This is a genomic window from Polyangium mundeleinium, assembly GCF_028369105.1.
Lineage (GTDB): Bacteria > Myxococcota_A > Polyangia > Polyangiales > Polyangiaceae > Polyangium > Polyangium mundeleinium.
The window spans coordinates 9,517,050-10,439,795 of sequence record NZ_JAQNDO010000001.1 but is presented as its reverse complement, the minus strand read 5'-3'; the positions used below and the strand labels follow the sequence as shown (position 1 = coordinate 10,439,795).

Annotated in this window: 742 protein-coding genes, 1 tRNA gene and 1 pseudogene (2 of these 744 running past the window's edge); 373 read left to right on the top strand and 371 right to left on the bottom strand. The window is 68.8% G+C overall.

Annotation, left to right across the window (positions count from 1 at the left end; genetic code table 11):
- A protein-coding gene (locus POL67_RS41275; RefSeq protein WP_271926525.1) for a DUF4215 domain-containing protein crosses the window boundary here: on the bottom strand, nucleotides 1–1,135 show its 5' end (the start). It extends 2,084 nt beyond the left edge of the window; 1,135 of the gene's 3,219 nt are visible here — the first part of the coding sequence; the start codon lies at nucleotides 1,133–1,135; its stop codon lies beyond the left edge, outside the window.
- A 415-nt stretch (nucleotides 1,136–1,550) separates the two neighbouring features.
- Complete coding sequence (locus tag POL67_RS41270; RefSeq protein WP_271926523.1) at nucleotides 1,551–2,333, bottom strand: hypothetical protein; 783 nt, start codon at nucleotides 2,331–2,333, stop codon at nucleotides 1,551–1,553.
- Nucleotides 2,334–2,490: 157 nt separating this feature from the next.
- Between POL67_RS41270 and POL67_RS41265 the strand changes: the two genes are divergently transcribed.
- From POL67_RS41265 to POL67_RS41240, 6 genes are all read left to right on the top strand, one after another.
- Entirely contained in the window at nucleotides 2,491–3,618 is a 1,128-nt protein-coding gene (locus POL67_RS41265; protein ID WP_271926520.1) for an esterase/lipase family protein, read from the top strand.
- A 318-nt stretch (nucleotides 3,619–3,936) separates the two neighbouring features.
- A complete protein-coding gene (locus POL67_RS41260; RefSeq protein ID WP_271926519.1) occupies nucleotides 3,937–4,953 on the top strand; it encodes an STAS domain-containing protein in 1,017 nt (338 codons plus the stop codon).
- Nucleotides 4,944–5,372, top strand: coding sequence for an STAS domain-containing protein (locus tag POL67_RS41255; protein ID WP_153823221.1), 429 nt, complete (start codon nucleotides 4,944–4,946; stop codon nucleotides 5,370–5,372). Before POL67_RS41260 ends, POL67_RS41255 begins: the two co-directional genes overlap by 10 nt.
- A gap of 46 nt (nucleotides 5,373–5,418) precedes the next feature.
- A complete protein-coding gene (locus POL67_RS41250; protein ID WP_271926518.1) occupies nucleotides 5,419–6,102 on the top strand; it encodes an anti-sigma regulatory factor in 684 nt (227 codons plus the stop codon).
- Between the two features lie 3 nt (nucleotides 6,103–6,105).
- A complete protein-coding gene (locus POL67_RS41245; RefSeq protein ID WP_271926517.1) occupies nucleotides 6,106–6,675 on the top strand; it encodes a SpoIIE family protein phosphatase in 570 nt (189 codons plus the stop codon).
- The gene (locus POL67_RS41240) at nucleotides 6,675–7,184 is read left to right on the top strand and encodes an ATP-binding protein (RefSeq protein ID WP_271926515.1); all 510 of its coding nucleotides are present in this window, start codon (nucleotides 6,675–6,677) and stop codon (nucleotides 7,182–7,184) included. Before POL67_RS41245 ends, POL67_RS41240 begins: the two co-directional genes overlap by 1 nt.
- Before the next feature lie 5 nt (nucleotides 7,185–7,189).
- On the opposite strand, the gene POL67_RS41235 is transcribed toward POL67_RS41240, so the two are convergent.
- Both POL67_RS41235 and POL67_RS41230 read right to left on the bottom strand, forming a co-directional pair.
- Nucleotides 7,190–8,887, bottom strand: a complete 1,698-nt coding sequence (locus POL67_RS41235; protein ID WP_271926513.1) for a hypothetical protein — start codon at nucleotides 8,885–8,887, stop codon at nucleotides 7,190–7,192.
- Nucleotides 8,888–8,897: 10 nt separating this feature from the next.
- Complete coding sequence (locus POL67_RS41230; protein ID WP_271926511.1) at nucleotides 8,898–10,412, bottom strand: FHA domain-containing protein; 1,515 nt, start codon at nucleotides 10,410–10,412, stop codon at nucleotides 8,898–8,900.
- Nucleotides 10,413–10,460: 48 nt separating this feature from the next.
- Here POL67_RS41230 and POL67_RS41225 point away from each other — a divergent pair, with 48 nt between their 5' ends.
- The gene (locus POL67_RS41225; RefSeq protein WP_271926509.1) at nucleotides 10,461–10,589 is read left to right on the top strand and encodes a hypothetical protein; all 129 of its coding nucleotides are present in this window, start codon (nucleotides 10,461–10,463) and stop codon (nucleotides 10,587–10,589) included.
- On the opposite strand, the gene POL67_RS41220 is transcribed toward POL67_RS41225, so the two are convergent.
- Genes POL67_RS41220 through POL67_RS41210 form a run of 3 tightly spaced genes read right to left on the bottom strand, consistent with a single transcriptional unit; the run spans nucleotide 10,567 to nucleotide 12,671 of the window.
- A complete protein-coding gene (locus POL67_RS41220) occupies nucleotides 10,567–11,259 on the bottom strand; it encodes a TIGR00266 family protein (protein ID WP_271926507.1) in 693 nt (230 codons plus the stop codon). The genes POL67_RS41225 and POL67_RS41220 overlap by 23 nt on opposite strands.
- Before the next feature lie 13 nt (nucleotides 11,260–11,272).
- Nucleotides 11,273–11,941 carry a TIGR00266 family protein gene (locus tag POL67_RS41215; RefSeq protein ID WP_271926506.1) on the bottom strand — a complete coding sequence of 223 codons (669 nt, stop codon included), beginning with the start codon at nucleotides 11,939–11,941 and terminating at the stop codon, nucleotides 11,273–11,275.
- A gap of 34 nt (nucleotides 11,942–11,975) precedes the next feature.
- Nucleotides 11,976–12,671 (bottom strand): TIGR00266 family protein, encoded by a 696-nt coding sequence (locus POL67_RS41210; protein WP_271926503.1) that lies wholly within the window; start codon nucleotides 12,669–12,671, stop codon nucleotides 11,976–11,978.
- Between the two features lie 109 nt (nucleotides 12,672–12,780).
- Here POL67_RS41210 and POL67_RS41205 point away from each other — a divergent pair, with 109 nt between their 5' ends.
- Nucleotides 12,781–13,590, top strand: a complete 810-nt coding sequence (locus POL67_RS41205; RefSeq protein ID WP_271926500.1) for a M48 family metallopeptidase — start codon at nucleotides 12,781–12,783, stop codon at nucleotides 13,588–13,590.
- Nucleotides 13,591–13,593: 3 nt separating this feature from the next.
- On the opposite strand, the gene POL67_RS41200 is transcribed toward POL67_RS41205, so the two are convergent.
- Genes POL67_RS41200 through POL67_RS41190 form a run of 3 tightly spaced genes read right to left on the bottom strand, consistent with a single transcriptional unit; the run spans nucleotide 13,594 to nucleotide 17,093 of the window.
- A complete protein-coding gene (locus POL67_RS41200) occupies nucleotides 13,594–14,118 on the bottom strand; it encodes a hypothetical protein (RefSeq protein WP_271926497.1) in 525 nt (174 codons plus the stop codon).
- A 56-nt stretch (nucleotides 14,119–14,174) separates the two neighbouring features.
- Nucleotides 14,175–15,941: an ABC1 kinase family protein gene (locus tag POL67_RS41195; RefSeq protein WP_271926496.1), complete on the bottom strand. Its 1,767-nt coding sequence runs from the start codon at nucleotides 15,939–15,941 to the stop codon at nucleotides 14,175–14,177.
- A 9-nt stretch (nucleotides 15,942–15,950) separates the two neighbouring features.
- Nucleotides 15,951–17,093 carry a serine hydrolase domain-containing protein gene (locus POL67_RS41190; protein WP_271926495.1) on the bottom strand — a complete coding sequence of 381 codons (1,143 nt, stop codon included), beginning with the start codon at nucleotides 17,091–17,093 and terminating at the stop codon, nucleotides 15,951–15,953.
- A gap of 128 nt (nucleotides 17,094–17,221) precedes the next feature.
- Here POL67_RS41190 and POL67_RS41185 point away from each other — a divergent pair, with 128 nt between their 5' ends.
- Complete coding sequence (locus POL67_RS41185) at nucleotides 17,222–18,442, top strand: type II secretion system F family protein (RefSeq protein ID WP_271926494.1); 1,221 nt, start codon at nucleotides 17,222–17,224, stop codon at nucleotides 18,440–18,442.
- A complete protein-coding gene (locus POL67_RS41180) occupies nucleotides 18,442–19,749 on the top strand; it encodes a sensor histidine kinase (RefSeq protein WP_271926493.1) in 1,308 nt (435 codons plus the stop codon). The genes POL67_RS41185 and POL67_RS41180 overlap by 1 nt, the downstream gene beginning before the upstream one ends.
- 4 nt (nucleotides 19,750–19,753) lie before the next feature.
- On the opposite strand, the gene POL67_RS41175 is transcribed toward POL67_RS41180, so the two are convergent.
- A complete protein-coding gene (locus POL67_RS41175) occupies nucleotides 19,754–20,005 on the bottom strand; it encodes a hypothetical protein (RefSeq protein ID WP_271926491.1) in 252 nt (83 codons plus the stop codon).
- A 198-nt stretch (nucleotides 20,006–20,203) separates the two neighbouring features.
- Here POL67_RS41175 and POL67_RS41170 point away from each other — a divergent pair, with 198 nt between their 5' ends.
- The 3 genes from POL67_RS41170 (at nucleotide 20,204) to POL67_RS41160 (ending at nucleotide 24,599) form a co-directional block, all read left to right on the top strand.
- Nucleotides 20,204–20,800, top strand: a complete 597-nt coding sequence (locus POL67_RS41170; protein WP_271926488.1) for an MlaC/ttg2D family ABC transporter substrate-binding protein — start codon at nucleotides 20,204–20,206, stop codon at nucleotides 20,798–20,800.
- Nucleotides 20,801–20,932: 132 nt separating this feature from the next.
- Nucleotides 20,933–23,275, top strand: coding sequence for a tetratricopeptide repeat protein (locus tag POL67_RS41165; protein WP_271926487.1), 2,343 nt, complete (start codon nucleotides 20,933–20,935; stop codon nucleotides 23,273–23,275).
- A gap of 88 nt (nucleotides 23,276–23,363) precedes the next feature.
- Nucleotides 23,364–24,599 (top strand): aspartate kinase, encoded by a 1,236-nt coding sequence (locus POL67_RS41160; protein ID WP_271926486.1) that lies wholly within the window; start codon nucleotides 23,364–23,366, stop codon nucleotides 24,597–24,599.
- A 9-nt stretch (nucleotides 24,600–24,608) separates the two neighbouring features.
- Here POL67_RS41160 and POL67_RS41155 read toward each other — a convergent pair whose 3' ends face one another.
- Nucleotides 24,609–26,153 carry a hypothetical protein gene (locus POL67_RS41155; protein ID WP_271926484.1) on the bottom strand — a complete coding sequence of 515 codons (1,545 nt, stop codon included), beginning with the start codon at nucleotides 26,151–26,153 and terminating at the stop codon, nucleotides 24,609–24,611.
- 290 nt (nucleotides 26,154–26,443) lie between these two features.
- On the opposite strand from POL67_RS41155, the gene POL67_RS41150 reads away from it, so the two are divergent.
- Genes POL67_RS41150 through POL67_RS41140 form a run of 3 tightly spaced genes read left to right on the top strand, consistent with a single transcriptional unit; the run spans nucleotide 26,444 to nucleotide 27,844 of the window.
- Nucleotides 26,444–26,668: a DUF4911 domain-containing protein gene (locus POL67_RS41150; RefSeq protein ID WP_271926481.1), complete on the top strand. Its 225-nt coding sequence runs from the start codon at nucleotides 26,444–26,446 to the stop codon at nucleotides 26,666–26,668.
- Complete coding sequence (locus POL67_RS41145) at nucleotides 26,665–27,309, top strand: hypothetical protein (RefSeq protein ID WP_271926478.1); 645 nt, start codon at nucleotides 26,665–26,667, stop codon at nucleotides 27,307–27,309. The genes POL67_RS41150 and POL67_RS41145 overlap by 4 nt, the downstream gene beginning before the upstream one ends.
- Entirely contained in the window at nucleotides 27,296–27,844 is a 549-nt protein-coding gene (locus POL67_RS41140; RefSeq protein WP_271926477.1) for a thioredoxin domain-containing protein, read from the top strand. The genes POL67_RS41145 and POL67_RS41140 overlap by 14 nt, the downstream gene beginning before the upstream one ends.
- Here the strand turns inward: POL67_RS41140 and POL67_RS41135 are convergent.
- Genes POL67_RS41135 through POL67_RS41125 form a run of 3 tightly spaced genes read right to left on the bottom strand, consistent with a single transcriptional unit; the run spans nucleotide 27,841 to nucleotide 34,269 of the window.
- Nucleotides 27,841–28,665 (bottom strand): phosphate/phosphite/phosphonate ABC transporter substrate-binding protein, encoded by an 825-nt coding sequence (locus POL67_RS41135; RefSeq protein ID WP_271926475.1) that lies wholly within the window; start codon nucleotides 28,663–28,665, stop codon nucleotides 27,841–27,843. The genes POL67_RS41140 and POL67_RS41135 overlap by 4 nt on opposite strands.
- A gap of 59 nt (nucleotides 28,666–28,724) precedes the next feature.
- Nucleotides 28,725–30,647, bottom strand: a complete 1,923-nt coding sequence (locus POL67_RS41130) for a 2-hydroxyglutaryl-CoA dehydratase (RefSeq protein WP_271926473.1) — start codon at nucleotides 30,645–30,647, stop codon at nucleotides 28,725–28,727.
- A 25-nt stretch (nucleotides 30,648–30,672) separates the two neighbouring features.
- Nucleotides 30,673–34,269, bottom strand: a complete 3,597-nt coding sequence (locus POL67_RS41125) for a BadF/BadG/BcrA/BcrD ATPase family protein (protein WP_271926472.1) — start codon at nucleotides 34,267–34,269, stop codon at nucleotides 30,673–30,675.
- 152 nt (nucleotides 34,270–34,421) lie between these two features.
- On the opposite strand from POL67_RS41125, the gene POL67_RS41120 reads away from it, so the two are divergent.
- Nucleotides 34,422–35,063, top strand: a complete 642-nt coding sequence (locus POL67_RS41120; protein ID WP_271926470.1) for a TetR/AcrR family transcriptional regulator — start codon at nucleotides 34,422–34,424, stop codon at nucleotides 35,061–35,063.
- Nucleotides 35,064–35,177: 114 nt separating this feature from the next.
- Here the strand turns inward: POL67_RS41120 and POL67_RS41115 are convergent, their stop codons facing one another.
- Nucleotides 35,178–35,921 carry a glutamine amidotransferase gene (locus POL67_RS41115; protein WP_271926469.1) on the bottom strand — a complete coding sequence of 248 codons (744 nt, stop codon included), beginning with the start codon at nucleotides 35,919–35,921 and terminating at the stop codon, nucleotides 35,178–35,180.
- A 68-nt stretch (nucleotides 35,922–35,989) separates the two neighbouring features.
- On the opposite strand from POL67_RS41115, the gene POL67_RS41110 reads away from it, so the two are divergent.
- A complete protein-coding gene (locus POL67_RS41110) occupies nucleotides 35,990–36,679 on the top strand; it encodes a YkgJ family cysteine cluster protein (protein WP_271926467.1) in 690 nt (229 codons plus the stop codon).
- Nucleotide 36,680: 1 nt separating this feature from the next.
- On the opposite strand, the gene POL67_RS41105 is transcribed toward POL67_RS41110, so the two are convergent.
- The 8 genes from POL67_RS41105 to POL67_RS41070 form a co-directional block, all read right to left on the bottom strand.
- Nucleotides 36,681–36,977 (bottom strand): hypothetical protein, encoded by a 297-nt coding sequence (locus POL67_RS41105; protein WP_136967750.1) that lies wholly within the window; start codon nucleotides 36,975–36,977, stop codon nucleotides 36,681–36,683.
- Nucleotides 36,978–36,994: 17 nt separating this feature from the next.
- Nucleotides 36,995–37,264 (bottom strand): hypothetical protein, encoded by a 270-nt coding sequence (locus tag POL67_RS41100; RefSeq protein ID WP_136932474.1) that lies wholly within the window; start codon nucleotides 37,262–37,264, stop codon nucleotides 36,995–36,997.
- 15 nt (nucleotides 37,265–37,279) lie between these two features.
- Nucleotides 37,280–37,570, bottom strand: coding sequence for a hypothetical protein (locus POL67_RS41095; RefSeq protein WP_271926466.1), 291 nt, complete (start codon nucleotides 37,568–37,570; stop codon nucleotides 37,280–37,282).
- 11 nt (nucleotides 37,571–37,581) lie between these two features.
- Complete coding sequence (locus tag POL67_RS41090) at nucleotides 37,582–37,803, bottom strand: hypothetical protein (protein ID WP_271926464.1); 222 nt, start codon at nucleotides 37,801–37,803, stop codon at nucleotides 37,582–37,584.
- A 183-nt stretch (nucleotides 37,804–37,986) separates the two neighbouring features.
- Nucleotides 37,987–40,368: a bifunctional serine/threonine-protein kinase/formylglycine-generating enzyme family protein gene (locus POL67_RS41085; RefSeq protein ID WP_271926462.1), complete on the bottom strand. Its 2,382-nt coding sequence runs from the start codon at nucleotides 40,366–40,368 to the stop codon at nucleotides 37,987–37,989.
- A gap of 36 nt (nucleotides 40,369–40,404) precedes the next feature.
- Nucleotides 40,405–41,127 carry a TlpA family protein disulfide reductase gene (locus POL67_RS41080; RefSeq protein ID WP_271926461.1) on the bottom strand — a complete coding sequence of 241 codons (723 nt, stop codon included), beginning with the start codon at nucleotides 41,125–41,127 and terminating at the stop codon, nucleotides 40,405–40,407.
- Between the two features lie 53 nt (nucleotides 41,128–41,180).
- On the bottom strand, nucleotides 41,181–41,879 hold the full coding sequence (locus tag POL67_RS41075; protein WP_136932469.1) for an OmpA family protein: 699 nt from the start codon (nucleotides 41,877–41,879) through the stop codon (nucleotides 41,181–41,183).
- On the bottom strand, nucleotides 41,876–43,138 hold the full coding sequence (locus POL67_RS41070; protein ID WP_271926460.1) for a vitamin K epoxide reductase/DsbA family protein: 1,263 nt from the start codon (nucleotides 43,136–43,138) through the stop codon (nucleotides 41,876–41,878). The genes POL67_RS41075 and POL67_RS41070 overlap by 4 nt, the downstream gene beginning before the upstream one ends.
- Before the next feature lie 264 nt (nucleotides 43,139–43,402).
- On the opposite strand from POL67_RS41070, the gene POL67_RS41065 reads away from it, so the two are divergent.
- The 3 genes from POL67_RS41065 to POL67_RS41055 all read left to right on the top strand — a co-directional run bounded on the left by POL67_RS41065 (nucleotide 43,403) and on the right by POL67_RS41055 (nucleotide 45,281).
- Nucleotides 43,403–43,825, top strand: coding sequence for a hypothetical protein (locus POL67_RS41065; protein ID WP_271926457.1), 423 nt, complete (start codon nucleotides 43,403–43,405; stop codon nucleotides 43,823–43,825).
- Between the two features lie 123 nt (nucleotides 43,826–43,948).
- On the top strand, nucleotides 43,949–44,740 hold the full coding sequence (locus POL67_RS41060; protein WP_271926454.1) for an EF-hand domain-containing protein: 792 nt from the start codon (nucleotides 43,949–43,951) through the stop codon (nucleotides 44,738–44,740).
- Between the two features lie 31 nt (nucleotides 44,741–44,771).
- Nucleotides 44,772–45,281, top strand: coding sequence for a hypothetical protein (locus tag POL67_RS41055; RefSeq protein WP_271926453.1), 510 nt, complete (start codon nucleotides 44,772–44,774; stop codon nucleotides 45,279–45,281).
- A gap of 279 nt (nucleotides 45,282–45,560) precedes the next feature.
- Here POL67_RS41055 and POL67_RS41050 read toward each other — a convergent pair whose 3' ends face one another.
- The gene (locus POL67_RS41050) at nucleotides 45,561–45,923 is read right to left on the bottom strand and encodes an energy transducer TonB (protein WP_271926451.1); all 363 of its coding nucleotides are present in this window, start codon (nucleotides 45,921–45,923) and stop codon (nucleotides 45,561–45,563) included.
- A 170-nt stretch (nucleotides 45,924–46,093) separates the two neighbouring features.
- Between POL67_RS41050 and POL67_RS41045 the strand changes: the two genes are divergently transcribed.
- The 4 genes from POL67_RS41045 (at nucleotide 46,094) to POL67_RS41030 (ending at nucleotide 47,602) form a co-directional block, all read left to right on the top strand.
- On the top strand, nucleotides 46,094–46,426 hold the full coding sequence (locus POL67_RS41045) for a hypothetical protein (protein WP_271926450.1): 333 nt from the start codon (nucleotides 46,094–46,096) through the stop codon (nucleotides 46,424–46,426).
- A complete protein-coding gene (locus POL67_RS41040; protein WP_271926449.1) occupies nucleotides 46,423–46,749 on the top strand; it encodes a hypothetical protein in 327 nt (108 codons plus the stop codon). The genes POL67_RS41045 and POL67_RS41040 overlap by 4 nt, the downstream gene beginning before the upstream one ends.
- Complete coding sequence (locus POL67_RS41035; RefSeq protein ID WP_271926448.1) at nucleotides 46,746–47,009, top strand: helix-turn-helix domain-containing protein; 264 nt, start codon at nucleotides 46,746–46,748, stop codon at nucleotides 47,007–47,009. Before POL67_RS41040 ends, POL67_RS41035 begins: the two co-directional genes overlap by 4 nt.
- A gap of 77 nt (nucleotides 47,010–47,086) precedes the next feature.
- Nucleotides 47,087–47,602: an RNA polymerase sigma factor gene (locus tag POL67_RS41030; RefSeq protein ID WP_271926447.1), complete on the top strand. Its 516-nt coding sequence runs from the start codon at nucleotides 47,087–47,089 to the stop codon at nucleotides 47,600–47,602.
- 835 nt (nucleotides 47,603–48,437) lie between these two features.
- Here POL67_RS41030 and POL67_RS41025 read toward each other — a convergent pair.
- The 8 genes from POL67_RS41025 to POL67_RS40990 form a co-directional block, all read right to left on the bottom strand.
- Nucleotides 48,438–49,586, bottom strand: coding sequence for an IS1 family transposase (locus tag POL67_RS41025; protein WP_308789573.1), 1,149 nt, complete (start codon nucleotides 49,584–49,586; stop codon nucleotides 48,438–48,440).
- 347 nt (nucleotides 49,587–49,933) lie between these two features.
- Nucleotides 49,934–50,191: a hypothetical protein gene (locus tag POL67_RS41020; RefSeq protein ID WP_271926445.1), complete on the bottom strand. Its 258-nt coding sequence runs from the start codon at nucleotides 50,189–50,191 to the stop codon at nucleotides 49,934–49,936.
- Nucleotides 50,192–50,244: 53 nt separating this feature from the next.
- A complete protein-coding gene (locus tag POL67_RS41015; RefSeq protein WP_271926442.1) occupies nucleotides 50,245–50,649 on the bottom strand; it encodes an ExbD/TolR family protein in 405 nt (134 codons plus the stop codon).
- Between the two features lie 28 nt (nucleotides 50,650–50,677).
- On the bottom strand, nucleotides 50,678–52,195 hold the full coding sequence (locus POL67_RS41010; RefSeq protein ID WP_271926439.1) for an NHL repeat-containing protein: 1,518 nt from the start codon (nucleotides 52,193–52,195) through the stop codon (nucleotides 50,678–50,680).
- 15 nt (nucleotides 52,196–52,210) lie between these two features.
- On the bottom strand, nucleotides 52,211–53,728 hold the full coding sequence (locus POL67_RS41005) for an NHL repeat-containing protein (protein WP_271926436.1): 1,518 nt from the start codon (nucleotides 53,726–53,728) through the stop codon (nucleotides 52,211–52,213).
- Nucleotides 53,725–54,669: a hypothetical protein gene (locus POL67_RS41000; protein ID WP_271926434.1), complete on the bottom strand. Its 945-nt coding sequence runs from the start codon at nucleotides 54,667–54,669 to the stop codon at nucleotides 53,725–53,727. The genes POL67_RS41005 and POL67_RS41000 overlap by 4 nt, the downstream gene beginning before the upstream one ends.
- Nucleotides 54,670–54,703: 34 nt before the next feature.
- Nucleotides 54,704–56,041: a serine/threonine protein kinase gene (locus tag POL67_RS40995; RefSeq protein ID WP_271926433.1), complete on the bottom strand. Its 1,338-nt coding sequence runs from the start codon at nucleotides 56,039–56,041 to the stop codon at nucleotides 54,704–54,706.
- A gap of 143 nt (nucleotides 56,042–56,184) precedes the next feature.
- Nucleotides 56,185–58,167, bottom strand: a complete 1,983-nt coding sequence (locus POL67_RS40990; protein ID WP_271926431.1) for a DUF4215 domain-containing protein — start codon at nucleotides 58,165–58,167, stop codon at nucleotides 56,185–56,187.
- A 626-nt stretch (nucleotides 58,168–58,793) separates the two neighbouring features.
- On the opposite strand from POL67_RS40990, the gene POL67_RS40985 reads away from it, so the two are divergent.
- Nucleotides 58,794–60,449, top strand: a complete 1,656-nt coding sequence (locus POL67_RS40985; RefSeq protein ID WP_271926430.1) for an RCC1 domain-containing protein — start codon at nucleotides 58,794–58,796, stop codon at nucleotides 60,447–60,449.
- Between the two features lie 32 nt (nucleotides 60,450–60,481).
- Here the strand turns inward: POL67_RS40985 and POL67_RS40980 are convergent, their stop codons facing one another.
- Nucleotides 60,482–60,886, bottom strand: a complete 405-nt coding sequence (locus POL67_RS40980; RefSeq protein WP_271926429.1) for a hypothetical protein — start codon at nucleotides 60,884–60,886, stop codon at nucleotides 60,482–60,484.
- Nucleotides 60,886–67,641 carry an FG-GAP-like repeat-containing protein gene (locus tag POL67_RS40975; protein WP_271926428.1) on the bottom strand — a complete coding sequence of 2,252 codons (6,756 nt, stop codon included), beginning with the start codon at nucleotides 67,639–67,641 and terminating at the stop codon, nucleotides 60,886–60,888. Before POL67_RS40975 ends, POL67_RS40980 begins: the two co-directional genes overlap by 1 nt.
- Nucleotides 67,642–67,730: 89 nt before the next feature.
- Between POL67_RS40975 and POL67_RS40970 the strand changes: the two genes are divergently transcribed.
- Nucleotides 67,731–68,480, top strand: a complete 750-nt coding sequence (locus POL67_RS40970) for a hypothetical protein (protein ID WP_271926426.1) — start codon at nucleotides 67,731–67,733, stop codon at nucleotides 68,478–68,480.
- A gap of 113 nt (nucleotides 68,481–68,593) precedes the next feature.
- The gene (gene ygfZ, locus POL67_RS40965; protein WP_271926424.1) at nucleotides 68,594–69,517 is read left to right on the top strand and encodes a CAF17-like 4Fe-4S cluster assembly/insertion protein YgfZ; all 924 of its coding nucleotides are present in this window, start codon (nucleotides 68,594–68,596) and stop codon (nucleotides 69,515–69,517) included.
- A gap of 77 nt (nucleotides 69,518–69,594) precedes the next feature.
- Here ygfZ and POL67_RS40960 read toward each other — a convergent pair whose 3' ends face one another.
- From POL67_RS40960 to uppS, 3 genes are all read right to left on the bottom strand, one after another.
- Nucleotides 69,595–70,920, bottom strand: coding sequence for a Glu/Leu/Phe/Val family dehydrogenase (locus POL67_RS40960; protein ID WP_271926422.1), 1,326 nt, complete (start codon nucleotides 70,918–70,920; stop codon nucleotides 69,595–69,597).
- Between the two features lie 183 nt (nucleotides 70,921–71,103).
- Nucleotides 71,104–71,934, bottom strand: coding sequence for a phosphatidate cytidylyltransferase (locus tag POL67_RS40955; RefSeq protein WP_271926420.1), 831 nt, complete (start codon nucleotides 71,932–71,934; stop codon nucleotides 71,104–71,106).
- A gap of 2 nt (nucleotides 71,935–71,936) precedes the next feature.
- Nucleotides 71,937–72,713: a polyprenyl diphosphate synthase gene (gene uppS, locus POL67_RS40950; protein WP_271926418.1), complete on the bottom strand. Its 777-nt coding sequence runs from the start codon at nucleotides 72,711–72,713 to the stop codon at nucleotides 71,937–71,939.
- A gap of 77 nt (nucleotides 72,714–72,790) precedes the next feature.
- Here uppS and kal/cle point away from each other — a divergent pair, with 77 nt between their 5' ends.
- Together kal/cle and POL67_RS40935 are read left to right on the top strand one after the other, a co-directional pair.
- A complete protein-coding gene (kal/cle, locus tag POL67_RS40940) occupies nucleotides 72,791–74,128 on the top strand; it encodes a bifunctional 3-aminobutyryl-CoA ammonia lyase/3-keto-5-aminohexanoate cleavage enzyme (protein ID WP_276076118.1) in 1,338 nt (445 codons plus the stop codon).
- Between the two features lie 37 nt (nucleotides 74,129–74,165).
- The gene (locus POL67_RS40935) at nucleotides 74,166–76,679 is read left to right on the top strand and encodes a hypothetical protein (RefSeq protein ID WP_271926416.1); all 2,514 of its coding nucleotides are present in this window, start codon (nucleotides 74,166–74,168) and stop codon (nucleotides 76,677–76,679) included.
- Between the two features lie 50 nt (nucleotides 76,680–76,729).
- Here POL67_RS40935 and POL67_RS40930 read toward each other — a convergent pair whose 3' ends face one another.
- Together POL67_RS40930 and POL67_RS40925 are read right to left on the bottom strand one after the other, a co-directional pair.
- Complete coding sequence (locus tag POL67_RS40930; protein WP_271926415.1) at nucleotides 76,730–77,377, bottom strand: sigma-70 family RNA polymerase sigma factor; 648 nt, start codon at nucleotides 77,375–77,377, stop codon at nucleotides 76,730–76,732.
- A 350-nt stretch (nucleotides 77,378–77,727) separates the two neighbouring features.
- Entirely contained in the window at nucleotides 77,728–78,828 is a 1,101-nt protein-coding gene (locus POL67_RS40925) for a peptidoglycan L,D-endopeptidase MepK (RefSeq protein ID WP_271926414.1), read from the bottom strand.
- A gap of 203 nt (nucleotides 78,829–79,031) precedes the next feature.
- Here POL67_RS40925 and pilM point away from each other — a divergent pair, with 203 nt between their 5' ends.
- The 9 genes from pilM to POL67_RS40880 all read left to right on the top strand — a co-directional run bounded on the left by pilM (nucleotide 79,032) and on the right by POL67_RS40880 (nucleotide 90,816).
- The gene (gene pilM / locus POL67_RS40920; protein WP_271926411.1) at nucleotides 79,032–80,090 is read left to right on the top strand and encodes a type IV pilus assembly protein PilM; all 1,059 of its coding nucleotides are present in this window, start codon (nucleotides 79,032–79,034) and stop codon (nucleotides 80,088–80,090) included.
- Nucleotides 80,087–80,725 carry a PilN domain-containing protein gene (locus tag POL67_RS40915; RefSeq protein WP_271926409.1) on the top strand — a complete coding sequence of 213 codons (639 nt, stop codon included), beginning with the start codon at nucleotides 80,087–80,089 and terminating at the stop codon, nucleotides 80,723–80,725. The genes pilM and POL67_RS40915 overlap by 4 nt, the downstream gene beginning before the upstream one ends.
- Nucleotides 80,725–81,369: a type IV pilus inner membrane component PilO gene (locus tag POL67_RS40910; RefSeq protein WP_271926407.1), complete on the top strand. Its 645-nt coding sequence runs from the start codon at nucleotides 80,725–80,727 to the stop codon at nucleotides 81,367–81,369. The genes POL67_RS40915 and POL67_RS40910 overlap by 1 nt, the downstream gene beginning before the upstream one ends.
- Nucleotides 81,366–81,995 (top strand): pilus assembly protein PilP, encoded by a 630-nt coding sequence (locus tag POL67_RS40905; RefSeq protein WP_271926404.1) that lies wholly within the window; start codon nucleotides 81,366–81,368, stop codon nucleotides 81,993–81,995. Before POL67_RS40910 ends, POL67_RS40905 begins: the two co-directional genes overlap by 4 nt.
- 45 nt (nucleotides 81,996–82,040) lie before the next feature.
- The gene (locus tag POL67_RS40900; RefSeq protein WP_271926401.1) at nucleotides 82,041–84,341 is read left to right on the top strand and encodes a type IV pilus secretin PilQ; all 2,301 of its coding nucleotides are present in this window, start codon (nucleotides 82,041–82,043) and stop codon (nucleotides 84,339–84,341) included.
- A 351-nt stretch (nucleotides 84,342–84,692) separates the two neighbouring features.
- Nucleotides 84,693–86,729, top strand: a complete 2,037-nt coding sequence (locus tag POL67_RS40895; RefSeq protein ID WP_271926399.1) for a MopE-related protein — start codon at nucleotides 84,693–84,695, stop codon at nucleotides 86,727–86,729.
- A 110-nt stretch (nucleotides 86,730–86,839) separates the two neighbouring features.
- Entirely contained in the window at nucleotides 86,840–87,562 is a 723-nt protein-coding gene (locus POL67_RS40890; RefSeq protein ID WP_271926397.1) for a hypothetical protein, read from the top strand.
- Between the two features lie 18 nt (nucleotides 87,563–87,580).
- On the top strand, nucleotides 87,581–90,379 hold the full coding sequence (locus POL67_RS40885) for an MYXO-CTERM sorting domain-containing protein (RefSeq protein WP_271926396.1): 2,799 nt from the start codon (nucleotides 87,581–87,583) through the stop codon (nucleotides 90,377–90,379).
- The gene (locus tag POL67_RS40880) at nucleotides 90,376–90,816 is read left to right on the top strand and encodes a hypothetical protein (RefSeq protein WP_271926395.1); all 441 of its coding nucleotides are present in this window, start codon (nucleotides 90,376–90,378) and stop codon (nucleotides 90,814–90,816) included. The genes POL67_RS40885 and POL67_RS40880 overlap by 4 nt, the downstream gene beginning before the upstream one ends.
- A gap of 9 nt (nucleotides 90,817–90,825) precedes the next feature.
- Here POL67_RS40880 and POL67_RS40875 read toward each other — a convergent pair whose 3' ends face one another.
- Nucleotides 90,826–91,812: an RpnC/YadD family protein gene (locus POL67_RS40875; protein ID WP_271926394.1), complete on the bottom strand. Its 987-nt coding sequence runs from the start codon at nucleotides 91,810–91,812 to the stop codon at nucleotides 90,826–90,828.
- 197 nt (nucleotides 91,813–92,009) lie between these two features.
- Here POL67_RS40875 and POL67_RS40870 point away from each other — a divergent pair, with 197 nt between their 5' ends.
- Nucleotides 92,010–93,629, top strand: coding sequence for a peptide chain release factor 3 (locus POL67_RS40870; RefSeq protein WP_271926392.1), 1,620 nt, complete (start codon nucleotides 92,010–92,012; stop codon nucleotides 93,627–93,629).
- A 53-nt stretch (nucleotides 93,630–93,682) separates the two neighbouring features.
- Nucleotides 93,683–95,020 (top strand): polysaccharide deacetylase family protein, encoded by a 1,338-nt coding sequence (locus POL67_RS40865; protein ID WP_271926387.1) that lies wholly within the window; start codon nucleotides 93,683–93,685, stop codon nucleotides 95,018–95,020.
- 1 nt (nucleotide 95,021) lies between these two features.
- Here POL67_RS40865 and POL67_RS40860 read toward each other — a convergent pair whose 3' ends face one another.
- The 3 genes from POL67_RS40860 to POL67_RS40850 are packed head-to-tail and all read right to left on the bottom strand — an operon-like array spanning nucleotide 95,022 to nucleotide 99,482.
- A complete protein-coding gene (locus POL67_RS40860; protein ID WP_271926381.1) occupies nucleotides 95,022–96,404 on the bottom strand; it encodes a S28 family serine protease in 1,383 nt (460 codons plus the stop codon).
- A 13-nt stretch (nucleotides 96,405–96,417) separates the two neighbouring features.
- Nucleotides 96,418–98,157: a prolipoprotein diacylglyceryl transferase gene (locus POL67_RS40855; protein ID WP_271926379.1), complete on the bottom strand. Its 1,740-nt coding sequence runs from the start codon at nucleotides 98,155–98,157 to the stop codon at nucleotides 96,418–96,420.
- Nucleotides 98,154–99,482, bottom strand: a complete 1,329-nt coding sequence (locus tag POL67_RS40850; protein WP_271926378.1) for an SPFH domain-containing protein — start codon at nucleotides 99,480–99,482, stop codon at nucleotides 98,154–98,156. Before POL67_RS40850 ends, POL67_RS40855 begins: the two co-directional genes overlap by 4 nt.
- A 256-nt stretch (nucleotides 99,483–99,738) precedes the next feature.
- Here POL67_RS40850 and POL67_RS40845 point away from each other — a divergent pair, with 256 nt between their 5' ends.
- Nucleotides 99,739–103,338, top strand: coding sequence for a pilus assembly protein (locus POL67_RS40845; protein WP_271926377.1), 3,600 nt, complete (start codon nucleotides 99,739–99,741; stop codon nucleotides 103,336–103,338).
- On the opposite strand, the gene POL67_RS40840 is transcribed toward POL67_RS40845, so the two are convergent.
- The 5 genes from POL67_RS40840 to POL67_RS40820 all read right to left on the bottom strand — a co-directional run bounded on the left by POL67_RS40840 (nucleotide 103,335) and on the right by POL67_RS40820 (nucleotide 110,777).
- Nucleotides 103,335–104,018 (bottom strand): hypothetical protein, encoded by a 684-nt coding sequence (locus POL67_RS40840; RefSeq protein ID WP_271926376.1) that lies wholly within the window; start codon nucleotides 104,016–104,018, stop codon nucleotides 103,335–103,337. The two genes, POL67_RS40845 and POL67_RS40840, sit on opposite strands and share 4 nt — an antisense overlap.
- Nucleotides 104,019–104,115: 97 nt before the next feature.
- On the bottom strand, nucleotides 104,116–105,177 hold the full coding sequence (locus tag POL67_RS40835) for a hypothetical protein (RefSeq protein WP_271926375.1): 1,062 nt from the start codon (nucleotides 105,175–105,177) through the stop codon (nucleotides 104,116–104,118).
- Between the two features lie 19 nt (nucleotides 105,178–105,196).
- On the bottom strand, nucleotides 105,197–107,014 hold the full coding sequence (locus POL67_RS40830; RefSeq protein WP_271926374.1) for a hypothetical protein: 1,818 nt from the start codon (nucleotides 107,012–107,014) through the stop codon (nucleotides 105,197–105,199).
- Nucleotides 107,015–107,043: 29 nt separating this feature from the next.
- Complete coding sequence (locus tag POL67_RS40825) at nucleotides 107,044–108,489, bottom strand: hypothetical protein (RefSeq protein ID WP_271926373.1); 1,446 nt, start codon at nucleotides 108,487–108,489, stop codon at nucleotides 107,044–107,046.
- Nucleotides 108,486–110,777 carry a bifunctional metallophosphatase/5'-nucleotidase gene (locus POL67_RS40820; protein ID WP_271926371.1) on the bottom strand — a complete coding sequence of 764 codons (2,292 nt, stop codon included), beginning with the start codon at nucleotides 110,775–110,777 and terminating at the stop codon, nucleotides 108,486–108,488. Before POL67_RS40820 ends, POL67_RS40825 begins: the two co-directional genes overlap by 4 nt.
- Nucleotides 110,778–111,401: 624 nt before the next feature.
- Between POL67_RS40820 and POL67_RS40815 the strand changes: the two genes are divergently transcribed.
- Both POL67_RS40815 and POL67_RS40810 read left to right on the top strand, forming a co-directional pair.
- The gene (locus POL67_RS40815; RefSeq protein ID WP_271926369.1) at nucleotides 111,402–112,157 is read left to right on the top strand and encodes a hypothetical protein; all 756 of its coding nucleotides are present in this window, start codon (nucleotides 111,402–111,404) and stop codon (nucleotides 112,155–112,157) included.
- Nucleotides 112,158–112,224: 67 nt separating this feature from the next.
- Entirely contained in the window at nucleotides 112,225–113,019 is a 795-nt protein-coding gene (locus POL67_RS40810) for a hypothetical protein (RefSeq protein ID WP_271926367.1), read from the top strand.
- Nucleotides 113,020–113,094: 75 nt separating this feature from the next.
- Here POL67_RS40810 and POL67_RS40805 read toward each other — a convergent pair whose 3' ends face one another.
- The 4 genes from POL67_RS40805 to POL67_RS40790 form a co-directional block, all read right to left on the bottom strand.
- Complete coding sequence (locus POL67_RS40805) at nucleotides 113,095–113,613, bottom strand: hypothetical protein (protein WP_271926366.1); 519 nt, start codon at nucleotides 113,611–113,613, stop codon at nucleotides 113,095–113,097.
- Between the two features lie 782 nt (nucleotides 113,614–114,395).
- On the bottom strand, nucleotides 114,396–114,857 hold the full coding sequence (locus POL67_RS40800) for a VOC family protein (RefSeq protein ID WP_271926365.1): 462 nt from the start codon (nucleotides 114,855–114,857) through the stop codon (nucleotides 114,396–114,398).
- Nucleotides 114,858–115,128: 271 nt separating this feature from the next.
- Nucleotides 115,129–116,871: an SBBP repeat-containing protein gene (locus POL67_RS40795; protein ID WP_271926363.1), complete on the bottom strand. Its 1,743-nt coding sequence runs from the start codon at nucleotides 116,869–116,871 to the stop codon at nucleotides 115,129–115,131.
- A gap of 463 nt (nucleotides 116,872–117,334) precedes the next feature.
- A complete protein-coding gene (locus tag POL67_RS40790) occupies nucleotides 117,335–117,607 on the bottom strand; it encodes a hypothetical protein (RefSeq protein WP_271926361.1) in 273 nt (90 codons plus the stop codon).
- On the opposite strand from POL67_RS40790, the gene POL67_RS40785 reads away from it, so the two are divergent.
- Complete coding sequence (locus POL67_RS40785; RefSeq protein ID WP_271926360.1) at nucleotides 117,600–117,854, top strand: hypothetical protein; 255 nt, start codon at nucleotides 117,600–117,602, stop codon at nucleotides 117,852–117,854. The two genes, POL67_RS40790 and POL67_RS40785, sit on opposite strands and share 8 nt — an antisense overlap.
- A 224-nt stretch (nucleotides 117,855–118,078) precedes the next feature.
- Here the strand turns inward: POL67_RS40785 and POL67_RS40780 are convergent, their stop codons facing one another.
- Both POL67_RS40780 and POL67_RS40775 read right to left on the bottom strand, forming a co-directional pair.
- Nucleotides 118,079–118,561, bottom strand: coding sequence for a tellurite resistance TerB family protein (locus tag POL67_RS40780; RefSeq protein ID WP_271926359.1), 483 nt, complete (start codon nucleotides 118,559–118,561; stop codon nucleotides 118,079–118,081).
- A 199-nt stretch (nucleotides 118,562–118,760) separates the two neighbouring features.
- On the bottom strand, nucleotides 118,761–119,243 hold the full coding sequence (locus POL67_RS40775; protein ID WP_271926357.1) for a tellurite resistance TerB family protein: 483 nt from the start codon (nucleotides 119,241–119,243) through the stop codon (nucleotides 118,761–118,763).
- Nucleotides 119,244–119,651: 408 nt separating this feature from the next.
- Between POL67_RS40775 and POL67_RS40770 the strand changes: the two genes are divergently transcribed.
- Nucleotides 119,652–120,707 (top strand): hypothetical protein, encoded by a 1,056-nt coding sequence (locus POL67_RS40770; RefSeq protein ID WP_271926355.1) that lies wholly within the window; start codon nucleotides 119,652–119,654, stop codon nucleotides 120,705–120,707.
- 28 nt (nucleotides 120,708–120,735) lie between these two features.
- Here the strand turns inward: POL67_RS40770 and POL67_RS40765 are convergent, their stop codons facing one another.
- Genes POL67_RS40765 through POL67_RS40750 form a run of 4 tightly spaced genes read right to left on the bottom strand, consistent with a single transcriptional unit; the run spans nucleotide 120,736 to nucleotide 122,659 of the window.
- On the bottom strand, nucleotides 120,736–120,993 hold the full coding sequence (locus POL67_RS40765) for a hypothetical protein (protein ID WP_271926353.1): 258 nt from the start codon (nucleotides 120,991–120,993) through the stop codon (nucleotides 120,736–120,738).
- A gap of 21 nt (nucleotides 120,994–121,014) precedes the next feature.
- The gene (locus POL67_RS40760; protein WP_271926352.1) at nucleotides 121,015–121,563 is read right to left on the bottom strand and encodes a hypothetical protein; all 549 of its coding nucleotides are present in this window, start codon (nucleotides 121,561–121,563) and stop codon (nucleotides 121,015–121,017) included.
- Nucleotides 121,564–121,580: 17 nt separating this feature from the next.
- A complete protein-coding gene (locus POL67_RS40755) occupies nucleotides 121,581–122,192 on the bottom strand; it encodes a hypothetical protein (protein WP_271926350.1) in 612 nt (203 codons plus the stop codon).
- Nucleotides 122,193–122,218: 26 nt separating this feature from the next.
- Nucleotides 122,219–122,659 (bottom strand): hypothetical protein, encoded by a 441-nt coding sequence (locus tag POL67_RS40750; RefSeq protein ID WP_271926348.1) that lies wholly within the window; start codon nucleotides 122,657–122,659, stop codon nucleotides 122,219–122,221.
- 62 nt (nucleotides 122,660–122,721) lie between these two features.
- Here POL67_RS40750 and POL67_RS40745 point away from each other — a divergent pair, with 62 nt between their 5' ends.
- Nucleotides 122,722–124,119, top strand: coding sequence for an aminopeptidase P family protein (locus POL67_RS40745; RefSeq protein ID WP_271926346.1), 1,398 nt, complete (start codon nucleotides 122,722–122,724; stop codon nucleotides 124,117–124,119).
- Nucleotides 124,120–124,131: 12 nt separating this feature from the next.
- On the opposite strand, the gene POL67_RS40740 is transcribed toward POL67_RS40745, so the two are convergent.
- The 3 genes from POL67_RS40740 to POL67_RS40730 form a co-directional block, all read right to left on the bottom strand.
- A complete protein-coding gene (locus POL67_RS40740; protein ID WP_271926343.1) occupies nucleotides 124,132–125,592 on the bottom strand; it encodes a vWA domain-containing protein in 1,461 nt (486 codons plus the stop codon).
- A 103-nt stretch (nucleotides 125,593–125,695) separates the two neighbouring features.
- Entirely contained in the window at nucleotides 125,696–126,259 is a 564-nt protein-coding gene (locus POL67_RS40735) for a hypothetical protein (RefSeq protein ID WP_271926341.1), read from the bottom strand.
- A gap of 228 nt (nucleotides 126,260–126,487) precedes the next feature.
- Entirely contained in the window at nucleotides 126,488–127,084 is a 597-nt protein-coding gene (locus POL67_RS40730) for a hypothetical protein (protein WP_271926340.1), read from the bottom strand.
- A gap of 357 nt (nucleotides 127,085–127,441) precedes the next feature.
- On the opposite strand from POL67_RS40730, the gene POL67_RS40725 reads away from it, so the two are divergent.
- Nucleotides 127,442–128,455 carry a zinc-dependent alcohol dehydrogenase family protein gene (locus POL67_RS40725; RefSeq protein ID WP_271926338.1) on the top strand — a complete coding sequence of 338 codons (1,014 nt, stop codon included), beginning with the start codon at nucleotides 127,442–127,444 and terminating at the stop codon, nucleotides 128,453–128,455.
- 21 nt (nucleotides 128,456–128,476) lie between these two features.
- Here the strand turns inward: POL67_RS40725 and POL67_RS40720 are convergent, their stop codons facing one another.
- Complete coding sequence (locus POL67_RS40720; RefSeq protein WP_271926337.1) at nucleotides 128,477–129,259, bottom strand: GNAT family N-acetyltransferase; 783 nt, start codon at nucleotides 129,257–129,259, stop codon at nucleotides 128,477–128,479.
- Nucleotides 129,260–129,272: 13 nt separating this feature from the next.
- On the bottom strand, nucleotides 129,273–130,415 hold the full coding sequence (locus POL67_RS40715; protein WP_271926334.1) for a THUMP domain-containing class I SAM-dependent RNA methyltransferase: 1,143 nt from the start codon (nucleotides 130,413–130,415) through the stop codon (nucleotides 129,273–129,275).
- 103 nt (nucleotides 130,416–130,518) lie between these two features.
- Here POL67_RS40715 and POL67_RS40710 point away from each other — a divergent pair, with 103 nt between their 5' ends.
- The 3 genes from POL67_RS40710 (at nucleotide 130,519) to POL67_RS40700 (ending at nucleotide 132,993) form a co-directional block, all read left to right on the top strand.
- Entirely contained in the window at nucleotides 130,519–131,037 is a 519-nt protein-coding gene (locus POL67_RS40710) for a peptidylprolyl isomerase (protein WP_271926332.1), read from the top strand.
- An 80-nt stretch (nucleotides 131,038–131,117) separates the two neighbouring features.
- The gene (locus tag POL67_RS40705; RefSeq protein WP_271926330.1) at nucleotides 131,118–131,966 is read left to right on the top strand and encodes a hypothetical protein; all 849 of its coding nucleotides are present in this window, start codon (nucleotides 131,118–131,120) and stop codon (nucleotides 131,964–131,966) included.
- 25 nt (nucleotides 131,967–131,991) lie between these two features.
- A complete protein-coding gene (locus tag POL67_RS40700) occupies nucleotides 131,992–132,993 on the top strand; it encodes a dipeptidase (RefSeq protein ID WP_271926328.1) in 1,002 nt (333 codons plus the stop codon).
- 46 nt (nucleotides 132,994–133,039) lie between these two features.
- Here POL67_RS40700 and POL67_RS40695 read toward each other — a convergent pair whose 3' ends face one another.
- The 3 genes from POL67_RS40695 to nudC form a co-directional block, all read right to left on the bottom strand.
- Nucleotides 133,040–134,362: a DUF1552 domain-containing protein gene (locus tag POL67_RS40695; protein ID WP_271926327.1), complete on the bottom strand. Its 1,323-nt coding sequence runs from the start codon at nucleotides 134,360–134,362 to the stop codon at nucleotides 133,040–133,042.
- Nucleotides 134,359–136,266: a DUF1592 domain-containing protein gene (locus POL67_RS40690; protein ID WP_271926325.1), complete on the bottom strand. Its 1,908-nt coding sequence runs from the start codon at nucleotides 136,264–136,266 to the stop codon at nucleotides 134,359–134,361. The genes POL67_RS40695 and POL67_RS40690 overlap by 4 nt, the downstream gene beginning before the upstream one ends.
- 330 nt (nucleotides 136,267–136,596) lie before the next feature.
- Nucleotides 136,597–137,442: an NAD(+) diphosphatase gene (gene nudC / locus POL67_RS40685; protein ID WP_271926324.1), complete on the bottom strand. Its 846-nt coding sequence runs from the start codon at nucleotides 137,440–137,442 to the stop codon at nucleotides 136,597–136,599.
- 126 nt (nucleotides 137,443–137,568) lie between these two features.
- On the opposite strand from nudC, the gene POL67_RS54470 reads away from it, so the two are divergent.
- The 4 genes from POL67_RS54470 to POL67_RS40665 all read left to right on the top strand — a co-directional run bounded on the left by POL67_RS54470 (nucleotide 137,569) and on the right by POL67_RS40665 (nucleotide 144,625).
- Nucleotides 137,569–140,976: a serine/threonine-protein kinase gene (locus POL67_RS54470; RefSeq protein ID WP_271926323.1), complete on the top strand. Its 3,408-nt coding sequence runs from the start codon at nucleotides 137,569–137,571 to the stop codon at nucleotides 140,974–140,976.
- An 11-nt stretch (nucleotides 140,977–140,987) separates the two neighbouring features.
- Nucleotides 140,988–141,515 carry a hypothetical protein gene (locus tag POL67_RS40675; RefSeq protein ID WP_271926322.1) on the top strand — a complete coding sequence of 176 codons (528 nt, stop codon included), beginning with the start codon at nucleotides 140,988–140,990 and terminating at the stop codon, nucleotides 141,513–141,515.
- Between the two features lie 170 nt (nucleotides 141,516–141,685).
- On the top strand, nucleotides 141,686–142,978 hold the full coding sequence (locus tag POL67_RS40670; protein ID WP_271926321.1) for a PAS domain-containing protein: 1,293 nt from the start codon (nucleotides 141,686–141,688) through the stop codon (nucleotides 142,976–142,978).
- A 165-nt stretch (nucleotides 142,979–143,143) separates the two neighbouring features.
- On the top strand, nucleotides 143,144–144,625 hold the full coding sequence (locus POL67_RS40665; RefSeq protein ID WP_271926319.1) for a sensor histidine kinase: 1,482 nt from the start codon (nucleotides 143,144–143,146) through the stop codon (nucleotides 144,623–144,625).
- A gap of 7 nt (nucleotides 144,626–144,632) precedes the next feature.
- Here the strand turns inward: POL67_RS40665 and POL67_RS40660 are convergent, their stop codons facing one another.
- From POL67_RS40660 to POL67_RS40645, 4 genes are read right to left on the bottom strand one after another with little or no spacing between them, the layout of a single operon-like run.
- On the bottom strand, nucleotides 144,633–145,349 hold the full coding sequence (locus tag POL67_RS40660; protein ID WP_271926317.1) for an SDR family NAD(P)-dependent oxidoreductase: 717 nt from the start codon (nucleotides 145,347–145,349) through the stop codon (nucleotides 144,633–144,635).
- Entirely contained in the window at nucleotides 145,346–146,653 is a 1,308-nt protein-coding gene (locus POL67_RS40655) for an aspartate aminotransferase family protein (RefSeq protein ID WP_271926316.1), read from the bottom strand. The genes POL67_RS40660 and POL67_RS40655 overlap by 4 nt, the downstream gene beginning before the upstream one ends.
- Nucleotides 146,653–147,396, bottom strand: a complete 744-nt coding sequence (locus POL67_RS40650; RefSeq protein ID WP_271926315.1) for an SDR family NAD(P)-dependent oxidoreductase — start codon at nucleotides 147,394–147,396, stop codon at nucleotides 146,653–146,655. The genes POL67_RS40655 and POL67_RS40650 overlap by 1 nt, the downstream gene beginning before the upstream one ends.
- A 1-nt stretch (nucleotide 147,397) precedes the next feature.
- Nucleotides 147,398–148,879, bottom strand: coding sequence for a radical SAM protein (locus POL67_RS40645; protein WP_271926314.1), 1,482 nt, complete (start codon nucleotides 148,877–148,879; stop codon nucleotides 147,398–147,400).
- 54 nt (nucleotides 148,880–148,933) lie between these two features.
- On the opposite strand from POL67_RS40645, the gene POL67_RS40640 reads away from it, so the two are divergent.
- Together POL67_RS40640 and POL67_RS40635 are read left to right on the top strand one after the other, a co-directional pair.
- The gene (locus POL67_RS40640; protein WP_271926312.1) at nucleotides 148,934–149,704 is read left to right on the top strand and encodes an ABC transporter ATP-binding protein; all 771 of its coding nucleotides are present in this window, start codon (nucleotides 148,934–148,936) and stop codon (nucleotides 149,702–149,704) included.
- Entirely contained in the window at nucleotides 149,701–150,729 is a 1,029-nt protein-coding gene (locus POL67_RS40635; RefSeq protein WP_271926310.1) for an ABC transporter permease, read from the top strand. The genes POL67_RS40640 and POL67_RS40635 overlap by 4 nt, the downstream gene beginning before the upstream one ends.
- 180 nt (nucleotides 150,730–150,909) lie before the next feature.
- Here the strand turns inward: POL67_RS40635 and POL67_RS40630 are convergent, their stop codons facing one another.
- The 3 genes from POL67_RS40630 to POL67_RS40620 are packed head-to-tail and all read right to left on the bottom strand — an operon-like array spanning nucleotide 150,910 to nucleotide 156,992.
- Nucleotides 150,910–153,438 carry a Kelch repeat-containing protein gene (locus POL67_RS40630; RefSeq protein ID WP_271926309.1) on the bottom strand — a complete coding sequence of 843 codons (2,529 nt, stop codon included), beginning with the start codon at nucleotides 153,436–153,438 and terminating at the stop codon, nucleotides 150,910–150,912.
- Between the two features lie 27 nt (nucleotides 153,439–153,465).
- Nucleotides 153,466–155,352 (bottom strand): PEGA domain-containing protein, encoded by a 1,887-nt coding sequence (locus POL67_RS40625; protein ID WP_271926306.1) that lies wholly within the window; start codon nucleotides 155,350–155,352, stop codon nucleotides 153,466–153,468.
- Nucleotides 155,349–156,992 (bottom strand): serine/threonine-protein kinase, encoded by a 1,644-nt coding sequence (locus POL67_RS40620; RefSeq protein WP_271926304.1) that lies wholly within the window; start codon nucleotides 156,990–156,992, stop codon nucleotides 155,349–155,351. The genes POL67_RS40625 and POL67_RS40620 overlap by 4 nt, the downstream gene beginning before the upstream one ends.
- 209 nt (nucleotides 156,993–157,201) lie before the next feature.
- Here POL67_RS40620 and POL67_RS40615 point away from each other — a divergent pair, with 209 nt between their 5' ends.
- A complete protein-coding gene (locus POL67_RS40615) occupies nucleotides 157,202–157,723 on the top strand; it encodes a hypothetical protein (protein ID WP_271926303.1) in 522 nt (173 codons plus the stop codon).
- Nucleotides 157,724–157,910: 187 nt separating this feature from the next.
- Here the strand turns inward: POL67_RS40615 and POL67_RS40610 are convergent, their stop codons facing one another.
- On the bottom strand, nucleotides 157,911–159,284 hold the full coding sequence (locus tag POL67_RS40610) for a cellulose binding domain-containing protein (protein ID WP_271926301.1): 1,374 nt from the start codon (nucleotides 159,282–159,284) through the stop codon (nucleotides 157,911–157,913).
- Nucleotides 159,285–159,512: 228 nt separating this feature from the next.
- Complete coding sequence (locus POL67_RS40605) at nucleotides 159,513–161,150, bottom strand: CocE/NonD family hydrolase (protein ID WP_271926299.1); 1,638 nt, start codon at nucleotides 161,148–161,150, stop codon at nucleotides 159,513–159,515.
- Nucleotides 161,151–161,458: 308 nt separating this feature from the next.
- On the opposite strand from POL67_RS40605, the gene POL67_RS40600 reads away from it, so the two are divergent.
- Entirely contained in the window at nucleotides 161,459–161,755 is a 297-nt protein-coding gene (locus POL67_RS40600) for a hypothetical protein (RefSeq protein WP_271926296.1), read from the top strand.
- A gap of 40 nt (nucleotides 161,756–161,795) precedes the next feature.
- On the opposite strand, the gene POL67_RS40595 is transcribed toward POL67_RS40600, so the two are convergent.
- From POL67_RS40595 to POL67_RS40550, 10 genes are all read right to left on the bottom strand, one after another.
- Nucleotides 161,796–162,929, bottom strand: a complete 1,134-nt coding sequence (locus POL67_RS40595) for an alpha-hydroxy acid oxidase (RefSeq protein WP_271926294.1) — start codon at nucleotides 162,927–162,929, stop codon at nucleotides 161,796–161,798.
- A 12-nt stretch (nucleotides 162,930–162,941) separates the two neighbouring features.
- On the bottom strand, nucleotides 162,942–163,445 hold the full coding sequence (locus tag POL67_RS40590; protein WP_271926292.1) for a hypothetical protein: 504 nt from the start codon (nucleotides 163,443–163,445) through the stop codon (nucleotides 162,942–162,944).
- Between the two features lie 63 nt (nucleotides 163,446–163,508).
- Nucleotides 163,509–165,194 (bottom strand): hypothetical protein, encoded by a 1,686-nt coding sequence (locus POL67_RS40585; protein WP_271926291.1) that lies wholly within the window; start codon nucleotides 165,192–165,194, stop codon nucleotides 163,509–163,511.
- Complete coding sequence (locus POL67_RS40580) at nucleotides 165,191–166,462, bottom strand: hypothetical protein (RefSeq protein WP_271926290.1); 1,272 nt, start codon at nucleotides 166,460–166,462, stop codon at nucleotides 165,191–165,193. The genes POL67_RS40585 and POL67_RS40580 overlap by 4 nt, the downstream gene beginning before the upstream one ends.
- 14 nt (nucleotides 166,463–166,476) lie before the next feature.
- The gene (gene cysC / locus POL67_RS40575) at nucleotides 166,477–168,195 is read right to left on the bottom strand and encodes an adenylyl-sulfate kinase (protein ID WP_271926289.1); all 1,719 of its coding nucleotides are present in this window, start codon (nucleotides 168,193–168,195) and stop codon (nucleotides 166,477–166,479) included.
- A 6-nt stretch (nucleotides 168,196–168,201) separates the two neighbouring features.
- On the bottom strand, nucleotides 168,202–168,750 hold the full coding sequence (locus POL67_RS40570; RefSeq protein WP_271926287.1) for a M67 family metallopeptidase: 549 nt from the start codon (nucleotides 168,748–168,750) through the stop codon (nucleotides 168,202–168,204).
- Nucleotides 168,744–169,679, bottom strand: coding sequence for a PLP-dependent cysteine synthase family protein (locus tag POL67_RS40565; protein ID WP_271926285.1), 936 nt, complete (start codon nucleotides 169,677–169,679; stop codon nucleotides 168,744–168,746). The genes POL67_RS40570 and POL67_RS40565 overlap by 7 nt, the downstream gene beginning before the upstream one ends.
- Nucleotides 169,680–169,695: 16 nt before the next feature.
- Nucleotides 169,696–169,974 carry a MoaD/ThiS family protein gene (locus POL67_RS40560; RefSeq protein WP_271926283.1) on the bottom strand — a complete coding sequence of 93 codons (279 nt, stop codon included), beginning with the start codon at nucleotides 169,972–169,974 and terminating at the stop codon, nucleotides 169,696–169,698.
- Between the two features lie 32 nt (nucleotides 169,975–170,006).
- Nucleotides 170,007–170,972 carry a cysteine synthase A gene (cysK, locus tag POL67_RS40555; protein ID WP_271926282.1) on the bottom strand — a complete coding sequence of 322 codons (966 nt, stop codon included), beginning with the start codon at nucleotides 170,970–170,972 and terminating at the stop codon, nucleotides 170,007–170,009.
- 7 nt (nucleotides 170,973–170,979) lie between these two features.
- Entirely contained in the window at nucleotides 170,980–171,438 is a 459-nt protein-coding gene (locus POL67_RS40550) for an RrF2 family transcriptional regulator (RefSeq protein WP_271926281.1), read from the bottom strand.
- Between the two features lie 510 nt (nucleotides 171,439–171,948).
- Between POL67_RS40550 and POL67_RS40545 the strand changes: the two genes are divergently transcribed.
- The gene (locus POL67_RS40545; RefSeq protein ID WP_271926280.1) at nucleotides 171,949–172,458 is read left to right on the top strand and encodes a hypothetical protein; all 510 of its coding nucleotides are present in this window, start codon (nucleotides 171,949–171,951) and stop codon (nucleotides 172,456–172,458) included.
- A gap of 129 nt (nucleotides 172,459–172,587) precedes the next feature.
- Complete coding sequence (locus tag POL67_RS40540) at nucleotides 172,588–173,058, top strand: NUDIX hydrolase (protein WP_271926279.1); 471 nt, start codon at nucleotides 172,588–172,590, stop codon at nucleotides 173,056–173,058.
- A 10-nt stretch (nucleotides 173,059–173,068) separates the two neighbouring features.
- On the opposite strand, the gene POL67_RS40535 is transcribed toward POL67_RS40540, so the two are convergent.
- On the bottom strand, nucleotides 173,069–174,217 hold the full coding sequence (locus tag POL67_RS40535; RefSeq protein ID WP_271926277.1) for a hypothetical protein: 1,149 nt from the start codon (nucleotides 174,215–174,217) through the stop codon (nucleotides 173,069–173,071).
- A 63-nt stretch (nucleotides 174,218–174,280) separates the two neighbouring features.
- Here POL67_RS40535 and POL67_RS40530 point away from each other — a divergent pair, with 63 nt between their 5' ends.
- From POL67_RS40530 to POL67_RS40520, 3 genes are all read left to right on the top strand, one after another.
- Nucleotides 174,281–175,975, top strand: a complete 1,695-nt coding sequence (locus tag POL67_RS40530) for an acyl-CoA dehydrogenase family protein (RefSeq protein ID WP_271926276.1) — start codon at nucleotides 174,281–174,283, stop codon at nucleotides 175,973–175,975.
- Between the two features lie 11 nt (nucleotides 175,976–175,986).
- Nucleotides 175,987–177,813 carry a feruloyl-CoA synthase gene (locus tag POL67_RS40525; RefSeq protein ID WP_271926275.1) on the top strand — a complete coding sequence of 609 codons (1,827 nt, stop codon included), beginning with the start codon at nucleotides 175,987–175,989 and terminating at the stop codon, nucleotides 177,811–177,813.
- Nucleotides 177,814–178,047: 234 nt separating this feature from the next.
- Nucleotides 178,048–178,374 carry a hypothetical protein gene (locus POL67_RS40520; RefSeq protein ID WP_271926273.1) on the top strand — a complete coding sequence of 109 codons (327 nt, stop codon included), beginning with the start codon at nucleotides 178,048–178,050 and terminating at the stop codon, nucleotides 178,372–178,374.
- Nucleotides 178,375–178,680: 306 nt separating this feature from the next.
- On the opposite strand, the gene POL67_RS40515 is transcribed toward POL67_RS40520, so the two are convergent.
- From POL67_RS40515 to POL67_RS40490, 6 genes are all read right to left on the bottom strand, one after another.
- Complete coding sequence (locus POL67_RS40515) at nucleotides 178,681–180,234, bottom strand: ATP-binding protein (protein WP_271926271.1); 1,554 nt, start codon at nucleotides 180,232–180,234, stop codon at nucleotides 178,681–178,683.
- Between the two features lie 61 nt (nucleotides 180,235–180,295).
- Nucleotides 180,296–181,708 (bottom strand): inorganic phosphate transporter, encoded by a 1,413-nt coding sequence (locus tag POL67_RS40510; RefSeq protein WP_271926269.1) that lies wholly within the window; start codon nucleotides 181,706–181,708, stop codon nucleotides 180,296–180,298.
- A 260-nt stretch (nucleotides 181,709–181,968) separates the two neighbouring features.
- Nucleotides 181,969–182,952, bottom strand: coding sequence for a tetratricopeptide repeat protein (locus tag POL67_RS40505; RefSeq protein WP_271926267.1), 984 nt, complete (start codon nucleotides 182,950–182,952; stop codon nucleotides 181,969–181,971).
- A 16-nt stretch (nucleotides 182,953–182,968) separates the two neighbouring features.
- The gene (locus tag POL67_RS40500; protein ID WP_271926264.1) at nucleotides 182,969–184,714 is read right to left on the bottom strand and encodes a DUF885 domain-containing protein; all 1,746 of its coding nucleotides are present in this window, start codon (nucleotides 184,712–184,714) and stop codon (nucleotides 182,969–182,971) included.
- Between the two features lie 141 nt (nucleotides 184,715–184,855).
- Nucleotides 184,856–186,058, bottom strand: coding sequence for a hypothetical protein (locus POL67_RS40495; protein WP_271926262.1), 1,203 nt, complete (start codon nucleotides 186,056–186,058; stop codon nucleotides 184,856–184,858).
- 165 nt (nucleotides 186,059–186,223) lie between these two features.
- Entirely contained in the window at nucleotides 186,224–187,675 is a 1,452-nt protein-coding gene (locus POL67_RS40490; protein WP_271926260.1) for a sigma-54-dependent transcriptional regulator, read from the bottom strand.
- Between the two features lie 224 nt (nucleotides 187,676–187,899).
- Between POL67_RS40490 and frr the strand changes: the two genes are divergently transcribed.
- From frr to POL67_RS40475, 3 genes are read left to right on the top strand one after another with little or no spacing between them, the layout of a single operon-like run.
- Nucleotides 187,900–188,457, top strand: a complete 558-nt coding sequence (frr, locus tag POL67_RS40485; protein WP_271926259.1) for a ribosome recycling factor — start codon at nucleotides 187,900–187,902, stop codon at nucleotides 188,455–188,457.
- 33 nt (nucleotides 188,458–188,490) lie between these two features.
- Complete coding sequence (locus tag POL67_RS40480) at nucleotides 188,491–188,646, top strand: hypothetical protein (protein ID WP_271926257.1); 156 nt, start codon at nucleotides 188,491–188,493, stop codon at nucleotides 188,644–188,646.
- A gap of 35 nt (nucleotides 188,647–188,681) precedes the next feature.
- Nucleotides 188,682–189,509 carry a Stp1/IreP family PP2C-type Ser/Thr phosphatase gene (locus POL67_RS40475; RefSeq protein WP_276076114.1) on the top strand — a complete coding sequence of 276 codons (828 nt, stop codon included), beginning with the start codon at nucleotides 188,682–188,684 and terminating at the stop codon, nucleotides 189,507–189,509.
- Nucleotides 189,510–189,576: 67 nt separating this feature from the next.
- Here the strand turns inward: POL67_RS40475 and POL67_RS40470 are convergent, their stop codons facing one another.
- From POL67_RS40470 to POL67_RS40450, 5 genes are all read right to left on the bottom strand, one after another.
- Nucleotides 189,577–190,122 carry a hypothetical protein gene (locus tag POL67_RS40470; protein WP_271926255.1) on the bottom strand — a complete coding sequence of 182 codons (546 nt, stop codon included), beginning with the start codon at nucleotides 190,120–190,122 and terminating at the stop codon, nucleotides 189,577–189,579.
- 107 nt (nucleotides 190,123–190,229) lie between these two features.
- Nucleotides 190,230–191,396, bottom strand: coding sequence for a cystathionine gamma-synthase (locus tag POL67_RS40465; RefSeq protein ID WP_271926254.1), 1,167 nt, complete (start codon nucleotides 191,394–191,396; stop codon nucleotides 190,230–190,232).
- Between the two features lie 14 nt (nucleotides 191,397–191,410).
- On the bottom strand, nucleotides 191,411–192,268 hold the full coding sequence (locus POL67_RS40460) for a protein kinase domain-containing protein (RefSeq protein ID WP_271926252.1): 858 nt from the start codon (nucleotides 192,266–192,268) through the stop codon (nucleotides 191,411–191,413).
- Nucleotides 192,269–192,278: 10 nt separating this feature from the next.
- A complete protein-coding gene (locus POL67_RS40455; RefSeq protein ID WP_271926251.1) occupies nucleotides 192,279–193,460 on the bottom strand; it encodes a hypothetical protein in 1,182 nt (393 codons plus the stop codon).
- 11 nt (nucleotides 193,461–193,471) lie between these two features.
- Nucleotides 193,472–195,715, bottom strand: a complete 2,244-nt coding sequence (locus POL67_RS40450; protein ID WP_271926250.1) for a DVUA0089 family protein — start codon at nucleotides 195,713–195,715, stop codon at nucleotides 193,472–193,474.
- 184 nt (nucleotides 195,716–195,899) lie between these two features.
- Here POL67_RS40450 and POL67_RS53930 point away from each other — a divergent pair, with 184 nt between their 5' ends.
- Both POL67_RS53930 and POL67_RS40440 read left to right on the top strand, forming a co-directional pair.
- Complete coding sequence (locus POL67_RS53930; RefSeq protein WP_271926248.1) at nucleotides 195,900–196,244, top strand: sigma-70 domain-containing protein; 345 nt, start codon at nucleotides 195,900–195,902, stop codon at nucleotides 196,242–196,244.
- A 44-nt stretch (nucleotides 196,245–196,288) separates the two neighbouring features.
- On the top strand, nucleotides 196,289–196,777 hold the full coding sequence (locus POL67_RS40440) for an LptA/OstA family protein (RefSeq protein ID WP_271926246.1): 489 nt from the start codon (nucleotides 196,289–196,291) through the stop codon (nucleotides 196,775–196,777).
- A 17-nt stretch (nucleotides 196,778–196,794) separates the two neighbouring features.
- Here POL67_RS40440 and POL67_RS40435 read toward each other — a convergent pair whose 3' ends face one another.
- Nucleotides 196,795–197,208, bottom strand: coding sequence for a hypothetical protein (locus POL67_RS40435; RefSeq protein ID WP_271926244.1), 414 nt, complete (start codon nucleotides 197,206–197,208; stop codon nucleotides 196,795–196,797).
- A gap of 127 nt (nucleotides 197,209–197,335) precedes the next feature.
- Here POL67_RS40435 and POL67_RS40430 point away from each other — a divergent pair, with 127 nt between their 5' ends.
- From POL67_RS40430 to POL67_RS40410, 5 genes are all read left to right on the top strand, one after another.
- Complete coding sequence (locus POL67_RS40430; protein WP_271926243.1) at nucleotides 197,336–198,592, top strand: PucR family transcriptional regulator; 1,257 nt, start codon at nucleotides 197,336–197,338, stop codon at nucleotides 198,590–198,592.
- 493 nt (nucleotides 198,593–199,085) lie between these two features.
- The gene (locus tag POL67_RS40425) at nucleotides 199,086–199,886 is read left to right on the top strand and encodes a hypothetical protein (protein WP_271926240.1); all 801 of its coding nucleotides are present in this window, start codon (nucleotides 199,086–199,088) and stop codon (nucleotides 199,884–199,886) included.
- Nucleotides 199,887–199,923: 37 nt separating this feature from the next.
- Nucleotides 199,924–201,834 carry a redoxin domain-containing protein gene (locus tag POL67_RS40420; RefSeq protein WP_271926238.1) on the top strand — a complete coding sequence of 637 codons (1,911 nt, stop codon included), beginning with the start codon at nucleotides 199,924–199,926 and terminating at the stop codon, nucleotides 201,832–201,834.
- A gap of 45 nt (nucleotides 201,835–201,879) precedes the next feature.
- Nucleotides 201,880–202,713 (top strand): hypothetical protein, encoded by an 834-nt coding sequence (locus POL67_RS40415; RefSeq protein ID WP_271926237.1) that lies wholly within the window; start codon nucleotides 201,880–201,882, stop codon nucleotides 202,711–202,713.
- Complete coding sequence (locus POL67_RS40410) at nucleotides 202,710–203,582, top strand: alpha/beta hydrolase (RefSeq protein ID WP_271926236.1); 873 nt, start codon at nucleotides 202,710–202,712, stop codon at nucleotides 203,580–203,582. The genes POL67_RS40415 and POL67_RS40410 overlap by 4 nt, the downstream gene beginning before the upstream one ends.
- A 22-nt stretch (nucleotides 203,583–203,604) precedes the next feature.
- On the opposite strand, the gene POL67_RS40405 is transcribed toward POL67_RS40410, so the two are convergent.
- The 6 genes from POL67_RS40405 to POL67_RS40380 form a co-directional block, all read right to left on the bottom strand.
- Nucleotides 203,605–205,089, bottom strand: a complete 1,485-nt coding sequence (locus tag POL67_RS40405; RefSeq protein ID WP_271926233.1) for a sensor histidine kinase — start codon at nucleotides 205,087–205,089, stop codon at nucleotides 203,605–203,607.
- A 4-nt stretch (nucleotides 205,090–205,093) separates the two neighbouring features.
- Nucleotides 205,094–205,546 (bottom strand): response regulator, encoded by a 453-nt coding sequence (locus POL67_RS40400; RefSeq protein WP_271926231.1) that lies wholly within the window; start codon nucleotides 205,544–205,546, stop codon nucleotides 205,094–205,096.
- Nucleotides 205,543–207,882 carry a PAS domain S-box protein gene (locus POL67_RS40395; protein WP_271926230.1) on the bottom strand — a complete coding sequence of 780 codons (2,340 nt, stop codon included), beginning with the start codon at nucleotides 207,880–207,882 and terminating at the stop codon, nucleotides 205,543–205,545. The genes POL67_RS40400 and POL67_RS40395 overlap by 4 nt, the downstream gene beginning before the upstream one ends.
- 55 nt (nucleotides 207,883–207,937) lie before the next feature.
- Nucleotides 207,938–210,058, bottom strand: coding sequence for a serine hydrolase (locus POL67_RS40390; protein ID WP_271926229.1), 2,121 nt, complete (start codon nucleotides 210,056–210,058; stop codon nucleotides 207,938–207,940).
- A gap of 85 nt (nucleotides 210,059–210,143) precedes the next feature.
- Nucleotides 210,144–210,866, bottom strand: coding sequence for a hypothetical protein (locus POL67_RS40385; RefSeq protein ID WP_271926228.1), 723 nt, complete (start codon nucleotides 210,864–210,866; stop codon nucleotides 210,144–210,146).
- Nucleotides 210,867–211,193: 327 nt separating this feature from the next.
- Nucleotides 211,194–211,409, bottom strand: coding sequence for a hypothetical protein (locus POL67_RS40380; protein WP_271926225.1), 216 nt, complete (start codon nucleotides 211,407–211,409; stop codon nucleotides 211,194–211,196).
- 733 nt (nucleotides 211,410–212,142) lie between these two features.
- Between POL67_RS40380 and POL67_RS40375 the strand changes: the two genes are divergently transcribed.
- On the top strand, nucleotides 212,143–214,422 hold the full coding sequence (locus POL67_RS40375) for an FG-GAP-like repeat-containing protein (RefSeq protein ID WP_271926223.1): 2,280 nt from the start codon (nucleotides 212,143–212,145) through the stop codon (nucleotides 214,420–214,422).
- A gap of 83 nt (nucleotides 214,423–214,505) precedes the next feature.
- Here the strand turns inward: POL67_RS40375 and POL67_RS40370 are convergent, their stop codons facing one another.
- From POL67_RS40370 to POL67_RS40350, 5 genes are all read right to left on the bottom strand, one after another.
- On the bottom strand, nucleotides 214,506–215,132 hold the full coding sequence (locus POL67_RS40370; RefSeq protein WP_271926221.1) for an RNA polymerase sigma factor: 627 nt from the start codon (nucleotides 215,130–215,132) through the stop codon (nucleotides 214,506–214,508).
- A gap of 206 nt (nucleotides 215,133–215,338) precedes the next feature.
- Nucleotides 215,339–215,995 carry a TMEM175 family protein gene (locus POL67_RS40365; RefSeq protein WP_271926219.1) on the bottom strand — a complete coding sequence of 219 codons (657 nt, stop codon included), beginning with the start codon at nucleotides 215,993–215,995 and terminating at the stop codon, nucleotides 215,339–215,341.
- A gap of 75 nt (nucleotides 215,996–216,070) precedes the next feature.
- Entirely contained in the window at nucleotides 216,071–217,144 is a 1,074-nt protein-coding gene (locus POL67_RS40360) for a fatty acid desaturase family protein (protein WP_271926216.1), read from the bottom strand.
- Nucleotides 217,145–217,159: 15 nt separating this feature from the next.
- Nucleotides 217,160–218,257, bottom strand: a complete 1,098-nt coding sequence (locus POL67_RS40355; protein WP_271926214.1) for a ferredoxin reductase — start codon at nucleotides 218,255–218,257, stop codon at nucleotides 217,160–217,162.
- A gap of 262 nt (nucleotides 218,258–218,519) precedes the next feature.
- Nucleotides 218,520–220,052 carry a mechanosensitive ion channel family protein gene (locus tag POL67_RS40350; protein ID WP_271926213.1) on the bottom strand — a complete coding sequence of 511 codons (1,533 nt, stop codon included), beginning with the start codon at nucleotides 220,050–220,052 and terminating at the stop codon, nucleotides 218,520–218,522.
- 47 nt (nucleotides 220,053–220,099) lie between these two features.
- Here POL67_RS40350 and POL67_RS40345 point away from each other — a divergent pair, with 47 nt between their 5' ends.
- The 11 genes from POL67_RS40345 (at nucleotide 220,100) to POL67_RS40295 (ending at nucleotide 229,399) form a co-directional block, all read left to right on the top strand.
- Entirely contained in the window at nucleotides 220,100–220,807 is a 708-nt protein-coding gene (locus tag POL67_RS40345; RefSeq protein ID WP_271926211.1) for an ATP-binding cassette domain-containing protein, read from the top strand.
- Between the two features lie 276 nt (nucleotides 220,808–221,083).
- Nucleotides 221,084–221,443: a ribosome hibernation-promoting factor, HPF/YfiA family gene (hpf, locus tag POL67_RS40340; protein ID WP_271926210.1), complete on the top strand. Its 360-nt coding sequence runs from the start codon at nucleotides 221,084–221,086 to the stop codon at nucleotides 221,441–221,443.
- Nucleotides 221,444–221,639: 196 nt separating this feature from the next.
- A complete protein-coding gene (locus POL67_RS40335; RefSeq protein ID WP_271926209.1) occupies nucleotides 221,640–222,119 on the top strand; it encodes a PTS sugar transporter subunit IIA in 480 nt (159 codons plus the stop codon).
- A 20-nt stretch (nucleotides 222,120–222,139) separates the two neighbouring features.
- Entirely contained in the window at nucleotides 222,140–223,135 is a 996-nt protein-coding gene (gene hprK, locus POL67_RS40330) for an HPr(Ser) kinase/phosphatase (protein ID WP_271926206.1), read from the top strand.
- Entirely contained in the window at nucleotides 223,132–224,133 is a 1,002-nt protein-coding gene (gene rapZ, locus POL67_RS40325; protein WP_271926204.1) for an RNase adapter RapZ, read from the top strand. The genes hprK and rapZ overlap by 4 nt, the downstream gene beginning before the upstream one ends.
- Nucleotides 224,130–224,414, top strand: a complete 285-nt coding sequence (locus tag POL67_RS40320) for an HPr family phosphocarrier protein (protein ID WP_271926203.1) — start codon at nucleotides 224,130–224,132, stop codon at nucleotides 224,412–224,414. Before rapZ ends, POL67_RS40320 begins: the two co-directional genes overlap by 4 nt.
- Nucleotides 224,411–226,186, top strand: coding sequence for a phosphoenolpyruvate--protein phosphotransferase (ptsP, locus tag POL67_RS40315; RefSeq protein WP_271926201.1), 1,776 nt, complete (start codon nucleotides 224,411–224,413; stop codon nucleotides 226,184–226,186). The genes POL67_RS40320 and ptsP overlap by 4 nt, the downstream gene beginning before the upstream one ends.
- A gap of 39 nt (nucleotides 226,187–226,225) precedes the next feature.
- Entirely contained in the window at nucleotides 226,226–227,275 is a 1,050-nt protein-coding gene (locus POL67_RS40310) for an alpha/beta fold hydrolase (protein ID WP_271926199.1), read from the top strand.
- A 175-nt stretch (nucleotides 227,276–227,450) separates the two neighbouring features.
- Nucleotides 227,451–227,900, top strand: a complete 450-nt coding sequence (locus tag POL67_RS40305; protein WP_271926197.1) for a helix-turn-helix domain-containing protein — start codon at nucleotides 227,451–227,453, stop codon at nucleotides 227,898–227,900.
- A gap of 165 nt (nucleotides 227,901–228,065) precedes the next feature.
- Nucleotides 228,066–228,695, top strand: a complete 630-nt coding sequence (locus POL67_RS53925; protein ID WP_308789572.1) for a helix-turn-helix domain-containing protein — start codon at nucleotides 228,066–228,068, stop codon at nucleotides 228,693–228,695.
- A gap of 179 nt (nucleotides 228,696–228,874) precedes the next feature.
- Nucleotides 228,875–229,399 carry a helix-turn-helix domain-containing protein gene (locus POL67_RS40295; RefSeq protein ID WP_271926195.1) on the top strand — a complete coding sequence of 175 codons (525 nt, stop codon included), beginning with the start codon at nucleotides 228,875–228,877 and terminating at the stop codon, nucleotides 229,397–229,399.
- A gap of 123 nt (nucleotides 229,400–229,522) precedes the next feature.
- On the opposite strand, the gene POL67_RS40290 is transcribed toward POL67_RS40295, so the two are convergent.
- Complete coding sequence (locus POL67_RS40290) at nucleotides 229,523–231,154, bottom strand: Ppx/GppA phosphatase family protein (RefSeq protein ID WP_271926193.1); 1,632 nt, start codon at nucleotides 231,152–231,154, stop codon at nucleotides 229,523–229,525.
- Between the two features lie 50 nt (nucleotides 231,155–231,204).
- Between POL67_RS40290 and POL67_RS40285 the strand changes: the two genes are divergently transcribed.
- The 7 genes from POL67_RS40285 (at nucleotide 231,205) to POL67_RS40255 (ending at nucleotide 235,885) form a co-directional block, all read left to right on the top strand.
- On the top strand, nucleotides 231,205–231,714 hold the full coding sequence (locus POL67_RS40285; RefSeq protein WP_271926192.1) for a hypothetical protein: 510 nt from the start codon (nucleotides 231,205–231,207) through the stop codon (nucleotides 231,712–231,714).
- Nucleotides 231,711–231,977, top strand: coding sequence for a hypothetical protein (locus POL67_RS40280; RefSeq protein WP_271926191.1), 267 nt, complete (start codon nucleotides 231,711–231,713; stop codon nucleotides 231,975–231,977). Before POL67_RS40285 ends, POL67_RS40280 begins: the two co-directional genes overlap by 4 nt.
- A gap of 48 nt (nucleotides 231,978–232,025) precedes the next feature.
- Nucleotides 232,026–232,178: a hypothetical protein gene (locus POL67_RS40275; RefSeq protein WP_271926189.1), complete on the top strand. Its 153-nt coding sequence runs from the start codon at nucleotides 232,026–232,028 to the stop codon at nucleotides 232,176–232,178.
- A gap of 97 nt (nucleotides 232,179–232,275) precedes the next feature.
- Nucleotides 232,276–233,514 carry a S41 family peptidase gene (locus POL67_RS40270; RefSeq protein WP_271926187.1) on the top strand — a complete coding sequence of 413 codons (1,239 nt, stop codon included), beginning with the start codon at nucleotides 232,276–232,278 and terminating at the stop codon, nucleotides 233,512–233,514.
- A gap of 75 nt (nucleotides 233,515–233,589) precedes the next feature.
- Nucleotides 233,590–234,411, top strand: coding sequence for a hypothetical protein (locus POL67_RS40265; protein WP_271926186.1), 822 nt, complete (start codon nucleotides 233,590–233,592; stop codon nucleotides 234,409–234,411).
- Entirely contained in the window at nucleotides 234,408–235,079 is a 672-nt protein-coding gene (locus tag POL67_RS40260) for a hypothetical protein (RefSeq protein WP_271926184.1), read from the top strand. Before POL67_RS40265 ends, POL67_RS40260 begins: the two co-directional genes overlap by 4 nt.
- 32 nt (nucleotides 235,080–235,111) lie before the next feature.
- Entirely contained in the window at nucleotides 235,112–235,885 is a 774-nt protein-coding gene (locus POL67_RS40255; RefSeq protein WP_271926182.1) for a hypothetical protein, read from the top strand.
- Between the two features lie 137 nt (nucleotides 235,886–236,022).
- On the opposite strand, the gene POL67_RS40250 is transcribed toward POL67_RS40255, so the two are convergent.
- Complete coding sequence (locus POL67_RS40250; RefSeq protein WP_271926180.1) at nucleotides 236,023–237,639, bottom strand: glucose-6-phosphate isomerase; 1,617 nt, start codon at nucleotides 237,637–237,639, stop codon at nucleotides 236,023–236,025.
- Nucleotides 237,640–237,845: 206 nt separating this feature from the next.
- Between POL67_RS40250 and POL67_RS40245 the strand changes: the two genes are divergently transcribed.
- A complete protein-coding gene (locus POL67_RS40245; protein ID WP_271926178.1) occupies nucleotides 237,846–240,797 on the top strand; it encodes a 2-oxoglutarate dehydrogenase E1 component in 2,952 nt (983 codons plus the stop codon).
- Between the two features lie 67 nt (nucleotides 240,798–240,864).
- Entirely contained in the window at nucleotides 240,865–241,365 is a 501-nt protein-coding gene (locus POL67_RS40240) for a hypothetical protein (RefSeq protein ID WP_271926176.1), read from the top strand.
- Between the two features lie 160 nt (nucleotides 241,366–241,525).
- Here the strand turns inward: POL67_RS40240 and POL67_RS40235 are convergent, their stop codons facing one another.
- On the bottom strand, nucleotides 241,526–242,644 hold the full coding sequence (locus tag POL67_RS40235) for a WD40/YVTN/BNR-like repeat-containing protein (RefSeq protein ID WP_271926174.1): 1,119 nt from the start codon (nucleotides 242,642–242,644) through the stop codon (nucleotides 241,526–241,528).
- A gap of 5 nt (nucleotides 242,645–242,649) precedes the next feature.
- Nucleotides 242,650–242,958 carry a MoaD/ThiS family protein gene (locus POL67_RS40230; protein ID WP_271926173.1) on the bottom strand — a complete coding sequence of 103 codons (309 nt, stop codon included), beginning with the start codon at nucleotides 242,956–242,958 and terminating at the stop codon, nucleotides 242,650–242,652.
- Between the two features lie 263 nt (nucleotides 242,959–243,221).
- On the opposite strand from POL67_RS40230, the gene POL67_RS40225 reads away from it, so the two are divergent.
- Entirely contained in the window at nucleotides 243,222–245,642 is a 2,421-nt protein-coding gene (locus POL67_RS40225) for a PAS domain-containing protein (RefSeq protein ID WP_271926171.1), read from the top strand.
- Here the strand turns inward: POL67_RS40225 and POL67_RS40220 are convergent.
- Entirely contained in the window at nucleotides 245,575–246,036 is a 462-nt protein-coding gene (locus POL67_RS40220; protein WP_271926168.1) for a PaaI family thioesterase, read from the bottom strand. The genes POL67_RS40225 and POL67_RS40220 overlap by 68 nt on opposite strands.
- 10 nt (nucleotides 246,037–246,046) lie before the next feature.
- On the bottom strand, nucleotides 246,047–246,814 hold the full coding sequence (locus tag POL67_RS40215) for a glucose 1-dehydrogenase (protein WP_271926167.1): 768 nt from the start codon (nucleotides 246,812–246,814) through the stop codon (nucleotides 246,047–246,049).
- A gap of 537 nt (nucleotides 246,815–247,351) precedes the next feature.
- Here POL67_RS40215 and POL67_RS40210 point away from each other — a divergent pair.
- The 4 genes from POL67_RS40210 to POL67_RS40195 all read left to right on the top strand — a co-directional run bounded on the left by POL67_RS40210 (nucleotide 247,352) and on the right by POL67_RS40195 (nucleotide 251,743).
- A complete protein-coding gene (locus POL67_RS40210) occupies nucleotides 247,352–247,759 on the top strand; it encodes a hypothetical protein (RefSeq protein ID WP_271926166.1) in 408 nt (135 codons plus the stop codon).
- 109 nt (nucleotides 247,760–247,868) lie between these two features.
- The gene (locus POL67_RS40205) at nucleotides 247,869–248,234 is read left to right on the top strand and encodes an S-adenosylmethionine decarboxylase family protein (protein WP_271926164.1); all 366 of its coding nucleotides are present in this window, start codon (nucleotides 247,869–247,871) and stop codon (nucleotides 248,232–248,234) included.
- A gap of 48 nt (nucleotides 248,235–248,282) precedes the next feature.
- On the top strand, nucleotides 248,283–249,839 hold the full coding sequence (locus tag POL67_RS40200) for a peptide MFS transporter (RefSeq protein ID WP_271926161.1): 1,557 nt from the start codon (nucleotides 248,283–248,285) through the stop codon (nucleotides 249,837–249,839).
- 626 nt (nucleotides 249,840–250,465) lie between these two features.
- The gene (locus POL67_RS40195) at nucleotides 250,466–251,743 is read left to right on the top strand and encodes an HNH endonuclease (RefSeq protein WP_271926159.1); all 1,278 of its coding nucleotides are present in this window, start codon (nucleotides 250,466–250,468) and stop codon (nucleotides 251,741–251,743) included.
- Nucleotides 251,744–251,782: 39 nt separating this feature from the next.
- On the opposite strand, the gene POL67_RS40190 is transcribed toward POL67_RS40195, so the two are convergent.
- A complete protein-coding gene (locus POL67_RS40190) occupies nucleotides 251,783–252,274 on the bottom strand; it encodes a DUF4262 domain-containing protein (protein WP_271926157.1) in 492 nt (163 codons plus the stop codon).
- Nucleotides 252,275–252,597: 323 nt separating this feature from the next.
- On the opposite strand from POL67_RS40190, the gene POL67_RS40185 reads away from it, so the two are divergent.
- The 4 genes from POL67_RS40185 to POL67_RS40170 all read left to right on the top strand — a co-directional run bounded on the left by POL67_RS40185 (nucleotide 252,598) and on the right by POL67_RS40170 (nucleotide 256,182).
- On the top strand, nucleotides 252,598–253,266 hold the full coding sequence (locus POL67_RS40185) for a tetratricopeptide repeat protein (protein ID WP_271926154.1): 669 nt from the start codon (nucleotides 252,598–252,600) through the stop codon (nucleotides 253,264–253,266).
- 244 nt (nucleotides 253,267–253,510) lie between these two features.
- A complete protein-coding gene (locus POL67_RS40180) occupies nucleotides 253,511–254,698 on the top strand; it encodes a PLL family lectin (protein WP_271926152.1) in 1,188 nt (395 codons plus the stop codon).
- Between the two features lie 186 nt (nucleotides 254,699–254,884).
- On the top strand, nucleotides 254,885–255,247 hold the full coding sequence (locus tag POL67_RS40175; protein ID WP_271926150.1) for a phage holin family protein: 363 nt from the start codon (nucleotides 254,885–254,887) through the stop codon (nucleotides 255,245–255,247).
- Nucleotides 255,248–255,411: 164 nt separating this feature from the next.
- Nucleotides 255,412–256,182 carry a lysophospholipid acyltransferase family protein gene (locus POL67_RS40170; RefSeq protein WP_271926148.1) on the top strand — a complete coding sequence of 257 codons (771 nt, stop codon included), beginning with the start codon at nucleotides 255,412–255,414 and terminating at the stop codon, nucleotides 256,180–256,182.
- Between the two features lie 90 nt (nucleotides 256,183–256,272).
- Here the strand turns inward: POL67_RS40170 and POL67_RS40165 are convergent, their stop codons facing one another.
- The 4 genes from POL67_RS40165 to POL67_RS40150 all read right to left on the bottom strand — a co-directional run bounded on the left by POL67_RS40165 (nucleotide 256,273) and on the right by POL67_RS40150 (nucleotide 263,495).
- Nucleotides 256,273–258,759: an FG-GAP-like repeat-containing protein gene (locus POL67_RS40165; protein ID WP_271926147.1), complete on the bottom strand. Its 2,487-nt coding sequence runs from the start codon at nucleotides 258,757–258,759 to the stop codon at nucleotides 256,273–256,275.
- 128 nt (nucleotides 258,760–258,887) lie between these two features.
- Nucleotides 258,888–260,177 (bottom strand): DUF1501 domain-containing protein, encoded by a 1,290-nt coding sequence (locus tag POL67_RS40160; RefSeq protein WP_271926146.1) that lies wholly within the window; start codon nucleotides 260,175–260,177, stop codon nucleotides 258,888–258,890.
- Between the two features lie 13 nt (nucleotides 260,178–260,190).
- A complete protein-coding gene (locus tag POL67_RS40155) occupies nucleotides 260,191–262,521 on the bottom strand; it encodes a DUF1588 domain-containing protein (protein ID WP_271926145.1) in 2,331 nt (776 codons plus the stop codon).
- A gap of 296 nt (nucleotides 262,522–262,817) precedes the next feature.
- On the bottom strand, nucleotides 262,818–263,495 hold the full coding sequence (locus POL67_RS40150) for a hypothetical protein (RefSeq protein ID WP_271926143.1): 678 nt from the start codon (nucleotides 263,493–263,495) through the stop codon (nucleotides 262,818–262,820).
- 66 nt (nucleotides 263,496–263,561) lie between these two features.
- Here POL67_RS40150 and POL67_RS40145 point away from each other — a divergent pair, with 66 nt between their 5' ends.
- The 5 genes from POL67_RS40145 (at nucleotide 263,562) to POL67_RS40125 (ending at nucleotide 270,044) form a co-directional block, all read left to right on the top strand.
- Nucleotides 263,562–265,871 (top strand): S46 family peptidase, encoded by a 2,310-nt coding sequence (locus tag POL67_RS40145; protein WP_271926142.1) that lies wholly within the window; start codon nucleotides 263,562–263,564, stop codon nucleotides 265,869–265,871.
- A gap of 275 nt (nucleotides 265,872–266,146) precedes the next feature.
- On the top strand, nucleotides 266,147–267,433 hold the full coding sequence (locus POL67_RS40140) for a hypothetical protein (RefSeq protein WP_271926141.1): 1,287 nt from the start codon (nucleotides 266,147–266,149) through the stop codon (nucleotides 267,431–267,433).
- Nucleotides 267,423–268,076: a DUF4304 domain-containing protein gene (locus POL67_RS40135; protein WP_271926140.1), complete on the top strand. Its 654-nt coding sequence runs from the start codon at nucleotides 267,423–267,425 to the stop codon at nucleotides 268,074–268,076. Before POL67_RS40140 ends, POL67_RS40135 begins: the two co-directional genes overlap by 11 nt.
- 751 nt (nucleotides 268,077–268,827) lie before the next feature.
- Complete coding sequence (locus POL67_RS40130) at nucleotides 268,828–269,418, top strand: hypothetical protein (RefSeq protein WP_271926139.1); 591 nt, start codon at nucleotides 268,828–268,830, stop codon at nucleotides 269,416–269,418.
- 8 nt (nucleotides 269,419–269,426) lie between these two features.
- Complete coding sequence (locus POL67_RS40125) at nucleotides 269,427–270,044, top strand: hypothetical protein (RefSeq protein WP_271926137.1); 618 nt, start codon at nucleotides 269,427–269,429, stop codon at nucleotides 270,042–270,044.
- Here the strand turns inward: POL67_RS40125 and POL67_RS40120 are convergent.
- From POL67_RS40120 to POL67_RS40110, 3 genes are all read right to left on the bottom strand, one after another.
- Nucleotides 270,041–273,637 (bottom strand): hypothetical protein, encoded by a 3,597-nt coding sequence (locus POL67_RS40120; RefSeq protein WP_271926136.1) that lies wholly within the window; start codon nucleotides 273,635–273,637, stop codon nucleotides 270,041–270,043. The two genes, POL67_RS40125 and POL67_RS40120, sit on opposite strands and share 4 nt — an antisense overlap.
- A 224-nt stretch (nucleotides 273,638–273,861) precedes the next feature.
- On the bottom strand, nucleotides 273,862–275,550 hold the full coding sequence (locus tag POL67_RS40115; RefSeq protein WP_271926135.1) for a hypothetical protein: 1,689 nt from the start codon (nucleotides 275,548–275,550) through the stop codon (nucleotides 273,862–273,864).
- A 13-nt stretch (nucleotides 275,551–275,563) separates the two neighbouring features.
- Entirely contained in the window at nucleotides 275,564–276,805 is a 1,242-nt protein-coding gene (locus POL67_RS40110; protein ID WP_271926134.1) for a hypothetical protein, read from the bottom strand.
- 89 nt (nucleotides 276,806–276,894) lie between these two features.
- On the opposite strand from POL67_RS40110, the gene POL67_RS40105 reads away from it, so the two are divergent.
- On the top strand, nucleotides 276,895–278,571 hold the full coding sequence (locus tag POL67_RS40105) for an FAD-dependent monooxygenase (RefSeq protein WP_271926133.1): 1,677 nt from the start codon (nucleotides 276,895–276,897) through the stop codon (nucleotides 278,569–278,571).
- A gap of 3 nt (nucleotides 278,572–278,574) precedes the next feature.
- Here the strand turns inward: POL67_RS40105 and POL67_RS40100 are convergent, their stop codons facing one another.
- Nucleotides 278,575–279,393 carry a hypothetical protein gene (locus POL67_RS40100; protein ID WP_271926132.1) on the bottom strand — a complete coding sequence of 273 codons (819 nt, stop codon included), beginning with the start codon at nucleotides 279,391–279,393 and terminating at the stop codon, nucleotides 278,575–278,577.
- A gap of 5 nt (nucleotides 279,394–279,398) precedes the next feature.
- A complete protein-coding gene (locus tag POL67_RS40095) occupies nucleotides 279,399–280,151 on the bottom strand; it encodes a hypothetical protein (RefSeq protein ID WP_271926130.1) in 753 nt (250 codons plus the stop codon).
- 78 nt (nucleotides 280,152–280,229) lie between these two features.
- Here POL67_RS40095 and POL67_RS40090 point away from each other — a divergent pair, with 78 nt between their 5' ends.
- From POL67_RS40090 to POL67_RS40080, 3 genes are all read left to right on the top strand, one after another.
- A complete protein-coding gene (locus POL67_RS40090; RefSeq protein ID WP_271926128.1) occupies nucleotides 280,230–281,774 on the top strand; it encodes a hypothetical protein in 1,545 nt (514 codons plus the stop codon).
- Between the two features lie 106 nt (nucleotides 281,775–281,880).
- On the top strand, nucleotides 281,881–283,005 hold the full coding sequence (locus POL67_RS40085; RefSeq protein ID WP_271926126.1) for a glycosyltransferase family 2 protein: 1,125 nt from the start codon (nucleotides 281,881–281,883) through the stop codon (nucleotides 283,003–283,005).
- The gene (locus POL67_RS40080; RefSeq protein ID WP_271926124.1) at nucleotides 283,002–283,796 is read left to right on the top strand and encodes a polysaccharide deacetylase family protein; all 795 of its coding nucleotides are present in this window, start codon (nucleotides 283,002–283,004) and stop codon (nucleotides 283,794–283,796) included. Before POL67_RS40085 ends, POL67_RS40080 begins: the two co-directional genes overlap by 4 nt.
- A 25-nt stretch (nucleotides 283,797–283,821) precedes the next feature.
- On the opposite strand, the gene POL67_RS40075 is transcribed toward POL67_RS40080, so the two are convergent.
- The 3 genes from POL67_RS40075 to POL67_RS40065 form a co-directional block, all read right to left on the bottom strand.
- Complete coding sequence (locus POL67_RS40075) at nucleotides 283,822–285,030, bottom strand: HEAT repeat domain-containing protein (RefSeq protein WP_271926123.1); 1,209 nt, start codon at nucleotides 285,028–285,030, stop codon at nucleotides 283,822–283,824.
- Between the two features lie 239 nt (nucleotides 285,031–285,269).
- Entirely contained in the window at nucleotides 285,270–286,625 is a 1,356-nt protein-coding gene (locus POL67_RS40070) for an alpha/beta hydrolase (RefSeq protein ID WP_271926121.1), read from the bottom strand.
- 48 nt (nucleotides 286,626–286,673) lie between these two features.
- Nucleotides 286,674–287,873, bottom strand: a complete 1,200-nt coding sequence (locus tag POL67_RS40065; RefSeq protein WP_271926119.1) for a cytochrome P450 — start codon at nucleotides 287,871–287,873, stop codon at nucleotides 286,674–286,676.
- 142 nt (nucleotides 287,874–288,015) lie between these two features.
- On the opposite strand from POL67_RS40065, the gene POL67_RS40060 reads away from it, so the two are divergent.
- Nucleotides 288,016–288,588, top strand: coding sequence for a TetR/AcrR family transcriptional regulator (locus tag POL67_RS40060; protein WP_271926118.1), 573 nt, complete (start codon nucleotides 288,016–288,018; stop codon nucleotides 288,586–288,588).
- A 3-nt stretch (nucleotides 288,589–288,591) separates the two neighbouring features.
- Here the strand turns inward: POL67_RS40060 and POL67_RS40055 are convergent, their stop codons facing one another.
- Nucleotides 288,592–289,176, bottom strand: coding sequence for a hypothetical protein (locus POL67_RS40055; protein ID WP_271926117.1), 585 nt, complete (start codon nucleotides 289,174–289,176; stop codon nucleotides 288,592–288,594).
- 445 nt (nucleotides 289,177–289,621) lie between these two features.
- Between POL67_RS40055 and POL67_RS40050 the strand changes: the two genes are divergently transcribed.
- From POL67_RS40050 to POL67_RS40025, 6 genes are all read left to right on the top strand, one after another.
- Complete coding sequence (locus POL67_RS40050; RefSeq protein ID WP_271926115.1) at nucleotides 289,622–290,860, top strand: trypsin-like peptidase domain-containing protein; 1,239 nt, start codon at nucleotides 289,622–289,624, stop codon at nucleotides 290,858–290,860.
- Between the two features lie 69 nt (nucleotides 290,861–290,929).
- Nucleotides 290,930–293,779 carry an AAA family ATPase gene (locus tag POL67_RS40045; protein ID WP_271926114.1) on the top strand — a complete coding sequence of 950 codons (2,850 nt, stop codon included), beginning with the start codon at nucleotides 290,930–290,932 and terminating at the stop codon, nucleotides 293,777–293,779.
- 146 nt (nucleotides 293,780–293,925) lie between these two features.
- A complete protein-coding gene (locus POL67_RS40040; protein ID WP_271926113.1) occupies nucleotides 293,926–294,558 on the top strand; it encodes a hypothetical protein in 633 nt (210 codons plus the stop codon).
- Between the two features lie 463 nt (nucleotides 294,559–295,021).
- Entirely contained in the window at nucleotides 295,022–295,612 is a 591-nt protein-coding gene (locus POL67_RS40035; protein WP_271926111.1) for a hypothetical protein, read from the top strand.
- A gap of 46 nt (nucleotides 295,613–295,658) precedes the next feature.
- Nucleotides 295,659–296,282 (top strand): hypothetical protein, encoded by a 624-nt coding sequence (locus POL67_RS40030; RefSeq protein WP_271926110.1) that lies wholly within the window; start codon nucleotides 295,659–295,661, stop codon nucleotides 296,280–296,282.
- An 86-nt stretch (nucleotides 296,283–296,368) separates the two neighbouring features.
- Nucleotides 296,369–296,968 (top strand): hypothetical protein, encoded by a 600-nt coding sequence (locus POL67_RS40025; RefSeq protein WP_271926109.1) that lies wholly within the window; start codon nucleotides 296,369–296,371, stop codon nucleotides 296,966–296,968.
- A gap of 28 nt (nucleotides 296,969–296,996) precedes the next feature.
- Here the strand turns inward: POL67_RS40025 and POL67_RS40020 are convergent, their stop codons facing one another.
- From POL67_RS40020 to POL67_RS39985, 8 genes are all read right to left on the bottom strand, one after another.
- Complete coding sequence (locus POL67_RS40020; protein WP_271926108.1) at nucleotides 296,997–299,309, bottom strand: AAA-type ATPase lid domain-containing protein; 2,313 nt, start codon at nucleotides 299,307–299,309, stop codon at nucleotides 296,997–296,999.
- A gap of 57 nt (nucleotides 299,310–299,366) precedes the next feature.
- Nucleotides 299,367–300,254 carry an SDR family oxidoreductase gene (locus POL67_RS40015; protein ID WP_271926107.1) on the bottom strand — a complete coding sequence of 296 codons (888 nt, stop codon included), beginning with the start codon at nucleotides 300,252–300,254 and terminating at the stop codon, nucleotides 299,367–299,369.
- A gap of 35 nt (nucleotides 300,255–300,289) precedes the next feature.
- Entirely contained in the window at nucleotides 300,290–301,771 is a 1,482-nt protein-coding gene (locus POL67_RS40010) for a serine/threonine-protein kinase (protein ID WP_271926106.1), read from the bottom strand.
- 205 nt (nucleotides 301,772–301,976) lie between these two features.
- On the bottom strand, nucleotides 301,977–303,086 hold the full coding sequence (locus POL67_RS40005) for a PAS domain-containing protein (RefSeq protein WP_271926104.1): 1,110 nt from the start codon (nucleotides 303,084–303,086) through the stop codon (nucleotides 301,977–301,979).
- A gap of 89 nt (nucleotides 303,087–303,175) precedes the next feature.
- The gene (locus POL67_RS40000; protein ID WP_271926102.1) at nucleotides 303,176–303,736 is read right to left on the bottom strand and encodes a hypothetical protein; all 561 of its coding nucleotides are present in this window, start codon (nucleotides 303,734–303,736) and stop codon (nucleotides 303,176–303,178) included.
- Between the two features lie 617 nt (nucleotides 303,737–304,353).
- Nucleotides 304,354–305,343 (bottom strand): hypothetical protein, encoded by a 990-nt coding sequence (locus POL67_RS39995; protein WP_271926099.1) that lies wholly within the window; start codon nucleotides 305,341–305,343, stop codon nucleotides 304,354–304,356.
- Between the two features lie 223 nt (nucleotides 305,344–305,566).
- A complete protein-coding gene (locus tag POL67_RS39990) occupies nucleotides 305,567–306,028 on the bottom strand; it encodes a hypothetical protein (RefSeq protein WP_271926097.1) in 462 nt (153 codons plus the stop codon).
- The gene (locus tag POL67_RS39985) at nucleotides 306,018–306,845 is read right to left on the bottom strand and encodes a hypothetical protein (protein ID WP_271926095.1); all 828 of its coding nucleotides are present in this window, start codon (nucleotides 306,843–306,845) and stop codon (nucleotides 306,018–306,020) included. Before POL67_RS39985 ends, POL67_RS39990 begins: the two co-directional genes overlap by 11 nt.
- Nucleotides 306,846–306,977: 132 nt before the next feature.
- Between POL67_RS39985 and POL67_RS39980 the strand changes: the two genes are divergently transcribed.
- Both POL67_RS39980 and POL67_RS39975 read left to right on the top strand, forming a co-directional pair.
- Nucleotides 306,978–308,651, top strand: coding sequence for a DUF1592 domain-containing protein (locus POL67_RS39980; RefSeq protein WP_271926093.1), 1,674 nt, complete (start codon nucleotides 306,978–306,980; stop codon nucleotides 308,649–308,651).
- Nucleotides 308,648–309,988 (top strand): DUF1552 domain-containing protein, encoded by a 1,341-nt coding sequence (locus POL67_RS39975; protein ID WP_271926091.1) that lies wholly within the window; start codon nucleotides 308,648–308,650, stop codon nucleotides 309,986–309,988. Before POL67_RS39980 ends, POL67_RS39975 begins: the two co-directional genes overlap by 4 nt.
- A gap of 7 nt (nucleotides 309,989–309,995) precedes the next feature.
- On the opposite strand, the gene POL67_RS39970 is transcribed toward POL67_RS39975, so the two are convergent.
- Nucleotides 309,996–310,568, bottom strand: coding sequence for a hypothetical protein (locus POL67_RS39970; protein ID WP_271926089.1), 573 nt, complete (start codon nucleotides 310,566–310,568; stop codon nucleotides 309,996–309,998).
- 126 nt (nucleotides 310,569–310,694) lie between these two features.
- Here POL67_RS39970 and POL67_RS39965 point away from each other — a divergent pair, with 126 nt between their 5' ends.
- The 3 genes from POL67_RS39965 (at nucleotide 310,695) to POL67_RS39955 (ending at nucleotide 314,743) form a co-directional block, all read left to right on the top strand.
- Entirely contained in the window at nucleotides 310,695–312,650 is a 1,956-nt protein-coding gene (locus tag POL67_RS39965; RefSeq protein WP_271926088.1) for a L,D-transpeptidase, read from the top strand.
- On the top strand, nucleotides 312,643–313,272 hold the full coding sequence (locus tag POL67_RS39960) for a DsbA family oxidoreductase (protein WP_271926086.1): 630 nt from the start codon (nucleotides 312,643–312,645) through the stop codon (nucleotides 313,270–313,272). The genes POL67_RS39965 and POL67_RS39960 overlap by 8 nt, the downstream gene beginning before the upstream one ends.
- 211 nt (nucleotides 313,273–313,483) lie before the next feature.
- A complete protein-coding gene (locus POL67_RS39955) occupies nucleotides 313,484–314,743 on the top strand; it encodes an MFS transporter (protein ID WP_271926084.1) in 1,260 nt (419 codons plus the stop codon).
- Nucleotides 314,744–314,789: 46 nt separating this feature from the next.
- On the opposite strand, the gene POL67_RS39950 is transcribed toward POL67_RS39955, so the two are convergent.
- The 3 genes from POL67_RS39950 to POL67_RS39940 form a co-directional block, all read right to left on the bottom strand.
- Entirely contained in the window at nucleotides 314,790–315,704 is a 915-nt protein-coding gene (locus tag POL67_RS39950; RefSeq protein WP_271926081.1) for a phosphoinositide-specific phospholipase C-related protein, read from the bottom strand.
- Between the two features lie 14 nt (nucleotides 315,705–315,718).
- Nucleotides 315,719–316,060 carry a helix-turn-helix domain-containing protein gene (locus POL67_RS39945; protein ID WP_271926080.1) on the bottom strand — a complete coding sequence of 114 codons (342 nt, stop codon included), beginning with the start codon at nucleotides 316,058–316,060 and terminating at the stop codon, nucleotides 315,719–315,721.
- 238 nt (nucleotides 316,061–316,298) lie between these two features.
- The gene (locus tag POL67_RS39940) at nucleotides 316,299–316,643 is read right to left on the bottom strand and encodes a helix-turn-helix domain-containing protein (RefSeq protein WP_136929186.1); all 345 of its coding nucleotides are present in this window, start codon (nucleotides 316,641–316,643) and stop codon (nucleotides 316,299–316,301) included.
- A gap of 287 nt (nucleotides 316,644–316,930) precedes the next feature.
- On the opposite strand from POL67_RS39940, the gene POL67_RS39935 reads away from it, so the two are divergent.
- The 3 genes from POL67_RS39935 (at nucleotide 316,931) to POL67_RS39925 (ending at nucleotide 319,420) form a co-directional block, all read left to right on the top strand.
- Entirely contained in the window at nucleotides 316,931–317,353 is a 423-nt protein-coding gene (locus tag POL67_RS39935; protein ID WP_271926079.1) for a SpoIIAA family protein, read from the top strand.
- 151 nt (nucleotides 317,354–317,504) lie between these two features.
- Nucleotides 317,505–318,773 carry a hypothetical protein gene (locus POL67_RS39930; protein WP_271926078.1) on the top strand — a complete coding sequence of 423 codons (1,269 nt, stop codon included), beginning with the start codon at nucleotides 317,505–317,507 and terminating at the stop codon, nucleotides 318,771–318,773.
- Nucleotides 318,770–319,420 (top strand): hypothetical protein, encoded by a 651-nt coding sequence (locus tag POL67_RS39925; RefSeq protein ID WP_271926077.1) that lies wholly within the window; start codon nucleotides 318,770–318,772, stop codon nucleotides 319,418–319,420. Before POL67_RS39930 ends, POL67_RS39925 begins: the two co-directional genes overlap by 4 nt.
- A gap of 12 nt (nucleotides 319,421–319,432) precedes the next feature.
- On the opposite strand, the gene POL67_RS39920 is transcribed toward POL67_RS39925, so the two are convergent.
- Nucleotides 319,433–320,140 (bottom strand): hypothetical protein, encoded by a 708-nt coding sequence (locus tag POL67_RS39920; RefSeq protein ID WP_271926076.1) that lies wholly within the window; start codon nucleotides 320,138–320,140, stop codon nucleotides 319,433–319,435.
- A gap of 118 nt (nucleotides 320,141–320,258) precedes the next feature.
- On the opposite strand from POL67_RS39920, the gene POL67_RS39915 reads away from it, so the two are divergent.
- From POL67_RS39915 to POL67_RS39850, 14 genes are all read left to right on the top strand, one after another.
- Nucleotides 320,259–321,116 carry a hypothetical protein gene (locus POL67_RS39915; protein WP_271926075.1) on the top strand — a complete coding sequence of 286 codons (858 nt, stop codon included), beginning with the start codon at nucleotides 320,259–320,261 and terminating at the stop codon, nucleotides 321,114–321,116.
- Between the two features lie 103 nt (nucleotides 321,117–321,219).
- A complete protein-coding gene (gene gnd / locus POL67_RS39910) occupies nucleotides 321,220–322,653 on the top strand; it encodes an NADP-dependent phosphogluconate dehydrogenase (RefSeq protein ID WP_271926074.1) in 1,434 nt (477 codons plus the stop codon).
- A 207-nt stretch (nucleotides 322,654–322,860) separates the two neighbouring features.
- Complete coding sequence (locus tag POL67_RS39905; protein WP_271926072.1) at nucleotides 322,861–323,508, top strand: cytochrome c3 family protein; 648 nt, start codon at nucleotides 322,861–322,863, stop codon at nucleotides 323,506–323,508.
- 10 nt (nucleotides 323,509–323,518) lie between these two features.
- Complete coding sequence (locus POL67_RS39900) at nucleotides 323,519–326,566, top strand: TAT-variant-translocated molybdopterin oxidoreductase (RefSeq protein ID WP_271926070.1); 3,048 nt, start codon at nucleotides 323,519–323,521, stop codon at nucleotides 326,564–326,566.
- 1 nt (nucleotide 326,567) lies between these two features.
- Nucleotides 326,568–327,917, top strand: a complete 1,350-nt coding sequence (gene nrfD, locus POL67_RS39895) for an NrfD/PsrC family molybdoenzyme membrane anchor subunit (RefSeq protein WP_271926068.1) — start codon at nucleotides 326,568–326,570, stop codon at nucleotides 327,915–327,917.
- A gap of 1 nt (nucleotide 327,918) precedes the next feature.
- A complete protein-coding gene (locus POL67_RS39890) occupies nucleotides 327,919–328,515 on the top strand; it encodes a DUF3341 domain-containing protein (RefSeq protein WP_271926066.1) in 597 nt (198 codons plus the stop codon).
- Complete coding sequence (locus POL67_RS53920; protein ID WP_271926065.1) at nucleotides 328,512–329,126, top strand: c-type cytochrome; 615 nt, start codon at nucleotides 328,512–328,514, stop codon at nucleotides 329,124–329,126. The genes POL67_RS39890 and POL67_RS53920 overlap by 4 nt, the downstream gene beginning before the upstream one ends.
- Nucleotides 329,123–330,307, top strand: coding sequence for a hypothetical protein (locus POL67_RS39880; protein WP_271926064.1), 1,185 nt, complete (start codon nucleotides 329,123–329,125; stop codon nucleotides 330,305–330,307). The genes POL67_RS53920 and POL67_RS39880 overlap by 4 nt, the downstream gene beginning before the upstream one ends.
- Before the next feature lies 1 nt (nucleotide 330,308).
- Nucleotides 330,309–330,689 (top strand): hypothetical protein, encoded by a 381-nt coding sequence (locus POL67_RS39875; RefSeq protein ID WP_271926063.1) that lies wholly within the window; start codon nucleotides 330,309–330,311, stop codon nucleotides 330,687–330,689.
- Between the two features lie 74 nt (nucleotides 330,690–330,763).
- On the top strand, nucleotides 330,764–331,561 hold the full coding sequence (locus POL67_RS39870; protein ID WP_271926062.1) for an SCO family protein: 798 nt from the start codon (nucleotides 330,764–330,766) through the stop codon (nucleotides 331,559–331,561).
- Nucleotides 331,558–332,649, top strand: coding sequence for a cytochrome c oxidase subunit II (gene coxB, locus POL67_RS39865; RefSeq protein WP_271926061.1), 1,092 nt, complete (start codon nucleotides 331,558–331,560; stop codon nucleotides 332,647–332,649). Before POL67_RS39870 ends, coxB begins: the two co-directional genes overlap by 4 nt.
- Nucleotides 332,646–334,313, top strand: coding sequence for a cytochrome c oxidase subunit I (locus POL67_RS39860; RefSeq protein ID WP_271926060.1), 1,668 nt, complete (start codon nucleotides 332,646–332,648; stop codon nucleotides 334,311–334,313). The genes coxB and POL67_RS39860 overlap by 4 nt, the downstream gene beginning before the upstream one ends.
- Nucleotides 334,291–334,923: a cytochrome c oxidase subunit 3 family protein gene (locus POL67_RS39855; protein WP_271926059.1), complete on the top strand. Its 633-nt coding sequence runs from the start codon at nucleotides 334,291–334,293 to the stop codon at nucleotides 334,921–334,923. Before POL67_RS39860 ends, POL67_RS39855 begins: the two co-directional genes overlap by 23 nt.
- 6 nt (nucleotides 334,924–334,929) lie before the next feature.
- Entirely contained in the window at nucleotides 334,930–335,250 is a 321-nt protein-coding gene (locus tag POL67_RS39850) for a cytochrome C oxidase subunit IV family protein (protein WP_271926058.1), read from the top strand.
- Here POL67_RS39850 and POL67_RS39845 read toward each other — a convergent pair.
- From POL67_RS39845 to POL67_RS39830, 4 genes are all read right to left on the bottom strand, one after another.
- The gene (locus POL67_RS39845) at nucleotides 335,241–335,999 is read right to left on the bottom strand and encodes an arginyltransferase (RefSeq protein WP_271926056.1); all 759 of its coding nucleotides are present in this window, start codon (nucleotides 335,997–335,999) and stop codon (nucleotides 335,241–335,243) included. The two genes, POL67_RS39850 and POL67_RS39845, sit on opposite strands and share 10 nt — an antisense overlap.
- A gap of 217 nt (nucleotides 336,000–336,216) precedes the next feature.
- Nucleotides 336,217–337,221 carry a peptidase associated/transthyretin-like domain-containing protein gene (locus POL67_RS39840; protein WP_271926054.1) on the bottom strand — a complete coding sequence of 335 codons (1,005 nt, stop codon included), beginning with the start codon at nucleotides 337,219–337,221 and terminating at the stop codon, nucleotides 336,217–336,219.
- Nucleotides 337,222–338,002: 781 nt separating this feature from the next.
- Complete coding sequence (locus POL67_RS39835; RefSeq protein ID WP_271926052.1) at nucleotides 338,003–338,362, bottom strand: cytochrome b5 domain-containing protein; 360 nt, start codon at nucleotides 338,360–338,362, stop codon at nucleotides 338,003–338,005.
- On the bottom strand, nucleotides 338,359–339,663 hold the full coding sequence (locus POL67_RS39830) for a ferredoxin reductase family protein (RefSeq protein ID WP_271926050.1): 1,305 nt from the start codon (nucleotides 339,661–339,663) through the stop codon (nucleotides 338,359–338,361). The genes POL67_RS39835 and POL67_RS39830 overlap by 4 nt, the downstream gene beginning before the upstream one ends.
- Before the next feature lie 138 nt (nucleotides 339,664–339,801).
- Here POL67_RS39830 and POL67_RS39825 point away from each other — a divergent pair, with 138 nt between their 5' ends.
- The gene (locus tag POL67_RS39825; protein ID WP_271926049.1) at nucleotides 339,802–340,176 is read left to right on the top strand and encodes a hypothetical protein; all 375 of its coding nucleotides are present in this window, start codon (nucleotides 339,802–339,804) and stop codon (nucleotides 340,174–340,176) included.
- A 317-nt stretch (nucleotides 340,177–340,493) separates the two neighbouring features.
- Complete coding sequence (locus POL67_RS39820) at nucleotides 340,494–341,099, top strand: hotdog family protein (protein WP_271926046.1); 606 nt, start codon at nucleotides 340,494–340,496, stop codon at nucleotides 341,097–341,099.
- A gap of 27 nt (nucleotides 341,100–341,126) precedes the next feature.
- On the opposite strand, the gene POL67_RS39815 is transcribed toward POL67_RS39820, so the two are convergent.
- The 4 genes from POL67_RS39815 to POL67_RS39800 form a co-directional block, all read right to left on the bottom strand.
- Nucleotides 341,127–342,203 (bottom strand): DNA-methyltransferase, encoded by a 1,077-nt coding sequence (locus POL67_RS39815; RefSeq protein WP_271926045.1) that lies wholly within the window; start codon nucleotides 342,201–342,203, stop codon nucleotides 341,127–341,129.
- Between the two features lie 61 nt (nucleotides 342,204–342,264).
- Nucleotides 342,265–344,538, bottom strand: a complete 2,274-nt coding sequence (locus POL67_RS39810) for a TonB-dependent receptor family protein (RefSeq protein ID WP_271926044.1) — start codon at nucleotides 344,536–344,538, stop codon at nucleotides 342,265–342,267.
- Nucleotides 344,523–345,947, bottom strand: coding sequence for an HTTM domain-containing protein (locus POL67_RS39805; RefSeq protein ID WP_271926042.1), 1,425 nt, complete (start codon nucleotides 345,945–345,947; stop codon nucleotides 344,523–344,525). The genes POL67_RS39810 and POL67_RS39805 overlap by 16 nt, the downstream gene beginning before the upstream one ends.
- Entirely contained in the window at nucleotides 345,940–347,253 is a 1,314-nt protein-coding gene (locus tag POL67_RS39800) for an imelysin family protein (protein WP_271926041.1), read from the bottom strand. The genes POL67_RS39805 and POL67_RS39800 overlap by 8 nt, the downstream gene beginning before the upstream one ends.
- Nucleotides 347,254–347,660: 407 nt before the next feature.
- On the opposite strand from POL67_RS39800, the gene POL67_RS39795 reads away from it, so the two are divergent.
- Together POL67_RS39795 and POL67_RS39790 are read left to right on the top strand one after the other, a co-directional pair.
- Entirely contained in the window at nucleotides 347,661–349,229 is a 1,569-nt protein-coding gene (locus POL67_RS39795; protein ID WP_271926039.1) for a delta-60 repeat domain-containing protein, read from the top strand.
- An 84-nt stretch (nucleotides 349,230–349,313) separates the two neighbouring features.
- Nucleotides 349,314–350,237, top strand: coding sequence for a GNAT family N-acetyltransferase (locus POL67_RS39790; protein ID WP_271926037.1), 924 nt, complete (start codon nucleotides 349,314–349,316; stop codon nucleotides 350,235–350,237).
- A 15-nt stretch (nucleotides 350,238–350,252) separates the two neighbouring features.
- Here POL67_RS39790 and POL67_RS39785 read toward each other — a convergent pair whose 3' ends face one another.
- From POL67_RS39785 to POL67_RS39755, 7 genes are all read right to left on the bottom strand, one after another.
- Complete coding sequence (locus tag POL67_RS39785; protein WP_271926036.1) at nucleotides 350,253–351,224, bottom strand: PAS domain S-box protein; 972 nt, start codon at nucleotides 351,222–351,224, stop codon at nucleotides 350,253–350,255.
- A 181-nt stretch (nucleotides 351,225–351,405) separates the two neighbouring features.
- Nucleotides 351,406–353,532 carry a serine/threonine-protein kinase gene (locus POL67_RS39780; protein WP_271926035.1) on the bottom strand — a complete coding sequence of 709 codons (2,127 nt, stop codon included), beginning with the start codon at nucleotides 353,530–353,532 and terminating at the stop codon, nucleotides 351,406–351,408.
- A 46-nt stretch (nucleotides 353,533–353,578) separates the two neighbouring features.
- A complete protein-coding gene (locus POL67_RS39775) occupies nucleotides 353,579–354,373 on the bottom strand; it encodes a PhzF family phenazine biosynthesis protein (RefSeq protein WP_271926034.1) in 795 nt (264 codons plus the stop codon).
- The gene (locus tag POL67_RS39770) at nucleotides 354,370–356,004 is read right to left on the bottom strand and encodes a glycoside hydrolase 5 family protein (protein ID WP_271926033.1); all 1,635 of its coding nucleotides are present in this window, start codon (nucleotides 356,002–356,004) and stop codon (nucleotides 354,370–354,372) included. The genes POL67_RS39775 and POL67_RS39770 overlap by 4 nt, the downstream gene beginning before the upstream one ends.
- 56 nt (nucleotides 356,005–356,060) lie before the next feature.
- Nucleotides 356,061–358,436 carry a DUF1592 domain-containing protein gene (locus POL67_RS39765; protein ID WP_271926032.1) on the bottom strand — a complete coding sequence of 792 codons (2,376 nt, stop codon included), beginning with the start codon at nucleotides 358,434–358,436 and terminating at the stop codon, nucleotides 356,061–356,063.
- Nucleotides 358,437–358,468: 32 nt separating this feature from the next.
- Nucleotides 358,469–359,746: a DUF1552 domain-containing protein gene (locus POL67_RS39760; protein ID WP_271926030.1), complete on the bottom strand. Its 1,278-nt coding sequence runs from the start codon at nucleotides 359,744–359,746 to the stop codon at nucleotides 358,469–358,471.
- 92 nt (nucleotides 359,747–359,838) lie between these two features.
- The gene (locus POL67_RS39755) at nucleotides 359,839–360,768 is read right to left on the bottom strand and encodes a hypothetical protein (protein WP_271926029.1); all 930 of its coding nucleotides are present in this window, start codon (nucleotides 360,766–360,768) and stop codon (nucleotides 359,839–359,841) included.
- A 271-nt stretch (nucleotides 360,769–361,039) separates the two neighbouring features.
- Between POL67_RS39755 and POL67_RS39750 the strand changes: the two genes are divergently transcribed.
- A complete protein-coding gene (locus POL67_RS39750; RefSeq protein ID WP_271926028.1) occupies nucleotides 361,040–361,597 on the top strand; it encodes a class I SAM-dependent methyltransferase in 558 nt (185 codons plus the stop codon).
- A 68-nt stretch (nucleotides 361,598–361,665) separates the two neighbouring features.
- The gene (fghA, locus tag POL67_RS39745; RefSeq protein WP_271926027.1) at nucleotides 361,666–362,508 is read left to right on the top strand and encodes an S-formylglutathione hydrolase; all 843 of its coding nucleotides are present in this window, start codon (nucleotides 361,666–361,668) and stop codon (nucleotides 362,506–362,508) included.
- Here the strand turns inward: fghA and kamE are convergent.
- Nucleotides 362,505–363,260, bottom strand: coding sequence for a lysine 5,6-aminomutase subunit beta (gene kamE / locus POL67_RS39740; protein WP_271926026.1), 756 nt, complete (start codon nucleotides 363,258–363,260; stop codon nucleotides 362,505–362,507). The genes fghA and kamE overlap by 4 nt on opposite strands.
- 2 nt (nucleotides 363,261–363,262) lie before the next feature.
- Nucleotides 363,263–364,813 (bottom strand): lysine 5,6-aminomutase subunit alpha, encoded by a 1,551-nt coding sequence (gene kamD, locus POL67_RS39735; protein ID WP_271926024.1) that lies wholly within the window; start codon nucleotides 364,811–364,813, stop codon nucleotides 363,263–363,265.
- Nucleotides 364,814–364,934: 121 nt separating this feature from the next.
- On the opposite strand from kamD, the gene POL67_RS39730 reads away from it, so the two are divergent.
- Nucleotides 364,935–367,241: a DUF2169 family type VI secretion system accessory protein gene (locus POL67_RS39730; RefSeq protein WP_271926023.1), complete on the top strand. Its 2,307-nt coding sequence runs from the start codon at nucleotides 364,935–364,937 to the stop codon at nucleotides 367,239–367,241.
- 72 nt (nucleotides 367,242–367,313) lie between these two features.
- Entirely contained in the window at nucleotides 367,314–367,811 is a 498-nt protein-coding gene (locus tag POL67_RS39725; protein WP_136971408.1) for a hypothetical protein, read from the top strand.
- 9 nt (nucleotides 367,812–367,820) lie between these two features.
- On the opposite strand, the gene POL67_RS39720 is transcribed toward POL67_RS39725, so the two are convergent.
- From POL67_RS39720 to POL67_RS39650, 15 genes are all read right to left on the bottom strand, one after another.
- Nucleotides 367,821–369,599: a hypothetical protein gene (locus tag POL67_RS39720; protein WP_271926021.1), complete on the bottom strand. Its 1,779-nt coding sequence runs from the start codon at nucleotides 369,597–369,599 to the stop codon at nucleotides 367,821–367,823.
- The gene (locus tag POL67_RS39715; RefSeq protein ID WP_271926020.1) at nucleotides 369,596–370,600 is read right to left on the bottom strand and encodes a hypothetical protein; all 1,005 of its coding nucleotides are present in this window, start codon (nucleotides 370,598–370,600) and stop codon (nucleotides 369,596–369,598) included. The genes POL67_RS39720 and POL67_RS39715 overlap by 4 nt, the downstream gene beginning before the upstream one ends.
- Complete coding sequence (locus tag POL67_RS39710) at nucleotides 370,597–372,117, bottom strand: hypothetical protein (protein ID WP_271926019.1); 1,521 nt, start codon at nucleotides 372,115–372,117, stop codon at nucleotides 370,597–370,599. The genes POL67_RS39715 and POL67_RS39710 overlap by 4 nt, the downstream gene beginning before the upstream one ends.
- Nucleotides 372,117–373,709 carry a PAAR-like domain-containing protein gene (locus POL67_RS39705; protein ID WP_271926018.1) on the bottom strand — a complete coding sequence of 531 codons (1,593 nt, stop codon included), beginning with the start codon at nucleotides 373,707–373,709 and terminating at the stop codon, nucleotides 372,117–372,119. The genes POL67_RS39710 and POL67_RS39705 overlap by 1 nt, the downstream gene beginning before the upstream one ends.
- Nucleotides 373,649–373,900: a hypothetical protein gene (locus tag POL67_RS53915; protein ID WP_271926017.1), complete on the bottom strand. Its 252-nt coding sequence runs from the start codon at nucleotides 373,898–373,900 to the stop codon at nucleotides 373,649–373,651. Before POL67_RS53915 ends, POL67_RS39705 begins: the two co-directional genes overlap by 61 nt.
- Before the next feature lie 45 nt (nucleotides 373,901–373,945).
- A complete protein-coding gene (locus POL67_RS39695; RefSeq protein WP_271926016.1) occupies nucleotides 373,946–374,707 on the bottom strand; it encodes a hypothetical protein in 762 nt (253 codons plus the stop codon).
- Nucleotides 374,708–374,715: 8 nt separating this feature from the next.
- The gene (locus POL67_RS39690) at nucleotides 374,716–376,710 is read right to left on the bottom strand and encodes a type VI secretion system Vgr family protein (RefSeq protein ID WP_271926015.1); all 1,995 of its coding nucleotides are present in this window, start codon (nucleotides 376,708–376,710) and stop codon (nucleotides 374,716–374,718) included.
- Nucleotides 376,704–376,925: a hypothetical protein gene (locus POL67_RS39685; protein ID WP_271926013.1), complete on the bottom strand. Its 222-nt coding sequence runs from the start codon at nucleotides 376,923–376,925 to the stop codon at nucleotides 376,704–376,706. Before POL67_RS39685 ends, POL67_RS39690 begins: the two co-directional genes overlap by 7 nt.
- Before the next feature lie 10 nt (nucleotides 376,926–376,935).
- A complete protein-coding gene (locus tag POL67_RS39680) occupies nucleotides 376,936–379,116 on the bottom strand; it encodes a type VI secretion system Vgr family protein (protein ID WP_271926012.1) in 2,181 nt (726 codons plus the stop codon).
- A gap of 13 nt (nucleotides 379,117–379,129) precedes the next feature.
- A complete protein-coding gene (locus POL67_RS39675; protein WP_271926011.1) occupies nucleotides 379,130–381,343 on the bottom strand; it encodes a type VI secretion system Vgr family protein in 2,214 nt (737 codons plus the stop codon).
- A 3-nt stretch (nucleotides 381,344–381,346) separates the two neighbouring features.
- Nucleotides 381,347–382,435 carry a DUF2169 family type VI secretion system accessory protein gene (locus POL67_RS39670; protein ID WP_271926010.1) on the bottom strand — a complete coding sequence of 363 codons (1,089 nt, stop codon included), beginning with the start codon at nucleotides 382,433–382,435 and terminating at the stop codon, nucleotides 381,347–381,349.
- A 60-nt stretch (nucleotides 382,436–382,495) separates the two neighbouring features.
- Nucleotides 382,496–385,120 (bottom strand): hypothetical protein, encoded by a 2,625-nt coding sequence (locus POL67_RS39665; RefSeq protein ID WP_271926009.1) that lies wholly within the window; start codon nucleotides 385,118–385,120, stop codon nucleotides 382,496–382,498.
- Nucleotides 385,121–385,289: 169 nt separating this feature from the next.
- A complete protein-coding gene (locus tag POL67_RS39660) occupies nucleotides 385,290–385,799 on the bottom strand; it encodes a DUF6968 family protein (RefSeq protein WP_271926007.1) in 510 nt (169 codons plus the stop codon).
- Nucleotides 385,800–385,803: 4 nt separating this feature from the next.
- Nucleotides 385,804–386,514 carry a hypothetical protein gene (locus POL67_RS39655; RefSeq protein ID WP_271926005.1) on the bottom strand — a complete coding sequence of 237 codons (711 nt, stop codon included), beginning with the start codon at nucleotides 386,512–386,514 and terminating at the stop codon, nucleotides 385,804–385,806.
- A 583-nt stretch (nucleotides 386,515–387,097) separates the two neighbouring features.
- Nucleotides 387,098–387,610 carry a hypothetical protein gene (locus tag POL67_RS39650; protein ID WP_271926004.1) on the bottom strand — a complete coding sequence of 171 codons (513 nt, stop codon included), beginning with the start codon at nucleotides 387,608–387,610 and terminating at the stop codon, nucleotides 387,098–387,100.
- A 545-nt stretch (nucleotides 387,611–388,155) separates the two neighbouring features.
- Between POL67_RS39650 and POL67_RS39645 the strand changes: the two genes are divergently transcribed.
- The 3 genes from POL67_RS39645 to POL67_RS39635 all read left to right on the top strand — a co-directional run bounded on the left by POL67_RS39645 (nucleotide 388,156) and on the right by POL67_RS39635 (nucleotide 391,523).
- On the top strand, nucleotides 388,156–389,091 hold the full coding sequence (locus POL67_RS39645; RefSeq protein WP_271926003.1) for an RNA polymerase sigma factor: 936 nt from the start codon (nucleotides 388,156–388,158) through the stop codon (nucleotides 389,089–389,091).
- 66 nt (nucleotides 389,092–389,157) lie between these two features.
- Nucleotides 389,158–390,372, top strand: coding sequence for a hypothetical protein (locus POL67_RS39640; protein ID WP_271926002.1), 1,215 nt, complete (start codon nucleotides 389,158–389,160; stop codon nucleotides 390,370–390,372).
- Nucleotides 390,372–391,523 (top strand): hypothetical protein, encoded by a 1,152-nt coding sequence (locus POL67_RS39635; RefSeq protein WP_271926001.1) that lies wholly within the window; start codon nucleotides 390,372–390,374, stop codon nucleotides 391,521–391,523. The genes POL67_RS39640 and POL67_RS39635 overlap by 1 nt, the downstream gene beginning before the upstream one ends.
- Before the next feature lie 39 nt (nucleotides 391,524–391,562).
- Here the strand turns inward: POL67_RS39635 and POL67_RS39630 are convergent, their stop codons facing one another.
- A complete protein-coding gene (locus POL67_RS39630) occupies nucleotides 391,563–391,769 on the bottom strand; it encodes a hypothetical protein (RefSeq protein ID WP_271926000.1) in 207 nt (68 codons plus the stop codon).
- 547 nt (nucleotides 391,770–392,316) lie between these two features.
- Between POL67_RS39630 and POL67_RS39625 the strand changes: the two genes are divergently transcribed.
- The 4 genes from POL67_RS39625 to POL67_RS39610 all read left to right on the top strand — a co-directional run bounded on the left by POL67_RS39625 (nucleotide 392,317) and on the right by POL67_RS39610 (nucleotide 396,717).
- The gene (locus tag POL67_RS39625) at nucleotides 392,317–393,045 is read left to right on the top strand and encodes a hypothetical protein (RefSeq protein ID WP_271925999.1); all 729 of its coding nucleotides are present in this window, start codon (nucleotides 392,317–392,319) and stop codon (nucleotides 393,043–393,045) included.
- 284 nt (nucleotides 393,046–393,329) lie between these two features.
- On the top strand, nucleotides 393,330–394,235 hold the full coding sequence (locus POL67_RS39620) for a hypothetical protein (protein ID WP_271925998.1): 906 nt from the start codon (nucleotides 393,330–393,332) through the stop codon (nucleotides 394,233–394,235).
- Nucleotides 394,236–394,690: 455 nt separating this feature from the next.
- Nucleotides 394,691–394,885 carry a hypothetical protein gene (locus POL67_RS39615; RefSeq protein ID WP_271925997.1) on the top strand — a complete coding sequence of 65 codons (195 nt, stop codon included), beginning with the start codon at nucleotides 394,691–394,693 and terminating at the stop codon, nucleotides 394,883–394,885.
- Between the two features lie 302 nt (nucleotides 394,886–395,187).
- Nucleotides 395,188–396,717, top strand: a complete 1,530-nt coding sequence (locus POL67_RS39610; protein ID WP_271925996.1) for a serine hydrolase — start codon at nucleotides 395,188–395,190, stop codon at nucleotides 396,715–396,717.
- 45 nt (nucleotides 396,718–396,762) lie between these two features.
- Here POL67_RS39610 and POL67_RS39605 read toward each other — a convergent pair whose 3' ends face one another.
- The gene (locus tag POL67_RS39605) at nucleotides 396,763–397,818 is read right to left on the bottom strand and encodes a hypothetical protein (protein WP_271925995.1); all 1,056 of its coding nucleotides are present in this window, start codon (nucleotides 397,816–397,818) and stop codon (nucleotides 396,763–396,765) included.
- Nucleotides 397,819–398,029: 211 nt separating this feature from the next.
- On the opposite strand from POL67_RS39605, the gene POL67_RS39600 reads away from it, so the two are divergent.
- The 3 genes from POL67_RS39600 (at nucleotide 398,030) to POL67_RS39590 (ending at nucleotide 401,202) form a co-directional block, all read left to right on the top strand.
- Nucleotides 398,030–398,305, top strand: coding sequence for a hypothetical protein (locus POL67_RS39600; RefSeq protein ID WP_271925994.1), 276 nt, complete (start codon nucleotides 398,030–398,032; stop codon nucleotides 398,303–398,305).
- A gap of 611 nt (nucleotides 398,306–398,916) precedes the next feature.
- Nucleotides 398,917–400,284 (top strand): hypothetical protein, encoded by a 1,368-nt coding sequence (locus POL67_RS39595; RefSeq protein ID WP_271925993.1) that lies wholly within the window; start codon nucleotides 398,917–398,919, stop codon nucleotides 400,282–400,284.
- Nucleotides 400,285–400,308: 24 nt separating this feature from the next.
- Nucleotides 400,309–401,202 (top strand): hypothetical protein, encoded by an 894-nt coding sequence (locus POL67_RS39590; RefSeq protein WP_271925991.1) that lies wholly within the window; start codon nucleotides 400,309–400,311, stop codon nucleotides 401,200–401,202.
- Between the two features lie 15 nt (nucleotides 401,203–401,217).
- On the opposite strand, the gene POL67_RS54575 is transcribed toward POL67_RS39590, so the two are convergent.
- Together POL67_RS54575 and POL67_RS39580 are read right to left on the bottom strand one after the other, a co-directional pair.
- The gene (locus POL67_RS54575) at nucleotides 401,218–401,703 is read right to left on the bottom strand and encodes a hypothetical protein (protein ID WP_271925989.1); all 486 of its coding nucleotides are present in this window, start codon (nucleotides 401,701–401,703) and stop codon (nucleotides 401,218–401,220) included.
- A 20-nt stretch (nucleotides 401,704–401,723) separates the two neighbouring features.
- Nucleotides 401,724–403,571 (bottom strand): arylsulfatase, encoded by a 1,848-nt coding sequence (locus POL67_RS39580; protein WP_271925987.1) that lies wholly within the window; start codon nucleotides 403,569–403,571, stop codon nucleotides 401,724–401,726.
- 299 nt (nucleotides 403,572–403,870) lie between these two features.
- On the opposite strand from POL67_RS39580, the gene POL67_RS39575 reads away from it, so the two are divergent.
- A complete protein-coding gene (locus POL67_RS39575) occupies nucleotides 403,871–404,719 on the top strand; it encodes an SDR family oxidoreductase (protein ID WP_271925985.1) in 849 nt (282 codons plus the stop codon).
- Between the two features lie 27 nt (nucleotides 404,720–404,746).
- On the opposite strand, the gene POL67_RS39570 is transcribed toward POL67_RS39575, so the two are convergent.
- The 3 genes from POL67_RS39570 to POL67_RS39560 all read right to left on the bottom strand — a co-directional run bounded on the left by POL67_RS39570 (nucleotide 404,747) and on the right by POL67_RS39560 (nucleotide 407,203).
- On the bottom strand, nucleotides 404,747–405,547 hold the full coding sequence (locus POL67_RS39570) for a VOC family protein (protein ID WP_271925984.1): 801 nt from the start codon (nucleotides 405,545–405,547) through the stop codon (nucleotides 404,747–404,749).
- An 87-nt stretch (nucleotides 405,548–405,634) separates the two neighbouring features.
- Nucleotides 405,635–406,255: a hypothetical protein gene (locus POL67_RS39565; protein WP_271925982.1), complete on the bottom strand. Its 621-nt coding sequence runs from the start codon at nucleotides 406,253–406,255 to the stop codon at nucleotides 405,635–405,637.
- A 102-nt stretch (nucleotides 406,256–406,357) separates the two neighbouring features.
- A complete protein-coding gene (locus POL67_RS39560) occupies nucleotides 406,358–407,203 on the bottom strand; it encodes an STAS domain-containing protein (protein WP_271925980.1) in 846 nt (281 codons plus the stop codon).
- Between the two features lie 566 nt (nucleotides 407,204–407,769).
- On the opposite strand from POL67_RS39560, the gene POL67_RS39555 reads away from it, so the two are divergent.
- Complete coding sequence (locus tag POL67_RS39555; RefSeq protein ID WP_271925978.1) at nucleotides 407,770–408,723, top strand: STAS domain-containing protein; 954 nt, start codon at nucleotides 407,770–407,772, stop codon at nucleotides 408,721–408,723.
- Between the two features lie 20 nt (nucleotides 408,724–408,743).
- On the opposite strand, the gene POL67_RS54570 is transcribed toward POL67_RS39555, so the two are convergent.
- Nucleotides 408,744–409,013 carry an SbtR family transcriptional regulator gene (locus POL67_RS54570; protein WP_506333369.1) on the bottom strand — a complete coding sequence of 90 codons (270 nt, stop codon included), beginning with the start codon at nucleotides 409,011–409,013 and terminating at the stop codon, nucleotides 408,744–408,746.
- The gene (locus tag POL67_RS54565; RefSeq protein WP_271925976.1) at nucleotides 408,928–409,248 is read right to left on the bottom strand and encodes a helix-turn-helix domain-containing protein; all 321 of its coding nucleotides are present in this window, start codon (nucleotides 409,246–409,248) and stop codon (nucleotides 408,928–408,930) included. Before POL67_RS54565 ends, POL67_RS54570 begins: the two co-directional genes overlap by 86 nt.
- 55 nt (nucleotides 409,249–409,303) lie before the next feature.
- Between POL67_RS54565 and POL67_RS39540 the strand changes: the two genes are divergently transcribed.
- The gene (locus tag POL67_RS39540) at nucleotides 409,304–410,203 is read left to right on the top strand and encodes an NmrA/HSCARG family protein (RefSeq protein WP_271925974.1); all 900 of its coding nucleotides are present in this window, start codon (nucleotides 409,304–409,306) and stop codon (nucleotides 410,201–410,203) included.
- Nucleotides 410,204–410,407: 204 nt separating this feature from the next.
- The gene (locus POL67_RS39535; protein WP_271925972.1) at nucleotides 410,408–410,752 is read left to right on the top strand and encodes a hypothetical protein; all 345 of its coding nucleotides are present in this window, start codon (nucleotides 410,408–410,410) and stop codon (nucleotides 410,750–410,752) included.
- Between the two features lie 3 nt (nucleotides 410,753–410,755).
- Here the strand turns inward: POL67_RS39535 and POL67_RS39530 are convergent, their stop codons facing one another.
- Complete coding sequence (locus POL67_RS39530) at nucleotides 410,756–411,412, bottom strand: 2-hydroxychromene-2-carboxylate isomerase (protein WP_271925970.1); 657 nt, start codon at nucleotides 411,410–411,412, stop codon at nucleotides 410,756–410,758.
- A gap of 51 nt (nucleotides 411,413–411,463) precedes the next feature.
- Nucleotides 411,464–411,940, bottom strand: a complete 477-nt coding sequence (locus tag POL67_RS39525; protein ID WP_271925969.1) for a hypothetical protein — start codon at nucleotides 411,938–411,940, stop codon at nucleotides 411,464–411,466.
- Nucleotides 411,941–412,044: 104 nt separating this feature from the next.
- On the opposite strand from POL67_RS39525, the gene POL67_RS39520 reads away from it, so the two are divergent.
- Complete coding sequence (locus POL67_RS39520; RefSeq protein ID WP_271925968.1) at nucleotides 412,045–412,500, top strand: SpoIIAA family protein; 456 nt, start codon at nucleotides 412,045–412,047, stop codon at nucleotides 412,498–412,500.
- A gap of 37 nt (nucleotides 412,501–412,537) precedes the next feature.
- Here the strand turns inward: POL67_RS39520 and POL67_RS39515 are convergent, their stop codons facing one another.
- Nucleotides 412,538–415,705: a hybrid sensor histidine kinase/response regulator gene (locus POL67_RS39515; protein ID WP_271925967.1), complete on the bottom strand. Its 3,168-nt coding sequence runs from the start codon at nucleotides 415,703–415,705 to the stop codon at nucleotides 412,538–412,540.
- Between the two features lie 254 nt (nucleotides 415,706–415,959).
- Between POL67_RS39515 and POL67_RS39510 the strand changes: the two genes are divergently transcribed.
- Genes POL67_RS39510 through POL67_RS39500 form a run of 3 tightly spaced genes read left to right on the top strand, consistent with a single transcriptional unit; the run spans nucleotide 415,960 to nucleotide 422,854 of the window.
- The gene (locus POL67_RS39510; protein ID WP_271925966.1) at nucleotides 415,960–417,363 is read left to right on the top strand and encodes a hypothetical protein; all 1,404 of its coding nucleotides are present in this window, start codon (nucleotides 415,960–415,962) and stop codon (nucleotides 417,361–417,363) included.
- A gap of 19 nt (nucleotides 417,364–417,382) precedes the next feature.
- Nucleotides 417,383–421,753: a sigma 54-interacting transcriptional regulator gene (locus tag POL67_RS39505; protein ID WP_271925965.1), complete on the top strand. Its 4,371-nt coding sequence runs from the start codon at nucleotides 417,383–417,385 to the stop codon at nucleotides 421,751–421,753.
- 9 nt (nucleotides 421,754–421,762) lie between these two features.
- On the top strand, nucleotides 421,763–422,854 hold the full coding sequence (locus POL67_RS39500; RefSeq protein WP_271925964.1) for a TolB-like translocation protein: 1,092 nt from the start codon (nucleotides 421,763–421,765) through the stop codon (nucleotides 422,852–422,854).
- A 3-nt stretch (nucleotides 422,855–422,857) separates the two neighbouring features.
- On the opposite strand, the gene POL67_RS39495 is transcribed toward POL67_RS39500, so the two are convergent.
- Entirely contained in the window at nucleotides 422,858–423,946 is a 1,089-nt protein-coding gene (locus POL67_RS39495; protein WP_271925963.1) for an SMP-30/gluconolactonase/LRE family protein, read from the bottom strand.
- 58 nt (nucleotides 423,947–424,004) lie between these two features.
- Here POL67_RS39495 and POL67_RS39490 point away from each other — a divergent pair, with 58 nt between their 5' ends.
- The 5 genes from POL67_RS39490 (at nucleotide 424,005) to POL67_RS39470 (ending at nucleotide 429,526) form a co-directional block, all read left to right on the top strand.
- A complete protein-coding gene (locus POL67_RS39490) occupies nucleotides 424,005–425,408 on the top strand; it encodes a selenium-binding family protein (protein WP_271925961.1) in 1,404 nt (467 codons plus the stop codon).
- Complete coding sequence (locus POL67_RS39485) at nucleotides 425,405–426,052, top strand: hypothetical protein (RefSeq protein ID WP_271925959.1); 648 nt, start codon at nucleotides 425,405–425,407, stop codon at nucleotides 426,050–426,052. The genes POL67_RS39490 and POL67_RS39485 overlap by 4 nt, the downstream gene beginning before the upstream one ends.
- A gap of 65 nt (nucleotides 426,053–426,117) precedes the next feature.
- Nucleotides 426,118–426,951, top strand: a complete 834-nt coding sequence (locus POL67_RS39480; RefSeq protein ID WP_271925957.1) for an SDR family NAD(P)-dependent oxidoreductase — start codon at nucleotides 426,118–426,120, stop codon at nucleotides 426,949–426,951.
- Nucleotides 426,951–427,598 carry a TetR/AcrR family transcriptional regulator gene (locus POL67_RS39475; RefSeq protein WP_271925956.1) on the top strand — a complete coding sequence of 216 codons (648 nt, stop codon included), beginning with the start codon at nucleotides 426,951–426,953 and terminating at the stop codon, nucleotides 427,596–427,598. The genes POL67_RS39480 and POL67_RS39475 overlap by 1 nt, the downstream gene beginning before the upstream one ends.
- A gap of 59 nt (nucleotides 427,599–427,657) precedes the next feature.
- Nucleotides 427,658–429,526 carry a DUF2169 domain-containing protein gene (locus POL67_RS39470; RefSeq protein ID WP_271925954.1) on the top strand — a complete coding sequence of 623 codons (1,869 nt, stop codon included), beginning with the start codon at nucleotides 427,658–427,660 and terminating at the stop codon, nucleotides 429,524–429,526.
- Here the strand turns inward: POL67_RS39470 and POL67_RS39465 are convergent, their stop codons facing one another.
- From POL67_RS39465 to POL67_RS39430, 8 genes are all read right to left on the bottom strand, one after another.
- Nucleotides 429,527–430,192 (bottom strand): type II toxin-antitoxin system RatA family toxin, encoded by a 666-nt coding sequence (locus tag POL67_RS39465; protein WP_271925953.1) that lies wholly within the window; start codon nucleotides 430,190–430,192, stop codon nucleotides 429,527–429,529. It lies immediately after the preceding gene.
- A 170-nt stretch (nucleotides 430,193–430,362) separates the two neighbouring features.
- Nucleotides 430,363–430,860, bottom strand: a complete 498-nt coding sequence (locus POL67_RS39460) for a bactofilin family protein (RefSeq protein ID WP_271925952.1) — start codon at nucleotides 430,858–430,860, stop codon at nucleotides 430,363–430,365.
- 153 nt (nucleotides 430,861–431,013) lie between these two features.
- Nucleotides 431,014–431,562 (bottom strand): glycine cleavage system transcriptional repressor, encoded by a 549-nt coding sequence (locus tag POL67_RS39455; RefSeq protein WP_271925951.1) that lies wholly within the window; start codon nucleotides 431,560–431,562, stop codon nucleotides 431,014–431,016.
- Between the two features lie 230 nt (nucleotides 431,563–431,792).
- Nucleotides 431,793–432,485, bottom strand: a complete 693-nt coding sequence (locus tag POL67_RS39450; RefSeq protein ID WP_271925949.1) for a hypothetical protein — start codon at nucleotides 432,483–432,485, stop codon at nucleotides 431,793–431,795.
- On the bottom strand, nucleotides 432,482–432,856 hold the full coding sequence (locus tag POL67_RS39445) for a hypothetical protein (protein ID WP_271925948.1): 375 nt from the start codon (nucleotides 432,854–432,856) through the stop codon (nucleotides 432,482–432,484). The genes POL67_RS39450 and POL67_RS39445 overlap by 4 nt, the downstream gene beginning before the upstream one ends.
- A gap of 182 nt (nucleotides 432,857–433,038) precedes the next feature.
- Complete coding sequence (locus tag POL67_RS39440; RefSeq protein WP_271925947.1) at nucleotides 433,039–433,626, bottom strand: endonuclease dU; 588 nt, start codon at nucleotides 433,624–433,626, stop codon at nucleotides 433,039–433,041.
- 41 nt (nucleotides 433,627–433,667) lie between these two features.
- Nucleotides 433,668–436,013 carry an Ig-like domain-containing protein gene (locus POL67_RS39435; protein WP_271925945.1) on the bottom strand — a complete coding sequence of 782 codons (2,346 nt, stop codon included), beginning with the start codon at nucleotides 436,011–436,013 and terminating at the stop codon, nucleotides 433,668–433,670.
- An 85-nt stretch (nucleotides 436,014–436,098) separates the two neighbouring features.
- Nucleotides 436,099–437,109: an AraC family transcriptional regulator gene (locus POL67_RS39430; RefSeq protein WP_271925943.1), complete on the bottom strand. Its 1,011-nt coding sequence runs from the start codon at nucleotides 437,107–437,109 to the stop codon at nucleotides 436,099–436,101.
- A gap of 781 nt (nucleotides 437,110–437,890) precedes the next feature.
- Between POL67_RS39430 and POL67_RS39425 the strand changes: the two genes are divergently transcribed.
- The 7 genes from POL67_RS39425 (at nucleotide 437,891) to POL67_RS39395 (ending at nucleotide 446,116) form a co-directional block, all read left to right on the top strand.
- Entirely contained in the window at nucleotides 437,891–438,961 is a 1,071-nt protein-coding gene (locus tag POL67_RS39425) for a hypothetical protein (RefSeq protein ID WP_271925942.1), read from the top strand.
- Nucleotides 438,962–438,973: 12 nt separating this feature from the next.
- The gene (locus POL67_RS39420; RefSeq protein WP_136929097.1) at nucleotides 438,974–439,522 is read left to right on the top strand and encodes an RNA polymerase sigma factor; all 549 of its coding nucleotides are present in this window, start codon (nucleotides 438,974–438,976) and stop codon (nucleotides 439,520–439,522) included.
- The gene (locus POL67_RS39415) at nucleotides 439,509–439,895 is read left to right on the top strand and encodes a hypothetical protein (RefSeq protein WP_271925941.1); all 387 of its coding nucleotides are present in this window, start codon (nucleotides 439,509–439,511) and stop codon (nucleotides 439,893–439,895) included. Before POL67_RS39420 ends, POL67_RS39415 begins: the two co-directional genes overlap by 14 nt.
- Nucleotides 439,892–440,317, top strand: coding sequence for a hypothetical protein (locus POL67_RS39410; RefSeq protein WP_271925940.1), 426 nt, complete (start codon nucleotides 439,892–439,894; stop codon nucleotides 440,315–440,317). Before POL67_RS39415 ends, POL67_RS39410 begins: the two co-directional genes overlap by 4 nt.
- Before the next feature lie 414 nt (nucleotides 440,318–440,731).
- On the top strand, nucleotides 440,732–444,406 hold the full coding sequence (locus POL67_RS39405; protein WP_271925939.1) for a serine/threonine-protein kinase: 3,675 nt from the start codon (nucleotides 440,732–440,734) through the stop codon (nucleotides 444,404–444,406).
- A gap of 108 nt (nucleotides 444,407–444,514) precedes the next feature.
- Nucleotides 444,515–445,624, top strand: a complete 1,110-nt coding sequence (locus POL67_RS39400) for an S-(hydroxymethyl)glutathione dehydrogenase/class III alcohol dehydrogenase (protein ID WP_271925937.1) — start codon at nucleotides 444,515–444,517, stop codon at nucleotides 445,622–445,624.
- A gap of 39 nt (nucleotides 445,625–445,663) precedes the next feature.
- Entirely contained in the window at nucleotides 445,664–446,116 is a 453-nt protein-coding gene (locus tag POL67_RS39395) for a hypothetical protein (protein ID WP_271925936.1), read from the top strand.
- A gap of 3 nt (nucleotides 446,117–446,119) precedes the next feature.
- Here POL67_RS39395 and POL67_RS39390 read toward each other — a convergent pair whose 3' ends face one another.
- Nucleotides 446,120–446,521, bottom strand: coding sequence for a hypothetical protein (locus POL67_RS39390; RefSeq protein WP_271925935.1), 402 nt, complete (start codon nucleotides 446,519–446,521; stop codon nucleotides 446,120–446,122).
- Between the two features lie 106 nt (nucleotides 446,522–446,627).
- Between POL67_RS39390 and POL67_RS39385 the strand changes: the two genes are divergently transcribed.
- The 3 genes from POL67_RS39385 (at nucleotide 446,628) to POL67_RS39375 (ending at nucleotide 449,821) form a co-directional block, all read left to right on the top strand.
- Nucleotides 446,628–447,668 carry a DUF5005 domain-containing protein gene (locus POL67_RS39385; protein ID WP_271925934.1) on the top strand — a complete coding sequence of 347 codons (1,041 nt, stop codon included), beginning with the start codon at nucleotides 446,628–446,630 and terminating at the stop codon, nucleotides 447,666–447,668.
- A 61-nt stretch (nucleotides 447,669–447,729) separates the two neighbouring features.
- Nucleotides 447,730–448,926: a vWA domain-containing protein gene (locus POL67_RS39380; RefSeq protein WP_271925931.1), complete on the top strand. Its 1,197-nt coding sequence runs from the start codon at nucleotides 447,730–447,732 to the stop codon at nucleotides 448,924–448,926.
- Nucleotides 448,927–448,948: 22 nt separating this feature from the next.
- Nucleotides 448,949–449,821 carry a TrmH family RNA methyltransferase gene (locus tag POL67_RS39375; RefSeq protein ID WP_271925929.1) on the top strand — a complete coding sequence of 291 codons (873 nt, stop codon included), beginning with the start codon at nucleotides 448,949–448,951 and terminating at the stop codon, nucleotides 449,819–449,821.
- A gap of 10 nt (nucleotides 449,822–449,831) precedes the next feature.
- Here POL67_RS39375 and POL67_RS39370 read toward each other — a convergent pair whose 3' ends face one another.
- Nucleotides 449,832–450,386, bottom strand: coding sequence for a GNAT family N-acetyltransferase (locus POL67_RS39370; protein ID WP_271925926.1), 555 nt, complete (start codon nucleotides 450,384–450,386; stop codon nucleotides 449,832–449,834).
- Between the two features lie 193 nt (nucleotides 450,387–450,579).
- Here POL67_RS39370 and POL67_RS39365 point away from each other — a divergent pair, with 193 nt between their 5' ends.
- Nucleotides 450,580–451,059: a hypothetical protein gene (locus POL67_RS39365; protein ID WP_271925924.1), complete on the top strand. Its 480-nt coding sequence runs from the start codon at nucleotides 450,580–450,582 to the stop codon at nucleotides 451,057–451,059.
- A gap of 1 nt (nucleotide 451,060) precedes the next feature.
- Here the strand turns inward: POL67_RS39365 and POL67_RS39360 are convergent, their stop codons facing one another.
- Both POL67_RS39360 and POL67_RS39355 read right to left on the bottom strand, forming a co-directional pair.
- Complete coding sequence (locus POL67_RS39360; protein WP_271925923.1) at nucleotides 451,061–451,612, bottom strand: hypothetical protein; 552 nt, start codon at nucleotides 451,610–451,612, stop codon at nucleotides 451,061–451,063.
- 46 nt (nucleotides 451,613–451,658) lie between these two features.
- On the bottom strand, nucleotides 451,659–452,393 hold the full coding sequence (locus POL67_RS39355; protein WP_271925922.1) for an alpha/beta hydrolase: 735 nt from the start codon (nucleotides 452,391–452,393) through the stop codon (nucleotides 451,659–451,661).
- A gap of 207 nt (nucleotides 452,394–452,600) precedes the next feature.
- Here POL67_RS39355 and POL67_RS39350 point away from each other — a divergent pair, with 207 nt between their 5' ends.
- The 5 genes from POL67_RS39350 to POL67_RS39335 all read left to right on the top strand — a co-directional run bounded on the left by POL67_RS39350 (nucleotide 452,601) and on the right by POL67_RS39335 (nucleotide 456,490).
- Entirely contained in the window at nucleotides 452,601–452,816 is a 216-nt protein-coding gene (locus tag POL67_RS39350; protein WP_271925921.1) for a hypothetical protein, read from the top strand.
- 23 nt (nucleotides 452,817–452,839) lie between these two features.
- On the top strand, nucleotides 452,840–453,160 hold the full coding sequence (locus POL67_RS54365) for an HNH endonuclease (protein WP_373372433.1): 321 nt from the start codon (nucleotides 452,840–452,842) through the stop codon (nucleotides 453,158–453,160).
- A 136-nt stretch (nucleotides 453,161–453,296) separates the two neighbouring features.
- A complete protein-coding gene (locus POL67_RS39345; protein WP_271925920.1) occupies nucleotides 453,297–453,632 on the top strand; it encodes a DUF5713 family protein in 336 nt (111 codons plus the stop codon).
- A gap of 7 nt (nucleotides 453,633–453,639) precedes the next feature.
- Complete coding sequence (locus POL67_RS39340) at nucleotides 453,640–453,951, top strand: hypothetical protein (RefSeq protein ID WP_271925919.1); 312 nt, start codon at nucleotides 453,640–453,642, stop codon at nucleotides 453,949–453,951.
- 349 nt (nucleotides 453,952–454,300) lie between these two features.
- Complete coding sequence (locus POL67_RS39335; protein WP_271925917.1) at nucleotides 454,301–456,490, top strand: hypothetical protein; 2,190 nt, start codon at nucleotides 454,301–454,303, stop codon at nucleotides 456,488–456,490.
- Nucleotides 456,491–456,493: 3 nt separating this feature from the next.
- On the opposite strand, the gene POL67_RS39330 is transcribed toward POL67_RS39335, so the two are convergent.
- Nucleotides 456,494–458,449 (bottom strand): hypothetical protein, encoded by a 1,956-nt coding sequence (locus tag POL67_RS39330; RefSeq protein ID WP_271925916.1) that lies wholly within the window; start codon nucleotides 458,447–458,449, stop codon nucleotides 456,494–456,496.
- A 144-nt stretch (nucleotides 458,450–458,593) separates the two neighbouring features.
- A complete protein-coding gene (locus POL67_RS39325; protein ID WP_271925914.1) occupies nucleotides 458,594–458,914 on the bottom strand; it encodes a hypothetical protein in 321 nt (106 codons plus the stop codon).
- A gap of 222 nt (nucleotides 458,915–459,136) precedes the next feature.
- Here POL67_RS39325 and POL67_RS39320 point away from each other — a divergent pair, with 222 nt between their 5' ends.
- The 5 genes from POL67_RS39320 to POL67_RS53910 all read left to right on the top strand — a co-directional run bounded on the left by POL67_RS39320 (nucleotide 459,137) and on the right by POL67_RS53910 (nucleotide 464,812).
- Entirely contained in the window at nucleotides 459,137–459,565 is a 429-nt protein-coding gene (locus tag POL67_RS39320; protein WP_271925912.1) for a hypothetical protein, read from the top strand.
- Between the two features lie 110 nt (nucleotides 459,566–459,675).
- Nucleotides 459,676–460,524 (top strand): hypothetical protein, encoded by an 849-nt coding sequence (locus tag POL67_RS39315; protein WP_271925910.1) that lies wholly within the window; start codon nucleotides 459,676–459,678, stop codon nucleotides 460,522–460,524.
- Nucleotides 460,525–460,607: 83 nt separating this feature from the next.
- A complete protein-coding gene (locus POL67_RS39310; RefSeq protein ID WP_271925908.1) occupies nucleotides 460,608–461,132 on the top strand; it encodes a hypothetical protein in 525 nt (174 codons plus the stop codon).
- Between the two features lie 57 nt (nucleotides 461,133–461,189).
- Complete coding sequence (locus POL67_RS39305) at nucleotides 461,190–461,951, top strand: hypothetical protein (protein WP_271925907.1); 762 nt, start codon at nucleotides 461,190–461,192, stop codon at nucleotides 461,949–461,951.
- A gap of 35 nt (nucleotides 461,952–461,986) precedes the next feature.
- Entirely contained in the window at nucleotides 461,987–464,812 is a 2,826-nt protein-coding gene (locus tag POL67_RS53910) for an outer membrane beta-barrel protein (protein ID WP_271925906.1), read from the top strand.
- On the opposite strand, the gene POL67_RS39295 is transcribed toward POL67_RS53910, so the two are convergent.
- Genes POL67_RS39295 through POL67_RS39285 form a run of 3 tightly spaced genes read right to left on the bottom strand, consistent with a single transcriptional unit; the run spans nucleotide 464,806 to nucleotide 466,697 of the window.
- The gene (locus tag POL67_RS39295) at nucleotides 464,806–465,339 is read right to left on the bottom strand and encodes a hypothetical protein (RefSeq protein WP_271925905.1); all 534 of its coding nucleotides are present in this window, start codon (nucleotides 465,337–465,339) and stop codon (nucleotides 464,806–464,808) included. The genes POL67_RS53910 and POL67_RS39295 overlap by 7 nt on opposite strands.
- A gap of 32 nt (nucleotides 465,340–465,371) precedes the next feature.
- Nucleotides 465,372–466,292 carry an RluA family pseudouridine synthase gene (locus tag POL67_RS39290; protein ID WP_271925904.1) on the bottom strand — a complete coding sequence of 307 codons (921 nt, stop codon included), beginning with the start codon at nucleotides 466,290–466,292 and terminating at the stop codon, nucleotides 465,372–465,374.
- A 15-nt stretch (nucleotides 466,293–466,307) separates the two neighbouring features.
- Nucleotides 466,308–466,697 carry a VOC family protein gene (locus POL67_RS39285; RefSeq protein ID WP_271925902.1) on the bottom strand — a complete coding sequence of 130 codons (390 nt, stop codon included), beginning with the start codon at nucleotides 466,695–466,697 and terminating at the stop codon, nucleotides 466,308–466,310.
- A gap of 107 nt (nucleotides 466,698–466,804) precedes the next feature.
- Between POL67_RS39285 and POL67_RS39280 the strand changes: the two genes are divergently transcribed.
- The 5 genes from POL67_RS39280 to POL67_RS39260 all read left to right on the top strand — a co-directional run bounded on the left by POL67_RS39280 (nucleotide 466,805) and on the right by POL67_RS39260 (nucleotide 470,517).
- Nucleotides 466,805–467,188 carry a tellurite resistance TerB family protein gene (locus POL67_RS39280; RefSeq protein ID WP_271925900.1) on the top strand — a complete coding sequence of 128 codons (384 nt, stop codon included), beginning with the start codon at nucleotides 466,805–466,807 and terminating at the stop codon, nucleotides 467,186–467,188.
- A gap of 70 nt (nucleotides 467,189–467,258) precedes the next feature.
- The gene (locus POL67_RS39275; protein ID WP_271925899.1) at nucleotides 467,259–467,660 is read left to right on the top strand and encodes a hypothetical protein; all 402 of its coding nucleotides are present in this window, start codon (nucleotides 467,259–467,261) and stop codon (nucleotides 467,658–467,660) included.
- A gap of 137 nt (nucleotides 467,661–467,797) precedes the next feature.
- Nucleotides 467,798–468,643, top strand: coding sequence for a DUF4388 domain-containing protein (locus POL67_RS39270; protein WP_271925898.1), 846 nt, complete (start codon nucleotides 467,798–467,800; stop codon nucleotides 468,641–468,643).
- Nucleotides 468,640–469,656: a PAS domain-containing protein gene (locus POL67_RS39265; RefSeq protein ID WP_271925897.1), complete on the top strand. Its 1,017-nt coding sequence runs from the start codon at nucleotides 468,640–468,642 to the stop codon at nucleotides 469,654–469,656. The genes POL67_RS39270 and POL67_RS39265 overlap by 4 nt, the downstream gene beginning before the upstream one ends.
- Nucleotides 469,657–469,725: 69 nt before the next feature.
- On the top strand, nucleotides 469,726–470,517 hold the full coding sequence (locus POL67_RS39260) for a DUF1554 domain-containing protein (protein WP_271925896.1): 792 nt from the start codon (nucleotides 469,726–469,728) through the stop codon (nucleotides 470,515–470,517).
- A 271-nt stretch (nucleotides 470,518–470,788) separates the two neighbouring features.
- Here POL67_RS39260 and POL67_RS39255 read toward each other — a convergent pair whose 3' ends face one another.
- The 9 genes from POL67_RS39255 to POL67_RS39215 all read right to left on the bottom strand — a co-directional run bounded on the left by POL67_RS39255 (nucleotide 470,789) and on the right by POL67_RS39215 (nucleotide 479,072).
- Complete coding sequence (locus POL67_RS39255) at nucleotides 470,789–471,712, bottom strand: hypothetical protein (RefSeq protein ID WP_271925895.1); 924 nt, start codon at nucleotides 471,710–471,712, stop codon at nucleotides 470,789–470,791.
- Nucleotides 471,713–471,773: 61 nt separating this feature from the next.
- The gene (locus tag POL67_RS39250) at nucleotides 471,774–472,280 is read right to left on the bottom strand and encodes a GNAT family N-acetyltransferase (protein WP_271925894.1); all 507 of its coding nucleotides are present in this window, start codon (nucleotides 472,278–472,280) and stop codon (nucleotides 471,774–471,776) included.
- Between the two features lie 35 nt (nucleotides 472,281–472,315).
- Nucleotides 472,316–473,212 (bottom strand): FAD binding domain-containing protein, encoded by an 897-nt coding sequence (locus tag POL67_RS39245; RefSeq protein WP_271925893.1) that lies wholly within the window; start codon nucleotides 473,210–473,212, stop codon nucleotides 472,316–472,318.
- Entirely contained in the window at nucleotides 473,209–473,688 is a 480-nt protein-coding gene (locus POL67_RS39240; protein WP_271925892.1) for a (2Fe-2S)-binding protein, read from the bottom strand. The genes POL67_RS39245 and POL67_RS39240 overlap by 4 nt, the downstream gene beginning before the upstream one ends.
- Before the next feature lie 2 nt (nucleotides 473,689–473,690).
- Entirely contained in the window at nucleotides 473,691–474,083 is a 393-nt protein-coding gene (gene gloA / locus POL67_RS39235) for a lactoylglutathione lyase (protein ID WP_271925890.1), read from the bottom strand.
- Nucleotides 474,084–474,121: 38 nt separating this feature from the next.
- A complete protein-coding gene (locus POL67_RS39230) occupies nucleotides 474,122–476,341 on the bottom strand; it encodes a xanthine dehydrogenase family protein molybdopterin-binding subunit (protein ID WP_271925889.1) in 2,220 nt (739 codons plus the stop codon).
- A 101-nt stretch (nucleotides 476,342–476,442) separates the two neighbouring features.
- Complete coding sequence (locus POL67_RS39225; protein ID WP_271925887.1) at nucleotides 476,443–477,504, bottom strand: ADP-ribosylglycohydrolase family protein; 1,062 nt, start codon at nucleotides 477,502–477,504, stop codon at nucleotides 476,443–476,445.
- Between the two features lie 18 nt (nucleotides 477,505–477,522).
- Entirely contained in the window at nucleotides 477,523–478,158 is a 636-nt protein-coding gene (locus POL67_RS39220; RefSeq protein ID WP_271925885.1) for a nucleotidyltransferase family protein, read from the bottom strand.
- Nucleotides 478,155–479,072 (bottom strand): XdhC family protein, encoded by a 918-nt coding sequence (locus tag POL67_RS39215; protein WP_271925883.1) that lies wholly within the window; start codon nucleotides 479,070–479,072, stop codon nucleotides 478,155–478,157. The genes POL67_RS39220 and POL67_RS39215 overlap by 4 nt, the downstream gene beginning before the upstream one ends.
- A 154-nt stretch (nucleotides 479,073–479,226) precedes the next feature.
- On the opposite strand from POL67_RS39215, the gene POL67_RS39210 reads away from it, so the two are divergent.
- Nucleotides 479,227–480,936: a TRM11 family SAM-dependent methyltransferase gene (locus POL67_RS39210; protein WP_271925882.1), complete on the top strand. Its 1,710-nt coding sequence runs from the start codon at nucleotides 479,227–479,229 to the stop codon at nucleotides 480,934–480,936.
- Here the strand turns inward: POL67_RS39210 and POL67_RS39205 are convergent, their stop codons facing one another.
- On the bottom strand, nucleotides 480,937–482,811 hold the full coding sequence (locus POL67_RS39205) for a serine/threonine-protein kinase (RefSeq protein WP_271925881.1): 1,875 nt from the start codon (nucleotides 482,809–482,811) through the stop codon (nucleotides 480,937–480,939).
- A gap of 88 nt (nucleotides 482,812–482,899) precedes the next feature.
- Here POL67_RS39205 and POL67_RS39200 point away from each other — a divergent pair, with 88 nt between their 5' ends.
- From POL67_RS39200 to POL67_RS39190, 3 genes are all read left to right on the top strand, one after another.
- Entirely contained in the window at nucleotides 482,900–483,139 is a 240-nt protein-coding gene (locus POL67_RS39200; protein ID WP_136936241.1) for a hypothetical protein, read from the top strand.
- The gene (locus POL67_RS39195; RefSeq protein WP_271925880.1) at nucleotides 483,136–483,933 is read left to right on the top strand and encodes a hypothetical protein; all 798 of its coding nucleotides are present in this window, start codon (nucleotides 483,136–483,138) and stop codon (nucleotides 483,931–483,933) included. Before POL67_RS39200 ends, POL67_RS39195 begins: the two co-directional genes overlap by 4 nt.
- 65 nt (nucleotides 483,934–483,998) lie before the next feature.
- Entirely contained in the window at nucleotides 483,999–484,952 is a 954-nt protein-coding gene (locus POL67_RS39190; protein WP_271925879.1) for an oxygenase MpaB family protein, read from the top strand.
- Between the two features lie 27 nt (nucleotides 484,953–484,979).
- Here POL67_RS39190 and POL67_RS39185 read toward each other — a convergent pair whose 3' ends face one another.
- The 5 genes from POL67_RS39185 to POL67_RS39165 form a co-directional block, all read right to left on the bottom strand.
- Nucleotides 484,980–486,887, bottom strand: a complete 1,908-nt coding sequence (locus POL67_RS39185) for a hypothetical protein (RefSeq protein WP_271925877.1) — start codon at nucleotides 486,885–486,887, stop codon at nucleotides 484,980–484,982.
- Between the two features lie 40 nt (nucleotides 486,888–486,927).
- Nucleotides 486,928–488,688 carry a DUF1302 family protein gene (locus POL67_RS39180; RefSeq protein WP_271925875.1) on the bottom strand — a complete coding sequence of 587 codons (1,761 nt, stop codon included), beginning with the start codon at nucleotides 488,686–488,688 and terminating at the stop codon, nucleotides 486,928–486,930.
- Between the two features lie 99 nt (nucleotides 488,689–488,787).
- Nucleotides 488,788–489,543 (bottom strand): outer membrane lipoprotein-sorting protein, encoded by a 756-nt coding sequence (locus tag POL67_RS39175; protein WP_271925873.1) that lies wholly within the window; start codon nucleotides 489,541–489,543, stop codon nucleotides 488,788–488,790.
- A complete protein-coding gene (locus POL67_RS39170) occupies nucleotides 489,540–492,440 on the bottom strand; it encodes an efflux RND transporter permease subunit (RefSeq protein ID WP_271925871.1) in 2,901 nt (966 codons plus the stop codon). Before POL67_RS39170 ends, POL67_RS39175 begins: the two co-directional genes overlap by 4 nt.
- 152 nt (nucleotides 492,441–492,592) lie before the next feature.
- Nucleotides 492,593–494,074 (bottom strand): serine/threonine-protein kinase, encoded by a 1,482-nt coding sequence (locus tag POL67_RS39165; RefSeq protein WP_271925870.1) that lies wholly within the window; start codon nucleotides 494,072–494,074, stop codon nucleotides 492,593–492,595.
- A gap of 65 nt (nucleotides 494,075–494,139) precedes the next feature.
- Between POL67_RS39165 and POL67_RS39160 the strand changes: the two genes are divergently transcribed.
- Complete coding sequence (locus POL67_RS39160) at nucleotides 494,140–494,868, top strand: hypothetical protein (RefSeq protein WP_271925869.1); 729 nt, start codon at nucleotides 494,140–494,142, stop codon at nucleotides 494,866–494,868.
- Nucleotides 494,869–494,874: 6 nt separating this feature from the next.
- Here the strand turns inward: POL67_RS39160 and POL67_RS39155 are convergent, their stop codons facing one another.
- On the bottom strand, nucleotides 494,875–496,662 hold the full coding sequence (locus tag POL67_RS39155; protein ID WP_271925868.1) for a hypothetical protein: 1,788 nt from the start codon (nucleotides 496,660–496,662) through the stop codon (nucleotides 494,875–494,877).
- A gap of 143 nt (nucleotides 496,663–496,805) precedes the next feature.
- On the opposite strand from POL67_RS39155, the gene POL67_RS39150 reads away from it, so the two are divergent.
- From POL67_RS39150 to POL67_RS39140, 3 genes are all read left to right on the top strand, one after another.
- Nucleotides 496,806–497,504: a hypothetical protein gene (locus POL67_RS39150; protein WP_271925867.1), complete on the top strand. Its 699-nt coding sequence runs from the start codon at nucleotides 496,806–496,808 to the stop codon at nucleotides 497,502–497,504.
- Between the two features lie 124 nt (nucleotides 497,505–497,628).
- Nucleotides 497,629–498,897: an OmpA family protein gene (locus POL67_RS39145; protein ID WP_271925865.1), complete on the top strand. Its 1,269-nt coding sequence runs from the start codon at nucleotides 497,629–497,631 to the stop codon at nucleotides 498,895–498,897.
- A 199-nt stretch (nucleotides 498,898–499,096) separates the two neighbouring features.
- Nucleotides 499,097–499,231 carry a hypothetical protein gene (locus POL67_RS39140; RefSeq protein WP_271925863.1) on the top strand — a complete coding sequence of 45 codons (135 nt, stop codon included), beginning with the start codon at nucleotides 499,097–499,099 and terminating at the stop codon, nucleotides 499,229–499,231.
- A 117-nt stretch (nucleotides 499,232–499,348) separates the two neighbouring features.
- Here POL67_RS39140 and POL67_RS39135 read toward each other — a convergent pair whose 3' ends face one another.
- Nucleotides 499,349–500,152, bottom strand: a complete 804-nt coding sequence (locus POL67_RS39135) for a GDSL-type esterase/lipase family protein (RefSeq protein WP_271925861.1) — start codon at nucleotides 500,150–500,152, stop codon at nucleotides 499,349–499,351.
- Nucleotides 500,153–500,413: 261 nt separating this feature from the next.
- On the opposite strand from POL67_RS39135, the gene POL67_RS39130 reads away from it, so the two are divergent.
- Nucleotides 500,414–501,844 (top strand): FHA and sigma-54 interaction domain-containing protein, encoded by a 1,431-nt coding sequence (locus tag POL67_RS39130; RefSeq protein WP_271925859.1) that lies wholly within the window; start codon nucleotides 500,414–500,416, stop codon nucleotides 501,842–501,844.
- Between the two features lie 15 nt (nucleotides 501,845–501,859).
- Here POL67_RS39130 and POL67_RS39125 read toward each other — a convergent pair whose 3' ends face one another.
- Entirely contained in the window at nucleotides 501,860–503,425 is a 1,566-nt protein-coding gene (locus POL67_RS39125; RefSeq protein WP_271925857.1) for a serine/threonine-protein kinase, read from the bottom strand.
- Between the two features lie 116 nt (nucleotides 503,426–503,541).
- On the opposite strand from POL67_RS39125, the gene POL67_RS39120 reads away from it, so the two are divergent.
- The 6 genes from POL67_RS39120 (at nucleotide 503,542) to POL67_RS39095 (ending at nucleotide 512,037) form a co-directional block, all read left to right on the top strand.
- On the top strand, nucleotides 503,542–505,914 hold the full coding sequence (locus POL67_RS39120; RefSeq protein ID WP_271925855.1) for a DUF4215 domain-containing protein: 2,373 nt from the start codon (nucleotides 503,542–503,544) through the stop codon (nucleotides 505,912–505,914).
- 15 nt (nucleotides 505,915–505,929) lie between these two features.
- A complete protein-coding gene (locus POL67_RS39115) occupies nucleotides 505,930–506,976 on the top strand; it encodes a PEGA domain-containing protein (RefSeq protein WP_271925853.1) in 1,047 nt (348 codons plus the stop codon).
- 813 nt (nucleotides 506,977–507,789) lie between these two features.
- Nucleotides 507,790–508,416 (top strand): reverse transcriptase domain-containing protein, encoded by a 627-nt coding sequence (locus POL67_RS39110; protein WP_271925851.1) that lies wholly within the window; start codon nucleotides 507,790–507,792, stop codon nucleotides 508,414–508,416.
- A 700-nt stretch (nucleotides 508,417–509,116) separates the two neighbouring features.
- Complete coding sequence (locus POL67_RS39105; RefSeq protein ID WP_271925850.1) at nucleotides 509,117–509,905, top strand: reverse transcriptase domain-containing protein; 789 nt, start codon at nucleotides 509,117–509,119, stop codon at nucleotides 509,903–509,905.
- Nucleotides 509,906–510,082: 177 nt separating this feature from the next.
- Nucleotides 510,083–510,412 (top strand): four helix bundle protein, encoded by a 330-nt coding sequence (locus tag POL67_RS39100; RefSeq protein ID WP_271925849.1) that lies wholly within the window; start codon nucleotides 510,083–510,085, stop codon nucleotides 510,410–510,412.
- A 641-nt stretch (nucleotides 510,413–511,053) separates the two neighbouring features.
- Nucleotides 511,054–512,037: a helix-hairpin-helix domain-containing protein gene (locus POL67_RS39095; RefSeq protein ID WP_271925848.1), complete on the top strand. Its 984-nt coding sequence runs from the start codon at nucleotides 511,054–511,056 to the stop codon at nucleotides 512,035–512,037.
- Between the two features lie 834 nt (nucleotides 512,038–512,871).
- Here POL67_RS39095 and POL67_RS39090 read toward each other — a convergent pair.
- The gene (locus POL67_RS39090; protein ID WP_271925847.1) at nucleotides 512,872–513,588 is read right to left on the bottom strand and encodes a hypothetical protein; all 717 of its coding nucleotides are present in this window, start codon (nucleotides 513,586–513,588) and stop codon (nucleotides 512,872–512,874) included.
- Nucleotides 513,589–513,905: 317 nt separating this feature from the next.
- On the opposite strand from POL67_RS39090, the gene POL67_RS54465 reads away from it, so the two are divergent.
- A complete protein-coding gene (locus POL67_RS54465) occupies nucleotides 513,906–514,844 on the top strand; it encodes a DUF7674 family protein (RefSeq protein ID WP_444547423.1) in 939 nt (312 codons plus the stop codon).
- 29 nt (nucleotides 514,845–514,873) lie between these two features.
- Here POL67_RS54465 and POL67_RS39080 read toward each other — a convergent pair whose 3' ends face one another.
- From POL67_RS39080 to POL67_RS39060, 5 genes are all read right to left on the bottom strand, one after another.
- On the bottom strand, nucleotides 514,874–518,128 hold the full coding sequence (locus POL67_RS39080; RefSeq protein WP_271925845.1) for a PAS domain S-box protein: 3,255 nt from the start codon (nucleotides 518,126–518,128) through the stop codon (nucleotides 514,874–514,876).
- A 66-nt stretch (nucleotides 518,129–518,194) separates the two neighbouring features.
- Nucleotides 518,195–518,794 (bottom strand): RNA 2',3'-cyclic phosphodiesterase, encoded by a 600-nt coding sequence (gene thpR, locus POL67_RS39075; RefSeq protein WP_271925844.1) that lies wholly within the window; start codon nucleotides 518,792–518,794, stop codon nucleotides 518,195–518,197.
- A 1-nt stretch (nucleotide 518,795) separates the two neighbouring features.
- Nucleotides 518,796–519,209, bottom strand: coding sequence for a secondary thiamine-phosphate synthase enzyme YjbQ (locus POL67_RS39070; protein WP_271925842.1), 414 nt, complete (start codon nucleotides 519,207–519,209; stop codon nucleotides 518,796–518,798).
- A gap of 56 nt (nucleotides 519,210–519,265) precedes the next feature.
- Nucleotides 519,266–521,491, bottom strand: a complete 2,226-nt coding sequence (locus POL67_RS39065; protein ID WP_271925840.1) for a glycoside hydrolase family 9 protein — start codon at nucleotides 521,489–521,491, stop codon at nucleotides 519,266–519,268.
- Between the two features lie 25 nt (nucleotides 521,492–521,516).
- Nucleotides 521,517–522,872 carry a mandelate racemase/muconate lactonizing enzyme family protein gene (locus POL67_RS39060; protein WP_271925839.1) on the bottom strand — a complete coding sequence of 452 codons (1,356 nt, stop codon included), beginning with the start codon at nucleotides 522,870–522,872 and terminating at the stop codon, nucleotides 521,517–521,519.
- 75 nt (nucleotides 522,873–522,947) lie between these two features.
- Here POL67_RS39060 and POL67_RS39055 point away from each other — a divergent pair, with 75 nt between their 5' ends.
- Nucleotides 522,948–524,873: a S41 family peptidase gene (locus tag POL67_RS39055; protein WP_271925838.1), complete on the top strand. Its 1,926-nt coding sequence runs from the start codon at nucleotides 522,948–522,950 to the stop codon at nucleotides 524,871–524,873.
- Nucleotides 524,874–524,877: 4 nt separating this feature from the next.
- Here the strand turns inward: POL67_RS39055 and pdxH are convergent, their stop codons facing one another.
- The gene (gene pdxH / locus POL67_RS39050; protein ID WP_271925836.1) at nucleotides 524,878–525,465 is read right to left on the bottom strand and encodes a pyridoxamine 5'-phosphate oxidase; all 588 of its coding nucleotides are present in this window, start codon (nucleotides 525,463–525,465) and stop codon (nucleotides 524,878–524,880) included.
- 109 nt (nucleotides 525,466–525,574) lie between these two features.
- Here pdxH and POL67_RS39045 point away from each other — a divergent pair, with 109 nt between their 5' ends.
- From POL67_RS39045 to POL67_RS39030, 4 genes are all read left to right on the top strand, one after another.
- Nucleotides 525,575–526,267 (top strand): phosphoribosyltransferase, encoded by a 693-nt coding sequence (locus tag POL67_RS39045; protein ID WP_271925835.1) that lies wholly within the window; start codon nucleotides 525,575–525,577, stop codon nucleotides 526,265–526,267.
- A gap of 381 nt (nucleotides 526,268–526,648) precedes the next feature.
- Nucleotides 526,649–527,599 carry a hypothetical protein gene (locus tag POL67_RS39040; RefSeq protein ID WP_271925834.1) on the top strand — a complete coding sequence of 317 codons (951 nt, stop codon included), beginning with the start codon at nucleotides 526,649–526,651 and terminating at the stop codon, nucleotides 527,597–527,599.
- A gap of 110 nt (nucleotides 527,600–527,709) precedes the next feature.
- The gene (locus tag POL67_RS39035; RefSeq protein WP_271925832.1) at nucleotides 527,710–527,886 is read left to right on the top strand and encodes a hypothetical protein; all 177 of its coding nucleotides are present in this window, start codon (nucleotides 527,710–527,712) and stop codon (nucleotides 527,884–527,886) included.
- A gap of 13 nt (nucleotides 527,887–527,899) precedes the next feature.
- The gene (locus POL67_RS39030) at nucleotides 527,900–530,002 is read left to right on the top strand and encodes a YncE family protein (RefSeq protein ID WP_271925830.1); all 2,103 of its coding nucleotides are present in this window, start codon (nucleotides 527,900–527,902) and stop codon (nucleotides 530,000–530,002) included.
- Here POL67_RS39030 and POL67_RS39025 read toward each other — a convergent pair.
- Together POL67_RS39025 and POL67_RS39020 are read right to left on the bottom strand one after the other, a co-directional pair.
- A complete protein-coding gene (locus POL67_RS39025) occupies nucleotides 529,999–531,843 on the bottom strand; it encodes a sensor histidine kinase (protein WP_271925829.1) in 1,845 nt (614 codons plus the stop codon). The genes POL67_RS39030 and POL67_RS39025 overlap by 4 nt on opposite strands.
- Before the next feature lie 182 nt (nucleotides 531,844–532,025).
- Nucleotides 532,026–532,712, bottom strand: a complete 687-nt coding sequence (locus POL67_RS39020; RefSeq protein WP_271925828.1) for a cell surface protein — start codon at nucleotides 532,710–532,712, stop codon at nucleotides 532,026–532,028.
- Between the two features lie 78 nt (nucleotides 532,713–532,790).
- Here POL67_RS39020 and POL67_RS39015 point away from each other — a divergent pair, with 78 nt between their 5' ends.
- From POL67_RS39015 to POL67_RS38910, 22 genes and pseudogenes are all read left to right on the top strand, one after another.
- Nucleotides 532,791–534,218 (top strand): FAD-binding oxidoreductase, encoded by a 1,428-nt coding sequence (locus POL67_RS39015; RefSeq protein WP_271925826.1) that lies wholly within the window; start codon nucleotides 532,791–532,793, stop codon nucleotides 534,216–534,218.
- Nucleotides 534,219–534,228: 10 nt separating this feature from the next.
- The gene (gene ruvC, locus POL67_RS39010) at nucleotides 534,229–534,759 is read left to right on the top strand and encodes a crossover junction endodeoxyribonuclease RuvC (protein ID WP_136932658.1); all 531 of its coding nucleotides are present in this window, start codon (nucleotides 534,229–534,231) and stop codon (nucleotides 534,757–534,759) included.
- Between the two features lie 78 nt (nucleotides 534,760–534,837).
- Complete coding sequence (gene lolA, locus POL67_RS39005; RefSeq protein ID WP_271925823.1) at nucleotides 534,838–535,563, top strand: outer membrane lipoprotein periplasmic chaperone LolA; 726 nt, start codon at nucleotides 534,838–534,840, stop codon at nucleotides 535,561–535,563.
- Between the two features lie 68 nt (nucleotides 535,564–535,631).
- On the top strand, nucleotides 535,632–536,063 hold the full coding sequence (locus tag POL67_RS39000; RefSeq protein ID WP_271925821.1) for a hypothetical protein: 432 nt from the start codon (nucleotides 535,632–535,634) through the stop codon (nucleotides 536,061–536,063).
- Between the two features lie 69 nt (nucleotides 536,064–536,132).
- Nucleotides 536,133–537,377: a PrsW family glutamic-type intramembrane protease gene (locus POL67_RS38995; protein WP_271925820.1), complete on the top strand. Its 1,245-nt coding sequence runs from the start codon at nucleotides 536,133–536,135 to the stop codon at nucleotides 537,375–537,377.
- 162 nt (nucleotides 537,378–537,539) lie between these two features.
- A complete protein-coding gene (locus tag POL67_RS38990; RefSeq protein ID WP_271925819.1) occupies nucleotides 537,540–538,247 on the top strand; it encodes a response regulator in 708 nt (235 codons plus the stop codon).
- Between the two features lie 93 nt (nucleotides 538,248–538,340).
- Nucleotides 538,341–539,102: an energy transducer TonB gene (locus POL67_RS38985; protein ID WP_271925818.1), complete on the top strand. Its 762-nt coding sequence runs from the start codon at nucleotides 538,341–538,343 to the stop codon at nucleotides 539,100–539,102.
- 41 nt (nucleotides 539,103–539,143) lie between these two features.
- Nucleotides 539,144–539,845 carry a MotA/TolQ/ExbB proton channel family protein gene (locus tag POL67_RS38980; protein WP_271925817.1) on the top strand — a complete coding sequence of 234 codons (702 nt, stop codon included), beginning with the start codon at nucleotides 539,144–539,146 and terminating at the stop codon, nucleotides 539,843–539,845.
- Nucleotides 539,814–540,248 carry an ExbD/TolR family protein gene (locus POL67_RS38975; RefSeq protein ID WP_271925815.1) on the top strand — a complete coding sequence of 145 codons (435 nt, stop codon included), beginning with the start codon at nucleotides 539,814–539,816 and terminating at the stop codon, nucleotides 540,246–540,248. Before POL67_RS38980 ends, POL67_RS38975 begins: the two co-directional genes overlap by 32 nt.
- Nucleotides 540,249–540,250: 2 nt before the next feature.
- The gene (locus POL67_RS38970) at nucleotides 540,251–540,688 is read left to right on the top strand and encodes an ExbD/TolR family protein (protein WP_271925813.1); all 438 of its coding nucleotides are present in this window, start codon (nucleotides 540,251–540,253) and stop codon (nucleotides 540,686–540,688) included.
- A gap of 6 nt (nucleotides 540,689–540,694) precedes the next feature.
- Complete coding sequence (locus tag POL67_RS38965) at nucleotides 540,695–543,583, top strand: TonB-dependent receptor domain-containing protein (RefSeq protein ID WP_271925812.1); 2,889 nt, start codon at nucleotides 540,695–540,697, stop codon at nucleotides 543,581–543,583.
- A gap of 83 nt (nucleotides 543,584–543,666) precedes the next feature.
- Nucleotides 543,667–544,206, top strand: a pseudogene (locus POL67_RS54560) (beta-helix domain-containing protein); the annotation flags it as partial.
- 46 nt (nucleotides 544,207–544,252) lie between these two features.
- Nucleotides 544,253–544,981 carry a beta-helix domain-containing protein gene (locus POL67_RS38955; RefSeq protein ID WP_506333377.1) on the top strand — a complete coding sequence of 243 codons (729 nt, stop codon included), beginning with the start codon at nucleotides 544,253–544,255 and terminating at the stop codon, nucleotides 544,979–544,981.
- A 102-nt stretch (nucleotides 544,982–545,083) separates the two neighbouring features.
- Entirely contained in the window at nucleotides 545,084–548,152 is a 3,069-nt protein-coding gene (locus POL67_RS38950) for a cation-translocating P-type ATPase (RefSeq protein WP_271925808.1), read from the top strand.
- Entirely contained in the window at nucleotides 548,149–548,451 is a 303-nt protein-coding gene (locus tag POL67_RS38945; protein WP_271925806.1) for a hypothetical protein, read from the top strand. Before POL67_RS38950 ends, POL67_RS38945 begins: the two co-directional genes overlap by 4 nt.
- A gap of 34 nt (nucleotides 548,452–548,485) precedes the next feature.
- Entirely contained in the window at nucleotides 548,486–549,058 is a 573-nt protein-coding gene (locus POL67_RS38940; protein ID WP_271925803.1) for an HMA2 domain-containing protein, read from the top strand.
- A 10-nt stretch (nucleotides 549,059–549,068) separates the two neighbouring features.
- On the top strand, nucleotides 549,069–549,722 hold the full coding sequence (locus POL67_RS38935) for a hypothetical protein (RefSeq protein ID WP_271925801.1): 654 nt from the start codon (nucleotides 549,069–549,071) through the stop codon (nucleotides 549,720–549,722).
- A gap of 49 nt (nucleotides 549,723–549,771) precedes the next feature.
- On the top strand, nucleotides 549,772–550,686 hold the full coding sequence (locus POL67_RS53905; protein ID WP_271925799.1) for a DNA-processing protein DprA: 915 nt from the start codon (nucleotides 549,772–549,774) through the stop codon (nucleotides 550,684–550,686).
- Between the two features lie 88 nt (nucleotides 550,687–550,774).
- Nucleotides 550,775–553,354: a type I DNA topoisomerase gene (gene topA / locus POL67_RS38925; protein ID WP_271925797.1), complete on the top strand. Its 2,580-nt coding sequence runs from the start codon at nucleotides 550,775–550,777 to the stop codon at nucleotides 553,352–553,354.
- 71 nt (nucleotides 553,355–553,425) lie between these two features.
- Nucleotides 553,426–554,814 (top strand): methylenetetrahydrofolate--tRNA-(uracil(54)-C(5))-methyltransferase (FADH(2)-oxidizing) TrmFO, encoded by a 1,389-nt coding sequence (trmFO, locus tag POL67_RS38920; protein WP_271925795.1) that lies wholly within the window; start codon nucleotides 553,426–553,428, stop codon nucleotides 554,812–554,814.
- 408 nt (nucleotides 554,815–555,222) lie between these two features.
- Nucleotides 555,223–555,756 (top strand): Hsp20/alpha crystallin family protein, encoded by a 534-nt coding sequence (locus POL67_RS38915; RefSeq protein ID WP_271925794.1) that lies wholly within the window; start codon nucleotides 555,223–555,225, stop codon nucleotides 555,754–555,756.
- Between the two features lie 140 nt (nucleotides 555,757–555,896).
- Entirely contained in the window at nucleotides 555,897–556,361 is a 465-nt protein-coding gene (locus POL67_RS38910) for a hypothetical protein (protein WP_271925793.1), read from the top strand.
- Between the two features lie 175 nt (nucleotides 556,362–556,536).
- Here the strand turns inward: POL67_RS38910 and POL67_RS38905 are convergent, their stop codons facing one another.
- The 4 genes from POL67_RS38905 to POL67_RS38890 form a co-directional block, all read right to left on the bottom strand.
- Nucleotides 556,537–558,648: a S16 family serine protease gene (locus tag POL67_RS38905; protein ID WP_271925792.1), complete on the bottom strand. Its 2,112-nt coding sequence runs from the start codon at nucleotides 558,646–558,648 to the stop codon at nucleotides 556,537–556,539.
- 39 nt (nucleotides 558,649–558,687) lie between these two features.
- Nucleotides 558,688–559,116 (bottom strand): DNA-binding transcriptional response regulator, encoded by a 429-nt coding sequence (locus POL67_RS38900; protein WP_271925790.1) that lies wholly within the window; start codon nucleotides 559,114–559,116, stop codon nucleotides 558,688–558,690.
- A 201-nt stretch (nucleotides 559,117–559,317) separates the two neighbouring features.
- Complete coding sequence (locus tag POL67_RS38895; RefSeq protein ID WP_271925788.1) at nucleotides 559,318–562,074, bottom strand: helicase-related protein; 2,757 nt, start codon at nucleotides 562,072–562,074, stop codon at nucleotides 559,318–559,320.
- A complete protein-coding gene (locus POL67_RS38890) occupies nucleotides 562,071–564,500 on the bottom strand; it encodes a dynamin family protein (protein WP_271925786.1) in 2,430 nt (809 codons plus the stop codon). Before POL67_RS38890 ends, POL67_RS38895 begins: the two co-directional genes overlap by 4 nt.
- 147 nt (nucleotides 564,501–564,647) lie before the next feature.
- Here POL67_RS38890 and POL67_RS38885 point away from each other — a divergent pair, with 147 nt between their 5' ends.
- The gene (locus tag POL67_RS38885; RefSeq protein WP_271925784.1) at nucleotides 564,648–565,058 is read left to right on the top strand and encodes a hypothetical protein; all 411 of its coding nucleotides are present in this window, start codon (nucleotides 564,648–564,650) and stop codon (nucleotides 565,056–565,058) included.
- 31 nt (nucleotides 565,059–565,089) lie between these two features.
- Here POL67_RS38885 and POL67_RS38880 read toward each other — a convergent pair whose 3' ends face one another.
- Nucleotides 565,090–566,223 carry a transposase gene (locus POL67_RS38880; protein ID WP_271925783.1) on the bottom strand — a complete coding sequence of 378 codons (1,134 nt, stop codon included), beginning with the start codon at nucleotides 566,221–566,223 and terminating at the stop codon, nucleotides 565,090–565,092.
- Between the two features lie 478 nt (nucleotides 566,224–566,701).
- Here POL67_RS38880 and POL67_RS38875 point away from each other — a divergent pair, with 478 nt between their 5' ends.
- Nucleotides 566,702–567,154 (top strand): hypothetical protein, encoded by a 453-nt coding sequence (locus POL67_RS38875; RefSeq protein ID WP_271925781.1) that lies wholly within the window; start codon nucleotides 566,702–566,704, stop codon nucleotides 567,152–567,154.
- Between the two features lie 77 nt (nucleotides 567,155–567,231).
- Here the strand turns inward: POL67_RS38875 and POL67_RS38870 are convergent, their stop codons facing one another.
- The 3 genes from POL67_RS38870 to dusB form a co-directional block, all read right to left on the bottom strand.
- Nucleotides 567,232–567,480, bottom strand: a complete 249-nt coding sequence (locus POL67_RS38870; protein ID WP_271925780.1) for a hypothetical protein — start codon at nucleotides 567,478–567,480, stop codon at nucleotides 567,232–567,234.
- Nucleotides 567,477–567,830: a helix-turn-helix domain-containing protein gene (locus POL67_RS38865; RefSeq protein ID WP_271925777.1), complete on the bottom strand. Its 354-nt coding sequence runs from the start codon at nucleotides 567,828–567,830 to the stop codon at nucleotides 567,477–567,479. The genes POL67_RS38870 and POL67_RS38865 overlap by 4 nt, the downstream gene beginning before the upstream one ends.
- A gap of 273 nt (nucleotides 567,831–568,103) precedes the next feature.
- Complete coding sequence (gene dusB / locus POL67_RS38860) at nucleotides 568,104–569,090, bottom strand: tRNA dihydrouridine synthase DusB (RefSeq protein ID WP_271925776.1); 987 nt, start codon at nucleotides 569,088–569,090, stop codon at nucleotides 568,104–568,106.
- Between the two features lie 87 nt (nucleotides 569,091–569,177).
- On the opposite strand from dusB, the gene POL67_RS38855 reads away from it, so the two are divergent.
- The 3 genes from POL67_RS38855 to POL67_RS38845 all read left to right on the top strand — a co-directional run bounded on the left by POL67_RS38855 (nucleotide 569,178) and on the right by POL67_RS38845 (nucleotide 572,805).
- Nucleotides 569,178–569,978, top strand: coding sequence for a hypothetical protein (locus tag POL67_RS38855; protein ID WP_271925775.1), 801 nt, complete (start codon nucleotides 569,178–569,180; stop codon nucleotides 569,976–569,978).
- A 153-nt stretch (nucleotides 569,979–570,131) separates the two neighbouring features.
- Nucleotides 570,132–571,634, top strand: coding sequence for a DUF2330 domain-containing protein (locus POL67_RS38850; RefSeq protein ID WP_271925773.1), 1,503 nt, complete (start codon nucleotides 570,132–570,134; stop codon nucleotides 571,632–571,634).
- A gap of 37 nt (nucleotides 571,635–571,671) precedes the next feature.
- Nucleotides 571,672–572,805, top strand: coding sequence for a prohibitin family protein (locus POL67_RS38845; RefSeq protein ID WP_271925772.1), 1,134 nt, complete (start codon nucleotides 571,672–571,674; stop codon nucleotides 572,803–572,805).
- Nucleotides 572,806–572,857: 52 nt separating this feature from the next.
- Here the strand turns inward: POL67_RS38845 and POL67_RS38840 are convergent, their stop codons facing one another.
- Nucleotides 572,858–573,874 carry a peptidylprolyl isomerase gene (locus POL67_RS38840; RefSeq protein WP_271925771.1) on the bottom strand — a complete coding sequence of 339 codons (1,017 nt, stop codon included), beginning with the start codon at nucleotides 573,872–573,874 and terminating at the stop codon, nucleotides 572,858–572,860.
- Nucleotides 573,875–573,978: 104 nt separating this feature from the next.
- Here POL67_RS38840 and icd point away from each other — a divergent pair, with 104 nt between their 5' ends.
- Entirely contained in the window at nucleotides 573,979–575,373 is a 1,395-nt protein-coding gene (gene icd, locus POL67_RS38835; RefSeq protein ID WP_271925770.1) for an NADP-dependent isocitrate dehydrogenase, read from the top strand.
- A gap of 140 nt (nucleotides 575,374–575,513) precedes the next feature.
- Here the strand turns inward: icd and mhpA are convergent, their stop codons facing one another.
- From mhpA to mdh, 3 genes are read right to left on the bottom strand one after another with little or no spacing between them, the layout of a single operon-like run.
- Complete coding sequence (gene mhpA / locus POL67_RS38830) at nucleotides 575,514–577,118, bottom strand: bifunctional 3-(3-hydroxy-phenyl)propionate/3-hydroxycinnamic acid hydroxylase MhpA (RefSeq protein WP_271925769.1); 1,605 nt, start codon at nucleotides 577,116–577,118, stop codon at nucleotides 575,514–575,516.
- Nucleotides 577,119–577,147: 29 nt separating this feature from the next.
- Nucleotides 577,148–578,275, bottom strand: coding sequence for a DegT/DnrJ/EryC1/StrS family aminotransferase (locus POL67_RS38825; RefSeq protein ID WP_271930976.1), 1,128 nt, complete (start codon nucleotides 578,273–578,275; stop codon nucleotides 577,148–577,150).
- A gap of 2 nt (nucleotides 578,276–578,277) precedes the next feature.
- Entirely contained in the window at nucleotides 578,278–579,225 is a 948-nt protein-coding gene (mdh, locus tag POL67_RS38820) for a malate dehydrogenase (RefSeq protein WP_271925767.1), read from the bottom strand.
- An 81-nt stretch (nucleotides 579,226–579,306) separates the two neighbouring features.
- Here mdh and POL67_RS38815 point away from each other — a divergent pair, with 81 nt between their 5' ends.
- The gene (locus POL67_RS38815) at nucleotides 579,307–580,275 is read left to right on the top strand and encodes a phosphoribosylaminoimidazolesuccinocarboxamide synthase (protein WP_271925765.1); all 969 of its coding nucleotides are present in this window, start codon (nucleotides 579,307–579,309) and stop codon (nucleotides 580,273–580,275) included.
- Between the two features lie 108 nt (nucleotides 580,276–580,383).
- A complete protein-coding gene (gene rpsD, locus POL67_RS38810; RefSeq protein WP_271925763.1) occupies nucleotides 580,384–580,995 on the top strand; it encodes a 30S ribosomal protein S4 in 612 nt (203 codons plus the stop codon).
- On the opposite strand, the gene POL67_RS38805 is transcribed toward rpsD, so the two are convergent.
- Nucleotides 580,977–582,257: an MFS transporter gene (locus POL67_RS38805; RefSeq protein WP_271925762.1), complete on the bottom strand. Its 1,281-nt coding sequence runs from the start codon at nucleotides 582,255–582,257 to the stop codon at nucleotides 580,977–580,979. The two genes, rpsD and POL67_RS38805, sit on opposite strands and share 19 nt — an antisense overlap.
- Before the next feature lie 80 nt (nucleotides 582,258–582,337).
- Here POL67_RS38805 and POL67_RS38800 point away from each other — a divergent pair, with 80 nt between their 5' ends.
- Complete coding sequence (locus tag POL67_RS38800) at nucleotides 582,338–583,252, top strand: ROK family protein (RefSeq protein WP_271925761.1); 915 nt, start codon at nucleotides 582,338–582,340, stop codon at nucleotides 583,250–583,252.
- On the opposite strand, the gene POL67_RS38795 is transcribed toward POL67_RS38800, so the two are convergent.
- On the bottom strand, nucleotides 583,249–584,157 hold the full coding sequence (locus POL67_RS38795) for a hypothetical protein (protein ID WP_271925760.1): 909 nt from the start codon (nucleotides 584,155–584,157) through the stop codon (nucleotides 583,249–583,251). The genes POL67_RS38800 and POL67_RS38795 overlap by 4 nt on opposite strands.
- Nucleotides 584,158–584,231: 74 nt before the next feature.
- Here POL67_RS38795 and POL67_RS38790 point away from each other — a divergent pair, with 74 nt between their 5' ends.
- The 10 genes from POL67_RS38790 to POL67_RS38745 all read left to right on the top strand — a co-directional run bounded on the left by POL67_RS38790 (nucleotide 584,232) and on the right by POL67_RS38745 (nucleotide 597,907).
- On the top strand, nucleotides 584,232–585,275 hold the full coding sequence (locus POL67_RS38790; RefSeq protein ID WP_271925759.1) for a hypothetical protein: 1,044 nt from the start codon (nucleotides 584,232–584,234) through the stop codon (nucleotides 585,273–585,275).
- Nucleotides 585,276–585,320: 45 nt separating this feature from the next.
- Nucleotides 585,321–587,852 carry a HEAT repeat domain-containing protein gene (locus tag POL67_RS38785; protein WP_271925757.1) on the top strand — a complete coding sequence of 844 codons (2,532 nt, stop codon included), beginning with the start codon at nucleotides 585,321–585,323 and terminating at the stop codon, nucleotides 587,850–587,852.
- A gap of 129 nt (nucleotides 587,853–587,981) precedes the next feature.
- Nucleotides 587,982–589,517, top strand: coding sequence for a serine/threonine protein kinase (locus tag POL67_RS38780; protein WP_271925754.1), 1,536 nt, complete (start codon nucleotides 587,982–587,984; stop codon nucleotides 589,515–589,517).
- Nucleotides 589,518–589,700: 183 nt separating this feature from the next.
- Nucleotides 589,701–590,684 carry a hypothetical protein gene (locus POL67_RS38775; RefSeq protein WP_271925752.1) on the top strand — a complete coding sequence of 328 codons (984 nt, stop codon included), beginning with the start codon at nucleotides 589,701–589,703 and terminating at the stop codon, nucleotides 590,682–590,684.
- Nucleotides 590,681–591,286, top strand: a complete 606-nt coding sequence (locus tag POL67_RS38770) for a hypothetical protein (RefSeq protein WP_271925751.1) — start codon at nucleotides 590,681–590,683, stop codon at nucleotides 591,284–591,286. Before POL67_RS38775 ends, POL67_RS38770 begins: the two co-directional genes overlap by 4 nt.
- 60 nt (nucleotides 591,287–591,346) lie before the next feature.
- Nucleotides 591,347–592,606 carry a hypothetical protein gene (locus POL67_RS38765; protein ID WP_271925750.1) on the top strand — a complete coding sequence of 420 codons (1,260 nt, stop codon included), beginning with the start codon at nucleotides 591,347–591,349 and terminating at the stop codon, nucleotides 592,604–592,606.
- Nucleotides 592,607–592,730: 124 nt separating this feature from the next.
- On the top strand, nucleotides 592,731–594,857 hold the full coding sequence (locus POL67_RS38760) for a sulfatase-like hydrolase/transferase (protein ID WP_271925748.1): 2,127 nt from the start codon (nucleotides 592,731–592,733) through the stop codon (nucleotides 594,855–594,857).
- 19 nt (nucleotides 594,858–594,876) lie between these two features.
- Nucleotides 594,877–595,980: an SUMF1/EgtB/PvdO family nonheme iron enzyme gene (locus tag POL67_RS38755; protein ID WP_271925746.1), complete on the top strand. Its 1,104-nt coding sequence runs from the start codon at nucleotides 594,877–594,879 to the stop codon at nucleotides 595,978–595,980.
- Nucleotides 595,981–596,026: 46 nt separating this feature from the next.
- Nucleotides 596,027–596,617, top strand: coding sequence for a hypothetical protein (locus POL67_RS38750; protein WP_271925745.1), 591 nt, complete (start codon nucleotides 596,027–596,029; stop codon nucleotides 596,615–596,617).
- A gap of 45 nt (nucleotides 596,618–596,662) precedes the next feature.
- Entirely contained in the window at nucleotides 596,663–597,907 is a 1,245-nt protein-coding gene (locus tag POL67_RS38745) for a guanine deaminase (protein ID WP_271925744.1), read from the top strand.
- 42 nt (nucleotides 597,908–597,949) lie between these two features.
- On the opposite strand, the gene obgE is transcribed toward POL67_RS38745, so the two are convergent.
- The gene (gene obgE, locus POL67_RS38740; protein WP_271925742.1) at nucleotides 597,950–598,975 is read right to left on the bottom strand and encodes a GTPase ObgE; all 1,026 of its coding nucleotides are present in this window, start codon (nucleotides 598,973–598,975) and stop codon (nucleotides 597,950–597,952) included.
- A gap of 53 nt (nucleotides 598,976–599,028) precedes the next feature.
- Between obgE and POL67_RS38735 the strand changes: the two genes are divergently transcribed.
- The 5 genes from POL67_RS38735 (at nucleotide 599,029) to POL67_RS38715 (ending at nucleotide 609,205) form a co-directional block, all read left to right on the top strand.
- Entirely contained in the window at nucleotides 599,029–600,480 is a 1,452-nt protein-coding gene (locus POL67_RS38735; protein WP_271925741.1) for a hybrid sensor histidine kinase/response regulator, read from the top strand.
- Nucleotides 600,481–600,677: 197 nt separating this feature from the next.
- Nucleotides 600,678–601,517, top strand: coding sequence for a hypothetical protein (locus tag POL67_RS38730; protein WP_271925740.1), 840 nt, complete (start codon nucleotides 600,678–600,680; stop codon nucleotides 601,515–601,517).
- 108 nt (nucleotides 601,518–601,625) lie between these two features.
- Nucleotides 601,626–604,805 carry a serine/threonine-protein kinase gene (locus POL67_RS38725; protein ID WP_271925739.1) on the top strand — a complete coding sequence of 1,060 codons (3,180 nt, stop codon included), beginning with the start codon at nucleotides 601,626–601,628 and terminating at the stop codon, nucleotides 604,803–604,805.
- Between the two features lie 42 nt (nucleotides 604,806–604,847).
- Nucleotides 604,848–606,743, top strand: a complete 1,896-nt coding sequence (locus POL67_RS38720; protein WP_271925738.1) for a DUF4114 domain-containing protein — start codon at nucleotides 604,848–604,850, stop codon at nucleotides 606,741–606,743.
- Nucleotides 606,740–609,205: a MopE-related protein gene (locus POL67_RS38715; protein WP_271925737.1), complete on the top strand. Its 2,466-nt coding sequence runs from the start codon at nucleotides 606,740–606,742 to the stop codon at nucleotides 609,203–609,205. The genes POL67_RS38720 and POL67_RS38715 overlap by 4 nt, the downstream gene beginning before the upstream one ends.
- 35 nt (nucleotides 609,206–609,240) lie before the next feature.
- Here the strand turns inward: POL67_RS38715 and POL67_RS38710 are convergent, their stop codons facing one another.
- The 9 genes from POL67_RS38710 to POL67_RS38670 all read right to left on the bottom strand — a co-directional run bounded on the left by POL67_RS38710 (nucleotide 609,241) and on the right by POL67_RS38670 (nucleotide 623,614).
- Complete coding sequence (locus POL67_RS38710) at nucleotides 609,241–610,065, bottom strand: class I SAM-dependent methyltransferase (RefSeq protein ID WP_271925736.1); 825 nt, start codon at nucleotides 610,063–610,065, stop codon at nucleotides 609,241–609,243.
- A 134-nt stretch (nucleotides 610,066–610,199) separates the two neighbouring features.
- On the bottom strand, nucleotides 610,200–611,369 hold the full coding sequence (locus POL67_RS38705) for a porin (RefSeq protein WP_271925734.1): 1,170 nt from the start codon (nucleotides 611,367–611,369) through the stop codon (nucleotides 610,200–610,202).
- A 176-nt stretch (nucleotides 611,370–611,545) separates the two neighbouring features.
- The gene (locus tag POL67_RS38700) at nucleotides 611,546–612,154 is read right to left on the bottom strand and encodes a hypothetical protein (protein ID WP_271925733.1); all 609 of its coding nucleotides are present in this window, start codon (nucleotides 612,152–612,154) and stop codon (nucleotides 611,546–611,548) included.
- Nucleotides 612,151–612,750, bottom strand: coding sequence for an RNA polymerase sigma factor (locus POL67_RS38695; RefSeq protein WP_271925731.1), 600 nt, complete (start codon nucleotides 612,748–612,750; stop codon nucleotides 612,151–612,153). Before POL67_RS38695 ends, POL67_RS38700 begins: the two co-directional genes overlap by 4 nt.
- A 188-nt stretch (nucleotides 612,751–612,938) precedes the next feature.
- Nucleotides 612,939–614,465, bottom strand: a complete 1,527-nt coding sequence (locus tag POL67_RS38690; protein ID WP_271925730.1) for a complex I subunit 4 family protein — start codon at nucleotides 614,463–614,465, stop codon at nucleotides 612,939–612,941.
- Between the two features lie 22 nt (nucleotides 614,466–614,487).
- Nucleotides 614,488–616,050, bottom strand: coding sequence for a complex I subunit 4 family protein (locus POL67_RS38685; RefSeq protein WP_271925729.1), 1,563 nt, complete (start codon nucleotides 616,048–616,050; stop codon nucleotides 614,488–614,490).
- Between the two features lie 2 nt (nucleotides 616,051–616,052).
- A complete protein-coding gene (locus POL67_RS38680; RefSeq protein ID WP_271925728.1) occupies nucleotides 616,053–618,218 on the bottom strand; it encodes a proton-conducting transporter transmembrane domain-containing protein in 2,166 nt (721 codons plus the stop codon).
- The gene (locus tag POL67_RS38675) at nucleotides 618,211–622,146 is read right to left on the bottom strand and encodes a putative inorganic carbon transporter subunit DabA (protein ID WP_271925727.1); all 3,936 of its coding nucleotides are present in this window, start codon (nucleotides 622,144–622,146) and stop codon (nucleotides 618,211–618,213) included. The genes POL67_RS38680 and POL67_RS38675 overlap by 8 nt, the downstream gene beginning before the upstream one ends.
- 7 nt (nucleotides 622,147–622,153) lie before the next feature.
- Complete coding sequence (locus tag POL67_RS38670; protein ID WP_271925725.1) at nucleotides 622,154–623,614, bottom strand: complex I subunit 4 family protein; 1,461 nt, start codon at nucleotides 623,612–623,614, stop codon at nucleotides 622,154–622,156.
- Between the two features lie 193 nt (nucleotides 623,615–623,807).
- Between POL67_RS38670 and POL67_RS38665 the strand changes: the two genes are divergently transcribed.
- Nucleotides 623,808–625,448 carry a SulP family inorganic anion transporter gene (locus tag POL67_RS38665; RefSeq protein ID WP_271925724.1) on the top strand — a complete coding sequence of 547 codons (1,641 nt, stop codon included), beginning with the start codon at nucleotides 623,808–623,810 and terminating at the stop codon, nucleotides 625,446–625,448.
- A gap of 109 nt (nucleotides 625,449–625,557) precedes the next feature.
- On the opposite strand, the gene POL67_RS38660 is transcribed toward POL67_RS38665, so the two are convergent.
- Entirely contained in the window at nucleotides 625,558–626,220 is a 663-nt protein-coding gene (locus tag POL67_RS38660) for a hypothetical protein (protein WP_136969244.1), read from the bottom strand.
- 272 nt (nucleotides 626,221–626,492) lie between these two features.
- On the opposite strand from POL67_RS38660, the gene POL67_RS38655 reads away from it, so the two are divergent.
- Together POL67_RS38655 and POL67_RS38650 are read left to right on the top strand one after the other, a co-directional pair.
- On the top strand, nucleotides 626,493–627,617 hold the full coding sequence (locus tag POL67_RS38655; RefSeq protein WP_271925721.1) for a diacylglycerol/lipid kinase family protein: 1,125 nt from the start codon (nucleotides 626,493–626,495) through the stop codon (nucleotides 627,615–627,617).
- Between the two features lie 49 nt (nucleotides 627,618–627,666).
- Nucleotides 627,667–627,990, top strand: a complete 324-nt coding sequence (locus POL67_RS38650) for a TMEM165/GDT1 family protein (protein WP_271925720.1) — start codon at nucleotides 627,667–627,669, stop codon at nucleotides 627,988–627,990.
- On the opposite strand, the gene POL67_RS38645 is transcribed toward POL67_RS38650, so the two are convergent.
- Nucleotides 627,981–629,294 carry an inositol-3-phosphate synthase gene (locus tag POL67_RS38645; RefSeq protein WP_271925718.1) on the bottom strand — a complete coding sequence of 438 codons (1,314 nt, stop codon included), beginning with the start codon at nucleotides 629,292–629,294 and terminating at the stop codon, nucleotides 627,981–627,983. The two genes, POL67_RS38650 and POL67_RS38645, sit on opposite strands and share 10 nt — an antisense overlap.
- A gap of 679 nt (nucleotides 629,295–629,973) precedes the next feature.
- Between POL67_RS38645 and POL67_RS38640 the strand changes: the two genes are divergently transcribed.
- Nucleotides 629,974–630,810: a phosphocholine cytidylyltransferase family protein gene (locus tag POL67_RS38640; RefSeq protein WP_271925717.1), complete on the top strand. Its 837-nt coding sequence runs from the start codon at nucleotides 629,974–629,976 to the stop codon at nucleotides 630,808–630,810.
- Between the two features lie 7 nt (nucleotides 630,811–630,817).
- Here the strand turns inward: POL67_RS38640 and POL67_RS38635 are convergent, their stop codons facing one another.
- Nucleotides 630,818–631,549, bottom strand: a complete 732-nt coding sequence (locus POL67_RS38635) for a TIGR04282 family arsenosugar biosynthesis glycosyltransferase (RefSeq protein ID WP_271925716.1) — start codon at nucleotides 631,547–631,549, stop codon at nucleotides 630,818–630,820.
- 213 nt (nucleotides 631,550–631,762) lie between these two features.
- On the opposite strand from POL67_RS38635, the gene POL67_RS38630 reads away from it, so the two are divergent.
- From POL67_RS38630 to POL67_RS38610, 5 genes are all read left to right on the top strand, one after another.
- Nucleotides 631,763–633,028, top strand: a complete 1,266-nt coding sequence (locus POL67_RS38630) for a hypothetical protein (RefSeq protein ID WP_271925715.1) — start codon at nucleotides 631,763–631,765, stop codon at nucleotides 633,026–633,028.
- Nucleotides 633,029–633,111: 83 nt separating this feature from the next.
- A complete protein-coding gene (locus POL67_RS38625; RefSeq protein ID WP_271925714.1) occupies nucleotides 633,112–635,664 on the top strand; it encodes a HEAT repeat domain-containing protein in 2,553 nt (850 codons plus the stop codon).
- Nucleotides 635,665–635,905: 241 nt separating this feature from the next.
- The gene (locus POL67_RS38620) at nucleotides 635,906–637,471 is read left to right on the top strand and encodes a vWA domain-containing protein (RefSeq protein WP_271925713.1); all 1,566 of its coding nucleotides are present in this window, start codon (nucleotides 635,906–635,908) and stop codon (nucleotides 637,469–637,471) included.
- 382 nt (nucleotides 637,472–637,853) lie between these two features.
- Complete coding sequence (locus tag POL67_RS38615; protein WP_271925712.1) at nucleotides 637,854–638,729, top strand: hypothetical protein; 876 nt, start codon at nucleotides 637,854–637,856, stop codon at nucleotides 638,727–638,729.
- A 7-nt stretch (nucleotides 638,730–638,736) separates the two neighbouring features.
- Nucleotides 638,737–640,161 carry an RCC1 domain-containing protein gene (locus POL67_RS38610; RefSeq protein WP_271925710.1) on the top strand — a complete coding sequence of 475 codons (1,425 nt, stop codon included), beginning with the start codon at nucleotides 638,737–638,739 and terminating at the stop codon, nucleotides 640,159–640,161.
- A gap of 28 nt (nucleotides 640,162–640,189) precedes the next feature.
- Here the strand turns inward: POL67_RS38610 and POL67_RS38605 are convergent, their stop codons facing one another.
- The 3 genes from POL67_RS38605 to POL67_RS38595 form a co-directional block, all read right to left on the bottom strand.
- Nucleotides 640,190–641,410, bottom strand: a complete 1,221-nt coding sequence (locus tag POL67_RS38605) for an MFS transporter (RefSeq protein WP_271925708.1) — start codon at nucleotides 641,408–641,410, stop codon at nucleotides 640,190–640,192.
- Between the two features lie 62 nt (nucleotides 641,411–641,472).
- Complete coding sequence (locus POL67_RS38600) at nucleotides 641,473–642,378, bottom strand: hypothetical protein (RefSeq protein ID WP_271925706.1); 906 nt, start codon at nucleotides 642,376–642,378, stop codon at nucleotides 641,473–641,475.
- A gap of 159 nt (nucleotides 642,379–642,537) precedes the next feature.
- Entirely contained in the window at nucleotides 642,538–643,653 is a 1,116-nt protein-coding gene (locus POL67_RS38595) for a hypothetical protein (RefSeq protein ID WP_271925704.1), read from the bottom strand.
- A 50-nt stretch (nucleotides 643,654–643,703) separates the two neighbouring features.
- Here POL67_RS38595 and POL67_RS38590 point away from each other — a divergent pair, with 50 nt between their 5' ends.
- Both POL67_RS38590 and POL67_RS38585 read left to right on the top strand, forming a co-directional pair.
- Nucleotides 643,704–644,669 carry a serine/threonine-protein kinase gene (locus tag POL67_RS38590; RefSeq protein ID WP_271925703.1) on the top strand — a complete coding sequence of 322 codons (966 nt, stop codon included), beginning with the start codon at nucleotides 643,704–643,706 and terminating at the stop codon, nucleotides 644,667–644,669.
- Nucleotides 644,670–644,709: 40 nt separating this feature from the next.
- The gene (locus POL67_RS38585; RefSeq protein WP_271925702.1) at nucleotides 644,710–645,096 is read left to right on the top strand and encodes a hypothetical protein; all 387 of its coding nucleotides are present in this window, start codon (nucleotides 644,710–644,712) and stop codon (nucleotides 645,094–645,096) included.
- Between the two features lies 1 nt (nucleotide 645,097).
- Here POL67_RS38585 and POL67_RS38580 read toward each other — a convergent pair whose 3' ends face one another.
- From POL67_RS38580 to POL67_RS38565, 4 genes are read right to left on the bottom strand one after another with little or no spacing between them, the layout of a single operon-like run.
- Nucleotides 645,098–646,048 (bottom strand): hypothetical protein, encoded by a 951-nt coding sequence (locus POL67_RS38580; RefSeq protein ID WP_271925701.1) that lies wholly within the window; start codon nucleotides 646,046–646,048, stop codon nucleotides 645,098–645,100.
- 10 nt (nucleotides 646,049–646,058) lie between these two features.
- Entirely contained in the window at nucleotides 646,059–646,739 is a 681-nt protein-coding gene (locus tag POL67_RS38575) for a hypothetical protein (RefSeq protein WP_271925700.1), read from the bottom strand.
- A gap of 46 nt (nucleotides 646,740–646,785) precedes the next feature.
- Complete coding sequence (locus POL67_RS38570; RefSeq protein ID WP_271925699.1) at nucleotides 646,786–648,234, bottom strand: GuaB1 family IMP dehydrogenase-related protein; 1,449 nt, start codon at nucleotides 648,232–648,234, stop codon at nucleotides 646,786–646,788.
- 48 nt (nucleotides 648,235–648,282) lie between these two features.
- A complete protein-coding gene (locus POL67_RS38565; protein ID WP_271925698.1) occupies nucleotides 648,283–649,419 on the bottom strand; it encodes a hypothetical protein in 1,137 nt (378 codons plus the stop codon).
- 244 nt (nucleotides 649,420–649,663) lie between these two features.
- Here POL67_RS38565 and POL67_RS38560 point away from each other — a divergent pair, with 244 nt between their 5' ends.
- The 5 genes from POL67_RS38560 to POL67_RS38540 all read left to right on the top strand — a co-directional run bounded on the left by POL67_RS38560 (nucleotide 649,664) and on the right by POL67_RS38540 (nucleotide 660,999).
- Nucleotides 649,664–651,493: a hypothetical protein gene (locus POL67_RS38560; protein WP_271925697.1), complete on the top strand. Its 1,830-nt coding sequence runs from the start codon at nucleotides 649,664–649,666 to the stop codon at nucleotides 651,491–651,493.
- Nucleotides 651,490–653,256: an acetyltransferase gene (locus POL67_RS38555; RefSeq protein WP_271925696.1), complete on the top strand. Its 1,767-nt coding sequence runs from the start codon at nucleotides 651,490–651,492 to the stop codon at nucleotides 653,254–653,256. The genes POL67_RS38560 and POL67_RS38555 overlap by 4 nt, the downstream gene beginning before the upstream one ends.
- 23 nt (nucleotides 653,257–653,279) lie before the next feature.
- Complete coding sequence (locus POL67_RS38550) at nucleotides 653,280–654,731, top strand: OmpP1/FadL family transporter (protein ID WP_271925695.1); 1,452 nt, start codon at nucleotides 653,280–653,282, stop codon at nucleotides 654,729–654,731.
- Nucleotides 654,732–655,005: 274 nt separating this feature from the next.
- The gene (locus POL67_RS38545; RefSeq protein ID WP_271925694.1) at nucleotides 655,006–655,875 is read left to right on the top strand and encodes an alpha/beta hydrolase family protein; all 870 of its coding nucleotides are present in this window, start codon (nucleotides 655,006–655,008) and stop codon (nucleotides 655,873–655,875) included.
- Nucleotides 655,876–656,031: 156 nt separating this feature from the next.
- Nucleotides 656,032–660,999, top strand: coding sequence for an AAA family ATPase (locus POL67_RS38540; RefSeq protein ID WP_271925693.1), 4,968 nt, complete (start codon nucleotides 656,032–656,034; stop codon nucleotides 660,997–660,999).
- On the opposite strand, the gene POL67_RS38535 is transcribed toward POL67_RS38540, so the two are convergent.
- A complete protein-coding gene (locus tag POL67_RS38535) occupies nucleotides 660,984–661,775 on the bottom strand; it encodes an SDR family NAD(P)-dependent oxidoreductase (protein WP_271925692.1) in 792 nt (263 codons plus the stop codon). The two genes, POL67_RS38540 and POL67_RS38535, sit on opposite strands and share 16 nt — an antisense overlap.
- Entirely contained in the window at nucleotides 661,772–670,477 is an 8,706-nt protein-coding gene (locus tag POL67_RS38530) for a non-ribosomal peptide synthetase/type I polyketide synthase (RefSeq protein ID WP_271925690.1), read from the bottom strand. The genes POL67_RS38535 and POL67_RS38530 overlap by 4 nt, the downstream gene beginning before the upstream one ends.
- A 489-nt stretch (nucleotides 670,478–670,966) precedes the next feature.
- Between POL67_RS38530 and POL67_RS38525 the strand changes: the two genes are divergently transcribed.
- Complete coding sequence (locus tag POL67_RS38525) at nucleotides 670,967–672,529, top strand: ATP-binding protein (protein ID WP_271925688.1); 1,563 nt, start codon at nucleotides 670,967–670,969, stop codon at nucleotides 672,527–672,529.
- Here the strand turns inward: POL67_RS38525 and POL67_RS38520 are convergent.
- The 16 genes from POL67_RS38520 to POL67_RS38445 all read right to left on the bottom strand — a co-directional run bounded on the left by POL67_RS38520 (nucleotide 672,526) and on the right by POL67_RS38445 (nucleotide 688,923).
- A complete protein-coding gene (locus tag POL67_RS38520) occupies nucleotides 672,526–675,390 on the bottom strand; it encodes a hybrid sensor histidine kinase/response regulator (RefSeq protein WP_271925686.1) in 2,865 nt (954 codons plus the stop codon). The two genes, POL67_RS38525 and POL67_RS38520, sit on opposite strands and share 4 nt — an antisense overlap.
- Nucleotides 675,390–676,196, bottom strand: coding sequence for an alpha/beta fold hydrolase (locus tag POL67_RS38515; RefSeq protein WP_271925684.1), 807 nt, complete (start codon nucleotides 676,194–676,196; stop codon nucleotides 675,390–675,392). The genes POL67_RS38520 and POL67_RS38515 overlap by 1 nt, the downstream gene beginning before the upstream one ends.
- A 62-nt stretch (nucleotides 676,197–676,258) precedes the next feature.
- Entirely contained in the window at nucleotides 676,259–676,894 is a 636-nt protein-coding gene (locus tag POL67_RS38510; protein WP_271925682.1) for a hypothetical protein, read from the bottom strand.
- Between the two features lie 74 nt (nucleotides 676,895–676,968).
- Nucleotides 676,969–677,220: a hypothetical protein gene (locus POL67_RS38505; RefSeq protein WP_271925680.1), complete on the bottom strand. Its 252-nt coding sequence runs from the start codon at nucleotides 677,218–677,220 to the stop codon at nucleotides 676,969–676,971.
- 40 nt (nucleotides 677,221–677,260) lie between these two features.
- Nucleotides 677,261–678,154, bottom strand: a complete 894-nt coding sequence (locus POL67_RS38500) for a hypothetical protein (protein ID WP_271925679.1) — start codon at nucleotides 678,152–678,154, stop codon at nucleotides 677,261–677,263.
- A gap of 212 nt (nucleotides 678,155–678,366) precedes the next feature.
- Complete coding sequence (locus POL67_RS38495) at nucleotides 678,367–679,092, bottom strand: hypothetical protein (RefSeq protein WP_271925677.1); 726 nt, start codon at nucleotides 679,090–679,092, stop codon at nucleotides 678,367–678,369.
- A gap of 118 nt (nucleotides 679,093–679,210) precedes the next feature.
- Entirely contained in the window at nucleotides 679,211–680,317 is a 1,107-nt protein-coding gene (locus POL67_RS38490; protein ID WP_271925676.1) for a hypothetical protein, read from the bottom strand.
- 3 nt (nucleotides 680,318–680,320) lie between these two features.
- A complete protein-coding gene (locus POL67_RS38485) occupies nucleotides 680,321–680,926 on the bottom strand; it encodes a hypothetical protein (RefSeq protein ID WP_271925675.1) in 606 nt (201 codons plus the stop codon).
- A 145-nt stretch (nucleotides 680,927–681,071) separates the two neighbouring features.
- Entirely contained in the window at nucleotides 681,072–682,328 is a 1,257-nt protein-coding gene (locus tag POL67_RS38480) for a metallophosphoesterase family protein (RefSeq protein WP_271925673.1), read from the bottom strand.
- Nucleotides 682,329–682,474: 146 nt separating this feature from the next.
- Complete coding sequence (locus tag POL67_RS38475) at nucleotides 682,475–683,188, bottom strand: hypothetical protein (protein WP_271925672.1); 714 nt, start codon at nucleotides 683,186–683,188, stop codon at nucleotides 682,475–682,477.
- Between the two features lie 63 nt (nucleotides 683,189–683,251).
- A complete protein-coding gene (locus POL67_RS38470; protein ID WP_271925671.1) occupies nucleotides 683,252–684,727 on the bottom strand; it encodes an oxidoreductase in 1,476 nt (491 codons plus the stop codon).
- A 365-nt stretch (nucleotides 684,728–685,092) separates the two neighbouring features.
- Nucleotides 685,093–686,259 (bottom strand): acyl-CoA dehydrogenase family protein, encoded by a 1,167-nt coding sequence (locus POL67_RS38465; protein WP_271925670.1) that lies wholly within the window; start codon nucleotides 686,257–686,259, stop codon nucleotides 685,093–685,095.
- Nucleotides 686,256–687,110, bottom strand: a complete 855-nt coding sequence (locus tag POL67_RS38460; protein WP_271925669.1) for an enoyl-CoA hydratase family protein — start codon at nucleotides 687,108–687,110, stop codon at nucleotides 686,256–686,258. The genes POL67_RS38465 and POL67_RS38460 overlap by 4 nt, the downstream gene beginning before the upstream one ends.
- Nucleotides 687,107–687,688, bottom strand: a complete 582-nt coding sequence (locus tag POL67_RS38455; protein WP_271925668.1) for a MarR family winged helix-turn-helix transcriptional regulator — start codon at nucleotides 687,686–687,688, stop codon at nucleotides 687,107–687,109. Before POL67_RS38455 ends, POL67_RS38460 begins: the two co-directional genes overlap by 4 nt.
- The gene (locus tag POL67_RS38450; RefSeq protein ID WP_271925667.1) at nucleotides 687,685–688,104 is read right to left on the bottom strand and encodes a RidA family protein; all 420 of its coding nucleotides are present in this window, start codon (nucleotides 688,102–688,104) and stop codon (nucleotides 687,685–687,687) included. The genes POL67_RS38455 and POL67_RS38450 overlap by 4 nt, the downstream gene beginning before the upstream one ends.
- Nucleotides 688,105–688,164: 60 nt before the next feature.
- Nucleotides 688,165–688,923 (bottom strand): SDR family NAD(P)-dependent oxidoreductase, encoded by a 759-nt coding sequence (locus POL67_RS38445; RefSeq protein ID WP_271925666.1) that lies wholly within the window; start codon nucleotides 688,921–688,923, stop codon nucleotides 688,165–688,167.
- A gap of 254 nt (nucleotides 688,924–689,177) precedes the next feature.
- Between POL67_RS38445 and POL67_RS38440 the strand changes: the two genes are divergently transcribed.
- On the top strand, nucleotides 689,178–691,214 hold the full coding sequence (locus POL67_RS38440) for a hypothetical protein (RefSeq protein WP_271925665.1): 2,037 nt from the start codon (nucleotides 689,178–689,180) through the stop codon (nucleotides 691,212–691,214).
- Nucleotides 691,211–691,963, top strand: coding sequence for a hypothetical protein (locus POL67_RS38435; RefSeq protein ID WP_271925664.1), 753 nt, complete (start codon nucleotides 691,211–691,213; stop codon nucleotides 691,961–691,963). The genes POL67_RS38440 and POL67_RS38435 overlap by 4 nt, the downstream gene beginning before the upstream one ends.
- Nucleotides 691,964–691,972: 9 nt before the next feature.
- On the opposite strand, the gene POL67_RS38430 is transcribed toward POL67_RS38435, so the two are convergent.
- A complete protein-coding gene (locus POL67_RS38430) occupies nucleotides 691,973–692,494 on the bottom strand; it encodes a tetratricopeptide repeat protein (RefSeq protein WP_271925662.1) in 522 nt (173 codons plus the stop codon).
- A gap of 90 nt (nucleotides 692,495–692,584) precedes the next feature.
- Here POL67_RS38430 and POL67_RS38425 point away from each other — a divergent pair, with 90 nt between their 5' ends.
- Genes POL67_RS38425 through POL67_RS38415 form a run of 3 tightly spaced genes read left to right on the top strand, consistent with a single transcriptional unit; the run spans nucleotide 692,585 to nucleotide 695,929 of the window.
- Complete coding sequence (locus POL67_RS38425) at nucleotides 692,585–694,579, top strand: DUF8728 domain-containing protein (protein ID WP_271925661.1); 1,995 nt, start codon at nucleotides 692,585–692,587, stop codon at nucleotides 694,577–694,579.
- Nucleotides 694,580–694,613: 34 nt separating this feature from the next.
- Nucleotides 694,614–695,327, top strand: a complete 714-nt coding sequence (locus POL67_RS38420; protein WP_271925659.1) for an esterase/lipase family protein — start codon at nucleotides 694,614–694,616, stop codon at nucleotides 695,325–695,327.
- A gap of 11 nt (nucleotides 695,328–695,338) precedes the next feature.
- The gene (locus tag POL67_RS38415; RefSeq protein ID WP_271925658.1) at nucleotides 695,339–695,929 is read left to right on the top strand and encodes a hypothetical protein; all 591 of its coding nucleotides are present in this window, start codon (nucleotides 695,339–695,341) and stop codon (nucleotides 695,927–695,929) included.
- A gap of 156 nt (nucleotides 695,930–696,085) precedes the next feature.
- Here POL67_RS38415 and gcvPA read toward each other — a convergent pair whose 3' ends face one another.
- The 9 genes from gcvPA to POL67_RS38370 form a co-directional block, all read right to left on the bottom strand.
- On the bottom strand, nucleotides 696,086–697,444 hold the full coding sequence (gcvPA, locus tag POL67_RS38410) for an aminomethyl-transferring glycine dehydrogenase subunit GcvPA (RefSeq protein ID WP_271925657.1): 1,359 nt from the start codon (nucleotides 697,442–697,444) through the stop codon (nucleotides 696,086–696,088).
- A gap of 38 nt (nucleotides 697,445–697,482) precedes the next feature.
- Nucleotides 697,483–697,884 carry a glycine cleavage system protein GcvH gene (gcvH, locus tag POL67_RS38405; protein WP_271925656.1) on the bottom strand — a complete coding sequence of 134 codons (402 nt, stop codon included), beginning with the start codon at nucleotides 697,882–697,884 and terminating at the stop codon, nucleotides 697,483–697,485.
- 44 nt (nucleotides 697,885–697,928) lie between these two features.
- Entirely contained in the window at nucleotides 697,929–699,044 is a 1,116-nt protein-coding gene (gene gcvT / locus POL67_RS38400; RefSeq protein WP_271925655.1) for a glycine cleavage system aminomethyltransferase GcvT, read from the bottom strand.
- 126 nt (nucleotides 699,045–699,170) lie between these two features.
- A complete protein-coding gene (locus POL67_RS38395) occupies nucleotides 699,171–699,689 on the bottom strand; it encodes a hypothetical protein (protein WP_271925654.1) in 519 nt (172 codons plus the stop codon).
- Nucleotides 699,686–703,330, bottom strand: coding sequence for a pilus assembly protein (locus tag POL67_RS38390; RefSeq protein ID WP_271925652.1), 3,645 nt, complete (start codon nucleotides 703,328–703,330; stop codon nucleotides 699,686–699,688). The genes POL67_RS38395 and POL67_RS38390 overlap by 4 nt, the downstream gene beginning before the upstream one ends.
- An 11-nt stretch (nucleotides 703,331–703,341) precedes the next feature.
- Complete coding sequence (locus POL67_RS38385) at nucleotides 703,342–703,998, bottom strand: hypothetical protein (RefSeq protein ID WP_271925651.1); 657 nt, start codon at nucleotides 703,996–703,998, stop codon at nucleotides 703,342–703,344.
- Entirely contained in the window at nucleotides 703,995–705,260 is a 1,266-nt protein-coding gene (locus POL67_RS38380; protein ID WP_271925650.1) for a prepilin-type N-terminal cleavage/methylation domain-containing protein, read from the bottom strand. The genes POL67_RS38385 and POL67_RS38380 overlap by 4 nt, the downstream gene beginning before the upstream one ends.
- The gene (locus POL67_RS38375) at nucleotides 705,260–705,871 is read right to left on the bottom strand and encodes a type IV pilus modification PilV family protein (protein ID WP_271925649.1); all 612 of its coding nucleotides are present in this window, start codon (nucleotides 705,869–705,871) and stop codon (nucleotides 705,260–705,262) included. Before POL67_RS38375 ends, POL67_RS38380 begins: the two co-directional genes overlap by 1 nt.
- The gene (locus POL67_RS38370; protein ID WP_271925648.1) at nucleotides 705,868–706,437 is read right to left on the bottom strand and encodes a type II secretion system protein; all 570 of its coding nucleotides are present in this window, start codon (nucleotides 706,435–706,437) and stop codon (nucleotides 705,868–705,870) included. The genes POL67_RS38375 and POL67_RS38370 overlap by 4 nt, the downstream gene beginning before the upstream one ends.
- 253 nt (nucleotides 706,438–706,690) lie before the next feature.
- Here POL67_RS38370 and POL67_RS38365 point away from each other — a divergent pair, with 253 nt between their 5' ends.
- The gene (locus POL67_RS38365) at nucleotides 706,691–707,779 is read left to right on the top strand and encodes a DUF6599 family protein (protein WP_271925647.1); all 1,089 of its coding nucleotides are present in this window, start codon (nucleotides 706,691–706,693) and stop codon (nucleotides 707,777–707,779) included.
- Nucleotides 707,780–707,876: 97 nt separating this feature from the next.
- Here POL67_RS38365 and POL67_RS38360 read toward each other — a convergent pair whose 3' ends face one another.
- The 4 genes from POL67_RS38360 to POL67_RS38345 form a co-directional block, all read right to left on the bottom strand.
- Complete coding sequence (locus POL67_RS38360) at nucleotides 707,877–708,656, bottom strand: peptidylprolyl isomerase (RefSeq protein ID WP_271925646.1); 780 nt, start codon at nucleotides 708,654–708,656, stop codon at nucleotides 707,877–707,879.
- Nucleotides 708,657–708,758: 102 nt separating this feature from the next.
- The gene (locus tag POL67_RS38355; RefSeq protein ID WP_271925645.1) at nucleotides 708,759–709,610 is read right to left on the bottom strand and encodes a MaoC/PaaZ C-terminal domain-containing protein; all 852 of its coding nucleotides are present in this window, start codon (nucleotides 709,608–709,610) and stop codon (nucleotides 708,759–708,761) included.
- 141 nt (nucleotides 709,611–709,751) lie between these two features.
- Nucleotides 709,752–710,516: a hypothetical protein gene (locus POL67_RS38350; protein WP_271925644.1), complete on the bottom strand. Its 765-nt coding sequence runs from the start codon at nucleotides 710,514–710,516 to the stop codon at nucleotides 709,752–709,754.
- Nucleotides 710,507–712,675: a serine/threonine-protein kinase gene (locus POL67_RS38345; RefSeq protein ID WP_271925642.1), complete on the bottom strand. Its 2,169-nt coding sequence runs from the start codon at nucleotides 712,673–712,675 to the stop codon at nucleotides 710,507–710,509. Before POL67_RS38345 ends, POL67_RS38350 begins: the two co-directional genes overlap by 10 nt.
- Before the next feature lie 66 nt (nucleotides 712,676–712,741).
- On the opposite strand from POL67_RS38345, the gene POL67_RS38340 reads away from it, so the two are divergent.
- Nucleotides 712,742–713,962, top strand: coding sequence for a segregation and condensation protein A (locus tag POL67_RS38340; protein ID WP_271925640.1), 1,221 nt, complete (start codon nucleotides 712,742–712,744; stop codon nucleotides 713,960–713,962).
- Complete coding sequence (scpB, locus tag POL67_RS38335) at nucleotides 713,952–715,703, top strand: SMC-Scp complex subunit ScpB (protein ID WP_271925638.1); 1,752 nt, start codon at nucleotides 713,952–713,954, stop codon at nucleotides 715,701–715,703. Before POL67_RS38340 ends, scpB begins: the two co-directional genes overlap by 11 nt.
- A 17-nt stretch (nucleotides 715,704–715,720) precedes the next feature.
- On the opposite strand, the gene POL67_RS38330 is transcribed toward scpB, so the two are convergent.
- Nucleotides 715,721–716,071, bottom strand: a complete 351-nt coding sequence (locus POL67_RS38330) for a helix-turn-helix domain-containing protein (RefSeq protein WP_271925636.1) — start codon at nucleotides 716,069–716,071, stop codon at nucleotides 715,721–715,723.
- Nucleotides 716,072–716,129: 58 nt separating this feature from the next.
- On the opposite strand from POL67_RS38330, the gene POL67_RS38325 reads away from it, so the two are divergent.
- Both POL67_RS38325 and POL67_RS38320 read left to right on the top strand, forming a co-directional pair.
- The gene (locus POL67_RS38325; RefSeq protein WP_271925635.1) at nucleotides 716,130–717,668 is read left to right on the top strand and encodes a lamin tail domain-containing protein; all 1,539 of its coding nucleotides are present in this window, start codon (nucleotides 716,130–716,132) and stop codon (nucleotides 717,666–717,668) included.
- Nucleotides 717,669–718,025: 357 nt separating this feature from the next.
- Nucleotides 718,026–718,688: a helix-turn-helix domain-containing protein gene (locus tag POL67_RS38320; protein WP_271925634.1), complete on the top strand. Its 663-nt coding sequence runs from the start codon at nucleotides 718,026–718,028 to the stop codon at nucleotides 718,686–718,688.
- A 127-nt stretch (nucleotides 718,689–718,815) separates the two neighbouring features.
- Here the strand turns inward: POL67_RS38320 and POL67_RS38315 are convergent, their stop codons facing one another.
- The 4 genes from POL67_RS38315 to POL67_RS38300 form a co-directional block, all read right to left on the bottom strand.
- Nucleotides 718,816–719,148, bottom strand: coding sequence for a hypothetical protein (locus tag POL67_RS38315; protein WP_271925633.1), 333 nt, complete (start codon nucleotides 719,146–719,148; stop codon nucleotides 718,816–718,818).
- Between the two features lie 13 nt (nucleotides 719,149–719,161).
- Entirely contained in the window at nucleotides 719,162–719,476 is a 315-nt protein-coding gene (locus tag POL67_RS38310; protein ID WP_271925632.1) for a hypothetical protein, read from the bottom strand.
- A gap of 101 nt (nucleotides 719,477–719,577) precedes the next feature.
- Nucleotides 719,578–720,963 carry a TldD/PmbA family protein gene (locus POL67_RS38305; RefSeq protein ID WP_271925631.1) on the bottom strand — a complete coding sequence of 462 codons (1,386 nt, stop codon included), beginning with the start codon at nucleotides 720,961–720,963 and terminating at the stop codon, nucleotides 719,578–719,580.
- A 40-nt stretch (nucleotides 720,964–721,003) separates the two neighbouring features.
- Nucleotides 721,004–721,660 carry a hypothetical protein gene (locus POL67_RS38300; RefSeq protein ID WP_271925630.1) on the bottom strand — a complete coding sequence of 219 codons (657 nt, stop codon included), beginning with the start codon at nucleotides 721,658–721,660 and terminating at the stop codon, nucleotides 721,004–721,006.
- Between the two features lie 75 nt (nucleotides 721,661–721,735).
- On the opposite strand from POL67_RS38300, the gene POL67_RS38295 reads away from it, so the two are divergent.
- The 4 genes from POL67_RS38295 to larC all read left to right on the top strand — a co-directional run bounded on the left by POL67_RS38295 (nucleotide 721,736) and on the right by larC (nucleotide 724,604).
- The gene (locus tag POL67_RS38295; RefSeq protein WP_271925628.1) at nucleotides 721,736–722,239 is read left to right on the top strand and encodes a DUF1579 family protein; all 504 of its coding nucleotides are present in this window, start codon (nucleotides 721,736–721,738) and stop codon (nucleotides 722,237–722,239) included.
- Between the two features lie 93 nt (nucleotides 722,240–722,332).
- Nucleotides 722,333–723,118: a nickel pincer cofactor biosynthesis protein LarB gene (gene larB, locus POL67_RS38290; protein WP_271925627.1), complete on the top strand. Its 786-nt coding sequence runs from the start codon at nucleotides 722,333–722,335 to the stop codon at nucleotides 723,116–723,118.
- A 56-nt stretch (nucleotides 723,119–723,174) separates the two neighbouring features.
- Complete coding sequence (locus POL67_RS38285) at nucleotides 723,175–723,384, top strand: hypothetical protein (RefSeq protein WP_271925625.1); 210 nt, start codon at nucleotides 723,175–723,177, stop codon at nucleotides 723,382–723,384.
- Nucleotides 723,381–724,604: a nickel pincer cofactor biosynthesis protein LarC gene (gene larC, locus POL67_RS38280; protein ID WP_271925623.1), complete on the top strand. Its 1,224-nt coding sequence runs from the start codon at nucleotides 723,381–723,383 to the stop codon at nucleotides 724,602–724,604. Before POL67_RS38285 ends, larC begins: the two co-directional genes overlap by 4 nt.
- Here the strand turns inward: larC and trxA are convergent, their stop codons facing one another.
- Nucleotides 724,605–725,246, bottom strand: coding sequence for a thioredoxin (gene trxA, locus POL67_RS38275; RefSeq protein WP_271925621.1), 642 nt, complete (start codon nucleotides 725,244–725,246; stop codon nucleotides 724,605–724,607).
- Between the two features lie 103 nt (nucleotides 725,247–725,349).
- On the opposite strand from trxA, the gene corA reads away from it, so the two are divergent.
- The gene (gene corA / locus POL67_RS38270) at nucleotides 725,350–726,513 is read left to right on the top strand and encodes a magnesium/cobalt transporter CorA (RefSeq protein WP_271925620.1); all 1,164 of its coding nucleotides are present in this window, start codon (nucleotides 725,350–725,352) and stop codon (nucleotides 726,511–726,513) included.
- Between the two features lie 97 nt (nucleotides 726,514–726,610).
- The gene (locus tag POL67_RS38265; protein ID WP_271925618.1) at nucleotides 726,611–727,687 is read left to right on the top strand and encodes an ADYC domain-containing protein; all 1,077 of its coding nucleotides are present in this window, start codon (nucleotides 726,611–726,613) and stop codon (nucleotides 727,685–727,687) included.
- 4 nt (nucleotides 727,688–727,691) lie between these two features.
- On the opposite strand, the gene POL67_RS38260 is transcribed toward POL67_RS38265, so the two are convergent.
- The 7 genes from POL67_RS38260 to POL67_RS38230 form a co-directional block, all read right to left on the bottom strand.
- Nucleotides 727,692–728,903 (bottom strand): DUF790 family protein, encoded by a 1,212-nt coding sequence (locus tag POL67_RS38260; protein WP_271925617.1) that lies wholly within the window; start codon nucleotides 728,901–728,903, stop codon nucleotides 727,692–727,694.
- Nucleotides 728,890–730,263 carry a DEAD/DEAH box helicase family protein gene (locus tag POL67_RS38255; protein WP_271925616.1) on the bottom strand — a complete coding sequence of 458 codons (1,374 nt, stop codon included), beginning with the start codon at nucleotides 730,261–730,263 and terminating at the stop codon, nucleotides 728,890–728,892. The genes POL67_RS38260 and POL67_RS38255 overlap by 14 nt, the downstream gene beginning before the upstream one ends.
- Nucleotides 730,264–730,282: 19 nt before the next feature.
- Nucleotides 730,283–731,890: a hybrid sensor histidine kinase/response regulator gene (locus POL67_RS38250; protein WP_271925615.1), complete on the bottom strand. Its 1,608-nt coding sequence runs from the start codon at nucleotides 731,888–731,890 to the stop codon at nucleotides 730,283–730,285.
- Nucleotides 731,891–731,993: 103 nt separating this feature from the next.
- Nucleotides 731,994–733,073 (bottom strand): glycosyltransferase family 4 protein, encoded by a 1,080-nt coding sequence (locus POL67_RS38245; RefSeq protein ID WP_271925614.1) that lies wholly within the window; start codon nucleotides 733,071–733,073, stop codon nucleotides 731,994–731,996.
- Nucleotides 733,066–733,485, bottom strand: a complete 420-nt coding sequence (locus POL67_RS38240) for a 6-pyruvoyl trahydropterin synthase family protein (RefSeq protein WP_271925613.1) — start codon at nucleotides 733,483–733,485, stop codon at nucleotides 733,066–733,068. Before POL67_RS38240 ends, POL67_RS38245 begins: the two co-directional genes overlap by 8 nt.
- Before the next feature lie 29 nt (nucleotides 733,486–733,514).
- Complete coding sequence (locus tag POL67_RS38235) at nucleotides 733,515–734,366, bottom strand: zinc-dependent alcohol dehydrogenase (protein WP_271925611.1); 852 nt, start codon at nucleotides 734,364–734,366, stop codon at nucleotides 733,515–733,517.
- A gap of 140 nt (nucleotides 734,367–734,506) precedes the next feature.
- Nucleotides 734,507–735,229, bottom strand: coding sequence for a RibD family protein (locus POL67_RS38230; RefSeq protein WP_271925610.1), 723 nt, complete (start codon nucleotides 735,227–735,229; stop codon nucleotides 734,507–734,509).
- A gap of 102 nt (nucleotides 735,230–735,331) precedes the next feature.
- Here POL67_RS38230 and POL67_RS38225 point away from each other — a divergent pair, with 102 nt between their 5' ends.
- On the top strand, nucleotides 735,332–735,931 hold the full coding sequence (locus POL67_RS38225; protein WP_271925609.1) for a YqgE/AlgH family protein: 600 nt from the start codon (nucleotides 735,332–735,334) through the stop codon (nucleotides 735,929–735,931).
- Nucleotides 735,932–735,943: 12 nt separating this feature from the next.
- On the opposite strand, the gene POL67_RS38220 is transcribed toward POL67_RS38225, so the two are convergent.
- On the bottom strand, nucleotides 735,944–736,876 hold the full coding sequence (locus POL67_RS38220) for an alpha/beta hydrolase (RefSeq protein ID WP_271925608.1): 933 nt from the start codon (nucleotides 736,874–736,876) through the stop codon (nucleotides 735,944–735,946).
- A gap of 197 nt (nucleotides 736,877–737,073) precedes the next feature.
- On the opposite strand from POL67_RS38220, the gene POL67_RS38215 reads away from it, so the two are divergent.
- Together POL67_RS38215 and POL67_RS38210 are read left to right on the top strand one after the other, a co-directional pair.
- A complete protein-coding gene (locus tag POL67_RS38215; RefSeq protein WP_271925607.1) occupies nucleotides 737,074–748,107 on the top strand; it encodes a tetratricopeptide repeat protein in 11,034 nt (3,677 codons plus the stop codon).
- Between the two features lie 322 nt (nucleotides 748,108–748,429).
- Nucleotides 748,430–748,768 carry an HU family DNA-binding protein gene (locus POL67_RS38210; protein WP_136929855.1) on the top strand — a complete coding sequence of 113 codons (339 nt, stop codon included), beginning with the start codon at nucleotides 748,430–748,432 and terminating at the stop codon, nucleotides 748,766–748,768.
- A gap of 175 nt (nucleotides 748,769–748,943) precedes the next feature.
- Here the strand turns inward: POL67_RS38210 and POL67_RS38205 are convergent, their stop codons facing one another.
- Both POL67_RS38205 and POL67_RS38200 read right to left on the bottom strand, forming a co-directional pair.
- Entirely contained in the window at nucleotides 748,944–749,561 is a 618-nt protein-coding gene (locus POL67_RS38205; protein ID WP_271925606.1) for a hypothetical protein, read from the bottom strand.
- 122 nt (nucleotides 749,562–749,683) lie between these two features.
- Nucleotides 749,684–749,977 carry a hypothetical protein gene (locus POL67_RS38200; RefSeq protein ID WP_271925605.1) on the bottom strand — a complete coding sequence of 98 codons (294 nt, stop codon included), beginning with the start codon at nucleotides 749,975–749,977 and terminating at the stop codon, nucleotides 749,684–749,686.
- A gap of 205 nt (nucleotides 749,978–750,182) precedes the next feature.
- Here POL67_RS38200 and POL67_RS38195 point away from each other — a divergent pair, with 205 nt between their 5' ends.
- A complete protein-coding gene (locus POL67_RS38195; protein ID WP_271925604.1) occupies nucleotides 750,183–751,016 on the top strand; it encodes a hypothetical protein in 834 nt (277 codons plus the stop codon).
- A gap of 97 nt (nucleotides 751,017–751,113) precedes the next feature.
- On the opposite strand, the gene glyA is transcribed toward POL67_RS38195, so the two are convergent.
- The 4 genes from glyA to POL67_RS38175 all read right to left on the bottom strand — a co-directional run bounded on the left by glyA (nucleotide 751,114) and on the right by POL67_RS38175 (nucleotide 756,604).
- Nucleotides 751,114–752,388: a serine hydroxymethyltransferase gene (gene glyA / locus POL67_RS38190; RefSeq protein WP_271925603.1), complete on the bottom strand. Its 1,275-nt coding sequence runs from the start codon at nucleotides 752,386–752,388 to the stop codon at nucleotides 751,114–751,116.
- Nucleotides 752,385–753,710, bottom strand: coding sequence for a dihydrolipoamide acetyltransferase family protein (locus POL67_RS38185; protein ID WP_271925602.1), 1,326 nt, complete (start codon nucleotides 753,708–753,710; stop codon nucleotides 752,385–752,387). Before POL67_RS38185 ends, glyA begins: the two co-directional genes overlap by 4 nt.
- 129 nt (nucleotides 753,711–753,839) lie before the next feature.
- Nucleotides 753,840–754,595, bottom strand: a complete 756-nt coding sequence (locus tag POL67_RS38180) for a glutaredoxin domain-containing protein (RefSeq protein ID WP_271925601.1) — start codon at nucleotides 754,593–754,595, stop codon at nucleotides 753,840–753,842.
- Nucleotides 754,592–756,604, bottom strand: coding sequence for an ABC-F family ATP-binding cassette domain-containing protein (locus POL67_RS38175; RefSeq protein ID WP_271925600.1), 2,013 nt, complete (start codon nucleotides 756,602–756,604; stop codon nucleotides 754,592–754,594). The genes POL67_RS38180 and POL67_RS38175 overlap by 4 nt, the downstream gene beginning before the upstream one ends.
- Before the next feature lie 104 nt (nucleotides 756,605–756,708).
- On the opposite strand from POL67_RS38175, the gene POL67_RS38170 reads away from it, so the two are divergent.
- Together POL67_RS38170 and POL67_RS38165 are read left to right on the top strand one after the other, a co-directional pair.
- Nucleotides 756,709–757,332, top strand: a complete 624-nt coding sequence (locus POL67_RS38170) for a hypothetical protein (RefSeq protein WP_271925599.1) — start codon at nucleotides 756,709–756,711, stop codon at nucleotides 757,330–757,332.
- Nucleotides 757,333–757,735: 403 nt separating this feature from the next.
- On the top strand, nucleotides 757,736–759,031 hold the full coding sequence (locus POL67_RS38165; RefSeq protein ID WP_271925598.1) for an iron-containing redox enzyme family protein: 1,296 nt from the start codon (nucleotides 757,736–757,738) through the stop codon (nucleotides 759,029–759,031).
- 117 nt (nucleotides 759,032–759,148) lie between these two features.
- Here the strand turns inward: POL67_RS38165 and POL67_RS38160 are convergent, their stop codons facing one another.
- From POL67_RS38160 to POL67_RS38125, 8 genes are all read right to left on the bottom strand, one after another.
- Nucleotides 759,149–760,294 carry a DUF4388 domain-containing protein gene (locus tag POL67_RS38160; RefSeq protein ID WP_271925597.1) on the bottom strand — a complete coding sequence of 382 codons (1,146 nt, stop codon included), beginning with the start codon at nucleotides 760,292–760,294 and terminating at the stop codon, nucleotides 759,149–759,151.
- Between the two features lie 7 nt (nucleotides 760,295–760,301).
- Nucleotides 760,302–761,327, bottom strand: coding sequence for a two-component system sensor histidine kinase NtrB (locus POL67_RS38155; RefSeq protein WP_271925589.1), 1,026 nt, complete (start codon nucleotides 761,325–761,327; stop codon nucleotides 760,302–760,304).
- A 79-nt stretch (nucleotides 761,328–761,406) separates the two neighbouring features.
- Nucleotides 761,407–763,164: a coiled-coil domain-containing protein gene (locus tag POL67_RS38150; RefSeq protein WP_271925588.1), complete on the bottom strand. Its 1,758-nt coding sequence runs from the start codon at nucleotides 763,162–763,164 to the stop codon at nucleotides 761,407–761,409.
- Nucleotides 763,165–763,183: 19 nt separating this feature from the next.
- Nucleotides 763,184–763,918 (bottom strand): OmpA family protein, encoded by a 735-nt coding sequence (locus POL67_RS38145; RefSeq protein ID WP_271925586.1) that lies wholly within the window; start codon nucleotides 763,916–763,918, stop codon nucleotides 763,184–763,186.
- Between the two features lie 16 nt (nucleotides 763,919–763,934).
- Nucleotides 763,935–764,309 (bottom strand): roadblock/LC7 domain-containing protein, encoded by a 375-nt coding sequence (locus POL67_RS38140; RefSeq protein ID WP_136929867.1) that lies wholly within the window; start codon nucleotides 764,307–764,309, stop codon nucleotides 763,935–763,937.
- A 188-nt stretch (nucleotides 764,310–764,497) separates the two neighbouring features.
- A complete protein-coding gene (locus POL67_RS38135) occupies nucleotides 764,498–764,914 on the bottom strand; it encodes a V4R domain-containing protein (protein ID WP_211365370.1) in 417 nt (138 codons plus the stop codon).
- Between the two features lie 685 nt (nucleotides 764,915–765,599).
- Nucleotides 765,600–767,714 (bottom strand): ATP-binding protein, encoded by a 2,115-nt coding sequence (locus POL67_RS38130; protein ID WP_271925583.1) that lies wholly within the window; start codon nucleotides 767,712–767,714, stop codon nucleotides 765,600–765,602.
- Between the two features lie 41 nt (nucleotides 767,715–767,755).
- Nucleotides 767,756–769,393, bottom strand: coding sequence for an ATP-binding protein (locus POL67_RS38125; RefSeq protein ID WP_271925582.1), 1,638 nt, complete (start codon nucleotides 769,391–769,393; stop codon nucleotides 767,756–767,758).
- Between the two features lie 275 nt (nucleotides 769,394–769,668).
- Here POL67_RS38125 and POL67_RS38120 point away from each other — a divergent pair, with 275 nt between their 5' ends.
- A complete protein-coding gene (locus POL67_RS38120; protein ID WP_271925581.1) occupies nucleotides 769,669–771,087 on the top strand; it encodes a vWA domain-containing protein in 1,419 nt (472 codons plus the stop codon).
- A 122-nt stretch (nucleotides 771,088–771,209) separates the two neighbouring features.
- Nucleotides 771,210–771,674, top strand: coding sequence for a DoxX family protein (locus tag POL67_RS38115; RefSeq protein WP_271925579.1), 465 nt, complete (start codon nucleotides 771,210–771,212; stop codon nucleotides 771,672–771,674).
- Here the strand turns inward: POL67_RS38115 and POL67_RS38110 are convergent.
- The 3 genes from POL67_RS38110 to groES form a co-directional block, all read right to left on the bottom strand.
- Entirely contained in the window at nucleotides 771,614–772,540 is a 927-nt protein-coding gene (locus tag POL67_RS38110; RefSeq protein WP_271925577.1) for a YihY/virulence factor BrkB family protein, read from the bottom strand. The genes POL67_RS38115 and POL67_RS38110 overlap by 61 nt on opposite strands.
- A 146-nt stretch (nucleotides 772,541–772,686) precedes the next feature.
- Nucleotides 772,687–774,315: a chaperonin GroEL gene (gene groL / locus POL67_RS38105; RefSeq protein WP_271925575.1), complete on the bottom strand. Its 1,629-nt coding sequence runs from the start codon at nucleotides 774,313–774,315 to the stop codon at nucleotides 772,687–772,689.
- A gap of 37 nt (nucleotides 774,316–774,352) precedes the next feature.
- On the bottom strand, nucleotides 774,353–774,649 hold the full coding sequence (groES, locus tag POL67_RS38100; RefSeq protein WP_136929875.1) for a co-chaperone GroES: 297 nt from the start codon (nucleotides 774,647–774,649) through the stop codon (nucleotides 774,353–774,355).
- 454 nt (nucleotides 774,650–775,103) lie between these two features.
- Here groES and POL67_RS38095 point away from each other — a divergent pair, with 454 nt between their 5' ends.
- Both POL67_RS38095 and POL67_RS38090 read left to right on the top strand, forming a co-directional pair.
- Nucleotides 775,104–775,712, top strand: a complete 609-nt coding sequence (locus POL67_RS38095) for a hypothetical protein (RefSeq protein WP_271925574.1) — start codon at nucleotides 775,104–775,106, stop codon at nucleotides 775,710–775,712.
- Nucleotides 775,712–776,320, top strand: a complete 609-nt coding sequence (locus tag POL67_RS38090) for a hypothetical protein (RefSeq protein ID WP_271925573.1) — start codon at nucleotides 775,712–775,714, stop codon at nucleotides 776,318–776,320. The genes POL67_RS38095 and POL67_RS38090 overlap by 1 nt, the downstream gene beginning before the upstream one ends.
- Here POL67_RS38090 and POL67_RS38085 read toward each other — a convergent pair.
- Entirely contained in the window at nucleotides 776,317–777,324 is a 1,008-nt protein-coding gene (locus tag POL67_RS38085) for an NAD-dependent epimerase/dehydratase family protein (protein WP_271925572.1), read from the bottom strand. The two genes, POL67_RS38090 and POL67_RS38085, sit on opposite strands and share 4 nt — an antisense overlap.
- Nucleotides 777,325–777,575: 251 nt before the next feature.
- Between POL67_RS38085 and POL67_RS38080 the strand changes: the two genes are divergently transcribed.
- The 11 genes from POL67_RS38080 (at nucleotide 777,576) to POL67_RS38030 (ending at nucleotide 793,924) form a co-directional block, all read left to right on the top strand.
- Nucleotides 777,576–778,382 (top strand): response regulator transcription factor, encoded by an 807-nt coding sequence (locus POL67_RS38080; RefSeq protein ID WP_271925569.1) that lies wholly within the window; start codon nucleotides 777,576–777,578, stop codon nucleotides 778,380–778,382.
- Between the two features lie 287 nt (nucleotides 778,383–778,669).
- A complete protein-coding gene (locus tag POL67_RS38075; protein WP_271925567.1) occupies nucleotides 778,670–780,664 on the top strand; it encodes a DUF8809 domain-containing protein in 1,995 nt (664 codons plus the stop codon).
- Between the two features lie 52 nt (nucleotides 780,665–780,716).
- On the top strand, nucleotides 780,717–781,721 hold the full coding sequence (locus POL67_RS38070) for an AAA family ATPase (protein WP_271925566.1): 1,005 nt from the start codon (nucleotides 780,717–780,719) through the stop codon (nucleotides 781,719–781,721).
- 14 nt (nucleotides 781,722–781,735) lie between these two features.
- The gene (locus POL67_RS38065) at nucleotides 781,736–782,680 is read left to right on the top strand and encodes a DUF58 domain-containing protein (protein WP_271925565.1); all 945 of its coding nucleotides are present in this window, start codon (nucleotides 781,736–781,738) and stop codon (nucleotides 782,678–782,680) included.
- Between the two features lie 3 nt (nucleotides 782,681–782,683).
- Nucleotides 782,684–784,579, top strand: coding sequence for a vWA domain-containing protein (locus POL67_RS38060; RefSeq protein ID WP_271925564.1), 1,896 nt, complete (start codon nucleotides 782,684–782,686; stop codon nucleotides 784,577–784,579).
- Nucleotides 784,576–787,380 (top strand): VWA domain-containing protein, encoded by a 2,805-nt coding sequence (locus POL67_RS38055; RefSeq protein ID WP_271925563.1) that lies wholly within the window; start codon nucleotides 784,576–784,578, stop codon nucleotides 787,378–787,380. Before POL67_RS38060 ends, POL67_RS38055 begins: the two co-directional genes overlap by 4 nt.
- 201 nt (nucleotides 787,381–787,581) lie before the next feature.
- Nucleotides 787,582–788,526: a homocysteine S-methyltransferase family protein gene (locus POL67_RS38050; protein WP_271925562.1), complete on the top strand. Its 945-nt coding sequence runs from the start codon at nucleotides 787,582–787,584 to the stop codon at nucleotides 788,524–788,526.
- Between the two features lie 49 nt (nucleotides 788,527–788,575).
- The gene (locus POL67_RS38045; RefSeq protein WP_271925561.1) at nucleotides 788,576–789,937 is read left to right on the top strand and encodes a glutamate--cysteine ligase; all 1,362 of its coding nucleotides are present in this window, start codon (nucleotides 788,576–788,578) and stop codon (nucleotides 789,935–789,937) included.
- A gap of 72 nt (nucleotides 789,938–790,009) precedes the next feature.
- Nucleotides 790,010–791,362 (top strand): hemolysin family protein, encoded by a 1,353-nt coding sequence (locus tag POL67_RS38040; protein ID WP_271925560.1) that lies wholly within the window; start codon nucleotides 790,010–790,012, stop codon nucleotides 791,360–791,362.
- 44 nt (nucleotides 791,363–791,406) lie between these two features.
- Nucleotides 791,407–793,728 carry a S9 family peptidase gene (locus POL67_RS38035; RefSeq protein WP_271925559.1) on the top strand — a complete coding sequence of 774 codons (2,322 nt, stop codon included), beginning with the start codon at nucleotides 791,407–791,409 and terminating at the stop codon, nucleotides 793,726–793,728.
- A gap of 122 nt (nucleotides 793,729–793,850) precedes the next feature.
- Nucleotides 793,851–793,924, top strand: a tRNA-Pro gene (locus tag POL67_RS38030).
- Between the two features lie 10 nt (nucleotides 793,925–793,934).
- On the opposite strand, the gene POL67_RS38025 is transcribed toward POL67_RS38030, so the two are convergent.
- Both POL67_RS38025 and POL67_RS38020 read right to left on the bottom strand, forming a co-directional pair.
- Complete coding sequence (locus POL67_RS38025) at nucleotides 793,935–794,936, bottom strand: glycoside hydrolase family 19 protein (protein WP_271925558.1); 1,002 nt, start codon at nucleotides 794,934–794,936, stop codon at nucleotides 793,935–793,937.
- Between the two features lie 62 nt (nucleotides 794,937–794,998).
- Entirely contained in the window at nucleotides 794,999–795,433 is a 435-nt protein-coding gene (locus POL67_RS38020) for a SpoIIAA family protein (protein ID WP_271925557.1), read from the bottom strand.
- Between the two features lie 389 nt (nucleotides 795,434–795,822).
- Between POL67_RS38020 and POL67_RS38015 the strand changes: the two genes are divergently transcribed.
- Nucleotides 795,823–796,932, top strand: a complete 1,110-nt coding sequence (locus POL67_RS38015) for a glycosyltransferase family 4 protein (RefSeq protein WP_271925556.1) — start codon at nucleotides 795,823–795,825, stop codon at nucleotides 796,930–796,932.
- On the opposite strand, the gene POL67_RS38010 is transcribed toward POL67_RS38015, so the two are convergent.
- Nucleotides 796,933–799,491, bottom strand: coding sequence for an efflux RND transporter permease subunit (locus POL67_RS38010; RefSeq protein WP_271925555.1), 2,559 nt, complete (start codon nucleotides 799,489–799,491; stop codon nucleotides 796,933–796,935).
- A gap of 276 nt (nucleotides 799,492–799,767) precedes the next feature.
- Between POL67_RS38010 and POL67_RS38005 the strand changes: the two genes are divergently transcribed.
- The 3 genes from POL67_RS38005 to POL67_RS37995 are packed head-to-tail and all read left to right on the top strand — an operon-like array spanning nucleotide 799,768 to nucleotide 803,135.
- Nucleotides 799,768–800,664, top strand: a complete 897-nt coding sequence (locus tag POL67_RS38005; RefSeq protein ID WP_271925554.1) for a CDP-alcohol phosphatidyltransferase family protein — start codon at nucleotides 799,768–799,770, stop codon at nucleotides 800,662–800,664.
- A complete protein-coding gene (locus POL67_RS38000; RefSeq protein ID WP_271925552.1) occupies nucleotides 800,661–802,532 on the top strand; it encodes an ArnT family glycosyltransferase in 1,872 nt (623 codons plus the stop codon). The genes POL67_RS38005 and POL67_RS38000 overlap by 4 nt, the downstream gene beginning before the upstream one ends.
- 48 nt (nucleotides 802,533–802,580) lie before the next feature.
- A complete protein-coding gene (locus tag POL67_RS37995) occupies nucleotides 802,581–803,135 on the top strand; it encodes an EF-hand domain-containing protein (protein WP_271925551.1) in 555 nt (184 codons plus the stop codon).
- A gap of 50 nt (nucleotides 803,136–803,185) precedes the next feature.
- Here the strand turns inward: POL67_RS37995 and POL67_RS37990 are convergent, their stop codons facing one another.
- The 3 genes from POL67_RS37990 to POL67_RS37980 all read right to left on the bottom strand — a co-directional run bounded on the left by POL67_RS37990 (nucleotide 803,186) and on the right by POL67_RS37980 (nucleotide 805,100).
- A complete protein-coding gene (locus POL67_RS37990) occupies nucleotides 803,186–803,689 on the bottom strand; it encodes a hypothetical protein (protein ID WP_271925550.1) in 504 nt (167 codons plus the stop codon).
- 302 nt (nucleotides 803,690–803,991) lie between these two features.
- The gene (locus tag POL67_RS37985) at nucleotides 803,992–804,681 is read right to left on the bottom strand and encodes a hypothetical protein (RefSeq protein WP_271925549.1); all 690 of its coding nucleotides are present in this window, start codon (nucleotides 804,679–804,681) and stop codon (nucleotides 803,992–803,994) included.
- 113 nt (nucleotides 804,682–804,794) lie between these two features.
- Nucleotides 804,795–805,100: a hypothetical protein gene (locus POL67_RS37980; protein WP_271925547.1), complete on the bottom strand. Its 306-nt coding sequence runs from the start codon at nucleotides 805,098–805,100 to the stop codon at nucleotides 804,795–804,797.
- A gap of 679 nt (nucleotides 805,101–805,779) precedes the next feature.
- On the opposite strand from POL67_RS37980, the gene POL67_RS37975 reads away from it, so the two are divergent.
- Nucleotides 805,780–806,190 (top strand): hypothetical protein, encoded by a 411-nt coding sequence (locus tag POL67_RS37975; protein WP_271925546.1) that lies wholly within the window; start codon nucleotides 805,780–805,782, stop codon nucleotides 806,188–806,190.
- A 3-nt stretch (nucleotides 806,191–806,193) separates the two neighbouring features.
- On the top strand, nucleotides 806,194–807,012 hold the full coding sequence (locus tag POL67_RS37970; RefSeq protein ID WP_271925545.1) for a ferritin-like domain-containing protein: 819 nt from the start codon (nucleotides 806,194–806,196) through the stop codon (nucleotides 807,010–807,012).
- Nucleotides 807,013–807,021: 9 nt separating this feature from the next.
- Here POL67_RS37970 and POL67_RS37965 read toward each other — a convergent pair whose 3' ends face one another.
- Genes POL67_RS37965 through POL67_RS37955 form a run of 3 tightly spaced genes read right to left on the bottom strand, consistent with a single transcriptional unit; the run spans nucleotide 807,022 to nucleotide 810,831 of the window.
- A complete protein-coding gene (locus tag POL67_RS37965) occupies nucleotides 807,022–808,380 on the bottom strand; it encodes a sigma 54-interacting transcriptional regulator (RefSeq protein WP_271925544.1) in 1,359 nt (452 codons plus the stop codon).
- 7 nt (nucleotides 808,381–808,387) lie between these two features.
- The gene (locus tag POL67_RS37960) at nucleotides 808,388–809,851 is read right to left on the bottom strand and encodes a serine/threonine-protein kinase (RefSeq protein ID WP_271925543.1); all 1,464 of its coding nucleotides are present in this window, start codon (nucleotides 809,849–809,851) and stop codon (nucleotides 808,388–808,390) included.
- Nucleotides 809,852–809,901: 50 nt separating this feature from the next.
- A complete protein-coding gene (locus tag POL67_RS37955) occupies nucleotides 809,902–810,831 on the bottom strand; it encodes a hypothetical protein (protein ID WP_271925542.1) in 930 nt (309 codons plus the stop codon).
- Between the two features lie 120 nt (nucleotides 810,832–810,951).
- Between POL67_RS37955 and POL67_RS37950 the strand changes: the two genes are divergently transcribed.
- The 4 genes from POL67_RS37950 (at nucleotide 810,952) to POL67_RS37935 (ending at nucleotide 815,868) form a co-directional block, all read left to right on the top strand.
- Complete coding sequence (locus tag POL67_RS37950; protein WP_271925541.1) at nucleotides 810,952–811,398, top strand: hypothetical protein; 447 nt, start codon at nucleotides 810,952–810,954, stop codon at nucleotides 811,396–811,398.
- 124 nt (nucleotides 811,399–811,522) lie between these two features.
- Entirely contained in the window at nucleotides 811,523–812,839 is a 1,317-nt protein-coding gene (locus tag POL67_RS37945; protein WP_271925540.1) for a fibronectin type III domain-containing protein, read from the top strand.
- A 743-nt stretch (nucleotides 812,840–813,582) separates the two neighbouring features.
- Complete coding sequence (locus tag POL67_RS37940; protein ID WP_271925539.1) at nucleotides 813,583–814,932, top strand: extracellular catalytic domain type 1 short-chain-length polyhydroxyalkanoate depolymerase; 1,350 nt, start codon at nucleotides 813,583–813,585, stop codon at nucleotides 814,930–814,932.
- Between the two features lie 78 nt (nucleotides 814,933–815,010).
- Entirely contained in the window at nucleotides 815,011–815,868 is an 858-nt protein-coding gene (locus tag POL67_RS37935; RefSeq protein ID WP_271925537.1) for a hypothetical protein, read from the top strand.
- A gap of 24 nt (nucleotides 815,869–815,892) precedes the next feature.
- Here POL67_RS37935 and POL67_RS37930 read toward each other — a convergent pair whose 3' ends face one another.
- Genes POL67_RS37930 through POL67_RS37915 form a run of 4 tightly spaced genes read right to left on the bottom strand, consistent with a single transcriptional unit; the run spans nucleotide 815,893 to nucleotide 820,229 of the window.
- Complete coding sequence (locus POL67_RS37930; RefSeq protein WP_271925535.1) at nucleotides 815,893–816,651, bottom strand: hypothetical protein; 759 nt, start codon at nucleotides 816,649–816,651, stop codon at nucleotides 815,893–815,895.
- A gap of 19 nt (nucleotides 816,652–816,670) precedes the next feature.
- Entirely contained in the window at nucleotides 816,671–817,297 is a 627-nt protein-coding gene (locus POL67_RS37925; protein ID WP_271925533.1) for a hypothetical protein, read from the bottom strand.
- On the bottom strand, nucleotides 817,294–818,367 hold the full coding sequence (locus POL67_RS37920; RefSeq protein WP_271925532.1) for a type IV pilus twitching motility protein PilT: 1,074 nt from the start codon (nucleotides 818,365–818,367) through the stop codon (nucleotides 817,294–817,296). Before POL67_RS37920 ends, POL67_RS37925 begins: the two co-directional genes overlap by 4 nt.
- A complete protein-coding gene (locus tag POL67_RS37915) occupies nucleotides 818,367–820,229 on the bottom strand; it encodes a type IV pilus twitching motility protein PilT (RefSeq protein ID WP_271925530.1) in 1,863 nt (620 codons plus the stop codon). Before POL67_RS37915 ends, POL67_RS37920 begins: the two co-directional genes overlap by 1 nt.
- A 105-nt stretch (nucleotides 820,230–820,334) precedes the next feature.
- Between POL67_RS37915 and POL67_RS37910 the strand changes: the two genes are divergently transcribed.
- Complete coding sequence (locus tag POL67_RS37910) at nucleotides 820,335–820,625, top strand: hypothetical protein (protein ID WP_271925529.1); 291 nt, start codon at nucleotides 820,335–820,337, stop codon at nucleotides 820,623–820,625.
- A 142-nt stretch (nucleotides 820,626–820,767) separates the two neighbouring features.
- On the top strand, nucleotides 820,768–821,529 hold the full coding sequence (ung, locus tag POL67_RS37905; protein WP_271925528.1) for a uracil-DNA glycosylase: 762 nt from the start codon (nucleotides 820,768–820,770) through the stop codon (nucleotides 821,527–821,529).
- A gap of 13 nt (nucleotides 821,530–821,542) precedes the next feature.
- On the opposite strand, the gene murJ is transcribed toward ung, so the two are convergent.
- Complete coding sequence (gene murJ / locus POL67_RS37900; protein WP_271925527.1) at nucleotides 821,543–823,213, bottom strand: murein biosynthesis integral membrane protein MurJ; 1,671 nt, start codon at nucleotides 823,211–823,213, stop codon at nucleotides 821,543–821,545.
- Between the two features lie 420 nt (nucleotides 823,214–823,633).
- Nucleotides 823,634–824,485: a hypothetical protein gene (locus POL67_RS37895; RefSeq protein ID WP_271925526.1), complete on the bottom strand. Its 852-nt coding sequence runs from the start codon at nucleotides 824,483–824,485 to the stop codon at nucleotides 823,634–823,636.
- A 510-nt stretch (nucleotides 824,486–824,995) separates the two neighbouring features.
- Between POL67_RS37895 and POL67_RS37890 the strand changes: the two genes are divergently transcribed.
- Nucleotides 824,996–828,430, top strand: a complete 3,435-nt coding sequence (locus tag POL67_RS37890; protein ID WP_271925525.1) for a class I SAM-dependent DNA methyltransferase — start codon at nucleotides 824,996–824,998, stop codon at nucleotides 828,428–828,430.
- 16 nt (nucleotides 828,431–828,446) lie between these two features.
- Here the strand turns inward: POL67_RS37890 and POL67_RS37885 are convergent, their stop codons facing one another.
- Entirely contained in the window at nucleotides 828,447–829,946 is a 1,500-nt protein-coding gene (locus POL67_RS37885) for a serine/threonine-protein kinase (RefSeq protein WP_271925524.1), read from the bottom strand.
- A 305-nt stretch (nucleotides 829,947–830,251) separates the two neighbouring features.
- On the opposite strand from POL67_RS37885, the gene POL67_RS37880 reads away from it, so the two are divergent.
- The 16 genes from POL67_RS37880 (at nucleotide 830,252) to POL67_RS37805 (ending at nucleotide 851,176) form a co-directional block, all read left to right on the top strand.
- Nucleotides 830,252–831,130 carry a hypothetical protein gene (locus POL67_RS37880; protein ID WP_271925523.1) on the top strand — a complete coding sequence of 293 codons (879 nt, stop codon included), beginning with the start codon at nucleotides 830,252–830,254 and terminating at the stop codon, nucleotides 831,128–831,130.
- Nucleotides 831,127–835,257: a protein kinase domain-containing protein gene (locus POL67_RS37875; RefSeq protein WP_271925522.1), complete on the top strand. Its 4,131-nt coding sequence runs from the start codon at nucleotides 831,127–831,129 to the stop codon at nucleotides 835,255–835,257. The genes POL67_RS37880 and POL67_RS37875 overlap by 4 nt, the downstream gene beginning before the upstream one ends.
- A 41-nt stretch (nucleotides 835,258–835,298) precedes the next feature.
- Nucleotides 835,299–835,826, top strand: a complete 528-nt coding sequence (locus POL67_RS37870; RefSeq protein ID WP_271925521.1) for a hypothetical protein — start codon at nucleotides 835,299–835,301, stop codon at nucleotides 835,824–835,826.
- Between the two features lie 388 nt (nucleotides 835,827–836,214).
- Complete coding sequence (locus tag POL67_RS37865) at nucleotides 836,215–836,619, top strand: RNA recognition motif domain-containing protein (RefSeq protein WP_271925520.1); 405 nt, start codon at nucleotides 836,215–836,217, stop codon at nucleotides 836,617–836,619.
- 124 nt (nucleotides 836,620–836,743) lie between these two features.
- A complete protein-coding gene (locus POL67_RS37860) occupies nucleotides 836,744–836,926 on the top strand; it encodes a hypothetical protein (protein WP_271925519.1) in 183 nt (60 codons plus the stop codon).
- Nucleotides 836,927–837,198: 272 nt separating this feature from the next.
- Nucleotides 837,199–838,290 (top strand): hypothetical protein, encoded by a 1,092-nt coding sequence (locus POL67_RS37855; RefSeq protein WP_271925518.1) that lies wholly within the window; start codon nucleotides 837,199–837,201, stop codon nucleotides 838,288–838,290.
- The gene (locus POL67_RS37850; RefSeq protein WP_271925517.1) at nucleotides 838,287–839,222 is read left to right on the top strand and encodes an AEC family transporter; all 936 of its coding nucleotides are present in this window, start codon (nucleotides 838,287–838,289) and stop codon (nucleotides 839,220–839,222) included. The genes POL67_RS37855 and POL67_RS37850 overlap by 4 nt, the downstream gene beginning before the upstream one ends.
- Before the next feature lie 19 nt (nucleotides 839,223–839,241).
- Entirely contained in the window at nucleotides 839,242–839,715 is a 474-nt protein-coding gene (greB, locus tag POL67_RS37845) for a transcription elongation factor GreB (RefSeq protein ID WP_271925516.1), read from the top strand.
- Nucleotides 839,716–839,774: 59 nt separating this feature from the next.
- Complete coding sequence (locus POL67_RS37840) at nucleotides 839,775–840,518, top strand: hypothetical protein (RefSeq protein ID WP_271925515.1); 744 nt, start codon at nucleotides 839,775–839,777, stop codon at nucleotides 840,516–840,518.
- A gap of 13 nt (nucleotides 840,519–840,531) precedes the next feature.
- Nucleotides 840,532–841,512, top strand: a complete 981-nt coding sequence (locus POL67_RS37835; RefSeq protein WP_271925514.1) for a fatty acid desaturase family protein — start codon at nucleotides 840,532–840,534, stop codon at nucleotides 841,510–841,512.
- 4 nt (nucleotides 841,513–841,516) lie between these two features.
- Nucleotides 841,517–842,098, top strand: a complete 582-nt coding sequence (locus POL67_RS37830) for a CDP-archaeol synthase (protein WP_271925513.1) — start codon at nucleotides 841,517–841,519, stop codon at nucleotides 842,096–842,098.
- On the top strand, nucleotides 842,095–844,650 hold the full coding sequence (locus tag POL67_RS37825; RefSeq protein ID WP_271925512.1) for a PEP/pyruvate-binding domain-containing protein: 2,556 nt from the start codon (nucleotides 842,095–842,097) through the stop codon (nucleotides 844,648–844,650). The genes POL67_RS37830 and POL67_RS37825 overlap by 4 nt, the downstream gene beginning before the upstream one ends.
- Nucleotides 844,634–845,272, top strand: coding sequence for a hypothetical protein (locus POL67_RS37820; protein ID WP_271925511.1), 639 nt, complete (start codon nucleotides 844,634–844,636; stop codon nucleotides 845,270–845,272). The genes POL67_RS37825 and POL67_RS37820 overlap by 17 nt, the downstream gene beginning before the upstream one ends.
- 11 nt (nucleotides 845,273–845,283) lie before the next feature.
- On the top strand, nucleotides 845,284–846,261 hold the full coding sequence (locus POL67_RS37815; RefSeq protein WP_271925510.1) for a class I SAM-dependent methyltransferase: 978 nt from the start codon (nucleotides 845,284–845,286) through the stop codon (nucleotides 846,259–846,261).
- Complete coding sequence (locus tag POL67_RS37810; RefSeq protein ID WP_271925509.1) at nucleotides 846,258–847,010, top strand: lysophospholipid acyltransferase family protein; 753 nt, start codon at nucleotides 846,258–846,260, stop codon at nucleotides 847,008–847,010. The genes POL67_RS37815 and POL67_RS37810 overlap by 4 nt, the downstream gene beginning before the upstream one ends.
- A complete protein-coding gene (locus POL67_RS37805) occupies nucleotides 847,007–851,176 on the top strand; it encodes an AMP-binding protein (protein WP_271925508.1) in 4,170 nt (1,389 codons plus the stop codon). Before POL67_RS37810 ends, POL67_RS37805 begins: the two co-directional genes overlap by 4 nt.
- Before the next feature lie 2 nt (nucleotides 851,177–851,178).
- Here POL67_RS37805 and POL67_RS37800 read toward each other — a convergent pair whose 3' ends face one another.
- A complete protein-coding gene (locus tag POL67_RS37800; RefSeq protein ID WP_271925507.1) occupies nucleotides 851,179–851,685 on the bottom strand; it encodes a response regulator in 507 nt (168 codons plus the stop codon).
- Nucleotides 851,686–851,859: 174 nt separating this feature from the next.
- Nucleotides 851,860–852,405 carry a GNAT family N-acetyltransferase gene (locus tag POL67_RS37795; protein ID WP_271925506.1) on the bottom strand — a complete coding sequence of 182 codons (546 nt, stop codon included), beginning with the start codon at nucleotides 852,403–852,405 and terminating at the stop codon, nucleotides 851,860–851,862.
- Nucleotides 852,406–852,526: 121 nt separating this feature from the next.
- Between POL67_RS37795 and POL67_RS37790 the strand changes: the two genes are divergently transcribed.
- Genes POL67_RS37790 through POL67_RS37780 form a run of 3 tightly spaced genes read left to right on the top strand, consistent with a single transcriptional unit; the run spans nucleotide 852,527 to nucleotide 856,229 of the window.
- Nucleotides 852,527–853,147, top strand: a complete 621-nt coding sequence (locus POL67_RS37790) for a hypothetical protein (RefSeq protein WP_271925505.1) — start codon at nucleotides 852,527–852,529, stop codon at nucleotides 853,145–853,147.
- Nucleotides 853,147–853,920, top strand: a complete 774-nt coding sequence (locus tag POL67_RS37785; protein WP_271925504.1) for a DUF4159 domain-containing protein — start codon at nucleotides 853,147–853,149, stop codon at nucleotides 853,918–853,920. The genes POL67_RS37790 and POL67_RS37785 overlap by 1 nt, the downstream gene beginning before the upstream one ends.
- Complete coding sequence (locus tag POL67_RS37780) at nucleotides 853,917–856,229, top strand: glutamine amidotransferase (RefSeq protein WP_271925503.1); 2,313 nt, start codon at nucleotides 853,917–853,919, stop codon at nucleotides 856,227–856,229. Before POL67_RS37785 ends, POL67_RS37780 begins: the two co-directional genes overlap by 4 nt.
- A gap of 16 nt (nucleotides 856,230–856,245) precedes the next feature.
- Here POL67_RS37780 and POL67_RS37775 read toward each other — a convergent pair whose 3' ends face one another.
- Complete coding sequence (locus POL67_RS37775) at nucleotides 856,246–858,561, bottom strand: nitric-oxide reductase large subunit (RefSeq protein WP_271925502.1); 2,316 nt, start codon at nucleotides 858,559–858,561, stop codon at nucleotides 856,246–856,248.
- Between the two features lie 224 nt (nucleotides 858,562–858,785).
- Between POL67_RS37775 and POL67_RS37770 the strand changes: the two genes are divergently transcribed.
- A complete protein-coding gene (locus POL67_RS37770) occupies nucleotides 858,786–859,916 on the top strand; it encodes a TauD/TfdA family dioxygenase (protein ID WP_271925501.1) in 1,131 nt (376 codons plus the stop codon).
- Between the two features lie 65 nt (nucleotides 859,917–859,981).
- Here the strand turns inward: POL67_RS37770 and POL67_RS37765 are convergent, their stop codons facing one another.
- Both POL67_RS37765 and POL67_RS37760 read right to left on the bottom strand, forming a co-directional pair.
- Entirely contained in the window at nucleotides 859,982–860,272 is a 291-nt protein-coding gene (locus POL67_RS37765) for a hypothetical protein (protein ID WP_271925500.1), read from the bottom strand.
- 160 nt (nucleotides 860,273–860,432) lie between these two features.
- On the bottom strand, nucleotides 860,433–861,317 hold the full coding sequence (locus POL67_RS37760) for a hypothetical protein (protein ID WP_271925499.1): 885 nt from the start codon (nucleotides 861,315–861,317) through the stop codon (nucleotides 860,433–860,435).
- 175 nt (nucleotides 861,318–861,492) lie between these two features.
- On the opposite strand from POL67_RS37760, the gene POL67_RS37755 reads away from it, so the two are divergent.
- Nucleotides 861,493–863,331: a hypothetical protein gene (locus tag POL67_RS37755; RefSeq protein ID WP_271925498.1), complete on the top strand. Its 1,839-nt coding sequence runs from the start codon at nucleotides 861,493–861,495 to the stop codon at nucleotides 863,329–863,331.
- 557 nt (nucleotides 863,332–863,888) lie between these two features.
- On the opposite strand, the gene POL67_RS37750 is transcribed toward POL67_RS37755, so the two are convergent.
- On the bottom strand, nucleotides 863,889–864,698 hold the full coding sequence (locus POL67_RS37750) for a hypothetical protein (RefSeq protein ID WP_271925497.1): 810 nt from the start codon (nucleotides 864,696–864,698) through the stop codon (nucleotides 863,889–863,891).
- Between POL67_RS37750 and POL67_RS37745 the strand changes: the two genes are divergently transcribed.
- Nucleotides 864,670–868,287: an AAA family ATPase gene (locus POL67_RS37745; RefSeq protein WP_271925496.1), complete on the top strand. Its 3,618-nt coding sequence runs from the start codon at nucleotides 864,670–864,672 to the stop codon at nucleotides 868,285–868,287. The genes POL67_RS37750 and POL67_RS37745 overlap by 29 nt on opposite strands.
- Before the next feature lie 435 nt (nucleotides 868,288–868,722).
- Here the strand turns inward: POL67_RS37745 and POL67_RS37740 are convergent, their stop codons facing one another.
- The 5 genes from POL67_RS37740 to POL67_RS37720 form a co-directional block, all read right to left on the bottom strand.
- Entirely contained in the window at nucleotides 868,723–871,197 is a 2,475-nt protein-coding gene (locus tag POL67_RS37740) for an MXAN_6577-like cysteine-rich protein (RefSeq protein WP_271925495.1), read from the bottom strand.
- A gap of 187 nt (nucleotides 871,198–871,384) precedes the next feature.
- Complete coding sequence (locus POL67_RS37735) at nucleotides 871,385–872,812, bottom strand: DNA methyltransferase family protein (RefSeq protein ID WP_271925494.1); 1,428 nt, start codon at nucleotides 872,810–872,812, stop codon at nucleotides 871,385–871,387.
- The gene (gene fabZ, locus POL67_RS53210) at nucleotides 872,809–873,279 is read right to left on the bottom strand and encodes a 3-hydroxyacyl-ACP dehydratase FabZ (protein ID WP_308789570.1); all 471 of its coding nucleotides are present in this window, start codon (nucleotides 873,277–873,279) and stop codon (nucleotides 872,809–872,811) included. Before fabZ ends, POL67_RS37735 begins: the two co-directional genes overlap by 4 nt.
- Nucleotides 873,276–874,271 carry a hypothetical protein gene (locus POL67_RS37725; protein WP_271925493.1) on the bottom strand — a complete coding sequence of 332 codons (996 nt, stop codon included), beginning with the start codon at nucleotides 874,269–874,271 and terminating at the stop codon, nucleotides 873,276–873,278. Before POL67_RS37725 ends, fabZ begins: the two co-directional genes overlap by 4 nt.
- A gap of 25 nt (nucleotides 874,272–874,296) precedes the next feature.
- Nucleotides 874,297–874,902 (bottom strand): OmpH/Skp family outer membrane protein, encoded by a 606-nt coding sequence (locus tag POL67_RS37720; protein WP_271925492.1) that lies wholly within the window; start codon nucleotides 874,900–874,902, stop codon nucleotides 874,297–874,299.
- Nucleotides 874,903–875,084: 182 nt separating this feature from the next.
- On the opposite strand from POL67_RS37720, the gene POL67_RS37715 reads away from it, so the two are divergent.
- Nucleotides 875,085–879,854, top strand: coding sequence for a MopE-related protein (locus POL67_RS37715; protein ID WP_271925491.1), 4,770 nt, complete (start codon nucleotides 875,085–875,087; stop codon nucleotides 879,852–879,854).
- Nucleotides 879,855–879,911: 57 nt separating this feature from the next.
- Here the strand turns inward: POL67_RS37715 and POL67_RS37710 are convergent, their stop codons facing one another.
- The gene (locus POL67_RS37710) at nucleotides 879,912–880,982 is read right to left on the bottom strand and encodes a methyltransferase (RefSeq protein ID WP_373372381.1); all 1,071 of its coding nucleotides are present in this window, start codon (nucleotides 880,980–880,982) and stop codon (nucleotides 879,912–879,914) included.
- Nucleotides 880,983–881,239: 257 nt separating this feature from the next.
- On the opposite strand from POL67_RS37710, the gene POL67_RS37705 reads away from it, so the two are divergent.
- Nucleotides 881,240–883,957 (top strand): hypothetical protein, encoded by a 2,718-nt coding sequence (locus POL67_RS37705; RefSeq protein WP_271925489.1) that lies wholly within the window; start codon nucleotides 881,240–881,242, stop codon nucleotides 883,955–883,957.
- A 94-nt stretch (nucleotides 883,958–884,051) separates the two neighbouring features.
- Here the strand turns inward: POL67_RS37705 and POL67_RS37700 are convergent, their stop codons facing one another.
- Both POL67_RS37700 and POL67_RS37695 read right to left on the bottom strand, forming a co-directional pair.
- Complete coding sequence (locus POL67_RS37700; protein ID WP_271925488.1) at nucleotides 884,052–884,894, bottom strand: hypothetical protein; 843 nt, start codon at nucleotides 884,892–884,894, stop codon at nucleotides 884,052–884,054.
- A 228-nt stretch (nucleotides 884,895–885,122) separates the two neighbouring features.
- Nucleotides 885,123–886,796, bottom strand: a complete 1,674-nt coding sequence (locus POL67_RS37695; RefSeq protein WP_271925487.1) for an aminotransferase class I/II-fold pyridoxal phosphate-dependent enzyme — start codon at nucleotides 886,794–886,796, stop codon at nucleotides 885,123–885,125.
- A gap of 181 nt (nucleotides 886,797–886,977) precedes the next feature.
- Between POL67_RS37695 and POL67_RS37690 the strand changes: the two genes are divergently transcribed.
- Nucleotides 886,978–888,339, top strand: coding sequence for a sigma-54-dependent transcriptional regulator (locus tag POL67_RS37690; protein ID WP_271925485.1), 1,362 nt, complete (start codon nucleotides 886,978–886,980; stop codon nucleotides 888,337–888,339).
- Between the two features lie 110 nt (nucleotides 888,340–888,449).
- Here POL67_RS37690 and POL67_RS37685 read toward each other — a convergent pair whose 3' ends face one another.
- Nucleotides 888,450–889,100, bottom strand: coding sequence for a hypothetical protein (locus tag POL67_RS37685; protein ID WP_271925484.1), 651 nt, complete (start codon nucleotides 889,098–889,100; stop codon nucleotides 888,450–888,452).
- Between POL67_RS37685 and POL67_RS53900 the strand changes: the two genes are divergently transcribed.
- The 3 genes from POL67_RS53900 to POL67_RS37670 all read left to right on the top strand — a co-directional run bounded on the left by POL67_RS53900 (nucleotide 889,036) and on the right by POL67_RS37670 (nucleotide 892,630).
- On the top strand, nucleotides 889,036–890,019 hold the full coding sequence (locus POL67_RS53900) for an aminopeptidase (protein ID WP_271925483.1): 984 nt from the start codon (nucleotides 889,036–889,038) through the stop codon (nucleotides 890,017–890,019). The two genes, POL67_RS37685 and POL67_RS53900, sit on opposite strands and share 65 nt — an antisense overlap.
- Before the next feature lie 176 nt (nucleotides 890,020–890,195).
- A complete protein-coding gene (locus POL67_RS37675; protein WP_271925482.1) occupies nucleotides 890,196–891,521 on the top strand; it encodes a PhoH family protein in 1,326 nt (441 codons plus the stop codon).
- 32 nt (nucleotides 891,522–891,553) lie between these two features.
- Nucleotides 891,554–892,630: a tyrosine/phenylalanine carboxypeptidase domain-containing protein gene (locus POL67_RS37670; RefSeq protein ID WP_271925481.1), complete on the top strand. Its 1,077-nt coding sequence runs from the start codon at nucleotides 891,554–891,556 to the stop codon at nucleotides 892,628–892,630.
- A gap of 25 nt (nucleotides 892,631–892,655) precedes the next feature.
- Here POL67_RS37670 and POL67_RS37665 read toward each other — a convergent pair whose 3' ends face one another.
- Nucleotides 892,656–893,243 carry a hypothetical protein gene (locus POL67_RS37665; RefSeq protein ID WP_271925480.1) on the bottom strand — a complete coding sequence of 196 codons (588 nt, stop codon included), beginning with the start codon at nucleotides 893,241–893,243 and terminating at the stop codon, nucleotides 892,656–892,658.
- Between the two features lie 260 nt (nucleotides 893,244–893,503).
- Here POL67_RS37665 and POL67_RS37660 point away from each other — a divergent pair, with 260 nt between their 5' ends.
- From POL67_RS37660 to POL67_RS37640, 5 genes are all read left to right on the top strand, one after another.
- A complete protein-coding gene (locus POL67_RS37660; protein WP_271925479.1) occupies nucleotides 893,504–894,889 on the top strand; it encodes a hypothetical protein in 1,386 nt (461 codons plus the stop codon).
- Nucleotides 894,890–895,849: 960 nt separating this feature from the next.
- On the top strand, nucleotides 895,850–902,953 hold the full coding sequence (locus POL67_RS37655) for a SpvB/TcaC N-terminal domain-containing protein (protein ID WP_271925478.1): 7,104 nt from the start codon (nucleotides 895,850–895,852) through the stop codon (nucleotides 902,951–902,953).
- A 631-nt stretch (nucleotides 902,954–903,584) separates the two neighbouring features.
- Nucleotides 903,585–903,755 carry a hypothetical protein gene (locus POL67_RS37650; RefSeq protein ID WP_271925477.1) on the top strand — a complete coding sequence of 57 codons (171 nt, stop codon included), beginning with the start codon at nucleotides 903,585–903,587 and terminating at the stop codon, nucleotides 903,753–903,755.
- Entirely contained in the window at nucleotides 903,752–904,009 is a 258-nt protein-coding gene (locus POL67_RS37645; RefSeq protein ID WP_271925476.1) for a hypothetical protein, read from the top strand. Before POL67_RS37650 ends, POL67_RS37645 begins: the two co-directional genes overlap by 4 nt.
- A gap of 85 nt (nucleotides 904,010–904,094) precedes the next feature.
- Nucleotides 904,095–905,975, top strand: a complete 1,881-nt coding sequence (locus POL67_RS37640) for an RHS repeat domain-containing protein (RefSeq protein WP_271925475.1) — start codon at nucleotides 904,095–904,097, stop codon at nucleotides 905,973–905,975.
- A gap of 191 nt (nucleotides 905,976–906,166) precedes the next feature.
- On the opposite strand, the gene POL67_RS37635 is transcribed toward POL67_RS37640, so the two are convergent.
- Both POL67_RS37635 and POL67_RS37630 read right to left on the bottom strand, forming a co-directional pair.
- Entirely contained in the window at nucleotides 906,167–907,129 is a 963-nt protein-coding gene (locus tag POL67_RS37635) for a DDE-type integrase/transposase/recombinase (protein ID WP_271920392.1), read from the bottom strand.
- Nucleotides 907,130–907,182: 53 nt separating this feature from the next.
- Nucleotides 907,183–907,506 (bottom strand): transposase, encoded by a 324-nt coding sequence (locus POL67_RS37630; protein WP_271917931.1) that lies wholly within the window; start codon nucleotides 907,504–907,506, stop codon nucleotides 907,183–907,185.
- 73 nt (nucleotides 907,507–907,579) lie between these two features.
- Here POL67_RS37630 and POL67_RS37625 point away from each other — a divergent pair, with 73 nt between their 5' ends.
- The 6 genes from POL67_RS37625 (at nucleotide 907,580) to POL67_RS37600 (ending at nucleotide 915,199) form a co-directional block, all read left to right on the top strand.
- The gene (locus POL67_RS37625) at nucleotides 907,580–908,674 is read left to right on the top strand and encodes an RHS repeat-associated core domain-containing protein (protein ID WP_276077031.1); all 1,095 of its coding nucleotides are present in this window, start codon (nucleotides 907,580–907,582) and stop codon (nucleotides 908,672–908,674) included.
- A gap of 245 nt (nucleotides 908,675–908,919) precedes the next feature.
- The gene (locus tag POL67_RS37620; protein ID WP_271925474.1) at nucleotides 908,920–910,176 is read left to right on the top strand and encodes a hypothetical protein; all 1,257 of its coding nucleotides are present in this window, start codon (nucleotides 908,920–908,922) and stop codon (nucleotides 910,174–910,176) included.
- Nucleotides 910,177–910,603: 427 nt separating this feature from the next.
- The gene (locus POL67_RS37615) at nucleotides 910,604–912,946 is read left to right on the top strand and encodes a Tex family protein (RefSeq protein WP_271925473.1); all 2,343 of its coding nucleotides are present in this window, start codon (nucleotides 910,604–910,606) and stop codon (nucleotides 912,944–912,946) included.
- 43 nt (nucleotides 912,947–912,989) lie between these two features.
- On the top strand, nucleotides 912,990–913,583 hold the full coding sequence (locus POL67_RS37610) for a Uma2 family endonuclease (protein ID WP_271925472.1): 594 nt from the start codon (nucleotides 912,990–912,992) through the stop codon (nucleotides 913,581–913,583).
- Nucleotides 913,584–913,609: 26 nt separating this feature from the next.
- A complete protein-coding gene (locus POL67_RS37605) occupies nucleotides 913,610–914,779 on the top strand; it encodes a hypothetical protein (protein WP_271925471.1) in 1,170 nt (389 codons plus the stop codon).
- A gap of 42 nt (nucleotides 914,780–914,821) precedes the next feature.
- Entirely contained in the window at nucleotides 914,822–915,199 is a 378-nt protein-coding gene (locus tag POL67_RS37600; RefSeq protein WP_271925470.1) for a hypothetical protein, read from the top strand.
- 3 nt (nucleotides 915,200–915,202) lie between these two features.
- Here the strand turns inward: POL67_RS37600 and POL67_RS37595 are convergent, their stop codons facing one another.
- From POL67_RS37595 to POL67_RS37580, 4 genes are all read right to left on the bottom strand, one after another.
- Nucleotides 915,203–916,024: an indole-3-glycerol phosphate synthase TrpC gene (locus POL67_RS37595; protein ID WP_271925469.1), complete on the bottom strand. Its 822-nt coding sequence runs from the start codon at nucleotides 916,022–916,024 to the stop codon at nucleotides 915,203–915,205.
- Nucleotides 916,021–917,082: an anthranilate phosphoribosyltransferase gene (trpD, locus tag POL67_RS37590; protein WP_271925468.1), complete on the bottom strand. Its 1,062-nt coding sequence runs from the start codon at nucleotides 917,080–917,082 to the stop codon at nucleotides 916,021–916,023. The genes POL67_RS37595 and trpD overlap by 4 nt, the downstream gene beginning before the upstream one ends.
- Nucleotides 917,079–917,699 (bottom strand): anthranilate synthase component II, encoded by a 621-nt coding sequence (locus tag POL67_RS37585; protein WP_271925467.1) that lies wholly within the window; start codon nucleotides 917,697–917,699, stop codon nucleotides 917,079–917,081. The genes trpD and POL67_RS37585 overlap by 4 nt, the downstream gene beginning before the upstream one ends.
- 151 nt (nucleotides 917,700–917,850) lie before the next feature.
- A complete protein-coding gene (locus tag POL67_RS37580; RefSeq protein ID WP_271925466.1) occupies nucleotides 917,851–918,777 on the bottom strand; it encodes an alpha/beta fold hydrolase in 927 nt (308 codons plus the stop codon).
- 159 nt (nucleotides 918,778–918,936) lie between these two features.
- Here POL67_RS37580 and POL67_RS37575 point away from each other — a divergent pair, with 159 nt between their 5' ends.
- Nucleotides 918,937–920,088, top strand: a complete 1,152-nt coding sequence (locus tag POL67_RS37575; RefSeq protein WP_271925465.1) for a formin — start codon at nucleotides 918,937–918,939, stop codon at nucleotides 920,086–920,088.
- A gap of 93 nt (nucleotides 920,089–920,181) precedes the next feature.
- Here POL67_RS37575 and POL67_RS37570 read toward each other — a convergent pair whose 3' ends face one another.
- The 3 genes in view from POL67_RS37570 to POL67_RS37560 are tightly spaced (at most 38 nt apart) and all read right to left on the bottom strand, a layout consistent with a single transcriptional unit that may run on beyond the window.
- The gene (locus POL67_RS37570; protein WP_271925464.1) at nucleotides 920,182–921,519 is read right to left on the bottom strand and encodes a hemolysin family protein; all 1,338 of its coding nucleotides are present in this window, start codon (nucleotides 921,517–921,519) and stop codon (nucleotides 920,182–920,184) included.
- Between the two features lie 38 nt (nucleotides 921,520–921,557).
- Nucleotides 921,558–922,643, bottom strand: a complete 1,086-nt coding sequence (gene truB / locus POL67_RS37565; RefSeq protein WP_271925463.1) for a tRNA pseudouridine(55) synthase TruB — start codon at nucleotides 922,641–922,643, stop codon at nucleotides 921,558–921,560.
- A gap of 1 nt (nucleotide 922,644) precedes the next feature.
- A protein-coding gene (locus POL67_RS37560) for a lysophospholipid acyltransferase family protein (RefSeq protein WP_271925462.1) crosses the window boundary here: on the bottom strand, nucleotides 922,645–922,746 show its end. The gene runs 1,407 nt beyond the window's last position; the window shows 102 of its 1,509 coding nt (coding positions 1,408–1,509); the start codon falls outside the window, past its right edge; it ends in the stop codon at nucleotides 922,645–922,647.

The window sequence follows — 922,746 nt, the reverse complement described above, 5'->3', positions numbered from 1 at the left end:
GGGGCTCCGCGCAGGAGTCGCCGGAAGGCGCCTGGCAGGAGGGCAGGCAGCCGTCGTCGGTCGCGGTGTTGCCGTCGTCGCAGACCTCGTTGCCCGCGGGGATGCCGTCGCCGCAGGTCGTGGCGCATGCGCTCGGTGCGCCGGTGCAGGTCCATCCAGCCTCGACGACGCAGGCGTCGCTGCAGCCGTCGTTCGCTGTGGTGTTGCCGTCGTCGCAGCTCTCCGCGCCGACCTTCTGCCCATCGCCGCAGGTCGCGGCGCATGCGCTCGGCGCGCCGGTGCAGGTCCATCCAGCCTCGACGACGCAGGCGTCGCTGCAGCCGTCGTTCGCCGTGGTGTTGCCGTCGTCGCAGGCCTCATTGCCCGTGGAAATGCCGTCACCGCAGGTCGTGTCGCATGCGCTCGGCGCGCCGGTGCAGGTCCATCCAGCGTCGACGACGCAGGCGTCGCTGCAGCCGTCGTTCGCCGTGGTGTTGCCGTCGTCGCAGGCCTCGTTGCCTGCGGAGATGCCGTCCCCGCAGCTCGTCGCGCAGGCGCTCGGCATGCCGTTGCAAGTCCACCCGAGCTCGACGGCGCATGTGCTGTCGCAGCCGTCGTTCGGGGCCATGTTGCCGTCGTCGCAGGCCTCGACGCCCGCGAGGATGCCGTCGCCGCAGAGCGCGCTGCATGTGCTCGGCGCGCCGTCACAAGTCCAGCCAAGCTCGACGGCGCATTGATCGTCGCACCCGTCGGACGGGACGGTGTTGCCATCGTCGCAGCCCTCCGCGCCCTCGACGGATCCATCTCCGCAGAGCGCGCTCGCGCCGCCCGAACCACCCGCGCCGCCGGATCCTCCTGCGCCGCCCGCGCCGCCGATGCCGCCGGATCCCCCCGCGCCCCCTGCACCGCCGATGCCGCCCGCGCCGCCGGCCCCGCCTTCGCCGCCGGTGCCGCCCGAACCGCCGATGCCGCCGATGCCGCCGGATCCACCGGCCCCACCGATGCCACCGGTGCCGCCCGCGCCGCCGAGCCCGCCGGATCCTGAGCCGCTGCCGCTCGAACTCGTCGTCGTACCCGAGCCTCCGGGTTCCTCTCCTCCGCACGCGACGAGCAAGGCCGCCGTCGTGAGCGTCACCATCCAGCGTGTTCGTTTCATGGGACAAACCCCGAACCTGTGGCCGGTCCGTCCGGCGCCCCACTATCGGACAAACTGTTTCGCCGGCAGATCAAATTCGTGCGAGGCGAACAGGGTCACGGCGGGAGATCAAACGCGCGCACCATGTCCGCGCCGACGGCGTGGCAATCGGTGCAGATCGACGGCGCGTCCGCGATCACGTCGTTCATGAAGATTTCCACCGAGGTCCCATGACGCGCGCTCGAACCTTTCCGGGTCTCGTAGCCGGGCGCGCGTCTACGTGCGGAACTTCGCGTCCTGGATCCGCGTCCAGAGCTCGTCCGCGCTGTCCGGATCGTCGTCCTGGCGGCAGCCGATCGAGGCCGCGGCGAGAAACGTCATCGCCGCGATCCCCAAGCCTTTCGCGAGACTTGGCACGAAGCCTCTCCTTCTTCTTTCACGGCAGCGCGGGCGGCGGCGGGAGCGCGCCCCCGCGGCGCACGAACGCCACGATCGCCTTCCCCAGCGCTTTCTGCGCCTTCTCGCACTTCGCGTTCGTCTGCCCCGACGACACGCCCTTGCACTCTTTTTTCTGCTCGGCCGCGCGCGTCGCGATCTTCTCGTCCTTGATCAGCGCTTCTTGCACGTTGTCGTCGAGCTTGCGCCACGGGATCTCGGCGTGGAGCGGCTCGGGGGGCACGCGCATCCGGATCTCCTCGGCCTGAAGCGAGGCGCAGCTCCCGTTCCAGCGCAGCACGTCGTAGCTGCCGCTCGCGCCGCTCACGACCATGCCGCCGGTGTTCGGCGTCCGCTTTTCGAGGATGATCACTTCCTCCTCGAACGCGAGCTTGTTGCTCGACGACGGGCCGCCCGACGCGTCCCACGCCTCGGTCGCGCGGGCCAGGTATCCGCGCACCCACGGCGTGCCCTTCGCAAACAAAGCGAGCGCCATCTCGGGCATCCCTGCGGCGCAGAGGCGGCGCACGAAGGCGTTCGGGGGGACGCAGAGCTCCGAGCCCTCGTTCGCGCACGCCGTCGGGAACGCGACGGGCTCCTCCTTCGGCGCTTCGGGGCTTTCAGCGACGTCGACCTTGGGCGCAGGCTTCTTCGCTTGCGATGCATCGTTCGCGGGCTCCGCCGATCCGCCACAGCCGGAGAGGACGAGCGTGATCGCGGCGGCGCCGAGGACGGAACACCACGCGCTGCGGCGGCGCGAGGGGTCGGGAAAGGCCACGTGCATGCGCTCCAAGCTATCCGAACGTCCAGCGCGTCGGGGTGCAAAGTCGAGGCTCCCATCGGATGGGATCTCGTCTTTCCACGGGCGCGCATTCTTGACGCGACGAGGGCGTCGTTCGACGCTCGTGATGCTGCCTTCTCACGCCTTCGGAGGGATGGAAATGCGGTTCTTCGACCGGACGCTTGCCGCGCATGTGTGGCCTACGTGTGCGCTCGTTTTGATGGGCCTCGCCGCTGCGTGTGGTTCGGCCGGAGAGACCGCGTCGAGCGGGATTCCCGCGGGCGGCAACGGGGGGAACGGCGGCGTCCTCACGGGCGCGGGCGTGGGCGGGGACGGCGGCGCGTCGTCCGCGTCGTCCTCGATCTCGAGCGGCTCGGGCGGCTCGGGCGGGAGCGAGGTGAAGCTCGGGCCGCCCTATCCGCTCGTGCTCTCGCACGGATTCTTTGGGTTCGAAGATTTCGCCGGGGCCGGGTTCGTGACCTACTTTTACGAGGTCAAAGACCATCTCGCGTCGCAGGGCGAGCTCAACGTGTTCACGCCGGCGGTCGATCCGTTCAACTCCTCGGATTTTCGCGGCGCCCAGCTCGTCGAGCACATCAAGCAGATCCTCACGATCACCGGGCACGAGAAAGTCAACATCATCGGCCACTCGCAAGGCGGACTCGACGCGCGCGTCGCGGCGAACCTGAGGCCCGATCTCGTGGCCAGCGTGGTCACGGTGGCGACGCCGCACGGCGGATCCCGCGTCGCGGACATCGCGCTCGACCTCGTGAGTGATCCGGCCGCGCAGGACGTGGTGAGTGATCTGCTTGAGCTCATCGGCGCGCCGCTCTACGACGAGTTCGGCGAGCAGACGAACGTGTGGAAGCCCCTCGAGCTCTTCAGCCAGCCCGGGATCGCCGCCTTCAACCAGGCGCATCCTGACGAGCCGGGCGTGTTTTACGCCTCGATCGCGGGACGCACGGACCTACACATCGGCGGTGATAGTTGCGACGCCGATGTCTCGCTGCCGTTCATCGCCGAGTGGAAGGGCAAGCTCGACACGGTGGATCCGCTGCTCTCGGTCTTCGAGTCGATCCTCGACGGCGGGTTCGGCGACCCGTACCCGAACGACGGGCTCGTGCGCGTCGTCGATTCGAAGCGTGGTGAGTTCTGGGGCTGCTTGCCTGCGGATCACCTCGACGAGGTGGGGCAGCTCTTCGGCGATTCGGCTGGCATCGGCAACGGTTGGAAGCACAAGGTCTTCTACGCCGACGTCGTCACCGAGCTGCGCAAGCGCGGTTATTAGCCGCGAGCGCGGAGAGCACGATCGGGGCATCGTAGCAGTTTTCCGGCGGTACGCGCCCATCGGGACGCGCTATCGAGGATGGACGACGTGGACGAAGCGGCGAAGCGTTGACGCTTCGTTGTCTTGAACCGCGGCTCGTTTCCTTTATGCGTTCCCTTGTTTGGGGCGAACTTGTGTTCGGGTGCGGTTTCCCACAGGCCGCAGCCATGGGCGCAGATCGTTTTCGCGTGACCGTGCCGGCAGCAGTCGTCTTCCGAATGCGCTTCGTGTATATCCTGAGCGTCTGCGCGTGCGTCGTCGGCTCTGCTGGAGGCGAGTTTGGAAGAGGGTACTCGAGGTTCGGAGATCGAGCGGCTGAAGGCCGAATTGGCGGCCCTTCAGCAGAAGCTCGAGGAGCGTGAGCGCTCCGAAGCCTCGCTGCGCGCGGAGAACGCGCGCCTGCGTTCTCTCTTCGACCAGCTCCCGGTCGGCGTGTGGGCGACCGATCTCGTAGGCAACGTGCTCATGGCGAACTCCGAGTCCCAGCGGCTCCTTGGGGTCCTCGATGGCACCGAGCCTTCGCCCAAGGCTCCGCCCGTGGAGGAATGGGGAGAGTCGACCGTGTACTTGCACGGCGACAAGAGCACGCCTTATCTGCTGGAGGAGTTGCCGCACGCCCGTGCGCTCCGCGGCGAGTCCGTCCGGACGGCCGAGGTCTTCCTCCGCAACGAGAACCTGCCCGAGGGCGCGTGGCACGAGGTGCACGCGGCGCCGCTGCGCGACGCTGCGGGGACGCAGATGGGTGCGGTTTCGGTGTTCATCAGCAGCGAGTCGCGCAAGAACTTCGAGGAAGAAGTCGCGCTGCGGAACAAGGAGCTCGTCGCCAGCGAGTCGGAAAAGTCGGAGCTCATCGCGCGGCTGAGGATGGCCGTGCAGGATCTCTCGACTCCGATCCTGACCCTATGGGAGGACGTGCTCGCGCTGCCCGTGATCGGCGTGGTCGATTCTCGGCGCAGCGCGGAGATGATGGAGCGACTGCTCGACGAGATCGTGCGTAGTCAGTCGAGGTTCGTCATCATCGATCTCACGGGCGTCGAGGTGATCGACACCTCGACCGCCGATCACTTCATGAAGCTGGTCAAGGCCGTCGGGCTGATCGGCGCGCGTTGCGTGCTGACCGGTATCCGGCCCGCGGTCGCGCAAACGTTGGTCGATCTCGACGTCAACTTCGGCCAGCTCGAAACGTTGCGAAACTTGAAGCACGGGCTTCGCTACTGTCTGCGGTGGCTCGATGCCGAGGATACCGGGCAAAACACGGTGAGCGAGGGCGAGGCCAGGAGGGCCCGATGGTCATGATGATGGAAACGCAGCGGATCCCGATCGTACGCCTGTCTGGAAAGCTGATCGTATCGATCCAGACCGCGCTTTCGGACACCGTGGTGGATCGGCTGCAGCAGGACGTCGCGGCCGCTTGCGAGCGTGGGGACGCGCGAGGGCTCGTCGTGGACGTCTCGGGCGTCGACGTGCTCGACAGCTACATCACGCGCAGCCTGCGTGACCTCGCGGTCATGGCGAGGCTGATGGGCGTGGAGACCGTGGTCTGCGGGCTCCGGCCCGCTGTCGCGATGACGCTGGTCGAGATGGGCATGGAGCTGCCCGGCGTGCGCACCGCGCTGAACCTCGATCGCGCCCTCGCGCTGCTCGATTCACTCCAGCCAGAGGGGCTGCCGAACGACCTCGCCGGCGAAGGGGACGAGTGGGAGGGCGAGGCGTGACCCACGTCTTCCGGACGACGCGGTGGTGGAGGAGGAGGCGCGATCGATGAACGAGATCGCGGGGGAAATCCTCGCCATCTTGCGGCGGTACCTCTCGGAGCCGACGAGTCGCTCGCTCCTCACGTCCGCCGCGAGACGAGCGAACGTGAGGCTCGAGATGCTGGCGCGACCCGAGATCCCGCAGCTCGTCCAGCAGCTCGGTCCGGGCTTGAACATCTTCTTGCAGGAGCCGGAGAAGCTCCAGAACTGTAAGAGCCTGCTCGCGCTCGTGGCCGTGGAGAACGCTCCATCGATCTCCTCCATGGAGCCCCCGCAGCAGCAGGCCGAGTCGCGCCCCGATGGCATCAGCGTTCCGATTCGCGCCGAGCACGACGTCGTTCGTGCCCGCACGCTCGGCAAGGACATGGCCAAGCAGCTCGGCTTCTCCGAGGTCGTCCAAACGAAGGTCGCGACGGCCGTCTCCGAGCTCGCGCGCAACATCTTCCAGTACGCCGGAACCGGCGAAATCCGGATCCGACGGATCGAAGGAAAACGGCGTGGGATCGAGGTCGTCGCTCGTGATCAAGGCCCGGGCATCTCCGACCCGGCGCTGATCCTGAGCGGCGCTTATCGCTCGAAGTGGGGGATGGGCGCCGGCCTCCGCGGCACCAAGCGGCTCGTCGACGAGTTCGAACTCGACACGCACCCCGGCCTCGGCACCACGGTCCGCATCCGAAAGTACGCCGAGTAGCCCGTGGACATCGGCACGGCAGAGCGCCCCGCAGATGGGGAAACCGTCTGCGGCGACGCACACCTCATTCTGGAGCGCAAGCCCCGTACGCTCATCCTCGTCGCCGACGGCCTCGGCCACGGCCCCCACGCGGCGCTCGCCGCCTCGACGCTCTGCAAGTTCGTCGAAGAGCACGTCGACGAGCCGCTCGAGATGCTCCTGCGCGGCGCCGACAGGGCCGTGGCCAGCACGCGCGGCGCCGCCGTGATGCTCGCGCGCGTCGATGCGCAGACCGCGACGCTCGACGTCGCAGGCGTCGGCAACGTCGCGCTCCGCTCGTGGAGCAAGGAGAAGATCCAGCCGCTGCCCGCGCGCGGCGTGCTCGGCCGCGGCATTCGCCACGTGCGGATCTTCCGCTACGGCCTCGTGCACGGCGACATGTTCGCGCTCTACACGGACGGAATTTCCGGCAGCTTCGACATCGATCAGGTCAAGCACCAGAGCGCCACGGTGATCGCCCGCTCGGTCCTCGAGGGCTATCGAAAATCGCACGACGACGCGACATGCGTGGTCGTGCGTTACCTGGACCGCTGATGTCGAAGCTGCCCTCGCTCGTGCCCGAGCCGCTCTCGTTCGAAATCGGCAACGAGCACGACCGCTTCTGGTGCGCCGCAGAGGGCCGCCGCTACGCCTCCGTGATCGGCTTCGACGCCAAGGCCCAGGGCGAGGTCGCGATCTGCATCGCCGAGCTCATCTCGAACGTCGCGAAGTTCGCCGGGCGGGGCACGCTCGCGCTCTCGACCGTGACCGAGCCGCGCCTCGGAATACGCATCGTCGTCGAGGACGCGGGTCCCGGCATCGACGACCCCGCGAGCGTGTTCGAGGACGGTTTTTCCGAAGGGCGAAGGCTCGAGCCGGGCACGCAGCGGCGCAGCGGGCAGGGGCTCGGCGTCGGGCTCGGCGCCGTGGCGCGCATGATGAGCCACGTCGAGATGGAGAACGCGCCGGGCCGCGGCTTGCGCGTCGTCTGCATCAAGTGGCTCGATCCGCCGCGTGGCGGCTCCGGCGCGTTCCCGGCGTCCGGGCCGAGCAGCGCGCGGTAGCTCGATCAGCGAGGCGCGGCGCGCCCGCCGCCCCGCGCGAGGAAGGCCTCGTAGCCCTCCATCAACGCGAGGTAGATCCAGCCGCCGAGCACCTCGGCGCCGGCGCTCGACGGGTGCGCGAGATCGGCCCCGCCGAGGCCGCGCTGCACCCACACGCCCATCGATCCGAGCCCGCCCATCGCGCTCAGCGTGTCCCAGTACCCGCAGCCGACCTCTGCCGCGACCTTGCGCTGGATCGCTGCGAGCTTCGGCACGACAGGGCGGCTCGTGTAGCCCGTACCTTTCTTGTCGGCGCGATCCATCGGCCCGATGAGCAAACACGAGCCCTGAGGCAGCGCCGCGCGCGCCTGCACGAGCACGGCCTTCATCGTGGACGCGTACTGATCGAGCGGGAAGAGCTCGCCGTCTTCGCTCTCGTTCATGCCGTACTGGAAGACGGTGAGCGCGGGATCTCGCGTCTGGAGCTGCTCGGCGAAATGCGCGTCGTCGCTCTTGTCGAGGAAGCGGATGCGGCAGCCCTGGATGCCGATTGCGTCGAGCACGACGCCGGGCACGTCGCGCTCCATGGTCACGCCGAACGCGCGAACACCCGGGCCCTCGGCGCGCACTTCGAGCTCGTGCGGGCCATCGGGGACCTCGTAGACGCGCTGCCGTGAGGCCGAGGCGTCGGCGCGCGTGTCGATGGTTTCCCGCGGGGCGCCGTCGATGCTCACGCTCATCGGAGCGCCGTCGGCATGTTCGAGGTAGCTCACGGCGAAGCGCGAGACGGCGCGTCCGAAGGTGCCGGTCTTCGTGGTCGCGAAGCGCGAGAAAGCGCCCTTGCCTTGTGCGCGGAACGAGACGCCGCCGAGGCCATAGAAGCCGTCTTTCGCGTAGGGGCCGACGACGCGGCTGACCTGCCAGCCCGGCGCCGCGAAGCGCACGACGTCGTTGTGGAAGTAGCCGGGCCAGGCGTTCGCCATGAGCATGAAGCCATGGCCCGCGTCGCCGAAGCGGCGCTGGAGCTTGCGGCGCAGCGTCGCCGTGACGAAGTCGCTCGCCACGATCGAGTCGCCGAAGTAGGTGACGCGCGCGATCGCCTTCGGTTCCTTGCGCTCGACGGCGGCGAGGCGGCCGTAAAACGCGTCGAGCGCGTGGCCCGAGGGATCCTCGATCGATCGCGGGGGTTTGCCCGTCTCGGTGGTGCTCGCCGCGGGCACGATCTCGGCTGCGGCGGGCGGGAGCGCGACCTCCTCGGGCTGGCGCAACTCGGCCTGCTCCGTCGTCTCCATCGCGAGCGCCGTCTCGCCGACGGAGGCCGCGGGCTCGGGCGTGGGCGATACCGCGACGAGGCCTTCGCCTTCGGGCAGCGGCGTGAGCAGGCGCAGGCGCGCGAGCGACGGGGCGAGGTAGGGCACGGCGACGAGCGCGGCGAGCGTGACGATCGCGATCACGGCCTGCGAGTGCAGACCATTCACGCGCGGCACTTCGGGTTCGTCGGGCGTCGCTGTGGGCCGCGCTGCCGCCTCCGTGGGCGCAGGCGCGACGCGGGGCGCGTCCTTGGCCTGCGGCGCGTCCTTGGCCTGCGACGCCGTATGCGGCGCTTCCTGCGGCACGGGGGCCGCCTTTGGCGCCGCCTCGGGGGCTTGGGCCTTTGCGGGGGATTTCTTGGCTTGTGCGCGCGGGGCGGCGGCCGCCGCGCGGCGCCGACGACGACCGGTCATCGGCGCGCGCTCAGCCGCCCTGCTTTTGCTTGAGCATCGCGATTGCGCGGTCCTTGCAGGCCGTGTCGCGCTGATGCCTGCAGATCGCGATGAGCATCTTGATGTCCGCTTCGCTCGCCTTGCCGGACCAGACCCTCGGCTCGAGGCCCTTGCGGATCGCGGCCTCGTCGAACTGTCCAGGGGGCGGCGGCGCGGTCGTCGTCGTCGTCGCCGTCGGCTCCGCCGACTTTGCCGGCGTGGCGCCGCCTGTGGCGCCGCCCGTGCTCCCGTTGTTGAAACTCCCGCCGCCCGGGTTTGGCGGGACGTACGAGCCGCCGCCGTTGTTCGGCGTGGGCGACGTCGGCTCGGGCCCGGCGAGGGCGTGGAGCAGATCGGCGGCCTTCTTGCGCTGGTCCGCGCTCACGCTCGGCGTGGAGGCGATCTGCTGCAAGATGCGCTTCTTCTCGGCCACGTCTTCGAGCTGATCGGCCTTGCTGAACATCCAGTCGGCCCATTTCGACTCGATGTCCTTGAAGGGCTGGCTCTCGCGGACGGGCGAGTTGTCGTTGATGGCCTGGAGCTTCGTGTGCGCGCGATCGAAGTCCTTCGCGTCGACGAGCTCCTGGGCTTCCTTCAGGACCTGCGCCTCGAAGGCGCTCATCTCCGGTGTTTCGACGGTGTTCGTCGTGGTCGTGGTCGGGTTTCGGGTCATCCCGATGATCACGCCGATCACCACGAGGCCCACCACCGCGCCGATGCCGATGAGCTTGCCGAGGCTCGGGCCACGCGGCGGCGGCGCGGGCGTGCCCACGCTCGTCGCGACGTTGTCGAACGAGCCCATCGGCCGCATGGCCTGGCCGTCGACGCCGAGGCCCATGCCCGCGCGGAAGATCTTGCCTGCGCCGACGAACCGCAGGCGCACGTCGCCGAGCTCGAGCGCGTCGCCCGCTTCGAGGATGCCGCGCTTCAGCTCCACGCCGTTGATGCGGATGCCGTTCGCGCTGCCCTTGTCGATGATCTCGTAGCGGCCGTTGCCGAGCGCGATGAGCTCGGCGTGCAGGCGGCTGACGGAGCTGTGGTTGATCGAGATCGTCGCCTCTTCGGCGCGGCCGATCGTGAAGTGCTCGCGATCGAGCGGATACTCGGCACCGGGGTTTGGCCCGACGACCACGACGAGGCGGTTCGGCCTTTGATGGACCGGCACCTGCGCGAGCGCGCCTTGTTGCGCCGTCGCGTCCGGTGCAGGCACCACCTTCGACTCGTCGACCAGCTCGATGCGGTAGTCGCCGAGCTGGATGACGTCGCCGCCGTTGATCGCCTGATCCCCGACGACACGGACGCCGTTGACGAAGGTCCCGTTGTAGCTCGATGGATCGGAGATCGACCATCCCTGGCCGTTCCGCTTGAGCTGCGCGTGTTTACGCGAGACGTTGCGGTCGGTCAGGCGAATCGAGTTACCTTCGCCGCGTCCGAGCCCGTACTCGTCGTGGGCGAGAGGGAGTACGGTCTGTTTCCCCTCGTCGTCCTCGATCGTTAGCTTCCACATAGACGGGTTGCCGCGAGGCGTGGCTCGACGGATAGAGGTACTTTACCGATGGATCCCCGCCGAACGCAATGCTCGTTTGTGGACGGGGGTGAGGGGAACTGCTGCGAGGTGCGCGACGAGACCAACGCGACTTCGGGCCTCGTCGCGCTCACGTTCAACCCGAAGATTTGGCTTTGACCGGGCGGAACGGGTGGAGGAAGGACGCGAGCGAGCTCGGGTTCCTCGTCTGGAGCCAGAGGCGGCCCTGACCCTGGAAGTTGCACACGAGGCCTTCCCCGCCGAGGAAGAGGCTCTTCAAGCCGCCGACCTTGCTGATGTTGTACTGCAGGCCTTGCGTGAACGCGACCATGTGCGTGTTGTCGCAGATGTAGCCGTAGTACTGCTGGCCGATGTCGAGCACGTGCGCGCCGCCGTAGCAGTTGAACCAGAGGTAGCCCTGGCCGTACGCGCGGATGAGGAAGAGGCCGCCCGAGAAGAAGCCCTTCGCGCCTTGCCACTTCGTGTCGAGCGTGACGCCCGGCGTGGAAGCGAGGTAGGCGCCGGATTGCAGGAAGAGCTCCATGCCCGGCTGCATCGTGATGCACACGATCGCGCCTTCGGGCGCGGGCGCGAACCACATGCTCTGCCCCGGCGCCGTCGCCGTGAACGTGTTCTGGAAGAGGCTCTCGCCGCCGAGCAGCTTGCGCTTGAGGGCGCCGCCGATGCCGCCCTGCAAGCTCGTCTTCATCTCGATGCCCGTGTCGCGCGCGACCATCGCGCCGCTCTCGGTGATGATCTGCTCGCCGGGTTGGTCGAAGTAGACCTGGACCAGGCCGAAGTCGGGGTTGTGACGGATCTCGTGTCGCACGGTTAAGACCTCTTCACTGCTCGCGCGGTGGCAAGAGAGCGCCGATCGTCGAGCCGTACTCGGCGGCGTTGCGGGACTGCAGGTACACGGTGCCCTGCCCCTCGAAGTGGCAAACGAGGCCCTCGCCCGAGAGGAACGAGGCGATCCAGCCGGATCCGCTCTTGCCGACCTTGTACGTGAGCGTCGACTCCCACGCGGCGAGGTGTCCCGTGTCGATCACCATGCTGCCGTCGACCTGCACCTGTTCGAGCGCGCCGAACGTGCCGATGACGACCTGGCCCATCCCCTGCGTTTCGAGCAGGAAGAGGCCCGCGCCCGAGAACATGCCCTTGAAGCCGCCGGTCTTCGTCTTCACGTCGACCGAGGGGCTCGAAGCGACGTAGGCGCTGTTCTGGATGCACCACTGCTTGTGTCCAGCTTCGAGCACCGCCATGTCCCCGCAGAGCGGCGTGGCGAAGAGGACCTCGCCCTGGCCGCCTTGCGCGGTGAAGGTGTTGCGGAAGAACGACTCGCCGCCGAAGAGCCGCTTGAGGCCCTTCATGAAGCCGCCGGACTGCGTCTGCATCTGGACGTTGGTCGACATGCCGACCATCGCCCCGCTCTCGGCGACCACGGACTCGCCGTTTTGCAGCCAGCACTGCGCGAGCGACTGCGACGGGCGGTAAAGAAGATTCACTTGCATCGCTGTTCGTCCTTATCTCCGGTTGCCCATCGCCTCACGGCGGCAGCATCGGCGTGAGCCAGTCGACGAGCGCGCTCGTGTTGCGCGACTGGATGAGGATCTTGCCCTGGCCCTGGAACTCGCAAACGATGCCCTCGCCCGAGGCCATGAAGCCGAGGAGGCCGCCGCCGCCGCTGCGGATCTTGAAGTTCAACGACGAGTCGAAGCCCACGATGTGGCCGTTGTCGACGATGTAGCTGCCGTTGCAGTCGATCTCGTCGATCGCGCCGTAGCTCGTCACGAAGACCTGCCCGTTGCCGGAGGCCTCGATGAAGAACGCGCCCTCCTTCGCGAGCAGCGCGCGCAGGCCGCCCCAGCGCATCTTCAGGTCGATGTCGCCCGCGCTCGCGAGGAACGCACCCGCGCTGAAGATCATGGAGTTGCCGGCGAGCTGGATCGGCCTGATGCCGCCCGAGAGCGAGGGCGCGAGCCACACCCAGCCGCCTTGCGGGCTGGAGAAGTGGTTCACGAAGAAGGTTTCACCACCAACGATCTTGCGGATGATCGCGATGAAGAACGCCTTCATCTTGCCGAAGAAACCGGCGTTTTTCCCCGCATTGAGCTTGACCTCCATCGTGAGGCTGCTCGAGCGGGCGACCATGGACCCAGCCTCCGCGATGATCGTCTCGCCCGGAGCGAGGCTCACCTGGAGCATCGAGAACGTCGGCTCGTACTTGACGATGTGTTGCATCCGAATCCTTCCCCATTCGTTCGGGAGGAGGTCTTTCGGCCGGGACGGCGTGCGTTTCGACGCGCTCCCCCCACGGGCGGCCGAGAGGCGGGCAGGGTATAACGGAGACATGTCGGGAGCGGAAGCGGGAAGTGGGCAAGGTGCGTCCGGTACGGGATTCGGGCACAGCCCCAAGCGCCTGGTCGCTGAGCTCGGGATCCTGCTTCTCGCCATCGTGGGGCTGATCTTCGCCGCGCGCGGATGCGCCGGATGCGCGTCGACGGCCATCATCGCGGTGATCCCGCCCGACGCCGACGCGGCGATCGGAAAGACCGCCGGCGAAGCGATGCGCGCGCAACACGGGCTCTCCGGCGCGCCGACCGAGGACCAAAAGGCGCGGGTCGATCGGATCTTCGAGGAGCTGCGATCGGACCTCACGGACGATGAAAAACGCATCCTCGTAGCGCCGCGGATCACGGTGCTGAAGGACGATCAGGTGAACGCGTTTGCGCTCCCCGGCGGCGAGGTCTTCGTGCTGACGGGGCTGCTTGATCGATCGAAGGACGATGACGAGGAGCTGCGCGGCGTGCTCGCGCACGAGATCGGGCACGCGGTGAAGCGACACGGCGTGCGATCGCTCGTGCGGAACGCGCTGTTCGGGCTGACGATCGCGTTCGTCGTGGGCGACCTGAACGACATCACGGCCACGGTGATCGCTGGCGCCTCGCAGCTCGATACGCTGAGCTACAGCCGCTCGATGGAGGAAGAGGCCGACGCGTTCGGGGTGGATCTGCTCGCGCGCAGCAAGAAGAGCCCCGAGGGCCTGGCGCGGTTCCTCGAGAGCCTCGAATCCGCGCCCGTGCCGGAGCTGCTCTCGACACACCCGGACAGCGCGGCGCGCGCGAAGGCGATCCGCGAGCGGATGCAGGGCGGAAAATAGCCGTCAGGTGCGGAGGTTGCGCGATGCGCTGCTGATCGCGGGCACGAGCGTGTCGCCCTCGACGCGGCCGTAGACGTCGAGCACCGTGCGGCCCTCGGCGTCGCGGCCGGGGCGCTCGCGGGTGTAACGCGAAGGCGCGGCCGCGAGGACGACGCCGAGCTCGGCCGCGACGTCGCCGAGGGATCCCGCGAGCTCTTCGTCGATCGCGCGACCACGCGCCTCGTGCGAAGTGCCCGGCGGAACGCGGACGGCGATCGAGCCGAAGACACGCGTCCCCTCCGCGACGATCGCGTGCTCCTTGCCGGTTTTTTCGAACAACCGGAGCGCGGCCTCCGTGTCCTTCAGGGCCTCGCGCGCGTCGACGACCATCGCCCTGCGGCGGCGGAGCTCGGATCGGCGATCTGGTGAGTCGTCGCCGAGGATCGCGATCTTTTCCGCGAGTTTGTCGTGTTCCGCCTTCAGACGCTCGACCTCGGCCTCCGCTGCCTTCCGGGCGGCCTCGAGCCTCTCTTGCACTTCGCTGCTCATGGGCGAACGTTGACGTTCGTCCCGGGCCACCGTCAACGGGGGAAAGCGCGACGTCGCTACTTCGTCCGCGTGAGCAGGAGGCTCCCGAGGAGGAGCACGCCCGCGGCCGCGGCGCCGTAGAGGCAATACCGGGCGAGGTGCGCCTGGCCGGCGAGGTGGAGCTGCAGTGCGGCGAAGCCCGAGGCGATGCCGATCGCCGCGTAGATGAGCTGGCGGATCCCGGCGTAGACGAGACGGGCCGCGCTCGGCAGGCCCTTCACGCGGAGCTCGAACTCGCCGCGGTTCGCGCGGTTCAGGTACTTGCGGAGATCCTCGGGGATCGTGATGGCCTTGAGGGCCATGTCCTTCGCCGCGTCGACCGCGATCTGCGCCCAGTCGCGGTTGCCGAGCACGAAGTCCTGCAGGTAGGGCCGGATGACCTCCATCGGCGAGAGCTCGGGATCGAGCTGCGTGCAGAGCCCCGTGAGCAGGAGGATCGTTCGTTCGAGCAGGACCCAGTCGCGCGGGATGTGGAAGGCGCCCGAGAGCTCCTTCAGGCCGATGTTCATCTTGCGCAGATCGACGAGGCTCTCGATGCCCTTCTGCGGATCGAGCTTGATGTCCTTGAGGTTGAAGGTGTCGATCTTCACCTCGTCCTGGAAGCGCTGGTGGAAGAACTCGATGACCTTCTCGCTCACGTCGGGTGAGTCCGTGCGCGAGAGGAAGCCCATCTTGCGCATGGCCTTGATGAGCTGATCGGTGTCGCGGCGGATCACGCCCTCCAGGAACTCGGGGATGCCCTCGCGCATCTGCGGCGAGAGCTCCGCGACGGCGCCAAAATCGAGCAGGATGAGCGCGCCGTCGTCGCCGACCAGCATGTTCCCGGGGTGCGGATCGGCGTGATAGATGCCGTCGATGAAGATCTGCTGGCAGAAGACCTGGACGACCTTGCGGGCGAGCGCCTTGCGATCGACCCCGCGCGCGTCGAGCGCGGCGATGTCGCCGATCTTCACGCCAGGCGCGAAGTCCGTGGTCATCACGCGGCTCGTGCAATAGCCGTCGACCGGGCGCGGGAAGCGCACCGTGGGATCACGGAGGAAGTTGTCGGCGATGCGCGTGATGTTCCGCGCCTCGCTCTGGAAATCGAGCTCCTCCAGGATCATCGAGCGGACCTGGTGGTAGTAGGCGTCCAGGCCCTGCACGGGAACGAAGATGCTGACGATCTGCATGATGCGGCGGATCGTCGTGAGATCGAGCCGCACGATCTCGTCGATGTCGCGGTGCTGGACCTTGACCGCGACGTGCGCGCCGTTCTTGAGCCACGCCTCGTGCACCTGGCCGAGCGATGCGCTCGCGATGGGCTCCTCGCAGAAGCGATCGAAGAGCGTGCCGACGGGCTTGCCGAGCTCGCGCTCGATGCGCTCGGCGATCTCGCGGTAGGGCCGCGGCGGGACCTGATCCTGCAGCGCCTCCAGGCCCGAGCGGAACTGCGCGGGCAGGAAGTTCGCCATGATGCTGAGGAGCTGCCCGACCTTGATGAACAGGCCCTGGAGCTCGACGATCGTGGAGAGCACGCGGCGCGCGTTGCGCCCGTGCACGTCGGCCATGCGCGCGTCGAGCCACGTCTGCCCGAACCAGCGTCCGAGGAAGAAGAACCAGAGGTAGCTGCCGAGGACGACGAACGTCGTCGTGTAGGCGCGGATGAAGCGGTAGCTCTGCCGTCCCTTCGGCCGGATGCCGCGCGGCCCCGCGCCTCGCTTGGCCGGCTTCGAAGGCGCCTTCGCCGCGGGCGCGATGAGACTCGCGCGCGGCTGTTCCTGGAGGGATGGGGCGCCTTGCGACACGGGGCGAGCTTATCCCGCGGCTCGTTGCGCCTCCACCATCGCGTCGAACATGGCGTCGTAGGCGGCCGGTCGGGCCTGCCGGATCGCGAGCGCGGTGCGCGTCGGATGGACCCGGTTCGTGAGCAGAACGCCGACGAAACCGGCGTCCGGATCGATCCAGAGGCTCGTGCCCGTGAAGCCGAGGTGGCCGAAGGTCCGCGGCCCGAGGCGCGCGCCGGAGCTCGGCTCGTCGCCGCTGCGCTGATCGAAGCCCGCGAGCAGCGAGCCACCCGGGCGAGGTCGGACGAGCGGCGCGAGGTCGGCCGGGGCGAGGAAATCGCGGCGTTCGCCGGCGAGGGCTTCGAGCACGGCGATGCCGAGCCGCGCGACCGAGCGCGCGTCCCCGAAGAGGCCCGCGTGCCCCGCGGACGCATGACCCACGAGCGCCCAGGCGTTCTCGTCGTGGACGACGCCTCGCACGAGGCCGTCGCGGAACGGGACGATCTCGGTCGGCGCGACAAGCGCATCAAACGAAGCATGTTTTGCGCGGAAGTTGCGCGCCGACCCGATGTCGAGACCCAGCGGCCCCGTGACCTCACGCGTCACGAGCGCGTCGAGATCGAGCCCGCTCCGCCGCGCGAGCGCCGCGCCGAGAAGGACGTATCCGAGGTCACTGTACACCGGCGGAAATCCTTCCGGCGGCGGATCTCCCGTGCAGTCGTCGCGCCGCGCGTCGGCGGCCATGACGAGCGCGGCCTCGACGTCGACGGCTTCGCCTCGCACGAGCGGCGCGTAAAGCGAGCCGTGCGCGTCGAGGCCCGCGCGATGGGCCGCGAGGAGATCAAGCGGGACGCGCGCGGAGCGTGTATTCGCGAGCGTCGGCACGAGATCGGCGAGCGGCTCCGAGCGGGCGAGCGACCCATGGCGAGCGAGCCGCGCCATCACGAGCGCGGTGACCGGCTTCGTGACAGAGGCCAAATCGAAGGGCGTATCGAGGTCCGCGCGTGGCGCGCCTTCTTCGAACGAGAGCACGCCTGCCGCGCCTGCGCCGTGGATCCAGCCTGCGCGCGTTCGCATGGCGGCGGCGACCACGGCGCACGGCGCGGCGTGGTGATCGTCCACGACGACGCGCGCGGCGGCCGTGAGGTCGATGGCGGGGGCGGCGTTTTTCACGGCGGTGAGGATCGAGCCCGAGGGGGAGGGGGTGTCAACGATCTCGCGATTCGATCAAACGTGCCGCGTCTTTGACCCCGAGCGCGCTCGCCCCTTATCCTGGTAGGCCGGGAGTCGAGCAAGAAACCATGGCCGAGTTTGCATGGGAGGCCCGTGCCAGGACCGGAGAGGTCCGCAAGGGCGTGATGGATGCGGAGAACGAGGCCGCCGTGCAGACCCGCCTGCGTGGCTTGCAGCTCAACCCGACGAAGATCACGCAGAAGCGCAAGGGCCTCGATCTCAAGAACGTCACGATCGGCTCGGGCGTCAGCTCGCAGGACCTCGTCAAGTTCACGCGCCAGTTCGCGACGATGATCGACGCGGGCCTCCCGCTCGTGCAGTGCCTCGACATCCTCTCGAACCAGGAGCCGAACCCGCGCTTCCAGGTCGCGCTGCGCGACATCAAGAACAGCGTCGAGCAGGGCGCGACGTTCAGCGATTCGTTGCGGCGGCACCCGAAGATCTTCGACGAGCTCTTCGTGAACCTCGTCCAGGCTGGCGAGGTCGGCGGCATCCTCGACACGATCATGAACCGCCTCGCGGGCTACATCGAGAAGCGCGTCAAGCTCGCGCGCCAGGTGCGCGGCGCGATGGCGTATCCGACGGCGGTCATCATCATCATGATCGTGGTCATCATCGTGCTGATGACCTTCGTGATCCCGGCCTTCGAAGGCATGTTCGCCGAGTTCGGCGCGAAGGACGCGCTGCCGGGCCTGACGAAGGCGGTCATCGCGACGTCGCGGGCGTTCGTCAGCGCCTTGCCCTTCACGATCGTAGGCAGCATCGGCCTCGTGTTCGGGGCGATCCGGTTTTACAACAACCCGAAGGGCAAACGCATGGCGCACAGGCTCCTGCTGAAGCTGCCGATCTTCGGGCCGGTGATGCAGAAGATCGCGGTCGCGCGGTTCACACGGACGCTCGGCACCTTGCTCGGCTCGGGCGTGCCGATCCTCGACGCGCTCGACATCGTGGCGAAGACCGCGGGCAACGTGATCGTCGAGGAGGGCCTCGTCTACGCGCGGGCCAAGATCTCCGAGGGCAAGAACATGGCCGAGCCGCTGGAGGAGATCAAAGTTTTCCCCGGCATGGTCGTGCAGATGGTGGCCGTCGGCGAGCAGACCGGCGCGCTCGACACGATGCTGAACAAGATCGCCGACTTCTACGAGGAGGAGGTCGACGTCGCGGTCTCAGCGTTGACCTCGCTGCTCGAACCTCTGCTCATGGTCGTCGTCGGCGCGGTCGTCGGGGTGGTGCTCATTTCGATGTACCTCCCGATCTTCAGCCTGGCAGGCAACATCAAGGGCGAGTGATGAAGCTCGGCCTCCGCGACGGCGCCGAGAGCTCGTTCGCGGTCCGCTTCGCGTGGCTCACGGGGCTGCGCCTGATCGTCCTCACGATCGTGCTGATCGTCATGACGACGATCTACCTCGGCGGCATCGGGACGCGCGCGGATTCGAGCCGGATCGCGATGCTCACGTTCGCGGTCGCGTTCGCGCTCACGGGCGTCTACGCCGCGGTGCTCCGCATCGGCAAGGGCCTGCCGCTGCTCGCGTACGGGCAGATGTTCATCGATCAGATCGCGTGGTCGATGATCGTCTACGTCTCCGGTGGCGCAGCGAGCGGCGCGACCTCGCTTTACGGTTTCACGTGCCTCTGCGGCGCGATCCTGCTCGGCCTGCGCGGCGCGCTCATCGGCCTGATCGCAGGGGCCTCGTCGTACGCGTTGCTCTGCACGCTGCTCGTGCAGGGCTACCTGCTTCCGCCGCCGGATCAGCCGCTCGAAGCGTATGCGACGCGTTGGTCGGAGGCCGCGTTCCCGCTCGTGCTGAACCTGCTGGCGATGAGCGTGGTGGCGCTGCTCGGCAGTTATCTGGCCGAACGGCTCCGCGTCACGGGCGGCCGGCTCGTCGTGGCGACGGCGCGCGCCGAGCAAGCGGAGCGGCTCGCGGCGCTCGGCCGGCTCGCGGCGGGGCTCGCGCATGAGATCCGAAACCCGCTCGGATCGATCGTGGCCTCCATCGAGCTCTTGCGGACGGGTGGATCCCTCGGCGCCGAGGATGACGCGCTCTGCGCGATCATCGAGCGGGAGACGACGCGCCTGAACGAGCTCGTGACCGACATGCTCGACGTCTCGCGCCCACGCGCGCCCTCGAAGGCGCCGATGGATTTTGCCGGGACCGCGCGCGACGTGGTGGTGCTGGCCGGGAAATCGGGCCGCGGCCGCGACGTCCCCTTGCGCTACGTGGGGCCGGATTCGCTCGAGATCGAGGCCGACACGGCGCAGATGCGGCAGGTCGTGTGGAACCTCCTGCGCAACGCGATCCAGGCGAGCTCCGCGGGCGCGGAGGTGATCGTGCGCGTCGAGGCGGACGCGGGCGGCGCGGTGGTGCTCGCGGTGGAGGATCGGGGCGTGGGGATCCCGCCGGAGGCGCGCGAGCGGCTCTTCGACGCGTTTTTCACGACGCGATCGCAGGGCATGGGCATCGGCCTCGCAGTGGTGAAGCGGATCCTCGACGATCACGGGTTCGTGATCGAGGTCGAGAGCGAGCCCGGGAAGGGCACGACGTTCCGCGTGCGAATCCCGCATTCGAAGGAGCTCGCGCTCACGCCGAGCTGAGGGATCAGGGCTCCTCGAAGGGCGCGACCGGCGGATCGATCCGGAGCGAGGCGTCCGGGAGCAGCACGATCGAGGACGCGTCGAGGAGCAGGATCGGCTCGTGCGGGCCGGCGTCGGGCGTTTCGGAGGCTCCCTGAGCGCGGGGCGCGGGCGGCGCGTCCGAGGGCGAACACCCGCGCGACGCGAGCCAGCCGAGGCTGAAGAAGCCGATCGCGCCGGCGAGCCCCGCTGCGAGGAGGATCGGACGGCGTTTCATGGCCCGATGGTGCCTTGCGAGCGACAAAGGCGCCACGCGTGTCGTGGCCGCCCGTTCACAGGACCTGACATTGGGCGTTGGAATCGGCTAGATCCGGCGCGTGGCACGGAAGGTGAATAAACGGGGGACATGGACGTCTGCCTTTGGTTCCGCGACGCCCAGGCGGCGAATGGCGGCGGAGGCAGGAGGAGCTGGAACGTGAAACGAACGAACTTTGTCAGCGCGTTGGTCTTGTCGTTCGCCGTGTCGCTCGTGGGCGCCGCGGGCCTCGCGCATGCCGGAGCGGCGACGGACGTGGTGAAGGCCAAGCAGTCGGCCTTGTTCGATCTCCTCAAGAAGCCCTCGAACGACGCGAAGGTCAGCGCGATGTTCGACGAGCTGCTCGATTACCAGGCGCTCGCGGAGGCCTCGCTCGGATCGGAGTGGGCGGCCCGGACCGACGCTGAAAAGGCCCAGTTCAGCGATCTCTTGAAGCAGCTCGTCCGCAAGTCGTACGAGCGAAACCTCAAGAAGACGCTCGATTTCAACATCGAGTACACGGCCGAGGAGAAGAAGGGCGACGCGATCGTGGTGAAGACGCGCGCCGTGTCGAAGAAGGACGCGCGGAGCGAGCCGGTCGAGATCGCCTACGTGATGGCCGAGAAAAACGGCGCGTGGCGGGTGAAGGACATCATCACGGACGACGTGAGCCTGGTGTCGAGCTACCGCTCCCAGTTCACCAAGATCGTCAAGAAAGACGGCTTCCCGGCGCTCATCAAGAAGATGAAGGACAAGCTCGCGAAGGGCGACGTCTGAAGCGCCTTCCGCCCCCATGAACAGCGGCCCTCGGGCGAACGAGCCCGGGGGCCGTTTGCGTTTCGAAGGTCGTCGCCGCTCTTCGCTCGGGAAATTCGCGGTGTGACGCGCCTCTTTGGTAGGCTAGGGCGCGTGGCTTTTGGTGTCGGGCCGGGAGGGCGGGTGCGCCCCTTCGGACGTGCTGAGCCGCTCCGCGTCCCCACGACGACGGGGAGCAGCAGCGCGGAGGCGAAGCCTCGCCCGACGGATCGGCCGATCCTGCTGCTCTCGGTGCAGCGCGGGACGCTCTCGATCGAGCTCGACGCGCCGTTCGCCGTAGGTCCGCTCGTCGTCGACGAGCTTGCGATTGCGCTACCGAGCGTGCGTTTTCCGGTGGATCTCACGGGCGGCGTCACGCGGTTCCGGCATCGTCGTGGCGTGCTCGGGCGGCTCGCCGTGTCGACGAGGACCGAGGAGCTCGCGGCCTTCGTGGCGCCGCGCGCGCGCGGCGTGCTCGGGGAAGGGACGCCGGAGATCGGGATCGTCGCGGCGGAGGTGGGGCTGCGCGTCGGGATGCGGCTCGGGCCCGCGGCGCTTGCATTCGATGTGGTGATCGCGCCGAACGAGCGAGACGTGCGTCTCGTGCCGGAGCGCGCGCGCGGCGTGGGCCTCGGCGCACCGCCTCACGTGCTTGCACTTCGCGTGCTGGCCGCGGTTTGTCGGCCCTTCGGGCGCCTCGCAGGCAGCGCGGTGATCCTGCCCGACGCCGTGGTCTCGCTCGTCCGGCACGTGATGCCGGCGGCCGGCGCGCGCGCGCCTTCGGTGCACGGCGTGCGGTGGGAAGCGCCGGCCGTAGAGGAGGGGAGTTTGTCCCTGCGCGCCGATGCCACCGCGTCGCCGCCAGCGCTCGCGGCAGCGGCGATCCGCGCGATCGAGCAAGCCGAGCTCACGGCGGATGCGGATGCGATCGCGGCCTCGGGGGACCTCGAAGAGGCGCGCCGGCGGTATCTTCTCGCGCTGGAGCGCGCGCCGCGGCACCCCGAGATCTCCTCGCGGATCGCGTGGATCGACGTCGCCGAGGGAGAGCGGGCCGAGGCCGCGCTCTCGACGCTGGTCGACGCGATCCCGGCGATCGACGCGGGCCTGCTCGGCGGCGCGTTGCTCGCGGCGATCGGTGACGAAGGTGGAGCGGTCGCGGCGTACGCGCGCGCCGCGCACGCCGAGGCGTTCGGGCCGCTCGCGGCGCTCGTGTGGCTCGAGGTCGCGCGGGTCTCGTCGGAGCTCGCGACGCGGCTCGATGCGCTGGATCAAGCCGTCGTGCGCTCGCCCATGCTGGAGGACGCGCGCTGGGCGCGGATCGAGGCCCGGCTCGACGTGGGAGACGCGCAGGGCGCGCGAACAGACGCCGAGCACCTCGAAGCCGCGGCCCGCGGGCCCGAGGCACGCCATCGCATCTGGAGCCGTGCCGCCGACGCATTCCTGTCGCGCGGATACGTGGCCGAGGCGCGCGTGCTGTTCGAGCGGGCGCTCCGGTACGCGCCTGACAGCCCCGAGGCTGCGCTCGGGCTCGCGCTCTCGCTCCGCGCCGCGGGCGAAGGACGGCGCGCCCTGGATCTGCTCGCGCGTGCGGCCTCGCTCGCTGCGCGCGCGGGACGCACCTTGCCTTCGGTCGAGATCGAGCTCGCGCGGGCGCTCGTCGAGCACGCGTCCGATCGCCCGGCCGCGATCGCGCGTGTTCGTGCGATCCCGCCTGGGCTCGTGCAGACCGCCGAGGCGCGCGCGCTCGAAGGTCGTTGGCGCGCCGAGCTCGGGGACCTCGCGGGCGCTTCGCTCGCGCTCGCTCGACTGCGCGAAGCGGCGGAGGCGGTTTCTCCGGACGATCCCGATCGTGCCGCCTCCGTGGCCGCGATGCTCGTCGAGGCCGCGGACATCGAAGAGAACGCCCGTGGGGATCTGCGAGCCGCGCAGCGCCACCTCGGCGTCGCGATCCGGCTGCGCCCGCGAGATCGCCAGATCGGCGCCGCCTTCCGTCGCATCTCGACCGAGCTCGGCCGCGTTGCGCCTCCGCCCCAGGCCGCGCCTCCGCCTGTCCCCGTCGAAGAGATCACACCTTCCGAGCGCGCGCCTTCCTTCACGCCTCCTGCGTCCTCTGTGGAGGCCGCTCGTCCGATGGACGAGGCGCCCACGAACGAGGAAGAGGAAGACGACGAGGGCGACGAGATCCTCGTCGAGCGGCTCACCGACAAGCTTCGCGCGAACCCGCACGATCACGAGGTCGCGCTTCGTCTCGCCGATGCGCTCGCGCGGCTCGGCCGTGATCTCGAGCTCTTCGCGCTCCTCTCGGCGCGTATCGAGGAGGGCGGCGACGAGGTCCGGCGCGAGCTCTGGCCGCGAAAGCGCGCAGTGCTCGAGCGGCTCGCGGTGACGGCGCGGGCCGAGGGCCGGCCTTCGGAGGCGGAGCTCTACGAAATGATGGCGGCGAGCGAGGAAGACTAGCCTCGCCGCGTGTTTGCCCCTTCCGTTGCACTCGTGCTAGCGGTCGACGAAGGCGCGCTCGCGCGCCCTCTTCTCTCCGAGGTACCTCGTGCAAGGCAGTGAGCCCAACGGAAGGCGGCGTCCGATCATCGTCCAGAAGTACGGCGGCTCGTCGGTGGCCGACGTCGAGAAGCTCGGGCGCGTGGCCGATCGGGTCGTCGCCGCGAAGCGCGCGGGAAACGATGTCGTTGTCGTCGTGAGCGCGATGGGCAAGACGACCGACGGCCTGCTCTCGCTCGCGCGGCAGGTCGCGAGCCAGGCCGGAGGCGCTGCCGATCCGCCGCGCCGCGAGCTCGACATGCTCCTCTCCACAGGTGAGCGCGTCTCCATGGCGCTGCTCTCGATCGCGATCCAAGCGCGTGGCGAGGCCGCGATCTCCTTCACCGGCTCGCAGTCCGGCATCCTCACGAACGACCGCCACTTCGACGCCCGCATCATCGAGGTCCGGCCGCACCGCATCGAAGACGAGCTCGCGCGCGGGCAGATCGTGATCATCGCTGGCTACCAAGGCATGAGCTACCGGCGCGAGATCACGACCCTCGGCCGCGGCGGCTCCGACACCACCGCCGTCGCGCTCGCCGCCGCGCTCGAAGCCGAGCGGTGCGAGATCTACAGCGACGTCGACGGCGTCTACTCGGCCGATCCGCGCGTCGTACCCGACGCGAAGCACCTGCCCGAGCTGGATCACGCCATGCTGCAGGAGATGGCCGAGAGCGGCGCGAAGGTCGTCTGCGCGCAGGCCGTCGAGTGGGCGCGCCGCGCGAACATCGCGATCTATGCGCGCTCGACGTTCGACGCGGAGGACGAGGGCGCGCGGCAAACCGTGGTGCGCAAGTTCGGCCCGCGCGAGGACCTCCGCGCCCGCGCCGTCGTCGGCGAAGGCAACGTCGCGCTCGGGAGCCTGCCCGACGTGGCGAGCCTCGACGATCTCCTCCGTGTCGCCGGCGAAGCGAAGGTGCCCTTGAGAGACCTCGCGGTGAACGAGCGCGGCGTGAGCTTCGTGGTGTCGCTGCTCAACGTGCCGGATTGGCGTGGGGCCAAGCAACGGCTCACGGGCGCCTTGCCGTTGCTCGCGCTCGTCGAGGACGTGACCATCGTCAGCGTCGTTGGGGATGGCCTGGCTGCGACGACCGAGCCCCTCGTGCGTTTCCTCGCCGCGCTCCGCGGCGTCTCCGCAACCCCGAGCGCCCTCACCGCGACGCCGCTGCGGCTCAGCGCGGTCGTCCCCGCGAGCGCCCTCGCCGAGGCGCAGCGCGCGCTGCACCACGCCTTCGTCGAGAGCTGATTCCCGCAGTCAGTGCGGCCGTGCCGGGCCGAGCGCGACGAGGCCGAGGCGGCTCGCGATCCACACGAACTCGCGCGAGCCGTCCCACGCGATCGACGCCTCGCCGAGGTCCGTGCCGTCCTGCCCGCGTAGCTCCGCGACACGCGACACGTCGCCGTCTTCGCCCACGCGAACCACGTACGACATCGCGCCACCCCTCGGCGCCATCAGCGCGTAGAGCGGCGCATCCTCCTCGTCGCCCGCGAAGCATGCGCCGATCACGTCGTGCAGATCGATCGACTCGAACGAATGCCCGCCGTCGTTCGACAGAAGGAGCCCGCGCGGCGACACGATCGCCACGCGCCTCCCTGCCGCTGCGACGGCCAGGCCGGGCCTCGGATCCCGTGCCGCGAGATCGGCCGCCGCGCCTTCGAGCGACGCCCTTTGCCAGGCCTCGTCGTCGCCGCGCAGCCGCTCGATGGCCGCGCCGTCGGGCCGCGTCGCCAGCACCACGAGCGTACCGCCCGCGGCCTTGATCGCCCGCACTCCGCCTTCCCGCGCGAGCACCGGCGTCCCTTCGCGGCCCGTCATCGACCAGAGCGAGCCTTCGTGCAGGGCCCAGATCCGCCCCGGCGTCGCCGCGAGCTCCACGGGACCCTTCCCCGACCGGAACCCCGCGACCGGCGTCGCCGACGCGCAGCCATCGCGGCTCACGAGCAGCCCGCCGCGCGCCGACGCCACCACCGTCACCTCGTCCGTCGCGACGACCGCCGTGCTCGGCGTATCGAGCCCCGTCTGCCGCGCCGCGTGCGCGCCCTCGTCCACCACGAGCACCACGTCCCCGGCGGCGAGCACGCGCCCCCCGCATACCGTCACCGCGGTGCACGGCACGGGCGCGCCGGCGCCTTCGAGCACCACGAACCGGCTCGGCGCCCACGGCGGCATTTTTTCACGCGCCGCTTCTTCGAGCAGCTCATCGGCGAGCGCGTCGTCGTCGGCCTCGTCGTTCGCGCTCTCGTCGAGTTCGGGCAGCGCCGACTCGTCGATGTCGTTCTCCGCGCTCTCGCCCGTTCCTTCCGCGCCGCCGTCGTCCTGGGTCGCGTCGAGCTCCAGATCTGCCGCGTCGTCGTCGCCGTATGCGCCTTCGTCCCGATCGTCGCCGAGCGCGCTCTCCTCGCTGTCGAGCGTCACCAGGTCCTCGTCGAGCGCGCCCACGTCCACGCCCTCCTCGGCGTCGTCGCCTGCGCCCTCGTCCGCCTCGTCCTCGACGTCGAGCCCCACGTCGAGATCCTGGGCGTTCGCGTCGTCGAGCGGATCTCCGCCGTCGTCGCGCAGATCCGGCAGCGCGTCGTCGAAGTCGCCGCCTGCGGCCTCGTCGTCCCCGCCGTCGGGGTCCGTGTCGAGCGGCGGCAGATCCATGTCGTCGTCCTCTTCTTCCTCGGTTTTCCGGGGAACGCGAGCGGGGGCGCCGAACGCGCGCACGCGCCCGGGTTCGTCCTCCCACCCGGGCTTCCCGTCCCGGCTCCGCGGATCGCAAGCGACTTCGGCAACCCGATCGTCTTTCCCGTACGACATGGCGGCACGAATCTAGCGCCTTTGCCTCGACGAGCACGGCGGGAGCGACGCTTCCTCTGCTGGAGAGGCCGCCCCGGCGCATCACGCGCGGCGGGTGGTGCCCGTGCTGGATCCCGGCCTCGGGCGGTGCTTACCTGTTCCGTCCCATGCCCTCGCCCGACACGGCGCATCCCTCCGATGGCGCCTGCACGCCGCACGCCGACCAAGCGCCTTCCGCAGCGCGAAGCCCTGGCCACGGCGGTCCAGAAAGGCGGCGACGCGCACTCCCGATCCCCGTGGTCTCGGCGGGCATGCTCGTGCGTCGTGTCGACGTCCGCCCCGCGGATGTCGTTTTTTTGAAGGGCATCCTCGAAGCGAGCGAGGGCCTCGGCACCATCTTCGCCGAGCGAGGCGGCGAGCTCGTCGTGGCCGCGCCGCCCGATCGCGAAAAGGATCTCGTCGAGCTGCTCGACGATCTCGTGCGGGAGATCGACGCGCGCGTCCATCCCGAGGTCGAAGCGGGGAGGGATCGATGAACGAGCCGCAGGAGCCTGGAAACCCCGAGCCTCGTATCCTCGCGGCTTGGCGCGAGTGGCTCGGCGCCCTCGCCAACGACGCCGACGCGGCCCTCGCCGCGGCCGACGTCTACGCCGGCCTCGCGCCCGAAGCCCGCGACGCTTGGCTCGACGCGCTTGCCGAGGACGCGCCCGATCTGTCCGTTCCCCTCGTCGCCCTCTACGCCCCGCTCCTCGCCGTCGAGGCCGATCCCGACCGCCGCGCGCGCATGGAGGCGGCCATCGTCCTCGGCGACACCTCCGCGTGGCGCGGCAGGCCCATCCGCGCGCTCTCCGGCATGGCGCGCGGCGGTGCGCGTGTCGTCGCGCTCGTCCAGCCCGTCTACCTCCGCTTCGTCCGTGTCCTCTGGTGCCGCTACCTGCCCGACGAAGGCTTTTTCTGGGCTCGGCACGACTGCCTCCTCAGCGAGGGCGACGCGCCTCGCAGTGGCGCCGTCGTCGACGGCATCCTGCTCGAAACCACGCCGCTCACCCCCGTCGTCGAGGAGCTCGCGCATGCGATCCTCGCCCATCGCCGTCGCGGCCGCGAGCTGCCCGCGTCGCTGCGCGAGTTCGCCGACCTCTTCGACGCCGACTTCGAGGCGATTGATGATCCGCGCTAGGCGCGCGCTGCTCCTCGCCCTCCTCGCGGCGCCGGTCGCGTGCTCCTCCACGCCTCCGCCCGATGCGCCCATGCAGTCGCTCGCGCGCGGCCCGCGCATCGTCTTCTCCTACGAGACGCTCGACGGCGGCGCCTTGTCCACCGCCACCGTCGCGGGCCGTTACACCGTGATCGCGTTCGTCGCGACCTACGACGACTCGTCCCACGCCCAAGCGCGCTTCCTCTCGACCCTCGTGCGGCGGCACGTCCCGCGCATCAACGCCGGCCTCGTCGTCCTCGAACCGCCGCACCACAAGCTGCTCGTCGAGTCCTTCGCGAAGGTCGTCGATCCGCCGTATCCGGTCGCCATGGCCGACGAGGCCACGATCGCGGGCGCGGGGCCTTTCCAGGGCCTTCACCACGTCCCGAGCCTCGTCATCCTCGATCCCCAGGGCCGTGAGGTCTTCCGCAACTTCGGCCTCGCGTCGGCCGATGCCCTCGACGCGGCCCTGCGCGCCCTCGAACAAGGAAAGGCGCCGCAGACGAACGCGCCTTAGCCCTCGGACTCCTGCTTCGCGATGAGCTTCGCCAGCGGATCCAGGTGCTCGCTCAGCGCCACGACGAACCCCTCCGCGCCGAAGAGCGTTCGCGCGGCCCGACCGAGCTCGTTGTTTCCGCTGCCCACGAGCGCACGTTGCACCTTGCGCATCGTCGCGACCGGCACGCGCACGCTCGCGGCCATCACGTCCGCCGGGATCGGCCCTGCGCACGTGATCACGTGCACCTCCGCGGCTTCCCATCCGGCCCGCACCACGCGCTCGCCGCGTGGATGGCTCGGATCCGGCTCCACGTGCACGAACGTCGCGCCCACGTCCGCGGAGCCCTGGAGCACCGCGCGCGCGACCTCGCCGTGCGAGCCGAAGAACAGGTTCTCACGGAAGGCGCGATCGAGGTCCACGCCGATCGCGCGCAGGTGCGCCCGGAGCACGATGTACCCGGCGGCGCTCTGCCGATCGACCCACGCCGCGCGGAGCCCCTGGAGATCGCTGATGTCGCGGATCGGCGAGTCCTGCGGCGCGTACAGCGCCGTCCTGTACGACGACGCCCCGTTCCGCACGGGCAGCACGATCGGCATCACGCGCGCGCGGCTCGTCGCGCGCATCGCCACGAGTGGCGGCAGCCAGGCGAGATCGACCTCGCCCGTCTCCAGGGCTTCGAGCAGCGTGTTGTAGTTCCAGCCTCCGAGGCCGTTCACCTCGAAGCCCGTCGCGTCCGAAAGCGCTTTGCAGAACGCCGCGAGAGACGCGCGTGACCCCTCTGGATCCGACGTGAGCACGACGCCCACGGTCAGGGCCGTCTTCTCTTCTTCCGGAGCCATGCCCCCCACGGTCGCAGGGGGTCACGCGGTGGTCAAGACAGGAGGCGCGAGGGGGCCGATCACTCCGCGGCGATCGGCTCGTAGGTCGTCGTTCGGATCTCGGGGTCGTTCTCGAACACGGCCTTGCCCATGAGCTGCTGCAAGAGCGGACGGAACCGGTCCATCGCCTTGCCGCGCACGATGTCCCGGAGGACGAGCGCGTCCTCGCGGACCTTCGCGATCGTCTCGGGATCCATCGCCTTCCGGTAGGCCTCGGCGATCACCCCGGGCGCGCTCACGGCCGCGTCGCGCAGCGCCTCGGCGGTGTGCTTCGCCTTGTCGATCGCGCGCTCCGCGGCCGACTTCTTGATCAGCGGCGCCACCGCGTAGACCAGGTTTGCCGCCGTCCCTGCGACGCGGTGGGGCGGATAGTAGAGCGCGCTCTTGTACTTCGGGTTCGCGTCGAGGAACGCGCGCACCTCATCGAGCGTCAAGCCCTGCTCGGCGAGCACGCGCTCGAGCTCCTGCTCGGCCGCGATCCGCGCCTTGAACATGTACATCTGGATGCGCGAGTAGAAGTTCGTCGCGCCGTCGCCGCTCGTCTCGACCGCGCAGAAGATCGTGCCCGGGTACTTGCCGGTGATCAGCGACTGCACGCCGTCGGAGACGCCGGACGAGGGCATGCATCCGAACGGCTTCACGCTCACCGTGATGTGCGCCTTTGCGCGCACCGTGTTCACGATCAGCTTGCCGACCTCCATGTGCCCTTCGCCGCCGCGCAGGTCGTTCGAGTAGTAGTCCTCGGCCATCTTCGCGACGAGGTCCATGTCCGGCAGGTGATAGTCGTGCAGGCCGATCGGCTGCGCGAACGCCTGGAAGCCGAGCTTCAGCACGCCCTCCGCGAGGCGCATCGTCGCGATCCGCTTCGCCACGTCGAACTCGCCCTGGTGGTCCTTCAGGCTGTTCGTCCCCTCGTCCACGCCGCGCAGCACCTCGCGATCCTGCGTGTCGTGCCGGACCTCCCACACGTTGTAGAGCAGCCACGCCGTCGTGAGCTGAATGTCGTTCTCGGCGCCTTCGCTCTCGAGGAACTTCTGGAGCTGGTAGTTGCCGTCGCCCTCCGTCGTCATCGCCCAGAACTCGCCGATGATCGACGTCTTCGCGCGCACCCGCAGCCTGTCGACCTCGATCGCCTCGAAGAGCTTGCGGCACTTGTAGAGCGCGACGAACACGTTCGTCTGGTCGTGCAGCGCCTTGTAGATGGTGCGCTTGGCCTCCTCGAGCGCCTTGTTCGTCGCGCCGGGAACCACCTCGTAGGGCCGGATGCGGTAGCCGAGCGCGTTCAGCACGTCGCCGCACACGATGCCCTTCACGATCCCCACGAAGAACGCGGGGTTCATGTCGATGCCCACGTCGTCGCCTGTCGCCTGCGAGAGGCCCCCGGTCTGCTGGAACAGCATCACCCGGAAGCCGTCGAAGCCCGCGTCGCGCAGCGCCTTTCGGTACTCCGTCACGTACATCCCGAAGCGGCAGGGACCACACGCGCCGGCCGTCAGGAACACGTAGTTCTTGATGACCTCCTCGCTGGTCAAACCCTGCTCGTCGCGGAGCTTGATCAGGTAGTTCACCAGGTTGCCCACGGTGAAGTACGTCGGGTTGCACTGCCCGCGGTTGCCGAACTCCTTGCCGACCTGCAGGCCTTCCTGATCCGGACAGCCGATGTTCTTGATCTTGTAACCGAGGCCGCCGAGCGCGCCTTCCACGAGGAAGTCCTGCGCCGCCGTGAGGCCCGAGATCAGGAGCGTCACGTTCTCGCGCTCATTCCGCTTCACCTGCGGGTTGAGCATCGTGTCGACCCACTGCTTGCGCTCGGCCTTGATGCCGAGACGCTCGCGCTCCGCCTCTTCGAATGCGCGAAGCTCGGCTTCGAGAGCCTCGTCGACCTTCGACTGCTTGGCGCTGCCCATGATCGGCAGCCGCGTCTTCTGGACTGCAGTTTCCATCGATTCCTCCGTGACTCCTTCGACGTCAAACCGACACGACGCTGCCGTCGGCGCGCTTCTTCTTGAGCTGAACGAGGCCCTTCGGCGGCTCGGGCGGGGCCGGCGGGGGCGCCTCGTACGCCCGCACCTTCGCCGAGAGATCCATGATCTGCTTCTCCAGCTCCGGATCCGACGCCCGTCGCTCCGCGAGCTGCGTTTGTTTGAGCTGCAAGAGCTCCAGCCGCTTCTTGTCGATGTTGTGCGAGAGCTCCGCCTTCTTCTTCGAGAGGTCTTCCAGCGACTCCTGGTAGAGCTTCAGGCTGTGCGCGTACGTCTTCACGCGGATCTTGATCGAGCCGCCGGGCTTGTTCGCGTCGATGTCGTGCAGCGCCGCGTAGGGCGTCGCGCTCGACGACACGATCCCGTCCACGATGCCGTACGTCGGCGCGTCGTGACCGCACTTGAAGCTCGATAGATCGAGCAGAACGACGTTCGGGTGCCGCGCGGCGAACTTCACGGCCCACACCTTCTGGGCGCTGTTCGCCGAGTAGTTCTCCGGCCACACGTCGTTGATGTCGAGCGGGTGTTGCCCGCGCGCGTACTCCTCTTTGAAGTAACGGCGCAGGTAGTCGTCGTCGCGTGGGATCGAGCGCACGCTGAGGATCGGGTAGCCGAGCACCTGGAACTCCTCCGGGATCCCGTGGTTCAGCCCCGGATCCGAGTGGTACGGCCGGCCGATCATCAGGATCGCCACGCGGTTCTCCGCCTCGACCGTCTCCAGGATCGCGCGCCCCTTCTCCTGCAGCTCCCGCTCGAACCCCGCGAGCGCCGCCATCGCCTCGCGATGCGCGTGATCACTCTCGTCCTCCGTGATCCCGAGCCGCGGCCCCCAGCACTCGTACATGCGCCGCGCCGTGAGTAGCGGCTCGGCGAACGTGAGCGGCGGATCCAGGTACTCGATCCCGCGCGTCGCGAAGAAGTCGACCTCCTTCGTGAACGCCGCCTTCATCACGTCGGGCACGCCCGCGACGATCGGGCAGCTCGCGTTGTCCATCACGTTCTTCCCGAAGCTCGGCACGTGCGTGAGGATCGGGAAGAAGATGTACTTCAGCGGTTTGTCCGCGGAGTGGTGGTGGAACAGCAGGTTGTGGATGTGCGCCTGCGTCACCTTCGACGGGAAGCACGGATCGACCGAGCCGTACTTCCCGCCCTCGACCCACATCTCCTCGGTCGTCTCGTCGCTGAAGATCACGTTCTGCTTCGGGATCCCGAGCGCCTCGAAGTAGGCCCGGAAATACGGACCCGTCGAGTAGAGGTTCAAGACGCGCGGAATGCCGATGCGCGTCCTACGCAGCCGCTCCTGCACCACGGTCCCGCTTCGCCGGAAGGGCCGCGTCGTCTCCACGCGACGCACGCTGAAGAGGCCCTTCTTCACGACGAAGTCCTTGATCGGCGTCCCGTCCGCGGGCATCGCGTTGCCCTTGTGGAAGCTCCGGAACGCGAGCTTCGACTCGTAGTCGACGCAGTTCGGGAACTGCTTCGCGATCTTCTTCCGGTCGGCCACGAGCGCGAGCATCGCGTCCTCGCTCTCGACCGTGCCCTTCTCGCAGGAGAAGCCCGAGATGTACCGCGCCGTCGACCCGTCGGGCCGCTCTGCGTCGATGAACGTCCGCTTGCACTCGTTCGGGCAGAAGTGGCAGACGGTCTCCTCGTCGTTTTTCGTGTGGTACTTGAGCTCGATCGCGGCTTCGAGCCCGATGAACGTGCTCGTCCCGCGCCGCTTGATCACGCGCAGCGTCTCGAACGCCGCGCCGATCGCACCTGCCTCGCCCGTGTGCGGGTGGACGAACACCTCCGCGTCCGGCACGCGCTCCTTGATGTAGTCGACCTGCGCCTTGACCGCGGCGAGGTTGTACTGCGTGCCGCCCTGCAGCACGAACCTCCGCCCGAGCGACGCGAGCCGCGGGATCTGCACGACGTACTGCCAGACGTTCTTCGGAAGGACCTGGGCCAACCCGGCCAAGAGCTCTTCCTTCGAGAACCCTTCCTTCTGGAAGTTCACCCGATCCGTGTCGAGGAAGACCGCGCAGCCGTAGCTGAACTTCGGCGCGAGCTCGGCCTGGAACGCCGTGTCCGCGTACTCCGTCACTTTGAGGCCAAACTGATCGGCCATCGCCTGCAGCAACATCCCGTTGCCGGCCGAGCACGAGTTCGAGAGGCGGAAGTTCGCGATGTCGCCGTTCTTCATGAACAGGACCTTGATGTCCTGCCCGCCGATGTCGCAGATCACGTCGACGTCGCCGAAATACCGCACCGCGCTCATCATGTGCGCCACGGTCTCGACGATGTTCACGTCCGCGCGCATCGTCTCTTGCAGCACGTCCGCCGCGTAGCCCGTGGCCCCGAAGCCGAGCACGTCGAGCGTCGCGCCTTGCCCCTGCACGTAGTCGCGGAGCTGCGCGAGCAGCTCCTTCGTGTCCTGGATGGGGTTGCCCTTCGAGAGCTGGTAGGCCTTGCAGACGATCTCGCCGTCCTCGTCGACGAGCACCGCCTTCGACGACGTCGACCCGCCGTCCACGCCGATCACGCCGCGCACGACCTTCCCGGCTTCGAGCTGCATCGGCTTGAACCGCGGGATCGCGTAGAGCTTGCGGAAGTCGTCGATCTCGTCGCTCGTCCGGACGAGCGGAGGCCCCGCGCTCTCGCCGAGCCGCGCCTTGCGCCCGTTCTTCATGTAGTCGACGAGCCCGTCCGTCCCCACGTACAGGCCCACCTCGGCCGCCTCACGCAGCCCGTACACGCACGCGCCGTAGGCCGCGTAGTACTGCGCGTTCTCCGGGACGAAGATCGTCTCCTCGATCGGCCGGTCCTTCGGCCACGCGTAGCCGCGCTCGTCCCACGTCTCGGGGATGCGCTTGCGCCAGCACTCCTGCAAAAACGGCAGGTACGTGTTCGGCCCGCCGAGCAGGATCACCCGGTGTTTCAAGGTTGACCCGCGCGTCAGTACGGACAGGTTCTGCAGGACGATCGCGTCCGCGAGCGAGCACAGGATCTCCGTCGACGGGATCCCGCTCTTCACGAGGTTCACGATGTCCGTCTCGGCGAACACGCCGCATTTCGCCGCGACGTGGTGCAGCTTCGAGTCGTCGAAGTGGATCTCGCGCACGACCTCGGAGGGCAAACCCACCTTGATCATGCACTTGTCGATCGTCGCGCCTGTGCCCGAGGCGCACTTGTCGTTCATCGACGGCGCCGCGGTCTTGTCGCCGGTCTTCTCGTCCTTCTTGAAGATGATGATCTTCGCGTCCTGCCCGCCGAGCTCGATCACGCTCCCCACGTCCGGGTGGAGCTTCTCCACGGCGAGCGTCACCGCGTTGACTTCCTGGACGAACTTCGCGCCGAGCGAGGGGCAAAGCGGCGCCGCGCCCGAGCCCGTCATGAACACGCGCCACGCTGGGCGGGGCGAATGCGGGAACGCCTCCTCGATCTGCTGGAGCATCTCCAGCACCTTCTCGGGCTGCTTCGTCTGGTGGCGCTGGTAATCGCTCCAGAGAATCTCGAGCGTGCCCGGATCGAGCACGACGGCCTTCACCGTCGTCGAGCCCACGTCGATCCCGACCACCACCGGATCACGACTCTCCATGCGGTCTCTCTCCCGTCCCGTTTGCCCCCGACTGACTGTCCAGTCAGTCAGAATGGGGTATCATGGTGACCGGATCGGGGCAAGGCAGAGGCCGCTCGCCGGGCGCGTATCCGTGGTGCGTATCACGGGGGCGAGGTGGTACAAGGCCCCTCATGGACAAGGCCGAGCGCCGTCTCGAGCTCCTCCGCGCGGCTCGCGACGTCTTCGCGACGAAGGGCTATCACGCGGCGAAGGTCGACGACATCGTGGCCCGGGCGAGCGTCGCCAAGGGCACGTTTTATCTCTACTTCCCCGACAAGCGTTCGGTCTTCGTGGAGCTCGTCGACGGGCTCTTCTCGCGCCTCGGCGCCGCGATCCTCACCGTCGACACGCAGGGCGACATCGAGGCGCAGATCAAGCACAACATCCGCGGCATCGTGGCCGTCCTGCTCGACGACCCCGCGCTCACGCAGCTCCTGCTCTCCTTCGCGCCGGGCCTCGATCCGGCCTTCGCCGCGAAGATCCGCTCCTTCTACGACGGCGTGAAGACGCTCCTCCGCGTGAGCCTCGACGAGGGCCAGCGCCTCGGAATCGTGGCCGAAGGCGACACCTCGATGTACGCGACGTTCACCGTCGGCGCGCTCAAGGAAATTTTCACCGAGAGCACCGATCGCGGCCAGGCATGGCCCCGCGAGCAGCTCGTCGAGCAGATCTTCCGCCTCCTGCAGCGCGGCTATCTGCGCATCGATCGCGCCCTCGAGCCGCCCGTCTCGGTCCCCCCGAAGCCCCGCAAGACCCGCAAAAAGAGCGCATAACGCGCCGCAGACCGGCCGGTCATTCAATTCCCTGAGAGGGGTTCGTCCGGACCTGACCCGTGAGTCAGTTTTTTACGCTGCTGACGTAACGTCGCGCGAGCATCGCGAGGAATGTCAGCGCGCGCCGCGCGGCAGGACGTGGTGGATGAAGTTCACGAGGGTGCGCCGCCCGAAGTCGCCCTCCTCGATCTCGGCGTGCAGCGTCTCCACGGAAAATCCCTCGCTGGCGAGGACCTCCCAGCGGTGCTCGATGTAGCCGCGCATCACGTCGGCATCGAGCTCGGGGTGGAACTGCACGCCATAGCAGGTCTCGGTGAAGCGGATCGCGTGGTGGTCTTCGAGGTCGTTCTTCGCGAGCGCCGTCGCTCCGCGCGGCAGCCGCACGACCGTGTCCACGTGCGTCACGTTCGCCGTGAAGACCTGGGGCAGGCCGTCGAAGATCGGGTCGTCCGCGAGCCTGTAGATCGCCCGCGAGCCGATCTCCCGGCCGCGCGGGTTGCGCTGCACCTCGCCCCCGAGCGCCTGGGCGAGAATTTGGTGCCCAAAGCAAATCCCGAACGTGGGCACGCCGAGGCCCACGACCTCCCGCAAGAATCCCTCGGTGGCGAGCATCCACGGCTCGCGGTTGGGCACGTTCGCGGCCGAGCCGGTGATCACGAGGGCGGCGGCGTCGCGCATGTCCGGCGGCCCGCCCTCGCGCGCGTCGAACGTCTCGTAGCCGCCGCTCCAGGCCTCGCCGATCACGGAGGTGATGAGATCCGCGAACTCGCCGCGGCGCTCGCGCACCTTGGGGACGGGCTCGCCCGTCTTCATGATGAAGATTTTCCGGTGGGATCGATCCGAGCGCTCGGCAGCCATCCCTCCGATCATAATCATGTTGCCGGAAAAGGTCCCCCTCCTGGAGCCGCGCACGTTATAGGGGCGACATGTCCGCGCCGCCCGTGGAGCGCCCCGTCTGGCGCAGGTTCCGACCGCGTTTTCTCGCGCGCGCCGCGGCTCACGTGCGTGCGGGCGGGCACGCGGCGATCGTGGACGACCGGGATTGCGTGCAGATCCTCCTCGGCCTGACCGAGCAGGGAAAGCTCACCGAGCTCGGCCTCTGCGCCCTGCTCACCCTGGAGCAGCGGCGATTCCAGCGCGTGAAGGCGGGCCCTCTGGCCGGGCTCGCCCTCGTACGGATCCGGCCCCGCTTCCGGCCCGCCGTCCTCGACTGGTGCGCGCGTGATGCGCTGTACGAGGGGCCGACGCGCGTGATGCCCCTCGATTGCACGACCTGCGCGGCCTGCTGCCACGAACCGGACGTGCGGCTCGACGAGCACGACCTCGCGCGGTTTCGCGCCGCGGGCCGCAGGGACCTCGCGGGCCGGGCGTACGTGAAGCGGTCGCGGGACGGGCGGGTCACGCTTCGTCTCGCCCCGGAGGGCCGGTGCCAATTGCTCGGCCCGGACAAACGGTGCACGATTTACGAGATTCGCCCCGAGGACTGCCGGGCCTTCGTGGCCGGCAGCGAGGCGTGTCTTTCGGCGAGGCGGGAGACGCTCGGGCTCCGGGACGGAGCGGCGTGGGACGAAATCCTCGAGGCATTCGATCGGGGCCCTCCTTTGCGAGGGCCCTGAATCAACGCTCGGGGAGGTCCTTGTTGAGCATCGCGTTCGCGGTGGTGTCGTCCACGCAGGTGAGCGTGTTGTCGGGGTTCAGCGTGCAGCGCTTGAGCTTCGAGTTCGTGTCCGAGCAGCCCTTGCCGAAGCCGGCGAAGCCGCTGGAGCACGTACCCTCGAGGAACGTCTGGTAAAGGACGGGCTTGCCGTCCGCCGTCGACATCCAGTGACCGGCCGTGCGGTAACGGACCTGGTTCGAACACCCGACGCCAGTCAGCAGGCAGAGCGCCGCGCAGGCCCAAAGAAGTTTCTTCATGGCAGTCGCTCCTCCTGTCAGTAAATGCTCTCGGGAAGGACGTTGTCGAGCACCTTGGTCTCCTTGCAATTCGCGGAGCCGGTGTCGGTGACGTCACACACAGTGACGGAGAAGTTGAAGAGCTGCTTCTTCGTCGAGGGATCGACCTGGCCCGTGTTTTGGATGCGCTCCTGGTACACCTTCTCGGGGCCCAGGAACGTCTGCGAGGTCAGGATCTTCGGGGGCGGTCCACACGCGACGCCGGCGAGCGCGAGCAGCGCGACGAGCGCGATACGAATCGATTTCATCGTGCGTCTCCTTTCTCAGCGGACGTTCGTCGTCGCGCCAGAATACGTGCCGCCCGCCTGCGGGCAGACGACGTCGTTCTGGCCGTCACACGACAGCTTGCAGATCAGTTTGTCCCCCGTGTCCTGACACAGGTAGAACTGGTGCGTCTTCTTCGCGAAGAACAGGTAATTCTCGAACTTGCTGACCTCGAGCGCGGTCACGGGGCTCTTCTGGTTGTCCTCGAAGCGGGTGATCGTGCGCGTGACACAACCCGTCGAGAGAGCCGCGAGGGCAAGAGAGGCGAGCGCCATCGGGATGCGGGACATGGTGACTCCTCTCAATCCTCGTCCTGAAGGACGAGCTGCATCGGTTTGCATCCGGAAAGCGCGCCGTCCGCGGCCACCTGGCACTTGACGACCTGCTGCGAGTTGCCCTGGACGACCAGGAATTTCATCTGGTCACGAGCGCTCGTGATCTGCGTGACGACCTTCGGCGGCGTACATCCGAAGGCGCCCGACAGCAGCACGAAGGCGCTCGCGCTGAGTAGCCATTTGCTCATCTGCACCAAGCTCCTGTGATCTCGCGCGGAGCCTTCGTGGGCCCCCCGCCGCGTGTACAACCTCGCCAACTTTTACGTCCATGTCAACGTTTTCCCCGTGCATTTGGAGGCATGGAGCACGCGGACGTACCCGGGCGAACGAGCTTTCACAGAGAGGACGAAACGACGCGCAGCGAGGGCGGATCAGGGCGTCGGCGCGGGTTCGTCCGGCGTGTCGAGCGCGCAGCGGAAGCCGATCGTGACGTGCGCCGCGCTCGGGACGACGCCGAGGCGGAAGCTCGCGCGGACGCGGCTTGCCGGGTCGAGGAAACTCCCGCCGCGGACGACCCGCAAAGGCACGCTGGTCGGGCCCTTGGGATCGGTGCCCGCGGGCGGCGGCGCGGCGTAGCCGTCCGCGACCCACTCGGCCACGTTGCCGCCGAGATCGAAGAGCGCGTCGGGCGTGCGATCGAGGGGCCTGCCGCCCGCCGGGCACGTCCCCACGCCCTCGCTGCCCTCGACGCACTTGCCGTTGCGATCGAAGCAGGCGCGGTTGCACGTGGGCGCATTGTCGCCCCAGGGGAAGGCGCGGCCGGCCGTGCCCCGCGCGGCGAGCTCCCACTCGGCCTCCGTGGGCAAACGGCGGCCGCGGAACGCGCAATAGGACTCGGCAGCCGTGTGCGTGACGCAGTTGATCGGGTGCTCCATGGCGTCACGCGTGTCGTTGCACTTCGGCGTCCACGCCTGGGCGAACTCCTCGGGCGAGGCCTTTGCCTCGGGATCTTCGTCCGCGTCGGCCGACGCCATGAGCTGCGCGGCGCTCTCCGCCGGCAGGACGACCTGCTTGGCCGACGGGCATTTCCCGGCCGCGACGCAGGCGCGGTACTGCCCCGTCGTGACCTCCATCGCGTCGAGGTAAAACCCCTTCGAGAGCGTCACCTGCCGCTGATCCGGCCCCTCGCCGAGCTTGGCCGAGCCCGGCGCGACGAGGACCATGTCCCGCGGCGGCACGAACGGCGCGGCCGCGGACGCCGAGGGCATCGCGGACGCGCTGGCGCTCGTGCTGGCGCTCGCGAGGGCCGTCGGCATGGTGTTGGGTCCGCCCGAGGGCGAGCCCTTCACGGACGCCGTCGCGCTCGCCACGGGCTTTTGCGGGGGTTTGCCCTTGGGCGAGCCCATCGTGAGCAGCGTGTAGCCGAGCGCCCCGCCGCCCACGAGCAGCGCGCCGAGCAGCCACGGCCAGACCGGCTTGCCTTTCCCCTCGGCCGTCGACGTCGATTCGAGCCCGGTCTTTTCGGCGCTGTCCTTCGGCGACGGCAGCGGCGTCGCGTTCGCGGGCGGCTGCTTCGGCCCTGTCTGCGAGGGCTGCGGCAGGCGCTCGCCGAGCGGCGTCTCCGCCATCGGATCCCGATCCCGCGTCGTCACGGGGCCGGCCGGCCTCGCGCCTGGCTGCGCGATCGTCGGCGCGGCCTCGGTCACGCTGAACGCCGCGCTGTCGCGGATGTTCCCCGTCGCGCGGTTCTGCTCCGTGGCCACGCCGAGCTGCTTCTTCTCGGCGAACTCGGCCGTCGAGAGCAGGCCATCCGCGGCAGACTCCTGGATCGTCGGCGGGATCGACGCCGCGTGTTTGTCCGTCGAGACCCGGGCCCCGCCCTCGGCGGCGGCCGCGACGAGCGCGTCCCAGAATGCGCCCGCGTCGGGGAAGCGGTGCTTCGGCTCCACGCTGAGCGCGCGCTCGATCACGCGCTCGACGGGCTCGCTCACGTTCGCGCCGCGCGCGCGTGGCGTCGGCCGCAGGCTCGGATCCGCCGCGATGATGTAGAGCTCCGTCGGATCGTCGCCTTCGAGCGCTTTGCGTGCGCTCACGAGCTCCACGAAGATCAGCGCGAGCGCGAACACGTCGGTCCACGGGCCCGTCGCGCCGCGTTGCTTGTTGAACTGCTCGGGCGCGCCGTAGCGCGGCGTGAACGCGGTCGGCCCCTGCCGCGTCGCGGCGAGCGCCTCGGTGAAGCTCGCGTGCTCGGTGAGCACCTTCGCGATGCCGAAGTCGAGCACCTTCACGGTGCGCTTGCCGCCGACGTCCGTGACGAAGAGATTTGCCGGCTTGACGTCGCGGTGCGCGATCTTCTGCGCGTGCGCCACGGCGAGCGCGCGCGCCGCGGGTTCGAGCAGGGCGATCGCCTCGGCCGTGCCCATGCCGCCGCGGCTGCTTTGGCTCTTGATGAGCTCGCCGAGCGTCTCGCCTTCGAGCCACTCGAGCACGAGGTAAGGCACCCAGGTGCCGTTCTGCGTGACGAACGCGCCGACGTCGAGCGCCTGCACGATCCCGGAGGTGACGCGCGAGAGCCGGTGGAGCAGCCGCCCCTCTTCGCGGAGCTGTTCGAGGAACTGGGCGCGTTGCTTCTCGCCGAGCTCTGCGGGCAGCTTCAAGCACTTGATCGCGATGCTCTCGCCGAACCCGATGTGCTCGCCGCGGTAGACGACGCCGAAGCCGCCGTCGCCGATCACCTGGGTGACGCGGTACTTGCCCTCGATGGTGGTGCCGCAGAGCTGGAAGGGATCGCGGTTCTTTTCGGGCTCCGACATGGGCGGGCTAGCTTCTACCGCGAAGGGCGCCGCGCGTCATCGCTTCGCGCTGACGATGTCGGCGATCGCTTGGTAGTCCGTCTCCTCGACGGCCCCCTGGATGAGGCAGGCGAGCTGCCCGCTGGGCGCGATGAGGGCGTGGACGGGGAGGTTGCCCGCGTCCTTGACGCCGAGGGCCCCGATCCAGGTGTCGCGCCCGCCGCCCTCGGGCAGCCAGTAGGACGCGCGCACCCCGGCCTCGGGTTGGGCTTCGAGGAACCGCGAGAGCTGCCGTTCGTCGTCGTCGAGCGAGACGAACGCGAGGTCGATCATCACCCCGGCGTTGCGCAGGCGGCTCTGGAAGTTCTGGAGCCGGGGCATTTCTTCTTTGCACGGCCCACACCAGGCCGCCCAGAGGTTCACCCAGACCCATTTGCCGACGCCGAACGAAAGGCTCGCGGGCAGCGCCGTCGCGCCCGGGGCCGCGGCGGTCTTCAGGGCGCCCTTGGGCGCTTGGCGTGCCGCCGTATCGGCGCAGAGCTTGCGGGGCGCGGCGGGCGCGGCGCTCGGCTTCGCGGAGGGCGTGGCCGAGGCCGGGGTCGTCGCGGCCGCGCTGCTGCCGGCCGTGACCGCATTGCTGCGGCCCGTCACCGGCGGCTCCGGCTTGACCGTCCCGCCGTTTTCACAAGCCGCGAGAGCCAGCGTGAATACGCACGCAGCGAGCGAAACGCGGGGGTTTGGGGGCAGAGGCCGGCCCGCAGGGCTGGCCGGAGCCCTCATCGCGGGGCGGTTTGGGGGCAGAGGCCGGCCCGCAGGGCTGGCCGGAGCCCCCATCACAGTTGACAATCGACCCATGATACGAACGCGCTCCGGTTGATCGCCTCCGCGGCGCAGGGCTTGCCTTTCCGCGAGACATTCCATTCGCAGTATTCCTTGCCGAGCTGGGCGAACTCGTTGCCGAGCCAGAGCAGGCCGACCTGTTTGTCGAGATCGGGCTCCTTGAACTTGTCGCCGACGTGGAAAAACGCGCTGTTCGCGCGCTTGTGCGAGAGCGACCGGTTGAAGTCCGGCGTGCCCGTCTTCGAGGCGCGGGCGACGATGAAGAAATACCGCGCGCCCTTCCGCTCGACCCAGAGCTCCTCCAGCATCTTCTTGCCGTCGTCGTCGAGCTTCTCCGAGCCGTCGTCGTACATCACGACGCCCCCGCGATCCTTCAGCGGCGTGAAGAGCGCGTTGAAATCGTCGTCGCTGATCGAGGCCAGCGTCTTCACGTCGGCCGGCTGGCAGCCGCGCCGTGCCGCCCCGCCTTCGAGGCCGCACGCGTGAATCACGCGCGCCAGCACTTCCTTGAATTTCGGCGTGCAATAGGGGGCCTCCGCGTCGTTCGCGATCGCCACCGCAGGCTTCACCGACTCCGCGATCCCCGTCTTCAACCGCTCCGCCGAGGATTTCACCTCCGCGTGCACCGCAAAGGCGGACCCCGCGAGCAGCGTGCACCCGGCCACGATTCCGACGATTCCTGCGTATTTCATGGCAACCTCAAATCCGGCGCGAGCTTGCGGATGCTGTAGGCGAGGCCGATGTCGCTGTCCTCGTCACAGAGCCGCGTATCGCCGAGGAAGAGCTGCGGCGTGCTGACCTGCAGCTGGTTGTTCACGATGTGGCGGAGCATTCGATCGAGCCGAAGCTTCGTGTCCTTCGAATCGATGCAGGCGTCGAGGTTCGACCATTTCTCCCGGATCGCCGAGCGCACGGTGGCGAGCCCCGCCGGCGACTTCGCCCCTTCGAGCAGCCGCTCCTGGTTGTCGTAGGCCCATTCGAGCACGTCGACCGCGCGGTTCTCCCCGCAGAGCACGGCCTTCGAAACCAGGCAGGCGCCCGGGTGGAGCGGGCGGTCGAGCATCCAGTTGCACTCGTTGTCGAGCGGGAACAGCACGAGCGTCGTGTCGAGGCGCTCGAAGATCCCGTCGGCCTCCAGGCGCTTGTGGAACGCCTTGCACGTCGGGCAGAGCGGATCGACGAAGAGCGTCGCGGGCTGCTTCGCGCCCGCCGGCGTGTGCCGGAGCAGCGCGTTGTTCGGCTCGGTGGGCTTCGCGAGCTTCCCGCAGCCCGTGATGTACGACGCGTAGCTCGGCAGCGCGCTCAGGTAGATCAGGGTCGGCGTGATCGTGAAGATCCCGAGCGCGACGAGCCAGCCGGGCACGAGCCAGAGCGAGCCCACGGGCCGCCCGGCGCTCGCGCCTTCCGCGGCGCCCTCCGGTTTGTCCGCCGCCGGGGCGGGCGCGCCCTTGGACCGCGCGTCGAGCAGGATGAAGATTCCGCTCACGGCGAGCAGGACGGAGGAGATGTAGATTCCGACGCACGTCTTGCAGTACTGCCCGAGCTTGAGCGCCGAGATCGCGAACATCAGCGCCGAGACGAGCAGGGGCGTGAGGCTCACGGCGCCGAAGAACTGGGCGGCGCGGCGCGGGGCCCGGGGCCCGGCGAGCAGGAGGTAGAGCGCGTAGGCCGCGAAGAACGCGAAGGCCCCGACGGCGAAGAGCGAGATCGGGATGCCGCCCCAGTACCGGTCGCGGAAGAGCGCGGAGTACGGGCTGTACATGGCCGCGCGGCAAGCGCTCTCACCCGCCCCGCCGGAGGCGAGGCCAGGGATGAACGAGCAGTGGATGTCGTGGACCTGGCGGTCGAGGTGCTTCGAATAATCGAGCGTCGAGAGGCCGCCAAAGACGAGCCCGATCAGCGATGCGACGAGCGCGAGGGCCGAGGGCCAGCGACGAGGTGCGCCGGACATGTCGTGGGCTTACGCCGGAGACCCCGGCCCGTCAAACGGTCTCTGGGGTGGCCCGCCGAACGGGCGGAGGTGGAAACCAGCGTTCCCAGTCTGCGCAGACGGGCATGCTGAAGAAGAAGCGGGCGTACGCGATCCGTCTCGGTTCCGGACGGCATCACCGTTGCGAGGCGGTGAGGGCGGAGGCCCACCGGGACCTCGGGGGGGGAACCAGGCTCGTCATGGCCCGGCTTCCCGAGCGTCAATGGGTCGGAGGAGACAGAAGCCATGAAGAAGCTCTTTGGTCTGATGGCCGCGGCCGCGCTCATGGTGAGCGCCGGCGCCGTGATGGCCGAGGAAGGCGCGCAGCAACAGCCGCAGCAAGGCGCCGCGCAGCAGCAGCAGCATCAGCAGATGCAGCAGCGCAAGGAGGAGGCCAAGCAGCAGGCCAAGCAGCAGGCCGCCCAGAAGATGGCGCAGGCCGGGATCGGGCGTCATCAGGTGACGGGCCGCATCGTCGACATCGACAAGGAAAAGGGCGACCTCAAGGTGGAGACCGAGCGAGGCCAGCTCGAGTTCAATTTCCCGCCCGCGTCCCTCCAGAACTACAAAGAGGGGGATCAGGTGCGGCTCGACGTCGTGATCCGACCGGCCCAGCAACAACAACCGGCGCCGCAGCCGAAGCAGGAGCAGCCGCAACAGAAGCAATAGGGCAGCGGCCTGTGGCTCCGCAGTGTTTCCGTTCGAACCCGGGGGAGCGGCGCGCCTCGCGTCGGCTCCCCCGTCTGTTTGTCCAGGAGAATGATTCGACGAATCGACCCGAGAGAGGAAACCATGGCAGCACGGAGGTTCACGCAAGGGATCGTTGCACTCGCGACGATTACAGCGGCGAGCGTGGCAGGAGCCCAGGGGCCAGGCGAGGAGGGCAGTGTCCTCCTCGATCGCACCTTTTTGGGGCTCGACGCGGATCAGAATGGGAGGATCGAGCGGCAGGAGGCGATGACGCAGCTCAACATGCTCGTCGGCGCCGTGTTTTTCCGGGCCGACGCGGACGGCGACGGCGTGGTGTCGGCCGACGAGGCGCGAGAAGCGTCGGCGTCGATGCCCGCGCTGTCGCGGGTGCTCGGCGCGCTGACGGGGCAGATGTCCGGCGAGTCGCTCGACGCGCTGGAGGCCCGGATCGGGGTGACCTGGGGCGAATCGATCTCGGCCGCGCAGGCGCACGAGGCGACCGAGCGCGCGGTCGACGCGCTCTTCGGCGCCGTGGACGCGGACGGCGACGGGACGATCTCGCGCCGCGAGCTCCACGAGGGGGCCGCCGCGTTCGCCGCGCGGATGGCGACGTCCGCGTTCGAGAGGGCCGACGGGAACGGGAACGGCACGCTCGACGCGCGCGAGTTCGAGGCTGCGATGCTGGTGCCGGCGCGCGCGGCGTTCGCGGCCGCGGACGCGAACGAGGACGGGGAGCTCTCCCCGGACGAGGCGCAGGCGGCGACGGCGCTGCTCGGCAACTGGGTGTCGCTCGTGCCCGCGGCGGCGGGGAGGCCGCCGCCGACGAGCCCCGAGCTCGAGCGGCGGATGCGGGAGCGAATGCGGCCCGAGGGCTCGGGGCGAGAGCCGCGTTGACGCGCGGGGAGGGGCCTTGCTACCACGCGGCATGCCCCTTCAGCCGTTCGACGACGCGTTCCTCGCCGACCTGCCCTACGACCCGGAGGTCCTGCTCTTCGACGCGATCGTCGAGCTCGACCCCGAGGGAAGACGCGTCGTCTGCCAGATGCCCACGGACAAGCCGCTGCCGTTCACGACCTCGCAGCGCGCGCACCCGGTGCGCCATCCGCGGCACGTGGCGGGCGCGACGATGGTGCACGCCTCGGGGATGCTGGGGTTCATCCATTCGTATTACCTCCACGGAATGCGCCACGCGGCCGGCTGGATCGGATACGGGACGCACCTCTACCAGGTGGTCTTCCGCAAGCTCGTGCCGCCGGGCGCGCCGATCATCGCGACCTGCCGCGAGGTGCGCGGGCGGCGGGGCGCGACGAAGCATTTCGTGCGGTATGCCTTCGAATTCCGGCACGAAGGTGACGTGTGTTACGAGGGGGAGCAGAGCGCGGTGTGGATGAAGGTGGGAGAGGGGGATCCGATCGGGTTGGATGCCCCGGAATGAGGGCGAAAAGAGGGCCCCGCGCTGGGTCCCCTGCTCCCGGACGTCGATCCCCCCCTCCCGGAACCTGATCCCCGTATCCGATCGTACAATCCCCCGGTCCCGACAAGTGATCCCCCCGGTCCGGCAAGTGATCCCCCCGGTCCGGCAAGTGATCCCCCGTATCCGATCGTACAGTCCCCCGGTCCGGACGGTGATCCCCCACAGGGGATCGGGTTCCGGAGCAGGGGAGGGACGCGGGGGAGGCGGGGCGTTCCTCCCGCCCGTGCGGGGCGCGGTCCCCTATCGGACGAACCTGACCCGGATCGGCGGGGTCTTCGCCGCCATCGGCCGGCCGTCTTTGTCGAGCGCGGGTGAATACGTTCTCGCCATCGCGCATTGCGCGGCGACCATGCCGAACCCATAACCCGGATCGCTCACGATCTGCACCCACTCCGGGGATCCGTTGGCGGCCACCGAGACCGTCAGCGTGACGATGGCGTCGTCGATCCCCGCCGCATCGGACGCTGCTGGGAATTTGCAGTCCCAAACGTTGTTCCCTGGATTTATGGGGGGCGGCATGTTGCCGCTCGATTGGTCTTGCTTGGCCACGCCGAACGCGACCTTCTCGATGCCGGCCTGCTTCAGGAGGTCCATCGTGTGCAAGACGGGTACTGATCAAGATAGGGCCGAGCTGATCAAGTTCGGCATTCGGCCGTAGCGAATAGCGATTTCGGCGCGTAGGTTCGGCGGGCCTGGAAAAGGCGCCGCCCCGAAGGGTCTGCAAACCCCCGGGGCGACTTGGCCGCAACCCCGTAACCCGGAGTCGCAACCCGATGCTTCGTTTAGTCCACCCCGCGCCGCGGGGCCAAGGGACTCGTCCGCCTTCCGGCCGGAAGAGCCCCGCTCTCCTCCCCACGTCCGAAGAACGCCGGCGGATCCGCGCCACGATCCGCAACATCGCCCGCGCCTATGGCGGGGTTGACGTCCTCGCCGCGGTCGTGGGGATCCACCGCGCCACGCTCATCCGAGCCGGGCAGCAGGCGTCCTACGCCGTCGCCGTGCTGGTCGCCCGCGCAGGCGGCATCCCCGTGGAGCAGGTCCTCACCGGGCGTCCCCACGTCGCGGGCGCGTGCGCTCTCTGCGGGCGGAAGGGAGGCGCGTCGTGATGGCCGCGTCCCGCTTCCGCGATCGGCCCCTTCGCGGGACCGACCTCATCGAGATCCAGCGGGCGAACCTCCGCGCCTTGCTGCGTCACCTTCACCGCGAGCACGGAACGTGGATCGCCGTCGCGCACAAGCTTGGCTTCCGCCGCTCCACCGTGCTCGCGTTCTGCGACGGGACGGAGCCCGGGAACATGGCGCTCGCCAGGAGCATCGCGCGCGCCGTGGGGCTCCCGCTCGACGATGCCCTCGCGGGCAAGGCGCCGCCCCGTAAGGCGCCGTCCCTCTCGCTCGTGACGCCTCCGAAGCGGAAGGGCGGTGCTTCATGACCGAGCACGACCACGACCAGGAGCCGCCGAGCATCCCGGCGATCCTCTCCGCGGAACAGGCGGCGCGCGTCCGGAAGGCGCTCACCGCGTACGCCACGGGGAAGACCCGGCGCGAGGTAGCGAAGGCCATCGGCTTCGCCCGCATGTACATCTGCGCGTTCCTGCGCGGCGAGGTCCCGTGCTCGGACGTCCTCGCGTCCCGGATCGCCCGCGCCGTGGGCGTGGACCTCGTCGCCCTGGTTCGAGGGGGCAGCACGTGATCCGGTACCGCGCCTCCCCCAGTGGGGGCGCGCCGATTGTTGAGGCGGACGCGGAGGACATCGAGGCCATACGCCCGATGCTCCTCCGCTATGTCCGCGCGATCGGCGTGGAACGGCGGCACGCGGACGACGTCGTCCAAGAGACGACGATCACGACGTGGGAGGCCCTGAACGAGGGGCGCGTCCGCGGCGGGGAGAGAACGCCCCCCGAGGCGGCGCTCGGCGGCTTCGCACGGCAAACAGCGTGGTTCCACGCCATGAACCTCTCGCGACGCGCATCGACGCTGTACGAGGCCCCGGCGTCCGCGCTTCGGGACGTTCCGGTCCTCGTCTCGCCGGACCCGATGCCCGGCATCGAAGCGGCGGACCTGCTCGCGCGGGTCGTGGCGTCGAACCCGAACGTTGCGCGCGTCGTGGAGCTGGCCGCGCGCGGACTCATCGGGGCCGACGCGGCACGCGCCGCGGGGCAACCCCGGGCGACGTTCTTCGCTTACGAGAAGCGGCTCCGCGCCGCCCTCCGGAAGCTCGGCGCGGTCCCCGCCCCGAAGCAGGCTCCACGCCCCACGTGGAAGACGCGGAAGCGCAAACGCTGAACGGGCGAGCGCCGCCTAATCCGGTGGCGCTCGCCTGCTCCTCCGTCCCAAACGAACCGTTCGTGGCTGCGTTCGACTGTAGCAGCACGAATTTTGTCCCGTATTGTCCGCGCGTGTCAACGTGGTACCACACGCGTTCGGGAGGCTACCATTCCTGCCATTAAAGTCGATGCCACCGAGTTGAACAAGTGGTTCAACGACAAGAAGATCACACTCTCTTGTCCGGTGTGCAAGAGTAACAATATGGGTGTGCTCGGCGTCGTTTACTGCACCCCGATTTATGACCACCCGGCGACGAGCCAGTTTGTAGACGGGTCCTTCCCACTGGTTACCGTGATATGTCTCAACTGCTCGTACGTAATGCAATTTCATGCAGGCAGCATGGGCCTACTTCGCAATCAGCCGGGCTAACTCTCGATGACGCCCACCGACCCCCAGAAGCTAAGCCTAGTCGACGTTCGCGAGCCGAAAGTGCAGTTGCACCGGCTCAAGAACATCGTTACATACGAGGTCATGGCGAGCGACTTGGACCGTCTTGAGGAGGCAGCAGGCGAAGAGAAGAACGCTGCAACGTTCTGTACAGCCGCCTTTGGTGCCATGATCGGCGGTGTTTTAGGGTGGCCATCGAGTGACGCGTCGCCAACCCGGGTTGCGGTACACGTTGCTTTGACGGCGCTGTTTTTGGTTTCAACGCTATGGTTTGGTGTCGCGTGGAGACGCAAGTTCGCGTCCCACAAAAGAATATCCGCTGAAATTCGGCGGAATGCTGTGCTAGCCTCTCACGAAGCTACCGACCTGTCCCAGGTGGCCACTGTGACGCCTATCCAGCCATAGATCACTCATCTGACCACTCGAACAGATGTAGTTGGAGGCCATCCTTGGGTCTTGGGCGCCATGCGAACAGGTCTAGCTGCGTCCCTGGAGGCGATAGAGCCTCGCGCGGAGCCTCCCCCGTCCCGACCCTCGCCTGTGGCGCGGTGGGCGGCGTGGGAGCGCGCGGTGGCGCGCTGGGTTTGCCCTTCCCGCCGTCGACGACGCGGAGCCATCCCTTGCCGTTCGGCAACTCGCGGGCGGCGCCCAGCTTCTCCCCGGGGGCCGGGGCGGGCGGCACGAGCTTCTTCGGCTCCGGAGGCGCGCACGGCTCCGCGGCAAGGGCGCGCTCGACAAGCTCCTGCACGGACCAGACGTGATCCGTGATGCCCGCCTCCATGGCGGGCGTGACGCGCAAGCTCTCGTGGACTCGGCAGAAGTTGTACCAGGCCACGTGCAGCGAAATCGCCGCTCGGTGGTTCTCGATCTTCTTCGAGAAGCCGTTGCAGAGGCGCGTGAACCGGCGGACGTGCATCCGGACCGTGAGGTTCGCGCGCTCAACGTGGGACGTGCTCGCGCGGTCGAGGTTCGGCGCGCCGTGCGCCGTCTTCTTCGTGATGAACGGGTCGCGCGGGGGCTCGTAGCGGTGGTCGTGGCGCTGCCCATCCGCGCGGCCCTTCTTCGTGTAGTTCTTCTGGATCACGGCGTGGTCGACGGCGCCGCCGAAGCTCTGCCCGACGGCGACGGGGTAGCTCTGCCAGCCGTCCGTGGACAGCTCCGGGATCGTCACGAGGCGCGCGCGGAGATCCGCGACGAACGCCTTCGTGTTCGCCTCGTCCCGCTTGCCGACGCGGTAGGCGATCATGAGCTTCTTCGTCCGGGCCATGGCGAGGTAGGCGTAGGCGTCGCCGAACTCCGCGGGATCCTCCGCGGTCACGCGGGCCTGCTTCTTCTGCACGTAGGACCAGATCTCGTCGAGTTCGATCTCGCGGATGTCCAGGTCCCTCACGAGCAGGTTGTGCAGGTAGTCGCACCCCTCGCCCATGCGGAGCAGGGTCGACAGGACTGTCGGGATCGACACGTCCGTCAGCCGCGACGTCGCGCGAACGCTCGCACCCTCTACGAGGTGCCGAACGACGTTCACGCGCTTGTCGAGCGGCAGGACGTTGGCCACGACGAAGCCCCAGCAAGGGCCGCCACGGGTGCCGCGTCGCGCCCCATGCGCGTCGTCGGCTCGACCGTTTCAGCGGCTCACTCGATGGGATGAATCTATCACGATTCGTCGTGTTTTCGTGGTTATTCGGTAATAGGCTAGGACATGAATTGTCCGAGGTAGGACCGTTTGCCCGCGGAGATTGGGGCGTCGATCCGAGGAACAACCGTGCCGTGCGATATGGATGGACGTACGTTGTCTCGTCGGTATCCTCACAGGTATGAGCAACACGCGAGACTCGGGCGGGCGGGGGTACGTGTTCGTCGGCGGGGCGGACACGAACTACTTCCGGCGACTCTTCGGCTTGGCTACCTCATCTCGCCCTCAAACCGAACCTCTATGTCCAGATCCGAGAAGTGAGCCCGTGCCCACTCATGCACGTCCTTCGCATACTCCCGTGCTCGCGCCGTCGTCATGATCTGAGTGCCGTGGATCTCCTCCATGACCGTCGCGCCCATGACCAGCATGTCAAAGCGCGTCTCTAAGAGGGCGTTGACCGTCTCGGCCTCACGACCGGACAACTGAACGTCTTCTTTCTTCGTGGCGATCGATACTTTCAGGGGCATGCCGCCCACGGTACCCTCGACAGGGTGCCGGCGTACAAGTTCGCGGCGAGAGGTCATCGGCCCGAAACGTGCGCGCGTTCGTCGCGCCGAACCGGCTGATCAAGTTTGATCAGGACCTGCAAGACGCTCCTCCACAGGGTCAGCTCGTCCGCCTGGATGACGGCCCGGACATCCGGGACCTGCTCGTGGGCGCGTTTCGCCAGCGCACGCACCTCCTCTTCGGACGGGACGACTTGCCCATCGATCCTTATGGCGCCGTTCGGGCCAAGCACGACGGTGAAGATATTGGCGTCGTTCGTCCACTCCGCCGCCTGTGGCTGGTCGAAGGGGAGCGCCGGCGTCGCCGGGGCCATATCGGAGGGAGGCGACGAGGCAGGCGTCGGCGCGGCGGCCTGGCACGCGGCGAGCAGCGGGAGCGAGACGAGGAGGGCTCCGGGGAAGGGAAGGGGTCGTCGCATCGAACCCGCATCCTGCCACGGGATGAGATCAAGGGGAGAGCTTCATCAAAAAGATATCGTCATACCCGGTGCTCGAGATCTCCGTGGTGCCCAAGCCGATCTTTCCATCGAACGCGCCGCCGAAGACGGTATTTCCCTTGCTGTCGACGGCCATGGCTTCGGTCACCTGGGCCGAGCTGTCCCCGAACTGTTTGGCCCAGAGGAACTTTCCGTTCGGATCGAGCTTGAGCGCGAAGAGGTCGTCGTCTCCCTGGATGTTCACGAGGGGTTCGCCCACGCCGAACGAAAGAACGCCGAGGAAACTCCCCGTGACGATCACGTTGTCGGCCGCGTCCACGGCGATGGCCTTTCCCTCCTGCGGCTGGACGCTGCCGGTTCGGAGGCTCCACAGGTGCTCGCCATCCGGGGTGAATTTCGCGACGAACAGGTCCGGGTCACTGTTCGACGAGGTCGAGAGCGGCTCTCCGCCGAAGTTCACGGTGCCGGCCATGTCACCCGCGAGGAGGATGTTGTTCTTGGTGTCGACGGCGAGCGCGCGGCTCCGTTGCTCCGCATTCGCGGCCCCGAAGACCTGTTGCCAGAGCGGCGCCCCGTTCGTGTCGAACTTGGCGAGGAGAATAGCGCGACTGCCGAAGCTCGCCACGTCGGGCAGCGGTGCGCCGAGGCTCATGGTGCCCGAGAACGCCGTCTCCAGGACGATGTTGTCCAGGTGATCGACCACGACGCGGCAGAGGAGGTGGTTCGGTGGCTCTCCCGGGTTCCCATTGCCGAGGCGCTTGCTCCAGAGCGGAGTGCCGTTCTTGTCGAGCTTCGCGAGGAAGACGTCGCGACTGTTCATCGCGTTGATCGGCTGGCCTGGGATGAACTCGAGCGCGCCCTCGAAATACCCGGCGATGATCGTATTGCCTTTCGAATCGATGGCAATCGTCGTCGCGAGCTTCGGCTGTTGCGAGCCGTCTCCGAATCCCTTCGCCCACACAGTTGCCCCTTCCGGGTCGAGCTTCACGACGAACACGTCGGACCCGCCGCCGCTGTCCGTGAGCGTGACGTCGTTCGGCAGATCGAGGGCCCCCTCGTACGAGCCGGCGAAGAAGATGTTTCGATCGCCCCCGACGGCGATGGCGTTGACGTACTGGTCTTGCCAGTCGCCCGAACGGACGGACCATTGAAATCCGCCCGTCGAATCGAACTTGGCCAGGTAGATGTCCGAGCTCCCATTATTCGACAGATTGTTCGCTCCGTCGAACGAGAAGTCGCCCTCGTAGCTCCCCACGAGGTAGATGGTGTCGTCCGTCGGATCGACGGCGACCCCCGACGCGCGTTGGTCGTTAAACTGAGCGCCGAACGCCTTTCCCCACAGAACATCGCCGGTCGCCATGCCTCCGGTTCCGCCGGCGCCTCCCGTCCCCCCGGCTCCGCCGCTGCCACCCACGCTCGACGAGCTCGTGCTGCCCGGCGGTTTCGACGTATCGAGCGAGAGGCATGCCGTGAGGATGACCGCTGCCGTTCCTGCGAGAAGGATACCACGATAGGAGGAAGCCGCCATGGTGGATACCCCCATTCACGGAGAGAGCTTCATCAAGAAGATATCGTCATACCCGGTGCTCGTCAGCACCACGTTCGGGAGGTTGATGTTCCCGTCGAACGAGCCGCCGAAGATCGTGTGGCCCTTGCTATCGAGGGCCATGGCCTCGGTGTCTTGATGGTCCCCGTTGCCGAAGGCCTTGGCCCAGACGAGCTTGCCGTTCGGATCGAGCTTCAGCGCGAAGAGGTCGTAATCGCCGCCGCCGAGCCCGCTGCCGACGAGCGTGCCCTCGGTATTGAAATCGAGGACGCCGTAATAGCTGCCCGTGACGATCACGTTGTCGTGGGCGTCCACGGCGATGGCCCTGCCTTCCTGCGGTTGGCCATTGCCGGCGCGCAGGCTGAAGACGTGCTTGCCATCCGGATCGAACTTCGCGACGAAGAGATCCGGGTCGCCGGTCGCCGAGGTCGAGAGCGACGCGCCCCCAAAATTGACCGTGCCGGCCATGTCGCCCGTGAGGACGATGTTGTTCTTGGAATCGACGGCGAGAGCGCGGCTGCGTTGCTCTGCATTTGCAGCGCCGAAGACCTGCTGCCAGAGGGGTTTGCCATCCGGGGCGAACTTCGCGAGCAGGATGCCGCGGCTGCCCGCGGGCGCCACGTCGGGCAGCGGCGCGCCGAGGCTCATCGTGCCCGTGAAGGCCGTCTCCAGGACGATGTTGTCCTGGTGATCGAGCGCGACGCGGCAGAGGATGCGGTTCTCCGGGCCGCCCGGGTCCCCGTTGCCGAGGCGCTTGCTCCAGAGCGGATTGCCGTCCTTGTCGAGCTTCGCGAGGAAGACGTCTCGATTGCTCATCGTGCTGATCGGCTGGCTCGGGATGAACTCCAAAGAGCCCGAGAAATAGCCGGCGATGACCGCATTGCCTTGGCTGTCGACGGCGATCGTCGTCGCGATCTTCGGCTGTTGCGAGCCGTCCCCGAATCCCTTCGCCCACACGGTCGCGCCTTCCGGGTTGAGCTTCACGACGAACACGTCGGACTGGCCGCCGATGTCCGTGAGCTTGACGTCGTTCGGCAGATCGAGGGCCCCCTCGTACGAGCCGGCGAGGAAGATGTTTCGATCGCCCCCGACGGCGACGGCGTTGACGTACTGGTCTGCCCAGTCGCCCGAACGGACGGACCATTGAAATCCGCCCATCGAATCGAACTTGGCCAGGTAGATGTCCGAGTTCCCCGCATTCGACAGATTGTTCGCTCCGTCGAACGAGAACTCGCCCTCGTAGCTCCCCACGAGGTAGATGGAGTCGTCCGTCGGATCGACGGCGACCCCCGACGCGTGTTGGTCGTTATACTGAGCGCCGAACGCCTTTCCCCAGACGACGTCGCCCGTCGCCGCGCCCACTCCGCCGTCCCCGCCGCCGCCTGCGCTCGACGCGTTGCCCTGACCGCCCATGCCGCCCGCGCCCGCGTCGCGCTCGGGCGACGGGACGGCGTCGGGCGTGAGGCAAGCTGCGAGGAAAATGACCGACGAGCTCAGAGCGACGATAGGTTTCATTCAAATCGACTCCCGATGGCAGCACCTGCGACATTCGGTCCGATCCACGGGACGACCACGGGGCCTGCCGAAGCCCCCCGCGCGGGTGACTTCTGCCCGAGGACGAACCCCGTCACCGCCGCGCCGAGCGCGACCACGCCCCCGGCACCGAGGCCCACGAAAAGCGCGAAATCACGTTTCTTGCGGCTGTTGTCCTCCGCCGGATCGTATTGCGATAGCGGCGGACAACCGGTCTCCAGGTCGCCCTTGCAGAGCGCCTCCTGCTTCCCCTCGACGCGGGCCTGATCGATACGAAATCCGGCCGCCGCGACGCCGAGCGCGACGCCCCCGCCCGCCGCGACCCACGCCCAGACCGGGATGCGCCCGCCGCCTTGCGGGGCCGCGTCGCCGCGCTCCGGTTCGAGCTTGATGGTGATCTCCTCCGTCTTGCCCTCGGCCGCGGTGAAGGATTTTCGGATCGCGCGAAAACCCGGCGCCTGCACGGCGATCGTCTGCGGGCCCGGATCCATGGGGATGACGCTCCCGAGCATGGCCCCGGGCACCTCCTGGCCATTGCGCGTGATGTAAAGGCCGGGGGGCGGGTTCACGACGGTGAGTTTTACGCGGGGCAGCCTCGGCTCGATCTGGGTGATGCCTTCTTTCGCGATGGTATCGAGCGCGCTTTTTCGCTCGGCGCCCGGCGTCTCCTGGTTGAGCACGAGCGACCGCTTGTAGGCCGACCACGCCTTGGCGAGCTTGCCCTCGTGCTCGTAACACTTCGCGAGGTTGAGCATCGTGCTCGGCGCCACATACACCATCAAGCTCGCCTCGAATTTGGCGCAGCCGGCGGCCCAATCGCCCTTCTCCACGAGCTCCCGCGCGCTCTCGAAGAGCGCCAGCGCCGCGGGATCCGGCACGGCGGGCTCGGCCGCGGCCGCGGGGCTCGGCGACGCGGCTGCCACGAAAAGGCCGAGCCACGCGGCGCGCCGGGAATGCCTAGAGAGTCTTGAGCTGATCATAAAGGGAGGGCTTGCTGGCTGGCTTGGACGGAGCGCTGTGCGACGGAGCTTTTCCGCGAGGCGAAGCCGGAGCGCTGGCCGCCGGCGGGGTCGGGAGCGCCGAGGCCGTGGCCGTGACCGCGGCCGCGACCCCCTCGGGGGTCGTCTGCGGCGCCTGCGGGGACGGCGGACGTTCGGGGGGCGCCACGTTCGTGCTCGCGGCCGGGGCAGCATTCGTGGTTTGGGGGGCCTCCTGCGCCGGACGCCGCGCGACGAGGACGACGATCGACGCGCCGAGGAGCAAGGCCACGAATGCCACGACGATGGCCGTCCAGGGGGCCTTCGATTTCGGTTTGTCCGAGGCGGGCCCGGGCGGGATCCCAGGCGCCGCGGCGAGGGCCGGGGAACGAAGCACCTCGGAGGGCGCGGGCGCCGGCAGCGCGACGCCGAGGGACGCGGCGAGCGCGGCGATCTGCTCCGACGCGCTCTCGTACCGCACCGAGGGCACGATGTCGGTTGCCCGGGCAAACCACGCGTCGAACGCCTCGGGCAAGGTCACGCCATATCGCTTCGCGCGCCTCGACGGCGGCTCCTTCGCGCCCTGCATCATGGTCATCAGGAACGAATAAACGGTCTCACAGGTCTTCGACTCTTCGGCCCAGTAAGGCAGCCCCACGAGGAGCGCATACGCGATGTGCCCGAGCGCATACAGGTCGGAGCGCGGACCGATCGTCCCGTCGCCCGTGATCTGCTCGGGCGACATATAGGGCGGCGTGCCGAGGTTTCGGGTTTGTCGGTCGGCGGCCTCGCTTTGCGCGACGATCTTCGCGATCCCGAAATCGAGCACCTTCACGCGCGGCGAGCCGTCGTCGCGGTGCGTGACGAAGAGGTTCTCGGGCTTGAGATCGCGGTGCACGATGCCCGCCGCGTGGGTCTTGTCGAGCGCGCGCGCGACCTGAAAGAGCAGCGCCACGATCTCCGCCGGCGCGAACCGGCCGCGCGCCTGGAGGAGCGTCGCGAGGTCGTCGCCCTGGAGCAGCTCCATCGTGAGGAACGGCGCGCCCGTCTCGGGATCCACGCCGGCGTCGAAGGTCTCGACGAGGTGCTCGCTCACGATGTCCGCGGTGATCGTGGCTTCGAGCTTGAACCGCTCGCGCATCTCGGCGTTCTGGATGATGCTCGGCAGCATCACCTTGAGCGCGCGCCGCCGCCGCGTCTTGAGGTCGACGACCTCGTACACCGCGCCCATCGCTCCGGCGTTGACGGAACGCACGATCTGGTAGTGACCGTGGAAGATCGAGCCTTCCGGCAGCTCCGCTCGCGAGAGGGTGTTCACGCGAACACCATCGTACCCTGGTCCCGCGCGGCGGTTCAAGAAGCAGGCAGCGGCGGGGACCTGCTGTCACCGACGAATGCGAGCGGGCGCGGTTCCGTGGGGCACGATCGCGGCCACGATTGCCCGCGCCCGCGGGCCGGGTTTCACTTGGGCGATTCCATCACGCATTTCTGATCGCAGCCGTCGCCGGGCGTCTTGTTGCCGTCGTCGCACGACTCGAAGCCCGCCTGGACGATGCCGTCGCCGCAGCGCGGCCCGAGCGTGCAGCCCGCGGCGCATTCGCCGTAGCCGCCGTCGTTCGTGCCGTCGTCACAAAGCTCGCCGAAGAGGCTGTCGATCTGGCCGTCGCCGCAGGAGGCGCCCGTCTTGCAGCCCGGCGCGCACCCACTGCCGTACGGGGTCAAATTGACGCCGTCATCGCACTCCTCGTTGCCCTCCGGCTGCACGATGCCGTCACCACAATACGGGCCCTTCTTGCAGTCGGGCGTACACGAGCCGTAGCTGCCGTCGTTCGTGCCGTCGTCGCAGGCCTCGTTCGGGGTGAGGACGCCGTCGCCGCAGACGCTCTGGCAGGTCGATTTCGTGTTCACGAAATTGGAGAGCGTGAGGCGGTAGTTCGATTGCGACGTGTGCCGCTCGGCCTGGAGGACGACGGTCTCGTAGATCTTGCCGAGCTCGAGGCCGAGCTCCAGCGCCTTCGCGGCGTTGAGCAAGACGCCGCCCGTCTGCGCCCCGTGCACGCCGCCGAGGTTCACCGCGAGCCGCTTGTTCACGAAGACCCACACGTCGTCGTCGCCCGTGAAATCGAGCTGCTCGTTGCCCTTGTACTCGAACCAGTACCGGACCTCGCTCGTGAAGTGGAAGTTGTTCGCGTTCCCCTCGTTGCCGAAGGCGATGCCGTTCAGCGGGAAAAACGTCGAGTCGTCGAACCGGTACGCGCCCGAGGGCAATTGCGTCAGCGTGAGCTTCTGCAGGACCGTGAAGTTCACGCCCGCGACGTCGCGGTACCATTGATCGAAGTTCGCCTTGCCCGAGGTGGTCGGCGTCGTCGGGTTGCCGGCGTAGACAGGCTTGCCGTCCGGGCCGAGCATCGACTGCACGATGCCGAGGTCGTTGCCGCTGAAGTTCTCGAAATCGGGGTGCGCGATCTTGAAGTCGCGCAGGACGATCGGGATCTCCAGCGTGCTCCCCGCGTTCTGCGCGACGTCCTGGCAGGAAAAACCCGGTTCGAGCTGGCAGGTCGACGAGCAGCCGTCGCCGTCTGCGCTATTGCCGTCCTCGCATTGCTCGTTGTCGCCCGGGAGCTTGAGGCCGTCGCCGCAGGTCGACTTGCACGCGCCCAACGTGCAGTCGGGCTCGCGCTGGCAGAAGGGCGTGCAGCCGTCGCCCATGTTGTTGTTGCCGTCGTCGCAGGGCTCCTTGCCCTCGACGATCGCATCGCCGCAGACGGTGGCCTTGCACGGCATGCCCGGCGGGCAAACCCATCCGATTTCGAGCTGGCAATTCACGTCGCAGCCGTCGCCGGCCACGGCGTTGCCGTCTTCGCACTCTTCCTTGCCCGCGATGATGCTGTCGCCGCACGCGGCGGCCTGGCAAGCCGCGCCGATGAAGGGGCATTGCCAGCCGAGCTCGACCTGGCAAAGCGCGTCGCAGCCGTCGCCCGGCGCGGCATTCGTGTCGTCGCACGTCTCGGCGCCCGTGACCTTGCCGTCGCCGCAGACGACCGTGCTCACGCAAGCCATGCCCGGCATCGGGCACGCGTAATCCTTCTCGATCGTGGTGCAATCGTTCGAGCAGCCGTCCCCCGCGTTCACGTTGCCGTCGTCGCAGACCTCCCCCGGCTCGATGACCCCATTGCCGCACACCGGGCCGCACGGCCCGCCGTCACAATCGCCCCCGGTGCCCCCCGCGCCGCCCACGCCCCCCGCGCCGCCCGTGCCCCCGGACCCGACGAAAATGTCCCCGCCCTCGCCCCCGCCGCCGGTGTCCCCGCCATCAGGCGCGCCGCCGGTCCCCGTTCCGCCCGGCGTGCTGGAGGGGTCGCCGCCTCCGCAGCCGACGGCGATCGCGCCGGCCAGGGAAACAGCCGCGAGGGGGAAGAAGATCAAGGCGTGTTTGCGTCGCATGGGGAAGCTCCTTTGGCAGGGGTGGTGTCCGCAGAGGGCGGGACGATCGTGGAAGATACCGCAAACGGCGAAGCCTGGGGGTACCTCCCGGCAAGCCCGTGACGGGTTCGCTGGCTCGCCACGTGGGGGCATGCCGAAGGGTCGTGCGCGCGTGTCGAGGCTGACCCTGGTGAGATACGTGCCTCACCGACGAGCCCCCTTCCTACCTCGGGTCCTTCGGCGAGCCCCGTCGACCTGTCTCCGAGGTCACCCGGGTCATCCCTTCCGCGTGGTGGATGAGACGAGGACCTGACCGGAGTCTGCTCGAAGCCCGGTCGTCGAGGCTCCGGCCTCACCCGAGGGAACCCGGAAGCCCTGCGGACCAGCCTCGGGGATGACTCTGGGAAGCTCGAAGTCTGAACGATGAGCGTTCCATCCGTCCTCGAAGTAGGTAAGCTCGCAACCTCGACACGTCCACCGCGAACGTTCGCGTGAGAAAGTCATCCCGCTTCCCCATGCCCTCCCCGCATCGGCATCCCCTCTTCCTCGCTCTCGTCTCTGCCATCTTCGCCTGTAGCGGCCGCACCGATCTCTCTCTCAAGGCCACCCCGGGCGACGACACGACCCCCCCGGGCGACGAGGAACCCATGGCCTGCGTCCCCTTCGCGCAGGTCTCCTGCTACACGGGGCCCGCGGACACCGAGGGCGTGGGCGTCTGCGCGAGCGGCCTTCAACCCTGCGATGAGCGCGGGCAACCTGTCGGCGCGTGTATCGGGCAGACAACCCCCATGGCCGAGCAGTGCGACACCGAGGGCCGTGACGAGGACTGCGACGGCCAGATCAACGAACCTGACGCCCACTGTTGCGGCGACGGCGTCCTCGCCTTCGGCGAGACGTGCGACGACGGCAATGCTGATCCGACGGACGCCTGCACCCCGCTCTGCATGCCGCCCTTCTGCGGCGACGGCTTCGTTCAGGGGGCGCTCGGAGAGCAGTGCGATGGCGGCCCCTTGTGTTCGCCCTGGTGCAGGCACCGGAAGATCGTGAGTGCTGCAAGCAACAACATCACGTGCGCGGTTCTACCCGACGGCAAAGCCCGGTGCTGGGGTAGCGCATCGGGCGGTGGGCTTGGCAGCGAGGATAATTATGAAAGCCTGGGCGATGAGTTCGGCGAGATGGGTCATAAGTTGCGCGCTGTCAAGCTCGGGGAGGGGGCACGGGTCGTCGAGGTAGGGAATGGCAACGGGTACGGATGCGCGTTGCTCGACGATGGGCGTATCAAATGCTGGGGGAACAACACAATGGGGTGCCTGGGCCTTGGTCACGGCAAATCCGTGGGCGGCAAGCCGGGCGAGATGGGCGACGAACTTCCCCCCGTCGATCTCGGTACGGGTGCGAAGGCGATCTCCATCGCGGTGGGATTCACGCACAACTGCGCGCTGCTCGCGGATGGCCGCGTCAAATGCTGGGGTGAGAACACCGCCGGCGCGCTCGGGCTGGGCGACTGGGAAGCCCGGGGAGACGATCCAGGCGAGATGGGCGACGCGTTACCAGCCGTCGACCTGGGGGCCGACGTGAAGGTCCTCACGATAACGGTGGGCAAATACCATAGCTGCGTCCTGCTCATGGATGGGCGCGTGAAATGCTGGGGCAGCGGTTCGCACGGCCAGCTCGGGACTGGGGACATGGAGGCTCGGGGGGATGACCCTGGCGAAATGGGAGACGCGGTGCCTGCCATCGACCTCGGGACCCACGTGAAGGCTACGGCGCTCGCCTCCGCGGGCGCCCACAGTTGCGCGTTGCTGGACGACGGCCGTGTGAAATGCTGGGGCGGCAACTACGACGGAGCGCTCGGGCTGGGCGACTTGCTCGACCGGGGAGATGAACCGGGCGAGATGGGTGATGCGCTGCCGGCGGTCGACCTCGGAGCGGGCGCGAAGGCGACTGCCATCGCCGCAGGTGGAGCAAACAGTTGCGCTGTCCTCGACGACGGGCGCGTCAAATGCTGGGGCTACAATGGGCATGGCAAGCTCGGCCTCGGGGACACGAAGGCCCGAGGAGATGGCCCGGGCGAGATGGGCGACAACCTGCCTCCTGTGGACCTCGGTACGGGCGCGGTGGCGGTCACCATCGTGCCGGGCCTCTATCACGCCTGCGTGATCCTCCAGGAAGGTCGCATCAAGTGCTGGGGATCGAACGGGTTCGGAGCGCTCGGGCTGGGCGACATCGAAAGCCGCGGCGACGAGCCCGGCGAGATGGGGGACGCGCTTCCGTTGGTGAATCTGGGGGCGAGTTCATGGTGAGGTCAGGGCCGCACCCGCTGCGCACCCTCGTATCATGAGCCCCTCCGCACGACATCAAACCAGCGCTGCCTTTCAGGCTTGAGCGCATCCTCAACCTGGCCAATCACTTCGTCGCGCACGTCGGCGAGCGCAATCGAGATTTCTACGTTCACTTCATCCGTAGCCTCATCCCACAGGACAAGGAATGTATCGCGGTCGGTGTTGACCAGCGATCTCAAATAGGCTGTCAGCGACTCCCATTGGGCCGACGCCGACCGGATCGATGCGGTCTCGGCTTCGGTAAGTGATACAAGCACGAAAACTCGTTGCCTGCTCACTTGATTCCAGCTCAGCAGGGACACCAGAAACATGCCTGGATGCCAGGACGTGCGCGCGATGGCCAGGACGATGCCATCATACCAGTCCATGATCTCGATCGAACGAATTTGGCGTGACATTATTGCCTCACCTGGAAGATCTCGTTGAACAACCTCGCAACCTCTGCGGTTACGGGTTTCGGCAAGTGGACAGTATGATGGGCAGGGTTTCTACCGGTTTGCTGCACCTCGAAGTGCTTTGTGACCTCTGCATAGGGCGCAGACCTGTGGGCGCGGTCCGAACCCGACAAACGAGAAACCAACTTGGTGGATACCCCATGGGGGAATCCGTGTGCCTCGGCTTTTGCGGCGCCAGCAGCGAGCGCCTCAGCGGATTCAGCCTCCGCACCAAAACGGACGAGGATGCCGCCTTGGCCGCTGCCGGTGCTAGCTCCGCCGCGAGCCACTGCCCCCTCCGCAGCCGCAAGCTTCCCGCTCACGATGGCCGTAACCACCATGGCCCCGACCCCGAACGCACGGGCACCGACTGCTTGGTAATCCTTGTCCTCCACCGCCAGGACCGATCCTGTCACGCCTACGCCCAAGTGGTAGAGCGGGTTCAGCACGTTCAAGTAGCCCGCCACGGCGCCCATGACGCCATCCGCCCTGTACCCCTCGCGCGCCTCGTGTATACCCGCCGTCCAGAGCTTGAGCAACTGATACCCGGAATTGAGAAAGAGCCCTCCCGGCATGGCCGTCACCACAGCCGTGATTGCGCCTTCTACAACGCTCTCCCCGTACGCACCGACCGCGCCGCGCAGGAAGCTCACCGCAATGTCCCAGCCGCTCTGCGGTCCCCGCTCTGGCAGCGGTGGTGGCGCCGGCTCGAACCGCGCCGTGTTGCCCCAAGTTCCAACGTCTGTCGGCCATACGATGCCGTAGCCTGCGGGGAGTTCCCAACCGTCATCGTTCGAAACCGGCTTGGGCGCGACGGGAGGGGCTTCGCCAATGACGAGGATTTCCTCCGGCGAAAACGGTTCGGGGAGTGGCTGCCCCGGCGTTGTCTGCTCGAAACCGGACGGATCCACATATGCGAGCGGGTTGTTCAACACGTATGCATACGGGTTCCAGTTCTGTCCATCGAGTGGACGCGATACGATGGGATCCATCGTCAAGAACCGCCCGAACGTCGGATCGTAGACGCGTCCGCGCATGTGGACGAGCCCCAGCTCGTCGTCGGCCTCGTGCCCCGTGAAGCCGATCGTCGTGCTCGCCGAGGGGGACCACGGACCAGAGGCTCCCCACGCGGGGTTCCTTCGCGCTCCAAACGGATCGTAGCTGCGTCGCTCGTGCTGGCTGCCCGCGCCGTTCGTGACGACATCGATGGAGCCGAGGTTGTCGACATGCAGGTACAGGGTGCTCGTCGATCCCGCCGAGCGCGTGACCACCGCCACGGGACGCTCGCTCGACGAGATGTAGTACCTGTGCTCGACGAGCTGGCTGTCGAGGTGTGTCACGCGCTCGTACAGGCCGCCCAGGTACACGGTCACGGTCGTGGGCGTCGTCTTCCGGATCCGCGCCCCGTCTCCGCTATAATCGAGCGTGACTGCTCCGCCGGCCAGCGTGAAGCGTTTGGGCTGATCGAAGGGCGTGTACTCGATCGTCGCGCCGGGGCGTCCGATCTGGTTCCCCACCGCGTCATGGTAGAACTGCGCAGCGCCTACCTTATCAACGACATGGGGGCGCGACATGTACTCGTACTGCCCCAGCCCCGGTGCCACGAGGAGGTTGCCGTTGTCCAGGTACTCCCACTTGCGCTGGCACGGGTCACCGAGGGCATCGAAGCTCGCGCACTCGAGCCTATCGAGTGCGTCATACGAGAATGTCTCCGTCTTCGACGGTATCTGGACGTAGTCGCTTCGCGTCTCCAGGTTCAGCTTGTCATCGTAAGTGTACCAGAGATGTTGCAGCGTCGTCGTGCCGCTTTGCGTGAAAATGCTCTCGACACGATTCTTGTCCGCGAAGTAGGTACGGGTTGTGGTGGCGTCGTTGCCGAACTTCTCGCCCGTGATCCGGCCAGCGCCGTCCGTTGCCGTCAGGGTCCAGTACGCATCCGCGGCAGGGGTTGCGGGATCTCGCACTGCAAGGAGATGTCCAGCGGCATCGTAGTCGCGAGCGACGACGAACGGGGCCTCACCCGGGGCCTGCGTGGTGGTCGTCGCAAGCCTTCCATATTGCGGATCGTAGGCAAAGCTTACATCGAATGCCTCGTTGTCGATTGCGAGCCCCATGTTTGCGACCCGACCGAGCGCGTCGTAGCGGAATCGCTCGATGTGCCCCGCAGGACTCGTCACACTGGCGATCTTCCCGACCCCCTTCCCTTGTGCCGTGTCCCACACCCAATACGTGTTCTCAACCGGCGTGCCGGGGGTCGTCGTGTTGGTGTCACTGCGCTGCTTCACGCGACCGAGCCGATCGCGCGACAAGGTCATTTTTCTGCCGAGAGCGTCCTGGCTCCACCGCAGGTCGCCAAAACCGGAGTAATGCAGTTCGGTCACGCCCCGATCGGGATCATTCGCGACGCGCACTCGGCCGTAGGCATCGTGCTCGGTGACCGTCTCCGCCTCGCCCGGATCCTTGACGCGCCACAACACGCCAAAGGGCCCGTACGTGTAGGTCGTGTCCATCCCGTGCGCGTCCGTGATCGTCGCTGGTCTGCCGAGCGAATCGAGGGTCGTGACGGTCTCGTGGGAGCGAGGATCTTCGATGCGGACGGTCTCCCCTTCGTAGGTGTACGTCGTAGAGCCGTCCCAGGGCGAAACGTGATTCGTGATGCGTCCGAGCGCGTCGCGGTAGAACGATTCGTAACGTCGCTGATTTTGCGGCGCGTTCTCCGCGATCGGTACCAGGCGCCGAGCCACATGCTCGCCGTATTCGTCGTAGAGGATCTCTCGCAGGATTCGCGGCGGCGAGGGCGTGGTCGCCGTCGCCACGCCGGGTGACAACGTGCGTAGGACGCGACCGAGCGGGTCGACTTCGGTCACCTCGGTACCTGCCCCCGTGGCTGTCGTCGTGGCCTGGATGGTCCAGGGATCACCGGCGTTGCCAGAGCCGAGCCTCGCCAGCCCGACCGTCGTCTGCGTACCGTCGGGCCGCAGCTCGCGTTTCGTGCGACCGAGTCCGTCGTACGCCCACTGCGTCGTCAACGCATCAGGATCGATCGTTGCCAGGAGTCCGCCGTGTCGTGGGTCGAATTTCGTCAGCGTGAGGTGCCCTTCGGCATTGCGCTGTGCATAAGGGAAGACGCCCTCCGCCTCATAGGAGGTGCACGTCGCGCGCCGCCCCTCGAACGCATCCAGAGCGACCGTCTTGGTGATGTTGCCGAAACCATCGCGGGAGAACAATACCGAGACCTGCGTCTCCGGATCGCCCGGCGTGCCCCACGCAACGGTCTTGGTTCGCCCGGACGTATCGTAGGTGCGGGTCATGTTTCGGCACGCCGTTTGGCTGCCCACCGTGCTGCAATGCTCCTGGGCCTCGAGGAGCCCAATTTGCCAGTTGGCCGTGTCGTTGCTGAACGTACGGGCGACGCGTTCGATCGTGTCTGCACCCGCAGCGGGATTCAGGAACGGGAGGTCTCTACCGATGAAGGTTGTCTCCTCGAGCGCGTTTCCGAGCAGGTCGTAGTCCGCAAGTACGTGGATCGACTCGCTCAGACGCGTAGCCGAGGTGTAGCCAGAATATGCATCACGCACGAATGGCTCGACGCCATCGAAGAACGCAATCGGATTATGATAGATGTCCTCCTCGCGGCGCTCCCTCCGGTAGACGGGAATCGTGAAGTAGCTCGAGCCTCCCGAGGTCGGGACCACCTGGTACATGATCGAGGTGAACCCGAGCTCGATCGGCTGCGTGATGGGCGCTGGCCAGGGGAGGTTCCAGCGCAGGAGGCGCACCGGCCGCCCCGCGAATGGATATACATTCAGGGTCGGGTCGAAGGTGACATTGTCGTAGACCTCGATCGTCCCGCCGCCCTTGTCGAGGTCGTCGAGGATGCGCTCACCGAACCCCAGGAAGCCGCGGCCGAGCCGATGCCAGCGGCCGTCGCGATAACGAACACGGAAATGGCGTGGTTTTTCTGCGCCCGTGAACACGGCGTAGGAGGAGACCACGCGCCGCGGTCCGACAATGCAGCGCATTGGATATGCGCACCCATTCGCCGTATCGTAACGCGATACATAGGTGTGCCTGTCTTGCAGTCCGGGCGGTGCGTCCTCGGTGATGCTCGTGTCGATTAGCGTCGTGTACTGAATCGAGACATTGGGCAGCGAGCCAGCATGACCTTCCTTGAGCGGATTCATGCCGTCGCGCACGGCGAGGAGCGTGTCAGGTTGCGACGCAAGGTTGCGGTGGACGTGGAAGAATCCGTTGTGCGGCAGGAGTACATCGTGCGCGCCGTCTCCGTCGGCGTCGATGACACGTGGGCCGCGCGGATCAGCGATGGTGATGCCAGCCTGCGTCATGGCCGCATCGAAGGGGATGGTCGTGTCCTCGATCTCGAACTGTCCGTCGCCGAGAGACCGGAGAACCACCCAGGAGGGCAGGTTGCCCGCGGCGAGCTTCATCGGCAGGAGCAAATCCTGCATCCCATCACCATCCCAATCGATCGGCGCGCCGAGTTTCGCGTGCTCGTCCGCGTCGAGTACGGGAGGCGTCAAGGTATCGATGGATCCGCTGAACCCATTCCCCGTATTCAGAAACGTTCGGAGCTGCCGGTCGTTCCAGCCCGTCTCGATGGCGTCTGGCAGACCGTCGCCGTTTACATCCAGCCAGTAGACTCCACCCGGTGAGGCAACGAGCTCAAGCGTGATCTCTTCGAGAGGGCTCGATGGCGCGCGGTAGCCGAGGGCAATGTACTTATTTGTGTAGTGTGGGAACCCGTTCATATCGAGAAAGTGATCCCGCACAACAAGTTCGGCACGACCATCTGCGTCCACGTCCACCGGGTAGAGCTCCCGATTGCAGGGGTGGACATCGAGCGGTAGCTGAATGGGTGCCGTCGAGAACCCAGGGCCGTCAGCAGTCCATAGATGGAGTGCCCACTTGTTTTTTAGTAAAGGTATCTCTTCAATGCAATTGATCAGATCGGGCATCCCGTCGCCGTTCACGTCGGCGAGATGCGCCGAGCCGTGGCCTTGGGGGGAGTTCACCCAGAGCCCGTAATGTCGCGCGATGCTTGTATCCACGTCCACGAACGTGCCATTCGGTTGCGTCAGCAGGACGTGCCAGGTCGTACGAGAGGCGTAGGGATCATGGAGGAAGATGTCCATGCGCCCATCGTGATTGTAATCGAGCGGCGTCCCGAGCTCCGGCTGGAGGGGTTTATCTTCGGGGGCGTTGGGAGGCCTCGCGCGCTGCGCGCCGAGCGTGAGCGTATCGAACGGTTGCGTGGCCGTGGGGCCGAGGTTCGCCGCGACCATGAAATTTGAGCGTGGCTGCGCACCGCCCACCTCGGGCGCATCAACGAGCACGAGGTCATCGAGACCATCCCCGGTCACGTCCATCGGCATGACCGAGCCGAACGGCGATTCCGGCGTCTCGATTTGCGTGGAAGTGGAAGGCGTCTGAAAGCCGCGGGGCGGCGCGCTCCAGGTGAACTTCGTCTCGGGCTTGCAGACCGGAAGCATGTCCGCTGTGCACTCTTCCACACTCGAAAGACGCTTGCGGCCCGTGTTCGTGCTCGTCTCGTATTCCAGGTGGTACCAGCGCGCTGGCTGATTTCCGGGACCAAGAGTCCGGATGCCCCACAAAAGGAACGCGCTTTTCAGCACGATGCCGCGTGTAAAGAACGTCCTTGTCGCGGTCGCAGGCTTATCGACGTAGTCGAAGATGATGGCTCGCGACGGAGGCGTGTTCGAGGGAGAATGGCCGGTATACCGAATCTCCTTCGGAACGAGCTCGGCCGTGTAGCGTTGGCTGCCCGCAGACTCGTTCCGCGGCAGATACTCGTACTCGATGAAATTCCCGCTCCGATCGGTGGTCTTCGTCATCCACCAGGCACGGACGGTGCCATCGGGAATGACGGCGCGCCCGTTCTCCGCGGTCCCTCCGTATTCGAGGGTCAGCCCCTCCTTGGTGAAGACACGGAAGGTCTGGGGACCGAGTGTCTCATCCCAGCCGCTGGGGAAATAGGCGAGGACCTTGACGAAGGAGTCGGGCAGGGTCCGGAACTCGTGAACGCCAGCCGATTGGCCGACGAGGACGAGGCGCCTTCCATCGAGGCAAAGCGCGTCGTCCGTGTCGTACATGACCGGTCGAATTGCCCCGTCCTGCGCCACGGTTTGCGGGCAGCGCGTGATGACGGAGAAGCCCGTGAGCGAGAAGCCCACACCCAGCGGGCCATCGCCGGCCGAGCTGTCATAAGCGATTGAATGCTTGGGCTGCAAACCTGCACGCCCCGGCGGAACGACGAGCGGCATGGTGTAGTGCGCCTCGCCCGTGGGGGTGACGGAGAATGATCCTGGCATGGTGCCAGCAGGTGTCGTCTCCGAACCGCTCAGGTCCGGCGGGAATGAAGAGGCGACATCACTTGGCGCAGGCGGACATGTGGGATCCTGTGACGGTCCAGGTTCTTCGCCGGGCGGGTTTTCGCCATCTACGGCCTGCTTCGCCTCGCCTATCTCGGTTCTCGGCAGATCCGAGCAAGCACCTCCTGCGAGGACGCAGATAATGAAGAGGAGGAGCGGGATCAGGGCGTGAAATGCCGGGCGGCGGACGGATTCCTTGACCGGAGCGTAGGTAGCGACGCGCTTCCTGGCAACCAAGCTGGACCACATGGGGGCGGCAGCTACCAGACGGTTCACGTCACCGTCAAGCACCTGATCGAAATACGACACACTTCTCTACGGACTGGATGCTTCGATGTGCCGTTGCCACGTGTTCCCGCTTGCCAGGCCAGACAGGGGCGTCGTACGCTCCGCTTGGTATGCGACGTCTCCGTCTTCTCAACCTTCCGGACCTGAAGCTCGGCCTCGACGACCTCCTCACCCAGCGTCTCCCGGCGCTCACCCTCTCGCCTCTTGGCAAGAGCTACGCCTCCTCCCTTACCCTCAAGAAGAAGCTCGTCGATGATCTCCCGCCCGCCCTGACTGGGGGGCGTCCGCTCGCCGAGGAGCTCGACGATACCGACAGGGAGCACGATGGCTTCGGCGCCGCCATTTACTTCACGACCGAGGTCTATCTCCGTCTGCCCGGCGTGGATCCGGCTCTCGTGGTCGCGGCCAAGCGCATTCGCGCCGCGTTCATTCCCGAGCTCGAGTCGCTCCGCGACAGCTATGCCGACGAGGCCGCCGCCGCGGTCCAGCGCAAGAATAAATTGATCGAGCTCGAAGCCGATCTGAAGCTCTTCCCTATAGCCAAGGGCGGCACGCTCCACGATTGGGCCACCGCCTACGTCGCCGCAGGCGAACACCTCTCGTCGCTCCTCAGCAAGCGGGCCGACGCCACGACGGATGGGCGCAAGCACGCCGCGAAGCTTCGGTCGGAGACCGTTGCATTGCTCAACCGCGTGCGGAGTGCCATCGCGGACGACGTGGAGACGTTGCCCGATCTACCGCGGGATCTGGACGCGCAGATCTTCGGTTACCTCGACGAGCTGGAGCAACGGCGCGAGGACGCGAATCGCGCGGCGAAGGCGGCGAAGGAAAAAAAGGACGCGGAGCCCAAGCAGAGCTGAGCGGCACGCGTCACGATGGGGCAGACGATCGCGGCCGCTGGCTCGCTCTAGCCCAGAGAGCCCCCGAGGCCTTGCCCCGCTCCCGTCCGAACCCCCATGTTCCTCTGAGCCCCATGAGCGAAACCGACATCGCCCCCCTGCGCCGCGCCCTCGCCGAAGGCGCGCTCCTCCTTCGTGCCCCCGAGCTCGGGACGCTCTCGATTCGCGGCAAGGACCGGCAAACCTGGCTGAACGGCATGATCACCTGCGACCTCGCGCCGCTGAAGGCGGGTCAGGGCGCCTACGGGTTCGCCGTCGCCAAGACCGGGAAGATCCTCGCGGAGCTGCGGATCCTGATCGACGACGACCGCATCCTCGTGGGCGCGCCGCGGGATCGGATCGCGCTGCTCGTGGAGCACTTCGATCACTACGTGATCATGGAGGACGTCGAGCTCGAAGACGAAAGCGCGAAGGTCGCCTGGGCCGTCGCGCATGGCCCCGGGGCGAAGGATCTCGCCTCGCTCGCGCGCGCCTACGGCGCGATCGCCGCGGCTTCCGCGGACACGTCGGGCAAAGGCGGGGCGCTCTTCGCGTTCGAGCCGGCCACGGTGGATGTCGCGCTCGAACGCTTGGAGCGCAAAGGATCGGCGCCCGCGCGGCTCGTGGAGGAAGCGGCGTGGGAGGCGCTCCGCGTGGAGATCGGCCTCGGGCGCTGGGGCAAGGATTTTTCCGAGGAGAACTACCCGCAGGAGGCCTCGCTGGAGCCGCTCGCGGTCTCGTTCCAGAAGGGCTGCTACCTCGGGCAGGAAGCCGTTTTCATGCTGCAGATGCGCGGGCACGTGAAGAAGAAGCTCGTGCCGATCTCGATCGAGGGCGACGCCGAGGTGGCTGCGTCCGCGGAGATCACGGATGCCACCGGCAAGGTGATCGGGGCCGTGACGAGCGTGGCGAAGGGGCCCGAGGCGGGTCGTGTCCTCGCGCTCGGGTACGTGAAGTACAAGCACGCGACGAAAGGCACGGCGATCTCGGTGTCGGGGCGGCCGGCCGTCGTTTCCTGAGCGATCCGCCAAAAAAAGCGGCGCGCGGATCGAGATCCGCGCGCCGCAAAGACGCGCCGGCCCTTCTCGGGATGGGATCAGGGGAAGATGTCGCGCTCGCCGTAGGCCGCGGCAATGCGCTGGAGCGCGACGGCATAGGCCGCGACGCGCATCGAGCACTTCTTCTGGCGCGCGAGCTCGACGACCTCGCGGTAGGCGCGCTGCATTGCCTTCTCCAGGCGCTCGTCGACCTCTTCGAGCGTCCAGTGCTCGGAGCGCTTGTTCTGCACCCACTCGTAGTAGCTGACGGTCACGCCGCCGGCGTTCGCGAGCACGTCGGGCAGGATGTCGATGCCGCGATCGATCAGGATCCGCTCGCCCTCGGGCGAGCAGGGGCCGTTCGCGCCCTCGGCCACGAGCCGCACCTGGAGCGACTTCGCCTCCTCGATGCCGATCTGGTTCTCCAGCGCGGCGGGAATGAAGATGTCCGCCTTGATCTTGAAGAACTCCTCGCGGCTGATGGTCCTGCCGCCCGGATACCCCGCGATCGAGCGGTTCTTCTTGACGTAGTCCTGGAGCTTGTGGGGGTTGAAGCCCTCGGGGTTGTAGAGGTAACCCGTGTGATCACCGACCGCGATCGTCGAGGCGCCGAGCCGCGACAGGATGAGCGAGGTGAACGAGCCGACGTTGCCGAAGCCCTGCACGATGAGCGTCGCGCCGCCGAGCTGGAAGTCGCGCTCCTCCGCCCACTCCTGGATGCAGTAGACGACGCCCTGCCCCGTGGCCTTCTCGCGCCCGAGCGTGCCGCCGACGGCGACCGGCTTGCCCGTCACGACGCCCTTGACCGACTGGCGGAAGAGGCTGCCGACGGTGTTCATGTACGTGTCCATGGCCCACGCCATGGCCTTCGCGTCCGTGCCGACGTCCGGCGCCGGGATGTCCGTATCCGGGCCGATGTTCGAGCCGAGCGCGTGGAAGAACCGACGCGTGATCCGCTGGAGCTCGTCGCGCGAGACCTTGTTCGGGTCGAACTTGACGCCGCCCTTGCCGCCGCCGAGCGGCAGGTTCATCAGCGCGCACTTCCAGGTCATCATCGCCGCGAGCGCCTTCACGTCGTCGAGCGAGACGCCCTCGTGATAACGAATGCCGCCCTTGTACGGGCCGAGCAGGTTATTGTGCTGGACCCGGTAGCCCTTGAAGAGCCGGATCGAGCCGTCATCCATCTTCACGGGGAAGTTGATGATGATCTCGTTCTTCGGCTGGCTGAGGATCGTCTGGATGTACTCGGGCAAATCGATGACGCGGGCGGCCTCGTCCAGATAGCCCTGTACGACCTTGAAGAACTCGTACTTGTGGTGCTTCTCGACAGAGGCGGGCGGCACGCTCAAGGACCCGGCTGTGCTCACCGTCTGTTGGTTATCCATGGGTGGCCGTTCTAGTCCGTGCCAAAGCCCAAATCCATTTTTTGTTTCGCGGTCCCGCGCGCGCGCTGCGCGTCATTCGTCGATGACGCGCGTCGTCGAGCATTTTGCGAAAAAATTGCCATTTGTGCGGTGCAACATCATGCCCGCGCGACGGCGCGCGTCATTGGGTGGTCACTCGATCGATCAAGGTCGAGGCCAGAAGAAGAGGACGTAGATGTATGTAAACGTCCCCGTCACCATCAACGCATCGACACGATCGAGGATGCCGCCGTGGCCGGGGACGATGCCGCCCGAGTCCTTGACCCCGGCCGATCGCTTGATCATCGACTCCGCGAGATCCCCCGCCTGGCCGAGCGCGCCCGCCACGAGGCCGAGCACGATCGCGTGGTTTAAAGGCAAACTCTTCAAGTAGAGATAGTGCCCCGCGAGGGCCCCGACGACGGCCGCCACGAGCCCGCCGACCGCGCCCTCGATCGTCTTCTTGGGGCTGACCGCCTCATAGAGCTTGTGTTTGCCCAGGAACCGGCCCGCAAAGTACGCGCCGGTGTCGCTGAACCACGAGAGCGCGAGCGCGAGCACCACGAATCCCGGTCCAGAATCGCCAGCATCGCGCCGGAGCATCGCGAGCGAGCCGAGCCCACCCCCGAGCCAGAGCGGGCCGAACCCCATCGCCGTCGCGCGCAGCGCCGCGGTCTCGATCGAGCCGAGCCGCACGAGCGTGATGAAGAGCGCGATCGTCGGCAGCAGGAAGACGAGCGTCACGAGCACGCGCGCGTCCGTGCCGAAGAGCCAGAGCACCGCCATCACGCCGAGCGTGACGCCGATGCCGAGGTACCGCGACACGGCATCGAGCGGATGCGTCATGCCGAAGAATTCGATCGCGCCGACGAGGAGCGCGACCGCGAGGAAGAGCGCCCAGCCCCACGGAGGGCCGAGGTAGAGCAGCGCAAGGATGGCAGGGATGCCGACCAGCGCCGAGAGGAGGCGCGTCGCGAGATTGCTACGGGCAGCCAAGGTCAAACCCTCATCGCCCCGCCATCGAGGGGCGAAGCCGTGCGCGGAGACGTAGCATGCGAAAGGACACGACCGAAGCGCCTCTCGCGACGCTGGTAGCTGGCGAGCGCCTCGAAGAGGTCTTCTTCCTTGAAGTCGGGCCAGAGGACGTCGGTGAAGGCGAGCTCGGCGTAGGCCGCGCCGAAGAGCAGGAAGTTCGAGATCCGATGCTCGCCGCCCGTGCGGATGATGAGGTCCGGCTCGCCGACGCCGAGGCTCGGCAGGCGCGAGGCGATCGCCCGGGTGTCGATCGTCGTCGGGTCGAGTTTGCCCTCACGCGCCTCGGTCGCGAGGTCCCGCGCCGCCCGCGCGATCTCCTCCTGCCCGCCATAGGAGAGCGCCAGCGCGAGCGTCATCTTGCAGTTGTCCCCCGAGGCCACGCGCAGCGGATCGAGCGCCTCCCGCACGAACGGCGGCAGCCGCTCGAGGTCGCCGATCGCCACGAGCCGGATCTCGTTGTCGAGGATCTCGTTCCGCTCCGTGACCAGAAACTCCCGCAAAAGCCCCATCAGCGCGTCCACTTCACCGCTCGGCCGCGCCCAGTTCTGCTCGCTGAACGCATAAAGCGTCAGCGCGGTCAGCCCGAGCCGCCGCGCCGCCCGGACCACCCTGCGCACCGCCGCGCTGCCAGCCTTGTGGCCAGCCTCACGAGGTTCGCCGCGCAATTCGGCCCAGCGGCCGTTGCCGTCCATGATGATCCCGACGTGGTGTGGCAGGTTGCTCGCGTCTACGTACGTCATCACTGTCTCGAACGCCCGAGAGGCGCCGCGCAGTTTCCCCTGTTGACTACCGACTGTCGACTGTTGAGTCTCCCGCCATGAGCATCGGCCTAGGTTTGACCGTCACGCTTCGCGTCCGTATCGGAGCCCACGACGCCCACTACGCGGGCGAGCTCGTCGATGGGGCCCGGATCCTCGGCCTCTTCGGTGATGTCGCGACGGAGCTGCTCATCCGTCTCGACGGCGACGAGGGCCTCTTCCGCGCCTACGAGGCCGTCGAGTTCCTCGCGCCCGTCCGTGCCGGCGACTACATCGAGGCGACCGGCGTCATCACGAAGGTCGGCAACACGTCACGCACGATGGCGTTCGAAGCACGCAAGGTCGTCGCGAACGTGCGTGATCCCGCGCTCTCGCCCTCCGCGGCGGACGCGTTCGCGGAGCCCGTCGTGGTCTGCCGCGCGATCGGCACGTGCGTGGTGCCGAAGGATCTGCAGCGCCGTCCGCGCCTCGTGCTCCCCGCGCTCTCGTCGCCCGGCCCCGAGCTCGTGGCCAAGCTGCCCGAGCCACGCCCGATCATCACGCCGCCGCCGCACGTGATCGTCACGCCGCCCGAGTCGCCGCTCGTGCTCACGGCCGCGATCGTGGGCGCCGAGGTGACGCGCGCGCACACGCCCCACCTGCCGATCACCGCGCAGGAGCTCGCCGACGAGGCCGCTCGTTGCCGCGACGCAGGCGCCGCCGTGATCCACCTGCACGTGCGCAACGCCGACGGCACGCCCTCGCAGTCGACCGAGCTCTTCGGCGAGGCGATCAGCCGCATCCGCGAGAAGACGGACGTCATCATCCAGACCTCGACCGGCGGCGCTGTCGGCATGAGCGTGGAGGAGCGGCTCGGCCCGCTCGCGTGCAAGCCCGAGATGGCCACGCTGAACTGCGGCACGATCAACTTCGGCGACGACATCTTCGTGAACACGCGGCCCGACATCCGCGCGATCGCGCGCCGCATCCGCGAGGCCGGGAGCATCGCGGAGCTCGAGTGTTACGAGGTCGGCCACATCCACGAGGCGCTTGCGCTGCTGAAGGAGGGCCTCCTCGGCGCGCCGCTGCACTTCCAGTTCGTCCTCGGCGTGCCCGGTGCCATCATGCCGAGCGAGGAAGTCGTGCTCTTCATGCGTTCGCAGATCCCCGCCGGCGCGAGCTGGGCCGTCGCCGCGGTCGGTCGCTACCAGAAGCCCATGACCGAGCTCGCGATCAAGCTCGGTGGCCACGCGCGCGTCGGCCTCGAAGACAACATCTACCTGGAGAAGGGCGTCCTCTCCGAGGGCAGCGCGCCGCTCGTCGCGCGCGCCGCCGCCTACGCGAGGAGCCTCGGCCGCGAGATCGTCGACCCCGATCGCGCCCGCGTGCTCCTCGGCATCCCCACGACCGCCGCGTGATCGTGCTGCGATCCCAACACATCCCCGCCCGGAAGCCATGACGTCGCCGCGAGGCACCTTTCTCGATACCCTCGCGGCGCACGCGCGCTCGCGTGGACCGTTCGTCCTCGGAATCGCGCTCGTCGCGCTCGTGATCCGCATCGCGACGAGCCCCGCCCCTCCCGCGCGCAGCGTCGAGGCCATCGCGGCCATGCTCGGCGCCTCCGTGGGCGGCTCCGTGCGGCCCGAGGACTTTGTGTGGGAAGAGCGCGGCGGTCTGGTGCACGACGCCATGATCGGCCGTCGTGTGCTGTTCCTGGCCGCTCGTTCGAGAGGCCCGGATGCTACGCCCACGAACGATCTCTACCGCGCGGAGGTACGTATCTCGCGTGGCGGTCGGCCGGTCGCCGTGCGCAGGGTCGTCAACCTGACGAACACGCCGCTCGGGCACGAGCATGACCTCGCGGCCCACGGTCGCTGGGCCGCCTACGCCACGAGCGCGGACGGCCTCGTCCAGGGGATCACGATCCTCGATCTCGCGGGCGACGCAGCCGCGCAAGCCGCGCGCACCCGGAGCGAGCGCCTGCGCGCCGCCGTGGAGAACTGGCTCTCCGAGGGCGCGCTGCGTGGCATCGGGGAGATCGCGGTCCTCTTCGGCGCGCCGCCCAAGGAAGCGCGCTTCGAGCTCACGGAGGACATGCTCGTCATGGCCCTCGGTGAGGCCGCGCTTCCCGCCGCGGTGACGCTCGCCGACGCGTCGGTGAACCCCGGTCCGCGTGATGAGCACGTGCTGTCGGCGCAGCGCCTCCCGCACGACGTGACCCCGTGGTCGCGTTTCCTCGAAGAGACCACGCGCGAGGCCGTCGGGGAGGGCGCGGCCGGCCGCGTGAAGCGGATCGTCACGAGCGCCCGGACCACGGCGATCCACCTGCGAGAGGCCACCGCGTCGCCGCCGCCCGAGCTGCCCGCCGCGCCGCCCGCCGAAGCACCGTCGGACGAAGGCTTCCCGCCGCCCCGCGTGGCCACGAAGCGCGAGCGGACCCTGCCCGGCGAGGGCCTGTGGATCCCGGCGCCTGCGCCCTTGCCGATGAGCAAGCCCGAGGCGCCGCCGGCGATCTTCACGACGCTCGTCCGCCCGGATCCCGATCGTCCGCACGCCGTCGTGCACCTCGTCGTGATGGATGGCCGGCGCCTGGAGCTGCGTCCCATGCCCGGCACGCTCGCGCCGCGCACCCCCACGGGCCTGCGCGGCGACGGCCGCATCCCGGCCGCCGACGTGCCCGCGGCCGTCGCCGTGTTCGCGGGTGGTCCGCCGGCAAACGCGCCTCCGCTCGGCCTCGTCGTCGAGCGCCGCGCCTTCCTGCCGCCGCGCCCCGACACCTCCACGCTCGCCGTCGATCGCTTCGGCCGTTCCTCGATCGGCGCCTGGCCCTTCGGCGCGGACGTGCCGCCGGGGATCCGCTCCCTTCGGCAAACCGGCGCGCCGCTGGTCACGTCCGGCCATGTCGGAAAACTCTCCGAGGCCGACGCGGTCCTCGCCGATCGTTCGGCGCTCTGCGTGACCGAGGCGGGCCACCTGATCTACGGCTGGGGCGAGGCCCTGCCCGCCGAGCTCCTCGCGCGCGCGCTCGTGCTCGCCGGTTGCCGCGAGGCCCTCCCGCTCGCCACGAGCCCGGATCCCACCGGTATCGGTTTCTTCCAGCGAACGGGCGACGAGATCGGCGCGCGCACCCACGTGGCCGGCATGTCGCTCCTCCCCGAGCGCGCGCTCTCCGGCTCGCCCACCGAGCTCGTCTACGTCGTCGTGCGCAAGGCGAACCCGGACGCGCCGCTGCCCGAGGGCGTCGCGTGGGAGCCGGATCCCGGCACGCAGCCCGCGCCGCTCTGGCAACCGGGCATCTACACCGCGACGGTCTCCAAGCTCGGCGCGCAGGTGCGCCTCGCGTGGTTTGCCCCCGAGCGCTTCACCTTCCACATCCGCGCCGGCGAGAAGGAGCTCTCGCACCGCTTCGGCGGCACCTTCCCCGGCACGCTCTCTGACGCCGAGCGGCCCCACGTCCTCGCCGCCGCAGGCCTCGGCACGGGCCGCCGCAAGGGCCCGCGGGGCCTCGCGATCGACGGCTCCATCGGCATCAAGTTCGGCCCCGGCGCAGGCGTGCTCGTCGTCGGCGACGGCCCCGTGCGCATCGACAAGAGCGAGGCCTTCACGCCCACGCCCGACGCCGACGCGACCGAGCTTCCTCTCACCGCGGATGAAGGCCGCCCTCTGCCCGAGGCGCGTGTCGTCGGCTCGATGCGCCCGCGCGCGGCCTTGTGCGCGCTCGGCGACGGCGCGGTCCTCCTCGCGTCGACGACCTTCGACACCGACGAGGCCACGACCGAGGCCCTCGTGGACGTAGGCTGCGCGCGTGTCGTGGCGCTCGATCGCGGCGCGCACCTGAACGCCTTCGTCCATCGCGCCGGCGGCGAGACGGCGCCCGAGGCCCGGTACGAGCAGACGACGCTCTATGTGCTGGAGAGCCCGATGCGAGGCCGCGCGTCTGCGCTGGTGGGTCCTCCGAAAGCGAACTAGTTGTCGTCGCCCCTCTTCTCCGCTCGCGCGGGAGAGGGGAGGGGGCGCGGTCAGGCCGCGGCGCGCTGGATGAGGATCTTCAGCCGCCCGAGGGCGCGCGCGTGGAGCTGCGACACGCGCGGCTCGCTCACGCCGAGGTGCGCGCCGATGTCCTTCAGCTTCACGCCGTCGAAGTAGTGCATCCCAACAATCTGCCGCTCGCGCTCGGGGAGCTGCTCCATCGCTCGGAACAGCGCGCGGTACGACTCGCGGGCCTCCAGGGCCGCCGCCGGGTCCTCGTCCTCGGCGACGAGGTGAACCTGCTCCTCGACCGGCGTCAGGTCATGCAGGCTCACGAGGCACGTCGGCCGCGCGGCGCCCGACTCGCCTTCCCGCGCGGCCGTCACGGCGGCGCGCCGGCGCCGGCTCAGCCAGTCCTGGGCGCGCAGCTCGTCCACCACCGCGCCGCGGATGCGCATGCGCGCGTACCACTCGAACGTCTCGCCGCCGTTGCCACCGTTCCTGCGGAGCGAGTCGAGCAGCCCGAACACGCCGGCCGCGAGCAGATCGTCTCGCAGCACGTTCGCCGGCAGCCGCCGCGCCATCTGCGCGACGATCTGGTTCACGAGCGGCAGGTAGCTCTTGAGGGTCTGCGGGCACACCGGCGCCAGACTTCCCTCCTGGACGGCGCGTGCGCGCCGGGGCCGCACGTCGGACATCGGGGCCTCGGGAAGCGAGCGGCGACCGACCATGCTGGCGGGCTCTTGCGGGGCACAGGGCGACACCATGGTCGTGCACCCGCTCAGATCCGCTTGGGCGATGACGGTCACGTCTCGTTCCTGAACATCCTGACGGTGGAAGTAGGACTGCTGCATCTGTTCAGGGACCTCGTGATGTAAGCAACGTTCGTGGCACATCCTTGTGAGGTGGCAAGGAGCGGCTCGTCCCAAACGTACACTGGTCCCGTCCTCCAGAGAAGGACCGCAAACGAATCTACACCACGCATTCTGCACCAGGAAGTTCCCTTAGACTATCAGGAAAATCCCTAAGGCTCCCGACCGAAGCTGGGTCAGTTCTGACCCGCCTTCGGCGAGTTTCGAGGCGTCGGATCCTGCGTGCTGGAGTTTCCAGTTGAAGGATCAACGACTTGCGAAGGGGGGGGATGGGTATCCCCGGACCCACCTCCCTGCGCGGGGGGTGTGGGTGTCGTTTCTTTTCCTACCCCGGCGGGGGCAGGGGTCGCGCCCGAAGGCGCTTGATCCACGTCCGCCGTCGACTCGTCTGCCGATGCCTGGGCCACGGGGGAATCGTAGCGGGGGGCCTCACCGGGTCTGGAGTAGTCGATCCAGAAGGCCTTCGTGGTCCGGACGTCGAGGTGAACGAATGTGCTGTTCGGATAGTAACCTACACCAGCATTGCGGAAGGTCCGACAGAAATCGCGCAGCATCGTGTTCGGAACACCCTCGATGCTGAAATCGATCGCCCTGCCCAGGTTGTGGTTCGAGTGCTTGGTGTACTGGGTGGGAGAGTAGGGCCGGAACCCACTCGTGATGTGGATGGTACGCCCACCAAAGTGATCGCTGACCATACCGAGCAGCGTGGCGAGGCGTGGATCGATCGCGGTCTTCGACCCCGAAGGCCCGTGCCGCATCATCTTGCCGAGCCCCGTGAGCGCCGAAGGCACGAGCCGCCCGTGCTTCGTGAGGAGCTGCGTTTCAAGACGCTCGCTGCCTCGCACGAGCTTCACGAACCCCGGCCGCTTCGGCTTCATCACGAGCGGCTCGGGCTTCGCGGGCTTCGGGTCGCCCTTCTTTTTCCCCTTGCCAGCGGCGCCGCTCTCCTTCGCGTCCGCCTTCTTGCTCTCCTTGGCTGCTCGTTGCGCCGCCGCCTTCTTCGCGGCTTCCGCTTCTTTCCCCTTTTCGGGGATCACGAGCTCTTGTCCCGGCTTGAGGAGCTGCCCGGGCCGAAGCCCATTGGCCGCTCGGATCGCGTCCACCGTCGTGCGATACCGCTTGGCGATCTGGACGAGGACCTGCCCCTTGGCCACGACGTGAACGACGTCCCCCGCCTCGGCGTATACAGAGAGGAGCGCTACCGCCGCGCCGGCCATCAAGGCCACGCAGCGGAGCCGGAACGAAGATCGAGCCGGTTTCGAGGCGTTCGCGTCCATGTGTGATGTATTCAACGTTGCTCGGGGGTTCGATACGGCCACGCACCCAAGGCTGTCTTACCTTCGGTACGCGGAACCGATCGATGCGTAAAGCACTATTTTGGCCGTGGATTGGCGGGGGTGCGATGCTGGCTCGGACCCCCTCCCGGGGTTTGGCCGGCGGAGCCTCCGCGCGCCGCAGTTACGAGGACCAGGACTGATCGATGGCGGACGGAAACAACCTGGTGGGCGTCGACATCGGCTCGAGCTCCATCAAGGTGTGCCAGCTCAAGGAAGGGCGCAAAGGGCTGTCGTTGGTCCGGGCGGGCTACTGCCCCCTGCCGCCGCAGAGCATCGTCGACGGCCACGTGATGAACGCCTCGGCGATCGTCGCGGCCGTGGGCCGGGCGCTCGCGGACGCCAAGATCAAGCAACGCGAGGTCGCGCTGAGCATCAGCGGCCAGGCCGTGATCATCCGCAAGATCACCGTGCCGCTCATGACCCAGAACGAGCTCGACGAGCAGATCCAGTGGGAGGCGGAGCAGCACATCCCCTTCGACATCAAGGACGTGCACGTCGACTACGAGGTCCTGCGCCGCCGCCCCGAAGCAGGGCAGATGGATCTCCTCCTCGTCGCCGCGAAGCGTGAAGAGGTCAGCGACTACCTGGAGGTCGCACGACAAGCAAAGTTAAAACCCCTCGTCCTCGACATCGACGCCTTCACTGTCCAGAACCTCTTCGAGTACGGCCGCGGCATCCCTGCCGATCAGACGTTCGCGATCATCAACGTCGGCGCCTCGCTCACCTCGATCAACATCGTCTCGCGCGGCGCGAGCTCCTTCACGCGCGACATCCCGAACGCGGGCAACTACGTCACCGAGCAGATCCAGAAGCAGCTCGGCGTCACGTTCGAACAGGCCGAAGAGCTCAAGTGCCAGAGCGTCGCGCAGCCCTTCGGCCCCGCGGCCCAGGTGCCGCCGATCGTCGACGCCGTCTGCGACACGATCGCCGGCGAGATCCAGCGCTCGCTCGACTTCTTCCTCGCCACGAGCGGCGAGCCCGAGATGCACCGGATCTACCTCACGGGCGGCACCTCGAACCTCCCTGCGCTGCCTGCGGCGATCTCGCGGCGCTCGCGCGTGCAGGTCGAGATGCTCCAGCCGCTCGAGCGCGTGACCGTCGAGGGCAAGGACGTGAACGCCGACATGCTCCGCACCCGCGGCTCGCAGCTCTGCGTGGCCCTGGGTCTCGCCATGCGCAAAGACAAGGAGAAGCGCGCGTGATCCGGATCAACCTCCTGCCGCACAAGCGCGGCGCGGCGACGGGGGCCCCGAGCCAGCGCTGGCTGCTCGTCGTGCTCGCCGTGGTGCTGCTCGAGATCGTGGGGCTCTTCCTCTTCTACCAGTCGAAGCGCGAGGAGCTCGACGCGCAGAACCGCACGAACGCGCAGATCAAGAGCCAGATCGACGACATCAAGCGCCTCGTCGCCGACCATGACGAGATCAAGAAGGCCCTCACCGTGCTGCGCGCCCGCGAGGAGGCCATCGCGAAGCTCCAGGCGGGCCGCAGCGGGCCGACCGCGGTCTTGCTCGAGCTCGCGCAGATCATGTCGACCGGCAAGGGACCCTCGGCCGATCCGGACAAACTCGCGAAGCTCCGCAAGGACAACCCCCTCGCGGTGTTCAACCCGGCCTGGGACTCGCGCAGGCTCTGGCTCACGGCGTACCTCGAAGGGCAACGCACGGTGCGCATCGAGGGCCTCGCCCGGGACGGCAACGACGTCTACGAGCTCGCGCAGCGGCTCAAGCTCTCGCCTTACTTCTACGAGGTCACGCTCTTGCCCGGGAAGAAGGACGCGGATCAGGTCTCGAAGATCGATCTCGTGAGCTTCGCCCTCCAGCTCAAGGTGAGGTACTGATGGCCGCCAAAGCACCCGCGGCGGGAAGCTCGTCGCTCGATCGTCTGCCCCTCGCTGGCAAGATCGGCGTCGGCCTGCTCTTCCTGACCCTCGTCGGCGCGCTCTTCTTCGTCTTCGTCTACGAGGATCTCTCCAACGATCTCGCCGCCGCCAAGCAACGCGAGGGCACGCTCCGCGGCGAGCTCCGCGCGGCCGAGGCCGTGCGAGATGCCTACCAGAAGGACCGCGACGAGAAGATCCGCAGCGAGGCGCGCGCCGAGCAGACGAAGAAGATCCTGCCCGACGAGCCCGAGACGCCCGCGTTCCTCGCCTCGCTCCAGCAGACCGCCACCATCGCCGGCGTCAACCTCACGAGCTGGACGCCCGTCGACGAGGTGCCGCAAGAGTTCTTCGCCAAGGTGCCGATGAAGCTCACGCTCACCGGTCGCTACCACCAGATCGCAAAGTTCTTCCACGGCGTGGGGCAGATCGACCGCATCATCAACATGGAAGACATCCAGATGAAGCTGTCGACGAAGAACGGCACGGTGCGGCCCGATCAGCCCGTCGAGCCGGAGGTCACCGTCGAGTGCCTCGGGACCGCCTTCCGCGCGCTCCGGCTCGACGGCAAGGACGGGGCGAAGCGGAGGGGGACCGGGAAATGAAGCGCCCGCGTTCGAAGCTTGCGCTCCTCGTCGTCGCGCTCGTGCCGACCGCGCTCGCGGCTGGCTGCGAGGAAGACGAGTTCTACGTGCCGCCGCCGAGCGCGACGCCACCGCCCGGCGCCGCGCCCGACGGCGGCGCAGGCACGGACGGCGGGGCCGTGGCTGCGAACAAAGAGCAGCTCGAGCTGCCGCAGCGGGAGTTTGGCGAGGCCGACTTCACCGAGACCGAGAAGAACCGCGACCCGTTCCGCGGCTTCGCGAGCGTCTTCGCGCAGCAGGCCAAGGGCCGCACCGTGGTGCAGCGGACGGTGGTGATCGAGCGGTACGCGCTCGACGAGCTCAAGCTCTCGGGCCTCGTCACGCGCTCGCAGCCACGCGCCCTCTTCATCGACCCTGCCAACGTGGGGTGGGTCATCAAGGTCGGCGACTTCGTGGGCAAGCCCGAGATCGTGCGCACGGGCGGACCGACGGGGGTCGACGTGGCCATCAACTGGCGCGTCGACCGCATCCGCGACGGGGACGTCGTTTTTGTTCGCGAGGACCCGGCACACCCGGAAATTGCCCCGGTCACGCGAGTGGTCGCGCTCTTCCCCGAGGAAAACGCGGGCAACGAGGGCCGGCGGTAACGACGAATTAGGCCCTCTTCGCGCGGTTTGGGTAGCATCGGGCGCATGCTGACGAAACCGCGCTCCGCGATGCTCCTCGGGGCGCTCCTCTCCTTCGCCTCCGCAAGGGCATACGCCGACGCGAACACGCGGCTCGAGGTCCGGGACGTCAAGCTCGTTTCGATCGGCAAAGGCGAGGCGCGCGTCTCCGTCACGACGAGCGCGGAGCCGCGCTTCTTCGCGCGCGTCGACAGCGGCGGAAAGCGCCTCGTGATCGACGTCTCGGGTGCCGAGATCAAGGGCGCGCCCGCGGCCATCACGCAAGGCAACACGCTCGTCGGCGGCGTCCTCACGCAGACCTTCGATCAGGACGGCAAGAAGATCACGCGGGTCCTCGTGCAGCTCGCGCGCTCCGCGGAGTACCGCATCAGCGCCGCGCCGACCGGCCTCGTCGTCGACCTCGCGGCTGCCGACGTGACCGCGCCGATGCGCGCGGCCACGCCCGTGGTCACCTCGTCCGCGACGCCGAAGGCCGAGGAGCGCAAGGCCGAGCATGTCGCTTCCGGCGCGGCCGTGACGAACGTCCGCTACGACCATCAACCTGGCAAGGATCGCGTCACGGTGGAGCTCAACGAGAACGTGAAGTTCTCGCACGTGACCTCGGCGAATGGTCGTTCGATCCTCGAGCTCGAAGGCGTGCGCCTGCCCGACGCGCTCGAACGCAAGCTCGACGTGAGCGCCTTCGGCGGCACCATCACGGCGATCTCCACGTACCGGCGCAAGAGCGATGCGTCTCGTGTCGTCGTCGAGGTCGAGCCCAAGGGCGACGTGGTCGGCGTGGTCGCGCGGGAAGGCAGCACGCTCGTCCTCACGTTCGCGGACGCTGCCGCGCACCCGATGCTCAGCGGCGTCGGCGCCGACGGTGGGGCCGCGCGTCGCGTGCGTACGGTGGCGCGGGAAGAGGACGTCGCCGCGACGCCGAGCCCCTCGCGCGCGGCCGAGACCACGGTGGATGGCGAAGAGGCCGCGGGCTTCTTGCCGACGACGCTCGCGCAGCAACGCCGCTTCACGGGCCGTCGCATCGACCTCGACCTCAAGGACGCCGACATCCACAACGTCCTGCGCCTCGTCTCCGACGTCGGCCGCGTCAACATCGTCACGTCCGACGACGTGAAGGGCACCGTCACCATCCGGATGCGCAACGTCCCTTGGGATCAGGCGCTCGAGACGGTCCTCCAGGCCAAGGGCCTCGGCATGGTCCGCCAGGGCAACATGATCCGCGTCGCGCCCCAGGCCGAGCTCAACAAGGAGCGCGAGCTCGACCTCGCGCGCCGCAAGAACGAGCTCGCGCTGGCGCCGCTGGAGACACGCCTCATCCCGGTGAACTACGCCGTCGCCAAGGAGCTCCAGGCGCGTGGCAAGGACCTGCTCTCGCCGCGTGGCTCGCTCGCCGTCGACGATCGCACCAACGTCCTCGTGGCGCGTGACGTCGCGGGCAACCTCGACCAGCTCGAAGAGCTCGTGCGCGCGCTCGACACGCAGACGCCGCAGGTCCTCATCGAGGCGCGTATCGTCGAGGCGACGAGCCGCTACCTGCGCGACGTCGGCATCCAGTGGGGCGGCGATGGCACCGTCAGCCCTGCGACCGGCAACCCCACGGGCCTCGTCTTCCCCTCGCAGATCGGCATCACCGGTGGCGCGAGTGATCAGGCGACGCCCACGGGCGGCCTCTCGCCGTTCCAGAACACCGTCCAGAACCCGAACTTCGCGGTCAACTTGCCGGCCACCACGGGCACGGGCCTCGGCGGCGCGATCGGCATGACGCTCGGCTCGATCGACAACACCGTCAACCTCGCCGTGCGCCTCTCGGCGGCGGAGGCGAGTGGCCTCCTGCGGATCGTGTCGAGCCCGCGCATCCTCACGCTCGACAACCGCGAGGCGCGCATCAGCCAGGGCACGCTCATCCCGTTCTCGCAGATCAGCGCGCAGGGCGTGCAGACGACGTTCCAGGAGGCGAAGCTCCAGCTCCTCGTCAAGCCGCACGTCACGAGCGACGGCAGCGTCTCGATGCACGTCAAGATCAACCGCGACGAGCCCGACTTCAACCAGACCTCGGCCCGCGGTGATCCCACGATCTTGAAGCGCGAGGCCGAGACCGACCTGCTCATCATGGACGGCCACACCGCGGTCATCGGCGGCATCTTCACGCGCAACACAGGCCGCAACCTCGATCAGGTCCCCGTCCTCGGCGACATCCCGATCCTCGGCGTGCTCTTCCAGCGCCGAAGGTCGAGCGACAGCCGCAGCGAGCTCGTGATTTTCATCACGCCACGCATCGTCAATCGCGCGGAAGCGCTCGGAAAGTAGCGTTTGCGCGTACAGGGAGCTGCTTGCAGCGCTTGCAAGCGGCTCTTTGCGTGTACCGGGAGCCGCTTGCAACGCTTGCAAGCGGCTCTTCGTGTGTTCAGGGAGCCGGTTGCAACGCGTGCAGACGGCTCTTTGCGTGTGCAGAGAGCCGGTTGCAACGCGTGCAGGCGGCACTTTGTGTGTGCAGAGAGCCGGTTGCAACGCGTGCAGACGGGGTCCGGTACACGCAAAGTGCGGCTTGCACGCGTTGCAAGCGGGGGATGACAGGCGCGGAGCCCCGAGGGCTGCGTAGCGCTCGGCACGTACGTGGGTTGACAGCTCGCCAGCGAGCCGGGTAACTGCCGCGCCTACATGAATACGACGACATTCCGCACCAAGCGTAAGCCCTTTGCCTCTCGGCACGTCTTGTTCGGCCTCTGCAGCACCGCTGCGATCTTCACGATCGTCGGCTGTGACGACACGGGCACGTCCACCTCGTCGGGCACGCCCTCCACGGGCGGCAGCGGCGGCACGGGAGGCTCGATGCAGGCCGGCGGCATGGGCGGGACCGGCGGGATCGGCGGAACGGGTGGCCTCGGCGGGACCGGCGGGACCGGCGGGATCGGCGGCGCGGGTGGCCTCGGCGGGGCCGGTGGAATGGGCGGGACCGGCGGTCAGAACTGCATCCCCGAAACCTGCAACAACGTCGACGACGATTGCGACGGCGTGGTCGACAATGGCAATCCCGGCGGCGGCGCCGATTGCAACACGGCGTTGCCCGGCGCGTGTGCCGCGGGCCATACCACGTGCCAGAGCGGCAGCCTGGTCTGCATGGCCGACGTCGCGCCCGGCGCGCAGATGGAGACGTGCAACGGCGTCGACGACGATTGCGACGGCAACCTCGACGAAGAGGTCCCCGGCGTCGGCACGGCCTGCGACACCGCGCTCCCGGGCGTCTGCGCGGCCGGCACCACGACTTGCAAGGACGCCGCGCTCACCTGCGTGCAGAACGTCCTGCCGAGCCCCGAGGTGGCGGATGGGCTCGACAACGACTGCAATGGTCAGGTCGACGACGGCCTCGCCCTCGGCAAGGGGCTCTGGGCCAAGGGGTACGGGAACGACACGTCGACACAGAGCGTCTTCCGCATCGCCACGGATTCCGCGGGAAACATCGGCGTCACCGGCCCGATGACGGGGGGGTTCATCGATTTCGGCGGCGGCCTCATGACCGTCACGGGCTCGGAAGATGCGTTCCTCGTCAAGCTCGACCCGAACGGCGGCTTCTTGTGGCAACAGCAATTCAGCGCCTCGAACAACCTCGGCTGGGTCACGTCCCTCGCCTTCGATGCGACCGGGAACGTGTACACGGCCGGATACTTCGTCAGCAACCTGACCGTGGGGGGCAAGACCCTCAACCCGATCGGCGGCGGTGGGGACATTTTTATCCTCAAGCATGACGTCGCCACGGGAGCCGTGCTCTGGAGCAAGGTGCTTGGCGAGTCGACCAATTCGCAAGGCGCGTCGGACCTTGCCACCACGCCGAGCGGCGGCCTCGTGGTCACGGGGACCGTGAATGGCGGCGCCGTGAGCTTGGGCGGCCCTCCCTTGAACGGGTCTGCCAGCGACACCTTCCTCGCCATGTACGACGCCACGGGCGCCCACGTCTTCAGCAAGAGATTCGGGGACGCCTCGGTCCAGAGCGGCAAGAGCGTCTCCGTGAATGCGGCGGGCGAGATCGTCCTCGCCGTCGACCTCCAGGGCACGGCCAATTTCGGCGGCGGCGTGCTCACGTCGGCGGGCAGCATCGACGTCGCGATCGCGAAATTCGCCGCGGATGGGACCCACCTCTGGAGCAAGAACTACGGCTCGGCGTCGACGCAGGACATCAGCAAGGCAGCGTTCGATGCGCAGGGCAACATCTTCATCACGGGCACCCATCACGAGCCCATCGATTTCGGATGCGGGCCCTTGTCGGCGCTGAACAACCACGGATTCTACGTGGCGAAGCTCGATCCGAACGGCGCGTGCCTCTGGTCGAAGACCTACGGCACGACCCCTGCCAAAGCGTTTTACGCCCCCAACATGGCCGTGGATCCGGCGGGCAACGTCATCGTGACGGGTACGTTCCAGGGCAGCATGGACCTCGGCGGCGGCATGATGACCGTCGTGGCCGCGTCCCCCGATATCTTCGTGCTCAAGCTGAGCTCCACGGGCGCCTACGTATGGAGCAAGCAGTACGGCGACCCGGTGGTGTACGAGACGGACACCTGCAACGACGTGGCGACCGATCCGATGGGGAACATCCTGCTCGGCGGGGATTTCGGCGGCACCATCGACTTCGGCCTCGGGCCGTTCTCGGCCGGGGACCTGAACCACCAGGACGCGTTCGTGGCGAAGCTCTCGCCCTGAGGGGGTTCCCCTGCGGCCCGGGCGGCGCGCTCTCCAAGCGTCGTCGCCGGGCCAAGAATCCGCCGCCGATTTCTTTGCCTCTGCTCCCGCGGCCGCTAGGTTCCCTCCCGATGAGCCCGCACTCGAACTGGTTTCGCGCGGCCACCGCGGCCCTCCTCGGCCTCGCTTCGGCGGGCGCTTGTGGTGCGGCCATGCCGGAGGCCGAGCCGGTGGGACGGAGCCACGCCTCGACCGACACCGAGGCGGACGCGCTTGGTCGCAAGACGGAGGACGATCCGTCGAAATGCCCCCACGGCGCCCTCGAAGACCCGCACCGCGGATTCGTCCGTTGCTTGCGCCCCGAGGAGCGTGACGCCGGCTGGCTCCCGCCGCCCCCGCAACCCGAGCCGCCTTCCCCGGACGGCGGCACGGACGCGGCCCCGCCGCCCGAAACGACGCCGCCGCCTCCGCCGCCTCCGCCGCCGCCGCCTCCGCCGGAGAAACCCGCGGAAAAACCAAAACCCGGGCCGCCGCCCGTCGTCACGATCACCGCGCCGAAATTCGAGGGCGGCGAAGTGCCGCGCGCCGAGAAGTTCATCAACGCGAACCTCGAAGGCATTGCCAAGTGCATCGCCGACAATGGCGGCCTCGAAGCGGCGAAGGGCAGCATCAAACTGAGCTTCCTCGTCCGCGTGCGCGGCCGCGCCGAGGGCGTCGAGATCGAGAGCAAGAAGGGCGTGACCGACGAGGCCGCGTCCTGCATCCGCCTGCTCCTCAAGAACAAAGCCGTCGGCGCCCCGACCGCCGATCCCGTCGGCGTCACCGTCACGTTCTCGCTCGAACGACCTCGCTGACGATCGTATCCTGCCGGCATGGCCCGTCCGCGCTTCCTCCCCTTGTCCTCGGGCCTCGGCGCCCTCCTCCTCGCCTTCTTCGGCGCGGGCGCCCGCCTCCCCGACGCCGGCCCGAGCGCGGCCCGCGTCGTCTCGCCCGACATCCCGCTCGACGCGCCGGCCTATGGTCCTTCCCAGGGAAAACAGACGACCCCCGCGGTCGCCTACGACGGAACGAACTGGCTCCTCGTGTGGGAAACCCTCGCGGCGGACGGTTTTTCCTCGGGTTTGCGCGGCGTCCTCGTGGGCCCCTCCGGCGCGCCGCTCGATCCGCAGGGCTTCGAGATCGAGCCGTCCGTCGGGTACAACCTCGCGCCCGCCGCCGCGTGGGACGGCGCGGGTTGGGTCGTCGCGTGGGAGAGTGGTGTCCCCGGCGACGATACGAGCTGGGACATTCGCGCGCGGCGCTTCGGGCCCACGGGCGCGCCGCTCGGCGCCTCGTTCGTCCTCGGCGGCGCCACGAATGCGCAACGCGCACCCGCCATCGCCGCGGGGAGCAGCCGTGTCCTCGTCGTATGGGAGGATCTCCGCAATGGCACCTCGAATGACATCTACGGCGCGCGTATCCTTTCGAACGGCGTCCTGCTCGACCCGCTCGGCCTTCCCATCGGCGCCGCGACGAACGAGCAAAGCCGCCCCTCGGTCGCCTGGGACGGCACGAGCTTCGTCGTCGGCTGGCAGGACTATCGCAGCGGCACGAACCAGGACATTTACGCCGCGCGCGTGACGCCGGCGGGCGTCGTCCTCGATCCGATGGGCATCGCCGTCTCCGCGGTCTCGGGCAGCCAGATGTACCCGGCGGTCGCGAGCAATGGCACGAGCTCGCTCCTCGTCTGGCGTGATTACCGCAGCGGAAGCTCGTACGACATTTACGGCGCGCGTGTCGATCCGAACGGCACGGTCCTCGACGCCGCGGGCCTGCTCGTCTCGGCCGCCTCGGGCGCGCAGCGATACCCGTCGCTCGCCTGGGACGGCGTGAACTACGTCGCCGTATGGGAAGACTTGCGCAATGGCGGCGGCGTGTACGATCTTTATGGCACCCGCATCGATTCGCAGGGCACGGTCCTCGATCCGGCCGGGTTCGTCGTGGTCAAGGGCGGCGCGGACGACATCTCCGTCGCGCTCGCATCCGGCGCGACCCATACCCTCGCCGCGTGGGATGCCGACGCGGACAACCGCGACATTTTCGGCGCGCGCATCCCCCAAGGCGGCACGGCCGTGGACACGCCCGCGAGGCTCCTCTCCACGGCGCCGAACGAGGAGCGCATCGGCGACGCCGCGTTCGACGGGACGAATTGGTTCGTCGTATGGGCGGACTCGCGAAACAAAGGCAGCGTCGTGGCCGGCGTCCGCGTGAGCCCCGCGGGGCAGGTCCTCGACGCCTCGGCGATCCTCGTCGCGTCCGGCCAGGGCCCCGTCGCGACCCCGCGCGTTTCCTTTGACGGGAAAAACCACCTCGTCGTCTGGACCGACCGGCGCACGACGCAAAACCAGTCCGACGTCTACGCGGCGCGCGTCAGCCCTGCCGGCGTCGTCCTCGATCCGGGCGGTTTTCCCGTCGCCACGGGCACCTCGTCCCAGGAGTCACCCTCCGTCGCGTCCACGGGCAGCACCTGGCTCGTCGCCTGGCTCGACGATCGCCATGGCGCCACGGCGTGGGACATCTATGGCGCCCGCGTCTCGCCTTTCGGCGCGGTGCAAGATCCCCAGGGCTTTCCGATCACGACCGCGCCGGGCTCCCAGTTCCTCTCGGACCTGACCTCGAATGGCTCGTTGTTCCTCGCCGTGGCCTCCGATCAGCGCACCGACACGAAGGGCGACATCTATGCCTTCCGGATCGATCCGAACGGCACGGTCCTCGACGCCGCGGGCATCCCCGTATCGGTCGCGCCGAACGCGCAGACGAGCCCTTCGGTTGGCTTCGACGGGAGCGACTTCCTCGTCGTGTGGACCGACGAACGAGCGCCCACGGCCCCCGACATTCACGCCGCGCGCGTGACGGCTGCGGGGGTCGTCCTCGACCCGAACAGCCTCGTGCTCGCGGCGACCCCCAGCGCCGAGCGCGCGCCTTCCGTGGCCTTCGACGGCGCGGGCCACGTCGTCACGTATTCGATCACCTCGGAGGGCGCGAACGACATCGCGGGGCTCCGGCTCCACACGGACGGAACACCCGTGGATGCAATGCCTTTCGTGATCAGCGCGCAGCCGGAGGACGAGACCCCGTCGATTGCTTGCGCGGGGCTCCCGGGGAACGTTCTTGTCGCCTACGGGGCGCATGACGACGTGACGGATCGAATTCGCGTCCGGGCGCGGGTCGTATCCGACGACGGAGGCGGCGGGGCCGGCGGCGGAGGCGGAAGCGGCGGCGGAGGCGGAAGCGGCGGCGCAGGCGGAAGCGGCGGCGGAAGCGGAGGCGCAGGCGGAAGCGGCGGCGGAAGCGGCGGCGCGGGCGGAAGCGGCGGCGCGGGCGGGAGCGGCGGCGCGGGCGGAAGCGGCGGTGCAGGTGGAACCGGCGGAGTCGGCGGCGCGGGCGGTGCCGCTGGAAATGGCGGTGCGGGCGGCGATGCCGGCGCGGGCGGGGGAGGTGGTCTTGGTGGAATGGGCGGCGGGGCTTCGTCGGGCGGCGGGGATCAACCCACGGGACCCCTCGTCCTCGATGATGGTTGTGGGTGCCGGGTCACGGGGGACGCGCCTTCGACCTCGCCGGCCCTCCTCTCGCTCGCCGCGCTTTTTCTCCTGCGGAGACGCCGGATCGAGCGTAAGCTCCGGTCCGCGTGACGACGGCGGGGCATCCATCGGTGGGCACGGAGCTACGTATCGGCTCGCACACGCTCGCGTTCGAGGCGGCCGACACGGTCCGTATCGAGCTCTGCGGCGAGCTCGGCGAGGAGCTCCAGTCCCTCGCCGAGGCCCTCGAGGAATGGGGCGAGGGCCGTCCCTACATGCTCACGCTCGCATCGATCTCGCGTGTGACGACCTGGACCGGGGGGGCGCGGAAGGTCGCGTTGTCGTCGCACCGCATTCGCCTCCCGCCGCGCGCCCTTGCCCTGTATGGGGGCGGCTTCGCATTACGTATGTCTGTCGAAATGCTCATGCGCGCGACCGCCGCGCTCGGGGCCCGGGATCGCTACGTCTTCCACGGCAACGACGAGGCCGCGGCGCGGGCGTGGCTCGCGGACATGCGCCCGAAGCTCGCGGGCGTGGCGAAGGCGTAACCCTCGGTTCTATCCCTCGGCGCGCGGCGCGAGCCAGCGCGCGAGCTCCTCCGGCGACCGATCGAGCACCACGTCCCCGACCCGTCCTGCGCCGAGCTTCGCGAGTCGGTTCTCCAAGGTTTGTCGCTCGGACATGGTCAACGGGCGCCCGAGGCGCCGTTCGAACTGGTGGGCGAGGGTTTCGAGGCGCCCTTCCAGGCGTCCCTGCTTGCGTCCCTCTTTGCGCCCTTCCTTACGTCCTTCTCTGAAGATCCAGTTTTGCACGACCAACCTCCCGGACCCCGCAGAGACTACCACATCCTTCAGCCCTTTCACACGCCGGTTTGTCTCCGCGAGGACGGCCATGGCGGCGCAGAGCTCTTCGAACTCTGCGGGGGAGCTCTGCGCGCGCAAAATCTCCATGACTTGCGCAAGTTTGTCCGCGTCCACGTCCCTCGTGAGGGGCGCGAAGATCAACCAGAACGGACTTCCCTGTTCGCTGGCTCGTCGCACGAGCTCGGCCACGGTCCGCTGGTACACGGGCTCCACGCGGAACGAGACCCCGGAAAAGGGCCGATCCTCCGGCGAGGTCCGGTACACGCCCTCCTCGGGCCAGGGTTCGTCGCGGCCAGCCAGGAGCACGAGCACGCTCTCGATGCGCGGCGGCCCCTCCTCCGGCTTCGTCCCGCGCCGCGCGCGCGTCTCGCTCCCCAGCGCCAGCGCCGTCAGCGTGTTGTATTCGAACATGCGCCACGACACGTCCCGCGTCATGGCTCTCGCCCATTCCACGTGCAGCAGGCGTTTTCCCTCGGCCGACTTCACCAGCAGCGCTCGATCGAGCCGCCGCTGTCGTGACGTCACCTGCGTATCGACCCATTCCAAAGGCTCGACAGGACCCTCGCAATCGAGCATTGCCCGCGCGACCGCGTGGGGCAGCTTCCGCGAGACGTGGCGCAGGATCAGGTCGATGTCGTCCCCCGTCGGGGCTCGCCCTGCTCTTCGCTCGGTCGCTTCCACGCGGCGGACCTGAGCGACCCTCGTGCCAGGACAAAACCCCCTTCGATGGCCGCGGACCTTGGCCTTCGGGGGGGTGGCGCCCCCGTTTTTCCGCCTGGCGGCCGCCAGGGACGCGTCGAAGCGGCCCTTCGGTCCCGGCTGCGAGCCCTCGCGAGCGTAGCCCGGGGCGGAACCGGTGCTAAGGTGCGCGCGCCGCCGTGTCCGACCCTCAACTCCTCCAGCGCGAGATCGCTCGCCGCAAGACCTTCGCCATCATCTCCCACCCCGACGCGGGCAAGACCACGCTCACCGAGAAGCTCCTGCTCTACGGCGGGGCCATCCAGCTCGCGGGCGCGGTCAAGGCCAAGCGCGCGCGCGCGCACGCCGTCAGCGACTACCTGGAGATGGAGCGCGAGCGCGGCATCTCCATCCAGTCGAGCGTCCTCCAGTTCCCGTACAAGGGCCGCTTGCTCTCGCTCGTCGACACCCCCGGCCACGCCGACTTCAGCGAGGACACCTACCGCGCGCTCATGGCCACCGACGCGGCCATCATGCTCCTCGACTCGGCCAAGGGCGTCGAGGCGCAGACGAAGAAGCTCTTCCGCGTCTGCAAGCTGCGCTCGATGCCCATCTTCAGCTTCGTCAACAAGATGGACCGGCCCGGCCGTGATCCGTTCGAGCTCATCGGCGAGGTCGAGGAGGTCCTTGGCATCGGCGTTTACCCGATCACCTGGCCGATCACCGTCCGCGGCCAATTCAAGGGCGTGTATCACCGCCTCCTGCGGCAGGTGTTTCTCTTTCAGCAGGTCGCGCACGGCGCCGAGATGGCGCCCATGCAGGCGCACGACCTTTACGCGCCCGACCTCGAACAGGCTGTGGAAGAGGAAGGTGTCAAGCAGCTCCGCGAGGACGTCGAGCTCCTCGACGCGGCCGGCGACGCGCTCGACACGGGCAAGCTCGCGCGCGGCGAGGTCACGCCCATGTTCTTCGGCAGCGCATTGACGAATTTCGGCCTCCCGCAGCTCCTCGACTCCTTCGTGGAGATGATGCCCGCGCCCGCCGCGCGCGCGAGCGACAAAGGCGCGATCACCCCGGACGACGAGCGATTCACTGCGTTCGTCTTCAAGATCCAGGCGAACATGGATCGCGCCCACCGCGACCGCATTGCGTTCGTCCGTGTCTGCTCCGGCCGGTACGAGCGTGGCATGAAGGTCCGCCACGTCCGGCTCGATCGCGACATTCGCCTCACGAACCCGGTGCAATTCCTCGCGCAGGAGCGCACCGTCGTCGACGACGGGTTCGCGGGCGACATCATCGGCGTCTTTGATCCGGGCATCTTCCTCATCGGCGATACCCTCACGGACGGCACGAACGTCAAGTATGCGCCGCTCCCGCAGTTCCCGCCCGAGCATTTCGGCCGCGTGGTGATGGTCGACCCGATGAAACGCAAGCAGCTCAAGAAGGGCCTCGAGCAGCTCGCGCAGGAGGGCAGCGTGCAGCTCTTCCGGCCGCCGGAGGGCCGCGAGGGCGAGGCCATCCTCGGCGCCGTCGGCGAGCTCCAGTTCGACGTCGTCAAGCACCGCCTCCTCAACGAATACGGCGCGGACGTGCGTATCGAGCGCCTCTCGTGGAACCTCGCCCGCTGGGTCGAGGGCGAGCCCGTGCCGCTCGCGGAGCTCGAATCGCAGCTCTACGGCTATGGCGCGCTCGACGTGCACGGCCAGCACGTCGTCCTTTTCAAGGGCGACTGGCAGCTCGAGACCTGCGCGAAGGCCTTTCCGAAGACCCGCTTCGTCGAGCTCGGCGCGGGCGCGCTCAAATTGCCCTCAGCGGACTGAGCGCACCCCGAGGACGCCCTTCGGGGCGCGACGGGCGCATGATACAAGGGATCATGCGCTTCCGATCTTCCTCCTACCTTCTCCTCACGGCCCTCTCCCTCCTCGCGGCGCCTGCCTGCGGCCCGGACGGGGGCGAAGCACCCCTCGTCATCGCCCCCGTTCGGCCCAATCCGCCCGCGGAGAACGACCCCGCGTTCACCGTGACCGGCGTCCCGCGCTACGTCCTCGCCGGCGACGGCCTCACCAATCCCACGAAGGCGTTCGTGATCCAGGTCGCGGCCCCCAAGGACGTCGTCTTCATTGACGCCTGGATCGACGGCGCCGCGGAGCCGGTCCCGCTCGTCTTCAACGCCGACGACAACCAGTCGGAGGGCGAGATCCCGACGCTCGAGCTCCCGGTTGGGACCCACGGCCTCATGCTCTCCGTGCGTGGCTCGAAGGAGGCCTTTTTTCGCGCCGAATTCGTCAAGGGGCACGCCCTTTACATGGTCATCTCGACCGACTGGGATTTTTCCGACGTCGACGACCGCGTCCTCGACCATCACACCGAGCTCCACACGGCGCACCCCGAGCTCAAGATCACGCACCTCCTCGGCCCGTATACGTTCACGGATCCGGCCGTCCCCCAGCAGCGCCGAGACCACATCGTGAGCTGGGCCCAGGGCATGCGCGATACGTACGGCGACGAAATCGGCCTCCACATCCACCCCTATTGCAACTTCATCGAAGCCGCGGGGGTGGCTTGCAAAACCTCGCCCTCGGTCGCCTATCCGGCCGGTGATCCCACCGGCTACACCGTGCGCCTCGGGGCCTACAGCCGCGAGGAATGGAACACCCTGTTCGGCAAGGCCAACGAGATCTGGAACCAGGTCGGCTTCGGCAAGCCCACCTCCTTCCGCGCCGGCGCCTGGACCCTCGAGACGCACGTCGCGCAGGCCCTCGTCGACACGGGCTTCCTCGTCGACTCCTCCGCGAACAACTGGAAGCTCATGGACGAGTGGTTCGGCTACGACATCTACGATTTCAACAAAGCGCAATGGGCGACGATCGGCGACACGAGCCAGCCTTATCGTCCGACGGAGGACAGCATCGTCGCCGGCGGCAAGGGCCCCGCGCTGGGCCTGCTCGAAGTCCCGGACAACGGCTGCATGGTCGATTACTGGGCCGTCGAGGAGATCAAAACCATCTTCGACGCGAACTGGAGCGGCGGCGGGCTCCCCGCGCCCACGCAGGTCTCGACGGGCTTCCACCCCGCGACCACGGAGTATTACTCCCCGAACGAGTTCGAGCGCCTCGACGAGCTCTTCACGTACACCGATCAGTTCCTCGCCTCGAAGTTCGAGGGCCCGGTCATCTACATCAACATGACCGACGCCACGAAGATCTGGTGACTCAATCGGGATCGCGCCGCGTCCTCCGCGCCCGGATCGCCGTCTCCGGCGGCAGGACCGGCGTGACGCCCGTCCACGCTTCCAGCGCATCGAGCGCTTTCGCGCGATCCGGCTCCACGAGATCGACGATCAACGCCGAATGGTTCAGCCCCGGCGCGAGGAACCGGTAGCTGTCCTTCGCATTGCCGAGCTCGAAGGCCGCCGCCGTGTACGGATCGGTCTCCCCGTACACGAACAAAAGCCTCTCTCCCTCCGCCGAGATCCAGGTGGAAATGTCCTGCATCGCCGACGCGTCGAAGACCGGCGTCTTGCCCGGCGTGAGGAACGTCTCCGCCGTGTCGATCCCGGGGAACTGCAACAGATCCGCGACGTGCGACTCCTCGACCGCCGGGAACCCGAGCTCGGTGGCCGCTTGCCAGTAATAAGGCTCGTACGTGAGGAACTCCTCGTCCGACCAGAGGCTCGGCGAGGCGATCTCGTCGAGGAACGTCCATACATCGTCGTCCGTCGGCGGCTCGGCGCCTACCTCGGGACAAACGCTCTCGTCGTAATACTGCCAGAACGTGAAAACGAGTTCCAGCGTGGCCACTTCGAGCGCCTTCTCCCGGCCGAGCAGGTCGTACGTGAGCCCGACCATCGTCGCCTGCTCGTCGATCCGCGCGAGCATCGCCGGACGCCGCAAAAGCACCTCCCGCTGGAAATACTGCAACGCGTCCTGACAGGTCGAGCTCCCGAGCGACGCCACGAAATCGAGGTACCGCGCGTCCTTCGTGCCGAAGCTGTGCGGCGCGACGTACGCGACCGTCCCGTCGACGTCGTCCGGGAAAAACCGCCGGTGGTACACGGACGTCATCCCGCCTTTGCTCGCGCCGGACGAGATCCATTTGCCCGTGTAGATGGGCTTCAGCACCTCCACGATACGATGATGATCCGCCGCGGCTTGCTCGATCGTCAGGAGCGACCAATCGGCCGGCTCCGGCCTTGAGGGCGTGAAGAACCGTTGCTCCACGAAGAGCTGGTTCGCCTGGAGAAAACTGGCCGGCTCCCGCAGCCTTTGCCGCGTGGGATTGACGTTGTACCCCGACGTCCCGAGCACGAACGGCGCGGCCTCGTCCCTGTGGTGCAGGAGCAAGCGCTGCCGGAAGACCGGCCCGCCCTCGGCGCCGTGATCCGCCGGTTGCTCGTACTCCATCACGAAATAACGATACCCCTCGACCCCCGAGTTCTCCTCCGTCACCACCATCCCCGGGATGGCCTGCAACCGGTCGAAGATATCGGTCTCCGTCGGCGGCGTGGTGGCGGGCTCGTCCGAGCAAGCGGGGAGGAGAACGAAGGCGAACGGTGATACGAGGCGCAAGGCGCCCCGCATGAATCGAGACATCATCGGTTTCCTCAGATCAGAACGGCGCGACCTTCACCCAGAACCGCGGCTCGTACGTGAACAGCGCGTTGACGCTGCCGGACCCCATGATCCCGAAGCCGAGGGGGGTGAATCCGATGGCGAAATGCGAGGTGAGCGGGAAGCCAAAGCCGAGCTGGAAGCGCGCGCCGAACCCGTTTGCTGGCTCGAAGTAGGCCGAGTCGAAGACCACGCGCGAGTAGAACGGCATCGTCGTGAACTCGATCTCCGAGTACCTGCCGAGGCCCGCGACGAACCGGATCGGGACGGCGATCCCCCATTGCGTCGCGTCGTTCGTCCCCACGAAGCGCCCTTCGAGGCCGATCTCGAAGCGCTGCCGCGACCCCGTGGCGATGCGGTACGTGGCTTCCAGGTCGACGAGCGCGCCGTCCTTCACCGCGAACCTGCCCGGCGCGAAATACCCACCGCCCGCGAGGCCGATGCCGAAGCGGAGTTTGTTGTACTCCTTCTGCGGATCCGCGGGCTTCTCCTCCGGCGGAAGCTCCTCCGCCGGCACCGATTTCACGCCCGTCGGCGGCGTTCCGCCCTGCGGAGGCGGCGGGTAGGGGTAGGGATACGGGTACGGATACGGCGCCGCGCCCTGTGCAGGCGGCGGATACGGGTAGGGATAGGGGTACGGCGCCGCGCCCTGCGGCGGCGGCGGATACGGATACGCTGTACCACCCTGTGGAGGCGGCGGATAAGGCTGCGCCTGCTGCACGGGCGGCGCCGGCGGGACACTCGAAGGCGCCGCCGCGCCGGCCTTTGGCCCGGCCGCGGGAGGGGTTTGCCCCGCTGGCTGCTTGGGCGTTTGCCCCGCCGGCGCCTGCGTGGCTGGTCCCGTCGGTTTCGCCGGTTGCGCCGGTTGCGCCGTAGCCTCCTCCGGCACGACGAGCGCCGCCGCCGCGAGCATCGCCGAGGCCAGCGACAACCGCGGGCCCTTCCGCGCGAGCACCACGGCCGCGCCCACGCCGAGGAGTAGCACGATCGAAACGAGCTGCGCCGAGCTCAAGGGCCCGTACGTCCCGCGCGACGCGTCGCCGCGCAGCATTTCCACGAAAAACCGCCCCGTCGCATACAGCGCGATCCACGTGCCGAACGCCCGCCCGTCGCGCCGCGGACCGAGGAGCCAGAGCGACGCCACCACGCCGGCCACGAGCCCCGCGGCCGCCTCATAAAGCTGCGTCGGGTGCACGGGCAGGCTGGGCGCTCCTTGTGGGATCCAGCCGAGCGACGCGTGATCCAGCGCCGCCGGGCTCCCGGCCGGGAACCGCACCCCGAAGAAGCCCGCCGTGGGTTTTCCGTAATCACATCCCGCGAGGAAACAGCCCGTCCGTACGAACCCGTACGAGATCCCGCACAGCGGCACCGCCCGATCCAAAAACGAGAGCGCCTTCGCGCCCCCGCGGCGCAGCACCCAGGCCGCCGCGAGCGCCCCCATCAAGAGCCCGCCGTACGCCGCGCGCCCCGCGTGGAGCAGCGGATCGAGCGACCCCGAAAGGAGAGCCTCCGGCAGGGCCCGCAGCCATTCGAAGACGTATCCGCCCGCGAGCGCCCCGGCATACGCCGCGAGGAGCGCCCGCCCTTCGAGCCCTGCGTCGGCTCCGTCGCGCCGCGACAGCCTTTGCGTCACCGCAGCGCCGAGCAGCGCCGCGAGCCCCACCATCACCATGTAATCGGGCGCGAGCCACCCGGGCAACCCGTGGCGCTCGAGCCATGCCACGACGAGGCTCCTCATGGCCGCCTCCTGCGTTGCGACAGGAGATAAAGGTACGCGACCGGGAGCGACAACCAGAACGCCGTTCCGACCGGCGAGGGCAGGGGAGAACGCCCAGGCCGCCGCGCGACAGCGCATTGGCTGCCCTTGCAGTTGCTGTTGCAGTCCTTGCAGTTCTGGTTGCAGTCCGAGCAATTGTCATTGCACTTCGAGCAATTGTCGTTGCACTTCGAACAGTCGTCGTTGCAGCCGCCGCACGAGCTGCCCGAGCAACCCCCGCAGCTCGACGACCCGCTCCCGCTGCCCGACGAATCCCCCGAGAGGCTCCCGTCCGCGAGGCATTGCTGGAGCAAGCTCATGCAGCTCTCGCTCGCCAGGAACGCGAGCGCGTCGTCCCGCGTCGTCACGGGCAGCGCCGCGCAGATCGATCCACCCGACTCCACGCACGCCCGCACCCCGTCGATGTTCATCAGCGCGAGCACGCAGAGCGCCGCCGCGTTCGCCTGGGCCTGGTTCACCCACGTGCACTCGGCATTCGCGTCGGCGAACGTCGGATCCGTCACGTCGTGATCACACGACCCGCTCGCCGCGCAGCCGCACGTCGTCTGCACCTGCAGCGAGCACTCCTCCACGCTGTCGGGCAGCTTGTACGGATTGAAATCGACCGACAAAGGCTTCGAACCCGGCAACCCCGGCATCGGCACGACCGCGGGGCCGGGCACGATCGACGCGCCCTCCTCCTCCAGCGCCGCGAGCGCGACGAGCCACGATGCATTCACGTACAGCGTATCGTCGAAGGCCCACGCGCCCATCGGCAGGCCCGTCGTCCGCACGATCTCCTTGGCCTCCGACCGTTTCGCGAGGTCGCGCACCCAGCGCCCCGCGCGCCCCTCGAGCGCCGCGGCTTCGAGCGCCGCCGTCGTGTTCCCTGGGCGCCCCCGCATCTTCAGCGGCACCTCGTTCGTATCACCCGCCTCCTTGGCTTCACGCGCTTCGAGAAGGAGCTCCGCGCCTTCCCGCTCGATCGCGCCGAGCACGAGCGCGTCCTTTCCTTGCTCCTCGCGCTCCTCGTCCGCGGCGCTCGCGAGCGCGTCGATCGTCGGGATGTCGCGCGGCGGCAAGACGAGCCGCTCCTCGACGGGAGCGATCCCGGCTTCTTCCAGCCGTTGCGCCACCTCACGACGCGTCTCCTTCGGCAGCGACGCCATCACCTCGGGCGCCGCGCGGAGCGCGTCTCGCAGCGGAAGCGCATCATAAGGCGGCGCCTCCTCCCCACACCCTGTCGCGAGCAGCGCGGCGACCACCAGCGCGCCGCGCCTCCCCCAGCTCCTCCCCGACCGCACCATCACTGCCCCCTTCCTCGATATCCAGGCGATCCACGAATACCAGAGCCCTCACGGCGCGCCAAGCCCCTCCCGAGCGCGAAAATCCCTGCGCGCTGCCGCCTGGCGTCAAAATGATGTCGGCAGCCAGCCCACGTACGTTTTTGCGAGGCTGCGCAATTCGTATCCGCCTCCTCCAGCGCAATCCGCGAAAATGACGCGTCGCAAAGCTCCGAACGGAGCGGCATGCCCATTGCAGTCGCCATTCGAAGGAGGGCCCATGTGCTCGCTTTCTTCTTTTTGGGGCTCGGTGGGCCTCGCGCTCGCTTCTTTTCTCGCCACCGGCCTCGCTCGCGCGCAGGTCGACGTGAATCCGCCCCTGCCCAATGTCCTCCTGCTCCTCGACACCTCCGGATCGATGGAGAACATGGTCGATGGCCGGAGGCCCGAGGAGGCGGGCGCCGCGTGTCTCCCCGGCACGACGACCCCGATGAATCGGTGGGCCACGCTCGTCTCCGTCCTGACGGGCACGATCCAGGGCTTTTCGTGCTTCGCGCAGGACCGCGGCTCCCCCGCATTCCTCGACGCGTATTCGATCGGCGGCGCCCCGCCCGCGGACGCGTCCTACCACCTCCCGTTCCATCGCATTCTCTCGAACGGATGCACCCACGGCCCCGGCGTCTTGCCCTCGCCCTGGTACGAGGTCTCCGACGACGCCATCCGCACGCACGCCTGGAACCATCCGCAAAAGCCCTGCGACGCGCCCGGATTCCGTCAAGACGCGGACGGCTTGCTCGATACCTACCGTGATCGCGTGCGCTTCGGGCTCATGACCTTCGATTCGCTCCCCCACGCGGGCACGGGCGCGGAGGGAGAGTACAGCTATTTTCTCGGATGGAACGACGGCGGCGCGCCGGCCCACGGCCATCCCGCGGGGTGCGCGGAGCAGCCCTTCGAGGTCGGCGCGAAAAACCCGGCCGCTCCGCCCTGGGAAGGTGGGCTCGTCGGGTTTGGCGGGTACGACGCGCCGATCGCCGAGGTCCGGGCGCAGAACGCGCGCATGCAGCGCACGCTCCTCGCCCTTCGCCCCTTCGGCGCGACGCCGCTCGCCGGCATGCTGGCCGACGCGCGTGATTTCTTGTTGCATGACACCACGAAACACCCCGCGACCGGCGTTCCGCTCGGCCCGGCCGAGGACCCCTATCAAACAGGTGGCTGCCGACCGCAATTCATCCTCGTCCTCTCCGACGGCGAGCCCAACCTCGACCTGCGTGACGCCTGCGCCGTGGGCGACGGAAAATGCCCTTACCCAAGGCCCTGGGAAATCGCCCACGCCCTCGCCACGGGGGCGACCCCCATTCCCACGTTCGCCGTGGGCTTTGGCCTCTCCGCGGCCGGCGGCGTCGATTGCGCGTCCCTCGCGCCCGCGGACCTGCTTGACGCCAGCGGCCCTTGCGCGGGCGCGGACGGGAGCCTCGCGGCCTGCTGCACCCTCGCGCGGATCGCGCACGAGGGCGGCACCGAGCGCGCCCATTTCGCCTCGGACCTACCTTCGCTCCGCAAGGCCCTCGACGCCGTCCTCGCCTTCGTCTCGTCGAGCTCCACGAGCCGCACGATTCCCGTCTTCGCGTCCGCCGGCGCCGCTTTCGCCCAGGGAGACGCGTCCGCCGCGGGATACCAGTTCGTCACCTCCTTCGACGCCCCGCCCGGCGAGCCCTGGAGCGGCAACCTCGAACGAAAACGATACGTGTGCGAGAACCAAGGCGGCCTCGAAGTGCCCGTCCTCGCCCCCGTCGACCCGCAAAAAGGTGACGACTTCGAGGCCAACCTCGCCACGGGTGTTCCGGCCCGGCGCTTCTTCACGGTCCTCGCCGATCCTGCGGGGCAAACCCTTCCCTCCCGCGGCAGCATCCGGCCCCACCTCCAGAAGAGCGACGGGCTCGCCTCCGCCGGCGGCGTCTCCACGGGCCTGCTCGAAGGAACGAATTTCGCGAAAACCCTCGCCCTCACGCCCGCCGCGCTCGGGATCGACGCGGTCTCCCTCCCGGAGGCGTGCAAAGCCCTCGCGCTCCCTTCCCCCACGGCAAACGCCTGCGCCGAGGCCGTGATGCGCTGGGAAATCGGCGATCCCCTCGTCCCGCATGCACGCAGCGGCCACGAGCTCGGCAGCATCTACCACGCCGTCCCCGCCGTCATGACGCCGCCGCGCGCATTCCTCCGCGACGAAGCGTATGCCGCGTTCGCCTCCGACCCCACCTCGCAAAAACGACCGCCCGTGCTCTTCGTCGCCACCACCGACGGCCAGCTCCACGCCTTCAAGGTCGCCGCGAACGACCCCGCCGATCCCTTGCGCGTCGACACGCTCGCAAACAACGAGGTATGGTCGTTTTTCCCGCCGCACGTCCTGCCCGGCATCCTCCCGACCTACCGGCAGCAGGCCTTCCTCCTCGACGGCAGCCCCGTCGTCCGTGACGTCGTCCTCTCCCGCACCCGCGCCCATGCCCAGGCCGGCGCGGCGAGCACGCAATGGCGCACCATTCTCGTCGCCGGCGGGGGCATGGGCGGCGGCTTTTATGATGCGCTCGACGTGACCGACCCGGACAACCCGCGCTTCCTCTGGCAGCTCTCGACGGACGACACCGGCGCGCCGCTCTTCGGGGCCGAGACGCCGCGCCCGGCCATCGCCACGATCGCGATCGACGACGGCAAAGGGGATATCGAGGAAGTCGCGGTCGCGCTGCTCTCGGGCGGCCTTTCCGGCCCGCCCGGCGCCGACACCTGCCCGCGCCTCGTGCAGGGCTCGCTCGTCGCCCCGGACGAACCCCTACAGCCCCCCTTCGGCGCCTTCCCCGTGCGATGCCACAGCGCTTCGAGCGGCGCAGCCCTGCCCGCGCGCTCCTTGACCATCGCCCGCCTCGACACCGGCGAGATCCTCGCGACCTTTCGCGGTTTCCCCTCGGACGGCCCGGCCCTCGCGCCGTCGCGGGTTCGCCCCTTTTCCTTCGATTCCCCGGTCACCGGCATCCCGACCCCTTTCCCGGCCCAGCCCGGGCAGGTCGCCGATCGCGTGTACGTCGGGGATGCCGATGGAAACCTCTATCGGATCGACCTCGGCAATCCCGATCCCTCGAAATGGTCCGCGCGCCTCGCCTGGGATGCGTATTCCCTCCCCGGCGACACGGCCTCGGCGCGCCAGCCCGTCGAGACCCCGCCCATCGTCAGCGTCGATCCACTCGGCCGCCCCGTGATTCTCTTCTCCACGGGGGATCAGGAGACGTTCACGAAAAGCGCGGGCGTCCGGACGCGTATCACCTCGATCCTGGAGGACGCCTCCAAGGCCGGCCTCGTGACCCGCCACAACTGGACCATCCCCTTCGAGAACGGTGTCCGCGTCACCGGCCCCATCTCCCTCTTCGACGGCGTCGCCTATTTCGCGACCTTCACGCCCGAAGGAAACCCTGGCGCTGCCTGCTCCGATGGACACGGCTCCGTATGGGGCGTCGATTACCTCCGGACCACCCCTTGCAGCCCAACCGGCCCGACCCCGCCGCCCGGGTGGCCTTGCCCCCGGTACGTGAAAGATCCCGCCTTGGCGCCCGGCCAAACCAGCTATTTCGAGGACCAGCCCCCGGGCACCGTCGTCTTCGGTGTCGCCGCCCTGCGAACGCCGAGCTGTTATGCCCCCGTGACCCTGCCCGATCCCTGGCTCGGATCCGTCACGGCGATGGGCCCCTCCACGGGCGGCGATTTCCAGCTCGTGTTCCAGACCGGGCGCGGCGGCCAGGCGAGCGAGGGCTCGAAGACGCGCACGTTCACCAAACCGCTGCCACGCCCGCGCGGGGCCGTGCGGGTCGATTCGTGGGGCGTCGTGCTCGATTAACGCCGCCGCTGGGCCCGCCCGTGGGCCTCTTCCTCGCCCATCTCCGCCTCGGCGAGCGCCTCCGCCTCGGCCGCATGCGAAGACCCCGGCGCTCCGCCCATTCCCACACGGACGCGCGGCGCGCCGATACGCGCGCTCCCCGTGCCTTTCACGTAATACCGGAGCGTCCCGTCATCGTCGACCTCCAGCGAGACCTGCCCGTCCGGGCGTTTCGCCATTTCCGTGAGGAGCGCGTCGGCCTCGGCCTCGCTCACATTCACGGCCCGCGCGAGCTCGGCGGGCGTCACCGACCCGGAGTTCCGCCGCGCCACCGCGAAGACCGCTTGCTCGTGCGCCCCGCGCTCGCGCTCCTTGCCCGTCTTCCAGAGCAAACGGCCGCCCAGGATGAACAGCAGGCCAAAGAGCACGCTCATGGCGCCCAAGAACCCGCCGACGATCCACGCGACGGTCGCGCTCGCGAGCGAGATCAGCCCCCCGAGCGCGAGCGACAAGAGGACGCCCGTGATCAGGATCACCCAGCCGGCCACGCTCGCCACGCCGCCGCCGATCTTCGACGGCTGGCCCGCGACGTTGACGGGCGTGTCCTCCAGAAGCGAACGAGGCGCGCCGCAGGCCGTGCAATACGCGCGAGCGCCTCGCACGATGGTGGGCGCTTCCTGACGGCAGTTCTGGCATCTCATCGTTCGGGCTCCGACTCCTGGCGGCCGAACATAAGGCTCGTCTTTCCCGTTGTCGCGGGGAAAGCAGCCAGGCGACGGGCGAGCCGCGCCGGCCCGTTCAGGGCGCAGGCGGGTGGACGAGGACCCGCTGGGTCTGCTTCCATGACACGAGGTCGGCCGTGCGCACCGTCGCCGAGACCTCCCAGCGCAGCTCGTTGTTCGGCGCGCCAAACGAGGGCGGACCCCGCAGCGGGATCCGGAACATCTCCTGCACCACGGTCACGCGGCCCGGCGGCAGGCGCAGCCTCGCTCGATCGACCGCGCGCCGCTCGCCGTGCAGCGAATGACGATAGTGGCGCGGCTCGTCCGGCTCGCTCGACGGACGCACCACGACCTCCTGCGCCGAGAGGGACACCACGAGCTCCTTCAGCACCTCCGGCCGGCTCGGCTTGAACGAGACCGACACCGTCAGCACATCCCCTGCCCGCACGATCTCCGGATGCACCGAGAGCTCGGGCGGGCCGAGCCGCTCGCGCAGCGTGCGACGCCGGAGGTGCGCGAAGAGCGCCGAGAGCCCGCCGACGAGCAAGAGCAGCGCGAGGACCCGCGCGAACGCCCCCGCGCGCAGGACGAGCAGCGCCGCGCTCGCCGCCGCGAGCGCCACCCCGACGATGGGATGCTCCAGCGTCTTCGGCTCGTCGCGTTTGTCGAGCGCCGCCTCCGGCAAGGGCCCGGGGTTGTACACGAGCGCATGCCGCGCAGGCGCCGTGCGATAACTCTTCGCCGTCAGCGCGCGCGCCTCCTCGGTCCACGGCAGGAGCAGGATCCGCGCTTCGACGCGCTCGCGCGACGCCCAGCCGAGCTTCGCCTCCACGCGCAAGGTCCAGCTCACCGTGAGGATGTGCCCGTGGTACGTGAGCGGCCCGGACGGCGCGGGGATCTCGAACGGCACGAACGTCGGCTCGCCGGCCGCGAGCGCGAGGCCCGCGGCGAGGACGATTGGCGCGCCGCGCACGGCGTAGGGCTCCCCGCGGCTCTCGACGTCCCAATCGAGCGAGGCCACGAGCTCATCGCAGCGGCGGCTGTCGGGACAGACGATTTCCACGCGCCCGGTGATGAGCTCCCCGGGCCTGTGGACGGCGTCGCGACGGTCGAGGTGGAGGGACAGCCGGGGCGACACGGCGTGGCCCTCGTGTCCCTCAGAAGCGCGCCGAGACGCTGGCGCCGAAGCCGAGGAAGTTCGGGCTGATGAAGCTGCGGAGCGCCAGCGTGCCTTCGCTCGGATCACGCTCGACGAACGTGCCGTTGTTGTCGCGCACGTACTGGAGCCAGAGGAGCGCCGACATGATCGACGAGAGATCCCATTTCAGGCTCGCGCGCGCCTGGAAGATGGGCACCGCGTCCTGGTTCACCGGCAGAATGGCGATGTTGCCCTGCTCGCGCACGACGACGGTGCGCGAGATGGGGGCGTCGGACTGGTCCACCGACGAGGTGGAGAACGTCGACGGGAACTGGAGACCCGCGCCGATCCCGAACGTGAGCCGCGGGGCCGGGAGATAATAATCGGACGCGACGGCGAGGAAGAACTCGTTCGCGGTCGCGGCGTCGTTCGGCAGCGATTGGAAGGGAATGTAGCTCGGCTGGTTGCGCAGGACGTAGGGCAGGTCGCGGTAGATGGCCGTGAAGCTGCCGCGCAAGAAGCCGGACTTCACGTTCGCCTGCAACGCCGCGGCCCGCGCCTGCTGGAACGTCGTCCCGCCGGCCACGTCGAAATCCTTCACGCGTTGCCAGAGGTTCGTCCCCTCGATCGCGACCGACCACGTCGTCTTGCCGGGGTTGTAGACCTCCGGCTTGAAGATGATCATCGGCTTGTTCGGATCGTTCCGGTACAGCGCGAAATCGATCGATTGCGGCACCGGCGTGCTCTTGTCGTGGAGCAGGACCCGCGCGGAGGCGCCGAGCGTGTAAATGCTCTGCCCCGCCACGTCGGGCAGATCGAACTTGCCCTGCTGGAAGTAACCGCCGCCGAGGTCGAGGTGGAGGTACTCGCCCACGTCGACGCTGCCGCCGCCGAGCAGACCGTAGTTCGTCTGCCCGATGCGGATCTCCTCGACCTCGCTCGTGCCCGGCGTCAGCGTCTGCTCGACCTGGATGATCGTCGCGGTCTTCATGCCGAAGAACACGCTCCACTTGTCACCCGTGTATTCGACCTTTCCGCCGGGGGCGCCGCCCTGCACGCGCGGGAAGATCGATTGGTTGATGAACGGGTTCGTGCCGCCCCAGGAGATGTCGTAGAGGTAGCCGAGGCGGAACCGATCGGTGTCGAGCGGCCAGAGCGTCACCGAGAGGCCGCGCTTGCCGTTCTTGTTGCCGTCCGTGTGATAGAAGGCGCGGATGAACGAGCCGGCGTCGTAGAGCGACTGGTTCAGGTTGTTCGTGGCGCGCGCGAGCGAGGCGAGGTCGAAGCGCAGGACCATCGACGCCTCGGTGTCGAGGCCTTTGATGAACCCCGGCATCTTCTTGTAGAGCGCGAGGTGCGTCAGGTTCTCGCGGCCGGCGAAGCGCGAATTCAGGTTGTCGAAGAAGAGGCGGTACGTCCGCCGATCCCCGATCGAGAAGTTCGGCGAGAGCGGCTGCGCCTGCCCCGTCTGGTGCAGCACGTCGTCGTCGCCCATGACCCACGTCAGGCGCGTATCCATGAAATCGCCGATACGCACGGACGGCGGATTGTTATCGACCGTCTTCACCGGCGCCGGCTCGACGACGACCGGCACGGCCGGCGGCACCGGCTTCGGCGCCTCGACGGCGGGCGGCGGCGGAGGCGGCGGCGGCGCTTCGGTCGTCGGCGGGGCGGAGGCCTCGGTCGGCGCGCCGGTCTCCGCGGGCGGCGGGGTCGGCCCACCAGGCGGCGCGGCCGGATCCGTCGGCGGCACCGGCTGTGCGGATGCGCCGGCGGCTGCGAGGAGGAGAGCAGGGATCAGGGCCAGGGGAGCGCCGGCGGCCTTGCGGAGTCGCATGCGGGAATGCATGGGCAATCGAGGGTCCTTCAGTTCGAGCCTTGATCGTTGTCGTCGATGGTCCGGAGGCGAACGCAGGCTTTCGTGGACGGCACGGTCGCCTTCACGCAGCCCTGCGACTGGCATACGAGATCGTCGGGGCAACGCGTCTCGAGCGTCCAGTTCAACGAGCCTCCGGAGAAATTGCGCAGCGTGCCGGTCACGGCGTCGAGCGTCTCGCCCTTGTGCCCCGTCGGGTCGAAGCTCGCCGCGGTCCCGGTCTGGATCTGAATCTGCGTGTTGCCTTTGAAGACCTTGTAATTGCCGCGCGCCGAGTACGACGTCCACTCCGTGCACTCGGGATCCGCGGAGCAGGCGTCCGAACACGCGCCCTCGGCCTGGCTCGCGAAATCGACCTGCCCGTCGCCATTGAGATCACAATTGGAGTGATCCGCGTCCGGTACGTTGTCGACGACGGGCTTCGGGCCGAACTTCGTGGCCACGCGGAACCCCTCGATCCGCACGAGGCCGGATTCGAGCTTTTCCATCGCGTCCGCGTTCTGGATCGTGCTGTCGTCGAGCACCGGCGGCTCGGGCACCTCGCACGTGTCCTCGCCCTCGACCGGGTAACTCACGACGTACGAGGGGAACGAGAGCTCCGTGAAGCCGAAGAACTCGACCACGGTGCCCGTCAGAAACGTCACGCGGTCGCAGACGCGCATGCCCGGCGGCGTGGAGAAGTTGAACGCGAAGATGTGGTTGTACCCCGTCGCCTGCTCCGACAGGTCCGTCACGTAAAAGCCGTCGTTCGACACGCGCGTCACGACGAGCGGCTTCGGCCGATGGGTGTTGATCTCGATGGCCTCGTACGGGAAGGGCGTCGCCGCGCCGAGGCCCTGCACGTCGCTGATGCGCGGCAGCTCGTAATGGACCGGCGGCGAGATGCCGGCCGCGAACGTGCCCGTCTCCTCGTTGTCGTCGTCCGCGAACGCGCACCCCGGATCGGCGGGGAAATCGATGAGCACGTCGCCATCGTCGTCCTTGCCGTTCGAGCAGGCCGGTTTCGAAGAAAGCGGCACCGGCGAATAGCCGAGATCCTCGACCCAGAGGCGCGCCGAGCCATACACGGCCGTCACCGTGGCGACCCCTTGCGCTTTGCCGGCCACCACGTTGATGTTTCGGCCCGTCGCGCCCTCCCCCGTGACGCCGAGGACGACGCCCGGCTCGACGCTGATCCGCACCATGCCGTCGAAATCGACGTGCTCCCCATAAGGCGAGAGCGTTTCGAGCTCGAACGCCCACGTATCCTCGCGATCCCCGCGGTTCGCGGGAAGCGGCGCGTCGTCCGGGGGGGCGGCCGCGCCGTTCACCTGCGTGATCCGCACGCGGAACGTCGACGCGCCGCTCGGCGGCGCGACCTGATCGGTGCAGGCCGCGAGGGCGAGGAGCGACACGAGGCCAAGCGTTGCCCTGTGCGGAGCCGTAGAGAACTTCATTGCCCGACCATCCGGATGCGACCATCGGAGAAGTTTCCGATGTAACGATCCACGCAAGCGAGGTACTTGCAGGTCTCGCCCGCGGTCCTGCAGGGCGCGAGCTCTTGCTCGCACTCCCGCTCGATCGCGGCGGACGGCGCATTCTCGCAGACCGACCGCTGGAACGCGGCGACGTCGTCGCGGCAGGTCCGGAGCACGCAGGAGCCGGCGCTGCAGGGCCGGGCCGCGTCGGAGGAGCAGACGTCCCCCTCGATGACGGACTCGGGGCAGGCGCAGACGAAGTCCTTGTCGAGCTTCGTGCAATCGGCGTCGACCTTGCAGCCGATGGGCTCGTCGTGGTCACACACGCCGTCGTTCGTGCACGTCGCCGGCAGACCGAGGAGCTTGCCGCACTCGTCGGATTGGCTCCCGTTGTTGTTCGCGTCGGCGGGGCAGGGGGGCCGGATGGTACACGGCTCGCCGGCGCGGATGTAATCGATGAGCGCGTCGCGCTGCTGGATCTGTGTATCGAACTGCGTCGTGTTGCGCTGCAGGACGCGGAAGCCGCTGCCGCCGGCGGCGAGGTAGTTCGAGGTGGCGAGCTCGTAGCTCGCGAGCGAATCGAAGGGCTGCCAGCAGACACCGCCCTCGACGTCGCAGCTCCCGAGGCCCTTGTCGGGGCATTGCGCGTCGCTCGTGCACGCGACCTTGGGGTTTCGCGCGCCGATGTAGATGTTCGTCGCGACGCCGGGCGGGCTGTCGGGCGTCTTTTGCTGCGTGCAATTGACCACGATGCGGGCGCCCGCGATCTGCACCTGCGAGACGCAGCCGCGGCCGGCGGACCTGCGCGCCACGAAATCGAAGAGGTCCTGCACCTCGACGCCCGAGAGCTGCATCTTCGAGATCGAGTTGTCGAACGGGAAGATGTTGTACATCTGCTCGACGGTCACCGGCCCGGGCACGAGGTCGGCGCGGATGCCCGTGGTGTTCGTCAACGAGAAATCGGTCTGCACGCCGAGGCGCAGCCACATCGCGGTGGAGATCATGTTGCCGAGCGGCGAATCGCCGCCGCTCGTCGAGAAGCGCCGCGACCCATCCCGTGCATACCCGACGAGCAGGTCGAGGTTCGCCAGCGCGTCGAGGCTCTGCGCGTACGGCTCGAGCGTCGCGAGCACGATCGGATCCTCCGGCACGTCCTCCGTCACCGGGAAGAGGCGATAATCCTTCGAGACGACCTCGAAGCCATTCACCGGATCGTAGTCCGACACGCCGTCGGTCTCGCCGGGGAAATCGGCTGGATCGTTCGAGAGGACGAGGTCGAGCCGGCCCACGTACTTCGCGAACGCGCCGGAATGGGAGAGGACGACGTCGCGCGGCCGGCAGTACCTGCGGATCTTGCCCGTCTCCGCGTTCGGATCGTTCAGCTCGATGTAGTAGCTGTTCACCTCGGCGTCGAAATTGGCCGAGCAATCCCGCACGCGCTTCGGCGGCTGGAGCACGATGTGGTTGTGCCCGCCGAGCACGACGTCGATGCCCGTCGTATTCTGGATCATGCGCTCGTCGACCTCGAGGCCGAGGTGCGTGACGAAGACGACGACGTCGACGATGGGCCGGAGCAGGTCGGTATAGAACTGCGCGACCTCGACGGTGTTCAGCGGCGTGATCCCGAGGCGGTTCGGCGCGTCGAAGATCGAGGTCATGCTCGACAGGTTGCCCATGCCGATGAGGCCGACGCGCAGCCCGTCGAGGTGGTAGACCTGGTAGGGCTGGAGGACGGCGCCGAGGGGGGAGGCGCCGGGCTGGGCCGGGTCTTCGAGCAGGTAATTGGCCGCGAGGACGGGGAAGCTCGCCCAGTTCTGGAGCTGGATGCCGAGGTTCAGGGCGCCGCGATCGAACTCGTGGTTCGCGACGAGCATCGCGTCGGCGCCCATCGCGCTGAGGGCGCGAATCTCGGCCTCGCCGGAGAAGAAGTTGAAGACGGGCGCGCCCTGGAAGCAGTCGCCGCCGTCGACGTGCAGGACGCGCGAGGCGCGGGCCCGCTCCCGTCCGACGATATGCGAGATACGCGCGGCGCCGCCCACGTTGGCGATGCTGAGCGCCTCCCCGAGCCCGAGGCCGGCGTCGACCTGGCCGAGCTGCAGGTTGTACGGATAGAGCCGTGAGTGGATGTCGGACGTGTGGATCAGGGTCAGGTGGGTCTGACCCTTGAGGCGTGGGGTGGGCGCGGACGTCTCACAGCCCGAGCCCAGGGCCAAAGTCGCGACCAGAGGCGCGGCCAAGAGGGGAGCTAAGAAGCGTCGGAAGCGCATCGAACGGGCGTAACCTAGGCAGGATGCCCCGCGTGGCTCAAGGGAAAAACGTGGTAGGTGAACACACCACGGGAGCCCAGGATCCAGGGTTCGCCCGGACGCCCCCGAAAAACGGCGCGGTTCCTGGGGGCCGCCCGTGGCCGCGCCGCCGTGCGTCGTGACGAGGAGAGGGTGTCACGGAATCGTCACCCGGGAGAGCTTGACAAACGGGCGGTTTGGATCGGGCGAACGGGCGGGGAGGCGGGAGGGCAAGCGAAATTTGATTGTGTACCGCTGCCGCGGCGCCGTCGGCTCCCGCCGACCCAGGGACCGTCATGGGACGCTCGGTCCCCAGGCGCATCGTGAGCCCCCTCGCTCGTTTTCCGTTGCTGCTCAGCCGATCAACGTGGGACTCGGTACTCCATGCGAGCATCGAGGAGACGCGGCTGGGGAATGCTGGGCCTGCTGGTATGGGGCTGCGTTGGGGCATGGATGACGGGGGCGTGCGGAGCGCCTCTCGATCCGGGGCCTGCCGATTCGTGCTCGACTCCATCCGACACCCCGACCGACACGTCGACCGAATGCGCGGAGCCCACGTCCGAGCCGTGCAAGCTTTACCGCATCCCGCTCGTGGGAGACCCGACCATGAACGTCGCGCTGCGCAGCAAGTACATCGCCGCGTTCGGCAGCGCTTGTTACATGTCCGAGGGCGGTACGTTCGACTGCTTCTACAAGACGTGGGAGGACGCGTGTGAAGAGGCCGTAAAGATCGGCGAGGTGTCGGGAAATGCGCCGTACGACGAGGGCTACACGTGTCAGCCCGTCGCCGGCACGGAGGACTACTCGCTCCAGGTCGGCTCGGATCCCGCGAACAAGATCCCGATCACCTACGCGGACGCGCCGCTCGCGACGTCGCTCATCGAGATCAAGAGCGTCCCGACGGAGGTGAGCGGTCCGTACCGGAACTTGGTCGAGGTCACGCCCATCAAGCCGGAGAAAGATTTCTACTGCTCCAGCGGCCAGGTCGGTGACGACGGCAAAACCCTCAGCCAGAGGGACTGGATCCTCAAGGTCAACCGCAAGGCGCACAAGGGCGAGATTCACTCCGATCTCGCGGGCTTCACGTGGCCTTGCAAGGATGAGAACTGCAAGCCAACGACGTGCACGGAGAAGCTCGTCCTCAAAGATCCGGCTGATCCAAAGACGCCCGACAACGACCCAGATCTCCCGCAGGTGCACCACGTGGTGCCCAGGAAGGACCTGCGCGGTTGTCCGTGGGGCACGAACGCGTACAAGAACGCGGCCGTCATCTCGCGGAGGCTCAACCGCTTTCTATGGTACAATTACCCGCCGGAAAAAGAGATGGCGCAGATCAACAACGTTCCGCCGTACACGCCATGACGCGGTAGGCGGACGCAGGCGGCGGGCCGCGTTGACGCCGAGACCCACGGGGTGTAGCCGAGGCAACATGATCGAACGGGTCACCCCTCGCTTCGGACATCTCGTCTTCGATCGAGACGCCATCGTCCGCGCCGCGCTGCGCGCTTACATGGAAAGATGGCTCTACGTCATCGGACGCTTTAGCTTCCCGGCCTGCTACGGCGCGATGTGGGAGGGCGACCTCCAGCGGGGCGCCATCTACAACGACGACGGAGAAGGAAACTACGAGGTCGTGGCGTGGACCGAGGCAGGCGTCGTTGGTCTCGCGTGCGAGCTCGGGTGCGGGCCGATCGAGCAGCTCCGCCTCTCGCTCGACGCCGTGACCGGCGGCCCGGACGACGTGCGCGGGGCCGTGCCAGGGCTCCCCGCCGAGCTCGAGCCCGCGTTCGTGATGGCCGTCGGCATGCTCTACGTGGGGGAGGAGCATGGGGAGAGGCAGGCCGGCGTGGGCTTCTGGCTTCACGGCGATCGCGTCGGCGGCACGCTCTTCGACAAGCCGACGGCCAACGGCGCCCGCCGGCTGGCCGCGTGGGGCTTGCTCCACAAGGGGCGGCTCTTGCCGCTGTCGTGTGAGTCGTATCGTCCACGCCCCGGGTGGATCGTGACGAACCACGACCGCCCGCAAGACGCCCCCGCCCACGCGGTCATGGACGCGGTGGTCGACCGCGCCCTGAAAGGCCCCACGGAGTTCACGCCCGCCGAGCTCGAGACGCTCCTCGTCCCCACGCCCGACCCGAAGCGGGTCCTCGGCATCCAGCGCAGGCTTCAGAAGGTGGGCATCACCTGGCCCGGCTCGCCCGAGATTCCCGAGGAGCCGGCATAACGGCGGGAGCGGGAGGGGGAGGGGGAGCGGGAGCGGGAGCGGGAGCGGGAAGGAGGACGTGAGGCGGGGGAGCGCTCAGGCTGGGGTCGGGGCCTTGGCTTCCGTGGCGGGCGCGGGAGTGGTTTCGGGGCGCGCTTGTTTGTTCTTGCGGCGCTGGTCGGCGGCCTTCTTCGCGTACCGGGAGCGGTACTCCAGGGTCTTGTGGAAGGCCGCCTGCACGGACGGGTCGCCGTGCAGGGCGGTGGCGTCGACGAATCCGCCGATGCGGCTGATGTCGGCCTCGCGCGCGTCCTCGTAGTAGACCTCGCTCTCCTGGAGGACCTCGGCGAGCTTGAGGACATCCTTCTTGAGCGCTCGGATCTCGTCGAGCGTGGCGGTCTTGTCGAGGACCCTCTGCCACATGCTGGGGTGAATGCCGAGGGTTTCGCCGTACTGCGGGATGGCCTTCGAGAGTTCGTCGAAGACCTCCGAAAAACCAATCTTCTCGCGTTGCGCGCCCGCGAGCTTGCCATTGGCAAGGTCCACGAGCTTCGGGCGAACATTCGAAACGTCGATGATGCTGGGGCCCATATAGGGAGCGATCGTGTCGTTCATGAAAACCTCCATGCCCGCACCTTCATGGCAAGGAGCGGGCGTTGTGGGGTGGCCGCAAGGTAAGCAGAGGTTGGATGCGGTCATCGGCGGAACCTTTGCTCCGTCGACGGCCGCGTGGAGGGCCAGGTCGTGGTGGGGGGAATGCGCGGACGCGGTTCCGGAGGTCCAGGACGCCGGGGGGAATCGTGCGGACGCGGTGGCAAGGGTGAGGACGCGGTTGGCAAGGGTGAGGACGCGGTTGGCAAGGGTGAGGACGCGGTTGGCAAGGGTGAGGACGCGGTTGTCGAGGGCGAGAGCATCCGATGGGATCGCTCGGACACCGTTGCCAAGGGCGAAGACGCGGTTGCCGAGGGGGTGGAGGCGGTTGCCGAGGGGGTGGAGGCGATGGGGAATCGATCGGACAGCGTTGCCAAGGGTGAGGAGGCGGTCGGGATCCGTGCGGAGGCGGTTGCCGAGGGGGAGGACGCGATGGGGAACCGCGCGGACGCGATGGGGAGGAGGCTCGAGCTCGGTTACCGAGGGCTCGGGCACGGAGAGGGGAGCGGCTCTTGCGAAGAAGGGGATCCCGAAGTACCTCGTCCGGCACTATTTCCGGATGCAGACGACGGAGGTCGCGGTGGAGAGGGGGCGGCGTTCCGGGGTCGCGCGGAGGGGAGCCACATCACCGGGAAGTTCCACCAACGCCACTTGGACAGGTCCGCAGTAAATGTAACCGACAAAGGATGCTGGCCCTGCCCTCTGCGCATCGACAGTGCAAAGCTGAGTTCTCAACGCCTACGTTCCTATGGGATTCTCGCGGGAGGCTGCTGCCCGAGCTGTTGGGCGAGCCCGATGAGAATTCCTTCGGGACCCCGGATGTAGCAGAGCCGGTAGATGTCTTCGTAATTGACGACTTCATCGACCACCGTCGCACCGAGCTTGCTGAGCCGGGCGAGGGTGTCGTCGATGTCCTCGACGGTGAACATGACGCGCAGGTATCCCAACGAGTTCACGGGGGCTGTGCGGTGATCGGACGCGATGGCGGGGGCGTCGAAGCGCGAGAGCTCGAGGCGGCTGTGGCCGTCGGGGGTGCGCATCATGGCGATCTCGACGCGCTGGCCGCGCACTCCGGTGACGCGGCCGGCCCATTCGCCTTTGATGGGCATGCGGCCTTCGAGGGAAAGGCCGAGTTCGGTGAAGAACTCAATGGCGGCATCGATGTCTTCCACCACGATGCCGACGTTGTCCATACGCTTGACTGTCATGAGGTCTCCTTGGCGTATAACGATCTGCCGATGAACCGCGGATGTCCGCGCGTAGCGCGCGTAGCACGGGCATCCGTCGGATCCATCGGCTTGTTCGGCGGCTCGTCCCGCGACTCGTCCGGCGCAAGTTCCTCATCACGCGGGGGCGCCACTGCTGAGGCCCCGATCGCTGGGGCTCTCCGGGGAAGTCCACAGTTCTGCGCGCGGCCATGCATCCCGCTCCCGCTCCAGCTTCCGGCACGCACCGACGCGCAGGTGGAGCCTTCTCGGGTCAGGGCACGAGCTTGGTGATGAAGGTGCCGAGATCCGGCGGCTCGTTTGACTTCACCGCGAGCACGACATGGCCGGCGCCGTCGAAGGTGGCCGCATGGGGGGGGAACTGATGGCTAATCCCACCGAAGCCGATGCCCTTGCTCGCGAGGTGGCCGCCCGCCGCGTCGAACATGGCGACGAAGATATCGTATAGGTCGCTGACGAGGGGTCCGCCGCCGAGATCCACGGGGGTGGAGTAGGAGTATCCGGTGATCAGCACACGCCCCGCCGGGTCGACCGCCACGGCATTTGCGAACACGCCGCCTGTATCATCGCCGAAGCGCTTGCTCCACACGTGGTTGCCAGCTGGATCGAACCTGGCGAGGAAGGCATCATGGTTACCGGGGCTGACGAGCGGTCCACCGCCGAAATCGATGGTGCCGGAGAAATATCCGGCGAGCAGCACGTTGCCTGCCCCATCCACGGCGACGCTCTGGCTGCGCTGGAGGCCGGGAGCACCGAAGCGCTTGCTCCAGAGGTGGTTGCCGTTCGGGTCGAGCTTGGCCACGAACACATCGAAGCCCCCACCGGAGGGGAGGACCCCGCCGCCGAAGTCCACGGGGCCGTCCAGCGCCCCCGTGAGCAGGATGTTGCCCGCGCCGTCGACCGTCGTATCCCAGACCTCGCCCCCCCACCCGCCGTCAAAACGCTTGCTCCAGAGGTGGTTGCCGGCGGGGTCGAACTTGGCGACGAACAGGTTCAGTTCTTTGCAAAGCTGCCCCGGGGGCACGGAGGCGCACGGGGTCTGGAGGGGCCCGCCGCCGAGATCCACGGTGTTGATGAAGGCCGCGGTCAGCACCACGTTGCCGCCGCTGTCGACCGTGACGTTGGCGGGCAGGGTGAACGGGTTCGTCGAGATGATGGCGTCGAAGCACTTGCTCCACAGGTGGTTGCCGCTTCCATCCAGCTTGGCCAGGGCGTAGCAGCCAAAGCCTTGCGGCTGAAGCGGACCGCCGCCGAAATCCACCGCGCTGCCGGAGAAGCCGGTGATCACGAGATTGCCCATTCCGTCGGCCGCGATGGCGTGGCCATCCTGCCATTTCGCGTCGCCGAAGAGCTTGCTCCACAAATGATTGCCGGAAGCGTCGAGCTTGGCGACGAACATATCCGACCCGCCCGCGGGGGTGAGGGGTCCACCGCCGAAATTCGGCGTGAAGGACGTGAACCCGATGACCGCCACATGGCCGGACCCGTCGACCGTGATGGAGTCGGCGGCGTGTACGTGCGCCCCAGGGAAGCTCTTGCTCCACAGTGTCGTCCAGGCGCCCGGCCCACCGCCCGCGCCCCCGGCGCCGCCCGCGCCCCCGGCGCCGCCCGCGCCCCCGGCGCCGCCCGCGCCCCCGGCGCCGCCCGCGCCCCCGGCGCCACCCATTCCGGTCGACGAGCTTGCGCCGCCCGCGCCGCCCGCGCCCCCAGCGCCACCCATTCCGGTCGACGAGCTTGCGCCGCCCGCGCCGCCCGCGCCCCCAGCGCCACCCATTCCGGTCGACGAGCTTGCGCCGCCCGCGCCGCCCGCGCCCCCAGCGCCACCCATTCCGGTCGACGAGCTTGCGCCGCCCGCGCCGCCCACTCCGCTCGACGCGCTTGCGCCGCCCGCGCCTCCCGTACTCCCTGTGCCTCCGGCGCTGCTCGCGGACGACGAGCTGCCCCCGGAGCCCTCGGATGAGCTCCCATCGCAGCCGAACAGGGCCAGCGAAAGCACCGCCGGACCCAGGATGCTATTTCGAGAAACGCTCGCAACGCGCACAGAGACCTCCACGACTTGATGACCGCGCCTGCGGGCGCCACTGGGCGCCCAGGACCTCGCAGCATCAGGTGTCAGCTCGCACGGATGTATTCACGCCTCCCGGCTGCGCCGCGTCACGGATGGGGTGGGGGGTCGCTCGACAGGATGGAGCCCGGGGCCGCTGGCGCCGGAGCGCGGCCTGCACCGCTCCGGGCCCGCGGGCCTACTCATCGGACGGCGCCTTTGGCCATCGAGATCAAGACGCGGGCCGCATCGCGCTGCCGCTCGGGTCCTTCCGGGACCGGCGCGCCTTCCAGCGGTTCGCGTGCCCAGCAGCACTGTCCGTCTTCCTTGCGGACGCGCCGGAGTGTTCCGATCGCTCGCCCTCGCAGCTCGACCCGATAGCCGAAGGCGACGCCGCGGAACCTCACGAGGCGGCTCACACGGGAACCCGCAGTTCGACGTGGGTGACGCCTTCGCGAAGAATCTCCGCCATCGGGTCCCCCGTTCTCGTCTGGACCAGCGCCACGACGCCCTGTTCTTCGAGACGGATGAGCGCCGGGAGGATCACCCGCTCATAAGAAAGGTGCGGGAGCTTCTCGCGCAGCCGGGCGACTAAAGATCGACCACGACCGACGGGCGAACGGTCGGCGCACGCGGAGCCTGTGCTTTCGCAGGCTTGACCGCGGAATAGGAGCAGACCGATGATCACGATCTGGAGCCCCTCGATTCCCGAAGTCAGCCAAGCCGCCCGCGCCTCCAACCCGAGCGACGCGTATTCGTGTACCTGCAAGCTTCCGCCGACCACCGCCCCCACCGCTGGCGCCCACGTTGCCACCCCGAACAGCAAGGAAGCGCTCGAGGTCTGCGCGCGCCTCGACGAGCCGGGCGAGGAAGCCTGCCCCGGGCTTGCCCTTCGGATCTTTGGCCATGTCTATACATGGGCCGGTCGATGGTAGAGGTGACTGCCGTTTTTCGCGTTGGGGTCGATTTGGGACCGAACGGTGATGTCGGCCACGGTTAGAAGTGGTCTCATCAACCTACTCGCGCCCCGAACCGTCGGTCAGCCTCGCTCGAAATCCGCGTAGGATTCCTCGCTTCGCCCTCCCTAGCTTCGGGGCGCTCCCAACGGTTTATGAGACCGCTTCTAGAACATTGAGCGGTTCTTGAACCGATCGATATTCTAGAGGGGCGGCCCCTCGGGATGGACCAGCGTCAGACGCTTCTCCCGCAGTCGCGCTTCTTCGTGACAGTGCGCTTCCATCTGCCGGACCAGCTCTTCCGTGAGCCCGAGCTTCGTCGCCATGCGGATCACCATGGCCCGCTCCCGTTCGCCGAACTCGCCATCGGCGCTGCAAGCTCGGATCGCATCGTACACGAGAAAGCGCCGGCAAGCATTCGCCACCGGATCGCCCGAGATCATCGGCTCGATGTCCTCGTCCGCCTTGTAGGACTTCAGCGCGTCCAGCAAGGTCTCCGATGCGCCCAAAGCAGCAAAGTGACCAATGACCCAGTCCCTCTCCTCGGGCGCCAACGTGCCGTCACCATTGGCACAGATGAGGACCGCCTTCACATAACATACAAAGGCATCGTCCGATGGAATCGAGCCGAAGCCAGCCTTGTCCTTGAACAGCCACAAAAAACCGCGCTCTCGATTGGTCGTCATGAATTCACACCTCGGTGCCTCGGCGGTCGCCGTCTTGTTCAGGCCGCCAGGCTGGTTCCTCATCCAGTGGTTCGCGTGACTGTGAACACGTCCGCGCCCACGCGCGGGAGCTCAACCCCGCATGAGGCCAGCCCAAGACGGTGGGCGAGGACGTGGACGTGGACGTGGTGGGGGGACCGCGTGGACGCGGTCGGGCGCTTTAGAGGGGCGGCCCCTCGGGATAGACCAGCGTCAGCCGCTTCTCCCGCCATCGTGCTTCTTCGCGCCAGAGGGCTTCCACCTCTCGGACCAGCTCTTCCGTGAGCCCGAGCTTCGTCGCCATGCGGATCACCATGGCCCGCTCCCGTTCGCCGAACTCGCCATCGGCGCTGCAAGCTCGAATCGCATCGTACACGAGAAAGCGCCGGCAAGCATTCGCCTCCGGCGTCCCCGAGATGACCTGCTCGATGTCTTCATCCGCCTTGTAGGATCTCATCGCGTCCAGCAAGGCTTCCGGTGCGCCAAAAGCAGCAAAGTGACCGATGACCCAGTCCCTCTCCTCGGGCGCCAACGTCCCATCACCATTGGCACAGATGAGGACCGCCTTCATATAACATGCAAAAGTGTCGTCCGACGGAATCGCGCTGAAGCCAGCCTTGTCCTTGAACAGCCACAAAAGCCCGCGCTCTCGATTGGTACTCATGAATTCACACCTCGGTGCCTCGGCGGTCGCCGTCTTGTTCAGGCCGCCAGGCTGGTTCCTTTTCCCGTGTGTCGCCGTGGATGTCAACCCGCGTGCGCCACGCGCGGGAGGTATCGAGGAAATTGCCTCCAAAAAAGCACGCGACGCGTGGCTCGCAGCCGACACCTGCCGCTGGAGGGCAGCGTCACGCGCGCCTGCGCGCCCTTCTACTCCGCCACGCAGCGCAAGTCGTACCGGACAGGATCCGCAGCGCCGGTTTTGGACATGCGGTTGGAGGACCCGTCGAAGCCCGGCACCTGAAGGACCGTTGGTCCTGGACGAACCTAGATGTTCATGGGCAAACCTGGGTTCGTCCGCGGAGAGGGTTCGTCTTGACCGGCCGATGATCCAGAGGGTAGGCTCGCTGCCATGAAGTACCTACTCCTCGCAAGCACGGTTCTCCTCGCTGTCTCCGTCTCCTCGGCGGCTCTGGCCGATGAGCCCGACGACCCCGGCGCTGCGACCAAGATTTACAGCGCTCCCCCGCCCACGGAGCCTATCAAGGTGCCCGAGGTCATGAAGATCCCGTACACGGATTTCAACACGGACCGAGCTCTCATGACGCTCTACCATGCTGCGACCAGGAAGCGCCTCCTGGAGGCGCAGGCGCTCGAAAAGGCGGGTAAGACGCAGGAGGCTCTCGAAACGTATCAGGATGCCTATGCGCACCAAGGTCTGCCGGATACGCAGCTAGAGCTTGGCTTCGCCCAGGCGAGGGCTGGTATGATGCTTCCCTGTGCGCGGAACATTCAGGCCGTTATAGCTTTTTGGACTTTGCGAGATTACGCCCTGCATCCCGTCGAAGAGGTGAGGTCGGTCCTGGCCTACTGCGCGAAGCGCGTCGGGACGATCGCGCTTCGGGTCAACATCCCCGGCGCTCGCATCACGGTGGACGGGGAGCTGGTGATGGATTGGCCCTACCACGACGAGTTCTACGTCGAGCCCGGAGGCCACGAGATCAAAGCGAACGCTTCCGGGTACTGGATGAACGAGACGCATGTCGACATCAAGGCCGGGGAACGAAAGGAACTACGGATCGCGATGCAGCAGCGGATCCACAGTCAATATGTCGCGTTCCCGGCTGCGCCCATGAACGTCTCGATCCACGCAAACATATCGAGGACGTCGAAGGACGATCCGCCGACGTGGCCCAAGGGCCTCATGGTCGCCAGTGGCGTCGGCATGGGCTTGGGGGTCGCGGGGCTCGCAACGGGTCTCGTCTTCGTGAACAACGCGGAGTCGAAGTCGAGCGCAGCGACATGGACGGGGGTCGCTGCCGCTGGAGGAATGCTCCTCGGACTTGGAGTGACGGGCCTCATCATCGGGATGGCCAACCGTCCCGAGCCGCCCCCTCCGAACGTCATCATCACGCCGCAGTTCGCAAAGGGCGAGGGCGGCGTGCAGCTCTCCGGCACGATGCCGTGACGGCTCCGTGGCGTCGAGCCGAGGGGCTTCACTCCGCCACGCAGCGCAGGTCGTACCGGACGGGCTCCACCTTTTTCGCGCTCCACGACGGGAAAAAGGCGAACGTGAGGTGCTCGAGATCCTCGCTCAGGCGGATCTCCTCGAGGTCGCCCGTCTCGACGCTGCCCGACGTGCCCGCGGCCGACGGCTCGCGGTCGATGACGACCTTGCCGCCGCAGCCGAGGGAGACCAACCCGGTCGAGAGGACGATGCAGGCGAGGCGGGCAGGGAACGAAAGCAATCCCATGGCGAGTCGTCCCCTCGTGCTTCAGCACCCCTTCATGCAGGTATCGAACGTGCCGCCCGGGGTGGGGCTCGCGATCTCCGCGCACGTCGCGTTCACGATACACGCCGATTCACACGCAAATTGACCCGTGCATTTGTCCGGGTCCGGGTCCGAGCAGACGAAGTTGCATTCGCTGCAGAGCTTCTTCGCCGCCGCGGTGCACTGGTTGCCGCCGCCGCACTCCGCGAGCGCGTCCTCTTCGATGTCGCAGCCGTCGAACGCGAACGTCTCGCCGTCGCGGCACTCGGCCTCGCTCTCGACGCAGACGAGCCACGCGTCGTATTTGTCGGAGCAGCCCTTGCTCTCCGCCAGCGTCACCGTGCTCTCGATGTCGCTGATGCAATCGTCGCGCTCCGCCTCGGTGCACCCCTGGCACGCGCACTTGAGCTCGCAGATGTCCGAGGCCCCGGGGCCGCAACCGCCCGCCGATCCGGCGAACGACGCAAACCCCACGCCGAGGGCGAGCCACGCGCCGAGCCTCGCGAGCGGGGAGGGACGACGTTGAACCCCCTGCCGATTCTTCGTTTTCATCGAAATCTTCCTCCCCCTCACGGACTACCGGCGCCGGCGCCGGCGCCCGATCCCGAGCCGCCGGCGCCCGAGCCGCCGCCGCTCGATCCCGAGCCCGAGCAGGCGATCACGCAATTGACGTAAGGTGAATTCGGCTGCGGGTTCGAGAGATCGTCGCAGCTCGCCGAGAGGCCGCAATACGCCGCGCACTCGTCCCCGCCCGTGCACGTCGAGGAGCCACCGCCGCTGAGCCCGCAGGACTCGCGCTTCGCGCGCTCTTCCTGGCAGGGCGTCTTGATGAACGTCGACGACCGCTGCGAACAAGCCCGGAGCGCGTCGACCGCGGCCGCGCAGCTCGACGTGACGAAGGCGCCGTTCTCGCAGCTCCCTTCATCGACGTAACACGTGAGGTACGCCGAATACTCGTTCGCGCAGCCATCGTGCTCCGCGAGGCGCTCGGCGTCCTCCACGTCGTCGGTGCAATCTTCGGTCTCGCGCTGGCTGCATCCCTGACAATCGCAGCGCGTCTCGCAATACGACGCCGTTTCGCTCTGGCAGCCGCCACCGAGCGAGGCGAGCGTCGCGACGAGCCCGGCGAATGTCGCCGAGAGAACGCTTCGGAAGGACCCGAGTCCCCGTGTTTCACGCATGATGACCCCTCCGCTTCTGCCTTGGTTCACGGCGCCGTGGGCTTGTTCATGTCCTCGCAGGACATGGGCCAGTAGCCCTTCACCTTCGGCTCGACGCACGCCATGCACGCGTTCGAGAAGGTGCGCGGCGTGGTGGAGGGGCAAGGCGCCTTGATGCAGCGAATGCCGTTGTCCATCTCGCCGCAGACGGGCTGCAGCTCCTTGGTACACCCCGCCGCCTTGCGCGACTCCTCCGAGCACGCCTGGAACGCGAGCCGGCCCGCGGGTTTTTCCTCGGGCGGGGGCGCCTCCGCGCCCGTCGGCTTGTCCGTCTGGGCGGGCTCGGCCGTGGGCGCCGGCTCCGTGGGGATCGTGGCGGTGGGGGCCGTGGTGGTGGCCGCGCCGTCCGTCGGGGGCTGCGTCGAGGCACAGCCGAGGGCGAGGGCCGAAGCGATAAGCGTGAGCGTCAGGGAAGCCAGGATTTTCATGTGGGCGGCGCGTGTCTAGCCGTTTTCCCTAGCCGCTTCAAGGCGAGGCTATACTCGGATCCATGCTCTCCCCGCGCACCCCGTCCTCCGTCTTCGTCGCCCGCCGTCGCGCCCTCGCCGAGCGCTCGCCGAACCCGGCGCTGCTCGCGGCCGGCCTGCCCCCCGCGCGCCAGTACCGCGCGAACACGTACCCGTTCCGCGCCAAGAGCCACTTCCTGTACCTCGTCGGCGAGCACATCGCGGGCGCGGCCCTGCTCGTGACGCGGGACCGGCAGATCCTGTTCGCGGAGCCGGAAGCCGAAGGCGACGCGCTCTGGCACGGGCCACGGCCGTCGTTCGAGGAGCTGCGCAGGGCGCTCGCCGTGGACGAGGTCCGCGCGCTCGCCGACCTGGATGCGGCCCTGCGGGATCTCGGCGCGCCCGTGGCGACGCTGCCGACCGAGGACGCGCGGAGCGCCGCGTGGCTCTCGGCCCGGCTCGGCCGCGTGATCACGGCCTCGGGCGGGGACAAACTCGAAGCGGGCAGCCCGGATGAAGCGCTCGCCGAGGCGATGATCGAGCTGCGCCTGCGCCACGACGAGGCCGCGATCACGCAGCTCCGCGCCGCGGGCCAGGCGAGCGCGCGGGCGCACCTCGCGGGCATGCGCGCGACGCGGCCGGGGGGCACGGAGGCGGAGGTCGCAGGCGTGATGATCGGCTCGTTGCGGCGCGAGGGCTTCGAGGACGCCTACGGCCCGATCGTCACGGTCCACGGGGAGGTGCTGCACAACGAGCACCACCACGGCGCGCTCGCCGCGGGCGACCTCTTGCTCGCCGACGTGGGTGGCGAGACGCCCGAGGGGTTCGCCGGCGACATCACGCGGACCTGGCCCGTCTCGGGCACGTTTTCCCCCACGCAGCGCGCGATCTACGACGTCGTGCTCGCCGCCCAGCGCGCCGCCGTGGCCAAGGTTCGTCCCGGCGTCCGGTACCGCGAGGTGCACGAGACGGCGAAGCGCGTCGTCGTCGAAGGCCTCTGCCACCTCGGGATCTTCCGCGGCGATCCGAGCGGCCTGCTCGAGCGCGGCGCGGCGGCGATCTTCTTCCCGCACGGCATCGGGCACCTGCTCGGGCTCGACGTGCACGACATGGAAGACCTCGGCGATCGCGCTGGCTACGCGCCGGGCCGCGTGCGCTCGAAGGCGTTCGGCGACTGCTATCTCCGGCTCGATCGGGACCTCGCGCCCGGCATGGCCGTGACCATCGAGCCCGGGTTTTACCAGGTCCCCGCGATCCTCGGCGACGCGCGGTACGTCGGCGCGGTCGGCGACGATCTCCGCCGCGACGTGCTCGCGCGCTACGCCGACGTGCGCGGCATCCGCATCGAGGACGATGTGCTCTGCACGAGCGGCGATCCCGAGGTGCTCACCGCGCTCGTCCCGAAGGACGCGTCCGAGGTCGAAGCCGCGATGCGCGGCTGACCGGAAACCGCCTCACTCCCGGTACGGATTCGCCGCTTCCACGTACTTCCGCTGCGCGCGGGCCTTGTCGATCCCTTTCGGCTTCGCGGCCACGTCCTTCTTCGCGCCGGAGATCGTGCTCGTCTGCTCCTCCAGATCCTGGGCGAGCACCTCGCCTTTGGTCCCGCCCCCCGCGGCCCTCGCCCGTTCGGTCACCTCGCGCAGCGTCTTCTCCTGCGCCGCGAGCTTGGCCTCCGCCTCCTCGGTGCGGCCTTGCTCCAGGAGCTCGTTCACGGCGTCGAGCGTGTCGGCCGTTCGCGTCCGCTCGATGCGCGTCGCGATGATCGGATCGAGCTCCGATCCCGCCTCCCCGTCCGCGCCGATGCGCACGTCGAGCTTGCCGTTGCACGAGCCTTCCCCGCCTGTCTTCCGATCGTCGAACCGGAGGCGCACGTCGGCCACGGGCGTGATCCCTTCCGCGTCGGCGGGGACCCGAAGTTCGAGCAGCAACGTCTTCGTGTCGCTCGCGGAGAAGTTGCCGAGCGGGACCGTGAGGCGTTGCCCGTTGCGGCTGAACGAGCGATCGAAGACGCGCGCCAGCGTGACGCCTTCGGCGAGATCGACGGTCACGGCGGCCGAGACGGCGACCGTGTTGCGCAGCTTGTCGGCCTCGGCGAGGAAGACACGTTCGAGCGAGGCGGCGTCTTCGATGAAATGGTGGCGCCCGCCCGAGTGCAGCGCGATCGCGCCCATGATCTTCTGGTTGTAGGACGTGCCCACGCCGATCGTGCTCACGCCGATCCCGGCGTCTCGGGCCGACCGGGCGATGGACTCGAAGCCCGGGACGTCGCGCACGCCGGCCGTCGCGTCGCCGTCGCTGAGCACGATCATCCGATCGGCCGTGCCTTCGCTCCGGCGGAGTTCGTCGACGCCGGCCTGGATCCCGCACGAGATGCACGTGTCGCCGCCGAGGGAGATGTTCTGGATCGCGGACCGGATCACCTGGCGGGTCGAGGTGTTCACGGTGGTCATGGAGACGTCGGTCGTGGGGCGCGTGTCGAAGGAGATCACGCTGACCCGATCGCCGTCTTCGAGGCGATCGACGGCCGCGTTCGCCGCCGCGAGCGCCCGCGGGAGCCGGTCGCCTTTCATCGAGCCGGAGCGATCGATCACGATCGCCAGGTGGTTCTCGGCGACGCGCCTGCCGTCCTCGGCCCCGTCGGCGTGGACCTCGACCATCACGTACGTCGTCCGCGTCCCGCCTTTTTCGAGCCGCCCGTGCCCGAGCCGGCCCTCCATCCGCAGCGTCGTGCCCGTGCTGAAGGTCGCGGCGACGTCCTGGGCCGCCGTCTCTGGCGCCACGTCGCCCACCCGCGCCTCCGGGGCCGCGCCGAGCGTCGTGGCGCCCGAGGTGGCGGGGGCGAGGAGGTACACGGACGAACCCGACACCAGCATGCCGAGGGCGCTCAGGAGGGCGACGCTTTGGACCTTCATCGGGGGACCTCGACCCGGCGCTGGGGAGAGGCGCGCGCGGGACCTCTACAGACGTACCACGGCCCGCAAAGATCCATCGGCCGGCCGGGCGGCCGCCCCCGCGTCAGCGACCTTCGTTCGAGGCGCGCAGGATGCCGAAGCGCTCTTCCGGCGTGCTCACGGCGTGCAGCTTGCCGTGGCGGACGTCGAGCACCGCGAAGACGTGCCCCGGGCAGATGCGGCCGAGGCGGCCTGCGAGCAGGCTCAGCATCACGCTCGTGCGGCGTGGCGTGAGCGGCTCGCCGCGGAAGTACATCTTGATCACGTGGGGCGTCTCGTCGATCGCGAGCCCGAGCTCCGGGGCCACGTCGACGTTGTGGGCGCCCATGCGATAGCTGGTCCGGGGCGGATCGAACCATTTCATGGTCCCCGTGGCGAGGAAGCGCCGGTAGCCCTCGATGACGCGCGCGAACACGCGGCGCTTCTTCTCGCTCGGCTCGCGCGCGGCCACCGCGTCGAGCGTCACGGGGAGCAGATCCTCGCGATGCATCGCCACGATCGCGTCGCGAAGTGGATGATAATAATCGGGGGCCGAATCTCCCTTGCGCTCCTTCAGCGGATCCCCGTCGCCGCCTGCACCAGCTTCGAGCACGAAGTCGACGAATCCCGTCAGCGAGATTCTATTCATGATCCCTCCGCCACATCCTCAAGACAAAGCTGCCGTATGGGTACCGGCACACGCTTCCATACCACGGATCCCCCCGCGCCGACGGGCCATGGCACATTTCCTCTGACGAAAAATGTCCGTGCGGACCACCACACCGGGGCCGATGCGTCCAAGTCAACACGATCCAGCGTGGAAATCGACGCGCCCAGGAAAGTGGAGCGACCACCCCTTGCGGGCCGCCCTTTCGCGTTACAGGGCTTCGTACATCGTCGAGAACGCGGCTGCTTCGCCGCGCAGGAGCACGTCGAGGCGCGGATTCGGCACGTCCTTCGCGGTGTGGAGCTTCGCGCGCGGCACGTCGAGCATCGTGATCACGTGATTCGGATAGAAGCGCGAGAGCCCGCTCGTGAGCAGCGCGAGGGCCACGGCGCTGCGCTTCGCGGCGAGCGGCTCCTGGCGGAAATAGAGCTTGACGAGGTGGGGCTTCTTGTCGATCACGAAGCCGACCTCGGGGTTCAGGTTGATCTCCAGATCGCCGAGCTTCATTGCGCCGTGCGGGGGCTCGAACCATCGCTTGTCGCCCGAGGCCAGAAACTTCCGGTATCCGGCGACGACGTGGGGATAGATACGTCGTCGCTTCTCGTCGGTCTGCGCGGCGATGACCGTGTCGAGGACGGATTCGCACTCGCCGCGCCGGTGCATGGCCACGATGCCTTCCCGGATCGGGCGATAAAAGTCCGTGCTCAGCTCGTCCTTGCGTTCCTTGTATTCGCGGACGCCGGTCAGCTTGGGTGTCCCGGATCTCAGCACGAAGTCGACGAAGTACGTCAGCGAGACCTTCTCCATGGGGATCCTCCCGTGCGGCTCCGTCTCGGAATGTCGACCCCCCCGAGGCCGACATCACGATTCCACATTTATCACGAACGTGATTCGAATGCTGCCCCCTCGATGGGGTAGATGCGACGAAGAATGTCCCACGTGAACATGAGATGTCCGGGATCGAGTGTGCCGCTTCCGCATCCAAGACGGCCTCTGCGGAGCGTTCGCGGACGCAATATGTCCCATGCGCTGGAAGCGTTGCATCAATGAGATGCCACAGAATGTCCGATCGACCCTCCGCCGGTCGAGCGATCGGTCTTTTTCGATCCGAGGGGTTGACGCCGCCCAGAGGTCGTGGGACGTGCGCAGGTCGAGGAGGTTTTCGTGAAGGCAATCGTCATTCAGGGCTCGTTCGGGCTCGGCTCCCTCGCCGAGGTCACGCTGCCCGATCCCACCCCGGGGCACGGCCAGGTCGTGATTCGGATGCGCGCCGCGTCGCTCAACTATCGCGACCTCATGATGATCAGGGGCCAATACAACCCCCGCCAGCCCCTCCCGCTCGTGCCGTTCTCGGACGGCGTCGGCGAGGTGATCGAGGTGGGCCCCTCCGTGACGCACCTGAAAAAAGGCGATCGCGTCTGCCCCATCTTCATGCAAGCGTGGCAAGACGGCGAGCTCGACGCCGAGAAGCTCAAGACGACGCTCGGCGGGCCCTTGCCCGGCGTGCTCTCCGAGCTCTTCGTGACCGGCGAATCCGGGCTCGTGAAGGTGCCGGCCCACCTCTCCGACGAGGAAGCGGCGACGCTCCCCTGCGCGGCCGTGACGGCGTACAATGCGCTCTTTTGTAGCGGAAGGGTTTCTCCGGGCGATACGGTGCTCGTGCAGGGCACGGGCGGCGTGTCGGTCTTCGCGCTGCAATTCGCCCGCCTCGCCGGCGCGCGCGTGATCGTGACGTCGAGCAGCGACGCGAAGCTCGAACGCGCGAAGTCGCTCGGCGCATGGGCGACGATCAACTACAAAACCACGCCGGACTGGGACAAGAAGGCCCTCGAGCTCACGGGCGGCGCGGGCGTCGACCACGTGGTCGAGGTCGGTGGCGCGGGCACGCTCGCGCGTTCGATGCGCGCCACGCGCATCGCGGGCACGGTGAGCGTGATCGGCGTGCTCGCAGGCGGAGCGCAGGAGATGAGCGTGCTGCCGATCCTGATGAAGCACCTCCGGCTCCAGGGCATCATGGTCGGCTCGCGGGCGATGTTCGAGGCGATGAACCGAGCGATCGAGGCGGGCGGGCTCCGGCCGGTGATCGACGAGAAGACGTTCTCCTTCGGCGAGGCGCGCGAGGCGCTCACCTACATGGAGAGCGGCGGGCATTTCGGGAAGATCGTGCTGCGATTCTGAGGCGCCTCGCGGGCGCGTGTCTCACGCCCGTTCGAGGTGCACGCGCGTGCAAACGACCCGGAAGCCCACCCGCTGCACGTTGCGCTCGGTGGGCTCGCCGGGCATCGATCCGATCGTCGCCACGGTCGCCCCGCGCGCCCGCGCTTCGGCAAGCCGCGCGCGAATGAGCGCCTGCTGAATGCCGCGCCGCCGCCACGCCGGCAGGACACTCGTCCCGAACAACGCGGCGACCTCGCCCCGCACCTCCGCGCCCCCCGCGCCCACGGCCTCGTCCCCGGCCCAGGCGATCACGCCGATCGAGCGCGGCTCCTTCACCATGGCCAGGCTCACTTGCCGATCGGCCTCCGACAAGGGCTCGCCCTCGGGCCGAAACCCGCTGCTGGACACCTCGACGAACCGATCCTCCTCGCCCGGCGCGACCTTGCGCACCACGATCCCCTCGGGCAATGCCGCGCCGGCGAGGGAATCCTCGTCCACGGTGAGATCCCGCGCGAGCAGGTTCTCGAACCGCGTCAGCACGAACCGCCGCGCGGCGAGCATCGCGAGCAGCCCCGCATCCACGTAGGGCGAGAGCTCCATCCGGATCGGCACGCCGCGGCCCTCGTAAAACGCCTCGATTCGATCGAAGTCCTCGGCCGTGACGGGCCCTTCGAGCCCGATTCCGACGACGACGTTGCACCAGGATCCGGGCCCCGCGAAGCAGGCGATCCCGCCGGCGACGCGGATGGATTCGGGCGCGATGGAGGCGAAGCCTTGCACCTGGCGGGCTTCTTCGAGGCGGGCGATTTCCTCGGCGGTTCTCATGGCCGTTTCTTTATCACCGTATCGAATACGAAAACAACCGGCATTCGATCGGGCCATTCCAAACCGTGATCTCCTTGTCCGGCCTTATCCGCATCGCCCGCGAAATCTCCGGCGTCCCCGCGAGCAGCACCACCGTATGCCCCGACAACCGCCGAAGCGCCTCCGCCATCCCTCGGTAGAGCTCCTCTCCCCCGGACAACCGCTCCCCGTACGGCGGGTTCGTCACAACGAATCCCACCGGCTCCAAAGGCTCCACGTCCCGCACATCCGCGCGCGAGAAATGCAGCCGCACGCCCGCGGCTTTTGCGTTTTGCTTCGCCGTCTCGATCGCCTGCGGCGACACGTCGCTCCCCGCGATGAACGGCCCTTCGCTCTTCACCCGCGCCCGCGCGGCCTCGCGCATCTCCGCGATGCGCCGCTTTCGTGTCTCGTCGTGGCTCGGCCACCGCTCGAAGCCGTGCTGCGGCCGCAAGAGCCCCGGCGCCACGTCGCGCGCCCAGAGCGACGCTTCGATCGGGATCGTCCCCGAGCCACACATCGGGTCCACGAGCGGGCTTTGCCGGTCCCAGCCGGAAAGACGCAGGATCGCCGCCGCCAGCGTCTCCTTGAGCGGCGCCTCCTCGATGCGCTTGCGGTAGCCGCGCCGGTGCAGCGATTCCCCCGCGAGGTCCACGTACAGGCTCGCCCGATCCCGCACCACGTGCACGAACACCCCGAGATCCGGGTCGTCGAGGTCCACGCTCGATCGCGCCCCGAGCTGCTTGCGCTCCTGATCGACGATCGCGTCCTTCGTCTTCTGCGCGATGAACTGCGTGTGCGTGAGGCGGCTGTCCTTGCACGCCGCGCGCACCGCGAGCGTGCGCTTCGGATCGACGTACGGGCTGAAATCCACGCGCGAAACGCCCTCGTAGAGCGCCTCTCCCGTCTCCGCCTCGAACTCGGCGAGCAGCGCGAGCACGCGCACCGCGATGCGCAGCTCCAGGCACGCGCGCATGCCCTCGTCGATCGGGCCCTCGAAGTGCACGCCGCCTCGATCCGCGCGCACCTCGCGGAAGCGCGCCTCACGCAGCTCGTCGCGCAGCGCGCCTTCCGTGCCCTTCGCGGCCGTCGCGAAGAAACGCATCACCTCGCCCCGGTTCTTCCGCTCGGTTCGCATCTCGTCGGTCCGGGGCGTACGCTTCTGCAGCCCTTCGCGCAAGGGGTTGTTTGTTCCCGAGCCCCTTGCCGAACTCGCCCCCGAGGGCCTACGCTCCGCGCTCATGGCAAACCCGACTGCACTCCTCGAGACCTCTCTCGGCAACATCAAGGTCGAGCTCTTCGTCGACAAGATGCCGATCACGGCCAATAACTTCATCAAGCTCGCGAAGAGCGGCTTTTACGACGGCCTGCATTTCCATCGGGTCATCAACAAGTTCATGCTCCAGTTTGGCTGTCCGCACAGCCGCGACCCGAAGAGCCCGCGCGCGGGCACGGGCGACGGGCCCGACGGGACGATCAAGGACGAGCATCCGGCTGACGCGAAGATCTCGAACGAGCCCGGCACGCTCTCCATGGCGAACACCGGCGAGCGCAACAGCGGATCGTGCCAGTTCTTCATCAACACCGTGCACAACCATTACCTCGACTGGTTCACGCCCGGTGAATCGAAGCACCCCGTCTTCGGCCGCGTCATCGAGGGCATGGACGTCGTGCACCAGATCGAGAAGACCCAGACCGATCGCAACGATCGGCCCCTCAACCCCGTCCGCATGAACCGCGTCGTCGTCGAAGGCGCCTGATGCACGTGTCGGCGCGTCCGTTCGCCCTCCTCGCGGCGTCGATCGTCCTTGCCCCCGGTTGTGGCGGATCTCGCCCGGCCGTGTCGCCTGCCGTCGATCTCGCCGCGGGGCCGCGCGCTGCGCCTCCCGAGGCCGAGGCCGAGGGGGAGGTCCTGATCTGGGGCAAGACGGGCGACGGGCGGCCGACGACGTATCGCGTGGCGGGCGACGGCCGTTTGCTCGGCGAGGAGCCGGGCATCGTGATTGCGACGAGCCGCGGCGAGCTCGTCTGGCGCGAGCGCGAGGCGGAGGTGAAGCTCGGCGGCTGCGAGGACGGCGTGTCCCCGAAAAACCTCGAGCCGGGGACCGTGACGCATGCCTGGCTCGCGCCGCGCGAGGATCAGGCGCGACAGGTGATCGTGGATCCCGGCGACGAGGGCGATGGCGTGGGCGAGCTCTCGCATCACGTCGAGCTCCTCGGCAGCGTCGGGTCGTACCTCTTCGTGCACGAGGACGTGTACGTGTATGCGTGCGGCGCGCACGGGAACACCTCGGCGACGTTCAAGCTGTGGGACGCGGAGGCGGGCAAGGAGATCGATCTCCTGCACGGCCTGCCGAACCGGGAGGCGCTCGCGCGGCGCGCCGAGCGGATGCTCGACGAGGGCGACATGGATCCGGAAGAGGCGCGGCAGCACGATGATCTGCCCGATCTCGTGCAGATCCTGCCCGTGTATGGCGAGCGCGGCGGGCTCCGCGTCGACGCGCAGTTCGCCCGCGCCGATTGTTATGCGTGCAGCGACGGCCTCTGGAGCGGGTACACGCGGAGTGTCATCCTGCCGAGCGAATGGACGCCCGAGCGATTCGCGCCCTGGTCGACCCCGCCCGTCGCCGTCGTGAAGTTCTTGCAGTCGCGTCCTGGATTCGCGCTCGGCGGTTGGTCTCGTCGCTAGGGTTTTCTGCTATCCTCGGCGCGCCATGCACGGCTCCCCCGAAGCGCGCGCGCTCCACGACCTCTACCCCGCGATCGATTTGCACGCCGACAGCCTGATGTGGTCGCGCTGGGTGGGCTACGACCTGCACGCCCGCCACGATCCGCCGCTCCCGCGCGCCGCGCTCGGCGGGCACGTCGACGTCCCGCGCATGAAAGAGGGCGGGATGGGAGCGCAATTTTTTGGCCTCGTCTCCTTGCCGATCGGGCAGCGGCACGGGCTCGCGCGGGTCATCGACGAGCAGATCGACGCGCTCGAATCGCAGATCTCACGCGCGCCGCATCGCCTCGCCAAGGTGCGCACGGCGGACGAGATCGAGGCGGCGCGGGCGCGCGGGCAGGTGGGCGCGCTGCTCGGCATCGAGGGCGGGCACGCGCTCGAAGGTTCGCTCGACAAACTCGCGCATTTCGCGCGGCGCGGCGTGCGTTACCTCGGCCTTTGCCATTTCAGCCGGAACGAGCTCTGTTATCCGGCGTATGGGCGCGGGCGCAAGGACGACGCGGGGCTCACGCCGTTCGGCCGTGAGGTCGTCGCCGCGTGCGAGGCGCTCGGCGTCGTCGTGGACCTCGCGCACATCAATCGGATGGGGTTCCTCGAAGCTTGCGCGATGGCCAAGCGCCCGCCGATCGTCAGCCACACCGGCGTCGTGGGTGCGTTCGAGCACTGGCGCAACGTGGACGACGACCAGCTCCGCGCCATTGCGGACAAGGGCGGCGTCGTGGGCGTCATCTTTTGCCCGCAGTTCCTCGGCGGGGACGGGCTCGCGCCCGTCGTGAAGCACATGAAGCACATCATCGACGTTTGCGGCGAGGACACGCCCGCGCTCGGATCGGATTGGGACGGCTTCATCGTGCCGACTCGTGATCTTTGCGACGCCGCGCGATTGCCGCTGCTCACGGACGCGCTGCTCGAAGCGGGGATCCGGCCCGAGACGATCGGAAAGATCCTGCGGGGAAATGCGATGCGGGTGCTGGCGGAAGTTCCCTGACGAGGGAAACGCGGGCGACGACGGGATCGCCGCCCGCGCGATCGATTCAGAGATTCGCCAGGGGGCCCGTGCCGTTGTCGCCGAACGTCGTCGTCGGGACGCCCGCGCCCTGTAGCATCGAAATGAACAGGTTCGCGAGCGGCGTCTCGTCCGGAACCACCACGTGCCTTCCAGGCTTGAACGTCCCGCCGAGGCTGCCGCCGACGAGGACCGGCAGGTTCGTATGCCTGTGGGCGTTGCCGTCCTCGATCTCGCTGGAGAAGAACACGGCCGAGGTATCGAGCGCGCTCACGCCATTGCCCTCGTCGATCGCCTGGAGCTTGCCGAGCAGGTAGGCGAATTGCTCGACCTCCCACCGGTCGATGGTCGTGAGCTTCTCGTAGTTCGTGTCGAGGTTCTGGTGGTGCGAGATCTCGTGATGGCCCTCGTTCACGAGGAGGAACGGATAACTCCGGCCGCTGCCCGCGTTGCCCAGCATGAAGCTCACGACCCGCGTCGCGTCGCATTGCACCGCGAGCGCGATGAGGTCGAGCATCATCAGGACGTGCTCGGGGTAGGGCAGGTCGCCGGGCGGGCGGTTCATCGGCGTGCATTGCGGGCCGCTGCCCGTCTTCTGGATCTTCTTTTCGAGCTCGCTGACACCCGTCATGTACTCGTCGAGCTTGCGCCGATCCGTGGTGCCGAGCTTGCCGTTCAGCGCGTTCGCCTCTTCGAGCACGTAATCGAGGACGCTCGTGCGGTAGATCTTCTGCCGCTCCTGCTCCTCGGCCGTGGCCTTGGGGTCGAAGCCGCCAAAGAGGATGTCCCATACGACCTGCGGGTTCACCGCCTTCGGCAAGGGCTGCGTCTCCGAGGCCCAGGAGATGTTCCGCGCGTAGGCGCAGCTATACCCCGAGTCGCAATCGCCCGCGCTCGATCCGCCGTCGATGCCGAGCTGGAGCGAGGGGATCCGCGTGAACTGGCCGAGGTGCGCCGCGGCGACCTGGTCCATGGAGATGCCGTTCTTGATGTTCGCGCCCTCGGTTTTGATGACGTGGCGGCACGTCAAAAAGCCCGCCGTGCCCGCGGCGTGGTCGCCGGGCCCGTCGGGCCGCGCGGGCGTGTTCGCCAGGCCCGAGAGGACGAGCAGTTTGTCCCGGACCGGGGCGAGCGGTTCGAGGATCGTGGGCAGTGTATATTGCTCCCCCTCGGTCGTCGGCGTCCAGGCCGGCATGTGGATGCCGTTCGGCACGTAAAACGCGAGGATGCGCTTGAGGTCGTTCGGCTCGGCCTTCGCGTTCTTCGGGGAGAACATCTCGAGCGCCGGAAGGGCGAGGAGCGCGCCCGCTCCGCCGAGGAACGCGCGTCGCGACAGCTTGAAACGTTTCACTTTGCACCTCCCGGCGTCTCTCCGCGCCGCAACCGGAACGGCTCGCTCGTCGCGACGAGCTTGATCAAATCGACGAACCTCTTCCCGCGGTCATTGAGCCCCTTCGTCATGTGCTCGAGGTCGTCCGCGTCGGCCGGCTCGTGGCCGCGCCCGAGCGCGTACGTGAGCATCTTCTCGGAGACGCAATGCAAGAAGCGCGGATCCTCCGCGAGGATGCCGCTGAGCTCCGTGAGGCCGCTAAACGTCTTGCCGCCGGGCAAGACGCCGCTCGAATCGACGGGGAAGCCGAGGTCCTCGGTGCGGAACGAGCCGATGCCGTTGAAGTTCTCGAAGCCGAAGCCGAGGTTGTCCATTTCCTCGTGGCAGCCGGCGCAGATCGGGTTCGCGCGGTGAATTTCGAGTCGCTGCCGGATCGAGCCCGTGGGCACTTCCTCGGTGACGAGCCCCTCGACCCCCGGCGGCGGCGCGTCGGGCTCGGTGCAGAGCATCTGCGTCATCACCCATTTGCCGCGCTTCACGGGCGACGTGCGCGTCGGGTAGGACGTGACCGTGAGGATCGAGCCCTGCGCGAGCAGGCCTTTCCGATTCGGATCCTCGATCGTGACCTTGACGAACCCGTCCGGCCCGGGGGACGGCATGCCGTAATGCGTCGCGAGGCGCTCGTCGATGTACGTGAAATCGGCCGTGAGCATCCCGGGGATCGGGAGATCGTTCTTCAGGAACTCCTGGAAGAAGAGGCGCGTCTCCTGCCGCATCGACTCGCGCAGCGTCGCGTCCCAGGTCGGGAAGGCGTAATAATCGGGCTGATGATCGTCGAGGGCCCGGGTGAAGAGCCATTGCCCGGCGAAGTTGTCGACGAGCGCCTGGGCCTTCGGATCGGCGAGCATGCGCTCGACCTGCGCCTCGATCTCGGCCGGATCCTGCAATTTGCCCTCCCGCGCGGCCGTGAAGAGCGCCTCGTCGGGCATGCTGCTCCAGAGGAAATACGAGAGCCGCGAGGCGAGCTCGAAGTCATTGAGCGGGTGCGCCGGCGCGGCGGCGTTCGGGTTCGGATCGAGCTCCGGGCGGAACAAGAAATGGGGGGACGTGAGGATGGCGCGGAGCGCGATTTCGAGGCCCACGTCGACGGTTTGTCCCTGCTGCTCGGCGAGCGCGACCACGCCCGCGAGCCTATCCAGTTCGGCCTCCTTGACGGGCCGGCGGAACGCGCGTTCGGCGAATTTCTGCAGGATCTCCCGGACGCACGTGGCGCCGCCCGTCGGATCGCAGACCACGATCCGCTCGCGGATGGGGTTTTCCCCGACCACCCCGAGCGGGCCCTCGATCTCGATCCAGTCGACGTGGAGGTTTCGGTCGGCGCCCGCGGCCTCGTCGTAATAATCGTTCGTGAATTCGACGGAGACGACCTGCGTGCCCGCGTTTGCGTCGGCCTCGGCCTCGACGACCACGGGATTCGCGCTCGTCTCGCTGACGTCGAAGCTGCCGGCAATGGTGCCGCCGACGAGCAGGTTCATCTTCACGGGATCCGGGCCCGCCTGATTGCCCCATACACGCGCGGCGATCCGATACTTTCCGGTCGAGGGGAATTCGTGCGTGACCGGCAGCTCGCCGCTGCTCCACAGGTTCCAGTCGTCCGCTCCGGCTTGACCGACCTGCCCGGTGAGCGTCTCCGCTTCTACGCGGAGCGTCGTGGAGGACGACGGGAGGTTCATCGCCTCGCGCGCGAGTTCTTCGGCCGCGCGGGCATAAAGCTCGGCCTGGAGCGGTGAGATCGAGAGGACGTCGGAAATGTTGTCGAAGCCGTAGCCGCGATCGTCGGCGGGGAAATCGTCCGCGGGCGTTCGCGTGGTGCCGAGCAGATCGCGGACCGTATTGTTGTACTCGGCGCGGTTGAGCCGGTGCATGGTGACGCGCCCGGGGTCCGTCGCGGGCGCCGCGGCGTCGTCGGAGCATCCGATTGCGGCCGGAGCGAGCACCGCGGCGAGGACGAGCGGGGGAATGGACCCTCCACGCCGTCTGGGGCGCGGACGATGGGAAGTTATCGAACGAGGCATCGTTTTCCTCCTCCGTCGGCGAGAGTACACCGATGCCCTGGGAGACACGTGGAGGAAATGGGCGATGGAAGGCGAAATCGCCCTCGAATTCATGAAATGTTTCGGCGAGAGTCGACATGATGCCCCGCGGGTGGGCATCGTTGGGGATGGTGGATACAGGCTACGCCGAGGTGATTCCTATCACTGCCGTTGCGCGAGCCATTCGTCGATGAGCTTGCGCGCGATGCTCAGCGGAGGCGGGAGCTTGGGGAGGGCATTCCGGTCGAACCACGCGGCTTCTTCGAGCTCGTCGTGATCGACGACGAGCTCGCCGCCCGCGCGGCGCGCGAAAAAGCCGACCATGATCTGGTGCGGGAAAGGCCAGGGCTGGCTGCCGAAGTAACGGATATCGTCGATTTCGATGCCCGTCTCCTCGCGCGTCTCGCGCTGGGCGCAGGCCTCGAACGTCTCGCCCGGCTCGACGAACCCCGCGACGAGGCCGTACATGCCGGGGGGAAAACGAGGCTGCCGGGTCATCAGGATGCGCGGGCCGTCCTCGACGAGGACGATGATCGCCGGCGTGACGTGCGGAAAATGCTGGTGCGCGCAGCGGGTGCAGCGCTTCGAGCGACGGCCGATTTCGAGGTCGAGCGGCGCGCCGCATATTCCGCAGAACTGGTGCGTCCGGTCCCAGTACTGCACCTGATACGCCGTGCCCGCGGCCGCCTCGACGTCCGGATCGATGCGGCCGTGCAGGCGGCGCAGCGATACGTAAGCGAAACCAGGCGGGACGGGCGCGTCGGGGGGGAGCTCGGCCGAGCGACAAGGCACGGCGTCGCGCCAGCCGAGCGGCTGGACGCGGACAGGCGCGAGGCCGAGCTCGCCGAGGTTTTCGAGGAGGGGGACGTCGTGCGGGAACGGCGGCGCGGGCGTGGCGCCCTCCACGAGGCGAACGAGGAGATCGTCGCCGCGATACGCGAACCAAAGGCCGAGCGCCGGGGCGCCACGGATCGCGGGATCGGCGCGGAAACGAGGTATTTTGATCATGGGGCGAGAGACCTCGCGCGCCATCGTAGCAAGGCCACGCTTTACCGCGGATCGATCCTCCGGTATTTTTCGTCGGGGGAACCAACACGCCGACGGGCGGCGGGCAGATGAGGGGGACACGATTGCATGGGGGCGCTCGAGCGCGTGATCGGCGGACGGTTCGAGATCCTCGAGCGTGTCGGCAAGGGCTCCTTTGGGGAAGTGCTCCGCGCCCGGGACCATGCGACCGGCGGCCTCGTGGCCATCAAGCGGCTCTTCGACGAGGGCGCGAGCGCCGAGCTGCGCGAGCGTTTTCACCGCGAGGCGCGATATCTCGCGTGCACCACGAGCCCCCACGTCGTCCGCTTCGTGGCCGAAGGGATGGACAGGCAGGGCAAACCGTGCATTGCCCTCGAATGGCTGGAAGGCACGGACCTCGCGCAGGTGCTCGGGCGCGGGCCGCTGCCGGTCGAGGTCGCCGTGGAGATCGCCCGGCGCGCGGCGCTCGGCCTCCACGCGCTGCACGAGCAGGGCATCGTGCACCGGGACGTGAAGCCCGCGAATTTCTTCGTCGTGGGCGACGTTGCGCGGCTCGCCGAAGTCGGGTCGCCGCCGGTGAAGCTCATCGACCTCGGTGTCGCGCGCGCCTCGGGCGAACGGGCCCTGACGGAGCGGGGCAGCCGGCTCGGGACGCCTGTCTACATGTCGCCCGAGCAGGCCCGCGGCGAGGAGGACGTGACTGCGGCCTCGGACCTGTTTTCCCTGGGGATCGTGCTGTACGAGCTCGCCTCCGGGAAACGCCCGTTCACCGGGGACCGAACGCTCATCGTGCTGGCGAAGATCGTGCTGCACGAGCCGCCGCCGATCGACGTGGCGCGCCCGGACGTGCCCGCCGAGCTCTCGGCCCTCGTGGCGCGCGCGCTGGCGAAAAACCCCGCCGAGCGGTTCGGCTCGGCGCTCGAAATGGCCCGCGCGCTCGAACGCGTGTCGATTGAGTTCGCCCGGCGCGCGCGCGGGTCGTCGCCGCCGCCGTCGTGGGCCGAGGTGCAGGCCGATCCGTCGATGCCCTCTTCGGGGCTCGCGCCCGTGTCCCCCGTGAAGGTCCCGCCGAGGCCCGCGAGCGAGCTGCTCTCGGGGCGCGGCGAGCAACGCGTGATCACCGCGGTCTTCGCAGATCTCTCGGCCGCCGCGGACAGGACGGCCGGGCGGCTCGCGCTGGAGCTTTCCGCGGGGGAGCTCGGAGGCGTTTGTCATGGTACGCTCGGCCATCAGGTGATCGTCGTGTTCGGCAGCGCCGCGTCGGCCGGGGACGAGGCGCTGCGGGGCGCGCGGCTCGCGCTTTCGGTGCGGGCGCGGGTGCCGGGCGTGCGGATTGCTGTGGCGACGTCGCGCGCGCGCGTGGGCGAGACGGGGCTTTCGGCGGACGTGATCGAGCGCGGATCGGGGCTTCGTCCGCCCGGGGCCGGGGAGGCGATCGTGCTCGATGCGCCGACGGCGCGGCTCGTGGGCGCGCTCCTCGCGGTCGAGGAGATCCACGGAGGGTTCCTCCTGCGCGGCGAGATTGGCGCGGACGTGCCCGCGTATCCGCGGCTGCTCGGTCGAGCGACGCCGACGGTCGGGCGGGATCCGGAGCTCGCGATGCTCGAAACGATGTACACGTCGTGCGTCGCGGAGCGGGCCGCGCGGCTCGCGCTCGTGACGGGGCCCGCGGGCGTGGGCAAATCGCGATTGCGCTGGGAGATCTCGACGCGGGTCACGGGGCGCGCCGAGGCGCCGACGATCCTGCTCGGCCGGGGCGAGTCGCTGCGCGCGGGTTCGCCCTACGCGATGATGGCCGACCTCGTGCGCAGGGCGGCGGGGATCGTCGAGGGAGAGCCGCCGGAGGCGCAACGCCGCAAGATCGAGGCGCGTATTGGGCCGCTCGTGAGCCCGGTCGACGTGGGCCGCCTGGTCGATTTCCTGGGCGAGCTCGGGCAAGTGCCGGCCGCGCCGGGCGCCGCGAGCGCCGCGCTGCGGGCCGCGCGCTCGGATCCGGCGCTGATGGGCGACGCGACGCGGATGGCCTTCGAGGACTGGATCGCGGCTGAATGCGCGCGCGCGCCGGTGTTGATCCTGCTCGAAGATTTGCATTGGGGGGATCTGCCGACCGTCAAGCTCGTGACCTCCGTGGTCGCGATCGCGCGCGACATGCCGCTCTACGTGCTCGCGCTCGCGCGGCCCGAGGTGCACGTGCTTTTCCCGTCGCTCGCGAAGGAGGAGCGCACCACGGTGATGCGGGTCGACGCATTGCGCCCGGAGGCCTGCGAGCGGCTCGCGCGCGCGGTGCTCGGCGCGGGCGCGGATCCGGCCGTGGTGCGGCTCGTGGCCGAGCGCGCGGGCGGCAATGCGTTTTACCTGGAGGAGATGATCCGCGCCGCGGCCGAGGGCAAGGAGGGGCTGCCCGACTCGGTGCTGGGGCTCGTGCAGGCCCGCCTCGACGCGTTCGGGCGGGCGTCGAAGCGGGTCCTTCGAGCTGCAAGTATCTTCGGCGAGCGTTTCTCCCCGGCGGGCGTGCGCGCGCTTTGCGGGGGTGACGCGGCGCTCGTCTCGGACGCGCTCGACGAACTCGTGGAGCGTGAAGTGCTGATCCGCTGCCCGGATCCGGCGCGGGCGTCGCGCGACGACCTCGCGTTCCGGCACGCGCTCGTGCGCGAGGCGGCGTATGCGATGCTGTCGCCGGAGGATCTCACGCGCGGGCACAAGCTCGCGGCCGAGTGGCTGGGCGCGTCGGGCGAGACGGACGCGGCGCTCGTGGCGACACACTTCGAGCGAGGCAGCGAGCCGGAGCTCGCGATGGGCTGGTGGCTGCGGGCAGCGGAGCAGGCGCTCGTGGGCAATGATTTCGACGCGGCGATCGAGCGGGCAGAGCTCGGGGCGAGGCGCGCGGAGGGCGAGGTGCTCGGCAGCCTGCGGCTCGTGCAGGCCGAGGCGAGCCGGTGGCGCGGGGACGCGGAGCGGGGCTCGTCGTGGGCGAGGGAGGCGGTCGCGCTTTTGTCGCGCGGCTCGTGCGCGTATTTCCGCGCCATCGGGGAGCTCGTGTCGTCGGCGGGGCGGCGCGCGGCGTGGGACGAGGTGGAGCGCTGGCTCGACGAGGCGCTCGCGCTCGAAGCGTCCCGCGAGGCGCGGAGCGCGCAGATCGCGTGCATTTGTCCCGGCGCTACATTGCTCTTGCAGGCGGGCCGCACCGAGCGGGCGGCGCGGGTCTCGGAGCGGGCACTGGCGCTCGCGAGCGGGGTCCGGGACCTCGAACCTTATGCCGTGGGGCGCATCGGGCAGCTCCGGGCATTTCGCGCGTTGCACGAGGGGGACCTTTCGGGGCGCGGCGCGGCTACGTGCGCTCGATGGCCCTGTTCGAGAGCGCGGGGCACGTGCGGCAAGCGTGCGTGGAGCGGATCAACCTGGGGCACGTCTGCGCCGAGCTCGGCGATCTCGACCGGGCCGAGGAGGTGTTATCGACGTGCCTCTCGTCGGCGCAACGAATGCGGCTCGGGACGGTGGAGGCCGCGTGCCATTTGAATCTGGCGCGCGTGCTTTCGGAGCGAGGTCGGCTCGCGGAGGCTTCGATCGAGGCGGCGCGCGCGGAGGAGCAGGGCCGGGCGCACGGCGGGCACCGCATCGCGGGCGCGGCGGAGGTGCATCGATCGGGGATTGCTTATCGCAGGGGTGATTTCGTGGAGGCCGAGGCGCTTTCGCGCAAAGCGGAGGCGACGTTGTCGAACGTGCCGCCGCTCCGCGCGGGGGCGATGGCGTCGCGGGCGCGCGCGCTCGTGGCGCTCGGGCGCGTGGAGGAGGCGCTCGTGGAGGCCCGGCGCGCGAATGCGATCGTCGAGAGCGGGAAACACGAGACGCTCGACAAACTCGTGCGATTGGTCCACGCGGAGGTGCTGTGGGCGGCGGGCGCGAAGGGGGAGGCGCGGGCGGCGATTGAAAAGGCCCGGGCGGAGATCCTGCGGAGCGCCGATCGAATCGGGGAGCCCGAGCTGCGCCGGAGCTTTCTGGAGAATGTCGAGGTCCACGCGCGGACGATTGCGCTCGCGGCTGCGTGGGCAGTCTGAGGCGCGAGAGCGATACGTTGCAAGCGGGTTCGGATTGGAGCCCGTTTCGAGCACGGAATTCGCGCGGAAAATCGTCATGTTCTTGGCGGTTGGTAAGGAGGGCATCGTGCCTGGCACGCGCGGACCCGGCACCCGCTTCCCACGGCGTCCGATCGTGGTAGGGTCATCGAATGGCCCACGAAACGACTGACAGCCATGCGGACGAGATGAGCGCGCTGCGCGAGCGGATCGCGTCGCTCGAAGCAAAGGTCGCCGAGCTCGAGCAGGAGCGGCACGAGCTTCGCATGAGCGCCGCGCAATCTCACGCGCTGGTCGCGGCCGTGTCGAAGATGTCGTGGTCGACGAACGCGGACGGCTCGACCGGCCTCGCGTCCCCGCAATGGTGTGAGTTCACAGGGCAAAGCGTCGAGGAGCTCCAGGGCATCGGCTGGGCCGATGCCTTGCATCCAGAGGATCGCGCCGAAGCGGCCATGGCCTGGCAAAATGCCGTCGCCACCCGTGGCGTCTACGACGTCGAATTTCGCTTGCGGCGCCACGATGGCGTTTATCACCAATACTGGTCGATCGGCGTCCCGCACGTGCTCGAAGACGGTAGCATTCGAAAGTGGATCGGTTGCTGCGTCGACGTCACCGAGCAACGACAAATGGAGCGCGCCTTGCGCATGAGCGAGGAGCGCTCCCGCTCGATCACGCTGCGCCTGCCCGTCGCGGTCTTCGAGACCGACGTCGAAGGACGCACGAGGTTCGTCAACGACTACTGGTCGACCGTCACCGGCGTCCCCGCCCGTGAGGCCTTGGGAGATGGATGGCTCCGGGCGCTCCATTCCGACGATGTGAAAGAGGTCGTCGAGAAATGGTCCGAGGTCATACGAGCAGGGGAGCAGAAGCAAACCGTCGACTTCCGGTTCTGTTTGCCCGATGGGAGCCTGCGCTGGGTCAGCGCGAGGGCCGTGCCGTTGAGGGACGCGGAAGGCGAGATCGAGGGTTTCATCGGCACGCTGAGCGATATCAGCGACCGCAGGCAAGCCGAGGAGCTCCTGCGCGAGACCATGGAGCAAAACGAGATCATCGAAGCGCAACGCCAGAGGCTCGCGGATCTCTCGACGCCCCTCATCCCCATCACCGATCGGATCCTCACGATGCCGCTCGTCGGCGCGCTCGATCCCGAGCGAGCCGAGCAAGTCCTCACGACGTTGCTCGAAGGCGTCAGCCGCACGGGCGCAGCCGTGGCCATCCTCGATATCACCGGCGTCGCCGTGGTGGATACGCAGGTCGCGAGCGCCTTGCTCCGCGCCGCACAAGCCGCGCGGCTCCTCGGCGCCGAGGTCATTCTCAGCGGCATTCGCGCGGAGGTCGCGCAGACCCTCGTCGGCCTGGGCGCAGAGTTCGGAAACATCATGACGACGAGCAGCCTCAGGGTTGGTATCGATCGCGCGATGAAGGCCGTATCGCGCCGCGGGTGAGCGGGGGCGGGCGGCGGGGTTGGCTCCTGCCAGCGGAAATGCTGAAGAACGCGCCAATACGATCGCGTTGGGGCAAGCATGGCCTTGCCCGGCCAAACGTTTCTCGACCAGGGCCGGCTGCGGGGGAGGTTGGCGGCCCCGGCCACGTCGAATCATGCTTGGCGTATGGATCGCGAGCGCAATACACGGTGGCATTGGGGGCGCCCATTGCGGCTGAGCCGGCTTCTCTCCCTGGCGATCGCCGCACTCTCGTTCCTGGTCATCCTTTCGGCGGTGTCGCTGTTTCTCTCGACCGCGGTCCTGCATCGAAACACGGCTCGGCTCGACAATGCCATGATGGGCGCCGGCCTCGCGCGTGACGTGGAGCTCGAGCTCCTGCATTACGGGCGCCTCGCCGAGCACGCCGCCGAGCGCGACGGCATGGAGCCGGACAACCAGCGAAAGGCGGTCCATCGAGCCGTTCAGGACCGGCTGGTCGAGGCCGAGGCGCACGTCGGGAGCGACATGGAAGAGCAGGTCCTCGGCGAGCTCTCCAGCCGGACGGAGACGTATTTCACGGCGCGGGACCGGATGGAGCGGGCCGGCCTGCCGCTCGAGCAGGCATTGCAGCAGACGCAGCTCGATTTCGACGACGCACTGGCGAAGGCCGCCGAGCTCGTCACGATCAACCTGGCGGACGCGGAGAACGCGCGGAAGAGCGCGTCGTTCTGGGACGACGCGCTCGATACGGTGAGCATCGTCGTCATCAGCGGTCTGCTCCTGCTCGTGCTCGCGCTCGTGCAGGGCGCGCGCACCCAGATCTACGTCCCGCTCTCCGCGCTGCGGGGCGCCATCGAGCGGTTCGCGCGCGGCGACGATCACACACGCGCGCCCGACATCGGGCCCGTCGAGATCCGGGAGCTCGGGGCGGTGTTCAATGAAATGGCCGCGTCGATCGCGCGAAAACGCGAGGAGCAGATCGCCGTGCTGGCGGCCGTCGCGCACGACATCCGCAACCCGCTCACGGCGATCAAGATGTCCACCACCGTCCTCGCGCGAAGCGCGCCTTCCACGGAGCCGCGCGTGCTCCGAACGCTGACCATCGTGGATCGGCAAATCGATCGCCTGGCCCGGATGACGGACGATCTCCTGCAAGCCACGCGCATCCAGGCCGGCCAGCTCGAGTTATCGAGGAAACCCTGTGATCTCTGCCGGCTCCTCCACGACTCCGTCGAGCTTTATGCCTCGACCTCGCCGAATCACCGTATTTCGCTCGTGATCCCCGAGGGAACGTTGGTATGCGAGGTCGACGAGGCGCGGGTCGAGCAGGTCCTCGACAACCTGATCGGCAATGCGATCAAGTATTCCCCCACGGGCGGCGAGATCCGGATCACGGCGGATCGCGACGGCGAGGAGGCGATCGTGGCCGTCTCGGACCAGGGGGTCGGGATCGAGCCGGGGGAGATCGAGCGGATCTTCGAGCCCTTTCATCGCGCGGCCTCGACGCGCAAGGTGGCGCACGGGGTCGGGCTCGGGCTCTCGGTCGCGCGGAAAATCGTCGAGGCCCACGGCGGGCGCGTCGACGTGGAGAGCCGGCGCGGGGAAGGCACGACGTTCCGCATTCGCCTGCCCTTGCTGCGCCACGAACGGGCACGGCGCTCGGCGTGAAGGCGAATCAGATCCCGCCGTTCGCGCTGAGGACCTTTCCGTTCGCGTAGGTGTTGTGCAGCGCGATCCACGTGATCGTTTGGGCCGCCTCCTCGGGCGTCCCGAGACGCCGGAGCGCGCTGAAGCTGCGGTATTCGTCGGCGAGCTTCGGATCGAGCTCCTTGCCGATTCCGGCGTCGAGCAGGCCCAGGGCCACGACGTTCGCGCGCACGCCACGCGGGCCGAGATCCTTGGCCGCCGCCATCACGAGTGCGGACGTCGCGCCTTGCGACGCGGCGAAGATCGCGGGCACGGGGAGCGATTGCGTGCGATCGAGCGCAGAGACGAAGACGAGGTCGCCGCCGTGACCTTCGAGCCGCCGGCCGAATTCGCGACAAACCTGGAAGACCGAGCGTGCATTGATGGCCAACATGGCCTCCCAGTCGTCGTCCGTCGCGTCGAAGACCCGTGCGGTGCGGACGATGGCGGCGCAATGAATCACGACGTCGGGCAGCGCGCCTTCGGCTTCGAGCGAGGCCGCGAGGCGACCGAGGGAGGCGGGATCGGCGAGGTCGAGCCGGAGGGCGCGCGCCGAGAGCTCGTTTTCGAGCGCGCAGGCGCGGGCTTCGTCGTGGTGGTATGTGAATGCGGAAGGAATGCCGGCGCGCCGGAGCTCGGCGAGGACGGCGCTCCCGACCGCGCCTGTGCCGCCGAGCACGAGCGCTTTGCGTTTGGATTCGTTCATCCGAGCCCCTCGATGTAGTCGAGCTCCTCGGCCACGGCCACGACGAACGCGTCGAGTTTTTCCTCGGGGATGTCGAAGCGCGGCTGGAGGCGGAAGAGGCTCCAGTCGTGGCCGCAGGTGAAGCAGAAATAGCCGCGGCGGTAGAGCCTGTGGCAGACGAGCGGGGAGATGATCGATTTCTGGCCGAGGTCTTCGAAGCCAAAATGCTCGAACGAGAGCCACGGGTGATCGGGGCTGTTCAGCGCGACGCCCTGCATGAAGCCCGCGCCGCGCGCCTCGCGGAAGAGCGGCGAACGAGCGAGCGTGTCCGACAAGCCTTTCTTGAGCTTCGCGCCGAGCCGCCCGACGCGTTCGATCCGCTCGTCGGTGAGGAGGTCCAGCGCGGCGAGCGCGGCGACAGAGGAGAGGGCATTGAACCCCATCGTCGTGTTGTGGCTCTCGCCCGAGGCGAAATGGTCGCCGTAGGCGCGGAGGAAGGTCTCCCGTTTCGTGAGCATCGCAGAGATCGGCGTGATGCCGCCGCCGAGGTGTTTGGCGAGGAGAACCACGTCGGGTCGGCGTGGCCAGCTCGCAGTGGCGAGGAAACCCCGGCCCGTGCGGCCGAGCGCGGTCTGGACCTCGTCGGCGACCAGCAACGTGCCGTGTTTTTCGGTGAGCTCGCAGAGCGCCTCGACGAACGGCGCTGGCAATTCGCGCACGCCCCCTTCGCCCTGGATCGGCTCGACGACGATGGCGGCGACGTCGCCGGGCGCGAGGGCCTTCGCGAGCGCATCGACGTCGCCAAAAGGCACGTGCTCGGCGCCCTCGACGAACGGCGCGAAGGGATCACGGAGGTAGCCCTTCGTCATGAGCGAGACGCTGCCGAAGGTGCAGCCGTGGTACGCGCCTTCGAGGCCGAGGAGGCGCGGGCGTCTCGTGAGCGCGCGGGCGAGCTTCAGGGCGGCCTCGACCGCGTCGCTGCCGGTGCAGGCGAAGAAGGCGTTGTCGTAATACCCGGCGCGCTCGCAGAGCCTCCGCGCGAGGCGGCCGGCGAAGGGATTGACGCGGGCGGGGTACCAGGAGGGCGCGTCGGAGTCGAGGTATCTTCGGATCGCGTCGGCAATGTACGGGTTGCGATGGCCGAAGGCCTGCGTGCCGTGGAAATCCTCGACGGCGTGTCCCTCGTCGTCGTACAGGACGCCGCCTTCGGCGCGGACGAGCTTGATGGGCTCGCCGGCGAGCGCGGCGCGCTGCGCGATGAGGGGGTTCACGAATTCGCGATACTCGTCGAAGCCGCGCCGCAGGATGTCGTCGTACGAATCCACTAGAGCCCTCCGTCGAGCACCACCTTGGCGCCCGTCATGAAGGAGTTCGAATCGGAGACGAGGAACGCGGCCATCTCGGCGACCTCGTCGGCCCGCGCGAGGCGGCCGAGCGGGCATTTGTCGAGGTACTCCGTTTGCCGGTGCTGCGGGAGGCCCTGCGCCATGCCGACCTCGGCGAGCCCCGGCGCGAGCAGGTTCACCCGGATCGTGTACCGGCCGACCTCGCGCGCGAGCGCCTCCGTGAGCCCGCGCAGCGCCGATTTCGAGGCGGCGTAATGGATCGGCGACTCGATGATGCGCTCGGAGGCGAAATTGCCGATGTTGAGGATGCTGCCCCGCTTCGCCCGGATCATGTGGCGCAGGACGGCGCGGCTGTAGAGGTAGACGCCCTTCACGTTGACGTCCATCAATTCGTCCCAGTCCGCTTCTTCGAGGAGCGAAATGGGGAGCACCTGCGTGATCGCCGCATTGTTCACGAGCACGTCGACGCCGCCAAACGCCGCGACGACCGCCGCGACCGTGGACTTTACATGCGCGCTGTCCGCGACCGAGCCTTTGAAGACGAGCGGCTCGGGCCCCGCCGCGGCGACAGCGCGTTTCGCGTCCTCCGCGCTCGTGTCGTCCTTGTGGTAGGTGAGCGCCACCCGGGCCCCGTGGCGCGCGAACGCGACGGACATCGCGAGGCCGAGGCCCCGCGTACCGCCCGTGATGATGCAACGTTTTCCTTCGAGGAGGCGCGTCATGTCACTTTCCCCCTTGCACGAGCGGGAGCGAGCGCCTCCCCGCGCGCTCGCCCCAGGCGCGCGGCTTCTCCATGAAGCGCGCCTCCTTGTCGCGGTAGAGGATGTTGTAATTGCAGACGGGGATCGTCGAGCCGTCCGCATAACAGTTCGAATCGCAGCATTGGTACGTGCGCTCCACGTCGAACGTCTCCTCGTCCATGTGCGAGTGCACGTAGACGGCCTTCGCGGCGCGCTCCGAGATGCGCAGCGCCTCGGCCGGCGAGAGGCGTTTGTCCTTCGGGAAGAGCTTGCGGACGAGGTTGTCGAGGAGCTTGAGGCCCCGCTCGTCGCCCTCGTCCCCGCGCGCCCAGAGCATGTCGATCGCGTCCTGCAGCGCGCGTTCGAGGCGCGTGCCCGGCTCCAGGTAGAGGTGGTCGGCGAGGCAATCGTACATCGTATCGGGATCGAGGAAACGCAGGAACGGGAGCGCCGGGCCGCCCTCGTCGTCGAGCAGGAGATAGGCGATCTGGTAGCAGAGCGGGTGCGCGCTCGGCGAAGGCACGAAATCGGAGGCGCGGAGCAGGCCGTCCGTCGTCTCTTCGATGGACTCGAGGACCTCCAGCATGGACATGCGGCCCGAGCGATCGAAGGAGACGCCGCCTTGCCCCGTGTACGTGATCGTGTGGATTTCGAGGTGGCGCACGCAGGAGAGCTCGAGGCCCATGCGGATGATCCGGCCGACCTCCTTGTCATTGTAGCCGCGCGTCATCACGGGGATGAGCGTCGTGTCGACCTGGTGTTTGTCGAGGAGCTCCAAAACGCGGGCCTTGAGGTCGACGAGCGTGGCGCCTTGCAAGGCGCGATCGACGTGTTTGTCGAAGGTGTCGAAGGAGAGCGCGATACGCGCGCCATGATCGGCGAGGCGCTTGACGAAGTCCTCGTCCCGCGCGAGGCGCACGCCGTTCGAGCACACGCTGACGCGGTGGATGCCGCGCGCGCGGGCCATCGACACGAATTCGAGCAGGTGCGGGTGCAGGAGCGGCTCGCCGCCGGTGAGGTTGACGATGTCGAGGTCGCCGCCGTGATCCTCGACGAGGTGATCGAGGACCCGGGCGAACTCCTCTCGGCTCATGTGGAACGCGTCGTCGTTCTTGTTGTGGACGTAGCAGATGGGGCAGTCGAGGTCGCACGCGCTCGTGATGGTGACGACGGGCAAACGGACCTTCTGCGTGTGGCTCTCGCACGGGCCACAATCGAAGGGGCAGCCATGCTCGATCGGGCGTCGGATCTTCGCGGGGCGCGCCTCCTTCGGGACGATGGCGCGCGTGCGCTCGTACCAGGCGGCGCTCGTCGAGAGGCGCACCTCCTGCGCGCCGTGCTTCGGGCAGCGCTTCTGCATCCAGGCTTCGCCGCTCGGTGTCGCCACGACGCGGGCCGGGAGGGCGTCCTTGCACACCTTGCAAAGGCTCGTGGTTTCGTGGAGAAGTCGCCCTTCGGCCTGCATGATGGTTCGAGGATACGCGAAGTGCGCGGTGAATCGGATAGGCTTCGGAGAGGCATGACAGAGGGGCAGCCGAGGGAGATCGTCGCAGCCGTGGGGCTCACGAAGCGCTTCGGCGACACCGTTGCGCTCGACGACGTGAGCTTCGTGGTCGAAGGACCGGGGCTCTGCGCCGTGCTCGGGCCGAACGGCGCGGGCAAGACGACGTTGCTCGACCTCCTGGAGGGGCTCGCGGAGCCGACGCGCGGGGCCTATCGGCTGTTCGGCAAGGAGCCGCGGCCGTATCCGCGAAGGCGCGTGGGCGTGGTGATGCAGAAAGAGGCGCAGATCGAGCGGGTGACGGCACGCGAGTACGCGGAGCTGTTCTCGGCGATCTACGGCGTACGCGGGGGGCCTTCGCGGATCCTCGCGCGGGCGCGGCTCGAACATCGCGCGGAGACGGCCGTGACGCGGCTCTCGGGCGGCGAGGCGGCGCGGCTCTTCATCGCGACGGCCGTGGTGCACGATCCGACGCTCGTGTTCCTGGACGAACCCACGGCGCACCTCGATCCGGAGAACAAACGGATCGTGGGGGAGATGCTGCGCGAGCTCGCCGCGGAGCGGACGCTCTTGATGACGACGCACGATCTCCGCGAGGCGGACGCGCTCGCGGATCGGCTGCTGTTCCTCGTGGGCGGGCGCGTGCGCGCGAGCGGGACGAAGGACGAGCTCGTGCGGGCGGTGCCCGAGGCGGAGCGGCGCGGGCTCGGGGTCGAGGACGCGTTCTTCCATTTCTGCGCGATCGAGATCCGCGAGGGCCAGGCGATCGGGCGCGGGGAGGCGACGTGAGCGCATTCTTGGTGCTCGTACGGATGCGGCTCCTCGACACGCTCCGGAACCGGAGCTCGGTCGGGTTCACGCTGGTCTTCCCGGTCGTGCTGCTCGCGGTGCTCGGGCTCGTGTTCATGAACGGGCACCCGTTCGAGCGGCGTTACGTGGCCGTGGTCTCCGCGGCGGGCGAGAACGCGGCGATCGAGCGGTGCGTGGCGGAGCTCGGGGCGTTCGAGGAGGTGCGCGTGGGGCGCGAGCAGACCGAGGCCGAGGCGCTCGGGAAGCTTCGCGCGCGCATGGCGAGCGCGGTGCTCTCGGTCGCGCCGGACGGCGGAAGCGTGGTCCTGCGGGTGGGGACGCGTGATCGGATCTTCGGCGGGGGGCTCGCGGCGGCGCTGCCGGTCCCGGCGCGCCTCGACGTCGTGGCGGGGCCGGCGTGGGGGTACGTGCATTACCTCTTCCCGGGCATCCTCGCGTTTTCGGTGCTCGCGTCGGGCCTCTTCGGGATGGGGTATCCGATGGCCCTGTTCCGGCAGAACTTGTTCCTGAAGAAGCTCGCCACGACGCCCTTGCCGAAGGGCACGTTCATCGCGGCGAACGTGGCGGCGCGGTCGTCGATCGTGCTCGTGCAGGTCGTCCTGCTGGTCGGGGCGGCGCGGCTCTTCTTCGATTTGCCGCTGAGCCTCGTATCGTTTGGCTGGCTGCTCGTGATCTCGATGCTCGGCGTGGTCACGTTCCTCGGCGCGGGCTTCGCGCTCGCGGCCGCGATCGACAACGCGGAGCTGCTCGTCGACGTGATCAGCGCGATCAACATGCCGATCGTGTTCCTGTCGGAGATGTTTTTCCCGCTGGAATCGCTGCCGCGGTTCCTGTCCACGGTCGGCGCGTGGCTGCCGACGACGGAGATGGTGCGGCTCTCGCGCGCGGTCTTGCTCTACGGGGTCACCGACGTCGCGAGCCTCGCCGGAGGCCTGGGGATGATGGCGCTCTGGGCGGTGGCGATGTTCACCATCAGCCTGATGTCGTTCAAGTGGCACGCGTGACGGAGGGCGCCCGCGTCGTCGAGCGCCGCGCCGCGCCCGCGACGTGTGGAGGGAACACGCAGCGGGCGCGGCGACAGGCGCGAGGGAGAGCATGGCAGATGGTGCGCGTCCGGGAAAGCGGTCGAACGGACAGGAATTGTCCTACGGACGCGATAGGTCCTTCCAAAGGTCGCTCCCGCATCACGGGCGCGGGCGCTTTCGGCGCGCGGCGAGCAGGGAGGCGGCGGCGAGGGCAAGGAGCCAGGCGGCGCGGGGAGGGGCGGGCACGCCGGGGGACGCCGTGGCGCAGCTCCCGGACAAGGAGCCCGATTGCGCGTCCTCGAACGCCGTCCACTTCATGCAGTTCGAGGTCTTCTCGTCGCAGATGACGTCGTCGCCGGAGCAATCGTCCACGGACGCGCACGTCGCGAGGCAGGCCCCATTGCGGCACGCATACGGGGAGCAGCTCTGCGGGGTGCCGTCCGGGAGCTCGAGCATCTGGTCGTCGATGCATTTCGTCGGCAAGCTGATGCAGGTCTTCATCTCCGTGTTGCACGTCGAGCCGAGCGCGCACGAGGTGTTGCTCGTGCAGCCCGTCTCGCACGAGAGATCGACGGCATTGCAGTTATACGGCGCGCAGTTGTTGCTGAACGACTCCACGCAATTGCCGGTGCCGTCGCAGGAGTACACCGTGAGCGTGGACGTGTTGCATTTCTTGTCGCAGCCATTTCCCGAGGGGTACGAGCATTGCTGCGCGTTCACGCCGTCACACGTGGCGCAGGCCTCGCTCGTGCCGTTGCAGGCCGGGCGCGCTCCGTGGGGTTTGCCCTCGACCGGCGTGCAGATGCCGAGACGAGGGCCGTCGCAGGCCTCGCATTGCCCGTCGCAGGGCGCGTTGCAGCAGACGCCGTCGACGCAGAAGGAGTCGTCACACGGGGTCTTCAGGTCGCACGGCGCGCCGAGCGGCGTGTAGATCTCCGCGTCGACGAGGACCCCCGCCGCGCCCGTGCCGCCCGCGACGAGGACGCGGCCATTGAGGAGCGTCGTTGCGGTGTGGAGCGAGCGAGGCTTCTCCATCGACCCCGCCGCGCTCCAGCTCTGCGTGGCAGGGTCGAAGATCTCGGTGGTGTACGGGATGTCCTCGAATCCGCCGCCCGCGACGAGGATACGACCGCCCGCCATCTCGGTCACCGTGTGATCTTTGCGCGGGCGCGTCATGTTGAGCCCGGCCGTCCAGTCCTCCGACCCGGGATCAAAAACTTCCACGGATTGGGCCATGACCTGGCTGCCACCGGCAACGGCCACGCGCCCCGAGGGGAGCCGCGTGGCCGTATGGCCCGAGCGCAGGCGGTTCATGGATTTCGTCTGCTTCCAGGTCTTGGTCTCCGGCGCCCATATCTCCGCGGTCTGCGTGGGGCCGGCGCTCTCGCCGCCCGCGACGAGAATCCGATCCTCGTCGAGCAACGTCGCCGTGTGATTGTACCGCGCTTGATGCAGGTCCCCGCCGGGCTCCCACGTATTCGTTTGGGGATCGTAAATCTCGGTCGTGGTGACCAGCGTGGAGGTTTTACCGCCGGTCACGAGGACACGCCCATCACTCAGGAGCGTCGCTGTGTGCAGCGCGCGCGGGAAGTTCATGGGTTTCGCGGGCGACCACGTCCCCACCATGTTGGGGCTGTTCTGCGGCGTGAAGATCTCGGCCGCGTTCGTCACATTGAGGACCCCCTGCACGGTGGCCTTGCCGCCCAGCACGAGCACGCGGCCGTCCTTCAGCGTCGTGGCCGTGTGCCCGAGCCGGTTCTGGGTCATGGAAGTCGTCGCGATCCACATCTTCAGGGCCGGGTCGAAGACCTCGGCGTACTCCAGCGGAACTTCCCCGCCCTTGTCGCCGCCCGCGACGAGGACACGGCCATCGGGCAAGAGGTTCGCCGTATGCCGGAAGCGCTTGAGGGCCATGGCGTCCGTCTGGGTCCACGCGGGATCGACGAGCAGCGGCGCGCGCACGGTCGTGCCCTCCCAGGAGAGGGTGACCTCGCATTGCCGCGCGCCCGGAGCGACGACCGGGAGGCCCATTGGCAACCGTGGATCCGTGCTGATCTTGCAGCCCTCGACGGCGACGTTCATCCACACCGTCTTGCCGTCGGCGTCCTTGGCCCAAGGCGGCGCCATGCGCAGGCGCGGCGCGCCGTCCGCGTCGAGCAGCTCCAGCATTTTGCCCACGAGGCGGAGGCCGGCCACGTTCTCGCCGAGCGTGATCGTGTACCGGAGCTCCGGGACGTCCGGGAGGGCGTTCCGGAAAAACACGTAATCCTCGGCGCCGCTCTCGGTCGGGTGGTGCACGATGTCGGCGACGCCGCGATATCCCGCCGGATACACGACGATCCCCGCGCCCGCCTCGCCCGCGACCTCCCGCGCGCCCGCGAGCGCGACCTCGACCGAAAGCCCGCTCTCCGGGTCCGCGACGCGAAATGCGTCCCTCGCGCGCGAGGGCAGGCGCACGTCGGCCCGAGGCCCGGGCGAGGTCCTTGCACCGAGCGTAGACGACTCGTGAGCGAGGTGGAGGCGGATCGCTTCGGCGATCTCCACCGCGACACGCGCGTCGGAAGGCGGAGCGGCCGCAGGAGCCGCGCGTGCGTCTCCCGCGCTCGGGGCATCACCGCCCGCCGAGCACCCTCCACACAAACCCGCTGCGAGACCGAATGTCCACGCCGTGCGCCATTTCGTCCCCATGGTGACCTCCCTTGTAAGGTATGAAAGTCAGAATCGGTACGTCGCCACGAGACCGGGAGACACCGCGACGATCGAAGTTCCGGTCAGCGTGTCGGAGTCATATTTGCCCTGACCGTCCGTGCTCGCCTGAACATACCCTTGCTCGGGCACCCAGCTCGGCGGCTCGGGAACGAAAAGGACGAGGGCGGAGACCGAGAGGGCGACGTCGAGTTGGTCCGAGATGCGCATGCCAGCGCGGATTTCGGGCGCGACGTAGACGCCGAGCGCCGCCTGGGTCTCGGTGACCCGATCGACGGTATACGGCGTGCTCGCCTTGAGGCGTGTCCCGGTGGCGGTGGACGGGTCGGGGACGTCCCGCGCGGTCGTGTTGTAATCGCCGGAGCGGTCGTCCTGCACCGAGCCAAAGAAGCCGCCCGCGCCGAGGCGGAACGTGACGGGGAAGCGCTCGCCCACGGTGCGCGCGACGGAGGCGCCGAGGTGCGCGCCCCGGAGGGAAATGACGTCGTCGGTGAGGCCCTTGTTGGGGGCGATGTTGCCGAAGACGTGCACGTCTTCGTCGGGCCGATCCGTGAAGGTGCGGCGCACGAAGAGGCCGCCGACCTCGACGCCGAGAAGCCATTTGCGCCGGATTTCGAGGCCAAAGCGGAGCATGCCGCCGCCCCCGAGCCCGAGCGACGCCGTGCAGGGGCCCGTGCAGCTCCCGTCGAGGCTGCCGCCGAACGTGGGCGCAAGGGCGAACGTGGCGCCGAGCTCGCCAAAAAGACGTTTGTCGGCCCAGAACCCCGAGGGAGGAGGAATGGGCTCCAGGGCGACCGCGACGGCCTCGCGTTTGCCGGCTTCGAGCTCGACACGTCGCTCCTCGCGGACAAAGCCATTCGCGGTGACCTCGATGCGATGAGAGCCGGCCCGGACAGGGCCTTCCCACGCGCCGCGGCCGAGGCGGACGCCGTCGACCGAGATGTCGGCGTCCTTCGTCTTGGCCTCGACGCGCAGGACCGAGGGGAGCTCCTCGGCGATGAGGAGAATCGGGGTGATGAGGCTCGGGCGGACCTCGACACGCGCGGGCTGGGTGCCGAGGCGTTTGTCGCCGCGCAGGCTCACGAGGTGGTCGCCGGACGCGACGAGGCCACGCCAGGGCGTCTTGCCCACGGCCGCGCCGTCGAGGAGGACGTCCATCGAATACCCGGACGCCTCGTCGACCTGGAGCCAGCCGGCGAGCTCGAGCCGCGCGAGGACGGCGGGGAGCTTGGCCGTTTTGCCTCCAACGACCTGAAGCCGCGCTTCGAGCGTCTCGAAGCCAGCCTTGAAGATGCGCACGGTGCGCTCGCCGACGGGGACGTGCATCGCGCCGGGCAGCGGCGTCGTGCCGCGGGGCTTGCCGTCGATCGAAATGGTCGCGCCGTCGGGCACCCCTTCGATGACGAGATCACCGACGAGGGGCCTTAGCTCGGCGATTTCGCGGAGCGCGACCTGCTTCTCCTCCTCGGTCACGCCCGCGAACGCGAGGAGCTCCTCGTTCATGTCGAACGCCTCGTCGAAGCGGTTCAAGCGCCGGAGGCAAAGCGCGGCGTTTTTCTTGGCGGCGCGGGTCGGGTAAATCGAGAGCGAGGTGAGGAACTCGGGGAGGGCCGCCTCCATGGAGCCGGCGTCGAAGAGCGCGAGGCCCTGCTCGAAATGCTTGCGCGCGTCGGCCTTGGCCTGGGCCTCGGCCTCGGCGGCGGGGTCGGGCGGCGGCGGCGGAGGCGGGGGCGGCGGCGGGAGCGGGCCGCCTTTTTTCATCCACGAGGGCTGCGGCTTGGGATTGGTTTGTCCACCTGGCACATTTTGCGCGAGCGCTGTCGTGACGAAGGTCGAGGCGAGCGCGACGGCGAGCGCCTTGCAAATCGGGGAGGGGAGGGCCGCAGAGCGTTTCATTCGAAGGTTCGCGAGGGCTGGGGATCTTTGGAGGGCGTCGCGGCCGTGGACGTGGACTTCGTCGTCGGATGGGCCGCCGTCGTGACCGGCGCGGTCGTGGGCGCCGGGCCCGCGGCAGGGGCGGCGGACGAAGGCGGAGCGCCGGCCTTGGTCTTCCCGCTCGACGGCGCGAGCGACGCGACGTCCTGGAGCGTGAGCTTGTCCGGTAAAGCGCCATTCGCGGTGATGGCGACCTCGACGCGCGTCTCGTGGCCGTCCTTGTGGATTCGCAACGCGTGGGTGCTGCCGAGCGCGCCGGAAATCGAGACGTATCCGTCCCGATCCACGGGAGCGCTGCGGCCATTGACCTCGACCTGCGCGTCGGGCGGGCTCACGAGGAGGCGCGCGGTGCGGAGCGCCTCGACGGGCGCGACGGCGGGCCCCCCTTGCAAGGAGGTCCCCGCGGCAGGCGCGGAGGCGCCTCGCGTCTCGGGGGAGGCGTCCGCGCCGGCGTTCGTGCGGTCGCGTGTGAGAATGACCGCGGCGCCGACGGCCAGCGCGACGGCGGCGCCGAGCACGACGGGGACGAACCGGCGCGACGAGGACGCGCGCGCGCCGCTCTCCGCGGGCGAGAGGGTGCTTCGCGGGTCGGACGTGGACACGCGAGGCAACGAGGGGCGCTCGCCGCTGTCGCCCGTGATCATCGGGGCGGCGATGGTGACGTCCGTGCCGAGCTTGTTCGTGCGCGCGTCGACGGGCCTGCCGCTCGACGGGACGAACTCACCGCTCGGCCGTGATCGCAGGGACGCGCGGATGCCGACGAGGAGACCAAAGGCCTCGACGAGCTCGGCCATGCTCTGGAAACGCGCGGCCTTGTCACGCGCGAGCGCCCGCTCGAAGAAACGATCGACGGCAGGGTCGAGCGAAGGGACGAGCGACGAGGGCGGCGGGGCGGTATCGGTGCAGATGGTGACGAGGAGCTTGCCGATGTTCTCGGCCTCGTCGAAGGGGAGGCGGCCCGTGATCGCCTCGTAGAGGATGACGCCGATCGACCAGAGGTCGCTGCGATGATCGACCTGCTTGGTCTCGCGGATCTGCTCGGGGCTCATGTACGAAGGCGAGCCGAGCATCATGCCGGAGCTCGTGGACGTCGCCGGGCCCGTGATCGTGACGTCTTTCGCGATGCCGAAATCGAGGACTTTGATGATCTCGTCGTCGCCGCTCCGCGCGAGGAAGACGTTTCCGGGTTTGAGGTCGCGGTGGACGATGCCGAGGTCGTGGGCGCGGCGGAGCGCTTTGCCGAGCGGCTCGAGGATGCGGTAGGCCTCGGCGAGATCGATACGGCCGCTGCGCGCGAGGCGCGCGCCGAGGTCCTCGCCTTCGAGCAGCTCCATCACGATGTACGGGGCGCCGTCCTCGACGCCGTAGTCGAGGACCTGCACGACGTGCGGGCTCTTGATGAGGGCCGCGGCCTTGGCCTCGCGTTCGAATCGCTGCCGGAGCGACTCGTTTGACGCGATGCTGACGTCCATGAACTTCACCGCGACATCGGTGTCGAGGAGCTGGTGGCGCGCGACCCACACGGCGCCCATGCCGCCTTTGGCGAGAGGTCGTTCGAGCCGAAGCTTGCCGCCGATGATGGCGCCTTCTGCGATGGACACGCCCCGACACTCCTCCCGCGAGCCCGACCGTGATCGGGCAAAATGAAGCTAGCTGTGAGCATAACACGATCGTTCCGCGGGGCTCCATGGCAAGCTTCGGCGCGATGCGCGCGCAACGTCCCCGCACTGCCCGAATTCCCCGCCTTTTCGCGCTCGTAGCGCTCGTCGTAGGGGCCGTTGCGTCAGGCGGCTGTCGGTCGAAGGAGTGCGTGCCGGGTCAGCAAGTCGCATGCGCATGCCCGGCCGGCGCGCAGGGGACGCAGGCCTGCGATGACGAGGGCGCGCGGTTTCTGCCGTGTGTTTGTGAGGCGCCCGCCGCCGCGCCGGCGGTCGCGCAGGGAAACGAGCCGCGGAGGCCGCGGCCGGCGCTCGCGAAGAAGCAGATTCGTTGCGGAACAAATCTTTGCGATACGGCGTGTTGCGCGACGTTCGAGCCTCCGTCGTGCACGCAGGACGGGAGGTCGTGCCCGCGGACGGCGAACGGGGAGGGCGTGATCTTCGAGTGCGACGGGCCCGAGGATTGCGGGGCCGAGGCGTGTTGCCTGATCCCGGGCGACCGGACGATCGCGGCCGTGTGCGTGCCCAAGGGCGAGTGCGCGGGGACGTTCACACACCCGCGGCTCGGGACGACGGTGGCGCCGCGGGTGGTTTGTCACGCGAACCAGGACTGCGCGCTCTCGGAGATCTGCTCGTCCGCGGGCACCGTGGCGGGCATTTCGGTGTGCAAGTAGGTCGAGCGCGAGCTCGCGGCGGTTGCCGGCAACGCCCGGGGGGGTGCCGAGATGGTCGCCGTGGTTGCCGGCAACCGCCGAGGTCCTTGTCGAGATGGTCGCCGTGGTTGCCGGCAACGCCCGGGGGCTTCGTCGACACCGAGCGGGGAGGTCTTCGGCGCGAGCGGAGGCGGGCGCGGGCGTGGACTCAGAGATTCACGCAGTAGCCGAAATCGGCGCTCTGTCCGACGGCGAGGGTGCTGTTCCAGGAGACGCCATTGAACACGAATTCACTCCCTTCGGTCTTGGACACCACGTTCCACGAATTGTAGATGGTGCCGTCCTTGGGGATGCGGAGGGTCCACGTGATGCTCTTCGTGTCCGTGTTCTTCAATGACACGTTCTTGCAATACCCCCCGTTCCAGCTCGAGTTCGGCGTGATCGACACCGTCGCGGTCCCCCCGATCACCGTCACACCACCCGGGGGCGGCGTGGGCGTCGTCGTCGTGGGGGGCGGCGTGGGCGTCGTCGTCGTGGGGGGCGGCGTGGGCGTCGTTGTCGTGGGGGGCGGCGTGGGCGTGGTCCCGCCCTTGACCGTTGCAATGAACTGGTCATAAGCGGAGACGTTCCCCGTTTGCGACAGAATGATGCTGTCCACGCCCCAGCCGACGGCGGTGGAGATGTTCGACGCATCGAGCCAGGTCGAGTCGACGTCGATCGGGCCACCGCCGAACGTGTACGCGTCCACGATGATGAGCGGCAGGGCGAGCTGCTGCGTGATCTCCGCGTAGGTGAAGTTGTCGATCTTGCCCGCGGTGAACGGGAACGGCTTGCCGGTGAGGCCCACGTAACCCGCGACGGTCTTGTCCCAGCCGGCATAGAAGTCCGCGGCCGAGGTGGCCCATTTCGTCTTGTTCGGCGAGAACCACGGGCTGAAGTCGATGACGACCTTGCAGGTGGGGCACCCCTGCTTGATCGCGCCGAGGATGTTGTTCATGAAGCCGTTGGATTCGGCCTTCGTGAACGCGTTCTGCTGGGCGTTCTCCGAGAACTGGAACCAATCCGGCTCGATGTGGATGAGCGCATTGCCGCCGCCGAGCGCCGCGTTGATCTTCTGGGCGGCGTCGAGGTAGGCGGGCACGATGTTGTTGGCGATGTTCGCCCGGATCCACGTCGCACCCTGCTGGCAGAGGGGAGCCGACGCGTTTCCGTCGCAATCGTTGTTCGAATTGAGGCCCTTCTTCGTCTTCGCGGTCGCGATGTAGCCGAAGAGGTAGGGGGTCTTCCCCTTGGCGCGGATCTGCTGGATCTTCGATTGATGGGTGCTCGTGAAGCCGTTCTCGAGGAGCCAATCGCCGACGACGACAAGGTCGACGTTGGCCGGCCCCTCGGAGGGCGGATTCCAATTTTGATACCATTGCGGGGCGACGCCAAAGCGCATGCTCTGGGCCGAGGCATTGACGGCTTGCTCCTGCGCAAACGTATCCGCGTCGTCGACCTCGAAGTCCTCCCCGCCGCAACCAATCAAGGCGACAGGGACGCAGAGGGAGACAGCGCAGAGCAGGGAAGCGAATTTCGTCATCAGAACTCTCCATGCCGCAACGCGCAGCGGCGAGGTCGTGGTTCACGGGACGGGAGGCCCGTCGACGTCAGGGCGTTATTGCAGCTTGTGGGCCAACGCGGGTCGCTCAGGAAGACCGCGAAAATCGCAGCGCTCGACGTGCTCGACCGATGCGCGGGTGATCGGATCGATCATGAGGGGATGAACGAATCGATCACCCCCCACGGGCATGAAGCGGATCCCGCTCGCTCAGCCGAGCACCGAGAGGACGATGGCCGAGGGGCGCTCTGGGTCGTGATGAATCGTTTGGTCCGCGCCGACGAGGCGCGTCGCCGTGGCGAGCGGCTCGCCGGTGCCGGGGTTGCGGGCGAAGCGCGGGTGCGCGCCGCTCGAGATCTGCACGCGAATGCGATGGCCGCGGCGAAAGCGGTGCGCGGTGGGCGAGAGCTCGATGGTGATGGCCAAGGTGCCGTCGGGCCTCGGCGCAGGTCGGCCCGGTGCGAGGCGCAGAATGCCGTCGCACAGGTTCACGGAGCGGCCGGAAGGATCGACGTCGCAGAGGCGGACGAAGAAATCGGTATGCGGGACGCTCGATTGCACGAAGAGCTCGGCGGACACGGGGCCGATGACCTCGACAAAGCGCTCGAGCGGGGGGCTCGTGTACGTCACGACGTCGCGCCGCGCCTCGAGGGCGCGGTTGTCCTTGGGCCCGCTGTCGTCGTTGAGCAGCGCGCCGCCCACGGACGGGGTGGGATTGGCAGGATCGTAGCGGTAATGGTCGGGCGGCGAAGCGGCGGGGGGCGCAGGGGCGAGGCCGCGGTTCGGCTGGAGATGATGGCGCTCGGTGCGGACGCCGGGAGGGGGCCAGCTCGGATACTCGCGCCATTCGTCGGCGCCCATCACGTAGATACGCACGGGCGCCTCGCGCAGGAGGCTGCGATCGCCGAGGAGATGCGCGCGAAACCAGGCGAGCGATTCGCGCACGCTGGTCGAGAACACGGGCCTCGAGGTATGGGACCAGGGGCCGATCGTGAGGTACGGGGTCCGGCCCGCCGCGACGAGCGCGGCATAATCTCGAAGTTGCCAGGGCAGGAAAATGTCATAGAAGCCGCCGATGAACAGCACGGGCGCCGTCACGTCGGCCACGGCGCCGCTATGGTCCGCCGGCGCCCACCACGGGTCGCCCGGGGCATTGTGTTCGAGCCAGTCCTGGAAGAACCCGACGCGGTGACCGGTGGCCACGCGATCCGCCTCGTTGAGCGGGAGGTGCGCGAGGCCTTTTTCGAGCGAGCGGCGCGAGGTGAGCCGGCCGAGCAATTGCTCGTGGAATGGTTTTTTCTGCTCTTGCATCATCTGCGTCCAGCGCAGCATGGTGTCGAGCGAGAAGCTCTCGCCGGGGTACTTGAATTTGCGGAAATCAGAGAGCGTGATCTGGGCGGACATGGCTTTGAGCGCGGGGCCGGCGTCGCGCGCGAGGGCCCATTGCACGTAGCCGAGGTAGCTCGGGCCGAAGGTGGCGAGCTCGCCCGAGAACCAGGGTTGTTGCCCGAGCCAGGCGAGCGTGGCGCGGCCGTCGTCTTGCTCGTCGCGAAAGGGATTGAGCTCGCCGCCGGAGCCGAAGGTGCCGCGGCAGCTCTGGATGAGGACCGAGAAGCCGCGCTCCGTGAAGGGGCGGGTGAGAAACGAGAAGAGGGGATTGCTGCGGCCATACGGGGAGCGGAGGAGAATGAGCGGGCGCTTGCGGGCGTCGCGCGCCGTATGGAGATCCGCGAGGAGGACCGCGCCGTCGGACATGGGCACGCGAAGATCACGCTGGATGACGATGTCGCGCGTCTCGGCGGGCGGGAGGTCGAGGAGCCATTCGAGGAGGTGGCTTGGGAGGGTCATGAAGTCGTTCACAGGCTTCAGGAAGACGCAGATCCGAGGAAGACGCAAGGCGGAGGCGGGGGCGTCTTCTCGATAGCAGCCGCGAGGGTCTCCTCGGTCGCCCGAGAGCGATGCTGTAACAGAGGTGTACCTTGCACCTGTTACAGGTACACCTCTGCCCCTCCTTCAGCCGATGACGTCGGCGTTCAGCCCCCACTGATTCGTCGAGGAAATCACCCCCGCATCGCCGGTCCGAGCCGTCGAGTGCCCGCTGGCACGTGCCGTGCTCCCAGGCGGCGCGCGTAACGATAAGGAAAGGTGGTATCGTCATGGGACAAGCATTTGGATGTATCAACGCCGACGGCTCGATCGACAGCGGCTCGGGCAATTTCCGGGTCGTCAAAAAGGCCCCCGGTCAGTACTTCTTTACGGTGGACGGCGAATCATCGTCCGATCCCGTCGTGGTGGTCACTCCGGCGAGCCCCTACATGACGGCCAATGCCGTCATCACGGAGACGAACGGCGGCAGCTCACCCACCTTCAGCATCTCTACCGGCTTCACCGATCAGGGCAGCACCAAGACCCTGGATGTCGACTGGTTCTGCTTCGTCGCGTTCTGGAGCTGAGCGTTTCCCGCCAAGCGATCCTTAGCGGCAGCAGCAGCGACTACCGCGGCCGTCGTTCCAGGAGGGCGCGGTCGATCGACACGAGCGAGGGACACCCGGCGAGCGCCATGGCCGTCGCGAGCTCGTCGCGCAGGATGTCGAGGACCCGCAGGACGCCCGCCTCCCCGGCCGCCGCGAGCCCCCACAGGACGGGCCGGCCGAGCAGGACCGCGTTCGCCCCGAGCGCGAGCGCCTTCAGCACGTCCGTCCCCCAGCGCACGCCGCCGTCGACGAGCACCGGGACGCGGCCGGCCGCCGCCTCGACGACACGCGGCAGGACGTCGAGCGTGGCTGGCGCCGAGTCGAGCTGACGCGCGCCGTGGTTCGAGACGATGATCCCCGCGGCGCCCGCGTCGACCGCGAGCATTGTATCATCCGGACGAACGATTCCTTTGAGGAGCAAAGGCAAGCGGGTGATGCCGCGCAGCCACTCGACGTCACGCCAGGAGAGCGAGGCGTCGTGCCGCGACGCGATGTACCGGTGGAGAGCCGAGCCCGAAGCGCCCGCGGCGACCTTGGCGTCCACGAGGTTCGCCATGACGAGGCCGTTCGGGAGGCCGAACCCGTTGCGCACGTCGCGGAGGCGGCGGCCGAGGACGGGGGTGTCGACGGTGAGCACGATGGCGCGATACCCGGCGGCCTCGGCGCGCTCGACGAGCGAGCGGGTGAGCTCGCGGTCCTTGTGCACGTAGAGCTGGAACCAGAGCGGCCCGTTCGAGGCGCGCGCGATGTCTTCGAGGGACGTCGTGGCGAGGGTGGAGACGGTGAAGATCGTGCCCGCGCGGGCGGCGGCGCGCGCGGTCGCGAGCTCGCCCTCGGGATGCGCGAGCTTGTGGTAGGCCGTCGGCGCGACGAGGATCGGCATCGAGACGGGCGCGCCGAGGATCTCGGTTTCGAGGGTGAGGCGCGAGACGTCGACGAGGACACGCGAATGGATCTGCCAGCGGCGATAGGCGCGCAGGTTCTCGCGGAGCGTGCGCTCGGCGTCGGCGCCGGAACGGTAATAATCGTAGGCCATGGCCGAGAGCGCCGCGCGCGCGGCCCTCTCGAAATCACGCACGGTGAAGAGGCCGGAGGAGGCGTCCTTCTGCGGGGCGTGGAGCGGGGTTTTTCCGGTGTCGTCGCTCGAATGCATGCCGTGCGGCCTTTACCACTGAACGGTGATGATCGACGAGAAGCCCGAGGAGGGGCGCGAGGAGGGGCTCGATTGCGAGATCGTGTCGGGGACGTCGAGCGTGGAGAGGGCTTCGAGCACGCAATGGCGCATCTTGTCGTCCGCCGTGGAGCGAGGGTCGACGGCGAACGACGCGGACGTGTGGTTGCCCGCGACCCGAATGCGGACCGTGCCGCCGCCGCTGTTCCCGCGGCACTCGTTCATCGGAGCCTTGGAGGCGGCGACGATGGCGTCGGCGAGCGCCTGCTGGCCGTCGGCCACGCCCTCGATGCCGACGCGCGGCGCGAGCGCTTCTTGTCGGCCGCCCTCCGCAGGGGCCGCGGGCTTGGACGGCGTGGCTTCCGCGGCCGCGACGGTCGCGTCGGGCGAGGCGCTCCCGCGCGGATGCAGGGGCGGAGGCGCGGCCTCGATCTCCGCACAGGCGGCGAGCCCGAGCAGGGAACCCACGAGGAGACGGGAGCGGAGTGCGGGGGACATCGGGCCCAGCATAACGCCGGGGGACGGCCCTGGAGGAGGGGTCGGGCGTTTTGGGAAATGTGTTTAGGGCGAAAGCGGGCGCACGAGCACGAGAGCATCCGCCTTGCCCGCGAGGAGGCGGAGCTCGGCGTTGCCCTTGGCCCCCGCGTCGCCGGCGCAGAGGCGATCGCTGAGCACGAACCGGCCGCGGGTGACGGTGTTCTCGTTGGTGGAGGCGTCGGCGAGGCGCAGATCGAGGCCGCTGCCGCCTCGATCGAGCGCGGCCGTGACCTCGACGCAGCCGCGCGCGGGGATGTCGAAGGGCAGGGTGGTGCGTGCGCCCGCGTCGAGGGCGACGACCTGGGCTGAGGAGGCCGCCGCGGCGGAGATGCGCGCGCCCCCGGCGTCGAGCACGGCGAGCAGGCGCGCGGCCGCGAGCGGGTGGGCGACGAGTGCGGCGGGTGCGGCGTCGTCCTTGCGCAGCTCGACGGCGAAGGGCCCCGGGCGCGCGAGGGCCTCGACGTCGATCCGCGCCGGGCCGCTCGGACCACACGCGAAGAGCGTCACGCCCGCGCCGCCCCGGCCCTCGGCGAGCAGCGCGCCGCGATCGTTCCAGAGCGAGGCCGCGGCGTCGGCGAGCGGCTTGCCCGCGACGACGTCGATGCGCGCGCAGCCGGCCGGCAACTCGAACGCGGCGGCGGCGCGGCTGCCGAGCTTCGCCGAGCCGACGAGCAGCGTCTTCGGGGCGCCGAAGCCCTTGCCGGCGAGGTCCTTCGCGAGGGCCGCGCGGGCTGCGTCGATCTCGCGCGTCTCGGTCACGTGCTCGGCGCGCGCGGAGGGGTCGAGGGCCGCGCCCGCGCCGGGGGCGGAGCGGCTCGCGACGACGGCGGCGAGCCCGGTCGAGGCGCGCGGCCGGATGGCGACCGTGACCTCGTTCGTCGTCGCCGAGCAGAGCACGATCGCGCGGTCGCGCCCGCGCTCCTTGCCACGCGCGAGGATGCGGCCCGCGGGGTCCTCGGCGACGACCTCGAGGGAGCCGACCTCGTCGCTCGGGGAGACGAAGACGTCGAGACAACGGCCTGCCTCGATGGCGACCGTGAGACGCGTGGCGGCGCGCGGCGCGAGGGGCACGGCTGCGCGGCGCACGTCCTCCCAGCGACCGCCGAGCCAGGCGCGATGCGCGATGAGCTTTGCTTCGAGCCCCGGCCACGCTTCGAGCCGACCCGTCTCGCCGCCCGATCGACCTCGCGCGCCGGCGGCCTCCTCCACCGCGGCCACGGCCGACGTCGGCACGCTCTGCACGCCGAGGCCGACGAGACCCGAGCCCGACACGACACGCGTCGCGAGCCAGAGCCGCTTCGGGTGCGGCGGGCAGACGAGGATCGCCGGGCGCGCGTCGGTCGACTCGTCCACGGCGAAGCTCGTCCCGTCGTCCTCGTAGGCGAAGAGATCCACGTCGACGACCGAGGGCGACCCGCGCGCCATGACGAGCGCGCATGCGTCGAGCGGGACCTCCACGAACGCGCCGACCTTGTCGCCCTCGGAGAGGTACTCCGAGGCGACGACCTCGAGCGCGCCCGCGCCCGCGGCCTGCACGCGCGCGGCGTCCGCGGCGAGGAGCGCGCGTCCATCTGCCTTCCCCGGGACCACGCGGGGAGGCGCAGGGGTCGCCGCCGCGGGCTTCGCGGGGGAGGCCGGCGCGCCGCCGCCGCAGCCCGCGACGAGCGCGCCGAGCATGAGCGAGGCGATCCGCACGGGCAGCCGCGTCAAGGTTCGCCCCCTCCGAGCGCGAAGAGCGCGAACGTCCACCACACGCCCGAGCCGCGCGCCTCGATGTCGATCCGCGCCGACGCCTCGCTCTCGGCGCAGAACGCGAGCACGGCGCCCTCGGGGCGATCGATCACCTCGTCGCGCACGTACCTGTCGCCGACCGTCGCCGCGAGCCGGAGGCCCCGCGATTCACCCCGCGCCACCGCGAGGGCCGCGAGGTAACACCGCCCCGGCTCCAGCGGGACCGGCACCATCGTCGGCCCTGCGACGCCGAGCGACTCGAAGACCGGCGCCGCCGTGGGCTCGGGCGCGTTGCGCCGCCGCAGCGCGAGCGCGAAACCGGCGCGTGTGCGCGCGCCCCAGTGGTTCGGGATCGCGCGTGGGATGGGCCAGACCGCGTCGATCACCATCATCGGCACCATGCCCGCCGCGCCTGCGAACGGCACGGTGACGCGTGTCGCCTCGCCGAGACAGAAGTCGAGCCGCGCGTCTGCGGCCTCGCTGCGATCCCGCGCGAGCATGCGGCCGGCGTCGTCGCGGGCTTCTGCGTCGACGTCGGTCGCGCGGTGCGGGAACGTCGGCGGCACGGCGGCCATGACCTGCAACCGGTGGCAGCCGTCGCCGAGGCGGAGCTGGTACTCGCCTGCGCCCTCGGCCGAGGCGACCATGGGCACGCGCGTGAACCGCTCTGCGCCCTCGGATCGCGCCCGCTCCTCGGCGCGGACCGTGCGCTCGGCGAGCGGCCCCGGCTCGATGGGCCTTCCAGGATTGCCGCGCGGCGCGACGAGGCCAAAGGCGCGCTCGGGCAGCGCGTCGCGTAGATCCCCGAGCGGCGCGGACGAGCGCGCCACGAGGACCTCGACCGCCCCGCGCGGCGAGCGCATCGAGACGACGAGCGACGCGAGGTCCTTGCGGCGTGGCCCGCATCGCACGAGCGACACCACGCCGAGCGAGCTCTTCGTGCCGCGGTCCTCCGGATCGAGCGCGGGATGGCCGTGCGGGAGCAGGCCCGCCGGCAGCGCGGGGAGATCCGCCTCGAAGGCCGTGAGCACGGCGAAGTCCGCGCTCGGCGCGCCGAGGAGCACGACCATCGTGCATCCGGGCAGCTCTTCGTCGGCGCTGTCTTGCGGCACCACGAAGCGCTTGTTCCGGCCGTGGTCGAGGAAGATCGGCGCGAGGCGCGAGATCTCGGCGCCGCGGTCTTTCCAGGTCTGCGCGAGGCGATCGGCGTCCTCCGCGAGGTCCGCCCTCGCGCCTCGTGGCAGCACGAGGACGCCCGTGATCAGGACGGCGAGCGCGGCTCCGCGGCGAGCACCTCTGCGACCTCGGGCCTGAGCACCTCGGGCGGGGGCGCCTCGCCGCGCGTGATCCTCGCCAGGATCTCCGCCTCCGTGGCCGTGATCCAGGTGGACGTGTCCCCGGGGGCGCTCCGCGAGGTCGCCATCGAGTTCGTCCGGGTGGAGTGAAACGCGTCCTCGAAGCAAAGTGGCACGACCCCGAGCTCTCCGGGAGCATAGACGCGGAAGGCCCGCTCTGCACCGCTCACGCCGCCTGCGAACGTCGATCCGACCAGGAGGGCGTGGGAACAGCCGTGGTTCTGGCACACGATCGCGTCGAGCACCGCTTGCCGCCCCCCGCCGACCCGCGCCGGCAGCCCCGCCGACAGGACCACCCGTTCCGCCGGGAAGTACCGCTCCACGAGGACCTCGTGGCAACGCAGGCGCGTGGAAAAACGCGCTGCCTCCAGGCCGCTTTTGTCCCCTTCGAGCGCCTCCACCGCCTGGATCCACAGTCCTCCCGTCACCTCCAGCGCCACCCGGGCCAGGTGCTCCTCGGCCCGCCGCGGCAGCGTGCGGGCGCGTATGCCCGCGACGCTCCCGAGGCCACGCGTCGCCAGCATCACCCGCGTCGTGGCCGGATCGTGCGCCGAAGGCCCGCCGCGCCGGACCGGCTCGATCACGTGCACCTCGCCGCCCACGAGCACGGGCCCGCGCGCCACGTGCCGCGCGAGATCCGGATCCTCGTCGCCGAGCGGCCCGACGCGCGCGCGCCCCGCGAGCGAGGCCGCTGGGCGGTACAGATCGTTCACCTCGATCACCGCCACGATCCGCCCGTCCCGCGCCCGCAGCGCCGCTTCCGCGCCGATCCGCAGCGAACCCGCCACCTCCTCGCTTACCGCGAGTGTGATCGGCACAGGCCAGGGCAGGCCGTTTTCGAGTCGCATCTCCCTTGCGACACGAAGGAAATCTTTCTCGCCGAAGAACCCCTTCAGCGGCGAGAGGGCGCCGGTCGCGAGCAGATCGACGTCGACCTCGGCCTCGGCGTCGAGGTCGATCCCCGGCATCGATCGCGCGCGCTCGGCGAGCGTCTCCCGCAGGCCCGGGCCCACGGCGCGGCTCACGAGCTCGCCGCCGTGCGGCCGTGCGAGGAGCGTCGAAGGTTGCTTCGCGTGCCCGCCCACCGCGCTGCCCTTCGCCGCGGGCACGTGGCCGAGCTCTTCGAGCCGCGCGACGATCTTCGCGAGGCTCTCCTCCTTGCTCTCGCGGTCCGTGTACAGCGTGACCTCGGGCGCGAGGGGCGGCTCGTACGGATCGTCGATCCCCGTGAATCCCTTGATCTCCCCCGCCAGCGCCTTGCGGTAGAGCCCCTTCGGATCCCGCTCGGCGAGCGCGTCGATCGACGCGCTGCAATACACCTCGACGAACCTGTCGATCTGCGCGCGCTGCTCGTCGCGGATCGCCCGGAACGGGCTGATCGCGCCGGTGATCGCGCACGCCCCGCTCCGCGCGACGAGCTTCGCCACGAAGCCGATGCGCCGCACGTTCGTGTCGCGATCCTCCCGGGAGAACCCGAGCCCCTTCGAGAGGTGCGTCCGCACCTCGTCGCCGTCGAGCACCTCCACGTGCACCCCGCGCGTGCGCAGCTCCGCCGCGAGCATCGCTCCGAGCGTGCTCTTGCCCGCGCCGGAGAGGCCCGTGAACCAGACGACGAAGCCGCTCACGAGGCGCTACTCCTCGACGACCGTGATCGCTTGGGCCACGAAGCCCCGCGCCTCCGCGTCCCACACGAAGAGCCGGTGCTCGTCGATGACCCCGGAGCGCACGCTCGTCACGAGGAACGCGAGCGGCCAGGCCGGGCCCGGGCCCATCGTGATCGCGCCGCCCTCGTGCGCGGGCGGCTCGCCCATGCTCATCACGGCCGCGTCTGTCGGGCTGAAGTACGCCCCCGCGTCGAGGTGCGAGTGGTAGAGGATCTTCACGGGCCGGCCCTCACGCGCCGCGGCGCGGACCGCGTCGTCGAACTTCTTCTCGTTGAACGAGAAGAACGTGCGCGCCGTGCGGAAGTACTGCTCCGGATCGATCGCGTGCAGCTTGTTCGCGACGTTCTGCATCGGCACGGCCTCGTCGCAGCGGAGCGGGCTCTCTGCGGGGCCAAGCAGATACCCGCATGCCTCCTCGTCGGCCGCGTAGCCGCGAAGCGCGTCCTTCTCCACCACGGCGAGCGCGCTGCGCGTGATCGTCAGGTGGCCGCGCGTCCACGGAGAGTCCGTCACCATAGATACCGCTTCTCCCATTTCATCGGCGCGAAGTACCGATCGCCACGGTCACACACGATCGCCACCACACACCCGCCGCCTTGCGTCTCGTGCAGCTTCTTCGCGATCTCCACGGCCGCGAACACGTTCGCCCCGCTCGAATGCCCGACGTGCAGCGCCTCCTCGCGCGCGAGCCGGTCGGCCATGTCCCAGCCGTCCTCCGTGGTCACGCGAAACGTCTCGTCGTAGGCGCTGCCGTCGTGGATCGCCGGCACGAGCGAGCTCGGCAGGTGCTTGAGCCCTTCGAGCCCGTGCAAGGGCTCCGTGGGCTCGACCGCGACGCAGCGGATCGGGCGCGTGTGCTCCTTCAGCCGCCGCGACGTGCCCACGATCGTCCCGCTCGTGCCGATCCCTGCGACGAAGTGCGTCAGGCGATCGCCGAGCGCGTCGAGGATCTCCACGCCCGTGCCGTGGTAGTGCGCGAGCGGGTTGTTCGGGTTCGAGTACTGGTCCGGATAGAAGTACGTCTCCGGATCCTTCTCCACGATCTCCCGCACGTGCCGGATCGCGCCGTCGGAGCCCTCCATCGGGTCGCTGAAGATGATCTCCGTGCCGAAGGCGCGCGCGATGTCCTTGCGCGCCTTGCTCACGTTCGAGGGCATGACGAGCCGCACGGGCACGCCGAGCGCCGCGCCGAAGATCGAGTACGCGACGCCCGTGTTGCCGCTCGTCGAGTCGATGAGGATCTTGCCCGAACCGAGCTTCCCCTCCTCGATCGCCTTCGTCATCATCCGGAGCGCGGCCCGGTCCTTCACCGAGCCGCCGGGGTTCGCGAACTCGAGCTTCGCGTACACCTCGACGCTCGGCGCCTCCCGGGCCACACGATCGAGGCGGACGAGCGGCGTGTTCCCGACGGCCTCGGCCACCGAGCCGAGGCGACGCGACCGCACGAGCGAAGTGCGCATCCTAGCGAGCGCTGCCGCCCGCGATGGCGGGCACGATCGAGATCTGATCCGTCGCCTTGAGCTCCGTCTTCAGGCCGTCGAGGAAGCGGATGTCCTCGTCGCCGACGAAGATGTTCACGAAGCGGCGGACGCCCTTCTCATCGAGCAGCCGCGCGCGGATGCCCGGATGGCGCGCTTCGAGGTCCTCGATGAGATCGGCGACGGTCGCGCCGGTCGCCTCGACCTCGTCTTTGCTTCCGGTCAGCGTGCGCAGGGGGGTGGGGATACGAACGAGGGGCATGTGGATCTCCGTGGGTGCTTGGGGACTCGTTGCTACTTGAAGTACTCGTCGAGGCTGAAATACCGCTCCCCCGTGTCACAGAGCACCGTGACCACGTTGGCGCCGGGGCCGAGCTCGCGCGCGACGTCGAGCGCGACCCGAACGGCCGCGCCCGCGCTGATCCCGACGAGCAGCCCTTCCTTGCGGGCGAGCGCGACCTTCGTCTCGTACGCCGCCTGCTCGCTCACCGTGCGCACCTCGTCGACGTGCTCGGGGCGATAGTTCACGGGGACGAACCCCGGCGCGAGGCCCTGGATCTTCGTGGGACCACGCTCGCCGCGCGAGATCGTGGCGCAGGCCTCGGGCTCGACGGCGATGATCCGGGGCCGCGGGTTCTTTCGCCGCAGCACCTCGCCGACGCCGCTCACGGTGCCGCCCGTGCCGACGCCCGCGACGAACGCGTGGATCGGCTCGTTCGCCATCGCCTGCAGGATCTCGCGGGCCGTGCTCTCGGCGTGGATGCGCGGGTTCTCGGGGTTCTCGAACTGCCCCGGCATGAACGCGCCCTTCGTCGTCCGGACGATCTCGCGCGCCTTCGTGATGGCGCCTTCCATCTGCTCTTCGGCCTCGGTCAGGATCACCTCGGCGCCGTACGCTTCGAGGAGCTGCCTGCGTTCGAGGCTCATGCTCGCGGGCATCGTGAGCACGCATCGATAGCCCTTCGCCGCGCACACGAGCGCGAGGCCGATCCCCGTGTTTCCGCTCGTCGGCTCGACGACGACGCCGCCCGGCCCGAGCGCGCCGCTCTCTTCGGCGGCCTCGATCATCGCGAGGCAGATGCGGTCCTTCACGGAGCCGCCCGGGTTCTGCTGCTCGGCCTTCGCGAACACGCGGCCGCGTGGATGTTCTGTGTCGAGACGCCGGATCTCGAAGAGCGGCGTGTCGCCGACGAGGTCGAGCACCGAGCCGACCACGCGCGGATGCGAGGGCAATGCAGGCTTTTGTCCGGGCTCGTGCATCACGCTCCTAGATGACGAAGTCGACGCGCTCGCTCTCGCCGCGGCGGAGCCCGAGGGCCTCGCCGCGCCGCACGACGTCGGCGATGGAGATGTCGTCGAAGGCTTTTTCGATGGCGACCGCGAGGTCCTTGAAGGCCGCCGCGGTCGCGTCCGGGCCGCAGGGCTCGGCGCCGCGCGGGCCTTCGTCCTCGGCGGGGCAGACGACGATCGGGCCTTCGAGCGCGCGGAAGACGTCGCCGAGCGTGATCTCGGAGGCGGGCCGCGCGAGGTGGTAGCCGCCGCGCGGCCCTCGCTTGGCGCCGAGGATGCCGGCCTTCTTCAGGTCCTGGAAGATCTGCTCCAGGAAGCGCGCGGGGATCATCTCGCGTCCGGCGATCTCGCGGATCTGCGTGGGGCGGCCGTCGTTGTGGAAGGCGATGTCGAACAACGCGCGCACCCCGTAGCGGCCTTTGTTGGACAGCTTCACGGGGCATGATTTAGGTTGTCGCATCGGAAAAGTAAAGAACCCGGGCACTCGAACCGCTTCGGTGTGTTCTTTAGTACAAGGTTGCGCCGCCTCGACCCGATCGTCGAGCGCCTCAACCCGGTCGATCGACCTCCTCGACCCGGTCGATCGACCTCCTCGACCCGATCGTCGAGCGCCTCGACCCGGTCGATCGACCCCCTCGACCCGGTCGATCGACCCCCTCGACCCGGTCGTCGAGCGCCTCGACCCGGTCGATCGACCTCCTCGACCCGATCGTCGAGCGCCTCGACCCGGTCGATCGACCCCCTCGACCCGGTCGATCGACCCCCTCGACCTGAACGGTGAGGTAGCAAAATTCTGTCTCCATGGATCCACGCGCGTGCGTGTTCCATAGGCGCGCATCGATTCCGCAGCTCGATGAACCCCAGCGCCCCTCGAGGATCGCAATGGCCCCGCGCGATGCGTTTTTGGCGGGTGTCAGGGTTCTGGAGAGGGATCCCGGAGAATGCCATGCCCATCTTGCCCATCCCTGTCGGCACGCTCGTGCTCGATTGTTCGAAGCACGGGTCGTTTCTCGTCGATCTCCCGCAAGGTCGTATGCGCGGCCTGCTCGTCGAGCGCCCCGGATTCCCCGAGGTGATGGCGGAGGTCCTCGCCAATCAGGCCACGGTCGGGCCCAAGGCCGGCGTCACGCAAGACGACATCGACGCGATCATGGTCGACAATGAGCGCGTCGCCGATATCGACGCGGTCCTGCCCGCCGCCCGGAAGCTCGTCGAGCTGCTCGAAGAGAGCCGCGCGCATTACGACGACGACCGGCAACGCAGGGTCCACGCCATCGCGAACCTGCTCGAAGGCCGCGCGCGTACCACGGGGATCGACGAGTTGCTCGCGAAGTACGACAAGACCCGCGCGTACCGCTCAGCCACCGGCAAGAAGGGCCTCAAGACGCGCAAGGCCAACAAGAAGAAGGCGGAGAGCACCCCCGTAACGCCCCCGACGTCGGCCGATAGGCAATAACGTTCGCACCCTGTTAGCTGCCACGCTTCTCTCCCGCCTCATCCAGCCTTTCGGCCGGCCGTTTGGCCGGCCGTTTGGCCGGCCCATCGAAGCCTTCCCCTCCCGGCGGGCGCCGAGTATCCTGCACGGGTGTCCCGCAGGCCCATCCCTACTTGGTTCTTCGCGATGGTCGTCGTGCGGCGCGGTGACGAGTACCTGCTCGTGCACGAGCGCGGGCACGGACAAACGTGGTACCTGCCCGGCGGGCGTGTCGAGCCGGGCGAGCGGATCGTCGACGCCGCGGTGCGCGAGACGCTCGAAGAGGCCGGCGTGCGCGCGGCGATCCAGGGCATCCTGCGCGTGGAGCACTCGCCGCACCCGAGCGGGACGGCGCGCTGCCGCGTGTTTTTCCTGGCGAGGCCCGACGGCGATCCGACCCCGAAGAGCGAGCCGGACGAGCACTCCCTCGGCGCCCGGTGGGTGAAGCTGGAGGAGCTCGCGGGGTTGTCCCTGCGTGGCGAGGAGGCGCGCGAGATTTTGAATGCGGTCGCGGCGGGCGCCCCCTCGTACCCGCTCTCCGTGCTCACGTACGAGGGCGCCGCGTGGGCGCCCCGACGTTAAACGCGATTGCTCATTTGGGAGTGGTGAGCACGGCCGCTTGACCGGCGATGGTCTTGTCCTTGTCGTTCTTGTACTTCGCGACATAGGCCGGGCCGTCCTTGGGATCGCAGCCAATGATGGCCTCCATCGCGTACGACCGCGTGTTCGCGTGGACGGTGGTGGCGTCCGTGAGGCGACGGGCGGCCTTGCTCCCCTTCTTGCGCTGGGCGGGCGTGAGGTCGCTCCGCTTGCAGACCTTTTGCAGCGCGATTCCCATCTCGAAGCTGACGTTTTTCTTCACGTCGACGGTGGAGAGGTCGTCGAGGAGCTTGTCCGTGAAGGACGCGCACTTGCTGATCGAGGCGATCCTCTCCGACGCGCGGCTCTTGACGAAATCGTCCTTGTCGGCGCGAAGGGCGTTGATGGCCTTGCAGGCCTCGTCGGGAAAGTGCGGGGCGAGGTCGCCGAGCGCATTCAGCCCGTACGCGCGCCGGGAGGAGGACGCGTCTTTGCTGGCCTCGATCGCGTAGGTCACGACCTTGGGGTCACGATTCGTGGAGCCAAAGCCCACGGTGCGCAAGAACGCGTCCGTGTAATCCGATACCGGGTGCGCCTTGGCGATCGCGATCGCCCGATCGATTTTGCCCACCTTGACGAGGGGGAGGCCGCCGACGAACCGCCCGAACAGATCAACGAGGTTCTCGTCGCGCTCCTTCTCGGCCGCGTTGAGCACGGCGTCCACCTGCGCGGCGTCGGCGGTGTCTTCGTTCAGCGTCTGGTTGAGCTTCTCGGCCGCGACGCGTCGCTCCTTGGGATCCTGGCTCCCGAGCATCTTCAGGAGCTCCGGGTTCGCCTTGCCATTCTCGAACGCTTGCTCCGCGTCGCTCCATTGCTGGAAGGCTTCGCAGTCGTCGAGCGAGCCGCGGTCGTCGGCGGTGCAGGCCATCACGGCCTTGCGCAGCTCCGCGAAGCTCGGCTCCGGGGGCTCGGCGTCGCCTTCGCCCTCCTCGGCAGGAGGCGTGTCGGCCGCCGCTTCGCCTTCGGGCGCGGGCGCGGGGGCCTCGGATTTCGCGGGCGCCTTCGTGGCGTCGGAGACGGGCGGAGGCGTGGAAGCGCCACAACCCGCGGCGAGGGAGGCGATCGAGAGAACGAGTGCGAGGGAGAACCGGCCGACGTGCATGGCGGCGTCCGTAGTCGATTCTGCGTCACGCGGGAAGCCGATTTTGCGTATACTCCCCGCGCGATGGCGTTCTACCAAGCTCCCCCCTCGATCGGAAACCAGTACGACGACGACCGTGTCCTCCGCTCGTTCCTGAAGCGTGTGCTTCCGCCGGAGGTCCACCGCGAGGCCGAGCCCGGCCTGCGCGAGATGGGCGAGCTCGCCGGCGGCGAGCTCTACCGGCTCCAGCTCGAAGACCGCCTGAACGAGCCGAAGCTGACGCAGTGGGACGCGTGGGGGCACCGTATCGATCAGATCGAGGTGACGCCGCTCTGGAAGCGGGCCGCGCGGATCGCGAGCGAACAAGGCGTCGTCGCGACGGCCTATGAGAAGCGGGGCGGCGCGGTGTCGCGCGTGCACCAGTTTGCCCTGGTCTACCTCTTTGATGCCTCGACGGACGTGTATACCTGTCCGCTCGCGATGACGGACGGCGCCGCGAAGACGCTGCTCTCGCACCGCGACGTGCGCGACGAGAAGGATTTCGCGGCGAGGGCCTTCGCGCGCCTGACGAGCCGGAATCCGGCGGAGGCCTGGACGAGCGGGCAATGGATGACGGAGCGGACCGGCGGGAGCGACGTGGGGCTCTCCGAGACGGAGGCGCGCAAGGATGCGGAGGGGAACTACCGGCTCCACGGGACGAAATGGTTCACGTCGGCGACGACGTCGCAGATGGCGCTGACGCTGGGCCGGCCGGAGGGAAACCCGCCCGGGGGCCGGGGGCTCGCGCTGTTTTACGTGGAGGTCTTCGGGCCGGACGGGCGAATGAACGGGATTGAGGTCAATCGGCTGAAGGACAAGCTCGGGACGCGGAAGGTGCCGACGGCGGAGCTGACGCTGGCGGGGGCGTTGGCGGTGCCGGTGAAGGGGCTCGCGGACGGGATCCGGAACATCGCGCCGATGCTGAACGTGACGCGGACGTGGAATGCGGTCTGCGCGGCGGCGGGGATGCGGCGCGGGATTGCGCTCGCGCGTGATTATGCGCGCCGCCGCGTGCAGTTCGGCGCGCCGCTCTCGGACAAGCCTTTGCACATCGATACGCTCGCGGATCTTTCGGCCGAGGCCGAGGGCGCGTTCCACCTCGCGTTTCGCGCGGTCGAGCTGCTCGGGCGCGAGGAGGCGGGCGTGATCACGGAGTCGGAGGCGCGCCTTTTGCGGCTCGTGACGCCGCTCGCGAAGCTGACGACGGGCAAGCAGGCGGTCACCGTGCTGAGCGAGGTGCTCGAATGCTTCGGCGGCGCCGGGTACGTGGAGGACACGGGGATTCCGCGGCTTTATCGGGATGCGCAGGTGCTCCCGATCTGGGAGGGGACGACGAACGTGCTCTCGCTGGACACGCTGCGCGCCTTGCAAAAGGAGGGGCCGCTGGAGGATTTGCTGGCCGACATTCGGTCGCTCGTGGCGACGGCGCCGGACGACGCGCTCCGGAAGGCGGGCGAGGCGGCGGTGGCCGCGGCGACGCACGCGGCGCGGTGGCTCGCCACGACGTTCCAGAAGGATCCGCTCGGGGTCGAGGCGGGCGCGCGGCGGTTCGCGTTGACGCTCGGCCGCGCCTACGAGCTGGCGCTGCTCGTGGGGCACGCGTCGCACGCGCTCGTGCACGAGAAGGATGGCCGCCCGCGGGCCGCGGCGCTGCGGTTCCTCACGCGGGGCGTGGACCTCGTGCGGGACGAGGAGGATCGCGCGCTCGCCGCCGCGCTCGCCAACGATATCGCGTTCTGACGGGGTTCTTTATGGAGAAGGCCGCCCGCCTCGAATTCGCGCCGCCGGAGGTCGTCGTGACGAACCTCCCGGGCGGAGGCATGATCCTGCGCTCGCCGAGGCCGCTTCCGGCGTATCCGCGGCACCTCGGCGAGCTGCTCTACGCCTGGGCGGATCACGCGCCGGATCGGGTGTTTCTGGCGGAGCGGGAGGCGTCCGGGGGCGTGCGTCGGGTGACGTATGCCGAGGCGGCGGCGGTCGTGGCTTCGATCGGTGAGGCGCTCGCGCGGCGGGATCTTTCGGCCGCGCGGCCGGTCGTGATCCTGAGCGAGAATGGCATCGACCACGCGCTGCTCGCGCTCGGGGCGATGGTCGTGGGGGTCCCGGTATGCCCGGTGTCGCCGGCGTATGCGCTGCTCTCGCGTGACTTCGAAAAACTCCGGTACATCCTCGGCCTCGTGAAGCCGGGCCTCGTGTATGCGCGGGACGAGGGGCGGTTTGGCAGGGCGTTCGGGGCGCTCGATCTCGGAGGCGCGGAGATTGTGGTGACCGAGGGCCCCTCGTCGGCGACACGGTTCGACGAGCTGTGCCGCGAGCTGCCGGGGGAGCGCGCGGGCCGCGCGATGGAAAGGGTCGGACCCGACACGGTGGCGAAGATCCTGTTCACCTCGGGATCCACGGGCGAGCCGAAGGGCGTGATCAACACGCACCGTATGCTCTGCTCGAACCAGCAGGCGATCGTGGAGGTCTGGCCTTTCCTGCGCCGGCGGCCGCCGGTCGTCGTGGATTGGCTGCCCTGGAGCCACACGTTCGGGGGCAACCACAATTTCAACATGGTGCTGTTCCACGGCGGCACGCTTTTCATCGACGAGGGCCGCCCGATGCCCGAGCACGTCGAGAAGACGGTGCGCAACCTGCGCGAGGTGGAGCCGACGCTTTATTTCAACGTGCCGCGCGGGTTTGATGCGATCCTGCCGTACCTCGAAAACGACGCCGGCCTGCGGGACCATTTCTTCAAGGAGCTCGACCTGCTCTTTTATGCGGCGGCCGCGCTGCCGCAGAGCACGTGGAAGCGGCTCGAAGAGGTGAGCCAGAGGGCGCGGGGCGAGCGCGTCACGATGGTGTCCGCGTGGGGGTCGACGGAGACGGCGCCGATGGTGACGACGGTGCATTTCCCGATCGACCGCGCGGGGGTGATCGGTCTGCCCGCGCCCGGGTGCGAGCTCAAGATGGTGCCGAACGGCAGCAAGCTGGAGATGCGCGTGCGCGGGCCGAACGTGACGCCCGGGTATTTCGGTCGCGACGATCTCACGCGCGCGGCCTTCGACGAGGAAGGGTTTTACAAGATCGGCGACGCCGGCAAGCTCGCGGATCCGGGCGATCCGGCGAAAGGGGTCGTGTTCGATGGGCGGGTGGCCGAGGATTTCAAGCTGACGAGCGCGACGTGGGTGCACGTGGGGCAGGTGCGGATCACGGCCATCGCCGCGGCGGCGCCGGTGATCCAGGACGCGGTGGTGGCGGGGCACGATCGGGACGAGATCGGCCTGCTCGTCTTTCCGAGCCTCGTCGGGTGTCGTTCGCTCTGCCCGGGGGCCGAAGGCGAGCCGCTCGATTCCCTCGTGCAGCGTCCGGAGGTGCTTTCCCACCTCACGGCGGGGCTCGGGGCGTACAACGAGGCGCACCCCGGGAGCAGCACACGAATCACGCGCGTGATGTTTCTGATCGAGCCGCCGAGCATCGACGCCGGCGAGATCACGGACAAGGGGTACATCAACCAGCGCGCGGTCCTCACGCGACGCGCGGACCAGGTCGCGGCGCTCTACCGCGACGGGGAGCCGGGCGTGATCGTGATGGGGTGACGATTCGCGACGTTATGGGAGGCGTCGACGCGTTTCGACGCCGGCTGTAACGCGACGTGTCACCTTGGGACCGGACGTTTTTGGATCCCGGAGCCGGCAGCGGGGATTATGATGCCGGGCTCACGGGGGTATGCGAGGCCGGAGGGGCCCCGCGGCCCCGGTCTTCCCGCGCGCCGCGCGCATGCGGTCTACCTGCGGGGAGGCGGACGCTTGTGCCAGAAGGGAGCCCGGATCATGTACGTTGCGCGTTGGCAGTTCACGGCCCGGTTCGGTCGCAGGGACGAGTGTCTCAGGGTGCTGCGGAAGTGGTACGTCGACGTGGCACAACGCGTCGGCTGGCGATCGCTCCGCGTGCTCTCCGGCAGCATTGGCGGGCCCGAGTCGCAGATCGAGCTCGAAGTGCAGATCGATAACGTGGACGACCTCGAAGCGGCGTGGCGCGATATGGCCGCCGTGCCGTACCACGCGGAGTACCAGAAGCAGCTCGCCGAGGTGATCGTGGACGGCACCGAGCGCTGGACGATCCACCGCGTAGCCGACCTGACGCCGTCCGAGTCCTGAGAGGGTGTTCCCCAGGCTGCTGCGCGGCTCGATGCGTCGGTCGGCCTTGCTCGACGTACAGTGTACGCCTCGCTCGGCCTCCCTAGCCTCGAGCCGCTCGCTCCTTGGCCTGGCGCTCCCACATGTCCATGATTTCCTGCGTGTTCATCAGCAACTCCTCGTCCATGGGGGTGACAGGGGCCGTCCCGGCTTCGATACGGTAGCGGACCCCGGCCACGCTTCCACGCAGGCGTGCTTTCGTCAAATGGTGTGTCGAGGCCAGATTTCGTTTGGGGAAATTTGCGTTTGGCCGAGCGAAACTTCCTTCTACGCCCGTAGCACCCGCGCTGGCCGTCCCTTCGCCGTCGTCGTCTCCTTGAGCTTCACGCGTTCCCCCGCGGCCCGCTTGCCCCGGCGATCGAAGAGCACGACCGTGCCGCGCGCGAGGTCCTCCGCGTCGAGCACGTCTTCCAGGAAGGCCACCGCGCGTGACTTCACGCCCGGCTCTCCTTTGCGCCGTGACGAAAGGACGAACGCCTCGTGTTGCTCGTCCCCATTCGCGAGCAGCACGCGCAGCGTCACGTCGATCCGGCCATGCGAGCCGCCCCAGCGGACCGACGCCCAGCCGCGGCGCTCGATCATTCGGTAGAGATATCCCAGGAAGACGAGCTCCGGCGCGACCGCCGGGTACGCGGCGTCCGCGACGAGGTGGCGGGCGTGTGTCGTGTAAAACACCGCGAAGGCGTGGAGGAGGGCCTCGACGTCGAGGGCGCCGTCTGTCTTGTAAAACCGCGCGGGGTCGTCCGCGACGGCGCGCCCGACGCCCGAGGCGAGCAGGCGCGGGACGAGCGCGTTGTGAATGCCGCCCTCGATACGCGCAGGGTCGTCCTCGGCGAGCAGGCCGAGGTCGCGCGCATGGCGGATGTCGTCGTCATGGGCCCGCGCCACGAGCGCCGTGCCCGCGAGGAGAGGCTCGACGACGCGGCGGACGCGGGGCTCGGCGAGGCGCGCCGCGAGGGCGTCGATCGGGGTGGTGCGGCGATCGACGAGGTGATGGACCGCCGCGCGGACGTGCGCTTCGTGAATGGATTCGGCGCGCGGGACGGTCGTCACGAGCTCGCGGCCGAGCGCCTGCACGAGGAAGGGATGGCCCGCCGTCGCTTCACGAGCGGCCCGGATCGCAGCCTCGTCGAAGGCCTGGTCCGTTTCGTGGGTGTGCTGTGTATACAGCGCGCGAATCTCGTCCTCCGTGAAGCATCGAAGGGATTCGGGGGAGAGCGCGATCTCGAAAGGGCCGGTGAGGCCCGGACGAACGGGCGCGTCGCCGGCGGCGAAGGGTTCGAGGCGCAGGTCGTGCTGGCCGGCGAGGACGACGGACCAGGGAAAGGACGCGGGGCGGCGCGGGAAGCCGATCTCGAGCTGGCGCAGGACCGTCCGGAGCGCGGCGCCGTGCAGCGTGTCCGCGCCGTCGAAAACAAGGACGAGCGGGCGAGGACAAACCAGCGCCCAGGCCGAGAGCGCGGCCCAGATGCGCGTCCCTTCCGCCGAGGCGGGGAACGGCGGCGGGCGCAGCTCGGGCGGCAGATCGTGCTCCGCGGAGAGGCGGAGCGAGGCGAGGAGCGCTTCCTCCACGCGGGCGAGGTCGTCCCCGAGGGGCTCGCCGACCTCGGCGGAGACCACGAGCGCGGCATACCGACCCGACGAGAGGAGCGCGGCGGCGAGGGCACGCAAGGTGGTCGTCTTGCCCGTGCGCCGCGGCGCTCGCACCAGGAAATACGCGCCTTCGTCGACGAGGCCGAGGCCCTCCGCGAGCCGCGGCGCCGCGGGCAGGTGGTAGTGGCGCGCGGGATCGCAGGGACCCTCGGTGCTGAAGGTGCGCATGGGCGAGGCGCAGGATATCGAAGGCAGCCCCAGCCGAGAAGCCTCGGGCCCGCGCGAGGCGTCAGCTGAAGATCGCGCGGAAGAGCAGGAAAAACAGCGCGGAGAGCGTCATCGACGCGGGCAGGGTGAGCACCCAGGCGAGGCCGATGTTCCGCACCGTCGAGCCCTGCAGGCCCGAGCGTTGCGCCACCATCGTGCCGGCGATGCCCGAGGAGAGGACGTGTGTCGTACTCACCGGCAGCCCGAGCCAGGCCGAGACGCCGATCGTGCTCGCCGCGACGATCTCCGCCGAGGCGCCCTGCGCGTACGTGAGGTGGCTCTTGCCGATCTTCTCGCCGACCGTCACGACGATGCGCTTCCAGCCGAACATCGTGCCGATGCCGAGCGAGAGCGCGATCGCCACGAGCACCCAGGACGGCGCGTACTCGGTGAGCCCACGCAAGGCCTTGCGCTCCTCCGTGAGCTTCGCCTCCTCGACGGACGTGAGGCCGAGGTGGCCGCCCTTCAGCATGTCGCCGATGGACTTGTCCGCGAGCAGGAGGTCCTGCCGGAACTTGAAGCGATCCATCGCCGGGATCTCGGCCGCCGTCTTGCGGCCTGCGAGGACCTGGTGGAGCTCGCCGAGGCGCACGAGCGTCTTCTCGGCTTCCGCCTTGGAGTGCTGGTCGTGGTGGTCGCGGACGAGGGCCGCGACGTTGTCCGCGGCGCGCAGCGTGCGTTCGAGCTGCGTGGGGGTCGCGTCCATGTTGATCGCGAACCCGGCCGGGACGAGGCCGATCAGGATGAGCATCACGAGGCCCACGCCCTTCTGGCCGTCGTTCGAGCCGTGCGCGAAGCTCACGGCGGCGCAGGTCGAGACGAGCAGGGCGCGGGTGCCGCGCGGCGGCGGCGCATCCTTCGGCGGCGGCTCGAGCAGCGTCTTGTTCGTCGTGTAGCGCTTGATCAGGACGACGAGCAGCGCCGCGAGGCTGAAGCCGAAGAGCGGCGAGACGAGCAGCGCGATGCCGATGTCGGCGGCCTTGCTCCAGCTCACGCCGTCGCCGAACTTGTGGCCGGGCAGGAGCGAGTTGGCGATGCCGACGCCCAGGATCGCGCCGATGAGGGTGTGTGAGCTCGACGCGGGGAGGCCGAGGTACCAGGTGCCTAGATTCCAGGAGATCGCGGCCAGGAGGAGCGCGAGGACCATCGCGAGGCCCGCGCCCACGCCGCTCGAAACGAGCAGCTCGACGGGCAGGAGCTTCATGATGCCCATGGCGACCGCGATGCCGCCCATGAAGACGCCGACGAAGTTGCAGATGCCCGAGAGGACGACGGCGACGTGGGGCTTCAGGGTGTTCGTGTAGATGACCGTCGCGACCGCGTTGGCGGTGTCGTGAAAGCCGTTCACGAACTCGAAGCCGAGGGCGATCAAGAGGCAGAGGGCGAGGAGTGCGCGCACCCCGTTGCCAAGCGACGGATCGAAAAGAGCCTCCATGGACACGAGAGCCTTTCGGCGCCCCGACCGCCCATCCGCGCCATGACCCGAGGGCCATCGCGCGCCGGAGACGCGGGGCGCCGTCTCCTTAGTGGAACGAGCGACCGCATGCTAGGGACAGCTCCGTCACAAGGGCGTGACAGACCGATGTCTGACGGGTGGATATTCGGTTAACGATTGCAATCGCGTGTCCTGGGCTGCGTTCCCCAGGGTGCGTTCGGCTCGGGCGGGAGAAGCAGCGCGAGCACCAAAATCCGCAGTCAACGGGGCGGCGGGGGTCTCTTCTGCGCTGCCTCGCGGAACGCGCGGATGCCGAGCGTGACGGCGTGATCCGGCCCGAGATCACGTTCCGCCAGGGACAACGCGCGGTCGTAGAGGCGAAGCGCATCGTCCACGCGGCCCTTGGCTTCGAGGAGGTTTCCGAGCCGGACGAGCGTCGGGCGGATCTCCGGCGGATCGCCGTTCGGCGCGCCCGCGTGGGCGGCGAGCGCGCGCCGGTAGAGCTCCTCGGCCTCGTCGGCGCGGCCGTCGGCCTCGACGAGTGTCGCGAGGTTGTGCTGCGCGAGCGCGAGGAGCCCCACGTCCGTCCGCGTGTCGCCCTCCGTGAGGATGCCGATCGCGCGTCGCAAGGACCGCGCGGCGTCGTCGCGTCGGCCCGCCGCCGCGAGGACTGTGCCGAGGTTGTAGAGGGCCTCGGCCGCGGGACGCGAGCGCGCGCCGAAGACACGTTCGGTGAGGGTGAGCGCGCGGGAGAGGAGGAGCTCGGCCTCCGCGGCTTGTTTTTGCTTGCCGAGGAGCAGGCCGAGCCGGCCCGCGACGTCGGCGATCGCGGCCTCGTCGAGGCTGCGCATGCGCTCGTAGCCCGCGAGGAGCCGGCGGTAGAGGCGGGTCGTTTCCTCCAGGCGGCCGGCTCGCTCGTGGATCGCGGCGGCGAGCTCGTAGAGCTTCGGCAGGCGGGGCTCGGTGGGCGCGCCGGCGAGCGCCTCGGCGATACGAAGCGCCCGCGTGCAGGCGGCGAGCGCGTCCTCCATGCGGCCCGCGGCGAGCCGCGCCGCAGCGAGCACGTAGAGCGGCGTCGTGAGCTCGGCGGCTTCGTCGCCGAAGACCTCCTCGCCGATCCCGAGCGCGTCCGCTGCCGCAGCTTCGGCCTCGGCCATCCGCGCGCCTTCGAGCAACGCGGGCAAGGCCGCGAGCTTCCGCTCGAACGCACGTCTTCGCAGGGCGCGGCGGAGGCGACGCAGCATGCGCTCGCGCTCCTTTCTACGGCCGGACGAGGTCGCGCAGGTGGCGCATCGACGGCGAGCCGAAGCTCAGCACCTTGTCGTGGAAGGTTCGCTCCGTGAAACCCGGAGCCCCCTCGTTCGCCGCGCGGAGCTTCATCATCTCGGTGAAGCCGTAATAGTAGGTCGTGAGCTGGGCGCTCGTGAGCCGGGCGCGTTTCCACTTGCCCACGGCCTCACCCTCCTCCTGGAACGCCTCGTTCGTCATGAGCGCGAGCCCCTCGGCCTCGGTCATCGTGCCGGCGTGCACGCCGTGGTCGAGCAGCGCGTTCACCGCGAGCCGGAGGACCATCTTCTCGCGCTGGATGCGCACCTTGGGGCCGCCGAAGCCGTGCTTGGCCATGACCCACTCGCTGTAGACGGCCCAGCCCTCGACGAAGGGGCCACTCGAGAACACGGCCCGGAGCTTCGAGGGGAAGCGGTTGTTGTGCATGAGCTGGAGGAAATGCCCGGGCATCGCCTCGTGCACGGTGAGGTCGGCGAGCATGCTGCGGTTGTACTCGCGGTAGAACGAGAGACGGCGCTTGTCGTCCCAGTCGTTCGGCGTGGGCGCGATCGCGTAGAAGGTCTCGGCGCGCTCCTCCAGCGGGCCCGAGGCGTCGCAATACGCGACGGATACGCCGCGCCGGTACTCGGGCATCTCGATGACCTGACAGACCTCGTCGGGGACCCGAACGATGTCGCGCTCGCGGACGAATGCCGTCGCCTTCTGCACGAGCTCCCGCGCTTCGGAGACGATCGTCTCGTTCGTCGGGTGATCGTCGCCGAGCGCGGCGAGGACCTCGCGCACGAGCGCCTTGCGATCGACCTGCGTCGTCGTCGTGGGGAGCTTGCGCTTGGGGAAGAGCGTCGGCCAGAGCTGCTTCGAGGTCTCGACCATCTCGGCCTGTGTGCGTTCGAGCAGCGCGCGGGCGCCCTTGGCGATCCCGTCGACGTCGACGTCGTCGTCGAGGTAGAACCGGAGCTTCTTCTCGAAGCGCGCGCGGCCGAGGCGGATCTCGCCGTCGCTGCGGGGGAGGAGGTCCTTTTCGAGGAAGCTCTGGAAGTCCTCGAGCGCCTTGGCCGCCCGCTCGCTCGCTGCGGCGAGCTGGGAGACGAGCGCCGCGTCGGGGAGTTTTCCATAGGGGGCGAGGACGTCGCCGCGGCAGAGCGAGACGAGGCCGCGGTTCTGCACGATGGCCGTTTCGGTGTGCAGGCGCGGGGGACGGCCGAGCCGCTTCTTCGCGACCGCGACGATCGCGGGGATGCCTTCGAGGCGGCCGACGAGGCTTTTCGCGCGCGATGTCTGCGTGCCGAAGCTCCGCGTGACCAGCGGATCGAGGCCGTCGCCGACGAGGCGCGTGTAGTAGAGCGGGCTCCCGGATGCCTCGCGGAGCTCGTCGATCGCGAAGAGCGCGTACCGGAGCTGGTTGCCCAGCATCGCGTGATCGACGCGGCCCTGCGTGTCGAGGGCCGAGGCGGGGATGCGGTCGAGCTCGTCGAGGAGGCCGACGTAGAAGCGGCGGGCCTCGGCCTCGCCCTCGTCGCTGCGATCGGGCCAGCGCGCGTCGTGCGCGTGCTCGCCCGCCTCGGTGGCCGCGACGGGCTCACGCGCGAGGTAGCCCGAGAGGAAGCGCTCGGCGAGCGAGGCGAACGCGCGATCGGGCGTGTCGGGCGGGGCCGGAGGAGCGGCAGGGCCGGGCGCGGACGAGCTCTCCGCTGAAGCGACGGCGCCTTCGGCTTGCACGGGCGGCGCTCCGCCGGCGGGAGAGCACGACAAGGAGGAAACGGCGGAGGCTGTGGACATGGCGGCGATCGCAGCGAGACGTCGGGCGGACGCGGGGAGCACGATCGACGCTCTAGCCTTTTGCGAGCGCGGAGGGAACGGCTAGACGCCCGACGCGTCCCTGGCGAAGGTCGCGGCGATGGCCATGTCCTCCTCGACCGACGTGACGAGCGGCGCGAGCGCGGCCGCGAGCAGCGTCGCGTCCCCATGGCCGACGGTATCGACGAGGTGCTGGCAGAGCGCGGGGACGAAGTTCTCCGCGGGGATCGAGACGTAACGCGCCATCTCCAGGACCGTGCCGCGCTCGCCGCCGAAGGCCGAAGGCGCGGCCTCCTGCAGGATCGGCAAGCCGACGCTGGGCGGAACGCCGAGGCGGCCGAGCGCCATGTGCGCGAGGTAGATGGCCGCGACCTGGCTCTCGCGGCGCACACGCTGGAAGACGGCCTCGCCGAAGGCATTTTGCCAGCGCGCGAGCTCGGCCGTGCGGCTCGCCTCGTAGCCGCCGAGCGGCGCGTCGGAGACAGGGACGAGCGCGGCGAGCATCTCGGCCGAGCCTTCTTCGAGCGCGAGGCCGCGCAGCGCGAGCAGGTCGTAGCCGCGGAGGAAGCCAACGAGGATGCGGCCGGCGCAGTCCCGCACGAAGGGTGCGAGCGCCTGGCCGATCGCCTCCGGCGGCGCGCCGGGCGCGAGCATCATGCCCGGCATGATCGCGCGCATCCGGCCGAGCGTGCCCCGCCGCGTGGGCGGCGAGGAGCGAGGTCCGGGCGTCGAGATGGGACCACTCGCCGGCCCCGCGCTCGAGATCGGCGCGCGGAAGCTGCCCGAAGGCGAGCCCGCGAGCTGCGAGACGCGGAAGCTGGCCGAGGGAGCGTCGCCGCTCGGGGGCATCGACGAGGGCGAGCGGCCGCGCATCGTGTTCGGCGCCGGCGTGGAGACGGGCCCGGCCACGGCGCGCATCGTGGTGGTCGACGCGCGCCGGAGCGCCGCCGACGTGCTCGGATCACCGACGACGTGCAGGGCCGCGAGGTCGAGCGAGCGGATCGAGGGAAACCGCGGCGGCAGGCGGAGGCGCAGCGCGGCGGCGAGATCGGCCTCGGCGCCGATGAGCTGCTCGTGATCGTCGGCCTCGCCGAAGAGCTCCTCGGCGAGCGTCGCACACCGATCGGCGGCGTCGTCGGCGTTCCCCTGCGTCTGCGCCTCGGCGAAGTGCAAGGTCAGCTTGCCGCGCACGCGGCGATCGTTCTTCGTCTTCGCCGTGACGACGCGCGAAACGAGCTCCACATCGGCCGTGCTCCAGAAAGCCATCGCCTCTCGTCGTCCTCTTCGCGGCGCCCAGGCGGCGCTCCGGAATAACCGGGAAACCACGGGATCATCGCGCAGGCGAGGAGGATCCGTCAACTTTTCGCGGGCGCTCGCGCGAGCACGTCTCCCCGCGTTCGACCGCGACGCGGAGGATCCGTTCCCCACGAACTACACGTCGATCCCGAGGCGCTTCAGCCGGTAGTAGAGCGTCGTCCGTTGCACGCCGAGCAGGCGAGCCATCTCGGCCTTGTTGCCGCCGCAGCGATCGAGCGCGGCGAGCATCTCGCGGCGTTCGATCTCCTCGAGCTGCGAGTCGAGGTTCTGCCGTCGCGCGCCGCTCTCGGGCTCGGCCGGCGCCACGGGCTGCGAGGGAGGCGACGTCGACGCCTTCTCCCACGCGGGGACGGGCGGAACGAAGGCGAGGTGCTCGGGCTGGATGACGTCGCCGCGCGCGAGGATGGCGGCGCGCTCGACGACGTTCTCGAGCTCGCGCACGTTGCCCGGGAAGCCATAGGCTTCGAGCTTCATGAACGCGTCGTTCGAGAGGGCGCGCGCGGCGCGCGTGTTGCGGCGCGTGTACTTGCGGAGGAAGTGCTCGGCGAGCGGGCGGATGTCCTCGCGGCGCTCGCTGAGCGGCGGCAGGCGGATGGGGAAGACGGAGAGCCGCGAGGTGAGCTCGGGCAGCACGTCGCGGCCCCACGCCTCGTCGAGGTCGGGCGTGACGGAGACGACGAGGCGCACGTCGAGCCTTCGTGGCTCGGCGTCGCCGACGCGCTCGGCCTCACCCGTCGCGAGCAGGCGCGCGAGCCTCGCCTGCAAGGCCGCGGTCGGCGGGCCGGGGTCTTCGAGGTAGAGCGTGCCGCCGTGCGCGAGCTCGACGCGGCCCGCGCGATCGGCCGTCGCGCCCTCGAACGCGCCGCGCCTGGAGCCGAAGATCTCCCGTTCGAGCGCCTCGCCGCGGAACGCCGCGCACGTGACCTTCACGAAGGGCCGCTCCTCGCGCGGCGAGCCGATGTGGATCGCGCGCGCCACGATCTCCTTCTCGGCGCCGACCCGGCTCTCGACGAGCACGTGTGTCGAGGTCGGAGCGACCTCGCCGATGCGCGCCGAGACCTCCTTCATCGCGGCGGAGTTGCAGATGAGCTCGCCGAAGTCGATGGGGTCGCGCTGCTCGCGTTCGAGGTAACCGGCGTAGTGCGCGAGCTGATCGCGGAGACGCTTGTTCTCGCGCATCGTGGCGAACACGCTGATCCCCTGGCGCAGGATGACGGCGAGCTCGCTGCCGTCCCAGGGCTTCTGCACGTAGCGGTAGACCGTGCCCGAGTTCAGCGCGTCGACGAGCACGGGGAGATCCGCGTACGCCGTCAGCAAGATCCCGAGCGCGTCGGGCCGCATCTGCTTTGCGCGCCGCAAGAGCTCGAGCCCGCTCATCCCCGGCATGCGCTGGTCGGTCACGATGAGGGCCGCGTCGAGCCGCGCGAGCTCCTCCAGCGCTTGCATGCCGCCGAGGGCGTAGTGGAGCGAGAACGTCTTGCGGAAGGCGAAGCGGAAGGCGTCGAGGTTGTCCTGCTCGTCGTCCACGACCAGGACGTCGAAGCTCTTCCAGTCGAGGTCACGCATTGCGCCTCCCCTACACCTACTACGGGCGACCGCCCTGGGGCAGCGGGCAGGGGCAGGCTGCCTCGCGAACTTCGGGCGCCGGCTTGCCTGGCCTTGGCCGGCGCGGACCGTCGGGGCCGCCCTGCTTCCGCGCTTCCGTGCGCGGGGCCCCTCCGCAACTGCCCCCTCCTGCACAAAAGAGAGCTAAGCTCGCCCCCGCCGCACGAGACCGAGGAGAGACCGGCATGCTGGAAGACGTGTTGAATGATTTGCGGACAGGCATCGAGAAATCCATCGAGGCGCTTCGCCGCGATCTCACGCGCGTGCGCACGGGCCGCGCCCACGCCGGGATGCTCGATGGCGTCCGCGTCGACTACTACGGCGTGCCCACGCCCATCCAACAGATGGCCACGGTGAGCGTGCCCGAGCCTCGCCTCATCACGATCAAGCCCTGGGAGAAGAACCAGGTGAAGGCCGTGGACAAGGCCATCCGCGAGAGCGACCTGAACCTGAACCCTCAGGTCGACGCCGACCTCATCCGCATCCCGATCCCGGCCCTCACCGAGGACCGGCGCAAGGAGATGGTCAAGCTGACCAAGAAGTACGGCGAGGAGGCGCGCGTCGCGATCCGCAAGCACCGCAGGGACGCGAACGAGCTCGTCGACACGCTCGACAAGGACGGCGAGGTCAGCGGCGACGACGCCGATCGGGCGAAGAAGAAGATCGAGGAGGTGGTGGCCGAGGGCATCAAGCAGGTCGACGGCGTCATCGCCCACAAGGAAAAGGACATCCTGGAGGTGTAGGGGTCTCCGGAGGAGGCAAAGGAGGGGGAACGCATGGCCCAAGGCAGCCGAGATCCAAGCTTCACGCACGGCGCAGAGGGCGCCGAAGGCCTCGCGCGGCGCGGCTTCCTTGCCCCGAGCGAGGAAGACGGCTTGACAGCGGAAACGCTGCGTGAAACCGTGAAAATCGTCGGTTTTGACCCGGTCTAAGGTTGCCGAGGTTTATGCGCGCATTTGCTTCCGGGATGACCGATGTCGGTCTCCAGCGCGATCACAACGAGGACAGCTACGCTGTCCTGCAGGAGTTCGATCTGTTCATCGTCGCCGATGGCATGGGGGGCCATCGCGCCGGCGATGTGGCGAGCCGCCTCGCGACCGACTCCATCACCGAGTTCTTTCGCTCCACGGCGAACGACGACGCGACCTGGCCGATCCACTTCGACGCGAACCTGACCGAGGATGAAAATCGCCTGCTCAGCGGCATCATGGTCGCGAACCGGCGGATCTTCGAGCGCAGCATCCGCTCACGCGAGTGCGCCGGCATGGGCACGACCGTGGTCAGCGCCGTCTTCTCGCGCCGGCGCAACCGCATCTACGTGGGGCACGTCGGCGACAGCCGCGCCTACCGCGTCCGCGGCGGCACGATCCAGCAGCTCACGCGGGATCACTCGCTGATCAACGACTACCTCATGGCGATGCCCGAGCTCACGGAGGAGCAACGGGCGGAGCTGCCGCGCAACGTGATCACCCGCGCGCTCGGCATGCAGGACAGCGTCGCCGTCGACCTGATGAGCGACGAGCCGCACCTCGGCGACGTCTACATCCTCTGCTCCGACGGCCTCTCCGGCATGCTCACCGACGAGCAGATCCGCGACATCGTCGCGTCCTCGCAGGACACGTCCGAGATGTGCAGGCGCCTCATCGCCAAGGCGAACGAGCTCGGCGGCGAGGACAACATCACCGTGCTGGCGATCCGCTTCCTCCAGGACGACGTGGAGTACGGCGACGAGCCCACGCTCCAGGTCCCGGCGCACCGCATCGCCGTGACGGTCGGCGACGACGGCGACTCCTGATCCTCGGCCTCACGCCCCCTCCTCACCCCTCTTCTCGGGGGTGAGGATCAGGGGCGGAGGGGGACGGTCACTGATCGCAGTTCTCGAGGATCAAGTGGCTCTCGGCGATGCCACACGTGTTCGTCGACTCGACGACCTCGGGGCACACGAACGAAACCCAGATCTTGCCTGACGCGATGCCCTCGCCCGTGCCTTCCTTGAAGTAGAAGTTGCACTTCGACGAGCTGAACGCGTCGCCCGCCGTCCGGTCCGAGAAGAATGCGAGCGAGCCAGTCGCCGGGCTCGCCTCCGTCGCGCCCACGTTGATCGCGGGGATCGACAGGTTGATCCCGTCGCTGCCGAGGCGGAGCTGCGCGCTCACGCTGAACGGCCCCGCGCCCGAGACCGAGCAGGTCACCGTCGCGCCTTCCACGCCGTCGATCACGACGGCCGTCTTCGTCGAGGCGCTGATCGTGCCGATCTCGGACTTGTGCGAGGCGATCGGGCAGGTCGCGCCCGTCTTCGAGAACTGCACGTTGAACGCGCCTTGCGGCGTCGGGGGCACGGGGTCGCTGCAACCGCCGAGCAAGGCGAACGCGACGAGCGGGAAAGCAAGACAGGCAGCACGCAGCATGGAAGTCTCCCAGGGGTATCTGCGGCGCGCCGATGCGCCGACGCTCCTGGTTCTACCGCATTTCAGTGCGCGGGGCGTAGCTCCGGCTACGCCCCGAGCTTCGTCTCTCAGCCGAGCGCGTGTTCGAGATCTTTCCAGAGATCATCGACCGCTTCGAGCCCCACCGAGAGCCGCACGAGGCCGTCGGAGATGCCGAGCACCTTGCGCGTCTCCTCGGGGACCGATGCGTGCGTCATGATCGCCGGATGCTCGGCGAGCGACTCCACGCCGCCAAGGCTCTCCGCGCACGAGAACACGTGCAGCCGCTCCAGCACGGTCCGCGCCGCCGTGAGCCCTCCCGCGACCTCGATCGAGATCATGCCCCCGAACCCGCCGCGCATCTGCCGCGCCGCCACGGCGTGGTCCGGATGCGACGCGAGGCCCGGGTAGTGCACACGCTCGACGCGCGGATGACGCGCGAGCCGCTCGGCGAGCGCGAGCGCCGCCATGCTCTGGTGACGCACGCGCACGGGCAACGTCTTCAGGCCGCGCAGCACGAGGTAGCAGTCGAAGGGGCTCGGCACGGCGCCCATCGCGTTCTGCAGGAAGCCGATCCGCTCCGCGACCTTCGGGTTCGACGTCACGATCGCCCCGCCGACGACGTCCGAGTGCCCGTTCAGGTACTTCGTCACCGAGTGAACCACCACGTCCGCGCCGAGATCGAGCGGGCGCTGGAGCATGGGCGTGGCGAACGTGTTGTCGACGACGAAGGTAATCTTCGCCTCGCGCGCCACCTCTGCGAGCGCCGCGATGTCGAAGACCTTGAGCATCGGGTTCGTCGGCGTCTCGATCCAGAGCAGGCGCGTCGAGGGCCGGATCGCCGCGCGCACCGCCGCGGGATCACGCATGTCGACGAAGCTCGACGAGATCCCCATCGGGCCCATGACCTTGTCCATCAAGCGGAACGTGCCGCCGTAGACGTCGTCGCCGCAGAGGATGTGCGCGCCGGGCGAAAGCGTGTGCAGGAGCGTGGTCGTCGCGGCGAGCCCGCTTCCGAAGCTGTAGCCGTGCACGCCGCCTTCGAGGGCCGCGAGGCACGCTTCGAGCGCGCGACGCGTGGGGTTGCCGCTGCGCGAGTACTCGTAGCCCTTGTGCACGCCCGGGCTCTCCTGCGCGAACGTGCTGGCGAGCACGATCGGCATCATCACCGCTCCGCTGGTCGGATCGGGCTCCTGGCCGGCGTGAATGGCGAGGGTGTCGAGGGAAACCGGGAAAGGCGCGTCCTTGGTCTTCATTTGGCTGCGCGACTCTAGCGCAGGTCCGGCGCACGTGGCACCGGCGCGAGCGCGTCGCACAGTTCTCGCGCCGACGCGCGCCGCCGCGACGGATCCGGATCGAGCGCCTCGAACAGCGCCTCGCGCTCCTTCACCTCGAACGCCTCTGCGTGAAGGACGAGCTCGCGCCGAAGCCCGCGCGTCGCCACCTCGGCGAGCATCGCGGCCTCCGTGTCGGCCTCGCAGAGCCGCTCGCCCGTCGCCAAAAACAGCAGCGTCGCGGCCATCGCGTACACGTCGGTCGCCTGCGACGGCTTCGCCTCGCCCGACGCGATCTCCGGCGCCGCGTACGGCAGCGTGCCGCGATCGTCCGTCTCGAGCTCGGCTTCGAGCCCTCGAAACCGCGCGGCGCCGAGGTCCACGATCCGCACCTCACCGAGCGGGCCGAGGAGCACGTGCGCGGGGCCGAGATCCCCGTGCACCACGTCGAGCGGCCCTGCCTCGCCTCCGAGCGCGTGGATCTCGGCGAGCGCTTCGAGCGCCTGGATCGCCACGTGCCGCACGAGCGTCCTCGGCACGCGCGCGCCTCGCTCCTGCCATCCGTGCACGAGCGCCGCCACCGACGTCCCGGCCGCGAACGTCTCCAGAAAGAACGGCCCCCGCGCGTCGTTCCCCACGCGCACGAGCGAGGGCAGCGCGGGGTGCTCGATCGTCGACAGGAGCCGCGCCTCGCGCACCATCGCCACGCGCCCTTCCCGCGCGGCGAGCGCGCGTGGCACGAGCCGCTTGCACACGAGCTCGTGGTCTCCCTCGCGCACGAGGGCCACCTCGAACACGCTCCCGCCGCCCAGCAGGCGAACGAACTCCGTCCCTTTTGGCGCGAGGAACGTCACGTCGTCGACCCTAGCGCGGCACGTCGAGCCGGACCCGATAGATGAGCGTGGGCCCGCCTTGCCCTTCGATCCAGCGGGGCTCCGCGTCGCCGTCGAGCGGGCTCGTGTAGTTGTAGACGTCGTACGCGCCTTCCCCCGCGGGCACGAGCGAGGCGAAGCAGGTGTCCCCGCGCGAGGGAAGGTCGAGCTCGAACGACGCCGTCAGCGTCTCCGGATCGACACGCCAGAGCGAGCAGCGCTTCGGCTGGAACGAGTACTCGACCGCGTACACCCCTGCCTGATCCGCGAGCGAGAGCTCGTCCCGATCGAGACCGAAGTTCCCTGTCTCGGTGAGGTTGCGCCGTCCGATGAGCCAGACGTCGTCGCCGCTGCGGAAGAGCAGCGGCGAGTCGTACTTCTTCTTGTCGGGCTTGCAGTCCCAGGTCCCGAGATCGGCGGCCTTCGCGCGGCAGATCTTCGAGCCGAAGCCGAGCGCGTCGCCGGCCTCGTTGCGCTGCACGGCGACGAGATCGCCATTGGCGAGGAGGACAAAGTCCGTCTCGGATCCGCCGCCCTCCTGCACCACCGGCCGTCCGGGCACGAGCGGCTCGAACGTGAGCCCGTCCTCGGTGCGGAGCAGATGGATCCGGATCGGCTCGCCGTCGAAGTCGTAGATGTTCTCGCCGCCGACGTAGCCGATGAGGTACGCGGCGCCGTCCACGACCTTCGCCCGCCACGGGATGAAGCCCGGCTCGTAGAGCGGCGCGGGCTCGCTCCACGCGCCGCCCTCGTAGGTCATGGCCATCATGCCCTGCGGCTCGAAGTCGAGCGGGTTCGAACCGAGCACGGCGAAGTAGAGGACGAGCTTTCCTTCGAGCGAGAGCAGCCGCATCTCGCGCAGATCGGTCTCCATCGCCACGTGCGTCTCGTAGCGAAAGGACTCCTGGTCCTCGCTCGACACCACGTAGAGGACCGTCTCCGCGCTCGCGAAGTGGCTCGGCGCCGTGCGGAACGCGAGGTAGACGCGCCCCTCGTGCCGCACGACGTCGAGGTTGTTGTTGGCGTTCTGCGTCTCGACCCCTGCGGGCGGCGCGACGAACGGGACGACCTGCCGGTAGCCCTCGATCCTCGCGCCCGCGGGGTTCACCACCTCCTCGGGGCTGCAGCCCGCGAGGAGCGCGGTCGTCACGACGAAGGACGAAGCGCGCAGCATCGCGGGCCGCGTCACTCGAACGTGAGGCTGAGCTCGTATCCCGTGATCTTGGCGTCGTTGTCGTAGTCCTGGACCCACACGTAGTACGTGCCGGCCGGGAGGCTCGCGAGCGTCGCGTCGTTCGCCTTCGACAGCAACGAGCAGGTGCTCGGGCCGTCGTCGTCGTCCTCCACGATCTGCACGCCGTTCGCGTCGAGCAGGTGCATCACCGTGTCGAAGTCGCAGGAGCTCGCGTCACCGATGTTGTGCGTCGTGAGCACCGGGCTCTTGCCCGCCGGCAGATCGAACTGGAAGTAGTCGACGTCGGCGATCGGATCGATCTTCCCGTACCAGCTCGTCGTCATGGGCCAGGCTGGCGTCGCCGTGGCCGTGCTCGCGTTCGGCTCGATCTCCCACGGCGCCTCGGCCATGCACGTCGGGCTGCAGCCGTCGCCGGCGACCGTGTTCCCGTCGTCGCATTGCTCGGCCGGGCTCGCGAGGATGCTGTCGCCGCAGCCCGGGGCCGCCACCTTTACTTTGAGCACGTACGAGCTCTGCGCCTCGTCGTTCTGGTACTCCTCCACCATGACCACGTACGTGCCGACGGGCAGGTTCGTGGCGGCGCTCGGGTCGAGCAAGGGGCTGATGAGGGAGCACGTGCTCGCGCCGTCGTCGTCGTCCGACACGAGGAGCTGGTTCGAGGGCGAGTAGAGGTAGATCTTCGAGTCGAAGTCGATCGGGCAGCCGCCGTACCCGTCCGTCACCTCGATCGTCACGCTCGATCCCGGCTCCGTGATCTGGAAGCTGAAGTAGTCCTGATCCCCTGCGGGCAGGATCGACGCGACGACGCCGTCGAAGCCGACGACCGAGTTCGCCATGTTGTTCGGCTGGTTCGGCTCCGTCTCGCTCAGGTAGTTCCCTTCGAGCTGGCACGTCGGCGAGCAGCCGTCGCCCGCGGCCGTGTTCCCGTCGTCGCACTGCTCGCCGAGCTGCACGAACGTGTCGCCGCAGCCGGGCTCGGTGAGCTGGTACTGGAGCACGTACGCAGCCTGCGCCTCGTCGTTGTTGTACTCCTCGACCTTCACCGTGTACTTGCCCGCGGCGAGGTTCGCGACCACGGCGTCGCCGGCGGGCTCGAGCATCGAGCACGAGTCCACCCCGTCGTCGTCGTCCACCGCGATCTCCGTCCCGCTCGCGTTGTAGAGGTAAATCTTCGAGTCGAAGCCGCTCGGGCAGCCGCCGTTCCCGTTCGTGACCTCGATGCGCGCGCGGGTGCCGGGCACGTTCACCACGAACGTGAAGAAGTCCTGATCGCCGATGGGCTGGATCGCCGCGACCACGCCGTCGGTGCCGGTGATCGAGTTTGCCTGGCCGATCGGCTGGTTCGGCTCCACCTCGGTCGGGTAGTTGCCTTCGAGCTTGCAGTCGGACGTGCAGCCGTCGCCGCTCGTGTTGTTGCCGTCGTCGCACTGCTCGCTGCCCTGCACGAGCCCGTCGCCGCAGCCGGGCTCCACGACGGCAATGTCGACGACGTAGAACGGCAGCGGCGAGAACGTCGCGCTCTCGACCTGCACGAAGTACGTGCCCACGGCGAGGTTGCTCATGGCCGGTTGGTTGGCGGGCAGGATCTGCGAGCAGGCGGCGGGCCCGCTGTCGGTGTCCGAGCCGAGGAAGCCGCTCGGCCCGGAGACACGCACGAGCGTGGCCACGCCGGCCGGGCAGCCGCCCATGCCGTCGCCCGTCGACACCTTGAGGTTCGAGCCGGCCACGGTGATGTCGATCGAGAACACGTCGACATCCCCCGTCGGGTAGATGGATGCCGTGAACCCCTTCGTCCCCGCGGCGAGCGGATCCGCGGTCGCGGGCAGGTTGTTCTGCTCCGTCTCCGCCGGGTAGTCCGCCGTGCCCACGGGCGGCTCGAACCCACCGCCCGAGCCGCTCGACGAGGACGACGAGGAGGACGAGGACGACGACGACGACGAGGACGACGACGACGCGCCGCCCATGCCGCCGACGCCGCCCATGCCGCCGACGCCGCCCATGCCGCCGTCGCCGCCCATGCCCCCGAGGCCGCCCATGCCGCCCATGCCCCCGAGGCCGCCCATGCCGCCGGCGTTTCCGGTGCCGCCCGATCCTCCGTCGCTTCCATCGTCTCCGCCGCCGCCACGCGTGCTCGTGCTCGTGGCGCAGCCCTGGAGCGTGGCGGCAGCGAGGAGGAGGCCTGTCGTCATTGAAGCGAGCGAGGTCGGGAAGAAGATACGGCGGCGTTGATTCATCGATCGTTCCTCGTGGACTGCGGAGGAGAAAGGTCATCGGCGCGGCCGTTCGGCGCGCCAAGCAGACATCACGCTAACGGCTTACGGTAGCCGACGGGCCGACGCAACGTCCGCGCACGGCCCGCGCCTTCGTCCTCCGGGTGCAGAGGGTGCGCGGACGTGCCAAGACCGACCCGTGCGCCCCGTGATCCAGAGCATCATCGACGAGCTGTACGCACGTCATCACAAGGCGGGTCGAGTCGACCTCAACGACATCGCGGAGATCATTGGCCCACGCAGCGTCTCCTACGAGGAGGTCGACCACATCGTCGAGCGCCTGGAGGCGCTGGGCCTCCTGGTCGGCGAGCCGATCGACGCGATCGAGGTCTCCGTCATGAAGCGCGTGCTCGGCGCCGCGCGATCACTGCGCACGTCGCTCGGACGGAACCCGACCATCGCGGAGATCGCCGCGTCCTCGGGCGACCCTGCGCACGTCGTGCGTCGCGCGCTCGAGCGAGGCGTCTCGCCGCGCGTGGTCAGGAGCTACTAGAGCGCCTCGCGTCCCCTTCGGGACAAAACTGATAGAGTGAGGCCGTGCCGTTCGGCCCGCGCCTCTCCTTGGCTCTCGCGCTGCTCGCGACGACGATCGCGCCTCGATCGCTCGCGGAGCCGCCCAAAGCCGCGCCGCCGCCGAAGGAGCCGGTGGAGCTCTCCGCCGATCAGCTCGACATCGACATCGCGGCGAAGCGCGCCGTGCTCGAAGGCCACGTGCGCCTCACGAAGGGCGCCCTCGTGGTGCGCGCGCCGCGGGTGGAGGTGCGGTACGACGAGGTACCAAACGTGACGTGGGCGAAGGGCGCGGGCGGGGTCGTCGCGGAGGTGAAGGGCGTGCGCGCCGAGGCGCCCGAGGTGGAGATCGACCTCGCCAAACAGACGCTCTCGCTGCGCGGCGGCGTGCGCCTTCAGCGAGGCGCGGGGTGGATCAGCGCGGAGAAGGCGACGATTGATCTCGTGAGCCTGAAGGTGTCGCTCACGGATGTAAAAGGCGCGCTGCCGGTGCCGGAGGGGGCGGAGAAGAAGTAGGGGCGCGAAAACGGGTTTCAACGTGAAACCGGGTCCGTCTCGCATTCCGACACGTTGTCCACGCATCTGCCCGCGCAACATTTCCCCGCACGAACGTCGGTCACGGGCGCGATCGGAAAGCAGTCGTTGATCTGCCCGTCCGGCGTCGTCCGATCGAAGTGCACGCAGACAGCGTGTCCGAGCGTGGCCACCTCCCGGCACCATTCGGGGATATAGGCGTCCCACTCGTCCGGATCGCACCACGCGTCCCACGTGCACGGGTTGCAGTCGTCGCACCCATTCCAATCATGATCACCCGAGCAGTCCTTGTCCCACGATTCATCGAGGGTGGGCGCCTCTCTGTGCCAGCCCTGCTCCTCCAGAGGCTCCTGCGAGGCGCAGCCGAACATGAAAAACGAGATTGCAATCGCGCGGCCGATCCTTGGCGACATGGAAGTTCCTGAGGCTCATCCCGGCTTTGCCACGCGGTTCGAGCATGCCGGTGCCACGAAACGTGGAGAAAACGGCCGCGTCCGGCAAGGTGCACGCTGCACCAAACTTCGTTAGGATTTGTGCAATATGCACCAGCGGGATGACAACCTGGGCGCGTGGCCGTGGCCGCGCCCGTCGAAGCGCGTGCGCGAGCTCATCCGGCGCGGCGCCGAAATGGCCCTGAACACGCCCCACGAGTGGCTCGAGGAGCTCGACCGGGCGACGCTGTTCATCGAGAACATGAAGGTCATTGCCGAGGACCCCGTGCTCGCGGCGGCCACGCGCAGGACGAGCCGCGCGTACTTCTTTCACTGGGCGGCGGCAAACCTCCATGAGCCTGGAGCGCCGGTCACGCCCCACCTCGGCCCCGAGTCGCTAGGGTTCGCGCGTGACCTCGTGCGCCGTGGCGTCACCGAATCCGCCTTGCACGCCTATCGCACCGGGCAGAACGCGGCCTGGCTCCGGTGGATGTCGATCGCCTTCGAGCTGACGTCCGAGCCGGACGAGCTGCGCGAGCTGCTCGATATCTCGGCCCGCTCCATCGCTTTTTTTCTCGACGCGACGATCGCGGGCGTCTCGGCCCACATGAAGACGGAGCGCGACGAGCTGACACGCGGCACCCACGCCGAGCGCCGCGAGGTCGTCGCGCTCCTCCTCGACGGCGCGCCGATCAGCGCCCAAACCGCTTCCCGGCGACTCGGGTACGAGCTCGACCAGACCCACCGAGCTGCCGTCGTCTGGAGCGATGGCCCCGAATCCGACCTCGGCTCCCTCGAAAGCGCGGCCGACGCCCTGGCCCGCTCGACCGGCGCGCAACGCCCCCTCGTCGTCGTGGCCAGCGCGGCGACTTTGTGGGTATGGGTGCCAGGAGAAACCGAGCCAGACGTCGAGCGGTTGCGCACAGCGATACGACCGCTGCAAGGCGTCCGCATTGCGATCGGATCCAAGAGCCCCAAGGTCGAGGGCTTTCGTCGTAGCCACCTCGACGCCCTCACCACCCAGCGCATGATCGCCCGCCTGGGCTCCGATCAGCGCGTCGTCAGCTTCGAGAGGGTCCGGCTCGTCTCTCTCGTCACCCAGAATTCCGAGGGCGCGGACCAATTCGTCAAGCACACGCTCGGGGACCTCGAATCGGCGAGCCCCGAGATCAGGAGCGCATTGCTGACGTTCCTCGACGAAGGCTGCAATGCCTCCCGCACGGCGGCCCGGCTCCACACCCATCGCAATACCCTGCTCCGCCGGCTCGCCCGCGCCGAAGAGCTTTTGCCGCGACCGCTCGAGCACAACCGCGTGGAGGTCGCCGTCGCGCTCGAGGTGCTCCGCTGGCAGACGAGCGCCGCGTGACAGGCGCGCGGCCGGTGCCGGAGGAAAAGGAGGGCGTCAGCTCCCGACGGGCGTGAGGCGCGGCGTTTCTCGGGTCACCGCGGGGGTCGCCGCGCGTCGGGGGGCGCAGGTCACGATGACGCGCGGGGGTTGCCGCGCGTCAGGGGGCGCGGGTCAGGTTGAACCGCGGGGGTCGCCGCGTGTCGGGGGGCGCGGGTCAGGTTGAACCGCGGGGGTCGCCGCGTGTCGAGGGGCGCAGGTCACGATGACGCGCGGGGGTCGCCGCGTGTCGAGGGGCGCAGGTCACGATGACGCGCGGGGGTCGCCGCGCGTCCGGGGGCACGGATCACGATGTTCCGCGGGGGTCGACACGCGTCGAGGGGGCCGGGGCGTGTTGCGGGCAGGCGCTCACCCCTGGGTCAGGCTTCACGAGAGCACGTGGTTGTCCTGGCCACGATGGACCGAAGGGCAGCGCGTCGCCGCGTCCAGGACCTGCGTGGTGCTACCGTGACGCATGCGCCACATTGCCCTTTTTGCTTTCCTTGCCCTGTTCGCCGCCGGCTGCGGAAACCCGCCGCCTGGCACCCATCCCACCGAAAAAGACGCCGGGCCCGACGGCGCCATGCCTATGGGCCCCGGCCTCGCCGGCATCCTGAAAGACCACGCAGATCAGCCCATCGGCGGCGGCAAGGTCCTCGCCTGCATGGCGACGATTTGCCTCTTCGGTGACGCCGAGCCGGACGGTCGATTCCATTTCCCCATCGAGCCCACCGCCGAGGTCGCATTAAAGACCCTCCCGAACCCGACGGCCACGCCGCGAACGTCCGCCGCGCTTTGCCCGATACGTATCGTCGACGATTCCCTGATCGACGTCGGAGCCCTCCACGTCCCGAGCCTCCCGGAGGGCGCGCTCCTCGGGCCCGCCGCCGCGGATCCGCAAACATTGATGGCCGGCGACGGCCTTGTGCTGATCCTGCGTGCCTCGGATCTCACGCCTTACCTCGGAGATACACTCGTCGACGTCGCCGCGCGGCGCATTCCGCCGTCCCAAGCGTGCCCGTGGGTCGTGCCCGCGGGGGAAGAACTCGTCGCCGTGTATACGTTGCATCCCTTTGCCGCCGTCAGCTCATCCCCCATTGCCGTCCGCGCTCCGTCGGACCTCCCCGCCGGCACGAAGGTGCGGTTTCGGACCGTCAGCGAAATCGACGGCGCCTTCTCGGCGCCGGTCCCGGGCGAGGCCGATGGCACGAGCGTTGCGACGGCGCCGCAAATGGGCTTGACCGAACTGACTTGGCTCGTGATATCGAAAGAGTGACCTGGCACAGAAAGGCACGATGATGACACTTCCTTCCTTGGTACGAACGATCTCCCGCACCGGCGCCGCGCTCCTCGGCGCCTCCTCGCTCCTGCTCCTCGCCGGCTGCTCCGACGCCCCGCCGTCCGAGGCCGCACCGGGCCTCTCGTGCGGCGAGGGCACGCAGGCGGTCGGACGCGAGTGCTTGCCGACCGCGCTCGAACCCGGCCGTTACCTGAGCCCGCTCGTCCAGCTCCAGAGCCTGGCCGAGGTCGGTAGCCATACCGACGAGGTGCGCATCCGCGAGGACAATCTGCTCCTCAATTGCAGCTACACGTTCAACGTGATCGACGCCGCGCACGCGAACGACATGGAGGCCCTCACGGGCGAGGGCTTCAAGCATACGATCCCCGGCGATACACGTACCCCCGGCTGCAAGCACCTCGCGTGGGACGAGAACCTTGTTTTCACCACCCACCTCGGCAACATCCGGAACCCGGCCTTCCTCAGCGGCTGGGACATCACGAATCCCGAGGCGCCCGTGCAGCTCCAGGTCCTCCAGGAGCCCGGCATCAGCTACGAGGGCGTCGACGTCGCGAACCACCACATCTTCGTCGGCCTCCACGAAAACGGCCTCGGCGTGTACGATTACGACGCGGCCAATGGCTTCACGCGCGTCGGCAGCCTCGGCGGCTTCACGAATGCGTGGGGCGTCGCCGCGCGCGACAAGCACGTGTTCGTCGCCGACGGCATCGGCGGGTTTGCCACGGTCGACGCCACGGATCCGGCGAAGCCCGTGGAGCTCGGCCGCGTCGCGATCGGCGGCCAGGCCCGCGGCGTCGTCGTCGATGGCAATTTCGCCTATGTCGCGGCCGGCTCCGCGGGCGTCGCCGTGGTCGACATCTCCAACCTCGCGAGCCCGAAGGTGGTCGGCCGGGCGGAGATGCCCGGCACGGCGCTCCGTGTCGCGTTCTCCGAAGGCCGCATTTTCGTGGCCGCGTGGAACGACGTGCGTGTCTACGACGTGACCAAACCAGAGGCTCCGACCTACGTCGCCTCCGTGCGTATTCCGCGGCCTTTCGATTACGAGGATGCCGACCGCGAGCTGCCGACGATGCGCACGTTCGGCGTCGCCGCGCGGGGACAGGACGTCTTCATCGGCGCCTGGGAAAACCCGTATTCGTATCGCCTCGAACCGGACCGCCTCGCCCCCAACATTCGCCTCCCCGAGACGGCGGCCCGCCTCGATTTCGGCAAGGTCGCGGCCGGCGCCGCGAAGACGATCCAGATTCCGGTCACGAACCAGGGCACGGCGCCGCTCACGCTCGTGGACAACTGGATCAGCGGAAAAGCCTTCAGCGTCGAGCCGAAGCAGGCTCGGATCGAGCCGGGGGAGACGTTCTCGCTCGAAGTGACGTATGTCGCGTCGGCGGCCGAGGAGGAGGTCGGGTATCTGCACATCGTCTCGGACGACCCCGCGGCCCCGGTGCGCAAGGCCTACCTCGTCGGCAATGCGCCGGGCGTGACCCTCGGCAGCCCGCTGCCCGCCACGACGGCCACCTTGCTCGACGGCACGACGTGGACGTCGGAGGCGTCGGCCGGGAAGGTGCTCCTGCTCAGCTACTTCGCCACGTTCTGCCCGGTCTGCGCCAATCACCTCCCGGACGTGGAGGAGCGATTCTGGCAGTCGTACCGGGACAAGGGCCTCGAAATCGTCGCCCTGAACCCGCGGGAGACGACCGACAAGATCGGCGACGTGCAAGCTTATTGCGAGAATCTCGTCGTCTCCTTCCCGCTCGGCATCGAGGAACCCGCGAGCACCTACGCGGCCGTGACGGCGAACTTCGTCGGGCCCAATCCCTTCCCCGTCGACGTGATCGTCGGCAAGGACGGGACCGTCCGGTATGCCAGCCACGAATACGATCCGGACGCGATGGCCGCGGTGATCGAAGAGCTCCTCGCCGAGTGACCTCGCCTCTCCCGCGCCCCGTCAGGGCGTGTTAGGCTCGCCCCGATGCTCGTCCCGTCTCGCGTCCTCGCGGTAGGCGTCCTGCTCGGCGCGTCGACGCTCTTGCTCGTGTCGTGCGACCGCGCCCCCGATGCTTCGTCGACGCCCCCGTCGGCGCCGCTCCTGCCGGCTTCGAGCCCGCCTTTGCCTTCCGCCTCCGCGCTCCCCCCGCTCGGCGGGGATGGGCTCGTGCGCCTCCGGCTCGAAGGGTTCTTGGATGCCGTGATCGCCGCGCCCATCGGGGCGACGTCGCCGCGGCCGGTTCTGATTGGCGTGCATGGGTTGCGCGCTCGCCCGGAATCGGCCTGCGGCGCGTTTCTCGGCGTGACGAAGGGCCATCCGTTCATCCTCTGCCCCCACGGCGTTCCTGAGCATGCCGAGCCGGTCTACGGGTTCACGACGGCCGAGGCCCTGAAGCTCGAAATCGACGCGGGCCTGAAAGCGCTCCGCGCGCGCTTCGGGCCTCAGGTGGCCGAAGGGCCGATGATTTATGGAGGGTTTTCCATCGGCGCGATCCACGGCGTGTCCATCGTCGCGGACGATCCCGCGCGGTTTCCCGTCGCCATCTTCGACGAGGGCGGGGGAAGCTACTGGACGGACGACCGCGCCTCCCGGTTCGCGCGCGGCGGAGGCAAACGTGTCCTCTTCGTTTGCTCCACGGCGGACTGCGAAAGGGAGACGCAGTCCGGGCTCGAGAACCTGAAACGGGCGGGCGTCGAGGCGAAGATGATCACCGCCGGGCACATCGGCCCTATCGTGGATGATCGCGTCGTCACCCTGATCCGCGGCTCCTGGCCTTGGCTCGTGCAGGATCGAACGGGGGCGCTCGGGCCCTGGTGAGCGAGCGGCACGCCCCGATGCTCGTCCGGTCGCGCCTCCTCGCGATAGGCGCCCTGCTCGGCACGTCCACGCTCCTGCTCGTGTCGTGCGACCGAGCCCCCGAGGGTTCGTCGACGCCCACGGCCACGCCGACGACGGCGCCGCCCCCGCCGGCCTCGAGCGCGCCTTTGCCTTCCGCCTCCACGCTCTCGCCGCTCGGCGGGGATTGGCTCGTGCGCCTCCGGCTCGAAGGGTTCTTGGATGCCGTGATCGCCGCGCCCATCGGGACGACCTCGCCGCGGCCGGTCCTGATTGGCGTGCATGGGTCGCGTGATCGCCCGGAATGGGCTTGCGGCGAGTTTCTCGGCGTGACGAAGGGATACCCGTTCATCCTCTGCCCCCACGGCGTTCCCCACCACGCCGGGCCGGAGCCGCTCTACGGGTTCACGACGGCCGAGGACCTGAAGCTCGAAATCGACGCGGGCCTGAAAGCGCTCCGCGCGCACTTCGGGCCTTACGTGGCCGAAGGGCCGATGATTTATGGAGGGTTTTCCCGCGGCGCGTACCTCGGCGTGTCCATCGTCGCAGACGATCCCGCGCGTTTTCCCGTCGCCATCTTCGGCGAGGGCGGGCAAAGCTCGTGGACGGACGACCGCGCCTCCCGGTTCGCGCGCGGCGGAGGCAAGCGTGTCCTCTTCGTTTGCTCCACGGCGGACTGCGAAAGGGAGACGCCGCCCGCGCTCGGGATCCTCAAACGAGCAGGGGTCGAGGCGAAGATGATCACCGCCGGGCACATCGGGCATATCGTGGATGATCGCGTCGTCACCCTGATCCGCGGCTCCTGGCCTTGGCTCGTGCAGGATCGAACGGGGACGCTCGGGCCCTGGTGAGCGAGCGGCGCACCGCGCCTGCTCAATCGGCCTTCGCCTTCGACGCCGGCAGCCGCACCGTGAATGCGCTGCCTTGACCCACCCCCGCGCTCTCCGCCATCACGGCCCCGCCGTGCATCTCGACGAGCTGCTTGACGAGCGTCAATCCCACCCCGAGCCCCCCTTGCGCGCGGTCGAGGGATACGTCGCCCTGCGTGAACAGATCGAAGATACGCGGCAGGAGCGCCGCGTGGATTCCCATGCCCGTATCCGTGACCCGCACGACCACGTCCTCTCCGTTTTGCGTGGCGGTGATGCCGATCTGCCCTCCCTGAGGAGTGAACTTGGCCGCGTTGTTGAGCAGGTTCGCGAAGACCTGCGTCAGCCGCGTGAGATCCGCGCGCACCCGCACCGGCGCTGGAGGCAATTGCACCACGAGCTTCTGCCGCCGCGCCTCCACGAGCGGACGCACCATTTCCACGGCCTGCGTCACGGCCACCCCGAGGTCGATGATCGCGGGATGCAGCGTGATCTTCCCCTGGCTCACCCGCGACGCGTCGAGCAGGTCGTCGACCAGCCGCGACAACGTCATCACCTGGCGCTCGATGATCATGCAGGCGTCCCGCACCCTCGTGTCCGAAAGCGAGGCCGTCTTGTATCGCACGACGGTCGCCGCGTTGAGGATCGGCGCCAGCGGATTGCGCAGCTCGTGGGCGAGCATGGCGAGGAATTCGTCCTTGCGCTGGTCCGCTTGCTGGAGCTCCAGCGTCCGCGCCCGGAGGCCCTCTTCCAGCGCTCTCCGTTCGCTGATGTCCTCCACGAGCCCGTCCACCACCGTCCGGCCGTCCTCGACCCCCACGCGCTCGCTCACCCGCGCCCAACCCCGCGAGCCGTCCGGCCGGCGCACCTCCATCTCCCGCTTCGCCATGGCGCGCCCGCGCTCGGTCTCCCGGACCTTGTCCGCCTGTCCGGGCGGCGAAAGGAGGCATTCGATGCTCCCCGCCCGGGCCTCCTCCATCGTGCTCCGGCCGATGATCCGCAAAAACGCCGGATTGCACGAGAGGAGCTCCCCCTCGGGGGTGGCTCGAAACACCCCGACGTCGAGCGCATCCGTGAGCTGCTGGAGGTGCGTCTCGACCTGGGCGAGCCGCCGCTTGGCCGTGCACCGCTCGATCGCGTGCCGGACGGCGAGCGGCAGCCGGCCGATTCGGTGGGGGCTCTTGACCACGTAATCGTCGGCCCCGGCCTTCATGGCCTCGACCGCCACCTCCTCGTTCCCGCTGCCCGTGAACAGGACGACCGGGCACGCGGGCCAGTGGTTCTTGATGAGCTGGAGGACCTGAATGCCGTCCGTCCATTGCATCATGTAATCGGTCACGACGGCGTCGTACCCGCCCCGGGCGAGCGCTCGTTCGAATCCGGCCCGATCGAAGACCTCGTCCGTCTCGAGTTCCGGAAATTCGTGCGTGAGGAGCCGGATGGCCACGAGGCGGTCGTCCGGGTTGTCGTCCAGGACGAGAAAACGCATAGGCTCAGGCGACCTCCGTGTCCGCCCGCCGATTGAGGATCAGCCAGTAGACCCCGAGCGCCTTCACCGCGTCGAGCAGCCCCTCGAAGCTGACGGGTTTGACCAGGTATGAATTGCACCCGAGGTCGTACGCCTTGCGCACGTCGGTGCTCTCCATCGACGACGTCAGCACGACGACCGGGAGCCGCCGGAGCCCCGGCTGGCTCCGCAGCCATTCCAGGACCTCCAGCCCGGAGCGCCGCGGCAGCTTCAGGTCGAGCAGGATGAGCGCCGGCAGCGGGTGCTCCCTGCGATCGTCGTACGGGGGCCGCCCGGAGAGGTAATCGAGGGCCGTGTCGCCGTTGTCCACGAAATGGAGCGGGTTCAAGAGCTGCGCTTTCTTGAAGGCGCGGCGAATCATGAGCACGTCGGTCGAATCGTCCTCGACCACGAGCACGCCGAGGTCTTCGATGTTCATGTGTTCTCCTGCTTCGGCAGCTCGACCCAGAACCGGCTCCCTCCGCCCGGGTTCTCCTCGACCCCGCACGATCCGCCCATCCGTTCGGCGCCTTTTCGCACGATGGCAAGGCCGATGCCGGTGCCCGGGTAGGCTTCCTGCGCGTGGAGACGCTCGAAGACCCGGAAAATGCGCTCCCGGTGCTCGGGCTCGACGCCGATGCCATTGTCTTCGACCCAGAGCCGGACGCGGTCGCCGCGGTCCTCGGAGCGCACGTGCGCCACGGCCTTCTTGCCCGCTTCCGCGAATTTGATGGCATTGTCGAGCAGGTTCGTCACCACCTGCCCGAGCGTCGTCCGCTGGGCGACCGCCCGGCCGAGCGGCCACGCCACGCTCACCTCGGCCCCTCGCTCGCGAATCTCTGGCCGCATTTGCCCGAGAACGTCGGTCAGCACGGCATCCAAGTCGAGTGGATCGAGGCGTATCGCCTCCCGGGCCAGCCGGGCGTACGCGAGCAAATCCTTGATGAGGTCGTCCATCCGAACCGCGGCCGCCACGATACGCTGCGTGTAGTCCCGGGCGTCGGGGGACAGCTCCTCCGCGTGATCCTCGACCAGCGCGTCGGCGAGGGAATGCATGTTGCGCACGGGGGCCCGGAGGTCGTGGGCGATCGTGTAGGAGAACGCCTCGAGCTCCGCGTTTGCCTCGGAGAGCGCGCGGGTGCGTTCGTCCACCCGCAGCTCGAGCTCGGCATTGAGCCGGCGCACCTCCTCCTCCGCCTGCTTTCGGTCCGTGATGTCGCGCGAGACGCCGACCAGGCCCACCACGGCCCCGTGCTCGTCCCGGAGCGGGGCTTTCGTCGTCGAATAGGTCCGGACCGCGCCCGGCGGGCCGAAATCCTCCTCTTCCCTGACTTCCCGGCCCGTGGTCAAGACGCGCTGATCAATCTCGGCGATCCAGCGGCCCTGCTCGGGTTGGGGGGCAAAATCGACGTCGCGGTTCCCGATTGCTTCTTCCTCGGTCCGCCCGAGGACGTGCAGCGTGGCCGGGTTTGCGAGCGTGAGCCGACCGGCGAGGTCCTTCGCGTAAATGAGGTCGCTCGTGGCGTCGGTGACCGCCCGCAAGAGCGCTTTTCCTTCCCGCAGCGCCTCCTCGGCCTTGGCCCGCTCCGTCACGTCCTGGAAGACGAGCATGGCGCGCTGCGGCTCCCCCTCTGCGTCGCGAAGGATGGTCGCGGTCACCCGCACCTGGATTTCCCGCCCGTCTTTGTGGATGTACCGTGTGTCGCTCTCGAACATGGGGCACTCGCCCCGGACGGCCGCCTGGAATCGCTTCCAATCGGCTGTCCGGTTGTCCGGGTGCGTGAGCTCGGGGAACGTCATGTGGGTGAGCTCGTCCGCCGTGCAGCCCGTGATTTCAGAGAGCATGTGGTTCACGCGCAGGAATCGCCCGGTCGAGAGCTCCACCTGCGCCTCGCCGACCCCGGCGCGCTCGAAGGCCTCCCGAAACTCCGCTTCGCTCGCCGCGAGCCGCCGCGCGGCCTCTCGCTCGGCCGTCCCGTCCTGGAACACGAGCACGACCCCGCGGATCCGGCCCGTATCGTCCAGGATGGGGGCCCCCGAATCCGCAATGGGGTATTCCTTGTCATCACGAGCGACGAGCACCGTGTGGTTGGCGAGCCCAACCACCGATCCATCCCGCAAGACCCGGGCGACCGGGTCTTCCATGGGGTCTCGATCGGCCTCGCCCACGATGCGGAACACGTCGCCGAGCGGCCGGTCGATGGCGTCCGCGGCGCTCCACCCCGTGAGTTGTTCCGCGGACGGGTTCATGAATGCGACACGCCCGACCTCGTCCGTGGCGATGACCCCGTCGCCGATGCTCCGGAGCGTGACGCGCAGCCACTCCTCGCTCGCGCGCGCCTTTTGCTCTGTGACCTCGGCGCGGATGCGCGCGCGGTGGAGCGAATCCATCAAGTAACTCAGGCCGGTCGCGGTGCACAGGAAGAGCGTGAATTGCGCCTGCGCCGACGTCGTCGGGAGAACGAGAACGAACTTCGGAGGCACGACGAAAAAGGCGGACGAGAGGGCGGCCAAGGCCATGGCGAAGAGCGCCGCCCGCAGCCCGCCGTACCAGGCCGCTGCCACGACGGCCAGGGTGAAGATCAAAAAGGGGGAATGCTCCCCGAGCACGGGATCGAGCGCGAGCCGGATCGCCGTCACCACGGCGACAGCCGCGACGGCTACGCCATACCGCGCAAGGAACCGTTTCCCCGTCCGGTCCGGGCGCGGCTTGGGGCTCGCGCTCGCCGCTGGGGGCGACCAGACCGGCGGGCTCGTTCGGGCGTCGTACAACATTTCATAGCTGTACGTAGCCCTGCGTGAAGCGCTCGGTAGCGCTTCGCGACTTCATTCACCGTCGATTCGGCTCGGCCGTCAGGCGAGGGGCCGGGCTGCTCACCCGCTCGAAAAGGACCTTCCGCTGGGTGTCCGGCAGCTCCAGCGCCATCTTTCCGTTGACCTCCTTCGGGAGGAACTCGGGCCAGAACACCCAGGGCGGCGTCGTCGCCACGAGCTTCTCCGTGCCGTCCTCCTCTTTTTTCTTTCCGAGGGAGCTCGTCCATTCCCCCGCGTCGAGGACGCCACGATCGCCGTCGAGGCGTATCGTGATCTTGCCGTACATCGGATGCTCGTACGTCCCGACGAATCGCTCGATGTAGGCCCGTCCCGGCGCGAAGTCGACCTTCGCGGCCTCCTTCGACAGGTCCGCGTCGTCAACCTTCCGCGCGACCGCGAGGTCCTCGACCGCCTCGTCGCGGCCGTCGAAGAGGAGCTCGAGGAGCTTTCGCCTGAATTGCACGTACACCAAGGGATCGGGGGCGCCGATGTTGGCGAGGATGACGGCGCCGATTCCGTGATCGGGCAAGAAGAACATATTCGACGAGTACCCGGCGAGCCCGCCGCCGTGCCCGTAAAAGCGCACGCCGTAGGAGGTCACGGCGGCGAGGGCGAGCCCATAACTCGAGTTTTCACCCTCGCGTGATTGCGGCTCGCGGCGCGCCAGGAGGTTCGGCTCCGAGACGACCTGCTTTCCGTCCGGTGTCTTGCCCTTGGCGAGCTCCATCAAGAGGACCTTGGAAAGATCACGCACTGTGGACCAGGCGCCGCCCCCGGGGTTCAGCGGGGTGATCCACGCCGCCGTATCCGAGGGCGCGAGCTCCATCTCGGCCTTCGCATTGCGATTGTGCGGCGATGCATGATCTCCGCGCGCCACGACCTTCGCGTCGAACGTCGTGTTCTTCATTCCGAGGGGACCGAAGACCTTGGCCTTCATCGTCTTTTCGTACGCCTCGGCGAGCGGCTTCTTCGGCTCCGCGGCGTGCGCCGCGACATACCCGGCGGCCGCGATCATGGCGTTCGAGTATTGAAACGTCTCGCCAAACCCCGTCGTCGGCTTCAGGAGCTTCATGCGATCGAGCATCTTCTCGGGCGAGACGTTTGCATACTCGAAGACGGTCCCCACGTTGTCGTACGGGATGCCCGTGCACGCGCAGAGGATGTTCCGCACGCTGAGCCGCTTCGTGAGCTCCGCGTCGCCGAGCGCGAACGTCGGCAGGAGCTCGGTGACACGGGTATCCCAGGTGAATTTCCCCTCGTCGACGAGCCCGGCGATCATGAGCGAGGTGAGGGGCTTCGTCATCGATGCAATACGGAACATCGTATCGGGCGTGACCGGAGCCTTCTTGCCGAGCTCCTTCACGCCGTACCCTTTTTCCAGGACGACCTTGCCATTCTGGACGATCGCGACCGCGAGCCCAGGAATCTTCAAGGCGAGGCGGCTCTCCTCGAGGAACGCGTCGATCTTCTGGAGCCGCGCCGCGTCGAGCGTATGCGCGGGCTTGTCCTTGAAGGACTCCTCGACGACGCCCTGGGCCCGGAAGCTCTGCCGCGCGATATTGGCTTGCGGCCTCCGCCGGCTCCATCCGTCCTCGGTTCCGTCCGACAACAGGACGAACCAGGTGTCCCCCTTGCGGGCGGCGCGGGCAGAGACGTGGCGGGCTTCCGCCAGGGTGGTCACGTAGTTGACGTCGACGACGGCATCCCACCCATTGCGACCCGGCTGGGGCGTCATCAGCCACACGGCGCGCGCGAAGTCGGGTTGGACTTGTTTCCATGCCGCAGCAATGGCCGCAGCGCCATCTTGCTCTTTGCGTTCGACGAACGTGAGGGAGACCTCGCGGTTCGGATCCGCGAGCACGACGACGCCGTGTTTCGTCGTCACGGTCCAGCCCTTCGGGGCGATGTACGTGGCGCCGGAGGGCGTGGTCATGGGGGTATCGGCGTCGACCTTGACGACCGCGAGCTCGTCCTTGGGCGTCGCCGTGGGGGGAGGCGTCGTGGTCGTGGACGTCGCGGGGCCCGCGAGGGGAGGCGCGGGAGGGGTGTCGCCCGTCTGGACGACCGGGGAGGGGCCGCTGCAAGCGTTGAGAAAAAACAGGCTGAAAAGAAGGGATCGTAGAGGACGCGTGCGCATGGGCACGGATGCTCGGCCGATTCATGGGTTGCGTCAAGGCAACCGACGCCCCATCACGGCGCGTCGAATACCCCTGAACCGCGGCTCACAGGGCGTCGGGCGTGCCCATGACGCGGCGCTCGACGACGACGAGGCCGATGCCCCAGACGAAGTAGAGCGCGACCGCGGTAAAGAACTGCCAGGCCGCGACGTCGAAGTGGCGTTGCACCAGCGTCACGAAGCCGACGACGGGCGGGGCGACGAGGAGCGGCAGGAAGAGGCCGTAGTAGAAGCCGTAGACGCGGCGGCTGCGCGGGCGCTCGACGGGGAGGCGCTCGACGGTCTGGAGCGGGGCGGTCTGCCAGGTGAGGACGAAGGGCAGGCCGCGCTGCTTTTCGGGGCCGAGGAAGCGCAGGCGCTCGCGACGGACCGGCGCGACCGGCAGGAAGGCGACGGTCAGCCACAGGGTCATGGTCAGGACGCCGCCGGGGCCGCGGTGGTGCGGGTCGAGGTAGCGCAGGCCGAAGCCGTTGAAGCTGAAGGCGCTCTCGAAGAGGCCGGGGTTGGCGAGGGCGTAGCGCTCGAGGAAGCCGCGGGTCTCGGTGGTCTCGCTGCGCGGCGTGCGGGTCCGGCGCCAGGCCTGGAAGAGGCGGAGCGCGCCGAAGGACGAGAGGGCGATGAGCACGGCCAGGCCGATGCTCGTCGGCAGTGCGGTATCGTCGACGACCAGCTTGCCGGCCGCGTACTCGACGGCGAGGCCGACGGCGGCGAAGCATAACGGGAAGGTGACGAAGAGGGCGATGACGAGGCTCGCGAAGAGGCGCCACATGGGCGCACGGTACGCCAAACTCGAGTCAGCGCGTGAAGTCGCCGCGGCCGGGGAGCCACGACCCGCCGCGCGCCGATCCCGAAAGGTCGAACCGGCCGCCGACCCTTCCTCGCTGAAAAACGGCTCCGTTTTTTTGTCGAGCGACCCTTCCCTCACGAAAAAGCGGAACGCCCAACGGCGCCACGTCCCATCCGTGCCGGGCCGCGCCCCTCCTCGGCGCGCCGCGGACCGGTTGGAGCCCGTTCTCGGGCCCGTTGGTTTGCGGACGACCCTTCCGCGGCGGATCCCGGGGAGGTCGTCCGCGCGAAAGACGGGTCGTGGGGCGATTCAGGGGGACGTTGGTTCGGCGAGGAAGGGTCGAAGGGGAGATCGGACGTCCGATATCGGCCGGCGGAGGGTCGAACGCCTTGTTTTTCGCCCGTTCCGGTGCCGCCGCGCTTCGAGCGCCGCGAGTTTGTAGGCGAGCGGCTTGCCGTCTTCCATGGTCGCCTCCTCCAGCACCTCGGCGAGCCGGCTCCCGTCCTCGATCACGTCATCGGGCACATCGGGCTTGTCGCCGAACGTCGAGGGGTCGAATCCAGGGATATCGCGCGTGGATACGACGAAGCAGCGCGGCGACCGCGCCTTTGCCCTCGCGCATCTCCCGTCGCCAGGTGCTTTCGTATTTCGCGGCTGCGTCGTAGGAGGCCACGAAGGCATCGTGGTTTTGAGGGGGCGGGAGCGGAAAATGGGAGCTGAGCGAGGCGCGTTCATGCTCGCAACCGGTTATCGTCCACCATGGCCTCGGGAGCGAGTGGGGAATGGCGAGCGGTTCGCCGAGGACCTGGCTCCACGCCGCTCGCATTTGCCCGCGTGCAGCGAGCGGGCGGCATACGCCCGACGATTGCCGTGGAATGGCCGAGGTCGGAGCGTTTGCCCAGGCCAGGGGGCGTCCATGAAAGCCGACACCTTCAAGGCGCGAGGCGTCCTTCTGTCTTTGCAGTTCCCTGTCGACCCCCTCTTTGGACTGCCAACCGCGGTTGCCACCCTTGACGATGCGGATTCCGTGCTCCCCTCTTGCGAACCGGACACGAACATTTCCACCGCACGCAGCCGTACCCCATCCCATCACGACTTGTCGCGCCTGAGAGCGCACGCGACCTGGTTCGATGAGAACTTCCACTGGCGCAGAAACGTTGTTTGGGTTCATACTTCATGTTGAACACAACACGGACATGAGCTAGGTACCGGCCTTCTTTATGAGCACGGCTGGTGTGGCCGTGCCGAGGAGCTTGTGATGACCGGACGATACGTGGTGGCGTCGCTTCTGGCGATGTTGTGCGGATGTAGTGATATGGGCTCAAAAGATGCGTCGCCCGAGCCGATGGTGGACGACGGGGTGGAGACGGGTGTGGCCCGGCAGGCGTTGATGGTGGCGCCACTCGACAAGAGGACGATTCCGATTCGCGCCGTCCACCTGGTGGATACAAGTTGTGTCAACCGTCCATCGGCACGCGCAGCTTGCGGAGCATCGACCGTGCCCGGTGTGGCGGATACGCTTTGTTCCAGCCGCACGCTGACGCCGCCGGATTCGCCGCCGCCGGACTGGGAATGCCCCGTTGGAACTGGAATGCCAGCCGTTTGCATTGGGAGTACGGCGTGGCCCGATGCCGAAGATGAGCTCGAGGAGCGACTCCAGACCGTGAATGAGATTTACGCTGCCGCGGGGGTGACGTTCAAGAAGCGCTCCTTCACCACGATAGAGGCGCCAACCTTTTGGTGCACGAAGACGCCGGGTTCCCTGACCTGGGGTCAGGCAAAGCTCGAGGTGACGAATGCGTTCTCCGGCGTGGATGGGTTCCCGCTGATACCCGCGAATGCCTGGGCGGATGCTGTCGTCAAGACTGGCGTATCCGGGGGCAGTGATTGGTGGAAGGCCGTCGCTGCGACGTTCGCACCGAGTGACGAGGTCATCGTCATCATTAGCGCCGGCGGCACCTCAGGTGATTTCCCATCGGAAGGCAAAGTCGTCAATTTGGCTCGGGCTGACCTCGACAATGGTACCAATGTTCTTGCCCATGAATTGGGGCACTACGTGGGGCTCGAGCATACGTTCAAGGTGGGCAGCGGTTTGGACCCTGACACGGGGTACACCATGAAGTTGAGCAAGCGTTACGATGAGGTGTGGTACCACAATGTTCTGATGCCCGAGTTTTTCACGAGCCCGAGCGAGGCAGAGGACCAGGAATCGGATCTCCAGTTGATCGCCAATTCGTGTTCGTACGCAACCGACGGCACCTGCAACATTAGCTGCACACTCGCCGGAACTACGTACTATCCCGGGAATTCGCAAATCGATGCCATCGTACGCACGTCCCCGCCGGGCCTCATCGTAAGCGTCAACGTCATGGACTATCCGCCTCGAGGTGTATCCTGTCCGCGGCACATCTCTGCATCGCAGGCCGATGTCCTATGGTCGTTCCTCAACAAGGAGCCGCCCGTGACGTCGAGTTTCACGAACCGCGTCAGCACGCTTCCGACCGTGTTTACGTCCAGCATCTTTCCGGGCCTGTTCGGGGGCGCTCTCATCGCTGGTCGCTCCCGCCTCGGCCTCGTCCGCTCCATCTGGTCCAGCACGGCGAACTACTGCAAGGCCAGCACGGAGCGTCTCTACGTAGGAGACTTCAACAACGACGGTCGCTCGGACCTGCTCTGCAATCAAATCGACGACGGGGACATGCTCATCAACCGAGCGGAGACCAATGGAACCTTCAATGGTTCCGATTGGACCAAACCGGCTCGTAATTTCTGCATCCAATCATGGGAGCACCTGTACGTCGGCGACTTCAACGGCGATGGCAGCGACGATCTGCTGTGCAACCAAGACGACGGCGACATGCTCATCGACTACAGCGAAGGGGCTGGAGTGTTCGATGGGAGCAACTGGATCTCCTCGGGCAGGAACTTCTGCGTGGGTTCGGGCAAGCGCCTCTATATTGGAGACTTCAACGGCGATTACCGAGACGATCTGCTGTGCAACCAGGACGATGGCGATATGATCGTCGACTTTGCCGACACGGATGGAGAGTTCAACGTCGACGGGAACGAATGGGTGCGTGTTGATCGGAACTTCTGCGTCTCATCGAGCGAGCGCCTCTACATCGGCAAGTTCAACGACGATGAGAAGGAAGACCTCCTCTGTAACCAGAACGACGGCGAAATCCTCATCGACTATGCGAACACCACGACCGCGCTGTTCGAGGGGAGCAACTGGATACAAGACCTCGACTTCTGCCTGGGTTCCAACGCTTCCTTGCACGTCGCCGACATCAATCGTGACGGTCGTGACGATCTGATCTGCCGAAACCAATCGACGGGCAAGATGGAAGTCGATCTCGTCGACGCGAGCGGACACTTCGCGGCGATCGAGTGGCGCGGGGATCTCGATGGGTGGTGCAGCGGCTCGTCGGTCAAGCACGTCTTCTTCGGCGATACCGACAACCAGTACGGGGCCGACATCATCTGCAACGAGACCGACGGCACGTTGAGCGTGGCGAGCTTGCGTATGGAGCCCTGAGCTTCATCCAGGCCAGGAAGGCGGGCCCCCAAGCGGGGGCCCGCGCCGCCGAGCGGGAGCGCAAGCGCAAGCGCAAGCGCGAGTCACGCGAGCGCGAGCGTTGCCAGATGCTTACGAGCGAGGTGCAGGCGGCTGTAGACGGTTTTCGCCTTGATTCCGAGCGATGCGGCAATTTCGGTGATCGAGAGGCCCTCCAGGTACGGAATCACCGCGGCACGGATGCGTGGGCGGATCTTCGCCAGAAAGCGCTTCAGCCGGAACCACCCGTACATCGCCTGCAAGAGCGTCTCCGGCGACGTCCCGTCCTCCTGCTCGGGGAGATCCTCCGCGAAACCCACAAGGACCTCACGCTCGTAGCGAAGGCGCTTTCGGTCATTGCGGGCATGGTTGAGCCCGATCACCAAGAGCCACGGGCGGGCCTGCTCCGGCGTGACCAGGCACGAGAGGCGACGCCAGACCGTGAAGAAAATATCCTGCAGGACATCCTCCACGTCGCGGGGAGGGACAGCCTGGCCGAGAAGAAGGCGTCGCAGGAAAGCGCGGTGTTCGAGGTAGAGACGGCCGAGCAAGGCGTGCGTCGCCGAAAAGTTTGCCGGCGGAGGATGGACGAGTATGGTGACCATTAGCTCATGGCTCCGGGTAACGCGGGGTTGTGGGTCAGACGCCGGCCGGTGTGGGTAGCTCCGGTCGGCGTCGCTTGTTTGTCCCACGAACCAGGGAAAAACTCAACGCTGAAAGCGTGGATTGGTTCGTCGCCGGAAAGTCCACGATCCACCGGGAAGGGTGCGAGGAGCGTGGGAATGGGGGCCTTGATCCTGGGCTGAGCTTCCCTCACCCCCGACCCGTCCCGGGAGAGGAGGGCGCGAGGACCTCGCACGGCGCAGCCGAGCTCGCCTCGCCTCTTGCTGCGGAAGAATCAGCTCTCGCGAGGGCGGGACCTCTTCCGCCTGGCGTAGATGCTCGGCAACATGCCGTACACGAGCGGCACCAGTGCATAGACCACAACGCTGAGGACAGTGCTCAGGAACGAGAGCCCTATGGCGACCAGATAGATCACCGGTGTGATGAGCGAGCGGCGTAGATGGATCTCGACGTCCTCCAGATCCATGTGAGGATCGACGAGCCGCCGGTTCGTGGTCGCATAACGCCACGTCGCATGGTGGACGAGGCTGATGGCGAGGAGGTGCGCGCCGTAGAGCACCACGACCGCCTGCTGCTCCAGGTACCGGCCGATCAGCGTCGTCGTGAAGGGGACGGTCGCGATGAGCATGAGGAACAGCATGGTCATCCACAAGAGGGCTTGATCGGCGCGCTTGACGAAATGAAATTGCTCGTGCTGCGCCACCCAGGACATCCCCAGCATGATGAAGCTGACGAAATAACCAAGGAACATCGGCCACAAGCGGATCAGCGCGCGGGGTATGTCCAGGGCTGTAGGATGATCGATCTCCGGCACGGGTATTTCGAGGACGAGGATCGTCATCACGATGCCGAAGGCCGCATCACTCAGGGCCTCGATCCGACTGGTCCGGAGGCTCGACGCGAATTCGTGCGGGACGGGTGGAAGCGCCATCGGGTGAATAAGCCTACCCCCCCGTCGACGACGCGCACGAAAAATGACATCTCCGAAAGATACGTTCCTCGAACGTCAGTGCATTCGAGCCGGACGCGCGCGCGAGGGGAGTGCGTTTTCGAGGATCTGTCGGGCCACGCTCGTGAGCTGCGCCCGGAAGCGACCGGTGTTGTAGCTCTGCCCATACCGTTCGCAGATCGCGCGCACGCGCGGCGCGAGCTCCGGGTAGCGGCAGGCGGGGAGATCGGGGAACAGGTGGTGTTCGATCTGGTGGCTGAGGTGGCCACTCAACACGTGGAACAGGCGACCGCCTTCGATGTTGGCCGACCCGTGGATCTGGCGCAGATACCAGGCACCGCGTGGTTCGTCCCGGGTCTCCTGCTCGTGATACATGCGCACCCCTTCCGGGAAGTGCCCGCAGAAGATGACCGCGAAGGCCCACACGTTGCGGATCCCGTTGGCGATGAAGTTTCCGAGCGCGACCCGTGGCGCATTCACCAGTGCCAATCCCGGAAAGAACACGTAGTCCTTGAACAGCTGTCGCGCGCCTTTGGCCAGGAATGGCCGCGCACGGGTCCAGAGCTCGGCGACGGACTGGCGGCCGGCGATGGTCTCGTCGAGGCGCAGCGCATGAGCCCCGATGCCCCACTGGAACAGGAATGCGAGCCCCACCACGACGAATGGCTGGATGATATGGGCCGGATTCCACGGCTGTTCCGACGTGACCCGAAGAAAGCCGTAGCCGACGTCGCGGTCGCGACCGAGGATGTTGGTGAACGTGTGGTGCTCGAAGTTGTGGTACTCGCGCCACTGGTGGGCGGCGCAGGCCATGTCCCAATCGTAGCTTTCGCCGTCGAGCTCGGGATCGTGCGTCCAATCGTACTGGCCGTGCATCACGTTGTGCCCGATCTCCATGTTCTCGAGGATCTTGGCCAGGCCGAGGGCTCCGGTGCCGAGCGCAAAGGTGGCGGGATCGATCCCGACGTGGAGGAGCAACCGGCCGGCGGCCTCCGCGTAACGCATGGTGCGCACCACGCTGCGAATGTGATCGACATCGCGTTGTCCGCGCTGGTCGAGAACTTCTTGGCGAAGTGCATCGAGCTCGCGGCCGAAGGCGTCGATTTCGTGGGGGGGGAGGGTGCGGTTCATCGGAGGCCTGTCGGATCAGAGGGCGAGCGTGAGATCGGAGCGGGCGACGGACACGCAGAGGCGGATGTCGTCGTCGGGTTCATTGGAGATCGCGCCGGTCAGGACGTTTTCGACCACCCCGCTCCGTTTGGCGCACCGGCAGGTATTGCAGATGCCCATGCGGCAGCCGTATTCGAGGCGTTCTCCGGCCTGCTCGAGCTCGTCGAGCAGTGTCCCGCGACCCGTGGTGGTGATGGTTCGTTTCGAGCGACCGAGATGAATCCGCGCACCTGCGCCGGACGCCGCTGCCGCAGGTTTGGCCGCGACGAATCGTTCGTGATGCAACCGCCCTTCGAAACCCAGGAACGCGGGCGCGACGGCGTCCATCATGCCGGTCGGACCACAAAGGAACGTCTCGCGGTGGGCGAGGTCGGGGACCAACACCCATAGCTGTGTGGCATCGAGTCGTGGCGACGCGTCGTCGAGGTGGAGCACCACCCGGAGCCCGGGGTGCAACGACGAAAGGCGCGCGAGCTCGCTGGCGAAGAGGACGTCTCGTCGCGAACGCGCGGCGTGGAGATACGTCACGTCCTCGAGCGCGCGCCGATGGGCAAGGTCGCGGAGGATTGCGATCAGCGGTGTCGCCCCGCTGCCGCCGCTCAGGAGGAGGAGTTTCGTGGGCTTCGTCTCGGGGAGGACGAAGTCGCCTGAGGGCGCGCCGAGGCGAACGAAGTCGCCTGCGTGCAGATGCGTATGCATCCAGTTCGAGACGCGGCCGCCGGGGATTCTCTTGACGGTGAGCTCGACGTGGGGGTCGTTCGGTGGGGAGGAGATCGAATAACAACGACGGAGGCGTATGCCGCCCACCTCGACCTCGACCGGTACCCATTGCCCTGGCAGGTGACCGGGCCATACCCGGGGTGCGAGCACGAACGTCTTCACGTCGTGGGTCACGTCGACCACGGAAAGGACACGTGCGCGAAGCTCGGCACGCGAGGCGACCGGAGCGAGCTCGTCGACCCAGAACCGGAACGAACGGTCGAGGAGCAACGCGCGGCTGAGGCGCTGCGTGGTGCGGAGGGCAAACGAAGCCGTACGCGCCACGTGCGGCGCGTTCGTCGCGAGCGTGCTCATGTGCATTCCCTCGATGGGCGCTGGTCCTCCACGCCCCACCCTGCCGACCAATCTACGACCCGCAGGTACGTGGACAAGATGCGGTGCGTCACGATTCGTTCAGGAATGGGTCGAGCGCCTGTCTTCCTCGTGTGGCTCGGCCGCTCTGCCGGCCTACCGCGAAGAAGAGGAGCGGCCGAGCAGCGTCCGACGGAGCCTCGGCGGTGCCGATCCATTCCCGGCCGAGGTCGGCCCCCCGGCGCTGCATGGCCCGCTCCCGTTCCTACGGCGCGCCGAGCTCGAAGAAATTGCGGATCCGATTGAAGATATCCCGCTCCGCCTTCACGACAGACGGCCCCGCCTCGTTCACCGTATCAATCCCCTGCCGCGCAGCCCGCAACTCCTCGGCCCGTTGCGCGAGCACCCCGGCGAGCTCTCGCGCGAGCTCGGGCCGCTTCTCGATCACCCGCTGAAACGGCCCCTTCTCCAGCCGAAAACACTCAACATCCGTCTCGGCAACCACCGTCGCGAGCCGCGGCGACCCCGTCAGCAGCGACATCTCGCCAAAGAAGCTCCCAGGCCCCAGCTTCTTCACCGGCAACTCCCGCCCATTCTCCGTGACACGCACGAGCGCCGTCCCGTCCTCGATCAGATGCACGCAATGATGCTCGGCGTCCCCCTGGTGCGCGATGATCTCCCCGCGCGTGAACGGCGCGTATCTCAGCTGCTCGGCAAGCTCGGTCCGCTCCGCGTCCGAGAGCGCCTGGAACAGCGGCACCATTTCGAGCAAATGCTTCCGCCTCGAAAGACGCTTCGCCGTCTTCTGCGCCGCCCGGCTCGTCTCCTCGGTCACCAGAACCGACGCCGCCGGGATGGCGAGGTGCATGCCCGCGCGCTCCAGCGCGAAGAAGATACGCGTGCGGACGTCGGAGTCGGTCAACGTGTCCATGTCGAGGTCGGTCAGCCAGTACCGCAACGCATACCGCCCGTACGACTCGCCGAGGTCGAGGAGCACGCAGCTCGGCGCGGGGTCCTCCGCGACATGCGGCACCTTGGCGTCTTTCACGACGTCCCGCACGACGTCGATGACGTCCGAGGGCTGGTACCGGAAATCCACATTGAAATGGATCACGCGGCGCAAATACGCGGGTTTGCCCTGGCGGCGGCCGAACACGGTCACCTGGGATCGCATGAGCACGTTGTTCGGCACGAGCACGGTCTCCCAGTTGCCCGTCTCGATCGCCGTGTACCGCCACCGGATCTCTGCCACCCGCCCGCTCACGTCGTTCACCTTGATGAGGTCGCCGACCGCGATGGAGTTGTCGAGCTGGAGCGCGAGGCCGCCGGCGACGTTGCCGATGACGTCCTGCAAGGAGAAGCCGAGGATCGCCGTGAGCACGGCGCTCGTGGCGATGAGGCCCGAGAGGTTGATGCCCGCGCGGCTCGTGATGCTCACCGCCGTGACGACCGAAAAGATCGCCACCATCACATCCTCGACGATGCGCGGCGCGCGCAGGCGCAGGCGCGGGAGAACGACGTGGAAGAGCAGCACGGCCGCTGCGCCCACGAACGCGACGCCGCCGAACACCGCCGCCGGGATCCGGATCTCGTCCACGAACGACGAGCCCGTCACCACGAGCGCCGCCGCCCCGAGGAGCGAGAGCACGTGCATCGACACGAAGAAGCCGAGCGGCCGGAGCCGCGGCTCGCTCGACGTGTCGAACCGGCTCGCGACGAGCGCGATGACGAGCGCCGTGAGCAACCAGAACGTGTGCGCGAGGAGCGCTTCCTTCCAGAGCGCGTAGAGGAAAGCCACGGGCGCACCCTACCAGCTCGCCGCTAAGCTCGCTGCTACCGCGCTCGATGTCGCTCCTCGCCTCCTCCCTCACTGTGCGCCTCTCGGGCCGCACGCTCCTGCACCGCGCCTCCCTCGAAGCGCGGCCCGGCGAGGTCGTCGCCGTCTTCGGTCCGAGCGGCGCCGGCAAGACGACGTTGTTTCGGGTGCTCGTCGGCGAGCTCGTCCCGCTCGAAGGAAAGGTCGTGCTCGCCGGCGAAGACGTCACGCGCCTGCCGCTGTACGAGCGCGCGCGCCGCGGCCTCGGCTACGTCCCGCAGACGCCGAGCGTCCTCCCCGATCTCTCGGTGCGCGACAACCTCGCCGTCTTCGAACGCCTCACCCGTCGAGCGCGCCCGTCCGGTGCGCCGGGCGCGCTCGTGATCGCGCGCGAGCTCGGGCTCGACGGTCTGCTCGACATGCAGGCCGCGCGCCTCTCCGGCGGCGAGCGGCGGCGCCTCGAGATCACACGAGCGCTCACGGCCGCGCCTCGGGTCCTCGTTTGCGACGAGCCGTTCGCGGCCGTCGATCCGCTCGGCGCGACCCGGGTCGCCGAGCGACTACGCGCCCTCGCCGACGCAGGGGCCGCGGTCCTCGTCTCCGATCATCACGTCGACGCGGCGCTCTCTCTCTGCGACCGCGCCGTTCTCCTCCTCGACGGAGAGATCGCGCTCGATGCCTCCCCCGGAGCGTTTCGTGCTCATCCGCTCGTGCAGTCTCGTTACGTCGCGACTTGACGACGAAAGCTTGCGTCACGGGATTGTCTGGGTGGCATCGCGGGTTTCGCCGAGGACATGCAGCGTCTCGGCAGCTCGATGAAAACGAGGCGTGGCCCGGCAAACGTAGCGGTCATGCAAGCTTCCACCGGATCGAAGGTCCGGCATCGTTGCGACGCCCGAGGCGCATCTTATCGACGCGCGTCCGCTCGGCCCGCGGTGTTACCATGGCCGATGGCGGTTGTGACGAGCGCACCTCTGGTGCTTTGCCCCGGAAGGAAAGGAAGGAAGCCTTCGATGAACATCGCAATCACGTTCCGACACATGGTGGGCACGGACGCGGTGAAGCAGTACGCGCATGACAAGGTCGCCAAGCTGCAAAGGTTCCTTCGTCAAGCCATGACCGCGCAGGTCACGTTGTCGGTCGAAGGCCTCGATCACATCGCCGATGTGCGGATCTCCTCGGGCAGCCAGCAATTCCACGCGACGGTCCGCAGCCAGGACATGTACGCCTCGATCGACAAGGTCATCGACAAGCTGGACCGCCAGATCGAAGCGGACAAGACGGCGAGCATGGCGAAGAAGCGCGGCGGGACGAGCGCGGCCGAGTTCGCCGCCGAGGCCTCCGAGGCCGCCGAAGGTCGCGCCCGCGACTGACGGCGAGTTCCACGCTGTACGCCCTCGCCAGGCGAGCCTTTCCGTAGTAGGGCTCGGCCGTGCTTCCGCCGAGGCACGGGGGGGACAGGCAACGATCGATTCCATGGCGCAGCAGCGTCGCGCGGTCGCCCCTCCGGCGGTCGCGCGGCGCAAAAGGCGGCGCACGCCCCGCTCTCCCAACCCCCCCGGCACGATCATGGGTGTTCTCGAGATCCTGAGCGCGGACCACGTCTCGGTGGCGAACGAGGCCGAGGGTGTCGTCCGCTCCAAGCCCGAGGCGCTGCGCCGCATCGCCGAGCTGCTCGCCCGCGGCCTGATCCCCGTCACGCCGGTCGTGGAGATCGAGCGCGTGCTCGCCGAGCGCGAAAAGCTCCAGTCGACCGGCGTGGGCGGCGGCGTGGCCATCCCCCACGGCGGGCTCGAAGGGCTCGATCGGCACGTGGGCGCGGTCCTGCTCTGCCCGCACCCGATCGACTTCGACGCGATCGACCGCGCGCCCGTGAGCATCCTCTTCGCCGTCGTCGGCCCGAAGCGCGCCGCCGGCGAGCACCTGAAGACCTTGGCGCGTGTCTCGCGCCTGCTCCGCGACGATGAGTTTCGCAAGCGACTGCTGCTCGCGCCGAGCGGCGCTGACGCCTTCACGATCATCGCCGCCGAGGAGGGCAGGGGCCCGTGACTGACGAGGTTCCGCGAAGCGTGCCCGCACCACGCCCCTCGATGAGCGTGCGTGCGCTCCTCGCCGATCCCGGGCTCGGCGTGAAGCTCGATCTCCTCGCGGGCGAAGCGGGCCTCGATCGGATCGTCGAGTCGTCGCGCATCCAGAAGTCGGGCCTCGCGCTCGTGGGGCACTTCCACGGCATCACCTCGTCGCGCATCCAGATCTTCGGTCAGACCGAGCTCTCGTTCCTGCACACGCTCGATGTCGAGGACCGAGCGAAGAAGCTCCGTGATCTCTTCGCGCGTGACCTGTGCTGCGTCATCGTCACGCGGGACGCGCGCAGCGAAGGCGAGTCGTCCGCGGAGACCGGCTTCCCCGCGGTGCCGGAGCTCGTGGCCGCGGCCGAGGCATCCGGGACGCCGCTGCTCCGCTCGGCGGATCGATCGAGCGTGACCATCACGGCGCTGCACGCGCTGCTCGACGACAGGCTCGCGCCGCGCGTGCGCATGCACGGCGTGCTCGTCGACGTCTTCGGCGTGGGCGTGCTCCTCACGGGCCCGAGCGCGATCGGCAAGAGCGAGTGCGCGCTCGACCTCGTGATGCGGGGACATCGCCTCATCGCCGACGACGTCGTCGAGTGCGACTTCCGCCCGCCGGGCATGATCTTCGGCATGGCCGCGCACCTGCTCCGCCACCACCTGGAGGTGCGCGGGCTCGGCATCCTCAACGTGAAGGACCTCTTCGGCGTGACGGCGATCCGCGAGCGCAAGCGCATCGACGTGGTGATCAAGCTCGTCGAGTGGTCGAAGGACGTCGAGTACGACCGGCTCGGCCTCGAAGATCGGTACCACACGATCCTCGGCGTGAAGGTGCGCGAGCTCGTGATCCCGGTGCGGCCGGGGCGCGACATGTCGACGATCCTCGAGGTCGCGGCGCGGAACGAATTGCTCAAGAACGCAGGGCATCACGCCGCGCGCGAGTTCTTCGGCAACCTCGAAGGCGCGCTCATGAGCGGAGGGAGGCGAGATCGATGAGCGACAAGAGCCGCGTCGTCGTGGTCACCGGGCTCTCGGGGGCCGGCAAGTCCACCGCGATCAACGCCCTGGAAGACCTCGGCTACTTCTGCGTCGACAACCTCCCGACGTCCCTCGTGCCCGCCACGATCGAGGTCTGCGAGGCCGGCGGCATCCGTCGCATCGGCCTCGGCATCGACGTGCGCGCCTTCGCCTTCCTCGACGGCGCCGCGCCCACGCTCTCGCGCATCGCCGAGGGGCGCGACATGGCGATCCTCTTCCTCGACGCGACCGACGAGGCGTTGCTCCGCCGCTTCAACGAGACCCGAAGGCCACACCCGCTTTCGGCCGCCGCCTCGCGCGCGCCTGGCAGCTCCGGCGGCCTCGCCGTGCTCGACGGCGTGCACCTCGAGCGCGAGCGCCTCGCCCCGCTGCGCGCGCTCGCCACGATCGACCTCGATACGACGCGCCTCAGCGTGCACGAGCTGCGCCGCCAGATCATCGCGCACCTCGGGCCGGGCAAGGCCGAGGCGCCGCGCATGCGCACGAGGTTCATCTCGTTCGGCTTCAAGTTCGGCGTCCCGGTCGATGCGGACCTGATCTTCGACGTGCGGTTCCTCGACAACCCGCATTTCGTCCCGGAGCTCCGTCGGCTCCCCGGGAGCCACCCCGCGGTGCGAGATTTCGTCCTGCAGAGCCCCGAGGCGTCCGAGTTGCTCGAAAAGATCGGTTCGCTCCTCGAATTCTCGCTCCCTCGGTACGAGCGGGAAGGGAAGAGCTACCTGACCATCGGCATCGGCTGCACCGGTGGGCGTCATCGATCGGTGGCGCTCGCCGAGGTTTTGGCCGACAATCTACGAAGGAAGGTGGAGCTACCCATCTCGGTCGTGCATCGTGACGTCGGCAGAGCGGAGCACACCGCGCCGCTGGAGCCCGATCCACAACTGCTCGAGCGGAGCGCGACCGAAGGGGCGGAGGGGGCGCCGCGCTCCCCCGACGGCGGAGGGAGCAAGACGTGAGCAACGCGAGCGCGACGGGGCGGTTCACGATCGTCAACGTGCGCGGCTTGCACGCACGGGCGGCCACGAAGCTCGTGCAGCTCGCCGGCAAGTACCCGTGCGAGGTCACGATCGCGGGGCCCGATGGGCAGGAAGCGAACGCGAAGAGCGTGATGGGCGTGCTCCTGCTCTGCGGCGGCGTCGGTACGGTGATCGAGGTGAAGGCGCGCGGCGAGGGCTCGGCAGAGGCCGTGGCGGCGATCGGCAAGCTCATCGCCGATCGCTTCGGAGAGCCTGAATGAGCGTGGAGCCTCCCTCGAAAGCGACCGAGGTGCTCCGCGGCATCGCGGGCTCGCCAGGCGTCGCGATCGGCAAGGTCGTCGTCTTCGGGCAGAGCCGCGTGCAATGCCCGCGCCGCACGATCGGCCCGGGGGAGATCGACGCCGAGGTGGCGCGTTTCGAGGAGGCTGTCGCGCGCGCGCAGCGCGACCTGCGCGAGATGTCGCTGCGCCTCACGGAGCGCAGCGCCGAGGCCTCCATCCTCGAAGCGTACGTGCTCATGACCGGCGACCCCGTGCTCGCCGAGGCCGTGCGTCACCAGATCCAGAAGGAGAAGCGCGCCGCCGAGTGGGCCGTCGCCGAGGCGTCCGACGTGATCGCCAAGCGGCTCGCGGCGCTCGACGATCCGTACCTGAGCGAGCGCAGCCACGACGTGCTCTTCATCGGCGATCGCATCCTGCGCGCCTTCGGCACGACCGTGCCCGAGCAGCAGAACCTTCGCCTCGAAGGGCCCTCGATCGTCGTCGCGCACGACCTCTCGCCTGCGGACACGGCGGCGATGATCAACCAGCCCGTCGTCGGCTTCGTGACCGAGGTCGGCACGCGGACGAGCCACACCGCGATCATGGCGCGCGCGCTGGAGATCCCCGCCGTCGTCGGCGTGACCGACGCGCTCAAGCGGATCTCGAGTGGTGATCTCGTCGTCGTCGACGGCCTGCGTGGCAGCGTCCTCGTGGGGCCGCAGCCGCGCGAGCTCGACGAGGCGCGCGCCCGCGGCGAGCGGCACACCGCGCTCTCGCGGGAGCTCTCCGTCTCGCGGGATCGCGAGGCGACGACCCAGGACGGCGTGCGCGTCACGCTGCGCGCGAACGTCGAGCTCCCGGCCGAGGCCATCCTGGCGCGTGATCACGGTGCCGAGGGCATTGGCCTCTACCGCACCGAGTTTCTCTACATCGATCGATCGCTACCGCCGACCGAGGATCAGCAGTTCGAGATCTTCCGCGCCGTCGTCGAGACGATGCGCCCGATGCCCGTCACGCTGCGCACGTTCGACATCGGCGGCGACAAGTTCATGTCGAGCCTCAAGCTCCCGCCCGAGATGAACCCGATGCTGGGCCTCCGCGCCGTGCGCCTCGCGCTCTCGCAGCCCGAGGTCTTCCTCGAACACCTGCGCGCGATGGTCCGGGCGAGCGCGTACGGCGAGGTGAAGATCATGATCCCCATGATCGCGAGCCTCTCCGAGCTCCGGCAGGTGCGTGTCCTCCTGGAGAAGGCGATCGAGCAGGTGAAGGCGCGGGGCTTGCCCTGCGCGGACGAGATCCCGCTCGGGATCATGGTCGAGGTGCCGGCGGCCGCGGTGCTCGTGGATCTCTTCGCCCAGGAGGCGAGCTTCATGAGCCTCGGGACGAACGACCTCGTGCAGTACACGCTCGCCGTCGACCGCACGAGCCGCTCGCTCGCCTACCTCGCGTCATCCTTCGATCCTGCGATCCTGCGGCTCATCCGCAGCGTGGTGCGGGCGGGCGAGGGCTGGGCTTGTCCCGTGTCGATCTGCGGCGCGATGGCGAGTGATCCGCTCGCCGCGGTCCTGCTCGTGGGCCTCGGCATGCGTGACTTCTCGATGGAGGCGGCCGCGATCCCCGAGATCAAGGAGGCGCTGCGCCGCGTGACGCTCGTCGAGGCCGAGGCCGTCGCGCGGGAGGCCTTACGCTTCGGCACCTCCGACGAGGTCGAGCACTGCGTGGCGGAGGCGTTTGCGCCTCGCCTCTATGATCTTCTCACCGGCGAGCGTTGAAGGCATCCTCTCCTCTGGTCCGAAAAACCCGAGGAGCTCATGACCGCCATCACCTCGATCAAGATCCAGACGTCCCGCCTTCGCACGCACGTGCTCGTCAGCGGGCCTCAAGACGGCGTCCCCGTCCTGTTCATCCACGGCAACTGCTCCTCCGCTCGTTTCTTCGAGCAGACGATGGCCGCGCTCCCCGCGGGCTTCCGCGCCATCGCGGCGGACCTCCGGGGCTACGGCGACTCCGAGCCTGCGCCCATCGACGCGACCCGCGGCCTGCGTGATTTCTCGGACGACCTCGCGGCGCTGCTCCAGAGCGCCGAGCTTGGCCTGAAGGGCCGGGTGCACGTCGTGGGCTGGTCGGTTGGCGGTGGCGTCGCGATGCAGCTCGCGATCGATCATCCCGAGCTCGTCGGAAAGCTCGTCCTCGAAGCGCCGATGGCGCCGTACGGGTTCGGCGGGACGAAGGGCACGAGCGGCGAGCCGTGTTTCGCGGACTTCGCGGGCTCGGGCGGCGGCACGGCGAACCCCGACTTCGCGCGGCGGTTGAAGGCGCGCGACGCGTCCGAGGAGAGCGCGACCTCGCCGCGCAAGGTCATGAACGACTTCTACTTCAAGCCGCCGTTCCGCGTGGAGAAGGAGCGCGAGGAGTTTTTCCTCGCGGAGGTCCTGAAGATGGTCGTCGATGACGCGCACTATCCCGGCGACACGACCACGTCGGCGAACTGGCCCGGCGTCGCGCCCGGCACGCGCGGCGTGAACAACGCGCTCGCGCCGAAGTACGTGAACCTCTCGGGCTTCGCGAAGATCCCGCCGAAGCACGACGTCCTGTGGATCCGTGGCGACGGGGATCAGATCGTCAGCGACACGTCGCTCTTCGACTTCGGCTTCCTCGGCAAGCTCGGCGCGATCCCGGGCTGGCCTGGCGACGACGTCTATCCGGCGCAGCCCATGGTCGCGCAGACGCGCGCCGTGCTCGACGCGTACAAGGCAAACGGCGGCAGCTACCGGGAAGAGGTCCTGCCGAACGTCGGACATTCGCCGCACATCGAGGCGCACGACACGTTCGTCGCCGAGATCGTGCGCTTCTTCGGCTGACCGGCGGGCCCGAGGGGGGGAGGGCTCTCTCGGCGTCTCTGGATCGTCTGTTAAAAAATGAGGTTAGGGCCTGAAAAACCCAGCGACGGACCAACCTCGCGTAAACCGTGCTTGGGTTTTTCGATCGCACGTGCACGTGGCCCCGAAGAACGTGTTAGGTTTGTCGCGGGTCAGGATGAAGCGCACGTCGAGCGAAACGCAGGCGCAGGGATCGAAGACGCGGGCGGCGACTCGCGAGCGCGCGGGCACCAAGAGCGAGCTGCCGGAGCCGTACGCCGGCAAGCTCGGCGCGCGGATGCGTGATCTCCGGCTCGAGCGAGGTTTGTCGCTCGCGAGCTTGCGCGAGGCGGGTGGCCTGACGCCGAGCCAGATGTCGAGCGCGGAGCGCGGGCGGGTGCGGGTCACGATGGGCACGGTCGTCGCGGTGGCGCGAGCGCTCGACGTGCCGCCGTTCGTGCTCTTGGCTTTTCCCGACGAGGATCCGCTCTCGGCCGTGCTGGAGGAGATCCGGCAGGCGTACGGCGGCGATATGCGGCGCGTGAGCGCGGTGATCGAGGAGCGCACGAGCGGCCAGCTCGGCAAGAAGCGCGGGCGCGGCGCGACGAAACGCTCGCTCCACGAGTAGAGCGAAAAGTCAAGACAATCATGTCGGGGCCGTAGCGAGGCCTCCCTGTCGGCGGCGGGGTGGTGTCGCGTGTGACCGACCCGCGTGGGGGCCGCTTGCCCTGACAACCGCCCTGGCGTGCCGCGGGCGCGGGGGGCTCGGCGCACGTTTGTCCAGGGATCCCGCATGGTTCGGCGCGTCCGCCGGGGCGCCCGGGGGCCGCCTCCGTGTTTGCTGTGTCGAACCCGGATTTCGTCTCCGGAAATGAATGATCCCGGTGTCGATTTCGGGGCGTTCGAAAATGCGTTCGAACATTGGGAACGGCCGCCCGACATGGTAAGTGGTTTGGCCTGGAAGAACCCATTGGTTCGTCCATTCGAATCTTCGAAGACTGCAACAAGCGGTCGATGGTCGATCGCATGCTTGGCAGGAAAAACGGTTTCCGAGGTGCAATCCGTGCCTACTCGTCGTGTCCCGGACCCGCTCGCCGCCCACATCGGTGCTCGAATGCGCGAGCTGCGGCGTGAGAAGGGAATGTCACTCGCTCAATTCGCGAAGGCGAGCGGTCTCTCCAAGGGCCACGCCTCGAACTTGGAGAATGGACTCGCGCTCATGAGCGTCGGCACGGTGTACGCCGTGGCCCGGGCGCTCGGCGTGCCTCCGTTCCTCTTGTGCATGCGGGAGGAGGACGAACCCTTCGCCGCGTGCCTCGATAAGATCCTCCGCGAGGAGGGCGGCGACGTGGGCCGCGCGGCCGTGCGGCTGCGCGAGCTCTTCTTCGGCAGATCGCCCGGGCCAGGGAGGGGACAGGGGTAGGCCGCGAATGCAGGCGCGGGTTGTCGGGACATGCGCGTCTTACGGGGACGTTGTACCGGGCGAGGACGACATGGTAGAGTTCGTCCCACGCGAACACGGCCAAGACGAACCGCCGCGTTTCGTCCGGATCTTCTCCGCGTCTCCGGTACGCCGGGGCGCACGTTCGAGGTGGAAAAACCATGCCCCGTCGTCCGACTCCCGAGCCCGTCGCCGCCAAGGTGGGGGCCCGAATCCGTGATCTGCGCCAGGAGCGCGGCATGTCGCTCGCGGCCCTCGCCGACGAGAGTGGTCTGTCCAAGGGGCACATGTCGAGCGTGGAGCGCGGGCTCGTTCTGATCACGGTCGGGACCGTGGTCTCCGCCGCAAAGGCGCTCGGCGTCCCGCCCTTCGTGCTCCTCATGTTCCCCGAGGAAGAGCCGCTCGCCGCCGTGGTCGAGCACGTGCGCGCGAGCGAAGGCGGCGACACCGACAAGGCCGCTGCCGCGCTGCGCAAGCTCGTCTTCGGGCCGAACGGTCGCCCGCCGAAGACGGCCACGCCGACGAAAAACGCCGCAGCAAAGGCGGCGCCCGCGAAGGCCACGCCCGCGAAGGCCACGCCCGCGAAAGCCGCGGTCAAGGCCACTCCCGCGAAGGTCGCCGCCACTGCAACGCCGGCCCCGGCCGCCACGCCGGCGCCCGCTGCAAAGGGTCGCCGCAAGCGCTGAACGCCCGGACAACCTCTGCGCCGCGCGCCAAACCCGCGCGGCCGGGGTTCGGGGACATCGCTCGGTTCGCCCGAGTTACGCCCCCGAATGTCGAAGAGGTTCTTCCCGTAACACCCGTTTTGATCAGCTTCGTGGCGTCGGAATCGGCGTCTTCCGCGAGGCAGGCGGCACCGTCGTCGGCGTCCGCGACGCGCCCGTCGCCGCGTCCACGATGCGCACGTCGAGCCCGAGCGCGTCCTTCAACATTCCGCACTTCGCCGCGACGGTCCACTCTTCGAGCGACCGGTCCTCCGTGCCCGAGAGCTCGAGCACCAGCGTGTCGCCCTCGATACGCCCGCTGACGCCGGCGACCTTGGCCCGGTGCTCCCGATCGAGCGCGTCCGCGACCCGCAGGATCGCGGCCATCGCCTTGACCTTCGCCCGATCCTCGCGCGAGAGCGCGCGGAAGTTCTCGTGGTCGAGCTGCGGCGGGCTCTTTCGGTGGTACCGCGCCACGTTGGCCACGATCTCGCGCTCCGCGGGCGAGAGGCCCATCAGGTCGGCGTGCACGATGAGGTAGTAGCTGTGCTTGTGGTGGCCCTCGTACCGCACGAAGTCGCCAACGTCGTGCAGGAGCGACGCCGCATGGAGGAGGATGCGGTCGCGCGGGCTCATGCGGTGGCGCGCGGAGAGCTCGTCGAAGAGGCGCGTCGCGAAGCGCGCCACGAGCATGCCGTGCGCCTCGTCGAAGTGGTAGCGGCGCCCGAGCCGGAGGCACGCCTCGCTCACCGCGGCCGCCTCGCCGCCGAAATCACGCGGCACGAAGTGCTGGCGCGCGAGGTCCACGAGCACGCCTTCCTTGAGCCCTACGCCCGGCGCCGTGATCGACTCCCGCCCGAAGGCCTCAGCGACCCGGCAGAGCACGGTCGCCGCAGGGACGATCGTGTCGGCGCGATCGGGCCGGAGGCCATACGCGATCACGCGCTCGTCCACGCTCTTCGCCGAGAGATCGTCGAGCAGCCGGCGCATCGCGCGGACCTCGATCGCGCGTCCCTCGGGGAAGGCGATCGGCATCGGGCAGAGGTCGGCGAGGGTCTCGATGTTGCCGCCCGTGCCGATGACGACGTCGACGGGCCCGTCGGAGGCGTCCTCGATCTCGCGGAAGGCGTCGGCACAGACGCGGTCGACGTACTCTTCGAGGAGCTTTCTGTGGCCCATGTCGATCGGCCCGCGTCCTTCGAGGAACGCTTCGAGCAAGCGGACGGTCCCGACGGGCAAGGAGCGCGAGTAGACGGGGAGGCGGCCTTCGAGCAGCGTGAGCTCCGTCGAGCCGCCGCCGATGTCGACGAGGAGCGAGCGACGCTGGCTCATGGGGATGCGCTCGACGACGGCGAGCTGCACGAGGCGCGCCTCCTCGACGCCCTCGATGATCTCCACGTGCACGCGGCTCTCGCGCTCGGCGCGCTCGACGAAGAGGTCGCCGTTTTGCGCCTCACGCGCGGCGCTCGTGGCGACGGCTCGGTAGCGCTCGACCTTCGCCGCGTCCATGGCCGCGCGGAAGCGCTTCAGCGCCTCGCAGGCCGCGCCGATGACGCCGTTTTCGAGGCGACCTTTCGTGAAGACGTCGTGCCCGAGCCGCACCGGCGCGCGGTCGACGAGCACGTCGCGGAAGGGGTAAAACCGTGGTCCGTCATCCGTGAGCAGAGGCGGGTCCACGTCGACCACGCGAAGCCGGATGGCGTTGGACCCGATGTCGATCGCCGCGAGGCGAGCCATGGCGGGAGAAGTAGCGGAGCGCGGCCTGGTTGGCTACTCTCATGGCGCTCATGGCTACCGTCTTGCGAACCCTCTTGCCGATTGTCGCGGCCGCCGCCCTCGGTACGGCCGCCCTCGGATGCGGACCCGAGCCGGTCCGCGCGCCGAACCCCACGAGGACCCTCGATGAGCGCCGCGCGCTCGAGGTCATCCGCCGCGCCGTCGCCCAGGAAGGCGTGCAGCCCGCGCCAGCCCGCGACGTCGAGCTGCGTAGCGGCAAGGCGTTACGCGTCGACGTGAGCATCGACGGCCACGAGTACGGGATCGCGTACATCTCCGACGAGGATCTCGACAAGCTCAGCGACTCCATCAAGCCGCCGAACGGAGCGGACGAGAAACTCCGGCTCGAGCGCGTCGGCCCCGAAGGCGAGGTCCGCATCGTGCTGCTCTACCAGGCGAACTACCGCTACGACGACCTCGCCGGCGAGTCCCACGAGCTCACGACGATCACCGCCGAGCGCACGCTCACGCGTGACGTGCGCGACTTCATCACGTACGCCAAGACCAAGAAGTTCAAGTGAGCCTCGGCGACAAGATCTCCACGCTGGTGCAGAACGAGTCCGAGCGCGCTGCGGGGCCGCGGCGCGCGCTCCTCGTGGCGAGCACTGCGCTGCTCGTCGGGCTCGGGCTCGTGGGGCTGCGCCCGAGCGACCCGAACGATACGAACCTCATCGACCTGGGCATGGTCCTGACGCTGCTGGCGCTCTTCCTCCTCATCGGCGCCATTCATACGTACGGCCGCCTCGGACCCGACGAAGGCGAAAAGGGCAGCCAGGGCGGCTGACGCTCGACGGGCTTGCGAAGAAAGCGCGCTTGGACCAGCATCGCGCGCATGCATCGTCCCAGCCGCCAGCACCAGCACCTGCTCGAGAAGATCGCCCGCAAGGAGTCCCGCGCCAAGGTGAACAACCGCAAGCCCGGTACGCGCCTGAAGCAGTGGAAGAAGTGGGCCGAGGCCTACAAGGCCCTCGCCGCGCAGGCGTAGTCTTCGCGAGAAATACGCTTCCTTCCCGCATTCATCCCCACCGCATCGTCGCGAGGCCGTTGCAACGAGGTCACTCGTCGTTGCACCCTCGCGGCCGATGCGCGCCTTGCTTCACGGCGGCCTCCTCGCCCTCGGGCTGACCCTCGCCGGCTGCGCCGGATCCTGGGGATCACCCGAGCGAAATCCGCGCGCCTCCACGACCCCCTCGCCGAGCTTCGCCGCGCTCGTCGCGAGCCCGAGCGACTTCGACGCCGAGCCGCGCGAGGTCCCGGCCGCGCTCGCCGAAGCGGATCTCGACTTCGCGCTCGACGTCTTCGCCGACGCGTACGCTGCGCCCGAGGGCCACGCGCCCCTGCCGCCGCGCGCGCGTATCGACGAAACACGCCGCGTGATCCGGAGCCGCGCGACCTGGTCGCCGTTCGAGTTCGCGACGCTCTTGCGTGATCTGCTCCGCGCCGACGATGGGCACCTCGCCTTCGGTTACGGCGGCGAACGGCCGCTTCGCCTCGACGCATTGCCGGCTCCGCCCGCGCCGCCGGTGATCGCAGCTCCACCCGTGGAGCTCGTCGAAGGCGAGGTCCCCGTCCTCGTGGTGCGCACCTTCGAGACGGCCGCGGCGGAGGCGCTCGCGACGTTGCCGCGCCTCGCCGAGCGCCTCCGCGTGGCGCCTGCTTTCGTCGTGGATCTGCGCGGCAACCGCGGCGGAAACTATACCTTCGCCGAGCGCTTCCTGCGCGCGCTCGCGCACGGGCCGATCCACGCGCTCGGCACGCGGGAGGTCCAGTCCGTGACGGCGGCGCTCGGACGCGTGAACGCCGCGAAGAGGCGCCTCGCGCGGGGTGACGTGCCGCCCGCCGCGCGCGGGATGTTCCTCGAACACATCACGCGGCTCGAAGGGCTCGCCGCGGACCTCGCCGCGCGCGGGGAGGGACGTATCGAGATCGTCCGCAAAGGCGAGATCCTGCAAGGCACCGCGCCCGCGCCGCTCGTGGGTCGCGGCGTGGTGCTCGTCGATCGCGGCTGCGCCTCGGCGTGCGAGATGTTCGTCGCGCTGGCGCGACAAATCCCGGGGCTGCTCGTCGCGGGCGAGCGCACGCGTGGCAGCATGGCGGTCGGCGAGGTCGCGTCGTTCGTGCTCCCGCGCTCGCGCCTCGTGGTCACGCTCGGCACGCGCGCCATCGTGGATCCGCTCGGCGACTTCGACGAGACACGTGGGTTCGTCCCCGATCTCGATCTCGCTGGGCCGGGCACGCTCATCGAGGCGCGACACGTGGCCTCGTTCGCGCCCGCCTCCGCGTGGGCGGCGGCAAAGGCGGGAACGAAAAAGCCGCGTTGACCTCCTGGGTGCCTCACGTATTCTCCGTTTTTGCGCGTGCGGGCAGCACCACGCGCGAGGGCGGGAGGCATCGGCATGCGCAAGGCGAAGGCGAACAGGACGAAGGGAGCTCCACGTGCGTTCGCGGCGGCGCTTCTCGTCGCGGTAGGTGTCTCCTCGCAGCTCGCCAGCGCGCAAGCGCCGCCGCCTCCGCCGCCGCCGTCCGCATCGCCGGACACGTCGGCGCCGCCGCCTCCGCCTCCGCCGGGCTATGAGCCTGCAGCTCCGCAGGTCGCGCCGCTGCCGCCGCCGGGATATGCGCCGCCGCCCGGGTACCCGCAGGGCTATCCGCAAGGGTATCCGCCGCCGGGGTACGCGCCGCCGCCCGGATATCCGCAGGGGTATCCGCCGCCGGGGTACGCGCCGCCGGGGTACGGGCAGCCGCCTCCTGGGTACGGGCCGAACAGCTATGGATACGGCCCGCCCGGATCCGCGCTCCCCGCGACGCTCCCGTACGAGGAAGGGGATCCGATCCCGCCCGGCTACCGCGTCGACAGCCGCATTCGCAAGGGCCTCGTCGTCGGCGGCGCCGTGACGTTCGGCGTGCCCTGGTTCTTCTCCGCCATGATCGCCTCGATCGGCGACAGCCTCTCGCGCAGCTCGGATCTCTGGCCGCTTTACATCCCGGCCCTCGGGCCCTTCATCGCGATGGGCACCCTCGAAACCGAGGGCCCGGGGACCTTCTGGCTCGCGGTCGACGGGCTCGCGCAATCGGGCGGCATCGCGATGCTCATCGCGGGCATCGTCGCCCAGGAAAAGCGGCTCGTCCGATCCACCGAGAACGACACCTCCATGACCGTGATGCCTCTCCGGTTCGGCCCGCACGGAGCGGGCCTGGGCCTCGTGGGGACGATGTGACGACGCGACGAACGATCTGCTCTTTCGGCACCGCGCTGACAATCCTTGGAGCTGCAAGCATCTCCCTGGCGCAGGGCGCGCCTCCGCCTCCGCCGCCGGGCGCCGCGGCGCCGCAGCAGCCGCCGCCGGGCGTGATGCCGCAGCAGCCTCCGCCGCCGATGGGCGCGGCGCCGCCGGGGTACCCGCCGCCGATGGGCGCGGCGCCGCCGGGGTATCCGCCGCGCAGCTCCTATCCGCCGCCGCCGATCTTCGGGCCTTCGCGCTTGCCGTACAAGGAAGGGGATCCGATCCCGCTTGGCTACGGCATCGAGACGCGGCCGCGGTACAAGATGGCGACCGCGGGCATCGCGACGTTCGCGCCGCTCTACGGCATGTCGGTCCTCTTCGCGGGCTCCTTCGCCGGCAACGAGGGCGTGGCCTCCGGCTACTACACGCCGCTCTTCATCCCGGTCATCGGTCCTTTCGTTGCGATCGGCTCCTCCGACGCCGAGAGCATCGGCATCTTCATGCTCATGCTCGACGGCCTCGGGCAGGCCACGGGCGCCGCGCTCTTCGTGGCGGGCATGCTCTCCGACGAGACGTTCGTCTCGCGCACCCCGACCGCATTCGATCCGCGCCCCGAGGTCATGGTCGGCCCGCGGGCCGCGACGCTCCGGTGGCATTTCTGAGCCGTGGATCGACGATGAAAGGAGCTCCGTCGATGAACAACTCCAAGCGCACGTCGATCCCGGGCCTCGCGCGCCGCCTCGCGTCGCTCGCCGCGCTCTCGCTGGGCCTCGCCTCCACGCTCCCCGCGAGCGCGCAGCCGGCCCCCGCCGCGCCGCCTACGCCGCCGTCGACCACGACTGCCGCGCCCTTGCCTCCGCCTCCTCCGGCGCCGACGACGGAGGGCGCGGCGCCGACCGAGGAGCAACCGACGCCCAAGCCCAAACGGAGGACGCCGAAGCTCAGCAACGAGACCTGGGACAGCCCGCAACAGCCTCCGATGTGGGCCCCGATCGACGACCCGCGCCTGCCCGTCTTGCCTCGCCGCATCGACTACGAAGAGGGCGACATCCTTCTGCCGGGCTACGAGCTCAAGACGCGGGCGACGCGGAGCCTCGTCGTCGCCGGGCTCGTCACCTTCGCCGTACCGTACGGCCTGTCCGCGCTCGTCGGCGCCGCCTACGCCTTCGACGACGGCGACCGCGACGCCGAGAGCTTCGGCCCGCTGCTCGTCCCCGTCTTCGGCCCGTTCATCTCGCTAGGCATCGAGAATGCGCGTGATTCGGAATTCCCGAACCCGCGCAGCACCGAGGACGACGTCTTCACGTTCTTCATGCTCCTCAACGGCTTCACGCAGATGACCGGCGCCGCCATGTTCGCCGCCGGCATCCTCGTGCCCGAGAAGTACCTCGAGCGCGCGAAGGCGCTCCCGGGCAAGCCGGAGCTGTTCGTGGGCGGTAGCTCAGCCGCCGTGCGGTTCCACTTCTGAGAGGGTGTTCCCCAGGCTGCTGCGCGGCTCGATGCGTCGGTCGGCCTCGCTCGACGTACAGAGTACGCCTCGCTCGGTCTCCCTAGCCTCGAGCCGCTCGCGACGCCTGTGGAACACCCTCGGAGCGCCGCGCCGCCTCACGGGGCGGCGGCGACCATCCACGACCAGTCGAGCGGCGACCCCACCTCGGCTGCGGCGCCTTGGCCCCGCACGCGGAGCACGCCGCGACGCGGGTTCGCCGACAGATGCCGCAGGATCCAGAACACCGTCTCCGGATCGTCGCTGCCCGCCGCCGCCGCGATCTCCGCGAGCGAGAGCGACGTCCCCGCCTTCGCGCGGAGCGCGGCGAGCACGCGCTGTTCGAGATCGATCACCGCCTGCGCCGCCTTCTTGCCCGCCTCCACGCCCGGCTGGTGGTACGCGTTGATGTCCACGAGCTCCGCGTAGATCCCCACGGCCCGCTCGTAGAGCGCGATGAGCGCGCCGAGCGACGTCGCGTCGAGCGCCTCCAGCGTGATCGTGATCGACGCGCGCCCTCGCTCGTCGAGCGCGCGCCGCGTGCCTTGCAAGAACCCCGAGAGGTAATCGCCCGACGTCACGTCCGGCTCCACGGAGAGATCCCCTCGCTGCGGCGCGCGATCGAGCAACACTTCGAGGAACGTCACGAAGAAGTTGTCGACCCCGTCGCGGAGCTGCTGCACGTACGCGTGTTGATCCGTCGAGCCCTTGTTGCCGTAGACGCTGATCCCCTGCCAGACCTCGCGCCCGTGCCGATCGAGCCGCTTGCCGAGCGACTCCATCACGAGCTGCTGCGCGTACCGGCTGAAGAGCTCGAGCCGGTCCTTGTACGGCAAGAGCACCATGTCCTTCTTGCCCGCGCCGCCCGTCGCCGACAGCCACGCCGCTGCGAGCTGCGCCGCCGGATTCCGCTTCGTCACGCGCGACCGCGTCACCTCGTCCATCGCGCGCGCGCCGCGCAGCATGTCCTCCACGTCGAGCCCTTGCAGCGCCGCCGGCAAGAGGCCCACCGCGCTGAGCTCGCTCGTCCGCCCGCCGACCCAGTCCCACATCGGGAACCGATCGAGAAACCCGCGCGCCACGGCGTGCTTGTCGAGCTCGCTGCCCTCGCCCGTCACCACCACCGCGTGCTTCGCGAAGTCGAGCCCGAGCCGCGCGTAGGCTGCCTCGGCTTCGAGCATCCCGTTGCGCGTCTCCTTCGTACCGCCCGACTTCGAGATGACGACCGCGAGCGTCCCGGGGAGCGCGTCGCCGATCGCGTCGAGGGTGCGATCGAATCCGTCGGGATCGGTGTTGTCGAAGAACCAGACGCGCATGCGATCCGCGGGCGACGTGAGCGCGGCGGAGACGAGCTGGGGCCCGAGTGCCGAGCCGCCGATGCCGATGAGCAACACGTCGCGGAAGCGGCTCGCGCGCTCGGGGCGGATGCGCGCGGCGTGCACGTCCTCTGCGAACGTGAGCACGCGTCCGAGCGTCGTGGTGATCGCGTCGCGGATCGACGGATCCGGCGCGAGCTCGGGCGCCCGGAGCCAGTAGTGACCCACCATGCGCCCCTCGTCGGGGTTCGCGACCGCGCCGCGTTCGAGCGCTGCCATCGCCTCGTAGGCCGCCTGGAGCCGCGGCTCGAGCCCGTCGAGGAAGTCCGCCGCCCACCGGATCCGGCTCGTGTCCAGCCAGAAGCCGAGGCGCTCGTCGTGAAACAGGTGCGCGCGAAACCGATCGAGCCCGTCGTTCATTGTCGTACAATCCCCGTCGGTGGCACCGGGCCGGGCTCGTCCCCGGCCGTCCCCACTTCGTCGTGGGTACGTATGTAGCGCACCCTGGGGCTTGGGCGCCCGCTCCACGGGTGGTCTCTCTGGTTTCCAGCTATACGCGCTCCGAAAAAACTGCGCTGGCGGCGACACCGATCCCGCGTTATTTCCCTGCCGCCCCAATGCCACCCATGCAGCTTGATTTCGGCATCAACGCAGGGTTCGTCGAAGAGCTCTACGCGCAATACCTGGAGAATCCCGAGAAGGTCGACCCGAGCTGGAGGACCTTCTTCGAGGGACGACGAGGTCCGTCCCAGACAGCCGCCCCGGTGGTTCGAGCGCCCGTGCAGGTCGCTCCGCCGGCGGCGTCGCCCGTGACGTCCCCCGCGCCGCTCGCGGAGCCGCCGCGCTACACGAACGGTGGAGCCGCGCCCGCGCAGGCGAGCCTGTTTACGCAGGAGCCGGCGCGCCGGCAGCGCCGTTCGTCGCCGCCGCCCCCGCCGCCGCGCGTGCCGGGCTTCGATTTCATCTCCTCCGAGCAGGAGATGATGTCGACCGCGGCGACCCGCGCGCGCGTCTACCAGCTCGTCAACGCGTACCGCGTGCGAGGCCACCTCTTCGCGCACATCGATCCGCTCGGTTTGCCGCCGCCCGCGCCGCCCGAGCTCAACCTCGACAACTTCGACCTCAGCGAAGCGGACCTCGACCAGCCCTTCCCCACGGTCGACCTCGCCGGGCTGCCCGCGATCTCCACGCTCCGCGAGATCATGAACCGCCTGGAGGAAACGTACTGCCGCTCGATCGGCGTCGAGTTCACGCACATCGAGGATCCGGACCAGCGCGTTTGGCTCCAGCGTCGCATGGAGGCGACGAAGAACCGCCTCGAGCTCAGCCGCGACAAGCAGCTCCGCATCCTGACGAAGCTCTCCGACGCCGAGATCTTCGAGCAGTTCATCCACCGGAGCTACGAGGCCGGCACGAAGCGCTTCTCGCTCGAAGGCGGCGAGGCGCTGATCCCGCTGCTCGACCTCCTCATCGAGCGCGCCGGCGCCGAGGGCGTCGACGAGATCGTCTTCGGCATGGCGCACCGCGGCCGCCTCAACGTGCTCTCGAACATCCTCGAAAAGAGCCCGCGCGAGATCTTCGCGCACTTCGAGGACAAAGATCCCGAGCGGTACGTCGGCGCGGGCGACGTGAAGTACCACCTCGGCTACTCGAACGACCGCATCACGGAGTCGGGCCACAAGGTCCACCTCACGCTCACGTTCAACCCGAGCCACCTCGAGTTCGTGAACCCTGTGGTCGAGGGCCGCGTCCGCGCCAAGCAGGACCGCATCGGCGCCGGCTCCCCTGACGCCGCGCGCAAGGTCATGCCCTTGCTCATCCACGGCGACGCCGCGTTCATCGGCCAGGGCATCGTCCCCGAGACGCTCAACATGAGCAACCTCGAGGGCTACCGGACCGGTGGCACGATTCACGTGATCGTGAACAACCAGGTCGGGTTCACGACGAACCCGAGCGAGTCGCGCTCCACGCGGTACGCGTCCGACATCACGCGCATGCTGAAGGTCCCCGTCTTCCACGTGAACGGCGAGGATCCGGAGGCTGTCGCGCAAGTCGCGCTGCTCGCGAGCGAGTGGCGCCAGCGCTTCGGCCTGGATGTCGTGATCGACATGTACTGCTACCGCCGCTACGGCCACAACGAGGGCGACGAGCCGCGCTACACGCAGCCGCGGATGTACGCCGTCATCGACAAGAAGCCGACCGTCCGGCAGATGTACGTGAAGCGCCTGGTCGCGATGGGCCAGGTGAGCGAAGAGAAGGCCGAGGAGATCCTCGTCCGCCGCCGCGAGGCGCTCAACGTCGCGCTGCAAGAGGTCAAGCAGAAGGGCTTCGCACCGGTCACGTACGCGATGGCCGGCGTGTGGTCGAGCTACCGCGGCGGCCGCGACGCGGCCACGCCCGAGGTGCCGACGGGCGTGCCCGCCGACAAGCTCATCGACCTCTCGCGCCGCCTCCTCGAGCTGCCGGGCGACTTCAAGGTGCACCCGAAGGTCATGCCCATCCTGAAGGCGCGCCACGACCGCCTCGTGAAGGGCGAGCCCTTCGACTGGGGCACGGGCGAGATGCTCGCGTACGCCTCGCTCCTCTCCGAGAAGACGCCCGTGCGCATCTCGGGCCAGGACGTGCGCCGCGGGACGTTCAGCCATCGCCACGCGGTCGTCGTCGACATCGAGACGGGCGAGAGCTTCGCCCCGCTCTCGCGTGTCGCGGAGGGCCCCGCGCGCCTCGACATCCACAACAGCCCCCTCAGCGAGGCGGGCGTGCTCGGCTTCGAGTTCGGCTACGCGCTCGACTACCCCGACGCGCTCGTCATCTGGGAGGCGCAGTTCGGCGACTTCCTCAACGGCGCGCAGGTCATCGTCGACCAGTTCATCACGTCGAGCGAGGACAAGTGGCACAGGCTCTCGGGCCTCGTCCTCTTCCTCCCGCACGGCTACGAGGGCCAGGGCCCGGAGCACTCGAGCGCGCGTATGGAGCGCTTCCTCCAGAACAGCGCCGAGGACAACATCCAGGTCTGCAACCTGACGACGCCGGCCCAGCTCTTCCACGTGCTGCGCCGCCAGGTCCTTCGCCCGTGGCGCAAGCCGCTCATCATCGCCACGCCGAAGAGCCTGCTCCGCGTCGCCACCACGGCCAAGGGCCCGCGCCCCGTCTCCACGATCGACGACCTCGCGAACGGCCGATTCCAGCGCGCGATCGGCGACGACGTGGTCGATCCTTCGGAGGTGAAAAAGATCCTGCTCTGCTCGGGCAAGGTCTACTACGACCTCGCCGTGACGCGGGAGCAGCGCGGCCTCAAGGACGTGGCCATCGTGCGGCTCGAGCAGCTCTTCCCGCTGAACCGCGAGCTCACCGACGTGCTCGCGAATTACAAGGAAGGCACGAAGCTCGTGTGGGTCCAGGAGGAGCCGATCAACTACGGCGCCTGGTACTACATCAACGCGGTGCTTCCCCAGTTCCTCGGCGGACGCTTCCCGCTCTCCGTCGTGGGTCGTCAGCCGAGCGCGAGCCCCGCGACTGGGTCGAAGGCGAGCCACAACCTGGAGCAGAAGCGGCTCATGGACGAAGCGTTCGCCTGACCGCTCGGCCGATCGGGCCATGGTAACCTCCGTGTGCACGCAACCACGTGCGCACGGAGGTTTTTTCATGCTTCGCGTCCTCACCGGATTGTCCACGCTCCTGCTCCTCTCCCTCCTCGGCTGCGCGTCCGACGTCAGCGGCGGAGGCTCTCCGTCCGGCGGTGATGCCGGCGCGGGCGGCACCACCGGCAACGGCACGGGCGGCGCCGGCAGCTCCGGCGGGAGCGACGGCGGTGGCAGCTCCGGCACGACCGGCGGCGGCGGGAGCGGCGGCAGCGCGTCCGACCTCACCTGCGCCGAGATCGAGGTGGAGCTCCCGAAGGAGCAGGCGGCGATCATGAGCTGCACGGCCGACGCCCAGTGTGGCCAGGAGCTCAAGGGCACGAGCTGCGGCTGCACGCGCAACCTCGTCGCCCGCCTCGACGCGGACACCACGCGCTTCTACGAGCTGCTCACGACGAGCCAGGAGCTCCAATGCGACGACTCCGTCGGCTCCACCTGCGATTGCCCGAACGCGGAGGGGTTCGTCTGCAAGAACGGCTTCTGCGCCTGGAACTACGTCCCCTAGAACATCGATCGGTTTGCAACCGCTCGATGTTCTAGGTCTTTTGTCCCGAGGGGGACGCCTCGCGTCCCCCTCTCGCCCGGGCAAAGCCCGGTCGATTCACCCCCCCGAGGCGAGCTCGCTTCGCGATCTCGCAGAACGCCGAACGGGTCGGCGCTCTAGCTCAAGCGTCCGCTGCGCCCTCGGCGAACCGCACCGCGTACACCGGCGGCAGGTGATTCGAGATCGTCTGCCATGAATCCCCGCCGTCCTCGCTGAGCCACAAGGACCCCGTCGTCGTCCCGAACGCCAGCACGTTCCCCGTGCCGTCGACGTCGAGGCCGTGGCGGTACGTCAAATCAAACGCGTTCCCTTGGGGCAAACCTCGTTCGAGCACCGTGAAGCTCGCCCCGCCGTCGCGCGTCCGCGCCACCACCACCTTCCCGTCGACCGGGACCCGCTGCTCGTCCTTCTTCGCGGGCACCACCCACGCCGTCTCTGGATCCCGCGGGTGCACGGCCATCGTGAAGCCGAACTTGCTTGGCTTCACCGACGTCACCTCGCGCCAGGTTTTTCCTCCGTTCGTCGAGCGGAAGAGCCCGTTGTGGTGCTGTGTCCAGAGCGCATCGGGTTGCGCGGCGCAGGCCACGAGGCGGTGCGGGTCCTGGATGCCTGGATCGCCTCGACGCTCGGGCGGCATGTATTCGGCGTACATCCCCTCGGTCCGCGTCTCCCACGTCGCTCCGTCGTCCGTCGAGCGCCACACGCCCCCGCAGGAGATCCCCACCGTCACCCCGCCGCGATCCACGCAGATCGAGTGGATCCCTGGCCAATCGTAGCCGCCGCCGAACCAGCCCTTGCGGGTCGGGTGATCCCATAACGACTGCACGAGATCCCATGACTGCCCGTGGTCCTTCGAGCGGAACAGGCCCCCCGGGATCGTCCCGCACCAGAGATGCCCCGGCTCCTGCTCGCGACCGGCTTCCAGGCTCCACAAGAGCTCCACCCGCTGCGGCCATTCGCGCCCGTCCGGCGTCTTGTCCGGCTCGGCTCCTTCGGGCAGCGGCGGATAGGCGGGCGCCGTGATCTCCTCCCACGTCGCGCCCTCGTCCCGCGAGCGCCGGAGCTTCACCCCGAAATGCCCCAGCGCGAGTGCTGCATAAAGTGTCCCATCGCGCGGATCCGGCAGCACCATCGAAACGTTGTCACCGAGGAACGAGACCTCGCTGCTCGTCCATCCCGAAGGCTTTCGATCGAGACGGAAAAGCCCTTTGCGCGTCGCCACGAACAACCTGCTCGACATGGCCTCTAACCCCCGGAAAGCGCTTGCATCACGTAGATCACCGAGCCCTCGCTCACCCTGTCTCCGAGGCTCGTTCGATCTGTCGTCTGCTGACCGTCGACGAAGATGACCACGTGCTTGCGGACGACGCCCTGCTCGTCGAGGACGTACCCTCGCACGGCCGGCTCGGCTGCGAAATACACGTCGAGGGCCTCGCGGACGGTGCGCCCGTCGACGTCGCGCGCCGGGCAGGGGACGTGCCTCGCGATATGCGGGGTGAACGTGACGCGTGGCATGCGGCGAGAAGCCTCGCGGACCAGGCGCGAGTTTGTCAAGGCCAGGTTTTCCTCGTTGGGAGGAATTTCCCTCCCCTCCATCAGGGACTCTCTGACTTGCCTGTACAGAGGTAGCCACCTCCGTGGTCTCCGGAATGAAATCCGTCCCGTGAGATACTACTTACGTGTGATTGCTTTTTGACGCTGAGCCGTTGGAACATCGCAGCATGGGAAATCCCCCGCACGACCACGCCGGCGATCGTGAGAGACGAGAGCCAGGCAAACACGAGTCCGGATTGTTCCTGGCCGAACGGGGGGGCCGCGTGCGGGAAGAAGGCGAAGGCGGCGAGGAAGGGAACGCCCTGCGCGAGAGCGAGGAGCGCTTTCGCCTGGCGACCGAGGCCATCCGCGGCACGGCCTACGACTGGGATTTCCTGACGAACCACGTCTGGCGCTCCGGGGGCCTGGTCGAGATGCTCGGCTACCGGCCCGAGGAGGTCCCGGCCACCGACGCCTGGTGGCGAGGCCGCATCCACCCCGACGACCTTTCCTGTTTCTCCGGCCGCACCACGATCCGCAACCGCAACCAGCCCGTCGTCGACGCCGAGTACCGCGTCCGTCACCGGGACGGCCGCTGGGTCTGGGTGTGGGACCACGCCCGGCTGGTCCACGACGAGAGCGGCACGCCCGTCCGCCTCGTCGGCTGCATCATCAGCATCGACGCTCGCAAGCGCGCCGAGCAGGCCCTCGGCGAGAGCGAGGCGCGCTTCCGCGCCATGGCCGACACCGTGCCCGAGATCCTCTTCACGGCGCTGCCCGACGGCCGCGGCGAGTACATGAACCAGCGCATGCACGAGTACGCGGGGATGCGCCCCGGCTCGGACGACGACGTCGCCTGGATGCAATGGATCCACCCGGACGACCTCCCCGCCGTCCACGCCCACCTGGCCGAGGCGATGACGGCCGAGCGCGCTTCTGCCGAGCCCCTCGCCGTGGAGCTCCGCATGCGGGGCAAGGACGGCTCGTACCGCTGGTTCTGCGCGAGCACGCGGCCGATCCGCGACGCCCAGGGCGCCATCACGAAATGGTTCGGCGCCGCGGCCGACGTGCACGACCTCAAGGCCGCGCAGCAAGCCCTGCGCGACAGCGAGGCGCACCTCCGGCTCGCGACCGAGGCCGGCGGCGTCGGGACGTTCTCCTTCGATTTGTTGGAGCGCCAAGCATTTTGCTCGGCGACCACCCGCACGCTGCTCGGCCTGCCGGCGGACGTGGTCTTCCAGCGGAGGCTGCTTTTATCGTGCGTGCACCCGGACGATCGACAGGAGGTCAACCGCGCGACGCGCTGCGCCTTCGAGGCTGAGGCGCCCTGCCGCTCGCAGTTCCGCATCCTGCGCGGCGGCCAGGAGGTGCGCTGGATCGAGCTCATGGCGCACGTGCGCAGGGACGGCGAGGGCAAACCCGCGGCGCTCTATGGCGCGCTGATCGACGTGACCGAGCGCAAGCGGCTCGAAGAAGAGCGCGACGCCCTGCTCGACAGCGAGCGGGCCGCGCGGCGCGACGCCGAGCGGGCGAACCGCCTCAAGGACGAGTTCCTCGCCATCGTCTCGCACGAGCTCCGCGCGCCGCTCCACGCCATCGTCGGCTGGGCCGAGCTCCTTCGCCGGGGCGCGCTCTCGGAAGATGGCACGAGCAAGGCGATCGACGTGATCGAGCGCAACGCTTCCCTGCTCGGCCGGCTGATGGGCGACATGCTCGACATGGAGCGCATCCGCGCCGGCAAGCTCAAGCTCGACAGGAGCCTCTGCGACCTCTCCCGCACGGTCGACGTCGCCCTCGAGACCATGCGCCCGATGGCGAACGAGCGGCAGATCAAGCTCGCGCGCACGGACGACCTCACGGCCGTGAACGTGCTCGGCGACCCGGCGCGCCTCCAGCAGATCGTGTGCAACCTCCTGAGCAACGCCATCAAGTTCAGCGCCCCCGGCGGCACCACCGAGGTCTCGCTCGCGTGCGCGGGCCCCCGCGTGACGCTCACCGTGCGCGACGATGGCCTCGGCATCCGGCCCGACATGCTGCTGCACGTCTTCGATCGGTTCCGGCAGGCGGACGCCTCGTCGGCGCGACGGGAAGGCGGGCTCGGCCTCGGGCTCTCGATCGTGAAGGACCTCGTGGGGCTGCACGGCGGCTCGGTGCGGGCCGAGAGCGAGGGGATCGGCCGCGGCGCGACGCTGCGCGTGGAGCTACCGCTCGCGCCGGAGGACGGCACGGCGCCGCCCGAGCCGCGCGCCGAAGGCCGCTCCCTCGAAGGGCTCCACGTCCTCGTGGTCGACGACGAACAAGGCGCGCGGGAGGTCCTTTCGCGCCTGCTCCTGGAGGAGGGCGCCGAGACGCGGATGGCGTCGAGCGCAGCGGAGGCGCTGTGCGTGATCGCGTCCGGCTGGCCCTCCTTGGTGCTGAGCGAGCTTGCTTTGCCCGGCGAGGACGGGTTTCACCTCGTCCGCGCCGTGCGCAGCGGGACACACGCCCCGTCGATCCCGGTCGTCGCCGTGACGGCCTTCACCCGTGACGCCGACCGCGACCGCGCCTTGCGCGCGGGCTTCGACGGCCACGTGGGCAAACCCGTCGAGCCGCAGCGGCTCTTCGAAGAACTCTCCCGGATCCTCGGACCGGTCGGGCCTACCAGCGGTGGTACGCCGGATGCCCCTCTTTCACCGCGACGAACGTCCCGCGACACGTCGCCGTGATCTTCCCGCCGGCCTCCAGCGTCGCCTCGATCACGCACCGATCCTCGGCCACGTCGGCGACCCGCGCCCGGAGCAGCACGCGCTCGAGCGGCGTCGGTCGCTTCAGCTTCACGTGGAAATCGGCCGTCACCGTGCAGGGCGGTTTGTCGAGGCCGCCCCGCTCCATCAGGTGATGCGCCGCCGTCCAGTTCGAATGGCAATCGAGGAGCGCGCCGATGATCCCGCCATTGAGCATGCCCGGGAACGCCTGGTGGTACGGCTCGGGCACCCACGTGGCGACGACCTCGTCCCCTTCCACGTGGCTCTTGATCCGCAGCCCCTTCTCGTTCGCCGGCCCGCAGCCGAAGCAGCAGCTCTGCGGCGCGTAGCGGTCTTGCAAGCTTTGCTGATCCATCTTCCTTCCCTCACGCGATGGTCATGCCGCCATCCACCACGATCGTCTGCCCCGTCAGGAACGACGCCGCGTCGGAGGCGAGGTAGAGCGCCGCGCCGGCGATCTCGTCCGGCTGCCCGTACCTCCCGAGCGGCGTCCGCCCCACGACCCGATCGACGATATCCTTGTTCTGCACGAGCGCCGCGGCGAACCGCGTATCCACGAGGCCCGGCGCGATCGCGTTGACGCGGATCCCGCTCGAACCGAGCTCGACCGCCATCGTCTGCGTCATCGACATCACCGCGGCCTTCGTCGTCCCGTACATGCCCTGGAGCGGCGCCCCCATCAGGCCCGCCACGCTCGCCACGTTCACGATCGCCCCCGGCGCGTTGCGATCGACGAGGTGCCGGACGAGCTCACGCGACGTGTAGAAATAGCCCTTCAGGTTGACCTCGATCGTCTTGTCGAACGCCGCGTCTTCGACGGTCATGAACGGGCCGAAATGAAGGTTCGTCGCGGCGTTGTTGACGAGCACGTCCACCTTCCCGAACGCCGCCACCACCTGCTGGAACAGCCGCTGCACGTCGTCAGGCTTGCCCGTGTGGCACGTGAACGCCAGAGCGGTCACGCCCTCCTTGCGCAGCCGCTCGACCGCCCCGTCGAGCCCTTCCTTTTTCCTCGACGCGATCGCCACCTTCGCCCCGCTCTGCCCGAGCGCCTTGGCGATCGACTCGCCGATCCCTCGGCTGCCACCGGTCACGATCGCGACCTTGCCCTCGACGTTGATCCAGCTCTTCATTTTGCGGCGGCATCCTCTCGAATTCGCGACGCTTTGCCAAGCCGGGTTTTTGCTACGTGGCGCCCAAGCAGGCTCTGCGCGTGTGCACTCGAAGCCTGCTCGTTCGTGATCCACGGCCGGCCCTGCTCGTTGCGACGGGAACATGCTGCTCGTCCACCGCCTGGCACGTACGCTGCTCCACCCCTCGCGCGGGCGGCGCTCGATTCCAGCGCCCGAAGCCAGGGGGAATGAAACCATGACACGAACGATGGGAATCGCGGTCGCGACCTTCGCGCTCGCCGCGGCGAGCGCCGGCACGGCCTCGGCGCAAACCGTGATGCGCGAAGCCGAAATGGAGCGGCGCGGCCAGATCGGCGCTCCGCTCAACGCTTTCGAGATCCAGCTCGATTCGGGGTACAACCAGGCGTTTGGCCCGTCCGTACCCGCGACCCGGGGCGAGCGAGCGACGAGCCTCGGCGCCGCGGCCTCGGCGCGGGCCTCGGCCTCCACTACCGCGCGAATCCGTACTCCTCGGTCGGTATCAACGGTAGTTACAACATGCAAAACCTCGCGCGTGGCGCGGAGCTCCGCGGCGCCACGGTGGGCATCGACGGCGTCTTCCACGCGAGCCCCTACTCGCGCCTCGACCCGTGGGTCTCGGTCGGCGCCGGCTATCGCATGCTCTGGGATCAGCCCACCGGCCGGAACAACGACACGTTCGTCCACGGCTTTCAGCTCGCGAAGGCCAAGATCGGCGTCGACATCCGCGTGAGCGAGAGCGTCGCGCTCGCGCCGACGATCGGCGGCGACCTCAGCATGTACCTCTGGCGCAACCCCGAGGGCCGCGCCGCGACGCAGATGGTCGACACGCCGCGCCTCAACGCCTACGTCTTCGCGGGCATCGCGGGACGCTTCGACGCCGGCGGCGGGCGCGCTCGCCCGGTGACGATCGTGGGACGCCGGTAAAACCAGCACGCGTGACCACGCGTGTGAGGGGGCGGGCCAGGTGCCTGCCCCCTCGTTTCATTCGTGCCTGGCAAGACGCCCCGGACGGCGGTATGTGCCGGAGCAGCCGATGAAGCTCTTCGTGCTGCTCGCGATCCTCACGGATTGCCGCCGCGACACCCTGAACAGCCCCGACGCGCTCCGCGCCGCGCTCGACGCTGCCGTCGCGGCGGGTCCCTTCACTGGGCTCGGGACGCTCGTCGTCCCGTTCTCGCCGCAGGGCGTCACGGCTTGTGCTGTCGTCGGCGAGAGCCACATCGCGCTGCACACGTGGCCCGAGGAGGGCAGGATCTTCATCGACGTCGCCTCGTGCAGCACGAAGCAGAGCGTCGAGCGCGCGCTCGATGCGATCCGCGCCGTGTTCCCCGAGGGAAAACTCGCCGTGCTTGATGAGCGTGTGCTCGACGGTGGCGTGATCTCCAGCGTTGCCCGGTGACACGCGGGCCTTGCGGTCGCCATACAGGCCGCGTAAAACCGCGTCCCGATGGCGACCAACGTCGAGCAACAGCCCGCGGAACAGCCGTGGTCGGGACCCAAGTCGAAGAAGCAGATCCTCGGCCATCCGGCCGGCCTCTTCGTGCTCTTCACCACGGAGATGTGGGAGCGGTTCTCCTACTACGGCATGCGCGGCCTGCTGAAGCTGTACCTGGTGAACTACCTGTTCGTCACGTATCGCCAGCGCTTCCAGGGCCAGGCGTACGACGCGACAGGCAACCCGGGGGACGTGTTCGGCTGGAGCTTCATCCGCGGCCTCTTGCCCGACGTCGATCCTGCGACGCTCACGCAGTGCGTGAACGAGAAGGTCGGGCTGCTCGTCCAGGGTGATCCGACGAAAAACATCGCGCCGATGGCCGCGGACATGGCGCAATCCGTCGCGCAGCAGACCTGCGCGATGCAGCCCGTCGCGTCGGCCATTTACGGCTGGTACACCGGCCTCGTGTACCTGACGCCGCTCTTCGGCGGCTTCATGGCCGATCGCTACCTCGGCCAGAAGCGCTCCGTGTTCCTCGGCGGCGCGCTCATGGCGCTCGGACAGTTCGTGCTCTTCAGCGCCGAGAACCTGTTTTTCCTCGGCCTGCTCCTCCTCATCATCGGCAACGGGTTCTTCAAGCCGAACATCTCGACCCAGGTCGGGAACCTCTACCCGCCGGGCGACAAGCGCCGCGACGGCGCGTACACGATCTTCTACATGGGCATCAACCTGGGTGCGTTCCTGACGAACCTCGTCTGCGGCACCCTCGCCCAGAACAACGGCTGGCGGTACGGCTTCCTCGCGGCGGGCATCGGCATGGTGCTCGGCCTGGTCATCCAGTTCTTCTTCGGGCCGAGCACGCTCGCGCCCGACACGCTCAAGAAGCGCGAGGGCAAGAAGGGCGAAGCCCCGGTCGTGGTGAAGGAAGAAAACGAGGGGCAACGCATGGGCGCCCTCGTCATCCTCTGCGCGCTGAACATCGTCTTCTGGGCCGTCTACGAGCAGCAGGGCAACACGATGCAGACCTGGGCCGACGAGAAGACCGTCTGGCCCGTGATCTTCGGCTTCCAGGTCCCCTCGACCTGGTTCCAATCGTTCAACCCCTTCTTCATCTTCCTCTTCGCGCCAATCCTCGACCGCATCTGGACCGCGCAGGCGAAGGCCGGCAAGGAGATGTCGAGCGTCACGAAGATGGCCGTCGGCTGCATCATCCTCGGGCTCTCGTTCATCGTGATGGTCGGGGGCGCGCAGGTGATCGGCGGCGGCAAAGGCAGCGTGCTCTGGCCGGTCGTCTGCACGGCGTTGCTCACGATCGGCGAGCTTTACCTGTCGCCAATCGGCCTCTCGCTCGTGACGAAGGTCTCGCCGGTGCGATTCGTGTCGATGATGATGGGCATGTGGTTCATGTCGAGCTTCTTCGGCAACATCCTGAGCGGCTACATCGGCATCCTCTACACGAAGTGGTCGCCGACGAACTTCTTCCTCCTGCTCATGGCCCTCGGCGTCGCCGCCGGTCTCGCAATCGCGGCGTTCAACAAGCCGCTCCGCAAGGCAATGGGCAACCACTGAGCTCGCGCCGGGAAGCGTAGCGCCGGGGCGCCGCCCCGGACCCCGCGGGGGGCTGTCCGCCCCCTCGACCCCGGACCAGCCAGGGGCTGGACCCAGGGTTGAAAAACTGCGCGGAGCGCAGTTTTTCAAACAGGCCGACGAAGAACCCAGGTTGCCAGCAGAACCCGCAGCGCGGCTGTCTTGGTTGGCAGGGTCGCTGCCGGTCTTGACCAGGCCTGCACGAAGCCGAGGGGTGCATGCACGGGTCGGCCTTGTGCCTTCGTGACGGCCACGTCTGCCGCGGCGGAGTGAGGGTGTGCCGTCACACGTCGGCGCGCTGCATTCCTGCGGTCGGCGCGTGCCTTCATGGGGTCGACGTGTGCCGTCACACGTCGAGGGGCTGCCTTGGGGGGGAGCGAGCGTGCCTTCGCGGGGAGAGGGTGTGCCTTCCCACGTGGATGGCGTGCCGTGGCGGGGTGGAGGGATGCATCCGCGGGGGAGGGGCTTGCCGCGCCAGGGCGGGGGCGTGCAATCTCTTGTCCCCGCGTCGAGGCTTGTTGCAGAACGGATCGCCAGGAAGAACGCGGGCCCGCGCATAGCACCACGGGGGTGGCTTGGGAGGCCTTGCGCAAACGGAAGGCACTTCCATGGCCTGGTTGTCGAACCGCTTTGTTCGGTTTTGGCTCCTCGTGCTCGTCGCGTTTGGCGTTTCGGCATGGCTCCTCGGGTGCGCCGCGACAGGCGCGCATACGCAGGCGTGGGCGCAGACGATGCCGAACGGAATGCGCTTGTTCCGCATATGCCGGCGCCATCCCCACGTCGACCCGAATGCGCGTTATTGGTATGACGCGGGGGACGGGACGCCTCGAACGACGTTCCTGTCGCTCGACGAGCTTTTGCAGGGCCGCGAGGCCAAGGCGGTCTTTCTTCTTGATACACAAGCGCCGTCGGAGAGCCGGAAATTATTAGGAATTGCGTTCCAGCATCTCCCCTGCGAAAAGCCGCCGCCGCCCCCGCCGGAGAAGGTCGCGGCGAAGGAGAAGGAGGACGGAGAACAGAAGGACGAGGCCCATCGTGCCGAGCCGCCGATGTCGCGGCCGAAACCGCTACCGCGACCGATTGCGAGACCGCCGGAGCGGTGCGCGGCGTATCGGGAGCCAGGCCAGACGCGGCAACGCGGCGGCGCGGGTTCACGTACGTGCACGAGGATCCTGGTCAAGCGGCCCGGCGAGGAACCGGCCGTCGCGGAGAGCCGACCGCGCCCGGTCGAGGCGCCCGTGCCCATCGATCCGAGTCAGGTGCCCCCGGGCGAAGTACGAGTCTATGAGGACTGGAGGCAAACCCCGGAGGAGACCGCGTTGCTTGGCCGAGCCCAGGAGTGCCTCACGGGCGCTTGCCATGCCCGGCACAAGAACTTCCAGCCGAAGGGCGGGAAGAAGTCCGCCGGGAAACACCATGGGCAGTCGTTGTCAATGGGGAGTGGGAGCGGTGGGGGAGCGGGCGCGCCACGGCCCGCGCCGAAGTCGACGGTCAAGACGACGACGAAGACGACGGTCGCGAAGCCGAACGGCGCGGCGGCGGGGCAGGCGGGGTCGACGGGGAGCGGGAAGGGTGGCGGAGTGCGTCTGCAAGAGCCACCGCGAGGATCCGCGGGAGGACCCAATGCAGGAAAGCCGTTCACGCATCGTCAGAAGGTCGAAACCCAGGCCGAGAATGCGGCGGGCCATGGCGGCCAGACACGATGCACCAACTGCGGACAGTCGACCGTGCCTGCCCAACAGAGTCGCAAAGGGGTCACGCCGCCGCGGAACGAATCGCAGACGGACCATATCATCCCAAAAGCAAAGGGCGGAAATAACTCCCCCGAGAATGGTCAAGTACTCTGCCGAGGCTGCAATCTCAAGAAGGGCGATCGGTACCCATGAACGAAGTGTGCGCACCAATTCAAGAGAGGTTGCTCGATGCTACGGTGCCTTCTCGATACGCCCGAGGATAGGCTGGATGGAATCATCGAGCGCATATGCTGGATCCCACGGAAAGCGGCCCACGCCATCCGGCCACACGACCTGAAGCACCGGGAACTCTACCCCGCGGTAGAACCAGATCGCATAACCCAGGTGCGCGCGGTACGCGTCCGTTCTCATCGTCACGAATCGAACGTCACGATTCTCCAGCACATCGGAATCGATCATCCCATGGTCGAATCGCTGCCCGGCCCGGACGCGGCTGCCGATGTCGTTGATGACGGCTTCAGCCGTGGACCAAGGTAAACCCACGACGATGAGCTCGGGATGTCCGAATGTGTGAAAAAGACCGATGGAATACGACCAATCCGGGCCTTCCGAATCGTCTTCGACGGACCTTCCGACATGAATGATGTGCCAGCCATGTGCCTGCACGCGGTTCAGGAGACGGCGGTCGCCTTCGTCTTCAGGCGGAGGTAACGGGCTGCGCATCGTTTCTGAGTCCGGGCATACCACAGGCGCCTGGCGGTCGCATCCCCTCCAGGGGGGTAAGTGCCAGGCGCAGCGACTGGAACCGTTCCTGGGACGCCAGCCTGATGCTCCCGGCAGCGCCGCTCGGCCGTCGATGCGCCGGGGCCCGGTCGAGCGCGTGATGCTTCGACGATCTGCGCGCGCGTAAGCGCGAGGTTCGTCGCAGGTGCCATGTCCGTGGTCTTGACATCCGGGTTTGTCCGCGGTACGAGACGCCGTGAAAAACGTCGAGGTGCACCCGCGTCGCCTCCCATTGAAGTGGCGGAAGAGCCGCTGAGGCGACCATGGGGTACTGGCTTTATTACCTCGGCTTCATGGCCCTGACGTTCGCCTTGCAGCGACCTTGGGTGATGGTCGGCGTGCTCGTCTTCATCGCGCTCCGTCCCTTCATTCCAGATCCCATCGTGCTCGCGCGAACGTGGGGGAAGATCCGCGCGCTCGACGCGCAAATCGCGGCGAACCCCGCGAACATCACCGCGCGCCGTGATCTCGCGATCATCTGGCTCGAACGGCTGCGCCCCGGCCGCGCGCTCGAGCTCCTCGACGAGGCCCGCCGTCGTGCGCCGGACGACGCGGAGCTGCTCTACCTGACGGGGCTCGCGCGCATGCGCTGCGGGGATCCCGAGGGGGCGCTCGCGCCGCTGGTGCGCGCCGTCGAGCTCGAGCCGCGCCTGCGTTACGGCGATCCGTACCTGGCGGCTGCCGAGGCGCTCTTGCTACTCGGGCGGCTGGAGGAAGCGGAGGACGCGCTCGAACGGTTCACGCGGACGAACAGCTCCGCCATTCAGGGACACGTGCTCCTCTCGGATGTGCGGCGAAAGCTCGGCGACGCCGAGGGCGCGAAGACGGCGATCCGGGAGGCGCTCGACACGTGGAAAACCTTGCCGAGGTATCGCCGGCGCAGCCAAGTTCAATGGTGGGTGCGGGCGTGGGTCAAGCACATCCTTGGATGAACGGACGGGCTGCACTTGCCGCGTTTGTCCTGTTCCCGTATCCCCGAGGGGAAACGACCCCGGCGCGGATTCGACTCCGGGGGCCCGGCGCCCCGGGCGTTATGTAATGCGCCAGCCATGTAGCTTGACAGATGGAACGAAACCTGGTGCGGTGTCTCGCATGTCATCTGACACAACATCCGATCCTGAGACATCGCACACAGCGCAACCTGTCGCCGAATCTCCGGGCGAGGTCGCCACGACGATGTCTACCACCTCCCCGCAGATCCAGTTCCACCGACGCAGCTGGTGGGGGTTCGAGGTGCACCTGAACCAGCGGGCCGTTGATGTGCTCACCACGCTCGAAGGCATCATCGCCGAGGTGGTCGGGAATTTTCTCCCGAGGCCGCTTTCTATCCTCATGGATCTCTACATCCGCGTGCGGCACCGGCGGATAGAGCGGGCGTCCCGGGGGCAAGGGGTGCGGTTGGTCTCCCCGTGGACCCACCCGCTCATGCTCACGCCCCGCCCGCTGAATCCATCTCCTATGGGCGATACCGCGCTACGTTGGAGCGTATCCGAGTCAGGAGCATGGTGCCCGCCCGAGCTGTTCCCCGATCACCACAGCGCCACGAGCCCTGCGCTGGCCGCGTCCGGAGACCAGCTCATCTGCGTACAACGCGGCATCGGTCAGGACGAGGGCCTGTCGTGGATGGCTTACGGCCCGGAAACCGGCTGGAGCGACGTCACGCGGATCGGCACCCAAGCCTCTCGCGCCAGCCCCGCGCTGGCGGCATTCAATAACCAGATCCATTGCGTGTATCGGGGCTCGGGCAACGATCCGCGGCTGTACTGGACGATCTTCAACGGGAGCGGCTGGACCCCGGGCCAGCCCCTCCCGCACGATATGCACAGCCCCTCGAGCCCTGCGCTGGCGGTCTTCCACGGCGAGCTTGTCTGCGTCTTCACACGCCAAGGTTTCATGCCCAACCCATTGATCAACCCATTGGCGTTTACGACTTTCAATGGGACCAGCTGGCGCCAGCCCCGGGAACTCCCGCATAACATAAGCAGCCTGAATAACATGGCGGCCCCGACGGGCCCGGCGCTGGCGCCCATCGTTGACAGGCTCGTCTGCGCCTACCAAGGCCAGAGCGGGCGATTGTTATGGACGACGTTCAGTGGGCACACCTGGGAGCCCCCCCAGCAGATAGGCAGCGCGGGAACCCCAAACACGCCGGCCCTGGTCAATTTTCTCGGTAATGTGCACTGTATACACCGCGGCACGAGTGGAAATGTTTTATGGTCCAGCACCTTCAATCGATCGAGCTGGTCCGAGTGGCAGGACACCGGTCTGAGGAGCGCCGCGGAGCCTGCCCTGGTCGTCTACCGCGACAAGAACGTCGACGCGAGCGTGAGGGATCAGCTCATGAGCGTGTTCCGCGGGCAATGATTCCCCCTCTCCGCTCGTCCGCCCCTGCCTGACCCTTCCCATCCTTACGCGGTCATGACGCCTCCAGCGCTTCCGCGCACGTCGAAGGGATGCCCGTGGGTTGTGCAGGACGCGCCCATGCGCCAGGAAGAGGGTCGGGACGGGTCGGCTCGACCGACGGGAAGACCGGCCCCTGGAGAGGTACTCATGTTGAAGACGTTCGTCAGTCAGGCCATCGCGGCGGGCCTCGCGGTCCTCGTCGCAAGCGCAATCATGCCCGGCGTTCGGATCCGCAAGAGCAACACGGCGATCGGCATCGCGTTCGCGTTCGCGCTGCTCAACCTCTTCTTCGGGTGGGCCGTGAAGGCCGCGCTCGCCGTCGTGCTCCTGCCCGCCGCCCTGCTCACGTTCGGCCTGCCCTACCTCGTGTTCGGCCTGCTCGTGAACGCGATCCTGCTCTATGTCACCGACAAACTCATCGACGAGTTCGAGATCAAGGGCTTCTGGCCGCTCCTCGGGACGGCGGGGCTGATCTCCGTCGCCGCGTGGCTTCTCCCGCGCATCTTTTGAGGGAAGGCGCGCCCCCCTCCGCTTCGTAGCAGCGCTCTTGCTTCGCGGCACACCGACACAACCGAGGTCCGGTGGAGCGGCGGCTCGCTCGCGGGGTCGTGTTTTCGTGTCCCGTGACGAAATCGTGGTTCTCTGGGCGCCTGCATCCATGAAACACTCGATCGATGAGCGTCCGCCGTTTCTGGCAGCTCCTCGCGAGCTGGATTTGTGGCATCGGCATCGGGATCGTGGGGTCCACGATCACCCTTTTGACCTTCGGCGTCTTTGCGCGAACGTTGTCGCCTTGGATCGTGCGGACGTGGGGGAAGTCGATGCTCCGCCTCGCGCGGGTCACGGTCTCGGTCGAAGGCGCCGAGCACCTCTCGTCGGACACGATGAAGATCGCCACGTTCAACCACGGGTCGCTGCTCGACTCGTTCCTCATCGCGTCGATCATGCCGCGCGGGAGTGTGGCCGCCGTCAAGCGTGAGATGTTTTATTACCCGATCCTCGGCTTCACCATGTACCTTTGCGGTTTCGTTTTTCTCGACCGACGCAACAGCGCCCGCAGCCGCCGGCAGATGGCCGCGGCTTGCAAGCGGATGGCGCGTGATCGGCTCACGGTCTTTATTTCGCCGGAAGGGACCCGCGCGCACACGCACGAGCTGCTCCCCTTCAAAAAAGGCGCGTTTTTCCTTGCGATCGACAGCGGCGCGCCCATCGTCCCGGTCGTCATCGAAGGCGCGTTCGATTTGCACCCGCCGAGCCGCTGGACGACGAACCCTGGCCACGTGCGCATCCGCGTGCTCCCCGCGCGCCCGATGGTGGGGCTCAGCGCCGAGACCATCCCCGCCGAGATCGAATCCCTCCGAGAGGTCTACACGTCCGAGCTCGCGGCGATGCGCGCCGAACGTGGCCGCTCCGCGCTCGCTCCTGCCGCGCTCGCCGTCGGATGAGCTTTCTTCGCAGCAAGCCGGGCTGCGAGGGGCGAATCCGCAGGGCCTTGCCCCCGCTGCGGCGACGGCAGCGGGGGCGACGGCCGTTGGTCAGAGCCCGTTCGGGATCACGGTGAGGGTGGCGGAGCCCTTGTTGGTCAGGATGAGATCGTCGTACCCATCGACATCCAGGTCCGCGACCGCGATGGCGTTGAGGCCGGGTGAGGTGCCGGTCGTGACGAGGGTGCCCGCGGTGAAGGTCCCGTTGCCATTGCCGGTCATCGGGCGGACGCCGCCCGTGGATGTGGTGGCCAGGATGTAGGTGTCGAGCTTGCCGTCGCCGTTGAAGTCACTGGCCACGACCCCCAGCGCCGAGTTGGCGATCGCGCTGGCCCCGGTGGCGGATTGCACGCCGTTCGCGACGGTGCCGTTGCCGTTCCCTTTGAAGAAGAAGAGGTATGCGCCGGCCGCTCCGTTCGCGAGGATGTCGAGATTGCCGTCTCCGTCGGCGTCGCCGAAGGCGAGGCCCGCGGTCTGGCCGTTGAGGGCGTTGGCGTAGGAGACCGGTGCGGCGAACGAGCCGTCGCCCTGGTTGAGGAGGATCGAGAGCCGCGCGGAGCTCGGGCTCGTCACCACGATGTCGGGGTGGTCGTCGCCGTTCAGGTCACGGCAGGCGATGGTCGACTGCACGCCGCCGGTGCTGGGGATGGCGATGAGCACGGGCGCGCCGAAGCCGCCGGCGCCGTCGCCGAAGAGCACGCTCACCTGGTTCGAGACCACGCTGGTGGTGGCGATATCGATCTGCCCATTGTCATCGAAGTCCCCGGCGCAGAGGTGGACCGAACCGGGGGCGCCGGTGGTGAAGCTCGTCAGCGCGCCGAAGGTCCCGGGCGCGCTCGCGCCCAGGTTGCGGTAGACGCTGATGTTCCCGTTCGTTGCGGGCAGGTTGGTCTGGCCGTCGACGGTGATGGCGTCGAGCCACCCGTCGCCGTCCACGTCCGCCGCCACGACCGCGTTGCTGGAGAGCGGGGCGCCCGCATAATTGACCTCCGCCTGGACGGTCGCGTCGCCGTTGCCGAAGAAAACGGAGACCGATCCGGAGGGGGTGCTCGTCGAGCCGGATTCGGCGTTGGCCACGAGGATGTCGAGCTTGCCGTCGCCGTTCACGTCGGCGACCGCCGGCGCCAGCGGGGTGTGCGTCGCCGGGACGGTGATCGGCGTGCCGGGGACCTGGCCGGTGGGCGGAGTCTGGCAGGCGCCATTCGAGCAGATGTCGCCCGTCGAGCACGCGAGATTGCACATGTTGCAGTGGTCGGCGTTGCTCTGGAGGTTCACCTCGCAGCCATCGGACGCGAGCCCATTGCAATCTGCGAGGGTGCCGGTGCAGGCCTCGCAGTTGGTCCCCTCGTAGGTGGGCGCGCACTGGCACGTGTAGCCATTGATGCCGTCGGTGCAGATGCCGCCGTTCTGGCAGGGGTTGGGGGCGCAGTCGTCGACGTTGGTCTCGCAGTTCGTCCCGGCGAATCCGGGTGCGCACTGGCAGGTGTATGCGTCGACGCCGTCGGCGCAGGTGCCGCCGTTCTGGCAGGGGTTGGGGATGCAGTCGTCGACGTTGGTCTCGCAGTTCGTGCCGGTGAATCCGGAGGCGCACTGGCACGTGTACGCGTCGACGCCGTCGGTGCAGGTGCCGCCGTTCTGGCAGGGGTTGGGGGCGCAGTCGTCGACGTTGGTCTCGCAGTTCGTGCCGGTAAATCCGGTCGCGCACTGGCACGTGTAGCCGTCGACGGAGTCCGTGCAGGTGCCGCCGTTCTGGCAGGGGTTGGGGGCGCAGTCGTCGGCGTTGGTCTCGCAGTTCGTGCCGGTGAATCCGGGCGCGCACTGGCAGGTGTAGCCGTCGACGCCGTCGGCGCAGGTGCCGCCGTTCTGGCAGGGGTTGGGGGCGCAGTCGTCGACGTTGGTCTCGCAGTTCGTGCCGGTGAACCCGGTCGCGCACTGGCACGTGTAGCCGTCGACGCCGTCGGCGCAGGTGCCGCCGTTCTGGCAGGGGTTGGGGGCGCAGTCGTCGACGTTGGTCTCGCAGTTCGTGCCGGTGAACCCGGTCGCGCACTGGCACGTGTAGCCGTCGGCGCCGTCGGTGCAGGTGCCGCCGTTCTGGCAGGGGTTGGGGGTGCAGTCGTCGACGTTGGTCTCGCAGTTCGCCCCGGTGAATCCGGGTGCGCACTGGCACGTGTAGCCGTCGACGCCGTCGGTGCAGGTGCCACCGTTCTGGCAGGGGTTGGGGGTGCAGCCGTCGACGTTCGTACACGTGCTGGGCTGCCCGGAGCAGGTCCAGCCGCTCTCGACCGTGCAGTCGCTGGCGCAGCCATCGCCGCTCGCCTCATTGCCGTCGTCGCAGGCCTCCGGCGCGGCGCGGGTCCCGTCGCCGCACACCACGTCCACGCCGCCGTTGCCCTGGTCGATCTGGCCGCGATCGACGCGGGCGATGATCTCGCATCCCGTCGATCCGAGCATCGCCCCGAAGAAGAGAACCCAAACGCCCAGCCGCCCCACCACGTTCAACGTCGTCACGCGCGGGGGAAATGAAGAGGAGTGCATCATTGGCGCACGCTTATAGCCGAAAAGCGCTCGCGCGCGGTGGGCCTTCGCGACGGACCGAGCGAAAAGAAAGGCCCCCTCGGACGAACCGAAGGGGCCTTCTTCATTTCAGCGATTCGCGTTTGCGACGATCAGCCGAACAGCGGCAGCTCTTCCTTCTCCTTGATCGGGGAGCGCGCCGCGACCTCGCTCTGATCGATCCCCGCGAGCCTGCGCAGCGCGCGGTGCACGTGACCGGGCTTCAGGCGGAGCCCGCCGCCCTCGACCGGCTCCAGCGTCTTCGGGTCGATGTTCATCGGGTTGTGACGCTCGGTCGTCTTGCCGATGACCTGGTTGCCCGGGATGCCCGCGCCCATGAGCAGCATGCTCGTGATCGACCAGTGGTCCTTGCCGTTGCCGGAGTTGTACCCCGGCGTGCGGCCGAAGTCGGACCCGACGACGATCACCATGTTGCCCCAGACGCCCGTCGCCTTTGCCTCTTCGACGAGGTAGTTGATGCCGTCCCAGAGCTCGGCCAGGCGGCCGAATTGCTGGTCGTCGTTGTTGCCGTGCGTATCGAACCCGCCGATGCCGAGGTTCGCGCTGACGCAGATGCCGGCGCGGTAGGCGGCGAGCGCGATCTGCGCCTGGCGACGGAGGTTCGAGTTCTCGAGCTGCGCCGGCAGGTACTCCGTCAGCTTCTTGAGCTCGTTTTGCCCCGAGCGCGCCGTATACAACATGCCCATCGACTGCTTGATGCGCGGCAGGTTCTGCTTCTCGGCATACGCCAGGTGCCGCGCGGAGCGGGTCTCGGCGATACGCGCCTCGGTCTCGTCCGTGTAGTACGGCGTCTTGTTCTCGTCGTACATCGGGTCGATGACGTTCGGGTAGGCGATGCGACGGATCGCGTCGACGTTGCCCACCCGGGTCACCGCCACGGTGCCCGCCGTCGTGTCGTAGCCGCCGTACGAGATGTACGCCATCGGCAGCGACCCGCCCGCGACCGCGGCCGCGAGCGCCGCGAACGAGGCCTTGTTCTCGGCCAAGGTGCCCGCCCACGTCACGCGCGTGCCGACGTCGTGGCTGTTCGTCGACGTATCGACGGCGTTCAGGACCATGAGGTCGTTCACGTACTTGTCGAAGAACGCCTTGTTCGCGCCGTCCGGATCCGGGGCGTACCGCATCGGGAGCTTGCTCGTGCTCCCGACCGCCGTCCCGATCGCCGACTCGAGGTAATGGTTCATCGGGTCGGGATCACTCTCGCCCTTCGAGCCTTTCGGATCGCAGTGGCTCGTGACGTCCCAGCCGCCGCCGGCGTGGATCATGACCCAGAACTTGCCGGTGTACGGCGCAGCTCCGGCTTCGCTGGAGAACGGGATGGTGCTGGCGGCGACGCCGAGCCCTGCCGTCGATGCAATCTTGAGGAAATCTCTTCGGTCCATGGGGGCTCGCCTCTCACTCGTAAAGGAAGTGGTAGTCGGACAGCATGTACGTCACGACCGTCATCCAGGACCGGATGACGTAGGTCGGATCCTCGCGCAGGCGATCCTCTTCAGGCAGCGGCGTACGCGTCCAGTAGTCGTTCTCCACGCGGCACGGGCCGGCCAGCCACGTCGAGTACTTGCCCTCGGGCTGCGACATGTCGCTCATGCCCTTCACGCCTTCGCGGTACGTCTCGAGGAAGAGCTTGTAGGTGCGCTCGATCTCGGGATGTCCGTCGGGCAGCGTCTCGCCGAGGATGTGCTTGTGGAGGAACTGGATGTTCTTCTTGATGGCCGCGACGGCGGGCTCGACCGGGAAGCCGTTCTTGTCTTCCGGCTCGAAGCTCGTCTCGACGTACGGGAAGAGCGTGCGCTCCTCCGTCGGCTTCCACATGTCGCGCGGGACCGCGATGCAGGACATCTCGTTCGCCATACGCTCGCCGATGTTCGCCATGATGCCGTTCGGGCTGATCACGCGCTTGATCACGTCGGCCGAATCGATGCCGCCGTAGAGCATGCGGTAGGCGTCGCTGCGGAGCAGGTAATCGTAGGTCCCGCCGTTGTCCTCGTAGGCGCGAGGACGCCACGGATACCCGAGGACTGCCTGGATCTTGCGGTGGAGCTGCTCGGGCGTGACGAGGCGGCCCATGCCGACCTCGCCGAGCCGCGCCTTGCCGCCCGCGTCGAGCGAGCCGCTGTTCTTCGCGCGGAAATACGGCGAGTGGACGATCTGCTTCACGACGACCTTGAGGTCGTAGTTCGAAGCCTCGAACTCGCGCGCGATCTTGCTGAACTCCGTGTACTCGGCGAGGTACGCCTGGAACTCGGTCGAGAAGTCGGTCGCCTTGCGGTCCTGCGGCGCCACGAGCGGCTTCTGCCCGGTGAGGCCTTCGAAGATGATGTACACGGCCGAGAGGGCGAAGCGCGGGTCGGCGGCGACGCGCGGCGCGAGCCACTGCAGGCCTTGCGGCAGCGTCTCGTACGGCGTCTTTTCGCCCTTGAAGCCCGGCGGACGCATGTCGTCGAGCGGAGGCGTCATCGGGTCGTAGGCCGCGCGCCCGTTCCAGTGCCGGAACGCGCCGGCGACCGGATCGATCTCGACGTGGCATTGCTGGCAGGCGGCCGCGTTGAGGGTCGGGTTGACCTCGGTGATGAGCGTCTGATCGAGCGGCTGCTGGCCGGTCTTCAGGATGTCGGTGCCGAGGAAGAACTGGTAGACCATGCGCGCGCGCGCCCGGTTCCGGTTCGTCTCCGTCGTCGGGAAGCGGTTCAGGAACATCGGCGACGTGAGCACGCCGGCGTGGGGCAGGGTCGGGATCTGCGCCTCGATGAACTCGTTCGGGTCGGCGTCGTTCTTGAACGCCAGGTCGCCCAGCATGAACGCCTTCGCGGAGAAGGGGTTCACCATGATGTAGTTCGCCGTCAGGATCTCGCTGAACGGCCGGTTCTCGCGCACCACGTGGGCCACGAGCTCGAGCGGCTCGCGCGCCACGCCGCGGTTCGTCCAGGAACGCAGCTTGTTGTAGAGGTCGTCGGCGTTCCAGGCGCCGTACTTGTCGATGCCGTCTTCCATCGACTTCGGGTCGGCGTTCGCGGCATCGAAGAACTGGTCGTACCAGTAGGGGTTGTAATAATCGATGTCGTTGAGGAGCTGCACCGCGTCCTCGTTCCCCAGGTAGCGATCCGTGAGGAACTGGTCGTTGTAGACCTCCTTCAGGCGCGTGTAGAACGCCTCCTCGGTCATCATCTGATCGAGGATCGGATCGAGCGCGCGGATGCCGCCGGCCTCGATGGCGTCTTCTTCTTCCACGGTGGGCAGTCGGCCGACCAGGGAGAGCGCCGCTTTGCGCAACGTCTCGGCGGGCGTCGCGAGCTGCACGCCCGTGAACGTGGCCGAGAGGTTCGTCTCGCAGGACGAGGGCTCGTTGAAGCGGTTCACGAGCTCCTCGAGCGCCTTGAACTCCTCGCTGCCCGGCTGAATGACCACGCCGCCCGGATGCTTGCGGGAGGCGGTGCCGCCGGTGGGCATGGCGAGGAGCTGCGACATGCCGTCCTGCTGGAGGGCAGCCGCGTTCTTCATGATGTCGTAGTTCGTGTCGAGGAAGCCTGCTTCGCTGCTGCCTCGAAGCACGAGGCTCGAGTCCTTCGCGGCCCCGTTCGAGGTATGGCAGGCGATGCAGTTGTTCGAAAGGATCGGAGCCCAGACCTGCTCGGCGAAGAACATCTGGTCCGAAACGCACGGACCATCGTCCTCCCCTGCGATGCAACCGGTGAACCCGACCGCGCCGAGCGCGGCCAGAGACACCAGACCAATGGAGCCAAAATGCTTTCCGAGTCGTCTTCGCGTTCGCGGCATGAGCGGCCTCGTGGGTGGTTCCAGCCTCGCCGAGGGACGAGCCTGGAAAGTCATACGTAACGGAAGCTCTCTTCTACACGAGGAGCGACGCCGCTGAAATGGTGGGAATTGGGGCCCTACTTCCCTACCTCGTGGCTTTTTTCCGAAAAGGAATGGACTTTTCCCCTCGCAGCATAACGCGAAGTCCGTTCCGCGAGGGCTGATACGTCACGCAAGGTTGCGTGCGTATTCTCGATTTTGGCAAATCAGGTGCCGCCGGCTCCGCCCGCGCCACCCGCGCCGCCGGCTCCGCCCGCGCCGCCCGCGCCACCCGCTCCGCCCGAGCCACCCGCGCCACCCGCGCCCGTGGACGCGGCGGTGCTCGATGCCGCCGTGCTCGACGCCGCGCTGGAGCTCGTGGCGCCGCTGCCGCCGCACTTCTCGAGCGGCTTGCAATCGTTGCAGGAGCAACCTTCGAGGTACTCGACGCACGAGCCGTTGTTCGTGCAGTTCATCGTGCACCGATCGGTATTCGTGCAATTGGGGCAGGTGCAGTCCTCGTTGATCAAGCACACGCCGTCGTCGTTGTCACAACCGACGTTTGCCGGGGGGCAGCTCGCGACCTTGAAGTAACAATCGTTGCACGTGCAATCTTCTGTCCCCATCTCGCCGTTGTCGCACTTGTCGTCGTCCTGGCAGGTGCCGAGACACGCGGCTTGATCGACGCAGTCGGGGCATGCGCACGTCTCGGCGTTCTGGCCGTTGTAGTTGCAGAAGCCGTCCGGCTGGTTGTTGTTGCAGCCGGTGCTCTGGCCTCCTCCGCCGCCGCCCGTGAAGTTGCCTGTCGCGGAAGGATTGTTATTCGCGCCGCCTTCCGAGCAGCCAACGAAGGGGATCGCGACAAGGAGAAACGAGGAAGCAAGGATCGCCGTCAGGGTGCGCATGGTTCGATGAGGATCGCCGCCTGCGCGGGACTGCGTCAACAGAAGAAAGGTGCTACAGGGCTCGCCATGCCTCGCCTGACGAACTCTTTTTCTGCACTGGCGCTGCTCGTTTCCACCCTCGGGCTCGGCCTCGGTTGCGGCGCAGAGCCCCCGCCCCCGGCTGATTCGGCGAACACTTCGGCTGCGAACGACAGCGCGAAGACGGGGCCGAAGGACGACACGAAGGCGGCGGACGTGAAGGGCCCCGAGCGCAAGCCTTTCGAGAACCCCGGCGGCATGTGGGTGCCCTCCCAGCTCGCCGAGCATGAAGCGAAGCTCAAGGGCGCGGGCCTCGAGCTCGATCCGAAGGCGCTCACCGATCCGATGCAGCCCCCGCTCGCGGCGGTCGTGAGCCTCGGCGGATGTTCGGCCTCGTTCGTGTCGCCCGATGGCCTCATCGTCACGAACCACCACTGCGTCACCGGCATCCTGCAGTTCAACGCGACGCCGAAGCAGAACGTCGCGAACGACGGTTACCTCGCGAAGACGCGCGCGGACGAGAAGTGGGCCGGCCCCACGAACCGCATCTTCGTGACCCGCTCGTTCAAGGACGTGACGAAGGACGTCCGCGAGGGCCTCGACAAGCTCCCGAACGATCGCGCGCGGAACGACCAGATCGAGGCGCGCGAGAAGACGCTCGTGGGGGCCTGCGAGAAGGATCGGCCCGAGGTGCGTTGCTCGCTGAAGGCGTACTTCGGCGGCGCGCAGTACCTGCTCGTCGAGCAGCTCGAGATCCGCGACGTGCGCCTCGTGTATGCCCCGCCGGAGGGCGTCGGCAACTTCGGCGGCGAGATCGACAACTGGCGCTGGCCCCGCCACGGCGGCGACTTCGCGTTCCTGCGCGCGTACGTGGGCAAGGACCAGAAGCCCGCGGATCACGCGGAGACGAACGTCCCGTACAAGCCGGCGCACTACCTGCGCCTCGCGCAGAAGCCGCTCGCGCCGAACGACTTCGTGATGGTCGCCGGGTATCCGGGCACCACGAACCGCCTGCGCACTTCGTTCGAGATCAAAGAGGCGCTCGAATGGGGATATCCGCGCCGCATCGCCGCCTTCGAGGAGGGCGTGAAGGTGCTCGAATCCGTGAGCAAGCAAAAGGAGGAGATCGCGATCAAGGCGAACCCCTTCCTGCGCGGCATCTCGAACGCGCTCACGAAAATCAAGGGCCTGGCCGAGGGCCTCGGCAAGGGCGGCGTGGCCGCGGAGCGCGCCAAGAAGGACGCTGATCTCGCGGCGTGGATCGGCGGCGACGCCGAGCGCAAGGCCGCCTATGGCGACGTGATTGCCAAGATCGAGGCGCTCGTCGCGGAGCGGAAGAAGACGCGCGAGGAGGACATGGCGCTCGGCGACATGATGATGAGCGCGAGCCTGTTCCAGGCGGCCTCCACGATCGTGCGGATGGCGGAGGAGCGCCCGAAGGCGGACGCCGAGCGCGACCCGGAGTTCCAGGAGCGCACCTGGAAGCGCATCGAGCAAAAGATGACGCGGCTCTCGGCCTCGTACGATCGGGCGATCGACCAGGCGATGCTGAAGCTCGCCCTGGAGCGGGTCGCGAAGCTGCCCGAGAAGGAGCGGCCGGCGTTCGTCGCGACGATCGCGGGCAAGAAGCTCGACGCGGCGGCGATCGAGAAGGCGGTGAAGGGCCTTTACGAGGGGACGAAGCTCGAAGACGAGAAGGCGCGGCTCGAGCTCTTGAAAACGGCGAAGCTCGACGATTTGAAGAAGAGCAAGGACCCGCTCATCAAGCTCGCCGTGGCGCTGCGCCCCGCGTACAAGGCCTCCGAGGATCGGGGCAAATCGTTCGACGGCGCGATGGCGCTGCTCCGGCCGAAGTATTTCGAGGCGCTGCAGAAGATGTTGGGCCAGCAGATCGCGCCCGACGCGAACGGGACGCTCCGCGTGACGTACGGCAGCGTGCGCGGCTATCGCCCGACGAAGGACGCGCCGGTCTACACGCCGTTCACGACCACGTCGGAGATGGTCAAGAAGCATACGGGCAAGGAGCCGTTCGAGGCGCCCTCCAAGCTGCTCGCGGCGGCGAACGCGAAGAAGTGGGGGACGTATGCGGACGCGGCGCTCGGCGAGGTGCCCGTGGATTTCCTGAGCGACCTCGACATCACGGGCGGTAACTCCGGTTCGCCCACGCTCAACGGAAAGGGCGAGCTCGTCGGACTCGCGTTCGACGGCAATTACGAGGCGATGGCGTCGGACGTGATCTTCCTGCCGGAGATCACGCGGACAATCCACGTGGATCTGCGCTACGTGCTCTGGGTGATGGACGTCGAGGGGGCGGACAACGTCCTGCAAGAGCTCGGCGTGAAGCCTTCGATCGACTGACGCGTCGGGGCGGTTGGTAGGACATCGAGCGGCTGCGACCGCTCGATGTCCTACGTCTTTTGTCCCGCGTCGTACGCCTCGCGTCCCCACTCGTTCCAGCAAAGCCCGGCCGAGGGACCCTCCGCTCGCTCGGACAGGGTACGTCCCACCCACGTGCCAATGCTCTTGCGCAGGTTCGCGCTCGGCATGCACAAGGATCACCAGGAACAACGCAGGCCCGCGCACAGCGCCACGGGGGTGGCTTGGTGTGGCCTGCATCCACGGAAGGCACTTCCATGGCCTGGTTGTCGAACCGCTTTGTTCGGCTTTGGCTCCTCGTGCTCGTCGCATTTGGCGTCTCGGCATGGCTCCTCGGGTGCGCCGCGACAGGCGCGCACACGCAGGCGTGGGCGCAGAGGATGCCGAACGGAACGCGCTTGTTCCGCATATGCCGGCGCCATCCTCACGTCGACTCGAATGCGCGTTATTGGTACGACGTGGGGGACGGGACGCCTCGAACGACGTTCCTGCCGCTCGACGAGCTTTTGCAGAGCCGCGAGGCCAAGGCCATTTATATCCATGATGCCAACGCGCCCTCCGAGAGCCGGAAGCTTCTAGGAATTGCGTTCCAGCATCTTCCCTGCGACAAGCCGCCGCCTCCGCCGGAGAAACTCGCGGCGAAGGAGAAGGAGGGCGCAGAGAAGAAGGACGAGGCCCAGAGCGCCAAGCCGCCGAAGTCGCAGCCGAAACCGCTGCCGCGACCGATCGCGAGAGCGCCGGAGCAGGAGCGGTGCGCGGCCTATCGGGAGCCAGGCCAGACGCGGCAACGCGGCGGCGCGGGTTCACGTACGTGCACGAGGATTCTGGTCAAGCGGCCCGGCGGGGAGCCTGCCGTCGCGGAGAACCGACCGCGTCCGGTCGAGGCGCCCGCGCCCGTACCGAAGGACCCGAGCGAGGTGCAGCCGGGTGAGGTATGGCGGTATGAGGAATGGAGCCAAACCCCGGAGGAGACCGCGCGGCTCGATCGAGCCCAGGAGTGCCTGACGGGCGCTTGCCATGCTCGGCACAAGAACTTCCAACCGAAAGGCGGGAAGAAGCCTGCCGGGAAGCACCATGGGCAGTCGTTGTCAACGGGGAGTGGGAGCGCGGGGGGAGCAAGCACGCCGCAACCGGCGGCGAAGTCGACGGTCAAGACGAGGACCAAGCCGGTCGGGAAGCCGAACGGGGGGGCGGCGGGGCAGGCGGGGCAGGCAGGGGCGACGGGCAACGGGAGCGCGGTGGACCCACCACCGCAGGCCAAACCGAAGCGGGGAGGCGAGAATGCGGCGGCGGCGCGGGGACGGGAGGAGCATAAGAAGTTCACGGAGAAGGTCGAGGCGAAGCAAGGAGAGGGGTGGAGAGCCAATCCAACGATCCGCACGCCGGATGGCAAAGTTCTGAGACCCGACGCGATCACGCCAAACAAGAACCCGATCGAGCTGAAGCCGAACACGCCGACGGGCAAAGCAGCAGGCAAACGCCAGATCAAGAAGTACGAAGCAGTTACAGGCAAGAGGGGACGTGTAATCTACTATGACCCATAAGCGAGTCCTGCGGGATCGAATGAGCCACATCTTCAAGACGTGGGTAACGCCCACGCTCCACGAAGCAGGGTTCAAGAAACGAGGGATCGTGTACGTGCGGGATCTGGGGAGCGTCCAGCACTTCTTCAATCACGAGAGTGACGACCTCAACACGGCCGACGAGTACCGTTTCACGACGAATTGTGGGATTCACGTGCCAGGGGTCAGAGGTATCTTCGGGAACTGCGTCGAACCCAAGGCGGTTGACGCAGCGTACGGGCTCCTGAACGTGAGGCCCGGAATGCTGACACCGACGGGCGACTCGTGGTATAAGCTCACGTCCTCCGATGGGCCCGAGAAGGACGACGAAGTAGGGCAGGAATTGCGGAGGCTCGTGGAGGTCGCGGCCCTGCCGTTCTTCGATCGGTTCCGGGACGAACGCTCGGTCGCGGAGTTCCTCTCGCAGCCCCGCAGGAAGGAAGACCGACACGTCATGCCCTTTGAGGATACGTTCGAGCTCTGTTATGCCGCGATCCTCTGGAAGCGGCTCGGGTGCAAGGATAAGTGCCGCGAGTGCATCGAGCGGGAGCGGTCGAAGACCAAGAGGCGATATAGCTCCCTGCCCGAGAAATTCCTGGCGCGGTTCTCCTGTGATGACGACTGACGCGTGTGCTGCGAAGGGCCGCCCACGGGCGCGCTCGTGGGCCGGCTCCGCCTCGGGCCCTGCACCCTGCTCCACGCGTTCGATGCCGCCCTCGTCTCCGGGCTGGAACACCTGCGCGGCGCTATCACCCCGGACCAGCAGGAGAAGCTCGTCCACGCAACCGCGCGCGGTCGCTTCTCCGAAGCATTCGCGCGTCTCCACCTCCCCCCGATCGCCAGGCTGGCCATCGAGCGCGTCAGGTTGAGCCGAGCTTGCATCCGCAGCTCGACGGAGTCGGCGAGTCCGTGAACGGAGTCGAGCCTCTTCGACATCGGAGTCGGCGAGCCCGTGATCGGAGTGCTGCCTCTTCGACATCGGGGTCGGCGAGTCCGTGATCGGAGTGCTGCCTCTTCGACATCGGGGTCGGCGAGTCCGTGATCGGAGTGCTGCCTCTTCGACATCGGGGTCGGCGAGCCCGTGATCGGAGTGCTGCCTCTTCGACATCGGAGTCGGCGAGCCCGTGATCGGAGTCCGCCCTCTTCGACATCGGAGTCGGCGAGCCCGTGATCGGAGTGCTGCCCCTTCGACATCGGGGTCGGCGAGCCCGTGATCGGAGTCCGCCCTCTTCGATATCGGAGTCGGCGAGTCCGTGATCGGAGTCCACCCCCTTCGACATCGGAGTCGGCGAGCCCGTGATCGAGGAGCGCCGAACGCTGCGCGATCTTCTAGAACGCCGAACCGTCCCGCTCTACGATGGCGCCTCCGGGCCTCCATGCGTTTGCCCTCCCTCCTCCTCGGCTTCGCTCTCCTCCTCGGGACCCCGGTCGCGTTCGGGCAAGCCGCGCCCGACCCGCGTCCCAAGCCCACGGTCAAGGCCTTCGTGCACATCGAGGCCGACGCGCCGCTTTCGTTGCGGCGGAACGTCGGCCGTTTCGGGGACGTCGTCTGCGCCGCGCCCTGCGACCGGGGGATCGCCTTTGATCCGCCGGACCGTTTCTCCATCGAGGGCGCTTTCCCGCGCGCGCAGCCTTTCACGTTGGGACAAGCGGGCCCGCGGGTCCTCCTGCGCGTCGACACAGGCAGCCACGGGGGTTTTTACGGCGGGATCACGTTGGCCACGGCCGGCGGGGCCGCGGCGCTGATGTCGGGCGTCATTTTCCTCCTCGCAGCCGTCGGCGACGCGCTCGGGAGCGGGGAGGGGGTGGAGGACCGGCTGAAATACGGCTGCCTCGGCGCGGCGATCGGCGGCGGCGTCGCCATGGCGGTCGGCATTCCGCTCCTCGTCGTGTCGGAAACGAAGGTCGAGGTCCTCCCCGATCCCCGCCGCGAACAGGCCCGCGGGATCGTGACCGTCCGGTTTTGAGGCGCGTCATGTCGATCTGCCCCCGCGGAAAAACCGTTTGTTTGAGCGCGACGCTCCTCCTCGCCATGGCCGGCTGCTCGTCGCCGCTCCGCCCGCCGAAGCCGGCCGCTCCGCCGAGCGCGCCGGCCGCGCCGGAGCAACACGTCCACGTACGGATCGACGCGGATCAGCCCGCCGCGACGCTCGTCGAGGAGCGGCGGGACCAGGACGTCCCCGCCTGCGCCGCGCCCTGTGATCGTGTGATCCCCGTGCGGAAGGGCGCGCGGTTCCACGTCGAGGCCCTCGGCGCCCGTCCGACGTCGAGCTTCGAGCTGTTCTCGCCGCAGGATCCGGTGGTCTGGCTCGACGTGAAGACCACCTCGCAGGCGACATACGACACGCTCTATCGAATCTTTCTCGGCACGATGATCACGGGCGGCGCCCTCATGCTGACGGGCGTCATCGGCGTCCCGCTCGCCGAGGAGAAAGGCGCGCAGACTGCGCTTTCGGCGGTGGGCTTCACCGGGCTCGTCCTGCTCCTGCCCATCTCGGGCATCCTCGGTGGGATCTCGGCCGCCCATTCGACGAGCAACGTGACCTTCAAGGACCCGCGGACGAGGCCGGATTTGCGGGAGCGGATCCGTTAGCGGCGGGAACGACGCCGCCGGAAGGGGCGTGCGCCCGCGGCGAGGACGAGCGAGAGCAAGGCGAGCGGCGTCGACGCGGGAGGCGCGCCGACCACGCGGCAGCCGCAGGAGCCGTCGTCCGCGGGGTCGACGGTGTCGGCGCCGCCGGTACCGCTGCCGCCAGCGCCGCCAGCGCCGCCATTCCCACCGACGCCGCCGCTACCGCCAGCACCGCCGCTACCGCCAGCACCGCCGTTGCCGCCGACGCCGCCAGCACCGCCGCCGTTGCCGCCTGCGCCGCCGTTGCCGCCAACGCCGCCGCTGCCGCCTGCGCCTCCGCTGCCGCCCGCGCCGCCGCTGCCGCCCGCGCCGCCGCTGCCGCCCGCGCCGCCGCTGCCGCCCGCGCCTCCGCTTCCGCCCGCGCCGCCGCTTCCGCCCGCGCCCGTGCATTCGCCGTCGAGGCAAACCTTGTTGCCACACGCCGTCCCATCGGGGGCCGTCATGTCGAGCGGACACGCGGTATCCACGCCGGTGCATTTCTCCGTCGCGTCACACGCATCCGCGGCCGGCCTGCACGTGACCGTCGTGTCCGCGATCAAATCCGCCGTGCAGCCCTTGCCGACCCCGTCGCATTTCTCCGGAATGTCGCACGGACCGGCCGCCATGCGGCAGATCGTCATGACGCTCGCCACACCGTCGAACGGGCAGTTTTCGCTCACGCCGTCACACGCCTCCGACACGTCGCAAGGCCCGGCCGCGGGACGACATGTCACGGCCGGCCCCGCGCGGAGGTCGGTCGGGCACGCGGCGTCTGCGCCCGTGCACGATTCGGCGAGATCACACGCGCCCGCGGCCGCGCGGCAGGTGGTGCCGGCCGCGACGAGCGTGTCGCCGGGGCAGGCCGGCGTATTGCCGGGGCAAACCTCCGCGATGTCACAAGCGCCGGCCGAGGCGCGGCAGGTCGTACCGGCAGGGACGAGCGTATCGCCGGGGCAGGGCGCCGTGTTGCCGGAGCAAACCTCCGCGACGTCACAGGCGCCGGCCGAGGCGCGGCAGGTCGTGCCGGCCGGGGAGAAGGCATTCGCAGGGCAGGTGACGCCGCTCCCGTTGCAGCTCTCGGCGACGTCGCAGGCGCCCGCCGAGGCGCGGCAGGTCGTGCCGGCGGCCTTGAGCGTGTCCGCCGGGCAAGCCGCGGCATCCCCTGGACAAAGCTCGGCCAGGTCGCAGATGCCCGCCGCCGCGCGGCAGGTGGTGCCGGTCGCCTTGAAGGTATCGTCCGGGCAAACCACTGCGCTTCCCGTGCAGAACTCGGCTTCGTCGCAAGCGCCCTCGGGCGGCCGGCACGACGTCCCCGCGGGCGCGATCGCATCCGTGGGGCAAGCGGCGCTGTTTCCGCTGCACGTCTCCGGCACGTCACACGCGCCCGCGGCCACGCGGCAGACCGTTCCGGCGGTCGTGTATTTGTTCGACGGGCAGCTCGTCGAAGAGCCATTGCACGTCTCCGCGAGGTCACAGGCGCCGTTCGCCGCGCGGCACACGGTGCCGTTCACCGAAGGGCCACACGTGCCGTTCGTGACCGCGCCCTGGGCCACGCTGCACGCCTGGCAATCGGTCGAGACGCCGCCTCCGCAGGCATTGTTGCAGCACACGCCGTCCACGCAGAAGCCGCTCACGCACTCCTGGGCGACATTGCAGGCCGCGCCGTTCGGGAGCTGCTCGAAGAGCTCGAACACGTACGCCGCGCCCGCGTCCATTTTCGCGTCGAACGATTCGCCCACCGCCCCGACGAGGGCGAAGGTGTCGCTCAAGGCGACGCTGCTGCCGAAGTAGTCGCCATAACTCGTATCGGTCCCCTTGATCTGCGCGAGCTGCGACCATGTGCTGCCGCTCCGCACGAACACGTACGCGGCGCCCGTGAACAGGTTGGAGAGGGGCTCGGCGTGCCACGCGCCGATGACGGCCCGGTCGCCGCGGATCGCGACCGCATTGCCGAAGGTCATGTTCTCCGCGGCGTTGCTCGGCAGGATCTTGGCTTGTTGCGTCCACGTGTTCATGGTGCGCACGAACGTGTAGGCCGCGCCGACATCGAGCCCGAACGCCGCGTTGTCGTAGGGGCAGCCGATGAGGGCCGTGTCGCCGCTCAGGGCGACCGCGCTGCCGAACCGGTCGTCCGCCGCGCCGTCCGCCGGGCCGATCGAGGCTTGTTGCGTCCAGACGGCCCCGCTCCGGACGTAGACGTACACCCGGCCCGCAGCGGTCCCGTGCGGCGAGCCGACGAGGGCCGTGTTGGCCTCGACCGCGACCGACCGCCCGAACACGCCTCCGGCGACGCCGCTGCTCGGCAGGAACTGGGCTTGTTGCGTCCAGGTGCTCCCGGTCCGGACGAAGACGTAGGCCGAGCCTGAATCCACGCCGCCGGCCGCGGTGTCGTCGAGATCGGCGCCGACGACGGCCGTGTCGCCGTCGAGCGAGACCGAGGCGCCAAACGCATCTCCTGCCGCCGCGTCGGACGCGAGGAGTTGCGCCTGGAGCGACCACGTTGTGCCATTGCGGACGAAGACGTACGCCGCGCCCGAATCCACGCCGGCCGCGGTGTCGTCGCCCCGGGCCCCGACGAGCGCCGTGTCGCCGCGGAGCGCGACGGACGAGCCGACGAAATCGTTCTGGGCCGCGCCCGCCACGAGGAGCTTGGCTTGCTGGCTCCAGGTGAGGCCATTGCGGACGAAGACGTACGCCGAGCCCGCGTCCGTGCCGCCCGCGTAACTGTCGCCCTCGGCGCCGATCAGGGCCGTGTCGCCGTCGATCGCCACGGAGGTGCCGAAGTAATCCGTCGCCGCCGAATCGGCGGCGGTGAGCTTCCCGCGCAGGATGGCCACGAGTGGATCCACATGGAGCGGGTAGACGGCGCCTGCGTCGTCGATGTGGATCGTGATGCGCCCGCCCTGCGCTGCGAGCGAAGACGGCACGGGTTTGCCCGTCGCGTCGGCGACGAACAGCTCGCCATACCGGAGCCGGGCGAGGCCTTTTTCGTCGACGAGCTCGATCGCCTCGCCCCCGGGCGCGAGCGCGGGCCCGAGCCCGCCCGACACGGTCATTTCGAGCGAGAGCCCGCCCTTGCAGCCCGGGTCCTTCGTGACGTCGAAGCCCTGCTCGATCCCGAGCGGACCGTTCACGTACCACTCCGTCACGTCCCCGCGCCGGTATTCCGTGCGGTTGCCCGAAGCCACAGGCTCGGCGGGCGCTGGCGCGCGGAGATCACCTTTGCAGCCGACGCCCGCGAACGCCATCGATACCTGGAACGCCTCGCCCGCGCCCGCGGCGTTCTCGATCCGGACGGCCGATCCATCCATGGCCGCGACGAACCCTTGCGCGGGGTTGTCCGCGCGGAGCGGTCGCCCCGGCTCCATCCGGACGAAACGATAGGCCTCCCCCGCCTCGGCCTGCTGCGCCGCGATCGCCGCTGCGCGGAGCGCGCTCGGCATCTCGACCGTCGCGGAATTCGGGCGCGTCTCCACGTCGCGGGGGCGCTCCTCGGGGGCGCCGCTTCGCTCCCCGCATGCCGTCGCGCCGAGGAGGGACAAGATTCCGATCGATGACAGGGAGAACGCGCGCATGCGCGACCCCCTACCCAATTCACCGGGCGGCGTCGAGCATCCTTTCATCGCATCGCTGCGAGCGCGATTCGCATGGTTGCGAGCAACCGGCGGCCCGGGCTCAGAGGGTGTTCCACAGGCGTCGCGAGCGGCTCGAGGCTAGGGAGGCCGAGCGAGGCGTACTCTGTACGTCGAGCGAAGCCGACCGACGCATCGAGCCGCGCAGCAGCCTGTGGAACACCCTCTCAGGGCATGGCGACGAATGCTTCGGGGTCGAGCTCGTAGCCGTGGCAGAGCCGCTGCATCGAATGGAGGAGGCCTCGCATCTCCCCTTCGGCGTAGACCTTGGTTCGTAGAAAATACGCGTCGAAGTAGCTCGTATCCAGGAAGTACGGGAGCGGATCCCCGCCCGACGCGAGCCCGAGGTACTGGAGCTCCAGGGCGTGCCGTGCGAGCTGCGCGAGCGGCCCGAGGTCCTCGTTCAGGTGGTGGCGCACGTTCGTTCGGATGTACGATTGGAGCTCCTCGCTCCGCAGGTAGCTCCGGAAGAACACGTTCGACGCGTAATCGGCGATCCGCGCGAGTGTGACCCGGGCGAGCGCGGGCCCAGGGGAGGCGGGATCGGCCCCGAACTCCTCCAGCTCGTGCTTCACGTCCTCGGCGAGGCGCGCGGGCATGTGGGTGACGATCGTCTCCCAGTTTCTTTCGACGAGCGCGAGGGCCGTCTCGTATTCGCGTTTTCGCGCCTCGTGCACGCGGACGAGCCCCGCCTCGTGCACGAGGTGGCCCCATTCGTGGACGACCCGCGCGGCGAGGAGCTGCCGGTGGTAGGGCGGCGCCTCCTCGCGCAGCGGATCAAAGCCGGGCTGGCGCAGCTCGTAGACGATGCGACGCAAGTCCGCCCGGATGTACACGCCGCCTTCGAGATCCACCTCCGTGCTCGTCCGCGGCAGCACGTCCGGATTCCGCAGGGAAGCGAGCACGGCGCGGCTCTTTTCGCTGACAACGCGGAGGTCCTCCCGCAGGCTCTCGGCGACCTGCGTCGAAACGAGCGGCGCGAGCGCTGCGCGGGCGTCGTCGAGTGGGTCCGCGTCTTCGGGCCGATACACGACCTTTCCCGCCGGATCGATGAGCACGACGTCGGGCCGCTCCTCCGCGAGGAAACGACACACGATGTCGACCGGCGCGGGGCCCTCGGCGCTGGCCGCGGCTTGCGCCGCGAAGAACGACGCCTGCATCTCGCGCGCGGCCGCGTCGAACGCGCCGAAGAGGGCGAGCAGATCGGGCCGTACTTCCTTGGGGATCAAAAGATCCGCGCCGTCGACGTGGCCGAGCCCCTCGCTGCGCTCCGGCGGCGGCTCCCGGAGCGGCAGGTGATAGAGGGTCCGGATCCAGGGCAATGCGCGGGCGAGCGCCACGAAAGCCGGCGCATCCGGCCGCGTGGCGCGCGAGGCGGCGCGCGAGAAATCGTGCAGCTCGTCCTCGGTGCGATCGAGGAAATAACTCAGGTTGAAGCAGACCGCCGCGCGCAGCGCCTTCAGGAAGGCGAGGCGCTCGACGTGGAAGAGCTGATAACAGACGTACTCCTCGTGCGAGCGCGTGGGATCGAGATCCGAGGCGTAGAGAAACCACGTCGTGCCGAGGAAGGGCTCGGCGTAGGGGCGCACGCGCGCCGGATCGGTGACGAGCAGGAGGTTTGCCTTGCGCGGCGGCAGCCACGAGCCGGGCGCGCGAGCGTGGAGCGAGGCGGCGCGCGCGCGGTAGAGCCGATATCCCCGGTTGAAGAGGGCGATGTGCTCCTCGGAAAAACCGAGGCGGCCTTGGAGCAGCTCCCGCTCCTCCCACGCGAGGCCCGCGATCCCCTCCTCGTCGAGATGCTCGGCCGGGATCAAGAACGCGCCCGGGTGGGCCATGTAAAATCGCTCGCCGCTCACGGACGCCCCTTTCTCATCGTTTCTTCGCCAGGACCGACGCGAGCCCCGTGCATTTTTTCCCGCGCTCGATCCCGAACGACGCGGCGAAGTCGCAGAGCTTCTGGCCGAGCTCCATGTCCTCGGGTTTGCCCGTCACGATCGCCTTCGCCGCCGCCGGCTCGGCGCGCCGCGTGAGTTCGTCCCGGTACGGCTTCGTCGCGTGATCCTTGCCGCGCAGCGCGTCGCGCAGGTCGTCGGAGACGCGCGTCGCTTCGGTCCACACGTTCGTCGACGACGCCGCCGCCGCCGCGTAGGTCCCGAAGAACCGATCCTTCGACGGGCTGTCCTGGCAAGGCATGTCCTTCGGCGTCACGAGCAGATCGTCCACGCCGAGCTCGCGCTTCTGCGCGCGTTCGAGGCGCGGAGCCGCCTCCTTGGCGATCGCGAGGTCGTCCGGCGAGAGTTTGCCCGCGTCGAAGTTTTTCGCGAGCGTCTCGCAGGCCGCCACGTACTTGGCGCGCGCCCGCCCGGACACGCAGGCTTCGAGGCGCGACTTCTCGGCCGTCACCTGCTCCGGCGTCGCGAGCGTGATGTCGCCCGGCGCGAGCCGCTCGGTCGCGCAGGGATCCTCGGCGCGGAGCGCGACGTCGACGCGGGCCCGCGCGTCATCGATCTGCTTTTTCTTGTAGGCCGATCGCCCCGCGACCGAGAACGTTCCCAGCACGACGACCACGAGCGCCACGCGCACCAGGATCTTCCGACGCGCATACCGCGCGTGCAGCGGGCTCGATTCGAGCCGATCTCCGCACTGCGAGACGAGCGTCTCCCACCCCGAGACCTCCGTCGCGAGCCCTTCGAGCGGGCTGCAGATGCGCGGATCGGCGGCAAACCGCTTCGCGACCTTGAAGAGCGCCGAGGCGCCCGTGTGCTTTCGCGTGTCGGGGGCCGAGCCCCGCACAGGGCCGGAGAGCGGACTGCCGGTCGCGGCCGCGTGTTGCTGCACGACGCGCAGCGCGGCGATCTGCGCGGCCTCCAGCCGATCGAGCGCGGGCAAGAGTGCGTCCCACGGCAGCAGCGCTTCGACGTCGACCGTCCGGAACTTGAAGACGACCGCGGCCTTCTCGATGCCCTGCCGTAGGGCGGCAAGCAGATCGGCCTTCGAGAGCGCGGCGATTCCGTCGCCGATCGCTCCCTCGCCGAAGTGCGCGTTCGCGGCCTGGATCGGCGCGAGCGCGGCCTTCACGAGGGCATCTCCGAAGTCCTTGCGTTCCGGCATCGTGCGAATCCTACCCCTCGAACACGCAGATTTTCTAGTATGATGCCGAAAGGCCGCGGCGTTCGGCGCGGCGTACGGGAGGAGCGGCGATGGCTTTGGATGCGCTCGTGGTGGGGGCGGGCCCGGTCGGGCTCGTGATGGCTTCGGAGCTCGCGCGGCACGGCCTCTCGTGCCGGATCATCGACCAGGGCGAAGGCCCTTCGATCTGGTCGAAAGCGCAGATCATCCACGCCCGCACCCTCGAATGTTTTCACGACATGGGCGTGATCGACCCCATCCTCGCGCGCGGCCGGCAGGTCGCGGGGGCGCGTATCCTTTCGCCCACGCTCGAGCGTATCGCGCGGGTCGAGATCGGCGGAATCGACTCGCCTTACCCCTTTTTGCTGAGCCTCTCGCAGCGCGAGACCGAGATCGTCCTCGCCGAGCACCTCGAACGCGTGCACGGCGTGAAGGTCGAGCGCAAGGTCAAGCTCGAGAGCTTTTCGCAGGACGAGGGCGGCGTGACGGTCGCGCTCGCCGCCGAGGACGGCTGGGTCGAAGAGCTGCGCGTGCCTTATCTGCTCGGCTGCGACGGCTCGCACAGCACCGTCCGCAAGACGCTCGACCTGCCGTTCGAGGGCTCGACCTACGACGTGCGCCTCCTGCAGGCCGACGTTCGCGTCGAGCTGCCGGTCGCCGTGCACGACGACGAGATCGCGATCTTCCTCGGCCCGAACGGCATGCTCGGGTTTTTCCCGCTGCCGGGCGAGGGGCGGTATCGCATGCTCACGTTCGTCGACGCCGACGACAAGCGCCCCGTCGCGCTGGAGACGTTCCAGGAGCTCTTGAAGGAGCGCGGCCCGGCCGGCGCGTCCCTCGGGGATCCGGCGTGGATGATCGATTTCCACATTCATTGCCGCCTCGCCCCGCATTCCCGCGTCGGCCGCGTGTTCTTGGCTGGCGATGCGGCGCATATTCACAGCCCGGCGGGCGGGCAGGGGATGAACATGGGGATCCAGGATGCGTACAACCTCGCCTGGAAGCTCGCGCTCGTCACGCGCGGCGTGGCCAAGGACGCGCTGCTCGACTCGTACGAGGCCGAGCGGCGGCCCGTGGCCGAGGAGACGCTGCGCTTCACGGACGTGAGCACGCGCGGGCTCCAGACGGCGCTCACCATGAAGAGCCCGCTCACGATCGGGATTCGCAACCATCTCATGAGCTTCGTCACGAGCCTCGGCTTCGTGAAGGAGCGCGCGGGGCGGACGGTGTCGCAGATCGAGGTCGCTTATCCCAAGAGCCCGGCTGTGGGGCAGGATCAATCGTCCTTGTGGAACATTCGCCTCACCGGATCGGACGAACGTCCGGGGTTGTCGGACTGGATCCATTTCGGCGACGGCCCCGCGCCCGGGGCGCGCGTGCCGGACATGCCGGTCGGCAGCGATACGTTGCACAACCTGATCTGCGGCACGCACCATACGCTTCTTTGTTTCGACGGCGCGGCCGCGACGAACGAGGGCTACGAGCGGCTCGGGCGTATCGTGGCCGCGGCGCGGGCGCGGCTCGGCGATCGCGTGCGGGCGTATGTGATCGTCCCCGGATCCGAGCTCCCCACGGCCTTGCCCGCGGACGTGCCCGTCCTGCTCGATCCGGACGGCGAATTGCACCGGCGGTTCGGCGCGCGATCCGAGTGCATTTACGTGGTGCGACCCGATGGATACGTCGGGTATCGCAGCCAGCCGGCGGACGAGGACAAACTCGCGGTCTGGCTCGATCGTCTCTTCGTTTGATCGTCAGTACCGGACGCCGCGGTAGAAGATGAACTCGCCGCGGGGCACGCCTTCGGCCAACGTCTCGCGGACGTTGGGCTCATAATCTGCGTCCGTCCACGTGGGGAAGCAGCGCCCGTCTTTCGCGAAAAAGCCCCTCCCGCAGCCGTTGGCGGATTTGGGCAGCGCGTCGGGGCTCACCCAGTGCGTCGAGCCGTTCGTCGGGTCGTTCTTCGTCGGATCCTTGTCGCGCAGCCTGCGGCAGGCGGCCTCGATCGACTCCGTCATGTTCTTCGCGAAGAGCCCCGCGTTGCTGTCGTTCACGCCCTGGGCGCGCGTGCCGATCGACTTGTAATGCGAGATCTCGGAGGCTGAAACCGGCGCGCGCGGATTGCCCTGCGTGCGGTTCATGTACGCGTAGGCCACGGCCGTCTTCGCGTTCATGCTGTGCGAGCCCGCCTCGTTGTACACGACGTTCGCGAGGTTCATGAGCCCGTCGCCGTAGCAGGCGCACTCGTTGATCTTGTCGTTCAGATCCTTCTTGCGTTGCTTGAGCGCTTCGCCGCGCGCCTTGATGTTCGCGATGTTCTCGTCGTGCGGCCAATTCTCCTTGGCATAACGGGCGACCTTCGCGTCGTAGTTCTTCTGGTTGTTCTCGATGGCCGTGTCGAGCTTCTGGTTGACCGCGTCGATGTCGGCCTTCATCTGCGGGCTCATCGTCTTGTTCGGATCACAGGGGCACGGTTTGACCGCGCTGCCCTCGTCCGGCGACGAGACCTGCTTCGAGTTCGCATCGCTGTTCGACGTGACGTTCTCCGGTGTGCCTCCGCCCAGGAATCCCATCGCGATCACTCCTTGCGCATGAAGCGGAGGACCCGCTCGCAATAAAGGCCTGCCTCGTTCACGATCGCCTGCATGTCGCCCGCGCGGAGCCTCGTGCCCGCCCAGGCGAAGAGCGGATCGTCGGCGAATCCGTGCCCGAGGAGGCTCGCGAGGAGCGCGTAGACGACGGCCCCGCCGCCGCTCGTCCCGTGGGCCTCCGCGAGGCGCGCCCACTGGTCCGCCGCCTTGGCCTCGCCCTCGGGTCCGAGGACCATGAACCGCTCGGGGAAAAGCGCGCGTGTCTCCTGCAAGATCACCGCGCGGAGCGCCTCGGGCGCGACGTCCAGGGAGAGCGCGCGCGTGGCCCTCGGCTCGAACCTTCGCATCGCGGCGAGGATGCGCTCCTGGTCGAGGCCGGGCACGGCGCGGAGGTACTCCATCATCGCCTCGTGCAAGCGCTCGGCCTTCATGGCCTGCGTCGGGTGCGTCTCCGCGAGCACGGCCCCGGCCCAGGGGAGGAGCGGGTCGTCGTCGAAGGCGCAGCCGAAAAGGATCATCATCTCCACGAAGAGCCGCACCGGCCCCAGGCGGGTGAGGCCGTGACGCGCCGCGCGCTCCGCGCCGAGCCGCGCCACCGCGGCGATCGCGCGCTCCGGCACGATGGCGAAGCAGCCGGGCGATCGCGCGCCGAGCCTGCGGATCACGTCCCGCTGGAGCTCCGCGATGCCGACGTCGCGCTCCAGAACCTCGAATTGGTCTTGCCGGATCCAGAAAGCCATCGTTTGCGCGCGCGTCGACGTTACAGCGATGTCGGTGCGTTGCCAAGGCAGCTCGGGTAGAATCGGCACTCAGAACCGATGAACGACGCTCCCGACGCGACCTCGCCCCCGGCCCCTGGCGCGCTGGCTCTCGAAGACGCGCGTCTGTTTCTGGAGCAACACGTGCGCACCACGACGTGGGGGCGGCGTGGGCTCGCGGCGCGGCTCGACGTGACCTCGTTCGAGCGCAGCGGCGCATTCGACGTGGTGTTTCAATCGTACACGGAGACACGCGTCCCGGAGGAGACCTACGAGGCTTACGTCGGCGCGCCCGTCGACGGCCCGTCGAACGGGCGCGCGCCGGGGGCGTGGGAGATCGTCCTGCAAATGCCGCCGCTCTTCACGTACGACGAGCGCATCGCCGTGCGCGTGCCCCACACCGACGAGGTGCGCACCTGCTTCGGCTGCCGGGGCGACGGCCGGGTCACGTGCTCGTCTTGTGCCGGCGGCGGGCGCGTCACGTGCTCGTCCTGCGGCGGCGGCGGTCAAACCACGGAGACACGCACCATCACGGAGACGGATGCGCAGGGGAATCCCTCGACGCGGACGGAGACGTACTCGTCGACCTGCTCGGGGTGCGGGGGCAGCGGGCGCGTGACGTGCGGGACTTGCGGCGGCAATGGCCTGGTCACGTGCAGCTCCTGCGGGGGGGTCGGGCGGCTCTGCCATTTCCGGCGCATCCACGTGCGCTGGGCGACGCGCAAGAATGCGCGGCAAATCGAGAAGACGGGTCTGCCGGACGAGCTCGTGGGGCTCGCGGGCGGCGACGTGATCCACAGCGAGGAAGAGGCCCGCATCGAGCCGGGGCGCGGCGGGGAAGGGGGGGCCGGGCCTTATCGCAGGGCTTTTACGCGGGTGAACGCGGACGTCGAGGCGGCGGCGAATGCGCTGATCGCCTCGCACGTGTTTCCCGAAAACGAAAAACTCCACGGCCAGCGGCTCGTCGTGCGTGCGGTGCCCGTGTACGAGGCGCAATATCGCTGGGGCAAGGAGACGCGGTCGTTTTGGGTTTTCGGGACGGACCGGCGGGTGCATGCGCCTCGGTATCCGCTTTCGCGGTGGCGCATGGGCGGCGCCGTGCTCGGGGTCATCGCCGTGCCGGGGGTGATTGTTGGGGCAAACATCGCCGGAGAGGCGGCGAGCCCGCCTCGTGCGTCGGTGGAGGCATGGATTCCGCCCGCGCACCGGAGCCCCATGCCCATGCCCGCGCCGCTCGAAAGGGCGCCCGGGCCGAAGCCGATCGTCGACGTCGGAGAGGTGCCGTTCGAGATCCGGACGGATCCGCCGGGGATGGAGGTGTTCGTCGAGGGCGAGCGGCGCGGCATGACGCCTTTGTGGATCAGGATTCCCGCGGGCGACCTCAGCCCGTGTGGACCGGAGTACCGGTGCGAGGTGGGGAAGTGCGCGCTTCGGCGGCGGCTCCCGTCCGGGCATCGCGAGGCGGTCTGCGAGCCGATCACGAACGTGGAGATTCGCGGCGCGGACGGAGGCGCGCGTCTCGTCCAGCTCGTCCCGTCGAACGGCGAGCTCGTCGAGGTGCGCAACGGCAGCCTCAACATCACGCCCGTAGAACGCATTCGATGATTCGACCTCAAACGAGGTGCGCCCTTGCGCGCGCGACGCTAGAAATACGTGCGCGAGACCGGCTGGGTCACGCGCGTCGCGCTGAAATGACACGGGGCGGGGGGCCATGGCGCTCTTGTTTTGGCTTTCGTTTGTGTTCGTAGCGTATACCTACGTCGGATATCCGGTCGGGATATGGATTCTCTCCCGTTTTCGGCGCGAGGAGCCCGTCGATCCGGCCGTCGTGGCCGAATGGCCCGCCGTGACCGTGGTGATCGCGGTTCATAACGATGCGGCGCGGGCCGCGGCCAAGGTCGAGAACCTGCGCGCGCTCGATTATCCGCCCGATCGTCTGCGTTTCCTTTTCGTCTCGGATGGTTCGACGGACGCGACGGACGCTGTCCTCTTGCGCGCGCCCGACGTGACGCTCCTCCGGTATCCGGAGCGGCGCGGCAAAGCGTACGCGCTGAATGTGGCGATGGCCCACGTGGAGACGCCGGTCGTCGTGTTCGCGGACGTTCGTCAGCGGATCGAGCGGCGCGCCGTGCGCCATCTCGTGGCACGCTTGCTGCAATCCGGTATCGGGGCGGTGAGCGGGGAGCTTTTGCACGTCGATCCGAGGACACGGACCGCGGCGCACATCGGGCTTTACTGGCGGTACGAGAAATGGATCCGCAAAGCGGAGAGCCGCTTCGCCTCGACGGTGGGTGTCACGGGCGCGCTGTATGCCATGCGGCGCGAGGACTACACGCCGCTCCAGACGGGCACGCTGCTCGACGATTTCGAGCAACCGATGCACCTCGCGCGCCGCGGCCGCCGCGTGGTGTTCGAGCCGCGGGCGGTGATGTACGACGAGCTGCAAGAAAATATGGCCGGCGAGCGAAGACGAAAGATCCGGACGCTCACGGGCAATTTCCAGTCGTTCGCGCGGCACCGGTGGCTGTTCTTGCCGTGGCGGAACCCGCTGTGGGTCCAGTTCGTCTCGCACAAATGGTTCCGGCTGGTCGTGCCGTACGCGCTCGGCGTGATGTACGTCTCGTCCTTGCTGGCGAGCGGCACGTTCTACCGGACGGCGGCGACGCTGCAGGGCGCGTTTTACACGCTGTCCTTCGTGGGCGCGGCCCTCCCGAAGCTGCGGCGGCTCCGGCTCGTGAGCTTCGCGGAGGTGTTCGTCGAATTGAACCGGGCCTCGGTGCTTGCGCTGCGCAACTACCTCGAAGGCCGCATCGAGGCGCGATGGGAGAAGACATGAGCCGACTCGTCGTCCTGATGTATCACGCGCTCTACGAAGGCGAGCGGGAGTTTTCCGCGATTGACGCGGCGGATCGGCCGTACGCCGTCTCCGTGTCCGCATTCGAGGCGCAGCTCGACATCCTGGCCCGGCGGGGCCTGCCGGTGGCCGATCCCGCGGTTTTACCGAGGAAGCTCGATAGGGAAGATCGGATCGTGTTGACGTTCGACGACGGACACGCGAGCACCTACCGGCACGGTTTGCCGCGCCTCCTCCAGCGGGACCTCCGCGCAGCGGTGTTCGTCACGTCCGATTTTATTGGCCATCGCGCTGGTTTTTGCGGGTGGCCCGAGGTGCGCGAGATGGCCGAGCGAGGCATGTTGATCGGCTCCCACGGGCGGACGCATCGATTCCTCGACGATCTGCCGGAGGAGGCGGCGCGCGCGGAGCTGCGTGATTCCAAGGCGACGATCGAGGATCACGTGGGGAGCGTCGTGGAGCAGGTTTCGTTCCCCGGCGGTCGATTCCGGCAATGCGACGTGGAGGCGGGGATCTTGGAAGGCTACCGTGTGTTCCATTCCTCGCGCGCCGGGGCGCACCGGGCGGGGCGTTTGCCCGAGGGCGTGGTGCTCTGCCGGATCGCGGTTCGTCAGGGCACGTCGGCGGCCGAATTCGAGGCGCTCGCGAGCGCCTCGCCGGGGTGGCTCCTCAAGGCACGCGCGTTCGACGGGGCGAAGGCGGCGGTGCGGTGGGCCCTGGGGAATGGGATGTATCACGCGCTCTACGAGCGGCTGGCGGGCGGAGCGGGGTGAGATGCGGGGCGGAGGGTGATTGCGTTCAGCCGCAATCGCGCCAGCGCAGCGGAATCCCAAACCGCGCGGCCAGCACCTCGATGCGCGCCCGCGCCTCCTCCTCGGGGACATGCATTCGGGACGCCGTTTGTTGCAGCCATGCCTCGTCGAGCGGCACGCGGGGATCGAGGAAGGGATCCGTGCCGTCGCATTCATGGGTGAGGAGCCGGCGCTCCTGGCGATCGACGCGGCTCGCCAGCGCCCGGAGGGCCTGCCGCCGGATCGATGCCTCCGGGTCGTCGAGGCGCTGTATCAGCAAAGGTTCGGTCGCCTCGCCCCCGATGCGCGCCAGCACTTCGATGGCGGCGCTGCGGACGGGCATGTCCGGGTTCCGGAGGGGAGCCTCGAGGGCGCGGAGGACGGCGTCCGCGCCCAGGCCGGCGAGGGGCTTTATCGCCCCGTCGCGCGAGATTTCATTCGGGTGCTCGAGGTTTTCGATGAGCGGGGCGATGGCCTCCTCGGCTTTCAGCCGGGCAAGCGCCAGGGTGGCTGCGCGCCGCACCCCCACGTGCACGTCGCGCAAGAGCGCGATGAGCGGCGGAATGGAATCCTGGCTCCGGAGATAGGACAGATCGGTCGCGGCCTCGATACGCATGTCGGGGTCCGGGGCCCCGAGCTGCGTCAGGGCACGCTGGATCGTCGCTCCGCTCGGCAGCGGCGCCCGGCGTTGATAGGAAACACCGCAGCCGCCGCAGAAGCCCTCGACGACCGACTCGATGCCGGCCTCGTCCTCGCGGTAGACTTTGTGTTTCTTCCGGATCTGCAAGGCGAAGCCACAACTCGCGCAGAGGTCCTCCTCGTACATCCGTTCCCAGGAGAGGCCCGTATTTCGCAGAACCGCGGCGATGAACGCGTCCGGCGGACGGTAGCCATGGTCGGTGACGTAGTGATGAATCATCACCGGCGCGGCAAACCTCGACCCGTCGTCGCCGACCACGCGGATCTCCCCGCTCCCGATGATCGGCTTTTTATGACCGAACGAGCAGGTATGGCTCCGGCGGGAGAGCACGATTCTGGCGCGCGTCACGAGGACCGCGAGCCGCACGAGGAATGCGGCGGGCACGGGGCCTTCGGGGAACGAGTGCCCAAGCGCGAGCCAGCCGATGTTGAGGACCGGCGCCGCCCGCCCGCCGGTGTCGTCCTCCGCGTCTCCCTCGGGATCAACGTACGGGCTCAGATCCTCGAACCAGGCCATGCAAGCTCCAACGCGGTCTCCATCCAGCGGTCTCCGGTGAGCCCGAGGCTACACAACCTGCCTCATTCGCTCAAGGATGAAGCAGATCTCGCGCGGGGTTTTCCCTGGCACACACGGCGAGCGCGGCGCCGAGGCCGAGGAGGCTACCCAAGAACAGCCGTGAAGACCGGGAGGAACCAGCCCGAATCACGAACGATTCTTTCGAGGCGTTCGGAGAGCTTCACCGCGCCGCACCCCACTTACTCGCGTGATGCTTCGATCAAGTGCCTGCATCTATCTGCAAATTTCGGGAAGCGTCCTGCGATTCCGGTCAGAATTGCGACTCTTCGGGCACGCGAGCGAAATGGGATCGCCTCGTGCGAAAGGGCGAGCGCCACGCGGATTTCATCGACACCTGCTTCCAGCCAATGCTCCAGTACCTGCCGGATGTGGGCGCCCTCGTCGTCGGTCGAGTAGGTGGCCACACCGAGAAGCAGCGACCCCTCATCGAGAGAGAAGAAATTCTTCTCGACTGCACTCGCAATATCGTCTGGAAGCTTGTCAGCGCCGACGTCGTCGATGATCTCTGCCAATGCGTCGGAGAGCGCGGTCAAGTCATAGTCGCGCGCAGACGGATCGAGGCACATGTTGCGTATACCTCTCCAATGAAATGACGCTGTATTGTTCAGCGCACGCCGCAGCGCGGCCACGTATCCCGCGCGGAAGTCGCGCGACACCGGCGCGTCGCGGAAGGTCAGGTCGAAGCCGTGGAAGGCTCCGGGAACGATGACCTCCTCGCACGGCACGCCGCACGCGGAAAGCCGCCGCGCGTAGGCGACGTCCTCGTCGTGGAAGAGGTCGCACGTGCCCACGCCCATCCACGCCGGCGGCAGGCCCGACAGATCCTCGCGTCGCGCGGCGGCCGCATGCGCCGGGACGACCGGTCTGCCTGGCGCGTGACCGAGGTACGACGTCCAGCCGACCACGTTGCTCTCTTGGCTCCAGAGGCGGTGGTGTTTGCCGTCGATGTCTGTGCGGGTCGCGGTCCGGTCGTCCAGCATCGGATAGATCAAGAGCTGGAAGACGGGCTTCACCTCTTTGCGATCGTGCGCGAGCTGGGCGAGCGCGGCCGTCAACCCGCCTCCGGCGCTCGCGCCGCCGATCGCGATGCGGTCGGGCGCGACGCCGAGCGCGGCGGCCTCTGCAAAGAGCCAGCGGAGCGCGGCATAACAGTCCTCGAGCGGGGCCGGGAACGGGTGCTCGGGGGCGAGCCGATAGTCGACGGACACGATGACGATGCCGAGTTCGCGGGCGTTCGACGCGCAGAGGAGATCGTCTTGCTCCGGCGCGCCGAGGATGTACCCGCCGCCGTGGATCCACAGCAGCGCCGGTGCAGGCCGCGCGAGCGTCGCGGGGCGGTAGATTCGCACACGCACATGCGGGGCGCCGGCAGGGCCGGGCACCTTCACGTCATGCACCACGACGTCGCGCGGCGCACGCGGCACCGGCATGACGCGCATGAGGAAGCGCATCACGGAGAGCAGCCGCGGTGAGATGGTCACGCGCGGGAGGAGGCGCGCGACGCGCGCGAGGTCGGGGTGGAATGCTTGGGACATCGGTTCACGCCTCCTGGCACGCGTCGCGTCGACGCCTGTGATCTCCGATTACCAGGTCACCGGGAGCTCGTGCAAGCCGTACACCAAGGCATCGCTCTTGAACGGCAGCTCCTCCTCGGGCACGGCGAGCCGCAGCTCGGGGATCCGCCGGAACAGCGTGTCGAGGACGATTTGCAGCTCGATCCGGGCCAGATTCTGGCCAAGGCATTGGTGCGCGCCGAAGCCGAAGGCGACGTGATTCCGGGCGCCGCGCTGGAGGTCGAGCTCGTCTGCGTTCTGGAAGACCTCCGGATCGCGGTTGCCGATGTTGGCCAGCACGACGACGCCTTCCCCGGCCCGGATGAGCACACCCCCGAGCTCCACGTCCTCGGTGGCGACCCGACCGACGCCGAGCTCCGCAATGGTAAAATACCGCAAAAGCTCCTCGACCGCCGCCAGGGTCTTTTCGGGATCTTGCCGGAGGGCCGCGAGCTTCTCGGGGTGTTTCAGCAGCGCCAGCGTGCTCAGCGAGATCATGTTCGCGGTGGTCTCGTGCCCGGCGATCAAGAGGATGAAGGACAGGTTGAGCAGCGACTCGTGATCGTACGTGCCCTCTTCGCGCAACTTGAGGACCTGGCGGCCCAGCAAGTCGTCGGTCGGATTTTGCTCCTTGTCGGTCACGAGTTTGTCCAAATAGGAGAGGAGCTCGAAGAAGGCGAGCCCCTTCGCTTCGAGCGGCGCTTCCCGACTCACGAGTGTTGCGGAGCGCGCCTGGAAAAACCCATGATCGGCATAAGGCACGCCGAGCAGCTCGCAGATCACGAGGGATGGCACCGGCAGGGAGAGCGCCTGCACGAGGTCGACCGGGCGAGGCCCGGCCAGCATCGCGTCGATGTGCTCGTCCACGATTTGCTGGATACGCGGCGCGAGCGCGGCGGCCCGCTTGACCGTGAACTCACCGACGACGGCCCGGCGTGCGGCCGCGTGTTCTTGCCCGTCCATCTCGATCAGCAGCGGCTTTCCATTCAGGGCGGGGATCACGAGGGGGGACAGGTGGGGGAAGCCGGGGTTTTTCCGGCTGGCGCTGAACCGTGGGTCGGACAGGAGCGTCCGAATGTCCTCGTGCCGGGTGACCGCCCAGGCCGTCGCGCCCGTGGGCAGCTCGACCTTGGTGATGGGGGCCTCTTGGCGGAAGCTGCGGTGCTGCGCAGGCGGCGCGTAAGGGCAGGTCCTGACAATGGCGAGCGTCGGAATGGCATCGGCGGTCATGGTTCCTCCTCCGGTTCGGGGCTCCACGCTAACCGATCGGTAAGTTCGGTGCAAGCCGATCGGTTAGTTGGGAGCTGACCGATCGGAAAGCATGCCGAGCGGCGAGGAGCGGGCTACTGTCTCGGCTCCCGCGAGGAGGGCCATGACTGCCGGCACCGCTGTCCACGACACCCGATCACGACTGCTCGACGTCGCGCTGACGCTGTTCAGCGAGCACGGGATCGAGGGCACGTCGATGCAGATGATCGCCGACGAGCTCGGCGTCACGAAGGCCGCCCTCTACTACCACTTCAAGTCCAAGGACGAGATCACCGAGGCCGTGGCCTTGCCCGCTTTGCACGAGCTCGATCAGATCCTCGACGACGCGCGCACGAAGCGGAGCCGGGGCGCGCAGATCGAGCACGCGCTCGGCGGGTTCGTCGACCTCATCGTCCGCAAGCGCACGCTGATCCGCCTGTTCAACAGCGACCCCGGGCTCCAGCGTCTCGTCAACCGGACATTGCAGGCGCCGAAGGACGAGGACCTCCGAACCAAATTGAGAAAGGTCTTCGCCGGGGCCGGCCCGAGCCTCGCCGACGCGATCCTGGTGCACGTCATGTCCGCGGGGCTCGCGATGGCCGGCGGCGCTCCCGAGTTCGCAGCCATCGACGACGACACCCTGCGCCAGCACCTCCTCGACCTGGGCAGGCGCCTGCTGGGCCGTCCCCGTCGCTAGAATCTAAGGCGAGCAAGCGGAGCCGCGCTGGACGACGAATCCTCCGCGGCACCAGACGGTGATGCCGTCGACGCATACCTGGCCGAAGTCTTCCACGCCCGCGCAGCTCGGGTTGGGCGAGGGCTCGAGGGCACAGAGGGGTGTGCTCTCCGTCTCGACGCAAAATTCCGAAGGACCACAATCCCCCTCGTTCTGCGTGAGGCGTGCGACCGCAAATCCGGCCTGGCAGCGCGTCTTTTTCCCGTCGACGCAGGCCACGCCGCCGGTTTGCTCGTGGCCTTCGCAAGCGGGCTCCGGGGCGGGCGAGAGGGCGCACAGGGCGAGCGGTTCCTTCGAGACCTCCGACACGCCGACGACGCACGCGACGTCGCATACGCTCTCCCTGAGCAAACGTCCTTTCGCGTCGCAGTCGAGCGCCGAATTTTCGACGCACAAGGTGGCGCCGTGCGCGCAGTCTCCCTCGCAGGAAGGACAACGGCCGTCCGGCTGCGGCTCGCACACGGCCTCTCCGCCTGCTTCCACGCACAGGCCGGTGCAGGGCGCGTCCTCCCACATGTAGATGGGCCGTGTCCCCGGCATGATGCTCATGCCCTTCTCGCCGACGCACCTCTGGAATTGCGATCCGTTGCACCTCGTGGTGCCAGACTCGCATTCGTCTTCGATGCCGCAAGCGGCGACCAACACCAAAGCAACCCACCCACCCACGAGCCACGAGAGCGTACGCATGGGGGGCCGCTGAGCAATCGGCATACCAGCGGCGACATGCACGTCCAGCACCACGCCCGCCCGTCGTGAACGATTAAATATCATTCATGTGCGCTCTCCGCGTCGATCGCTAGCATCTTCGGTACGCCCCGGATCTGTCCCCGGGTCGCCCTTGCCGGAGACGATCGATATGTGGAACCCCGCCCGAGAATGCACCCACGACACCTCCCCCGCGCCGCGCGCCGCGAGGCCCCTGGCCGCCGCCTTGGCCGCGGCTTTGTTTGCGGTTCCTGCCGTCGTCCAGGCGCAGACCCAGGGCGAGGGTGCCGTGACCGAGCCTGCCTCCCTGCTCCCCGCGCCGGTGCTGCTCGCCGCGACTGCGCCGCCCGCGGCGGTCGTCGCCGCACCCGCGGAGCCCGCCATCCCCGCGGAGAGCGGCACGTGCGGCAAGGCGGGGCTCGAGCGCGTCGCGGATGCTGCGCGGCGCGGGACGGTCCGGATCACCACGCATACAGCCTGGGGCGCAGGCTTCTTGCTGGACGACACGCACGTCGTCACCCATTTCCACGTCGTGGATCGGCCGTTCAACCTGCGCGTCCATGCACGCGACGGTCTCTCGATTGGCGCGAAGGTCGTCTTCACCGACGCATTCGAACGCATCGCCGTCTTGGAGCTCGAAGCGCCCATCGGTGGAAAGGCGCTCGAACTCGCGACGTCGGCGCCCGTGATCGGCAGCGAGGTCGTCGCGATCGGCGTTCCTCTCGACTTCGGCACGCGTGAAGATCGCTTCCCGGCCCACCGCCGGGGTGTCGTCGCCGATCGTGACGACGAGCTTCTGTCGATCGACGCGCTGGTCGGGATGAACTACACCGGCGGCCCGCTCCTCGACTGTCAGGGCCACGTGGTCGGCCTCCTCATCCCTCCTCCCTCGGGACGCGCCGTGTGGGAATCTCCGATGGGTCACGCGGTACCGGTCGGAAAAATACGCGAGGCACGCGCGAGCGTGGGAAAGACGCCGCCTCGCAGCCCAACGAACATCGTCCTCGGATTCGCGTCCGCATTCGCGGCTCAATTCGAGCGGGGCAGGGGATTCGTCGGCGCAACGTTGGGCGTTCCAATCCTCTTCCTCGACCAGTTGGAGTTCTTGCCCCGCTTCGGCGTCTTCGCGTACGTCCCTGCGAACAGCAGCGACATCCGCCTGCCCATCGGGCGGACGGACACGGCGCGCATCACGGGGGATCTACGTATCGGGTACCGCATTCCGCTGGTCTCGGCGCCCGCGTCGGTCTCGCTCGTCCCTTCGATCGGCGCCGGCTGGAATTGGGAGTACACGGAGGAAAAAAACTACAACCTCGTGCTCGACAATCCGACGTGCATGAACCAGGCGACCCCGTGCTCCTTCCGAATGAACGAGAACACGAAGGAGTCCTGGACCCACGCCGGCGCGTTGTCCGTGGGCCTGGGCGTGCATGTGCATGTCATGACGTTCGGATACGAGCTGCGCGTGCTGCCGTCGCCGGACGTGAAGTTCATCCATCAGGTCTCGCTGGGCATCTCGACCTTTTGAACGATCGGGCCCGCGGGGCCCACTTAACGATTTTTAACGCAGGCTTCCGCGGGGTGGTATCGTCCGCCCGTGACGATCCTGCTGCCCGGTACGTCGGCGCGCGGCGCCTTCATCGGGCGCGCGCAGGAGCTCCGCGCGCTCGGGGAGCGCATCGACGCCGGCGCTCGGCTCGTGACGATCACCGGCGCCGCCGGCATCGGCAAGACGCGCCTCGTGCTGGAGTGGGCCGCTTCCGCTCTCTCCACCTCCGCGCGCGAGAGGCCGCGCCTCTTCTTCTGTGATCTCAGCGAGGCGAAGGGGATCGACGACGCGTGCGCGGTCCTCGCCCGCGCGCTCGACGTCCCCCTGGCCGCGGGGGGCACCGCCGACGAGGTGGTGGCGCAGCTCGGGCGCGTCCTCGCGGAGTCGCCGCGGAGCGTGGTCCTCCTCGACAACCTGGAGCAGCTCGTCGACGTGGCCCCGCGGATGCTGGGCCCCTGGCTCTCCTTTGCTCCTCGCGCGCAGCTCGTCGTGACCTCGCGCGAGCGGCTCCGGCTGGACGGCGAGGTGTCCCTCGGGCTCGAGCCGCTTGGCGTGCCGCCCGCGGAGGAGCGATCGCTGCGAGCCATCGCCTCCTCGGACGCCGTCGAGCTCTTCGTGGCGCGGGCGCGGGCCGTGCGCTTCGACTTCGAGCTCACCGAGGCCGAAGCCGAGAGCGTCGCCGCGATCGTCCGGCGCGTCGACGGGATCCCGCTGGCGATCGAGCTCTGCGCGGCGCGCATGGGCGTCCTCGCGCCGGGACAGATCCTCGACCGGCTCGCGCGCCGCTTCGAGCTGCTCGTGACGGGCGCCCGCGGCGCGCCCGCGCGCAAGGCCACGCTGCGCGGCGCGATCGACTCGTCGTGGGATCTCCTTGCGCCGTGGGAAAAGGACGCGCTCGCGCAATGCTCGGTGTTCACCGGCGGCTTCTCCCTCGAAGCCGCGGAGGCGGTGCTCGAGCTCGGCGCCGGGCGTGAAGGCGGTGCGCCGCCCGTCCTCGACGTGCTCCAATCGCTGCACGACAAATCCTTGATTCGGGCGTTCGACCTCCATCCGCCGGGCTCTGCGGGCGAGCGCCGTTACGGCATGCTGGAGAGCCTCCGCGCGTATGCCGAGGAGCGGCTCGACGAGCTCGGCGGAAAGGAAGCTGCCGCCCGGCGCCACGCGGCGTATTTCCTCGGCATGGCGGGCCCGCGCGAGGCCGCATTGCCGCGGGTGATCGACGTTCGCCGCGCCTCGCTGGAGGCGAGCAACCTGATCGCCGTGTGCACGCGCGCGCTCGCCCGGCAGCCGCTCACGCCCGAGGACGCGGAGGCCGCCCTCCGCGGGCTCCTCCTGCTCGAACCCGTGCTCCTCCTGTGCGCCAAGGGCCGCCTGGAGCCGTACGTGGTGATGCTCGACGCCGCGCTCGAGGCTGCGGCCCCGCCGGGCCTGCGCACGCGGGCTCTCTACACACGCGCCCTGGCCGACCTGCTCCGGGGACGGGTGCTCGACAGCTTCCTCGGCTTTCAGCGGGCGCTCGACGAAGCGCGCGTGGCGGGCTCGCGCGCCGACGAATGCCTCGCCCTCACCAAGCTCGGGCTGATGTTCGATCAGGCCGAGCGCCCGGACGACGCGCGGTCCTGCTTCGATCGAGCGCGCGCGATCGCCCTCGATCTCGGCGAAGCGTCGCTTCATGCCGACTGGATGCTCACCTACGGCGGCGCGCTCAACTGGCGGGGGCGGGCCACGGAGGCCGTGGGGTACGTGGAGCAGGCAGCCGTAGGCTTCCAGGCCGCCGGTGATCCGAGGGGACACTCCCTGGCATTGGCGCAGGTCGCCCTGGCGCGCCTGAGCCTCGGCCGGATCGACGAAGCCGAGCTCGCCGCCGGCCAGGTGCTCGCCCTGCTCCAGGAAGACCGGCGCACCGAGGGCTACGTGCTCGGCATCCTCGGGCGTGTCCAGCAGGCGCGGGGCCGGTTCGGCGAGGCGCGCGAAAAGCTCGGGGCGGCGCTCTCGATTCACCGCGCCGTCGGCGATCGGTGGTCGGAGGGCGTGCTCCACGGCTACCTGGGCGACGTGGCATTCGAGGAGGGCCTCCTCGACGACGCGCGCTCCGCGTACGGTGAAGCCCTCGCGCGGCTCCAGGGCACCGGGGAGCGGCATTATTCGGTCGTCTTCCTGGCCGCGCTCGGCGCCGTCGAGGCCGGGCTCGGCCACGCGGACGCCGCGGCGGGCCACTTCGAAGCTGCCGCTGCAAGGCTCGTCGGCGGGCGCGTGCTCACGACGAGGATCGCGGTGGAGCTGCACGCCGCCCACGCGGACGCCTTTCGCGCGCGCGTCGCCGCGGCGGCGGGGGATGGGACGGCCGCCGAGCGATATCGCCTCGCGGCCGCCGTGCCGATTGCCATGGCGCAGGCGCCGGCGCCCGATGGCACCCTTGCGCCGGCGCGCTGCTCGGCGGACGTTCGCCTCGCCGTGCGCCTGCTCGAACGCGCGATCACCCTGCCCGCGGCCTCGGCGAGCGAGCCTGCCGATCCGCTCCCGCCGGCGATTGCGAGGCTCATCGTGGGCCCGGAGGCCCGCTGGTTTCGGCTTCAGGATGGCCGCCCGGTGCCTTTCTTGAAAGCGAAGGCGGCGCGCCTCGTGCTGGCTCTCCTCGTTCGTACGCGCATCGGCGCTCCGGGGCGCGCCCTCTCGATTGCGGAGCTCTTCGAGGCTGGCTGGCCCGGGGAACGCATCCCGCCCAAGGCGGCGGCGAACCGCGTCTACGTCACGCTGACCAAGCTCCGAAAGCTCGGCCTCGGCGCCCTGCTGCAGAGCCGCGACGACGGCTTTTTGCTCGATCCCACGGCGGTCGTCCTCGAATCGCTCGATCCCGAGCAGCCGCCGCGACAAACGCTCGACCGCCCGGGCTGCTGAGGCCTCTTAAAACTTTTTAATTCGATACACCTGGCCCGGTCGTGCCGTTCCGGGCGGCTCGAAATGGTGTAGAACCGTCGGGAAATCCAGGGTCGATGCGGTCTGTCGCGTCCGCGCCCACGTCCCCCTCATCCCGTCGAGGTATCATGCGTACTTGGCCGATTGTCGCTGCAATGGTTTCTCTTGGCACGGTCCTCGTGGCCGCGCCTGCGCCCGCGCGCGCCGACATCCTCGTTCCCGACGCTCCCGACACGAACGGCATCCGGGCGATCGGGAAGGGCATCAAGGAGATCGGGGCCGAGAGCCTCCTCGTGCTCAATTACAGCAAGGAGGGCAGCACCTCCTCGATCCGGACCACGAACATCACCGGGCTCTCGTTCCGTTATTTCATCGTCAAGAACCTGAACCTGGAGCTGAATGTCAGCTACTTCTACAAGGGCGAGAACGACGTCGCGCGGCAGGGCGGGGTGTTCACGCTCGGGGGGAATTACCTCATCAACATTGGAAGGGGGTTGTTCCTCAATCCCGGCATCGCGGGCGGCGGCTTCTTCGGCAAGCAGCCCATCAAGGACGCGCCGGAAGGCACGCCGGCGCTGACGATGGTGGGCGGCGCCGCGCGGCTCGGCTTCGGTCTCGCGTTTTATGCGAGCCCGAAGTTCAACTTGTTCGCGAGGCCCGAGGCCATCGTCTTCGTCGGGACGGTGGGAGACGGCTCCACCAGCACCTCGCTCCTGAACGTCGACGGCGGCTTCAACGTCGGGATGAATTACGTCTTTTGAGCCGGACGCGCGCCTCGCTTCACCGTTCCCTCTCGGCGGTCCGCGATGGCTCGGGCGCGAGGTCTGCGCCGTCGTGCGTGCCCTGGGTCGATGCGTGGCCGTGGCTGATCTCCACCCAGGGCAAGATCGAGGCCTGCCGGGTCCCGCGCGTCCACCTCTGGCCCGAGCCCGGTATCGGCTACGCCGTGCGCACGCCGGAACGCGCGGGCCCCTGGACCGCCTCCCCAGACTTCTAGACCTCCGCGCCCCCTGCCGCTCCCTGCGGGCCGCTCGCGCTTGCCTTTGGGGCTTCCCCGAGACGTACCCCGATCGTCCGCCGTTTTTTCGTCAGGCTCACTGAATTCCATACGCAGAATCGCACGGAAGAGGGTTGGCATGGCGCTTGTAATGTGGACGGCACGGGACGCGCATCCGGCATCGAAAATGCGGCTCCGTGCGGGAAGGAGCCAGGGGAGGGGGAACCATGAAGAAGCTCGTGGGTTCGACAGCGTTGGCGCTCATGATGGCATTGCCGGAAGTCGCGTGTGCGCAACCATTCCCGGATTGTCAGTCGGCGTCGAATGACGGTCACAACACCGGCGAGTTGATCGTCGGGCAGATGATGGCGCGGGTGGCCTGCGATCGGAGCTCGGTCAACCGGGCCGTCGATGCGCTCCCCAGGGCCGTCGCGAGCATGCGCGCCACATGGGGAGGAGGGGATGCGCTCAAGCGCTGCTACTTCAGTGGTTTCTACAGCGGCCTGATCGCCAGGCTGGCGCTCGAGCATGCCGTCTGTCGGGAGGCCGATCCCTCGTTCCCGGCGTTGTCGACCCTCAGCGTGGGGAAAATCGCGTCGGCGACGTTCCTCGCCGCGCTCAACTCCGGGCTGCTGATGACGCCCAACGACGTGAATGAGGTCTTCATCGCGGAGCACGGCTTCCTCGATCGCAGCGATCCTACCTCGTGCAGGAAGACCATCGATACCGCGGAGCTCGGGATCGTGCCGCCCATGATCCTGCGCACCTGGGGCATCAGCCTGGACGTCATGGAAATGCGGATCTGCCAGCCATTTTGAGAGCGACATTGAAACGGTCAAACGAGACGGATGAAGGGGGTGTATCATGAAATGCATCGTAGCCATGCTGGGATGGACGCTCGTCACGCTGGGCTTCGCGGCGGAGGCTGCCGCGGCCACCCCGCCGCCCGCATGCCGGACCGAGCGGGAGCAGCGGTTCTTCCGGAGCGGCGTGCAGACCGGGGAGCGCCTGGTTCGCATGGCGTGGGGGGCGGTGGACCGCGAGGGAGAAGGATGCGACCTCGTGCAGCGGTTCGAGTCGGACGTGCTCAGCAACCTCGACGATCTCAGGTTGCCGCCCGGCTCGCACCGAGCCGTCGCCTGTCAGCACGTCGGCATCATCGCCGGAGCCGAGGAGGAGGCCATCCGGAGTCTGAACCGGTGCGTGGGCAGGTGCTGCGAAGAAGGATCCCTCATTGCCAAGATGAAGGGCCAGCTTTACTGCGACCTGTCCATCGCCTTTGGCGGACTCGGGGAGGACCAGTTCTTCGAGAGGCTCGACGTGGCGATATGCGGAGGGGCATTCCAGACCTGCTGCGATTCCACGTACCTCAGCTTTACGCGTGCCTACCGCAACGCCTACGGCGAATGCATCCCCTACACGAGGGGCCGGTTCATCAGCGTGTGGACCCAGGCCCGGCGACTCAGCTGCGCCTATCCCGAGACCTGAACTGAGCGGAGGGCGGTCTTTGCCTGGCGGGCGCGCCGTCGGCGGCTCGCCGGGCAGGGCCACGCGCACGCGCGTGGAGGAATGCGATGAAGCGACCGATTGTGATGACGGCGACGATGGTCCGGCCCGGCGTGCTGCTCGCCTTGCTCGTGTTTTCGAGGGGCGCCCTCGCGGAGCCGCCGCCGGAGTGCCAGGGACGCGAGGAGAGCGAGGCCTTCGAAGCCGGCCGCCGGGCGGGCCGCCAGACGCGGCCTCCCCTGCTGCTCCGCGACCGCCGCGCGGCATGCGCGTACGTGGGCCACGTGGCGGGTATGCTCGAGGAGGTTCCTGTCGGCGTCGCAAAGAACGCCGCCCAGTGCTGCGAGGAAGGGGAGCAGTCCGCGCAGATCATCGGCCAGCTCTACTGCGACCTGTCGATCGCCTTCGGAGGGCTCGACGTCATGGGGTTCATCCCCCGGACACCCCAGGCGACCTGCGGGGCGTCGTTCGAGGCTTGCTGCGACGAGCACTTCACATCGTTCACGCGTGATTACGGCAACCTGAAGAAAGGCATGTGCCGTCCCTACACGGAGGGCGAATTCTCGGGGGTATGGGCGGAGGCGCGCAACAATTTCTGCGGCTATCCCGGCGCGATGTTCATGGAGGCAGAAGAGCCTGAAAAGCAGGGGGCGGAACCAACGCAATGACATGGGGACCTGGTCCCGCCTCCGCCCGCTACGTCTTCGATGACCGCTTCCTCCGCGGCTGCGGCAGCGGCCCCGTCCCGCGCGCCCTCCGCTCGCTCCCCGGCGGCGGCGAGAATCCCGCGGCTTCGAGCTCCCGCACCGTCACCGCGCGCGCCTCCGGCGGCGCCGCCAGCGCGGCCCGGAACAGGATCCCTTCCAGCTCCGCATCGTTCCCCGGGAATTCGTAATCCACGAGCGCCGCCAGCGCGCGCGGGTCGATCCCCAGCGGCGCCTGCCGCAGCCGCTTCCCGATCCGCGTCAGCGCCTCCAGCACCAGCAGCGACAGATCCTCCCCGCGTGACGCGAGCGCCGGCAGCGCCACCGAGCGATCGCCGAGCCGATCCGCCAGCACCTCCGACAGCTTCCCGCTCGCCGCCAGCGAGTCCACCGTGCCCGGCAGCGCCACCACGAGCCCCACGTCCGCGGGCAGCCCCGAGGCGATCCGCATCTGCACGAGCTCCGGCAGCACGTGCGCGTCGAGGAGCACGAGCGTCCCGCCCGCCGCCCGCGCGAGCGGCGAGGCCACCCGATCCTGCCACTTCGCCGGGTCGTGCTCCGCCGGGTTCGTCCCGTCCACGATCACCATCACGCCCTTCTTCCGCGCCGACGCGAGGTGCACGAGCGCCGCCCACGCCACCGCGTCGATCCCGGGGGACGTCAGAAGCGTGACCGGCACGTCCATCGCCGCGAGTTGCTCCAGCCGTTGCACCGCCGCCTGCGCCGCCGGGCTGTAGAGCGCGACCCGCGCCCGCTGCTCGAGGCCCCTCGCAATGGCCTCGAACTGCCCCTCGATACGCCCGAGCTCCGTGGCGAGCCGCGTGCGCTCCGTGTTGACCTTGTCGAGGTCGTCCCGCGCCACGAGCTCACGCTCGCGCGAGCGCGACAGCATCGAGGACACGCCGAGCACCGCGGCCAGCCGATCCGAGAGCTGCCGCAGCGCCCGCACGTCCGACAGCGTCGACGGCGCGACCCGCGCCCCCGCCGGCACCGTGAGCGCCCCGATCGGGCCGTCCGTGTCGCGCACCACGCTCACCGCCGACAGGTGGTTGTCCTCCAGCCACGCGATGAGCGGCCGCACCTCCGGCTTCCGCACCGAGACCGCGTGCATCACCTCGATCCGCAGGATCCGCTCGGGCTCCGCGTCCGCGAGCGAGACGAGCCGCGGCGGCATCTCGGCCTTTTTCGTGTGCATGAAGCCGGCGCGATCCACGCTCACCTGCTCGGCCGGGAAGAACCGGTAGAGCGAAGGCGGTTCGCCGTCTTGCCCGAGCGCGCCGCGCAGCTCGAAGAGCGCCGACCGGAGCGCCTCCTCCGGATCGGGCGTCGTCGCCGCGCGCGCGGCGGCTTGCAGCGCCGGCAAGAGCCGCCCGCTCCCGGGCCCCGCCCGATGCGCGAGCCGCTGCGCGACGAGCGCCGCGAGCGCCGCCGCCCCCGCCGCCCCGAACGCCACCGGGCCCGCGACGGCCGGCCGCACGTGCGCCACGTAGACCGCGCCGAGCGCGATCGGCGCGACGAGTCCCGTCGTCGCGAGCGTCAACCGGAGGGCCGAGAGCGCCGTCTCGGGCTCGCGGCTCGCCGCCGCGAACGCCGCGCCGAGCGACGCGAGCACCACCGCGATCGGCAAGACCCGCTCGGGCGGGAGCACCCGCGCCGCCGCCGCGAGAATGCCCACGGCGAGCGCGATCGAGCCGAGCCAGAGCGCCGCCTGCGCCCGCTCCGCCACGCCGATCTCCGCGCGCCGCGTGGCCGCGAGCCGCGCCGCCGCGAAGAGCTGCACGCCGAGCGAGCCGATCGACGCGGCCACGGTCGCGTAGTCGATGAGCAGCGGATCGAGCCCCTCGGTGCGCTCGGGCAGCATCGCGGCCGCGCCCGGCAGCGCCGCCGCGACCACCCAGAAGAGCGCGGCGAACGCGGCGGCGTCGAGCCTGCGCGCCGACGGGCTCGGCTCGGCGAGCCCGCCGAGCGGCTTGATCCGCGCGATGGCCCAGAGCGAGCCCATCGCCGAGAGCGCGACGCCGAGGTTCTCCCCCGCCACGAAGCCCGCGGTGGTCGCCCCGCATCGCGAGGCGGCGAAGAGCGAGGCGCCGGCGATCGTGACCCGCGCGGCGGCACGCGCGCCGGGATCGAGCGTGTCGTCGCTGCGCGTGTCCTCCGCGGTCAGCCTCCAGCCCACCACACATGCGAGCGGCAAGAGCAGGGCGAACCACGCGCTCCCGTCCCCGCCTGTCGCCCAGAGCCCCGCGACCGCGGCATACGCCACGGCGAGGGCCGCGATCCAGAGCGAGCGGGTGGGCCAGGACATCGCCCGGCAGGGTAGCGGAAGGGGGGCCGCTGGGCCAAAGCCCGGCCCCCGATCCGGTCAGCCGAGGGGCTTACCGCCCGTGACCCCGAGCACCTCGCCGTTCACGTAGCTCGACTCGTCCGACGCCAGGAACACGAACGCCGGCGCGAGCTCCGCCGGCTGCGCGGGCCGCTCCATGGGGCTGTCTTGCCCGAACTCCGCGTTCTTGTTCGCCGGGAACGACTGCACCACGAGCGGCGTCCACACCGGCCCCGGCGCCACCGTGTTCACCCGGATCCCGCGCTCGATCAGCGCCTTCGCGAGGCCCTTGCTGAACGTGACGATCGCGCCCTTCGTGGCCGCGTAATCGAGGATCTCCGGCCTTGGCTGGTAGGCCTGGATCGACGACGTGTTGATGATGACGCTCCCCGGCTTCATGTGCGGCAGCGCGTGCCGGACGAGGTGGAACATCGCGAGGATGTTCACGCGGAAGGTGTGCTCCACGCGCTCGGCGTCGAGCTCCTCGAACGTCTCGACGGCCTTGCCTTGCTCGGCCGCGTTGTTCACGAGGATGTCGATGCGGCCGAACGCCTTCACCGCGTCCTCCACGAGCTTCTTGCACGCGGCGTCGGTCGAGAGATCGCCGGGGAAGAGCGTGGCCTTCCGACCGGCCTCCTCCACGAGGCGCTTCGTCTCGTTCGCGTCCTCGTGCTCGTTCAGGTACGCGATGCCCACGTCCGCGCCCTCGCGCGCGTAGGCGAGCGCGACGGCGCGCCCGATGCCGCTGTCGGCGCCGGTGATCAGCGCGACGCGGTCCTTCAGCCGACCGAGCCCTCGGTAGGACGCCTCGCCGTGGTCCGCCCGAGGCTGCATGCCCGATTCCGCGCCCGGGTGCTCCTGCTCCTGCGCAGGGAACGGAGGCTTCCGCCCGAGATCCTTGGGATCCTTCATCGCAGCTTTGGTCATGATTCCCCTTGGGGCTACCTGGGGTCCGGAAGGGCTCACCGGAAGGATGGACGCCGGGCGGGCCCCTTCTGGGGCGAACCCATCCGCACGGGGGGCGACGCATGTGTCGATCCCGACGCACTCGGAACGACCCCGACGGACCCGGCCGGCCGGGCGACGCTCGAAGCGTTTTTGGGGGCCTGCTTCGGGGCAGCCAATGCCGTACGCGTGTTGGTCGTGGTGCGGGGAGGGGGCATGTCGGACGAGGCGACGGGGACCGGCGACGCGGGCGCAGGCATGGGGGGATTGAGAAGGGAAAGGAGCTTTCCGAGCGACGCGCTCAGCGCGAGCACGATCGCGGCCGCCGCGAAATGCCGCACCATCGCGCGCCGCGGCTTGACCACGTGCGTCCCGGTCAACCCGCCGGCCGACGACGCGAGCACCGTTCCTTCGGTTGGAACCATCATCGGCATCCCCGCGCGTGTCCAGGGTGGGGGCGTGAGGGTGATGTCGATGGTGTGCGTGGGCTCCGGGGTTCCCCTCTCCGGCTCCGCGCGCGCGGGCGTGTATCTCGTGTCGGCCTTCGGCACTGCGACGGTCGACATCGACGCCATTTTCGTCGCCGTGGCGTACACCCGCTCGATGCGCGCGACGAGCGACGCCGGCGGGTCTGGCTCGGCGCGCGCGAGCGGCGCGAGCGCTCGCGCCAGGGCCACCACGTCCGGGTAGCGCAGCGCGCGGTCCTTCTCCAGGCAGCGCAGGATCACCGCGTCGAGAGGGGCTTTCAGGTCCTTGCGCAGCGCGGACGGCGGAGGCGGCTTCTTGTTCGCGATCTGCGCGAGGATCTCCAGCACATTGCTCCCCGCGAAAGGACATTCCCCCGTGACGAGCTGAAAGAGGATGACCCCCATCGCCCAGATGTCGCTGCGCCCATCGATGTCGTGCGCGCCGTTGATCTGCTCGGGCGACATGTACAGAGGCGAGCCCACGATCGCGCCGGTGGTCGTGCGTGCGCTGCCCTCGCCCTCGTCGTGGAGCAGCTTCGATACGCCGAAATCGAGCACCTTGACGCAGGGCGAGCCATCGTGGGCCTGGGTCAGGAAGAGGTTGTCGGGCTTGAGGTCGCGATGCACCATGCCGCGCGCGTGGGCCTCGGCGAGCGCCTCGCACGCGTGCAGCGCGTAGACGGCCGCCTCCTCCGCGGGCAGCGGGCCGCGCTGCGCGAGCCGCGAAAGGAGCGTGTGCCCTTCGAGGTACTCCATGACCATGAAGGGCGCCTCGTTTGGCAGGCGTCCGACGTCGTAGACCCGCGCCACGTGCGTGCTGCGCAGCTCGGAGAGGGCCCGCGCCTCGCGCAGGAAGCGCTCGACGCAGAGAGGCGAGCCGACCCCGTGGAGCAGCATCACCTTGATGGCGCGGCGCGTGCGTAGCGTCAGGTGCGTCGCCGCGACGACCAGGCCCATCCCGCCGGAGCCGAGGACGCGATCGACGCGGTATTTGTCGGCGATCACGTCCCCGATTGCGACCGGCAAACTCATGGCGCGCTCGCCCCCCTGCGTCGACGCTCCGCCTTGGCCGATTTCGCCCCGTCCGGCCCCACCCGCCGACGCAAAATCCGGATTCAGTATGGCATGGCCTCCCGATTCTTCAAAAGCGGGCCCGCAAAACGCGTCGCCATCGACCAGGACAGAGCCACGCCCCCCGAAGCGCGCCGTGCACGCGCGCTCGCCCCGTGCGCTCGCTTCAGCGCCGGAGCGGCCGCTGCGCCCCGCGTGCCGCCGCGAGCGCTTCCCGCAGCGACCGCATCACCGCCGCGCCTGCGAGGTCCGCGCCGCTCTGCACGAGCTCCCTCGCCAGCGTCGACCGCACGCCCGTCACCATCGGCCGCGCGCCGAGCAGCCGCACGGCGCTGATCAGGCGCACGAGCAGCGAGAGCCCCTCGCCCTCCGTCGCCGTCGCGCCCGTCAGATCAAACACGACCACCTGCGCGCCGCGCTCCATCATGCCGGGCAGGAGCCGCCGTTCGAGCTCTGCGCACCGCGCCTCGGTCAAGGCCGCGACGATCGGCACCGCGACCACCCCTTCGGCCACGTCGAGCAGCGGCGCCGAGAGCTCCAGGATTTCGCGCTGCTGCGCCTCGATCAGGGCCTCGCGCTCCCGCCGCTCCGTCACGTCCACCTGGTGCACGACGATCGCGTGCTTCCCGGTGACCGGATCACTCGTCCGACGCGCCTCCACGGCGTGCCAGCGCGGCCCCTCGTTCGTCAACGCGACGAGCTCCTCGTCGAGCACCTCCAGGGTCTCGGCGACCTTCAGGATCCGCGCCACCACGCCTGCGTCCTCGAACCAGGCCGATGGCGTGCTCGACCCGCCGAAGGCGCTCTCGGCGGCTGGGTTCATCACGAGCACGGCGCCTTGGGTGGAGAGGAGCGCGACCATCGCGGAGACGTGCCGCAGGGCCTCGTGGCTCCGCAGGATCTTCGGGTCTTGCTCCTCGGTCCGCACGTGGCCTTCGATGAGCATGGCGAAGCGCCCGTCGTCGAGCTCGACGGCGGACATGAAGCACCGCAGGTGCAAGGGCTCGCCGCGTGGATAGAACGTGAAGGCGTGCTCGATGTGCGCGTCGTGTCCCTCGCGGAGCCGGCGGAGGAAACCCTCGTTGCGCGTACGTGTCGCCGTGGAGGCGTCCGAGTAGTCCCGCGAGAGGAATTCGTCGAGGCTCGGCGAGCGCCAGATCGTCAGCGCGGCGGCGTTCCCCCAGGCCATGCGGGCCCGCTCCACGTCGAAGACCCAGACCGGCAGGCAGAGCCGCTCCAGGCCACGCAGGCGCTCCGCGAGGGCGAACTGAGGCATACGTCCCTGGCGGTATACCTCCGATCGGGGTGGGGTGTGGAGACCCTTGAGACCAGGCCTGCGCGGCGCGTGGTGACCGGTTGGCTACGTCACGCGAACACGTCGCGGCTGGTCTTCGCTCCCAGGACGTTCTCGACCCACCGATCGAGGGTATCGGTGTCCATGCAGGCCTCGATGCGAGCGCGATCGTCCTCCGCGAGCGAGATCCCTGCCCGCGCGAGGAGCCGGAGCAGGGCGTCGCGTTTGCCCGCGAGCATGCCCTTGAGCTCACCTCGGAGCTCGCCCTCGTGCATGCCGCGGTCGAAGATCTGCTGTGCGAACGGGGGGAACGTGGCCTTTCCTTCGCTCTGCCCCTTCTGCGCCCGCACGACCCCGACGTACACCGGCCATGCGTACTTCTTGCGCGCGTCCTTGTCGCGCTGGACTTCGAGCACGATCGCGAACACCAGCGCGCCGTGCTCATCGCGCAGCTCGAGCACGAGATCCGCGCGGAACTCCACGGGCACGAGCTGATCGAGGGCGGTCTCGACCACCGTGACCGTGGCGTAAGGCGGCAGGTCCATGCGGAAGAGCAGCTCGACGAGGTGCGGCGCGAGGGCCGGGTTCTCGCGGAACATGTCGACGAGACCGTTGTGCTCGAGCGTCGGCATCGAGCCACCCTAGCGCGGGCGTCGCTCCGCGGGCAAACCTGTGGGCTCCGCCATTGGCTGGGCGAGATCCGACCGCCCGCAGATTCCGAGGCCATGCAGGGAGGGCCTTCGCTGCTGGAGATCCTGTGCAAACGCGGACCCCGGGGGCGTCACGACCCTTCCGGATGGTCCGAGCCTCCGCGGACACCTCGCCAAAGACCCCCCGAACCATGTGGAGACGCCGTTGGCGCCTCGCCAAGACCACCGCGGACGCTCCGACCCGCCTTTGGCGCCTCGTCAAAGACCCCCCGGACCACGTCGCCCCGCCCTTGGCGCCTCGCCAAGGACAACCCGGAACGCGTCGCCCCGCTCTTGGCGCCTCGCCAAGGACAACCCGGAACGCTCGGATCCGCCGTTGACGCCTCGCCAAGGCCCCCCCGGACCGCTCGGACCCGCCGTTGACGCCTCGCCAAAGACCCTCCGGGCCGCGCGGCCCCGCCGTTGACGCCTCGCCAAAGACCTCCGGACCGGTCCGATCCCTCGTCGGCGCCTCGCCAAAGCCCACCCGGCCCACGCCGACCGCTCTTCGACGCTCCGCCGACCCTCGGCAGCCCCCGTCAGGGCCCTCTGCGCTCGCTTCACGGGGTTATGATGCTGCCCCCCGTGTGTTTCGACCGCCAGACCACCGCGACCTGATCCTGGCACCAGGTAGGGTTGACGCCGTGCAGGTTTTCGTAGTCGGTGGCGGAAAACGTGACCGTGGCGGTATACCGGCGCGCGACGCCGCCGCTGTTCGTGTAGTTCGAGCGGAAGCGAGCCCCCTCGCCGAAATCATAGAGGGTCACGCTGCCAGCGAACACGTTCGTCCCGGACTCGTTCGTGTGCTGCACGTAGACCAACGCTTCGATGCGGTTGTCGTCGCAGCTCCCCGCGTTGGGGATGGCCTGCGACGCGCAGAACGCCATCGCGCGCTCGTGGCCCATCGAGGTCGACACGGGAGGCGAGCTCCCATTGGCCTCGGGCGAGCTCACGAGGGTGGCGCCATTCGAAACCTGGAAGGCATTCCCGGTGATCTGCGAATAGGAGTCTTTGAAGCCGCTCTGGAATGACGACAGGCTGAAGCCGGACAAGCCCGTCTCGTCGGTGTAGGTCCCCGATCCTCCCCAGCCCCAGCAGTTCGGGCCCGCGCTCGTGAGGGGGTCGTTCGTGAGAGATTGGACCTCGGGCATCACGAACATCGGCGCGAGCTTGCGCGGCACCGCGGGCACCGTGCCGGTCCGGGCGACGACCTCCGCGTGGTGCTCCACGAGCCGCGTCGGAGCGGGCGTGCCTTCCGGCGCGAGCGCGAGGAAGACCTCGAGCGCGGAGGCCTTCTGATCCTCGAGCAGCGACGTGAGATCCACATTCCCGACCTCGAAGAACGCGACGCCGTCGCCCTCGTCGACGAAGACCACTTTCCCGCCGGACAGCTCGAGCGTCGCAATCGTCGTGTCCACGGGGGCGCTCTCGGGCGCCGCGCCCGGCATCGCGATGCCGTCCTCGACCTCCGTCGTCGAATCAACGACGCAGCCCGGGAGCGCGCAGGTAAGGAGGGCGAACGCGGGCACAGCAAAGGTCTTCTTCCTCATGACCTCATCACTCTTTCTCGCGGGCGGATGTCGCTCGCGACCCTCCATCGCGTCGGGGGGGACGAAGCCTCATCGCAAAGGCGATGCCAGCGGCGCGTGGGGGCCCATGCGGCCTTCTCCGCGGATCGGCGGCGCGTGCTCTCTCTCGATGACACGGCGCCGTGACAGGTGTCATTCCCGCGTGACGCCCGCTGTCACGGTTGCGTGACGTCCCGTCGATTCCTTACGGTTCGCCTTCGTCGCCGCCCGTCGGCGTCTGCGCTGAAATCCACTGCCGCACGCACGCGAGCTCGTCCGGCGTCAGCGTCGGCTTTCCGATCGGCATTGGCGATCCGCAGCTCGGCAGCGGCAACAACTTCTCGTAAAGCAGGCTCGACTCCGGGTCCACCGGGTCCACCAGGATCCCCGGGCAATCACGCCCCATCTTGTCGACGAGCCGCGAGACCACGCCCGGCGCGAGCAAATCGAGACCCGCCGCCGCCTCGGCGCCCTCATGGCAAATCGACCCGCCGCAGCTCTTCGGAAAGAACTCCGTCACGATGTCCGGGCACGTGAAGGCGCCGCCGTCGAGGAAACGGTCGGGGTCTTCGAGGCGCCCCGGGCAACCCGCGGCGAGCAGCGTGAGCGCGAGCGGCAAGAGCGCGGCGGCGAGCGCGCGCCGGAGGGCACGTGGGTCACGGGGCATAGTCGATCCCAAGCTTCCCTCCGCCGAATTGATCGAGCGCCCCGCCGGCCACGTACGCGTCGCCCGGCACAGGCACGAACGTCGAGAAAAACCGCGTGTACCCGAACGAGAGCGAGACCTCCGCCCCCTTCGCGAAGGCGAATGCGAGGCCGAGGTCCGCGTCGATCCCGCCGATCGTCGCATCACGGAACCGCTCGTAGAGCGCGCCGCCCGCGAGGGGCTCCAGGTACTCGAACGCCGCCAGCAGCGTGAACCGCGTCGCGAGCGGGATCCGCCCGTCGAGGCCGACGCGGACGAGCCTGTAGCTCACCGTCGGGATCTCCGCCGCGAGCGGCCCTGTCTCCTGGAACGAGAAACCAAGCCAGCCATACCCCACGAGCGGCGCGACCACCGGCGCGCGCTCGCCGCGCCCGAGCCGGAGCGGCACCCGGAGGCCCACGTTGCCGCGATCCCAGCTCGTCTGGATGTCGTTCCCCTCGGTCACGGAGGACGTGAGGTACGGCGCGAACGTGTACTCCCCGGTGATCCCCACGTCCGCGAGCACCGGCACGCCCGTCCACCGCAAGGGCTTGAGTTCGCCGCCGAGGGAGAGCATCGGCACCCCGACGATGTCGTAGGGCCGGAGGTTCGTGGCGACCTTCAGCGGGTCCGAGTACACGAACCAGCGCGCCGCGACCTCCACGCCGAAGCGCAAGTTGCCCCCGACCGGCGAGGGGGAAGCGGAAGCGGGCTCGTCCGCGGAAGCGGCCGCGCAAGCGGTGGCGGCCGCGATCGCGACGAGCATCCCGGCGGCGCGACGATTTCCCCTGGAGGGCACGGCCCGCAGGGTAGCGATCTCTCCTTCGCCGTCGAGTCGAAGCACGCGTACGGCATCAGGAAAAGGTCGACGGCCGGCCGACCTTCTTTTACGCTCGGAGGACCGCGGCCTAGCCCCCGTGGTTCCTTCCTCATGATTCACGCTGTGCGCTTGCCCTGGCTTCTCGGTGGCGCCCTCGCCTTTGGTGCGGCGGCGTCCCTCGCGGCTTGTTCGGGTCACATCGGCGATCCGCCGGGTGAAGGTACCGAGGAGGCACCTGCCTTCCAGTGCGTCGGCACGATCCCCGGCAAATCGCCCATCCGGCGCATGACCCGGTTCGAGTACAACAACACCGTCCGTGACCTGCTCGGGGACGACACCCAGCCCGCTTCGAGCTTCGTGCCCGAAGAAGAGGCCATGGGCTTCGACAACCAGGCCACGGCCCTCGGCGTCACGCAGATCCTCGCCGAGCAGTACATGGTCGCGGCCGAGCAGATCGCCGCCCGCGCCGTGTCGGATCTCGGCGCCCTGCTCCCCTGTGATCCCGCGACGGCCGGCGAGCAGGCGTGCGCCACCACCTTCATTCAATCCTTCGGCCGCCGCGCGTATCGCCGGCCCCTCACGGACGACGAGGTCGCGCGCCTCCAGGACGTTTTCTCGTGGGGCCGCGGCGAGGAGGGTTTTTCCAGCGGGATCGAGCTCGTCCTCCAGGTGATGCTCCAGTCCCCGCACTTCCTCTACCGCGTCGAGTTCGGCATGCCCGACCCCGTCGAGGCCGACGTCGTGCCCCTCTCGCCCCACGAGATCGCCTCGCGCCTCTCGTACATGCTCTGGGGCTCCATGCCGGACGAGGCCCTCTTCGCCGCCGCGGAAGAGGGGCGCCTCGGCACGAAGGACGAGGTCGCGAGCGAAGCGCGCCGCATGCTCGAGGATCCGCGGGCGCGTGAGGCCGTGGCGAACTTCAACGCCCAGTGGCTCGGCCTCTCCCACCTCGACAACATCAAAAAAGACAGCTCCACGTACCCCAAGTTCTACGAGGGCATCCGCCCGCTCTGGCGGGCCGAGACCCTCGCCTTCCTCGAAGACGTCATCTTCGAGGGGGAGGGCGACATCGGCAGCGTCTTCACCGCCAACTACTCGATGCTGAACGCCGAGCTCGCCTCGTTCTACGGCGTGGAAGGCGGCCCCGCGACGCAGAGCTTCGAGCGCGTGGAGCTCGATTCCACGAAGAGCTCCGGCATCCTCACGCACGCGAGTGTCCTCGCCGCGACGGGCAAGCCGAACCAGACCTCGCCCGTGCATCGCGGCAAGTTCGTCCGCGAGCGCCTCCTCTGCCAGATTCTCCCCCCGCCGCCGAACAACGCCGCCTTCAACGCGCCCGACATCCGGCCCGACGCCACCACGCGCGAGCGCTTCGCCGAGCACTCGGAGAACCCGGCTTGCGCGGGCTGCCACGTGAAGATGGATCCCGTCGGCTTCGGCTTCGAGCACTACGACGGCATCGGCCTCTACCGCGACACCGACCAGGGTTTGCCCATCGACGACTCCGGCGAGCTCGTCGACACCCGCGGCATCGACGGCCCCTTCGAGGGCGTCGTCGAGCTCGGCCAGCGCCTCGCGCAGAGCGAGGAGGCGCGCCAGTGTGTCGCCACGCAGTGGTTCCGCTTCGCCTACGGCAGAGTCGAAGGCGAGGACGACCGTTGCTCGATGAGCGAGATCCAGAAGGCCTTCGAGGCGAGCGGCTTCAACGTCAAGGAGCTGCTCGTCTCCCTCACCCAGACCGACGCGTTCCGGTACCGCCGGGCCGTCGTGACGCAGGCACCATGAAACAGAGGACCCTGAGCCGTCGCACGCTCCTTCGCGGCCTCGGCGGCGTGGCCGTTGGCCTGCCGTTCCTCGGGGCCATGGCCGACTCGGCCCGCGCCACCGCCTTCCCGAAGCGTTTTGTCGTCTTCTTCACGGGCCTCGGCACGGTCCGGCCCGCCTGGATCCCCACGGGCACCGAGACCGACTTCACCTTCGGGCCCATCCTCGCCCCGCTCGAGCCCTTCAAGAAGAAGACGCTCGTCCTCGAAGGCGTCGACTACGAGTCCGCCTACCATGGCCCCGGCGACCCGCACCAGCAGGGCATCGGCCACGCGCTCACGGGCACCGAGCTCCAGGAGGGCTCGCTCTTTCCGTACGCGTGCAACCCCGGCAAGATGGTCGGCTGGGCCGGCGGCATCTCGCTCGATCAGTTCCTCGCGGACAAGCTCGGCCAGACCACGCGTTTCCCCTCGCTCGAGTTCGGCGTGCAGGTCCAGTACGCCAACGTCTCGGCCCGCATCTCCTACCGCGGCCCCGGACAACCCGTCCCGCCCGAGGACGACCCGTACCAGGCGTACACGCGTATCTTCTCGGACCTCGGCACCGACCCCGAGGCCCTCGCGCGCCTGCGGGCGCAGAGGAAGACCGTGCTCGACGCCGTGACCGGCGACTACAATCGCCTGTCCACGCGCCTCGGCGCGAGTGATCGCATGAAGGTGGACGCGCACCTCGAAGCGGTCCGCGAGATCGAAAAGCGCCTCGACGCGCCCGGCGTCATCGGCGGCTCTTGCAACCCGCCCGTCCTCGGCGCGCCCGTCGAGCCCCTCGAGAACGACAACTACCCGGAGATCGCCAAGACCCAGCTCGACCTGCTCGCGATGTCGCTCATCTGCGACCTCACGCGGGTCGCGAGCATCCAGTGGACCACAGTCCAGACGGGCAAGGTCTTCTCGTGGCTCGGTCAGGACGAACCGCACCACACGCTCTCGCACTCGAGCGACTCCGACACGAAACGCCAGCAGGCGCTCATCGACATCGGCCACTGGCACGCCCAGCAGCTCGCCTACCTCTGCCAGAAGCTCGACAGCGTCCCCGAGGGAGACGGCACGGTGCTCGACAACACCGTCATCCTCTGGTGCAGCGACATCGCGCAGGGCAACACCCACGCGCGCCGCGACGTCCCGCTCCTCGTCCTCGGCGGCGCGGGCGGCGCGCTGCGCACCGGCCGACACCTCAAGTACGCCGGGGCGTACCACAACGATCTTCTGATCGCGATCTCCCACGCGATGGGCGTGCCCGTCACGACGTTCGGCAATCCGCTCTATTGCAATGGGCCGCTTTCGGGCCTGCTCGTGTAGCCATTCTTCACGCGGCCGCGCCGCGCTCCACGTCCCTTCGAATCTCGTCCACGCGCCGCGCCGCGAGGAGCCCGCGGACGAGCATGACCACCACGATCACCTTCGCGAAGAGCCCTGCGATCCCCCTGGCGGACAGGAACTCCAGGAAAAACTGGGCCGGCAGCGCCACGTAGACGAGGGTCTGCGTGACGAGCCAGAGCGCGAGCGCCACCGCGAACGCCGCGATCGGTGATCGCCGGGACCCGACAGCGCAGGCGATGAGCAGCAGGCCGAGGAGCCCGTTCGTCAGCAGCGGGGCCGCGTCCCCCAGCGAATCGACCGGCGCCAATCCGGGGTCGCTCACGAGCAGGTAATAGATGAGCAGCGCGAACACGACGTAGAGCGCTCCGAGGACGATCATCGCCGTCGCCGCCCGGCGCACGCTCTGCTTCGCCTCGCCGTACTCCGTGTGCGCGTGCTCCAGCCGCGCTTCGAGGTCGTCGCGCAGCGCACGCGACACGGGCGTCTTGCAGGCGGGGCACGCCGCGTCCCGAAACGCGATGTCGGCTCCACATGGGCACGGCACGCTCACCTGGATCACGGCGCGCAGCCTCGCACGGCGCGGCGGCGCACGGAAGTACGTCGCATCCGACCCCGCGCCGACCGTTCTCCGTCCTCCCCGCACCTTCCCTTTGCATCCGGCCGCATCTTTTGGCATCCATCCCCCATGCTCCCGCGCGCCCGCCCCTCCGCACCCCTGCGCTCCGTGGGCTCGGGTCGCGCGCGGTTCGTGGCCTTTGCCCTCGCCGGCCTCGCGGCCCTCGCCGCCCTCGGCTGCAAGCGCCCTGGCGCGGCCGCGCAGGCGGACGGCGGCGTCCCCGACGACGCGGCCGCCCCGCCCCCCGTGGTGCAGGGCGAGAACTCCCACCCCGATCCCCCGCCGCCGCCGGACAAACCGCTCCTCGGCATCACGGCGTTCGTCACGACCGTCTACGCCGAGCCGCGCGACACCGCGAAGAAGCTCGGCTACCTGCGCGTCGGCGCCAAGGTCGCCCGCTCGGACGAGCCTGTCGGAAAGGCCGGTTGTCCGGGGGGCTGGTACGAGATTTACCCCAAGGGCTTCGTCTGCGCCGGGGACGACGCGACGACCGACCTCGAAAGCCCCATCCTCAAAGCGGCGGCCAAGCGCCCGGACCTCAAGGCGGCGCTGCCGTATCGATATGCATTCGTCCGCGCCGTGCTCCCGCTCTACGTCAAGGTCCCCACGGCCAAGCAGCAGTTCGACTCCGAGTTCAAGCTCCAGGAGCACCTCGACTGGTACAAGCAGAACGAGGCCACGGTGAACCAGGTCGTCCTCGGCGCGCCCGACGTGCCGATCGACGATCGCGGCGTGCCCGTCCCTGGCAAGCATCTCGGCGAGATGGGCCTCGGGAAGAACTCGCAGGAGCTCGCGCTCGGCCAGCTCCTCGGCGGTGAGACCGACGCGGATCCCATTCCTTTCTGGCTCGAAGGCGGCAAACGCCTCGTCCCCAACATCAGCGATTTCAAGGTCCCGGATTTCGCGGTCTTCGCCGACCGCGCGCGCCGCCACACGGGCCTCTCGCTCATCGGCTCGTTCCCCACGGGCGAGGACAACCTCAATCGCCGCTTCGCGGTCACCACGGATCTACGCCTCGCGCCGAATACCAAGATCAAGCCCGACCTCGGCTCGCCGTGGCACGGGCTGGAGCTCACGGATGAGTTCTCGCTCCCGCTCGCGTTCGTCCGCACGCAGGGCGCCAAGGCGTACCGCATCTCCAAGGGCAAGGCCACGCCCGAAGGCGACGTCGAATTCCGCAGTGCCCACGCGCTCGCCGGCACGATGAAGACCGTCGAGGGCGTCAAGTATTACCGCACGAAGGACAAGCGCTGGCTCAGCCAGCTCGACGTCGGCCTCGCCGTCCCGCCCGCCTCGTTCCCGGAGGACGCCGAGAAGGGCAAGAAATGGATCGAGATCTCCATCACGAACCAGACCTTCGTGATGTGGGAGGGCAAGCGCCCCATTTACGCGACGCTCGTCTCCACGGGCAAAGCCGGCCTCGACGATCCCAAGAAGACCACGGCCACCGTGCGCGGCGTCTTCAAGATTCGCAACAAGCACATCACGGCCACCATGGACTCGAACGAGGGATCGAGCGTGGGCGGCGCGAAAATCACGACCGTCGCGGCCTCGCATTCGCCCGACGGCGGCGGCAAGCCCGCGGCGCCGAAGGCCGGTGACAAGAACGCAAAGCCGGGCGGAAAGCCCGATCCCAAGGCGCCGAAGGGCGGCAAACCCGCGGCCAAGCCGGCCGCCCCGAAGCCTGGCGCGGCGAAGGCCAAGCCGGCCCCCGCGGCCGGGGGCGCGGAGAAGATCCCGACGAGGGGCGACGGCGAATATGGCGTCACGCGGCGCCGCGGCGAGGGCACGTTCCAGCTCCGCGACGTCCCGTACATCCAGTATTTCGAGAGCGGATACGCATTGCACACCGCGTACTGGCATGACGTCTTCGGCACGCCGCGCAGCCACGGCTGCGTCAACCTCTCGCCCGTGGACGCGCATCGCGTGTTCCTCTGGACCGACCCGCCCGTCCCGGAGAACTGGCATGCGGTGAACGCGGGGGAGGATTTCGGGGAGGGGACCACGGTGATCATTCATGAGTGAGCCGGCCCAGGGCGTCGCGTCGGGCGGGCCTTATCTCTTTTACGGCGATCTCAATTGCCCCTTTTGCCACGCGCAGAACGAGCGGCTCCTGGAGCTCGGCGCGGAGCGCAAGGTCGAATGGCGCGGCGTCCGCCACATGCCGCACCTGCCCATCCCCGCGAAGAACACGACGCCCGAGCGCGAGGAGCTCCAGCGCGAGGTCCTCTCCGTGCGGCAACGCGAGCCCGCCGTCAGCATCAGCATCCCGCCGGCGCGGCCGAATACCGAGCGGGCGACGCTCTTCGTCGCGGCCGCGCGCCGGCACGATCCGGCCCGCGCGGAAGCCCTGAAGACGCTCCTCTACCGCGCCTTGTGGGTTCATGCGCGGGACATCTCCGATTCGTGCGTGCTCGACGAGCTCCGCCGTGTCGCGGGTCTGCCCGAGCTCATCGTGGGGGAGGCCGATAAAAAGACCCTGGAGAGCTGGCAAAAAGAATGGGAGCAGGGGCCGTTCGAGCGGCGAATTCCCGTGATCGTCTCTCCGCGCGGGGCTCGCCTGCTCGGGATGGGCGAGCGAGGCCGCGTCGAAGTGTTCCTGCGATCCGGTCTGCTCAACGCGGACGGCGCTGGCCACTGCGATTGATCACGGCTCGCCTTTCGCATGGAAGGCCTGCGTGCGGGCGGCCTGGGGCTTCGCACGTGTCGATTTCATGGCGCAGCGCGGCGCCCTCGCGCCGGGGGACGTCGTCGTCGTGCCTCGTCCGCTGGCATTAGACATTTTCGCGTGACAGAAGCGCGGCTTTCTGGCATGGGTAGGACGCTCCCTCACGTCCCTCCCGATGCTCGAGACAGCCATGTCCACCGCCGAAGCGGCACCACGCGAGAAGGTGCGTGACCGCGTTCTGTTCGTTGTCGTCCTGACCGTGTTCCTCGACCTCGTCGGGTTCGGGATCACGATTCCGCTGCTCCCGTTTTATGTGAAGCCGATGGTGTCCGAGGCGTGGGCGGGCATCATCACCGGATTGCTGATCAGCAGTTATTCGTTCGCGCAGGCGCTGGCGACGCCCGTGCTCGGGCGTTTGTCCGATCGGATGGGGCGTCGATCGGTCATCGTGCTGAGCCTGGCTGGCAATGCGGCGAGCATGGTGCTCTTCGCGGCGGCGGTGCACTTCCAGGTGCTCTGGTGCCTGTTCGTGTCGCGCCTGATCGCGGGTGCGACGGCGGGCAACCTGGCCGCGTGTCAGGCGGCCATCGCGGACGTGACGGAGAAACACGAGCGGGCGGCGGCCATGGGGCGGCTCGGGGCGGGGATCGGGCTCGGGATGATCATGGGCCCGGTCATCGGCGGCGTGACGGCCAAGATCGCGCTCTGGGCGCCGCCGATCGCGGCGGCCGTGATGGCCCTCGCCGACCTCCTCCTCGCCGCGGTGCTCATGCCGGAGACGCGGCCCGTACGCGAGCCCGAGCGCGCGGGGCACGACGCCTATCGTGGCCCCACGCGGGACGAGCGCCGGAGGGAGGCGTCGTTCACGGAGATCGTCGCCGACAAACGGGTCGCGACGGTGCTCCAGATGTATTTCTTGACGTTCATGGCGATGACGGTCCTGAACGTCGCGTTCCCGCTCCTCTCGCATGATCGTTTTGGGTGGACGGCGGAGCAGGTCGGCTACATGTTCGCGATCTTCGGCGTGTCCGGGGTCGTGATTCAGGGGTTTTTGATCAAGCGCCTCTCGACCCGCTTCAGCGAGCTCGGGCTCGTCGAGACCGCGGCCGCGCTCATGCTCGTGGGGATGCTCTGCGCGGCGTTCTCGACGCAGCCATGGATGATGGTCCTCGCGAACGTCCTCATCGGGGTGGGGGTGGCGATCAACAACCCGTCCATTTCGTCGCTGGCGTCGAAGTATGCGCGCGAGGACCAGCGGGGCACCGTGCTCGGCTACGCGCAATCGACCGGGAGCTGGGCGCGGACGATATGGCCCGCCACGTGGGGCTTCATGTACAACCGCGTGGCGCCCATCTCCCCGTTCCTCGGCGCGGCCGCCGGGGCCGCGCTGCTGCTCGGCGTCGCGCTGGTGCTCCACAAGCAGGACACGCCGGCGTCGGAGCAGGGGTAGGGGAGTCCCTCGGGCTCTGCGCGCGGCACGCCGCGGCGTACCGGCGTTAAAACCCGTTCAGCTCGTCCACCACCTGGAAGAGCGCGCCAAGATCGTAAAAATCGACCGCCACGAAGTTCGGGATCTGCCCGCCCTCCGTCTGGCATTGTTTCGCCCGCGTCGACAGCACCTCGTACGCGTTCGCCGTCTCGCCCCGCTCGGGTGTCGGGAGCGGGCCGATCCAGTGGTTCAGGAGGAACAGATCGTTCCCTTGTGTCCCCCGGTTCGGCGCGCAGTTGAAATCATCCACGCTCTCGAACGAATACGGCGTATCCCAGGCGATGTCCCAGAAGTGGTGATACCACGCGGGCGGCGGACGCTCGCCCTCGGCGCCCACGACGAGCTGCTTTCCCTCGAGCAAGAGCTCCCGCAACGTCGGCCACGCTGTGCCGGCCTCGTGCGCATACGTGCGACCTGCGAGCCCGCTCTTTTCGAACACGCCCTCCGTCTCCTCGGGCGTGATCCCGTCCTGGATGATCAGCGTCACCACCTCGTGCGGGTGTGCGTCGAGGAACACGCGCATCTCGACGAGCGCGTCCACGAGCAGCGTATGACCGAGTTCGCAGATCGAGTGGCAGAGATACAGATCGTCGTTCCAGCGATGGGTATCGATCAGCATCGCGCGGATGCCGTCTTCGAGCTGGCGTTTCATGCCGAAGTTCTGGTTCGGCGCGGCCCAGCCGAGCTCGAACGAGGACATGGCATTGTGCGTCGCGGGGAACGCGATCGTGTCGAAGGGCCGGTCGCAGAGTTCTGCGCGGCCGTTGCATTCGGAGGGCGGCGGGGGCTTGCCGGGCCCCGGGTCCGGATTCGCCGGATCCCCGGAGCCGCAGGCGAGGAGCCCGAAGGAAGCGGTCCAAAGCAAAGCGTGAAGCGATAAGCGTGTCCCGTGCACGCCGTCGAGCGTACACGGGATCGTCACGTGCGAAAAGCGCGCTAGCGCGCCTTCTTGATGCCGAGATCCACCTGGAGCTGCCGGCGGATCTTTTTGACGTCGGCGTTCGAGAGCTGCCGCAAAAGCTCCGCCACGTGGGCGCGCTCGTCCTCGGCCGGGAACGTCAGGATGTAAAGCGGCGGCACCTCGAAGCCGAGCGCCAGGCGCTCGATCGTCTGGATCGTGATGGCGGCGAGCCCGTGCTCGACGCTCGAGAGGTGGCCTTTCGACAGCGCGCTCGCGTCGGCGAGGGCGGCGAGGGACATGTTTCGCTCGAGGCGCAGCTCACGGATACGGGCGCCCACCTGCATCGCAAACGGATCGGGAACGGATCGTCGGGGCATGGTCCTCGTCTTTCTCGGGCCACGAAAGGCGGCCCGACCGGCGAAACACGCCGGCAAGTCGCAAAGTTCGTCGAAATGGTCCGCCCGCGAGAATCGGCCGGATCACACGGGCCAGCTACTATGCACGTCCTCGGACGCACGGAGAACAGAAAAAGGGTCATCGATCGGACGTACTTCGTCCGACCGCGCCCGGCGCGCCATGACGCAACGCGCGGGGCGTGGTCGGACGAATCTTGTCCTAGCTCCGCTTGACGCGGACGCCGGTCTCCTCCTGGATCCGGCGACGGATCTTGCGCACCTCGGCGTTCGACATCTCGCGGAGCAGCTCCGCCGTCTTCGCGCGCTCGTCGTCCGCGGCGAACGTGAGCAGGTAGAGCGGGGGCACGCCGAAGCCGAACGCGAGCCGCTCGATCGTCTGGATCGTGATGGCGGCGAGCCCGTGCTCGACGCTCGAGAGGTGGCCCTTCGACAGATAACAGGCGTCGGCGAGCTTTCCGAGCGACAGTCCGCGCTCCTTGCGCAGCTCGCGGATACGGGTGCCCACCTTCAGTGCAAACGGCTCGGGAACGGTTCGTCGCGGCATGATGATGTGGTTCTCGGGTCGATCCGAAAAAGGATCCCCGACCGGCCCTCCTGTGCCGGGATCTCAAGGTTTCACGAGGGCGTCCGTCCGCCCTCGATACGAAAGACGCGATCGCGAGATCGGGCGCGCCGGCGATGTCTCCGCGCCGCGCCGAACCCATCGAACACGTCCATCTTGCATCCATTGGACGAACTCGTCACGCGCGAATTGCAAGCGGTAGGACATTGTCCGTCATGGGTTCGCCCCTCCTTCCATGACCACGCACCAGCGTGTATCCTCGTTCCAACGTGGCGAACATCGATCCCGACTTCGTGAAGATGGGGGCGCACGCGTCCAAACGTGAAGGGGCGATCCTCATCGTGCGCTGGACCGGTGAGGTCAGCCTCGACGACATGAAGGCGTTCTACGACCGCATCGACGAGATGAGCCACGACGAGCCCGCCGTCTTTTGCCTCTTCGACAGCGCGCACTCGCTTTCCGTCACCCGCGAAGCGCGTGTATGGGCCGTCCGCGACGCCAAGGGCGCCAAAGCGATCCGCGGCATCGCCGTCGTCGGGGCCTCCTTCTCCATACGCATCCTCGGGACGATGCTGAACCGCGCGACGAACGCCATCCTGCGGCACGGCGTGCCGCTCGCGTTCTTCGATACCGCGGAGGAAGGCCGCGCCTACCTCGAAGCGGAGCGGAAGCGGCACGCGGCCCTCCGCTGATTCCGATATCTCCGCATTCGTTCGTGGCTCGGTCCGACGTCCCGGCAGTTGACGACCGGGGGGGCTCGACCGGAGGTTTCCCGTGAGGGCGGCGTAGCGGTTCGGAGGATCATGGCTCCTCCGGCTCGGCCTCGCGCCCCGGGAGGCCATCGTGGGGGAGCCGAGCGGCGCGCCGCCGCGCGGAGGGGATACGTCCGCGCCGGGGCCGGAAAGCACCATTCGAATTGAATCGATCCGCGTCGATTCCGATCACGGCACGCTCCGCGGCTGCGACGAGCCGAGCGGCTGGCGCTGGTCCGAGCGCGCCTGCCCCGAGCCCGAGTGGACGGCCGCGTCCCGGGTCCCGGTGAGCCATACCCTCGGCGAAAAGGTCCACCTCGAGCTCACCCTCGAAACCGCCGCGGCGGCGCCCGGCCCCCTCACCCTGAAGGGCGAGGGCCCGGGAGGGCTCACGTTTCGACAAACCATTCCGATCTCTCCCGGGACGTCGTCGATCACCCTCGTCTCCGACCTTCCGCTCGCGCGCAGGCTCGACGATCTCTCGTTCGACGTACGCTGGTCGACGTCCGAATCCACGTCCGTCGCGCCCTCTGTCACCTCCCTGCCCATGCTGATCACGCTGGGGCCACCGCGATCCACGCCCCTGGCGCCCTACAAGGAGGATGGCGCGACGCCGCGGCGCGTGGCGAAGGCCGTGGAATGGGCGAAGCAGGCGAGGAGCTTGGATCCGCATGCGATCGTCGAGAGCTTCCTGCGCCGATTCCCCTATTACGCGCTCCTCCCGAATCCCGACGTACCCGCCATGTACGACCACCCCCGTTATTTCAACGACGTCGGCGGCGCATGGCCGATGGTCGAGTACGTCGCCGCCTCCGGGGAATGCCAGGCCATCGTGCGCCTCGTCCGGGGCATGCTCGCGCAGATCGGCGCACCGGGCGAGGCGCGCATGCTCGTCGTATGGGCCGATCCGGACCAGGGCGGCGGCGAAAAGCCCCTCGTCGACGACTGGGAAAGAAACCCCCGCGCGGGGTTGTCGAAGACCATGGTCGTTGGCGGCAAGCGCCTCTCCGCCGCGCTCGTGGACGGCCCCGTCGCGGAAGGAAAGACCTACCCGCCCTCGCATACCCGCCTGCCCGACGGCAGCGTGAGCCCCGGCCTCAACCGGTACGAGGCGTGCCTCGAATTCTCGCACGGCGGCGTGACCCGCTATTATTGTGGCGGCGTCGGCGTCCTCTCCTCCAGGCACGACATCCTCAAGGTCTTCTGGGGCCTCGTATGGGTGGAGTTTCTCCCGGACGAGGGATTTCGGGTCGAGAAGATCGTACGGCGCTACCGGGGCGGCGAGGCGCCGCCCGAGACCGTGCCCCGGCGCAACCGCGTCCGCTCCTTTCTCCGTCGTTTTGCGAGGCGATTTGCATGAAATGGCTCGACGACATCGAAACCGCGCACGCCGAGGGCTTCGACGATCTCGACGGCCGCGCCGACCTGCCCGGCCAGGCCCTCGCCGAATCGAGGCACTGGGCCCGCACCCTGTTTGCCCAGGGAAAAAGCCCCTACGACGCCGCCTGCCCCGTCCGGCGCAAGGTCCACCGCGCCACGAAGGCCGCGCCCGATTTCCTGCGCCACGAATACGAGGTCGACGACCTCCGCCTCTCGATCGTCGAGGGCCGCTCGTTCGCGCTCGTCATCATCGCGCAGTCGAGCCTCGACGTCCTCGCGCTCCCCGAGGACGAGCGCGCCGCGGCCATCTCGCGGGTCGCCGCGGCCCTCTTCCACCCCGTCTGCGTCTCCGGCGGCGTTTGCTTCCGTTTTCCCGCGCGTATCGAGGAGGGGACGTTTTTCTCCACGAACCCCGACCTCGACCCGCGCCTCCTCGGCGCCTGGCAGGATCGCCTCGACGCCGGGATTCGCGGCGGCGAGCTCATCTTCCTCGCCTACAAGCGTTTGCCCTGGATGGCCGGCTTCGCCGACCCGTTCGCGTGGCTGCGCGAGGGCGAGGCCATCGATCGAAAGCCGCGCTTTCGTTTCCCCTTCCGGAAATCGGGCGCGAAGCGCAAGCGCCGCTGAGCGTCGAAGACGTCAAGGATCGAGGAGCGAGGGCGCGCGCAGGATCTCCTCCAGAATCGCGTCGGCCTCGCGCGCCACGCTATCGAGCGCCTGCCCGAGCCGCGCGTGATCGGTTGCGTCGAGCGGCGCGAGCCCGAGCCGCGCCCGCACCCCGGAGACACGGAGCGCGATCCCCTCGCCGTATTGATATCCCTCGATCCACGGCCCCCGCTCGACCTCCGCGCGGAGCCGCTTCATTCGCGCGTCGAACGTGGCGCGCTCCTCCGCGGTCCGCTCGAACGCGCCGAAATGGTGCATCGTCGCCGCGGGCCCGAAATCGCCGTCGATCGCTGAAAACCCCTCGGCCAGAGCCGCGCGTGTCATCTCGAATCCCGCGCGCCGGAGGAGCGCGCCGTCCAGGCACATCTCCCAGATGACGTGCGCGAGCAGCCCCATTCGTTTCGCGCTGAGGCCCGCCTCCCGCATGCGCGTCGCGACGAGCTTCTCTCCTTCGACGAAGACCCGGTTCTCGTGAAACCAATGGTCGGCCGCCACGTGGTGCCGGATCCCCACGAGCACCTCCGCGAGCCGCCCGCCGAGCGGCTCCTCGGCCTCGACGGCGTGGCGCGGCCGCACACGCCTGTCTGCCATTCGCCAGAGGTCCGGCAGCATCGCGCCCGCGCCGGCGGCGCGTGAGCCCGTCTGCGCCTCCGCGAGGTGCCTGTGCAGCAGGAAGTTCACCGCTGCAGCCTAGCACGCCTCCGTTCGTGCTTCGGCTTTCCATCACGCCTCCTGCGTGCTAGCCCCTCGTCGCCCGAGGGACCGGCCCTTGTCCGCGACCCCGGGCAGGAGACGACCCATGAAACATTTCGTGACTTCCTTGATTGCGCTCTGCCTCGCGGGCGCGGGCTCCCTCATCGGCTGCGGCGACGACTCGAACAATACGACCGGCGGCGGCGACGGCGGCGGCGGCGGCAACGGCGGCAACGGCGGCGGCGGCGGCGGCGACGTCGTCATCCCCATCGACGACGTCGGCACCGCGACCGCCGAGCTGTACTGCGGGCTGGTCTACTCCTGTTGCACGATGGCCGAACAGGACAAGGCGCTCGATGGGATTACCCCCAAGCCCCAGAACGAGGCCGAGTGCGCGCAGGTCTTCAAGGGCATGTATGACATGCTCGTGCTCCCGCGTCTGAAGAAGGCCGTCGGGGCGGGCCGCATGGAATACGACCAACATCTCGCGGCGAGCTGTCTCGCCAAGCTCGATGGATCCTGCACCGCGATCAAAGGCGATCTTTTCGAGTCGGACCCCGAATGCCAGAGCGTCTTCCTCGGCAAGGTGGCCGACGGCGGCGATTGCGGTGGCGACGACGAGTGCGCGGGCGACGACTCCGTGTGCATCGGCGATACCGATACGGAGCTCGGCAAATGCCAGCCGCGCGGCGCGGCCGGGGCTGCGTGCGAGTTCGATGAGGACTGCACCACGGAGTATTGCGATTTCCAGGCGAGCATGTGTGCCGCGCAGAAGGCGCTCGGCGAGGCGTGCACTGGCTTCAGTGAGTGCACGGACTCGTATTGCGACAGCATGACCAACATGTGCACGGCCAAGATCGCCGACGGCCAGCCCTGCACGTCCTTCGAGGAGTGCGAGAGCAACAACTGCGACATGGCGACGAGCACCTGCACCACGCCCGCGCCGATCTGCGACGGCATGTAGACGCCCCTCGCCCTCGTCGCGGAGCCGTCCTCCACCGGAGACACCTCCCGGGCGACCTGCTAGAGTAGCGCCGTCCGGGAGGAACCCGGAATCGGAGGAGGACATGGAAGCGGCGCAAGCGAAGATCGGCCTCGTCGGCCTCGGGGTGATGGGAGAAAACCTCGCCCTCAACATCGAGCGGCATGGTTTTCCCATCGCCGTCTACAACCGCGAACCCCACAAGGTGGACCACCTGCTCGCGACGCGCGCGAAGGGCCTCCGTTTCGTCGGGGCACACAACCCGGCCGAGCTCGCGCGTGCCCTCGAACGTCCGCGCAAGATCATCCTCCTCGTGAAAGCGGGCTCGCCGGTCGATTGGACCGTCGAGCAAATCCGTCCGTACCTCGAACCCGGCGACATCATCATCGACGGCGGCAATTCGTGGTACGAGGACACCGAGCGCCGCCAGCGCGAGCTCGGCGCGACGGGCATTCGTTTCCTCGGCTCCGGCGTCTCCGGCGGCGAGGAGGGCGCGTTATGGGGCCCCTCGCTCATGCCCGGCGGCGAGCGCGCGGCCTACGAGGAGATTCGCCCGATCTGGGAGGCCATTGCGGCGAAGGTCGACGACGGCCCGTGCGTCACGTACATCGGCCCCGGCGGGTCGGGCCATTTCGTCAAGATGGTCCACAACGGCATCGAATACGGCGACATGCAGCTCATCGCCGAGGCCTACGACATCCTCCACCGCGGCCTCGGCTTCTCCGCCGATCGCATCGCCGAGGTCTTCGCCCGCTGGAACGAGGGCGTCCTCTCCTCGTTCCTCATCGAGATCACGGCCAAGATCTTCCGCGCCAAGGACCCCGAGACGGGCGCGCCGCTCGTCGACCTCATCCTCGACAAGGCGGGCCAGAAGGGCACGGGCCTCTGGACCTCCAAGGTCGCGCTCGACCTCGGCGTCGCCATTCCCACGATCGACGCCGCCATCATGGCGCGCCTCCTTTCGGGCCGGAAGAATGAGCGCGTCGAGGCCGCAAAGGTCCTCGAAGGCCCCCGGCCCGGCGCCTTCCAGGGGGACGAAAACGAGCTCGTCGCGGCCGTGCACGACGCACTTTATGCCGCGAAGATTTGCTCCTACGCGCAGGGAATGGCCCTCCTCCGCGCCGCCTCGGACACCTCCCACTGGGACCTGCCGCTCGGCGAGATCGCGCGCATCTGGAAGGGCGGTTGCATCATCCGGGCCCAGTTCCTCGACGGCATTCGCGAGGCGTACGCGAAGCGCCCCGACCTGCCGAACCTGCTCCTCGACGATCGCTTCCGCGACGCGATGGCGAAATCGCAGCCCGGCTTCCGCAAGGCCGTCGCGTTCGCGCAGGGCCTCGGTATCCCTTGCCTCGCGTTCTCGTCGAGCCTCGCCTATTACGACAGCTATCGCTCGGCGGGCCTCCCGCAGAACCTGACCCAGGCCCAGCGCGATTATTTCGGCGCCCATACCTACGAGCGCATCGACAAGCCCGAGCTCGGCGCCGTGCACACCGACTGGCCCTCGCTCGTCGGCTGAGAAGGCAATCGGGGTTTTCCCCGCGCCCGTCCGTTCGTCCCGCCGCTCGCTTTCGCTCCTCCCCGCTCGCCCGCCTGCCTGCTCGCTCCCCATAGCGGCCGCTCGTTCGCCCCGGAAGGCAGCAACGGCGCCCCCTCGATTCCCATCGAATGCTGCTGGATGCGCCCGCGGCGCGCTCGCCGTGCGGACGTCCGAGAAGGCACGAGGATGGCGGCTCTCTTTCGTCCCTGGACCAATACGGCCTTCCGGATCGCGCTCATCGGCATCGTGGGCGGCGCCGGCGCGCTCCTCGCCGTGCCCATGATCTGGGTGCGCACGCCGAACTGGCGAAAGCAGCTCGATCAGGTCGACCAGCCGGTCGAGTTCGATCACCGGCACCACGTACAGGACGACGGTATCGATTGCCTCTACTGCCACAGGGAGGCGACCGTATCCGCCACGGCTGGCATTCCCTCGACCGACCTCTGCATGGGTTGTCACAACCAGATCTGGAACAAGAGCCCCATGCTCGAGCCCGTCCGGCGGAGCTATTTCTCGGGTTTGCCCATCCCGTGGAATCGCGTCCACGACGTCCCCGATTTCGTCTACTTCAATCACGCGATTCACGTCAACAAGGGCGTCGGGTGCGTCAGTTGCCACGGGCGCGTCGACGAGATGGGCCGCGTCTTCCAGGTCGCCGATCTCAGCATGAAGTGGTGCCTCGATTGCCACAGGCAGCCGGAGAAGCACGTCCGGCCGCTCGACCGCGTGACCGACATGACCTGGAAGGCCGCGGATCAAAGCTCCCTCGGGCCCTACCTGATCCGCGAATACGGCGTTCGAAGCGTCACCACTTGCACCGCCTGCCATCGATAGGAGAGCACCTTTGAGCAACGACGTACGCGCGCTCTGGGAGAGGATCCTCGCTGGCAAGACGGGCCGCGACTACTGGCGCAGCCTCGCCGAGCTCGTCGCCGAGGGGACGCCTTCGGAGGACAGGCAAAGGGAGTTTCCCGAGGGAGCGGATGAGCGCCCGGACGAACCCTCGCGCAGGAGCTTCCTGAAGCTGCTCGGCGCCAGCATGGCGCTCGCGGGCGTCACGGGGTGCGTCAAGGATCCCGTCGAGAAGATCCTACCGTACACGGTCCGTCCGCCCGAGGTCACGCCGGGTCTGTCCAAGTATTACGCGACGAGCATGACCCTCGACGGACTCGCGACGGGCCTGCTCGTCGCGAGCCGCGAAGGGCGGCCCATCAAGATCGAGGGCAACCCCGAGCATCCGGCCAGCCTCGGCGCCGCGGGCGTCCTGGAGCAGGCGTCCCTCCTCGGCCTTTACGATCCCTACCGCGCGCGGGCCATCACGCGCGCCGGCGCGCTGCAATCGTGGGATGCGCTCGCGACGGAGCTCGCACGTCCGCGCGCCGATCGCGGGGCCGGGCTCCGCATTCTGATCGAGCCCACGGCGTCTCCGCTCCTCGAGAGCCTGCTCGGCCGTCTCCTTTCCGCGTATCCGGACGCGCGCATCACCGTGCATGCGGCGACCGAGACGGGCGCTGCGGCGCAAGGGGCCGCGCTCGCTTTCGGCCGCCCGCTCGTCCCGCAGCTCGACCTCCGGAACGCCTCGGTCATCGTCTCGCTCGATTCGGACTTCCTCGACGGGCAGGGCATGCATTTGCGGCACTCGCGCCATTTCTCCGAGCGCCGCCGCCCGGGATGGCCCGAGCCCACGATGAACCGGCTCTACGTCGTCGAGAGCATGCCGAGCTGCACGGGCACCGTCGCGGATCACAAGCTCCGCCGGCGATCGAGCGAGATCGGCACGTTCGCCGCGGCCCTCGCGGCCGAGATCCTCCTTGGCGGCAGGCCGCCCTCGACCGTCTCGCCTGATATCGTCACGGCGCTCCGCCCCTTCCTCGGCCGCGAGGAGCGCGCGCTCGTCGGCGCGATTGCGAGGGACCTCGTCCGCGCGGGCCGCAGCGGCCTCGTCGTCGTCGGCGAGCGGCAACCCGCGCCCGTCCACGCCCTGGGCGCGCTCGTGAACTCCGTCCTCGGCGCCTCCGGCTCCACGGTCTCGATGACCGATCCCATTCTCTGGAATCCTGGCACGGCCGGGCAGGACCTCGCCGCCCTCGTCGCCGAAATGCGCGCCGGCGCCGTCGACACGCTCGTCATCCTGGGGAGCAACCCCGTGTACACCGCGCCGGGGGATCTCGATTTCGCCGCGGCGCTCGGCCGTGTCCGGCAGAGCTTTTACCTCGGCCTTCATACGGACGAGACCGGCGCGCGGACGACCTGGTTCGTCCCCGAGGCACATTACCTCGAAGCGTGGGGCGACGGCCGCGCGGGGGACGGCACCACCTCCGTCGTCCAGCCCCTCATCCGCCCGCTCTTCGGCGGGCGCACGGCGTCCGAGATCCTCGCGGCCATGCTCGGGGACATCTACCCGAGCGCGCACGCCCTCGTGCGTGACCAATGGCGGACGATGCTCGGCGAGGCTGATTTCGAGGCGCGGTGGGAGGCGACCTTGCGCCGCGGCTTTTTGCCCGGCTCCGAGGCCCCGCGGGTCCAGGCCGAAATCACGCCGCCCGGAATCACCGCCGCCCTCGCGACCGTCGCCGCTGTGCCCGCGCTCGCGCCCGATCGTTACGAACTCGGGTTTTACACCGACCCCAAAGTGCACGACGGCCGGTTCGCGAACAACCCGTGGCTCCAGGAATTGCCCGATCCCACGACGAAGATCACCTGGGACAACGCCGCGTTCATGAGCATCCGCACGGCGAGCGAACTCGGCGTCGTGAACGACGACCTCGTCGAAATCACGTTGCCCGGGTTCGATCCGACGGTGCAGGTGTTCACGACGAGCCCTCCGCCGGTCACGACCGTCGTCTTGCCGGTGTTCGTGATGGCGGGCCACGCCGATCGGGCCATTTCCTTGCGGCTCGGGTATGGCCGCGGCGCGGGGTTGCCCGTCGCCGAGGGAGTCGGGAAAAACGTCCAGCCCCTGCACCGCCAGGGCCGCTCGTTCCTCGACGGCGCGTCCGTCCGGCCCACGGGCGAGAAACACGTCCTCGCGCAGACGCAGATCCACTGGGAGCTCCACGGCCGGCCGATCGCCCTCTCCACGACGCTCGAAGCCTACCGTGACAACCCCGGGTTCACCCGCGGGCAGAAGGGCCCCGTGCTCTCGATTTTGCCCCCGGAAGATTTCAAGGGCGAGCAGTGGGCGATGAGCATCGACATGTCGATCTGCACGGGCTGCAGCGCGTGTGTCGTCGCCTGCCAGGCCGAGAACAACATCCCCGTCGTGGGCAGGGAGGGCGTCCTCCGCGGCCGCGAAATGCATTGGCTCCGGATCGACACCTATCACACGGGCGAGGTCGTCACGCCGGAGGTCGTCCACCAGCCGATGCTCTGCCAGCACTGCGAAAAGGCGCCCTGCGAGTACGTCTGTCCGGTGAACGCCACCGTCCACAGCCCCGACGGCCTCAACGAGATGGTCTACAACCGCTGCATCGGCACGCGGTTCTGCTCGAACAACTGCCCCTACAAGGTGCGGCGGTTCAACTGGTTCGACTGGATCGAGGAGAAGCCCGGCTACAACGCCGACATCCGCACGCTCCAGAAAAACCCCGACGTCACCGTCCGCGAGCGCGGCGTGATGGAGAAGTGCACATTCTGCGTCCAGCGCATCCGGCGCGCCGAGATCGACGCCAGCATCGAGCGCCGCGCCATTCGCCCGGGGGAAGTCACGACGGCGTGCGAAGCCGCGTGCCCGACGCGCGCCATTCGGTTCGGCTCGCTCGCGCACAAGGAGACCGACATGGTCCGCTGGCGCGAAGAGCCGCGCAGCTTCGCCGTCTTGCATGAACTCGGCACGAATCCTCGCATTCGATACCTCGCGCTGATCAAGAACCCCAACCCGGAGGTGGGTTGATATGGCCACGGAGCCGGTCTTCATCGGGCGCCCCACGGACGCCGAGCTCTCCGACCAGCTCCTCTCGACCGCGTGGCGGCCGTGGAGAAGGCTCGGGAAAATCGGCTTCCTCGTCGCCATCCTCGGCACGTTGTCCCTCTTCAGCGGGATCACGTTCACGGTGATGCGCGGCATCGGGGTGTGGGGCAACAACATCCCCGTCGGCTGGGCATTCGACATCATCAACTTCGTCTGGTGGGTCGGCATCGGCCACGCGGGCACCTTCATCTCGGCGGTGCTCCTGCTCTTCGAGCAGAAATGGCGCACGAGCATCAATCGCTTCGCCGAGGCGATGACGCTCTTCGCCGTGCTTCAGGCCGCGATGTTTCCGGTCCTCCACCTCGGGCGGCCGTGGTTCGCGTACTGGATCTTCCCGTACCCAGCCACGATGGAGGTCTGGCCGCAATTCAAGAGCGCGCTCCCCTGGGACGCGGCGGCCATCTCGACCTATTTCACGGTCTCGCTCGTCTTCTGGTACACGGGCCTCATCCCGGACCTCGCGGCCATGCGGGATCGCGCGCCCACGCGGGCGAAGCGCATCATCTACGGCATCTTCGCGCTCGGCTTCACCGGCGCGTCGAGCTCCTACCGCCATTACCGCGTCGTCTATGGCCTGCTCGCGGGCCTCTCCACCCCGCTCGTGCTCTCCGTGCACTCGATCGTGAGCTCGGACTTCGCGATCACGCTCGTGCCCGGCTGGCACTCCACCATCTTCCCGCCGTTCTTCGTCGCGGGCGCCATCTTCTCGGGGTTCGCCATGGTGCTCACCCTGGTGATCCCGGTGCGCAGCCTGTTCCGGCTGGAGAACGTCATCACGAAGGCCCACCTCGACAACCTCGCCAAGATGGTCCTCGTGACGTGCTGGGTCGTCACGTATTCGTACATCCTCGAATTCTTCATCGCGTGGTACAGCGGCGACGAGTTCGAGATCTACCAGTTCTTCGTGGCGCGCCCGTTCGGGCCCTGGGCGTGGATCTTCTGGATGATGATCATCTGCAATGCGGTCGTCCCGCAGATCTTCTGGTCCAAGAAGGCGCGGACGAACCTCGCCGTGCTCTGGGCCGTCTCGCTCCTCGTCAACGTCGGCATGTGGGCCGAGCGCTTCGTCATCATCGTCATGGGCTTGCAGCGTGATTACCTGCCCGCGGCCTGGGGCGTATACGTCCCGACGTACGTCGACTGGGCCATCTTCCTCGGGACCATGGGGTTCTTCCTGCTCCTCTTCCTGCTCTTCTTGCGGTTCGTCCCGTTCGTTCCGCTCGCCGAGGTGAAGGAGCTCAAGCACGAGCTCTCGCACGAGGAGGGACATTAAAATGCGGAGGAGGCAACAGAGCGGGATCGTGGGCGCGTTCGACACGCCTGAAGAGATCATCCGGGCGGCCCACGAGCTCCGCAAATCGGGCTACCGCAGGCTCGAAGGGTACACGCCCTATCCGCTCCTCGAGCTCGAACGGGCCATCGGACGCGGGCGCTCGCGCATCGGGTTCGTGGTGTTCCCGTGCGCCATCGCGGCGGCGGCCATCGCCTACCTCGTGCAATGGTGGACGAACGCCGTCAATTACCCGCTGAACTCCGGCGGAAGGCCCGCGCACGCGCCGCCCGCATTCGTCCCCGCCACGTTCGAGATGGCCGTGCTCTTCTCGGCGCTCTCGGCCTGCGTCATCCTCGCTCTCTGGTCCGGCCTGCCGGCCCTCTGGCAGCCGATCTTCGAGGTGCCCGGCTTCGACCGCGCCAGCATCGACAAGTTTTTCCTGGCCATCTCCGACCGCGACCCCTCCTTCGACCGCGAGGCGACCGCGCGCAGGCTCACGGAGCTCGGCGCGACCCGCGTCGAGCTGCTCGGGGTGCATCCGGCGACCGACGCCGAGGTCGACGAGCGGCTCAATGGAAAGGGGGGAGGGGAGTCGTGAAGTCGAGGGGCCTTCTCCTGCCCTTGTGCGTCCTCGCCTTGGGCCCTCTCCTCGCGAGCTGCAACAGCTCGGGCACCGAGCGTGATTTCGAGCGCATGGTGAACCAGGCGCATTTCGAGTATTACGAAGAAACCTCGTTCTTCGAGGATCGCCGCGTCATGCGCGATCCGCCCCCGGGCACCGTCCCGCACGACCGACGGCTCGGTCCGCCCGAGGTCCTGCATGGAACCGCCTCTGGCAAATTCGTCGAGGCCATTCCGGTCCCGCTCTCGCGGCCGATGCTGGACGACGGCCGCAAGCGCTTCGAGGTCCTCTGCGCGCCCTGCCATGGCGTGGGCGGCGACGGCGTGAGCGTCGTCGCGCACAACATGGAGCTGCGCAAGCCGTCGAACCTCGTCGCGGCGCCGGTCCTCGAGTACCCCGCGGGGCGCATCTACCAGGCCATTGCCCAGGGCTACGGGCTCATGCCCTCCTATGGCCAGGATCTCGGCGTCGAGGCGCGCTGGTCCATCGTCGCCTACGTGCGCGCGCTCCAGCTTCGTACGAACGGCGTCGCCGTCGACGCCCTGCCCGAGCCCGTCCGCGTGCGGATGCAAAAGGAGCTTCGATGAACGTCGAACCCAGCGTATTCACCGGAGGAGGTCGGCTCATCGTGGGAGGCGTCCTCGCTTTCCTCGTCGGCGCGATCGCGCTCCTCGTGGGCGGCGCCGCGCACGGGCAGGACGCATTCTACGCGTATCTCTCCGCCTATGCGTGGCTCGTCTCGCTCCTCGTCGGCGGGCTCATCTTCCTGATGATCGTCCACGCGATGGACGCGAAATGGCCCGTCGCCCTCCGCCGCGTCCTCGAAGGCGTCACGGGCGTCCTGCCGCTCGCGGTGATCGGGTTCATCCCCATCGCCATCGGCGTCTCCACGATCTATCCCTGGACCTCGCCATCGTCGATCGTCGATCACGAGGCCCAGCGGCTCGTCGAGCACAAGCTCCCGTACCTGAACACGTCGTCGTTTTTCGTGCGCGCGTTCCTGTACTTCGGCGTCTGGCTCGGGACCTCGTATTTCCTCCGGCGCTGGTCCTTGCGCGGCGACTGGTCCCCGGAGGCCAAGGACAAGCCGAGGTTTCGCGCGCTCTCGGCGCTCGGGCTGCCTCCGGTCGCGCTCGCGTTCACGTTCGCGGGCTTCGACTGGCTCATGTCCCTGACGCCCACCTGGTATTCGACGATGTTCGGCGTGTACTGGTTCGCCGGCGGCTTCCTCGGCGCGCTCGCGCTGCTCGTGCTCGCGACCTACGGCTTGCAGCGCGGGGGCATGCTCACCCGGGTCGGCAGCTCCCATTATTACGCGCTCGGCCGGCTCCTGCTCGCGTTCACGATCTTCTGGGCCTACATCGCGTTCTTCCAGTTCTTTTTGATCTGGATCGCGAACAAGCCCCACGAGGCGGCGTTTTATGCGCCCCGCATGAAGGGCGAATTCGCCTCCCTGAGCATCCTCGTCGCGGCGGGCCGCTTCGTCGTCCCGTTCTTCGCGCTCTTGCCCTACCGGGTCAAGCAGCAGCCGAGCACGCTCGCGCCGATCGCGATCTGGATCCTCGTCATGCACTGGGTCGACATGGAATGGCTCGTGATGCCCTCCGTGCGCGCCGAGGGGCCCGTCGTGCATTGGCTCGACGTGGCCGCGCTCGTCTGCGTCGGCGGGGCCGCGCTCGCGTTCGGCACGTTCCGCCTGCGTGGCCGCCCGATCGTCCCGAAGAACGATCCCTCGCTCGAAGCTGCCTTCCGGTACGGGAGCGTTTGACATGAGCCATTCCGCAGATCCCAAGCGCCACGGCTTCGTGAAGCAGGAGGAGGACGTCCTCCCGCCGCGCCTGATCCTCTATGCCGTCCTCGGTTCCATCGCGTTTGCCCTCGTGCTCTCGGGGGTCTCCTACGGCATTCAACGGTCCCGCGAGGCCGTGCTCCGGCCCTCCGGGGTCTATCCCGAGGAGAAGCTCGGCCCGATCAAGGAGCGCTCGAACGTGCACGAGGAGCTCTTCTCGAACCTCGGGCAGGGGCAGATCCTCGAGCGCACGCAACGTCAATCGCTGCAACAATTCGAATGGGTGGGCGAGGATCGCAAGAAGGTGAAGGTCCCGGTGGACGTCGCCATGGACCTCGTCGCGAGCGGCGTAGGTCGATAACGGCATCGAAGGAGCGCCGCGCCCTCCGGGGGGCGACGCGGGGGGAGCTCTCGGTGAGACGATTCGGCTGGGCCATGGCCCTCTCCATGATGCTCGCGGGCGCGCCGACCAGCGCTGCGGAGGAGACACGCGCGCTCCCCGTGGCCGCGCAACAGGCGGACGTCGACGAGCGCCTCGGCGGATTCGTCCCGCGTGATATCGTCCTGCGCGACGAGCGCGGCGAAGACGTGAAGACGGGTGAGCTCCTCGCGGGCGACGTCCCCGTGGTCCTCGTGCTCGCGTATTACCGTTGCCCGATGCTCTGCCCGCTCCTGCTGACGGGCGTATCGAAGGGCCTCGCGGAGGCGGGATATAAGCCGGGCGAGGATTACAGGCTCGTCACGGTCAGCATCGATCCGGAGGACACCCCGACCGACGCCGCGAAGCGCAGGGACGCGCTCGCCGAGAAGCTCGGCGCGAAGCCGTCGAATCTCAGGTTCCTCGTGGGGACGGCCGAGGCGACACGCGCCGTGGCGGACGCCGTGGGCTTCCGTTATGGCTACGATGCCTCGACCGATCAATATGCACACCCGGCGGTCGTCACGGTGCTCGCGCCGGACGGCCGCATCTCGCGGTACCTCTACGGGCTCGAGCCCGCTGCGCGGGACCTCCGGCTCGCCCTCGTCGAGGCCGCGGCGGGCAAGGTCGGCACGATCGTCGATCGTGTGCTCGTCACCTGTTATCGCTACGACCCGGCGACCCGACGCTATGGCCCGTACATCACCGGGTTTCTCCGGATTGGATCGCTCCTGATTCTCTGCACGGTCGGAACGACCCTGGGCATGTTGTGGCGCCGGGATCGGCGCCGGGGACGAGGGGGTGAGCCCCGATGAACGAGCTACTCCGTACGCTCCTGTTTTTGCCGCGGCAGGCGTCCACCATCGCCGAGGAGATCGACACACTCCATTATTTCGTCATCATCATGACGATGGGGGGCGCCTTGCTCGTGACCCTCGTCGGCGGGTATTTCCTGTTCCGCTACCGCCGCACGGCCGTGCAGAAGCACCCGGAGCGGCGCATGACCGGGACGACGCCGGCCATCTGGCTCGAAGCCGTGGTCGTGGTGGGCCTCTTCGGCATGTTCATCGTCTGGTGGGTGATCGGATTCTGGCAATTCATGGCCATCCGCATCCCGCCGGAGAACGCGCTCGAGATCTACGTCACGGGCAAGCAATGGATGTGGAAATTCGCGTACCCGCAAGGCGCGAACTCCATCTCGACGCTCTACGTCCCCGCCGGGCGCCCCGTGAAGCTCGTCCTCACCTCGCGCGACGTCATTCACAGCTTCTTCGTCCCGGATTTCCGGCTGAAGCAGGACGTGCTCCCGGGGCGCCTCACGACGCTCTGGTTCGAGGCGAAGGAGCCGGGCCGGCACGACATTTTCTGCACGGAGTATTGCGGCGTCAGCCACTCGACCATGCGCGGCGAAGTCATCGCGCTCTCGCCGGAGGAATACGAGCGCTGGCTGCAAGGCAAATCGCCGCAGCCGGCCGTGGCGGGCCCGGTCGACATGCGCCCGTCCTCCGTCACGGACTACGCGCCGCCGGAGCCCGTGAGCATGGTTCGTCAGGGCGAGCGCGCCGCGGCGGAGCATGGCTGTTTGCGCTGCCATACCCTCGACGGCACGCCGCACCTCGGCCCGACCTTTGCGGGCCTCTACGGCACCATGGTTCCGCTCGAAGCGGGGGGCAGCGTGAAGGTCGACGAGGCGTACATCACTGAATCGATGATGGATCCGCTCGCGCGTATCCACGCGGGATACCAGCGCATCATGCCGAGTTACCTCGGCCAGATTCGGCCGGCCGAGACGGGCGCCATCATCGAGCTCATGAAGAGCCTGCGTGACGTGCGCCCGAAGCCCGGCGCGTCGGAGCCCTGGGGCACGGTCACCGTTCCGGAGACGCGGGAGGGGGGGCAATGAGCCAAGCGACCATCGACGCCGATTCGAGGCCGAATCCGCTCGGCGTCGGCGCGGACCATCCGGATTATCTGCGCGCCGACAGCGGCCTGCGCTCGTGGCTCCTCACGAAGGACCACAAGCGCATCGCGCTGATGTTTTACGTGGGCGTGATCCTCTTCCTCGGGCTCGGCGGCGTCTTCGCCCTCGTGCTCCGCACGGAGCTGCTCACGCCCGAGCAGACGTTCATCGACGCGAATACCTACAACCAGATGTTCACGCTCCATGGAATCACCATGGTCTGGTTGTTCATGATCCCGGCCGTTCCGACGGTCTTCGGCAACTTCGTCCTGCCGATCATGCTCGGGGCGAAGGATCTCGCGTTCCCGCGCATCAACCTCGCGAGTTTTTACATCTACGTCCTCAGCGCGATCATCCTGCTCGGCGCGATGCTCGCGGGCGGCGCCGACACGGGCTGGACGTTTTACGTGCCCTACAGCACGACGTCGCCTACGGCCGTCACCTGGATGGGGATCGGCATCTTCGTGAACGGCATTTCGTCGATCATGACGTCGGTCAATTTCATCGTCACGACGCACACGATGCGCGCGAAGGGCCTGAGCTGGCACCGCATGCCGCTCTTCGTGTGGGCCACGTACGCGACGAGCATCATCATCCTCTTCGCGACACCCGTGCTCGGGATGTCGCTCGTCCTGCTCGCGCTCGATCACGCGTTCGGCCTGAGCCTCTTCAATCCTCGGTACGGCGGCGACCCGGTGCTCTTCCAGCACCTCTTCTGGTTTTATTCGCATCCGGCCGTGTACATCATGATCCTCCCCTCGTTCGGGGTGATCAGCGAGGTCGTCTGCTCGTTCTCGCACAACCAGCCCGCGAGCTACCGCGCCATTGCGTACTCCTCGCTCGGCATCGCGTTCATCGGGTTCTTCACCTGGGGCCACCACATGTTCGTGGCCGGGCTCAGCGAGTTCGACGCGGGTGTCTTCGGCGCGCTCTCGATGTTCGTCGCGATCTTCTCCGCGATCAAGGTCTTCACCTGGGTCGCGACGCTGCGCGGCGGCTCGATCAGCTTCGCCACGCCGATGCTGTATTTCCTCTGGTTCCTCTTCCTGTTCGTGTTCGGCGGGATGACGGGTGTGGCCGTGGCGACGCAATCGCTCGACGTGCACTGGCACGATACGTATTTCGTCGTCGCCCACTTCCACTTCATCATGGTCGGCGGGACGCTCACGTCGTTCCTCGCGGCCGCTCATTACTGGTTCCCCAAGATGTTCGGCAGGCTCTATGACGAGCGCGTCGGCCTCTTGACCTCGGTCGCCGTGTTCATCGGGTTCGTGTTCACGTTCCTGCCGCAGTTCCTCCTCGGGAACGGGGGCATGCCGCGGCGGTATTTCACGTACCCCGAGCGATACCAGTGGCTCAACGTGCTCTCGACGGGCGGCGCCTGGCTGCTCGGCGCGGGGCTCCTCCTCGCGCTCGGCAACCTGCTCCTCGCGTTGAAATGGGGCAAGCGCGCCGGACCGAACCCGTGGGGCTCGCGCAGCTTCGAGTGGATCACCGCGTCGCCGCCGTCGAAGCACAACTTCGAGGAGACGCCCGACATCGAGCGTTCGGCCTACGACTACACGCTCTCCGAGGAGGTGGCCCGTGAGCGCGCAAAGGCTCGTTGAGCAATTCGAGTCCCTCGAAAAGCAGGACCACGCCGCGCGGCTCGCGATGTGGATGTTCCTCGGCAGCGAGACGCTGCTCTTCGGGGCTCTCTTCGCCGCCTACGCGTACTACCGCGGGATGTACCCGGACGAGTTCGTCCAGGCCCTTCACCACAACAGCGTGGCGCTCGGGACGACGAACACGGTCGTGCTCATCACGTCGAGCTTCACCGTCGCCCTGGGCGTCCATTTCATTCGCGAGAACAAGGCCCGCCTCACGGCCGGCCTCTTCGTCGTGTCGACCCTGTTCGGCGCCGTCTTCCTCGTGGTGAAGGGCATCGAGTACAGCCACCACATCCACGAGAACGCGCTCCCGAGCGGGATGTACACGTTCATCGACAAGCCGCCGGCCGGCGTGGTGCTCGGATACACGCTCTACTGGTTCATGACGGCCCTGCACGGCCTGCACGTGATCGCTGGCATGATCATGCTCGCCGTGGTGGCCCTGCTCTGCTGGAAGGGGCGATACGGCGCCCATCGCAACGTCGCCGTCGAGAACGTCGGTCTGTACTGGCACCTCGTCGACGTCGTCTGGATTTTCCTCTGGCCCCTCTTTTACCTCACGGATTGAGGCGACATGATCAGCGCGCACGTCACCACCCCCAAGCTCGTCGTCTCGTGGCTCGCCTTGCTCGTGCTCACGTTCCTGTCGTTCGGGATCTCGCGCCTGGGCCTCGGGGAAGCGGAGCTCGTCATCGCGCTCGCGATCTCGGTCGTGAAGACGCTCGTCGTGCTGTTCATCTTCATGCACCTCGTCGAGCAGCGCTTCGCGAACCGGCTCATCGTCATTCTGACGTTCCTGTTCATCGTCCTGCTCGTCACGCTCACGGTCGCCGATCCCCTGACGCGCAAGACATTCCCGCCGCGGCCCGATCCCGCGGCGAGCCCCTATCCCTGATCGCCGGATTCAGCCTCGTCCGCCCGCATCCAGCGCGGCGGTTCGCCTTCCGCGGGTAAGCGGGGCAGGATCTCCTGCGGATGGAACGACGCCTTGTACCGCAACGACGGGCAACCCTCGACGCGATACCCGAGATAAAGGTAAGGTTTGCCCTGGGCGCGGGCGATCTCCACGAGCGTGAGCACGTTGCCCACGCCGGGGGAGCGCCAGGCATAGGCGGGATCGTAAAAACAGTACACCGCGCTCCAGGCGCGCGGGGTCTCGTCGCAGATCCCGATCGCCACGAGGCGCCCGTCGGCCTCGTCGTCGTAATATGCGACCTCCCGCGCGGACGGGTGCGGGAACGCGAATTGATAGAAATAATCACGCGACGTCAGCTTGCCCGGCGTCCATTCGCGCGCCTGCTCCCGATCGCCGTGCCACGTGTGATAGAGGGCGAGCCGGTCCGCGTCGACGCGTGGTGGCCCGACGACGACACGAAACGCAGCTCCGCGATTGCGCGCGCGGCGCTGGCTGCGGCTCGGCTTGAACTCGCTCACGAGGATCCGCGTCGGGACACACGCGGCGCAGGAAGGGCACACGGGGCGGAAGTAATCGGGGCCGAAGCGGCGGACGCCGCGCGCGAGCAGGGCGTCGAGCTCGTCGGGATCGACGTCGAGCAGGATGTGATGTTCGAGCGAAGCGCGCTCCGGCGGGATGTACGAGCAGGCGCGCGGCGGTTCGACGATGTGCTGGATCAGGCGGGCCATTGGACGCGGTTGGGCTCGCCAGCAGTGTCGCACGGACGGATGGTGCTCCACCAGAGGCTGGTTACCCGAGAACGCAGAACAGCTCGCCGGTCCGGCGCTCTGCGGGATCACGCAGGGATCTCGCCTCAGGGGGGACCATCAACCGGGCTCTGCCGGGCCGAGGAAGCGGCGGCCGGAACGCTTTCCAGCGCGAGGGCTTGGCATGGCGACGGAACCGTCAAGGGATCGTGCCGGTGACCTGCACGCCGCCCGCGCCCTTCGCGAACTGCGGCGTGATGATGACATTCGGGGGAGGCGGCTCGGGACGACTGGCGACGCCGATGCCCATCCCGATCACGCCCAGCCCGAGGAGCATTCCTCCAGCAGCAGCGACCCCCGTCCATGTCGCTGCGTCCGACTTCGACTCCGCGTTGTTCACGAAGACGAGACCCGTCGCGAGCCCCCCGATCCCCAAGCCCATGCTGACCGCGCTGGCAATCATCAGGTTTCGAGGCCACGTGGGCGGGTCGTTCGTCGCTCTCGATATGTTCGCGTGGATGGAAACGTTCATGGGCGCCGCCGGGAACGCAACATAGTGACTTTGGATCCGCTGCTGCATCGCAATATTGAGGACCTTCTGCTCTCCCGCCTTGAGTTCGACGGTCGTCTCATTGAAATAATACCCGTCGGCGATCGACTTGATGGTGTGCGTTCCCGGCTCCACATAAAACTCCTCGGAGAACGGCCAATCCGTGACCTCCTCGCCATCCACCGTGAGGCGAACGCCGGGGATGTTGACGCGTGGGACAATCGTCCCGATCCGAGCCTTTACGGCCTTACGGACGGCGTGCACCTCCTCGTCTGTATGTACGGTCCTGCCCTTCACGTATCCAATCGCCATGACCTCGGCCAGGTTCCGAGCGGCCGGCAGGTAGAGGCCCATGCGAGCCTGGGCAAACGCGAGCTCGAGTTGCACGTCGGATAAGCGCTGGCGATCGTAGGCGTCCCGGTACTTGTCGAGCGCTGCCTGCGCCTTCCCTTCCTTTTCGAGGGCTTGGGCTTCGCGGAGGAGCCGCAGCGCCGGCGGGTAGAACAATTCGTGCGCTCGACCGGTCGTGTACGACGTGTACGGGATCTCGAGGGGCTCGGGCTTGGGAGGCTCCAGAGAGGGCTCCTCCGCCAGCGCCGAGGAGGAGACGGAAATCGCGAAGAGGACCGTGCTTGCGAGGTGTAGGTACTTCATGCCGCCCAACCTACACCCGGGATCATCGGTCGGTCAAGACGAACCCTCTCCTCGGACGAACCTTGGATGTTCGTGGGCAAACCCTTGGTTCGTCCAGGACCAACCGCGTTCACGTGCCGGGCTTCCCTCCGAAGGTTCGAAATCGTTCGTCGGTCGCTCCGCGCCCTCTGCCAACGTCCTGCATCCTCCCCGGAAGGTCGTCGTCGTTCCTTTCCCCTCCTCGGATTCGTCCGGCGCTCGTCCGGGAAGCCTTTGCGCCTGGTTGTTCCCTTCAAGGGCGCGGCCCGGTGCTGCCTCCTCCCTCTCTCACGCAGGCCCGCGCCGCTTCGAAACCGCCTCCACGCCGTCGCAACGCGCCCGAATCCGTTGCCCGTCCGATTCCCCTTTGGCGGAACGCCCCACGCCTCTGCGCCGAGGTCGATTCCTCCTTCGCGGAGCGCTCGCGGATCCGTCTCCGGAGTCGTTCCCCTTCCGCGCAACGCGCTCCGCGTCGCTTCCGGGAAGCTTCCCCTTTCTCGCAACGCGGATCGCCGCCGCACCCGAGCCGCCTCCCACGACGTGGAACGCTCCGGGATCCGCTTCCGGGGACGTTCCCCTCTCCGGGAACACGTCCCGCCGCGGGATGCGGCTCGTTCCGAACTTCGGGAACGAGCGTTTCGCCGTTTCCGCGGGGGCTCCCGATGGTTTCACGCGCGGAGCGTCCACGCTCTCCTTGGGTGCATTTCTCGTCAGGCACGTCCGCCCCTGCCCCGCTCGGCGTAGCATCTGCTCGGCGCCTAGCTCAATCCCGCACCTCGCCGACGAGGTAGATCTCGAGGAGCTGCCAGGCCTGCGGGGAATGGGCCCGCCCGCGTTCCTTGGTCTCGAAGGCCGAGGTGCTCTCCTTGCCGCAGTGGTCGGTGATCGTTCGTGGCGGCGCGGGATGCGCGGAGAGATACTTGGTGACGTCGTACGCCTTGCCGCGGATCACCAGCCAGCAATCCTCGGGGCGGTCGTGGTGCGCAACCTCGGCGCGGCTCAGGAGCCGCGCCTCTCGGGGTGCGACGGGATGCCGGGATCTCTGCACCGCCAGGCTCACGAGCGTGCCCCACGCGAGCACGAAGGCGAGCGCGGCGACGAGGACGACACGCCGGGTGTTCATCGCGCCATGCCCTCCTCGGCATGAATGTGTGCCGCTGGCACGCCGCGCGCGCGCAGAGCTCGTCGGAGAGCGTCCACCATGGCGGGCGGACCGGCGAGCATGAGCTCTTTCCCTTCGAGCGAGCCCACGCGTGATTCGATAGCGGGGACCGTCGGCAGCCCGTCCGTGTCCTCGTAAATCGTGTGAACACAAATGTTTGGGCGATCCCGGGTGAGCGTACGGAGATCCTCCAGGTAGAGCGCCGCGCCTTCCTTCGCGGCGCAGTAGACGATGTCGATCGAGGGCCCGTCCGCGGCGATGATCGACGCGCGGCCCAGAAACGGCGTCACGCCGATCCCGCCGCCGATCCAGACTTGCGGTCGATTCATGGTTCTCGGGGGAAATAACCCTCCGAAAGGCCCCTGGACGGCGGCCTCCGTGCCGACCGTGACCTCCTGGATGTGCCGCGTACAGAAGCCCAGCGCTTTGACCGAGACGTGGAGGCGTGGATCGTCGGGATGACCGGTCAGGGTGTAAGGGTGGGACTCGGCGCACGCCTGATAGTCGGGAGAATCGCGCATGGCCAGATACACGAACTGTCCCGCCTCGAAGCGGAGTTTCTTGTCGAGGGGCTCGAGCACGAGATCCACGACCTTCGGTCCGCGGCGCCGCGCGCTGGTGATCCGGTAGCGGAGGCCTCGCGACGGCGGATCTTGCGCGAGGAGGCGATGCGCGAAGCCCAGAACCCCCAGGGCGACGAGCCCGAGCGCGAGTCCGCCAGCCACCGAGCCGCGGTAGGTCGCAACCAGGTGCCATCCCATGGCGCCGTACGCCAGCCCCATGGCCCGATGCAATCGACGCCAGCGATGAAATGGTATGCGTTGCGCGACGGTCACGACGAAGAAAACGAGGAACAGGAGCAACGCGAGCCAGCCCGAGAATACGACCTTGGACGACGGATTGGGCCAGAGGAGACGAAGCGCCGCAGCCGGCTCCACCAGAAAGGCGCCGAGCGCAAGCGCGAGCGGGTGGACGAGGAGCAGCAGGAACCCTGCTACTCCGAGCGCGTGATGGGCCTGGTAGACGTGACCGAGGCCTCGGAACGCCCGATCGAGCCAGGTCAGGCGCAGCATGAGCAGCATCGAGACCGCGAACAGGCCAGCAGCGGCAAACCCCGTGAATCGCGCGAATCCGTACCAGGTGAGCGCGTCCGCGCCTGCGGAACACGCCCACGTGAGCGCGGGCGTCACCGCAAGGGTGGTGGCAACGAGCACGGGGAAGCAGGACGGGAGCTTCAGCACGAGCTCGCCTTTTGCAAGCATGAGACCACGCTCGGTACGACGTGTTTGCGGGCAGGAATGTGAAGCGAGCGACCAGGATCATGGCTGCGCGGCCCGTGGGCTGCATGAAACCCCATTTGCGGCGCATCCCGTCGAGCGCCGCTCGCACAGGAGGTCACCGTGGTAGGCATTCGCCCGGCATCACGCAAGGACGTCGCGCTCTCCGCGCCTGCGAGGGTGAGCAAGCTCCTCTGGTTCGTTTTCTTCGTCGGCTTGGGTCTTCCGGCATGCGCGGATGCCGCGTCCGCGCCATTGGTACCGGCGAGGTTCAAGGAAGGGATCGGTCCCCTCGCCAAGGAACGCTGCGACGGCTGCCACGAGCGAATGCCGGGCGGAGCGATGAGCGTCTATCGCAACGCGAGAGCCCGCGTCACGCCAGGCGATCCCGGGGCCAGCCCCTATTACACCGTCCCGATGGGCGGGGGCCATCCTGTCTCCTGGGGAGACTCCGCCTCGGCGGTGCACGCGTGGATCGAAGCGGGGGCGCCCGAGTAGCGGGCGCTCTCTCAGCTACCGCTCGACCAAGTCAGGACACCCCCAGCGCCCGCAAGCCCGACGAACCCGGCCAAGCGCGTGCGCCGCGCCACGACGAACCTGCCGGGAGAGCCGGGCTCGGGCACGATGAGGAACGTCTGCGGCGTGGGGTGCGCTCGCCGAAGAGCTCGCAGGCGGCGGTGCGGGCGAGCGCGAGGGCGAACGAGCGGGAGGGCATAGGGGAAAGCGAGAATTCCCCGGGTCGACGAGGGCAGCGCGCGCGGCCGCGTGGTCCGGGCTTTTGCCCGGCGAGGAGCTGTGCGATAGTCGCGCTGCGCATGAGCCAGACAAAAACGGACGCACTTTCCCTCGGCGCGGCTGTCGTGTTGCTCCTCCTGCCGCAGCGGCCGCCGCTCTTGCTCGTGGATCGGATCGAGGGGTATTCGCGCGCGCCCCGCCCCACGCTGCACGCGGCGCGCGCGGTGAGCGTGAACGAGCCGTTTTTCTCGGCGGAGCTGCCGACGCCGCCCGTGCTGCCGCGGGCGCTCGCGCTCGAGGGCATCGTGCAAGCGGCGAACATCCTGCAAATCTTCGTGGCGGTGCAGCGGGATCTCGAAGCAATCGGCCGAAACCCGATCGAGCTCGTGTCGGCGCTGCGCAACACGGACCTCGGATACCGCCTCGAACCCGGCTTCATGCCGGGCCTCGGCGAGGACATCCTGGCCGCGATCACGATGGCGGGGCCCGCGCGCACGGGCGCGATCGGCGCGAGCCAGCTCCGCTTCCTGCGCCACGTGTTCCCGGGCGACGTGCTGACCTACGAGGTCCGGCTCATCCGCGAGGGCGCGGACGTGCAACATTTCGAGGCAGACGTCGAGGTGCGCGGGCAGACGGTGGCCCAGGGGATGTTTTCGTTATCGAAGGTGGAGGGGATTCTGCGCTGAAGCGCGGGGGGCGTCCCGCCCCGCGCCTCAGGCCACCCGGCTCCGGTCCTCGCGCGCGCCGGTCCGCGCGGCGTCCGCGCGCGCGAGGGGTTTCGGCCGGCTCTCCGTGCAATCGACGATCTCCCAATCGATCGTCTCGCCATACGCGCGCACGAGGCGCTCCTCGACGACGCGCTTCGATTCGGGGCTCCGATCGATCCCGAGGAAGCGGCGCCCGAGGCGCGTGGCCACGCTGAGCGTGGTGCCCGAGCCGCAGAAGGGATCGAGCACGACGTCGCCCTCGTTGCTCGCGGCGAGGATGACACGTTCGAGCAGCGCCTCGGGTTTTTGCGTCGGATACCCGAGCCGCTCCTTGCCCTTCGCCGCGATCACGCCGATCTCCCAGACGTCCGAGAGCGGCGGCCCCTTCGTCTCCTCGTCGGAGACGCTCGGCTTGCGGTGTCCGGCGGAGAAATCAGCGCGCTGCTTTTTCGTGCCAAACGTCTTTTTCGTGGACTCCGCGAGCTCCTCGTAGCCGTAGAGCGTGTGGAACGTGTGCTCGTTCGAGGGCTCGCGCGTGTAGAAGAAGAGCACGTCGTGCATGCGCTGGAAGCGGCGCGCGCGGGCGGGCCAGCGGCGGTAACGCCAGACGATCTCGTTGCGGAAGCAGTCCGGTCCGAAGACCGCGTCCATCAGGATCTTGAGGTAATGGCTCGCGGTGGGGTCGCAATGCAAGAAGACGCTGCCCGTGGCGCGGAGGACGCGGCGAATCTCGACGAGGCGGGGCGCCATCATGGCGAGGTAGGCCATCGTGTCGCAAGGGCCGAGGAAGCCGTGGAGGCCCGCGAGCGCCCGCCCGACGGGCTCGTCCCGGGCGACGAGGGCCGCGAGCGCGCGCGCGGCGGTCTCGCCCCAGGCCCAGGTGTCGTCGAACGCGAGGGCGCCGGGTTCGTCCGCCGTGACGCCCGTGTAGAGGTGGTACGCCCTTCCGCTTTGAAAGGGTGGATCCAGGTAGACGAGGTCGACCGAGGCGGAAGGGATACGGTCCCGCAGGACGTCGAGGTTGTCGCCGACGAAATAGGTGCCGCGGCGCGCGGGCGGGAGGGGCGAAGGGTGGCTCGACATGAGGGGGCGTACGGCTCCTAGCAGGGAGCGCGGACGCGGGCCAAGATGTCGGCGGGGACGTTCAGAAGTCGACGCGCGCGCCGGCCTGGAGCCACCGCGGGGCGCCGGGGCGCGCGCCATAAGGACGGCGAGAGGCGATGTAGGCGGTGTCGAGCAGGTTCCGCCCGAGCGCGTAAATCGTCAGCCATTTGAGCGGGCGGACGTTGACGGAGGCGTCGAGGAGGAAATAATCGTCCGTCGCCGTCCCGGGCGCGGGTTCACCCTGCGAGGCGATTTCGCGCATGCTGCTGGTGTACGTGCAGCCGACGTTCGCGCCCCAGCGCGGCGTCTCGACGCCGACCGAGGCCGCGATCTGGTGGCGCGGGACGTAGGGCAGCGCGTCGCCGGCCTCGACGTCGCCGAAGATCGGGTCGGCCGAGGGGAAGCTGTTCGTGAATTGCGCGTCCGTGTACGTCCAGCTCAAGCGCCCGGGGAGCGCGAGGTTGTCCCGGAGCTTGAGCTCGCTCTCGGCATACGCCTCGAAGCCGAGCACACGCGCGCGTCCGCCGTCGGTCTGCTGGTCGAGGTTCTCCTGGACGCAGCCCGTGGAGAACGAGCACAGGTTCGTGAGGTTCTTGTAGTCGCTGTAGAAGCCGATGATCTCGGCGCGGACGCGTTTCGGCGACCAGCGTACGCCGGCCTCGTAGTTCCAGCTCTTCTCGGGGCGCACGATGTCGTTTTGCCCCGGCGGGACGGGGGAGAAGCCCTGGTGGACGCCGGCGAGGAGGCCAAAGTCGCGCGGCAATGCGAGGTAGACGCCCGCGCCCGGCACGACGACCTGCTGGATGGTGAGGTTTTGCTCGCCCGTGAGGTGATTCTCGAGGACGCTGCGGATCGATTCGAGGCGCGCGCCGGCGGTGAGCGTGAGCGGTCCCCAGGTCGCGGCGTCGGTCGCGTACATGGAGATCGCGTGGGTGAAGGCGTTGTTGTCGGCGGTCGTCTCCGTGGGGCGCCCCTCGGGGATCGGCGTGCCGCCTTCGATGAGGAAGCCGTCCTGGGTATGCAGGCGGCGGATCGAGTCGTAATGGAGGCGGACGCCATACTCGATCCGGTGGGAGATGGGGCCGGTCTTCGGGCGCCAGGAGACCGTGGACTGGAGGCCTTGCGAGACGAACGAGCGGTCGTTCGGCCCGATCATGAGCGTCTCCGCGTCGGTGCTCGGGGAAATGGCGCCCGTGAGCACGCCGTAATAGAGGGCGTTGCGCGGGTCGTCCGGGTTCGCGAGGACGCTCGCGACCGAGGTGCCGCGGAAGCCGTTCACCTTGCGCCACGCCCTGTGCAGGTCGTGGCGGTAGAGGATCGTGGTGAGCTCCAGGTTCGGGCGGAACCGCGCGCGGTGCGTGAGCTGGAATTGCGTGCGGTTCGAGACCATGCGGTCGAGGCGGCTCGCGCCATACCGGCGATACGGCGTCGCCTGGAAGTCCTCGTCGCTGAGGCCGAGGTACGTCTCGTTCGAGCCTTCGTTCTGGTAGCCCACCTTGAGCTCGAGCTCGTTCACGACGGAGCCCACGGGATCGAAGGTGTATCGGCCCTTCATCATGATGTCGGTTCGGGCAAACCCGGTGTCGCCGCCGCCGTCGAGGTCCTTGAATCCGTCGTTCGCGAGGTGCACGGCTTCGAGGAGGACGCCGTATTTGTCGTCGGCGAGGCCTTGCCGCAGGTGGACCTTGCGGAGCATGTACTGGCCGAACGAGACGTCGAGCATGCCGCGGCGCTCGGAGGGAATGGCCGCGGTGATCATGTCGATGGCGCCGCCGACGGTATGCGGGCCGTAGCTGATCGCGGAGGGGCCCTTCACCACGCGCACGGAATCCATGCGGCCGATGAGCGGGAAGTAATAGGCGGCGGGCGCGGAGTAGGGCGCCGGTCCGAGGAGGACGCCGTCCTCCATGAGCGTGATCTTCTTGCTGCGGTCGGAGACGGCGCCACGAATGCCGATGTTCGGGCGCAGGCCGAAGCCGTCTTCCTCGCGGACGTAGACGCCGGGGACGCCGAGGAGGATCTTGTGGGGATCGTCGTACTTGAAGCGCTGGAGCTGCTTCGTCGTGACGACGTGCGCCGAGCCGCTCGTTTGCTGGAGGCGGGTGCCGACGACCGAGATTTCAATGGGGGGAGGAGGCTCGGCGTTTTTCGCGTTCGCGTCTTCGGTCGCCTCGGTCGGCGGCGTGGCCTCGGGCGGCGGCGCGGCTTCAGGCGGCGAAGGCGGGTCGCCTCCGGTCTGGGCGAGCGCCGCGGGCGAGAGCGAGAGCAAGAGGAGCGCGGGGAGCGTCGAGCGGCGAATCAGGGGCGATGCCATGCCAGGGACTCGAGGTGAATGGGAGGTGCTTGCGGGACGGGCCGGATCCAGGTGGCCTTGGCGAGCCCGTCGGACATGGATGCGAGGTCGATCGTCGGATCGAGGAGCAGCTCGGCCGGACGGCCATTGAGCGAGACGGGCGTGTGTGCCCGGACGACGGGGCGTACGCCTTCGCGGGCCTCGAAATCACGCGCGATCTGGTGCGCGAGGCGCAGGATGAGGTCCGGCTGCGTGGAGAAGTCGCGCTCCTGGCGGTTGTTCAGGTACTTGCGCGGGGGGACCTCCTGGGTGCGGCCGGTGCGCGGGTCCGTCACGAGATACGTGACGGATCCGTTTTTCTCGCGGAGCATGACGCGCCAGGAAAAACGGATGCCTTGCTCGTGCCAGAGGACGTTTCCCCCATAGAGGTGCGTCCGGAGGGGCCAGAGGAGGTGGAAGGCGCAATAACACGCGACGAGGGCGACCCGGGCGCCAAAGAGGCGGGGGAGGGGCGCGTCGGCGGGGGCGGGCAAGGCGGGCGCGGGGGCGGGGGCGCGGCGCCGGAAGAAGGCGACAAGGTTGCGTGGCCAGCTCGGCGAGAAAAACACGAGCGCCGCGACGACCATGATGACCGGGAACATGCCGATCGGAAAGAGGAGCTTCGTCGCCGCGTGAAAGAGGAGGACGACGGCATACGCGGCGACGCGGGTCCGCGGCATGAGCAGAAAGGCCACGACCGTGAGGTCGAAGAGGCAGCCCGCCCAGCTCATGGCGAAGGCGACCCAGCGTTCGCCGAGGAGCGGGCCGACGATGGGCAGGTAGGTGCGCGACGAGAGCCAAATGTTGAGGGGCTGGGCGTGGAGGAGCCAATCGCTGTTGACCTTCGCGAGGCCCGCGAAGAAGTAGACGGCGCCGACCTGGAAGCGGAGGAGGTACGTGCACCACGCGGGCAAGGTCGCGCGGTGGAGCTTCGGGAAGAGCCAAGCGTCCACCGAATGGGCGCGGTGGAGGGGCATGAAGGAGAGGAGGAGCGCGAGCAGGCTGACGAGGTAGTAATGGTTGAGGTAGTTCGTGACGTCGAGGAGCTGGACGTACGTGAAGCCGAGGAGGAAGAGGATGATCGCGGCGCGATAGAGGAAGCCGACCGCGACGCACGCGCTGATGACGGCGAGCGCCACGAAGAGCGCGTGCATTCCCCGGGCGGAGAGCGGCGCGAGCCAGTCGAAGCCCCAGTAGGACAGGAAAAACCGGGGCTTGACGAAGAACTCGTCCACCCAGCCATAGGCGAGGAAGCGGAGCGCGCTCACGCAGCCGAGGAGGCCGAAGCAGAAGCGGAACGCGGCGAGCGCCGCCGCGTCCTCCGGGCGAAGGAGGAGCGACGCGAGCCGCGCGAGGCGGCCCGGGGGGGCCGCGTCGGCTCGTTCAGTCATTGTCCCCTTCCACGGTCTGCGGGAGCTCGAGATCCAAGACCGTGACGAACTCGGTCTTGAGGCTGTCCGTGATTCGTTTCACGGCGTCGTGGAGCTGCTTGACGCTCTCGGGGTTCTGCGCGAGGGCCTGGGCGAGATCGTCGCTCGGGACGGCGTCGGCCGCAGCGATGGCGCCATTGACGTCGGCGTTCATCTTTTCGGCGAGCGCGGTCGCGCCGAGCGCGATGAGCACGTCGTCGAAGCCCACGCCCTCGCCGTCCTTGCACCCGCTCATGAGCATGCGGAAGCCGACCAGGTTGTTCCGCACGTGCACCCTCGATCGGCCGGCGAAGCGTGATTCCACGGTCTCGGGGCAGGTCGCGGTGCTGCAATCGAGGAGGCCGAGCGGGCGCGCGAGCTTCAGGTCCTTCACTTGAATCTCGACGTGGAACATCGCGTCGCTGACCGCATTGAGGGCCATCTGCTCCGTCGTGTACGCCGAGCCGCTTTTGCCCGCGTTCCTGAACTGCGTGTCGAAATCCCCCTCGCCCGGGCGCCACGCGCCGAGGAGCTTGCCGGCCATCGCGGCGATGCCCGAGGAGACGGACGAGGCATAGGCGGACTTCCGCGAAGCGAGTTCGTCCGCGCCCAGCGCGGCCCACGAGCCGGAGCTGTTGATGGCGGACGCGGGGTTGCAGGCGTTGTCCGTGCCCGTGTAGAAGAGGAGGTATTCGGCCGCGGCGAGGCCACGCATGTTGATGAGCGCGGTGGTGCCGAAATCGGAGGCCTCGTACGCCTTGGAAACGATGTTTTGTTCGACGAGGCAGCGGCTCACGAGCGGCCACGAGTAAACGGTGTCGCGCAGGCCCTGGCCGCCGGGCGTGTTCGTGGGGCCGCCGGGGCCGAACTGGAAGGGCTCGGCGCGTTGCCAGAGGTCGATGGCCTTGGTCCAGGCGGTCTGCGCCTCGGCGCGGGCTTGGGGGTCGGTTTTGGCTTTGGCCGCCGCGGTGGAGAGCTCCTGGGCGGCTTTCTGGAAGGCGTCGAGGAGATCGAGGTTGCACGTGGCAATGGCGTCGATCAGCGTCGCGCGGGTGACGGTCCCCATCCCGCCCGTCGGATCGCCGCTGCTGCCGCTGGTCGAGGACGAGGAGGTCGTGGAGCCTTCATTCGAATCGGGCGGAGGGCGGCCCGTCGAGTAAAAAGCGATTCGCTCGCAGCCCGCGACGAGGCCGAGGGCGAAAAGACCACCGAGGAGCGCGCGCGCGACGCTCCCGCCTTGCAGCCACCTCCTGGGAGGCGGAGGGCTCACCTGCGAATGATTCTGCATGGACATCCTCTTCCCTTCCGAAGCTTGGTCCCGAGCAGGGGGGCGGATGGTAGCACGCTTGTCGAAGTTGAAAACTACTTTCAACTTCGTTCGTGCTGAAAGATGACTCCCGGACGGAAACCGAGGTGGCCCGTTGAGGGATGGTTCGTTGGGGTACCACGGATCCTCTGGCGCGTTGCATGGTTTGTTAATTTGAGCACAAATAATCCAACGGCCGGTGTAAATCAGCTCGCTTCTTGCGGATAGCGCGGGGATCGGGGTGCGGTTTCCGGTTGACACGATGCAGGGCGTGCATTACCCACCCTCGCTGTTGAAAATGTTTTTCATTTTCTATTTCAAGTGAGCGCACGTAGTTGCGGGGCGCCACATCGGACTCGACTGAGAAATAACGTAAGGAGAAGCATAAAATGAACGCGAATACGGGAGCCATCCGCCGCGCTTGGGCGCGAACCACGTACCTCGTGCCCCTCTCGGCCTGCGTGCTGCTCGGCGCGCTCGCCGCCGGCTGCGGGGACGACACGGGCGGCACGGGCGGGGGAGGCCAGGGCGGGACGGGCGCGACGGGCGGCACGGGCGGCATCGGCGGCACGGGCGGCATCGGTGGCACCGGCGGCGACGGCGGCACGGGCGGCATCGGCGGCACCGGCGGCGCCGGTGGAATGGGCGGCGCCGGTGGAATGGGCGGCGCCGGCGGCGCGGGCGGAGGCGAGGAAGCGAAGCCCGTGCCCGTGCCCATTTCGGAAGCGGGGCACGATCGGCTGTACGGCGTGACGTTCGACGCGCAGGGCAACTTCTACGCGACCGGCCACGCGGCGGAGGCGACGGACGCGACCGCGGATTTCGCGACGATCGTCGTGAAGTTCAAGCCGACCGGCGAGATCGATACGACGTTCGGTACGAGCGGCATCGCCACGCACAACGTGGCGGTGGGTACGAACGGCGAGGTGACGCGCGGGATCGTGGTGCAATCGACGGGCAAGATCGTCGTCGCCGGCACGATCGAGCACGCGGGCGCGGCGGACGCGCGGGATCGTGATATCGCCGTGACGCGGTTCAACGCCGACGGGACGGTCGATACGACCTTCGGCACGAACGGGGTGGCCGTGCTCGACCTGAGCGAGGGCGAGCTCGTGGGCAATACTTACGTCGCGGATACGCAGTGGGGCCTGAACGTCTACGCAGACGATCGGCTGCTCGTCGTCGGCGCGCAGAAGGCGCCCGGCCGCACGGACACCGATTTCGCCGCGGTGCGCCTGAGCGCCGACGGGGCGATCGACAATGGCTTCGGGACGAACGGCGTCGTGCTGCTCGACATCGCCCAGCAGAACGCGTCCCCGAAGTCGGGCCGCATCCTCGCCGACGGGAGCGTCGTGATTTCCGGGTACAACCGGGACGGGGACAACATCGTGAGCCCCGTGATCTACAAACTCGACAGTGCGGGCAAGTTCGACACGACGTTCGGCACGGGCGGCGTGTTCAACCAGGTCGTGCTCGCCTCGGTCGCCGAGGCCTACGACATCATCCCGCAAGGGGCGAACTTCGTGACCGTGGGTTACGGTTCGAATGGCGGCAACGAAAACGTCGACTGGCTGTCGCTCCGCATCACGGGCGACGGCAAGCTCGATACGACGTACGGCCAGAATGGGCACGTCCGCGTCGACCTGGCCGGCAACACCGACAACGGCCGCGCGCTGGTCGCGCTCGGCGACAAGCGTTCGCTGCTCGTAGGCGGCGGGAGGCCGGCGGCCGATAACATCGACGCGATGGTCGCCGTGCTGACCGAGAACGGGGAGGTCGACACGACCTTCGCGCCAAAGGGCTTGAAGCAATACGATCTCGGCGGGGCGGCCGATATGTTCTGGGGCGTGGCGCTCTCGCCCGACCAGAAGCACGCGGCGATTGTCGGGGCGAAGTCCGTGGGCATGGGCCCCGGGAACGACGACGGCGTGCTGCTCCTCCTGCCCGTCGGGAACTGAACGATTTCCTCCCCCCCGTGGCGCATCGGCCCCGGCACGCGCTGCCCTTGACGGGCGGCGCGTGCCGGGGCACGAACCTCCCCATTGCCGCCCCTTGAAATCGTCGCCACGGACGATGCTTTCCGGGATTGGGTCGACGTGGTGAACGCCGCGGATGTTTGGGGAATCCCCTCGTTCGAGGACGCTCGCCATCTGCGCGGGCTTCATCCGGGCCGGCTGGATGGGGTGGTTCGGAGCGACGGGCAGCCCGTGGGCGCCGCCTTCGTCCGACCTCCCGCAGGCAATGGCGCGGATGCGTGTGGCGTGGCGGGCTTGTGGGTGCGGCCCGAACATCGGCGGCGGGGCGTGGCCGCGGCGATGCACGTCGCGCTTTCGGAGCATGCGCGGCGGCTCGGGTTGCAGAAGCTCGAAATCGAAGCGCACGAGAGCGAGAGAGATGCTCGCGGTTACCTCGAACGGCGTGGGTACGAGGAGGTGGGGCGTCAGCTCGAGCTCGCGCTGGACCTCGATTCGACGCCGATGCTCGAGGTGAAGCCGCCGGACGGCATCACGATCGTGACCCGCGCCGAGCGGCCCGATCTTTTGCGCGGCATGTACCAGGTCGCGTGCGAGGCCATTCCGGGCATCCCCGGGGAGGCGGCGGACGAGGTGGGATCGTTCGAAGACTGGCTCGCCACGGACATGGATAGGCCTATCCATACCCATGACCTCACGTTCCTCGCGATGCAGGGCGCGGAGGTCGTCGGGTATGCGGTGCTCCAGCGCGGCCGCGGCGGCGTCGCGTTCCACAGCCTCACGGGGGTGCGGCGGGGATGGCGCGGACGCGGCATCGCGAGCGCGCTCAAACGGGCGCAGGTGGCCGGCGCGAAGCGGGCCGGCTTTCGACGGCTGGTGACGGAGAACATCGTCGAGAATGCTCCGATCCGGCACCTCAACGCGTCGATGAGGTACCGGCCTCTGGCGAGCATGATTCTCTTTCGCGGGCCGCTCCTGGGAGCGGCGCGATAGTGCGCGGCGTTTTTCCTACCCTCGCGGCGCATTCCCATGGTTGGTCACGCCCGCTCCCTGGGGGGCGCCGCCGCGCGAGAGCCGCAGCGCATACGTGATCGCCGCCTGTAGATTCGCGCACGTCACGATGCCCGAGAGGTCGGCGCCGATTTCCACGAGGGTGCGCGCCACCTCGGCGCGAATGCCGCTCAGCACCATTTGCGCGCCGAGCAGGCGCACGGCGTGCGCGGTCCGGACGAGCGCGCACGCGACCTGTTCGTCGAGGTCGACCACGCCGGTGACGTCGAGGATGGCCACGCGCACGCGCCCGCCGCTGATGCCCGCGAGGAGCACTTCGAGCACCCGGTCGGCGCGGGCCGGATCGATGGCGCCGATGAGCGGCATGGCCACGACGTCCTCGCGGATCGGGACGAGGGGCGTGGAGAGCTGGCGCAGGCGCTCTTCGCTGGTCCGCAGCGCCTCGTAGGCCCGCTTCTGCTCGGTCATGTCGAGGAGCTGCGACATGAAATGGACCGGCGCGCCGCTCGCGTCGCGCACGAGGGCGACGTGGAGGAGGACGTCGACGATCGCCCCGTTCCGGTGGAAAAAACGCTTTTTGAGCTGATAACGTGGGATCTCGCCGCGGAGCGTTTTCCCGAGGAGCTCGAGATCGACCTCGAGGTCGTCCGCGTGCGTGATGTCCTGGAAGCGAAGCTGCACGAGCTCCTCGGGCGAATAGCCGAGCATCTCGGCGAGCGAGCGGTTCACGCGGACGAAGCTGCCCTCGAGGCTGACGATGGTGAGTCCGATCGGTGAACAGTCGAACATCTGCTGGAAGCGCTCCTCATTGAGGTGCCGCTCCTGTTCGACGAGCGCGTGGTCCTCGAGGAGCCGGCGCGCGTCCTCCACCTGGGCGCGGAGAGCCTGGTTCTCGGCGGCCAGCGCGGCATTGCGGCGCTCCAGTTCCACGTAAGTGAGCGTGGGATGGTCTGGCGTGTACGTACTCATGTCCCCCGTACGAAGATGAACGTTCCCTTAGGATACACCTGCGGGCACACATCCGAAATATCGTAGTTTGTAGTGCCGAACAGCGGGAAGGCGTGCGTTTGCAGCGGAATGTGGTGCTGGCGTCAGGTGGTTGGTCAGGTGGTGCACCGAGAGGCTCACGCCGCTCGAACTCTGCATCCGCTCACGTCCGCAAGACGGCCCCGCCCCCGACCGCGTCCACGACGCGCACGCCGCCCGGCGGAAAACCAATCGCCACGAGCCGCGGCGTGCCTTTCGGCTGCGTATGATATCGCTTCCACACGGGCGAGACGCCGCCGCCGTGCCGCCGGAAGACCTCCCGCTCGGTGACGAGCCAAGGCACGCCCTCGTCGTCGAGGCCCATGGCCACGGGAATGCCCTCCGCTTCGGAGGCCTCGACCGCGGAGCCCCCGCGATCGAAGCGCATCACGAGGCCCGCACCCGCGGCCCACGCTTCGCCCTCGGCGCCCGCTACGCAGAGGAGCAAGGCGGGTTTGTCGTTCAAGCTCGCGGCGGAGGAGCGGACCTCCTGGTCGTATCCAATCCACAAGGCGCGCGCCTTCTTGCCGCGCAAGCTGCCCGCGACGAAAAAGCCGAGCGGGCCCGAGGCAATCGCGGAGACCTCGCCGCCGAGCGGCAAGAGCAGCGGATCGGCCCAGCGTACGCCGTCGTTCGAGAGCCAGAGCTCCGGTCCGCCCTCGCCCGCGTCGGCCGTCACCACCCCGAAGGCACGGCCGTCGCCGAGCGTCGCCACGATTTCACCGACGGGCCCCTCGTCCGCGCGCCGTGGCAACGTGCCCTGCACGAACGACTCGCCCCGCTGCAAGAGGACGTGGGCCGGGCCCACGAGCGCAATGCCCCCGCCTGGGCCACGCACGAGCCACCGCGAGGCGGCGATCTGCGCTCGATAAGGTCGAGGGACGTCGACCGAGAATGTACGCGGCTCCTTTTTGGACAAACCATGCAGCTCGCTGCCCGATCGCGCGAATCCCCAGGGGCCCGGGAGGAACACGACGCCGCCCGGCTCCAAAAGGAGGGGTTTTTCGCTCGTGGTGCGCGGAGGCGCGAGCGCGTCCATCGCGGCAAAGACCTCCTCCTCGGACGGCAAGATGCGCGTCTTGCGGAACGAGGTCATCGGCTGGTGCTCGCGCGCCGCGATTTCGATCCACCGCGCCGCGGCCGCTTCCAGGGGCGGGAGCAGCGCCTCGGCGAACGCGTCGACCGAGGGGAATCGCGGCGGCGAGCCCTCGAACATGGAGCCGCCGAGCAATTTTCGAGCGTGTGTCTCGTAAAACTTGGCGCCTTCGAGGTCCCACGTCCCCTCGGGCAGCACCGGCGAGGCGCCTTGCCGGAGCGCAAGATCGATGGCGCCGAAGAGCTCCTCCGCCGCCAGAAAGCCGCGGTGCAGCTTCTTCGCCGTGCGCAGGCTGCGCCGCTCGCCCATGTACCAGGAGGGCATCGAGCGGCACCATTCCTCGCCCGTGAGCATGAACCAGATCGTGGAGGCGAGCGCGTGCACGTCCGTCCAAGGCCCGACGAGCGGATTGCGCCGCGACGGCGCGACCGACGAGAGCGCCTGCTCGGGGCCCCCATACCCGAGCGTGATCCCCTGCACGGTCGCGAGCGTGAGCCCGTCGACCCGCGCAATGCCACAATCGGCGATCTTCGGCGTTTCATCGTCCAGCGGGCCGGCGACGAAGACGTTGTCGGGCTTGAGGTCGCGGTGGAGGACGCCGAGGCCGTGGAGGACACGGACGCCCTCGATCATGCCGCGCGCGAGCCTGTGGGCGCGGACCGGATCCACGCCCGTCTCCCGCGCTTTGGCGACGCGATCGGTGAGCGTCACGCCCTCGCTCGATGCTTCGACGTATTCGAGCGCGATCCAGGGCAGGATGAGGGGCGGCTCCTCTTCGAGCGCGACCTCGGCGCTGCCATGCCCGTAATAACCGATGACGAATTCGCTGGGCGGGACGAGGTTCTTCACCCGTTCGAGCGCTTCGATCTCGCGCTGCGCGAGCTCCCGGCTCGTCATGCCCATCTGCGCGAGGCCCTGCTCGGTCCCGGGCTTGACGAGCTTCACCGCGACCCGGGAGGGCGCGAGCGCCGAGAGGCCGGGCGCCTCCGTTTCCTCGTCACGCTCGGCGAGGAATACGGCGGACATTCCGCCGGAGCCGAGCCACTGCACGAGAGAGAGGCCCGCGGGGTCGCCGGTCTCCGGGTCGACGAGCGCGGGTTTGTCGTCGGCGAGATCGGTGAGCTCGATGTCGGTGCACCGCAGAACGGGAATCATGGGCCGCCGGCAAGATACCTTGCCGCGTGGCGTCAGGGAAGCCGGTTCAGAAGCGCATCCGGCCTTCGAGCACGAGCACCGCGCCGCCCGCGAGGAGGACACGATCCCCTGCGAGCGTGCAGTCGAGCTCGCCCGTCCGCGCGCTCACCTGCCGCGCCTGGAGCCGCGTCCGGCCGAGCTTGGAGGCCCAGAGGGGCACGAGCGTGCAATGCAGGGATCCCGTCACGGGATCCTCGGGGACGCCCTTTGCCGGCGCGAAGAAGCGGGACACGAAATCGACGTCCGCGTCGATTCCGGTCCCTCGTGCGGTGACGCCCACCGCGAACGTGTCGAGCGCCGCGATTTTCGCCATGTCGGGCCGAAGCGCGCGGACGTCCTCGGCGCTGTCGTACACGGCCACGAGGTCACGCGCGGCAAAGGCCGCGGTCGGCCGCTTGCCGAGCGCCTCGGCGAGCGCGGAAGGTACGTGCGCGGGCGCGGGCGGGCGCGCGGGCAGGTCGATCGAGAGCAAGCCCTCGGCGCGCCGCACGACGAGCTCGCCGCTCCGCGTGTGGAACGAGACGAAAGGGAGGTCCGGCGCGAGGAGCTCGAGGACGACGTATCCGGCGGCGAGCGTCGCGTGGCCACAGAGGTCGACCTCGACCGAGGGCGTGAACCAGCGCAGCTCGTGGCGCTCGCCCTGGCGCACGAAAAACGCGGTCTCCGAGAGGTTGTTCTCCGCGGCGATCGCCTGGAGCGTCGCGTCCGGGAGCCACGCGGGCAGGGGACATACGGCGGCGGGGTTGCCGGCGAAGGGGCGGCGCGTGAAGGCATCGATCTGGTAGAGCGGGATCTCGGTCACGAGTCTCCTCCGAGACCGAGCTTTACCATGGCCGGGCTCAGCGCGTGCGTTTCACGGTGACATCGAACGTCGCCGCGGCAGCCGCCGGAGCGCTTGTCCAGGATCATGACCACGTCGGCCGCCGGAAGGGCGACCTCCAGGCCGGTTTGTCCGATATGCACCCCATCCACGGACGATTGCCCGGTGTCGAGGTCGATGGTCGTGCGATTGTAGTCGCCCTCGTCGAGCCTCGCGCCGAGGATACGGACGGTTCGGGGGGACGGGGCGGTGATCCGGATCGTCAACCAATCACATTCCCCGAGCGCGAGGGCAGGCGAAGGCGGGATTACGAGGACGGGCCGCGCCTCGGCGCGCGAATGATGAGGGAGGCGGCTCAGGTCGAGCACCTTCGCCGCGGTCCGAAACTCGCCATAGAGGTCGTGTTGTTCGACGAGGTCCCAGTACCAGAACATGGGCGTGCCGGCCTGATTGCGGAGCATGCCGGCATAAAGGGCGTCGCGGACGAAGGCCCGCAGGTTCACCCGCGCGGGGCGCGAGGGGCCGACCTCGCCGAAAAAGGCCGGCGCGCGGGTCGGGAGCCAGCCGAGGCGGGCGAAGAGGGTGATGGCGTCGGTGTACAGGTGCGGCTGGAGGAAGTCCATGGTGCGCCACGTCGACGCGGGCGCGAGGAGCGCGCTCGTGGTCACCGGGTGGCCGTAAGGATCGAGGGTTCGAAGGTAACGCGCCATTTCCTCGTGCCAGGCCGTGATGTCGGAGAATCGCCCGGCGAAGGAGGCGTCGGTCCACTCGACCTCGTTCCAGAGCTCCCAGGCAAAGAGCGACGGGGAATGCGAGAACCGGGCGACGGCGTGGCGGAGCCACATTTTCATGCGCCGCCGCGCCTCGGGATCCGTGAAGACGTCGGCCGCGTCCGCGAGAAATCCGCCGCGGGCCACGTTCCAGGGGTGATCGGGCCAGTTCGGATTGACGAAGGTGCTGAAGGATCCGTGGTTGAAGAGGACCATCTGCATCGAGATGCCGGCCTTCTCGCAGGCCTCGAAGAGGGCATCCCATTTCGCGAGCGCCGGCGGCCAGAGCCGATCCCGCGGCGCTCCAGGGTCGTTCACGGGCCAGAACGGGTTTTTCCCATCCCAGGAGCTCGCCCAGATGCGCGTCCACTGGATCCCGGCCGCGCCCATCCGCGCGAGCTGTTCGGCCATGGGCGGCATCTCGGGCATTTGCCAGCCGAGGTTGAAGCCGAGCGGATAATACGGCGTGCCGTCGTCCCACACGAACCGGTTCGGGTTCCGCCGGTCGACCCGGAGGAAGCCGCGCGGCAAACGTGTGTCAAGACGAACGACGTCGCTCCGGGCACGGGAAGGCTGGAGGACGCCATTGCGATAGAGGAGGGGTCGGTACGGCCCGGGGGCCTTCGCGACGAGGACGGCCTCGTAGGCGGAGGTCCCGTCGGGATAGGCGATCCGCTCGATCCGCTCGCCGTTTGCTCCGACGAAGACCACGCGAACGTCGTTTTCTTCGGGATCGTAGGGATTGCCTGGGAACTCCGCCTCGAAACGCGCGACGGCGGGGCCGTACCAGGTCGTGGGGAGGTCCACGACGGGATCGGCGAGGGCGGGCGGCGCGGCGACCATGGTCTCCGCGAACCGTAGGGCCCGCCCGTCCGGATCGAAAGTCGGGTTCTCGACGTTCAGCGATTCGCGACGAAGCCGAAGCTCGTGGCCTGGCCTGGCGCGAGGGTGGCGTTGTGCTCGGCGCCGACGAAATGGGTGGTGCCGTTCGTGACCGTGTAGCTCGCGTTCCAGATATTGGCGATCGTACCCTCGACCTGCATCGGGATGGACCAGGTAAGGGATTCTTTCCCGATGTTCGTGACCTGGATCGTGAGCTGATACCCGCTGCCCCAATCGCTGTCGACGGTCGTATCCACGACGTACGGGAGCGTGGGGCCGGGATCCCCGCCGCCCGAGGCGCCCGCGCCGCCAGCGCCGGTCGGATCACCGCCCGCGCCACCCGCGCCGCCCGTGCCCGAGGGATTGCCGGGGCCGCCGGGCTCCGGGGGATCGGCGACACGCTCGGTGAAATGCGAGGTGCGGGTGAGCGCGACGAGCAGGTCGAGGACGCGGAGGTTTCCTTTCTGGAACTCGTCCGCGACCTGGCTCGAAAGGCAAGCGAGCCGGCCTTCGTCGAGCTGGCCATACGCATACCGGAGCCACGAGCGCGCATAACAACCCTGCGCGTCGGGGCTCTCCGCGAGGACGGAGGCGAGCTCGGGGACGCCCACGAAGCTTCCCGTGGTGGCCGGGGCCGAGAGGATCTCGCCGGAGGCGTCGATCGGCAGGCCATTTTCGTCCGCGCGATATCGGCCAATGCCGTCGAAATGCTCGAAGGCGAAGCCGATGGGGTCGACGAGGTCGTGGCAGCTCCTGCAGAGCTCGACGGTGGTGTGCGCCGCGTAGCGCTCGCGGGTGCTCTTCGTGGGATCAATGGGCGGCGGCTCGGCGACGACGCCGGGCGGCGGCGGCGGCAAGGGCTGGCAAAACAGGCGTTCGCGGACGAGCTTGCCGCGATGCACGGGGGAGGAGCCGGCCGGTTTTCCGTGCGTGGCGAGGACGCTGCCTTGCGTGAGAATGCCGGCGCGGCCGGAGTCGCCGAGCTCGATCATGCCGAAATCGTTCTCGTCCGCCGCGCTCGCGGGCGCGGGCAAACCGTAAAAGGTCGCGAGCTTGGGGCTCACGAAGGTGTAGGGCGCATCGAGGAGCTCCGCGATCGTGCCTTCACCATTGCGGATCACGTGGCGCACGAACTGGCGCGTCTCCTCGATCATGGCGGCGCGGATGTCGGCGTTCCATTCGGGGTAGGTGGCGGAGTCCTTGGGCGCGGCGTCGAGCCGATCGAGCTCGAGCCAGGCAATGGCGAACCGCTCGAGGATCTCGTCGCTCCTCGGATCCTGGAGCAGGCGCTTGGCCTGGGCCTCGATCTGCTCCGGCGTCCCGAGTGCATTCGCGTCGGCCGCGGCGAAGAGCTCGTCGTCGGGCATGGTGCCCCAGAGCATGTAGGAGAGCTCGGTGGCGATCTCGTGGGGGGTCAAACGAACACGCCCGCCCTCGCTGGCGATGGAGTTGTCGCCGATCTCGGTGCGATAGAGGAAATGCGGCGACTGGAGCATGGCCGTGATCACGGCCTCGATGCCCTCGTTGAAGCCTTCCTTGGAGGCGATGGTCTGGTAGAGCGCGACGTACCGCTGGGCGTCTTCGGCGCTGAGCGGGCGGCGGAAGGCGCGCTTGCCGAACGTGTCGACGAACGTCTTCGCGCAGGCCTCGGGGCCCGCGGCGACGGGGTCGCACGGCAGGATGCTCGAAGGGTTCGTCAGGGCAAGTGTCGCGATCTCCTCGGCGGCGCGGCGGACCTGGTCGGCGAAGAGCGGGCTCACGCGGAGCGCGTCCTCGTTGTTGTCGAAGCCGCCGATGACGATGTCAGGGACGAAGGAGGCGCCCCATTGCGAGTCGATGCCAAAGAGCTCCGAGATCGTGGCGTCGTACTCGTGGCGGGTGAGGCGGCGCAGGACACGGGGCCCCGGCTGTACGGTGGTGCAAGCGGCGGAGGGCGCGGCGCAGCCTTCGCCGCGGGTCGTGCGCGTGACGAAGAGCGAGAGGGTCGCGTAATCGGGGGTGCCCTGCTCGAAAAGGGTGCCGCCGGGGTGGCCATTCGGGTGCTGGCCCGAGGGGCGCGAGAGGAGGACGGAGAGGCCTCCTTCCTGTTCGACGGCGAGCGCGCGGGCCACTTCGAGGTTCTTTTCGAGGGCGTCCGGCTCGCTCCGCGGCGTGAGGACGAGGCGGCTCTTGCCGGCCATGCCCGTCGCGCTGTGGCAGACGAAGCATTTCTTTTCGAGCAGGGGCTCGTAGACGTTGTTCTGGAAGAACGCGAGGTCGTCCGGACAACCGACGACGCCGGCCCCGGGTTTCCCATTCTCGTCTTCCCCGCCGAGGCAGCCGGCGAAGGCGGCCGTGAGGGCGAGGGCGCCCGTGATCCGGATCGAATTCGAGCGAAGGACAGTACGCAGCATGGCCATGGCTCCCACGTTGGTTCCAGGGGTTTTCACGCGAAGAGCTCCGGCAGGGGACCCGAGCCTTTTTGCGGGTCGCCGAAGGTCTGGTTGTCGAGGCCGAGGGCCTGGCAGACGGAGACGAGGAGGCGGTTGTGCGGCGCGCCGCCGAAGTTCAGATACCGGCCCGTGGAGAGGCCGCCGCCGCCCGCGAGGACGAACGGCACGGACTTGCAATCGTGGAGGCGGCTGTCGCCGAGCTCCTTGCACCAGAGGACGACGGTGGAATCGAGGAGCATGCCGCCCTGCGGATCGGCCGTGGTGGCGAGGCGTTCGAGGAGGTAGGCGAACTGCTCGGCATACCAGCGCTCGGTGGCGACGAACTCGGCGACGCCCTTCGAATTGCCGTCGTCGCTGTGGGAGAGGCCGTGGTGGCCCTCGGCGACGCCGAGCCAGCTCATGACGACAGGGCCGACGGTGTGGTTCCATTGCACGGAGGCGACGCGCGTCATGTCGCAGGCAAGCGCGAGGACGAGCAGATCCATCTGGGATTTGCCGATCGTGGGGAACGCGTCGTTGTTGTACGTGCCGACTGCGGGCGGGGCCGCAGGCGGGGCGCAGAGCGGGCCTTCGAGGCCGGATTCGATCTTCTTCAGCGATGCGAGGTGCTCGTCGAGTTTTTCGCGCTCGTGGGCGCCGACCTTGCCGCGCAAGGTGCCGAGCTCGCCGCGGAGCAGGTCGAGGATGCTCTTCTTGCGGGCGAGGGCCGCGTCGAGCTCGCCCGGGCTGCCGAGGGCGTCGCCGAACATGCGGGTGTAGACGCTCTTGGGGCTGTCGTCCGGCGGGACGAATTGCCCGGGGCCCGCATAAGAAATGCGGGTCTGGATGCCGCCGCCCCAGGCGCTCGTCTGTACGCCGAGCTCCAGCGAGGGGAATCGATCGTTCTGGCCGATGCGGGTGGCGACGTATTGATCGAGGCTCTTGCCCGCGGTCTCCGTGCCGAGGGTGCCGCCGCCGGTGAGCATGGCGGCCATGCCGGCTTCGTGGTTGTCGACGCCGTGGAAATCGAGGCCGTCGCACACGATGATGCGGCTTTTGTGCGCGGCGAGCGGCTCGAGGATGCTGCCCGCAGGGAAGGAGAAGTTCGCCCCGCTGCCGCTCGGGCGCCAGTGCTTGTGAATGGTGCCGTTGGGCGAGAAAAACACGACGAGGCGGCGGGCCGCCGTCGCGTTTTCGGCGCGAATGTCACGCTCGAGGAGGCCGAGGACGGGGGCGGCGACGAGGGCCGCGCCCATGCCCGTGAGGAAGCGTCGACGGTTCCAGTGCTTCATGCCCCGGCCCCATCGCAACGGGCATGCCGGGGCGCAGGATCATCAAAACGGCCGGGAAAGAAGGGCCAGGCGAGAGGGGGTGATCGGATCGTTCATGGGGGGGTGATCGGCGTGATCACGCGAGCGCGGGACGATCCCTCGAACGGGAGGGCGCCGCCGAGGAAGGCCGCGGCGCCGCCGGGGAGGGGGGCGATGGCGAAGGCGGTCGTGGGGGTTTTTCCGGGCGGACCCTTGGGGCGGGTGAACCACAAGAAGGTGGCAACGCCCAAGGAGACGACGGATACGCCGAGGGAGACGTTCGCGAGAATGAGCTTGGTGCGGACGGGGTCGACGAGGTCCGCGGTACAGCGCGGGGCGCAGGTGGCGTCGAGGTGGTCGTAATCGCTCTGCGCACTCACGGCGAGGCCGGCGAACGCGGCGCCGCCCGCGAGGGCCACGCCGCCGAGGACGAGGGGCGCGAGGGGAAGGGGGCGCGGCATAGGTGCGGCAGGCGTAGGCGTCTTCGGCGCGGGGGGCGCGGCGGCGACGAATCGGACGGAGAGGCGCCGGCGGTGTTCGCCTTCGCGGAGGACGATACGCTCCTCGACCGCGGGAGCCCCAGTCCACTCGTAGCGGAGGCGGTGCTCGCCCGGATCGAGCGAGATCGCCTTGCCGTCGAGGGACGAGGCGAGCACGTGTTCGCCTTCGAGGACGCGGACATCGGTGAGATCCTGGCCCGCGGGGCCACGCGCATCGAGGACGATCGAGGGGGTGCGTTCGTCGAGGTCGGCGAGCCAGTCGGCGCAGTCCTTGCGGACGATGGCAGGACAGGCCTCGGCGGCGCAAGCGAGGAAGCGCTCGCGGGCCGCGAGGAGCTTGCCCTGGTCGCGGAGCTCCTGGCCTTGCTCGGAGGCGTCGGCGCAGGCCTGTTTTTGCGCGGCGGGATCCCCCGGGGGCGTGGCCGCCGCGGCGCGCGGGGAGGCCCCGAGCAGGCCCGCGAGGGCAAAGGCGAAGAGGAAAAGGGGCGCTTGGGAGAGACGCATGGCGCGAGGTCGGCGACGCGGGAGCCTTCTTACCTACCGCTCGTGCTTGCGCGCGTCGAGCCTTCCGCGAAGCGCGCCGCGCGGAAGGTGGAAAGCACGGCCCGCGCACGAATCCGCGCGCGCAAAACCTTGCCGCCTTGGAGGTGCCGCCACATGGAGAGGAACCAAACCCGAGACCCGAGGAGGGGTGATGACGAGCGAAGGCGAAGGCACGCGGGATAGGACGGCTCCACCGGAGCCTTCGGTGTTTCACCATGCGTATGAGGAGGGCGTGCACGCGCCCTGGGACATCGGCCGGCCCCAAGCGGACCTCGTGGCGCTGGCGGAGGCTGGAGGGTTCCGCGGCGACGTGCTCGATGTGGGCTGCGGGCCCGGCGACAACGCAATTTTCGTCGCGGCGCGCGGGCACGCGGTGACGGGGCTCGACCTGGTGGAGAATGCGCTCGCGAAGGCCCGGACGCGCGCGCAGCAGAGCGGCGTGTCGGTGCATTTCGTGCGGGGCAATGCGCTGGAGCTCGGGATGCTCGGGCGGACGTTCGATACGGTGCTGGATTCGGGGCTGCTCCACGTGTTCGGGAGCGGAATGCGGGCGCAATACGTGGCGAGCCTTGCGCACGTGGTTCGTCCGGGCAGCATGTATCACGCGCTCGTATGGAGCGATCGGGAGCCGGGCGCGGAGGGGCCGAGGCGGCTCTCGGAGGCGGACTTGCGGGCGGCGTTCGCGTCGGGCTGGAAGGTGCGGGAGATTCGGCCGGCGCGGTACGAGCACATGCTCGGCGGCAAGGGATACGCGGAGGCGTGGCGCGTGTCGATCGAGCGGACGGAGTAATCGATTTTCGGCGGCCCCGAGCCGTGCATTGCGTGGCGGGGGCGGTCTCGGGTAGTCTCGCCCTCGCCATGACGAACCCCTTCACCCAGGTCTCGACGAACCGCTCTTTCGGCGGCCACCAGAAGGTGCTGCGGCACGAATCGCGCGCGCTCGGCTGCAGCATGAACGTGGGCGTCTACCTGCCCCCGCAGGCCGAGTCCGGGCGTTGCCCCGTGCTCTACTGGCTCTCCGGGCTCACGTGCACGGAGCAGAACTTCGTGACGAAGGCGGGCGTGCAGGAGCACGCGGCGCGGCACGGGATCATCGTGGTCGCGCCGGACACGAGCCCGCGCGGCGAGGGCGTGGCGGACGATCCGGCCTACGACCTCGGGCAAGGCGCCGGGTTTTACGTGGACGCGACGGAGGCGCCCTGGGCGAAGCATTATCGAATGCACGAATACGTGGCGGAGGAGCTGCCGGGGCTCGTGGAGGCGCACCTGCCGGCGCTCTCGGACCGGCGCGGGATCTTCGGGCATTCGATGGGCGGGCACGGCGCGCTGGTGCTCGCGCTGAAGCATCCGGGGCGATATCGATCGGTGTCGGCGTTTTCGCCGATCGTGGCGCCGAGCCGGGTGCCCTGGGGCGAAAAAGCGTTTTCCGCGTACCTCGGCGCGGACCGGGAGGCGTGGAAGGCGTGGGACGCGACGGAGCTCGTGCGCGAGGCGAAGGAACGGCTGCCGATCCTGATCGATCAGGGCGACGCGGATCAATTCCTCACGCGGGAATTGCAGCCGGAGCTGCTGCGCGCTGCGTGCGAGGCCGCGGGGCATCCGCTGACGTTGCGGATGCAGCCGGGGTACGACCACAGCTATTATTTCATTGCGACGTTCATGCGCGACCACGTGGAGCACCACGCGGCGGCCTTGCGCTAGCGCCTCGGATCCACCTGTTTGCCGCGGGCGCGGCGGAGGACCTCTTCGGCCACGAAGGCGGCGACCATCGAAGGCTTCGTGCCCGGGCCGAAGCCGCCTTCGTAGCCGAGCTCCAGCGCGAGCTTGTTGTCGATGCGCGGGCCGCCGAGCAGCAGCAGGAACTTGTCACGGACGCCCTGCTTGTTCAGGAGATCGATGAGCGCCGCCGCGTTCTCTTTATGGCAGTTGCGCTGCGTGATGACCTGCGAGACGAGGATCGCGTCGGCCCCGAGCGCCTTGGCGCGCTCGGCGAGCTCGACGTTCTCGACCTGCGCGCCGAGGTTGTGCGCGTCGAAGCACTTGTAGCTTTCGAGGCCCTTTTCCCCGGCAAACCCCTTGTAATTGAGGATCGCGTCGATCCCGACGGTATGCGCGTCCGAGCCGGTGCACGCGCCGACGACGACGATCTTGCGGCCGAGCTCCTTGCCCATGGCCTCGACCTGCTCGCGGGAGAGCGGCTTCGCGGCGAGCTCGGCGACGTCGATGGTGTCGACGTCGATCTGGTGCGCCGAATGCCCGTAGGCCACGAAATACGTGTGCTGCTGCGAGCATTGCTCCATCGTGGTGACGAGCGGGTCTTTCAGGCCGTGGGCCTCGGCGAAGCGCTTCGCCGCCTCCCGCGCGCGATCCCCGGGCAGGATCGCGAGCGTGAAGGTCATCTGCACCATCCCGTCGCCTTCACGGTCCCCGTAAGCGCGTAGCCATTTCGCCATGGTCAGCGGCCTCCTTCGAGCTCGTCGAGGATCGGGTTCAAATACTCGGGGTCACGCGCCGCCACGCCGGCGTGGCCCTTGCCGCCCGTGCGCCTGCGCTTCACGTCGCCGAACGCGCCCCCGCCAATCGCGTCCCAGATGCCGTCGCCCTTCACCTGGACCAGGAGCTCGTGCGCCTTGTGCAGGACCTCCTTCGCGCGCCGCTCCACGATGCCGCCGGGCTTCCACTGGATCTCGTCGCCGAGGTGCTTCGCCGTGCCGAAGATGTATTTCGCGCTTTTCAGTGCGAGATACCGATCCATGAGCAGGGGCGTGTGGATCGCCTCGCTGAACATGCCGAGGAGCTCGATCGATTGGTGCGTCATGACGCCCGCGAGGTTGAACATCGCGTCGTGCACGTGGCTGTGGAAGACGTCGCCCGTCTTGAATTTCGTGGGCGGCATCCATTTGATGGGATGCTTGTCGAAGATCTGCCGGACGAGCTGCGCCTGCGCGACCTCGAAGAGGAAGCTGTCCTCGAGCCAGGGGTCGATCTCGAACGCGTGGCCGAGGCCCATCTGATCGTCCGAGAGCCCCGCGCGCCGCGCGAATGCCTCGTTGATGAACTGCGAGGCGAGCACGGTGTGCGCCTTCTCCACCGCGTCGGCCGTCGTGAGGTAGTTGTCCTCGCCCGTGTTGATGACGATCCCGCTGCGGGCCACGATGCGGCGCGAGAAGTATTGATCGACGAACGTCCGCTCCATGTTGATGTCGCGGAAGAGGATGCCGTACATCGCGTCGTTGAGGAGCATGTCGAGCCGCTCGACCGCCGCCATCCACGCGATCTCGCTCATGCACAGGCCCGAAGAGTAGTTCGTCTGGGCGAGGTATTTGCCCGTCTCGTCGCTCGCCTCGTCCGCGGCCTTGCGGATGATGCGGAAGTTCTCCTGCGTGGCGTACGTCCCGCCATATCCCTCGGTCGTCGGGCCCTCGGGGACGTAATCGAGGAGCGATTGCGCCGTCGCGCGGATGACCGCGACGATGTCGGCTCCCGCGAAGCGCGCGGCCTTGGCCTGGACCGCGTCGTCGTAGATGTTGCCGGTCGCGACGATGACGTATTTGAGCGGGAGCTCGGCCGCAGGGAAGCGGGCCTTGAACCGCTCGCGCGCGCTGCGGGCCTCGTCGATGCGGGCGATCGCCTTCTGCGTTTCGAGCTCCAGGGCGCCGAGGCATTCGTGCGTCGTGGGGCCGCCCTCGACGTCGAGCGAGGCGCCGCCGTAGGCGATTTGCTCGGCGGCCTCCTGCGCGGAGCTCGCGCCTTCGAGGAGCGCGCGTCCGAGGAAGTAGGCGACGCCGCGGCCCGTGTGCCCCGCCTTGTGGATGCGGTCGACGAGCGCGTTCGCGAGCGGCGTGCCCTCGGGATCCGCCCCCGTGACGCCATAGGCGCGCGCGACCGTGCGCTCGATGCCGACGGTCGTGTGGCGGTCGATGAAGCGCTGGACGTCGTCGGCGATCGCGGCCGCCGCAGCGCGGCACGCGTCGACGGTCGCGTGATCGAGGGGGACCTTGGCCATGGCGCTCGGAAATGGCGCGGATGGGTCCGATTGTCAACGACGAGGGTTCGGCCGGAGAGCCGCGCCCGAGCGCGTGATCCGAGGCCTCATCGAGCGAGCGGCGCGATGGTAAACTCACGCCGTGCACGTCTCCGCGTCCCCTCCGCTCGCCGTGGCGAAGCTCGTCTGGCAGCCGCGCCCCGACGCCTTCGTGATGACGGTCGTCTGCAAGGCGACGTACGCGCTGCGAAACGGGCCGTGCGAGCTCGTCGGGTTGCCCGACGCGCCGCAGACGATGGACATCTACTGGCAGGACGGTTCGCCGCGCAGCCTCCGCTTGCCGAATGATCTCGCGCCGTTCAAGCGGCACGTGGACGTGATGGTCGTGGGGCACGCATGGGCGCCCCAGGGCCAGGCCGTGCCGTCGCTCGTCGCGCGGCTCGCGGTCGGGTCCCTGAACAAGGCGCTCGTGGTGTACGGCGACCGCTACTGGTTGCCGGAGGGCAGGCTCTCGGATGCCGTGCCGTTCACGCGGATGCCCCTGCGCTGGATGCGGGCAGCGGGCGGGCCGAGGTCGTGGAACCCCGTGGGGATCCCGCCGAGCATGGACGCGAACGCGCCGGGGCATCCGCCGAATTTCGAGCCGGTGAGCCACGTGTTGCGAAGCCCGACGCAGGAGGTCCCGCCCGTGGGTCTCGGGCCGATCGCGGCGCGCTGGCCGACACGCGTGGAGCACCTGCGCGCGCACCGGAGCACGTGGCCCCACGAGGGGTGGCACGAGCGGCCGTTGCCCGCGGGCGTGGATGCGTCGTACTGGAACGCGGCCCCGAAGGACCAGCAGATCACCGAGCTGCCGGCGCAAGCGCAGATCCTCCTCGAACACCTGAATCCCGAGCAGCCGCGGATGATCGCGTTGGTCGAGGACGTGCGGCCACGGGCGATGGTGACGCGGAGCGGGAGCAGCCCGCAGGAAGTGTGGCTGCGCGCGGATACGCTGCTCATCGATACGGATCGAGGGGTCTGCAGCGTGACGTGGCGCGCGGCGGTGCCGCTGCGGCACGCGAAGGAAGAAGGGGTCGTGGTCGTCGCGCCGACGCGGGGGATCGGGGCGTTGCGTGTCGCGCCGGCCCAGGCGACGCCGGAGCGGGGGCCCACCTCGCGCACGATGACCATGCCCGCCCTGGGCGCGCCTCGGAACCCTGCGGCCGCGGTTCCGTTCGTGCCGTCGAGCGCCCCTGTCGTGCCGCCGCCCGCGCCGCGCCGCGAGCGTCCGCCGCTCTCGTTCGCGCGGGACGACGACGAGGTGACGCCCACCGGGAACGTGGGCAAACCCGAGGGGTTCGAGACCCTGCCGTTCCAGCGATCCCCGCTGCGCCAGGCGCCGACGAGCAGCCCCGCGCCCGCGTCCGCGTCCGCGCCGGCCCCTGCGCCGCCGCCGATGGATCCCGACGATGACGGGACGCAGACGCTCGTGCCCCCGGTGAGGCCCGCGGCCGCTGCGACGCTGCCGTTCGTCGCGTCTGGCATGATCGCGCCGGGCGACGACGGGACCGGGACGCTCCTCCCCGGTCGCCAAGCCGCGCCGTCGGCGTTGCCTTTCCGCGCCCCGGAGCCGGCCGCCGCCGCGGAGGAACCCGAGCCGGCGACCGAGCGGAAGCCGAAGCTTCAGCCCGATGCTGCGCTGCCGTTCGGCAACCCAACCCCTGCGGCCTCCCCGCTGCTCGTGCCTTCCGGGGGAGGCGTCGTGCCTTCGGAAGGCGGGAGCACGCATTTGGCGGGTGGGAGCACGCATTTGGCGGGCGGCGGCATGCATTTGGCGGGCGGCGGCATGCATTTGGCGGGCGGCGGCATGCATTTGGCGGGCGGCGGCATGCATTTGGGGGGCGGCGTCGCGCCTTCGGCGGGAGGCATCGTGCCCTCGGCGGGAGGCATCGTGCCCTCGGCGGGAGGCATCGTGCCCTCGGCGGGAGGCATCGTGCCCTCGGCGGGAGGCATCGTGCCCTTGGCGGGAAGCATCGTGCCCTTGGCGGGAAGCATCGTGCCCTTGGCGGGAGGCATCGTGCCCTCGGCGGGAAGCGTCGTGCCCTCGGCGGGAGGCATCGTGCCCTCGGCGGGAGGCATCGTGCCCTCGGCGGGAGGCATCGTGCCCTCGGTGGGAGGCATCGTGCCCTCGGCGGGAGGCGTCGGCGCCGCGCGCGGCGAGCTCTCGGTCGAGCGGTACGCGCGTATCAAGGTCGACCTGTGGGGGGCGCAGGCGGCCCTCCACGAGGTGCTCTCGCGGTACGGGATCGACGAGGTCGCGTGGCGGGTGCACGAGCGGCAGCAAGCGGAGGCGCTCGCGGGGGAGGCGCGGGAAGGCCGATGTGATCTCGCGCTCGCTCTCTGCGCCGCGTTCGAGGCCGCGAAGGCGCCGGGCGTCGCGCCGCCGCCCCTCGGCGGGATCGCCTGACGTCGGCAGGCGCGAGGAAGCGATCCGAAGGCGCCGCGGATTCGTATAGAATCCGAGGTCTCTGGAGGAGCCATGAAGCGTGCAACCAACGTGCGCGGGATCGAAGCAGCAGCGGCGAAACGGGGGCCGCGGCTCCAGCCCGTGCCGGGACCAGCCCCGCGACCCGCGTTGTTCACGGCCGAGGTCCACAAGGTCCGCGAAGACGGCGTGATGCTCGGCATCGGCGCCAAGGTCGTGCCCGCGAAGCTCGATCCGTCGGTCCATCCGACGGTCGTGGAAGGCGCCTGCGCGCGGCACGAGCGTGTGCTCGTCGAGGAGCAGGAGGGTGGTGAGCTCCTGGTGATCGGCGCGCTGCGCACGCAGCCGACGCCCGGCGTGGACGCCGCCGAGAGTTACACGATCAAGGCGAAGCGCATCTCGCTCGACGCCGGCGAAGAGCTCTCGCTCTCGGCGCAGACGGCCGCCGTGGTGCTGCGCGCGATCGGCGAGGTCGAGACGTACGCCGAGCGGATCCTCTCGCGCGCCGAGGGCGTGCACAAGATCGTCGGGCGCATGCTGCGCCTCAACTAGCTCCCTGCGTCAGGGTTGTCGGGGCAAGGCGTCGCGGGCGGCCGCGAGGGCGCGCTCCTGCACGACGACCCAGCCCGCGACGTCGACATGCGCGGCCCGACGGGTCACGAGCGCGAGCTCGCGCGCGAGGATCGGCCGTTCGCCCTGGCGTGTGCCGCGCGCCGAGAGCTCCGTGACGATCGCGGACGGCGTCCACGGCTGGCCAAACCGCATGCGGGGGTTGTCGAGGGGTCTCCGCTCCTCGAACGCGCGCAGCCACGCTGCCAGGCGCTCCTCGAAGTCGCCGCCCGCGAGCGCGCCCGGCCGCGGCGCCGAGCCGCCGCCGATCCGCTCGAGGGCCCGCCCGATCCGATCGGCCTCGTCGAACGCTCCGTTCGCAGCCGCGCGGCGGATGCCCTCGAGGAGCACGGGCACGTGATCCGGGTGCCCGTGCCAGCCGAGCCAGGGCAAACCCTCGCGATCGAGGCTCGCCTCGGTGCCGAGGAGGTTGCGATCGAAGGGGCTGCCGAGCAGACAGAGCGCTTCGAGGGCGATGCGGCGCGCGCGCAAGGTCGCGAAGTCCTCCGTGCGGGGACGCTGGAGCAGCGCGCGGAGGTGCTTCGGGCCGCGGGCGTCACCGAGCGTGGTGAGGGCCGCGGCCGCGCTCGCCGTCGTGTCGAGGTCCGCGTTGTCGAGCAGGCGCGCGAGGAGCGGCGTGGCCGCCTGCGCGGGCAAACGCGCCGCGAGGTCGATCGCCTTGTCGAGGACGCCCGGCGAAGGCGAGGGCCGCATGAGGAGGAGCACCGCGCTCGCCATGTCCACGCGGCCGCGGCGCACCATCGCTTCGAGCGCGACCTCGACCATCGCGGGATCGTCCTCGCGGCAGAGCTCGACGAGGGTGCGATCGATCGCCTCGTTCGAGCCGAGCGCGAACGCGTCGACGAACGCCGGGTACGTCCGCGGGTGCGAGCGGCGCAGCGCCAGCACGACCCAGCGCATCGCCGTCTCCGCGTCGAGACAGCAGAGCGTGAACGCGAGCGCGAAGGTCCGGCCGAAATCGGGCACGACCCACTCGATCGCGTACGCGAAGAGCGACTCCACGAGCCCGAGCGATGGCGCGGCCGGATCGAGCGGCCGTTCGAGCGCGACGAGCGCGTCGAGGTTGTCGAGCAGGCGCTGCTCGAAGGGCCCGGCGTCGACCCAGGGCTCGTGTTCGTAGAGCCTGCGCAGGCTGCCGAGGCTCGCGATGTCCTCGAAGCAGTCCCGCGCGATGGCCCGGATCTGCGCGAGGTCCCCGGCAGCGCCGCGCGACGCTCCGAGCAGGGCCCGCCCGCGCGCCCCTGCCACGGACGCCGCCTCCTCGCGCGTGAGCACCCGCGGCGGCGGCACGAAGACCGGGTGCGCCCGCGGGACCCCGACGCTCGCGACGACCTCCTCGCGCTGCGTGGCGGCCTCCGCGCCCGCCCCCAGCACGCGCGCCGGCAGCCGTCCGCGCAGGCGCTCGCTCGCGTCTGCGAGCCAGCGCGCCGCGCCCTCGATGCGGTTTCCCACCACCGCGTCGACCGGGAGCCGCTCGCGTGCCGCCTTCAACGCGGCCGCGGTGCGCGCGAGGGCTTCGAGCGCGTCCTCGTCGCGCGGCGCGGCCTCGACGAGGCGGCTCAGGAGCGCGATCCCTTCGCGGAGCGTGTCGGCGAGGTCTTTCGTGTCCGAACGGTCGGCGATCGCGAGCAGGCTGTCCTCGAGCGCGGACCTCACGCCTTCGAGCAGCGGCCGCGTCGACGTCGTGCCGGGCAAACCCTGGAGCATCATGGCGCCCCCACGGCAAACGCGCCGCGCGCGGGGCCCTCGGACGCGAGCGTGACGAGCGCCTCCGGCGCCGGGGCGAACCCCAGGCGAAACGCCATACACGCGTACGCCGCGTGCACGGCGCCGCTCGCCGCGCCCACGTCGCCGAGCTCGTCGTAGAGGCGCGTCTCGATCGTCTTGGCCTCGTCGAAGGCCGATCGGTTCCGGATGCGCACGAAGCTCCACTCTTTCACGCGGTGCCGCTCCCCGTTCACGTCCGGCAGGACCCACGGCACGGGCGCGCGCATCGCGCCCGCGACGCGGAGCGCGACCTCCGTCGCGGCCTCGCCGATCTCCGTCCCGTCCTCCCGCTCCATCCCCGTCGCGACCGCGATCACCCGCGCGATCGGCGGCGCCGCGTCCTGCCGCGCGAGCACCACGAACGCCGCGGCCTCCGACGGGATGAACCCGTTCCACGCCCCCTCCGCGTGCAGCCGCCGCTCCTTGTCCAGCGCCGCGAGCACCGCGGGATCGTGGTGGCTGTCGACGCCGCCCACGACCACACACGGGCCCGCCCCGGGCGCCGCGAGCGCCGAAAGACCCCGCGCGAGCGCCGCCGCGAAGCCCGCGTGCCCCAGCACCACGGCCTCCGAGGTTGCGAGGGCGATGGCCACGCCCGCGCGTTTGCCCAGGAGGTCGAGGAAATCCGGCCCGAGCGGCTCTTCCTCCTCCGCGCGTCGCGGCGGCAGCGAGAGGAACAGCGGGATCGGACCCTTCGCCGCGCCGATCCCGCGCGTCGCCTCCACGAGCGCGGGACACGCGAGTTCGAGGAGCCGCTCGCGCCCTTTGCAAGCATCGTCGATGCGGAGCGCGCGCACGTCCCCGATGGTGTTGCCGCGCCGATCCCGGTGCCCGGTTTTTCCGGGCGAGAGCTTGCGCGCGCGCAGCACGAGCGCCGACTGCCGCGCGTCGAGCCCGACCGGCGTCGACATCCCCACGCCTGCGATGAGGCCCATCGTGGTCATCGGCGGCCCTCCTCGTTCTTCGTCTCGGCCTCGCTGAGCTTCGGCCCATCCCGGCGCGCCTCTTCCTCGGCCACGAGGCGCGCGAGTTCTGCGGCGAACGCCTTGTCCTCGGCTGCCTTCTCGCGGAAGCGCCGTTCGAGCCGACCGAACGCCGCGATCCCGAGCCCTGCCTTCGCGAGCACCTGCGTCGGATCCTCGCGCCGCATCTTCGCCGCGATCGCCACGAACTCCTTGGCCGTGATCTCGGCCTCCCGTGGCGTCGCGAGCGCCTGCGAGGCGCGCTGGTAGGCCCGGACGTACTCCGCGCTCGGCCCGCCGTCGGCCTCCTCGCGCACGCTCGCGAGCCGCTGCGCCCATGCGCGCTCCTCGATCCCCCACGTGTACTCGTCGATGCCGTGTTTCGCGATCACCTCGCCGCGAGGCCACCGCTGCTCGGCGAGCTCCGCTGCGACTTGCGCAGCCTCGTGCGGCCGCATCTCGGGCTCGGCCGCGTTCGGGTGTCCCCACGTCTCGTAACGCGCCATCAAGAGCTCCTCTTGGCTCAGGGCAGGCGGATCCTCGCCCTTCCGCGCGTCCTCGTGCTCCGCCGCGAAGCGGAACCGCCCGCGCGGCAGCTCCCGCAGGACATCGTCCCACGCGCCCGCTGCGTCCTCGTTCCAGCGCTTCGGAGGGGCCCAGCCGATCACGATCCGGTCCACGTCGATGTGCGGTTGGTCCGTGGTCTCGACGAGGCCGCGCCAGGTCACGTCGACCGTCGATTGATCCAGGTCGATCGCGACGCCATCGACGAAGAGCTGCACGTCCCCGCGGCGCACGCGCGCGGAGCTGTAGTCCACGAGCGCGCGCGGCGCGTACGCCGGCAGCGCGATCTCCCACGCCGCCGCGGGATCCGGCCCGAGCCCTGCGAGGTGGATCGACGTCACTTCTTCGACCTCGTACGAAATCTCCGGCGTCCCTGCCTGGTAGACGCTCAGGTCGAACTTCTCCGGGTGCTGGAAATGGTGCTTCGAGCCGTCGTGGCAGGCCTCCGGCCCGAGATCGATTGCGCGGCCGTGCGGCGTCTGCGTATGCGGCGGCCGGAGCGGGATCCGCCCGGGTTTGTCCGCTTGCACCATGAATTGGAGACGCCGATTCCCGAGGCCGACCTCGGCGAGGCGCGGCCGGAGGCTCGGCCCGAGCGTGCCGGAGGGCATGGGGACGATCTCCACGTGCCCCGCGAGCGTCAGATCAACCGCGAGGCGCAAGGGGACGAAATCGTCGATCCGCACGGGCTCGCCGGGCGCGCTCGGGCCTGCCTGCAGGCGCCGCGGCGGCGCGGGTTCGAGCGGGATCGGCCGTTGCGCCGCGCTCGTGTCGAAGCGGAACGTGGCGACGACGAAGACCGTCAGCCAATTGCGATCGACGGTCCAGGGCAACACGCCGACGTGGCAGGGCAGGGGTTTGGCGTGGCGCTCTCCGGGGGGACGAACCGGCGACTCCGCGACGAGGATGCGGCGAAAGGGCGCGGCCTTGGGCATCAGTTGCTGATGAGGGTTGCGAGGTCGGTCTTCTTGAACTCAGTCTTGAGGCAATCGGGCCACCACTCGCCGGTCTGCTCGTAGCTGTAGAACCAGACGTCGATCTTGATGAGGCCCGTCAGCCCTGCCTTGAGCTCACCGTCGTCCGATTTGAGCGCGAGGCCGGCGTCGCTCGCTTCGAGGAGCAGCGCCCATTCCGCCTGGACCTGGATCCGGCCCTCGATCTGCAGCCAGTCACGCACCTGGACGCGGATGAAGGCGTAGATCTTGACCTCGACCGGCAGCTTCACCCCCGCCGTGTCCCACTTCCAGCCCCGCGCCTTCGTCCAGTTGAACGAGATGTACGCCGCCGCGGAGACGCTCACCTCGACGCCGAACCCGATGCTCGCCTCGGCGCCCATGCGCTGGATGATCCAGCCGACCGCGCTCGCGGCGACGCCACCGACGAACGGGACGATGGCGAGGAAGTTCGTGAGCGGGCAGCTCGCCTCGAATTTCAGCTCGAACAGGAGGCCGCTGACGCTGACCTCCGCGGTGCGGACCATCTGGTAGAGGTCCGCGTCCTCGCCCGGCTCCCACTTGAACTGGAGCTCGACCTTGAAGTCGTCGCCGGGGGCAATGATGCTGCCCTCGGTCTCGACCCGGCCGAGCCGCGCGAACTGCTGGACGGTCTCGAGGCTGCGGTTGATCCATCGGCCCACGCGGATGATGGGCTCGAGCGGCATCTCGAAGGTGAACTCCCCCTCGGGATAGCAGTGCACCTCGTAGCTGACCCCGCCGCTGCACGCGCTGCCGGTGATCAGGACCCGGACCGGGTTCTGGTACGCGCGCCAGGCCCAGAGGAACTCGGCCAGCGTGCGCAGGTTGTTCAGCGCCGATTCTTCCAGCCGTTTGTCGTACTGGATCTGCTGGTACGCCCGCCGCCCGTCCTGGTTCTCGACGCGCGACGAGCCACGCGCCGCCGCGTTCTGCTGCGCGTAGTTGTTCTTGTCGTTGATGCGCCGGCGCCTCGTCGCGTCGGATTCGTTCTGCGTGGCCTCGCCGGAGAACTCGATCGGGCCGCCATAGGGCGGGTTCCAGTCCTCGCCGAGCGTGATCTCGTCGCCCGTCATCTCGCCCGTTTTTTCCGGGACCGCGGCGCCGAGCGCCGTCAGACCGCCCGATCGGCTGAGCAGCCACTTCATGTGCGGCGGCTGGACGCAGTCCGGCGGCGCGTCGGGCACCTTCGCGTTTTTCCGCTTCGCCACGACCTTGATCTCGGCGCCGCGCTTGATGTCGATCTGCGGCATGTTGCCGACGAACGGGGCCTCTTCGTCACCGCCTTTGATCTGCGACGTGTCGTAGGAGCAGCGCTTGAAGAACTCCTCGGGGTTGTCCGTGAGCAGCTCCGGCGGCACGTCCTGCAGGATCTTGCCCGTCGTGTTCGAATGGTTCTGCGTCGTGGGATCATCGGTCCGCGCGGGTGGCAGGCCCTCGGCGCGGACGTCCGGCGAGCCGCTCGTCGCCCGCGCCTCCTCGCGGTACGTGCCGCTCACGACGCCGCCGCCCGAGTCCCCATGCGCAGGATCGCTCGGCGTGATCGCCTCGCCCACGCGCACGACGTTGCCGTTCTGGAAGAGGGTCTTTCCAGACGTGTGTGCTCGACGGCCTTGTCCGTCGTCACGTGGTTGATGTGCGGGACGGGCTTCTGCTTCGGCGGATCGAAGCAGACGTCCGTCGGGCCGATCGTCATCGCGGTGTGCTCGCTGGTCTTCGTCGTGACCCCGCGGTCTTCGTTCGTCACGGTCGCGCCCATCGCTCGTCCCTCCGTCGCCTCGAGATCGGTTCGTCAGCAGAAAACGCGCCAGCGCCCATCGAGCCGCGTCATGTAGAAGTTCGCGCCCCAGCCGAGCGTGGGTTCGTCGCGGTGCTGCGCGCGCACCGCGGGCTTGCCGGAGGCGCGGCGCACGTAGGCGACGCGGCCGTCGACGTAGCGGTCGAAGCGCAGGTCGTGCGCGTCGAAGGGCTCCATGAGCCACGGCTCGTTCATCCGCTTCATGGCCTCGGCGCGCGAGAGAGGCTGCGGGCCATAATAACGCTCGAACTCGCTCACCTTGAGATCCATCGCCGACTCGAAGCGCCCGGCGTCACGTGTCGCGAACGCGTCGTAGAGTTCTTGTACGGCCGCGCGTTGCTCGACGGTGCCCTCGGCCGGGAACTCCTCGCGCGAGCCGCGTCGATACACGGGATCGGGCAGATCGTCGTCGATGCGCAGCACGCCGCCGCCCACGAGGGGCAGATCGATCGGCAAACCCAGCGCGGAGATGCTCTTCGGGTAGTCCCAGGTGAAGACGGCGCGATCCAGATCCTCCGCGAGCCGCACGGAGATCTCGAAATGCGGCCCGAGATCCGGCGTGAGGGGCGAGCGCGGCGAGGGCGAGAGCTCCACCGTGATCGTGTTCTCGCCGCGGACGAGCCAGTGCGTGACGGGGCCGATCGGCGCGACGTTGTCCGTGACGATCCGGTCGTAGATCGGGATGCCGTTGAGGAGCGCGCGCGCGTGCGACGCCGGCCGGTGGAGGATGCGATAGACGTAGTTCGTGTGGGCCATCGCGTTCCTCAGTTCTGCGACGACGTCGTCGACGCGAGGTTGTTCGCCTGCTGCGTGTCGATCGTGATCTCGCTCGGCGCCTTCATGTCGATCCTGCCGTTCTTCAGGTGAATCTCGGTCTCGCCGACCTTGAGCGTGATCTCGGGCGCGTTGAGGGTCGTGCTCGTCGACTCGATGCGGAGCTGTTCGAGGCCCGCGAGGAGCAGCTCCTTCAACGACACGACGGCGTAGTTGCCCGTCACGGTCGTCGTGCGCGACTCCTCGGCGCGCGACGTGTGCTTCTCGTCGGCCTTGCTGAAGGCGAGGCCACCCACGGACTCGTTGCGGAGCTTCTCCGTGTTCTCGGCCTTGTTGAGCTTGCCGATCTCGACGATCGAGCCGCCCACGACGAGCGTCGACGTCGTGCCGCCCGTGACCGCGTTGGTGTGGCCGGACTGCTCGAAGACGTGCCCGGCGATGAGCTCCGTCATGTTCTGCTCGACCGCGACGTTGTCGTCCGTGTGCGTGTCGCGCAGGTGTGAGCCGCCGATCGTGATCGTGTGGTCCTTGTGGACCGTGTCCGTCTGCGAGGCCGAGATGGTCGCGGTGCGGTTGCCGCCGATGTTCACGGTCTGGTTGCCGTCGACCTTCGACGCGCTGTCGTCCGTGACGTTGATGGTCTCGTTCGCGCCGATCCGGATCGCCTCGTTGCCCTTGACGGTCCGCTGCTCGACGTTGCCGACCTTCTCGTCCTGGTTGTTCGCGACGACGATGTTCTGATCCTTCTGCGCGTGGACGTGGATCTCCTGCGCGCCCGCCAGATCGTCGAAGCGGATCATGTTGTAGCCCGAGGGTTTGTCCGTCGAGCGCGGCGAGGTCAGCGAGTGGAGCGACGTGCGCATCTTGCGGATCGGCAGCTCCTCGAGGAAGGGATCCGCCGCGTTGAAGACACGGCCGAGGATGACGGGCCGGTCCGGATCACCCTCCAGGAACTGGCAGAGCACCTCCCAGCCGGTGCGCGGCATCGCCGACGAGCGGCCCGTGTTGTCCTGCAAGACCGGGATCCAGTGCGAGCAGGTGTCGTCCTTCGGCTGGAGCCGATCCCACGGGAAATGCACCTTCACGCGGCCCCACGGATCCGTGTGGATGTCTGCGCCCGCGGGGCCCGTCACGAAGCCCGTGAGCGGGTTCGGCAAGGTCGGCACGTACGTCTCGCAGAGCGGGCGATACACCATGTCCGCAGGCAGCGCCTCGAACGCGACCGAGAACGAAGACGCGGTCCGATCCCACGCGTGCGCGATCTTCGTGAGCACGTACTCGCCGTCCGTGACCCCCGAGGGCGCATCGATGAGCGAGAAGATCGTGCCCGTCGCCATGCGCCCCGCCGTCGATCGGCCTGCGAGGCGGCGTTTGGCGCAGGCGAGCGCCGCGGCCCGGAGGTTCGCCTTGGCCTGGCCCTGCGCGGGCAGCTCGTACTCGCCCGGATAGTCGTACCATTCGGGCCCCCACGCGGTCGGGCCCTTGGCCGAGACGTCCATGTCGAGGCGCGGTCGCTCCGGGTTGAAGTCGCGCAGCGAGACCTTGCCCGGCGTCGCGCGGCCCGCCCAGCCGACCTCGAAGACCGCGTCGCGGTTCTCGTGCATCCCCGCGTCGTGGTGGAACGCGAGCGTCCCCGCTCCCTCGACGTACGCGCTCGTGAAGTCGCCGAGGACCATGCGGCCCTCGTCGTCGACCACGTAGAAGATCCCCTCGTCCTCGAGCAGCCGCGCCGCGAAATCGAAGTCCGACTCGCGCATCTGCACGCAGTACGGGCGCTTCACGTACGACCCCACGAGCCGCGGCTCCACGGTCACGCCGTGCGCGCCGATCACCTCGGCCACGATCTCGGGCGCGGATTTGTCGCGGAAGATCCGGATGTCGACGCGGTGCCTCGTGGTCGCGAGGCGCGGCTCGAGCACGAGCGTCACCTTGCCCGTGCCCGCGTTGCCCTTGCGCGTCGCGGCGCGCTTGATCTGGGTCACCACGCCCTGGATCCGCCGTTCGTCGGCGGCGCGCGTGAGCGTGAGCGGGCGTCCGTGAAGATCAACGCGTCCGGATCCAGCGGATCGGTGGGCTCGACCTGGAGCGTGATCTCGAAGCGGTACGTCCGCGAGAGCGCCTCCTCGCCCGCGATGGTCTTGACGGGGTAGGTCGTGCCCCCGAGCGAGAGGAAGTAACGAAGCGGATCCTCGGTTGCCACGGCGTCCTCCTCAGTTGTGCTCGATCATCCCGCTGTCGGCGTCGAACGTCGCGCCGGACAAATCGAGGCTCGGGGTCGTGATCGTGATCGCGTCCGTGGTCATCGTGAGCACGCTCGATCCGCACGTGAAGCGGATGGTCTCGACCGCCTCGATGTGCACGACGGGCGCGCTGCCGACGACCGCCGACGTGACGTTCCACCTCGCCGTCGTGTCGGCGTTGTCGAGGTACTTCTCGTTCGACACGCAGACGATCGAGCCCCCGACCTCCTCGGTCCACGCCGTGTTCACGTCGAGAGAGTGGTCCTTCTTCGCCACCTCGATCTTCGAGCCGCCGATGACCTGCACCGAGTCCTTGCGCGCGACCTCGGAGACGTCCTCGCTCGCGACCTTGACGACGCTGCCGCCGACGACCGTCACCATGTCGCGCGACGTCCGGTTGATGTTGTTCGGCGTGATCTCGATGAGCGATCCGCCGACGGAGAGCGTGCGATCTCCCTTCACGGACGTGCGGTGCGCGTCGCCCACGCGGATCGTCCGCGAGCCGCCCACCGTCTCCGTCTCGTTGGCCGAGACCGTCTTGATGCGCAGACCCGAGACCGTCAGCGTCTCGTTGCCGCCGATCGTGATCCGCTGATCGCCGATCACGCGCTCCTCTTGCGAAGCGTGGATCGTCAGGTCGTGGTTCACCGCGACCGTGCGCGTGGAGTCGTTCTGGACACTCTCCCAGCGCGAATCGAGGACGATGTAGTTCATGTCGCGCGAGGCGTTGATGAACATCTCCTCGGCGGCCATCCGGTCCTCGAAGTAGATCTCGTTTGCCGTCCCGTCCGCGGGCACCGTCGCCGTCTTCCACACGACGCGCGTCATGTTCCCGGGCAGCTTGTACTCGGGCAGGCGCTCGCCGTCGTGGATGCGCCAGATCACGCTCGGCGCGTCGACGCCGCCCTCCTCGTTGAAGGTCGCGACGTTCCAGCCCATGCGCGGGAAGAGCATCGATCCAGGGGCCGCGCGCTGCGCCACGCGCATCCACGTGCCGCCCTTCTCGTTGCGCGGGCCGAGCCGGTCCCAGTGCAGGATCGTCCGCACCCGCGCGAGCTCGTCCGGATGCACCTCCTGCCCGTCGGGCCCGATCACCTGCCCGAGCTGGAGCCCCGCCTGCTTCGCCTCTGGCGTCACCCGCTGCGGCCGGAACGCGACCTCGGCCCGGATCGCCCAGAAGCGCGTGTCGCACGGCTGATGCTCGTCCCCGTCGACCTCGACGCGCGTCACGAGGTAACGCCCGTTCATCTTGGCGACCGGGTGCCCGTCGATCTCGAGCGTGACGCCGGGGAAGGGGCGCACGCTCGTCGACAACCCCATCACGCCCGCCCGCGCCGCCACGGCCGCGTCGCGCTGATCGCGCACCCGCACCTCGAGGATCGCCTCCATCCCCGTGCCGCCGCCCGGCGCGTCGTACACCTCGTGTCGGCCCGCGCCGGCCTTCGCCTTGATCGGCACGAGTGGCCGTTTGAGGTCGTACGACTTCGCCTCGAATCGACCCGTCGACGCGGAGCTCATCGATCCGAGCTGCGTCACCGCGTCTTGCTTCGGCTGCAGCGCGCTCTCGCGCACCCACGGCAGGAGCGCGCCGCCCGGCATCTCCGGCGCGGCCGTGGAGTTGTCCGAGAAGACGGTGATCGAGCCCGCCTCGTGATCGAACCAGTAGTAAATCCCCTCCTCCTCGAGGAGGCGGCTCACGTAGGTCCAGTCGTCCTCGCGGTACTGCGCGCGGTAGGGGTAACGCGGGTAGCTGCGCGTGAGCGCCCAGCGGTATTTCCCCGTGTAGTCGGCGAGCACGTCGTCGACGACGTCCTGCACGCGGACATCCTGCGACGCGTAGCAGTCACGGCCGAGCGACTGTCGCCACATCATCGGCCGGAGGACGATCGTCGCTCGCCCGCGCTCGTTGTCGAGCGCCCGTGCGCTCGCCTCGGCCACCACGCCCGTGACCACGCGCTCCTTGTGCGCCTGATCCCGCAGGGTCAACGTCGCTTCCGCGCCGATCACCACGTCGACGTCGGGCAGCGGCAGCTCCACTTCGACCTCGACCTCGTACCGGAACAGGGTCGAGACCGCCTCCTGCCCGCGGAGCGAGAGCACGCGGCGCACCTCGGTCCCCGTGACGACGAGCTCGGCGAATGCAAGTTCCATCGCGCGTTCTCCTTCAGGGCGTCAGCTTCTCGGGGTTGCCGCGCAGGGTGATCTTGGTCTCGCTCTCCTGCTTGAGCGGACCGGTGATGGTCACGTTGCCGGGCGTCATCTCGATCGAGAGCGCGCCCGCGCGGAGCGCGATCGAGGCCGACGAGACGAGCTCGATCGCGCGGCTCCGGAGCTCCATGCGCTCCGCCGACCGGAAAAACGCCGAGCTCTGCACGTTCACCGTCGTCTGCTTGGCCGACACGCTCATGTCGCCCTTCGACTTGCGCAGGTCGAACCCGCTCACGAACGTGTCGAGGTTCTCGGCCACCGCTTGCTTGACGCTCTCCTCCAGGCCGATCGTGATCTTCGACCCGCCGGCGTACTCGAAGAGCATCTCGCCGCCCTCGTGGGCCACCGAGCCGCCCGCCATCGAGATCGACGAGCCGCCCACGATCCGCGTCAGCGTCTTCTGGACCGAGCGATCGATCGAGCCGGTCTCGTCGTTGCCCGAGCGCGTGAAGCGCGTCCCGCCCACCGTCTCGACGTCGTTCTCCATCACGGAGGTCTCGACGCCGAGCGTGACGTCGATGGTCTCTTCCCCACCGATCGTGTGGTTCCGGTCCACGTTGACCTTGTGCACGACGTGCCGGCCCACGGTCCGCGTCTGATCGCCGCCGATGTCGATCGTCTGGTTTTTCTCGACCGTGCGGGTCGAGTTGCTCTCGATGAGCACCGTCTGGTTGTTGCCGATCGTCTCGGTCCGGTCGTGCTGGACGAGGGTCTTGAAGTCCTTCTGCGCGTGCCAGTCCATGTGCATCGAGCCGGCCGAGTCCTCCAGGCGCAGCTCGTTGAACCCGGCCTTGCCCGGGTACGTCTCCGTGCGGATCGTCATCCGGTTCTTGAACGCGGGCTGGCTGTACATCGGGACCATCTGCCCGTTGATCTGCCGCGCGAAGCCCACGGGTCGCGTCGGGTCGCCGTCGATGTAGCCGACGCTGATCTCCCAGCCGACACGCGCGAGCGCGATCGAGGTCGAGATCTCCTGCGCCATCCGGATCCAGCGCGAGTCCTCGTCCGTGCCCTTGGCCTCGCGATCCCAGTGGAACTGCACCTTCGCGCGGCCGTACGCGTCCGTGTGGATCTCCTCGCCCGCGGGGCCGCGCACCATCACCGTGTGGTTGCCCTCGATCTCGGGGCGCTCCGTCTTCACCGCGGGGCGGAACGGGACGTCCGCGGGGATGGCCCGGAAGCGGTTCTCGTAGTGCGCGACGCCCGCCTCTTCGCGGTACTCGTGCTCCACGGACACGAGCAGGTAGCGGCCGCTGAAGCTCGCGCCCTCCTCGTGCGTGAACGAGAAGATGCGCGCCGGCGCGAAGTCGAAGACCGTGCTCGTGCCCTCCACGAAGCGCTTCTCCGCGCAGAGCGCCTCGACCCGGAGCTTCGCCAGCATCTCGCCCGTGCCCACGTCGCGATACCCGACGGGGTAATCGTAGACCTCGAGGTGCGTGTCCTTCGCGCCCGTGGCCGAGGCGAGGAGCGAGAGCTTCGGCGTCTTCCAGTTGTGGTCGTTGACCGTGGCCTTGCCGGATCCCACGACCGCGCCGCGCTCGAACGAGGTGACGCCGAAGTCGCCGTGCGAGAGCGCGCCCGCCGCTTCGATGAGCTCGAACTCCGCGCCGCCCAAGACCTCCTCCGAGGCCGAGGAGGTGTCGCCGATGATCATCGTGCCGTCGGGATCGAAGCTGTAATAAAAACCCTCGAACTCCAGCATACGCGACACGAAATCGAGGTTCGTCTCGCGATACTGCACGCAGTACGGCTGCGACGCCGAGGCGCGCGTGGTGCGCCACGCGTGGGGGACCGAGCCCTCGTCGAGGACCTTCGAGACGATCGGCTCGGCGGGCTGGTCGCGCCACTTGCGCGTGTTCTTGTCGAGGCCGAGGAACCAGAGCGAGGGCCGCAGCTCGAGCTCGTAGTGCAGGTGGCCGTCCTTCTCGTCGAGGAAGCGGCCGCGGGCGAGCTGCATCGAGAACCGGCGTTTTTCCTGCCCGTCCCACAAGATCACGACCGTGGCCGGCTCTTCGAGCAGCTCCTCGACGTCGAGATCCGAGCCCACGGCGACCTCGACCCAGGCCCCGCCGAGCTCGCTCAGCCCCTCCTCGACGCGCAGCCGCAAAGCCGGCCACGAGGCGTCGCCGAGGCTCAAGAAGACTTCGATCCGCAACGCTTTCTTGCTCATGGCCTACACACTCCTCGCGTGCGCCGGATCCGCGGCCCGTCCCGCCCCTACGCTCCGGCTCGGGTCGCGGATCACGTCCTCCGGGAGCGTGCCCACCCCGAGGACGTAGATCCGTTCGAGCCGCTCCCATTTCCGTGGCAGCACGATCGACGCCCGCCACGTGAGCTCCACGGCGCGGGTCTCGGTATCGATCAGAAACCCGTCGAGGTGGGTCTCGTACGCCACCTTTTGCCCGTCGATCTGGCTGCCGAACTGCACGGCGTACCGGGGCAAACGGAAGCGCCAGACGCCGTCCGGCAAGACGCCGCCGACCTCGACCGGCTCGTCGCCGAGGAGCGGCGTGCCGCTGTGCAGGCCCGGGACCGACCAGGCGTGGTGCATCGGATCAAAATCGCGCGGCCGCACGGGCGCGCGGCCCTTCGCCCACGCCGCGTCATGCGTGCCGATGCGCGAGCGCCGCGGCTCCCAGTGCGCCGGGATCGGCGCGAAGGCGCCATATGAGGCGTGCGACGGGGCGCCGCCTTCCTCGAGGGACGCCGGTTCGAGCGGCGGCGCGGGCTCGCCGAGGAGGCGGGTGGGCTGGCTGGAAAAACCCATCCCGATGGGGTTCGCGGGTTCGAACGCGCCAGAGATGTGGTCGTGGCCGCCGTGGCATTTGTCGTAGCGGAGGGGGACTGGCTCGACGAACGGCGCGGGATCCGAGGGCGCGACGGCGCCGCGCCAGTTCTTCACGTACACGCGCGGCCCGTGCACCACGACGACCTTGCGCAGCGTGCCGACCTGGAGCCACGCATAGACGCGCCCCTTGGTCCCGGCCGTGCGCGGGGGCGGATACGCGAGGCCCACGAGCCCGACGTCCGTGCCGGGTTTCTCATCGGCCACGAGATCCGCGGGAAAACGCACGCCCCCGCCGCCGTCCCCCTCGTCCACGCGTCGTACGGGCGCGAGCGCGAGCCTCGCCGCGCCCTCGCGGCTCACTTTGTAGGCCATTTTGGCGACGACGACGGCGACGTCACGGCCGTGACGGTCCATCATCGTCTCGCCATCGACGCTCGCCCAGCTGATGTTCTCGACGAGCGCCTCGAAATTCATGGCGGCTCGGATGGTAAACGCACCGACCGTGCGGCCACAAGCGTTCCGGGCGTGAACGAATCAGGAATCGAACGCGAGATCGGTCCGGGTCTCGCGCTCGCGCGGGGAGATTCGCGCCGTGGCTTTGCGCGCGCGCAGGTGATCGCCGAGGTCGATGAAGAGGTGCGCGAGGCTCGTGTAGATCTGCACGGCCTTGCGCGTGCCCGGCTCGAAGCCACGTTCGGCCTCCTCCAGCGCGCGGCACGCGTTCATGTAGGCGGCGTCGCGATCACTCTTGCTCACGGCGAGTCGCGCGAGGCTGTAATGGATGCGCGCCATTCGCCGGTGCGGGGTCGCGCCGGTCGAGGTCATGGCCATTTCGTTGTAAAAGTTCAATGCCCGTTCGAGGCGCTCCTGGGAGCGCTGCGTCGAGCCGGAGAGGACCTCGACCCAGCCGAGATCCATGTCGATCTCGGCGCAGAGATCGGCCGGCGCCGCGCCGCGGCTGCCGAGGTCGTGGGCCTTTTCGAGGAGATCGCGCGCCTCGGCATACGAGAGCTCGCGCGCGCGCTGGTTGCCGACGCGGGCGAGGACTTCCGCCGCGGGGACGAGCTCGATCTCGTGCTCGATGGCGGTCTTCGTGGTCTCCTGGATGTGCGGCCAGAGCTCGGTGCGCTCGCGCGCGTTCGCGTCGAGGTAGGCCATGAGCAGGAGGTCGAGCGCCTCGTGCAGGGCCGCCGTGCGTTGATCGGGCGTGAGGAGGTCGCGCACGCGCGTCCGGAACGAGGACTCGTACGAGACGACGTCGGCCTCGTCGCGCAAGAAGCCGAGCTTGAGCAGGACGGGCAGCGCATCGCTGAGGTCCCCGAGGCGCTCGCGCGGCACGTCGGCCTCGGCGAAGAAGGCGAGCACGCGGGCGAGGCGGACGGCGCGTGGATCCTCGCGGCTGGCCTTGAGGAGAGCGCGGTCGGGCGAGACCTCGACGTCGGTGCCGACGCCGGCGAGCCCCCGGAGCTTCTTCTCGACGCTCGCGAGCTCGGCGGCGTGGGCGTCGTCCGAGGCCGGCATGGGCAGCTTTTCGAGCACCTTGCGGGCGCGCTCGGCCTTGCCTTGTTCGAGCACGACGCGGCCGAACGCAGCGGCGAGCTGCGCAGACGTGGGGAGCAAGCCGGGGAACTCGCGCGACCAGCGGCCCGGCAAGGCCATGGGCGAGAGGAGGCGCATGGCGCGGTCGAGGTCCTCCATGCCGCTCTCGATCTCGCCGTGGTGCGCCTTGGCGAGGGCGTGGGCGTGCCAGGAGAAGACGTCGCCGCCGGGCATGAGCTTGCCGAGGAGGGCGCCGTGCTTCTCGGCGACCTCGCGCGAGAGCATGCCGTCGTACGTGCCCTCGCGGCAGCGGGCGATCCAGCGGAGCGCGAGGACGAGCTGCTGGGTGGTCTCCATGCGGCTCGACTCGACCTCCTCGTCCTCCTGCGGATCGTCGAGCCAGAAGAGCGCCTGCTCGGCGTGGTCGACGAGGAGGAAGGCGGCCGCGCGCAGGATGTCGGGCTGCTCGCGCGAGGGAATGGAGATGACGCTGCGAGGCTGCCCGGCCCAGAGGAGGAGGCGACCGGCGGCCTTCTCGGGTGGGCGCGGGCGGCCGCTCTCCTCGGCGTCGGGTGAATGGACGAGGTCGGCGACGGCGCGGCCGAGGGCGGCCCACTCGGCGAGCGAGCGACCCTTCTTGAGGTCGGCGCGCAGGGCCATGACGACGCCGTGGAGGTGCTTGGAGGAGCGGAGGAGGTTCGCGAGGCGCGCATCGGCGCACTCGGACGACCACTCGGAGGCCGGGAGGAGCTCGCACGCGCGGCCGATGCTGCGGAAGACGTCCTCGTCGAGCTCGCCGGCGACGCTCTTGGCGCAAGCGAGGCCGAGGTGCGCAGCGCCGGAGGAGGCGTCGAGGCGGAGGGCGGCGCGGTAGTGCTCGACGAGCGCCGCGGGGCTCGATCCCTCGTGCTCCTCGTGCTGGGCCGCGACGAGGTGCATGAGGGCGAGGGACTGCGCCATGGTCGGCGCCTTGGCGACACGCGGAGCCGGCGGACCCAGCGGGATCTTCCACTTGCGGTTGTGCTCGTAGAAGCGGTTGATCGTGGTGACGAGGCCCTCGACGCCGCCCTCGCCTTCGAGGCGCCCCGCGATGCCGACGAGCCGCTGGCGGCCGTCGAGGATGGGCCCGCCCGCCTCGTTCTCGTGGACGACCTGGAGGAGGCGAGGGAGGGGCGGGAGGGTGTCGGGCTGGGACTTGCGCGGCGGAGGCTCGTCAGGCTCGCTGGCGATGAGGGAGACGCTGCTCCAGTGGAGGACGACGGCGCGCTTGGCGAGGGCGTTCTCGACGCTGTCGCGGAAGCCGACGAGGGTGACAGGGGTGTCGAGGTCGAAGTCTGGGAACTCGTCCGCAGGCATGAGCCGGAGGACATGCGGGAGTTCCTCGGCGCAACGAAGGACGGCGAGGTCGCCTTCCTCGGTCGGGAGGACCTGCACGACCTCGGCGGTGCGGACCTGTTCTCCGGCGCGGAGAAGTTTTACGTGCGGGGCGCTTTCGGAGACGCGGGCGACGGTGAGGAGGTGGTGGGGGCCGACGGCGACAGCGGTGAAGTGGCCGCCGCCGGGAGCGAAGGCGAGCCAAATCGCGGCCTCGACGGCGGGCTGCGGGGAGGGGGCCACCATGGGGGGGTGAGTGTACCGGAAGCGGGTGCGGGAGCGGTAGGAAGTGGTGCGTCGAGGCAGGAAGCGGGCGAGGGGGCGGGGGCGGGGGCGGGGGCGGGGGCGGTCGTGCTCGATGGCACGGGACTCACGAGACTGGCAAGGTGATCCCCTTGATCCCGCGGTCATCGCTTCATTCGGTTCGCGGCTTCTTCCTCGCCTTGCGGCGAGCCTCGTAACGTTCCATGCGCTCGTAAATGGGCTGCATGCGCGCCAAGATCGCCGCGTCGATCGCGTTGATCACATCTTCCATCCGGCGATCAAATTCGACCCCGTAGCCCGAGGGCACATGTACGGGGAAACCAAGCGCCTCCTCCTGGGTCTTGTCCCAGCGAAGGGGGGTGCCGTGCCTTTTGAGGAGCAGGGGGAGGATACGGAACGCGTTTTTCAGTGCATCCATCGAGTCGACGCCGTATGCGAAAAGCGGAGCGTCCTTATCACGACGAAAGTCTTCGATCTGGGTCAGATCAAGCCCCTCGATTTGAAGTGGGCATCTCCAGTCTCCATGGGAGCTCTTGGGGTCGGGTTCCGGGCACCCAATGCGAACGACAACCCGGCCCGGTACGTCGAGTCGCGTGTATTCACGCTCGGCGATCCACGAAGGCGGCAGGTTTTTCACAGGGGTCTTCGACTTGGCTTTCATGCGTTCACCATCTCCCGAACTTTTCATTACACCAGCCTCTCTTGTGTTGTTCGCTCTCCTCGGCCTCTCCCCAGCACGGGCTGCCGTGATGTCCCTCGCCGATCGAGCGACAAAACTCCTCCCATATATATGGACCACCCGCAGCGGCGTCGAGGCAGCGATTCAGATTCGGCGGCGGCCTTCTCCGAGTCGCCTCGATGACCTCGTCGCCGATCGCCACCGCGATCATGAACACGATCGTCACCCCGGCCGCCTCGATGATGATGGGGGCCAGCTTGACCACCACCCCCACGATGACGAGGACATTGCCGGCGAGCCCCCGCGCCGCGTTCGTCTGTCCGTCTTCCCGAGCGAGCGGCCGCGACATCCACGTCAGCAAAAGCTCCGGCGGCACCTCCATCGCCCGGAGCGCCGCCCGCGTGCACCCATCGAAATTGGCATTGTACACGTCCGACTTCACAGAGACCGCCCGCCCCTCTTCGTCGACCTTCACGTCATAGTCAAACTCGAAGCTTCGTCCACCCAGGTCTCCGCCGTACTCCTCGACGCACCATCGCAGGCGCGCGATGGTTTTGTTCGGCGCGTGTGGCCCTTCGACGATCGGCGCCTGTTTCAGCGGGGGATATTCGATATTGCTCGCACAGCCAAACGCGACAACCGCCATCGTCAGGCACGCGAAAAACATCCCCTCGATCCAGACGTTGACCTTCGACACGATCTCTCCCTCCCCCCTCGCTCGGCCACCGCTGGCCGAGGAGAATGCTGGTTTAGATCGCCGAAGAGCAAGTTTTGTGAGCCTGCTCCGCCACGCTTACCGGGCGTCGTGCTCGACGGCGCAGCCCTCGGAGTGCTCTCGACGCTCGGCGCAGCCTCGCGACGCGCAATGGCCCACGGCGTACCGTCGAGCATGACGCCGATCGCCATTCTCATTTCGTGGGGGCATCAGGCGGGGGCTGACAACAGAAAACGCGCGGAACCGTGTCTTTCACGTCACCGATCAATTTCGGCATCATGCACTCTGCCGGTCCACACGCACATCGGATACCGCCTCTTTGCGAAAGTCCGCGCTACCCATGGGCACACATTCCCCGCCCGAGCTCCGCAGCCGCTGGCGAGCGTCGGCGCGAGAGCGGCTATCGCCCCCAGGACGAGGGCGATACGCCGGAGGGGTGAATGTAATGGTGTGGACGCACGAGGCCCCTCCGAATGCATGAACGGCAATCAAGCGCGGGAGCGCTTGGCCGGGCCATGTTGCGGCTGTGATTGCCAGCGCCTCGGGAGGGGTCGGGCGGATCGGGTCAGGCGGGGGAGGTCGTCGTGGCTGCGGGCTCTGCGTCGCCCTTGGCCTCTTCGTTTTTGCGCCGCGTGGCGGCGGCCTTCTCGGCGTATTGCGAGCGGTACTTCATCGTCTTTTCGAAGCTCGCGAGGATACCGGGTTTGTTCTCGAGCTTGGCCGTATCGAGGGCGTTCTTGGCGACACGGATGATCTGCCCCTCGCGCAGGTCCTCATAATAGACCTCGCTCTCGTTCAGGATCTCGACCAGCTTGGCCGCGGCGGGCTTCAGCGCGCGGATATGCGTGAGAACCTCGGTGGTCTGCACGATCTGATCGTAGGTGTTGGGGTGGATGCCGGCTGCGTCGCCGTGGCTGGGAATGGCGGAGGCGAGCTCCACGAGCACCTCCAGGAGCCCCGGCTTTTCGCGCTTGTATCCCTGCAGGTCGCCGCCCTTGATGTCCACGAGCTTGTCCTTGATCGGCTGCGCATCGATCAGGGCGGGTCCGGTGTATTTGACTACGGTATCGTCGTTCATGGTGGGTTCTCCCTACCTAGGCTGGCTCCGTTTTGGAGATGGGCGTGAGACTGGACGGTTCGGTTTTCGATGTAACGTGTCAGCGACGGAAACGTGCACGGCGACAGGTCGATCGGGCAGGCGACAGGTCTCGGTAGGGGGAAGGAGACGCGTCGATCGACGAGGGGTCGATGTCGAAGCGGAAAGGAGAGGGATCGGTCCGGGAAGGAGAGATGTCGATCGTCGGGGGGAGGTGGCGCCTGTGCCGGGAGGGGGCGTGTGGTTCCGGGGAGGATGGGTATCGGTCGGAAAAGGGGTGCGTGGGGTCGCCGAATCGGGAGATGTCGGCGGCGGGGGGAGAGGGAGCGCTCGGGGGAAGGAGAGCTCGAGGGCGCGGTGGGCGTGGTGTCGGGGGGCGGAGGAGACGCGTCGGTTCTGGGAGGGGAGATCGCGGTGGTGGAAGGGCTGTGTCAATGGCAACCGAAGGAGCTGAGCGCGCGGAGGGCGTTGGACACGGCTGACAAATTTTTTCTGTCACCTCTTCCGCCCTGCGGCCAATAGTAGACATGGGCAACCGACCGAAGGACAAACCAGGGGACCGTCCTGGGTTCCTCGCCCGGCTCGTCGAGCTGCGTGCGGACGTAGAGCGCTTCCTCGCGGGGGAGCGCCGGAAGCGGGCGAACAACAACGACGGCGTCGAGGACAAGTCGCAGGACGTCCTCACGACGGCCGTCGAGAGCCGCGACAACTACGATCCCGAGGCCGGCGATCTCCGGGCCTGGACGCTGGGGATCGCCGCGAACGTCTCTCGCGACCGTGACCGCGCCAAGCGACGCTACGACGCGCGTTTTTCGCCGGACGACGGCGAGGCCGAATCCACGCCCGCCCCGGCCGCCTCCCCCGAGCGCATCGCCCACTGGCGCGACGTCCAGCGCAAGGTCGCGAAGGCCATGGCACAGTTGCCCCCCGAGTTCTTCGAGGTGCTCCTGCTCGTCGGCATCGAGGGGAGGTCGCACCAAGAGGTCGCCGCGGAGCTCGGGATCTCGGAGGCCTTGGCGAAGAAGCGGCTCGAGCGCGCCCGGACCTTCCTCCTCAAAAAAAGCGGTCTCTCGCGCGATGACCTCCGCAACTTCATGCCCTTTCTGTGGCTGGTCGGGGAAGACCACGCGCTCCGCCTCGAACGGTTCCGCAAGCTCTTTGGCTACGTTCACCCAACAGGGAACGCGCTTGGCGTGATCATCGGTCTGCTCCTCCTCGCGCCGGGGCCGGAGCGCCCCGTCGCGCGTACCGGGCTCCGGTATCGCGCGCCGATCGTGGCCGCGGTGCAAGAGATGCCGCAGCCCACGCCGCCGGCAGTTCCCCCTGAACCCGTGCTCGGCTCTGCCGTCAAGCCCGCGAAAGAGCCATCGGTCGGCCGTGGTCCTCGCACGCCGACCGTGACCCGCCCTCCGTTCGTGGTGGACCTCTCGGGCATGTCGTTCCTTCCGAAGGGCAACCGGTAAGCGACCCTCGGCGGTTTGTCTGGTCCATCTTGACAGGTTTGTCCCGGGTCGGGTACGCTCACCCGCATGGTACGGTCTGGTATCGTCATTGCCGCCATTCTCACGCTTGGGGCGCCTGCGCTCGCAGAGGAAGCGCCCCGGCCCGTGGTCGACGATGCCGTGCAGGCGGCACGGTTTGCGGCGCTCGTCGCAAAGGCGGACCGGGAGCGCGCAGCGGGGAGACTGCCCGAAGCCGCGATGGCGTACGCCGAAGCCTTCAAGATCAAGGAAGAGCCCATCGTAGGCGGGCGCCTCGGGGCTCTGCTCGTCGAGCTGCGCAACCCCATCCAGGCCGCGGATCTGCTGCTCGACGCGATCGAGCGTGGACAGGATGTTTCATCCGACGAACGACACGCCTGGCTTTCGGCGTATGACGTCGCGCGCTCGCAGGTTTGCCGCGTCGAGGTGACCGTATCCGAGCCGCATTCCCGCGTCACGCTGGATGGTTTGCCCAAGAATCGCGAGGGCCATACGGGGTTCATTCTTTTTGTGCCGCCCGGGGAGCACGAGCTGCGGGCGACGCTCAAGGGATTCGAGGACGCGGTCATCGATTTCAAGGCGATCAAGGGCGGGACGTTGCGTTACACGCTGGCTCTGCGTGCGCTACCCTCGTTCGCGCCGATCGATCCGCCGGAGCGGCTTCTTCGGCGGCGTCAGCTCGATCCAGCGACGAATGTCGAGGAGCCGCCCGACGACGAGCTGCCGAAGCGGGATCCGATCCGTGGTGGTGTAACCGACGAGAAGAAGAGCGGGATCGGCGGCACGATCAGCGCGGGGCCAGTCATGGTGTTTGGCGTGGCCACGTGGGCGCCCGCAGTGGGGGCGGTGCTCGGCGGTAGTTTGAGGCCAAACGAGGTCGTGTCCCTCGGCATCGAGGGGCGCGCGGCGTGGCTCACGTCGGGTGTGGAGGGCAGGCCGATCGACGCCATGACGGCCGGGGGGCTCGTGAGCGCGTGCGCTCACTACCGGTGGTTCTTTGGCTGCGTGCTCGGGCATGTGGGTGTCATCAACATCAACGGCTCTCCGGAAGGCTACAAGCCTTTAAGCGTGACCGCCGTGAAGCCTGGCGGTGGTGGGCGCGTCGGCGCGAAGGTTCAGATCACCCGATCCTTTTCGATTCAAGCCGCGGCCGATGTTCTGGGGTTGTCAAGCGGTATCAAAATTGCGGTTGGTCCAACGATCATCGCCGAGCAACCGCCGATCATGTTGGGCGTGCAGCTCGGTGGTGGATGGGAATTCTAATGAATGTCAAAGTAGCGGGGATCCTCCTGTTCGTAGGGGCTTGCTCGGCGCCAGATACTTTTGTCCCTCTGGAGTGCAATCCCGACTCGTTCTTTCCTACCGAGGAATGCCTCGCGCAGATGCGCGCCGATGCCGGACCGGACGCAGCGCCGGAAGCAGGGGCGCCGGGCCCGGGGCCGCAGTCCATGGGCACCTGCATGGAGGCTTGCGTGCCCGTGCCGAGCGGCGGCGCGGGCTACTGGAGCGAGGTTCCGGTCTCGGTCAGGTTCGACAAACCGGAGGCGCTCCCGAAGTTCTGCCCGAGCAACGTGCCGAACGAGAAGTTTCGCCTCTTCGACGAGCTCATCGCGCCCCCGGCCGAGTGCGAGGCGTGCGCGTGCGAGCCCTCGGAGGGGACGTGTGAAGGCGGGCCGCCGCAGACGATCGAGATCCGCGCTGGAACGTGTGCAGAGGGCGTAGCCGCATCGCTACCGTTCAGCGGGCCCGCGGGATGGGACGGGTCGTGCACGAGCGCGAACGCGCTCCCGGCCGGTGCATCGTGCGGCGGTGAGTTCTGCGCGCAGTCCGTGCGGGCCTCGGCGCTCCCTGGTCCAACGAGTGAGTCCTGCGCACCGAAGAGCGTCGCGCCCTCGTTCACCACGAAGAGAGAGTGGAAGCTCGGCGCGCTCGCGTGCATGGCGAACACGAACGACGACACGTGCGGTGAAAGCGCGATCAAGAGGTACTGCGTGGCCGATCCCGGCCCCGATTATCTCTCCTGCGTGCACGGCCAGGGCGTGCTGGAGCCGTGCCCGGACAACTACAACCACGAGCGTCACGAGATGTACCCCGAGGAGCCGATCGATGATCGCGGCTGCGAGGCGTGTGAGTGCGGGGCGCCCGTGGGGAGCGCGTGCATGGGATCGCTTCGGCTCTACGACGATGGGGCGTGTTCATCGGAGTTCGAGAACGCCAGCCTGGCGTCGACCGGGGAGAAGTGCACCGACATCCTGCCCCCCGGGCGCGCCATCGGAGCCAAGGCGGTCACCGGCGCGAAGTACGTTCACGGCACGTGCGCGAGCTCCGGCGGGGTGCCGAAGGGATCCGCGTCGCCGAACAAGAGCAGCGCGATCACGTTCTGCTGCCGCAGGTCGCACTGGATCGTCGAGTAGGTCGCGACGGATACGATCGCGAACTTTGCCGAGAGGCTCCTACGCCTCCCCGACCGTGAGGGCGAGCCCGGTGGCATCGCGCTTGGCGAGAACCTCGGCGAGGTTCCACGTCCGGATCGGAACGTCGCACGGACGGAGCATGTAGAAGACCGCGACCGCTCCTCCGATCTGGTAGGCAACAAGCTCCACGCCTGGAAAGACGGTCCACACCAGGCGCAGCGAGGTAGCGTCGAGGCGAAAGTCCACGCCCGCGAAGGTAGCTCAACAGGTTTGTCCTGGGAAGGGCGTCGAGGTCGAAAGCTGGCGTGCGCGGCCCGGAGATGTTTGCCCGGGGGCAACGAAGGTCGAGCGCGCCTGCGGCCGTCGGTCGGACAGGAGTCTCGATCGAGTAGGTCGCCGGGTCTCGCCAGAAAAATCTCGCGCTTCGCTGTCACCGCGATCGGCGTGCGGCCAATATCCATGTGAGGGGCGATGGAACCTCGACGCTCGCAGCGAGCCTGCATGCGCTTTTGTGCAGGCGGGCTCGCTGGGGGCGTCTGGGCATAAAACGACCCCCAGCCTCACCCTTCCCGGGCCGGTTTCGGCTTGGGACGCCTGCTCGCGCGCCTGGTCAGGAAAGGCACCCGCGATCGGCCCGGGAGGGGGAGGTTTTTCCGTTGCTCGTCGCTCGGGGACGGGGCGCGGGCGCGCGCCTGACTGCGTCATGGTAATGGCCAGGTCTGCGTGAAAGCGGAATGGTGCGCGCACGCCTCGTCCTCGGGCGATGAGCCTTCATTCGGAAGGAGATCGCGTCATGCTCGCCCAGCAAGACCGACCTACGCCCGTTCCGACGGGGGATGACGAGGACGACGCAACGCTTGTTTGGCAGGAGTCGCCGATCGTGGACGGCGGCGCCGGGATGGCTGCACTGGCGAGCACGCCGACTGGCGCCGTCGTCCACGATCGGCAGACGCTTACCAAGCCCCTCGTGGCCGTTCGCGATACGATCGTCGGGGCTCCGGCGCTGCCGCTCTGGTTGCGGTTGAAGGCTGGATGGGCGTCGTTCTGGAATGCTGTGGCGGACGCCTTTTTCGGTGGGACGCGCGTGTCCGAACGGCTCCCGCCCGTTCCTCCGCCGCGTTCGCGGGAGGTGACGGGCGTCTCGTTCGGAAACATCGCAGATCACGAGCACGGCGAGTTTCTGCTTCTCGAAGTCGTGCTCGCGGCACCGTTGTATCAGAGGGCGGCGATCGAGGTGGCTCGCGAGGCGTTGGCTGCCCGGCGTGAGGGGGAAGCCGCCTATACGAACTTCGTCACCCATCTGGCGCTCTCACGGCTGCGTCCTGACAAGGACGGCCGGGTTTCTGTTGCTCGGTTGCGCGAGAAGCTCCCGCACCTTCCGTACGAGCGCATGATCCTCCCGGCGCTCGTCCGTCTCGAAGAGCAGGGCGTCGTGATGCTGGTGCAGGCTAGAACGGGGGACCCGATGGCGGAGATTCTCCGCGAGGGCGTTACCCACGTCGAGCTGCGGGTTCCCGTGTGAGTCGCCTCGTGAGGTTCCGAGGGATCGCCTTCGGCTATCGGGTCGAGCTGCGAGGGCGAGCGATTGGAACGCTCCGGCGCGTCCGAAAGGAAGACGGACTGTGCTGCTGGGCATGCGAACCGCTGGAAGGCGCGCCGGACCCGGAAGGACCCGAGCGGCTGTGCGATGCGGCGCGCGTCTTGATCACCATGGCCAAAGGCGCCGTCCGATGAGTAGGCCCGCGGGCCTCGACGTAAGCGTGTTCACCTGACCCGCGTCGGCACAGCCGGGCGGAGTATGGTAGTATGAGCGCCATGCAAGGTGATCGTAGGTTCATTCGCGGGATCTCCTTCGCTATGCTCGTGGCAGCACTGATCCCGTCTGATTACGTGGTTGCGCAGACACAGGAAACAAAAGAACGAAATGAAGAGCGAGCCGGCTGGCTGCTGGGTGTAATGAAGTATTTGCAGGACAAGGCGATCGAAAGCGCGGTCCAGAAACAAATTAGCAGCTTTGAGCCCGTCATCCGAAAGGATCTCTTCGAGAAAGATAATCAGGGCGTCCTTGTTGATGTGCGAATATTTGTCAATGCCGAAGGCTCGAAGGTACTGAACAGCGTTTCATATTTGGGGGCAGGCAAAGATATTGATAGCGTACTCATTAATGCGCTCTGGACGCCGCAACTAAAGGCGGCCAGTCCAGACGGCTTGCTGTTCGATTGGGAAAGCAGCGCGTTACTATGGTTTACTCGCGATGGCGACGCGATCAGCCGCAAGGAAGTTACAAGACCGTCGTACAAGGCTACGGTGGAACGCGCGCTCGATCCGCTGGGTGGTGACTGGGAGTCGTTTGAACCAGACGATCGATTTCGGATCTCGTGCAAGAAGACAACCTGTGAGTGGACCGAAAAAAGAGGCAGTGCCCTAGCGACGCGCACATCGACGCTCAGCAGAGAAGGAGACGACTTCAAGCTAACTCGGGCAAACGATGAGGCGACACTTGCATTTCTGGGCTTTCAACCATCGTTGCGTGCAGAAATCTTGAAGCAATCACCTGAGTCATCTTTTATACTGCTTCGTCGTGACGGCAACAATTTGTCTGCACGATGGTTTGGCATAACCGCGAGAAAAGATGACAAGGCAAAGCTTAAGGAGCTTATCCAGCCCTCCAAAGCGAAACCCGCAAAGTACACGTTCAAGCGCGCACCATGACTGTCCCCGGCACCACGGCGCCGTCTGAGACAAGCCACGTGACGCCCTGGTCAAACTTTGTCGAAGATGCTGCGCGAGGGAGGTGGCGATATCGGAAGACTGGTGCGCTCGCGGAGCGGAACCCGCCTCAGCATCGTAAATTTCCGGCTCTTGCAGCCTTTTGCCGGAACTCGCGCCACGAACCGACGGATGCTCACGTACCGGACGTAGTTCGCCTCCGCGCGACCCCGGAGCGCCGCCCCCTCTCCACAGCCTCCTCCGTCGTCTGCGCCCGAAAGTAGTGCCGGACCAGGTACTTTGGGATCCCCCGCTTCCAGTGCTGCGGCAGCACCTTGATCCGCCCCCCGCACCCACACGCGCAGAAGCGCCCCTTCGCGTTCTCTGCATCAGCCCAGACCGTCACAGACCCCTTCGCCATTCGTGGCCGAATCCGCACCGTTCCCTCCAGAACCACCATGGGGTCAGAGGTCAACGGCTTACACAAACGGCAGCGCTACTCCACAGCCCTCGGATCGGCGCGGGAAGTGATGGCCTGCGTCCAGGTCGCCCAGGCCATGCGCTACATCGAAACGGTCCATCCCGCGGTGCTCGATCGAATGGCCCACGTCATCGCCACCCTCGCCCGCCTCGTCTACCGCCGCGCTTCGTGAACCCACAAGGCGGGCCGTCCTTCCCCAGGGCGGCCCGCCCGCATGCCCTGGATCGCCGCGCCCATTGCGATGCCCCTGGCCCCATTCCCGGCGGATCGTAGGTTCTCCCGCGACGAACCAATCTAGACTTCTACCGTCGAGTGTCCCCGTAGCCTGTGGGGCAAACAGGCGGGAGGCGCTGCTGTACGCGACGTACGGGACGTTCCGGGAGCGATTGAAAATGCTCTCACGCGCGGAACATTCGCCCCCGCTTGCGCTCCTATCGCCTCATCCCCCCTTCACCTGACCAGGAAGGTGCCCCTGTGCGTCGACTTGCTCAACTCACCCTCGCGCTCGCCCTGAGCGCATGTGCGCAGCACGCCCTCCCCCCACCCGAAACCACGTCGACCGCAAGCTCCGCCGCCGGCCCGACGAGCGCCGCCCAGGAGCCGCACGTCGCCAACGTGCTCCGCGGCCTGCGCCCGCTCGTCGAGATCGCCGGCCGGCCGCCCGTCCGCTGGACGCTCGAAGAGCGCATGGCCCACCACCACGTGCCCGGCGTCAGCATCGCCGTCATCGAGGGCGGGCGCATCGCGTGGGCCCGCGGCGCCGGCGTGAAGACGGCCGGCTCGGCCGACCCGAAGGACGCGGTCACGCCCGACACGCTCTTCCAGGCCGGGTCCATCAGCAAGCCCGTCGCCGCCACGGCGATGCTCCGCCTCGTCGAGCGCGGGACGCTCGAGCTCGACACCGACGTCAACCGCTACCTCACCACGTGGAAGGTGCCCGACAACGAGCACACCGAGAAGGAGAAGGTCACCCTCCGCCGGCTCGCCAGCCACACCGCCGGGCTCACCATGTACGGCTTCCCGGGCTACGAGCGGAACCAGCCGATCCCGACGCTCGCGCAGATCCTGAACGGGACGGCTCCGGCGAACACCGAGCCGGTGCACGTCGACGTCGTCCCGGGCTCGATCTCGCGCTACTCCAGCGGCGGGACGCTTGTGATGCAGCTCCTCATGATGGACGTCACCGGCAAGCCCTTCCCTGCCCTCATGCAGGAGCTCGTGCTCGGGCCGGCCGGGATGACCCACAGCACCTTCGAGCTGCCGCTGCCCGCCGCGCGCGCGGGCGAGGCGGCCAGCGCCCACCTCGGCGAGGGCGAGATGATCCCCGGCGGGTGGCACGTATATCCGGAGATGGCCCCGGCCGGGCTCTGGACGACGCCGAGCGATCTCGCCCGGTGGGCAATCGCGATCGCCGACGCGCGCGCCGGGCGGTCCAAGGCGCTGCTCTCGCAGGCGACGGCCGAGCAGATGCTTACGAAGGTGAAGGGCGAGTACGGGCTCGGGCCCTATATCAGCGGGAGCGGTCGCTCGCTGCAGTTCGGGCACGGCGGCTCCACCGTGGGGTTCGTCTGCCACGTCACGATGTACCCGGAGATCGGCGCGGGCGCGGTGGTGATGACGAACAACGAAGAAGGCGGGCAGTCCCTGCTCGAAGAGCTCCTGCTCGCGCTGGCCGCGGAGTACGGCTGGCCGGATAGCGCGCCGATGCGCGTGACGGCCATCGAGCTCAGCGCGGCGTCGGCGGCCGGCGTCGCGGGCAGCTATAGGCTGCAGTTCGGCCCGGGCATTCCGAGCGGCACGGCGGAGGTGACGCAAGAGGGCGGGCGCCTCATGATGCGTGCGCCGAGGCTCCCCAAGGAGGAGCTCATCCCGCAGTCGGAGACCGAGTTCGTGATGGGAACGCTCGGCTGGCGCGTGACGTTCAAGCGCGAGGCAGGCGGCAAGGCGACCGGGATGACCGTGGACGGGGGGGGGATGGTCGTCGAGGGGACGAGGAAGCCGTAGCAAGCGGACGGGGGCCTCGGGCGCAGACGGGCCCATCCGTTCCGATCACGGACGCGAGAGCGCCCGCACCACGTCCTCGATCGCGTACGTCTCCTCGCCGACCGTGAGCGCCCGTTCGTCGAGCGACCAGGGCCCCTCCAGCGGGATTCGCCCGTAGCGGCCTGTCCGGGGCTCGGTGACGACGAGCTCCCGCGCGCCGTCGCCGATGTGGCGATCGGCCGCGACCAGTTCGGCTGCGCAGACGACCCGTCCGAGGCTCGGGTGCCGGAGCTTGGTCACACCCGTGGAGACAAAAACCCAGCTCGAAGCGCCCCTGTCCGTGTCGTGGACGATCACCCCATGATCGGTCGTATACACCGAGCGCGGGCCGCAGCGCGCAACCTGCTTCAACCCATGATGATTGTGGGCATGGTAGGCGAGCAGCGCATAAGGCGAGGCCGGCGGGAGGTCCTCGGCCGGCTTTAATGAGGAAGCGAGGGGGCGATACGCGGGATTCGAGAGCACGACAACCTGGCTGGGGGGCAGCGCCGGAGGGCCGGGAGTCCAGACCGGCGTGTGCTTGCCGATCTGGGCGAAGGGCGGGCTTTCCGGACCAGGCAAGCTGAGGTGGTCGTCGAGCAATCGATGGAAGGAGCCGTCGATCGTCCCGTTGCCCGAATCCCCGAGCTGCCGCAAATGCGCGCGGCCATAAAGCAGGTCGATGACCCCCTCGACCAGGCGGGGGCGAGCGCCGATGGCCGGCGGCAGCGCCGTCAACGACAGGAAATGGCCGAATGACGAGGTCGTGTCGATCGTGGACGCCGGCCCACCGCATGGAGATTCGATCTTCAGGAGTTCTCCCCCTGAGCCGCTGCCACCTCGATACTGCGCTTCCCAGCAGTCCTCTGCGCCGTCGCCGTCGAGATCGGCCCGTCCGCTGGAAGAAGGTTGATCGGCAGCGAGTTTGCCGGAGAAGAGCGTAGCCGGGTCCGGTGAAACAGCCGGGGTCGCGCTGACAGCGGGAACCACGAGCGAACCGTGGCGGGGGGGCTCCCGACAAGCCGCGGCGCAGAGGGCCAGCGCGGGGAGAAGGGACGCTTCGAGGATCGCGGCTCGGCTCATGGGCATTCAGGACAACGAAACCAGGATTTCCACCTCACCGGGGGCGTAGCACGCTTGTCGCGCGGCGGGCAACCGTGTCCTTCCACATCGCGCGGAGCTCCGCTTTCCGCGCCTGCGCCTGCGCCATTGACGCTTGTGTCCGCTGGACCGTAGCCTCTCTTGCACATTTGCCCCCCGCGGCATCTCACCGCGGTCAGAGAGGATTCACGACATGCAAACCCCCGACGTGAATGCATCGAGCGAGGTATACGAAAAGCACACCGACCATTTCCGCGGCGCCGTGGAGGGGTGGGCCGATGCGGAGACGCTGACGGCGGCGCAGCGCGCGGCCATTGTCGAGGCGGACGCCATCGTCACGGCGGCCGCGGATGGGCTGGGGGGGCGCTGTCGTGACGGAGCGAGCCGCGCGCAGGGCCGCGACGAAGCTCCGCGCGCAGTTCGGCATTCGGGACGTCATTCTCGACCTGCGCATCATGGGCGTGAGTGATGCCCTCTTGAACGGCCCCGCCATGCGGAGCCGCGACAATCCCGTGTACAAGAACGTCTTTCAGAAGGGCACCGCCGGGGAGATCACCGAGGCGAAGCTCCGCGAGGAGCCCGCAGCGCCAAGAAGGGCGCCGGCGAGAGCGGCGGCGCGGGGAACGAGGGCTGAACGCCGAAACCTCGCTTTTGTCGCTGGTAAATTCTGCCCCGAGAACCGGATCCCGTCTTCGAGCATGCTCGAACGATGCACAGGAGCCCCCAAACCCCACCCCTCGCCCCGTCCGAACTCCGCACAGGACGAGCGCGACGCCGTTCGGAATCCGAAAACCGTCGCGCCCGACGCTGCCGGTGCCCTCACGCACGTCCGAACACCCCGCCGGGGCTCCTGTGCATCGTTCGGACATTTTCAAACGTGATTGACACCACTTCCTGTGCATCGTTCGAGCATGTCCGAACGAGGCGCCGGGAGGCCGTCGCGGGGTTTGCGCACGTCCGAAAGCTCGAACCTGCTTTCATGCCGTGATTTGCCGGCATCCAGAGCAAAATCCGACGCATGTTCCTGCTCACCGCCGCGGGGGTGGCTGGGAGGACGCGTGCTTACCGAGGGGGCTGCCGATGCGTCGTCGCGTCTTCGCCTGGTGTTTGCTGCTGATCCTCTTCATCCTGTGCGCGCCGAGCGTCGCGCGTGCGCTCACGTTCCGCGTCTGCGTCAAGCCACCGAATGTCCCGCCCGGCGTGAACCAGTGGGCCTATGACCTGGGGGCGGCGACGGTGTGGACCACCAAAAGCCACGTGGAGTTCGCGCAGAAGGCCCAGGGGCATGCCGTTTACATCTACGACCCTTACGTGGCGCCCGAGAGCGTCCGGCTTTTACCGATCCCGTACAACAAGCTGAAGTGCCCGCCGCCGCCGCGTCCGGAACCAGCGAAGGCGAAGGAGGAAAAGAAGGCGCCGCCCGAAGAGAAGAAGGAAGCGGCGCCGGCCAAGGCATCCGAGGGCTCGAAGGCTCCGCCGGTTCAAAAAGACGAGCAAGCCAACGTCATCCCATTCGGCGCGAAGAAGAGGCCGGAGCGTCCGCCAGAGAAGCCGCGGGCCTCGCCGCCTCCGCCGCAGGGTGTGCTCTCGAACGAGCCGCTTTTGCCGTCGACGTCCACCTTGCCGAAGCGGGACGAGGTGCACCCGCCGAAGTGCGTCGACGAGCAATGCACAATGGTGGATCGGGGCGGGGCGCTGCCGGAGCTTCAACATCGGCAAGGGCGACCGCTCGTGAGCGCGGTCCCGTGCGAGCAGACGAAGGACGGATGCACGGGCAAGGGGGATGGGGCCGGCAAAAACAAGGCCCTGACGCCGATCGAGCGAATGGTCCGCGAGTTGACGATCGCCTCGGCGATGCTGAACGGCGAGTTCCATCACGACCTCGCGCGCAAGGACGGCAAGCGATTCGGCATCATCGGCGGCGATAACGAGGACGGTGTCGATAGCGCCGTCGTCCAGGCCGCGGCGGCGATCACGCAGGTCGCGTCTGCGGTGCTCGTCGGGCAGGCCGAGAAGTTCGCGAAGAAGCTGGAGGAGGCGTGCGCGAAGAAGGCACCGCTCATCCTCCAGGGGGCCGAGGAGCTGTCCAAGGAGACGGCGGAGCTCTTGGCCAAACAGTACGGCGTGGACATCGCGGCCGCGCTGGAGCAGAACGGAGCTATCGGCGCGTACGAGGTGATGAGCCAGTTCACGAAGAACCTCGGCGGCTCGTACCAGGCACATCACCTCCTGGAGAAGGCGATGGCCGGCAGGTGGGGACTCACGAAAGAGTTTGACAAGATCCCCTCGGTGATCTTGACAGAGGCGAACCACAAGAAAATCACGAAGAGGCTGAAGGAGTTGACACCCAATGTCCGCGACGTGAAAGAACTCTGGAAACATTACCAGGATGCGTATGTGGACGATCCCCACTGGATCGAGGCCATCAAGCCCTTTTTCGTGAAGTAAATCGAGACACAACGAGACGAGGACATGAAAACCGAAGTTCGTGTGTTCTTCTATGGCCACCGCATTCCTGGCGGGGCCGATGCGGTGCTTTTGCCTGCCCGATGTGGACCCGACGTGGCCGAGGTGAGGGAAGGTTTCGGTCCACAAGCGGTCGACGTATGGGTCACGCTTGATGAAACCGACGAGCGCCTGCCCATTCTGCTCCGGCTTCTCGAGCAACACGGCGAGAGGCGCGTGGTCTGGAAAAGAGACCTCTTCACCGATGCCGAGCTCGATGCAGCGCCGTTGCTCCTCATCGATCCGAAACCCGAACTGGAGATATTCGGCGGCCCCCGGGTGGGCACGAGGTATGACGTCACGGATGCCTGCAAGGTCTGCGGAGCCGGCGCGCGGCAAACCTCCGCGCTGCTCGTCAATGGCGAGGAGCTGAGCGCGCTCGAAGGGCGCCGCGCCGCGTCCACGTACTACAGTGACCTCATCGTCGAGGATCGGCTGGCGGGGCAACTCGCGTCGAGCGGCATCACGGGACTCTCGTTTCGAGGCGTCTTCGCAGCGTTCGAGAACCAGGTACGTTTCCAGCTTCCCTGGCGGCAATTGTGCGCCAACAAGACTTTGCCTCCTACGTCACCCCAATCGACCGGCGTCATCCGGGACAAGCATTGCGCATGCGGACGAAGCGGAGTGACCGGTACGGCCGAGCAGCCCACCCGGCTCGTCTACCGCGCCGCGGACCTCGCCGATATGCAGGACGTCAACCTCACCTGGGAATGGTTCGGCGAGCCGAGGTTCAACGGCGACGTGAGCGACGCTCTCTTCCCGTACCCCTGGTTCCTCGTCACCCCCAAGGTCTGGCGCATCTTCCAGGGCGCTGGCGTCACCGAATTCGAATGGATCCCGATCCACGTCGTCGACGAATAGGCGCCCCGGAGCTGCTCATTGCGTGCCCATGGCGACCTTGAGCAGATCCTCGGGGGAAACCCGCTCTCCCTCCTCCGGAGCCACCTCGATTCGTACCCACGCGACATGGCCCTGGAATCGATTGCCCGCCACGGCGAGGTCCGGGGCGATCGGGGAGCCCCACTTGTCGCCGACGTGCGCCGATGCGTCGACCGAGAAGATCACCGGCACCGTGCGCTCGATGCGCCCCTCGGCGACCTTCTCCCCGTCGAGAAAGAGGGACGCTGTGCCACCTTTGCCGAGCCCACCGCCATCGTAGGCGAACTCCATGCGTACCTCGTGCTTGCCGGGCGGCAGGGGATCCTTTGCCTCGACGGCATGATGTTCGAGCCCCAGGAAGTTGTAGACATACTTCAGCCGTCCCTCGGGGGCATACAGCGCATACCCTCCGAACTGGGTCCCTTGCGCGAAGATGACCCCACGGGCGCCCGGGGCCGGGATCTCGACCTCCGCCGTGATCACGTGCGAGCGATTCTTGATGTTCAGGACCGCTGCACGTTGAGCTCCATGCCGTCGAACAGGCATTGCGACGTGCCGTGGACGATCCGCGGCAGCCCGGATTCCTCGGCGACGCGTTCGAGGCCTCGGTTGTCGAGCGGCAAGACGTCGTGGCGCGCGGCCTCGATCAAAAAGAGACGCTGGAGCTCGTGCAGCTTCTCGGGGAAGTGCGCCGCGAGGTCCTCCGCCTCCGTCCAGTCCCGCGTCGTGTCGTAGAGCTCCCATTTGTCGTCGTCGAACGAGACCACAGCCTCGCCCACGAGCTCCCAGGGCGTGCGATGCTTGGTCACTGCGGTCCAGCCTTCGTGGTAGATGCCGCGGTTGCCGACCATCTCGAAGTATTGCAGGACGTGCCTGTCCGGCGCCGCGGCGTCGTCGAACGAGTAGAGCATGCTCACGCCTTCCAGCGGCTTTTGCTGCACGCCCTCCACCATCACCGGCGCGGGGAGCCCGGCGGCTTCGAGCAAGGTCGGGACGACGTCGATGACGTGGTGGAACTGCGCGCGTAGCTCGCCCCGGGCGGCGATCTTCGCGGGCCAATGGACGAGCATGCCATTGCGCGTGCCGCCCCAGTGCGAGGCGACTTGCTTGACCCACGGGTACGGCGTGTCGAGGGCGTGCGCCCAGCCCGCGGCGTAATGGTTGTACGCGGCACGCCCGCCGAGCTCGTCGATGCGCGCCGCCAGGAACTCGGGCGTCTCCAGCGCGGACATGCCATTGAAGTTGATCATCTCGTTGAACGTCCCCTGGAGGGTGCCCTCCGCCGAGGCGCCGTTGTCGCCGAGGATGTAGAGGATCAACGTATCGTCCAGGAGTCCGAGCTCGACGAGCGCGTCGAGGAGCCGGCCCACGTGGTGGTCGGTGTATTCGAGGAATCCGGCATAGACCTCCATCTGTCGCGCGAGCACGGGCAAGAGAGCCTTCGGCATGTCGTTCCAGGCCGGAATCTCCGCGGGCCGCAGCGTGAGCTTCGCGTCCTCCGGGATCACGAAGAGCGATTTTTGCCGGGCGAAGATGCGCTCGCGCAGCGCGTCCCAGCCCTCGTCGAATTGCCCCGTGTATCGGTCGGCCCACGCTTTGGGCACGTGGTGCGGGGCGTGCGCGGCGCCCGGCGCGAAGTAGGCGAAGAACGGTGTCCGCGCGAGGGCCGCCTGGGTGCGGATCCATGCGATGGCCCTGTCCGTCATGTCGGGCATGAAGTGGTAGGCAGGATCGTCCGGCGTCTTGATCCGCCGCGTGCCTTCATAGACCTCGGGGAACCACTGGTTCGTCTCGCCCCCGACGAACCCGTAGAACGTCTCGAAGCCATTGTGCGTGGGCCAGCGCTCGAAGGGGCCGGCGGGGCCCGTCTCCCAGACGGGAATCTCGTGACATTTGCCGAACTGGGCGGTCGCGTATCCGTTGTATTTGAGAATCTTGGCGATGTTCGCCGCGGTGTTCGGGATGCGCGTGGTATAGCCGGGCGCGGTCGTGGCGAGCTCGGTGATCACGCCCATGCCGACGCTGTGGTGGTTGCGCCCCGTGAGCAGCGCGGCCCGCGTGGGCGAGCACAAGGCGGTCGTGTGGAAGCGGGTATATTTCAGCCCACCCGCGGCCAGCCGCTCGGCGGTCGTCGTGCGGCAAGGCCCGCCGAATGCGCTTGTCGCACCAAAGCCGACGTCGTCGAGCAGCACGACAAGGATGTTGGGAGCCCCCTCGGGAGGCCGGATCCTTTCGATCGGCGGGAACTCCGCGTCCGGGTCCTTGGTGTCGTACGGCAACGGACCCACATAGGGGCGATCCGGTAGGGGTAGGATCTCGCGCTGCGGCGTTGGAATCGCTCGTTTTTTCATGGTTCTCCCTCCCGTCAGGCGCCGGCACGGGACCGCTGGCGCGGCGGCTCGACCCTTTGCATCGGCCGATCGAATAGAGCCGCCGCGCCGAGGGGCCATCGGGGTGCCGCCGTAGGCCCGCACATGCAGGCTTTCCACGTGGAGACGCGCGACAATGTGGCGTCGGCGTGTTCCGTGACGAGCAACGCGGCCCTGACAAGCGAATGGAAAGATTCCGGTTCGTTGGAGGCGGGGCCGAGGGGTGGGAGAATGGGGTGCTAGCCAGGGCTCCACCCTATGCACCAGGAAGGGGAGCGGCGATGATTCTCGTGACCGGAGCGACAGGGAATGTGGGCGGCGCGGTGCTCGCGCAGCTCGTCGAGGCGGGTCAGAAGGTCCGTGCGCTCGTGCGCGACCCGGCCAAGCTCGGAGAGCTCGGCGGCAAGGTCGAGGTCGTAAAGGGCGATCTCACGAAACCCGAGACGCTCGACACTGCGTTCGCGGGCGTGGACAAAGCGTTCGTCGTCTTCGCGGGGGGCGACCTGCTGGCGCTCGCAGGGAATGCGGCGGACGCGGCGAAGAAGGCGGGCGTCAAGCATATCGTGATGCTTTCATCGTCGACCGTCGTCGAGCCGTTCGCGACGCTGATTGGCCAGTGGCACATCGAGGCTGAGGCGAAGATCAAAGCATCGGGGCTCGCCTGGACGATCCTCCAGCCGGGGGCCTTCGCGTCGAATACGCTCCATTGGGTCGGCTCGATCAAGAGCCAGGGCGCGGTGTTTCAGCCGACGGGCGACGGAAAGTCGGCGCCGATCGACCCACACGACATCGCGGCGGTCGCCGTGAAGGTGCTGATCTCACCGGGGCACGAAGGGACGTCGTACGTGCTCACCGGGCCGGAGGCGCTGAGCGCGGCGGAGGAGGTGGCGAAGATCAGCGCGGCGATCGGGAGGCCCCTCAAGTTCGTCGACGTGCCCGAGGCCGCAGCCCGCGAGGGAATGGTGAAGGCGGGGCTTCCCGAGGTGTTCATTCGTGCCCTCCTCGAAGCACACGCCATGGTCAAGGCCGGGCATGGGGCGAGGATCACACAGACCGTCGAGCAGCTCCTCGGGCGCAAGGCCCGGACCTTCGACGATTGGCTGAAGAGCCACGGGAAGGCGTTTCAGTAAGACCGCGGCGGGTCGAAAACGCGGATGTCAGCTCCCTGCGCCGTCGGGGAAGGACGCCCATTCGACGATGTGGAACGACACGCCTTGTGGCGACTTGAGCAAGGCGAAGCGCCCGACCCCGGCGAGTTCCGACACGGGAATGCAGAGCGTCGCGCCGAGCTCCACGGCGAGGCGCGCCGTCGCGTCGGCATCGGTGACGGCGAAGGACGTGCCCCAGTGCGGCGGGACGTCCCCCATGTGCTCCGGCATGAGCTGCATCGCGCCGCCGACGGGGACCTTGTCGAGCTTGAAGAGCGTGTACGTCATGCCGGGCACCGGACACTGGTCCTCCAGCGTCCAGCCGAAGAGCGCCGCGTAAAACGAGGTCGCTCGGCCCAGGTCACTCGTGAGCGTCTCGTACCAGCTCGGCGCGCCGGGCGCGTGGCTGTCGACGTCCATGCCGTCCTGCTTCTTCGGCTGCCACACGGAGAAGACGGCGCCGTTCGGATCCGTGCACATGGCCATCCTGCCGTTGTCGAGCACATCAAACGCAGGTTCGGCGCTCCCGCCGAGCGAGGCGACCTTCGCGACGGCGGCGTCGACGCTCTCGACCTTCACCATGACGCCGATGTGCGCCGGTATGTCTTGCGGCATGTTCGCCGCCGAAAGATCCATGAGCGCGCCGGCCGTGCGGTCGCCGACGAGGATGAGCTGACCGCCGGGGACGCCCGGCATCTCGCGGTACGTCCAGCCGAAGAGCGTCCCGAAGAACGCGCGCGCGCGCTCGGCCTCCGGGGTCATCAGGTTGATCCAGCAGAAATCGTGCGTTTTGCGCGTACCCGTCGTCATCGTGGACTCCTTGTTCCCCGTAGACTGGGCCCGCGACGAAAAATCATCGGTCGCTCCGGAAAAAATCTCGGGCGGCCGGGCCGTGGCTCAGCGCACCTCCTCGCACGGACGTTTCACCAGGTGCAGGTGCCAATCCTCGCGCCATGCCTCGCACGCCTCCCGGGTCTCCGCGCAGAAATGGCGCCATTCATTCTCCTTGTCGCGGCGATAGAAATTGAACTCGTGGTAGTAGGCCGTGCAGAACGCGTTCGGCCGAGGGGCGCAGTTCGAATAGGTGGGGACCGAGCTGCGCGGCGATACGCTCGGGCATGCGCTGGGATCGAGCTCGCAGATGCCCTCCAGCTCCTGCGAAGGGGGTTCCGGCACCGGCGGCTCCTCGGATTCGGGCAGCTCGTCGTCGCCTCCTCCCGGGCCGGCGACGGGGGCGGTTTCAGGGCGCATGCGGGAGGAATGCGGGGCTCGCTCCGGCACTTCGAGGAACTCGCGCTTCGCCTGGATCATGCGCTTGTGGTACTTTTCGCACGCGTCGCGCTTTCGTTTGCACCACGAGACGTCATGCGGCGTGATGGCATGCGCGCAGAACCAGCCCGCGCCTTCCGGCGGCTCGGGCGCGCCTTCGGGCGGCGCGAAACGGGCGCGGCTCGGGCCGCAGCAGAGCCCCGCCACGGAGAGAAGGAGGGAAAGAGCGACCAGGTGGGGGCCACGCATGACGCGATGCTAGGGCATGGGCGGGGGGAAGCGCGCGACCTTTTGTGAACGAGTCGGACTCTGCTCCCGTTCCTTGTTCGCTCGTGACGATACGTGGCGCGATCAAGCCGCCCCGCTCGCCGTGGCACGCCGATCGACGAACTTCATGGCGTATTGCAGGCCCTCGCGGACGTCCGCGCGGGTCGCGACCGCGGACAGGTCGATCCCGAGCGTCACGATCGTCTGCGCCACCGCCGGGCGGATACCGGTGATCACGCAGGCCGCTCCCAGCAGGCGAATGGCGTCGACGATCCGGAGGAGCGCTGCCGCGACCGCCGCGTCCATCACGGCGACGCCCGCGAGGTCGAGGATGACCACGGCGGCGCGGTGGTCTCGCACCGCAGAGAGCATGTCCTCGGCGAGCTGGCACGCGCGTGGGCTGTCGAGGGTCCCGATGATCGGGGACAAAAGGACGCGATCGTGCAGGGGCAGGACCGGGGTCGAGAGCTCCCGGATGGCGGCATCCTGACACCGGATTCGGTGAATGGCCTCCTGGAGCTCCGTGGTTTGCGACAGGAGGGCCGCGTTGACCTTCGCGAGCTCCGCGCTCGCAGCGTTTGCCGCCGCGGCCTCCCGCTCGGCTCGTTTCGTCGCGGCGTGGATCTCGTCGAGGCTCGGAATCGTGAGCAGATGCGGCAGGACCCGGTAACGCAGCAGCACGGCCGTCGCGATGGATACGAGCGCCGTGGCTGCCTTCACCTCGCCCGTCAGCCAGTAGAGGGGCTTCCAGACCACGAGGACATCGAGCGCATGCCCCAGACCGCACAGCACGATGAAGGCCGCGAAGCAGACGAGGGTCCAGTTGACGGGGATGTCACGCCGAGCGCGCCACAACTCGAGGAGGCTCAGGGGGATCCACGCGTACGAGAATGCGATCACGAAATCGGCGATCCCATGGAGGCCAATCAACGTTCCTGGCCACACCTCCGACCGTACGCACCCGACCACGGGCGACAACGTAGGCAACAGATACACCACGAGCGCAGCGGCCAAGCCCAGACCGATAACCAAGCGTCGATCCATCGCAGTCCCCCTTCCTGTCGATGTCCCCGCGTTTGTGATGGTGCCCGGGTCGTCTGCCGGATACAAGAGCTCCGACGTTCCTTTCGGAAAAAAGGCTGTGGCGTCGAAGACGGAACTCTGGCGCACGCGGAGCGAATGCCATCGACAGCACCCTTTTACGAATACGCGTCAAGCGATTGTCGTATTCGAGCGCGCTCGGAACGTCTCCGACGATTCCATCGATGGATGATGTGGGCCGCGATCGTGAATTCGAGCAGGACGGTCCCCGCTGCGCCGGGCTTACGCGCGACGAGCGCCGCAATCATGGGCAGAGCGTTTGGGTGCTAACGAGCCATGCGGCTGGTTCTTTCCGCTTGCGTTGTCCCGGGTGGTGCACATAAAACTCGCCCGCCGCTGGCATCGTATTCCCGGCAATGCTGGCACGGCCACGAGGCCGTCGTGAATGCCCGAGAATGAACCACCGACAACCCGTTGACGCCGAGCAGGTGATCGAGGAGCTCGCGCGCGAGAACGCGTCGTTGCGACGGCGTGTTGCCGAGCTGGAAATCCCAGCGCGGCGCTACCAAGCCCTGTTCGACGGAGGCGTCGTCAGCGTCCAGGTCTACGATCCCGAGAGCCGCACCAAGGAGGTAAACTCTGGCTGGGAGCAGCTCTGGCACACGAATCTCGATCAAACCGCCGATTACAGGCTGCTGAAAGATCCCCAGGTCGCCGCCCAGGGGTTCATGCATCGCATCGAGCAGGCATTTCTGGAGGGAAAGGCAACACGGTTGCCCACCATCCGGTACGATCCGCGCGAGAACGACGCCGTTGAACATGGGAGTGTTCGCTGGGTGGCCTCGACGCTTCACCCGGTCAAGGGCGCGAGCGGGGAGGTACACGAGGTGGTGCAGCTCCATTTCGACATCGGCGAGCTCAAGCATTCGGAGGAGGAGCTGCGGCAGCAGAAGGAGCAGCTCGAGGCGGCCGTTGCCATGCGGACCGAGGAGCTCGCGGAGCAGCTTCGCTTCAGCGAGGAGCAGCAGGAGGCGATCGCCGCGCTGTCCACGCCCGTGCTCAGGATCTGGAAGGGCATCCTCGCGCTGCCGCTGATCGGCCGTATCGACGCGGCACGCGGCGCGCGTATCCTCGAGGTCCTGCTCCAGTCGATCGTGGAGGCGAGCGCGGAGAAGGTCATCCTCGACGTGACCGGCGTGCCGGTCCTCGACGCGGACGCGGCGCGGTATCTGCGCGACGCGGTGCGCGCCGCCGAATTGCTGGGGGCGCAATGCATGGTCGTCGGCATCTCCACGGAGACGGCGCGCACGCTGGTGGACGATGACCTCGGATTCGAGAACGTATGCACGTTCGCGACCCTGCAGGAAGGTTTGCGCCGCTCGCTGGTGCGCCGCGACGTGGGGAGATGAGCGACGAGGTCGCCGGGGTTTTACGAAGCCGAGCGCCCTGCCGGCGCGCGGAGCCCGTCGACGAACATCCCGACGAGCCGCCGAATGCGGCGCGTGTCGCTTTCCCCTTGCGACGCGAGCGAGATCGCCGCTGCCATGCAGACCACGTCCTCGAAGTCCACGTCCCGCCGGATCTCGCCCTCCGCCTGCGCGCGCAACAGCAGGTCACGTCCCGCCGCCGTCGTCGCGACGCACCCGCTCGTCCCGTTCTGAAGGACCACGCCCAGCGACGCCGCGAGTCCGCGGTACATGCTCGCGTGAAGCACGAGCGGCGGCGAGCAGCGCCGTGCGCGACGCGAAGTGCCGGTACAGCGTGCCGATCCCGACCTTCGCGCGCCTCGCGATGTCCTCGAGGGAGGCGTCGGCGCCGCGCTCGGAGAACACCTCGTCCGCCACCGCGAGCAGCCTCTCCCGGTTCCGCTGCGCGTCGGCGCGGAGCTCCTTCGGCGCTTCGGCCGCCGCCGTCTTTGACGTCGCTCTCTTCACAGCTAGCAAACCGGAGGATACCTCCGTTTCGGGGGTGCCAGGAGGGTTCCTTGCCATGACCAAGCGGGACGAGACGGTGCTGGTGCTGGGGGCGACGGGGCAGCAGGGGGGCTCGACGGCGCGGGCCCTTCGCGACGAGGGCTTCCGTGTTCGCGCGCTGGTGCGCGAGCCCGCGAGCGAGAAGGCGCGCGCGCTTGCGGAGGCGGGCGTCGAGCTCGTCCAGGGCGATCTCCGCGATCGGGCGTCGCTCGACGCCGCGGCGCGCGGCGCCTACGGCGTCTTCAGCATTCAGCCGAGCTCCGGCCAGCCCGAGTACGGCATCACCGACGACGACGAGCTGCGCCTCGGCATCAGCGTCGCGGACGCGGCGTACGCCGCCAGCGTGAAGCACCTCGTCTACACGTCGGTCGGTGGCCTCCGCGCCGGGACCGGCGTCGGCCATTTCGAGAGCAAGCACCGGATCGAAGAGCACATCCGCTCGCTCGGCATCCCGGCGACGATCGTGCGGCCGGTGGCGTTCATGGAGTTCCTGCTCGTGCCCTTCCTCGGGCTTTCGCGCGGCGAGCTCATCTTTTTCGTGCGGCCCGACGACTCGATGCAGCTCATCGCGGTCGAGGACATCGGAAAGCTCGTGGCCCGCGCGTTCGTGGAGCCTGCGAGGTTTGTTGGCCGGACGCTGGATCTCGCGGGCGATCGGATCAGCGGGCGCGGCCTCGCCGAGCGCATCTCCCGAGCGACGGGTCGATCCATTTCGTACGCGCGATTCCCCGCGGCGTTCCTGGAGGCGAATCCCGTCCTGCGCCGCCTGGTCGAGCTCGTCGACCAGGGCGTGGCGACGGGCGATGCCGACATCGATGCCTTGCGGCGGCTCCATCCCGGCCTCCTGACGTTCGACGCTTGGCTCGATCGCTCAGGGCGCGCGGCGATCGAGCGCCTCTTCGCATCGCCGCAATGACCGGGCCCCAGAGAAACGGGTTGCGGTCCCTCCGGGGCTCGGAGCAGACTCCGACACGTCACATCGACGCGGCCGTCGCGCGTGACGTGGGCAGACATTGAAACCGCAGCAAGCCAAAGGCGCTCGACGGACATGAATCCCTACCGGAAGTCGCACGCGGACAGCCCACGAGACCCGCCGGACCGATGGCGGAGGGCGCGCGCCGTGGCGGCAAACTACGGGCGCGACGAGGGCTGGTTCGTGCAATGGCGGGGAATCCGCGTGGCCGAACTGACCGATTGCCGCTGGGCGGACATGTTCTGGGATTCCTATCGATTCACGTTGCTGACGGATCAGCCCGACCTCGTCCAGGCCCTTCAATCGAGCGACTGGGACCCACGTGAGGTGACGTTTCGAACACGAACCACCGACCAGCCTGCCCTCCATGCATTCGCGAGTCACCCCCCAAGGGACGGCCGGGTGACCGTACGTTCCCTTCACGTGTCCCCCGACCTCACGTGGATGGAGCGCGCCTTCCTCCTGCTTCTTCGCCTCGGCCTGGTGAAGTGAGCGCTACACGTTCTTGCGGTCCGCTGCACGCGGCCGCGCGAGGCGCTCCGCAAGCTCGGACTTGTCGATACGAAGACCCCCGCCGAGGTACGTCTCCAGAAACCCGAGCCGGTCATTGCCCCAAAAAATCTGGTCGTCGACGAGGAACGTCGGCACGCCGAAGACGCCCTCGGCGAGCGCGTGCTCGGTGTTCTTCCGGAGTCGCTCCTTCACCGCGGGATCCTCGGTGGCGGCGAGGAGCGCAGCGCCGTCGAGGCCCGCGTCGTCGGCGATGGCGCGGAGCTCGGCGTCGTTCATCAAGTCGCGGCCGTTTTCCCAGGTCGCGACGATCAACGCGCCGGCGAGGCGGCGCCGCGCGTCCGGATCGTCGAGGGCCGCGCACATGCGCTGCGCCTTCAGGGGATTGAACGGATGCGCCGGCGGACCTGCATAGGGACGCTTCAACGTCATCGCCCAGCGCGCCACGTCCTGCAGCAGGTGGACGCGCTTCGACGCGATTTCCGCGGGGCCCTTGTTCCCGTTTGCCTGAAGCAACCCCGCGAACAGCACGGGCTGGAGGTCGAAGCGCGCGCCCGTGCGCGCCTCGACCTCGGGCACCTGCGTCCATGCGAGCCAAACGTAGGGGCTGATGACGTCGAAGTAGAACCGGACGGTATGCATGCCGGAAAACGGTAGTACGTACCTACGCGACTGTCGACGTTGCGTGGAGAATCAACCTCCGGTGCCGGATTGACAGTAGGCGTTGATGTCGTCGACCAGCGGCGACTCCCGCTTCACGGCCGTACTGAGCGCGGACGTCGCCGCATTGGCCCCGCGGGCGTCCTTCGCTTCGATGGCACGCGCCAGGTCTCGCGCGGCTTTTGCGGTGGTGCGTACCATGTCCTGGTAATCGGCCACCTTCCGGACGAGCTCGGGCTGCGTCACGGGCACGGCCTCGATATCCCGGCCGACGCTGTCCATCACGTCGGCCAGCGCGCGGAGCTGCTCGGTGCCAGGCGCATCCTTCGTCTCGTTCTGGGACTTGTTCAGCTTCTGCATGCCGCCGTTGATCACCTCGATGACGGCGTTGCATTCTTTGACCTTGTCGTTCTCGCCCTCGGAATCCGCCGTCTTGCCGGGGCCGGCGCTCGCCGCGCACCCGGTGACGAAGAGGGATGCCACGAGGAGCCAGGAGGACAAATGGTGCATGCCCGAGGACGGTAGTCGTCCAAACACGCTCGCGTCAACCGGGGACTGCGGCCGCGGGCGATTCCTTCCCTGGCGCGGGAAGACCGTGTTATTTCCCCACGCTCATGCGCCCGGACCTCTCGACGAACGATTCCGGCTCCGACGGCTGGCACCACACCGGAGGGCACACGTATCGGTGCGAGAGCGCGGGCATCGTCTTCATCCGCGTCGCGGGAGATCTCGCCGAGGAAGACATCGCCGCCTTCTTTGATGCATTCGCGCATCTCTGCGACACGAGCGGGCTCGCGCACGTGTTCTGGCTCGTCGATCTCGGGCGCCTCGGCGCCATCACCCCGGAGGCGCGCACGCGCGCGGCCAAGACGCCGGTGCGGCCCGAAAACAAGGGCATGGTGCTTTTCAATGGGACCTTCCGGCAACGCATGGCCGTGACGCTCGTCGACAAGGCCACGTCGCTGCTTCAACCCAAGGCCCCTCCGCTCGTCACCTTCGGCACGGAGGCGGAGGCGCGCGCCTGGATCGACAAACGCAGGCGCGAGCTCGCGGCGCGCGGCGACCCGTGACGACGAGCCGCGGCGGACCGCGCCCTACGCCCCCGGCTCAAGCCACCCGCTTCCTCTTCGCCCCCGCCGCTTCCACGATCCGTTGCACCTCCTGGAGGTCCACCGGCTTCGTCAGGTGGTAATCGAATCCCGCTTCGCGCGCTTGCCGCCTATCTTCGTCCGTCCCCCAGCCCGTCAGCGCCACCAGCACCAGCCGGCCGAAGCCCTCCTCGGTCCGCAGCCGTTGCGCCACCTCGTATCCCGTCATTCCCGGCAAACCGATATCCAAAAAGACCACGTCCGGCTCGAACGCGCGCGCGGCGACCAGCGCCGACGGCCCCGTGTGCGCCACTTCGGTCGTGTGTCCCGAAAGCTGCAAAAGCTCCGCCAGGCTCTCCGCGCCGTCGACATTGTCGTCCACCACCAGCACCTTCAGGCCGCCAGCCGCTCCTTTGCCCGGCAGATCGCCGCCCGAGCCCTTGGCAGGTGTCTCCTCGGCGATCCCGAGGGGCAGGCGGACCGTGAAAATCGAACCTCGCGACGGACCTTCGCTCGTGGCTTCCACCGTCCCCCCATGGAGCTCCACGAGCCGCCGCACCAGCGTCAAACCGATTCCCAGGCCTCCCTGCGCCCGGTCGATCGAGCGGCCCACTTGCGTGAACATGTCGAACACCTTCGTCCGCATCTCCGCCGGGATGCCCACGCCCGTGTCCTCCACCCGCACGACCATGTGCACGTCCTCCTGCTCCGCGACGAGCCGGATGCGGCCCCCCGCCGGCGTGTATTTCGCCGCGTTGTTGAGCAGGTTCGCCAGGACCTGCGCGAGCCGCGTCGGGTCCGCCGAGAGCCATAACGGTTCGGTCGGCAGCGAGACCAAAAACTCGTGCCCGGCCGCCTCGATCAGCGGGCGGCTCGTCTCCAGCGCGCTCTCCAGCACCGTCCCGAGCTCCACCCGCTCCTTGCGCAGCTCCACCTTGCCCCGCGTGATGCGCGAGACGTCGAGCAGATCGTCCACCATCCGCACCATGTGCCCGACCTGCCGCTCCATCATCGCCCGGATGCGCTGCCCCTGCGCCTCGTCGCGGGCCATTTGCAGGAGCGACAGGCCCGTCCGGATCGGCGCGAGCGGGTTGCGGAGCTCGTGGGCCAGCGTCGCCAGAAACTCGTCTTTGCGCCGGTCCTGATCCCGCAATTCATCGTAGAGCCGCGCGTTCTGGATCGCCACGGACGCGATGTGCGCGAGCTGGATCAAAATGGCCTCGTCCTGCTCCGTGAATTCGCCATCGTACTTGTCGGAGAGCTGGATGAAGCCGAGGTTTTTCCCGTTCCGCCCGATGAACGGCGCCGCCAGCCAGCCTCGCATCGGCGGGTGCCGGCCCGCCTCACCGCTGAAGTTTCGCCATGCTGGGTGCGACACGAGCTCGTCCTGCGTGAGCCGCATCGGGCGGTTCGTCTGGCTGACGAGCCCGTAAATGCCCTTGCCCGTCGGCACCACATCGTACGTGCGGAAGGCCTCGTACTTCGACGACAGGGACGTGGCGCTGACCAATAGGGACCCGTCATTGGCGTTTATCAGGGTGGTGACCGACTGGTGCGCGCCGATGATGCGCCGCGCTTCCTCGGTGATCACCCGGAGCACGCTGTCCAGCGACGCGGACGCGTGAATCGTGAGCGCCGCGTCGGCCACCTGTTCGAGCAGCCGGGCCTGCTCGCGCTCCCGCTCGAGCAGCCGCCCGAGCCGCTCCTCGTGGAGCTTGCGGACCGTCGCGTCGACCGTCACCCCGTCGAAGCGCTTGGCCACCCCGTCCGGCCCGTAGGCCGTCCCGCCGAGCGCGCGGATCCATTTGAGCGCGCCGGTGCGCGGATCGACCGTCCGGTAATCGATGTCGAACGGCGTTCCATTGTGGATCGACGTCTCGATGGCCTGCCGCGTCCGCGCCCGATCGTCCGGGTGAATGCGCTCGTAGAACGTGCCGATCGTCACGGGCGCGTCGGGCGCGAGCCAGAAATGCTCCTTCACGCGCTCGTCCCAGCTCAGCTCGTCGAACGGCAGATCACAATGCCAGAAGCCGATCCCGGAGAGCTCGACGGCGAATCCGAGGCGCTCTTCCCGCTGCCGCAGGCTGCGGGCCGTCCGGGCCCGCTCGAGGGCCTCCCAGCACTGGCCCACGACGAGCCGGACGAGCTCCACCTCCTCGGGCGTCCAGTGTCGCGGCGTCGCCTGATCGACGGCCATCAACGCGATCAACTTGCCGGTCTTGTGCAGCGGCACGCCGATGCCGGCCTGGATCCTCGCCGCCCGATAGACCGACAGGTCGCTCCCGGCCCGCGGATCTTGATCCACGTCGTCCATCACGTACGGCTGGTTCGCCCGCATGGCACGCTCGAATGCGGCCCCGAAGTCGGCCAAAGGCCACCGCCCGACCATGCTCGGGACGCCCCGCGTGTGGTCGCCCGTGATGACGAACGTACGCTCGTCCTCGACCTCGGCATACACGCAGCGGTCGGCGCCGAGGTGCTCGGCGAGGAGGCGGGCCGTCGTGGCCATGATCTCGTCGGGGTCCGCGAGCGGCTGGGTGGCGGCGGCGAGGTCCGCGAAGAATCGATGCCTTGCTTCGCTCGCGCGGAGCGCCTCGTTCGCCCGTTTTCGCTCCTCGGACAGGGTGATGGCTTTCGTGGCGCTGCCGGCGAACCGCGACAAACTCGTGAGAATCCGGGCGTCCTCGCGGTCGAATTGGCGCGTCTCGCTACGCGTGAAAACCCAGACCGTACCGACGGGTTTGTCGCCGTCGTGGAACGGGACGGTCAGCGCCTCGACGACCCCCAGGTCGGGCACGCGTTCGTTCGTGAAGTGACGGGTGGGGTTGCGGAAGAGCAGCGTGGCGTTGCGGTCGACGACGATGCCGCAAGGGCTCTCGTATCGGGGCACCACCGTGCCGAGGAGGTCCACGTCGGCTCCCGCGAGGGCGTGCCAGCGGAAGACCTCCTCGTCGCCTTCGGTTTCGAGGAGGCTCACGCCGGCCGAGTCGGCCTGGCAGAGGGAAAGGGCGAGCTCGACGAGCTTCGGGAGAATGGCCTCCGGGGGTCCGGTCAGCGCCTCGGCGAGCTCGACGAGGGCGCGGTTCTCGGCCGCGTGATCAGGCTGCCTGGACGGGCGACGAGCGAGCTCCTCCTGACAATCTTGCAAAAAGTCCCCTCCGTACGAGGGGACCAACGGTACACGCATGACCCTGATCCGTGGGAACCCCGAATGGGAAGCCAGCGTAACTGACCTAACGGTTCGGGGCAATGAGTAGGGGAGGAAGGCGGAGGTCAGGGGCTTCTTGACGGCGCACGCTCGGGAACCCCGACTGGCAACCCGCCGCGACCGGTTGCCATCGGTGGTGGGAACTGGTTCCCAGTTCGCGGCGCGCGAACGCGCGAAAGTACAGGCATTTCCGTGTGGCACGTGCCCTGCTCGGGGGAGCGCGGAGGCCATCCATGACCCTGCAATCGTTTGGTTCCCGCGTCGCGTTGCTCCCCCTCGTCCTCACCCTCGTCCCCGCCTGTGCGGTCGAGGTCGTCTCCGGCGGAGGCGTCGCGCCGGGGGAGGGGAGCCCGTCCGGCGCGCCCCAGCCCTCGACCGATCCTTCGGCGGCGTATGCGGGCAAGGGATTCGTCGTGCACGAGTGGGGCACCGATACCGTGGTCGTGGGCTCGGATGGCTCGCTGCAGCGCGGATTGCACCACGAGGAGGAGGACCTGCCGGGCTTCGTCTACGACCGCATCCGCGCCGGCACCCTGCCGGACGCAACCTCGGTGCACGTCAAGATGGAGACGCCCGTCACGTACTTTTACTCGGACAAACCGATGCAGGCGCGCGTGCAGGTGGCGTTCCCGAGTGGCGTGCTCACGCAATGGTATCCCGCGGTGGCGAGCTTCTATCCGTGGGTGGCGAAGGCGAACGCGGTGCCGAACCTCCTCGCGGACGCCGATCCGGTGCTCGATCCGAGTTTTCCCTGGAACGGGCCCACCTGCCAGGAGAAACACGGCGCCGTCGGGCAGGGGCTGCTCGACTGGGGCGAGGTGGAGATCCTGCCGCGTGGGGCCGACGTGGAGCTGCCCGAGGCCTCGCTCGACGCGTTCACGTGGAGCCACGCGCGCGCCGTCGACGCGAATGCGGTGCGCGTGACGGCCGTGCCCACGGCGAGCGGCGCGCCGGAGGCCGAGCGGTTCCTCTTTTATCGTGGCCTCGGCAACCTCACGCCGCCCGCGCGCGTGACCGCGGCCGCGAACACGGTCCGCGTCGAAAACACCTTGCCCGACGCGCTCGGGGCGCTCTTCGTGGTGAACGTGGGAGAGGCGAGCGGCGCGTTCTCCGTGGTCCCCGCGGGCGTCTTGCCCGGCCAAACCGTGGACCTCGAAGCCCCGGCGCTCGTTGCGGTCAAGACGCTCGACGTGTTCGTCGAGGCCCTCGGCGAGGCCGTCACGACCGCGCTCGACGGCGCCGGCCTCTACCACGACGAATCCCTCGCCATGGTGGCCACCTGGAAGCGGCAATGGTTCCGCACCCCGGGCCTGCGGGTGTTTTACCTCGCGCCACAGACCTGGACCGACGCGACCTTGCCCCTCACGGTCGACCCCGCGCCGGACCACGTGACCCGTGTCATGATGATCCGCGTCGAGGTGATCACGCCCGACCTCGAAGCGGGCGACGTCGCCGCGGCGAAGGGCCTCTCGGATCCCGCGACCGAGGCCGCGGCGAAGGCCCACTTCCTCGGCCTCGGAAGGTTCGCCGAGCCACGCCTGCGCCGCGCCCTCGGCCTGCTCGCCGAGCCCTCCTGGGGCGCTCCGTTCCTCGCGGCGGTGACCTCGGCCGAGACACGCGCCACGGTGGGCGAATGAGCGGGTAGACTCGAACGCCATGGGACGCCGCGACCGAGATGCGCGGTTGGTGCATGCCCGTTATGCGGCGGGCGAGCCGCTCGGGCGCGGCGCGCAAGGGATCGTGCTGCGCGTGGTCGATCGGGAGGACCCGGCCCGCGCGCTCACGGCGAAGGTGTTTCGGCCCGGCGCGTTCGAGCCGTCGGCCTTGCTGGGCGAGTTCGCGTTGCTCTCGCGGCTCCGGCTGCCCGGCGTCGTGCGCGCGCACGACCTCGGCCACGACGAGCGGACGGGCGCACCCTTCCTCGTGGAGGACTTCGTCCCGGGGCTCGACGCGGCGACGTGGGTGCGAGGCGCGCCGAACGACGCGGATCGTAATGCGCGGCTCGCGGACCTCTGCGCGGGCGTCGCGGCCTCGCTCGCGGCGCTGCACGACGCGGGGTTTTTGCATGGGGATCTCAAGCCGGCGCACGTGCGCATGCGGCCCGAGGCGCGCGGGGTGCGGCCCGTCCTGCTCGATCTCGGCGCGGCGGTGTTTTTCCGGGCCCGCGCCCCGGGCGCGCCGGTGGCGGCCTCGCCCGGGTATGCGGCGCCGGAGGTGCTGGCGGGCGCGGCGCCGACGATTCGTTCGGATCTGTATGGCCTCGGCGCGCTCGCCTGGGCCGCGGCCACGGGGGCGCCTCCGCCGCCGGGAAACACGAAAAAGCGGCTTTTTTCCTTGTGCCCGTGGCTCCGCCCGGCGCTCGCCGAGATCGTCGAGGCGCTCGTGGAAGCGCACCCGCTCGATCGGCCCGAGGACGCGCGCCGGGTGTTGTCGTTCCTCGGAGCCTCGGCGATGCGGGCGGGCGGGCGGCTCGGGGCGCCCCCTTCGCCGATAGGGCGGGAGGAGGAGATCGCCGCGCTCTCCGCGCCGTCGGCCGCGCCCGTGCGGTACGTCGTGGGGCCGAGCGGGGCGGGGAAGAGCCACCTCGCGCGGGAGCTCTTGACGCGTACGCTTTGCGCCGGACGAACCGCGCGCCTCGTCGTGTTGCCCGCCGAGGCGGGCTCGATCCTGCCCCGCCTGATCGGGTTTTTCCGCGGAATGGCCCCCACACCGCCGCTCGCGGCCGCGGCGGAAGGCGGGGCGGCGCTTCTCTTGCTCGACGGGCTCGAAGCAGGGCCGCCCGAGCTCGCGGCGGCGCTCGACGTGTATCGTTGCCGCGGCGCCCGCGCGCCGGGGCTCGACGTGGTGGTGACGGCGCGTGCCGCGCCTCCGGGCGCGGACGTGCTGCGGATCGAGCCGCTCGTGGGGGAGGCGTTTGTCGCGTTATGCCATTCGCTGGGGTTGTCGGATCCGGCGGCGATCGAACGAGCGCAGACCGCCTCGCAGGGGTTGCCCGGCTGGCTCTTGGCGTCGCTCGGGCGCGTGCCGCTCGAACGGGACACGGCGCTCGGGCGGGCGTCGGGGTTGTCGGCCGGGGCGAGGGGCGTGCTCGCGGCGATCGCGCTCTCGGCGGGGGGCATGCCCGAGGGCGTTTGCCATGCAATCACGCGACGCCTCGGAGGCGAGGGTGCATCCCTCCTCGCAGAGCTTCTATCGGCGTCCTTGGTGGGACGGCGGGCGTCCGGGGACGTGCGGTACGTGCTCGCCTCGCCCGAGCTCGGGCCCGATCTCGCGGCGGCGCTCGCCACGCCGGAGCTCGTGGACCTCACGGCCGAGGTTTGGCTCGGCGAACCTGGCGCCGACCCCGCGGCCTTGCTCTCCGTGGCAAAGGCGCCGTCCGCGGCGGCCCTGCCGGCGCGGCGGGAGGCGCTCCTTGCGCGGGCGGCGCAGGCGGCGCGGGAGACCGGGCTCCTTTCGCTCGAAATCGACGCGCTCCTTTTGCTCCTGCAAACCCCGGCGCGGCGCACGCCGGCCTTGTTGTGCCGGCTGGAGCGGCTGGTCCGCGACGCGGGGTTGCCGGGGGCGCACCCCGAGGTGCTGCGCTGGCTCGACGAGGCGGCCTTGCAGGACACGAGCTTGCGCTCCCTCTCCTTGCGGCGGCGCGCCGAGCAAAAGGCCCGCGCCGGGGAGGCGCCGGAGGCACGCGCGCTCGCCGAGGAGGCGCTCGTGGCGGCGCGGCACACGAACGACAGGCAGGCCGAAGCGTTCGCCCACGGCACGCTCGGCCTTGTCGCCTTGTTCTCCGCCCATTCCGCGGACGCGGCCGAGCACCTCGCCCGCGCGCAGGAGATCCTCGACGAGCGGGGCTCGGACGATCCCGAGGAGCTCGCGCGGATCCACCACAATGCGGGCGTCGTCGCGCTGTATCGGAATCGAGCGGATCTGGCGATCGTCACGTTTTCGCGGGCGCTCGGGGAGAAGCGGCGCCTCGGCGATCGCGCGGGCATGCGCTCGTGCCTGATGAACCTCGGCATGGCGCTCGGGCGCGCAGGGAGGCACATCGAGGCGGAGGCGGCGCTCACCGAGGCGACGTTGCTTGCGCGATCCCTCGGGCAGGAGGCGGGGCTCGGCTGGTGCCTCTTCGCGCGGGCCGAGCTCGAGGTGCGTCGGGGCCAATTTGCTGCGGCGGCGCCGTTCGTCGCGGAGGCGTGGGCGCTCGGCGCATCGGTCCCCGCGGTGGTGCGGGCCGATCTCTCGATCCTGCGCGCGCGGATCCGGGCCCGCGCGGGCGACGGCGCGGGCGCGCTCGTGGCGCTCGGCGAGCTTTCGGCCGAGGCGCGGGCGCGCGACGCGCTTGTCGATGTGCGGGCGTGTCTCGCGGAGGTGGAGGCGCGGCTCGCGACGTTGCCGGCGGAGCCACGGCGCGCGGCGCGGATCGCGATCGGCGCGCTCCGGCGCGCGCGGGCGGCGCGGCTCGTGGAGGGCGAGTCCGAAGCGCGGGAGGCCCTTTTCCGCGCGCTCGCGGCGCGGCGGCCCGTTCGATATGCTCCGCGCATGGTGGCGGACGAGGCGGGGGAGGACGACGCGCTGTGGGATTTTCTGGCCGGCGCGGCGCGCGCGTCCGAAGGCGAGCTCGGCCTCGATCTCGCGCGGCGTATCGTGGCGCGCGCGGGCGCCGAGCGGGCGTTCGTGGCGCTCGTCGACGCGGCGGCGCGGATCGGCGCGGTTCATGGCGCGGATCTGGACGGTCTTGCCCTCGCGGAGGCCGGGCAGCGGCTCGACGTGGTCCTCGTGCGGGAGGCCCTCGGCAGCGCGGAGCCCTTGTATCAGCGCGACATCCCCACGGCGGGAGGCCGGGGCGCGCGGCTCGTCGTCGTGGGGCCCGAGGGGCCGCTGGGGAGCGCGATCGTCGTGGTTGAGCATCGTTTCCGCCCCGGCGCGTTCGACCACGTGACGGCTGCGGAGGCGCGTCGATGGGGCATTCTCGCGGCGCTCGTCTTCCGCCTCTCGATCGCCGCCGAGCCGGACGAGGAGACGCAGGCCCTGCGCCCGGCCGCGCGGAAGGATCCTGGTTTGGCCGGAACACCCTCGGCCGATCCCCCGGGCGCGACGACCCTGATCCCGATCTCCGGGCCACGCCGCAGCATTCGAGGGATCGTGGGGGATTCGCCGGCGCTCGCGCGCGCGCTCGGGCGGCTCGAAGCGGCATTGCCGGGGGATCTGCCGGTCCTCGTCGTCGGCGAGACCGGCGTGGGGAAGGAGCTGTTCGCGCGGGCGCTCCACGACCTCGGGCCGCGGGCGCGGGGACCGTTCGTCGCAATGAACTGCGGCGGAATCCCGGACACGCTCTTCGAGGCGGAGCTCTTCGGGCACGCGCGTGGCGCCTTCACGGGCGCGGACCGGGCGCGCACGGGACTCCTCGTGCAAGCGAACGGCGGCACTCTCTTGCTCGACGAGATCGGCGAACTCTCGCTCCTCCGGCAGGCCTCGCTCCTCCGGGCGCTCGAAGCGCGGCGGTTCCGGCCGATCGGCAGCGACGACGAGCGCGCGTTCGACGTGCGGATCGTGGCCGCGACGAACCGCGACCTCGAAAAGGCGGTCGCCGAAGGGACGTTCCGGCAGGACCTCTTTTATCGATTGAACGCAATCACGATCCGCGTCCCGCCTTTGCGTGAGCGCGCCGAGGACGTGCCGCTCCTTTGCCGTGCCTTCCTCCCGGGCGCGACGTTCGCCGACGACGCGCTCGCCGCGCTGTCGGCGCATTCATGGCCCGGCAACGTGCGCGAGCTGCGCAACGTGATGGAGCGGCTCGGCGTGCTCGGCGCGTCGCGGATCGAGCGGGCGCACCTGCCGCGGGGGATTCGCGGGCGGAGCGCGCAGGTCCCCGAGGTGGACGAGCGCGCGCCGATCCGGCGGGCCCTCGCGGAGACGGGAGGGAACATCAGCCAGGCGGCTGCGGTCTTGGGGTTGTCGAGGCAGGGGCTCAAGAAACGAATGGTGCGGCTCGGAATGCGCGAGTCGGCCCCTGCACGGAAAAAGATCGGGTAGGTGGTGCGCGTGATGGGCAGGGATGAAATGCGGAAATGGCTTGGGTTGTTCGGAGCGGTTTTCCTCGCGGGGTGCGGCGCGGAGGCGGAGGGAACGGCGCCCCTCGGCTGCGCTGCGACCGCGGCCGAGGGGATTGCGGTCGCGTCGACGGACGGCGCGGGGGGGAGCGGATACACGCTGGGGTATGCGCCGCACGCCATGGCCGGTTGCCTGCTCGTGTACGTGCATCCGGACGGATCGCTGCGGGCGCGGGATCTCGCGCGGGGCACGGAGGAGACGCTCGCGGCGGCGGCGGAGGCGCCGCGGAGGCCCACTGCCTTCGGTGGCGTCGTGGCGTGGGAAGCCGTGGAGGCGGGGCGGCGCGTGGTGCGTGTGCGCGCGGAGGGCGCGACGCGGACGGTGACGGGCGCTTTTGATCACGCGGGAGAGCCACGCGCGGCGGGGGACGGGGTGGCGTTCACGGGCTGGCTCTCGGCGGACGAGGCGGGGGATACGGACGTTTTTCTTTACGCGCCGGGAAAACCCTCTGCCGAGGTCGTGGCGAGCGGGCCCGGACAGCAGCGATTCCCAGATGTCTCCGGCACGCACGTGGCATACACCGATTTCGCGGAGGACGTGGATGGCCGGTTCGACGAGAATGCGACCGACGCGGCGGACGTGGTGGTGATGGAGCGCGGGACGGGGCGAACGACACGCCGCGCGCGGCCCGGAAAACAAGCCTTCCCGTTGCTCGGCGCGGACGAGCGCGTGGTCTACCTCGAATGGGGGCCGCTGCACCCGGAGCCGAAGTTCAGCGCGTACACGCTCGTCGTGGGGGGCGTGCGCGAGGACGGCGAGGCGGACGTGTCGGTCGTGGACATCGAGACGGCGCAGCCTTACGTGCGGCCGACGGCGCGGGGTGCGTGGATCGAATGGGTGCAATGGCGCAGCGGCGGGCCCGCCACGCTTCATCGACAGCCCGCCGATCTCGCAGCGGAAGCGACGGTGGTGGCGGGCCTGGAGGGCGGTGAGCTTCACGCGCCGGTGGCGGGGGAGGGGATGACCGTGGTGGCCGCGCGCGGGGTGGGTGGCGCGATGGTGATCCGCGCGGCAGCGCGATGAGCTTCAGCGCCGGGCTTTTCGGACGACACCATTGAAATCATCGTCGACGTACTTCTCGGTCCAGTAGACGCAGGTCGCTCCGAGGGCGACCTGGTCGGGCGATCCGAGGGCGCCCGCGACGAGCCGCGGCGGGGCGCTGCCGTCGAGCGGAACGGCGAACAGGCCTTGGGGGCCCTCGTCGACGGCGTCCCCGGAGCCAAAAAAGACCTCGCCCTTGGCATCCACGGCCACGTCGTTCGGATACGCGAGGCCGTCGGCGAGCACCTGCGGCTCGCCGCCATGGGCGTCCATCGAAACGATCTCCCCGTCGTGGCTATGGGCGAAGACCACGCGCGTGCCTACCCGTGACAAACCAAACGGCCACGCCAAACCCCCCATGAGCTGGACCGCTTCGCCGCCCTCCTTCGGGACCCGCCACACGCTGCTGTCGTGATTTTCTTTGCCGTTCAAGAATCCGACGGATCCGGTCCAGTACACATATTTAGCGTCGAAGGTGATGCCAGCCACGCCGCCGGGGGCTTCACCGAGCACGACGGTCTCGTGAGTCGCGCGATCGAGCCGGAGCAACCGCCCCGGGCTCTGGAGTTTTTCGTACGTGACGAGCTCGCCCACGTAAACGTACTTCCCGTCGACCGCGATCGCGTTCGGGGAGACGAGCCCCACGAGGAGGTCCTCCCTGGTGCCATCTTCGAGCGAGAAACGTGTGACGCGGCCGTTCGGCGCGACGTACCCCGAATGGCTGGCCCAGTAGAGCGCCCGATCCGCGTACACGATTCGATTCGGCGCGCAGAGCTCGCTGGCGAGGGCCACGGGCTCGCCGCCTGCGAGCGAGACCGCAACCACGGCCCCGTCGCAACCGTAGAGATCGCCCCCATCCGTGAAAAAGAGGTTTCCCTCGCCCAGCGCGAGGCCCGCGGGGTCGTGAATCGTGGCGATCGTGACCACCTCCCCCTGCGCGCAGGTGTCCTCCTCGGCCGGATCTGGAATGTGCTCGATCGGCGGCGTGACGTGCGCTGACGAATCGACGGCGACGCTCGGCCCGCAGCCCGCCGCGCCAATCAGCGATAGGACCAGCAGGGTTTCGCGTATCATTTGTCTTTCAAGGAAGTACGACATGGCCTTATCCTCGGGCCGTCTCCCCGGAGAAGCCATGCCCTTCCGACCCGATCCTACGTTTTATCCGTCGCCGCGTATGGCCATGGACGCGCCGCGCGAGCGGTTCGCCTACGTCGCCGCCCCGGACGCGAACGCCGTGCTCGGACGCCCGAACCCGCTCCGCGACGGCCTCGCCACGGTCGACCTCGATCCGCGGTCGCCCACCTACAGCCAGATCATCGCGCTCGCCGAGGTGCCGAACTTCGGCGACGAGCTGCACCACTCCGGCTGGAACGCGTGCAGCGCCGCGCTTTGCCCTTACGCGCCGCACCCCCACGTCGAGCGCCGTTACCTGATGCTCCCGGCCCTGCGTTCGTCGCGCATCTACATCTTCGACACGAAGCTCGATCCGCGCAGGCCCAAGCTCGTCCGCACGATCGAGGCCGACGAGATCGCCTCGCGCACCGGCTACTCGCGCCCGCACACGCTGCACTGCGGGCCGGACGGCATCTACGTCTCGGCGCTCGGCAATCCCGCGGGCGAGGGCCCTGGCGGCATCTTCATGCTCGACTGCGAGAGCTTCGACGTGCTCGGCCGCTGGGAGATCGACCGCGGCCCGCAGTACCTGCACTACGATTTCTGGTGGCACCTCGGCCACGACACCCTGATTTCGAGCGAGTGGGGCACGCCGAAGATGATCGAGGACGGCGTCGTCCCCGAACTGCTCCTCGGCAAGAAGTACGGCCACCGGCTGCACGTGTGGGATCTGCGCCGCCGCAAGCACGTCCAGGCGCTCGATATCGGCGACGAGCACCAGATGGCCCTCGAGCTGCGCCCCGCGCACGATCCCACGAAGGCCTGGGGCTTCATGGGCGTGGTCATCAGCGTCGCGGACCTCTCGGCCTCGGTCTGGCTCTGGTACCGCGAAGGCGAGCGCTGGGCGATCAAGAAGGTGATCACGATCCCGGCCGAGCCTGCGTCCGCGGACCAGTTGCCGCCGCTGCTCAAGGGCTTTGGCGCGGTGCCGCCGCTCGTGACGGACATCAACCTCTCGCTCGACGACAAGTACCTCTACGTCTCCTGCTGGGGCACGGGCGAGCTGCGCCAGTACGACGTGTCGAACCCGCACGAGCCGAAGCACGTGGGCTCGGTGCACATCGGCGGCATCGCGCGGCGCACGCCGCACCCGCGCTCGGGCGGGCCGCTCACGGGCGCGCCGCAGATGGTCGAGGTGAGCCGCGACGGCAAGCGCATCTATTTCACGAGCGGGCTCTACACGACCTGGGACGAGCAGTTCTATCCGGACGGGCTCAAGGGCTGGATGGTCAAGGTCGACGTGAAGGAAGGCGGCGGGATCGCGCTGGATCCTGACTTCTACGTGGACTTCGGGCCGCGCCGGGCCCACCAGGTCCGGCTCGAAGGCGGCGACGCTTCCTCGGATTCGTTCTGCTACCCGTGACGAGCGCCTGGCCCTGGATCACGCTCGCGCTCCTCGGCGCCTACCACGGCTTGAGCCCCGGCATGGGCTGGCTCTTCGCGGTGGCGCTCGGGCTGCAAGAGAAGAGCGGCAAAGCGGTGCTGCGCGCGCTCTTGCCCATCGCCATCGGCCACGCCGCGAGCGTCGGGCTCGCGGTGGGGCTGCTCGCGGCGGGCAAGGCGAGCATTCCGACGGGCATCCTGCCGTGGATCACCGGCGGCGTGCTCGTGGCCTTCGGCATCTTCAAGCTCGTGCGCCCGCGCCACCCGCGCTGGGTGGGCATGCGCGTGAATGCACGCGACCTCGTCGTGTGGTCGTTCCTGATGGCCACGGCGCACGGCGCGGGGCTCATGCTCCTGCCGGTCTTCGTGCTCGGCGAGGACAACCCCGCGCCTTGCCACGGCCCCTCCTGCCATGACGCCGCGGGGATCTCGCTGTCGAGCCCCAGCGGCTACCTGGCAGCGATCTCGCTGCACACCCTGGCGATGCTGGCGGTCTCGGCGCTCGTGGCGCTGGTCGTCTACTACAAGGTCGGGCTGGCGATGCTCCGGCGCGCGTGGTTCGACCTCGATCGGGTCTGGGCCGGCGCCCTGATCCTCGCCGGGGTGCTCGGGCTCCTGCTCTGAACGGCGAGCCGGAGACTGGAACAATGTTCTAGAATGTTGTTCCAGTCCTCGGCTACCTTCCGTCCATGAAGACCGTCGTCGTCACGGGGGGAAACCGGGGCATCGGGCACGCCGTGGCGCGGGAGCTTGCCCTGCGTGGGTGCCGCGTGGTGCTGCATGCGCGGGACCGGGAGCGCGGCGAGCGCGCACTCGACGAGCTGCGCGGCGCGGGGCCTGGGGAGGTCTCGCTCGTCACGGGGGACCTCTCCACGAAACGTGGCATTCGAGCGACGGCGGATGCGATCCTCGCGGCGTGTCCGCGCATCGACGTCCTGATCCACAACGCGGGACTCTGGCCGAGCGAGCGGATCCTGAACGAGGATGGCCTCGAGATGGCCTTCGTCGTGAATCACCTCGCGCCCTTCATGCTGAACCACCTGCTCGAAGCGCGGCTCGTCGAGGGCCGGAGCCGCGTCGTGCAGGTGAGCGCCGGCCTTTCCGTGAAGGGTCGCCCCGATCTCGAAAAGACACCCACCGGAGAAGACTTTCATCCGCTCGGGACCTATCCCACGACGAAGCTCTGCAACCTGCTCCTGGTCCCGCGGTTCGCCGCGCGGTGGAGAGAGCGCGGGCCGACGATCCTCGCGCTGCATCCCGGCGTCATTCGCACGGGGCTCGGCGATCGGAAGGGGATGCTCGGCCGATTGCTGCGCGTGGTGAAGCGGCTCTGGAAATCCCCCGAGGAGGGCGCGCGGCCCGTCGTGAAGCTCGCGCTCGATCCGGCGTTCGAAGGCGTGACGGGCAAATATCATCACCTCGATGTGGAGACGGCGCTCCACCCCGTCGCGCAGAAGGAAGCGCTCGCGGCGGGGCTCTGGGCGCAGGCGCAAACGCTCTCCGGGGTGGGCGAGGCGAGCTGATGGCGTCGAAGCAGAAGCGCGGCGAGGACACGACGAAGCGCTTGCTCGACGCGGCGCTCGACGTCTTCGAGAAAGGCGGACACGAGGCCTTCACCGTGCACGCCGTCGTGGCCGCGAGCGGGGTGAGCCTCGGGAGCCTGTATCACCATTTCGGCAATGCCGACGGCCTCGCCGCCGCGCTTTATGCCCGCTGCATGGGCGCGCTGCTCGATGACCTCGTGGCCTCGCTCGAAGGCGTCCGCGGGGCGCGCGCCGGCGTCGCGGCCCTCGTGCAGGCCTACCTCCGGCATACCGCCGCGCAGCCGGCGTCCGCGCGGTTCGTGCATGCCTCGGCGTATGCGAGCTTCCTGCCCGCCCACGCGGCGATGATCCTCGCCTCCAAGCAGAGCCGCCTCGCCGCCATCCTGGAATGGCTCCGGCCGCACGTGAAAGCCGGGCGCATCGTGCCGTTGCCCGAGCCCTTGATCGAGATGCTGGTCATCGGCCCGGTCGCGGAGACGGCCCGGCGCTGGCTCGCCGGCGCGCCCGAGATCGACCTCGACGAGGCGGCGCGGGAGCTGCCCGAGCGCATCTGGCAAGCCCTGCGTCGCCCGCCCCGGCGCCGGCCGGCGGGCTTGCGGCAAAAGACCCGGCGCAAGCGCCCCTGATCGGGATCCACGAAGAAGCGCTCGCCCCTTTCGCGCGCTCTTCGTACACTGCGCGCCGCGTGGAGGTCCTTTCGCTCTGCCCCTTTCGCGCCGGGGCCTTGATCTGGCAGGCTGCGCCGGGCGCTTATTCGCTCACGGTGATCGTCAAGGCGACGTTCACCATCGTGCCCGGCGGAGAGGCGACCGTCGCCGAGACGCAGGTGCCCGTGACGACCCTCGCCGAGGGCGGCGTCGAGGATCTCTCGCCGCTCAAGCCCCGCGTGGACGTCCTCGTCCAAGGCGCCACCGACCCCGAGGCGCGCGTCGCCGTCGAAGGCGGAAGCCTCCCTGCCGGCGGCCCCGTGCCCCCGCAAGCGCCGTCGCGCCGGCTGCTCCTCGGCGACGAGGCGTACGCCTGGGCGCAGGGCGTGCTCGGCGGCGAGGCGCGGACCGCGGGCCCCCCGCCCGAGGGGTTCGACTTTGCGTTCTTCCAGTGCGCCCCGCGCGAGCAGCGGATCGACCTGCTCCGCATCGCCGCCTCCATCGGCATGGACCGCATCCTGCCCACGCCCGGCCGGATCGAGACGCGCCTGCCGCAGCGCCGCCCCCACGCCTTCCGCGTCGATCCAAAGGGCGGGCGCGTCACCGAGATCGTGCTCCGCTGCGACACGCTCTGCATCGACGCCGCAGCGAAGACGATGGTCCTCACGTTCCGCGGCGTGGCCGATCTGAAGAGCGGCGCCGAGGCCGACGTCGGCAAGATCGTGGTCGCCGCGCATCCGGAAGGGAAGCGGATCCGCGCCGAGCGGATCGATCGGTTCCTTCGCCTCGGTGAGTCGCTGGAGGAAGACGTCGAGGCGGGCTTGAACCTGCTGGAGATGCGGCACGACGCCGTCCTCATCGCCCCGAAGAGCGGCGACACGATGGTGCTGCCGGAGCGGGTGGAGGCGCCGCCGATCACGTTCATCGATCCCGCGCCGCCCGACGTCTCGCAACGACAACGCACGCGCACCCTCCCGTTGCCCACGGATCGCGACGAGGTGGGCCTGTCGAACCCGGCGGCCGCCTTGCCGTTCCGTCGTCCCGAGGATCCCATCGCGGCGCCGCCGCTTCCGCCGCCGCCCGTGTCGCCGCCGTCGCCGAAGCTCATCGCGGAGCCGCTCACCGAGGACACGACGCTCGACATGCCGAAGGCCGCAGCGCCGCCGTCTTCGCGCGAGATCGGCCGCCGGGTCGAACCACTCCCGAACGCGCCCGCGCCGCCGCCTTCGACCCGAACGCCTGCCACGCCGGCGATCAAGCCGCCGATCAAGCCGCCCGCGCCCCTCGGCCCGCGCCTCGGCAAACCCGCGGCCCCGAGCGCCGGCCCTCCGCGGCCCTCACCGCCGCGCCCGGGGCCGGTGCAGGGGGGAAAGGTCGCCGCGCCCGCCGCCGTGTCTGCGCGCGTGTCCGCCGCCGCGCCCGCGCCCGCACCCGCTTCCGCTCCCGCGGACCCTCCGCCGCCGAGCTCTCCCGCCCCCTTTGATCCCGCCTCCATCCCCATCGAACGGTGCGCCACGATCGCCGCCGAGCTGCGCCATCGCCCCGACGGCCGCGACGCGCTCCTCGCGCTGAACGCTCTCTCCAGCGCGTCGTGGGCCTCCGTCGAGCGACACTGGGCCGACGCGATGGACCAGGAAGCCGCGCAGGGCCAACGCAAGCTCCTGCTCGCGTACGACGCGGCCTACCACGCCACGCAGGAGCGGCTCGGCTTGCGCGTCGGGCTCGTCGAGCATGCGCGGCTCCAGGTCGCCGCCGAGCGCGGGACGACGGCGGACGTCCTCGCCGAGCTCGGGCTCGAGGCTTCGGATCAGGCGCGGCTCGGGAGAGTGTGGACGCAGCGGTTGGTCGACGACCCCCGCCTCATGTCGAAGCTCGCCGCCGCGATCGGCGCGGCGCGCGCTTCCTGATCAGGAGCCCTCGGCGGGCACGCTTTGGGGCTCGGCGCGCGAGGCCGAGGCGGTCGAGTGGTTCTTCTCGGCTTGATCACGCACCCCCGTCACGGCCTTGTCCGCGGCCGTGCAGAGCTCCGGCGTCACCACCGCCGAGGGCACGGGCATCTTCGGGTCGACGAGGATCTCCAGCTTCACGATCGTCCGCTCCCCGTCCACCGCGCGGAGCTTCCACGTGGCGCGGAAATCGTCGACGTTTCCGCGCTCCATCCGCGCCGTGATGCGCTCCTCGTTCCCGACTTTGACAGGCTGTCCGATCTTCGTGACGACCCACACTGTCGCGGCGCCGTGCAGGATCGGCACTTCCAGGTACACCTCGCTCACGCCCTTCGTGCGCGAGAGCAGCTTGCTCTGCTTGAAGGGCTTGATGACCTTCTCGTAGTGCCGGTAATCCGTGACGAGCCGCCGCACCTCGTCGATCGGCGCGTGCACCAGGATCGCCGCGCCGCCCGTGTCGATCGAGTTCTCCGGCTCCGTCGTCTTCTGCGTGTACCGCTGCGCCTTGCCGCGGGCCTCGAGCCGCGCGGCTTCCTCGTCACCCGCGCGCGCGACGTTCGGCGCGGCGCTGAGGGTGGTCAGAGTCGTGAGCAGCGCGAAGGCGAGGTGGCGCAGGCGAAGCGTCATGGGTGTCTCCGGAAAACGACAAGGGGGATTCCTTGTCGTCGTCGACATCCCGAAGTGCAGGAGCCATGCCGCTCTCCCCCGAGGATCGGGGAATCCCACCAACTCCGCAGGATCTCAGGCGGTCATGCCGCTGTGCGGCGTGTGAATCCTGCGGAGGCGTGACAGTTCGTTCACGCCCCGCCTGCCGGCGGTGCCGGGGAGGCGGGCGTCGGCGGTGCCGGCGTCGAGGGGGGCGGCGCCGCTTCTTTGCTCGTGCGCGTGTCGGCCTCGTCGAGAGGCGCCATCTTGCAAGTACCGTCGAACTGGACGCCGCGATCGATGAAGATCGCCGGCGCGTGCAGCGCGCCCGTGACCTTGGACGGGGCGTAGAGCTCGATGGCGGTGCGGGCGCGGATGCTCGCGGAGACCTCGCCCCCCGTGACGATGCAGGCGCCGACGAGGATGTCGCCCGAGACGTGGGCGCCGTCGCCGATGACGAGCACGTCGTCGCCGCGGATCTCGCCCTGGAAGTCACCGTCGAGGCGCACGCGGCCCTCGAAGTAGAGCTTGCCCTCGAAGCGGGTGCCACGCCCGAGCAGGGCGTTGATCTCCGTGGGCCGATGCCCGGCCTGTGCGCCCGAGGCCTCCACGCGCTGCGGCGGATCGTCCTGTCCGGAGAGCGGCTCCATGCCTCCGTGCCTTACTCCACCCACGCCCCGGAGAGCAACCGTCCCGAGGGGGACGCCTCGCGTCCCCCTCTCGGCCAGGCGGAGCCCGGCCGATTCACCCCCCGAAGGCGAGCTCGCTTCGCGATCTCGCAGAGCGCCGAATGTTTCGTCGCTCTAGGACTTGATGAGCGAGCGCACCTCGATCTCCAGGTTTTGCTCCTCGGCGACCGCGTCCATGGCCTTGCGCACCTTGCTGATGCCGACCGACTGGGGCACGTCGATGCGCGCTTCCATGCGGAAGAGCTGCGATCCGGTGACGGGCGCGGCGTACGCGGAGGCCTCGAGCGAGACGATGTTCACGCCCGCGTGGGCGAGGGCCCGGGCGACGGCGCGCACGATGCCTTCGTGATCGAGCGCCTCGGCCGTCACGGCGCAGGGGATCGTGGGGGCGCGGCGGTGCTCCTCGGGGGCCTTCGTCCGGCGCGCGACCACCGTGAGGCCGGTGTTCTTCTGGAGGTCGCCGAGGTCCTTCTCGATGGCGTCCACGGTCTCCGGGGGGCCCGAGGCGAGCAGGAGGATGCCGAACTCGGCGCCGAGGATGGCCATGCGGCTGTCCTCCACGTTGCCCCCGTGCTTGGTGAGGTACTCCGTCACCTCCGCGACGAGGCCCGGCCGATCGGGTCCCAGGCAGGACAGGACCACGTACACGTCTTGTTGCGTCATGCGGCGCATCCTAGAGCATCGAACCGTTCGATGCTCTGCGAGATCGCAAAGCGAGCTCGCGGCGTGTGATGAGTCGACGCCCGTTCAGCGGGATCGCCTCGCACCCCACGAACGGCAAGAACGCGTCGGGGACGCTGCGTCGATCGTCCCGAGCGTCCGCTCGGCAGGAACGCTGGTTCGACCGGCAGGGCGGCGGCGCCTCTGGAAAGTGCGCCTCGCGTCGACGAACGTCAGGCGGCTCGGGCGAATGCGTGGAGCACGTACAGGTGGGGGCTCATGCTGAACGGGTGGCCGCCGGCGGCATAACATTGCAGGAGGGGAAAGAAAGGATTGGCTTCGAGCTTGCCGTGGGGCTCGGCGAGCTGCCATTCGATGCAATCGTTGAGGTCCACCTGCGCATAATGGAAATACCAACTGGCGGGCTCGACGAGTTCGGGGGGCAGCGCCGCGCGCAGGTCGGCCTCGGCGTGCAGGTTCCAGCAATCGCCGCGGCCATACTTCACGATGATGTGGCCCGTGCGGGGTCGAGGCTCGTCGCCGTTCCAGGAGATCGTCCGCGCATGATCGCCGCGGTTCCAGCCCATCACCTCCTTGTGCCGGAGCGAGAGGAGCTTGAGTGAGCCGTACTTCCAGTCCCAGCTATTCGGGCACTTTCGGGCACGTTCGTACAATGTCGAGAACACGGAGCCGCCGCCGACCGACACCTGCACGTCGCACGTTTCGGCGCGCCGACCCCGCATGTACGTCTCGGCAAGCCTGTGATGCTCATGAAGCAGCTTCGCGGCGTGCTGGACATACGAGTCGCGCCGCGGAGGCTCGAACCAATCGATGGACTCCCACGTCTCGATGATGCGCAAGAGCCCGCGGGTAGCAGGGCCGTAGTCGCATTGCGCGGGATCGAAATAAGGAAACGTCGACTTCATGAAAAGAAGCTCCCCAGCGTCGTGATCTCCCCGTGCCGGGCCCGGACCACGAGGGCGCCCGCCTCGGCCGGGACGATGCCGACGCCCGAGATGATCGATCCCAGGATCGGCCCTGTCTTCGTGGCGCCGATGAGATACACGCGCCCCGCGGGGATCAGCTCCTCGACCGACGCTTGGACCGCGCGCAGGACTTCATCGAAATCGGCGGGCGCACCTTCGAGATGGCGACGCGCCAGCGCGAGGATCTTCCGGTCGCGCTCGCTCAGCCCGAGGTCGGCGAACGTCGCGGCGGCAGCTCGCAGCTCTTCGTGTTTCTGCCGAGCAGGTCGAGGGAGCGCCTGCAGCGGCGTGGGTTCGGGTGCCAGGATCATGATCCGCGTCCTCCTTCCAGGTACGTCTTCAGCGCGTCGGACAGGCGGTGCATGAGGACAGGCTGCCCGATCTCGTGCCGGAATGCACGCAGCCGTCGGAACACGCATCTGCAATGGTGCGGCGTGGTCTGCAACCGGCTCGCGGGCGCCCAAGCGATGGTGCGGAGCCGTATGGCGGCGGGTCACCCAGGCCGGCGGAGTTCCCCTCGGGACGAGAGGGTCGCGCCGGGGACCGCGAGCGCGCTGGCGACGAGGTGCGCGACCCGGACGGGCTCGGGGAGGCGCCCGTGGACGGCGAGCCGTCGGATCACCGCGGTGGCCTCTTCCATGCTGAGCCCCGCGCGCTGGATGAAGAGGTCGGCGCACGGATCCATGGCCCCGGCCTTCTCGATGAGCTTCCATTTGCGAGCGCCGCCCGGGACCTTTTCGAGCAGCGCGTGCCGCACGGCCGGGATGTTCGGCTCTCGCTTCGACACGACCAGCACGGCCATGCCGAGCCGCTCGGCGAGATCGTGCACGTCAACCACGTTGAACCCCGCGAGCGCGATGCCTTCCATCATCACGAGCCGGGTATGCGCGGCGAACCGCGAGCGACTGATCATGGAGACGAGGGCGTCCGTGGCGTTCGCGCCGTCGCGCCGCACCTTCGAGGAGAGCACGCCTTCCAGGCGGGTCCCGGCGAACGCGACGCCCACGATCGGCACGTCGCCGCGGTGCGCGCGCGGGAAGGGCGCGTCGTCGACGCCGATGACGTGGGAGAAGGGGCTCATGGGCCCGAGGGAGGGTCAAGTCGTTCGAGATGTCAACCGTCTCAAGGCGTGACGGTGAGGACCGGCAGCGTGGCCGGGTTGAACGTGAGGCCCGGATTGGAGCCCGCGCCGTCCGTGTCGCAGTACGTCCAGCGCCCGCCGTCGAGGCTCACGCGATACGTGTAGCGGTAGGTGCCCGCGGCCGGGGCGGTGAACGAGCCCTTGTACTCGTCGTCGTTGCCGTATTGCTGGTTGAACGAGGCCGGGAACCACTGCCAGCCGCTCTGGCTCGTCGGGTTGACGTGGGCCGGGCCGTACCCGATCTCCGCCTTCACCGTGGCATGGGCGCCGGCCAGGTTCGTGATGTCTGCCTCGTACACGCGGCCGTAGACGAGGGGCGTCGTCTGGCCGGCGGCCACGGTGAGCGACGTCGGGAATTGCAGATTGCAATCGTCGATCTCGGCGGGCAGGTCCGACTCGTTGACGGTCGCGTCTTCGGCGCCGCAATCGCAGATGTGGGCCGGGCTGCCGAGGCTGCTCCGCGGGGCGGCGGTGCCGACCACGAAGTCGGCCTCGTTGTTGTTCGTGTCCTTGCAACCGTCGTCGACGCGGAAGAGCGCTTTCTTCGGATCGGGCGTGTAGGGCCCGGGCGTATAGTCGTCCTCGTCCTCGTACTCGTAGCAACCCACGGAGCTCCCATAGCCGATGAAATCGATGAGCGACGCGTTGCCGAGGGGGCAATCGCCGCTCACCGGCGTGTAGCTGCTCATGAGCGCCACCTTGCCCTGGCCGCCGTAGACCGAGGCGTAGTTCACGATGTCCGGCGGCACCGGGAGCCAGGTGCCATAACTCCCGATGCCGGATCCCTCCTGGATCAGGAAATAGCCGCCGGGCGGAATGGTAGTGCTCAGGTACGACGCCGTGTTGAAGAGCCCGTTGTGGGACGCGAAATACAGCGACCAGTTGGTCAGGGGCACCGGCGTTTTGCCGCGGTTGTGTAGCTCGATGTAATCGTTCAAATACGTCGCACCGAACTCGCCCCCATACCCGTAGACCTGGCTGATCACGACAGAGCCGATGCACGAAGGCGGCGGCGCGCCCGTCGAAAAGCCCGCCATCTGCGTGTACACCGCGCCGAGGGCATTCCCATACGGATCCTGGGCCGCCGTGGTCACGCGCAGCTTGTACGTCGTGCCGTACGAGAGCGCCGGCGCCGGGACGAGCGTCGCGACCGTGCCGCTGCCCGACATCGTGGGCGTCGCGGCGGCGAAGCTGAGGCATGTGGCGAAATCGTCGGTCGAGAGCTGGATCGCGCCTGTGCAGGGGCCGATGTCCGTCTGCGCGCCGAGCGTCGCCGGGTTCATGGGCGTGCTGAACGTCACGGCCAGCGTCGCGCCCGCGGCCACGCCCGTCGCGGCGTCGGCCGGCGTGGTGCTCAGGACCGAGGGCGCCTGGCAAAGGCCGTCGATGCACGCGGCGGTCTGGCAATCGGCCGCCGTGAGGCAAGCCTTCCCCGAGGCGCAGGGCAAGCAGGTTCCGCCGCCGCAATCGACGTCCGTCTCCGATCCGTTCTTCACGCCGTCGCCGCAGCTCGCCGGCTGGCAGACGTGGCCCATGCACACGCCGCTCGTGCATTGCGCGCCGGTGTTGCATTCGACGCACGCCCCGCCGCCGTCGCAGAGCTTTCCGCCATTCTGGTTGCAGGCCGTGTCCATGGGCAGGGGCGGGTGCGCGGGGACGCCCGCGTCACACTGGTCGCTCGTGCAGACGTTCCCGTCGTTTGGCGTGTCGTTCCCGTCGACGGCGCTCGTCGTATGGCCCGCGCCGTCGCATTGCTCGACGCGGCAATCGCCGGCCTGCTGTGCCGGGAGGGGCGTCCCCGCGGCCACGAAGGAAATGCCGCACGCGCCGGCCTCGCAGGTGGCCACGGCGCAGGGGGTGCCGGGCGAGGGGCAATCGGCCGAGGTCACGCACATCGGGACGCCGCCGCCCGAGCCGCCGGCACCGCCCATTCCACCGGAGCCGCCCGCGCCTCCGCTTCCGCTTCCGCCCGCGCCTCCGCTCCCGCCCGCGCCTCCGCTTCCGCTTCCGCCCGCGCCTCCGCTCCCGCCCGCGCCTCCGCTTCCGCTTCCGCCCGCGCCGCCCTCACCGCCCATTCCGCCAGCGCCGCCAGGGCCCATGCCGCCCTCGCCGCCGGCGCCGCCGGCGCCCATGCCGCCCTCGCCGCCAGCGCCACCGGGGCCCATGCCACCGGGGCCCATGCCGCCGGGGCCCATGCCGCCTTGTGCGCCCTGTCCGCCTGTTCCCCCGCCGGCGCTCCCGCTCGGCGTGGACGCGTCGCCGTCACATCCGGCGCCGCCCGCGAGGCTCGCGACGGTGAAAAGGAAGATCGCAACGCGGTTCTGCATGATGCTCCTCGTGAAAAGGGGTGACGGGGGGATCCTCCCATTGCCCCTGCGATTCACGCGAGATCCGCGGGCGCCAGAAATGAGATCAGGGCGCGCCAGAGCGAGCGCGCGCGCCGCGCATCTGGCTCGCCGCGACGCCGTACCAGCGCTTGAATGCACGCAGGAACGCGCCCGTCTCCTGGTACCCCAGCGCTTCCGCGATCTCCGCGAGCGGCAGCTCCGTATCACGGACGTACGCGCCGCCGAGCTCCCGCCGCAGCCCGTCGACGAGCTCCTGGAACGTCGTGCCCTCCTCCGTCAAGCGGCGCTGCAGCGTGCGCGGGCTCATGGAGAGCGCGCGCGCCACCTCCTCGAGATCGGGCGCGCCGCCGCGCAGCTTCTCGAACACGCGTTGCCGCACCTCGCCGAAAAAGTCGTGCGGCCGCTCGCGCGCCACGCGGGAGCGCTCGGCGTGGCGATCGAGGACCGATAACAGCCGCGGATCCGACGTCGCCAGCGGGAGATCGAGCGCCGCGCCGGGCAACGCGAGCCCCGTCGCGCCCGCGTCGAACTCCAGCCGATGCGTCCCCAGCGCGTCGGCGAGCGCCGAGGTATCCCGCGGGGCGGGGTGGCCGAACCACGCGCGTTCCGGCACGACGGAGACGCCCGAAAGGGCGCGGGTCCGGAGGAGGACGAGGACCACGAAGCACTCGTTCGCGTGGCGCCCGAGGCACAAGGGCGCGCCGGGGATGCGCTGCTGGAGGAGCCCCATGCCGCCTCGCTCCTCGAAGGTCGCCACGACGAGATCGTTGAGCAGCGCCGTGTAACGAGCGACGCGGACGAGGGCCTCGCGCACGGTCGGCGCGCTCAGGCAACTGAACTCCAGGAGGTCGTAGGTGCCGCGCTCGAGCTGCGCGGCGACGTGCACGCCGAGGAACGGATCGTTCGAGAGGCGCCCGGCCTCGTCGAGGAACGCGTAGAGCTTCGCGAGCGGCAGGACGACGTCGGGCGTGGTCTCGGCGTCGGGCGGCAGGCCAAACGCCTCGACGAGCGGGGATGGATCGACGCCGAGGCTACGGAGATACGCCAAGATCGGGCCGACGATCTGGGAGCGCATGGGTCGTAGGAGGGCACGCGCAGGCATCGCTGCGCCGACTATAACCGGACCCGCCCTGCCCTCGCGGTGAGGCATGGTGTCCTTGACGCGAGAGGTCGTGTCCTTGGCGCGAGGCATGGTGCTTTCGTTGCGAGTCATGGTGCCTTCGTTGCGAGCCACGGTGTCCTTTTTGCGAGGCACGGTGCCCTTGGCGCGAGAGGCTGTGCCCTTGGCGCGAGAGGCTGTGCCCTTGGCGCGAGAGGCTGTGCCCTTGGCGCGAGAGGTTGTGCCCTTGGCGCGAGAGGCTGTGCCCTTGGCGCGAGAGGCTGTGCCCTTGGCGCGAGAGGCTGTGCCCTTGGCGCGAGAGGCTGTGCCCTTGGCGCGAGAGGCTGTGCCCTTGGCGCGAGAGGTTGTGCCCTTGGCGCGAGCGACCCCGCCCTTGCGGAACACAGCTCCGCCCTCGCGGAACACGCCCCCGCCCTTGCGGAACACGACCCGCCCTCGCGGAACACGCCCCCGCCCTCGCGGAACACAGCTCCGCCCTTGCGGAACACGACCCCGCCCTTGGCGCGAGCGACCCCGCCCTTGTGGAATACGATCCCGTCCCTGCGGAACACGACCCCGCCCTTGGCGCGAGCGACCCCGCCCTTGTGGAATACGATCCCGTCCCTGCGGAACACGACCCCGCCCTCGCCACCACAAGCGAAAAAGATCGTCCCCGCGTAGGGATCGCCCGGCTCACCCCGTCAGTTGGATCGAGACCTCGCTGATGCAACACGAGCGAGGCCGAGGAGAGACCATCATGTTCACCCGTACCCTGAAGAGCTTCGCGCCCCTTACCTTCGCCCTTGCCCTCGCCCTGGGCGGTTGCGCGTCGGCGAGCCCGGACGAAGAGGTCGCTTCGGCCTCGGAGGCCTCGCAAGAGACCCAGGCCGGCCCGCAGGGACACGGCGGGAAGTTCGGTCGGCACCACGGCGGCGGCGAGCTGCTCGCCACGGCGCTCCACGAGCTCGACGACCTGACGCCCGAGCAGCGCAAGACGATCGAAGGCGCGCTTTCCTCCCTCGGCGACACGCACGAAGCCGACCGGAAGGCGTTCCACAAGGCGCTCGCCGACGGCGTGCGCGCCGGCAAGATCGACGAGGCCGCCGTGAAGGCGAAGCTCGGCGACGTGGACAAGATCGCGAGCGAGCGCCGCGCAGCCGTCGTGAAGGCCCTCGGCACGCTGCACGCGACGCTCACCCCGGCCCAGCGCGCAGCGCTCGTGGCGCACGTCGAGGAGCGGATGGCGAAGCACGGGCCCGAAGGCATGAAGCACGCGCGGCGCGAAGGTCCCGAGGGCGGCGAGCGCGGGCCGCGTGGACCCGAGGGCGCGATGCGCGGGCCGCGTGGGCCGGAGGACGGCGAGCGCGGGCCGCGCGGCCCCGAGGGCGCGATGCACGGGCCGCGCGGGGAGCACGGGCCGATGGGCTTCTTCCTGCACGGGCTCGAGCTTCGCGACGAGCAACGCGCAGCGATCAAGTCGGCACTCGAAGCCTCGCGGCCCGAGAAGGCCGAGAAGCCCGAGGGGATGGATCGGGAGGCGTGGGCGAAGAAGCACGAGGAGATGCGCGCCCGCGTGAAGGCAGGGTTCGATTCGTTCCGCGGCGAGAAGTTCGACGCCGAGGCGCTCCTGCCCCCGAAGGGCGCGCAGCCGCCGATGGGTGGTGATCACCTCGTGAAGGCGCTCGGGGCCATCGTGCCGGTGCTCGACGCCGAGCAGCGGAGCACGCTCGCGCAGCGCATCGAGGAAGGCCCCCAAATGCCCCCGCATTTCCGCGGCAAGCGGGGCCCGCGCGAACACGGCGAGACGCAGGCGCCGTCCTCGCGGTAAAGTCCAGCGCGCATGTCCGTCGATCTGAGGCTCGTCGCAGCGCGCGTGGCCGGTGGAGACGTGGCCGCCTTCCGGCCGATCGTCGACCACACGCGCGTGCCGCTCTACCGGCTCGCGGCGCGCCTCGTCGGCAACCTCGCCGACGCCGAGGACGCGCTGCAGGACGCCTACTCCAGCGCCTTCCGCGCCCTCTCGGAAGGTCGTTACGACGGCCGCGCCAAGATCGAGACCTGGCTCTACCGGATCGTGACGAACGCATGTGTCGACCTGCTCCGCAAGCGGCGCGAGCGTCCCGCCGAGGAGACAGGCGAGCCCCGCTTCGACGGGCTCGTACGCGCCGAGGCGCGCGTCGCCCTGAACGAGCTCGATGTGATGCTCAAGGCCCTGCAACCACAAGATCGAGCGGCCCTCGTGCTCGTGACCGTGGAGGGGCTCTCGGCGAAGGAGGCCGCCGAGGCACTCGGATGCAGCGAGGGGGCGCTCGAACAGCGCCTCGTGCGAGCGAGGGCCGCGCTCCGCACGAAGACCGAGGCGGGGGAGGTGTCCGATGGTCGAGCGTGAACAAGATCCGCTTTCGCATCTCGCAGCACTCGCCCGCGCCACGGACGATCTGCGTCCAACGGACGAGCTGACCGACGCCCTGCTCCGCGCGATCGTCCCGCCCGACGATCGTCTGGCGCGCATCACACGCGAGACGTCGGACCTCGCTCCGAGCGACGATTTCGTCTCGTCCGTGATGAGCGCGATCGGAGCCGCAAGCAGCACGCGTCCAGCCGAACCGCCATGGTCGTCCGGCGTGGTCCGCTTCGGTCGGTTCGCGCTGATCGGCGCCGCAGCGGCTGCAGTCCTCGGTCTCTGGCTGTCGCGGACGGCCGAGACAGGCTACGACTCGGCCGTCCTCGAGTCCGTGGCCTCCATCGAGGTATACGAATGAAATCCCGCCTGCTCCCCGCCTTCGTGCTCGCGGGCGTGTTCGTGCTCGGCGGCGTCGCCGGCGCGGGCGCAATGCGCGCCTACATGCTCCAGGACCTCCGCTCGCGCTTCGGCGGCCCCCCCGGCGAGGTCCGGACGCACCTGCGTGTCGAGTCCATGCGCCGGCACCTCGACCTCACAGCCGATCAAGTCACCAAGGTCGAAGACATCTTCCGCGACACCGACGGCGAGCTCGACCGCACGATGAAGCCTTGTCGCGACGGACTCGAAGCGCTTCACAAGAGCACCGACGGTCGAATCCTCGAAGTCCTCGACGCCTCGCAGCGCGTGCGCTTCCAGGAATTCAACGAGAAGCGCAAGCGAAGGCCCCACGGCGGCTTCCCACCCCCGCCAGGCCCGCCGCCAGGTCCGCCGCCAGAATGACCCAGGCCGTTGCGCCGGGGCGCTGCCCCGGACCCCGCGGGGGCTGTTCGCCCAAAGGCCCGAACCAGGGACGGCCTGGACCGAAGGTGGAAGAACTGCGCGGTGCGCAGTTCTTCCAACGGGCCGGTGGCAAGACCATGGAGGTGCGTCTCAAGCTGGCGGCGGGTACGTCGCTGGTCGCCGGTGGAACCGTCAGCGCCGCGGTCTTGGTCGGCAGGGGCGTCGCTGGTCTTGACCTGGCTATTCGATGAACTGCGCATCGCGCAGTTCATCGACCCCGCGTCCAGCGCTTGCGCTGGTCCGGGTCCAGGGGTGGACAACCCCTGGTCGGGGCCCGGGGTGAAACCCCGGCGCGACGCCTTCCACAGGGGGCCCGCTTTACGCGCCCTGGATTGAAGCGGTAGGCTGCCGTCCGTGACCCCGGCTGAGATCTTCGGGGGCCGCTTTGCCATCGAGCGGCTCGCCAGCTCAGGCGGGATGGCGGAGGTGTATCGCGCGCTCGATCACGCGACCGGCGCGCGGGTCGCGCTCAAGGTCCTGCACGCCGCGGGCGCTCCGTTTGCCGGCCACTTCGCGCGGGAGAGCTACGTCCTCGCCGAGCTCGATCATCCCGGGATCGTCCGGTATGTCGCGCATGGCGCCGCGCCCTCCGGTGAGCTCTTCCTTGCGATGGAGTGGCTCGAAGGGGAGGACCTCGCGCAGCGCTTGCGGCGGGGTCCCCTCTCCATTGCCGAGACCCTCACCCTCGGCGTGCGTGTTGCTGAGGCCCTCGGCGCGGCCCATGCGCGTGGCGTCGTCCACCGCGACATCAAGCCGAGCAACCTCTTCCTCCCGGATCGTGACATCGGCCGGGTGAAGATCCTCGACTTCGGCATCGCGCGTCCTCAGGCCACGCGGCCCGCGACGCGTACGGGGGGCATCCTGCTCGGAACTCCGGGCTACATGGCCCCTGAGCAGGCCCTCGGCGCGCGCACCGTGGATCCTCGCGCTGACGTGTTTGCGCTCGGCTGTGTGCTCTACGAGTGCCTCGCGGGGCGGCCCGTCTTCGAGGCTGAGCACCTCATGGTCCTGCTCTCCAAGATGCTCGCCCCCGAGCCGCCGCGCCCGGCCGACGTTCGTCCCGACACCCCCGCCGCGCTCGACGAGGTCATCGCGCGCATGCTCTCGCACGAGCCCTCGCACCGGCCTGCCGACGGCGCGGCCGTCGCCGTCGAGATCGCCATGCTCGACGATGCCGAGACCGCCTGGGTCCAGGGCGGCGTGCCCCTCCATCGCCTCGGCGCGGCGACGCCGATCGAGGATCCCTTCGAGGTCACCGGTGTCGGGCTCCCCGACGACGTGCCCACCTTGGACGCGGCCCGGCGGCCCGGCGACGGTGCGTCCACGTTGCCCCTTGATGCCTGGTATCGCCAGAGCGCCTCGGCCGGGGCCCCGCACACGCAGGTCTTGCCCGGCGCTTCCCTCGCGCTCGCCGGCTCCGAGGACGACACTGCGCTCGTCCCGCACACGCTCCTCGGCCGGCCCTCGCCGTGTGTCGGTCGCGAGCGCGAGATCGACGAGATGTTGCGGGCGTTTGGCGCAGTTGTCTCCACAGGCAAACCCTCGGCGCTCGTGGTCACGGGCGAGCCGGGCGTCGGCAAGTCCCGCCTTGTCGACGAGGTCGTCCGCGCCCTCGATCTGCGCGGCGGCCTGCTCGACGCCGAGGGCATCGTCCGCCCCGTCTCCGTCTTTACCGCCGAGGCCGCGCCTCTTGCCCAGGGCGCCGCCTTCGGCCTCGCCGCCGCGCTCGTCCGCAACGCTGCCGGCCTCGGCCATGGGGATTCGCTCTCCGTCAGGCGCGACAAACTCCTCGATCGCCTCGCGCGGCACCTCCCGCCCGCGTCGGCCGGCCGCGTCGTCGAGTTCCTCGGCGAGCTCACGGACGTCCCTTTCCCCGACGACACGAGCGTGCCGCTTCGCGCGGCGCGGCAGGACGCGCGGCTCATGGGCGATCACGTCCGCCGCGCGTTCGAGGACTGGCTCGCCGCCGAGTGCGACGCGCGGCCCGTCCTCGTCGTGCTCGAAGACCTCGCCCGCGCCGATGCGGCGAGCATCGGCCTCTTCGAAGGCGCCCTGTCGAGCCTCGCCTCGCGCCCGTTTTTCCTGCTCGTCACGGACGCGCCCCCGTCCTTCGCCGCCGGCCGCGCGCGCGTCTTGCCCCTCGCGCCCCTGCTCTCCGACGCGGCGCACGCCATCGTCCGGCATGGCCTCGGCGAGGCCGCGGAGCCCGCGCTCGTCACGCGGATCGTGCAACGGGGCCTCGGCAGTCCGCTTCGCCTGGAGCTCCTGACGCGTGCGGTGCGCTCGGGAGCGGAGATCCCCTCCGGCCCGACGCCCGACCTCGTCGGCCGCGCCATCGCCTCCCTCTCGCCCACGGCGCAGCGCGTCCTCCGCGCCGCGAGTGTCTTCGGCATGCGCTTCTGGCCCGGCCCCTTGCTCTCCGTCCTGCCCGGCGGCGCCTCCTCGCGCGCGGCCAGCAGCACAGAGCCGTGGCAAGCCGAGCGCCGGGCCCTCGCCGAGCTCACCGCGGCCGAGCTGGTCGTGCGTCGCGGCGGTCGCACGCCGTGGGGCGACGAGCACGCCTTCCGGCACGGGATCGTCCGCGAGGTCGCATATGCCTCGCTCGACGACGCGGAGCGCGCGCGGCTGCACCTCGCGGTCGGCGCGTGGCTCGAGCGCGCGGGTGACGCCGAGCCGGCTGTCCTCGCCGAGCATTTCAGCCACGCTGGCGCGCTCGATCGGGCCGTGCCCTGGGCGGGCCTCGCGGCCGAGGCGGCCTTCGAGGCGAGTGATTTCGACGCGGTGCTCGCGTGGGTCGCGCGAGGCATCGCGGCGGCCTCGGCGGGCGAGGTCCGCGGCGCGCTCCGGCTCTTCGAATTACAGGCCCGCAAATGGAAGGGCGAGCATCGGGCTGCGCTCGAGGCCGGGCATGACGCGCTCGGCCTCCTCCCGGTCGGCAGCCCGCTCTGGTACAGCGCCGCGGGGGAGGTCGTGCTCGCCGCGGGCAACCTCGGCGACGACGCCGCGCTCGTGGACATTTTCGAGGCGCTCTCGGCGCTCGGGGCCGAGGGCGAATCCGGCGCCCCGCACGTCATTGCTGTCGCGCGCGCGGCGCTCCAGCTCCTCATGGCCGGCCACCACGACCACGCGGAGGCCATGTTCCAAGCCCTCGACACCCTCGACCGGCGTGTCGTCGCCGTCGACCCTGAAGTCGCCGCCTCCGTGCACCGCGCCCGCGCCTTCCGGGCGCTCTTCGCGGGCGACGCGGGCACGAGCGTGCGCGAGTTCGAGGCCGCCGCCGTGCGCTTCGAGGCGGTCGGCGACCTGCGCAACGCCTGCGTCCAGCGGGCGAACGTCGGCTCCGCGACGAACGAGCTCGGCGATTACGCGCGGGCCGAGGCGTCCTTGCGGGACGCGCTCGCGCAGGCCGAGCGCCTCGGCCTCGGCGCGCTCGTCGCGCACGCCAAGCTGAACCTCGCGCTCGCCTTGGCGCGCCAGGGCCAGCTCGCCGCGGCCCAGGTGTTTGCGCGCGAGGCGCTCACGACGTCCACGCGCCAGGGCGATCGCCGCGTCGAGGGGTATGCGCGCCTCTACCTCGGCATGATCCGCCTCGCCGGCCGGGATCTCGCCGCGGCCGAGGCGGAGGTCCGCGCCGCGATCGACCTCCTCGCCGCGCACCCGCCGGTCCGCGCGCATGCGCTCGCCGTGCTCGGGCAAATCGCGATCTTCCGCGGCGACGCGGCTGCGGCGCTCGGCCCTGCGGACGAGGCCATGCGCCTGCTCGAATCGCTCGGCGGCATCGAGGAGGGCGAGTCGCTCGTGCGCCTCGTGCGCGCGGAGGCGCTCGCATCGCTCGGGCTCGAGGCCGAGGCGCGCGAGGCGATCACCTCGGCGTACGAGCGCCTCGAAGGCCGGGCCGCGAAGATCCGGGATCCGCTCTGGCGTGCGTGGTTTCTCGAAGCGGTACCGGAGAACGCGCGCACCGTGGAGCTCGCGCGTGCGTGGGGCGTGGCCGAAAGTGCTTCGCTCGACGACGATACGAGCGCGTGAGCGGGGGTATCCGCGACAATTTTTCGTGTGACGGCGAAAGGCCCCGTCGCTACGATGCGCGCGCGGGCGCCGGGAAGCCCGCGTTGTTCGAGGCCGGAGGACGAGACCATGAAGATCAAAGCCGCGGTTGCGCACCGACCCAACGCGCCGCTGAGCATCGAGGAAGTTGATCTGGAGGGCCCCAAGGAAGGGGAGGTCCTCGTCGAGATCAAGGCGACCGGTGTTTGCCATACCGACGATTACACGCTCTCGGGCAAGGACTCCGAGGGCATCTTCCCCTCGATTTTGGGGCACGAGGGCGCGGGCGTCATCGTCGACGTCGGCCCCGGCGTGAAGAGCGTCAAGAAGGGCGATCACGTCATCCCGCTCTACACGCCCGAATGCCGTCAGTGCAAATTCTGCCTCTCGCGCAAGACGAACCTCTGCCAGGCCATCCGCGCGACGCAGGGCAAAGGCGTCATGCCGGACGGCACGAGCCGCTTCAAGATTGGTAAAGAGCCCGTGTACCATTACATGGGCACGTCCACGTTCGCGAATTACACCGTATTGCCCGAGATCTCGGTCGCGAAGATCCGCGAGGACGCGCCGTTCGACAAGGTCTGTTACATCGGCTGCGGCGTGACCACGGGCCTCGGCGCGGTCATTTACACGGCGAAGGTCCAGCCCGGCGACAACGTCGTGGTCTTCGGCCTCGGCGGCATCGGCCTGAACGTCATTCAGGGCGCGAAGATGGCCGGCGCGAACATGATCGTCGGCGTCGACCTGAACCCGGCGCGCAAGGAGATGGGCGAGAAGTTCGGAATGACCCATTTCGTCAATCCGAGCGAGGTGCAGGGCGACCTCGTGCCCTACCTCGTGAACCTCACGGACGGCGGCGCCGATTACTCCTTCGAATGCGTCGGCAGCGTGTCGGTGATGCGCCAGGCGCTCGAATGTTGCCACAAGGGCTGGGGCGTGAGCGTCATCATCGGCGTGGCCGCCGCGGGCCAGGAGATCGCGACGCGCCCGTTCCAGCTCGTCACGGGCCGCGTCTGGAAGGGCAGCGCGTTCGGCGGCGCCCGCGGGCGCACGGACGTGCCGAAGATCGTCGACTGGTACATGGACAAGAAGATCAACATCGACGACCTGATCACGTACGTGCTCCCGATCGACAAGATCAACGAGTCGTTCGATCTCATGCACTCAGGCAAGTCGATCCGGACCGTCGTCACCTTCTGATCTTTGCGTCCGCAGCCGGGGCGGGGTAAACCCTCGCGCATGAGGGGACCCATCCTCGCCCTGGCCTCGCTGCTCGCCCTCGCCGGTTGCGAGAAAGCGGCGCCGCCACAACCGCCGTCCCAGCGCGTGACGCTCGTCCAGAAAGGCCCGGCCCAGATCGAGCTCCTGCCGACCGCGGGGCAGCCCCCTTATTGCCTCGTCTTCACCATCGCCGAAGGCGGGCCCATCCGTCACCTCACGATGCTCGAGGACAAGCTCTCGCCCGATTGCCCGGCCGGCGAGCCCATCGCAGCCAACGTCTTTCGAATTCCACCCCGCGAAGGCAAAGTGAAGATCTTCGTCGTCTTCTCGGATCGCGCCCTCGAATCCGACCCCATCGCGCGCCAGATCAGCGACCTCGTCTCGCAAAAACAACCCGTCACCGCGATGGACCTGCGCGCCCCCGGCCGCGTCGTCGTCGAGACGCTCGAATTCACGCCCTCCTCGGGGTGAGGCTCAGGGGTTGAGGCCGGGGCCCTCTGCCGGGACGCGCTTCGCCTCGATATGGGCGCGGGCGGCGGCCTCGGTCGGGAAGAAAGAGATATCCCACCGGAAAAACGCAGGCGAGATGATGCGCCCTGCCCGGTGCGTGGTGTGCACGAGCGTGCGAATGCCGAAGTTCGCGCCGTAGGCGAAGCCATTCCGAAAGGGATAGGCTCGGCTTACCCGCGCCCAGGCCCCGCGCGCGCCTGCGCCGAGCGATTCGAGCTCGCCGAGACCGAGGAGCAAATCGACGGGGCCGAACCGGTCGCCGACCGCGAACAGGATCCGCTGCATCTCCAGGATGTCCTGCAGCTCGTTTGGCCCACGGAAGACGACATGGATGAGATCCGGCCGCTCCAGTCGGACCGAGTTCATTCCCACGTCCCAGCTCGGCGTCGGACGATCGAAGGGATCCACGGTACGCCACGCTACCACCTGTGCAAGGCCCATACAACGCTGGTAAATGTAGAGGATGGGTGGCATGGGGAACCGTCGGGGTGCAATCTTCCTCGCTGGCGCGCTTTTCGTCGGTTGTGGCGAAGCGCCGGCGATCGAGGCGACTGCGACGGCCTGGCCCGAGGCCGACGCTCTGTTCCACGTCGAGCCCCGCTGGCTCGGCGCCGACGACGCCTATTCGGTCGACCTCGGCGGCGGCCGTGTGCTCTGGCTCTTCGGCGACAGCTTCATTGCTACGAGTGATGCGCATGTCCGCGGCGAATCGCGTCTCGTGCGAAACAGCGTCGCCATCCAGAATGGGTACGACCCGAGCGAGGCCTCGATCGAATTTTTCTGGAAGGGCCCGGAGGCCGAGCCGGCCTCCTTTTTCTCCGAAAAAGACGACATCTGGTATTGGCCCGGCGACGGCGAGCGCATCGGCGACAAACTCTATCTGTTCATGATGGCTGTCCGCGCGGCGAGCGGCGGCCTCGGCTTCGAGGTGTTCGATGCTGACGTCTTCGTCGTCGAGAACCCCGACGACGCGCCGCCCGTATGGGTGATGAAGGAGCTCGAAATGCCCTCGAACGACGCGGGCGTCATCGTCGGCTCCGCGAGCGTGCTCGTGCACGACGATCACCTTTACGCCTTTGGCGCGCAGGAGTCCGAGGGGCACGACATCCACCTGACGCGGTTTCCCCTGCCTGCGTCGGGCGAGATCGATTTCACCAAGCCCGAATCGCTCGGCCTCGCCTTCGAGGACGGGCAAACCGAGCTGACGGTGCACCACGACCGCGTGCGCGACCTGTGGATCGAAGTGCAGGCCGAGGGCTTCGGCGCCTCCGATCTCGCGCTTCGCACGGCAAACGACCTCCGCGGCCCCTTTTCCGACCTCGAAACGTTCTACCATCCCCCCGAATCCGACCGCGAGGATACCCTCGTCTACGCCGGCAAGGCTCACCCCGAGCTCGAAGGCGCCGATCTCGTGGTCACGTATGCCTCGAACAGCCTCGATTTCTCCACGCTCCTCGCCGACACCTCGCTCTATTTCCCCCGATTCGTGCGCGTGAGCTTGCGCGCGCCCTGATCGCGGCTTCGCGCGCGGGAGCCATCTATCGTCGGAGCGACGGATCGGGTAATCTCGATCCATGCTGCAAGGATCTTCCGCTTCGACTTGGGCTGCCCTCCTGGGCGTGATGGGCCTCGTGATCGCGTCGGCGTGTGGGGACGCTGGGTCCAGCGCGTCGTCCGGGGGCGGCGCGGCCGGCGCCACGTATGGCGCGGGCGGGATGGGCGGCGTGGGCGCGGGCTCCGCGGGCGCGGGCTCGTTCGGCTGCAATCCGGCCTGTGTTGCGCCGCAGAAGTGCAGCGCGGCGGGCACGTGTATCGATCCCGGCACGTGCGCCGTCGCCAGTGACTGCTCGGCGGGCATGAAGTGCGACGGCGCCACGAAGACGTGTGTCCCCGGCGGCGACTGCGGCGCGCAGGAGGCCAAGGTCGAGACGATCCCGCCGAACATGCTGCTCGTGCTCGATCGATCGTGCTCGATGACGGCGCTCGTCGGCAACGTGACGAAGTGGGACATCGCCGTCGCCGCCATCAACAAGATGACGACCGATTACACCGGCAAGATCCGCTTCGGCCTCACGCTTTTTCCCGACCTCGTGACGCCGAACTGCCAGCAGGCCGCGATTCCCATCCCGGTTGGCCCCGACAACGAGACGCCCATTCAAGAGCTGCTCACGGCGGCGCTCGCGAAGGCGGACAAATACTTCCCGGACGGGCCCTGCGTCACGAACATCCAGACGGCCGTCACGCAATCGACGACCGAGCCCGCGTTCAACGACACCGATCGCGACAGTTATGCCGTGCTCATCACGGACGGCAAGGAGACGTGCGGCTCGGACGCGACGACCGAAATGGAGATCAAGAATCTCTTCGAGATGCGCGGCATCCCGACGTTCGTGATCGGCTTCGGGGCGGGCATCGACCCGGCGCAGATGAACAAGTTCGCGAACGCCGGCGGCGTCCCGGCCGCGGGGGCGAACCCGTATTACGACGCCTCCGACCAGGCGAGCCTCGACATGGCGCTCGCGACCATCGCCAAGAAGACGCTCTCCTGCGCGTACACGCTCGACACGGTCCCGCCGAACCCGAGCGAGATCTACGTCTTCTTCGACAACACGACCGAAGTGAGCCGCGACGACACGAAGACGGACGGGTGGACCTACGATGCGGGCAAGAACCAGGTCGTCTTCTACGGCCCGGCGTGCGATAGCTTGAAGAACGGCGTGGTCATGGACCTGGATATCGTCCTCGGGTGCCAGGAGCCCACGCCGAACTGATCCGGAAGGTCCGATCCCGTTCATGAAGCAGAAGCCCGACCCGCGAGCCCCCGGCGCCCAGGCCCCCGAGATCGTCCACGGCCTGCGCGCCTGCCTCGCCGTCTTCGCCCGCCGCCCGGACGACGTCCTCGCCGTCTCCTACGGCCGCGAGGCGCGCCGCGACCTCGAGACCCTGATTCGCTGGGCCGCGGCGCGCCGTGTCCCCTGCCACGAGCTGCGCGACGACGAACTCGAGCGGATCGCGCACACGAAAAACCACGAGGGGCTCTGTCTCCATACGCGGCCGCGGGCGTGGCTCGGAACGAACGAGCTCGCGGACATGCTGGTCCGCACGCGCGGGGCGGCCATCGCGCTCGAGCGCGTGCGGAACCCCTACAACATTGGCGCGATCGTCCGGAGCGCGGCGTTTTTCGGCCTCGACGCCGCGCTCCTCGGCGCGCCGGCCCCGCACCCCGGCCTCCCGCCCGACGCCGTCCGCGTGGCCGAGGGCGGCGCCGAGCAGCTCGACTTCTCCCGTACCACGGACCTGCCCGACACCCTCGCGCGCCTGCGCACCCGGGGCGTCACGATCGTGGGCGGCGAGAGCGACGCCGCGGCGAACGCGTTCGGGTTCGCCTTCAAGCGCCCGGTGGTCCTGGTGCTCGGCCACGAGCGCGAGGGTCTGTCCGAGCGCGCCAAGGCGCAATGCGACGCGCTCGTGGCGATCCCGGGGGCCGGGTCGGTCGGGTCGCTGAACGTATCGATCGCGGCGAGCGTGCTCCTGGCGGAGGTTGTCCGGGAGAACCTGCTCGGGAAAAACCCGTCCCCCGCGTCGCCCGCGCCCCCGGCGCCCGTGGCGTCGCCTGCACGTCCGCCCGCGGGCCCGCCGCGGGGGCGTCCGCCGCGGCGACGCTGACCCCCGCGGCTCACCCCACCTTCCGCGCCCGCGTCGTCCCCAGCGTCTTTCGCACGAGGAGCCGGTCTCCAGCTTCCCCCACCTGGACGAACCCCGCCTGCAGGAACGTGGCGAGCAGCCCCGCCTCCTTCCCGGGCCGCGGCTTCGGCGGGTACGCGTCCACGAACGTCACCCCTTTGGCCCTGAGCGCGCGCTCGGCCTCGGCGAGCAGCACCCGGCCGAGCCCGAGCCGCTGGTAGCGGGGGGCCACGAGCAGGCAGGCCACCGTGGGCACCCGCCCCGCCGTCGTGGAGGCGCCCGGCCCGAAGGCCGCGAGGGCGCCGACCAGGCAGAGCGCCGCGGGAAAACCCCCGACGTACCCGGCAAAACCTTTGAGCCGTCCGGCGTGCATGTCGACTTCCAGGATGTTGATTACCTCCCAGGGGTCGAGCTCCGGTGGCTGTCCTGACAGACCGGGAAAAACGGCGTCCGGCACCTCGTCGAGCTCGTGCTCCAGCAGCGCCAGGCTCTCGGCCACCGTCGTGGGTTCGTCGGGGGAGACGGGAAGGACGTACGTGTCGAGCATGGGGTTTTACGGGACCGGACCGCAGAGGCCCCTCAATGAGCTCCATGTGTCGAACGACCCGTTCGTCCGTAAAAAAAGTGAGACCACGTAAAATAAATCGTGCTCCGTGGGAAAACCGTAGGGGAGGTCACGGTGGAGGGGATGCACGCGACAGGGATCGCGGCGGCGGGCGGGGCGCGTTATGTTTGGCTCGATGGTCCGGAAATTGGGGCTGCCCGTCCTCACGCCGAAGCCGCCGCCGCCGACGGTCGACGCCATGCGCAAGCGCCTCGGCGGCCGCGCCTCGACCGAGCCCGGGGCCGGCGACGCGGTCACGTTCACCACGCCGGGCGGCGTTCGGCTCACGGGCGTGGTCCTGTTCGTCCGGGGAGACGAGCTCGACGTGTGGGTCGACGAGAACGTGGTCCGCCGGACCCGTCGCGCCGTGGCGGCCCCGCTCGACGCCGAGCTCCCGCGGGACCTCGTGGCGATCGCCGCCGACGCGCGCGTCTTCGCCAAGCTGACCGAGGGCCAGCGGATCCGTTACCTCGACGAGGGCCGGGTGGACGAGGGCACGCTCGTCGAGAAGTGCCGCTTCGGCGCGCTGGTCGAGCGCGGTGACGCGACGATCGTCGGCCTCGGCTTCCGCAGGCTCTGGCCCGCGGACGCAACGCCCGCGCGCGAACCCTCGTAGATCAGAGGCAACTACAGAGCGGATCGTCCAGCGCGCACGCGCAGCCCGTCGTGACCCGTGTGTTCGGTTTTCCCGGGACCGTGGCTGTGTCGTGCTTGTGCTTGTGCGGGTTCAGGCCGGTCGGCGGCTCGGGCGGCGTCTTCGGCAGCGCCTCGGCCTCGGGCGAGGGGGGCGGCGTGGGCGGCGCTTGCGCCTCGGCGGCCTCGGGCTTCACGGCCTCGGTCGTCGCGGTGGGCGCGGGCTCGCTCTTGCCGCAGGCGGCGACGATCAGCGAGGCGCCCACGGCGAGGCGCAGCCGGGGCAAACGCCGGGCAGGTGGGGGGCTCGGCTCGGGATGGCGGAAGAGGACGTTCCCCTCCTCGTCGTGCTCCACCCGCACGCAGAGCGAATGCGGCCGGGCCGAGGCGATCAGGCGATCGGCCTCGTCGGGCGTGAGCTCGGCGAGCGCGACGACCTGTTTGTCACACGAACCGCAATGTCGCCGCGCTTCCGACCCCGTCATCGACTCCCAGCGTTCGCTGCAAGGCTCGGCGATGTGGAAGCGGCGGAGCATGGAAACGAGTCTACGCCCGTGGGCCCGAAAAGGGGAGCCCTGGGAGCTACGCCCCGCCGTGCCGGGCCTGCGCGAACGTCCCGAGCCCGCTCACGACGGCCGGGGGGATCTCGTGCGCCCCACCGTGCGGCACCCACGTCACGCGCGCTTTCGCGGCGGTCATCATGTCCCGGAGGATCTCGGCGCGCCCGAAAGGCAGGAGCGGATCTCGCCGTCCGTGCGAGATGAACGCCGCAAGCCGCTCCCCGACGGCATCGAGCCCGGCCTGCCAGCGCTCGCCGCCGAGCCGGGTCCCCGAGAGCACGGCGAGGCCGGCGAAAGGCTCGCGGAGGTGGGTCACGAGCTCGGTCGTGACCATGGCGCCCTGGGAAAACCCGCCCACGACGAGCTGATCCCGCCGCACGCCGTATTCCTTCCCGAGGACCTCGACGGTCTCCGCGAGCGCATCCCGGGCCGGCGCGAGTCCTTCGGGCACCTCGTCGAGGCGCTTCATGGCGCCGTCGATGTCGCCGCGCATGAGGAGCGTCATCAGCCGATCCATGCCGATGTCCCACCAGGCACGTCCGCGCATGCCGGGGCCGACCTCGACTTCGAGGGGGGCTTCGGGGAAGAACCAGCGGACGCCGCGACCGGCGTCGATGACGCGGCAGAGGCTGACGAGGTCTTCCCCGGGCGCGCCGAAGCCGTGGCAGAGCAGAATCGCGGGGCCGTCGCCGCCGCCGCGGTGATCGTCGCCGCCCCGAACGTGGACGCGGAGGGGGCCGAAGGTGCGGGGTTCCATGGGGCGGGACCGTAGCAGGATTTCGAGGGGGTGCGGGGGGTGGGCGAAGGGAGGGCGCGTGGCGTGAGGGACAGGGAGATTGGCGGTATCGGCGGGAGGACGCTGGGGTGGCATCCCTGGGCAAACGGTCTCCGATTCCAGGCCGAGCTTGTGCCAGCGGCGGAGGGGTGGCATGCTACGAGCCAGACGTCGGCGAGGGAAAAACGCGTGGAAAAGCGAACCTTGGAGCAGCTCGAAGCGGCGCTCGATGCGGTCAGCAGGGACCTGGCCCCGCGCGTCGAAGAGCTCGCGCAGAAGAGCACCGCGGGCGCCCTCACGCCTGAAGAGTACCGGGAGTACGCCGAGGTCGTCCGCCTGAACGACACGCTCAGCCTCCTCAAGCTACAAGCCGAGGAGTTCTGGACGATGCGCGCAGCATCGTGAAGCTTCCCAGCGACGTGCGGGAGATGGTCCAGCGGCGTGCCCAGGGCGCGTGCGAGTACTGTCGGTTTCCCGAGAGCGCGTCGATTCTGCCCCATCAGGTCGACCACATCATCGGGCGACAGCATCGGGGATCGGATGGCGTGGACAACCTGTGTCTCTGCTGCATTCGCTGCAACCTGAAGAAGGGGCCGAACATCGCGTCGATTGACCCCGCGACCAGCGCCATCGTGCCGCTCTATCACCCGAGGCGGCATTCGTGGGGGACCACTTTTCCGTGGGGTCGGAGGGAACCGTGGAAGGGGGGACGGCCGAGGGGCGCGCGACGGTGCAGCTCCTGGACATGAACGACGAGGGGCGCGTTCGGCTGCGCGCATGGCTCTTGCGCCGTGGATGGCGTCCTTGAGCGGATGGGACGCTTGGGCCAAGAGGGCGGAGTCTTCCGAGGAATCATGATGGCCACTGGCACAGGACAATCGATCGATGACCATCAAGAATGACACTGTGAAGCAGCGAAAATTCCTGGAGTCGATGATCGACGACAACTACTACCCGAAGCACCTCGTCGAAAAGGGGCAGCGGCTCCTCGTGGCGCTCGCGGAGCGCATCGAGAAGGAGGCGCCCAAGGGGAACGCGGTCTACGCGCTCACGCACGCCACGACCGAGGCGTTCAACGATCTCCAGGAGGAGTTTTTCGAAGCGGAGAGCGAGATCGAGACAATGGCGCGCGAGGCCATCGCGGAGGACATCGGCTTTATCCTCAAGGCCTACGGCTATGAATTCGACATCGAGGAGGCGCTCGCGCCGCGGGATTGGTGACGCGCTCATGATCGGCGTCCAGGTGCAGATCGTGCGATATGCCGACGACGCGCAGCCCGGCTGGGTCGAGTGCCACTTGATCGACGCGCACGGCCGCCGCTGGTCGTTTCTCCAGAAGGTGCCAATCGTCACCGAAGCTGCGCTGGATCAGCAAAGCGAGTACCCACAACCGGGCATCCTCGCTTGCGAGGTCGTCACGCGGCACGAAGGTGTCGTTCGCATCGATACAACGCAACCGTGGGACATTGATTCGATCGAGGGGGAGAAACAGTTCGACGTGCAAGAGTCCCTGCTGGTCGAGGTCGACTGGTACCTGTAGCAAGAGACGATTCCAGCGAGATCGACGCCGCGCCCGTGCGTTTCGTGTCGCCGGACATCCGTCCTCGCGTCGATTTCAGCAGGAGCGGACCTCGTCTCGGTCCCCACAGCGCGGTTTTCCGTTGATCACCCCGCCCCATGGGAGGACGCTTCCCCGCGGAGCAAATCCCCATGCCCGACCCCCTTCTCCTCCGCTTTCGTGCGATTCCGGGTGAAAACGTCGACGTGCCGGTCGTCCTCGCCGGTGCTGGAAAAGAGGCGGCCGAAAGCTGGAAGGACGCGAGGCGCACGCCGGGCGTGCACGTCCTTCTCGCCGGGGATCGTGATTACGTCGTGAGCCTCGCGCCCCCGTGTCGGAGGCGACGATCGAGATGCTGGAAGCACACCGGAAGAAAAGCGCGCAGCTCGTCTTCCCGGGACGAACCCCCGTGCGGCGCAGGATCGCCGACGTCGCCGTCGTGCCGGCGGCGAGGCTCAGGCAGAGCGGGCCCGTCGCACTCGCCGCGGCAGCGCTCGATTTGACGGCCGGGCGCGAGGGCGCACCGTCGTTATGGCTCTTGCCCGATGGTTCGTTCGCCACCGAGCCGGGGCCGCCGCCGCGTGGCCTCGACGCAGGCCCCGCGCTCGTCCGCGCCGCGCGCTGGGTCTCGTCCCGCCGCACCACGACCTTGGAGCGCCTCTTCCCGCCGAGCGCGTTTCACCCCGACGAACCTTTGCGCCCCGAGCGGCTCACCGCAACGCAGGCCGCGGGGCTGCTCGTCCAGGCCCGGAGCGCGCTCGCCGCCGCAGGGGCGACCACCGAAGATGCACGAAAAGATCCGATCGCGGCGGCGCAGATTCGATCGGCCGCGCTCACCGTGCTCTCGCACCTCGTGGCCACGGCGCTCCGGGATCCGGATTTCCGCGCAATTGCGGATCAGGCCGCGGCCCTGATGTTCGCGCTCGTCGCCAGCGAGACCGGGCCAGCGGCCGTGCCCGCGCTCCGGGCGCACGCGATTCAGCTCCTCTCGATGCGCGCGCCGGCACTCGCGGCGGCCGACCGGGAGCTCGCGCGGAGCCTCGTCCGGAGCCTCGTGCGCGAGGCGCCGCCCTACGACGCGCTCCCCGGCCCGTGGCGTTTTGCGATGTGCTCGGCCCGCGATTTCCACGAGGGCGAGGTCGACATCTTCATCGACCGCTACGACTTCCGCGAAATCCCAGCGCCCGAGGGCTCGCCGGCGCCGCCCAAATACGGGACGTATCGTGTCCTCGAAGCACCGTTCCGCACCCCGGATGGTGATCCCGTGTGGCTCTACGCCCGCGCCGCGCGGCCCGACGACGAGAACCTCGAAATGGCCGACGCCGCGTTCGTCGGGGTCTTCATCAACCGGCACGCCCAGCTTGGCGCCTACGACATGCGCGCCGCCACGGCGACCGCACGCCAGGTCGGTTACAAGATCATGTTGAACGCACAATGTGCTGGATTGACAACCCGCTTCGCCATCGCGCGCACGTTCCCCGACGCCGACATCTATTCGTCCTGGGACAGCACCTATTTCCGCACCGGCGGGCCCGGCGGCAAGATGAACGCGTCCGAGGGCGTCGATTGTTTCGTCGAGCTCCTCCGCGGCATGTGCGCGAAGGAGACCCACGCCGAGATCGAGGCCCGCATGCGGCGTGTGCAATGGCACCACGCGCAGGGGAGCTTCCCCGGCTTCTCGCAGTTCATCGGGCCCGGCAATCCCCTCGTCGTCGCGCGCTTCCAGGACGTCAACCGCGACGGCCGCGCCGACCTCTACGACGGCTTCCTCGACCTCACGATCGCCGAGCTCGCCGAGGACCTGCGCGCCTCGCTCACGCCCCGGGATCCGGGCGTCGCCCCCTCGCAGATCGGCGGCGAGGCGGCCACCGGGCTCGGCTGGGCCGCGGGCAGCATGAACCGCGTCACCCAATACTCGGATCTCTGGGCAGGTTTGCCCGGACAGAGCGAGCTCTTTTACGTCTTCCACGCGGGCGGCTTTTACAACCACGGCGAGCCGCCGGCCGACGTGCCCGGGGGGTTGCCCGGCGAGCGGCTCGGGGCCTTGCCGGCCGTTTGTCGGTACGTGCGCGGGACCGAAGGGCCTGCGGGCATGCAGGCGGACGTGATGATGCACGCCCACCTGAGCCACGCGGGCAAGGAGATCAAGCGCTTGCTTTGCGCGGCCGACGCGATGTGGCGCGCCTTCGACACGGGCCTGCTCGACGGCCCGCCCATGCACACGGCCGCGGGCAAGCGCGCCGCCGTCCTGCTCATGCTGGCCGGGCTGCTCGAGTTCCCCGCCGACCAGAACTTCGTCGACGGCCTCTGGGCCATGGCGCTCGAAGCCCTGCGATTCCCGCCGATCTCGAGGACGCTCGTCCGCGGGTGCATCACGGAGGCAGACCACGACGCCTCGAACTACTACGGTTCGCGCCGGGGGCTCGTGCAGCTTCTGGAGGATCTCGGGAAATCGGATCCGCTCGCGCTCTCGGTGCTCGCGTCGGAAGATCCGAAGGTGGGACGGGCGAAGGAGATCTAGCCTCTACAGCTTCGTTCCGGGCTTCTTCCCCGACGGCGGGGTCTTGCCGCCAGGGCCGCCGAGCACGCTGTCGGGCGGCGTCGGGGCCATGTCCTGCAGGTCGTCGGGGTCGAGCGGGCCGTAGGCCTTGCTGCCGATCTTGAAGAAGACGCGGCGCATCTTGTCGCTGAGCTGGTCGAACGCGCGCGCGGCCATGACGTCGTAGACGCGGCCCTCGCTCGGCCCGCCGCCGATGCCGTACATCGGGTTCGTGTAGTCGACCGTGAAGTGATCCGGCGGCTGCACGGGCAGGTCGAACTCGAGTTTGTCCGCCTCGCCCGGGATCTTCATGATCACGTGGAAGTCGACCACGATGCCGACGAACTTGCGGTCGCCCTTGTCCTCCGTGAAGAAATCACCGGCCCAGCCAACCTCGTAACGCACCTCGATCGTCGGCGCCTCGACGTTGCTCGCCTCGGGGTCCTTCCCGATCTTGCCGTCCATCGCGTCGAGCGCCGCGCGCATGTCGGCGATGCTCTTGCTACCGGCGGCGTCACGCAGCCGATCGTAAGGGTCACGATCGTCCTTCGGCTGCGCCGCGAGGGGCTTGCCGTCGGGGCCGATGCGCGGGCCTTGCTTGAGCGCCATCACGTCCGCCGGGAAGACCTTCTCGAAGCCTTGCTGCAGGCTGCGCACGATCTCGGCCTCGCGCTGCACGCCCACCTTCTCGCCGAAATGCGGGGCGACGGGGACGATGTTGCCGCCGCCCGCGATCTCGCCGCCGAGCTTGCTCTTGAGCAGCTCGTCGACCTTGTCGAGCTTCTCCGTCGACGGCGCCTCGAAGCGCGCCTCGACGCGGGCCGTGTCGTTTTTCTCGAGGTACCCGAGCAGCTTCTCCATGAACGGCAGGAGCTTCGGATCGTCGGTCGCGGCCTGCTCGCGGAACTCGCCGAGCGTCTTCGTGAAGAGCGCGTGGATCTCGTCGCGCGCCTCCTGCTCGACCACCGACTTCGGATATTTCTTGAGGAAGTCGCGCAGCGCCGTGACCGAGCCCTTCTTCTTGGCCCCGAGCAGCGCCGCGCGCGGCAGGTGCTCGTCACGCGCCTCGTCGAGGTGGCGCTTGCCCTCGCGGACGTAGTGCTCCCACTCGTACTCGTCATCGACCTGCTTCGCGTTCGTGAACATCGCCTCGTCGCTCGCGACGTTGCGCATGTGCCACGTCGGCAGGGCGAGCACGGCCGCGGCGGCCGCGGAGACGCCGAGGATCGTGCCCTTCGCGAAGAGCGCGCCGATCGATTGCGCGGCGGGCTGCTGCACGTCCTCGTCTCGCGGCGCCTGCACGGCCCAGGTGTCCTTGACGCGCACCTCGAAGAGCGGATCGAGCTTGAGCAGCGTCTCGAGGTCACGCGCCTGCGCCGCCTCGCGGATCTGGCGCTGCGAGTCGCCGAGCTGCCGGAGGACCTCCTCCGCGCGCTCCTTGCCGTGAATCGTGAACGACTCGGTGATGCCACCCTCGAACGTGAAGGTGAGCGTCGTGCCGTTGTAAACGCCGTTCGTGTGCTGATGGACGCCGCGGAAATCCACGAGCGAGCTCATCGGCACGATGCGCAGGACGCGATCCTCGGCGTTGATGAAGTCCATCGGGAAAAGGAAACGCCCGGGCTTGTACGGCAGCGCCGAGCCGAGGCGGACGCGACGAACCAGGAACAGGATCGACAGGAGAACGATCGCTGTGCCGAGGAAGTAAACGAACATGACCGGCATCGACTGGAGCGTCCGGCCGAACTCGTGGAGCAGCGTGCCGACCACCACGATGAAGCCGAGGAGCGCGAGGACGAACCACCCCGCGATGGCCGCGCCTTGCGAGGGCACGCTCGACAAAAGGGGGTACGGGTACGACTGGTGCTGCATGCAGCTGATGAGCCGCTCCCGCACCTCCCTCGGCAATGCATTGAAATCGACGCGCTTGGCCTCTGCCATGGCGACCTCCGAACGGAAGCCGCGAGCCGAGCGACCTCCCGAGCCGGGCACGATACGCGAGGCCCTCTCCGTATGTCTACGGGAGGCGCGTTTTCCGCGGAGGCTCGTGGGAAATCACGCGTCGACGGATTTCGCCGTCGCTCGTCAGCGCACCACGCTGCGCGAGGAGAGCATCTCGTGCTCGACCTTGACGAGCTTGTTGTAGACGCCGATCAGGAGCAGCGACGGCACCCACTGTCCGACGAAGTTCGCGAGCTCGAGGCGCTTCGAGTAACCGAAGCGGCGCTGCGGGTGCGCCGAGGCCGCGAGGCTGGCCGAGATCAACATCGACCCGAACGCGAGGCCGAGGTACGCGATCGAGGGCAGGCGCGAGGTCTGGCGCTCGATGAGCTGCGTCGTCTTGCCCTCGTTCTTGTTCAAGGTCGAGGTCATGCCCTGCGTGGAGACGTCGAACGACTGATCCATGGATTCCTCCCGGGGCCCTGGTCCGACGACGACAGGCCCGCGCCGGCCGACGCTTGCGACGATCACGCCAACGGAGGAAGCGTGCAGGGGAGAAGCGGCGAGGCAGCCTCGTCGCCGTCGCCCCGCGCGCCGAGCGGGCCGAGCATCGGAGGGCACACGCAGGCGGCCGTCGAGCGTGGGCTTGCCGGGCCCGGCGAACTCGGGTGATGATGGCAGGACATCATGAGCCATCAGGGCCCGTACTTCATCCCCTCCGGCGCTCCCCCCGGGACGCCCCTTTTGATGGAGGAGGAGCGTCCGCCGGAAGGGGTTTATTATTTCCGCATCTATGCAGTGCTGATGCTGCTCATGCTCTTCGGCGTGTTTGGCTCGGGGCTTTACCTGATGCTCGGACCGCTCATGCGGGGTGTGTCCGGGTCGTCCGCGACCGGGGAATGGGTGATGGGGCTCTTCATGGTGGGCCTCTCCTTTCTCGTCATCATCCCGCACGCGATCGTGCTCTTCGCCGGCAGGGCGCGGTGGGCCTACACGCTGGGAATCGTCCTGATCGGGCTGAACATGCTGTGGAATACGTGCTGTTTGCCCATCACGATCCCGCTGCTCGTCGTCTGGATGAAGCCCGAGACGAAGCGCTGGTACGGCGCGAACTGAGCGGACATCGCCGGCGCGCTCGGCGCCTCGTGAACCCGTTCTCCCTGTCAAACACGTTTCGCCGCTGACGTATTCGCGTGCAGCGTGCGCCCGGCGCGGGAGGTGCACGCATGCGCTCGCCACGGGGGATCCATATGAAGGCGATCATGCTGGCGATCGTGCTCGGGCTGGTGATGCTCGGGTGCAGTATGAATGTCCGTCAGCCGGCCCGGGAGGCGACGCTGGGCGCGATTTCGGCGCTCGATACGCCTCCCGAGGATGCCGAGCTCGCCCGCAAGGCGGGGCTCTTGCTCGATCGCTTCCTGACGAATGCGCTCGCCGCCGGGCCGCCCCCGGGCCTCGAGGCGATCTCCGCGAACGTGACGCAAGGGGCGATGCGAGGGCTCACGGCGACCGTGCCGGAGCAACGGTGGATCGTGCGGCACCTCGTCTCGGAGTCCTTGCGGACGGCGGTCGATACCGTGATGGATGAGCGCGGTCCCATCAACCGGGCGGCCGCGAGGGCCGGCGAGCAGGCGGCGATGGGGCTCGTGCGAGGCATGAACAGCCGAGAAAACGAGGCGACGTCGCTCGTCGGCGAGGTCTCGGGCGAGATGGGCCGGTCGCTCACGCGGGCCATGGGCAGCGAGATGGCGGGCTGGTTCGGCCCGGATGCCGAGGGACCGCTCGCGGACGCGATGGCCGCGGCAGCCGAGCGCGCGGCCGGGGCGGCGGTGCGCGGCGCCCTCGCCGCGGCGAAGGAGGAGCTCGCGCAGTGTCCGTCGAAGGCGGGTGAGCCTTGCGTGAACGACGTCGTGGCCTCGCTGAGCCGCTCGGCCGCGCGCGGGGCGAGCGAGGGCTTCCGGCGGGAGTTCCAGCCCTTGCCGATCGGAATCGCGTTCACCGTGGGCCTGGCGGCGGCGCTGCTCGGGATCCGGCTCGTGCGCGAGTGGCGCTCGCGAAAGCGTCCGACGAACTGAACCCCCGAAGCCGCGCGCCCGCTTCGATCTTGCCACGTGGGGCGGGATGAGGAACAAGGGCCTCGTTGGAGGAGCGGGAGACATTGTTGCGGAGCGAGGAGGGCACGATCGTGGCCGAGAGCCCGCTCGTGCTCGTCTGCGACTGCCCCGGGGGTTTCGCCGATACGCTGGTGAAGCTGTACGCGCCGTTCGCGCTCGTCGCCTCGATCCTCGTCTCCGTCATCGTCGGGCTCCGCGCGGCGCCTTTCCCCATCCTGTTCGTCGCGATCCTCTGGACGACCGCCGCCGCGATCGGCAATCGCATCGCGCGGCGGAGCGCGCGCAAGCACGGCCGCTTCCGGATCGACCTCGAGCGCGGCGAGATCGTGCAGGAGGGCCGGGGTTTTTCCCGGACGCTCGACGCGCGGGAGCTCGTCCACGCGGCGACGCCCGTGGTGGCGGGCGTCGAAGGAGATTCGACCGAGCCCGGCTTCGAGCCGCGCTGGCTCGTCCTTACAATGAAAAACGGCGAAGAGCTACGGCTCGGCAAAGGTCCGGCGCACGCGCTCCGCCCCGTCGTGGTTTTCCTGCGGGAAGCGGGGGTCCCGGTGAAGGGCCCACGCGGCTGAGCGAAACATCCCGATTGTCGGAGGATCGCCCGTCCTGTAGCATGGGTGCTGTCCCACATGCTTATCCTTCTACGCAGGATCACGCCCGTGCTTTTGCTCGCGACGACGGCGGCTTGTGAAGAGCCGCCTGCGCCGTGCCACGTCTCCTCCGCGCCTTACTTCGCGCGGTACAGGGTGCTCTCGCAGAGCGGCGCCTGTTACCCCCGCATCGGCGAGGACGTGGGGCTCGAGGTGTATCCCGCGGGAAACCGGGACGGGTCGGAGCCGAGCCAGCCGATGATCGCCGTGCAATCGGATTTCCTGGGTCGCGCGCGGCTGGAAGCGATCGGGTTCGGGGGGAACGAGGGGCAGCCGCCGTCGTATGCGATCGGGCCCTTCGCGGAGGTCGCGGATGCGGACGGGATCTGCCGCGCGGGGGACCTCGCGCCGGCGGAGTTCAAGTTTCCCCCGACGCTGATCTTCGACGAGCAGGGTATGGCCATCGAGGTGCCGGGCGCGCACCTGCGCGAGACCTGGAAGGACGTCCGGATGCTCGTCACGCACAGCATGCCGGGCCTGCGGTTCGCCGCGGAGCTCACGGTGGAGGATCTCACGGCGGGGTGCTCGGTGACGTACGAGGTCTCGGCGCTCTCGCCGTCGGTCTACTGCGGCGGGTTCGACTTCGAGTTCTCCGCGCCGAACGACGTGTTTTGCTCGCCCGAGCCGAATCCGAACGCGGGGAACCAGGCCGGCTCCGGGATCGATCCGCGCATTCCGACGCGTTGTGATACGACGACGCTCCGCTGCGTGCTCGTAGGCTCCCCGCTGGATCCGCTTTGATCCGTTCGGCGCGACGAACGTTTGGAGAACGAACCGTGGCTTTTCCGTTCCGGATGACCGGTCTTGCTTCCCTCGTGGGCGTTTTTCTGGCCACACCCGTCGTTTTTGCCGAGGAGGCGTTGCCGAGCGGCCTCGGGGAGGGGAGCCAGACACGCTGGGGCGAATCCATCGATCCGGCCGGCGTGCGTCTGTTGCCGCTCATGGCGCCGGAGCTGCGGGGCGGGCCCGCGCGCTCGTTCGAGAACCTCGCGCTCCTCTTGCCGGGGACGCGGGAAGACATGGTTGGCGTGTCGTTCGTCGGGACGAGCTCGCCGGAGAATACGTTTTTCGTGGACGGGATTCGCGTCGGCAATCCAGTGCTCGGCCTCCTCCAGATGCCGCTCTCGATGGAGTTCGTGGGGCGGGCCGACATGACGGTCGCGGGGGCGGATCCTGCGTTCGGCCGGGGCATGGGCGGGGTGTACGACGTCACCACGAAGAGCGGCGGAGATCGATGGCAAGCGTCGACGTGGGGCAGCCTCGCGCCGGGCGCGCTCGAAGGGGGCAGGCCGTCGCGGGTCTTCGAGAACACGGTCATTCACACGGAGCCCCGCCTCGACGGCGTGCGGGATGTCGGCGGGACCGTGGGCGGGCCGATCGTGAAGGATCGGCTCTTCTTTTTCGCGGGCGGGAGCTTGGCCCGGCGGCGGTATCGCCTGGAGCGCAGCCTGAACGCGATGTCGTGGTCGCTCGAGCCGGACGATTTCGGAGGCGTTTCGCTCGTGCCGGTCCTCGATCCGGAGACGGGCGCGCAGAAAAAGACACGGCTCCCCGGGACGGAGAGCACGCAGTTCGCCCAGGGGGACCTCGGGCAATGGCTCGGCAAGCTCACGTATCGGCCTTCGAAGGCGCAGGAGGTCTCGTTGTCCGTGTTCGGGACCTATACACGCGCTGGGGGCGGCGCGGCGTATGCGTTCGATCCGCGGAGCGAGGCGATCGGCGTGGACAACCTCGACGGCGAGCTCACGGCCCTCGGCCGGCGGGAGACGACGCTCACGAATGCGGTCGTGCTGCGCGGGACGAGCTTGTTCGGGGGCGACGCGCGGCTCGACGTGGCGCTTGGCTGGGTGCGGAACGAGAACGAGACGGGGGCGGCGGATGGATCGGGTGTCGACGACATCGCGACGCCGGGGACGCTCGCGCACGTGCCGCGAATGCTGTGGAGGCGTGAACCCTCAAACTCGCCCCACCCGATCACCGATTTCGAGGATCTGTCGACCGAGGCGGTTTCTCGCTGCTCCCCGGATGGAAACAATGTCGATTTCGCGATGAACTGCGCTGCGAGCCAGTATTCCATGGGGGGCCCCGGGCGCCTGTCCCGGATCACCGCGGATCGGGTGGAGGGGCGCGCGGTCGTGTCGCTGCGGGCGCGTGGGCTCGGCGAGCACCGGATCCGCGCCGGGATCGATTTCGAGGTCGCGACGGCCACGCGGGTGCAAGGGTACTCCGGCGCCGTCTTCATGCGCGAGAGCCTCGCCACGGGTTTCGTGCAGAATGAACGGTACGGTGAGCTCCGCGGCCCCGATGTGCCGTTCACGTTCGACAACATGACGACGCGGGTGACGACATTCACGGCGGGCGCGTTCGTCGCGGATACGTGGCGCATCCTGGAGGGGCTCGTGGTCGAGGCGAGCGTGCGATACGACGCGCAGGCGTTTGGCGCCGGGGCGTTCGCCCTGCCGTTCATGATCGCGCCGCGCGCGGCGGTCCTGTGGGATCCGACGAAGAAGGGGCGGGCGCGGATCTTCGCGACGTACGGGATGCGTTATCAGGCCGTGCCGCTCAACGTCTCGGTGCGAGGGCTCGTCGACGAGTCACGGCTCGCAAGCTTCCACCGGAGGGAGCTCTGCAGCGTCAACGAGCCGGAGGATCTGTACGGCGGTTGCGGGTCGGATTCGGCCGTGACGGGCGTGGGTTCGTCCCAACCGAGCACGCTGTACGCCAAGCAAAGCAGCCAGAGTACCGTCGATCCCGAGACCTCCGCGCCCGCGTCGCACCAATTCTCGGCGGGGGCGGAGATCGAGGCGCCGCTCGGCGTGCGGCTCGGCGCCGTGTTCGTGCGCGACGAGCTCATCCGCGCGATCGAGGATGTACGTTTGTCGACGGGCGGGGCGTTGATCGGCAATCCCGGCGTGGGGGCCGTGGACTTCGCGACCCCGGCGGAGCGGGTGTACAATGGGCTCTCGCTGACGGTGATGCGGCCGTTCGCGGGCGGGTTCGTCGGGATCGCGAGTTATACGTTCTCGTCGCTGTACGGCAATTCCAACGGGTTTTTCGTGCCGGAGACGGGGCAGCTCGATCCGAACGTGACGAGTGATTTCGACACACCCGAGCTCGATCCGAACCGGACGGGGCTCTTGCCCGGGGATCACACGCATTCGATCAAGGTGTACGCGGGCAAGGAGTTCGTCCTGCCGGCCGGGGTGATCCTGGAGGCCGGCGCCGGATATACGGGGCGATCGGGGACGCCGTACAGCATGCTCGGCGCGCATCCGGTGTACGGGGAAGGGCAGGTGTACATCCTGCCGCGCGGCGCAGCCGGGCGAACGCCGTGGGTGAACCGGATCGACGCGCGGCTCGGCGTGTCGGCGATGCTCCGGAAGGACCTCCGGCTCGGCGCGAGCGTCGAGATTTACAACCTCGCAGGCAGCCAGACGGAGACGGCGGTCGATCAGAATTACACGTACAACAACGTGACGGCCATCCCGGACGGCACGCCGGACGATGTGCCCGAGGACCTCGTCGAGAACCCTCGGTACGGAAAACCCGTGGCCTGGCAGGCGCCGCGGCAGGTGCGTTTCGGGCTGCGCGTCGATTATTGAGGCCGCGCCGCCTGCACGATCTCGTCGGGCGCGGGCAGGGACTCGTTCGAGGGGACCGCGACGAGCTCGGCGTAGTCGCATTCGGAGATCATCTCGTTCGCCTTCGTCGCCTCGACCCACCTGACGGAGAGCGTGAGGATCGCCGAGACGTCGTGGTGGAGGAAATAGTGCCCCCCGGGCGCGGCGGTGAGGGTCGCGTCGACGAGCGCGTCGGAGCCGAGCTTGGCGTCGACGTCGTCGCCGTACCGCGTGAGGATCGTGTGAAACCCTGGTTCGGCGAGATAACAGAAATACGACGGGCCCTTCGTCATGCCGACGAGCCGGCCATTGTCGCGCACGACGGCGGGCACGAGCGAGGCGACCCCGTGCGGGCGGAGGACGCAGATCCGCGCGGCGTCCGAGGGCAGCGGGGCGAACGTGCTCGGCGGGGCGTTTTCGTGCAGGGCGAGCTCGTATTTCGTGCAGGACAGCGCGAGCAGGCTGGTGAGGGACGCGAGGGCGAGGGGGAGGGCGCGTCGAGCAAGCATCCTCACCGTGATAGAATGGCGGACGGGAGGCGTCAACGAGCGAGCGTGCCCTTCCGCAATTCTTCGAGCCAGGGCGCGAGGTCGTCGGGCCACGGGCTCTCCCAGGCGAGGGATTCGCCCGTCCGCGGGTGCACGAAGCCGAGCCGGGTCGCGTGGAGCGCGAGGCGCGGCGGATCCAGCGGGCTCGTCTTTCCGTACTTGCGATCCCCGAGCACGGGGTGGCCCTCGTGGAGGGCGTGCAGGCGAATCTGGTGGGTGCGGCCGGTCGTGAGGCGGAATCGCGTCAGCGTCGCGCCGGGCGTGCCCGGCGGGGAGAGGCGCTCGAGCACCGCGGCGTGGGAGACGGCGCGTTTTCCGGCGACGGGCTCCTCGATGGTGCGCTCGTCCCAGGCGACGAGGCCGAGGAGCGCCGCGAGGTAGACGCGATCGAAATCATGGGCGCGAATTCGATCGGAGAGGGCGCGGTTCGCCGCTTCGGTCCGCGCGAAGACCACGAGCCCGCTCGTGTCGAGGTCGAGCCGGTGCACGACGTAGATGGTGCCGCCGAGGGTGCGGCCGAGCAGATCCGCGAGGTTTCCGCGGTCGCTCTCGGGGGTCGGTGCCGTGACGAGGCCCGAGGGTTTGTCCACGACCACGAGGTCGTCGTCCTTGTAGACCACGCGGAAGGGCGGAAGGGTGGCCTCGTCTTTGGCGCGCGCCGCGGCGCCGACCTCCTTGGTCGCCCGGTCGAGCGCGCCGCCGAGGTGGGCGAGGATGGTTTGTCCGGGCCGGATGGGGCGGCCGGCGACCTTGACGCGGGCGCCGTCGACGAAGACGCCGCCGAGGTCGATGGCGACGCGGGCCTTGCGGCGCGAGAGGCCGGGGATGTTCGCGGCGAGGACCTGATCGAGCCTCTGCCCGGCGTCCTCCGGGCGGGCGACGAAGCGGTAGCGCTGGTGGGACAGGCCTGTCATTGGGGGGGTCGTGGGTCAGGGAGCCGGGTCGGGAAAGTGGCTGAGGCCGACGAGGTTCCCGTCGGGGTCGCGCGTGTAGAGGGTATACGGGCTCTCGCGCTCGACGGGAAAACCCGCCTCGGTGAGGGTGACGCGGAAGCGCTCGCGTGCGTCCGGGCGAATGCCGAGCGCGAAGCAATGCAGGCCAGGGGCCGCGTCGTCGCGATGCGGGGCATTGGGCGAGCCTGCACGCTCGACGGCGAGAAAGGCGCCGCCGAGCGCGAGCCATACCGAGCGGGGCTGCCCTGCCGCGTCGTCCCAGCGGCGAAGGACGGGCAGGCCGAGCACGCCCGCGTAAAAACGCTCGGCCCGGTCGAGATCGGCGACGACGACGGCGACGTGGTGGACGGCGAGGGGGGGCTCCATCGGGGCGGGGAAGGTATCGCATCGCCGGGCTCAGGAGGAGCGCATTACGCCCGTCGGATCGACGAGGGGCTTGACGTCTCCCGCGGGTGACGGCAAAAGCTTCGGCCATGCGCGAAGAGGACATGGGGATCGTCAAGTCGCTTGTCAGCGTTGCCTGGGCCGATGGCCACTTCGACGAGAAGGAGCGCGAGATGGTCGAGGCGCTGATCTCCGCGTTCGAGGCGAGCGAGGAGCAGGCCGGCGAGATCCGCGCGTACGCGGCCGAGAAGAAGAGCCTCGACGACATCCCCGTGTGGGACATGTCGTTCAATGATCGCCGCGTGCTCCTGCAGCACGCCGTGCTCCTCACGTACGTCGACGGCGAGCAGCACGAGTCCGAAAAGAAGTTCGTGCAGGATCTCTGCGGGAAGCTGGAGATCGAGCCGGAAGAGGCGAAGAAAATCGTCGAGACCGCCGAGCACCGCGCGAAGAAGCACCTGAACCTGCTCTGATCCGCCCCGATCGAACTGCCTCGGGTGGCCCTTCCAACGCGTCGTCGTCGCCGCTACGATCGGAGGCGACATGCACGATCATCGCAGGGAAGGGCCGGAAGGGCAGGGCGAGCGGCAAGGCGAGGACCACCGTGAAGGGCGGCGGTCCGAGGGGCAGCGGCGGTCCGAGGGGCCCAAGGGCACGGAGTTCCTCGACCTCGAAATCTCGAAGGTTCTCTCCAGCGAGGCCGCGGCGCTGACACGCGTGGCGGCGCGCGAGCTTCTCAAGGAAGCCATCAAGGAGCGGCTGCGGACGCGGCTCGGGTCGCGGCTCGAAGCGATCGCGCGGATCGCAGCGGACGAGCTCGCGGACGACATCGAGGCGAACCTCGCCATCGAGTCGATCGTGGAGGCCCGGAAGCACGCGCGGGCCGCGCGCGAGGAGGAGATCCGGAAGGCCCTCGCCCCGACGCCGGGACACACGAAGGAGTAGCCCTCCCCGTCCTCCTCGCGTCGACATTGGACGAACCTTCTACGTCCAAGCCGGCGTCGGCGAGCCCCGTACGGCTCCTTCTGCCTGGAGAAGCTGAAAAACCTGCTGGACACCCTTTCCCTAACATTGTACGAACCATGTACAAGCAAGGGAAGGGAGTGCTCATGTTCGACAACGCCGCCCTCGGAGAGGGGGGAGGAGCGTGGTTCGGGGGGGCGGCCAGCGACGCCGGTCGGGGCGATCGGGCGGGCGTCCCTTCGGACCGCGCACGAAGTCGGCTCATCCTCCGAGGCCAACTCGACGAGGTCGGGCTCGACGACCTGCTCGGCTCCCTGGGCTCTCGGGGGCGGACGTGTGTCGTGGAGGTGCGGTCCGTCAAGCGGTGGGGCGAAATCGTCCTGGAGCGAGGGCGTGTGCTGCGCGCCAGCGCCGATGGAGCGCCGCCGGACGCCGACGTCGAGGCGACGCTCGCCGCCATTCGAGGGTTTTCCCAGGCGGTGTTCCACGTGATCGCGCTCGACGAGCGTGGTTCGTCGTCGCCGCCGCCGCGCCCGGCGCCCTCCGAGACGCCGCCCGTGTCGCTGCGCCCGGTGATGCTGGAAGGCCATGCGACGGAGGTGGCGCTGGCCGCGGCCGTGATGAATGCGTGCTCGGTGTACACGCGCAAATGGCTGGGGCCAAAGCTCGCGTCGTCGATCATGCAAACGGCCTGGACCCGCACGGCCGCGTCGCATCCGGCGATGGAGGCGTTCCGGATCTCGGCGGACGGCCTGGTAACGGTGGCGGGCGTGGAGCGGGCGCGGTCGGCGATCCCGAAGGCGGTCGCCACGTGGGTTTTTTCCGTCTTCGAGGCCGCCTCGATGTTCCATGAGGCGCGTTTTCAGCGGTATTACGTCCCCGAGATGCTCGGGGGCCTGATGCGATTGCTCGACAAGGGGGGATGGGGTGAGGCGTTCCGAATTCGAGACGGAGGTGTTCGTTGAGCAGTGGCTTCTACCAGGCCGTGCAGGCCGCCATGGTGTCGGAGGACGGCACGCTCGACGCTGTTGAGCGTCTCGCCGGCATGTCGAAAGCGGAGGTCGACGATCTGCCCTACGGGTTCGTGGTCCTCGACGAGGTCGGCACGATCCTGCTGTACAACCGCTACGAATCTGCCCTTTCGCGCCTGCCGCCCGAGCGGGTCGTCGGGAAAAACTGGTTCAAGGAGGTCGCGCCTTGCACGCGGGTGGAGGCGTTTTACGGGCGTTTCCGGGCGCTCGTGCAGGACGAGGCGCGCCTTTCGGAGAGTTTTCGCTTTCGGTTCTCTTTCATGCACGGCGTGCAGGATGTGGCCGTGCAGTTCGTCAAGGCGCCGCCCGTGGTGACATTGCCGCTCGTGCAGGAAGGCGCGGAGGCGCGGATCTTCATGACCGTGGTGCGACGTCCAGGGGTCGAGGTGGGCGCGAGCCAGGCCGGCCACGATTTGCAGAAGAGCCTGGGGACGCTGGGCGGGCTCTTGCCGGTGCTGCTCGACGCGCTGCCGGCGTTGCTCGAGCGGCTCGGACCGCGCGGCGCGATCGAGCTCGGCGAGCACGTGGGGCGCGCGATGGCCCTGGTCGTCGCGTCCGAGGCCGACGCGCAAGCGCGCGAGGGAGGGCGTGTGGCGGTGCTCGCGCCGGGCGCGCTCGACGGGGTGCTCGCGCGGGCCGGGCTCGGTCGCGTGGCCATCGAGGGGGCGGTGTGGTCCGAGCAAAAGCGCGCGCGTTGCGAGCTGCGCCCGCCATTCGAGGGCCCGACGACGGAGACGGCGCTCTTTTATGGCGCCTTGCTCGCGGCCGCGATGGGCGCGTGCCTCGGCGAGCCCTGCCAGGCGAGCTTCGCGGAACACCTCGAACTGCACGTGATGCCGTGGATCGTCGACGTTTGTCCGGTCCCATCCGAGGATCGTCAGCGCGAGCTGGCGTCCAGCGCACGCGTGCACCTCACGGGAGCCTCGGAGTCGTCCAGCCGCGGGTGACACGCTGGACGCGCCGCCGCGTACACGCGATTCTGCCGCCTCGACTCGATACTTCCTCAGGAGGCTTCCATGAAACGATCCGGCACGCATCACCTTCGCAGCTTCGGCGTCCTCCTCGGTCTTGGCCTCACGCTCGCCGCCGTAGGGTGCAGCGAGAGCCTGGGCGATAGCTCCGTCGGGAGCGGCTCCAGCTCCAGCAGCACAGGCTCCGGCACCGGCGGCAATGGTGGCGCCGGCGGCATGGGCGGCACCGGCGGCATGGGCGGCGCTGGTGGGAGCGAAGCGAAGGGGCTCAGCTTCTTCGTCTCCAGCACCGGGAGCACGACAGCCAACCTGGGCGGGCTCGCCGGGGCGGACAAGAGGTGCCAGGACCTGGCCACCGCGGTCGGCGCCGGGGCGAAGACGTGGCGCGCTTATCTCAGCGTCGAGAATGGCCCGAACAACCAGCCCGTGCACGCCAAGGACAGGATTGGCGCCGGCCCCTGGTACAACGCGAAGGGCGCGCTCGTGGCGGCGAACCTGACCGAGCTGCACGAGAGGTACGGCGATCACACCGTGTTCCTCGACGAAAAGGGCGAGATGGTGCCGGGTCAGTGGGAGGGTTCCCCCCAGCCGAATCAGCACGATGTGCTCACCGGCACGGCGCGGGACGGCACGCTCGTCCCCGGGCAAACCTGCGCGGACTGGACCTCCGAAGACCCCGCCATGACCGCGCAGGTGGGTCATAGCGATGGGCTCGGTCCCAACATGAGTGATGCCGAGATGTACAGGCCGTGGAATTCGGTGCACGTCAACGGCAATTGCGGCGATACCGCCCCGAAGGGCGGCAATGGGCGCGTCTACTGCTTCGCTGCGGATTGAGCGGCCCCACCGGGGCGCTCCACCGGAATCAAACTTATGGGCTGCGTGTCATCCCACGCGAGGTCCATGTCGCCGCCGTTCGGCGGAGGCACGGATTCGAGCGTGGGATCGGCCTGCGCGGGCCGCGGCGCCGGAATGTCGGCGGAGGGGGCCGGAGGATGCGTTTGTCCTGAACCGGGGAAGGGGAAAAACGAGGGCACGGGAGACCTCCAGGGGAGCGAGGGGTTGTCCTCACCCTCGCTCCATCGACCGGAGGCCCCCGGCAGTTGCGTCATTTTTTCTGGCCGGCGTCCTTCGCCCGTTTGTCCACGTCGGCGAGCAGCGCGTTCAGCGCGTCCGCGTGCCGCTTCTGCGCGGCCGTGACGCGCTCCTCCATCTTCTTCTCCATCTCCCGGGCCTGGGTCAGCGAGCCGTCGATCTGCGCCTTGCTCTCCTGGGCACGCGTGATCCGCGCCTCGCTCGCCTTCTGGTCCGCCTCTTTGCCCTTGCCCTGCGAGGCGCGCTCCCGGGCGATGTAATCGTCGAGCGTCTTCTTCACCTGCTCGGCTTCTTCGATGAGCGCGCGCAGGCGCACCTTCTCCTCGACCATCGCGATGTGCACGAGGTAACTCGCGCGGCTGATCTGATCGGCTTGCTCTTCGAGCGTGGCCGCATCCTCCTTGCCGAGCTCGGTCCGGTGCCGGTCGATGATGGAGTGGGCCTCGTTCCGCTCGCGGAGCCGCTTTTCGAGCTGCTTGCCGACGGAATCGGTGAGCGATTTGCTGACGACCCCCGAGAGGTCGACCTCGCAGCCCTTTTGCTTGGCCGCATACGTGGCCGAGCCGCCGACCTTCTTGACGATTTCGTCCTGCTCGGCGAGGAAAAACGCCGCCGCGCCCTGGACCTCGCGGTTGCGCTCGACGTACGCGTGGCTCCGGCCCGCGTCGTTCGCGGTGCGGTGAATGTCGCCAACGACGCTCCAGTCGGGCGCCTTGAGGCCCTTCGGGTACTCGGAAAAACCCGAGGTGAGCGTCCGCGCATCGTCGTCGTCGCGGCCGAAGTCCTTGACGATCTGCTGCACGACGGTCGGATAGTCCTGCGCGTATCCGGGCTGCGTCGCCGAGGAGGCGATTTCAGGCTCGGGCTTCGGGGCAGAGCAAGCGACGGCGCTCGTGGCGAGCAAGAAGACGAGGGAAAACGCTCGAAGACCGTTCATGGGCGCAGTAAAGCCATCCGCGCCCCCAAAAATCAAGTCAGGAGCAGCGTTGTCCCATGGATCAGGTGGTCACCGCGGGCACCAGATCGCGCATGTAGAAACGATTGCAGCCGTGGTGTCCGGTGGATCCGAGCTGCCGATCGAGGCGGCGAAAGCCGAGGCGCTCGTAGAGGCGCATCGCGGAATCCATGCCCGTGAGCGTCTCCAGGTAGACGCGAGCGAAACCACGCTCCCGCGCGACCCCGAGGATGTGCTGGAGCAGGCGCTCGCCCATTCCCTTGCCGCGCGCCTCGCGCAAAAAGTACATCTTGCGCAGCTCCGCCGTATCCGCGTCGCCGCCTTCGAGCGGGCCGATCCCCGCGCCGCCCACGACCCGGCCATCCATTTCGACGACGAAATAGGCGGAGCGAGGCCCGGAATACGCCACGCTCATGGCCGAGACCTCGGGGTCGTGAATGGCAAACCCAGGCCCGTCCGCGCCAAACTCGGGCATCACGGCGCGGATGATCGCGGCGATCGCAGGATCGTCCTCGGGCCGGATGGGGCGAAAGGAGAAGGGGTCAGTCATGGGAGGGGAAGCGGGTTTGGCGGGTCAACCGATTTTCAGACCGGCGCGCCGAGGTCGCGGAGGAATCCCCGTACGACGGCCTTCGCGGCGTGGATGCGGTACTCTCGCGTCGAGCGGACGTCGTCGATGGGCGCGATGTCCGCGAGGACGGCGGCGTCGAGGGCGTCGGCGGTGAGCGCGGAGAGGGGCGTCGCGAGGACGAGGGCGCGCGTCTGGAGGAGGGTCGCGGTGACCGGGGCGACGGAGGCCATGCCGAGGCCAAGACGTACGACCCGATCCTCGGAGCGCACCGCGATGCCCGCGAGCGCGACCTTGGAGATAGCCTGCGCCCGCCGCGTGCCGACCTTGCGCCAGATCCAGGGTGATCCCTCGGGCGGGAGCGCGATCTCCACGGCGACGATGACCTCGTCCGGCGCGCGCGTGCTTTGCTTGTACCCCGTTTGCAGCGAGGAGAAGGGGATCCGGCGTTCGCCGCGGACGCTCTTCACGACGATCGACGCGTCGTAGGCCGCGAGCGCCGCGACGCCGTCGGCCGCGGGCGAGGCCGTCGCGAGGTTGCCGCCGAGCGTGCCGCGGGCCTGAATCTGGATCGCGCCGAGCTCGCGGGCCATGTGCGCGAGCATCGGGGCGCGCTCGATGACCACGGGGTGGCGGCGGATTTCGAGGTACGTCGTGGCCGCGCCGATGCGCAGGAGGCCCCGCGTGGCCGTGATGCCGCGGAGCTCCGAAAGGCGGGAGACGTCGACGACGAGGGGCAGCGGATCGGCGTCGCGGCGCGGGGGCTTGAGCTCCTGTTCGACGACCCAGTCGGTCCCGCCCGCGAGCAGGACCGTGGCCTCGCCGCGCGTGTGCCGCTCCGAGACGAGGCCACAGAGCGCGTCGAGCGAGCCGGCGCGCCGCATGTCGTGCTGGGGAAGGTCCGCGAGGCTCACGACGCCCCTCCCGCTTCCCGACGCTCGCGCGCGGCCTCGCGGATGCTGTCGACGATGCGCTGGTAGCCCGTACAGCGGCAGAGGTTGCCCGCGATGGCCTCGCGGATCTCCTCGTCGTTCGGGTCGGCCCTGCGCGCGAGGAGCGCCTCGGCCGAGATGAGCATGCCGGGGGTGCAGATGCCGCACTGCGCGCCGCCGTGATCGACGAAGCAACGCGCGAGCGGGGCGAGGTGCGTCGCGTCCGAGAGGCCCTCGACGGTGGTGACGGCGCGGCCTTCGCACTGGCCGATCGAGACGAGGCATGCGTTCACGGGCTCGCCGTCGAGCAGGACCGTGCACGAGCCACACTCGCCCTCGCCGCAGCCCTCCTTGGTCCCCGGAAGGCCGAGCGGGCCGCGGAGCGCGTCGAGCAGCCGCACGAGCGGCGGCAGGTCGACCTCGCGCGAAAGGCCGTTGAGGGTGAGCGTGATCTTCAAGGTCATTCCTCCACCTTGCGCTGGATGAACTCGATCTTGTAGCCGTCCGGATCCTCGACGAACGCGATCACGGTGGTGCCGTGCTTCATCGGCCCCGCCTCGCGCGTGACCTTGCCGCCGCGCTTCTTGGCCTCTTCGCAGGCCTTGTACGCGTCGTCGACCTGGATCGCGATGTGGCCGTAGCCCGTGCCGATCTCGTAGCTCTTCGTGTCCCAGTTGTGCGTGAGCTCGAGGACCGCGGTCTCCGATTCGTCGCCGTAGCCGATGAACGCGAGCGTGAACCGGCCCTCCGGATAGTCGCGCCGGCGGATGAGCTTCATGCCGAGGACGTCCGTGTAAAACGCGAGCGATCGGTCGAGGTCGCCGACGCGGAGCATGGTGTGGAGGATTCGCATGGTCGTAATGTCTCCGTCGGTTCGCGGGGCCAGACGCCTCAGCCCTTGCGGCTGTTCTGAAGCTCGAGGAGGCGCTCCGGCAAGAGGGGAAGATCCCGCGCGAAAATTCCCGTCGCGTGCGCGACGGCCGCGGCGATCGCAGGTGCGCCGCCGTCCATGGGCAGCTCGCCGACGCCCTTGGCGCCGCCGCCGGGGCCGTACGCGTACGGAGCTTCGACGAGGTCGACGTGCATGGGAGGCGCGTCGAGCGCGGTCGGGATGATGTAGTTCGTCATGCGCGGGTTCTGGATGAGGCCGTTCTTCCAGACGACGTCCTCCCAGAGCGCCCAGCCGATCGCCTGGAGGCTGCCGCCCTCGATCTGGCCTTTGCACATGACGGGGTGGATCGCCTTGCCGACGTCCGTCGCGGACCAGAAGCCCGTGACCGTGACCTCGAGCGTGTCGAGGTCGACCTCGACCTCGGCCACGTCACACGCATAGCCGTACACGGGGTACGCGTCGCCCTTGTACGTGACGTCGTCCCAGGTGACCCAGCCGGGATGCTCGTACTGTACGAGCGCCGTGACCTCGCGTTCCTTGGTGAGCAAACGATCGGCGGCCGTGACGAAGTCGCCGCCGCCCGACGCCTGCTCGGCGTGGACACGCGCGGCGACCTCGCGCGCGGCGCGCTCGACGATGCCGCCGACGACCATGACGGTGCGCGACGCGACCGTGGGGCCGGAGTCGGGAACGTACGAGGTCGAAGGGACGGCGAAGTCGACGTCTTCGAGGCGAACGCCCGCGGCGTCGGCGACGATCTGGCGGAAGACGGTCTCGGTGCCCTGGCCGATGTCGGTCGAGGCGGTGCGGATGCGCAGGCGCCCGCCGGGCAGGAGATCCACGGCGACGCGGCCCTTGAGGTACTTCTCGCCCGAGCCGGTGAAGCCCGCGCCGTGCATGAAGACGCTCGCGCCGATGCCGCGCGCGACGCGGCCGCGGACGGCCGGAGGGCGCTTCCGTTTGTCGTGGTACCCGCTCGCCGCGAGGGCTTTTTCCACGCACTCGGCGACGCCGACGGAGCCACGCAGGGTCTGGCCCGTCGCCGTGGTGTCGCCCTCGCGCAACATGTTCTGCGCTTTGAGGTCCATCGGGTCGCGGCCGAGCTCCTCGGCGACGCGGTCGAGGTGTCGTTCGATCGCCCAGATGGTCTGGGGCGCGCCGAAGCCGCGGAAGGCGCCGTTCGGCGGGGTGTTCGTGGCGACGGCGATGGCGTCGATGCGCACGTCGTCCCAGCGGTAGACGCCGGCGGCGTGGAGGGCGCCGCGCGAGAGGACGACGGGCGTGAGCGTCATGTAGGCGCCGCCGTCCATGAGGATGCGGATGGAGAGCGCGCGGAGCGTGCCATCACGATCGCAGCCGGAGACGATCTCGCAGATGGCCGGGTGACGCTTGGTGGTCGCCTCGATGTCCTCCTTGCGGTCGTAGATCATGCGCACGGGCTTGCCGCTCTTCTGCGCGAGCAGCGCGGCGTGGAGGGCGATCACCGAGGGATACTCCTCCTTGCCCCCGAACCCGCCGCCCGTGACGGCCTGCGTGACGTGCACGTGATCGGCCGCGAGCTTGAAGCCGTGGACGAGTGCTTTGTGCACGTAATAAGGGCACTGGAGGGAGCCGGTGATGTGGACGCCCTTCTCGTCCCAGTGGGCGATCACGCCCTGCGGCTCGATGTAGAGCTGCTCCTGGTGGTGCGTGGTGTAGCGGCCGCGGACGACGACCTCGCAGCCCGCGATCGCAGCGTCGATCGCAGCGGTGCTGGCGGACGCGTCGGGGAGGTTGGCGCGGCCCTTGGTGATGGAGAAGCGCTTGTGGACGTTGTCCTCGCCCCAGATGACGTCGGCCTTGGCGAGCGACTGCTCGGGGTCGAGGATGGGCGTGAGCGGTTCGAGGTCGAGCTTCACGGCGCGCACGGCCTGCGCGAGCTTGCGTTTGTCCGCGCACGCGAGGAGGACGACGGGCTCGTAGGCGTGGCGGATCTGATCGGCCGCGAGGATCGGCTGTTCGGCCGAGATGCACTGGACCTCGTTCACCGCGAGATCCGAGGCGCGCACGACGGTGACGTCGCTCCAGTCGAACGCGGGATCGAGGGTGATGCCGCGGAGGCGAGCGCGCGGGACGGGGCTGCGGACGGTGGCGCCGAAGAGCTCACCGGGCTCGCGGGGGAGGTCGTCGACGTACGCGGCGCGCCCCGTCACCTTGGACGCGCCATCGGTGCGCGGCACGTTGGTCCCGATGAAGGGAGGGCGGGCAGACGAAGCGTTTTGCGCGGCGGTCGTCATCGCGGGCGACACGATACCGCGGATCGCCTCGATGGAGAACGCTTCTATTCGGCGCCTTTGATGCTGTCGGCGAGCTCGACCAGGCGGCGCGGATGGTAGAGGTCACGCAGCGCGCTCGGAGGGCGGTCCGCGAGCGCACCGAGGACACGCTCGCGCCACGCCGCCGGGATCGCATCCTCGCCGAAGCGCGCGCCGAGGAGCGCGCCCGTGATCGCGCCGTTCGTGTCGGCGTCGCCGCCGCGGTTGACGACGTCGATCAGCGCGGCCTCGTAGGACGGAGCGTGCAGGAGCTCCCAGAGCACGAGCCGGAATGCCACGCGGACGAACCCTTGCTGGCGATGCAGGTGAATCTCGGGGCCGTAGAGCTCGGGATCGTCCCGAACGGCGAGCTCGAGATCCCAGCGCAGCTCGGCGCGCGCAGCCTCGACGTCACGGCCGTCGCTGGGGACGATGTCGATGAGCGTCGCGGCGGCCGCTTCGACCTCGGCGCGGACCACCTCGAACAGGTCCGTCGCGGAGGTTTGTCCCGCGCCGGCCGCGGCGATCGCGGCGCAGAGCGCGGCGCACGTGATGCGGCAACGCGGGTCGTAGTGGGTGATCGCGCTGTCGGCGAGCGCAGCCATGCGGCGCGCCTCGGGGGCGCTTGCGAGCGCGACGCCGATCGGCGCGATCCGCATGAGCGAGCCGTTGCCCGCGGTCTTGCGCTCGGAGTGGATCCAGGCGCGGCGCGAGGCTTCGCCGAGGGAGACGCCGCGGGCGATCATGGAGAGCGAGGCGTGCGTGAGGTTGCCGATGTCGAAGGCGTGCTCCACCCACGCGACGTAACGCGCCGCCACGTCGGCCGCGTGATACCGGCCGTGTTCCTTCAGGCTGAGCGCGAGGCACGTGGCCATCTGCGTGTCGTCGGTGACCTGCCCAGGGGCGACGCGGAACGGTCCGCCGCCCGTGACGTCGGTGTGCGGGCCCTTGGCGAGCTCGGGAAACGAGGGCGCCTCGCGTTTCGTGAACTCGAGCGTGGTGCCGAGCGCATCGCCCACCGCGAGCCCGAGCAAGGTGCCGCGCGCCCACGCGCGCCGGGATCCAGATGCAAGCGGTGTCTCGTCCACGAGGAGCTCCTCTCCGGTCTAGGGGCCGTCGCCGAGGAACGTGGGCGGCGCGCGTAGGTACCGCATCGCCTCGGCGGGCGTGTTGATGTCCACGAGCACGTCGGCATCGTCGACGTCGACGTCACGAAGGTCGCCGCCGAGCGCGTGGACGTGATCCCGCAGCGGAGGCGGGTTCGGCTGGCGATACCGATCGAGCGCGTGGCCTTGCAGCGCGACAGGGTGCCCCGCGCGGCCGCCATGCCGCGGGCGCGTCGCGAGTGGAGGCGCGCCATCCGCGCCGAGGGCCCCGAGCAAGGCCGCGGTCGTCGTCGCGCGCGCGGGCAACGTGTCGACGGGGCAGACGAGCACGCGGTCGTTCGCGGCGATGCGCTGGACGGCCGTGGCGATGGAGCCCGCGGGGCCGAGCTCGTCGTCCGCGTCGGAGACGAGCAGGTCGAGGCCGGGACGGACGAACGGGATGAGCGCCTGCACGATGGGCTTGCGCGCGACGACGACGACCCGCGACGACTCGGCCGAGAGGCGGGCCTCGGCGTGCGCGATCGCGAGCGGCCGCGGTTTCTGCCCAGGCAGCCCGGGCCAGAGGAGCAGCGCCTTCGGTCCGCCGAGGCGCATGCCTTTTCCGGCCGCGAGCACGATCGACACGGTGTTCGTCATGCGTCTTCTTCCTTTTCCTTCTCGGCCTCGCCGTGCCCATGGCCCCGCGCGCCGCGGCGCGCGCCGGAGAGGCCCGCGCGCCACGACACGAGCTCGGCCGCGATCGCGACGCCGATCTCCGCCGGGAGACGCGCGCCCACGTCCACGCCGAGCGGCATACGGACGCGCGCGATGTCCGCCGCCGCGACGCCCTTGGTTTCGAGCCGCGCGCGCGTCCGAGCCGCCTTCGCGCGGCTGCCGACGCCGCCGACGAACCCGAAGCCGGCGCCGAGGGCCCACTCGATCGCCGCCTGATCGAGCTGATGATCGTGCGTCATGACGAGCGCGGCGGAGCGGTTGAGGTCCGCAGGGAGGGAGGCGCGGACCTCGGGGTCGTCGTGATCGGCCTGGAAGAGGCGCAAGCGAGGCGCGCCTGCGCCGTCGGGGCCGGCGGCCGGTCGCGGCAAACGTGCAGGATCGGCCGCGATCTCGCGCGCATCGCAGAGCGTCACGCCGAACCCGAGCGAGGCGAGCAGCGGCGCGAGGTAGACCCCGACGTGCCCGGCGCCGACGACGAGCACCGAGAGGTCGGGGGAGAGGGGCTCGATCAGGATCTCGGCGGAGCCGCCGCAGCACATGCCGAGCGAGGGCCCGAGGCGGAAGGTGTCGACGCGCGGAGCAGGCGCGGCCGCGTCGAGCGACGTGGCCATCGCAGCGAGGACCGCGCGCTCGACAGCGCCGCCTCCAACGGTCCCGATCGCCGCGCCGGTTTGGAAGAGCACGAGCTTTTGTCCGGGCGTACAAGGCGCGGAGCCTTGCCGGGCGATCACCGTGGCGACGACGACACGTTCGCCTCGCTCGAGCGCATCGAGCGAGGCCCGCAGCACCTCGGGGGGAGGCGCGGTGCGAGGGATGACCGTGGATACGTCGAGCACCGGATGCGCCGAGTGTAGCGGCGGAACCGGGGGCGGGAAAGGCATCCCGCGCCCGAAGCAGTGGCGAAAGAGCCCGCGCGCCGTATCCTCGCGCCGTGGACGAACGGCGAGTCGAGGTGGCGCGCGGCGCGCGCAGGGCGAGCGAGGCCAGGACATGACGGCGCGCAGAGCCCCGGATTTCCGTCTGGAAGAGGCGGTCTGCGACCCCGGCTTCTCGCCGCGCAGGAGCGACGCGGCCGCGCTGGTCGAGCTCGTCGCGGAGGAGGGCGAGCGCACGGACGACGCGGAACGATCGCTCCTGCGCCTCGGTGCAGAGGCCGCGCGTGTCGCGATGGAGCGCGCGCGCACGGCCGAGACGAAACCACGCGCGCGGCTCGTCGCGTTCGTCGGGAAGGTCGCAGTCGAGCATGCCGAGCCCGAGCTGTCAGCGTTCCTGATCGGCGCGCTCGGTGATGCGGATCCGCGGGCGCGCCGCTTCGCCGCGAACGCGCTCGGCAAGCTCCGTGGCCCCGAGGTGGCGAACGCGCTCGCGGCCGCGCTCGCTGCGGAGAACGACGCTCCCGCGCGGCGCGCGATGGCCGCGGCGCTCGGCAAGACGGGCGGCGACGAAGCCGCCCGCGCGCTCCGGCAGATCGACACGAGCGGCGACGAGCTCCTCGCGCGCGCGACGGCAAAGGCCTCGCTCATGGCGCAACGAACCGCGGGCCGCGAGGTCCCCTCGACCTTCGAGGTCCACAAGTCCGCGCCCTCGCCCGTGCCCGTCGCGCTCCACTGCCGCGCGGGCCTCGCGCCGATCCTGCGCGACGAGATCGACGTCCGGCTCGCGCCTCGCCTCGCGCCGGACGGCCGCGAAGACCGCGTGCTCGCCACGCTCGTCGGCCCTCCCGAGCGCCTCTTCGATGCGCGGACCATGCTCTTCTTCGGCTTCCCGCTCCCGCCCGTGCCGCTCGATCCCTCGGGCGACGTCGCCGAGGCCGTCGCGCGCTCGCTCACGTCGCCCGAGGCCCTCCGTTTGCTCGAGCATTTCACCTCCGGCCCCATCCGCTTCCGGATCGCCTGGGCCGGCGGCGGCAAGCGCCGTGCGAGCATCTGGCGCGCGGCCGAGGCGATCGCCGCGGCGAACCCGAAGCTCGTCAACGACCCGACCGAGAGCACGTGGGAGGCGCTCGTGCACGAGCTGCCGGATCGTCCGGCGATCGAGGTCGAGCTCTGCCCGCGCGTCGAGGATCCTCGTTTCACGTACCGCGAGCGTGACGTGCCCGCGGCCTCGCACCCGACGATCGCCGCCGCGCTCGTGCGGATCGCGGGCGTCCACGCAGACGACGTCGTGTGGGATCCCTTCGTCGGTTCGGGCACCGAGCTTTGCGAGCGCGTACTCGCCGGCCCGTACGCGCGCCTGCTCGGCACGGACATGGCCGCCGCCGCGCTCGAAGCGGCCCGCCAGAACCTCGCGGCGGTGGGCATCGAGGACGCCGTGCTCGTGCGGGGCGACGCGCTCTCGTTCGTGCCGCGCGGCGCGCCGCCGACGGTCGTCCTGACGAACCCGCCGATGGGACGGCGCGTGCTGCGCGGGATCGACCTGCACGAGTTTTTCGATCGGTTCCTCGCGCACGTCGCGGAGGTCCTCGTCCCGGGCGGCCGCATCGCGTGGATCTCGCCGCTGCCCGCGCAGAGCGCGCGCGCCGCGCGGGAACTCGGGCTCGAACGTGCGTTCGTGCAGCGCCTCGACATGGGCGGCTTCGACGCGGAGCTTCAGCTCCTGATCAACACGCGACGGAGAAACGAACGCGATTTCGACCGTGGCCCGAGGGCGCCGCGCGAGCCGGAGCGCCGGGGAAGGCCCCGCGCTCCGGGCCGGCGCTGATCACTTCTTCAGGAACGCGAAGTAAACGCCGACGCCCGCGAGGAGCAGCACGAGCGCGAAGAGCATGCCGAGGAGCAAGCCCTTTGCGGCGCTCGGCGGCGCGGGCTGCGCCGGCTGCATCGCGATCGGCGGGGGCGGCGTGACGCGCGGCGAAGGCGCGCTTTCTCGTGCGATGGCGAGGGGCGAAGGCGCGCTTTCTCGCACGATGGCGAGGGGCGAAGGCGCGCTCTCCCGCGCGATGGCGAGGGGCGAAGGCGCGCTTTCTCGCGCAATGGCGAGGGGCGAAGGCGCGCTCTCCCGCGCGATGGCGAACGGCGCTTGCGCGGGCGGAGGCATCGCGGCGGCGCGCATCGCTTGCTCCGGCGAGAGCGGCGGCCGCTCGTCCGCGACGCTCCCGAAAAGATCCGGAAGCGCGTGCGGCTGCGGCGCGAGATCCGCGAGGTTCGCCGGCAGCGACGTCGACGAGCTCTCCTCCGGCAGCACCATCGTCGGCTCGGGCGCGCGCACCTCGGGCGCCGGCATGGGCACCGGCATGGGCGCGGACTCCCGTGGGGGCGGCGGCTCCGGCATGTCGCGCATCACCGTCGCCTCGTCGTCGATGGCGTGGTGCGCGGGTGGCGTGGGTTCGTCGCGGAAACCCGAACCCGCGGCGGCCGCTGCGACCTCGGCCGAGATCGGGTTCACGGGCGTCGCGCGATCGGCCTCCCCGCCGCCGTCGTTCGTCGTCTGCATGAGCAGCTCGAGCGGCGCCTCGCGCATCACCGTGGCGTCGTCATCGTCGCCGTCGTCGAAGACCGCCTCGCGGGAGATGCCGCTCACCGGCGGCGCGAGCGGGGTCTTGGGGGCCGCGGCGGGGGCGGGCTGCGCGGGGCGCGCGCCGACGGCGGGGCGCACGGCTGCGCGCGCGGCGGGGCCTCCGGCCGCGCGGCCCATCATGCCGAACGCGGGGCCTGGCTGCGGTACGACCGGACGCACGCCGGCCGACGCGGGTCCCCTCGTGGAGGCCGGCGCGGCGGGCGCGACGGGCGCGAGGTTCGCCCCGGCGGGCGCCGGCTTTCGCCCCGGCACCATCGGCACCTTCATGAGCGACGTCTTCGCGTTCTCGTCGTCGTCTTCCAGCAGATCGTGCGCCTTCGGCAGCGGCGCGCCGGGCACCGTCGCGGCCGCGAGCGCGGTGACCGCCGGCATGTTGGGCACCGTCTGCGCCGACGCGCGCGGAGCCGACGCCGGGCCCGCCTCGCGTTTCGCCATCGCCGCGCGCGCCACCGCCTGCATCGCGGGCATCTGCCGCATGACCGTGCGCGCGTCGTCCTCGTCGTCGTCCTCCGGCTGATCGTCGGCGAGCGCCGGCAGATCCTTCACCGTCGCATCCGGGTGCCACGACTCGAGCGCTTGCCGGAGCGCGGTGATCGTCGAGGCGCGGCGGCTCGCATCGCGCTCGAACGCGGCATCGAGGATGTGCTGCAGATCATCGTCGCCGACGTCGAACGACGAGAGCGGCGCGGGGGACGTCGACACGATCTTCTGCCGGATGCCGTCCTCGTCGCTCGCGTGGAAGGGGCTCGCGCCCGTCAGAAGCGTGTAGAGCGTCGCGGCGGCGGCCCATGTGTCGTCGGCGAGCGCCTTGGTTCCTTTGAGGACCCGCTCCGGCGAGTGGAAGTCGGTTCGGCTCGGCGCGGAGGGGCCTGCGATGAGCATCCCGAGCGAGGTGCGCGGCACGGCTGCTGTCTTGACGGCCGCGGGCGACACGCCGCCGTGCGCCTGCCCGCGCGAGTGCAGCGCCTCGAGCTTCTTCGTGAGCCGGATGGTCCAGCCGACGGCGTCGAGCTCGTTCAACGGGCCGTCACGTGCAATCCGATCCGCAAGCGTTTCCACCGAAGTCCTCAGCCTAGGTGCCGGAGCGACCCGTCGTCTACGACGACGCTCGTTCGCTCGTGGGAAAATCTGCTAGGGTCGCCGCGTCATGGGCCTGCGTGGTCGCTTTCCTCGATCGACATGGCCCACGTGGCTTCTTTCGCTTGCCCTGCTCGGGTGCCAGCGCGAGCTCGACATGGCCAAGCATTACGACGATCGCAACGCGGCCACAACGATCCGCTACATCGGCGTTCGCGAGGCGACCCGGCAGTACCCCGACTACGGCGTCATCCAAAGCACGATTCTCGCGGAAGGCGGCGGCGCGAAGAAGGAAGGGCGTGCCCCGTGAGCCGCGTGCTCGCGCGCACCCCCTTCATGGCTGCGTCTGTTGCACTCGTGAGCGGGCTCCTCGGCTGCGCCTCGCCGCAGAAGCTCGCGGCGGAGCTCGTCGCCGCGGCGACCCCGGGGCACCTCCGGCCCGTCGTGGCGTGCTGGGAGCAGGAGTACGAGGTGTCTGGCTTCCAGGGCGAGTACATGGCCACGATCGACCTCGAAATCTCGGGCTCGGAGGTCATCAAGAGCGCGCGCATCACCGCGCTCGATCCGACGGGCGAGAGCCGAAGCGAGCACGACACCGGCCCGTTCCGCGCGTGCCTGGAGAAGGCCTTCGTCGGGATCGAGCTGCCGAGCAAGGCGGACGCCGACGGGCCCGGCTACAGCTCCGTCGTCGGGGCCTCGGTGCGCAACTACAAGTTCGCGTTCCTCGGCGATCAGGACGAGCGCCGCAAGCGCGCCGGAGGCCGGCAGGCGCACGTGCTCATCGGCCCGCGCGCCGATCGATGCCAAGGCCTTTACGTCTACCATCCGCCGCGCGACACCTCCGCGCTCTTCACGGAGATCGCGCTCGGCAAGGGGAGGGCGGAGAGCACGCGGGGCAAGGATCGGGATCAGCATGCGCGCGAGCTGCAGAAGACCTACGATCTCCAGCTCGAGCTCGCCGCGCGGCTCCGGTCCGATCTTGCCGACGCCTCCCTCCCGCCCGTGAATCGCAAGCGGCTCACCGATGCGCTGGATACAGCGCGAACGGAGGCGCGAGCGACCGGGGCGGCCATCGGCTGCAAGCCTTTCGAAGACCGACGTTAGCCCTCGGAAAATACTAGCGTCCGCCTGCTTCCGGCCGCATCACGTGGGCGAGGGTACCCATGACGGTGACGAGGGCAGATCTCGAGCGTTGTCTCGACCTCGTGAAGGGCTCGGTCGTCGAGCCGCGCGTGGGCCTGTTCGGCCCCACGAGCCGGACCTGGCACATCGCGCGTGAAGGTGTTGTCTTCCTCGCCGGCGGCGCGGCCGCGCTTCAGCAGCTCGCGCATCCCTTCGTCGCGCACGGCGTCGCCGAGCATTCGGTCACGCGCGAGGACACCTTCGGCCGCTTCCTGCGCACCTTCGAGAACGTCTACGCGATGATCTTCGGCCCGCTCGATCGCGCCGTCCGTTCGGCGCGGGCCGTCCACACGATCCACGAGCGCGTGACCGGTGTGATGCCCTTGCAGGCCGGCTCGTGGCCCGCAGGCGCGCGTTACCACGCAAACGACAAGGGCGCGCTCCGCTGGGTCTTCACGACCTTGATCATCAACGCGGTGCGCGCCTACGAGCTCGTCATCGATCCGCTCGAGGAGCACGAGAAGGACGAGTATTACGCCGAGTCGCGGCGCTTCGCGCTCCTCTTCGGGCTCGAAGAGAACGACCTGCCGCCGTCGTTCGCCGCGTTCGAACGCTCCTTCGAGGACACGGTCCGCTCGGGCGTGATCGTCGTCACGCCGCCCGCGCGCGAGCTCTCGGATTATCTCCTCGCGCCGCCGCACCCCGCGCTCGGCCTCGCCTGGCGCTGGTACACCCTGGTGACGGCGTCGCTCCTGCCCGAGCCGCTGCGTGAAGGGTTCGGCCTCTCGTTCGGGCCTCGCGAGCAGGCGCGCGTCGACACCTCGATCCTCGCGATTCGCCGCGCGTATCCCCGCATCCCCGCCCGGCTCCGCCACGTCCCCGCCTTCACCGCGGCGGAGCGCCGCCTCGCGTCCGGCGACGCCTACGTTCGCGAGCCCGACACCGGCCGCCCCTTCCTGCTCAAGCTCCTCCTGCGCATGAGCCGCGCCGCCGTGCTTTAGTCCCGAGGGGGACGCTGCTCTCCCCTGCTACCCGCGCGCCGGCCGCCGCCGCTCCTTGAACCACGCGCGCACCTTGCGCATGCGCGAGAGCTGCTTCCACGGCGCCCGCATCTTGCACGTCGACGCCTCGTCCGTGCCTTCCTTCGCGCCCCAGCGCACCTCGGGGCAGTCGTTCGGGTTGTACCCGACCTCCAGCGACTCGGATCGCGAAACCACGTCCGCGAGCGAAAGCGAAAATGACGACTCGTCACTCCGCACGTACGAAAACCGCCGCGCTTCGAGTTCCCGCGTGAGCGTTGCGTCGAGCTCCGCGCGCACCTCCGCCGCCGTCTTTCCCGGCGGCATCGCGTATCGCTCCGGCCTCCGCTCGACGCGCGCCGGCAGCGCGCGGGCCACGTCGATCGCCACGAGCAACCGCAGATCCCTCGACGGCGTGGAGAAATCCTCCCACGGCCCCACCGTCTGGAAGATGCTCGCCTCGTCGGGCATCTCCACCGATTTGCCGCCGCCTTGCCGGTATTTTCGCCCGTTCTCCACGGACACGACGCGCCCCTTCACCTGCTCTTCCAGCGCGTCGATCGTCTCGATCAGCGCGCGTGTCGGATCGAGCGGTTGCGGCGAGAGCACGTCGTCGACCCGATCGTAAAACCCCTCCACGCCGTGCTCGTACTGCTCCATCGCGTGATCGCCGTGCTCCGGGTGCGCGGCGATCTCCTGGTTCGACAGCACGCGCAGCACCCCGCGCTCCACCACGAGCGGCCGGAACCGCTTGAAGCCTGGGCCGCCGAGCGAAGGATCGAGCGCGAAGAGAAAGTTCCCGCGCCAGTACCGCCGCCGCGCCACCGTTCCATCCGGCTGCCCGTCCACCGCGAGCAGCATCCCCGCCCGCTCGTTCGTCTGCGGCACACGTTTCACCACGACGAGCACGTGCCCGTACGGATCCGCGTAGATCGTCCCCGGCCGAAGCGATCGTTCGTCGAGACGGACCGGATAAAAATCGGTCTCGTCGTCGTCGCCTGCGGTCCGACCCGTCCCCGAGTGCACCGTGTCCGCCAGCGTCGTGCGCACGAACTCCGCGAAGCCTGCCATCGGATCCGTGCGCACGTGCTGCGGCCATTCGAGGCTCGTCCGCGGCCGCTTGCAGAACGGCGCGCGCCCGCCGCCGCCGCGCGTGCAAGACGAGTACGCGAACGGGAGCTCCATTTTGAACGCAAAATAAGCCCGGAGCGCGTACGGCAGATCCGCGCAGTCCGGATCGATCACCGGCGCATCGGGCCCTGCATCGTCCTCGCCGCGGCCGAGGTGGTCGTGCAGCAAATTCCGCTTCGGATCACGGATCGCCTCGTGCAACGCCGGGAACGTGAGCGGCTCGCCGAGCGGCGCTTCGAAGAGCGCCTCGATCCACGCCGCGTACAGGTTCTCCGTCGCCTTCCCCCATGCTCCGGAGACTGGCCACATCCCGCGCGCGGCCCGGGGCGGCTCCTCCGCGTCGTCGATCGTCACGTCCTTGCACGCGCGCGCCGTCTGCGCCTCGGCGAGCACCACGCGCAGCGTCCCCGCCTCGGGCGCGGGCACGGTCGTGTTCCAGAAGTACGGCCCTGCGCCGCGCCGTTCGTCTGCGCGAACCACCGTTTTTCCGTTCCCGTCCTGGACGACGAGCGCCCCCGCGCTTGCTTCGTCGGCGACCGCGAGGATCCGCAGCGGCTGCCCGGGGCGCGGCTTGCGCGGCGAGACGAAGATCGCGAACGCGGGCGTGTCCGCACACGAATCGATCACCGGAGGCGGATCGTTCGTCGGGACGAACGCCGCGGCCGAGGCCACGGGCAGCGCCGTCGCGGCGAGCCCGCGGGCTGCCGTGAGGGGCGAGGCGCGCCCACCGGGCTCGCCACAACCGGCGAGCGCCGCGAGCACGAAGAAGGCCCGAAGCCGCAGCATGGCCGACACTTACCGCGGCGGAAAGTCGGGAAGCAATAACCTAGAAGCTATATTTCGCGCGGGTGAACACGGTCGACCCGCCCGTCTCCGGGGAGCCGAACTTCGTGTAGGGCTTGCCGAGCTGGAGCAGGGCCCCGGCCGCGAGCTCCAGCCCATTGCCGAAGTTGTAATCGAGCTCCGGGAAGATCACCATCGAGAACCCTTCGGCGCTGAGCGGCGAGATCTTCCTCTGCACGCGTTTCCCTTGCTCGTCGTCCCACGTGTCCTCCACGAGCGGCGTCGCGTCGAGGATCGTGAACAGCCGGAACATGCCCGCCTGGTTCGCGAACTTGAAATCGGCGCCGAGCACCACGTAATCGCCGAGCCGCGGCCGCAGGATCTCCCGCGAGCACGTCTGGCCGTTCTTCGAGAGCGCACACGCGAGCACGTTCGACCCCTCGATCACGCCGCTCTGCCGGACCGTATACCCTTCCTTGATCCAGTCGCCCGCGCCGTACTCGTCCACGAGCCCGTGCACCCACATCGCGTTCACGTACACGTGCTCGCCGAACGTGTAATCGAGGCCGAGCACCCATTTCAAGAACGGCGTATTGTTCACCACGAGCGGCTCCCGCCCACCGGGCCCGCCGGGCCGCCCGTCACCGTCGTAATCGTATTCGCCGGCGGCCTGCGGGATTCCCAGCGCGAGTGCGTCGTTCGTCAGCCGGATCGACTGGCTCTGCGGCACCACGAGCGCGCCTTCGAAGCGATACCCGAGCCCGTTGATCTCCTCCGAGATCCACGAAAACGGGTTCACCTCGCCCGTCACGTTCAGCCCGTAGACGTGCATCCTCGGATACTCGAGCGTCACGTCCGTGAGCAGGAGCCCTTCGACGCAATCGTTCGTATCGCTCGGGTTGCAGCGCCGACCGAGCGCCTGGCGTGTGTGGTTGCTCCGTGGCTGCGGGAAATCCGTGCGGCCGTTGTAATACGAGAGCGCGATGTCGTGCTCCTTGATCGTGCCCGCGATCCGGTAGGCGACCTGCATGTTGTCGAACGTCGGCTCGGGCAACACGGGCGTCACGTTGCCGATGATCGTCGGATGACCGAAGAGCGTCTGTGCCGCGGCCTGCTCGGCGACCACGCGCTGCCGCAGCGAATCCGAGACGAACGGCAATCGGTCGAGCTGCGCCACCGCGAGCGAGCCCGAGAGCGGCAGCATCGCGGGCTTGAAGAGCGGCACGAGCACGCCGGAGATCGACCAGTCCTCGTTGATCCAGTAATCGGCCTTCACCATGAAATTGGCGACCTGCCGGCCGAAGAGCAGCGGATCCCGCAGATCGTCGGGGTTCAAATTGTTCGTCGGGTTGAACTGATCCCCGACGCCCCAGTTGACGACCTGCTGCCCGATGCGCAGATCGAGCCCCTTCACGAAGATGCCCTCGGCCTCCATGTAGATCGAGCGCGCTTCGAGGCGGTACGGCTCGGCCTTCTCGACCCGCGAGAGGTCGCCGATGGCCGTCATTCGCTCGGGATACCCGCTCCACACGAAATCGACCGCCGCGACGCCGTGGAACCGTCCGTAATTCGCTTCGAGCTTCAGGCCGAGCGTATTCCAGTTGCGCTCGACGCCCGCCGGCAGCTCCTGCCGCGAATACCATTCGCCCACGCCCACGGGCTGCATGCGGAAGCGCAGATCGCTCTGGATGCGGCCGCTCCAGTCGAGCTCGAGCTCATCGTCGGCGTGGGCGCTCGGAGCCGCGCCGAGCAGGAGGGCGAGGGCGCAGACGGTCGCGCTGCCCCGACGAACGTGGCGGTACATGCTTGGTTTGACCTCGGGTCCTGAAAAACGTCGCGCCGCCCGTCCCGTCGAGCGGGAGGGGCGGCGCGCGTATCTACTCTATCTCGGGCGGGGCGAAATCTACTTTTCGAGGCTGCGCTTCGAGAAGAGGTCGTCGCTCATCTCCTCGTTCACCTTCCACGCCTTGCGGACCATCTTCGTCCAGTGGCCGCCCTTCGTGTGGTCGACCATCTTGAGCTCCTGCGGGCTGCAGATATTACCCTGGCAGTCGTAGGTCGTGCGCGTCTCGGTCTTCACGTGCTTGCCGGCCGTGTTGAAGTACTTGATCTCCGACGGCAGGTTCTTGTCCTTCACGATCTTGAACTCGATCTTGCCGTTGGGGACCGTCTGACCCGCCTTCGCCGTCGCCACGAGCGTCTGCTCCGCGCCCGCGTCTGCGGCGAGCTGCGCGTCGTAGAAGGCCGCGTACGCCTGCGTCGCGAGGTCGTCCTGGCTGAAGGCGAGCCCCATGAAGCCTTGATCGGTCACGTGGCTGGCGATCCGCCGGATCTTCCCGAACGCCGGGAGATACACGTACATCTGCGTGGGCGAGAGGATGAGGACCTTGGTCCCCTTCATGTCGGCGGGCGCGGTGAACTCGGTCAGACGCTTCTCGCCCTTGATGTAGACCTTGAGCCCCATCTTCTTCTCGTCTTTGCCGGGCTCTTTGTTGACGACCTCGTACTCGTAGTACTGGGTCTTCGCGCGGTTCATCGCCTCTTCCATCGCCTTGAGGGCCTTGTCGCCCGGGGCGTCGGCGCCCGCATGCCCGGCCCAGAGCAGGGCCGCGAGGAGGGGAGCAGAGGCGGAAAGCCAACCACGGAAAGCTGTACTCATCTCGAACCTCGTTCGTTCAGGGAAGGGCTCGTGCTCGTGTCGAGAACGGCGTCCGACGCATCGGACGCAGGTGCGGCGCTCGGTATTCTAGTCCCGTCGCCGTAGTAGCGCGTTTTGCGGGCGAAGAGCGGGATCACCAGCATCGTGGCCAGGGCGGCCGCCACCATGGCCGCCGCCGTTAGCCCCCCGACGTTCTTCAGCGGCCGCGCCTCGCCGAGCGTGAGCACGAAAAAGCCGGCCGCCACCATCCACGCGCTCATCCAGATCGCCGGCCCGGCCCGCCGCGCGGCCGTCGTGGCCGCCTCCGCGAGCGGGGACTTCTCCGGGGCGTTCCAGGCGACCATCAGGTGTACCGCATAGTCCACGCCCGCCCCGATGATCAAGCTCGGAAGCATCGACGTCCCGATGTCGAGGGGCACGCCGAGCAGCCCCATCCCGCCATAAACGACCGCCATCGTCAGCATGATGGGAAGCACGCCGAGGAGGCCGCTCCAGAACGACCGGAACAACCCGACCATCAGCAGCAGCACGAAACCGAGCGCGAAGAACAGGCTCTTCCAATGGTTTGACGCGACGCTCCGCGACAGGCCTGCGTGCATCACGGGCAGGCCCGTCACCGCGACCGCGAGCTTTTGCTCGCCCGATGCGGAGGGCTCGGTCCCCGCCACCGGCGGGAGCGCGAGGGCCGGCACGTCGAGATCCATCCACGCAGCCGCGATCGCCGCGTAAAACCGGTCTCCCTTCAACCCCGCCGGCGCCGCGATCTTCGCGTCGAGGGCGAGCTGCTTCGCCCGCGCCATCGCCTCGCTCCGCCGCCAGATCTCCTCCAGCGGACGATCGACCGTGTCCGCGAGATCCGTGACGAGCGTGTCCCCCACGGGTTTGTCGAGGGCAACCGCGATCGTCTCCGCGAGCTTCGCCTCGTCGGGCCGCGATCCGAGCGCCGTGAGCGCGCGCGCCACCTTGTCGATCGTCTCGGCCCCTTCGAGCTCCACGCTGCACTCCTCCGAGCCGAGGAACCGCGTGAGCGCGGCGCGCGTGGCCTCCGACGCGTCCGCCTTCGCCGGCACCGCGAGGCGAGCCTCGAGGTCCGCCTGCTCGGGCATGGGGGTGCCGAAGGCCTTCCCGACCGCGCGCATGCGGGCCGCGGCGAGGGAGCGCACGCGTGCCGCGACCTCGTCCTTCCGGGCCCCCTTCGCCTCGGCCACCGTGTACGTCGTCGTGATGGCCGTGCCCGCGACCTCTCGAATCTTTTCGAGGACCGGCTCGGTCTCGGACGCGACGCTCGTGTCGAGCTTGACCTGCAGGAGCGCCTTTTTCCGGTCGTCCGTGACGAGCTGCGTGACCGCCTTTTTGCCTTCGAGGAAGCCGTAGAGCAGCTTCACCTTGGCCGTGGTGTCCGGGATGCGCCGGTCACCTTCCATCGCCTCGTTGATCTGCGCGACCACCGCGCCCACGTGGTTCACCGAGTTCACGTGCGGAAGGACCACGAGGCGGTCGGCGAGGGCCTGGATCTCGCGGAGGACGACCGGATCGGTCATGTCGCCCTCGACCTGGATCTGCACGAAGAGCGAGCCGCCGAAGCCGTCGCGCAGGAAGGTCTCGGCCTGATCGGGCGGGCTATTTTTCGAGAAAAATGCCGCGTTATCCATGCGACTCTCGATCTTCCCGACGAAGAGCGCGCTCCCGAGCGCGAGCGCGCCGAGGGCCCCGCCGACGAGGACACGCCGCCGCTGCGGCAGCGTGCAGAGCCACTCGTGCAGCCGGGCCACGCCGCCCTTCGCGGCCGGCCTTCCTTTGAGCTTCACGAGGTAGGCCACCGCCGGCACGAACGTGAGCGAAAGCGCGAGCGTGATGAGGATCCCGACGGCCGCGAACACGCCGAAGGTCCGGAGCGGCGCGATATCCATCAGCAGGAACGACAGGAGGCCGGCCACGGTCATGAGGCCGCTCGCGAGGACGGGCGGGCCCATCTCGCAGATCGTCCGCACGAGGGCCGTCTCGCGGTCGTGCTCGTGCGCGACGGTATAATAGTGGCTCAGGATGTGGACGGCATAAGCGCTGCCCAGGGCGAACAGAATGACGGGGAGCGAGCCGAGGATGACGTCGACCGGGACGCCGAGCGCGCCCATGAGCCCGAGCGACATCACGATGCCGAGCGCCGTCGAGAGCAGCGCGAGCCCGGCCCCGATGACGTCGCGGAACGAGATCACCGTGATGAGCACGATGACGAGCACCGCCCAGGGCGCGAGCCGCCGCATGTCGTCCTGCGTGACGCCGTAGATGTACGTCGATATGAACGGCGCGCCGCCCCAGAACTTCGCCTCGCGCGGAAATGCCTCTTCCACTGCCGCGCGGACCTTTTGCGCGAGCACCTTCTGATCCGCCCCGTGGCCGGCGAAGCAATAGAGGAGCGCGGCCTTTCCGTCCGCCGAGATCAGGTTTCCGACCACGTGATCCAGCGAAAGCACCTTCTCGCGCAGCGCCGCCCGCTCCTCGGGCGTCTCGGGGATCTTGCCGACGAGGTAATCGTTCGTGATGCCGCCCTTCTGCGGATCGGCCACGAAATCGTCCATGTTCGTCAGCGTCATCGCGTAGCCGACGCCGTCCGTCTCGTTCAGACGTTTCGTCAGGTCCCGCAAGCGCGTCAGGAATTCGGGAGAGAGCGCGTCGTCCGTGCTGATTCCGACGAGCGCGATGTCGAGACTGCCGAATCGCTTGCTCACGTCGTAGAAGACGCCCACCTCCGGGTTTTCCCGCGGCAGGAACGAAAGCACGTCGTCGTCGCGATCGACCCGAGACGCAAAAAACAAGCTCGCGAGCGAGAGCAAGAGGACCACGAGGACGATGGCCCACGCCGTCGTTCGACGAACGAGGAGTTGTGCGAAAGCTTGCATGCAGAGGGGATTCCTGGCTTCGGGACGGTCGCGGAGCAAACCGAAGCCAAAGGGGGATGTCAAGCGCGCAGACGCCCAGGACGTGCCCATCGAAGGCGCGTCGCGCGGTTGATGCAATGCGGTGTTATCGCGCCGCTATCGCAATGCAAGTGTCAGCGGGATGCCGGTGCGGCCGAGGGCGCCGAGGGCGCGGGCGGCGCAGGCGAGCGCCGCGCGAACAAACCGATGCCCGCCAGCACGCCCACGAGCGCGAGGACGCCGACCGCGAGGATCACGAAGCCGATCCAGCGTCGTTCGGGCGCCGCCGGTTGCGCGGGCGTATAGGGCACGGCGGCCTGATTCTGACCGGTCATCGCCTGCCAGTTCGGCTGCGGCGGCGCCTGCGGATGCGGCGCGCCCCACGCCGCCCTTTGCGCCTCGGGCAAACCCTGGAGCGGCATCGTCCCTTGCAGGTTCGGCATGCCGAGCGGCGCGGCTTGTGGCGGCGCTCCCACCGGCGGTCCGCCGGGCCAGCCGCTCGGCATGGCGCTCCGCGGGGCGCTCTTCGGCGGCTCGGGCTGCGAAGGCGGTACGCCCTGCGGATACGAGGGCGGCGGCCCTGCCGTCTCCTTCATGGGAGGCGGCGCGCCCGGCATCGGGTTTCCCGTGAACGCCGCGAGCGGGATCGTCTTCGCCACCTTGTGGCTCGCCGGAGGCGACGACGTCGAGGGCGGCCCGGTCACCCCCGGCCGATACACCATCGTGACCGCGAGCGCGCCTTCGTCGCCGTCGTCCGAGGACGCCTGCGCGCCGCTGCTCCGCATTTTCTCGACGAGCGGTTCGAGCCGCGCGACGATCTCCGCCGCCGACCCGATACGCGCCCGTTTGTCGCGCACGATGCACCCGGCGACGATCTCGTCGATCGCCAGATCGATGCTGGGCACGAGCTCACGGAGCCGCGGGATCGGGGCCGTGAGGACCGCGTGGATCAGATCCGGGCCGCGGCCCGCGAACGGCCGCTGGCCCGCGAAGAGCTCGAACATGAGCACGCCGTACGACCAGATGTCCGTGCGCGGATCGAGATCGGGCGCGCCGGCGATCTGTTCGGGGCTCATGTACGCGGGCGACCCGAGCAGGCCCCCGGGCACGGTGAGCATCTCCTCGGCGCCCATCGGCTTGCAGAGGCCGAAATCGAGCACCTTCACGAGCTCGTCCGGGGCGCCCGCCTCGTGGTGCAGAAAGACGTTCGCGGGCTTGAGATCCCGATGGATGATCCCCTGCGCGTGGGCGGCGGTGAGCGCGCGGCCGACGTCCCGCGCGATGGGCAAGGCGCGCGCGACGTCCATGCGGCCGTCGCGTTTCACGCAGCCATAGAGCGTATCGCCCGAGAGGAGCTGCATGACGAGGAAGGGATCTTCGTCCGCGGTCTCGCCGACGTCGTAGACCTCGACCACGTTCCGGTGCGCGATCTGCCCGGCCGCGCGGGCCTCGCGCAGGAGGCGGCGCCGGAGGTTGTCCGTCGCGTTCACGATGAGCTTCACCGCGACGCGGCGGGAGGTCATCTCGTGCACGGCCTCCCAGACGACGCCCATCGCGCCCTGGCCGAGCCTACGAGCGAGGCGGTACTTGCCGCCGACCAGGTCACCGGCCTTCATGCGTGGATGGCATCGTACCACCGCGGCGACGTCCTCCGGGAAGAATCGTTCTAGAGTGCGCGCCCATGCCGTCACTGATCTCTCGTGCGGGCCAAGGTGCCCTTCTCGCGCTGTTCGTCCTCGCCGCCGGCTGCCGCGACGAGCCGTCGCCCACGCCGGAGGGCCGTGCATCCCAGGTCCCCGCGAACGAAAAGCCCGTCCCCACGTCCGTGGCCTCGGCGAGCCCCAAGGCCACGCCGGCCCCGAAGCCCACACCCGCTCCCACGCCTCGCGCGAGCGCCGCGCCCGCGTCCGAGCCGAGCGCCTCCGCGTCCGCGGCCGTCGAGCCCCCGGCCTTGCCGCCCGATCCGCCGCTCGACTGCGACATCGTCCTCACGCCCGAGGAGATCAAGGCTGCGTGCGGCGTCGAGGTCGAGGCCGACGCGAAGCAGCCGACCGAGGACATCGGCGCCGAGCGCACCTGCAGCCGTCGTTGGAACAGCAAGGATGCGGGCACGTTGAGCCTTCTCGTCGTGCGCCAGGCGAGCGACGCCGAGGCCAAGGACCGCTTCAAGGACATCGAGGGCGAGGTGAGCGGGATCGAGGCGATTTCAGGCCTCGGCGACGTCGCGCGCCGTTACGTGAAGAAGGGCGCGGGCGGGCACCCGATCTTCAACGTCGAGGTCGTGAAGGGCCGCTTCGACGTCCAGGTCTTCAACCCGAAGATCACGCTCGGCGACACGACGGTCGGCCCGGTGTGTGATCACGCGGGGCTCGAAAAGCTGCTCGCCAAGGCGGTGACGCGCCTGCCTTGATCGCGCTCAGCCGGGGGCGCCCTGGATCGGCCGGACGGTCCCGTCCGCGCCGATGCGGATCGCCTTGATGCCGCTCACCGCGTGGAGGAGCAAGATGGCCGCGTCTCCACGCGGAAAGAGCCGCATCGCGTGCAGCCGCCCCGCGCCGTTCACGTCCTGGCTCGCCTCGTCGTAGACCACGACGTCGGGCGCGGTCGTGATCGTCGTGGGCGTCGCGATCCGCGCGCGCACGCCAGCGTCCGGCGTTCGCCAGACGACGAGCAGCCGGTCGCCGAACGACGCCGCGAGCACGGGGCTCTCGCCGTTCGACGGCGGCGCCGGGCGCGACATCGGATCGCGACCCCGGAAGAGTTCGTCAAGCGCGAGGACGATCGGCTTGCACGTGTCCTTCTTGCACCACGTGCGCCGCACCTCGTGGATCGCGGAGGCCCCGTCGCCGCGGCGGAGCACGAGCGTCGCCTGCGCCGCGTCGTCGTCGCACGTGACGATCTCGGAGACCACGACGGCGCCCGCAGGCCGCGGCAGCTCGTCGGCGCGCACGAGCGGAGAGCCGCCGCGCTCCTCCCTTCGCGTCATCCACACCGATCCGCCGTCCCGCGCGAGGATCACGAGGCTCTTCGGCGCGCGGCACGCGGCGAGGTGCACGGCGTCGTGCGGGAGCGCGCCGGCGTCCTCGATAGGACCTGTCGGACCTTTGACGGCGCCGAGCCTCCGCAAGAGGAGGTGCGGTTTGCCCGCGCGCGGCTCGATCCACGCGAGCGCGTCGCCGAGGACGAACACGCTGGAGAAACGCACCCGCGGCGGCGGCTCGATCCGCACGCGATCGAGCCGCCGCGTGCCCTCGTTCCGATCGAGCCAGAGCGCGAACTCCTCGCCCCGCTTGCCGAGCTCCATCTCGACGACCCCCACGACCTCCTTCGCCGTCGAGAACCCGCCGACCACGTGGTACGGCTCGCCAAACGCCTGCCCCGTGTCCGCCCGGTAAAACGTCGATCGCGCCGAGCTCCGATCGGCGACCAGCGCGGGCCCCTCGTCGTCGGCCGCGGGCCAGAGGTGCGGCCGCGGCAGGCGAGCGCGCGGCGCGAGGGGCACACACGACGCGGCGTCGAGGCCCGCGGGGAACGAGCACGTCGTCGGCGGACCGCCCCGATCGCCGCGGAAGACGAGCCGCAAGGTTCGTCCCGGAACGACGTCCGCGGAGTGATCGCCGAACCCGATCCGCTCGGCGAGGTTCGGCGCGTCGAGGTCGGCCGGCGACGCGGGCGCGGGCGGCAGCGGCACCTCTTTCGGTCCGCCGTCCGGATCGGCCATGCTCCAGAGCGACGGGAGCGGGAGATCCGAGCGGGTATACATGTCCCGCGCCTTTTCGATCACGCGGGCTGCGAGATCGGGCGGCGGCGCGAAGGCCGCACGACCCCTGCGCCGCTCGGCGTCCGCGAGCGCCTCGGCATGCGCGGCGCATCGACCGGGCCATCCCGGGCCTGTCGTGGAGAGGCGCTCCGGATCGGGCAGCGAGACGGCCGTGAGCAGGATCCTCCGCAGCCGCTCGTCCGGCGTCTCGCCCGCGGTGGGCGGCTCGCCGAAGAGGCAACGGAAGAGCGCCGCACCCGAGCGTTTCGCATCCCGCGACGCCTTGACGCGCGGCAGCCCGAACCAGACGCCAGCCGCAGCGAGAGCGAGCCCGAGCGCGCCGAGCGCGGCGATCACGAACGTCCGCCGCCGGTTCGTCCCGCCCTCGGTTTTTGCTTCGGCTTGGGCTTGGGTGGCTTCGCCCTCGGGTTTGTCTTCGCTCACGGCCAATCGCTCATCTGCGAGACGATATACGATCTCCTGGGGTACGAGGTGCGCACATCGTCGCGCCGATTGACGCCCGCCCTTTTTTGGCGGTAATGGGAGGGAAGGTTCGTTCCCCAAAATTCCGCACCGAGAGGTCGATCATGACCGACTCCTGCATGGATCCGTACGAGGCCATCGCCTATGGCCGCTTCACCGCGGCGCAGATCAACACGCTCCTGCTCGGGCTCGATCTCGAGCTCGACGGGACCCTCCGGCTCATGGCCAGTCGCGTGGCCACGGCCAGCGAGTCGCTCGAAGCGGCCCTGCTCCGCGCGGGTGTCCCCGAGCTTTTCCTGCACCGCGCGCCCGAAGGTGCGCCGGACGCGGTTCTGGCCGCGCGCGAGACGCTGCGGAGCCTGGTTCACGATGCCGAGGCTTGTCGCGACGGCTTCATGATCACGTCGCGTCTCCTGCAGGGAGAATCGCTCAGCACGGCGGTGCGCCGGACACCGGCGAAGCTCATCGCGCGGCTCGAGCACGCGCGCGAGGCGATCGAGAAGATGAAGGAGATGCTGCCCGAGCACGCGTCCTGGTCGGACCGCGCGGAGCAGGCGCGAGCCGCGCTTTCGGTGTTCGACGACGAGGTGCACGCAGGCCGGTCGGAGCGGCGATCGATGACGGCGGATGTCGCCGCCGCGTGGAACGCGTGGCAACGGGCGTATGCTTCAGCGAAACACGTGGTGCTGGGGGTGCTGGCAGGGGTGGACAAGGTGCCGCTGATCCGGGAGGTATTTGATGACCTCGCGGATGAGAGTCCGTCGCGGCTCAGTCAGCTGCCGCAGGTGCCGGCGATGTATTGAGGCGGGGGCGGGAGCGGGGGCGGCAAGAGGGATCTGGTTGTGTACCGCTGTTGAGGAAGGGGGGGTGGATCCCCGGATCACGCAGGGACTGCCATGCGCCGACGGATGAGTGTAGACTGAGGCCGTGCTTGCACGGACGCTTTTCCGATGGCCCGCGGTGGTTCTCATCGCGTATTCCATCGCGTGCGGCACACCGCGAGCACCGGATTATCTCACGCCTTCGACCCCGTCCGTGGTTCCCACAGATGCCGGATCAGACGTGCCGGATGCCGCTCGGGTCGTCGACACCCGCGGATGGGCAAGCGCCGCAGATTCACCCTACAAGCCTTTCCAGAAGCTTCGGCCTGAGTGCCTCATCGACCACGGTTGTCCATTTGAGCCGGCTGTGCTGCCGCCGTGCCCTTTGGGGCTCGATCCTCTCGATGTCACCGGAGTGCTCGCGCGCGCGCCCGAGCTTTCCGGCCAGTCCGTGCTCGTGCGTGGGCTGCTGCACGCCAGAACGCGCATGACCCTGATGGACTGCAACTTTCAGTGCTGCAATTCGGTGGGCGGCCCCATCGTCCTTTCGCCTCTCGAAAGCTCCGAGCGGGAGATAGCTCCGAGCCTGCTGCTTGCAGACGAAGCAAACTCGCATGCGTTTCTCTGCGGGGGTGATGATTCCTGGCTCTGCTGCACCTTCCCGCCGAACGTGGAGGTGCTCGTGTACGGCCGAATCGAGCCCATTCCCACGGAACGTTTTACAGATCGTGTGTCTTATTCGCTTACCGACGTGCGTCTCTGCGCGCTCCGTCCATACCCACCGCCTGCCGAGCTCGGGGTGGACGAGACAGGGTGCAAGCTTCAGGGCAGGCAGTATGCGCCCGAGGAGCACGTCACCATCGGCGAGCAAATGTGCGGCTGTCATCGCGGACGCGCCTACTGCCAGCCGAACGATTCGTCGTCGTGCTTCTATGCTGGAGAATGGCTTCCGGATAAAAGCTCTATTCTACTGCGACGGTCATGCGAGGTCTTGCAGTGCAAAAGCGGCAACTGGGCGCGTTCCCCGGGGGATTGCAGCCTCCCGATGCTTCTCTGGGTCGGCTTTGCGCTCCGAAGTACTGCGCTCGATCCGAAGGAAATTGCCAAGCTGGAACCGCTGCCCCAGGCCCTCAGGGAATTGCCCGGCTCGATCAGAATCATTGCGCGCGTCAAAGCAAATGAAGGGCGAAATGCGGAGCAGTTCGCGCAGGAGCGCGCACAGCAGGTGAAACGATGGCTGGTCCGGCACCGGGTATCGCCAGAGGCCCTCCACGTGGAAATCGAACGGCCGGAGATCGACGACGGCAGGCCGCCGCTCGTGCACTTCCGATTCGTGCCGAAATCGCGATCTTCGGCTCCACGCCCCGGTCCGTGAATCGGGCGCAGTCGATATTACCGAGTACGCTCCGAACAGGCTCCGGGAACGGCATCGGAAGCGGGAGCGGAGGCGGGAGCGGGAGCGGAGGCGGAGGCGGAGGCGGCAAGCAGGATCTGTTTGTAGACCGCTGTCGAGGAAGGGCGCGCGCGGTTGGACGGGCCCGGTGTCGAGGCGGGTGCTACCTCTGACGCACGCGATGAACTGGCTGCTCCCTGTCGTGGGCGCGCTCGTCGTCTACGTGGGGCTCCGGCACACCGATGACGTGCCTCGTCGAGAGCCCAACCCCGAGGGCGAACATCAATCGCTCTGGTGGACGAACCACGACCCGTAGCGGCACCCCATCAGCTTGTAGGCGGTCGAGGTAGGTCGGTCGTGGCCGGCGTCGAGCATCGAGGCTGCCCTACGTGCCAAGCGGCATCCGGACGACCCCGAGGCGGCCCCCGAAAGGTCAGAAGCACCCGAGCGCATTGAGCTTGTTGCGCCACCTGCTGGCCATCCAGGCATAACCGGTGGCGTCCGGGTGGATGCCATCCGCGGCGAGCGTCCACGTCGGGAAGCCCGTGTTCATGTCGACCACGTCCACCTTCCCGTACCCTTGCGCCTTCAGCGTGGCCACGATCCCGTCGACGTAGGCGTTGTACGCGGTCACCTCGCCATTGAGGACGGCGTACGCCCCCATGAGCGGGATGATCTTCGCGACGAGGATCCGCGCCGTCGGGTTGAAGGCGATGAGCCAGCGGACCATGATGTCGAGATCGTACGCCGCATTCAGGTGGCCTTGCCCCTGGAGGATGTCGTTCGTCCCGGCGTGCACGAGCAGGACGTTCGCGCCGACGTAATTCGTCTGGATCCAGGGCGTGAGCTGGTCGATCCGGAACCCGGGATACCCCGAGTGCAGGTGCTGGCCGGCGGCCCAGAGGTTCGGTGACGACCAATCGCCCGAGAGGCCCGACATTCGGATTGGCGCGCCCACGGCCGGCGGCGTGACGAGCAGGTGGCCGCGATAGCCGTCGAGCCCGCCGATGCCCGCGGTGAGCGAGTCGCCGAAGGGCTGGATCTTGCACTCCACGCCGAGCTCGGATTCGGCCTCGGCGACCTCCTCGTCCTCGCCGTCCGCCTCGGCGGCGTCCTCGCCCTCAGCGAATGCGGCGTCATCGGCCATTGCAGCGTCCATCGAATCGACCGTGCAGCCCATCGAGGCACAGGAGAGGAACGCGAGGGTCAGGGCGAAGAGGGAATTCGAGAGCGTCATGGGAGCCTCCATTGGCGTGTGAAGTTCAGGGTTCGGCGCGCCGGACTTTCCGTCGCGCGCTTCGGGAGGACGCTATCGCAACGCTCGTGCCACCACCGGATCCCTCGATTTCACGAGGAAATCGGCGACGCCCGCGAGCGCTGAGGCTCCGCGCGTCCGGACATCGGGGCGGGAGGTCCGGACATCGCCGCGGGTGTCCGGACGTGGGGCGAGGCCGCGCTTGCGACGCGACGGGCGCGTCGCCTAGGATCCGGTCCGCGCATGGCACGACCTCTGCTCACCACCCAGACGGAACAGGAGCATTCGGTTCAGCAGAAGACCGTGGGCATGCTCGTCTACGTCCTGCGTTACGACGATCTCCCCGCGGACGATTCGATGATCTTGCCCCCGATCACCCGCGAGGGCACGACCTACGAGGTGGGGCGCGCCCCGGAGGTGGGGCCCGTGGCGCTCGAGGGGTCCACCCTGCTCCTGCCCGATCCTTTCGTGTCGCGCACCCACGCGCGCCTCGTGCGCCGCCGCGGCGCCGACGTGATCGAGGACCTCGGCAGCAAGCTCGGGACGTTCGTGAACGGCAAACGTATCGAGGGGCCGCGCGTGCTCGTCGACGGCGACCTCCTGGAAATCGGCCACTCGCTCTTCGTGTATCGCCTCGTCGAGCCCCGCATGGCCGGCCGGATGGCCTCGCTCCGCAAGGGCCTGTCGCATGGCCCGACGCGCACGTTGTGCCCCGAGCTCGCGGGCATCTCGACCGACCTCGAGCGCATCGCGCGCACCGATCAGCCCGTGCTCTTGCTGGCGGAGACGGGCGCGGGCAAGGAGATCGCCGCGCGGTTCGTGCACGAAAAGAGCGGCCGCGCCGGGCCCTTCGTGGCGGTCGACTGCGGCGCGATCCCGGACCACCTCGTCGAGGGAGAGCTCTTCGGCCACCGGCGCGGGGCGTTCAGCGGCGCGGTCGAGGAGCGGAAAGGGCGCATCCGCAGCGCGGAGGGGGGCACGGTTTTTCTGGACGAGATAGGCAATCTCCTGGAGAGCGCGCAGGCCAGCCTGCTCCGCGTGATCCAGGAGCGCGAGGTGACGCCAGTGGGCGGAGAGCGCCCGCAGAAGGTGGACGTGCGCTGGATTGCCGCGACAAACGAGTCGCTCTTCGCCGAGGACAGCCGCTTCCGCGCCGATCTGCGGGCGCGGCTGGCGGGGTACGTCGCTCTCTTGCCGCCGCTGCGAAAGAGGCGCGAGGACCTCGGGGTCCTCTGCGCGGACATCCTCGGCAAGACGGGCCTGCCGAGCGTCGCGATCACGAAGCGGGCCGCGCGCGCGCTTTTTTTCGGGGATCTGCCGGGCAACATCCGCGAGCTCGAGCGCTCCCTCTCCAGCGCGGCCGTGCTCAAGGGCGACGGGCCCATCGACCTTCCACACCTGAGCGTGGTGGCCGCACGCGCGGCGGGCAAGGTCGGGGCGCGGGCCGAGGGATCGGCTGCCGACGCGTCGCCCTCGGAGCCTTCGCCGTCCGCCGAGCTGCCGCGGGAGCGGTCGACACGCCCGCCGCGGGAGGCCATCGAGGCGGCGCTGGTCCAGGCGAAGCGCGTGCAGGGCGAGGCGGCGCGCCTGCTCGGGGTCCACGAGCGACAGCTAGCGCGGTGGATGGATGCCTACGGGATCCCGCGCGGAAAGAAGAGCGCCTCCGAGACGTGAAGGGAGGCGCGCGCCTCAGAAAAGGCCATCGCGCGGCGGGGCGGTCGATTTCGTGGTGGACGCGGCGGGGGCCGACGGCGCTGCCTTGGCTGGCGGGGTCTTCGCGGACGTCATCGCTGTCGCCCGGGGTGCGGTCGCCGTCGCGGAGGGCTGCGCGGAGACGGCCGAGGGGGCCGCCGAGACGGGCGGCGCCGGTGAGGGCTCGGGCGGCGGCGCGGGCGGGCTCGATGCAGGAGGCGTCGCGACGGTCGTGGCGACCTCGGGCTCGGAGCCGGGAACGCTCGGGGCCGTGGGGGCCGGTTTTTCGCGAAAGACGAAGATGCAGACGCCGAGGAGCAGTGAGCACCCCACGGCAATGGCGATCCACGGGGGAGACGCGCGCCGCTCGGGCGGAGGCGTGGCCTCCGACATCGTCCGGCTCACGGGCGACTGCGTGGACGCGGCGCCCTCGGGCACGCGCGCGGGCGCGGCCTCCATGGGCGCGGGGCTCGGCCCGGAGGGCGCCGGGGTGCTCGACGTCTCGTTCGTCGACCGCGGCTCCGCGAGCTTCTCGGGCGGCTCGGAGAGCGTCACGGCCTGGGCCCTCGGGGGCGCCTCTCGTGGCCCGTCCTGCGTGGGCCCTTGCTCGAACGCCGGGGCCGTGGGCGCCGAGGCGAGCTCCGCCGAGAGGGCGCGATAGGCTTCCTCGCCGAGCAGGTTCGAGAGCGGCGAGAGCATGCTGTTCACGCGGAGCAGCTCGCGCACGGCCGAGGCGAACTCCCCCATGGTTGCATAACGCTCTTCCGGGTTCTTGCGCAGGCACTGATCGACGATCGCGTCGACCTCGACGGGCAGCTCCGGCCGGATCTTGCTCGGCAGCTTGGGCTCGATCGCCATGATCGCGTGGACGACCTGCCCGATCCACTCGCCCTCGAACGGGACACGCCCGGTCGTGAGCTGGTAGAAGACGACCCCCATCGCCCATACATCGCTTCGAGGTCCAACAGTGCTCGCGTTCTCGAGCTGCTCCGGGGACATGTAGAGCGGCGAGCCGAGCAGCGCGCCGGTCGCGGTGAGCGCCTTCGACTCCGCGTCCACGCGCTTCGCAATCCCGAAATCGAGGAGCTTGAGGCAGGGTTTTCCGTTCGGCCTGCGGATCAGGAACATGTTCGAGGGTTTGAGGTCCCGGTGCACGATGCCGAGCGCGTGCGCCTCCACGAGGGCGTCGCAGGCCTGGAGCACGAGCCCGGCCGCCTCCGTGACGGGCAGCGGGCCGCGCCGCTCGATGACGTCGGCGAGGTCGCGGCCTTCGAGGTACTCCATGACCATGTACGGCCGGCCGTCGTCGAGCCGGCCGACGTCGTGGACCTTCGCGACGTGCTCGCTTTTCAGGCGCGCCGCATTCCGCGCCTCGCGCAGGAATCGCTCGACGGCCGGCCCTCGGCTCGCGCCGTTGGGCGCGAGCATCAGCTTGATGGCGAAGAGCTCGCCGAGGCCCTCGTGCCGCGCCGCCACGACGATGCCCATGCCTCCCTGGCCGAGGACACGCTCGACGCGGTACTTGCCCAGCAACGTTTCGCCTGGCGTGACGACGGCCGCCATGGGCCCACCATAACCGGGCGAACCCTTGACAGGAAGTGTGTTCTCGTGTGTCACTCCGCCGGGTGGAGATAGGTCGCTCCGAGACTCGCAGGCGCCGGTGGGGCTTCCGCGCCGTCATGTTTTCGTGGCTCCTCGGCGCGTGGGCCGCCTGCAATCAGGTCGCTGGAATCCGGGAGGGAAAACCGTACCCGGATGCATGCGTCACCGTGGCCGATTGCGTGGTGCCGGCGCCCGAATGCCGGGCCGCGGCGTGCATCGACGAGCGCTGCGTCTACGACGACGAGCCCGCGGGCACCCCGCTGGCGACGCAGACCGTGGGCGATTGCCTGGAGGCGCAATGCGACGGCGGGGGCCGGATCCGGCTCCTGCCGGTGGAGGCGGACTTCGCGGACGACGGCAATCCCTGCACGTTCGATCATTGCGTGGGGAGCACGCCCACGCACGAGCGGCTCTCGTTCGCGCCTTGTTATGGCGGGCCCGCCGGGGCGCGTGGTATCGGGATCTGCGTCGAGGGCAAGCAGGCGTGTAACGAGGACGCGGTGCCGACCGGGCCTTGCCTCGGCGAGGTCTTGCCCCGGGAGGAGACGTGTCTGTCGATCTTCGACGAGGATTGTGACGGGCTCGTGAACGAATCGGGGGTCGGGTGCGTGTGTGTCCCCGGCGCGATCGGCGATTGCTTCGGCGGACCGGAGGCGGCGCTGGGGAACACGCCCTGCCAGAGCGGAAAGCAGATCTGCAACCCCGACGGGACGGCGTACGGAGAGTGCGTGGGGCAAACCTTGCCTTCGCCCGAGACCTGCAGCTCGAGCAGCGTGGACGACGATTGCGACGGCTGGGTCGACGAGGAGGGTCCCGGATGCGTCTGCGGGGACGGCGTCCTGTCGAATGCGGAGGTCTGCGACGACGGAAACACGGACGACACCGACGAATGCACGACGATGTGCAAGGTGCCGAGCTGCGGGGACGGCGTCGTGCAGCCCGGGGAGGCTTGCGACGACGGCAATGGGCTCGACAGTGATGCTTGCACCGCCGCATGCGTGCAGGCCACCTGCGGCGACGGGCTGCTCCGGGTCGGCGTCGAGGAGTGCGACGACGGAAACACGATCGACACGGATACGTGCACGTCGGCGTGCAAGAATGCCATTTGCGGGGATGGGTTCGTCCGGAAGGGCGTCGAGGAGTGCGACGACGGCAGCCCCACCGCGACGGAGACCTGCCTGCCCGATTGCCTCGTGGCGCCGGTGGAGCTCTTCGCGGGCGGCGTCACCATGTGCGTGCTCTTCGCGGATGGACGTGCGAAATGCTGGGGCGCGAACGACGTGGGTCAGCTCGGCCTGGGGAACACCCTGAGTCGGGGCGACGCGCCGAACGAGATGGGAGACGCTCTCCCGTTCCTCACGGTCGGCCAGGGCCGCCGCCTCACCTCGATGGCCCTCGGCACGGCGCACACGTGCGGGCTGCTCGACGATGAAACCGTCAAATGCTGGGGGGGGGCCACGGTCGGACAGGTGGGCCTCGGCGACGCGGGGATCCGAGGCGACGGGCCGGGCGAGATGGGGGACGCATTGCCGATCCTCGACCTCGGCGCGGGCCGGACGGCGAAGGCCATCAGCTGCGGTTACGCCCATTCCTGCGCGATCCTCGACGACGATTCCCTCAAATGCTGGGGATACAACGCGAACGGCCAGCTCGGCCAGGGGGATACGATGGACCGGGGCAACATGCCCGGTCAGATGGGCGACGACCTCCCCCCGATCTCGCTCGGGACGGGCAGGTCGGCCAGACAGCCCGCGAGTGGACACAGCTTTCAATGTGCGGTCCTGGACGACGACACCGTGAAATGCTGGGGCTACAACGACTGGGGACAGCTCGGCCAGGGGGATACGACGGAGCGGGGAGACGGGATGGGTGAAATGGGGGACGCGTTGCCCGTGGCGGCCCTCGGCAACGTGGGCCAGGTCCTCTCGCTCGCGACGACGTTTGGCCATTCCTGCGCGCTCCTCTCCGGCGGAAAGGTGAAATGCTGGGGGCTCGGCGACGTGGGCCAGCTCGGGCTCGGCGACGGCGCGTCCCGGGGCGACGGCCCGGGGGAGCTGGGGGACAACCTGCCGTTCGTCGATCTGGGCACTGGCAAGACGGCCACGCACATCGTGACGGGCGCCGCGAGCTCGTGCGCGATCCTGAACGACGGCACGGTCAAATGCTGGGGGGAGAACGCCCGCGGACAGCTCGGCCTCGGCGACAAGGTAGACCGCGGAAACGGGCCGGGACAGATGGGAGACGCGCTCCCCACGGTGGATCTCGGCACCGGCAGGAAGGCGAGGAAGATCGCGATGGGCGGCCGGTTCGCCTGCGTGCTCCTCGACGACGCGAGCGTCAAATGCTGGGGGCAGAACAACCGCGGCCAGCTCGGCCTCGGGGATATCCTGGATCGCGGGGACGAGCCGAACGAAATGGGCGACAACCTCCTGGCCGTGAAGCTCCGGTAATCGAGGGGACGAAGGATGCACCGGACGAACCGCTCCCTCGACGCATGTGTCCTCGCGGTCCTCTGTGGGGCGCTCCTCGTCGCGCCGCCCGCGTACGCCCAATCGAGCGACGCGGAGAAAATCACCGCTGCGCAGGCGCTCTACGACGAGGCGGTCGTCGCGATGGACGCCGGCGATCACGCGACGGCATGCCCGAAACTCGCGGAGGCCGTGAGGCTCGTGCCTGAAGGGATCGGCGCCAAGCTCACGCTGGCCGAGTGTTACGAGAAGACCGGCAAGCTGGCGAGCGCGTGGTCCCAATATGCGGTGGCGAAATCCCTCGCGGAGCGCGCGGGGCAAAAGGACCGCGCCACGCGCGCGGCGGCGAAGGCGGAAGCGCTGAAGGGGCGGCTCGCGAGGCTGACGATCGAGGTGCCGAAGGAGGTCGGCGCGATTCCGCAGCTCTCCGTCACGCGTGGCGGCGTGGTCGTGGGGGAAGGGCAATGGGGAATGGCGCTGCCCGTGGACGTCGGGAACCACGAAATCGTGGTCACGGCGCCCGGGTACCAGGCGTGGACGCGGACGGTCGAGCTGGCGAAGGACGGGGATACCGTCGTGGTGCGCGTCGAGGCGCCCCCCATCGCGCCGACCGCGCGCGCCGCCGAGGAGCGGAGGCGCGCAGCGTCGACGGTGGTCATCCAGAACTTCACGGCTGCGAGGCCGTGGCAACGTCCCCTCGGCATCGCGGCGATGGGCGCAGGGGCCGCGGGCCTCGTCGTGGGCGCGGTGCTGGGCGGGCTCGCGATCCAGAAGAACGACGAGAGCAATGCGGGGGGCCTCTGCGACGCGGACGATTATTGCAAGCGCGCGGGGCTCGTGCTGCGGAGCGAGGCGGTGGGGCTCGGCAATGGCTCGACCGCGGCGCTCGCCATCGGAGGCGTCGTGCTGCTCGGCGGGGTGGTGCTCTTCGCGACGGCGCCGGCGCCTTCGCCGAAAGGGAAGGCGCCGAGGGGGGCGTTCGTCGGGGCTTTCACGACCGTGGAGCTTCTCCCAGCCGGCTTGCGCGTGCGAGGAGCATTCTGATCCGCGGAAGCGGGAGCGGGTTCGGAAACGGAAACGGGAGCGGAAGCGGAGGCGGGAGCGGTAGCGGAGGCGGGAGCGGGAGCGGAGGCGGAAGCGGTAGCGGAAGCGGTAGCGGTGGCGGGAACGGGTAACGGGAACGGAACGCGAACGCAAGCGCAAGCGCAAGCGCAAGCGCAAACGCGAGGGGGAACGGTGATCGTACCGTCGTGCTCGGCCTCTTCAAGGCCAAGCCGTGCTCGCCGTCTTCGCGCTTCGCGCTTCGCGCTCCGGGCGGCTCCGCGGTGCGCCAGGCGAAGCCTGGGTGAGGAGGAAGCGATGTAAGTCTCAATGATACAAAGCGGAAACCTCACGAAGGGACCCAGCGGGTTCGAATCCCGACCGGCCAAGGCTGACCCACCAGCCGGAAGCAAGTCTTGCGTGGTCCAGGGGTGACCCTGGCTGCGAAGCGTAGACAGCGAGCGCGCGGGCCGCGTGATTGAGCCTCGAAAGCACCGGTTTGCAGGAGCTGACGCTGTCGCGGAAAAGCGGAAAGCAACACTGTGGCGTACAGGAGTAGGGCCTGCCCGAAGGGTCTGACGCTGCGGTCCTGCCGGGGTCGTAGAGCGGGGCACGTGCGCGAGGGTCCCCCGGGAACCTGGGAGATCTCGTCGTTTCCGCTGCGAAGCGGTACTGCCAAACGAAGGAAAACGAAGTGCGGCAGGACGAACGACGAGGAGTCCGAGCACCTCATAGTACCTGCGAAGCGGGGGAACCGGCCCAAGGGACCCTGCGGAGGAAAGGAGGTGCCGGGATACGGAACCGTTGGAGGGAACGATGACGGAGACACAGGGCTCCAGCACCATCTCAACGAAACTCGAACGGATAGCAATGCTGGCGAAGCGATCTCCAAAGATATCGTTTACGTCGCTCGCTCACTACATCGATATTGACTGGCTTCGCGAGGCATACAGGCGCACGCGCAAAGATGGGGCGACGGGAATCGACGGGCAAACCGCGGACGAATATGCGGTCAATCTGGAGGAGAACCTCCGAACGCTCCTCGAACGCGCGAAGTCCGGCGCCTACCGGGCACCACCGGTGCGGCGGGTACACATCCCGAAGGGTACCGAAGGGGAAACACGCCCCATCGGTATCCCAACCTTCGAGGACAAGGTCCTGCAACGCGCCGTAGCGATGATCCTGGAGGCCGTCTACGAGCAGGACTTCTATGACTGCTCCTACGGCTTCCGGCCCAGGCGCTCGGCGCATCAAGCGCTCGATGCATTGCAGAACGCAGCGATAACGATGAAGGTGGGATGGGTGTTGGAAGCCGACATCGAGAAGTTCTTCGGTGCGCCAGGCCAAGCCTGGCGCTTCCAGCGGGTGAAACTCCCGCTCCGGCAAGGGGAAGAGCCGCCCCACCGGGAATCGAGCCTTGCGCTCGTGGAGGTGACGACATGAGCGAAGCGTAGGCAGAGCGAGACGCGGGCCGTAACGTAAGTGAAGCGATTGAGCCTCGTGACAATGGTCCGGGGGCCGACAGGGTCGAAAACCTGGAAGGCCATGGTAGGTCGACCGACAAGGCGAGGGCGACCGGAGACCCCGGCGGGGTCTGAGAGCACGGCACGCGTCGAAAAGGAGGCGCCAAGGAACCTGGGAGGCCTGCGTGAGTCTTCGTGGACGTGCCAATCCACGGAGTACGTCGGAGGAACGGCGTATACCTGACGAAGACGGACGCTCGCGCAGGAGTCGGAGGCGTGCGTAGTACTCGGAGCGCGGGAAAGCCGCGTACAGGGGGAAGGCGCGCCGCAGAGCAACACGCACGGCGGGGAGACATCCGCTGCACGCAGAGGCAGGAATCGGATGACAACAGGACTGTCGCGCATCGCGGAGAAGGCAAAGGCCGATCGGAAGGTCCGCTTCACGTCACTGGCGCATCTGCTCACGCCCGAGTTTCTGCTCGAGACGTGGAAGCAAATGAATCGACGTGGCGCGGGCGGGGTGGATGGCGAGACGATGCAGGAGTTTGAACGCGATCTGGAAGCGAGGATCGATGGGCTCCACGCGCGGCTACGGGCGGGCCAATATCGGCCGCCTCCCGTGCGACGGGTGGAGATCCCCAAGGGCGACGGCAAGACGCGACCGCTCGGGATCCCGACGGTTGAAGACCGCCTCGTTCAGCGCGCCGTGGCGCGGATCCTCAGCGGAGGCGTACCTGACGAGGTTCGCCGACGATTTCGTCGTATGCTTCCAATACAAGCGAGACGCCGAACGCCTCGACCGCATCCTGACGAAGAGGATGGGGAAATTCGGGCTGGAGCTGGCCCGTGAGAAGACCCGGATGCTGCTCTTTGGGCGGTTTGCACGCGGACAGATGGCCGAATACGGCAAGAAGCCGGAGACCTTCGAGTTCCTCGGCTTCAAGCACGTATGCGGCGTCGACCGCAATGGCAAGGCCGCCGTCGTGCGTATTCCTAGCACGAAGAGCTGTCGCAAGTTTCTGGACCGAATACACGAATGCCTTCGGAGACACATACGGGAAGGAGGGAGCAAGGTCATGCGACCTGGCACATTTGACCTGCTGGGCTTCACCCATGACTGGGTGAAGTCGCGGTGGGGAAACTGGGTGGTGGGGCAGAAAACGGCCAGCAACGGCTTCACGCGGGCGCTCGCAAGAGTCGCCCAATGGTGCCGGGAAAACCTGCACCAGTCAGTCCGCTGGCAGTGGCGGATCCTCACGCAGAAGATTCGTGGTCATTACGGGTATTACGGGATCACCGGAAACTTCAGGGCCATCGATCGCTTCATGCAAGAGGTCCGGCGCGTCTGGCGCAAGTGGCTCACCCGCCGCTCGAACCGGGCGCACATGACCTGGGAGCGCATGGAGAAGCTGCTGGAGCGCTATCCGCTCCCGCGGCCTCGTATCATGGTGAACTCCCGCTTCGCATAGCAAATCCGTATCACGAAGAGCCGGATGCGGTAGCGCCGCACGTCCGGATCTGTGGGAGCCCCGGGAGGGAAACCTCCCGGGGCTCCCCGCGCGGTGCTGCGCAGCCTTGAAAAGGCCTCCGCGCGACGATCCGGGACACGGGTCCCGGCGATTGGGTCGTCGGGCGGAGGGTTCGTTATGCTCGAGATCTATGATGTCGTTTTGATGATGGCAGGGGATGCGGCAGGGATCGCGGATCGAATTGACCGGAAGGATAGAGACCTGGCTCGTCAGTTGCGGCGGGCCGTGCAGAGCGTGGCGCTCAATGTGGCAGAAGGCATGGGCAGCCTCTCCGGGCACAAACGGCAGCGCTACTCCACAGCCCTCGGATCGGCGCGAGAGGTGCTCGCCTGCGTCCAGGTCGCCCAGGCCATGCGCTACATCGAGCCCCCTCCTCCCGGCGTGCTGGACCGCATGAACCACGTCATCGCCACCCTGGCCCGCCTCGTCTACCGCCGCGCTTCGTAAGAACAAGCCTCCCTCGCCCCTTTCCCGGGATGGGAGAGGGGCGGGGGAGGGAATCTCAGCGTTGCATCAAGGCCCCCCATTCCAACGGCCCTCGCGCCATTCCCGGTGGATCGTGGATTCTCCGGCGATGAACCAATCCACGCGTCTAATGTTGAGTTTTCCCCGGTTCGTGGGACAAACAAGCGACGCCAGCCGGTGCTACACCGGCCGGCGTCTGACCCACAGCCGCCTGCACCTTGCCCGGAAGCAACTGAAGACGCTTGCGTGACGTTCGCGTGACGCTCGCGTGACGCTCGCGTTCGCGTTCGCGCTTGCGTTTGCGTTTGCGCTTGCGCTTGCGCTTGCGCTTGCGTTTGCGCTCCCGCTCCCGCTCCCGCCCCCGCCCCCGCTCCCACCCCCGCTCCCGCTCCCGCTGGCAGGCTCGTCGCTTTCGCTGCGCGCGCCGGTCCCGCCCGCCCCTCACTTCGAGGTCATCGCGATATCGTCCTCACGCCCGCCCAGCGCTGCGCGCTCGGCTACCTGAACGTATGCGAAGAAAATTATATCGATTTGCCGACAGAGCATTCGCTGCTATCTTCGGCGCCTCAACCTGCTTGCCACGAGGTGTCTCAATGCGCTGTCTCGCTCTGCCCTTTCTTGCCATGAGCTTGGTCATTGTTGGTTGTGGTGGTGTCGGTCCCCAGGAGCCTTCGGAGCTGCTCGGGACACAGCAAGCGCCGCTCACCGAGACCGACGTCGATGTGGCGCCGGAATGCCAGGGGATCATTGACTTCGTCAACGCGGCATCGTTCCAGACGCTGGACGCTTATCTGCCGAGCGACGTTGCATCGAACCTCGTGGGGTATCGCGCGGTTTCGCCCTTCGCGACGCTCGCGGACGTCTCCTCCGTTCCGCTCGTCGGGCCTGCTCGCCTCGAGCAGATTGAAGGCGGGGCGCGGACCGAGGGGTATATCGGCTCGAGCTGCGTCGGCATCCTCGACGAGCTGGCTGTCTCCGCCGACGACGCGGCCAGGATGGTCTCGCTGGTGAATAGCGTCAGCTCCACGGAGCTGCACGACATCCTCCCGTACGCGTGGAATGGCGCGACCAACCTCCTCAACCTGCGGCCCTTCACCACGGTCGAGAGCATCGCCGCCACGTCGGGGATCAGCTCGGTGAGCCTGCGGAACATCCGGAACGCCGCAACGTTGAGTGATCCCCTCGAGGACCTGATCGCGGCGGTGAACGCGCTGCCGCAGCCTGATTTCGGCGCGACCATGGCCCGCCACTTCGACAGGTACGAGATCACGTCGGAGTCACATTACTATCATTCTGGGTTGGAGTGCTTCGGGATCGATCCCGGCTCCATCCCCTATGGCACGAGCGTCCGATCCAACCTTGCCGACGCGGCAGAGGTGCGCGCGGAGGTCGAGAGCACGGTCGATTATGCGAATCGATCGAATCAGATTCCTTCGAGCGTCGTCGAGCAAGGGCTCGCGAACCTCGACGCGCGGATCACAGGGCGCTCCTTCAAGGGCTGCTATCTCAGCTACGCGGATGATCCCTGGAGCGGGCACAACGTCGCGTTCTTCGTCGATACCGTCTCCGGCTTCAGCGTGCTGACGGAGACGTACTGGAGCGAATGAGCTGGCTCGCGCCTTCCGCGGGCGCTCAGCGTAAATAACCCGCCCCGCTCGCGCCCGCATCCCCTCCGCCATGGCGGCCGCCACACCCGGCAAGGCCCACAAGGCTCCTCAACAACGGTACACAACCCGATTTCGTCTGCTGCCCCGCCCCCGCCCCCGCTTCCGCTTCCGCTTCCGCTGAACGCCCGACGGAAAAGTCCATGGAGGACCCGCAGGTTTCGGGCGCGCGAGGGTGTTGGGGCGTTCGAGGGGTCGCGGGAGACGGTGACGCGAGGGTGTTCGAACGTTCGAACACCCTCGCGTCACGATGACGCGTCGGTGATCGAACGTTTGGAGAGCCGGTGGAGACGGTGACGCGCGGGGGATCGGTCGTTCCAACGGGCGCTGGGAAACGTGACGCGAGGGTGTTCGAAGCTTCGGAGAGCCGGAGGAGAGCGTGACGCGCGGGTGTTCGAAGACTCGAACAGGGGCGAGTCACGGTGACGCGCGGGTGTCGGGACGTTTGGAGACGCGAGGGCAACGGTGGATGCGGTGGCGGACGCGAATGCGGACGCGGCGAGCGGCAGCGGGCGCTGCCCGCGGCGGGTCGTGAGGTGGGTCGGTAGAAACTTGCCCCCGGCCCCATGCCTTCGGTGTCCTCGATTGCATGCGCCGCCGTGGACCGCTTTTCCTCCTCGTGCAGCTCCTCGTCCTGTGCGTGCCGCCCGTGTGACGCTTTCGGCAACTGCGCCCGGGTGAATCACGACCTCGGATTGCCCTGGCAGCGACGACGAATGCAAGACTCGCTGGACCTCGCCGTGGCGAACGCCAAGAGCAAGGCGCAGCCCGTCACGCTCACTGCTCGAAGCAATAGAGATGGTACAAGGATTGGCACGGCTTGAGATAATACTCCGTCCAATGGTTTGCGTTGTCGCTCGAGCCGAGGCCGGTCCAACCTTCCCCTGTATTGGTGCCGTTCGTCCAGTTGACACAATCGGTCACGTACTCGGGGTCCTTTTTGCCGTCGTTCATCGTCCCTGTCCAGGCGCCGTACTCGCCTCCCAACGTGTCCCCGTTCTCGTCGTACCCGATCGACGTGAGGGGCCCCGTGATGATGTTGGACTTGTTGTTGAAGATGACCTTCGACAGGTCGATGGTGTGCCACGGGCCTACTTCGGTGAGTCGATCGATCGCATTGGTATTCGCGTCCGACAGCCACGCCTTCCACGTGCCCCCGAGGTTCGCCGCGTCTGCGGCGAGCTTGCAGAGGTTGTCTCCGCCTGCGATTCCGGTCGCAGCATTGCCCGCTTTGGCGAGGTTTCCGTTGTAGGTTGTCTTGGTGATGAAAATGCGCTTGGGTCCGGTCATCGGGCCGCCGCCGCCCGCGCCGCCGCTGCCGCCCGCGCCGCCGCCGCCCGCGCCGCCGCCGCCATTCCCCCAACCATCGTCCTCCCCGCCCTCTCCACCCTCCCCACCCGAGCCTCCGGTACCGCTGGCGGCGCACCCGAACATCGTGAGCGCGACGGCGACGAGCGTCGCACGACCCCATCCCCTGCGAATGATCTGATCCATGGCTTTCCTTGTCCTTTGCGTCGAAACGCCAGCGTGCCCGATCGTCGTAGGGACGTCAACAAATGGCAGGCATGAGCGATGCGCCCGAGACGCGACGGCCGAGCCGCCGACGACCTCGTTGCCGCCGCCGCTCACGCGCCCGCGTTCCGGCGAGGCGCTGCCGCATGCAACGAACGCGTTGACACGAATACGCGACCGGACGAGACTCCTTCCCGCATGGGAAGCCAATTCCGCGCTCTTCGCCTCGGGGACCCCGCGCTCTTGAAGGGGCATGCATTCGTGGAGGAGGCATTGCCGGCGGGGCATCGGTATCCTTGATGGATCTCTCGTCCTTCTTGGCGACGACGACATTTCCTCCATCAGGGCCTCTTCCGCCGCACGACGACGCGGACGTGTCCTTTCTCGTGCGTAGGGCCCAGGGGGCGCCTGGTGAGCCTGTCTGGCCCGGGCTTTTCCCACGACCTCCCGCGAAGCTCGCTCGGCTCTTGTTGTCCTCTCGCGGGTACTTTCCGGCGGCCTCGGTGCTCGCCGCCGCGCAGAACGCATATCCGACGGATACGCCTCGGGCCGCACGAGCGAAACGCGTGTATGACGCGCATGACGCATTTGCTTGCGCGCTCGTCCATCCCGGCTTGGGCCCGACCGTGCGCGCGGCGCTCGTGGAAGCGACGATAGGAGCCGAGGCCCCCGAGCGAGGATGGCGTTCGCGGCGCAAGAGCTTCGCCATCTTCCGCTGGGCAGCCAAGCATGAGCATCTCGACCGCTCGCTCCTGTCGGCTCCTCTCGCAGAGCGTGTGGAGATGGAGCTGCCGCGCGGGTCGAAAAGGCCCACGCTCGATCCCCATCCCCAGGGCGCCCGAGGCGCGATCGCCTGTTTTGCGGCCGTATGGCCACGCTTTCGCCAGAGGCTCGAATCGGAGCGCAAGCACGAATCCTGGCTCGATTACACAGGCATCGCCGACATGGGACGAGCACACGTGCACGCATTCACGAGCGGTTGCAAAGCGCCATGGGTGCAAGACGTGTTCGACGCGATGGAGCACGTGCTCGTCCACGGGGACGGGGAAGCGCGGAATCTCGTCGTCGTGGGGTTGATGGAGGCCGTCCAAGCATGGGCCTACCCAGCAGGAGAAGCGGGCAACCGATACGAAGCAAAGCTCGGCCCGCATGCCGCCAACGCATGGGCAGACCTCATCGAAGGGTGGACGGGAGACGGGATACGCACGCTCGATGCATGGCGGAGAAAGGCGCAATGAGACCCGCGCCGTAGCGACGGCGCTCGGCGTTACGACACCGCCCGTTTGCGCCTCGTCAATTGCGCCACGGTCGCGACGAACCCGAGCGGATCGATCGGCTTCGTCACGTGCGCGTCGTAGCCGGCTTCGAGGGATCGGGCCTTGTCCTCGGGGCGCGCGAAGGCCGTCACCGCCACGGCGGGCAGGTCGCCGAGCCCCGTGGTGCCGCGCGCGCGCACCTCGCGAATGAGGGCGAATCCGTCCATTCCGGGCATCCCGAGATCGCTCACCATGACGTCCGGCTCGTTCTCCGGGTTGTTCAGCAGATCGAGGGCCTCGAATGCCGAGGCCGCCGTGATGACCTTCGCCCGGCGATCCTCCAGCAATCGCTCGACGAGCTCCCGCGCGTCCGGCTCGTCGTCCACGACGAGGACACGAATGCCTTCGAGGCTCGTCGTGTCGGCGACGGGCGCGCGAGAGAGGTTCGGCCAGAGCAGCGGGAGCGTGTCGTTCTCGGGACCGTGGGCGATCGCGGGCATCGTCGGGAGGTCGACCACGAACGTCGCGCCTTTTCCGAGCCCCGCGCTCTCCGCGTGCACGCACCCGCCGTGAAGCTCGACCAGATGCTTGACGATGGAAAGCCCGAGGCCGAGCCCGCCATGGCGGCGTGACGTGGACGAATCGGCCTGGCGGAAACGATCGAAGAGGAGCGGGAGAAACTCCAGCGCGATCCCCTGTCCCGTATCCGTGACCGCGAGCCGGAAATAGGCGTTCGTCCGGGAAAGTCGGATCTCCACGCGGCCCTTCTTGGGCGTGAATTTGATCGCGTTCGCGACGAGGTTCCACACGATCTGCTGCAGGCGATCCGGGTCGCCCATTACGGTCGTGTCCATCGGCTCGTACGTGGCTTGAATCGCGATGCCCTTCACCTCGGCGGCGTGACGAACGGACTCGATGGCCGAGTCGATCACCTTCGGCAGATCGACGCGCTGCACGTTGAGGCGAAGTTTTCCGGAGACGATCCGGCTCACGTCGAGCAGGTCCGAGATGAGCTGCAATTGCAGGCGTGCGTTGCGCTCGATGACCGACAAACCCTTTTCCAGGTTCTGCGGCGCCTGCTGCGAGGTGCGGAGGAGCTCGATCCAGCCGAGGATGGGGGTCAGCGGCGTCCGGAGCTCGTGCGACATCGTGGCCAAAAACTCGTCCTTCATCCGGTTGGCCCGCTCGGCCTCGCTTCGCGCAGCCCGCTCGCTGCCGAGCAGCCATTCGTGCTCCGCCTCCGCCGCCTCCCGCTCGGTGATGTCGCGGATGACGCCCGCGAAGAGCCTCCGCTCGCCCACGAAAAACTCGCTGACGGCCAGCTCCAGGGGGAACTCCGAGCCGTCCTTGCGCCGCCCGCGCACCTTGCGCCCGATGCCGATGACCTTTCGTACGCCCGTGCGCAGGTAATTCGCAAGGTAGGTGTCGTGCCCGCTCCGGTACGGCTCGGGCATGATCGTCTTGATGTTCCGGCCGACGAGCTCGTCCGCGCCATAACCGAGCATTCGTTCGGATGCGGGATTCGTGGACTCGATCGTGCCGCGGTCGTCGATGGTGATGATCCCGTCGACGGCGGTCTCCACGATGGCCCGGAGGCGCGCCGCGGCGTTCCGCGCCGCCTCGACGGCCTGCTTTCGTTCGGTCACGTCGCGCGTCATGTTGGAGAATCCGCGGAGGGCGCCGGTCTCGTCCCGCAGGGCCGTCAGCACGACGTTCGCCCAGAAACGCGTGCCGTCCTTGCGAACGTGAAATCCCTCCTCCTCGAAACGCCCGTGCCTCGCCGCCAGGATGAGCGAACGCTCCGGTTTGCCCTGGGCGACGTCCTCGGCGGGGTAGAACTGGGAGAAATGCTGGCCGATGACCTCCTCGGCCGTGTATCCCTTGAGCCGCTCCGCACCGGCATTCCAGCTCTCCACGCGACCTTCGGGGTCGAGCATGTAAATCGCGTAATCACGCACGCCCTCGACGAGCAGGCGATACCGCTCCTCGCCCTCGCGCAGCGCCCGCTCGACCTGCCCCTGCCGCAGCGAGGCCGCCAGGAGGATCGCGATGGATTCGAGGAAGGTGATGTCGTCGCGGGTGAAGATCCGCTTTCGCCGCGTGAACGCGCCGAGCACGCCATAAGGTCGATCTGGCTCGCCGGCGATCGTCACGCTCATCCCGCTGAGGACGCCGTGATCGTGCAAGAGCGGAGGCCCGTGGAAGCGCGGCTCGGTCCGGAGGTCCTCCACGACCACGGGCCCGTTTGATCGCAGCGTATAGCCTGCCTGGGAGCGATCGTCGGTCCCCACCGTGGCGTGCCCGACGAGGCCCGTCGCCCACCCGACGCCGGCGCGGAGCAGGAGGCGTTTTCCCCCGGGCAACAATTCCAGGACCTCACACAGGTCGATTTCGAGCGTCTCGGCGACGAGCTCGGCGGCGCGATTCATGACGCGCTGGACGTCCCTCTCCACGAGCGCCATGTGCCCGAGCGCGGCCACGGCCGCCTGCTGGCGCGCCCGCGCCCGCGCCTGCTCGGTGGCCCGCTTCATTTCGGTGACCTCCAGGATGACGGCGCCGACCGAGGCGACCGTCCCCTCGGGCCCATGCACCGGGAAAATCGCGTCCAGCCAATGCCTGGTTTCGCCAGGCCGGGCCGGGGTCTCGCCGCTGATTTCCAGGTGCGCGATCGGCTCGCCCGTCCGAAAGACATCGTGCAGCGCCGTGGTGACGGTGATGTGGGGCAGGACCTCGTGCGGGGGGCGGCCGAGGTGGGCCTCGACGGGCAGGCCATTGATCGCGGCGAGCCACTCGTTGACGCGGAGAAACCGACCCTCCCGATCAAAAAAGGCGAAGCCCACCGGCGCGTGCAAGAACAGGGATTCGAGCTCGGCCGTGCGTTCGAGGATCCGACGCTCGAGGACGGCGTTCCCGCGGCGGCTCGCCGCGAAGGAACGGTGGATGCATTCACCGAGGGTGCAAAGCACGAGGCCGACCGCGACGAACAAAGCGACGGCGAGGCCTTCGAGCGGCCTGAGGAGAACCATGCCGGCGAGGGCTGCCATCCCCGTCGCGACGAGCCCGGGGCCAAAGCCGCCGTGCGCGGCGGCGGTCACCGCGAGGATGAGCAGGAGCAGGAGCGCAGGCGTGTCGATGACGGCCTGCAAGCTCATGCAGAGCGCCACGGTTCCCGCGGTCACGGCGATGGCGACGCCGTAACGGTACAGAATGTCCCAAGGGGATTTTTCCGATTTCAACGACGGCGGGTCGTTTTTCCGATCCGTCATGGTGGCGTGCCACCAGCAGCAGCGCTGGCCCTCTCTCCCTGCAACCTGTCCTCGTGGCGGACGAGGTCAATGGAGCGGCGCAGGCACCCCGCCGAGGAGCAATCGCGCGACGGCCTTGTAATGCGCGCCGGCCGCCGAAAGCACGCTCTCGTAAAGCACGATCTCCCGCACCTCCACCTCGCCGAAGGATTCGGCCGCGAGCGAGCGCGCCGCTGCCCAGAGCCCCGCGTCCGTGCCGCCGAAGCCGGCGCGGGCCAGGGTGAGGTGCGGCGAAAAGAGCCGTTCCTCGGGCACGTACCCGACCTCCGTGAGCCCCTCCGAGAGCTCCTTTTGCACGAGCCCGAGCGCCGGCACGTCCCCCGCGACGGGGATCCACAAAACCCGCGGCTTTCGCCCGCCGAAACACCCGGCGCCCTCGAATCGCAGCGTGAACGGCGCGTGCCGGACCGCGACGTCTTCCATCGTCGCCACGACCGCGGGGACGAGCGCTTCGGCCACCGCGCCGAGGAAGACGAGCGTCACGTGGATGCCCTCGGTCCGCACCCAGCGCGCCCGCGGGGCGTGCGTGCGCGCCCGGTCCACGGCTGTGGCGATGCGCGCGTGGCAGGCCTCGCCGGGGTCGACGGCGATGAAGAGGCGCCTCGTCCCCTGGGTCACGTCAGTCACGTCATTCCCCCATGGCCTTGACCACCAGGCGCTTGCGCCGCTGGCCGTCGAACTCGGCGTAAAAGATTTGCTGCCAGGGGCCGAGGTCGAGTTTGCCTTTCGTGATGGGGACGATCACCTGGTGGTGGACGAGGATCGACTTGAGGTGCGCGTCGCCGTTGTCCTCGCCGGTCCGGTGGTGCTTGTAATCGGGGCCGGCCGGGGCGAGCGTTTGCAGCCACGACCAGATGTCCTCCCAGAGCCCGGGCTCGTGGTCGTTCACGAAGACGCCTGCCGTGATGTGCATCGCGCTGACGAGGACCATGCCCTCGGCGATGCCGCTGCCGGAGACGATCGTCTCGACGCGATCGGTGATGTTGACGAGCTCGCGCCTTTGCTTGGTCTCGAACCAGAGGTATTCGGTGACGGATCGCATGTGCGGCGATCGTCGTCGCGCGGGGGGCGGGAAACGTCAAGAGGTGTTTCTGCGGATTACTTCACGAACTTCGAGAGCAGCCGGATGTACGCCACCTGGTAGCCGTTCGAGTTCTCGGTGACGGACCACGAGTTCAGCGGCCAGCTCGTGTTGAAGTCCTTGTACGACTTCTGCGCCGGTTGTCCCTTCGGCGGCGTGACCGTCTCCGAGGTGCAGACGGCGTTGTTCTGCGCGCTGCCGCAGTTGTTCGGGCAGCACCCATCCCAGTCGTAGCTCGGGTTCGGGCCGCCCGTCAAAAAGCCCGGGGCCGGCCCGTACGTCGACATGCCCACGCGATCCCATTGCGCGTTCCCATTCTCGAACCACGCGTGGTAGAACTCGTTCGCGCTGTTCTCCGCGCCGACGGCGGCCATGTTCGAGAGGTACACGAGCCCGAGCGGGTTCGTTCCGTGGATGTAATGGATGTAGCGCGCCGCGGCCCGCTCCGCGGCCGTGTTTTTCGCCGGGTCGAGCCCGTAGACGATGATGTCCTGGTACATGTTGCCCTGGTGCGACTTCGTCCCGTTGCTCCCCCACACGTAATCCTTCAGGTACGCGCGGTACGGATCGGACTCGCCGTTGATCGCCCCGAAGTTTTCGTTCCCGTTCATCGCGCCGTTGTAGGCGTTCCGGATGGCCGTCACGACGGACTGCGTGGCGCCCTGCACCTTCGTGTAATACAGCAGCGCGTCCTGCTGCTCGGCCTCGAACGGGTAGGCGAAGTTCCACTGGAGCAGGTGGATCTGCGCGTAGTTCGAATCGAAGAACTGGCGGTAGGTCGCCTTGTTCGTCGCGTGGAAGAGATACGCGGCGGCTTCGACCTTCCGGGAGAGCCGGCCGTAATCGTCCGTCTCCTGCTGGCCCGCGCCGAGGCCCTGCGAGCCGTTCGCGCTGTCGTTGTTGTTGAAGGTGACGTTCGGGTTCGCGTTCGCCCAGGTCCAAGCATTCTCGGCCCGCGCGACGAGGTCGTCGGCGTACGCCGTGAATGCGCCGCCGAGCGAGCGGAAGACGATCGAGCCATACGCGAAGGCCGCGGCAGCGCTCAGCGTGGCCGAGGTGCTCGCCGTGCCATACCGGCTCGGGCCCGTCGCCGCGGAGGGCGGGCTCGCGTGCGCGAGGCCCACGATGCTCAGCACGGAGCCGTTCGCGTTTTGCATCTTGATGAGCCAGTCCATGCCGAACTTCGCCTCGTCCACGACGTCGGGGACGCCGTTGCCCGACTCGGGGATGCCGTAATCGTCGGTGAACGCGGCCTTCGACTCGTCGTAGGCCATGAGCAGGCTCGTCACGTACCGCGCGTGCCAGTTCGTGTACTTGTTGTAATCGCCCGCGTCGTACCAGCCGCCGGAGAGATCCCGCTCCGTCGACGCGTCGTTCGGCGCATTGTAACGCCGGGCGTTCTTGTCTTGCCCCGGGCCCACGTGGCTCGCGCCGTCGGCCCAGCCCGCGCCCGCGTGCGCTGCCGACTTCGCGACCCCCGCGCGCTGGTAGAAGAACGTGCGCACCGCGGCCTTCAGCACGTCCCGGTAGACGTTCGTCGCGATCCGGAACTCGTGGGAGCGCCGGTCGTTGCCCGTGTCGTGCACGTAATAGGTGCCCGTGGTCTGCACGGACGAGAAATCGAAATGCCAGGCCCGATCGCCCGAGGAGGCGTCGACCATTCCATTCTTCCACGCCGCCGGGGCGCCCGTGAGGACCTGCGCGCCCGTCTGCGCGTTCACGAGCGCGTACGTGCCCCCAGGAGAGAACGACTCCGCGGCGTCGAATCCATTCTGAGGATCCCGGATGACCGCAACTTTCTGCCCAGCCGGCAAGTATCCGAATTGATCGACGACGATGTAGGGGCTCACGGGCGGCTTGACCGGGGGCATTCCGCCACCACTGCCGCCGTCGCCGCCGGAGCCACCGGAGCCGCCCATCCCGCCGGAACCGCCGATTCCCCCGGCGCCGCCGGCGCCGCCGGAACCGCCGATTCCACCGGAGCCGCCGGACCCACCGATGCCGCCGGAACCGCCAGAGCCAACCATTCCACCGTCGCCGCCCGACCCACCGATACCGCCCGTGCCCCCGGGCCCGCCGGTGCTGCCCATGCCGCCGGTGGCGCCCGTGCCGCCCATGCCGCCGGTGGCGCCCGCGCCTCCGCCGCCCGTGTTTGCCGACGTATTCGAGGTCTCGCCGCTGTCGCAGGCAGCGAGCACGGTGAGGGAAAGCGCGGGAATCGAAGCCAAGAGCAAACGTCTCATGAAGACCTCCGCGCGCGATGCTACCTCAGAAGGGCGGCTCGGGAAGCTCGAACTCGGCGAGCGCGCTGCGGTCCTCGACCTCGCGTTTCTTGTTGCGCAGATACACCGCCTCGCGCCAGCCGTGATCAAGCACGGTCCAGGCCGCGAGGCTCGCTTTCGTGACCACGTCGATCCGCTTGCCGAAGCGCGCGATCACATCCCAGTCGATCTCCACGCCGAGCCCCGGCTCGTCCGGGATCCGGATGCGGCCCTCGGCGTCCCGCGAAAAGCCATTGCGGAGGAACCTTGCCCATTGCGGCATCTGCCAGTGGAGGTCGTGAGGCAGCTCGAGGAGGCCTCGCTCCTCCTGCGGGAGCAGGCCGAAGAGGTGGAGGTTCACCGCGAAGCCGAGGCCGTTCGTCCACGTATGCGGCGAGTATCGGAGCGGCCGGGTCTCCGGGCCGCGCGCGGCGTTGCGCCGCCGGATCTCGCGCACGAGCCAGCGGACGACGCTCACGCCGCCCGCATACGTGCCGCCCGCGAGCACCGCGTCGGGCTGGTAGATGTCGAGGCTCCCCGCGTCGAGCATCGACCGGAATTCGCGCCACGAGGGCGTGATCTCGCCGCCCGCGATCGGGATCGTCGAGCGCTTGCGGAGCCGCGCGAGCCCCTCGTGATCGGCCCGGTGGAGCGGCTCTTCGAGCCACGACGGCCGATACGGCGTGATCGCCTCGGCGAAGCGCGCTGCGAAATCCTCGTCCCAGCGCGGGCTTTTTTCGAGGAGCTCCGTGGGCCAGCCGAGATTGGCGTCGACCATGAGCTCCATCGAATCCCCCGCCGCCTCCCGCGCGGCCGCGACGACGTCGACCATCCGCGCGAGCTCGTCGCTCTTTACGCGGATCTTGACGCCGGCAAACCCCTCGTTGCGGCGCTCCGTGACGAGATCGGCCACGACGCGCGGGTCGTGGTCGTGGTTCGATCCGAGCGAGGCATACGGGACGGCGAAGCCGCCCTCGCCGCCGAGGACCTTCCATAACGGTTCACGACGAACCTTGCCGACGAGATCCCAGAACGCCGCGTCGATCCATCCATTGCGCATGCCGAGGATCGAGAACTCCTCGATGCGCTGGTTCACGAGCCGCATGTCGAGCGGGTTCAATCCGAGCAGGTAGGCGCCGAGCAAGGCGCCGAGCGACTCGCGCTCGCGGCCCATCGCGGGGATCGCCGCGACGCCGTCGATTCCCGCGTCGGTCACGAGGCGCAGGAGGTACAAGCGCAGGTCGATCTGGTGGTAGCCGGGGATCCAGTTCGGCTCGAAGACGACCCGATCGTCGAAGAACCCCGGCCGGTCGCCGGAGAGCGGGATCTTGACGTAGTAGAGCTCGATCCGCTCGATCTTCATGGTGGGCTCCTGCCTTTCCGGACAACGGCGGCTGCCCCTGGTTTCTGACACTTCTTCTTGGCGAACGAGGCGCGCTTGGGCAAGATCCGGACGCTCGATCTCGTGGCCCGGAGGGCTTTTTTGCGCGCGTCCGTTGCTGCCCGCCTCATGCTCCCTTGGGTGCTCCTCGCCTGTGGCAACGTCCCGCCGCCGGAGCCCATGCCCGCGCCGCTGCCTTTCTCCCCGATCCCTCTGCCCGGGGCGGCGCCGCGGGTCGATCCTTCCCGTGCGCTCGAAGGCCGCGCGCTCGAGAACGTCGTCGCATTCGCGCAGCTCTACAAGGCCGTGCGTTTCTTCCACCCGAGCGACGAGGTCGTTCGGGCCGATTGGAACGCGATCGCCGTGGACGGCGCGAAGCGCGTCGAAGGGGCCACGTCCGCCGAGGAGCTCGCGCAGATCCTCGGGGACATCTTCGCCCCCGCGGCGCCGACGCTCCGCGTGTTCCCGACCGGCCTTCGGCAAGACCTGCCCGAGGCGATCTTGCCCCCGAAGGACGGCGCGAAGCTGAAGATCGTCGAGTGGCGGCACGCCGGGGTCGATCTGCGGATGGGAACGCCGGTCTACAAAAGCTTTCGCATGAGCGACGCGGATTCGCCTTTCCCGAGGCTCGCGCTCCCGCGTGATGTCTACGAGGCCGAGCTTGGTGGGGGGGTCTCGTGCAAGATGCCGCGCACGCTTTATGCCGACGAGCGCGGGACGTTGCCACATGGAAGCGCCGCCCCGGCCGAGCCGCTGCCGGGCGGCATTCCCCCGACGCTCGTGTATTCGCTGATGGAGCGGGAAACACGCCTCGCCGACGTCGTCATGGCGTGGGGCGTCCTGTACCATTTTCATCCCTACTTCGACGTCGTGGAGACGAACGGGTCCGCCCTCCTGCGGAGGAGTTTGTCCGAAGCAGCCACGGCCCTCGACGAGCAGGCCATGGTGGCGGTGATGGAGCGCATGATCGCGCAGCTCCACGACGGGCAGGGAAGCGTGACGCGGATGCTGAAGCAGCCCGCGGGGCCGCCGATTCCCGAAGCGTCGACGCGGGGGTTTTTGCCGCTGCATTTCACCTGGGTCGAAGGTCAGCTCGTCGTGACGCACGTGCACCCGAGCGCGGGCGCCGAGGTTCGTCCGGGGGATATCGTGCTCGCGATCGACAACAAGCCGGTCGACGCATGGATGGCGGTGTTCGAGCCGCGGACGTCGGCCGCGACGCCGGGGTGGAGGAGGCGCGTCGCGACGGCGTCGCTGCGCGCGGGGAAGAAGGACGAGGCCGCCACGGTGCGGCTGAAGCACGAGACCGGTGAGCCCGTGACCGTGCGTCTCGTGCGCTCGCTCGGCGCGGAGGAACGATTGCCCGAGGAGACGAGGCCGGAGCCTGTCGCCGAGGTCGCGCCGGGGGTCTCGTACGTGGATCTCGAACGGGCGACGCCGACGCAATTCGACGCGGCCCTGCCCACGCTGGCAAAGGCGAAGGGCGTGATCTTCGATCTGCGCGGGGATCCCAGGCTCGATCCAAAGACGCTCGGTCACCTCGCGTCGAAGCCGATCGCGAGCCCGCTCTGGAAGATCCCGCGGGTCGTCCAGCCAAACCGCGAAGGGCTCATGTTCGAGGAGACGCGGTGGTACGTCGAGCCGGAGGCGCCGCGGTTCGGCGGTCGGATCGTCTTCTTGACGGACGAGCGCGCCGTGGGCCAGGCCGAGACGTGGCTCAGCATGGTCGAGCGTGACAAGCTCGGCAAGATCGTCGGGTCGTCGACGGCGGGCACGAAGGGCGACATCAACACATTCGCCGTGCCCGGCGGGCTCGTGATCACCTGGACCGGGATGCGAGTCGAGCGTTACGACGGCTCGCGTTTCCACGGCGTGGGCGTGCGGCCCGCGGTTCTTGCGACGAGGACGGTGAAGGGCGTGCGCGAGGGGCGCGACGAGGTGCTTGAGGTGGGAATCGGGGTCGTGACCGGGAAGGTGAAATGAGGCTTCAGGGTTGGAGGCGCTCGCAGCGCCACCCCTCGCCTTCGCGGACGTAGGCGAAGCGGTCGTGCAGGCGGCTGTCCTTGCCAAACCAGAATTCGATCCGGTCGGGGACCACGCGATACCCGCTCCAGTGCGGTGGCCGCGGGACGGGGCCGCCCTCGAAGCGCGTGCTTAGCTCGGCGACGCGCGTTTCGAGCTCCTCGCGGGAGGGGAGCGGGCGGCTCTGATCCGAGGCCCAGGCGCCGATCTGGCTGCCGCGTACGCGCGAGGCGAAGTAGGCGTCCGCTTCCTCGGTCGAGACGAGCTCGACGCGGCCCTCGACGCGGATCTGCTCGGCGGCCTTGGGCCAGTGAATGCAGAGCGCGGCGTAAGGGTTTTTCGCGAGCGCTCGACCTTTGCGGCTCTCCAGGTTCGTATAAAAAGAAAAGCCGCGCTCGTCCACGCCCTTGAGGAGCACCATGCGCGCCGAGGGACGGCCGTTCTCGTCGATGGTGGCGAGGGTCATGGCCGTGGGGTCGTGGTCCTCGTGTTCCTCCGCGCGGGCGAACGCCTCGCGGAACGCGGCAATGGGGTCCGATGCGGGATGGCTCATCGCGGCGCAGCATAGGGGCCAGGCGACTGTTGGAAAAGGGCGAAACGTATCCAGCCCACTGACAGGGGGGCTCCCGGGGACGATGTGTTCGGAGGCGGGGAGGGGCGTCATGATGTGGAAGGACCGGGAAGAGGCGGGCGAGCTGCTCGGGCAGCACATCCGGGGCATCGGCGGGCTCGAAGGCGCGGTGGTGCTCGGCATTCCGCGCGGCGGCGTGGTCGTCGCGGCGCCCGTGGCCGAGGCGCTCGGGGGCGAGCTCGGCGTGATCGTGGCGCGCAAGCTCCGCGCGCCGCACCAGCCCGAGCTCGCGATTGGCGCGGTCGCCTCCGACGGTTCGGTCTGGGTGGAGCCGCGCGCGCTCCGGGTGCTCGGCGTGGACCCGGAGTACCTCGAAGCCGAGCGAATGTATCAATCGGAAGAGGCGCGGCGGCGGGAGGCGCTCTTCGGCGTGCACCGGCCCGCGCTCGCCGGGCGGCCGGTCGTCGTGGTGGACGACGGCATCGCGACGGGCGCGACGGCGATGGCGGCGCTCCGGGCGGCGCGGGCCGCGGGGGCGACGACGGTCGTGCTGGCGGCGCCGGTGGCCTCGCCGGAGCGGGCCGACATGCTGCGCGGCGAGGCGGATCTCGTGGTTTGCCTGATCGAGGATCCGAACCTTTATGCGGTGGGCCAGTATTACGAAGATTTCCGCGCCATCGAGGACGACGAGGTCATGAGCCTGCTCGAGAGCCACGGCAAGAAGCCCTCGACGGAGAGGCGGACGTCGACGCGCGGCATGGCGCGCCGGCCGAGCGGCGCGTGAGGGCTCGCCTCGCCGCCTCGGTGGGGGTGCGGAAAGGAGATGTTCACGAAAAGAACGATCCGAAACGTTGGGGCCGACATGGCCCCTACCGTCGTACCATTGCCGCGTCCGTTTTCCTTGTCGGGAGGGTCCCCAATCCGCGTGCTCCGCAGCACCCGATCCCCGTCCGGCGGCCCTGCAGCCATGACGCACGCAACACCTTTTACGCGGCGCTTCCCTGAACGGAGGGGCTCGGGTAGGGTGCGGGCCGTCCGTGGAGGTCCGTCGATGAGGTTTCTTGCGCTCGCCGTGGTCACGCTCGCCGTGGCGTGGCCCGTCGTGAGCTACGCCGAAGCCTGAGGCGCCTGAAGCAACCCGAACCTGCCGGTCGGCGGGTCCGAAGTGCGCGCGTTCGAGCCCGGGCGGCTCGAAGTGCGTCTGGGTGCGTCCGGGCTCGCCGGTTCGGCGGGGCACCTCGCGGAGTGTCCCGATCTCGGGCCCGCGTGCGCCGAGACGCCGCCGCCCGTGCCGTACCACCACCACGTGGCGTTGTGGATGACGGACGTGACGGCGGACGTGTCGTACCAGATCACGCCGTGGCTCGCGGCCGAGACTCGTTTGCTGCTGCGCGTCGTGGACACGACGCCCACGTATTCGGAGATCGACGGCACGCCGAAGCTCGTCCCCGACGACATCCATCATCACGATCGGACGATCGTGGGGCCCGGGGATCCGTGGCTCCTTGCGCGGTTTTCAGGCAGCCTCGGCAAGCTCTCGTCGGCGGCGCGGCTCGGCCTGTCGTTTCCCTTGGGGCGAACGGAGCCGGATCCGTACCAGCTTGGCGCGGCGGGGAAATGGCACGAGCATACCCAGCTCGGGACGGGGACGTTCGTGCCGATCGTGGGCGTCGGGCTCACGTATGCGCTGGATTCCGTGGAGATATCGGCGTCGGCGTTGGGGCTCTTCAGCGTGTACGAGAATGACCAGGGCTTCCGCGCGCCGACCCGCATTTTTGGTGGCGCGCGCGTCGGCGTTCCGCTGCTCGAAGGGAAAGTCACGCCGTATGCGACGGTGGATCTCGCCCACGAGAGCGCGGAGATCTGGAATGGCGCGTATGCGCTCGAAGGATTCAATGCGCGCACGGATCTGCTCGTGGGCCTGGGGGCCACGTGGGCGATCACGCCTGCGTGGAAGCTCGAAGGCAGCGTGCGGGCGCGGGTCTTGCGGCTGACGGACGCCGCTGCGTTCAATTATCCGGGAATGGCGCAGATTTCGATCGCACGCGCCTGGGATCTCGGTGTCGAGGACGAGGACGAGCACGGGCACGCGGGCGAGGACGGGCACGGTCACTGACGATGCGACAGCGGCCGGGCTCGACGGGGGGCCTCGCCCCGCCCGGCGTTTTCGCCCTTCGCGCCGCGCGCTCGCCGTGCTTCGCTCCGGTCCGAGGAGGCCGGAAGACCATGAAAGCCATGTCGCTCGTGCTCGTCGCCTTTGCAGCGCTTGCCCTCGCCGGTTGCGAGGACAACGCAAAACCCTCGGCGGACCCTTCCGCGAAGTCCGCTGCGAGCGCCGCGCCCGCCGCGAGCGCCGCGCCCGCGGCGAAGCCCGCCTCCACGGGAGAGAGCGGCGGCTGGTAATCGAAGCGCGGCGATGAATCGCGAGGGAGGCGGATCTCGCCGCGTCGCGCATCTCGGGTTCTTGCTTCTCGGCCTCGCGCTCGGCGCGGGGTGCAAGCGGGAAGAGCCGCCCGCAGAGGCCACGAGCGCCGCCGAACCAGACCCGTTGCCAGAGCTGCGTGCGTTCGAGGCGGAGCGCAGGGCCGCGACCGATTTCGCGGCCCTGCCGCCGAGCGACGCCGCGTTCGGCGCCGATCCGTACACGATCGCCGCGCTCCCCGGGGGCGAGCGTTTCGTCGCCCTCCTCCGCGGGCGGGACGTGATCGTGGTGCTCGACGCGTCGATGCGCGAGCTCGCGCGTCTGCCCGCGCCCGGATCGCCGAGCGGGCTCGCCGTGACGTCGGAGGGCCGCGCCGTGCTCGTCGTGGGCGAGCGCGGCGACGGCATCACGCGGTTTCGAATCCAGGAAGCCGCGCCGTACCTCGCACCGAGCGGTCGTTTTGGGCTCGGCGGGATGCGAGCGCTGCGTGACGTCGCCGTCGGGCCCGAGGGGGTGGTGTACGCGGTCGAGGAGCACGAGGGGCGCCTCGTGACGCTCTGGCCCGAGGATGAAGAAGGGTCGGACGGGGAGATCGCTGCGCGCCGGGAAGACGTGGTCGTCGGAGGCGGGCCGATCCACGTGGAGCGCGTGGGCTCGTTCGTCGTGGTCGATGCGCTCCACGCGCATGCGCTCGTGGTGAGGCCGGTGGACGAGGTGGGGCGCGCGCTTTCCGCAGGCGAAGCGCGGATCGTCCACGACGGGCCGATCTGGAGTTTTTCGGCGGTGCCCGACGGCGCGGGGCTTCTCGTGCTCGCGGGGGGCGTCGAGGATCGGCCGCTCGATCGGCGCGGCGGGTTCTTCGGCTACGTCGACTCGTTTGTCTTCCTGTACCGCGTGGAGCGCGGCGCGGCGCGCCTGCTCTCCGCGGTGAACGTGGGCGAGCTCGGCGTGGTGACGCCAAAGGCGCTGCACCTCGCGAAGGAGAAGGACGGCACGCTCGCGGCGCTCGTCACGGGGTACGGCGGCGAGGCGTCGGCGCGGCTCGTGTTCGAGGCGAGCGGAACAGCGCTCGCGAGCCCGCCGAAGACGAGCCCCACGGTGCCGGGCCTGCGCGACCTCGTGAGGCTGCCCGGCGGCGGGTTCGTTGGAGCGAACCCCCTGCTCGACGCGTTCGTGATCGTGCGTCCGGACGAGCCACGCGAGCGGATCGTGCCCGTCGACGATCGGGACGGGCCTGCGCCGCCGAGCGTGGAGGCGCGGCTCGGCGAGGCGCTCTTCTTCACGAACCTGATGGCCCCGGAGAACGGCACGGAGGACGCGCACAGCCGCTTCACCTGCGAGACGTGCCACTTCGAGGGGTACGTCGACGGGCGCGTGCACCACACGGGTCGCGGTGAGGTGCGTGTCGTGACGAAGCCGCTCGTCGGCCTCTTCAACAACCGGCCGCACTTCTCGCGCGCGCTCGATCCCGACCTGTCCTCGGTCGCGCACGCCGAGTTCCGCGTGGCAGGCGCGGGGAGCGGACATTCACCCTGGTTTTCGCTCGACGCCCGAACCCACCCGGTGCTCGCCGCGCTCGGCCGATCGGAGGCAGAGCCGGCCCACCCGCTCGCGCTTCGCCGCGCGCTCATGACCTTCCTCATGGGCTTCTCGCACCGGCAGAACCCGAGCACCGCGGGACGAAGCGCGTTTTCAGCGCTCGAACGCGAGGGCGCGAAGCTCTTCGAGGCGCGCTGCGAGGGGTGCCACGAGGCGCGGCTCTCGGCCGACGAGAAGGGCAGCCGGCTGCCCTTCGAGCGCTGGGAGAGCCTGATTTTCGCGCCCGCGGGGCCGATCGTTTGGGCCTCGAACGAATACCAGAAGACGGGCGTCGTCCCTTACGTGCACGAGCGCGGCGCGCGCGTGCCTTCCTTGCGCAGGCTCGCCAAGAAGCGCCCGTACCTGACGAGCGGTGCGGCGAAGGACCTCGCGGATCTCCTGGCGCGGGCGCGTTGGTCGGCGGAAGGCGTGTTCTTCCACGACGGCGCGCCCGAGGGCGCGGCGGGGCTCGAAGCGCGCGAGCGCGAGGCGCTGCGGGCGTTCTTGGATCTGCTCTAAGCCGCGTCTCCGAGCGGCAACGTGAACCAGAAGCGCGCGCCCACGCCGGGCTCGCTCTCGACGTGGATCGTGCCGCCATGCGCGCGGACGAGGCCGTCGGCGATGAAGAGGCCGAGCCCGGTGCCGGAGGTCTTGCTCGTCTCGGCGTGGAAGTACCGATCGAAGACGTGCGGCAGGTGCTCGCTCCGGATCCCGGGGCCGCTGTCGGCGACGTCGATGCGCGCGAACGAGCCCTCGCACGTGAGGCGCAGGGTCACCACGCCTCCCTCGGGCGTGAACTTGATGGCGTTCCCCACGAGGTTCCAGAGCACCTGGAGCACGCGCTCGCGATCGATCCGCGCGAAGAGTGCCTCGTCGGGCAGCTCCTCGTCGATCTGGATGCCCTTCGGCGCCGCGAGCGGCTTGAAGTGATCGATCGCTTCGCGCACGACCGCGCGCACGTCCTCGCGCCCGACCGAGAGCGCGAGCCCGCCCGTCTCGATCCGCGAGGCGTCGAGCAGGTCGCGGATCATGCGATCCATGCGGTCCGCCGAGCGCAGGATGAGCGCGGTCTTGTTCTTGGTCCGCGCGTCCTCACCCGCCTCCCGCCCGATCTGCGTGGCGGCCAGCTTGATGGCGACGAGCGGATTTCGGAGATCGTGCGACACGATCGCGAGGAGGTCCTCGCGCGCCCGCACGGCCGCCTGCGACGCGCGGTAGAGCCTGTCGTTTTCCTCTCGCGCGCGGCGTTCGAGGTCGTAGAGACGCGCGCGTTCGAGGGCCTGCGCGCAGTGCTCCGCGACCGACTCCAGGAAGTGCTGCTCCGCCTCGTCGAGCCGCCGCGTCCCCGCGAGCGAGAGGCCCAGCGCCCCGAGGACCCGACCCTGCGCGAGGAGCGGGAGCGCCGCGAACGCGAGGCTCTTCTGATCACGCTGGACGCGGTCGAGGTGCGGGTAGCGCGTGAGGTACTCCTCGACCGTCGCGAGGAAGATCGGCTGGCGGGAGCGCACCGCATCCGTGAGCGGCAGGCGGGTGTTGAGCGGGATCACCTTGAACGGCTCGACGATGCTGCTCGCGTAGCCCGAGGCCCGCTCGATCACGAGCGCCCCGCGCTCTTCATCGAGCAGGCACATCGACCCGGCATGCGCGCCCATCTCGCTCCGCGCATGCTCCACGACCACCTCGGCCACTTGCGCGGCGGTGAGCGCGAACGAGAGCCGCCGCGTGATCGAATGCAGCCGCTTCGTGCGGTCCATCGCCGCGCGCGCGACGCGGGCTGCCTCGTGCTCGTCCCGCGTCGCTCGATCTTCGACGACCGCGAGCGCGATCCTCCGCGCGAGCTCCTCGGCCACCTTCAGATCGGTGCCTACGATCCGCCGCTCCTTGCAGCTCACCGCCAGCGTGATCGCCCCGAGCGCGCGTCCTTGCCAGACGATCGGCACGAGCATCCCCGCGGTGATCGTGACCGCGCGCAGGACCGCGAGGGCCTCGTCGTCGCTCATCGTCGCGGCGAGCATCGCGTCCGAGGTCTCGGGCAGGACCTGCGCCACGCCGCTGCGCATGACGTGCGCGAGCGGGCTCTTCGTCGAGTCGAGCGCCGGGCTCCTTTGCATGCACGGCTGCCGGAGGAGCTCGGCTTTCACGGGGTCCTCGTGATCCACCGCGGCGAGCCGCGCGCCGCCCCCTTCGAGCAAGTGAACGAGGCAAAACCCTCGGATCCACTGGGCCACGCGAGAGGCCACCGCGGCGAGCCGCGGCCCGAGGTCGGTCACGTTCCCGAGCGCTTGTCCCGCGTCGAGCAAGAGTCCGAGAGACTCGTCCGCGATCGGCAGCTCGCGTGGCTCGACGTCGGCAGTCAGCATGCAGAGGGAGGGAAGGCACCGACGAAGCAGCGAGCCTTGCGAAGACGCGGCGCCCCTCGGCGACCGGAGCCTCTTCCTAAGCTTGCCCTCTCCGCGTCGCAAGCCGTTTCACCCGCGGGCGGAACGCAGGCGAGCCGGGATGCTTTGATGTCCAACCGCGAGCGCCGCCCGGTCGCTCGTCGTCAAGGCACCTTGGGGTGCACGATGGCGATCGCGTCGAGATCAAAGCCCGCACTCGGCGCCGCGCCGATGCCCTGGAGATCCCGGACGCGGACGAATCGAGCCTCCTCGATGCCGAGCTCCGCAAGATCGAACGTGTCGCCGCCGGATACGCTGGGATCGATGGAGGAGACGCCGAGATCGCCGTTCGCGAAGACCGGAGCGTACCCGGCGCATCCTGCGGGCGGCTTCGTGTCCTCGGCGCAAGGGAACACGTGCCAGGTCTCGCCGTCGGCGCTGACGGAGACCTCGGCGAGCTCTGCGTAGACGTTGTTCGGATCGTCCGACACGAGAAACGGATTCTCGAACACCACGAAATCCGGGCCTTCTCCGTCGATGATCGCGTTGCCGCCGAAGCCGAGCACGATCGAGCCGCCTCGTCCGAGCGAGAGCACGTCGAGCCCGCCCGACGTCGTGCCGTTTCCGAGCGGCTCGCCGTAGATGACCTCGGGGAACCGATCCGCCCCGAACCCCGCGTCGTCGCCGGGCTCGAACGCGACCACGCACGATGCCGTTCGTGTCGGCGCGGCGTCCGCGGAGCAGGCGTGCGGCTCGTTCGGGGTGCCCGTCGAGCTCGCAGGCCCTTCGTCCCCACACCCCACGCCGGCGAGGCCCAGCGCGCCCAGGAAGACAACCATGACGCGGTGCACGGCCCCTCGATACCAGGCCGCAGAGGACGCGCAAAGGGGACCGTCGCCGCTCCGCGCGATCCGTACTAGAAATCGTTCGTGCTTCGTCGCGCGCCTTTCCCCCGTCCCTCCGCTGCCGCCGTCGACAAGGCGCGGCGCTTGCTCGATCGCGCCCTCGGGCCCTCGAAGGTCATCACCTCGCCCGAAGACTGCGAGGCGTACGCGGGAGACGAGTCCGATCAGGAGCCCGTGATCCCCGACGCGGTCGTCGTCGCCGAGACGCCGGACGACATCCTGCGGGCGCTCGCGGCGGCGAGCGAGGCCGAGGTCCCGATCGTCCCGCGCGGCGCGGGCAGCGGCAAATCCGGCGGCGCGGTCCCCGTCGGCGGGGGCATCGTCGTCACCACGCTCGGCATGCGGAGCATCAAGGAGATCGACCGCGAAGAGCTCGTCGCCGTCGTCGAGCCGGGCGTCATCCTCGGCGACTTCCACGCCGCGGTCGAGGCCGAGGGGCTCTTTTATCCGCCCGATCCGAACTCGCTCAAGATGTGCGCCCTCGGCGGCAACCTCGCGGAGAACGCGGGCGGCCCGCGCGCCTTCAAGTACGGCGTCACGCGCGAGTACGTGCTCGGCCTCGAAGTGCTGCTCGTCGACGGAACCCGCCTCCGCACTGGTCGCCGCACGGTCAAGGGCGTCACGGGGTACGACGTCACGAGCCTGCTCGTCGGCAGCGAGGGCACGCTCGCGGTCTTCACGGAGGCCACGCTCCAGCTCATCCCGAAGCCTCCGAGCGTCGTCACGCTCCTCGGCCTTTTCGACACCGCGCTCGCCTCCGGCCGCGCCGTCTCCGCGATCATCGCCGCCGGCCTCGTCCCGCGCTGCCTCGAGCTCCTCGACGCCGGCGCGCTCTCCGCTGTCCGCGCCCGCGGCGTCCCCGTCGATGCACGCGCCGGCGCGCTCCTCCTCATCGAGGTCGACGGCGATCCCGCCTCGTGCGAGGCCGCCATGGAGCGCATCGGCGAGGCGTGTGTCGCCGAGGGCGCGCTCGACGTCCTCGTCGCGCAGGACGCCGCGCAACGCGAGCGCCTCTGGGAAGCGCGCCGCGCCCTCTCTCCGGCCACACGCGCCATGGCCCGTTACAAGATCTCCGAGGACGTCGTCGTCCCTCGCACGCGTTTGCCCGACCTCCTCCGCGAGATCGATCGCATCAGCGAGGAGACCTCGATCCGCATGCTCTCCTACGGCCACGCCGGCGACGGCAACCTGCACGTGAACTTCCTCTGGGACGACCCCGACGCCGGCCCGCGCGTCGAGCGCGGCCTCGATCGCCTCTTTCGTGCGGTCATCGGCATGCGCGGCACGCTCACGGGCGAGCATGGCGTCGGCACCTCCAAGGCCGAATACCTCCCGCTCGAACAGGGCCCGGAGCTCATCGAGCTCCAGCGCCGCTTGAAGGCCGTCTTTGATCCGAAGAACCTCCTGAACCCCCACAAGATCTTCCCCCGCCGCGGCCACGGGGTCTGCTAGAACGCCCCGCGTGCGTGTCCTCGGCATCGATCCTGGCAGCCGCCACCTCGGGTGGGGTGTGCTCGAGCGCGTCGGCACGCGGGTCGAGCATGTCGCCCACGGCGTCATCGACGTCGACCTCGACGGAACCTTCGCCGACCGCCTCGTCGACATCGACGACCGCCTCGGCGAGGTCATCACGCAGTACGCGCCCTCGCACGCCGCGGTCGAGAGCATCTTCTTCTCCAAGGACGCGCAGAGCGCGGCCAAGCTCGGCCATGCGCGCGGCGTCGTCCTGCTCCGGCTCGCCCGCGCTTCGCTCCAGACGTCCGAGTACCCGCCTGCGCTCGTCAAGCGCACCGTCGCGGGCAAGGGCGCGGCGGACAAGCGCCAGGTGGCCATGGTCGTCACAGCCATCCTCCGGCTCGGCACGCCGCCTCGGTCGGACGCCGCCGATGCCCTCGCCATCGCGCTCACGCACTGCAACGTCGTTGGTTTCCAGACGGCGCTTGCCGCCTCTGCGCCCGCTCGCCCGGCTCGGCGGCGTGCGAACGTCCCGTGATCTTGCATCGCCTGCGGGCGCCCTGCGTCCAACCCCGCGGCACCCACGGTCCGGCCAACTACGCGGAACAGGAAGAAAATGATGCGTAAGGTAAGGTTCCTCTCGATCCCCTCCCTCCTCGCGGCATGCGCCGTGGTCCCTGCTCTCCTGCTCTGCTCGACCGATGGCCACACCCAGGCCGCCGCGCCTGCCGCGCCTGCTGCGGCGCCTGCGAAGGGCCCCACGGCCGAGGAGATCGGCCGCCGCGTTCAGGCGTTCTACGACTCCACGAAGACCTTCAAGGCCACGTTCGCGCAGACCTATACGATCAAGGTCCAGAACGTGAAGAAGGAGTCGAAGGGCACGGTCACCTTCGAGAAGCCCGGCAAGATGAGCTGGTCGTACGACGCGCCGAACGGCAACCGCGTCGTGTCCGACGGCAAGGTGATCCGCGTCTACGAGAAAGAAAACGAGCAGATGTTCGAGACGCCGGTCAAAAACTCGCAATACCCGGCGGCGCTCGCGTTCCTCATGGGCACCGGCCAGCTCGTGAAGGATTTCAACCTCAAGCTGCTCGACGCCGCGCAGATGAAGTTCGAGGGCGGATACGTGCTCGAAGGCACGCCGAAAGACGCGACGCCCGCCTACCAGAAGGTCCTCCTTTACGTCGACGCGCAGACGAACCAGGTGCGCCGCGTGCTCATCCTCGACGCGCAGGGCAACAAGAACCGCTTCGACTTCAGCGCCCCTGTCGTCAACCAGCCCGTCGCCAAGGGCGAGTTCGACTTCACGCCGCCGCCCGGCACGCGCGTCGTCAAGCCTTGAGTGAGAATCGACGGAAACGATGCAACCGGACGGAAAGTCTGGTAGATCGAATGTTGCTTGGAGGTGCGATGAACGCGCATAGCTGGATGGGTCGCGGGATGCTTTCGGTCGCCTTTGCGCTGCTTGTCGCGGCGTGTGGCGGCCCGCTCGAGTACATGGCCAAGGGCACGCCGCGCGCGCCCGACGCCGACGCGAAGATCGTGGCCGAGGTCAACAGCAGCACGGTTCTGACCACCGTGAGCATCGAGGCGGAGCACCTCGCTCCCCCGGATCGGCTCATGCCGGGCGCCACGGCGTATGTCGTGTGGGCCCGCAAGGACTCGAGCAGCCAGTGGCAGCGCATCGGGTCGCTCGCGTACAACGCTGACAAGCGGACGGGCTCGCTGCCCACGGCGACGGTGCCGCTCACGAGCTTCGAACTCATCGTGAGCGCCGAGCAACAAAACGCGCCGACCTCGCCCTCGCCGCACGTGGTCATTCAGCAGAAGGTCGCCGACTGACCTCGCGCGCGCAGCGGCACAGACGGTAGGATGATCGAACGCCCGGCGCCTTGCGTCGGGCGTTCTGCCATGAACAACCCCTACGGATCGCCGCCCGGGCCCTACGGCCACGCTCCCTACGCCCCGCAGCAACCACGTTATCCCGGCCAGGCGCCGTACACACCACCGGGCCACGGCGCGCCCCCGCCGCGCGCGCCCACGGAGCTCGATCCGGACAAGCGCCGCCGCGGGGTGGGGCTCGCGCTCTGGATCGTCGGCATGCTCGCCGGCGTCGTGCTGAACATCCTCTTCACGATGGCGGAGATTTTCCTGTCGAAGGCGCCGGGGCGCATGCTCTCGGCCGTCCTGACGGGCTCGCTCTTCGCGTTCTTGCCGCTCGGCTTCTACCTCTTCGTGCCCATGGTGCTCGATCGGTACGATCCCGAGCCGTGGTGGTGCCTCGCGATGGCGTTCCTGTGGGGCGCGGTCGTCGCGACGGGCTTCGCCGGCATGATCAACACGGGCGTGCACATCGTGTTCGACGGCCTCTTTGGGCCCAAGGTCGGCAATTTCGTGACGACCGTGGTGAGCGCGCCGCTCTCGGAAGAGTTCTTCAAAGGGCTCGCCATCCTGGGCTTTTTTTACTTCCTCCGGCGCGAGTTCGACGGCGTCGTCGACGGCATCATCTACGCGACGTTCTGCGCGCTCGGGTTCGCCGCGGTCGAGAACGTCAGTTATTACGCCCGCGCGGACATGGCCGATCAGCTCGGCACGACCTTCTTCCTGCGCGGCGTCCTCGCGCCGTGGGGGCACCCGCTCTACACGTCGATGACCGGCATCGGGTTCGGCATCGCGCGCGAGTCGAGCAAGACGTGGGTCCGCTGGCTCGCGCCGATCGGCGGGTTTTTCGTGGGCGTCTTCCTGCACGCGCTCTGGAACTTCGTGCCCACGGTCATCCCCGACGCGTTCGTCATCATGCTGCTCTTCTGGCTGCTCTTCGTGGCGATGTTTTTCTGCATCATCATCGCGCTCGTCATCCGCAAGGGCCGCACGATCCGCAATTTCCTCCGCGACGAGGTGCTCATCGGCAACCTGACGAACGAGGAGCTCGAGCTCGTGTGCTCGCCGGTCGGCCGCATCCAGTGCACGTTCTCGTGGCGCGGCGCTGAGGGGCGCGCGTTCATCCGCGCCGCGTCGCGGCTCGCGCTCAGCAAGTGGCACACCGCGCGCGCGATGAAGGGGCAGAAGCGCACGATCAGCGCCGATTTCATCGCCCCGCTCCGCCGCGAGCTCGCCACGTTGCGCGCCGCCCTGCGCGCCAAAGCTCCTCGCTGAAAAGCTCTCGACACCTCGAATTCACGAATTCGTCACGCGAGGCGCATCCTCGCCGTTTCGACACGTCGAATTCACGAATCCGTCACGCACGCCGCATTTCCCCGCCAACCTGCAACACGGGCTTCATCGGGCCGTAACAGGAACAGGATACACCCGGGTGCGATGGCACGCATCCTGGTCGTCGAGGACGAGCCCGCGATCCTCAAGGTGCTCGATTACAATTTCCGGCAGGCGGGGCACGAGGTCCTGCTCGCGGCGCGCGGCGAGGAGGGGATCCGGCTCGCGCGCGAGCGTCGGCCGGACGTCATCCTGCTCGATATGATGCTCCCGGACCTCATGGGCACCGAGGTCTGCCGGAGCCTGCAGCAGAGCGAGGAGACCCGCGAGACCCCGGTCGTCATCGTGTCGGCGCGCGGGGACGAGGTCGACCGTGTCGTCGGCTTCGAGCTCGGCGCCGTCGATTACGTGGTGAAGCCCTTCAGCGTCCGCGAGCTCATGCTGCGGGTGCAGGCGATTCTGCGGCGGGTGAAGGCGCGGACGACCGAGCGCCGTGTCCTCCAGTTCGGCCGGCTGCGCATCGACGACGAGGCGCACCGGGTATGGGTCGACGGCGCCGAGATCGAGCTCACCTTGCTCGAATTCAAGCTCCTGCTCGCCCTGTACGAGAATCGCGAGCGTGTCCAGACGCGCGGCGCGCTGCTCGAAGGGGTGTGGGGTATGGACGTCGACATCACGACCCGCACGGTCGATACGCACGTGAAGCGGCTCCGCGACAAGCTGGGGCCCGCGGGCGACTATGTGCAGACGGTGCGGGGGATCGGGTATCGATTCGGTGGATCGCCCGATCTGCCCGACTCGCATCCCGATTGAAAATTGCGTCATGCGGCGCGCACGTGATCGTTTCGCGACGTTCACGAGGTTGTCACGAACGATCGTCAAGGTGGGGGCCGAGGAAAGACGGCAATGGGCTTCGAGGCGTGGAGCGTCGGGGAGAGCGATCCCGGGCGCGGCAAGAGGCTTCTGATCGGATACGCGACGGCGATTGCCATTTGCACGGCGGTCGGCGTCGTCGGGGCGACGATGAAATCGAGCGCGCCCGCCGTGGAAGAAGAGGAGGAGGTCGTCGCCGTCGAGCTCACGCCCACGGTGGAGCCGCCAAAACCGCCGCCTCCGCCGCCGCCCGTGGACGCGGCGCCCAAAGCGCCGGAGCCGCCCGGACCGAAGCACAAGCCGATCGCCGTGCCCGTGGAAGTGCCGACGGAAATGCCCAAGGAGGCGGATCCGAGCAAGGCAAAGGCGAGCGACGATGAGTATGGGGAGGGCTCGGGCGAGGGCTCGGGCGGGACGCCCGGAGGAACGGGGACCGCGCCGGCTGCCGCGCCGCCGCCTCCGCCGCCGCCCCCGCCGCCGCCTCCTCCTCCGCCCAAAGCGGCGGGGCCCGTCGTCCTCGGCGAGGATGGCACGCCGCCCTCGCCGATATCGAAGCCGCAGCCTCCTTATCCCGAGGACCTGAAGAGCCAGGGGATCGAGGGCACGATCATCGTACGGTTTGTCGTGACCGAATCGGGCGACGTCGCGAACGTGACCGTCGTGCGAGGGGATGCGCGGCTCGCGGCGCACGTGGTCGCGACCGTGAAGACGTGGCGATTCAAGCCAGCCATGGTCGAAGGCCGCCCCGTGGCCACGTACCAGAACGCAAGGTTCAATTTCAAGATCAAAACGTAGTTTGGTCGTCGGGCAATCCCGTTCGACCAAGGAGCCAAACCATGCAATTCGATCTCGCGCACATCTGGGCGAGCATGGGCCTCGTCTCGAAGCTCATCGCCTTCGTGCTCGTGCTCATGTCCATCGCGACCATCGCGGTCGTGGTCGAGCGGGTGATTGCGCTCGCGCGCATGAACGCCGAGACCCGGGCTTTCGTGAAGGAAGCGCAGCCGCTGCTCGACGCCTGGGACACGGAGGAGCTCCTCCGCGTCTCGGATCGATATCGCCTCTCGGCGCTCGCGCGCCTCGTCTCCTCGGCGATGCGTCGATTCCTCCGCGCGGAGAGCGAGGGGGCGGGGAACCTGACGCCGGTCGAGCTCGCGCGGCGTGAGGTCGAGCGCAGGCGCGAGGCGCTCTCGGCGGATTTGCGGCGCGGGCTCTCGGTGCTCGCTTCGGTTGGATCGGTCGCGCCGTTCGTCGGGCTGCTCGGCACGGTCGTCGGTATCATCACGGCGTTCCAGAGCATTGCGACGACGGGCTCGGGCGGCCTCGGCGCGGTGAGCGCGGGTATTTCGGAGGCGCTCATCGAGACGGCGCTCGGCCTCTCGGTGGCCATTCCGTCGGTGCTCTTCTTCAATTACCTCACGGGCAAGATCACGGCGGTCGAGACGGCGCTTGAGCGAAGCGCAGGCGAATTGCTCGACGACATGGAGAACCAGCATGGGCGCGCCAGTGAAGAGCGGATCCTCGAAGAAGCTGCCTGAGCCGGACATCAACATCACGCCGCTCGTCGACGTGGTCCTCGTGCTGCTCATCATCTTCATGGTCATCGCGCCCGAGCTCGAGCACGGCGAGCGCGTGGAACTGCCGACCGTGATTCAGCCGGACGAGAACAAATCGAAGCTCGATCCGATCACCGTGACGCTCACCGCGCGGGGCAATCTCTTCCTCGAAAAGGAGGTCCTCGCGGACGTGCCGGCGCTCGAAGCGCGATTGAAGGCGATGCACGGGAGCGAGCCGGATCGACGCGTCGTCCTCAAGGGAGACGCGACGGTGCAATACGCGAAGATGCGTGACGCGTTCGCCGCGTGCCAGCGCGCCGGATACACGGGCGTCGCGCTCAGCGTGAGCCAAAAAGGCAAGGGCGGCGCGGGGGAGGAGAGCTAGCCATGGGGATGAACGTCTCCTCGGGCGGGAAAAAGGGCGGCGCCGTCGCGCCCACGATGAACGTCACGCCACTCGTCGACGTGGTCCTCGTGCTGCTCATCATCTTCATGGTGGTGACGCCGCTGCTCAACAAGCAGTTATGGCTGAACCTGCCGAAGAAGGACGACGACGCGAAGAACGAGCCGCCGCCCCCGGACGCCGACAAACCCGTGGTGCTCACGGTGGACGCGAAGGGCGCGATCCGCATCAACCAATCCGAGGTCTCGCGCGCCGAGCTGCGGGATCGCCTCACGCGGATCTTCGCGGCGCGTGCCGACAAGCTCCTCTACTTCGACGCGGCGGACGACGCGCCGTACGGGATCACCGTCGAGGTGATGGATATCGCGAAGAGGGGCGGGGCCAAGGGCATTGCAATCTTGACCGAGAAGCTCGGCGGCTGATTCCCCATGCGAAAAACCATTGCGACACTCGCCTCGGCGCTCACGCTTTTCCTCCCGGCGCTCGCGCTGGCCCAGGAGGGCGCGGACGAGGCGCTCCTCGGCGAGGAGGACCCGTCCCGCCCCGCGCCCGCCGGAAAGGGCGCCATCTGGGGCGTCGTCACGGACGGGAAGACGAAGGAGCCCGTGATCGACGCGCAGGTGTCGGTCGTCGGGACGAACAAGAAGGCGATCGCGGATTTCGACGGTCGATACCGGCTGGAGCTCGCGCCGGGCACCTACGAGTTGCGCGTGTTTTATCAGCTCTACAAGGCGCAACGCGTGCAGAACGTGCGCGTGACGGCCGGCGCGGTCGAGAAGGTCGACGTCGCGCTATCGACGGAGGAGAGCAAGCAGGAGATCGTCGTCGAGATCGAGGCGGACCCGGATCGGGCCTCGGCGGCAGCGCAGACGCTCCTCCGAAAGAACGCAGCGCACACGGGCGACGCGGTGAGCGCGCAGGAGATCGCGCGGACGCCGGATCGCAATGCGGCGGATGCGGCGCGGCGCGTGGTCGGCGCGTCGGTCGTCGGGCAGAGGTACGTCTACGTGCGCGGCCTCGGTGACCGGTACACGAATGCGCTCTTGAATGGCGTGCCGCTGCCGAGCACCGAGCCGGATCGGCAGGCTGTGCCCTTTGACCTCTTCCCGACGACGGTCCTCAGCGATCTGACGATCATCAAGACGTTCACGCCCGACATGCCGGGCGATTTCACGGGCGGCTCGGTGCGCGTGTCGACCCGCGAGTTGCCCGAGAAGTTCACGATCAGCGGCACGTTTTACCTCGGCGTCAACACGGAGACGACGTTCCGGGAGCGGCTCACCTACGCGGGCGGCGGGACCGATTTTCTCGGCATCGACGACGGGACGCGGGCGCTGCCGCGTGGTTTCCCCACGGCCTACAAAGCCGCCAAGGGGGCGGAGAAGCCGGACGGCTCGCTCGTCTCCACGCGCGAGGTGAACGAGCTCGGCCGCGCCTTGAACAAGCCGATGACGACGACGCGGACGATGGCGCTGCCGAACATGAGCGGCAACCTCACGCTCGGCAATACCCACAGGTTCGGCGCGGATCACGAGCTCGGATACATGGCGGCGTTGACGTACGGGCGGCGATTCCAGATCCGGCGGGATGGGATTCTCGGGACGCTGAAGACCGATCCCAACGTGTCGGACGCGCTCGATGTGCAGAACAACTATCGCTTCGAGAACGGCGTCGACGTGGTGTCGTGGGGCGGGTTCGCGGGGCTCACCTACAGGTACGCGAAGGATCACAAAGTCACGCTCCTCGGCCTGCACAGCCGCTCGTCGGAGAACGAGGCGCGCGAGATCGCCGGGCTCAACGAGGAAGGCGGCTCGGGGCGGACGTTTTACGATACGCGGCTCCGCTTCGCGAGCCGAGCGCTCACCTTCGGCCAGCTCGCGGGCGAACACAAGCTTCGCCATGTGAATGACGCGACCCTGGAATGGAACCTGACGACGTCCCTCGCGACGAGTGACGAGCCGGGCACGCGCGAGAACGTGTATCTGCAGGACGCCGATCGGAAGGCCTGGCAGAGCACGACGCTCTCCGGCCTGCATTTCTACGCGAATCAGGCTGAGACGGCGATCGGCGGCGCCCTCCATTACACGCAGCCGATCCGGAGGGGCGACACGCCGGTGCGCGTGAAGGTGGGCGGGCTCGTGCAGGTCCGCGACCGTGCCTTCGACGCGCGGCGCCTGCGGTACATCCCGACGGCGCAGACGCCGGAGGCGGCGGCGGCGTATTCGCTGCCGCCGGATCAGCTCTTCACGAACGAGTACATCGGGAGCGTCCTCACCCTCGACGAATACACGCGGCCGAGCGACGCGTACGACGCCACGCAGCGCACGTTCTCGGGGTATTTCATGACGGACGCCTCGATCCGGCCGTGGATGCGCGTCGTGCTCGGCGCGCGGCTCGAAGCGTCGTCCCAGAGGCTCGATACGTTCGATTCGTCGACGGGTTTGCCCAGGCAGGTCGAGCTCTCCACGACGGACCTCTTGCCCTCGCTCGGGCTCGTCTTCAAGACGAACGAGCGCTCGAACCTGCGCGCCTCCGTGACGCGTACACTCGCGCGCCCGCAGCTCCGCGAGCTCGCGCCGTTCTCGTTCACCGATTACTTCGGTGCCCGCGAAATCCAGGGTAACCCCGACCTCGACCGCACCACGATCGTGAACGCCGATCTGCGCTTCGAGTTCTTCCCGACGCTCGCCGAGGTCGCAGCGATCAGCGTCTTCTACAAGGATTTCACGAAGCCCATCGAGCAGATCATCAAGCCGTCGAACCGGGGCATCGTCTCGTACCAGAATGCAAAAGGGGCGCAGAACGCCGGCATCGAGCTCGAGCTGCGCAAGAACCTCGGATTCGTGAGCCCGGTCATTGCCGATCTCGGGGTGCTCGCGAACCTGACGCTCGTGCATTCGCGGGTCTCCCTCGACCCCGAGCAGACGGGCGTGCAGACGAACAACGTCCGTCCGCTCGCGGGGCAGTCGCCCTACGTGGTGAACGCGGGGATCGATTACGCGAACGAGAAGCGCGGCACGCGGCTGCGCGTGCTTTACAACGTCTATGGCAGGCGCATCGCGCAGGTAGGCTCGCTCGGCTTGCCGGACGTCTACGAGCAGCCGCGCCACCTGCTCGACGTGACCGTGGCCCAGCGGATCGGCAAACACGTGGACCTCAAGCTCGCGGCCGAAAACCTCCTGCTCGCGCCCGTCGTGTTCACGCAGGGGCCGAACCTGCAAAGCGTCCCCAATGCCTACGTCCCCGACCTGACGAACGCCGTGGAGCAATATCAGCCCGGCGCGACCTTCACGTTGAGCGCCACCATCCAGAATTGACGGGCTGTCGCGAGATCGTTACGCGCGCCCTGCAATGGCGTCACGCGGCACGACCAGAATGCGCGGCGGAGGAATCAAAGGCCATGCGATCGAAGGTATTGCTTGCGACGAGCGCGCTTTTTGCGGCCAGCTTCATGGGCTGCGGCGGGGACGAGACCGGACAACCCCCGACTCCTCCCGCGAAGAGCAACGAGATCCCGACGAGCATCACGTCGGATCTGACGCTCACGGCCGACCAGGACTGGATTTTGAAAGGGATCGTGCACGTGCGCGCGGGCGCGAAGCTCACGATCGAGCCGGGCACCACGATCAAAGGCGACAAGGCCACGCTCGGCACGCTCGTCATCGACCCGGGCGCTCGTATCCACGCCGAGGGCACGAAGGACGAGCCCATCGTCTTCACGAGCCGCAGCGAGCCCGGCGACCGCGCCGCCGGCGATTGGGGCGGCGTCATCCTGCTCGGAAAAGCGCCGATCAACGTGCCCGGCGGAAAAGCGAACGTCGAGGGAATCGAGGCGACCGCGGAGACCGAGTACGGCGGGACCGATCCGGCCGACAACAGCGGCGTGCTGAAATACGTGCGGATCGAGTTCGGCGGAATTCTCCTTTCGACGGACAACGAGATCAACGGGCTCACGTTCGCCGGCGTCGGCAGCGGGACGACCGTCGATTACGTCCAGGTCGGCTACACGCACGCTCGACGATTGCTTCGAATTCTTCGGCGGCACGGTGAACGCGAAGCACCTGGTCTGCACGTACAACCAGGACGACGGGATCGACTGGGATCTCGGGTATACCGGGAAACTCCAGTTCGTCGTGGTCCAGCAGGATCCGGCCGCGGTGGACGACACGAACGGCTTCGAGGGCGACAACGACGCGATGGGCACGACGAACGCGCCGCTCTCCGAGCCCACGATCTACAACGCGACGCTCATCGGCAAGAACGTGGACGTCGACAAGCAGCAATACGCGATGCTCTTGCGCCGCGCGACGAAGGCGAACCTCTACAACATCGTCGCCACGGGCTTCGAGGCGGGCGTCGATGTGCGCGACGCGCCCACGTCCGTGTCGCTCGAAGCGTCCATCTTCCACGGAAATCTCGCGCAAAACATCGCGTACGTGGAGACGCCGGACGGCATGGGCTCCGAGAAGGACGACGACATGGGCTTCGACGAGGTCAAGTGGTTCCTCGACGCCGGCAACGCCGAGACGGACCCCATGCTTCTCGCTCCCTACGATCGCGAAGCGCCTGATTTCCGGCCGAAGGCGACGCTCACGACGGGCGCCGCGACGCCGCCGAGCGACGGCTTCTTCGACACGAAGGCGAGCTATGTCGGCGCGTTCTCGCAAGACGACACGTGGCTCGACGGCGCCTGGATCTCGTTCACGCCGAACTAGCCGAAAAAAGATCCGAAGAGCCCGCCTGCCGCGCCGTCGCGGCCGCCCGATCGCGCGGTGGATCGCTCTTTGCGTGCGCGCCCCCGAGTGCGTTCGGCGATCATGAAGTGGCGCGCCCTCGCCCGAGGGCGCGCGCCATTGGGACATGCTGGCAAGCCCTCCGGGCGCGTGGTGCACAGCGCGCAGCGCCTCAGGGTCGAGGTGGCCGGGCTCTTCGGAGAGCCCGTGCGCGCGAGGCGGATCGAGCGCGCCCTGGGCGAGCTTCCGGGCGTGAGCGAAGCGCGAGCCAACGAGCATGCGGGCACAGTGCTCTGCGTGCTCGCGCCAAACGCGCCGACGACACGCGCGGACGTGCTCTCGATCCTGGCCGAACACGAGGACTCGCAGGGGCCGCCGCCGCCCTCGTTGTCGCGGATCGCCGAGAGCGCGGCCGCCTCGGTGCGTGACGTGTTTCGTGCGTACGGAGCGAACGGCAGCGCCGACGACGAGGACGACACGACGCCGGCGACGCCGTGGCACGCGCGCTCGATCGTCGAGCTCACGCAGGCGTTCTCGGTGGATCTGCAAAGCGGCCTCACGGCGACCGAGGCGCACCGGATCTTGCGCGAGGTCGGACCGAACGTGCTCGCCGGCATCGCGCCGCGCACGCCGCTGGAGATCCTCACGGGCCAGATCTTCACGGTGCCGACGGCGCTGCTCGCAGGCGCCGCGGGCCTGTCGGTGCTGCTCGGTGATCTGCTGGAAGCAGGCGCGATCCTGCTCGTCGTGGGCTCGAACGTGGTCGTCGGATATTTCACGGAGTCGCGCGCGGAGGAGCTGCTCGACGCGTGGAGCAAGTTCCGCGTGGAGTGGGCGCGCGTGCTGCGCGACGGCGTGGAGACGACGGTCGCGGCGAGCGAGGTCGTCCCGGGCGACGTGCTCTGCGTGCGCGCCGGGGATGCGATCGCGGCGGACGCGCGGATCGTGGAGGCCACGGATCTGACGGTCGACGAGAGCACGCTGACGGGCGAGAGCGAGCCCGCGGAGAAGGGGACGGCCGTGGTGGCCGAGGACGCGCCGGTCGCGGATCGCGACGACATGCTCTACGCGGGCACGGTCGTGGCGACGGGCAGCGCGCGCGCGATCGTCGTGGCGACGGGCAGCGCGACGGAGCTCGGCGCGATCCAGCGCGCGCTGTCGCATACGGCCGATCGCGCAGCTCCCCTCGAGCAGCAGCTCGATCAGCTCGGGCGCAGGGTGGCGACACTCGCGTTCGGGAGTTCGATCGCGGTGACGGCGCTCGGCCTCTTGCGAGGTCAGCCGCTCGCGGCGCTCGCGCGCTCGGCCGTGGCGCTCGGCGTGGCGGCGATCCCCGAGGGGTTTCCCGCGGTCGGGACGACGGCGCTCGCGCTCGCGAGCCAGCGGCTGAACCGCAAGGGCATCGTGATCCGCAGGCTCGCGGCGGCCGAGACGCTCGGCGCGGTGAGCGTGGTGTGCGCGGACAAGACGGGGACGTTGACCGAGAACCGCATGCGCGTGGCGGAGGTGTTCCTGCCGGGCGAGGGGCTCGTGCGGGTCGAGTACGGCGCGCCGTCGAGCGAGAACGGTGCGCCTCCATCGCTCGGGCTCGTCGGCGAAGACGGCCGGCGCGTGCCGGTCTCGTCGCTGCGGGAGATCGGGCGCATCGCGGCGCTGAACGCGGACGTGGAGCTCGACGAGCGCGACGCGATCACGAGCGGCAGCGGCACGGAGCGGGCGCTCGTCGAGTTCGCGATGGCGATCGGCTACCCGGTGCGGCGGCGGAGAGGCGCGGCGAAGCGGGTGCGCGAGGAGCGTCGCAGCGCGGAGCGGCCGTTCATGGTCACGGTGCACGAGCATCCGGACCTCGGTCAGATCGAGCTCGTGAAGGGCGCGCCGGAGCCGGTGGTCGAGCGCGCCAGCGTGGAGCCGTCCGAGCGCGCGCGCCTGCTCGCGATGAACGAAGCGATGGCGTCGCGGGGCCTGCGCGTGCTTGCGCTCGCGTGGCGGAAGGACGGGGATCCGATGCGGACACGCGAAGCACCGCTCGTGCTCGCAGGCCTCGTGGGGATGCGGGATCCGCCGCGGCGCGGGGTGCGCGAGGCGCTCGCGGTGCTCGCAGGCGCGGGCGTGCGGACGATGATGCTGACGGGCGATCAAGCGCGGACCGCGCAGGCGATCGGCGCCGAGCTCGGGATCGGCGCGGCCGACGTCTACAGCCGGGTGACGCCCGAGGCGAAGCTCGACGTCGTGCGCGAGCTGCAGGACGGCGGCGCGATCGTGGCGATGACGGGCGACGGCGTGAACGACGGGCCTGCGCTCAAGGCCGCGGACGTCGGCGTGGCGATGGGCGAGCGCGGGACGGACATCGCGCGCGCGGTCGCGGACGTGGTGCTCGCGCACGACGAGCTCGGCAGCCTCGCGGATGCGGTGAGCGAGGGCCGGAGGCTCTACGACAACGTGCGGCGCGCGATCGAGTACCTCGTCGCGACGAACGCGAGCGAGGTGATGGTCATGCTCGCCGGCTCGGTCGTCGGCGCCGAGCCGCTCGGGCCGCTGCAGCTCCTCTGGATCAACATGCTGACGGACGTCGCGCCCGCGCTCGCGCTGGCGATCGAGCCCGCGGACGCGGACGTGATGCGCAGGCCCCCGCGGGACCCGCAGGCGCCGCTCTTCGGGCCGGCGCGGGGAAAGAAGCTCGCGCGCGAGGCCTCGAAGATGGCGGCGATCTCGCTCGCCGCGTACGGCATCGGAGCGCTCGGGCCCGGCGCGAGCTTGCCGCGGGCGCGTACGATGTCGTTCGCGTCGCTCGTCGTGGCGCAGCTCCTTCACGCGCGCTCGTGTCGATCGAGCGGAGCGCAGTCGAACCCGGAGCTCCGCCGCGCGCTCGTGGTGAGCCTCGGCCTGCAGGCGGCGGCCCTCGGCTTGCCCGGCCTACGCCGCGTGCTCAGCACGACGCCGCTCGGCCCGATCGATCTCTCGATCGCGGTGCTGCTCGGCCTGCTCCCGACGCTCGCGCGGGAAGGGAAATCGCTGTTCGAGCCGGAGGCTCCGATCGTGGTGGATCGACGCGGCATGCCGGCGGGATCGACCCTGATCCGAGGGGACGATCGGCACGCGCCGGTGGACTGGGCGTCGTCGCCCGTGATGTTCGAGGAGGAGGCTCGTCGATGAAATTTCATACGCCATCGTTCATTCTCGGTTTCGGCAGCGCGGTCGTCGTGATGGGGACCGCGCGCCGGCTCAAGCCCGCGGTCGTGGAGATCGGGGCGCTCGGCCTGCACCTCGCGCGGCTCGGCCGCGCCGTCGTGGAGCGGCAACGCGAGCACGCGGAGGATCTGTGGGCCGAGGTGGAGGAGCGCGCGCGTCACCTGCGCGAGGTGCCGCGCCGCCGTCGCGCAGGCGCGACGACGGGCAACGGAAAACACGTGCCGAGCGCGGCGGCTACGCAGGCCGGATCCGCGGCGCACTGAGCGTCATCGAGCGAGAGGGAAGGGGAGGAGAGACGTGATACCCAGCGAGCAGTGGAGTGAGCTCGTGCATCACCTTCCGCGCCGCGTGCGGCTGCGATCCCGTGCGATCGTGGGCCAGCGCGACGCGTGCCTGCGGGTCGCGGAGAAGCTCGCGATGATGGATCCGAGCTGCGAGCGCGTGGAGGTGCGGCCGTGGACGGGCTCGGTGATCGTGGAGCGCGAGGACGGGACGCTCGACGCCGAGGCGGTGCGCTTGATGCTGGAGCGGCTCGTGGCCGAGGAGCGCGACGAGCAGGGCCGCAAGCTGACCGACCTCGGCCACGACGCGCTGCCGGGCCCGACGCGCGTGGCGAAGGCCGTGGCGCACGCGTTCGCGGAGATCAACAGCGACGTGCGGAGCGCGCTCGATCACCGCGCGGATCTCGGGACGCTGATGCCGGTGCTGTTCTTCTCGCTCGGCCTGGTCGAGATCGGCGTGACGCGGAAGCTGCCCGCGCCGGCCTGGTTCAACCTGGTCTGGTGGTCGATCCGGTCGTTCATGACGTTCAACGCCGGAGCGGTGGAGCAGGAGGGGAAGGCGGTGGCCGCCGACGGAGGGCTGGACTAGCGGCTAGGGCATGCGCTTCGCGTCCCCTGCGCTCGCATGCCTCGCCCTTCTCCTCCCCGCGTGCGGCTCCCGCGCCGATTCCCAGCCTCTCGTCATCGACCCGCTCCCCCCGCGCCGCGGTCGCTCCTCCGCGACCGTGGCCGCATCCGCATCCGCATCCGCGCCTGCCTCCGCCGCGGACGCGGAGCCCGCGCCCGTGCCCGATCCCGAGGCCGCGCGCCTCTTCCTCGAACACTACGCCGCGCCTGCGCTCCCGCTCCTCCCCGACGTTCGTCCCTCGCGTGTCCTCGGGCTCGCCTTCGAGGGGTCGGTGCGCGGCGAGACGGCGGGCATGTCCGCGGAAGGAGCGCGGTTCGGCGCGACGCTCGCCGAGGGACAACGCGCGTGGGTGCCCGTCTCGTATCCGGTCGGCGCGTGCGTCACCGTCGTCGCGCAGGGCGGCCTCGGCGTCGTCGAGGTCGACGTCTTCCTCACCACGGGCGAGCCCGCGCCCATGCGTATCGTTGCACAGGACGCGCGCACGGGGCCGACCGCCGTCATCGGCGGCAAGGACGACTGCTTCTCCTTCTTCGAGCCCTTCATCGGCAACCTCTCGGTCACCGTGCGCAAGGGCTCCGGCATGGTGCTCGTGCAGCAGTTCCGACCGGTCACCCGCGAGCGTTGAGACGAGACGATTTCACGCAACTCGCGCCGCGCGCTGTCGATGGACGCGTGTGTCTCCCTCGATCGTCCTCGCGCCCGACGCGCTCACCTATCCCGCCGTCCTCCGCGCCCTCGCCACCCCCGAGCGCGCCCCGCCGACCTTGTACCTGCGCGGCGTCCTTCCCTCCTTGCCCGGCGTCGCCGTCGTCGGCCGTCGCGCAGCCAGCGCCGAGGCGCGCGCTTTCACACGCGTGCTCGTTCGCGACCTCGTCTCCGCCGGTTTCGCCATCTGGTCCGGCGGCGCGTTCGGCATCGATGCGGCTGCACACGAAGCTGCGCTCGAGGCCAGCGGGCGCACCGTCGTCGTCACGGGCGCCGGGCTCGACTGCCCGTATCCGCTCGAACACGTGCCTCTCTTCGATCGTGTCCTCGCCGCGGGCGGCGCGTTGCTCTCGCGCTTGCCCGATACGAGCCCCCCGCGCCCTCAGCATTTCCTCGCGCGAAACCACGTCCTTGTGGCGCTCACGCTCGCGACCGTCGTCGTCGAGGCGGGCCTCAAGAGCGGCGCTCGTTCGGCGGCTGCGGCGGCGCGCAAGCTCGGTCGTCCGCTCGGCGTCGTTCCGCATCCTCCGTGGTCCGAGGCTGGCGCGGGCTGCGCCGAGGAGCTAGCCATGGGGGCCCGCGCCGTCACTTGCATGGCGGACGTCCTCGGCGTCGTGGGTCACGGCCCTTCTCCTCGCAAACGACGCGCGGAGACGGAGCCGAGGCCCTCCGCTCGGGACCTCCCCCTCCCCTTCGAGGGGAGCTTCGACCCTCTCGAAAAGGCCGTTTTTGGTGCTTTGAGGGACACCCCTACGCACCTTGACGTGATCTGCGATACGGTCGGAGCACCTCTTCCTGCGGTCGCTGGGGCGCTCTTGACGTTGACACTACAGGCCGTAGTAGTAGAGGGCCCCGCCGGCTCCTACCGGCGGGGTAAGCGCTAGATGGGCCCACCTGCTCGTTGTTGAGCCGAGCGGGCCCCCTGGGTTTTCCCCTCGTCCTCACGCAATTTTGCTCGATCAGAAGGTGGTGATGGCCAAGACGCTCGTCATCGTGGAGTCGCCGGCCAAGGCGAAGACGATCAAGAAGTACCTCGGCTCGGGGTACGACGTCGTCGCCTCCAAGGGGCATTTGAAGGATTTGCCCAAGAACCAGAACGCCGTCGACGTCGCGAACGACTTCACCGAGAAGTACGAGGTCATCGTCGGGAAGGAGAAAGTCCTCCAGGAGCTGAAGGACGCCGCCAAGAAGGTGGACGCGGTGCTCCTGGCGACCGACCCTGATCGCGAGGGCGAGGCGATCGCTTGGCACATCCTCGAGGAGATCCAGGACGACAAGCTCCGGGTCGAGCGCGTGGAGTTCCACGAGATCACGAAGAAGGGCGTCGACCACGGCGTCCAGCACCCGCGGCCGCTCGACATCAACCTCTACGACGCCCAGCGCGCTCGCCGCGTGCTCGATCGCATCGTGGGCTACGACGTCTCGGCGCTCGTCTGGTCGAAGCTCGCGTTCGGCCTTTCGGCCGGCCGCGTGCAGTCGGTCGCGCTGCGCCTGATCGTCGACCGTGAGCGCGAGGTCGACGCGTTCGTCCCCGAGGAGTACTGGAACGTCTCGGTCGGCCTCTCGGCGCCGAGCGGCGCGCCCTTCGTGGCGAAGCTCGCCGCGGCCGAGGGCGAGAAGATCGAGGTGACGAACGGCGAGACGGCGGCCCTCGTGCGCGCCGATCTGGAGAGCGCGAACTGCAAGGTTGCGAAGGTCACGCGCCGCGAGCAGAAGCGCAACCCGCCCGCGCCGTACACGACCTCGAAGCTCCAGCAGGACGCGACGAACAGCCTGCACTTCGGCACGAAGCGCACGATGCAGGTCGCGCAGGGGCTCTACGAGGGCGTCGACCTCAAGCAGGACGGCGGCCCGGTCGGCCTCATCACCTACATCCGTACCGACTCGACGCGCGTCAGCGACGACGCCATCACCGAGGTGCGCCAGGCGATCGAGAAGCGGTACGGCAAGTCGTTCGTCCCCGACAAACCGAACGTCTACAAGTCCAAGAAGAACGCGCAGGACGCGCACGAAGCGATCCGGCCGACGGACGTCAACATCCACCCGGATTCCGTCAAGAAGCACCTCAAGGACGAGCAGTACAAGCTGTACAAGCTCATCTGGAACCGCTTCGTCGCCTCGCAGATGACGCCCGCCGTCTACGACCGCACGACGGTCGAGATCCAGGCCCAGCCGACGCGCGGCGATGCGTCGCGCGCCTCGTACATGCTCCGCTCGACGGGGCGCGTGCTCAAGGACAAGGGCTGGCTCGAGGTCACCGAGGGGCAGCGTGATTTCGCGGGCGAGGAAGAGGCCGCGGCGGACGGCGGCGAGGCCCCGGAGCCCACGGCAGCGGCGAAGGCCGCGCCGGTCGAGGAGGACAGCGACGCGCTCCTGCCCGAGATGAACGAGGGGGACGTGATCCGCATGGTCACGCCGCCCGGCGTGCTGACGGAGCAGAAGTTCACGCAGCCGCCGCCGCGTTACAACGAAGGCTCGCTCGTGCGTGAGCTCGAGAAGCGCGGCATCGGTCGGCCGTCGACGTACGCCGAGATCATCAGCAAGGTGCAGCAGCGCGCGTACGTGGAGAAGCTGCCCGGCGGCGCGTTCCAGCCGACGCAGCTCGGCAAGTTCGTGGTCGAGGGCCTCGTGCGCTCGAACCTCGACTTCATGGATCCGAACTTCACCGCGCAGATGGAGGAGGAGCTCGACGAGGTCGGCGCCGGCAAGATCAAGCGCGAGCAGCTCCTCAAGCGCTTCTACAAGCGCTTCCGCCAGCAGCTCGAGCCGGCGAAGAAGCTCGCCTCGTGGAAGCCGCCGTCGGAGAAGACGGGCATCCCCTGCGAGGAGTGCGGCGAAGGGGAGATGATCAAGAAGTGGGGCAAGAACGGCTACTTCTTGAGCTGCAGCCGTTACCCCAAGTGCAAGGCCACGCGCGACCTGTCGAACACCGCGCAGGCCGTGCGCGAGACGGACATCACCTGCGACAAGTGCAGCAAGCCCATGGTGATCCGCACCGGACGGTTCGGTGATTTCCTCTCCTGCACGGGGTATCCGGGCTGCAAGAACGCGCGCCCCGTGCCCCTCGGCGTCGCCTGTCCGCAGTGCGGCGGCGACCTCATCGAGGTCCGGCCGCGCAAGAAGGGCGGGCGCACGTTCTACGGCTGCTCGAACTTCAACGCCGAGCAGAAGTGCGACTTCAAGCTCTGGGCGAAGCCCATCGCCACCCCGTGCCCCACCTGCGGCGCCAAGTTCCTGACGCGCACGGCCGGCAAGAAGCCGATGCTCGTCTGCGCGACGAAGGACTGCGGCTTCAAGCAAGAGGTGCCCGAGGAGGACGAGGCGGGCCTCGCCGGCGCCGCGCCGGACGGCGCCGCCGGTGACGAGGGCGAAGGCGGGTCGGCGGAAGCCGGCGCGGCGCCCGAGCCGAAGCCCGCGCCGAAGGCCAAGGTCGAGCCGAAGCCCGCGCCGAAAGCCGAGGCGAAGCCCAAGGCCGCGGCAAAGACGGCCGAGAAGAAGGGCGCCACCAAGACGCCGTCGAAGTCGAAGAGCAACGGCCGAGCCTCGGCCTAATCACCCCCCCCTCGATCCTCCCTCCCCAAAGGCGCGCCTGCTCGTCCAGGTGCGCCTCCGCCCCCGACACCATGACCGAAGCTCGCTCCCACGACGTCACCATCGTCGGCGCCGGACTTGCCGGCTGTGAAGCCGCCTTCCAGCTCGCCGAACGCGGCCACCACGTGCGCTTGCTCGAAATGAAGCCCGCGCGCCGCACGCCCGCGCAGACGAGCGATTTTTTCGCCGAGCTCGTCTGCTCGAACTCACTGCGCGGCGCCGCGCTCGCGAACGCCGTCGGCTTGCTCAAGGAGGAGCTCCGCCGGGCCGGTTCGCTCCTCATGCGCGTCGCCGATCGAACGTCCGTGCCCGCGGGCGGCGCGCTCGCCGTGGACCGTGAGCGCTTCGGCGCCGAGATGACGTCGACCATGCGCGAGCACCCGCGCATCACGGTCGAGACGGGCGAGGTCACCGAGATCCCTCGCGAGCGTCCCGTCATCCTCGCGACGGGTCCGCTGACGGCGGACGCGCTCGCCTCGTCGATCGCCGAGGCCGTCGGCACGAAGCACCTCGCCTACTACGACGCGATCGCGCCCATCCTGAGCGCCGACTCGATCAACTGGTCGAAGGTGTGGAAGCAGTCGCGCTGGGGCAAGGGCACGTCCGAGCGCGCCCAGGAGCCCGGCCGCAAGCTGATGGCCGAGGACGCCGAGGAGAGCGGCGACGAGGCGTACGTCAACTGCCCGTTCGACGAGGAGCAGTACCGCGCGTTCGTCGCGGCGCTCGTTGCGGCGGAGAAGGTCGCGCCGCGCGAGTTCGAGGACGTGCGTTACTTCGAGGGATGCTTGCCTTGTGAGGTCATGGCCGAGCGCGGCGAGCGCACGCTCGCGTACGGGCCGATGAAGCCCGTCGGGCTCGTCGATCCGCGCACGGGAAGGCGGCCGCACGCCGTGATCCAGCTCCGGGCCGAGGACGTGGCCGCGACGGCGTACAACATGGTGGGTTTTCAGACCCGCATGAAGTACCCCGAGCAGCTCCGTGTCTTCCGGATGGTCCCGGGCCTCGAAGAGGCGGAGTTTCTGCGGTTCGGCTCGGTGCATCGCAACACGTTCGTCGACGCGCCGCGCGTGCTCGGCCCGGGGATGGAGATGCAGCGGATGCCGGGCGTCTTCCTCGCGGGGCAGGTCGCGGGCGTCGAGGGCTACGTGGAGAGCGCGGCGGCGGGGTTTGTCTGCGCGGTGCTCCTCGCGCAACGGCTCGCGGGCAAACCTCTCGCGCCGCCGCCGAAGACGACGGCGCTCGGCGGCATCCTCACGCATCTCGGCCGCGAACAGCCCTCGTATCAGCCTTCGAACATCACGTGGGCGCACCTGCCGCCGCTCGAAGGCACGAAGTCGAGGCTCACGAAGCGCGCGCGGTACGAGGCGATGGCCGAGCGCGCGCTCGCCGATCTCGATCCCTGGAAAAACTCGGCCCTCTGATCACGCGCGCGTCGCGTCCGGGCATACGCGCGTTTGGCGTGGGCGTATGCGTGTATCGTCCGGGCATATCATCGTTTTTCCTGGGCATATTCGCGCCCTTCGACAGGGGCGAACCGCGCATCGATCCCCTAGCCGAAAAACCAAGGGATTTCCGAAGAGTCGCGGGTTCATCCGGGAAATACCGTCGGGGCTCTGGCATTCTACGTCCGGCGATCCGGAAGCTCCTGAATCGATAACACTGTCGCGACCGACAGACAGGCGGCGACGAGCCGCGTAATGTCCTCTCTCGTCGCGGTTGCGGCGAACAGGAAATGCGCGAGGTGGCGCGTTTCTGCGCACTTCGGCGCGTCTTGGCGGGCATTCATCGCCCCGGACGGCCATCGCGGCATTTTCCTGGAGGGGACATCGATGTTGAACGTGGAGCAGGCGATTGCCGAGGTCGCGAGCGTGTATCAATCGCTCACCGGTCGCGCCATCAAGCCGGGTCGTTACGAGCTTCCGCCGGAGGTGGATCCGGCCTCCCATGCCGAGAGCCATTATCGGCAGTTCAAGGCGCTCCTCGAGCAGAAGGCGCGCGTCTCGACGGACCCGCGCGGCAAGGGGGCGGAGCCACCGCTCCCGCCTCCGGTCGACGTCGTCGAGCTCGAGCGCGAGGTGCGCGTGATGGTGGACGTCCCCGGATGCGCGCGCGAGCAGATCGCCGTGTCGGTGACCGGCGACGCACTCACGATTCGCGGCGAGCGCGGGGCTCCGCGTTCCGTGGCGGGAATGATGCGGCTGGAAGAGCGGCGCAAGGGGCCGATCCTCCGGACGATCGCGCTGCCGCCGCGGGCGCGGCGCGAGGGGATCGAGGCGACGCTGCGCGACGGCGTCCTCACGATCGTGATTCCCACGGACGGCCAGGGGAACGACGCGACCGAGATCCCGATCGACGTGAAATGAGTTTTCGGGTGCGGCGCATGTGCGGTTCCCGCACCCGGTAAGGATTTCTGGCGCTCCGCGCTGGAAAGGTAGTGCCGCGTCGGGGCATAGGGCCCCGAGGCGGTGATAGTGCACGAGCCCTGATTCAGGGGGGTATGACCATGGATTCCAAGACCTACGAGATCAACAACCTCCGCGTCCTCAACGATTACCTCGCCCAGACGATCGAGGTGCTGGCGCGCACGCAGCGGATCGGCCTGAACCGCGACTTCAACCGCGACATGCCCGGTCTCTCGCATACCCAGTTCGGCGCGACCCCCTTCGGCGTGCCCGTGCAGGGAATCGATCCGCGGACCGTGGATTACACGGGCGGCCTCGGGCACTCGCCGTACGGCGTGTATCCGTCGTACAACTACGCCATGCAGTCGGTCCCGGCGTGGACGAGCCAGCAGCACCTCGGCGGCCTGCCGACGAGCATCGACCCGTTCTTCGCGCAGCGAAGCGGCCTGAGCCACTCGACAGCCACGCCGTGGACGGGGTGGAACCCCTTCACGGCCGAGATCGTGCGTCAGCGCGAGATCGCTCGTCAACAGTACGAGGCGATGTGCCGCGCTTGCGGCTTCTGATCGGAAGCCATTGAAGCGGGAGACGGGCCGCTCGCCGGCCGGTCTCCCGGCGCGCCTCCACGCGCAGCTGGGTCTGGGTCGCCGTCACCGTTCGCGGGACGGCGGCCGAGGCCCATTTTGGCTTTGTCGCCGCGATCGCGCCTTTGCGTCGCCGCACGCCCCGGGGCGAAATCCCTCAAACCAGCTCGGGAAACATCGCTTCGAGGACCTCGTCGAGCGTCCGCGCGAAGACGACCATGTGCTCGGCGATCTTGCGCGGTACCCGCTCGGCGTGCGTCACGTCGTCCCGATTCTGCGCGGGGAGCACGATTCGCGAGAGGCGACGCTCGTAGGCGCCCTCGATTTTCGCGTCGACATCGCCGATGCGGGCGAGCGACAGGACGTCGTGCGCGTCGCAGATGACGGCGCCGGAGAAGGCGACGTCGCTCGGCGCCGAGAGCCCGAGCATCACGCTCGCGAAGGCGACGGCGATGGGCAGGCCGGCGCTGTCGCCGGACGAGGGCTCGTCGTCTTTCGTGAAACGGAGGAGAAAGCGGCGGTCGTCGAGCTCGGGATCGACACGGTGGGGATACCGAGATCGGACGAAGGCGCGCACGGCCTGGAAGATGGAGACCGCGCGGGTGCGGAGGTCCGGCGCGACCGAGCCGAGGACGTCCTTTTCGTCGAGGCCACCGTGGCCCCGCTTCGTGCGACGGCTATCGGCCCATAATTCGTGAATCACGCCGCGCACGTCGCCGCCGCGTCGCCATGCGGCGGCGGCGAGCACGTAGGGGCGCGGCGTGCGCGCGGCTTCCGTGAGGGCGTGCGCGTGGGACTCGTATCGTGCTTTCGCGTCGAGCTCGTCTCGCGCCTCGGCCACGCGCGCGAGCGAGAGCACGGCCGCGCGATCCACCGGATGCGCTTTGCGCCGCGCCTGCAGCACCGACACCGCCTCCGCGAGCCGCTCCGGGGACCCCAGAGCCTCCCGCGCGTCTTCTGCGCTCGCATCGTCGTGCCCGAGCAGCCGTGCGAGCGCCGCGGCATCCGGCCGATCGAGCCCCGCGACCCCGCGCCGCCGCGCCAAACGCGCGCGCGCGTGCTCCCCGAGCGCTTCGAGCGCATCCGCGAGGTAAAGCAAATCGACCGCGGTGGTTTGTCCTTCTTTGTCGAGCTCCGCGTACATCGCCTCCGCGCGTGCCGCATCGCCGGTCCAGAGTGCCAGCGCGGCGGCGCGCCTGCGGTGCTCGGGGCGCTTGCGATTCCGGATCCGATCGAAGAGGTGTTGCACGGCCCGATGCCCGAAAGGCAAAACGGACAAACCCTCCGGCGGCACGTACACGGCCGGCAGCGCGCGCGCGGCCTCCCGGAGCGAGAGCACGTGCATGCGGCGGCGAAAGACTTCCAGGTAGCGCGCCTCGAACAGCTCGGCGAGGCGCGTATGGCCGAGCTTGCCCACGAGCCGCGCGATACGCCGGAGAAGCGTCGGGCGTCGCGTGACGAGGTAGGCATATCGCACGGCCCTTAGCGCGCGGCGGATTCGCTCGGGGGTTCCCTCTCGTTCGTAGAGGAGCGATAGGCAGAGCAATCGCTCCACGTCGCTCGCGAGCCCCGGCTCGTCGGCGAGGCGCTCCAGCGTGGTGATCGCGCCCCGCACGTCCTGCGCCTGTTCCAGCAAAAAAGCGCGCTCCAGCATCGCGAGCTTGTACACGCCGCGCGCCTCGGTGCGCGCGCGCGCCGCCACACGATCCACGATGCGCAGCGCCCCCTGCAAATTGCCCCCGAAGGCCACACGAAACGCGTGCTCGAGCTCGGACAGACCCGTGAAGGGCCCCGCCTCGGGCGCGACGTGCGGCGCGCGGGCCGATGGCGATTCTTCTCGCATGCTCGCTTCGAAGAGCCGCCCGAGCGTGGCCAGCGCCGAGGGTTCACCGCCGGCGCGGGCCGCCATTTCGGTGTGCAGCGTGATGGCCGCGCCGAGCTCGCCGCGCGCGTGGTGAATCGCCGCGAGCAGCCCCAGGGCCGCCTCGTCGTCCGGCGCGAGCGCGAGCGCCGCGTGCGCCTCCACCTCGGCGCGATCCGACAGGCGCGCCTCGAACGACAGGCGCGCCACCACGATATGCGCCTCGGCGCGCCGCCGCAGCTCGTTGCGTGTGCGCCGCGGCGGATCCACGAGCTCCATTTCGAGCAGATGGCCGAGCTGGCGCAACAGCTCGTCGTCGAGGCCTTCGGCGGCCAGGGCGGCGTCGAGCTCTCCTCGCTCGCCGGTCTCCGAAGGGGGCCCGGCTGCCTGGTGTTTGTCGCGCGACATCCCGCTTTCAGCGCTCGCGGCTCGCCACGGACGCGCCGCTCACGCCGTATGCATCCTGGGCCCTGAGGGCACCTTCCGGGGCTCGCCTCCGCGCTCGGCCCCGCGCGGCTTTTCGAGGGCGCGATCGATCGCGGAGAGGAGCGCTTGTTCCGACGAACCCTTGGGCACCCACCCCACGCCGAGCTGGGCGAGCCGCTCCTCGAGGGCGCGTGAAATGGGCCCGCTCGTGACCACGGCCGGCACGCCGAGCGAGGCCGCGTCGAGGATCAGGCGAAAGCCACCCTGAGAATGCCCGGACAACCCCAGGTCGGCGACGACGAGATCGGGGTGCCGCACGAGGAGGGCTTCGAGCGCGGTGGGTACGCAGGTGGCTTCGAGGGCGACCGCGGGCGCGTATTTCTCGACGAGGAGCGCGCCGATGAGGCGCCTGCGTGTCGCGTCGTCGTCGGCCACGAGGATACGCCGCACGTCTTTTGTCGAGCCTTCGCGGTTCTTGGAAAGTCCCGGTCGGATACCAGAAGCAGAACGCATGGCCCCCCCTGCGAGCTTGCCGGAGGCCGAGTACGCCACGTACCAGGCCCCCTTGCCATCAGGGGGCACGGTCAAGGGAGGTCGGGGCGAGCCCGAGTGGCTAGGACGGTGATTGGGCGGAACACGCCCATACTGCATTTAGGAGACGATGGCCGCCAGGAGGGGCGTCACGGCGTGCCGGATGTTGGCTTCGAGATCCGCTTCGTTCGGCGGCCGCAGCTCCTGGAACAGCGCCGCCTCGGCCCTCTGCATGGCCGCGACGAGTGCCGGCGCCTCTTCAGGTTCGCGTCGCACCGTCCCGCGTCCGAGGGCTCGCAGCAGCGTGCCTTTGGCTCCCGGCTCCACCGTCCGAACATCGCCCGCCCCGCTCACCACCACGCAGTGCAGCGTCGCCCCTTGCTCCGCGGTCGCGCCCTGCTCCCTGCGCACCGATTGCCGAACCAGGACGAGCACCCCGAACGTACCCTCGTGGGGCCTCGGTTCGTCTTCGGGCCAGCGCACGTGCGCCGCTCCCGTGAGCGCCGTCGGGAACGCCTGTGCGCGCAGCGCCTTCGCTACCGCGGCCACGTTCAGGCCGAACCGCTCGGCTTTGGTCCCGTCGTCCCGCGTCACCGGCATCCCGCCGTGGTCACCACACGCGTAGAGCGTCCCCTCGATCGATAACACCTCGGCCGTTTGCGACGCCTCGACCACCTCCTCGTCCTGCCTGAGGAACCGGAGCGACGAGAACCCCTCGGCTGTCGTCGCGCCGAGATACGTCCGGGAGAATGTCGCGAGGTCACTCCACGTCGCCTCCCCGGGATCGAGCGCACGAATCTGCTTTTGCTGTTGTGAATAACGATCGTGGAATCGTTTCCACTGGTGATATCCCTCGGTCACGAGCGTCGTGAGGCGCGCCTGCTCGTCCGGAGAGAGAGGGCCCACCGGACCCTGGCCGAGGATGTCCGATAGCTCCTCCGGGGGCACAAGTGACATCACCCGCCCGAAGAGCGCCTCGAAGCGGTCCTCGGTGCCCATCGTTTTCGCGATGATGCGCAGCTTCTGGCGGGCGTAATCGTAGGTATCCACCTCCCGGCTGTCCTTCACGACCAGCGTATCGACGAGGATGGTCCGCCTGGAAAGGAATCGGTGAACGCGGCCGATGCGCTGCTCGAGCTCCATCGGGTTCCAGGGCACGTCGAGGTGCACCAGCCGGCGCGCGACCTGCAGGTTCAAGCCCTCGCCGCCCGCGCGCGACGAGACCAGGTATTGCGGGCCGCTCTCCTGACAGAATCGTTCGACCTCGGCGGCGCGCTCTTCTTCGGACTGGCCACCGAGGATGAGCGCGGGGCGCTCGCCGGTGCGCCGCTCGAGATAGGCCGCCACGGCGGTCACGGTCTCGATCGGCTGCGCGAAAAGGACGACCTTCTCGTCGCCCGCAGGCGCGAGGATTTTCTCGTACAAGCGATTCCATTTGGCGTCGCCCGTGGCGCGGAGCAGCCTCACGCCGTCCTCGAGCAGCTCGCTCAGGTGCCCGAGGTCCGGGCGCCATTTCGCCTCGTCCGAGAGGTCTTCGATGTCCTCGACGTCTGCGTCCTCGATCTGTTGCCGCACCTCCCCAGCGATGCGGGCGAAGAGCTCGCGCGTGGGCTCGGAAGCGGAGCCCCGGCGATAGGGCCGGATGGCTGCGAGCGCCGCTTCGAGCCCGGGGAGCGTCTCGGGCTTGCAGTTCGCGCGTACGGCCTGACGCACCAGATACCCGAGGCCCGCCTGCACGCTCGACGTGGCCCATTGCAGCGCTTGCCCCGCGCGCCAGCCCGCCGCGCGGCGCTGCGCCGAGTTGTCTCCTCGCTCCGCGCGGCCGGGCTCGAAGAACCGGTGGATCTCCGTGAGCCAATGCTGGTGGTCGCGGCCGAGATCCACGACGCACACAGGGTTCACCTGCCGGCTCGGGAAGAGCGGCTGGTCGTCCCAGTCGCGCACGTCCTCTTTGGTCCGGTAAATGACGCGCCCGGCGAGCTGCGACTCGGGCTCCTTTTTCGCGCGCAGCAATCGCAGGAGGTTCTGGAAGCGGTCGCCGTGCCCCTGGTGAGGCGTGCCACTCATGAGCAGAAGGCGACCCTTCTCGCTGAGCCGCTCGGCCAGCCTCTCCACGAGCTTGTATTGCGCCACCGGACTTCCGCCGCCGGGCGCCCAATCCGAGAGGTGGTGACACTCGTCGACCACGATCATGTCCCAGGGGGGTGCAGCGAGGACCTCGTCGATGCGGCCTTTGTGGCATGCGCGGTGGATGCTGGCGACGACATGAGGGTCCGTGAGCTTGGCGTCCCGGTCCGCGCTGGCGATCCAGAGGCGGAAGGAGGAGAGGCCAAGCTTTTCAAACTCGCTCCGCACGTTGCGCACGAGGCGCGCGGGAGAAAGGTAGAGGACACGAGCGCCGGGGTTCTGGGCGAGGACCTGCTTGATGAGCAGCCCTGCCTCCACCGTCTTGCCGAGGCCTACCTCGTCGGCGAGCAGCACACGCCGGAGCGAAGGTTGTTGCAGGATGTGCTGCACGACGCTCGCCTGGTGCGCGAGCGTCACGATCGCCTGCGCCTCGAGCCTTCGTTGCGGATCCTCGACGATGAGGAACCACGCGAGCAGCCGGGCCAGGCTGCGTCGGGTCATCGCCATCCAGCTATCGTCCGGTTTTTCGGCGAGCAGCGCCGCGGGCGTGGGAACGGCACGAACGCGCCGCGACTCGATCTGCAAAACCGGGTCGAAACGGTCGGCCCGAGAAAGATCGCCGTCCGCCCAGAACCGGCCCGGCGGGCGCAGGAGGTCGAGGTCCTCGAAGCCGAACTCGTCGCGCCGGCTGAGCAGGGCCCAGGTCTGGCCTTCCTCCTGCCTGCGGAAGAGAACGCGCAGGCCCGTCACGCGTCCCCCCGGGGGACCTCGGCGAGGATCGCCTCGATTTCTTCGAGAACACGGCGGCGCTTCTGCGCGTCGCTCCTGCGGACGCCGTCCTCGTGCGATTGCACGATCGCGTCACGCGCAGCCTCCAGCGGGTTTCGATACACGGAGAGCCGCTCGCCGATCTCCTGCTGGACCTCCTTGTAGTTGCTCAAGAGGACCTTCGTGGCGACGGGCCGCGCCCCCTCCACGACGGTCTCGGCCAGCTCGTCGCGGAAATGGTCCAGGATTCGCTGCTTGACGCCGGGCCCGACGTCCTTCTTTTCCTCGACGAACTTCTCGCAACTCTGGCGCACCTTCTTGATGAGCTTCCCGTGGAGCTCGTTGCGCACCTTGTTCTTCAGGTCGTCCACCGCGTCCTTGCCGACCGTGGCGAGCTCCTTCGTCTGCGCGTCGAGGCTCTCGTGCAGCGCCTCGACGATACGCGGCTTCACGCGGGCCTCTTGTCCGCGTGCCCACGCGACCACCTCGCCGACCATCCCCACGTAATCCGCGCCGAGCTCCTTGGTGCGCTTCCGCAGCTCCGTGAGGATGTGTTTCGACCATACCGACGCCACGGGTTCTTCGAATCGCGTGGCCAGATGATTCGGCAGGTCGACGTGCTTGCCGCTCCGGGTCTCGTGGGCGCCGCCTTTACGCACCGTCGCCCGAAGCGTGGCCCAATGCATGTCCCCGAGCGTGCGGAGTTGCTTTCCTATGTCGACCTGCGCAGCCAAGGCCGCCTCCGCTATCCGCGCTTCGATCTCCTTCGGGATGCTCTCGCGGAGGAACTCGCGGAACGCGCCTTGGCGCGCGTCGAGCTCGCGCTGCTTGGGCGCGAGAAACGTCTCGAGCTCCTCGCGGAGCTCCTGCGCCTCCTTCTCCGCACGCGCGTTCTCCTCCCATTGCGCCCGCACGAGGTCGATCACCGTGAACACGCGCTTCTGGAAGTCGGCCGCGGCGGCCTTCGCGCGCTCCTTGCGGAGACCCCGATGGTCCTTGGCCACCTTCTGCAGCGACGTCACGAGCTCCGGCATCCGCGACTCTTCTGCGCTCTTGATGCGGGGCGGCGCCTCGTCGTCGTCCTTCTTGAAGAGCCGGTACTGCGGGGCCGAGACGGCGTGCACCTGCATCGTCTCGAGGATCCGGGCCACGGCCTCACGTCGCTCGTCGATGGTCGCCTGCGGACCGTCGGCGACGAGCTTGTCGAGCTGCGCCCGCATCTGCTGCTGCGCGAGGTGCACCGCGCGCTCGCAGTTCTCGCGGAAATGCACGTTCCATTTGCGAGCCGTCTCCGGGTCGACGGACTTCTCTTGCAGCCAGTCGCTTTCGGCGATCTCGTCGACCTTCACCACGGCCACGGAGAGCGAGGCGAGCTTCGCGCTCGGGTCGTGGCTGTCGTGCAGCATGCGCGCGAGAAAACCCGTCGAGCGCAGCAGCTCGGCGCTGGCCTCCGTCACACCGCGGTTGCCGACGACCAGGACCACGGCCTGCGCGTGCGTGCGGACCCACTCCGACGTCACCTTGCGGTACTCGTCGTTCGCCACCCCCACGCCCGGCAGATCGACGAGCACGAGCCCGCCCCGGAGGGCCTCGCTGTTCCAGCCGACCTCGAGGCTCTTGATGAGGGGAGCGAGGAAGCCGGAGGCGTGTTCGCGCAGCTCGGCGAGAAAACCCTTCCGGTCGCCGTCGGCGCGCCGTTCGCGGTGGACGCCGTCCCCCGTCGCGACCCGGAGGCACTGCCGGATCCGCTCGATGCGTGTCGCGTCCGCGTCCGCGATCGTGAGCCCGAAGCGTGGCTTCTGCCCGAGAGCCGCGCACAGGCCCTCGATGAGGTAGGGCAGATCGAGCTCGCCCTCCTGCCTGCCCTGGATGAGCAGGCGGACCTGCTTCTTGTACGCGTCGAGCTTGCCGTTCTCCGCGGGGGCGTCGGCCTCCTGGACGGGCAGGGCGGACTCGGCCTCCCGTCGGTCTTCCTCGTCGAGCTCTTGCCCGAGCTCCGCAGAGAGGCTCGCACGTTCGGCGCGCTTCTGCGCGAGCTCGTGCGTGCGGGCGAGGGCGAAGAGGATGCGGTTCAGCGCGGACTTCGAGAGGTAGGTGGCGCGGAAGTAGGGGTTTTCCGCGTAGCGTACAGCGGTCGCTTGGGCGGTGAGAGGACCGATACCCCCGTGAGGAAGGACGTTGACGTCCGGCGACACGATGGCGTTGAGGAGCGTGCTCTTGCCAACGCCCGCGTCGCCGAGGAAGCAGACGGCAACCTCGTCGTCGACGGAGCGTGAGAGCTTCTCGACGTCGGATTTGCGCTTGTCGATGGACTCGAGGCTCAGCGGTGCGTGCTGCTCGAGGAAGGGCCGAGCCTTCGTCGTGTACCAGGCGAGGAGTCGATCGATGTGCGGCTCGAGATCCGACATGAAGCGTCCTTTCGGGGGATGAGCACAAGACCAGGAGAACTGACGGCGAGGCTACCAAGGCCTGCCGTAGTTTTACAGGACGCATGTTCACGTGTTCTGTCGGATACCAGGTACCCTTCCGGAGGGCGGATCACGCCCAAAGGATGCATGTTGGAGACGCGTGCGCGCGACTTGGAGACGCGCGGACGCGTCTTGGAGACGCGCGCAGGCGTCTTGGAGACGCGCGCAGGCGACTTGGAGACGCGCGCAGGCGTCTTGGAGACGCGCGCAGGCGACTTGGAGACGCGCGCAGGCGACTTGGAGACGCGCGCAGGCGTCTTGGAGACGCGCGCAGGCGACTTGGAGACGCGCGCAGGCGACTTGGAGACGCGCGCAGGCGACTTGGAGACGTGCGCAGGCGACTTGGAGACGCGCGCAGGCGTCTTGGAGACGCGCGCAGGCGACTTGGAGACGTGCGCAGGCGACTTGGAGACGCGCGCAGGCGACTTGGAGACGTGCGCAGGCGACTTGGAGACGCGCGCAGGCGACTTGGAGGCGCGCGCAGGGGTGGTGCGGTAATTACCGCAGTCGGCGGTCAAATGACCGCAGTCTACTCCCCTCCTTTCGGGTCATCGAACCCGGGGAACAGGGGGAGCTGTCCTATCGGGGGAGCCTTCGGGCGCCACGCGAACAGGTCAAGCTGCCCGGTCGGATCGGCGACGGGCTCGACAGGTACCACAACGGGCGCGGGCGTGACCGGAGGGGGTTCGACGTGGTGACGCTCTGCCGATGCCTTCCCGCCCCCCACGACGCGAAGGAAGCCACGGCCGTTCGGAAGCTCCCGGGCCGGCCCTTCAGGCACGCGCGGCGCGAGGGGCTGACGCTCCGGAGGCTCACACAGGCCGGCGGTGAGGAGCGCGGCCTGGAACTCTTCGAGCGTCCACACGTGGTCGGTCAAGCCGAGCTGCATCGCTGGCGTCACGCGGAGGGTCTTCACGACCGTCCCGAGGTTGTACCAGGCGTAATTGAGCGCGACGGCGGCCCGGTGGCGGTCGAGGCGCTTGCTGAACGCGAGGCAGAGCCGACGCATGCGGCCGATGTGGTGGCGCATCGTGGCGTTGTTGCGCTCCACGTAGGCCGTGCTCGCGCGATCCAGGTTCGGGGCCCCGAAGATCGCCCGCTTCGTGATGAACCCGCCGCCGTCCAGGCGCGGCGGTTCATAACGATGGTCGTCGTCGCGCCGCCCGCGTTTCGAGTAGTTCTTGACGGTCTGCGCGTAATCGACGCCCAGTCCGAAGGACGCGCCGATCGCGCTGATGTAGGGCGCGAAGCCGTCCGAGGTCATGGCGGGCATCACGACCAGCCGAGCGCGGATGTCCTGCATGAAGATGTCGGTCGATGCCTGGTCGCGCTTCCCGACGTGCCAGCCGATGACGAAGCGGCTCGACGCATCGAGGGCAACGAACGTGTACGCCTCCCCGACGTCAGGGCCGTCTTCGGGCGTGACGCGCGCCTGCTTCTTCGCGACGTAGCTCCAAATCTCATCGACGGTCACGAGGGGGCAATGCAGGCCCCGCGCGAGCCGGTTGTGCAGGTTCACCGCGCCCTCGCCAAGGGAGAGCGCGAACCGTCCGATCGTCTTCTGCTGGACGCCGGTCATGCGCTCGATCGCCCGCTCGGAGTTGCCCTCTACGAGCGCCGCAAGCACGCGGAGACGCTTCTCTTCGGAAAGGAAGTTCGCCATCGGGCCCTTGCCCCGGCGACGGTCTATCAGGCGCCCCTCTGCGCCATCGCCGCGTCGCCGTTGACGAACCGAAAGTACCACGAAACTCGCCGAAAATGCGGAGAATCGACGCAATGGTCGGACACGAATTGTCCTAGTGTGATGGCTACGGAGCCGCGAACTTTCCCACTTTGCGGAACGTGTAGTACGCAAGACGCATGCCCATTGTCCTCAAGGGAAACAAGCACGTGCTCGTGTGCGTCAGTCACGAACACCCTACGCATACAGCCGTTAACCAAGACACGACGATGGTTTCGGATTCAACGGTATGGTATGCGCTTGACAGCGTCGCTCCTCCTACAAGGGACGGCAAGCTTGCGACGTTCACACCGGGCGGCCCACTGTTTCCTGTGCGTCCATATGTATGCCAGCTATGCGGCTACGTGGAGATGTACGCGGCGAGCGTCATTGCTCCTGGCGTTTGGCCAGGAGGTTCACGATGAGCTCGCAAGACGATTTGGCAGCGAAGGTAGCCAAGCGGGCGAGCATGGATCCTCGATTGCGCGAAGCACTGAGTGCGCCAGTAGATCACGGGCGCGATGGCATGTTGGCGACGCGAGCGCCGCGCATCAAGGACACTGAATTGGACGTCGTAAAGGCAGCCCTTGATAATCCTCCGAAGCGTCCAGACGGGTGGGCGGCGCTTGTCGGAGGCGCGAGCGCGCTGGGACTCATCGCAAAAGCAATAAAGGATATTGTGATGACTCCGGGTAACGGGTTCGATGTGGCCATTCTGGTTGTCGGAACGTCCGCATTGATAGCGCAGACCGTGGTCTATCTCGTAAAACGAGACAAGGTCAAAACCAGCGAACCATTTCACGAGATAGCGCGAAGGTACGTAAACTCGTTGCTCGCAGTAGAGAAGAACGAGAAGGGAGGGCCGTCGTCGTGATGGTCGACAATGAGGAAACGCAGCGGAGGCCTATACGGCCAGCGGGTCCTCTTCCGGTCCTTTGGGTGAGGAGCAGGCTAGGGCGCAGGCGGCGCGGCGGCGTCGATCCGGGCTTCAAGCTCACGGATGCCGCGGAGGATCTCCCGACGCAGGAAGGCGCGGGCGTGGACGCGCTTCGACGGCGCAGCGGTCGCGTCCTCGACCAGCGTCCGAAGGCTCGCGACGACGGGACGCAGCGCGCCCGCGTAGGCCGCCAGCGCGGCCGGGTCGGTCGTATGGACGGTGGCGCGGACGCGCTCGCGTTCCCTGACGCGCGACCGGCTCATGCTGCCCTCCCGATGATCGGCGTCGTCACGACGAGCTTGCCGCCGAGAAGCACCTCGACCGAGACGCCCGCGATGGCGGCCAGGCGGATGGCGAAGGTCCCCGTGGGCGGCGTGCCCTTCGGGTTCGCGATGCGACGGACGGTGTTCGCGGGCATGTTCAGCCTCGCGGCGAGCGCGTTGAAGCTACCGAACGCGCGACGGAGCTTCCGGACCGCGACGCGCACGTGGCGCGCCTCCTCCGCGGAGAGCATGAGCGCGCCCGACTTGCGCCGGCGCGGCGTCTCGGGTTCGGGCGGGCAGGGCGGATCGTTCTCTTGGCCGTATGAGCCGGGCCATGACAGATCGTGCATGGGCGTGACCTCGTGCGAGCGTGGTTGCGTCAAGTCCGCCTCGGAGGTCGGTAGCCCTCCGAGGCGGGCGTCTTTCGGACGACGCACATCCTACGCGTTCCCGATCACGATTCGGCCGAATGACCGCAGTTTCGGCCAAATGACCGCACTACCCGCGCAGGCGACTTGGAGACGCGCGCAGGCGACTTGGAGACGCGCGCAGGCGACTTGGAGGCGCGCCTATTCGTAACTTAGACCGCTCGAACGCGCGCCGTCACCACCCCGTCGGGTCGGTCAGGCCGCTCGTCGCGAGAGCGCCTCGTCCAGGATTGCGAGGCACCCTTCCAGCGAGTCGCACGCATTCAGCGCGCGCCGGAGCGCCGCCGCGCCCGGCAGCCCGTGCAGGTACCCCGCGAGGTGCCGCCGGGTCACGCGTACGCCGTGCGGCTCGCCGCGCTCCTCCGTGTTCATCACGAGGTGCTTCTTGCAGAGCGCGATCCGCTCCTCCGGCGTCGGCGGATCGATCAACCGGCCCTCTTCGAGCAGCGCCTTCGCCTCGCGGAAGATCCACGGGTGCTCGATCGCCCGCCGGCCCACCATCACGCCCTCGCAGCCCGTCTCCGCGAGCGCGCGCTGTGCGTCCTCCGCGCTCTTGATGTCGCCGTTCACGATCACCGGAATGCTGACCACGCTCCGCGCGCGCGCCGCCCAGGACCAGTCCGCCGCCCCCGAGTGGCCCATCTGCGCCGTCCGGCAATGGATGGTCAACGCCGAGACGCCCGCGCCTTCGAGCCGCTTCGCGAGCTCCACGATCGGCATCTCCGACTCGGGGCCCCAGCCGATCCGCGTCTTCACCGTCACCGGCATGGACACGCGTTGCACGACCATCGCCGCCATCTCGACCATCGCGGTCGGGTTCCGGAGCCAGCCCGCGCCCGCGCCGCGGCCCGCGATCTTCGGCACCCAGCAGCCGCAGTTGATGTCGAGGAACGAGGGGCCCGCGGCCGCGGCGATCTCGGCGGCCTCGGCGAGGCGGTCGGGATCCGAGCCGTAGATCTGGATGGCGGTCGGCTGATCGTCGGGGGCGAGCGTGATCTTTCGGCGCGCGTTGCGGCAGCCGCGCAAGAGGCCCTCGACGTTCACGAACTCCGTCACGCAGAGCCCGGCGTCGAGCTCGCGGCAGAGCTTGCGGAAGACGGCGTCGGAGACGTCCTCCATCGGCGCGAGGATCACGGGCCGAGAGGAGAAGAGCTTCTGAAAAAGCGTTCGGTCGGAGGGCACGGCGGTTCTCGAAGGGGAGAGGTTAGAGCATGCGGCAGACGGACGCGCCAGCGATCCCGGCGTGATTGCGGGTAGACTCGCCCACCCATGGAGAAACTCCGGCTTGTCCCGCTTCTGCTCGGTCTCCTCGCCACCGCGTGCGGCTCGGCCGTCCCCGAGCCGAGCACGCCCTCGTCGCTCCTCGCGAGCTCGTCGTACAGCGGCGCGTCGTCCGCGTTCTCCGCGCCGAGCGGGCCCTCGATCCCGAGCCACGGCGACGCGCGCGGCGCGCTCGTCGTGCGCCCGGACCTCGCGTGTGTTCCTTTCGTCCTGCGCGTCGAGCTCGGTGATCCGAAGGCCGGGCTCGACCTTCTGGAGAAGGCCACGCTCGCCATCAAGGAGCGCTTCGGCGCGTCCACGGGCGGCGCGGCCACGATCGCCATGCTCGGCGCGAACACCACGGCGGCGCCGGAGTACACGAAGGTGAAGGACGACAAGCCGCCGCCGGCGCGCTTCATCGTGACCGTGGACGGCGCGGTCGAGGTCCCGCTCGCCGCGGAGGCGGGCTACTGGGCGCGCGCGAGGCTCGTCGCGGGGCTCGTCGAGGCCTCACGCAAGCAAGACGCGCTCGTGCCTTCCACCGGCGAGGGCGCCCCCGAGATCGAGGTCGCCTTTGGCTCGCCCGAGATCAAGCTCCGCGACCCCGAGTCGCACCGGGCCGAGCTCGTCAAGCGCTGGGTCGAGCGCGCGCGCGCCTTTGCCCGCGTCGCCGAGTCCCAAACCGCGCCGCTCCACCTCGTCTCGTGTGAGCCGCCGAGCGCCATCACGCAGACGCCCATCTCCCTGGAGCAGGTCGGCCTCGCGCTCCCCGTCTCCTGCCGCATCGACGTGGCCCCGCTTTCCCGCTGAAGCGGACCCCGCGGCGCCTTCGCCCTGCATGGCGCACTCTGGCGCAGCATTTCACCGCAAACGCCCGCATTTGGGTCGGCATCGCTTTTGCTGATTCCGCCCGCTCCTTGGCTTATCTTCCTTAAGGCTCTCGCCCGAGAGGAGACCTTCCCCATGCGACTCGGCTTCGTCGTCCCGGTCCTCGCCGCCACGCTTCTCGCTTCTCTCACTGCGACCGAGGACGCCGCGGCGTGTGGGGGATGTTTCGTTCCGCCGAGCCAGAGCACCGTTGTCTCGGCGCATCGCATGGCGCTCTCGATCTCGCCGAAGCAAACGGTGCTCTGGGATCAGATCCAGTACAACGGCGACCCGAAGAGCTTCGCGTGGGTCTTGCCGGTCAAGCCGGGCGCGGTGATCGAGACCTCCACCGACGCCTGGTTCGACACGCTCGACGCCGCGACGACCACGCAGATCTTCCAGGCGAGCGTCGACTGCGGCAACAGCGGTGGCAGCGGCTTCGGCTGTAGCGACGCGCTCGCGGGTCGCGCGTTCTCGGCCGCGGAGGATGGCAGCAACGGCGGCGGCGGACCGAGCGTCACGGTCGTCCACCGCGGCACCGTGGGTCCCTATCAGACCGTCACGCTCAGCACGGACACGCCCGGCGCGCTGAATGGATGGCTCGACAGCGCGGGGTACACGATCGATCCCTCGACGCAGCCGGTGATCGACGCCTACGCCGCGGAGAAGTTCGACTTCATCGCGATCAAGCTCCTGCCGGACAAGGACGTGGCGGCGATGACGCCCGTGCGCGTCGTGCAGCCGGGCGCGAGCGCCACGTTGCCCCTGCGCATGGTGGCGATCGGGACCGGCGCGAACGTCGCGATCACGCTCTTCATGATCACCGAGGGCCGCTGGGAGGCGAAGAACTTCAACAACGTCGTGGCGCCGGTCGATCTGCTCTCGTGGGACTTCAAGACGCAGGCGTCGAACTACGGCGAGCTCCGCACGAAGGTGCTCGAACAGAACGGCGGCGCGTCGTGGCTCACGGCGTTCGCGTTCCAGGGCGGCTTGTTCTCGCAGCTCCCTGGTCTCTTCAGCTTCCAGGGGTTCCGCACGTACACGACCGGCGGCAACGGGTCCTTCGCCGACTCGATCGCGGCGGCGTACGTGCAGCAAGGCCTCGCGAACGGCGAGACGACGGACGGCGCGTGCTCGGCGTCCTTCGCGAACGTCAGCAAGAGCGGCGTCATGGTCTCGAACCCGTGCCCCGCGGGCGTGCCGCTCGACGATCCCTCCTGCGGCGAGGTCGGGTCAGGCGAGATCGACGCGCGCACGCTTTCGTGCGGCCCGCTCGACGACCTCGCGGTCGCGATGAACGGCCTGCATCCGAAGGACGTTTGGCTCACGCGGCTCGAAGCGAACCTGCCGCGCGCGGCGCTCGACAATGATCTCGTCCTCGAGCCCGCGGCCTTGCAAGAGACCGTCGACAACATGCATCAGGCGCGCATCGGCACGAACGTGGACGTCTTCTGCGGCGACGGCTCGGCCGCTCCTGTCCCGGGCGCTGGCAAGAAGACCGGCGGCGACGGACGCGGCCCGCTCGTCGTCGGCTTCGGCATGGCGCTCGCCGCGATCGCCGTGGCGGCGCGCCGGCGGCTCGGCGCCACGAGGGCCTGAGCCTTCTTCTTCTCGATATGCTAGGCGCGAGAGCGCCATGGCAACCGTCCGCCCCTTCTCGACCCCGCCTCCTGCAAACCTCGTCAAACGCATCGCCCTCGCGGCCGTCGGGCTCGCGATCCTGGCGATCGCCCTCTCGTCGTGTGTCACGCGTGTCGACGCGGGGCACGTCGGCATCAAGGTCAAGCTCGCGGGCGACGAACGCGGCGTCGACAAGAGCCCCACGGTGCAGGGCTGGGTGTTCTTCAATCCGCTGACGGAGCAGATCATCCTGTTCCCGACGAGCGTGCAGAACATCGTCTGGACGAAGGATCCTCACGAGAGCAACGCGCGCGACAGCTCGATCACGTTCTCCTCGCAGGAAGGCGTGAACATCAACGCCGACGTCGGGCTCTCGTTCCACATCGAGCCCTCGCTCGCGCCGAAGCTCTACGGTCGGTTCCGCAAGTCGGACCTGATGGATCTCGCGAACGGCTACGTGCGCAACGCGATGCGCGAGAGCTTCAACATGCAGGCCTCGCAGATGCCGGTGCAGGAGATCTACGGCGCGGGCAAGGGCAAGCTCGTGGAGAACGTCGCGCAGCGCATGCAGGAGCAGCTCGGCAAGGACGGGTTCGTGATCGATCAGCTCACGATCAACGGCGCGCTTCGGCTGCCGGAGAACGTGGCGAACGCGATCAACCGGGCGATGGAGGCGACGCAGCAGGCGATCCAGGCGGAGAACCGGGTGCGTCAGGTACGGGCGGAGGCGGAGCAGGCCGTCACGCAGGCCGAGGGGCAGGCGAAGGCGGCGCGGGCGCGCGCGCAGGGCGAGGCGGACGCGAAGCTCATCACGGCCAAGGCCGAGGCGAGGTCGAACCTGATCCTCAAGTACTCGATGACGCCGTCGGTGCTTCAGTACCGCGCGCTCGAGCGCTGGAACGGCCGGCTGCCCGTGATGAACGGCGGCGGCGCGATGCCGATGCTCACGTTCGACGCCTCGAAGCTCGGCAAGGGCGGCGACGACGACGAGAAGAAGCTGCTCGAGCTGCTCGGTCAGGAAGAGGAGATGGAGCGCAAGGAGGCCGAGCGCGCGAAGGACGAGAAGGACGGCAAGGCCGACGCGGCGAAGGCGCCCGATGGCGCGGCGCCTCCCGCTCCCGCCGCGCCCGCCGAACAACCGAAGAAGTGAGTCTCTTCTCCCCTCTCCCGCGAGGGAGAGGGGTTGGGGGTGAGGGAGTCGATCACAAGCGCACGTCGAGGTGCGTGCGCTTCTTCAGCTCGTCGAGCCACTTGCGCTTCGCCTTCTCGAGGATCTCCGTCTGAAGGCGCTGCACCATCTCGCCCTTGGCCGCATCGTACGTCGTGTATCGGGAGGGCTGGCGCGAGACGAGCTTCATGATCACGAGGCCCTTCTCCATCTCGACCACGTCGCTGACCTGCCCCGGTTCGAGCGGCATCACCGCGTTCTCGAACTCGGGCGAGAGCGCCGGGCGCTGGCCCTGCTGGGTCTGGGGCGAGCCGATCGGAGCGCGGATCCCGAGGTCGCCGCCCGTGTCGCGCGTGTTCGCCTCGTCCGAGTAGGCGCGCGCGAGCGCCGCGAAGTCCTCCCCGGCGCGAGCGCGCGTCACGATCTCGGCCGCGAGCTTCTTCCGCTCGGCGATCGCCTCGGGGCTCGATCCCGGCATGATTTGCAGCACGATCCACGAGGGGCGGTAGTCCCGGCGCTTGCGCTCCTCGCGCAGCGTGCGTTCGTACGTCGCCTTCACGTCGTCCTCGGTGATGCGCACGCGCCCCTTCACGCGGAGCTGCAGCATCTTGCCTTCGAGGATCTGCCGCCGGATCTCGTCGCGGTATTCCTGCTCCGTCAGGCCGGAGCGCGCCTTCGCCTCGCGGAAGAGATCGGCCGTCGAGATGCCCTGGGCGTTCGCGATGTTGCGGAAGGCGTTTTCAACTTCGTCGGGCGTGACCGTGATGCCCGCGCGCTCGGCGGCCTGCGATTCGAGGCGTTGATCGATCATCGTCTCGAGCATGTCCTTGAACACCTGCGACTCCGCGGCGGCCTGCTCGGCGCCGGGGCGCACGCGTTGCTGAACCTGCAGGAGGAAGGGCTTGGCGCGGGCGCGGAGCTCCGAGAGCAGGATGGGGTCGTCGCCCACGACGGCGACGATTCGCTCGACGATGATGGCTTCGGCCGGCTGCTGGGCGAGCGCGGCGGCGAGGACGAGACCCAGAGCGACGAGCCTTTGACGAGAGCGCATGCCGGGCACGACGTAGCACAATTGCGGCCGTGGGTCCGCGAGCGAATCACCCGAGATCGTCCGTCCCCGTTGCGGCAGCCGTCGCCCTGGTTTATTGCGCCGCCATGCGCGAGTTCCCGAAGCCCTCTGCGGGCGAAGCGATCACGATGTCCTCGTCCGGCCAGCTCCAGGTGCCGGACCAACCCATCATCCCGTTCATCGAAGGCGACGGCACCGGGCCCGACATCTGGCGGGCGAGCCAGCGCGTGCTCGATGCGGCCGTGGAGAAGGCGTACGGCGGCAAGAAGAAGATCGCCTGGTACGAGGTGTACGCGGGCGAGAAGGCGTTCAACACGTTCGGCGAGTGGCTGCCCCAGGGCACGGTGGAGGCGTATCGCCAGTACCTCGTGGGCATCAAAGGCCCGCTGACGACCCCGATCGGCAAGGGCATCCGTTCGCTCAACGTGGCGCTGCGGCAGATGCTCGACCTCTACGTCTGCCTGCGCCCGGTGCGCTGGTACAAGGGCGTTCCTTCGCCGGTGAAGGATCCGGGCGCGGTCGACATGGTGATCTTCCGTGAGAACACGGAGGACATCTACGCCGGCATCGAGTGGGAGGCGGAGAGCCCGGAGGCGAAGAAGGTGATCGCCTTCCTCCAGAACGAGATGGGCGTGAAGAAGATCCGCTTCCCGGAGACGAGCGGCATCGGCATCAAGCCGGTGAGCCGCGAGGGCACGGAGCGCCTGGTGCGCGGGGCGATCGACTACGCCCTCCGGTACAACCGGAAGAGCGTCACGTTCGTGCACAAGGGCAACATCATGAAGTTCACGGAAGGCGCGTTCAAGGCGTGGGGCTATTCGCTCGCGCAGCACGATTTCCGGGACAAGGTGGTGACGGAGCGCGAGACGTGGATCCTCGGGAACAAGGAGAAGAACCCGGAGATCACGGTCGAGCAGAACGCCAAGGAGATCGAGCCTGGCTACGACATGGCGCCGCCGGACATGCAGGCGGAGTTCCGCGCCGAGGTCGAGGAGGCGCTCAAGCTCTGGGACACGCACGGCGGCGGCAAGTGGAAGAAGATGCTCCGCGTCAAGGACTCGATCGCGGACATCACGCTCCAGCAGGTGCTGACGCGGCCGCGTGATTTCGACGTGATCGCGACGTTGAACCTCAACGGCGATTACCTCTCGGACGCGCTCGCGGCGCAGATCGGCGGCATCGGCATCGCGCCGGGCGGCAACATCAACTACGTGACGGGCCACGCGGTCTTCGAGGCCACGCACGGCACGGCGCCGAAGTACGCGAACCTCGACAAGGTGAACCCCGGCTCGGTCATCCTGTCGGGCGAGATGATGCTGCGGCACATGGGCTGGGTCGAGGCCGCGGAGCTCATCAACAAGGGCATGGACGGCGCGATCGGCGCGAAGACCGTGACCTACGATTTCGCGCGCCTCATGGAGGGCGCGAAAGAGGTGAAGTGCTCCGAGTTCGGTGACGCGATCATCGCGCACATGGGCTGAGCGCTTTTCTACGTGACGTGTGGAAGCCCCCTCTTCCGGATCGGAGGAGGGGGCTTTCTACGTTGTCTCCCGACGATTTCATGCGGCCGAACGCGCAGCCGATGCTTACGATCACGCGCCGCTGGGGCTCGTCGAGCGCGTTAGCCGAGGGCTCGGCGTAACGCGCCCTCCGCCTGCGCCGCCTCCGTGCGGGAAAAGCCTCCGAAGACATAACGATCCGGCCGCACGATCACGAGCGCCGCGCCATACCGGACAAACCACCGTTCGAGCGCGCCGTCCTCGTCGACGAGCGCGCCTTCCCGCGCTCCGCTCCCCGCCGGGAGGACCCGGAAAAATTGCGTGCCGAGCCCTTTCCAGAACGGTTCGTCCTGGATCCTCTCGCGTGGATCGAGCCCGAAGCCGAGCACGGCAAATCCCGCCCCGAATGTATCGTCGAGCCGCATGCGCGCGCCCGAGGCGTCACGCACGAACGGCTGCGGGAAATACGTACCTTCCGGATACCGCGGGACCACGCCTGGCGCCCCGTCGAAGCGCCCGCGCCGACGCCGCCCGCCCCGCATCATTCCCTCGTCGCACGTCGGCTTCGGCTTGAACTCCATGTCCCGAATGAACTTGCGTACACGGCTCACCCGATCGAGCCCGCGAAAGACCACGTCGCGCACCGCCGCCGCGCGCGCGTCGCGCACGAGAAAGACATGCCCGAGCCGGATGCTGATCTCCGTCATCGCGAGCAGGTGCGGCCGTCGCTCCCGTTCGTACGTATCGAGCAACCGCTCGCTCGCGCGCCCCGTGATGCAAAGCGCGAGTTTCCACGCGAGGTTCGCCGCGTCCCGGAGCCCCGACACGAGCCCTTGCCCCATGAACGGCGGCATCGTGTGCGCCGCGTCGCCCAGCAGAAAAAAACGGCCCTTGCGCCATTGCGTGGCCGTCTTCGCCTCGAACGTGTACACGCTCGCTCGCTGAATGCGGATTTTGTCGGGATCCACGTACGGCGCGATCAGCCGCGCGATCGACGTGGGCTTCTCGATCGATTCGCGCGTTTCGCCCGGCTGCATCATGAATTCCATGCGGCACTGGTTCTCGGTCCCGCGCGCCACGAAGCCGGGCCGCGCCGGATCACAGACGAAACGCGCGAGCGGCATCGTCTCGGGGATTTCGTCCATCACGCCGGAGATGGCGATCCACGGCTCCTCGTACCGGCGGCCCTCGTAGGCGATGCCCGCGAGCTTGCGGATCGTGCTCTTGCGCCCGTCGCACCCGAGCACGTAACGCGCGCGCAGGTCACGCGTTTCTCCGTTCGGATCCCGCATCGTCAGCCGCGCTCGCTCCGCATCCTCGTCCATCGCGAGGACCTCGTGCCCGAGCCGCAACGACACGCCTTCGAATCGAGCGAGCCCGCGCCGCAGGATGGCCTCCAGCGTGGGCTGGTGAAAGAAGTTCAGCGCGGGAAACCCATGGCCGAAATCGAGCCCGCGGAAGACGAGCTTCGCGAAGGCACGTCCGCTTGCATCGGTGAACGCGGCCTCCGGGCAGGCGTAGGTGGTCGCGGAGAGCTCGTGGTCGAGCCCGGCCTGCTGATAGACGCGCATGGCCTCGTCGTCGCAGGAGAAGGCGCGTGGGGTGCCGTGGGGCGTGCTCTCGCGTTCGAGCACGACCACGCGGAGCCCGTGCCTGCCGAGCAGGTTGGCCATCAGCGTGCCCACGGGACCCGCACCCACGATCGCGACGTCGACGTCTTCGAACATGCCCCCAGCCGTTTCGTGTTGGAACGTGATCAGGAATAAAATGCGCGAATGCGATCGACCACGATGTGCTGCTGTTCCGGCGTCAACGTCGGCGAAATGGGGAGCGAGAGCACCTCGCGGCAGGCGCGCTCGGTTTCCGGGAAGTCCCCCGCTTCGTGGCCGAGGTGCGCGAAGCAAGGCTGCAAATGCAGCGGGACCGGGTAGTAGACGGCGGTGCCAACGCCGGCGGATTCGAGGAACGCGCGGAGATCGTCTCGACGGGCGGCCCGAATCGTGAATTGGTGATAAACGTGGCGGCCTTCGGGATCGTCCTCGGCAGGGCGGACGAAATCGGAGAGGCCCGCCTCGGCGAAGAGGGCGCGATATCGATCGGCGATGGCGCGCCGCGCCTCGGTCCAGCCGTCGAGGTAGGGGAGCTTGGCGCGTAAAACCGCGGCCTGGATCGCGTCGAGGCGGCTGTTCATGCCGACCTCGTCGTGCCGGTACATCTTTTCGCCGCCGTGCGTGCGGAGCCGGCGCACCCGCGTGGCTTTGTCGGGATCGTTTGTCAGGATGAGCCCGCCGTCGCCGAAGGCCCCGAGGTTCTTGCTCGGGAAAAACGAGAGGCAGCCGAACGTGCCGATCGTGCCGGCCGCGCGCCCGCCCCGCCGCGCGTCGATCGCCTGCGCGGCGTCCTCGACGACGGCGACGCCGCGCGCGCGCGCCTCGTCGAGCCAAGCTTCCATGCGCGCGACGCGGCCGTAGAGGTGCACGGGCACGATCGCGCGCGTGCGCGGGCCGAGCGCCACGCGCACGCGGTCGGGATCGAGGTTCCACGATCCGGGCTCGATGTCGACGAATACGGGCCGCGCGCCGAGCCGCGCGATGGCGCCTGCGGTCGCGAAGAACGTGAACGGCGTGGTCACGACCTCGTCGCCTGGGCCTACACCCGAAGCGATGAGCGAGAGCAGGAGCGCGTCGCTGCCCGAGGCCACGCCGATCGCGTGCGCGGCGCCGAGGCGCGCGGCGATCGCCTCCTCGAAGAGGCGAACCTCTTCTCCGAGGACGAACGCCTGCGCCTCGACGACGCGAGCGATGGCCTGATCGATCTCTTCGCGGATCGCGCGATGGAGCGCGCGCAGATCGAGGAGCGGGACCGTGATGCCCCGCTGCTGCATGGTCACGCGGCCGGCGTGGCCTTCACGACGTCGGTGATGCCCTGCACGCTCTTCGCGCTCTTCGCGAGCATCGCCTTCTCGTCGTCCGTCAGCTTGATCTCGAGGATCTTCTCGACGCCGCGGCCGCCGATGATGACGGGCACGCCCATGAAGAGGTCCTTGTAGCCGTACTCGCCGTCGAGGTAGACGGCGCTCGGCAGGAGGCGCTTCTGGTCGAGGAGGAACGCCTCGGCCATCGCGACCGCGGCCGACGCCGGAGCGTAGTAGGCGCTCGTGCCCATGAGCTTCACGATCTCGCCGCCGCCCGTGCGGGTGCGGGCGATGATCGCGTCGAGCTTCTCGCGCGCGATGAGCTCGGTCGCCGCGACGCCGTTGATCGTGGTCGCGCTGAGCACGGGGACCATGTCGTCGCCGTGGCCGCCGAGCACCATGGCGCGGACGTCCTTGATGCTGACGTTGGCTTCCCGCGCGAGGAAGAGCTGGAAGCGCGCGCTGTCGAGCACGCCGGCCATGCCGACGACGCGCTCGCGGGGCAGGCCCGTGGCGCGCTTGAGCTCGTAGACCATCGCGTCGAGCGGGTTCGAGATGACGATCACGAACGCATCCGGACAGTGCTCCTTCACGCCCGCCGCGACGCTGCGGATGATGGGCAGGTTCGTCGCGACGAGGTCGTCGCGGCTCTGGCCGGGCTTGCGCGGGATGCCCGCGGTGATGATCACGACGTCGGCACCGGCGCAGTCCTTCCAGTCGCTCGAGCCGGTGATCTTCGCGTCGTAGCCGATGACGCTCGAGTTCTGCTCGAGATCGAGGGCCTTGCCCTTGGCGAAGTCAGCCTTCGCCGGGATGTCGAAGAGAACGATGTCGCCGAGTTCCTTGCGGGCGCAGAGCGCCGCGAGCTCGCCGCCGATGTTGCCGGCCCCGATGAGTGCGATCTTCTTCCGAGTGCTCATGCGCGGCCCTTTAGCACCCCGCCGAGCTGAAAAGAACCGGCTTGCTGCGCCGCGCAAATCTTGCGCTAAGGTCCGGGCGCCATGGTTTCCGCAGACACCCTCCGCGAAGCGCTCCGGACGACCCTCGACCACACGGATTTCGGGGCGCTCGGCGCGAAATACGAAGGGAAGGTCCGGGACAATTACACCACGGGCGATGGTCGGCGGTTCCTCGTGGCGACCGATCGGATCAGCGCTTTTGATCGTGTGCTCGGCACGTTGCCGCTCAAGGGGCAGGTCCTGAACCTGCTCGCGGCGCACTGGTTCGAGGCGACGAAGCACATCGCGCCGAACCACGTGATCTCGGTGCCGGATCCGAACGTGGTCGAGGCCGTCGAGTGCACGCCGTTGCCCGTCGAGATGGTCGTGCGCGCGTACGTCACGGGCGTGACCTCCACGAGCATCTGGACCCATTACGCCCGCGGCGAGCGTGTCTTTTGCGGCCATCCCCTGCCGGACGGGCTGCACAAGAACGACCGCTTGCCTGCGCCGATCCTGACGCCGAGCACGAAGGCGCCGAAGGGCGGGCACGACGTCTCCGCGTCGCGGGAGGAGATCCTGGCCGAGGGCGTGATCAGCGCGCGGGACTTCGACGAAGCGGCCGAGATGGTGATGGCGCTCTTCGCGTTCGGGCAAAAGCGCTGCGAGGAGCGCGGGCTCATCCTCGTCGACACGAAGTACGAGCTCGGCAAGACGAAGGACGGGCGGATCGTGGTCATCGACGAGATCCACACGCCGGACTCGTCGCGCTTCTGGTTTGCCCGGACATACGACGCACGCCGCGCGCAGGGCGAAGAGCCCGAGTCGTTCGACAAGGAGTACGTGCGCCGCTGGCTCGCGGGCACGGGGTTCACGGGGGACGGGCCGATTCCTACGATCCCGGACGATGTGCGGGTCGAGGCGGCGCGCCGGTACATCGAGGCGTTTGAAGCGATCACCGGGCAGGTGTTCGTGCCGAACCTCGAAGATCCGCACGCGCGGATCCGGCGGAACCTCGCGTTGCCCGCCTGAACCAGGCGCCGCCGGAAGGTGTGTGGCGTGACGCACTCCGCCGGTGCGCTTGTTAATGAAAACGATTTTCATTGTCGTTTTCAGGCCCTCGCAGTAGGTTCCGTCCCCATGAGTCGTTACACAGGTCCCCGCGTTCGCGTGATGCGCGCCCTGGGCTGCGATCTGCCGGGATTTTCGCGCAAGAAGATCGAACGACGTCCGTACCCGCCCGGCCAGCACGGGCAGGCGCGGCACAAGCTCTCCGAGTACAAGGTCCGCCTGATCGAGAAGCAAAAGCTCCGATTTGGCTACGGCGTCAGCGAGGTCCAGCTCCGGCGCCTCATGGTCGAAGCTGGGCGAAGCAAGGCCGCGCCCGGCGAGAAACTCATCGAGTTGCTCGAGCGACGCCTCGACAACGTCGTGTTCCGCGCGGGCTTCGCGCGCACGATTCCCGCCGCGCGGCAGCTCGTTTGCCATGGCTTCGTGCACGTCAACGGGCAACGCGTCGACGTCGCCTCGTTCCGGGTCAGCCAGGGGCAGACGATCTCGCTCGTCCCCAAGGTCTGGAAAAACCCGCACGTGCTCGCCGCGATCGCGGACGAGACGATCCTGCATGCGTCGTGGTTGAACGTCGACAAGGCCACGTTCAGCGCCAAGATCGCGGCGATGCCGGATTCCACGTCGGCGTTGTTCCCGGTCGACGTGCAGCGGGTCGTCGAGTTCTATTCGCTCCGTCTCTGAGCGTCCTCGGTCCGATCCGAGCCCTCCACCCCGGGCGGCGACCACGCGAGCCACGCGACGCAGCCCGGGAGGATCCACGCACCCACCACGAGAAAGGGCAGCGTATAGCTGCCCGACGTGTCGATCAGCTTGCCCACGATCGGGGCCGCGACGATGTACGCGATCGACTGCGCGGCCGCCGCGACGCCGCTCGCCGCCGAGGCGACCGAGGGCGAGACACGCGAGAGCATGTCCGCCGTGAGCAGCGCGAAGATCCCGCCGCCGCCGGCGAGGCCGAGGCCGCCGAGCACCATCGACTCGACGGGCGTGCGCCCAAACGGCGTCGCCGCCGTCACGAGCGCGAAGAGCGTCGCGATGGCGAAGAGGACACGATCGGGCGCGCCATCCACGCGGGATTGGGCGCGCACGCTGGCGAAGTGACCGAAGAGGATCGACCCGGCGTCGAAGAGCACGAGCGGGATCACGAGGTAAGGACCCACGTTTGCCTGCGCGATGTGGTGCGACGCCACGAGATACTTGGAGCCCCAATTGAGCAGGAACCCGATCGCGGGCGCCGATGCCAGGATCGCGAGCGTGGCGCGCAGCACCGTCGGGTGCGTCAGGACCAACCGCGCGCTCGGGCGCTTTCCGGAGGCCGTGGGCGTCGCGTCGAGCACCTCGCGCGCCGGGCTCCGCCACGCGAGGAGGAGCCAGAGCGGCACCCACGCGAGCCCCACGATCGCCGTGCCGAGGAACGCGATCCGAAGGCCCCAGGTCTTCTCCAGGAACGGCGCGAGCTGCGGCGCGACGATGGCGCCGAGGGAGCTGCCCGTGAACAGGAACCCGAAGCCGCGGGCGCGATCGGCCGGCGGGAGCACGCGCTGGATCGTCTGCGCCGCGCCGGGGAACGAAGGGGATTCGGTGAGGCCGAGCGCGATGCGCAACACGAGCAGGCCCGTGAAGCTCGGCGCGAGCGCGTGTGCGGCGGCGACGAACGACCACGCGACCACGGCGCCGAGCAAGCCTCGACGCGCGCCGAGGTGATCGACGAGCCAGCCTGCGAACGGAGCGCCCGCGAGGTAGGCGACCGAGAAGGCCGAGACGAGCCAGCCGTACTGCGTGTCCGAGAGGTCGAAGACCTTCGAGACGGTCGGCGCGAGCGCGGCGAGGGCCTGGCGATCGACGTAGCTGACGGCCATCGTCAAGGTCGCGGTGAGCGCGAGGGCCCAGGCGTGGGGCCGTGAGAGGGCAGGGGAGGCGAGCGGGCTGGGCGCGTTCGTCACGGGCGGCGGGATGCTCGCATGGATCGGGTCTTCTCGGGCGCGTCATGGACGCGGCGAGGCCCCGCGGGTACACCCCCGGCATGCGCCAGCCGATCGCGATCGGGGTGGATCTGGGCGGCACGAAGATCGAGGCCGTCGTGCTCCGGGAGGCGGAGACAGACGCGCCGGCGGTGGACCTCCGCCGACGTGTCTGGACGCCGCGCGAGTGTGGCTACGAGGGCATCCTCGACGCTGTCGCGGCGCTCGTGCGCGACGTCGCTGCGGAAGCGAACCTCGACGCGAAGACGATCCCCCTCGGCGTGGGCATGCCGGGTGGCGTGACGGGCGCGGGCCTCGTGAAGAACTCGAACACGACCTGCCTCAACGGCCGTCCTTTCCGCGCGGATCTCGAGCGCCTCCTGGATCGATCGATTGTCTTCGACAACGACGCGAACTGCTTCGCGCTCGCCGAGGCGCGGCTCGGCGCGGCCTCCGCGCACGTGGGCGGCGTCGTCTTCGGCGTGATCCTCGGGACCGGCGTGGGGGGCGCGCTCGTCCTCCGCGGGGAGGTTTGGCCGGGCGAACATGGCATCGCCGGCGAGTGGGGCCACCACGCCGTGTTCCCCGACCGCGGGCCTGTCTGTTACTGCGGGCATCGCGGCTGCCTCGAGCTCTTCGCGAGCGGGCCCGCCGTCGAGGCGGACTACACGCGCCGCGCGGGCCGCTCGCTCTCGGCCTCCGAGATCGCCGCGTGTCGCGCCGAGGATCCTTACGCCGCGGCCGCGATCGAAGGGTTTCTCGAAGCGTTTGCCCGCGGCCTTGCGAACGTGATCGACATCGTCGATCCGAGCGCGATCGTGCTCGGCGGCGGTCTTTCGAACCTGAACGTTCTCTACGACGAGGGCCGTGAGCGCGTGGCCGCGCTCGTGTTCAACGACGAGCTCCGCACGCCGATCCTGAAGAACAAACTCGGCGACAGCGCGGGCGTGATCGGCGCGGCCTTGTTGGCGATCTAGGCGAAGCGCGACGCTTCCGTCGGCTTCACGCCGAGCGCTTCGAGTGCCGAGGTGAGCTTTGATCGGTGGATCGACACGACCGTCGGCATGCCGCCGGAGATCCCGAACTTCTCCAGGAAGTTGATCCCGCTGTCGAACGCGGCTGCGAACGTCACATTGTCCCCGTCGATCACGGCCGACACGGTCGCCCGCTCCTGACCGACGAGGAGGAGCAACGTCTTGTCGTACGGGCCTCTCCGTGTCGTCGCGTCGACGATCACGATCCCGGGCTCGACGCGCGCGAACGACTTCGCGAGCCTGCGCGACTCGGCTTCGAGTGGCGCGAGCTCTGCGCCGGCGGCGTCGATCGGCTGCCAGAGTGACGCGTCCGTGAGGCCCGTCGCGAGGTGCCGCACGATGAGCCCGAAGAGCGCATGATCCCGCGGCCGCGCACGGAGCGCCCGATCGATGCGCTGCGCGATCGGGCCTGGCGTGCCGATGCGCGTGTCGATCGCCCGCGCGTCCGCGTCGCAGCCCGGATACGGCTCCTCGCCGCCACGCAGCCACTTGGCCCCGCTCGCCAGGCCGTCGAAATCCACGTGGCAGACGAGCGTGTCGATGCGCCCGGCGCGCGCCACGATCGCGGGCGTGATCATCTCCGGGCAGGCGCCGTGCTCCGCCTTCGTGGAAAGCACGAATCGAGCGTCCTCGGCGTACCGCGCGTGATGCAGGCTGTCGTGGTGATCGACCCACGCGCGGAGCCGCGATCCGAGCGCTTCGATGAAAGGCAACGTCACCGTCTCGAAGCTCTTGCCCCCCGCCTCCGAGGCGAAGGCGATGTCCAGGACCACCACATTTCCGCAGAGATCCTTGGGTTTGGGCAGCTTCCGTGGGGAAGCAAACGAAAGCTCGACGGGTTGCATCATCCTTCGCTCGGTTGCGTCCTTCGTGTCATTTCCCTGCATCCGACTCGGATGAAACTCGCACTGGGGAGACGGACATGAAGCGTGGATTCTTAGCATGGGGTGGGGCTCTCGTCGGTCTCTGGCTGTTCGCCGGGGCCGGCGGCGCGCCCGTGGCCCACGCGGACGAGGCATCGGCCGCGGCGGAGCCCACGGTCACAGCGCCCACCTGCTCGATCAAAGGCACCTACCCTCCCTCCAAGAACACCAAGCTCTTCGACGCGTCGAGCGGCGGCAACCTCATCGCCACCCTGACCGGCGCGTACATCCCGATGACGCTCAGCGAGATCCCGTTCGACCCCGCGGCCGGTCGAGCGCGGCTCGCGACCTCCGCAGGCAGCGGCGCGATGCGGCTCGAAGGGTACGTCGCGCCCGCGGACATCTCGCTCTTCACGACGCGCGACATCTCCGTCTACGGCGGGCACGTCTGGATCGCGAGCGCGCAGAAGGTGAAGCTCGTCAAGGCCAGCCACAACTCGCTCACCGTGGAGATCCCGATCGGCGGCACGCTGAACCAGACCGTGCGAGCGACGGCGTCTTGCGACGCGTTCGCGCTCGCGAAGGGCACCGTGCAGCCGTTCGAGGTCCCCGGCAATGGCCGCGGGTACATGACGAAGAAGCAGAAGATCGAGCTCTTCGACAAGCCGAACGGCGACATCGTTCTCTCGCTCGACATGATGGAGGGCGCCGGGCAGCTCTTCTGGAGCACGGAGATGAAGCTTGGCTTCGTGCACGTGATGTCGCGCAGCGATCTGACCATCGACGCGTGGGCGCGCCTGCGTGACCTCGACCCGCTGAAGAAGGGCGAGATGCAGGATCAGTACATCCCGCCCACGACGCAGATCGCCGGCGCGCAGCTCACGTTCGACAAGCCCCCGCCCCTCGTGCGCGCCGCCAAGGAGATCCCGATCCGCGCCAAGCGCGACGACAAGGCGAAGCCGATCGGCGTGATCGAGGCGGATACCGATATCTACGTGCTCGAGACCGTCGCAGGCTGGACGAACATCCTGCCGAAGCACCTCGGGATTGTCCCGCCCGACGACGGCGGCTTCTGGATCCCGTCGAGCGAAGTCCCGAAATAACCACGGCCGTTGCAGCGCTGGCCCCACCGCGGCAAGGATGCGGGCATGCGGCTCCGCACAGCGCTCCCCGCCCTCGTCACGCTCGCCACAGGCACGCTCGTCCTCGCGACGTCCGAAGCTGCGCCCGAACCGAGCACCTCCAAGGATTCGATCGTCGCCCCGGCTGTGGCCGGTCAGCAAGCGCTCGCCGTGCGCGCGTCGAAGGCGGGCATCGTCGCGCGCGTTTGCGCGAAAGAGGCCGACTGCGACGCGGCGTCGGGCGCGACGATCGAGCTTCCCGGCGGGGCCCTCGATCTCATCGCGAAGGGCGCGAAGGTCGAAACGAGGACGCTCGCGGGCGGGCGGCAGATCGTGCGTGTCGTCGCCGGCGGAGGCTCCGGCGGCGCGAGCTTCGTGGCGCTGCTCGCCGCGCCGCTTGCCGGCACAGGCGACGCGCCGATCACGTTGTGGACCGGCTTCACGGGCCTCGCGAAGGGCGAGCACGGCGAGGAGCGTGTGTCCGTGCTCGTCGAGGAGCCGCTGGAGAAAGGCGTCCGGATCGTGGTGGGCGAAGAGCGCGATGACGTCACGGTGTGCGGCCGGCCCGCGCTCGTCTCGGCGCGTGAGGTCGATCCGCAGACGATGACGCTGAAGCGCGGCGCGAGCGTGCAGAACCTCTCCGGCAAGGAGCGCGCCGAGGCGGTGAAGCTCGCGGCGACCTCCGCGTCCGGGGACAAACCACGGCCGCTCGTGCCGCTCCTCGTGGCGCGCACGGCGTCGAGCGCCGTGGGAAAATCGTTCGCGACGCTCACGGACGGGGATCTGGAGACGACGTGGTCCGAGGCGAAAACAGGGCCGGGGCGAGGGGAGTTCGTGACGTTCTCGTCGGCGAGCGAGGTGCCGATCACGTCGCTCGACATCGTCGTGCGCCCGCCCAAGGCCGAGGTGCCCGGAGGCGCCGCGCCGAAGACGATTTACCTCGCCACGCCGGAAAAACTCTACGAGGTGAGCTTCCCGGAGGACGCGTTCAAGAAGGCGGGCGTGCGGTACGAGGTGAAGCTTCCCGAGCCGATCACGGCCACGTGCTTGTCGCTCGTGCTCGACGCGGCGTACGCGCCGGCGAGCGCGGCGGACGCGCGCGTGACGATTGCCGAGATCACGGCGCGCACCGCGTTCGACGAGAGCTCACCCGAGGCGCTCGTGGGCGCGCTCGCGGGCGGGAGCGAGCGGTCGAAGGGCGCGGCGGCGTTGCTTGCGCGGGGCGGCAACGCCGCGGTGAAGGCGACGATCCAGGGCTACGACAAGCTCGACGACGCCGGCAAGCAGCTCGCCGAGGGCGTGATCGACGCGGCCCCGTGCGCCGACCAGGCGCCGTTCTGGACACGCGTGATGCAAGCCGAGCTCGAAAAGAAGCGCCCGAAGCACGCCCCCGAGGAGCAGGCGCTCGTGCACGCGCGCGATCGCCTGCGCCGCTGCGGGCGCGCGTCGGCCGCATCGCTCGCGGAGCTCGTGGAGAAGGGCGAAGGCAAGGTCCGGATCGAGGCCGCGTCCGAGCTCTCGCTCATCGCGCCGGCCGAGGCGATCCCTCTCCTCGTGGATGCGCTCGCCACTCCGGATGACGCGCTTCGCCGCGAATTTCGCGGCTCGCTCGCGCACGCGGCCAAGAGTGAGCGGGCGCTCGCGGCGCTCGGCGTGGAGCTCGAAAAGGAGCGGTTCGCGGGGCGTAGCGAGGTCGTGCGGATCGATCTGCTTCGCGCGCTCGGGGCGCGCATCGGCCTCGTGCCGGGCGCGCGGGAAGTGTTTGCTTCGCTGGCGACGGATGGTGCGTCGTTCCGCACGCGTTACCTGCTGCTCGGCCCCGCGGCCGATCTCGCGCGCGCCGGGGACAAGGGCGCCGAGGGGTTCCTCGTGGCGGCGCTGCGCAAGGATCCCGATCGGCACGTGCGCACGCGCGCCGCCGAGGTCGCGTTCCGCGCGCCGCAGCTCTTGCCTTTGCTGCTCGAAGCGTCCGAGGATCCGGAGGTGCGCGTGCGCGACGCCGCGGTCCTTTCGCTCGGCGCGCGTGGACGATCGGACGAGGCTCCGCCCGCGGCGCTCGTGACCACGCTCGGCAAGCGCCTCGCGCAGGATCCGTTCACGTTCGTACGGACGAACGCGGCACGCAGTCTTGGCGAAATGCCGAGCACGAAGGCCGGGGACGCGGCGCTCGCGGCGGCGCTCCGTGACGCCTCGCCGGAGGTCCGTGGCCGCGCGCTCGATGGCCTCGGCGCACATCAGGCGATGGCTTACCTCGGCCCGATCCGTGAGCTTGCCGCGAACGACGAGGAGTTTGTCGACGTGCGCGCGCGGGCGATGCTGGCGCTCGCGGCGATGTGTGATCGTTCCGAGGTGGACACGTGGACGAAGCTCGCGCGGAGCACGCCGTTCGCCATGAGCGAAAGGGAGCGCACCCTCGGCGCGGCGGCGATCGCGGCGCTCGGGGACATAAAACCGCAGGATCTCCGCGCCAGGCTCGCGCCGCTCCTCGATCCGAAGGTCCCGCGCAACGTGCGGGAGCTCGCGCGGGCGGCCCTCGAAGCGACGTCCAAGTGCAAGTGATCGCTGCTTTTTCGGGTGTCCTAAGCCCGGGACGGAGGCTCCTCCGCAGGGCACGCACCGCGCGGTAGCGGTGGCCCTTCGATCCGTGTAATTTCAGAGGAGGCAGGGAGCGGAGGAACCAAGGCCCAAGTGAGTAACCCCGCCGAGAACATCAAGCCCGGCACCGTGATCGCCGATCGGTACCGCGTCGTGCGCCAGCTCGGGCGCGGCGGCATGGGCTCGGTGTTTCTCGTTGAGCACGTCCACACGGACGAACAGCTCGCCCTCAAGATCCTGCACTCGGCCGTGATCTCGGACGCCGTGGCGCTCGAGCGCTTCCGCCGCGAGGCGCGTACGCCGGCGCGGATCAACAGCGATCACGTGGTTCGCGTGACCGACGCGGACATCGCGGCGAACCTGAACGGCGCGCCCTTCCTCGTGATGGAGTACCTGCGCGGCGAGGACCTCGATCAGCGCATCGAGCGCGTGGGTCCGATCCCGCCGACCGACGTGGTCCTCTACCTCCGGCAGGCGGCCCGCGCGCTCGACAAAGCCCACGCCCTCGGCATCGTCCACCGCGATCTCAAGCCCGAGAACCTGTTTCTCACGACGCGCGAGGACGGCACGCCCTGCATCAAGATCCTCGACTTCGGCATCGCCAAACTCACGGGCGAGGCCTCGCGCGAGCTCGTCCGCGCGGCCGCGACCACGACGGGCCAGATCTTCGGCACGCCGCTCTTCATGTCGCCCGAGCAAGCGAAAGGCGAGTCGTCGAAGATTTGTGGTCAAACGGATGTGTGGGCTCTCGGGCTCATCGCGCACCGCCTCCTCACGGCCCGCGACATCTGGACGGCCGAGACGATCACCCACTTGATCGCGCAGATCGCGTACGAGCCGATGCCCGTGCCGAGCGAGCACGGCGCGCCCTTCGGCCACGACTACGACGACTGGTTCGCCGTGTGCTGCGCGCGCGACGTGAAGAAACGTTACGCCTCGGCCGGCGAGGCGGTCACCGCGCTCGCGAAGTCGCTCGGCGTGATCGAGACGTTCCCGGGCCCGGGAAGCGGGCCGGATCGGATCACCGGGCGCTTCATCATCGACTCGAAGCTCCTCACCCCGCCCGCGTCCACGGCAGCAGCCTCGACGCTCAGCGCTTCGCAGCTCACCCTGCTCGGCGATCCTCCGCCCACCGATCCCGCGCCGCCCATGCTCACGCCGCAGGAGACGCAGCGGAAGAGCTCCGCGGGGCCGCTCACGCTCACGGGCATGAAGCTCGGCACCGCGCCGTCGCGGAAAACCAGGGTTCTTCGCGCCGCGGCCGTCGCGCTCCTCGTGGGCGCGTCGTTTGGAGGCGCGGTGCTCTGGTTCCTGCGTCCTCCGATGATGAGCGCGGACGACCCGAGCATGCGGCCCGCCTCGCCCGACGGGAAGTCGACCGCGCCTCCGCTGCTGGTCACGGTCGTGCCGATCAACGACACGCAGCACACTGTCATGAACCCGACGCCGTCGCCCTCGTCCACGTCGGCGCACACGCAGATCGCGGACGCGGGGGTGGGGGACGCTGCGCCCACGGCGACCACGAGACCGCCATTTCCCCACCCTACCGCGACGACGACCTACCCGTTCAAGGGAACCGTGGGTCCGCGCAACAACAAGCCGTTCGATCCGCTCTCGGGGCGGCACTGAGGCGCGCCTACCGTTTCTTCGGCTTCCCCGGGGAGCTGGGGTATAGGGTACGCTGAAGTGCGAACGATCCTGCTCCCTCGGGGGCGGTCTTCTCGGATGGAACACTCTCGCATGCAGGGCCCACTGCCTGGTCGGACAACGCCACGCGCGTCACGAGCGCGCGGTGCCGCGCTGCGCGGGGGCTTGGCCGCAGCCCTCGGCCTCGGGCTTGTGCTCGTTTCGACCGTCGCGCAGGCGAACGATCCGGCCGCCGCGGACGCCCTGTTCCAGGCCGCGAAGAAGCTCATGAGCGAGAAGAACTTCGCGGAGGCGTGCCCCAAGTTCGACGCAAGCTACAAGCTCGATCCGACGCTCGGCACGCTGCTCAACCTCGCCGACTGTTACGAGAAGTTCGGCCGCACCGCGACGGCGTGGTCGACGTGGGGCGAGGCCATGGAGAAGGCGCTGCGCGACGGGGACAAACGCGCCGACTTCGCCCGGAGCCGCCGCGACGCGCTCTTCCCGAAGCTGCCGAAGGTCGTCATCAACGTGCAGAACGAGGTCCCGGGCGTGGACATCCTGTGGGACCAGGTGAAGCTCGCGCCCGCGGTCTTCGGCGTGGAGCTGCCCGCGGATCCGGCCGAGCACGACCTGCTCGTCCTGCGTGACGACGGCATGAAGCTCAAGGAAGAGCGCGTGCGCATCACCCAGGAAGGCGCCCGCACCGAGCTCACGCTCGACATCGAGGCGCTCGACAAGGCGAACCCGCGCAAGGTGAAGGTCGTCGAGCCGCCGCCTCCTCCGCCGCCGGGGTCGAGCAAGCAGCGCGTCGCGGGGCTCGTCGTCGGCGGCTTCGGCGCCGCGGCGCTCATCGCCGCCGGCGCGCTCGAAGGCGTGGCGCTCGCCAAGCGTGGCGCCGCGAGCGACAGGTCGGCCTGCGTGAACAAGTTCTGCACGCCCGACGGGCTCGCCGCGATCTCCTCGGCGCAGACGTTCGCCGAGGCCGGACAGTGGATCGGCCTCGGCGGCATCGTCGCTGCGGCCGTCGGCATCACGCTCCTCATCACGGCGCCCCCGGCGGCTCCGTCGCCGCGCCCCGCGACGGGCGTCGTCGTCCCGCGCCCGATGTGGGTGGCCCCGTGGGCCGGGCCGAACGGCGGCGGCCTCGTCGTGGGGGGCGCGTTGTGAAGCGACCCCTCGGCGCGAGGATCGGTGCGATCCTCGTCGTGTTTGGCCTCGCCGGCGGGTGCGCGACCATCCTCGATCTGGAGGGCTACCAGGACGCCGCGGGCTCGCTCTGCACGTGCCCCGGCTTCGAGCAAGTCGCGTCGTGCGCGACGCGCGCGCAGGCGCGCATCTCGGCCGCTTCGGAGGTGGAGCGCACGGCGTTCCTCGACACCTTCGAAAAGAAGCAGTGCGGAACGATCTGCGAGCACGCCGCCGAGTGCTACGCCGCGATCCCCGGCTGCAAGGGCGAGAAGCCCGGGTGCGAGTGCTGCCCGTGGAACAATTCGGTGCTCGCCTGCTCGAGCTCGGACACCTGCCAGACGTGCCGCACGTGCTTCGAGCTCGCCACCGCGCAGGGCGACGGCATGACGTACGAGTGCGCGCTTGGCCGGGGGCGCCTCAAGGAGCTGCGCGACTGCGCGTGCTCCGTGTGCACCGACGACTGCACCGGGTTCTGCCAGAACATCGAGCTGCTCACGGCCGATCCGCAGGACACGTGCCACTCCTGCCTCGAAAAGAGCTGCAAGCCATCGCTCGACGCGTGCTTCAGCGACAAACCTTAGGGGGACCCGCACGTGCATGCCGGATCGCCTCGCCGCGAACCTTCGCCCTCTCGAAGCGCCATGATCCGGCCTCGCCGCGCGCTCGGCGTGCTCTTCGCCGCGCTCTTCTCGTTCGGCGCCGCGAGCTGCCTCGGCGTCCTCGACCTCGACGGGTACGCCTCTGCGCCCGTGGTGCTCTGCGATCTGCTCGAGCGTTGTTACGGCGAGGCGGGCTTCGCCAAGTGCCAGGGCCACGTGAGCTCGCAGCTCGCGGTGGCGACCGCCGAGGGCAAGGAGAGCTTCCTCGAGGGGCTCCCCAAATGCCTCGTGGATTGCAAGTCCGCGCGCCGTTGCCTCGACATGCCCCCGATCTGCCGCGACCCCCGGCAGAGCTGCACGACGAACGAGCAGTGCTGCGGCTTCTCGGGCGGCCTCGCCGTCTGCAGCCGGCAGAGCTGTTGCCAGACGACGGGCACGTCCTGCAAGTCCGACGTCGACTGCTGCACCGGCAAGTGCGAAGGCGATCCGCCGACCTGCGGCGGCACCCCGTGCGTCGTGTCCGGAGAGCCCTGCACCGAGAGCTTCGAGTGTTGCAGCGGTGTGTGCCTCGCCTCGGGCGTGTGCAGCGAGGACACCTGTTTCCCCGACGGGTTCAGCTGCATGGCCGACGTCGATTGTTGCTCGGGCCTCTGCACCCAAGGCATGTGCACCCAGCCCGCGTGCACGCAGAACGACGCGCCTTGCCTCGGGGACAGCGAGTGCTGCAACGCCGCCGGCTGCGACGAGACGCTCGGCATCTGCGGTGACGCGGGCTGCCTCCCGCTCTCGGCGCCTTGCTCCCCGACGGGGCCCGATCCGTGCTGCGGCGACCTCTTCTGCAAGCCCGGCCTCGAGCGCTGCGTGGAGCCCTCGTCGTGCACCGAGACCGGCCAGAACTGCGGCTTCGACGACGAGTGCTGCACCCTGCACTGCCAGGGCACGTGCCAGTGCGCGAACGACGGCGAGGGCTGCTACGAGAGCTACACCTGCTGCAGCGGCGTGTGCATCAACGGCCAGTGCGGGCAGTGCAGGCAGGAGGGCAGCCCTTGCTCGAAGGCCACGGAGTGCTGCGCGGGCATCTGCAACGCCGGCGCGTGCTGCAAGAACTCCGGCTGCAACCACAGCATCTGCCAGCCCGGCGAGGCGCTGACCCCGACGAGCTGCAACGAGAGCGCGGTCGAGATCCAGTGCATCCGGGCGATCTGCGCGAACGATCCGTATTGCTGCTGCGCGACCTGGGACGACAACTGCGTCGGGCAGGTCGCCGCGGTGTGTGGTCTTTCGTGCCCCGCGGGGCCTTGAGTTTTTCCGGCCGCCCGCTGGACCTCGGCCTTCCCGCGCCGCGCCGGTTTCGTCTTTTCGGCTCCGTGGCCTGGTGCTACGCCCTCGGCGTCATGGGCCCCACCCGCACCCACCTCCGCCTCGCATGACGAAAACCGGCTGGACGATGCGCCTCGGGGAGGCGTGCGTGCTCGCGCTCGCGGTCGCGGCTTTCTCGGCCGTGCCCACCGCGCTCCGGACGAGCGGCGCGGGCGGGACGCTCCTCGATGGCTTGCTCGTGGGAACGGCGGCGCTCCTGCCCGTCGTCACGCTCTCCATCGTGCTCCTGCGCGCCGCGGGGCGCGGCCTGCGGGGCGTGATCGGCGCGGGCGCCGGGCCCACGGCGGCGCTCGGGATCGCGTTATGGGTCGGCCTCGCGCTCCCGGCGCTCGCGGTCCTCGCGGGGCTGCTGAAGGCCCTCACGCACCATCGTGGCCTCGGCGGCGCCACGTTCGGCGTGCTCGGCGCGTTCGTCGTCGTCGCCTGCGCCCTCGTCGCGCGTCGCATGGTCGAGGCCGGCCAGGGGCTCGTCGCGCGCGGCGTTCGCCCGCTCTACGTCGCGGCAGGCGGCGCCGTCGTTTCGGTCCTGCCGCTCCTCGTCGTCGCGGCTTGGCTCTACCGCGCGTCGGGCGGCGCCGGCACGGCGTCCGTGAGCGCGGCGCTCGTCGACCTCGCGATCGCCGTCCTCGCGACCGCGCTCGTCGCCTCGATCGAGCTCAGCGACAAACTCCTCAAGCTCGCCTCCGCGTTCGGCGTCCCGTTCGCGGCGGTCGTCATGATCGCGGCCTCGGCGCGCCTCGAATCGTCCCCGCCGCTCGGTCGCGCGGTGCAGGCGGGCGGCGGCCTCGCGGCGACGATGCTCTCGGCCCTCGAGCGCTGGACCGATCGCGACGGCGACGGCATGGGCGCGCATTTCGGCGGCGGCGATTGCGACGAAGGGGATCCGCGCCGCCACCCCGGCGCCGAGGACGTGCCCGGCGACGGCATCGATCAGGACTGCAGCGGCGCCGACACGCCGCGCGCCGAGCCGCCGACGAAGGCACCCGCCTCCGCACAGCCCCCGTCCTCGGCATCGCCCGCGCTTGCGCCTGCGCCGGCACCGTCCGCGCCCGCGGCGGGAAAAAACCTCGATCCTTCACGCCCGGACATCCTGCTCATCACGCTCGACACCGTGCGCGCCGATCATACGAGCATGTACGGGTACGACCAGAAGACCACGCCGCACCTCGAAGAGCTCGCCGCGAAGGGCGTCGTCTTCGAGCACGCGTATGCCACGGGCAGCGACACCCAGCGCGCGCTCGCGCCGCTCGTCTCGGGAAAACCCCTCTCGCAGACCCCGCACAACCGCCGCGAGTGGCCCACGCTGGCCGATGAAATCGACACGGTCGCCGAGCGCATGAAGCGGGCGGGGTACGCGACGGCCGCGGTCGTCTCGTTCACGTGGCTCAGCGAGGATCGTGGCTTCGCGCAGGGCTTCGATCGGTTCGAGCCCGTCTATCGCGAAGAGCACCCTGAGCGCAGCGTCACCGGCGCGCTCGCCACGCGCGCGGCCCTCTCCGTCCTCGAAGACCTCGGCAAGAAGGACGCGCCGATCTTCCTCTGGATCCACCTCTTCGACGCGCACGAGCGGTACCTCGAACACGCGGGCCTGCGCTTCGGCCGGGGCCAACCGGGCCTCTACGACGGCGAGATCGCCTTCGTCGACAAGCAGATCGGGCAGATCGCGGCGTTCGTCTCGAAGTGGAGCCGCGCCTCGCGCGTCGCGTGGGTCGTCCACGGCTCCCACGGCGAGGGCTTCGACGAGCACGGCGAGAAGGGGCACGGCTCCGAGCTCTACGAAGAGATGATCCGCGTGCCCCTCGTCGTCGCCTTGCCGGGAGGACGTCCTGGTCGATATTCCGAAGGCGCGGTCAGCATGCTCGACGTCGCTCCCACGGTGCTCGCCCTGGGCAATGCCCCGCTGGATGGCGTTTCGGGCATCTCGCTCCTGCCCCACGCGCGCCTCGAAGCGGATGCGCCGCGTCGTCCTCCTGTGCTCGCGTATGCCTCGAAGCGGGTCGCCTTGATCGATTGGCCGCTGAAGCTCATTGTGATCGAGCGCAAGAAACAGAACCGCAACTTCCTCTTCGATCTCGGGGCCGACCCGCGCGAGACGAAAGACCTCTCGGCCGACCGTCCGGACGATGTGGCCAAGCTCGTGAAGCTCGCCTCCGAGATTGCACCATCCCCCTAGCGAGGCGCGTCGAATCGTCATGCCCGCAGAAACCTCGTCCCCGCCGCCTGCCGCCCCCCCTCCGGAGCCGACCCCGCGCGGATCACGCACGGTTCATGCCCTCGTGGGCGCGAGCGTGCTCGCGTGCGTCGTCGCTTCCGCCGTGGGCGTCGTCAAGTTCGCCGCCAAGCAGGAGCTGCCGCTCTCGCTCGCGTTCGGCGCGATCCGCGGCATCGTCCCGCGCAAGCCCACGCACGAGTGGCGCCTCGTCGGGGGCAAGCACTGGCAGATCGTCGCGCCTTCCGCCGAGCCGACCGAGACCACAGACATGCTCGAAGCGAACCGCGGCGCCTGTCCGGGCGGCATGGTCGAGGTGAAGGGCACGATGAAGGTCGACCCCTCGGCGACGGCCGCCTACGACGGCAAGTCGGTCGAGGAGCTGCAGAAGAAGACCTGCACGAAGTGGATCAACCGCGACTACCCCGAGCGCTGCGCCGAGTTCGACCGGGACCAGTGGCTCACGCTCTCGAAGGAGCTGCCCACGAAGCCCATGCATTTTTGCATGGATCGCTTCGAGTACCCGAACCGGAAGGGCGACTATCCGGTCATCATGGTGAACTTCCACGAGGCGACCGAGCTCTGCGCCGAGCAGGGCAAGCGCCTCTGCGACGAGAACGAATGGACGTTCGCCTGCGAGGGTGAAGAGGCGCAGCCCTATCCGTACGGCTACGTGCGCGACACCGAGGCGTGCGTCATCGACAACAAGTGGCGCCCCTACAACGAGCGCGCCATGCAGCCCCGCGACGGCCTCGCCGCCATGAACGAGCTCGACCGCCTCTGGCAGGGCGTCCCCTCGGGCTCGCGTCCGCGGTGCAAGAGCCCGTTCGGCCTCTACGACATGACCGGCAACGTCGACGAGTGGACCCGGAACGTCCGGACCTGGGAGGCCCACGCCTCCATCCTGAAGGGCGGCTACTGGGGCCCGGTGCGCACGCGGTGCCGGCCCTCCACGCGCTCGCACGACGAGAACCACACGTTCTACCAGCAGGGCTTCCGCTGCTGCGCCGCTGTCGGGACCACCCTCGAAGCCAAGAGCTTCAACGCGGATCCCGCCGTCGCGCCCCTGCCGCGGGAGCTCAAGTGAGCCGCGGGGCCTGTCGCGCCGCCCGCGCTGCTTTATCCTCGACCTCGTGACGACCTCCTCTGCGCCCCCGCCTCCTTCGCCCGAAGGCCGTGCTCCCGAAGGACAAGGCCCCGCGCCGCGTCCAGGGCGCTGGATCGACACGCTCACCACACTCCTGCTCGTCGCGACCGCTTGCTTCGTCACCGTCTCCGCGGCGCCGGCGCTCCTCCGCGCCGCGGGCCTCGCGCCGTTCGGGCCTTCGGGCACGTTTCGCTCGCCCTTGCGAGGCCCCGCGGATCCGCACCCGATCGGGGCCGGGCTCGCCGAGGACGACGAGGACGACGATCATGGCGGCGACCCGCTCCTCGCCCCGCGCTTCGACCCCTCCCGCGACGCTCCTCGCGCGTCGGGCTCGAGCGCGGACACGGCCGAGCCCGACGAGGGCGCGCCTCGCGGGCGCATGCGTCCTGCGATCGTGCGTCGCAAGGCGACCTTGCGCCTCTCGGCCTCGGAAGAAGCCGATCCCACGGGGGAGGTCAACGTCGGGGACTCGGTCTTCGTCGTCCGGGAGCAGGGCGAGTGGGTCCTTGTCTTGCAAACCGGCGCCGAGGGTGTCCTCATGGGCTGGACGCAGAGGAGCCAGCTTGCGATTCGTTGAAGATTGTCGGCTTTCCACCCCACGCGGCGCGAGAGGGGCGCGAGCATGAAGCGAGCATTTCGCGGCAGGATCATGACCGCGTGTTCGGGCGGCGAGGGCCTCCGGTACCTCGACGACGGCATCCTCGTGCTCGGCGAAGATGGCCGCATCGAGGCCGTCGAGCCCTGGACCGGACCTCCGAACGGCGTCCTCGTGCGCGACGTTCGTCCGTCGCTCCTCGTGCCCGGGTTCGTCGACGCGCACCTGCATTACCCGCAGACCCGCGTCATCGGCAGCGCCACGGGCCCGCTCTTGCCGTGGCTCGAACGCACCGTCTTCCCCGAGGAAGCGCGCTTCCTCGACGAGCGCCACGCCTCGGCTGTCGCCGCCGAGCTCACGCAGCGGCTCGCGGCGGCAGGCACCACCACCGCTGTCCTTTATTCGAGCTCGAACCCCACGGCCACGCGTGTCCTCTTCGAGGCCCTCGCGCGGAGCGGCCATCGCGCCTTCGCAGGCCTGACCCTCATGGATCAGCATTGCCCCGAGCCTCTCCGCGTCGACGCGGATCACGCGCTCGCCGCGTGCGCCGAGCTCGTCCGCGCCTACCATGGCCATGATCGCGGTCGCCTCTCCTTCGTGATCACCCCGCGCTTCGCGCCCACCTGCTCGCGCGCCTTGCTCGAAGGCGCGGGCCGGCTCGCCCAGGATCACGGCCTGTTCGTCCAGACGCACGTCTCGGAGAACCCGGACGAGTGCCGCGCGGCGCTCGCCGTGCACCCGTTCGCCAAGGATTACCTCGACATCTACGACCGCACGGGCCTCCTCGGCGAGCGCACGCTCCTCGCGCACGCCATTCACTTGTCGCCGGACGAATGGGATCGGATCCGCGAACGCGGCGCGCGCATCGCGCATTGCTCCGATTCTAACTTTTTCCTCGGCAGCGGCCGCATGCGCCTCGCCGACGCCCGCGCCCGCTCGATCCCCGTCGCGCTCGGCACCGACGTCGCCGCGGGCCGCACCTTCGACGTGCGCCGCATGATGTCCTCCACGTACGACAATGCGATGTGCCTCGGTGATCCGATCACCCCCGAGGACCTCTTCCGTCTCGGCACGCTCGGCGGCGCGGAGGTGCTCGGTATTGCGCGCGAGACCGGCAGCCTGGAGGCGGGCAAGGACGCTGACTTCTGCGTGATCGAGCTCCCGGCTTACGTGCAGGAGGCGAACGACGTGCTCGCCCGGATCGTGTTCAGCAGCGATACGACGCCCGTGCGCGAGACGTACGTGCGGGGGAAGCGCGTCGTGGGTGGGTGACGAGGATGCGGAATGTCGTGGCGCGAAAAACGCGCCGCTCGTTCAGGACCGACGCCCCTCGGTCACCATCTGCCACAACGCGGCGATCAGCTCCGGCATGCCCTCGCCCGTCGCTGCGCTCACGAGGTGCAGATCGATCTTTGCCCGCTTGAAGCGCTTCCGGATCGCCGGGTACGCCTCTTTCACCTCGGTCAGGTCTGCCTTCGAAAGCGCCACGATCTCCGGCCGCGCCGCGAGCTCCTCGCTGTACTTGGCGATTTCCTTTCGGATCGCCCGATAATCCTTCAACGGATCCCGCCCCTCACCCGGATCGATCGTCACGAGGTGCAAGAGCGCCCCCGTGCGTTCGAGGTGCTTCAAGAATCGCGTCCCGAGGCCCACGCCTTCGCTCGCGCCCGGCACGAGGCCTGGGATGTCGGCGACCACGAAATGCGTGCCGCCCGCCCGCCTCCCTCCGCCGATCTCCACCACCCCGAGCGACGGCGTCAGCGTCGTGAACGGGTAGTCCGCGATCTTCGGCCGCGCCTTCGACACCGCCGCGACGAACGTGCTCTTGCCCGCGTTCGGGAAGCCCACGAGCCCCACGTCCGCCAGCACCTTGAGCTCGAGCCGGAGCTCGCGCTCCTCGCCCGGGTCTCCCTTCTCGGCCCGCCGCGGCGCCCGCTCCTCCGCGCTCTTGAAGTGGATGTTGCCTCGACCCCCCTTGCCCCCGCGCGCCACGACCACACGCTGCTCGTGCGCCGTCACGTCCGCGAGGAGCTCGCCCGTCTCGCCGTCGTAGATCTGCGTACCGAGCGGCACGCGCTCCACGCGGTCTTCGCCCCCGCGCCCATGACAGTCCGAACCTTGACCGTGCTCGCCTCGTTCCGCCTCGATCGTCCGCGCGTAGACGAAGTCGAGCAGCGTGCTCATCCCTTCGTCGCCGACGAGCACGACGTCTCCGCCGCGGCCTCCGTCGCCCCCCGAGGGGCCCCCGAAGGGCACGTACTTTTCCCGGCGGAAGGCAACGGACCCGTTGCCGCCGCTGCCTGCTACCACCTTGACCTTACACTCGTCGACGAACCGCATGGCGGCGCGGCTTCTACCACAATGATACGGATACGACAGCGGAGGAGACGAAATTGCCGGCACGGATCCTGATCGTCGACGACAACCAGAGCCTCGCGAAGAACCTCCGGGACGTCCTCTCGGGGGATCCCGAGCTCGACGTGGAGGTTTCGCTCGCCGAGACCGGCGCCGAGGCGCTCGAGCGGGCTCAGAAGGACGGCTTCGAGGTCGCGGTCGTCGACGTCAAGCTGCCCGACGGCAGCGGCGTCGACCTCATCGGCCCCCTGCGCGAGGCTTGCCCCCACGGCGAGATCGTCCTCGTCACGGGCAACGCCACGGTCAACACGGCCATCGCCGCCCTCCGCGCCGGCGCCTTCGCGTTCATCCTGAAGAACTTCCGCCCCGCCGAGCTCATCTCCACCGTCGCCCAGGCCCTCGAAAAGATCGCCCTGAAGCGCGAGCGCGAGGAGTTCGAGCGCCGCTACCGCGCCATCGTCGATGCGGCGGATGTCCTCATCGTCGGCCTCGACGCCTTCGGCGACGTCACGCTCTGGAACCCGCGCCTCGCGGCCATGACCGGCGTCTCCACCGAGGCCGCGCTCCGCGGCGCCTTGCCCGACAACATCCTCGACGAGGACAGCCGAAAGAAGGTCTGCCAGGCGTTCGTCGCGGTCCGCGACGGCGGCGCGGCGACCGAGATCGAGGTCGGCGTGCGGGACGCCATGGGCGCGATCCGCCGCGTCCGCTGGCACCTGAGCCCCGTGCGCGGCTCGGGCAAGCGCATCGAGCTCGTCTACGGCATCGGCATCGACGTCACCGAGCGCCGCGCCCTCGAACGGCGCGCGGCCGACGCGGAGGCCTTGAACGCGATGGCGCCGCTCGCGCTTGGCCTCGCGCACGAGATCCGCAACCCGCTGAACGCTGCCGTGCTGGAGCTGCACTTGCTCGCGCGTGGCATCGAGCGGCTCGAAGCGCCGGCCGCGCGGGATCCGATGCGTGCGCGCGTGCGCATCGTGGAGAGCGAGATCAAGCGCCTCGAACGGCTGCTCACGGACTTCCTGGAGCTCGCGCGGCCGCGCGCGCCGCAACGCGAGCCCTTGGATCTCGGGCGTGTCGTCGACGAGGTCCTCGACCTCGAAGCCGAGGCCATCGCCGCGCATGGGCTCGAGCTCGTGCGTGAGCTCGCGGCGGGCGTCGTGGCGCTCGGCGACGTGGAGAAGCTCAAGCAGGTCGTCTTGAACCTCGTGGTCAATGCGCTCGACGTGATGCCCCAGGGCGGCGTCCTCCGGGCCGGGGTGGGCGCGGACGAGCGCGAGGCGTGGCTCTCCATCGGCGACACGGGACCGGGCGTCGATCCCCATATCCTCGCCGAAATCTTCGATCCGTTTTTCACGACGAAGGCAGCGGGCACGGGGCTCGGCCTCGCCATTGTGCGAAAAATCGTCGATCAGCACGGCGGCCGTGTCGTCGTCGATACGAAAAAAGGCGAAGGCACCACGGTCAAAGTCATTTTGCCGAGGGGTTAGCCGCGCGACGTGAGGACAAGCCCCGGAGGATACCTGTAGGCCGCAACTCCGTCCCACGGCGAAAAGGACCGCTGAGACTGGATTCGTTTCACCCTCCTGTTTCAGCGGAACGTGTGAATGAGCGATTGACCGTGTTGCGGGGTTTCGGTATCCTGAAACAAGGTGGCGATCTTTGCTCGTTCACGCAGGAGATACGCATGAAGCTTGGTCATATCGCAGGGTGCGCAGCGATCCTCGTGTCGTTGGCAGGATGCGGTGGGCGCGAGGGTGGCGGCTGGGACGAGGGGGACGTCGCTGCGGCGGAGCAGGAGATCGAGAGCACGAACGGCTTCGAGATCGTGAATGGCCTGAACAGTGGTAATGGCCTGAACAGCGGCAACGGCCTGAACAGCGGCAATGGCCTGAACAGCGGCAATGGCCTGAACAGCGGCAATGGCCTGAACAGCGGCAATGGCCTGAACAGCGGCAATGGCCTGAACAGCGGCAACGGCTTGATGGCGTCGGCGGAAGGTCGCAAGACCGTCGAGTACATCGTCAAGTGCGCGCTCCCGGCGGGGCGCTCGATCACGAAGCACGACGAGACCCTCACGGCTCATACCTACAGCGGCCTGCTCGGCGTCGCCCCGGAATGGGAGACCGGCGCTTGTGACGAGGATTGCCAGGAGAGGATGACCGCGTGCCTCGGCGCGCACCTCAACACGACCGGTGAGCACATCTCCATTTTCCTCGTGGGGAACGAGGCCGCGTTCCCCAGCATCGGCCCGGACACGAGCGCGACGTATCCGACGCAGGAGGGCGCCTTCTTCGGCAACATCTTCAAGAGCCCGCCGGCGTTCTTTTACTGCAACAGCGACGGCGCCTTGACGTCGCCCGTCCCGGGGCGCATCGGTTCGTCCGGGGAGAAACAATACAACAATCCCTTCTCCGGGGACGGCTCCTGCGCGGACAACTGCGTCGCGTTCGACGAGCCGTACGCGTCGGCGGGCTGGGCGTCCTGTGGTGGGTTCGACAACGTGCTCACCGTCTATCGGCAGTGATTCCATTCTCGCCGCGAACGCCCGGCGATGGACGGGCGTTCGCGTGCGCAATGCTTCTCCAACGTTCGTGGCGGCCTTGCGAGCTGCCATGATGAGCTCTCGCGACCGATGACCTTGGCGCGCAGCGACGATATGGCGGAGACGCTCGACGCGGGTGTGGCGCAGAGCCACACGCGCCTCGGCGCCGGGGGGACCGGCGAGGCTCGCATCCCGCCCGACGCGTTGCGGGAGCGATACGAGGAGCTCCGCCTCATCGGCGAAGGCGCGATGGGGACCGTGCTTCGCGGCTGGGATCCGCGCCTCGGCCGCGCGGTCGCGCTGAAGCTCCTGAAGAGCGACGACCCCGACGGCACGAGGCGATTCTTGGCCGAGGCCCGGGCGCAGGCGCGCGTGCAGCACGACAACGTTTGTCGCGTGTACGAGGTCGGCGAGGCCGACGGCCAGCCGTACATTGCGATGGAGCTCATCGACGGCGTGCCGCTCGATCGCGCGCACCAGAAGATGACGCTGGAGCAGAAGGTGAAGGTCGTCCGTGAGGTTGCTGCGGCGCTGCACGAGGCGCATCGGCTCGGCCTCGTTCACCGCGACGTCAAACCCGGCAACATCATGGTGACGACGGCCGAGGACGGCTCCTTCAAGCCCTACGTCGTCGATTTTGGGCTGGCCCGCGAAGTCTCGGGCAGCGGCGAGACGCTCCAGAACGCCATTGCGGGCACGCCGTCGTACATGTCCCCCGAGCAGGCGGAGGGGAATACGACCCTCCTCGACCGGCGCACGGACGTCTACAGCCTGGGCGCCACGCTCTACGAGATCATCGCAGGCCGGCCGCCGTTTGTTGGGTCAAACGCGATGTCGATCCTGACGCAGGTGATCCTCGAGGACGCGCCGGGGCTCGGGAGCATCCGGCGGGGCGTGCCCACCGAGCTCGAGACCATCGTGATGACGTGCCTGCAGCGAGATCCTTCGCGCCGGTACGAATCGGCGCGGGCGCTCGGGGAGGATCTCCAGCGCTTCCTCGACGGGGAGCCGATCCAGGCCAAGCGCGCCTCGCTCGCTTATGTCCTGTGGGCGAAGACGCGGAAAAACCGGGCCGTGGTCCTCGTCGCGGGCATCGGCCTCAGCGTCGCGCTTGTCCTCGGGGGCATGTGGGTGAACGCCGCGCGGCACGCCTCCGAGCAGGCGAGGCTCGCGCGCGAGCTCGGCGAGGACGTGAAATACGTCGAGCTCTTTCTTCGGAGTGCATACGGTTTTCCCGCGCACGACATCGAGCGCGAGCGGCGCGTCGTGCGGGCCCGCCTCGCTGAAATCGAGCGCAGGATGGCCGCGGCTGGGCGCGCCGGCGAGGGCCCTGGTCATTACGCGCTCGGCCGCGGGCACCTGGCGCTGCACGAGTACGAGACGGCGAGGACGCAGCTCGCGCGGGCGTTCGGGGCCGGGTACACGAAGCCCGAGGTGCATTACGCGCTCGGGCTCGCGCTGGGCGGTCGTTATCAGGAAGAGCTCGACGGCGCGCGTCGCCTCGAAGACGGGGCGGCGCGCGAGGCCGCGATCCGGAAGGCCGAGGCGAGCTTTCGCGACCCGGCCTTGCGACACCTCCAAGCGAGCGGCGGGACCGAAGTCGAGTCGCGGGCGTACATCGAGGGGCTCGTCGCGCTTTACGAAAAACGTTACGACGACGCCGCGGCAAAGGCGCTTTGGGCGGCGGAAGAGTCCCCCTGGCTCTACGAGGCGAAGAAGCTCGAAGGGGACGCGCGATTCGAGGCGGGGATCACGGCGAGCGAGAGCGGGCGCCAGGAAGAGGGGCGCCGCCTCTTCATGCGGGCGATCGAGGCGTATCGGGAGGCGGCGTCCATGGCGCGTAGTGACGCGGCCGTCCACGAGGCGCTCGCCGAATCCTGGATTCAGGTCCTCGGCCTCGACAAATGGGAGGGGCGCGACGGCCGCGTCGCGTTCGACGCCGCGCTCGCCGCGTGTAACGACGCGCTCGCGGTGAACCCGCGGAGCGCCAATACGTACAGCAAGCAGGGGCGCGCCTATTACCACCTGGGCGACCACCAGCTCCGCAGCGGGGGCGACCCTCGCCCGACGCTCGAAAAGGCGGTCGAGAGCGGGCGCGCGGCCATCCAGATCGCGCCGGGCGACGCGATTTCGATGGACGGCGTCGGGATCGCCCACGTCTACATCGCGAAGTACGAGCGCAGGATCGGGCTCGACCCCGTGCCCTCGCTCGAGCGCGCCATGAAGAGCTTCGACGAAGCGAACCGCATTCAGCCGAGCTTCGCGTGGGCCTGGAACGACGCGGGCATCGCCCTCCAGAGCCGGGCGGAATACGAGGCCGACCACGGGCTCGATCCTCGCAAGACGCTCGACGAATCCGTCGCGCGGTACGAGCGGGCGGGGAAGGAAGACCGCACCTACAACTCGGCGTTTTCGAACATGGCGCTCGTCCTCGCGATCCGCGCGGGCTACGAGCTCTCGATCGGACAGGACCCGCGCCCTTCCGTGCAGCGCGCCGTCGAGGCTTGCGCGCGTGGCGCGGAGATCAACCCGAAATGGCTCCCCATGCTGAACAACCGCGGCTGGGCCGAGCTCGTCGCCGCGCAATACGAGGAGGCCACCGGCGTCGATCCCACGGCGACGCTCGATCGTGTCGAGGCGAGCTTCCAGGCCTCGCTCGACCTCAACAAGGATGAGGCCGATACCCATTTCGGCATGGGCGCCGCGAAGCACGTCCGCGCGCTCTACCTCCTCCGCACGAACGCCGATCCGCAAAAGGTCCTCGACGCGGCCCACGCCGAGCTTCGCCGCGCTGCCCTGCTCGACGCGCGGGAGCCCCTCATTCGCCTCGAGCTCGGCCTGCTCACGATGACCATGGCCCGACGCGCGGCGCTCCGCGGCGAGGCGCCGGCGGCCCTGCTCGACGAGGCCGAGCGTGTCCTTCGGGAGGGATTGCGCATCAACACCCGCCACGCCCCGCTCCACGCCACGCTCGCCGAGCTGCTCGCGCTCCGGGCCGAGCAACGGATCACGCGCGGCGAGGCGCGCGAAAAACTCCTCGCGGAGGGCCTCGCCGTCGCCGACGAGGCCCTCCAACACAACCCGAAATGGGCCCTCGCCATGGCCGCCAAGGGCGCCCTCCTCGCTGAGCGCGCCCACGCCGCAAAGGACGCCGCCCGCGCGGACGACATTCGGCTGGCGGTGGAATGGCTCGACAAGGCGATCGCGACGAACCCCCTCTTGCCGCGGCGCTTCCAGGATCGACGCGCTGCTCTTCGTCGCGCCCCCTGAAGTCCCTTGTGGCAGAACCCGGCGATCGCTTATCGTGCCATCATGGAGATCCTTCGATCAGGTCCTCCGCGGGCGGCGTGGCCCGCGCTCGTGGCTCTTGGTCTATGTTTGTCGCCCGGCGACGCGCGCGCCGTCGTGGAGCAGACCGATGGGCTCGTGGTCCCCGTGCAGGTCGCGAACTGCCCCGGCAGCGGTAACGCGGAGGGCTGCATCCAGGTGGGCCTCAACATCGGCGAGGGGCTCGCGGCCACGGCGGCGAACAACCCGCTGAACGCGATCTTCAACGCTGTCACGAGCCCTGAGCTCTTCTCCATCCCCAGGACGAATGGCAACTTCGGCAACGTCACCGTGCAGGACTTCATCGAGGGCGCCGGGTACGAGAACACGTTTGGCTGGTACAATGCCTCCGATCCGACGAAGCTCTACCCGATCACGCCCTGCGCCGACGAACCCGGGTCGAGCCGCACGGTCAACTTCCAGACGGAGTTCACGGCAGGCCGGTACCTCGGCGGGTTCATCGGCTTCTTCCTGATCACGCCGGAGAACGGGCCGACCGGGAGCAACTGCGGCGACCTCGGCAACGTTGGGCACGTCTATTACACCGAGCAGGCCCGCAACGGCGACGGTAACTACGTCCACTATCTGCTCTATCAGTCCAAGGCGAACCCGCTCGCGTATTACTTTGGGTTCGAAGATCTGTACCGCGGCGGCGACAACGACTTCGAGGACATGTTCCTCAAGGTGACGGGCCTGCTCGCGCCGTGCACGCCCTCCGCCGAGATCTGCGACAACAAGGACAACAACTGCGACGGCATCGTCGACAACGCGCCCGTCGACGCGGGCGGCGCATGCGGCGCCACCGACGTCGGGGAATGCGCGTTCGGCACCGTCACCTGCCAGAACGGGGCGCTCGTGTGCGTCGGGGCCGTCGGGCCCTCGTCCGAGCAATGCAACAAGCTCGACGACGATTGCGACGGCGTCGTCGACGACGGCGCCGCGGGCGCGGGCGTCGCGTGTGGCACCGACGTCGGCGAGTGCACCTATGGCACCTCCCAGTGCATCGGCGGCGTGATCGTTTGCCTCGGTGGCAAGGGGCCCTCGCTCGAGGTCTGCAACACGCTCGACGACGATTGCAACGGCGTCGCCGACGACGAAACGAAGGACTCGGGCGGGCCTTGTGGCTCGAACATCGGCGCCTGCCTCCCGGGCACGCTTGCCTGCGTGAATGGCTCGATCGAGTGCGTCGGGGGTACGGCGGGGACGCCGGAGGCGTGCAACGGGATCGACGACGATTGCAACGGCGCGATCGACGACGGCAACCCCGGCGGCGGCGCGAGCTGCGGCACGGACGTGGGGAGCTGCGAGGCGGGCACGGAGTTCTGCGTCGGCGGCTCGATCGTGTGCGTCGGCGCCGTGGGTCCGGGCTCCGAGATCTGCGACGGCATCGACAACGATTGTGACGGCGTGGCCGACAACCTTGCCGCGTGCCCCGGCGATTCGAAGTGCGTCGAGGGCACCTGCGCCGAGCAATGCAAGTTCGGCGAGTTCCCGTGCCCCGGCGGCCAGATCTGCAAGGAAGGCTATTGCGTGCCGGCGACGTGCGACAACGTCACGTGCCAGCCTGGGTACTCCTGCACGCAGGGCGTGTGCGTCCCCGACAACCCCATGGGATCGGGCGGCGCGGGCGGTGCAGGCGGCGACGGCGGCGCGGGCGGGAATGGAGGCGCGGCTGGAAACGGCGGCGCCGGCGCGACCGGGACCGGTACGGGCGCGTCGGGACAAACCAACGCGTGGGGGCTCGCGACGGGCGGCGGCGGCGCGCTTTGCGCGGCGTCTCCCTCGCGTTTCGGCGGGCGCGCGGGCGGCGCGGCCATGACCCTTCTTCTTGCGGCGAGCGCGTTCGTGGCGCGGCGGCGCGGCACTCGGAGGAGCGCGTGAAAAGGTCTGTCGTCTTCAGCGCATCCATCCTCGGCCTCTCGCTCTCGTCGCTCGTGTTCACGAGCGGCTGCACGACCGATGCCTTTTGCTGGGATTGCAACGCCACGCCCTCGGGCAGCGGCTCGGGCGCCGCCGGCGGCGCGGGCGGCATGGGCGGCGACGGCGGTGAGGGAGGGCTCATCATCGTCGGCTCGGGCGGCTCGGGCGGCTGCAATGCCGACGTCCTCACCGACCCGCAGAACTGCGGCGCTTGTGGCGTCGTCTGCAACCTGCCGAACGCGTTCTCCACGTGCGAGGCCGGCTTTTGCGTGGTCGACACGTGCGCGTCGGGCTTCGTCGACCTCGACAACCAGGTCGCAAACGGCTGCGAATACAAGTGCACGGTCTCGAACAACGGCGACGAGATCTGCGACACGATCGACAACGATTGCAACGGCGCGATCGACGAGCTCACCGATCTGCAAGGGGATCCCTTCAACTGCGGCGCTTGCAATGCGGTCTGCGCGTACGCGAACGCCTCGCCCTCGTGCGTGGCGGGTGCTTGTCAGCTCGCCGAGTGCCTCGTCGGGTACCACGACGTCAATGGCGCGCTCGGCGACGGCTGCGAGTACGCGTGCACCGAGACGAACGGCGGCGTCGAGCTCTGCGATTACGCGGACAACGACTGCGACGCGACCGTCGACGAGGGGTTCGACGTCCAGACGGACCCGGCGAACTGCGGCACCTGCGGGACGAACTGCAGCGCGCTCTACCCGAACTCCGTCGGCACCTGCACGGCGGGCGTCTGCGCGTTCGGCCCGTGTTTGCCCGGACATTACAATCTCGACGGCATCGAGGCGAACGGCTGCGAGTATGCCTGCACGCCCTCGGGCGCGGAGACGTGCGACGGCGCCGACAACGATTGCAACGGGCTCGTCGACGACGGCACGCTCCCGGGCGTCGGGGCTTCCTGCGGCACCTCCGACGTGGGCGAATGCTCGCTCGGGACCCAGGCTTGCCAGGGCGGCATGCTCGCGTGCGTCGGAGCGATCGGCCCCGGCACCGAGCTCTGCGACGGCCTCGACAACGATTGCTCGGGCGGCGCGGACGAGGCTTGCCCCGTGGCGAAGGCGACCGACACGCGCCTCGATCTCGGCGCGAACTCGGCCGTCGGGCAAGCGCCGAGCACGCAGCTCTCGGTCGCGTCGCGCGGCGACGTCGTGATTGCGGCCTACCTCGATCGGCGCGCGGGCAATGCCGACATCCGCGCGAATGTCTCGACGAACGGCGGCTCCACGTGGCTCACGACCGACGCCGGGGTCGCGAGCGGCACACTCACGCAGGTCGAGCCCTGGGCGTTCCTCTCGCCGACGCGCGCTTACGTGGCGCTCGCGCAGTTCCCGGTCGCCGCGCACCGCGACGTGTACATTGCCTCGGCCCCTGCGCCTTACAATACGTACACGGTCCCCGTGCGCGTCGACAAGGACGCGGGCACGGCCGACGCCTTCCTCGTGCGCGGCGTCGTGGCCAAGGCGGGCATGCAGGATACGCTCGTCGTGGTCTGGCAGAGCTTGAGCGGCACCGGCGCGAACGTCACGACGGACGTCTTCCTCCAGCGATCGACGAACAACGGGACGACGTGGCTCGCGGCGGACCTCCGCGTCAATGCCGTCCAGGGCAAGGCCGAGCTCCCCGCGATCGCCACCAACGATAATGGAAAGGTGTTCATCGCGTGGCGCGACGCGCGCAATGGCAAGTCCGAGGTCTACGGCGCGGTGTACGACGCCGAGGCGGGCACGCTCGGCGCGAACGTCGCGCTTTCGGGCGGCAATCCGGCCGAGCAGATCACGGTCGCCGCCGATTCGGGCGGGCCGAACGTGTACGTCGCCTGGACCGATCTGCGTGGCGCGAAAAAGGTCATCCGCCAGAACCGCAGCAACAACGCCGGCATGACGTTCCAGGCCGACGGGGCCATCGTGAACGTCGATTCCACGTTCGCCGACGCCTCCGCGCCGGCGATTGTATCGGCCGGCGGCCGCGTCGTCGTCGCGTGGGAGGACACGCGGAGCGGCTTGCCCGACATTCGCCTGAACCATTCGATGAACGGCGGCGTCACGTGGCAGCCGACCTCGGCGCGCGCGGATCTCGGCACCGTCCCGGGCACGAGCGCCTCGACCCGCCCGCGCGTCGCGTTTGGCGGCGCGAGCCTTGTGTTCGTCACCTGGGAGGACGCGCGGAGCGGTCAACGCGACATCTTCGCGAACCACTCCTTCGACAACGGCGCGACCTTCCAGCCGCTCGACCTGCGCATGGATGTCGGCATGGCGGGCGCCCCCTCGGCCGCAGGCGCGGCCGATTCGCGCAGTCCGTTCGTCGTGACGAACGCTGCCGGCGCCCGGGCGATCACCGTTTGGACCGACAACCGCACCGCGGCGGGCACGAACGGCGCGAACGCTGACATCTACACGAGCTTCTTCGAATAAGCTCTCCTGCGAGGAACCTGCGTCCGCGTCGCTCTTCAGGATGTCCATCGCGAGGTCCGGACCCGCACGATCGACGGGATGACGTCGCGCACGATCGGCACCTTCGAGAACACCGGCAGCAGCAGGCCAGGCGCGCCGCGGAAATAACCGAACGACACCTGCTCCACCGACGTGATGCGCGGGCTCCAGCTCTCGATCAGCCGCTTCACCTCGCTCCGGTTCACGCCCCAGGGCATCGGCGGCGCTATGTAATGCTTCGTCTTGCGCAGCCCCACGAGCGTCTTTTTCGAGAACCACCGAGGAATGACGTCGAACATCAGCTCGACCCCGGGAAACCGCTCCACGATCGCCCGAAACAGCCGCCGCACGTCCTTCTCGTGGAAGTACATGAGGAGACCCTGCGCGGTCACGAAAACCCCGCGCGAACCGTCGACTTCATCCATCCATGAGAAGTCGAGCGCGCTCTTCGACACGTATTTGCAACGATCGTTCGCCTTCAGGAACCGCTCGCGCACCGCGATGGCCTCCGGCACGTCCACGCAGATCCAGCGCACCTTGCCGTCGTCACAGCGCTGGAATTCCGTCTCGAGCCCCGCGGCGAGCTCCACCACGGTTCCCCCGGGATGCTTTGCCATCCACGGCCGGACCGCGTCGTCGAAGATACGCGACCGCATCGCGTGCGAGCCGTCGGGCTTGCCGAAGCTTCGTTTGAAGTCGTAACGAACGCTCTCGTAGATCCGAATGGCGTCCGGATCACGCAAGATCGCGTCGGGCCGCTTGGCCTCGCTGGCGCGATTGTGGAGCGTCCACAGCATCGTCTCCGGAATGCCGGTCAGGTTCACGGGTGCGAGCTCGGTCATGGTGTCGTCCCCCTCGGACCCCGTGGTCCGGAAGCCTACGACCTAGCTCTACCTCGTGTAGATGAAAATGACAATGAAAATCGTTTTCAATTACGGTCAGAATCTTGCTGGGGTGAGCAGTCGCCCGGGGTTCCCTAGATCCAGAGCTGCACCTGGAAGGTCAGCTTGTGGTTCGTGCCGGCCGCGTAGCCGTCGGCCGTCTTCGCGTCGGTGCGGAGCCACATGTAACGCAAGCCCATCTTGAGGTGGTTGCCCACGACGTAGCCGTTGAGCAGCCCCTCGACGCTCCGCTCGGTGTCCGGCTTCGACGTATCCGGATCCATCACGCCCGCGCGCGCGGCGATCTCGAAGCGCTTCGGCACCACGAAATACCCCGCCTGCGCATACCCCCCGAACCCCTGGATTCGTTTGCCCTCGTCCGGCTGCACCTGCCGCGCGTACGCCTCGGCGAGGAACGTGAACCGATCCCAGGCGATGAATACGTCGGCGCCCGCGGTGAGGCGCGTCTCGGCCGGCAGGGTCACGGTCGTCTGCGCGCCCGTCGCGGGGTCCGTCTGCTGCTTCGTGGGGTGCGCGCGATCGGCGATGCCATTGACGCCGATGGAGATCCCGAAAGGAACGGCGCCGCGCAAGGAAGGCGTCTCGTCGTAGGTCATGGCGCGGACCGGGCTCACGGCGAGGCGGCCGATGCCCATCACGGACGTGTCGTCGTTGCCGCCTTTGTCGATGCCGTTTCCATTGAATGCGCCCGCGTAATACTCCAGGCGCCCTTTGCCGGTCGAGCCGAAGAGCATCATGCCGGTATCGCGTCCCGCCCTGAATTTCTCGTTCACGCGCGAGAAGTCGGGGAACTGGAGGATCGGCACGGGCGTGAAGAACGCGCGGCTGAACGGCGTCAGAAATTGGCCCACCTTGATGCCGAGCTCCGGTATCGGCTGCCACGCGATTTCGAGGTCGAGCAGCTTCGGCGTGGCCGTGGCGAGCTCGGGTTGCACGAAAAAGCGGACCTGATCGTGGAACGCGCGGGCCCGGATGTACGGGCGGACGACGGCGACGTTGAAGCCGTCGCTCGCGAGACCGTCGCTGTTCGAGATGGCGTCGAATCGCATCTGGCTGAGCACGCCCGCGTCGAGGACGAATTTGTCCTGCTCGGTGCGGAATCCAAGCCCGTCCGCGAGCGATGCGTGGAAGACGAAGGTGTCGCTCTTCGCAGGCGCGTCGGCGCGGGCGGCGGGGAGCGCAAAGGAAGAGGCCATGGCGAGCGACGCGAGGCCGCTCGCGAGCGCGCGAATGCGATGAGACACGATACCTCCAGCGGTCCGCAGCGCGGACGTACCAGGACGAACGATCGCGCCGCCAAACCCGGGTCGGCGCGGGATCACGAGCCGAAGGCGCCGCGCGGCAGGGCGCGGCGTCCGGGGCTCGGAAGGCTATCTTTCCATCGATGGAGCGCGGGGATGGTCCCCGGCGCCGAAAACGTTCAATCGCGGCTGGCCGTCAGCACGAACTGCTCGCGGAGGGCGGCTTTTTTCGATTCGTGACGGACGTGAATCTCGTACCGGCCCGGGTGCGCGACGGCCACGCGCAAGGGCACGCCCTTGCCATTGTGGTGCGTGAACTTGTGCACGCAGAGCGTCTCGGCACACTGCCGTTCGAGCTTCACATCACTCTCCGACGGAAGCTCCACGCGCACGTGCGTGGGCACCTCGAGGTGCACGAGGGCCGGCAAATCATCGTGGTGGTGCGTCTGCAGGTGAATCTCGGTCCAGGCGTGCCCCGCCTCCGGCAAGGCGACCGCGCGCTCCTCGACCCGTACGACCTCGGAGCCCTGCGAGCGCACCTGACCCCAGATGCCATACGCGAGCGCCGCCGCGAGGGCCATCGCGGGAGCGATCCGCACGAACGCCGATCCCCCGCTCTGGCGGGATTTGGCAGGGACATCCTTGCTCGTGCGACGCTCGGAGGCCGAGCGCTCGGGCAAGCTGGAGAACGCACGGTCGACGAGCGATTGCGGCGGTTTCACCTGGCGGAGCGCGCGGATCTCCTCCTCCAAACTTTCGGGGAGCGGGGGCAGGTCTTTCGAATTCATGTCGACTCCTCCTCCTCCCTCGCCGGCGCTTCGGGCTTCGCCGCCACGAGCTTTTCATAGGCCGCCCGCAGACGCGCGCGCCCGCGGGCATGTCGGCTCTTCACGGTCCCCTTGGGGACGCCGAGGATCTCGGCCACCCGATCGTATCCGAGCTCCTCGATGTCGCAGAGGACCACCACCGTGCGGAACTCCTCTGGCAACGTCTGCAAGCACGCGAGGAGCTGGCCCGCGTGCTCGTTCTGGATCACCTGCGCCTCGGGGCTCTTTCGCTCGTCCTCGGCCCCAAATCCGAACGCCGAAGCACAAGCGTCGACGAATTGCTCGAAGAGCCCGCGCCGCCGCGCCTCGGTGCGCCGCGCCTCCAGGTGCTCGTGCCGGGCAATGCCGCAAATCCAGACCACGAGGTCGCTCCGGCCCTCGAACGAGGCTGCGTTCGCGTAGGCCTTGATGAGCGTGTTCTGGAAGAGGTCGTCGGCGCGGTCGCGATCCCCCGAGAGGGCGAGGCAAAATCGATAGAGCCGTGGCAGGACCGGGCGAACCGCCGCCTCGAACTGCGCGCGGCCTTCCCCGAGAGACGTGGAGTGCGGAGAGGCCATGGAGAAACCGTCGAGCGTAGGCGACGACGGGGCCACTCTAGCGTAGCCGAGACGCGGGGCCACCCCTGGGAAGCGGAAGATCGATCCTCCCGCGGAGAACGCCGTTGATTCGGTGGTGGCGCGCATGTCCGGAGTAGGACGGAACGACCTCGGCCCGGGTTCCCGGGCGAGCACGGCGGGACCCGAGATCACGGGTGCCCAGCGACGACGGAGGGGACCGGGCGCGCGAGGGCCTCGGCGCTCGGGCCCACGAGCGCGAGCAAGGGCCGCGGATAAAGGCCGACCACGAGGACGAGAATGGCCAGACAGCCCACGACGCCCCATTCGAGCGGACGGAGGTCTTTCATCGCGGCGACGCGCGGGCGCGTCACGGGGCCGAGGAAGACCTGCTCGAAGACGCGGAGGACGTACGCCGCGCCGAGGATCGTGCCGAGGAGCGCGAACCCGAGCCGCGGGAGGCTCGTCTCGTACGCCGAGAGCAAGACGAGGTGCTCGCCGGGGAAGCCGCTCGTGCCAGGGACGCCGATGCCGGCGAGGCTCAAGAGCAAGAACATCACGGCCGCGCGCGGCGCTTTTTGGGCGACGCCGCCGAGCGCCGAGACCTCGGACGAACCCACGCGGCTCTGGAGGAAGCCGGTCAGGAAAAACAAGCCCGTGGCGGACAAACCCAGGTTCAGCATCGCGAGCACCGCGCCCGTGAGGCCTTCCGCCTTGCCCGACGAGATGCCGAGCAGGACGATGCCCACGTGGCTCAGGCACGCGAACGAGAGCATGCGCCGGAGGTTTGGCTGGACGAGCGCGACGAGGGCGCCGTACACGATGCCCGTGACGCCGACGGCGCCGAGCAGCCACGCATAACGCGCGGTGGCCTCGGGCAGGAGCGGCACGAGGAAGCGGAGGACGCCGTAGCTGCCGAGCTTGAGGCCGGTCAAGAGCACGCCGATTCCCACGGGGCATTCGCGCAGCATCGTGGGCATCCAGGTGTGGAGCGGGACGAAGGGGCCCTTCACGGCGAAGCCCGTCAGCATCGTGAAGAAGACGATCGGCCCGATCGCGGCGGGGACCGGCCGCGTGCGGAGGACGAGCCAGTCGAACGTGTACGGATCGGCCGGGTTTTGGCGCCCCGCGACCGCGAGCAAGACGATGCCGAGCAGGAGCGGCCCGGAGGCGGCGAGCATCGTGAGCACGAACTTCGTCGCCGCATACCGGCGCTCCGGGCCCACGCCCCAGAGGCTCACGAGGAAATAGATCGGGACGAGCGACGCCTCCCAGAACACGAAAAAGAGGACGAGGTCGAGGGACGAATAGATGCCCACGACGATCGCGGAGAGCGCGAGGAGAGACGCGCAAAAGCCGCGGGCGCGGGTCTTCACGTCGTGCCACGAGGCGACGAGCACGAGCACCGTGAGCATCGCGGCGACGGGCAAAAAGAGCACGCTCATGCCGTCGACGCCGACGTGATAACTCGCGCCGAGCGTGGGCATCCACGAGCGCCGCTCGGCGAATTGCACGTCGGGCGTCCCAGGCGTGAACCGCGCGAGCACGAAGAGCGAGAGGAAGAGCTCGATCAGGGCGCCGGTGAGGGCCGTCCACCGCGCGCGTTTCTCGTCGCCGATCGAAAGGACGAGGATCGCCCAGGCGAGGGGGAGGAAGATCAGCGTGGAGAGGACAGGAAAACCGATCTGATCTGCGGCGAAGAACTCGCGAATTTGCACGACGAACGCCTCCCGAGCGCCCTTACGGGGCGCCCTCCCCGTGCATCACGAGGGACGAATGCGGTTTGGCGTGCTCGAGCCGCGTGGACATGGCGCGGACCGAGCCGTCCACGACCTCGAGCAGGGGGTGAGAAAAGAGCCCGAGGCCCACGATGATCGCGCCGACCGCGCCGGCAATGACGAGCTCGCGCGGGCCGAGGTCCCGGACGCTCTTGCCGCGCGTCGATTTCGCCTCGGTCGCGGGCGAGCTCGGTGCGGACGCGGCGGAGGCGAGGAAGGCGCGCTGGAAATAACGCAGCAGATAGGCGGCCCCGAGCAAGCTGCCGAGGCCGACCGCGATGGCCATGATGCCGTGCCGCGCGCCGAGCGCGCCCACGACGACGAGGTGCTCAGCCTCGAAGCCGCTCGTCCCCGGCATTCCAATCGTCGAGAGGCCGACGAGCAGGAACGTGAACGAGAGCAGAGGCGCGTGATGCGAGAGCCGCGCGGCGCGCTCGATCTCGGTCGAGCCGAGGCGTCGGTGCAAGAAGCCCGCGACGAAATAAAGCCCGGCCGCGCTGAGGCCGACGTTCAGCGTGACGAGCAAGGCGCCCGAGAGCCCCTCCACGTTGAGCGCCGAGAGCCCCACGAGCACGGCGCCCGTGTGCGCGAGGCAAGCGAACGCGACGAGGCGGCGCAGGTTTGTCTGGACGAGCGCGAGGAGGGCGCCGTACAGCATGCCGACGACGCCGAGGATGGCCAGAATGGAACCGTGGCGGTGCGCGGCGACGGGCAGGAGCGGGACCACGAAGCGCAAAAGGCCATACACGCCGAGCTTCGCGCCGACGAGGAAGACGCTCACGCCCACGACCGGGCCTTCGGCCATGACGGGCGGCAGCCAGCCGTGGAAGGGGAAGAGCGGGATGCGGACGGCGAAGCCGAGGACGAAGAGCCAGAACGCGAGGGATTGCGCCCTCGCCGGCGCGGGCATGTCGACCAGCGCGTCGAGGGAGAATCGACCGCCGGTGGCGCGGCCGAGGACAAGCGCGCCCGCGAGGACGAGCAGGACGCCCATCGCATTGAGCGCCGCATACCGGCGCGCCGCCGCGTGCCTTCCGGGCCCCGTGCCCCAGCTCCGCACGAGCAGCGTGCCCGGCACGAGCTCGAGCGCAGCGAACGCCCAGAAGAGCAGGAGGTCGAGCGCGACGAACGCGCCCATGAGCGTCGCCTGGAGGCAAAAGATGGCGGCGAGGTAATGTCCAGGCCGCTCCTTGGAGGCGACCTGCGCGTGGAGGATGACGAGCAGCGCGAGCAGCGCGGTCAGCGGCAAAAAGAGGACGCTGATGCCGTCGACGCCGACGTGATAGGCGAAGGTGCCGAAGAGCGGGACACGCTCGACGAGCTGGAGCGCGGAGGTGTGCCGCTCGAACCGGGCGACGACGAGCACGGCGAGGACGAGCTCGAGCGCGGCGCTGCCGAGGCCAAGGGAATAGACGTGGCGCGCGTTTTTCAGGGAACGGACGAACGCCGCGGCGAGCAGCGGCACGAGGATGAGCGCGCTCAGGACCGGGAAGGGCAAGGCCGAGGCGTAGGGGATTTCGTTCATGGTCAAACGGCCCAGCGGACGACGACGAAGAGCGAGAGGACGACGAGCGCCCCGACGACGACGGGCCTTTCGAGCAGCGCCTCGACGTGATCGAGGGTGCGGCCGAGGAGGTCGCCGGTGATCGGGATGCCGCGGCCGATCGCGCGCCGGACGATGTGTTTCTCGATGAGGTGCGCGAGCGCCGCCGCGTATTGGACGATCCGGCCCGCGATGCCCCGACCCCGCGCGAAATCGTCCTCGGCGCCGGGCGCGGGCGGAGGTTCGTCCCCGTGCGCCGTCGCCGCGCCGCTCGTGGTCTGGCGTTCGAGGGCCACGCGCACGGCGGCGAATGGATCGGCGTCGTCGATCTCGCCGGCGAGGACTTTTTCTTGGAACGTCGCGAGCGGCGCGGGCGCGTCCTCGGGCGAGAGCGGGCGGCCGAAGGCGCGATCGAGGAGCGAGCCGTCCAGGCGATCGAGCGCGCGGCCGAGCCGGAGAATGGGCGCGAGGAGGAGGCGCTCGTACAGGGGTTCGAGCCAGAAGCGCGCGAGCGCGGTGACGTAGAGGCCTCGCAGGCGCGTCGGCAAAATGCCAGGTCGCTCGGGCGCGGCGCGGTGGAAATAAAGCGCCGTCGCCCAGCCCGCGACGAGCAGGCATCCGAGAAGGAGCATGAGGCCAAAGGCCCAGAAAGGATGCGCGGCGCGGCCGAGTCCACCCCGCTTCAGCAAGGGATCGAGGACGAGGTGAAAAAGGCCGTGCGGCCGTCCGCCGGGCGCAAGGCCGAGCGAGAGGCTGACGGCGCCGACGACCGCGGGGGCGATCCACGCCGGGCCGAATTCGACGAACGAGGAGACGGTCTTCCACTCGGCGCCATTTCCTGCATTCGCGAGGCCCCGCTGCGCGAACCGGAGGAGATAATGGCCGCCGCAGAAGAGCGCCATGCCGGCGCCCGCCGCGGAGAGGAACGCGCCGGGCGAGAGCGGGGCGTCCGGGCCTGCCCATATCTCGGTGAGGAAGGGCAAGGCGAGGACGCCGAGCAGCCCCGCAAGCAAGAGCCAGAAGGCCGGCTCGACCTCGCCCGCGACGGGGCGCTCTTCGCGGGACGGTTCGTCGCGTGTGACGAGGAGCAGGGTGCTCGGCGCCGTGAGGAACTGCGCGCCGCGGAGGAGCGCGTGCGCGAAGAGGTGAAACAGCGCAATGCCGCGGGCCCCGAGCCCGACCGCGAGGAACATGAGCCCGAGCTGGCTCACCGTGGAGAAGATGAGGCCGCTCTTCGCGTCCGTCTGCACGAGGCTCACGAGCCCGCCATACAGTGCGGTCGCCGCGCCCAGCGCGGCCATGGCGCGGAGCACGTCGGGCGCGTGCACGAGCACGGGGGTCATGCGCAGCACGAGGAAGAGGCCGGCCGTGACCATGACGGCGCCGTAAAAGAGGGCGCTCGAAGGCGTGGGGCCTTCCATGGCGCGCGAGATCCACGGCGAAAACGGGAGCTGCGCGGATTTCGCGGCCGCCGCGACGAGGAGGCAAAACCCGAGCGCCGAGAGCGCCCCGTGGTTCGTGGTCTCCGCGGCGCGGAACAGCGACGCATAGCTGACCGTGCCGAGCTCGTGCCAGGCGATGAAGATCGCGCAGAGGAAGGCCGCGTCGCCGATGCGGTTCGTCACGAACCCGTACGTCGCGGCCCGCGCAGGTGCTTTGCGATCGTAATGATATCCGATGAGCAGGTACGACGCGAGGCCCGCGCCCTCCCAGCCCACGAACGTCATCACGAGGTTGCCGCCGAGCACGAGCAGGAGCATGGCGGCGAGGAAGAAACACATCACCGCGAAGAACCGGGGAAAGCCGGCCTCGCGGTGCATGTAGTTCGTCGAGAACTTGAGGACGAGCGCGCCGAAGCCGGTGACGAGCAGCGCGAGCGACGCCGAGAGCGGATCGAGCAGGAGTTCGAGGGGCGCCTGATAGGCGCGGGTCTCGATCCAGGGCGCGATGAAGACCGTCGCGGGCGCGGCGCCGAGCGTGGAGCGCACGAGGAGCGCCCCGGCGCCGAGGAAGGCGAGCAAGGTCGCGCCGAGCGCGAGCCGGCTCGTCGTACGCTCGCGGAGCGGGCGCCCGCGCAGGGCGCAGAGGCCGATGAGCGTCGCCGCGACGAGCGGGAGCAGCGGAATCAGAACGGCAAGACGTTCAAGCATGGGCCGCCTGTCCACGCGCGGTGGGTTTGTCCGGGCGAATGAACGCCGGGGGGAGGAAGTCGAGCGTGCCCGAATACCAGGCCGCGGAGGCCTTCACCGTCTTCACGGGGAGGTCCTGCGGCTCCCATGGGATGAAGCCTTTTCCAGGCTGGAACGACATGCATGCGCCCGTCTCCGGATCCATCGCGATGAGGTGGACCCACGCGTTGCCTACGAGCTCGCGGATGGCCGGCTGCTTTTCGTAGATCTTGCCGAGGATCTCGGTCTTCGCGACGACGAGCATCTGGAGTCGCATCGGCTCGTGGATCTCGATCATCTGCCGGGGCAAACCCGTGCGCAGATCCCCCGAGGCGCCCTCCATCACGCCGATGAGCCCCGCGACGTTGTGGGGGACCTTCGTCCCGCAGCCGTACGTCGTGTTGTCGACCGTGGAGAAGTAATATTCGAGGCTGATGCCCGCGCCGACGGGGCCGGCGGCGAGCAGGGTGCCTTCGAGGATGGTGCCCTCGGGGTCGATGGCAGGATCGTACGAGATCAAAAAACATCGACGATCGAGGAAGACGCCCTGCGAGATCGATCGAGGTCCGATGACCGCGAACGCGATCGTCGCGTGGCCGAGCTCGGGGCGCGCCTGCGAGAGGTCCGCGGCGCGGCCAACCACGTGCCGGAGCGCGCGGGCCGGGGTGGGGTTTTTCGGGGCCGATTCGAACTTGCGGCACCGCTCGTGCGCCGAGCGTTCCCGGGCGCGTTGGAGCACGCCGCGGAGCTTTTCCACGGCGGGGCGGACGTCGTGGGGGACGTCGCCGAGGTCGAAATAAAGGATCTCGTCCGTCGCGGTGTTGTGCTCGGTTCCCAGGAACCACGTATCATCCGGGATGTCGATGCCCCGCTCCCGCACAAGGGCGCGGACCTCGGGATCGTTCGCCATGCGCGCGAAGACGCGGGCATTCGGGCCGCCGTGCTTGCCGCCGCACGCACCGCAGTCGTACGCGGAGAGGTGCGGGTTGTTGCGGCTCTCGGAGCCGTGGCCGGAGAGCATGACGACCGGCGCGAAGTCGCGGACGAGGCCGATGTTTCGGAGGAGCGCCGCCACCCGATCCGCCTGCTCGGCGAGGGTGAAATGGGTTTTCCGGAGCGAGCCTTGTTTGGGCTCCGTACCTTTTTCGCGCTCCCGATCGAGCGGCACCTCGGTCTCGACGGCCGGGAGCACGGCGTCCTTCGCGCGCCGCGACATGCGATCGAACGCGCGCGGGAAGAGCAGCCGGCCGAGGACGGGGAAGAGCGAGAAGAACCCGAGGATGTCGATGACGAAATAGGACGAGACGGGATTGCGGGTGACCTCGCGGATGACGTCGCGGAGCGCCGCGAGGGCGCGCGTGCGGAGCGAGCGCGAGGCCCACGCGTGCATCGCCTCGGGGCGCGGGACCTCGCAGAGCTGCGCTGCGGGCGTCGCGACGATCGGACAGAGCGGCACGGCCTCGCGCGCGCCGAGCGCCTCGTACGCGATCGCCACGCCGAAGAAGCCCGCGACGCCGAAGGTCTCGTACGAGGGCCGCATCTCCTCGATGTGCCGGCGGATGGACTCCTCGCGGTCGTCCATGCAGAAGACGATCTGCGCCTCGCGCCGGCCCGCATACGGTTTGCGCTCGCGGACGTTTTGGGTGAGCGCTTCGAGCACGCCGTCGCGGTAATGGATCTCGTAGGCATACTGCCAGAGCGGCGTGAGGGTGTCGGGCTTGCACGCGTCGAGCGCCGCGAGCAGACGCGTGGCGCCTTCGAGCGAGGTCGCACGGAGCTCGCCCGGGGAGACGCCGAGGTGCTGCGCGAGCAAGAAGAGGCGGAACGCGTGATGCCGCGCGGAATGCCCGCCGTTCACGTGCTCGGCGCTCTGCTTTAGATCAAAGACCATGTCGGCGAGGCGGAGGAGGGCACCCTCGTCGCTGGCCGCGGCGCCCGCGGATCGCGCCTCGAACAAGGCGCGCGCGCGCTCGGCGAGGAAATCGGGCAGCTCGCCGAGAAAAAGCGCATGCCGGACGAGCAGCTCCGGCAGGTGGTTCGAGAAATAATGGCGGAAGGCGTCGATGTCGCCGTCATGCCCGAAGGCGCGCAAGGACGCGCGCCGCACGAAGAGCACCTCGTAGAAGAGGCGCACCGCGAGGAACTGGAGGAGGTCGATCGGGTGCGCTCGCTGCGCCGGATAATCGGGGTGTGTCTCGCGCCAGTGCACCATGCCCGCGAGCCCGGGCAAACCCACGCAGATGCGGCGGAGATACGGCCCCCAGTGTGGCTCGGGCACGCCGAGGCGTTCGAGGCTCTGGAGGATCGCGTCGACGGCGAGCGGCGGCAGCTCCCGCAGCGCGTCGCGGGCCCCCGGCAAATCTTCGAGTTCGAAGAATTGGTCGTGCTCGGCCATCTTGCGGAACGCGTCGTAGAAGCCGAGCGAGCGGCCCGCGACGTGCCAGGCCGCGAGGCCCTCGTCGAGAAAGGCCATCGTCACGCGCATGATCTGCGGGTGAATCTTTTCGTGGATGTCCTCGCCCGTGAGCGCGAGGAGCAAATCGCGGTGGCACGTCTCGGGGCCGACCTTGCCGATGTGCTCCTCCCATCGGCGCGCCGCGTGCTCCATCATCTGCCGGCGAGGATCGCGCGTGGTGAGCTCGGCGATCAGGCTTTCGCTCGACGGCGGCCCGCCAAACGCGGATTCGAGCGCCCGGAGCGCCTCGAACCCACGCCGGCGCAGGTGATCGGGGCCGAGGTCGTGGACGACGGTGAGGCAGAGACGCGCGATTTCGCTGGTGGCCGCGCCGGCGTGGGGACCGAGCGCGCCGTCCCGCTCTTCGAGGTGCGCGCGCACGGTGTCGCGGACCCGCGCGGCGAGCTCGGCGTCGAGCGGAATGGCCGGGCCGCCCCAGGCTTCGAGGTGCTCGATGCGTTCGAAGAGCGCCTCGATCCGCGCGCCCACGGGCTCCTCGGGCGTGAGGTTCTCGGCGTGGATCGGCGAGAAGGGATCGGACAAACCAAAGCTCGCGAGGCTCGCGCGGAGCAAGGAGAGGACGGCGAGTCCCTCGGGATCACGCCGCATTCGTTCGGCGATCGCGGGGAGCGCGCCTTCGGCGCCGAAATGGGCGAGCAGCACCCGGCGCACCTTGCGCACCTCGGCTTCGAGCCAGCGCTCGGGGCGGTTTTTCGCGGGTCCGGAGGCGAGTTTGTCGCGGACGAGGTCGAGGTAGCCGGCCCGCGCCTCCTCGGGGATCCCGAGCGTTTCGAGCGCGCGGGGGACGGCGTCGGGATCGGCGCTTTCGTCCGTCGATCCATCGAGGCAAGCCTCTTCGAGCACGGCCGCAGGGACGGGCGTGGCGAGGAGATCGGCGAGGAGATCGGCGACCGTGAAATCGTGGCCGATACGCGCGAGCGCGGCCTCGAATTCACGTTTCGCCGCGGCGAGCAGGTGTTCGCGGGCCTCCGCGGAGAGTTCGGGCCGAAGAACGGAGAAAACATCCGGCCCGAATCGAGCCTCGGCACCCTCGCCGGGTTCGAGCGGGTCGAGGCCGTGCAGCAAGGCGAGGCGCTCGACGTCCCGCGTGGTGATCGTTCGATCGCCTATGCGGAGGAGAGGCTCGGGCTCGGCCGCGCCATTTCGCTCGCGGCGCGCGCGTTCGAGGTCCGCGTCGGTGATCCGGCCGAGGGCGTAGAGCCGTCGATACTCGTCGAGCGGCAGGTATCCGCGTCCGCCGAGCACGCGGCGCGCCTCCACGACGGCCTCCTCGAAATGCAGGTGCTGGAAGCCGTGGAGCGTGTTGTGGTGGATGAACGTCGCGATCGGCCCCTGTCCGGGCAGGACGTGGGAGATGTGGTGGATCTGGTGTTCGAGGTGTTTCCTCGATTCGACCGAGATGCCGCGCGTGACGGCGGAAGGCAGTGCGCGCATACGTGACTCATCCGTGGAAGAGCGTCGCCATGTGCGAGACCGTGGCGGCGACGAGGTCGAGGGCGGCGCGCGGGGCGACGCCGAGCGCGACGATGAGCAACCCGAGCGGCGCGGCAGCGACGAGCTCCCGCGGTTCGAGGTCCCGGAGGTGTTTCCAGCGGGGATTCAAGGGGCCGAAGAAGAGGCGGCCGATGGCGCGCATCGAATATCCGGCCGTGATGAGGACGCCGACGGTCGCGATTCCAGCAAAATATTCGTACCGCTGGAACGTGCCGACGAGCGTGGACAGCTCGCTGACGAACCCGGCGAGCCCGGGCAAACCCATCGAGCCGAGGAGCGCGAGGGAGAGCGCCACGAAGAACCGCGGCGTGACGCTCGCGAGGCCGCCGTACTGGCGCACATCGCGGGTCTTCGTGCGGCGCTCGAGCGCGCCGACGAGGAGGAAGAGCGCGGCGCTGGAGACGCCGTGCGTGCACATCTGCATCGTGGCGCCCGTGAGGCCAGCGTCGTTCAGCGAGGAGACGCCGATCAAGACGAAGCCCATGTGGCTCATCGAGCCATAGGCCACCATGGTCTTGAGATCGGGCTGGCGGAACGCGAGCAGCGCGCCGTAGACGATGTTGACGAGGCCGAGCAGGAAGAGGAGCGGCACGAGCGACTCCGCGCCGGCGGGCAAGAGCGCCGTGAGGCGGAGCAGGCCGTACGCGCCCATCTTCGCGAGCACGGCCGAAAAGACCATGCTGACGGGCGGCTCGGATTCGACGTAGGCAAGCGGGAGCCATCCGTGCAGCGGGAAGACGGGGATCTTCACCGCGAGGCCCGCGAAGAGGCCGAGAAAGAGCAGGACCTGCGTCGCGCGGCCGAGGCCGGCGCTCGCATTCTGCATTTCGACCATCCCGAACCCGTGCTTCGGCACCGAGAGGTGCAGCGCGAGGATGGCGACCAGCATGAGGACGGAGCCGGCGAGCGTGTACAGGAAGAAGCTCATGCTCGCGGCCGACCGGTTTTTCCCGCCCCACACGCTGACCAGGAAAAACAAGGGGACGAGGGTGAGCTCCCAGAAGACGTAAAAGAGCGACCACGAGAGCGAGGTGAAGACGCCCAGGACCGCAAATTCGAGGAGCAAAAACCAGGCGAAATACCCCTTCACGCGGTGCGTGTTGTGGAGCGACGCGATGAGCGCGATCAGCATCACGAGCGTCGTCAGGAGCACCATGGGAAAGGAGATGCCGTCGACGCCCAGCGCGGCGGCGCCATCGGCATCCGGCGACCACGGGAATGGCGCGACGAACTGGAGCGCGGAGGTGGTCCTGTCGAACGACGGGACGAGGCTCCACGACGCGATGAATGCGAGCGCCGCGTGGAAGAGGGCGACGCCTTTGATCCACCGGACGTTCCCAGGAGGAAGCAGAATGACGAGGATCGCGCCGAGCAAGGGCGGGAAAATCGTCAGGAGAAGGCTCGGCATAAATGAATGCTCACCGCAGGGACGAATCGTCCCTGCGCGTGCTGCTTCTTGCTTGCGTCGTGGGACGGGACGAGCGGCAAGTTGGTTCCCGGGAACCTGCCCGTGGCCTCGATCCGTCTTGTGGATCGGATCGCACGACCGACGTCGTGGGGAACGGAATCACGACGTCCGTGACCGATCCGCAAAGGGTTTTATGGACAAGCCGGACCAGAGCGCCGGGGTGCCCACGGGCGCGCCTTCCATCCGGAACGACCTCGTCGCCGGATTTCTCGTCTTTCTCATCGCCTTACCGCTTTGCCTGGGCATCGCCATGGCCAGCGGTTTTCCGCCCGTGGCAGGCATCATCACGGCCGTCATCGGTGGCGTGGTCGCCACCTGGATAGGCAGCGCTGCGCTCACCATCAAAGGGCCGGCCGCGGGGCTCATCGTCATCGCGCTCGGCGCGGTGACGGAGCTCGGGAGCGGGAATGGCTCGGTCGGGTATCGCCGTGCGCTCGCGACGATCGTGGTCGCCGCGGTGCTCCAGATCGGGTTTGCCCTCGCGCGCGCGGGGGCGCTCGGCGATTTCTTTCCGTCGTCCGTGGTGCACGGGATGCTCGCGGCGATCGGCATCATCATCTGCTCGAAGCAGATCCACGTGGCGCTCGGCGTGACGCCCGAGGCCAAGGAGCCGCTGCACCTGCTCTTCGAGATCCCGCGCAGCGTCGGCCGCCTGAACCCGGAGATCGCGATCATCGGCGGCGTGAGCCTCGCGATCCTCTTCGCGTTTCCCGTGCTCGCGAAGCGATTTTCGTTCCTCAAGAAGATCCCGGCGCCGCTCTTCGTGCTCGCGGTCGCGGTGCTGCTCGCGCACGTGTTCGACCTCGAGCACGAGCACACGTACACGTTCTCGATCAACCACCACGACTACAAGATCGGGCCGAACTTCCTGGTGAACCTCCCGGGAAACGTGCTCGCGGCGGTGACGACGCCGGATTTCAGCGCGGTGCTCTCGGGGACGTCGCTCAAGTACATCGTGATGTTCGCGCTCGTCGGCAGCATCGAGAGCTTGCTCAGCGCCAAGGCCGTCGACGCGCTGGATCCGGAGAAGCGCCGCTCGGACCTCGACAAGGACCTGCTCGCGACGGGCGTCGGCAATCTGATCGCGGGCCTCCTCGGCGGCCTGCCCATGATCTCGGAGATCGTGCGCAGCTCGGCGAACATCGGCTACGGCGCGCGGTCGAAGTTATCGAACTTCTTCCACGGGCTGTTCTTGCTGCTCTTCGTGGCGTTCTTGCCCGGCCTCATCCACCGCATCCCGCTCGCGGCGCTCGCGGCGATGCTGATCTACACGGGCACGCGCCTCGCCTCCCCCCACGAGTTCGTCAAGACGTTCCGCGTCGGCCGCGAGCAGCTCCTCGTGTTCGTGTCGACGACGGTCGTGACGCTCGCGACCGACCTGCTCGTCGGCGTGGCGGCTGGCATCGTGATCAAGATGGTCGTGCACGTGGTGAACGGGGCGCCCATCAAGAGCCTGTTCCGGCCCGACATCGAGGAGCGTTTGGTCGGGGAGCGCGTCGTGCTGCGGATCCGGCACGCCGCGGTGTTCAGCAACTACCTCTCGATCAAGGGGCGGCTCGCAAAACACGAGGCGAAGCACGTGGTCGTCGACTTCGACCATGCCCGCCTCGTGGATCACACCGTGATGGAGAAGCTGCACGAGCTCCGGGGTGAGTTCGAGCGGAGCGGGCGCACGCTGGAGGTGATCGGCCTCGACCGGCACCGCAGCCTGTCGGAGCACCCGCTCGCGGCGCGACGGAAGGCGGTGCTGGAGCGCGCAGGCTCGACGCCTTGAGCCAGCGTCGTTGGACCTGAAAACGAAACGTCCCCCTTCCCGGAGCGCTCCGGGGAGGGGGACGTCGTGGTTTCGAAGCTAGGGCCGGGGAGCCCCGGCCCGCCTCGATTCAGCCGCCGGCGGCGCGCATCGGGGGCTTGAGGGGCAGCGGCAGCGGTGCCATGGGGCCCGGCGTCGAGGGCGCGGCCTTCGGCGCGGCTTCGCCGTCGAGCGCAGCGAGGGCCATCATGCAGCGGTCCATCCCGTGGTCGAGGGCGGCTTCGCGCTGGAAGACCTTCGACAGCTTCACGAGCTTCAGTGAGGTCTGCTTGCCGAAGTCGATCTCGCGCTCGAGGAAGGCCTCGAACGAGCCGTAGCCCTTCGCCTGGTAGAGCTGTTGCTCCTGGATCTCGGCGAGGACCAGGCCGATGTCGAAGAAGCCTTTCTCCATGCGCTTGCGCAGGGTGCGGATTTTCGTGGTCTGGTTGTGGAGCTCAGCGATCTTTGCCTTGATCGCGTCGGCCCCCTCCGGCACGCGGATCGTGGCGCGCGCGCTGCCCGGCGGGGCAGGCTCGGCGGCCCGGGCCCGCGCCTCGGCGGCGTGTTTGGCCGCGTGGCGAGCGGCCCACGGCGCGGCTCCCCGCAGTCCGAGCTTGCGCTTCGAGCCCTTGGCGTCGTCGTCCTTTTCCCGGGCCTTCGTCCCGGACTTCGGGGCGTCGCCGCTCGCGCGCGAGCTCGAATTCTTCTTCGCGGAGCGTTTCTCCGAGCTCTTCGTCTTTGTCGATTTCGCCATGTCGCTGCGTCCCGCTTCTGCGATAATCCCCGTCCCACGCGTATCGCCACGCGAACTGGGGCGCGCCGTACGGTTCGAGCCGGACGGCTGTCAAGTGCACGTGAAGGCTATACGCCCGTCGCCTTACCAAAATTTGAGCCAGTCCGTCCAGAAACTTCGGACGTATGGTCAGTTTGTGTCCGGGCAGGCGGACGGACAAGGCTAGATCTGGCGCCCCGGGAGCCGAGGGGCCAGGCGGGGAAGAGGGCGCATTCGTGCTAGATCCGCCGCCCATGGCCTCTCGCACCGACGTGCCCCTGCCCCCTGGAACGGACCTCGAGGCGGCCTCCTCGCGGCCCTCGGAGGCGGCCCGGTCCGGCGGGCCGGCCCTGCCGCGCATCGCCGTGGTGGTCAACGGCAACGCCAAGAGCGTCACGGCCGAGGTGATCGAGACGCTCGATCAGATCCTCGACAGCGGCGATCTCTTCGTGTCGCGCAGCGTCGAGGAGAGCGAGGGCATCGCGCGGATCCTCGTCGATCGCGGCTACGGGACGATCCTCACCGGCGGCGGAGATGGGACGTTCACGTCGGTCGTCACGGCCGTCGTGAACGAGGCGAAGCGGAGGAGCGCGCCGATGCCGCGCTTCGGCCTGCTGCGGCTCGGCACGGGCAACTCGCTCGCGTGGGTGCTCGGCGCGAGCGGCGCGGGCGAAAAAGGCTCGGGCGGGTTCCGCGGGCTCGCGGTGGACCTCTCGCGCCTGCGCGCCGACGCGGGGAGCCGCTGGCTGCGCCTCGTCGAGGCCGAGGGCGTCCTCTCGCCGTTCTGTGGCTTCGGCATCGATGCGCAGATGCTCAAGGACTACACGCAGGTGAAGGGGCTGCTCGCGCGCGGCCCGCTGAAGCGGATCGCGCCGGGCATGGTGTCCTACGCGATCGCGGCGACGACGAAGACGCTGCCGAGCTACTTCGTGCGCCGCACGCCGCACTGCCGGGTGATCAACACGGGCAGCGACGCCGTGCGCGTGGGGGAGAAGGGCTCGATCCTCGGCGCGCCGATCCGCAAGGGCGGCGTGATCTACGAGGGGCCGGCGAAGCTCGCGTGCGTCGCGACGATCCCGTATTACGGCTTCGGCCTGCGCATGTTCCCGTACGCCGAGGATCGACCGGACCGCATGCAACTCCGGGTGACGAACCTCTCGCCCGTGGCCTTCGTATCGAACTTCCAGACGATCTGGCGCGGCGAGTACGAGAACCTCGAGAACACGTTCGATTTCTTCGTCGACGACATCACGATCGAGATGGACCCGCCGACGGCGTTCCAGATCGGCGGCGATGTGCGGGGAGAGCGCAAGAGCATCCGGGTTCGTCTGACCGAACCGATCCGCATCGTCGATTTTTACGCGCCGCCGCGGGGCTAGCAGGCGCGGTGAGCTTGTTCGTGGCGCGCGCGCGCGTCACGATCGGCGGATGGACTGGAAGCTCTTCGCCTCGACGTTCGCCGCCATCTTCCTCGCGGAGATGGGCGACAAGACGCAGATCGCGACGCTCACGCTGGCCGGCAGCGGGTCGTCGCGCTGGGTGGTCTTCGCGGCCTCGGCGCTCGCGCTGGTCTCGACGAGCGCGGTCGCGGTGCTGCTCGGGGAGGTCGTGAGCCGCCACGTGCCGGCGATCTGGGTCAAGCGTGCGGCGGGGCTCGTGTTCGTGGTGCTCGGCGTGATCTATCTGGTGGGCGCGAAGGAGGAGCCGGGGGCTCGTTCGGGCGAGCCCCCGTCGGCGCGTGATCAGTCGTAGTACTCGTTGCCGAGGTGGGTGATGAGGTCCTCGCCCATCATCCAGCGCATCGTGTTCTTGAGCTTCATCGACTGGATGAAGAGGTCGTGCTCCGGATAGAGGTTCGGAGCGGTCATCGGGCTCTTGAAGTAGAAGCTCAGCCACTCCTGCGTGCCCCCGAAGCCCGCGCGCGAGGCGAGGTCCATGAGCAGCGCGAGGTCGAGCACGATGGGCGCGGCGAGGATCGAGTCGCGGCAGAGGAAGTTCACCTTGATCTGCATCGGATAGCCGAGCCATCCGAAGAGATCGATGTTGTCCCAGCCCTCCTTCGCGTCGCCGCGCGGCGGGTAAAACTCGATGCGGACCTTGTGGTAGAGCTTGCCGTACAGCTCCTTGTACATGTGCGGCTGCAGGATGTACTCGAGGACGCCGAGCTTCGAGACTTCCTTGGACTTGAAACTATCGGGATCGTCGAGCACCTCGCCGTCGCGGTTGCCGAGGATGTTCGTGGAGAACCAGCCCGAGAGGCCGAGCATGCGCGCCTTGAGGCCGGGCGCGATGATGGTCTTCATGAGCGTCTGGCCGGTCTTGAAGTCCTTGCCGGCGATGGGCACCTCGAGCTTCTTCGCGAGGTCCCACGCGGCGGGGAAGTCGACCGTCAGGTTCGGCGCGCCGTTCGCGTAGGGCACGCGCTCCTTGAGGCAAGCCCAGGCGTAGATCTGCGAGTTCGAGATGCCCGGATCGTTTCGCGCGAGGCCGGCCTCGAACGCGTCGATCGACGCATGCACGTCGCCCGGCGGGAAGTAGACCTCGGTCGAGCCACACCACACGGCGACGGCGCGCGAGCAGCCCTTGGTCTTCAGGAACGTGCGGATGTCGTCGCGCACCTGCTCGACCATGTCGGCCTTCGTGGCGCCCGTCTTGACGTGCGGGCCGTGCAGGCGCTTGACGTACTCCGGGTAGAAGACCGCCTTCATCGGCGTGACCTGCGAGAGCTCGTCGCGCACCTGATCGAGGTGGCGCTGCTCGAGGACCTCGGCGTGCTTCGCGGATTCGTACGCCGTGTCAGGGAAGAGGTCCCAGCCGCCGAACTCGAGCTGATCGAGCGACGCGAGCGGCAGGAAGTCGCGGATGAGCGGCGAGCGGTTGTCCGTGCGCTTGCCGAGCCGGATGGTCCCGAGCTGCGTCAGCGATCCGATCGGCAACGCCAGATTCTTGCGGGCCAACATCACGCCGGCGATCGTCGTCGTCGCCACCGCACCGAGCCCCGGCAGGAGCACGCCGAGCTTGCCCTCTGCCTTCGTGATTTCTTTCGGCTGCTTCACTCCCGCTCCTCCGTATGTCCCGTCGATCGCCCCGGGGGGGCATGTCTAGGCCAACGCCGCATGACACTCAAGCGGCGCTTGCAAACGTCGACCCCCGGAGCATGACGTGCCGCGCGGCGTGTGCACGGTGTCAGCGCGATCCCCGCGGGGACACGAACGACCACGGCGCGTGGGGTCTGACCCGAACGGGGTGGACACGGCGCAGGTCACGTCGCGGACGCGGGATTCCACGGCTCGGATCGGCTGACCGCGCGCCTCACGACGCTCGCTTGCGCGATGACGCGAACGTTCGCCGCGGGGTCTGGCAACGACGTCAGGCTGTCGCGCCACGCGCACGCCTCACCTCGCTCGTGTGCATGCGCGTGAACGACGTCGCTGCGAAGTTTCAGCTCGATTTGCTGGAACCACACGCGTGAGGTGCGAACGCGCGGTAGCGGCGCCGCTGGCCTCCGGCTTGCTTTGAATGGAGATGCGTCTCCCTCGCGTCGCACACCGATCCCCATCGGATGCGCGGTCGTGATGGCGCTCGGCTCCGCGCGTCGGAATCGGGTGGGTGTAGCGCTTTTGCAACACTGTGAGGCGCCGGAACACCGCGTTTTGAAAGCGGCCCGAAGGGAATTGTTTCGCAGGTAGAAGGCGTGCTACGAGGGGCGCCTTCGGATTGGGCAACGCACCTTCCATGCTTGAAAAACGAACGATGGAGCGGGCGATCGTGCTCGCGGCAGGTACCGGCTCTCGTCTCGTGAGCGGCGAGATCGCACCCAAGCCCCTCAAGCCGGTCGCCGGGGTTCCGCTTCTGGTTCGCATCCTCCGCACGCTGCGCGCCGAGGGGATCCGCGAGGTCGTGGTGGTCACGGGGTACAAGGAAGAGCTCATTCGCCGCGCGCTCGGCGAGAGCTCCCTCGGCCTGTCGATCTCGTTCGTGAGCAACACGCAGTACGAGCGCAAGAACGGTGTGTCGCTGCTCGCCGCGCGTGAGCACGTCATCCCGGGGACGCTGCTCACGATGGCCGACCACCTGTACGCGCCGGCGATCGTGCGTCGGCTCGCCGCGCTCGACCTGCCGAGCCGCGCGGCCGCGCTCGCCGTCGATTACGACATCCCGCGTTGCTTCGACCTCGACGACGCCACGAAGGTGCGCGTCGAGCGCGGGCGCATCGTGGACATCGGCAAGGAGATCGCGGCCTACGACGCGCTCGACACGGGCGTGTTCCGCATCGGCCCCTCGCTTGTCGAAGCGCTGGATCGCGTGTACACGGCGAAGGGCGATTGTTCGCTCTCGGAGGGCGTGCGTGCGCTCGCCGACGAGGGGATGTTTTTCGCGTGCGACGCGGGCGACGCGCGGTGGATCGACGTCGACACGCCGGCCGCGCTGGAGCAGGCCGAGGCCCTTTTGCGCATGTTCGGCGACGGGCTCGATCGCGACACGTATCCGCGTCCCTCCGATCGCGTGGCGCCGGTGAGCCGCTCGTGGGCCGCGGGGTATCAGCCCGCTTCGGCCGCGGACGCCGAGTAAAACCCGTTCAGCGATTCAAAGGGCGGATGCCCGTGCGCGCCAGAAACGCGGCGCACGCGGGCACGGCCATCCCCGGGCCGCCCGTGCCGCTCGAGAGATCTCGGGCGAAACGATCGAGATCCTCGGGCGTATCGATCTCGTAGGTCGGCTTGAGGAGCTGCGTCTCCAGCCCGAGCTCCGCGGCGCGTTTTGTCGCGCGTTCGAGCACGCCGGGCGACGTCCAGTCGACGCCGTCGAAGAGCGCGGGCTCGGGTTGCGTCGTGCCGAGGAGGTAAAGGCCGCCCGGCCCCGTCGGCCCGAGCAGCAGGCGCTTTCGCTTGGCGGCGAGCCAGAGCAGGCCTTCGAAGATCTCGTCGAGCGGCATGAACGGCGCGTCGGTCGTGACGATCACCGCGGCCTCGGCGCCCGACGTGAAGAGGTGCGCGAGCCCGTGGCCGAGCCGCTGTTCCACGCTCGTCGTGCCGGCCGAGACGACGTGTTGCCATCGTCCGGGCATGAGCTTTTGCAGCGCTGCGCTCTCCTCGTCGGACACGCTGAGCACCGCGCGATATGCCATCGGCAGGATGGCCAGCATGTTCAGCGCGTCGCCGAGGAGGGCCGACGCGAATTCCGCTGCGGCCTCGGGGGAGAGCGGTGGAGAGAGGCGAGGCTTCGTCGTACCCGCGATCGGAGCACGAGCCAGGACGCCGAGCGCGAGCCTCTGCGGGCGGACGGTGGGGCGGGCGCGATGGTCGGCCACGCCTCGTCGTACCACGAGTTTCGTGTCCTTGGCCAAGCGAGAGGAGGTCGATTCGAAGGCGGCCCCCGAGTGCGGCCTTTCTTTGTCCTGGCATCGATTGCGTGGCGGAGGATCCTCTGAGACCATGAGCGTGTCGGCTCGGCGTCCGTGGTCATGGGGGGCAGGGGCGCCGGGAGGCCCGTGGCAGGGCGTCCCGCCGGCGAGGAGGTAGCCGTGTCCATATCGACCATCCTCGACGTCGCGATCGGGATCTCCTTTGTCTTCATGCTGCTCAGCGTGATCGCCTCGGCCGTCACGGAGGCGATCTCCGGCATCCTGTCGCTGCGCTCCGTCACGCTGCGGCAAGGCATCGAGCGGCTCCTCAAGGACCGCACGCTGACGGACAAGGTGTACGCACATCCGCTGATCGACGGTTTGACGAAGGACAACGACAGCGACCCCTCGTACATCCCGTCGGACCTCTTCGCGCGCGCGCTCATCGACACGGTCACGGGATGGAAGGACGGCACGGATCAATCACGACGGCCGGAGCGCATGGGCCTGCTTCGCGGCATCCTCGCGATCCCGCTCCGCGCGCTCCGAGGCTTCTTCCGCAGCCTCTGGCCGAAGGTCGAGGGCGGAGGTGAGGGCGCGACGAAGAAGGGCGCGGTGACCCTCGACGATTTCAAGAAGCGTCTCGCTGAGGCGAAGGACTTCGAGGAGGATACGCGCGTCGCGCTCACGGCGCTCGTGTCGGACGCGAGCGTCAAGACGCTCGAGGACGCAAACCAGCAGATCGCCGCCTGGTTCGATCGCGCGATGGACAGCGTCTCCGGCTGGTACAAGCGGACGGCGCACACCCTGATCGTCGCCGTGGGGCTCTTCGCGGCCGTCGTGCTGAACGTGGATACGTTCCTCGTCCTCGACAGCCTCAACCGCGACGCCGTACTGCGCGAGTCCGTGGCGACGGCGGTGGCCGAGAGCGTGAAGTCGGAGTCGGCCGTGGTGAAGACGGCCGCAGAAGTCGCGGCGGAGCAAAAGGCGAACGCGAACGCAAAGCCGTCCGAGGTCTTCGTCGACGAGAAGAAGACCGAGGAGCTCGTGCGCAAGCGCGTCGTCGCGGTGAAGCGGGGCCTCGACGAGCTCACGTTGCCGATGGGCTGGCCCGAGGGGCGCGCGTTTTTCTGCACGCCGACGGCCGAGGTCTCGTGTGATCGACGCTCGGTGCCGGCGACGCTCGGCGGGTTCGGGCGTCGCTTCGGCGGATGGCTCTTCACGGCGATCGCGATCGCGCTCGGCGCGCCGTTCTGGTTCGACCTCCTGAACAAGCTCATCAACCTGCGCGCGGCCGCGCCGCCGCCCGAAAAGGCCCGTCCCAAGGAGCGCACGGCCGCCGCCGAGCCGCAGCCGCCGGCCAGCGTGGTTACGCCCGTGCGTGAACAGGAGAGCGTGCGTCCCATCGCCACGCGGAACAGTGCTCCGCCTCCTCCGCTTTCCTGAACCTCGCGCTTCGCGAGGCGCCGGCTCGACCCACAAAACATGGTACGGTGCGCGTCGTGCGTCCGGTCACGCGCTCGATCCGCATGCGTAGCCTCGTCCGAGCCGGCCTCCTTTCGCTCGGGGTCTCGCTTTCGCTCTTCTCGGGCGGAGCGGCCGACGCGTTCGTCTGGCCCAACGTGCCCGAGCGCATCGCTCGTTCGCTCGCCTCGCCCGACGTCTCCGAGCGGCGCGCCGCGGCGCAGCGGATCGGCGAGCTCCCCTCGGAGCTCGGCGTCCCGCTCGCGCAACGTGCGCTCGGTGATCCGGACGTCGAGGTGCGGCTCGCCGCAGCCGAGGCGGCCATCGCGCTGCGTTTGTCGCGCGCGGGGGACCTCGTCATCGGTTGGCTCGGCGAGGGCGACGCGAGGCTCCGGCTCGCGGCCTGTGACGTCATTCGCTCATCGCCCACAGATCGAAGCGTCGTGGCGCTCGGCCGCGTGCTCGGGGATCCCGACGCGAAGGTCCGCGTCGCGGCGGCGTCGGCCATGGGCAGCTCGGGTTTGCCTGATGCGGTCTCGCCGCTCCTCGGGCACCTCGACGACAGCGCGCTCGAAGTGCGCGTCGAGGTGGCGCGCGCGCTCGGCAGGCTCGCCGATCCACGCGCCGTCGTCCCGCTGATCGGCAAGGTGCAGGACGCCGTGCCGGAGGTGCGTCGCGCTGTGGCGCGTGCGCTCGGCGAGCTCGGGGACGCCCGCGCCACGAGCGCGCTCATGATCGCCCTGCAGGACGGCTCGCAGGACGTGCGCGTCGAGGCCGTCACCGCGCTCGGCAAGCTGCGCTCGGACGAGGCCACGGCGGCGATTGCGCCGCTCCTCGAAGCGAACGCGGGGAGCGACGCGGTCCTCGCGCCCACCACCATGCCGGGCGTGAGGCCGGGGCAGGGGAGCGCGGGCGCGGGGGAGGTGCGCGCCGCGGCGCTGCGGGCGCTCGGCCGCATCGGCTCGGAGAGCGCGGTGCGTGCGCTCATCGGCGCGCTTGCCAAGGACGATCCTTCCGCGCCGCGTTCGCCGGTCCGCGAGGCGCTCGTCGCGGCAGGCAAGAGCGCGGCGCCGCAGCTCGTCGCGGTCCTGTCGGGCTCGCCCTCGCCGTCCACGGCGGCGGGCGCGGCGCTCGTGCTCGGCGCGCTCGGCGCGAAGGAGGGGCTCGAGCCGACCGTGCGCGCGATGCAGCGGGGCGTCTTGCCGCTCAAGCACGGGCTCCGCGCGCTCGCGCTCCTTGGCTCGTCGGAGGCGCTCCCGGCGGTGCTCGAACTCCTGTCGGATGCAGATCCCACCGTGCGACGCGAGGCCATCCGCGCAGCCTCGGAGCTGCTCGATCCGGCGCGGCCCGACGGGCGCGCGGTCGATCCGGCGCGGGCCATGCTGCTCGACGCGGCGACCCCGCCCGACGAGAAGATCGAGCTCGTGCGGCTCCTCGGTCGCACGGGCTCGCCGCGCGCGCACGACGTGCTCTTGCCGCTCGCGACCACGAAGTCCCGCTCGTTCCGGCTCGCGGTCCTCGAAGCGCTCGGCGCGTACGCGCCTGCGCCGCCGAAGGTCGAGGCCGTGCTGCTCGACGCGATCGCCGACGACGCGGCGGATGTGCGGCTCGCGGCCGCGGCGTCGATCGCGCGGGCGGGCGGCCCCTCGGCTGCGGCGAAGCTCCTCGAGCGGCTCCAGGTCGCGGCCGAGCAAGATCGCGGGGCGATTGGCCTCGCGCTCGCGGGGGCGCTCTCGCGTGCGACGGATCCGGCGCTCGCAGCGCGTGTCGGTGCGGCCCTCCCGTCGTCGCCCGACGTCGCGCGGGATGCCTTGCTGGAGGGCCTCGGCCGCATGCGCGGTGAAGCGAGCAGCAAGGTCCTGCGTGGGTTCGTCGCGTCGGGCATCGACGATCGGCGCAAGGTCGCCGAGGCGCTCGCGGGGCATCCGGAGGCCGCGTCGGTGCTCGTCCCGCTGCTCGGCGACGCCGATCCCGGCGTGCGCGCGAACGCGGCCTGGTCGCTCGGCGCCGTCGGCAAGAAGGACGCCTTGGCGGCGCTCACGCGTGCCGTGACCGATCCCGACGTGGCCGTCGCGGGCAACGCGGCGGGCGCGCTTGGTCGCGTGGCGGCGCGCGAGGGCGCGGCGGCCGACGTACAGACCTCGCTCTGCCGCGCGGCCGCCGATCCGCGGCCCTACGTGCGGGCCAACGCTGTCGTCTCGCTCGGCCTCGCGGGCGCCTCGTGCGAGGCGGGGCTCGTGATGGGCCTCCTCCAGCGGGATCGTTCCGAAGCCGTACGCCTCGCGGCGGCCGAGGCGCTCTGGCGGGACGTCTCGCGGGCGCAGACGGGCAAGGAGACCGAGCGTCGCGCGCTCGCGCGATGTGCTGGCGAGGATCGCAACGCCACCGTGGCGAACCGTTGCGCGCGTCCTCCCGTGCGAACGCCGGGCACCGACGACGTGCTCGTGTTCGTCGCGCCCGACGGCAAGGACGAGCCGCTCGCGCGCGCGCCTTACGCGCTCGTGCGGGAGGACGGGCTCCTCCGCATGGGGATCGCGGATCGGCGAGGCGCGTTCTTCGAGTTCCAGGTCCCCAAGGGGACGATCCGGCTCGCGGTCCCGGCGCAGCTCGCGCGGTAGGCGAGCGGCCTCCCCAAAACCGGTTTACAAGACGAACCATTCCGTCGACCCGGCGCCCGCGGATTCGCGCGCGTGAAGGACCGGCGCCGAGGCCCTGCCCTTCGCGTCGGCCCTGTCTTTTTTCCCTGGATCTGTGTCATCTTGGGCCGGGGCGCGGCTCGTTTTTGGGGCCTCGCGGCAGAGATGCCGGGTGCGGGAGGGCACGGACCTTGCCACGCTTCCTTTCGCCTGGAGGTCTTCCATGAAGCGATCGTCTTCTCTTTCCTTCGTCTTCTCTGCGCTCTGCGCCGCCTGGATCGGCGGCCTTGGCCTCGCCGCGTGCGCAGCCGACGAGACCGGTGAGCCCTTCGTGTCGCCGGGCACGGGCGCCAGTGGGGGCAGTGGCGGCGCTGGCGGCGAGCCGGGAGGCAGCAGCACGGGCGGCACGACCGGCGGCGGCAACCAGCCGCCGCCTCACCCAGACGACACCCTCGTCGCGGTGTTCGACGGCCCCGCCACGCCGCCCGTCGGCTGCATGGGCATCGATCCGTCCGAGCCCGCCACCTTTTTCGTCTCGGCCGACGACTCGAACTCCATGGCGTCGCCGGTCCACGTCCGCGACCTGCTCCGGCTCGGCATGGAGCCTTTCCCGAGCGAGATCCGAACGCACGAATTCCTGAACTACTACCAGATCCAGTATCCCGCGGCCCCACCAGGCCAGCTCTCCCTCTTCCCCGAGCTCGAAGCCGTCGCGGATGCCCCTGCGCAGCTCTATTTCCAGGTCGCCCTGCGCTCCTTCAATGCGATCCAGCCGCGAAAGCCGATGAACATCACCTTCCTCGTCGACACCTCGGGCTCCATGCAGGGCCCGGGCCTCACGCGGGCGAAGGCCGCCGTTCTGGCCATTGCGTCGCAGCTCGCGGCCGGCGACCTCGTGGGAATCGTCACGTGGGGCGCAGCGAACAACGTCCTGCTCGCCGATCACGTGGTTACGGGCCCGAACGATGTCGCGATCCTCTCCGTCGTCAATGCCCTCACGGCGAGCGGCGGGACGGATCTCGCGAGTGGCCTGAATGCAGGCTATGACCTCGCCCAGAAGCATTATGCGCCGGGGCGATTGAATCGCGTGGTCCTGATCAGCGACGGCGGCGCGAACGTTGGCGTCACGGATGGAGTTCGTATTGCGATGGCGGCCGCGGATGCCGACAAGGAGGGCATCTACCTCCTCGGCGTCGCCACGGGCCCGGCGCTCACGCACAACGACGCGGTCATGGATCCGCTGACCGACAAGGGCCGGGGCGCGTACGTGTACCTCGATTCCGCCGAGGAGGCCGCGAACATGTTCGCCAAGCGCTTCGACGAGACCATGGACATCGCGGCCCGGAGCGTGAGTGTCGAGTTCAAGCTCCCCTGGTACTTCAATATCCACAAGTTCTACGGCGAGGAATACGCGACGGAAAAGCCGGAGGTGGAGCCGCAGCACCTCGCGCCCAACGACGCGTTGATCTTCAGCCAGGTCCTCGAAGCCTGCGACGCGTCGGTCATCAACCCCAGCGACCTGGTCACGATTCGCGCCGTCTGGACCACGCCCATCACGTACACCAAGCAAACGACGGAGGTCACGACGACGATCGGCGAGCTGCTCGCCGCGCAAAAGAAGGGGCTGCCGAAGGGCAAGGTGATCGTCATGTACGCAGAGGCCTTGAAGCGGCCGAGCAAGAAGACCCTCACCGCGGCGCACGACGCGGCCCTCGCGTATGACCCGGAGCTCGCCGATCCGGTCATCGCCGAGATCGTCTCGCTTCTCGAAAAGCACCCGCAGTTCTGAGCTGACCTCGCTCGACGTCCTCGGTTCGAGACGCGCGAAGGGGCGGGCCATTCCGTCGCCCCGAAACGTTGGAGCGCGTGAACCGCTCCACCTCTCCCACCGCCCGAAACGTTGGAGCGCGTGAACCGCTCCACCTCTCCCGCCGCCTGAAACGTTGGAGCGCGTGAACCGCTCGAGCCGTCCCGGCGCCCCAACGTTTGGAGCGCGTCGACGGGTGTACCCTTGCCGCGCCCGAACCGACCGGGCTTGCCACGCTGCCTGGGCGCTTGGTACGGTCCCTCGCCATGCTCGACCCGAGCATTTCCGATCCTCCGCTCATCGTCGTGGGCTCGCAGAAGGCGGAGACATGGATCCAATGGGAGTTGAAGGAGGAGGTGGGACGATGGGTAGCGAAGATCTTGTGAGCCAGCCGATCGCGGCGACCCCCGGGGATTCGGACAGCGCGCACAATCTGGTGAACGGCCGGCACCTGAACCCGATCCACGTGTGGGCAGCGGGCAAGGGGGCGCCGCTGCGTTTCAACGACAATGACGCGCGGCTCCCGGACCGCGGCGGCGGCGACAAGCCGTTCGGTCAAGACAATTGGCTCGTCGGGTTCGAATTCGCGAACTTCGCCGACCTCGGGAACAAGCTCGGAGGTGAGCAATTCGAGCTTCCTAGCTTCGTATGCAAGAATTCGCTGTTCGCTTGCGGCCCGATCGAGGAAAACCAGATCACGCGCCTCGCGATCCTCGCGCACGGCGCGCCGGGCGGCGTCGACATCGACAATACGACAGGGTGGGATCTCAAACTTGCCGTAGCGACCGACCCGGAGATGCTGAATGCGGGAACGCTCGCGAAGTATGCGGTGCCGCTCGATCAGATCCTGAGAGTGCTTGCGTTCCGCGCGACGGTGTTCTTCATGTGTTGCAGGACCGCCGCCGACAAGCCGGGCGAAGAGTTCTTGAAGGCCATCTCCGCTCGGTGGGCGTCGAAAGAGGTCTTCGTGGTCGGATACAAGACCATTCTCTACTGCGGGTTACAAGGCAAGAAGGGGGCCCACGGGAGTTCGTGTTATCCAGGAGCACGCGAAACACATTATGGTAATCATAAATTCGGAAACGTCGTGAGGCCTTACGAAACGCTGTCGGGATGGAACGACCTCGTCGCAAATCCTTGGGCGACGGAAATCACGCCGCATGCGACGGTGGCCTGGAGGGGGCGGATCATGAAGGATGGCGCTGCCCCCCTCGATGGCGGGTCCTTTCCGGGTCAATAGGCGTCCGATGCTCGACAACGTTCTGTTTTACCTGCCGCTCGCCGTCGCGCTGCTCGGCCTATTGTTCACGGGCGCGCTTGCACTTTGGAGCTTTCGGCGCAGGCGCTTGGCCTGGCTCGCGTTCGGCCTTGCATCGCTCGGAGCGCAGGTGACCTCGGCCCTTCAGTATACGTCCGCCTTCGTATCCATGGCGGCGCAAGCGGCGAGACCCAGGCCCACGGACCGTCACCCGCACTCGTTCGAATTTCTGCCACCGCGCGTGCTGGTGATTGTCGCGTGGAGCTGTTGGGTCCTCGCCGTCGTTCGTCTCGCGCGAGCGGCACGCATGGCGGAGCCGGCCGAATCGCGGTCGTGGCGGCGACCGGCGCTCGGGCTCGTCTTGATCGCCTGTGCCATTGCAATGCTCCAGAGGGTCGATGAGCGGCTGGATGAGCTCGTGGCCGAATCCCTGCGTGCGCTCTTCGAAGGAACATCCCGGCTCGCGTATCGGCCTGTCGAGGAGCCCGAGGACGTCGACGCGCTCGCGTCGATTCCAGTGCGCCGGATCGAGCTGGGCCATCGGGGAGGTGGCGTCGTCGGCGTGGCCGTGGACAAGGACGGTCGCGTCTTTCAGTGGAATGCATACGCGCGCCATGCCCCCGCAGAAGCGATCTCGCTCCCAGGCCCCCTCGATGCGGCGTTCGCGGACGAATGGCACGCATGTGGCATCACGACGGATGGGCATGCCTCGTGCGCGCCTTTCCCCTCGTGGACGGGCACGCTGGGCGTTGCAAAGCGCCTTGGAGACGGCCCCGTGACCCTGCTTGCCCCGGCGCCGGACATCGAGGATGGCGCGCGGATCTGCGGGCTGCTCGCCGATGGAACGGCCCGCTGCTGGGGCTCCAAAACGGTGGGCGACCTCGAGGAGACACAAGGCTTGCCTTTCGGCGCGGGGTTTCGCGCGATGACGCCCGCGTTCGGGTATGTCGGCTGTGCCGCGGGGCAGGACGGGCACGCTCGATGCTGGAGGTTGCGGTCGAGGAGGGAGGTGCTTGGAGGCGAGGTGGCGGGGCTCGAGGACGTGATCGCATTGTCGTCATCGATCGAGCGTGCGTGCGCCATTGACCGGAAAAACGCCGTGGCGTGCTGGGAGCTCGAGCCCGCGCGGGGACGTGTCGGGTGGACGGCTCTGCCCGTGGCAGGGCTGCGCGCCGTCCAGGTTTCCGTGGCGCCGACGCATACGTGCGCCGTGACGGTCGAGGGGAAGGTCGCATGCTGGGGGTCGAATCCGTGGGGTGAGCTTTGTGATGGCACCACGGACGATCACACGCAGCCCGTCACCGCGGTCGGGGTTTCCGATGCCGTCATGGTGTCCACGCAGGTGGGGACGACGTGCATCCTGCGCGCGTCGGGGGCTGTCGCGTGCTGCGGCCAGCAGCGGCGCTTCGATTGAGCCCGGACCTCAGCGCGACGGGCTTGGATCACGCCCGCGCGCGCGCCGGCTCCAGGGTCCGAAACACCGCACCGACGAACACCAGCGCGAGCGCCGCGAGCCCCGCCGCCAGCGCAAAATGCGCCGCGTACCCCAGCGCCCCCGCGGAGAACCCGCTCGCCGCCGCCGCCACGCCCGTCGCCGCGACCACGACCGAGGCCTGCACCGTGTAATCGGCCGCCGCGTGCTCCGGCCGGCACGCCTCCATCATCGCCGTGAAGAGCGACGCCGTCGCCATTCCGCTCGTCAGGTGCTCGAGCCCGCACACCACGGCCAGCGTCGAAATGGAGACGGGCCGCCACGCGACGAGCGCGTAGAGCAGCACGCCGAGCGCCTGCAAGGCCCCGAATCCGAGCAGCGCGCGCCGGTATCCGAGCCTGCGCACGAGCCCGCCCCCGAGCATCGCTCCGACGAGGCCCGCGGCGAACCCCACGCCGCCGATCATCCAGCCGACCTCCCGCATCCCGAGCCCGGCGCCGCGCGGGTCCACGAAAAAGGGCTTGAGCATGCCCGAGGCGAAATGCTCCCCCGCCTTGTAGACGAAGAGCAACCCGAGCCACGAGAACGCGCCCGGGCGTTTGAACCAGTAGGACAAACTCGGGCTCTCGCGGGGCGGCGGCGACGCGGCGGGCGGCTCGCGAAAGACCGCGATGGGCAGCGTGGCGACGAGGAGCATCACGCCGAGGCTCGTGAGCGTGATCCGGAAGCCCGACGCGTCGAAGACGAGGAGCAAGAAGCTCCCGCCCAGGATCATCCCCACGCGATAGGCGGCCACCTGCACGCCATTGCCCCAGCCGAGCTCGTCTGCCGAGAGGAGGTCCACCGCGAGGCCGTCGGTCGCCACGTCCTGCGTGGCGGCGAGCAGGTTGATGCAAAGCACGGCCGCGCAGAGCCAGGGGATCGTCGGGCCGCCCGCCGGCACGGCGAGCGCGAGGAGCAAGAGCGCCGAGAGGATCTGGATCGGCAGGATCACGCCGCGCCGCCGCCCGAGCCTCCCCGGGCCGCGCCGGTCCATGAGGGGCGACCAGAGGAACTTCAGCATCCACGGGAGCGCGAGCAGGTGGCTCAGGCCAATGGCCGGGAGCGACAACCCCATTCGCTGGAGCAGCACGGGCAGCGCTTGCGTGAAAAAGCCGAAAGGGAGCCCCTGGGAGAGGTAGAGGCTCGATAGCAATCCAAGCTTCGTGAGCGTGCCTTTCGTGAGCGTCACGTCCCACCTCGTGGGGGCTCTGCGCGCGAGGGGCAAGGGCGCGAGCGCCCTCACCGCGTCGATCAGAGCAAATTCATGTGAAAATGCGGCTCCGGCCCATCCCGCTCGTCCATGAGCGTCACGCCGGGCTCCTGCTTCACGGCCTCGCGCAGCGCCTTCTCCAGCGCGCCGTCCATGTTCCACGACCGTACGTCGACCGCGCCCGATTTCAGGTGCTTCGACACGTACGTCCCGCGCCCGATCTGCGCGTCGATCACCTCACGCATCGCGCGGATCGTCCCTTTTCGTTTCTCCCCGCGGGCGACGGCGTCGCGATAAGCGTTGCGCAGCTCGGTCGCCGCGGCCTTGTTCTCGTAGAGCGCCACCACGTCGTCGCCGCGCTTCAGCTTGTCGAACATGAGCTGCGCCTGCCTTTGCGGCGTGCGCGTCCCGCCCGTCACCACGAGCCGCTTCTTCGTCGCCTTGTGATACCGGGTCGCGATGCGCTCGAGCCTCTTCGCGTTCGTGTCCGTGAGGCGCAGATCGCGGGCCAGCACCTCCATGTGGTTCGTGCCCGCCACCTTTTGCAAGGGCTCCGGCGCGGCGTCCTTGCCCCCCTCGGCGGCGCCGTCCTGCGCCGTGACGCGGAAGCTCTTCACGTCGTCGTGGCCGCGGCACGCCTTGCACGTCCCGGCCGCGTTCTCGCCGTTCTTCAGCTTCGCGTCGAGCTGCTCGACCGTGCCGCCCTTGGTCACGAGCTCGACGCGCACCTTCAGCGCGTCCTCGTAGCCGCTCTTGATCTCCACGGCGGGCGCCGCGTCCTCGTCGTCGTCGCTCGTGTCCTCGTCGCCCTCGGCGGGCGCGCACGTCCGCAATTCGAGCTTTTCGTAGCCTTTGCCGGCCGTGCGCCACGCCGAGCAGCGCGGCGCGCCCCCCGCCTCCGCCTCGCCTGGCGAGACGACCATCCCCACGAGCAGCGCCGCGGACATCCCCCACGCACGCAACCACGTTTCCCGGCGACCGAGCACGACGACATACCTTCCCGCCGGGCCCTTCCGGGGCCGGCACAGACGCTTTCGCGCGCTCGCCCGCTGCCACAAGGGCCGTCGCGTGTCAAGCGTTATGGCCGCGACCCTTGAAAACGCGGCTCATCGTCCGACCTTCATCACGCTCCCGCCGTTCGTCGCGTCCACCCAGAAGATACACGCTTTTCCCAGCGCGAAACGCGAAAGGCCCGTCCGCCCGCTCGTGTGCACGCGCGGCGCTTCGTCCCCGCATCCGGCCGTGGGACAGCTCCGGATCGCGCCGCCCATCGTGTCGCTCCAGTACACGCGCCCCCCGGAGACAGCCACGTCGAAGGGTTTGTCCCCGGCCTCGCCGGGCGTGATCATCGCGGGCCCGCTGCAATACCCGCCCTTGGGGCACCGCTGGATCGTGCCGCCCGGCTGCCATGACGGATAATAAAAAGAATCGTTGTCCACCGCGACGGACGTGGGGAAGACGAGCGCGCCTGCGACGGACGTCGCGGCTCCCCCGGACGAACCCTGGTAGATCGCGCCGTTGCCGTTGCCATTGCCGAGCTCGACCCAGAAGAGCTGGCCACCGCTCGCCAGGATCGTGTCCGATCGAAAAAGCCCGGTCGCATGCTCCTTCGGCGTAGCGCAGTCGCCCGGCGCGCAGCCGTACACGCGGCCGTCGCTGTCCGCCGCGCCGCGATCCGTCCAGTAGACCGAGGCCCCGTCGAACGCGACGCGTCCGATCGTGCCTTGCGCGACGGAGGGCGCGAGCTTCTGCCGGCTCGCCATGCAGTCCTCCGCCTCGCAGGACCAGAGCCCCTCGTCGTCCCCGTAAAACACGTTTCCGTCGCGCACCACGAGGCAACGCGGCGCGACCGCGCTCGTGAGCGTCTCCGGCGCCTCCGCGCCCGAGACGAACCGCATGACCTCGCCGCCCTCCTGGTTCACCCAGTACACGCCATCGCTCCCGACCACGAGATCCGCGGCGCCCAGCGCGAACGCCGGCCCTTCCGCGATGGGCACGGGCGCGCATCCACCCTCGGGACACGGATCACATTCGAGCACGAGCGACCCCGGACCGCCGCCGCCGCTGCCGCTCATGGTGCTGCTCGTGGAGCCGGTCCCGCCGCCGGCCGCGGCGCCCGGCAGGCCCGCGCCGAGGCGGTCGAGGTCGAGCCAGCAGGCGGCCGTCGGGAGCGCGATCGCCGCGAGCAAGAGGCCGGAAAGGAAGTTTGGGCGCGGAAGCATCGCCGCAGTGTAACCCGCTCGTGGTGCGGTCGTGGTAACCTCGGCCCCGCATGATGTCGGAATCGGACGAGGAGATCGCGGCGCGGCGCATCGGCACGTCGGTCGGGACCTGGACCCTCGAGCGCCTGCTCGGCATCGGCGGCATGGCGAGCGTTTTTCTCGGCCGCCGCCCCGATGGATACGTCGCGGCGATCAAGATCCTCCATCCCTACCTGCAAGACATCTCCGAGCTGCGAAAGCGCTTCCTCCGTGAAGGGCCCATCGGCAGCGCGCTCGCGGCCGTCGGACCGCTTTGCGAAGGGCTGCCGGCCGTCTACGAGTCGGGTGTGTCCGAGGACGGCGCGGCGTTCATGGCGATGGAGCTGCTCGACGGCGAGACCGTCTTCGATCGCATGGCGCGCAAGGGCGTGCTCTCCGTCGACGAGGTCTTGCGGATCGCGCACAAGGTCCTCGACGTGCTCGTCGTCGCGCATGCATTCGGCATCGTGCATCGCGACCTCAAGCCCGAGAACCTGCACAACGGCAGGGATGGGCGGATCAGGGTGCTCGATTTCGGCATCGCCCGCGTCGACACGCTGCCCGAGGGCACAGCGGAGCTGCCCGAGAAGACGGCCACGAAGACGGGCGTCGCCATCGGCAGCTACGAGTACATGGCGCCCGAGCAGGCGATGGGGAAAAACCAGGAGCTCGACGGCCGGACCGACCTCTTCGCGCTCGGCGCAACGATGTTCCGCCTGCTCGGGGGCCGCTACGTGCACGGCGACGCCGAGAACGCGCTTTTGCTCGTCGCCGCGGCCACGCGCCCCGCGCCTCCGCTCGCGTCGATCGCGCCCCACATCCCCGCGCCGGTGTGCCGCGTCGTCGACATCGCGCTCGCGTTCCACAAGGAAGCCCGTTATCCCGACGCCGCGACGATGCGCTTCGACGTCTACTCGCTCCGCGCCGGCAAAACGCCGCCTTACGCGACGGCCGTCGCCGAGGGGCGCATTCGCGCGGGCGACAGGCCGCCCCGCTGACCTTGACATCCCGCGCCTCGCGCGGTCCCATCGGCATCCCGTGGAAACGTTCAGGTGGTGCGGCTGGCCCGCGTGGGTGATTCTGCTGTTCGCGATCCTGGGGCTCGGCCTCGCGGCCCTTGGCTTCTTGCTCGCGCTCATGAAGAGGCCGCTCGGCGGCGCGATCGTGGGTGGCGTCGCGCTCCTCGTATCGCTCGGTTCGATCGGGATGGGGCCCGTCGGCGCGATGCTGGGCCGGTCCATGACGGACCAGGCGCTGCAAGGGGATTACATCGATGCGTCCCAGCGGGCGCTCATCCGCGAGACGGGGTACGCCGAAGCGGACGGGTGCAAGGACGTCGGCCTGGCCCTCGGGACCACGCCGTTCCTCTTCTCCCTCGGGGCCCTCGTCCTCGGGATCGTTCTCCACAGCCGCAAGAAGAGCTGATTCAGGCCGCGGCGTCGATCCCGAGCGCCGCGACGAACCTTTTCGCGAGCGCATCCGCATCCGCCGCGTCGGGCAACCCCAGGACACGCAGCGCCTCGTCGCGCCCCGTATCCCGCGCCCGCGGCGTCGCGATCGCCCGCGCCGCTTCCCTCCGCGCCGCCTCCACGCGCGCCCGCGCAGCCGGATCGAGCCGCCGCTTCGCCCAGGCGTCGATCGCATAGGCGAGCGCCGCGTGGCGCGCCTCGTCGTCGGCGATCCGGGCCATTGCGGCGCGCACTTCCGGATCCTTCGCGAACGTCGCTTGCCACCGCGCGACGAGCGCGCCGAACGCCTCCCGTACGCAGCCCTCGGCCGCGTTGTGCGTCGCGAGCTCCTCCAGCGCCGCGCGCCGCGTCTCGCCGGTTGTTTGTCCCGGTACACACGCCCCGTACCGCCGCGCGAGGGCCCGCGTGCGCCGCGTGTGCCGCCGCTCCTCGTCGGCTGCCCGCGAGGCCGCCCGCAAGAGCCTCCGCGGCGCCCCGAGCGCGGCGAGGTCCCGCCGCAGCTCCCGGAAGGCGATCACCGACCCGGCTTCGAGCGTGGCCGCCTCGACGAGCCATGCGCCCGGCGCCCCGAGATCCTTGGTGTCCAAACGTTTTTCCGGACCGTACCCTGCGAGCGGCCGCCGCCCCGCGCCGCACTCCGACATTTGCGTGCACTCGATCGCGGGCATCGTGCCTCCGTCTTCGAGCGGGATCGACGACGCCACGCACGAGAGCCCGTTCGGGCATTTGCGCTGGCATTCGTCGGCGATCCAGTCTCCGGCGTCCTCGACGCCCCCGTCGCTGCTCGGCGGCAGGAGCGGGATCTGCGACACTTGTTCCGGACACGGGCCACACGCGAGCCCACGCGCCCCGAGCGCCGTCGTGGCGATGATCATGACGAAGAGTTTGTCGAGGTGCCTCATGTTCATGGCGTCGTCCTCAAGGTGAGGTGGAGATCGAAATCGAGCGCGTTTGAAGTCCGCCGGGCGCGGGGGACGCGCCGAGGCCGGGCGCGATCGTCCCGCTCGACGCCGACCGCGTGACCCACACGCGGAAATCGCACTCCGTCGTCCCGGGTTTGATCGCGAGATCCGCCGGCTGGATCGCGTACACGCCGGGATCCTCCGCGAAATAACGCGAAATCGGCCATGACAAACAGGGGGCCGTCACGTCGAGCCACGTCTCGAACGCGCCGTCCGCCGCGTCCCAGTTGATCGGGATGGGCGAAGCGCGGGAGGCGGGCGCGCTCGGGACCACGATCGAAAAAGGCGGAGGCGCCACGAGCTTGCTCACGAATCGCTGGCTGCCGCGCGAAAAGACGAGGTCGAGCTCCGTGGCGCTTGTATCGAGCTGCGCCACGTAGCCGAAGCCGCCGGCGACGAGGGCCTGCTCGGGGCCGCCCGGCTCGGCGAGGCTCAAGCGATCGTGGTTTTCCAGCGTGATGCTCGTCCCGCCGCCGAGCACCGTGACCAGGACCTGGGCCGTGCCGCCGTTCGTGCGCAGCTCGGCGAAGAGCGAGAGCTCGTCCGGCGCGAACGTGGTCGATCCGCGAGGCTCGGAAGGTTCGCTGCACGCCGGCGCGGAGGCGAGGAGCAAAACAGCGAGGAGCGGCGAGCGCATCCCCGGAGCATACCCGAACATCGCCTCCGCCGGGAGCGCTCCTGCGTCAGCGCCGCACGGCGCCGTGGGGTTTGCCCTCGCCGTACCCCGCGAGCGTCTGCACCCCGATCACCGCCTTTTCATGGAGCGCGGGCAGGCTCCGCGCGCCGGCGTACGTGCAGGCCGATTGCACGCCCGTGATCATGTCGATGAGCAGCGCGCCGACGCTCTCCTTGCCCTCCTGGATGTAAATGCGCGACGTCGAAATGCCCTCCCGGAAGAAGCCCTTTTTCGCGCGCTCGAACGGATCGATGTCGGCGGTCCGGTCGTGCACGGCGCGTGCGCTCGCCATGCCGTAATTCTCCTTGTAAAGCGCGCCCTCGCGGTCCTCCTTCACGTCGCCGGGGCTCTCGTACGTGCCCGCGAGCGCCGTCCCCACCATCACACGCGACGCGCCCGCGGCGAGGTACAGCGCCACGTCGCGCGGGTATTTCACGCCGCCGTCGGCCCATACGTGTTTTCCGTGCGCGTGCGCCTCGCGCGCACACGCGAGCACCGAGCTGAACGTCGGCCGGCCCGCGCCCGTTTGCATGCGCGTCGTGCACATCGCGCCCGGCCCCACGTTCACCTTCACGATGTCCGCGCCCGCCTCCAGCAAATCACGCGTGCCCTCGGCCGTGCACACATTGCCCGCGACGAGCGGCACGGCGCTCCCGATGGCCTTCCGCACGGCCCGGATGGCGTCGATCATGCGCCGCTGATGGCCGTGCGCCGTGTCGAGCACGATCGCCGAGACCCCGATGTCCACGAGCCGACGGGCAAACTCGGGCGCATTCGCCGAAATGCCCACGGCGGCCGCGACCATGAGCTCCCCGCCCCCGGACAAACTCGGCCGGAGCAGCTCCAGCCGCACGGCGTCGTCGCGCGTCAAGACACCCACGAGCTTGCCCTGGGCGTCGAGCACGGGCACGGCCTTCACGCGCGCCTCTTCCATGAGGAGAAATGCGTCGCGGTTCGGCGTGCCCGCGGCGATCGTCACGAGGCGCGAGGACATCAGCGCCGAGGCGGGCGTGTACTGATCCCGATCCCGCAGGTCCGCGTGCGTGACGATGCCGAGGACACGGCGCTCGTCGTCCACGACGACGACCAGGTCGTGGGATCGCTTGCGGATGATGCCTTGCACGTCGCGCAGGCTCTCGCGCGGCGAGACCACGAGGGGCGTGTCGTACCGCGGATCGGCGCTCTTGATGTGCCCGACGATGCGCTCGGTCGTATCGAGGGCCATGTCCTGGGGGAGCACGCCGAGCCCGCCGAAGCGGGCCATCGTTTCGGCCATGCGTTTGCCCGTGACGGCATTCATGTTTGCCGAGACGATCGGGTGCGACCCGCCCGGAAAGTCGACGGGCCGGAGATCGACGTCGAGGCGCGAGACGCCCTCGAAATACCCTGGCGTCAGGAAGACGTCTTCGAGCGCGAGCTCGAGGTTTTCGTCCCGCTCGGGATGGAGAAATCGCATGCGGCAACTGTAGCCGAATGCGGCGAAAACGACGAGCAGACGCTCGGTTTATTGCGGGCCGGCGGCTTCGGGCGAGGCGGGAGAGGCGGGCGCAGGCTCGGCGGGCGCCGCGGGCGCGGGCTCCTTGGCCGGTTCCGGTTCCTTCGCAGGCTCCGGCGTGGCCGGGGGCTCGCTCGACGTGGGCTTCGTGGCCTCGGGCTCGGCCTTTTCCTTCGGCGGGGCGGGCAGGAGGTCGCCCGTGATGTTCAGCGCGAGGATGATGTAGGGGACGGCCTGCGAGACGTCCTGGCCCGTGCGGTACGGCGACTTCAGCCACCAGTTCGCGACGAGCAGGAGCGTCGGTTCGAGCCCTGCGCCGTCCGGCTTCTTGAACGTCCACGCCGCGATGGGCCCGAGCCGGTGAATCGCGCCCGGGGCGCGGGTCTTGTCGTCGCCGGGCGCGAAATGTTCGTCCTTGTAAAACGCCTGGCCCGTCGTCCAGCGCAGGCCGACGCTGAGGCGGTTGTCGAGGCCCTGGAAGAGGAGGTCGGTGTCGTTCGAGTACCAGAGGCCGCCGTCGCCCACGAGCAGATCATAGAAGATATCGTAAAAGACGCGGTCGCCCTGGCGCAGCTTCATGTCGGGTCGGCCGAAACGGAAGAGGTTGCGCGCCGCGACGGGGCCGAACTTGAACTGCAGGTTCGCGCCGGCGATGAGCTGCGTGCCGGTCGTCGAATAGTTCTTCTGGGGGTTGCCCTTTTCGAGGTCGCCGCGCCGCGCGAGCTCGGTGTCGCTGTAGTTCACCTTCGTCGCGTCCGCCGTGGGATACGATTGCAGGAAGTTGAACGCGCCGAAATACGCGATTCCCTCGTAAAGCGCCCAGAGCTGGAGGAAGCTCGCCGGCTGGATCTGGATCGTGGGTCCGCCGCGGGCGAACGCGCCGCTCAGGGACGGAGCGAGTCCAATGCCGATGAAATTATCCCGGAGCGCCACGCTGTCGCTCTTGTAAAGGCGGTATCGGTAGACGAAACGCGCATCCGTGATGAGGCCGAGCGGGTTCCACCGGAACAACGTCAAATCGTTATAGACGATCCGGTGCTGCGGGGGCGGTCCGTCCCGGTACGCCTGGGCCTCGGCGTCCTGGGCGGTCGATAGAGTTACCAGCGCCGCGAGGGCGGCGAGCGAGGGGGCGAGGAAGCGGCGCATGGAAAAGCTCCGTGGAGAGGCGGTCGCCTATGAAATGGGCATCCTATGGCTTTCCTTCGTTGCAGGTCAAGCGTTCAGGACGGCCCGGTTCACGCGCGGCGCGCCTGCCGTTGACGGCGCATGGCGTCGCCCAACGATCTCGTTTGGAACGGGAGAAGGCGATCGTGTCTCCAGGCTTTTGCCGCATCGCGCCAAGCGTCCCGGGCGCTCTCGCCTCGTTTTCGTTCCGACGGAGATGCGCTCCATGCGGACCTCGACACGCTCCCGTTTCTGGCTCCTCTGCCTACCGCTCGCCGCGTGTGGTGGCCCCGCGGCCACCACCGAGATCTCCGGCGTCGAGCCGCCGGCCGAGGTCGACGAGGCCCCGCCGCCGATTCTCGCGAATCGGGTCCTCCTCGCCCGGCCCGGCCCCGAGGCGCCCGAGGAGATCACGCTGGAGCTCGACAAGGCCAAGGCCCTTCGAATGTTCGGCGAATCCGCGCGGCGCATCCGGATCCTCGACGTCGACTCCACCAAGCTGCTCGGCAACGTCCTCGACGCCATCCGCGACGCCTGCGGCCATGGCTGGAGGCTCGACCAGAAAAACCCCGGCTACGATTGCATGCAAACCGCGCTCGGGCGGACGTTCGGGCCCGCGTGGCGCACCTCGGCCGAGTTCGGCCTCGTGCGTTTGCTCGGCATGACCCCAGCAAATACCGATCTCTCGGGGACGAGCCTTTCGACGTTCTCCGAGCTCGTCGACCAAAACCCGACCACGTTCCGCTTCGATTTCGCCGAGGTGCTCGCCGAGACCCTCGGCATCGGGCGCACCGATCCCGTCGTGCCCACGGCGGCGCTGGTCCGCGCGCTCCAGGAAAACCTGCTCGGCACGCACCCGGGAATCGACGACCCCTCGGGAAAACTCCCGGTGACCCTGTATGACGCGCTGAAAGACCTCTCGACGTTGCCCGAAATCTTCGGCCCCGTGGGCCGGAGCCCGTTCGCAGGCTCCGGCGAGCATCCTGGCGTGCTCGTGCCGGACGACGCCTCTTTCGTCACGCGGAGCGACGTGCTCGGCCCCGATTTCCGCATGCGCGTGGTCGCCGAATCGAACCTGCGCCGCGTGCGCGGGATCGACCTCTCGTCCGGGGGCGGCGACATGTTCTTGATGGAAGGCCGCGCGCCGCTCTCGTTCGATTTCGAGGATCCCAAGCGGCTCGTGATCCAGGGTGTCGCAGACGTGCCCACGGTCGACATGCGTTTCGCGACCGTCGAGGCGGACCATTTCGTCCCCTCGTGCGAGGCCGACCCCGGCTGCCGTCCGTTTTTCTTGGAATCGATCGTGACGAGCAGCGCGCGGCGCGCGTACGGGCAGCGGTCGTACGATCGTTGTTACGTCGGGCTCAACGGCGAATGCCTGGTCGGCGTGGCGATCGGGCAGGGTGCCGCGCCGGGCTGGATCACGTTCGCGAATGCGATCCGGGGCGTGACCGTGCCGGAGCCGCTCTTCTTGTGGGAGCTCCTGGCCGAAGTTGCGCAGATTTCGCTCCACGATCCGACGGGCGACGGCGCCGCGGACATTGCCGAGGGCGCGGCAAGGCCGGTGTTCGCGCTCCGGAACGTGCCCATCGGCCCACGCGGCGCCGAGCTCGTCCAGGCGATGCGACCGACGTTGCAATCGCAGGCGGATTTCATGGCGAACGTGATCGTCGGTCGGTTCTGGGAGAACAACCACGACCTCGATTTCTACGTGCGCCGCGACGCGGAGGGCAGGCGGCCGTTTTTGTATTTCGTGGCGCCGTCCGATCCAAAGCCAGGCACTGCGGGCTCGGACCGTCCCAAGCCGTATCGCTACGAGCGCCCCGGGTTCTTCAAGAGCCCGGACCTCGCCGAGGAGAGCCGCCTCTCGAAGCGGCAGATCCCGGGCGTCGCCGATACGGAGCACGAGAAGGTGCCGCTCTCGCCGGGCGAGCTCGTGCTTTATGCGGAGGACGACACGCGCGACGTCTACGAAATCCGGATCCTGGTGCCCGAGGAGGAGGGACGCGACATGATCGTCGATTTCGAGAAGGTCGCCTCGCGGAGGTCCCGATGAGCCCGCGACGATGCGCTACCCTGCTCGCCCTCCTCGGCGCCTCGGCCGCGGGATGCGTCGAGCCCCTCACGCTGGAATCGCCCCCGCCCGAGGGCGAGCTCGCCCCGGGCGAGAGCCGTGCGATCACCTTGCGGTTTTTGCGGCTCGATGTGGAGGATTTCGCGCAGACGCTCGGCCCGGAGGAGCTCCGCCGGTTGCCGCGAAAAACCCTCGAAGAGACCTGGCTCTTCGACATGGAACTCCGTCCGCTCGTGGAGAACGCGCTCGATCGATTCACGCGTCTCTCCGAGGAGGAAGCGAATGCGCTCCCGCAGGCGGCGTGGAACATGTTCGCGCTTCTCCACATGACGCCGGCGAGCGCGCGGCTCGAAGGCACGTCGCTCGCGGGGCTCACGGCCGTGGGCGAGGCGGTCGGGATCTCGCCGTTGCGGATCCTCGCGGACCTCGCGGGCGTGGGGCCGAACGAGCCGCTCGCCCCGCGATCGATCGTCACCGACGTCGTGCTCGACCAGGTGATTGCGACGCACCCGCGCGCGCGCGTCCGCAAGGGCCCGGTGACCGACGATCACCCCGAGGGCCTTTACGACGTGGAGAAAGGGAAAATCGCCCTGACCCTCTACGACGTGGCCACGGATTTCGCTTCGCTCTCGGAGCGGTTTGGCCGGGCGCCGCTCGATCCGGCGCACCCCGAAGGTCCCGAGCATCCCGGGTTTCTCCGGTCCGCCTCCGGCCTCTCGACCGCCGACGGGGGCTTTCGGATGACGGTGCGGCTCGACGTGAATGCCTTGCCGTATCGAGGCGTCGACGCCTCTCATGCGCGCGTCGCCAGCGTGAACTCGATCGGCGGACAGATCGGCCGCGCCTTCGATTTCACGGATCCACGGTGGCTCGAGGTGCAGGGGCTCGCGGAAGACCTCGCGATCCGGGAGATGACGATGACGATCGACGAGGACCCAGCCTACCTCGCGCCCGGGACGCGCCGGGATCCGCGGCCGCTCGGCAATTCCGCCGTCTGGAATGCGGCGCCGTGGGTCGAGGAGCGTGTCCTCGCCGAGACAGGGCGGCGCCTCGCGGCGCGCATCCCGCCCCATTGCACCACGTATTCGCCCGCGGGCGAGGTCTCCGATCCCTTCGAGGCCGTGCGGGTGTGCATCGACGGAGAGGGATGGGTGCAGATCGACATCGATCCGAGCGTGATCCTCGACCAGCCGCCGCCGCGGCCGTCGTATTACTGGGACATGCTCCTCGAAGTCGCGCAGGCGCGGATGCACGACGGCGGGCTCGCGGAGGGCGAGGCGAACGTGGTGATGGCCGTGCACGACGTGCCCGTGGGTGTGCGGACCGAGCAGGTCGTCGCGCGGATTCGCGAGAACATCGAAAAGAACCCCGCGACGCTGCGGGAGATGGCCGAGGCGCTGACGCAGAACACCCGCGGCGACGCCGATTTTTTCTACGTGCAGCCCGAGGGGAGCGCCGAGGATTGGCTCTATTTCGTGGCGCCCGAGGACATCCGCAAGGACACGGAGGGCAATCCCGTGCGGCCCTACGCCTACACGCGCCCGGGTTTCTTCGCCGACCCGGCCCTCACGCAAAAGGTGTCCTCGCGCGTCGAGATCGACGGGGACCAGGCGCACGAAAAGGTGCGGATCGAGCCGGGCGAACGGCTCTATGTGGAGGACGCCGAGGGGCGCGTCTTCGAGATCGTCGCGGAGGAGAAGCCGAGCCTGCACAGGCTCGCGCTCGTCGTGACACGCGCGTCGTGAATCGATCGAAGGGGGAGAGCACCATGTCACGTCGTCCGCTGCATATCGTGTCCTTGCCCCTCCTTTTCGGCGCGCTCCTCGTGGCGCGAGGCGCGAGCGCGTCCGGGCTCGACGCGCCCCTCGTGGGGAGTGGGCAATCCGGGCCGACGATCTCCGATGGCGCGGCCATTCACTGGAACCCCGCGGCGCTCGCCGATCTCGATCGCCCCGAGCTCTTCGGCGGCGCGGGCCTCGTCGCAGGGCGCGTCGGGTATCGCCGCGATCGGCGGGGGACGTACCAGACGCCCGACAGCCTGCGATTGCGAGGGCCCATGGCGGCAGGCGAGACGGACCCAGGAAAACAGGGCTTTTCTAGGGAAGTGGTCGCGACGCCGCTCGCGCCGACGGGGGATCTGTTTTTCGCATGGCCCCTGGCCCAGCGTCGGCTCGTGCTCGGGCTCGGCGCGTACGTGCCTTATGCGGCGGCGCTCGATTTCCCGGCGAACGGCCCGCAGGCGTGGCAGCTCCGGCAGGCGTTCATCGTGGCGTCTTACGTGACGGCGAGCGCGGCCCTGCGCGTCCTGCCAAGCCTCTCGGTCGGCGCGGGCGTCTCGTACGTCGGCGGGCTCGCGAGCCTCTCCAAGAAGCAAGACTTCGCGGAGCTCCCCGAGTTCCAGCGAGCGTTCTCGGATCCGCCGATTGGCCAGCCAAACGAGTTCGGCCCGAACGCGCCGAGCCACGTGCGCGAGCTCGACGTCCTCTCGCGGCCGATCTCGATCACGAACGCCCTGAGCCACGGGATCTCGTTCAACGTGGGCCTTTTGTATCAGCCTTCCGAGGACGTCCGCCTCGCGCTCGCCTATCAACACGGCGCGCAGATGCGGTACCGGGGGCGCTTCGCGCTCGACATGAACGATCCGTTCTTCACGCAGGACCTCGCCGCGCAGGGGCTCAGGTATCCGCCCCTCGTCCAAGGGGATGCCGAGCTCGCATTCCGGCTCCCGAAGCGGCTCACGGCAGGCGCGTCGTACCAAGCGACCCGGGCCTTCCGCGTCGACGGGTTCGTCCAGTACGTGACGTATTCGGACGTGGACGCGTTCGTCGTGACGACCCGCTCGCCCTCGCTTGCGCAGCCGAAGCTCGGGATCGGTCCCTCGGTGCGGGCGATCCTGCCCCGGAAGTGGAACGATACGGTGTGGGTCGAAGCCAATGGGCGTTTTGCGCTCTCGCGGCACTTCACGATGTCGGCGACGATCGGGTATCAATCGCCGGCCTCGCCCGACGAGACCATTGACGTGGGCTCACCCGACGGGCACCGGCTCGTGGGCGGCCTCGGCGCCGTCGTCAAGGCGACGCAGTGGCTCGATCTGCACGCCGACGCGCGCGCGCAGGGAATTCTCCCGAGGACGGTGACGACCTCGCGGAGCGACGTTGGAAATGGCAGGTACACGATGGCGATCGGATACCTCGGCGGGCACGCGAAGGCGCGGTTTTAACCTCGAATTCGCGCGTCTGCACGACCTCGTGGTCGCGACGGCCCGCCCCTGCGCCGCGACGGTATTGCGATCAAACGAGCACTTTTGTCAAATATGTAGCGCGAGAATCACAGCCCTCCCCGCATCGAGGGGCCTGTCGTGGTTTCTGCGTCAGGATCTTGCGCCTTCCCAGCAATCCTGTTGGGATTTCACGATGACGCACGTTCTACCTTCACATCGTCGCGTTCTCCACGTCGCTCACGTTCTTCCTCGTCTCGGACAGGTCGGAGGACTCGTGCTTGCGCTCGCGAGTCTCGTCGGTTGCGGGGGTGATCCGGGGGATCCGTCCGAGGAGCTCACAGCGGAAGCGCAGGCCGCCTCCTGCGTGGCGGAGCCCATGCTCATTTCGTATGGCCCCGGGCCGGACCAGTTCGGCGAGCTGCGCGTGCCTATGGGGCGCGGCCCGCATCCCGTCGCGGTGCTCCTCCACGGCGGGTGCTGGACGACCATCTTCGGGCTGGAGCAAATGAGCGACATGGGTGAGGACCTCACGCGCAGGGGCATCGCCACCTGGAATGTCGAATTCCGCCGCATCACATACGGCGGCACGGATTCGGGACATCCGGAGACGTTCCTCGATGTCGGCGCGGCCATCGACAAGCTGCGCACGCTCGCCCCGATCTACGATCTCGACCTCGACGAGGTGGTGGCCGTGGGCCACTCCGCGGGCGGTCACCTCGGCGTATGGGCCGCCGCGCGCCCGAATCTACCCACGACGAGCCCCATCCGCGGCGCCAATCCGCTCCCGCTCTCGGCCGTCGTCTCCCTCGCCGGCGTGCTCGATATCGCCGATCCCGTGGCGCGCGGCGCTTGCGGGACCCTCGCCGATCAGCTCCTCGGCGGCACGCCCACGGACGTTCCGGAGCGTTATGCAGAGAGCAATCCGAGCGAGCTCGTGCCGATCGGGGTGCGGCAAGTGCTCGTCCACGGGACCGCCGACGACATCATCCCGCTCTCGTCGAGCGAGAACTACCGCGAACATGCGCGCGATGCAGGGGACCACGTCTCCTTGAAGAAAGTGCACAACGCCGACCACTTCGACGTGATTACACCCACGTCCCCCAAGTGGCCGCAGGTCCGTGGCCGAATTCTCAGCGCATTCTAGGAGGATTGAAGGGCTTCCGTCAAAACCCCGGCGCTCTTCCTATTGTGTCTTCGAACTGTATTCTGGGTCTCGAAGGGCTCGTCGGCTCAGGGAATTCCTGGGCGGATGCGTACGATCTACCGGTTCACCTGCATATCATGATACGACGGAGGCTGCATGCAGCCTCCGTACCCCGCGCAGCCCGTCCTTGCCCTCGAGCCCTGGCTTCGGGCCGCGATCGCCGCTGCCGACGCCCTCGCGAAGCTCCACCAGAGCGGGCTCATCCACCAGAACATCCGCCCGCAAACGCTGCGGATCGAGCCCGCGGGCGAGGGGGTCGAGCTCGTCGGCGCCGAGGGATACGAGCTCACCGCGGCCATGGTGTTGACGCTGCCGCTCGAAGCGCTGCCGTACATCGCGCCCGAGCAGACGGGGCGGCTCGAAGCCGCGATCGATCATCGCGTCGATCTGTATTCGCTCGGGGTGGTGCTCTACGAGCTTTGCGCCGGGACGCTGCCATTCCACGCCGACGATGCGATCGGCTGGGTGCATTGTCACGTCGCGCGGGCCCCGAGGCCGCTCGCGGACGTGGCGCCCGAGACGCCGCCGATCGTCTCCGAGATCGTGATGCGGCTCCTCGCGAAGTCGCCGGAAGAGCGCTACCAGAGCGCCCGCGGGCTCACGCACGACCTCGAGCGGTGCCTCGCCGAGCTCACGGTGCAGGGTCACATCGAGCCCTTCCCCCTCGGCGCGCGGGACGTATGGGACAAACTCCGCGCTGCGAGCCGGATGTACGGCCGGCGCGCCGATCTCGCGGCGCTGCACGAGGTCCTCGAGCGCGTGCGCGAGACGGGCATGCGCGAGGTGGTGATCGTCAAAGGCCCCTCGGGCATCGGCAAATCCGCGATTCTGCACGAGCTCCAGCGTGAGGCGGGGAGCGCGCGCGCGCTCTTTTTGCGAGGGACGTTCGAGGAGCAGCGGCGCGACATCCCGTATGCGACCCTCGGCCAGGCCTTCGAGGGGCTCATCCGGCATAGCATCGCTGCGACCGACGCGGAGCTCGCGGCCGTGCGCGAGGAGCTCGCGGCGGCCCTCGGCGACAATGGGCAGCTCATCATCGGGCTCGTCCCACAAATTCAGCTCGTGATCGGCAAGCAGCCGCCGGTCACGCCGCTGCCACCGGCCGAGGCGCGCGCCCGCCTGCACCAGACGTTCCTGGCGTTCGTCTCCGCATTCGCGTGCCGGGAGCGCCCGCTCGTCCTCGTGCTCGACAACTTGCAATGGGCTGATTTCGCGAGCCTGGAGCTCTTGCAGCACATTCTGACGCACCCCGAGGGCCGGAGCTTGCTTCTCATCGGGACCGAGCGCGAGGACGAGGACGAGGCGTCACAGCCCGCCCAGGCCATGCTGCGCGAGATCCAGAAGGCCGGCGTCGCCGTCCACGAGCGGGTGATTCGCCCGCTCGAGCGCGCGGATTTGATTGAGCTCGTGGTCGATCTCTTCGGCTGCGATCGCAAGGACGCGGAGCCGCTCGCGGCCCTGCTCTGGACGAAGACCGGGGGCAATCCATTTTTCGCGGGGCAGCTCCTCGGCGCGCTGCACCAGGACCAGCTCATTCGATTCGACACGCGCCGGTGGGCGTGGGTGTGGAACATCGCCGAGCTCGAAGCCAAAGAGATCACCGACGACATGGTCGAGCTGGTCCTCGGCAAGCTCCGGCGTTTGCCCCAGGATACGCGCGACCTCTTGAAGCTCGCGGCCTGCATTGGCGGCGAATTCTCGGTCGCGCTCCTCGGCACGTTGAGCGAGCGGACGCCCGAGGAGGCCCGCCGCGCGCTCGAATCCGCGCTGACCGAGGGGCTGCTCCTGCAGCGCCCGGACGGATACAAGTTCATGCATACGCGGGTGCATCAGGCCGCGTATTCGATGATACAGGAGCAAGAGCGGGCGGGGCTCCATTTGCGCCTCGGCTGGCTCCTGCTCGAGCGTACGCCCGAATCCGTGCGCGACGCCCTGCTCTTCGATATCGTCAATCAGCTAAACCTCGGCGCGAACCACGCGCTCTCCGCCGAGGACCGGCGCCGCATCTCCGAGCTGGATCTCGCGGCCGGGCGGAAGGCGAAGGCCGCGAGCGCGCCGCGATCCGCGGCGGCGTACCTGTCCACGGGCGTGTCGATGCTCCCGCCCGATCCATGGGAGGTCGAATACACGCTGACGTACGGCCTCACCCTCGAGCTCGCCGAGTCCGAGTTCATGCTCGCGCGCTTCGAGGAGGCCGAGCGGCTCTGCGCCATTGTCGTGGAGCGCGCCCGCACGCGGGTCGAGCGCTCGGCCGCCCATCGTTTGCAGATCAAGCTCGCGATTGCGCAGGTGAACAATGCACGCGCGATCGAAATCGCGCTGTCGTGCCTGCACGTGCTCGGCGTGGACCTGCCCGCGAGCCCGACCCGGGACGACGTGCGCGCAGAGCTCGAGGCCATACGCGCCGCGCTCCGCGGCCGCACCATCGAGGAGCTCGTCGACCTCCCGGCGATGACGGATCCGAGCATGGTCGCCGCCATGCAGGTCCTCTCGTCTGTGTATCCGGCCTCGGTGTACGCTGCGACGGGCTTCGCGGACATGACCGCGGCCCGGATGGTGCATCTCAGCATCGAGCACGGCATGATTCCGGGCTCCGTGTCCGGACTTTCGTTCCTCGGCACGCTCCTCTGCGCCTCCTTCGGGGAGTTTCACGAGGGGTATCGTTTCGGCAAGCTCGCGTATGAGCTCGGGCGACGGCCCGGCTTCGGCGAGGACGCGCCGGCCCTGGCCGGGTTTGCCACGACGACCCTGCCCTGGTCGAGGCACATGCGGGAGGCGCTCGAGCACCTCCGGAACGCCTTCAAGCTCACCCGCGAATCGGGGCAGCTCCTCTACGCGAGCGCCGTCCTCATCCAGAACGTGATGATCCAGCTCGCGCTCGGCGAGCAGCTCGAGGCCGTCTATGAGGCGACGCTCCCGGCGTTCGAATTCGCGAACAACGCGAATTACGGCTTCCTCGCCGAGAACATCCAGTTGATGCAGCGATTCATCCGGTGCCTGTCCGGCGATACCGAACGTTTTGGCTCGTTCACCGGGGACGGCTTCGATGAGGGTGCGTTCGCCGTGCATCTGCGCGAGAGGAACATCCCGCTCGTCCGCCTGCTTTTCTTCACGTACCAGCTCATCGCGAGGTACATGGCGCACGATTACGAGGGCGCGCTCGCGTCGGCCGAGGCCGCCGAGGAGCTCGCCCGGGCCCGTGTGTACGGGGTCTCGGACGCCGAGTGCTGCCTCTATACGGCGCTCACGCTCGCGGCGCTCCTCGAGCGCGCGGAAGGGCACGACAAGGAGAAGTTCCGGGCGCAGCTCGACGCATGCGAGGCGACGCTGCGGAGCTGGGCGGCGAGTTGCCCGGACAACTTCGCCTGCCGGCATGCGCTCGTCGCTGCCGAGATTGCGCGTTTGGAGGGGCGCGAGCACGACGCGTCGACCCAGTACGATCGGGCGATCCGCGAGGCCCGCGCGGCGGGGTTCATCCAGATCGAGGCGCTCGCCTGCGAGCTCGCGGGCCGATTCTCGCTTCGCCGGGGCCTTGCCGTCTTGCCTGCCGCCTTCTTCCGCGAGGCGCGGGTCCTTTATGCGCGATGGGGCGCGCGGGGCAAGGTGAGGCAGCTCGAGGCGCTCCACCCCGACCTCCTCGCCGAGCCGCGCCGCGAGAGCGGCCCCATGCCCGCCGCGAACAACGAGCCGATCGATACCCTGACGGCCGCGAAGGCCTCGGCCGCCATTTCGAGCGACATGACGCCGGATCAGCTCCTCGCGACGCTGATGCGCATCCTCATCGAGCACGCCGGGGCGCAGCGGGCCTGCTTGCTTTTGCCCTCCGCGGGGACACTCGGGGTCGCCGCGGACGTCACCTCGGATCAGGACGGCGTGCGCGTCGATATCCCCAAGGGGGCGCGTGTGCCCTCCGCGGTGTCGTTCCCGCTCTCGCTCGCGCATTACGTGCGTCGCACCCGCGAGAAGCTCATGCTCGACGACGTGGCCGCGCAGGGGATGTTCTCGGCCGATCCTTATCTCTCCAAGGCGCCGCCGAAATCGATGCTCTGCGCGCCGATCGTCCGGCGCGGAGAGGTGGCGGGCATTCTGTACCTCGAAAACAACCTGGCGCGCGGGGTGTTCACGGCGCGGCGGCTCGCGCTCCTCGAATTCCTCTCGGCGATTTCGCTGGAGAACGCGCTGCTCGCCGCCGATCTCGCGCGGGAGACGGCGGAGCGGACCCAGGCGGAGCGGACGCTGCGCGAGAGCGAGGAGCGCCTGGCGCGGCTCGTGGAGACGGCGAGCGTGGTCCCGTGGGAGGCCCGCGCGGAGACGGCGCGGTTCACGTACGTCGGCCCGAAGGTGGCCAAGATGCTCGGGTATCCCCAGGACGCCTGGCTCGCGCAGGATTTCCTGTCGAAGTACGTGCACCCGGAGGACCGCGAGAACACGCTGATGCATTTCTTCGCAGCCACTGGGGACGACGATTTCGATTTCCGGATGACGGCGTCCGATGGGCGCACCGTGTGGCTGCACAACGTCTTCAGCTCGCGGGCGGTCGACGGGTCCGAGGTGCTCGGCGGTTTTCTTTTCGACGTGACCGAGCGCAAGGAGGCCGAGGCGACGCTGCGGGAGAAGCTCCGCATCATCGAGGAGCAGCAGGCCGCGATCCGGAGCTTGTCCACGCCGATCATCGAGGTATGGGAGGGCATCTTGACAATGCCCGTGCTCGGGAGCGTCAACGAGAAGCGGGCCGTGGAGATGATGAGCGTGGTGCTGGAGGCGGTGACGCGCACCGCCTGCGAGTACACGATCATCGATCTGACGGGCGTTGATACCGTGGATACGGCGACGGCCGATTACATCATGCGGATCGTCCGCGCGGTGCAGCTCCTCGGCGCGCAGGCCATCGTGGTCGGCATCCGGCCCGAGGTCGCGCAGACGATTGTCTCGATGGGGGTCGATCTGTCCTCGATCGCCACGCTTTCGACCCTGCGCGCGGCGCTGCTCCGGTGCATGCGGGCGCAGGCCAGCGTGCAGGCGAAGGGGGCTGCGCAGAGGGCGGCTCGTCAGGTCAGGAAATAACCACCGTCGACGCCGAGGTTCGCGCCGGTGATGTAACTGGCGCCCGGGGAGCAGAGGAAAAGAACGGTCTGCGCCGCCTCGTCGACGTGGCCCAGGCGCCGGAGCGCGATTCTCGCGGTAAAGGCCGCGAGCGCCTCCGGCGGCGCATCCTTGTAGGTCTCGCGGGACATCGGTGTATCAAAGGCGCCGAGCGAGAGCGAATTGACCCGGATGTTCTGCCCGGCGTATTCGGCTGCGGCGGTGCGGGTGGCGCTCTCGAGCCCCGCCTTTGCCGCGCCATAGGGGCCGAGGAACGCGGCGCCCGCCCTGGCCGCGGCGGACGAGCCATTGACGATGACCCCGCCGCCGCTCGTGAGCATCGCGGCGATCTCGTGCTTCATGCAGGCGAAGAGGCCACGCAGGAGAGCGAAATGCGCCTCGAACTCCGCGGAGAACTCGGAGAGCGGCGCCATCTTCGGCGCGGCCCAGGCGTTGTTGTAGGCGCAATCGAGCCGCCCGTACGTCTTGACCGTCTGCTCGACGAGCGCGCCGATCTGGCGCTCGTCCGTCACGTCGCACGGAAGGAACGTCGCCTCCCCGCCCGCGGCGCGGATCGCGCCCTCGACCTCGCGCCCGGGGCCCTCGCTGCGCGCGGTGAAGACGACCTTCGCGCCCTCGCGGGCGAACGCCTCGGCTGTCGCCCGGCCCAATCCGGACGTTCCGCCCGTGACCAGCGCCACCTTGCCTTCAAATCGCATTCGTTCCTTCTCCGTGTTCGAGCGGGGTTCTTTCGTCATGCCATCGAGTAGGCTGGCCCTACGGGCATGGAGTAATGCACGTGGACGAGGTGCCACGAGGCGCCCTGCTTTTCGAGGACCCAGCTCGCGCGCACGCCCCGGTAGAGCGTCCGTCGGCCATTCGCATCCATCACCATCTCGGCATCGAACCGCGCGGTCACGGTCGCGGCGCGCCCGCCCGCGAAGAGATGCACTCGCTCGTCGTACACGCGCAAGCCCGCATCGCGGAGCGAGGCGCTGCCGCGCTTGTAATGACGTCGGATGGTGTCGGATCCCACGATCACGCTGTCGCCGACCGGGATGAGCACGGCCGTCTCGCTGTCGCCCCACAGGTTCCCGATGGCGCCTCCGTCGCGCTCCAGCATTCGGCCGAGCAGCTCTTCCATGAATGCGCGGACGGAGGCTTCGTCCACGGCCTCGGACGGGACGGGTGCAGGATTCGAGAGCGCCGCTTCGATGCGCGTGGCGAGGCCCGCGACGTTCTCCTCGGCGAGGATCGTGAAATGGTCGCCGGGCACCGGCACGGATCGGAGACCCCGAAGCGTATGGTCGAGGTCGCCGTCGGGGCGCGGCGGCGATTGCTCGGCGATGAAGAGCGTCGCCGGGACGGCGAGCTGCCGGAGCGCATGGCGCTGCCACAGCGCGAGGTGGTGCTCGGCAACGGCGACGTCGCCGTCCAGAGGCTGCGGAGGCGTGAAGCCGGTCCGGCGGCCGTGCTCGCGGCCGACGTTGGGCGAGGCGAACACGTCGAGCAGGACGAGCCGCACCTCCTCCCCGCTCTGCGCGAGGAGCCTCGCCATTTCAATGGCGATCACGCCGCCGAACGACCAGCCGCCGAGGAGGTAGGGGCCTTTCGGCGCGGCTTTGCGGAGCTCTTCCACATAGGCCGCGGCCAGCTCCTCGAGGCTGCCGGGGCGGGCGACGGGATTGTGGAGCATTGGCGACGCAATGCCATAGACGGGTCTGTCCGGGGACAGCTCCCTCGCGAGCGCGTCATAACAAGCGACGCCGCCGCCGATGGGATGGACCAGGAACAACGGAGGCTTGTTCCCGCCGGGCGCGAGCGGGATCAAGCCGGCAGCCGAGGCCCTCGGTGGGGTTGTCGTGGCGCTCCGGGCAACGGGGACCGCAGGGACGGCCCCGGCGAAGGTGTCGTCACGGGAAGACAGAAAACGCGCGATCCCGTGGACCGTTGGATTCTCGTTGAATTGCGGAACCTTCATGTCGTGGCCCGTCCTCGTTCGAATCTCCGCGAGCATCTGGATGGCGAGCAGCGAATCGCCGCCGAGGTCGAAGAAGCTCGCTTGGGCGGGGACACGGGAGAGGCCAAGCAAACGCCGGAAGATGCTTTGCACGAGCGTCTCGGCGGCGTCTCCCCCGGCCTCGGGCTCGGGCCTTGCGGCGTCGTCCTCGACCTGCGCAGGCACGCGTCGCGCTGCGCCGTTCGAGGTCGCGAGCGTCGCCGCGGAGAGGCGCGCGGGGGCGCGGTCTCGCTCGGCGATCAAAATGCCGTGGTCGGCCGTATCGTGTGTCCCGGCGTCGCCGGGCGCGCTAACGACGCGGGGGAATCCCGCCTGCTTCAGCGCATGCTCCCATCGCCCGAGGTCCATGGCCAGCGAGCCGCGCGCGGACGCGACGGTCCAATACCCCGGCGCGAGGCCCCAGATGAGCTCCCACCATGGATCCATACGCGTGAACTCGACGAGCAGGAGCGTCCCGCCCGGCGCGGTGAGGTGGTGCAGGTTCTCGAGCACGGGCGCGAGATCCGGCACGACGTGCACCGCGTCGAGCCCGAGGACGAGATCGTATCCACCGGACAACCCCTGCTCCTCCGGCGAGCGATTCATGTCGAACGGGAAGGCCGAGAGCCAGGAGATGCCGCGCCGCCGGGCCTCTTCCTCGGCGCGGTGCAGGAAGGAGCGGCCGATGTCGGTGAAGTGGTATTCGACGTCAGCGCCCTGGAGGCGCGCGACGAGCGGCCAGGTCAGGGTGCCATGCCCTGCGCCGACTTCGAGGATACGAATCTTGCGGTCGCCGCGGCGCTGGACGAGCTCCTGCACGAGCTCGCAGCAGAGCTCGATCGAGACATCGCGGGCGCCGGGTGGGCAATCGCGCATGCAGGCGCGGAAGAGCGAATCCGTCCCGTCGGGGTAAAGGACGCCGACGGGCTCCGTGCCTCCCGTCAGGGCCTCGTCGTAATTTCGAACGCAATGCTCGATGAGGCGGACGAGCCCGGCGAACCGGGCGTGCTCGGATTGCAAACGATCCACGTGTGCGGCCGAGCGCCCCGCCTGCGTGACGTCGAAACGAACCTCCCCGGCCGGGGTGCGCGACGCGAGCCCGTCGCGCTCCAGGGTACGCACGCACAGATCGAGCATCGGCATGAATTTCGGGAGGATGCCGGCGCGCTCGCGCAGGGCTTCGAGCCGAAAGACGCGGCCGAGATCGGCGCCGAGGCGCCGGGCGAAGAAATCGAGGACCAGGCTCGCGCAGAGCGCCTCCAGCGCTGGACGCAATCCCGGCTCGTCGTCGATGCCACGCGTGTCGAGCCCGCGCGCGATGCCGAGGGCCCGCTCCTCCAGCGTCGCGGGGCGCTCGGCCGGCGCGGCGCCCAGCGTGAAGCGCCGTCCCTCGAAGGGATAGGTGGGCAGCGGGATGCGGCGCCGTTTCTCCGGGGCGTGGAACGCCTGCCAATCGATATCGACGCCGAGCTCCCACGCCCGACCGAGCGCGCGAAGCACCTCGGCGTGGGCGGGCACGTCGCGCCGGCGATATCCGGGGAGCGTGCCCAGGACCTCGATGTCACGCCCTGCGACGCGCGGGTGCGCCTTGAGGAACGAGCCCATCGTGCCCCCGGGCCCCACTTCGAGGTACATCGCGGAGGGGATGTCGAGCAAGGTGCCGAGCCCCTCCGTCAAACGCACGGCGTTGCAGAGGTGATCCGCCCAGAAATCGGGGCTCGTGGCCTGCTCGGGCGTGAAAAACGTCCCGGTCAGGTTGGAGACGATCGGAATCGCAGGCGGCTTGCGTTTGACGGCCGCCACAGCATCTCGGAAGGTTTGTCGGATGGACGCCATCCAGGGGGAATGGGAGGCGCGTGAGACACGGACGCCCGTCGTCTCGAATCCGGCCGCTTCGAGCCGCGCGCGCGTGGCGTCGATGGCGGATGTGGAGCCCGAGAGCACGACGGCGTTGGGCGCGTACGTCCCGATGACGAGGTCCGCGGGGAGGTAAGGCTCGATCGCAGCGGCGTCGCCAAAGACCGTCAGCATGCCGCCCGGGGACGTCTCGTCCATGAGGCGCCCGCGCTCCGCGACGAGCGAGAGCGCATCACGGAGCGAAAAGACGCCCGCGAGGCAAGCGGCCACGTATTCGCCGACGCTATGCCCCAGCATGGCCGCGGGGCGGACGCCCCAGGCCTGGAGGAGCGCGGCGAGGGCATATTGCACCACGAAAAGGAGGGGCTGGACAGCGCGCATCTCGTCGAGCTTGGGCTCGTGCTCGGGCAGGCGTTCGAGGAGGAGCGGCCTCAGATCGAGGCCCGCGTCCCTGTACAGATGCTCGATGCTGGTGTCGATCGTGGCGCGGAAGACGGGCTCGGCGTCGTACAGCGCGCGGGCCATGCCGAGGTATTGCGCGCCGTGGCCCGGGAAAAGGAAGACCACGGGGCGCGCGCCGCGGGACGCCGCGATCGGGGCGTCCGCTTGCCGTTCCGCGAGCCGCTGCCTCGCGCCTTCCTTGTCATGACAAGCAATCGTCGTGCGAAAGCGTCGCGGCGTTCGTCCGACGGCGAGGGAAAACGCGACGTCGGCGAGGTCTACGTCCGGATGGCGCGCGAGGTGCTCGCCGAGCCTGCGCCGGGCCTCCGCGAGCGCGGTCTCCGTGTTCGCGGAGAGGCAAAGGAGCGCCGTCGGGCGGCGGCTCGGGGCGAATTCGACGGTTGGCGGCTCTTCCAGGATCACGTGGACATTCGTCCCGCCAAGCCCGAGGGCATTGACGGCCGCGCGGCGCGGGCCCTTCGTCCGCGGAAACGGTCGGGGCGCGTCGGGCAGGAAAAAGGGGGTGTGCGAGAGGTCGAGCAGCGGGTTCGGCGCCCGGAGGTTCGGCAGCGGCGGGATGACCCCGTGTTCGAGCGCGAGCGCCGCCTTGACGAGGCTCGCACCGCCCGCGGCGGCGTCGAGGTGCCCCAGGTTCGCCTTGAGCGAGCCGAGCGCGCAGACCTCTCGATGATCCGTGGAATGCCGGTAGACCCGGGCGAGCGCGTGGACCTCCGTGGGATCCCCGAGGCGCGTGCCCGTGCCGTGGGCCTCGACGAACGCGATCGTTCGTGGATCGATGCCGGCCGTGCCCAGGGCCTGCTCGACGACCCGCGCGACGCCGTCCTCGCTCGGCGCGGTGAAGCCGAGTTTTTCCCCGCCGTCGTTGTTCATGGCCGAGGCGAGGAGGACGGCGTGAATCGTGTCTCCATCGGCGAGCGCGTCGGCGAGGCGCTTGAGGACGACGATCACGGCGCCACTCGAAGGCACCATGCCGCTCGCCCCCTCGTCGAAGGGACGGCAATGGCCGTCGCTGGCGAACACGCCGCCCTCGGCCCATAGATATCCGCGATCTTGGTCCCGGAGCGAGGCCAAGGAGACGCCGCCCGCGAGGGCCACGTCGCAGTCGCCGGCGAGCAAGCTCTGGCGCGCGAGATGGACCGCCGAAAGAGACGTCGAGCACGCCGTCTGCACGGTGAGCGCCGGGCCGCGGAGGCCGAGCTTGAAGGCGACCCGCGTGGCCAGGAAATCGTGCATGTTGAGCGTCTGCGCGCGAAAGGCATTCGCCGAGCGGCCCTCCTCGCGGATCACGTCGGCGACCGGGCCGAGCCAATGCAGGGGCGCGCCCATGCCCCCGAACACCCCGATCCGCCCGGAGAAACGTGTCGGATCGCAGGAGGCATGTTCGAGCGCCTCGTGGGCGCATTCGAGGAAGATCCGTTGTTGCGGGTCCAGGAAGGCCGCGTCCGCGTCGCTGTACCCGAAGAACGCGGCGTCGAAGCGATCCGCATCTTCGAGCACGCCCTCGACCGGGACGAACTCCGCCTTGCGAACGCGCGCAGGATCCGCGCCGGCCGCGATCAAGGACGCGGGATCGAACCTGCGCACGGTCTCGCGTCCGGTTTGAACGACGTCCCAAAGATCGTCCACATCACGGACCCCCGGGGCGCGGATCGCCATTCCGACGATCGCAAGCGCCCGCGCGCGCGCCGGGTCCTCGGCGGCGGCCTCGCGTGGCGTGGCGTGCTCGGGACGTGTGACGACGCGCAACGTGGCGAGGTGCCCGGCGAGGAGGCGGATCGTCGGCATACGCATCAACGTCACGACGTCGATGTCGATCCCGAGCTCGGCCGCGAGGGCGCTCTGCACACGCGCGAGGGAGAGGGAGTGGCCGCCGGCCTCGAAGAAAGGCACGTCGACATCGATCTCGGCGACGCCCAGGACCTCGCGCCAGATGGCCGCGACGCGGGCCGTGAGGTCCGCGGGGGACGCCGGCGTCGCGGCAGCCGACACGGCAGGCGGCGCAGGCGGCGCAGGTGGTGCAGGCGCCGGGAGCCGCCCGCGATCGATCTTGCCATTGAGGTTCGTGGGCATCGATTCGAGGACCACGAAGCTCGTCGGCACCATGTACTCCGGCAGGCGCTCGCGGAGGTATTTGCCGAGCGCGCGCCCGAGGTCCTCGTGCACGCCTCCGCGCGGATGCACGTACGCGACGAGGCGGGCCTCGCCCTGCATCTTCCGCAGCTCCACCGCGGCCAGGTTCACGGCCGGGTGATTGCCGAGCGTGGCTTCGATCTCGCCGAGCTCGATGCGGTAGCCGCGCAGCTTGATCTGCCGGTCGACCCGCCCGAGGTAGTCGAGGTGGCCGTCGGGGCGCCATTTCACCCGATCCCCCGTGCGATACAGCCGCGCTCCCGCCGTCCCATCCCCTTCCACGAACGCAGCCGCGGTGAGGTCGGGGCGATTCAAATACCCGCGCGCCACCCCGGATCCGCCGATGCAAAGCTCCCCGGGGACGCCCACGGGGACGGGGCGCCCGAGCTCGTCGAGGACGTGGACCGCGACGTGCGGGAAGGGGCGCCCGATGGTCGGTTTTCCCGTGCCGGCGAGGTAGTGCGCGGCGACGGCGGCGACCGTGGCTTCCGTCGGGCCGTAGACATTGAACAAGCGCCGCCCGGGCGCCCACCGCGCCGCGATCTCCTCGGGCAACGCCTCACCCGCCGTGATGAGCGTCTGCAACGCGGGGAGCTCTTCGTGCGGCAGGACCGCGAGCACGGACGGGGTCGTCTCGAACGCGTGGATGTCCTTTTCCCGGAGGAACCGCGCGAGCGCAGGGCCCGGCAGGGTGCTCTCCTTGTCCGCGAGCACGAGCGTCGCGCCGGCGGACCACGTGAGCGTGTAATCGCCGACCGATCCATCAAACGTGAGCGGGAAGAGCTGCAAGACGCGCGTGCCCACGCCGAGGCCGAAATACGCCGCCTCCGCCCGGGCGAGGTCGCCGAGGCCGCGGCGCTCGACGAGCACGCCTTTCGGAAGGCCCGTGGAGCCGGACGTATAGATGACGTACGCGAGGTGGTGCGGCCCTGCCATCGGCGGGGGCGCCTCCCTGGGGAAGGCGGCGATTTCGGAGGCGTCCGCGTCGAGGCGCAAGGTGGAGACGCCGGCGGGGAGCACGCCCGCGCGGCTCGTATTCGTGAGCACGAGGCGCGCCTTGGCGTCTTCCAGGAGGAACGCGAGGCGTTCGCGCGGGGAATCCGGGTCGAGGGGGACGTACGCGCCGCCCGCCTTGAAGACGCCGAGGAGCGCGATGTAGGCCTCGATCGAGCGATCGAAGCAAAGCCCGACGAGCGTCTCCGGGCCGACGCCGCGCGCGCGCAGTGCATGCGCGAGCTGGTTTGCGCGCGCGTCGACCTCGGCATACGTGAGCTGCTCGTCGCCGTGCTCCAGGGCGATCGCCGCGGGGGTGCGCGCCGCATGGGCCGCGAAGATTTGCTCCAGGCTTTCGCGCGTGTCGTCCTCGGCGGGCACCACGGACGGCCCCTGCCACGTGATCAACTGTCGCCGCTCGGCCTCGGTCGAGAGCGGGAGATCGGAGAGCCGCTGCGCCGGATCCCGGGCAATGCCTTCGAGCAGCGTCCGGTAATGGTCCGCCATGCGCTCGATGGTGGCGGTGGAGAAGAGGTCGGTCTGGTATTCGATGTGGCCGACGAGGCCCTGCGGGCGCTGATGAAGCTCCAGATAAAGGTCGAGCTTCGAGGTGCCGATGTCGATCCGGCCCGAGCTCCAGGCCGGCGCCTCGGTCACCGGCGGCAGCGGCGGCATGAGCAGGAAGCCGGTATCGTACAGGGGGTTTCTCTCCAGCGGGCGCGGCCCGTCGAGCAACGCGAGGAGCCGCTCGAAGGGCACGTCCTGGTGCTCGCGCGCCCCGCGGAGGGCCTCGCCCACGCGCGGCAAGAGCTGCTCGAACGGGAGGGCGCCGTCGAGCTGGGTGCGCAGGACGAGGTTGTTGTTGAAATACCCGAGGAGGGATTCGAATTCAGGGCGCGGGCGCCCCGCCGCGGCCGAGCCGACCACGATGTCGCCCTTTCGCGTGTACCGGAACAGGAGCGTCTTCCACGCGGCGAGCAGCGTCGTGAACAGGGTGACGCCCGCGTGATGGCCGACCTCGCGGAGCTTCGCCGTGAGCTCCGCCGAGAGCTCCACCTTGAAGCGGGCGCCGTTTCCCGTGGGCCGGGTCGGGCGCGGGTGATCGAGGGGGAAATCCAGATCCGTCACGCCCGCGAGCTGCTTCCGCCAATACGCGAGCTTCGGGGCGAGCTCGTCCTCGGTGAGCCAGCGCCGTTGCCAGGCGGCAAAGTCCGCGAGATGGAAAGAGGGCTCCCGCAAAGGCGAGGGCTCTTTGCGGGAGAAGGCCGCGTAAAGGGCGCGGAGCTCCGGCAGGAACACCCCAAAGAAGGAGACGCCGTCGGCGATGATGTGATGCGCGGTCACGCAGAGCCGCGTGTCGTCGTCGGCGAGGCGCAAAAGGAGGGCGCGCACGAGCGGGCCTTCGCCGAGGTCGAAGGGCTTGCGCGCGTCGATGCGGGCGAGTCTCCGCGCCTCGGCCTCGCGCTCCTCGGGCGGCAACATGGTCAAATCGAGCACGGGCAGGGCGAAAGGCCGCGGCGGCAGGATTTGCTGCATCGGCTGGCCGCCTTCCTCCACGAAGACGGTGCGCCACGCCTCGTGCCGGCGGGTGATCTCGGTCAAGGCGCGGGCGAGCACCGCGGCGTCCACGGGCTCGCGCATCTGCACGAGGATCGGCTCGTTGTAGACGGGCGTGCCCGGGAACATCTGCCCGACGAGCCACAAGCGCTGCTGCGCGAACGTCGCAGGCAAGAGGCCGCCGCGCGGGACCTTCGTGACCGCGGGCCCCGGGAGATCGGTCGTGGCGCGGGCGCGCTTTTCCTTCGAATCGACCCGCACCGGCACCTGGATCGGGCGGGCCGGGGCGCGAGGCTCGCGTGTGCTCGGCAGGGCCCCACCCGCCATTTCATGGGAAACGGCGCCGACACCCCCCGCAAAGCCGTCGCACGAGATGGTCTCGGTGCGCGAGCCGGGGTTCTTCTCGCTGGATGGAATGGGAGTCCCACTCCCCAGAACGGGGTCGAAGGTCTTGCTGGTCATCGGCCCTCCTCCCGCCCCCGCAGTCACAAAAAAAACTATCGCGTATCCTGTTTGTCCAGCAAGTACACAAATTCCGCAAGACGGACGGCACGATTTCCACGCCGATTTCGTCAGCTATCGATGTCCAGAAACACCCAACATGACCTTACGAAAGCGCGCGATTGCACATATGGGGCCATCGATGTAAAGGAAGTCACAGGCTCGTCGACGAGGCGCCACAATGCCAGGGAGCGACGGCCCAATGAGGGGTTCCGGTATCGCTGTGAAATTGTGCGTTCGAAAGATCGGTATGGGTCTCCGGGTTTGACCCGCGCTCGCCCGGCAGCCACGCCGGGTCCTTCGGCGCGGGAGGGCATCGGGGCCCCTGCCGATAGAGCGCGCTCGGCCCCACGTGAGACGTGCGGCATGGATCCAAGCGAACGCCTGCGAACGAAGGGACGGCTCGCCCGCTGGCTCTCCGCGCGTTTCGGGCGGCCACGTTCCACCCACGTGGAGCCCCCAAGCGAAGGCCCCGGCGCGGGCGGAGAAACGAGCGGAGCCGCGCTGGCCGACCTTCTGCGCGGTGCGCAGCCCGAGATCCTCGAGGCGTGGGAGCGAGCCGTCCGGCGGATGCCGGCCGGGCGTGATCTCCCCCGTCCGCACCTCCTCGATCACATCCCCACCCTGCTCGAAGAAATCGCCGACATGGTGGACGCGCTTCGGGTCGGTCGGACCCCGAAGCCTCCGTCCGAGACTGCCCAGGCCCACGCGGAGGAGCGGCTGGAGGAGGGATTCGATCTCACCTCCGTCGTCACCGAATACGCGCTCTTGAGGTCGACGATCACGCGGTCGCTCTGGCGAAAGCAAAACCTGCCCGGCGGCCCCGAGGGGTTCCTGACCCTCCACCAGGCCATCGACGCGGCCATCGTCGCGGCCGTCGAGCGCTACACGCGCGCCCGCGACCGGGGCGCAGGGGAGAGCCGCGCCGAGCTCGAACGTGTCCTCGCCCAGGTCGACATCGAGCGGCTGCGCTTCCGCGATCTCGTGAACAACCTGGATCACGTCGTCGTATGGGAGGCCGACGCGCTCTCCCTCCGGTTTTCGTTCGTGAGTGAACGGGCCACGCCCGTGACCGGTATGACGCCGGCCGAATGGATGAGCGCGCCCGATTTCTGGGGCACCCACGTCCCCGCCGCGGAGCACGGCCGGCTCCTCGCGCTCTTCCGCCGCTGCCTCGAAGCACGGACCGACGAGCGCCTGGACCACCGTTTCCTGCGGCCGGACGGTCGTGTCCTCTGGGTCCACACCGGCGTGCACGGGACCGAGCGCGCGGGCGCGCCGATGTTCCAGGGCGTGACCATCGACATCACCGAGCTCCGGGAGTCCATCCAGGCGCGCGAGCAGATCCTCGAAATCGTGTCCCACGATCTGCGCAATCCGCTCAGCGTGATCACGATGAACCTGGAGCTCTTGGCCCGGAGGGCGCCGCCGGGCGAGGCCGGGGCCGACCTCCGGCAACGTACGGAGACGGCGTTGCGCCACGCGCGGCACATGGCGCGGATCATCGGGGACCTCGTGGACCTCGCGGCCGTGGCGGCGAATCGCCTCTCGGTGGCACGCAAACCCGAGGAGCCACGCGGCATCGTGCAGGAAGCCGTGGCGAGCTTCGAGGAGAGGGCGAGCGAGAAGGGGATCGGCTTGGGGTGCGAGGTCGTCGGGGAGCCGCCGCGGGTGCTTTGTGATCACGATCGGGTGATCCAGATCCTCGGAAACCTCCTCGGCAATGCGATCAGCGCGACGGAGCCAGGCGGATCCGTGGTCGTGCGCGTGGAGCCGCGCGAGGACGAGGTGGTGTTTTCGGTCGCGGATACGGGCCGCGGGATCCCCGCGGAGCACCTGCCGAACCTGTTCAAGCCGTACTGGCGGGGCGACGCGAACGCCTACAAAGGCACCGGGCTCGGGCTCGCCATCTCGTGGGGCCTCGTGGTCGCGCAGGGCGGGAGGTTATGGGTCGAGAGCGAGGTGGGCCGGGGGACGACGTTCTCGTTCGTGCTCCCCGTCGACCGGACCTAGCACTTCGAAAGGAGCGCCTCCGCCGTACACGTGTGCTCGTCGAGGGCCGCTTCGAGCAGGCGGGGGAGGCCCTCGCGCTGGCCTTCCCGGGCCGCCCGCTCGACGTCGGCCGAGCGGCGCGCGAGGCGCATGGCGCCGAGCATGCCCGCGCTGCCCTTGAGGTTGTGCGCGAGGCGCTCCAGCGTGCGGAGGTCGCCCGCCCTGAGCGCGGCGCCCATGTCCTCCAGGTTGCGCCGGGAATCGCGGACGAAATCGTCCACCAGCGTCGCCAGCGGGTTCTCCTCGTCGAGGGATGCGACGAGCCGGATCCGTTCGAACGCCTCCTCGTCGAGGACAGGCTCGTCCGGGAGGTGCACGGCCGGCAATCGCGCGGTCGAGAGCGGCCTCGGCCGGCCGAGGGCCGAGCGGGTCAGCGCGGCGACGAGCTCCTCGATACGAATGGGCTTGGCGACGAAATCGTCCATGCCCGCCGCGAGGCACTCCTTCTTGTCCTCTTGCATCGCGTTCGCCGTCATCGCGATCACGCGCGGCTTGCCGCGGAGCGGGGCCTGCGCGCGGAGGCGGCGGGTGGCTTCGAGGCCGTCCATTTCCGGCATCTGGACGTCCATGAGCACGACGTCGTATTCCTTGCGCGTGACGGCTTCGAGGACCTCGAGGCCGTTCGCCGCGATGTCCACGCGATACCCGAGCCGCTGAAGCAGGAGGCTCGCGACCTTCTGGTTCACGACGTTGTCCTCGGCGAGGAGGATCCGCAGCGGATGCCGCTCGCCGAGCGTCGGATCGATTCCCAGGGCCCGAGGGGCGCGCGAGGGGCGCACGACCGATTGCGAGAGCACGCGCATGATCGCGTCGAAGAGGCTCGATTGCTTGATGGGCTTCGAGAGGCACGTGGCCCCGAGCTGCGCCGCCTCCCGGTGCGTGGCGAGGTCGCTCGACGTGAGCAGGAGGAAGGGGAGCACCGCGAGGCGTGGATCCTGGCGAATCGCGGCGCCGAGCTCGAAGCCGTTCATCCCTGGCATGGAGACGTCGAGGAGGGCGAGGGCGAACGGGAAGGGCTCGTCGGGCAGGAGCCCCTCGGCGTGGCGCCGGAGAAGATCGAGGGCCTCGGCGCCGGACGCGACGACCCTGGGCGTCAGGCCAAATGCGCGCGTCTGCTCGGCGAGGATACGCCGGTTCGTGGCGCTGTCGTCGACGATGAGGATGTGCCGGCCCGCGAGGTCCGGGCCGGCGACGGCGAGGGCGTCCGCGAGGTCCCGCCCGACGTCGGGCGCGGGGCTCGTCGTGATCGTGAAATGGAACGTCGTGCCGGCGCCCTCCTCGCTCTCGACGTGGATCCGCCCGTGCATCAGCTCGACGATGCGCTTGCAGATCGCGAGGCCGAGCCCGGTCCCGCCGTACTTGCGGGAGATCGAGGCGTCGACCTGGGAGAACGATTGAAAGAGCCGCCCGAGGCGATCTTTGGGGATGCCGATGCCGGTGTCGCGCACGGCGAAATGGAGCACGAGCTTGCCGGGGGGCGCGGGCTCGTCCCCGGGGGTGATCTCGATGAGGACCTCGCCCGCGGAGGTGAACTTCACCGCGTTGCCGAGGAGGTTCACGAGGATCTGCCGGAGCCGCGTCACGTCGCCGAAGATGCCGGGCGGCGTCCGCGGGTCGATGAAGGCGCCGAGCTCGAGGCCCTTCTTGCGCGCCGCGATCGTCACGAGGTCGAGGGCCTCCTCCACGCAGGGGCGCAGCGCGAAGGGCTGCTCTTCGAGGTCCATCAGGCCCGCCTCGATCTTCGAGAAATCGAGGATGTCGTTGATGATGGCGAGCAGCGCCTCGCCGCTCTGGCGGATGGTCTCGACGACGTCGTGCTGGTCCTCGTCGAGCGTGGTGTCGAGCAGGAGCCCCGTCATCCCGAGGACGGCGTTCATCGGCGTCCGGATCTCGTGGCTCATCGTGGCGAGGAACCGCGACTTCGCCGCGTTGGCGAGGTCCGCCTCCCGGCGCGCGGCTTCGAGCGCGGCGTTTTTTGCTTCGAGCTCCTCGCTGGCGAGGTGCTGCGCCGTGACGTCGATGAAGAGCCAGAGCCGGCCGCGGTGCTCACGTTCGCCCGTGGCCGTGCTGGAGATGCTGAGCACCCGGCGAGGTGGCCCCGCGAAGACCCACCGCGCGTCGCGTAGCTCGCCGTCCCGCTGGTTCATCACGGCGAGCGCGCTCTGCCGGAGGCCCGCGCGGTCCTCGGCGCGACCCCAGAGGCCGGCCATCGATCGCGCCACGCGCGCCGGCTCGTGCAAGCCCTTGGGCAGCCCGAGGAGCGCCGCCGCCGCCCCGTTCACCCACGCCTCGGACCCGCGATCATCCACGAACACGAGGCCATGCGGGAGGGTTTGGAAGACGGTATCGAAGCGGGTCGAGACCGCGGAGGCGAGCTCCGCCTTCTGCAGGTACAGCGCGAGCAGGTGGAAGAGGGGAAGGAGGGCGACGAGGGCGCGCTGCTCCTCGGCCGAGAAGGGTGTGTTCTCGCGGCGAATGAGCGCGAGGCCGCCCGCCTCGTCGACCGAGGACCAGGGCAGGATCGCGAGGCTGCCCCGGAGGCCACGCGGCAGCCCCATTTCGGACGTCACGACGGCGTCGAAGACCGGCCGCGCCGATTCGAGCGCGCCGGCGAAGATCGCGGCGTGTGTCATGCCGTCGGGGAGGAGGCCCGCCGGGGCGCTCGCGAGCGCGAGGGCCGTCACGGGGTCGATCCGACGGAGCGCGAGGACCGCGTCGACGTGGAATCGCTCGTGGAGCACGGCGAGGACGCGGGGGAGAGCCGCGTCCGGATCCCCGGCGCCGAGCGCGGCGAGCAGGGCTTCGGGCGTGCTCGTACCCATCAGGCGGAGGCGGCGAACGATTGGATCGCGCGTGTCACCTGCTCCGGAGCGCTCCAATGCGGCATGTGGCCGGTCGCGTCGAGCACCTGGAGCTCCGCACGGGGGATGTGGTTCGTGAGGTACGTGCCGACCGACATGGGGACGGCGACGTCCGCCTGCGATTGGAGCACGAGCGTCGGGAGCGTGAGCTTTGGCAGGTCTTTGCGGTGGTCGGACTCGAAGATGATGCGGGCGACGGTCAGCACGATGTCCGGCCGCAGCGCTCCCAGGCTGGCGGCGAAGTCCCGGGCCAGATCGGGTCTGTCGGGGTTGCCCGTCACGATCGGGGCGAACCCGCTGGCCCAGGCGTGGAAGTTCGTCTGCATCGCGCGGTAGAGCCCGTCGAGATCGGCGCGCTTGAAGCCGCCTTCGTAGCCCACGTCGTCGAGGTAGCGGGGCGAGGCGCCGAGCAGGACGAGCTTGCGGAAGCGGCTCGGCTCCTCCACGGCGGCGAGCAGGCCGATCATCCCGCTCATGGAGTGGCCGACGTAGACCACGTCCTCCAGGGCGAGCTCCTCCAGCAGGAGGAGCAGGTCCATCGCGTAGCTGCGCAGGCTCTGGTAGCGGCGCGGGCTGTAGGCGTCGAGATCCGAGCTCCCCGCGCCCACGTGATCGAAGAGCAGGACGCGGTGCCGCTCGGCGAGCGTGGACGCTTGATGACGCCACGCCGTTTGATCCGTCCCGAAGCCGTGGGCGAGGACGATCGTGGTTTCACCTGCGCCGAGGACGCGCGCGTTGTTTTGCCGGGAGGAAGGGGTCGGTTCCATGCGGGGCTCCCACCGTCGAGGGTACGAGCCCTCTCGGCGGAAGGGAATGGCCCCGTGCTACGTCAAAAAACCAGCGCGATCGCGAGGGCCTCTTCGATGTTGTGGATCGGCTGCTTGTTCACGAAGACCGGCGCGTAGGTGGCGCTGATCTTGGCGACGAGCGGCGGCGCGATCCACCATTCGAGCTTGGCCGTGGCCTCGGGCGCGAGGGGAAAGCCGAGCGCCTCCTCGGTGCCCGCGTCGGGGGTCGTCTGGAAGTTCGCGTCGACGAGCTTCTGGCTCGCGGAGAAGCGGCCGATGCGCACGGCGGCGCCGAACACGAGGGCGATGGGCCAGTCGAGCTCCCGCAGGCGGAAATTGATGCCCGGCGCGACCGAGAGCTGCGCGAAGTCGGGCGCGCCCGCGTTCGGGTCGATGGCCGTCTGGAAGCGAGCGACGACCGGGATCGAGAAATGCGGGCCGAGGTGCAGCTCGAGCGCGGCGCGGGGGTAGATGCCCGGGACGAAGCCGCCTTGGCCGACGACCTGGTAGACGCCGGCGCCGGCCTCGATGTGGAAGCCGATCCCGGCCAGGCCGTACTTGGGCTTGAGCCGCCGCGGATCGTCATCGTCGGCGCGGGCCGCGCTCGAAAAGAGCAGCGCGGCGGCGCACGTGAGCGAGAGGAGGCCAGCTTTTCCCAGGTGAAGGCCGCGTCGCATGTCGATTTTCTAACGAGGAGGTCTCGCCTCCGTCAAGGAGCGTTTGCCGGGACGAGCACGTTTGGGGCGGTGCGTCAGAGTCCTTCGAGGACGAACGTATCCCAGACCGTGCCTTTGCCATCAATCACCTGGCCCGCGAGCGTCTTGCCCGTCGCGTCGAGGACGACGGCGTGACGAACGGTGCCCGAGGCGGCGCGCATCGCGCAGATGGGCCGGTCGATGTTCTCGTCCACGTTTGCGAGCGAGGCGCCGCCGCCGCCCGTCGTGATCCACGTGAGGTCGGGGAACACGAATCGCTCGTCGCCGTGCATGTGGGCCTGGATCACGAGCCGGACCCGCGACCACCCGAGGACGTTGTCCCGATCCTCAAGTCGACGGCCCGCCGCCCCGTCGCATCGCAGTGAGCTTGTCCCGTATCTCGTAAAGCTCCTTGCGCTGGCGCTCGAGCTCCACGCTCGTTTCCCCCGGGGGCCGCAAGGGTTCCTTGCACGCTTGGAGCTTTCGCTCGATCTCGGTGATCCACGGCTCGACCACGGCGAGCCCCGCCTCGGGCTCGTGGCTCCTCAGGCAGGTCTGCACATACATCTCTGGATACATCCAGCTCTTGTCTTGGCCGACGCGGACGAACTCGTCCCAGGCGTCCCGGCAGGCCTGGAAGGGCGCGCGGAGCTCACACGCTGCCCTGAGGATCGCCTCGGCGGTCCTTGCCTTGATAGCGCCAACGCAATCCTCGAACGCCTCGCCTTCGCCCGCGCGCGCCACGAATTCCGCCTCGACCCGTCGGTAACCGGCCGAGATGTCGGCGAAGCTCCGATTTTTCGAGTCTCTGAAGGTCTTGTAAGCGGCGCGGTGCGCTTTCCAGAACTCGTCGTAAAGCTCGTCGGCCTGCTCTTCTTCCGGGGTGGTCGCGGGGGCTGCCTCGTCCTCGCGGCGGGTCTCTAGCCAGGGGATGACCTCGCCGCGCCTCTGGGCGGCGAGCGCGTCCCGGAGGTTCCCCAAACGCTCCAGCTCGTTTTCGTAAAGGCGCGCGGGGTACTCCACCCCGCTCCCCTTCGTTTCCTCGAGCAGCCTCTCGAGCTTCGCGAGCAGCGGTTCGAGCACCACGAGCCCGTCGTCGGGCCGCTCGTCGTATGCGCAGCCATCGGCGTAAAACCAGGACATCGAGCACTCGAGGTCGATGCCCGAGAAGCCGAGGCGAACCAGATCGTTCCACGCCTCACGGCAGGCGTCGAAGGGGGGACGCTTGTCATGGGCTAGCAACAGGATGGTTTCAGCGATGCGCCGCCGCGTCTCTCTCACTTGAAATTCATTGTAGCTGGCGCGAGTCACGAATTCCGACTCAAGCTTACGAAAATCTTCGACGGCCTCAGCAAAGCTCCGGGTTCTGTCTAGCGACTTGATCAAGAGCTTGCTATGCGGCTCCACGAACGCACGTTCCTCTGGGTCCATGATTCTCTCGCGTTTCATATTTGTTATTTAAACCCCGGATAGATGCAAGATTGCCCTGTGTCGAGATGATTTGGCCACTGGTTGTATCTGTTGCACAAGAGTAGGCATGTACCACAGAGCGTTTCATTCCAATGGTTCCCCATTTCGCGATCCTTGCCTTTGTCTACGCATGCCTCATAACGGTCCGTACAGGTCGGTTCCTTCTGCTTCCTCCGCTTCGCGAACGCCTCCGCCGCCCCCGCCGCGACCGTCGCCGTGACCGTCACGCCAACGGCGATCGCAAAGGCTTCAATGATGACCTCGGTGAAGACGATCGTGACGACCACGACGGTCACGACCTCCCCGATCGGCCCCCGCTCCGGCATCACCTGCCTGTTCGCCGACGTGGACGATCGAAAGAGGCTCCTCGCGAGGACATCCTCGGGGAGCGTCATGCCTCGCAGGGCGATCCGTATGCAACCCCCGACGTCCGCATTGGGCTGGCCCGTTGTCTCCACCTCCACGACACGACCTTCCTGGTCGACCTTCACCGAGGCGTCGAGCGTGTAGTACCCGGGCTCGATGGTGCTTTTGAGCTCATCCACGCACGCCCTGAGGCGCTCTGCGGTGGCTTCAGGCACGCGCGGCCGGTCATCGGGCACCGAAGGGCGGTAGATCTTGGCCGACGAGCAGCCAAGCGGCAGGAGCGAGAGCGTCAGGCAACCGAGAAGGCCCAGGGCGAGGAGGGGCGGCCAACGCGGTCGTCTCATTTCCTGGATCGGAGCAGAAACACCGAACGCCTGTCAATGCAGTGCGTGTCGCGCCCTCCTCGGCTTTCTCTTCCGGCTCTGGCGTGGAATTTCGCCTCGCCGGGCCTTGTCCCGATCCTCAAGTCGACGGCTCGCCGCCCCTGCGCATGGCAGTGAGCTTGTCCCGTATCTCGTAAAGCTCCTTGCGCTGGCGCTCGATCTCCACGCTCGTTTCCCCCGGTGGCTGCAAGGGTTTCTTGGACTCCTCTAGCTTTCGCTCGATTTCGGCGATCCACGGCTCGACCACGGCGAGCCCCGCCTCGGGTTCGTTGCTCCTCAGGCAGGCCTTCACGTACATCTCTGGATACATCCAGCTCTTGTCTTGGCCTACGCGGACGAACGCGTCCCAGGCGTCCCGGCAGGCCTGGAAGGGCGCGCGAAGCGAGCAGGCTGCCATCAAGATCGACTCGGCGGTCCTTGCCCTCATATCGAGCACGCACGCCTCGAACACCTCGCCTTCGCCTGCACGCGCCACGAACTCCGCCTCGACCCGTCGGTAGTCGGCCTCGACGTCGGCGAAGCTCCGATCGAACGATTTTCCATAGGTCTTGAAGACGGCATGGCTCGCTTTCGAGAACGCGTCATAGAGCGCGTCGGCCTGCTCTTCTTCCGGGGTGATCGGGGGGGCTGCCTCGTCCGCGCGGCGGGTCTCTAGCCACGGGACGACCTCGCCCCGTTTTTGGGCCTCGAGCGCGGCCCGGCGGATTCCCAAGCGCTCAAGCTCGGCTTCGTAAAAGCGCGCGGGGTACTCCGCCTCGCTCCCCTTTGTTCCCTCCAGCAGCCTCTCGAGCTTCGCGAGCAGCGGTTCGAGCACCACGAGCCCCTCGTCGGGCCGCTCGTCGTATGCGCAGCACTCCGCGTAAAAGCAGGACATCGAGCACTCGATTTCGATGCCCGAGAAGCCGAGGCGAACCATATCATTCCACGCCTCGCGGCAGACCTCGAAGGGGGGATGCTTGTCATGGGCTAACGACAAGATGGTTTCAGCGATACGCCGCCTCGTCTCGCGCACATCGAATTCGTCGTCGCCTGCGCGCTCCACGAACTCGGCTTCGAGCTTGCGGAAGTCTTCGACGCCCTCAGCAAAGCTCCGGGTTCGTTCCAGCGACTTGACCAAGAGACGCCCGCTCGCTTGAGCGAACGCAAGCTCGTCCCCTGCCATTTCCCGTTTGAGTCCCTGGTTCATCGTTTATCTATCCGCCTCCGGTCCATACCAGCAGGACACCTGTCCCCTGCTAGCTTGCTCGACATGTTTCGGCCAATTGCCGTTCTCGCACAGCATCCAGCAATCGTGGCATAGTGAATGCTTGGGTCCAGTCCCCGGCTGGCTCGCCAAAGGCGACATGAGGCAGTTGCCGACGTGAGTCGAACAGCTTGGCTTCTTCCTCCTCTTCCGAATCGCCTCCGCCGCCCCCACCGCCACCGTCGCCGTGACCGTCACGCCAACGGCGATCGCAAAGGCTTCAATGATGACCTCGGTGAAGACGATCGTGACGACCACGATGGTCACGACCTCCCCGATCGGCCCCCGTTCCGGCAGCACCTGCTTGTTCGCCGACGCGGACGTTCGAAAGAGGCCCCGCGCGAGGACATCCTCGGGGAGCGTCATGCCTCGCAGAGCGATCCGCATGCAACCCCCCACGTCCGGATTGGGCTGGCCCGTCGTCTCGACCTCCACGACACGACCTTCCTGGTCGACCTTTATCGAGGCGTCGAGCGTGTAGTACCCGGGCTCGAGGGTGCCGCTGAGCTCATCCACGCACGCCCGGAGGCGCTCTGCGGTGGCTTCAGGCACGCGCGGCCGGTCATCGGGCGCCGAAGGACGGTAGATCTTGGCCGACGAGCAGCCAAGCGGCAGGAGCCAGAGCGTCAGGCCACCGAGAAGGCCCAGGGCGGGGAGGGGACGTCAACGCGGACGTCTCATTCCGCTCGTACGTCGATCAGGGTCCTTCGAGGACGAAGGTATCCCAGACAGCGCCCTTGTCATCAATCACCTCGCCCGAGAGCGTCTTGCCCGTGGCGTCGAGGATGACGGCGTGACGAACGGTGCCCGACGCGGCGCGCATCGCGCAGATGGGGCGGTCCACGTTCTCGTCCACGTTCGCGAGCGAGGCGCCGCCGCCGCCCGTCGTGATCCACGTGAGGTCGGGGAACGCGAATCGCTCGTAGCCGTGCATATGGGCCTGGATGACGAGCCGGACCCCGTGTTGCACGAAGAGCGGCTCGAGCTCGGCGCGTGTCGCGGGATCGTCGGATTTGTCGCCGCACGTGACGATCGGCTTGTGGAGGAAGACCACGGAGAATCGATACCCGGGCTTCGACGCCGCGTCGGCGAGGGATTCGGCGAGCCATATTCCCTGCTCGGAGGCGAGGCCCAGGGGTTGTTCCGTGTCGAGGGAGAAGAACCAGACGCCGCCCGATTCGAAGCGATAATGGTCGCCCGCGCCGTCGAACCCGGCGCCGCCGAAGAAGCGTCGATAATAGGCCTCGTATTCCTCGGGCACCTCGAGCTCGTGATTGCCGAGGGCCGGGAAAAACGCGCCCTGCGCGAGCAAGGGGCGCATCGCGGGGAACCAGGAGGCATACGTCTCCAGGCCGGACTCGTAATACTGGATGTCCCCGCCGTGCAGCGTGAAATCGGGGCCCATCGGCAAGACCTGATCGAGCACCTTCTGCGTGATGCGATTGAGGCCCGGGTTCGTGTCGCCGATGGCGAGGAAGCGCAGGTCCGCGCCGTCGGGTTTGGCGGCGCAGACGCGGCCTTTCGCGGCCGGGTCGGCGGCGAGGTGGTAGTCGACGCAGGCGCCGGCCGTGAGGCCCGAAAGGACGGCCTCGTGGGTCCAGTAGGTGCCGGCCTCGTCGGGCGGCGCGCTCGGATCGAGGACGGCTTTGCGCGTCGTGGTGACCTCGTACGTCGTGACGGTCGAGGTCGCTTCGCGTGCATCCCCCCCGCCTTCGGGCGTGAACACGACGCCCCCGGCGACGCCCTGCCGGCAGGCCTCCCAGCGGACGACGGCGGAGGTGCGATCGGCGCGGAGCGACCAGGGCCCCTTGCTGACGCCGGTGCCGGGGCAACGTTCGTCCGTGGGCGGAGGCGGCGGGGGTTCTGCGGGCGTCGGATCGCTACAGCCGGAGGTGAGCGAGGCGGCGAGTCCGAGGGCGGCGAGGAGGCGAGGGGGAGCGGCGAGCGTCGGCATACGCGCCGCAGTGTACTCCCGCTAAGAGGGTGTTTCACAGGCTGCTGCGCGGCTCGATGCGTCGGTCGGCCTCGCTCGACGTACAGAGTACGCCTCGCTCGGCCTCCCTAGCCTCGAGCCGCTCGCGACGCCTGTGAAACACCCTCTTAGGGCGTCGAGGTGAACTTGCCGACGCGGATCTGTTGGAGAACGAACGAGCTTTCGCTGTCGAAGGCGATGTCGGTCGTGCCGCGGCGCGTGCGGGTCATCGTGACGGTGACGTCACACGTGGGCGGGGGCTGGTCCGCCGAGCCCGTCGCCTGCAGGGTATTGGCCTGGATCGTGTGCGTGCCGCTGTCGCCCGGGACGTCGATGGTCTCGAGGAACGTGCAGGGGCTGTTCAGCTCCAGGCGCACGTCGTCGTTCGAGCCCGAGGGGGTCCAGGTGATGTTGAGGGCGGCCGCGCGCGAGACGGCGGACGCGCCGATCGTGAGGTCGAAGGGCGCGGGCAGGGTGCCGCGGCTCGAAGGCGCGTCGTCGTCGTCCGCGCGCTGGAGGTCGACGAGGAACTCGGTGCCTTCGGCGGCCGTGTTGAACTTGGCCTCGTAGACGCCGGTCTCCTGGGTCTGCATCTGGACGCGCTTGTCACCGGCCGCGGCGAAGATGCTGTCGCCGCCCGAGAGGTCGACGTAGGTGTTGCTCTCGTCGCCGCCCACCTTGAGCGTGGCGGTGAGCCGGGTCTCCTGATCGGACTCGGCGGTGGCGAAGATGATCGCCGCAATGCCGGCGGTCTTGACGTTCTGCGAGTCGACCGTCTCTTTGCAGCCCGAGAGGACGCCGAGGCCGACGACCGCCATCGTGGTGAGCCAACGTGTATTCATGGAAAGCCACTCTTTCTTCAAGGGCGCCCGCGGCGGGGCGCCGGTCCCGCAAGGGTACACGAGTCACCGATCCCAGCGGGGAGCGACGAGCCTGCGATTTCCCTCGACGCTGCGCACGGCGTCCGGGGCGTCGAGATCCTGCCGATCCCAGAGCTGGCAGGTGACCTGGCGGTGGCGCTGGTCGAGCGCCTCGCAGTAATTCGAGTAGATGCAGCGCCTCACCTCGGCGCCGCGGCCCTCGCGGTGCTTGCGGAACCAGTCGGGATCGGCGAGCGATTGGCGCGCCGCGGCGACGAGATCGGCCTCGCCGCGGGCGAGGATCGATTCGGCCTGGACGAATGTGCCAATGCCGCTGGCCGCGACGGTGGGAGTGTCGAGCCCTTCGGCGCGGAGAGCCGCGCGAATGCGGGCCTGCTTTTCGACGTGGCGCGCGAAGGGGCCCCGCGCGTCGGAGAGGGCCGTGGGCATGCACTCATAGCCGCTCGGCCCGGTGTAGGGATACGCCGCCTCGCCGACCTTGGGTTGCTTCGAATCCTCGAATTTGCCGCCCGTGGAGAGGGAGAGAAAGTCCATGCCGGCGCGGGCGAAGAGCAGGCCGTAATGGATCGCGTCGTCGACGCGGCTGCCGCCTTCGATGATCTCGTCGCAAAGGAAGCGGCAGCCGACGGTATAGGAGCGGCCGACGGCCTCCCGCACGGCGGCGAAGACCTCCAGCGGCAGGCGCGCGCGCGCGTCCCGGGATCCGCCATACCCGTCCGTCCGGTCGTTTCGCGCGGAGAGGAACGAGGCCATCGTGTAGGCGTGCGCGTAATGCAGTTCGACGCCGTCGAACCCGGCGTCCTTCGCGCGTTTCGCGGCCGCGGCGAAGAGCGAGGGCAGGACACGCGGCAGGTCGCGGATGTGGGGCTCGTGGACATCGGTGACGCGCTCGCGTGCCCCGAAGCGGAGGGCTTCGAGCTCGCGGGGATCGAGGATCCGATCGAGGACCTCGTCGCTCGTGGTCCGCAAGAAGGCGCGGAGGCTTGCGTCGGGGGCCTCGGCCCACCCGGCGTCCCCGGTCTCGCGCGCCAGGTTCTTTCGGTGCGTGGGCGTGAGGACGAGGTGGGTCTCCAGGAATTTTTCGCGCGGGGGGCGGCGGCGGATGCGGAGGAAGTCGATGATCTGGACGAAGAGGCGGGTGCGGCCGCCGCTCTGTTCGCGGACGCGGCGCGTGAGCTCGGCGAGGCCGGGGACGAAGCGGTCGTGTCCGATGCGCAGGAGCGGCCCGCTCGGGACGTCCCGGATCCCGGTGGCCTCGACGACGAGGGCCCCCGGCTCTCCCTCGGCGAAGCGGCCGTACCAGTCGAGCACGTCCTTTGTGACGAAGCCCTCCTCGGTCGCGCGCCAGGGGACCATGGCGGGCACCCACGTGCGAGCGGCGAGCGTCAGGCCGGAGGCGAGGGTGAGCGGCGAGAAGAGGCGCGAGCGAGCGGCCTCCTCGGCCGTGGGAGGCCGGTCCTCGGGGAGGGGATGGCGGATGCGCTCCTTTGGCTTCCACATGGCGGGACGGGGGAGGGAGACACGGAGCAAGGGGCGCGGCAAGACGCAAGGCAAGCCGGTCGGCAGCGCCGGGCATGTCGGCGAAGTCGTCGAGGCAGGTCGACGATGTCGTCGGGCGGACCGGCGACCGCGTTGTCCGGGTCGACGAAGTCGTCGAGGCAGGCCGACGATCTCGTCTTCGGGGTCGAGGAAGACGTCGTCGGGGTCGACGAAGTCGTCGAGGCAGATCGACGATCACGTCGTCCGCGTCGATGACTTCGTCGGGCAGGTCACTGACCTCGTCGTCGGGGTCGACGAAGTCGTCGAGGCATGTCGACGATCCCGTCGGGCGGGTCGACGATCCCGTCGGCGCCCGGGACGACGGCTCAGCCGAGCAGCGCCTTCGCGATGACGAGCTTCTGGATCTCCGTGGTCCCCTCGTAGATGCGCAGCGGCCGGATCTCCCGATAAAGCCGCTCGACCACGCTCCCTTCGAGCACGCCGATCCCGCCGTGGAGCTGCACGGCCTTGTCGATGATGTGCTGCGCCGCCTCGGTCGCGTACATCTTGCCCATCGCCGCCAGGCTCGTGACGCGCTCGCCCGTGGTGTCGCGCCGGTGCGCCGCGCGCGCCACGAGGAGCCGCGCCGCGTCGAGCTCGGTCGCCATCTCCGCGAGGTACGCCTGCACGATCTGCCGATCCGCGAGCGGCGCCCCGAACTGGCGCCGACGCTTGACGTGATCGAGCGTCGCCGAGAGCGCCCGCGCGGCCATCCCGTTCGCGGCCGCGCCGACGGAGATGCGGAACGCGTCGAGCGTCTCCATCGCGATGCGGAAGCCCGCGCCGACGTGCCCGAGCACGTGCTCATTCGGCACCCGGCAGCCTTCGAGGCGCAAGCGGCCGAGCGGATGCGCGCTCATCGGCAGCGGCTCGAGCGTGAGGCCGGGCGCGCCCTTCGGGACGTAGAACGCGGTGATCCCCTTACGGCCGAGCGAGGGGTCGGCGTTCGCGAAGACGACGTGGTGATCGGCGATGGGGACGTTCGAGATGAGCGTCTTTTCCCCGTCGAGCACCCAGCCCTCGCCGTCCTTGCGCGCGACCGTGCGCAAGGAGGCGACGTCGCTGCCCGCCTCCGGCTCGGTGAGCGCGAAGGCCCCGAGGCGGCGGCCCCGCACGACGTCGGGCACGACCTCGGCGATGAGGTCCTGCGAGCCGCCGAGGAGGATCGGGTAGGTGCCGAGGCCCTGCACCGCGAAGATCGAGTCGGCCTGCGCGGAGATCTGGCCGAGCGCCTCGCGCACGAGGACGAGCGCGCGCACGTCGATGTACGCGAGGTCCATCGGGCGGCCCGTCGTGGCGCCGCCGTAGGCCTCGGGGACGAGGTAGGCGTACAAGCCGAGGGGATCCCCGAGGAGGCGCGCGACCTCGGTCGCGTCCTCGGTCGTCGCGAGCACGTCGAGGTGCTCGCCCTGGAGGCGCGTCGCGAGCTCGTGGTGGCGCGCCTCGAAGAAGGGCGCGAGGTCCGGGACGGAGAGCGTGAAGCGGGCGCTCACGGCTCGCTCCCTGCGTCGGCCTTCGGCGCGGCCGGCGGCGGATCGCAGATCTCCGCGCCGAGGAAACGCGCCGGGCGTTTCGCCTTGTTGGCCTCGAAGGCCTCTTTGAAATCGGGGTGGGCCATGCAGAGCGCCTGCGCTTGCGCCTCGGCCTCGATCGCGGCGGCGAGGGTCATGCCGTGCTCGCTTTCGAGCATCTGCTTCGTCATGCGATGCGCGAAGGTCGGGCCTTTCGCGAGGCGCTCGGCCCAGCCGCGCGCCGTCGCGAGGACGTCGGCGTCAGGCACGACGCGGTTCGCGAGGCCGATGCGGTAAGCCTCCTCGGCGCCGACGAGATCCCCGAAGAAGAGCAGCTCCGCGGCCCGGCCGCGGCCGACGATGCGGGGCAGGAGGAACGAGGCGCCCATGTCCGCGCCCGAGAGGCCAACGCGCGGGAAGATGAAGCCGATGCGCGCGCTCTCCGCGAAGATACGCAGGTCGCAGGCCGCGGCGATGACGGCGCCCGCGCCCACGGCGACGCCGTTGATCGCGGCGATCACGGGGCGGCGCAGCTCGGCGATGCTCTGGATGAGGGCGCCCGTGACACGCGTGAACTCGACGAGGCCCGTGATGTCGCGGGCGAAGAGCTCGGCGATGATGCCCTCGACGTCGCCGCCCGAGCAGAAGCCGCGGCCCTTGCCGGTGATCACCACGGCGCGCGCGTCGTTGGCTTTCTCCAGGGAGCGGAAGGTCTGCGCGAGCTCGCCGTACACCTCGAAGGTGAGCGCGTTCAGGCGCTCGGGCCGGTTCAGGGTGATCTGCGCGATGCCGCGGGAGATTTCGAGGTCAAAGGTGGTCGGCGAGAGGGTCACGAATCTTCCTCGGTTTTGGCGCGGGCGCGGCGCCTGCCCGTGCCGCGCTCGGGGGTGCGGCGTGCCTCGCCGCGCGGGCCGCGGACGGCCGAGAGCTCGGGTCCGTGGATGGTTTGTCGTACCTTGTCGAGCATCCGCACGAGGCTCGACATCTCGCTACCGCTGAGCGCGGAGAAGAGCTTGGAGACACGCGCGGCGTGGCGGCGCTCGGCGCGCTGGAAGGCGAGCTGGCCCTTGGGCGTAAGGTGCACGCGCCAGGCGCGCCGATCGTTCGGATCGGCCCTGCGCTCGACGAGCCCGTCGCGCGCGGCGCGATCGACGAGGCCGGTGATGTTGCCGGCCGTCACGAGCATCGAGCGCGAGAGCGACGCGAGGGTCTGGCCGTTCTCGCGGACCAGGTTCGAGAGCAGGTCGAAGCGCGGCAGGGTCATCTCGTGCTCGAGGTCGTCGCGGATCGCGGCGAGCGCGGCCTTTTGCACGGCGAGGATGCGGACCCACGCGCGCACGGCGGGGTTCTGCTCGCCCTTGCCCACGGGCTGCGCGCTCACGGGCCTGCGGGTCGGCGCGCCTCGCCTCACGCCGGGTCCGTCGCTCCGCGAAGCACGGCCACGGCCTCGATCTCGACCTTGGCGCGTTTCTCCACGAGGCCCGCGACGCCGAGCAGCGCCATCGCGGGGAAATGCTTGCCGAGCCGCGCGCGCCACGCCTGCCCGATCGCCTTCCGCGAGCCGCGGTAGGCGTCGAGATCCGTCACGTACACGGTCATCTTGGCGAGGTCCGTGGGGCCGCCGCCGGCGGCGCGCACGACGGCGAGCACGTTGTCGAGCGCCTGCGCGAACTGCTCGGCGAGGTCGTCGGTCTCGAACTCGCACTGCGCGTTCCAGCCGACCTGGCCGGCCACGAAGAGCGTGGGCCCCGAGACCAGGGCGCCGTTCGAGTATCCCTTCGGAGGCAGATAGCCCTCCGGGTTCACGAAGGTGAGCTTGTCGTTCATCGCGTTTTTCACCTCTTGGGCTTCGGGTCGCCTTCGGCGCCCTTCGCCCCAAACCCCGTCCTATTTCATGACCTGGCCACCATCGATGGGGATGGCCTGGCCGTGCACGCTGCGGGCCTCGGGCGCGCAGAGCATGGCCACGATGTGGGCGATCTCTTCGGGCTCGGCGAAGCGCTGCTGGGGTGACATGTTCGCGAGGATCTTCTGCGCGGCCTCGGCGCTGCGGCCGGTCTTTTGCGCGATGCGCGAGGTCGCCTCGTCGCCCATGCGCGTGCGCGTCCACCCCGGGCAGACGGCGTTCACGGTGACGGGGGATTTCGCGATCTCCACGGCGAGCGCGCGTGTCATGCCGACCATCGCGTGCTTCGAGGCGCAGTACGCCACGCTGTAGCCGTAGCCGACGAGGCCCGCGTTCGAGGCGACGTTGATCACGCGGCCGAAGCCACGCTCGATCATCCCGGGGACGAACGCGCGGCAGAGGGCGAAGGCGCTCGTCACGTTCACTTCGAGCAGGTCGTCCCAGACCTCGTCCGTCGTTCGGTCGAAGGGCACGGACTCGGCGAAGCCGGCGTTGTTCACGAGCACGTCGACGGGGCCGACGGCGTGCACGGTGTCGATCGCGGCCTTCACGCTCGCGCGATCTTTCGCGTCCATGCGCACGGCGACGCCGCCGATCTCGTTCGCGACCTCGTCGATCTCGGGCTGGGTGCGCCCCGTGACGAGGACACGGGCGCCCTCGCGGGCGAGCCGCTCGGCGATGGCGCGCCCGATCCCGCGCCCGCCTCCCGTGACCAGGGCATTCTTTCCAGCGAGGAACATGACGCACGTATAAAAGATTCATATCTAAAGAACAATGCAGCCGAGCGGGCGTGGGCGGGTCAGGGCCGGCGGGCAGAGGCCACACGCCACGGGCGGGGCGGGGGACGGAGCGTCCGAGCCGAGCGGGCGGCGAGCGCGACGAAACGGGAACGACCTGGGCGCCGTGGGTGCGGAACTTGCGCGGCGTGGCGACGCGAAAAGCAGGCGTCCCCGGCCTATCGCGCTGGGCTACCGTCAGGCATACTTTTCCCGCCATGCGCGACCTTCGGAGCTTCTCGTTTGCGCTCGTATCGTCTTCGCTCCTGCTCGGCGTCGCCGGGTGTGGCCCCGAGCCGGCGCTGCCGCCCGAGGCCGCCTCGATCTGGGTAGCTCCGTCGTCGCCGACCGCGCCCGCGGACACCGTCTTTTTTGATCACCCGTGGCCGAGTGATCTGCGCCTCGAAGACGGCGTCGTCCCGCTCGAAGGATTCCCGAACCCGCGGCAGGTGCCGATCCTCTCCGAGTACATCGCGAAGATGGATCACAAGCTCGACGGCTTCTCGCCGGCGGCCGCGGGGTACGTGCGCTTCGATGGCCCGCTCGATCCGGAGTCGCTCCCGCAGACGCCGGCCCTCGCGCTCGCGAAGGACGCATCGGTGCAGCTCCTCGACATCGATCCCGCGTCGCCCGAGCACGGGACGCGCAGGCTCGTCTCGCTCCAGTTCCGCGCCGAAGAGGGCGTGTACTACCCGACGAACACGCTGGCCTTCATGCCCACGCTGGGCTTTCCGCTCCGGCCCCACACGCAGTATGCGCTCGTCGTGACCGACGCGGTGCGCGGCGCCTCGGGCGGCACGATCACGAAGAGCGCCGAGCTCGCGCAGGTGCTCGGCGAGCAGAGCACCACGAGCGACGCGGCCGCCTCCGCGAAGGAAGCGCTCGCGCCCGCCGTGGCGGAGATCGAGAAGGCCGGGATCGAGCGCGCGCACATCGTGCACCTCGCGGTCTTCCGGACGAACGACCCGACGGAGGAGCTCTTCGCGGCGCGGGATCACCTGCGCGCGAACGTGCCCGCGCCCCTGGCGAACCCGTCCGCGTGGATCATCGGAGGCACGTGGGACGCGCGCACGGAGTACATCGGCGTCTACGGGCCGTCGCCGAACTACCAGGAGGGCGAGGTGCCCTTCGAGAAGCCGAGCGACGGCGGCTCGTTCAAGTACGAGAACGGCGCGCCCGCGGTCGTCGACACGTTTGATCTGCGCTTCTCGCTCACCGTGCCGAACTCGGCCGCGTGCCCGATGCCGGCGGAGGGCTTTCCGATCGTGCTCTACGCGCACGGCACGGGCGGCGATTTCCGCAGCTACGTGTACGACGGGACCGCGCGCAGCCTCGCCGAGCAATGCATCGCCTCGATGGGGGTCGATCAGATCTTCCACGGCCGCAGGCCGGGCGCGCCGAAGGACGGCGATACGTCGAGGATTTCGCTGCTCTTCTTCAACGTGAACAACGTCCTGGCGGCCCGGACGAACAGCCGGCAGGCGGCGCTCGACGAGGTGCAGCGGGCGCGGCTCTTCACGGAGTCGAAGATGGAGGTGCCCGCGTCGATCTCGGTGACGGGCCAGCCGATTCGCTTCGACGGCTCGCGGCTCACGTACTTCGGCCACTCGCAGGGCGGGCTGAACGGTCCGCTCTTCCTCGCCTCGGACGATCAGGCGCGCGGCGGCGTGCTCTCGGGCTCGTCCGCGGTCATGGCGATCACGCTGCTCGAGAAGACGAGCCCGTCGCCGAGCATCGCGCAGCTCGTGAAGACGGTCTTCCTCAGCCTGAGGGCCGAAGAGGAGGGAGAGCTCGACCTCTTCCACCCGGCGCTCTCGCTCGCGCAGATGCTCGTGGACGCGAGCGATCCGCTGCATTATGCGCGGCATGTGGCCCTCGCGCCGCGCGAGGGGATGGCGCCGAAGAGCATCTACATGACCGAAGGCGTGAACTCCGACGGGACAGGCGACAGCTACTCGCCGACACGGGGGATCGAGATGCACGCGATCGCGATGGGGCTGCCGCTCGTCGAGCCGTCGCAGTGGCCGATCCCGGAGCTCGCATGGGGCGGGCCGGGCACGGTGGAGATCCCGGAGATGGGCCTGTCGGGCAACCTCGCCGGCGGGCAGGCGACGGGCGTGCTCGCGCAATGGCCGGTGCCGGAGGGCTCGGACGGTCACTTCGTGGTCTTCCGCGTGGTCGATGCGCGATCCCAGTCCTCGAAGTTCCTCCGCAGCCTGAGCGACGAGCCGAAGGGGCAGGTTTCGCAGCCGTGATCGAAGACTCCGCGAGCGAGCGCGCGGCGCGGATCTGCGCCGCGCAGGGGATCACGAAGCGACGCCCGCCGGGGCAAGGGGCGTGGGATCTCACGCGGGATCCGCCCGAGGATCTCGCGGCGTTATGGGCGATCGCAGGCGGGATCGAGCTCGGCGACGGCACGCGCTTGCTCGGGCCCGAGGAAGTCGGTCCTGCAACGAAATGGCTGACGGAGGAGAAGTCGCTCGGCTGGGACGGTGATCTCTTCGTGATCGGCGAGCGGGACGATCTCGTGATCGTGCGGGACCTCGATCACGAGGGCAAACGCGCGGGCGGCGGCGTGCTGGAAGCGCCGACGGACGGGCTCGAAGCGTTCCGGCGTGTCGCGTGGGACGTGCTCGGGTACCTGGAGGCGCGGCTCGGGGTCGAGCCCGCGCCGCGGCCCACGCCCGAGATCGCGGCGGAGATCGCGGCCTCGCAGAAGGACGGCGCGACGCTCGCGAGGGTGCTGGCCGAGCCGTTTTACCCGGGCAGCGAGGCCATGGCCGCGCACGCGGCGCTCGTGCTCGGCGAGATCCTGGCGGCTGCGGGGGACGACGTCGCGGCGATGCGCGCGTTCGTGCGGAGCGTGTCGTTCCGGGTGCAAGGCGCGCGTCGTGGGGCCGAGGCGCTGGAGCGCGCCGCGGGCTTCCGCGCAGCGGCGCGTGTGGCCGAGTCGGTGGGCGCGAAGGCGCTCGCCGAGGCATGCCTCACGCGCGTCCGCATCTGACCTCCGCGCTCAATCGAACTCGACCGGCTCGTTTTCGCCCGCGATCCCCAGCATGCTGAGGATCTGCTCGACTTCGAGCCGCGTTTCGAGCTCGGGGTTCGACTTGAGGAACCCTTCGAGTTGTTTCTTCGCGGCCTTGCGGTTGCCCTTCGCGGCGTAGGCGAGGCCGGCGGCCTGCATCGCTTCGCCGTCGCCGGGGAACCTGCGGAGCGCCTCGTTCGCCTGGGAGAGCGCGCCGTCGAGGTCGCCGAGCTGGCGAAGGAGGTGCGAGAGCGCGACACGCGCGCCGAGGTAGTTCGGGGCGAGGCGGAGCGCCGCGCGGTAGGCTTCACGCGCGGTCTCGCGTTCGCCCGTCTCGAAGAGGGCGGCGCCGAGGAAATGGAACGCGTAGGGGTTCCTCGGGTCGGCCTTGATGACGTTCCGCAGCGCGACGAGCGCCTCGATGAAGCGGCCGTCGTTCATGAGCTCGGTCGCCTCCTCGACCGCGTCCCATCGGGCGGCGTCTTGTGCATCCACGGTCTGCGTTGCCATGCGCGAAGCATACGCGCGGAAAGTGCGGCGCGCCGTAACACGACCGATCCGCGCTTCCGGCACCACGTGTTTCGTGGTTAGTCCCCCCTCGTGAAGCCCCGCGAGCCCGCGCTGTTCCAGGCCTTCGCGGCGATCCTCGTGGTCGCGGTGGGCCTCGCGTTCTGGCTGCCCGGGTTCGGACGGACGGGCGGGGTGTTTCCGGTCCCGCTCGACGACGTCTACATCCACTACGGCTTCGCGCGGTCCGCGGCGCTCGGGCATCCGTTCGCGTGGCTGCCGGAGAACGGGTACTCGTCGGGCGGGACGAGCCTGACGTATCCGCTCGTCCTCGCGCCTGCGTGGGCGCTCGGCCTGCGGGGCGCGTGGCTTTCGTACTTCGCCGCGGCGCTCGCGTGTGTTTGCTTGTGGGATCTTTGCCGCTCGGTGCGGGCCTTGCTCGACGGTGCGCCGCGGCGCGCGGCCTGGATCGCGGCGCCCCTGCTGCTCGCGGTGCCGCTCGTCGACTGGAGCTTCTACTCCGGCATGGAGACGGCGCTCTTCGCCGGGATCCTCGGGCGCGTGCTCGTGGCGGCGCAGCACGCGACGACGGCCTCGCCGACCGCGCGCCCCGCCGCGCAGCTCCGCGCCGGGCTTTGGGGGGCGCTCCTCGTGGCCACGCGGCCCGAGTCCGCGGCGCTCGTCGGGCCGCTCGGCGTGGCCGTGGTGTACGGCGCGCGTTCGCTCGGCACGTGGCCGTCGCTCGTCCGCGCGCTCGGGCCCATGGGGGTCTTCCTGGCCGCGCAGGCGGCGGCGAACCGCGTGTTCACCGGGGAGATCAGCCAGGCGGGCGCCGTTCGCAAGCTCGTCGGGTCGAACCCGTACCTCACGCCGATCGAGGCGGCCGTGGAGGTCATCAAGAACCTCGCCGTGCTGCGGGCGCAGGCGTTCGAGGTCGCGCTCGGAGGCCCGTCCTTCGCGTTCGCCGTGCCGCTCCTCGCGCTCGTGGCGGTCCTGTCGCGGCGCACGCGTTTGCTCGCGGCGCCGCTCGTCACGGGCGCGATCGGGATGCTCCTGCTCGTGTCGCTGAACACGACGGCGCGGTACCAGAACTTCCGGTACGCGGTGCCTTCGCTCCTGTTCTTGCTCGTCGCCGCGGCGCTCGGCGCGGGGGAGCTTCTGCGAAGGGGGCGGGTCGTTCGCGCGCTCGGGCTCGGGCTCGGGCTCGTCGCCACGCTGGCGCCGGCGAGGCTCTTCCCGCGGCAGATCGATCATTTCGCCCGCGCCTCCGGCAACATCGAGCACCAGCAAGCCGAGGTCGCGCGCAGGCTCGCCGCGCTCTCGCCGCGTCCTCGGCGGGTCCTCGTCGGCGATGCAGGGGCAATCCCCTATCTCTCGGGCCTCTCCGCGCTCGATGGCCTCGGCCTCGGCGGCTACCACGACCTGCCCTTCGCCCGCGCCTCGGTGCACGGGATCCCCGCGATCGTCGAGCTCATCGAGCGGATGCCGGAGAACGAGCGTCCCGACGTGATGGCGATCTACCCGGGCTGGTTCCCGGAGCTCGCGCGATCGTTTGGTCAGCAAATGTTCTCCGTGCGGATCGAGGACAACGTGATCTGCGCCGCGCCGGAGAAGGTCGTGTTTGCGGCGGACTGGTCCTCGCTCGCGCCGCGTGGCGCGACGCGGGCGGGGTCGGTGTTCGAGGTCGACGTCGCGGATCTCGTGGATGAACGAGCGCACGGATACACGTTCCCGCGGCCGCAGGCTGGGTGGGTGATCGGCGCGACGTTGCGGGACGAGGGCGGGCATCCGCGGTTCGACGCGGGGCGCATCGTTCCCCAGGGGCAAAGCGAGTCGTTCGTCGTCGCCCCGCACGTCACGCGAGGCCCCGCGACGCTCGTGCTGCGGACCGACGGAGGCGCGCCGATCACGCTCCTGGTCGAGCACTCCGGGGGAGGCGCGCAAGCCGTGGAGATCCCGGCGCGGGACGAGGGGGCCTGGTTTGAGGCGCGTGTCCCGCTGTCCTCGGTTGGCGGCCGTGATTCCGTGAAGATCACGGCGAAGCAGAACGCGTGGCGGAGCTTCCACGTGTGGCTCGTGCGACCTTGAAGATCACGGGCGTGGTCCGTGGCATCCTCGCGGCATGGCGGATCGTCCCTCCTGGACCCGCGCGCTCGTGAACGCGGGCCGTGAGGCCCTCGCGTTCGGGCGGCAGGCGTGGCTCTTGCGGCACGATCTGGAGGGGGCTCCGGCGTCGGCCGAGGTGCGGGACGGGGATGACGTCGTGGTGCTCCTCCACGGGCTCTTCGCGACGGCCGGGGGGCTGCGTCCCATGCGGCGGGCGATCACGCGGCACAAGGGCGTCCACGCCGCCGCGATGACCTATCCGCCGGGGCCGGGCGTCGAGGAGCTCGCGGAGCGGCTCGCGGCGCTCGTCTCCGAGCTCCCGGGCGCCGTGCGGCTGCACCTCGTGGGGCACAGCCTCGGCGGTGTCGTGGCGCGGCTTTACGCGCAGGAGGCGGGGGATACGCGGGTCGTGCAGACGATCTCGATGGCGAGCCCGTTCGCGGGCGTCGTCGGGGCGAGCGCGCTCGGGTTCGGGGCGGCGCGTGATCTCGCGCCGGACAGCGCGGTCCTCCGCAAGATTCGCCTCGCGGCTTCGGCGACGGCGAACGTCCCGCACCTCTCGATCATCGCGGCGACGGACGCCGTCTTGCGTTCGCCCGTGTCACACGCCCTGCCTGGCGGTGAGGTGATCGTGATGGAAGGCCAAGGGCACAACACGGTGCTCTTCGACGAGGAGGTCGCGAGGATCGTCGAGCGGCGGATCCTCACCCGCCGTAGAAAAACGTGCTAGGTGCGGTGACCGTGCGTCGCAACGTAAAAGCTTCGTGGATCGGAGTCGCGCTTGCCCTCGGGATCGCGCTCGCGCCGGATGTTGCGCGGGCTGATGCGTCGGCGTGGGCGTTCGCGGGGGCGGGGGCGCTCGCGTGGAAAGAGGGGACGGCGGCGCTCGCGCCGCGCGCGGCTTTCAACTTCGATTACGGCGTGGGGACGTCGCCGGACGGCTCGTTCATCTTTGGCGGGCTCGCGCGGCTCACGCCTGTGATCGACGAGGGCACGGACCTGTCGCTGCTCGCGCGTTTCGCCACGCATGGCTTCCAGGCGGGCAAGGTCGGCGTTGCGGTCGATGTGGGCGGCTACCAGCGGCTTTGGGGGACGTACTCGCGTGGTGTGGCTGGGGGCCTCACGCTCGGCTTGCCGCTTGGCTTCTCGATTGGGGTGCAGGGGCTCTACGGCACGGGCGATGCGCTCGCGTTTGGCGCATTTGCTGGCATCGATTTCTTGCGCCTGACGATCTACCGGCAGTCGATGCTCGATGCGTGGCCGAACCCGTACCCGGCGCATCAAACGCCGGCGGCGACGGCCTCGTTTGGACCGACGCCGCGGTTCTTCTAGGCCAGCGGACGCAGAGGAAGCCCCGGGTTCCTTGCATCGACCGCATCGCGGTCGATGCACCAGAGGTCCAGGGCTGGCCCTGGTTCGGGTCCAGGGGCGAAGAGCCCCTGGTGGGGCCCGGGGTGAAACCCCGGCGCTACGCTGTGGAGCTTCTTCTCAGATCGACGCGAGGGCTGTGACCAGACGGTCGAGGTCTGCGCGTGTGTGGCGCTCGGTCACGGCGATGAGCAGCTCGCCTTTGCGGGCGGCGCTGACGCGGCCGAGGTCGTAGCCGGGGATGATCTCTTGCGTGGCGAGCTTGTCGCAGACCTTCTTTGTGTCGCCGCCGCGCACGCGTACGACGAACTCGTTGAAGGTTGGGGCGTGGTACGGCAGTGCGTAGCCTTCGAGCCCTGCGATGGCCTTCTTCAGGTACTCGGCTTTGGCGAGGCACTGGCGCGCGGCTTCCACGAAACCCTTCTTGCCGAGCATGCACATCTTGATGGTCACCGCGGTCGCGCAGAGACCGCTGTTCGTGCAGATGTTGCTCGTGGCTCGCTCGCGGCGGATGTGCTGCTCGCGCGTGGCCAGCGTGAGCACGTAGCCGCGGTTGCCTTCCTTGTCGACGGTCTCGCCGACGATGCGGCCGGGGATCTGCTGCAGGTACTTGCGGTCCTCGCGGCATGCGAAGAGCCCCACGCCGGGGCCGCCGAATTGCGGCGGCAGACCGAGCGGCTGGCCTTCGCCCACGGCGATGTCGGCGCCGAGCGCGCCGGGGGATTCGAGGAGCGCGAGCGCGTACGGGTCTTGCGTTGCCGTGATGACGAGCGCGCCCTTTGCGTGCGCGGCCTCGGCCACCTTGCGGAGATCGCAGATCGATCCGTAGAAGTTCGGGTACCCGACGAGGACACACGCGGTCTCGGGCGTGATGGCGGCTGCGAGTGCGTCGACATCCGCGGCGCCGTCGGCGGCGAGGGGCACGACCGTGAGTGATGCCTTGCCGGCCCCGAGGCTCCGCACGTGCGTCTCGATCGTCTCGAGGTACTCGGGGTGGATGCCTCCGGAGATGACCGTGTGCTCGCGCCCGACGAGCCTGCGCGCCATGAGCACCGCTTCGGCGGCTGCGCTCGCGCCGTCGTACATCGAGGCGTTTGCGAGCGGCAGGCCGAAGATCTCGCTGATGATCGTCTGGAACTCGAAGATCACCTGCAGCGTGCCCTGCGCGACTTCGGGCTGGTAGGGCGTGTAGGCCGTGTAGAACTCGCTGCGCAGGAGGAGCTGGTCGGCGGCGGGCGGGAAATGGTGCTCGTAGGCGCCGGCGCCGAGGAACGAGAGCATGCCGGCCGCGCGGTTCTTGCGGCCGAGCTCTTCGAGGTGGCGCATGAGCGACGGCTCGTCGACCGGCGCGGGCAGGTCGAGCGGGCGATCGTAGCGGGCGCGTGCGGGGATCGATTCGTAGAGCGCATCGAGTGAAGGCAGGCCGACGGCCTCCAGCATCGAAGCGATCTCCTCGGTCGTATGAGGGAGGTATCGCATGGGTGTGGAGAGAGGTGATGAGAAGGCCGCGGCCTGTCTCAGTGGCCGGCGGTCTTCAGCAGCTCAGTATAGGCCGTGACGTCGAGCAGGCCATCGAGCTCGCTCCGATCGGAGGGCTCCACGGCGATCATCCACGCGAGGTCGTAACAGTCCTCGTTCACCTTCTCCGGCTGCTGTTCCAGGAGCTGGTTGATCTGCACGACCTTGCCGCTCACCGGGGCGAAGAGGTCGCTCAGCGTCTTGACGCTCTCGATGGTCCCGAAGGCCTTGCCCTGGGTGATCGTCTCGCCGACCTTCACATCGAGGTTCACGAGCGTGATTTCACCGAGCTGATCCACGGCGAACGCCGTGATGCCCACGAGCACCCGGCCGTCCTCTTCCTTCGTCCACTCGTGGTCCTTGGTGTACCGACGATCCGACCGAACATCATCGCTGCTCATACGAAGCCCTCTCTCCTGTCCCCTGCTACGACGACACGCTTTCGTTACGACGAACGCTTGTAAAACGGAGTCTTCACCACGACGGCGCTCACCGAGCGGCCGCGGCAGTCGACCTCGATCGACGTGCCCACCTCGGCGAGCGACGTGGGCAGGTACCCGAGGCCGATGTTCTTGCCGACCGTGGGGCCAGGGCTGCCGCTCGTGCACATGCCGACCTTGATCCCCAACTTGTCGAGGAGCGGGTAGCCGTGCCGCGCGATGCCGCGGCCGGTCATCTCGAAGCCGACGAGCTTGCGCGTCAGGCCCGCGGCCTTGAAGCGCTCGATCGCCGTGCGGCCCACGAAGTCGCCCTTGCCGAGCTTCACGACCCAGGCGAGGCCGGCTTCGAGCGGGTTCGTCGACTCGTCGATCTCGTTGCCGTAGAGCGAGAGGCGCGCTTCGAGGCGCAGCGTGTCGCGCGCGCCGAGGCCGGCCGCTTCGAGACCGAGCGGGCCGCCGAGCTGGACGAGCGCGCGCCAGAGCTGCGCCGCGCCGTCCGTGGGACAGAAGATCTCGACGCCGTCTTCGCCCGTGTACCCCGTGCGCGCCACTGTGCACGGGACGTTCGCCAGCGTGGCGTCGCGGAAGTGGAAGTTCGGGAGCTCGGCGAGCGCGGCGCCGTCCCCGCCCGCCTGCGCGAGCAGCGTGAGCGCTTTCGGGCCCTGCAGCGCGATGAGCGCCGTGCGGTCGGAGGCGTCGTCGAAGTCGCAGTGGTTCGCCGCGGCGGCCCGGAAATGCGCAGCCATCTTGTCGCGGTTCGCGGCGTTGCAGACGATGAGCCACTTGGTCTGCGACACGCGGTAGACGATGAGGTCGTCGAGGATCGTGCCGGCGTCGTTGCACGCGACGGTGTAGAGCGCCTGCCCGTCCATGAGGCGCTTCGCGTCGTTCGTGATCAGGTAGTCGACCACGTCCGCCGCGTGGTCGCCCGAGAGGACGAGCTCGCCCATGTGGCAGACGTCGAAGATGCCCGCGGCCGTGCGCACGGCACGATGCTCGTCCGTGACGCCCTTGTACTGCACGGGCATCTCCCAACCCGCGTAGGGGACGAGGCGACCGCCGAGCGCGACATGCTCGTCGTAAAGAGGGGTCCTGCGAAGCGCTGCCGGGGACTGATCCATGGTCGACACCTCGCGCGATGTAGTCCGGATCGGGGGCAAAGTCGATGGTCGTCCGGTACGGTCCAGCACGGACGCACGATCCCAGCATGCGCGCTCCATGACGCGCCGCGCCTCCCGTTGGAAGGCTTATTCGAGCTTCGTGGGGTCGAGGGGTTGTCCCTGCGGTGTGAGGCCGAGCTCGCGCCACCGCTCCTCTTCGGTGAGGCCGTCCTTCGCGGGGGGGCGGGTCACGTCGCGCACCACGATCTCGGTGTGGTCGTCTCGCAGGAGGATCTCGATGTCGAGGACATGCGCAGGCGCGGGCGCGGACTTTGCTGTCGCGCCGCGGAACACCGTCTTCGGCGCGGTGGATTCGACCTGCGCGGAGACGACGCGCTCCTTCACGTACGTCGCGACGTCCTCGGCGCGCAGGCTGCCCCGCGCGAAAAAGGCGTCGGGAAACTGCGCGGTGACGGTCATCGCGCGAGGTAGTTTGAGCCCAAACGCATCGACCGTACCTTCGGCGAGCTCGCCGGGCGCGAGCTGATCGGGGCGCGGGGGCGGGGCTGCGGAGGAGGCGCCGGCGGGCGCAGGGCGCTCGCCTTCCCCGCGGCAGGCCGCGAGGAGCACGAGCGCCGCGCAGGCGCAGAGGAGCGCGTGTTTCACTCGAGGACGAGGCCCCACGAGTCGACTCTCACCGAGGTGCGGGGCGGCGGCAGGCGCTTCGTCACGGTGTTCGTCTTCGAGTTTTCCGCCGAGGTGCCGCCCTGGCCGGTCTGGAAGACGAGCTGGAACTCGCCCGCGGTCGAGTTGTTCACGGCCGACATCGAGCCGAACGCGGGGTCGGCGAAGTTGAGCTGCTCGTAGCAGCTCGGCGTCTGCGTGACGGCCACGCCGAACACGACGGTGCCAGGCTGCTGGTTCTCGAAGAAGCTCACCGTCTGCGGTGCGTTCACGGGATCCTGTACGTACCGCGGGCAAGGCCAGTCGGTCGGCGGCGTGGGGCCGTTTCCGCTGCACGCCGTCTTCCGGTAGTAGTCGACGCCCCACACGGCGCCGTAGCCGTCGGCGCACGCGTTGCCTTGCAGGCCGGTCGGCGTGAACGTCGAGAAGTACGCGACGCCGTTGAAGAGCGAGATCGGGCCGGTCACGCGCACGCCGTTCTCGAAGGGGATCACCCAGTTGCTCTTCGTGACGAACGCGCCCGAGCCGTTCGGCTCTTCGCGGATCGACCACGCGCGCGTCTGCACGCCCGCGCTCGACGTGAACGTCTCCTGATCACCGGTCGACAGGAGGACGACGGGGTTGCCGATCGGATCGACCGTGACGATCGGCGGCGTCTCGATGGGCTGGCGCGACGCGGCCGTGTCGTTGCCGAACGAGTACGCGTCCCAGGCGAGCTCGACGGTCCACTTGTCGGGCTTCGGCGAGGTGAGGTTGATGCGATAGAGCGTCCCGTCCGCGTCGCCGACGTAGATGCGATCGGAGACCTGGCCCGGCAACGAGGGGTAGGGGACGGGGACGCCGGTGACGGGCGAATCGAAGGCGTTTTCCTTCACCTTCGTCGAGGGGAGCACGGGGCCGTCGTCCGCCTTGCCGCGGAAGTTCATGAGGAGCTCGCCCGTGTCGAGGCGGACGATCGAGAGCGAGCGCGACGCGCCGACCCTACCGCTCGCGTCGTGCCAGCACCGTACGACGTCGCCGCTGGTCTTGGGCTGGTACGCGTCGGACGACGAGACGGTCGTCGTCGTCTTGAGGCGCGGGCAGCTCCCGGTCGTGAGCGTCGTCGTGCCGCCCGGGAGGATCGCGACGGCGACCTCCTTCACGTCATTGTTGCCGTCGTCGACGGCGATCGTGGTGATCGCGGGCTTGATCGTGGTGGCCCCGAAGAGCGGCTCGCCGTTCGTGTTCGTCGAGAGCTGCCAGAGGAACTTCGGGTCCGAAGGTTTCGTCACGTCGAGCGCGTAGTAAAAGCTGCCGCCGAGGCCGCCGGCCGCGACGAGCACGCTCCTCCAGTTCGTGCCCGCGGCGCCGGCCTGCGCCTGCGCGCGCGTGCGCTGGAAGATGACGTCCCTCACGACGGGGCTTCCATCGAGGAGGAACGCCTGTCGACCGTACGTGGGCAAAAGACCCGGGAGCACGTGCGGCGGGAGGAACGACCAGAGCTCGTTGTTCTCCAGCGTGTCGACGCGTTGCGTGTCGGCCGGGTCGTTCGACGCGACCTTGAACGCGTGGAGCTGGCCGTCGGTCGTGGCCGCGAAGAGCACGAGCGGGCGCTTCTTGACCACGGGATCGGCGGCGAACGCGGCGTACGACTCGTCGCGGAGGAACTCGTTCGGCGCGCCCATCGTGACGGGCGAGGCGTGGTAGATGCTGCCGAAGCTGTTGCCGGAGCGCGACTGCGGCACGCCGGGCATGCCGACCTCCCAGCGGACCACGGTGTCGGTGCAGGTGTTCGCGTTCGCGCCCGAGCCGGCGATCGCCTTGCACGCGTCGGGCACGGGGCTCGAAGGGATGTCGAGCGCGAGCGGCGTCTGCGCGAGCGTCGATGCGAACTGCGCGCTGTCGAGCAGGCCCGTGGCCGTGCCGCCGTAGAGGCCGAGGCCGTCGTCCGTGGTGACGCTCGGCCGCAGCGAGCGGCGCGAGTGGATCTGCCCGTTCGCCTGCGGGCCGACGAGCGTGAAGAACTTGCGGGACGGGGTGTTCGAGTTGAGGTTCGCCTCGAAGTCGTCGCCCTTGGCTTGCTCGATCGGCGCGAGCACGGGCTTGAGCACGCCGGCCTGGTTCTCGCAGACGTACCGCTTGCGCTCGAGGTTGCCCGTCCAGAGCGAGCCGACCGGCGCGTCGAAGGACGTGACGAACTGGTAGCCGGCGGCCGAGGCGTTGCCCTGGCTCGTCGTGGCGCCGGCCGTGGAGAAGACGGGGATCGTGCGGCTCGTCGAGCCAGCCGAGACGACGGCGAGGACCTGATCGAGCGCGCTCTTCAGCGAAGGCAGGTCGTTCGCGAAGAACGCGCGCTTCGTGCCGCCCTCGTACGCGATGCGCGAGAGCGTGCAGCAAGCCTTGAGCGTGCCCGTCGCGTTCGAGCAGAGGCCGCCGGGGTTCACGATGTCGGCTTGCGTGAGCGTGCTGCAGTCGGTGCCCCCCGCCTGCGCCAAACCGAAGCCGATCGCGAAGGTCTTGATCGGGTGCGACTGCGTCACGAGCTGGTGCGCGATCTCGTGCGGCCGCTGGTAGGGGCACTTGCCGTTGCCCGTCGCGCAGGACTCGCGGAGGTCGAGGTTCGGCTCGCCGTCCGAGAGGAGGATGACGAACTGATCGCGGCACTTGCCCGCGTAGTACGGATCGTTCTTCGGGCCGAAGGGTTTGCCCGTGGCCGGATCGTTCGATCCGTCGTTCAGCAGGTAGTCGCGCGCGTCGGCGAGGATGCCCGCGATCGGCGTCGCGCCGTAGGGCCGCATCGCGAGGAGCGAGCTCTGGATGCGATCGTTCGTCTGCTGCACCTGCGCGATGGGTGCGTCGTGCGGGCCGAAGCCGAGGAGGCGGCCTTCCCAGGGCGGCGCGGCGGGGTTTCGTGCGCCGACCTCGAAGTCGTGGGTCGCGCAGTTCGGCGGGTTGCCGTTCGCGGGCGAGCCGCCGGAGCTCCAGTTCGGGTAGTAGCTCCACATGCCCTTCGTGCCGTCGTTCGGCGCAGGCACGGAGCCGCTCGCGCCGGTGCCGGGATCGGGCAGCGTGTCGAACGTCATCAGGCCGAAGCGGACGCGATCGCGGTACGTGTCGAGCAGGCCGTCGTTCGCTTGCTGGAAGCCCGGCGCCGCGCAGGCCTGGCTCGTGTTGTTCCACGCGTGTGTCTTCAGCGCGTTCGCGGGCCAGTCCCACCAGGCGCCGCCCATCGATCCCGGGCCGTACGCGCAGCCGTTCGAGAGGATGCGGTGGAACGGCAAGTAGTACTTGTAGTCGTAGGGATCGGGGCCACTCGGCAGGGTGAACTCGTTGAGGAACGAGGTCGACGATCGATCCTGCGCGAAGCAGGAGAAGTTCTGGATCGTCCCCGTCAGGACCGTGACCAGCGTGGCCCAACGGTTGAGCGGCGTGGTCGTCCCGGGGACACACGTCGCTGCGGCGTTCTCCGGCCGTTTGCCGTCGGCCATGTTCTCCATCGACCCCGACGTGTCGATGACGAGCAATACGTTCGGCAGCGGCGGGTTGATGTCGAGCTGCGCCTCGGCGACCGAAGCGAAGGACGCGATCGAGAGCAGCGTTGCGGCGACGATGGGCGGGGAGAGGACGCGGGTCAGGGTTCGCATGAGGTCCTCCGTCAAGGTCCGGAAATCGGTCCGACGACGAGCTCGGCGCGGAAGGTGGTGCTCGAAAGGGTGTTCGCGACTCCGCCGGGCGGTTCGAGCCGGATGCGGCCCGTTCCATGGAGCATGACGCTCATGAAGTGGACGTTGGCCGCGCCCGCGGAGGTGTAGTCGAAGCCCGCGATGGGGCGATCGATGCGGTAGAGGTCGTTCATCTCGACGAGCAGATCGGCGGTCGCGTTCTCGATGCGGCCGAGCGTGCCGTGATGCCCCGTCTGCGGGTCGTAGGGCTGGAAGAGCGCGAAGCCGAGCTCCTTCTCGAGGTACGTTCGGCCGAACCGCGTGCAGTTCTGGTAGTAGGGATCGCCCGACATGCCGAGGCACTCCGTGGAGTTCTGTCGCGCGAGGAAGTCGACCTGCGCGCCGAGATCCCGCGAGAGCTTCGCGGTGACGGCGTTCATCGCGCTCTCGCCGAAGTAACGGCTCTGCGTGGTGACGCGCGAGGTGCCGCTCGTGCTCGTCGCGATGGTGCTCGCCTGCGCGGCGAAGAGGCCGATGCCCGTGAGCATCGCGATGACGAGCACGACCACGAAGACCGTGGCCCCGCGTTCGTCGCGGCGCGCGAGGCGGCGCCTGATCGCGCTCGTGTTTCGCCGTTCGAGCCGGCTCACGAGCCACCTCCCCGCGTGTTCACGAGCGCGAACTCGCGCTCGAGCGTGCGAACGCGCGCGAAACGATCCGCGCCCTTCGCGCTGCCGACGAGGAAGCGGAACGGGCGACCCGCGGGCGCCGGGATCTGCGTGGGGCGATCGGGCGCGCGCGATCGCGTGGAGAGACGAACCTGCACCGAGCGCACGGCTTCCGGTCGGTTGCCCTGCACGTCGGGCGGGCCCGCGATCGTGTAGATCTGCGTGTTTGGCACGGGATCGGTGATCGGGAAGCGCTCGAGGATCGGCGCGTCCGGCTGCGAGGTGAGGGCGAGCGCGGTGATGCCGAAGCGCAGCGCGATCGCGTACTCGGTGACGAGCTCCAGCGTGCCGGGGATCTCGCTGTCGTCCGGCGCGAGCTCGACACGCACGAGCTCGGTGCGATCGGCGTCGCCGGTGACGGGGTTCAGCGGCTGCACGAAATCAGCGAAGGTCGCGTCTGCCACGACGGACCGGAGTTCGTACCGGACGCGCGAGATCACGTGCACGGGCCATCCGCTGCCAAACCCCTTGATCGCGCACGAGGGTCCCGTGCCCGCGGATGTCTGGATCGGCACGAGGGGCGTGTTCTCGATCGCGACCTGGATCGAGTCGATCGGCGTGCCCGTCGCGGCAAACCCCTGGATGCGGCCGTAGTAGTCGCTCGTCGGGCCCTCGATGTGCAGGACGCGGCCGACGCGGAAGAGCTCGGCGAGCCTCGCCGCGACGGCGCCGTTTTGCGTGAGCGCCGTGAGGCGGCGGATCGCGCGGCTCTGCGGCTGGAGCACGATCGTCGTGGTGCTCGTGCCGGGCAGCGTCGTGCTCATGACGAAGTTCTCGCCCGAGTCGAGGTCGCCCGCGATCGTGATGCGCTCGCTCCGCAGGTCGTTGCCCGCGTTCTGCGGCAGATCGGGGCGCGCCTCGATGACGACGGGCGCGAGCCTGCGCATGCCAGTCGGCCAGTCGACGAGGTTCGGCTGGGCGCAGATGCGCCGGTCGGTGAAGGGGTTTCGCGTGGCGTTGCGCCCGGCGTGCTCGAGGTCCGTGCCCATGCGGCCGAGGCCCATCGACACGGCGACCTGCGCGTACGAGATGCGCGCCTCTTCCTGGAAGAGACGCACGGCGTTTTTCGAGAGGAGCACGGCCGCGGCGGCGACGAGCGCGCCCGCGGTGATGGCGACGAGCAGCTCGACGAGCGTGAAGCCGCGCCGATCGCCGCTCCGGAGGATGCGGTGGTTCGCGCGCATCAGTTCGAGGCCTCCTCCTGTCCGATCACGGTGGAGAGGTAATAGAAGCCGTACCGCGCGTCGTTGTCCTCGATGCTCGCGGGCGCGGTCGTGCGGCACTCGGTGATCGGCGCGAGGTCGCGGCGCCAGATCACGCGCACGAGGCCGCGGACGGCGATCGGGTGCGTCGCGCCGACCAGCGAGAGTGGCTTCTGGACGGCGCGCGCCATCTGCAGGTGCGTGCAGAAGACGCCGTTCGTCGTGGTGTCGCCGATGGCCACGTCGGCGCCGTGGATGTCAGCCACGGGCGAGCTCCAGCCGGGGACCTCGGGCGCGAGGATCCATTGCCCGGGGCCGGGTGGATTCACCGGATCGTAGACGACGGACGTGGCGAGCCAGCGCGTCTCGCCGATGTCCGGGATGCCGAGCGGATCGTTCCACTGGAGCGCGTCGACCTTGAGGCGCTCGGCCCACGTGGACGCCACTTGCCGCGCGCCGTCGCCGATCCGCGCGTTCGAGTTGCCGATCAACGCGACCTTCTGCAGCGCGATCACGCCCGTCGCGCCGACCGCGAGGATCGCGAGGGCCATCATGACCTCGATGATCGTGTAGCCACGCGTCGCGCGCCTCATTGGATCACCCTCGGCAGGCCAAACGACGGCACGAGCACGCGGCGAATACGGCCGTTCGAGAGGTTCTTCACGGAGACCTTCGCGGCGCCCACCATCGGCGTGAAGGCGCCGTCGTTGTACCGGACGAACGCAGTGCGGCGCGCGAAGCAGACGTCGGCGATCTCTTGGTTCGTGTTGTCGGAGCCGAGGAAGCCGACGTCGACGAAGGTCTTCTTGTCGGTCGAGGCGAACCTGTAGGTTTGTCGTTCGAGGAGGGGGTCGTCCCAGTTGATCGTGTTGCAGCCACGCGGCGAGATCAGCGTCGGCGTGGGCGTGTCGAGCGCGGCGCGGATCGTCTCGATCTGCACGGAGCCGCTCGGCTTGCGGAAGCGCACGAGGAACGTGGCGCGCTCGGACGACTCGACGTAGCCGCGGCGGTAGACCTCCGCGAGCTGCATCGTGAGCCGACTCAGGCCGATGTCGCGCATGATGCGGATGAACGCAGGCGACGCGACGGCGGCGAGCAGCGCGATCATGAAGATGACCACGAGGATCTCGGTCAGCGTGAAGCCACGCCGCCGCTCCACCGCTCCTGCGGTCCGCGCTCGGGGAAGTCGGCGAGAAAGGAAACGAGCCACCATCATGATTGGTAGCAAGCCTCGTGCCTTCAAAGAAAAGTTTTCGGTGGAGCGGAACGGGCCGGGAGCAAGCCCGGATGCGAGGTGCCGCGCGAGGCGAGCCGCTACGGATTGCGACGCTCTGCAAAAGTTGCGGGATCCGGGGGGCCGGGGGCCTCGCGCCCTTGCACCGGTCTTCTGATCGTTGCATGTGCGGTCGACCATGATGCAACGGCACGCGGCATTCGGTTCCCTCCTCGCCCTCGCCCTCGTCAGCGCTTGCAAGAACGAGGAGCCTCGTGGCGCGGCGCCTCCCCCGCCGCCCGCGGCGAAACCCGCGGCCTGCGCAGGCGGCGGCGGGACCCTGTCCGATGCGCAGTCGGCGGCATTTTTCCCGCGCACAACGGGGGGCTTTTGCCTCGACCCGAACGGCGGCGACAAGACGTACGGCGAAGGCGCGAGCCTCCCGCTCGATCAGATCTGCGACATGTTCGACGGCGAGTGCGAGATCTACAAAGGCTTCGGCGTTCGCCGCGTCGTCGAGCTGCGTTACGTCGACGGCAGCGGCAGCGCGGCGACCATCGACGTGCACCTCTCCAAGTTCGGCACGACCGAGGGCGCGTACGCGATGTTCACGAAGCGCGTCGTCGGCGACGGGGATCCCGCGGGCGAGGACACGCCGCGGGCCATCGAGGGCGGGGGCGCGGCGGCGCTCGGCCTCGGGACGGCGTACCTCTGGCGCGGCGCGCACCTCGCGGAGATCACGTACAACGACGAGGCCGCGGCGGAGCCCGCGATCAAGGCGCTCGGGGACAAACTGCTCGCGCCGCTCGTGAAGGAGATCGGGGCGAAGCTGCCCGGCGAGACGGCGCTCCCGCCGGCCGCGGCGGCGCTGCCGGAGGCGAACCGGCTGCCGCTCGGCGTGCGCGTGGTGACGAAGGATCTCCTGGGGATCCCGAGCACGGGCGGCGGCGCATTCGGCTACTACAAGGACGGGGACAAACGGTATCGGTTCGCCGTGCTGGTGCGCGCGGACGAAGAGCAGGCGAAGGACGTGCTCGCGACGCTCGGCAAGGGGCCCGGGGCGCAAAAAGAGAAGGGGATCGGCGACGGCGCCGTGCGCTTCATGAGCAAGGAAGGCGAGGCGCCCGCGGTCGAGTGGATCGTGGCGCGCACGGGCAGCCGGCTCGTGGGGATCGGCGACGAGGTGCGCGTGTTGCGGAGCGGGATGACGGCCGACGAGGTCGCGAAGGTCTCGCTCGGCAAGGACGAGAAGGTGACGCGGCTGAAGGACGTGATCGCGAAGAAGTGAGGGAAGCGCGGGGACGCGGCGTTTTTCCGCGTCCCCCGACCGCCGTTCGACGCTTGGGGGCTACGCTCGGGCGAGCCGAGCGACGCCCCTTCGCGTGTTACTTCGTCCTCAAAATGACGTGGTAGCCGAAGGGCGTCTCGACGAGGCCGCTGATCTCGTTGACCTTCAGCTTCTCGACCGCCTCCTGGAAGGGACCGACCATCGCGCCCTTCGGGAAGAGGCCGAGGTCGCCGCCGCGGGCGCCGGCGTTCGGCTCGTCGCTGTACTCGCCGACGATCGTCTCGAACTTCGCGCCGTCCTTGACCTTCTTCAGGCCTTCCTCGGCGCGGGCCTTTGCCTCTTCCTTCGTGCGCGTGACGTTCGCGGGCGCGCGCATGCCGCCCTTGTACATCACGAGGAAGTGCTTCGCGCCGAACATCTCGCGCGGCGGCTGCTGCTGCGCAGGGGCCGTGGGGCGAGGCGGCGTCGCGGGCGTCGCCGGGGTGGCAGGCTGCGCCGCAGCCGTCTCGGTGTGCGCAGCGCCGCCCTGGGGCTTCGCGGCGAGGAAGCCGAGCGGCTTGTTGAACATGCCGAAGAAGCCAAGGATGCCGATCAGCACGAGCACGGCAAGGACGACGTGCGGCGTCCACCAGGAGGGATCCTCGTCGTCGCCGTGCGCGGCGGCGTCTTGGCCCTGGTGCTTCGCGTGCTCGTCTGCCTCTTCTTCGTCCTCGTCTTCTTCGTCTTCCTCTTCGTCCTCTTCCTCGTCCTCGTCGTCGGACTCGCCTTCCGCGCCCTCTTCCTCCTCGTCCTCGTCTTCCTCTTCGTCCTCCGCCCGCTTCTTGTCGAGCTCGGGATCCTCTTCGGCCTTGCGCTGCGTCTTGGTCTCTTTGCTCATGATGACTTCTTCGAGAGAGGGCTTTGCCCCACCGTTCATGCCGCGCGGGCGGCTTTGACCTGCTGTCGGTCCGGTCGAGTTAGCACGCGCCTCGGCGGCTCGTCAGGCGATCTCCGCGTATCCGCCCGTGAGCACCGCCTCCGGTCGTCCCTTCACGCTCGCCTGGAGCGCCACCTTTCCACCTTCGAGCAGGAATCCCTGCGTGACGATGGTGTCCCCAGGCCAGACCGGCTTGCGGAATTGTGCGGACAAAACCCGCAAGCGCGAAGCATCCCCCCCGAGCAGGCCCTTCACGACCGCGCGCGCCGCAAACCCGTACGTCGCGAGCCCGTGCAGAATCGGGCCCTGCGGGAAGCCGACGGAGGCGGCGAACGCGGGGTCGGCGTGCAGCGGGTTGTAGTCGCCGCAGAGGCGATAGAGCAGCGCTTGCTCGGGGGACGTGGTCTCTTCGTGGAGGAACGTCGGCTCGCGATCCTTCGGGATCGAAGGTTCGTCCGGATCCGAAGGCGGGCGCGGGCCGCTGAAGCCGCCTTCGCCGCGGTAGAGGATCGACCACGTGGTCTCGTTGACGCGCTCGCCGCTTTCGAGCGTGGTCGTCGTGTCGATGACGACCTGGGCGAGCTTCTTCATGTCGTAGATGCCGCGGATCGTGGCGGTCGTGAGCAGCGTGCCGGACGGCGGGATCGGCGCGAGGGCGCGGATCTTCTGGCCGCCGTGGACGACCATGGCGAAGTTGCCGCCCGTGCGCGCGAGCGACTTGAACACGGGCTCCGTCGCGGGGATCACGGCGAAGGTCGGGACCACGCGGAGCCCGCCTTCGGTGCCCTCGTAGAGGTAGGCGAGCTCGTCGCGCTTCGTGCCGATGCCGAGCGCGTAGAGCGCGAGCGTCTTCCAGTCGTAGGGGAACGAGCACGGCTCCGTGGTGAAGCCCAAACTCGATAGATCGAGGGCCATTGCGCCTTCCGTAAGGATCGAGACGGGGAGACCTAGCCAGCCCGCGCGCAAGCGTCAATTGTTAGGTCATCGGAGGACACCGCGGGGGGTGTGGGGGGTAGAGGAAGGCACGCGGAGCGGGCCGACCGGAGCCCCCCACCGTCAAAGCGCTATCCGGTAAGCCACGAGCAAGCCGAACTCCAGCATGTCGACGCGGCCCGAGAGCGACGCGCTGTCGCCCGTGGGCGCCTGCACGGGCTCGGTCGGGAGGAACCAGCTCGCGTAGCGCAGCGTCGTGCCGAGCGACCAGTTCGGGGCCACGGTCCACTCGCCGCCGATCGCGAGGCCCGGCGCGAGGCCCTCGGTCGAGAGCGTCGCGGCGCGCGGGCCGACGAAGGCCGTGTCCGCCGCGGGCTCCCGATCCGTGACCACGGTCCAGGCGTCGCGGATGATCACCGCGCCGAGCGTCACGCCGCCCCACCAGACCCACTTGTCGCTCTGGATGCCGTAGTAACGGAGCTGCCCCTCGACGAGGAAGTAGCTGCGGTCGTGCTCGCGATCGAGCTCGGCGGCGCCCGGGGCCGTGCCGCTGAGGAGCGATTGCGCCCAGGAGATGCTCGCGCCGAGGCCGAAGCGGCCGATGCGGTACTGGTTGTAGACGCCGAGCGAGAAGCTCGTCTCGCCCTTCTCGCAGCTCGTGCGTGAGCGCGGGCAGACGTTCGCAGCGGGCAGGCTGAGCAGGCCCGCGTTCACCGAGACGAGCGTGTGCGTGTAGTCCTGCGTGAGGGCCGCGGAGGCGCGGCGCGCGGCGGCCGACTCCTGGCTCTGCGCGTGGGCGCTGGAAGGGCACGCCGCGAGGGCGATGAGCGCGGCGGACGTGGTCGCGAGGGCGACGAGCAGGGGGCGAGTCGCGCGCGTCAGAGCCATGGCCCACCGGTGGGTGTGGGCGGCGGATCGGTCGTCGGCAAGGGCGGCGGCGTGGGCGGAAGCACGGGGCCGTCGGGGCCGGTCGACTTGCCGGTGGGTTCCTTCGTCGTGGACGTCGGCGTGGGGGTTGCCGTGGGGCCGGGCGTGGTGGACGCCGAGGCGCTCGGGAGCGGTTTTCCATCCTTGCCCGTGGGGCGCGGCGCAGGGAAGCGGCCGTTCGGGCGGGGATCCGTGGGGACGGCGCGAGGCGTGTTGCTCGTCGCGGGGGCGAGGTTTACGGGCGCCTTTGATTCGAGCTCGGCGACGAGGTGTTGCGCCGTCGTGAGCGAGGGGTTCAGCGAGACGGCGATCCGAGCGAGGTGCAGGGCCTCCGCGGGATCCCCGGCGTACTTGCGCCCGAGGGCGCTCGTGACGAGGCGCTCGGCGGCCTCGCGGCGTAGCTCCTTCACGCGCGCGTCGCCGGGCCAGCGCGCGTGCGCGACCTCGAGGATCTCTTTCACGTTGTCGCCGGGCGGCGCGTCCCAGGCCTGGCGCTTCATGGCGTCGCGCGCGGCTTCGAGGCGGCCGTCGAGCGAGTCGGCCGAGGTCGCGCCGACGAGGCCGAGGCGCTTGCCACCGAGGACGATCACGAGCGGCGCGGCGGCGAGGCAGAGGACGATCGCGACGATGCGCGTGAGGCGCGCGCGTCGCTTCGTGTCGGCCGGCGGAGGCAAGGAGAGCGGCGTCTCCGTGCCTTGCATGGTCGACTCGCGCGCGAATGGGGCCGCGGGCGAGGCATGATCGTCGGGGTCGTCGAGATGCCGCGCGTCGTCCTCGTCGACGCGTGTTTCGTCGATCGAAGGCGGCGCGGCGGTCGTCTCGTCGTCGTCCTCGATCGCGGGGGACGACACGGCGCGGCCCGCGGAGGACGTGGGCGCTGGCGGCACGAACGGCGCGGGGGAGCTGTCGGGATCGTCGACGATCCGCGAGGAGATCGGCAGCGGGGTCGCTTCGGGGTGCGCGGCGACGCCGCCGATCTTCGCGGCGAGATCCGTGGAGAGCTCCAGGGATTTCGTGCGCTCCTTCGAGGGGAGCTTCACCGCGCCCTGCCGCGCGAAGAGCAGGTTCGATCGGGCGAGCTCGTCCGGATCGAGGCCGCTCTGGCGCGCGGCCGCGTAGAGGTCCTTGCCGAGCGCGCGTGCGTCGTCGGCGCGCGCCTCCGGCTTCTTCGCGAGGTTCTGCATGATCACCGCGGCGAGCGGCGCGGGGACGTAACTCGCGCGCGGGATACGGAGGAGGTCGGGCGGCGGATCGTGCGTGTGCTGGATCAGGAGCTGCACCGGCGACTCGCCTTCGAACGGCGTTCGGCCGGCGAGACACTGGTAGAGGATCGTGGCGATCGAGTAGACGTCGGCCGCGGGGCTCACGGGTTTGCCCTCGGCGCCCTCGGGCGAGATGTACTTCGCCGTGCCGAAGATCAGGCCCGCCTGCGTGGCCATCGATCCCCGATCGGCCCAGTCGAGGCGCGCGATGCCGAAGTCGAGGACTTTGACGAAGTCCGGGTCGTCGCCGCGGCGCACGAGCATCACGTTCTCGGGCTTGAGATCACGGTGCACGATGCCCTGCGCGTGCGCCTCGCCGACGGCGTCGCAGATCTGCAGCGCGATGTGCATCGCGCGCGGCAAAGGCAACGCCGAGGGCTCGCCTCCGGTGCCCGCCGCCGCGAGCGCGGAGAGCAGCGACATGCCGTCGAGGTACTCCATCACGAGGTACATCTCGCCGCCCGTGCGCGGATCGCCGCGCTGCGGGATCGTGCCGGTCATGAGGACCGAGACCACGCCGGGGTGCGCGAGGCGGCTCGCGATCTTGGCTTCGCGGTGGAAACGTCCGACGAGCTCGGCGTTGCCGCTGAGCTCGCGGTGGAGGATTTTCACGGCGACGTCGCGATCGATGCCGGCCTGGAAGGCGCGGTAGACGCGGCCCATCGAGCCGATGCCGATGAGGTGCTTGATGCGGATTTGCCCGGCCAGTTCGAGGCCCGCGTACGGGTCGACCTCGGGGCTGGAGAGCGAGGGGCCCTTCACGTTCGTGAGGGGCGTGCCGTCCTGCGGGCAGAAGAGGACATCCGCGTCGTAGCGCTCGCCGCACGACGGGCAACTCTTCGTGGGGGACGGGGTCATCGGCGGGACGAGTGTAGCAGGAACGCGTGGATCCCACGCGGCCTCCGGATTACCGTCCGGGCCCAGGTGAGCAAGGCGAGGTCGAGCGCGGCGGGGAAGACCCAGGAGAAGGCGAAGGCAGCCCCTTCCCCTTCGCCCGCGCGCGCACGCGAGCCACGCGGCAAGGCTTCCGAGGCCCCGACGCCGATCCGCGAGGCGATGCCCGCGGCGGCCGAGGCGCTCGACAACGACAACGCCTACCGCATCGCGCTCCCGCAGTTCGAGGGGCCGCTCGACCTCCTGCTGCACCTGATCCAGCAGCACGAGCTCGATATCCTCGACATCCCCGTGAGCTTCATCACGCAGAAGTACCTCGAGTACCTGTCGATGATGCGGGCTTTGTCGATTGATCTCGCGAGCGAGTACCTCGTGATGGCGGCGACGCTGACGCACATCAAGTCGAAGATGTTGCTTCCGGTGGTGCCCAAGGATCAGGACGGGGATGGGCTGCCGGAGGACGAGGTCGATCCGCGGGAGGAGCTCGTCCGGCGGCTGCTCGAGTACCAGAAGTACAAGGCGGCGGGGGCGGACCTCGCGGAGCGCGGGACGCTCGGCAAGGACATCTTTGCGCGCGGGATTCCGGAGCCCGTGCCGGAGGGGCCGGCGCCGTTCGCGCCGACGGGGGTGTTCTCGCTCTTCGACGCGCTGGAGAAGCTGCTCAAGAAGACGAACGTCAAGATCGAGCACCAGGTCAACTTCGATCGGATCACCATCACGGATCGGATCGTGCAGCTCACGGAGCGGCTGACGGGCCGGCGGCGCGCGACGTTCGAGGAGCTGGTGCTCGACGATCCGGCGCGGCAAGGCGCGCCGCTGACGCGCTTCGACATCGTGATCACGTTCCTCGCGATCCTGGAGATGGCGAGGATGAAGCTGCTCCGGATCTACCAGTCGGATCCGCTCGCGACGATCCACCTGGAGCTGTCGATGCGGGCGGAGACGAGCGAAGACGACGAAGACGCGTCGACCGAGGCGTCCGACGACGATCGTGGCGCCGAGCGGGAGCCGACGGAGGCGCCAAGCGACGACAGGGGCGTCGAGCAGGAGGCGACCGAGGCGCCAAGCGACGACAGGGGCGTCGAGCAGGAGGCGACCGAGGCGCCAAGCGACGACAGGGGCGTCGAGCAGGAGGCGACCGAGGCGCCTGTCGCGGTAAGAGAGGCCGAGGAGGAGCCGACCGAGGCGCCTGACGACGACAGAGAGGTCGAGCAGGCGCCGATCGAGCCGAAGGTGAACGATGGCGACTGAGGGCGGCTCGAAGCGGCGCGGGAAGTTGCGGCTCGTGCCGCAGCCGCAAGAGGAGGCCCCGCCGGACAGCGACTCGCCCGAGCGGCTCCGCCGCGCGGCATGGGCATGGTTCCATCCGAAGACGGCGGAGACAGCGCCGGTCACGCAAGCCGAAGCGGTCGCGGAGGCGGAAGCGCCGCCGGTCCCGGAGCCGGAGGCGGAGACCGCGCCGGTCCCGCAGGCGGAGGCGGCGCCCGTCAAGAAGTCGAAGGCGAAGGCGAAGTCTGCGCCGGTTGCGGAGGCGCAGGCGGAAGCTGTCGCGGCACCGGAAGCGGAGGCTGTCGCGGCACCGGAAGCAGAAGCTGTCGCGGCGCCGGAAGCGGAAGCTGTCGCGGCACCGGAAGCGGACGTCGAAGCGACGCCGGAAGCGGACGCATCATCGACCGAGACGGCCGAGCCCAAGCGCAAGCGCGCACCCCGCAAGCCGAAGCCCGCGCCGCTCTCGCCCGTCGAGCGGTTTCGATCACTCGCGGCCGCGTTTTTCCGGGCGCAGCGCCTCGTCGGCAACGTCGGCAAGGCGTCCGTGGCTGCGACGAGCGGCGCCCCGGACGGCGCTCCGGTCGCGCAGGAAGACAACGCCGGACAGGCGAGCGGCGCGGTTGCCCGCGCGCATCTGAAGGGTGTGCTGGAAGCCCTGATCTTCGCGTCCGAGCACCCGATGACGTCACGCGATCTCGCGCGCGTGGCGAAGGCGGAGCACCGCCTCGTCGTGTCGCTCCTCGGCGAGCTCGGGGCCGAGTACCGGAACCGTGGGATCCGGCTCGACGAGGTCGCGGGCGGGTACGTGTTCCGGACGAGCCCAGCGTTCGCGCCGTTCGTGCGCGAGCAGGTCGCGAAGAAGCCGGTGAAGATGACGCGCGCGCAGGTCGAGACGCTGGCGATCGTCGCGTACCGGCAGCCGATCACGCGGCCGGAGATCGACGAGGTGCGCGGCGTGGACTCGGGCGCGGTGCTCAAGTCGCTGCTCGAACGGGACCTCGTGCGCATCCTCGGCAAGAAGGAAGAGCCGGGGCGGCCGATGCTCTACGGGACGACGGCGCAGTTCCTCGAGTTCTTCGGGCTGCGCACGCTCTCGGATCTGCCGACGCTGCGCGAGTTCACCGAGCTCTCGGACGAGTCGCGGCGCGCCTACGAGCGCGAGATGGGCGAGGAGCCGCCGGATGCGGCGGTCGCCTTCACGGACACGAGCTCACCCGCGGCGGACGGCGGTTTGATGGGAGGCGAGGGCAGCTTCCACACGCACGTCGTGCCGCCGGAGGCAGCGGCCGCCGGCGATACGGAGAGCTCCGCGCGTGACGAGTTTGCATTTACGGACGAGGATCGGACGCAGATGGAGAGCGGCGGGGAGGAAGCGATGAACGACGTGCAAGCAGCGAGCGACGAGTGGTCTGAGAAGGAAGAGGCCGAGGAGCGGTTGGCCGCGGAGGACGAGGACGAGGACGAGGACGAGGACGAGGACGAGGACGAGGACGAAGACGAAGACGAAGACGAAGACGAAGACGAAGACGAAGACGAAGACGAGGACGAGGACGAGGACGAAGACGAGGACGAGGACGAGGACGACGAGGACGACGAGGACGAGGACGAGGACGAGGACGAGGACGACGAGGACGAGGACGAAGACGAGGACGAGGACGAGGACGACGAGGACGAGGACGACGAGGACGAGGACGAGGACGAGGACGAGGACGAGGACGAATAACCCTCGGCCGGGTCAGGTCACGTCGAGCCGGACTCCTCGGCGGGGTCCGGGTAGGCCTCTGCGAGCTTGCCGACTTCGCGGCGCAGCTCGGCGTGCGCCACGAGTTTCCGCACGAGCTTCCACGTCTCTGGATCCGCGAGCACGGCCATCGGCGTCGCCGCCACGGCCCCGCGCCGCGGCTTGCGCACGATCGCCCCTTTCCCCTTGCTCCTGAGCTCCTCCATCTTCGTGACGAAGCGCTTCGTCGGGAACAGGTCGCCTCGCTCCCACGCGAGCACCGTCTCCTGTTCGAGCCCGAGCGCCGCCGCGAGCTCCTTCGCCGTGCAATCGAGCTCCTTGCGGAGCGCCTTGATGTCGTCGGGCGTCATGGGCGCGTAAACCTATCAATTTCACGCAACCGGCGGGGGCTCCGGTCGATGTACCGGCATGCAAACCGTCGCATGCCCTCCGCTCTCCCGGCTCGCCCCCACGCTCCTCGCCCTCGTCGCCGTCGCTTGTCGGCCCGATCTCCCGATCCCCGAAGTCCGGCCCGGCCTCACGACGCCGCCGGGCGGGATCACGTTCGCCTTCGAGCCGGAGGCGCCCGTCACCGCGGCGCCACGCGTGCTGCGGGTGCACGTCGCCGCGGAGCCGGCGCTCGACGAGGCGCGGCTCTTCCTCGTACGCGGCGAGGTGCGGGACAGCCACCTCCGGCAGATCGAGCAGGACGATGTCTCGAAGGCGCTCGCCGCGCGGTTCGTGCCGAGTCGGACGTGGCGGCAGGACGATGGGTCGGTGGTGCTCGCGCCGACGGTGCCGCTCGATCCGGGCGAGGCGTACGCCGTGGCGAGTGGGGAGCCGCGCGCGAGCCTTTCCTTCGTGGTGGAGCCGGCCGAGGCGGCGCCGCTGCTCGTCCGCGCGTGGCCGCCGGTCGAGGCGCCGGGCGCGGGCTTGTTCGGGCTTTACTGCGGTGAGGTGACGCTGCCCGAGGTGGCGTTCGAGGCCACGCTGGCGCCGGACGGACCCCTCGGCGCGTTCGGTCGGGGCGTTGCGCCGGCGGGCGCGGGGGGCGCTTGCCTGCGCTTCGTGGGGCGAGGGCTCGCGCCGCCGGACGGAGGGCCCTGGGTGCCGCCGCCCGTCGTGTGGCTGCCCGGCCTGCCATGGCCGCTGCGGCTCGATCCACGGCCCTTCGGAGGCGTGGACGGGGACGTGGGCGAGGAGATCGAGGCGCCGCTCGATCAAGGAACGCTCGAATGCACGGCGTTCGAGGTTCCGTTCGGGCCGGGTTGTGTCGAGGTCGAGGACGATCGGCTGCTCGGACGCGCGCCCGAGGCGGCCCTGTTGTGGGGGATCGCCGGCGAGGGGCTCGATGTGGTGATGACGACCGGGAAAAACGAGCGGTTCGTCCTCAAGGGATTGCCCGCGGGCAAAGACATCACGCTGGACGTGACGACGATCGACGTGCGCGGACGGGAGCGACGTCTGCAGTTTTCCGCGACCACCCTGACGCCGATGCCACACGTCGTGCTGAACGAGGTGATGGCGAATCCGCTCGGGCCGGAGCCGGATCAGGAGTGGGTCGAGCTCTACAATGACGGGGTCGTGGAGGCGGCGCTCGGCGAGCTCGTGATCAGCGATATCGGGGGGGCAACGGCGCTGCCGGAGGTGACGCTCCCGCCGGGTCGATTCGCGGTGGTCGTGAACGAGACGTTCGTCCCCGACGCCGAGATCGACGTGCCGCCGGCCGAGGACGCAATCGTGGTGCGCGTCCCCGCGCTCGGGAAAAGCGGGCTTGGCAATGGGGGCGAGATCGTGCGGCTGCTCGATATGCGTGGACGCATTCTTTCCAGGTTTCCCGCCATTCCAAAACCAAAGGCTGGTCAAAGCGTGGTACGGCGGTCACCCGACGCTCCAGATGGAGTGAGCGATTCTTTCCAGCTGGCCCCTCCGACGCCGGGGGCCGCGAACACATCGTCATTCCCTTGACTACGGAAAAACCGTGCTCCGAGGTGGCCGTGATGGAGAAGGCGTCTTACTTGCCTACGAGAGCGAACGTTCCTTGCCTGTACAGACGGGCGGGGACGTCCGAGGGAGCGAGCAAGCGGTGTCGTTCCTACATCGGAGCCAGCGGCCTCAACCTTGCTGAACCAGGGAGTCAGGAGGCCCGAGCGAAGTGGACTGGAGTCAGGGCCTCGGGTGGGTTAGTTAACAAAGCCCGCACCTTCGCAAAAAAGTGCTAGGTTTGGATACAAAGAGCAACAGGGTGGGGGGCCACCCGCTGGTGTGGTCTGCTGGTCCGGAGGGCTGGACGGGTTGGCACACCTTTCGCGTGGAGTTCGGACGATGGCCGGAGTACGGGGAGAGAAACTGCTGACCGCGTCCGACCTCGCAGCGCTGTGCGAGGTCGATCTGAAGACCATCCATAACTGGGTGGATCGTGGCCGGATCGCACATTTTCGCACGCCAGGGCGGCACTTGCGCTTTCGCGCGGCCGACGTGGCGGAATTCCTGCGAGCTTGGGGCTACAGCGTGCCCCGTGAGCTCGCGCGGGCGAGCGCGAAGAGCGGGCTCGTGGTGGGCTCGAAGGACACGCTCGCCCATGTCACCCGGGCGCTCGGGGACATGATGCCGCTCAGGGACGTGAAGCATCCCTACGATGCCCTCGTCCTCGCGGGATCGGACCCTCCGGACGTGTTCATCGTGGACGCGAAAGCGGCCGCGGCGGACGTGGACGTGGCGCACTGGATGGAAGCGCTCGAGCGGGCGTGTCGAGATGCGCGCTTCGTCGTGCTGAGCGACGAGGCGTCAGGGCTACCTGCCTTCGCGACGCGCGTGGGCCGGACGGACGCGCAGGGCCTTCGGACCCTGCTCGTGCCCGAGCCGGTGGCGCCCGTGGCCGCTCCGCCCGGAGCCGTGGCTGCGGCCGCGAATGCAAACGAGCCGGCCGGGGCAGCGCAGCCGGTGGAAGAGCTGCCGCCGCGCGCGGCAGGCGGTTCGTCGCGGTAAGTTCGTCGCGGCAAAACGACGCGCGCTCCGCTCGGCTATCCGACGGAGCAGTTGGCAGGGGCGGGGCCACGCTCGGGCGAGCCGAGCATGGCCCCGAGGCCCCTCGCGGTTCATCGGTGCGCGCGTGCTACAGGCGGGAGCCGCGATCGCGGCACTGGGCGAGGTCGTTCGCGTCGCTCACACAGGCGAGGAGATCGGTCGGGTCGGGGGCCCAGATGCCCGCCGTGCACCGGTACTCCTCGATGATGCAGATCGTCAGCTCCTCGTATTCGGCGTCGCAGGCATAAATGGACGCCGTCTCCTGGGCGGCGTCGCCCTCGACGAGGCATTCATCATATTCGCGATCCGTGCAGTCCTGACAATCGCAGATTTTCTCGCAGGCATCGGTGACGACGCTGTTGCAGCCGGTAGCGAGCGGAGCAAGCGCGAGGGCGGCAACCAAGATCCATTGCGTTTTCATTGTCGTCGCGCTCCTAATCGCCAACGCAATCGTTGTAACGGTTTCGCTCGTCGTTGCAGTCGTCCCGCGTCGTCCAGCTATTGCCATCGCAGCGGAACTCATCCTCCATACACAGGAGGTAGTCGTCCCAGCGATCCTCGCAGCCATAGATCGAGGCGACTTCCTCCCGCGTCTCGTAACCGACGATGCAGGCATCGATGTCCGCGTCGTTGCCGTCGCGGCAAGCCATCTCCTCCTCGCAAAGCGCGCCATACGGAGCGCACCCGAGGCCAGTGCCGACCAGCACGGCAAGGGCGGCCAGACCCAAAGTTCGAGAAAGCGTTCTCATCGTTCGATTCTCCAACCTCCAGGACGGAGAATAGGAGAAATCGCGTGTCCGTGCGCGTCAAATTTGACGCACAAATGTGCTTTGTAGGGATTACGCCCGGCTCAGGACGAGCCGGCGATCGTCATCGAAGAAATTCGCAGTGTAGGCGAAGCCGTGGAGCTGCGGAGATCGAGGTCGTCGCCGACCGCGTCGATGCGCTGCCAAAGCTGATCGAGGTTCAGCGAGATGGTCACTTCACTGACCGGGAACGCAAGCTCGCCGTTTTCGATCCAGAATCCCGCCGCGCCGCGCGAAAAATCGCCCGTGACGGGGTTGTAGCCGAAGCCCATCATCTCCGTGACGTAGAGGCCACGCGGGGTGCTCTTCACGATGTCCGCGGCCTTCGTCTGCGTGGGCAGGAGCATGAAGTTCGAGGTGGAAGGCCCGACGCCACCGCCGCCGCCGCGCGACGCGCTGCCCGTGGGCGGGCGGCCGAGCTTGCGGCCGCTGTAGCTGTCGCAGAGGTAGGTCTTCAGGATGCCCTGCTCGACCACGAGGTTCTTGCGCGCCGCGAGGCCCTCGCCGTCGAAGGGTCGAGAGCCAGGGGCGCGGAGGACCAAGGGGTCGTCGACGATGGTGACGAGGTCACTCGCGACCCGCGTGCCCTCTCGGCCGACGAGGTAGCTCGACTTGCGCCAGACGGAGCTGCCCATGATGGCGCCGGCGAGCAAGCCCAGGATGGCGCGCGCCGCGTCCGGGTCGAAGACGACCGGCGCCTCGCAGGTGGGGACCTTGCGCGCGCCGAGCTTGCGGAGGGTGCGGCGCGTGGCCTCGCGGCCGACCGCCTCGGGCGCGTCGAGGGCGTCGAGGTGGCGCTTGGCCGTCCAGTGGAAGCCGCGGCGCTTCTTGCCGCCCTCGTCGTCGGCGACGGGCGAGACGACGAGCGAGGCGTACGAGCCAGCATACCCGCCCGTGAAGCCACCCGAGAGGACGAGGGCGAAGACGCCGGCGGTGCGGCTGAAGGTGGCGCCGTCGCTGTTCGTGATGCGCGGATCGGCGTCCCGGGCCGCCTGCTCGGCGCGGCGCGCGATGTCGATGGCCTCGGCCGCGGTGACGTCCCCGCCCTTGGGGTCGTAGAGCTCGAGGTCCGGGAAGGGGCCGGTCGCAATGAGCGAGGGGTCGGCCGGGCCGGCGAACGGGTCTTCCTGGGAGATGTCGACGAGCTCGAGGGCGTCACGGACGAAGCGGTCGATGCCCCGTGCGGTGAGGTCCGAGGTCGAGGTGAGGGCGACGCGGCCCTGCTTGATGACGCGCATGCCGAGGCTCTTGTGCGAGGCCTCCTCGACGAGCTCGGGTTCGCCGAGGCGGACCTTGGTGCTGAGCTCGGAGCCGGAGCGCGCGATGGCCTCGGCGACGTCGGCGCCGCCCGTACGGGCGCGCCGGACGACGTCCGCGGCGAGGTTTTTCAACTCTTCGATCTCGGTCTCGAGCCGGTTCGGCGCGGTCATCGTGGGGGCAGAGCGTGGTGGACAACCGGACGCTCGTCAATCAGCGTGGCCTCCGGGGTCGACCGAGAAAGCGCGGGGGCTCCTCCGAGAGGGGCTCGGACGGCAGAACCGGCGGCGCAGGCCGTCCGGGGCGTGCCGGGAGCTCGGCGGAGGCGTCGATGGTTGACAGCGTCCGCGCGGTGAAGACAGCCCCGGCGACGAGGATCACGTCCATCCAGAGGACGGCGTAGCCGAGCGGGCTGCCCGGGAGCGGGCGGGTGCCGAAGTCGCTCTGGACCTGGTCGTAGGTGGCGTCGATGCCAAAGCGCGCGTGGAGCGCGACGAGGGGGATCGTGGCGGCGGCGAGGGGGAGGGCGGCGAGCCAGGCGAGGGCAGCGAGGGAGCGGCGGGCGAGGGCGCGGCGGCCGGCGAGGAAGCCGAGGACGGGTGCCGCAGCGTCGAGGAGGACGAGGAGGAGCTGAAGCGCCGACGGGATGGCGCGGCCGTCGACGAGGTAAGCGAACGACCAGTCGGCAGCAAAGACGGCGAAGTAGGCCGAGACCGGGGCGTAGACGAGCAGGGCGTACAGGGCGACGGCGAGGGTCGGGCGATCCCAGGACGAGGCGCCGCGTTCGTCGGGGCTGTCCTCGAAGCGAGCGAGCCACGCGAGCAGGACGCCGAGCGCGAAGCCGAAGAGCGGGGCGAGGGGAGCGGGCATGGGCGGACGCGGAGGGAGCCGGGCTAGCGCGGGTGGGCTGGGATGTCCACGGGCAGCTCGTTTATGCTGCGCCGCATGGAACAAGTGAACCTCGAAACCGAGCAGACAGGGTCTTACGATCGCGACAGCGAGCACCAGCGGCTCGCGCGGCTCGCGGGCGTGTGGCGGGGGACGGCGCGGACCATCATGGGGCCGGGCGCGGAGCCTCTCGATGCGGCCTGGGAAGGGCGGATCGCGGAGATCCTGGGCGGGAGGTTCGTCCGGTTCGAGTATCGGTCGAGCGTCGAGGAGAAGCCGATCGCCGGGGAGATGCTGATCGCCTTCGAGTCGGGCGAGAAGCTCTGGCGGACCACGTGGGTGGACAGCTTCCACACGGGTTCGATGATCCTCGTGTCCGAGGGCAGCGGGACGGACATCGACGTTCGGGCCACTTATTTCGCGGCGGAAGGGCACCCGCGCTGGGGGTGGCGCACCGTCATCGACGACGCGCAGGCGGAGAAGCTCACGATCCGCATGTACAACATCACGCCCGACGGTCAGGAGTTTCTCGGCGTGGAGATCTCGCTCGCGCGCGGGTGAAAGGCAGGGGGCCGGGCGAGGTCGAGCGCGCGCTTCGAGGCGGGCTCGGCCGCGCGTTGCGCGCGCGCTTCCACCGGGCTAAGGGCTCCCGAGATGGATCCCAGGCGCGTGGAGGAGCTGCTCGAGCGGGTGCGGCGTGGGGACGCGACGGTCGAGCAAGCGGTCGAGGCGCTCAAGAGCCTGCCCTTTCGCGATCTCGGGTTCGCGACGGTCGATCATCATCGCGCGCTCCGGCAAGGGATGCCGGAAGTGATCTTCGGCGAGGGGAAGAGCGGCGAGCAGATCGCGGGGATCGCCGAGGAGATGGTGGGCGCCGGGACGAACGTGCTCGTGACGCGGATCGACGCGGAGAAGGCGGCGATCGTAGGGCGGAGGCTGCCGAGCTTCCGGTATGCGCCGCTGGCGCGGACGGGGAGCGTGGAGCTCGCGCCGCCGCCGAAGAGGCTGTGCGCGCCGGTGGCGGTCGTGACGGCGGGGACGAGCGACAACGAGGTGGCCGAGGAGGCGGCGGAGACCCTGTCCGCGCTGGGGCTCGAGCCGCTGCGGATCTACGACATCGGGGTCGCGGGGATCCATCGGCTCCTGCATCGCGTGGAGGATCTGCGGCGCGCGTCCGCGGCGATCGTGTGCGCCGGGATGGAAGGGGCGCTGCCGAGCGTGGTGGGCGGGATGATCTCGACGCCGGTGATCGCCGTGCCGACGGCCGTGGGGTACGGGACGGCGCTCTCCGGGTTCACGGCGCTCTTCGCGATGCTCACGTCCTGCGCGTCGGGGGTCTCGGTCGTGAACATCGGCAACGGGTTCGGCGCGGCGATGGCGGTGCACCGTATGATGCCGAAGGCGTCGCAAGCGATCGAGCCGCCGAAAACCGCAGGCTGAGCAAGGAGCACGGCACGTGCACGGACACGGACACGATCACGGGCATGGGCATGGGCATGGGCACGACCATGACCACGGGCACGCTCACGATCACCATCACCACCACGAGCATGCGCACGGCCAAGGCCACGTGCATCACGCGCACGATCACGGGCACGCGCATACGCACGATCGCCCGCACTCCCACGCGCATGCGCCCGCGGCTTCGCACGATCACGGGCACGTGCACGGGCACGATCAGGGGCGCGAGCACGCGCATCCGGTGAGGACGCCGCTCCTGGAGCAGGGCTCAGGGGTCGGGAAGATCCTGTTCTTCGACGCGTTCAGCGGCGTCGCGGGGGACATGACGATCGCGGCGCTGCTCGACCTCGGCGTGCCGCTACTCGTGATCGAGCACGCGGTGGCGGCGCTGCCGCTCGAAGGGGTGTTCCTGGAGCGCGGGCACGTGCATCGAAGCGGCATCGTGTCGACCTCGTTCCAGGTGCACGTGGAGACGCCGCAGCCGGAGCGGACGTACGCGTCGATCGACGCGATGCTCACGTCCTGCCCGCTCGACTCTGAGGTGCGGGCGCTCGCGCGCCGGATCTTCCGGCGGCTCGGCGAGGCGGAGAGCGCGGTGCACCGCATGCCGCTCGACGAGGTGCATTTCCACGAGGTCGGGGCGGTCGACGCGATCGTGGACATCGTGGGCGCGGCCGCGGCGCTCGTGTACCTCGGGGCCGAGGTGCGGGGCGCGCCGCTGCCGATGGGGCGAGGGTTCGTCAAGGCACGTCACGGGATCCTGCCGCTGCCGCCGCCGGCGACGGTGGAGTGCCTGCGCGGCGTGCCGACGTACGGCGTGGATCTCGACGCGGAGCTCGTGACACCGACGGGCGCGGCGATCCTCGCGACGGCGGCAGGTCGCTTCGAGCGGTGGCCGACGTTCGCGCCGGAGCGCGTGGGCTGGGGCGCGGGGTCGCGGGAGCTGCCGGATCGGCCGAATCTCCTGCGGGTCGTGCTCGGCGCGCGCGGGGGCGACGCGGACGAACCCGCGGTCGGGGCGTCGCACGTGGTGCTCGAAGCGAACGTGGACGACATGACGGGCGAGATGGCGGCGCACGCGATCGAGGCGCTCTTTGCGGCGGGCGCGCTCGACGCGTGGGCCGTGCCGATCACGATGAAGAAGGGGCGGCCGGCGCTCACGATCGCGGCGCTCGCGCCGGCGCCGCAGGCGGACGCGGTGGGCGCGACGCTCCTGCGTGAGACGACGTCGATCGGGCTCCGGAAGATCCCGGTGACGCGGACGGAGCGGCCGCGGCGCACGGTGGCGGTGGACACGGCCTACGGGCGGGTGCGCGTGAAGATCAGCGAGGGTCCGTTCGGTCCGCCGCAGATCAAGCCGGAGTTCGAGGACTGCGCGGCCGCGGCGAAGACGCACGGCGTGGCGCTACGCGAGGTGATCCAGGCTGCGCTCGCCGCGCTGGAGAACGTTCCCGGAAAAACCTGATCACTCCGGCCGTTCGATCGGAAGGCCCTCGGCTTCCCAGCCGAGGAAGCCGCTCTCGAGGAACGCGATCTGCACGTCGCTCTTCGCGAGCGTCTCGACGACGACCTTCGCCTTGTCGCCGGCGCGGTCGTAGAGGACCGGCTCGCCCGGGAGCATGTGGAGCTCGGCAAGGCGGGTCTCGATCTCTTCGAGGGGGATGTTGACGGCGCCCGGGATACGCGCGCGGTTGTAGGCAGCGGCCTCGCGCGTGTCCACGGGGACGACCTGGTGTTGCTTGAGGAGCTGCGCGAGCTCCATCGCGCGGATCGCACCTTCGGCCCGCGGGAGGAAGGGATCGAGCAGCTCGCGCAGGCGCGCCTTGCGCACGGCGCCTTGTTCTCCGGCGACGGGGCGGCCGCGGAAGAAGACCATGAACGTCGGCACGGCCTGCACGCGCATCGCCTGCGCCAGGCGCTTGCTCTGGTCGATGTTCACCTTGACGAACTTGGCTTTGCCTTCGAGCTCGCGCGAGAGCGCCTCGACCTCGGGGGCCACCGTTTTGCAGGGGCCGCACCAGTCGGCGTAGAAGTCGATCAGGACGGGGAGCTCGCTGCGCAGGACCTCGCGTTCGAAATCTTGCTCGGAAATGACGGGGACCGGCATGGGAGGAAGTCCATAGCGAGAGTCCAGGCCGATGGCGAGCGGTCTCGCCCATCGGCGCAAGCGGGCGGCGAATCGAGGCCGGGCCTTCGGTAGGATGTCCTCCGTGCAGGACACCCAGGACGCCCCGCCGCCTTCGTCGAAGAACCTGGCCTCGGGTCGCAAGAGGCCCCGGCCGAGCCTGATCCTCTCGAACGAGCCCACGCCCGGCGCGCCGCCCGGCACGCTCCTCGTCGAGGATCCGAACAAGCCGAAGATCTACCTGATCGACTACTGCCTCGAGCACATCGTCGAGAAGTGGATCGACTCGGTCGACGAGGCCGTGCCTTACCTGACCGACGACCGCCCGAGCGTCACGTGGATCGACGTGCAGGGGATCGGGCACAAGCCGACGTTCGAGCGGCTCGGGGAGATCTTCGGCATCCACCCGCTCGCGCTGGAGGACGTGGTGAACGTGCCGCAGCGGCCGAAGAGCGACGTGTATCCGGAGCAGCAGGTGATCATCTGCCGGATGGCGCAGTCCGACGTGAAGGGCGCGCTCGTGACCGAGCAGATCGCGATCGTGTTCGGCAAGGGCTTCGTGCTGACGGTGCAGGAGGAGCCGAGCGCGGACGTGCTCGAACCGGTGCGCGAGCGCATCCGCAAAGGAAGGCAGCTCATGCGGACGGGCGGCGCCGACTACCTCGCGTACGCGCTCTTCGACGCGATCATCGACGGGTTTTACCCCGTGCTCGAGAAGCTCAGCGACCGGCTCGATGAGATCGAGCTCGACGCCCTGCGGGGCAAGGACGGAACGGCGCACCTGATCCACGACGTGAAGCGGGATCTGCTCGCGCTGCGGCGGACGATCTGGCCGCAACGCGAGGTCGCGAACTCGCTGCTCCGGGACGGATCGCCGCACATCCAGGAGCACACGCGGATCTACCTGCGCGACACGTACGACCACGCGGTGCAGGTGATGGATATGGTCGAGACGTACCGCGAGATCGCCTCGGGCCTCATGGATCTGCACCTCTCCGGCGTGTCGAACCGGATGAACGAGATCATGAAGGTGCTCACGATCATCTCGACGATCTTCCTGCCGCTCACGTTCATCGCGGGCGTGTACGGCATGAACTTCGATACGAAGGTCTCGCCGTACAACATGCCCGAGCTGGAATGGCGGTTCGGCTATCCGGCCTCGATCGGGCTCATGCTGCTGAGCGTGGCGGGTCTCTTCGTCTTCTATTGGCGAAAGGGTTGGATCGGAAACCGCCGCCGCGATCCGTGAGCTACGGATCTCAAGGCGACGATTTGTTGCTTCCCTCCGGCCCCGGCGAAACGCGCGCGCGCGCCTGGGCATCTGCGCTTCGAGAGAGGGGAGAAACATGCATTCGTGGATGTCCTGCACGTCCGAAAATGGATGGAGACGCGCCGCTGGATGGGCCCCGATCCTCCTGGGGATGCTCTTCGGCCCTGCTTGTACGGAGCAGACCGGAGAGCCCGAGGAGGAGGAGGTCATCACGTCCGTTCAGGCGCTCAGCACGACGAACGGGCTCGCGCTGAACGGAATCGCGTTGAACGGGCTCGCGCTGAACGGGATCGCGTTGAACGGGATCGCGTTGAACGGGATCGCGTTGAACGGGGTGACGCTCGAAGGAACGACGTTCGTCGGGAGGACGGCGTCGGGCGCGCCGCTCGCCCCGGAAGCGTTCGTCGGCGTGACGCTCACGGGCACGCTGAGCAACGGGCAGACGATCAAGTTGCGGATCGACGACCGCGTGCCGTCGACGCGCCCCGACGTGTTCCTGTACGAGGTCTCGTACCTGTCGAACACGAGCCAGAACACGTGGAAGAGCCTCTGCGGCACGACGTCGAGTGGTGCGCCGCGCCGCGCGATCCCGCTCGCGGGCACCTGGGACTACTCGCAGAAGAAGCCGACGAGCGGCATGCACCAGCCGTCCGAGACGACCTTCACCTTCGCGTGCAGGCCGTTCGCGATCGCGAAGTGCGTCGAGCTTGGTTACAAGCCGTGGGGCGGCGTGGCGGAGTGCGCCGCGCCGGGCGTGTGCAAGGAGATCCCCGGCGCGCTCTTGCACCAGACGTGCACGCGCATGCTGCGCGCCGATTATTGCGGCGACGGCGTGCCCCACACGCAGGACGGGACGCCCGTGGATGTGTGGGACGAGTTCGGGATCCAGGAGGCCGCCGTGACGAACTTCGCGTTCGAGGCGGAGTGGACACCGATGGGCGCGCGCTGCATCGAGCACACGCGGTGGCACGGTGATACGAGCGGATCGGTCGCTTCGTACGTGAACAAAGTATGCAAGTCGCGATGGGCGAGCGCGCAGCCGACCTACGACTGCGGAGGGCCGAGCTCGACGCTGCACACGGCGAAGGGGTTCGGCGTTCCGCTGCTCGCCCGTTCGCTCATCGGCAACGAGTCGGCGCTGCCCACGGATTGACGTGTCAGCCCTTGCGACGAAGACGTTCGAGCACGGCGCGCGGGGACATCGTGGCGCGGTAGACGTAGATCTCGCCGGCCTCGTCCTCGCCGAGGACCTCCTCGCTCACGCGGAGCTGCTTGCCCACGGCGAGGAGGAACCTCGCGGGAAAACCCTTGCGGACGAGCTCGACGCGTTGCCAGACAGCCTGTCGGCTCCAGAAGCCGAAGGCCTCGAGGAACACCTCTTCGCCGGTCGTCTCGCTGCGGAAGACGAGGTCGGGCACGCAGGCGATCTCGCCGGGGAGGGCGAAGACGTGATCGTTGTCCGTGACGGCCCACTCGGAGCCGAGGCGCTCGAAGGCTTGCTTGAACACGTCGAGATCGGGGCCCGTGGAGGGGGCCTCGGCGACGTGCGAGATGAGGCCGTCTTCCGGGGTGATTTCGAGGACGGCGCGGGTCTTTGCCTTGCCCCACGCGAGCTCGGCGCGGACGTGAAAGGAGCGGAACACGAGGACCTGCGGGAGGAACATGGCGAGGCGCAGGCCGTACTTCTGGACCGCGTCGAAGAGGCTCCACGGGCCGTCGAGCGTGATCGTGTAGCCCTCCTCGGGCGAGCCCTCGACGACGTGGATGAGGCCGTGGAAGCGAGCCGCGCGGAAGAGCCTGCGGTACCGATCCGGGCCCTCGTCGGCGACGCGGACCGTGACACGCGTGGCCTTGAGCAAGACGGCCTGGGCGAGGCCGAGGTCGTACCGTTCGAGCAAGGCCTCGGGGCCGATCGGGCGGAAGGCTTCGAGCCGCTCGTTTTCGCGTAGATCGGCGTAGAGCGCGGCGTCGATTTCCGCGGGGGTTTTTCCGAGGCGCGGGGCGAGCTCGGCAAGGACGGCGTCGCGATCGAACTCGCTGCGGACGTCGAGCGCGCGGTGGGCAATCGCTGCGGCGAGGAAGACCTCGCGGCGGATCTCCTCGGGGTCGACGCCGGCGGGGACGGTCCACGTGCACTGGCCGTCGAGGACCTTGCGGAGGCCATCGCCGACGAGGCGCGCGTCGGCAGGGACGGGGACCGCGTCGAGCGCGGCCTCGATCTCGTCGCGGCTGTGGCCGACGGCGCTGCCGAGGATGCGGACGAAGTCTTTCGCGAGCGTCTTGGCGAGCTCGGCGTCGTCGCCGCGGAGGTAACGAGGAAGGACGCGGCCGCCTTTGCGGCGCACGCGGAGGAGATCACTTGTAAGCAACGTGCTCCCTCCGCTTGTCGCTCGTGTACTGCTCGGCGGTGTTCTCGGCGACGAGCTCGTAGAGCAGCGCGCGTTTGTCCTGTCCCTTGCGCAGGATGCGGCCGAGGCGCTGGACGTGCTCGCGGACCGAACCGTTGCCGCTCAAAACGATGGCGACGTTGGCCTCGGGGACGTTGACACCTTCGTTCAGGACCTTCGAGGTGACGACGGCCGTGAGGTCGCCGGCGTTGAAGGCGGCGAGGATGGCGCTGCGCTCCTTGACGCGGGTCTGGTGGGTGATCGCGGGCAGGAGGAAGCGGCGCGAGATCTGGTGGACGGTCGCGTTGTCCTCGGTGAAGACGATCGTGCGGTCCTGCCGGTGGTTGTGGAGCAAGCGGGCGAGGACGTTGATCTTGCCCGGCGCGGCGAGCGCGAGCGCGCGTTGCCTGCGGTAGGCGAGGAAGGCGCGGCGGCCCGCGTCGCTGCGCGAGGAGAGGTAGAGGAAGCGGCTCCAGCCGTCGGGGGCCGACATGCGGATGCCCTCTTCGCGGAGGAAGGTGACGTACTCGCCGCGGGCGGCGTCGTAGGCCTCGCGCTCCTCGGGCGAGAGCGGGACGCTGATTCGTTCGGTCTCGTACGAAGCGAGGTACTCGCCGGAGAGCTCGGTGATGTCCTTGCGATAGACGATGGGGCCGATGAGCTCGTCGTAGGCGCGGCCGTCGGTGCGCTCGGGCGTGGCCGTGAGGCCGAGGCGGAAGGGCGCGATGCTCATGCGCGCGGCGAGCTGGTAGGAGGGGCTCGGGAGGTGATGGCACTCGTCGAAGACGACGAGGCCGAAGCGCCCGCCGAGCCGATCCATGTGCAGGTGCGCGGAGTCGTAGGTGGTGACGGTGATCGGCTCGACTTCGTGGTAGCCGCCGCCGATGACGCCGATGGCGCGGCCGAACGCGGCGGCGAGGATGTCGTACCACTGGTTCAAGAGGTCGAGCGTGGGTACGACGACGAGCGTGGAGCGCTTGCGGCCGGCGATCGCCATGGTCGCGACGTAGGTTTTTCCCGCGCCCGTCGGCAGGACGACGACGCCGCGGAAGCGATGCGCGGCCCACGCGTCGAGCGCCTCGCGCTGGTACGGGAAGGGCTCGTGGCGCGCGGCGGGCTCGACGTCGAGCGTGTCGTAGGTGCGCGCTTCGTCGGTGAACGCGAGCTTCTTGGCGCGCAGCCAGAGGACGATGTCCGCGTACGAAGACGCGGGGAGGCGGAAGGTGTTCTCGCGCGCGTCCCAGGCGCAGGCGGGCGGCAGGCTCGTCGCGTCGTCCTGCGCGAGGCCGTCGAGGCGCACGGTGCCGCCCTGAAACGCGAGGCGGAGGCCATCGCTCATCATCTCGGGGGCGGAGGTTAGCTCAAACCGAGGACGACGCGCGCGCGCGAGGGGTGATCGCGCGGAGGATCTCTTCGAGGTCGGCGGGCGAGAAGGGTTTTTCCAGGCACCGGTTCGGGGCCTGGGCCAGGAAACTGCGGGCATCCTGGGTGAAAGCGCCGCCCGTCATGTACACGATGCGCTCGTTCGACTCGGGCATCCGCTCGCAGAGCGAGCGATGGATGTCGAAGCCGGAGACCCCGGGCATCATCACGTCGCAGAGCACGGCATCGTAGGGTTTGTCCGCGAGCGCTTCGAGCGCGCCTTTCCAGCTCGTCCGCCCGTCGACGTCGTGGCTGCGCTCGAGCTGGCGCACGATGGCCGAGAGGAGCGCGGGCTCGTCGTCGACGACGAGGACCGTGAGGCGCGGGACGGGCGCGCGCTTCGGGATCTCGGAGCGAGGCTCGCCGCCGAGGTCGACGTTCTCGGCGGGCAGGAGCGTGACGCGGACGACCGTGCCTTTGCCGACCTCGCTCTCGATCTCGATGCGGCCGCCGTGCGCGCTCACGATGCTGCGGCAGATCGAGAGGCCGAGGCCGCTGCCGACGCCGACGGGCTTGGTCGTGAAGAAGGGCTCGAAGACGCGGTTCAGGATCTCAAACGGGATGCCGGGGCCGTTGTCGCGGATCTCGACGAGCGCGCTGCCCGAGACCTTGTGCGTGGCCGTGACGACGCGGATCTCGTTCGTCTGCGCCGAGCCTTGCGGGAGCGCCTGGAGGGCGTTGACGAGCAGGTTCAAGAAGACCTGCCCGAGGCGGGCCTCGTTCGCGTGGACGAGCGGGACGTCGCCGTAGTTGCGGACGAGGCGGCCGCGGTGGCGGATCTCGTTGTCGGCGACCTTGATGGAGGCGTCGAGCACGCGGCGCACGTCGATGGGGCGGCGCTCTTCCTGGTTGGCGCTGGAGAAGACGCGGAAGTCGCGCACGATCTGCGCGACACGCTCGGTGCCGTCGAGGGCCTCGCCGCAGAAGCCGAGCAGCTCGCGCGCGAGCGTTTGGGTTTCGGCGTCGCCCCGCGCGCCGGAGGCGCTCGCGAGGTCTTCGAGCTTCTTCGTGACGAGCGCGATGTTGAGCGTGACGTAGGCGAGGGGGTTGTTGATCTCGTGGGCGACGCCGGCGGCGAGCGTGCCCATGGAGTTCATGAGGTTCGCCTGGTAGACGCGCGCCTCGGTCTCGATGCGCGTGGTGATGTCGCGGCAGAGGCTGATGATGGCGATGCCGCCCTCGAAGGGCGCGGGCGCGGAGGCGACTTCGACGGTGATGATGCTGCCGTCGCGGCGCACGAGGCGGTAGGTGTAGAATGGCGCGGCCTCGTTCGTCGCGAGCATGACGCGCACGCGGCGGTTCTCGCGCGTGACGTCTTCGGCGTGGAGGATCTCGCCGAGGGGGCGTCCATAGAGCGACTCGGCGCTCTCGTGGCCGAGGCACGTGAGGAGCGTCGGGTTGGCGTAGAGGATCTTGCCGCCGCGGTGCACGACGACGAGCTCACTCGTCTTCTCCACGATGAGGCGGAAGAGGCCCCGCACCCCCGCGAGAGCCTCCTCTACGGCGCCTTCGAAGCGGGAGGTCTGTACGGCGTGATCGTCGTGCATGGCGTGGCCCATCCGTACGAATCTCGAACCATTCTAGAACGGAAGGCGGACGTGGTTCGGGGATTCGTGACGACGGCAAAAAGCGCGCGTGGCGCAGGGGGGGTCAACGTGCCGTCGGGAATACCGCACGGCAAAAGGCATCCTGGGTGTGGGCCCACGTAGGCAGCGTCGCGGCGCGCTGCAGGGCGGCGTGTTGCATGGCGTCGAGGCGCTGCTCGTCGCTCACGACGCGGACGAGCGCGTCTTCGAGGGCACGAGGATCGCCGGGCGAAACGAGGAGGGCTTCTTCGCCGTGGCGGACGACCTCGGGAATTGCGCCCGCGTTGCATGAAACGATGGCAAGGCCGTGGGAAACAGCCTCGGCGAGCGCGATGCCGTACCCCTCGTAGCGGCTCGGGAGGACGAGGACGTCGTGCGCGCCGAGTTCCCGGGCGAGCGCTTCGTCCGTGAGCGCGCCCGTCACGCGCACGCGGCTCCCAAAGCGGGAGGCCGCGGCGAGCACGTGCGCGGCGTAAAACGCGTCGCGATCGGCAGGTCCGGCGAGCGTGAGCACGGCGCGCGCGGCGACGGCGGCGAACGCTTCGAGCAAGGCGAGCGGATCTTTGCGGGGCGTGAGCGCGCCGAGGAAAAGAAGGCGCACGGGGGCGCCGGGTGAGCGCGCAGGGGGGGTTCCGCGTGCGCCGAGTCGATCGCGGCCGGGGGGCACGACGGTGATTCGATCCCGCGTGATGCCCGCGGCGACGGCCACACCTGCGGTGGTCTCGCTCGTGACCACGACGTGATCCGAGGCGGTGAGGAGGACACGTTCGAGGGCGAGGCGGAGGTTTGCAGAAGCGCCCGTTCGTTCGCTCGCGGCGAGGTGGTGGAGCAAGGTGACGAGGCGCGGGGACGCAGGCGATCGGGCGCGGAGCGCGGCAGCGAACACCGCGCGCGGGTGACAGAGCTCGTCGACGATGACGACGTCGTGCACGCGGGGAGAGGACGCGCGCGGGGCGAGGAGGCCGAGGAGTCGGGCGTTTTCGCGCAGCGGGGCGAGAGGGCCACGCACGTCGAGGTTCACAACATCGACGTGGCAGCCGCGTGCGCGGAGGCCCGAGGCGACGATGCGATCGTAGAGGTAGCCGCCCGTGGGTTGATCGAGCGGACCATCGACGACGAACGCGATACGCGCGCCATCAAGCAACCCCGGGCTCCACGCCGGGCATGGTCGACGCCGGGCGGATCGGCCCGCGGTACTTGGCCCACGCGTTCGGCGACTCGTCGAGCACGACGGTGAGCATCGTGCCCGCGCGGAGCGGCAGCACGTGTCCGAGCTCGCGGTGGATGTACCGCGCGATCACCTCGGTCGTGGACCTGCCAGGCGAAAACCCCGGGTGATCGTCGAGGTTGCGGTAGTCGAGTTGTTCGAGGACGCTGCGCAGCTTGGCGCGGAGCATGCCGATGTCGCAGACGACGCAATGCTCGTCGAGCTCTTCTTGCTCGACCTCGATGCTGACCACGTACGTCGCGCCATGCATGCGTTGCGCGGGTCCGAAGAAGTCACCGTCGAGACGGTGAGCCACCATGATGTGATCACGAACGCCGACCGTGTACATGCGCTCCAAGATACCGCAGGAGCCGCGGATCAACGTGACGGATCGAGCACGCGATGCGGCGGATTCCACGCTTCGCCGGCAGCGAGCGACGTGTACAGGCGGGGCGCATCGGTGAAGGGAACGAGCGGACCGACGAGGCGATCGAGGTGGTCGTCGCGGAGCAGTTCGTTCACGACGGAGAAGCGTCGCTCGAAGGTGAAGCGAGCGCGGCGCGCGGGTGGGATCGCGCCGACTTGGCTCGATCGGATCGTGACGCGGTTCGGGTGGAATCGGCCGCCGAGGGGCAAGGGGACGCCACGCTCGCCGTACCAGGAGACGACGAGGATGCGCGCTTCGGGGCCAGCGGATGCGACGAGCGCGGCGAGGGCTTCGGGGGAGCCGGAAGCTTCGATCAGGACGTCGGCTTCGGCGACGATGGCCGCGTCGATCGAGGGGAGCGATGCGGCGCATCCGAGGTCGCGGGCGAGCGTGGCGCGGCGTTCGTCCGGGTCGATGCAGGTGACGTGGCCACCCGCGCGCGTGGCGAGGCGCGCGATGAGCTGTCCCACGACGCCGAGGCCCATGACGACGACGCGCTCGCCGAGCGCGATCTCCGCGTCCCACACGGCATTCAGCGCGGTTTCGAGGTTCGCCGCGAGCGTAGCGCGTGGCGCGGGGATGCCCTCGGACAACGGGCGGAGCGCGTGTTCGTTGGAGATGAAACGATCGTGGTGCGGGTGGAGCGCGAAGACGGTACGACCGAGCAGCTCAGGCGACGTGTGAGGGCCGATCGCCTCGACGATGCCGACGGCCGCGTAGCCGTAGCTCGTCGGCAGATCAAACGAGCCGCGCTGCGCGGGCAGGGCCATCACGGCGCGGATGTCGGGTGGCACGCGGCCCATGAGAACGAGGCGTTCGGTTCCGGCGCTGACCCCACACGCAAGCGTACGAACGAGGGCTTCGCGCGGACCCGGGTCGGGGAGGGGTTCGTCGCGGAGAGCCGCGACGCCGGGTCGTTCGAACCAGATCGCGCGGGCCCGGGTCACGAGGCCACCGACGCCGCGTCGGGGAGCGAGACCGGCAAGGGCGGCGCGCCTTTGCGGGCGAGTTCGAGGAGCACGTCGCCGCCGACGTGGAGGACGCGGCGGAGCTCCAGGCGCAGGGCTTGATCGAGCTTGCGTGTACCGAGATCGCCGACGGCCTCGATGCCCGCGCCGATGACGAGAGGCGCGACGGTGACGACGAGCCGATCGACGAGCCCTTCCCGGAGGAAGGAGGTGATCACGCCACGGCCGCCTTCGACGAGCAGCTCGCGCGTGCCGCGCTCTGCGAGGGCGACGAGCAGCGCGTCGAGGTGGATGCCTTCCCCGCTCGTCGCGACGGGGAGCGCACAGCACTCGACGTGGGACGGCAGCGTCGCGCGTGACGCCTGCCGCGTGACGTGCAGCGTGCGTGTGGTCGCGTCGCGGAAGAGCTGCGCTGCGGGAGGCACGCGGCCGCGGGTGTCGAGCACGACACGCAGGGGTTGTTTTCCCGGCACGTGTCGCACGGTGAGAAGCGGATCGTCGGCGAGCGCCGTGCCGGAGCCGACGAGGACCGCGTCGGCGGCGGCGCGGAGGGCGTGGGCGAAGCGCGTGGTCTCCTGGCCGCTGATCCAGCGCGAATCACCCGTGGAGGTAGCGATGCGGCCGTCGAGGGATTGCGCGAAATGCACGGTGACCCAGGGCCGCGAGCGAGGCGGCATTCCTTCCGTGCGGTCGAGCATCGTTCGGCGATCGTAGCGTCGAGCGTCGCGCGGGGCGAGGCACGCGGAAGGAGCATGGAGCGGGCACGCCCGCGACGACGAATTCGATTAAGATGGGAACGGATGAACAAAGCCCACCGCTCGCTCGCGCCCGGGTTCTTGATCGCTTCGCCTCCGCTCGGAGATCCGAACTTCGATCGGACGGTCGTGCTGCTCGCGGTGCACAACGAGGACGGCGCGCTCGGCTTCGTGGTGAACCGCGTCGCCCCGATGTCGCTCGGCGAGGTGCTGAAGCTCGCGGGGTACAAGGGGCCGGAGTCGAAGGACGATGGGCCGGTGTTCCTCGGGGGGCCGGTGGCGCCGACGATGGGCTGGATCCTCTGCGTGGATCCGAGCCTCGACGCGGAGCAGGAGGGCGTGCTCGCCGTGGACGGTCGGATCCGGCTCACGTCGCGCCGCGTGGCGTTCGACGAGCTCGTGCAGGAGCGTGTGGCGCAGGCGGGCGCGCCGGATCCGAAGCGGCGGATGGTGATGCTCGGCTACAGCGGATGGGGGCCCGGGCAGCTCGAACGGGAGATCGGGACGGGCGCGTGGCTGCCGACGCCGCTCGACGAAGGCGTGCTCTTCGACGTCGACGTGGACGATCGGTGGGAGCGCGCCTATGCGCTGCACGGCCTCACGCCCGCCGTGATGATGTCGATGCGGAGCGTGGGCGAAGCCTGACGCGGGCCGCGCTCAGGGGTTCCGGACAGACAAACCCCGGAAGCGGCGGTCGTGCCAGCGGAGCATCTCCAGCGTGCCGACCTCGCGGAGCCAGGGTTGGTCGTGCGGACCCGGTAAGACGACGGCGTCGTGCGGGACGTTGCGCTTGGTGAGATCGGCGGAGAGAGCTTCGTTGGCCGCGCGAAACGGATCCGTGGTGCTCGTCTCGACGTGCACCCCGCGCGCGCCGTGGGCGGTGATGATCGCGGCGAGGCGATCGGCGTAACCCGCGGTCCGGTGCGCGCCGATCGCCGTCTGCACGACGCCGATCGCGCCGAAGGTCTCGGGGCGGCGTGAGAAGACTTCGAGCGCGACGTAGCCTCCGAGCGAGCATCCATCGAGGGCGATGCGCGCGACGTCGGTCGCTACGTGCGCCTCGCGGCGCGCGCGTGGCACGACGACCTCGGCGATCCAGCGCGCGTAGCCATCGAGCGCGGCCTTGGGGTTCGCCGCCTTGTTGACGTTCGGCGTGTAGGGACAGGCGATCACGAAGCCGCGGAAGGGCGTGCGCGAGAGCTCCTCGTTGACCGCGCGGAGATGTTCGTCGGTGAAGTCCAGCCGTTTCGACGTGCGCACGACGGGAGGCCGGCCGAGGCGCGCGAACGCCGTCGCGAGGCCGTACCGTTCGAGCCAGGCGTAGGCGCCCATGCGCTCGTCGCCGGTCTCGCCGAGGCCATGCAGGAGAACGAGGAGCGGCGCCGGGGCCTTCGTGGGATCGAGGCCGCGCGGGATCGAAAGGGTCATGCGCCGGCCGAGCGCGCGATCGCCGGGAAGATCGAGGTCGCGCACGTCGAGATCCGAGGCGCCGAGATCGGTCGTCCCTCCGGCTTCGGCGCGTCGCGTCGTGCCGAGCGTCCATGCCGCCGCGGAGGCTCCGATCAGGAAGCCACGACGTGTCGTCCGCACAGTGACGCAGCGTAACCCACGCACCATGCGCGGGGCCACCCCCCGGGGCGGGGGCGAGGTGGCCGACGGGGTCCCCCGGGGTTCCAGCTGCATTTCGTGATTTTGCCGGCGGCTGATTCAGATCAATGCGATCCGTCCGAACGATCCTTGATACGTTCTCGGCCGCGCCGATTTTCCCCGGCGGCTCGGGAAGGGACATGCAGGAATCGAAGACCGGTCGCGCCGTACCGCAGCTGGACACCGTTGCCTCGGCCCTGGAACAGACGATCGAGAACGAACCCGCGCTCCTGGATTTGCTCGCTCAGGCCCTCGCGAAGGGCGCGAGCCCCGGAGAGCTATGGGACATGCTCCATCAGGCTGCGCATCGGGACAACCGCATCGCCGAGCTCGCCGCTGCCTACGACGCCATCTGCCGCGACCGGAAGATTCGCCTGCTGCAGCCGGCCGCGCAGATCGAGCTCTTGCTCAGCGCCTCGGCGTTCCTCGTGGACTACGCCGGCGACGGAGCGACGGCACAGCCGCATCTCGAGCGCGTCATGCAACTGTCGCCGGGCAACGTCGACGCGTTCCAGCGCCTCGAAGCCATCCTGCGCGACCGCGAGGACTGGACGAAGCTCGCCGATCTCTACACGCAGATGGCGGCGCACCGGCCGGACAAACAAGAGCAGCTCGCGTTCCTCCGCGCCGCCGTCCAGATCCTCGCCGCGCTGCAAGGCGAGGAGGACAAGGCGTTCAAGCTCCACCAGCAGATCCTCCGGCTCGACCCGACCGACGCCGACAGCCGCAACGCGATGGCCGAGCGATTCATCGCCGCGGGCCGCTTCGCCGACGTGGCGAAGCTCTACGAGCAAGCCATCTCCGCCGATCCGCCGCCCGCCGACGAGGATCTCCTCGCGCTGCGTGAGCAGGCCATCGAGCTCTACTCGGTCAGCCTGCACGAGATCGAGAAGGCGCTGCCGCACGCGGAGGAGGTGCTCAAGAAGAACCCCGACAGCGAGCTCGCGTGGAGCACCTGCGAGCAGCTCCTCACGCACAAGACGCTCGCCGCGCGCGCCGCCGCCGCCATCGAGAACGTGTTCATGTCGCGCGAGCAGTACGAGGACGCTGCGCGCATGCTGACGATCCAGATCGACAGCGTGCGTGGCCCGCGCCGGCTCGAAGCGCAGAAGCGGCTTGCGGCGCTGCAATACCAGCACCTCGGCGACCTGGGCGCCGCGTTTACGCTCTACGAGGGCATCCTCACGGTCGATCCCAACGACGACGAGGTGCGCGCGCGGTACCGTTCCATCGGCGCGGCGCTCGATCGCCGGCTCGACGTGACGCGCGTGCTGACGCGCGCCTCGGCCGGCGCGAAGGACCCGCTCGTGCGGGCGAAGATCGCCTCCGACCTCGGCGAGCTCTTCCTGGAGACGGGAGATCCGAAGCGGGCGCGCGCGTCGTTCCAGAGCGCCGTGGACGCGGGGCTCGCGGAGGACGCGGGTGTGCGCGCGGCGCGGGCCCTCGCAGATCTGTGCGAGCAAGCCTCCGACTGGAGCGCGCTCGCCGCGGCGCTCGATCGGCTGAGCGATATCGAGCCGGAGCCCGACGCGCGCGCCGGTGCGGCCGAGCGGCTCGCGCGGCTGCGCGAGGAGACGCTCGGTGATGCGCCGGGCGCTATCGCCGCGTACCGGAAGCTCGTCGGCACGTCGCTGGAGAGCGAAGCGCTCCCCGCGCTCGAACGCCTCTACGAGGCCGCAGGGGACGAGGTCTCGCTCGCCGATGTCCTCGAACGTCGCGCGGCCCTCGAGACCGACAGGGAAGCGGCGCGCGACCTCGCGTTCCGCGCAGCCGATCTCCGCGCCGCGCGCTCGAACGATCTCGGCGCGGTGCTCGACGGCTGGCGCAGGTTCCTCCAGACGTACGGCCCGACCCGCGAGATTCACGCGCGCATCCTGCCCTTGCTCGAACGCGAGCAGCGCTGGGAGGAACTCGCGCAGACGCTCGACGCCGAAGCGGGCCTCGCGCCCTCGGAGGAGCGCACCGCCATTCTCGCGAAGCTCGCGCAGGTGCGGCTCAGTCGCCTCGGCGACGGCGCGGGCGCGCTCGACGCGTACCGTCAGGCGCTCGACCTCGATCGCTCCGACAAGACGTGCCGTCAGGCCGTGGAGCGCATGCTCGGCAGTGGCGAGCATCGGCTCGGCGCCGCCGACGTCCTCGAACCGATCTACCGCGAGGAGGGGGCCTCTCCGGGTCTGCTCAAGATCCTCGAAGTGCGCGGGGACGTCGCGAAGGACGCCTCCGATCGGCTCGCCGCGCTGCGCGAAGCCACGCAGATCGCGGAGGGGGATCTCGGGGACGCGAAGCGCGCGCTGCTGTTCGCGGGCCTCGGCCTGCGCATCGCGACGAACGACATGGCCGACGACGTGCCGGAGTGGCTGTCGACCGTGGAGCGTCTCGCGGGCGACGACGCCGCGCGCCGCGCCGGTATCCTGATCCAGGCGCTCGGCAACCGGAACGTCGATCACCCGGCGATCGCGGAGCTCGCCAAGGCCACGGGCGAGGCGCTCGCGATCTACGGTGACTTCGTCGGCGCGCTCTCCGTGTTTCGGAACGCGCTCGCCTTCGAGCCGTCCTCGCCCGACCTCATCACGCGGATCGACAGCCTGCTGCAGAAGCACGGCAACGCGCACGAGCGGCTCGCGCTGTACAAGGGCGCGCTGGCCGCGACGACGGATCCGGATCGGCGTCGGCAGATCTTCCACTCCATCGGCACGATCGAGCGTCGCGGCCTGCGCGACCTCGCCGCGGCGGCGGCGACCTACCGTCGCGCGCTGGAGGAGGACGCGGGGGATCGGGGCGCGTACGAAGCGCTGCTCGACGTGCTGGAGGAAGGCTCGGACGCAGAGGGCCTCTACGCGGCGCTGATCGGCGGCGTGGAGCGCGCGGCCGACGCGGAGGAGCGCGCAGCAATCACGCTGCGCATGGCGAACCTGTCCGCCTCGCGCGGCTGGATCGATCGCGCGCGGCAGCACTACCGGAGCCTGCTCGACGAGGGCACGACGCTCTCGGACGAGACGCTCGATCGGATCGCGGACCTCGCGCGGAAGGCGGGCGACAACGATCTCTATCGTGTGCTGCTCGAACGGCGCATCTCGACCGCGGATGGCCCGCTCTCCGAGGCGCGATGGCTCGAACACCTCGCCGCGCTGAAGGCCGAGGCGTTCGGGGACACGGCGGCCGCGATCGAGGACTACCGGCGCGCCGGCGACCTCGCCGACGGCGGCGGAGACGGCGCGCTTGCCGAGCGTCTCTTCGAGCGTGTGCTCGCGCTCTCGACCGACGATCGTGACGCCGCCGAGCGGCTCGTCGATCTCTACCGTCGCTCCGAGGCGTGGGAGAAGCTGCCCGCAGTCTACGAGGTCCTCTTCCGCACCGCGGCCGACGCGGCGGAGCGCGCGGACAAACTGCTCGCGTTCGAGGACGCGGCCATCCACGCGAAGGCGACCACGCGCTTCGTGAGCGCGGCGGACGCGCTCCTCGCCGACGAGGGCGCGCTCGACGTCGGGCCGCGCGAGGCGCTCCAAGCGGCGCGCGCGCGTGTGCTCGCGGCCGACCCCGATCGCCAGGAGGACGCCGCGGCGGCCTACCGGAGCATGATCCAGGGCGCGTCGGATCCCTGGACCGCGGTCGAGGCGTTCGAAGGGTTCCTCGATCAGAGCCCGCCGTCGCAGGCGCGGCTCGAAGATCGACGCTGGGTGCTCGGTTTCCGCCTGCAACGCGCCGAGGGCGATCGTCGGATCGAGGCGCTGCTCGCGTGGGCGGCGGCCGAGGAGAACGTCTTCAAGGATCCGCGCGCGGCCGCGGATCTCTACGCTCGCGTGCTGGAGCAGGATCCGCAGAACGATGCGGCGCTCGCGGCGCGCGGCCGGCTCCTCCTCGACGTCGGCGACGTCGAGGGGGCGGCGGCCATGATCGCGGCGCGCCGTGATCTGCGCGAGGGCGCGGAGCGAACGGCGCTCGAGCTCGAGCTCGCGACGCTCCTCCTCGATCGGCTCGGCCGGGTCGACGAGGCGCTCGCCGCGGTGGAGCCGGTGCTCGAAGCCGAGCCGGGCAACGAAGGGGCGCTCGTGCTCCTCGAGCGTGCGCTCGCGCGGCCAGAGTCCCGCCGGCGCGCGGCCGAGATGCTGGAGCGCGCTTGCGACACGACGGGCGACGAGTCGATCGCCGCGCGGATCCTCAAGCTGCTCATCGCGACGCCCGCGGATGCGAGTGACCTCGTGGATCTCCGCGCAGGCTGGTTCACGCGGCTGCTCGACAGGCCCGGCGCCGCGCCGGAGCTGGCCCTCGACCTCGCCGTGCGCGCGGTCGAGGAGCTGCCCTACGACGCCGCGTTGTGGGATCGCGCCGAGCAGCTCGGCCGCGATGCCGACCGGCCCGATCTCGTCGCCGAGGCCTACCGCAAGAAGCTCGAATCCGACTCCGTGCGCGAGCTCGATCCCGACACGCTCGACGACCTCGGGCGACGCTCGGTCGACTATCACGAGGAGTTCTTCTTCGACGATCAGGACGCCGTCATGAAGCTCCTGCGTCGGGTCGTCGACGTCGCCCCCGACGCGCTGTGGGCGTTCGAGCGCTTGAAGCTCGCCTACAACCAGAACGAGCGCTGGGCCGACCTCTTCTCGCTCTACGACCAGGCCATCGAGCGCACCGACGACAAGTTCGCGCGCGTCGAGCTTCTGGAGGACGCGGCCGAGTCGGCGAAGGATCTGGCCGGCGATCCGGATCGCGCCGTGCAGTACCTGGAGCAGCTCCTGCCGCTCAAGCCGCGCGACAAGAAGATCCGCACCTCGCTCGAGCGCCTCTACGAGCGCCTCGGCCGTCACCGCCCGCTCATCGATCTGCTCTCGCACGAGCTCGCCTCGCTCGACGTCGAGGCGGCGCAGAAGCTCCGCGCGCGAATCGCCACGCTCTGGCTCGAAGGCGTCGTCGAGCCCGACGCCGCCTTCCGCGTCGTCGAGGAGATGCTCAATGTCGAGCCGTCACGCGCCGAGGCGCTCGACTTGCTGGAGCGTGTCCTCGCCGCCACTGGCTCGGCCGAGCCGCTCTCCATCCGGCCGAGCGCGGAGGCCGAGAATACGGCCCGCCAGCGCGCGGCCGTCGTCCTCGAACAACGCTACCGCAGCGAGGAGCGCCATGAGGACCTCGCGCGCGTGCTCTCCGTTCGCCTCGAAGCCGCGGTCGATCCGGCCGCGCGCGGTGCGCTTTTGCGCGAGATCGTCTCTCTGCGCGCCGACGTTCTCGACGACCCGGCGGGCGCGTTGGAGAGCCTCGCGGCGCTCGTCGCGCTGGAGCCCGCCGAGCCGAGCCACCGCGCCGAGCTCGAGCGCCTCGCCGCGCGGGTCGATCGTTTCGATCGGCTCGCGGAGGTCCTCGTCGGGGTCTCCGAGGGCGCCGGCGGCGCGCTCAAGATCGAGCTCCTCTCCCGCGCCTCGGCGATCTACGTCGAGAAGCTCGGCGATCGTGGTCGCGCGATCGATCTCGGCCGGACGATCCTCTCGCTCGAACCCGAGCACCCCGAGCTCGTCGTCGGCCCCGCGCGTGACCTCGAGCGCCTCCTCGCGGAGGAAGGCCGTTCGGCGGAACGCTGCGAGGTCCTCGAACGGCTCGCGCGCCTCGAAAAGGATCCGGACGCCCGGCGCGCCACGCTGCTCGAGGTCGCGCGCATCGCGTCGAGCGAGCTCGGCGACAAACCGCGCGCCATCGCGGCGTATCGCGCTCGCCTCGCGGACGAGCCGCGCGACCTCGACGCGCTCGGCGGCCTGGCCCTCGACCTCGAAGCCGAGAACCGCTTCGGCGAGCTCGCGGAGGTCCTCGAGCGCCGCGCCGAGCTCACGGAGGGCGACGCCGCGCGGCAGGATCTCGTGCGCGTCGCGGCGATCTGCGATCAGGATCTCCGTGACGTCGCCCGTGCGATCACCGTGTGGGAAGGCGTGCGCGCCCGTTTCGGCGCCGACGACGAGAGCTGCGACGCGCTCGCCCGGCTCCTCGAAAAGGCGGCGCGCTGGCCCGATCTCGTGGCGCTGCTCCGCACGAGCGCCGCGCAGGCCGACGATGACGGAAGCAACGTGGCCCGCGCAGCGGAGCTCTACCGCCGCCTCGGCGACGTGCAGCGCGATCGCACCGCGCAGTGGGCCGAGGCCGTCGCGAGCTACGAGGCCGCGATTCGTTGCGCCGATCCGGGGGGCCTCGCGCTCTCTGGTCTCGAATCGTTGCTCTCGCTCATCGACCTCGACGACGAGGCGCGCAGGCCCATCCTCGCCGCCGCCGTCCGTGTCCTCACGGCGGCCTACGCGGCCTCGGGCGACTGGCAACGCACCATCGACCTGCTCGAGCCGCGCCTCGCCGCCGCGACGTCCGCCACCGAGCGTACGGCGATCCTCGCGGAGACCGCGTCGCTGCACGAGCACCGTCGCAACGACCCCGCTGCGGCGTTCGACGCCGTCTGGCGCGCGTTTGCCGCGGTGAAGACGTCCGAGCTCTCGGCCGAGGTCCTGCGCCTCGCCGCGATCGCGGATCGCTGGGCCGACATCGCCGAGGCGTTCCCGGCGATCGAGGCGCAGGGCGACGTCCCGCCCGACGTCGCACGTGCCCTTTGGTGGAGCGTCGCGCTCTGGCACCGCGATCGCCGCGGGGACGAGCGTGCCGCCGAGATCGCGATCGAGCGCGCGCTGACGTACGACCCGACGAACGCCGAGATGCTCGCGGCGCTCGTCGAGCTGCGCCGCCACGCGCCCGGCAAGCCCCTCGTCGACGCCCTGCTGCGTCTCAGCGAGGTCTCCGCGGACGCGCTCCCGCTCCACCGCGAGGCCGTCACCGTCGCCAGCGACCACGTGGGCGATCCGAGCCTCGCCAAGAGCATCGCCGAGGCCATGCTCCAGAAGGCCGAGGCGCGCTGGATCGGTGAGGGCTCGGACCCGCTCAGCGAGGCCGCCACCTTCGCCGCATGGGCGCTCGACGTCCTCGTGCGCATCTGCCGCGAAGAGGGTGACCTCGTGCGTGTCGTCGCGCTTTGCCTCGACGGCGCGAAGCTGCCCTTCGAGCCCTCGCGCCGCCGCGCGCTCCGCCTCGCTGCCGCCGAGATCTCCGACGCGCAGCCGGCGATCGCGATCTACGAGGAGCTCTTCGGCGAGGATCCGACCGACGAGCTCGTCGGATCGCGCCTCGAAGAGCTTTATCGCAAGGAGGGCCGTCGCGCCGAGCTTCTCACCCTGCGCGAGCGCCAGATCTCCGTGGCCGATGAGGTCCTCGCGCGCGTCGATCTGCGCCTCGACCTCGCGTTCCTGCTCGTCGAGTCGGGCGAGGTGGATCGCGCGATCGGATCGCTCCGCAAGAACCTCGAAGAGAGCCCCTCGCACGCGCCCTCCGTCGACAAACTCGCCGAGCTCTTCGGCGCGCGTGGTGACCACGGCGCGCTCGCGTCGCTCTGGGAGGATCAGGCGGCGCGGCGCGAGGCCGATCGCGACACGACCGCGGCCGCCGAGCTCTGGCGGAGGGCCGCGATCATCGCCGAGACGCGCGTCGGGGATCTCCCGCGTGCGATCAGCGATTACCGCCGCGCCGCGCGGTACCGCGACATGGCTTCGCTCGACGCGCTCGCGCGCCTCTTCACGGCGCGCGGCGATCACGCGGCCGCTGCAGAGGTCCTCGAGACCATCTGCGCGGACGCGCCGGCCGACGCCTCGCCGCACCCCGTCCTGCGCCTCGCCGAGGCCTACATCGCCTCGGGCGAGCCCGCGCTCGCGCAGCAGCGGCTCGAAGAGGCGCAGGGCCGCGTGGCCGACCCGGCGCCGCTCCGGGCGCGCCTCTCCGTCCTCTACCGCGAGGCCGAGGCGTGGGGCCCGCTCGCCGAGCTCATCGCCATCGAGGCCGCACACACCGAGAACGCCGCGAAGCGCACGGCGCTCCTCCGCGAGGCCGCCGACCTGCACTTCTCGAAGCGGAACAAGCCCGAGGCGGCCGTTCCGCTGCTCGAGCAGGCGTCGCAGCTCACGCCCGACGATCGCGCGATCAAGCTCTCGCTCTGCGACGCGCTGAGCGCCGCGGGCCGCTCGGACGAGGCCTCGAACATCCTTCGCCAGATCATCGACGCGTACGGCAGCCGCCGGCCGAAGGACCGCGCGATCGTGCACTACTACCTGGCGCGGGTCTTCCTGTCGTCGGGTGATCGCAAGGCCGCGCTGGCCGAGCTCGACGTCGCGCTCAAGATCGATCCGACGCACCCGGAGATCCTGCTCGCGCTCGCGCGCCTGTCCTTCGACGAGGGCCAGTTCGATCGTGCGCAGCGCACGTACCGCTCGCTGCTCATGATGGTGCGGCGCCTGCGCGACGAGCAGGGCTCGCCGGCCGTCACCCGCACCGAGGTGCTCATCGCGCTCGCGGAGATCGCCGATCGTCAGGGCGATCCCGATCGCTCCGCCGAGCACGTGGAGTCCGCGTTCGAGGCTTCGCGTGAGAGCCCCGACGAGGCCGATCGCCTCATCCGAGCCCTCCGTGGCCGCCAGAACCACGCGCTCCTCGCGCGCGCGCTCGAGCTCCGGCTCGATGGCGCGGGCGGCGACGCTGCAGCCCTCGCGCCCGTGCTCGCTGAGCTCGCTGCGCTCTATGAGCAGCACCTCGGCCGCGCCGAGGATGCGCTCTCGCTCTGGCTCCGCGCGCTCGCCGTGCGGCCGACCTCCGGGGACGCGCATCGCTCGGCGCTCGGGCTCGCTCGTCGCCTCGGCGCGGTCGAGAAGTACCTCGACGCTCTGCGTAAACTCGTCGCCGCGACGACGGTCGATCCTCCGCTCGTCGACCTCCTCCTCCACCTCGGTCGTGCGCTCTCCGGTGAGGGGGGCGACGCGGCCCAGGCGGACGAGGCGTTCCGGCGCGCCGAGGCGCTCTTGCTGGAGCGGCCGGGCGATCGCCGGATCCACGAGGTCTGGCGCGCGCTCGAAGCCTCCTGCGAGCAGCGCGGGGATCGCGAGGGGCAGATCGCTCTGCTCGAAAAGCGGATCGCCGCTGCGAGCGAGAGCGCGCCGCCGGCCGAGCTCGCCGATGGCCTCTACCGCCTCGCCGAGCTCGCGCTGCGCGAGCCCGGGGGTGCGGCGCGCGGCGTGCCCGCGCTCGAGCGTGCTCTCTCGCTCGACGCGTCGCCCGATCGTGCCGAGGCCATCTTCCGCCTCGGCCTCCAGCGCGAAGAGAACGCGGCGCAGATCGCACCGCTCTTCGAGCGCTTCGCGCGCCAGCACGATCGCCCGCGTGCGCTCGTCGACGCGCTCGTCCTGCTCGCGCCCGAGCGCGGGGCCGACCTCTACCGCGAGGCCGTCTCCGTCGCCGAGGGCCTCGGGGACACGGCGCTCGTCGAGTCCGTCCTGCGGCGCGCGCTTGCCCGCGAGGAGGGCGTCTCCGATACGTCGGACGACCTGTGGGCCCTCGTCGCGCTCGCCAAGGTGCGCGCCGCGGCCGAGGACTGGGCCGAGGCGCGGGCGCTCGAGGAGCGCGCAGGGCGCGTGGCGGCGCCCGGCGACGAGCGGGGCCACCTGCTCGCGTCGGCGTCGATTGCCCGTGACAAACTCGGCGATCTCGCCGGCGCGGCGCGGCTTTATGCCGAGCTCTTCGAGCGTGAGCCTGCCGATCGTGACCTTTGGGGGCCGCTCGCCGATCTCTACCGGAGCCTCGGCGAGGACGAGGCCCTCGGGCGCGTCATCGAGCAGGTCGTCCCGCTGCTCGAGACGGTCGAGGACCGCTCGCGCATGCGCCTCGAACGCGCGCGCCTCGCGCAGAAGCGTGACGGCGGCGCCGACGAGGCGATCTCAGCCCTCACGGAGCTGCTCGACGACGACCCCGCGAACCAGGAGGCGGCCACGCTGCTCTCCAGCTTGCTGGAAGCCGCGGGCCGCTTTGAGGATCTCGCCTCGCTCCTCGAGCGCCGCATCGACCTCGCCAAGGACCGCGAGGACACGGCCAGCGTCGCGTCGCTCTCCATGCGGCTCGGCGCGCTCCTCGAGCAGCAGGGCGAGTCCGCTCGCGCCCGCGACGCCTACCACGGCATCCTCGACTGGGACGCGACGAACCTCGACGCGCTGCGTGCCATCGTGCGCATCTGCGAGAAGGCCGAGGACCCCTCGGAGCTCGCGGACGCGCTCGAAAAACTCCTCGGCGCCGAGAAGGGCGAGGCCGCGGAGGCGACGGCGCAGCGGCTCGCCGCGATCCGCGCCGAGCAGGGCGACGAGGACGGCGTGGATCGCGCCCTCGAAGCGGGTTACCGCGCGTTCCCGACGAGCGCGGTCCTCGGCGCCAAGCTGAAGGAGCGCTTCGAGTCGCGGGAAGACTTCCGCAAGATCGCGGACGTCTACCAGATCGAGGCGGAAGGTCGGACCTCCAAGGAAGATCGCGTCGGTTGCCTCCGCAAGGCCGCCGCGATCCTTCGCGACAAGGAGCAGGATCTCCCGGGCGCCATCGAGGTCCTGAAGCGAGCGCTCGACATCGACCCGCTCGAACGCGCGCTCGTCGCCGAACTCGTTGGGGCTCAAAGCGAGATGGGGGATCACCAGCTCGCGGCGGCCTCGATTGCCTCGGCGGCGGCGAACGTCGAGGGCGCGGCCGCGGTCGAGCTCCTGCTCCACGCCGCGCGCCTGCTCCTTGCGACGCCCGAGGGCGCGAGCGCTGCGGTCGAGCTCGTCGAGGACGCGCGCCGCCGGCAGCCGGACGCGTGGGAGCCCGTCATCGTGCTCGCCGAGGCGTATGTCGGGGCGGGGCGCGTCGACGAGGCGCGCCCGCTCGCCACGAACGCCGTCGCCGCGTACGAGGGGCGTCGGTCGAGGACGCTCGCGGCTGCGCATCGCGCGCTCGCGCACGTCGAGCGCGCGTCGGGCAATGACGACGTCGCGTTCGAGCAGCTCTCGAAGGCCTTCGAGAACGATGCAGGCAGCGCCGACATCGCGCTCGAGCTCGGTCAACTCGCGGTCGATCGTGGCGATCACGACGTCGCTTCGCGCGCGCTTCGTGCGGTCACGATGATGAAGATCACGGCGCCGGGCTCGGCCGAGGGCACGACGTCGCGAGGCCGCGCGCTCGCGTATTTCCACCTCGGAAGGCTCGCGGTTGCGCAAGGGGATCGCGGCAAGGCGCGCCTCCTCGTCGAGAAGGCGCTCGCCGAGGACGCAAACCTCGACGCCGCGCGCGACCTCGCGGACGAGCTCGCGAGCGACTGATCCAGCTTCTTTTCCGCCCTTCCGGAACAGCGCGCCGCGAACCCCTGCGGCGCGCGCCCTCCTCCTCCTTCACACCTGCCGCCACGCCGAACCCCCGCCGAAGCCTGTTTTCAGGCTGTTTTTAGGCCTTTTGGTGGTCCTTCTCCTCGGCGGCTCATCCTACTTCCGGCCCGTTCGACGCCTGGTAGAGCGACTCTCCGCATCGAAATCGCTATTTCCCCCGAAGATTTCGCTTTTTTCGCGACGCACGCCGTGTATGGTTCACCCGAGCCGAGCGCGCGGCGAGGGGTCGCGCGCGACGCGGAGCTCGGAGGAATTTGCAATGGCGACCAAGAAGAGTGCTGGGGGCGGGGCGAAGAAGTCGTTGAGCAAGAGCGCTCTGATCCAGGCGATTACGGAGGCTGCTGGGGACGAGATCTCCCGCAAGCAGGTCAAGAGTGTGCTCGAGTCTCTGGTCACGGTCGGGCACCGTGAGCTGAAGAAGTCGGGCGTCTTCACGCTGCCGGGCTTCGCGAAGTTCCGGGTGGTGAAGCGGCCGGCGACGAAGGCCCGCCAGGGGATCAACCCCTTCACCAAGCAGCCGATGACCTTCCCGGCCAAGCCCGCCAGCAAGTCGGTGCGTGCGCGCCCGATCAAGGCGATCAAAGACGCCCTCGTCTGATAAACCGCTGCTCCCGTCGCGGCAGCAGCGCGCGACGAACGGCCCCGCGATATCGCGTGGGCCGTTCGTTTTTTGTGGTCCCAAAGAGCAGAAACGAGGAGCTTGGGGCTCCAACGATCTGCCGCACCGCGGCGCAGCCCTCACCTCGCGGGGAGCCGCGCCGCCGCGGGAAACGTCACTTCTTCTTCTTGTAGATCTGGATAGCCACGGGGCCCGTGCCCGTCTTCGCCGTCGCGTTGACCTTCACCATCGCCGGCACCGGCCACGGCCACGCGTAGCAGCTCGTCTTCTGGCCGATCGACGCCGACGAACCCGCCTCCTGGTCCACGGCGAGCGTCGGATTCGCGGCGAGCGCGCCGAGCTGCGGCGGCAGCGCCGTGGCCATGTCGAGCGTCAGCGCCAGGTTGAGCTCCGTCACGCCGCCCGCGCCCTGCCCGATCACCGTGTAGCAGAAGCCCGGCTCCAGCATCATCGTCGGCGTCGAGGCCGTCTGCCCCTCGGGCACCACCATGCAGAGCTGCCCACCCTCGGCCTTCATGCCGGGCGCCTCCACCTTCTCGCGCCCCTGCACCATCGTCGTCAGCGCCAGCGACTGCACCGAGTCACACGCCGCCACCGTCGGCGGGGGCGGGGGCGGCGGGGGCGGCGGCGGGGGCGGCGGCGGCATGAAGCCGGCGTCCGGACCCGGCTGCGGCGGCGTCTCGGGCTCGCTTCCGCAGCCCGTCGCCAGCACCACGACCATCATCGATACGGCCGCCGCAGCAGCCCCCATGCACACCATCGAACGCGTCATCGGACCCTCCTCGAGGCTCGAGGGCGCGCATGCGCGCCGCGCGAGACAGAGTCGCGCTCATACACCCGAACCCTACGCGGGGCCACATACCGATGAGGCCGTTCGAAGCGCGACCGGCTTCGTCATCGGTCGGGCACGCCGAGCTCCTCCATCTCTCGCTGGATGCAGATACGGGCCACGATGAGCGCGCGGGCCCGGAGCGACTCGTCGAGGTGCGCGGCCGTGTTCGCGTCGTCGAGCGCCTCGCGCAGCATGCCGCGTTCGAGGTTCGCGATGGCCCGGCACAGGTGGTACTCGGCGCGCTCCGCCGCGATCCCCATCCCCGCGCCTGGCTTCATCTCTTCGTCCAGGAACCAGCGCGCGAACGTCCCGGGCGGAATGTCCGCCCCCTTCGGTCCCCCGCTCCTCTGATCCATGAAGTAGTTTACCTCACTATGACGAGGCGTGCAGGGCGCGGCGCGCGGCTCGTGGGGGCGCGTGGGGACGAAAAACGGCTTTCTGCGATCCGGTGTTGCTTGACGCCCGTCCAATCCGTCGGGAAGGCAGACGTAAGTTTCACGGGTTCCCCGCGTTGATTGATAGGGTAGGACCCAGATTCGCCCGACTCCCGAGGAGGTCGCTTTGATTCGATCCATCGTCATCTCGTCCGCGCTGCTCGTCGCGCTCGCGCTTGCGACCGGCTGCGAGAAGTCCGACGACACTCAGCCGGCCCAGACGGCCGCCAACCAGCAGCAAAACCCCTACCAGCAGTACCCGCAGGGGCAGTACCCGCAGGGGCAGTACCCGCAGGGGCAATACCCGCAGGGGCAGTACCCGCAGGGCCAGTACCCGCAAGGGCAGTACCCGCAGGGCCAGTACCCGCAGCAGCAGCCGTACCCGCAGCAGCAGCCGTACCCGCAGCAGCAGCCGGCCCCGCAGCAGCAGCCGGCCCCGCAGGGCACCACGGCGCAGCCCGGCGGCTTCCAGTTCCCCACGATCCCCGGCTTCCCCGCCCCGGGCGGCACGACGACGACGGGCGGCACCACGACCCAGACGAGCGGCGGGGCGCAGGCGCAGCGCATCGATCCGAACCTCGCCGGCGCGGCCACGCTGCCGCTCACGGCGTTCGCCCAGCAGTCGGCCCCGGGCATGCAGCGCGACGGCGCCGTCGCCGCGGGGAACTTCTCCGAAGGCAGCATCCTCGAGGAGGCCGTCAACCTCCAGCCGGGCAAGTGCTACACGGTGCTCGCCGTCGGCGCGGGGCCGAGCGAGGTCGACATCTCGCTCGTCGCGACGACGCCCGTGCCGGGCATGAACCCGGTCCTCGCGCAGGACAGCGGCAGCGGCCAGCAGGCCTCGCTTGGCGGCGGCGGCAATTGCTACAAGTGGCCGTGGCCGATGGCGGGGCAGGCCAAGTACGTCATCAAGGCGACGCGTGGATCGGGCGTCATCGCGGCGCAGCTCTACTCGAAGTGATGTGACGTTCGCCTCGGATCGAGGCGAAACAAAAGACGACGGGGGCGCAGCTCGACGAACCGAGCGGCGCCCCCGCGGCTTTTTGTGCGGCTTTTCGTCAGGAGACGATGCCGGGCGCGGGGAAGCCCTGGCAGAGCTCCTTCACCTCGCCGGCGATCCGGGTGATGCGCGCCTCGTCCTGCGGATGGTCGGCGACCTCGGCCATCCACCCCGCGATGAGCTCCATCTCCTTCGGACCCATGCCGCGCGACGAGATCGACGGCGTGCCGATGCGGAGCCCCGACGGATCCATGGGCTTGCGCGGATCGTTGGGGATCGAATTGTAGTTGCCCACGAGCCCCGCGCGATCGAGCGCCTTCGCGTACGGCTTTCCGCCGATGTTCTTCGGCGTCATGTCGACGAGCAGGAGGTGGTTGTCCGTGCCGCCGGTGATCAGCCGGAAGCCCTTCGCCTCGAGCGCCGCGCCGAGGACACGCGCGTTCTCCACCACGCGCGCCGCGTACTGCTTGAACGACGGCTCCATCGCCTCGCGCGCGGCGACCGCGATCGCGGCCGTCGTGTGGTTGTGCGGGCCGCCCTGCAGGCCCGGGAACACCGCGCGATCGATCGCCACGGCATGCTCGGTCTTGCAGAGGATGGCCGCGCCGCGCGGGCCGCGGAACGTCTTGTGCGTCGTCATCGTCACGACGTCCGAGATTCCGATCGGCGACGGGTGCGCCCCGCCCGCGACGAGGCCCGCGATGTGCGCGATGTCGGCCGCGAGGATCGCGCCCACCTCGTCCGCGATGGCGCGGAACGCGGGGAAGTCGAGCGTGCGCGGGTAGGCCGTCGTGCCGCACCAGATGAGCTTCGGCCGGTGCGTCCGGGCGAGCTCGCGCACCTGGTCCATGTCGATGCGGTGATCGTCCGCGCGCACGCCGTAGGGCACGCTGTTGAAGAACTTGCCCGTGATGCTGACGTTCCAGCCGTGCGTCAGGTGCCCGCCCGCGGGCAGGCCGAGGCCCATGATCGTCTCGCCGGGCTTCACGAACGCGAGGTACACGGCGAGGTTCGCGGGGCTGCCCGAGTAGGGCTGCACGTTGACGTGATCGGCCCCGAAGACCTGCTTCATGCGGCTCCGGGCCAGCTCCTCGACTTGATCGATCTGCTGCTGGCCCTCGTAGTACCGCTTCTGCGGGTAGCCCTCCGAGTACTTGTTCGTCAGGACCGACCCCGTCGCTTCGAGGACCGCGCGCGAGACGTAGTTCTCGCTCGCGATGAGCCGGATCGTGTCTGCCTCCGCGCGCTCCTCGCGGCGGATGAGCTCGGCGATCTCCGGATCGACCTCGGAGAGCGGGCGATGGCCCTCGGGCTTCGTCGTTGCGGCGGTCATCCGACTTCGAACTCCCCGCGGCTCAGAAGATCAGCGACGCGCCAGAGGAACGAGTTTGCCAGGACGCCGTCGACGATCCTGTGATCGTACGAGAGCGCCATGTACATCACCGGGTGGATGGCGATGACGTCCTCGCCATCGCGCGTCACCACCACGGGCCGCTTCTTGATCTCGCCCATGCGCAGGATGCCCACGTTCGGCTGCGAGATGATCGCGCCGCCGAAGAGGTTGCCCTTGAGGCCGGGGTTCGAGACCGTGAACGTTGTGCCGGCGAGGTCGTCCGCGGTGGTCTTGCCCGCCCGCGCGCGCGTCGCGAGCTCGTCGATCTGCGCCGCGACGCCGCGCAGCGAGAGTTGATCTGCGTGCTTGATGCTCGGCACGAGGAGACCGCCCGGCGTCTCGACCGCGACGCCCAGGTTGATCTCCTTGAGCACGACGAAGGAGTTGTCGAGCACGCGCGCGTTGAGGTGCGGGTGCTCGCGCAGCGCGCGGACCGTCGCGGCGCAGATGAAGGCGAGGAACGTGAGCGGCACGCCCTCCTTCTTGAAGCGATCCTTGTGCTGATCGCGAAGCTTCGTGGTCGCCTGCAGATCGACCTCGGCCACCGTGACCACGTGCGGCGACGTGATCTTCGAGTACGCCATGTGATCGGCCGTGATGCGGCGGCGGCGCGAGAACGGGATCACCTCGTCGCCGGGGCGCGGCGAGTACGGCGGCACCTTGTACGCGCCGTACCCGACGCCCGGTATCGGCGGGACGAACCCGCCGCCCGCCTGCACGAGCTGCGCGAGCTCCGGGGCGGCCGTGATCGGCTGGGCAGGCACGGGCGCGAGGGGCGGCGGAGGCAAGGCGAGCGCGGCGGGCGCGGGGGCGGCGTGGGCCACGCGGCGCACGTCGTCGTGCGTGATGCGCCCATGCTCGCCCGTGCCTTGCACCTGGTTCAGGTCGACGCCCTCTTCCCGCGCGAGCTTGCGCGTCGAGGGCGAGCCGAGCGGCTGCGCCGTGGGCTCGGGCTTCGTCTCTTTGGGCGCCTGCGGCTCGGCGGGCGCGGGAATGACGGGCCGCACCACGTCTGCGCCGGCCGTCGCCGTCTCATCGATGCGACAGAGCAGGCCGCCTTTCGGGACCACCGCCCCTACGGCCGCCACGATACTCTCGACCCGCCCCGCGGAAGGAGCGGGGACCTCGGTGTCGGCCTTGTCCGTCGCGACTTCCAGGAGCGGTTGCTCCCGCGCAACGAAGTCGCCTTCACGCACGAGCCACTTGGTCACCGTCCCCTCGGCCACGCTTTCACCGAGCTGGGGCATGACTACGTCGATCATGGAGTTCGCTCCTGGAAATCCCCGCGCTTTCGGGTCCGGCTTGCGGGGGGGCCGCTCGTATACGCCTTGCGCCTGGCGAGGGCAACGTGGGCGCACGCGCAGAGCGACGATCTTGGGCTTCCGCCGGTATCAGAGCGCCGTGCCCGAGGACGCCTTCGCGAGCGCGCGGTCGACGGCGCGGGTGCTGAAGCCCACGAGGATCTGTCCGCGGATGTCGATGACGGGGATGCTGCCGCCGCGCTGACCCGACTTCTCGAGCTTGTCGCTCATCTCCCGGGCGGCCTCCGGGCTCGCTTCCACGTCCTTCTTCACGACGCGCACTCCCTTGGAGCGCAAATAATCTTCCGCCTGGTGGCAGGGTTTGCACCAGTCCGCGCCGTAGACGATCACCGTCAGATCCGAGGCCACGACGGGCGGCTCGTTCGTCGGCTTTGGCCCTTGCGTCGCGCTCGGCGCGCCGGTCGGCGAGGGCGGCGGGGGAGGGGCGATCTTCGCGAGGTACGCGCTCCGCCGCTTCTCCACCTCGGACTCCCATGCGCGCCGCGTCATCGTCCGCGCCGCGTACGTCCCGTCGTCGCGCTTCTTCGTCAGATCGACGACGTAAAACAGGTGCTTCGTCCCGTCCTCGCGATCACTCACGACGACACGCACGAGCGTTCGACCCTCCGCCGGCACGTCCGCGGGCTTGAGCTCGACGTGCATGTCGCCCTTCTCGTCGATCCACGTGAGCAGGAGGTTCGGCGTGTCCTCGCCGATCGTGAGCGACGGCAGCTCCTCCGTCGTCGCGAGCGGCGTCGTGCCGTCGTCTTCTTTTTTGCTCGAACACGCGATCGCGCTTTGCAGCATGACGAGCGCGAGCATCGCGACGAGGCCGAGCCGATTCACGCCGTCCTCCCCACGTCTTCGGCCGCGAGCTCCTCGCCGAGCGTCATCCACTCCGTCATCGCCGTGTCCACGCGCCGCGCGAGCGCTTGCTCCTCGGACACCATCTTCGCGAGTTTTTCCCAGTCCCCACCCGGGTCCTGCTTCAGGACCTCGCGCATGCGCCCGAGCTCAGTCTCGCCCATCGCGATCTCCTCTTCGAGCTCCTTCACGCGCTTGCGCTTGCGCTCGAGCGCACGCGACGCGGCCTTCTCCGCCTCGAACGCGCGTTTCTTGTCGAGCGGCGACTCCGGCCCCTTCGCCTGCGCCACGACCGTCGACGCGCTCCGCTTCACCGCGCGCTTCGCTCGCCCGTCGTCCTGGGCGCGCTCGTCCTCGTCGGCGCCGTCTTCCTCTTCGGGCGTGATGCTCGGCCGGGACAAACTCGCCTGGAAGTCGCGGTATCCGCCGGGGAAGAGCTCGATCTTGCCGCCGTGGAACGCGCAGATCCGCGTGGTCACTGCGTCGAGGAAGCGGCGATCGTGCGACACGAGCACCACCGATCCCTCGAAGCTCGCGAGCGCCTCCTCCAGGATCTCCGCCGCCGGGATGTCGAGGTGGTTCGTCGGCTCGTCGAGGAACAGCAGGTTGCGTGGTTCGAGCAGGAGCTTCGCCAATGCGAGCCGGCTTCGCTCGCCCCCGGAAAAACCTTCCACCTTGCGCAGCGTGTCGTCGCCGTAGAAGCGGAACCGCGCGAGGTATTGCCGCGCCGCGTCCACGTTCATGTCGCCGCGCACGCTGCGGATCTCCTCGACTGCGGTCTTGTTCGGATCGAGCGAGCCGAGGTGCTGATCGAAATACCCCTCGCAGAGGTTCGTCCCGCGCTTGACCTCGCCTTGATCCTCCTCGGCGCCGCGACCCGCGAGGATCTTCAAGAGCGTCGACTTGCCACACCCGTTCGGCCCGAGAATCCCGATCCGCTCCCCGCGACGCACGAGCAGATCAAAGCCCGAAAAGAGCTGCCGCCCGCCGCGCTCCGCCGCGAGGGCCCGCCCGTCGAGCACGATGTCTCCGCTGCGCGGCGCCTGCACGAAGCGGAAGGCCACCTTCTCCGCCCGCGCCCACACGTCCTCTGGCCGGTCGACGGTCTCCAGCTTGTCGAGCATCTTCCGCCGGCTCTGCGCCTGCTTCGTCTTCTGCCCCGCGATGTTCCGACGGATGAACTCCTCGGTCTTCGCGACGAACGCCTCTTGCCGCTCGGCGAGCTCGCGCTCCCGCGCGAGGTCCTCTTCCCGCGCCTCGGCGTAGCGCGAGTACGCGAGCGGATAGACCCGAAAGCTTCGCCGCCCGAGCTCCATCGTGATCGGGCAGAGCGCGTCGAGGAACGCGCGATCGTGCGAGACCACGAGCATCGCGCTCGGCAGCCCCGCGAGGTGCCGCTCCAGCCACGCGATCGTCTCGATGTCGAGGTGGTTCGTCGGCTCGTCGAGCAAGATCAGGTCCGGCGTATTCGCGAGCGCCACGCCGAGGTGCAATCGCCCGCGCTCCCCGCCCGACAGGCTCCCGAGCGCGCGGCCCATGTCCTCGTGCGAGAAGCCGAGGTGCGCGGCGAGCATCTCCACCCGCCGCTCCAGCGCATCCCCGCCCGCCAGGTGGTACTTGTCCGTCGCGTTCGCCAGCCGATCGAGCGCTTGTTTCGTCCCGCTCGCGGCCGCGTGTGAGGCCTCGTCGAGCTCCTTCCGCAGCGAAAGAAGCTCGTCGAACCCCGACAGGAAGGCTTCGAGCACCGTCCCGACCTTCGGCAGTTCGTGGGATTGCCGGACGTACGCGACCCGCGTCCCTCGCTTGATCACGACCGAGCCCGCGTCCGGGCTGAGCTCCCGCGCGATCAGCCGCATCAGCGTGGACTTTCCCGCGCCGTTCGGCGCCACGAGCGCGGCCCGCTCCCCCGGGGCGAGCGAGAACGTCACCCCTTGAAAGAGCTCATTTGCGCCGTACCCGAAGCCGAGGCCGGAGACCTGAAGGACGGTCATGGCCGGCAGTCTTAGCATGTAAGACAGGAGTCACCCGACATCCGGCCCCAGGGGACGCCGGAACCTCGCGCCATCCGTCCCGAACCTGGATAGGATGTGCCCTGATGACGAACGCCACGGACCTCGAACCCACCGCCCTCGCCTGGACCGAGGAGCTCGCGCGCGCGCTTCAAACGCGTACGGCGTGGAGCCAGCTCGGCACGGTGGAGATCGTCGAGCACTCGGGCGCGGCCACGCTGGGGGGCGTGATCGATCGTCGCCTCATCCGGCTCGAACAGGGCAAGCCCGTCCTGGAGATGCTCGAGAAGTGGCGCGGCTCGGCCGACGGTCGCATCGTCGATAGGCTCGTCGTCCAGGCGAACACGATGCTCCTCCGGCGCTTGCCGCCGGCGCGCGTGGTCGAGCCCTTCGGCCCCGCGTGGCTCGCCGAGTTCGAGCCCAAGGGCCCGATCGTCGTCCTCGGCACGGCGGCCGATCTCGTGCACGTCGTGCGCACGTTCCGTGACACGCCGCTCGGCGGCCGCATCCGCCCCTCGGCGGCGGATTGCCGGCCCGGATCGCTCGTGGCGGTCGCCGGCGAGGGGCTCACGGCGACGATGGTGTGCATGGTGTCCTTGTCGATGACGCCGCAGGGCATTCACGTCGTCAGCGTCGTCGACAACAAATCGCGAACGAACGCAAAGCTCTCGCGCGCCGACGCCACGCTCGTCACCCCGCGTACCGTCTGAACGCCAAAAACGTGCTTGGACCTGCACGGGCACGATTCTCACGTTCCCGCGCACGGCATCGGTTTTACCAGCCAGATTGCTGGTGAATGGCGTGCAGTTGTGCGTTGCCATTGAAAAGAATGGGAGCCCATGCAATCAACGGTATCCATTCAAACCGTTGGCCGGCGAATTTCTGTGAAAAGAATGGGAGCCCATGCAATCGGCGGTATCCGTTCAAACCGTTGACGGCGTATTTCTCGGGTGAGAGACGTGAAACGCCTCGCTACGCGACCCCAAACGGGATAGATTCGAGCCTATTCATTCGTCCCAGCCGATAATGCGGCGGACGAGGCGCGTGACGCATCGCAGCGGGCGAGGGTACCGACGCTGCGGCGTCAAACCTTGGTCGATCGAGGAGAAGTGTATGTCCGGAGAGGCGAAGCAGGAAACCAACCATGTGGGCGGCTGGGATGCCATGCCGCCTTCGTCGCGCGCGCCGGCCTTCGTGACGACGCCGGTGGGAGCGAACGATCCCGACCGGAAGGGCGCCGAGGCGGCGCTGCTCAACCTCAAACAAGCCCAGGCCGAGCACCCGTTCTGGCGGAACCGCTTCTTCAAGGCGTGCACCGCCGGGCAGCTGACGAAGGCCGATTTTCAGTTCTTTTTCGGCCAGTACTACCTCTACAACCGGAACTTCACGCGATACCTCGCCGCGCTGATGGCGAACTCGGACAACGATTACCACCGCGCGCGGCTGTCGGAGAACCTGTGGGAGGAGGGCGGCGGCCTCGAGACGGACAAACGCCACGCCGAGATCTTCCGCAAGTTCCTGCGCGAGGCGCTCGAAATCGACATCGAAAAGACGGACTATCTCGACGCCACGCGCTTCTTCGTGCGCGAATTCCTCGATTTTTGCCTCCGCTCCCACCCCGCCGCGGGCTCGGCGTTCCTGTCGCTCGGCACCGAGGGCATCGTCTCGCGGATGTATACGATCATGGTCGAGGGCATGCTCAAGGCCTCGATCCCCGAGGAGTTCCTGAGCTTCTTCCGCATTCACATCGGTTGCGACGACGAGCACGCGCAGACGCTGGAGGACATGATGGTGTCCTACATGCACACGCCCGACTGGTACAACACGTGCCTGTCGTCGATGAATTACGCGCTGAGCCTGCGCCACCGCTTCTTCGAGAGCCTCTACGACGCAATCCAGGGGCGCAAGCTCCAGGGCGTGATGAGCCGCATCCAGGCGCGCCGCTCCCTCGCCCCCCAGTACCCCGATCCCAGCCTGATCCGCTTCACCTCGGGCCAGCACGGCGCCCCGCTCCACGAAAACGAGACCGAGCGCCAGAACGTCAAGGCGACCGTCGAGCGACTGCCCTTCAAGTCGGAGATCATCGACACCCGAATCGTGCGCATCGCAGCCGGCAAGCTCAACGAGCGGCACAAGCACGCCCACGAGATGATCCTCCACATCGCGGAGGGCTCCGGCCGCGTCCAGGTGAACGAGTCGACCGTCGACGTGAAGGCCGGTGACACGGTCTTCGTGCCGCGCTGGTCGCTCCACCAGACGCAGAACACGGGCGACGGCGAGCTCGTGATGCTGGCCTTCACGGATTACGGGCTCACGCGCCGCGCCTACCAGAACGAGCCCCCGGCCCGGCCCGCCCCGCGCAAGGAAGAAGGCGCGGTCGCGCAGGCCGTCGCCGACGCCGAGGAGTAAACCGCAGAGCGCGCCGCCGGCCCTCCCCCTCCAGGGCGCAAAAACGAGAATGGCCCGGCTCAGGCAGCCGGGCCATTCTTCTTTGGCGGCCCAATGGTGTGAGCCCGAATCGATCTCTCAGAATCGCTTCGAGGGATCCTGGTCGAGCTTCTTCAGGTTGAGCTCGATGCGGCGGTTGCCGGGGTCGAGCTCCAGCGCCTGCTGCCAGAACTTGCGCGCGTCCTCGCGCTGGCCGTTGCGCAGCGCCGTGAAGCCCTGATCCATGAGCGAAGCGACCTCGCGCTCCTTGAGGCGCGCCGCGATCTCCTCGGGCGTCTCCTCGGGCGGCGGCGGGGGCGGCGGAGGCGGCGGAGGCGGCGGAGGCGGCGGCGGGAACGCCTGCGACGAGAGCTCCTTCGGCACCGGCGGCGCGCTGAGCGCGTCGAGGCGCATGCGCGCGTTCGTCGGGATCTGCGCCTTCTGCTGGAAGCCGGGGTCCGGCCCGAAGTCCCAGTCGTCCTTGCTGCCCTGCTGCTGCGTGATGCGGCCGGGCCGCACCGAAGGCCGCGGCGCGTCGTCGTCGGACGGGCCGAAGCGCGCCTTCTCGTCGAGCTTGCGCACGCCCTCCATCAGGATGTGCTGGTAGTCGCCGGTGATCGTGCGCTCGAAGTCCGGCGGGAACGGCGCCATGTTGAAGACGCCGTCCTCGACCGCGATCATCTCGTGCACCGCCTCCTCGCCGACCATGTTGTTCCAGACGGCGTGCACGATGTCGCCGTTCTGGATGAGGATGATGCCCGAGACAGGCCCGCGCGCGATGCGGAGCGCTGTCGTCTTGCGGCCGAGGCAGAGCATCTGGATGACGTCGACCGCCGAGAGCTCCGAGAGGCTCCCGAGCAGGCTGTCGTGCGTCTCCATGGCCTGCAGGAGCGCCGCGCGGAGCTCGTGCAGATCGAAGGGCTTGCGCATCAGCTTGAGACAGCCGACCGCGTGCGCCTTGTCGCGGATCGTCGCGACGTCGAACGCGGTCATCACGATCGCCCGCGTGTCCGGCGTCTCCACCGCGGCCCAGCAGACGAGGTCCATGCCGCTCATGCCGGGCAGGTGGACGTCGGTCACCAGAACGTCGATCGGCGTCTCGCGCAGGATTTGACGGCCCACCTCGGCGTTCTTCGCCAAGAGGACGTCGTAGCGATGGTTGTCCTGATAAAGAAACCGATGGAGGGCGAGGACGATCCCGTCCTCGTCGTCGACGATCAGCACTCTGTGGCGTCGTTGAGCCATGGCTGTTCTACCTGCCGGTCATGATGGGCAACGTGATCGTGACACACGTTCCCGAGACGTTTCCGCTCCGTCCGCCGATCGTGATCGAGCCACCGTGGTCGGTCACGATTCGATAGCATATCGAGAGCCCGAGCCCCGTGCCCGTGGGCTTGGTCGTGAAGAACGAGTCGAAGACTTTGTCGACGATCTCCTCGGGGATCCCGCCGCCCGTGTCCTCCACGTGCAGGACCATCCGGTCGTCGTCGATGCCCGCGTGGACCTTCAGCTCCCCGCCCTCCGGCATCGCGTCGGCCGCGTTGATGAAGAGGTTCAAGAGGACCTGCTGGAGCTGGTCCTGATCGATCCAAAGCGGGCGGAGCAGGCCGTACCGGGTGCTGAAGTGGATGTTGTTGAGCCGTCCCTCGGCCGCGCCGCGCGCGCGGTTCACGATGGTCGGGAGATCGGCCTTGGTGCGCCGCGGCGGCCTGTGGCGCACGAACCCGAGGAGCTGGCCGAGCATGTTGTTCAGCCGGTCGATCTCGCGGTTCACCGCGTGCAACGAGTCACCGAGCCCGGCCTCAGCGGCCTCGTGCTCGATCGACTGGATCGTCGCCTTGATCGCGGCGAGGGGGTTTCCGATCTCGTGCGCGACCATCGCGCACGCCTTGCCGACCTCGGAGAGCCGCTCGAGCTGCCTGCGTTCGGCCTGGAAGCGCTCGGTCTCCGTGACGTCGCGCATGGAGATGATCGTGCCGAGCCGGTTCGATCGGATGAGGCGGTAGCCGACGATGGTCTTGTTGCCTGCTTCGTCGAAGGCCTCGACCGTGAGCTCTTTCGTGCGCGGCGGGCCGTCGCGCACGAGCTCGTTCTCCACGTGCTCGAAGATCTTGTTGATGAGCGGGGCACCCCCCGCGCGTCGCGTGATCAGGTCGTCGGCGACGCGGTTCGTCACGACGACCTCGCCCCCTTCGTCCACGATCACGACACCCACCCCGATCTCGTCGAGCAGGGTGGTCCCCGATGAAAACGGTACGTTGGGACGGTTCTTCCTCATGATTTGGAGGGGGGCGGCGCAGCGTAGGCGCAGCGATCGTCCATTCTACGTCGCTCGCGCCACCCCTGTGGCCTCAACGTCAACCGTAGCCAAAGAGCTTGGTGACCGTCTTCACGACCTTCTCCTCGGCCGGATCCGGCGCCTCGTCGCGGAAGCCGAGCACGCTGAGCGCCAGCGTCTCGTCCGACCACCGCAGCCATCGCGTTCGCATGACCACGTTGTTCACGTCGAGGATGTGGATCACGTGAGGCTCGGCGATCGGCAGGAGGTTCCTCACCCGATCACTCACCTCGGACACGACCGAAGCCGCAGCCGCGAGCTCGTTCTGGTACCGCACCTCGCCTGCCGCCGCGATCACGAGACCACGCGTATCCGCCAGCACGACCGCGCGCCCGCCCGTCTCCTCGCGGAGCAGCGAGCTCATGCCTTCTTCGAGCAGCGTCTCCAGGCGCTTATCCGTGTTGCGGAAGCTGATCGGACCTGTGCTGATCGGCGCCTGGCTCGGGGGAGCCTTCTCCATCGAGCGCGCCGCCGTCATGGCGAAGGCCTGCGCTTCGAGGTCGATGATGCGGCGCCGCAGGTTCTTCGCTTCGATCGCGATCGCCTCGAGCTCCTCGACCCGCCTGCGCAGATCGCTGTTCTCGTTGGCGTAGTAATCGAGCTCCGCGGCCTTCTGCTCCAGCGTGCGCACCCGGAGCGAGAGCTCGTTGTTCTTCTTGTTGAGCGCCTCGGCTTCCTTGCGCAGCTTGTCGGCCTCGGCCGCGCTCGCGCCGCCGCCGCTCGCCGCGGCCGGCGCGTTCGCGGAAGCAGCTTTGAGCTTTGCCTCGAGGTCCTGCACCTTCGCGCGCGCGGTGCCGAGCTCCATGCCGAGCTTCGCCGCCTCGTTTGCGGCTTGCTGCAGCGTGCCGATCTGCGCCTGGAGCTGCTGCACCTTGGTCTTCTCGGCCGCGAGATCCTGACCGACTTTGCCCGCGTCGCCCGTGGACTTCTGCGCCGCCGCGAGCTTCTGCTCGAGGTCGCGCACCTTGGTCTTCTCGGCCTGGATGTCCTGCGCGAGCTTGCTCGTGCCTTCGGCCGTCTTCTGCAGCGCGGCGACCTGCGTCTGGAGTTGCTGCACCTTGGCCTTCTCGGTCGCGAGCTCTGCGGAGAGCTTGTCCGAGCCGCCTTGCCGCGTCTTGAGCTGCGCGTTCTCCGCCGTGAGCTGCTCGGCCCGCTGCGCCGACGCGCGGAGCTGGTCCGCTTGCGTTCGCGCCTCGCGGAGCTGCGCCTGCGCGGCTTGCACCTGCGCGTTCGATTCGGCGAGTCGACGCTCGAGATCCTGCCGCGCGCCGTCGTCCCCGCGCCCCGCTTGCGCCTGGGCCATCGCGGCTTGCAGGCGTTGCTCGAGGTCGTGGGCGCGGGCGCGCTCGGCTTGCAAGGCCTGGGCGGCTTGATCCGCCGCGGCCACGCGTTGCCGGAGCTCGGCGTTCTCCTGCCGGAGCTGCGCCTCTGCGGGCGAAGGCCCGCTCGCAGCGGTCCGCGCGCGGTTGACCTCCGCCTGGAGCTGGTTCACCTGCTCGCGGAGCTTCTGCGCTTCACCCTGGGCCTTTTGCGCTGCCTCGGAGCGCGCGCGCTCCGCGGAGTCGGAGGCCGAGCGCGAGAGGTCGGCGTTCTGCTGCTGCAGGGCCGCCACCTGGGCCTCGGCTTGCTGGCGTGCCTCTTTTTCGGCCTGGACGAGGCTCGTATCCGCGGCGGCGCCGTTCTTCGAAGGGAACGCCCTGCTCACGAGCAGACCGGCCCCGAAAAACAGGCCGGCTCCTGCCGCGGAAGAAAGCCATATCGATTGGATCAGGTCCATTCCTTCCTCAAGTCCTCGGCTACCGCCACTCGATCTCGACGCGCCGGTTTCGGGCCCAGGCCGTCGGGGTGTTGGTGGAATCCGCGGGCTTCATGCCGCCCACGGCCTCGGTCGTGATCCTGGAGTGCGGAATGCCGTTCGCGTGGAAGAAATTCTCCACCGCCGCGGCGCGCTTGCGGCTGAGCTCCAGGTTGTGCTCGCGCGATCCGAGTTGATCCGAATGCCCCCGGAGATGGATGCGCAGGCTCGGGTTCGCCTTCAGCTGCTTGAGGACCTCGTCGAGCGTGCTCTTGGACGACAACGTCAAGAGATTCGAATCGATCTCGAAGAGGATGTCGGAGATCGCCGCGGGTTTGTCGCCGGAAGACACCGCCGGGGGCGGTTTCGGGGCCGGCGTGGGCGCGGGCTCGGGCTCCGACGTGGGGGCCGGCGGAGTCGCCGCGGCCACCGAGACCACCGGCAGCGCGGAGGTCGTCGCCGTGGGCTCGGGCGCCGTGTTTTGCGGCTCGGGCGTGGGGGGCGGTTTGGGAGGCGGCGCGACGGCGACGCTCGGGCCAGGCGTGGCCGCAGGCCTTTGCGCCGAGGCCTGCGCCGAGGTGGTTCCCCCCGGCCGAGCCCCGGTCACCTGGGCCTGCTTCGCCTGCTCCTCGGCGTACTCGGGCGCGAGCTTGAGGTTGACCAGCCCGAGGTCCGCGAGACCGAGGAGCAACAGCCCACCAAAGGCCAGCCGAGCGTTTCCAGTCGAGTTAGCCATAACAATCAGGTCGCCGTCATACGATCTTGGACAGCTCGGTCACGCGGCGGCGAATATCGAGGAACACGAGGCCGAGCTTCGCGTCGGGCGTCGTGAGCACGATGAGCAGCGCTTCCGCGCCGACCGCGTTCAGGATGACGTAGCCCTGACGGCCACGCACGTACGTCTGCTCCATGGCGCCACCCATGAGCTCGTGGGCGATACGCTCACCGACACCGAGGAGCGCGGCGGCCATACCGGACACCAACTCTTCGTCGATCTCGTTCGGGAGCAGCGACGCGATGATGAAGCCGTCGGTGCTCACCATGGCCGACCCGATGATGTCGGGCGATACCGAACGAAGATTGCGAAGAATTTCCTGGATTTTTTCGACTCGACTTCCAGCTGCCACGTCTCCTCCTGTGCGGGCAAGCCGAGCCCGAGTTCGTACTCGAGCTCATAATCAACCCGGGCGCCGCGTCCGGGACATGTTCTGCCCTCTCGCACTGCTCTCCGGCATCCCTTGGGCCGCGTCTACGCCGAGGCCCTTCGGAAAACCGGCGCGTGGGCGAGGCCGCCACCTCTACGTGGCGGCATCGTCTAGCCCAATTCGACCGTCACCTGGCACGTGCCTTCGCCATTGGCGCCGCACTTCGTCTCGTACGCCTTCGGCTTCTTCTTGATCAGGACCTCGGTGATCCCGGCGACGAAGCCGACCTCGAAGTGGCAAATCCGCTTCGAGATGCTCGCCATGCCCGCGCACGTGATGCACTCGTCCAGGTCCACCACGAGAAGCTTGTCGTCGAGCTGGCGAGGGATGAGAATGCCGATACGAGAATCGCGCACGAACTGGACGACCTCCTTGAGGTATTCGTCCGTGCTCGGCTTGTACAGCATCTGGCCGGCTTCCTTGCCGAGCTCCCTACCGCCGTTCTGGAAAACGACCGCCGCCCCGCGCCCCAGCACCTCCTCGACGTACCCGGCCGAGAAGTGACGGAACACGCGAAAGACCAACAACGGAATGTCGTTTCCCAGAATCGGCCTGTGGGTCTGAGCGACTTCTTGGATGAGACCCATTAGAGCACCTCATTGTCCTTGGATTGACCTGGACTCACACCAACCTCCCTGTGAGGCGGACCCAACCGTGCGCGGCCGGCGCGGGGACACCCGCCACCCACCGCCTGCATACGCCCTCGCTCAGGCAAGGCGGCGGGCGGACCCGCGTGCCGGCTCGGCGGGGTAGAGGCAGAGTGTACCGTCGGTTCGACCATCGCGTGAAAAATCGGCGGGAAGTCCAAGCGTTGACGTTGCACCCCGGGGCATGTGCCTACGAGGTCGCGGAGGCCGGGTGCGGTCCATGGACCCGCCCCGGGTTCCGCAGAAACCTTGAACCAAGGCAGGATAGACTGAAACGGACCCCGATGCTAGCCAAGAAATCCCCGCCAAGGGGCTCCGGGCACCGCGAGGATACGCGGCATCGCTCGCGATCACAAGAAACCATCCAGCACGCCGGTCATGTCCGACATACCCGTTCGGAAAACCGGACGAACCGTGGTTTAGGTCGCTCTGGATGTATGTTGTGATCTGATTTTGTGAATTAGGATGCTTGGTTAGTGCACCGGCACATGCGCATCCATGTGCCGGTGTGTGTGCGGCTGGGCCTCCGAGGGTCGAGGCCCAGGTGGGGAGACAGGAAAAACCGTCAGGCGGCGACCGAGGGTACGGACTGGAACGTCGCGGCCAGGACGTCAGGCGCAGGTAGGCCGACCGACGAAAGTCCACGCCGCGCCGCCGGAAGCCACGACGCCGGATCCCCCACGATGCCCCGTACCATCGACTCCAAGAGCCGACGCCGCAGGAGATCCTTGCGCCGGTAGAAGCTCGCCCCGTGCTCGGCGTTCGCATGCGGGACGTAACTCGCGAGCGACACGTGTGTCTTCTCGTGCAGCATCAGATCCACGAGCGCCCCGAACGCCGCCGGATCGTCCTGCTGCAGCACGGACACGAGCAGCGCGCGCACCCGCGCCGACGCGAGGTTGACGCTGATGCCGCTGCCGTCTGTGTGCGCCATCTCGTCCGGGCCGTAGAGATCCTGGTGCACCGAGATCGGCGAAGGCGTGAGCTCCGCCGCGATCGAGATCGCCGCGTCGATCCCCTCGAGCACCGTCATCGCCGCCGCGAGCGCGTCGACGCCCGGAACCGCCTTCGCCGTCGCGAGCAACGTCTCCCGATCGATGCGCTGCATCGCGAGCGCGCCGATGCGCCGTCCCCGGCGGTCCTGCGAGCTCGCCGCCGCCGCCGCCGCGGACGTCGCGACGAGCCTCCGCCAGAGCGCATCCGCGAGCGGATCGTCGAGCGAGACGTACGTACGACCCGCGAGGAACGGCTCTCCCATCGGCCGGAGCGTGCCCGCGCGGTAAGCGCCAAGCAGATGGCGCAAGGTGACGATGCGCGGGTGTTGCTCGTGCTCGTCGTCGATCGTGATCACGCGGATGGCCGGCGTATCGAGGAGCGCGTCCGCGAACCGCACGACCTCCTCGGGCGCGGCCACGGTGGGGCGCTTTTGCGGCCGTCGCTCGGACTCCGGCGGCACGGAGATCGACGGCGTCATCAACGGCCAGGGCTTCGACGAGCGTGTTGTCTCCGTGAGCTCCTCGGGCGCGCTCGCCGCCGCAGGTTGCGTGGGCTGGCCCGCGAGCGCGGCGCAGAGCAGCCGATCGAGGACCGAGGAGAGCCTGTGATCCACGGCGCGGAGGAGCTCGCGATCGTAGAGCGCGTCATGCAAGACGAAGCGCTCGAACGCCGCGATGAGCGCCGACTCGACGGCCGCCGATGCATGCGCGGCCACCGCGGATCGACCCTTGTTGAGCGGGACCTCGGCAGGCAGCTCGATGACGATGCCGAAGCCCGCCGACACGATCGCCCGCGCGAGGTCGCGGTGGAGCGAGAGCTCGGGCGCGGTGAAGAGATCCTGACGGACCGCGACGAGCAAGCCGCGCTGCGTGATCGTGACGTGCGGCAGAGCGCCGTCGCCGCGGCCGACCCAGATCGAGAGCTCGCCGAGCGGGCCGGTGAGCGCGCCCCCGACGTGCGCGCGCGCGACGCGGCGCATGCGCGTGCGTGCGACGTTGATGAGCACACCGTCGACGTAGATCCGAGCGACGGAGGGATCGACGAACGACGCGGCCGCGGCGACCTCGGAGGCGAGGACCGAGCGGCTGATCGGCTCGTCGAGCAGGAGCCGCACCGACGTGCCGGTCCATCCCTCGACGTGCGGCAGCGGCCGGAGAGACCAGGCGAAATCGGCGTACGGTGGGCCCTTGCCGAGCGGCTCGACGCGCAGGAGGTGGCCCTCGGTGCGCGTGCGCGTCTTCACCTCGAGTCGCGGCGCGATCTCGAGCGCGCTGAAGAAGCCGATGCCGTGCTCGCCGATCGCGAGCTCCTCGCCCTCCTTGCCGCTGCGGAACGGGACGAGGAGATCACCGAGGACCTCGTCGGCGGTCATGCCGCGCCCGCGATCGGTCACGATGATCTCGGTGCCGCCGAGCCCCGACTGCACGTCGATCGCAGCTCCGCGCGGCGAAGCGTCGAGCGCGTTCTGGACGAGCTCGCGCAAGGGCGCGATGCGCGAGGCGCTCTGCGCGTAGATCGTGCGAGAGAGGATCCGCTCGGCGAGATCGGGGACCGTCGCCTCTCTGCGGCAAGCCTCCACGATGCCCGGGCGGGCCGCGCGACTCGCCGCGAGGTAGGCCGCCGAGCGGCCATGCACGCGCACGAGGAGCAGGTCCGAGAGACGGCCAGCGTAGACTTCGGTCATCGGTTCCCCCCTGATTTCCCCACCGCCCGAGGCTCGCTCGATCAAGCCGTTCCCGTGACCCCGATGGGCTCGCTGACGATGAGCTCGCGTTCGAGATCCGGTTCACGCATGCCCGTCGCGCGATCGAACGCGACGCGCAGCGCGTACTGCTCCGCCCAGCCCACACGCCGCGCGACCGCAGGCGCGTCCTCGCGCACGAGCAGCGCGTGACGCGTCCCGAGGCAAGGCAGCGGGCCCGGTGCGCTCTTGCGGCCACGCGCGAGCGCTACGGGGACGGCCTCGGGCCGCTCGGATCGACGGGCGAGCTCCACGATCCCGGGCAGGTCCGGGCGGCGACGCGCGAGGCTCGAAAGGCTCTCGGCGTGATCGATCTCGAGCTCGCGCGCGAGCAGCTCCCGCTCGCCGGGGATGAAGCCTTGCCACTCGCGTTCGGCCCAGAAGCTCTCGGGGACGAAGAGCCGGCTCTCCACGTTGCTGCCGAGGAAGCCGATCAGAGGCTCGCGTCGCTCCGGCCCGACGAGGTAACGATCGGGGCCGAGCAACGCGCGCGCGAGCTCGGGCGCGACCTCGTTCCACGCCGCGGATTGCAGCATGAGCGCGCTGATCTGCGCGGCGACCTCCGCCAGGCGATCGGCCGCCTTGCGGCTCGTCCCCGGCGCGCGGGAGAGGTCCACGAGCCTGCGGTAGAACGACGCCGCCGTCGCGCGGAAGTTGCGGCAAGGCTTGAGCGCATCGCGCCCCTCGGTGAGCTCCACCGCGGAGGGAAAGTCGATCAGCGCGAGCTCCGGGATCGCGAGGCAGCCCTCGACCTTCACGCCTGCGTGGTACGTCGCAGCGCAGATCCCGGTCACGAGCGCGCGGCCGCCCACGTAGAAGCGCGCGACGCGGCTCGGATCCTCGGGCGAGAGCGCATCGGTGAAGTGCGAGCCTCCCGCGAGGTACCGGCCGTCGTTCAGCGGCACGCCGTCGATGTTCACGATCGCGCGCTCCTTCGGGAAGAAGTGCAGCGCGTCGCGCAGGTACGCGCGGAGCGGCTCGGCCTCGAGGAGCGACGAGCGCACCTGTACACGTGTCCCGGCGCGCGGCGTGAGCTTGCGGATCGCGCAGACGAGCGACGAGGGCTCGGGGCCATCGGCGAGCACCGAGAGCGACCAGCCCGAGGTCCCGTCGCCCGTCTCCACCTCGATGGACAGGCTGGTCGGATCGGGAAGCCCGAGGCCGATGACCGAGAAGAAGCCCACGCCGAAGCGCCCGAGGTCCACGCCGGGCCGCTTGTCGGTGGCGAACGGCACGAGGAGCCGCGACAGGATCGTCCGCAGATCCATGCCGATCCCGTCATCGATCACGGTCACCACGCCTTCGCGCACCCGCACGTCCACGCGGGCGGGGTGCTCGGGCGTCGCGTCGATCGCGTTCAGCACGAGCTCGACCACGGGCCGCAGCGGGTGGCCGAACTGCCGGCCCACCTCCTCATCGAGGATCTTGAGCAGGTAGGCCCGATCCATCGGCGGGCGGGCCGGTGATCCGGTGCCCGAGACGAGCGCCACGAGCGCGGGCCGGTAGAGCCCGATGGCCACGAGCTCGTGCAGCGAGCCCAGGAAACAGAGCTCGCCCTCCCGCACTCCTCCGCGGGCGATTCCGCCGGCGCGGGCTGCGGCGAGGTCGATGTGCGTCCTCATGAACGGCCCTGCGTGCGCCGATTGCTCGGCCGGAGGCGTCCCGAGGGGCGAAGAGTCCGGAGCGCTGCGTGCCGTCGCCATCGAGCAGACAATGGTGGGCCAAGTTACCTCTCGCGCAAGGGGGGGTTCCGATGCCGAGCGTTCTCTTTGGCTTGTGTTCCTGGCGTGGAGACGCGATCCGCCCCGGCGCGTTTGCGTGCCGCTCGTCGTGGTCGATTTCGTGGCCTGGCTTCTGATGCGCTCGGGTCGTTTTCCTTACGACTGAGGAGGAAACGATGGGGCGCGTTTTGCGGTGGCTCGGCGTGAGCCTGGGGCTTTTCGTTTCGATTGGAATCGGGCTCGGGGGAGGCTGCGCGGCGGGAGGCAGCAACCGTCCGGGAAGCGGAGGGGACGGCGGCGAGGGGGGCTCGGGAGGATCGGGCAATCATGGCCCTGTCGGGCCCGGAGGCGGCGGCGGGGGTGGAATCGGCGGCGGCGGGGGTGGAATCGGCGGCGGCGGGGGTGGCGGGGGCCCGGCTTGCGCGAAGTTCACGGCGGAGGCCACGCAGGCGCCCGCGACCATGCTCACCGTGCTCGACGCGAGCGCCAGCATGAACAAATCGTCCAAGTGGGGGACGGCGCAGCTCGCGATCAAATCGGCCATCGACAAGGACGTCTTCGACACGATGTCCCTTGGCCTCACGGTTTTTCCGGCGAGCTTCACGGATCCCTCGGCGTGTCTTTGCACCGCCGTGGGCTCGCCGGGCGACATTGCGACGTGCAAGCTCTTGCAACTCGTCACTGGCGCGCCCGGCGTTTCGTGCGGTTTTTCGTTCCCGCCGCAGGTGCCGATGGCCCCGGCGGGCACGGAAAAGTCTACCGCGCCGACGGGCGTACGGCGGCAGATGTACGACTGGCTCGTCAGCCATTCGCCCCTCAGCAACGCCGACGACGGCTCGCCCATTTACGACGCTCTCCAGGCCGGGTACGCAGCGCTGAAAGCCGAGAACATCGACCGGCGCATGCTCGTGCTCATCACGGACGGCGGCTTCTCCTGTACTTCCGTTGCGAGCCCGGCCCGCGCAGGGTACATGGATCTCAATGGTTGTCCGGACTGGGAAATGCCGAAGAGCGTGAACGATCTCATCACGGCCGCGCGCACCGACCCGACGAAGCCCATTTTCACGTTCATCGTGGGCGTCCCCGGCTCGAACAGCGCGGGCGCGAAGGTCGACGGCTTCGATACGCCGCCGTACAACATGCTCCTCGCGCTCTCGACGTACGCCGTCAGCGGTTCGCCGGACACCGTGGATCCGAGCTGCGACAAGGGCGCCGTCTTCACGCTCGGCGCGCCCGCCCCTGCCAAACCTTGCCATATCGATCTCTCGAACGGCGCGCAGTTCAACGCCGACGCGCTGGCCAAGGCGATCGCCGACGTCCGCGGCAAGGCGCTCGGCTGCGTCTACGACCTGCCGCTTCCGCCGCCCGGTGAGCAGATCGACAAGACCCAGGTCAACGTGAACCTCACGCTCGACGGCATGCTGCAAAACCTGAAAAAGCGCACGGATCCGCTGGATCTCTGCCCGCAGGATGGCTGCTGGGACTACACCCCGGACGGCAAGGTCCAGCTCCTGGGCAAGGCCTGCGAGGGCCTCGGCGCGGCCACCGACGCGAAGGTCGACATCCAGGTCGGCTGCGAGACCATCCTCAAGTAAAAGATGTTTTTCGCGCCAACCGTTTTCCGAGCACCACTTCCCTTCGTCGTATTCGTGCGTCCCGCCGCGTCGTTCGCCCGTTCCCCGGCCTCGTTCGGCGTCCGGCGTGCTACGTCACGGGCATGAAGCTCCCATCCCTGCTGTACCCCGATCTGAGTCGCACGGGCTCGCTGGGCCTCCTGTTGGTCCGGCTCGCGACGGGCCTGCTCCTCGCCGCGCACGGGTTCTCGAAGCTCGCGGCCGGCCCCGCCGGGCTCGCCGGTGGCCTCGCGATGAAGGGTTTTCCCGCGCCGACGCTCCTCGCCTGGTGCGCGATCCTCGCCGAGTTCCTCGGCGGTCTCTGCCTGATGCTCGGCCTGCTCACGCGCCCCGCAGGCGCCGTCGTCGCGTTCAACATGGTCGTCGCCTGGGCCTCCATGCACATGGCGGACGCCGCGCATTTCGGCACGGCCAAAGGCGGGGCGTTCGAATACCCCTTCCTGCTCTCGATCCTCGGCCTCGCGCTCGCCCTCACGGGCGGCGGCCGTTATTCGCTCGACGCGGTCCTCTTCGGCCGCAAGAGCGACTCCGGCGGTGGAGGCGGCTGAATCGAGCGCGGCCCCTCGGCCTTCGGCGAGAGCCAGCGCTCCGGCGCGTCGTCGTGTGGATCACGCACGCCCTCGAGCTGCGCGTTCACCTCACCGCCGACGAGCAGCGCTATCGACAAGAGCCAGAGCCAGAACAGGAGCACCGCGACGTTCGCGAGCGTGCCATAAAGCGTCGCGTACCGCGCCAAACTCCGCACGTAGACCGAGAACAACGTCGAGACGATCGCCCACAGCGACACCGTCACGAACGCGCCGGGCCAGACGCGCCTCCGCACCGTGGCCGGGCGCGTGATCGTGAGCCGGAAGAACGCCGCGATCAGCGCCGTCAGGATCACCGCAGGCCCGGCCGCCGCCACGAGGGCCCCGCCGAGCGAGCCTGTCACATGCGTGAACAGGATGCCCAGCGCCGTCGCGATCCCGACGAACGGGATCGCGCCAAGCACGAGCCCGAGGCCCACGAGCCGGCGTTTCCACCAGGGACGGGGCGTGCACACGAACATCGTCTCGAACACGCCGATCGCCGTCGCGGCGCCGGCCGATGAGACCCACAGGAAGGCGATGAGCCCGAGCGGCGCGAGCACGAGGGCCTTCGCGTCGGAGATCCGGAAGAAGTCCTCGCCGAGAGCCGCCGAGACGGACGGAGGCGCCGCGCTGAGCAGCGATCCCAAGAGCTCCGCGGCCGCGTCGCGCAGCCGATGCAGCGCCCAGCCGGCCACGGCGAGCAGCGGGATGATGCTGAGGAAGGCGTCGAACGCCATGGCGCTCGCGGCCCGCGGCGCCTCGTGCAGGTCGAGGTAGTGGACCAGCCGGCCGAGCGCCCGGAAGGCGGAGCTCGCCAACACGGAGAGGTGCCGCCGATCCCACATGCCTGTACTGTAGCAAGGCTCCGGCCTTCATGGCGCGTTGTGTCGTCGCGTTCGTGCGCCATGGAAAGCAAAAAGCCGACCCCTCTCGGGGCCGGCCTTCGCTATTCGTTCACGATTGCGTCGTGGGTGTCACGACGCGCTTCGGATCAGAAGTCGTGGTTGTGGCCCGCGTGCGCGCCACCAGCCGCCGCCTTCTCCTCCTTCGGACGCTCCGCGATGAGCGCCTCGGTGGTGAGCATGAGGCTCGCCACGCTCGCGGCGTTCTGGAGCGCCGAGCGCACGACCTTCACCGGGTCGATGACGCCCATCGCGAGGAGATCGCCGTACTCGCCGCTCGCGGCGTTGTAGCCGAACGAGCCCTGACCGTCGCGGACCTTCTGGACCACGATCGAGCCCTCTTCGCCGGCGTTCGCCGAGATCTGGCGGAGCGGCTCCTCGATCGAGCGGCGGATGATGTTCACGCCGAACCGCTGCTCGTCGTTCACCTCGAGCGAGGCGAGCGAGGCCTGCGCGCGGATGAGCGCGACGCCGCCGCCGGGGACGATGCCCTCTTCCACGGCCGCGCGGGTCGCGTGGAGCGCGTCTTCGACGCGGGCCTTCTTCTCCTTCATCTCGGTCTCGGTCGCGGCGCCGACCTTGATCACGGCCACGCCGCCGACGAGCTTCGCGAGGCGCTCCTGGAGCTTCTCGCGATCGTAGTCGCTCGTCGTGTGCTCGATCTGGGCGCGGATCTCCTGCTGGCGCGCCTTGATCTTGTCCTTCTTGCCCTGACCGCCGACGATCGTCGCGTTGTCCTTGTCGATGATCACGGTCTTGGCGCGGCCGAGATCCGAGATCGTGACGTTCTCGAGCTTGAGGCCGAGCTCCTCCGCGATCACCTGGCCGTCGGTCAGGACCGCGATGTCCTTCAGCATCTCCTTGCGGCGATCACCGAAGCCGGGCGCCTTCACGGCCGCGCAGTGCAGCGTGCCGCGGAGCTTGTTCACGACGAGCGTCGCGAGCGCCTCGCCCTCGACGTCCTCGGCGATGATGAGGAGCTGCTTCTGGCTCTTCGCGATCGCCTCGAGGACCGGGAGGAGATCCTTCATGTTGGAGATCTTCTTCTCCGAGATGAGGATGTAGGCGTCCTCCATGACGCACTTCATCGCCTCGGCGTCCGTCACGAAGTACGGGCTGAGGTAGCCGCGGTCGAACTGCATGCCCTCGACCACGTCGAGCGTCGTGTCGGCGCTCTTCGCCTCCTCGACCGTGATGACGCCTTCCTTGCCGACCTTCTCCATCGCGTCCGCGAGGAGCTTGCCGATCGTCAGGTCGCCGTTCGCGCTGATCGTGCCGACCTGCGCGATCTCCTTCGCGTCCTGCGTGAGCTTCGCCGAGCCCTTGAGGTTCGCGACGATGGCCTCGACCGCCTTGTCGATGCCGCGCTTGATCTCCATCGGGTTGTGGCCCGCCGCGACGAGCTTGGAGCCCTCGCGGTAGATCGCCTGGGCGAGCACCGTCGCCGTCGTGGTGCCGTCGCCGGCGATGTCGCTCGTCTTCGAGGCCACCTCGCGCACCATCTGCGCGCCCATGTTCTCGAAGCGGTTCTCGAGCTCGATCTCCTTCGCGACCGTGACGCCGTCCTTGGTCACGGTGGGCGAACCGAAGCTCTTCTCGATCACGACGTTGCGACCCTTCGGGCCGAGCGTGACCTTCACCGCGTCCGCGAGGGCGTTGACGCCCGCGAGGATCATGCTGCGGGCCGACTCGTTGTAGATGATCTCTTTGGCTGCCATCTCGATATCTCCAGAATTCAGGGGGCCGCGGCCCGCGTCACGCCTCGATCACGCCCAGGATGTCGTCCTCGCGCAGGATGAGGTGCTCTTCCCCGTCGAGCTTCACCTCGGTCCCCGAGTACTTCCCGAAGAGGACGCGGTCGCCTTCCTTCACGTCGAGGCGGCGCACGGTGCCGTCCTCGAGGACCTTGCCGTTGCCCACGGCGAGGACGGTGCCCTCCACGGGCTTCTCCTTGGCGGAGTCCGGGATGTAGAGCCCGCCCTTGGTCCTCTCCTCTTCCTTGAGTCGCTTGACGATCACGCGGTCCTGCAGCGGCCTGATCTTCGTCGCCATCGTGAAACCCTCCGGGGGTGGCCGAGAGCCACCAGATCCCATTCGCAATGGGCAGGCGCGGAGCGCGCGTATTCATGCTTGGCGCCCCCGCCACATGCCCGATGAGCTTGCGGTTTTTCGATTGTTAGCACTCACGGAGGGTGAGTGCTAACGAGCGGCCCGGAAGATAGTCATGGTCGTTCGGCTGTCAAGCGGCCGAAATTCGCGGCCGAGGCGATCGCTGGCAGCCGCCCCCAGGGGTGGCCACAAATCCTCGGAATCCCTCGTAAAACCGTCCGCCGTGTGCTGGGCGTCGTGCGCCCGCTGCGGTAGATTCCGTTCATGAGGCCCGCGTCCGGCCCCGAGCCGTCCGCGAGCCTCTGCCGCCGGTCTTTCGAGGACGAGCTGTTCAACCGGGCGCGTGGCGCCTGCTGGATCCCGGTCCCAAAGCGCCCCGTCCAGGACGAGGTGCCCCGTGAGCCGTACAACCAGTATTACGATCTCTCCCAGTATCTCCGACTACTTCATGAACGCCGTCGGCGATGCGCTGCACGCGCGGAAGATCGAGGCCTCCGCGGCAGCGTCGCATTACCTCGTGGGGGTTCTCTGTGACTATGCACACCCCAGCGAGGACAACGAGTCGGCCTTTTCCCGGCCCCTCGCCTTCCAGCTCCACGACGCGCTCGAGGCCTCGGGCGTCACGCGCTTCCGCCGCCTGCGCGCGCTCGGGGACGGCGTGCTCTACGGGGTCGGCTTTTTCGGCGGCCACGTCGACCTCCGCGGGATCGATCGCGGCTACGTGATCCGCGTCGGCGCGACCGCGTATGACAACGCCTCGGCCATGATGCGCACGCCGGGCCAGCGCGCGACCCACGACGTCCTTTCCGAGCTCGCCGACCGCTTCGAGCAATTCGTGGAGGTCCTGAACGAGGTCGCCGACGGCGCCATCGCGCAGGCCGCGCAGGGCCAGCGCGGGCTGCTCAAGCTCTACGAGCGCTGGCTCCGCACAGGCTCGTCGCGCATCGCCGAGGAACTCGGCGCGCGTGGGCTCGTCGCGACGCGTGGAAAGGAGGGCGTCCACTGATGGCGCCCTCGCTGCCCGCGCGCATTCAGGCAGCGCTCGAAGGCACGTACGGCATCCCGGAGGCGCCCTCGGTGGAGGACTTCATCCAGCCGATCGACGCGTCCGAGGACGAAGGCCGCGAGGTCCTTTTCGTGCGCGAGGACGAGGACGGCGTCTCCATCGCGCTTCATTTGCCGCGCGCGGCGCTCGAACCGAAGAACCCGCCGTTTGATCTGCTCTGCCAGGTCGTGGAAGGCGTGAGCCATTTCCTCTGCCTGGCCGAGCGCGCGCGGCGGGAGCTTCCGGTCACGCAGCTCGAGCTGGAGCTCCAGGCCGAGGTCGACAAGTACGTGCTCTTCGTGCACGGCCCGCTCGCCGCGCGGCGCTTCGATCCCAGCCGCGCGGCCCGGATCCGCGCGCGCCTTTTCGAGGCCGTGGAATATCTCCATCCGCCTGGCACCGAGCGCGGCGATCGTTACCGCCTCGCCAATGATCTCGCCGCGCGTTTCGCCGGCAGGCTCGAAGAGACCTTCGCGCGGCGTGGTCACTTCGATCGGATGCGCCGCGCGCTCCGCTCTTTCTACGCGGCCGGACAATCCGACAAGATCAGCCTCGCCCGCGCGGCTTAGACCATCCCGTTCGTCCGGAAATACTCGATCGCGTGTTCGACCGAGGTCCGGAGCGGCGTGCAAGGCATGCCGAGCTCGCGCCGGGCCTTCTCGCCGTTGAAGTAGGCGTACTCCTGCATGTAGCGGACGCTCTTGTACGTCGCGAGCGGCGGCGCGTGGCTCACGTGATCGGACCAGGACTCGAGGCCGAAGGCCATGGCTCGCGCCAGGCCCGAGGGGATCGGCAGCCGCGGCGCCTTCTTCCCCGCGACGTCGGCCACGAGCTCGAGGAACGCGCGAAACGAGACGTTGTGGTTTCCCAGGATGTACCGCTCGCCGAAACGCCCGCGGGTCTCGGCCGCGACGTGCGCCGCCGCGACATCGTCCACGTCGACCGCGCAGAACCCGCCTTTCCCCACGCCGGGCATCTTCCCGCGGAGGAACGAGAGGATGATCCCGCCCGTCGGCGTGGGCCCGATGTCACGCGGGCCGAAGGGGAACGCGGGGTTCACGATCACCACGGGAAAACCCGCCTCCGCGAGGCGCATGACGACCCGCTCGGCCTGGTACTTCGAGGCGATGTAGTCGTTCGCGATGTTCCAGAGGTTCCACGGCGTCGACTCGTCGGCGGGGCTCGCGTCGTCCTTCAAGCCGACGGCCGCGATCGAGGACGTGTAGATCACGCGGCGAACGCCGACGTCGCGGGCCGCGAGGAGCGAGGTCAACGTGCCCTCGATGTTGACGCGGTGGATCGGCGTCGGATCGGGCATCCACACCTTGTAGATGGCCGCGAGGTGGTAAAACGCGCACGCGCCTTCGAGCGCCTTGCGCATCCCCTTCGCGTCACAGACGTCGACCTCGACGCGCTCGACACGATCCGCGGGCAAACCTTCGAGGTTCTTCGGATTGGCGCCTGGCTCGACCAGCGCGCGCACCTTGCGGCCCTCTTCGAGCAGCTTGCGCACGACGGCCGAGCCGATGAATCCCGTGGCGCCGCTCACGGCGGCGAGGTCCTGCGTGGTCATGGTGCGGCTCCATGCTCGCCCGAGTTGGCGGCGGAGGGAACGAGGTACGTCGTGACGAAGTTCGTCCGGCGCTCCCTGATGCGCGTCCGCGTGTAGGGGCAGCGCTCTACGAAGATGTCGGGAATGTCCAGCCGTCCTCGTCGCTTGGGGGCGGGGACGCCTGCGCCGAGGCTCCGAGATGCTGTGGTGAAAGTGCCCGGCGCATGTAGGCCTTGACCTTCCACCCTTCCGCGTACTCTCATCCCGAAACGATGTCGTCCGCCAGCACCAGCACGAAGCCCCTCACCGTCGTCGTCGCCGAGGACGAGCCCGCCATGCTGAGCCTGGTGGCTCGCCATCTGAGGACCCTCGGCTTCCAGGTCCACGATGCCGCCGACGGCGAGACCGCTTGGCGCCTCACGCAGCAGCATCATCCCGATCTCGTGATGCTCGACGTGATGATGCCGCAGATGAGCGGCTGGGAGGTCGCGAAGCTCGTCAAGGCACCGGGCGCCGCGGGCGGAACGCTCGCGAACACGCCGGTCCTGATGCTCACGGGCATCGGCGAGAGCATGAACGCGATGACCTCGCCGCTCTTCGCCGACGGTTGGCTCGACAAGCCGTTCGAGTTCGCCAAGCTCGACGAGAAGATCCGCGAGCTGCTCGCGAAGTACGGCAAGGACATGCCGCCGCGCCGCGCGCTCGACGACGCCGAGCTCGACGAGGAGCCGGTCGAGGAAGCGGCGCCCCCTCCGAAGCCCGCGCGTGTCGCGAAGAAGGCCACGAAGAAGGTCGCGAAGAAGGCCACGCAGAAGCCGGCGAAGAAGGCTGCTGCGAAGAAGGCTGGCAAGGCCGCGGCGAAGGCCACCAAGGCCACCAAGGCGGCCACGAAGGTCGCAGCGCCTGCGAAGAAGGCGGCCGCGAAGAAGGCCACGAAGAAGGCCACGAAGAAGGCCACGAAGAAGGTGGCGGGCAAGGCGCCGGCCGCGAAGAAGGCGGCGAAGGGGAAGGCGAAGGCGACGGCGGGGCGCAAGTCGACGGCGAAGAAGCCGCGCGCGGCCGCGCGTCGATCGAGCTGACGGCGCGAAGGCCTGTACGAGAAGGGCGCGGCGGACGGTCTTCGTCCGAAGCGCCCTTCGTCGTTTGTGGCTGCCTCGGGCTGTGACGTTCCTGGAGGCGGGTAGGGGGGCGCCCCGAACGCGCTCGCGCCACGGGGGAATCTTCCCGGCGCATGGCGCGTAAGATCGCGCTGCGCGGCGCGTTCCGAGGGCAGGAACTTACGGGCGCCCGAAACGTCAACAGCTACAATGACGCCCCTCACCTCCCGGCGATCGGTCCTCCCGGGGCGATCGGAGCGACTTCTACCGTGAGCGATCACCGTACCCAAGGGCTCTCTCGCATCCGCCGCGCCGCCGCGCTCGTCTCGCTCCGGCTGCGCATCGCGCGGGCCGTACGTTACCTGCCGAACGCGCTTACGCTGGCGTTCGCCGTCGTCGCGGGCACCCTCGCGTGCCGCAAATTGTTCCCCGACCACCTCTCCGAGCAGCGCGCGCGCCACATCCTGATCGGCGCCGCTGCGGCCGTCGTCGCCGTCGCGCTCGTGGGCCTTCTCCGCAAGCTCCCTCCGCGGGCCGGGACGATCGCGCTCGATCGTCATCACAAACTTCACGATCGGCTCACGAACGCGCTCGCCTTCGACACCCTCGCGGCCTCCGAGCGCTCGCCGCTCATGGAGGTCGCCATCGACGACGCGTGCGAGAACGCGCGGGATCTCAAGCCGAGCAAGGCCGCGCCGATTCGTTTGCCTTCGGACTATCTCGCGGCGCTGGTGGTCGGCGTCGGCGCCGTCGCGCTCGCGCTCTTCGAGATCCGCACGCCCATCAAGGAGGCGCCGCCGCAGCTCCGCACGATCGACGCGGTCGCGCTCTCGGACGACGATCTGGAGCTCTTCCGCGAGGCCGCGAAGGAGCTCGCGAAGAAGGAGCAGACGCCCGAGGTGCAGGCCGCGATCGAGCGGTTCAACCAGCTCGTCGAGGATATTGCGAACAAGCGGCTCGATCGCACGGAGGCCTTCCGCAAGATGGAGGCCATCGAGCGTGACCTGTTGAAGGGCGCCGAGGCCGATCGGAAGGCGCTCGAAGAGGCGCTCGAGCAGATGGGCAAGGACCTCGAATCGAGCGAGCTCTCGAAGCCGGTCGGCGAGTCGCTGAAGAAGAAGGACCTCGAGAAGGCGAAGAAGGACCTGAAGGAGCTCGCCGAGCGCCTACGCGACGCGAAGAAGAAGCCCGACAAGGCCTCGCTGGAGCGGCTCAAGGACGCACTGAAGAAGGCCGCCGATCGGCAGAAGGACGCGCTCGCCGCGATCAACGAGAAGCGCGCCGAGGCCCGCGAGGAGCTGCTCAAGAAGAAGCAAAAGAAAAACGAGCAGGACGGCGGCCCGCAGGACGAGCAAGAGGAGCGCCTGCTCAAGAAGAAGGAGCGCGAGCTCGAGCGGCTCGATCGCGAGGCGGAGAAGCAAGAGCGCCTCGGGCGGCAGCTCGACAAACTCGATCGCGCGCTCGCGAAGGCGGCCGAGGACCTGATGCGCGAGCTCGGTGCTTCCGCCGAGGATCTCGAACAAGCGGCCGAGGACATCAACCGCATGCAGCAGGAGGAGATGTCCGAGAAGGAGAAGGAAGAGCTCCGGCAGCGGCTCGAAGAACTGCGCGAGATGCTCCGGCAGCAGGGGCAATCGGGCAAGCAGCGCATGTCCCGCATGCTCCGCTTCGGCAAACGCGCGCGCGGCGGCCAGGGGCAAGGTCAGCCGCAGCAGGGCCAGGGCCAGCAGGGCCAGGGTCAAGAGGGCCAGGACGGCCAAGAGGGCCAGGACGGCGAGGGCCAGGACGGCCAGAACGGTCAGAACGGCGGCCAGCAGAGCGGTGGTCAGGGCAAACAGTGGGTGATCGGCCCCGGCGGCAAGCGGATGCTCGTCCTGTCGCAAGGCGGCGGCGGTCAGGGTCAGGGGCAAGGCCAGGGCGAGGGGCAAGGCCAAGGCCAGGGCGAGGGCCAGGGTGGTCAGGGCACGGAGCCGGGCGGCAAGGGCGTTGGCTCGGGGCACGACGGCGACATCGCTGGCAAGCGCACCGATCCCAAGATGGGGACGCAGGACGTGCAGGCCCAGGGCCTCGACAGCGGCGGCGGCCCGTCGAACAGCGAGGTGATCCTCGCGGCGGCCGAGAAGGGCTTCCGGGGCGGCGGCTACAAGAAGGTCTTCACGCAGTACAAGACCGTCGCCGAGGAGCAAATCAACAAAGAAACGGTGCCCGACGGGTACCGATTCTACGTGCACCGCTATTTCCAGCTCATTCGACCCAGGGAGTGAGCGGCGCGCGCGGGCACGATTGGTTTTTCCAAGTAGAACGATAGGGGAAGAGATGGCCGAGAAAAACAAGGATCTCGCGCGCGCCGAGGTCGCCGATTTTCAGAAGAGCATCGGCGGGCTGCGTGAGGAGGTGGGGAAGGTCATCGTCGGCAACCGCGAGGTCGTCGACGGCGTGCTCTCGTGCATGCTGGCCGGCTCCCACGCGCTGCTCGAAGGCGTGCCGGGCCTCGGCAAGACGATGCTCGTCCGGACGATGGCGCAGGCGCTGGAGCTCCAGTTCTCGCGCATCCAGTTCACGCCCGACATGATGCCGGCCGACATCCTCGGGACGACGATGATCGACGAGGGCGCGGGTGGGCAGCGCTCGCTCTCGTTCCGCAAGGGCCCGATCTTCGCGAACATCGTGCTCGCCGACGAGATCAACCGCGCCACGCCGAAGACACAGAGCGCGCTGCTCGAAGCGATGCAGGAGCACCGCGTCACGGTCTCGAAGCAGAGCTACACGCTCGAAGAGCCGTTCTTCGTCCTCGCCACGCAGAACCCGCTGGAGAGCGAGGGCACGTATCCGCTCCCCGAGGCGCAGCTCGATCGTTTCTTCTTCAAGCTCCACGTGACGTTCCCGGGCCGCGAAGAGCTGCACGGGATCCTCGATCGCACGACGGGCACGGACGCGCCCGAGGCGAAGCCGGTGCTCGACAAGAAGCGGCTGCTCGCGATGCAGAAGCTCGTGCGCGAGGTGCCGGTGGCGCGGCACGTCCAGGACTACGCGGTGCGCTTGCTCCAGGCCACGCATCCGGAGGGCAAGTCGCTCGACCTCGTGAAGCGCTTCGTCAAGTTCGGCTCATCGCCGCGCGGCGCGCAGGCGCTCCTGCTCGCCGCGAAGATCCGCGCGCTCTTCGAGGGGCGGTTCGCGGCGTCGGTCGACGACGTGAAGGCCGTGTGTTTGCCGGCGCTCCGGCACCGCGTGCTCCTCAACTTCGAGGGCGAGGCCGAGGGCGTGAAGACCGACGACGTCCTCCTCGCGATCATGAAGCAGCTCCCCGACACCGCCGAGTAGGGACCATCCTCGCCATGGGTGTGCTCGAGTTCCTGGGGCTCCGGCCCGACAAGCCGTCCTTGCGCCGCGGCGCGGCGGGCGAAGACGACATCTTCGACGACGAGTTCCAGCGCAAGCTCGAGTACCTCGCGATGGTGAGCCGCCGCGTGTTCTCGGGTGCGATGCGCGCCGAGCGCCGGACGAAGAAGACGGGCTCGGGCATCGAGTTCGCCGATCACCGCGACTACGCGCCCGGCGACGACATCCGTTACCTCGACTGGAACGCCTACCAGAAGTTCGATCGACTCCTCATCCGTCTCTACGAGGAGGAAGAGGATCTCGCGATCTACTTCATCCTCGACACGTCCTCGTCGATGGGCTTCGGGGAGGGCGAGAAGCTCCGTCAGGCGAAGCGCCTCTGCGCGGCGCTCGCGTACGTGGGGCTGGCGAACCTCGATCGGATCGCGATCGTCGCCGCCACCGACGAGGTCAGCGGGCGGATGCCGACGACGCGCGGAAAGGCGCGCATCTTTCGCATCTTCCGCTTCCTCAACGGTGTGAAGGCCGAGGGCCCGACGGACCTCGGCGCGGCGATGAAGACGTTCGTCGCGCAGCACAAGCGCCGCGGCCTCGCCGTATTGCTCACCGATCTCTACGATCCGGAGGGCTTCGAGCGCGGGATCAACGTGCTGCGGTTCAACCGCTTCGAGCCCTACGTGATCCACCTCGTCGATCGGCACGATGCGCGGCCCGACATCAAGGGTGACGTGCGCGTCTACGACTGCGAAACGGGCCAGGAGCGCGAGGTTACGGTCACGGCCAAGGTGCTCGAAAAATACCAGCAGGCGTACGAAGGGTACCTGGACGAGGTGCAGCGGTTCTGCACGACACGCCAGGTGAGTTACTTCCGCGCCGACGTCGACGTGTCCTTCGACGAGCTCATCCTCCGCGTCTTCCGCCGCGGCGGCTTCCTCCGGTAGGCCATGCATTTCGTCGGCGTCCCGCTCGCGACCCTGCTCCAGATCGGCGCCCTCGCCGGCAGCGTGGTCGTCGTCTTCTACATCCTGAAGCTGCGTCGGCGCCCCGTCGCCGTTCCCTTCGAGAAGCTCTGGGAGCGCATCCTGCGCGATAAGGAGGCCACGAGCCTCTTCTCGCAGTTGAAGCGCTTCCTCTCGCTCCTCCTGCAGCTCGCGCTCCTCGCGCTGCTCCTGCTCGCGCTCGGCGATCCGCGGCCCGCGGCGAACATCCTCGAAGGCCGCAACATCATCGTGCTCGTCGACGCGAGCGCGAGCATGAAGGCCACGGACGTCGCGCCGTCGCGCATCGACGCCGCGAAGGAAGAGGTCAAGCGCATGGTCCGCGGCCTCTCGGGCAGCGATCGCATGCTCGTCGCGCAGATGGATGCGGCCGTGACGCCGCTCTCCACGATGACGAGCGAGATCCCCGACCTCGAAGCGGCCGTCGCATCGATCAAGGCGACCGACGCGAGCGCCGATTTTGCGCGTGGCCTGCGCTTCGGGGCCGACACGCTGCGTGGCCTTTCGTCGCCGGAGATCATCGTCGTGTCGGACGGCGCGCTCGGCCCTGCGGTCGATGCGGCCGGACCCGTGGAGCTCGGCGATGTGCGGATCTCGTTCCTGCCCATCGGATCCCGCGCGACGAACGTGGCGATCACGGGCTTCTCCGTGCGGCGGTACCCGCTCGACAAGAGCCGCTACGAGGTGATGCTCGAGGTCACGAACACGAACGACGAGCCGGTCGACGTCGAGCTCTCGCTCTTCGGCGACGGGCAGCTCACGGACCTCTCGCAGATCCGGCTCGGGCCCAAGGAGCGGCTGCCGCGCTTCTATCCGAACCTCTCGGGCGCGTCGAAGACGCTCGAAGCGAAGATCGCCTACGCGAACGGCAGCCGCGACGATCTGCCCGCCGACGATCACGCCTTCGCGCTCTTGCCCGAGCGCAGGCGGTCCCGCGTGCAGGTCGTGACTTCGGGCAACATGTTCCTCGAAGCCGCGCTCCTGCTCGACGAGTACCTCGAAGTCACGACGATCGATCCTTCGCGGTACCCGGCCAAGGGCAACTTCGATGTGACCATCTTCGATGGCGTGACGCCGAACGTCGCGGCTGGCAGCGGCAGCCTGCTCTACCTCAACCCCTCGGGCGAGAACGTGCCGTTCGAGGTGGGCAAGCCCGTCGAAGATACGGATCCGAACTATCGGCTCGGCTTCGACGAGCTCGACGAGAAACACCCGATCCTCCGCTACACGGTCCTCTCGGACGTCAACATCGGGCGCGCGCGTCCGCTGAAAGGCGAGAAGGAGGACAAGGTGATCGGCAAGAGCTACAAGGGGCCGATCCTGATCGCCGGCACCCGCGCGGGCGTGAAATTCGTCGCGCTCGGCTTCGACGTCCGCGAGAGCGATTTCCCGCTGCGGATCTCCTGGCCGCTCTTCCTGCTCAACACGATCAACGAGTTCGTCGAGGAGGACGTCCAGTACATCTCCTCCTTCCGCACGGGCACGGTCTGGCAGATCCCGGCCTCGTCCGCGGCGGATACCGCGACGCTCGAGTTGCCCGATGGAACGAAGCGCAGCGTGCCCGTGAAGGACGGCCGCGCGATCTTCCTCGGCCAGCAAGCGGGCTTCTACAAGCTGTCCACGGGTCCGGACGAGACCACGACCTTCGCGGCGAACCTCGTCGATCCGGCCGAGAGCGTGATCACGCCGGCGACGGAGCTCGTCGTCGGCGGGCGCGCGGCGGGCCCCGTCGGTGAGTTCAAGGTCGGCGTACGACGCGAGATCTGGATCTACTTGCTCGCCGCGGTGCTCCTGGTCACCGCGATCGAGTGGCTCACGTACCATCGGAGGGTGACGGTGTGAACAAGCGCCTCCGGGTCATCGCTTGGGTCTCGACCTGCCTCGCGCTCGCAGGGCTCCTCTTTTGGGCCTATCGGCGCTTCGTCCTCTTGCACCCCGATCCCACGCTGACGTGGGTGCGTGGCGGGATCACCTACGAGCTGCTCAACCCGAAGATGCTCGGGGCGGTCCTGCTCGCGCCGTGGTTCGTCGCCGTCCTCTCGCAGTCGCTCGCCGATCTGCCGTGGCCGCAGCGCGTGCTCTCGGTGCTGCTGCGCATCTCGTTCGTCGCGCTCCTCGCGCTCGGCCTCTCGCGCCTCGCGCGTACAGCCACGACCGAGAAGGTCTGCACGGTCTACCTCGTCGACGTCTCGGACTCCGTCACGGACGAGGCGCTCGACGACGCGCGCGCGGCCGTGCAGCGGGCCTGGGCCGAGAAGCCTAAAGACGGGATCGTCAAGCTCGTCACGTTCGCCAAGCGGCCACGCGTCGTGGAGGCGCCCGAGGCCGAGGGCGAGGAGAACGCGAAGCCTCCGCCGATCACGCGGCACGAGAGTGCGGACAAGGCGCAGTCGGAGTCGCTCGGCGCGGGCTCGAACCTGCAGGCGGCGCTCCAGCTCGCGTACGGCCTGTATCCGCAGGGCTACCTCAAGCGCGCCGTGCTCCTCACGGACGGCGTGCAGACCGAGGGCGATCTGCTCGCCGAGTCGAACCGCGCCAAGGAGTTCGGGATCAAGCTCTTCACAATCCCGTATCGAAGGCCCGCGCCGCCCGAGGTGGCCGTGCGCGAGCTCAAGATGCCGGAGCGCGTGAAGGTCGGCGAGACGTTCGCGATCCACGCCGACATCTACGCGACGCGGGCAACGAAGGCGCGCGCGCGGCTCTACCAGGGCGAGGCGCTGAACGGGCTCGAAGGCATCAAGGAGCTCGATCTCAAGGCCGGCCCGAACGACATCATCTTCAAGAGCGTCGTGCGTATCGCGGGCCAGGTGACGTACGCGTTCGAGGTCGACGAGATCCCGGCCGACAAGTTCAAGGAGAACAACAAGTTCTCCACGACGATCGACGTCCCCGGGCGCCCGGCGGTGCTCTACATCGAGGGCACGCCGCAGCACGCGGGGCCGCTGTCGAGCGCGCTCACGGCGCAGCAGCTCGACGTCGACGTGCGCCCGCCCGCAGGCTTTCCGGCCTCGATCAAGGAGATCGAGCGCTTCGACTTCGTGATCCTGAGCGATACGCCGAAGGACGCCGTGTCGCTGCAGGCGCAGGAGCTCATCGAGACGTACGTCCGTGATCTCGGCGGCGGCTTCCTCTTCGCAGGCGGCGAGGCGGGCTACGGCCTCGGCGGCTGGTACCACTCGACGATCGAGCGGATCTTGCCCGTCCGCATGGACAACGAGCGCAAGAAGGAGATGCCGAGCGTCGCGATGGTCCTCGTCATCGACCGCTCGGGCTCGATGACCGGCCTGCCGCTGGAGATGGCGAAGGCCGCGGCGAAGGCCACGGCGGGCGTGCTCTCGTCCGATGATCTGATCGAGGTGATCGCCTTCGACTCGGCGCCGACGCGGTACGTGAAGATGCAGCCGGCGCGGAACCGCTCGCGCATTCAGGGCGACATCGCGCGCATCCAGCCGGGCGGCGGCACGGAGATCTTCCCGGCGCTCGACGCGGCCTACCAGGACCTCACGGTCACGCAGGCCCGCAAGAAGCACGTCGTCTTGTTGACGGACGGCAAGGCGTCGAGCTCGGGCATCCGAGATCTCGTCTCGGCCATGATCGCCGAGTCGATCACGGTGACGACCGTCGGCCTCGGCGGCGACGTGGACGAGCAGCTCCTCAAGATGATCGCCGACGTCGGCGGCGGCCGGTATCACGCCGTCGGCGACGCGAACAACCTGCCGCGCGTCTTCACGAAGGAGACGGAGATGATCGCGCGCGCCGCCGCGGTCGAGGAGTGGTTCCCCGTCACGCAGGTCGGCGACGCGGCCTTCCTGCGCGGCATCGACGTGCGCACCGCGCCGAACCTGCACGGATACGTCTCGACGAAGATGAAGCCGCCGCCCGCGGTGGAGCTGCTCCAGAGCGACACGCAGGAGCCCATCCTCGCGCGCTGGCGTGTGGGCCTCGGGTGGACGCTCGCGTGGACGAGCGACGTGAAGTCACGCTGGGCGGTCGAGTGGCTCCGGTGGCCGGGCTTCGAGCGCTTCTGGGGCCAGCTCGTGCACGAGCACATGCGGCAGAAGCACCGGCGCGAGCTCGATATGAAGGCCGATGTCGTGGGCGGGCGGCTTCGTGCCTCCGTCGACGCCTTCGGGGCGGACGAGCGCTTCGAGAACAACCTGACCTCCAAGCTCTCGATCATCGTGCCTGGCGGCGAGACGAAGGTCGTCGACTTCCGGCAGACGGCGCCCGGTCGGTACGAGGTCGACGAGCCGCTCGACAAGTACGGCTCCTTCCTGCTGCGAGCCGAGCACATGCGCGAGGCCGAGGGCGGGGCGATGAAGCAAGTCGCCGTGAGCTTCGGCCACGTGTCGAACCCGTATCCGAAGGAGTATGCGAGCTTCGAGGCCGATCTCCCGACGCTCGAGAAGGCAGCCCTCGCCACGGGCGCGGCCGTCGATCCGGCCTCCGTGCAGGCGATCTTCGATCCGGCCGGGGAGAAGGTGACGTACCACGAGGAGCTGTGGACGCGCTTCGTGTACGCGGCCATCGTGGTTTTCCTCCTCGACCTCTTCGTCCGTCGCGTTCGCCTGTTCGATCGCAAGTTCCTGCCGAAGCGCGGGGCGCGCCCGTCCGGGCAAGCGGCCTCTGCGCGGGGGGCTTGATGCGCGGACGTGCCGGGCCGTGTGATGCGCACGTGCGGGCTTGCTCTCCGACCCGGGTGGGAAATGCACGTGGCAGCCGCGTCTCGGGTTCCGTGTTTCCAGGTGAAGTGATAGAAGGGGACGAAGGTTCGTCCTTTTGTCGACGACCTTCGGCCGATCTTGGACATTCCCAGCTCGGCCCCCGAACCCCTGCGTGATGACGTGAGCTCTCTCGATGCCCTCCTGACCCGCCTCGAAGCGGGGCGCCCGCTCGTCCTGGGTGGCGATCCGGTGTCGTCCTTCGCGGCGAGGGGCGTGGAGACCTCCGGCGCGGCGCCCCTCGGGCGCGCCGTGCGCGAGAACCCCGGCGCCGTCTCCGAGCACTACCGCCAGGAGATCGCCGCGGGATCGGACGTGATCGTGGCCGTCACGGACGAGACGATGCCGCGGGCGCTCGCGCAGATAGGGATGGCGTTCCGCTCGGCCGCGCTCACGGGCGCGGCGGTCGACCTTGCGATCGAGGCGGTGGGCACCGCGCATCGGCCGGTCGTGGTGGCGGGCCTGCTCGGCGCGCGCTGGATCGCGCCGGCGCTGCCGGAGCGGATCACCGAAGAGTACGCGATGCACGCGACGCGCCTGTCGACGTCGGGGTGCGAGCTCATCATCGCGCGAGGTTTCTCGCCGGAGGCGTTCCGGCATGGCACGCAGCTCGCGCGTATGGCGCGGCTCTCGGCCATCGTGAGCGCGTGTGCGACGCAGCTCCCGACGTGGGCGCTGCTCGAGACGTCGGACGGCGAGCGTGTCGTCGATGGGGATTCGTTGGAAGAGGGGACACGCTCCGCAGTCGAGGCGGGCGTGCATGCCGTGCTCGTCGACGTACCGAGCGAGAGCGCGGCCAAGGCTGCGCTGGAGATCGTGCTGCGCGCGGGGGCTCCACGCGTCGGGGTTCTGCTCGCGGCGAGCCCCGAGTGCCAACATGGCGTACCAGACACCACGACATCGGTGGAAGCGTGGGCCGCGGCGTGCAAACGTCTGGTGGACGCAGGGGCGAGGTTCGTCGGCGGTGGTGCTGGGACCACGGCAAAACACGTCGCAGTCCTCGCGCGTGTGCTTGGTCCGAAGGGCTCCGGCTCGGAGCGCTCCCCGATGTGGCCGCAGGCCGTCTAGGCCTGAGCTGCGCCCCAACTCCCCTCGAACAGTCCGAGAACCACGAACGATGGCCGAAGCGAGCCTTTCGAATCAGGCGGAGATCATCCGCGGCATCGATGACCTTCTGATCCCCTTCCACGCGGCGATGAAGCCGCGCGATCGCTACCGCATCGGCGCGGAAGCCGAGAAGTTCGGCGTCGACACGACGACCGGGGCGCCGCTCCCTTACGAGGGCCCGCGCAGCGTCCTCACGGTGCTCGAAGCGCTCGTCGAGCGACACGGCTGGAAGATCGATCGCGAATCGCCCACGGGCCCGATCATCGCCCTCGAACGCGCGGGCGCCTCCGTGACCTTGGAGCCGGGCGGCCAGCTCGAGCTCTCCGGCGCCGCGTTCGACAACATCCACCAGATCTGCCTGGAGATGAGCGGTCATCTCGCGGAGCTGCGCGACATCTCGGGCGAGCTCAACCTGAGCTGGCTCGGCGTCGGGTTTCATCCGCTCGCGCGGCAGGACGAGCTGCCGTGGGTGCCGAAGTCTCGGTACGGCATCATGCGCCGTTACCTGCCGACGCGCGGCACGGGCGGCCTCGACATGATGCGCCGTACGGCCACGGTGCAGGCGAACTTCGACTACTCCAGCGAGGAGGGCGCCATGCGCGCGCTCCGCGTCTCGCTCCGGCTCTCGCCCGTCACCACGGCGATGTTCGCGAACTCCCCGTTCGTCGAGGGCGGCCTCTGGGGCGGCAAGAGCCGGCGTGCGCTCACGTGGCTCAGCGTGGATCCCGCGCGGCAGGGGTTGCTCGAGAACGTGCTCGAGCGTGGCAAGCGCTTCGTCGATTATGTCGAGTGGGCGCTCGACGCGCCGATGTTCCTCATCAAGCGCGGCGACGCCATCCTCGAGAACACGGGCCAGTCCTTCCGCAGCTTCTTGAAGCACGGCTTCCGGGATCACCGCGCGACCTCGACCGACTGGCAGACGCACCTGAACACGCTCTTCCCCGAAGTGCGGCTCAAGCGCACGATCGAGGTCCGCGGCGCGGACTCGCAGTCGGCCGCGCTCACGTGTGCGCTGCCGGCGCTCTGGACGGGCATCCTCTACGATGATCGGGCCCTCGACGAAGCCGAGGCGCTCACCGAGAGTTTTACGTATGCCGAGCTCGAAGCGCTCCGTCCGGCGATCGCCGAGAAGGCGCTCGGGGCCACGTTCCGCGGCGAGCGGCTCGCGGCGCTCGCGGAGCGCGTGCTCGTGATCGCCGAGGGCGGGCTCGCGCGGCGCGCGCGGATGCGCAACGGCAAGGACGAGCGCGTGCACCTCGCGCGTCTCGGCAGCCTCGTCGAGAAGGGCCAGTGTCCGGCCGACGCGCTCGTCGAGGGCCTCGAAGCCGGCTCGGATTTGCGCCGCGAGATCCTCGTGCGGGCTCGCATCTAGGGCCGCCTTCGCAGGGAGAACGAGCCATCGCTCGGCGCGCTCTCCTGCTCCTTGGGGGACGGGGTTCGGACGATGTCGACGATTCTCTATCTGCTCGCGACGGCGCTTCTCATCCTGCTGAACGCGTTTTTCGTCGCGTCCGAGTTCGCCATCGTCAAGATGCGCCCCTCGCGCCTGGAGCAGCTCGTGCGCAGCGGCGACGCGCGGGCCAAGCGGGCGCTCGCGATGTCGCAGCGCCTCGACGCCTACCTCTCGGCGAACCAGCTCGGCATCACGCTCGCGAGCCTCGGCCTCGGCTGGATCGGCGAGCCTGCGGTCGCGCACCTCCTCGAACCTGCGCTCCTCAAGTTCGGCGTCGGCCCCGAGGCCACACGCGCGATCGCCCTCGGCGTCGCCTTCACCCTGATCATGTCGCTGCACACGATCATCGGCGAGCTCGCGCCGAAGACCCTCGCCATCCAGCGCACCGAGAAGGTCACGCTCTGGGCCGCGCAGCCGCTCCACGTCTTCTTCCTCCTGATGTGGCCCATCATCTGGGTCCTCAACTCCGCCGCGAACGGCTTCGTCCGCCTCTTTGGCCTCCAGCCCGCGCACGAGGAGGAGATCGCCCACACCTCCGAGGAGCTCCGCATCCTCCTCACGCGCAGCCCCGCCGGCCTCGATCCTGCGCTGCGCAGCATGCTCGTGCGCATCTTCGATCTGCGCCGCCGCACCGCGCGCCACGTCATGTCGCTCCGCAGCGAAGCCGCGACGCTCCGGGCTGCGATGAGCATCGACGAGGCCGTGAAGATCGTCGCGGAGGCCGGCTACTCGCGGTATCCTGTCCTCGACGCCCAGGGCCACACCGTGCTCGGGTACCTGCACCTGCGTGACCTCTTCGACGTCCTCTCGGGTCGTCGCAAGGCTGCGCGTGTCGCCGAGCTCCTCCGCAAGCCGATCTTCGCCCGCGAGACCACCTCCGTCGAGCGCCTCCGCCTGGAGATGCAGGCCAAGCAGATCCCCGTGGCGATCGTCACGAGCCCGACCGGCGAGTTCGTCGGACTCGTCACGATCGAGGACGTGCTCGAAGAGATCGTCGGCGAGATCCGGGACGAGAACGACGAGGAGGTTCCGCCGATCCATCGCCGTGGTCCGGGCCTCGTGGAGGTCGACGGCCGTGTCCTCCTCGCGGACCTCGAGCGCGACGCGGGGATCGTCCTCCTGCCCGAGGCGAAGACCGTCGAGACCGTGGGCGGCTACATCCTCGAACGGCTCGAACACCCGGCCGAGCCTGGGGATCGCGTCGAGTGCGAGGGCTACACGCTCATCGTGACCGACGTCGTCGGCCGGCGCGTGCGTCGCGTCCGCATCGTTACGACGGACAAGTCGGTGCCGCCGCCGCCTCCCTCGGCGGCCGAGGCGGAGGGCGGCGCGCTGCCCGAGTGATGGGCGGAGTGGACTCGGGCTCGCACTCGGTTTAACCGGGGGGCATGCACAAGGCACAGGGTTTGGCGGGCGTGCTTGCGCTCGCCGGGGTGCTCTCCGGTTGCGGCGGGGCCGGCGAGCCGTGGCCGAAGCGGCCGCTCTTGAACGAGATGACGAAGGATCGTGCTGCGGAAGGCGCGCCCAAGGCGGCGGCGCCCGCGGCCGATGCGACGCGTGGCACGATCCTCGGGCCCGAGAAGAGCGCCATCACGTACGAGCGCTTGGTGAAGATGCCGGAGCCCGGATGGAACATCCCCCGCATGGCCATGCCCTCGCCTGACGGCAAGCTCGTCACGTACCTCGCGAGCGAGTCGGGGGACATGACCATGTCGCTCTTCGCGTTTGATCTCTCGACGCGCACGTCGAAGGTGCTCCTTCGCGCCTCGGATCTCCCGGGCAGCTCGAAGCCGCTCTCGCGCGAGGAGGAGCTCCGACGCGAGCGCCAGCGGCAGCGGGCGATGGGGATCGTCGCGTACCAGTGGGCCGAGAAAGCGCCCGTCATGCTCTTGCCTTCGTCGGGGGACGTCTTCGTGCGGAAGGCGGAGGGCGCGATCACGCGCCTCACGGAGACGAAGGAGCCCGAGCTCGACCCGCAGATCTGCGCCTCGGGCGAGCGGGTCGCGTTTGTTCGATCGGATGACGTGTGGGTCGTGGACGTCGCGACGCGCAAGGAGACGAGGCTCACGACGGGCGGACCCGCGGGGACGACGCGCGGGCAGAGTGATTTCCTCGGACAGGAGGAGCTCGACGAGCCGCACGGGTTTTTCTGGTCCCCGGGCTGCGACAAGATTGCGTATCTCGAGGTGGACGAGCGCGAGGTCCCCGAGCATCCGGTGCTCGGGTATCGCGGCGAGAAGCCGGACCTCATGATGCAGAAGTACCCTGCGGTGGGTGACAAGAACCCCAAGGTCCGCGCGGGGATCGTCGATCTCAAGACGAAGAAGACGACCTGGTTGAAATGGCCCGCCGAGGCCGAGCGCTACATGGTCCGTTTCCACTGGGCGCCCGACGGCAATTCCCTTTATTTGCAGACGCTCGATCGCCTCCAGAAGCGTCGCGCGCTCGTGCGCGTGGACGCGAAGAGCGGCGAGACGAAGGAGCTCTTTTCGGAGACCTCGGCCACGTGGCTCGATCCGGCCTCGTTCAAGCCGCTCGACGATTCCAAGCGGTTTTTGTGGACGCGCGACATCGGAGGGCACATCCACCTTGAGCTCCGGGACATTGCCACGGGTGCGCCGATCAAGCAGCTCACCTCGGGCGACTGGGACGTGCAGCTCCTCGGCCGCGTCGACGAGGCGGGCGGGCGTGTCTTTTACATCGCGGATGGCAAGGAAGCGCCGCTCGACCGGCAGCTTTATTCGGTGAAGCTCGACGGCAGCGAGACGAAGCGCTGGACCGAAGAGCCCGGCGTGCATTATGCGGGCGTCGATCGGACGGCGAAGATCGTCACGGACATCCATTCGGCGAAGGATCGCGCGCCGAAGGTCGTCATTCGCGAGCTCGGCGGCGCCGTGATCGGCGATCTCACGCTGCCGATGGATGCCGATTTCGCCTCGCTCGGCGTGCGCTCGCCGGAGATCGTGACGGTGGACGGCCCCGGCGGCGTGAAGCTTTATGGCTCGCTCCTCCCGCCGCGCGTGATCGAGCCCGGCAAGAAGTATCCGGTCCTCGTGATGGTGTATGGCGGTCCGGGCGTGCAGACGGTCCTCAACATGTGGTCGCCGTCCCTCCTGTGGCAGCACCTCGCGGATCGGGGCTTCGTCGTGTTCCAGCTCGACAACCGCGGCACCTCGGGGCGGGGCCCGGCGTTCGAGGCGCCGCTCTACAAGAACGTGGGCCACGTCGAGCTCGAGGACCAGATCGCCGGCCTCGACGCCATCGCCAAGCGCTCGTACGTCGACGCGAGCCGCGTCGGCATCTTTGGCCACAGCTATGGCGGGTACATGGCGGCGCTCGCGCTGCTCAAGGCGCCCGATCGGTTCCACGTGGGCGTCGCCGGTTCGCTCGTGACGGACTTCCGGCTCTACGACAGCGCATACACCGAGCGGTACCTCGGCAGCCCCAAGGAGGACGCGAAGGCCTACGAAGCGGCGGACCTGACGAAGCTCGCCGGAAACCTCCGCGGCAAGCTCTTCCTCCTGCACGCGCTCATGGATGAGAACGTGCATTTCCAGAACACCGCGGAGCTCATCGACGCGCTCGTCGCGGCGAACAAACGCTTCGATCTGCTGGTGTTCCCCGGCGAGCGCCATGGCTACCGGGCGCCGGCCGCGCGCCTCTACGCGACCCAGCGGTCGATCGAATACTTCGCGGAGAACCTGCGGTAGGCGTCCGCAGGGCAGGGGGGCTCCGCTCGGGTGAGCTGGGCTGAGCCCCATCGAGCCCCTTGCTCTAGGTCGGGACGTCGTCTAGAGTGCCGCCGCGCGGTGCCCAAGAGCGGGCAGCGCCCCGGGGAGTCGCACAGTCCGGTAGTGCACGAGCTTTGGGTGCTCGTCGTCGTGGGTTCAAATCCCACCTCCCCGACCCACCTGCCTCAATACGACTGCATCTTGTCGCAATACAGGTTCGTGCCCGGATCCACGCCGAGCATCTGCGTGTATCGCTGGTAAAACCCGACGCGGTCCTCCACCTTGGCGTTTGTCGGCTGGTTGCACTCGAGCCCGCCGTTGATGATGTTGATCGTCATCCCGAACCCGGGCACCCGGCCGAGCATTTGATCCTGCGACGACGGCGTCCACTTCCCCGTCATCACGTCATGGCAGGACGGCTTCGGTGATTGCGGCGTCATCCAGAACCACCCGCCCGTCCGGAAGGCCACCGTGCCATTCGACGTCACCAGATCCGGATCCGTCAGGAGCGGCAGCCCGAGCGCGGCGCCCGCTTGCCCGTAGTTGTAGTTCCACGAGAGCTGGATGGGCCCGCGCCCGTGATACGTCTTCCCCGGCGTGCAAGGCCATTGCTGATTCGTCGCGTCGCAATACCCCGTGCAGCCCCCATTCTCGCAGCCGACCTCCTGCGTGAAATAGAGGCCCCACGCATAGGGGCCGTCCGGGGCCGCGGGCCAGCCACCCGTGGTCTCGTGCGAGATGTTCGCGAGGAACGCGGCCGCCTCGCGCTTCCGGTCGTCCAGGCTGCCCTCGTTGCAGAACGCCGGGAACGTCTCCGCCGCGGCGACGAGCGATTCATATGCGTAGAGCGCGTTCCGGTGCAGGAACATCGCGTCGTAGACCTCTTTCGAGACGACCGCCGCGAATCCATTGCCACCGCCGCCCCCGCTGCCGCCCATTCCTCCAGCGCCGCCCATTCCTCCAGCGCCGCCCATTCCTCCAGCGCCGCCCATTCCTCCAGCGCCGCCCATTCCTCCAGCGCCACCGCTACCGCCTGCGCCACCGCTACCGCCTGCGCCACCGGTCCCGCCACCGATACCGCCCGCGCCGCCGCTTCCGCCACTGCCGCCCGCGCCTCCCTCACCGTCACCACAAGCTACGCCGAGCAGGGCCATTGCCACGAACAAGCTCATCCACCGCGTCTTCATGGCCCGGCATCGTCACCCGGTGCGCCCTCGAAATCCACACCGGTGGCCCGGCGGCTCGCGCCTCAAAACGCGCCGCGCTGCTCCACGAGCCACGCCCGCGCCGCGCGCTCGTCCTTCACGCACACGGGCATCGGCTTTCCGAGCGCTCGCCCTCGCAGAAACCAGCCCGCCGTCGTCGCGAGCTTCGCCACGAGCTGTTGCTGGAACGTCCCCCCGAACACCACGAGCCCTGCATACGCGGGCGGCAACTGCCGCATCGCCGCGAGACGCCTCGCCTCGGGCGTCACGCGCCCCACGCCTGCCACGTCGAGCAGCAGGTACGCGCGCCCCGTCGACGTCGCAAAGCGCTCGAACACATCCAGAATACGCGCGACGTCCGCGTCACTCAGGTCCCCCGTGAATCGCACGAGCACGATGTCAGGCGGCTCCAGGGCGAGCTGATGCGTACCGACCGTCAAGGTCTCGCGATCCGCGCTCACCGGCGTCTGGAGAGTCATCGCCGCCGCCCCGTCGATATCTCTCCGCGCTCGTAGGCTGACCCTCACCGAGGGTCAAGTTTGTATGGAACGAACGTACGCGACCGTCGCGTGCGGGACCCGCCCGCACGTCCAGGTCACAAAGGGCCCCGACCTTCCAGGGCCCGTCCCCCGCTCAGCCTTGACCGTCCTGGGACGTAATTTCCACGCCCGGGCCGAGGAAGACGACGGCAAGGGCCAGTCCCACGAACTTCAGAACTTGGTGAACGCGCTCGCGCATCATGGCCGCCTCCATGTCAAGTCGAAGGACTGATTGTTACAGGACGGTGACACACGTGCAAGTTTCTTTTAGCGCGCCTTGACTTTTTCCTTGCCAGGGATACGCGCCGCGTCAGGGCTGGACGTATCCGATGCGCATCCTCTTCGTCGCCCCGAACATCACGCTCCCCGGCACCAACGGCGGCTCCACACACGTCACCGAGGTCGTCCGTGCCTTGCGCCGCCGTCACGAGGTCCAGGTCCTGGCCAAGGTCGGCTCCCACGGCGAGGGCGTCGCGGGCGTTGGGCTCGGCCACGGCGGCCCCGCGCGGTACGTCATCCCCTTTCTCCACTTCCCCGCGGCGTATCCCATCGCCCGTCGCTTCCGGCCGGACGCCATCTACGAGCGGTTCAGCGCCCAGGGCCTCGGCATCTTCCTCGGCCGCGCGCTCGGCGTGCCGGTGGTCAGCATGATCCTCGACACCAAGGCCACCCTCTTCACCCTCGAGGGCGCCGACCGGCTCATCTCCACCGCGCCCCACCTCGTCGCGCAGCGATATCACCCCAAGCTCGTCGAGGTCTCCTGGGGCGCCAATATCGAGACATTCCATCCGGGCGTCTCGGGCGCCGCGATCCGGCGCCGCCTCGGGATTGCCGACGACGAGATCGTCGCGGGTTATACCGGCGCATTTTATCACTGGCACGGCCTCGATATCCTCGTCGCCGCCGCCGCGGAGCTCGATCGGGACCCCTCCGCCCCGAAGATCCGTTACCTCCTCGTCGGAGACGGCGAGATGCGCCGCGACATCGAGGCGCGGATCCAGGCCGCGGGGTTGTCCCACCGCTTCCTCCTGACGGGCCGCGTCCCCTACGAGGAGGTCCCCGCCCATATCGCCGCCAGCGATTTCTGCGTCGCGGCGTATGATCCCGATCGGCACGAGGAGCTACGCCACCACGGGATGTTCATGGATCCCCTCAAGGTGTTCGAGTACCTCGCGGTGGGCAAGGCGGCGATCACGTTCGAAAGCCCGAACATGCGGCGGCTCTTCAAGGACGGCGAGCATGCCCTGCTCGTCCCGCCGGGCCAGGCCGCGCCCCTCACCGCGGCGATCCGGCGCGCCGCCACCGACGCCGCCTTGCGTGAGCGTCTCGGGCAGGCAGGGCGCGCGCTCGTGGAGCGCAAGCACTCCTGGCAGGCCCACGGCGAGCAGCTCGGCGCGCTCTTCGAAGAAGTGGTCGAAGAGCGCCGCCGCCGCGGTTAGTCAGGCCCCGCTCGCGCCTTCCGGCCGGACCTCAGGGGCCTTTGCGGCCTTGCGACGGCGCTCCAGCCACACGAGGAACGCCGGCAGGATCAGCACCGCGGAGAGCAGGCAGGCGATCTCCCCGACCGCCGCCGCCAGCCCGAAGCTCGCGATCCCCTTGTTGATGGAGAACATTAGCGCGAAATACCCGATGCACGTGGTCATCGAGCAGAGCACGAGCGCGCCGCCCGTCTCCGTGAAGACCCGATCGAGCCGTTCGCCGCCCTCCGAGAGATATCGCTGCATCAGGTTGTGCGAATACTCGGCGCCGATTCCGAACGTGATCGGCAGGACGATGAAGTTCAAGAAATTGAGCTTGATGCCGCGCAGGTGCAAGAACCCGAGCAGCATCGACACGCCGAAGAGCCACGGCACGAACACGCCGAGCGACCGCGCGCTGCCGCGGAACGCGATCAGGATGATCACCACGACTCCGATCGCCGCGAGCCCCACCGCCTTCGGCGCGTCCTCCACCACCGCCTGGATCATGTCCGCGTAAATCACCGCGCGGCCCGATCCCTTGATCACGTCGCCCGTCGGCAGCGTCGTCGCCCGGAAGCTATCGGCCCAGCGGATGAGGTAATGCGCGTCCCACACGCTCTGGCCTTGCTTCGGCACGATGTACACGATCCGCCCGCGCGTCCCGTCCTTCTCCGTGAACGGCCGCGCCACGGTCTCGGGCAGATCCGCGATCGCGATCGACTTCAATGCCTCCGCGGGCACGTACGGCGCGATCTCGGCCCAGTCCGCGTCCGAGATCAGATTCCGCTTCCGCGCCTTCTGCACGATGCGCCGGATGTCCTCGATGAGCGGCAGTTTTTCCGCCTGCTCCTTCGGGATCAACGAGTGGATCGTCACCACCTTTTCAAACGGCTTCGCGTCCGCGGGCGCCGCTTCGAGCCGCTTTTGCAGCTCCGTTTCGAGCAGCGGGACCTGCTCCAGGTGGTCCGTCATGACCGCCATTCCGTCCTGCGACATCCGGCCGACGATGTGCCCCACGCGCACCGACAGCGACAGCGCCGCGCTCTTGTCGCGCCGCTCGCTGCGGATGTTGCGCATGTCGTACTCGATCGGGTCCTTCGTCAAATATTGATACGTGAGCCCCACCGAGATGAGCCCGATCACGACGCCGATCGCCCCGAGCGTGCGCGGCGCGGCCTGCGCGAGCTTCGCGAAGAGCACGCCATAATAGCCGCGCGCCTTCGTCTTCTCCTTTCCGGGGAAATACACCGGGCGAACACGCTCCGTCGCCGCCAGCAGCGCCGGCGTGAAGAGGTACGTCGCGAGCCAGCAGAGCAGCATCCCGTAGGCGCCGATGACCCCGAAGTGCTTGAAGCCCCGGAAATCCGTCAGCATCAGCGAGCCGTACGCCAGCATCGTCGTCGCCGAGCCCGAGAGCGTCGGCAGCCACGTGTCCTTGTGCGCCGCCTCGATCGCCCCCTCGACGTCGGCATCGTCGTCCCGGCGCGCTTCCAGGTATCGCGCCATGTACATGATGCCGTAATTGATGCCATTGCCGGCGATGATCGTGACCAGAAAGCCCGTCGAGCTGTTCAGGTATCCGATCGTGAAATACGTCAGGCCGAACGTCCACACGAGCCCCACGAGCAGGCTGCCCGCCATCACGAGCACCGTCCGCACCCGCAGAAAGAACAGGAGCACCGGCACGAGCACGCCGAGCACGCCGCCCACGCCGACCTCCCCGAGGTCCTGCACGATCGCGTCGTACTCCTCGCCGCTGATGACGAGATCCCCTGTGTAACCGACCTCCATCGTCGGATCGATCTTCTTCGGCCCGATCTCCTCGACGATCTGCTCGATCTTTCGCCGGAGCTCCTCGCGGTCCGCCTTCTTCGACAGGCTCGTGCGCGCGATGACGGCGGCGAACTTGCCGTCGGCGCTCATGTAATACCCGTTCGGGTGTGGGCCTCGATCGATCTCCGCCTGGCTCTTCGGTAAGGCCTTTGCCTCGCCCCCCTTTTTCCCCGTCAGCCGCTCCTTGAGCGACGCTGCCGTGATCGGCGGCGGCGGATCCGACTCGTCGAGCAGGACGCCCGTCTCCTTCTGGACCTCGTACTCGTACCGCGCGACGACCTCGTCCCGCGCCTTCTGAAGGTCTGCGAGCTCCGCGAAGAGCAGCTTGTTCTCGTCGAAGAACTTCTTCGTCTCCCGCGAGCTCCAGTCGACCTGCTCGACCCACGGCGGCCCGAGCGCCTGGAGCTTCGGCGCGAGCGCGTCCACGAATGCCCGGAGCGCAGCCTCGTTTTTCCCGTCCGCGATCTCGGCCGTGACCGTCAGCGTGGTGATGCCCGAGAGCCGCGCCGACACCCGGCGCATCTCGATCACGCTGTCCTTGTTGTCGGGCAATAACTCCGAGAAATCGGGCCGAAAGCCGATCTTCGTCGCGAAGAAGCCCGCGGGCAGCAGCGAAAGCAGGCCCAGGAGAAGGACCAGAAAAGGCCGGCGCGCCTGAAATCGACCCAGGACACGGAAAGGCCGGGGGGAGCTACGTTCGTGCATTGGAAAAGCGCGTCCTGGCGCGGGATCCAGGGCCGCCGGACGCGGCAGGATAGTGCACGCCCGAGAGAGGCCCTGCAAGCCCGCGCGCCGGAAAGCTCCGGATGAGAATGTGCTCGCCGCTACCTAGCCTACGCACCCTCTCGCGAGGCGTGAACCACGTTCACACCGTGAAGGCGTGCGGCAACGGTTTCTTTCTCTCGTCCTTCATGCCAAATGGGGCCTCGCTCGCGCCTCCCCCGGCGCGCGCGCGACCTCACCTCCTTTGCGTTCCAAGCGATGACCATCCGCCTCAGCGACGTGATCAAATCTCCCGACGTGGAGGACCCCGTGAACCTCCACGTCCACCGGCCGCTCCAGCTCCTGCTCGCGCGGCCGCTCGTGAAGACCTCCATCACGCCGAACCAGATCACGTTCCTGTCCCTCTGCGCGGGCCTCGGCGCCGCCGCCTGCATCGTCGAGGGAAGCCTCTACGTGCGACTCGCGGGCGCGCTCCTCCTCTTCGCGTCGGCCATCCTCGACGGCGTCGACGGCATGATCGCGCGGCTGAAAAAGACCTCGTCCGAGACGGGCCATGCGATCGACGGCGCCTCCGACTACGCGGTCAACGTCGCCACGACCCTCGCGGCCGTCTACCACCTCGGACAGACCTCGGGCAGGCCGCTCCTCGCGGCCGCGCTCGGCCTCGGCACGCACATCGCATGGGCGCACCACCTCATGCTCTACGATTTCCACTGCGCCCTCTATCTGCGCTTCTACTCGGGCGGCAAGCACCAGGGCGGCGATCGCGAACGCGCGCAGAAGACGCTGGAAAAGGTGCGGCAGGGCGGCTCGCTCTTCCAGCGCGTGCTCATGACGGTCTTCGTCTGGCAGCTAGGCAACCGGCAATCCTTGCTCGCCAAGGTCAGCCCCCTCGGCGTGCGCCTCTCGGAGCGCCCGGCCGACGACACGTTCGGCAAGACGTACGTCGCGACGCACCGCGCGCCGATGCGGTTATGGGCGATCTGCGGCAACGCCCCGCACATGGACCTGATGGTCCTCGCCATCGCGCTGGATCGTTTCGAGGTTTATTTCGTGCTTCGCATCGTGGTCTTCACGATCCTCGCGATCGTCGCGATCGTATGGGAGCGCCGCGTCCTCGCGGCCCACGTGGAGCCTGGCGAGGTCCTTTCGTGACGACCGCGCTCCCGGCCCAGGAGGAGAACCCCGCGCCTTCGGAGGCGACACTCGCGCGGGCGAAGGTGCACCGCGCCGTCGCGTTCGTCGCGCTCTTCACGGCGATCTTCTACATCCCCTCGCTCCGCTGCGGCTTCTTCGCGGACGACTGGCTGCACCGGCTCGCGCTCGATCAGTTCCCGGACATCTTTCGCGAGCACCTGAACCTCTTTGGCCTCATCCGTTCGAACGAGGAAGTCGCCGCGTTCAAGAAATTCGGCCTGGCGCCCTGGTGGACCGATCCGGACATGCGGATCAACTTCTGGCGCCCGATCCCGTCGATCACGCACTGGCTCGAGTACCAGCTCTTCGGCCACAGCGCGATCGCCGCGCACCTCATCAACATCGGGTTTTACACGGCCACCGTCTTCCTCGTCCATCGCCTCCTCGCGCGGTATCTCTCGCCCTCCCGCTGGCCGCTCGTCTTTGCGGTCGCGGTCTTCGCGCTCGACGACGCGCACGCGCTGAACATCGTGTGGAGCGCGAACCGCAACGAGACCGTGGGCGCGATCTTCGTCCTCGCCTCGCTCCTCTCGTTCATCCGGTACCGCGAGGGAGCCGGCCGCGCCTTCGCGGGGTTGTCGCTCCTCTCGTATGCCTGCGCCCTGCTCTCGAAAGAGTCGGGCCTCGTGCTCCCGCTCTTCGTGCTCGCGCACGTCGTGGTCTTCCCCGAGCGGCCCGGACAACCCTTTTTCGCGCGCATTCGCCCGCACCTCGGCATGCTGGCCGCATTTTTCCTGGTCAGCGTGGCGTTCCTCGCCCTGTACTTCGTGGTGCTCGGGCACGGCGCGAACTCGGTGTATTACATCAACCCGCTGAAGAACCCTGGCCTGTGGGCCGAGCATTTCTTCCGGTCCGGGTTTTTCCACGCCGTGATCCTCGCGACGGGCGTGCCTCTGCACGTGCTCTCCAGCACGCCCGTGCGTGATTATCCGCTCGCGGCGCTCGCGCTCGGCGCGGTCACGGTGGGCTTCTGGGCGCTCGCGTGGCGCTGGTTGCGGAACGACAGGCCGCTCCGCTTCTTCGTGCTCACGATGGTGGCGGGGCAGGTCATCGTGACGACGAGCTTCCCCGACCCGCGCAACCTCTTCCTGCCCTCGATTGGCTTCGCCTACATGGTCGCGCGGGTCCTCGAAGAGGCGGTCGCCCGGTTCCCGAAGGGCCGTTCGTATCGCGCCGTCGCCGGCACGCTCGTGTTCTTGCACCTCGTGCTCGCGCCCGTGCTCTGCCAGGTGTGCATCTACATCGTCGCCACGTTCGAGGGCCGCTACCGGGTGATCGCGGACTCGCTCGCGAAGTCGATCGATTACCAGCGCCTCCCCGAGGACAAGCTCGAGGTCTACTTCCTGAACTGGCACCAGCGCGAGATGACCGCGCTCTACGGCCTCTACCTCCGCCGCGTGCTCCCGACGGGCGTGACCGATTACAAGCCGATCACGCACAACCCGAACATCTCCTACGTCGACAAGCTCTACCAGGGCCTCGGCGGCGAGCGCATCCATTACTACTCGCTCTCCTACGTCGTGGGCGAGGTCGACGTGGAGGTCCTGTCGGAGTACGAGATCGCCGTCCGCCCGAAGAAGGGCCATTTCTTCCCGACGCTCTTCGAGCAGCTCTACACGACGGGCAAGCCGTGGCGGGCGGGGCAGGTCTTCGAGCCGGGCACGCACCGCGCGACGATCGAGGAGGTCTCGCCGGAGGGGGAGGTCTCGAAGGTGCGCTTCACCTTCCCGGAGCCGCTGAGCTCACCGCGGTATCGCTTCATGAAATGGGACGGCGAGCGATTCGTGCCGGTCTCGTTCGTGGCGGTCGCGGGGCGGGGCGATTGACGTTCACTCTGAGCGATTCTGCGCAGCTAAAAGCCAGGAGGCATATCCATGACGACTGATTTGCAGGTCAAGAAGTTCACCTACGTATTCACCTGGTTCGACCAGGATGGCGATGGGTGGCTCACCCGGGACGACTTCCAGAAGATGGCCGAGCTGTTCACCGCCCTGGCGGACGAGAAGGATCTGAAGAACAGGACGGCGATGCAGAAGGGCTTCATGAACTGGTGGGGCGTCCTGCTGGGGGCCACGGAGGGCAACGCGGGAGAGAAGATCGGGCTGCCGGAGTTCATCCGCATCATGAACGCCAATGTCATCGCCCCGGAGAATTTCGAGAATGCGGTGCTCGGCCTCGTCGACGGGTTGATTGGAGCCCTCGACCGTGACGGTGACGGTAGTCTTTCGTTCGAAGAGTACGTGCGGATGTACGACGCGCTGGGCGTCCCTCCGGTGACCTCCACCGAGGCGTTCAAGCGGCTCGACCGGGATGGCAGCGGAAAGATCAGTTATGCCGAGTTCCGGCAGGCCATCGTCGAGTATTATCTGAGCGCGGACCCGAACGCCCCCGGGAACTGGCTGCTCGGCCCGATGGCCGTGTTCCAGTAGAACGTCCCCCGCGACGACGGAGGAGGTGTCGCCCGGCGGCGGGGCGGGCGTCACCCTGATTCTGTGGAGCACCCTCTCAGCAGCGGGAAGGGATCCGCGTAATCGAAGCACTCCCCCGTTTGAGCATCCCGGTAGATCCAGTCGTTCCCTTTCTTTTCGACGTGCGCGTTGCGTACGAACGCCGTCACGTGGTCGTACCGGAACGAAATGCCACCGAAGTTGATGCCGAACCAGAGTTCCAGGCTGCCGCTTTGGGATCGACGACTTGCCTTGATGGATTGCACCACGACCGCGCGAGGATTCTCACGGGTCTCGTAGGACTCTTGAAACTTGCGGTTGACGGCGAGATCGCCCGCTTCCCTCGTGTAGCCACGGACGCCCGTGAAGAGGAAGCCCACGAAAGCGCGCTGCGCCCCTTCGTCCGGTGGGAAGTCACACACCAACGTAAACCTCTTGGGATCGTGCTCGAAGCGGAACGCTATCAAGAGGGACTCGGCCAGGACCGTAAACGCTTCTTGTGCGGTCGCCAGGGTTCTCATGTTCGTGGCTTTCACGGGGCGAAGTGAAGGAGGAGTAGCGCCGTTTGCGCCGGCCGAGGAGGCCGATCGCGGCGAAGCGCGCGAACGAGGCCGCGTTTGTTGCCGGCTCCGGCTCCGACGGCGGAGCCGTTTCCGCAGCCCCTCGGATCGGTCACCTGATTTCCGCCGGAGCTAGCGCCGCCGCTGCCGCCCGCGTCACCGCTTCCGCCACCGCTCCCGCTTGCCGCTCCCGTTCCCGCGTCGCTTCGTCTTGTCTCTGGATCGTGGTCGGTGGCTTGGCGCTCGTGCGGACTACCTCCTTCGAATGAGCCGAGCGCTCAAGGCGTGGGGCACGTCGCCAAGCATTGCGACAGTATTTGGCACGCGTTGCTTCCCTGCATGTGAATGCATGCGGATTGGAAATCGCTGCTCGCAACACACGCGCCCCCGTCGCGCAGCGTTCCCTTGAGGCAAGCGGCGCACGTGTCCGTCTCGGGGCCTTGGCCGCCGCAGTACCTGCTCTTGCTGCACGCGGATTCACACGGCATGCCCGCACCGCAGGCGCAGGCCTGGAAGAAGGGCACGGCATAGGTGCTCCCGCTCGAACCCGCGCAGCAATCGGCGCAGGCGGCAGCCGAGCCCTCGAGGTGGCAAGCCTGCGATTTGCCCTGCTCGGTGCAATCGCTGCACGTCGTGTGATCGGGGCAGCTGGCCTTGACGACGTGATGAACGCATACCCCGCCCACGCAGCCGGCGGGGAAGAAATCGGTCGTGAAGGTGCCGAGGTCCTCCACGCAGTCGCCATCGAGCATGGCCGTGCAATCGGCGTCCGCGGTGCAGGTGACGGACGATTGGCAAATCTCGGTTTTGGGGTTCGTGAGGTCCAGCCCGCCGCAAGACGGGCAGCCGAGCCCGCCGCAATCTTCGGTGTTCGTGGGGGCCGGGGCCGGGTCGCCGCTGCAGCCGAAGAGGGCGAGAATCGAGGCGTGGACGAGGAAGGCGTGGATAAGGAAGGTATGGACGCGCATCCCGAGAGTGTACTTGCCACGCCGAGGAGATGGCAAGGATCCGTAGCAACCGCGGCTGCCGCGCCTGGCAATATCACCCTCCGCGCGCGGTCCGGCCAAGATCAGGGACCGCGTTATGGATGATTCGAATCCACTTCTGTAATGTGCAGGGTGGCCGACTCGTGGTTCTCTCGGTGGATGGAGCCGACCCATATATCGTATCGGCCTTGCGGAGCGTTCGAGAAATCGATCGTCGGACTCCGCGTGTCGTACGAGTCGTCGCGGCAGTACCAGTTGCCGTTTGGGTCGGAGATGAGCAGCGTGGTGTCTTGGCTCGACGTCACGTAGAAGCGCAGCAAGCCCGTGACACCCTCGCGATGGATGCGGTAGTCAGGCGAATCCTCCACCCAGCCATTGCAAGTGGCGCGGTACGCGTTCACGTCGTTGGACCCACTCGAACGAACAGCCACGACAAATGGGTCAGGCGAGAAACCCGCCCGAAGCGTGGTCTCGCCATATCGTGCGGGCAAGTTCGCGTCGATCGTAGCGAACGCGCTGGTCGCTACCGCTATCGCGGCAAGACCGGCACCGAAACGAGCCAGGGATGACTTTCTCCCAACCCTCTTGGAGGACCCCCTCGACCCTCCCCAACGACAGTCCCATCCCCCCGAAAAACGCTCTCGTCCCTTTTCGAGAACAGCGCCATCCCTCTTCAAGACGCTCTCGCCCCTCTCGGAGGACGCTCTCGTCCCTCCCTTGGGACGGTGACGATCCTCTCCGAGACCCTCCCGACCGCCCTTGGAGACCCCTCGTCCCTTCCGGGACAGGGGTCTTATCCACCCTGAGGACACGTGCGACCCTCTTGCAGGAGGGTATCGTCCTTCCCCGGAGGGACGGTTCTTCCTCCCCGAGACCCCTGCGCCCCTTCCGGAGGGGGGTCTCCTCCCCCTCGAAGACGCTCCCAACCCTCTTGCAGGAGGGTCTTACCCTCCCGGAAGACACTCGCATCTGTCTCTGGAGACGGTCTCACCCCTCCCGGAGACGGTCTCACCCCACCCGGCGAACGGCCCTGCGACGATCCCAGCCGCGTCCGAGGCGTGATACCGTCCACGCGGCCCCATGACCGACAAGAAGACCTGGTCCCTCACCGATCCCCCCGAGGAGCCGCAGGCGCGGGGCGACGCGACGCCGCTCCTCGTGCCCAAGCCGGTCGACCCCGTGGGCGGTGGGGACGAGACCACGGGCGCAACGACGAGCGAAGGCGGGGACCGTGGATCGCCCGAGCCCTTCCATCGGGAGCCCGTCGTCATGGGCAACCCCAAGGGCTCGCGATATTCGGCGGGCCCGAGCCAGGGGCCCATTCTCATGGGCAACCCCAAGGGCTCGCGCTACACGACGGGCCCGAGCCTCTTGGGACAGGACGAAGACGTCCTCGAACATAGCCGCCGCCGCCGGAAGGTCTTGGCCCTGGTCCTGTTCGGGCTCGCGCTCGCGGCCGTCGCCGCCTTCGTCTGGATGCGGCGCGGCTGAGGCATGGCGCGCGAGGTCTTTGATCTCTCCTTCTCGAACGGATTCGCGCGCACCCTGCACGAGCGCGCGCTCGGCGATATCGAGCAGGATTACCCGTGGCAGAGCCTCGAACCCTCGCGGTACCCGCCGCTGCTCCTCGCGCGGGCACGGGTCGGCTGGACCGAAAATGCGTTCAACGAATTCTGCACCGCCGCGGCCATGGGCCAAATGCTCCAGGCCCTCGTGCAGGCGCGCGCGCCGCTCGACCTCATCGGCATGGCGAGCCGCTTCGCGATCGACGAGGTCCTCCACATCGAGCTCTGCGCGCGGATGGCCATGCGGCTCGGCGGCGGCGCGCCCATCCATTACGATCCCGAGGACATCGTCTTCGCCCTCGACCCGTCGCTCACCCCGCTCGAACGGTCCAATGAGCTCGTCGTGCGCCTCTGCTGCGTGGGCGAGGCGTTGAGCTTCCCGCTGCTCTCGGGCGCGATGCGGAGCGCGTCGCATCCGCTCAGCCGCTCCATCCTGGAGACGATCGTGCGGGACGAGGCGCACCACGGCAAATTCGGGTTCCTCTACCTCGACTGGATCCGCGCGGAGCTCCGCCCCGCCGAGCGGGATCGCCTCGGGAAAGCGGCGCGGCAGACGCTCGACGCCTATCGTTCGTTATGGGAGCGCGGCCCGAGCCACGTCGTCGCGGGCGTGACCAGCGAGGGGTTTCTCCTGGAACACGTACGCGAGCTCGGGTGGATGGAGGCGTCGGCGTATGCGGAGCTCGCGCGCGTCACGATCGAAGAATCGGTCCGCGCTCCGCTCGCGCGGGCCGGGATCATGCTCTGATTCCGAGGTTCAGCCCTCGTCGCTCGCCCGGATCCCGAGCCGCGCCGCGAGCCTCTGCAAAAACCGCCGGCTCACCCCTGCGAGCTCTGCCGCCCGCGTCACGTTCCCGCCCGTCTTCTTCAACATCGCCCGCAGGTACACCTCCTCGAACCGCTCGGTCCACGCCTGCCGCGCGTCCTTCAGCGGCAGGTGCAGCGGCACGAGGTCGTCGAGCTCGGCGTGTGGCCGCTCCACCGCAGCCGGGGGCGCGGAGGGTGGGCCATGGGGCGAGACGAACCCGAGCGAGACGCTCCGCTCGATGAAGTTCCGAAGCTCCCGCACGTTGCCCGGGAAGCTGCGCGCGGCGAGGACGCGCAAGAAATCCGGCGGCAAGGCGCCTGCGCCCGGGGAGAGTTTGTCGTAGAAATGCTGCGCCAGGATCGGCACGTCCTCCGGGCGCTCGCGCAAGGACGGGAGGGAAACCTCCACGACGGCCAGCCGATAATAAAGATCCTCGCGAAACGTCCCCTCGTTCACGCGCCGCGCGAGGTCCCGGTTCGTCGCGGCCACAATCCGCACGTCGACGCGCTTCGCCGTATTGCCGCCGACGCGTCGCACCGTGCGCGTCTCGATCGCCCGGAGCAGCTTCGCCTGGAGCGCGAGCGGCATCTCCCCGATCTCGTCGAGGAAAAGCGTCCCGCCGTCGGCCTCCTCGAACACGCCCCGCCGATCCGAGGTCGCGCCGCTGAACGCGCCGCGCATGTGCCCGAAGAGCTCGCTTTCGAAGAGCGCCTCCGGAATGGCGCCGCAATCGATCGGCACGTACGGCCCTGCATTGCGCCGTGACATCACGTGCACCGAACGCGCGACCACGTCCTTGCCCGTGCCCGTCTCGCCCGTCACGAGCAGCGTCGTATCCATCGGCGCGACCCGCTCGAGCACCGCATAAAGCTGCCGCATGGGCAAACTCGCGCCGACCAGCTCGCCGAACGAGGACCGCGACGAGACTTCGACGAACGCAGGCGCGTCCCCCACGTCGACCCGGATCGACGTCGCTCCCACGCGCAGCACCGTGCCCGCGGGCACGTCCGCGTCGCGCATCCGCGCCCCGCCGACGTACGTGCCATTCGTGCTGCCGTGATCCTTCAGGGTCATCGTCCCCGCGCGGACGCGGAGCTCGCAATGCATGCGCGACACCGTGGGATCCGTGAGCACGAGATCACAGTTGGCCGCCGTCCCGATGCGCGAGAGCGAGGTCTGCACGGTGACGCGTTTGCCCCGGTCCTTGCCCTCGACGACGACGAGGTCGACCGACGGAAGCCGTAGCCCCGTCGCCGGCGCAGGGACACGCGTCGTGGCGCCTTGCTCGAAATCGTCGAAATCACTCATGCGTGTCTCACTTTGCGTAAGGGTTCGGCGGGAGGCGGCTTTTTGGTTTGGCGGTTGCGGTCGTTGTGGGTTTGGGGCGAGCGGAGGCGGGAGCGGGAGCGGGAGCGGAAGCGGAAGCGGGAGCGGGAGCGGGAGCGGGAGCGGGAGCGGGAGCGGGAGCGGGAGCGGGAGCGGAAGCGGAGGCGGGAGCGGGAGCGGAGGCGGGAGCGGAAGCGGAGGCGGGAGCGGAGGCGGTAGCGGAAGCGGTAGCGGAGGCGGTAGCGGAAGCGGTAGCGGAGGCGGTAGCGGAAGCGGTCACGGAAGCGGTCTCCGTTTCTTCCGGGTCCTTCCTGCCAAACATGAAAAAACCTGCACCCACGGCCACCGCCACCACCACGGCCGCAATTCCCACCCCCACCACGCGCCTCGTCCCCTTCGTGGGCGTCGCCGTCTCCGGCGCCGGCAACGCGTGGGTCGTTGCATTCACGACGACCGCCTCGTTCTGCGCCACGCGAGCGTCCGGAATCGACGCCGCCGATGCGCGCACCGCGGGCAAACCGAGCTCCGAAAGCCGCGCGCGGACCTCCTTTCGCCGCTCGGCCAGCGTGTCGCCCACCGTCTCCCGCACGACGCGCGACACCTCCGCCGCGCTCGCGAAACACCCCGCGCGCCGTGCCGCTTCTTCGAGGGCCGCGCCAAACGCGTCCGCGCTTTGAAAGCGCGCCGCCGGATCCTTTTCGAGCGCCCGCCCCACCACCTCGTCGAGCGCATCCCCGAGCTCCGGCACCACCGTGCTGAGCAGCGGCGCCTCCTCTCGCAATGCACGATCGAGCGCCTGTCCCTCGTTCGCGCCCTTGAACAGGCGCTTGCCCACGAGCGCCTCCCATACCACCACGCCCATCGCGAACACGTCCACCCGGCCGTCCGGACGCTCGCCCCGAATGTACTCGGGCGCCATGTACCCGACCTTTCCCTTGAGCGTGCCTACGGTCGTCGGCGCGCGGGCATCGTCTTCTGCTTTCGCCACGCCGAAATCCGTGATCTTCGAGACCCCGTCGAGGCCCACGAGGATGTTTTGCGGCGACACGTCACGATGCACGAGCCCGAGCGGTCTTCCCTCGTCGTCGGTGAGCGCGTGCGCCGCCGCGAGGCCCGCGCATGCTTCGGCCCCGATGCGCACGACCACGGCCGGCGAGAGCCTCCGACCGGCGCGCCCCGCGGCGGCCATGAGCTGGCCGAGCGACGCGCCCTCGACGTAGTCCATGACGAGCTGGATCGACGCGCCCGCGAGGTCGACGTCGCGCACGTCGACCACGTTCGCGTGGTGGATCCGCGCGGCGATTTGCGCCTCCCGGACGAGCGCCTCGCGGAAGCCGGGGTCTTCGAGCAGGTGTTCGTGGGGCCGCTTGAGCGCCACGAGCTGCTGAAAACCGAGGGGCCCGCGCAGCACGCCGACGTACACCGTCGCCATGCCGCCGGAGGCGATCTTCACGAGCGGCTCGTACCGAGGCGAGCCGGCGAATGCAGCAGACGGGACAACGCTCACGGCAGGGACACGGAGACCTTGGCGACGCCGCCGCCGAGCAGAGGTTCAAAGGACAATCGTGCCGCGGCAGGCGCGTCGCGGCGGCCGAGGGAAAGGACGCCGAGCGTGATCGTGGCGGCGCCGAGGGCGGCCGTCACCCCGACGAGCACGTTCGTTCGCAATTGCGCGCCTTCTCCGTCGCTCGCGAGCCCGCGGCAATCGCTCGGGGCCGCGGACCCGGGACACCCGCGCGCCACGAAGTCGTCGTGGAGGCCCTTGGTTTGCAGGCTCGACGCCGTGAGCACCGCCCCGGAGACCGCCGTCGCGCCGAGGCCCACGAAGAACCACACAGGCGAAAGGCCGCTCGATCGCTCCGCGGCCTTCGTCGCATCGGGCGGGTTTTTCGGTGTGGCCGTGACGGCCGCGCCGGCGGGGACGTCGGTGCGGATCTCCTCGCGCGTTTTGCCTTGCTCGATCACCACCACGTGCGGGCCCGCGCGCACGAGGCGCTCTTCGTTCGCCTCGAAAGACGCGCCGTTGACGGAGACACGACACGGCCCCGGACAAACCACACGGAGCTTCCCCACGCGGGCGCCGAAGCGCGCGCGTGCCGTGCGGACGAGCTCGGCGACGCTTGTTTCCTCGCTCCGCGCCGACGCGCGCTCTGCGAGCTCCATTCCGAGCACCGGCTCGTCTCCCTCGATCGCGGCCCGCAGCGCCGATGCGAGCGCCACGGGGTTCGGCAGGAGCGCGTCGGCGCGGGCGAGTTCACGCGCCGCCGTCGCCATGTCCCCGCGCTCATAGGCGGCCGCGCCGCGGTCGTAGGCCGCCTTCGCCTCGGTCGCGGCGGGATCCGGCTCCGCGGCCCGGCTTGGGGCCACGCAGAGGAGCACGAGCGCGGCGGCGAGGGCAAAGGTCATCCGGCCGTGCGAGCGAGCGCGTCGCATGAGGGCCCGAGCCTACCACAAGACCCCTGCCCGAAGATCGTCCCGGAGAAACGTTTGCCGTGGCAACGCCCCGGCTTCGCCCTTGGCGGCTCTGCGCCTCTCTTGGTAGCCTGCCCGTTCGTGTCCCCCGTCCCTCGTATAACGCGCTGCGCGATTTTCCTTGGCGCCACGGTTTCGGCGTTCTCGACGAGCTGCGTATACGACTGGGAGGTCGGCGCGCCTGTTTTGGCGGACGCAGGCGCCGGGGCCGGCGGTGCGGGCGGCGGCGGCGCGGGCGGCGGCGGCGCCGATTGCGCGGCGTTGCAAGTCGATCTCGACGCCACGCGGATCGCGGCGAAGTCGTGTGTCCTCGGCGCCTCGGGCCAGTGCGCGGAGAAGGTCACGGACGAATGCGGTTGCAACTCGTACGTGAAGACCGGCGGGAGCGCCGAGGCGCAGGGCTTCGCCGCGGCGATCGAGGCGTTCCAGGCGGCCAGCTGCACGCCGTCGTGCCCGGGGAGCTGCTCTGTGATCGTCTCGGGGATGTGCCTCCTCGTGGGCGGACAAGGGCCGTACTGCACGCCTTGACGTCGTTCTTCCTGTAAAACGATTCGTCCCACGACAAAAAGAATCTCCCCCTAGGCGCGGATCTCCGGGCCGTGAGCACATCCTGGGTCGATGTGGTAGACGGTGCGTTGGAGGGGAGGTGCGTATGCTTGGCATTCGCAAGGGGACGGCTCTGCTCGCTGCGGCCGTCATGGTGGCTTCGTGTGGGGACGCGGAATGGTTTTCCCTGACGGACCTCGACGTCCCAGACGAGGCGCCCTCCGGCGTTTCGGCCGAGGCGCTCGAGATCGGCTGCAGGTCGTCGACGACGCTGGGGGCGCTCGCCGTTTGTCTCCGGGATACGATGCCCATTCTGAACTCCGAGGGATACGTCGCACCGTCCGCGGTGGCCCTCGGCGAGATTCGCACCGCGGTGTCCCGCATGCTGAACGGGCATTGTGATTTCGCGCTCGGCGCGAACATCGCCCCGGTGATGGAGCTCCGGCCGTTCACGGACGCCGACAACGGCAAGCGGTATTGCGTGCTGCTCGAAAGGGTCGACGCGAACGGGGACGGCCGCGTGGATCGAGGCTGGGGCACGTTCATCGTCGACCCGTCCGCCTCGCGCGAGATCTCGCACCAGGCGCCGCACCCGCTCGCGGACCTCGACACCGAGATCGAGGCCATCGAGATCTTCAAACGGACGGACTCCAGGAGCTTTCTCCTGTGCGGCGCGCATCGGAATGCGAACGCGGCCAGCGCCTGCGACAGCGGGTACCGCAAGGCCGACTGCGCGCACGATACGGGCGGCATGTTTTTCGCGGCCTCGCGTGAGATCGCCGCGTTTTACGGCACCCGCTCGCATACGCAGATCCAGTGGCACGGAATGGGGGCCGACACCTGCGAAGGCGTCACGGCCTACATCTCACCTGGGCTCGCGAGCGCGCCCGCGCAGAACGCACCCGTGCGCAGGCTCGACGCCGAGGCCGAGGCGGCGAACCCGGCCTGGAGGGTCACGTTGCCCGGCAGCGGGACGTGCGGCCTGAATGCCACCGACAACGTCGAGGGGCGCCATTTGAATGGCATTGCTGCCGAGAGAGCCTGTTCGCTCGAGCCGACGACCACGACCGGCACGTTCGTCCACGTCGAGCAGAAGCGCGAGGCGCGCAACGCGAGCCTCTGGATCACCCCCGTGACCCGGACGTTCCCGATCCCGAACCCGACGCCGCCGACCGCGCTCACGGCGAGTACGCTTCCGGGGCGTGTCAACCTGTCCTGGGTCGCCTCGAACGGCGCGAGCCGCTACGAGGTCCGGCGCAGCACGACGAGCGGCGGTCCCTACGCGGTCGTGGCGACCGTCAACACCACGAGCTGGACCGATACGAACGTCGTCACACCCCTGCGGTATTTTTACGTGGTCGCCGCGGCGAATTCTCTCGGCACGAGCGCGCCTTCGAACCAGGTCGTGGCCCGCGCGCGTTGATTCCCGAGGGGGACGCCTCGCGTCCCCTCTCGGCTAGAGGAAGGCGCGAGGGGGCGACCCTCGCGCCTTCCGCGGATATTCAGGGAGCGCCCCTCGCCCCTCGTTGCTCCCTCCTTCAGGTGCTCCGAAAGCCCCTTTCGTGCCCGTGACCGCGCTCGGGAGGCGTGGCAGGTGGGCTGCCTGATGGCAGCCCATCCACATGCATCAATCAAAGGTGCACAGATTCTTAACGCACGAATCTACCAGCTTGTGGTAGAGTGGTTTATTTGAATCATAGTACCCTTCGGCGGTCTCTATACAACGATCGATGTTGGGATGACAGCCAGCCGCGAGTTCCATTGTGGACTCATCGACCTCCTCTTCTTCTGGACCGACGTCCACCTCGGTAACGCAGCCCAGGCAACACACGGCCCAAAGTGCGAGGGCCATTGACGCGACAGATCGAGCGCTCATGTGAGGTTCTCCTTCTGGACGGGTACGGTGGCCGATCGTGTCGCATTGCAACCTTCGTCGTCCACTTTTCGGCACGTGATCGCCGCCAGGCTCGGGGGCGCCCAGCACCGTCGCCGCGCTGCGCCTGCGTCACGCGTGACGCCCCCCGGCGCCGGGATCCGGTGCGACGCGCGTGACGCGCTTCAGGGTCATTTCCCGCGAATTTGCGAGGAAACCGCGGCGCTGCGTCGTGGCATGCCGCCTGCTCATGGGTCCTCTCCGAACACCTCGGAAACCCAGGAGAAGGAACCATGACGCGCTCGATGACCCGCTCTGCCCTCGCCCTCGCCCTCGTCACCCTCGGCGCCGGTTGCCTCACGCCCGCGGACGACGGCGAATCGCTCGCCGATTCCGTGGCGACCGACGCCTCGAACCTCACGGCCGTGACCGGCTTCGGCTCGAACCCGGGCAACCTCAAGATGTACACGTATTCTCCCGCGGGCGTGGGCGCGGACGCGCCGCTCGTGGTCGTGATGCACGGCTGTACACAATCGGCGCTCGATTACGTCAAGGCAGGCTGGAACAGCCTCGCCGACACGTGGAAGTTCCACGTAATCTACCCCGAGCAGCAAACGGCGAACAGCATCACGCGGTGTTTCAACTGGTACGAGCTCGGCGACATCCAGCGTGATCAGGGCGAGGCGCTCTCGATCAAGCAGATGGTCGACTGGATGAAGGGCCAGGTCTCCATCGACGACGACCGCGTCTTCGCGACGGGTCTGTCGGCGGGCGCGGCCATGACGGCGGTCATGATCGCGACGTACCCCGACGTCTTCTCGGGCGGCGCGATCCTCGGCGGCATTCCGTACCGCTGCGCCGTGGGCCAGGCGGATCTCACGAAATGCATGGGCGGCGTCGATCGCACGGCGACGGTCCTCGGCGACGTCGTGCGGAACGCGGTGCCCGGGTACGCCGGTCCGAGGCCGAAGGTCTCGATCTGGCACGGCACGAGCGACACGATCGTGAAGCCGCTCAACGCGACCGAGCTCGTCGAGCAATGGACGAACGTGCACGGCGCCGACGCGACGGCCGACGCGACGTGGACGATCGACGGCGCGACGCGGAAGGAGTATCGCGACGCGAACGGGGAGACCATCGTGGAATCCTGGTCGATCCCGAACATGGGCCACGGGGCCCCGGTCGACCCCGGATTCGCCGCGGCGGGCGGCTGCGGGACCGCGGGCGCGTACATTCTCGACGTCAATCTCTGCTCGGCATACCGCATCGGGCAATTCTTCGGCCTCGACCAGGGCGTGCCTGGGGACGGAAGTGGCGGGGCCGGCGGGACCGGCGGCACGGGCGGCGCGGGTGGGACCGGCGGCACGGGTGGGACCGGCGGCACGGGCGGGACCGGCGGTACCGGCGGCAGTGGCGGAAGCGGCGGAAGTGGCGGCAGCGGTGGCAGCCCCACCCCGGTCTGCGAGGAATTCTACGAGGGAAACTATTACCACGTGCAGAAGGGGCGCGCGGTGGTGTGCGGCGCATTCAATAGTTATGCGTGCGCCGTCGGCTCGAATCAGAATCTCGGCCTGAACAACGTCCTGCCGACCTGGATCCGCAAGACCGGCCCGAATTATTACGAAGCCGGCAAGTGCCCCTGAGCCTCGCCGCCCTCGTGCTCCTCGGGGTGACGAGCCGCGCTGCAAAGCGTACACTCTCGTCCTCCGAGGAACGAAGGCATGACCTACCGCGATGAAAGAGACGCCCTCCGCGGGCGGATCCAGGGCCTCGAGCAGGATCTCCAGGACGCCCGGATATCCCAGCAGTCGGCCGAAGAGAAACGCGCGCGGATCGAGCAGATCGAAGGCCGCATGCGCGAGGCGGAGCAGGATCTGCAAGCCCTTCGGAGCGAGCTCGCCTCGCTCCGGGGCGCGCCGCCGCAGCCGAAAAAGAGCTCCCTCGGGGCGCCCCTCCTCCTCGTCGGCACGGTCCTGCTCGCGATCACCGGCAGCGTCGTGCTCCTCGTCGCCAAGGATGAGCCGCCGCCGCCCCCGCACGAGCCCGTCGTGTCCCCCGCCGTCGCCACCGCGCCCGTCCCCGTCGTGGAGCCGCCTCGCCCCGAGACGTCCCCCGCGCCTGCGTCTGCGCGTCAGGTGGCCGCGCGCTGGGAGGGCAAGGTCACCCGCGCGAATGGATTGCCGCTCGCGCCGGGCGCCTCCTGTGTCGTGAATTCGACCCTCGAAGGAAACGGCGACACGGGCCGCGTCGTGGATCTCGCGGTGACGTGCGGCGGGCGCCCCGTGTATGACTCGAAGGACAAGCTCGAAGGAATGAGCATGAACGGATACGGCCTCGGCGAGGAGGGAGGCAAGGCCCTGGGGACGTTCAGGTATGCCGTACGCTACAGCGATACGGGCGCGCGCTCGGGGCCTCGCACGCAGGTTTCGCTCGACTCCACGCAGGGCCAGGGCGCCGTGTGGAGTGACGTCGTCCCGATCTTCCGCGTCGAGTTCCAGCTCCCGCCGCTCAGCGTGCCGGTGCGCGGCGAGCGCCTGCTTTCACCCGCGCCCGCGCCGGACGCTTCCGCGAAGCCGTGAAGCCTCCCCGCGCGCGGGAGCTCGTCAGAATGGATAGAGGACCGAGTACAGCCGAAACTCCGCGATCCCGTCGCCGGCGACGGTCGGCTCCACGGAATCGGCGAGGCTGAAGCGCATCTCCCCGTTCAAGGCGATCCAGTTCCTGGGCCGCCAGGCGAGCCCGAACCCGAGGCCGCCCTGGAAGAGCACGTTCCGTTTCTGGTTCTCCTCCGAGATGTTCACGCCGAGCGTCACCAGCGTCAGGTAGGGCTGGAGGCGTTTGTTCTCGCGATAAAAAATGAAGGTGTTGAAGAGGACCGGGATATCCTTGCGATCGATGTCGAAGTAGCTGTTGTAGCCGACTTCGAGCTCGAGCTCGAGATACCCTCCGTACACACGGAGCCCGCCCCCGCCGCCGATTCCGAATTCATTGCGGTTGACGATCCAGAGCGATGAGAACCGCCCGGACATGCCGAATTCCGGCCCGGATCCGCCGATCGGCGGGGGGCCACTCTTCCCGGGCGTGGTAGGCGTCACCGGCGGCGTATAGACCGGCGGCGGCGGCGGAGGCGGCGGAGGCGGCGTATAGACCGGCGGCGGAGGCGGCGTATAGACCGGCGGCGGAGGCGGCGTATAGACCGGCGGCGGAGGCGGCGTATAGACCGGCGGAGGCGGAGGCGGGGGCGGCGGAGGCGGAGGCTTCATCCCCGTGCCCATCGGCCCCGTTGCGTACACGTCGGGCACCGAAATCATCTGGCTCGTCGCCGCGACCGAAACGACGATCAGCGCGGGCAGGAGGCGCACGCAGAATCCGTGAGGGCGCTCAGAAGACATAAAAGATCCCCACGAGCCTCACGTCGATGATCCCTTCGGCCCCGCCGGTGGGACTCGTGTCCGGGCCGAAGTGCCCGCCGCCGCGCACCTGCGTGCTCAGGAAAAACGTCCTCGTACGATACCCGACGCCAAACCCCCCGCCCGCATACCAGCGCACGTCGCGCCCGGCGTCCAGCACGCCGAGCGAGCGACCCACCGAGGCGACCATGTACGGCTGCCACTTGCCCGACGCGAACATGAGCAACCCCGAGCCACCATAACTGAGCTCGTAATGGTTTTCCCCCAAATAACGATCGTATCCGATCTCCAGCTCGACCTCGAGCGGCATGTAGCTCGCCGGCCTCGACGGATACGAAGCCGGGTGCATCCGGATCACCGCGCCGCCGCCCATTGCGAACTTGCCGCGCGGGATGTTGTACAGCGTCGAAAACCGCGGGCCGAACCCGAGCGTGCCCCAGTAGACTTCCCGCCCGCGGTACCGCATGTACGTGGCTTGGGATGGCCCCGGCTGTATGGGCATGGGCGCGGGCGCGACCTGCTGCGCGTGGGATGCCGCGGGCCACACCAACGCGCCCACGAGCGCGCAGGCGAAGGTGGCTTTCGAGATGCGCATCATCCCCCCGCGAGTCGTTGCGCAACCACCTTCTGGAAGCTCTCCTTGTCGATCGCCTTTTCGAGCGCGACCTCCGGCGAGATCGTCCCTTTTTGCACGAGCCGCTCGAGCGCCATGTCCATCGTCTGCATCCCTTGCGCCTGGCCCGCCTGCATGATGTTCGGGATCTGGAACGTCTTGCCCTCGCGGACCATCGCCGCGAGCGCCGACGAGCCCACGAGGATCTCGTGCGCGGCGACACGCCCCTTGCCGTCCGCCGTCTTGAGGAGCTGCTGCGCCACGATGGCCACGAGGCTCTCCGCGAGCATGCCCCGCACCTGCGGCTGTTCGTCGGCGGGGAAGGCGTTGATGATGCGGTCGATCGTCGCCGCCGCGCTGTTCGTGTGCACGGTGCCGAAGACGAGGACGCCGAAGCTCGCGAGCTGCAGCGCGAGCTTCATGGTCTCGTTCGTGCGGAGCTCGCCGATGAGGATCACGTCCGCGTTCTCGCGGCCCGCGCTGCGGATCGCGGCCGCGAAGCTCGACGCGTGGGGCCCGACCTCGCGGTGCGTGACCTGCGACATCTTCGGCGGGTGCACGAACTCGACCGGATCCTCGATCGTCAGGATGTGGCAAGGCCGCGTCGTGTTGATGTGATCGATCATCGCCGCGAGCGTCGTCGACTTGCCGCTGCCCGTCGGGCCCGTGACGAGCAAGAGCCCGGCGCGTTTGTCCGCGAGCTTGCGCACGACCGGCGGGCAGCCGAGATCGTCGAGCGTGAGGATCTTCGTGGGGATGATGCGGAAGACCGCGGCGAGCCCCGTGATCTTGTAGAAATAGTTCGCCCGGAAGCGCGCCTTGTCCTCGTACTGGTAGGCGAAATCCAGGTCGAGCTCGGTCGTGATCTTGGTGCGCTCCTCGGGCGAGGTGATCTCGAAGAGCAGCTCCTCCATCTCGGCCTCGTCGATGGGCGCGTCGCGCAGCGGCACGAGCTCTCCGCGCGCGCGGAGGAGGGGCGGGTAGCCGACGCCGAGGTGCAGGTCGCTGCCCTTTTTCGCGAGCAGCTCGTCGAAGAGCCGGTCGATGCGGGCCATCACGCGCCTCCCTTCTTGCCGAAGAGCGCGCCGGCGCGCCCGAGCAGGCCCTTGTTCGCCTCGGGCTCGGCGGGCTTCGGGGGCTCGCCGGGCGGGGCTTGGGGTGCTGCTGCCGGCGCGCGTTTGCCTGCGATCGTGGCTTCGAGCTCGTCCGGGGCCTCGGCGACGAGGAGCGCGTCTTCGAGGGAGGCCTTGCCCGCGCGGACCAGCTCGGCGAGCGAGTCGTCGAGCCGCACGATGCCGAAGCCCTTGCCGCGCTGCTGCAAGCTCGGGATTTGCCAGGTCTTGCTCTCGCGGATGAGGTTCCAGAGCGGCACGGATCCGGGGAGCATCTCGGCGGCGGCGATCATGCCGGGGCCGTCCTTCCGCGGCAGGAGGCGCTGGCTCACGACGAGCCGCAGGCCACCGGCGAGCGTCACGCGCACCTGCTGCTGATCGCCGGGCGGGAAGAGGTCGATGAGCCGATCGATGGTCTTCGCCGCGCTCGGCGTGTTCATCGTGCCGAGCACGAGGTGCCCGGTCTCGCTCGCGGAGAGCGCCATGCGCACGGTCTCCGTGTCGCGCAGCTCGCCCACGACGATGACGTCCGGATCCTCGCGGAGCGATGCTTTGAGGGCCGATGGAAATGTCCGCGTGTGCGATCCGACCTCGCGCTGGCTCATCATGGCCTTCTTGCGCGGGTGGACGTACTCGATCGGGTCCTCGACCGTGATGACGTGATGCGAGGTCTCGCTGTTGATGATGTCGACGAGCGCGGCGAGCGTCGTGGTTTTTCCGTGCGCCGTGGGCCCTGTGATCACGATGAGGCCCTGGTGGTGGCGTGTCGCGAGCGCGATGGCGTCGGGCAGGCCGAGCTCGGCGAGGGTCGGGATTTCCCGCGAGATGAGTCGGAACGAGGCCTTGAGCCCGGTGCGCTGGCGCGTAACGTTGACGCGCGCGCGGCCGATGCGCGGATCGTCGAGCGCGAAATCGCAGGAGCCGTCGAGCGCGAGCTGGGCGCGCAGGCGCTCGGGGATGCGCGACTCCAGCATTCGTTCGAGGGCCTGCGGCTCGACCACCGGGCCGCGCGGGACGAGCTTGCCCGAGATACGGAGGAGCGGCGGCCGATCCGCGACGATGTGCAGATCACTCGCGCCCTCCGCGCGCGCGCGGAGCAGGACGTCGTCGAGCGCGAGCGTGGCGAAATGGGCGACGCTCGCCGCGGCCGCGAGGAGCGTGGGATCGGCCGGATCGTCGAGCGTGATGGAGAAATTCCGCGGGCGAGGCGTGTCCTTCCGCGCGGGCGGGGCGTGGTGCTCGTCGAGGTCGAGCTCGAACGAGGGCGGCGCGGCGATCACGGGGGCCGGCGCCGTGATCTTGTCGGCGGGAGGCAGCGCGGCCTGGGGCGGCGGGGCGGGCGCCTGGGGAGGCGTGTCCTCGTTGAGGTCGCCCCACATGAGCTCCGGCGGCGGCGCGCCGGGTTTCGTGGCGCCCGCGGACGGCGCGGGGCGCGCGGCGGCGGGCTTTTGCGGCGTGGGTTTCGGCGGCGGGACGCCGGGGGCCGCGTCTTTGCGTGGATCCTGGGCGAGCCGCATGAGCCGGGCTTGCACGGCGTTCGTGTTTCGCACGGCGGCGATGGCGACCGCGCCGATGCCGTCCACGCGGCAGCCCCACTGCACGGGCTTCGGGCCGAGGTTTTCGAGGTGGCGGCCTCCGCCGGCCGTGGTGAGGAGCGCGAGGATGTCGTCGGTCGAGAGGATCTTCCGGTCGACGATCTCGTAGGTGCCGCCGATCTTGACGCAGGGATTTCGGCCCGTGGCGAGGGCGACCTCGGTGACGTCGGGCCGGAGGAGGTTCTCGAGCAGGGCTTTGAGCTGGGGCATCGCCTTGGCGGAGCGCGGGGGAGGGTCATCGTAACGGAGGGCTCGATGTTTCGGCAAGGACGGCGCCGTCCGCGATACCATCGCCGCAGATCGCACGGGTTCGCCATGGAACACGCACCCATCTTCGCCGCGCTGCTCGGCGCCCTCGCGGGCGCGCTCGAGGGATTCGTGCTCGCGGTCCTCGTGGCGCCCTACCAGCAGCGCCGTGGCGTGAAATCCGCGCCGGCCATCCCGGCGCATCTCCTGTGTGGCTCGTTTTCGGGCGGGATCACGGCGGGGATCGCGGGGCTCTGGTTGCCCTTTCGGATGGCCGTGGGCGCGGGCGCGGCGGCGTGGCCGCTCGTGTTCGCGATCCTGTGGCTCGTCACGCAGACCGCTTCCGGCAGGCGGGCTTGATCGCCGGCATTCCAAGAAAAAGGGTTGGGTTCGTCCAGGCGCACCCTGCGGCGGATCTCCAGGGCGACGCGTTTTGCTTGTTCGGAGCGGTTCCACCTGGCCAAACCGATCCCGGCGCCCTACGATGGAGCGTGTCCGAGCCATGAAGATCGATATCCCCCGTTCCTGGCAAAAGGTCCTCGCGGCCGAGCTCTCGCGCCCCTCGTTCGCCGAGCTCGCCGCGTTCGTCGACGAGGAGCGGAAAAACCACGTGGTGTTTCCGCCCGAGGACGAAGTGTGGAATGCGTTCAAGGAGACCCCGTACGAGAAGGTCCGCGTGGCCCTGCTCGGCCAGGATCCCTACGTGGGCCCAGGGCAGGCGCACGGGCTCTGCTTTTCGGTTTGTCATTCCCAGCGAATCCCGCCCTCGCTTGCGAACATGTTCCGCGAGCTGCGCGAGGACATCCCCGGCTTCGAGGTGCCCGACCACGGCTGCCTCGAGCCCTGGGCGGCGCAGGGGGTTTTTTTGTTGAACACGATCCTGACGGTGCGTGCAGGCGAGGCGGGGTCGCACCGCGGCAAGGGCTGGGAGACATTCACGGACGGCGTGATTTCGGCCTTGTCGGCGCGAAAGGAGCCGGTCGTCTTTGCGCTCTTCGGGGCGCACGCACAGAAAAAAGCGCGCCTCGTCGATACGTCGAGGAACCCGATCGTCAAGACCGGCCACCCCTCGCCGCTCTCGGTGCGGAGTTTTGCCGGGACGAGGCCGTTTTCCGCCATCAATGCGGCGCTGCGATCGATGGGAGAACCTGAAATCGATTGGAGGTTGCCCCCGCGAAAGGCGTTATTTCCTTCGGCTGGTGCAAGGGACGCAGGTGTTCGCCTTGGCGAACACCTGCGAGGCGGGCTGAAGCCTATCGAATGAGCGCCGCTTCCTGCTATATTTTTCCACGGAGGCGCCCCGGGAGCCGCCGTCGGATCATCTCTCGCGCGAACGGCACGTCCACGAGGATCACCAAGCCGAAGTAGGCCACGCCGAAGACCCCCAGGATCAGGATCGCAGCAGGGACCGGATGCAGCGCAGGTGGCATCAGGAACGAGCCGCCCCACTCCGCTGCTGTAGCGTCGCGGACTCCGAACAGCCAGCCGAGCGCCCACTTCAATCCGAGCGCGAGCATCGCCGCGCCTATCGCGCTGCCCCACAGCTTCGCCAGCACACCCCGCCCGAGCCCGGTGCGGCCGATCCTCTGGCCGAGGAGCCGCTTGAGCATGAGGTATTCGAACCACGCGACGAGGCCCGTGCTCGCGGTGATCCCAGCTCCGCCGAGATCGCGCGGAAGGCCGAGCTGCGCGGGCAGGTAACGGACCGAGTAGAACGCCAGAGCTGCGGTCAACGCCACGCGCAAGACGGCCAACCGAAACGGTGTGCGCGGGTCCTGCAACGCGTAGAAGGCGGACGCGTAGAGCCTGCCCGACGTCGACGCCAGGAGGCCAACGGCGGAGCCCATCAGCAGGTACCACACGTAACGGGTGTCGGCCGCGCGGAATGCGCCCGTTTCGAAGATCGCAGCAGCGACGACGTCGCCCAGCATCAGGAACGCAATCGCGGAGGGCACGACCGGGACCGCGATGCGGAGCAAGCCTGCATCGATTCGCGCCCGCATGGCCGTGGCCACCTCGGACGCGGTGCCGCTCACCTGAGACATGGCCGGGAGTTCGGCCGCCGATACGGCCATGCCGAAGAGGCTGACCGGCAGCAGAGAGATGCCCTGTGCCTGGGACAGCGCGGCGAGAGCGCGCGCAGAGAGCAGAGACGCGTAGGCGAGGTCGATGTAGGCGCTCACCTGCACGACGCCACGCGCGAACATCACGGGCACGAAGTTGCGGATGACCTGGCGAACGTGTGGGTTCGTGATGCCGAGCGAGGGGCGGAATTGCCCGAGGAGTCGGAGCGTCGCGGGGAGCTGCACGCCGAACTGGAGCGCGCTGCCCACGACGGTGGCCCACGTCGCGATGACCGCGAGCTGCGCGACGTCGTCCGCGTCCGCGACGAGCAACGCCAGGATGATCGTCAGGTTCCAAACGACGGGCGCAGCATAGGAGAGGAAGAACCGACGGTGGCTGTTCAGCACCCCGAGGCACCACGCGGAGAACACGAGGAGCGCGGTCCCCGGAAACGCGATTTGCACGAGCCGCATCGTGAGCTCGTAGCTCTCGCCGACCAGGCCGGGCGCGATGAGCGCCATGAGCCACGGCAACGCGAGCATCCCGAGGGCCGTGAACAGCCCGACGACGAGCGCGAGCAGCCCGAAGACCGCGCCGGCGACGCGGTCGGCTTCTTCCTGCTTTTTGCTGCCGGTGAGGGCGGCGTATACCGGAATGAAAGACGCCGAAAGGACGCCTTCGCCGAAGAGGTTCTGCAAAAAATTCGGGATGCGTAACGCAACCGCGAAGGCCGCCGCTGCTATCGAGGTGCCAAAGGAATGGGCGAGCGCACGCTGGCGGGCGAGGCCGACGAGGCGAGAGAGGAGGATCCCCGCCCCGACGAGGAGCGCCCCACGCCGCGGCTTGGAGGAAGAAGCCTGCTGGCCGAGCGACTGCTGTGTCATCAGGTCACGACTCGCTCGGCGTCCGACCCGCGTGGGTCAATTCGGATCCAATCCATACGACTTCATACCGCTTCGGTATGTGGCGTCGCATTCTTTCTCGCACGTCGCTTTCTCTTCTCCACCAGCGACAAGACAACGTTTCTGGCAAGCGTTGAACTGCTTGGCGCATTGGGCTCGACGGAACCAGTCCGACGGCCCCTCCAGGCCATCCGCTCCTGTCTCGTTCTCCGCGTGTCTCAGCGCCGGCCGTGCGTCCGATCGCACCGGCGTCGCGTCTCGGGTGAGTGCAATGGCTGAAAAGATAACAAGATAACGGAGCATCATCTCCTCCAAGCGTAGAGCATGAGGAGATAGGAGTCCCGTGGCGCTGTCAAGCGCCGGACGAGGTCCCGAGACGCGTAGCCAACGAGGCGAAAGCGCTCAGCCGCCCGGTGCCGGAGGCGCCTCCTCCGCGCCCCCGGTTCCCGCCGCCTCCTCCGGGAGCTGCTCCTCGCCCGTCTTCGGATCGATATCGGGGGTGCTCCGGCGCGCGCGGATATGGCTCCGGATGGCCTCGCTTTGCTTCACCACGGGCGCGAGCAGCGCGGCGCGCTTCTGCGCGTGATCGCCCGTCGGCTCGTCGTACGTGCCGAGGATCTTGGCCACGATCCGCAAAAGGTAATTCTGCCCGGCCTCGCGCGCGGCCTTCACCATGCCAAAATCGAGGTCGTCGGTGGACTTCAAGGCCTCGTCGTACTTCATGACGAGCTTCGTGATACGCGCGGCATTGACGCCGAGGCCGAGCTTCTGAACGAGGGGCGCGAGCTCCCCCTGGAGTTTCCCCACGATCGCATGCACGGCGACGAGCTCGACGTCGTAGGGTGCGTTCGTGATCGCGGCGACGCCATTGGGGAAGACGGCGTGGAGGAGCGTCTCCACATCGGCGATGAGCTCCTTGTCCTCGTCCTCGTCGGCGCCCTTGAGGAGCGCCTCCGCCGCGCCGCGGAAGCCGGAGAGCGCGTTGTCGAGCTGAATGTCGAGCCGCTGGAGTGCTTTTTGATCACGAACCTGCTTCGCCGACGGCTTGCCGGTCCGCCGCTTCGTGGCCCAGCGCTGTTCGAGCGCGAAGGTCTTCTCGTCGGCCGCGATGGCCTCCGCGACGAGCGCGTCGACGGCAGGCGCGGGGAGGGCCTTCGCGATGTCGTATACGCGATGAAAGGTGTAGATACGACGGCCGGTCGGAAACTGCACCAGATTGAGGAAATCTGTGAGGTTGACGAGCATGGCCGGCATGGTCGCTGGGGTACGGCGGGCGCGTCAAGGCGAACGTGGCCTCGAGGAGGGCCTTCGGCGTTGAAATCTTGCGTGCGGAAACGCCCGGGAGGGCTCGGCGCGCGCAAGGACGCTCGACCAAGCGGCGCACGGTGGTCTCGTCGCGACGGCGAGCGGCTCCGCGAGGCCCACCTTCAGGCCTCCACACGGAAGGGCACGCGCGGGAGAGCCCCTGCGACACCTCGAAGGGTCGAGCGCCGCGCGTGAGGGCGAGCCGCCTCCCGGGGGAGCGATGACCTCCGGCGCTCATGCAAGGGGCGGGGAGAGGCCAGGCGAAGAGGGGGCGCACCCGCGGGCGGGGCCCGTGGAGGCCCATGCATGCGGGCGCGCGCCCAGGGGGGGCCCTCATCGAGCGCTTCGGTCGGTGGAGGGGGCCCAAACGGGGGGCGGTGGGTGGATTGGTGCGCGCACTTCTGACGCGATCAGCCCTTCCTGCCAGGGGCGTCTGTGGGCTACCCTCCCGCCTCCGCCATGGACGTCGCTGCCTTCGTCGAAAAGTGGAGCGCCTCCGGCGCCTCCGAGCGCGCCAACAAGGACCTTTTCCTCGCGGAGCTCTGCGACGTACTGGGCGTCCCCCGGCCTGAGCCGGCCACGGGCGACCCGGCGCGTGATCGGTACGTCTTCGAGAAGCCGATCCCGATGACGCAGGAGGGCGGCAAGGTCACGACCAAGCGCGCGGACCTCTACAAGCATGGGTGCTTCCTCCTCGAAGCGAAGCAGGCCGCCGCGGTCGGGACGAAAAAGAGCGGCAAGACGCAGCGCGGGACGGACTCCTGGGATCTCGCGATGGTCGACGCGCGCGGGCAGGCGCTCGGCTACGCGAGCGCGCTCGACGATCCGCCGCCGTTCCTCGTCGTCTGCGATATCGGGTACGTGTTCGAGCTCTACGCCGACTTCGACGGCACGCGGCGCTGGCCGGCCTTCCCGAACGCGCAGAACCGGCGGATCTACCTCCGGGACCTCGCGAAGCACGTCGACACCCTGCGCGCGGTCTTCACGGATCCGCTCTCCCTCGACCCCTCGCGCCGGGCCGAGCGGGTGACACGGGAGGTCGCCGCGCAGCTCGCGGAGCTCGCGAAGAAGCTGGAGGTCGAGAAGAACCCGCCCGAGGCCGTGGCCAAGTTCCTCATGCGCTGCATCTTCACGATGTTCGCCGAGGATGTGGCGCTCTTGCCGTCGCGGCTTTTCACGGAAGGGCTGGAGCACCACTGGATCACGAACCCGCGCGCCTTCCCCGCGGCCATTGAAGGGCTCTGGACGGCGATGAACGAGGGCACCTCGTTCTCTTATTTTGGCAAGCTCCTGCGGTTCAACGGCGGGCTCTTCAAGCAGCCGACCGGCCTGCCGCTCTCCAAGGAATCGCTCGCGCTCCTGCTGGAGGCCGCGCGGCGTGACTGGTCCGAGGTGGATCCGGCCATCTTCGGGACGCTCCTCGAACGCGCCTTGAACCCGAAGGAGCGGCACAAGCTCGGGGCCCATTACACGCCGCGCGCCTACGTCGAGCGGTTGATTCGGCCGACGATTGAAGAGCCCCTGCGCGAAGAATGGGAGAACGTGCAGACCGCGGCGCGGAAGCTCTACCAGAGCGGGAAGGAAAAGGAAGCCCGTGCGGCCGTCCGTACCTATCACGCGAAGCTTACGCAAACGCGCGTCCTCGATCCGGCTTGCGGCTCGGGGAACTTTCTTTACGTGACCCTCGACCTTTTCAAGCGGCTGGAGAGCGAGGTTCTTGCCCTGCTCAACGACCTCGGCGAGCGGCAGGAGCTCTTGCATGCGACGGGCATCCGCGTGACGCCCGGGCAGTTCCTCGGGATCGAGGTGAAGCCATGGGCCAAGGAGATCGCGGAGCTCGTCCTCTGGATCGGTTACCTCCAATGGCACTTCCGGACATATGGGAGGTTGACACCGCCGCCGGAGCCGGTGCTCCGGGACTTCCAGAACATCGAATGCCGGGATGCCGTGCTCGCGTGGGATAACGTGGAGCTGGTCCGTGACGAGAAAGGCAAGCCCGTGACGCGGTGGGACGGGGAGACGATGAAGAAGCACCCGGTCACGGGGGAGATGGTGCCGGATGAGAAGGCGACCGTGCCCGTGCATCGGTACGTGAACCCGCGGAAGGCGGGGTGGCCTGAGGCTGGGTATATCATCGGAAATCCGCCTTTCCTGGGGAATTGGCGGATGCGTACCGAACTGGGGAACGGCTATACCGAGGCCCTACGCGCTAGCTATCCTGAAGTGCCGGACTCCGCTGATTTTGTAATGTATTGGTGGCATCATGCCGCTGCGCTCGTTCGCAGGGGGGCAGTCTCAAGGGCCGGGCTCATCACGACAACGAGCATAACGCAGACCCGCAATCGTCGGATCGTGCAGGCTCATCTGGAGGAGGAGAACCCCGCTTCTCTGGTCTTTGCGATTGCGGATCACCCTTGGACGACGGCGAAGTACGACCAGGCATCGGGTGGTGCCGAAGTGCGGACCGCCATGACGGTTCTTGCTCCAGGACAACAGGACGGGCTCAGGGGGCGAGTTGTCCGAGAGTTCCACGCCGAAAATGGCGAGGTGCGGGTCGATTTGGATTGGTGTAGCGGCAGGATCAATACCGATCTTACAGTTGGCGCGAATGTTGCGGGCGCGTCTGCGCTACGTTCGAATCTCGGATTGAGTTCGCCTGGCGTGAAGCTCCATGGTGCTGGTTTCCTTGTCGAGCCCAAGGACCTACAGAAGCTCGGCGTGGGCTCGATTCGGGGCATCGAGCGGCATATCAGGCCGTACCGCAATGGTAACGATCTCGCCGCTCATCCGCGGGGGTTGTACGTGATCGATCTCGACGGACTGACCGCCGAGCAAGTGAGGGCGCGGTTCCCCGCGGTGTACCACCGGATCGTCGAGCGGGTGAAGCCGGAACGGGACCACAACAACGAGCGTTACCGGCGCGAAAACTGGTGGCTCTTTGGCCGGAGGAATACGGAGTTGCGCGGAGCTCTCCGGGGACTCTCGCGGTACATAGCAACTCCCGAGAGCGCCCGGCGGCGTTATTTTGTATTTCTTGATGGTGAGATCCTTCCGGACAACATGGTGGTCGCAGTCGCGGTGGACGATGCCTACTTCTTGGGCGTTCTGTCCAGCCGTGTTCACGTGTGCTGGGCGCTTGCTGCCGGGGGGCGCCTGGGGATCCGGCATGACCCGCGGTATAACAAGACTCGTTGTTTCGACCCCTTCCCCTTCCCCGAAGCATCGCCCCGGCTCCGCAAGCGCATCGCACATCTCGCCGAGCGGTTGGATTCGCACCGCAAGCAGCAGCAGGCGTCGCATCCATCGTTGACGTTGACGAAGCTCTACAAGGCGCTCGACGTCGTGCGCGCTGGGGGGACCCTCGATGAGAGCGACAAGAATGTGTGGGAGGCCGGCCTCGGGGCGACGCTGCTGAGCCTGCATGAGGATCTCGACGCCGCCGTCTTCGAGGCGTACGGCTGGCCCTCCGACCTTACCGACGAGCAGCTCTTGGAGAAGCTCGTTGCCCTGAATGCCGAGCGGGCTGCCGAGGAAGCGCGCGGGATCGTTCGCTGGCTCCGTCCCGCGTTCCAGAACCCGAGCGGCGCGCAGGCCGCCACGCAGACCACGATCGCCACCGTGGAGGAAGCACCCGACGACGAGGTAGCGCCGGCTGCCGCAGCCCCGAAGGCGAAGCCCTGGCCGAAGAAGCTCCCCGAGCAGATCGCCGCGGTCCGGGATCGCCTCGGCACGCTCCGCGGAGCGTTCAGCGCAGACGACATCGCCGCAGGTTTCAAGGGAGCGAAGATGGCCGACGTAGCCGATCTGCTCGATGGCCTCGCCGCCGTCGGTGTCGTCGTCTCGGTCGAGCGCGGGGAGCGGTGGAAGGTCGCGCGACGGCGCGCGGCATCCTGACCAGCCGGAAGGTGGCTCAGGTGCCCGGCCTGCCCTGACCCGAGACCATCGTGAGCGAGGGCTTCGAGCGGCGTGTCGAGGCTCGCCGGACGATCGTCGCGCCAGACGGGCCCGGTTCGAGAAAGAAACCACCCGCGCTGCCGCTCAGGCCCTCGATGGCGGCGTCCGTCGCCGCGAGCCCATCCACGTTGCCCCGCGGCGTCCACGCCTCCGTGCGCGCGAGGTCGCCCGAGGCGATGTCCATCTCCGCGGCGACGCGCACGTTCACCGCGTCCACGTGGACGGCCACGTTCGCGTGCACCGTGCTCCCTTCGTCCTGCGGCTGCAGCGCGGCGTGAAGCGTCAGGGCAAACTGCACGGCGGAGCGTCGTTCGGTCTTCGCGTGCACCGGATCGGCCGAGAGCAACCTGACCCCGAGGAGCTGCGTGCTCGTGACGGTGGCGAGCACGAAGCCGCCCGAGCGCATGCACTCCTCGGCGCGTTCGAGGGTTTGCGCGAGCGCCGTGACGAGTGATTCGTCGGCCTCGTCCGCGCCCTCGGGGAAACGCAGGTCGACGTGGATGCCGACCGCGCGCCGTTCCGCCTCGGCGCAGGCCGTCTCCTCGGATCGGCCGGCGCGCACGGCCTCACGCAGCGCTTCGAGAAACGCGCCGATGGACTCGAATCGCCGATCGGGCTTCTTTTCGAGGCACCGGAGCACGATGGCGTCGAGGGCGGGGCTCACGGGGGCGCGTTGGCTCGGGCGTGGCGGAGGCGCCGCGAGGTGCTGCTCGACGAGGCCCTCGTGCACGTTCGATTCGAAGGGCGGGCGCCCCGTGAAGAGGACGTGCAGGAGCGCGCCAAGCGCGTAGATGTCGGTGCGCGCGTCGATGGGACCACAAAGGATCTGCTCGGGCGCCATGATGGAGGGCGTGCCGAGCTGCTGGCCGATCGAGGTCAGCCCGGCGCGGCCCGGCTCGGGCGCGAGGAGCTTGGCGATCCCGAAATCGAGGAGTTTTACAACGCGCGGCGAGCCCTCGCCGATCATGATGTTGCTCGCCTTCACGTCCCTGTGGACGATGCCGGCCTCGTGCGCGGAGGCGAGCGCGGCGCAGACGGGTTCGAGGATCGAGAGCGCATCGTCGGGCGTGAGCCTCCCGCGCGCCCCGAGGTAATTGCGCAGCGTCGTGCCTTCGAGGTACTCCATCACGTAATAGGGGGTGCCGTCGGGCAATGTGCCGAGCTCATGGACCTCGACGATGTTCGGGTGGTGGAGCCGCAGAATGACCTCGACCTCCCGCACGAATCGCTCGGCCATGCGCGGCAGCGCCATGAGCGCCGGGTGCATCACCTTGATGGCGACGCGGCCGCCGTCGACGTGGCGGCGCGCGCGATACACCGAGCCATGCCCGCCCGACGAGGTGAGAGCCTCGATCACGTAATCACCGAGGCTCGTCCCGGCGTGCAGCTCACCCGAGCGCCCGCTCTCCCTGGTCTTGACGTGCGGCCGCGTGGTCATGTCGTTGATTCCCCCCATGGCCTGCCCCCTGCTTTCCGTCCTCCCCCGAAGGGGCGGACTCCGCGGAAACCAAGCAATCGTAGATATTTCACGATAGCACGTCCCGCGCGTCGCCGCGCGTCCGGGAACGAACGTTCCTCAGGTCCACGAGCGACGGATTTCGCTGCGGCGCGTCGCGGACAGATTCGATCGACTCGCGCCGGGTCATTCTTTTTCGACCCGCTTCGTTTTCAGTTCGTGTGTGCTTTCCGGGTGCTAGAGTACTGCCGTCTTTCTTCTCGATTTCATATTTTTCATGTTCGCGTAGGGGTGGGGGGAACAACATGCGGAGCAACACGCTCGCTTGGCTGGCGATTTCGTTGGGGACACTCGTGGGCTGCGGGGACGCAGAGGACGCGTTCTTGGAGGAGGAGGAAGGGACCGTCGAGGGGGTCGCGGTGATGGGCCTCGTCGAGGAGAACGCGATTCAGCCGAACGCAATTCAGCCGAACTCGATTCAGCCGAATGCAATCCAGCCGAACGCGATTCAGCCGAACGCAATTCAGCCGAACGCGCTCACACCGTCGGCCTTTAGCCCGGACACGCTCGCCGCGCTGCAGGATCCGGGCGAGGCCGGACATGGGTCGCGGATGTTCCTCCGTTATGCCGTGGGGTGCGCGCTCGCTCCGTCCCAATCGTTCACGGTGACATGGACCGACCTCGACGGCGTCGAGCATACGGAGGCCTACGTCGGCCAGCTCGGGCTCGCGCCTTCCTGGGCGACCGGGCCCCTCGACGAGACGGGGCAACGGTGGGTCTCGGCGTGCCTTGCGGCCCGGACGAATTGGTATGGCGTGACGGTCCTGATCTCGATGCGAGCCGCCCACAGCGCAATCAAGCAGGCGGGGACCCTCGAGAAAATCATCTTTCCTCGAGAGGAAGGGGCTTTCTGGGGGAACCTGTTCGCGCCGACGCCGTACCTGCAGTCCTGTGTATATGTCCCGAACACAGATTACGCGCGCAGCGTCCAGCGCGACTGCGCCGCGGGGCACGTCGGGCCCGCCGGAATCGAGAGCTGCGGGATCATCGTGCGGCGCGGCTCCTGCGACGCCGTGTGTGATTCGATCGATACGACCAATGGATTTCGTCCGAAATGCGTCTACGATGGGACGGTGAGCCCGCCTCGCAAGACCACGGAGGTCGTGACGGTGTTCCTGCCATGACGTTTGTCCACGGCGCGCCGCTCGACGAGGGCCCGGTTTCCCTGGGCCCACGGCGAGGCATCCGATGCCTCGCGTGCGGGCGGCGCGTACCCGTGGACGGTTGCCCCGAGCACGGCACAGGCCCGCCGGACACGATCACGCCCGAGCCACCCGAGCCACCCGCGCCGGTGTTTCCAGGCTACGAGGTCTCCGGCACGCTGGGCCGCGGGGGGTTTGGCGTGGTGTATGCGGCGCGGCGCATCGAGGACGGAGAGCGCGTGGCCATCAAGCTCGCGCATCCGGACGTGCCCGAGGCCGCGCCGCGCCTCGTGCGCGAGGTCGAGGTGATGCGCGCAGTCGGCCCGCCCCACGTGCCGGCCTTCTTCGCGCGCGAAGAGCTCGCCTCCACGGGGACGTACGTGGTCATGGAGCTCGTCGCCGAGAGGACGCTCGCCGATCACCTGCTCGCCCGCGCGGGGCCGCTGCCCGCCCGCGAGGCGATCCTGCTCGGGCTCGCGGTGCTGCGCGCGCTCGAGGCCCTCCACGCGCGGGGATTCGTGCACCGCGATCTGAAGCCGGAAAACATCCTCGTCGACGCCGAAGGGAAACGCGCGGTGCTGCTCGATTTCGGCGTCACGTGCGCCGTTTGGCCCGCGGCCCCCGCGCTCACGGCGGCGGGCGCGATCGTGGGCACGAGCGAGTACATGGCCCCCGAGTCGTGCGAGGGGCACCGCGGCGAGGACACGCGCACCGACATCTACGCGATGGGCATCTTGTTGTATGAGATGCTCACAGGGCGTCCGCCGTTTTTCGGTCCCGCGCCGCTCGTGCGCGAGGGCCACGTGAGCCAGAGGCCGCCGCCCCCGTCGGCCGTCGCGCCGCCGCCGTTCGCGCGATCGATCCCGTCCGCAGTGGAGGACATCGTGCTGCGCTGCCTCGCCAAGGCCCCCGCCGATCGCCCTCCCTCGGCCGCCTACCTGCGCGCGAGCCTCGCCGCCACGCTCGCGCTGCCGGACGAGGAGCACCTCGTGCTCGCGGTACCCACGCTCGATCCGCCGCCCGGAGCGAAGGCACCGAAGAGCGCCGAGCGGCGCGTCGTGTGCATCGCCTGCTTCGAGTCGAGCCTCGATGCGATCGCCCTGCGGCGCGCGCTCGAGCCGTTCGGCGCGCAGATCGTCCACGCCTCGGCGGGCCGGTACGTCGCGGCCTTCGGCCACGAGGTCGATGAGAACCCCGCGCGGCGCGCCCTCGAAGCCGCGCGCTCGCTCACGGAGCAGGGAGCTTGCGAGCGCGTCGGGCTCGATCTCGCGGCCGTCGCGGTCCACCTCGGCCCCGAGGGATCCCGCCGCATCCTGGCGCCGCGGATCGCCCGCGAAGACCGGTTCCCGAAGGCTTCGTCGCCGCCCGGCGTCTCCCTCTCGGCGGCTGCTCGCGCGGTGCTCGAAGCCTCGGGCGTCGCGCCGGATCCGCTGCCCGGCTACCTCGACGGCAGCGTCGAGGAGACGCCGCCCACGTCGTCGGGCGAGATCACGGACGTCACGTCGTCGCGCAACGCGATCCCGCTCTCCGGGCGCGAGCGCGTGCTCGACGCGCTCACGGAGCTCGCGCGACAGGCCATCGAGGGGACGCTGCCTTCGGTCGCCGTCGTGCTCGCCGAGGCGGGCTGCGGAAAGAGCTTTCTCAAGCGCGCCCTCGTGGAGCGTCTCGTGCAGGTTTTACCGGGGACGCGGCTCATCGTGTTCTCGGCGCACGAGCCGGTGCACGGCGCGGCGGGGAGCGTGCGCGAGCTCTTGCAACGCGCCCTCGGCTTGCCCGACGAGGCCCCCGAGGACGGCGGGCGGGAACTGCTCGCGGCGAGGCTCGGGCCCGCGCGCCACGTCGAGGCCGGCGCAACCGTGGCGCGCTCGCTCGGGTGGATCTCGAAGGGCAGCGGTGCGCCGATCACGGGCCCTTCCGCGCTGCACGCGATCGAGGTCGCGCCGGGCGCGTTGCGCACGCTGCTCACGGTGAGCGTGGGCGAGGCGCTGCGGCGCAGGGCACTCGAGGCGCCGCTCTGCGTGATCCTCGACGATGCGCATTTCGCCGATGAGGCGACGCTCGCGATCCTGGATCTCGCTGCGCGGGCCGAGGCGCGCGCGCCGCTCTTCGTGTGCGTACTCGGCAGGCCCTCGTTCGAGGAGGATCACCCGTCGTGGGGCGCGCGGGCGCATCGCCGCGCCATGCATCGGCTCGGCCCGCTCGATCCCGCGAGCGCCGCTGCGCTCTGCCGCGAGCTTCTGCGGCCTGCGGAGAACGTACCCGAGTCGGCGGTCGCGCGGATCGCGGCGCGGGCCGAAGGCGTGCCGCTCCTGCTCGTCGAGCTCGTGCGGGGGCTCAAGGCCCAGGGGATTGTCCGGAAGCACCCTTCGGGCAGCGGGTATTTTCTCGCGACCGACGAGCTCGACGATCTGCCGGATCTTCCGCTCATCGAGTGGCTCGCGCACCGCGAGCTCGACGCGCTGCCACCCGCGGCGCGCGCGCACGCCTGCCTGGCCGCGGTCCTCGGCGCGGAGGTGACGGTCGCCGAGATGCACGGCGTGCTCGGTCGGCTCGATCGGATGAGCGCGGGCGGGGATTTTCCGCTCGACGCGCGGGTCGGTTCGGAGCGGCTCGTCGCCGCGGGGCTCCTCGCGCGCCATGGAGCGGGCCGGTACGCGTTCCGGCATGCGCTCGTGCGCGAGGCGATCGCGCGTTCGGTGCCGGAGGCCCAGCGCGCCCGGATTCACCTCGCGGCGATGGCGTATTTCCAGCAAGCTTCGGGCTGGGACGGCCGTTCGCCCCCGAGCGGGGACGAGCGGCACCTCGCGCAGCTCGCGCACCACGCGACGAACGCTGGCGAGCGCGCGCTCGGCGAGCGGGCCTATCTCGCGCTCGCTGAAGCGGCGCGGGCGCGGCATGACTGGCTCGACGCGGAGCGCTGCTACACGCGCGCCCTGGAGGCTTCGACCACGAGCGCGGGGGCCCCGGACAAACCCCTCGATCTGCGCCAGGGCGCCCTCCGGGGACGGGGCCTCATGCGCTACCGGCTTGGCCGCTACCCGGACGCGCTCGACGACCTCGCCCTCGCGCGTGAGGCCGCGGCCGGTGATCCCCTCGCGGAGGCGGAGATCCTCCTCGACGAGGCCACGGTCCTCGACTGGATGGCCGACTACGAGGCGTCGCGCGCGCGTGTCGTCGCGGCGGAAGGGATCCTCCCGGAATCGCGGCCGCCTGCGCTCCTCGCACGTCTCCTGCTCGGCCAGGGTTTGTCGCTCCTCCGCTTCAGCCGCGAGGCCGAGGCCGTCCCGCTCTTCGAGCGCGCGATCGAGGTGGCGGACGCGATCGGGGACGAGGCGTACGAGCCGCGGATCGTCGCGCTCACGATGCTCGGCTTCGTGCTGCCGGCGCTCGGCTGCCTCGCCGAAGCCGAGCGTGCGATCGTGCGTGCGATCGAGCTTTGCGAGTCGCACGGCGACGACCTCCACCTCGCCAGCGTGATCAACGCGCGGGCGCTGCTCGCGGCGCTCGTCGGGGACAAGGCGCGCATGGTCGCCGATTTCGAACGCGTCGCCTGGCTTGGCCGCGAGCTCGGCCAGGACTGGCTCGAGATCCTCGCGTGCCACAACCTCGGCGAGTACCTGTATCTATGGGACGACCTCGACGCGGCCGAGCCTCACGCGGCGCGCGCGCTCGCGCTCGAAGTGCGGCACACGGGCGGCGCGCCGCGGCCCGTGATCGCCCTGCTCGACGGGCGCCTGCGGCATTTTCGCGGCGACCTCGAGGGCGCGCGCGAGGCGGCGGCGCGCATCCGGGCGCAGGCGGGCCCCGCGCTCTCCGTGCCGGCGGAGGACGTGCTCTGCGTCATGCTGGAGCTCGCCACGCGGGACACGGACGACGCGACCTGGGACGCGCTCGAAGCCCGCTCACGCGAGTTTTCCGTGGGGCAAGAGCGCCTGGAGGTGACGGAGGCCCGAGGTTTGTCGGCGCTCCGCCGCGGGCGCACGGCCGAGGCGCGGCGCCATTTCGAGCGCGCGCTCGCAATAGGGCGGACCGTGCCGAACGTCATGACGCCCCGGATCGAGCGCCACCTCGCGCGGACGCGATCGGACGAAGCGACGTTGCGTTCGTAATGCCGATACCGGGGCCGTCGCGGACGGCGTATCGTGCGGGCATGGATGTCGACCGCAATGGTTGGGCGAGCTCTCGGGTCGAGCCGCTCCCCGTGTCGAGCGCGTACACGCTCCTCGCGCAAGATCCTTCGGCCCGCGTCGACATCGCGCTCTGGGCGCACAAGGCCCGCACGTTCTTCGGCGTGACGCTCGAGATCGAGCAGCCGAAGGCCTACCCGAACGGCGAGACGCCCGCGGCGGACGCGGCCGTCATGTTGGTCCAGCGCAAGGGACGCAGCGCCGCGTCGCGCGTGCGCGTGGTGACCGTGCCCGTGGAGGAGGCGCCCGAGGCGCGCCTCTGCGCGGAGGCGGGCGCGGCGGCGATCGGCGGCGCGGGCATGGATGTGCTCGTTCAGCGCGGCCTTCGGGTCTGGCAGGTGTCGAGCGAGGTCGCCGAGGGGGACGATCCCGACGCGCCGCTCGCGCTTGCGGCGATCCTCGCGTCGATCCTGCTCGCTCCGATCGTACCGCCGGGTGGGGGCACGATCTTCGGCGTGAAGGGCGCGCGGGAGCGGCTAGGGTTGGCCTGACGAACCCTGTTCCGGGACGAACCGGGTGCGCGCCTACGGAGGCGGCGTCCTCGCCTTCGGCGAGGCCCGCTTTTTTTCGCGTCTTCTGCGTTCTCCGTCCGAACGGGGCCTCCGGCGTCCCCGAGAAAAGCCTGCGACAGACTTGCGACCTTGGGCGCGTCGGGGTACGGTAGGTGCCTCACGAACGTCACTGGCCCTCGACACGACGCTTTCTTTCCTCCCTCCACTCGGAGGGGGACGTGGCTCGCCTCGAACGACTGGAAGACGCAGCGTGTGCTGGCGCGGACTGACCCGCGCAGCACGTCCCCGTTCGATCGCTACGGCTTCGTCGAATGGTCGGCAGAGATGGCGCTCCCGCGCGCGAAGGAAGCCGTGAAAGCATCATGTCATGGGAAATCGTCTCTACGTAGGCAACCTCTCCTACAGCACCACCCGCGAGACCCTCGAGCAGGCGTTCTCGGCTGCCGGTGAAGTTCGCGAGATTGCGATGCCGACCGACCGTGAGACCGGTCAGCCGCGCGGCTTCGCGTTCGTCACGATGGGCTCCGCGAGCGCGGCGACGAACGCCATCTCGCAGCTCAACGGGGTGATGCTCGACGGCCGCACGCTCAAGGTCAACGAGGCCCAGGAGCGTCCCCCGCGTGAGGGTGGCGGCGGCGGTGGCCGTGGGTTCGGCGGCGGCGGCGGCGGCGGCTTCGGCGGCGGCGGCGGCGGTGGTCGTGGCGGCGGCGGCTACGGCGGCGGCGGCGGTGGCCGCGGCGGCCGTGGCGGCGGCGGGCGCGATCGTTACTGATCGGTAACGGTCGGTTGACCCGGAGCGGCGCGGCGGGTTGCCGGAAGGCCCCGCCGCGCCGACACGTTTCTCATCCCCCACGTCCTTCGGGACGCGCAGAACCCCAAGCGAAAGGCAGAGCCGCATGCAGAGGCAGGGAGCGCTGAAGCGCCAGAAGGAACGCGCGCGTCAGGAAAAGCAGCGCGAAAAGACCGCGAACAAGCTCGAGCGTCGCAAGGAAAAGGACACGCGCGGCGATCAGACGCCGGGTGAAGATCCGGACATCGCCGGCATCGTCCCGGGCCCCCAGCCGCCTCAGGTGGACTGAGCCCGAAGCGCCGCGAACGAGGCTCCGCCGCGCCCGCCCTCTCGCTCCGGCGAGTCTCAGAGCCCCACACGTCCCGCGGAACCATGCCCGCGTTCCCTTGTCGTTTGGCCACGGGTCGTCGTGGCCAGGAGGGAACGATGGATGCGTTTTTGCGCGAACGGAGCGTCGTGATACGCAGCCTCATGCGGCGCGTGAGGCATGCGGGATTTGGGCTGGCTTTGGGGCTCGTTGCGTGCAGCGGGGCGGCGGGCAACGGCGGTGGAGGGAACACCGTGCCCACGACGGCGGGCCCTGGCGAGGCGGCGAAGGGTGCGGAGGAGGCCGGGGGCGACGAGATTCCCAAGGCGCCCGAGTCGCAGAAGCCGAACCGCTGCGCGAAGGGCGGGCCTTTCCCGCCGCTCTCGGCGACGCCGAAGCCCGCGACGGAGCCCAAGCCGCTCGCGTGTCGCCCGAAGGATCCAGCCGCCGAGAGATCGATCACGGCCGACATGCGGGCGCAGTACAAGCCCACGCGGCCGGGCAGCACGGTCGAGGTCTCGTTCGGATGTGACGGGCTCGAGCAGCCCATCACGAAGCTCGTGTACGAGCATGGCGCCGGGCACGGCAACCAGCTCGAGATCGTGCAGATCTCCCGCACGGATCCGGCGGCTGCGTCGTACGACGTGATCGGGATCCGCGAGTCGTCGCCGTTCGTGAACAACCCGAAGATGCCCCCGTTCCAGGTGTTGCGCGCGAAAATCCCGACCGACGCCGTGGCCGCGAAAATGCCCTTCGTGCGCGCGGCGCTCCACACGACGATCCGTGAGACCCTGCCGAAGTCGGGGCTCACCGGGCTCGCGGCGTTCGGCTCGTCGTCCTCGATGCACGTGCTCGTGCGTCTCGAGGACGTGGCGGGGCGAGCCGTGGAGAAGAAATTCTCGGACTCGATCGGCAGCGATGGCCAGGGCCGGTACTTGCCGCTCCAGCGGGCCGGTGCGGAGATCCGGCAGCTCGTCGACAAACTGTCGTGGCAAGACGGGCCCGCGTCGGGGGATGTGCTCACGCTCTTCGAGGAGCGGTTCCTCGCGTCGATGGTCGAATCCGCGGAGCCGGATGCGTGGTGGGTGCGCGCGGCTCATCTGCAACTCGCCAGCCTCGCCGGGGCCCGATCCCTCGTGCCGTCGATCGTCGAATTGCTCGGCGCGCCGAGGCCGGAGGGGCGCATCGACGCCTGGCAACGCCAGCAGGAAGTCGCGACGGCCGCGCTCGCCGAGCTCACGGGATGGGATCCCCGGAAGGACGAACAAGGCGCGTCGCGCCCGATCGAGGCGGCCGCCCGTGATTTCGTGGCGGAATGCGGGAAGGTTTCGTCCGCCGCGCGATGACGCAGGCGCTCGGACCCCTCCTCGGCGGGCTCTCGCTGGTGCTGGCCCTCGGCTTCGTGCTCGCGCGCGTGCGAGGCCTCGGCGCGCGCGAGGCCGACGTGCTGAATGGGCTCGTCGTCGACGTCACGATGCCCGCGCTTCTCTTCGCCGTGCTCGCGCGGGATGGCATGGACTGGGGCGCAGCGCGCGTGTTGCCGTGGTCCGCAACCGCGCTGCTCGCCGCGCTCGGCGTGGGCGCTGCCGTGGCGCGGGCCTTTGGTCTCGACGCCCGCGCGATCGGCAGCGCGGGGATCGTCGCGTCCTTCAGCAACACGGGGTTCCTCGGGTTGCCGCTCCTGCTCACGCTCTTCCCGAGCGACGCGGCTGCGAGCTCGGCGGCCATGATGATCGACCTCGTCATCACCACGATCCTGCTCTGGACCCTCGGCCAGGCCTACGCCGAGCGCTTCGGCCGCGGCGCTGCGTTCGACGCGAGAGCCGCGCTGCGCACCTTTCGCAAGCCCCTGGTCCTCGCCGTCCCGCTCGGCGCGCTCGTGCATGCGCTCCAACTGCCGATCCCGCCGTTCTTGCTCACCACGCTCGAAGGGCTCGGACGTACCACGACGTACCTCGTGTTCCTCTCGCTCGGCCTCTCGCTCGACGCGCGCGCGCTCTCCGGCCGCGTCGCGCCGGCGATCGCGATTTGCGCGGTCAAACTCTTGTTCGCGCCGGCCGTGGCGCTCCTCTGCGTCCGCGTCTTCTCGGTGTCCGAGCCGCTCGCGACCGTCGCTGTGCTCCAGGCGGCGATGCCCTCGGCGCTTGCCAGCGTGATCATCGTCGCGCTCACGGGGTGTGATCGTCCGCTCGCGGCGGCCGTGTGCACACTCGCGTCCCTCGCGTCGATGGCGACGTTGCCTCTGGTCGCCTGGATCGTCGAGGCGACGCGGCCCTGAGCCTGCTAAGGTCGCGGCCGTGCCGAACCCGAACTACATCACGCCCGAGGGGGCGCGCCGGCTGTCGGAGGAGCTCGGCCGGTTGCGCTCGGTGGACCGGCCGCGGATCGTTCAGGAGGTCGCGGATGCGGCTGCGCAGGGCGATCGGAGCGAGAACGCCGAGTACATCTACGGCAAGAGGAAGCTGCGCGAGATCGACCGCCGCATGCATTACCTCACGAAGCGGCTCGAGAGCGCGGTCGTCGTGGATCCGAAGGAGCAGAAGGGGGACAAGGTCTTCTTCGGCGCCGCCATCGAGGTCGAGGACGAGGACGGCAAGCGGCACACCTATCGGATCGTCGGCGAAGACGAGATCGACAGCAAGACGGGGCGCATCAGCTGGAAGTCGCCCGTGGGCCGGGCGCTGCTCGGCAAGAGCCCGGGCGACGTGGTGACAGTGCGTCGTCCGGCGGGCGACATCGAGATGGAGATCGTGAGCGTGAAGTACACGTGAGGTGATACGATGTCCGCGTTTTTCGTCGTGGCGTGCTGCCTGACGGACCGGAGCCATCGATGCCGCCGCGTGTCTTCTTGCCGCTTGCTTCCGCCGCGTTCGCCGCCCTCGGCGCCACCGCCGCGCGTGCAGCGCCACCGCCGCCGCCCGCGCCCTCGGCGGCTCCCGCGTCCGATTCCGCGCCCGCAGCTGGGTCCGTGCCCGCACCCGCACCCCCTGCGACGCTTGGCGCGCCGCCGCCTGCGCCTCCGTGGGCCCAGCCCTCCTGGATGCAGCGCCCGCCGCCGTGGGCCTATGGGCCTTATCCCGGGTGGAGGCTCGAGGACGAGGGGAAGGCGTCCGCGTCGTCGACGCGGCAATGGTACGGCGCGAAAACACTGCTTGGACTCATCCCCTCCGATGTCGTGTTTACGCTCGGCTACGTGCTCACGTTCAGCAGCCACAGCACCGAAGACATCGGCGTGGTGATGGTGGGTCTCGGTGCTGCTGGGCATTGCTTGACGGCGCCCATCGTGCACTGGGTCCATGGCAACGTCGGCCGCGGGTTCTTGAGCCTCGGGCTCAATGTGGGTTTGCCCGTCGTCAGCGCCATGATCGCCGATGTGAGCGACGCGAGGGACATGACCATCCCCTTGGTCCTCCTCTCGGTCGTCGCCTGGCCCGTCGTCGACATCGCCGTGCTCAGCTACGCGGAGTCGGAGCCGGAGCCGAAACGCAAACGCACGTCCGCGATGCCCTCGTTTACCGTCCTGCCCATGATCGACCGTGACAAACAAGGTTTGTCGCTCGCGGGCCAGTTCTGACCGATCCGGCGCCATGGCTCCCCCGAAGGCCTCTCCCGCCCGTCCCCCGTCCGCGCGTGACGCCGCCGTGACAGACCTCCGGCCGCGGGATGCCGAGGGCGCGCTGCACACGTTCGTCGCGGTGTCCCTCACGGCTGCGGGGATCGCGTTGTCTTCGCGCGCGTCGTGGGCCGCGTGGTTCGTCGGGCAGATCGTGTTCGCCGTCTCCTTCGTGAAATGGTTCTCCCTCCTGCACGAGGCCGGACATCACACGCTCTTCGCGACGCGGGGCCTGAATACCCTCGCCGGCCACCTCGCCTCCGTGATCTCGGTGCTCCCGTATGCGAGCTGGAAAGCCATCCACCGCATGCACCACAAATGGACCGGCTTTCAGGACAAGGATCCCACGACCTCCTCGCTCGTCCCGCGCCCGCTCGGCACGTTCGAGCGCGCTGCGATCAACATCGCCTGGCGCGCCTGGCTCCCGCTGTTTTCGTTCCTCTACCGGGCGCAGAGCTTCTGGCACCTGCCGCGCCTCTTCCGGCTCTTCCCCGAGGCTCGCGCACGTCGCGCCTTCGTCGTCAATGCGCTCGCCTTGCTCGCGATTTATGCCGCGGCCTTCGTGTTCGTCGGACCCGCGGCGCTGCTGCGCCTCTTCGGGCTCGGGCTTTTTCTCGGCTTCGCGTGGATGGATGTGATCATGTTGAGCCAGCACACGCACATCCCGCTCGAGCTCTCCCACGGCGCCGACGTCACGCCGATTCCCGCGCCCGAGCAGGCGCCGTACACGCGTTCGCTCCGGTTTTCGGGCTTCTTGTCGACGTTCGTCCTGACGGGGTTCGACGCGCACGAATTGCACCACGTCTTCCCCTTCGTGCCGGGCCCGCGCCTCCGCGAGATCCCGTGGACGCCGCCGAACGAGGCGCCTGCGTGGGCCTGGATCCGCGCCGCCAAGGCCGTGCCGGCCGAGGTCTTTCTCTTCAAGAACCGGAGCACCTCCGGCCTCTCGATCTAGCCCCATGGAACCCGCGGCGCTCTCTCCGCTCGCTTGTGCTGGGCTCCTCGTCGGGAGCTTCGTTGTCGGCGGCGCCTGCCAGTCCGCGTGGTTCGCGCATCCGCTCTCGAAACGTTTCACCCGTCCGCTCGACGGAGGTCACACGTTCCGGGGGCGACGCCTCTTCGGCGACAACAAGACCACGCGTGGCTTCGTGGTCATCGTGCCCGCGACCGCGCTCGCCATGGCCGGCCTTGGGACCGCGGCTCCGCGCCTCGGCCTCGCCGTGTGGCCCTCGACGTTGCCGGGGCTCCTCCTGCTCGGCGCGGTCTCGGCGCTCGGGTTGATGCTCGGGGAGCTGCCGAACTCCTTCGTGAAACGTCAGCTCGACGTCGAGCCGGGCGCGCCGCCGAAGCACCGCTTGGGGCGCGTGATCTCGGCCGTGGCCGATCGGCTGGATTCGGTCGTCGGTGCGCTCGCCGGCGCATCGTTGGTCGTCGAACTATCGTGGAAAACGGCGCTCTTCTGCCTCTTGATTGGGCCGCCGATCCACGGGCTTTTCAGCGTCCTTTTGTGGGTGCTCGGCGTGAAGAAGAGGGCAGGATGAGGGGGCATGGGGGGATCGGGGGGGTGCTCCGGAAGCCGCCGTTCGTGCGGGGGTTCGACGCCGTCGACGACGTCGCGCTCATCGGCGGGAAGGGACGATCGCTGCAGGAGCTCCGCGCCGTGGGGGCGCCCGTGCCCGAGGGCGTGATCCTGACGACGGCCTTCTCCGAGGCGCTGACGGACGAGGGCAAACCCGTGCCGGCGCGCTGCATGGAGGCGCTCGACGAGGCGCGCCGGAGGCTTGGCGGCGGGCCGCTCATCGTGCGCAGCTCGGCCGTTGGCGAGGACGGGACGACGGCGGCCTTCGCGGGGCTGCTCGAATCGATCTTTCCGGTCGACGGCGCGGATCCCGCGGCGATCCTCAGCGCCGTGCGTCGGTGCGTGGCGTCGTGCGCGGCGGCGCGCGTGCGTGCGTACGAGCAGGCCCGGAAGGTGCGTTTGCAGGGCGCCGCGGTCGTCGTGCAGCGGCTCGTGCCCAGCGCGGCGGCCGGCGTCCTCTTCACCGACGGCGTGATGCTTCGTGGCGAATGGTGCCGCGGGCACGGACAAGCGCTCGTCGACGGCGCGATCACGCCGGGCGCCTTTCGCCTCGATCGCCGCGCGATGGAAGGCACGCGTCGCGTTGCGCACGTCGAGCGTTTGCCCGAGGACGAGAGCCCGTTTCCTCTGACGGACCAAGCCACGCGCGCGCTCGTTCGCCACGCGACCACGCTCGAACGGCGGCGCGGCCTCTCGCTCGACCTCGAGTGGGCCGTCGATCCCGAGGACAACCTCTGGATCGTGCAGGCGCGGCCGGTCACGGATCGGCGCACGTTCTTGTGGTCGAACGCGAACATCAGCGAGAACTTCCCGGCGCCGGTGACGCCGCTCCTCGTCTCGTTCGCCCGCGCGGGATACGACGCGTATTTCCGCAACCTGGCGCGCGCGTTCGGGATCGTGGACGCCCGCATCGAAGCCCACGACGAGGCGTTCCGCGGCATCGTCGACGCGCACGGCGCGCGGCTCTACTACAACCTCTCGCACATCCACGCGGTCCTCCGGCTCATGCCGTTCGGCGACTGGTTCGTGGACAGCTTCGACGTCTTCGTGGGCGCGGGCGCCTCGTCGCCCGAGGGCCGGCGCGTGACCGACGAGATCACGGCGCTCGGCCGCGTGATCACCCACGTGGCGCGCGCGTATCGTGATCTGCCGGCCCGCGTGGCCCGCTTCGAGCACGTGGTGGACGACGTCGCGTCGCGGTTTCATCCGCGCGAGGTCGAGGCGATGCCCATGCGCGCGCTCGCTGAGGGGCTCGAAGCGATCCTCGACGTGCGTCTCCGGCGCTGGGTCGACGCCTCGCTCGCCGACTGCGCGGCCGCTGTCACGTATCGCGCGTTGCAGGCGCTCCTCCGCGTGATCGATCCCGATGACGCGGTCGCGAGCGGGCACGGCGCGGAGGACCCCGCGGCGCGGCACCACGCGCTCCTCAAGGGGCTCGACGTCGCCGGCGCGTGGTCGCTCCGCGCGTTGTGGGAGCTCGCGGTCGTGGTTCGCGCGGACGCGCCCGCGCGCGAGGCGCTCGCTGCGTGTGGGGGAAGCTTTGCCGTATTTCGTGGCGCGCTCGGCCCGCAGCTCGTCGCGCGTGTCGACGAATGGCTCGATCGGTTCGGCTTCCGCGGATCGGGTGAGCTCTTGCTCACCGAGCCTTCGCTCGCGGAGGAGCCGGACCGCCTTCTGCCGCTGCTTTCGCGGTACGTGGAGGCCGTTGGGGATCCAACCATCGAGAGCCCCGCGCGTGCGTTCGAGCGCCAGCGTGCCGAGCGCGAGCGCGAGACGGCACGGCTCCGCGCGCGGCTCGGGGGACCTCGTCGTGCCTTGCGACCGCTCTTCGATGCGCTCGTGCTTGCGACGCAGACGTCCGTGCAGCTTCGTGAGCGTGCGCGGTTTCGGCAGGCCTTGCTGTACACGCGCCTGCGCAGCGTCGCGCTCGCCCTCGGCCGGCGGCTCGTTTCAGCGGGCACCACGGACGCCGCCGCCGACGTGTTTTTCCTTCGGTTCGACGAGCTCGTGGATCTCGCGGCAGGCCGCGGTTCCCCGAGCGACGTGCGCGCGCTCGTCGCGTCGCGCCGCGCCGAACATGCCGCGCTTTCCGCGCTCGATCTGCCCGATGTCTTCACCCTCGCCGCGGGCACGTGCGTCGCGCCTTCCGCGCTCTCTGCGCCCGTGGATCCCGCGCCCGATCTCCCTGCCGACGACGGCGTGATGCGCGGCGTCCCGGCCAGCGGAGGCCGCGTTTCGGGGCGCGCCGCGGTGCTCGGGGGGCTCGCCGATGCGGGTAAGCTCGCGCCCGGCGACGTGCTCGTGGCGCGACAAACGGACCCCGGCTGGGCGCCGTTGTTTTTCCTCGTGAAGGGCCTCGTCCTCGAACGCGGCGGCATGCTCTCGCACGGCTCGATCCTCGCGCGGGAGCTCGGCATTCCGTCGGTCGTCGGCGTCCCCGAGGCCACCACGCGGATCCGCCACGGCCGCGACATCGTCGTCGATGGAGACACGGGGCATGTTCGGCTCGCGTGACGGGCATTGGTCCGTGATGTGGTTTCGCGAGCGCGTCCATGCGTCGTGGTACCTGCTCGTGCCGCTCGCGCTCTTCATCGCGCTCGCGGGCGGGACCGGCAGGCTTTTTCCCCGGACCACGACTGCGCTTTTCGGGATCGTCGCGTTTCGCTTGTGGGACGACGTCACGGATCTTCCGCACGATCGAAAATACCACCCCGAGCGCGTGCTTTGCCGCCTCGTTACCACGACCGAGCCCTTGCTCTACGCGCTGGGCGGGCTCGCGTTCACGGCGGCTTCGATCGGGTTCACCCGAGCCGCGATCGCGCCATTTCTTGGCGCGGTCCTCGCCTCCCAGGGCGCCTTCGCCGCGCGTGTGGTTTGGCCCGGCCTGCGTGGACTCTTCGCTCACGTGATTCTGCTCAAGGTGCCTGCGCTCGTGCTTGGTCTCGCCCTCCCGGACACGCCCCCCCTCGTGGTGCTCGGCCGCGCGATCACGCTGTATGGCGTGGTCGCCGCCTACGAGCTCGTGCACGACGAAGACGCGCGCCGCGGACCCCTCGCGCCCGCGCTGGTCCTCGTCGACCTGGTTTGTCTTTGCGCTGGACCTGCGCTCTGGCTGATTCACGACCGCGTTTTCTGAAGGACACGACGATGACGATCGAGGCCACGATCCCGGACACGAAGCCCCGCATGGAAGACAATGCTTGCCCTGGTTGTGGTGGGCGCGACGCTGATTTCCTCATCGAGGCCGAAGACGATCTCACCGGCAAACCCGGTCGATTTCGCTTCGTGCGTTGCCGTGCGTGTGACCTCGCCTATCAGCGACCGCGGATTCTTCAGGACGACATTGGCGCGTATTACGACTCCGAGTACATTGCCCATCGCAAGAAGAAGGATTGGGGCGTGTTCACGCCGCTTTATGAATGGGGCATGAACGGGCACGATCGCCGCAAGGTCGAGCTTTGCGGCCAGTACGTCTCCCCCCGGCGCGGCATGCGCGTGCTCGACATCGGCTGCGCCGTGGGCAGCTTCCTGCAGATGCTCCGCAAGAAGCACGGCGCCGCCGTGACCGGGGTCGATTTCAAGGATCTCCGGGGAAACCCGTTGCTCGACGGCGTTGATTTTCGCCTCGGCGTGCTCGCGGACATCGATTTCGGCGACGCTCGCTTCGACCTGATCACGATGTGGCATTTCCTGGAGCACGATTACGAGCCCTTGCAGACGCTCGAGCGCGCGCGGAGCCTGCTTGCGCCCGGGGGGCGTGTCGTCATCGAGGTGCCGCGCCTCGATTCGACGAGCTTCCGGCTCTTCAAGGACCGCTGGCCGGGCCTCCAGGCGCCACAACACACGGTGCTCTTCGATTGGCAAACGCTCCGGGCGATGTGCGAGAAGAGCGGCCTCTCGATCGTTGACCACCTGCCCTGGGGCGCCTTTCCGGCCTATTTTTACCTCTTCGCGGGCGCGGCCTTCCACGTGCTGCGCGGCAAGGGGCTCGACGTAGGCAAGGCGATCGGCCCGTATTTCGCGGGACAGCTCGCGCTCTCGCCGGTCTTGCTCTTCGAAAAACAGCTCAACCTGGCCATGCAGACGATCGTCCTCGAACGGCCCTCGTCGGGGGCTTCGCCGTGAGCCTGAAGCGGATTCGAGGCGTCGTCGCCCTCGTCTTGACTATTCTTTTCGTCACGGCCCTCTCGCCGCTGTTCGTCTTGGTACGTCTCCTCTTTGGCAGGCGCGCCGCGGCCGAGGGGCTTGGGGCCTGGGCCGCTTCCGTGGTCCTGCGCCTCTCAGGCGTCTCCGTCGAAGTGCGCGCGCCGGTGGTTCCGCTGCCGGAGCGCCGCGTCGTGTACGTCTCGAATCACACCTCGTCGATCGATCTCTTCGTTTTGCTCTCATTGCGTCTGCCGCGCGCGTGGTTCTTCATGAAGCGCGGCGCGTGGGTGTTTCCGCCGGGCGCGCTCGTGGCGGTGTGTGTCGGTACGTTCTTCACGGTGCCGCAGACGTACACCGAAAAACGCCGCAAGCTCTTCGCTGCTGCGTGCGAGGTGCTCCGAAAGACGGGGGACGCGGTGTATTTGAGCCCGGAAGGGACACGCGTGGTCTCGGGCGGCGTGGGGCCTTTCAACAAAGGCGCGTTTCACCTGGCGGCGGCACTCGGGGCGCCGATGGTGCCGCTTCATCTCGAAATTCCGCGGGCCGAGAACCCCGGGAAGAGCTGGGTCATGACGCGGACGAGGGTGATCGTCCACGTCTTGCCCGAGATCGACACGAGCGGCTGGCGACCCGAGACCGCCCGCGAGCACGCCGACCACGTGCGCGGCGTCTTCCAGGCCTTCGAGGCCGAGATCGCCGCGCCAAACCCCGATCGAGCGGCGGCGTGAGCGGCACATTCACGTTCCTGCCTCTGAAATTGCGCCGTCGCGCCGAGGCGCGGGGGGACGAACTCGCGCTCGGGTTTCTCGATGACGGCGAAGAGGTGTCGGCCTCGCTCACGGTGGCTGCGCTCGATGCGCGCGTCGACGACGTGGCTGCTGCCCTGGTCGAGCGTTTTCCCGAGGAGGCGCGGGTGCTCCTGCTTTTCCCGCCGGGGATCGATTTCGTGGTCGCCTTTCTCGCTTGTCTTCGCGCGGGGAGGGTCGCGGTGCCGGCCATTCCGCCCGACCCTCACAAGCCGGCGCGGAGCCTCGCGCGGCTCGGCCACCTTGTCGCGCATGCCGCGCCCGCGGGCGTGCTCTCGACGGCGGTGATTTTGCCCTATCGCCCGATTCTCGCCGACGCCGTGCCCGCGCTCGCGGGTTTGCCCTGGATCGACGTGACGGCGGTCCCGCGCGTGCGCCGCCGCGTCGAGGATCCGCGCGGGGATGGTCTCGCCTTTTTGCAATACACGTCGGGCTCGACGGCCGCGCCCAAGGGCGTGCGCGTGCTGCGGAGCAACCTCTCGCACAACCTGCACGTCATCCACGGCGTCGCGCCCACGATTCCGCGCGCCTCCGTGAGCTGGCTCCCGCAATTCCACGACATGGGGCTCATCGAGGGGATCTTGCTGCCGCTCGACGGCGGCTGGCCGGCGTGGCTCATGCCGCCGTGGGTTTTTCTGGAACGACCGCTGCGGTGGCTCCGGGCCATCGAGCGGTTCGGCGCGATGCGCAGCGGCGGGCCGAATTTCGCCTACGACCTCTGCGTCCGGAAGATCGATCCGGCTGCGCGCGAAACGCTCGATCTCTCCTGCTGGGCCCAGGCCTATTGCGGCGCCGAGCCCATTCGCGCGAGCACGCTCGCCGCGTTCGCGGAGGCGTTCGCGCCGTCGCGATTCTCGGCGAGATCGTGGTTTCCCTGTTATGGGCTCGCCGAGCACACCGTACTCGCTTCCTGCCGGACGCACGCGCCCTTCACGGTCGAGCGCCTCTCGGCCGCGGCGCTCGCGCGCGGCGAGGCTGAGGAGGCGGCCGGCGAGCGCACGATCGACGTCGTGTGCGTGGGGGAAATCCCGCCGCTCGTCACGGTGCGGGTGGTGGATCCGGAGACGCGGCGGCCGCTCCCGGACGGGCGTATCGGCGAGATCTGGCTCCAGAGCGAGAGCGTCGCGGATGGATATTGGGGAGACACGGAGGCGACACGCGGGGTGTTTGGCGCGACACTCGCGTGTCCGGACGGCGAGGCAGGGCCGTTTTTGCGCACCGGGGATCTCGGCTATCGACGTGGCGATCGCCTCTTCATCGTGGGGCGTCAAAAAGACGTGCTCATCGTTCGCGGCGAGAATCATCACGCGCACGACGTCGAGCGCACGGCGGAGGGCGCGCATCCGGCGATCCGGCGGGGCTGCGTCTGCGCCGTGTTGCGCGAGGATGACACGGAGGGAGGGGAGCCGCGGGCCGTCGTGGTTTGTGAGGTCGACGATCGGCTCGACGAGGCCGGCTACGCCGCGGTGATTGCCGCGGTCCATCGCGTCGTGTCGTTCGAGCATGGGATCTTCGTCGACGTCGCGCTCGTCCCGAAACACACATTGCCGAAGACGTCGTCGGGCAAGCTCCAGCGGCGGGCCACCGAGGCGCTTTTGCGCGCCGGCGAGATCAAAACGCCCGTCTGCCCGCCTCCTGTGTCGGATCTTGCGTCAGGGGAGGGGAGCCCGCTGCACGCGGCGCATCTCGTGCTTGCAAGGGTCACGGGGCTTTCGCTCGATGAAATCGACATTGATGCGCCGCCCGCGCGTTTGCCGCTCGACTCATTGAAGGCCGCGGACGCCGCGGCAGCGCTGGGGGATTTGCTTGGTCGACCGATTTCGCTCGACGTATGGGGGCGCGCGTCGTCCCTGCGGGCTCTCGTCGAGGGACGAGGTATGCTCGATGCGCCCTGGCGAGAGGACCTCGAGCGGCCCGTGCCGCGGTCTAGACCGCGTCGATCGGGCGGTGGCACGATTCTCGTTACTGGCGGGACAGGGTTCGTCGGGCGCGCCGTCGTCGCCGAGCTCGTGCGGCGCGACAACCGCGTGCTCGTGCTTGCGAGGGGCGCCAAAGGGACCTCGGGTTTGGCCGGGGACGTCTCCTTGCCGAAGCTCGGGCTCGGGGAGGATCGGTATCGTGCGCTCGTCGCGGAGCTCGACGCGGTCGTGCATGTGGCGGGGGCCGTGAACTGGGTCTTGCCCTATTCGTCGCTCGCGCCCACGAATGCCTCCGGGACGGCCGAGGTGATTGCCCTTTGCGCCGTCGCGGGGGCGCGGCTCGTCCACGTGTCCTCGCAGATCGTATGTCACGACGGCGCGGCCGCGTCGGGGGACGTCCTCGGCGACGACGAACCCCCCGCGGCCCTCCGCGCGCGGCTCCCACATTTGCCGCTCGGGTATGCATCCTCGAAGGCCGTGGCCGAGCTCCTCGTGGATCGTGCGCGGCAGGAAGGGCTTTCGGCCACGATCGTGCGGCCCTCGCTCGTCCTCGGCGGGAGGGACGGCGAGGCGAGCGTGGACGATGTGGTGGCCCTTTTGCTTCGCGCGTGCGTCGAGGCGGGCGCGGCCCCGGACCTCGATTTTCCATTTTCGGTTTGTCCACGGGATCACCTCGCGCGGGTCCTCGCGGACCTCGTCGAAACGGGGCCTGCGCTCGTCCACGTGGGGGACGAGTCGCGTGGGCTCCGCGAGGTGGTCGCGTGGCTGGCGCTCGCGGGGTACGATGTCGCATTGATGCCGTGGGAAGCGTGGCTCGCACGCGTGGAGGCCTTGGGGCTCCATCGGCGCGGGGCGTTGCGAGGCCTATGGCCGTTTTTCCGCGCCGGCACGTTGCGAACCTACGAGCGATCGCGCCGCGCGTCGATATCGGTTGCGCCTGCATTCCGCGGGGCCGAGCCCGTGGACCCCGCTTTCCTCGACGAGCGAGTCGCCGCGTGGCAAGCGGCCTCCGCGCTCCCATCCCCACCGCGGCGCGGTGCGCGCGCCACAGCGGCCTCACGAGCGCTCCCGGTGGCACCTCGGCAGGTCGTGGTCGACGGCATATCCCACGACGTCACCTCGGCCCGCGTGATGCCAGCCATCATGGGCAGCGGCCTTTTGAGCCGCCTTGCTTGCGGGTTCTGTGATCGCCCGGTCGGCGTGTATCCGGCGACCTTGACGCTCGACGGCGGCCGCGTGCTCGATGTCGTCCTCAAAGCGCCGGCCCGCGGCGATGAGCTCCGCGCCCTTTGCACCGGCGTCGCGCGTGCTTCGAGCCCTACGCTCGCTGCTGCGCTGGAGATGCACGGACATTGGCTCGATGTCGCGGACGCCCATACCCGCGAACGCGCGCTGTATGGGCTCGACCATGCCGCGCTTGCCCGCGTGCAGCCCCGCTGTTTTTCCTCGCCGGAGGAAGCGATCGGCGCTCCGTTGGTGCTCGAACGATTGCGCGAAGGCGATCAGGTGGACGCGCTCGACGCCGTCGCCGAGCCTTGGCCCATCGATGCCGTGCGGCGTGCAGTGAAGGGGCTTGCGCGATTGCATGCAGCCTTCCGAGGGCCTGCCGCGGCGCTGTCCGTGGTGCCCTGGGCGCGGGCCGCGGGGACACGCGCGGCGGAGCTCGTACCGCTATGGGAAGCACTCTTCGAGCACGCGCGGACGCGGATCGACGCGGATGTCGCGGCGGCGGCGGCGCCCTTGCTCGAGGACGTCGGCTGGGCCGAGGCGCTCGCCGCGCTGCCGGTGACGCTGCTGCACAATGACGTCAATCCGCGGAATCTTGCATTGCGGCGGGGGGCGGCGGACGGGGAGATCGTTCTTTACGACTGGGAGCTTGCGGCGCTCGGGCCCGGGACGCGTGATGTCGCGGAGCTTCTTTGCTGGACGTTGTCCCCAGAGGTGAGCGAGGAAGAGGTGTTCCTCCTCGTGCGGGCTCACGCCGAGATGGCCGCGCCGGGGCTCGACGACGAGGTGTTACGCGCCGCGTTCCGCGCTTCGCTTGCGTGGCTCTTCCTGGATCGATTGACCACGTACACGGTGGTGTCGCCGGTGTTCGAGCTGCCATGGCTCGGGCGTGTGCTTTCGACGTGGCGGAGGCTCGTCCAGATGTTTGCACCGCCAGCTTGAGCTCATCGATCCCGCGAGCGACGCGGCGTCGGCCTACGACGCCCGACCACGGGACTGGCGGGACGAACCGGCGCCGGGATGCATGGGCTGTCGCAGACGGGGTTCACCTCGCCGGCCGCGCCGGCGCCACGCGCGCGGGGCTCCGCGAGGGCCGCGCGGACGCTCTCGACGAGCACGTCGAGGCCCGCGCTCTTCGCGATGAACGGCACCTGCAGGGCCTTCGCGAGCGCTGCGAGCATGTCCGACCTCATGTCGGAACAGAGCATCACGCGGGTATGCCCAAGGCCAAAGGCGTCACGAATCATCCGCACCAGAAGGCAACCGTCGACCTTCGGCATGTTGACGTCGATCACGACGAGCTCGCAACGCGTGGCCCGCACGGCCTGGAGCGTGCCGAGCGGCCCTTGATGAAAAGCAGCGTCGAGATCCTCGGCCAAGAGCCGGAGCCGCGCCTCCTTGCCGAAAACAGGATCGTCGTCGACCAATAAAATCCGCGCTTCCCCCACCATATCGAATCGAGTAGTTCATCACCGGAAGACGCCCGTCAAGTAGGTACACGTACTACTTTCGTACCTCCACGATGAACGGCCCATGACATGTCCGTACGTCGGGATGGACCGGTGGTAGCGATACGGCGTGGACACAACGCATTCAGGACGTCGAATTCGCTATCGAATTCGACGTCAGCCGATCCGGAGCGACATCGAAATGTCGGTCACCTGCATCCCCGAATCGATCCGGAACGCGTCTTTGCGCTTGCCGTTCTCCACGAAGCCCATCCGCTGGTAGAGGGTCCGGGCGGGGAGGTTGTGCTCGAAGACGCCGAGGTCGATCCAGGCGACCTTGCCCGTACGTTTCGCCCAGCCGATCGCGGCCTCCATCAATTGCTGGCCATGGCCCTTCCGCGTGTACCCCCGCTCGATGCCCATGCCGAGGATCGCGCGGTGCATCTCCGCCGAGAAACGCCCGCCGCGGAGCTCGAGGTGCCCCACGACCCAGCCCCGCACAGGCTCGACGAGCAGGAAACACCGGCCCCAGAGCGACTCCTCCAGCGCGCGCTCCCAGCGCTGCCGCGCGTGCTCTCGGACGCTCGCGCGCTCGGGCGAACGCGAGATCGCAAAATGCAAAGAGCCTTCGCGTCCACTCTCGGCCGAGTGGCGGACGATGTGATCGGCGAATCCGTCGAGGTCCGTGCGGTCCGCGAGGCGGATGAAAGGGCGGCCCGACATGAGAGATCCGCTTCAACCTGTACCGCTCCCAGGTCCAAGCGACCAGGGGGATCGAGGGTCGAGGTCGTCCGGCGCGCGACGTCGAGGCCCCGGGTCGCCCGTTTTGTACTAGGCTCCGCCCGTGCCCCGGTTCGTGACCTTCGCGTGCCTCGCCTTCGCCCTTGCCGCGTGCGGCGGCTCCGCCATGCCCGACCCGAAGGACGCCGTGAAGGCCTACGCCGACGCGGCCGCACGTGGTGACGCCGACGCGATCCACGGCATGATGACCGCGAAAGGCCAGCGGAGCCTCTCCCGCGAGGACGTGCGTCGCATCGTGGCCGAGGAGCGCAGCGAGCTCGCCGATCAGGCCAAGGCCCTCGCCGCACCCGGCGTGACGATCAAGGCCCACGCCCGCATGCGGTACGCGGACGGCGAGGAGGCGACGCTGGAGCTCGAAGGCGGCGTCTTCCGGATCTCGGCCGCCGACGCGCTGCCCGCAGGCGCGAAGACGCCCGCGCAGGCGCTCGAGCAGCTCCGACGTGTCCTCGCGCGGCGCAGCTACGCCGGGCTTTTGCGGGTCCTCTCGCCGTCGACGCGGAGCGCGATCGAGAACGATCTGCGTTCGCTCGTCGAGGGGCTCGAGCACCCGGAGGGCCTGGAGGTGCAGGTCGCCGGCGATCGCGCGACCGTGCAGGTGCCGGGCGGCCACGAGGTGAAGCTGCGCCGCGAGGCGGGCGTCTGGCACGTGGAGGATTTCGATTGATGCGCGCGCGGGTGAGCTCGGTCTTCCTCGTGCTCGTGGCGCTCCTGCTCGTCGCGCTCGTGCCGCGGCCGTCGCGGGCCTTCGGGGAGGAAGGGGCGTTCAACCCGCGGATCCTGCTCACGGGGACGGCGCGCTGGGAAGGCGCACGGACGACCGGTCCCGCGCGCTGGTCCGAGGAGCTCACGCGGCGCACGAGCGCGCCCGCGCGCCTCACGCCCACGACGGTGCGCGCCGACGCGCCCGCGCTGCTCGCCGAGCCGTTTGCGATCTGGGGCGGTGAGGACGACGTGCCCGCCCTGACCGAGCGCGAGGTGCTCGGCATCCGGCGCTTCCTCGCGCTCGGCGGCGTGCTCTTCGTCGACGATTTCGCCCCCGAGTCGGGCGCGTTCGGCAAGGCCGCGCGGCGCGAGCTCGCCCGCGTGTTGCCCGACGGCGCGGCGATCCCGATCGGCACGGAGAACGTGCTCTTCCGCTCGTTTTACCTGCTCCGTCGCGCCGTCGGGCGTGTCGAGGGCGAGCCGAAGCTCGAAGCGATCCTACGCGGCGGCGTGCCGCAGGTGATCTTCGCCAAGCACGACGTGCTCGGCGCGCTCGCCCGCGCGGCAAACGGGACGCACCCGTTCGTCGTGGTGCCGAACGGCGAGCCGCAACGCGAGCAGGCCGCGCGGCTCGCGGTGAACGTGGCGATGTTCGTGCTCTGCTCGAACTACAAGGACGATCAGGTGCACGCGCCCTTCCTGATGCGGCGCCGCGCGGCGGAGCCTTCGCCATGACGACGAGCCTCGCGCCGTCGGGGGATCTCGCGCCGTCCTACCAGCTCCTCGCCGCCCTGCTCACGGTCCTCGGCATCGTGCTGCTCGCGCTCGAGCTCAAGCGTTCGCGCGGCTCGCGGCTCGCCGCGTTCGCCACGGGCTCGCTCGCGTCGATCGGCCTGCTCTTCGCGGTGCTGCGGCCGGTGGCGATCCAGAGCAAGGGCAGCCTCGTCGGGCCCCGCGTGGTCGTGCTCGCCGACGCGTCGCGCTCGATCGATCTGCCGGGCCCCGCGGGAAAGACGCGCCGGCAGGAGGCTGCGCGCGCGCTCGGCGAGCTGCAGAAGCACGGCGCCGAGGTGCGGCTTTACGGGCTCGCGTTCGGCAAAGGCGCGCCGACGCCGCTCACCGCCGCGCTCGCGGACGGCGCGCCCGAGGCGGCGCAAGGCGGGGCGGAAGGTCGGCTCGGGCAGGCGCTGCTCGCGGCGCGGCCGATGCCACGATCGGATCTCGCCGGCGCGATCGAGTCGGTCGCGCGCGCGGCGGACGAGCGGCCCGCGGCGATCGTGGTGCTCTCGGATGGAAGGCTCGATCGGCCCGGCGAGGCGCAGGCGGGCGAGGCGATCCGCGCCGCGCTGGGGACGCTGACGGTGCCGGTGCACGCGGTCTCGGTCGCGACGGAGGCGCCGCGTGACGCGAGCGTGCGCGCGGTGCGAGCGGCAGGCGCGGCGGTCGCGCATCAGCCGCTCACGTTGCGGGTCGAGATCGGCTGTGCGGGCGGGCTCGACTGCGATGAGATCCCCGTGTCGCTACGCGAGCTTCGCGAAAGCGGCGAGCCGACGTTGCTCGCGTCGGGCAAGGCCAACGCGTCGAGCGGATCGGCGACGCTCGAGCTCGAAGTGACGCTCGATCGCGCCGGCGCGCGTATCCTCGAAGTGTCGATCGACGCGCCGGACGGCGACGCGGTGCCGGACAACGACACGCGGTACATGACGATCGACGTCGCGCGTGATCGCGTGCGCGTGCTGCACGTGGCCGGGCGGCCGACGTACGACGTGCGCGCGCTCCGCATGTGGCTCAAAGCCGACGCGTCCGTCGATGTCGTGGCCTTCTTCATTTTGCGCACGCCGACCGACGACGTGGTCGCGCCGTCGGAGGAGCTCGCGCTCATCCCGTTCCCGGTCGACGAGCTCTTCAGCGAGCACCTGCCGAGCTTCGACGCCGTGGTGCTCCAGGACTTCAACGCCGCGCCGTACGGCCTCGCGAAGCACCTGCGATCGCTCGCGCGGTACGTCGACAAGGGCGGCGGCTTGATCATGGTCGGCGGCCCGGACGCGTTCGTGCCCGGCAACTACGCTGGCACGCCGCTCGCCGAGGTCCTGCCCGTCGAGCTCGATCGCGGGGCGGACGCGCAGGGCGCGGACGTCGGCTCGTTCGTCCCGCGCACGACCGAGGCGGGCCGCGCCGCGCCGGTGCTCGGGCCGCTGCGGGATCTCATCGGCGAGGAGTGGCCCGAGATGCCGGGCGCGAACGTGGTCGGCGACGCGCGGCCCGGCGCGACGGTGCTGCTCGAGCACCCGACGCGCAGGACGCCGAAGGGCGGGCCGATGCCGATCCTCGCGCTCGGCGAGCACGGCAGCGGGCGGACGATCGCGCTCGCCATCGACGGCTCGCACCGGCTGCTCTTCAGCGCCTTCGCGGCGAATGCGGCAGGAAGGGCGCACGGCGCGTTCTGGGACGCGCTGCTCGGCTGGCTCATGCGCGACCCGCGCTTCGAGCCCGCAGTCGTGGAGCTCGCGGACGGGTGCATCGCCGGGGAAAACACGACGCTCACGCTCCGGCCGCTGCCTGGGCAAAAGGGCGACGCGAAGATCACGATCCGCAAGCTCGGCACGGGCGAGGAGGCGCGTGCTCTCTCGGCGCGGCTCGACGGCAAAGGCGAGCCGCTCTCGCTCGACGCGGGCAAACTCCAGCCGGGCGGGTATTCGGCGACGGTGGAGATCGTGCCGAACGAGGCGGGCGCGGCGTCTTCGGACGGGTCGGCTTCGGCGCAGCGCGGTCCGACGACCCGCCGAGACTTCGCCTGCGAGCGCGGCGGCGACGAGTGGGCGGACACGCGGCCCGATCCCGAGCGGCTCGCGGCGATCGCCGCGGCGACCGGGGGCAAGAGCGTGACGGTGGATCAGATCGGGAGCCTACCGCTGCCGGCGGCGACGCAGATCGCGGCGGAGAGGCGGGTCTCGCCGCTCCTGCCGCCCTGGGCTTGGACGCTCGGCGCGGCGATGCTCGTCGGGGTGCACTGGATCGTGCGGAGGCGGGGCGGACTGTCCTAGCGGAGGCGGGGCGCCGTCAGCTCTCTTTTTCTGCGGGCTGCCCGATCTGGAGCGCCTCGCGCTCGCGTTCGGTGCTTGGATCCCCCTCGGCGCGGAGCGACCACCCCGTCTTCAATCCGAGGACGAACCACCCGAGCGCGAGCGCGCCTGCCGCGAAGATCGTATCTCCGAGGACGCGCAGCCAGCGCAGCGTGTCCATGCGCGGCGTCTGGAGGAACTCGGCCGATCGCGCGTACCACATCCCGTGCTCGACGCTGGCCCAGGTCTGGAGCAGGCCGAGCGGGAGCAGGCTGAGGAGCACCATCAGCGCGAGCCCGATGTTGATGGTCCAGAACGCGAAGGAGAGCGCGCCCGTCTTCCACGCGCGGTGCGTCGACAGGCCCTTCAGGCAGAAGAGCATGAGGCCGATGCCGAGCATGCCGTAGACGCCGAAGAGCGCGGTATGGCCATGGACGGGCGTCGTGTTCAGGCCCTGCATGTAATACAGCGCGATCGGCGGGTTGATGAAGAAGCCGAAGAGCCCCGCGCCGACGAGGTTCCAGAATGCGACCGCCACGAAGAAGTAAATCGGCCACTTGTACGCGGCGACCCAGGGCCTCGCGCGCGTGAGCGTGAGGTTTTCGTAGGCCTCGAAGCCGATCAGGACGAGCGGCACGACCTCGAGCGCGCTGAACGTCGCGCCGAGGGCGAGCACGGAGGTCGGCGTGCCCGTGAAATAGAGGTGGTGGAAGGTGCCGATGATGCCACCCGAGAGGAACAGCACCGTCGAGAAGAGCACGGCCGAGGTCGCGGTTGCGAGACGCAAGAGGCCCATGCGCGTGAAGAGGAACGCGATCACGACCGTGGCGAAGACCTCGAAGAAGCCCTCGACCCAGAGGTGAACGACCCACCAGCGCCAGTATTCGGCCATCGCGAGGTTCGTCTGCCGCCCCCACATGAGCCCCGCACCGTAGAAGAGGGCGATCGCCGCGGAGGCAATGAGGAAGAGCGCGAGCAGGTTCTTGTTTTCGCCGCCCTTCTTGAATGCCGGCCACATCGCGCGCCCGACCAACAAGAGCCAGAGGCAGAGGCCCACGAAGAGGAAGATCTGCCAGAAGCGGCCGAGGTCGACGTATTCGTAGCCCTGGTGGCCGAACCAGAAATTCGCTTCGAACCCGAGCTTCTGCTGGATCGCGAACCACTGGCCGGCGAGCGAGCCGACGACGATCACGAGCAAGCACACGAACAGGAAATGGACGCCTGCGCGCTGGAATTTCGGCTCGTGCCCGCCGACGGCCGGCGCGATGAACAGGCCCGTGGCGAGCCACGCCGTGGCGATCCAGAAAATGCCGAGCTGGACGTGCCACGTCCGCGTCACGGCATAAGGCAACCACCGGTCGAGGGGAATGCCGTAGAAGCCCGAGCCCTCGACGCCGTAATGCGCGCTCACCGCGCCGAGCGCGATTTGCGTGACGATGAGCGCGGCGACGACCCAGAAATATTTGCGCGTCGCGCGCATCGAGGGCGTCGCCTGCAGGCCGATCAGCGGATCCCGCTCGGGGTAGACCGGGTCCTCCGTTGGGCGGTGGCGCTGGGCCGCGAAATACCAGGAGAGCGCGCCGATGCCGGCGAGCAGCAGGACGAAGCTAACGACCGACCACACGACGATCGCGCCCGAGGGGTGATTGCCGATGAGCGGCTCGGAGGGCCAGTTGTTGCTGTATGTGATGTTCGCCCCGGGCCGCTCGGTCCCGCACGCCCAGGCCGCCCAGAAAAAGAAGGCGTTCATGAGGCGCTGGCGCTCGGGGTCCTTGAGCGTCGCGGCGGGGATCGCGTAGGCGTCGCGCAGCTCGGCCATCGCGGGATCGGTGCCGAACACCGCGGTGTAATGCTTCGAAACCGCCTCGATCGCGCGGGCCCGGAGCGGGCTCACCGTGAGCGCGCCGGACGCCGCGTCGTACGTGTTCGTGCGTATCTCGGCCTTCAGCCGCTCGACGAGCGCGGCGCGCTCCGGGGCGGGCAGTTTGTCGAAGGTGGTCCCTTTCTCGTCATGCGCCCATACGTCGAGGATCCACGTCGCCTCGCGGTGCAGCCAATCCGCCGACCAGTCGGGGGCGACGTACGCGCCGTGCCCCCAGATCGAGCCGACTTGCTGCCCGCCGAGCGATTGCCAGACGTTCTGACCGTCGCGAATGTCCTGACCCGTGAAGAGCGTGCGGCCGTCCGAGGCCACGACGACACGATCCGGTACTGGTGGTGCTTTGCGATAAATCTCGAGTCCGAAGTAACCGAGGACGGCGAAGGAAAGGACGATGACCGCGCCGAACGCCGCCCACAGCCTCGTATGACGCATTGAATACCTCCCGCGTCGGGTGGGACCGTTGTGCGCGTCCGGGTGACCAATTTCAAGAGCAAACACGTGCCGAATTCGAGCGGAGCTTCATGAAATGCTCCGTTACGTTGCGTTTGTCGTCGGGGCGGCTCGTCCCCGGCCGCACGCTCGGACTCTCCCGTGGGCTGCGCCGAATGTCTCTTCCCGAGGGGACCAATGTCCGCTATCCTGGACGACCATCCGCCATGTCACCCACATCTCTTGACCTGGTCCCTGGACCGGACACCGGCCCCTCGCTCGTTCCCCACGAGGGGTGGCTTCGTGTCCATTTCGGCGCAGGGAGCCTCTCGCACGCCGATTTCCACTGGTTCTGGCTCCGCCATCAATGCGACCTCGACCGGCACCCGCGGACCGGGGAGCGCACGCTCGATGCCTCGGAGGTCCCGCTCGGCATTCGCCCCCGGAGCGTGGGCCTGGACGCGCAGCGCCGCCGCGTGCTCGTCACCTGGGACGAGCCCTCCGGCCGGCAAAGCAGCTACGACCTCGAATGGCTCCGCGCCCACGTGTATGCGCCGGGCCGCGTCGACGTCCCGCCGCCGCCCTCCGATCCCGCGCGGGTCACGCTCGAAGCCGGTCGATTCCCGAACCTCGCCGCGCTCGTGGATGCGTGCGTCGCCCGGGTGCGCCACGAAGGGCTTTGTGTGGTGCGAGGTTCGTCCGTGGCGTGGGGGCGCTCGCCCGAGGACGACACCGAGCCGCTCATCGAGGCATTTTCCGCGGCCGGGCTCTCCCTCGTCGGCACGCATTTCGGCCGCGTGGAGGATCTGCGCACCGACAACACGACGAACCAGAACACCGATCAGCTCGGGTATACCGACGCGGGGATCGATCTCCACACCGATCAGCCGTTCCTCGACGCGCCGCCTCGATATCAGCTCCTGCAATGCATCCGGACCGCCGACGCGGGCGGGGAGAGCTTCTTTTGCGACGCGCTCGCCGCCGCGCGGTACATCGCGTCGATCGACGCGCCGGCGTTCGAGCGCCTGACGACGTTTCCGGTGCGGTTTCACCGAAAGCAGAAATCGTTCGAGCGGGTCGTCGTCTCCCCGCTGCTCGCGATGTCGGGTCCGAGCGGCTTTCTCGTGCGATATTCGTATTTCACGCTCGCGCCGTTCGACGCCTCGTTCGCGGAGATGGAGGCCTGGTACAGGGCGTACACGCGGTTCGCGGAGATCGTGCGCGAACCACGCCACCAGGTCCGCCTCCGGCTCGAACCGGGCGATTTCGTGCTCTACGACAACCACCGGATGCTGCACGGCAGGACGGCCTTTTCGGGCGCCCGGTGGCTCCGGGGGATCTATTTCGATCCGAAATGAATCACGCGCGTTCGAGCGTCGAGGGGCGCGAATGAGCGCCCCTCGTGCTCACGGCCATCCCTCGATCAGGTGCCGCCTTGGCCGCCGGCGCCACCTTGGCCACCGGCGCCACCTTGGCCACCAGCACCACCGTCGCCGCCTTGGCCGCCTTGGCCACCGGCGCCGCCCGTGCCGCCGCCTGCGCCGCCCGTACCGCCGCCCGCGCCACCCGAGCCCGAGCTCGATGCCGAGCTGCTGGACGTCGTGTCACCCGTCTTCTCGTCGTCGCCGCAACCGGTCATGCCGGCCAGTGCGACCACGGCGAGCAACGAGCTGAAACCCAGGGCGAAGACCGAGCTTGTTCGCGAATTCTTCATGCAAGCGCTCCTCGACGTCCCAACACGAGGCAAGGAAGGAAAGCAACCTCTGTCGTGACGTCCGTTATGGCGGATGTTACGATGTGTTAACAGAGGTGGCAAGCTTCTCTGCGTCAAGGTTACGCGCTGCGTTCGTGTGATCTGGATCGCGGAACGCTGGTCAGCCTTCTCCTTTGCCTTTGCGCCGCAGGGCGATTCCCACGCCGAGCAGGCACATGAGCGCGGCCCAGCCGACCATGTCGTCGTCCGACCCGCCCACCTCACACCCTGCGCATCCCCCGCTGCTCGGCGGTTTGGGCGTGGTGGGCGGCGCGTCGACCGGCGTCGGTTCACCGGGACCCGGCTCCGCGGGCGGGGAGGCCGCGCCGGCGTCCTCCGACCTCTCCGGCGCAGGCGGCGTGTTCGGCGTGTCGTCGGGCGGCTCGGGGACATCGGGCAGGGCCGGGAGCTTCTGGCCGTCCTTGAGCACAGGGTACCGCGGCGGAGCCCCGCCCATTTCACTCGCCACGTAGGGCGCGGGGACGGCGCTCGCGGGCACGTTCTTGGCCGCTTCGATCCGCGCGGCCTCGTTTTTCCGCGTCGTCGGGTCCGCGCAGGTCAATCGTTTTTCGCACGTGGTGCCAGGAACACCGGCGCAATCGGCCTGGGTCCTGCACGTGCCGTGCGCGACGGGCATCACGTAACGGCTCATGTTCCTGTGCTCGATGCAGAACGAGAGCTGCTCGCAGGCGCCTTTCTCGCATGCCTGGCCCACGTTCTCGCAGCTGTAGTTCAGCCTGCACGAGCCCACGCCTGGCCCCTCCGACGCCCAGTGCAGGCCCTTGGGGCAGGGCGCGGGGGGAGGCGCCTCGCAATAGGACGTCGCGTGGCGGACCTGCGGCACGTACCCGGCCGGGCAATCCGCGCGCAATGGCGGGACGCAATAAGAACCGTTGTGGCTGTGCGCCATCTCGGTACCTCGCGGGCAGTTGATCGGCATTGGGTGAATGACGTCGGCGGCGACCAGGGTCGTCCAGGAAGCCGTGACGCCAAGGGCAAGAGCCATCACGAGGGGGCGCATCGATATCATGTTCATGTTGAAAACGGGGGAGGAGAGCCATCCTCCACCCGGCGGCGAGCCACGTCAAGACGTCGCGGGGCGGGAAGGAGGACGTGATCGCGGCGAGAAAGACATCCCGTCCGCCGTGATGTCAATTGGTCCTTCGGCATCCAAAGGGGTCATGCGCGACATCCGTCCGTCCCACCTGCGCGTAAAACCCCTCGTGGGGTTGCTCCTCGGCCTTTCCTCGCTCGCTTGCGCGCCCCTCTTGCCTTCTCGCAGCTTTCACGCGCCCGGCGCGCCCGTCGGACGTATCTCCGCGAGGCTCGTGCCCGCGCCCGGCGTCCGATCGGGTGGGCCTCACCTCGTGACGTTTGGCCTGCCATTGCCACCGGAATCGCTCACGCGCGCGGGCCTCGCGACCGTGCGTGTCCTCCAGGGCGGTGTGGAGATTCCGGCGCACGTCGAGGAGCTCACCCCTTATCGGCATCTCACCGATCCTGCGCGCTCCGGGCGCTGGGTGCGTGTCGCGCGGGTGCAGCTCACCCATACCTTCCCGACGAGCCCTCCGGAGCCCACGTCCGTCATCGTCGAATGGGGCGCCGCGGAGCGCACGCGCGACGTCCCCGACCTCGTCCCGACGCGGCGGGGTTTTCATTCCGTCACCGAAGGCAGCTTCACGCCCGAGGACCTCGTCACCGAGCCCGCCGTCTACGTCGTCCTGCCCAAGGCGTTCCTCGCGCAAGGGGCCTTGCGCACGCCGTTCGTGCCGCTCGACGATCGCGTCGGCGAAGACATGGATCCCCCCGCGCTCCTCCACGGCCGGCGCCTGCCGTGGCCGCTTGCGTACGACGTTGCCCAAAAGAACTATTTTTATGGCCTCCTCAACGACCCGGCCGGCGACAACCCCTACCGGACGAACCTCGACAACAACGGCGAGGCCTGGCTTTACGATCGCGCCTCCGCGATGTTCGTCCTGTACCTCCGGGGCGGCTCGGCCCGGGTTCTTCGCGAGGCGGTGCGCGCGTCGGTCTTTTACGAGCGCCTCCTCGTGCTCGCCCGGCAACACCGGGGGGATCCTTCGGCGGAGGCGCGCCATCAGGCGGCGTTTTTCTCGTGGCGCAAGCCGAGGCCCGATCCAAAGGACGCCGCCAAGGAGCCCGCCTGGGATCCGAAATACTCCTACGTGGAGTGCCTCGCGCTCATGCATTGGCTCACGGGGGACGACCGTATCCTCGACAAGCTCGACGCCTTGGTCGCCGCCTTCGCGGACGTCCCCTCGCGCTGGTCGCCCGCGTATTTGCCCGTCCGCCAGAGCACGGGCGAGCGGCTCCGCGAGGCGTGGACGGAGAGGCACGTGGCATTCAAGCTGCTGGCCGCGACGATCGCGTTCGAGCTCCGGGGGCGGGAGGAGGACCGCGCGCGGGTCGTTCGTATCGTGGAGGATCTGCTCTGGCATCAGGATCAGAGCCGCCCCGGCGGCCTGTTCGCGCGGGGCGGCGCGGTCGTGGACGGCGGGCTTTACCATTTCGGCACGCAACACGATCCGGACGAGGCGGGCGAGGAGCTCGTCGCTTCGCCCTGGATGTCCGCGCTGCTCGTCGACGCCATGGTGCGTGTTCATGCCTTATGGGAAGACCCGCGCATTGCACGCTTCATCGTGCGCATGGGAAGGATGCTCTCGGCGGCCTCGAAGGTGCGCGTGCAGCCCGACGGTTCGAGGAGGCTCACGCCCGATTACCTCGTTCGCCCCGACGGCTCCATGCACACCGATCACGACGGCGACGCGCACGCGGCGGACGTGATGGGGGCGCTCGCCTGGGCCGACGCGTTCGCGCGCCTCCTCGGCGAGCCGGATCCCAGGTTTCGCCGTGTGATCCTCGGCTCGCCGGGGCTCTACGAGACGTTCACGGGACAGCTCTTCCAGAGCCCGGACGATTGGATGCTGCGGCCTTACCGCCGTTATGCGTGGATGTTCCGGACCTCGGCGGCGTTTTCGTATGCGCTGGGGGCGCGGTGAGGGAGATCGAGGTGGGGGCGCAGGGGGACGACTCCTTCGCAGGACCCTTCGCCGGGGGAGGTGAGACCGTCTCCGGGAGGGGTGAGACGGTCTCCAGAGACAGAGGCGAGTGTCTTCCGGGAGGGGAAGACCCTCCTGCAAGAGGGGTGAGACCCTCCTGCAAGAGGGTTGGGAGCGTCCTCGCGGGGGAGGAGACCCCCCTCCGGAAGGGGTGCAGGTGTCCCGGGGAGGAAGGACAGGGCCTCCGGGGAAGGACGATACCCTCCTGCAAGAGGGTCGCGCGTGTCCTCGCGGTGAAGGAGAACCCTGTCCCGGAAGGGACGAGGGGGTCTCCGACGGCGGTCGGGAGGGTCTCGGAGAGGATCGTCAGCTTTCAAGCGGAGGGACGAGAGCGTCCTCCGAGGGAGGCGAGAGCCTCTCGAAGAGGGAGGGCGCTGTTCTCGAAAAGGGACGAGAGCGTTGTTCAGGGGGATGGGACGGTCGTTGGGGAGGGTCGAGCGGGTCCTCCAAGAGGGGTGCGCGTGTCCCTCCGGGGATGTGCTGCTGGCCCCGGGAGCTCACCCGGAAGCGGGAGCGGGAACGTCATGCGGGGCCGGCGTACGGCCCCGCCGCGCGCGCGCCCCCCGTTCCCGTGAGCTCGAACAGCTCGGTGGAGAGAAGAGACGCCGGCTCACCACCGTGCCTCCGAAGTCGAGCGTGAAGCCCGCTTCGTTCGTCGGCCCGAGCTCTTCCTCGAAGTGCGTTTCGAGGACCTTGCATTCCCCAAGGGACTGAGCGGACGCCAAGAGGGTCTCGAATGTGTTCGCGAGCCGTTGCTCCGCCCGCGCCGGGTCGTTCATGAAGACGAGAACATCAATCGTCAGTTCATGTCGGCCGTCGGTCGAAACGAGCTTGAGCCCGGTTTCCTCCTCGGGCTCGACCTCCGACCATTCCGCACGAGCAACCTTCAGTAGAAAACGCGGCCGCACGATGACGTTCGTGCCGGGACTCGGCCCCCCCATCGTCAGCGGCTCTCCCCACGGCACGAGAGCGTCGCTACCTTCGGCGACGTCGCTGTCGTCGTCGTCGTCGCTGTCCTCGTCGCTGTCCTCTTCGAGATCGTTCTCCTCGATCGGCTCAGCGTCCGCCTGGATGGTTTGCCCGACGCGCGCGGCGAATTGAATGGAGCTTGCGCATCGGGCAAACGCAGGGTCGACACGCGCAAGCCCGAACAGACGCGCACCGGCCGGGACAACGAGGATGGGCGCCTTATTGGTGAACGTCCCGCGCCCTTTGCCAGCGCCGATGGGGTTGTTTGCCCGAGGCGCCGGTGATCCGTTACGATAGGCAATGGTCCGGATGCCGGGGGAATCCTTCGACGACAGCATCTACCGCATCGAGCGGCAGCGGCACGAGGGCTTCGTCGGCCGCGCCGCGCTGCTGGGCCGGCTCGATCGGCTCCTCGGCGCGGATGAGCGTCATCGCGCGGATCGCTGGGTCGTGGTGACCGGCGGCCCGGGCATGGGCAAGAGCGCGCTGCTGGCGGAGTGGCTGGCGCGGCGCGAGGCGGCGGGCGAAGTGGTGCCGCATCACTTCATTCGCCGGGGCGAGTACGATTGGGACGATCCGGCGAAGCTGGTCGGCTCGCTGGTGGCGCAGCTCGAGGCGTGCTTCCCCGATCGGCGCGAGCCGGAGGTGGATACGCGGCGGCACCCGGCGGCGCGGCTGGCCGCGATGCTGGCGCGCGTGTCAGCGGGCGAGCTGGCGCCGCGCGGCGCACGCCTGGTCGTGATGATCGACGGCCTCGACGAGTACGATCCGCCGGCGGGCGCGGCGACCGCCGATCCACTCGCGGCGTTCCTGCCGCACAGCCTGCCGCGCGGCGTGAGCTTCCTGTGCGCGACCCGGCCCAAGCACCCGTACCTGGAGCTGCTCGCGGCCCGCGACGGCGAGCTTTTGCAGATCGATCTCGACGAGCAGGAGCTGGCCGAGGACAACGCCGTGACGGTGCGCGCGTTCTGGGAGCGCGCGGCGCCGCTGCTCGACCTCGACGCGCGGTTCGTCCAGGAGGCGGCGGCGCGCGCGTGCGGCAACCTGCAGCACGCCGCGACGCTGCGGAGACACCTGGCCGGGCTGCCGGCGGCGGCGCGCCGCGCCCTGGACATCCCGCGCGGCCTCGCGGCGCTGCTCGCGAAGTCGTGGCGGCGCATCGCGGCCGATCCGATCGCCCGGCACGGCCTGGGGATCCTGTGCGCGGCGCGCGAGGCGCTCACGCTCGACGAGCTCGCCGTCGCTGCGGGCTGGAGCGACGCGGGGCAGCGCGAGGCGTTCGTGCGCGGCACGCGCGAGCTCCTCGTCGAGACCAAGCACCCGGACGGCGAGGGCGAGTACCGGCTGCACCACGACTCGATCCGCATGCACGTCGCGAAGGAGCTGGGTGCGGAGGCGATCCGCGAGCGCCACAGGGAGCTGGCGCAGCGGCTCGCGACATGGCCGTCGCCGGGCGGTGCCGCGGCACGCCGCTACGCCCTGCGCCACGGGTTGATCCACCGCGTCGAGGCGGCCGACTGGAAGGCCGCCGCAGGGCTCGCCGCGAACCTCGGGTACCTGGAGGCGAAGTGCCGCGAACTGGGGCCGCGCGACGCGGAGGCCGACGTGGCGCGGGTCGCCGAGCGCTGTCGCGCGAGCGGGGACGCGGAGCTCTGCCAGCGCCTCGCAGACCTGGCGCGGGCGCTGGCGTGCGAGTCGCGCTGGTTGTGGGATGCGCCGGAGGCGCTCGCGCCCCTCCTGTGGAACCGGCTGCGGCGGATGAGGCAGACCGAGGAGAAGATCGAGACGCGGCTGCAGGTCCCGGCCGGGGCGACGTTCCTGCGCGTGCGGTGCGCGGTCCCGCCGAGGAGCGCCGCGCTCGTGCGTGACCTCGTCGGCCACTCCCCCCACGAGGTCATCAAGTGCGCGGTGACGCCCGACAGCAAGGGCGTGGTCTCGGCATCGTTCGACCGGACGCTCAAGGTGTGGGATCTCGGCAGCGGTCGGCTCCTCAGGACGCTCGTCGGTCACACGCGCTGGGTGACCGCGTGCGCGGTGATGGCGGACGGCCGGCGCGTGGTGTCGGGGGCAGACGACGGGATCCTGAAGGTCTGGGACCTGGAGAGCGGGCGCGAGCTCGCCACCCTGCGGGGGCACACCGGGCAGGTGAACGCGTGCGCGGCGGCGGCGGACGGGCCGCGTGTGGTCTCGGCGTCGAACGACGGCACGCTGCGGGTCTGGGACGTGGAGCGCGGGTGCGAGCTCGCCACGCTGGAGGGCCACGCCGACTGGGTGCGGACGTGCGCGCTGACGCCGGACGGGCAGCGCGTGGTGTCGGGATCGTACGACGGGACGCTGAAGGTGTGGGACCTCGAGAGCGGCCGCGTGCTTGCGACGTTCGAGGGCCACACGGACTGGGTGAGGGCGTGCGCGGTGACCGCGGACGGGCGGCGCGTGGTGTCGGGGTCGCGCGACGGGACGCTCCGGGTCTGGGATCTAGAGAGCGGGCGCACGCTCGTCACGATGACGGGCAACGGGGGCTGGGTGCTCGTGTGCGCGGTGACGCCGGACGGCCGGCACATCGTCTCGGGGTCGCTCGACGGGACGCTGCAGCTCTGGGACCTCGAGAGCGGGCGCATGCTCGCCGTCCTGCGGGGGCACACCGATTGGGTCCGGTCGTGCGTGGTGACCGGAGACGGCCGCCACGCGGTCTCGGCCTCGGGCGACGGCACGCTGAAGGTGTGGGATCTCGCGCGCGCACGCGCCATCGGCAACGGCGAGGCCGACCGGGTGACCGCGTGCGCGATCTCGCCCGACGGGCGGCGCGTGATCTGGAGGGCGGGGGACGGGACGCCGAGGGGCCTGGACCTCGAGGACGGGGGCGAGCTCGGGGCCGAGGAGGTGCACGCGGCTGGCAACCTCGAGCAAGCGACGGCCCGTGATGCGGCGAGCGTGCGCGTGCGCGCTGGCCTCGAGGTCCGCGCCGGCCCGATGCTCGCGTGCGCGGTGACCGAGGACGGCCGCCGCGCGGTCACGGCGTCCGCGGACCGGACGCTCAGGGTGTGGGACGTCGAGACGGGTGAGTGCCTGTTCACGCACCGCGGCGATGCCGCGTTCACCGCGGTCGCGGCGACCGGCGCCTGCATCGCCGCGGGCGACGCGAACGGCGAGGTCTGCGTGCTGGACTGGCCGCCGCGGCGCGCGGCCTTGCCCACCGCCACCCCTGGCCCCGAGGCGGCGCCGGGCGCGCGTCCGGCTCGCGAGCCGCCGCGGCGGCACACCATCCTGTTTTTGGCCGCGAACCCCGGGGGGACCGTCCGGATCGCGCTCGACGAGGAGGCGCGCGCGATCCAGGAGGCGCTGGAGCGCAGCCGGTTCCGGGACCGCTTCGAGCTCGTGACGCGCTGGGCGACGCAGCCCGACGATCTGCTCCGCGAGCTCGTCAACCTCCAGCCGACGGTGCTCCACTTCAGCGGCCACGGCGGCGGGGACGCCGCCGGCGAGCACCGGACCGGTCCGCGCAGAGAGTTCGCGGAGGAGCCCGCGCCGGCGGCCGGCGGTCGGGAGCAGGGCCTGGTCTTCCATCACGGCGAGGGCCGCGCCCGGCTCGTCTCGAGCGACGCACTCGCGAAGGTGTTCGGCGCGGCGGGGGCCTCGGTCCGGCTGGTGATCCTCAACGCCTGCCACAGCGAGGACCACATCGAGGTGCTGCGGGCGCACGTCGACTGCGTCGTCGGGATGAGCGGCTCGATCTGTGACGCCGCCGCGCGGCGATACGCGAGCGGCTTCTACACCGGCCTCGGCGCGCGCCAGTCGGTCGCGGCGGCGCACGTGCAGGGGTGCGCCGCGATCAGCCTGGCGGGGCTGCCCGACGCGGACCTCCCGCGGCTCTGCGTGCGCGCCGGCGCCTCGGCAGAGCGGCTCGTCCTCGCCGAGGGTCCTCCGTAGGCGCGTGCAGCCGGCGTGTCCCCCCGGCATTCGCGCTGCAATCCTCGGCCGGGAGCTGGGCGGAGGGGGAGGAGACCGCGGAGCTACGCCGGATCAGGGGTTGGGGAACTGGAAGCGGAAGTGGCTCCTTCGCCCGCCTTCACGGGAGGAGCCCCGCTTCTCGACACTGCCGCTCCAGGACGCCGGGGTTGAAGGCGTACCGAGCCGCTTGTTCTCGGCAGAGGGGGCCCGTTGTCGCAGGGGGGCGCCCGCGCGTCCGGAATCCGTAGCGGGAGCGGCAAGCGGGAGGGGTGACGGGGAGCGGATCGGGGCGTGCGCGCGGCACGTCTCGCTCCGAGCGAGATGCGTCGACCGCATCGCGATCGACGCATCAAGCGTCCAGGGTGGGGCCGGGATGAAACCCCGGCGAGACGCGGAGGCGTGTCCTCCCTCGGATTACATCCCCGTTCCCTTGAGCAGGGTCGTGGCCTTGGTCGAGAAGCCCGTCACGGTCGCCGAGAGGGTCGCGGCCCGGAGGCCTGTGCCCGCGGGCGTGAATCGCACGTCGGCCGTGAACGTGCCTCCGGCCGGGACCGTGGCCGGCAAGGGCGAAGACGGCGTCACCGAGAATTCGCCGATATGGCTCCCGCTCAGCGTGAGCGCCGTGATCGTCTGCGGGTTGCCCGACGGGTTCGTGTACGTCACGGTCTGCGGCGCACTCTGCGTGGAATGCGCCTGGCCCGGGAAGCTGACCTCCTGCGCCGTCGTGAACGCAGGAATCGGCATCGACGCGTACAGCGCGTTGCGGATGAGCTTCGCGGCGTCGGTCGTCGTATCCCAGCCGATCGCGCTGTTGCCCGTGGTCGAAAGGCCAAAGCCGTTGATCTCGATCAGTGGCCGCCCCGTCGCGACGCCGCTCGACACCACGCCTCGGACCAAGGCGGGCGTGCCGTCCGAGAACAGCGCGACGACAATGGGGTTGTTCTTGTTGAACGCTGATGCCGGCATGTGGTACGGCGATGAGCCTTGGTAGCCGAACGTCGTGACGCCCGTGAGCAGCGGGCTGCCCGGCTCGAGGATGGTGCCGAGCGTGACCTTCGTCGTGAGAAAGTCGGCCGGCGCGATGGGCGTCGAGAGCGTGTATTGCGTGGCGAAGCGACCCTTCAGGGCATACGTGCCCGTCTCCTGCGACTCGTAATCGAAGAGCACGACACCGCCGCCCTGCTCGTAATAGTCGGCCAGGTTGTCGCCGAACGCCGTCGAGACCGACAGGTACGTCATGACCGCGACGGCGTCGTACGCCTTCAGTTGCGCCAGCGTCGGCGTCGTGGAGTTGATGTTGACGAAGCCGACGGACGCGAACGAGGCCGTGGCCACGAGCTTGGTCTGGAGGTCGGTCGTCGGGCCCGCATACAGGACGCCGACCGTCGGCGGGAAAACGCCCGTGTACGTGCCGCCCACCCTGCCATTGCCGTTCGCGAGGTTCGCGCAGACGCCGGCCGCGCAGACCTGGTTCGCGCCGCACGTGGTGCCGCAAGCGCCGCAGGCGAGGCTGTTGTCGGAGAGGTTCACGCAGCTCGCGCCGCACGTGTTCTCCCCGGGGAGGCAAGCGCAGGCGCCGCCCGAGCAGACCTGGCTCGACGAGCACGCATTGCCGCAAGCGCCGCAGTTCGCCTTGTTGCTCGACGTGTCGACGCACGCGCTGCCGCACGCCGTGGTGCCGCCGGCGCAGGTGAACCCGCATGCGCCGTTCGAGCAGACCTCGCTGGCCGCGCAGGCATTGCCGCAGGCGCCGCAGTTCGTCGGATCGTTCTTCGTGTCGACACACGCGCTGCCGCATTTCATGGTGCCGCCGGCGCAGGTGAGCGCGCAGGCGCCCTGCGAGCAGACCTCGCCGGCGGCGCAGGCATTGCCGCAGGCGCCGCAGTTCGCCGGGTCGTTCATCGCGTCGACACACGCGCTGCCGCATTTCATGGTGCCGCCGGCGCAGGTGAGCGCGCAGGCGCCCTGCGAGCAGACCTCGCCCATGGCGCAGAGCGTGTTGCAGGCGCCGCAGTTGGCCGGGTCGTTCGAGATGTCGACGCAGGCGTTTCCGCATTTCGTGGCGCCGCCGGCGCAGGTGAGCGCGCAGGCGCCCTGCGAGCAGACCTCGCCCATGGCGCAAAGGGCGCCGCAAGCGCCGCAGTTGGCCGGGTCGTTCGAGGTGTCGACGCAGGCGTTCCCGCATTTCGTGGCGCCGCCGACGCAGGTGAGCGCGCAGGCGCCCTGCGAGCAGATCTCGCCGGCGGCACAGGTGTTGTCGCAAGCGCCGCAGTTGGCCGGGTCGTTCGAGGTGTCGACGCAGGCGTCGCCGCATTTCGTGGTGCCGCCGGCGCAGGTGAGCCCACACGCGCCTTGCGAGCAGACCTCACCGGCGGGACAGACGTTGTCGCAGGCGCCGCAGTTTGCCGGGTCGTTCGTGGTGTCGACGCAGAGCTCACCACATTTCGTGGTGCCGCCGGCGCAGGTGAGCGAGCACGCGCCCTGCGAGCAGACCTCGCCCGCTGCACACGCGCTCGCGCACGCGCCGCAATTTTGGGGGTCGAGGTTGGTGTCGACGCAGGCGTCGCCGCATTTCGTGGTGCCGCCGCCGCAGGTGAGGGCGCATGCGCCGTTCGAGCAAACCTCGCCCGCCGCGCACGTGTTGCCGCAGGTGCCGCAGTTCAGCGGGTTCGTGTCGAGGTCGACGCACGCCCCGCCGCACGTGTCCTGCCCGGCCGGGCAAGCGGCTCCGCCGCCGGCACCCCCGAGGCCGCCGGCGCCTCCCGTGCCGCCGGTGCCGCCGGTGCCGCCGCTTCCGCCGCCCTCCCCGGAGCAGGCCGCCACGAGGAGCGCCGCGACGAGCGCGGAAAGCGCGAGCCCTCCCCGCCGCGCGCCGAGGACCGTCGTCATGGGTTGGTGTGCGTAAGTTCGGGATCTGGTCATTGATTCATCCCCGTAGGTTTCGTTTTGGAGTCAAAGAAATTCACGACCAGCCTTCCATAGTATCATTGTCCGCTCCGCGGAGAGCAGGCGTGTGCGTGCCCCGCATGACAATGGCGTGCGGCGTGGGGTGACGTCGGCGGAGCGACGGCGATTTTCAGCCGGAGCGCACGAGCGCTTCGAGCGAGATCGACTGCAAGAGGCCCTTTCCGATGGGACGCTTGTCCTCCCAGAAGACACGCGCCTCGAAGAAGGCCCGCGCCGCCTCGCTCTGCAAGGCCCGGAGGGCCGCCTCGGCCTCCTCGCGGGTCTCGAATGGCAGGAAATAACACGTGTCGTCGAGCACCACCGGGCGCCCCTCGTGCGGCTCGACCAGCGAGAAGGAGAATTTCTTGTAGAGGCCGCAAATCGCGACCTTGTACGGCGCGAACGTGTACGGCCCGATTCCGAAGACCGAGAAGGGGGGCTTGTCGCGATAAATGGAGCTCTTCCGGACGTCGAACTTTTCCTCGTGCCGGACGAGGTAGGCCCATGCCCGCGGCGCCTGATCCCGCAAGGTCCGCGTCTCTTCGCCGAGCGCGCGTTGCGTCACGAGCACGAAGCGCCTCCCCGGGCGCCGCCCATTCGCCACGTCCGAGCCCTTGAGCAGTGGAAAGACCACGGACGCCTCGATGTCGACCCGCTCGCCGAGACCATTGACGAGCGCGCCGTCCTTCGCTTCGAGCTCCATCACCGGCGCGCAGTCGTGCTTGAGCCCCGAGCGCCAGGCCGGCGTGCATTGGCCTTCGAGGCCCTGCGTGCGTTCGAGTCGATCGATATCGCTGTAAATGCGCCCGCCGTGCACGCCCATCGTCCGCCGCGGAATTTCGGCGTCGAGTGAATCGAAGACCGCCCAGCCGCGCGCCGGGGGGCCTCCCGGCGGATCCGTCGCGAGCGTCATCACCACGGCCGCCGTCGCCACGTCGAATGCGCCACGCGCGTCGATCCGGTACGTCGCGCCCGAGACCCGAACCCCCTCGTGGGTGACGTGCTCCATCACCCGCCGCGCGACGTTGCTCTTGCAGAGCACGACCATGCGGAAATCACGGCCGCGGAGCGCCGCGAGCAGGCGCAGGAGGATCCACTCCGAGACGTCGAAATTGCTCTTGCCCGTTCGCGCGTCGAGGCCCCGGAACCGCTTGAAGTTCGATTTCGGCGGCAAGTTCCGCGAGCCGAGCGCGCCGAGATCGGCGCTCGTGACCCACGGCGGATTGCCCAGCACGAGCACCGGATCCGGCATCGCCGCGAGCACGTCCTCCCACGCGACCTCGAAGCAATCGCCGAGGCGCACGTCGACCGGGGAGCCCGCGAGCGCGAGGCGCGCCGTCTCGACGTGGCCAGGGTCGATGTCGAATCCGCGGGCGGGGATGTCCGGAAAGACCTCGGCAGCCGCTGTGAGGAACGCGCCTTTGCCGCACGTGGGCTCCAGGATCGAGGACGGGCGCGCCCCGAGCCGCGCGGCGAGGCGGGAGACCTGCCGCGCGAGATCGAGGGGCGTCTGCCAGTCCCCACGCTCGACGCGCGAGGGCCGCAAGGGCGCTGTCACGCCGAGGCGTCCGCGACCTGCGCGAGCATCTCCGCCTCGGCGCAGAGGTTGCCGTCGACGCGCGCCTCGCCCCGGAGCTTCCACACCGGGCCCCGCCGCTGCAAGGCCGTGGCCGAGAGATCGAGCCTGTCGCCCGGCACGACGGGTCTGCGGAAGCGCGCCTTGTCGATGCCCAGGAAGAGCACGACCTTGGGCTTGGGCCCCGGCGCGGGGTCGGACGCATGCGCGAGCAGGCCGCCGATCTGCACCATGGATTCGACGATCAGGACGCCGGGCATGATCGGGTGCGCGGGGAAATGGCCCTGGAACCAGGGCTCGTTGTACGCGACGCACTTGTGCCCCGCGATGCGCTCGCCCGGCACGAGCTCCGTCACGCGATCGACCATCACCATCGGATACCGATGCGGCAGGATCGTGAGGATCTCACGCACCTCGATCGGGAGTTTTACGTTCGCCCCTTCGGTCACCCGGACCGTCCCTTCCGTTTGCGCCCCGGCTCTTCGGTCGACACTCGGGGCTTCGGGTCGCCTTCGGCGCCCTTCGCCCCGAACCCCAGCTGGCGCGCCGTCGCGCGGAGCCACCGCGCCTTGTCCACCGCGGGATACCCGCCGAACACGGCGCCCGCAGGCACGTCGCCGATGACGCCTGCTTTCGCGGCGAGCCGCGCCCCGGCGCCGACGTCGCAATGATCGGCGACGCCCACCTGCCCGCCGACGAGCGCGCCCGCGCCGATGCGCGACGAGCCAGCGAAGCCCGATTGCGCCGCGACGAGCGCGCCCGCGCCGACGGAGGCGTTGTGGCCGACGTGCACGTGCGCGTCGAGCTTGGCGCCGCGGCCGATCACGGTCGGTCCGAGCGTGCCGGCGTCGATGGTGCAGAGCGGGCCGATCTCGACGTCGTCCTCGACGATCACGCCGCCGAGCTGCGGCACGCGCACGACGCCGCCCGCGGGCGATGCGGCCCAGCCGAAGCCAGGGCGACCGAGGACCGACGAGGCGCCGACGACGACACGCGCGCCGAGCGAGACGCCGCCGTACACGACGACGTGGGGCTCGATGCGGCAGTGCGGGCCGATCTCGGCGCCTGCATACACGACGGCGAAGGGGCCGATGATCGCGGTGGGATCGACGTTCGCGAAGGGATCGATCCGCGCGAGCGCGCGCGCGTCCGTGGGCGCGGGCTGGGGCACCCGTTCGAGCACGCAGGCGAGCGCGTAGGCGGCGTGCGGGTGGAGCCAGCGTTTGCCCGCGGGCACGAGCGAGGCGAGTGATCCATCGACGAGGAGAAACGCGTCGCTCGCGCGCGCGGCTTCGAGATACCGGCGCGAAAGAAGCGGCGCGAGGGTCGTCGCGCCTTCGGAGGCGTCTGCGTCGACCGGAGCGATGCGGGACACGACGGCGTCCTCGAGGCCCGGATCGAGCGTGCCCCCGAGCGTCGCTGCGAGCTCGCGAAGAGGCACGGGCGCGGGGAGGACGGCGCCGGCGCTACTTCTTTTCGTCGCCGCCTCCCGACGGTTTGTCGCCGCCGCCCTCGGCCGGGGCGTCGCCGCCGCCGCCGTCGCCGCCGGAGTTGTACATCTGCACGACCTGCTCGGTGAGGTCGAGATCCGGCCGCGCGTAGGGCGTCGCGGAGCGGTCGAGGATGAGCTCGTAGCCGTTCTTCTTCGCGAGGCGCGTGATGATGCCCATCATCTTGCGGAGGATGGGGCCCGTCAGGTCGCCCTGCTTCTTCTGGAGCTCTTTGTTGTAGTCGACGAAGCTCGTCTGGAGCTCGACCATGCGGCGCTGCCAGTCCTCCATGCGGCGGGCGAGGGCCTCGCGCGAGAGCACGCGGGCCTGGCGCTCGATGTCCTCGCGTGCGCGCTGGAGCTCCTCTTGCTTCGCGTCGAGCTCTTTCTGGCGCTTGTCGAAGAGCTTCTTCAGCGTGCCCTGGGCGCGGATGCCGTCCTCGGTCTGCATGACGGCCTGCTGGACGTCGACGACCGCGATCTTGTTCTCGGCCGAGGCAGAGCCAGGGGCGAGGGCGATGAGCGCGGAGAGCATGGTGGCGGCGAGAGCCGCGTGGAGGCGGGGAAGGCGACGCAGTAGCATGAAGGCGATGAAGCTCGCTTACCTGCGCACGGTGAGGCGGTCAAGCACGCCGCACGCCGTGATCGCCGGAAGCGGAGCCGGCCCACGACGAGGCGCGCGGAGAAAAGCGGGAAGGGTGCGCGGCATCGCCCTTGCGTCGTGTTTGTCACCGCGGTTATGTCGGAGAACCGTACGAGGACCTCATGCGAATGTTTGACTCTCGCAGGCGCCGGGGGCGCAGCATCGCGCTGCTGTTCGGGCTCGCTGCCACCACGCTCTCCGCGGCCGCGACCGCGCAAACCTTCCCCGCCGCCGCGACGTGGGCGCCGCTCACGCGCCTCGACGCCGGCTCGGGCCTGCACGTGCCGATCGGCGACGTCTCCGGGGATGCGACCGGCCCGCGCGACATCGTGGGGAACGCGGCGAACCCCGTGGCGTACGTGCACGCCGACGGCACGCACCTCTACTTCCGCCTGCGCGTCAACGCGACGGCTCTCGTCACGTCGACGAACTTCGACAACATTTCGAGCTTCGGGTGCGTGATCGACGCGAACGCCGACGCCACGAACTTCGAGTTCAGCGCGATCGTCGACGGCATCTCGTCGCCGGACGCCGTGCGCTTTTATGTGAACACGACCCAGCAAACGGCGGGCTCGCCGTCCGACACGCCCGAGGTGATGGTGAAGGCCTACCTCGGCCCGCTGCAGGTCGGGCAGCCGGGCTACGGATATGCGCGGCAGGTCGCGGCGACCACCGTGTTCCCGATCGCGGCGCCGGACGCTGATTTCTTCGTCGACTGGGCCGTCGAGAAATCGCTGCTCCAGGCCGCGGGGGTCGGAGACGCGACGCCGCTCCGTTTCGCGTGTGGAACCGGGGCGAGCGCCTCCACGTTGACGACCGATTTCACGGACGCCCCGAACCTCACGGCCCTGCTCAGTGATCCGTTCTTCTGCGGCGGATCGGGCTGCATCCCGCAGACGTGCGCCGACTACGGAAAGCCCTGCTCCGCCGGGATCGGCGGCTGCGCGGTGACGGGATCGTACTACTGCACCGCGGCGGGCGTGGCCGTGTGCGACGCGTTCTCGGGCGAACCCTCGGAGGAGACGTGCAACGCGATCGACGACGACTGCAACGGCGTGGTCGATGACGGAAACCCCGAAGGCGGCGCCGCCTGCGTGACGGGCTTCGCCGGCGTGTGCAGCGCGGGCACGGAGAATTGTCTCTCCGGCGTGGTCCAGTGCACGCCGAACGTGGCGCCGGGCTCGACCCCCGAGACGTGCAACACGCTCGACGACGATTGCGACGGCCAGACGGACGAAGGGTTCCAGCTCGGGATGAGCTGCAACGTGGGGCTCGGCGTCTGCGCGGCCTCGGGCGTCAGGGTCTGCGACGGGCAAGGCGGCGCGACCTGCAACGCGACGCCGGGCACGCCGGGAACCGAGACGTGCAACGGGCTCGACGACGATTGCAACGGCTTCGCCGACGACGGCGATCCGGGCGGCGGGTTGCCTTGCGTGACCGGCTTCGATGGCGTTTGCAGCGTGGGGATCACGGCCTGCGCGTCGGGCAGCGTGGCCTGCGTGCCGGCCGTCCTGCCGGGCGAGCAGCCCGAGACGTGCAACTTCGCGGACGACGATTGCGACGGCCAGGAGGACGAGGGGCTCAACCTCGGCGCGTTGTGCGTCGAGGGCATCGGCGCCTGCGCGGTCGAGGGCTCGATCGTGTGCACCCCGCAGGGCGACGCGGCGTGCAACGCCGTCGCCGGGACGCCGACCGATGAGGTCTGCGGCAATGCGATCGACGAGGATTGCAACGGCGCGCTCGACAACGGCTGCCCCGACACGGACGGCGACGGGCTGATCGACGCGATCGAGCAGCAGATCGGGACCGACCCGGCGGACGCCGACAGCGACGACGACGGCCTGTCCGACGGCGACGAGCCGAGCGTCGGCGACGATACGGACGGTGACGGGCTCATCAACGGGCTCGACCCCGACAGCGACGACGACGGGCTCTACGACGGCACCGAGCTCGGCAAGGATTGCAGCGGGCCCGGCACGGACGTGGCCGCCGGCCATTGCAGGCCCGACGGGGACGCCGGGCTCACGACGACGGACCCGCTCGACGCGGATTCGGACAACGGCGGGGTGATGGACGGGTCGGAGGACGTGGACCTCGACGGCGTCGTCGACCCGAACGAGACCGACCCCACGGCGGGCCACGGCGCGGACGACGCGCAGACGAAGGATACGGACGGCGACGGGCTGAGCGACGGGCTCGAAGAGACGATCGGCACGAACCCGAACGACGCCGACAGCGACGACGACGGCCTGCTCGACGGCGACGAGCCGAACCCCGCCGACGACACGGACGGCGACGGGCTCGTGAACACGCTCGATCCGGACAGCGACGACGACGCGCTCTTCGACGGCACGGAGTCCGGGAAGAACTGCTCGCACCCCGCGACGAACCCGGCCGCGCAGAACTGCCGGCCCGACGCCGACAACGGGACCCTGACGACCTCACCGGTCGATCGGGACACCGACAGCGGCGGCGTGAGAGACGGGGCCGAGGATCGCAACCTGAACGGTCGGATCGACATCAACGAGACGGATCCGACCGAGGGCAACGCGCCGGACGACAACCAGCCCTCGAACCTGGACAACGACGGCGACGGGCTGACGAACCAGCTCGAGGCGTTCCTCGGCTCGAACCCGAACGACGCCGACAGCGACGACGACGGCGTGCTCGACGGCGACGAGTCGAACCCGTCGGACGACACGGACGGCGACGGCAAGATCAACGTCCGCGACTCGGACAGCGACGGCGACGGGCTCTTCGACGGGACCGAGGTCGGCAACGATTGCTCGCACCCGTCAACGAACCCCGCAGCAAACGCGTGCCGCGCCGACGCCGACATGGGCGCGACGCGCACCTCGATGGTCGATCCGGACAGCGACGACGGCGGCGTGAGCGACGGCGACGAGGACAAGAACAAGGACGGCGCGATCGATCCGGGCGAGACGAACCCGACGAAGGGCAACGGCGAGGACGATCCGCTCGACAGCGACGGCGACGGCCTGCTCGACAAGGTGGAGCTGATGCTCGGCACCGATCCGTTCGACGCCGACTCGGACGACGACGGCGTCCCCGACGGGGAGGAGCCGAACCTCGGCGAGGACACGGACGGCGACGGGCTCATCAACGCGCTCGATCCGGACAGCGACAACGACGGGCTGCCGGACGGGCTGGAGATGGGCAAGGGCTGCAGCAACCCGGACACCGACCCGTCCGCAGGGAAATGCATCCCCGACGGCGATAACGGCGCGACGAAGACCGATCCGCTCGACTGGGACACGGACGACGGCGGCGCGAGCGACGGGGCCGAGGACAAGGACAAGGACGGTGTCATCGACCCCGGCGAGACGGACCCGACCGCAGGCCACGGCGCCGACGATCCGCCGGACACGGACGGCGACGGGATCTTCGACGTCGACGAGGAGGTGCTCGGGACCGATCCGAACGACGCGGACACGGACGACGACGGCGTGCGCGACGGCGACGAGCCGAGCTTCGGCGCGGACACGGACGGCGACGGGCTCATCAACGCGCTCGATCCGGACAGCGACAACGACGGGCTCTTCGACGGCACGGAGCTCGGCCTCGATTGCACGGATCCGGCAACGAACATCGCAGCAGGTCATTGCGTGGCCGACGCGGACGCAGGGCTCACGACGACGGATCCGCTCGACTGGGACACGGACGACGGGACCGTGAGTGACGGCTCGGAGGACTACAACCTCGACGGCAAGATCGATCCGGGCGAGACGAACCCGACGGCCGGCAACGGCGCCGACGACGTGGGCGTGACGGACACGGACGGCGACGGGCTCTCGGACGAGCTCGAGGACACGATCGGCACCGATCCGCTCGACGCGGACAGCGACGACGACGGCGTGATCGACGGGCAGGAGCCAAACCCGACCGTCGACACGGACGGCGACGGCACGATCAACGCGCTCGATCCGGACAGCGACGACGACGGGCTCTTTGACGGGACCGAGATGGGCAAGGATTGCAGCTCGCCGGCCACGGATACGGCCGCGGGCACCTGCATCGCGGACGCCGACATGGGCGCGACGACGACGTCGCCGCTCGATCCGGACACGGACAAGGGCGGCGTGTCCGACGGCGACGAGGACACGAACGGCAACGGCGTGGTCGATCCAGGTGAGATCGATCCGAACGACGGGAGCGACGACGCGACGAAGCTCGACTCGGACGGCGACGGGCTGACGGATGCCGAGGAGATGCAGATCGGCACGGATCCGTTCGACGCCGACTCGGATGACGACGGCGCGTCGGACGGCGCGGAGCTCGACGTCGGGGTCGACACGGACGGCGACGGGCTCATCAACGGGCTCGATCCGGACAGCGACAACGACGGGCTCTTCGACGGGACCGAGCTCGGCTTCGATTGCTCGGGGCCAGGGACGAACCCGATGGCCGGCAACTGCATCCCCGACGGCGACAAGGGCGCGACGAAGACCGATCCGCTCGACGCCGACACGGACGACGGCGGCGTGAGCGACGGTCTGGAGGACAAGGACAAGGACGGCGTCGTGGACGCAGGCGAGACGAACCCGCTCGATCCGTCGGACGACATCGTGGAGCCGAAGCCCTGCGCGACGGACGACGAGTGCGGCGGCGCGAACAGTGGTCAGATCTGCGTCGAGGGCTCGTGCACGGAGGGCTGCCGCGGCGAAGGTGGCAACGGTTGTCCGACGGGCGAGGTGTGCACGTCGACGAACACCGCGCCTGGGCAATGCGTGTCGGAGGACGACGCGGTGCGCCTGGCGGGCGGCGGCTGCGCCTGCACCACGGGGCAAACCGAAGGCACGCCGGGCGGCGTGGCCCTCGCCCTCATGGCGGTGGGCGCGCTCGCCGTGCGCCGGAAGCGGCGCGCCGCTTGACCGGGCCTCACCCCGTCCCCTCTTCTTTTTTAGAGGGGGCGGGGGGGAGGGCGTTTTTCAGCCTGGGGCGAGCTCCAGGAGCGAGTGGTAAATCCCCAGCCGTTCGTGCGTCGTCTGGAGCTCGAGCCCCTCCTCGCGGGCGAGCGCGAGGATGTCTTCGGCGCGGTACATCCGGCTGTTGCCGTTCGCGATCGCCGTGAAATAGGGCGATGTGTTGATCAGGCAATAGGCGGCCGCGTCGAAGCGCTGCGTGTCCCAGAACGTATCGAGGATCCAGAGCCGCCCCCCGGGGCGCAGCGCGCGCCTGGCGCGGCGCAGGATGGTCCTCACCTCGTCCTCCGAGAAACAAACGAGAAATTGGCTCATCCAGACCGCGTCGAAGCCCGAGGGCAGCTCGGCGTGGGGATCGAGCACGTCCACGGGGCAGGGCACGGCGCGGTCGCCGAGGCCTTTTTCGCGCAGGTTCTGCATGGCCATTTCGAGCTGGCCGGGAAGGTCGACCAGCGTGGCGCAGAGCTCGGGCGACCGCGCGAGGCAAAGGGATGCCCATTTGCCGGTATTGCAGCCGATATCGAGCATGGTTTGCGGCTGCCGTTCGAGCACGATCCGGCTCGCTGCGGGGAATGCTGCGTCCGAGTAGAAATGGTCGAAGCGCAGCCAGGCGCTTTTGGCGTTCTCGGGCAGGTGCGCGAGCGCCTCGTAGACCGTCTTCCATTCGCCGAAGACGCGCAGCCCCGCGGGCTCACCGAGCCTCAGCGCGTCCTCCAGCTTGTGCATGCCGAGGTAACAGACCTCGTGGACGAACTCCATGTTCACGGCCGTCATCTCGTCGCGGCGGATGAAGGCGCCGAGCGTGGTGATGACGAATTTTCCGTTGTCATAGGCCACGAGATCCGCCGAGAGCCCGCATTCGAGCAGGACGGTCGCGGCGTAGATCGAAAGGCCCGTCTTCGTGGCTGCCTCGGCCGCCGTCATCCCCTCGGCCCCGCGGTCCTCGACGGCTTCGAGCAAACCTGTCGATCGCAAGAGGCGCGTGGCCTGGAACACGATCGGCGCGAAGGCGATCCGTTGGGCGTCAAAGCGAGTTTCCAGGCCGGTTTTGTCGTGACCGAAGCGTTTGTGTAGCACCACCTTCACCTCCGCGGGGGAGCCGCATCATGCCCGGGACGGAGGAAAAGTCCCACGATAACTTTACGTCGAGGCGCGTGTCGTCGCGGTGTGGGTGAGGACCGTTGCCCTCAATTGCGGGGTCTTGTCCTCATTTCGAGGTGGTAACCAGGCAGTGCACGCGCAAGAAGCCGGCGCATTTCACGTTCTCGTTCGGTTCAGGGGTTGTGATATGTGTCCCTGACGATAGCCACGAACCCCTGTCCGAGGGAGAACACATGAAATCGAGCGGTAAATTGGGGCACAAACGGATGGTGAGCGGTGTCGCTCTCGTCGTGGGCTTCCTGGGGCTCTCCGTGCCCGCCACGGCGCGCGCGCAGACGTTCCCGTCCGATGCGTCGTGGGTCGCGCTTACGCGCACGGATCCGATGACGGGCACGACGGCGCCGCTCGGCGATCCCGAAGGCGATACCGCCGGCGCGCGCGACATCGTCGGCAATGAGCAATTCCCGCTCGCCTACGTGTACAGCGACGCGACCCATTATTACTTCCGGATGCGGATCGACGAGTCGGTCCTGCAAAATGCGACGAACTTTTTGTCGTTCGGCTGGGGGTGCGTGATCGATACGGACGACGATCCGAGCGATTACGAGTACAGCACGCTCGTCAACGGCGTCTCGAACCCGGACGAGGTGCGGCTCTGGGCCAATACGACGCAGCAGACGCCGAACGATCCGGGCGATCCGCCGGAGATGTTGCTCAATACGTATCTCGGTCCGCTGGTGATGGGCGCGGAGGGCTTCGGGTACGCGCGCGAGGTGTCTGCGGGGTCGAACTTCCCGCTCGCGCCGATGACGCCGACCGAGGATTTCTTCATCGACTGGGCCGTCGAGCGGAACGCGCTCATCGCCGCGGGCGTGAGCCTCGAGCAGCCGCTGCGCCTCGCCTGCGGCACGGCCGCGAACGGCTCGTTTCTCTCGCATGATTTCACGGGCCCGGAGAACCTGCCCGATCTGCTCAGCGATCCGGTGAGCTGCGGCGCCGGGGGCTGCATTCCGCAAAATTGCATGGGCGCTGGGGAGGCGTGTTCCGCGGGCGTGGGCGCGTGCCTCGTGACGGGCATCTTCCTCTGCAACGCGGAGAACGAGCCGGTCTGCAACGCGGTCCAGGGCGAACCGGGGACGGAGGCCTGCGGCGACGGCCTCGACAACGATTGCGATGGCACGGTCGACAACGGCTGCCCCGACACCGACGGCGACGGCATCCCCGACGGCCAGGAAGTCGCCGTTGGCACCGATCCGAACGACGCCGACACGGACGACGACGGCATCCCCGATGGCGAGGAGCCGGCCGCGTTCGTGGATTCGGACGGCGACGGGCTCATCAATGCGCTCGATCCGGACAGCGACAACGACGGCCTCTTCGACGGCACCGAGGTCGGCAATGCATGCAATGCGCCGGGGGTCGATCCCGCGGCGGGCCATTGCGTGCCCGACGGCGACATGGGCACGACGAAGACGAACCCGATCGACGCCGACACGGACGACGGCGGCGTGTCCGACGGCGCGGAGGACAAGGACCGCGACGGCGCGGTCGACGCCGGCGAGACGAACCCGACGAGCGGCAACGGCGCGGACGATGGGGGGAACACGGATACGGACGGCGACGGGCTGAGCGACGGGTTCGAGACGGGCATCGGGACGGATCCGAACGACGCCGACAGCGATGACGACGGCCTGCTCGACGGAGAGGAGCCGAACCCGACGCTCGATTCGGACGGCGATGGTCTCCTCAATCCGCTCGATCCGGACAGCGACAACGACGGCCTCGCCGACGGCACCGAGGCCGGCAAGGATTGCTCGAACGCGGGGACGAACCCCGCGGCCGGCAACTGCGTGCCCGACGGCGACATGGGCGCGACGACGACGTGGCCGATCGTCGCGGATACGGATCATGGCGGGGTGAGCGACGGCTCCGAGGACACGGACCTCGACGGCATGGTCGATGCGGGCGAGACCGACCCGACGACGGGCCACGGCGACGACGATGCGATGAACCCGGACAGCGACGGCGACGGGTTGAGCGACGGTCTCGAAGGAACCCTCGGCAGCAACCCGAACGACGCCGACAGCGACGACGACGGCGTGCCCGACGGCGAGGAGGCAAACCCGGCCGGCGACACCGACGGCGACGGCCTCAAGAACGTGCTCGATCCGGACAGCGACGGCGACGGGCTGAAGGACGGCACGGAGATGGGCAAGGATTGTTCGAACGCGGCGACGGACCCCGCGGCGAACAACTGCGTGCCCGACGGCGACATGGGCGCGACGACGACGTCGCCCGTGGATGCCGATACCGACGGCGGCGGGCTCTCCGACGGCGACGAGGACACGGACAAGGACGGCGTGGTCGACCCTGGCGAGACCGATCCGACGAAGGGCCACGGCGGCGACGACGACGGCGATCCCGACGACGACGACGACGGCCTGACGGACGACGAAGAGGCGACGATCGGGACCGATCCGAACGACGGCGACAGCGACGATGACGGCGCGCTCGACGGCGAGGAGCCGAGCCCCGACCTCGATACCGACGGCGATGGGCTCATCAATGCCCTGGATCCGGACAGCGATGGGGATGGCCTCTTCGATGGGACGGAGCTCGGCAAGGATTGCTCGGCGGCGGGGACGAATGCAGGCGCCGGCCATTGCACGCCCGACGGCGACGGCGGCGCGACGACGACGGATCCGCTGGACGCGGACACCGACGGCGGCGGCGTGAGCGACGGCGAGGAGGACACGGACAAGGACGGCGTCGTGGATCCGGACGAGCGGGACCCGAATGACAAGTCCGACGACGTGCCGTCGCCGGAGGGGACCGTCCTCACGGGCCACGGCTTGATTTGCGCGGCTGGTCGCGGCGGCGAGAGCGGTCATGCGGCGCTCGTCGCGCTCGCGGCGATGGGGGCGCTCGTGATGCGCAGGAAGCGTCGTTAGCTCGACCTGAGCGTCTGAAATGAACGCGGGGAGCGGTCGGCGAAAGCCGGCGCGCTCCCCGCGCTCGTTTGGGGGCCTCTCCGTCAATCGACGGTCACAGGCATTCGTTCGAGATGCAATCCTTGCCGGCCGGGCAGGGGGTATCGAGGTCGCACTCGGGGTTGACCTCTTCGTTCGTCTTGCAGATGCCCTGATCGCAGGCGACGAAGCGGTTGTCGATGAGCTTGCAGGCGTTGAGGTTGGCGCAGGGGTAATGGCAGTAGCCATCCGCGCCGCACTGGGCCGCGCCGGGGCAGGGATCCTTGCCGGGGCCGCAGCCGGGGATGGGGGAGGGATCGGGGATGCAGCCGCCGGCCGTGCTGTCGCAGATCTCGCCGGCCGGGCAATCGGCGTGCGTCGTGCAGCCGGGCTCGCAGATGCCGTCGATGCAGGCCTCGCCGCTCGGGCAGGGTTTCTGCGGGCCGCACGCGGTCACGGGGTCGGCGACGCAGATGCCCTTGTCGCAGATGTATCCGGTTTCGCACGGGCTCTTGTCGTCGCAGCCGACCTCGCACTGGCCGTTCGCGCAGACCTTGCCGGGGCCGCATTCGTAGCTGTGGTTGCAGCCGACGAGGCAGAGGCCGTCCAGGCAGAGGGTGCCGGAGGGGCAATCGCTGTCGGCGTCGCAGGCGCAGGTGGTCACGTTCGGGTCACACGCGGGTTCGCCGCCGCCCTGGCCGCCCTGGCCACCTTGGCCGCCGCCGCCGCCCTGGCCCACGTTCGGCTCGGCGGGATGACAGCCGTAGCCGTCGCAGATCATGCAGTTTTCCCCACGCGCGTCGCACACGACGGTCGAGTCGGCGTCGGAGCAACCGCCGCAGCCGGTGCCGCTCACGGCGAGGAGGAGGAAGAAGGCGCTCGGGGCGAGGAGCTTGGCGAAGGATGGACGCAAGAACATGACAACCCTCCAGCGACGGACGCGCCGCAACGAGCGCGCGGGCGCCTGCTTATTCGTACCACGCGAGTGCTTAACACGCACCGTGCCACCGTCTTACGTTGCTTGGGGCGCGGCTTCGCGAGGAGCTGTGAACGCCGGGCCACGCGGCCCGGTGTGCATACGTTCACGTGGAGGGAGTCGCGGGAGCGTCCACGGGAGACGGCGGACGCTCTTCGGGGAAACGTGGCGTCAAGAAATGACGCCGAACTTTTTACCGACTTTTTCGAATGCTTCGAGGGCGCGATCGAGGTGATGGCGCTCGTGCGTCGCCATGTAGCTCGTGCGCAGGACTTGCTGCTTCGGGGGGACGCCGGGCGTGATGAATGGGTTCACGTAGATCGAGTGCTCGTCGAGCAGCGTCTTCCACATCATCACGGTGCGCAGGTCGTCGCGGATGTAAATCGGGATCACGGCCGTCTCGGTCTTGCCGAGCTCGAAGCCGAGGCGGCGCAGCTCGTTCCGCATGTACGTGAAGTTCTCGCGCAGCTTGTCCTGCCGCTCGGGCTCCGCCTGCATCACCTCGAGCGCGGCCATCGCGGCGGCCACGCTCGGGGGCGCGGCGCTCGCGGCGAAGAGGAAGCTATAGGCAAAGTGCTGGATGTAATCGAGCACCTTGCGTTCGCCGACGAGCCAGCCGCCGATCGAGGCGAGCGATTTCGAGAATGTCCCGCCGATGAGGTCGACCTGGTCCGCGACGCCGAAATGGGCGGCCGTGCCGCGGCCGCCGGGCCCGATCACGCCGAGCGCGTGCGCGTCGTCCACGAGGAGCCGCGCCTTGTGCTTCTTCACCACCGCGGCGATGCCCGGCAGGTTCGCGATTTCGCCCTGCGCGCTGAAGACGCCGTCCGTGATGACGAGCGCGCCTTCGCTCGTGTCGAGCTCGGAGAGGGCCTGGTCGAGGGCCTCGGGATCGTTGTGCCGGTAGCGCACCATGCGCGCGCCGGCGGCCTGGCCGAGGCGGACGCCGTCGTAGATGGAGGCGTGGTCGTCCTTGTCGATGACGGCGACGCTCTTCTTGTTGGAGAGCAGCGCGCTGATCGTGGCGATGTTGACCTGGTAGCCCGTGGTGAACACGAGCCCGGCTTCCTTGCCGTGGTAGGCCGCGAGCTTCTCTTCGAGCTCGTTGTGCAGGCGCATCGAGCCGTTCACCAGGCGCGAGCCGGTCATGCTCGTGCCGTACTTGTCGATCGCTTGCTTCGCGGCTTCGCGGACCTTGGGGTGCGTGGTCAGCCCGAGGTAGTTGTTCGAGCCGAGCATGATGACCTGGCGGCCTTCGAGCTGCGCTTCCGGCCCGTTGTTGAAGTCGAGCGGGCGGAAGAACGGGTAGACGCCCATGGCGCGGGCGTTGTCCGCGGTCATGAACTTGTAACACTTCTCGAAGACGTCCCGGCCGCCGATGCGCGAGAGCGAGGTGCGCGACGCCATCTGCTGGGCGAGTTTTTCCTCCGCCGCGCTCCCGGGGCCCGCGGGCTTCGGCGCCTCGGAGCTCGCCGCTTCCCCGTTCGTCGGAGCATGCGCGGCGGCGCCGTTCGTCGCGGCGCCGTTCGTCGGAGCATGCGTGGCGGCGCCGTTCGTCGCGGCGCCGTTCGTCGGGGCTGCGGCGGACTTCGCTGCGCGCGCGGGGCTCTTCGCGGCCGCGCCGACGACGTCGTCGCCGCCGTCGAGGGCCGGATCGATCGTGGGCAGCGCGTGGCCGTTGAGGAGGATGCTCCAGGCCTCGGAGGCGCGCTCGGCGGCCGCTTCGAGCCGGCCTCGCGCGTCCATGAGGCCCGTCGCCACCTGCATCACGCGGTCGTTGCTGATGAGGCGCATCACGGCGCTGGAGGACGAGAGCTTCTTTCCCAGTCGATCGATCACGCTCATGAAAGGATCCTCGGCCCCCGCGGGGGTTTGGGGGTGCAGCTCGGCTTGCCGAGCGAAGCCCCCAAACGATGGCTGACGTGCGACCCGGGGGATACGGCTCGTGGAAGCCCCTGTCAATCGCGCCCCCAGTGCAACCGTTGCAGGGTAGCCACGAACCGTGTAGAAAAGTTTGCGAGGATCCATGCGTCGAGTCTTGGTCGTCGACGATGAAGAGAACTTGCGGGTCGTCGTTCGCTCCTTTCTGAAGCGCGACGGCTACGAGGTGGAGGTGGCGCCTGGGGTCGAGGAGGCGCTCGCGCTCCTCGAATCTTTCGGCCCGGACTTCATCCTCACGGACGTGCGGATGCCCCGGCTCGGAGGGCTCGATCTGCTCGCGACGCTGAAGGCGAAGGGCGATCCCGCGACGGTCATCGTGATGAGCGCGTACGGCAACGTCGACCTCGCCCTCGAGGCGATGAAGGCCGGCGCGTACGACTACATCCAGAAGCCGTTCAAGGCCGAGGAGCTCTTGCTCACGCTGCGCAAGGCCGAGGAGCGGGAGGCGCTGCGCCGGGAAAACCGCGCGCTCAAGCAGGAGATCCTGCGCGAGAGCACGTTCGAGGAGATCCTCGCGAAGAGCGCGAGCATGCAGGCGATCTTCAAGACGATCTCCAAGATCGCCGACTACAAGACCACGGTGCTCGTGATGGGCGAGAGCGGCGTGGGCAAGGAGCTCGTGGCGCGGGCCCTCCACCGGCGGAGCTCGCGGCGCGGCGGGCCGTTCGTCGCGGTGAACTGCGGGGCGATCCCCGAGAGCCTGCTCGAGAGTGAGCTCTTCGGCTACCGGCGCGGCGCCTTCACGGACGCGACCACCGACCGCGTCGGTCTCTTCGAACAGGCGAACCACGGCACGCTCCTGCTCGACGAGATCGGCGAGCTGCCCCTCTCGCTCCAGGTGAAGCTGCTCCGCGTGCTGCAGGAGGAGACGATCCGGAAACTCGGCGACTCGAAGGACATCAAGGTCGACGTGCGGATCATCGCCGCGACGCACCGCGACCTGCACGCCGAGACGCAAGCCGGCCGGTTCCGGGAGGATCTCTTTTATCGGATCAACGTCCTGCCGATCGGGATCCCGCCGCTCCGCGAGCGGCGCGAGGACGTGCCGCTGCTCGTCGAGCATTTCATGAACCGCAACAACGCGCGCTTCGGGACGAACATCCGCGCGCTCTCGCCCGAGGCGCGGCGCCTGCTCCTCGAGTACGGCTGGCCCGGCAACGTGCGCGAGCTCGAAAACACCATCGAGCGGGCCATGGTGCTCGCCGAGAAGGACAGCATCGAGGCCGACGACTTGCCCGAGCGCATCCGCGAGGCGCGTGATCCGATCCAGCTCCACCTGACGAGCGGGGAGCTCTCGATCAAGAAGACCGCGCGCGTCATCGAGGAGATCCTCATCCGCCGCGCGCTGCAGAAGACGAAGGGCAACCGCACGCGCGCCGCCGAGGTGCTGGAGATCAGCCACCGCGCGCTGCTCTACAAGATCAAAGACTACCGGATCGATCTGTGAGCTCCGCGCTCGGGCGCGAACCGACCTACGCGTCGAAGCGGCGGTTTTGTGCCATGGGATTGAAAGCGTCAGCGGACCGACACAGGCCCTGACACGTCGCGAAAAATTGGTTAGCTTTCGAGGGTGACGACCATGAAGGGTCCGCCCGGCGCAACGGGACCGACGCCGCCTTCGCCGGGGCGCGGGTCGTCGCGGCGAGCGTTTTCCGAGCTTCCTCCGAACAGCGAGCCCAAAGCCGCGCGGGAGCCCACGGCCCCGGCGACGAACCCGGACGACAAACCCGCGTCGGTGGCGAGCGGCAAGCGGTTTTTCTCGCCGCCCCCGCAGCGCGGGCCGACGCCGACGCCGCCTCCGCCGGCCGCGCGTCCGGCGAGCCCGGCCTCCGTGCCGCCGCCGCCGATGCCGGCGTCAGCGCACGGGCGCTCGACGCCGCTGCCGCCGTCACCCGTGGGGTTTTCCCGCGCCGCGACGCCGCCGCCGCCCTCGACCGCGCCACGCTCATGGGCCCCGTCGACGCAGCCGCGCCGCACGCCGCTCCCGGCGTCGTCGCCGCAAGGGCCGCGGGCGATCTCGACGATCCCGCCGCCGCCCACGTCGCCGCCGCCCTCGTCGATGGCGCACTCGACGTCGCGGCCGCCGGGGGCGCCCCGCGGACAATCGCTCCTCTCGGCGCGGCCGGCGGTGGATCCGGGGCTCGTGACGCCGGCGGCGCGGGTGCTCGACGAGCTCGTCGCGCTGGAGACGAACGAGCGGCTGCTCATCGTGCACGACCGGCAGAACGAGCCCGTGGCGCGCGCGTTCGAGCAGGTGGCGCTGGAGCGGCGGGCGCGCGTGGAGCGGATCGACGCGGAGGCGGTGGCGCTGCGGCCCTGGGGGCGTTGTCCGCAGGAAGTGCTCGCGGCGCTGCCGGGCGCAGACGTGACCTTGTTTGCCGCGACGTACGAGGAGGGGGAGTACGACGCGCGGCATGCGTTCGTCACGTTGGCCACGGCGAACCGCGCGCGGCACGTGCACATCGTGGGGACGAGCCGGCGCGCGTTCGTGAACAGCATGCTGGCGAGCTCCACGCGGGTCTTCGACCTCATCGGGGCGCTGCGCGATGCGGTGAGGCCGCATTCGAAGATCCAGGTGCGCTCGCAGGTGGGGACGTCGCTCGAAGTGGAGATGGCGCCGAACCTGCGCTGGTTCGCGAACGGCAGCACGATCCGCTCGGGCCAGTGGCTCAACGTGCCGTACGGCGCGCTCGTGACGTCGCCCGCGCAGGTGACGGGCACGTACGTGGTCGACGCGTCGATGGGCGGCGGGTACGGCTCGCGGCTCGGCTCGCTCTCGAGCCGGCCGATCCGGCTCACGTTCGACGGCGGGCGGGTGCAACGCGTGGAATGCCGGGACGCCGCGGTGAAAGCGTACGTCGAGAAATTCATCGGCGAAGCGATGGGCCACGATCGGGTGGGTCTGCTCTCTTTGGGGGCGAACATCGGGATCGCGGCGCCGCTCGGCGAGCTCATCCACGACGAGAACATGCCGGGCGTGCACCTCGCGCTCGGAGAGAACTTCGCGGCGCGGACGGGCGCGCTCTGGACGTCGCACGGCCAGCTCTCGTTCGCCGCGTCCGACACGGACGTCGACCTGGACGGCGAGCCGCTCATTCGCCACGGGCGGTACGTGCGATTGGTATAGCCTTGCGCACTTCCCCGACGGGGGCTACGCCGCTTGGCCGTCATTCCTGACAACGATTGGGGCTGCGCTCGGACAAGCCGAGCTACGCCCCAAGCCTCAACAACGATTGGGGCTGCGCTCGGACGAGCCGAGCTACGCCCCAAACCCCAGTTGCAACGGGTCGAAGAAGCTCAGCCATGAGGAAAAACTACGTCCTCGACGCCAACGTCCTCCTCCACGACCCGCACGCGATCTTCAAGTTCGAGGACAACGACCTGATCATCCCGATCTACGCGATCGAGGAGATCGATCAGTTCAAGCGGGAAGGCAGCGAGCGGGGGCGCAACGCGCGCACGATCGCGCGGCTGCTCGACGGCCTGCGTAGCTCCGCGGGCGCGCTCTCCGTGGGCGTGCCGCTCGATCGTGGGGGCTCGCTCCGCATCGCGATCCCGGAGCGGCGGCCGAATGCGCTCGTGGGGCTCGATTCGAAGTCGCAGGACCTCGCGATCCTGCAGGTGGCGATCGACGTCCGCGACAAGGACAAGGGCAAGCCGACGATCTTCGTCACGATGGACACGAACCTGCGCATCCGAGCGGACGCGCTGGGGATGACGTCGGAGACGTACGAGAGCCAGAGCGCGCCCGATACCGAGAATGAGCTGTCGGTGCTCGAGGTCGAGGTGCCGGGGACCGACGTGGACCTGTTTTTCCAGAACGGGTTCGTCGCGGCACCCCACCCCTCGGCGCTCTACCCGAACGTGGGCGTGCTCCTGCGGGACGCGGCGAGCACGACGCACACGGCGCTCGGGCGGTACGACGCTTCGAAGGGGCAGGTCGTGTCGCTGCGCACGCCGCGCGACGGGGTGATGGGCGTGCGACCGCGCAACAAGGAGCAGGCGTATGCGCTGGATCTCTTGCTCGACGACACGATCCGGCTGGTGACGCTGATCGGCAAGGCGGGCACGGGCAAGACGCTGCTGGCGCTGGCGGCGGGGCTCAAGCGGACGGTGGAGGACGGCGTTTACTCGCGGATGCTCGTGAGCCGCCCGGTGATGCCGCTCGGCCGGGACCTCGGGTTCTTGCCGGGCGACGTCGACGAGAAGCTGAACCCGTGGATGCAGCCGATCTTCGACAACCTCGAGTTCCTGTTCACGAGCGGCGCGGCGCGCGGCAAGAACGCGGACGGGCGCGGGTTCGTGCAGCTCCTGGAGAGCGGGATCGTGCAGGTCGAGCCGCTCACGTACATCCGCGGCCGGAGTTTGCCGCATCAATACCTCATCGTGGACGAGGCGCAGAACCTCACGCCGCACGAGGTGAAGACGATCATCACGCGCGCGGGCGAGGGGACGAAGATCATCCTGACGGGCGATCCGCAGCAGATCGACAACCCGTACGTGGATCACGCGTCGAACGGGCTCAGCGTGGTGGCGGATAGGTTCAAGCAAGAGCAGATCGCCGGGCACGTCGTGCTGGCGAAGGGCGAGCGCAGCGAGCTCGCGGAGCTCGCGGCGAACCTGCTGTAGGGGCTGTGTCGCGCGCGTCTGTCCCTCTCTCGTTGCCTTGGATCTCGGACGCGGGGAGCGCGCTCGTGCAGGCGGCCGCGCGCGTGCGCATGATCATGTGCACGACGCCGACGAACCTGCGGGCGGAGCTCGACCGGCTGGGCCGCGCGTGGGCGCGGGGTGATCACGAGCTGCCGCGGTTTTCGCACGAGCCGGCGCCCGATCACGAGGGCCTCGTGCGCGCGCTCGGGGAGCTCGCGGCGTTCCTGGACAACGAGGGGCCGCTCGGCATGGTGTACGCGGGGCGGGCCCGGGAGATCGCGGCGGAGGCGACGGTTTGCTCGGCCGTCGGGACGAAAGGGTTATGGGCCGCGGCGCGGAAAAGGTTTGGCCGGCGCGACCTTTATGACGACGCGGCGGACGACCTCGCGCGGCGCTGGCTTTCAGAGCCGCCTCCACGCGCGTCGGCGTCGGAGGAGGAGGCGCCCCTTCGCAGCGACGACGAGGCGGAGGAAGGGTCGCTGCTCGTGCGGATGCGCGCGGAGATCGGGGCGCGGCGGCTGCCGTTTCGGGTGGTCGTGGTGCGGGATCTCTCGTCGCTCGCGGCGACGGGCGAGGGGGTCGTGCAGGTCGCGGCGGGGCGGGCCATGACACGGGCCGACGTGGAGCGGACGGTGCTCCACGAGATCGAGGGGCACGTGCTGCCGCGGTGCCGGGCGGCGGGGATGTCGCTCGGGATTTTCGTGATCGGGACGCAAAACGGCGCGGATGATCAGGAAGGGCGCGCGCTTTGGCTCGAGCGGCGCGCGGGGGCGCTCGTGGGCGGGCGGCGGTATGAGCTCGCGTTCCGGCACGTGGCGGCCCGAAAGCTCGAAGCGGGGGCCGATTTCGTGGAGGCGGCGCGGCTGTTGCTCTCGTACGGGGCGAGCTTGCCGGACGCGCTCCGGATCACGGCGCGGGTGTATCGCGGGGGCGGGCTCGGGCGCGAGGTCGTGTATTTGCCGGCGCTGCTCCGCGTGGAGGCGGCGCTCGCGGTGGATCCGGCGCTCGACGGGGTGCTCGGCGCGGGGCGCGTATCGGTGGACGCCGCAGCCGTGCTCCGGCCATTTGCGTCTCGTTCGGGGACGTGACCCGGACCTACCCGGTGACGTCGGGTCAGGGCTTCTTGACGGCCTCGGCAGGTGCCGTTCCCATGAAGCCGCATTCGCCCGAGCACGAGAGCGTCACGGTCCCCGTCGCCGGCACCGAGGCGAAGCTCAACTCGAAAGCTCGATCGACATACGTGCAAAAGGATTGACCATCAATCTCGTAGCAGTCATTGGAGATCTCCTTCACACCTTGGAGTGTGCAGGTGGCTGGGAGGAACTTCGATTTGTAGCCTTCGGCCTTCGGCGTCCCACAGTCGTCCGTGACGACGATTTCGAACGGACCAATGGTCTCATCAGGGATCCACCCATCCACCGGCCCTGTCTCGACGACCGTGTAGTGGCCGAGCGGATCACAATCCGCGCTGGGTTCGAATGCCGGACAACTGCTCCCACCACCCGCGCCCGTGCCGCCAGCGCCCGTGCCGCCAGCGCCCGTACCGCCAGCCCCAGTACCGCCAGCGCCCGTGCCGCCGGCGCCTCCTCCACCCATACCTCCGACACCGTCGCTCGTCGTGGGTTCGTCGCCCCCGCCCACCACATCGACAGGAATGCACCCCGCGACGAGCACGAGGCTCGCGCCCCAGAGAGAAGCCATCCGCCGTAGAACGTCTCGCATAGCGGGAATGGCAGGCAACCGTCGTGCCACGCATGATATGCGCCGCGATCCGCAGAACGGGGCCCTCTGCCCGTCGAATGGCTCGGTTTGTGGCGCGGACTGGCACACACTTGGCGCCTCGACGTCCTCCGCGGGGGGCGCCTTTTGCAGCCTTCCAACGCGGGCGCCGCGTGACCCGGGCATATCGGATCTGCTAGCGTCACGGAAGGGCTTATCCTTTTCGTGAAATGAGGTGACGCGTGTCCATCCTTCGCTTGCTCGGGTTCGTGGGGCTGTCGGCGGTTTTCGTGGGGTGTGGCAGCGAGGTCGCGGAGACCCCGTCCGGGGTCACGTTATGGGCGCACCGGTTCGGGCGCGCGAGCAACGTCGAGCCGGTGGGGCTCGCCGGGGTCGAATCGGGCGGCGTGGTCGTGGCGGGGCGCCATTACGGGGACGTGGACCTCGGCGGAGGTATGCTGCCGGCCCCGGGGAACAACTATCAAGCGTACGTCGCGCGGTACGACGGGGAAGGAAAGCACGTCTACAGCCGCTCGTTCGGCGACGGATTCGCGGAGATGTCGAACGACGTCGCGGTCTTGCCGGACGGGTCGGCGTTCATCGCGGGCGCGTTCACCTTTTCGTTTGATCTCGACGGCATCACGCTCCCGTACGACGGGATCGACGACGCCTTCGTGGCGAAGCTCGATCCGGCGGGGAAGGTGGTGTGGGCGCAGGCGTTCGGCGGCGGGGGATCGCAGCGGGCGATGGCGATCGCCGCGATGCCGGACGGCGGCGCGATCGTCGCGGGACAGTTGTCGGGCGCGACGGATCTCGGCATTGGGAATCCGCAGGACTATCTCTTCGGCGTATTCGTGATACGGCTCGACGCGAAGGGCACGCCTTCGTGGGTGCAGGTGCTCCGGGGTGGGAATGGATTCGTGAGCGTGGAGGATATCGCGGTGCAGGGCGATACCATCGCGGTGGTGGGGAATTCTGGGGCGTCCTCGCTCGACGTGGGCCCGGGCATCGAGCTCGCGACGGTGGGGTATGAAGGGTTCGTTGTGGCGTACGATTTCGATGGCAATCCCATATGGGCCCGGAGGGTGGGCGTCGCGGAGTTCGACCCTACGGTGCGAAGCGTCGCGTTCACGGGTGACGGAGGGCTCGTCCTGACGGGGGAGGCCGGGGGAAACGTCGATTTCGGCGGGGGTGTCTTGCCCGTGGAGAGCGAATTCGATGCCAATACGTATCTCCTGGAGCTCGACGCGGCCTCGAATCACCGGCGGAGCTTCCTCTACGGGGGCGAAGGCTACGATCGTGGGCAAGGGCTCGCGGTGACGGCCGGCGGGGGCGTGATCCTCACGGGGGAGATGATCGGGCGCATGTCGTTCGGCGAGGCGAGCCTCGCGTCGAACGAGGACGAGTACCTGGGGGATGTGTTCGTGGCGGAGCTCGACGCCGAGAGGAATCCGGTCTTCGCGCGGCGCTTCGGCGGCATGGAGCAGCAATCGGGGCAGCGGGTCGCGGTGGACGGGCAAGGGCGCGTGTACGTCGCGGGGACGGCGGTCGGCGTCGTGGACTTCGGGCACGGGCCGACCGAGGCCTCGGGCTACTACGAGACGTTCGTGGTCGCGTTCGCGCCCTGAGCATCGGGTCCAAGGCGCGCGGACGGCTCAGACCTGCAAGCCGACGATCCTGTCCGCCGGCACGACGACGCAGGCTGCTGCAAGTGCCCCTCAACCCGCAGAACATCACGCGGCGCCGCGGGGTCCGTGTTCCCAGGCTGCCCGTGATCGGAGTCCCCCCTCTTTGACATCGGAGTCGGCGAGCCCGTGATCGGAGTCCCCCCTCTTCGACATCGGAGTCGGCGAGCCCGTGATCGGAGTCCCCCCCCTTCGACATCGGAGTCGGCGAGCCCGTGATCGGAGTCCTCGCCCTTCGACATCGGAGTCGGCGAGCCCGTGATCGGAGTCCTCGCCCTTCGACATCGGAGTCGGCGAGCCCGTGATCGGAGTCCCCCCTCTTCGACATCGGAGTCGGCGAGCCCGTGATCGGAGTCCCCCCTCTTTGACATCGGAGTCGGCGAGCCCGTGATCGGAGTCCCCCCTCTTTGACATCGGAGTCGGCGAGCCCGTGATCGGAGTCCAGAGGAACGAGGAAGAGGCGCTTGGCCTTGCAGCGGCCTTCTTGCCGCGGCTGGCCGCTTTCTGGCGCCTCGAATGCCTTGACTTGCGAAATGATGTCTCAATGACATGGACGATCGGACGTTTCACGTCCGATCGTCCATGCAACTCGGCCCCGATTCCCGCACGCCACCTCGATAAGGGCCGATTTGTCGTCCAGCGCTGCTCCTGTCAGGCGACAAGCGGACCACATCGTCCCCACATATCCTCCAGAACGACTCCGTCCCGGGTCATTTCTGTGGACGGAGGGATACCTATCTGCGAATCACAATCGACCAGACGAGGCATAGCGTCCACGAATGAGGGCGCGTGGTTCCATGCTGTTCAAAGGGCGCCAGCATCACGGGAAGGCGCCTGGCTGGCATGCGCTTACCATGCAGCACAACGGCCGCTTCCCGGAAGAGGAAGGAGTGAGGGCACGCCATGGAGCAGAAAGGCTTTGCACCCAAGCCCAAAACGACCGCGCCCGAGGCGGTCAAGGCCCCGAGCCCGTCGCTTCCGAAGGGAGGCGGCGCGGTTCGAGGGCTCGGGGAAAAGTTCGCGACGAGCTTGGTGAGCGGCACGGGAGCCCTCACGGTCCCAATTGCAGTATCCCCGGGCCGCGGAGGGTTCGGGCCCGAGCTGTCGGTGGCCTATGATTCCGGCGGCGGGAATGGGCCCTTTGGTGTGGGTTTCCGGCTCTCCGTGCCCTCGATCTCGCGCAAGACCGAGCGTGGCTTGCCCGAGTACGAAGACGCCCGTGAATCCGACGTGTTCATCCTGTCGGGCGCGGAAGACCTCGTGCCGAAGCTCGACAAGAACGAAGATGGCGAATGGGTGCGCGACACGTTCGAGAACGAGGACGAGCGCGTCGAGCGGTACCGTCCTCGGGTCGAAGGTATCTTCGCGCGGATCGAGCGTGTCAAGGAGAAGGCGACCGGAAACGTTTCCTGGAGAGCCACGACCAAGGACAACGTAACGAGCATCTACGGCCAGTCCGCGGCGGCTCGGATCGTGAGCCCGTGGGCGTCGACCAAGGTCTATTCCTGGCTGCTCGAACGCACCGAGGATGCGCGAGGAAACGTCATCGTTTACGACTACAAAGCCGAGGATCTCACGAATGTGCCGAATGCCATCTACGAGAGACAACGGCGCTCGGGGGAGGCGCCGGTCGTCAACCGCTACCTGAAGAGGATCCGATACGGGAATACGGTGCCCTTCGAGGCGGAGGCGTTCCTTTTCGAGATCGTGTTCGATTACGGCGAGCACGGCGCCACGGCGCCGACGCCCGCGGAGGAGACGACCTGGCCTTGCCGGCAGGATCCTTTTTCGAGCTATCGCTCGACCTTCGAGATCCGCACGTACCGCCTCTGCCGGCGGGCCTTGATGTTCCACCACTTCCCCGAGCTCGGCGAGGATCCCGTGCTCGTGCGCTCCACCGATTTCACGTATGCCGAGGGGCCCGCTCTCGCCCGGCTCGTGTCGGTCACGCAGTCAGGATACATCAAGACGGAGAGCGGCTCCTCGAAGAAGTCGCTTCCGCCGCTCGAATTCGGTTATTCGCTGCCCGCGCTCCAGACTGCCGTCAAATCGCTCGATCCCCGCAGCCTCGAAGATCTGCCCGGCGGCGTGGATGGACAGACCGCGCGCTGGGTGGACCTTGACGGCGAGGGTATTCCCGGCGTGTTATGCGAGCAGCAGGGAGCGTTCTACTACAAGCGAAACCTCGGCGATGGGCACCTCGCGCCCGCGCGCCTGCTCGCGAGCCGGCCGGCCATGGCATCGAGCGGCGGCGCGCAGCTCCTCGATGTCGGGAGTGAAGGCCGTCAATGCCTCGTGGAGCTCACGTCGGAAGGCACGTCCGGCTATCACGAGCGCACGCCGGAAGGCGGCTGGGGGCCCTTCGTGCCGTTCCCTGCGCAGCCGAATGTCAACTGGAATGATCCGCGGGTTCGATTCATCGACCTTTCGGGCGATGGACTCGACGACATCCTGGTCACGACGGATCACGTGCAGCTCTGGTATCCGTCGCTCGGCAAGGGCGGGTGGGGCCCGCCGCGGGTGTTGCCGAAGGTCTACGACGAGGACAAGGCCCCGACGCTCGTGTTCGCGGACATGACGCAGGCGATCTTCGTGGCGGACATGAGCGGGGACGGTTTGCCTGATATCGTGCGCGTCCGCAATGGGAGCATTTGCTACTGGCCGAACCTCGGGCGGGGGAGGTTCGGCGCCAAGGTGCAGATGAGCAAGGCGCCGCAGTTGGATGATTCGCACACGTTCGATCCGCGCCGGATTCGCCTCGGGGATATCGACGGGACGGGGACCACGGACATCGTGTACGTGGCCGGTGAAGGGGCGGTCATCGTGTTCAACCAGGCGGGGAATGGCTGGAGCGAGCCGGTGCGAATGCCGGGGTTCCCGACGGCCGATTCCTTGTCCACCGTGGGCGTGGTCGATCTGCTCGGGTCCGGTACGGCGTGTATCGTGTGGTTGTCACCGTGGCGGGGTGTGGCGAAGCCGCCGATGCGGTATATCGATCTTTTGGGCAGCAAGAAGCCGTACCTTCTCACGTCGGTCAAGAACAACCTCGGGGCTGAGACGAAGCTCGAGTATGCGCCCTCGACGAGGTTTTACCTGGAGGACCTGAAGGCTGGAAAGCCGTGGGTGACGAGGCTGTCGTTTCCCGTGCACGTGCTCACGCGCGTGGAGACGTTCGACGCGATCAGCAAGGCGCGGTTCGTCAGTACGTACAAATATCATCACGGGTATTACGACGGGGCCGAGCGAGAGTTCCGGGGGTTTGGCTTGGTAGAGCAATTCGACGCGGAGTCCTTTTCGGCCGAGCGCGGGAAGGGGCTCTTCGCGGAGGCTCCGACGGAGGAGGAGTTCCATCTGCCGCCGGTGCTCACGAAGACGTGGTTTCATACGGGCGCGTTCCTCGACAGAAGTCGGATCGCGAAGCAGTTCGAGAACGAGTATTACGCAGGTGACGAGCTGAGGCCGGAGTTGCCCGACGCCGTGCTGGAGGCGGGGTTGTCGCCGAGGGATCTCCGCGAGGCGTGTCGGGCGCTCAAGGGGCAAATCCTCCGCACGGAGGTCTACGCGTTCGATGGCTCCGAGGCAGAATTGCATCCATATGTGGTGACGGAGGTTTGCCCTGCCATCGTGCGGGTGCAGTCTTCGACTGCGAAGGCGTATGGGTCGTTCTTCGCGTACGCTCGTGAGTCTGTCGAGGTTGATTACGAGCGTGACCCGGACGATCCGCGCGTGGTGCATACGCTGGCGCTCGATGTCGATCCGTTCGGCCACGTGGAGCGCTCGGTGAGCATCGCGTACGCGCGGCGGAGCATTCCGGAGGGCATGCCCGAACAGGGGCTTTTGGCTACCCTGACTGAGAGCGACGTCGTCAACGAGGATGGGGAGGCGAGCTGGTTCCGCCTCGGAGTGCCCAAGGAGACGCGAACGTACGAGCTCACGGGGCTCTCCACGACACGGAGCACGTTGTTTTTGTTCGACGACGTGCTCATCGATGTGAACGCCGCCGGCGCGATCTCCTACGAGGAGACGCCCAACGGCACCGCAATGCAAAAGCGCCTGGTCGAGCGGGTGCGGCAGGTCTATTACGACAGCACGACGCTGTCCGGGTCTTCCCCCGCAGCGCTGCCTTTCGGCACCATCGACGCGCTCGCGTTGCCCTACGAGACGTATGCGCTCGCATTCACGTCAGGGCTCCTCACCGCGGCTTATGACACGCGCGTGACCTCGACCATGCTCACCGGGGGCGGGTACATCGAAGAGAACGACGACTATTGGGTGCGAACTGGCCGCCAGGTGTTCGATCCGGACAAGTTCTACTTGCCGGTCGAGATCCTGGATCCGCTCAGCAATTCCACGACCCTCACGTACGACACCCACGGCTTGCTCGTGATGTCTGCCGAGGATCCGCTCGGCAATATCGTCACCGCGATAAACGATTATCGTGTCCTAGGGCCCACGCTCGTTACCGACCCGAATGGCAATCGCAGCGCTGTGAAGCTCGACGAGCTAGGGATGGTCGTGGCGACGGCCGTGATGGGCAAGGTCGGCTCGAGCGACGGGGACACACTGCTGGAGGAGCCCACCACGACGTTCGAGCACAATCTCGACGCATGGCGCACGACGGGCAAACCCAACGTCGTGCATGCGGCCGCGCGCGAGCGGCACGGGGATGCGCTGACGCCGTGGCAGCACAGCTACACGTACCTCGATGGACTCGGGCGTGAGATTCTGAAGAAGGTGCAGGCCGAGCCCGGTCCGGCGCCCGTGCGGGACGAGAACGGGGGGCTTGTCAAGGACGAGAACGGCGCGGTAGTGTTGGCCACCGCCTCGCCGCGATGGGTGGGCACGGGGCGCGTGGTCATTGACAACAAGGGCAATCCCGTCAAGCAGTACGAGCCGTTCTTCACGGCCACCCACGAATACGAGGATGAACAGGAGCTGGTCGAGTGGGGCGTGACGCCGATCCTGCGTTACGACGCGCTCGGCCGGCTCATCCGAACGGACCTGCCGAACGGGACGCATTCGCGGGTGACGTTCACGCCCTGGGAGCAGGCGAGCTGGGACGGGAACGATACGGTGCTCGAAACGGGCAATCCCTGGTATGCCGCGAGGCAGCCGAGCGCGACGCCGACGGCTTCCGCGCAGGAGCAGCGGGAGGCGGAGCTGACCGAGGAGCATGCGGAGACGCCGGCGCTGGTGCATTTCGACGTGCTGGGCAGGCCGGTGCGCGGGGTCGAGGACAACAAGACCGCAGGGGTGTATACGACGAAGGCGGTGCTCGATATCGAAGGGAATCCGCGGGCGATTGTCGATGCTCGTGGGAATACGGCGATGGAGTATGTCTTCGACATGCTCGGGCGGACGCTGTACCAGAAGAGCTGCGATTCTGGAGAGCGGTGGACGCTGGCGAATGTGCTCGGGAACCCGATTCGGGGGTGGGATGGCCGAGGGCATGTGGTGCGCTCGGTCTATGATGCGCTGAATCGGCGGACGGGGCTTTGGGTGCAGAAGGGGTCGGATCCGGAGGTGCTCGCCGAGGTGACGGTGTATGGGGAGGGGCAGACGGATCCGGAGGACGCGAATCTGCGTGGGAAGGTGTATCAGGTGAAGGATGGGGCCGGGGTGGTTACCTCGGTCGAGTATGACTTCAAGGGGAATTTGCTGGAGAGCCAGCGGCAACTCGCGCAGAATTATGCGACGCAGCTCGATTGGTCGGGCACGGTGACGCTCGAGACGGAGGTGTTCACGCAGACGACGGCGTACGATGCGCTGAATCGGCCGACGAGCATGACGACGCCGGACCAGAGCGAGATCAAGCCGACGTACAACGAGGCGAGTCTGCTCGAGGCGGTGGAGGTACGGATCCGGGGCGCGAGCACCTGGACGACGTTCGTTGATGACATCGATTACGATGTGAAAGGGCAGCGGGAGAAGATCGTTTACGGAAACGGGGTGGTCACGGAGTATAGCTACGATCCGCTGACCTATCGGCTGACGCGGCTCGAGACGACGCGGACGTCGGATGATACGCTCCTGCAGGATCTGCGGTACACGTACGATCCGGTAGGCAACATCGTCGAGATTGCCGACCTGGCGCAGGAGGAGCTCTACCACAACAGCGAGCTGGTCGAGCCGGTCTGGGAGTACGAGTACGACGCGATCTACCGGCTGATCGAGGCGACGGGGCGGGAGCACTCGGGGCAGAATGCGGATATCCAGCAGGATGCGAATGGGTTTCCGCTGGTGAGTGCGGCGAACCCGAATGATCCGCAGGCGATGCGGAACTACGCGGAGAGCTTCGAGTACGACGCGGTCGGCAACATCTTGAAGATGATTCATGCCGCGCAGGGCGGCACGGGAAGCTGGACGCGGCGGTACCAGATCGCGCCGACGAGCAATCGGTTGCTCGGGACGAGCTTGCCGGGGGATGCGCTGGGGCAATTTTCGGCGACGTATACGTACGACGAGCACGGGAGCATGACGTCGATGCCGCATCTCGACGGCATCGTGTGGGACTTCAAGGACCAGAAGCGCGAGGTCGACAAGGGCGGCGGGGGGACAGTCTACTTCACGTATAACGCCGGCGGGCAGCGGGTCCGGAAGGTCTGGGAGCATAGTGGGATTGTCGAGGAGCGGATCTACCTCGGTGGGTTCGAGGTCTACCGTAGGCACGAGCTCGGGAATGTCGTGCTGGAGCGGGAGACGCTCCACGTGATGGACGATGCGCGTCGGATTGCGATGGTGGAGACCAAGACGGTAGACGCGTCCGATCCGAACCTCGTGGTGACGTCGCGGGTCCGGTATCAACTTGGGAATCATCTCGGGTCCGCCGCGCTGGAGCTCGATGAGAGTGGGCTCGTCATCAGCTACGAGGAGTATCACCCCTATGGGACGAGCGCGTACCGTGCCGTGGACGATACCGTCGAGGTGAGCGCTAAGCGGTACAGGTACACAGGCAAGGAGCGGGACGAGGAGACGGGACTGTATTACCACGGGGCGAGGTATTATGCGTCGTGGCTCGGGAGGTGGATGAGTGCGGATCCAATAGGGATCAAGGGTGGGATCAACCTATTCGCGTATGTGGCAGGGAATCCGGTCAGGTTGGTGGACCCACAGGGACACGAGCCGACGGAGACCTACCTGGGCAATCGCCACACCGACGAAGAGAAGGCACGGCTGGAGAAGGTCTGGGGCCAAGGAACCGTCGAGTGGCGGGACAACGCCAAGAAGAGCAGCGCCCAGGGCTGGTATGTACGGACGGAGGGCAGCAAGGTGCTCCCGCATCCGGCGCCCAAACCCAATGTAGAGACGACATCCGACGCCAATACCACCGATCCCGAACGTGACGAGATCGCAGACCTCGTCGCGAACGAGGACATTCCCAGCGATCCAACCGACGAGGTGGCCAACAATCCCAATTCCGACGAACACAAGGAGAAGGTCATCGCGGCCATCAATCACTTCCTCGTTCGGGCAGAGAGGAGCGGAAACACCGGCGTTGAAACCTATCGCGACGGGCTGGAGCGGGAGACTCGCGCGCGCCAAGAGAGCGAAAAACACTCTCGGAGCCTCATTCTTCGTGATGCCCAGCGTTTCTTTTATGGCACGGTTGGGCCGTACATGTGGTCGGATCCGGGGGCCATCTCGGCGAACGACAAGGACACGCGTTGGGCAGAATCTCCGGCGCCGAAAGTGCCGTCGAAGGCGAACCTCTTGGGTATAACCGCCGCAGTCTTCGCTGATAAAGCATATTCTTTTCAGAAAGAGGTTTTCTTCGCCTTGGGTCTCGAAGAGGCGAACAGGTCGAGGGCGGACAGACCCAGTTCGGGCGTGGGAGGCAGCCAGTGGTACGACATTGCAATGGCGCGAGAAGACAGTACCGAGCTCGAGTCGGTCGGGAAGGTCAAGCCGCTGACCCTCGAGGACGTGAAGAAATGGGAGGAGGTCGACCGTGAATTGCAGCGTCTTAGGATTGAGGGGATGGGCGTGATCATGAGGACCACGTATTAATTAATTCGAGCGTAAATTCGCGCCGAGCGAACCCGGCGCCTTCCGGTTCCGGCGCGCGAGAACGTTGCGCATCAATCGGCATAAAGCCAAAATCGCTCGATTTCGCCGCCCCTGAAGACAATGTTACAAGAGTGAGATGCGAAGAGCGCCCCGAAAGATGGTGCGAGGCGAAGCTCCTCGCAAACCTCGATGGCGCCATGTCGGCCACTCTCCACAGTGCCATTGATAGGTCGTTGGTGACAGATGATGTGAATCGTGCTTTCTCGGCCCGGCGAACCAGAAGACCCGGGCTCTGGCGACGTGGGATGCACTTGCCATGCGAAGCCAAGTAGCTCGGCCTGCTGCTGGACCGCGCTGATTGGCATCCGAGGGTGCAAGTGTGCGGAAAGGCGTTCTGCCGCCGAGAGCCCAGGGGGATTTACGGCGAACGCATAGGCGAGCCAGCCTACAATGGTGGCGACCAGAGTCCCCAGCACGAGCAGGCGTCGGGACGTGCGGGTTACAGATGGCCGCGTCGACATGAGGAAGCGCATAGCACAGCTCGGGCCAAGCGGCTACTGCAAGGGCGCTCCCGACCGAGGTTCGTTGTGCGCGCCAGCGGCGCCAGGTGCATGCGCCAGTGGCACGAGATATGGCAGACAATTTTGATTCGTTCAAGAAGGCGGTGCGTGAGGGTTGGACCGAGGAAGAGGCGGCACGCGACCACACCTTCACAGGGATCATGGCTGGAAGGGCCGGGTTCAAGAACGTAACAATTATAGAGAACAACGAGCAGAGGGTGGTGGTGGAGTTTTATCGATGAAGGACGAAGAAGTCATTGGGGCCTTACAGGCAAGGCGTGGAGAATTCTATCCAGTTGAATTGGCTGAGTATCTCGGGGAGCTGACCAACGGAGGATTGTCGCAGTCGACCATGGTGACGTACTTCAAGCGAGCGTTTCCTGAGATCCCGCTGCGAGTCCTTCTCGATGCTGGAGGGTGGCAGAGACTCAGCAACGGAGGTCTAACGGATCGTGATTTCAATGCACTGTTGCAGCCCTGGTTAGACACCAGGTAAGGGTGGCGATGTGGCAGCAGCCACACGGCCGGCGTGGCTGTCAAAACGGCAAGGTAAAGGGCCTCTCGTCGGCATCCACGGGCACATGATCCACGAGCCGTTCTTTTCTGCCACCCACGAATACGAGGACGAACAGGAGCTTGTCGAGTGGGGCGTGACGCCGATCCTGCGTTACGACCCGCTCGGCCGGCTCATCCGAACGGACCTGCCGAACGGGACGCATTCGCGTGTGACGTTCACGCCCTGGGAGCAGGCGAGCTGGGACGGGAACGATACGGTGCTCGAGACGGGCAACCCCTGGTATGCCGCGAGGCAGCCGAGCGCGACGCCGACGGCTTCCGCGCAGGAGCAGCGGGCGGCGGAGCTGACCGAGGAGCATGCGGAGACGCCGGCGCTGGTGCATTTCGACGTGCTGGGCAGGCCGGTGCGCGGGGTCGAGGACAACAAGACCGCAGGGGTGTACACGACGAAGGCGGTGCTCGATATCGAGGGGAATCTGCGGGCGATTGCGGATGCTCGTGGGAATACGGCGATGGAGTATGTCTTCGACATGCTCGGGCGGACGCTGTACCAGAAGAGCTGCGATTCTGGAGAGCGGTGGACGCTGGCGAATGTGCTCGGGAACCCGATTCGGGGGTGGGATGGCCGAGGGCATGTGGTGCGCTCGGTCTATGATGCGCTGAATCGGCGGACGGGGCTTTGGGTGCAGAAGGGGTCGGATCCGGAGGTGCTCGCCGAGGTGACGGTGTATGGGGAGGGGCAGACGGATCCGGAGGACGCGAATCTGCGTGGGAAGGTGTATCAGGTGAAGGATGGGGCCGGGGTGGTTACCTCGGTCGAGTACGATTTCAAGGGGAATTTGCTGGAGAGCCAGCGGCAGCTCGCGCAGAATTACTCGACGCAGATTGATTGGTCGGGGACGGTGGCGCTCGAGACGGAGGTGTTCACGCAGACGACGGCGTATGATGCGCTGAATCGTCCGACGAGCTTGACGACGCCGGACCAGAGTGAGATCAAGCCGAGGTACAACGAGGCGAATCTGCTCGAGAAGGTGGAGGCGCGGATTCGGGGGGCGAGTGGTTGGACGACGTTCGTCGATGATATCGATTACGATGCGAAGGGGCAGCGGGAAAAGATCGTTTATGGGAACGGGGTGGTCACGGAGTACAGTTACGACCCGCTGACCTACCGGCTGACGCGGCTCAAGACGACGCGGACCTCGGACAGTGAGCTGTTGCAGGACCTACGTTACACGTACGATCCGGTCGGCAACATCGTCGAGATTGCCGACCTGGCGCAGGGTGAGCTCTACCACAATAGCGAGCTGGTCGAGCCGGTCTGGAAGTACGAGTACGATGCGCTCTACCGGCTGATCGAGGCGACGGGGCGGGAGCATTCGGGACAGAATTCTGATATCCAGCAGGATGCAAACGGGTTTCCGCTGGTGAATGCGGCGAACCCGAATGATCCGCAGGCGATGCGGAGCTATGCGGAGAGCTTCGAGTACGATGCGGTCGGCAACATCTTGACGATGATTCATGCCGCGCAGGGCAGCACGGGGGGCTGGACGCGGCGGTATGATATCGCGGAGTCGAGCAATCGGCTCCTCAGGACGAGTTTACCGGGGGATGCGGTCGGGCAGTATTCGGCGCTGTATAACTACGACGAGCACTGGAGCATGACGTCGATGCCGCATCTGGAGGGCATCGTGTGGGATTTCAAGGATCAGAAGCGCGAGGTCGACAAGGGCGGCGGGGGGACGGTCTACTTCACGTACGACGCTGGCGGGCAGCGGGTGCGGAAGGTCTGGGAGCACAGCGGGATCGTCGAGGAGCGGATCTACCTCGGGGGCTTCGAGGTCTACCGGAGGCATGAACTCGGGGATGTGTACTGGTTCCCCGTGAACAGGATGCGGTCCCGGTATAGTAAAGTAAAACCTCTCCAAGGCAAGTCACAAGCGGCCTGAATTCGCGAGGCCCACGCGCCACCGAGAGTGCCACCGTGCTCGCGTTGGGCAACTCGCGTCCTCGCCATCCTCGCCGGGTTTGGCTTCCAGGCGGCCGCGGTTGCTGCCCGGCGCAGCCCCGAGCATCTCGCCGCGGCTGCGGGTGGCTCCGGGCGCGAGATTGCCCTTTGCTGCGCGCGGCGGCTCCGCGATTATGCGGGCGATGGGCAGACGGAGCCTCCGGCGGGGGCTCGGAGCTCCGGATGCGCAGCCGCCCTCGCTGCCAGGCGACGCTGCCGCCGCGCCTCACGAGCTGCCTCGAGCTTCGTGTCACGTGCGGCCCAGATGATATCGGCTCGGCCCGCGAGCGCGTCGTTCGGTGTGATGTACCCGATGGCGCTGTGCAAGCGCACGCCGTTGTAATGGTCGACGAAGCGCCCGACGATGCGGCGGGCATCCGCGAGCGATGACGGCGGCGTCACCCGAATCGCGTCGCTCTTCAGCGTCCTGTGCCAGCGCTCGATCTTGCCATTCGACTGGGGGTAGTTGACCGAGATGCGCACGTGCGTCATGCCCGCGATTCGGATGAACTCCTTGAAGTCCTTCGCGATGAACTGCGGGCCGTTGTCCGAGATGATGCGTGGCCTTTCGTCAGGGTACTTCTCGCGCGCACGCTGTGCGATGCACTCGACATCCAACTCGGTCATCGCTTCGCGAATCTCCCAATGGACGATCGCGCGGCTGGCGCCGTCGAGCAGCGAGCACAGGTAATAGAACGTGCCAGCTACGTTCAGGTAGGCGATATCGATGTGCCAGTGCTCGTGCGGCCTGAGCGGCTGCACGAAGCCGGTGCCCTTCTTCGACGCGCCCCGCTTCCAGCGGTCGAGGCGGCCTGCCGCCGACAGCACCCGATAGGTGGTCGAAGGACTGACGGCGACGACGTCCTGGTCCAGCATCATGAACGTCAATCGGCGATAGCCCTCGAGCGGGTTCTTTGCGTGGAAGTCGAGCACCTTCTGCCGCTCCTCGGGCCCGATCCAGAAGTCGCGTGGCACATCTGCATTGTGCTCGTTCGCCTTACCGTAGCGCTTCTTCCAGTCGAAGAACTTGCTGCGCGCGACGCCGAGCCAGCGAATGAAGCTCTCCCCGATGATATTCGTCTTGTCGGCCCACACGCGGACGAAGTCGACGACCTCGTCACGCGTGTCGTGGGGAACCCACCGGCCGGTCAGGGCTCCCCAAGTTCTTTTTTCAGCTTGACGTATTCCTCGGAGATCTCCGCGATCACCGCGTCCTTCTTCGAGAGCTTGGCCTCCAGCTGCGCGACGCGCGCTTCGAGCTCACGCTCGCGTGCCGAGGGCTTGTCCTTCGGCGGCCCATCGAACACGACGGCCGCGTTCTCGAACAGCTGCCGCTGCCAGGTGTAGAAGAGGCTCGGCTGCAGCTTCGTCTCGTCGCAAAGGCTCGAAACGGGCACCTTCTCCACGTGGTGGCGCTTCAGCAGCGCGGCCTTCTGCTCGCTCGTGTGGTTTCTTCGGATTCGCTTCGGCATGAACGGTTTGTCCTCGACCGTGTAGCACGGCGGTCAGGTTTGTCCCGTTCCGAGGGAGGCAGAACAGCTAGAGCTGGATGAGGATGGGCTCGTCATCAGCTACGAGGAGTACCATCCATATGGGACGAGCGCATACCATGCTATGGCGAGCGGGGTGGAGGTCAGCGCGAAGCGGTACAGGTACACGGGTAAGGAGAAGGACCAGGAGACAGGGCTGTATTACCACGGGGCGAGGTACTATGCGCCGTGGTTGGGACGGTGGACGAGCGCGGATCCGGCGGGGATGGTAGATGGGCCTGGACTATACAACTATGCAGTGTGCGATCCTATTTCGTTGCATGATCCAACCGGAAAGGAAGTACCAAAACCCGGTACCGTTGATTATCAAATCATGACGATGACCGACGCGCAACTCCATGCCCACATGAAGGCATTGTCGAAACAATCGCCTACTTCACTAGGCACATTCATGCGCGGCGCGTCGGGCTTGTTTTGGGCACGCGCGTTCGCAATGCAATCAAAGTACTCGATGGACGTGGAATACCCCTTCAAGATGCCGCCAAACATGACAATAGGAGGAGCGCCGGAATTTCAGTCTAAGGTCACTCGTGACCTATCGCTTCTCGCTGCGACTCCGAGCGGTCGGGTTCTGTTTTCGACGCTCGAGGCGGCAGGACAACCTGTGCGGATCGTCCCCGCCGATCCAAGCCTGCCCAAGGGCGACCAGCTGAAAGCTTTCCCAGATGATGAAGAGAAACGTAAACGCGGTGAACCAACTGGGACCACCATCACCTACAACCCGGACTTGTATCTTGTGGCGGAAGGCCCTCAGCCTATCAAGGACGCCTCACTAGGACAGCAAGTGCCGCACCCACCGCAGGTGGGGCTGGGTCATGAGGGGGTGCACGCGGTCCGCAACGCGCTGGGGACAAACGCTCCATATGAAGCTGAGTCGGAGTGGAAAAGTGGATTTGATCAACGCACTGTGCACGCGGAGCGCATGGCCATAGGTCTTGAAGAGTATAAAAATGAGATTCCCACCGAAAACTCGTTTCGACGGGATCTCGGCCTTCCACTCAGAGGGAGTCATACCATTTACGTTCCTGGCGAGGACTTGCTTTACTCGTGGCCGCCTGCTCCTGCACTCCGACCTGGAGGCCCTAAGTGAGACACCTCAGCGCCCTACGAGCCCACTGGTGCGCGATCGGGCTCGCATGCTTCGGATGCGATACTCCTTCATCCACCAGTGTTACATCGGCGGTGCCGTCGCCAAGCGTGACTCCGCCGATGCTCGCTCCGACGGCAACCCTCGGGTCGACCTCAACGCAGTGCGTCACGCAAGGCCACAACGCCAACAGTATGTCTTGGAAGCCTACGGGCGCAATGGCCCTATCTCCGGCGGTACGTGGCATCGTGCAGCAGATTGAAGGGGATTGCACATGGCAGCGTCTTCGCTTTCAGCTATTCAAGCCGACGAAGCGTGCCGAGTGGATGAAGGCGCTATCGTCCGCGTGGTCAGAAGCTGAAGCTGTCGAGTTGCTGAGTCACGAGGCACCAACGGTACGCGGCTACGCTGCTTACCAGCTCGTGCGCCAGTTTCCTCAGTCGGCGCCGCTGCTTCGGTCTATATTCTCCGACGAGAGTCCCGTTCGTTTGGCCTGGGTGGACTACGGTGAGACGTCACCCCTGTCCTATGTGCTTGCGACTGAGCTATGCGAGCTTGCCTTGCCCTCCGCAGACAAGGAGCTCTTATGGGCCCTGCAAAACGCACCGGAGGCGTTTCGACGAAAGGAAGTCTTCGCGTGCTTACGTAAACGAATACCAGCACAAGCCGCCTCCACCGCTTTCAGTCTGTTACAGAGCCGTGAAGATGTTGAGGCCATCTGCACTCTCGGTTTTGATCCTCGCTCCGAATACGTGCCGGTGGTGCGGCGGTTCGCGCAAGGATCCTCTGTCCAGGGGCGATTTGCTGCGGCAATAGCCCTCGCCGCGTTTACCAACGATGCCGCCGTTCAGACAGCACAGTCGCTCATTACGGACCCAGATCCCGAGGTGCGAGTAGCGGCTCGCATCAGTGCGTGGCGTCTCGGCCAAGCGTCAGTTTCTGAAGTGGAAAAGCTACTGGCGGCCACCGATGGCTTGGAACGAGTAGCTGCTGAGGCGTTGATATGGTTCCCCTCGGAGAAGTCTCTCGCGACGATAGAGCGGTATTTGGTCGCTCATCCGGACGATGAGAGAGTTATGCATTCACTGTTCGCACAGCGTCCTTCGCCGCTTTTCTTGAGGAAAATGCGGCAGTGGGCGACGGGCATCTGGCGCTCCTCGAATCGACACGACGAGGTGTTGCATTATTTGGCGGAAGCGAAGGATTCGGCTGCCGCACCCATCTTTGACGATGCCCTGCGGGCGCGAAAATGGTCCACGATCGTCCTCGGCACGCAAGGACTCGCTGTCATCGGCCCAGCAGGCACGCCGTATATTCGGAATCTGGAGAAACTGCTGAATGACAACAATGCCTATATTGTTGTGGGCGCGGCAGAAGCACTGCTTACTCTGAAGGCACGACAGTCCCTTCCGCAGCTGCGCGAGGCGAAGGCTAAAATACCCAAAGAGAGCTGGGCAGAGCGACGACTCGATGAAATTATTTCGGAACTCGAGAGGCTTCCGTAGGAGATACTGGTGCCGACGCTGAGGCTGATTCCACCTCACAAGGCTGGTGGGCACGTGGGTCGTGCGTCTCGTGTCGGTGCGTCAAATCATCTCTATAGCGCGTTACAGCAGGAACTCCGAGGCAGGTTGGTAATCAGCAGGGCAGGGCTCGCGACCGTGACGGTTCGCGTCACCGCAGCGGTCGTCACCAAGAAGCTCTACTGTAACACCTCGCCCACCCCCGTCCTGACGCCCCAGTGGCCCGCGTGCCCAGGCTCCCCGCCGGAAGGAGCCTCAACATGCGTACAGAACGACAAGCGGCATCGATTCGTGGTCGTCTCGGAGAACCGCGACGAACATCGAGGGCGCGCAGGAGCCCGCCAGCCTTCGCCTTCGCGGCGTTTCCCCCTGGACAACCGTCCAGCCCGTGCATAAAGCCACCCGTCCCATGACCGCCACGACCGACCCCACCACGGTGTCCTCGCCCACGTTCACGCTGCCCGCTTTCGACCCGGTCCCGACCCTTTCGGAGGAGCTCACGCTCCCGAGGTCCGGGGTCTCAGCCGTGGTCAAGCTGCTCGCCGAGGGCGCGACGGTGCCGTTCATCGCGCGGTACCGCAAGGAGGCGACGGGCGGGCTCGACGAGGTGCAGATCCGCGCCATCGAGGAGCGTCGTACGTACCTCGTGGAGCTCGACGAGCGGCGCAGGCAGGTGCTCGACGAGATCGGCAAGCAAGGCAAGCTCACGGACGGGCTGAAGAAGAAGATCCTCGGCTGCGCGACGAAGGCCGAGCTCGAGGATCTCTACCTGCCGTTCAAGCCGAAGCGCAGGACGCGGGCGATCATCGCCAAGGAGCGCGGGCTCGAGCCGCTCGCCGATCGGATCTGGTCGCAAGCGAAGGAAGGCAGCCCCGAGGAGGAGGCCAAGGCCTTCGTCGACGCGGCCAAGGAGGTGCCCGACGTCGCGGCCGCGCTCGCCGGCGCGCGCGACATCTGCGCCGAGCGGATCGCCGAGAACGCCGACGTGCGCAAGCTCGTGCGCGAGGGGTACATGCAAGACGGCGTGATCCGCGTGAAGAAAAACGAGGAGCACGAGGGCAAGGCGACGAAGTTCGACACGTACGCGACCTTCGAAGGGCCCGTCGCGGGGATGCCGTCGCACCGCTACCTGGCGATCCGCCGCGGCGAGGCGGAGGGGATTCTCCGCGCGTCGGTGGATCTCGACGGCGAGAGGCTCTTCGCGCCGATCGGCAAGATGGCCGGCCTCGACGGCGGCTCGCCCTGGGCGGGCGAGCTCGGCAAAGCGACGAGCGACGCGTACAAGCGGCTGCTCGCGCCGAGCGTGCAGATCGACGTGCGCGTCGAGCTGAAGCAGCTCTCGGACCGCGCGGCGGTCGAGGTGTTCGCGCAGAACCTGCGGGAGCTCTTGCTCGCGGCGCCCTTCGGGACGCACGCGGTGCTCGGGATCGACCCGGGGCAACGCACGGGCTGCAAGTGCGCGGTCGTCGACGACACGGGCAAGCTGCTCGCGAACGAGACGATCTACCTCGTGCAAGGCGCCGAAGCGGAGGAGCGCGGGAAGCGGACGATCCGCGATCTGTGCCGGAAGTACGGCGTGCGCGCGGTGGCCGTGGGCAACGGGACGCACGGGCGCGAGACGGAGCAGTTCGTCCGGGATGTGCTCGCGGCCGAGGGGCTGAAGGAGACCTTCTGCGTGCCGGTGAGCGAGGCGGGCGCGAGCGTGTACTCGGCGAGCGACGTGGCGCGTGAGGAGTTCCCGGACCTCGACCTGACGGTGCGCGGCGCGATCAGCATCGCGCGGCGGTTGCAGGATCCGCTCGCCGAGCTCGTGAAGGTCGATCCGAAGAGCATCGGCGTGGGGCAGTACCAGCACGACGTGTACCAGTCGCTGCTCGCGCGGAAGCTCGACGAGGTCGTGGAGAGCTGCGTGAACATGGTCGGCGTGGAGCTGAACACGGCGAGCGCGCCGTTGCTCTCGCGCGTGGCGGGCATCGGGGCGTCGCTCGCGAAGAAGATCGTGTCGCATCGTGATCAACACGGCGCGTTCTCGAGCCGCAAGAAGCTGCTCGATGTGGCGGGGCTCGGGCCGAAGACGTTCGAGCAGTGCGCGGGCTTCTTGCGCATCCGCGGGAGCGAGCACCCGCTCGACGCGAGCGCGGTGCACCCGGAGCGTTACGCGCTCGTGGAGAAGATCGCCGAGGACCTCGGCGTGCCCGTCGCGTCGCTCGTGGGCGACACGAAGCTCATCGGTCGTGTCGATCCGAAGAAGTACATCGGCGGCGACGTCGGTGAGTACACGATGAACGACATCCTGGTGGAGCTGAAGAAGCCGGGGCGTGATCCACGCGCGAGCTTCGAGCCGCCGAAGTTCCGCGACGACGTGCGGACGATGGAGGACCTCAAGCCCGGGATGGAGCTCGAAGGGGTGGTCACGAACGTGACCGCGTTCGGCGCGTTCGTGGACGTGGGCGTGCACCAGGACGGGCTCGTGCACGTGTCGCAGCTCGCGGACAGGTTCGTGAAGGATCCGAGCGAGGTCGTGAAGGTCGGCGACAAGCTCAAGGTGCGCGTGCTCGAGGTGGACATGGTGCGCAAGCGCATCTCGCTGACGGCACGGAAGGGCGAGCGCCCGCAGCCGGGGCAGCAGCAGGCGCAAGGGCCGCAGCAAGGGCGCGGCGGACCGCAGCAGGGCAAGGGCGGCCCCCAGGGCAAACCGCAGCCGCAGGCGAAGTTCACGAACAACCCGTTCGCGACGTTGTTGAAGCGGTAGGGGCGGGGGGCGGCGCGGGGCCGGTTCATGCTACCTTCGCGGCATGGGCGACCCCGCGCGCAAGCTTCCCACCTTTGAGGAACTGCTCGCCGAGATCGATCGGCTGCCTGCGCATCTGAGCGGCGAGATCCTCCAGCCGGGTGAGATCCGCACGATGTCTCGGCCGGATGCGCCGCATCGGCGCGCGGTAGGGCAGTGCTATCGCGCGCTCGGCGATGCCGACATAGCCTCCGGCGGCACTGGCTGGTGGATCGAGCTGGAGCCCGCGGTTCGCTTCGGAGATCGGCTCTTCAACCCAGATATCGCCGGATGGCGCGTCGACCGTTGCCCCGACCCGCCCCGTGGGTACCCCATCACGCTGCTCCCTGATTGGTGCTGCGAGGTTCTCTCGCCGTCGACGGCTCGCGACGATCGCCGGATCAAGCTGCCGCACTATGCGCGCTCTGGCGTGGGTTGGGTCTGGTTGATCGATCCGGAGATACGACTCGTCGAGGTCTTTCGTGCCGAACGTGAGCAGCCCTTGCTCGTCACGTCCGCAGGGGAGGATGAAACCCCACGCCTGCCGCCCTTCGACCTCGAGATCAACCTCGCGCCCTTCTGGATCCTCCCCAAGCCCGCCGAGCCCTCTTCTCCCTGATCCCGCCCGCCGGTACCCTGCGCGGCATGTCCGATACGGCCGTCGAGACCGCGGTAGCTCGCCTCTCCCCCGACGCGCGACGCTTGCTCTGGATCCTCACGCGCGCGCAGCCGCCCGTGCCCGAGACGCTCGTCGAGAAGGCATTTGCGCGCGAGTCGGTGGAGGACGAGAGGTTCCGGCAGATCGGCCGCATGCTGGAAGCGTTCGAGCGGATGCCGCCCGAATCGAGGCCCGAGATGCCCGCCATGCCCGACGAGGTGAAGCGGCGCATCGCGGCCTTGCGGGAGGCTGGGGAGCCCGAGCGTCCGGACCTTCTGCCGCTCGTCGGAGAGCTCGTGGAGGCGCGGCTCGTGACGCGCGCGCCGCTGCTCGAAGGCGGCGCAGCGATGGGCTTCACGGCGACGGAGGCGGCAGCGAGCGCGGTGACGGCGTGGATGGAGGCGCGGCCCGAAGAGCGCGCGGGGCAGGACGAGGCCGCGGTGAAAGTCGCGTTCGGCGAGCGGTACGGGGCCGCGTTCATCGCGGCCGTCGAGGGCAAGGTCCCCGGCGGGACGAAGGAAGCGGGCGTGGAGGCTGGGATCACGGCGACGTCGTATTTCGTCGGCGCAGGCGCGTTTTCTGCGCTCGCCGCGATGTTCGGCGAGGCCGTGCGCGCGGCGAACGACGCATCCATCGTCGGGCCGGTCGCGGGGGCCGTGGAGGAGAAGGGCGGGCTCGACGCGCTGCTCGGCGCGTTCGACGCGCAGAACGACGCCCTCGGTCACGCGGGGACGCTGGCTGCGCTCGCGGGTCACCACAAGGACGCAGGGGACCTCGGGAAGGCGATCGCGCTGGAGACGCGAGCCCTCGCGCCGCTCGCGCGGCTCGACAACGTGGTGCCGCGGGCGATCGTGCACCTGCGGGTGTCGGAGCTTTTGGAGGTCGCCGCGCGCAGGGAAGAGAGCGCCGCGCACCTCGCGGCCGCGATCCTGTACAGGGCGCTGTCGGGCGTGGATTTCCGCGCGGAGATCCGCGCGTTCATGGTGCGGCTCGGTCGGGAGCGGGGGTACACGTTGCCCGCGGCCGCGGCGTTGCTCGAAGATCCGTCGTTCGCCGATCTCGCGCGGTTCGTGCGGACGAACGGCGTGCCTGTCGCGGACGTGCAAGCCGATCTCGATGCGCTCACGGCGCAATTGAAGCAGCACCTCGGCGGCTGAAGGCTTTACGAGGCCGCTTCGGCGGGGCATGAGGATCGCTCGATGCGTACGATCCTGCCGCTCCTCGCCTCGTTGTTTTTCATGTCCGCGTGTAGCCCCGCGTCGCCGGAAGGCCCGAGGAACGCGGACGCGGAAGCGCGTCCCCCCGCGGAGACGCCGCCGCCGGCCGCGCCATCGCCCACGGGATCTTCGACGGAGGCCGCCAGCCCGAACGAGGCCGCATGCAGCACGGACGCGGACTGCGCGCCGGCGGCGTGTTGCCATGCGGCGTCGTGTGTCGCGAGGAGCGCGGCGCCCGATTGCAGGGCCGTGCTCTGCTCGATGGAGTGTCGTCAGGGGACGATGGATTGCGGCGGCGGATGCGTCTGCCAGGGCGGTCGCTGCGCGGCGCGGATGATGTCGGGGCCCGCTGCGATGTGAGGATCAACCGGCTGCGGCGCGCGCGACCATCGCGGCGAGCAGCGGGCCCGGGTCGTCCTGCCGCATGAGCGCCTCGCCCACGAGCGCTGCGTCGGCCGGGCCTTGCGCGATGCGCGCGACGTCGGACGGCGAGGCGAGCCCGGAGAGGTGGACCCGCGCAGCGCTGCGATCGACGCGGCCGAGCACGCGCTCGGCGCGCGCATGATCCATGACGAGCGTGTCGAGGTCACGCGCGTTGATCCCGAGGACACGCGCGCGGGCGCGCTCGGCCGCGGCGAGCTCCTCCTCGGTCGCGACCTCGACGAACGGCTCGATCCCGAGAGCCCGCGCCGCGTCCGCGAGCCGCGCGAGATCCTCCGCCGAGGTGATGCGCGCGATGAGCAGCGCTGCGTCCGCGCCGTGCGCCGCGGCCATCGCGAGCTGGATCGGGTCCAGGATGAACTCCTTGCAGAGGAGCTTTGGCCGCGCCGCGCCGAAGGCTGCGTCGAGCGCGTCGCGGCACGCCGCGAGATCGTCGTACGAGCCGCCGAAAAACGGACCGTCGACGAGCACGCTGATCATCGTCGCGCCCGCCTCTGCATATCGACGCGCTCGCTCGGCCGGCCGCAGCACCGATGAGAGTGCGCCCGCCGACGGCGAACGCAGCTTCACCTCGGCGAGGAGCCGCAGTGCCCCGCCCTCGGGCCGACGGAGCGCCTCGAAGACGCCTCCTGCCGGCGCGCGGAGCACGCGTGGCGGAGGCGCAGGGAGCAGCGCCGCGATCTCGGCCCGCTTCGAGGCGAGGATCGTGTCGAGGACACGCTTTCCTCCCTGCCCGTCCCTCACGGCGCTCCCGTCTCCCGCGCATGCAGCGCGGCGTCGCGGAGGGCATCGAGCGTGCGCATCGCCGCGCCGCTGTCGAGCGCCGCGGCCGCTTCCGCCGCGAGATCCGGCCAGTCGCGCGGGTCGTCCGTCTCGCGGAAGACGGCGAGCGCCGCAGCCGCGTTCAAGACGATCGCGCACCGCGCCGGGTGCGGCTCGCCGCGCAGCACGGTGAGGATCACCTCCGCGTTTTCGGCGGCCGATCCGCCCTGGATCGCGCCCGACGGCGAGACCGGCAGGCCGAAGCTCTCGGGACGCACGACCATCTCGCGCAGCGATCCGCGCGCGAGCTCCGTGACGCGCGTCGGCCCGAACGGGCTCACCTCGTCGAGCCCGTCTTCGCCGCGCACGACCCACGCGCGCCTGAGCCCGAGCTCGGCCAGCGTCGCGGCGAAGACCGGTCGGAGCGCGTGATCGTACGTGCCGAGGAGCTGATGTGTCGTGCTCGCCGGGTTCGACAGAGGGCCGAGCGCGTTGAAGATCGTGCGGATCGCGAGCTCGCGCCGCACCGGCGCTCCGTGCCGCATCGCCGGGTGGTGCGCCGGCGCGAACAGGAACGCGATCTGCGCCTCGCGCAGCACATCGGCCTGACGCTCGGGCGGCACGTCGATCGGCACCCCGAGTGCTTCGAGCACGTCGGCGCTGCCCGATCGGCTCGAAACGCTTCGGTTTCCGTGCTTGGCGACGGGCGCGCCGGCCGCAGCGACCACGATCGCGGCTGCCGTCGACACGTTCAGCGTGCCGAGCCCGTCGCCTCCTGTCCCGCACGTGTCGAGGACCGCAGGCAGCCCGTGATCGACGCGCACCATCACCGCGCGCATCGCCTCGGCGGCGGCCGCGATCGTGGAGGCGTCCTCGCCGCGCAGGCGCAGCGCGACCACGAAGCCGGCGACTTGCACCGGTGTCCACGCGCCCGCGAGGATCGCGTCGAACGCCCCGCGTACGAGCGCGCGCGGCAGGGATTGCTCCTCCTGCGCGAGCTGCTCGAAGACGTGGGCGAAGCAGGCGACCGCGGCGCTCACAGGTGCGCTCCTGCCAGCGCACCTCCCGTCCGAGCGCGGGCGTGATCCTTCACGAGATCGAGCCAGTTGCGCAGGAGATCCATCCCGCGTGTCGTGAGGATCGACTCGGGGTGGAACTGCACGCCTTCGATCGGGAGCCGCGCGTGGCGCAGGCCCATGATCTCGCCTTCGTTCGTCCAGGCCGAGACCTCGAGCTCGTTCGGCAGCGAGCTCGGCTCCACGATGAGCGAGTGGTACCGCGTGGCCACGAAGGGCCGCGGCAGGCCCGCGAAGATCGTGCGCTCGTCGTGCTCGATCGGCGACGTCTTGCCGTGCATCACGCGCCCCGCGCGCACCACGTGTCCGCCGAAGACCTGCGCGATGGCCTGATGACCGAGACAAACCCCGAGCAGCGGGCGCTCGGCGCCGAGGGCCTCGATGATCTTCAGGCTCACGCCCGCCTCGTTCGGCGAGCAGGGCCCTGGCGAGACCAGGATGCCGTCCGGGGCGAGGGCGCGCGCGCCGTCCACGTCGATCGCGTCGTTCAGCCGCACGACGCACTTCGCGCCCAGGATCTCCAGGTATTGAACGAGGTTGTAAGTGAACGAGTCGTAGTTGTCGACGACGAGCAGCCGCATCGATCCCACCTTGCTAGCGATGGACGGAAGCGTCCGCGTCAAGGCGCGGCTCGCGGCCCTCCATCCCCCCGAGCACAAAGTAGCACCCGCACCACGGCGCGGCTGGCCGCTCGATGCGTCTTTTTCCCGGGAAAATCCGGCAAATCGTGCCTTACTCGTTCGCCGTTCCGCCCGCGCCCGGCGCGGCCTTCGCGAGGAACTTTTCGAGGCGCAGGCTCACGAGCTCGGGGAACTCGACCGCGGTGTAGTGCGTGCCTCCGCGCACGACGTAGAGCTCCGCGCCGGGGATCTGCTTCGCCATCTCCTTCGCGAGCGCAGCCGGCGTCATCGCGTCGCGATCCCCCGACACGATCAGCGTGGGCACGTCGATCGTGCCGAGCACGTCCGAGGCGTCGTGATCACCGAGCGCGCGGAGGTTGTGGAAATACGCCTCCATGTCGAGCGCGCTGAAGCCCTGGACGAGCTCGTTGAACACCGCGTCGTCGAGCGCCTCGTTCATCACGCCCATGGCCTTCAACCACGCGAGCGCCTCGGGCACGTCCGCGGCCCTGCGCGTGACCTGCGACGCGAGCGCGTGCGCGCGGCCCACGAGCTCCACGAGCGAAGGGAGCACGGTCTTCATGCCAGGCAAGGGGCTCACCGTGTCGAGCGGCCTTCCGCTCGTGCCGTTCAGGAGCACGATGCAACGCGCCCGATGTCGCGCCTTTCGGTACGCTTCGAGCACGACCTGGACGCCCATGCTCCAGCCCACGAGCGCCGCGCGTGGTGCGCCTTCGGCGTCCAGGATCGCCAGGAGATCCTCGGCGTGGCGCGGGATCGCATACGACGCCGGTGTGCCTTCCGGCGGCCGCGCGGAGGCGAAGAGGCCACGGTAGTCCCACGTGAGGAAGCGGTAGCGCCCGCGCAGGTGCTCGATTTGCGCGCTCCACGTGATGTGCTGGCCCCCGAGCCCGTTCGCGAGCATGACGACGGGCGCGCCCGGATAGGGCGTTCGGGTGGCGTAATACGTGATCCGCGTACCGTCCGGCGCCGTGACGGCGCGGGTCTCGACGGCGAGGGGCAGACGCGGAGGAAGCATTCGCTCCGGTAGGTACCACCCCGGCCGCGAGCCGTCGTCGAGAAACCAAGGAAACGCGAGGCCCGCGCTTCCAAGGCCAGGGGAGAATTTCAGCGGGCGCGCCGTTGACACGACGTACGTCGCGCCGGTAACTTGCCCGCTGGTCGCTACGAGGAGCCGATGGCTGCTGAAGACAAGAGCAAGAAACCCAAGATCGATCTGAAGGCGCGGCTCGGCAAGACGAACATCGGAACGCAGGCCGTTCCGCTGCCCGTTCCTGGCCAGTCTCAGCCGCCGCCCTCTGGTTCCGGTGGGAAATCACCGAACATCGCTCCGCCGCCCGGGATCTCCCCTGGCATCCCGGTTCCTCCGTTCGCCCAGGCTGCGAAGCCCGCTGCCGCCGAGCCGCCGCCGCCGAAGCCCACCGCCGTCCAGCAGACCATCAAGGTCGAGGTCGGCGAGGAGATCATCAAGGAGCGCGAGAAGGCGAAGAAGCGCGTCATCATGGCCGCGGCCGGCACGGCGGTCGTCGGGATGCTCATCGGCTATCCCGTCGGCGGCGCTGCCGCGCGCAACGAGCGCGGCAAGGCCGTCGTGGCGAACGCCAAGAGCCTCATGACGGACGTGAAGGCCGCCAACGAGAAGATGAAGGAGCTCGAGACGCTCCTCGGCGAAGCGGCGGAGAAGCTCGGCAAGAAGGAGTATCCCGCGGAGCTCGCTGGTCAGCTCGGCGGCATCAACATCCCGTTCGACGCCACGAAGGTCGACGGCGCGAGCATCTCTGGCCTCAATCCGAGCGCGCTGCGGCAGCTCCTCAACTTCACCAAGGGCTGCGAGGAGCTGAACAAGAAGAAGGACAGCTTCAAGAACCTGCTCGAGTTCGCGAAGGCGCCCGTCGAGAAGGCCTGGAAGGAGGAAAAGGAGCCGGTGATGAACTTCTCCGTCCTCTTCCGGTCCGACCAGAAGGGCGTGATCGCGGAGCTCGTGCCGGTCAAGGAGCCCTACGACTTCGGCAAGGACTGGCCTGCGAACTACGCCATCCTCAAGCCGGAGCGGACGCAGCAGGGCATGAAGTCCGTCGAGAAGAAGCTGAACCGCTACACGAAGGGCGATCTGCCCGGCAGCGGGGATCCTGTGCTCATCCCCGTCGATCCTGTGACGACGTCCGCGTTCACGAGCCAGGAGGTCGTCCGCAACCTGCGCAAGGCGTTCGTCGACATGCGCACGGAGCTCAAGGGCGACGACAGCAACCCGCAGAACCCGATCGTGGGCCTCATCGAGACCGGCGACAACCTGATGACCGCGATCCAGAAGGTCACGCAGGGCGGCTGAACACCTCTCCCCCTCGGGGGATGGAACGAAAAACGGGGCTCGCGAAAGCGGGCCCCGTTTCGTTTTGTCCCACGACGAGGACGAGAAGGACGCTCAGACCTCGACGCTGCGAGGCCTGACGATCTCGACCTTGCCGATGTGCTGTTCGTCGCAGTCACGCACGATGAAGCGCAGGCCGTACTTGCTCACGCTCGCGCCGTTCTCGGGCGTCTTGCCGAGGTGCTCCGTCAGCAAACCTTCGAGCGTGTGCTCCTGCTCCACCGCGGCCTCGCCGTCCGGCAAGAGATCCGAGCCGAGGAACGCTGAGAGATCACGGATCGACACCGCAGCGTCCGCCATCAGCCGGCCGTCGCCGAGATCCTGGATCGGCGGCGCTTCCTCCGCGTCGTGCTCGTCGCGGATGTCACCGACGATCTCTTCGAGCACGTCCTCCAGCGTCACGATGCCGCTCAGGCCGCCGAACTCGTCCATCACGATCGCGAGGTGTTGCCTGCGGCCGCGCATCTCCTTCAGCAACGTCGAGAGCGGCTGCGACTCGGCCACGAAGTTCGCCGGGCTGCGCACGATCTCCTGCAGCGACTTGTTCTTCAGGCGATCTTCCTCGAACGCCTTGAACAGGTCCTTCGCGTAGAGGAGCCCCACCACGTTGTCGAGCTGCTCGCGATAGACCGGGTAACGCGAGTGACCACTCCCCGTGACGAGCGCGAGCGTCTTGTCGAGCGGGGTGCTCACCTCGATGGCCTCCACGCGCGAGCGCGGGATCATCACGTCCTTCGCCGTGCGATCCTGGAACTCGAGCACGTTGCGGATCATCTCCGCAGGCTCGCGGCCGAAGAGACCGCTGCGCGCGCCCTCCTCGACCAACATCTCCACCTCCGCCTCTGTGATGTGCGGATCCGGCGGCTCGCTGCTCTCCTTCGCCGCGATCGAAGCGCCCAGCCAGCCGAGCGGGACCGCGAGCGGGAGCATCGCGATCTCCAGCGGCCTGAGCCAGCGCGCGGCCATCGGCGCCACGTGATCGGCGTGCTTGCGCCCGAGCGTGGTGCTCACCTCGAAGAGCGTGCTCGTGAGGACCACGGTCACGGCGAAGGCGAGCAGCGGCGCCGCTTGCGGGTACAGCGGCTGGAAGAACAGCATCGTCAAGACAGCCGACAGGGCCGTGCTGAGGACCCTGCCGAGCAGGTAACGAGACCGGAGCTTGGCGTCGGCGCTGCGGATGCGCTCGAGCGCCGCTTTTTCCGGTCCTTCCGCCTGCTCGATGAGCGCTGCCAGGCGGGTCTGGGTGAGGCTCGTCAAGGCTGTGTCCGCGCCCGCGAACAAGGCCCCGACGAGCGCCGACGCGATGGCCCCTGCCAAAAGCGCCAGTGGTACGTCGTTTGGACTCAAAACCGAACTCCCTACACGTCGAATCGTAGCGGACCAAGCTTTCACGGCGCAACCCGCCGCGCTCGCTCGGCAGCTACGGATGGTCAGGGCGGAAAGCGACGACCAGACGCGACGTGCTCTTCCGTCTCGACCCCGCGGCCTGCGGGAACATCCGTGAAGCCGCGTTGAACCACGTAACCATCATGATTCCATTTCCCCACGGCGACCAGACGGCCCTCCGGGGAAAGCCAGGCGCTCGCTGCCGATTCTTCGGATTCGGAAGGTTCGTCCGGACGATGGGTGGCGCTTTCCTGGATCTCCGTTTCGCGCGGGGGCGGCACCGAAAAATCCGCTTCTCCAAGGCGTTTGCCCTGGGATGCACGTACCGCGCCCTCGGCCGTGAGCACGGCCGTGGGCAGGCCCAGACGAACGGCCGCGGCGAGGGGCACCACGGCCGCGCGCAGGGCGTCGGCGGGCGCGTCGAGCACGTTCGCGACGTCGAGACCGAACGGCCCGCTCCGCGTGCGGCGGAGCGCGCCGAGGTGCGCGGGCACCTCGAGGGCCGCGCCGAGATCACGCGCCAGGGAGCGCACGTAATAACCCTTGCTCACGTCGAGCGAGACGTCGAGGAACGCGAGCTTCCCCGGTTCGAGGATCCCCGCGCCGCGGAGCTCGATCGCGCGCACGGCGACCGGACGCGCAGGCAGCTCCACCACCTCGCCCCGCCGCGCCCGGTCGTAGCTCTTCGCTCCGTCGACCTTGATGGCCGAGTACGCAGGCGGCGCTTGTTCGGTCCGCGCGCGCTCCCGATCGAGCGCGGCCGTGATCCCCTGGAGAACGGCGCTCGCGCCTTCCTGTGTGAACCGCGTGATCTCGTCTTCGAGCCACGCCGGCAGCGGCGCCTCGTCCGTGACCGCGCCTTCGGCGTCGAGCGTGTCCGTGCCGCGACCGAGGACCACGCGCGCCTCGTAGGCCTTGTCGTGCGCGGTCAGGTAAGGCCCGAGCTTCGTGGCCTCGCCGAGCAGCATCACGAGCACGCCCGACGCCATCGGATCGAGCGTGCCGGCGTGGCCGATGCGGCGCATGCCGAGGGCGCGCCGCAGCTTGCCGACGACGTCGTGGCTCGTGGGGCCTTGGGGCTTGTCGAGGACGAGGACGCCGGTCGTGTCCCCGCGTTCTTTGGGGCTCATCCTACCCCAGCCAGACCGAGCGCCGCTCGGACAGCATCCGGTCGAGCATGCTCTGGATCGACGCGCGCACGCGCTCGGAGAGGCGACCCACGAGGATCTCGTC

What these genes read in the sequence shown, in the direction of transcription:
- POL67_RS41270 (WP_271926523.1), bottom strand. Translation starts at nt 2,333, where the DNA reads ATGCACGTGGCCTTTCCCGACCCCTCGCGCCGCCGCAGCGCGTGGTGT.
- POL67_RS41265 (WP_271926520.1), top strand. Translation starts at nt 2,491, where the DNA reads ATGCGGTTCTTCGACCGGACGCTTGCCGCGCATGTGTGGCCTACGTGT.
- POL67_RS41255 (WP_153823221.1), top strand. Translation starts at nt 4,944, where the DNA reads ATGGTCATGATGATGGAAACGCAGCGGATCCCGATCGTACGCCTGTCT.
- POL67_RS41250 (WP_271926518.1), top strand. Translation starts at nt 5,419, where the DNA reads ATGAACGAGATCGCGGGGGAAATCCTCGCCATCTTGCGGCGGTACCTC.
- POL67_RS41240 (WP_271926515.1), top strand. Translation starts at nt 6,675, where the DNA reads ATGTCGAAGCTGCCCTCGCTCGTGCCCGAGCCGCTCTCGTTCGAAATC.
- POL67_RS41235 (WP_271926513.1), bottom strand. Translation starts at nt 8,887, where the DNA reads ATGACCGGTCGTCGTCGGCGCCGCGCGGCGGCCGCCGCCCCGCGCGCA.
- POL67_RS41230 (WP_271926511.1), bottom strand. Translation starts at nt 10,412, where the DNA reads ATGTGGAAGCTAACGATCGAGGACGACGAGGGGAAACAGACCGTACTC.
- POL67_RS41225 (WP_271926509.1), top strand. Translation starts at nt 10,461, where the DNA reads ATGGATCCCCGCCGAACGCAATGCTCGTTTGTGGACGGGGGTGAGGGG.
- POL67_RS41215 (WP_271926506.1), bottom strand. Translation starts at nt 11,941, where the DNA reads ATGCAAGTGAATCTTCTTTACCGCCCGTCGCAGTCGCTCGCGCAGTGC.
- POL67_RS41210 (WP_271926503.1), bottom strand. Translation starts at nt 12,671, where the DNA reads ATGCAACACATCGTCAAGTACGAGCCGACGTTCTCGATGCTCCAGGTG.
- POL67_RS41205 (WP_271926500.1), top strand. Translation starts at nt 12,781, where the DNA reads ATGTCGGGAGCGGAAGCGGGAAGTGGGCAAGGTGCGTCCGGTACGGGA.
- POL67_RS41200 (WP_271926497.1), bottom strand. Translation starts at nt 14,118, where the DNA reads ATGAGCAGCGAAGTGCAAGAGAGGCTCGAGGCCGCCCGGAAGGCAGCG.
- POL67_RS41185 (WP_271926494.1), top strand. Translation starts at nt 17,222, where the DNA reads ATGGCCGAGTTTGCATGGGAGGCCCGTGCCAGGACCGGAGAGGTCCGC.
- POL67_RS41180 (WP_271926493.1), top strand. Translation starts at nt 18,442, where the DNA reads ATGAAGCTCGGCCTCCGCGACGGCGCCGAGAGCTCGTTCGCGGTCCGC.
- POL67_RS41175 (WP_271926491.1), bottom strand. Translation starts at nt 20,005, where the DNA reads ATGAAACGCCGTCCGATCCTCCTCGCAGCGGGGCTCGCCGGCGCGATC.
- POL67_RS41155 (WP_271926484.1), bottom strand. Translation starts at nt 26,153, where the DNA reads ATGTCGTACGGGAAAGACGATCGGGTTGCCGAAGTCGCTTGCGATCCG.
- POL67_RS41150 (WP_271926481.1), top strand. Translation starts at nt 26,444, where the DNA reads ATGCTCGTGCGTCGTGTCGACGTCCGCCCCGCGGATGTCGTTTTTTTG.
- POL67_RS41145 (WP_271926478.1), top strand. Translation starts at nt 26,665, where the DNA reads ATGAACGAGCCGCAGGAGCCTGGAAACCCCGAGCCTCGTATCCTCGCG.
- POL67_RS41140 (WP_271926477.1), top strand. Translation starts at nt 27,296, where the DNA reads ATGATCCGCGCTAGGCGCGCGCTGCTCCTCGCCCTCCTCGCGGCGCCG.
- POL67_RS41135 (WP_271926475.1), bottom strand. Translation starts at nt 28,665, where the DNA reads ATGGCTCCGGAAGAAGAGAAGACGGCCCTGACCGTGGGCGTCGTGCTC.
- POL67_RS41130 (WP_271926473.1), bottom strand. Translation starts at nt 30,647, where the DNA reads ATGGAAACTGCAGTCCAGAAGACGCGGCTGCCGATCATGGGCAGCGCC.
- POL67_RS41125 (WP_271926472.1), bottom strand. Translation starts at nt 34,269, where the DNA reads ATGGAGAGTCGTGATCCGGTGGTGGTCGGGATCGACGTGGGCTCGACG.
- POL67_RS41120 (WP_271926470.1), top strand. Translation starts at nt 34,422, where the DNA reads ATGGACAAGGCCGAGCGCCGTCTCGAGCTCCTCCGCGCGGCTCGCGAC.
- POL67_RS41115 (WP_271926469.1), bottom strand. Translation starts at nt 35,921, where the DNA reads ATGGCTGCCGAGCGCTCGGATCGATCCCACCGGAAAATCTTCATCATG.
- POL67_RS41110 (WP_271926467.1), top strand. Translation starts at nt 35,990, where the DNA reads ATGTCCGCGCCGCCCGTGGAGCGCCCCGTCTGGCGCAGGTTCCGACCG.
- POL67_RS41105 (WP_136967750.1), bottom strand. Translation starts at nt 36,977, where the DNA reads ATGAAGAAACTTCTTTGGGCCTGCGCGGCGCTCTGCCTGCTGACTGGC.
- POL67_RS41100 (WP_136932474.1), bottom strand. Translation starts at nt 37,264, where the DNA reads ATGAAATCGATTCGTATCGCGCTCGTCGCGCTGCTCGCGCTCGCCGGC.
- POL67_RS41095 (WP_271926466.1), bottom strand. Translation starts at nt 37,570, where the DNA reads ATGTCCCGCATCCCGATGGCGCTCGCCTCTCTTGCCCTCGCGGCTCTC.
- POL67_RS41090 (WP_271926464.1), bottom strand. Translation starts at nt 37,803, where the DNA reads ATGAGCAAATGGCTACTCAGCGCGAGCGCCTTCGTGCTGCTGTCGGGC.
- POL67_RS41085 (WP_271926462.1), bottom strand. Translation starts at nt 40,368, where the DNA reads ATGTCGGAGCCCGAAAAGAACCGCGATCCCTTCCAGCTCTGCGGCACC.
- POL67_RS41080 (WP_271926461.1), bottom strand. Translation starts at nt 41,127, where the DNA reads ATGAGGGCTCCGGCCAGCCCTGCGGGCCGGCCTCTGCCCCCAAACCCC.
- POL67_RS41075 (WP_136932469.1), bottom strand. Translation starts at nt 41,879, where the DNA reads ATGAAATACGCAGGAATCGTCGGAATCGTGGCCGGGTGCACGCTGCTC.
- POL67_RS41070 (WP_271926460.1), bottom strand. Translation starts at nt 43,138, where the DNA reads ATGTCCGGCGCACCTCGTCGCTGGCCCTCGGCCCTCGCGCTCGTCGCA.
- POL67_RS41065 (WP_271926457.1), top strand. Translation starts at nt 43,403, where the DNA reads ATGAAGAAGCTCTTTGGTCTGATGGCCGCGGCCGCGCTCATGGTGAGC.
- POL67_RS41060 (WP_271926454.1), top strand. Translation starts at nt 43,949, where the DNA reads ATGGCAGCACGGAGGTTCACGCAAGGGATCGTTGCACTCGCGACGATT.
- POL67_RS41055 (WP_271926453.1), top strand. Translation starts at nt 44,772, where the DNA reads ATGCCCCTTCAGCCGTTCGACGACGCGTTCCTCGCCGACCTGCCCTAC.
- POL67_RS41045 (WP_271926450.1), top strand. Translation starts at nt 46,094, where the DNA reads ATGCTTCGTTTAGTCCACCCCGCGCCGCGGGGCCAAGGGACTCGTCCG.
- POL67_RS41035 (WP_271926448.1), top strand. Translation starts at nt 46,746, where the DNA reads ATGACCGAGCACGACCACGACCAGGAGCCGCCGAGCATCCCGGCGATC.
- POL67_RS41030 (WP_271926447.1), top strand. Translation starts at nt 47,087, where the DNA reads ATGCTCCTCCGCTATGTCCGCGCGATCGGCGTGGAACGGCGGCACGCG.
- POL67_RS41020 (WP_271926445.1), bottom strand. Translation starts at nt 50,191, where the DNA reads ATGCCCCTGAAAGTATCGATCGCCACGAAGAAAGAAGACGTTCAGTTG.
- POL67_RS41015 (WP_271926442.1), bottom strand. Translation starts at nt 50,649, where the DNA reads ATGCGACGACCCCTTCCCTTCCCCGGAGCCCTCCTCGTCTCGCTCCCG.
- POL67_RS41010 (WP_271926439.1), bottom strand. Translation starts at nt 52,195, where the DNA reads ATGGCGGCTTCCTCCTATCGTGGTATCCTTCTCGCAGGAACGGCAGCG.
- POL67_RS41005 (WP_271926436.1), bottom strand. Translation starts at nt 53,728, where the DNA reads ATGAAACCTATCGTCGCTCTGAGCTCGTCGGTCATTTTCCTCGCAGCT.
- POL67_RS40990 (WP_271926431.1), bottom strand. Translation starts at nt 58,167, where the DNA reads ATGCGACGCAAACACGCCTTGATCTTCTTCCCCCTCGCGGCTGTTTCC.
- POL67_RS40985 (WP_271926430.1), top strand. Translation starts at nt 58,794, where the DNA reads ATGGCCTGCGTCCCCTTCGCGCAGGTCTCCTGCTACACGGGGCCCGCG.
- POL67_RS40980 (WP_271926429.1), bottom strand. Translation starts at nt 60,886, where the DNA reads ATGTCACGCCAAATTCGTTCGATCGAGATCATGGACTGGTATGATGGC.
- POL67_RS40970 (WP_271926426.1), top strand. Translation starts at nt 67,731, where the DNA reads ATGCGACGTCTCCGTCTTCTCAACCTTCCGGACCTGAAGCTCGGCCTC.
- ygfZ (WP_271926424.1), top strand. Translation starts at nt 68,594, where the DNA reads ATGAGCGAAACCGACATCGCCCCCCTGCGCCGCGCCCTCGCCGAAGGC.
- POL67_RS40960 (WP_271926422.1), bottom strand. Translation starts at nt 70,920, where the DNA reads ATGGATAACCAACAGACGGTGAGCACAGCCGGGTCCTTGAGCGTGCCG.
- uppS (WP_271926418.1), bottom strand. Translation starts at nt 72,713, where the DNA reads ATGACGTACGTAGACGCGAGCAACCTGCCACACCACGTCGGGATCATC.
- kal/cle (WP_276076118.1), top strand. Translation starts at nt 72,791, where the DNA reads ATGAGCATCGGCCTAGGTTTGACCGTCACGCTTCGCGTCCGTATCGGA.
- POL67_RS40935 (WP_271926416.1), top strand. Translation starts at nt 74,166, where the DNA reads ATGACGTCGCCGCGAGGCACCTTTCTCGATACCCTCGCGGCGCACGCG.
- POL67_RS40930 (WP_271926415.1), bottom strand. Translation starts at nt 77,377, where the DNA reads ATGTCCGACGTGCGGCCCCGGCGCGCACGCGCCGTCCAGGAGGGAAGT.
- POL67_RS40925 (WP_271926414.1), bottom strand. Translation starts at nt 78,828, where the DNA reads ATGGACGCGAACGCCTCGAAACCGGCTCGATCTTCGTTCCGGCTCCGC.
- pilM (WP_271926411.1), top strand. Translation starts at nt 79,032, where the DNA reads ATGGCGGACGGAAACAACCTGGTGGGCGTCGACATCGGCTCGAGCTCC.
- POL67_RS40910 (WP_271926407.1), top strand. Translation starts at nt 80,725, where the DNA reads ATGGCCGCCAAAGCACCCGCGGCGGGAAGCTCGTCGCTCGATCGTCTG.
- POL67_RS40905 (WP_271926404.1), top strand. Translation starts at nt 81,366, where the DNA reads ATGAAGCGCCCGCGTTCGAAGCTTGCGCTCCTCGTCGTCGCGCTCGTG.
- POL67_RS40900 (WP_271926401.1), top strand. Translation starts at nt 82,041, where the DNA reads ATGCTGACGAAACCGCGCTCCGCGATGCTCCTCGGGGCGCTCCTCTCC.
- POL67_RS40895 (WP_271926399.1), top strand. Translation starts at nt 84,693, where the DNA reads ATGAATACGACGACATTCCGCACCAAGCGTAAGCCCTTTGCCTCTCGG.
- POL67_RS40890 (WP_271926397.1), top strand. Translation starts at nt 86,840, where the DNA reads ATGAGCCCGCACTCGAACTGGTTTCGCGCGGCCACCGCGGCCCTCCTC.
- POL67_RS40885 (WP_271926396.1), top strand. Translation starts at nt 87,581, where the DNA reads ATGGCCCGTCCGCGCTTCCTCCCCTTGTCCTCGGGCCTCGGCGCCCTC.
- POL67_RS40865 (WP_271926387.1), top strand. Translation starts at nt 93,683, where the DNA reads ATGCGCTTCCGATCTTCCTCCTACCTTCTCCTCACGGCCCTCTCCCTC.
- POL67_RS40860 (WP_271926381.1), bottom strand. Translation starts at nt 96,404, where the DNA reads ATGATGTCTCGATTCATGCGGGGCGCCTTGCGCCTCGTATCACCGTTC.
- POL67_RS40855 (WP_271926379.1), bottom strand. Translation starts at nt 98,157, where the DNA reads ATGAGGAGCCTCGTCGTGGCATGGCTCGAGCGCCACGGGTTGCCCGGG.
- POL67_RS40850 (WP_271926378.1), bottom strand. Translation starts at nt 99,482, where the DNA reads ATGGTGCGGTCGGGGAGGAGCTGGGGGAGGCGCGGCGCGCTGGTGGTC.
- POL67_RS40845 (WP_271926377.1), top strand. Translation starts at nt 99,739, where the DNA reads ATGTGCTCGCTTTCTTCTTTTTGGGGCTCGGTGGGCCTCGCGCTCGCT.
- POL67_RS40840 (WP_271926376.1), bottom strand. Translation starts at nt 104,018, where the DNA reads ATGAGATGCCAGAACTGCCGTCAGGAAGCGCCCACCATCGTGCGAGGC.
- POL67_RS40830 (WP_271926374.1), bottom strand. Translation starts at nt 107,014, where the DNA reads ATGCGACTCCGCAAGGCCGCCGGCGCTCCCCTGGCCCTGATCCCTGCT.
- POL67_RS40825 (WP_271926373.1), bottom strand. Translation starts at nt 108,489, where the DNA reads ATGAAGTTCTCTACGGCTCCGCACAGGGCAACGCTTGGCCTCGTGTCG.
- POL67_RS40820 (WP_271926371.1), bottom strand. Translation starts at nt 110,777, where the DNA reads ATGCGCTTCCGACGCTTCTTAGCTCCCCTCTTGGCCGCGCCTCTGGTC.
- POL67_RS40815 (WP_271926369.1), top strand. Translation starts at nt 111,402, where the DNA reads ATGAACGTCGCGCTGCGCAGCAAGTACATCGCCGCGTTCGGCAGCGCT.
- POL67_RS40810 (WP_271926367.1), top strand. Translation starts at nt 112,225, where the DNA reads ATGATCGAACGGGTCACCCCTCGCTTCGGACATCTCGTCTTCGATCGA.
- POL67_RS40805 (WP_271926366.1), bottom strand. Translation starts at nt 113,613, where the DNA reads ATGAACGACACGATCGCTCCCTATATGGGCCCCAGCATCATCGACGTT.
- POL67_RS40800 (WP_271926365.1), bottom strand. Translation starts at nt 114,857, where the DNA reads ATGACAGTCAAGCGTATGGACAACGTCGGCATCGTGGTGGAAGACATC.
- POL67_RS40785 (WP_271926360.1), top strand. Translation starts at nt 117,600, where the DNA reads ATGATCACGATCTGGAGCCCCTCGATTCCCGAAGTCAGCCAAGCCGCC.
- POL67_RS40780 (WP_271926359.1), bottom strand. Translation starts at nt 118,561, where the DNA reads ATGACGACCAATCGAGAGCGCGGTTTTTTGTGGCTGTTCAAGGACAAG.
- POL67_RS40775 (WP_271926357.1), bottom strand. Translation starts at nt 119,243, where the DNA reads ATGAGTACCAATCGAGAGCGCGGGCTTTTGTGGCTGTTCAAGGACAAG.
- POL67_RS40770 (WP_271926355.1), top strand. Translation starts at nt 119,652, where the DNA reads ATGAAGTACCTACTCCTCGCAAGCACGGTTCTCCTCGCTGTCTCCGTC.
- POL67_RS40765 (WP_271926353.1), bottom strand. Translation starts at nt 120,993, where the DNA reads ATGGGATTGCTTTCGTTCCCTGCCCGCCTCGCCTGCATCGTCCTCTCG.
- POL67_RS40760 (WP_271926352.1), bottom strand. Translation starts at nt 121,563, where the DNA reads ATGAAAACGAAGAATCGGCAGGGGGTTCAACGTCGTCCCTCCCCGCTC.
- POL67_RS40755 (WP_271926350.1), bottom strand. Translation starts at nt 122,192, where the DNA reads ATGCGTGAAACACGGGGACTCGGGTCCTTCCGAAGCGTTCTCTCGGCG.
- POL67_RS40750 (WP_271926348.1), bottom strand. Translation starts at nt 122,659, where the DNA reads ATGAAAATCCTGGCTTCCCTGACGCTCACGCTTATCGCTTCGGCCCTC.
- POL67_RS40745 (WP_271926346.1), top strand. Translation starts at nt 122,722, where the DNA reads ATGCTCTCCCCGCGCACCCCGTCCTCCGTCTTCGTCGCCCGCCGTCGC.
- POL67_RS40740 (WP_271926343.1), bottom strand. Translation starts at nt 125,592, where the DNA reads ATGAAGGTCCAAAGCGTCGCCCTCCTGAGCGCCCTCGGCATGCTGGTG.
- POL67_RS40735 (WP_271926341.1), bottom strand. Translation starts at nt 126,259, where the DNA reads ATGAATAGAATCTCGCTGACGGGATTCGTCGACTTCGTGCTCGAAGCT.
- POL67_RS40730 (WP_271926340.1), bottom strand. Translation starts at nt 127,084, where the DNA reads ATGGAGAAGGTCTCGCTGACGTACTTCGTCGACTTCGTGCTGAGATCC.
- POL67_RS40720 (WP_271926337.1), bottom strand. Translation starts at nt 129,259, where the DNA reads ATGAGAACCGCCGAGGAAATCGCCCGCCTCGAAGAAGCCCGCCAGGTG.
- POL67_RS40715 (WP_271926334.1), bottom strand. Translation starts at nt 130,415, where the DNA reads ATGCGAACCGAGCGGAAGAACCGGGGCGAGGTGATGCGTTTCTTCGCG.
- POL67_RS40710 (WP_271926332.1), top strand. Translation starts at nt 130,519, where the DNA reads ATGGCAAACCCGACTGCACTCCTCGAGACCTCTCTCGGCAACATCAAG.
- POL67_RS40700 (WP_271926328.1), top strand. Translation starts at nt 131,992, where the DNA reads ATGCACGGCTCCCCCGAAGCGCGCGCGCTCCACGACCTCTACCCCGCG.
- POL67_RS40690 (WP_271926325.1), bottom strand. Translation starts at nt 136,266, where the DNA reads ATGCACCGGCTCAACCGCGCCGAGTACAACAATACGGTCCGCGATCTG.
- nudC (WP_271926324.1), bottom strand. Translation starts at nt 137,442, where the DNA reads ATGATCAAAATACCTCGTTTCCGCGCCGATCCCGCGATCCGTGGCGCC.
- POL67_RS54470 (WP_271926323.1), top strand. Translation starts at nt 137,569, where the DNA reads ATGGGGGCGCTCGAGCGCGTGATCGGCGGACGGTTCGAGATCCTCGAG.
- POL67_RS40670 (WP_271926321.1), top strand. Translation starts at nt 141,686, where the DNA reads ATGGCCCACGAAACGACTGACAGCCATGCGGACGAGATGAGCGCGCTG.
- POL67_RS40665 (WP_271926319.1), top strand. Translation starts at nt 143,144, where the DNA reads ATGGATCGCGAGCGCAATACACGGTGGCATTGGGGGCGCCCATTGCGG.
- POL67_RS40660 (WP_271926317.1), bottom strand. Translation starts at nt 145,349, where the DNA reads ATGAACGAATCCAAACGCAAAGCGCTCGTGCTCGGCGGCACAGGCGCG.
- POL67_RS40650 (WP_271926315.1), bottom strand. Translation starts at nt 147,396, where the DNA reads ATGACGCGCCTCCTCGAAGGAAAACGTTGCATCATCACGGGCGGTACG.
- POL67_RS40645 (WP_271926314.1), bottom strand. Translation starts at nt 148,879, where the DNA reads ATGCAGGCCGAAGGGCGACTTCTCCACGAAACCACGAGCCTTTGCAAG.
- POL67_RS40640 (WP_271926312.1), top strand. Translation starts at nt 148,934, where the DNA reads ATGACAGAGGGGCAGCCGAGGGAGATCGTCGCAGCCGTGGGGCTCACG.
- POL67_RS40630 (WP_271926309.1), bottom strand. Translation starts at nt 153,438, where the DNA reads ATGGGGACGAAATGGCGCACGGCGTGGACATTCGGTCTCGCAGCGGGT.
- POL67_RS40625 (WP_271926306.1), bottom strand. Translation starts at nt 155,352, where the DNA reads ATGAAACGCTCTGCGGCCCTCCCCTCCCCGATTTGCAAGGCGCTCGCC.
- POL67_RS40610 (WP_271926301.1), bottom strand. Translation starts at nt 159,284, where the DNA reads ATGACGAAATTCGCTTCCCTGCTCTGCGCTGTCTCCCTCTGCGTCCCT.
- POL67_RS40605 (WP_271926299.1), bottom strand. Translation starts at nt 161,150, where the DNA reads ATGACCCTCCCAAGCCACCTCCTCGAATGGCTCCTCGACCTCCCGCCC.
- POL67_RS40600 (WP_271926296.1), top strand. Translation starts at nt 161,459, where the DNA reads ATGGGACAAGCATTTGGATGTATCAACGCCGACGGCTCGATCGACAGC.
- POL67_RS40595 (WP_271926294.1), bottom strand. Translation starts at nt 162,929, where the DNA reads ATGCATTCGAGCGACGACACCGGAAAAACCCCGCTCCACGCCCCGCAG.
- POL67_RS40590 (WP_271926292.1), bottom strand. Translation starts at nt 163,445, where the DNA reads ATGTCCCCCGCACTCCGCTCCCGTCTCCTCGTGGGTTCCCTGCTCGGG.
- POL67_RS40570 (WP_271926287.1), bottom strand. Translation starts at nt 168,750, where the DNA reads ATGGTGACGGACTCTCCGTGGACGCGCGGCCACCTGACGATCACGCGC.
- POL67_RS40560 (WP_271926283.1), bottom strand. Translation starts at nt 169,974, where the DNA reads ATGCCCCTCGTTCGTATCCCCACCCCCCTGCGCACGCTGACCGGAAGC.
- cysK (WP_271926282.1), bottom strand. Translation starts at nt 170,972, where the DNA reads ATGCACGAGCCCGGACAAAAGCCTGCATTGCCCTCGCATCCGCGCGTG.
- POL67_RS40545 (WP_271926280.1), top strand. Translation starts at nt 171,949, where the DNA reads ATGCCCATCTTGCCCATCCCTGTCGGCACGCTCGTGCTCGATTGTTCG.
- POL67_RS40535 (WP_271926277.1), bottom strand. Translation starts at nt 174,217, where the DNA reads ATGCACGTCGGCCGGTTCTCCCTCGCACTCGTTCTCTCGATCGCCTCC.
- POL67_RS40530 (WP_271926276.1), top strand. Translation starts at nt 174,281, where the DNA reads ATGGCGTTCTACCAAGCTCCCCCCTCGATCGGAAACCAGTACGACGAC.
- POL67_RS40525 (WP_271926275.1), top strand. Translation starts at nt 175,987, where the DNA reads ATGGAGAAGGCCGCCCGCCTCGAATTCGCGCCGCCGGAGGTCGTCGTG.
- POL67_RS40520 (WP_271926273.1), top strand. Translation starts at nt 178,048, where the DNA reads ATGTACGTTGCGCGTTGGCAGTTCACGGCCCGGTTCGGTCGCAGGGAC.
- POL67_RS40515 (WP_271926271.1), bottom strand. Translation starts at nt 180,234, where the DNA reads ATGCGCACCTTCAGCACCGAGGGTCCCTGCGATCCCGCGCGCCACTAC.
- POL67_RS40510 (WP_271926269.1), bottom strand. Translation starts at nt 181,708, where the DNA reads ATGGAGGCTCTTTTCGATCCGTCGCTTGGCAACGGGGTGCGCGCACTC.
- POL67_RS40505 (WP_271926267.1), bottom strand. Translation starts at nt 182,952, where the DNA reads ATGCTGCGTCGCCTCCGCCGCGCCCTGCGAAGACGTGCGTTCGAGCGG.
- POL67_RS40495 (WP_271926262.1), bottom strand. Translation starts at nt 186,058, where the DNA reads ATGGCTTTCTGGAGCACGGCCGATGTGGAGCTCGTTTCGCGCGTCGTC.
- POL67_RS40490 (WP_271926260.1), bottom strand. Translation starts at nt 187,675, where the DNA reads ATGCGTGACCTCGACTGGAAGAGCTTCGACGTCCTGGTCGTGGACGAC.
- frr (WP_271926259.1), top strand. Translation starts at nt 187,900, where the DNA reads ATGCTGGAAGACGTGTTGAATGATTTGCGGACAGGCATCGAGAAATCC.
- POL67_RS40480 (WP_271926257.1), top strand. Translation starts at nt 188,491, where the DNA reads ATGGCCCAAGGCAGCCGAGATCCAAGCTTCACGCACGGCGCAGAGGGC.
- POL67_RS40475 (WP_276076114.1), top strand. Translation starts at nt 188,682, where the DNA reads ATGACCGATGTCGGTCTCCAGCGCGATCACAACGAGGACAGCTACGCT.
- POL67_RS40470 (WP_271926255.1), bottom strand. Translation starts at nt 190,122, where the DNA reads ATGCTGCGTGCTGCCTGTCTTGCTTTCCCGCTCGTCGCGTTCGCCTTG.
- POL67_RS40465 (WP_271926254.1), bottom strand. Translation starts at nt 191,396, where the DNA reads ATGAAGACCAAGGACGCGCCTTTCCCGGTTTCCCTCGACACCCTCGCC.
- POL67_RS40455 (WP_271926251.1), bottom strand. Translation starts at nt 193,460, where the DNA reads ATGCTGCGCGCTTCGTCCTTCGTCGTGACGACCGCGCTCCTCGCGGGC.
- POL67_RS40450 (WP_271926250.1), bottom strand. Translation starts at nt 195,715, where the DNA reads ATGAATCAACGCCGCCGTATCTTCTTCCCGACCTCGCTCGCTTCAATG.
- POL67_RS40435 (WP_271926244.1), bottom strand. Translation starts at nt 197,208, where the DNA reads ATGTCGCCAAGGATCGGCCGCGCGATTGCAATCTCGTTTTTCATGTTC.
- POL67_RS40430 (WP_271926243.1), top strand. Translation starts at nt 197,336, where the DNA reads ATGCACCAGCGGGATGACAACCTGGGCGCGTGGCCGTGGCCGCGCCCG.
- POL67_RS40425 (WP_271926240.1), top strand. Translation starts at nt 199,086, where the DNA reads ATGCGCCACATTGCCCTTTTTGCTTTCCTTGCCCTGTTCGCCGCCGGC.
- POL67_RS40415 (WP_271926237.1), top strand. Translation starts at nt 201,880, where the DNA reads ATGCTCGTCCCGTCTCGCGTCCTCGCGGTAGGCGTCCTGCTCGGCGCG.
- POL67_RS40405 (WP_271926233.1), bottom strand. Translation starts at nt 205,089, where the DNA reads ATGCGTTTTCTCGTCCTGGACGACAACCCGGACGACCGCCTCGTGGCC.
- POL67_RS40400 (WP_271926231.1), bottom strand. Translation starts at nt 205,546, where the DNA reads ATGAACATCGAAGACCTCGGCGTGCTCGTGGTCGAGGACGATTCGACC.
- POL67_RS40395 (WP_271926230.1), bottom strand. Translation starts at nt 207,882, where the DNA reads ATGTTGTACGACGCCCGAACGAGCCCGCCGGTCTGGTCGCCCCCAGCG.
- POL67_RS40390 (WP_271926229.1), bottom strand. Translation starts at nt 210,058, where the DNA reads ATGCGCACGCGTCCTCTACGATCCCTTCTTTTCAGCCTGTTTTTTCTC.
- POL67_RS40385 (WP_271926228.1), bottom strand. Translation starts at nt 210,866, where the DNA reads ATGTGGCGCCTCTTCGCGAGCCTCGTCATCGCCCTCTTCGTCACCTTC.
- POL67_RS40375 (WP_271926223.1), top strand. Translation starts at nt 212,143, where the DNA reads ATGACCGGACGATACGTGGTGGCGTCGCTTCTGGCGATGTTGTGCGGA.
- POL67_RS40365 (WP_271926219.1), bottom strand. Translation starts at nt 215,995, where the DNA reads ATGGCGCTTCCACCCGTCCCGCACGAATTCGCGTCGAGCCTCCGGACC.
- POL67_RS40360 (WP_271926216.1), bottom strand. Translation starts at nt 217,144, where the DNA reads ATGAACCGCACCCTCCCCCCCCACGAAATCGACGCCTTCGGCCGCGAG.
- POL67_RS40355 (WP_271926214.1), bottom strand. Translation starts at nt 218,257, where the DNA reads ATGAGCACGCTCGCGACGAACGCGCCGCACGTGGCGCGTACGGCTTCG.
- POL67_RS40345 (WP_271926211.1), top strand. Translation starts at nt 220,100, where the DNA reads ATGTCGCTCCTCGCCTCCTCCCTCACTGTGCGCCTCTCGGGCCGCACG.
- hpf (WP_271926210.1), top strand. Translation starts at nt 221,084, where the DNA reads ATGAACATCGCAATCACGTTCCGACACATGGTGGGCACGGACGCGGTG.
- POL67_RS40335 (WP_271926209.1), top strand. Translation starts at nt 221,640, where the DNA reads ATGGGTGTTCTCGAGATCCTGAGCGCGGACCACGTCTCGGTGGCGAAC.
- rapZ (WP_271926204.1), top strand. Translation starts at nt 223,132, where the DNA reads ATGAGCGACAAGAGCCGCGTCGTCGTGGTCACCGGGCTCTCGGGGGCC.
- ptsP (WP_271926201.1), top strand. Translation starts at nt 224,411, where the DNA reads ATGAGCGTGGAGCCTCCCTCGAAAGCGACCGAGGTGCTCCGCGGCATC.
- POL67_RS40310 (WP_271926199.1), top strand. Translation starts at nt 226,226, where the DNA reads ATGACCGCCATCACCTCGATCAAGATCCAGACGTCCCGCCTTCGCACG.
- POL67_RS40305 (WP_271926197.1), top strand. Translation starts at nt 227,451, where the DNA reads ATGAAGCGCACGTCGAGCGAAACGCAGGCGCAGGGATCGAAGACGCGG.
- POL67_RS53925 (WP_308789572.1), top strand. Translation starts at nt 228,066, where the DNA reads ATGGTTCGGCGCGTCCGCCGGGGCGCCCGGGGGCCGCCTCCGTGTTTG.
- POL67_RS40295 (WP_271926195.1), top strand. Translation starts at nt 228,875, where the DNA reads ATGCCCCGTCGTCCGACTCCCGAGCCCGTCGCCGCCAAGGTGGGGGCC.
- POL67_RS40290 (WP_271926193.1), bottom strand. Translation starts at nt 231,154, where the DNA reads ATGGCTCGCCTCGCGGCGATCGACATCGGGTCCAACGCCATCCGGCTT.
- POL67_RS40285 (WP_271926192.1), top strand. Translation starts at nt 231,205, where the DNA reads ATGGCTACCGTCTTGCGAACCCTCTTGCCGATTGTCGCGGCCGCCGCC.
- POL67_RS40275 (WP_271926189.1), top strand. Translation starts at nt 232,026, where the DNA reads ATGCATCGTCCCAGCCGCCAGCACCAGCACCTGCTCGAGAAGATCGCC.
- POL67_RS40270 (WP_271926187.1), top strand. Translation starts at nt 232,276, where the DNA reads ATGCGCGCCTTGCTTCACGGCGGCCTCCTCGCCCTCGGGCTGACCCTC.
- POL67_RS40265 (WP_271926186.1), top strand. Translation starts at nt 233,590, where the DNA reads ATGCGCAAGGCGAAGGCGAACAGGACGAAGGGAGCTCCACGTGCGTTC.
- POL67_RS40255 (WP_271926182.1), top strand. Translation starts at nt 235,112, where the DNA reads ATGAACAACTCCAAGCGCACGTCGATCCCGGGCCTCGCGCGCCGCCTC.
- POL67_RS40250 (WP_271926180.1), bottom strand. Translation starts at nt 237,639, where the DNA reads ATGAACGACGGGCTCGATCGGTTTCGCGCGCACCTGTTTCACGACGAG.
- POL67_RS40245 (WP_271926178.1), top strand. Translation starts at nt 237,846, where the DNA reads ATGCAGCTTGATTTCGGCATCAACGCAGGGTTCGTCGAAGAGCTCTAC.
- POL67_RS40240 (WP_271926176.1), top strand. Translation starts at nt 240,865, where the DNA reads ATGCTTCGCGTCCTCACCGGATTGTCCACGCTCCTGCTCCTCTCCCTC.
- POL67_RS40235 (WP_271926174.1), bottom strand. Translation starts at nt 242,644, where the DNA reads ATGTCGAGCAGGTTGTTCGTGGCGACGCGCAAAGGGCTTTTCCGTCTC.
- POL67_RS40220 (WP_271926168.1), bottom strand. Translation starts at nt 246,036, where the DNA reads ATGGATCAGCAAAGCTTGCAAGACCGCTACGCGCCGCAGAGCTGCTGC.
- POL67_RS40215 (WP_271926167.1), bottom strand. Translation starts at nt 246,814, where the DNA reads ATGAAGAGCTGGATCAACGTCGAGGGCAAGGTCGCGATCGTGACCGGT.
- POL67_RS40210 (WP_271926166.1), top strand. Translation starts at nt 247,352, where the DNA reads ATGCAAAACCTCGCGCGTGGCGCGGAGCTCCGCGGCGCCACGGTGGGC.
- POL67_RS40205 (WP_271926164.1), top strand. Translation starts at nt 247,869, where the DNA reads ATGAAGCTCTTCGTGCTGCTCGCGATCCTCACGGATTGCCGCCGCGAC.
- POL67_RS40200 (WP_271926161.1), top strand. Translation starts at nt 248,283, where the DNA reads ATGGCGACCAACGTCGAGCAACAGCCCGCGGAACAGCCGTGGTCGGGA.
- POL67_RS40195 (WP_271926159.1), top strand. Translation starts at nt 250,466, where the DNA reads ATGGCCTGGTTGTCGAACCGCTTTGTTCGGTTTTGGCTCCTCGTGCTC.
- POL67_RS40190 (WP_271926157.1), bottom strand. Translation starts at nt 252,274, where the DNA reads ATGCGCAGCCCGTTACCTCCGCCTGAAGACGAAGGCGACCGCCGTCTC.
- POL67_RS40185 (WP_271926154.1), top strand. Translation starts at nt 252,598, where the DNA reads ATGGGGTACTGGCTTTATTACCTCGGCTTCATGGCCCTGACGTTCGCC.
- POL67_RS40180 (WP_271926152.1), top strand. Translation starts at nt 253,511, where the DNA reads ATGTCTACCACCTCCCCGCAGATCCAGTTCCACCGACGCAGCTGGTGG.
- POL67_RS40175 (WP_271926150.1), top strand. Translation starts at nt 254,885, where the DNA reads ATGTTGAAGACGTTCGTCAGTCAGGCCATCGCGGCGGGCCTCGCGGTC.
- POL67_RS40170 (WP_271926148.1), top strand. Translation starts at nt 255,412, where the DNA reads ATGAGCGTCCGCCGTTTCTGGCAGCTCCTCGCGAGCTGGATTTGTGGC.
- POL67_RS40165 (WP_271926147.1), bottom strand. Translation starts at nt 258,759, where the DNA reads ATGATGCACTCCTCTTCATTTCCCCCGCGCGTGACGACGTTGAACGTG.
- POL67_RS40160 (WP_271926146.1), bottom strand. Translation starts at nt 260,177, where the DNA reads ATGGACCGAAGAGATTTCCTCAAGATTGCATCGACGGCAGGGCTCGGC.
- POL67_RS40150 (WP_271926143.1), bottom strand. Translation starts at nt 263,495, where the DNA reads ATGCGCACCCTGACGGCGATCCTTGCTTCCTCGTTTCTCCTTGTCGCG.
- POL67_RS40145 (WP_271926142.1), top strand. Translation starts at nt 263,562, where the DNA reads ATGCCTCGCCTGACGAACTCTTTTTCTGCACTGGCGCTGCTCGTTTCC.
- POL67_RS40140 (WP_271926141.1), top strand. Translation starts at nt 266,147, where the DNA reads ATGGCCTGGTTGTCGAACCGCTTTGTTCGGCTTTGGCTCCTCGTGCTC.
- POL67_RS40135 (WP_271926140.1), top strand. Translation starts at nt 267,423, where the DNA reads ATGACCCATAAGCGAGTCCTGCGGGATCGAATGAGCCACATCTTCAAG.
- POL67_RS40130 (WP_271926139.1), top strand. Translation starts at nt 268,828, where the DNA reads ATGCGTTTGCCCTCCCTCCTCCTCGGCTTCGCTCTCCTCCTCGGGACC.
- POL67_RS40125 (WP_271926137.1), top strand. Translation starts at nt 269,427, where the DNA reads ATGTCGATCTGCCCCCGCGGAAAAACCGTTTGTTTGAGCGCGACGCTC.
- POL67_RS40120 (WP_271926136.1), bottom strand. Translation starts at nt 273,637, where the DNA reads ATGCGCGCGTTCTCCCTGTCATCGATCGGAATCTTGTCCCTCCTCGGC.
- POL67_RS40110 (WP_271926134.1), bottom strand. Translation starts at nt 276,805, where the DNA reads ATGCCGGAACGCAAGGACTTCGGAGATGCCCTCGTGAAGGCCGCGCTC.
- POL67_RS40105 (WP_271926133.1), top strand. Translation starts at nt 276,895, where the DNA reads ATGGCTTTGGATGCGCTCGTGGTGGGGGCGGGCCCGGTCGGGCTCGTG.
- POL67_RS40100 (WP_271926132.1), bottom strand. Translation starts at nt 279,393, where the DNA reads ATGGGATTCCTGGGCGGAGGCACACCGGAGAACGTCACGTCGAACAGC.
- POL67_RS40095 (WP_271926130.1), bottom strand. Translation starts at nt 280,151, where the DNA reads ATGGCTTTCTGGATCCGGCAAGACCAATTCGAGGTTCTGGAGCGCGAC.
- POL67_RS40090 (WP_271926128.1), top strand. Translation starts at nt 280,230, where the DNA reads ATGAACGACGCTCCCGACGCGACCTCGCCCCCGGCCCCTGGCGCGCTG.
- POL67_RS40085 (WP_271926126.1), top strand. Translation starts at nt 281,881, where the DNA reads ATGGCGCTCTTGTTTTGGCTTTCGTTTGTGTTCGTAGCGTATACCTAC.
- POL67_RS40080 (WP_271926124.1), top strand. Translation starts at nt 283,002, where the DNA reads ATGAGCCGACTCGTCGTCCTGATGTATCACGCGCTCTACGAAGGCGAG.
- POL67_RS40075 (WP_271926123.1), bottom strand. Translation starts at nt 285,030, where the DNA reads ATGGCCTGGTTCGAGGATCTGAGCCCGTACGTTGATCCCGAGGGAGAC.
- POL67_RS40070 (WP_271926121.1), bottom strand. Translation starts at nt 286,625, where the DNA reads ATGTCCCAAGCATTCCACCCCGACCTCGCGCGCGTCGCGCGCCTCCTC.
- POL67_RS40065 (WP_271926119.1), bottom strand. Translation starts at nt 287,873, where the DNA reads ATGACCGCCGATGCCATTCCGACGCTCGCCATTGTCAGGACCTGCCCT.
- POL67_RS40060 (WP_271926118.1), top strand. Translation starts at nt 288,016, where the DNA reads ATGACTGCCGGCACCGCTGTCCACGACACCCGATCACGACTGCTCGAC.
- POL67_RS40055 (WP_271926117.1), bottom strand. Translation starts at nt 289,176, where the DNA reads ATGAGCATCATGCCGGGGACACGGCCCATCTACATGTGGGAGGACGCG.
- POL67_RS40040 (WP_271926113.1), top strand. Translation starts at nt 293,926, where the DNA reads ATGCGTACTTGGCCGATTGTCGCTGCAATGGTTTCTCTTGGCACGGTC.
- POL67_RS40035 (WP_271926111.1), top strand. Translation starts at nt 295,022, where the DNA reads ATGAAGAAGCTCGTGGGTTCGACAGCGTTGGCGCTCATGATGGCATTG.
- POL67_RS40030 (WP_271926110.1), top strand. Translation starts at nt 295,659, where the DNA reads ATGAAATGCATCGTAGCCATGCTGGGATGGACGCTCGTCACGCTGGGC.
- POL67_RS40025 (WP_271926109.1), top strand. Translation starts at nt 296,369, where the DNA reads ATGAAGCGACCGATTGTGATGACGGCGACGATGGTCCGGCCCGGCGTG.
- POL67_RS40020 (WP_271926108.1), bottom strand. Translation starts at nt 299,309, where the DNA reads ATGTCCTGGCCCACCCGCTCGCTCTGGATCGCGGCCCTCGCCGTGGCG.
- POL67_RS40015 (WP_271926107.1), bottom strand. Translation starts at nt 300,254, where the DNA reads ATGACCAAAGCTGCGATGAAGGATCCCAAGGATCTCGGGCGGAAGCCT.
- POL67_RS40010 (WP_271926106.1), bottom strand. Translation starts at nt 301,771, where the DNA reads ATGAGTTTGCCGGTCGCAATCGGGGACGTGATCGCCGACAAATACCGC.
- POL67_RS40005 (WP_271926104.1), bottom strand. Translation starts at nt 303,086, where the DNA reads ATGCCTCAGTTCGCCCTCGCGGAGCGCCTGCGTGGCCTGGAGCGGCTC.
- POL67_RS40000 (WP_271926102.1), bottom strand. Translation starts at nt 303,736, where the DNA reads ATGCCGACGCTCGAGCACAACGGTCTCGTCGACATGTTCCGCGAGAAC.
- POL67_RS39995 (WP_271926099.1), bottom strand. Translation starts at nt 305,343, where the DNA reads ATGAGGAAGAAGACCTTTGCTGTGCCCGCGTTCGCCCTCCTTACCTGC.
- POL67_RS39990 (WP_271926097.1), bottom strand. Translation starts at nt 306,028, where the DNA reads ATGCCCCGTGACCCACGTGCCCTCCGGCGCGCGCTCGCCGCCGCGCTC.
- POL67_RS39980 (WP_271926093.1), top strand. Translation starts at nt 306,978, where the DNA reads ATGATTCACGCTGTGCGCTTGCCCTGGCTTCTCGGTGGCGCCCTCGCC.
- POL67_RS39975 (WP_271926091.1), top strand. Translation starts at nt 308,648, where the DNA reads ATGAAACAGAGGACCCTGAGCCGTCGCACGCTCCTTCGCGGCCTCGGC.
- POL67_RS39965 (WP_271926088.1), top strand. Translation starts at nt 310,695, where the DNA reads ATGCTCCCGCGCGCCCGCCCCTCCGCACCCCTGCGCTCCGTGGGCTCG.
- POL67_RS39960 (WP_271926086.1), top strand. Translation starts at nt 312,643, where the DNA reads ATGAGTGAGCCGGCCCAGGGCGTCGCGTCGGGCGGGCCTTATCTCTTT.
- POL67_RS39955 (WP_271926084.1), top strand. Translation starts at nt 313,484, where the DNA reads ATGTCCACCGCCGAAGCGGCACCACGCGAGAAGGTGCGTGACCGCGTT.
- POL67_RS39945 (WP_271926080.1), bottom strand. Translation starts at nt 316,060, where the DNA reads ATGCCCCGACGATCCGTTCCCGATCCGTTTGCGATGCAGGTGGGCGCC.
- POL67_RS39940 (WP_136929186.1), bottom strand. Translation starts at nt 316,643, where the DNA reads ATGCCGCGACGAACCGTTCCCGAGCCGTTTGCACTGAAGGTGGGCACC.
- POL67_RS39925 (WP_271926077.1), top strand. Translation starts at nt 318,770, where the DNA reads ATGAAATGGCTCGACGACATCGAAACCGCGCACGCCGAGGGCTTCGAC.
- POL67_RS39915 (WP_271926075.1), top strand. Translation starts at nt 320,259, where the DNA reads ATGAAACATTTCGTGACTTCCTTGATTGCGCTCTGCCTCGCGGGCGCG.
- gnd (WP_271926074.1), top strand. Translation starts at nt 321,220, where the DNA reads ATGGAAGCGGCGCAAGCGAAGATCGGCCTCGTCGGCCTCGGGGTGATG.
- POL67_RS39905 (WP_271926072.1), top strand. Translation starts at nt 322,861, where the DNA reads ATGGCGGCTCTCTTTCGTCCCTGGACCAATACGGCCTTCCGGATCGCG.
- nrfD (WP_271926068.1), top strand. Translation starts at nt 326,568, where the DNA reads ATGGCCACGGAGCCGGTCTTCATCGGGCGCCCCACGGACGCCGAGCTC.
- POL67_RS39890 (WP_271926066.1), top strand. Translation starts at nt 327,919, where the DNA reads ATGCGGAGGAGGCAACAGAGCGGGATCGTGGGCGCGTTCGACACGCCT.
- POL67_RS39880 (WP_271926064.1), top strand. Translation starts at nt 329,123, where the DNA reads ATGAACGTCGAACCCAGCGTATTCACCGGAGGAGGTCGGCTCATCGTG.
- POL67_RS39875 (WP_271926063.1), top strand. Translation starts at nt 330,309, where the DNA reads ATGAGCCATTCCGCAGATCCCAAGCGCCACGGCTTCGTGAAGCAGGAG.
- POL67_RS39870 (WP_271926062.1), top strand. Translation starts at nt 330,764, where the DNA reads ATGGCCCTCTCCATGATGCTCGCGGGCGCGCCGACCAGCGCTGCGGAG.
- coxB (WP_271926061.1), top strand. Translation starts at nt 331,558, where the DNA reads ATGAACGAGCTACTCCGTACGCTCCTGTTTTTGCCGCGGCAGGCGTCC.
- POL67_RS39860 (WP_271926060.1), top strand. Translation starts at nt 332,646, where the DNA reads ATGAGCCAAGCGACCATCGACGCCGATTCGAGGCCGAATCCGCTCGGC.
- POL67_RS39850 (WP_271926058.1), top strand. Translation starts at nt 334,930, where the DNA reads ATGATCAGCGCGCACGTCACCACCCCCAAGCTCGTCGTCTCGTGGCTC.
- POL67_RS39845 (WP_271926056.1), bottom strand. Translation starts at nt 335,999, where the DNA reads ATGGCCCGCCTGATCCAGCACATCGTCGAACCGCCGCGCGCCTGCTCG.
- POL67_RS39840 (WP_271926054.1), bottom strand. Translation starts at nt 337,221, where the DNA reads ATGAAGTACCTACACCTCGCAAGCACGGTCCTCTTCGCGATTTCCGTC.
- POL67_RS39835 (WP_271926052.1), bottom strand. Translation starts at nt 338,362, where the DNA reads ATGAACACCCGGCGTGTCGTCCTCGTCGCCGCGCTCGCCTTCGTGCTC.
- POL67_RS39830 (WP_271926050.1), bottom strand. Translation starts at nt 339,663, where the DNA reads ATGCTTGCAAAAGGCGAGCTCGTGCTGAAGCTCCCGTCCTGCTTCCCC.
- POL67_RS39820 (WP_271926046.1), top strand. Translation starts at nt 340,494, where the DNA reads ATGAGCCAGACAAAAACGGACGCACTTTCCCTCGGCGCGGCTGTCGTG.
- POL67_RS39815 (WP_271926045.1), bottom strand. Translation starts at nt 342,203, where the DNA reads ATGTCGAGCCACCCTTCGCCCCTCCCGCCCGCGCGCCGCGGCACCTAT.
- POL67_RS39810 (WP_271926044.1), bottom strand. Translation starts at nt 344,538, where the DNA reads ATGGCATCGCCCCTGATTCGCCGCTCGACGCTCCCCGCGCTCCTCTTG.
- POL67_RS39805 (WP_271926042.1), bottom strand. Translation starts at nt 345,947, where the DNA reads ATGACTGAACGAGCCGACGCGGCCCCCCCGGGCCGCCTCGCGCGGCTC.
- POL67_RS39800 (WP_271926041.1), bottom strand. Translation starts at nt 347,253, where the DNA reads ATGCAGAATCATTCGCAGGTGAGCCCTCCGCCTCCCAGGAGGTGGCTG.
- POL67_RS39795 (WP_271926039.1), top strand. Translation starts at nt 347,661, where the DNA reads ATGAACGCGAATACGGGAGCCATCCGCCGCGCTTGGGCGCGAACCACG.
- POL67_RS39785 (WP_271926036.1), bottom strand. Translation starts at nt 351,224, where the DNA reads ATGAGTACGTACACGCCAGACCATCCCACGCTCACTTACGTGGAACTG.
- POL67_RS39780 (WP_271926035.1), bottom strand. Translation starts at nt 353,532, where the DNA reads ATGATTCCCGTTCTGCGGTGCACCGACATCGAGCTCACCGATCTCGCC.
- POL67_RS39770 (WP_271926033.1), bottom strand. Translation starts at nt 356,004, where the DNA reads ATGGTCGCCGCGCCGCCCGCCCTCGCCGATCCCGTCGTGGACCTCCCC.
- POL67_RS39765 (WP_271926032.1), bottom strand. Translation starts at nt 358,436, where the DNA reads ATGCTGCGTACTGTCCTTCGCTCGAATTCGATCCGGATCACGGGCGCC.
- POL67_RS39760 (WP_271926030.1), bottom strand. Translation starts at nt 359,746, where the DNA reads ATGAAGCACTGGAACCGTCGACGCTTCCTCACGGGCATGGGCGCGGCC.
- POL67_RS39755 (WP_271926029.1), bottom strand. Translation starts at nt 360,768, where the DNA reads ATGCGTCTCTCCCAAGCGCCCCTTTTCCTCTTCGCCTTTGCCCTCGCG.
- fghA (WP_271926027.1), top strand. Translation starts at nt 361,666, where the DNA reads ATGACGAACCCCTTCACCCAGGTCTCGACGAACCGCTCTTTCGGCGGC.
- kamE (WP_271926026.1), bottom strand. Translation starts at nt 363,260, where the DNA reads ATGGCGAAATGGCTACGCGCTTACGGGGACCGTGAAGGCGACGGGATG.
- kamD (WP_271926024.1), bottom strand. Translation starts at nt 364,813, where the DNA reads ATGGCCAAGGTCCCCCTCGATCACGCGACCGTCGACGCGTGCCGCGCT.
- POL67_RS39725 (WP_136971408.1), top strand. Translation starts at nt 367,314, where the DNA reads ATGAAGCGTGCAACCAACGTGCGCGGGATCGAAGCAGCAGCGGCGAAA.
- POL67_RS39720 (WP_271926021.1), bottom strand. Translation starts at nt 369,599, where the DNA reads ATGATGCTCCAGGGTTTGCCCGGCACGACGTCGACGCGGCCGCTGCTC.
- POL67_RS39715 (WP_271926020.1), bottom strand. Translation starts at nt 370,600, where the DNA reads ATGACCACGATGGGCCTCATCGCAGGCGTGGGGATGTCGACGCCGGTC.
- POL67_RS39710 (WP_271926019.1), bottom strand. Translation starts at nt 372,117, where the DNA reads ATGCCCAAGGCCGCGCCCTTTCGCCGCATCCTCGTCGCGGAGTCGCCG.
- POL67_RS39695 (WP_271926016.1), bottom strand. Translation starts at nt 374,707, where the DNA reads ATGGCCCACACGAACTACGTCTATCGCATCCTCCACCGGCCGGCGTCG.
- POL67_RS39680 (WP_271926012.1), bottom strand. Translation starts at nt 379,116, where the DNA reads ATGGAACTTGCATTCGCCGAGCTCGTCGTCACGGGGACCGAGGTGCGC.
- POL67_RS39675 (WP_271926011.1), bottom strand. Translation starts at nt 381,343, where the DNA reads ATGAGCAAGAAAGCGTTGCGGATCGAAGTCTTCTTGAGCCTCGGCGAC.
- POL67_RS39670 (WP_271926010.1), bottom strand. Translation starts at nt 382,435, where the DNA reads ATGAATTTCGAGGCGCTCGTCGAGAACATCAGCTGGGCGAGCGTCGAT.
- POL67_RS39665 (WP_271926009.1), bottom strand. Translation starts at nt 385,120, where the DNA reads ATGGTGGCCCCCTCCCCGCAGCCCGCCGTCGAGGCCGCGATTTGGCTC.
- POL67_RS39660 (WP_271926007.1), bottom strand. Translation starts at nt 385,799, where the DNA reads ATGAAAGCCAAGTCGAAGACCCCTGTGAAAAACCTGCCGCCTTCGTGG.
- POL67_RS39650 (WP_271926004.1), bottom strand. Translation starts at nt 387,610, where the DNA reads ATGAACGACGATACCGTAGTCAAATACACCGGACCCGCCCTGATCGAT.
- POL67_RS39645 (WP_271926003.1), top strand. Translation starts at nt 388,156, where the DNA reads ATGGGCAACCGACCGAAGGACAAACCAGGGGACCGTCCTGGGTTCCTC.
- POL67_RS39640 (WP_271926002.1), top strand. Translation starts at nt 389,158, where the DNA reads ATGGTACGGTCTGGTATCGTCATTGCCGCCATTCTCACGCTTGGGGCG.
- POL67_RS39635 (WP_271926001.1), top strand. Translation starts at nt 390,372, where the DNA reads ATGAATGTCAAAGTAGCGGGGATCCTCCTGTTCGTAGGGGCTTGCTCG.
- POL67_RS39625 (WP_271925999.1), top strand. Translation starts at nt 392,317, where the DNA reads ATGCTCGCCCAGCAAGACCGACCTACGCCCGTTCCGACGGGGGATGAC.
- POL67_RS39620 (WP_271925998.1), top strand. Translation starts at nt 393,330, where the DNA reads ATGAGCGCCATGCAAGGTGATCGTAGGTTCATTCGCGGGATCTCCTTC.
- POL67_RS39615 (WP_271925997.1), top strand. Translation starts at nt 394,691, where the DNA reads ATGGGGTCAGAGGTCAACGGCTTACACAAACGGCAGCGCTACTCCACA.
- POL67_RS39605 (WP_271925995.1), bottom strand. Translation starts at nt 397,818, where the DNA reads ATGAGCCGAGCCGCGATCCTCGAAGCGTCCCTTCTCCCCGCGCTGGCC.
- POL67_RS39600 (WP_271925994.1), top strand. Translation starts at nt 398,030, where the DNA reads ATGCAAACCCCCGACGTGAATGCATCGAGCGAGGTATACGAAAAGCAC.
- POL67_RS39595 (WP_271925993.1), top strand. Translation starts at nt 398,917, where the DNA reads ATGCGTCGTCGCGTCTTCGCCTGGTGTTTGCTGCTGATCCTCTTCATC.
- POL67_RS39590 (WP_271925991.1), top strand. Translation starts at nt 400,309, where the DNA reads ATGAAAACCGAAGTTCGTGTGTTCTTCTATGGCCACCGCATTCCTGGC.
- POL67_RS39580 (WP_271925987.1), bottom strand. Translation starts at nt 403,571, where the DNA reads ATGAAAAAACGAGCGATTCCAACGCCGCAGCGCGAGATCCTACCCCTA.
- POL67_RS39575 (WP_271925985.1), top strand. Translation starts at nt 403,871, where the DNA reads ATGATTCTCGTGACCGGAGCGACAGGGAATGTGGGCGGCGCGGTGCTC.
- POL67_RS39570 (WP_271925984.1), bottom strand. Translation starts at nt 405,547, where the DNA reads ATGACGACGGGTACGCGCAAAACGCACGATTTCTGCTGGATCAACCTG.
- POL67_RS39565 (WP_271925982.1), bottom strand. Translation starts at nt 406,255, where the DNA reads ATGCGTGGCCCCCACCTGGTCGCTCTTTCCCTCCTTCTCTCCGTGGCG.
- POL67_RS39555 (WP_271925978.1), top strand. Translation starts at nt 407,770, where the DNA reads ATGAACCACCGACAACCCGTTGACGCCGAGCAGGTGATCGAGGAGCTC.
- POL67_RS54570 (WP_506333369.1), bottom strand. Translation starts at nt 409,013, where the DNA reads ATGTACCGCGGACTCGCGGCGTCGCTGGGCGTGGTCCTTCAGAACGGG.
- POL67_RS39540 (WP_271925974.1), top strand. Translation starts at nt 409,304, where the DNA reads ATGACCAAGCGGGACGAGACGGTGCTGGTGCTGGGGGCGACGGGGCAG.
- POL67_RS39530 (WP_271925970.1), bottom strand. Translation starts at nt 411,412, where the DNA reads ATGCATACCGTCCGGTTCTACTTCGACGTCATCAGCCCCTACGTTTGG.
- POL67_RS39525 (WP_271925969.1), bottom strand. Translation starts at nt 411,940, where the DNA reads ATGCACCATTTGTCCTCCTGGCTCCTCGTGGCATCCCTCTTCGTCACC.
- POL67_RS39520 (WP_271925968.1), top strand. Translation starts at nt 412,045, where the DNA reads ATGCGCCCGGACCTCTCGACGAACGATTCCGGCTCCGACGGCTGGCAC.
- POL67_RS39515 (WP_271925967.1), bottom strand. Translation starts at nt 415,705, where the DNA reads ATGCGTGTACCGTTGGTCCCCTCGTACGGAGGGGACTTTTTGCAAGAT.
- POL67_RS39510 (WP_271925966.1), top strand. Translation starts at nt 415,960, where the DNA reads ATGACCCTGCAATCGTTTGGTTCCCGCGTCGCGTTGCTCCCCCTCGTC.
- POL67_RS39505 (WP_271925965.1), top strand. Translation starts at nt 417,383, where the DNA reads ATGGGACGCCGCGACCGAGATGCGCGGTTGGTGCATGCCCGTTATGCG.
- POL67_RS39495 (WP_271925963.1), bottom strand. Translation starts at nt 423,946, where the DNA reads ATGATACGCGAAACCCTGCTGGTCCTATCGCTGATTGGCGCGGCGGGC.
- POL67_RS39490 (WP_271925961.1), top strand. Translation starts at nt 424,005, where the DNA reads ATGCCCTTCCGACCCGATCCTACGTTTTATCCGTCGCCGCGTATGGCC.
- POL67_RS39480 (WP_271925957.1), top strand. Translation starts at nt 426,118, where the DNA reads ATGAAGACCGTCGTCGTCACGGGGGGAAACCGGGGCATCGGGCACGCC.
- POL67_RS39475 (WP_271925956.1), top strand. Translation starts at nt 426,951, where the DNA reads ATGGCGTCGAAGCAGAAGCGCGGCGAGGACACGACGAAGCGCTTGCTC.
- POL67_RS39465 (WP_271925953.1), bottom strand. Translation starts at nt 430,192, where the DNA reads ATGACGCTTCGCCTGCGCCACCTCGCCTTCGCGCTGCTCACGACTCTG.
- POL67_RS39460 (WP_271925952.1), bottom strand. Translation starts at nt 430,860, where the DNA reads ATGGAGCCGCTCTCCGGACAGGACGATCCGCCGCAGCGCGTGGAGGCC.
- POL67_RS39455 (WP_271925951.1), bottom strand. Translation starts at nt 431,562, where the DNA reads ATGACGCAACAAGACGTGTACGTGGTCCTGTCCTGCCTGGGACCCGAT.
- POL67_RS39450 (WP_271925949.1), bottom strand. Translation starts at nt 432,485, where the DNA reads ATGAAGTCGACGTTTCCTTATTTCGATCCCGCGCAATGCGACTACGGC.
- POL67_RS39445 (WP_271925948.1), bottom strand. Translation starts at nt 432,856, where the DNA reads ATGATCCTGGCACCCGAACCCACGCCGCTGCAGGCGCTCCCTCGACCT.
- POL67_RS39440 (WP_271925947.1), bottom strand. Translation starts at nt 433,626, where the DNA reads ATGAGCCCCTTCTCCCACGTCATCGGCGTCGACGACGCGCCCTTCCCG.
- POL67_RS39435 (WP_271925945.1), bottom strand. Translation starts at nt 436,013, where the DNA reads ATGCAGAACCGCGTTGCGATCTTCCTTTTCACCGTCGCGAGCCTCGCG.
- POL67_RS39430 (WP_271925943.1), bottom strand. Translation starts at nt 437,109, where the DNA reads ATGCGCTCCCAGATCGTCGGCCCGATCTTGGCGTATCTCCGTAGCCTC.
- POL67_RS39425 (WP_271925942.1), top strand. Translation starts at nt 437,891, where the DNA reads ATGTTCACCCGTACCCTGAAGAGCTTCGCGCCCCTTACCTTCGCCCTT.
- POL67_RS39420 (WP_136929097.1), top strand. Translation starts at nt 438,974, where the DNA reads ATGTCCGTCGATCTGAGGCTCGTCGCAGCGCGCGTGGCCGGTGGAGAC.
- POL67_RS39415 (WP_271925941.1), top strand. Translation starts at nt 439,509, where the DNA reads ATGGTCGAGCGTGAACAAGATCCGCTTTCGCATCTCGCAGCACTCGCC.
- POL67_RS39410 (WP_271925940.1), top strand. Translation starts at nt 439,892, where the DNA reads ATGAAATCCCGCCTGCTCCCCGCCTTCGTGCTCGCGGGCGTGTTCGTG.
- POL67_RS39400 (WP_271925937.1), top strand. Translation starts at nt 444,515, where the DNA reads ATGAAGATCAAAGCCGCGGTTGCGCACCGACCCAACGCGCCGCTGAGC.
- POL67_RS39395 (WP_271925936.1), top strand. Translation starts at nt 445,664, where the DNA reads ATGAGGGGACCCATCCTCGCCCTGGCCTCGCTGCTCGCCCTCGCCGGT.
- POL67_RS39390 (WP_271925935.1), bottom strand. Translation starts at nt 446,521, where the DNA reads ATGAACTCGGTCCGACTGGAGCGGCCGGATCTCATCCATGTCGTCTTC.
- POL67_RS39385 (WP_271925934.1), top strand. Translation starts at nt 446,628, where the DNA reads ATGGGGAACCGTCGGGGTGCAATCTTCCTCGCTGGCGCGCTTTTCGTC.
- POL67_RS39380 (WP_271925931.1), top strand. Translation starts at nt 447,730, where the DNA reads ATGCTGCAAGGATCTTCCGCTTCGACTTGGGCTGCCCTCCTGGGCGTG.
- POL67_RS39375 (WP_271925929.1), top strand. Translation starts at nt 448,949, where the DNA reads ATGAAGCAGAAGCCCGACCCGCGAGCCCCCGGCGCCCAGGCCCCCGAG.
- POL67_RS39370 (WP_271925926.1), bottom strand. Translation starts at nt 450,386, where the DNA reads ATGCTCGACACGTACGTCCTTCCCGTCTCCCCCGACGAACCCACGACG.
- POL67_RS39365 (WP_271925924.1), top strand. Translation starts at nt 450,580, where the DNA reads ATGGTCCGGAAATTGGGGCTGCCCGTCCTCACGCCGAAGCCGCCGCCG.
- POL67_RS39360 (WP_271925923.1), bottom strand. Translation starts at nt 451,612, where the DNA reads ATGCTCCGCCGCTTCCACATCGCCGAGCCTTGCAGCGAACGCTGGGAG.
- POL67_RS39355 (WP_271925922.1), bottom strand. Translation starts at nt 452,393, where the DNA reads ATGGAACCCCGCACCTTCGGCCCCCTCCGCGTCCACGTTCGGGGCGGC.
- POL67_RS54365 (WP_373372433.1), top strand. Translation starts at nt 452,840, where the DNA reads ATGGTCCAGCGGCGTGCCCAGGGCGCGTGCGAGTACTGTCGGTTTCCC.
- POL67_RS39345 (WP_271925920.1), top strand. Translation starts at nt 453,297, where the DNA reads ATGACCATCAAGAATGACACTGTGAAGCAGCGAAAATTCCTGGAGTCG.
- POL67_RS39340 (WP_271925919.1), top strand. Translation starts at nt 453,640, where the DNA reads ATGATCGGCGTCCAGGTGCAGATCGTGCGATATGCCGACGACGCGCAG.
- POL67_RS39330 (WP_271925916.1), bottom strand. Translation starts at nt 458,449, where the DNA reads ATGGCAGAGGCCAAGCGCGTCGATTTCAATGCATTGCCGAGGGAGGTG.
- POL67_RS39325 (WP_271925914.1), bottom strand. Translation starts at nt 458,914, where the DNA reads ATGGATCAGTCGTTCGACGTCTCCACGCAGGGCATGACCTCGACCTTG.
- POL67_RS39320 (WP_271925912.1), top strand. Translation starts at nt 459,137, where the DNA reads ATGAGCCATCAGGGCCCGTACTTCATCCCCTCCGGCGCTCCCCCCGGG.
- POL67_RS39315 (WP_271925910.1), top strand. Translation starts at nt 459,676, where the DNA reads ATGCGCTCGCCACGGGGGATCCATATGAAGGCGATCATGCTGGCGATC.
- POL67_RS39305 (WP_271925907.1), top strand. Translation starts at nt 461,190, where the DNA reads ATGCTTATCCTTCTACGCAGGATCACGCCCGTGCTTTTGCTCGCGACG.
- POL67_RS39295 (WP_271925905.1), bottom strand. Translation starts at nt 465,339, where the DNA reads ATGCTTGCTCGACGCGCCCTCCCCCTCGCCCTCGCGTCCCTCACCAGC.
- POL67_RS39290 (WP_271925904.1), bottom strand. Translation starts at nt 466,292, where the DNA reads ATGACAGGCCTGTCCCACCAGCGCTACCGCTTCGTCGCCCGCCCGGAG.
- POL67_RS39285 (WP_271925902.1), bottom strand. Translation starts at nt 466,697, where the DNA reads ATGGAGCCCCCCCTCGCCGTCCACCACGTCGCCGTCGTCGTCGCCGAT.
- POL67_RS39280 (WP_271925900.1), top strand. Translation starts at nt 466,805, where the DNA reads ATGCGCGAAGAGGACATGGGGATCGTCAAGTCGCTTGTCAGCGTTGCC.
- POL67_RS39275 (WP_271925899.1), top strand. Translation starts at nt 467,259, where the DNA reads ATGCACGATCATCGCAGGGAAGGGCCGGAAGGGCAGGGCGAGCGGCAA.
- POL67_RS39270 (WP_271925898.1), top strand. Translation starts at nt 467,798, where the DNA reads ATGTACAAGCAAGGGAAGGGAGTGCTCATGTTCGACAACGCCGCCCTC.
- POL67_RS39260 (WP_271925896.1), top strand. Translation starts at nt 469,726, where the DNA reads ATGAAACGATCCGGCACGCATCACCTTCGCAGCTTCGGCGTCCTCCTC.
- POL67_RS39255 (WP_271925895.1), bottom strand. Translation starts at nt 471,712, where the DNA reads ATGAACGGTCTTCGAGCGTTTTCCCTCGTCTTCTTGCTCGCCACGAGC.
- POL67_RS39250 (WP_271925894.1), bottom strand. Translation starts at nt 472,280, where the DNA reads ATGACTGACCCCTTCTCCTTTCGCCCCATCCGGCCCGAGGACGATCCT.
- gloA (WP_271925890.1), bottom strand. Translation starts at nt 474,083, where the DNA reads ATGCGAATCCTCCACACCATGCTCCGCGTCGGCGACCTCGACCGATCG.
- POL67_RS39220 (WP_271925885.1), bottom strand. Translation starts at nt 478,158, where the DNA reads ATGACGAACACCGTGTCGATCGTGCTCGCGGCCGGAAAAGGCATGCGC.
- POL67_RS39210 (WP_271925882.1), top strand. Translation starts at nt 479,227, where the DNA reads ATGACGGCGCGCAGAGCCCCGGATTTCCGTCTGGAAGAGGCGGTCTGC.
- POL67_RS39200 (WP_136936241.1), top strand. Translation starts at nt 482,900, where the DNA reads ATGGGCCTGCGTGGTCGCTTTCCTCGATCGACATGGCCCACGTGGCTT.
- POL67_RS39185 (WP_271925877.1), bottom strand. Translation starts at nt 486,887, where the DNA reads ATGCTGCGGCTTCGGGCCTTCTTCGTGCTCGCGGCGCTCGCCGGTTGT.
- POL67_RS39180 (WP_271925875.1), bottom strand. Translation starts at nt 488,688, where the DNA reads ATGTACCGCCACGTTCGTCGGGGCAGCGCGACCGTCTGCGCCCTCGCC.
- POL67_RS39175 (WP_271925873.1), bottom strand. Translation starts at nt 489,543, where the DNA reads ATGAGTACAGCTTTCCGTGGTTGGCTTTCCGCCTCTGCTCCCCTCCTC.
- POL67_RS39170 (WP_271925871.1), bottom strand. Translation starts at nt 492,440, where the DNA reads ATGCAAGCTTTCGCACAACTCCTCGTTCGTCGAACGACGGCGTGGGCC.
- POL67_RS39165 (WP_271925870.1), bottom strand. Translation starts at nt 494,074, where the DNA reads ATGAAGGCCGGTGACCTGGTCGGCGGCAAGTACCGCCTCGCTCGTAGG.
- POL67_RS39160 (WP_271925869.1), top strand. Translation starts at nt 494,140, where the DNA reads ATGCCGTCACTGATCTCTCGTGCGGGCCAAGGTGCCCTTCTCGCGCTG.
- POL67_RS39150 (WP_271925867.1), top strand. Translation starts at nt 496,806, where the DNA reads ATGACCGACTCCTGCATGGATCCGTACGAGGCCATCGCCTATGGCCGC.
- POL67_RS39140 (WP_271925863.1), top strand. Translation starts at nt 499,097, where the DNA reads ATGAACTGGCTGCTCCCTGTCGTGGGCGCGCTCGTCGTCTACGTGGGG.
- POL67_RS39135 (WP_271925861.1), bottom strand. Translation starts at nt 500,152, where the DNA reads ATGACGCTCTCGAATTCCCTCTTCGCCCTGACCCTCGCGTTCCTCTCC.
- POL67_RS39130 (WP_271925859.1), top strand. Translation starts at nt 500,414, where the DNA reads ATGGCACGACCTCTGCTCACCACCCAGACGGAACAGGAGCATTCGGTT.
- POL67_RS39125 (WP_271925857.1), bottom strand. Translation starts at nt 503,425, where the DNA reads ATGGCGGCCGTCGTCACGCCAGGCGAAACGTTGCTGGGCAAGTACCGC.
- POL67_RS39120 (WP_271925855.1), top strand. Translation starts at nt 503,542, where the DNA reads ATGTTTTCGTGGCTCCTCGGCGCGTGGGCCGCCTGCAATCAGGTCGCT.
- POL67_RS39115 (WP_271925853.1), top strand. Translation starts at nt 505,930, where the DNA reads ATGCACCGGACGAACCGCTCCCTCGACGCATGTGTCCTCGCGGTCCTC.
- POL67_RS39110 (WP_271925851.1), top strand. Translation starts at nt 507,790, where the DNA reads ATGACGGAGACACAGGGCTCCAGCACCATCTCAACGAAACTCGAACGG.
- POL67_RS39100 (WP_271925849.1), top strand. Translation starts at nt 510,083, where the DNA reads ATGCTCGAGATCTATGATGTCGTTTTGATGATGGCAGGGGATGCGGCA.
- POL67_RS39095 (WP_271925848.1), top strand. Translation starts at nt 511,054, where the DNA reads ATGAGCTTGGTCATTGTTGGTTGTGGTGGTGTCGGTCCCCAGGAGCCT.
- POL67_RS39090 (WP_271925847.1), bottom strand. Translation starts at nt 513,588, where the DNA reads ATGGATCAGATCATTCGCAGGGGATGGGGTCGTGCGACGCTCGTCGCC.
- POL67_RS54465 (WP_444547423.1), top strand. Translation starts at nt 513,906, where the DNA reads ATGGATCTCTCGTCCTTCTTGGCGACGACGACATTTCCTCCATCAGGG.
- POL67_RS39080 (WP_271925845.1), bottom strand. Translation starts at nt 518,128, where the DNA reads ATGACGGATCGGAAAAACGACCCGCCGTCGTTGAAATCGGAAAAATCC.
- POL67_RS39070 (WP_271925842.1), bottom strand. Translation starts at nt 519,209, where the DNA reads ATGCGATCCGTCACCGAATACCTCTGGTTCGAGACCAAGCAAAGGCGC.
- POL67_RS39065 (WP_271925840.1), bottom strand. Translation starts at nt 521,491, where the DNA reads ATGAGACGTTTGCTCTTGGCTTCGATTCCCGCGCTTTCCCTCACCGTG.
- POL67_RS39060 (WP_271925839.1), bottom strand. Translation starts at nt 522,872, where the DNA reads ATGAAGATCGAGCGGATCGAGCTCTACTACGTCAAGATCCCGCTCTCC.
- pdxH (WP_271925836.1), bottom strand. Translation starts at nt 525,465, where the DNA reads ATGAGCCATCCCGCATCGGACCCCATTGCCGCGTTCCGCGAGGCGTTC.
- POL67_RS39045 (WP_271925835.1), top strand. Translation starts at nt 525,575, where the DNA reads ATGATGTGGAAGGACCGGGAAGAGGCGGGCGAGCTGCTCGGGCAGCAC.
- POL67_RS39035 (WP_271925832.1), top strand. Translation starts at nt 527,710, where the DNA reads ATGAAAGCCATGTCGCTCGTGCTCGTCGCCTTTGCAGCGCTTGCCCTC.
- POL67_RS39030 (WP_271925830.1), top strand. Translation starts at nt 527,900, where the DNA reads ATGAATCGCGAGGGAGGCGGATCTCGCCGCGTCGCGCATCTCGGGTTC.
- POL67_RS39025 (WP_271925829.1), bottom strand. Translation starts at nt 531,843, where the DNA reads ATGCTGACTGCCGACGTCGAGCCACGCGAGCTGCCGATCGCGGACGAG.
- lolA (WP_271925823.1), top strand. Translation starts at nt 534,838, where the DNA reads ATGATGCGTAAGGTAAGGTTCCTCTCGATCCCCTCCCTCCTCGCGGCA.
- POL67_RS39000 (WP_271925821.1), top strand. Translation starts at nt 535,632, where the DNA reads ATGAACGCGCATAGCTGGATGGGTCGCGGGATGCTTTCGGTCGCCTTT.
- POL67_RS38995 (WP_271925820.1), top strand. Translation starts at nt 536,133, where the DNA reads ATGAACAACCCCTACGGATCGCCGCCCGGGCCCTACGGCCACGCTCCC.
- POL67_RS38990 (WP_271925819.1), top strand. Translation starts at nt 537,540, where the DNA reads ATGGCACGCATCCTGGTCGTCGAGGACGAGCCCGCGATCCTCAAGGTG.
- POL67_RS38985 (WP_271925818.1), top strand. Translation starts at nt 538,341, where the DNA reads ATGGGCTTCGAGGCGTGGAGCGTCGGGGAGAGCGATCCCGGGCGCGGC.
- POL67_RS38980 (WP_271925817.1), top strand. Translation starts at nt 539,144, where the DNA reads ATGCAATTCGATCTCGCGCACATCTGGGCGAGCATGGGCCTCGTCTCG.
- POL67_RS38970 (WP_271925813.1), top strand. Translation starts at nt 540,251, where the DNA reads ATGGGGATGAACGTCTCCTCGGGCGGGAAAAAGGGCGGCGCCGTCGCG.
- POL67_RS38965 (WP_271925812.1), top strand. Translation starts at nt 540,695, where the DNA reads ATGCGAAAAACCATTGCGACACTCGCCTCGGCGCTCACGCTTTTCCTC.
- POL67_RS38950 (WP_271925808.1), top strand. Translation starts at nt 545,084, where the DNA reads ATGAAGTGGCGCGCCCTCGCCCGAGGGCGCGCGCCATTGGGACATGCT.
- POL67_RS38945 (WP_271925806.1), top strand. Translation starts at nt 548,149, where the DNA reads ATGAAATTTCATACGCCATCGTTCATTCTCGGTTTCGGCAGCGCGGTC.
- POL67_RS38935 (WP_271925801.1), top strand. Translation starts at nt 549,069, where the DNA reads ATGCGCTTCGCGTCCCCTGCGCTCGCATGCCTCGCCCTTCTCCTCCCC.
- topA (WP_271925797.1), top strand. Translation starts at nt 550,775, where the DNA reads ATGGCCAAGACGCTCGTCATCGTGGAGTCGCCGGCCAAGGCGAAGACG.
- trmFO (WP_271925795.1), top strand. Translation starts at nt 553,426, where the DNA reads ATGACCGAAGCTCGCTCCCACGACGTCACCATCGTCGGCGCCGGACTT.
- POL67_RS38915 (WP_271925794.1), top strand. Translation starts at nt 555,223, where the DNA reads ATGTTGAACGTGGAGCAGGCGATTGCCGAGGTCGCGAGCGTGTATCAA.
- POL67_RS38910 (WP_271925793.1), top strand. Translation starts at nt 555,897, where the DNA reads ATGGATTCCAAGACCTACGAGATCAACAACCTCCGCGTCCTCAACGAT.
- POL67_RS38905 (WP_271925792.1), bottom strand. Translation starts at nt 558,648, where the DNA reads ATGTCGCGCGACAAACACCAGGCAGCCGGGCCCCCTTCGGAGACCGGC.
- POL67_RS38890 (WP_271925786.1), bottom strand. Translation starts at nt 564,500, where the DNA reads ATGTCGGATCTCGAGCCGCACATCGATCGACTCCTCGCCTGGTACACG.
- POL67_RS38885 (WP_271925784.1), top strand. Translation starts at nt 564,648, where the DNA reads ATGTTGGAGACGCGTGCGCGCGACTTGGAGACGCGCGGACGCGTCTTG.
- POL67_RS38880 (WP_271925783.1), bottom strand. Translation starts at nt 566,223, where the DNA reads ATGGCGAACTTCCTTTCCGAAGAGAAGCGTCTCCGCGTGCTTGCGGCG.
- POL67_RS38875 (WP_271925781.1), top strand. Translation starts at nt 566,702, where the DNA reads ATGAGCTCGCAAGACGATTTGGCAGCGAAGGTAGCCAAGCGGGCGAGC.
- POL67_RS38870 (WP_271925780.1), bottom strand. Translation starts at nt 567,480, where the DNA reads ATGAGCCGGTCGCGCGTCAGGGAACGCGAGCGCGTCCGCGCCACCGTC.
- POL67_RS38865 (WP_271925777.1), bottom strand. Translation starts at nt 567,830, where the DNA reads ATGCACGATCTGTCATGGCCCGGCTCATACGGCCAAGAGAACGATCCG.
- POL67_RS38855 (WP_271925775.1), top strand. Translation starts at nt 569,178, where the DNA reads ATGGAGAAACTCCGGCTTGTCCCGCTTCTGCTCGGTCTCCTCGCCACC.
- POL67_RS38850 (WP_271925773.1), top strand. Translation starts at nt 570,132, where the DNA reads ATGCGACTCGGCTTCGTCGTCCCGGTCCTCGCCGCCACGCTTCTCGCT.
- POL67_RS38845 (WP_271925772.1), top strand. Translation starts at nt 571,672, where the DNA reads ATGGCAACCGTCCGCCCCTTCTCGACCCCGCCTCCTGCAAACCTCGTC.
- POL67_RS38840 (WP_271925771.1), bottom strand. Translation starts at nt 573,874, where the DNA reads ATGCGCTCTCGTCAAAGGCTCGTCGCTCTGGGTCTCGTCCTCGCCGCC.
- icd (WP_271925770.1), top strand. Translation starts at nt 573,979, where the DNA reads ATGCGCGAGTTCCCGAAGCCCTCTGCGGGCGAAGCGATCACGATGTCC.
- mhpA (WP_271925769.1), bottom strand. Translation starts at nt 577,118, where the DNA reads ATGTTCGAAGACGTCGACGTCGCGATCGTGGGTGCGGGTCCCGTGGGC.
- POL67_RS38825 (WP_271930976.1), bottom strand. Translation starts at nt 578,275, where the DNA reads ATGCAGCAGCGGGGCATCACGGTCCCGCTCCTCGATCTGCGCGCGCTC.
- mdh (WP_271925767.1), bottom strand. Translation starts at nt 579,225, where the DNA reads ATGAGCACTCGGAAGAAGATCGCACTCATCGGGGCCGGCAACATCGGC.
- POL67_RS38815 (WP_271925765.1), top strand. Translation starts at nt 579,307, where the DNA reads ATGGTTTCCGCAGACACCCTCCGCGAAGCGCTCCGGACGACCCTCGAC.
- rpsD (WP_271925763.1), top strand. Translation starts at nt 580,384, where the DNA reads ATGAGTCGTTACACAGGTCCCCGCGTTCGCGTGATGCGCGCCCTGGGC.
- POL67_RS38800 (WP_271925761.1), top strand. Translation starts at nt 582,338, where the DNA reads ATGCGCCAGCCGATCGCGATCGGGGTGGATCTGGGCGGCACGAAGATC.
- POL67_RS38795 (WP_271925760.1), bottom strand. Translation starts at nt 584,157, where the DNA reads ATGATGCAACCCGTCGAGCTTTCGTTTGCTTCCCCACGGAAGCTGCCC.
- POL67_RS38790 (WP_271925759.1), top strand. Translation starts at nt 584,232, where the DNA reads ATGAAGCGTGGATTCTTAGCATGGGGTGGGGCTCTCGTCGGTCTCTGG.
- POL67_RS38785 (WP_271925757.1), top strand. Translation starts at nt 585,321, where the DNA reads ATGCGGCTCCGCACAGCGCTCCCCGCCCTCGTCACGCTCGCCACAGGC.
- POL67_RS38765 (WP_271925750.1), top strand. Translation starts at nt 591,347, where the DNA reads ATGATCCGGCCTCGCCGCGCGCTCGGCGTGCTCTTCGCCGCGCTCTTC.
- POL67_RS38760 (WP_271925748.1), top strand. Translation starts at nt 592,731, where the DNA reads ATGACGAAAACCGGCTGGACGATGCGCCTCGGGGAGGCGTGCGTGCTC.
- POL67_RS38755 (WP_271925746.1), top strand. Translation starts at nt 594,877, where the DNA reads ATGCCCGCAGAAACCTCGTCCCCGCCGCCTGCCGCCCCCCCTCCGGAG.
- POL67_RS38745 (WP_271925744.1), top strand. Translation starts at nt 596,663, where the DNA reads ATGAAGCGAGCATTTCGCGGCAGGATCATGACCGCGTGTTCGGGCGGC.
- obgE (WP_271925742.1), bottom strand. Translation starts at nt 598,975, where the DNA reads ATGCGGTTCGTCGACGAGTGTAAGGTCAAGGTGGTAGCAGGCAGCGGC.
- POL67_RS38730 (WP_271925740.1), top strand. Translation starts at nt 600,678, where the DNA reads ATGAAGCTTGGTCATATCGCAGGGTGCGCAGCGATCCTCGTGTCGTTG.
- POL67_RS38725 (WP_271925739.1), top strand. Translation starts at nt 601,626, where the DNA reads ATGACCTTGGCGCGCAGCGACGATATGGCGGAGACGCTCGACGCGGGT.
- POL67_RS38720 (WP_271925738.1), top strand. Translation starts at nt 604,848, where the DNA reads ATGGAGATCCTTCGATCAGGTCCTCCGCGGGCGGCGTGGCCCGCGCTC.
- POL67_RS38710 (WP_271925736.1), bottom strand. Translation starts at nt 610,065, where the DNA reads ATGACCGAGCTCGCACCCGTGAACCTGACCGGCATTCCGGAGACGATG.
- POL67_RS38700 (WP_271925733.1), bottom strand. Translation starts at nt 612,154, where the DNA reads ATGAATTCGAAAGACCTGCCCCCGCTCCCCGAAAGTTTGGAGGAGGAG.
- POL67_RS38695 (WP_271925731.1), bottom strand. Translation starts at nt 612,750, where the DNA reads ATGGCCTCTCCGCACTCCACGTCTCTCGGGGAAGGCCGCGCGCAGTTC.
- POL67_RS38685 (WP_271925729.1), bottom strand. Translation starts at nt 616,050, where the DNA reads ATGAACGAAATCCCCTACGCCTCGGCCTTGCCCTTCCCGGTCCTGAGC.
- POL67_RS38680 (WP_271925728.1), bottom strand. Translation starts at nt 618,218, where the DNA reads ATGCTTGAACGTCTTGCCGTTCTGATTCCGCTGCTCCCGCTCGTCGCG.
- POL67_RS38675 (WP_271925727.1), bottom strand. Translation starts at nt 622,146, where the DNA reads ATGCGCGCACTGCCTTCCGCCGTCACGCGCGGCATCTCGGTCGAATCG.
- POL67_RS38670 (WP_271925725.1), bottom strand. Translation starts at nt 623,614, where the DNA reads ATGCCGAGCCTTCTCCTGACGATTTTCCCGCCCTTGCTCGGCGCGATC.
- POL67_RS38665 (WP_271925724.1), top strand. Translation starts at nt 623,808, where the DNA reads ATGGACAAGCCGGACCAGAGCGCCGGGGTGCCCACGGGCGCGCCTTCC.
- POL67_RS38660 (WP_136969244.1), bottom strand. Translation starts at nt 626,220, where the DNA reads ATGGCGAAATCGACAAAGACGAAGAGCTCGGAGAAACGCTCCGCGAAG.
- POL67_RS38655 (WP_271925721.1), top strand. Translation starts at nt 626,493, where the DNA reads ATGGCCTCTCGCACCGACGTGCCCCTGCCCCCTGGAACGGACCTCGAG.
- POL67_RS38650 (WP_271925720.1), top strand. Translation starts at nt 627,667, where the DNA reads ATGGACTGGAAGCTCTTCGCCTCGACGTTCGCCGCCATCTTCCTCGCG.
- POL67_RS38640 (WP_271925717.1), top strand. Translation starts at nt 629,974, where the DNA reads ATGCTTGAAAAACGAACGATGGAGCGGGCGATCGTGCTCGCGGCAGGT.
- POL67_RS38625 (WP_271925714.1), top strand. Translation starts at nt 633,112, where the DNA reads ATGCGTAGCCTCGTCCGAGCCGGCCTCCTTTCGCTCGGGGTCTCGCTT.
- POL67_RS38620 (WP_271925713.1), top strand. Translation starts at nt 635,906, where the DNA reads ATGAAGCGATCGTCTTCTCTTTCCTTCGTCTTCTCTGCGCTCTGCGCC.
- POL67_RS38615 (WP_271925712.1), top strand. Translation starts at nt 637,854, where the DNA reads ATGGGTAGCGAAGATCTTGTGAGCCAGCCGATCGCGGCGACCCCCGGG.
- POL67_RS38610 (WP_271925710.1), top strand. Translation starts at nt 638,737, where the DNA reads ATGCTCGACAACGTTCTGTTTTACCTGCCGCTCGCCGTCGCGCTGCTC.
- POL67_RS38600 (WP_271925706.1), bottom strand. Translation starts at nt 642,378, where the DNA reads ATGTCCGCGGCGCTGCTCGTGGGGATGGTCGTCTCGCCAGGCGAGGCG.
- POL67_RS38595 (WP_271925704.1), bottom strand. Translation starts at nt 643,653, where the DNA reads ATGCTTCCGCGCCCAAACTTCCTTTCCGGCCTCTTGCTCGCGGCGATC.
- POL67_RS38590 (WP_271925703.1), top strand. Translation starts at nt 643,704, where the DNA reads ATGATGTCGGAATCGGACGAGGAGATCGCGGCGCGGCGCATCGGCACG.
- POL67_RS38580 (WP_271925701.1), bottom strand. Translation starts at nt 646,048, where the DNA reads ATGAACATGAGGCACCTCGACAAACTCTTCGTCATGATCATCGCCACG.
- POL67_RS38575 (WP_271925700.1), bottom strand. Translation starts at nt 646,739, where the DNA reads ATGCGCTCGCCGCTCCTCGCTGTTTTGCTCCTCGCCTCCGCGCCGGCG.
- POL67_RS38570 (WP_271925699.1), bottom strand. Translation starts at nt 648,234, where the DNA reads ATGCGATTTCTCCATCCCGAGCGGGACGAAAACCTCGAGCTCGCGCTC.
- POL67_RS38565 (WP_271925698.1), bottom strand. Translation starts at nt 649,419, where the DNA reads ATGCGCCGCTTCCTCGCCCCCTCGCTCGCCGCCCTCGCGGCGCTGGTA.
- POL67_RS38560 (WP_271925697.1), top strand. Translation starts at nt 649,664, where the DNA reads ATGCGGACCTCGACACGCTCCCGTTTCTGGCTCCTCTGCCTACCGCTC.
- POL67_RS38555 (WP_271925696.1), top strand. Translation starts at nt 651,490, where the DNA reads ATGAGCCCGCGACGATGCGCTACCCTGCTCGCCCTCCTCGGCGCCTCG.
- POL67_RS38550 (WP_271925695.1), top strand. Translation starts at nt 653,280, where the DNA reads ATGTCACGTCGTCCGCTGCATATCGTGTCCTTGCCCCTCCTTTTCGGC.
- POL67_RS38540 (WP_271925693.1), top strand. Translation starts at nt 656,032, where the DNA reads ATGCAGCCTCCGTACCCCGCGCAGCCCGTCCTTGCCCTCGAGCCCTGG.
- POL67_RS38535 (WP_271925692.1), bottom strand. Translation starts at nt 661,775, where the DNA reads ATGACGAAAGAACCCCGCTCGAACACGGAGAAGGAACGAATGCGATTT.
- POL67_RS38530 (WP_271925690.1), bottom strand. Translation starts at nt 670,477, where the DNA reads ATGACCAGCAAGACCTTCGACCCCGTTCTGGGGAGTGGGACTCCCATT.
- POL67_RS38520 (WP_271925686.1), bottom strand. Translation starts at nt 675,390, where the DNA reads ATGGGTACGAGCACGCCCGAAGCCCTGCTCGCCGCGCTCGGCGCCGGG.
- POL67_RS38515 (WP_271925684.1), bottom strand. Translation starts at nt 676,196, where the DNA reads ATGGAACCGACCCCTTCCTCCCGGCAAAACAACGCGCGCGTCCTCGGC.
- POL67_RS38510 (WP_271925682.1), bottom strand. Translation starts at nt 676,894, where the DNA reads ATGCGACGCGGCCTTCACCTGGGAAAAGCTGGCCTCCTCTCGCTCACG.
- POL67_RS38495 (WP_271925677.1), bottom strand. Translation starts at nt 679,092, where the DNA reads ATGAGACGACCGCGTTGGCCGCCCCTCCTCGCCCTGGGCCTTCTCGGT.
- POL67_RS38490 (WP_271925676.1), bottom strand. Translation starts at nt 680,317, where the DNA reads ATGAACCAGGGACTCAAACGGGAAATGGCAGGGGACGAGCTTGCGTTC.
- POL67_RS38480 (WP_271925673.1), bottom strand. Translation starts at nt 682,328, where the DNA reads ATGCCGACGCTCGCCGCTCCCCCTCGCCTCCTCGCCGCCCTCGGACTC.
- POL67_RS38475 (WP_271925672.1), bottom strand. Translation starts at nt 683,188, where the DNA reads ATGAATACACGTTGGCTCACCACGATGGCGGTCGTCGGCCTCGGCGTC.
- POL67_RS38470 (WP_271925671.1), bottom strand. Translation starts at nt 684,727, where the DNA reads ATGTGGAAGCCAAAGGAGCGCATCCGCCATCCCCTCCCCGAGGACCGG.
- POL67_RS38450 (WP_271925667.1), bottom strand. Translation starts at nt 688,104, where the DNA reads ATGAACGACAAGCTCACCTTCGTGAACCCGGAGGGCTATCTGCCTCCG.
- POL67_RS38445 (WP_271925666.1), bottom strand. Translation starts at nt 688,923, where the DNA reads ATGTTCCTCGCTGGAAAGAATGCCCTGGTCACGGGAGGCGGGCGCGGG.
- POL67_RS38440 (WP_271925665.1), top strand. Translation starts at nt 689,178, where the DNA reads ATGCGCGACCTTCGGAGCTTCTCGTTTGCGCTCGTATCGTCTTCGCTC.
- POL67_RS38430 (WP_271925662.1), bottom strand. Translation starts at nt 692,494, where the DNA reads ATGGCAACGCAGACCGTGGATGCACAAGACGCCGCCCGATGGGACGCG.
- POL67_RS38420 (WP_271925659.1), top strand. Translation starts at nt 694,614, where the DNA reads ATGGCGGATCGTCCCTCCTGGACCCGCGCGCTCGTGAACGCGGGCCGT.
- gcvPA (WP_271925657.1), bottom strand. Translation starts at nt 697,444, where the DNA reads ATGCGATACCTCCCTCATACGACCGAGGAGATCGCTTCGATGCTGGAG.
- gcvH (WP_271925656.1), bottom strand. Translation starts at nt 697,884, where the DNA reads ATGAGCAGCGATGATGTTCGGTCGGATCGTCGGTACACCAAGGACCAC.
- gcvT (WP_271925655.1), bottom strand. Translation starts at nt 699,044, where the DNA reads ATGGATCAGTCCCCGGCAGCGCTTCGCAGGACCCCTCTTTACGACGAG.
- POL67_RS38390 (WP_271925652.1), bottom strand. Translation starts at nt 703,330, where the DNA reads ATGCGAACCCTGACCCGCGTCCTCTCCCCGCCCATCGTCGCCGCAACG.
- POL67_RS38380 (WP_271925650.1), bottom strand. Translation starts at nt 705,260, where the DNA reads ATGCGCGCGAACCACCGCATCCTCCGGAGCGGCGATCGGCGCGGCTTC.
- POL67_RS38375 (WP_271925649.1), bottom strand. Translation starts at nt 705,871, where the DNA reads ATGAGGCGCGCGACGCGTGGCTACACGATCATCGAGGTCATGATGGCC.
- POL67_RS38365 (WP_271925647.1), top strand. Translation starts at nt 706,691, where the DNA reads ATGATGCAACGGCACGCGGCATTCGGTTCCCTCCTCGCCCTCGCCCTC.
- POL67_RS38360 (WP_271925646.1), bottom strand. Translation starts at nt 708,656, where the DNA reads ATGAGCAAAGAGACCAAGACGCAGCGCAAGGCCGAAGAGGATCCCGAG.
- POL67_RS38355 (WP_271925645.1), bottom strand. Translation starts at nt 709,610, where the DNA reads ATGGCCCTCGATCTATCGAGTTTGGGCTTCACCACGGAGCCGTGCTCG.
- POL67_RS38350 (WP_271925644.1), bottom strand. Translation starts at nt 710,516, where the DNA reads ATGGCTCTGACGCGCGCGACTCGCCCCCTGCTCGTCGCCCTCGCGACC.
- POL67_RS38345 (WP_271925642.1), bottom strand. Translation starts at nt 712,675, where the DNA reads ATGACCCCGTCCCCCACGAAGAGTTGCCCGTCGTGCGGCGAGCGCTAC.
- scpB (WP_271925638.1), top strand. Translation starts at nt 713,952, where the DNA reads ATGGCGACTGAGGGCGGCTCGAAGCGGCGCGGGAAGTTGCGGCTCGTG.
- POL67_RS38330 (WP_271925636.1), bottom strand. Translation starts at nt 716,071, where the DNA reads ATGACGCCCGACGACATCAAGGCGCTCCGCAAGGAGCTCGATTGCACG.
- POL67_RS38325 (WP_271925635.1), top strand. Translation starts at nt 716,130, where the DNA reads ATGCAAACCGTCGCATGCCCTCCGCTCTCCCGGCTCGCCCCCACGCTC.
- POL67_RS38320 (WP_271925634.1), top strand. Translation starts at nt 718,026, where the DNA reads ATGGCCGGAGTACGGGGAGAGAAACTGCTGACCGCGTCCGACCTCGCA.
- POL67_RS38315 (WP_271925633.1), bottom strand. Translation starts at nt 719,148, where the DNA reads ATGAAAACGCAATGGATCTTGGTTGCCGCCCTCGCGCTTGCTCCGCTC.
- POL67_RS38310 (WP_271925632.1), bottom strand. Translation starts at nt 719,476, where the DNA reads ATGAGAACGCTTTCTCGAACTTTGGGTCTGGCCGCCCTTGCCGTGCTG.
- POL67_RS38305 (WP_271925631.1), bottom strand. Translation starts at nt 720,963, where the DNA reads ATGACCGCGCCGAACCGGCTCGAGACCGAGATCGAAGAGTTGAAAAAC.
- POL67_RS38300 (WP_271925630.1), bottom strand. Translation starts at nt 721,660, where the DNA reads ATGCCCGCTCCCCTCGCCCCGCTCTTCGGCTTCGCGCTCGGCGTCCTG.
- POL67_RS38295 (WP_271925628.1), top strand. Translation starts at nt 721,736, where the DNA reads ATGGAACAAGTGAACCTCGAAACCGAGCAGACAGGGTCTTACGATCGC.
- larB (WP_271925627.1), top strand. Translation starts at nt 722,333, where the DNA reads ATGGATCCCAGGCGCGTGGAGGAGCTGCTCGAGCGGGTGCGGCGTGGG.
- POL67_RS38285 (WP_271925625.1), top strand. Translation starts at nt 723,175, where the DNA reads ATGGGCACGACCATGACCACGGGCACGCTCACGATCACCATCACCACC.
- trxA (WP_271925621.1), bottom strand. Translation starts at nt 725,246, where the DNA reads ATGCCGGTCCCCGTCATTTCCGAGCAAGATTTCGAACGCGAGGTCCTG.
- POL67_RS38265 (WP_271925618.1), top strand. Translation starts at nt 726,611, where the DNA reads ATGCATTCGTGGATGTCCTGCACGTCCGAAAATGGATGGAGACGCGCC.
- POL67_RS38255 (WP_271925616.1), bottom strand. Translation starts at nt 730,263, where the DNA reads ATGATGAGCGATGGCCTCCGCCTCGCGTTTCAGGGCGGCACCGTGCGC.
- POL67_RS38250 (WP_271925615.1), bottom strand. Translation starts at nt 731,890, where the DNA reads ATGCACGACGATCACGCCGTACAGACCTCCCGCTTCGAAGGCGCCGTA.
- POL67_RS38240 (WP_271925613.1), bottom strand. Translation starts at nt 733,485, where the DNA reads ATGTACACGGTCGGCGTTCGTGATCACATCATGGTGGCTCACCGTCTC.
- POL67_RS38235 (WP_271925611.1), bottom strand. Translation starts at nt 734,366, where the DNA reads ATGGGCCGCGTGCCACCCGACATCCGCGCCGTGATGGCCCTGCCCGCG.
- POL67_RS38230 (WP_271925610.1), bottom strand. Translation starts at nt 735,229, where the DNA reads ATGCTCGACCGCACGGAAGGAATGCCGCCTCGCTCGCGGCCCTGGGTC.
- POL67_RS38225 (WP_271925609.1), top strand. Translation starts at nt 735,332, where the DNA reads ATGAACAAAGCCCACCGCTCGCTCGCGCCCGGGTTCTTGATCGCTTCG.
- POL67_RS38215 (WP_271925607.1), top strand. Translation starts at nt 737,074, where the DNA reads ATGCAGGAATCGAAGACCGGTCGCGCCGTACCGCAGCTGGACACCGTT.
- POL67_RS38210 (WP_136929855.1), top strand. Translation starts at nt 748,430, where the DNA reads ATGGCGACCAAGAAGAGTGCTGGGGGCGGGGCGAAGAAGTCGTTGAGC.
- POL67_RS38205 (WP_271925606.1), bottom strand. Translation starts at nt 749,561, where the DNA reads ATGACGCGTTCGATGGTGTGCATGGGGGCTGCTGCGGCGGCCGTATCG.
- POL67_RS38200 (WP_271925605.1), bottom strand. Translation starts at nt 749,977, where the DNA reads ATGGATCAGAGGAGCGGGGGACCGAAGGGGGCGGACATTCCGCCCGGG.
- glyA (WP_271925603.1), bottom strand. Translation starts at nt 752,388, where the DNA reads ATGACCGCCGCAACGACGAAGCCCGAGGGCCATCGCCCGCTCTCCGAG.
- POL67_RS38185 (WP_271925602.1), bottom strand. Translation starts at nt 753,710, where the DNA reads ATGATCGACGTAGTCATGCCCCAGCTCGGTGAAAGCGTGGCCGAGGGG.
- POL67_RS38175 (WP_271925600.1), bottom strand. Translation starts at nt 756,604, where the DNA reads ATGACCGTCCTTCAGGTCTCCGGCCTCGGCTTCGGGTACGGCGCAAAT.
- POL67_RS38170 (WP_271925599.1), top strand. Translation starts at nt 756,709, where the DNA reads ATGACGAACGCCACGGACCTCGAACCCACCGCCCTCGCCTGGACCGAG.
- POL67_RS38165 (WP_271925598.1), top strand. Translation starts at nt 757,736, where the DNA reads ATGTCCGGAGAGGCGAAGCAGGAAACCAACCATGTGGGCGGCTGGGAT.
- POL67_RS38160 (WP_271925597.1), bottom strand. Translation starts at nt 760,294, where the DNA reads ATGGCTCAACGACGCCACAGAGTGCTGATCGTCGACGACGAGGACGGG.
- POL67_RS38155 (WP_271925589.1), bottom strand. Translation starts at nt 761,327, where the DNA reads ATGAGGAAGAACCGTCCCAACGTACCGTTTTCATCGGGGACCACCCTG.
- POL67_RS38150 (WP_271925588.1), bottom strand. Translation starts at nt 763,164, where the DNA reads ATGGACCTGATCCAATCGATATGGCTTTCTTCCGCGGCAGGAGCCGGC.
- POL67_RS38145 (WP_271925586.1), bottom strand. Translation starts at nt 763,918, where the DNA reads ATGGCTAACTCGACTGGAAACGCTCGGCTGGCCTTTGGTGGGCTGTTG.
- POL67_RS38130 (WP_271925583.1), bottom strand. Translation starts at nt 767,714, where the DNA reads ATGACCGAAGTCTACGCTGGCCGTCTCTCGGACCTGCTCCTCGTGCGC.
- POL67_RS38125 (WP_271925582.1), bottom strand. Translation starts at nt 769,393, where the DNA reads ATGAGGACGCACATCGACCTCGCCGCAGCCCGCGCCGGCGGAATCGCC.
- POL67_RS38120 (WP_271925581.1), top strand. Translation starts at nt 769,669, where the DNA reads ATGGGGCGCGTTTTGCGGTGGCTCGGCGTGAGCCTGGGGCTTTTCGTT.
- POL67_RS38115 (WP_271925579.1), top strand. Translation starts at nt 771,210, where the DNA reads ATGAAGCTCCCATCCCTGCTGTACCCCGATCTGAGTCGCACGGGCTCG.
- POL67_RS38110 (WP_271925577.1), bottom strand. Translation starts at nt 772,540, where the DNA reads ATGTGGGATCGGCGGCACCTCTCCGTGTTGGCGAGCTCCGCCTTCCGG.
- groL (WP_271925575.1), bottom strand. Translation starts at nt 774,315, where the DNA reads ATGGCAGCCAAAGAGATCATCTACAACGAGTCGGCCCGCAGCATGATC.
- groES (WP_136929875.1), bottom strand. Translation starts at nt 774,649, where the DNA reads ATGGCGACGAAGATCAGGCCGCTGCAGGACCGCGTGATCGTCAAGCGA.
- POL67_RS38090 (WP_271925573.1), top strand. Translation starts at nt 775,712, where the DNA reads ATGGCGCCCTCGCTGCCCGCGCGCATTCAGGCAGCGCTCGAAGGCACG.
- POL67_RS38085 (WP_271925572.1), bottom strand. Translation starts at nt 777,324, where the DNA reads ATGACCACGCAGGACCTCGCCGCCGTGAGCGGCGCCACGGGATTCATC.
- POL67_RS38080 (WP_271925569.1), top strand. Translation starts at nt 777,576, where the DNA reads ATGTCGTCCGCCAGCACCAGCACGAAGCCCCTCACCGTCGTCGTCGCC.
- POL67_RS38070 (WP_271925566.1), top strand. Translation starts at nt 780,717, where the DNA reads ATGGCCGAGAAAAACAAGGATCTCGCGCGCGCCGAGGTCGCCGATTTT.
- POL67_RS38065 (WP_271925565.1), top strand. Translation starts at nt 781,736, where the DNA reads ATGGGTGTGCTCGAGTTCCTGGGGCTCCGGCCCGACAAGCCGTCCTTG.
- POL67_RS38060 (WP_271925564.1), top strand. Translation starts at nt 782,684, where the DNA reads ATGCATTTCGTCGGCGTCCCGCTCGCGACCCTGCTCCAGATCGGCGCC.
- POL67_RS38045 (WP_271925561.1), top strand. Translation starts at nt 788,576, where the DNA reads ATGGCCGAAGCGAGCCTTTCGAATCAGGCGGAGATCATCCGCGGCATC.
- POL67_RS38040 (WP_271925560.1), top strand. Translation starts at nt 790,010, where the DNA reads ATGTCGACGATTCTCTATCTGCTCGCGACGGCGCTTCTCATCCTGCTG.
- POL67_RS38035 (WP_271925559.1), top strand. Translation starts at nt 791,407, where the DNA reads ATGCACAAGGCACAGGGTTTGGCGGGCGTGCTTGCGCTCGCCGGGGTG.
- POL67_RS38025 (WP_271925558.1), bottom strand. Translation starts at nt 794,936, where the DNA reads ATGAAGACGCGGTGGATGAGCTTGTTCGTGGCAATGGCCCTGCTCGGC.
- POL67_RS38020 (WP_271925557.1), bottom strand. Translation starts at nt 795,433, where the DNA reads ATGACTCTCCAGACGCCGGTGAGCGCGGATCGCGAGACCTTGACGGTC.
- POL67_RS38015 (WP_271925556.1), top strand. Translation starts at nt 795,823, where the DNA reads ATGCGCATCCTCTTCGTCGCCCCGAACATCACGCTCCCCGGCACCAAC.
- POL67_RS38010 (WP_271925555.1), bottom strand. Translation starts at nt 799,491, where the DNA reads ATGCACGAACGTAGCTCCCCCCGGCCTTTCCGTGTCCTGGGTCGATTT.
- POL67_RS38005 (WP_271925554.1), top strand. Translation starts at nt 799,768, where the DNA reads ATGACCATCCGCCTCAGCGACGTGATCAAATCTCCCGACGTGGAGGAC.
- POL67_RS37995 (WP_271925551.1), top strand. Translation starts at nt 802,581, where the DNA reads ATGACGACTGATTTGCAGGTCAAGAAGTTCACCTACGTATTCACCTGG.
- POL67_RS37985 (WP_271925549.1), bottom strand. Translation starts at nt 804,681, where the DNA reads ATGCGCGTCCATACCTTCCTTATCCACGCCTTCCTCGTCCACGCCTCG.
- POL67_RS37975 (WP_271925546.1), top strand. Translation starts at nt 805,780, where the DNA reads ATGACCGACAAGAAGACCTGGTCCCTCACCGATCCCCCCGAGGAGCCG.
- POL67_RS37970 (WP_271925545.1), top strand. Translation starts at nt 806,194, where the DNA reads ATGGCGCGCGAGGTCTTTGATCTCTCCTTCTCGAACGGATTCGCGCGC.
- POL67_RS37965 (WP_271925544.1), bottom strand. Translation starts at nt 808,380, where the DNA reads ATGAGTGATTTCGACGATTTCGAGCAAGGCGCCACGACGCGTGTCCCT.
- POL67_RS37955 (WP_271925542.1), bottom strand. Translation starts at nt 810,831, where the DNA reads ATGCGACGCGCTCGCTCGCACGGCCGGATGACCTTTGCCCTCGCCGCC.
- POL67_RS37945 (WP_271925540.1), top strand. Translation starts at nt 811,523, where the DNA reads ATGCTTGGCATTCGCAAGGGGACGGCTCTGCTCGCTGCGGCCGTCATG.
- POL67_RS37940 (WP_271925539.1), top strand. Translation starts at nt 813,583, where the DNA reads ATGACGCGCTCGATGACCCGCTCTGCCCTCGCCCTCGCCCTCGTCACC.
- POL67_RS37935 (WP_271925537.1), top strand. Translation starts at nt 815,011, where the DNA reads ATGACCTACCGCGATGAAAGAGACGCCCTCCGCGGGCGGATCCAGGGC.
- POL67_RS37925 (WP_271925533.1), bottom strand. Translation starts at nt 817,297, where the DNA reads ATGATGCGCATCTCGAAAGCCACCTTCGCCTGCGCGCTCGTGGGCGCG.
- POL67_RS37920 (WP_271925532.1), bottom strand. Translation starts at nt 818,367, where the DNA reads ATGGCCCGCATCGACCGGCTCTTCGACGAGCTGCTCGCGAAAAAGGGC.
- POL67_RS37915 (WP_271925530.1), bottom strand. Translation starts at nt 820,229, where the DNA reads ATGCCCCAGCTCAAAGCCCTGCTCGAGAACCTCCTCCGGCCCGACGTC.
- POL67_RS37910 (WP_271925529.1), top strand. Translation starts at nt 820,335, where the DNA reads ATGGAACACGCACCCATCTTCGCCGCGCTGCTCGGCGCCCTCGCGGGC.
- ung (WP_271925528.1), top strand. Translation starts at nt 820,768, where the DNA reads ATGAAGATCGATATCCCCCGTTCCTGGCAAAAGGTCCTCGCGGCCGAG.
- murJ (WP_271925527.1), bottom strand. Translation starts at nt 823,213, where the DNA reads ATGACACAGCAGTCGCTCGGCCAGCAGGCTTCTTCCTCCAAGCCGCGG.
- POL67_RS37895 (WP_271925526.1), bottom strand. Translation starts at nt 824,485, where the DNA reads ATGCCGGCCATGCTCGTCAACCTCACAGATTTCCTCAATCTGGTGCAG.
- POL67_RS37890 (WP_271925525.1), top strand. Translation starts at nt 824,996, where the DNA reads ATGGACGTCGCTGCCTTCGTCGAAAAGTGGAGCGCCTCCGGCGCCTCC.
- POL67_RS37885 (WP_271925524.1), bottom strand. Translation starts at nt 829,946, where the DNA reads ATGGGGGGAATCAACGACATGACCACGCGGCCGCACGTCAAGACCAGG.
- POL67_RS37880 (WP_271925523.1), top strand. Translation starts at nt 830,252, where the DNA reads ATGCGGAGCAACACGCTCGCTTGGCTGGCGATTTCGTTGGGGACACTC.
- POL67_RS37875 (WP_271925522.1), top strand. Translation starts at nt 831,127, where the DNA reads ATGACGTTTGTCCACGGCGCGCCGCTCGACGAGGGCCCGGTTTCCCTG.
- POL67_RS37870 (WP_271925521.1), top strand. Translation starts at nt 835,299, where the DNA reads ATGGATGTCGACCGCAATGGTTGGGCGAGCTCTCGGGTCGAGCCGCTC.
- POL67_RS37865 (WP_271925520.1), top strand. Translation starts at nt 836,215, where the DNA reads ATGGGAAATCGTCTCTACGTAGGCAACCTCTCCTACAGCACCACCCGC.
- POL67_RS37860 (WP_271925519.1), top strand. Translation starts at nt 836,744, where the DNA reads ATGCAGAGGCAGGGAGCGCTGAAGCGCCAGAAGGAACGCGCGCGTCAG.
- POL67_RS37850 (WP_271925517.1), top strand. Translation starts at nt 838,287, where the DNA reads ATGACGCAGGCGCTCGGACCCCTCCTCGGCGGGCTCTCGCTGGTGCTG.
- POL67_RS37840 (WP_271925515.1), top strand. Translation starts at nt 839,775, where the DNA reads ATGCCGCCGCGTGTCTTCTTGCCGCTTGCTTCCGCCGCGTTCGCCGCC.
- POL67_RS37835 (WP_271925514.1), top strand. Translation starts at nt 840,532, where the DNA reads ATGGCTCCCCCGAAGGCCTCTCCCGCCCGTCCCCCGTCCGCGCGTGAC.
- POL67_RS37830 (WP_271925513.1), top strand. Translation starts at nt 841,517, where the DNA reads ATGGAACCCGCGGCGCTCTCTCCGCTCGCTTGTGCTGGGCTCCTCGTC.
- POL67_RS37825 (WP_271925512.1), top strand. Translation starts at nt 842,095, where the DNA reads ATGAGGGGGCATGGGGGGATCGGGGGGGTGCTCCGGAAGCCGCCGTTC.
- POL67_RS37820 (WP_271925511.1), top strand. Translation starts at nt 844,634, where the DNA reads ATGTTCGGCTCGCGTGACGGGCATTGGTCCGTGATGTGGTTTCGCGAG.
- POL67_RS37815 (WP_271925510.1), top strand. Translation starts at nt 845,284, where the DNA reads ATGACGATCGAGGCCACGATCCCGGACACGAAGCCCCGCATGGAAGAC.
- POL67_RS37800 (WP_271925507.1), bottom strand. Translation starts at nt 851,685, where the DNA reads ATGGTGGGGGAAGCGCGGATTTTATTGGTCGACGACGATCCTGTTTTC.
- POL67_RS37795 (WP_271925506.1), bottom strand. Translation starts at nt 852,405, where the DNA reads ATGTCGGGCCGCCCTTTCATCCGCCTCGCGGACCGCACGGACCTCGAC.
- POL67_RS37785 (WP_271925504.1), top strand. Translation starts at nt 853,147, where the DNA reads ATGCGCGCGCGGGTGAGCTCGGTCTTCCTCGTGCTCGTGGCGCTCCTG.
- POL67_RS37780 (WP_271925503.1), top strand. Translation starts at nt 853,917, where the DNA reads ATGACGACGAGCCTCGCGCCGTCGGGGGATCTCGCGCCGTCCTACCAG.
- POL67_RS37775 (WP_271925502.1), bottom strand. Translation starts at nt 858,561, where the DNA reads ATGCGTCATACGAGGCTGTGGGCGGCGTTCGGCGCGGTCATCGTCCTT.
- POL67_RS37770 (WP_271925501.1), top strand. Translation starts at nt 858,786, where the DNA reads ATGTCACCCACATCTCTTGACCTGGTCCCTGGACCGGACACCGGCCCC.
- POL67_RS37765 (WP_271925500.1), bottom strand. Translation starts at nt 860,272, where the DNA reads ATGAAGAATTCGCGAACAAGCTCGGTCTTCGCCCTGGGTTTCAGCTCG.
- POL67_RS37760 (WP_271925499.1), bottom strand. Translation starts at nt 861,317, where the DNA reads ATGGCTCTTGCCCTTGGCGTCACGGCTTCCTGGACGACCCTGGTCGCC.
- POL67_RS37755 (WP_271925498.1), top strand. Translation starts at nt 861,493, where the DNA reads ATGCGCGACATCCGTCCGTCCCACCTGCGCGTAAAACCCCTCGTGGGG.
- POL67_RS37745 (WP_271925496.1), top strand. Translation starts at nt 864,670, where the DNA reads ATGCCGGGGGAATCCTTCGACGACAGCATCTACCGCATCGAGCGGCAG.
- POL67_RS37750 (WP_271925497.1), bottom strand. Translation starts at nt 864,698, where the DNA reads ATGCTGTCGTCGAAGGATTCCCCCGGCATCCGGACCATTGCCTATCGT.
- POL67_RS37740 (WP_271925495.1), bottom strand. Translation starts at nt 871,197, where the DNA reads ATGACGACGGTCCTCGGCGCGCGGCGGGGAGGGCTCGCGCTTTCCGCG.
- POL67_RS37720 (WP_271925492.1), bottom strand. Translation starts at nt 874,902, where the DNA reads ATGCTACTGCGTCGCCTTCCCCGCCTCCACGCGGCTCTCGCCGCCACC.
- POL67_RS37715 (WP_271925491.1), top strand. Translation starts at nt 875,085, where the DNA reads ATGCGAATGTTTGACTCTCGCAGGCGCCGGGGGCGCAGCATCGCGCTG.
- POL67_RS37705 (WP_271925489.1), top strand. Translation starts at nt 881,240, where the DNA reads ATGAAATCGAGCGGTAAATTGGGGCACAAACGGATGGTGAGCGGTGTC.
- POL67_RS37700 (WP_271925488.1), bottom strand. Translation starts at nt 884,894, where the DNA reads ATGTTCTTGCGTCCATCCTTCGCCAAGCTCCTCGCCCCGAGCGCCTTC.
- POL67_RS37695 (WP_271925487.1), bottom strand. Translation starts at nt 886,796, where the DNA reads ATGAGCGTGATCGATCGACTGGGAAAGAAGCTCTCGTCCTCCAGCGCC.
- POL67_RS37690 (WP_271925485.1), top strand. Translation starts at nt 886,978, where the DNA reads ATGCGTCGAGTCTTGGTCGTCGACGATGAAGAGAACTTGCGGGTCGTC.
- POL67_RS37685 (WP_271925484.1), bottom strand. Translation starts at nt 889,100, where the DNA reads ATGAGCAGCCGCTCGTTCGTCTCCAGCGCGACGAGCTCGTCGAGCACC.
- POL67_RS37675 (WP_271925482.1), top strand. Translation starts at nt 890,196, where the DNA reads ATGAGGAAAAACTACGTCCTCGACGCCAACGTCCTCCTCCACGACCCG.
- POL67_RS37665 (WP_271925480.1), bottom strand. Translation starts at nt 893,243, where the DNA reads ATGGCTTCTCTCTGGGGCGCGAGCCTCGTGCTCGTCGCGGGGTGCATT.
- POL67_RS37655 (WP_271925478.1), top strand. Translation starts at nt 895,850, where the DNA reads ATGGAGCAGAAAGGCTTTGCACCCAAGCCCAAAACGACCGCGCCCGAG.
- POL67_RS37650 (WP_271925477.1), top strand. Translation starts at nt 903,585, where the DNA reads ATGGCAGACAATTTTGATTCGTTCAAGAAGGCGGTGCGTGAGGGTTGG.
- POL67_RS37645 (WP_271925476.1), top strand. Translation starts at nt 903,752, where the DNA reads ATGAAGGACGAAGAAGTCATTGGGGCCTTACAGGCAAGGCGTGGAGAA.
- POL67_RS37640 (WP_271925475.1), top strand. Translation starts at nt 904,095, where the DNA reads ATGATCCACGAGCCGTTCTTTTCTGCCACCCACGAATACGAGGACGAA.
- POL67_RS37630 (WP_271917931.1), bottom strand. Translation starts at nt 907,506, where the DNA reads ATGCCGAAGCGAATCCGAAGAAACCACACGAGCGAGCAGAAGGCCGCG.
- POL67_RS37615 (WP_271925473.1), top strand. Translation starts at nt 910,604, where the DNA reads ATGACCGCCACGACCGACCCCACCACGGTGTCCTCGCCCACGTTCACG.
- POL67_RS37610 (WP_271925472.1), top strand. Translation starts at nt 912,990, where the DNA reads ATGGGCGACCCCGCGCGCAAGCTTCCCACCTTTGAGGAACTGCTCGCC.
- POL67_RS37605 (WP_271925471.1), top strand. Translation starts at nt 913,610, where the DNA reads ATGTCCGATACGGCCGTCGAGACCGCGGTAGCTCGCCTCTCCCCCGAC.
- POL67_RS37600 (WP_271925470.1), top strand. Translation starts at nt 914,822, where the DNA reads ATGCGTACGATCCTGCCGCTCCTCGCCTCGTTGTTTTTCATGTCCGCG.
- POL67_RS37585 (WP_271925467.1), bottom strand. Translation starts at nt 917,699, where the DNA reads ATGCGGCTGCTCGTCGTCGACAACTACGACTCGTTCACTTACAACCTC.
- POL67_RS37580 (WP_271925466.1), bottom strand. Translation starts at nt 918,777, where the DNA reads ATGCTTCCTCCGCGTCTGCCCCTCGCCGTCGAGACCCGCGCCGTCACG.
- POL67_RS37575 (WP_271925465.1), top strand. Translation starts at nt 918,937, where the DNA reads ATGGCTGCTGAAGACAAGAGCAAGAAACCCAAGATCGATCTGAAGGCG.
- truB (WP_271925463.1), bottom strand. Translation starts at nt 922,643, where the DNA reads ATGAGCCCCAAAGAACGCGGGGACACGACCGGCGTCCTCGTCCTCGAC.